The sequence below is a fragment of the Metapseudomonas otitidis genome (assembly GCF_011397855.1).
In the GTDB taxonomy this organism is placed as follows: domain Bacteria; phylum Pseudomonadota; class Gammaproteobacteria; order Pseudomonadales; family Pseudomonadaceae; genus Metapseudomonas; species Metapseudomonas otitidis.
Map to the genome: position 1 here is coordinate 2,787,574 of NZ_AP022642.1, position 901,457 is coordinate 3,689,030.

The following is a 901,457-nucleotide window of genomic DNA, read 5'->3' on the forward strand; positions in this document are numbered from 1 at the left end:
GCTGGTGGTCTACCTGTTCATGCCGCGCGTGACCCGCTGGCTCGCGCCCTGGCTGGAAGGCCCCGGCTCCGGAGGTCCCCATGACCGATGAATCCACCCCCAATGGCCGGCGGCGGTTTCTCGCCGCCTCGTCCATCCTCGGCGCCGCTGGCGCGCTGTGGCCCGCGCTCCCGGTGTTCGCGGGCGAAGGCAAAGGAGCTTCCCCCATGCATCCCGATCTGATCCTCCACAACGGCCGGTTCCACACCGTGGACCGCGAGAAACCCACCGCCAGCGCCGTGGCCATCCGTGACGGGCGCTTCGTCGCGGTCGGCAGCGAAGCCGAGGTGATGCCCCTGCGCGGGCCCGCCACCCAGGTGCTCGACCTCAACCGCCGCACCGTCATCCCCGGGCTCAACGACTCCCACCTGCACCTGATCCGGGGCGGCCTCAACTACAACCTGGAGCTGCGCTGGGAGGGCGTGCCCTCGCTGGCCGATGCCCTGCGCATGCTCAAGGACCAGGCCGACCGCACGCCCTCGCCGCAGTGGGTGCGGGTGGTGGGCGGCTGGAACGAATTCCAGTTCGCCGAGCGGCGCATGCCGACCCTGGAGGAGATCAACCGCGCGGCGCCCGACACGCCGGTGTTCATCCTCCACCTCTACGACCGCGCGCTGCTCAACCGCGCGGCGCTGCGGGTGGTCGGCTACGACCGCAACACGCCCAACCCGCCCGGCGGTGAGATCGTCCGCGACGGCAACGGCGAACCCACCGGCATGCTCATCGCCCGGCCCAACGCGATGATCCTCTACGCCACCCTGGCCAAGGGGCCCAAACTGCCGCTGGAGTACCAGGTCAACTCCACCCGCCAGTTCATGCGCGAGCTGAACCGCCTTGGCGTCACCAGCGCCATCGACGCCGGCGGCGGCTTCCAGAACTACCCGGACGACTACCAGGTGATCGAGCAACTGGCCCGCGACGGCCAGCTCACCGTGCGCATCGCCTACAACCTGTTCACCCAGAAACCGAAGGAAGAGCTGGACGACTTCAAGCGCTGGACCGGCTCGGTGAAGTACGGCCAGGGCAGCGACTTCTTCCGCCACAACGGCGCCGGGGAAATGCTGGTGTTCTCCGCCGCCGACTTCGAGGACTTCCTCGAACCGCGCCCGGACCTCGCCGCCAGCATGGAGGCCGAGCTGGAGCCGGTGGTGCGCCACCTGGTGGAACAGCGCTGGCCGTTCCGCCTGCACGCCACCTACGACGAGTCCATCTCGCGCATGCTCGACGTGTTCGAGAAGGTCGACCGTGACATCCCCTTCAATGGCCTGCCATGGTTCTTCGACCACGCCGAAACCATCAGCCCGCGCAACATCGAACGGGTTCGGGCGCTGGGCGGCGGCATCGCCATCCAGGACCGCATGGCCTTCCAGGGCGAGTACTTCGTCGAGCGCTACGGTGCCCAGGCCGCCGAGAAGACCCCGCCGATCCAGCGCATGCTCGCCGAGGGCATCCCGGTGGGTGCCGGCACCGACGCCACCCGCGTCTCCAGCTACAACCCCTGGACCTCGCTGTACTGGCTGGTCAGCGGCAAGACCGTCGGCGGCCTGGCCCTCCAGCCCCAGGGCCTGCCCAGGGAAACTGCGCTGCAGCTGTTCACCCAGGGCAGTGCCTGGTTCTCCAGCGAGCAGGGCAAGAAGGGGCAGATCAAGGTGGGCCAGCTGGCGGACCTGGTGGCCCTCTCGGCGGACTTCTTCAGCATCGAGGAAGAGCAGATCAAGTGGCTGGAGTCGGTCCTCACCGTCGTCGACGGCAAGGTCGTGCACGCCGCCGCCGAGTTCGACCGCCTCGGCCCACCGCAACTGCCGGTGCTGCCGGACTGGTCCCCGGTGGCCCGTGTTCCGGGCCACTGGCGGCCGGGCGCGCCGACGGTCGCCGCCGTGCACCAGTGCGCCGGCGCCTGCAGCGTCCACGCCCACAGCCACGAGCGGGCCCGCCAGTCGAAGGTGCCGGTGAGCGACTTCACCGCCTTCTGGGGTGCCTTCGGCTGCTCCTGCTTCGCCTTCTGAGGCCAGGACGCGCCTCCAGGCCCCGCCCTCGTGCGGGGCTTTTTCATTCCGGGGGCGGGCGTGGAGCCATTAAAAAAAGCGGGCCTCAGGCCCGGATAACATCGTTTTTCAGGGGGTGGCCCATTCCCTATATTCGCCGGCACACAGCACTGCTGCTGACCTTGTCTAGCCGGATCGGGAATGGAAATGAGCAAGAACCTAGAAAGCCCCCGCGACGCCATCGCGGGTATCGGAACCCAGGTGGTGTGGGCGGGCGAGCAGGATGGCCACCCCTACAACGCCACCCAGACGCCCATCGTCTTCAGCGCCGCCTATGGCTACCAGGACGTCGACCACTGGTACGACGTCGCCCTGGGCAAGCGCGAAGGCTACATCTACAGCCGCATGGGCAACCCGACGGTGACCACCCTGGAGGCCAAGCTCTGCGAACTGGAGCAGGCGGAGTCGGCGGTCGCCTTCAGCAGCGGCATGGCCGCCATCAGCGCGGTGCTGCACACCTTCCTCTGCCAGGGCAAGCGCGTGGTCTCGACCCGCGACAGCTACGGCGGCACCAACAAGATCTTCGAAGAGTTCCTCCCGCGCATGGGCGTGGACGTGGTGCTCTGCGACACCCTCGACACCCAGGCCATCGAGGCGGAGATCGCCCGTGGCTGCGACCTGCTGTACCTGGAGACGCCCACCAACCCGACCCTGAAGGTGCTGGACATCCGCCGCCTGGTGGCAGCGGCCAAGCGCGTCGGCGCCCTGGTGGTGGCCGACAACACCTTCGCCACGCCGCTCAACCAGAACCCGCTGGCCCTGGGGGTGGACGTGGTGGTGCACAGCGCCACCAAGTTCCTCTCCGGCCACGGTGACGCCCTGGGTGGCATCGCCTGCGGCGCCGAGCACCTGATGGCCAGCGTACGGCACTACCGCGAGATCAACGGTGCCGCGCTGGATGCCTTCTCCGCCTTCCTGATCATCCGCGGCATCAAGACCCTGGCCCTGCGCCTGCGCCAGCAGCAGCGCAGTGCCCAGGCCCTGGCCGAGTACCTGCTCACCGAGCCCCTGGTGGAGGCGGTGAACTACCCGGGCCTGCCCACCCACCCCGGGCACGCCATCGCCCGTGGGCAGATGCGCGGCTTCGGCGCCATCGTCAGCTTCGTTCTGCGGGGCGGCATGGACACCGTGACCCGCCTGCTGCCGCGCCTGCGCTACGCCCACCGGGCCGGCAACCTCGGCGCGGTGGAGACCATCTACGGCCCCGCGCGCACCACCAGCCACGTGGAGAACACCCTGGAGGAGCGCCTGGCCCTGGGCATCTCCGAAGGGCTGGTACGGGTCTCCGTCGGCATCGAGGAGACCGAGGACCTGCTGGCCGACCTGCAGCACGCATTCGCCGGCGTTCGCGCCGAACTCGCCGCCGTGGCACCTCGCCAGGGCGAACCTTCACTGACCGGATGTCGCACCGAGGTGGAACGCTGACATTCGCCCCACTCCTGGCCGGAGAGTCAGCGAGTCCTTCATGAAAAGGAATAACAAGAAAAACCTGACGGCAAACAGTTTGGTTCTGCCTTGAAGTTGTTCGCAGAAACGTCCTTGTCCGCACACTTTCATGAGATTCAACTTATGTCCCTACATACAACAAACGACAAAGCGACATCGGGGCCTGATTTCAAACAGGACATGCAGACCCGCCACATCGTCATGCTGGCGCTGGGCGGGGTGATCGGCACCGGCCTGTTCCTCACCTCCGGCTACACGGTCAACCAGGCGGGGCCGCTGGGCGCGGTCATCGCCTACGTCATCGGCGCGGTGATGGTGTACATGGTGATGATGTGCCTGGGCGAGCTGGCCGTGCACATGCCCGAGACCGGCTCGTTCAGCAGCTACGCCTCCCGCTACCTCGGGGCGGGCACCGGCTACACCGTGGCCTGGCTCTACTGGCTGACCTGGGCGGTGGCCATCGGCTCGGAGTTCACCGCCGCCGGCATCCTCATGGTGCGCTGGTTCCCGGACACCCCGGTGTGGATCTGGAGCGCGCTGTTCGCCCTGACCGTCTTTATCAGCAACGTGGTGTCGGTGCGGCTGTTCGCCGAGACCGAGTTCTGGCTGTCGCTGGTCAAGGTGCTGGCCGTGCTGGCCTTCCTGGTGGTCGGTGCCGGCGCCATCTTCGGTGTCTTCGAGACCCGCCACGTGCAGAGCGCGGGCCTGGCCAACTTCACCCGCGAAGGGCTGTTCCCCACCGGTTTCTGGTCCATCGCCATGACCCTGCTGGCGGTCGCGTTCGCCTTCTCCGGTACCGAACTGATCGGCATCGCCGCAGGCGAGACCCGCGACCCCAAGCGCAACGTACCGAAGGCGATCCGCACCACCGTGGTTCGCCTGGCGCTGTTTTTCGTCGGCACCATCTTCGTCCTGGCGACGTTGCTGCCCCGGGAGCAGGCCGGCCTGGTGGAGAGCCCCTTCGTCACGGTGTTCGAGTCCATCGGCATTCCCTACTCGGCGGACATCATGAACTTCGTGATCATCAGCGCGCTGCTCTCGGCCGCCAACTCCGGGCTCTACGCCGCCTCGCGGATGCTCTGGACCCTCAGCGACCAGGGCCACATGCCCAAGCGCTTCGCCACCCTCAGCCGCATGGGTACGCCGTTCAACGCCATCGTCGTGAGCATGGCCGGCAGCATCGCCTCGCTGCTCAGCAGCGTGTTCGCGCCGGACACGGTCTACCTCGCCCTGGTGTCCATCTCCGGCCTGGCCGTGGTGGTGGTGTGGATGAGCATCGCCGCCAGCCAGATGGCCTTCCGGCGCCACTACCTGGCCAACGGCGGCCGGCTGGAGGACCTGGGCTTCCGCGTGCGTGGCTACCCCTGGGTGCCGCTGGGCGCGTTGTTGTGCTGTGCCCTGGCGTGCATCGGGATTGCCTTTGATCCGGCCCAGCGAGTTGCGCTCTACTTCGGCGTGCCGTTCATTGCCTGGTGCTACTTCGTCTACTGGGTGACCTGCAAGCTGCGCGAACGGCGCCAGGCTTCGCCCGTGGTCCCGGCAAGGGTACCGGGGACGGCCTGAACCACGCCTTCCCATTGCGCCGTCCCGAGGTCCCGACCATGCACCCGAAAGCCCTGCCTCCCCTGAACTGGCTGCGCGCCTTCGAAGTCTCGGCGCGGTACCTCAACTTCACCCACGCGGCGGAGGAGCTGCACCTCACCCAGGGGGCGGTCAGCCAGCAGATCCGGCAGCTGGAAAGCCACCTCGGGGTGGCGCTGTTCAAGCGCCTGCCCCGAGGCCTCGGGCTGACCGAGGAAGGCCAGTCCTACCTGCCGGTGGTGCAGGACGCCATCACCCGGCTGGCGGTGGGCACCAACGAGATCTTCGGCCAGCACAAGCGCCGGCCGATCAAGGTCCGTGGCAGCCTGTCGTTCCTGCACTTCTGGCTGGCGCCCCGGCTGGCGGACTTCCGCCGCGCCCACCCGCAACTGGACATCCGCTACATCAGCAACCTCTGGGTGAAGGAGCTGGACGGCGAGGACGACGTGGAGATCCGCTGGGGCCACGGGCAATGGCCGGGGCTGGTCTCCCAGCGGCTGACCTGGGACACGCTGTTCCCGGTGTGCGCGCCGGAGCTGCTGGCCCAGGGCCCGCTGCGCGAGCCGCGCGACGTGGCCCGCCACCCGCTGCTGCACGTGCTGGGCTACGAGGAGGGCTGGGGCTACTGGTTGCAGCGCGCCGGCGCCGATGACGTCGACTACGCCACCGGCCCGCAGTTCGACACCCTGGTGTCGACCCTGCGCCTGGCCGAGCTGGGGCAGGGCATCGCCCTGGCGCGCTCCTCCATGGTCGAGGACCTGCTGCGCGAAGGACGCCTGGTGGAGCTGTTCGACTGCCGCATCGAGGCCAGCGAATCCTTCTACCTGGTCAGCGGCTCCGGCACCGACCTGCATCCGGACGCCCAGGCCTTCGCCACCTGGCTGGTGGCCCAGGCCCACCGTTCCACCTGAGCTTGGAGTGAACATGCATTACGTGAGTACCCGCAGCGCCTCGGTGCGCGCGGATTTCCGCAGCGTCGTGCTGTCGGGGCTGGCCCCCGACGGCGGCCTGTTCGTGCCGGCCAGCCTGCCGGTGTTCAGCGTGCAGGAGATCGCCACCTGGTCCTGGCTGCCCTTCGAGGAGCTGGCCTGGCGGGTGATCGCCCCCTTCGTCGGCCAGGCCATCGCCGAGGACGACCTGCGCGGGCTGCTCAAGGCCTGCTACCAGGGTTTCGGCCACCGCGCCATCGCCCCCTTGCGCCAGGTGGACCGCAACGAATGGGTGCTCGAGCTGTTCCATGGGCCCACCCGCTCTTCGAAGGATTTCGCTGCCCAGCTGCACGCGCGCCTGGCCCGTCACTTCCTCGAACGGGAAGGGCGTGAAGCCCTGGTGCTCGGCGCCACCAACGGCGACACCGGCCTGGCGGCGGTTGCCGCCTTCGGCGAGTGCCCGTGCAGCCGGGTGGTGATGCTCTATCCCGAGCAGGGCGTGCCAGGCGATCGCCTGGTGGCGTTGCAGGCGGCCGAGTCCGCACGGGTTCAGGGCATCGCCGTGGCGGGCAGTTTCGACGACTGCCAGCGCCTGGTGTCGCGGCTCTTCAGCCAATGGCCCAGCGAGCACCTGGCCATCGGCTTCAACTCCTCCAACTGGGTCGGCGTGCTGGCGCAGATCGTCTTCTACTTCCACGCTGCGCTGCAGTTGGGCGGCGGCCAGCGTCCCATCGGCTTCAGCATTCCTGCCGCCAGCTTCGCCGAGGTCTATGCCGGTTACGTGGCGCAGAAGATGGGGCTGCCGGTGAACCAGATCATCGTCTCCACCAACCGCAACGACGCCTTGCACCAGTTCATCCACCGCAACCGCTATGGCACCTGCGAGGCCCGCTCGACGCTGTCGCCGGCCATGGATTTCTCGGTGTTCTCCAACGTCGAACGGCTGGTCTGGGAACTCTACGACCATGACGACCAGGCCGTGCGCCGGTTGATGGAACACCTGGAGGCGAGCGGCGAACTGAGCATCGCCAACGCGCCCTGGCTGCAGGCGCGGATGCTGATCGACTCCTACGCCGTGGACGACGCCCAGACCGAGGCGGAGATCGTCGCGCTGTTCCGCGACACCGGCCTGTCCATTGACCCGCACACCGCCACCGGCGTCCTGGCCGCGCGGCTTTACCGGCGCAGCGTGGTGACCCCGATGGTCACCCTCGGCCAGATCGCGCCGGAGAAGTCCGCCGCGCTGCTGGCCCGCCTGGGCGCCTGGCCGGCACCGCTGCCGGCCCGGGCGGCGCCGCGCGCCCACGCCCGCTGCCATGCCCGCACGGACCTGGAGGGCCTGCGCCAGGCCCTGGCCAGGACCTGAGGACGCGACCGCGATGAAGCGCATCCTCGACCCGCTGGACGAGCGGATACTGGCCGAGCTGACCGCCAATGCGCGGATCGCCCACGCCGAGCTGGGCACCAAGGTGAACCTGTCGCGCAACGCGGTGCGCCAGCGCATCGAGCGCCTGGAGCGCGACGGGGTCATCCAGGGCTACACCCTCAAGGTGGGCGAGGGGCGGCGTGCAGCGGCACTGATCAGCGCAGTGATCTTCGTCTACCGCCATGACCGCATGCGCGGTGAAGAGGTGCTGCGGGACCTGCGGGCGATTCCCGAGGTGACCCAGTGCGACGTGATGAGTGGCGAGTTCGACCTGATGCTGCGGGTCGAGGCCGCTACGCCGGATCGCGTCCATGGCGTCTGGCGGCAGATCGCCGGGATCCCCGGCGTGGCCAATACCGTCACCTCGTTCGTGCTTTCCGCCGTCATCTGACCCCCCTCGCTCCACGACCCGGGCCCCGGCACGCCACACGTGCCGGGGCCTTTTCGTCTGCGCCCGGTGCACGCCGCCGCAGCCCCAGGGGGCGGGCCGTGGGGCCGCTCCGGCACTGGGCAGAACGCCCAATGAATACAGCAGATTGGCCTATTCAACTGCCACAGGCCGGCTCTTAGGCTGACCCCATCGAGCAAACGCCGGATTGGAGGCACCTGATGACCGAATACAAGATCGCCCTCGTGGGCTTTGGTGGAGTGAACCGTGGCCTGGCCCGCCTGGTGGCCGAGCGCAACGGGGCCTGGCAGCGCGAGCTGGGCTTCAGCCTGAAGATCGTCGGGGTCACCGACCTGTTCCTCGGCTCCCTCATCGACCGCAACGGCCTCGACGCCGCCCAGCTGGCCAACCTGCCCGTCACCCAGGGGGCGCTGGCCAGCCTGCCGGGCGGCACCGCCGAAGCCTTCAACGAGGCCGTGATCAAGCAGTCCGGCGCGGACCTGATCGCCGAGGCCACCTTCACCAACCCGGTGGACGGCGAACCCGCCACCACCTTCTGCCGCTGGGCCCTGGAGAGCGGCAAGCACGTGGTCACCACCAACAAGGGGCCGATTGCCCTGCATGGCGCCGAGCTCAAGGCCCTGGCCAAGCGCAACGGCGTGGCCTTCGAGTACGAGGGCGCGGTGATGAGTGGCACCCCGGTGATCCGCATGGCACGACAGACCCTGGCGGGAGCCGGCATGGTCGGCTTCGAGGGCATCCTCAACGGCACCTCCAACTACGTGCTGACCCGCATGGAGGAAGGCCTCGGCTTCGACGAGGCGGTGGCCAAGGCACAGGCACTGGGTTACGCCGAAGCCGACCCGACGGCGGACGTGGAAGGCCACGACGTGCGCCTGAAGGTGGTGATCCTCGCCAACGAGCTGCTGGATGCCCACCTCTCGGTGAGCGATGTCGCCTGCAGCGGCATCAGCGCCCTGACCCCGGCGGACCTGGCCCAGGCCCGGGAGGAGGGGGCTCGCTGGAAGCTCATCGGCTCTGCCCAGCGCCAGGCCGATGGCTCGGTGGCCGCGCGGGTGGAGGCCCGCAAGCTGGACCTCGGCCACCCGCTGGCCGGGATCAGCGGCGCCACCAACGCGGTGGCCTTCAACACCGAACTGCTGGGCGCGGTCACCGTGTCCGGACCGGGTGCCGGCCGTATCGAGACCGCCTTCGCGCTGCTCTCCGACATCGTCGCCCTCCATGCCACCCACGGCCGTCCGTAAGCCCAGGAGCCTGCCCATGACCGTTTCGTCCCTGGCCTTGGCCACCGCTGTCGAGCCCTCCGGCATCGACGTCCACAACCCCTTCGACGGCAGCCTCGTCGGCAGCGTGCCCTGTCTGGGCGCCGCCGATGTGCCGGCCCTGCTGGCCAGTGCCCGTGAGGGTGTGCGCCAGTGCGCGGCGCTGCCCCGGCACCGTCGCGCCGCCATCCTGGAGGAGGCCGCCCGCCGGGTTGAGCAGGAGGCCGCCGCCTTCGCCGCGCTGATCGTCGCCGAGGCCGGCAAGACCCTGCGCCAGGCCCAGAAGGAGGTGAAGCGCTGCATCAACACCCTCAAGCTTTCCGCCGAGGAGGCGCGGCGCAATGCCGGCGAGGTGGTGCCCTTCGAATCCTACGAGGGCTCCGAGTCCCGCCAGGGCTGGTTCACCCGTGAGCCCCTGGGGCTGATCGTCGCCATCACCCCCTACAACGACCCGCTCAACCTGGTGGCGCACAAGCTCGGGCCGGCCATCGCCGGGGGCAATGGCGTGCTGCTCAAGCCGTCCGAACTGGCTCCGCTGTCGGCCTGCAAGCTGGTGGATTGCCTGCGCCAAGCGGGCCTGCCGGAGGCCGTGGTGACCATCGCCACCGGCGGCGCGGAACTGGGCAAGGCGCTGACCTCAGCCCGGGAGGTGCGGATGATTTCCTTCACCGGTGGCTTCGTCACCGGCGAGCACATCGCCCGCAACGCCGGCCTCAAGAAGCTGGCGATGGACCTGGGCGGCAACGCACCGGTTCTGGTGCTGGACGACTGCGAGCTGGAAGCCACCGTCGAATCCTGTGTTTCCGGTGCGTTCTGGGCCGCCGGGCAGAACTGCATCGGCACCCAGCGCCTGCTGGTGCAGGCCTCGATCTACGCCGAATTCCGCGAGCGCTTCGTCGCCCGTACCCGCGCGCTGGTGGTGGGGGACCCGGCCCGTGCCGAGAGCGACATGGGCCCGATGATCACCGAGCAGGCCGCTCGCACCACCGAACAGGTGGTGGCCGAAGCCCTCGCCGAGGGGGCGACCCTGCTGTGCGGCCAACGCCGCGAGGGAGCGCTGTATCACCCCACGGTGCTGGACGGGGTGGACCATCGCAGCCGCCTGTGGCGCCAGGAAGTGTTCGCGCCCGTGGTGGTGCTGGAGCCTTTCGAGACCCTGGAGGAGGCCGTTGCACTGGCCAACGAACCGGAGTACAGCCTGCACGCCGGCATCTTCACCCGCGACCTGCGTCGCGCCCTCTGGGCGGCCCGGCGCATCGAGGCCGGCGGCGTGATGATCAACGACTCCTCCGACTACCGCTTCGACGCCATGCCCTTCGGCGGCTTCAAGTACGGCAGCCTGGGCCGCGAGGGCGTGCGTTTCGCCTACGAGGACATGACGCAGCCCAAGGTGGTCTGCATCAACGACCTCAACTGAACCGTCAGGTGACGACCCTTTGCGGTCGTCCTTTGCACCGGACGACGCCGCTCGCCGCGCCGCCCGGTGCGTTTTTTTCAGGGAGCCTTGCATGATCACGCGATTCCACGAGGGCCCGCGCATGGCCCAGGCCGTTGCCTACGGGCCGTTCTTCGAGACGGCGGGCATCTGTGCCGACGACCCGACGCTGGACATCCGCGCCCAGGCGCGCCAGGCCCTGGCGCACATCGACGCCTTGCTGGCGGAGGCCGGCCTCGGTCGCCGGGACCTGGTGCGGGTGCAGGCCTGGCTGGCCGACTACCGCGACTTCGACGCCTTCAACGAGGTCTATGACGCCTGGCTGGCGGCAGGTCCGAAGCCGGTCCGTGCCTGCGTGGGCAGTGCGCTGGGCGGCTACGCGGTGGAGGTCCAGGTGCTGGCCTATCGACAGTCGCCCGGCGCCTAGCGGGGGGGCGTGCCGTGACGCAGGGCACGGCGCGGCCACACCGGGGGAGGCCGGCAACACGCGGGGCAGGTATGCTTTCGCTCCTTGTGTCGCACACGCTCCCCCGAAAAGAACATGAAGAATGTCGCCGTCCTCGTGTACCCCGACGTGCTGATGCTGGATGTCTCCGGCCCGGTCGAGGTGTTCTCCATCGCCAACCGCTACCTGCCGCCCGAGCAGCAGTACCGGGTGTTCACCGTCAGCACCGGCGAGGCCATCGTGCGGGCCTCCAACGGCATGCGCCTGGTGGCGGACCACCTGCTGGACGATGCGCCCCGCGAGCTGGACCTGCTGCTGGTCCCCGGTGGTCCCGGCGCCTACAACTTCGACCAGCCGGAGATGCTGCCCTGGCTGCGCGAAACCGTGGCGCGCACGCCCCGGCACGGCTCCATCTGCACCGGTGCGTTCATCCTCGGTGAGGCCGGGCTGCTGGACGAGCGTCGCGTCACCACCCACTGGAACTACACCGAACGCCTGGCGCGGCGCTTCCCCCGGGCCCAGGTCGAGGTGGACCGGATCTACCTGCAGGACGGGGAGCTGGTGACCTCCGGCGGCATCACCGCCGGCATCGACATGGCCCTGGCGATCCTCGCCGACGACCACGGCCGCAAGATCGCCGTGGACGTGGCCAAGGTGCTGCTGGTGGCCATGAAGCGCCAGGGCGGCCAGGCCCAGTTCAGCCCGCTGCTGGCGGAGGTGGCGCGGGAGGACACCCCCATCGCCCGCGCCCAGCGCCATGTGCTGGAACACCTGGCGGAAGACCTCAATGTCGAGGCGCTGGCCGGGGTCGCCGGGCTCAGCAGCCGCCACTTCGCCCGGTTGTTCACCCGCGAGCTGGGCATGACCCCCACCGCGTTCATCCACGACGCCCGCATCGACCACGCCCGGCACCTGCTGGAAAGCACCGACCTGCCGCTCAAGACCATCGCCTTCCGCAGTGGCTTCGGCAGCGTGCGCTGCATGCGCGAGCTGTTCACCGAACGCCTCGGGCTCACTCCCGCGCAGTACCGCCACCAGTTCGGCTAGTGGCCTCACCCGGGGCATGTCCGAATTACGCCCCTCGTTGTCCGCCTGGCTCCCCATGGTTTCGTTTTCGCCCGCAGGGCCGGGCGGCATCATGGCTTCCACGATTGCGCGCCGCCCTCCATCCCTTCCGGATGGGGCTTCGGCGTCCGCAGAAAAAGGGAGGAGGGGCCATGGAGACACAGGAGCAGGACCGCGCCCGCACGGCGATCCACCTGGCGCCCTGGCAGCTGCAACGGGCCAGGGAGTTGATCGCGGCCCACCTCGACCGTTCGCTGACGGTGGCCTGGCTGGCCCGTGAGTGCGGCCTGTCGCGTTGTCATTTCTCCCGCGCCTTCCAGGGCAGCACGGGGCTGTCGCCCCACCAGTGGCTGACCCGCGCGCGGCTGGACCGTGCCCGGCAGTTGCTGCTGGGCGAGCGCACCGTTGCCGAGGTGGCCCAGGCCTGCGGTTTCACCGACCAGGCGCACTTCGCCCGGGTGTTCGTCCGTCATGTGGGCACGCCGCCCAGCCAGTGGCGGCTGGCGCGCCTGCGGGAGCAGAGCGGGGCGCGCATGAGCCGGGGCATCGAGCACCCGGCCCCGCGCCCGTCGCGGCTTACTTGCCGATCAGAGTGAAGTAGCTGGTCATCAGGTTGCGGTAGTTGGGGATGTGCTCGGAGAGCAGGTTGCCCAGCCCTTCGATGTCGTTGCGCCAGTCACGGTGCAGTTCGCAGGCGACGCTGAACCAGTTCATCAGCTGCACGCCGGCGGCGTTCATGCGCGCCCAGGCAGCCTGCTGCACGGTCTTGTCGAAGGTGCCCGAGGCATCGGTCACCACGAACACCTCGAAGCCTTCGGCAATGGCCGACAGCGCCGGGAAGGTCACGCACACGTCGGTCACCACGCCGGCGATGATCAGTTGCTTGCGCCCGGTCTTCTTCACGGCGGCGACGAAGTCCTCGTTGTCCCAGGCGTTGATCTGGCCGGGGCGGGCGATGTAGGGCGCGTCGGGGAACTGGGCCTTCAGCTCGGGCACCAGCGGGCCGTTGGGGCCCTGCTCGAAGCTGGTGGTGAGGATGGTCGGCAGGCCGAAGAACTTGGCGACGTCGCCCAGGGCCAGCACGTTGTTCTTGAAGTCGCTGGGGGTGAAGTCCTGCACCAGCGAGATCAGGCCGGACTGGTGGTCGATCAGCAGGACGACCGCATCGTCCTTGTTCAGGCGGTTGTAGGGCTTGGACATGGTGTTTCTCCTTGTGGCGGTGGCCCGCAGCGGGGCGATTGGGGCGCCGTATCACCCCCGGGTCGTCGGCGGGTCGGTACGGGCGCTGCCGCCACTATCGGTGAGCGCACAGGGCGTCGGCTTGCATCGATGTGCTCGATTGGGAAGGCGGGGGATCGACGGCGGCGGACGCGGGGAGGGCGGGTGCGCCCTGAGGCGGTTCCGGCGTTTTCCGGAAGCGTGCGGGGTGGGCTGAAAGACCCGTTCCAGAGGGGTTGGATGGTTCGGGTGGCACGTCATTGAAGCAGGTGCGCGACACCCTGGCTTGTACATTTGTTCTTATTTCCGTATCGCGTGGTTAACGCTTGAGATGGGAATTTCTTTCATCTAGGTTGAAAAAGTTCCGCTGAAAAGCGGCCCTGTTTCCGCCTGTTCGACGACGAGTTGCCACCATGATCCGCCTGGGTGACGCCTGGATTTCGCTGGAGCGAAGAGAAGCCTTCCTGAACGGTGCTCCGGTGCGCCTGGGCAGCCGCGCCTTCGATGTGCTGGAAGCCCTGCTCGCCGCCCCCAACCGCCTGGTGACCAAGGCCGAGTTGCTGCAGGCGGCGTGGCCCGACCTGGTGGTGGAGGAGAACAACCTGCAGGTGCAGGTCTCGGCCCTGCGCAAGCACCTGGGTCTGGATGCGCGCCTGCTGGAAACGGTGCCGCGCCGGGGCTATCGCCTCAACCTGCAGGCAACCGTGGTGGCGGCCGCCGAACCGCCTGTCCGACCGGTGCCCGCTGCGCCGGTCGGGCGCGCCGACGTGCATGTCATCGACGACGAGCCGGCCGTGCGCACGGCGCTGGTCCGCCAGTTGCGCTCGGCGGGTATCGAAGCCACGGCCTATGCCTCGGCGCCCGAGTTCCTCGCCCGCTGCCCCTGTGATCGCCCTGGCTGCCTGCTGCTGGACGTGCGCCTGCGCGAGGGCAGCGGCTTCGACCTGCAGGACGAGCTGGCCCGGCGCGGCGTGCCGTTGTCGGTGGTGTTCATGAGCGGCTTCGGCACCATCGACATGTCGGTCAAGGCCATGAAGGCCGGCGCCGAGGGCTTTCTCACCAAACCGGTGGACGAGGCCCAGTTGCTGGCGGCGGTGGGCGAGGCCATGGGCCGGGCCTGCATCCTCCACCAGCAGCGCCATGCCCGGCAGGCGGTGCAGGCACGCTATGCCAGCCTCACCCCACGGGAGCGCGACGTGTTCCGGTTGCTGCTGGAGGGCCGCCAGAACCGCGACATCGCCCAGCAGCTCGGCCTGCAGGACGTGACGGTGAAGATGCATAAAAAGCACGTCATGACAAAACTCGGCGCGAGCAACCTGATACACCTGCTCGTGGCGGGCCGCACGCTGGGGATGCTGCCCCAGTTCGACCCGGTCGCCGAACCGGCCTGACCCGGCATGCACGCCGCCATCCCCTGTCCTCTGCCCAGGGCTAGCCATGAAGGTCGTGTGCGTCGTCGACGACGAACCCAAGGTCCGCAAGAGCCTCGACAACCTGTTGCGCTCGGCCGGCCTGCGCGCCGTGTGCTTCGAGTCCGGCGAGGCCTTCCTCGCCTCACGCTGGCCGGAGCAGGCCGATGCGCTGCTGCTCGATGTGCGCATGCCCGGCCTGAAGGGCGCTGAGGTGCAGGCGCTGCTGGTCGAGCGCGGCTGCCCGCTGCCGGTCATCTGCATGTCCGCCGAGGCGGGCGCGCAGGGCGCCGAGTCGGCCCTGGCCCGCGGCGCCCATGCCTTTCTCGCCAAGCCCTTCAGTGCCGAGGCGTTGCTGGCCGCGCTGGCGGGCCTGCCCGGGTGGGCTGCGTGAGCCCGCCGCCGCTGCTGCATGACCTGCCCGACGCCCTGGCCGCCTGCTTCGACGAGCACTGGCTGGCCCGTGTCGATTGGCACCCCCTGGACCGCAACGGCGAGCTGAGCCGCTGGCGGGTGCGCGACAGCCGTGCCGGCCGCCAGTGGCTAGTGGTACGTGCAGGCCCCCAGGCCGCCCATTGGGAGCTGGCCGGGCTGGACCACGAATACGCACTCGGTTCGCGCCTGGACCCGGCCTGGGCGTTGCTGCCGGTGGCACGCCTGGGTGGCGCCGACGGCACCCTGCTGGTGCTGGACGACGACGCTGGCATGCCGCTCTCCCTCACCTGCCGCGAGCCCCTGGCGGTGGAGCCCTTCCTGCGCCTCGCCCTGGCCGCCGCCCAGGCGCTGGGCAAGGTCCATCGCAGCGGCCTGGCGCACCGCAACCTGTGCCCGGACAACCTGTTCCTGATGCCCGACGGGCGCATCCGCCTCACCGGCTTCGGCCAGGCCGGCGCCCTGGAAAACGCCGTTTCCGGGAGCCCGGCCCTCAACGATCGGCAACTGGCCTACCTGCCGCCGGAGCGCGACGGCACGCCCGAGGCCGACCTCTATGCCCTGGGGGTGTGCTTCTTCCAGTGGCTCACCGGGCGCTACCCCTTCGTCGCGGGCGACCCGCTGGAGTGGCAGCACCGCCATGCGGCCGTCGCCGCGCCCGCACCCTCGCAGTTGCGGCCCGGCGTGCCCGCCGCAGTGGATGCGCTGCTGGCCGCCATGCTGGCCAAGCAGGCCGACGCCCGGCCGCGCCAGGCGGCCCAGGTGGAGAGCGAGCTGCGCCGTTGCCTGGAGGCCTGGCGCGAAGGCGCCGCGCTGCACCGGACGGCAGGCGGTGCTGCGTTGCTGGTGGCCCGTGAGGCCGAACTGGCGACCCTGGCCGCCGCCCGCGAACGCCTGCGCAAAGGGCAGGGCGGGGCCGTGCTGGTGGCGGGCGAGGCCGGCATCGGCAAGACCTCGCTGATGCGCCGCTTCCGCCGCGAGGAGGATGACGCCAGCGTGCTGTTCGCCAGCACCAAATGCGAACTGTCCCGCCGCCGCGCGCCCTATGAGGGCCTGGCCGGGCTGTTCGGCGGCCTGTGCGAGCGCCTGCTGGCCGAAGCACCGGCCCAGGCCCAGCGCTGGCGCGAACACCTGCAGGGCGTGGTGGGCACCCATGCCCAGCGGGTGGTGCGCCTCATTCCGCCGCTGGCGCCCTTGCTGGGGGATGGCCGGTTGCCGGCCGAGGCATTGCCGCCCAGCGAAGCGCGGCGCTACCTGCACGGCGTGCTGCAACGGCTGCTGGGCGCCCTGGCCCGGCGGGAGCATCCCTTGCTGCTGTTCGTCGACGACCTGCAGTGGATCGACGAGGAGAGCCGCGACTTCCTCTGCGAGCTGGCCCCTTCGGCCTTCGACCACTGCCTGCTGGTGCTCGCCTACCGGCCTGCCGAATGCCGGGCGGGCAGCCTTGCCGCGCCGTTGCTGGCCGCGTGCGAGGGGCTTGGCGAGCGCTGTGTGCGCATCGACCTGGCGCCCCTGGGCGCGCGAGGCATCGGCGACCTGTTGGGCGCCGGCCTGAGCCTGCAGCCCGAAGCCCATGCCCGCCTGGCCGGGCACCTGGAGCAACAGGGGCACGGCAACCCGCTGTACCTCACCCAGTTCGCCGCCCTGCTGCGCGAGGCCGGCGATACGCCACTGATGGCCGACGGCCCGGTGGTGGACGTGGCCAGCCTGCTGGAGGTGCGCCTGCGGCGCCTGCCGGAGAGCACCCGGGAATTGCTGGGTGCGCTGGCCCTGCTGGGCAACCGCACGCCGCTGGACGAACTGGCCCAGGCCAGCGGCCTGCCCGCCGATACCGTGGCCCATCACCTGCACCCCGCGCGGGAGGCCGGCCTGCTGGAGGAGCAGGCGGAGGGCCTGGCCTTCGCCCACGACGCCTTGCTGGAGTCGGTGCGCGGGCAACTGCCGGCGCAGCGCCAGGCCGGCATGCACGCCGGCTTCGCCCGCCAGTTGCTGGCCGGGCTGGCCACGCAGGCCCCCGCTGCGGCGGTGTTCCGGGTGGCCGCCCAGGTGCTGCGGGTGACCCCGGCCACGCTGGATGCCGAAGACCGGCGCCGCTTCGTCGACCTGCTGCTGCGTGCCGCCTGCCTGGCCGCCGACGCCGTCGCCCCCGGCCCGCTGCTGGACTACCTGCACCAGGCCGGGGCCCTGTTGCAAGGGCTGGACGACCCGGCCCGTGCCCGCGAGGTGGAGCTGTTGCACGTCCACGGGCTCATTCTCGGCGCCGACTACCTGGCAGCCGATACCCGCCTGCAAGCGCGGCTGGCCGACACGGCGGATGCCCTGGAGCGCATCGCCCTGCAGCGCCTGCGGGTGGAGATCCACTGCCTGCGGGGTGACTACCCCGGTGCCCTTGCGTGTGTCGCCGCCGCCCTGGCCGAGCGTGGCGTGGTGTTCCCCTGTGCGCCCACGCCGGAGCAGGCCGCCGAAGCCTGGCAGGCTCTGCTGGCCGAACTGGACGGCCGTCCGCCGGCGTACTTTGCCGAGCTGCCCGAGGCGCAGGATGCCGAGGCGCTGGCGGTGATGGAGCTGCTGGCCGCGCTGGTGGTGCCCGGGTCGTTCATCCAGCCGAACCTGATGCTGCTGGCCACCGCGCGCATCGCCCGCATGGCCCTGCAGCACGGGCTCAGCGCAGCGGCCGTGCAGGCCCTGGCGTGGCTCGGCGTGGCCGCGGCCGAGCGCTTCGAATGCCATGCCGAAGGCTTTGCCTTCAGTGCCGTGGCGCGGCGACTGGCGGAGCAGCCGGCCTACGCCGCCAGCCGCGTCTCGGCCCTGGTGGCGCTGGACCAGGTGAGCGTCTGGACCCAGTCGCTGCCCTTCGCCCTGGAATGCGCCGAGCAGGCCTACCGCGCCAGCCTGGCCCAGGGCTCGCCCAGCTTCGCCTGCTACGCCAACAACCACATCGTCTCGGACCTGCTGGTGCTGGGCGCCCCCATCGAACGCATGCTGGGGCAGATCGACAGCGGCCTGGAGCTGGCGCGCAACCTGGAGTTCCTCGACGCGCAGACCATCCTCCACGCCCAGGCCCGCTACATCCGCCGGCTGGCCGGGGAGGGCGGCAGCCACCTGCCGATCCCGGACGTGGAGATCCTGCGCCAGCGGGTGGCCTGGAGCCACATGGGCCCGCTGCGCTTCTGGTGGAGCCTGTTCGAAGGCCTGCTGGCCTTCCTCGAAGGGCAGCTGGAAGAGGCGGCCGTGCACCTGGACGCCGCCTGGGCGTTGACCTGGTCCGCGCCGGTGCACATCCACCAGATCGACCTGGCGATGTTCAGCGTGCTCAACCGCGCGGCCCTGCAGACCGCCACCGGACGGCCGCAGGACTATGCCGAGCCGCTGCGCCGCCTGCGCCTGTGGGCGGGGCTGAACCCGCGCTATTTCGCCGACCGCCTGGCCCTGGCCGAGGCCGAGGTGGCCCGCGCCGAAGGCGACCCGGTGCGGGCGCTGCGCCTCTACGAGCGCGCCATCGCCTGTGCCGAAGCCTGCGGCGCCATCCACCTCAAGGGCCTCAGCCACGAGCTGGCGGCCCGCTGCCACGAAGCGCTGGAGCTGCCCGGCACCGCCCGTGAGCACCTGCGCCAGGCCCATGCCGCCTGGCGGCGGTGGGGCGCCCACACCCTGGCGGTGCAACTGGAGCAGGCCCACCCCTTCCTCTGCGAGGGCAGCAGCGTGGGTGATGGGCCCCGACCGGCTGCCGAGCAGCTGGACCGGCTGTCCATCACCCGCGCCTGCCAGGCGTTGTCCCGCGAGATCGAGCCCGCGGCGCTGATCGAGACGCTGCTGGCTAACGCCGCGATGCACGCCGGTGCCAGCTACGTCGCGCTGTTGCTCCACGAGGGTGGGAACCTGCACGTGGAAGCCTGCGGCCAGGCCGACCACGACGGGGTGACGGTGCGCCTGCAGCCCGAGGCGGAGGCTGCCCGGCTGGCGCCCCTGGGCCTGGTGCGCGAGGCCCTGGAGCGGCGCGAACCGGTGCTGGTGGAAGGCCCCTACGCCCTGCGCTGCTACACCGGTGACCCCTACCTGGGGCAGTTGGAGAACGGCACCGTGCTGTGCCTGCCGCTGCTCAAGCAGCGCGAGGTGGTGGGCGCGCTGTACCTGGAGAACCGCCTCACCACCGGCGCCATCGACCCGGCCCGCATCGACCTGCTGGCGCTGCTGGCGGCCCAGGCAGCGATTTCCCTCAGCCATGCCCGGCTCTATGGCGACCTGCTGGCGGAGAACCGTCGGCGCCGCGACAGTGAGAGCACCCTGCGGCGCACCCAGGCGCTGCTGGCCCTGGGGCAGGAGGTGAGCCGCTACGGCACCTTCGTCTGGCGGGTGGGGCGGGAGCCGTCGTTCTGGTCCGCCGCGCTGGTGGCCGAACTGCGCCTGGAGGCCCCGGCTGACGGCGCCTACCTCAGCCAGCCCGGCGCCCTGGTGCATGCCGACGACCGTGCGCGCTTCGGCCAGGCCCTGGAAACTGCCCTGGCCGAGCGGCAGGGCGCGCGCCTGGAGTTCCGCAGCGTCTCCATGGACGGTTCGCCGCGCTACCTGGAGCTGGTGCTGGAGCCCGCCGAACACGAGACCTTCATCGGCGTGGTCTCCGACGTGACCGAGCGGCGTCGCACCGAGGCCGAGCTGCGTGCGGCGCGCAGCGAGCTGGACCGCACCTCCCAGGCCACCATCCTCGGCGAGCTGGCAGCCTCCATCTCCCACGAGATCAACCAGCCCCTGGCCGCCATTCTTTCCAATGCCGGCGCCAGCATCCGCTGGCTGGAGCGCGACTCGCCCTCGGTGGAGGAAGCCCTGGAGGGCCTGCGCGACATCCTTGCCGAATGCCGTCGCGCTGCCGATATCGTCCGTGCCACCCGCGCCCTCGCCCGTCAGGCACCGAGCCAGCGGCGCCCCCTGGCATTGGGCAAGGTGATCCGCCAGGTGCTGGCGATCACCCGCGCCGAGCTGGACGACAAGCACGTGGACGTCAGCCTGCGCCTGGCCAGCGGCGTCACCGTCGAGGGCGACGCCGTCCAGCTGCAGCAGGTGATGCGCAACCTGATCCAGAACGCCGTGGAGGCCATGCAGTGCCAGCCGCCCAGCACCCGTCGGCTGGTGCTGGAGAGCCAGGTCCTCGGCAGCGAGGTGCTGGTGCTGGTGGAAGACAGCGGTCCGGGTGTGGCCGAGGAAGCCCAGGGGCGCATCTTCCAGGCCTTCTTCAGCACCAAGGCCAGCGGCATGGGCATGGGGCTGGCCATCTGCGAGTCGATCCTCTGCGCCCATGGTGGTCGGCTCGGCGCGACCCGTGGCCGGCGCGGCGAGAGCCTGTTCTTCTTCACCCTGCCGCTGGCGGCCGGGTGAGGGCGGTTTAAGGGTTTTTCAGGTTCGCCAAAGGACGCCCCGGCTGCTGCCGGGCGAGGCTCTGCCCATCCCCAAGGAGAGCCGCCATGACCGCACTGACGCTCGTCGCCGACACCCCCCTGGATGCCGAGACCTACCGCCTGACCCAACGTCTGCAGTCCGCCCTGGAGGGCGCGCCCCAAGGCGATGGCTCGGTGCTTTCGTCCCTCAGCCGGCAACTCTGCGACCACCTGCTGGCGCGCTACCGGGGCGCCGAGCGCACCTCTGGTGAACGGGCCGCGCTGTCGCCCTGGCAGGAGAAGCGGGCCAAGGAGATCCTCGCCCGCAGCCTGCACAGCCGCCTGCTGATCGCCGACGTGGCGCAGCAGTGCGCCATGTCCCGCAGCCACTTCTCCCGCGCGTTCAAGAAGACCACCGGCCTCTCGCCCCAGGAATGGACCCTGGACCTGCGTGTGCGCACCGCGAAGCAGCTGCTGGCCGAGGACCGCCTGTCCATCGCCCAGGTCAGCCTGGAATGCGGCTTCGCCGACCAGGCCCATTTCAGCCGCACCTTCAGCCGCCTGGTGGGCATGACGCCCAAGCACTGGCGCCAGCTCAATCGCGAGCAGGCCCGCGCCTGACTGCCTTCAGGGATATGGCCCTGGGGATAGGGTGGCGGTTCACGTCCGTTGCCGCCGGCCCTTGCGGGGTTCGGGTTGCGGCGGCTCGCCGGTCTCGCGCCAGCGCCTGAGCAGCATTTCGATGAACAGCTCGGCGGTGCTGGAAAGCGGCTCGCCGTCGCGGCGGACCAGGCCGATGGTGCGTTCGATGTGCGGGGGCGGCAGGTCCCGTGAGCAGAGGTTCTCGTGCTCGGCGTCGGGCATCGCCATGCGCGGCAGGATGGCCACGCCGAGGCCGCTCTCCACCAGGCCCAGGGAGGTGGACAGGTGCTGCACCTCGTAGAAGCCATTGAGGCGGATGCCGTGGCCGGAGAGGGCGCTGTCCAGCAGCATGCGGTTGCCGCTGTCGCGGCTGACGGTGATCAGCCGGACGTTCTGCAGGTCCGGCCAGCCCACTTCCGGTAGCGCGGCCAGCGGGTGGTCGCTGCGCATGGCGAGGACGAACGGGTCCCGCAGCAGCGGGGTGAAGCTCACGTCCGGGTGCTGGGCGCTGATCATGTTGATGCCGAAATCGGCGTCGCCGCTCACCACCCGTTCCAGCCCTTCGTTGGCACTGACGTCGAGGATGCGGATGCGGATGCCCGGATAGGCCTCGTTGAACACGCGGATGACACTGGGCAGGAAGTAGAACGCTGCGGTGGGAATGCAGGCGATGGTGACGGTGCCCTTCTGGTGGGTCTTCAGCTCGCGGATGCCCTGCAGCGATGACTCGTAGTCCTCCAGCATGCGCCGTGCACGGGGCAGGTAGTCCTTGCCCACCTCGGTCAGCCAGGTGCGCCGTGTGGTGCGCTCCAGCAGCTTGGCGCCGAGGGTTTCCTCCAGCTTCTGCAAACGGCGGGAGAGGGCGGGCTGGGACAGGTGCAGGGCCTGGGCGGCTTCCTGGAAGGACTGCGATTCGGCCACCCGGACGAAGGCGGCGAGGTCAAGGAACTCTATTCGATGCATGAAAGGTCAGCCCGTTTGCTGGTTTGTGCATTAATCCGATTTGGTTATTTATCGTGGTCGATATTTGCATTTGAAGCATTAAAACGGCGCTGACAAGCTCTGTCCATCGTTGAAACGGTCATGGGTTAGACCAAGATGATGAACAGCATCCCCTGCATGATCATGCGCGGCGGCACCTCCCGCGGCCCCTTCATCCACATGAACGACCTGCCCGAATCCGTCGAGGCGCGGACCGAGGTCCTGCTCGACCTGATGGGCTCCGGCCACCCGCTGCAGGTGGACGGTATCGGCGGCGGCAACTCGCTCACCAGCAAGGTGGCCATCGTCGGTCGCTCCTCCCGGCAGGACGCTGACGTGGACTACCTGTTCGCCCAGGTGGACGTCATCGAGCGCCGGGTCGACTACACCCCCAACTGCGGCAACATGCTTTCTGCCGTCGGCCCCTTCGCCATCGAGACCGGCCTGGTGGCGCCGACCTACGGCGAGACGCGGGTGCGGGTGTTCAACCTCAACACCCAGCGCATCATCGAGTGCGTCGTGCCGACGCCCCGTGGCCGGGTGGAGTACGAGGGCGAAACCTGCATCAGCGGCGTGCCGGGCCGCGCCGCGGGGATCCGCCTGAGCTTCCTCGACGTGGCCGGTGCCAAGACCGGTGCGCTGCTGCCCACCGGCCAGGCCCTGGAGTGGATCGACGGGGTGGAGGTCAGCTGCATCGACGCCGCCACGGCAACGGTGCTGATCCGCGCCGCTGACCTGGGGGTGGACGGCCATGCCGACCCCGCCGTGCTGGACGCCGACGGGGCGCTGCTCGCGCGGCTGGAACGCATCCGCCTGGAAGCCGGCCGTCGCATGGGCATGGGCGACGTGAGCGGCTCGGTCCTGCCCAAGCCCATCCTCCTGAGCCCCGCCCGTCACGGCGACGCCACCCTCTGCGCCCGCTACTTCGTGCCCCAGCGCTGCCACAAGGCGCTGGCGGTGACGGGGGCTATCGCCCTGGGCGCGGCGGTCAACGTACCGGACAGCCTCGCCCAGCGCCTGGCCCTGGACAGCGGCCGCACCGAGGCGGGGCGGACGCTGGAGGCGGTGCGCATCGAGCACCCCTCCGGCCACCTCGACCTGCAGGTCGAGCTGCGCGGTGGCAATCCCCTGGACATCGCCCGCGTCTCACTGATCCGGACGGCCCGCAAGATCATGGACGGGCGCCTGTTCTACCGCCTTCCCGAGGCCCTGCACTGACCGCCGGGCCTCACCTCCCACCCCCGACATAACAAACACAAGACGGGTAACCGACATGCATGCCACAGCCTTCGCACACCCCTTCCGATCCAGCCGGCCACTGCGGCCGTATCCCGACGCGACAGCCTGACGGGCCCTTGCCCGCTCCCTCGATCAGCGGCTTCATGGCGGGCGGTTCGCGCCGCCCGCCCGAGGCAGGAACCTAATAACTACAAGAGTCCAACGCCATGCTTTCTCTGCTCGGTTTGTCCATGGTGGTCGTGTTCACCTACCTGATCATGACCAAACGCCTTTCCCCGGTCGTGGCCCTGACCCTGGTCCCCATTGCCTTCGCGCTCGCCGGCGGCTTCGCCCCCGAACTCGGCAAGATGATGCTCGACGGCCTGAAGACGGTCGCCCCTTCGGCCGCGCTGCTGCTCTTCGCCATCCTGTTCTTCGGCATCATGATCGACGCCGGGCTGTTCGACCCGCTGATCCGCCGCATCCTCCAGACGGTCAACGGCAACCCGGTGAAGATCGCCATCGGCACCGCGTTGCTGTCGCTCATGGTCGCCCTGGACGGCGACGGCACCACCACCTACATGATCACCGTCGCCGCCATGCTGCCGCTGTACCGGCGCATCGGCATGAACCCGCTGGTCCTGGCCTGCATCGCCATGCTCTCGCTCAGCATCATGAGCGGCATGAGCCCCTGGGGCGGCCCCGCCACCCGCGCCATCGCGGTGCTCGGGCTGGATGCCAGCGCGTACTTCATTCCCATGCTGCCGACCATGGTCGGCGGGGCGCTGTGGGTGGTGTTCACCGCCTGGGTACTGGGGCGCCGCGAGCTGAAGCGCATCGGCAGCGTGCACCTGAAGACCGGCGGCGACGATTGCTACATCAAGGCCATCCTGGCGGACAGCCCGCACAAGCGGCCGCGCCGCATCCTGCTGAACCTGCTGCTGGTGATCGGGGTGATGACCGCCCTGGTCATGGGGCTGATGAACGCGGCGGTGCTGTTCATGCTCGGCTTCGTGGTGGCGCTGATGGTCAACTACCCGCGCCTCGAAGAGCAGAAGGAGCGCATCCTCGCCCACTCGGGCAATGCGATGACCGTGGTGCTGCTGGTGTTCGCCGCCGGTGTGTTTGCCGGGATCTTCTCCGGCACCCAGATGGTCGATGCCCTGGCCAACTCCCTGGTGCAGATGATCCCCGCCAGCTGGGGCCGGATCTTCCCGCTGGTGGTCGCCATCACCAGCATGCCGCTGACCTTCGTCCTCTCCAACGATGCCTACTACTTCGGCATGGTGCCCATCCTGGCCCAGGCGGCCTCGGCCTACGGCATCGATCCGGTGGAGATCGCCCGCGCCTCGGTGCTGGGCCAGCCGGTGCACCTGATGAGCCCCCTGGTCGCCTCCACGCTGCTGCTGATCGGCATGGTCGACCGGGACATCGGCGACTTCCAGCGCTTCACCCTGAAGTGGGCGGTGCTGACCTCGCTGGTCATCACCGCACTGGCCCTGCTCAGCGGCGCCATCAGCCTGGTCGCCTGAGCCTCCCCGTCCGTCAGCGTCCCGCCCCCTTCCGGGAGCGGGCGATTTCCCACCCGTGAGGTGCACCATGTCTCCCCATCACGCCCTGCGCCGCAGCGGCGCGGTACTCGCCTGCGTGGCCGCCGCGCTTGCACCCGAGGCCGTTGCCGAGGGCTTCTTCGCCGACAGCAAGGCCACCCTGCAACTGCGCAACCTCTACTTCAACGACGACTTCAAGGACGAGTCCGGGATGTCGCCCCGGGCCGCTGCCAGCGCCCAGTCCCGCCGCGAGGAGTGGGCCCAGGGGTTCCTGCTGGATGCCCAGTCCGGCTATACGCCAGGCCCGCTGGGGTTCGGCCTCGACGCCCTCGGCCTGCTGGGCGTCAGGCTGGACTCCGGACGCGGACGGGCCGGTACCGGGTTGCTGCCGCGCCATGACGATGGCCGGGCGGCGGACGAGTTCTCCAGCCTGGGCCTCACCGCCAAGGCGCGCCTGGGCGGAACCACCCTCCGGCACGGCACCCTGCAACCCAGGCTGCCGGTGCTGGTGCGCAACGATGCCCGCCTGCTGCCGCAGACCTTCGAGGGCACCCAGGTGTCCAGCGTCGACATCCCCGGCCTCAGCCTCACCGCCGGCTACCTGAGGGAGGGCCGCCAGCGCGATTCCAGCGACGACCGCCCCCTCACGGCCGATGGCTACGGCGGCGACCGGGGCGAGGGCTTCTGGTTTGCCGGCGCCGACTACAAGGTCGGCAAGCCGCTGGTGCTCAGCTACTACCTGGGCGAGCTGGAGGCCTTCTATCGGCAGCACTACCTGGGGCTGGTGCACACCCTGTCCCTGGGGCCCGGCAGCCTGACCAGCGACCTGCGCTACTTCCGCAGCCGCGATGTCGGGCAGGCCCGCAACGGCGAGCTGGACAACCACATGCTCAGTGCCCTGCTGACCTACAGCGTCGATGGCCATGCCCTGAGCGCCGGCTACCAGCGCCTGAATGGGGAAGGGGGCTTGCCCTTCGTCGAAGGCGCCACCGTCTACAGCTTCAGCAATGCCGGGGTGGGCAAGTTCGTCGAGGAGGACGAACGCACCTGGATGCTCGGCTACGCCTACGACTTCGCCGCCCTCGGCGCGCCGGGGCTGAGTGCCGGCCTGCGCTACTTCAAGGGACGGGATGGAACCACCGTGCTGCGGGGGGCCGAGGTGGCGGCCAATGAGTGGGAGCGTGACCTCGACCTGGCCTATGTGGTGCAGACGGGCGCCCTCAAGGGGCTGGGCCTCAAGTGGCGGCACATCGCCTACCGCTCCAGCTACAGCCGCGACCGCGACAACAACCGGCTCTACCTGACCTACGACATCGCCCTCTGGTAGGGCCGGATGCTGCGTGCCCAGCGGACCATCCGGGCGCTCGGACGGGCGCCCTGCAACCCAAGGAGATACCCCTGATGGACTGGCTGACACAGCCTGAATTCTGGATGGCCCTGGCGCAGATCGTCGCCATCGACATCCTGCTGGGCGGCGACAACGCCGTGGTCATCGCCCTGGCCTGCCGCCACCTGCCCGAGGCACAGCGTCGCCGTGCGATCCGCGGCGGCGTGGCGGGTGCCATCGCATTGCGCATCCTGCTGCTGTTCTTCGCCCTGCAACTCCTCGCCTTGCCTTTCCTCAAGCTGGCCGGGGCGCTGATGCTGCTGTGGATCGGCATCAAGCTGTTGCAGCCCGAGCCGGAGGCCGCCCACGAGGTGGCGGCCGGCACCGGTTTGTTCAGTGCCATCAGGACCGTCATCGTCGCCGACGCGGTGATGAGCCTGGACAACGTGCTGGCCGTGGCCGGTGCGGCCGGTGGCAACCTGCTGCTGGTGAGCCTGGGCGTGCTGATCAGCATCCCCATCATCGTCTGGGGCAGCCAGCTCGTCCTGCGCCTGCTGGATCGCTACCCCCAGGTGGTGCTGCTGGGCGGCGGCCTGCTGGGCTGGATTGCCGGCGGCATGCTGGTGACGGATGTGGCCCTGGCCGGCTGGTTGCCCGAGGCCGCCTGGGTCCGGCCGCTGGCATCCGCTTCCGCTGCCGCGCTGGTCATCACCTGCGGGCTGCTGGTGGGCCGCCGGCAACCGACCGTCCCGGCTGAGGGTGGGCAGGCCGACCCCGAGGGCTGAGGTGCTGGGCATTGTGCGATCCGGTTCATGGCGGCATTCGGCAGCGAAGGATGCAGGGCAGGACGGCGGACGGCACCCTCCGGATCGACCGCCCTTGTCCACGAGGTAGCCCGAATGTCCAACCTGCGCCGTCGCTGGCGACCCCTTGTGTCGGCCTCGACCCTGGCCAGCCTGCTGGCCCTTGCCGCCCCCACTCACGCCCAGGAGCCTTCCATGCAGATCCGCCTCGAGCTCGACGATACGACCCTCACCGCCACCCTCGACGACACGCCCAGCACCCGCGAATTCCTCGCCCAGCTGCCGATGGAACGGGTCCTCCAGGACTACGCCGAGACCGAGAAGATCAGCGACCTGCCCAGGCGGCTGACCACCGAAGGCGCGCCCGACGGATACACGCCCAGGGCCGGTGACCTGGCCTACTACGCGCCCTGGGGCAACCTGGCGATCTTCCACAGGGATTTCCGCTTTTCCCGCGGGCTGGTGCGGCTGGGCCGGCTGGACGGTGGGGTGGAGGCCTTGCGCCAGGCCGGGCCGCTGAGGGTGATGATCCGCCGGCTCGAACCCTGAGGACGGTAAAAGCGAAGCGGCGGCCCAAGGGCCGCCGCGGTGTTTCAGGGGGTGTACTGCTCGGTACTGACCGGTTCCAGCCAGTCCACCGCCTTGCCGTCCTGGGCGTCCTGCAGGGCGATGTGGCGCATGGCCTGGGTGGCCGTTGCACCGTGCCAGTGCTTCACGCCCGGTGCGATGCGCACCACGTCACCCGGGTTGATGACCCGGAGCGGCTTGCCCCATTCCTGCACCCAGCCCTGGCCGGAGGTGACCAGCAGGGTCTGCCCGCGCGGGTGGCTGTGCCACACCGTGCGGGCGCCAGGGGCGAAGGTGACGTGGGCGCCGCTGGCCGGGCTGTAGTCGGTGGCGGTGAAGAGCATGTCCACCACCGCCTGGCCGGTGAAGTAGTCGGCCGGACCGCTCTGGCTGGCCTGGGCGCCATTGGCTTGCACCTGGATGCCTTCGGCCTCGCCGGCAAGGGCCGTGCCGGTGCAGAGCTGGGCGAACAGCAGGGTGGTGCGGAACGGGTGCTTCATGGCGATTCTCCGGTGTGGTTGGGGCCGACACCTACGCGTCGGCAAAGCGCGCCCGGGACAGAGGCAGGCTGCGTAGCCGCTGGCCGGTGAGGGCGGCCACGGCATTGGCCACGGCCGGTGGCACGCCGGGCAGGCCCGGCTCGCCGACGCCGCCCATGGGCGCACCGCTCTCGACGATGCGCACGTGTACCCGGGGCATGCGCGCCTGGGGCAGCACGGCATAGGCGCCGAAGTTGCGGGCACGTGGCTGGCCGTTCTCGTACACCACCTCTTCCAGCAGCGCGGAGGACAGGCCCAGGGCCACGGCCGACTTCACCTGCGCTTCGACGATGGCCGGGTTGACGATGGAGCCGGGGTCGAAGGCCACCCAGACGTCGTGGACCACGATCTGCCCCTGCTCGATGGACACCTCGGCGATGGTCGCCACTTCGCTGCCGAAGGGTGAGGCCATGGCCACGCCCCGGGCCCGCCGGCTGCCGTCGGCAGCGGTGAAGGGGCCGCGTTTCCAGCCACCGGACAGCGCCGCCACCGCTTCCAGCAGGGTCTTGTGCCGGGATTGCTCGGCCAGCAGGTGCAGGCGCAGCGCATAGGGGTCCTGCTGGCCGGCATCGGCCAGTTCATCGAGGAAGGACTCGTAGAAGAAGTCGTTCATCGAGTGGCCCACCGAGCGCCAGAAACCGAGGGTGGGCGGGTGCTCCACGTACACCTGCGACACGCGCCGGTGGGGGATGGCGTAGACCTTGCCGGCCAGGCCTTCCACGGCGTTGTCGTTGGCCTTGCCCTGGACCCGGCCGAACCAGCGTTCCGTGGCGCTTTCACCCATGGTCTCGGCCACCAGCGCGTGGGGCAGCCCCTGGGCATCGAGGGTGGCCCGCAGGCGTGTCACGCCCATGGGGCGGAAGGCGTCGCGGAGGAACTCCTCCTCGCGGGTCCAGATCAGCTTGATCGGCGCCTTCACCGCCTTGGCCAGCAGGATGGCCTGGGTGAACGGGTTGGCGGTGCCGTAGAGGAAGTGCCGGCCGAAGAAGCCGCCCAGGGGCGGGGAGTGCAGGATGACCTTCTCCGGCGGCAGGCCGGCCACCTTGGCGGCAGCCTGTTGGAACATCTCCGGTGCCTGGTTGGGCAGCCACAGCTCCAGGGTGCCGTCGGCGTTGTAGCGGGCGAGGGTGGACGGCGGTTCCAGCTGGCCATGGGCGAGGTAGGGCGCGTCGTAGGTGGCTTCGATGACCGTGGCCTGCGGCCCGAACTGGGCGTCGGGCTGGCCGCTCTGCTCGGCCACCACACCCGGCCCCGGCGTGGCTGCCAGGCGCTCGCGAAAGGCCGCCGAGGAGAAGTCCGCCGGCATGGCGTGGGCGATGCCTGCCGGTGCCTCGCGCCAACTCACCCTGAGGCTTTCCACCGCACGGCGGGCCTGCCACCAGCGCTGGGCCACCACGGCCACGGCGCCAGGCAGGCGGTGGACGGAGTGCACGCCGGGCATGGCCTTGACCTCCGCCTCGTTGGCCAGGGCTTCCGGCTCCATGCCCATGCGCGGGGCGTGCTGAACGGCAGCCAGCAGCATGCCGTCGAGCGTGAGGTCGATGGTGTAGGCCACCTTGCCGGTGGCCTTGTCGCGGGCGTCGAGGCGCTTGACTGGCTTTCCGATCCAGCGGAAGTCCTTCCTGTCGCGCAGTTTCACCTCGGCGGGAGGCGTCAGGGCGGCGGCCAGGGTGGCCAGTTCGCCATAGCCCAGGGTGCGGCCGGAGGCGGGGTGGACGACCTCGCCAGGGCGCGTGTCGAGGCTGGCCAGCGGTACGTCGAGCTTGGCGGCCGCCACCTGCAGCAGCATCTGCCGCGCACTGGCGCCCAGGCGGCGCATCACCTCGATGCTGGAGCGCACCGAGAAGCTGCCGCCGGTGAAGCGGGCACCGTTGACCAGCAGGTAGTCCGGCCCGGGTGGCGCGCACTCGACGCTGAAGCGTTCCGGAGCGATGTCCAGCTCCTCGCCGACGATCTGTGCCAAAGCGGTGTAGATGCCCTGGCCACCCTCGACGAAGGGGCTGCGCAGCAGGGCACTGCCGTCGGCACGGATCTCCAGGAAGGCCGGCAGGCGCGTGCCGGGTTTCACCGTGGCGGCTTCGGCCGCGCGCAGCACCGGGGCCGGCAGCAGCGCGCCGAGCACCAGGGCACCGAGGCTGGCGCCGACGAACCGGCGGCGTGAGAGGTTGAGCGGCATGCCATCGACGGGCAGCGTGCCGAGGAACTGCGACAGGTTCATGGTGGTATTCCTCAGGCCTTGGCCAGTTGCTGCACCGCATCGGCGATGGCGTTGTAGGTGCCGCAGCGGCACAGGTTGACCATGGCGTTGGTGATCTCCTGCTGGCTGGGCCTGGCGTTGCGCTTGAGCAGGGCGGTGGCGGTGAGCACCTGGCCGGATTGGCAATAGCCGCACTGGGGCACCTGGTGCTCGACCCAGGCCTCCACCACGCGCTGGCCCACCGGGTCCTGCTCGATGGCTTCGATGGTGGTGATGGCCATGTTGGCCACGGCGCTCACCGGCATCACGCAGGCGCGCAGCGGCTGGCCGTCGGCGAGCACGGTACAGGCGCCACACTGGGCCGCGCCGCAGCCGTACTTGGTGCCGGTCAGGCCGAGTTCCTCGCGGATCACCCACAGCAGCGGGGTATCGGGGCTGGCGTCCACCTGGCGGCGGGTCCCGTTGATCATCAGTTCCATCGTCGTGTCCTCGGTGGGGCGTTCTGCACGCGGGAGTGGGGCCAGGTATTAGCCCAGAGACGTGGCGCCGGGGAAACGCCGCCCCGCCGAATGCCCCTATGCACGGCATCGAACAATCCATTCATCGATGCCGTTCATGGCCACATTCGAGGCGGCGATATGGGCCGTATGGCCCGTCGCTGCTAGGGTCGCGAACTTTCCCGTCGTTTCAGGACACCGCCATGCAACACCTGGACATGCTGGTCATCGAACGCGCCCTGGCCTGGTCCCGCGAGGGCCGGGTCATCTGGCTCAACACGGTTCTGGCCACCTTCGGTTCCGCCCCTCGCGAGCCTGGCTCGCTGCTGGTGGCGCGTGAGGATGGCCAGCATGTCGGCTCGCTCTCCGGCGGCTGCGTGGAGGAGGACTTCCTCGAACGGCTGATGGCCGGTGACTTCAACCAGGCGGTGACGCGTATTCGCTACGGTGACCCCGATGGGCCGCAGGGCGCGCGCATCCGCCTGCCTTGTGGCGGCATTCTCGCGGTGTTGGTGGAGCGCCTGCTGCCGGTGCCGGACACCTGGGCGCACCTGGAGGCGCTGCAGGTGGCGTTGGCCGGGCAGCGTGCCTGCCGTCGCCACGTGGACCTGGAGCACGGCGGCCTGCGCCTGGAGCCGGACGATGGCCTGGGTCCCCGGGTGGAGATCGCTGCCGACGAGCGCAGTGCCGCCATTCGCGTCGGTCCGGTGGCGCGCCTGGTGATCGCCGGGATTTCCCCGGTCTCGGTGTTCTGCGCCCAGTTCGCCCAGGCCATGGGCTTCGAGGTGATCGTCTGCGATCCACGCGAGGAGGCGCTGGCGGGCTTCGCTGTGCACGGCGTGGAGGTAAGGCCGGTGCTGCCTTCGCTGTTCATCGCCGCCGATGGCTGCCATCGCGCCACCGCCGTGGTGGCCCTGACCCACGACCCGCGCATCGACGACCTGGCGATGATCGAGGCAGTGCGAACGCCGGCCTTCTACATCGGGGTGATGGGCTCCCAGCGCACCTCCCGCGCGCGGGCCGAGCGCCTGCGCCGCTCCGGCGGTCTGGACGAGGCCCAGGTCGCCCGGTTGCACATGCCCATCGGCCTGGCGCTGGGCAGCCGCACGCCCGCCGAGATCGCCCTGGCGGTGATGGCGGATGTGCTGCGGGTGTACCGGGGGCGGCCGCGGGACGCGCTGTGACGCGCCCTCAGCGGGCGTCCACCTTCAGTGCGGCGATCAGCGCCGACATGGCGCCGGAGGGCTGGCGGCGGCTGGGGTAGTAGAGGTGGTAGCCGGCCCAGTAGGGGCACCAGTCCTGCATCACCGAGTGCAGGTGGCCGCTGCGGATGTAGGGCAGGGCGATGTCTTCCGGCACATAGGCGATGCCGAGGCCGGCGATGGCCGCGTCGAGGCAGTCGTAGATGCTGTTGAAGATCAGCTGGCCGGGCACCCGTACGTTGCAGGCCTGGTCGCCCTGGCCGAACTCCCAGGCCCACAGCCCGCCATAGGTGGGCAGCCGCAGGTTGATGCAGCTGTGCGCCTGCAGGTCGTCCGGGTGGTGCGGCAGGGTGCGCCCTTCGAGGTAGCGCTGGGTGGCCACCACGGCGAAGCGCAGGTCGGGGCCGATGCGTACGGCGATCATGTCCTGGGCCAGGCTGTCCCCCAGGCGTACGCCGGCGTCGAACTGCTCGGCGGCCAGGTCGACCAGCTGGTTGTTGGAGTGCAGCTCGACATGGATGCCCGGGTGTTGCGGCAGGAAGCGCTTCAGCCGGGGAAACAGCACGGTCCGCAGGGCATGGTCGGAGGCGGTGATGCGGATGCTGCCGGTGGGGCTGTCGCGCAGGTCCGCCAGGTCGGCCATGCCGGCGTCGATCTCGGCCAGGCGTGGGGCCACGGTGCGCAGCAGGCGCTCGCCTGCCTCGGTGGGCGCGACGGTGCGCGAGTTGCGTGCCAGCAGGCGGGTGCCGAGGCGCTGCTCCAGGCCCTTCACTGCGTGGCTGACGGCCGATTGGGAGAGCCCGAGGTGGGCGGCGGCACGGGTGAAGCTGCCCTCGCGGGCTACGGCCACGAGGGCCACCAGGCCGCTGAAGGCATCGCGGAGAAGGTCGTCGCTCATGCGAGGGCTCCTGGGCGGGTGGGGATCAACGTGCATTTCCGATGGCGGGGCCGTGCCCGGCCTGTTGGCGACCCGGTTTGCGGATGCGCCAGCCGGAGCCGATCAGCACGCCGGAGAGTAGCAGCATCACGGCGCCTCCCAGCAGGGGCGCGCTGCTGCCGAAGCGGTCGAGCAACTGCCCGCCGAGGGCGCCGCCGAGCATGATGGCCAGCTGGATGGCGGCCACCATCAGGCCGCCGCCGCTCTCCGGTTCGTCGTCGATCTCGCGGGCCAGCCAGGTGGACCAGCACACCGGGATGGCGGCATTGATCGCGCCCCAGCCGACCATGAGCGCAGCCACGGCCCCCAGCGAGTGGCCCAGCTCGACCAGGCCCAGGGTGACGACGGCCAGGGCCAGGGGCAGGTAGCGTAGCAGCGGGTAGAGGCGCTCGCGCTGAAGCATGTGGCTGGCGAAGTGGGTACCGGCGAACCCGGCCAGGCCCAGGCCCAGCAGAAGCCCCGAGAGCTGCCGGGCATCGACGCCGGTGGCGTGTTCCAGGAACGGGCGGAAGTAGGTGAAGGCCCCGAATGCGCCGGCGAAGGTGAGCATGGTTGCGAGCATGCCCAGTCGCACATGGCGTCGGCGCAGCAGGCTGAACAGACGACCCACCGGGATGCTCGCCCGGGGCGGCATCGACGGCAGGCTGTACAACTGCCAGAGGAGGGTGGCCAGCACCAGGGGCACCAGGCCGCCGAACACCACGCGCCAGCCGAACAGGCCGCCCAGGTAGGCCCCGATGGGGGCGGCGAAGGCCGTGGCCACGGCATTGCCCATGAAGATCCAGCCCAGTGCGCGGGGCACCTCGCTTGCCGGCACCAGGCGGATCACGGTTGCCGTGGAGAGCGACCAGAAACCACCGATGGCCAGGCCAAGCAGGGCGCGGGCGGTCATCAGCAGGGTGAAGCTGGGGGCCAGGGCGATCAGCACCAGCGACAGCAGCATCAGCACGGTCATGGCCATCAGCACCCGGCGGCGGTCGTAGCGCCCGGCAAGGGGGGCGATCAGCAGGCTGGCCAGCACGGCGAACAGGCCGGAGATGGAAATGGCCTGGCCGGCCTGGCCCTGGGTGGCGTGCAGGTCCTGGGCGATGGGGGTGAGCAGGCTCACCGGCATGAACTCCGAGGCGATCAGCAGGGCAACGCAGAGGGCCAGGGAGCCGACGGCACTGCCGAGGGCGGTGTTGCCGGGGGCGGACGGGATGGGGCGCATGGGATTCTCGCGGAAAGGATGGGCCCTGGCGCTGCCTGGGCAGCACCGCGAGCGGTAGGTAGGGAAAGGCCGGAGTGGCGTTCGTTCAGGTGGGGGCCATCATAGGCAGCCGGGCACCGGCGAAGAACCGCAGGGGTTGCACGCGGCCATGAGCCGGATTGGACAATCGCATCAGTCCGGGTGGCGCAGGGCCTCGATCACCACCTGCATGGCCCGGGACAGCTCGCGCTGGTTCGAGTAGTACAGGTGGTAGCCGGGGAAGGTGCTCCACCAGTCCTGCAGCACCGGCACCAGGTGCCCGGCATCCAGGTGCGCCTGCACCCGGTCCAGCGGCACGTAGGCCAGGCCGAAGCCGGCGACGGCGGCGCTGACGATGGCACGCACTTCGTTGAACACCAGTTGCCCGTCGACCCGGACATTCAGGGCCTGGCCGTCGTGGCACAGCTCCCAGGCCCAGAGGTTGCCGCGGGTGGGCAGGCGCAGGTTGATGCAGCGGTGCTCGGCCAGTGCCTGGGGCGTGGCGGGTGCCGGGTGCCGTGCGAGGTAGGCGGGCGCGGCCACCAGGGCGAAGGTCAGGTCCGGGCCGATGCGCACGGCGGTGATGTCCCGGGCCAGGCTGTCTCCCAGGCGCACACCGAAGTCGAAGCGCTCCTGGACGATGTCGACCAGGGTGTTGTCGGCGTGCAGCTCCAGGTTCAGTTGCGGATAGCGGGGCAGCAGGGGCTCCAGCCGTGGCCAGAGCAGCGTCTCGATGGCGTGCTCGGTGGCGGTGATGCGCAGGGTGCCGGTCGGCAGCTCGCTGAGGTCGGTGACCCGCCTCAGTTCGGCTTCGATGGCCTGCAGGCGCGGCGCGACCACGGCGATCAACTGCTCACCGGCCTCGGTCACCGAGACGCTGCGGGTGGTGCGGGTCAGCAGGCGAACGCCGACCCGCGCCTCCAGGCTGCGGATGGTGTGGCTGAGCATGGATTGCGACATGCCCAGGCGCGCGGCGGCACGGGTGAAGCTGCGCTCCTCGGCCACGGCCAGCAGGGCGAGCAGGTCGCTGTAGGGTTCGCGGGGCATGGCGGTCCGGGCGGGGGAGGGTGTGCGGGAATTCTTGCGGGGCCGAGGCCCCGGCGCAAGGGGCGCCCGGGGTGGGCGCCCGTCGGCGGTCAGGCGGAAAGGGTGGCCGAGTCGATGACGAAGCGGTACTTCACCTCGCCCTTGAGCATGCGCTCGAAGGCGTCGTTGATCTGCTCGGCGCGGATCAGTTCGATGTCGGCGACGATGCCGTGCTCGGCGCAGAAATCGAGCATCTCCTGGGTTTCGGGAATGCCACCGATCATCGAGCCGGCGATGCTGCGGCGCTTGAAGATGAGCTTGAACACCTCCGGCGGGGTATGCGGACTGGCCGGTGCGCCCACCAGGGTGAGGGTTCCATCGCGCTTGAGCAGGGCCAGGAAGGGGTTGAGGTCGTGGGGCGCCGCCACGGTGTTGACGATCAGGTCGAAGCTGCCGGCGTGTCCGGCCATCTCCTCGGCATTGCGCGACACCACTACTTCGTTGGCACCCAGGGCGAGGGCGGCTTCGCGCTTGCCCTCGGAGGTGGTGAAGGCCACCACCTGCGCGCCCAGGGCATGGGCCAGCTTGATGCCCATGTGGCCCAGGCCGCCGATGCCGACGATGCCCACCTTCTTGCCCGGACCCGCCTGCCAATGGCGCAGCGGCGACCAGGTGGTGATGCCGGCGCACAGCAGCGGTGCCACGGCGGCCAGTTGCTCCTCGGGGTGGCTGATGCGTAGCACATAGCGTTCGTGCACGACGATGCGCTCGGAGTAGCCACCCAGGGTCCAGCCTGGCGCGTCCGGGGTGGGGAAGTTGTAGGTGCCGACCATGCCGTCGCAGTAGTTCTCCAGGCCGGCGTCGCAGTCGGCGCAGTGCTGGCAGCTGTCGACGATGCAGCCCACACCCACCAGGTCGCCCGGTTCGAGCGTCGTGACATGGGCGCCTACGGCGCTGACGCGGCCGACGATTTCGTGGCCCGGCACACAGGGGAACCGGGTGCCGGCCCACTCGGCGCGGACCTGGTGCAGGTCGGAGTGGCAGACGCCACAGAAGGCGATGTCGATCTGCACGTCATGGGCGCCGGGCGCGCGGCGCTGGATGGTCATGGGTTCGAGCGGCTTGTCGCCGGCATGGGCGCCGTAGGCGTGAACGGTCATGGTGGGCTCCTTCAGCAGGTGGGCTTACTTGAGGTGGGCGCGGAAGAACGTGGTCAGGCGATCGAAGGGGATCAGCCCCACACGGTCGTACAGGTCCACATGCCCGGCTCCGGGGATCACCACCAGCTCCTTGGGCTCGGCCGCACGGCGGTAGGCGTCTTCGCTGAACTCGCGGGAGTGGGCGTCTGCACCGGTGATGAACAGCAGGGGGCGCGGCGAGATGGTTTCGATGTCTTCGAACGGATAGAAGTTCATGAACTTCACGTTGCTGGTCAGGGTGGGGCGAGTGGTCAGGTCCGCGCTCTGCCCGGCAGGCGTGAAGGCGCCACGGGGCGTGCGGTAGAAGTCGAAGAACTCCCGCTGGATCGGGTCGGTGTCAGGCTCAAGACGGGTGACCGTGCCGCCGGTGTAGCGTGTGGCACCGCCGGTGTACTCCACGTAGCGCTGCTGGGCGGCCTCTTCGAGGATGCGCTTGCGCTGTTCCAGCGTCAGGGAGTGGTGCAGTGCCTGGCGATTCGCCGCACCCATGTCGTACATGCTGACGGTGGCGATGGCCTTCATGCGCGGGTCGATCTTGGCGGCGGCGATGGCGAAGCTGCCGCTGCCGCAGATGCCGAGCACGCCGATGCGCTCGCGGTCGACCCGGTCATGGGTGCCGAGGTAGTCCACGGCGGCACTGAAGGCTTCGGCGTAGAGGTCCGGGGAGACGGCGTTGCGCGGCTGGCCTTCGCTCTCGCCCCAGAAAGGCAGGTCGATGGCCAGGGTGATGAAGCCCTGCTCGGCCAGTTTGGTGGCGTACAGGTTGGCGCTCTGTTCCTTCACCGCGCCCATGGGGTGGCCGACGATCAACGCCGCATTGCGGCTGCCGGGGGCAATGTCGCGGGGGATGAACAGGTTGCCGACCACGCGCATGCGGTACTGGTCGAGGAAGGTCACCCGTTGCTGGGTGACCTTGTCGCTGGTGTAGAAGTTGTCTGCCTGATGGGACATGTCTGCTGCCGTTGCCACGAGTGAGTTGAACAGGAGGCCGAGGGCCAGGAGGAAGGTCTTCATGGTCTGCTCCGAGCAGGTGCCGTGGAGAGCAGGACTCTAGGGCGCCTGCGCCGGGCCAATAAGGGGGCTTTAGCGCAGGCGGCGATGCACCAGATTGCATAATCCGGTGCGTCACAGTGGAGCGCCTCGCAACCGTGGCGCCTCGGTCGAGCTCATGGTTCCCGGGGAATTCCGCGCGTTTCGGGCGTTGCCCTTGAATCGCCCGGTCAGCCGCGCAACCCGTTCGCCGAGGGGCGGGCGGTGTCCAGGTCACTGCCGTTGGGCGACAGTTCGGGCTGGGCCATGGCGCCCCGCCAGCCGCCGCACCCGCAGGTGGGGCGGTTGAAGGAGGTGTTGCAGGCATTCCGTGACCCGGGGAACTGAGCAATGGTCATCCAGTACCCGCATCGCGCATTGAAGGCGCCACGGGTGCGGGTGGTGCCGGAGTGCCTCCCGGAGGCGTTCGCCCAGGACGCTGCCCTGCGGCGTTAGAAGCCTTTCGCAGCCTGAATGCAAGCACCCCGCCGGGTGGCGGGGTGCAGGGGGTCAGCCTTTCAGCGGGGGCGTGCGCGGCGGGACGATCCGGCGCGAGCCGGTGGACTCGAACGCGGCGGCGTAGCGCAGCAGGGCGTTGTCGTCATAGGCGCGGCCGGCGAAGGTCAGGCCCACCGGCATGCCGATGTCGGCCATCACACCCATGGGCACGGTGACGGTGGGTACGCCCAGGTGGCGGATGGCGAGGTTGCCGTTGGCGACCCAGACGCCATTGCTCCAGGCGATGTCGGCGGAGGCCGGGTTGACGTCGGCATCCGCCGGGGCCACGTCGGCCACGGTGGGGAACAGCACGGCGTCCAGGCCCTGGGCCTGCATCCAGTCCTCCAGGTCGATCTTGCGGGTGTACTCCAGGGCGCGCAGGCCGTCGGGCAGGGTCTCGATGCGGTCCCAGGGGGTGATGCCGCGTTCGGCCATGGTCACGTACTCGGCCATGCTCGCCGCCAGGTCGCCCTCGCGGTTGGGCAGGGTGCCGGGTTCGTGGGGGAAGATCTGCGGGCCATCCACGTCCTTCAGGCGGTTGAGCTTCGGATCGCCGTTGGCCTGGAGGAAGTCGTCGAAGGCCCAGGCGGTCAGGTCCCACAGCTCGTGGTGGAGGAACTCCTTGGAGACGATGCCGCGGTTGAACACCGTGGGCGCGCCGGGGCGGTCGCCCTCGCAGTTGGAAACCAGCGGGAAGTCCACTTCCACCACTTCGGCGCCGGCCGCTTCCAAGGCCTGGCGCGCCTGCTCCCACAGGGCGATGACGCTGGGGCGGGTGTGGATGCGCTGGCCGGTGGGGCCGCCGATGCCGGGGTTCTCGCTGGTGCCGGCGTCCGGGTCCTGGTTGATGAACATGCGCGGCACGCCGAAACGCTTGCCGGCCAGGGCTTCGGTGCCGGCGGCCAGGTCCTGGTAACGGGCGGGGCGGACTTCGCTCACCGAGGGGATCGGCACCCAGGGCTGCAGGCGCCAGAGGTCGCCGCGCTTCTCGGCGTCCTCGGCGACGATCACGTCGAGCACGTCCAGCAGGTCGGCCATGGTGCGGGCGTAGGGCACCACCACGTCCATGGTCGGGGTCAGCGGCCAGTTGCCACGGATGGAGATCACCCCACGGGACGGGGTGTAGGCGCACAGGCCGTTGTTGGAGGCGGGGCCCCGGCCGCTGGACCAGGTCTCCTCGGCCAGGCCGAAGGCGGCGAAGCTGGCAGCCGTGGCGGTGCCGGCACCGTTGGAGGAGCCGGAGGCGAAGGGCGCGGTGAGGTAGCCGGCGTTGTAGGGGCTTTCGGCACGGCCGTAGACGCCGCGCTGCATGCCGCCGTTGGCCATGGGCGGCATGTTGGTCTTGCCCAGGCAGATGGCGCCGGCGGCGCGCAGGCGTTCGATGGTGAAGGCGTCGCGGTAGGCCACCAGGTCCTTGAAGGCGGGGCTGCCGGAGGCGGCGGTGAGGCCCTTGACCAGGTAGCTGTCCTTGGCGGTGTAGGGGATGCCATCCAGCGGGCCGAGGGTTTCGCCCCGGGCGCGGCGGGCGTCGGAGGCCTCGGCTTCGGCGAGGGCCTCGGGGTTGCGCACCACCACGGCATTGAGGGCGGTGGCGGTGTTGGGGCCGTCATAGGCGTCGATGCGGGCGAGGTAGGCCTTCACCAGCTCGACGGCGGTGGTCCGGCCCGACTCCAGCGCAGCGCGCAGGTCGGCAATGGAAACTTCGGTTACTTCGATCATGGGGTCACCGCTGGCAGGTGCCGCGTGGCACGCGTGGTTCGGAATTCGGCGGGCAGGGCCCGGGGCTCGATGCCTCCCGGGCCGTGGGCCGGGCGAGTCGAGGCGACCTATTTAGCATCTGGCGGCGTCGGGCGGAATCTCCTGGTCGCGTTTTCGCATGTGGGTGGCCTGTTCGCGTCCGCCAGCGGGTTTTGGCGAGGCGGTTTTTCCTCTTGTAGACTTCCCCCGCCTTGTCAGAAAAGAACGCCGCATGAATCGGCCGTATCCTGCACCTGCCTTCCTGAACACGCTTTCCCTGCCCAGCCTCTTCGGTCTCTGGGCGTGCCTGCTCGTGGCCCTGGTGCTGGCAACCGCGCCGGCTCGGGCGGAGGAGGTGGTGGATGCCGCGGCGATGAGCGAGCAACCGCTGTCGCTGACCGATGCCCTGGGCCTGCTGGAGGACCCGCAGGCCCGCTACGGCCTGGACGATGTGCGCAGCCCGCCGCTGGCAGAGCGCTTCGAGGGTGGGAGAGCGCCGGCCAACGCCCTGGCGCTGGGTTTCACCCGTTCGGCGTTCTGGCTGCGGGTGGCGCTGCACAATCCGGGCGACGCGCCGCTGCGCCGGATGCTGGTGGTGGACAACCCGCGCGTGTCCCAGGTCGACGCCTTCCTGCCGGACGGCCAGGGGGACTATCGCGCGGTGCTCACCGGCAGCGACCGGCCGTTCGACACCCGTCTCTACCCCAATCGCAACTTCGTCTTCCCGCTGCTGCTGGCCCCTGGCGAGACCCAGGTGGTGTACCTGCGGGTGGCGTCCAAGATCGGCCTGCTGGTGCCGCTCAAGCTCTGGGACGAGGCGGCCTTCCATGTTGCCGAGCGCGAGGACTACGCGATCCAGGCGTGGTACTTCGGCATCGCCACCGCGATGATCCTCTTCAACCTGCTGCTGTTCGCCGTGCTGCGCGACCGCACCTACCTGTTCTACGTCATCTACGTCGGCCTGATGATGCTGGGCTTGGCCAGCAAGAACGGCCTGGCACCGGAGTCGCCCTGGGACGCCTTGCTGCTGAATTCCAACGAGGCCTATTACTCCGGCGTGTCCCTCGCCCTGGTGGGCATGCTGCTGTTCACCCGGCGCATGCTGCAGACCCGTGAAAGCCTGCCGCGTACCGACCGGCTGATGCTGGCGCTGGTGGGGCTGTACCTGCTGACCCCGGCGCTGTACTGGATGGCGCTGCCGGTGTTCGCCCGCGCGGCGGTGCTGCTGAACCTGGCCACGGCCTTGCTGATCGTCGGCGTGGCCGTGGCCTGTGCCTTCAGGCGCCAGCGCACCGCGTACTTCTTCATCGGTGCCTTCGCCCTGCTCATCGCCGGGGGTACCACCACCATCCTGCGGGCCATCGGTCTGTTGCCCACCAATGTCTTCACCGTGGACGGCATCCAGCTCGGCTCGGCGATGGAAATGATGCTGCTGGCCTTCGCCCTGGCCGATCGCTACAACGTCATGCGCCGCGAAAAGGCCCGGGTGAAGGACGAGCTGCTACGCGCCCAGCAGCAACTGGTGGAGACCCTGCAGCAGTCGGAACGGTTGCTGGAGCAACGGGTGGCCGAACGTACCGACGAGTTGCAGGTGCTCAATCGTCGACTGAAGACCCTCAGCCTCACCGACGGCCTGACCGGCATCGCCAACCGGCGGCACTTCGACGTGATGCTGAGCCAGGCCTGGAGCCATGCGCAGCGCAACGGGGAGCCGCTGGCCCTGGCCGTGATGGATGTGGACTGGTTCAAGCCCTACAACGACCACTACGGCCACCCGGCCGGCGACGCCTGCCTGCGCCAGGTGGCCCAGGCGCTGAGCGCCACGCTGTGCCGTTCCAGCGATCTGATGGCGCGCTACGGCGGCGAGGAGTTCGTCTTCCTCGCCCAGAACAGCGGCGTCGAAGGGGCACTGGGCCTGGCACGCCGCGTGGCCGAGGCCATGGAGGCGCTGCACCTGCCCCATGAGCGTTCGCCCCTGGGCCGCGTCACCCTGAGCATCGGTGTGGCCGCGATGGTGCCGCAGCCCGGCCAGCTCCCCGAGGTGTTGTTGCAGCGTGCCGATGCCGCGCTCTACGAGGCGAAGCGAGGCGGTCGCAACCAGGTGGTGGTCGACGGCTGACGGCCTTCGGCATTGCAGAACACCCTGCGCCGGAGGGGCCACCCTTGCATCCTGCAAATGGCAGGGTGATGTCGAGCGCACGCAAGTGACTGATTTGCCTGGGGACCCGTCACGGGGGCGGTGTGGCACGAGGTCTGCACCCAAGGGAGGACACCGAACCCAAGGAGCCTCCCCATGAGCATCGCCATCCAGGAACTCTTCCAGGCATTCCCCGGCTACGAGATCGCCATCACCCCGCGGCCCGACGGCATGCTGCTGCTGTGCCTCAAGCACGGTGACGCAGAGCCCCTGCGCAAGGCCATCGACGGAGACGTGGTGTTCTGCGAGCAGCGCGTGCGCCGTGTCATCCGTGAACTGACCCGCGACCTGAAGCTGGCCGCCGGGGAAGTGAGCTGGAAAGGCGAGGGCAACCAGTGGGTGCGTGCCGAGCTGCCCACCTTCACCGGTGACCCCATCCACTTCACCGCCGCCAAGACCCTGTTCGCCCGCCGCGCCGTGCGCCGCCCGGGCCAGGCCCTGGCCGACGCGGTGCGTTGATCAGCGCTGGGCCACCAGGAACAGGCGCGGGAACGGCAGCAGCACGCTGCCGTCGTCCAGGGTCGGGTAGGCCTCGGCCAGTTCGGCCTGGTAGGCCGCCAGGAAGGCCTGCTGGCCGGCATCGTCCAGCGGTGCCAGGAAGGGGCGCAGCCCGGTGGCGCGGAGCCACTCGATGATGGCCCCCGGGCCGCCCGCCAGCGGGTGGTAGTAGGTGGTGCGCCACAGGTCGACGCGGGCGCCGGCCTGGGTCAGCAGGCGGTAGTACCACTTCGGCGCATGGCGCGCCTCCCGGGCTCCGGCCGCCTCGCGCAGGGCGTCCGCCCAGGGGCCACTGGCAGCCACTTCGCGCATCAGGCGGTGGGAGTCCTCGTCGAGGTTGTCGGGCATCTGCACCGCCAGGCAGCCGCCAGGTGCCAGTTGCGCCAGCAGGCGCGGCAGCTGGCTGCCATGGTCCGGCAGCCACTGCAGGGAGGCGTTGGCAAAGATCAGGTCCGGTGCCACCTGGGCAGTCCACTGGGCGATGTCGCCTTCGAGGAAGGTCACACCCGGCAGGCGCTGGCGAGCGGCGTCGAGCATGTCGGGCGAGCTGTCCAGCCCGCTGATGGCTGCGTGCGGGTAACGCTCCACCAGCAGCTGGGTGGAGTTGCCGGGGCCGCAGCCGAGGTCGATGGCGTGGTGCACGTCGGTCAGCGGCACCCGCGCCAGCAGCTCGATGGCCGGGCGGGTGCGTTCGTCTTCGAACTTGCGGTACTGCTGGGCGGACCAGGTCATGGCGGGCTCCTCCGACGGGAAGCGCCCATCATCCTCGCAGCCGCCTGTTCACGCCAGCGCGGGTGGCTCCGATGCTGCCGGGCGGTAGAGCACCAGGCGGTAGGTGACCAGGCAGATCATCCAGTCGAACAGCAGCGTCCAGACGTTGTGCGAGAGAAAGTGCGCGCCCTGCATCATGCGTCCCAGGGACAGCACCGACCCCAGCACCAGCGCGCCCATCAGGGCCGCACGGGCCAGCCGTGGGCGGCGATCCCGCAGGAAGAAGAACAGCGCCAGCAAGGCAAAGCCGCTGGAGGCGTGTCCGCCCGGCCAGCAACGCCCGGGGTGGTCGGTGGGCGCACGCTGGGACAGCAGCGGGGTGTAGACCTCCTCGCCACCGAAGGCCGTCAGATCCCACGGGCAATGCATCTCGGTCAGTGCCTTGAGCGGCGTGACGATGGCGGTCGACAGCCCCAGTGCCAGCACCAGGTAGCCCAGCGAGCGGCGCCAGCCAGCCATGCGCTTGAACACCAGGCTGGCGACGAAGCCCACCAGGGCGAACACCGCCATCACGATCACGGCCTGCTTGACCCGATCATGCAGGATGGTTTCGAGGAAGTAGCTGTGCCCGCCGACGAAGCCGGTGGCCGGGTCGTAGAAGGCGTTGGCGATGGCGAAGTCCAGGCGCGTCGGGTCGAGCACCAGCAAGAGGGCCATGCAGACCAGGGGCAGCACCGCCCACAGGCGGAAGTTGAACGGCCGCGAGACGACCGTCGCGCGGGGCGGGGTATCGGCCTCCAGTTCGGTAGGGAAGGTGGCGTTGGGGGTGTGGTTCATGGTCGGTCCTTATACGGTCAGGCCCTCCCTGCCGGACGTGCAGGTGGGCATGGGCGCCGACCTTAAGTGTGGGCGTGTCATTTTTGCGTGAAAAACACAGCGTCGATGCCGCTGTGAAAAACCGCACGGCGATTGATGTTTTTTTCACGCGGTTTTGACACCCGGTTGATTGATGCCCCCCTAGTCTGGCCCTCCCTGTCACTGGGAGTGGATGGCATGACTGACCCCCGTCGGGCCCAATCGGGCAGCACCCTGGAGCCGGTCTTCGTGCCCGCGTCGCTGGACGCGGCTGCGCCCCGGCCGAGCCTCTGGCGGCGGCTGGCCAACTGGCGCGAGGACCAGGTGGCGCGCCGCGCGCTGCGCTTGGCCGGGGAGCCCTGTCTGGTGCTCGACCTGCCCTGTGGCAGCGGCCGCTTCTGGCCGGTGCTGGTGGGCTGGGCCAACCGCATCGTCATCGGCGCCGACGAATCCGCGCGCCGCCTGGACGTGGCCCTGCACGAACAGCCGGCGAACGTGCTGCAGCGCATCCGCCTGCTGCAGACCTCCGCCTTCAACATCGACTTGGGCGAGAACGCCGTCGACTGCATCTTCTGCATGCGCCTGATGCACCGGCTCGGCGAGCCCGGCCAGCGCCTGGCCATGCTGCGGGAATTCCACCGGGTCACCCGCGACACGCTGATCCTCTCGCTCTGGGTGGACGGCAACTACCGCGCCTGGCGCCGCCGTCGGCTGGGCCGTGGCGACCGCGACCGACACGTCGCGCGCCGCAGCGAGGTCGAGGCCGAGTTCCGCCAGGCCGGCTTCGAGATCATCGGCCACCAGGACGTCCTGCCGGGCTGGGCGATGTGGCGGGTGTATACCTTGCGCAAGGTGGAGTGAGCTGGCCGTCTCATAGGTCGACTGCGCCGCTCAGCCCTTGCAGCCCTCATCCAGCAACAGTTCAGCAGCCGGGGCGCTGGCTCCGGTGTCCACGCGCAGCAGGCAGGGGTGGCGGACGGTGCTTTCCAGTACCTGGCTCTGCACCGGCAGCAGGTCGCCGATGAAGGCGCTCTGCAGCACCGGGTTGCCCTGGAAACGGTTGCCGCCGAGCACGATCTGCTCCAGCCCTTCTACCCGCACCATGGCTTTGCCAATGCCCCCCAGGGTGTTGCCGATGAGCACCAGGCGGCCGGGCAGGCGTTGGGGGTTGCGCAGGCTGACGGCGTATTCGGGGGTGTTGCCGATCTGGTTGCCCACCAGGAACAGCGCGCCGCCGACATTGTTGGCGTCGATGCCGCTGCCTTGGGTGTTGCCGATGAGGTTGCCCTCCAGCAGCAACGGCCGGACTTCGCTGGGTGCCAGCTGGTTCAGCAGGATGCCGGTGCCGTGGGAGGCGCCCAGCAGGTTGCGGCGGATGCCCAGGGCACCTTGCTGCTCCACCACTTCGATGCCGGCCTTGGCGGTGTTCAGCACGCTGTTGTCGGCGATCAGCCCGCTGACCTGGCCGCGTGCGCGCAGGCCGCTGTTGTTCTGCACGCCGTCGATGCGGTTGCCCAGGACTTCGACCTGGCTGTCTTTCAAGTCCACCGCGTACTGCTGCTGGTCGCTGAAGCGCGACCCCTGCACCCGCGCGCGGGCGTGCTGCAGCTCCAGGGCGGTGGACAGGTCGTTGAAGGTGCTGTTGCGCACCAGCACCCGTGCCGGCGCTGTGGAGGTGGGCTGCTGGGGGCTCAGGGCCGTGGTGATACCCCGGGTGAAGTTGGCGTTGTAGCCGAGCCGCTCCAGGTGTGAATCCTCGATATGCAGGGTGCTGCCGGCCCAGGCCATCACGAAGGGGCGATACGGGTCCTGGGTGTCGCCTGCCGATTCACCTTTCCAGCTGGAGAGGGTGGCGCCCTTGAGCTGCAGCAGCCCTCGGTTGATCAGCGCGGTGCCGGAGGGGGTGTACAGGTACAGCGTGCTGCCTTCGATCCGCAGGGCTGCGCCGGGGGCGATCACCAGCGGGTAGCTGAGCAGGTAGCCGTCCTTGTGCCGCTTCAGCACGCGGGGGTCGTTGAGTGCGCTGGAGAGCTGTTCCAGGGTCAGGCTGCCGCCGCTGATCACCACCGCTTGCGGGTGGTGGGCCTGGTAGCCGGCGATGGCGCGGAACAGGCCGTTCCTGGCGAAGGGCTCGAAGTACCAGCTGCCTTGCTGGGAGGAGAACATCGTCTCCAGGCTGGCGTGCGCGCGGCCTGCGGGCACGGCCGTTTCCAGGGGCGGGAGGGTCGCCTGGGCGATGGCGTCGCGGGCGTGCTGAAGCTCGGCCTGCTGGCCATCCCATGGCAGCAGGCTGAGGGCCGGATGGGGCGGCTGGTAGCTGGCCGCCTGGGCATCAAGGCCCAGCAGCAGGGGCAACAGGCCTGCGAGCAGGCGGCGGCCGGAGCGGAATATGACCTGGCGCATGTGCGGTCCTTCTTTCAATCCTGGGTCGGGTACATCGGCTTGATGGGGCCGCCGATCTGGCTGTAGTTGTCCACGTCGCCGCCCATTTCGTCGTATAGCCGCCGGGCCCAGGGGTGGCCGGGGTAGCGGTGCAGGTAGGGGATCAGCCAGGCGAGCTTGTAGGGCGCGACCTCGTCCTGGTCGTGTGCCTGCAGCTCCGGCAGTTTCTCGGGTTCGAGCTGGCTGCGGGCGGCGAAGCTGGCCAGCAGCCACAGCGTCTGGCGCTCGTCGCCGCTGAGCGGCCGGCCGTTGGCTTCGGCGCTCTCCACCAGCAGCACCAGCGGGACCAGGGCGTACTGGGTGTAGGTGCTGGCGAGCTTGCCGCGGGCCACTTCCAGGGGCAGGTAGGCGTAGTCGCCGCTGGTGCTCCGCTGGGCCTGGGCGAGGCCTCGCCGCAGGCTGTAGTCGGCCCAGGCGATGAAGTCTTCGCGCTCCACCAGCATCCCCACCGAGGCCACGGCCCAGCCGGCCCAGTAGTCATGGTTGTTGAAGTAGGGGAAGTCCGGAACGTGACGAGGCTGGTACTCGGTGATCACCCGTTCCGCCAGGCGCTCCAGCCAGGCCTTCTGCTCGCTGTCCAGCTCATAGCGGCCGTCACTGAGGGCACGCACCTTGAGCAGGGTGGAGCCGATGGCAGCCAGCGCCCATTTGCGTGCGGCGATGCCGGTCTTGCTGGCGTCGGGATTCTCTAGCGCGCGGGCGTGGGCCCAGCGGCCGAGCCAGGTGTCGAGGCAGGCGAGGGCCTGGTTGGCCCGCTCGGGGCGCTTCGCCCGCTGGAACTCCTTGGAAGCGCGGATCAGCCCGCCGATGTAGCCCTTCACCTGGGCCTGGACCTTCTTGGCCTGCACGTCGGGCGTGGCGCTCAGGCGCGATTTGGTGACGTCGCTCTGGTCGTACTTGCTCTCGAACTGCAAGGCGCCCGTGTAGGGCTCGGGCGTGGGGTAGGGGCAGCCCAGGCTGCGGTAGTCACCCACCATGGCGGCCTGGGGCGTTGCCTGGTTGGCCCAGAGTGAGTTGACCGCCTGCGCCGGGCTCATGGGCAGCACCAGCAGCAGGGCGAGGGCGCAGAGCAGGTGGCGGCTCATCGACATAGCTGTATATCCACCTGGGTCGACTGGGCGATGTCCACGGTGGGCTCCATGAACACCGAAAGCAGGTTGGCGCCCTTGAACGCCTCGGCCCGGCTGAGTTCCAGGTAGTAGTGGCCACCGGTGACCACGGCCTCGCGGCGGAACCACACCTTGTCCCGGGCGCCATTGTCGTAATAGACGATCACGTAGAAGTCCTTGAGGTTGCGGTCGCTGATGCGGATGTCTAGGAAACCGTCCAGATCGCTGAGTTCGCGGCGCTGGTCGCCGGCATTGCTGAGCAGTTCGATGCGCTGGTTGACCTTCAATACGCCGGTTTTCAGCGTGTTGCGGGCCAGGGGCTCGGCGCGGCAGCCGCCCTTGATGGCGGGAATCAGTTGGCGATAGCTGAGCGGGTCTTGCAGGCGGTAGTTGGCCGGCAGCTCCCAGACGATGAGCCTGGGCGGCTTCTGTGGCGAGTAGCTGTCCGATTGCAGGTATTCCAGCAGCGCGCCGTCCTGGCCGGCGCCGGGGAGGGCGTAGTTGAGGATGTCCACGTCGAGGTACTGCTTGAGGAAACCGTCGAAGTTGAACTGCTTGCTTTCGTCCTCCCGTGCGGCCGAGTTGGAGGTACCGACCAGCACCACTTCCGGGTCCGGGGCGTCGTCGAACAGGGCATCGGCATCGTCGCTGACCGGGATGGTCTGGAAGCCGCGCACGTACTGGAAGCCGTAGTTGTTGCCGCAGATGCGCGAGAGCGCCAGGTTCATGGTGCCGTCCTTGGGCACCATCACGCCGGGCTCGGTCTGGTAGTGCTTCTTCGCCAGGCCGGCGTACAGCGGGTGGCGGCGGATTTCGTCGGCCACCAGGCGGGCAGTGGCCTCGGCCCCGGCGGGGGTCCAGTGGTGGTCACGGCGGAAGAAGTATTCCTTCTGCGGCGGGTGCTCCACCAGTTGCATGACGTCCGGCACGATGGCGCCGCCGACCCGCAGCTGCCCCGCGAAGTGGCGCAGGCTGGCGCTGGCCTTGGCGTAGTCGAAGCCGTAGGCGCGGTCGGGGCGGATCTTGTCCCGGTGCATCAGCCCGCGGGTGGGCTGGATGGCGATGACCACGTCGGTGCCCTGGGCCTTGAAGGTGCGCATCAGCCGGGCGAACTCGGGCTCCATGGCGGTGGGGATGCCGAAGTCGTTGGTCAGGTCGACCACGGAGCGGAACAGCCAGCGGTCCTTGCCCGGCGCGATCTCGCGCATGAGCTTCATGTTGCCTTCGGAGTACTGCTGGGGATCGGTCAGGCCGGGGCAGAGCAGGCATTCCAGGTCGCCGCAGGTGGGCGCCTCGGCAGCGAGCGCCGGGAGGCTGGCGAGGGCCAGGAACAGGGCCAATCCGTGCTGCAAGGTCTTCTTCATGGTCGAGGCGGGTTCATCCGTTGTTGAGGTGGGCGCCCGTGGGGACGGGCGCCGATCCCTGTCGTCGCATCACTCGGTGGGGTCGACGCTGTTGGCCAGGCTGAGGGTGCGGTAGCCGCCGGCCTGGGGCAGCAGCACGTAGCTGTAGGAGCGGCCTTTCTTCAGGAAGAGTTCGTCGAACTGCGCCAGGCTCTGTTCGCCGGCGTAGGCGGCGAAGCCGATCTTGATCTCGTTCACCATGCGGCTGCCGGTCTGGTTCTTGCCCAGTGCCTGGACGATGTCGTGCTTGCCGTCGCGGGTCTTCAGCGCCACGTCCTGGCCGGTGAGGTTGTAGAAGGCCACCTGGGCTTTCTTCGGCTCGTTGACGAAGGCGTCGGCGATGACGATCAGCTCGCTGCCGGTGTAGAGCAGGGTGGTGGCGGTGTTGGCCTTCAGCTCGGGCTCGACGGCCAGGGTGCCGGTGGCGATGCGGTGCTTGCCCTGGGGCACGAAGCGGTAGCCGCCGATCTGCCCGGCCGGCACCTTCTGCGGGTTGACCTTGCCGCTCAGGGTCACGTCGATGCCCTTGTCGGAGAGGTTGAGCACCCGCACGAAGGCGGAGTCGGCCGGGGCGACGGCGTCGTAGAGGTCGGCATTGGCATCCTTGGCGGCCTGGGCCGGCAGGTGGATGGCCAACAGCAGCGCCAGTGCGCTCAGCAGACGGAGTGTGATTCGCATGAGGGGTCTCCTTGGTCGTCGAATCAGAAGTGGCTGGGCTGCTCGGCGCGGGCGCGCGCGGCAACCATGTTCTGAGCGAGCACGGTGCGCACCGGGAATTCCCAGATCACCGTGTCGAGGCCGGGGTCGGCCAGTTGCGGCCCTTGCAGCAGCAGCTCCATGGCCTGGAAGGGGCCACGGGCTTCCTGGGCCAGGGTCACCAGGTCGCTGCGCAGGTATTCCTTCATGAAGCCGACGAAGTTCCAGTCGTCGATCTTGCTGTAGCTGGTGCCCACCAGCAGCAGCGGGCTGCCCTCGTCGTCGAACAGCGCCGCATCGCTGACCGTCTGCTCGGCCTTGAGGGTCTCGAACAGGGGCAGGTCGACCGGGGCGAAATCCGTGGCGGCCAGGCCGGTGTCGAACTGCACGTAGTTCATCAGGTCACCCTTGTGCGGCTTGCTGCCCACCTGCTGCGAGCGGTAGGCGGTGGTGCCGACCAGGGCGGGGTTGCCCCGGGCGAAGGTGGCTGCTGCGAGGCGTGCGCCTTCAGGGCTCCAGTGGGTGTCGTTGGGCAGGAACAGGGCCTGGCCGTCCCGCGCGGCGAGAAAGGCGTGGCGCACCGGGGTGACGTCGACACCTTCGGCTCTCAGCTGCTCGACGAAGCGGTCGTACAGCGCCACCGCGCGCAGGTCGGGCTGCACGCGGGCGCGGGCGGCGTAGATGTCCAGTTTCATCGGCACGGGCAGCAGCACCAGCTTCTTGCCGTGCGCCGCCAGGCGGTCGCGCACCTGGACGATGGCCTGCACCTGCTGCTGCAGGTTGGCGGGCAGGTCGCGGGTCACCAGGTATTCCTGGTTGGTGAAGAGCCAGCCATCGCGGCCGAGCACCACGCCGCTGGTGGCTTCGCCGAAGAGCATGAAGCGGATGTCCGCCCAGGCCTGCACGGACGGCTCGCGGAGGAAGAAGCGCTTGTCGTAGAACTGCTCGAACTTGCGCAGCAGCTTGCCGTCCACGAACAGCGACCAGGTGTCGGTCTGGGTCTTGCCGAAGCTGAACACGGCCGGCAGGGAGTAGAGGAACATGCCGCCCAGCAGGGCGATGAACAGCAGTCCATTCCACAGGCTGGCCGACGTGATCACGGGGAATTTCATCGGGTCCGCTCCTAGAACTGGAAATACAGGAAGGGCGAGAAGGAGTTCGCCGCCAGGCTGCTGAGGGCGACGAAGAAACCGCTCCAGAGCATCAGGGCCTGGACGCCGCCGAAGTGCTGCATGACGTAGCCGTCCTTCAGCCCGGCGTAGTAGCGAACGTTGTTGCGGCCGGCCAGCACCAGCCAGGCCAGCGCCACCAGGTTGAAGGCCATGGCCATGCGTGAGGTGCCGAGGATGTACAGGTCGAGGCTGCCGAGGCCGTTCAGGCCCAGCAGGCCGGCGTAGATGTCCAGGCTGTGGCGCAGGTCGTTGGTGAAGAACAGCGGCATGCTGAGGAGGATGAGCACGGCCGTGCGCATGTTGCGCCAGAAGCGGTAGGGCGTAGTGATCTTGGTGGCGATGCCCAGCTGGCGCTCGATCACCATGGCCACGCCGAAGAACAGCCCCCAGAAGATGAAGGCGAAGCTGGCGCCATGCCACAGGCCCGACAGCAGCATGGTGAGGACCAGCGCCGGCATCGGCCCGGCCACGCGCTTGCGCACCAGCGGCATGAACACGTAGTCCCGCAGGTAGTGGGCCAGCGTCATGTGCCAGCGCTGCCAGAACTCGGTGACGCTCTGGGCCACGAAGGGCTGGTTGAAGTTCTCCGGGAAGCGGAAGCCCATCATCAGCGCCAGCCCGATGGCCATGTTGCTGTAGCCGGCGAAGTCGAAGTAGAGCTGGAAGCAGGCCGCCAGCAGGCCGAACCAGCTCTCCACCAGTTGCAGCTCGCCCTGGGCGATGAACAGGCCGCTGACCGGCGCCAGGTTGTCGGCGATCAGCACCTTCATGATGAAGCCGACCATGAAGCGCCCCACGCCGATGGAGAACAGCTCCAGGGAGTGGGTGCGCTGGCGCAGCTGCGGTGCCAGCTGGCTGTAGCGCAGGATGGGCCCGGCCACCAGGTGCGGGAAGAGGGCGACGAAGGCGGCGAAGTCGATGAAGTTGCGCGTCGGCTCGGCGTCCTTGCGGTAGATGTCGATGATGTAGCTCAGGGCATGGAACACATAGAAGGAGATGCCCAGCGGCAGCAGGATGTGCTCCAGGGTGAAGGTGTTGATGCCCAGCGGGGCCAGCAGCGCCGCCAGCACCTCGGCACCGAAGTTGGCGTACTTGAAGTAGCCGAGGGTGGCGAGGTTGCCGATCACCCCCAGCCACAGCAGGCGGCTGGCAGCCTGGCGGTTGCCGGCCTCCTGCTGTTGCCTGATGCGCAGGCCGAACCAGAAATTCCAGTAGGTGATGCCGACGAACAGCAGCAGGAAGTCCGGCCGCCACCAGGCATAGAACAGGTAGCTGGCGGCGACGATGACGCTGGAGCGCCACGCCGGCCGGGCGAGGAAGTACACCAGCAGGAAGACCGGCAGGTAGAGGAACAGGAAGACGTTGGAGGCGAAGATCATCGGATGCTCCCTCAGTAGCGCATGACGAGGCCGAAGGAGATCTGGAAGTCGTCGCCGCTCTCCAGGGCGTCGCCGGCCCGGAGGTAGCTGGCGCTGACCAGCGCGTTCAGGTCGAGGTGCTTGCCCTCGTAGGCGAGCGGGAACATCTTCCAGTAGTAGTTCAGGTCCAGCACCTGGCCGACGTCGCGCTGGCCGTTGCCGCGTCCGGCGCGGATCGCCTGGCGGCGGTCGCGGGCCTGCTGCTGGTCGACGCGCACCGGCAGGTCGCCGTCGGCATCGCGCAGGTAGAGGTCGCTCAGGCGGATGTCCAGCGAGCTGCGGGCCGTGGGCCGGGTTTCCAGGGCCACGCCGTAGTACTTCAGGTTGCGCATGTTCAGGGCCACGAAGGAGCTGACCAGGCGGGTGCTGTAGCTGGACGGGTTGACGATGCGGTCGGACTGGATGCGGTTCAGGCGGAAGCCGTCGGCTTCGTTGTCCGGGGCGTCGGTCAGGCCCGCGCGCAGGGCGATCCGGGGTTCCCAGGGCGCGTCGTGGAAGCGCTTGCCGACCTCGCCCAGCATCAGCCAGCCACGGCTGTCGCCCCGCTCGCTGACGCCGTCGGCGTCGGTGGTGCGGGTGCGCCCCCGGAGGCGTACCGCTTCCAGGTGGTAGTCGCTGAACAGCGGGCTGACGCGCAGGTCGTCGCCGCTGAAGAACAGCCCGGCGCGGGTGCCGGTGAAGTCCTGGGCGTCGTCGGGGTCGGCGTTGCTCCGATCGTTCTCGTGGAGCACGCGGGCGCCGACCCAGTTGCGCTCGCTCCAGCGCCAGGCGTACTCGCCCATGGCGTAGCGGGTGTTCTCCTCGGTGGGGTCGAGGCTGTTGACGTCGGTGTTGTAGTTCCAGAACTTCTGCGCCACGGCGACGAAGCCATGGGAGAAGGCGTCGCGGTAATCGAAGCGCAGCGATTCGATGCTGTCGTCCCACCAGATGCCGTAGGTGTCGTAGAAGCGCTGCCGCCCGGCGGAGAAGGAGAAGCGCGGGTCGTCCCCCAGCAGGTTGCGGCGCACATAGAGTTCGCGCAGTTCGCTGTAGAAGTGCTCCGGGCGTTCGTTGCGGGTGCTCTGCTGGAAGTTGTCGTCCTGCAGCGGCGTGGCGGACTGGCTGGAGTCGTAGTTGATCCAGGCGCGGCCGAAGACCTCCCACCTGGCCCAGCGTTTCTCCGGGGAATACCAGTGGTAGCTCGGCTCGTAGCGCAGGCTGTAGAAGCCCTTGCGGTCGGCGCCCAGCACCGAGTCCTCGGGGCCGTAGCCGCCCTGCAGGGTGAGCTTGTTGAAGAACTCCGAGGTCACCGGGGGCAGGGTGTCCAGCGACAGCGCAGCCGGCTCGGCGGGTGTCGGGGCCGGGCCGAAGGCGTCCTCTTCGGCGGCCGCGACCGCGCCGCTGACCGTTACGGCACCGATGCACAGCAGTGCCTTCCACTCGTTCACAGGCGGTACTCCTTGTAGATCGCGTCACGGGCGAGGGTGGCCCGCTGCAGCTCGTCGCTGCTCATTTCCTTTTCCAGGCGCTTCAGCAGGCCATTGGCGCGGAATTCGCCCAGGCCCTTGGCGGCCTCGGCGTAGGCGTGGGCCTTGACCTTGTCGTGGCAGATGGCGCGGCCGAAGTTGTAGAGGCTGGCGATGCGGTAGTAGGCCGAGGGCGAGCCGTTGAGCGCCTGCTGGTGGAAGATCGCCAGGGCCTTGTCCAGGTCCGGCTCGTCGAGGCCGCCTCGGCTGTAGAGGTCCCCGAGCAGTAGTTGGGCTTCGGGGTAGCTGGCGTCGAGCAGTTCCTGGATCAGCCCATGGGCCTTCTCCGGGTCGAGGCTCAGCCAGTTGGTGACCATCAGCACCGAGGCCTTGAGGGCCTTGGCCCGCAGCGGGTCGGTGCGGGCAATGCGCTCGATCAGGGCGAAGGCTTCGTCGGCGGTGAAGTCCTGGGGAGAGGAGGTCATGTTGTTGACCTTGCTCACCATGGCCGGTACCCAGTTGCGCTCGATGGCGTTGTCCAGCCAGGCGCGGACTTCGGCATTGGTCTGCGCCAGCAGTTTGGCCTGGGCTTCCGCGCGGGCCTTGTCGGCGGCGCTGGCCTCGGTCTTGGCATCGCCTTCCAGGCCTGCGTCGGCTTCCCGCAGGGCACGGTTCTCGATGGCGATGAGGCCACTCTGGGTGGAGTAGATGCTGTCCAGCAGGGTGCCGATGCGGTGCACCGCTTCCACAGGCAGGCGCTCCTTGTGCTCGAACAGGGTCTTGGCGAAGGCGGGGAAGGCGGTGTCCTGCGCGTCGCCGAGGAAGTCGTAGTAGCGCAGCACGGCGCGGGTGTCGACGAACACCGCAGCGCGGTAGCCGCGCTCGGCATCGTCGCGGCGGCCCTGGCGCTCGGCGAGCACGGCCTTGTACAGCTGCGGCCGGCAGAACTCCAGGCAGGACGACTCGTAGAGGCCGATCAGCTCGGCCACGCGGGGCACCTGGAAGTACTCGGGGAAGACCAGGAAGACCTCCAGGGCGGCATCCAGGGTGCGCGGGTCGCGGGCATGGGGGAACCGGCCCAGCGCCTCGCGCACGTAGCCGGCATTGGCCTTGCGCATGCGCGGGTTGCGCTCCAGCAGGCGGCTCAGCGAAGACAGCGCGAGCACCTCGCCACGGCCCTCGGCGAAGGCCTCCTTGTACAGCGCGAGGGCTTCTTCGCCGTTGGCGGCATCACCGGCGGCGAGGCGGTCCCCCAGCAGCAGCTTGGACGCCAGGTCGCCGCGCTCGGCGAGGCTACGCAGGTCGGCGATGACGTCGGCGTTCGGGTCCTTGTAGAGGGCGTAGCGGATCTGTTCGAGGCTCTGGACGGCGCCGGCCGGACCGGCGCAGCCCAGCAGCATCGCTGCGACCAGGACTGTGGATTTCCCCTTCATCGTCTGGCCTCAGCGGGTGGCGCCCAGCAACGGCAGGCCGAGGTAGAAGTCCACCGCCACCGGCTGCTGGTAGGCCTCGCGGGGCAGGGGCTGCTCGGGCTTGAGGGTCAGCACTACGCTCTGGGTCTGGGCGTCGACGCTGGAGGCGACGATCTCCCCGGCGATCACCTGGTCGCTGCCGTACACGCTCATGTCCACTGCGCGCACCCGGTTCATATCGGGCAGCTTGGCGAAGGGCACGCTGGCGCGCACCACGAGGTCCTCGTCCTTCGGCAGCAGGTGCACCAGGGGGGCCTGCTTGTAGTTGAAGCCGTCCAGGCGGCGGCTGGGGAAGTACAGGTCGCAGTCGCAGGGGCTGTTGATCAGGGTCTCCACGGTGGCACGGTTGAGCAGGGCCTGGACATCGCCGGGGGCGAGGTTGGAGAGGGCGGCCATGTCCGCCGGGCTGGTGAAGCTGGTGGCCAGCTGGGTGGAGATGCTGGCCAGCGGCTCGCCGGTGGTGACCGAGCGCTGGCCGGGCTTGAGCAGGTACTTGACGTAGCCGTTCTCCGGCATGGTGAGCACGTAGGCGTCGGCACTCACCGTGGCCTGCGCGGCGGGGATGCGGAAGAACAGCAGGTAGGCCTTGTAGCTGACGATGCCCAGGGCGGCGAGGCCGATGAGGCTGAAGGCGAGGGTGCCGGCAGCGGCCTTGAGGCGGTCCAGCGGGGTGCGGGCGAGGGCGTGTTTCTGCTTGCGCTCCTTGATGTAGTTCTCGCGCTGCATGACGTTGAACAGCCCGTTGATGTCGGCGATCTCGCCGGACATGTAGGACGAGATGATGTAGCGCAGGATGTCGCGCTTCTGCGCGTCCAGCTCGACGAATTGCGCGCCGACCTCGTTGCCGCGCTGGGAGACGATCTTCAGCTTGGCGTCGATGTTCAGGTCCAGCTTGGCCAGGCGCAGCTTGATGGAGGCATTCATCAGGGTGCCGAGCTTGAGCGGCTGGGCATGGATGAGGCCGATGCCGCCGAGGGAGATGTCCTGGATGTCGCATTCCAGGCCGGTGAGGCCGCCGCCGCTGAGGATGACCTTGGCGGGAATGCGGGTGCGCACGTGCTGGCGCTCGTCGATGGCTTCGTGGATGACGTTGTCGGGTACGAGGGTCGTGCTGCTCATGGCTGTCGCGCCTGCTTAGATTTGAGTGAGTTCGAGGAGCACCGAAACGACGCCCAGGAAGATCGCGATGGAGGAAAACATCATGGCCTTGGAGGACCAGCGGTTGAGCCGGACGTCGAAGCTGACGCCGCGGTTGCTCAGGGTGGTCTTCTGGCGGGTCCAGCTCTGCTGGTCCATGTGGAAGAGGGCGTACACCTTCATGATCGAACCCACGATCTGGTTGTAATAGAGAACGAACGGGTACAGGGCATCCACCGGGTGGCCGCTGAAGTGGAACAGCAGCGTCACCAGCGTCCGCGACAGCAGCACCCAGAACAGGTACACCAGCAGGTACTGCACGCCGAACAGCAGGGCAGCGGCCACCGAGGCGGTGAGGCCCATCAGGCAGGTCCACATGGACAGGCGCTGGTCGTAGAGCACGTACAGGGTGAAGGCTCCCAGGCGCTCCCAGCCCAGCAGGCTGGTGGCGCGGAAGTTCTGCCGCAGCGAGTTGCCGTACCAGCGGAACATCAGCTGGCGCGTCGCGCGGAAGAAGTTGCTGTCCGGCGGATGCTCCACGGTCAGGGTGTGGCTGTCGGGGACGTAGAAGGTGTCCCAGCCGGCGCGCATCAGGCTGAACCAGGAGGACTTGTCGTCGCCGGTGAGGAACTGGAAGCGCCCCAGGCGCCAGTGTTCGAGGAAGTCCGCCTCGACGTCGCGGATGAACTCCGGGTCGGTCATCACGCTGGCGCGGAAGAACGACAGCCGGCCGGTGAGGGTCAGCACGCGGCGGGAGAGGGCCATGGAGCACATGTTGATGTGCCGCTGGACGAAGCGCATGGTGTGCCACTCCTTGACCAGCTTGCCGCCCTCCACCTCGCAGTATTCGTTGGTGGTCAGGCCGCCGACGCTGGGCAGCAGGGCGAACATCTTCACCGCCCGCTCGACGCAGCCGGACAGCATGATGGTGTCGCCGTCCACAACGCCCACCACCGAGTTCTGCAGCGGCATCTGCCGCGACAGCGCACGGAAGGCGTGGGCCAGGCCATCGCGCTTACCGGTGCCGCGGGCACGCACGATGATCAGCCTGATGTCGCTGCGCTCGCGCACCTCGTCCCGCATGATCGCCTTGATGAAGTTCTCGTCGCCCTTCTCGACGATGGAGGCGATCACCGTGCAGGGCACACCCAGGCGTTGCACCTCCTGGAACACCGAGCGATAGACCTTGAAGGTGGTGGTGGTGGGAATGCGGAAGCTGGTCACCACCATGAACAGGTGGTCCGGCAGCGCCTCGTCACCCATCGCCTCGACCTGCTTGCGCATGCGCGGGAACTTCCAGTGCAGGAAGTACATCCCCCTCAGGAAGTGGATGGCCGCGTTGCTGTAACGCCAGATGCCGATGGCCCCGATGATGAAGATGAACTTGTGATGGGCCGGGTCCAGGTACTCCGGGGCCACCATCTCCGAGGCCAGGGCGACCAGCGCGAACAGGCACGTCCAACCGATCAGCTTGCGCAGGCGTCCGCAGGACGCGGCGTCTGAAGCGTGCATCCAGTACTACTCCATTCGTTCGATACGACTTCCATTGGCACGCGCGCCGCTTGGCATCCGTGCCTCCCGCAATGGGGCCGCGACGGCCCCGCTGCGCTCAGTCCATCAGCTCCGGTGTGCGCCCGTAGACGTCGTCCAGGCGCTTGATGTCGTCCTCGCCCAGGTAGCTGCCGGACTGCACCTCGATCAGCTCCAGGGGGATCTTCCCGGGGTTGGTCAGGCGGTGGACCGAGGCCACCGGGATGTAGGTCGACTGGTTCTCGCTGAGCACGAACTGCCTGTCGTCACAGGTGACGAAGGCCGTGCCGGACACCACGATCCAGTGCTCCGCGCGGTGGTGGTGCATCTGCAGCGAGAGGCTGGCGCCCGGTTTCACGGTGATGCGCTTGACCTGGAAGCGCGTGCCCTCGTCGATGCTGTCGTAGGCGCCCCAGGGACGGTGCACCCGGCTGTGGCTCTCGGCTTCGGGGCGGGATTGCTCCGCCAGGTGCCCGACCAGTTGCTTGATTTCTTGCACGCGGTCCTTGTGGGCGACCATCACGGCGTCCTTGGTCTCCACCACCACCACGTCGTCCAGGCCGACCAGGGTGACCAGCTTGTGTTCGCTGTGGACCAGGCTGTTGCGGCTGTTCTGCAGCACGACGTTGCCGCGCGTGACATTGCCGGCGGCGTCCTTGCGCTGGATCTCCCAGAGCGAGGACCAGGAACCGACGTCGCTCCAGCCGGCGTCCAGGGGCACCACGCAAGCGTGCCGGGTGTGCTCCATCACGGCGTAGTCGATGGAGTCGTCGGGGCAGTGCTCGAAGCTCGCCGGGTCGATGCGGAGGAAGCCGAGGTCCTGCTCGCTGCGGGCCAGGGCTGCCTGGCAGGTCTCGTAGATACCGGGTTCGTGCTGCTTGAGCTCTTCCAGGTAGCGGCTGGCGCGGAACAGGAACATGCCGCTGTTCCAGAAGTGATTGCCCGCCTCGACGAAGCGCCGGGCCGTGGCCAGATCGGGCTTCTCGACGAAGCGCTCCACCGGCAGCACGCCCTCGGGCAAGCCATTGCCGTGGGAGGCGGTGCGGATGTAGCCGTACCCCGTCTCCGGGCTGGTGGCCGGCACGCCGAAGAGCACCAGGGCGCCTTGCTCCGCCGCCAGTCGGGCGCGTGCCAGGGCACTGTGGAAGGTCTGGACGTCGTCGATGACGTGGTCGGCCGGCAGTACCAGCAGCAGTTCGTCACGCCCGGCTTCGAGCAGCGTCAGGGCGGCGATGGCCACGGCCGGCGCGGTGTTGCGGCCGAAGGGCTCCAGCAGGATGGACTGGGCCTTCCTGCGGATGCCGGCCAACTGGTCGGTGACGATGAAGCGGTGGGCTTCGTTGCAGACCACCATCGGCGGCTCGAGCCCTTCGAGGGCCAGGCGCTCCACGGTCTGCTGGAACAGGGTGTTCTCGCCGACCAGGGCAAGAAACTGTTTCGGGTACTGCTTGCGCGATAGCGGCCAGAGGCGCGAGCCACTGCCGCCGGACAAGATGAGCGGAATCATGCCGTCTCTCCCGGGCGTTCAAGAGTCAGTTCACTGGGCGTTCAACGTCGTGTTGCCTGGCGACGGCGTGCTTCTCGATGGGGCCGGTGGTGGCCCCGTGGCAGCCTGTCGCGTCACGCCGCAGCGGTGGTACGCACCGCTGCGGCAGGGGTCACCAGCAGATGCCTTCCTTGCCCTGGCCGCTGGGGGTCTGCATGAAACCCACCAGGTCCAGGACCTGCTTGTCGGGTGCAACGGATGCCAGGACTTCACCGAACTGGCGGTCGTTGTTGCCGAGGATGATGACGTCGGAGTCGTCCAGCACTTCGTTCAGGTCCTTGCGCAGCAGGGCCGACACGTGGGGGATCTTCGACTCGATGTAGTCCTTGTTGGCGCCGAATACGCGGGCGTACTCGACGTTGCGGTCGAAGATCTTCAACTCGTAGCCCTTGCCGATGAGCATCTCGGCGAGCTCCACCAGCGGGCTCTCCCGCAGGTCGTCACTGCCGGCCTTGAACGACAGGCCGAGCAGGCCGATCTTGCGCTTCTCGTAGGCGGTGACGAGGTCGAAGGCGCGCTCCACCTGGACCTTGTTGCTGCGCATGACCGAGGCGAGCATCGGGTGCTCGACGTCCAGGGTGCCGGCGCGGTAGGTCAGGGCGCGCACGTCCTTGGGCAGGCAGGAGCCGCCGAAGGCGAAGCCCGGGCGCAGGTAGTAACGGGACAGGTTGAGCTTGTGGTCCTGGCAGACCACGTCCATCACCTCGCGCCCGTCGACGCCACAGGCCTTGGCGATGTTGCCGATCTCGTTGGCGAAACTCACCTTGACCGCGTGCCACACGTTGCACGTGTACTTGATCATCTCCGCCACCTCCACGGGCTTGCGGATGATGGGCGCGTCCAGCTCGCGGTAGAGCTCCTCGAGGAGGTCGCCGGACTCGCGATCCAGTTCGCCGATGACGGTCATGGCGGGGTAGTCGTAGTCCTGGATCGCCGTGCTCTCGCGGAGGAACTCCGGGTTGGTGGCTACGCCGAAGTCGACACCGGCACGTTTGCCGGAGCAGTCCTCGATGAGGGGGATCACCACGTTCTTCACGGTGCCCGGCAGCACGGTGCTGCGCACGACCACGGTGTGGCGCGTGGACTTGCCGCGCAGCGCCTCGCCGATCTGCCGGCACACGGCTTCCAGGTAGACCAGGTCGAGGTCGCCGTTGCGCTTGCTCGGGGTTCCCACGCAGATGAACGACATGTCGGTGGCCATGATGGCTTCCCGCACATCGGTGGTCCCGCGCAGCAAGCCCGCATCGACCCCCTTGCGCAACAGTTCTTCGAGACCCGGTTCGACGATGGGCGACTTTCCTGTGTTGATCAGATCGATCTTTTGTCGGGAAACATCAACTCCTACAACTTCATGTCCCCGGGAAGATAAACAGGCTGCACAGACTGCGCCTACATAACCGAGACCAAAAATGCTGATATGCATATATCCCTCTATACAATAAGAACGCCGCCCCTCCATGGAGGACTGCTGTCATTTATGGTTTTTGTCTGACACTTCTGGAGGACGCTAGGCGGGCTAACTTAAGCACCTTCTTCCAGACTAAAAGGAACTAATTGCGATATTCAACTTTTGTCTAAAAAATTTTTATTTGCCTTTAAAATCAATAACTTAAAAAACGTGTTTTACATGGCGTCAAAAATTCTACGTCAGCTCGACTAATTTTTGGCGTCAATAAAATATCGATTTAATAGAGCGCATCGCTATAAAGGACCGGGTTTCAGGGTGGTAAAACCATGCATGCTCGGGGTGTTTTCGAGAGTGCTGGATTGGTTGTTTTCAATAATTATCTGTGGATGTTTTTACACTGTTGCTAATTGATGAGCGTGTTGTTCGGGTGGCGTTGTTTATTACGGTCGAAGTTGTTGTCGAGTGGGCGCAAATGACACTTGATGATTGCCGGCTGCATGTTCGACAGGGGGTGTCCCGAGTGGCCTGACTCAGTGGCCCTGCCTAATTTTCATGTCGTTCGAAGCGTTTCATCAGGGACAGTCAATCACTCGCGAGCCTCACCATGTCCCGACAGCATCCCCTGTCGAGCCTGCCCCTGCCTGGGGGGCGGCGCCTCGACGTCGACGAATCCCAAGACCGCCTGCACCTGCTTCTGGATGGCCAGCCCCTCCTGGAGCTGGCCGCCCAGCCCGGCGAGCAGCCGCTGCTCAAACCCCTGCAGCCTGCGCTGCCCGATGCCGATGCGCTGGGGTGGGCGAGCTACCTGTGGTTCGCCCGTGAGCCTGGGTGCCAGGCGTTGCGCTGGCAGTTGAGCATCGCCCCGGCAGAGGCACTGGCAGAGGGCTGGCTGGTGCCGGCGCAGGAGCCTGGGGTGTTCGTGTGCGAGCGTGGGGTGTTCTGGCAGCGGCCGGCGCCCTGGGTGCAGGCGCAGCCGGTCTACCCGGAGCGGCTGGTGATGAGCGAAGGGCGGCGCCACCCACGGCGGCCGCCCAAACCGAGTGGCGAGGTGTACCGGCGTTTCGACGCGCGGCTGGGGGCCTGGTTCTCCCTGCGCACGCTGGACATCGAGGCTGACCTGGAGCGCTTCAATCGCTGGCAGAACTCACCCCGCGTGCTGGCGTTCTGGCAGGAGGGCGGCAGCCTCGACCATCACCGCGCCTACCTGCAGCGCCTGGCCGACGACCCGCACACCCTGACCCTGGTGGGCTGCTTCGACGACGAGCCGTTCGCCTACTTCGAGGCCTACTGGGCCAAGGAGGACCGCATCGCGCCGTTCTATGCAGTGGACGACTACGACCGGGGCATCCACATGCTGGTGGGAGAGGAACACCATCGCGGGCCGCACAAGGTGGCCGCCTGGCTGGCGGGGCTGACCCACTACCTGTTCCTCGACGACCTGCGCACCCGCCGCGTGGTGGCCGAGCCCCGCGCCGACAACGCGCGGATGATCGGCCACATGCAGGGCCTGGGGTTCTACCGCGAGAAGGAGTTCGACTTCCCCCACAAGCGCGCCGCCCTCATGGCCATCAGCCGCGAGCGCTTCTTCGACCGCTGCACGTTGGCCTGAGCCGCACCCGGGCTGAAGTCCGGGCTACAGCGTGGCGCTACCCGTAGCCCGGACTTCAGTCCGGGAATCCTCCCGATTCAGATCCCCGGCATAAGCCCGGCGACGGGGTAGGGATTGGCGTGGAAGGGGCCTTGCAGCCTGGGAGCGCCATGCCACTCCCGGGCTGAAGCCCGGGCTACAGAGGTGAGGAGTATCCGTAGCCCGGACTTCAGTCCGGGAATCCTCCCGATGCAGATCTCGGACATAAGCCCAGGCGATGGGGGGATTGGCGGGGAAGGGGCCTGGCAGCTGAGGGTTGCGCTATGCCACTCCCGGGCTGAAGCCCGGGCTACAGGGTGGTGCTACCCGTAGCCCGGACTTCAGTCCGGGAATCCTCCCGATGCAGAGCCCGGGCATAAGCCCAGGCGACGGGGTGTGGGTTGGCGGGAAGGAGCGGGGCAGGGAAGCCCCGCGTCAGGCGGGAGGGTCAGGCGATGCGTTCGGGTTGTTCGGCGTCGTTCTGTGCGCGGGTCACCTTGCGGCAGTGCACCAGGGCGTCGCGGATCATGAAGTTGACCAGGGTCGGCGAGACGCCCAGCTCCTTGGCGATGTCCTTCTGCGGCACGCCGTGCAGGCGGTACATCTCGAAGGCATAGCGGGTGCGGGCCGGCAGCTCGCCGAGGGCGTCGGCGATGTGTTCCAGGGTGGCGTAGTTGATGTGCGAAGCCTCGGGCGAGGCGCCTTGCATCACCACCACGTTGAGGCCTTCTTCCTCGGTGCCGGCATAGCGCTGTTCCAGGGCCTGCTTGCGGTAGTGGTCGATGGCCAGGTTGCGCACGATCTGGAACAGGTAGCTGAGCTGGGCCTTGATCGAACTGGTGATCCTCGGCGCCGACTGGAGGCGGAAGAAGGCGTCCTGCACCACGTCTTCGGCCCGGGTCCGGCAGCCGGTCACCCGCATCGCGATCTTCACCAGGATGGAGCGATTGTCGATGAAGACCTGCAGAAGTGGGGAATCAAGCCGGCTTGTTGAGAGTTGATCCGTCATGGAAATCACCTTGCGCATGGGTAGGCATAGGGCCCGGTTACCTGTGGGCTCCCGTTCAGCGGGGTAACAAATTATGACCAATGATAATCATTGTCAAATGCGATAGATAAGCAATTCATATCGAAACGAAGCAGATCACACCGAGGTTTCCAGCGTGTTGCGGGGCCATGACGGAACCGGGACGGCGGTTGTGAAAAAAGAATGTGCGCGGGGCGCTTGAGGGGTAGGAGTGGCTGTAGGACTGGCCTACAGGAGCCGGCCCCTCGCCGTGATGACAGGCGACGCGTCGACCGGGGCCTGAGAGCCCACTCCGGACCGCTAATTATTCCCGTTCGCCATCCGTACTCCTCAGTGCAAGCACGGGCAGGTCGCCCGGCCCAACCCGCATGAGGAGACAGACATGGTGTTCGATCGTGATGACGTGGTGTTCCAGGTGGTCATCAACCACGAGGAGCAGTACTCGATCTGGCCGGACTACAAGGCCATCCCCGCCGGCTGGCGCGCTGCCGGCAAGAGCGGGCTGAAGCAGGAGTGCCTGGCGTACATCGAGGAGCACTGGACCGACATGCGCCCGCTGAGCCTGCGCAAGCAGATGGAACAGGCCAAAGGGGTGGCCTGAGGTGAGCGCGCCGATCAGCCTGCGCCTGTTCTGCCTGCCGTACTCCGGCGCCAGCGCCATGGCCTACAACCGCTGGCGGCGCATCCTGCCCGCCTGGCTGGTGGTGCAGCCGCTGGAACTGCCGGGGCGCGGCATGCGCATGGACGAGTCGCTGCACACCCGCCTCGACACGCTGGTGGCGCAGCTCGCCCGCGAGGTCGCGCCCCAGGTGCAGCAGCCCTACGCGCTGTTCGGCCACAGCCTGGGCGGGCTGCTCGCCTTCGAGCTGGCCCACGCCCTGCGCGAGAAGGGGCTGCCCGAGCCCCTGGCGCTGTTCCCCTCGGCCACCGCCGGCCCGGCCCGGCGCAACGTCGATGACTACCGCGAAGCCAAGAGCGACGCCGAGCTGATCGCCAGGCTGCGCAGCCTCCAGGGCACCCCCGAGGAGGCCCTGGCCAACGAGGAGCTGCTGCGCCTGACGCTGCCTATCCTGCGCGCCGACTTCCTCGTTGCCGGCAGCTACGCCTACCGCCGGCGCGAGCCGTTGCAGGCGCCCATCCACGTGCTCGGCGGCAAGGCCGACGAGCTGCGCGTGGATGAGCTGCTGGACTGGCAGGACGAGACCGCCACCGGCTTCTCCCTCGACCTGTTCGAGGGTCACCACTTCTTCCTCCAGCAACAGGAGGCCGCCGTGCTGCGCACCCTCAAGCGCTACGCCGAGCAGCACCTGCTGCGCCTGCGCGCCCGCACGTCGCGCCAGGTTCCGCTGGCGGCCGGCTGAGCCGCCCGGCGCGGCCGTCGTGCCGGGCGCGCCCCTTCGTTTCAACGAACCCCGAATTCAAGCCGCATCAGGCAGGACGACAACATGATGGACGCCTTCGAACTCCCCAGCACCCTGGTCCAGGCCCTGCAGCGCCGCGCTGCCGAACAGCCGGAACGCCTCGCCTTGCGCTTTCTCGAAGGCGAGGGCGACGGCGTGGTCATCAGCTACCGGGAGCTGGATCGGCGCGCCCGCGTGATCGCCGCCGCCCTGCAGGCGGAAGCGGAGTTCGGCGACCGCGCGGTGCTTCTGTTCGACAGTGGCCCCGATTACGTCGCTGCGTTCTTCGGCTGCCTCTACGCCGGCGTCATCGCCGTGCCCGCCTACCCGCCGGAGTCCGCACGCCGCCATCACCAGCTGCGCCTGCTGTCGATCATCGACGACGCCGAGCCGGCCCTGGTGCTGACCAGCGCCGCCCTGCGCGAACCCCTGCAGCAGCTGAGCACCGACCTGGGCACTGCCGGCCCGGCGCTGCTCTGTGTCGAGGGCCTGCAGGACGAACTGGCCGACGCCTGGTGCGAGCCGGTGCTGGCCGCCGACGACATCACCTTCCTGCAATACACCTCCGGCTCCACCTCGCTGCCCAAGGGCGTGCAGGTGAGCCACGGCAACCTGGTGGCCAACGAGCTGCTGATCCGCCGTGGCTTCGGCATCGGCGCGGACGACGTGATCGTCAGCTGGCTGCCGCTCTATCACGACATGGGCCTGATCGGCGGCCTGCTGCAACCCATCTTCAGCGGCGTGCCCTGCGTGCTCATGTCGCCGCGCTACTTCCTCGAACGCCCGGTGCGCTGGCTGGAGGCCATCGCCCAGTACGGCGGCACCGTCAGCGGCGGCCCCGACTTCGCCTACCGCCTGTGCTGCGAGCGGGTCAGCGCCGCCGCCCTGGCGCGCCTCGACCTCAGCGGCTGGCGCGTGGCCTTCTCCGGCTCCGAGCCGATCCGCCAGGACAGCCTCGAACGCTTCGCCGGCCAGTTCGCCGCCTGCGGCTTCTCCGCCGCCAGCTTCCTCGCCTGCTACGGCCTGGCCGAGGCGACCCTGTTCGTCACCGGCGGCGTGCGCGGCCAGGGCATTCCCGCCCTCGGTGTGGACGGCGCCGCGCTGGCGCAGAACCGCATCGAGCCGGGCGCCGACAGCCTGCTGCTGAGCTGCGGCTTCGGCCAGCCCGGGCACGCGGTGATGATCGTCGAGCCGGCCACCGGCGCCACGCTCGGCGAGAACCAGGTGGGCGAGATCTGGGCCAGCGGCCCGAGCATCGCCCACGGCTACTGGCGCAACCCGGAAGCCACCGCCAAGGCCTTCGTCGACCGTGATGGCGCCAGCTGGCTGCGCACCGGTGACCTGGGCTTTTTGCGCAACGGCGAACTGTTCGTCAGCGGCCGCCTCAAGGACATGCTCATCGTCCGGGGCCACAACCTCTACCCGCAGGACATCGAGCGCACCGTCGAGACTGAGGTCGAGCTGGTGCGCAAGGGGCGCGTCGCCGCCTTCGCCGTGGAACAGGATGGCGAGGAGGGCATCGGCATCGCCGTGGAGATCGGCCGCAGCGTGCAGAAGGCCCATGCGCCGGAAACCCTGATCCGCATGATCCGCCAGGCCGTCGCCGACGCCTGCCAGGAGGCGCCGCGCGTGGTGGTGCTGCTCAACCCCGGCGCCTTGCCCAAGACCTCCAGCGGCAAGCTGCAACGCTCCGCCTGCCGCAGCGGCCTGGAAGACGGCAGCCTCGACGCCTACGCCTGCTTCCCCGATGCCGCCGCCAGCGCCACGCCGGTTGCCAGCAGTGAGGCGGCCGGTGACCTGCAACAGCGCATCGCCGCCCTCTGGGCCGAGCAGTTGCAGGTGCCGGCAGTGCACGCCGACGACAGCTTCTTCCTGCTCGGCGGCAACTCCATCGGCGCCGCCCAGGTGATGGCGCGCCTGCGCGACGAGCTGGGCCTGGAGCTGGAATTGCGCCAGCTCTTCGAGGCCCGCTCCCTGGCTGAATTCACCGCCGCCGTTCAGGCCCAACAGGCCAGCGGTGCACCGCGCCAGGGCGCCATCCCGCGCCTGCCGCGCAACCAGGACCTGCCGCAATCCCCGGCGCAGAACCGCCTTTGGTTCCTCTGGCAGCTGGACCCGCAAGGCGCCGCCTACAACATCCCCGGCGGCCTGCGCCTGCGCGGCGAGCTGGACGAAGGCGCCGTGCTGCGCAGCTTCCAGCAACTGGTGCAGCGCCATGAAGCGCTGCGCACGCGCTTCCTCGAACGCGATGGCGTCGCCCTGCAACGCATCCTGCCGTCCCAGGAGCTGGGCCTCTCGCGTCTCGACCTCAGCCACCTCGACGGCGCCGAGCGCGAGGCCCGCGCCGCCCAGCTGCGCGAAGAGGAAGCCCAGGTGCCCTTCGACCTGGAGCAGGGCCCGCTGCTGCGCCTGACCCTGGTGCGCCTGGATGACGAGCAACACCAGCTGTGGCTGACCCTGCACCACATAGTCGCCGATGGCTGGTCGCTGAACCTGCTGCTGGACGAATTCTCCCGCCTCTACGGCGCCGCCTGCGGTGGCCCGGCGGCGGACCTGGCGCCCTTGCCCCTGGGCTACGCCGACTTCGCCGCCTGGCAGCGCCAGTGGCTGGCCGAGGGCGAGGCCGAGCGCCAGCTGGCCTGGTGGCGCGAGCAACTGGGCGACGAGGCCCCGGCCCTGCAACTGCCCACCGACCGCCCGCGCACCGCCCAGCGCAGCCACGCCGCCGCGCGCCACAGCCTGCGCCTGGACGACGACCTGGCCAAGGCCCTGCGCGCGCTGGCCCAGGCCGAGCATTCGACCCTGTTCATGGTCCTGCTGGCGGCCTTCCAGGGTCTGCTGTTCCGCCTCAGCGGGCAGGCGGACATCCGCGTCGGCGTGCCCGGCGCCAACCGCCAGCGCCTGGAAACCCAGGGCCTGGTCGGCTTCTTCATCAACACCCTGGTGCTGCGTGGCCAGCTCGACGGCCGCCGCACCTTCAGCGCACTGCTGGCCCAGACCCGCGAAGCCACCCTTGGCGCCCAGGCCAATCAGGACCTGCCCTTCGACCGCCTGGTGGACGCCCTCGGCGGCGAGCCGTTCCAGGTCATGTTCAACCACCAGCAGCGCGACCTCTCCGCGCTGCGACGCCTGCCGGGCCTGCTCGCCGACGAACTGCCCTGGCACAGCCGCGAGGCCAAGTTCGACCTGCAACTGCACAGCGAGGAAGACGCCCGTGGCCGCCTGACCCTGGCCTTCGACTACGCCACCGAACTGTTCGACGCCGGCAGCGTGCGCCGCCTGGCCGAGCGCTTCGTCAGCCTGCTGCGCCAGGTAGCCGAGCAGCCTGATCGGGCCCTGGGCGATATCCCGTTGCTGGACGAGGCCGAGCGAAGCCAGCTGGCCGGCTGGGCCCGTGCCCCGCAGCCCGCCGCCAGCCGCTGGCTGCCCGAGCTGCTGGAACGGCAGGCTGCCGCCGACCCGCAGCGCATCGCCCTCAGGTGGGCCGAGGGGCAACTGGACAGCGCCACGCTGCACCGCCGTGCCAACCGCCTGGCCCATCGCCTGCAGGCCCTGGGCGTCGGCCCGGACGTGCCGGTGGCCATCGCCGCCGAGCGCTCGCCCGAGCTGCTGGTGGGCCTGCTCGCCATCATCAAGGCCGGCGGTGCCTATGTGCCGCTGGACGTCAACTACCCCCGCGAACGCCTCGCCTACATGCTGCAGGACTGCGGCGCGCGCCTGCTGCTGACCCAGTCGCACCAGGTGGAGCGCCTGCCCATCCACGAAGGCGTTCGCGTCATCGAGCTGGACCGGGAGGAGGGCGACTGGCCCGACAGCCCGCCGACCGCCGCCGTGCACGGCGACAACCTCGCCTACGTCATCTACACCTCCGGCTCCACCGGCCAGCCCAAGGGCGTCGGCAACACCCACGCCGCCCTGGCCGAACGCCTGGCCTGGATGCAGGCGCAGTACCGCCTGGACGCCAGCGACGTGCTGCTGCAAAAGGCGCCGGTGAGCTTCGACGTTTCCGTCTGGGAATGCTTCTGGCCGTTGGTCACCGAGGCGCGCCTGGTCTTGGCCGCGCCCGGCGAGCACCGCGACCCGCGCCGCCTGGTGCAGCTGGTGCGCGAACACGGCGTGACCACGCTGCACTTCGTGCCGCCGCTGCTGCAGCTGTTCATCGAGGAGGCGGGCGTCAGCGAATGCACCTCCCTGCGCCGCCTGTTCTCCGGTGGCGAGGCGCTGCCCGCGGCCCTGCGCGACCGGGTGCTGGAGCGCCTGCCGGCGGTGCGCCTGGACAACCGCTACGGCCCCACCGAAACCGCCATCAACGTCACCCACTGGCACTGCCGCACCGAGGACGGCGAGCGCTCGCCCATCGGCCAGCCCCTGGGCAACGTGCTCTGCCATGTGCTGGATGCCGAGCTTTCGGCCCTGCCGGTCGGCGTGCCCGGCGAGCTGTGCATCGGTGGCGCGGGTCTCGCCCGTGGCTATCTGGGCCGCGCGGCGCTGACCGCCGAACGCTTCGTGCCCGACCCCTTCGGCGAGCCGGGCGCACGCCTGTACCGCACCGGCGACCGCGCGCGCTGGGGCACTGACGGCGCGCTGGACTACCTCGGCCGCCTCGACAGCCAGGTCAAGCTGCGTGGCTTCCGCGTCGAGCCCGAGGAGATCCGCGCGCGCCTGCTGGCCCTGCCCGGTGTCGGCCAGGCCGTGGTGGTGCTGCGCGACGGCCCCGGCGGCCCGCGCCTGGTGGGCTACTACTGCGCCAACGGCGCCGCCGAAGATGAAACCCGGCAGACCGAGCGCCTGCTGCAGGCCCTGCGTGACGAGCTGCCGGAGTACATGGTGCCGGCGCAACTGATGCGCCTGGAGGCACTGCCCGTCGGCCCCAGCGGCAAGCTGGACCGCCGCGCGTTGCCCGAACCCGCCTGGCAGCAAGCCGAGCACCGCGAGCCGGCCACTGAGCTGGAGCAACGGGTCGCCGCCATCTGGCGCGAGGTGCTGGGCATCCAGCGCATCGGCCTGGACGACGACTTCTTCGCCCTGGGCGGCCACTCGCTGCTGGCCACCCAGATCGTCTCCCGCACCCGCCAGGCCTGCGACGTCGAACTGCCGCTGCGCGCGCTGTTCGAGGCCAGCACCCTGGGCGGCTTCTGCGCCGAGGTGGCGCGCATCCAGGCCAGCGGCCAAGTGGACAGCCAGGGCGTGATCGCCCGCGTCGACCGCAGCCGCCCGGTGCCGCTGTCCTATTCCCAGCAACGCATGTGGTTCCTCTGGCAGCTGGAGCCGGACAGCCCCGCCTACAACGTCGGCGGCCTGGCGCGCCTCAGCGGCCCGCTGGACGTGGCCCGCTTCGAGGCCGCCTTGCAGGCCCTGGTGCAGCGCCACGAAACCCTGCGCACCACCTTCCCCAGCGAGAACGGCGTGCCGCGCCAGCAGGTGGCCGAGCAATCGAACCTGGTCATGGGCTGGGAGGATTTTTCCGCCCTGGATGCCGACACCCGCCAGGCCCGCCTGCAGGCGCTGGCCGATGACGAGGCCCACCGGCCCTTCGACCTGGAGACCGGCCCGCTGCTGCGGGTGGTGATGGTCAAGGGCGGCGAGCGCGAGCACTTCCTCGTGGTGACCCTGCACCACATCGTCACCGAAGGCTGGGCGATGGATATCTTCGCCCGCGAGCTGGGCGCGCTCTACGAGGCCTTCCTCGACGACCGCGAATCGCCCCTGGCGCCCTTGCCGGTGCAGTACCTCGACTACAGCGCCTGGCAGCGCCAATGGCTGGAAGGCGGCGAGCGCCAGCGCCAGCTGGACTACTGGACGGCCCAGCTGGGCCACGAGCACCCGCTGCTGGAGCTGCCGACGGACCGCCCACGCCCGCCGGCCCAGAGCCACCGGGGCGAACTGTACCGCTTCGACCTGCCGGCCGCACTGGCCGAGCGCTTGCGCGCCTTCAACGCGGCCAACGGCCTGACCCTGTTCATGACCATGACCGCCACTCTGGCCGTGCTGCTGCACCGCTACAGCGGCCAGCAGGACCTGCGCATCGGCGCGCCGGTGGCCAACCGCATCCGCCCGGAAAGCGAAGGGCTGATCGGCGCCTTCCTCAACACCCAGGTGCTGCGTTGCCAGCTCGACGGGCAGATGAGCGTCGCCGCGCTGCTGGAGCAGGTGCGCCACACCGTGATCGAGGGCCAGTCGCACCAGGACCTGCCCTTCGACCAGCTCGTCGAGGCCCTGCAGCCGCCGCGCAGCAGTGCCTACAACCCGCTGTTCCAGGTGATGTGCAACGTGCAGCGCTGGGAGTTCCAGCAGACCCGCGAGCTGGCGGGGATGAAGGTCGAGTACATCGCCAACGACGCCCGCGCCACCAAGTTCGACTTGAACCTGGAGGTCACCGACCTCAACCATCGCCTCGGCTGCTGCTTCACCTACAGCTCCGACCTGTTCGACGAGCCGCGCATCGCGCGCATGGCCACCCACCTGTGCAACCTGCTGGAGGCGCTGCTGGGCGACCCCGCACAACGCCTGGCCGAGCTGCCGCTGCTGGGTGAAAGCGAGCGCCTGGCGCAGCTCGAAAGCCTGGGCGAAGAACCCGGCGAGCACCGCCTCGACGGCTGCATCCATCGGCTGTTCGCCGAGCAGGCCGCGCGCACGCCCACGGCGCCGGCCCTGACCTTCGCCGGGGAAACCCTCGACTACGCCACCCTGGACGCCCGCGCCAACCGCCTGGCCCACCTGCTGCGCGAGCGCGGCGTCGGCCCCGAGGTGCGCGTCGGGCTGGCCCTGGAGCGTTCGGCGGCGATGGTGGTCGGCCTGCTGGCCATCCTCAAGGCCGGTGGCGCCTACGTGCCGCTGGACCCGGAATACCCGACCGAACGCCTGCACTACATGATCGAGGACAGCGGCATCGTCCTGCTGCTGGGCCAGGCCGCGCTGTTCGACACCCTCGGCGAGCTGCCGGCCGGCGTGGGCCGCTGGTGCCTGGAAGAGGACGAGGCCGCGCTGGCCGCTTACCCCGCCAGCGCGCCGGTTGACCTCACACGGCCGCCGCACCAGGCGTACCTGATCTATACCTCCGGCTCCACCGGCAAGCCCAAGGGCGTGGCCGTGAGCCACGGCGAGATCGCCATGCACTGCCAGGCGGTTATCCGCCGCTTCGGCATGCGCGCCGACGACTGCGAGCTGCACTTCTATTCCATCAACTTCGACGCCGCCAGCGAGCGCCTGCTGACGCCGCTGCTGTGTGGCGCGCGCCTGGTGCTACGGGCCCAGGGCCAATGGGGCGCCGAGGACATCTGCCAGCTCATCCGCGAGCAGGGCGTCACCATCCTCGGCTTCACCCCCAGCTACGGCAGCCAGCTGGCCCAGTGGCTCGGCGCGCGGGGCGAAACTCTGCCGGTGCGCCTGGTGATCACCGGGGGCGAGGCGCTCACCGCCGAGCACCTGCAACGCATCCGCGCGGGCTTCGTGCCCCAGGCCTTCTTCAACGCCTACGGCCCCACCGAGACGGTGGTGATGCCGCTGGCCGCCCTGGCTCCGGCGCAGCTGGAGGAGGGCGCCGCCAGCGTGCCCATCGGCCGTATGGTCGGCGCGCGGGTGGCCTGCATCCTCGACGCTGATCTCGCCCTGGTGCCTCCGGGTGCCATCGGCGAGCTCTATGTCGGCGGTGCCGGCCTTGCCCGTGGCTACCACCAGCGCCCGGGCCTCACCGCCGAACGCTTCGTGCCCAACCCCTTCGCCATCGATGGCGGGCGCCTGTACCGCACGGGCGACCTGGTGCGCCAGCGTGATGACGGCCAGCTGGAATACCTCGGCCGCATCGACCAGCAGGTGAAGGTGCGCGGCTTCCGCATCGAGCTGGGCGAGATCGAAGCGCGCCTGCTGGAACACCCGGCCGTGCGCGAAACCGTGGTGCTGGCCCTGGACAGCCCCAGCGGCAAGCAGTTGGCCGGCTATGTCGCCTGCGCGGCGGCGGAAGAGGGCGCCGATGCGCAACAGGCGCTGCGCGAAACCCTCAAGGCGCACCTGCGTGCCCAGCTGCCGGAACACATGGTGCCGGCGCACCTGGTGCTGCTCGCCAGCCTGCCGCTGACCCCCAACGGCAAGCTCGACCGCCGCGCCTTGCCGGCGCCGGACCCGGAACACAACCGCCAGCAGTACCTGGCACCGACCAGCGAGCTGGAGCAGAGCCTGGCGGCCATCTGGCGCGAGGTGCTCAACGTCGAGCAGGTCGGGCTCACCGACAACTTCTTCGAGCTGGGTGGCGATTCCATCCTCTCCATCCAGGTGGTCAGCCGTGCCCGCCAGCAGGGCATCCACTTCAGCCCGCGCGACCTGTTCCAGCACCAGACGGTGCAGACCCTGGCCGCCGTCGCCAGCCGCGAGGCGCTGGCCCAGGTGGACCAGGGCCCGGTGACCGGCGCCATGCCGCTGACGCCGATCCAGCACTGGTTCTTCCAGCAGGCGCCGGAAAACGCCGCCCACTGGAACCAGTCGCTGTTGCTGGAAGCCGGCGAACGCCTGGATGCGGGCTACCTGGAGCAGGCCCTGCAAGGCCTGGTGCAGCATCACGACGCCCTGCGCCTGTCCTTCACCCGCGACGGCGACACCTGGCACGCCGAGCACCGCGCACCCGCCAGCGAGGCCGACGGCCTGCTGTGGCAGGCGCAGGTGGGCGATTTCGCCGAGGCCGACACCCTGCTGGCCGACGCCCAGCGCAGCCTCGACCTGGCCCAGGGCCCGCTGCTGCGCGCCTTGCTGCTGGAAGGCCCGGACGGCCGCCAGAAGCTGCTGCTGGCCATCCACCACCTGGTGGTGGACGGCGTCTCCTGGCGCGTGCTGCTGGACGACCTGCAAACCGCCTATCGCCAACTGCAGGCCGGGCAGCCCCTGGCGCTGCCGGCGCGCACCAGTGCCTTCAAGGCCTGGGGCGAACGCCTGGCGGCCTACGCCGGCAGTGAGCCGCTGCGCGAAGAGCTGCCCTGGTGGCAGGCGCAGCTCGGCGGCGACGACGCGCCGCTGCCCTGCGACCGCGATGCCGAGCAGGACCTGGAGCGCGACGCCCAGCGCATCACCCTGCGCCTGGACGCCGAACACACCCGCCAGCTGCTGCAACAGGCGCCGGCCGCCTACCGCACCCGTGTCGACGACCTGCTGCTCACCGCCCTGGCCCGCGTGCTGTGCCGCTGGGCCGCGTGTGACTCGGTGTTGGTGCAACTGGAAGGCCACGGCCGCGAGCCGCTGTTCGACGACATCGACCTCAGCCGCACCGTCGGCTGGTTCACCAGCGCCTACGCGCTGCGTCTGGCCCCGGCCGAGGGGCTCGGCGCAGCCATCAAGGCGATCAAGGAACAGCTGCGCCAGGTGCCCCACAAGGGCCTCGGCTTCGGCGTGCTGCGTTACCTGGCCGACCCGGCCACCCGCGCCGCCATGGCCGCGCTGCCGCCGGCGCGCATCACCTTCAACTACCTGGGCCAGTTCGACGGCAGCTTCGCCGAGGGCGCGCTGCTGCGCCCGCTGGAAGAGAGCGCCGGCCCGGCCCACGACGCCGACGCCACGCTGCCCAACTGGCTGAGCGTGGACGGCCAGGTGTTCGGCGGCGAACTGCTGCTCAACTGGACCTACAGCCAGGCGCGCTACGACCGCGCCACGGTGCAGGGCCTGGGCGAAGCCTTCATTGCCGAGCTGCAGGCGCTCATCGCCCATTGCCTGGAGGAGGGCGCCGGTGGCCCGACGCCGTCGGACTTCCCCCTGGCGCACCTGAGCCAGGAGCAGATCGACCAGTTGCCGGTGCCGGCCGCCGCCATCGACGACATCTACCCGCTGACGCCCATGCAGGAAGGCCTGCTGCTGCACACCCTGCTGGAGCCGGGCACCGGCATCTACTACATGCAGGACCGTTACCGCATCAACAGCGCGCTGGACGTCGAGCGCTTCACCCGCGCCTGGCGCGCGGTGGTGGCGCGGCACGAGGCGCTGCGCGCGTCCTTCGTGTGGAACGCCGGCGAAACCATGCTGCAGGTGATCCACAAGCCCGGCGCCACGGAGGTGGACGTGCTGGACTGGAGCGACCTGCCCGAGGAGGGCCACGAGGAACGCCTGCAGGCGCTGCACCGCACCGAGCGCGAGGCCGGCTTCGACCTGCTGCACCAGCCGCCCTTCCACCTGCGCCTGATCCGCCTGGGCGAGGCGCGCTACTGGTTCATGATGAGCAACCACCACATCCTCATCGACGCCTGGTGCCGTGGCCTGCTGATGAGCGACTTCTTCGAGGTCTACGCCGCCCTGGGCGAGGGCCGCGAGCCGCAGCTGCCCCTGGCGCCGCGCTACCGCGACTATATCGGCTGGCTGCAGCGCCAGGACCTGGGCCAGGCCCGTGCCTGGTGGCAGGGCAACCTGGCGGGCTTCGAGCGCACCACCCACCTGCCCAGCGACCGGCCGATCCTCCGCGAGCACGCCAACGACAGCGGCGGCATGCAGGTGGGCGATCGCATCACCCGCCTGGATGCCGCCGATGGCGCCCGCCTGCGGGAACTGGCGCAGCGTCACCAGCTCACCGTCAACACCCTGGCCCAGGCGGCCTGGGCCCTGGTGCTGGCGCGCTACAGCGGCGAGCGCGACCTGGTCTTCGGCGTCACCGTGGCCGGGCGCCCGGTGGGCATGCCGGAGATGCAGCGCACCGTCGGCCTGTTCATCAACAGCATCGCCCTGCGGGTGAAGCTGCCCGCACCGGGCCAGCGTCTGGGCGTGCGTGACTGGCTGCAGGGGCTGCTGGCCAGCAACCTGGAGCTGCGCGAGCACGAGTACCTGCCGCTGGTGGCCATCCAGGAATGCAGCGAACTGCCCAAGGGCCAGCCGCTGTTCGACAGCCTCTTCGTGTTCGAGAACGCACCGGTGGAAGTCGCAGTGCTGGACCGGGCGCAGAGCCTCTCGGCCAGCTCGGATTCCGGCCGCACCCACACCAACTTCCCGCTCACCGTGGTCTGCTACCCCGGCGACGACCTGGGCCTGCACCTGTCCTACGACCGGCGCTACTTCGAGGAGGTGACCATCGACCGCCTGCTGGGCGAGTTCAAGCGCCTGCTGCTGGCCCTGGGCGAGCACATCGAGGCCGACATGGGCGCGCTGCCGCTGCTGGGCGATGCCGAGCGCGAGCTGCTGCTCAAGGGCGTCAACGACAGTGCCCGCGACTACCCGCTGGAGCAGGGCTACGTGCGCCTGTTCGAGGCCCGCGTCGCCGCGCACCCGCAGCGCATCGCCGCCCGCTGCCTCGACCGCCAGTGGAGCTACGCCGAGCTGAACCGCCACGCCAACCGCCTGGGCCACGCCCTGGGCACCGCCGGCGTCGGCCTCGACCAGCCGGTGGCGCTGCTCGGCGAACGCGGGCTCGACCTGCTGGGCATGATGGTCGGCACCTTCAAGGCCGGCGCCGGCTACCTGCCGCTGGACCCGGCGCTGCCCACCCCGCGCCTGACGCGCATCCTCGAACTCAGCCGCGCCCCGGCGCTGGTGGCCAGCCGTGCCTGCCGCGACCAGGCCATGATGCTGCTGGAGGAGCTCGGCTGCGGCCAACGTCCGCGCCTGCTGGTGTGGGAGGACGTGCTGCAAGGCGCCTGGCCGGAGCAGGACCCGGGTATCCACAGCGGCCCGGGCAATCTGGCCTACGTGATATACACCTCCGGCTCCACCGGCCTGCCCAAGGGCGTGATGGTCGAGCAGGCCGGCATGCTCAACAACCAGCTGAGCAAGGTGCCCTACCTGGCGCTGACCGAGGCGGACGTGATCGCCCAGACGGCCTCGCAGAGCTTCGACATCTCGGTCTGGCAGTTCCTCGCCGCGCCGCTGTTCGGCGCCTGCACCGAGATCGTCCCCAATGCCATCGCCCACGACCCGCTGGCGCTGCTGGCCCATGTGCGCGAGCGTGGCATCACGGTGCTGGAGAGCGTGCCCTCGCTGATCCAGGGCATGCTCGCCGAAGACCGCGCCGTACTCGGCGCCCTGCGCTGGATGCTGCACACCGGGGAGGCCATGCCGCCGGAGCTGGCGCGCCAGTGGCTGCAACGCTACCCACTGGTGGGGCTGGTCAACGCCTATGGCCCGGCCGAATGCTCGGACGACGTGGCCTTCTTCCGCGTCGACGCGGCCTCCACCGAGGGCACCTACCTGCCCATCGGCAGCCCCACCGACAACAACCGCCTGTACCTGCTGGACGACGCCTTCGAGCTGGCGCCCCTGGGCGCCGTGGGCGAACTCTGCGTCGCCGGCACCGGCGTTGGCCGTGGCTATGTCGGCGACCCGCTGCGCACCGCCCAGGCCTTCGTGCCCAACCCCTTCGGCGCGCCGGGCGAACGCCTGTACCGCACCGGCGACCTGGCCCGCCGCCGCGCCGATGGCGTGCTGGAGTACGTCGGCCGCGTCGACCACCAGGTGAAGATCCGTGGCTACCGCATCGAGCTGGGCGAGATCGAAGCCCGCCTGTTCGAGCGCGACGACGTGCGCGACACCGCCGTCAGCGTGCAGGAAGGCCCCACCGGCAAGTACCTGGTGGGCTACCTGGTGCCCAGAGATGCCACGCGCTTCGCCAACGCCGCCTCGCCGGCCAGCCGCCTGGCGGAAGAGGGCGCCTGGTTCGAAGCCATCAAGCAGCAGCTGCGCGGTGACCTGCCGGACTACATGGTGCCGCTGCACTGGCTCGTGCTCGAGCGCCTGCCGCTGAACGCCAACGGCAAGCTCGACCGCAAGGCCCTGCCGCCCCTGGAGTTCGGCCCGCTGCAGGCCCAGGACTACCTGGCCCCACGCAACGAGCTGGAAACCACCCTGGCCGGCATCTGGGCCGAGGTGCTCAAGGTCGAGCGGGTCGGCGTGCGCGACAACTTCTTCGAACTCGGCGGCCACTCCCTGCTCGCCACCCAGATCGCCTCCCGCGTGCAGAAGACCCTGCAACGCAACGTGCCCCTGCGGGCCATGTTCGAGTGCAGCACGGTGGAGGAGCTGGCGAGCTACATCGAATCGCTGGAAGGCAGCGTCGTCACCGAGGAGAAGGCCGCACGGCTGGAGGACCTGATGGCCAGGCTGGAGATGCTGTAACGGCAGCAGGGCACGCGGAGCGGGGAGGGCTCCGCGTGCGTCGGCTGGATGGGCGGGTGCACGGTATTTTCAGAAAATACCTGAACCCCTGCACATAAACGGCTGATAAACCGCTTAAGAAGAACGTGCTAGCGCCGATAGCAAGGGACGGCCCTGCGTCTGTGCCCGGTCGATTGCCGACCGGACGCCGACAACGCCTGTGGCCACCTCATGCCTTTGCACCTTTTTGAGCGAGTTCCTCCATGCGAACCCTGAAATTCAGCCACAAGATCATGGTGGCAGCCTCCCTGGTGGTGATCGCTGCCTTCGCGTCCTTCGCGCTGTACAACGACTACCTGCAGCGGAACGCCATCCGCCAGAACCTTGCCAACTACCTCAACGATGTGGGCCAGGTCTCCACGGGCAACATCCAGCACTGGCTGGTGGGCCGCATGCAATTGCTGGAGAACCTGGCCGAGTCCATCGAGGACGACAGCAGCGAGGCGGCGTTGGCCAAGAGCCTGCAGCACCGCAGCATCGCCTCCGCCTTCCTTTATGCGTACTACGGCCAGGCGAGCGGCACCTACACCCAGTTCCCGCCCAGCGAACTGCCCGCCGGCTACGACCCGCGCCAGCGGCCCTGGTACAAGAAGGCGGCGCAGACCAGCGGCCCCGGCCTGACCGAGCCCTACCTGGCCGCCGATCCGCGCGACGGCCTGCTGATCACCATCACCCGCCCGGTGAACGCCTCGGGCACCCTACAGGGCGTCGTCGGCGGTGACCTCAAGCTGAAGACCGTCGACGAGATCCTCAACTCCTTCGACCTGGGCGGCATGGGCTACGCCTTCCTGGTGGACGACAAGGGCACGGTGCTGGTCCACCCCGACCAGCAGCTGGTCCTGAAGAAGCTGCCGGACCTGTTCGCCGGCACCGCGCCGCGCCTGGAGTCCGCCCTGCAGAGCGTGAGCGACCGCAACGGCGAGGCGCGGATCGTGACCTTCCTGCCGGTAGAAGGGCTGACCGGGGTGCGCTGGTACGTGGGCCTGTCCGTCGACGAGTCCAAGGCCTTCGCCGCCCTGCAGGAGTTCCGCGTTTCCGCGCTGATGTCCACCATCATCGGCGTGGTCGCCATCCTCCTGCTGCTGGGCGGTCTGATCCGCATCCTGCTGCGCCCGCTGCACGTGATGAGCCACGCCATGAGCGGCATCGCCGAGGGCGAGGGCGACCTGACCCAGCGCCTGTCGATCGACTCCCGTGACGAGTTCGGCGAGCTGGCCGATGCCTTCAACCGCTTCGTCGAGCGCATCCACAAATCCATCCGCGAAGTGGCGTCCGCCACGCGCGAGGTGCACGAGCGGGTGAGCACCGTGGTGCAGGCGTCGAACGCCTCCATGACCAACTCCAGCGAACAGGCCGCCCGCACCGACAGCGTGGCCGCCGCCATCAACGAACTGGGCGCTGCCGCCCAGGAGATCGCCCGCAATGCCGCCGACGCCTCGGTGCAGGCCAGCGACGCCCGCCGCGATGCCGAGGAAGGGCAGGGCATGGTCGAGCGCACCCTGGTGGCGATGGGCGAGCTGTCGGAGAAGATCCAGGCGTCCAGCAACCACATCGAAGTGCTCAGCCAGAAGAGCAACGACATCGGCCAGATCCTCGACGTGATCAAGGGCATCTCCGAGCAGACCAACCTGCTGGCGCTCAACGCCGCCATCGAAGCCGCCCGCGCCGGCGAGGCGGGACGCGGCTTCGCCGTGGTGGCCGACGAAGTGCGCAACCTGGCCCAGCGCACCCAGAGCTCGGCGCTGGAGATCCAGCAGATGATCGAACAGCTGCAGAGCGGCGCCCGCGAGGCCGTGGCGACCATGGGCGAAAGCCGCCACTTCAGCGACGACAGCGTGCGCATCGGCGGCCAGGCCGGCGAGAACCTGCGCGGCGTCACCCGCCGCATCGGCGAGATCGACGGCATGAACCAGTCCGTGGCCACCGCCACCGAGGAACAGACCTCGGTGATCGAAAGCCTGAACATGGACATCACCGAGATCAACGTGCTCAACCAGGACGGCGTGCACAACCTGCAGGCCAGCCTGAAGGCCTGTACCGAGCTGGATCAGCAGGTCAGCCGGCTAAAGCAGCTGGTGGATACGTTCAGGATTTGATGGAGCGGTACCGTTCTGCCCTGGGCTGAGTGGATGCCGACTCAACGCGGATAGACATCTGCTGCGCTGTGGTCATGGCCCAGGCCAGAGAACCCTCGCTTGAACCCGTAGGGCGTGACGCGACAGACCGGCTGGGTGCCGGTCTGTCGCTTCGCTGATCAAGCGCGAAACGCTCGGTGCCGCACAGGCCCCGCAGCCCTCAGTAGCTCAAGCCCCTGCAATACCGAAGAAAAGCCGCGTGCCCTGGCGACCCTAGATGACCTGTTCCAGCGTCTCTTCCGCCTGGGTCAGCCCCCGTGCCAGCAGTGACAGCAGGCAATGCAGGTTCGCGCAGTCCGGTTTGTGGGTATCGGCTACGAGCAGCAACCCCAGCAGCAACTCCAGGGCGCCGCTCACCCGAGCCAGTTCGTGGCCGACACCGGGCAGGCGCGCCAGGTCCGTGCGGATGGCATCCAGTTCATCGAGCCGTGTATCGAAGTCATTGGATCGGAGCAGGGCGCTATCGGCGCCGCGCAAAGGTTCGAGGTGGTCTTGCAGATCGTCCAGACGCCTAAGCGTGCAGCTGAGCATGGTGAGACTCCTGAGTTGCAGCGTTCCCCCGATACTCAAACACCATTGGGGCGACCGTCTCCTGGCATGCTCTAGCGCAAGGCATGCTTGAAAGGCTCTGGAATGGGGTTTTCAAGTAGAGTTTGTGGAATTTCAGGGTTCCCTGAATAGCTTCACAAAATCGTCATCGGCCCGATTGACGCTGAGCTGCCGAAGACGTTTTCTACGTCATCTGCCCGGAAGCCGACAGGGTCGTCGGCGAACATTCCACTTCAAGGATGAACATGCCTATCTCCTATGTCGGTTTCCTCAAGACATATATATTTTCCTTGCGGCGTCTTATTGTCGTCTGTTTTTACTGCTCACTTTATAAAAGCAATATTTATAGTTTCAATCCTGCCTCTATGACTAGATTTCATCGAGCGTCATTGCTTTCAGTGGAAGTGGTTTTTTGAAGCTGGCGGGACTTGGGTGTAGGGAGTGGCAGGGGCTGGCTTTTTGAATCATAAAATTGGCAGAGGGTACAAGTAAAATGATCGGGTGGATTGTCTAGATTGCTTGTGTAGATGAGGTGGTTGTTGGTGATGTGTAGTGCTTCAGTTGTTGATGGTTATTATTTGATTAAAGTTTAAAATTGATTTTTAGAGGGTAATGGCTTTAGTTCTGGTATGGGGTGGATTTTACGTGCGTCTTGGGATTTCTCATAGAATGTTTCTGAGTGCCAATGAGGGTTTGCCTTGAATAAATTATTTGGTTTGGCGTTGTTGTTTTCTTGCTTTTCTACGGCAGAAGCTAGTGAGGTTGATGTCTGTGGTGATATAAGGGCGTTGGCGGTTTCGAGGCATCTTGGTGAGCACTCTGTTGAATATTTTCGTAAGGATGATGTTTTAAAGTATCAGATGGTTTTTAGTGGGGAGGCGAAGGTTTTATCCGTTCAGTGTGGCGCGTCAAGTGATGCGGAATGTGAATTCAAGTTTGATTTTGGGGGGAGGGTATTTTTTGATGGGGTCAATTTTAGAGTTATAGAGTTGCAGGGTAAGTATTATTTGATCTACGGCGTTGCTTACACCATGAAGGAGGTGGAGGTTAAAGATTTTAGGGTGGTAGAGGTTCGTCTTAGGGATAACGTAACTGTCTGTGATAAGGGATTATAATGCTTAATTATCGGGAGCTTTCCCAGGCTGGCTATGATGCTTTGGTTCGTCAGTTTGTTCGTCTGACAGAAAGTCTGCATTCGGCAGTTCAAAATGTGGGTGATGGTAAGGCCACTATAGGTTATGGCTATACTTTTAATAAAAGTGATGATGTCAGCATATGGCAGGCTTCTGGCATACAGCTTAGGTTCTGTACGAAAAGTACTGTCGCAGGCATCGCAGCGTGCAAGCCAGCGTGACCATTGCGGCAAAATTTCTGGCGAGCTTGTCGTAACGGGTGCCAATTCTCCGGTTCTCTTTTAGCCAGCCAAACATCCGCTCGATGATGTTCCGCTGCCGGTATTTCGGACGATCAAACAGTTGGGGTAGTCCTGGCTTGGGTTTGCGCTTCATGGTGCGCTGCGGAATCACCGGCTGCATACGGTAGCGGTCGCAGTACTGGCGCAGATGCTCGGCATCGTAACCTTTGTCTGCCAGTAACCAACGGCAGCGCTTACCAGGTCGTCCCGACTTTCCGGGGATACGTACCTGATCTAAGAGTGGCTGAGCATGGTCAATGTCGCTGGCCTGCCCGGGTGACAGCATGAATCGGAGAGGTATCCCGTTGGCATCGCAGATCAAGTGAATCTTGGTGGTTAGGCCGCCTCGGCTACGTCCCAATGCATGATCTACCGGTTCTTCTGGCCCCCCTTTTTCCCGGCGCCAGAAGAGGCTCGGGTTGCACGCACCGCGGTGGAGTCGATCATCCACGTATCCAGGTCGATCAGGCCTTCCTGATTCAACCGGACGTGCAATCGCTCAAGTACTCGGTTAAACGTGCCGTCGTCTCGCCAGTCACGGAACCGTTGATAAACCGTCGACCACGGGCCGAAACGTTCCGGCAGATCACGCCAGGCGGCTCCGGAGCAGAGGATCCAAAAGATGCCGTTGAGCACCAGCCGATCATCACTTTGAGGTCGGCCCATCTTCTGTTCCGGGGCAACCAGATCCTTGATCAACTCCCAGCCCGCATCTCGGAGTTCGTAGCGCCTTGCCATGTGGACCTCCAGCCAATCATGGTGGCGATTCTACCTGTACCGACTTTTTGTACAGAGCCTAGTGCTAAGCATGCTTGGAAAGCTCTGGAATGGTGTTTTCAAGGAGAGTTTGTGGAATTTCAAGGTTCCCTGAACGGTTTCACAAAATCTTCATGGACCCGATTGACGCTGATCTGCCAAAGGCGTTTTCTACGTCATCCCCCCGGAAGCCGGCAGGATCGTCGGCGAGCATTCCGCTTCAAGGATGAGTATGCCTACCCAAACGCTGTCTCCAGTAAGCATCAACACCTACATCGACATCAATTAAGTTGATGTGCTCCGTCTCGTTATTTTTTGTTATGGCTGAGATGTGCTCTGGTGTCGGGTCTATATGTTTTTTGGTTTTTCACGGAGTTACTCCATGGGTTGTTGTGTTGGTGTTGCTTGTGGTTTTAGGTAAGCAACTTATTTATTTTGCGTGTTTTGCTCTGAGCCAGGTGTGATCAAATGATTGTCTGGGAGTTTTATGGGTTGCGTAAAATTTCTGCGAATAAGTTTCTCTGTCTTCTTCTTTTTCGTGCTTGGAGGAGAAGATTCTGTGTTCTCAAAGGAAGATGCCGTGCTGGCTGAGAAGTTCCCCGTGTGCGAAAAAAACGTCCCGGTAGAGTGGATAAGCTGGGAAAGAGCTATTGGTTTTGCAGCGTATTCATTAGTAAGCGGCTCTGGAGGAAAAAGAGACGTTAATGCCGTGGTCTATTTGGATAGGAATTATCCAAAAATTGATTATGGTGGGATTGATCGCGATGAAAATCCATTGACCAAATGGGAGGAGAGTTCAGGGGGAATATCCATTTTGAGAAAAGGGCAGGATGGGATAGAGATTTCGAGTGATCATAAAGATTCTATTCGCTTCTGGAGTTTTTTACCTTTTGAGCGAAATGATGGTGCTCTAGCTTTTAAAAAAGATGGGCGCACTTTGTTGATTTATCGAAATATTTGGGGTTTTGATGAAAGCCTGGCTAACCATTCTAAGGTTGTGTGTTTGGCGTACCCTGGAGGTCTCAAGGCGCTTATCTTGGAAATGCCGCGAACAGTCAATGTATATGGCGAAAAAGAGCTATTGGGCCATTACAAGGATGTTGTTGAGTCACTGTCGGAAGATTCAGAGAAGATCTGGGAGAGCGATTTTAGAAAATCATCTGTCATGGATTTGAATGGCGATGGGGTCGATGATTATCCATCTTTAGGTGTTTACTCCATCAAGGGGGAGTATCGTTCTACTGCCTCTTTTTTGAGGATGACTGATGTGGTCGAAGGATGTACTGATCTTGTTGAGGATTCGTTTTTCATAACTACTGATGGTGGTGATTATTTTTTAAATGGAACTTGCAACTTGAAAAATCTTACACGGAAAGATGGTTAGTACGGTCGCAATAAATTGGCAGTCGGTGGAGGGTTGTACAATTATTGGTCTCCATTGGTTGATGGTGTAGCAGGCACGGATTGGGTCAGTGTTTTTGATGCTTTGGAGTGAATGGAAAATTCTGGTGGGTATGCTGGGCTCAATAATGGTGACTTAGGCATCAATCTTGAGACTAAGCCAGAAGAGGAAGGGGAATTCTCTGGCGCCAATCAAATTTCTCTGGCTGCTGCCTCTGCAATTACGTCTGCAGTGATTGCTCTTCGTACTCGCTGCCTTTTTACGTAGTGATATGCCGGACGTATCTATTAGGGGATGATGCGTTGATTTTTATGATAGACAGGAAGAGTTTTGGCCTTTTGATAGGCCGTTTCACTGTCGTTGCTGTGTTCTTGTTGGTCGTGGCTTGTGGAGAGAAAAAGCCTTCGGCCAATACCCCGGAATACCGCGCAGCACATTGAATCGTCGAGGGTTCCGTAAATTTGATTGAGGTCGCAGGTGATGTATTTCAATTGCCTCCCGGTGCGGATTTCGATGTCTACTCCTATGGCGATATAAAGATGGGAGAGGCCGATAAGTTGATTATGCGGATTCATATGAGTCATGCCATGGAAGGTAAAGATGTTTCCGTGTAAGTAAATGCGGTATCAGTTGTATGGGTGGATATTTTGAAAATGGGTGATCCGCAAGGCAAAACCTATCTTGAGGCTAAAAAGGATAGGTTGGGGGTTCCTGTTGAGCGCAAGTCGCTTGATCTTGTCGAATACCCCTTGAACATGCCGCTATCCGAAGCTGAATACTCAGCTGAGTACATATATGTACCGACCGACGGTGTTTCGGGGAATGGTCGAGAGTTCTTCTGTAGCGTTGCTCGGCCAAAAGACCCTAGTAAAGCGAGAGGTGACTGTCGGGCGTTTTACTACTTGAGTTCGGGTTTGCTGGTTGATGTTCTCTTCGATTACAGAGCGCTTCCGAGTTGGAAGGCGATTGTGGAAGAGGTTCGTCAAACAGTTGAAGGTATTAGACGTTAAAAATTAAAACGCAAGGAGGTGTGTCGTGGGTGCGATTTATCTTGCGGATGAGCAGATCAATCAGATCAAGGCGCTAAAAATTCGAGGGGCCAACGCTCAAGGAAATTACTCGGATATTTATTAGGCGATATCTGCAATTCTCCCAGGTGGCAAAGTTAAACTTTGGCTGGACGGTGCTGCGCTTGCCAATGCCGGTCGGGGTGTTTTTGCGGAGCTAATCAGATCATACAGTCAACGGCAGATGGAGCTTTGCGGTATTCAATACACTGATGCACTTATGCAAGAGGCGTCCAATCGCGTAGCAACCAAGGCGTTGGCAGATATTTTGACTGATGCCCGCCGAGTAGGTGATAACCGTTGGGAATTTCCAACCATTGAAGAAATTGCGAATAAAGACGCTACTGGTGTCCGGTGAGATTGTTTCTTGGTGAAGTTATCGTCCTTTGACACTGAAGTTCGGTTGGTATCTTCAGCGGTGAATGTGGTGCGTTTGGTGGAAGGCGAGGAGTTTTTATGAGCGTCTCAGAGGTAGCGCGTCGTTGTGCTGCTGACAGGCTTCGCAGCTGTTTGAGTGCGATTTTTATCTGCATGGCTCTTGTTGCTTGTGGCAAGGAAAGACCCGCGACCAATAGCCCCGAGTACCGCGCGGCGCATGGGATTGTGGAGGGTGAGGCCAACACGGTTGAGGTCAGCGGGGCGTCGTTTCGGGTACCCAGCGATGTGGAGTTCGAGGTCTATTCGACGGAGGAGATACGCCCGGGCAAGGCAGACGAGTTGACTCTTCTGCTCTTCATAGATCAGGCGGGCATTCATAAAGGGAGTCCACCACCAGCCACTCGAGACAGTCGGGTGAGAGTTGAAATCTCGAAAATGGGTGATCCGAATGGAAAATCCTATTTCGAGGGTGAAAAACAGAGAGCCCGTGACCCTATTGCTCGCCCCGAATTGGGGCTTGTCGAATATCCATTGAAAGTGCCTGCAGCCCAGGCCGAATTCTCCGGAACCTTTGTTTTCGTGGCTGCTGAAGGCGCACGGGGGAATGGCAGGGAGTTCTATTGCTCAGTGGGGCGGCCGAGCGAGTTGAAGGAAAGAAATGGCAGTTGTCGAGCTTACTACTTTCTACCTTCAGGGCTGATGGTGCAGGTTTTCTTCGAATACAGCGCTCTTGTGAATTGGGAAGTCATCATGGGTGAAGTTCGTCGAGAATTGGAAAGCATCGAGAAATAGAGTTAAAGCGCAAGGAGGTGTGCTCTGAGTGATATCTATCTTAAGGATGAGTAGATTTTGAGGTCAGGGTGATGAAAGTTTGACTCCGCTTCAAGTGGTGGGCATGCACGCCTTAATCAAAAGCTTTCTGGCTTTCGCCTCTGAGATGACGTTTGAAGCGATTGTCATTTGTGCCTGTCGCCTTGCTTAAGTAGAGGTGTCTGTTAAAAGTATTGATTAGGGGGTGTTGATTTTTAGGATGGATAAGAAAAGTCCCGGGTGTTTGTTAGGCCGTTTTACTGTTGTTGCTATGTTCTTGCTGGTCGTGGGTTGTGGGGAGAAAGAGCCTTCGGTCAATACGCCGGAGTACCGTGCTGCTCATGGGATTGTTGAGGGGAATGTCAATATTGTTGAGATAAGTGGGGTGCTATTCCGTTTGCCAGAAGACACGGATTTTGATGTTTATTCCTCTGGAGTTATTCAGCCAGGGCGGGCGGATAGATTAACCATTAGGCTCTATATGGATCGCCGCGGGCTACGCGATAGGAAAAATTTTTCGACTGAAGGCCTAACATGGATCGATATTTCAAGAATGGGTGATCCGAACGGGAGAAAAAATTTACAGATAGAGCAGGAAAGACTTGGGTTGCCAACTGTGCGCCCCTCTCTTGGTTTAATCGAATACCCACTGCAAGAGCCTGTTTCTCAGGCTGAATACTCTGGCTCCTATATCTACGTTCCATATGGTGAGGCTAAAGGGAGTGTCAGGGAGTTATATTGCACCGTGGCATGGCCAAAGGATCCCGACAAGGTAAACGGGGACTGCAGGGCATCTTACTACCTGGACTCCGGTTTGCTGGTGCAGGTTCTCTTTCCATACAGGGCTCTTGTGAATTGGCAATCGATCATGAAGGCTGCTGTTGAGGAAGTGGAGCGAATCGAATTTAAGGCCAGCGCGCGAGGAGGTGCTTTGTGAACATGTCGCCACGCATGGCTTTGCTCACCCTTGCATGGGCCCTTTGTGGAGCGAGTCAGGCTCGGGGCGCTGAAAGTGAGATCGAGGGCTGCTTCAACCTGAGCAATGATCAGGTCGTGGCGTGCATCGAGCCGCTTCATCAACGCTCGGAAGACGAACTCAATGCGACGGTGCAAGGCATTCGCGCTCGTTTGAAGGTGGATCTTCAACTCTTTGACGCGGCCCAACGTGCCTGGCTGGAATTCCGCAGCCGCGAATGTGCCGTTCAGTCAATTACGGCACGGGGTTATCGCGACCCGGAGAGGCAGGAGGTACTGCTTCTCAAGGCTTGCCAGGTGGAATTGAATAATGCACGCATTCAGGGGCTCAAGCGGCTCCAGTTGTACTGTGATAACTGCCTGCACTAGGTCGATTAACCCTGCATTCAAGCTCGGTTCGTCAGGAAGTTAAAAGCATGTTCTGCAAGGCTGGCCGGAGTCAGCACTGTACCTTTGATCAAGGATGACCGATGTCAGCATCAACTCGCCGATTCGAGAAACGACTGCTTGCAGCGGCACTGGCTGTCGTATTTGCCCTGCTCCTGTCCCTCGCCGCTTACGCCTTGAACCGGGTCCATCGTCTCGATGAGGGCATCTGCATGGCTGTGGATCGTGCCCTCAGTCCCGAGGAACATCGTCAGGTCTTGCTGCGCAGCCTGGTGCGACTGGGAATGGAGAACAGCCGCATCCATGATAAGTACCTGGGCGGGCAGAAGCTCAAGACTGGTGTCATTCGCAACCCGCCACGCTATGACTTCTCGAAGCTCATGGAAGCGTTCTCGCGCAACGACCGCTCGTTCGAAGTGAACTTCTCCATCGAGCCGATTGCGCCGCAGCGCTCCGGTTTCGACCTACGCAGTCTGCATGAGCCCTACGTGCTGGTGAGCTACCGGAAAGATGACTCCGGTGGCGCCCGTCTCCTGGATACCCGCCAGGTAGAAAAGCTCGATCCGGTCGCCGCGGCGAAGCTGGACTACAGCCCAAGCCTTTATGAGCGGTTCCGTGGTTTCGGTCGGCACTTCTACCGCGTGAGCTACACCTTCCTTGATACGGGCTGCTGCGACAGTGCGCATGCTGGCGAGTCGCACCCGGACTACCTCGCAAGAAAACGCCGCGAATACTGGGAATGGCAGGAGTCCTTCGACCGCGGCCTGGTCAACCACCAGTGGAGTGTCGCAGCCTCGAACTGTGGTGAGGTGCTAACCGAGGAGGATGAAACGGGAGTGGGGACGCGTGATGCCAGGCGACTGTTTTGAATCATTGCCGGTCCAGGGCGGAAAACGCTATACAGCGGCCCTGATCAAGCCCCCGATACAAGGATGTTCGATGCGCCACCGCTTGCGGTTTTGCCTTCCCATGATGTTTTTGCTTGGCGCCACAAAGGCCGCTGAGGAGCCTGCACGCCCTGTGTTGGTCAGGTCTTGGTTTACCCCGGTACTGATCGAAGGCACAAGCATGCCCACTTGTTCATATGAGTGCTCAGTCCTGAGCATGTTTCCGAGTACAAGGTGTTCCATGCACTTCAAGTCGTTGCTTTGCCTTTCCCTGATGTTGCTGTTTGGTGCCGTCCAGGCTGCCGAAGAATATGTCCCTCCGGCACCGCATAAAACCTGGTTCACCCCGACCCTGGTCGAGGGCAAGGGGGCGTTCTGTGAGCAGGCGTTGAAGGAGGCGAAGGCGTATTTCCTCACGCGTGGGCGCTGGGCCGACTTCTCGATGCGTGGCTTCGAAGCGGTGGATGGCACGCCTGCCGGACTCAACGACGGCCAGGGGCCGCTGGTATTCAATACCTATACCCACCCCGGGTGCGGGGGTGGTTGTGCGCGCTACCAGGTGGTGGCTTCCCGGGAGGCCCTGCGGGATGCCGGTCGATGGGACGAACTCGACAGGCTGGTGCAGCAGGGCCCGTCGCCGGCGCGCCACCTGAATTTGTTCCGGCGTGACAAGGGCGGGTTCTACAGCATCGCCAGCCAGAGCGACGGCACCCCTGGCACGCTCGAAATCAACGAACTGCAGAGCGACCTGCGCTGGGGCAATGCCTGCCGTATCCGTGTGATCCCCGACGGTTCGGCGTTGACCGGCAACGTGCCGGCCGAGGTGAGGCGAGCCTTGTCGGAGCTGTCGCACGCTTCGTCCGGGTGGAGCCGGAGTTATGGCTATGGCTGTGGAAGCCTGACCCCGAACTGGCTCAGGGATGAGAAGAGGATGTTGAGCACGGCTGAGGTGTATTACCGGCCCTGGGCTCGTGGCCTGTCTGGCACCGGTGATGCGCCCTATGCGTTCAACCTTGTGGCACTGCAGCGTTGGGCCGCCACGGGTGTACTGGAATACCGGGTGACGCAGGACTACCAGGCGAAAATGGACCAGGCCATCAAGGCAGTGGCGGGCTTCTACAAGCAGCGTTTCGGCTGGTCGCCAGAGCAGGCGCAGGCAATGTCCAGCATGGCCTTGCAGTCGGCCATCAGCAGCGGGATGGGGTTTTCCTCCTCTGACCGCAACCGCTTCTTCCCTGATTCCGAGTTGGCTCTGCGCAACGCCATTCTCGCCCATCGCCCCATGGACGAAATCCGCGCCATCGAAGGCCAGGTCCGTGACCTGTCCATCGCCATCGAATACCCCGAGGCGCTGGCGTACCTGATCGAGCAGGGTGCCGACGTCAACCAGGCCAACGCCTTCGGCAAGACGGCGCTGATGTACGCCGCCCATTACAACCAACTCGAATCTGCGCGCATCCTGCTGGCGCGAGGTGCCTATCCCAATGCGGTGACGGTCCTTCCCGAGGACGACTGCTACTACACCATCACCACCCGCAACATGACCGCGCTGCACTATGCGGCGCGCTACGCTTCGCCGGCGCTGGTGCGGCTGCTGGTGGATAACGGGGCCGAGCCCTTCATCCAGGCCCATCGCGAGGGGGAGGAGGGGAGTACGCCGCTGGACTGGCTGCACCGATACACCGCGGCGAATGCCGAGGAGCCGAACCCGAACATCGACCCGGACCAGATAGCGGAGGTCGAAGCATTGCTGCAGCCGCCTACGAACGAGGCCTTGCAGGCGCGTGCCAAGCGGCTGGTGCTGGAGGGCGAGAAGGCCTATGGCGCAGGCGATCTCAAGCACGCGCTGCGCACGCTGAACCTCGCGATCAACATCCAGCCGCATAACGAGCGGGCCCTGAGCGACCTGTCCCTGGTGGCGTTGCGCGATGGTGATCTCGGCGTATCGCTGCAGGCCGGGCAGGCGCTGATCGACAGCAGCAAGGACGCCAGGCTGCTGGCCAATGCCTGGTTCAACCAGGGGCTGGCCTGTGATGCCTCGGACAGTTCATGGCCCTTCTACAACGGCACGCGCTACTGCGATGCGAGCGCGGTATACGCCTATTACCAGGCGCTGGCGGCCCACCGCACGGAGGCGCGCGCGGCCAAGCTGCTGCAGGCGCTGCAAGCAGTGCCTGACGTTGAGGTGCACAGGTTCCTGTTCGAGGGCAGTGAAGTTCGCATGGTGCAGAGGTACGGGCCGGATCATTCGTCCCTTTATCTCTACCTGCTGCATCCCCGCGGCCTCGTGATACCTACCGAACGCATCGGCTGGACGCTGTCGAGCGAGAGCAAGGGCATACGGGAGATCACGCCCTCGTCAGTGGGGCGCGAGGTGCTGGACGATGATTGGGCTCTGACCGTGCTGCGGCGTGACGCGCGCGTCGATGTCGGTTCCCTGCACATCCGCCCGGCAACGCCGGGTAGCGGGGCCCTGTAACGCCACTTCGGCCCGCCCAGCCACTTCTTCTCCAATTCCACCAGCCGGCCATTCGCCCGCATCGTCTCCAGCGCCTGCTGCCAGCGGGCGACGATGTTGGCGTCGGTCTGCCGGGAGAGGGCGATGTAGTTGCCCTGGTGCGCCATCGACACGGCTTAGCACCGCTGCTCGGGGGCGAGGCATTCCTCGAGGGCCATGGCTTCGACGCTGAGGGTGATGGCGGAGGTTTGGTCGGCGCGTGCGTAGAGTGCGGTCTCGACCTCCAGCAGCGGGTCGACCAGTTGGAAGTCGGCCTCGCGCCCCAGGTGCGAAGGATGGTGAAGAAGGCTACTTCCAGGCTTTCGCGAGTGACCAGCAGCAGCGGTACTACCGGTCTCCTGGGCTCTCCGGTTCCGCGCGGCGGGAGTGGCGTCAGCACCACGGAGTCCAGTTCGATCGCTTGTAGCGCTCGGTCACCTGCTTCTCATCCCAATGCTTGTCGCGGAAGACGCTCGGCTCGTGGACCAGGGTCGGCAGGTTGCTCTTGCGTTCCATACGCACGGTGGTGACGCCGAATACCAAGAACCACGCAGGGGCGAGGCGGTGGGCGCACGCTAATTAGTCCCCGCCCATCGCCCGCCGTACTGCCGTGGCGTGAAGCCGGTGAGCTGCTTGTACTTCCGGCTGAAGGCGCTGTGGTCGGTGTAGTCGCATTGCAGGGCGACGTCGGTGGGTGATAGACGTGCTGGGTTCGGCCGACGCCATCACCGTGCAGGACTGGTACGCAGGCGCGGCGCAGAAACTGGACGCGGTGCAAGCCGGCAGCTCCACGCTCTACGCCAATCAGCTGGAAAACCTGGTCAACGCCATGGCCGCCTTCGGTGCACCGCAGGGCGGGGAGATGAACCTGACCCAGGCTCAGCGGGATCAGCTGAACCAGATCATCGCGGTGAACTGGCAGTAGGTGTAAGGCTGTAGCGAATGAAACAGCCCGCCTGATGGCGGGCTGTTTTTTAGCGTGAAAATTGCTCGCCTGACATCAAGGAGCTGAGTCCATGCATGACATCACCGATACCGAATCCGTAATACGAGAAGCGGAACGATTGCTGGATGAGGGGGACCCGCAGGTGGCACGCTCGATCCTCGCTCCCTACGTCGCGCAGCGAGTACCCGCGGCGCTGTTTCTCTATTCGTCGGTCAGTGCTCCCGGGGAGGGTATCGAGGCGTTCGAACGCAGAAGCTTCGAGATGCTCAGTGAGGCCGCTGAGCTGGGCTATGCCCCCGCAATCACTGCCTTGGCGAAGTGCTTCGATACAGGGGATCGGGTTGAGCAGGATTGCCAGCGGGCAGCCATCCTGTTCGAGCAGGCTGCTGCCTGTGGCCACCCGCAGGCGAAGCTTTATCACGGGTTGAATCTGTTCTATGGCTCGAATGGCATCAGGGCAGACCGGAAAGAGGCCATACGACTGTTGCAAGAGGCTGCAGCCGAGGGTGTGCAAGATGAGCGGACATCCCTCAGTTGATGGGCGCCCCAACCGGCTTCGGTGCGAGGAGTGGGGTAGACGCTGAGCGTTAAGCCCTGCTGCCGCCGGTAGTGCGTCTCTGCCCTGTGGCCACACGCTACCTGACGCGGTAAAGCACCAGCGTTCCGAGGTTGATCAGGCGACCTGGTACGTAACGCTCGACCACCAGCCGTTCTTCCCAGCGCTTCTCGTGGAGGGCATCCGGCTCATGGATGATGGTCAACAGATTGCCCTTGAGCTTGAAGCGCAGTGTGGTCTGGACGCGGTTACGGATCGCCATGCCCTTGCGGTCCATGCGCAGGGTGTTTGAGCCGAATACCCAGTAGCCTCGCAGGGGGGAGTCGAAATCCAGATCCGACCATTTGCCTTGCAGATCGGCCAGGGTCAGCAGTGGTGGGCTGGCCTTCTCGGCTGCTTCGTAACTCGCCTGTGCGTCTGCTCTCGGAAGGGCACTCTTTCCGGGTTGCTCGGCACTGTCGGTTGTCTTGGCCGGAGATGGGGTTTCATGCGCGATCACTTCCTGATTTTCAGGTGTGCCGCAGGGCCGGTCGGAGAACTGGGTCGTGCCATCGGCCACCTTGCACTTGAAGATGGCGGCTGAGGCCGAAGCGACGGGTGCGAGGAGCAAGGCAGAGGCAAGCAGGGCGCTGACAAGTTGCATTGAACATCCATGTAGTCGTGAGGGGTGTCGGATTCTACCTGTTGCTCCGGGATGCGACAGCACTCTGCACAGGGCCGGCGTGCAAGAGTTGCCCGCTCGATGGGGGCCTGTATGACTCTCACTCCATCGCCTGCCGGTACTGCCGTGGCGTAAAGCCGGTGAGCTGCTTGAACTGGCGGCTGAAGGCGCTGTGGTCGGTGTAGCCGCATTGCAGGGCGACGTCGGTGATGGGCAGGTCGGTCTGCAGCAGGCGGTGGGCGTGTTCCAGGCGCGCCTTGCTGATCATCTGCCGGGGCGTGAGGTGGAACACCCGCTTGCAGTGGCGCTCCAGCTGGGCGACGGAGAGGCGGGCGATGCGGGTGAGGGTCTCCAGGGTGATGGGCTCGTGGAAGTGCGTGCGGATGTGCTCGTCCACGGCGGCCAGGCGTTCGTAGGCGGGGTGGGTGGCGCTGGCCGATTGCAGGTCCACCGAGATGCCCACCAGGCCGATCACCTGCCCGGCGCGGTCGTGCAGGGGGCGTTTGTGAGTCAGGCACCAGCCGGGCTCGCGGCTGCCGTAGAGGTGCAGCTCCAGCTGGTCCTCCAGCACCTGGCCCTGTTCCAGCACGCGGCGGTCCTGCTCGGTGTAGCCGGGGCCGAGCTGGGCGGGGAAGACCTCGGCGCTGGTCTTGCCCAGCAGCGGTTGCAAGGCCTTCAGGCCGCAGCGCTGGACCAGGGTGCGGTTGGCCAGCAGGTAACGCGCCTGGGTGTCCTTGATGAAGATCGCCGCATTGGGGATCGCATCCAGCATCGGCAACAGCAGCCGTGCGCTGGCCAGCAGCGCGTCCATGCTCTCGGGGCGTTCCAGCCCCTCGTCGGCGAACAGTCCTTCCAGCGGGTTCTGCGGCATCGTCCTGCCTCCCAGTGCGCGGCGAGCCGGCAGGTTGCCGCAGGCGGCCAGGGCCTGTCGAGCCTTGCCCGGCCATTCCGCCGACTGTGCCGATTTCGTCATGGGAACCGAGGAAATGCATCAAGCCCGCAGGCGCCCGGGCGGGCCAACCTATGGCCGTTGCAGACCTCGGGGCGCAGTCGCACCGGTTCGTCTCCGTGCCTGATTCGTCGCCAGGCCCCGGTGCTGCACAGGGATCTCTCCAGCCCATCCAATAACGCACAAGAAGGCTACGCCATGTCTGGAAAGTTCAAGAAACAGCTGTCCCTGACGGACCTCACCTTCATCGGCCTGGGGGCCATCTTCGGCTCCGGCTGGCTGTTCGCGGCCAGCCACGTCTCCGCCATCGCAGGCCCGGCGGGCATCTTCTCCTGGCTCCTCGGCGGCTTCGCGGTGCTGCTGCTGGGCATCATCTACTGCGAGCTGGGGGCGGCGCTGCCGCGTGCCGGCGGGGTGGTGCGCTACCCGGTGTTCTCCCACGGCCCGCTGCTGGGCTACCTGATGGGCTTCATCACGCTGATCGCCTTCTCCAGCCTGGTGGCGATCGAGGTGGTCGCCTCCCGCCAGTACGCGGCGGCCTGGTTCCCGGGCCTCACCGAGGCGGGCTCCAGCGACCCGACGCTGATCGGCTGGCTGGTGCAGTTCGGCCTGCTGTGCCTGTTCTTCTGGCTCAACTACCGCAGCGTCAAGACCTTCGCCCGCGCCAACAACCTGGTCAGCGTGTTCAAGTTCATCGTGCCGCTGCTGGTCATCGGCGTGCTCTTCACCTTCTTCAAGCCCGAGAACTTCCAGGTGCAGGGCTTCGCGCCGTTCGGCCTCTCGGGCATCGAGATGGCGGTGTCGGCCGGCGGCATCATCTTCGCGTACCTGGGGCTGACGCCGATCATCTCGGTGGCCAGCGAGGTGAAGAACCCGCAGCGCACCATCCCCATCGCGCTGATCCTCTCGGTGCTGCTCTCCACCGCCATCTACGTGCTGCTGCAGGTGGCCTTCCTCGGCGCGGTGCCGACCGAGCTGCTGGCCAACGGCTGGGCCGGGATGTCCAAGGAGTTCGCCCTGCCGTACCGCGACATCGCCCTGGTGCTCGGCGTGGGCTGGCTGGCCTACCTGGTGGTGGCCGACGCGGTGGTCTCGCCCAGCGGCTGCGGCAACATCTACATGAACGCCACGCCGCGGGTGATCTACGGCTGGGCGCAGACCGGCACCTTCTTCCGCCTATTCACCCGCATCGACGAAGGCTCCGGCATCCCGCGCCCGGCGCTGTGGCTGACCTTCGGCCTGTCGGTGTTCTGGACCCTGCCGTTCCCCTCCTGGGAGGCGCTGATCAACGTGGTGTCCGCCGCCCTGGTGCTGAGCTACGCGGTGGCGCCGGTGACGGTGGCGGCCCTGCGCCGCAACGCGCCGGACATGCCGCGCCCGTTCCGCGTGCGGGGCCTGGCGGTGATGGGGCCGCTGTCCTTCGTGATCGCCGCGCTGATCGTCTACTGGTCCGGCTGGGGCACCGTGTCCTGGCTGCTGAGCCTGCAGATCCTGATGTTCGTGATCTACCTGCTGTGCCGCCGCTTCGTGCCCACCGAGCACCTGGGCATCGCCCAGCAGGTGCGCTCGTCCGCCTGGCTGATCGGCTTCTACGCCGTGACCCTGCTGCTCTCCTGGCTGGGCAGCTTCGGCGGCCTGGGCGTGCTCGGCCACCCCTACGACACCCTCGCCGTGGCCGCCTGTGCCCTGGGCATCTACCACTGGGGCGCCACCACCGGCGTGCCGGCCGAGCTGATCCGCCTCAGCGGCGAGGACGAAAGCGAGGAGGGCACCGATGCGGACGCCGCGCCTTCCGCCACGGCCTTCCCCGGCCGCGCCTAGCCCATTGTCTGCAACCCGATGACCGGAAGGAGTCTGGCCATGAACGACCTCATCAACCTCAGCCTCGACCAGGTGCACGCCCTGGCACTGCGTGCGCTGACCGTCAACGGCATGGGCGAGGACCATGCCCGCGCCATCGCCGATACCATCACCCGGGGCCAGCGTGACGAATGCCATTCCCACGGCCTGTACCGGGTGCTGGTGTGCGTGCACTCGCTGCGCAGCGGCAAGGTGGACCCGCATGCCCAACCAAGGGTGAGCCGCCCGGCGCCGGCCATCGTCCGCGTCGATGCGCAGCGGGGCTACTCGCTGCTGGCGCTGCAGACCGGCATGCCGCTGCTGGTGGAGCAGGCCCGCGAGCTGGGCGTCGCCGCCCTGGTGATCCGCAACTGCTTCCACTTCTCCGCGCTGTGGCCGGAGGTGGAGGCCATCGCCGCCGAAGGGCTGGTTGGGCTGGCCATGACCCCCAGCCACGCCTGGGTGGCGCCGGAGGGCGGCCGCCAGGGGGTGTTCGGCACCAACCCGCTGGCCTTCGCCTGGCCCCGCGAGGGGCGCGAGCCCTTCGTCTTCGACTTCGCCACCAGCGCCATCGCCCGGGGCGATATCGAGCTGCATGCCCGCCAGGGCAAGCCGATTCCCCTGGGCTGGGGGCTGGATGCCGAAGGGCAGCCCAGCACCGATGCGCGGGCCGTGCTGGAGGGCGCCATGCAGACCTTCGGCGGCCACAAGGGCTCGGCCCTGGCAGCGATGATCGAGCTGATGGCCGGCGCGCTGATCGGCGACCTCACCAGCGCCGAGTCCCTGGCCTTCGACGGCGGTGCCGGTGCCACGCCGCTCCATGGCGAGCTGCTGCTGGCCTTCGACCCCGCGCGCTTTCTCGGCGGCGAGCTGGAGGCCGGCCGGCAGCGGGCCGAGGCGCTGTTCGCCGCCATCACCGGCCAGGGCGCACGGCTGCCGTCGCAGCGGCGTTTCGCCGCCCGCCAGCGCAGCGAACGCGAAGGCGTCCGGGTCGGCCGGGCGCTGCTGGACGACATCCAGCGCCTGATCGACCACCCCCATTCCCCGACCTGACGGAGCCGCCCCATGAAGCGCATCCATGTCATCGATTCCCACACCGGCGGCGAACCCACGCGCCTGGTGATGGACGGCTTTCCCGAACCCGCCGGCCGCACCCTGGCCGAGCAGCGCGACAGCCTGCGCGAGCACCACGACCATTGGCGCCGCGCCTGCCTGCTGGAGCCCCGCGGCAACGACGTGCTGGTGGGCGCGCTGTACCGCCCGCCGGTGACGCCGGGCGCCACCTGCGGGGTGATCTTCTTCAACAACGCCGGCTACCTCGGCATGTGCGGCCACGGCACCCTCGGCCTGGTGGCGTCCCTCCGGCACCTGGGGCTGATGGCCCCCGGCGAGCACCGCATCGACACGCCGGTGGGCACCGTCAGCGCCACCCTCCACGAGGACGGCAGCGTCACCCTCGGCAACGTGCCGGCCTACCGCCATCGCCGGCAGGTGCCGGTGGAGGTGCCCGGCCATGGCGTGGTCCACGGCGACATCGCCTGGGGCGGCAACTGGTTCTTCCTGGTCAACGACCACGGCCAGCGCCTGGAGCTGGACAACGTCGAGGCCCTGACCGGCTACACCTGGGCGATGCTGCGGGCCCTGGAGGCCCAGGGCATCCACGGCGAGGGCGGGGCGCTGATCGACCACGTCGAGCTGTTCGCCGCCGACGCCGAGGCCGACAGCCGCAACTTCGTCATGTGCCCCGGCAAGGCCTACGACCGTTCCCCCTGCGGCACCGGCACCAGCGCCAAGCTGGCCTGCCTGGCGGCGGACGGCAAGCTCGCCCCCGGCCAGCGCTGGGTGCAGGCCAGCATCACCGGCAGCCGCTTCGAGGGGCACTACGAGTGGGAGGGCGAGCGCATCCGTCCCTTCATCACCGGGCGTGCCCACCTCACCGCCGACTGCACCCTGCTCATCGACGAGCAGGACCCCTTCGCCTGGGGCATCTGAGCCCCGTTTTCCCGAACCCTGAATCCCTGCTCAAGGAGCGACAGCATGAACATCGATATCTACCGTGGCTGCATCCCCGCCCTCATGACCCCCTGCACCGACGCACGCCAGCCGGACTACGACGCCCTGGTGGCCAAGGGCCGCGAACTGGTCCAGGCCGGCATGAGCGGCGTGGTCTACTGCGGCTCCATGGGCGACTGGCCCCTGCTCAGCGAGGCCCAGCGCCAGGAAGGCGTGGCACGCCTGGTGAAGGCCGGCGTACCCACCATCGTCGGCACCGGCGCGGTGAGCACCCGCGAGGCGGTGGCCCACGCCGCCCATGCCGCCAAGGTCGGCGCCCAGGGGCTGATGGTGATCCCGCGGCTGCTGTCCCGCGCGGCCTCGCCGGCGGCGCAGAAGGCGCATTTCACGGCCGTGCTGCAGGCCGCGCCGGAGCTGCCGTCGGTGATCTACAACAGCCCGTACTACAGCTTCTCCACCCGCGCCGACCTGTTCTTCGAGCTGCGTGGGCAGCACCGCAACCTGATCGGCTTCAAGGAATTCGGCGGCGCCGACGCCATGCGCTACGCCGCCGAGCACATCACCTCGCGGGATGACGAGGTGATCCTCATGGCCGGCGTCGACACCCAGGTGTTCCACGGCTACGTCAACTGCAACGCCACCGGCACCATCACCGGCATCGGCAACGTGCTGCCCCGCGAGGTGCTGCAGCTGGTCTCGCTGAGCCGCCAGGCCGCCCAGGGCGATGCCCGCGCACGCCGCCAGGCCCTGGAGCTGAGCGCGGCGCTGGACGTGCTCTCGTCCTTCGACGAGGGCTGCGACCTGGTGCTGTTCTACAAGTACCTGATGGTGCTCAACGGCGACCGCGAGTACCGCCTGCACTTCAACGAAGGCGACGCCCTCAGCGACTCCCAGCGCCGCTACGCCGAGCAGCAGTACAGCCTGTTCCGCCAGTGGTACGCCAACTGGACCGCCGAGCAGAACCTCGCCTGAACCCGCCCGCCCCGCCGCCCTTGGGCGGTGGGGCCCACCCGCCATCCAGGATGCCCCATGACCCTCACAGGCAAGATGCTGATCGGCGGCGCAGCGGTGCCCGGCACCCGCGACGCTCTCCACGCCATTGACCCGGCCACCGGCCAACACCTGCAACCCGCCTACCCGGGCGCCAGCCGCCAGCAGGTGGAACAGGCCTGCACCCTGGCCTGGGCTGCCTTCGACCCGTACCGGAACACCTCGCCGGCCGCCCGCGCGGCCTTCCTCGACGCCATCGCCGATGCCATCGAAGCGCTGGGCGAGGCGCTGATCGAGCGCGCCATGGCCGAGACGGGGCTGCCCCAGGCGCGCCTGCAGGGCGAGCGCGGCCGCACCTGCCAGCAACTGCGCACCTTCGCCCGCACCCTGCGCGCGGGTGAGTGGCTGGACGTGCGCATCGACCGCGCGCAACCCCAGCGCCAACCCCTGCCACGGCCCGACCTGCGCCAGCGCCAGGTGCCCCTGGGGCCGGTGGCGGTGTTCGGTGCCAGCAACTTCCCCCTGGCCTTCTCCGTGGCCGGCGGCGACACCGCCTCGGCCCTGGCCGCCGGCTGCCCGGTGGTGGTCAAGGCCCATGGCGCCCACCCCGGCACCAGCGAGCTGGTGGGGCAGGCGGTGGCCCGCGCGGTCGAGCGCTGCGGCATGCCCGAAGGCGTGTTCTCGCTGCTGTTCGGCGCCGGTCGGGAAGTGGGCCTTGGCCTGGTGACGGACCCGCGCATCAAGGCGGTCGGCTTCACCGGCTCGCGCAGCGGTGGCCTCGCCCTGTGCCAGGCGGCCCAGGCGCGGCCGGAGCCGATCCCGGTCTATGCCGAGATGAGTTCGATCAACCCGGTGCTGCTGTTTCCCGCCGCCTTGCAGGCCCGTGGCGCGGCCCTGGCGCAAGGCTTCATCGCCTCACTGACCCTGGGCGCCGGGCAGTTCTGCACCAACCCGGGTCTGCTCATTGCGCCTCGCGGAGCGGCGCTGGATGCCTTCCTCGCCCACGCCGCCGAACAGCTGCGCCCGTGCAAGGCCCAGGTGATGCTCACCCCCGGCATCCACCAGGCCTACGCGGCCGGGGTCGCAACCCTGGCCCGCCACCCGCAGGTGCGCCGGGTCGCCAGCGGCGAACCCGGGGACGGGCCGAACCGCTGCCAGGCGCAGCTGTTCGTCACCGATGCCGAGGCCTTCCTCGCCGACCCGCAGTTGCACGGCGAGGTCTTCGGCGCGGCGGCGCTGGTGGTGCAGTGCGAGGGCGCAGAGCAGGTGTCCCGCATCCTCGATGCCCTGGAGGGCCAGCTCACCGCCACCCTGCACCTGGACGACGCCGACCTCGATGCCGCCCACGCGCTGTTGCCGACCCTGGAGCGCAAGGCCGGCCGCGTGTTGGTCAACGGCTGGCCGACCGGGGTGGAGGTGTGCGACGCCATGGTCCACGGCGGGCCGTTCCCGGCCACCTCGGATGCCCGTTCCACCTCGGTGGGCACCGCCGCCATCCAGCGCTTCCTGCGCCCGGTGTGCTACCAGGGCTTCCCCGATGCCTTGCTGCCGGCGGCGCTGCGCGAGGCCAATCCCCTTGGGTTGCGGCGGCTGCTCGACGGCGAGCGGGAGGCCTGAACATGGGCGATCTCCAGCCAGCGGATGTTGATGTCGCGGTGGTCGGTGCCGGTGTCATCGGTGTCGCCTGCGCCCTGCAGCTCGCGCGCCAGGGGCTGCGGGTGCAGGTGTTCGACCCGGACGGCGTGGGGCAGGGCGCCTCCTTCGGCAACGCCGGGCACCTGGCCACCGAGCAGGTGTTCCCCATCGCCGACCTGTCGATCCTCAAGCGCCTGCCGGGCATGCTCCTCGACCCCATGGGCCCGCTGCGCCTGGACTGGACCTACCTGCCGCGCGCCACCCCCTGGTTCCTGCGCCTGCTGCTCAACCTGCGGGCAGCGCCCTTCGCCCGCACCGTGGCCGGCCTGCGGGCCCTCAACGAGGCCAGCCTGGGCGCCTGGCGCCGCCTGCTGCTGGCCATCGAGCGGCCCGACCTGCTGCGCGAGGACGGCTCGCTGCTGGTGTACGAGCAGGACGCCTCCCGCGTGGCGCTGCAGGCTCTCCAGGCGCGCATGGCCGGGCAGGGCGTGCCGGTGGAATCCTGGGGGGCGGAGGCCGTTCACGCGGCGGCGCCCCAGCTCAGCGAGGGGATTCGCGGCGGGCTGTTCTTCCCGGCCACCGGGCACTTCATCGACCCGCACCGCGTGGTCGTCGAACTGGCGCGGGCGGCCGAGGTGCTGGGCGTCACCTTCCATCGCCAGCGCGTGCTCGACGGCCAGCAGCTGGGGGAGGGCGTCGTCCTGAGGCTGGACGGCGGCAGCCTGCGCGCCCGCCAGGTGCTGCTGGCCTGCGGCGCCCACTCCGCGCCGCTCACCGAACGCCTCAGCGGCACGCGGGTGCCGCTGGACACCGAGCGCGGCTACCACCTGATGCTGCCCCGGGAGCAGGGGCGGCTGCCGTTCGCCGTCACCAGCCTCGAACGGCGCTTCATCATGACGCCCATGGCCGGCGGCCTGCGCCTGGCCGGCACCGTGGAGTTCGCCGGGCTGGAGAAGCCGGCGAACATGCCCCGCGCCTGGCAGCTGCACCGCCTCAGCCAGGGGCTGTTCCGCGACGAGCTGGACACCGAAGGCGCCAGCCCCTGGATGGGCTTCCGCCCCTCGCTGCCGGACTCGCTGCCGATCATCGACCGGGTGGGCGAGGGCCGCGTCCTGCTCGCCTTCGGCCACCAGCACCTCGGGCTGACCCAGGCCGCCGTCACCGCCGAATACATCGGCCAACTGGCCCAGGGGCAGGCCGTGGCGGGGCTGGAGGCGTACCGGCTGGGGCGCTTCGGCGGGCCGAGGAAGGGCTGAACCGCGTCACGGAAACCAACGGGTCGTGATTGACGGCAAAGGGCCAAAGGCGTCTGCTACGCCGATTTTCCGGACGCCACCGGGAAGGCCCTGCGCCCTCCCTCAAGGATGAAGACCATGCCCCTGATCGCTTCCCGTACTGCCCGCTGCCTGTCGACGCTGTTGCTGCTGAGCGTGACGCCCGCCACCTGGGCCACCACAGCCGGGCAGGCGGGGACCAACGCCTCGGCGAAGGCCTGGTTCACCCCGCAACGGGTGGCCGGGGACGGCGCCTTCTGCGACGAGGTGCTGCAGGCGGCCAGGGCACACTTCCTCACCCGCAAGCGCTGGGCGGCGTTCGTGCTGCCCGGTATGCAGCTTGTCGAACTGCGTGGCGCCGAGGCCGGCCAGGGGCCGGTCTACTTCGATTTGCTGACCCACCCGGGCTGTGGCGGTGCCTGCGAGCGTTACCAGGTGATCGCCAGCCGCACGCCGGGGCAGGACCGCGAGACGCTGGAGCAGCTGGCAAAAGGGCTGCCCGGCCCGGCGGTCGACGTGGAGCTGTTCAAGGACCGGGACGACCGCTACGTCAGCATCGGCAGCGGCATCGACGGCCAGCCGGACCGGCTGGAGGTCAGCCGCCTCAACGACGACCTGACCTGGACCACCTGCCGGATCAGCACCGGGCCGGATGAGGCGCAGGTCGCCCAGAGCATCCCCGCAGCGGTGCGCTCGGCAGTGGAGGCGATGGAGCGGGCTGCGGCGCGGGTCCGGCAGGACGCCGGCTGGATGTGCGGCAGCGCGCGCACCCACGCCCGTTGGGAAACGGCCATGCATGACGCGTTGCAGGCGGTCCATTACCGTCCGTGGGCGGTGTTCGAGCGCGTCGATGACCCCACCGGCACCTACGACCAGGACCTGCAGGGCCTGCAGCGCTGGGCCGACAAGGGTGTGTTCGAGCGCAAGGCCTACGAGGCGTTCGTCCAGCAGATGGAGCGCAGCCAGGCGACTGTCGCCACCTTCTTCGCCCAGCGTTACGGCCTGGCCAAGGCGCAGGCGGCCGCCCTGTCACGGCAGGCGCTGCAGAACGCTGTCAGCGAGGGCATCCGCTTCTACCAGTACGCGCCCTACCCGAAGGACGAGGCCGCCCTGCGTGACGCCATCCTCGCCCACCGGCCGATGGCCGAGATCCGCGCGCTGCCGGGCAAGGTAGATGACCTGGCGGTGGCCATCGACTACCCCGAGGCCCTGGCCTACCTGATCGAGCAGGGTGCCGACGTCAACCAGGCGAACGCCTTCGGCAAGACGCCGCTGATGTACGCCGCCCAGTACAACCAGGTGCAGAGCGCTCGCACCCTGCTGGACAAGGGAGCCTACCCCGACGCGACCACCCTGATTCCCGTGGATGGCTGCAGCTACAGCCTGCGAACCACCAACATGACAGCGCTGCACTACGCCGCGCGCTATGCCGGCCCGGAGCTGGTGAAGCTGCTGCTGGACAGAGGCGCCGAGCCCGCCATCAAGGCCCGCTGGGACGGCGAGCCGGGGCGCGCGCCCCTGGATTGGCTGCAGCAGTACACCGCGCCAGGTGCCGCCGAGCGCAACCCGAACATCGCCGACGAGCAGGTGGCCGGGGTGGCGGCGCTGCTGCAACCGGCGTCGGCCCCGGTGTTGCAGGCCCGCGCCCAGCGGCTGGTGCTGGAGGGCGAGAAGGCCTACCAGGCCGGCGACCTGAAGCGCGCGCTGCAAGCGCTCGACCTGGCGATCAACCTGCAGCCCGGTCATGAGCGGGCGCTGGCCGACCTGTCCCTGGTGGCGCTGCGGGACGGGGATTACGGCCTTTCCCTGCAGGCCGGGCAGGCCCTGATCGACGGCAGCCGCGATGCCCGCCTGGTGGCCAATGCCTGGCACAACCAGGCCCTGGCCTGCGAGAAGGCCGGCTCGACCCGCTACAACGACCGGCTCTACTGCAACGCGGGGCCGCTGTACGCCCGCTACCAGGCCTGGCGTGCAGACCCCAGCGCGCAACGCGCGGCCAACCTGGTCGGGCACGCCGTCCCCGAAGGCGGCGGTTATACGGTTGCCTCGCTGGTCTACGACGACGTGCAGCTGGATGTGATCAAGGGCAGCGGGCCGATCTTCGATGGCCGCGAATACCTCTACCTGGCCCACCCGTCACGCATCGTCATCCACACCGAGCGCCTTGGCTGGAAGGCCGCCTCGGGCACGCAGGCGCCGCCGCCGGTGGTGGAAGAGGCGAGGGTGCTCGACGGGAGCCAGACCCTCACCGTCCTGCGCTGCGACCAGGGCTGCGAACTGAAAGGGCTGCAGGTGCTGCCCGCGCCCTGAGCCCGCTCCGCCTGGCAAAAAGTTAGAACCTCTCGCCGTCCCGGTCCTCAGACGTTCTAGGCGTCATCGACGCCGGACCCGAATGGACCCACAGACAAGAGAGGACCGTGCAATGGCTCAACATCGAGGTGGCAAAGGCAACTTCGCGGAAGACCCCCAGCGTGCATCCGAGGCCGGCAAGAAAGGCGGGCAGGTGAGCGGGGGAAACTTCCGCAACGACCCGGAACGGGCATCGGCCGCCGGCCGCAAGGGCGGGCAACGCAGCCACGCCCGGCGCACCAGCGAGGACTGAGCGCCACCGGGCCGGCGGCAGTTGCCGCCGGCCCGGTCATCCACCTGCCGCCCAGCGGCCCCATTGCCCAGCCGAGGACACCCCGATGACCGACAAGAAAGGCGCCGGCAGCGATCTCGCCGGTACCGACACCGAAGACCGCCGCAACACCAGCCGCAAGATCAAGCAGCTCGAGGCCTACCGCGAGGACGCCACCGGCGAGGCCCTGACCACCAACACCAGCACCCGCATCGCCGACAACCAGAACAGCCTGCGCGCCGGCGAGCGTGGCCCGTCGCTGCTGGAGGACTTCATCCTGCGGGAGAAGATCACCCACTTCGACCATGAGCGCATTCCCGAGCGCATCGTCCATGCCCGGGGCGCGGCCGCCCACGGCTACTTCCAGGTCTACGAATCGCTGGCCGAGTACACCAAGGCGGACTTCCTCAACGACCCGTCCAAGCGCACCCCGGTGTTCGTGCGCTTCTCCACCGTGCAGGGGCCGCGCGGCTCCGCCGATACCGTGCGTGACGTGCGCGGCTTCGCGGTGAAGTTCTACACCGACGAGGGCAACTTCGACCTGGTGGGCAACAACATGCCGGTGTTCTTCATCCAGGACGCGATCAAGTTCCCCGACTTCGTCCACGCCGTGAAGCCCGAGCCGCACAATGAGATCCCCACCGGCGCCTCCGCCCACGACACCTTCTGGGACTTCGTCTCGCTGGTGCCGGAGTCGGCGCACATGGTGCTCTGGACCATGTCCGACCGCGCCATTCCGGTGGGCTACCGGGCCATGCAGGGCTTCGGCGTGCACACCTTCCGCCTGGTCAATGCCGATGGCCGTTCGACCCTGGTGAAGTTCCACTGGCGGCCGGTGTCCGGCGTGCGCTCCCTGGTCTGGGATGAGGCGCAGAAGCTGGCCGGCAAGGACCCGGACTTCCACCGGCGCATGCTCTGGGAAGACATCGAGCGCGGCGACTACCCGGAGTGGGAACTGGGCCTGCAGCTGATCCCGGAGGATGAGGAGCACGCCTTCGACTTCGACCTGCTCGACCCCACCAAGCTGGTGCCCGAGGAAATCGTCCCGGTGAAGGTGGTGGGGCGCCTGGTGCTGGACCGCAACCCGGACAACTTCTTCGCCGAGACCGAGCAGGCCGCCTTCCACCCCGGCCACCTGGTGCCCGGCATCGACTTCAGCAACGACCCGCTGCTGCAGGGCCGGCTGTTCTCCTACACCGACACCCAGCTGTCGCGGCTGGGCGGGCCGAACTTCAACGAGCTGCCGATCAACCGGCCGTTGTGTCCGTTCCACAACAACCAGCGCGACGGCATGCACCGGCAGACCATCAACAAGGGGCGTGCCGCCTACGAGCCCAACTCCATCGACGGTGGCTGGCCGAAGGAGACACCGCCGGCCGCGCGCAACGGTGGTTTCAGCAGCTATCACGAGCCGGTTTCCGGCACCAAGCTGCGCAAGCGCGCGGACTCCTTCGGCGATCACTTCTCCCAGGCCCGGCTGTTCTACCGCAGCATGAGCGAGGTGGAGCGCGGGCACATCGTCGCTGCCTACAGCTTCGAGCTGGGCAAGGTGGAGCGCGTGGCCATCCGCGAGCGGCAGGTGAACGAGATCCTCGCCAACATCGACCTCGACCTGGCGCGTCAGGTGGCCGAGAACCTCGGCATCACGCCACCCGGCGGGCCCACCGTGGCGGTGACGGATGGCAGTCTGCAGCAGTCGCCGGCCCTCAGCCAGATGAACCTGCTGCCGGGCAACATCCGCTCCTGCAAGGTGGCCATCCTGCTGGCCGACGGCGCCTGCGGGCGTGACGTGGAAACGCTGAGGGACGCACTGGAGCAGGCCGGGGCGAGCGCCAAGCTGCTGGCCCCCAGCTCGGCCCCGGTGGTGTCCGCCGAGGGCCAGAAGCTGCAGCCGGACGCGACCTTCGCCGGCTTGCCCTCCATCGCCTTCGACGCGGTGTTCGTCCCCGGCGGCGTGGCGGCGGCCAAGGCGTTGAGCCGCAACGGCGAGGCGCTGCACTACCTGCTGGAGGCCTACAAGCACCTCAAGGCCATTGCCCTCTGCGGAGAGGCGGGGGACCTGGCCAGCCAGCTCTACCTGGAAGAGGACGACGGCTTGCTGAGCGGGCCCGATGCCAACGCGGTGCGCCAGGCCTTCTTCGAGGCCATCGCCCGGCACCGGGTCTGGGCCCGCGAGCCCAAGGCCGCCATCGTCCCGGCCTGAACCGGCGGACGCCAGCGGCTCAGCCGCTGGCGTCCACCTTCACCCGCTGGCGCACGTGGGCGGCGAGGCGGCATTCGTCCAGCAGCGCCCGGGCCTGGGTGAGCAGGGCCGCTACCCGGGGTTCCTCGTGGCCTTCGCGAAAGTCCGCCAGGGTCAGGTACTGGCCGGGCGTTTCCGCTCCGGCGGGCGCATCGGCCAGGGTCCAGGCCAGCGGGCTGTCCACCAGGCGCTGCTGGAGCTGTTGGCCAGGCTGGGCCGGGTGGCCGCTGTCGGTGTCCATCCAGCCGAAGTCGGCGATCACCATCAGGCGCTTGACCCGCGCCACCGCCAGGCCGTCGAGCAGTGCGCCGATGGCGATGAAGGCCTGGTCGAAGGCGCCGTCGCTGCGCATGGCCCGCCCCGGTGCCGGGGGCACGCCCGGCAGGTAGCAGAGCACCGCATCCATGCCCGCCACGGCCTGGCTCGCTGCCAGGGCGTCGTCCAGCGCACCCGTCTTGGTACGCAGGCCGGGGCGGCTGTCCAGTGCGTTGAGATCGTCCACCAGGGCCGTCACTTCCCATTGGCGGGACAGGGCCTCCACCAGCAGGGCGCTGCCGAGGCTGCTGCGGGCGCCGAACAGCGCCAGCTTGTAGGTCGGGGTTTCCAGGTTGTGCATGGGGGCCTCGGGCGGCTGCGTCAGGGTTGCTGGTAATGGCCGGGCGTGGTGCCGGGCTCCTTGGCATGGAGGATGGGGGTGACCTGGATGTCGCTGAGGCGCGACGGGTCGTCGATGCCACGCAGGGTCTGCACCTGCAGGTGGGCCTGCTCCGGCGTGAGGTGGGCGTGGGTGGACTCCACCTCCACGGAACCGGGCTGGTTGTCGTGGATGTAGCTCACCAGGAAGCGGTGTCGGCTCATGGTCGTCTCCTCGGGGTGGTTCACCCTCTAGACCACCCGGCCCTTGGAGCGAGTTCAGCTTTCCGGCTGGGCGGCACGGCGCTGAAAAACCTCAAACCAACTCGCTGCCACCGCATCAAAGTTTCTGACAGGACCCGTCCGGCCCGTTGGCCGAAGGAGGACGCAATGACCCTGTTGTGTCTGTTGGGTGGCTGCAGCTGGGCCACCGGAACCGAAGTGACCATGGGCCGCGAGGCGATGCTGTGCCAGGTGTGCAGCCGCTGCGGTGCCTGCCGCTACCTGCCCCTGGCGCCCTGAGGCGATAGCGGGTGAGCGCCTGGGAGCGTGTGCTGGAGACCCTGGCCGAGGAGTTCGCCGACCTGGAGGACCCGGCCCGGGCCACCCGCGTGGTGCTGCGGCTGTTCCTGGCTGCGCTGCTGGGCGGCCTGCTGGGCTTCGAGCGGGAGCAGCACGGCAAGGCCGCCGGGGTGCGGACCCACATGCTGGTGGCGCTGGGGGCGGCGTTGTTCGTCCTGGTGCCGCAGATGGCGGGGGCCGAGCACGACGCCATGAGCCGGGTGATCCAAGGGCTGACGGCGGGCATCGGCTTTCTCTGCGCCGGCACCATTCTCAAGCGCGACCGCATGGACGAAGTGAAGGGGCTGACCACGGCCGCCGGCCTCTGGTCCACCACCGCCATCGGCGTCACCGTGGGCCTCGGCTACGAAGCCACCGCCTTGCTGGCCGCCCTGGTGGTGCTGGCCATCCTCAACCTGTTGCCGCACTTGCTGGGTCGCTTCGACCGGCCACATCGCTGACTCCGGAGACCGCATGTTCCGCAATTTTTCCCACTGCATCGCCTGGACCGACGCCATGCCAAGCGGCAGCGGCTATGTCGGCCTGATCGAGTACCAGCCGAGCCGCGAGGATGCGCAGGTGCAGGTGCTCTGGGTGTACACCCCCGGCTGCACCTGCGCCCGGGAGGCCGAAGCCGCGGCCGACCACATGCTCCGCGCCATCGGCGAGATCACCCCGGAGGGGCGGGTGATCTACCGCGATGGGGTCAGTCTCTAGCGCCGTGCTGGTGCAGGTGGCGGACGATGGCGTCCCGTGCGGTCCGCGCTTCCGGAATCGGCAGGATGGGCCAGACGTGGATCAACCCGTCGCCCACCTGCAGGTTCACCGAGGCGCCGGCATGGCGGGCCTTCTCGGCGAACAGCAGGGCGTCCGGGCAGGCGATGTCCCGGCTGCCGACGAACAGCAGCAGGGGCGGCAGACCGGCGAGGTCGGCATGCAGCGGGCTGACCAGGGGATGGTCGACTCCGGCCGCACCCGCGTAGAGGCGTCCGGCTTCGCGCAGGCCGTCCACGGCGAGCATCGGGTCCAGCGGCTCCACGCGCGGGATGTCGGGGTGGGTCATTGCCACGTCCACCCAGGGGCAGTTGAGCACCAGGCTGTCGGGTCGCCGCATGCCATGGCGCGGCAGCTCCTGCCAGAGCGCCAGGGCCAAGCCGCCGCCGGCGGAATCCCCCATCAGGGCCAACGGCCCGCGCCCAGCCTCCTCGCAGGCCTGGCGGTAGACGGCGGCCACCGCCGCCACGCTTTGCAGGCAGCAGGCTTCCGGTGCGAGGGGGTAGAAGGGCACCAGCAGCGTGAAGCCGGACGCCTCAACCAGTGCCTGCAGAAAGCGCCAGTGATGCGAGGTGATTGGCCGGACATAGGCGCCGCCGTGCAGGTACAGCAGCGTGCCGCTCTGCGGGCGTGGCGACTTCGGCGCCAGCCGATAGACCTCTAGCCGATTGCAATAGAGCGACTGCACGTCCAGCGCGCGCCGCATGCGCGATGACGGACGTGCCGGCCCCGCCCGGCGCACCGCCTCGATGCCTTGCCGTACGGCTTCGGCAGAACCGTAGATGCGCTTGCGGCGAAGCAGGCGGAGCAGGCCGGTGATCAGGCGGCTCTGGAGGCTGGGCATGGCGGTGTTCCTTGGGGCTGCACAGGCATTACGGTTTGTCTATGAGGGATTCAACTACTTATTGATTGGGTGGAGGCTTCCGGCTGAAACCTGTTAGAGCTGAGAAGCACGAATTGAGGGCAGAATCTCGAATCTTCTAGACATCCAATGCATAAGCCGGCCCAGTAGTCCGGGTTATGCATTGGGTAAGTGGGAACTGGAAGAGGGTCTTAACGGCGGCGATAGAGCGCGATATCTGCTCGGAAATTACTGCCGTCAGGACTTCTGACGATAGTGTCCACAGTGTCGTTGAACACTTCCGAATACTTGCCTTGAAGATACGGGTATGCATTTTTCATTAGGGTGCCTTGCCTATCCGTAGAACGAACTCGAACCCCAAGGATGTAAGGCACCTCATCTTCAACTGCTTTGGTGATGTCGTTGGCGCCATTGTGGTTCTGGTAAGACACCAGGCGAACCGGTAAATCCGGTGAGAAACCATCGACCAAAGGTTGAAGTATCTCGATATCGGCCTGGTAGTTATCGCCGTCAATGATGGCGCCGTTTAGCAATTCGTCGCGGATCGTTTCGAACAGTTGTTGTGCCGGCATGGGAAGACTCCTGTCAGTATCCGTAGCGTGGAAATTACCGCCCCCGGATTCTAGGCACAGAAATGGATGCTGGCGAAGTGCCGCTTCTGAGCGTTTTTCATGATGGTTCGTGCGTTCCCTGGGGGCTTGTGAATCCAGCTTAAGCGTCTGGCTTCGAACCGTCCTCCAGCAGCACCGGCCCGCTGCCGAACTCGGCCAGGGCGTCGCCGGGGTTGCGCAGGGGGCAGGTCTCCATGCTCAGGCAGCCACAGCCGATGCAGCCGTTGAGCTGGTCGCGCAGAGCGGTGAGGCGCTGGATGCGCTGGTCCAACTCGTGGCGCCAGCGTTCGGATAGGGCATGCCAGTCGGCGGCGGTGGGGGTGCGGCCTTCGGGCAGGGCGCCTATGGCTTCGGCCACTTCCGCCAGGGGCACGCCCAGGCGTTGCGCCACCTTGATGATCGCCACCCGGCGCAGCACGTCGCGGGCGTAGCGGCGCTGGTTGCCGGCGTTGCGGGTGCTGCGGATCAGCCCCTTGGCTTCGTAGAAATGCAGGGTGGAAACCGGTACGCCGCTGCGTTCGGCGACCTGGCCGACGGTGAGGGGCTTGTGGACGTTGGCGGGTGTGACGGCGGGCATCGTGCTGGGCTCTTGACCTCAAGTTAAGTTGAGGTTTTACCCTCGGCGCCGTTCATGCACAAGATCGGTCCGCAGAGGAGTCGGGACATGCAGCACGCAGAGGAAATCCACACCGCCATCCGGTTCGCCTTCGATCCCGAGCGCCGCCAGGCGCTGCTGGAGGGGCTGGCACCGCGCCTGGCCGCCTGCCTGGCGTCGCACCAAGGGTTGCTGGAAAGCTCCCTGGAGGTCGGCACCGACGGCGACTGGCTGGTCCAGCGCAGCCGCTGGCGCTCGCCGCAGGCCGCTCACCAGGCCCTGGGGGACGGCTCCTGCGGTGCGCAGCTGCTGGGCGAGGCCATCTGGCGCTACGGCGCTCGCTCGGTGTGGTTCGAGTAGGGCACGCCGGCCGTCAGAGCAGGAACATGCCCTTGGCGAGGAACAGGATGGCGAGCATCTGCAGCAGCACGCTGCGGTGGATCAGGCGGGAGCGGGCGGGCGTCATGCGGCCGCTGCGCATCAGCAGGACCACCAGCAGGAAGTGGCCGAGGATGCTCAGCGCCAGGCTGATCTTCAGCACCAGCAGGGTGCCGAAGTGGCTGGCGAAGGGCGCCGCCAGCACCGCGCGGTAGTGCCAGGCGAGGCCCAGCCCGGCGCCGTAGAGTGCCAGCACCACCCAGTGCATCACCTGCCGGGCGCGCTTGCCGAGGGCCTGGGACAGGCGGCTGCGGGCGTCTTCGTCCAGCACCGGTGTGGCGCGGCTGAGGATCATCACCTCGAAGAACACCCCGCCGATGAAGAACGCCGCAGCGGTGATGTGCACGAACTTGAGCAGCAGGTAGGTCATGGCGGGTCCTCGGGCGGCAGGGTGGGCGGATCATGACGGCTCGCCAGGGCAGTGCCATGACCCGCGTCAACGCGCCTGCCGGGGGCCGCCGCCGTAGCGCGCCAGCGCACCGGCCGCCAGGTCCAGGCTGGTGCACAGGACGAAGTAGAGCAGGGCGACGAAGAGGAAGATCTCCGTGGGGTGCACCATCACCCGGTTGCTCACCTGGGTGGCCACGAACGACAGCTCGCCGACGCCGATGACATAGGCCAGGGAGGTGTCCTTGATCAGCGAGACCCACTGGTTGAGGAACGACGGCAGCATGATCGGCAGGGCCTGGGGCAGGATCACCCAGCGCAGCACCTGCCAGGGGCGCATGCCCAGGGCGCGCGCCGCGTGCCATTGGCCCTCCGGCAGGCTGAGGATGCCGGCGCTGACCGAGTGGGCCAGGTAGGCCCCGCCGATCAGCGAGAGGGCGCAGACCACCGTGGCCAGGGCAGGCACGTCCACGTGGAAGACGATGGGCAGCAGGAAGTAGGTCCAGAACACCAGCATCAGCACCGGGATCGCCCGGAAGAAGCCCAGCACGCCCACCAGCAGCAGGCGCCAGCGGCCCTTCGACAAGGCCAGTGCGATGCCCAGCACCAGGCCGATCAGCGCCGACGCCAGGGCCGAGCACAGGGCCAGCACCAGCGTCAGCGCGGCGCCGCCCAGCGGGCCTTCGGGCCAGGGGCCCAGCAGCAGGTAGTCGAGGTTGTCGAGGATGACCGAGACGTCCATCAGGCGGCTCCCTGGCGGTAGCGCCGGCTGTGTTGCACCACCTGGCCGAGGGCTTCCATCAGCGCGATGGTGCCGATGTACAGCAGGGTGGCGAGGCCGAAGGCCTGGAAGGTCTTGAAGGTTTCCGTCTCGACCTGGCGCGAGGCGTAGGACAGCTCGGCCAGGCCGATGGCCATGGTCAGCGAGGAGTTCTTCAGCGCGTTCATGTACTGCCCCAGCAGCGGGGCGAAGGCCGTGCGCAGCGCCTGGGGCAGCAGCACCACGCGCCACACCTGGCCAGGCGTCATGCCCAGCGCCAGGCCGGCCTCGCGCTGCTGCGGGCGTACCGAGGCGATGCCGGCGCGGAACTCCTCGGCGACGAAGGCCGTGGTGTACAGCGTCAGGCCCCAGGCCCCGGCGAGGAACTCGAACGACGGCCAGGCCAGCACCAGCGGCCCGATGGCCAGTTCGTGCGGGCTGTTGAGCCAGAACACCAGCGCTTCCGGCAACAGCGCCGGCACGCCGAAGTACCAGAAGAACAGCTGCACCAGCAGGGGCGTATTGCGAAAGGCGGTCAGGAAGGCCTGTGCCGGCCAGGACAACAGGCGCGAGGGCGCCAGGCGGGCGATGGCCAGGGGCGCGCCGAGCAGGGTGGCCAGCAGGCAGCACAGGGCGGAAAGACCGAGGGTCAGCAGGAAGCCGTCCAGCAGCCATTGCAGGTAGAGCGGGGCGAGGAGGTCGCCGAACATGGTTGGATTTCCGGAGCAGGGGCATCAACGACTGCGCCCCACCGAAGCGGGGCGCAGGGAGAGAGGGCGATCAGCTCTTGTCGCCGATCCGGTAGAGGCGAGCCAGGGGCGTCGGCGTGCTCGGGCCGAACCAGGCGTCGTAGATCTTCTGGGCGTCGCCGCTGGTTTCCAGCTCGCGCAGCGACTGGTCGACGAACTCGGTCAGGGCGGCCTCGCCCTTGGGAATGCCGACGCCGATCAGGTCGTTGGAGATGGTGAAGGGCGGTACCTCGTACTTGTCCTTGTCCGGCACGTTGGCCAGCAGGCCAATCAGTTTGGGGCCGTCCTGGGTGATGGCCTGCACCTGGCCGTTGCGCAGGGCGGTGAAGGCGAAGGGGGTGTCGTCGTAGGCGATAACCTTGGCGCCGGGGAATTTCTCCCGCAGGACGCCTTCGTTGACCGTGCCCTTGTCCACGCCCACGCGCCATTTGTTCAGCTGCTCCGGCTCGGTCAGGGTGCCCTTGCGCACGATGAACTGCTGGCCGGAGGCGAAGTAGGGAATGCTGAAGTTCACCTGCTGGGCCCGCTCGGGGGTGATGGTGAAGTTGGCCAGCACCAGGTCCACCTTGTTGGCGGTCAGCAGCGGAATGCGGTTGGCCGGGTTGGTGGGCAGCAGCTCCAGCTTCACGCCCAGCTTGCCGGCCAGGGCCTTGGCGTAGTCGACGTCGAGGCCGGCCAGTTGTTTGGTCTGCGGGTCGACGAAGCCGAAGGGCGGGTTGCTGTCGAAGGCGGCGACCCGGAGGACGCCGGCCTTGCGGATGTCTTCGAGGCGATCGGCATGGGCCAGGCCGGACAGTACGGCCAGGGCGAGGGCGGTGACGGCAGTGAGTTTCTTCATGAAATGACAGCTCCTGGATGGGCCCTGTCGATTCGCAGGGCACCGTATGCGGGGATGGCGGGCGCCCTGGGTGAGGGCGCCCGCCGCTGCCGGAGGGTGGCTCCAGGCGAAGCGGAGTGTGTCAGGGGCGGGCAGGGGCTGAAAAAGAATGAATCGGTCTATCTAATAGCTAAATGGAATAATCTGGCTCTGATTGAGTCCGAATTGGAATTTGCGTGGGCGCTGCTGTTTCGAGCGGATAGCGCCGGAACAGCGCGCTGTCGTTGAGCGCGCGCGCCTCGTGGCTCCAGCCTGGGTAGTCCGCCGGGTCGACCAGGTCCGCTGCCACATGCTGGATGAAGGCCCAGGCGACGGCGCTGCTGATCGCTGCCTGGTCGAGGGTGTCCTCCTCGGCGCGGGCGCTGGCCTCCAGCCCGGCACAGGCAGCACGCAGCTGCAGGCTCACGCGCTCCAGCCAGGGGCCATGCTGCTTGGCTTCCGGCCGCAAGCGGCGTTCATACACCACCTGCACGGCCTTTTCGCAGGCCACCAGCGCCAGCCCTGTCCGGGCCAGGACACGGTGCCGATCCGTGGGAGGAAGCAGCGGGCGCGGCGCCTGTGCCTCGAAGTGGTCGAGGATCAGGTTCGAGTCCATCAGCACCGTGCCATCGTCCAGCACCAGGGTCGGTGCCTTCACTACCGGATTGACCCGGGCGAAGGCCTCGAAGTCGCTGAATACCGACAGCGGATGGTGCTCGAAGGGGACGCCGTAGCAATCGAGGCTGATGGCGACGCGGCGTACATAGGGCGAGTCGAGCATGCCGTAGAGCTTCATGGGGGGATCTCCTGTTGCGTAGTGCTGCTTACGCTAAAGCGTGAAAGGCGCGAATAAAATCGCTATTTTCTCGGCTTTTCCGTTAGGTGCGCTTACATGTCTGACCTTCCACCTCTGCCGGCGCTGCGCAGCTTCGAAGCCGTGGCCCGGCTCGGCAGCGTGACCCGCGCAGCCCGCGAACTGCACGTCACCCACTCGGCCGTCAGCCAGCAACTGCGCCAATTGGAGGACGCCCTCGGCGTCGCACTGCTGGTGCGTGAAGGGCGGGGCCTCCGGGTCAGCGAGGCCGGGCGCCTGTATGCCTTGCAGATCCGCCGCACCCTGGTGGAGATGGCCGAGGCGACCCGCCGCGTGAAGGCGCCGCCCCAGGCCGGGACCGTCACGGTCGCCGTGCTGCCGTCGTTCGGACGGGCCTGGCTGGTGCCGCGCCTGCCGGACTTCCAGCGGCGTCACCCCGGCATCCACCTGCGCTTGCTGGCATCCCTGGAGGTGGTCCATCTCGGCGACAGCGCGGCGGACCTGGGCATCCGCATGGGTGATGGGCAGTGGGACGGCGTGGAGGCGCGCCTGCTGCTGCGCGACGAGTGGGTGCCGGTGGCCGCGCCCTTCTTCAACGGCGGGCTATTGCCCCAGGAGCCCGACGCGATCGTCGCGGGCGCCTCGCTGTTCTGCAGCGAATCCTGGCAGGCCTGGTGCCAGCAGGCCGGGGTGGCACCGCCCGCCCGCAGCGGCCTGGAGTGCAACGACTCCAACTTGGTGCTGGAGGCGGCGCGGCTGGGGCAGGGCGTTGCGCTCGAACGACGCAGCCTGGTGCAGGACGCCATCGTCCGGGGCGAACTGGTCCAGCTCGGCAACGTAACGGCGCCTTATCCCTTCCCCTACTGGCTGGTGTGGCCCCGGCAACGCCCCTTGTCGGCGCTGGCGCAGGCCTTCGTCACCTGGCTGCAGGCGCAGGCGGCCGACGGAGCGGCCTGATGCCTGCCGCTGGTCCATCCGGCTGGAAATGGCCCTGCGATGCGGGAATAATGCCGCCCCCTTTTTATTAGGAGAATCAAATGGTTATCCATTTCCTGAGCGGAGAGGGTCAGGGTGCCTGCGGCCGCAGCGATGCCAACCTGAACGCCTCCAACCAGCCGGCCGAGGTCACCTGCAAGACCTGTCGCCGGACCAACGCCTTCACCCAGGCTGAACAGGGCGCCGCGCCCCAGGCCACAGCCGCCCAGGCGCGTGTCACGCCGCCGCGCAGCGAGCCTGTTGCGCGCAAGAGCCCCCAGCAGGCCGCCACCCAGGGCAGCGCCTGGCAGAGCTGGCAGGCCCGCCTGAGCCAGACCCCCGGCAAGCAGCGCCTGCCGCGCTCCCGCCGCCGCGCCCAGGCATTCGTCTAAGGGCTTCCCCACCCTGGCCCGGGCGTTGCCTGGCGGCCGGGGTGGCTATCGATTCGGATCCCCGCCCCGACGGCGCCCTCAGGCCGGCTGTTCCCCTGCGCGCCTGAGCAGGGTGCGGCAGCGCTCGGAGAGGTGCTCCACGCGCAGGTGCTTGCCGGCCTTGGTATAGCGCTCGCGCAGGGTCTTGAGGGCGGCGATGGCGGAGTAGTCGACGAAGCTGAGGTGCCGGCAGTCGAGGGTGACCCGTTCCGGATCGCCGGCCGGGTCGAACTGGTTGAGGAAGGGCGTGGCGGAGGCGAAGAACAGCGTGCCGTGCACCCGGTAGAGCTTGCTGCCGTCGGCTTCGATGTGGCTGTCGGCGTACAGCTCGCGGGCGTGGTGCCAGGCGAAGTTCAGGGCGGCGATGACGATGCCGCAGAGCACGGCGGCGGCCAGGTCGGTGAAGACGGTGATCACGGTGACGGCGACGATCACCAGCACGTCGTTCAGCGGCACCTTGCCGGCCACCCGCAGGGAGCCCCAGGCGAAGGTCTGCTGGGCCACCACGAACATCACCCCGGCCAGCGCCGCCAGCGGGATGCGCTCGATCAGCGGGGACAGGAACAGCACGAACAGCAGGATCATCACCCCGGCCACCACGCCGGACAGCCGCCCCCGGCCACCGGAGCTGAGGTTGATGGCGGTCTGGCCGATCATCGCGCAGCCGCCCATGCCGCCGAACGCGCCGGAGACGATGTTGGCCGCGCCCAGGGCCATGCACTCGCGGTCGGGGAAGCCCCGGCTCTCGGTGATCTCGTCGGTGAGGTTGAGGGTGAGCAGGGTCTCCAGCAGCCCGACCATGGCCATCAGCAGCGCATAGGGCGCGATGATCTGCAGCGTCTCCAGGTTCCAGGGCACCGACGGCAGGGCGAAGCTGGGCAGGCCGCCGGCGATCTGCGCCATGTCCGCGAGGGTGCGGGTGGGCAGGCCCAGCATGTGCACCAGCAGCCCGACACCGAGGATCGCCACCAGCGCCGGTGGCACGGCGCGGGTCAGTCGCGGCAGCAGCCAGACCACCGCCATGGTCAGCCCCACTAGGCCGAGCATGGTGTACAGCGGCATGCCGCTCAGCCAGGCGTCGCCCTGCTTGAAGTGCTCCAGCTGGGCCAGGGCGATGACGATCGCCAGGCCGTTGACGAAGCCCAGCATCACCGGGTGCGGCACCATGCGCACCAGCTTGCCCAGGCGCAACGCCCCGAACAGCAGCATCACCGCCCCGGCCAGCACCGTGGTGGCCAGCAGGTACTGCACGCCGTGCTCCACCACCAGGGCGACGATGACCACCGCCATGGAACCGGCAGCGCCGGAGATCATCCCCGGCCGACCGCCGAACAGGGCGGTGAGGGTGCAGATGATGAAGGCGCCGTACAGCCCCATCAGCGGGTTGAGGTGGGCAACCAGGGCGAAGGCGATGCACTCGGGCACCAGGGCGAAGGCGGTGGTGAGACCGGCCAGGACTTCATGACGCAGGCTGGGTTTCTTCATGGGCTTACCGGGCCAGCGCGCTGCCGGCCCTGTCGGGGATGGGGGAGGGGCGCGCATGGTACGGAAATGCGCCCGGCCCCACCAGCACGGTCCGCCTCAGCGGTTGACCCGCTGGATCAGCTCCAGGCAGCGCTGGACATGGGCGCTGCCGTCCTGGGCGCGGCGGCTGAGGATGATGGGCGAGACCGCCTCCGGCTCCAGCACCTCGGCGTAGTCGATGTCGGCCCGGTGCTGCTGGCGCACCGAGGCCGGCACCAGGGCGACGCCCAGGCCGGCCGCCACCAGGCCGATGGCGGTCTGCAGCTCGTTGGCCCACTGCCCGACGCGCACCGCCAGGCCACGGTTGGCGAACAGCGCCAGCACGTGGTCGGCGTAGCTTGGGCGCGGGTTGGCGGGGTAGAGCACGAAGGGTTCGTCGGCGAGCTGCTGCAGTGACACCGGGCGCCCGAGCAACCGATGGCCGGCAGGCAGCACCGCCACCAGCGGGTCTTCCCGCAGCACCTGCTGGTGGATGGCCGGGTCGTCGAAGCGGATGCGTCCGAAGCCGATGTCGATGCGCCCGCTCTTCAGCGCCTCCACCTGCTGCAGGGTGGTCATTTCCTGCAGGCCCAGCTCCAGGTCCGGGTCCTGGCGCAGTTCGCGGATCAACTCCGGCAGCACCGCATAGAGCGTGGAGGGGGCGAAGCCGATGCCCAGCCACTGGCGCTGCCCCTGGCCGATGCGCCGGGTAGTGTCGCAGAGGGCCTGCACCTGCTGCAGCAGGGCTGCGCTCTGTTCATGGAAGTAGCGACCGGCCTCGGTCAGCCGCAGCGGTCGGCCGCGCTCCAGCAGCGGCGTGCCCAGTTCCTCCTCCAGTTGCTGGATCTGCCGGCTCAGCGGGGGCTGGGCGATGTGCAGGCGCTCGGCCGCGCGGGTGAAATTGAGGGTGTCCGCCACGGCCTGGAAATAGCGCAGGTGCCTGAGTTCCACGATACCTCCCGGGTATTAAAGAAGAGGGAGATGATATTGGACCTGTCGTTCCCGCTGGCGCAATGTTCGGCCACCCAAACCCAGACTTGCAGGGTATCGAGCGAGCCGAACCCTGCGCCACGGAAGCACACCCATGAGCACCCCCCTGATCGAACGGCTGGACACCTGCATCGTCGACCTGCCGACCATCCGCCCCCACAAGCTGGCCATGCACACCCTGCAGCGGCAGACCCTGGTGATCCTGCGCCTGCGCTGCAGCGACGGCGTCGAGGGCATCGGCGAGTCCACCACCATCGGCGGGTTGTCCTACGGCTACGAGAGCCCGGAAGGGATGAAGGCCAACATCGACGCGCACCTGGCCCCGGCACTGATCGGCCAGCCGGCGGACAACATCAACGCCGCCATGCAGCGCCTGGACCGGGTGGCCAAGGGCAACACCTTCGCCAAGTCCGGCATCGAGACGGCCCTGCTGGACGCCCAGGGCAAGCGCCTCGGGCTGCCGGTCAGCGAACTGCTCGGCGGCCGCGTGCGCGAGGGCCTGGAAGTGGCCTGGACGCTGGCCAGCGGCGACACCGGCCGCGACATCGAGGAGGCCGAGCGCATGCTCGACCTGCGCCGCCACCGCCTGTTCAAGCTGAAGATCGGCGCCAACCCCCTGGAGCAGGACCTGGCTCACGCGGTGGCCATCAAGCGCGCCCTGGGCGACCGCGCCAGCGTGCGCGTGGACGTCAACCAGCACTGGGACGAGTCCCAGGCGATCCGCGGTTGCCGGGTGCTCGGCGAGCACGGCATCGACCTCATCGAGCAGCCGATCCCGCGTTACAACCGCAGCGGCCAGGTGCGCCTGAACCGCTCCAGCCCGGCACCGATCATGGCCGACGAGTCCATCGAGAGCGTCGAGGATGCCTTCAGCCTCGCCGCCGAGGGCGCTGCCAGCGTGTTCGCCCTGAAGATCGCCAAGAACGGCGGCCCCCGTGCCGTGCTGCGCACTGCCCAGATCGCCGAGGCGGCGGGCGTGGCGCTCTACGGCGGCACCATGCTCGAAGGCGCCATCGGCACCCTGGCCTCCGCCCACGCCTTCCTCACCCTGCGCCAGCTGACCTGGGGCACCGAGCTGTTCGGGCCGCTGCTGCTGACCGAGGAGATCGTCACCGAGCCCCCCGTCTACCGAGATTTCCAGCTGCAGGTGCCGCGCACCCCCGGCATCGGCCTGACCCTGGACGAGGAGCGCCTGGCGCGCTTCCGCCGTTCCTGACCCCGGAGGACCCCGACCATGCTGTTCCACGTGAAGATGACCGTCCGCCTGCCCGCCGACATGGACCCGGAACGGGCCGCCCGGCTCAAGGCCGACGAGAAGGCCCTGGCCCAGCGCCTGCAGCGCGAGGGCACCTGGCGCCACCTCTGGCGCATTGCCGGGCACTACGCCAACTACAGCGTGTTCGACGTGCCCAGCGTCGAAGCGCTGCACGACACCCTGATGCAACTGCCGCTGTTTCCCTACATGGACATCGAGATCGACGGACTCTGCCGCCACCCCTCGTCGATCCATGATGACGACCGCTGAGCCCCGAACGCCCTGAACAAGAACAATGAGGTGACCCCCATGACCGTGAAGATTTCCCAGACTGCCGAACTCCAGCGTTTCTTCGAGCAGGCGGCCGGTTTCGGCAACGACGCCGGCAACCCGCGCCTCAAGCGCATCGTCCAGCGGGTGCTGGAGGATGGCGCCCGGCTGATCGAAGAGCTGGCCATCACCGATGACGAGTTCTGGAAGGCCGTCGACTACCTCAACCGCCTGGGCGCCCGTGGCGAGGCCGGCCTGCTGGTGGCAGGGCTGGGCCTGGAGCGCTTCCTCGACATGCTGCAGGACGCCCGCGACGCCGAGGCCGGGCGTACCGGCGGCACCCCGCGCACCATCGAAGGCCCGCTCTACGTGGCCGGGGCGCCGCTGAGCGAAGGCTTCGCGCGGCTGGACGACGGCAGCGAAGACGGCGTGGGCATCCCGCTGTTCCTCGAAGGCACGGTGCGCGACACCGACGGACGCCCACTGGCCGGCGCGGTGGTGGACCTGTGGCACGCCAACACCAAGGGCCTGTATTCCTACTTCGACTCCAGCCAGTCCGAGTACAACCTGCGCCGCCGCATCGTCACCGACGCCGAGGGTCGCTACCGCGCCCGCAGCATCATTCCCTCCGGCTATGGCTGCGACCCCCAGGGTCCGACCCAGGAATGCCTCGACGGCCTCGGCCGGCACGGCCAGCGCCCCGCGCACATCCACTTCTTCATCTCGGCCGGCGGCCACCGCCACCTGACCACCCAGATCAACCTCGCCGGCGACCGCTACCTGTGGGACGACTTCGCCTACGCCACCCGCGAAGGCCTGGTGGGCGAGGTGACCCACCTGGCCAGCGGCAGCGCCCACGGCGTGGAAGGCCCCTGCGCCGAGTTGCAGTTCGACTTCGTGCTGCAGCCGGCCAGCCACAACCAGGACGAGCAGCGCAGCCAGCGCCCCCGCGCCCTGCAGGTGCCGGGCGCCTGAGCCTCGGGCACGCCCCGGTCGCGGTGACCGGGGCGTGCCGTCAAGGCACATCCGTGCAAGCCAGGCGGGCGGGGCCATGCTTGAATAGCCCGCTCAGCCACTGCCCGGATGCGCCCATGAACCGCAACGACCTCCGCCGCGTCGACATGAACCTGCTGGTGATCTTCGAAGCCCTGATGCTCGAACCCAACCTCACCCGGGTCGGCGAGAAGCTGTTCCTTTCCCAGTCCACCGTCAGCGCCGCCCTGGCGCGCCTGCGCGATCTGTTCGATGACCCGCTGCTGATCCGCAGCGGCCGGGGCATGGTGCCCACCAGCCGGGCCCAGGAGATCTTCGCCGAGCTGCGCCCGGCCATGGACGTGATCTCCGCTGCCGTTAGCCGGGCCAAGAGCTTCGACCCCGCCACCAGCACCAACGTGTTCCGCCTCGGGCTTTCCGACGACGCCGAGTTCGGCCTGTTCCCCGCGCTGCTCAACGCCCTCCAGGAGGAGGCACCGAACATCGTGGTGGTGGTGCGCCGGGCCAACTTCCTGCTGATGCCGGCGCTGCTCGCCTCGGGGGAGATCACCGTCGGCGTCAGCTACACCACCGACCTGCCGGCCAACGCCAAGCGCCGCAAGCTGCGCGACATCGGCGTCAAGGTGCTGCGCGGCGACGACCGCCCCGGCCCGCTGACCCTGGACGACTATTGCGCCCGCCGCCACGTGATGGTGTCGTTCTCCGGCGACCTCTCCGGCAACATCGACCAGGACCTGGCGCGCATCGGCCGCAACCGCCAGGTGGTGCTCGCGGTGCCTCAGTTCGGCAGCCTGCGGGCGCTGCTGCGGGGCACCGAGATGATCGCCACGGTGCCCGACTACGCCGCCTGCACCCTGGTGGACGACGGCAGCCTGCGCGCCGACGACGCCCCCTTCGAGGTGGACAAGGCCGAGCTGTCCATGGTCTGGAGCGGCGCCCACGACAACGACCCCGCCGAGCGCTGGCTGCGCGAGCGCATCCACCAGTTCATGTCCCGCGAACTCTGAGCCGGCTCAGCCCGCGCGACGCAGGCCCAGGGCGAGGAGGGCGGTCAGCAGGCTGACCCCGGCGATGGCGACGAAGGCTGCGTGGTAGCCCGCCAGGGTCGCCGCCCCGGCATCCAGCCCGGCGGCCAGTGCCTGGGCGCTGGTGTGATGGGCCAGGCTGACGAACACCGCGATCCCCAGTGCGCCGCCCAGCTGCCGCGAGGTGTTGAGCAGGCCGGAGGCCAGCGCCGTGTCCGCCGGGGCGATCCCGGCGATGGCTGCGTGCACCGCCGTGGCCAGCATCAGTCCGACCCCGGTGCCCAGCAGCAGGGTCGGGCCCGCCACATGGCGCAGCAGGTCCACCTCCTTCGGCAGCCAGGCCAGCCCGAGAAAGCCCAGCGCCGCCAGCACCCCACCGAGGCTGGGCAGGTGGCGTATCCCCCGTGCGGCGAGCCAGCGGGCACCCAGGGCCGCGCTGGCGATGGCCAGGCAGGTCGGCAGCATGGCAAGGCCGGTGTCGCGGGCGCCCAGGCCGGCCACCTCGTGCAGCGCCAGGGCCAGGAAATACAGCGATGCGGTGAGGGTCGCGCCCAGGCTCAGCAGCAACAGGTTGCCCAGCGCCACGTTGCGCTGGCGGAACAGGCCCAGGCGCACCAGCGGCTCGCGCACCCGCGCTTCGATGATCAGGAAGGCCACGCCCAGCAGCGCCGCCAGGCCCAGCGCCAGCTGCACCCTCGGCGCGCCCCAGCCCAGCCCGACGCTGCTCACCAGGGCGTAGACCAGGGCGCTGGCGGCGCCGGTGGCGGTCAGCGCACCGCCCACGTCCAGCGGCTTGGGATTCGTCGGCACGCCGGGCGCCAGGGTGCTTGAGGCGAGCACGAACAGGCCGAGGCCCAGGGGCACGTTGACGAACATCACCCAGCGCCAGCTGGCGTAGGCGGTGAGCAGGCCACCCAGCAGCACGCCGAAGGCCGCCGCCAGCGAGCCGGAGGCGGTCCACAGGGCGATGGCGCGATCCCGCCCGGCGCCTGGCCCGTGAGCGCCGACGATCACCGCCAGGGTCGAGGTGGCCAGCACCGCCGCGCCCGCACCCTGGAAGGCCCGCGCCGCCACCAGCAGCGCCGAGCCCTGGGCCAGGCCGCCGACCAGGCTGGCCAGGCTGAACAGCGCCAGGCCGGCGCGCAGCACCCGGCGCCGGCCGAGGCGGTCGGCCAGCCGTGCGGCCAGCAGCATCAGCCCGCCCAGTGCTACCAGGTAGGCATCCACCACCCACTGGCGACTGCCCGCGTCCAGCCCCAGGTCCCGGGCCATGGAAGGGAGCGCGACGTTCACGATGGCGCCGTCCATCACCACCATGAAGGAGGCCAGGCAGGCGATCAGGGTGGCGAGCCAGAGGGGCGCGCCGGGGTTGAGCAGGGCCGTGGGCGCGGGCGCCCGCTGGCCGGTGGCGAGGGTGTTCATCGGCATCTCCTGATGAGTCCGGGAATCCGGGGTTCGCCATCAGGATCGGGGCGAGGGCGCTTGTTCCGATAACCGCATCCGGACAAGCTATGTTGCAAACCTGCCATGCCGGAGATCGCCACCATCACTGAAGCCGACCTGACGGACCTGCTCGGCGGTCCGCTGCTCATCGCCCTGCGCGGCGGCCACGAGCCCGACCACGTCTTCCGCCTGGGCAACAAGGAAACCGACTGGCACCGCCACCGGCGCGGGCAGCTCACCTGCGTCGAGACCGGCCTGGTGCACGTGCGCACCGCCCAGGGCTCCTGGGTGCTGCCGCCGTACCGCGCCGCCTGGATGCCGCCAGGGGTGCCCCACTGGGCGAGCCTGAGCGGCGTGCTGTCCGGGTGGAGCGTGCTGATCGAACCCTCGGCCTGCGCGCGGCTGCCGGCCCATCCCCAGGTGATGGGCGTGGGCGAGGTGATGCGCGCGTTGGTCAGCCGCGCGGCCAGCTGGAACCCCCGCGAGGCGCTGACCCCCGAGCGCGAGCGTCTGGTGCAGGTGCTGCTGGACGAGATCGTCGCCGCGCCCACCGAGCCGCTCCACCTGCCGATGCCCACCGACCGCCGGGTGCTGCCCATCGCCCGCGGGCTGCTGGCCAACCTGGCGGACACCCGCAGCCTGGAGGCCTGGGCCGAAACCGCCGGGCTGTCGCCGCGCACCGCCCGGCGCCTGTTCATCGCCGAGACCGGCATGGCCTTCGCCGAGTGGCGGCAGCAGGCGCGGCTGGTGCACGCCCTGGAGCGCCTGGCCCAGGGCGACCCGGTGGCGGTGGTGGCCGATGCCCTGGGCTACGCCTCGCCGAGCAACTTCATCGCCATGTTCCGCAAGGCCTTCGGGCAGACACCGGCGCGCTATTTCGTCGAACGGCCGGACGGCTGAAGGCCGGGCAGATGTGGATGGGATGAGTTCTCGCTTGGCACGGATTGCGCCGAAACGTAATCTTATTACGTTTCAAAACAGAGCCCGCCCATGCCCCTCACGCCCCAGACCCGCCTGCAATCCATCGACGCCCTGCGGGGCCTCGTCATCCTCTTCATGTTGCTGGACCACGTCCGCGAGACCTTCTACCTGCACCACCAGGTGGGGGACCCGATGGACGTGGCCAGCACCGATCCGGCGCTGTTCCTCTGCCGCACCCTGGCGCACCTCTGCGCCCCGGTGTTCATCCTGCTGACCGGGTTGTCCGCCTACCTGTACGGCGAGAAGCACGACGGGCGCGCAGCGGTGTCGGCCTTCCTGTTCAAGCGCGGGCTGTTCCTGGTGGTGCTGGAGCTCACCCTGGTCAACTTCGCCTGGACCTTCCAGTGGCCGCCCAGCGTGATGTACCTGCAGGTGATCTGGGCCATCGGCCTGAGCATGCTGGCGCTCTCCGCGCTGGTCTGGCTGCCGCGCCCGGCGCTGGTGGCCCTCGGTCTGCTGCTGGTGGCTGGGCACAACCTGCTGGATGGCGTGCATGCCGAGCCTGGCACCTGGGCGCACATCCCCTGGGCGGTGCTGCATGACCGGGGCTGGATCGAGCTGGGCGAAGGCCTGCGCCTGCGCACCTCCTACCCGGTGCTGCCGTGGATCGGCGTGATCGCCCTGGGCTATGCCCTGGGGCCCTGGTTCGGCCGGGGCAGCCAGGCGGAGACGCGCCGGCACCGGCTGTGGGTGACCGGCGCGGCGTGCCTGCTGCTCTTCGTGCTGCTGCGTCTGGTGAACGGCTACGGCGAACGGCCCTGGGTGCCGGGCGCCGACCTGACCCACACACTGATGGCCTTCTTCAACATCACCAAGTACCCGCCGTCGCTGCTGTTCCTGGCCCTCACCCTGGGGCTCGGCCTTTGGCTGCTGCGGGCCTTCGAGCGCATCGGTCAGGCGCGCCTGGTGCCGCTGCTGGCCACCTTCGGCGCCGCGCCGATGTTCTTCTACCTGCTGCACCTCTACGTGCTGAAGCTGCTCTACCTGGCGTGCCTGGCCATCTTCGGCGCCAACCAGGGCACGCTGTTCGGCTTCGACGGCATCTGGGCGCTGTGGCTGGCCAGTGCGGTGCTGGCTGTGGCGCTGTTCCCGCCGGTGCGCGCCTTCGCCCGGTTGAAGGCGCGGCGGCGTGACCTTGCCTGGCTGAAGTACTTCTAGCCAGGCGAGCAGGCGCCTTCGTCGGGGCGTTTCAGCAGCAGGCTGAGCTGCTTCGGCGGCTGGTGCACCAGGCCGTCGTCCGACTCGCAGACGCGCTGGATGAAGTTGTCGGTGAACAGCAGCTTGCCGTGCACGAAGTGCTCGCCGGGCCGCAGGTTGGGGTTGTCGATCCGGGTGCCGAGGCGCGCCGCCAGCCAGGTGCCGGCTTCGTAGTGGCTGATCCAGCGTTCGCTGGCCAGCTGCTGCAGCGGTGCCTCTGGCGCTTCGCGGGCGATGACGATCACCGGCACGTCGCTGACCTCCGGCACCAGGTCGTTGTGGCCCCAGTGGCCGTCCTCGCCCAGGCGCTGGCCGTGGTCACCGGTGATCACCAGGTAGCGCTCGCCTTCGAGCCGGTCGAACGCCTCCAGCACCTCGCCCAATAGCTCGTCCAGGTAGTGGATGGCGTTGTCGTAGGCGTTGGCCTGGTCGGCGGCGCTTTGGTCCGGCCAGGGTGCGACGCGGGCCTCGTGGCGGTAGTTGTTTGCGTAGGGCAGGTGCGCGGTGCGCAGGTTGAGTACCACGAAGTTGCGCGGCCCCCAGTGCTGCTGGGCCAGCAGCTCGAGCAGGGTGCGGTCCTGGCGCTGGAGGAAGCGCAGCGGGTGGTCCTCGCGGGTGATCGACACGTCCAGGTAGCGGCTGCCCAGGTGCGCCAGCAGCTTGGACTCCTGGGACGAGATCCAGTGGGTGCGGAAGCCGGCTTCTTGGGCGAAGCGGAACAGGTTGACCTGGCCGGTGCGCAGCAGCGGGTCCTGGCCGGGTTCGCGGATGGGGTTGAGCAGGTACGGCAGGCTCACGTCGGTGGCCACGCCGGCCGCCACGCCAGGGCGCAGCAAGGCGTCGGGGTGGTCGCGCAGGTAGGCCTGCAGGCGCGGGGTGGTGTCGCGGTCGTAGCCGAACACGCCGAGCCGGTCGCTGCGCAGGGAGTCCGCCACCACCAGCCACACATGCCTGGCGCCGCTGGGCACGGCGCTCAGGCCGTAGGGCTGGAAGGGCGCCGGGGGCAGTTGCGCGTCCTCACGCAGGGCCAGGCGCACCGCCCAGGCGGAGAAGGCGTTCAGGCTGTTGTGCAGGCCGCTGCGGGCCGGGCTGGGGACGAAGGCGTCGAGGTTGCGGTAGGTGGCGCGGTAGGGCTTGGACAGCAGCACCACGGCGATCAGCAGCAGCGCCCAGCGGCTCGAAGGCAGGCCCAGGGCCGGGCGCACCTTGAGGTGCAGGAGTAGCAGCGCCGTGTAGGGCAGGCCGACGCACAACAGCACCGTCCAGTGCTGGGTGAAGCTGTACAGCGCGGTGTCGCGCACCTCGGCCGAGTCGTTGAGCAGGGCCTGGATGTCGATGGCGCTCAGCGGTTCGCCGAAGAAGCTGATGTTGGCCAGCTGCATCACCTGCATCAGCGCGAACAGCAGCAGGATGCCCGCCACCAGCAGCCGTTGGCCGCAGAGCCAGAGGGCGGCGCTGAACAGCCAGAGCACCGCCACGTAGCCCAGCTCCAGCTCGGCCCGGTTGCTGGGGGTGAACTGCTGCTGGAGGACGTCATCCGCCAGCAGCAGGCTGCAGCTCAGGGTGGCGAGCGCCGGCAGGGCCAGCCAGCGGCGCGTCGTCGGGCTGAGCATCAGTCTTCGACCTCGGTCTTCACGGCCTTGCCGCTCACCGGGTCGTGGTAGATCTCCACCTTGCGGCGGTCCTTGTCGTAGCCGTAGATCTCGTAGCAGTTGCCGTCGGTGACCTTGAACTTGCGGATCTCGTAGCCCTGCTCGCGCAGGCCGGCCTGGAAGCGCTCCGGGTCCTGCCAGGTACTGCGCTCGGCTTCGGTGCAGGTGGGGCCGGCAACGGCACTGGCGCTGGCCAGCAACAGGGTGGGAAGCAGCAGGTATCGCATGGGTGGGGCTCCTTTTCAGTGAGGGGCCCACCTTGTGGCGCGAAGCTTAACGAAGGCTTAGGGGGTAATGGCGCGTTACATTTGCCGGCTTTCCAAGCCGCAGCGAATTCCCATCATGACCGCCACCGAACGATGGAGAGCGCCCCATGCGCGTGCTGCTGGTCGAAGATGATGCCGCCCTGGCCCAGGGCATTCGCGTGGCCCTGCGCAAGGAGGGCTACACCCTCGACTGGGTGGCCGACGGCGTGGAGGCCGGCCATGCCTTGCGCAGCGAGGCCTTCGACCTGGTGCTGCTGGACCTGGGCCTGCCGCGCCAGGACGGCCTCACCCTGCTGCGCCAGCTGCGCAGCCGGCCGGAGACCCAGGTGCCGGTGCTGGTGCTCACCGCCCGCGACGGCAAGGCCGACCGCATCCTGGGGCTGGATGCCGGCGCCGACGACTACCTGGTCAAGCCGGTGGACCTGGACGAACTCAAGGCTCGCATCCGCGCCCTGCTGCGTCGTTGCCAGGGGCGAGCGCAGCCGCTGCTGGAACATGCCGGCGTCAGCCTCGATCCGGCGACCCAGGAGGTGCGCTACCACGGGCAGACGGTGGCGATGACGCCCATGGAGTACCAGCTGCTGCACCAGTTGCTGGTGCGCCCTGGGGCGGTGGTCACCCGTGAGCGCCTCAGCCACACCCTCTACGGCTGGAACGAGAGCGGCCCCGGCAACACCCTGGAAGTGCTGATCCACAACCTGCGCAAGAAGCTCGACAGCGGTCTGATCCGCACTGTGCGCGGGGTCGGTTACCTGGTGGAGCGCGCGCCATGATCGCCATTCGCACCCGCATCCTCGCGCCGACCCTGGCGCTGTTCCTGATCGGCAGCCTGGTGCTGGGCCTGCTGGCGGTGCGTGACAGCCACCGGGAAATCGAAGGCATCTACGACGCCCAGCTGCTGCAGACCGCCCGCCTGCTGCAGGGCGTGCTGCGACAGCCGGGCCTGGAGCGCGCCGACTGGGCGAGCCTGCGCCAGGCGCTGGACCAGGCCATGGAGCGCTCCGCAGAGGGCGTGCTGACCCACCCCTACGAGATCGACGTGGCCTTCCAGATCTGGTCCCGCGATGGCCGCCTGCTGCTGCGTTCCGACGACGCCCCGGCGCTGGAGAACCCCCCGGCGGTGGGCGTGCAGGACTTCATCGTCGACGGCCACGAATGGTGCGGTGTGCTGCTGGACGACGCCGAGCAGGGCCTGCTGATCTGGGTCGGCGAGCGCGACGACCTGCGCCAGGACCTGATCCAGCGCATCGTCCAGCACGCCTTGCTGCCCAGCCTGGTGGGGTTGCCGCTGCTGGCCCTGGTGATCTGGCAACTGCTGGGCTGGGGCCTGCGCCCCCTGCAGCGCCTGGCGCGGCAACTGCGCGCCCGTCCGGTGGACAGCCTGGAACCCTTGGCACGCGGCCCGCTGCCGCCCGAACTGGAGCCGGTGCGCAGCGCCCTGGACCGCCTGCTGCAGCAACTGCGCAACCTGCTGGAGCGCGAGCGGCGCTTCATCGCCGATGCCGCCCACGAGCTGCGCACGCCCCTGGCCATTCTTGACATCCACGCCCGCAACGCCCGTCAGGCCGACAACGACCAGGAGCGTGACGAGGCCCTGGCCTTCCTCCAGCAGGGCGTGGGCCGCGCCACCCGCATCGCCAGCCAGTTGCTCACCATGGCCCGCCTGGAGCCGGAGATCGACACCCGGCAGCCCGTGGACCTGCCGGCCCTGGTGCGCGAAGAACTGGCGGAGCTGACGCCGCTGGCCCTGCGCCAGGACGTGGAGCTGGTGCTGGAAGGGGAGCCCGCGTGCCCGGTGCAGGGCGAGGAAGCCTCGTTGTCGATCCTGCTGCAGAACCTCATCAGCAATGCCCTGACCTTCACCCCGCCTGGCAGCGAGGTGCGGGTGCAGGTGGATGCCCTTGGTCAGGGCGTGCGCCTGCGGGTGCTGGACCAGGGGCCGGGAGCCAGCGAGGCCGAACTGGCGCGCCTCTGCGACCGTTTCTACAGCGCCGGCAACCCCCAGGGTGCGGGCCTGGGGCTGGCCATCGTGGAGATGATCAGCCGCCGCCTCGGCGCTTCGTTGCGCTTGAGTAACCGCGCCGAAGGCGGCTTCTGCGTGGAGCTACTGTTCCCGCTGTTGGGCGGCGCGCGGCCAGGGGCCCCGCTGGAGGGCCTGGCCGGGCGTCGCTGAGGTTCAGTCGACGCTCAGGGTGCCCCAGAAGGTGTCGGTGGATGAGTAGGGGTAGGTCTTGCCGTCGTATTGCAGGGTCTTCTTCACCGTGCGCAGCGGTTTGTCGTCGTCGTCGCTCACCTGGGCGGAGAGGATCAGGTCGGCGAACCCGTGGCTGCTCTTCGGGGCGATGGCCAGGGTCATCCGCGCGTGCTCGGAGCGGAAGCGGTCGTTGTTCACGCAACTGGTGCCCTGCACGGTGATCCACTCCCGCAGGTAGCCGGTGAATACCGGGCGCAGGGTGGCGGCCTTGCCGGGGACGAACAGCGTCAGCTCGTCGAACTGACCCGCGTCCGGGCAACTGGGCCCACGGGCCTGGCTGCTGATCACCACGCCGAAGGCACGCACGTCCTTGGCCAGGCGGTAGCGCGCGGTGTCCAGCCAGAGGCTGTCGGCGCTGATCTCCAGCAGGGCGTCTTCTTCCAGGTTGCCTTCGTGGCGCTCCAGGATGCGCCCGCTGGCGCTGTCCACCCGCGCCACCAGCAGGTGCAGCTGGCGTTCACCGGGCGTGCCACCGCTGGTATCGCTGTCGTAGGCCAGGGCCACCACGCTCTGCCGAGCGTCGTCCGGCCAGCGCTTGCAGGCGGCAGCCACCAGCGGGCCTTCGCTGTCGTAGCTCGGCTGTTGCCAGCCTTTCTGGCCCAGTTGCTGGGCGATGCTGTTCAGCAATGCGGGTTCACAGGGTTGTGCATCGCGGGCCCAGGCGGGGTTGGCCAGGCTGGCGGCGGCCGCCAGCAGCCAGGGCAGGGCGCGGAACAGGGGGCGATGGAGGCGACGGTCCATGTGCGGGTGTCCTGAGTGGAGAGAAGGGCGGGCATTCTAGCGCCCGGCAGGGCTTGGCGGCGTACGCCGGTCAGCCGTCGAATACCTGGCAGCCGAAGTAGAACGTCCCGGGCGGCGACGCGCTGTCGGTGCCGACGAAGAAGGCATCCGGGAAGGGGGGGTCGTCGGAGGCCTGGCCGACCTCCTTGCGGTACTGCCCGCGTCCCCAGCCGCTGGTGGCCAGGTCCTCCTTGGGCACGGGCTGCACGCCGGTCCTGCCGACGAAGGCCGCCTGGTCGCCGGTGGCCTGCGCGTAGAACACTGCGCCGCTGTCGCCCCGGTACCAGAGGGTGCTGATCGGCACGCCCAGCACCTCGACCGGTTGCGGCAGGTGGTACTCCAGGTCGATCAGGCCGTCTTCGTCATGGTCCACGGCGACGATGCCGTTGGCCTTGAACAGTGCCTTCACCGCATCGTCGCGGGAATCCAGCGGGGCCTGCTGGCAGGTCAGCGCCTTCTCCAGCGCGCCGGCCACCTGGGCGTCCAGCGCGAAGGCGGGTGAGCTGGCCCAGAGCAGGGCGAGGAGGGCAATGGGATTCCTGGGCTTCACGGGACGGTCTCCTTGACGGTCAGCGGGCGGGCATTCTAGCGCGCCCATGGCCGCGTACCGTGATGCGCTGGGCGCTTCCGCAACCGCCCCCGTCAGGCACTCAGGGGCAGGGCGCTGACCGCCGCCTCGGCCGCCACCTCGCCGATCACCAGGATCGCCGGGCTGCTCAGGCGGAAGGCGCTGGCGTCCTGCAACAGGGTGGCCAGGGTGCTGCGGCGCTCGCGCTGTTCCGGGAGCGAGGCGTTTTCGATCATCGCCAGCGGCATGCCCGGCGCCATGCCGCCGGCGAGCAGCCCGGCCTGCAAGGCGGCCAGCCGGGCGACGCCCATGTACACCACCAGGGTGGTGCCGCTGGCGGCCAGGGCGGCCCACTCCGGCTCGCTGTCGTCCTGGGTGTGGGCGGTGACCAGGGTCACGCCACGGCTGACGCCCCGAAGCGTGAGCGGGATGCCGCAGGCGGTGGCGCCGGCCAGCCCGGCGGTGATGCCGTTGACCAGTTCGCAGTCCACGCCGCGCTCCGCCAGCCAGGCGGCTTCTTCGCCGCCGCGCCCGAAGATGCACGGGTCGCCGCCCTTGAGCCGCACCACACAGCGCCCCTGGCGGGCGTAGCGCAGCATCAGGCGGTGGATGAAGGCCTGGGGCGTGGAGCGGCAACCGCCACGCTTGCCCACCCGCACCACCCGTGCGCCGGGGCAGTGCACGAGCAGGGCCGGGTTCACCAGATCGTCGATCATCACCACGTCGGCCGCGCCCAGTACGCGGGCGGCCTTCAGGGTCAGCAGTTCGGGGTCACCGGGGCCCGCGCCCACCAGCCAGACCTTGCCGTTCATGTGCAACCTCCTCAGGCGCTTGCCCGTTGTGGCGCCGCCAGCAGGCGGCGGATTTCCGGTACGCAGGAGCCGCAGCGGGTGCCGCAACCGAGCTCCTCCTTCAGGCCCGCCAGGTCCAGCCCCCGGGCGATGCCGGCCAGCACCGCCGGCTGGCTGATGTTCATGCAGGTGCACAGGGTGCGCGTGGCGGCGGGGGTGCCGCTGGGCGGTGTGCTCAGGGGCGCCAGCAGCCAGCGGCGCAGGCTTTCGTCGGCGCGGCCTTCCTGCCAGAGGCCCTTGAGCCAGTCCCGCGCGGCCGTTTCGCCCGCGAGGCGCAGGGCGGTGATGCGGCCGCCCTCGATGCGCACCCGCTTGCCCACCGCGCGGCGCGGGTCGTCGTAGGCCAGCACCGGGCCGTCCAGCAGCCCCAGGGCCTGGTCGATGCGCTGCAGCAACATCGGATCGGGGGCCCCGCCGTGGGCAGCGCGGATCACCAGGGCGCCGCGCTCGTAGCCGCTGGGCACCAGGCTGGCGTAGGCAAAGGCGTCGCAGAGCGGGCGCAGGGTGGTGAAGGCGGCCTGCAGGTCGCCCTCCACCAGGGCGAACAGCTGCCAGGGCAGCGCCACCGGCTCCACCTCCACACAGGCGTGCTTGAGCTCCGGCTGGCGCGACAGCGGGTCCCGCGCCGGGCTGGTCAGGCGGTTGCTGCCCAGCCCGGAAAGGAAGCGGTCGCCCCAGTGCATCGGCAGGAAGGCCTGGCCGGGGCGCAGCGCGTCGTCGGTGATGGCAGGCAGCAGCAGTTCGCCCCGGCGGCTGCGCACCCGCACCAATTGGCCGTCGACGAGCCGGCGCCGACGCATGTCCTCCGGGTGCAGGCCGAGTTGCGGCCCGTCCACATGGCCGAACAGCCGGGGCAGGGTGCCGGTGCGGCTCATGCCGTGCCACTGGTCGCGCAGGCGCCCGGTGTTGAGCACCAGTGGGTAGCGCGCATCGCGGCGCTCCAGCGGCGGCCGGTAGGCCTCGGTGATGAAGCGGGCGCGGCCAGTGGCGGTGGCGAAGCGCCGGTCGCCGTACAGGCGTGGCGTGCCGGCCTGGGCTCCGGCGGGAAAGGGCCACTGCTGCGGGCCGAGGCGCTCCAGCAGGGCGTGGGAGAGGCCGCTGAGGTCCAAGTTGCGGCCGGCGGTCAGCCCCTTGTACTCGTCGAACAGCGCTGCCGGGCCGTCGAAGTCGAACAGGCTCGGGTGGCCAGGGCGCAGGCGGCGTTCCAGGCGGCGGGCGAAATCGCAGGCGATGACCCAGTCGGGGCGCGCCTCGCCAGGCGCCGGGACGGCCTGGCGCACGCGGCTGATGCGCCGCTCGGAGTTGGTCACGGTGCCGTCCTTCTCGCCCCAGCTGGCGGCGGGCAGCAGCAGGTCGGCATGGCGGCAGGTCTCGGTGGTGGCGAAGGCCTCCTGCACCACCACGAAGGGGCAGGCGGCCAGGGCTTCGTGTACCTGGGCCTGGTCCGGCAGGGACTGGGCCGGGTTGGTGCAGACGATCCACAGCGCGCGGATGCGCCCCTCACGCACGGCTTCGAACAGCTCCAGGGCGGCCAGCCCCGGCGCCTCCGGCAGCGACGGCACGCCCCAGTGGGCGGCCACCTCCTGCCGGTGCCCGGCATCGCCCGCTTCCCGGTGGCCGGGCAGCAGGTTGCTCAGGCTGCCGGTTTCGCGGCCGCCCATGGCGTTGGGCTGGCCGGTGAGGGAGAAGGGCCCGGTGCCCGGCCGGCCGATCTGCCCGGTGGCCAGGTGCAGGTTGATCAGCGCGCTGTTCTTGGCGCTGCCGGCGCTGGACTGGTTGAGCCCCATGCACCACAGCGAGAGCAGGCGCGGCGTGCGTCCGATCCATTCGGCGCAGCGCTGCAGGTCGGCCGCGTCGATGCCGCAGGTCTGCGCCACCTGCGCCGGCCCGTAGTCGCGCACCAGCGCCTTGAGGGCGTCGAAGCCCTCGGTGTGCGCGGCGATGAAGCCGTGGTCCACCCAGCCTTCCCACAGCAGGAGGTGCAGCAGCCCGTGGAACAGCGCCACGTCGGTGCCGGGGAGGATCGCCAGGTGCAGGTCGGCCAGCTCGCAGGTGTCGGTGCGTCGGGGGTCGATGACGATCACCTTCATCTCGGGGCGCTGCGCCTTGGCTGCCTCCAGGCGCCGGAACAGCACCGGGTGGGCGAAGGCCATGTTGCTGCCGACGATCAGCACGCAGTCGGCCTGTTCGATGTCCTCGTAGGAACAGGGCGGGGCGTCGGCGCCCAGGCTGCGCTTGTAGCCGACTACCGCCGAGGACATGCACAGCCGCGAGTTGCTGTCGATGTTGTGGGTGCCCACCAGGGCCCGGGCCAGCTTGTTGAAGGCGTAGTAGTCCTCGGTCAGCAACTGGCCGGAGACGTAGAACGCCACGCTGTCCGGCCCGTGCTCGGCGAGGGTGGTGGCGAAGCGCTCGGCGGCGTGCTCCAGGGCGGTGTCCCAGTCGGTGGCGCTGCGTGCCAGGCCCTTGGCCAGGCGCAGCTCCGGCCGCAGGGCGCGGGCCGCCGGGTCGCCGCTGAGGTGCAGGCTGGAGCCCTTGCTGCACAGGCGACCGAAATTGGCCGGGTGGGCCGGGTCGCCGGCGACCCCGAGGATGCGCGCGCCGTCGTGTTCGATCAGCACCCCGCAGCCGACGCCGCAGTAGCAGCAGGTGGTGGCGGTGGTCCGGGTCATGAGCGGTCCTCGTCGGGTCAGGCGCAGGCCGTGCTGCGCAGGGCCAGCAGCACGCGGCCGCCTTCCACCCGCACCGGGTGCCGGTGGGCGCAGCCCTGGTCCGGGGCCACCGCCTCGCCGGAGGCGAGTTCGATGTGCCAGGCGTGCAGCGGGCAGGCCACGCGCTTGCCGTAGACCAGCCCCTGGGACAGCGGGCCGCCCTTGTGCGGGCAGCGGTCGTCGAGGGCGAAGACTTCGTCTTCGGCGGTGCGGAACACCGCGATGTCGCCGTTGGGGCCGGCGACGATGCGCGAGCCCAGCGGGTTGATCTCGTCCAGGGCACAGATGTCGAGCCAGTTCATGGGGCGTTCTCCAGGTCGGGTCGGGTGGGCGGCACGACGCCTCAGGCGTCGGCCAGTGCCTTCACGGGGATGCGTTGGAATTCCTTCTTCAGGGCCGGTTCGGCGATGCGCGCCTGCCACGGGTCCTGTTCGAAGGACAGGGCGTATTGCAGGCGCTGGTTGAGGGCGCGGCGGGTGTCGGCGTTCTCCAGCACCGCCTGGCGGATGTGCGCCATGCCCACCCGTTGCAGGTAGTGCACGGTGCGTTCGAGGTAGAAGGCTTCCTCGCGGTAGAGCTGGAGGAAGGCACCGCTGTATTCGCGCACCTCGTCGGCGGTCTTGAGCTTGACGAAGAACTCCGCCACTTCGGTGCGGATTCCACCGTTGCCGCCGATGTACAGCTCCCAGCCGCAGTCCACGCCGATGATGCCGATGTCCTTGATGCCGGCCTCGGCGCAATTGCGCGGGCAGCCGGAGACGGCCAGCTTGACCTTGTGCGGCGACCACATGTTGAACAGGTCGTGCTCCAGGTCGATGCCCAACTGGGTGGAGTTCTGCGTGCCGAAGCGGCAGAACTCGCTGCCGACGCAGGTCTTCACCGTGCGGATGGACTTGCCGTAGGCATGGCCGGAGGGCATGTCCAGGTCCTTCCAGACGCCGGGCAGGTCCTCCTTGCGAATGCCTAGCAGGTCGATGCGCTGGCCGCCGGTGACCTTGACCATGGGCACCTGGTACTTGTCCGCCACGTCGGCGATGCGGCGCAGCTCGGCGGCGCTGGTGACGCCGCCCCACATGCGCGGTACCACCGAGTAGGTGCCGTCCTTCTGGATGTTGGCGTGGGCGCGCTCGTTGATCAGGCGCGACTGCGGGTCGTCGTGGGCCTCGCCCGGCCAGGTGGAGATCAGGTAGTAGTTCAGCGCCGGGCGGCAGGTGGCGCAGCCGTCCGGGGTGGTCCAGCCCAGCGCGGCCATGGTCTGCCCGAGGTGGGTCAGGTGCTGCTCGCGGATGGCCGCGCGCACCTGCCCATGGTTCAGCTCGGTGCAGCCGCACACGGCCTTTTCGCTCTTGGGCTTCACATCCGCTGCACCGCCTACGGTGCTGATGAGGATCTGCTCCACCAGCGGTGCGCAGGAGCCGCAGGAGCTGGCGGCCTTGGTGTGCTTCTTCACCTCGTCGACGCTGAACAGGCCGTTGGCCTGGATGGCTTTGACTATGGTGCCCTTGCACACGCCGTTGCAGCCGCATACCTCGGCGCTGTCGGGCATGCTCGCAGCGCTGCTTTGGCCCTGGTGGCCGACGTCGCCCAGGGCGCTCTCGCCGAACATCAGGTGGTCGCGGATACCGCTGATGTCGGCGCCCTCGCGCACCTGGCGGAAGTACCAGCCGCCGTCGGCGGTGTCGCCATAGAGGCAGGCGCCCACCAGCACGTCGTCCTTGATGACGAGCTTCTTGTAGACCCCGCCGATGGGGTCGGAGAGGGTGATGGTCTCGGTGCCGTCGCCACCCATGAAGTCCCCGGCGGAGAACAGGTCGATGCCGGTGACCTTGAGCTTGGTGGAGGTCACCGAGCCCTGGTAGCGGGCGAAGCCGAGCATGGCCAGGTGGTTGGCGCAGACCCGCGCCTGTTCGAACAGCGGCGCCACCAGGCCGTAGGCGATGCCCCGGTGGCTGGCGCATTCGCCGACGGCGTACACGCGCGGGTCGTAGGTCTGCAGGGTGTCGTTGACCAGGATGCCGCGGTTGCACGGCAGGCCCGCGCGCTCGGCCAGTTCGGTGTTGGGGCGGATGCCGGCGGCCATCACCACCAGGTCGGCCGGGACCACCTCGCCACCCTTGAACTGCACGGCGCAGACGCGGCCCTCGCCGTTGTCCATCAGCTCATCGGTGACGGTGTTGAGGCGGAAGTGGATGCCTCGCGCCTCCAGTGCGCTCTGCAGCAGCTTGCCGGCGGTGCGGTCGAGCTGGCGCTCCAGCAGCCAGTCGGCCAGGTGCACCACGGTGACGTCCATGCCGCGCTGCTTGAGGCCGTTGGCCGCCTCCAGGCCGAGCAGGCCGCCGCCGATCACCACGGCGTGGCTGTGACGCTGGGCGGCGTCGATCATGGCCTGGGTGTCGGCGATGTCGCGGTAGCCGATCACACCCGCCAGGCGGTTGCCCGGCACCGGCAGGATGAAGGGGTTGGAGCCGGTGGCGATCACCAGGCGGTCGTATTCGGCCTGGGTGCCGTCGTCGGCGGTGACCACTCGGCGGCGCCGGTCGATGGCCACCACCTTGCGGTTGAGCAGCAGCTGGATGCGCTGCTCGGCGTACCAGTTGAGGTCGTTGAGGACGATGTCCTCGAAGGCCTGTTCGCCCGCCAGCACCGGCGACAGCAGGATGCGGTTGTAGTTGGGGTGCGGTTCGGCGCCGAACAGGGTGATGTCGTAGAGGTCGGGGGCGAGCTTGAGCAGTTCTTCGAGGGTGCGCACTCCGGCCATGCCGTTGCCGATCATCACCAGCTTGAGTTTCTTCATGCGGAAGGCTCCTGCATAAAAATCCGGGCAAACAAAAAAGGCGTCCCGCTGTTGCCAGCAGGACGCCTTTGTCCAGGTCCCGTTCGATCGGGAAGGGCACCCACTCGCCGTTGAGCAGGGGCCTGTGAATGTGTCGAAACCTCTCTAGCAGGCAGCGTGCCAACCCGTCGGAGCCCGCCCGGCGCGGCGTTGCGGCACCCGGCACGGTAAAAGCGGGGTGGCGCGTGCGCCGTCCGGGGGCGTCATGCGCCGCCGTGGTGCGCCAGCAGGGCCAGCCCCAGCAGCAGGTTGCCGGCCAGTGCCAGCAGGGCGATGGCGCGCCAGGTGGCGGCCGGCGCCCGTTGAAGCAGGGGGCGCGGGCGGCTGTCGTCGCGGCGCTCGCCGCGCTCCAGTTCCAGCAACCAGTGCTCGGCGGTTTCGTGGCGCTGGGTCGGGTCCAGGGCCAGGGCCTTGTCCAGCAGGGCATCGATCCACGGCGGGACGTCCGGCCGGTAGCGGCTGGCCGGCGTCGGCGGCCCCAGGCGCGGACGCTGGAAGGCCTCCACCTCGCCCTGTGGGAAGTGCTGGGTGAGCAGCCGGTACAGGGTGACGGCGGCGGCGTAGAGGTCCAGCCCCGGTGCGGGTGCTGCACCGGCGTAGGCTTCCGGCGGCAGGTAGCCGGGGGTGCCGGGCAGGCCCGCGTCCGGCTCGGCGGACAGCCCCGGGCAGTAGGCGAGGCCGAAGTCCAGCAGGCGCAGCTGGCCGTCTTCGCCTTGCAGCAGGTTCTCCGGCTTCACGTCGCGGTGCAGCACGTTGCGCCGGTGCAGGGTCCCCAGGGCCTGCAGCAGCTGGCTGGCCACCTGCAGCCAGGCGTCCAGGGGCAGCGGGCCATCCTCGGCCAGGCGCCGGCCGAGGTCGCGCCCGGGGTATTCGCGCTGCACGTAATAGAGGTGCTGGCGCTGGGGCAGGGGGTGCACCTCGGCGAAATGGCGGCCGGCCACCCGGCGCAGGAACCATTCCTCCTGCAGCAAGGCGATGGCCGCCTCCGGTTCGTCGTGGCGCTCGTGGGGCAGGGTCTTCAGCAGCCAGTCCTGGCCAGCGGCATCGCGCACGCGGTACAGCAATGACTGGCGCGAGGCAGCCACCTGGCCCTGCACCCACCAGCCTTCGAACCGTTGGCCGGGGCGCAGCTCGGGGGGCAGGGGGCGGTCGTCCACTTCGGCCATGGCATCGGCCAGGGCCCGTTCCGGCAGTTGCTGGACCTGTACCAGCAGGGCGCTGGCGTTGTCCTGGCTGCCGGCCAGGTGGGCGGCGCTGACCAGCGCGCGGGCGGCGGCCTCGGGGTCGGCTTCGTCCTGCAGCAGGTGGCGGATGCCGTCGTCGCCAAGGCTGGCCCAGACGCCGTCGCTGACCAGCAGGAAGGCGTCGCCCTCGTGCAGGTCGCCGTCGCGGTAGTCCACCACCAGGTGCTGATCCAGGCCGAGGGCGCGCTTGAGCACATGCTGCATGCCGGGCTGATCCCATACGTGATCCTCGGTGAGGCGCTGCAGGCGGCCTTCGTGCCAGCGGTAGGCGCGGCAGTCGCCGACGTGGGCGAGGGTGAAGCGGCGCCCGCGCAGCACCAGGGCGGTGAGGGTGGTGAGCAGCGGCTGGCCACCGCCGTTGGCGCGCAGCCAGCGGTTGTGGGCCAGCAGCAGGCGGTCCAGGGCCTGGGCCACGGCCCAGGTTTCCGGCGTGGCGTAGTAGTCCAGGGCCAGCGCCTGCAGGGTGGCGCGGGCCGCCAGGCCACCGTCGGCGCACTGGCTGACGCCGTCGGCGAGGGCGAACAGGCTGCCCTTGCTGGCGGCCAGGGGCGCGGCGGGGGTGACCACCCGCAGCGCGTCCTGGTTGTCCCGCCGGGGGCCGGTGGCGCTGGCCTGGCCGACCCGCAGGCGCAGGCTCATACCCGCGCTGCGGTGAGGGCGGCGCTGCCCCAGGTGGTGCGCCAGCGCAGCTTGACGCCGTACAGCCCGACCCAGGCCAGCAGGCCGAGGCTGGCGAACAGCCACAGGCCCAGCTGGTAGTCACCGGTGTGCTGCTTGATGGCGCCGAGCCCGGCGGTGAGGCAGAAGCCGCCGATGCCGCCGGCCATGCCGATCAGCCCGGTCATGACGCCGATCTCCTTGTGGAAGCGTTGCGGCACCAACTGGAACACCGCGCCGTTGCCGGCGCCGAGGCTGAGCATGGCGATGACGAACAGCGCCAGGGCGGCGAAGACGCTGCCGAGGTTGAAGCCCACGGCGGCGATGCAGAGCGAGGCGAGGGTGTAGACCACCAGCAGGGTGCGAATGCCGCCGATGCGGTCGGCGAAGGCGCCGCCGATGGGGCGCATCAGGCTGCCGGCGAACACGCAGGCGGCGGTGTAGTAACCGGCGGTGACCGGCTCCAGGCCGTACTGGTCGTGGAAGTAGCCGGGCAGGGTGCTGGCCAGGCCGAGGAAGCCGCCGAAGGTGACGCTGTAGAAGAACATGAACCACCAGCTGTCACGGTCACCCAGGGCCTTGAGGTAGTCGCCGAGCGCCTTGGGTGCCGGGCGATTGGGAGCGTTGCGCGCGGCGATGGCGAAGATCGCCAGGGTCAGCACCAGCGGCACCAGCGCCAGGCCGAACACGTTGTTCCAGCCGTACAGGGCGGCCAGCCCCGGGGCGAACAGCGCCGCCAGCACGGTGCCGGAGTTGCCCGCCCCGGCGATGCCCAGGGCCTTGCCCTGGTGCTGTGGCGGGTACCACTGGGAGGCCAGCGGCAAGGCAACGGCGAACGAGGCCCCGGCGAAGCCGAGGAACAGCCCCAGCAGCAGCGCCTGCTCGTAGCTGTGGATGCCCAGCTGCCAGGCGCCGAACAGTGCGCCGATGACGATGACCTGGCCCAGCAGGCCGGCACTGCGCGGCGAGGTGCGGTCGGCCAGCAGGCCCATCAGGAAGCGCAGCACGGCGCCGGCCAGGATCGGTGTGGCGACCATCAGGGCGCGCTGCTGGGTGGTCAGCCCCAGGTCGGTGGCGATCTGCACCCCCAAGGGGCCGAGCACGTACCAGACCATGAAACTCAGGTCGAAATAGAGAAAGGCGGCGAACAGGGTCGGGGTGTGGCCCGCTTTCCAGAAACTCGTCATCGAACGAACTCCTCATCTGCATCAGTGGGGAACCGGACGGACCACCCCCGGCAGTGCACGGCGGTTGCGTCCCTCCGGCACATGCGCGCCGGACGGGGTCGGGCGCGCCCGGCCGGTCATGGCCGGGGCTGGATCGGGTGATGTCACACGCGCGGGCGGACTGCGCCGCGCTGCCCCTGCGCCGGGGCTGGAACGCAAAAGGCGCCGCGATCCCGCAGCCGGTGGGCTGGGGAAACGCGACGCCTTTGTCGTTCGGTGGGCAACCGCCGTTGGCTACCTGGGGGAGGCTCAGCAAGAGCCGGGCCAAGTGCGGGGGTGGGCTGGCAGGGCAGGCGATGCGCCGGTTGGCAGGCTGCCGGGGGGATTCATGCCGCTGGGACGATGCCCCGAGCAGGGGCACGCGGCCCCGGCCTGCCCGGCTTCAGTGCCCGAGCATCTCGTGCATGGCGATGATCTGTTCGGCCACCTGGATGAGCTTCTGCTGCCGGCTCATGGCCTGGCGGCGCATGAGGGTGTAGGCCTCCTCTTCGCCGCATTGCTTCATCTTCATCAGCAGGCCCTTGGCCAGCTCCACCCGCTTGCGCTCGGCCAGTTGCTGCTCACGGGCGTTGAGCTGGGCGCGCAGGGCCTGGTCGCTCTCGAAGCGGGCGATGGCGACGTCGAGGATCGGCGCCAGACGCTGGGCCTGGATGCCCTCCACCACGTAGGCGCTGACGCCGGCCTGGATGGCCTGGCGCATGATGGCCGGGTCGTGCTCGTCGGTGAACATGACGATGGGGCGCGGGCGGTCGCGGCTGACCAGCACCACCTGTTCCATCACGTCGCGGCCGGGGGATTCGGTGTCGATCAGCACAACGTCGGGGCGCACGGCCTCGACCCGGCGCGGCAGGTCGATGTCCAGCCCGGATTCGTCCACCACCTCGAAACCGGCCTCGCTCAGCGCGGCCTTGAGCCGGCCCATCTTCTTCGGGGTGTCGTTGATCAGCAGGATGCGCAGCATGGCGGTCGTCCCTGGGTCAGAGCAGCGGGGCGGTCGCATCGGCGAGCGCGTGCACGGGGAAACGGCGGGCGTAGCCGGCCGGGTCGTCGCCGGTCCAGGCGACGCCATCCATCAGCAGCGCACTGCGCATCGGTGCCGGCACGGCGATGCCGAGGGCCTCGGCGGCGTCGCGGTACAGCGCCAGGCATTGCACCTGGCGGGCGATGGCCAGGTAGTCCGGGTCGTCCCGCAGCAGCCCCCAGCGGCGGAACTGGGTGAGGAACCACAGGCCGTCGGAGAGGTAGGGGCAGGTGGCGCGGCCCTCGTCGAAGAAACGCAGGGGATGGGCGTCTTCCCAGTGGTGGCCGAGGCCGTCGTGGTAGTGGCCGAGAAAGCGCGGCTCGATCACCTCCAGCGGCGCGCCGACGTAGGCCTCGGCGCTGATCAACTGGGCGGTGCTGCGGCGGTTCTCGGGGTTCTGCTCGATGAAGCGGCTGGCGTCCAGCACCGCCATCACCAGGGCGCGGGCGCAGTTGGGGTACTGCTCGACGAAGGCCCGGGTGGCGCCCAGCACCTTCTCGGGGTGGTCCGGCCAGATGGACTGGCTGGTGGCCAGGGTGAAACCCTGGCCGCGCTCCACCGCCAGCGCGCCCCAGGGCCCGCCGGCGCAGAAGCCGTCGATGCGCCCGGCCTGCAGGTGCGCAACCATCTGCGATGGCGGCACCACCTGGGTGTCGACATCGCGCAGCGGGTGGATGCCATGAGCCGCGAGCCAGTAGGCCAGCCACATGGCGTGGGTGCCGGTGGGGAAGGTGTGGGCGAAGGTAAGCCGTGCGCCGTGCTGGTGCACATGGCGCACCAGTGCCTCGGCGTGGGTCACGCCCGCCTGGCGCAACGGCTCGGACAGGTTGATGCCCTGGCCGTTCTGGCTCAGGGCCATGAGCACCGCCATGGGCGTGGCCGGGCTGCCGATGCCCAGGTGGCTGCCGTAGACCTGCCCGTAGAGCGCCTGGGCGGCATCCAGCCGGCCGCTGGTGAGCCCATCGCGCAGCCCCGCCCAGGATGCCTGCCGATGCAGGTTGAGGGTGAGGCCGTAGGGCTGGGCGAAGCCCTGGGTGGCCGCGACGATCAGCGAGGCCGAATCGGTGAGCGGCATGAAGCCGATGTCGAGCGCGCTCTTCTCGGGCGCGTCACTGCCGGCGACCCAGGCCAGGGCATCGCGGCGGGTGGTCGGGCGGGCGTGATCCATGGTGTCCCTGTCCTCGAAATGAAAAGGCGCCGCCCCGACCCTTCGCACAGTGCGATGGCCGTTGGCGGCGCCGTTGCCGTCGGGCCCCGACGGTGGGGCCTGGAGGGGGGATAGCAAGGGGTGTGCCAGGGGCGTTGGGGGTTGAAGCCGAACAGCGCCCGATCCCGACGCCACGGAGCGCCCGTTGTCCCTCGGCTCGCCCTAGTGCCGCTGTGCTAGTTGACGCTCACTCGCACCCGTCGCTAGATTCCGGCCCTTCTTCGCCGCAGGGCCCCTCGCCCCGCAGCCCTCACCGTGGCAAGGAACGGCCCGTCATGCACAAGATCACGCCCTTACTGCTCACCAGCGCCCTGGCATTCATCTGCCTGCCCAGCCACGCCGAGTACATCGAGCCCTTCAGCTGCAGGAACGGCTACTTCCCCTCCGAGGGCAAGTTCACCAAGCTCTACACCGTCGTGGGCAAGCACCAGACGCACTTCTTCAAGGACACCGAGGGCTGCCCCGAATCGGAGGGGTGCATGCAGAAGGCCTACGTCATCGAGGGCGATGAGGTGCTGGTCAACAAGATCGAAGGCGACTGGGCCTGTGCCTGGTACCAGGGCAAGAAACGCGAAACCGTGGGCTGGATCGTGCTGGAGAACCTCGCACCGGCAACTGACCCCGTGCCCCAGCCCACCGACTGGCTGGGCACCTGGAAGACCCCGGCAAGCTCCATCACCATCGAGCAGCAAGAGCAGGGCAATGGCCTGCACGTGACCGGCGATGCCACCTGGGGCACCGGCGCCAGCACCCACATCGGACAGATCGACGGCATCCTCAAGCCAGAAGGCCGCTACGCGATGACCAAGGAAGGCGACGGCAAGTACGACTGCGCTGTGGAGTTCAGCCGGGTCGGCCGCTTCCTGATCGTGGATGACAACAACAATTGCGGCGGCATGAATGTGAGTTTTGATGGGGTTTACGTCAGGGAGTAGTAGGGCAAGGTGAGTGCACCGATTCAGCGGGGGCAGGTGCCGTATCGCGTCCTACCTGCGCACCCTGATGTGCCGTCCGAACAGCCCGATTGATCGGATAAGACTCCAACTCCCGAACGTTGAAGGGGCATAGGGAACGTAGGGGCGACTTCAGTCGCCAAGGGATGCGCAGCATCCCGGGTGGCGTCCGATGGCATGCAGCCTGCTTAGCGACTGAAAGTCGCCCCTAAAGAATGCGAACCCTAAGCCTTGAGCCCTTAGGCGCTGAACACTGCTTGTGTGCCACATGCCCAGAATCACCCTTTAGTTGCCGGGGCGGGCGATCCAAGTCAGTGTCTCGCTACAGCGGTTAGCCCCGTGTTTTGGGCATGGGGTTTACCTTCCCTCAGAAATGGAAAGGAACCGCCTCGCCGTTCGTAAAGTGCGCCCGCCGTTGGCGCGGTGCCGTCGGGCGTTCACGGTTACGCCCTTTGCGTTAATCGGTTTCTGTTGACTTGCTAGGTGTAATGCACTTTTCACCAAGTTGAATGTATTTGAATTTAACGCCGTCTGTAGATTCTTTGAAAACCGCTTCGTAATCGTCAAAAGAAGCGGCAACGATAGATTGTAGTCCTGGCGCGGAAGAGAGCATTTTGAAAAGAGCTTGCTGACTTTTTGTAGCCATCGAGTGCTGGCCTGGCTCATCAAGAATGATAATACCCGGATGGTTACCTTTCACAGTTGGATAAGAAGACGTCTGGTAGAGGGCAAGAATATAGCTCCATATCAGACGTACAAAATCACTGGCGCTTGAGTTGTGAGCCATGCTGCCATTTTTTACCAGTTGATCTTTTCTTTTTTGCTCTGCTGGTGAATCTATAATTTCTCTGAGTTCAATTTTTGCTAGATATGGTAGTAGATTTACATAATTGAATTCGATGTCAGATATGTCGGCGCTAAGGTAATCGAATGCGCCGGCGTTGGCTCTAAACATTTTCTCGAATATCGATATTTTTCTTTTGTCTTCCGAGGAGTAATGCTCTGTCGGGAGTGATTTTCTCTTGCTCTGGTTGTCCTTAAGTTTGTCGCTTAGTGAAGAGAAGTCTTTTAAGGTGCTGAGGAATTCCTCATTGAATTTTTGGAATTTTTCAATTTCAAGCTCAATGAATAGTTGTTGTTTTATTATTGCGCGAGAAAGGGTTGTGCCTTTTGTTGCATCATTTCGCAGCGAGTTTAGTACGGATCTTGCTCGCTCAAGTCTGGCTCCGTACTCGCTGACGGCTAGCTCTGCGTCTTGAATCGTCTGTTTTAGGCCCGCTTCTTGGCGGCTCAGCATTGTCGCCTGACTTTGTAAGTAGCGTATGTTGGTTTCGATGTCCATTTTGCTACCAACTTCGCTCAAGTTGGTTAGTGAGTCTTCGATATGCTGATGGCATGTCGGGCAAGAGTCACTGGAGATACTGAGCCCTATTTCGGCTCCGTAATTTCTAAGTTTTTGTGCGGTTTGGTTGCTTGTCAGTTCGTCTTGAGCCTGTTTTGCCATGATCGAAAGGCTTGCAAGGGTTGCTTTTTGAATGGCTAAGTTACTAACGGCTTTTTCGTAGCTGTTTGTTAGGCTGGCGATTTCTTCTGTTTTTTGTGCAATGTCTTCAATGGTCTTGTTGGAGGTTCCATCTTTGAATTCATTTCCTTTGATTTCAAGTTTTTTGTGTTGGTTCTTCAGATTTTCTACGTAGTACTGAATTGTATATGTTTTGCCTTCAATTATTTTGTTTAACTCTAATTTGTTGGGCTCGAAAGGGATTGGTATCTTACTGCTAAGGCCATCTAGTTTTAACCCTAGACCTGATGCTTGAGCGGTGATTTTTTTTGCCAAGCTACTCCATTCGTTGCTTATGATTTCGGACTCTTTGTCAAGCTCTGCTTTTTTGGCTTCTTGCTCGAAAACGTCTGTGCCCAATAGATATTCTACGACTTTGATGCGAGCGTCCCGAACGCTGTAGAAAGGGATATTCGCAATATAATCGGTCCAGCCACGCTTTTGCTCTACCGCAAGCGCTGCAAAAATAGCTTGCAGATACAGCTTAACTTTCTTGCCGTTTGAGTCGTAAACCGTAGGTAGATTAAGTCCTAAGAATTTCTCTAGGAAGGTAAAAAAACCTTCCTCATATATTGCGCTATATTGGTCGTGTACAAATTTAAATTGAGATGGGCCTGAAAAATTTTGAGTAAGTACTGGTCCTTGGGTGATTTTTGCGAGTTTGGTGTTTTGATGTTGGCTTTTTATAGGTCGGGTTATTGTTACGATGTTGCCAGATCGGTTCTCTATTTCAATGGAGACGCTTGATTCAACGATAAAGTGCTTCGAGCCTTCGTATTCAACGTAATCTCTAACTGAATACTGTAGTGTTCGCTCGCTCTTTGCGCCAACTAGCTCTTCCATTCCTAGGCTATAGAGAAGGCTGTTGATTATAGTGCTTTTGCCTGATGAGTTTGATCCTCTGATTATATTGAGGCCTTTTTCAAAAAATGTTTTGAATCCGAAATCCTGATCATGACACTTGATGCTAATTTGCAGTGCTCTTATAAGCATCTCTTAATCCCATCCTTTTGATACAGAGGTAACCATTTCCTCTGTGATCCCTTTGCCAATTTTTTTCAATTGAGATTTTTCTTTTGGAAAGGCAGTCTCGTCGTTGATTATTACATCAAGAAGCTGGTTGCCTTTTTTCGTGATTTTTAGGTTCAAGCCTTCAATGGTAAATATTTCTTCCTCAAGAGCTAGTTGCAATGCGACAGCAAGGGCAGGGTCGAAGCCCCACACAGGTATCGATAGCTTTTTATTTTTCGCGGCAATTTCAAGGGAGCTAATTCTGCCTCTCGATTTGAGAGCCCAGTTCAGAAGGTGCAGTTTGATAAGGCTGCACTTTTTCCCTCGGCAGCAGATTTCTACTATCAATAGTGCCTGAGTGATTTTGTAGAGTGGGCGCTGTTCAGCCAAGGCAGGTGAGGGGCGGCGCGTGAACTTAATTCTCGCCATTATTCGTAATCCAGCTGACAGAGGCCAAGCCAGTTGGCTACAGCATGATTTACGATATCTGTGGCGAGTGCGTAGTCGACATGAGGGCGAAGCTCTTCTAATAGTCGATTCGTTAAGTCTATTCGGATTTTTTCAGTTAGTTCATTGGGGGTGGCATTTAGCGTGTCACTCCAGTCATCTACTTGTTTTTGGAATGTTGCAAGAATTCGCTCTACTTTATGGTAGACAACAGATGAACTGGCATCGAGTTGCATGCAGAATGTGTTGAAGTTTAAAAACTCATTTAGGGTTCGGTCATAGAGCTTTTGGACTTTTTTCTGATGCTGCTCGGTGGTTAGGTTTGGGTTTTTAGTCTGGCCGGCAGCTATTCTAAGTTTTGTTTTTCTTAAAATGTTTTCCTCGTATTCATTTTTCTTTTCAAGTTCTGGTGTTGCTAATGGTAGAGGATTTAGCTGAATTGCCTCACCGGCCAATGCTCGGTGCTCATTAATCTCTTTGAGGTAAAAGTCTGCGTCATGAATAAATATACGAAAGTCGGGGCTTAAGATTTTTAAGCCCCAGGATCGAACCTGCTCTTGTTTTTTCTTGGCGTGCCTAAGGAGTTTATTTCTGTTCGCTTCTGGTGTGACAAAGCACCAATTTCTTATCAGGCTGTCACCAAGGCGAGCTTCGATTTCAGATTCGTTTTCTCTTAGTTTTTCTAAATCTTCAGTGATTTTTTCTGCTTGCTTTTTGTATAGCTCTGTTTGGTTGTAGTGAAGGTTTGGGCAATAGCATTGAAATGCTGTATTGGTATCGGTGATGTAGCCTTCAATGCCAAAGTCTCCAGGAGAGGCTTTTATCTCTTGGTAGCCCTGATCACGGTACTTGGCTTTAAAAATGCACTGACAGAGTTCCTCCCAGCTGCTGCCGTTAAAAACTCCAATTTTTGAGCGATACATTTCTTGCTGGCATCCTTTAGCACATGGTCGTCCTTTGGCAGGAGGAAGACCTCACTGAGCTTTGAAGGGTACTAAGAAGCGAAGCGCGTGGCCAGCACTGCGCCACTAGTAATGCGATGAAATATAGCTGTTTTTTTGTACAGTATTTAGGCGATATCCATATCGCTAGCGATATGCTTTTGGCAAAAAATGCATGCTTTATCTTATGTCGCTTAGCAGATGATTAAGCATTGCCGTCCGTTGATGGTAGTTATGCTGAGGGTATTATCCTCCTAGTTATAAAGGTTCGCGTGGGGTGGTGGGGCTTGAGAATTTTCCAGAAGAGTTTAGGTGCGGGTCTTTGATTTTTTATGCAGGTTCCAGGTTTCATAATTAACAAAAAATACCAGCCAATATAGTGATGGAGGGGTGCTGATTTTATTTTAGGCAGTTTTAGTGCTGTTCATTTTTGTAAATTTGAGGTTATTTGGAATAATTATAGAGTTAGATATCTATTTAGATGTCTCGTTGATAGTCTATGGCTTGAGCATGGCAAGGGCAGCAACGTAATCCAATTGGGAAACTTAAGAAACTCTGTGTGGTATCAGAGGGAGTCAGCTTCTGCAGAAAAACGCCGCACTCCCATGCGGCGTTTTTTCATTTCTGCACCTTAGAAAAACCGCTTCCAACTCGGCCCATCCCCCAACAGCGGGTCGTCATGCACCGCCATGAAGCGCGGCAGGTCCTGCCGGGCGATCCAGGTTTCGCTTTGCCAGTGCAGGGCGGCGATGCGCTGGTTGGCCCAGGTCATGAGGATGCGTCGCGGGCTGGCCTGCGGGTCGCGGTGGTAGTCGTGGAGGGTGGGGATCACTTCGTCGCTGAGCCATTGGCTGAGGGCGCAGTGCTCGGGGTGGCCGAAGCGGTAGAGGGCGCGGTAGAGGCCGGCTTCGCTGACCAGTTCCACCTCTTCGCAGCGCCCGGTGCTGTAGCGCAGAAAGGCGAAGCGGAATTGGTGGGGGTAGAGGCGTTTGGTCAGGCGGTAGGGCCGGGTGGCGGCGATCATCAGGGCGAAGTCGAGGGCGACGAACCAGGGGCGGTTGTCGATCATGACGGCGCGCAGTTGGTGGCAGTGGCGTTGGAAGGTGATGGGGGTATATGCGTCATGCATGGCGAAGTTCCAATTAAGGTCCATTTGCTTACCGTCAGTTAGGCCAGCCGAGCCGATTACGGCTTTGCGGGTTTGGCTGAAGGCAACTCGCCTACTAATTCGGGCTGTCAACCCCGGCCACGGGATTGACCGTGACCGGCGCAGGATAGGGATGGGCAGGTGGGAGGGCAAGAGGTTCGGGCGATGCCGTTCGCGGCGTAGCCCGGACTTCAGTCCGGGAGCGGGTTCCCTGGGCTGAAGCCCAGGCTACGGGGTCCGGGGGGCTTGGGTGTTGTGGGGCGGGGTGTTGGTGGTGTAGCCCGGGCTTCAGTCCGGGAGCGGGTTGCCCTGGGCTGAAGCCCAGGCTACGGGGGTCCGGGGGCTTGGGTGTTGTGGGGCGGGGTATTGGTGGTGTAGCCCGGACTTCAGTCTGGGAGCGGGTTTTCCTGGGCTGAAGCCCAGGCTACGGGGCCGGGAGGGTGGGTGTTGCGGGGGCGGGGTGTTGGTGGTGTAGCCCGGACTTCAGTCCGGGAGCGGGTTGTCCTGGGCTGAAGCCCAGGCTACGGGGGCCTGGGCGTTGCGGAGGGGCGGTCAGTGCGGGGCGCGGCGGATGGTCTTGAGCAGGTCGTCGGGGCTGATCTGGCCGACTACCTGGGATGCGGCGCTGCCGGGCTGGGGCAGGTCGAGGATGTGGCCCTTCATCTTGCCGATGACGTGCATTTCGCAGGGTTTGCAGTCGAACTTCAGGGTCAGCACTTCATCGCCGTGTACCAGCTGCATCGGGGCGACCTTGGTGCGCACACCGGTGACGCCCTTGGCCTGCTTGGGGCAGAGGTTGAAGGAGAAGCGCAGGCAGTGCTTGGTGATCATCACCGGTACTTCGCCTGCTTCCTCGTGGGCTTCGTAGGCGGCGTCGATCAGCTGCACGCCGTGGCGGTGGTAGAAGTCCCGCGCTTTCTGGTTGTAGACGTTGTAGAGGAACGACAGGTGCGCCTCGGGGTACACCGGCGGCGGGTTGGTTTCGGCCTTGCGACCGCCTCGGGGGTGGGCGGCGACGCGGGCTTCGGTGAGCTTCTCGATGGCTTCGCGGCGCAGGGCCTTGAGCTGGGAGTTGGGGATGAAGAAGGCCTGGGGCGCGTCCAGCTCCACGGCGTCGGCGTGGTACAGGGTGGTGCCCAGCTGGCCGAGCAGGTCGTGCAGTTGCTCCAGGGCCTGCTCGGGCTTGTTGGCGGCGCCGAAGGGGCCGTCCAGGGCGACGCTGGCGCTGACGCCTTCCTCGCTGGTGGCGGTCAGTTCCAGGCGTTCTTCACGCAGCTTGGCGACCCAGGAGAGACCGACGCGGCGCTCGGAGGAGGTCTTCTGCAGGGCCTGCTGCCAGTTGTGGTCGAGGTTGCGCGAGAGCGGGTGGTTGGGGCGCAGGCGGAACAGGCCCTCGGGCATCTCGTTGGGCTCGACGCGGTAGCGGTAGCGCTTCTCGCCGTCTTCCTCGAACTCGCCCTTGGGCTCGGCGATGTTGGCGCGGAAGCCCACCACCTCGCGCTTGACCAGCACGTTGAGGCCGTCGCCGTTGGACAGGGGCTCCTGGGTCACCACCAGCAGGTCGCGCTTGTTGACCTTCTCCACATGGCCCACCAGCAGGCCGGTGAAGGTGGGCGAGTCGAAGGCGCCGATGTCGATCTTGCGGTCGGTGACGAAGTAGTCGGTGCTGCCACGGTGGAAGGTCTTGTCCGGGTCAGGCACGAAGAAGTGATCGGTACGGCCACTGGAGGCGCGGGCCAGGTCCGGGCGGTTTTCGAGGATGCCGTCCAGGCGCTGGCGGTAATAGGCGGTGATGTTCTTCACGTAGCCCATGTCCTTGTAGCGCCCTTCGATCTTGAAGGAGCGCACGCCGGCATCCACCAGGGCGCTGAGGTTGGCGCTCTGGTTGTTGTCCTTCATGGACAGCAGGTGCTTCTCGAAGGCGACGACGCGGCCCTGGTCATCCTTCAGGGTGTAGGGCAGGCGGCAGGCCTGGGAGCAGTCGCCGCGGTTGGCGCTGCGGCCGGTCTGGGCGTGGGAGATGTTGCACTGGCCGGAGAAGGCCACGCACAGCGCACCGTGGATGAAGAACTCGATGGCGGCGTCGGTCTCGTCGGCGATGGCGCGGATCTGCTGCAGGTTCAGCTCGCGGGCCAACACCAGTTGGGAGAAGCCGGCCTGGTCGAGGAACTTGGCCCGCTCCAGGGTGCGGATGTCGGTCTGGGTGCTGGCGTGCAGCTCGATCGGCGGGATGTCCAGGTCCATCACGCCCATGTCCTGGACGATCAGCGCGTCGACGCCGGCGTCGTACAGCTGGTGGATCAGCGCGCGCGCCGGCTCCAGCTCGTCGTCGTGGAGGATGGTGTTGATGGTGACGAACACGCGGGCGTGGAAGCGGTGGGCGAACTCCACCAGCTGGGCGATATCGGCCACCTCGTTGCAGGCGTTGTGCCGCGCGCCGAAGCTCGGCCCGCCGATGTAGACGGCGTCGGCGCCATGCAGGATGGCCTCGCGGGCGATGTGCACGTCACGGGCGGGGCTGAGCAGTTCGAGGTGGTGCTTGGGCAAGGACATGGTGTTTTTTCTTTATCAGGCGACACGGGCAAGGCGCGCATTGTAGCGGCAGCCCGTGGCGCCGGCACCCGTCCCGACGAGCGCGCCTGCCGTTGCCCGCCTCAGAAGCCCTGGAAGCGGGCGAAGGCCTCCACCGGGGCGCGCTCGGAGCGCAGTTGGTTGACCGGCGCCTGCGGGTCGGCGTGGCCCAGGGCCATGCCGCAGTAGAGCACCTGGTCTTCAGCCAGGGCGAAGTGCCGGTGCAGGCTCTGCCGCACCATGCCCCAGGCCTCCTGCATGCAGGTGGAGAGGCCGCGCTCCTGAGCCACCAGGGCGAGGGACTGCATGAACATGCCCAGGTGCGCCCACTGGCCGTGGCCCATGCTGCGGTCGATGACGAAGAACAGCCCCACCGGCGCGCCGAAGAACTGGAAATTGCGCGCCAGGGCCCGCAGCCGGCCGGCCTTGTCCTCGCGGGGGACGCCCAGCAGGGCGTAGAGCGCTTCGCCCACCTGGTAGCGGCGGGTGCGGTAGGGCTCGCCGAGGGCGGCCGGGTAGATGGGAAATTCGTCAGCTTCGCCGGCCGGGTTGCGCAGCAGGGTCTCGGTGGCCAGGCGCTCGACGGCGGCCTTCTCGGCCCCGGCCACGGCGATCACCTGCCAGGGCTGCAGGTTGCCGCCGGAGGGCGACCAGCGCGCGGCATCGAGCAGGGTGTGGACGGTGGCAGCGTCCACCGACTGGTCAGTGAAGGCGCGGATGGAAGTGCGTTGCTGGAGCAGTTCGGCGACGGACATGGAAACCTCGGCAGCAGGGCGGACCGCGCCAGTGAAGCCGCCCCGGGCGTTCGCCGCAAGCAGCAGAACCGCCAGGGACGAGGGCGCGGCTGCCGGGGCTCAATCCCTGTTCAGGGCGTCGATCCCGGCCTGGGCCACCTGGGTGTCCTGGGCGGAGGTGACGCCCGAGACGGCGATGGCGCCGACCACGGTGTCGCCGATGCGGATCGGCAGGCCGCCTTCCAGCAGGCCGGTCATCGGAGTGGCGAGGAAGGACAGCCGGCCCTGGCCGAGGATCAGTTCCTCGTAGAATTGCGTCGGCCGCCGGGTCAGCGCGGCGGTGCGGGCCTTGGCAGTGGCCATCTCCACGCTCATGGGGCTGGCGTCCTCCAGGCGCTGCAGGTGCAGCAGGTGGCCGCCGTCGTCGACGATGGCCACGGTCACCGCCCATCGCTGCTGGCGGGCGAAGGCGCGGGCGGCCTGGGCCATGGCCTGGACGTCGGGGTCGCTGAGGCAGGGGCGCTGGTTCATCGCATGGGCTCCGGGGTGAGGCTGGCGAGGCAGCGGCCGAGGGGGCTGGCCGGCTCGCTGAGGTCGAAGAGGATGTCGAAGTGGTCGCGCCCCGCGCAGGGCTGCACTGCGGTGACCGGCAGGTAGCGCGCCAGGTGGCGGGCCATGGCGCGGCTCTGCTGCTGGAAGGCGTCGGTTTCCCGCTCGCCCCAGGCCAGGGCCACCGGGACTTCGCAGCTGGGCACCCGGCGCAGGGGGCTGAGGGCGGCGGCACGCGCTGCCGTGAGCTGCAGCGGCTGGTCGATGTAGGTGCCGATCAGCGGCGCCAGTTCGTAAATGCCGCTGACCAGCAGGGCCGCTTGGAACGGCGGCGGCCCCTCCCAGGGGTGGCTGAGCATCATCGCCACCAGGTGCGCCCCGGCGGAACTGCCGGCGAGGACCAGATGGGGTACGCGCCCCCGTGCCAGCAGGGCCGTCCGCAGCTGGAGCAGGGCGCTGGCGACCTGCTCGACGATCTGTTCCAGGCGCGCCTCGGGCGCCAGGCGATAGCCGACCGCCGCCAGGTCGTAGCCCTGGGCGTGCAGCCCGGGGGCGGGGAACAGCGAGTCCTCGGCGCTCAGCTCCTGCCAGTAGCCGCCGTGCACGTACACCAGGGTGGCCCTGGCCGGTTGGGGCGCGGGCAGCCGCAGGACCTTCTCCCGGGGCGAGGGGCCGTAGGGCAGCACCTCGGCTGGGCCGCAGAGGGTCTCGGCGGCGCGGCTGTCGCGGTGGTAGCGCTGCAGCGTTTCGGCGAAGCCGGGCGCCAGGCTGCTCGGCGAGTAGGCCCGCTCGCGCTGCTCAAGGGGCAGGTGCAGGCCGAAGGGGGCGTCATGCAGGGCCGTCATGCCGCGCCCTCCAGGGGGTGCAGCGGGTCGAGGCGGTCGAGCAACTGGCGCTCGGCCTTGGCCAGGTCGATCTGTTCGAAGCGCTCGCAACCCTGCACGGCCTCCCGCAGCAGGCGGGCCTGCACCTCGCCCCGGGCGAAGGCCGTGGCGTAGGGCAGGCAACTGAAGGTGACCATGCTGTAGCGCGGCACGAAGCGCCCCGGGTGGCGGGCCTCCAGCCACGCAGCCAGTTGGCGCTCCAGCTGGTAATCCGTTGCGCGCACCCGTTCGCGCATTTCCACGTAGTTCTCCAGGGCCATGGCCTGGATTGCGCCGGCATTGGGCCGGCGCTCTTCGGCGTAGGCCTGCAGGGCTGCATCCAGGGGCTGCGGCCGGGCCAGGTGGCGGGCCAGGGCCAGCACATCCTCCAGCCCGCAGTTCATGCCCTGGCCGTGGAACGGCACCATCGGGTGAGCTGCATCGCCCACCAGCACGGCGCAGCCCTGGGCATGCCAGCGCTCCAGCCAAAGGGTGCCGAGCTGGCCGATGGGGTTGTGCTCGAAGTCCGCCTCCAGGTCCGGCAGCTCGGCGGAGAGGTCGCTGTAGTGGGTGTCGAACCAGCGCCGCGCGGTGGGGCCGTCCGGCAGTTGGGCGAAGCAGTCGGCGCTGCCGTCGTCGTGGGGCAGGAACAGCGTGGTGGTGAAGCTGCCGTCGATGTTCGGCAGGGCGATGCTCATGTGCCCGCCTCGGGGCCAGATGTGCAGGGCATCGGCCAGTAGGCGCCCGGAGGCGGGGATGTTCAGCTCCTTGTAGCCGTGGGGCTGGCGCTCGCGGCGTTCGCCCAGGGGCCCGCCTTCGGCCATGGCCCGGCGCACGCCGGAGTCGGCACCGTCGGCGCCCACCAGCAGGTCGAAGGGCCAGCGCTGGTCGCCGGCGATGACCTCGCGGCGCGCCCAGTCGATACCCGCCAGCGGGGTGTCGAAGTGCAGCCGGGCACCGGCTGCCTGTGCCGCGTCCAGCAGCAGCCGGTTGAAGCGGCCGCGCTGGATCGACCAGATGGCGTCCCCGGCTCGGCTGCTGTAGGCGTGGAATTGCTCCGGCTCGCCCGGCACATGCACCCGCCGGCCGTGCATGGCCACGGCACCGGCCAGCACGGCAGCGTCCAGGCCGGCCTGGCGCAGAGCCTGCAGGCCGCGCTCGGCCAGGGCGAGGTTGATCGACTTGCCGGCCTGGGCGGTGTGCAGGCGCGGGTCGGGGCGTTGTTCGAGCACGGTGACCTGCCAGCCCTGGCGCTGCAGCAGGCACGCCAGCAGCGGGCCGGTGAGCCCACCGCCGACGATCAGGGCGGTGCGATGTTCTGCCATCGGGAAATCTCCTGGGTTCAGAGGACGGTGCGCAGGTTCCACAGTTCGGGGAACAGCAGCGTGTCGAGGGTCTTGCGCAGGTAGTCGGCGCCGCTGCTGCCGCCGGTGCCCTGGCGACGGCCGATGACCCGCTCGACCATGCCGATGTGGCGGAAGCGCCAGTGCCTGACGTTGTCCTCCAGCGCCACCAGTTGCTCGGCCAGCTCGTAGAGGTCGCGGTGGGTTTCGGGAGCGCGGTAGACGGTGAGCCAGGCGGCCTCCACCGAGGCGTCGTAGCCGGTGGGCTCGTCGACGGCGGCCAGCAGGCGCGCGGGGTCGATGGCCAGGCCGCGCGCGGCCAGCAGGCGCACCACCTCGTCATAGAGCGAGGGCGCCAGCAGCCGGGCCTGCAGGGCGTGCAGCGCTGCCGGATCTTCTGCGTGGTCTTCCAGGTGGCGGGCGCACTTGTTGCCGAGGAGGAATTCGATCTCGCGGAACTGCACCGACTGGTGGCCGGAGGCGCTGCCCAGGGCCGGGCGCATGGCCAGGAAGTCATTGGGGGTGAGGGTGGCGAGCACGCTCCAGGCGTGGATCAGGTGCTCCATGATCCGCTGCACGCGGGTCAGCGCCTTGAAGGTGCGGGGCAGGTCCTGGCGGCCGACGTGGTGGGTGGCGAGGGTCAGCTCGTGGAGCATCAGCTTCATCCACAGTTCGGCGGTCTGGTGCTGGATGATGAACAGCAGTTCGTCCGGCACCTCCGAGCGTGGCACCTGGCTGTGCAGGATGTGCTGCAGGCTCAGGTAGTCACCGTAGCGGCCGTCGCCGGTACGGGGCGCCAGGGCGTTCCTGGCGCCGGAAAAGGGGCATCCCATGGTCGCCGCTCCTATGCCGGGTTCCGGCAGTCCTGGCCACCGGCGACGGCGGGCAGGATGGTGATCTCGTCGCCGGGGGCGACACGGGCCTCCAGGCCGCCGTGGAAGCGCACGTCCTGGTCGTTGACGTACAGGTTCATGAAGCGCACCAGGGTGCGGCCCTTCAGCAGGCGCTGCTCCAGGCCCGGCCAGCGGCGCTCCAGGTCATCGATGACTTCACCCAGGCTGTCGCCCTGGGCGCTGACCTGGGCTGCGCCGGCCGTCAGGTCGCGCAGGGTGGTGGGGATGTGGATGGTGATGGACATGGCGGTTCCTCGTGGTCGGGGCATGGGGTTCAGTCGAAGGCCAGCGGCTGCTCCAGGATTCGGCCGTCCTCGATGCGGAAGCAGCGCATCGACAGGTCGAAGCGGGGATCGGTGCTGACGATGAGGTGGAACACCTCGGGAAAGGCGGCGGCGTACTCCACGTCAGTGTCGCTGGGGTAGGGCCGGGATGCGGTGTGGGAGTGGTAGAGCACCAGGGGCACTTCGCCCCGGCCGTTCATCTCGCGCCACACGCGCAGTTGCTGCAGGGGCTCGAAGCTGAAGAAGTCCTCGGCCTGGGCAGCGTTGTGCATCGGCACCAGGCGCAGGCTGCCGGGCTCGCCGGGCACGCCGGCGATCAGCCCGCAGCATTCCAGCGGGTGCTCGGTGCGGGCCTGGTGGGCGATGGCATCGCGCAGGGCGGCGGGCAGGGTGAGCATCGGGCCGTCCTCAGTAGCGGGGCTGGTCGGGGGCCACGTCGCGCACCCAGGCGAGCACGCCGCCCTGCAGGTTGCGCACGTTGCGGTAGCCGGCGGCGAGCATGGCCTCGACCACCTCGCGGGAGCGGCTGCCGCCCTTGCAGCAGATCACGTAGGGCTGCTCGCGGTCGGCCAGCGGCCCCTGGCCGAGGCTGGCCAGGGCACGGGCCTTGGGCAGCAGGTCGGCGCCTTCGATGCGGACGATGTCCCACTCGTTGGGCTCGCGCACGTCGATCAACCGGGGCGGCTGCCCGCTGCCGAGCAGGGCGTGCAGCTCCTGCGGGGTGATCACCGGCACGGGGGCGGCCGGCGCCGCGGGCTGGCCCAGGCCGCACAGCTGCGGGTAGTCCTGCAACGCGGTGATGGGCTGGCGCTGCGGGTCGCGCTGCAGGGGCAGGTAGCGGTAACGCATGCGCAGGGCGTCGTAGACCATCAGCGTGCCCAGCAGAGATTCGCCGATCCCGGTCAGCAGCTTGATCGCCTCGGTGCCCATCACCGAGGCCACGGCGGCGCAGAGCACGCCGAGCACGCCGCCCTCCGAGCAGGACGGCGCCAGCTCCGGCGGGGGCGGCTCGGGGTAGAGGTCGCGGTAGTTCAGGCCGCCGCCGGGGGCGTTTTCCCAGAACACGCTGGCCTGGCCTTCGAAGCGGTAGATGGAGCCCCAGACGTAGGGCTTGCCGGCCAGGACGCAGGCGTCGTTGACCAGGTAGCGGGTGGCGAAGTTGTCGGCGCCGTCGATGATCAGGTCGTAGCCCTGGAACAGCGCCACGGCGTTGTCGTTGTCCAGGCGCAGGTCGTGCAGGTTCACCTGCACGTGCGGGTTGAGCGCGGCGATGGTGCGCTTGGCGCTCTCGGTCTTCAGCTCGCCGAGGGTGTCCATGCGGTGGATCACCTGGCGCTGCAGGTTGGAGGCATCCACCCGGTCGAAGTCGACGATGCCCAGGGTGCCGACACCGGCCGCTGCCAGGTACAGCAGGGTCGGTGAGCCCAGGCCGCCGGCACCGATCACCAGCACGCGGGCGTTCTTCAGGCGCTGCTGGCCGGCCAGGCCGAACTCCGGCAGCAGGATGTGACGGCTGTAGCGGGCGCGCTCCTCGGCGCTGAGCGTGGCCTGGTCGCTGACCAGGGGGCCGAGGGTGCGGGGCAGGGGAGTCGGGGTAAAGGCAGTCATGTTCAGCTCCGGGGCAGGTCGAGGGCCTGGCTCAGGGCGTGCCGGAGCCGGGTCATTTCATCGGGGGTGCCGAGGGTCACGCGCAGTCGCTGTTCCAGGCCGGGCCAGGGGCGGCCGACGCGGATGCCGCCGGCGGCCAGGGTGGCGATCACCTCTGCGGCCGGGCGCTGGCAGTCGATCAGCACGCAGTTGCTCCGTGACGGGCTGTAGCGCAGGCCCTGGTGGTCCAGCCAGGCGCAGAAGGCCTCGCGCTGGGCCGTGTTGGCGGCCTTGCGCCGGGCGCATTCGGCCTCGTCGTGCAGGCAGGCCAGCGCGGCGGCAACGGCCGGCACCGGCACGTCGTGGGCCGGCTGGGTGTGCATGCGGTCCAGCACGGCGGGCTGGGCGATGGCATAGCCCAGGCGCAGCCCGGCGAGGCCGTGGATCTTGGAGAAGGTGCGGGTCACCACCAGGCCGGGGTGGGCGCTGACTGCCGGGATCATCGAAGGCTCGTCGCTGAACTCCAGGTAGGCCTCGTCGATCAGCACCACCGGCGGGTGGGGCAGGGCGCCGGCCTGTTCCACCAGAGCCAGCAGCGCTGCGTGGGGGGTGACGGTGCCGGTGGGGTTGTTGGGGTTGGCGATGTAGATCAGCCCGCCCTCGCTGGCGGCGAGCATGGCCTGCACGTCGTGCCCGCCGTCCGCCAGCAGGGGCACCCGGCACACCGCCCGGCCATGCAGGCGTGCGGCCTGCTCGGGCACCGGGTAGCCCGGCGCGGCCACCACCAGCGGCGCATCGGCCCGGGTGAAGGCCAGGGTGGCGTAGTGCAGGGCGCGGTTGGAGCCGGGGTACAGCGAAACCCACTCCAGCGGCACGCCATGGCACTGGGCAAGGGCCTGGCGCAGCGCCTCCACCCGCTCGAACTGGTAGCGCGAGGACAGGCCGATGGCCTCGCTGGCCGCCTGCCGCGCAGCCGGCGGTACGCCGTAGGGGGATTCGTTGAGGTTGAGGCAGAGGGGCGTTTGCAAGGCGCAAGCGTCCCCTTCGCCCGCCGCGTGGCGGGCGCTGGATAGGTGGTTCATGTCAGGTTCCCGGGTTGGGCGTTCGTGGGTGGCTAGCGGCCGCTGCGTACCGACTTTGGGGTGTAGCCGAAGAACTTGAGGAAGGCGGCGCTGAAGTTGTTCGGGTGCTGGTAGCCCACCTGGTAGGCCGTCTCCGAGACCCGGTAGCCGGCGGCGAGCAGCTCCTGCGCGCGTTGCATGCGCATCTCCAGCAGGTGGTGGGCGGGGCTGGTGCCGTAGGCGTGGCGGAAGCACTCCTTGAGCTTGTATTCGCTGATGCCCAGCGCGGCGCAGAGGCAGGCGTTGTTCAGCGGCTGGCCGAGGTTGGCGCGCATGTAGGCCTCGATCCGTTCCATCACGTCCAGGTCACGGCCGCTGATGCGCTCGGCCTGGGGCGTGGCGGGGGCCAGCAGGTTGAGCTGCTCGGCCAGCAGGCTCAGGGCATGGATGCGCTGGCGCAGGCCGTCGTGCTCGCCGACCCGGGGGTTCTTGAAGAAGCGCAGGTGTTCGCTGCTGCAGCTGCCGTTGTAGGCGATCTGCCGGAAGCTCTCGTTGTGGCGCAGGGCCTTGCCCAGCAGGCGGCCGCAGCGCTCGGGCCCGATGTAGCGGGTCAGGGTCGACTCCGACACCACCAGGCGCAGTTGCTGTATGGGCTCGTTGGCGGCGTAGCGACGCTCGCCGGTGCCGGCCTGGAACACCGAGACCGTGGTGTGGTTCGCCGCGAAGGGCAGGGCATTGCCGACCCGGTCGAGAAACTCGGACTGGCCGGACAGCCCGAAAGTGATGACCAGGGTGCGGTCGTTGCCATCGTGCTCGCAGACCTCCCGCAGGATGCGGCCCGAGGAGACCCGCGAGCGCACCAGGGAGAACCCGGCCTCGCAGTCCAGCCGCTCGATCAGCGCCTGGCCCTGGGCCGATGCCGTCTGGTGGCGTGTCCATTCCTTGAGTTGCTGGGCGCTGGCCAGCTTGGGTTGTGCCAAACCGTTCATAGCAGATCACTCCTCATCACTCGCCCGGTGTGCCTGTGCGGGGCTCCATCCGGGCGCAGTGATCACCGTCCTTGACTGGGTTCGCCGACGCATCAGAGCACAGGCGAAGTGCGCAAAAAACTGCCTCGCCGGAACTGCATATGAAAATCGCCGGAGTGCATATGTAATGCGAATGATTAGCATTAATCAAGGAAGTATGATCCTCCCATCGACCTGCAACGGATTGCCGCAGGCCCTGGAGATAGAGGGGTTCGGCGCTCCGGGTGCAGGAAGCGCGAACAGGAACGAAGGAGTTGTTCATGTCGATACGGCCCCTGGAAGGCGTGACCCTGCGGCTGGCCGAAGCCCCGACCGGGCTGCAGGCCACCCGCGAGGCGCTGGCCCTGCGCATGGGCTTGCTGGGCGCACGGGTGTGCGCGGCAGCAGGTGTGCAAGGCCTGGATGGCCAACTGACGGCCTGGCTGGAGGATGCCGCCGGCGCGCGGGTCACCTTATATGTGCGTGGCTGGCCCTGCGGGGTGCAGCCGGTGAGCGAGGCGCTGGCCCAGGCGGCCTGCGGGCTGGTGGGCTGGCATGGGCGCAGCGCCGGTGGGCTGTTCACCCTGGGGGTGGACTACCTTGCGGTGCTGACGGCCTCCCTGGCGTCCACCGCTGCCGTGGCCGCCCTGCTCGGGCAGCGTCGGGGCAGCGGCAGCCATGAGGTGCACATCAGCCTGGGCGGCGCCGGCCTGCTGGCGATGGCCCAGTACCTGGCGATGGACGATGCCGGGCAGGTGCTGCCGGTGCCGGGTGGCGCCGATTGGCAGCACCCGCCCTTCACCAGTGGCGAGGGCCTGCGCTTCGAGCTGGAAGCCCTCGACCCGGAGGCCTGGCGCCGCTTCTGGGAAGGCCTGGGGGTGTCCCTGGCGGACATCGCCGCCGGCTGGCCGCAGTTCATGCAGCGCTACACCACCGCCACGGCGTGGTTGCCGCCCTCGCTGTTCCGCGCCTGTGCGCGCTATCGCCTGGCCGACCTGAACTGCCTGGCCCGGGATGCCGGGGTCAACCTCTGCACCCTGCGCCTGGCGCCTCGGGAAGACTGCGCCCAAGGCCCCTGGGCCTTTGACCCGCCCGTATCGGCCGCTGTCCTGGCGCGCGCGCCCTCCAGCGCGGCCCAGCCCCTGGCCGGCCTGGCGGGGCTGGAGGCCTGCCGGCTGATCCAGGGGCCGCTGGCGGGGCACTTGCTGCGTGAGCTGGGCATGCAGGTCACGCGCATCGAGCCGCCGGGCGGTGATCCGATGCGCGGCATGGCGCCTTTGGTGGGCGGCCTGTCCGTGCACTTCCAGGCCATCAACCGGGGCAAGCCCTGGGTCGAGCTGGACGTGCGCAGCGAAGCCGGGCAGGCCCGGCTGGGGCAGTTGCTGGAGGGCTGCGATGCCTTCCTGCACAACTGGGCGCCCGGACGCGCCGAGCGCCTGGGGCTGACCGGCGAGGCGCTGCGCCGCCATGCCCCGGGCCTGGTGTACGGCTCGGCCTCCGGCTGCGGGCGCCACCCTGGAGCGGACGACCCCCTGGGCACCGATTTCATGATCCAGGCCCACAGCGGCCTGGCCGCCCGCATCCACCAGCACGACCGGCCGGCCGGCGCGCTGCTCACCCTGGTGGACGTGCTGGGCGGCGCTGCCCTGGCCGAGGGCCTGGTTGCCGCGCTCTACCAGCGCCACGTCCACGGCCTGGCCGGCGGCCTCGATTCCAGCATGAGCGGCGCCGCCGGCCTGCTGCTGGAGGCCGCCACTGCCGACGCGGGGCAGGTACTGGCCTGCACCGACGGCCACCTGATGCTCGACGGTGCCGACCCCTCCGAGGTGGCGAGCCTTGGGCACCTGGCCAGTGGCGAAGCCCTGGCCCACCTGGCGGCGCGGGGCATTCCCGCCAGCCGCATCTCCCGCTGCGCCGCCGATGTCGGCGCCCACCCCTGGTTGGGCTGTGCCCTGGGCCGTGACGAATACGGCCTGCGTACCGCCAGCCCCTGGATCATCAACGCTTGAGGTCGATACACCATGGCAAACGAACACCTGTCCGCCGTGCAGCCCCCTGTCACCGGTGACCGCTACACGGCGCCGGACTGCGTCCCCGCGCACCTTCGCGCGCACTGGCGGGCCGAGGGCATCTATCCCCACAAGAGTCTGTTCGAGTCCTTCCTCGACATTGCCCGCTCACGGCCCCTGGCGGTCGCCGTCACCGAAGGGGCGGCGAGCCTGAGCTTCGCCCAGCTGCGGGCGCGCAGCCTCAGCCTGGCGCAGGTGCTGCACCAGCTCGGCGTCGGGCCTGGCGTGGTGGTGGCGGTGAACCTGCCCAATGGCTGGCGCGCCTGCGCCGTGGACCTGGCCGTGGCGGCCCTGGGCGGCATCGTGCTGCCGTACCCCCTGGGGCGGCGCAAGCGCGACACCCTCGCCATGCTCGGCAAGTCCGCCGCACGGGTGCTGATCTGCAAGCGCCAGGTGGGCGAAGCCGACTACGCCGCGCTGGTGGACGGCCTGCGCCCCGCGTTGCCGGCGCTGGCCCATGTGCTGGTACACGGCGAGCGCTACCAGGACTGGCCGGATCTGGACCAGTGCTGGGAGGGGCCGGCCTGGAACACCGAAGGCCAGCGGGTGGACCCGGATGCCGGCGCCCGGCTGATCGCCTCCTCGGGCTCCGAGTCCGAGCCCAAGCTGGTGCTGTATTCCCACAACGCCCTGGTGGGCGGGCAGAGTGCCTACCTCAACGGCCTGGCGCGCCAGCCCGAGGCCATGCGGGCGCTGTTCGCCGTGCCCCTGGCGTCGCCCTTCGGTTCCCTGGGCACGCCTTGCACCCTGGCTTCCCTGGGTGGCGCGCTGATCTGCCTGGACCGCTTCGAGGCCGATGCGGTGCTGCGGCTGGTCGCCCAGCAGCGCGTTACCCACCTGTTCGCCGGGCCCAACATGGTGGACATGCTGCTGGCCAGCCCCCTGCTGCAATCGGCGCAAGGGCAGGCGCTGGATTTCAGCGCGCTGGAGGCCATCGTCAGCGGCGGCTCGGCCCTCAGCACCCAGACCCTGGCCGGCGTGCGCCGGCACTTCGGCTGTGCCCTGGTGCAGTCCTACGGCTCGGCGGACGGCGTGGCCAGCCACACCGCTCTGGACGACGCCCCCGAGGTGACCGTGCAGACCGTCGGGCGACCCGACCCTGCAGTGGTCAGCCTGAGCATCCGCGACGAGCAGGGGCACGAATGCGCGCCAGGCGAGGTGGGGGAGATCTGGGCACGGGGGCCGATGACCCCGCTGTGCTACTACCGCGCCCCCGAACTGGACCGCCAGTACCGCCACCCGGACGGCTGGGTGCGCCTGGGCGACCGTGGCCAGCTGGACGCCGATGGCCGGCTGCGCATCGTCGGGCGCCGCGCCGACACCGTGATGCGCGGCGGGCACAAGGTGAACCTGGTGGAGGTGGCGCACCTGCTGCGCGAGCATCCGGCCATCGCCCAGTGCGTGGTCCTCAATGCCCCGCTGGAGGACGGCGCCACGCGCATGCACGCCTTCGTGGTGATGAAGGCGGGGCAGCCGCCGCTGACCCTCGCCCAGGTGCGCGGCTTCCTCAATGACGAAGTGGGCGCCCAGCCCAGCCAGTTGCCCGACGCCCTGGCCTGCGTGCCGGAGCTGCCGCTGGCGCCGTCCGGCAAGGTCGACCAGGCGGCTCTGCTGCAGAGCCTGCAGGCGCCACGCCCGGCGGTCTCCGCGCAACCGGTGATCGACCTGCTGATGGGCGTCGAACGGGCCGGCGTGCTGCGGGCCGCCATCGAACTGCAGGTGTTCGACCACCTGGGCGAGGGCGCCAGCGCCCGCACCGTGGCCGAGCGCACCGGGGCCAGCGAGCGCGGCACCCGCATCCTGCTGGACGCCCTGGCCGGCCTGGGCCTGCTCCGCCAGGAGCCGGGGCAGGCCTACTACCGCCTGGGTGAGCTGGCCGAACGCTTTCTGCGGCGCAGCTCGCCGCACTACGTGGGTGGGCTGGCGCAGGTCTACACCGCCGACCTGATGTGGGATGCCTTCCGCCACTTCAAGGACGCCGTGGTGGCCGGTGGCAGCGTCCTGCCCCAGGGCCTGGAGGCCGCCAACCATCCGTACTGGGGCGAATTCTCCCGGGGCATCGCCAACACCGCGCGGGTGACCGCCCAGCGCCTGGCGCAGCAGGTGCTGCCGTGGCTGGCCCAGCGGCAGCAGCCGAGCGTGCTGGACCTGGCCTGCGGCAACGGCACCTACGGCTTCACCCTGGCGGCCGAGTGCTCGACGGCGAGCCTCTGCGGGGTGGACTGGCCAGCCAGTGCCGAGCTGTTCTGGAGCACCGCCGAGACCTTCGGGGTGCGCGAACGCACACGCTTCATCGGTGCCGACATCTTCACCGTGGAGCCGGGTGAACCGGTGGACCTGATCATCCTCAGCCAGGTCCTGCACCACTTCGACGAGGCCGAATGCCGGCGCCTGCTGGGCCGCCTGCAGGCCTGGCTGAAACCGGGCGGGCGGTTGCTCATCGCCGGCTTCATGCGCTCGGACGCGCCGGCGGAGCAGGAGCCCATTCCGCGCCTGTTCGCCGCGCAGATGCTCAGCCTGACCGAGGCCGGCGACTGCCATGCCCTGGGCGCGGTGCAGCGCCTGCTGGAGGAGCAGGGCTGGCAGCAGATCGAGTCCGCGCCGCTGCGCGGCCTGCCCATCCAGCGCATCTGGGCGGTGCGCGGCGATGCTGGGGAGGTCGCATGAGCCGTGTGCTGTGGAACCTCTCGCGGCCATTGCGCCCGGCCATCGCCCTGGCTGCTTGCGGCCAGCTCGCGGTCAGCGCCTGCAACGCCGGCCTGGCCCTTTGCCTGGCCTGGGCCCTGGCCGGCCTGTTCGAGGGCCAGCCGCTGGCGGCGCTGTGGACGCCCCTGGGTGCCTTCCTCGGCCTGACGCTGCTGCGCATCGCCCTCAACGGCGGGGCCGAGGTGCTGGCCATGCGGGTCGCCGGGCTGACCCGGCAACACCTGCGCCAGCGCCTGTTGCCCCAGGTGCTGCGGGTGGCCGGGCAGGCGCCCGGCGAGCATGACAGCGCCGGGCTGAGCACCACCCTGATCCACAACGTCGAGGCCCTGCAGGCCTACTACAGCCGCTACATCCCGGCGGTGATCGGCGCGGCCCTGGGGGGCAGCGGGCTGCTTGCGCTGATGGCGCTGTTCGACCCGCGCTCGGCCCTGGTGGCCGCCGTGGGTGCCTTGTCGCTGCCCTTCGTGGATCGCCTCTGGCTGCGCTGGCGACGCCCCTCGGCCGGCGGGCTGTTCGCCAGCATCGGGCGCTTCTCGGCGCACCTGCTGGACAGCCTGCGTGGCGTCACCACGCTCAAGGCCTTCAACGCCCAGGACCGGCGCCGTGATGCCCTGCGCGACCAGGCCCGCGACCTGCGCCGGCAGGCGATGGCGGTGCTGCACGGCATCCTGATGCGCAATGGCGTCACCGGGTTGCTCAGCCTCGGCGGCCTGACGCTGGTCACGCTGCTCAGCGTTCAGCGTGCCGGTGCCGGCGAGTTGTCGGCCTTCGCCCTGTTCGCTGCCGTGCTGCTGGCCCGCGAAGCGTTCCGCACCCTGGAGAAGCTGGACAAGACCTTCCACGTCGCCTGGTCGGGCAACGGCGCCGCCGCCCCGGTGGCCGAGCTGCTGGCAGCGCAGCCGCCGGTGCCCGAGCCGGCCCGGCCCGAGCCGTTGCCGGCCGGCCACGAGGTGGCCTTCGAGGGCGTCACCTTCCGCTGGCCCGGCAGCCAGGCCCCGGCCTTGCAGAACCTCAGCTTCACCCTGGAACCCGGCCAGTACGTGGCCGTGGTGGGGCCCTCCGGGGCGGGCAAGTCCACCCTGGCAGCGCTGCTGATGCGCTTCATCGCCCCCCAGGAAGGGCGCGTCACCCTCGGCGGCGTGGACATCCGTCACCTGCGCTCCGCCGACCTCTATCAGCGCGTCAGCGGGGTGTTCCAGCAGAGCGTGCTGCTGCACGGCAGCCTGGAAGACAACCTGCGTATGGGGGCGGCAGATGCCAGCCCTGAGGCCCTGGCCGAAGCCTGCCGGCTGGCCTCGCTGGAACCCTGGGTCGCCAGCCTCCCGCACGGCCTGGCGACCCCGGTGGGCGAGGGCGGCAACCGGCTCTCCGGCGGCCAGCGCCAGCGCGTGGCCATTGCCCGTGCCTGGCTCAAGGGCGCGCCGATCCTGTTGCTCGACGAGGCCACCGCCAACGTCGATGTGGCCAGCGAGGCGCATATCGGTGCGGCCATCGAGCGCCTGCGCGGGCAGCGCTCGATGCTGGTGATCGCCCACCGCCTGGCCACCGTGCGCCATGCCGACCGCATCCTGGTGCTGGACCAGGGGCGCCTGGTGGAAAGCGGCGACCACCGCAGCCTGCTGGCCCGCCAGGGCCTGTATGCGCGCATCTGGGCCCTGCAGCACGCCCACGAAACCCAACCCCTGAGCGAAGGAGCCCTGGCATGAAAGGCAATCCCCACGCGATCCGCGCCGGCGAAGGCAGCCGCTGGAGCGACCTGCTGCGGCTGTCGGCCGGGCAGCCGGCGCTGTTGGCGCAAACCCTGGTCGCCACCCTGGTGGCCCAGGCCGGCATGGTGGGCAGCCTGGCCCTCGGCGGCTGGTTGATCGGCCTGGTGCTGACCGATGCCCCGGCCAGCCTGTGGCAGCCGGTGGCGGCGGCGATGCTCGCCTGTGCCCTGGCCGGTGCCGGTGGGCGCTGGTGGCAGGCCCATGTCTCCCATGTGTTCGCCTTCCACCTGATCGAGACCCTGCAGGTCGGCAGCTACGAGGGGTTGGAGCGGGCCGCCCCGGACGTGCAGGCCGGGGTGCGACGAGGGGAGCAGGCCAACGTGGCGCTCAACGACGCCCAGGCCCTGGAGCACTTCTTCGCCCACACCCTCACCGATGCCATCGGCGCCGTGTTGGTGCCGCTGGTGGCGCTGCTGGCCCTGGCCGCCATCCAGCCCTGGCTGACCCTGGCGCTGCTGCCGTTCCTGGCGGCCCTGGCCAGCGTGCCGTTCTGGCTTGGCGGGCGCGCCCTGCGCCAGGGTCGGGCGATGAACGAGGCGCTGGCCGGGCTCAACGCCGAAGTGCTGGAAGGCATCGAGGCGCGCCGGGAGATCCTCCTGTTCAACCAGGAGGCGGCCTGGCACGCGCGGTTGGGTCGCCTGCTGGCCCGGCTGCGGCTGGAGCAGCGCCGCTATGCCCTGCGCAGCGGCGCCGAGCAGGGGGTGATCGAGCTGATCCAGGCCCTGGCCCTGGTGAGTGCGCTGGCCTGTGGCGCCTGGCTGCTGCAGATCGGCCTGCTGGACCTGGCACAACTGCCACTGGCGGTGATGCTGGTCGGCGCGGCGCTGCTGCCCATGGCCGACGTGGCCCGCGAGGCCGGCCAGCTCGGCGCCGTGCGCGCCAGCGCCGGGCGGGTCCTGGGGCTGTTGCGCCAGCCGCCCCGGGTGCGTGACCAGGGCTGCCAGCAGCCCCAGGGCGCGCGCCTGGAGTTCGATCAGGTGCGCTTCAGCCATGGTGGTCGCCCGGTCCTGCAGGGCGTCGACTTCCTGGTCCGCCCTGGCGAGATGGTGGCGCTGGTGGGGGCCTCGGGGGCCGGCAAGACCACTTGCGCCAACCTGCTGATGCGCTTCTACGACGTCGAAGGCGGGGCCATCCGCGTCGGCGGCGTGGATGTGCGTGACATCCCCCTGGCCGGGTTGCGCCAGGGCATCGCCTGGGTCGGCCAGGATGCCTACCTGTTCGACGACAGCATCGAGGGCAACCTGCGCCTGGCTCGCCCTGATGCCACCGCCGAGGAGATCGAAGCCGCCGCCCGCCAGGCCCAGGCGCACGACTTCATCCAGGCCTTGCCGGAGGGCTACCAGACCCGCTGCGGCGAGGGCGGCGCGCGCCTGTCCGGCGGCCAGCGCCAGCGCATCGCCATCGCCCGTGCGCTGCTGTCGCAGGCGCCGGTGCTGGTGATGGACGAAGCCTCCTCCAGCCTCGACGCCCATAGCGAGCACGCCCTGCAGCAGGCCCTGCTGGGCCTGCGCGGGCAGCGCACGCTGCTGCTCATCGCCCACCGCCCCAGCACCATCGCCCAGGCCGACCGGGTGGTGCTGCTCGAAGACGGGCAGGTGTGCGACCAGGGCACCCACTCGACCCTGCTGGCCCGCTGCGATGCCTACGCGCGGCTGCTGGCCCAACCCACTCAGTAACGGCGCCAGGCGCCAACAAGGAAGATTCGCGATGGTCAGAAGTCGTCGTACCCCCACCCACGTCTGGGTCAGCACCGCGCTGGCATTGTCCTGCCCGGCCCTCCAGGCCGCAGAGGCACTGAGCCTGCCGGAGGTCAGCGTCAACGCCGAAAAGGTCCCGCGCAGCCTCGACGCGGTGCCGGCCAGCGTCAAGGTGATCGATGGACAGACCCTGGAAGACGAGCACATCACCGGCTTCGAACAGCTGGAAGGGCGAGTGCCGGGGCTGTCGTTCCAGCCCTTCGGCCAGTCGGGCATCAACTCCCCGGTGATGCGGGGTCTCACTGCCAACTTCAATGCGCTGTCCACCTCGACGCTTATGCTGGTGGACGACGTGCCGACCCTCACCGCCCAGGGCTTCGAGAACCGCTTCATCGACATCGACCGCATCGAGGTGCTGCGCGGGCCGCAGTCGACCCTCTACGGGCGCAATGCCGAGGCCGGGGTGATCGCGGTGTACAGCAAGCCGATGGACGAGCTGGCGCGGGCCAGCGTGTCCGCCGAAGCGGGCAGCCGCGACAAGCGCGCCACGCGCTTCGCCCTGAGCAGCCCGCTGGTGGACGAGCGGCTGTTCGGCAGCGTCTCGGGCGAGTGGCAACGCCAGGATGGTTTCATCCGCAACGACGCCCTCGGCAAGCAGGCCGATGACCGCGAACGCTACAACCTCAACGCCGGCCTGCGCCTGGTGCCCCAGGAGGGCACCGACATGGTGCTGCGCTATGCGCGCCAGGCCTATGACGACGACGCCTCGCTGTGGGGCGCGCCCACGGCGCGGCGCAACCACGTGGCCTCGGGCACCGACAGCTGGAACCGCTCATGGGGCCAGACCCTGTCGCTGAACATCGGCCACAGCCTGGGGGATGACCTGAACCTGCGCTCGATCACCGCCTACAACGACTTCCACGACCGCATCCAGCAGGACACCGACTTCCTGCCGGCCAACCTGTCGATGATTGCCCGCGACCTGCGCCTGCGCACCCTGTCCCAGGAACTGCGCCTGGAAGGGCAGTGGGGCCTCGCCGACTGGTTGGCCGGGGTCTACGCCGACAGCTCCGAAAACGACCTGCGCAACGTCAGCCAGCGCGGCCCCTTCGTCCAGGAACTGCGCCTGGACCAGAGCAGCCGCACGCTGGCCGCCTTCAGCCATTGGAACCTGCACCTGACGCCGGACTGGACCCTTTCCCTGGGCGGGCGGGTGGAGCGCTACCGGGTGGGCATCGACCCCCGTGGCGATGCCAACCAGTCCCGGAGCTGGTCGTCGTTCTCGCCGAAGGTGGCGCTGCAGTACGCCTTCGCCGAGCAGAACCAGGTCTACCTCAGTGCCAGCAAGGGCGTACGCAACGGCGGTTTCAACGTGCTCTCGGCCGCCACCCACTACGCCGCGTTCGAGCCGGAGAAGGTCTGGTCCTATGAACTCGGCATCAAGGGCCGGACCCTGGAGGAGCGCCTGCGCTACTCGCTGGCGGCGTACTACATGGACGTCACCGACATGCAGGTGATGCAGATGCCCAGCCCGGGCGTGCAGTACATCACCAGCGCCGCCAGTGCTACGTCCAAGGGGCTGGACCTGGATGCCGAGTACCTGCTCAGCGCCCGCTGGAGCGTACAGACCGGGCTGGCCTGGAACCGCACGCGCTTCGACAGCTTCCAGGACGGCCGCGCCCGCTACGACGGGCACCACAACCCCTTCGCCCCCGACCTCACCGGCTACCTGGGCCTGCGCTACGACGACCCGGAAGGCTGGTACGTGCAGGGCAACCTGGTGGGCAGCGACAAGGTCTACCTGGACGCCGCCAACCAGTACACCCGCAACGGCTACGCACTGGTCAACCTCAGCGCCGGCGTGCGCTACGAGCAGTGGGAGCTGAGCGGCTACGTGAACAACCTCGCTGACCGCGAGTACGACGCGGTGGGCTACCAGAACGGTTTCATCACCGTCTACAGCCCGCCTCGCGAACTCGGCGTGCGCGTGACCTGGAAGCTCTGACATGGACCGCCCGAGCCCTTCCCACTGGCCCCTGCAACTGCTGCTGGGCTGGGTCAACTTCGCCATGACCGCGCCGTTGATCTACCTCTACCTCGGCTTGCCGCTGGTGATGCGCCAGCACGGCTGGAGTGGCACCGAGATCGGCCTGTTCCAGCTGGCCGGGCTGCCGGCGGTGCTCAAGTTCGCGCTTGGCGCCCCGGTGGACCGCTGGGCCCGGGGCGCGCACGGCTATCGCCACTGGAGTTTGGTGCTGATGGCCGGTTATGCCGCCAGTCTCGTCGGTCTGGCCTGCCTGGGCATCGAGCAGGCCGGCTTCGTGCCACTGTTCGCCCTGGCCATGCTGGCCAGCCTGCTCGGCACCTGGGCCGATGCGCCGGTCAACGCCCTGGCGATCCGCTGTTTGCCGGCGGAGGAGCGCCAGCGCGCCGGCATCATCCGCTCCGCCGCCAGCTCCCTGGCGGCGGTGGTGGGCGGCGGGGTGATGCTGATGCTGCAGGCGCGTGCCGGCTGGGCCTGGCCGTTCTGGGCGCTGAGCGGCGGGCTGCTGCTGGCCGCCCTGGGCCTGTGGCTGATCCCGCGGGCCACCCTGGCGCAGGCGGATGGCGTGCAGGCCCGGCAGGTGGGCGTCGGCCAATGGCTGGCCTATTTCAGCAACGCCGAGCGGCGTCGCTGGGTGGTGATGCTGATGCTCTATTTCCCCTTCATCGGCGCCGCCTGGGTCTACCTCAAGCCCTTGCTGCTGGACCATGGCCTGCCGCCCGAGCAGGTGGCGCTGGTCGCCGGCGTGCTTGGCGGTGTGGTGGGGGCCGTGGGCAGTGCGCTCGGCGGCTACCTGGCCCGGCGCAGCGGATTGCAGCGGGCCCTGCCGGCCTGCGCCCTGGCCGGCGTGGCAGCCCTCGGCGCCCTGGCCGGCACGGTGGCCAGTGGTGCCGGCGTGCCCTGGCTGGTAGCCTGCACCCTGCTGCTGGCACTGGTGATGGGCGCCTCGGCCGGCCTGCTGTTCGGGATGATGATGAACCACACCCGCGCCGGCCTGACCGCTGTCGACTACGGCCTGCAATCGAGCCTGTTCGTGCTAACCCGCACCCTGGTGCCGATGCTCGCCGGTATCCTGCTCGACCGCTTGGGCTACCTGGGCATGCTGGCGGGGTTGATCCTCTGCATGGCCGGGGTCTGGGCCTGGAGCCGGCGCTTTGTCCGCCACGGGCAGGACCTTGCCGAGCGGTTGCCGGCGCAGGCGGTGCCCTGACGGGTTGTCGATTCAGTAAAAAAATCCCGCACCCGAGGGGCTCGGGGCGGGATGAAATGCCGACCGGGGGGCGGTCGGGCAAGGGCAACACTCAGGCCTGGGGCTGCCAGCCGCCGCCGAGGGCCTTGTAGATGGCGACGATGCCGCTGTAGAGCTCCACTTCGGCCTGGGCCTGGGCGTCTTCGGCGGCCAGGCGTTCGCGTTCGGCGTCCAGCAGCACGAGGAAGTCCACGGTGCCTTCGCGGTAGCGCACGGCGGCCTGCTCGGCGGCGGCGCGGGTGGCTTCCGACTGGCGCACCAGGGCGACCAGGCGTTGCTGGCGCTTGCCGTAGTCGCTGAAGGCGTTCTCGGACTCTTCCAGGGCCAGCAGCACCTGCTGTTCATAGCTGGCCAGGGCGCCGTCGGCCTCGGCTTCGGCGCCGCGCAGGCGGGCGCGGACGCTGCCGAGATCGAAGGCGGCCCAGCTGATGGTGGGCGCCACGCCCCAGGCGCGGGCGGCGGAGGAGCCGATCTGCGAACCACGCCCGGCGGTGAAGCCGAGGAAGCCGGAGAGGCTGACCCGGGGGAACAGGTCCGCCGTGGCCACGCCGACGTTGGCGGTGGCAGCGGCCAGGCGCCGTTCGGCGGCGGCGACATCCGGGCGGCGACGCAGCAGCTCGGCGGGGTTGCCGATGGGCAGTTGCTTGGCGATCACCGGCAGCGGCTTGGGCGACAGGTCCACGCTGAGCTGGTCCGGGCGCTGGCCGAGGAGGGTGGCGATGCGGTTGCGCGCGCGGCTGGCGATGGCCTGCAGTTGCGGCAGGGTGGCTTCGGTGGCGGCCAGGCGGCCGTCGGCGCGCAGCACGTCCAGCTCGCTGCCGACGCCGGCGTCGCGCAGTTGCTCGGTGAGGCCACGGGATTCCTGCTGGTTCTTCAGGTTCTCGCGGGCGATGCCCTCGCGCAGCTGGGCGCCGCGCAGGGTGCCGTAGGCGTCCACCAGTTCGGCGATGAGGCTGACCTGCAACTGCTGCAGGTCGGCCTGGGCGGCGCCGGCTTCGGCGTCGCTGGCCTCGATCTGGCGCTGGATGCGGCCGAACAGATCCAGTTCCCAGGCCATGTCCAGGCCCAGGTCGTAGCGCTCGGTGGTCACCCGGTCCTCGGTCTGGCCGGGCTGCTGGGCCTTGCCGCCCTGGGCGGCGGCGCGGCTGGTGATCACCGGCAACTGGTCGTTGCCGACGTCGTCACGGATGGCACGGGCGGCGCGCAGGCGGGCGAAGGCCACGCGCAGCTCGCGGTTCTGTTCGAGGGACTGCTGCACCAGCTGGTTCAGGGTCGGGTCGTCGAACTGCTGCCACCAGAGGCTCTCGAAATGCGAACGGTCGACCGGGGTGGCCTCGGCCGAGGCGAGCCGCGCGGGCTCGCTCTCGGGGGCCTTGTAGTCCGGGCCCACGGCGCAGGCGCTCAAGGCGAGGGCCAGCAGGGCAGGGGCGAATGCCTTGTTGATCATGCGTGCAGTTCCTTGAGTTTCTGGGCCTTGGCCGCCTTGCGCGCTTCGCCTTTCTCGACGAAGCCGCGGATCAGCACATAGAACACCGGGGTCAGCAGCAGGCCGAAGAAGGTCACGCCGATCATCCCGCTGAACACCGCTACACCCATGGCGTGGCGCATTTCCGCGCCGGCACCGGACGAGAGCACCAGGGGCACCACGCCCATGATGAAGGCGATGGAGGTCATCAGGATCGGGCGCAGACGCAGGCGGCAGGCTTCCAGTACCGCAGCCAGGCGGTCGAGGCCTTCTTCCTGTTTCTCCTTGGCGAACTCGACGATGAGGATGGCGTTCTTGCACGCCAGGCCCACCAGTACGATCAGGCCGATCTGGGTGAAGATGTTGTTGTCGCTGCCGGCGAGGATCACCCCAACGATGGCGGAGAACAGCACGGTCGGCACGATCAGGATCACCGCCAGCGGCAGGCTCCAGCTTTCGTACTGGGCGGCCAGCACCAGGAAGGCCAGCAGCACGCAGAGCGGGAAGATGAAGATCGCGGTGTTGCCGGCGAGGATCTGCTGGTAGGTCAGGTCCGTCCACTCGTAGGTCATGCCGTTGGGCAGTTCTTCCTTGAGCAGCTTGGCGATGGCGTCCTCGGCCTGGCCGGAGCTGTAGCCGGGGGCGGCGGCGCCGTTGATCTCGGCGGTGATGAAGCCGTTGTAGTGCATGACGCGATCCGGGCCCGAGCTGTTGTCGACCTTGACGAAGGTGGACAGCGGGATCATCTCGCCCCGGTTGTTGCGCACCTTCAGCTGGCCGATCTGCTCGGGCTCCAGGCGGAACGGCTGGTCAGCCTGGACGTTGACCTGGTAGGTGCGGCCGAAGCGGTTGAAGTCGTTGGCGTACAGCGAACCCAGGTACACCTGCATGGTGTCGAAGATGTCGCTGATGGCCACGCCGTGGGTCTTGGCCTTCTCGCGGTCGATGGCGGCATCCACCTGGGGCACGTTGACCTGGTAGCTGGTGAACACCGACATGGGGTTCAGCTCCGGCAACTGGCGCGCCTTGGCGATGATGTTCTGGGTCTGCTTGTACAGCTCCTCGTAGCCCAGCCCGCCACGGTCCTCCACCTGCAGGCGGAAGCCGCCGATGGTGCCGAGGCCCTGCACGGGCGGCGGCGGGAAGATGGCGATGTAGGCGTCCTGGATTCCGGCGAACTCCTGGTTCAAGGCGGCGGCGATGGCCCCGGCGGACATGGAAGGGTCCTTGCGCTCATCGAAGGGCTTGAGCGGGGTGAACACGATGCCGCTGTTGGGGCTGTTGGTGAAGCCGTTGATGGACAGGCCGGGGAAGGCCACGGTGTTCTCCACGCCCGGGTGCTTGGCGGCGATCTCGGACATGCGCTTGATCACGGCCTCGGTACGGTCGAGGGTGGCGGCGTCCGGCAGCTGGGCGAAGGCCACCAGGTACTGCTTGTCCTGCTGCGGCACGAAGCCGGTGGGGGTGCTGGAGAAGCCCAGGTAGCCGCCCAGCAGCAGGCCGCCGTAGACCAGCATGGCGATGCTGCTGCCGCGCAGCACACGGCGCACGGTGCCGACGTAGCCCTTGCCGGCGCGGTCGAAGAAGCGGTTGAACGGGCCGAACAGCCAGCCTCCGAAGAGCCGGTCCAGCAGGCGCGAGAAACGGTCCTTGGGTGCGTGGTGGTCCTTCAGCAGCACGGCGGCCAGGGCCGGCGACAGGGTCAGGGAGTTGAACGCCGAGATCACCGTGGAGATGGCGATGGTCAGCGCGAACTGCTGGTAGAACTGCCCGGTGAGGCCGGAGATGAAGGCGGTGGGCACGAACACGGCGCACAGCACCAGGGCGGTAGCGACGATGGGGCCGGTCACTTCCTTCATGGCCTGGCGGGTGGCCTCCACCGGCGACTTGCCGAGGCCGATGTTCCGCTCGACGTTTTCCACCACCACGATGGCGTCGTCCACCACGATGCCGATGGCCAGCACCAGGCCGAACAGCGACAGGGCGTTGAGGGAGAAGCCGAACAGGTGCATCACCGCGAAGGTGCCGATCAGCGACACCGGCACGGCGGCCAGCGGGATGATCGAGGCGCGCCAGGTCTGCAGGAACAGGATCACCACCAGCACCACCAGCACGATGGCTTCGAGCAGGGTGTGCACCACCGCCTCGATGGAGCCGCGCACGAAGATGGTCGGGTCGTAGACGATTTCGTAGTCCATGCCCTGGGGGAAGCCCTGCTTCAGCTCGGCCATGCGCTGGCGCACCGCATCGGAGATGGCGATGGCGTTGGAGCCGGGGCGCTGGAACACCGGGATGGCCACCGCCGGCTGGTTGTTCAGCAGCGAGCGCAGGGCGTACTGGTTGGAACCCAGCTCGACCCGGGCGATGTCCCGCAGGCGGGTGATTTCGCCGTCGTCGCCGGCGCGGATGATGATGTTCTCGAACTCTTCCTCGGTGACCAGGCGGCCCTGGGTGTTGATCGAGAGCTGGAAGCTGTTGCCGGCATCCGACGGTGGCGCGCCGAGGGCACCGGCGGCGACCTGGCGGTTCTGTTCGCGGATGGCGTTGACCACGTCGGTGGCGGTCAGGTTGCGCGAGGCCACCTTGTTCGGGTCCAGCCACACGCGCAGGGAGTAGTTGCCCATGCCGAACAGCTGCACGTCGCCCACGCCGTCCAGCCGCGCCAGCTCGTCCTTGACGTTGAGCGCGGCGTAGTTGGACAGGTAGAGCATGTCGTAGCGCTGATCCGGCGAGGTCAGGTGCACCACCATGGTCAGGTCCGGGGAGGCCTTGTCCACGGTCACGCCGAGCCGCTGCACTTCGGTGGGCAGGGTGGGCATGGTGCGGGTGACGCGGTTCTGCACCTGCACCTGGGCGTTGTCCAGGTCGGTACCGAGGGCGAAGGTCACGGTGAGGGTGAGCTTGCCGTCGTTGGTGGACTGGGAGGACATGTAGAGCATGCCTTCCACGCCGACGATGGCCTGCTCCAGCGGCGAGGCCACGGTTTCACCGATCACCTTGGGGTTGGCGCCGGGGAAGTTGGCGCGTACCACCACCGTGGGCGGCACCACTTCGGGGTATTCGCTGATGGGCAGCTGGAACAGCGAGATGGCGCCGCCGATCAGGATCAGCAGCGACAGCACGGCGGCGAAGATCGGCCGCTTGATGAAGAACTGGGAAAAATTCATGGCGTACTACCTCAGCCGCGCGGGCTGACGGAGGGTTTTGCGTTCTGTTCGGCCACGCGCGGGGCATCGCGGCCTTCCACCGAGCGGCGCAGGTCGTCCAGGCGGGCGAGGGTCTTGTCGTCGGCCATGGGCACCGCCTGCGGGTCCACGGTGGCGCCGGGCATGGCGCGCTGCAGGCCGTTGACGACGATCTTCTCGCCCTTGGCGAGGCCCGTGCGGATGATGCGCAGGCCTTCCACCTTCGGGCCCAGCTCCACCGGGCGGTAGCTCACGGTGTTGTTGTCGCCCAGCACCAGCACGTACTTCTTGCCGAGGTCGGTGCCGATGGCTTCGTCCTTCACCAGGGCGGCGGGGTAGGTGTCGCTGCCCACCAGCTTGACCCGGGCGTAGAGGCCGGGGGTGAACTGGCCGTCGGCGTTGTCGAACACGGCGCGGCCACGGATGGTGCCGGTGCGCGGGTTGACCTGGTTGTCGAGGAAATCCAGCTGGCCCTGGTGCGGGTTGCCGGCCTCGCTGGACAGGCCCAGGTACACCGGGCTGGCGCCACGGGCGTCGGCGCCGGCCTTGCGGGCCAGCTCCACGTACTTGAGGAACACGCGCTCGTCGGCGTCGAAGTAGGCATAGACCTTGTCGGTGGAGACCACCGAGGTCAGCAGCGATTCGCCGGCGTTGACCAGGTTGCCTTCGGTGATCTCGGCACGGCTGACGCGGCCGTCGATGGGCGCGGTGACGCGGGTGAAGCCGAGGTTGAGGCGGGCGTTGTCCAGCTGCGCCTGGATCGCCGCGACATTGGCCTGGGCCTCGGCGGCGGCGCTGGTGCGGGCGTCGGCCAGCTCGGCGGAGATGGCGTTGCTCTGGCGCAGGCGGTCACCCCGGCGGGCTTCGTTCTGGGCACGGTTGAGGCCGGCGCGGGCCTGCTGCAGTTGGGCTTCCAGGCGTTTCACTTCGGCCTGGAAGGGGCGCGGGTCGATCTGGAAGAGCAGGTCGCCCTTCTTCACCAGGCCGCCTTCGTGGAAGGCCACCTTGTCGATGTAGCCGGAGACGCGGGGACGGATCTCGACGGATTCGGGGGCTTCCAGGCGCCCGGTGAATTCATCCCATTCGTTGATCGGCTGCTGCAGCACTTCGGCAACGCTGACCTTGGCGGCGGCCTGGTTCATCGGGGCCTCGGGCGTCTTGCCGCAGGCCGCGAGCACCAGCATTGCGGCGAGGGTAAGGCCGGTGCGCCAGGGTTTGTGGGGGGTCTGTTCCATGTGTAGCTCCGCCAGTTGGACTTGTGAGTGGGCGGAGTCTGCGTCGCGGGGCTGAGCGGAACGAATCGAACGCTACGAAGGTGACTATCACTCTCAGTGATGAATGGTTCCGGGAGTGCCTCCGGGCGTCGCCGGAGGCGCTGGCATCAGTACCCCGGTTCCACCAGCAGGCGGGCGCGGGCGAGGGCGTCGGGGTTCACTTCAAGGCCCAGGCGGGTGACCCGGGCGCCGGCCCGTTCCACGCTCTGCAGCCAGCCCAGCAGGGCGTCGAGGCTGCCTTCCAGGGTGAGGTGGATGGCGCCGCCGGCTTCGTTGTCCATGCGCTCGATGTTCAGTTGCGCCTCGGCGCCGGAGCGGGCCAGCAGGCCGGGCAGGGCCTTGGCGTCCAGGCTGGCGCGGGGGGCGCTGGCGGGCAGGCGGGTGAGGTCGAAGCGCAGCATCTGCGCCTGCTGGTACTGCTGCTGGGCGTGCTGCAGGGCGGCACGCTCCGGTTGCAGGAGCAGGGTCCAGGCCAGCACGGGGGTGAGGAACAGCACGAGCAGCAGCAGGGCGCGGCGCTCACGGGGTGGCAACTGGTCCCAGCGCTGGCGCAAGGGGGCGGTGAGGGTGGCGGGCGACATGGGGGCTCCTCGGGTCAGGGGGTGGCGATCTGCAGGCGTGCGCTGACGCCCTGGGCGTCACGGGCGCCGGCGTCGGACTGCACCGCCAGGCCCTGGCCGGTGAGCCCTTCGCGCAGGCGTTCGAGGTCGGCGAAGGAGGCGCTGCCGACCCGCAGGGTCCAGCCTTCGCCGGCCTGGTAGTCGAGCCGCTGGACCTTGGCCAGGGCGCCGCCGCCGGCACTCCAGGTGCGCGCCAGGTGCTCCAGGCTGCGGGCCAGGTCGGCGTCGGGCTGATCGGCCTTGGCCAGGCGGGCGCGCACCTGGCGCTCCAGGTCCACCACGCGGGGCTCGTCGGGCACGCGGGCCTGCCACTGGGCGAGGTTCTCGGCCTCCAGAGTGGCGGTGGCCTGCTCCAGGGCCTGGCGCTGCATGCGGTCATGCAGCCATTGGCCGCTGCCGGCGAGCACCAGCAGCAGGGCCAGGGTGCCCCAGGGCATGGCGCGGCGGTCGCCGCCGGCGAACTCGCCCTGGCGCAGGTCGATGGCCTGGCGGCTGCCTTCGGCCAGCAGCGCCCAGGGTTCGTCTTCTCGCTGCTGCAGGTCGCTGGGCAGCAGCGCGGCGCTGGCGGCCAGGGTTTCGTCGTCCAGGGCATCGCAGAGGCCGGGCGCGCCGCCCACCAGCCAGCGACCGGCACAGCGCAGGGCCAGGGGTTGGCCGGGGGGCAGGCAGTCGGCGTCGAGGTGGATGCGCCGGGGCGTCAGCCCCACGGCGGACAGGCGCTCCAGGCAGGCACTGAGCCAGGCGCGGTCGAGGGCGATCACCCGGCACTGGCGACCCTGTTGCAGCGGCCCCTGGGCCAGGTGCAGGCGGTCCAGGTCGTCCAGCAGGCGTTCTTCCAGGGCGGAGCGCACCGCCTGGCGCAGCCAGCGGCCGCTGCGCGCCGGGACCTCGACGCTGTGCAGGCTGGCAGCCTCGGCGGGCAGCAGCAGGGTCAGGGCGTGGCCGGCCAGTGCCTCGGCGGCCTGCTCCAGGTTGCCCTGGGCGGGGGCGCCGGTGGCCGTCCACCAGGTGGCGGGGCTGTCGGCGGCGGGGGTGGACAGGTGGAGCCAGGCGTGCACGGGGGTCACTCCGTCGTTGAAGGGGATGGGAGCACCTGGCGACGCAGCACCCGCAGGTGCCCGTCCTGTTCCAGGCGCAGGTCGCTGGCCAGGTGCAGGCGGCGGTCGCCCAGCTCGGCCAGCAAGTGGATGCGGAAGAAGCGGCTGTCCACGGCCAGGCCCGGGGCGCGCACTTCGCGGCCCTGCAGCAGGGGCAGTTCGAGGAAGTCCTGCACCGTGGCCCAGCCGTCGGCGGGGCGTGCCTGCACCAGGGTGCGGGCGAGGGACGGGTCGAGGCCTTCCAGGCTCGCCAGCTGCACCGCCGAGGCGGTGTTGAGGTTGAGGGACGCGCCGCCGAGGGTGGCCACGTGGGGCGCCAGGCGGGCGAAGTCCTGGGGGGCGAGGTCGCCCAGGCGCAGCAGCTCGCTGGCGTCCAGCAGGCCCTGGGCCTTGCCGCCGGGGCCGGGCCGGGTGGGCAGGCGCGCGGGGTCGTGGGCGGGCACGTCGAGCTGGGCCAGCAGGCGCTGGTAGCGGGCGCGCTGCAGGTCGCTGCGGCCGACCCGCAGGTGGTCGAGGTCGAAGCGGCCGGCCAGGTCTTCGATGCGTACCTGCACCTGGCCGCCGCCCAGGTCCCAGCGCTGTGGCGTGCGCGCCCAGCCCTGGCCGAGGTGGACCTGGGGCGGGTCTTCGCGGTTGGCCAGGTCGTCCCGCAGTTGCTGGCGGGCCCAGGTCTCGCCGCTCAGGGCCATCTGCCAGAGGTGCTGCTGATCCAGCTGGCGGGCGGTGGCGGCCAGGCTAAGGCGCTGGCGGGCGAGCATGTCGGCCACCACCAGGGTCACCAGGGCGGTGACCAGCAGCACGCTGAGCAGGGCGACGCCGCGCTGGCGGTGTTCAGTCATCACGCTGGCCCTCGCTACCGGGCAGGAGGATCACCCGGCGCAGCTCCGGGTAGCCCGGTGCGTCAAGCACCAGGTCCACGGCGGCCGGCAAGGCCAGGGCGCCGCCTGTGGCGGGCCAGCTGTCGTGGCGCGCGCCCTGGGCGTCGATGTAGCCCAGGCGCAGCAGGGTGACGCCCTGCAGCAGGCGCTGGCGGCGGGTGGCGCCGTCGTCGGGGTTGCGGAATTCGCGCCACCATTCGCCGTCTTCCCACTGGTGGCTCACCAGCAGCAGGTCGCTGCGGGGCTGGCCGAGGGGGTTGGCCGCGCCACCGCGCAGCAGGCGCAGGCGGTCGTCCCGGCCGATCAGTGCCTGGCGCCGGCTGGGGTCGTCGGGCAGGGGGCGGGGCACGGCCTGCCAGAGGTCACGCTGGAGGATATCCAGGGCCCGCTGCAGGCTGCGCAGTTGCTGTTCGTGCAATTCGATGCGCTGTTCGCTGTGCAGCACCCGCTGCAGCAGCTGGTAGCTGGCCAGGCCTAGCAGGCTGAACAGGGCGATGGCGATCAGCACTTCCAGCAGGGTGAAGCCGCGCTGGGTCATGGGCGGGCCTCGATGAAGCCGTTCAGGCGCGCGCGGGTCACCGGGGGGCGGCCGGGCACGGCGACGGCCACGTCCACTTCCAGCAGGCGCGGGTCGGGGGCGTTGCCCACTTCCACGGCCAGCAGCCATTCGCGGCCGGCGAAGGCAATGCGCTCTTCCCGGTGGCCCATCTGCGGCGCCAGCAGGCCGACGCGCAGTTCGTTGAGGCGGTTGTCCGCCAGCCAGCTGGCGAGGCTGCGTTCCACCAGCCCGGCGCTGTTGCGGGCGACGTGGGTGGCGGCGCTGTAGAGCGCGACGGAGAGGGTGGCGAAGATCGCCAGGGCGACCATCACTTCCAGCAGGGTGAAGCCGTCAGAGCGTTTCAACGCGCACCTCCTCCAGGCCGTCGCTGGACAGTTCCAGCACCGGTCGGCCGCGCAGTTCGATCTGCAGGCTGAAGGGCGTCAGCTCGTCGCTGGAGAGCACCAGCAGCTGGGGGCCGGGGCCGGGGCCGGGCACGGGGGCGCCCAGGCCGGGGGCCTGCTCGCCCAGTTCCAGGTGCAGGCGCAGGCTGTCGGGCAGCTGCTGCGGGCGGTAGTCGCTGGCCGGGATCCAGCGGCCGTCGGTGTCCAGTCGGTGCACGGAGTAGCCGTCGGGTTCGATGCGCACGCCCAGTTCCTGGCGCTCCAGCATGGCGTCCTCGCGCAGCAGGCCGAGCAGGCTGCGCAGGCGCTCGGCTTCGCGCTTGGCGTGCTGCGGGCCGTGGTCGCTCTGGGCGAGGGTCAGGGTGCTGGCCAGCAGGCCGACCATGAGGATCACCACCAGCACTTCCAGCAGGGTGAAGCCTCGGCCCTGGCGAGCCGGCGGGGTGCGGTGGTGCCAGCGCTGCATCAGAGGTCCCAGTTGCCGATCTCGGCATTCAGGCCTTCGCCGCCGGCACGGCCGTCGGCACCGAAGGAGAACAGGTCGTAGGCGGTGCCACGGCTGCCGGGCACCACGTACTGGTAGGGGTTGCCCCAGGGATCGACGGGCAGGCGCTTGAGGTAGCCGTCGGGGTTCCAGTTGCGCGCGGCCGGGGTGCCGCTGGGCTTGCTGACCAGCGCTTCGAGGCCCTGCTGGGTGCTGGGGTAGCCGTGGTTGTCGAGCTTGTAGATGTCCAGCGCCATGGCGATGGCCTTGATGTCGCTGCGGGCGGCGGTGACCTTGGCCTGGTCCGGGCGGTTCATGATCTGCGGGACCACGAGTGCGGCGAGGACGCCGAGGATGACCACGACGACCATGATTTCGATCAGGGTGAAACCCCGTTGCCGGTTGCGGGTGTGCATGGGTGTGCCTGCCTTCAGGTGATGAGTTGGTTGAGGCTGAGGATGGGCATCAGGATCGCCAGGACGATGAGCAGCACGCTGGCGCCCATGAACACCAGCATCGCCGGCTCGAACAGTCCGACGAGCATGGCGATGCGGTTGGCCAGCTGGGTTTCCTGCTGGGTGGCGGCGCGGTCGAGCATGGCGTCCAGCTCGCCGGAGCGCTCACCGCTGGCGATCAGGTAGAGCATCATCGGCGGGAAGTGGCCGCTGCGCTCCAGTGCCCGGGTCAGGCCGCCACCTTCTCGCACCGAGCGCGCCACGTCTTTGAGACTCGTCCGAATCCGTTGGTTGGCCACCACTTCGGCGGCGATTTCCAGGGCGTCCACCAGCGGTACGCCGCTGCGCCCGAGGATGGCCAGGGTGCTGGTGAAACGGGTGCAGTTGCTCGCCCGCAGCACCTTGCCCACCACCGGCAGGCGCAGCTGCAGGCCGTGCCAGGCCAGGCGCGTGGCGGGGCGGCGCAGGGCCAGGTGCACGCCCACCGCTGCGCCGGCGACGAGCAGCAGCATAAGCAGGCCGTGGGCCTGCAGGCCGGCGCTGGCGGCGATCAGGCCGCGGGTCAGGGCGGGCAGCTCCTGGCCGCTGTCGATGAACACCTTGACCACGTCCGGCACCACGAAGCCGAGCAGGAAGCCGACGATGCCGAAGGCCGCCACCAGCAGGATGCTGGGGTAGAGCATGGCCAGCTGCAGTTGCTGGCGGGCCGCCTGGCGGGCCTCGGTGTAGTCGGCCAGTTGCATCAGCACCTGGGCCAGGTGGCCGGCGCGCTCGCCGGCGGCCACGGTGGCGCGGTACAGCGCCGGGAAGGCGCGGGGGAACTCGGCCATGGCGCGGGCCAGGCCGTGGCCTTCCAGCACCCGCGCGCGGATGGCCAGGACCATGGCCTGGTGGGCGCGCTTCTCGCACTGGGCGGCGACCGCCGCGAGCACCTCTTCCAGGGGCAGGGCGGCCTGCACCAGGGTGGCCAACTGGCGGGTCAGCAGCGCCAGGTCGGCGGTGGACAGCCCCTGGCGGTTGCGCCCCGGGGCGCCCTCGCGCGGGGTGCTGCCCCGGTGGTTCCTGAGCTTGAGCGGCACCAGGTTGCGCTCGCGCAGCAACTGGCGCGCCTGGCGCTCGCTGTCGGCTTCCTGCACACCGCGCAGCTTGCGGCCGCCCGGGTCCATGGCGAGGTATTCGTAGGCGGCCATCTCAGTCCTCCCGGGTGACGCGCAGCAGTTCTTCGAGGCTGGTCACGCCGGCCAGCACCTTGTCGCGGCCGTCCATGAACAGGCTGGGGCCGTGGCGGCGGGCGTGGCGGGTCAGTTCGGCCTCGCCGGCGCCCTGGTGGATCAGCTGGCGCAGGGCTTCGTCCAGCAGTACCAGTTCGTAGAGGCCCTGGCGGCCGCGATAGCCGCTGTGCTGGCAGGCGTCGCAGCCCACCGGGTGCCAGAGCGTGGGGCGCGCCTGCGGGTCGAGGCCGAGGTGATCGCAGGCGGCGTCGTCAGCGGGGCCGGGCTGCTTGCAGTGGGGGCAGAGCACCCGCACCAGGCGCTGGGCCAGCACGCCCACCAGGGAGCTGCACAGCAGGAAGGGCTCGACGCCCATGTCCACCAGGCGGGTGACGGCGCCCACGGCGCTGTTGGTGTGCAGGGTGGAGAGCACCAGGTGGCCGGTGAGCGAGGCCTGCACGGCGATCTCGGCGGTTTCGTGGTCGCGGATCTCGCCCACCATGACCACGTCCGGGTCCTGGCGGAGGATGGCCCGCAGGCCCCGGGCGAAGGTCATGTCCACCTTGGTGTTGACCTGGGTCTGGCCGATGCCGGGCAGGTGGTACTCCACCGGATCCTCGATGGTGAGGATGTTGCGGGTCTGGCTGTTGAGGCTGGCCAGGCCGGCGTAGAGGGTGGTGGTCTTGCCCGAGCCGGTGGGGCCGGTGACCAGCAGGATGCCGTGGGGGCGCGCCAGGGCGCCTTCCAGGCGGCTGCGGGTGCCGGGGTCCATGCCCAGGCGACTGAGGTCGAGGCGGCCGGCCTGCTTGTCCAGCAGGCGCATCACCACCCGTTCGCCGTGGGTGGAGGGCAGGGTGGAGACGCGCACGTCCACTTCGTGGCCGGCGATGCGCAGGGCGATGCGGCCGTCCTGGGGGATGCGCTTTTCGGCGATGTCCAGCCGCGCCATGACCTTGATCCGCGACACCAGCAGCCCGGCCAGTTCACGGCGGGGCTGGAGGATCTCGCGCAGCAGGCCGTCCACCCGCAGGCGCACGGAGAGGTGGCGCTCGAAGGTCTCCAGGTGGATGTCGGAGGCCTTGGCCTTCACCGCCTCGGCGAGGATGGCGTTGATCAGGCGGATGATCGGGGCGTCGTCCTCCTGCTCCAGCAGGTCGGTGGTCTGCGGCAGTTGCTCGGCGAGGCTGGCCAGGTCGTCCTGGCCGGCCATGGCGTCGCCCAGGCCGTCGGCCACTTCGCGGGCGTCGTTCTGGCCGTCCTGGTAGTGGCTGGCCAGGGCCTGGGCGAAGGCTTCGGCGTCCAGCACCCGGGGGCGCAGGGCGCTGCCGTGCTGGCGGCGTACCTCGGCGAGGATCGCCAGCTCGGCGCCGGCCCGGCACAGCAGCTCGCCGCCGTGCAGCAGCACGCCGTGGCGCCGGGCGTAGCTGAAGGGCAGGCGCGCGCTGCTCATCGCCCCTTGGCTCCGCGCATGTCCAGCACCTGGCCGCCGTCGTTGTCGAACAGCTGGCGCGGGTCGCTGGGCAGCAGCAGCCCGCTGGGGCCGCGGTCGTTGCTGCGCAGGTTGCGCAGGTCGTTGTACTTGCGCTGGCCGAGTTCACCACTCTCCTCGCTGGTGCGCAGCAGGGTCGGGCGCAGGAAGACCATGAGGTTGGTCTTCTCGGTGACCTCCTTGGTGGAGCGGAACAGCCCGCCGATCAGGGGGATGTCGCCCAGCAGCGGCACCTTGCTGACCTGGGTCTTGACGTTGTCCTTGATCAGGCCGCCGATGACGATGATCTGCCCGTCGTCGGCGAGGATGGTGCTCTTGATCGCGCGCTTGTTGGTGATGGCGTCGCTGGTGGTGATGCCCGGCGGGGCGGCCGCCAGCTCGGAGCTCTCCTGCTCGACCTTGAGGCGCAGGCTGTTGCCCTCGTTGATGTGCGGGGTGACCTTGAGGGTCACGCCGATGTCGCGGCGCTCGACAGTGGTGAAGGGGTTGTTGGCCCCGGCCGCGTCGGTGGTGTAGGAGCCGGTCTGGAAGGGCACGTTCTGGCCGACGAGGATCTCCGCCGGCTCGTTGTCCAGGGTCAGCAGGCTGGGGGTGGAGAGCAGGTTGTTGTTGGAGTCGCTGGACAGGGCGGTGACCAGGGCGGCGAAGTGGCCGCTACCGACGCCGATCACACCACCGTCGGGCAGGGTGGGGCGCTTGCCGTCCTGCAGGGTGCCCAGCAGGGAGCCGATGGTCAGGCCGCTGCCGCCGAACTGGATGGAACCGCCGGCGTCGCTGCCACGGCCGGCCCACTGCACGCCGAGGGCGTCGTTGATGTCGCCGCTGACTTCGACGATGGCCGCTTCCACCAGCACCTGGGCGCGGGGGCGGTCGAGCTGGGCAATCACCGCGTCGAGGGTCGCCAGCTGGGCCGGTTCGGCCATCAGTACCAGGGCGTTCTGGCTTTCGTCGGCGCTGATGAGGATGGAGCCGGCACGGCCTTCCTTGCCGCCGTTGCCCACTTCCATGCGCTTGCCGATGCCGGAGAGCAGGTCGGCCAGCTGCTTGGCGTCGGTGTGGTGCAGGCGTACCACGCGGGTGCCGTCGTTGGCGTTGCCGGGCACGTCCAGCTGGCGGGCGAGGGTGGCCATCTGCTCGCGGGCCTGGCTCGGGCCGACCAGGATCAGCCGGTTGCTGCGGGCATCGGCAATGGCGCGGGCGCCGGCCGGGGCGCCGCTGCCCTGGTTGACGCTCTCGGTGAGGGTGGCGGCCAGGTCGGTGGCCCAGGCGTGCTTGAGGCCAAGGGTGGAGAAGGCGCGCTCGCCGGCGCTGTCCAGCTCGCGCACCAGGGAGCGGATGCGGCCGACGTTGCTGGCGCTGTCGGTCACTACCAGGGCATTGGAGCTGCTGGAGGGGGCGACGTAGGCGTCCACCGCCACCAGCGGGCGCAGCACGGCGGCCACTTCGGCGGAGGTGGCGTTGCGCAGCGGGATGACTTCGGTGACGAACTCGTCGTCGGCCGCCTGCTCGCTGCCGCTGGCCTTGGTCTTGGCGTCGGCCACGGGGACGATCAGCACGCGGTCGCCCTGGTCGAGGGCGGCGTAGCCCTGGCTGCGCAGCACGGTGAGGAACAGCGAGTAGATGCCGGCCTGGTCCAGCGCGCTGCTGGACTGCACGGTGACCTTACCGCTCATGCGCGGGTCGAGGACCATGGTCTTGCCGGTGATTTCGCCGACTTCGCTGACCAGGTCGCGCAGTTCGGCGTCCTTCATGTTCAGCGTCCATTGGCGGGATTCGTTGCGTTCGGCGAACGCGGGAAGGGGGGCGAGCAGGGTGCCAAGCACCAGCAGCGCGCCGGTCACGCGGGGCAGTTTCATGGTCGGGTCTCCGGCGTGTGGGTGGGGGCCCCGTGTGCGGTTTCGGCCGCAGGCGGACGGGGTACGAAAAGGCGGGTTTCAGGGCGCGGGAAACCCAGGCGGTAGTCGCGCCCGCCGTGCTGCAGCAGCACGTGGTCGGGGGCGACGGCACGCAGTACGGCGCCGCCGGGCAAACGGTCGCCGATGCGGTAGAAGGCGCTGCCCGACGGGCCGGCGATCAGCGCGCGGGAGTCGGCCTCGCCGCGTTCGGCCAGGCTCGCCATCAGCACCAGCGAGAGGCTGGTGCTGGCGTCTTCGGCGGCCTCTTCGGGGCTACCGCTGGCGGGCAGCACACCGAACAGCAGGGCCACCAGGGTGCTGTCCAGCGGCGCGGCCTCGGCAGCCACCGGGGCGGTGGCGCTGGGGGCCGGCTGGGCCAGCTCGGCGGCCAGGGCCTGGCGGGCATGCCAGGCATCCCGGGCGAGCCAGGCCAGCCAGCCAGCGAGGGCGAGCACGGCCAGGGCCAGCAGGGCCCGGCGCAGCGGCAGGCGGAGGTCGGGACGCAGCGACGGCAGCATGGCTCAGGGCTTCATCCGGTCGAGCACGGCGTGGCCGCGCAGTTGATGGAACACCACGGCGCCGATATGGCCGGCCACCAGCAGGGCCAGCACCACGCAGAACAGGCGATGGCTGCTGTTGAAGAATTCGATGAGTACCGGCTCGGCGAACGGCTGCGGCAGGGTGGCCAGGCCGAACAGGTCGATGGGGCGGTCCATCATCAGCACGCCGGTGGCGAGCACTAGGGCGGTGGCGATGTACAGCGCCAGGTGGCCCGCCTTGGCGAGGAACTGGCCGAGGCCGTTGCCGTGGGCGATGTCGTCAGGGCCGGGCTGGGCCAGGGCGTAGCCGATGCGCAGCACGAAGAACGGGATCAGCAGCGCAGTGAGCGAGACGTTGATGAAACCGATGGCCTCGGACAGGGCCGCCGGGACATCCAGCAGGGCATTGGCGAAGCCGGTGACGGTGGCCCAGAGGATGACCAGCGCCGAACCCCAGTGCAGCAGGGCGCGGGGACGCGAGTAACGAGCAGTGGACATGAACGGTGTTCCCAGGGAAATGAAGAGGAGCGTGGCGCCAGGCGCCACGCTCCGTTTGTTGCAGGCTCGGGTTACTTGCGTTTCCAGGCCATGTTCCAGTGGGAGCCCTTGCCGGGTTCGAACTGGGTGGAACCGCTGTTCCACTGCTTGCAGTAGCCTTCAGCCGGGAAGGGCAGGCACTCGTAGGTGTTGCCATCCTTCGCCAGTACGGTGGTGCCGGCCTTGTAGCTCTGCAGGCCATCCGGGAAGACGAAGTCGTAGTCACCGGTGCCGGGGGTTTCGCCGCCGCCTTCGCCCGGGTTCTCGCCGCCGCCGTTACCCGGCTCGGCAATCAGGGTGAAGCTGTGGGTCTGCTGCAGCAGGTTGCCTTTCTTCGGCGTGGCGACCACGACCAGGTCGTGTGCACCGGCTTCAGCCTTGTCCAGGGTCATGTGGAAGTGCGGGGTGTTGCCCGGCGCGGCTTCCTTGTGAGCGATGGTCTCGCCCTTGGCGTTCAGCACGGTGGCCTTGATCTGGAACTCGCCGCCTTGTGCGATGGCGTTGAAGTGCAGGTCAGCCTTGCCGTCCTTGATCTGGTAGCTGGAGGACAGACCGGTCAGGTTCAGGGAACCCGGAACGGTGGGCTTGTCCTTCTGGACTTCGACGTTGGTGACCTGGCTGTCGGCTTTCACGTGGATGCCGTTGCGGCCGTGGTTCGGGACGATCTCGCCGTTGGCGTTCAGTTCACCGAGCTTGTAGCCGTAGTCACCGGCGTTGACCTTCTGGGCCAGCAGGAAGGGCCAGGTGTTGGCCTGGGCCTGCTCGGCGGTGGCGATCTTCATCTCGACGGTGTTCAGCGGGCCGGTCTTGCTGAAGGCGCGCAGGGTCACGGTGTCGCCGACGCTCAGGGCTTCCGGCTGCACGGCACCGATCAGGTTCCACTCCGGAGCGGGCGGCGGGGTTTCGCCACCACCGGCCTGGTCGCCATCGATGATGACGTCGACGGCGGAGTAGAAGGTGGCGTCGGTGTCGCCAACGCGCCAGGTGGCGAGAATCACGTGGTAGCCGTTGCGGTCAGCCGGGACGTTCACGCGGTGGGTGGTTCTGCCCTGGCCCTGGGGGCGCACGCTCACGCCTTCGACGTAGGGATCGTGCAGCAGCGGGGTGGCCTCGAAGCTGTCGCGGGTCAGCGGCTGGTTGGGGTTCCAGTCCTTCTTGGTGATGTAGAACTGCCAGTAAGCGGTGGCGTGGCCAGCGGTGTAGAACCAGGTGAAGTCCTGCATGCCGGGCTTGATGGTGGTCTTGGCCCAACGAGTAGCGGTCTGCTCGTTCAGTTCGCGGTAGATGTGATGGCCGCCAGCGGCGATGGTGCCGTCAGCCGGGCCGCACTCCATGAAGGAGCCGCCACACCACTTACCACCGTGGTGGAAGTCGGAGCCCGGACGGTATTCCACGCTCTGCGGCTCGTACTGGATGCCGCCGCAACCGGCGTTCAGGTTGCCGCCGGTGGAGGAGCACATGAAGGAACGGGCTTTCGGGCTTTCGATGTAGCCGTGGGCGAGGGCCTGCTGGGACGCCAGGGTGGCGAGGCCGATGGCCAGGGCCAGGGGGAGTTTGCGAAGGCTCTGCTTGCGCATGTGTTGAAGGTCCTTGTGGGTAGGTTTCAAAGGAGCCCTCGATGCAGGCGTGGGGTCGATCATGTCTTCTCCAGCCCCCGCATCTCGGGACTGGGGTCAGAATGCCGTCGGGCCTGGACCGCTCACATTGGACGAGTCCGAAAGCCGTTCGGCCGCTCAGGACGGCGGGCATGGGGAAGGAGGCTGTACCGCCGGGAGGGCCGGACAGGGCGACGAGTGCGGGGCTGCAGCAAGCTGGCCGCGTCGCCAAGGAGGGTTTCCGGGCACAGCAGGCCGTCAGAAGCTCGGGATGTGGCCTGGGCATGGCCGATGCGCAGCGCGAAGGATGGAATCAGCAGCGCGGTGAGCGGGACGTGGGTGCAGCACACGAGCCAGGCGTCGTGGACAGGGGCGCTGTTCCCATTGAAACGAAGAGGAGCGTGGCGCCAGGCGCCACGCTCCTTTTGTTGCAGGCTCGGGTTACTTGCGTTTCCAGGCCATGTTCCAGTGGGTGCCCTTGCCGGGCTCGAACTGGGTGGAACCGCTGGTCCACTGCTTGCAGTAGCCGCTGGCCGGGAACGGCAGGCACTCGTAGGTGTTGCCATCCTTCGCCAGTACGGTGGTGCCAGCCTTATAGCTCTGCAGACCATCCGGGAAGACGAAGTCGTAGTCACCGGTGCCGGGGGTTTCGCCGCCGCCTTCGCCCGGGTTCTCGCCGCCGCCGTTACCCGGCTCGGCAATCAGGGTGAAGCGGTGAGTCTGCTGCAGCAGTTCGCCTTTCTTCGGAGTGGCCACGACCACCAGGTCATGTTCGCCGGCTTCCACGTTGTTCAGAGCCATGTGGATGTGCGGGGTGTTGCCCGGCGCGGCTTCCTTGTGAGCGATGGTCTCGCCCTTGGTGTTCAGCACGGTGGCCTTGATCTGGTACTCGCCGCCCTGTGCGATGGCGTTGAAGTGCAGGTCAGCCTTGCCGTCCTTGATCTGGTAGCTGGAGGCCAGGCCGGTCAGGTTCAGGGAACCCGGAACGGAGGGCTTGTCCTTCTGGACTTCGACGTTGGTGACCTTGCTGTCGGCCTTCACGTGGATGCCGTTGCGGCCGTAGTTCGGGACGATCTCACCAGCGGTGTTCAGTTCGCCGAGCTTGTAGCCGTAGTCACCGGCGTTGACCTTCTGGGCCAGCAGGAAGGGCCAGGTGTTGGCCTGGGCCTGTTCAGCGGTGGCGATCTTCAGCTCGACGGTGTTCAGCTGGGTGCTCTTGTCGAAGGCGCGCAGGGTCACGGTGTCGCCGATGCTCAGGGCTTCCGGCTGCACGGCACCGATCAGGTTCCACTCCGGAGCGGGCGGCGGGGTTTCGCCACCACCGGCCTGATCGTTGTCGATGTTCACGTCGATGGCCTGGTAGAAGGTGGCGTCGGTGTCGCCTACGCGCCAGGTGGCGAGAATCACGTGGTAGCCGCTGCGGTCAGCCGGCACATTCACTTTGTGAACGGATCTGCCGTTGGCCTGGGGACGCTCATGTACACCCGGGATGAACTGCTCGTGGGCGATCGGCGTGGCTTCGAAGGCGTCGCGGGTCAGCGGCTGGTTGGGGTTCCAGTCCTTCTTGGTGATGTAGAACTGCCAGTAGGCCGTGGCGTGACCCTGGGTGTAGTACCAGGTGAAGTCCTGCAGGCCGGGCTTGATGGTGGTCTTGTTCCAACGGGTGGCGGTCTGCTCGTTCAGCTCGCTGAAGCGCTTGATGCCACCTGCAGCAATGGTGCCTTCTGCCGGTCCACATTCCTGGAAGGTACCGCCGCACCACTTGCCATTCAGGTGATGGTCAACAGGCGGGGCGTATTCAACGCTCTGGGGTTCGTACTGGATGTCGCCGCAGCTGGCGTTCAGGTTGCCGCCGGTGGAGGCGCACATGAAGGAGCGGGATTTCGGGATTTCGATGTAGCCGTGGGCGATGGCCTGCTGGGAAGCCAGGGTGGCGAGGCCGACGGCCAGGGCCAGGGGGAGTTTGCGAAGGCTCTGCTTGCGCATGCGTTGAAGGTCCTTGTGGATAGGTCTTAAAGGAGCCCTCGATGCAGGTGTGGGGTCGATGGGGTCTTCTCCAGTCCCTGCATCTCGGGACTGGGGCCAGAATGCCGCCGGGGTCGGACCGCTCACATGGGACGAGTCCGAAAGCCGTTCGGCCGCTCTGGACTGCGGGGGATGGGGGTGAAGGAAGGCAGCGCCGCCGGGTGGACCGGGCGGCGCGGGGAGGGCGGGACGCGGGGCGGCTACTTGACCGCCTGGTCCTCGATGCGGTCGGCGTCGAACAGGGTTTCCAGCTCGGCACGGGCCTCGCGGGCGGTCTGCAGCATGGCAGCCGTATCGCCGTGGACCTTGTACTGGGCTGCCAGGACTTCCTCGTCGTGGCGCTGGAAGCGGCGGATGCGCGCCTCCGCCTGCTCGGGCGGCAGGCCCATGGCGAGGAGGATCTGCCGGGCCATCTCCAGGCTGGAATGGAAGGTCTCCCGCACCGGCATGGCGCCCAGGTCGAGCAACTGGTGCACGTGCTGGCGGTCCCGGGCGCGGGAGATGATCTTCAGGTGCGGGTAGAGCCGGTGCACCAGTTCGGTGGTGCGCAGGTTGGTGACCGGGTCGTCGGTGGCGATGACGAAGAACTCGGCCTTGTCCACCTTGGCGGCACGGAGGATCTCCGGGCGCAGCGGGTCGCCGTAGAAGATCGGGATGCGGCCCAGGCTGCGGGACAGCTCGATGGTTTCCACCGAGGTATCCAGCGCCAGGAAGGGCACGCGCTGGGCGTGCAGCACACGGGCGATGATCTGGCCCATGCGCCCGGTGCCGGCGATCACCACGCGCGGGGTGTCGCCTTCGATGCGCTGGTACTCCTCGGGCACCTCCACGGGGGCCGGCGCTGTCTTGGCGAAGCGGCTCACCAGCAGGATCAGCAGGGGCGTCATGGCCATGGACAGGGTGATGGCCAGCACCAGATAGCCGTGCAGGTCGGCATCCACCAGGCGGTGCTCGCGGGCCATCTTGAACACTACGAAGGCGAATTCGCCGCCAGCCGCCAGCACCACGGCCAGGCGCAGCGCACTCTGCCGCACCAGGCGGCCCGCCACGCGCGCCACCAGGTACAGCACCGGGAACTTGCAGGCCACCAGCAGCAGGGTGAGGCCCAGCACCAGCAGCGGCTGGCGCAGCAGCAGGCCGAGGTCGGTGCTCATGCCCACGCTGATGAAGAACAGGCCGAGCAACAGGCCCTTGAAGGGTTCGATCTGCGCTTCCAGCTCGTGGCGGTATTCCGAGTCGGCCAGCAGCAAGCCGGCGAGGAAGGCGCCCAGGGCCATGGACACGCCGGCTTCCTCCATCAACCAGGCGGTGCCGATCACCACCAGCAGCGCGGTGGCGGTGGACACCTCCTGCAGGCCGGTACGGGCCACCACGCGGAACACCGGGCGCAGCAGGTAGCGGCCACCGATGATCACCAGGCCGATGCTGCCCACCACCTCGGCAAGGTGGCGCAGGCCGCCGCCGTCCTGCTCCGGGGTGGCCGAGCCGCTGAGCAGCGGCACCAGGGCGATCAGCGGGATCGCCGCGATGTCCTGGAACAGCAGGATGGCGAAGGCCAGGCGCCCGTGGGGGCTGGTCAGCTCCTTGCGCTCGGCGAGGATCTGCAGGCCGAACGCCGTGGACGACAGCGCCAGGCCCAGGCCCAGCACCACCGAGGCCTGCCAGCTCTGGGCGAAACCGAACCCGGCCACGCTGCCGATCAAGGCCCCGGTAAACAGCACCTGGGCCAAGCCAACGCCGAACACCGAGCGGCGCATCACCCACAGGCGCTTGGGCGACAGCTCCAGGCCGATGATGAACAGCAACAGCACCACCCCCAGCTCGGACAGCGTGGCGACGCTCTGTGGGTCATTCACCAGCCCGAGCACGGACGGGCCGATGAATAGACCGGCAAACAGATAACCGAGCACCGCGCCCAGGTGCAGGCGACGGGCGAGCGGAACGGCGAGGACGGCGGCGAGCAGGAAGACGACGGCGACCTGCAACGAGCTGCCTTCATGGGGCATGGCGGAATCCTTGGTAAAGCGGGAACGGTGCCTACAGGCGGGTGGAGGGCAAGGATAGGGGCTGGGCAAGGGAGCTGTCACCGTTCCATGCGTCGTAGAGGGCTTGCGGCACCTGCATCATCGCAGTGGGAAGGCCTACCCGGACTCGGTTGAAGTCTGGCCAGGCGCGTTGGACGTTAGCGGCGGAGCGGCTTACCAGGAGTCATAGGGAATGCCGTGCTGCTCGATATAGGCGCGTGCAGCTTCGCTGGGGGCTCGGTAGAAGCGGCCTTCTGTCTGGCCCTGGCTTGGCCCCTTGCGTTCGACCACCCCAACGAAACGGCCGATTTCCTCTCCTTTGAGACAAGGCCCTCCCACCCAGACCTTGACGATGCCCCCAGGTGCGAGACCAATGGATATGTCATGGCGGAAACGGATCACTTCCTGGGTGGAATGAACACAGACTGTGCGCTGGGGCTTGACCATTTCATCCCGTACCCACTGCGGGATAGTGATGCGTAACTTGTATACCTGGGGCTCCACCAGGGACTGCCAGCGCACGAAGATGAGGTTGGGCAGGTCAACGTTGTTGATGGGTTTCATCTTGCCTCCTCCCTCCCACCAACCCTCTGTCCGGTTGTTGTAAGCCACTACACCACCGTGCACCCGCTCGAAGGCCAGGTTACGGCGGTCGACCACGTCCACGCTTTCCACCCAGACCTCCATATGGCGGGGGGCTCCCAGCCCGATGTACCAGGTGGGATAGGGCAGGTTGGGGCGGTCACTCGCACAGCCGCTCAGCGGCAGCAGCAGGAGGGCGATCAATAGACGCCATGTCATTCCGGGTAACCCTCTTGAGGTCTTTGGTTGTAGGCCAGCCGTTGATTGGCAGGTTTGCTGAGCAGCAGACCGGCAGTTGGCACCCAGTGGGCGGAGGTGTGGATGTAGCGACCCAGCAGGTGGCGTTCTTCTTCCAAGGTCAGGCGACTGCTGGCACCACGGGCACGGCGACTCTCCAGGCTCGCCGTGCATTGGCGGGCGGGCTGTGGCCTTACCAGGATTCATACGGAATGCCGTGCTGTTCGATGTAGGCCTTGCTCGCAGGCTCCAACTCGGGCCAGGCGTATTTCCCGCCCGTCTGTCCTTGGCTCGGCCCCTTGCGTTCGACTACACCAACGAAACGACCGATTTCCTTGAAGGGCAGGCAAGCCCCTCCTACCCAGGCCTTAGCGATGCCGCCGGGCGCGAGGCCAATGCCAATCATCTTGCGGTAGCTGGTATCGACTTGCTTGGTGACAGAGCAGTACTCGGTGCGTGGAGCGAGCATTTCTTCTCGCACCCATTCTGGAATGTTGATGCGCACGTTGTAGACCTGGGGCTCCACCAGGGATTGCCAGCGTACGAAGATGATATTGGGCAGGTCGACGTTGTTGACCGGCTTCATGGCCCCCCCACCCGCCCACCAGCCTTCTGTCTTCGCTGCATAGCCAACAATCCCTCCGTATACCCACTCGAATGCCAGGTTGCGGCGATCAACGACATCAATGCTTTCAACCCATACCTCCATATGCCGTGGCGCGCTTGCGCCGATGTACCAAGTGGGATAGGGGAGCTTAGGTCCGCCACTCGCGCAGCCGCTCAGGGGCAGGAACAGCAGCAGAGCAACGATCAGTCGTAAGTTCATTCCGGGTAACCCTCTTGAGGACGCTGGTTGTAGGCCAGCCGATGATTGGCCGGTTTGTTGAGTAGCAGGCCGGCAGTTGGCACCCAGTGGGCTGAGGTGTGGATGTAGCGCCCCAAGAGGTAACGCTCCTCCTCGTAGGTCAGGCGGTTGCTGGCACCCCGGGCATAGTCGAGGAGTTTCTCGGCAATCGGTACGAGGTCATCGGGCAGTTGGAATGCTGCTTCGGCGGGTAATGCTTTCAGCGGTACTTCGAACTTCACCGCCGCTTCATGCATGGCCCGCAGCGCAACCTTCGACAGGTCGCCATAGACCGTGCGATCCATGGCCACGGCGACCATCCAGCGCTCGCTGGGCACCATGCCCCGTTCATGCTTGGGCTGGGCCGCGCGCCAGGCGATGGGGCTCAGCTCGCCGCTGCCTGGCAGGCCACGGCCCATGAGGCGGTCGGCTTCCCGCAGGGCCTGTTGCCAGGCGCGGCTGTGCTCCAGGGGGCGCCGGGGCGTGACCACGGCGACTTCCGGCTTCGTGAGCAACAGGCGCTCGGTCTGCTGCGGACGGTAGCCGCCGCCGATATTGGAGTGGACGCCCGGCAGTGCCAGCTCCTCATGCCCTGGGAACACGCGGTTGAGGGCGAACTGCCAGCGCTTTTCATCCCGTGCGGTGATGTGCAGCACCTTGCGGGCGCAGCCGGCCGGCAGGTAGAGGTTGACGCCTGGGTTGTAGTCGTTGACCGAAAAGTCGCCCTTGAGCGGGGCGTTGATGGCGGCCACGGTGTCGAACAGCCCGATGAAGTTGATCTGCACATCCCGGGCCCAGTCGAAATCCGCCGGCAGGCCGAGGCGGGCGGGCCCGAGTACCTGGGCCAGCACACCGCCCTCGGGCTTGAGCACTTCGTTGGCGAAGTGCCGTGCGGAGGCTGCGCCCCGGCTGAAGCCGAAGATGTCGAATTCGAGCCGGATGACCGAGACCGCCGGATTTTTTGAAAGGAAGAGTGTTACTTGCTCGGCAATGGCGCTGGGACTTTGTTGGACCCGGGCGGTTACACCCGACGAACCCTGGCCGGTGGCCTGGCTATAGAGATTGTCCCGGCTGCCACTCTCGGTGCCGATGCCTTCGAGATAGACCTTGATGGCACCTCGTTGGGAATCGGCGGGCATCTGGTCGGCAGTGTTGTCGGTATACAGGTCATACAAGAACGCCACATTGCTAGCCGCATTGCCGTAGCTGTTGTCCGGCGCCGTTTCGAACAGCCCCTCCGGGCTCATGTCCTTGAAGCCGTAGCGTTTGCAGTGCTCGACCAGGCTGTCGAAGCTCTGCGCGTCGTACAGCTCGCGGTCGTCGCGCTGGCACTGGGCGGTGAGGGCGGAGTTGCCGAGGTTGTTGCCGGTGCCGTCGAAGAACAGGCCGATGCGCAGGGTGATGCCGGTTTCCGTGGCTTCCAGCTCCTCTTCTTCCTCCTCCTCTTCCAGCTCGGCGGCCTCCTGCAGGCGCTTGGCCAGCGCCGAGGGTTGCGCCGTGTTGAGGCGGTTGCCGGCCATGGCCAGGGCGGCGGAGGCCGGCAGCCAGGGGCCGAGGGCTTTCAGGCCGCTGCCCTTGCCCGGCGCCCCGCCTGCGTTGAGCTTGGCCAGCGGGCCGCTGACGGTGATGCCGCCGGGGTCGAGCTTGATGAAGCTGCCGCCGGCCTGGAGGGTCAGTTCCATGCCGGCTTCGATCACCAGCTTCTGCCCGGCCTTGAGGTGGATTTCCTGCCCGGCTTCCACGAGCCGGTTGCTGCCGATGCGGATGTGCTGCTCGTTGCCCACGGTGAGGTGGTCATCCAGCTTCAGTTCGGTCTTGCGGTCCTTGTGCAGGGTGTGGTGCTGCTCGCCTAGGAATTCGCTGTAGACGCTGCCTTCGACGCGGTCGTGGCGCTGGTTACCGACGCGGATCTTCTGGTCGTGTTCGATGTTTTCGTCCCAGTCGCGCTGGGCGTGGATGTAGATCTGCTCCTGGCCCTTGCGGTCTTCGATGCGCAGTTCGTTGTAGCCGCCGCCACCGGGGCTGCTGTCGGTCTTGAGCAGGGTGCGGGTCTTGTTTGCAGGGAGTTCGTAGGGCGGTTGGTGGACGCCGTGGTAGAGGCAGCCGGTGACGAGGGGTTGGTCGGGGTCGCCTTCAAGGAAGGTGACGAGGACTTCCATGCCGATGCGGGGGATGGCGATGGCGCCGTAGGCATTGCCGGCCCAGCTGCTGGCGACCCGGAGCCAGCAGCTGGTGTGTTCGTCGGCCTGGCCTTCGCGGTCCCAGTGGAACTGGACCTTGATGCGGCCATGGCGGTCGCAGTGGATTTCTTCGCCCTTTGGGCCGGTGACGACGGCGGTCTGGCTGCCGAGGATGCGCGGTTTGGGGTGGTTGAGGTCGGGGCGGGCAGGCACGTCCCAGGGGATGGCCTGGAAGCGGTTGCGGTAGCCCTGTTTGAAGTCGCTGTCGGACTGTGAAGCCGAAAGCCCGAGCGCTTGGGTGGCAGTGTTGCGCAGGGTGTCGATGGCGCTGTCGAGGCTGGCGAATTCTTCCAGTACCTGGGGCTGCTTGCCTTCGTGGTGGAGGGCGGTGATCAGCCAGAGGTCGTTCCATTCCGGTTTGGGGTGGTCGGAGAGGTTGAGGAGGTGGCCGCTGACCAGGCGCGGTTCGTCGCTGTCGCCGTCGGCGAGGCGGTAGTCACGACGGTGGCGTTCCTGGGCCTGGCGGGCGAGGCGGCGGCCGCGATCACGGTCGGTGAAGCGGCCGGGGTAGTCGTAGTCTTCGAGGTCCGGTTGAGGGAGGTCGTCCAGGGGGGTGTGGGCGGCTTCCATCAGCAGTCTGGGCTTTTCGAAGAAGTAGTCGCGGCGGGTGACGCGCAGGGTGCGGGCTTCCATCCGCAGGCCGAAGCGTTTGATGACGGGTTCGTCGGCGACCTGGCCGGTGTTGGCGACATAGGCGACGGGGCGGCCGAGTTTGGGGAAGGCGCTGGCGTCTTCGCCGAAGACCAGCAGGTGGCCATCGGGTTGATGTTCGAAGTGGAAGTGCAGGCCCTCTTCTTCGCAAAGGCGGCTGATGAAGTGCAGGTCGCTTTCGTCGTACTGGGTGCAGTAGTCGCGCGGTGGCGGTGCCTTGGGGCCGAGGCGGAAGTGGTAGGCGTCGGCGAGGATGCCGTGGTCTTCGAGGACCTGGCCGATGATCTGCGGGACGCTCAGGTGCTGGAAGATGCGCTGGTTGTGGCGCAGGGCGAGGTAGGCGAGCCGGGGGACGAGGGTGAGGTGGTAGTGGGTGAGGCGGTTGCCGATCTCGCCGACGGCGATGCCGAAGACCTGCCCATGGACGCCGCGCCCGTCGGGGGTGAAGGCGAGGAAGGCGGGTTTGTGCAGGAGGCTTTCGAGGTCGAGGCGGCTGCGCTCGCTGACCAGTTCGATGTCGAAACGGAAGGGCTGGTTGAGGGCTTCGTGCCCGGTGAAGGCAAGGACCTTGAAGTCAGGGTCGGCGCCTTCGATATCGAGGCTGAAGTGCGCCTGGTTGGCGGGGTTGAACATGCGGGGCTCCGTCCATTGGAACTGGGAGGACGGAGCCTGACAGCTTGTATTAAGACGGTTCCATCAGGCGTGTCTGGTACCGCTGTAGGGATTCTTGCAAGTGCGGGTTGTCAAAAACGCTCGCCCTGATGGGTGGCTTTCGACATTGCCCGTGCTGCAGGTGCGCCGGATCATCCGCCCACGCTCCCCCACAAGAACAAGACGGAGTTACCCATGCGCGACTACTTCTCGGCTGCCCATTCCTTCGACCTGGACGCCGCCTGGGCCGGGCTGGCCGGTGATCCGGCGGCGCTCAACGCCTGCATCGAATGCTGTGACCGCCACCCGCCGGAGGCCCTGGCGCTGGTGTGGGAGGGCCGTGATGGCCAGCGGGCGCGCTGGACCTTCGGCGAGCTGCGCGCGGCCTCCGCCCGCTTCGCCAACCTGCTGGCCAGCCGGGGCATCGGCGCGGGTGACTGCGTGTCGGGCATGCTGCCGCGCACGCCGGAGCTGCTCATCACCATCCTCGGCACCTGGCGCGCGGGGGCGGTCTACCAGCCGCTGTTCACTGCCTTCGGGCCCAAGGCCATCGAACACCGGGTGCACAGCGCCGGGTCGAAGCTGGTGGTTACCGACCTGGGCAACCGCAGCAAGCTGGACGAGGTGGAGAACGCGCCGCCGGTGCTGACGGTGGGCGATGACTTCTGGCCGGAGCTGGAGCGCCAGGCCACTGCCTTCGAGCCGGTGCTGCGGCGGGCCGAGGACCCCTTCCTGCTGATGTTCACCTCCGGCACCACCGGCCTGGCCAAGCCGCTGGAGGTGCCGCTGAAGGCGATTCCCGCGTTCGTCAGCTACATGCGTGACGCGGTGGACCTGCGCCCCGAGGACCGCTTCTGGAACCTTGCCGACCCGGGTTGGGCTTACGGCCTGTATTACGCCGTGACCGGTCCGCTGGCCATGGGGCACGCCACCACTTTCTTCGAGGGCGGCTTCACGGTGGAGAGCACCTGCCGGGTGATCCGCGAGTACGGCATCACCAACCTGGCGGGATCGCCCACGGCCTTCCGCCTGTTGCTGGCCGCCCGCGACGAAGTGGAAGCCGCCCTGAAGGGCCGGCTGCGGGCAGTGAGCAGCGCCGGCGAGCCGCTGACGCCGGAGGTGATCCGCTGGTTCGCCGAGGGCCTGGGTTGCACCATCCATGACCACTACGGGCAGACCGAGCTGGGCATGGTGCTGTGCAACCACCACGCCCTGGAGCACCCGGTGCACCTGGGCGCTGCCGGCTTCGCCATGCCCGGCCACCGCGTGGTGGTGCTGGACGAGCAGCACCGCGAGCTGCCGGCCGGCCAGCCGGGCATCCTCGCGCTGGACCGGGCGCGCTCGCCGCTGTTCTGGTTCCCCGGCTACCGCGCCATGCAGACCCGCGCCTTCGTCGGCGACTACTACCTGAGCGGCGACACCGTGGAGCTGAACGAGGACGGCAGCATCAGCTTCGTCGGGCGTGCCGACGACGTGATCACCACCTCCGGCTACCGGGTCGGCCCGTTCGATGTGGAGAGCGCGCTGATCGAGCACCCGGCGGTGATCGAAGCGGCGGTGATCGGCAAGCCCGACCCGGAGCGCACCGAGGTGGTGAAGGCCTTCGTGGTGCTGCACGCCGGCCACGTGCCGGACGAACCCCTGGCCGAGGCGCTGCAGCAGTACGTGCGCAAGCGCCTCTCGGCCCATGCCTACCCCCGCGAGATCGAATTCGTCGCGGAACTGCCCAAGACCCCCAGCGGCAAGATCCAGCGCTTCCTCCTGCGCAACCAGGAGATCGCCAAGGCCCAGGCCGCTGCCCACTGATCCGAGGAGAACACAACGTGCGTATCGAACAATCCGTATTCCTGGTGACCGGCGGCAGCTCCGGCCTCGGCCTGGCCACCGCCCGCGAGCTGGTGGGGCAGGGCGGCCGCGTGGTGCTGGTGGACATCAATGCCGATGCCGGGGCCGCCGCTGCCGAGGAACTGGGCGCGAGCGCGCGCTTCGTCCGTGCCGACATCACCCGCGAGGACGACGCCCGCCAGGCCGTGGCTGCGGCCCGGGAGGCCTTCGGCGGCCTGCACGGGCTGGTCAACTGCGCCGGCATCGCCCCGGCGGAGAAGGTGGTGGGCCGCAACGGCGCCCACGGCCTGGAGAGCTTCCGCCGGGTGATCGAGGTGAACCTGATCGGCAGCTTCAACATGCTGCGTCTGGCCGCCGAGGCCATGGCCGCCGCCGAACCCAATGCCGAGGGCGAGCGCGGGGTGATCATCAACACCGCCTCGGTGGCGGCCTTCGACGGGCAGATGGGCCAGGCGGCCTATTCCGCCTCCAAGGGCGGTGTGGCCGCCATGACCCTGCCCATCGCCCGTGACCTGGCGCGCTCGGGCATCCGCGTGATGTGCATCGCCCCCGGCATCTTCGAGACGCCGATGATGGCCGCCATGCCCCAGGAGGTGCGCGATTCCCTGGGCGCTTCGGTGCCGTTCCCGCCGCGCCTGGGGCGCCCGGCAGAGTACGCGGCGCTGGTGCGCCACATCGTCGAGAACGTGATGCTCAACGGCGAGGTGATCCGCCTCGACGGTGCCATCCGCATGGCAGCCAAGTAAGGAGAACCCCATGAACCATGACCCCATCGTGATCGTCAGCGCCGCCCGCACCCCCATGGGCGGCTTCCTCGGTGACTTCAAGGACATGACCGCCGCCCAGCTCGGCGCCGCCGCCAACCGCGCGGCCCTGGCGCGCGCCGGACTGGCCACCGACGCCGTGGACGAAGTCATCACCGGTTGCGTGCTGCAGGCCGGCCAGGGCCAGGCGCCGGCACGCCAGGCCGCGCTCGGTGCCGGGCTGCCGGCCGGCGTGGTCTGTTCCACGGTCAACAAGATGTGCGGCTCGGGCATGAAGGCGGTGATGCTGGGCCACGACTTGCTGGCCGCCGGCAGCGCCGACGTGGTGCTGGCCGGCGGCATGGAGAGCATGTCCAACGCGCCGTACCTGCTGGAGCGCGCCCGCTCCGGCTACCGCATGGGCCATGGCAAGGTGCTCGACCACATGTTCCTCGACGGCCTGGAGGACGCTTACGACAAGGGCCGCCTGATGGGCACCTTCGCCGAGGATTGCGCCCAGGCCTACGGCTTCACCCGCGAGCAGCAGGACGCCTTCGCCATCGCCTCCCTGACCCGGGCGCAGAAGGCCATGAGCGAGGGGCGCTTCGCCGCCGAGATCGTCGCCGTGGAGGCCAAGGCCGGCCGCGAGACCCGCACCATCGATCAGGACGAGCAGCCACCCAAGGCGCGCCTGGAGAAGATCCCGGCCCTGAAGCCGGCCTTCCGCGACGGCGGCACGGTGACGGCGGCCAATGCCAGCTCCATCTCCGACGGTGCCGCCGCGCTGCTGCTGATGCGCCAGTCCGAAGCGGAGAAGCGCGGCCTCACGCCCCTGGCCCGGATTGCCGGCCACGCGTCCTTCGCCCACGCGCCCAACCTGTTCACCACCGCACCGGTGGGCGCCATCCAGCGGCTGCTGACGCGCACTGGCTGGAGCCTGGCGGATGTCGATCTGTTCGAGGTCAACGAGGCCTTCGCCGTGGTGCCCATGGTGGCCATGCGTGACCTGGACATCGCCCACGACCGCATCAACGTCCACGGCGGCGCCTGCGCCCTGGGGCACCCCATCGGGGCGTCCGGCGCGCGGGTGCTGGTGACCCTGCTCAATGCGCTGGGCCAGTACGGCCTGAAACGCGGCGTGGCCTCGGTGTGCATCGGCGGCGGTGAAGCCACCGCCGTGGCCCTCGAACTCATCGGCTGAAGGAGCCCGTCATGATTCCCTCTGAAGACGACATCCAGATCCGCGACGTGGCCCGCCAGTTCGCGCAGGAGCGGCTGAAGCCCTTCGCGGCCGACTGGGACCGTGAGCACCGCTTCCCCGCCGAGGCCATCCGCGAGATGGCCGAGCTGGGTTTTCTCGGCATGCTGGTGCCGGAAGAATGGGGCGGGGCGGCCACCGGCCACCTGGCCTACGCCATGGCCCTGGAGGAGATCGCCGCCGGTGATGGCGCCTGCTCCACCATCATGAGCGTGCACAACTCGGTGGGCTGCATGCCCATCCTCAAGTTCGGCAGCGAGGAGCAGAAGGCCCGCTTCCTGCGGCCACTGGCGGAAGGACGGATGATCGGCGCCTTCGCCCTCACCGAGCCCCAGGCCGGCTCCGATGCCAGCGACCTGCGCACCCGTGCCCGGCGCGATGGCGACCACTACGTGGTGAACGGCGCCAAGCAGTTCATCACCTCCGGCAGCCATGCGGGGGTGGTGATCGTCTTCGCCGTGACCGACCCCCAGGCCGGCAAGAAGGGCATCAGTGCCTTCATCGTCCCCACCGACACCCCTGGCTACCAGGTGGTGCGGGTGGAGGAGAAGCTCGGCCAGCACGCCTCGGACACCTGCCAGATCCAGCTGGATGACGTGCGCATCCCTGCCGCCCTGCGCCTGGGCGAGGAGGGCGAGGGCTACCGCATCGCGCTGTCGAACCTGGAGGGCGGGCGCATCGGCATCGCCGCGCAGTCGGTGGGCATGGCGCGGGCCGCGTTCGAGGCGGCGCGGGACTACGCCCACGAGCGCAAGACCTTCGGCAAGCCGATCATCGAGCACCAGGCGGTGGCCTTCCGCCTGGCGGACATGGCCACCCGTATCGCCGTGGCGCGGCAGATGGTCCACCACGCCGCCAGCCTGCGCGAAGCGGGCATGCCCTGCCTGACGGAAGCCTCCATGGCCAAGCTGTTCGCTTCGGAAATGGCGGAAGAGGTGTGCTCGGCGGCCATCCAGACCCTGGGGGGCTACGGCTACCTGAAGGACTTCCCGGTGGAGCGCATCTACCGCGACGTGCGGGTGTGCCAGATCTACGAGGGGACGTCGGATGTGCAGCGGATGGTGATTGCGCGGAGCCTCTAGGCTCTCTACGAAAAATGCCTGCGCTCGGTGATGCTGCGTTCGTGCGCGCGGAGCCTCGCGGCTCCGCGTTGGGCCTCAGGCCACCGGCTTGCGCGGTGGCGGGGCGATGCCGGGCTGGCTGCGGGCGAACATCAGGTAGGCGTCCATCAGCAGGGCCTCCAGCCCCGACAGCAGGCGCTCACGTTGGTGGGCCGCGTGGGGGTTGCCGTCGGCCTCCAGCTCGTCGCGGATGCGCTGCACCAAGTGAGTGGCCTGCACCAGGCGGTAGTTGCCGAGATCACGGCAGGCTTCCGGCGGGGAGTCCCGGCGCACGTCCAGCACCTCGTCGGAGAAGTCCTCCAGGGTGGGGAAACGCAGCGGGTCGTTCAGGGGCGCGGTGTCGAACAGGGTCTGCTCAGGCGCGCGTATATCCCGCAGCAGCAGGTCCTGGTGGGGCCGGGGAAGCAAGGTGGCGTCAGGCATTGGCGGGCTCCGGGTGGCGGTCGGCTGCGGCAGCCGGGGAGGTCCATTGGGTACGCATGGCGGGTGTCCTGTCTGGGCCTTTTGTCAGGCCTCTGGCTGGTCGGAAGGGTCCGGGAGGTCAGCCGGAACGGGGGCGCTGCACGTTCATGTGTGAACCCGTTCACAGGTTGACCGTCGTGGCGGGCGACTCTAGCGAGGGCCCGTAGGCGCACTCAAGGAAGATGCGGCGTTTTCAGATTTATCTGATCGCCAGGGCGCCGAGTGCGTCGCCCGGAAAAGCAAAGCCCCGGCACGGGGCCGGGGCTTGCAGGTAGGCAGGGGGTGTCAGAGGGCGAGTTTGTGCACCACCTGGGTGGGGTCGTCTTCGTCACGGCGGCGTTGCATGCCGAAGCGGCGGGCCAGCCCGCGCATGCCGGCGTTGCTGGCCGAGTCGATGGAGTAGAGGCCGCGAATGCCATTGCGCTTGGCGGCTTCGATCAGGTGGCGCAGCAGGACGCTGCCCAGGCCACGGCGCAGCCACTCATCCGCCACGGTGACGGCGAACTCGCCTTTCTCATCGCTGACCCGTGCATACCGGCTGATGCCGACTTCCAGCAGTTCACCGTCCACGTGGGCCAGGGCGACCAGGGCCACGCGGTCGTGGTCGTCCACGTCCATCAATTGCTCCAGCAGCGAAGGCGCCACTTCGCGGAATTCGCCGAGGAAGCGGTTGTGGCGTGCCTCGGGCGACAGGCGGTTGATGAAGGCGCGCTCGCGCTCGCGGTCATCCTCGCGCAGCGGGCGGATCAGGACGTGGGTGCCGTCCTCCAGGGGTTCGATCCAGTACTCGCCACGGGGCGCGGCGTGCAGCGGCAGGGGTTGGGCGGGCTGGGCAATCGCGGTGTTGAGCGCGGACATGGGCATGTCTCCATACAGGTTCGAAACCGGTGCGCGCGTTGAGCGCGGCGTATGGCTCCTGTTTACGCCCCTGGTCGCGTGCGCGATTGATCGGGATCAATCCTGGCGGGAAGCGGGCTGCGCCGGGTTGTCGCAGGTGTGGCAACGGCGGAAATGATCCAGATCAAGGGAAGGGCCGATGGGAGGTTCAGCATGGCTCCATCGGATTGAATGACTCATGGAGAACGACCATGGCTACGCCTCGTGACTGCTCTTCCGCACTGGCCCTGCTGGACCTCTTCCTGTTGGGCTGCGACGGGCCCGAACTGCCAGAATCCAACCTCTTCCATTCCAGCCCGTCGGTTCGCCGGCCGGTGGCTGGGGGCGTGAATAGCGTGTCCGGCGACGGCCCGATGCCGGGGCATCGCCCTGGGCTGCTGGCCTCGCGGGCCGGGCTGGGCAAGCGTCACTGACGACGGGCGGGAAGGGCCGGTGCCTGTGCGCACCGGCTCCCGGCTCGGGGAGGGGGAAAGCCCCGCGTCACGTACGTCCCTGTACGCGAACCACGGGAAAGCGGTTGGCAGGCCGTTTAGCTGCAGGGCGCCTGCGGGCCGCCGGTGATGGCTTCGACGTTGTTCAGCACGTCCTGGCCTTGCTTGATCTTCTGGGCGTTCTCCACGTCCTGCATGGTGTAGTTCGAGTAGCCGGTGCGCGAGCTGTCCATGTTCGCCTTGGTCTGCATCAGGGTGGTCCCCAGTTCCAGCAGGCTGCGCCCGGTTGAGACCAGGTCGGCCGCGGCGTTGGGGGTGCAGGGTGAGTTCGCCGAGGCGACCTGGGTGGGCTGCCGGCCCTGGTTCATCAGGCCCTGGGACTGGGTGTTCTGCGGCAGGCAGCCGGACGTGGTGAAGATGACCGAAACGAGCGCGAAGCCGGCGGCGATTCCTTGGAGGTTCATCGGGCATTCCTTTGTTGGGCGGGCGGAGTGGCCCTGGAGGGGAGCAGGGCCGGGTCGTGGGCGAACGACCCACAGAGGCACCTTTGAAAACGGGCTGCGTTTTCAAAGGTGCCGAGGGCAGGCCTGGACGCCGTGGACGGAAGTCTAGGGAGGCGCTTGGCGGCCTTGAATAGTACGGGTGTGCTAGCCGGTGTGACCGGGCTGGCATTCCCGGCCCATCCATGCCTCTCCGCCTCGGGAGCTTGGGGCGGCTGCCGGGCCTGAACGGCGGTGAATCCCGTCATCTTCGTGCCTATAATCGGCGCCTTCCCGCAGTCCGGAACCTTTCCCCATGCTCTGTGCCGAGCTCAAGGCCTTCCACATGGTCGCCCGCCTGGGCAGCATCACCCAGGCCGCCAAGAAGCTGGGGCTGAGCCAGCCCACCGTCACCACCCAGATCCGCAACCTGGAGAGCCGCTATGCCGTGGAGCTGTTCCACCGCGGCGGACGGCGGCTGACCCTGAGCGAGGAGGGCGTGCGGCTGTTGCCGATGGTGCGCGAGCTGCTGCAACAGGAGGCGGACATCGAGTTCTTCCTGCGCAACAGCGGGCAGATGCAGGGCACCCTGCGCATCGGCGCCACCTCGCCGTACTACGTGCTGGGGTTGGTGCGGCGCTTCCGCGAGCGTTTCCCGCAGATCGAGGTGTCGGTGGAGATCGGCAACTCCCAGCAGGTGCTGGAGGCGCTGGACGAGTACCGGGTGGACCTGGCGGCCTCGTCGCAGCCGGTGGAGGATGCGCGCCTCACGCGCCTGCTGCTCGGCCGTGATCCGCTGGTGCTGGCGGTGCACCGCAGCCATCCCCTGGCCGCTGCCGGGCAGGTGCAGGTGGCGGCGCTGAGGGGCCATGACCTGCTGATGCGTGAGCGCGGTTCGATCACCCGGCAGATCACCGAGCGCCTGTTGGCGGAGGCGGGCATCGACGTGGGGCCGCTGCTGGAGATCGGTAGCCGCGAATCCATCCGCGAGGCGGTGATCCGCAACATCGGCATCAGCATCATCGCGCGGCATGAAGTGCCGGATAACCCGGAGCTGCGGGTGGTGGAGCTGGAAGGTGCGCCGGTGATCGACGAGTACCTGTACTGCCTGAAGGACCGCCGCCAGGCGCGTCTGCCGGCCGCGTTCATGGCCCTGGCGCGCGAGGCTTGCGAAGAGGGCCGCTGACGGGCCCGCAGAAGGGAAAGCCCCCGGCAGTGCCGGGGGCTGTGGCTCAGAGCCGGTTGAAGCTGACGTTGTCCAGGTACAGGGACTGGTCCTTGCGGGTGCCCAGTACCAGCAGCTCCACGCGGCGGTAGGTGCCGGCGGGGATCTGCACGTCCTGCTGCAGGCGGCTCCAGGCGCCGCCCACGGTGCCGCTCATGCCCAGGGGCAGGTAGCGACCCTGGCCGCTGGTGTCCTCCAGGTACAGGTAACCGTAGGTGAGGCCCTTGATGGCGGCGTTGCGGCCGATCATCACGTCGGCGGCCAGGCGGTAGCCGAAGCCTCCCTGCACCTTGCCCTGCAGCGGGATGCTGGCGCCGCTGCCTTCGTACAGGCGGGCGTAGCTTTCCAGCGAGGTGCCGGTGTTGCCACCCAGGCTGACGAGGCGAGTGCGGCCGTGGAAACCGGCCCAGCCGGCCACGCCGTTCTCGAAGTTCCACGCCAGCGTCGAGGGGACGGTTGGGGTGGTCGGGGTGGTGGGCTTCGGCTCGGTCACCTCGGTCAGCTCCACCTCATCCACCAGCACGCTCAGGCCGTCGCGGCTGATCAGGCCGACGTAGGTGGTGCGCGGCGGGGTCTGGGCGCGGGTGTAGGTGAAGGTGCGCTCCAGGGTGGTGAACTCGCTGCTGGTCACCGACTGGGTCACGCCCGAGGCGCTGCTGTAGCTGATGCGGTCGTTGGCCTCGTGGAGGATGCCCAGGTAGAGGTTGCCGCGGGCGTTGGCGCCCTTGAGCATGACCTTGGCACGCAGGCGGTAGCGGGCGCCTTCGCGCAGGGCGGTGACCGGGGTGGCGAGGATGTCGCTGCCGCCGTTGGGCAGTTCCAGCAGCAGGGCGTTGTCGCGGCAGGTCTTGCCGACGTTCACCAGGCTCGTGGTGGCATAGCCCAGCAGGGCCTGCCAGCCCTCCTCGGTGCGGAACTCACCATTGGCCACCAGGCCCTTGAGCGCCGGCTTGTTGCACCAGGCCGGGGTCGGCGTGGTGGGCGGTGTGGTCGGGGGCGTGGTCGGCGGGGTGGTGGGGGTGCCCGGGTTGGTGGGGTTCTGCGTCTCCGGCACCTTGGTGGCGCGCAGGGCGGCGATCTGTGCCGCCATGGCGTTCAGTGCACGGGCTGCGTCGGCGTGGTTCTCCTGGCCGCAGGCCTGGTTGGCGCAGGTGCTGTCCACCACGCGCGGCGAGGAGAACAGCGGGGCCTGGACGCGGGCGTTGAACACGTGGGGGTAGCCCATGATGGTGGAGAACTGGCCCTGCACGCCGTAGCCACGGCTCCATTCGAAGGTGCCCTGGTGCCAGTCGGACTGGTAGTAGCCCTCGGTCTGGTCCTGCTCGTAGGAGTGGCGCAGGCCCATGTTGTGGCCGATCTCGTGGGCCATGGTGCTCAGGCTGCAGTCCACGCCTGTGATGGCGTAGGCGCTGTTGGCGGAACCGGAGTTGAAGGTGCCGCTGTTCTTCTGCCCGGAGAGCACATAGCCGATGCCGCACACGCCGTAGCCCTGGCCTTCCTGGGTGCGGCCGATCAGGTGGACCATGTCGGCGCCGTAGGTCTCGCGCAGCTGCTGCACGCGGCTGTCGGCGGCGAAGGCGGCCAGGTCACGGCTGGAGACGGTGGGGTAGCTGGCCCAGTCCAGCAGCTGGCGATGCACCAGGCGCAGGCGCAGGTCGACGTTGCTTTTCTTGTAGGCGTTGTTGGCGTACTCGATGTAGCTAGCGATGCGGGCGTCCATGTCGCGGCCGTTAGGCAGCGCCTGGGCGTCCTTGGTGTAGAGCACCAGGATGTCGACGGTGCGCGGCTCGGCCGCATGGGCGGCCTGGACGGCGACGGCCAGCAGGGTGCCGATGAAGAGTCTTTTCATGGGGGGACGTTCCTTGTGGGATCAGCCCTGGGCGGGCGGCGGCAGGGGAGGCAGTTGCTTGGCGTCGGGGGTGACGATCGGGTCCGGCGTGGCGCGCATCAGCAGCGCGTTCTGGTCGGTCACCTGGGTGGCGCCGGTGGCGTTGTCCACCACGAAGGACAGGGTCTGCTCGGGGGTGGCGAGGGTGATGTGGGTTTCCAGGTGGCCCTTCACCACGGTCAGGGTGTCGGCGTCGCTGCCGCCCTCCACCGGGCCGCTCCACACGGCGGTGCTGCCGGTGTTGTGGGTCTCGTCCAGCTTGGCTCGCAGGGGCTCCTGGCGACCCGGTACGCCCAGTTGCAGGGTGCGGCCCACGGCGAGCGCGCCCAGCAGGTCGGGGGAGGTACGTGTGTGGTAGACGGTCATGCCGTCCTGATCCTCGGCCCGCAGGGTGTCAGGCGCCCACAGGGCCAGGGTGGTGGCCGGGGGTACATCCTGCGGAGCGGCTGGTGAGGCTTTCGCGGCGGCCGGGGCAGCGGCCTGCGGCAGGCTGCCGGCGTCTGCCAGGGACGGCGACGGGGTCGGGCGGGTGTCGGACGGTGCCGAGGCCACCGGGGCCTGATCGCCTTGTGCTGGCGCGTCCTTGAGCAGGACGGCGAGGGTCGTGCCGGCCGTCACCAGGGCGACGGCCGAGTAGAGCCAGGTTTTCCGCATGGGGGGTTCTCCTTCTTCTTCACCCGGTCCGGGCCGGGTATTTCGTGATCCGCCGCTGCACGTCCGTGATGCGCAGGCGGGGTCAGTCAACGGGCAGGCAAAGGCCGGCCATTGAATTCAATGACGACGCAAGGGGCTGTTCGGTTGAGCCGGTGAAGTAATTCAAAAATGAAGTGGGTGCTACTTATTCAAACGTGCGGTGTCGGTTTGAATTGAAAAGTTCGTTTCTACTATCAGATTGCCAGCGTCTTAAGTTGCATGAAGCCAACTAAGGGAATAGCGCGGAAGTTAAGCGGTACGCACTGGGATGCTTCACAACCTGTTGTAATAAAAGGGTTTTGTCTGACAATTCCGTCGATGATGGCGACGTGTTATCAGCTGTTTGCTGTTGGATGCCGCCGGATTTCGCAATTACCCACGATTGGCGGCGAGGCTGTCAAACCAGCAATGTGCGAGAAATCCCAATTATCCCGATGGCCATCGAGGAACTGTTTAAGGTGGTGGTTGGTTCACTTGTGGAAGTTGAACGCGTTCAACTTTCTTCAAGCTGTATAACGTCCTTCAGGAAGCCACGGATCGGCAGCAGCGCAATGGTGTGATCCAGCGCTTTGCTAATAGCGAAAGCGTATTTAAGCCGCATGCAGGCATTGTGATATCAATTTTCCGGCGTCAATAAATCGAACAACTGGCCGTTACCCCTCGCAACGGTCGAACCTGTTCCACGGTTCGTCAGGGATGCTCTTCCGTGGTTTCGCTGCCACCCGGCTGTGCCGGGTGAAACATGGGAAGGTGGTCATGCCCCGTATGCTCCTCTACCTGGCGGTTGCCCTGGTCACATCAGGTGTCACCCTTGCCGTCCTCCTGCGCGATGCCCCATCGGCTCCGGCCGTTACCCAGCACACCCCATTGCCAGCAGCATCGGCGGCTCCGTTGCCCGTTGCCCCGGTCATGGCGGGTGCCCCCGTAGCGGCCAGCCCGATGCCGGTTGCGGTGAACGTGGTGCCGGCACCCCACGTCGCCACGGTGCCCGTGGCGGACGCCCCCGCCGACACCCTGGTGGAACTCTGGGACAGCCACTCCCTGGTGCCCGAGCAACAGCAGGAAATGACCCTTTACCGCACCCAGGTGGCGACCACCTCCCTGGGCGAGCTGGCCGTCGGCAAGACCCTGCAGCTGGGCGTGCCCGGCCGCCAGGCACCGCTGCGCGCCACGCTGGACGAGACCCATAACACCGGCGGCGCTGCCGTCTGGAGCGGTCCGGTGGAGGGCGGCCAGCCGGAAGACACCCTCACCGTGGTGAAGGGCCAGCTGGAGACCCACATCACCCTCGCCACTCGCGAGCAGACCTTGTCCATGGTGGTGGACAACGCCACCGGCAGCACCCTGGTGACCGACCAGAACCAGTTGCTGATGCGTGCCACCCCGGACGCCCTCGTGACCCCCGATTCCACGCCGTTGCAGCCCCTCCCGCCGCCGACCCGCGGCTGAGCGCTACAGGAACGATGACCATGAAGAAACTGCTCGCCTGCCTGGCCCTGCTCCTGTTGGCCCCCTTCACCCACGCCGCCACCACCGAACCGCGCACCGTCGACCTGTTGGTGCTCTACACCAAGGACGCCCAGGCCCTGCCCAACGGGCGGGACATGAACGCCCGCATCGCCAGCTACATCGAGTTCGCCAACAACGCCTACAAGAAAAGCAACGTCAACCTGCGCCTGCGCCTGGTCAACGCCCAGCCGCTCACCTGGGCCAGCTACCCGACCATCTCCTCCAATGACCTGGCCGCCTTCGCCGCCGATCCGCGCGTGCAGCAGCTGCGCGAGACCTACGGCGCCGACGTGGTGCAACTGATCAGCCGCACCCAGGTGGGGCAGGGCTATGGCGTGTGCGGCATCGGCTACGTGCTCTCCGGGCCGAAGAACAGCGGCACCTTCCAGAACGGTGCCTGGGCCAGTGCCTACGGCATCACCGGGGTGGACTGCAGTCTGAGCACCATGGCGCACGAGATCGGCCACAACATGGGCCTGCGCCATTCCTACGAGCAGGACCAGACCGAGGGCTACTACACCTACCTGGCCCGTGGCATTCACCAGGGCACTTACGAGTGGGGCCGTGGCTACGGCGTACAGGGGCGCTTCTCCACCATCATGGCCTACCCCCAGGTGTTCAACGCGTCCGTGCAGGCCCCGCTGTTCTCCACGCCTAACGTGGTCGATACCACCTGCGCCAACCAGGCCTGCGGCCGTGCCAGCTTCGCCGACGCCTCCCGCGCGCTGAACGACATGGCCGCGCAGATCGCCGCCCTGCGCCCGACCAAGGTGCCCGAGACGGTCAACCCGACCTCGACGCCTACTACGCCCACGACCCCCACCACGCCGACCACACCCACCACCCCGGCGACGCCCACTCCGCCGGTCACCACGGCCTGGTGCGACAAGCCGGCGCTCAAGGGCCTGGTGGCCAACGGCGAATTCCGCACCCTGGATGGCTGGAAGGCCCTGCTCAACCTGGCCAAGCTCAGCACCCTCAACGTCGGCAAGACCTGCCGTGACGACGCCCTGCAGTTCGAGCTGCCGGCCGGCCGCGACGATGTGCTGGCCACCTCGGTGGGCGCACTGAAGGTCGGCGCCACCTACCGGCTCAAGGCCAAGGTGATGCTCAAGGGCACCAACGTGCGCGGCAACGTCTACCTGGGCATGGTTCACGAGGAGAACGCCGGCATCAGCTACAGCTCGGCCAACGGTGTGATCAAGTCGGTGACCAGCAGCGAGTTCACCCCCATCGACGTCACCTTCGTCTACCAGCCGCCGGCCAGCGTCATCCGCAACACCTACCTGGGTCTGGTCAGCGTCAACCGCCTGGCCGTGCTGCTGGATGAGGTGGAACTCAGCGAAGTGACCCCCACTAACCCCGTCACCCCGGTGACCCCGGCCGCTTTCAGCTGGAACTTCGACAGCGCCATCGGCGAGTGGACGGGCTTCTACGGCAGCACCCGGCTGACCGCCCTGGCAGCCACCGGCAAGTCCCTGGAAATCCATGCCCGCCGTGCCGACGGCACAGGCGCCAGCCTGCTCCTGGCCGGCAAGGTGCAGCCGGGGCTGTCCTACCGCTTCGCCGCCGACGTGATGGTGAGCCGCACCGCCAGCGTGGCTGCGCTGGCCTATGCCTACCTCTATCTGGAAGACACCGCCGGCAACGGCCGGTTGCTGTCCCTGGGTGTGGTCAATACCAAGGGCGGCGCCTGGGGCAAGCTGCAGCAGAGCTTCCAGGTGCCGGCCGGAACCTACCGGCGCATGGAGCTGTTGGTGCTCAGCACCCGCTCCGACCAGTCGCTGTACCTGGACAACGTCACCCTCAACCGGCTTTAAGCCCGCGCGCCCGGTCCCTGTTGCAGGGGCCGGGCTTTCCATTGGTATGTCCTAATCGCTTATTGCGACTCTTCACCCCTCTAGAACCAGCCTTCTCGGCCCACCTCCTCGCATGGCAAGCGCGCACGCTGCGCTGTTGCCAGGCAACGAATGTTCGGGCGGGGACAGTGCCCCTGGAGCGACGATGGAGGGAGGGAACCCGGCGCAGCCGGGCGGGGACGCCAAGTTCGGATGCAGGGGCGAGCCTTTTTGGTTTCTTTTTTGTGGGCGGCATTCCGACGACTGAAAAAAGAGACTCGCCAGGCAAGGCGAAACAGGTGATATCCGCAAACTCGATAACCAGCTTGGCACCGCAATTCGGTACTTCGGCATCAGCCTTTTATGCACCAGCCCCGTCTTGCCTCTTACTGCCTCGAAACGAAATCAAAACGCGCGCCGGCAGCGCGGACGAGCGTGGCGATGTCCGCCTCCTGTTCCGGCAGCCCCGCGAAGATCACCTGCAGGCCTTCGAGTCGCTGGCCCTTCAGCGCCCCCTGCATGACCGCGGCGTCCAGCGCTGGCGCACCCCCGATGACCAGAACGCGCGGGGTGGACGAGCGCGCCACCTGGCTCAGCAGCGCCGCCAGCTGAGTGGCGTTGGCACCGCCGCCGGAGGCGATCGCCAACTGGTCTGCCAGGGTTCCGTGGCTGGGGATGGTGACGGTGACCAGCTCGCGTGCCTGTGTGGGGTTCGGTGTTTTCGCCAGGGCCTCGGCCAGGATCTGGCCCTGCTGCTTCTCCGGTGGGTGGGTGCTGCAGCCACCCAGTCCGAGGGCCATGACGGCCAGCGCCAGGGCAACGGCGCGATGGGGGCGGGGGCGGTGTTCGTTCGGCATGCTGAGTCTCCTTCTCCATGGATCGATAGGCCCTGAAGCCTGTCCCGGCGCGGCCGCGCCGGCCGCTGTGCACACTACCAGAGCGCTGGCCTATACCAAATCCGCCAATGCCACTATCGGTGGGCTTGGGGTTATCGCCACATGGATTTCGCATTTGCTCCCTAGCATCAGCCTCGTCGAGCCGTACCGCGCTTCCTGCGGTGCGCCAGTGTTCTGCGAGGTCCTGTCATGTCCGCCACCCCTTATCTGCAGGCTTGCGAAGTGCGCAAGCGCTTCGGCAGCTTCACCGCCCTGGACGGGGTGTCCCTGGACATCGCCGAAGGCGAGCTGGTGTGCCTGCTGGGCCCCTCCGGCTGTGGCAAGACCACGCTGCTGCGCTGCATCGCCGGGCTGGAGCGGCAGGATGCCGGTGTGCTGCGCATGGGCGGGCGGGACATCTCCCACCTGCCGCCCCAGGCCCGTGACTACGGCATCCTGTTCCAGTCCTATGCGCTGTTCCCCAACCTCAGCGTCGAGCAGAACATCGCCTACGGCCTCACCGGTGCCAGCCGTGAAGAAGCCCGCCAGCGCGTGGCGCAGATGCTCGAACTGGTGGGCCTGACCGGCAGCGAGAAGAAGTACCCCGGCCAGCTGTCCGGTGGCCAGCAGCAGCGCGTGGCCCTGGCCCGTGCCCTCGCGCCGTCGCCGTCGCTGCTGTTGCTGGACGAGCCCATGTCGGCGCTGGACGCCCGCGTCCGCGAGCACCTGTGCACCGAGCTGCGCCAGCTGCAGAAGCGCCTGGGCATCACCACCCTGATGGTCACCCACAACCAGGACGAGGCCATGCTCATGGCCGACCGCATCGCGGTGATGAACCACGGCCGGGTCGAGCAGTACGACACTCCCGAAGCCATCTACCGGCGCCCGGCCACGCCTTTCGTCGCCAGCTTCGTCGGCCAGGGCAACTGGCTGCCGTTCGAGAGCCGCGACGGGCGCCACGCCCGGGTCGGCGACCTGCGCCTGTGCCTGCCCGAGCAGGCGGGCGAGGGCGCCAGTGGCCAGCTGTTCTGCCGCCCCGAGGCCATCGCCGTGGAGCCCGGCCAGGACGACGACAACCGCTTCCGCGCCCAGGTGCGCGAGATCACCTTCCTCGGCAACCGCTGCCGGGTCAGCTTCGAGCTGGACGCCTTGCCCGGCCACCCGCTGCTGGCCGAGCTGGACCCGGCGCAGATGCCGCGCCTCGGCGGGCCGGACATCTGGGTGGCGCTGCCGTCCCGCAGCCTGCAGGTGTTCGCCTGATGGAGCGCACCCTGGCCCTGCCGCAGAGTGCCCGCCGTCGCCCGGGCGACCTGGGGGACCGCCTGTTCATCCAGGGTGGCAAGTGCCTGTTCCTGGCCTTCCTCGCCGTCGCCGTGGTGCTGCCCCTGGCGGCCATCTTCTGGCGCGGCTTCAGCGGTGAAGCCGGGCAGGGCGGTGGCCTGGTGGCCGCCCGCGAGCTGCTGGCCAGCGCCAACTTCCACTGGCTGCTGGGCAACAGCCTCAAGGTCTCCCTCAGCGTCGCCGCCCTGGTGGTGCCGGTGGCCTACCTGTTCGCCTACGCCCTGACCCGCACGCTGATCCCGGCCAAGGGGCTGTGGCGCGGCGTCTCCCTGTTGCCGCTGCTGGCGCCCTCGATGCTGCCGGGGATCGCGCTGATCTACCTGTTCGGCAACCAGGGCTTGTTGCGTGGCTGGTTGCCGGACAACATCTACGGCTTCTGGGGCATCGTCCTGGGCGAGGCCATCTACACCTTCCCCCATGCGCTGATGATCCTCATCTCGGCGCTGTCCCTGGCCGACGGCCGCCTGTTCGACGCCGCCTCCAGCATGGGCGCCGGGCCCTGGAAGGCCTTCCGCAGCATCACCTGGCCGGCCACGCGCCAGGCCGTGTTCGCCGCCTTCTGCCTGGTGTTCACCCTGACCATCACCGACTTCGGCGTGCCGGTGGTGGTGGGCGGCGACTACCAGGTGCTGGCCCTGGAGGCCTACAAGGCGGTGGTGGGGCAGCAGCAGTTCGGCCGTGGCGCGCTGATCGGCATGGTGCTGCTGCTGCCGGCGCTGCTCAGCTTCGGCGTCGATGCCTGGCTGCGCCGGCGCCAGGGCGATGCCATGAGCGGTCGCGCCCAGCTCCACCAGCCCAAGCCCTCGCGCCTGCGGGATGCCGGCTTCCTCGCCCTGGTGCTGCTGGTCTGCGCCGTGCTGCTGGGGGTGCTGGGCATGGCGGTGTACTCCTCGCTGGTGAAGTTCTGGCCCTACAACCTGTCGCTGTCCCTGCGTCACTACGCCTTCGAGGAAACCGCCGGTGGCGGCTGGCTGGCGTACCGCAACAGCCTGACCCTGGCGACCTGCACCGCGCTGTTCGGCGGCGCGCTGATCTTCACCGGCGCCTGGCTGATGGAGAAGACCCACGGCCAGCGCGCCCTGAACCAGGTGCTGCGCCTGCTCAGCTTCGTGCCCATGGCTGTACCCGGCCTGGTGCTGGGCCTGGGCTACGTCTTCTTCTTCAACCTGCCGGCCAACCCGCTGCACGGCCTCTACGGCAGCATGACGCTGCTGGTGGTGTGCTCCATCGCGCACTTCCTCACCACCGCGCAGATGACCGCCAGCACCGCGCTGCGCCAGCTCGACGGCGAGTTCGAGGCCGCCGCGCTGTCGCTGAAGATGCCGCTGTACCGCCACTACCTGAAGGTGACGGTGCCCATCTGCCTGCCGGCGCTGCTGGACATCGTCCGCTACCTGTTCGTTTCGGCCATGACCACCGTGTCCGCCGCGATCTTCCTCTACAGCCCGGACAGCGTGCTCGCCGCCGTCGCCGTGCTGAACATGGACGACGCCGGCAACGTCGGCGGCGCGGCCGCCATGTCCACCCTCATCCTGCTCACCTCGGCCGCCGTCTCGCTGCTGCTGGCCGGGGCCTCGCGCGGCCTGCTGCGCCGCTCCCAGGCCTGGCGCCAGACCGCGCCCGGCCACTGATCCACGGAGATCCCCATGCATTACCAGACCCCCACGCACCTGCAGGCCGCCATCCTCGACTGGGCCGGCACCGTGGTCGACTTCGGCTCCTTCGCCCCCACACGGATCTTTGTCGAGGCCTTCGCCAGCTTCGACGTCGAGCTCAGCCTGGATGAAGCGCGCGGCCCCATGGGCATGGGCAAGTGGGACCACATCCGCACCCTGTGCGACGTGCCGGCCATCGCCGCGCGCTTCGAGCGCCGCTTCGGCCGGCTGCCCACGGACGCGGATGTCACCGCGATCTACGAGCGCTTCATGCCGCTGCAGATCGCCAAGGTCGGCGAACACTCGGCGCTGATCCCCGGCGCCCTGGAGGCCATTGCCGCCCTGCGCGCCAGGGGGATGAAGATCGGCACCTGCTCCGGCTACCCCAGGGTGGTGATGGACAAGGTGGTGGAACTGGCCGCCGAGGCCGGCTACCGCCCGGACCACGTGGTCGCCACCGACGAGGTGCCCAGGGGCCGCCCGAGCCCGGCCCAGGCGCTGGCCAACGTCATCGCCCTCGGCCTCGACGACGTGGCCGCCTGCGTGAAGGTGGACGACACCGAGCCCGGCATCCTCGAAGGCCGCAGCGCCGGCATGTGGACCGTGGCGCTGCGCTTCTCCGGCAACTTCCTCGGCCTCGACTTCGCCGCCTACCAGGCCCTGCCGGCCGCGCGCCTGGCCGATGAGCGCACCCGTATCGACGCGCTGTTCGCGCCGAGCCGCCCGCATTACCTGATCGACACCCTCGCCGACCTGCCGGAGGTGATCGACCTGATCAACGCCCGCCTGGCGCGCGGCGAAACCCCTGCCAACGCATAACCACAGCAAGCCAAACCCGATCCCAGCACACCAACCAAGGAGCTTCACATGTTCAAGCGTCTCGCCTTCGCTGCCGCCGTTGTCGCAGGCTTCGCCCTGCAGGCCCAGGCCGCCACCGAGCTGACCGTCTACACCGCCCTGGAGGCCGAGCAGCTGGCGGCCTACAAGAAGGCCTTCGAGAAGGAAAACCCGGACATCGAGATCAAGTGGGTGCGCGACTCCACCGGCATCATCACCGCCAAGCTGCTGGCCGAGAAGGAACGCCCCCAGGCTGACGCCGTGTGGGGCCTGGCGGCCTCCAGCCTGGCCATCCTCGACCAACAGGGCATGCTCGAGCACTACGCGCCCAAGCACCTGGACGCCATCGGCGCCAACTACCGCGACGCCGCCAACCCGCCGGCCTGGGTGGGCATGGACGTGTGGGCCGCCACCATCTGCTTCAACACCGTCGAAGCCGAGAAGCAGGGCCTGACCAAGCCCGGCAGCTGGGAAGACCTGACCAAGCCCGAGTACAAGGGCAAGATCGTCATGCCCAACCCGGCGTCCTCCGGCACCGGCTTCCTCGACGTCAGCGCCTGGCTGCAGACCTTCGGCGAGAAGCAGGGCTGGGCCTACATGGATGCGCTGCACCAGAACATCGGCCAGTACGTCCACTCCGGCTCCAAGCCGTGCAAGCTGGCCGCCGCTGGCGAGTTCCCCATCGGCATCTCCTTCGAATACCCGGCCGTACAACTCAAGCGCCAGGGCGCGCCGCTGGACATCGTCCTGCCGAAGGAAGGCCTGGGCTGGGAAATCGAAGCCACCGGCGTGATCAAGGGCACCGACAAGCTCGACGCCGCCAGGAAGCTCGCCGACTTCTCCGCCAGCCCCGCCGCCATGGAACTGTACAAGGAGAACTTCGCCGTCCTCGCCCAGCCCGGCATCGCCAAGCCGCAGACCGAACTGCCTGCCGACTACGAGCAGCGCCTGATCAAGAACGACTTCGCGTGGGCCTCGAAGAACCGCGACTCGATCCTCGCCGAATGGCGCAAGCGCTACGACGGGAAGTCCGAGAAGCTGCCGCAGTAAGCCCCAGCCCGCTCGCTTCGCCCTCTCTCTCCGGGGAGAGGGTCGGGGAGGGCGAGCATCGAATTCCAGGAGACACCCCATGCCCATCCACGACACCGATATCGCCATCGTCGGCGCCGGTATCCTCGGCCTGTCCCACGCCTATGCCGCCGCCCGGCGCGGTCTGCGGGTGACGGTTTTCGAACGCAGCGAGCAGCCCCTGGGCGCCTCGGTGCGCAACTTCGGCCAGGCGCTGATCACCGGCCAGGCGCCGGGCCCGATGCTGGACCTGGCCCGCGAGGCCCGCCCGATCTGGGCGCACCTGGCCGAGTCGGCCGGCTTCCACATCCGTCGTCAGGGCTCGTTGCTGTTCGCCCGCGACGAAGCCGAAGAACAGGTGCTCGACGCCTTCTGTGCCGGCCGCGCGCGGGAGCATGGCTACACCGTCGAGCTGCTGCGCGGCGAACGCCTGGCAGCGCTGTATGACGGCCGCTTCGCCCACCACCGCGCTGCGCTGCACGGTGCCGATGACCAGCAGCTTTACTCCCGCGAGGCGCTGCCGGCCCTGGTGGCCTACCTGCGTGACCAGATGGGCGTGACCTTCCACTTCTCCACCCTGGTGCGCGACGTCGAACCCCAGCGCGTGCACACCAGCGCCGGCAGCTGCCGCGCCGAGCAGATCATCGTCTGCTCCGGCCATGACTACCTGACCCTGCTGGCCGAGCCCATGGCCGCCCTGCAGCCCCAGGTGTGTCGCCTGCAGATGCTGCGGGTGCGCCCGGCCCGTGCCATCGGCCTCGACCATGCCGTGCTGACCGGCCTGAGCTGCACCCACTACGGCGCCTTCGCCGACCTGCCCGAAGCCATCGCCCTGCGCGAACAGGTCCAGGCCCGCCGGCCGGAGCTGATCGCGCACGGCATCCACCTGCTGGTCAGCCCTACGCCCCACGGCGACCTGATCGTCGGCGACTCCCACGACTACGGCCGCGATGCCTCGCCATTCAACGCCGAAACGGTGGACAACCTCATGCTGGACCTGGCCGAGCACACCCTCGGCGAGCGCCTGCAGGTGGTGGAGCGTTGGCAGGGCGTGTACGGCGCCCGTGGCCCGGCGCCGTTCAGCGTCATCCAGCCCGAGCCGGGCATCACGGCGGTGCTGATGCACACCGGCCTGGGCATGAGCATCGGTCCGGCGCTGGGTGAGCGCACCGTGGCGTCGTTGTTGGGGTGAGCCCTGTAGGAGCGAGCTCTGCTCGCGAAGCGTTTGCGCTGGTGGGCTGAAGCCCACCCTACGGCAACCCCGTAGCCCGGGCTTCAGCCCGGGAGCGGTCCCCACCTCATTCCCGGGCTGAAGCCCGGGCTACGTTTGCATCGGAGCGGTGCCGGTGGGCTGAAGCCCCCTGCGGGATGATGCCCATTTACGGGGCCACGCCGACTGCCCTAGTCCAGGCGCTTGCTCACCCGCTTCACCGCCACCCCCAGCACCACCAGGTTGAACACCAGCAGTGCGACGATCTCCGGCCACAGGTCCATCAGGCTGGCGCTGCGCAGCATGATGCCGCGCGCCAGGCGCAGGAAGTGGGTGAGGGGCATCAGCTCGGCGATCCACTGGGCGAGGCGCGGCATGCCGGCGAAGGGGAACATGAAGCCGGAAAGCAGGATCTGCGGCAGGAAGATGAAGAAGGCCATCTGCATGGCCTGGAACTGGCTGCGGGCGAGGGTGGAGATGAACACCCCAAGGCTCAGGCTGGCGAACACGAACACCAGCGAGGCGCCGTATAGCGCCAGCAGCGAGCCGCGCACCGGCACCTCGAACAGCCAGCGCCCCACCAGCAGGATCACCGTCACCTGCAGCAGGCCGATGCCGACGAAGGGCAGTACCTTGCCCAGGGTCAGCTCCCAGGGCGACACCGGGGTGGTGATCAGCAGTTCCATGTTGCCCCGTTCCCGCTCGCGGACCAGGGCGATGGCGGTGAACAGCACCATGGTCATGGTGAGGATCACCCCGATCAGCCCCGGCACCGTGTTCAGCGGCGCCAGGCGCTCGGGGTTGTAGAGGTTCACCACCTCCACACCGGTGGCGCGAGGCCAGCCGGGCAGCGGGTAGGCGGCCAGTTGGCGGGCGGAGGCCTGCACCACCTGGTCGGAACCGTCCACCACCAGTTGCAGGGGCGGTCGGTCGCGTAGTTGCAGGCGCGCCTCGAAGTCCCGGGGGATCACCAGAGCCGCGCTGATCACGCCTTCGGCGAACAGCTGGTCGAGCTGCTGCGTCGTGGCCAGGTGGTAGCGGAAGTCCAGCACCTGGCTGGCGCCCAGTTCGGCGATCACTTCCCGCGAACGGGCGCTGTCGGCCTGGTCCAGCACGGCGGCGTGGAGGTTGCGCACGTCCATGTTGATGGCATAGCCGAACAGCACCAGCTGCAGGATGGGGATGCCGACGATCATGGCGAAGGTCAGCCGGTCGCGGCGCAGCTGGCGCAGCTCCTTGAGCACGATGGCCCCGAGCCGGCGCAGGTTCATGGGCGGGCCTCGGCGTGGGTGGTGGGGCGCTGGGTGACGGTGACGAACACGTCTTCCAGGTTGGCGTCGGTGTCGCGCACGTCGGCCTCGATGCCGGCTTTCTCCAGCAGCCGGACGACGCAGTCACGGGCATCAGCCGCAGCGCTGAGCACCCGCAGGCTGGCGCCGATCTGTGCCAGGGCCAGCACCTCCGGCTGCCCTTGCAGCGCGCGCTGGGCCTGGCGGGGCTGGGCGCACTCCACCAGCAGCGGCCGTCCGGGCAGGGCGTCCATCAGCTCGGCGGGGCTGCCGTCGGCCACCAGGCGGCCGGCGTCGAGGATGCCCAGGCGGGTGCAGCGCTCGGCTTCGTCCATATAGTGGGTGGACACCAGCAGGGTGGTGCCGGCCTCGGCCAGTTCGAACAGCGAATCCCAGAATTCCCGTCGTGACTGCGGGTCGACGGCGCTGGTGGGCTCGTCCAGCAACAGCAGGTCGGGCTTGTGCAGCACCGCCCCGGCCAGGGCCAGGCGCTGCTTCTGCCCGCCGCTGAGGGTGCCGGCCAGTTGTCGACGGCGGTCGCCGAGCCAGTAGCGCTCCAGCAGTTCGTCGATGCGCCGGCGTGCGTGGGCGCGGTCCAGCCCCTGGACGGCGGCGAGGAAGTCCAGGTTCTCGGCGACGGTCAGGTCTTCGTAGAGGGAGAACTTCTGCGTCATGTAGCCGATGCGCCGTTTGAGGGCCTCGGCGTCCTCGGGGATGCGGCAGCCGAGCACCTCGATCTCCCCGGCGCTGGGCAGCAGCAGCCCGCAGAGCATGCGGATGGTGGTGGACTTGCCGCAGCCGTTGGGGCCGAGGAAGCCGAACACTTCGGCACGGTTCACCTGCAGGTCAAGGTTGTCCACGGCGGTCAGCTCGCCGAAGCGCTTGGTCAGGCCCTGGGCGTGGATGACCGCTTCGCTGCCGTTCATGGCGCGCTCCAGTGGGCCTGCAGGGGCAGGCCGGCCGGCAGGCTGCGGGCGTCATCGCCCTGCAGCAGCAGCTCGGCACGGTAGGCGAGGCGGCTGGCGTCGTCACCGGTGAGGGCGTAGTAGGGCGTGAAGGCGGCTTCGCTGGCGATGCGGCGGACCTGGGCGTCGAAGGGGGTGGCGATGCCCTCCACCTGCACCTGCAGGTGGTCGCCGATGGCCAGGCGCGGGCGTTGGGAGGCGGGCACGTAGACCCGCGCGTAGGGCGCCTCGCCCACCAGCAGGCTGGCCAGTTCGGCACCGGCCGGGGGCTGGTCGCCGGGCTTGTAGGGCAGGGCGTCCACACGGGCGGCACGCGGGGCGCGCAGGGTCAGGCGCTCGCGGGTGATGCGCAGCTGGGCGATGCGGCCCTCCGCCGCCTGCACCTGGGCTTCGGCCTGGTGCAGCTGTTCCGGGCGGGTGCCGTTGAGCAGCTCGCGCAACTGGGCGTTGGCGCTGTCCACGCTGGCGCGGGCCTGGTCGCGGGCGGCGCGGGCGCGGTCGAGGTCGGCGATGGCCACCTGGCGGCGCTCGTAGAGGGCGGCGATGCGGGTGAAGCTGCGCTCGGCGTCGGTCAGCTCGGCCTGGTAGCGGGCCAGGCTGGCACGGGCCGCGTCGATGGTTTCGTCCCGGGAGCCGTTGCGCAGCTCGTCGAGGCGGGCGCGGGCGGCGGCCAGCTCACCTTCCGCTTCGGCCAGGCGGGCATCGGTGCGGCGCGGGTCGAGTTCCAGCAGCACCTGGCCGGCGCTGACCTGTTCGCCTTCGGCCACGTGCCAGGCCAGGATCGGCTCGGAGGCCTCGGCAGGTACGGCGATGCGGTCCCATTCCAGGGTGCCGAGCAGCTGCGGCGGTGCGGGCTTGCAGGCGGCCAGCAGGGCCAGGCCGAGCAGGAGGAGCGGGCGGGTGTTCATGGGCGCATCTCCAGGCCCCGTTCCAGCAGGGCCAGTACGTGGTTGACCAGGGCCTCGTCGTCGAGGTCGTCACTGGCGAAGATGCCGCGCCAGAGCGAGCCGGCGGCGTAGGGCAGCATCACCAGGCCGAGCAGCGAGACCACCAGCAGGCGCGGGTCCAGGTCCGGGTTGAGGTGGCCTTCGCTGCGGGCTTCGGCGAAGCGCCGGGCCAATTGCACCGGCAGCAGCGGGGCGAAGCGGGTCAGCACCACCCCGCGCAGGGCGCCGCCTTCGCAGAGCACCTCGCGCACCCACAACGGCGGCAGCCAGGGATGCTGCGAGAGGGTCGCGCTGAGCCCGCGAACGAAGGCCCGGACCAGTTCACGGGGCTCGTTCCCGGGCGTCGCCAGGCGTTGCACCATGCCCATCAGCAGGGGCTGCAGGCGTTCCTCCACCACCGCGTCCAGCAGGCGCTCGCGATTGCCGAAGTGGTAGTTGAGCAGCGCCGGGGTCACGCCCGCGTGCTCGGCGATGTCCCGCAGGCGGGTGGCCTGCACGCCCGCCTGGGCGAAGCACTGGATGGCGCTGTCGAGCAGGCGCTCGCGCAGGTCGGGGGCGTCTCCGCTGGGGCGTCCGGGGGTACGGCTGCGGGTCATGGGGCAGGCTCCGGGGGCGAATGGGCTTAATTAAATCCTGATTTAAATAATTCGCAAGCCGGTTGATGCGCGTATTAGAGGGGGAACTCGGGACGGGCTGGGTCAGTCAGCTCTGGGGAGACCCATCGAGAGGGGAGAACCGGCCATGACGCTCTGGATCATCAGCTACCACAAGGACAACAACACCTCGACGCTTGAGCTGGAGGCGCCCGAGCGGCCGACGCCGGAGCAGGCGTGCGCGGCGGTGCTGGATTGGGCGGAGGATCATCTGCCGGCAGGGGAATACGCCGGCAGCGAGGCGCCGAGCCGGGAGCCGGCGATGCGCCTGCTCAAGCGCTATGGCGTGACCATCACGGGGATCGCGGCTCGCTAGCAGGTGGCGGCGGGCCACACGGACGCCCCTTGCCCCGGCGTGCCGAGGCAAGGGGCGGGTTCAGGCGCGGGACGGACGACGGGGCGGGGGGTAGCTCAGCTCCTGCTCGACGGTGCCGTCCTCGCTGTGGATCAGCACCGTGCCGGCGCGCTTTTCCATGAAGGCCTCGATGGCCTCCAGCAGCCGCTCCCGTTCGGCAGCGGTCTTCGACGGGCGGGTCGCGCCTTCCTTGCGCAGCTCCCAGCCCTTGTCCGTTGGGGTGATGTGGTAGCAGCCCATGCAACTCTCCTGGTGCTCGTATTGGTGTTTCCGGACTACGCGCCCCTCCTTGGGCATTGACTACCGGCGCTCATAAGAGTCGCCGGACGTTGCCGGGTTCCATGCGCAATGCGACTCAGCGCTTGCGGCGAATGCGTCCGCGTTCCACTTCGCGGGCGTGGCGGTGCAGGTGGTGTGCATCCGCCGATAGCGTGCGGGCAGTCTTCACCAGCACTTCGGCCAATTGCGGGTCCTCCAGCTGCCGGGCGGCGCTTTCCAGGGTGATGCAGGCCATGCGGTTGTTCAGCGAGGCGTCCTTCAGGACGCAGCGCAGCCGCTCGTTGGTCCGGTTGAGCGCCATCGGGTGTGCTCCTGCTCGTCGTGGCCGCGCACGCTGCGGGTGGGCGCGGCATCCACCGGTGTTCAGAACTCTTCGGGCCCATCGCTGCCATCGTCCGGCGGGGCTTCCAGCATCCGCTCCAGTTCGCCGATGAGCTGCGCGCCCAGGGTTTCGAACTGCGCCCGGTCGGCCCAGCGCCGGGGAATCAGCCCGGCGACGATGGACACCTGGCCGGTGCACAGGTCCCGGGCCGAGACCACCACGTCGTCGTCGCGGATGCGGACCACGCACAGGTGGTGGTCCAGGTGTTCATCCAGGCGTCGCTGGAGTTCTTCTTCCGTGGGTTGGTAGCTCATCGGCGCCTGTTCCAGAAAGAAGCCCGGCGCATGCCGCCAGCGACCGGGCTCGAAGGGAGTCGTGTGAGTCATGGCTTGAGAGCCGGGACGGGGCACGGGAGTTCAGCTTTTTTTGCCGGCAAAATCCTTTGGCATCAGAAGGATGCCGTCGGGACGTCAAGTGGATTGGCGAAGCGAGGCGGTGCCCGGCGGCCATGCAGAATGCCCGGATCGTGCACATTGCCCGTGCAATTTGCAGGGGTCGCGAGCGTGTTCGGCGGGACCGGATGACTGATTTGGCATCAAGGTGCCACTGATTAAGTGGACAGGCCTTCTACTGGCATCGGGCACGCATCGATTAACGCCATGGAAAGCTGAACTGGCATGGAACTGGCTATGGCCTGCTCCACGCACGGGGCGCGCGCCCGGTTACGCACACCGATGGCCGGCGCCCAGGACCGGCTACGCATGCCGTGAATGATTCCCCCATGCCTGCTCCCAGGCAGGCCGAGCACAAGGAGATGCCCGATGACCCAGACCCTGTCCCACAAGCAGATCGACCACTGGCTGGCCCAGTCCATTCCGGGGTGCCGGGTTGAAAGCCGTGCCGACGGCGATGGCACCTTCAGCCTGTTCATGTACAACTCGGCCACCCAGGAATCCTTCAAGGTCAGCGCCCTGAAACCGCAGGACTACCCCGACTCCCGCGCGCTGCGTCGCCTGGGCAAGCAGGTGTTCGAGGACATGGTGCTGCTGCAGGCCGGCTGCGGCGGCCGCCGTCTCACCCGGCTCGCCAACGCACAACCGGCCGAGATCCGCCAGGCGGTCTGACCGTCGCTGCACATCCGCCGGGGCCGTTCGTGCCCCGGTACTTACGGCCCTGGCCGGCGTCATCCCGTTCCTACGCGGTAATAGGACGCCATCCAGAACATCGTCCCTCATCTTCAACCTGCCCCGGCCGACCTTGATGGGAATACCCAAAAGGAGAGGTCGCCATGGAAATCAACAGCAGCCTGCCGCTCTGGACCACCCGCTCGGACACCCGCCTCGCTGAAGTCGCCAAGGCGGCAGAGTCGACGCGCACGGTGGCCACACCACTGGAACGGCCGCAGGAAGATCTGGACAGTTTTATTGCGGCGCGGACCTATGACCGGCTGGGGCAATTGCCTTCAGGCCCGAACGTCGCCAGCGATTTCGAGATCTGGATATCGGAGCAGGTGAAGCGCCCACCCAAGGAGAATGCCCGCCCGCTGGAGCAGATCGACGCGGAACTCAATATGACCCATGCAGGTTTTCAGGAGATCTACGGCAAGATGCTGCGAGAGTTGTCCGGACGGGAGCCGGTCATGCGCGATGGGCTGGTCGGGATAACGGTAGCTAGCGACGGGAAGATCATCGTGAACAACCACAATGGGTTGTTAAGGGATGACGTGGCGCAACGCCTGTCTGCTCGCATGAATGCTTCGTCCGAGTTACTGCAGTACGCCAATCGATACGTAGAGTTGGCCATTGAGCGCATCGAGTCAGACATGAACGTGAATTTTGATGGCTTGGGTCGTTATCACCTGGACAAGGAAAACTTCTCAAGTGTCGTAACGGCGATGGAGTTCAACAGCCTCCAAGGTCATCTGCTTTCGTGGGGTGTCATACGTTACGGCTATTGGACCAAGCCGACGCTCTATACGCCTTAGCAAGAGGCGTCCCGCTTCTTCACTCGCTCTCCAACACAAACATCCCCACCTGTGGTGCCGGGCTCAGCCAGTGGCGGGCGAGGCGCCAGCCGGATTGGGCGGCCATGTCGGCGATGCCCTCCAGGCTGTACTTGTGCGAGCACTCGGTGTGCAGTCGCTCGCCGGCGGCGAAGTGGAAGCGCTGACCGGCGGCGCTCACCACCTGGTCCCGCTGGCTGACCAGGAACATCTCCATGCACTGCGCCTGCGGATTCCAGCGGGCCAGATGCTGGAAGGCGCCGAGGTCGAAGGTGCCGCCCAGTTCGCGGTTGATGCGGGTCAGCAGGTTCTTGTTGAACTGGGCGGTGATGCCGTCCCCGTCGTCGTAGGCCGCCTCCAGGGTGGCCACGTCCTTCTGCATGTCCAGCCCGAGGATCAGCCGTGAGTCGCGGCCCAGGTAGCGGCGCACCGAGCGCAGGAAGCGCAGGGCCTCCGGCGGGCTGAAGTTGCCCAGGGTGGAGCCGGGGAAGAACGCCACGCGAGGGCGCGAGGCCACGGCGGCGGGCAGGTGGGGCAGGTGGCTGAAGTCGCCGACCTGCGGCAGGACCCGCAGCCTCGGGTGGGCCGCCTCCAGCATGGCGGTGGCCTTGCGCAGGGCCGATTCCGAGATGTCGATGGGCAGGTAGACGCCCACCTGCGGGGCGGCGTCAAGCAGCAGGCGGGTCTTCAGGCTGGCACCACTGCCGAACTCCACCAGGGCGGCCCCCCGTGGGATGACGCTCGACAGCTCCCCGGCGATCGCCTCCAGCAGCGCCGTTTCCATGCGCGTCGGGTAGTACTCGCGGGTGCGGCAGATGGCTTCGAACAGCTCCGAGCCGCTGGTGTCGTAGAAGTACTTGGGCGGCAGGCTCTTGTCCGGGGCGCCCAGCCCGGCGCGCACATCCTCGGCGAAGGAGGTGTCCGGCCCGGCTTCCCGCTGTGCGCCGGCCAGATCGCGGGCCAGGCGCAGGCCGGCGAACATCCAGCGTTGGTGCGGGTAGAAGAAGTTGCGGTAGCTCACCCGGGCGTGACCGGCCGGGGTGATGCTGGCGCCGCCGCGCAGCACCATCTGGCTGACCATGAACTTGCCGTTGTATTCGCCCACCGCGCCTGTGGAGGGGCGGAAGCCGGGGTAGGGCGCGTAGGCGCTCGCCGTCCATTGCCAGGCGCTGTCTTCCACCTGGCCCAGCACGCCGCTGCGGGCGGCCACTTCCCATTCCGCTTCGCTGGGCATCCGCGCCTCGGCCCACAGCGCATAGGCGCAGGCCTCGTAGTAGCTGATGTGGCGCACCGGCGCATCGGGCACCAACGGGCGCAGGCCGCCCAGGCCCAGCTCCTGCCAGCCATCGCCCTGGCGCTGCCAGTACAGCGGCGCCCGCCAGCCTTCGGCCTGGACCCGCGCCCAGCCATCGGCCAGCCAGAGGTCGGGGCGCTGGTAGCCGCCGTCGTCGATGAAGGCCTGCCAGTCGCCGTTGGTCACCAGGCGATCACAGATCTGGAAGGGCTGCAGGTAGGTGGTGTGCCGTGGGCCCTCGTTGTCGAACGCGAAGCCGTCGCCATCGTGCCCCACCTCCACCAGCCCGCCCGGCAGCGAGACGAAGCGCCCGGGCCGGTCGCCCTCCGGCTCCTGCCAGCGCGGATCGTAGGCCGGCGACAGTGGCGAGCGGCTGAACAGGTGCAGCACGTCCATCAGCAGCAGTTCCTGGTGCTGCTCCTCGTGAGCCAGGCCCAGCTCCAGCAGGGCCAGGTCGGGCTCGGCCAGGTCCGGGATGAGCCGCTCCATGTGCGCATCCACGTGGGCCCGGTAGGCCAGCACCTCGTGCAGGGGCGGCCGGGTCAGCAGGCCGCGCTCGGGGCGTGGCTGCCGGGGGCCGACCGCCTCGTAGTAGGAGTTGAAGAGGTAGGCGAAGGCCGGGTCGAACACCCGGTAACCCGCCAGGCGCGGTAGCAGGAAGGTTTCGAAGAACCAGCTGGTATGGCCCAGGTGCCACTTGCTCGGGCTGGCGTCCGGCATGGACTGCACCACCATGTCCTCTTCGCCAAGGGGGGCCACCAGGTTTTCGCTCTGGCGGCGGACGTGCCGGTAGCGCTCGAGGTACGGGGTGCTGTTCATCGCGGTTCTCTCAGTGCTGTGGGCAGGACTGTTGGATGCGCGGCGGGGCCGTAAGGGGTGTGAGTCCGGTGCTGCGGAGGAAGTTCGGGCTCGATGCGCCAGCGGCTGGCTGGCTTTCTGATAAATCAGGTTATTAATGAACTGTAAATAATTGATAAATAACCATTTAAAAGTCAGTAAATGCGGCAGATCAGCCAGCATGCCTCGATCAGTTCTCCCTATTCCGAGTGTTTTGATGGGTTATGGTGATTCCATGTGATGTTTTACATTACTAAAGAATCGTAAATAGCTGAAAAATAACAATATTTATCTTGATTGAAAAATGAGTGATGCCAGTGCCTGCCCCATCACCGACGTTCCCGCTGGCCGTTCCTCGCTCAACCTGAATCTTGCCGCCGGGCCCCGGTCCACCTAGAGGACAACCGGAGGAAATCACCATGAAATCGAACAAGCCGAGCGCCCGCATCCACGAGATCGACGACATCGAGGACCGCATGGGGTCGATGGAGCAGCTGGACTTCAGCGAGCGCAAGGATGAACGCCAGGGCCGGGTCGGCGACCTGCGATCCGAAGAGGAGCTGGAGCGGGAGTTCCCGGACGAACGCGTGCGCGAGGCCGGCATGACCGGCGGCGAGACCCTGGGGCAGAGCCTGCATGAGGACGGCGTCTCCGATGACGACCTGAGCCCCGAGACGCTGATCGACGAGAACGGCGAACGCCTGGGCCGGGGCACCACCGGCAGCCTGCCGGCTGACAAGGAACTGAGCGTGGTGGGCGCTGACGAGATCGGAGCCGGAGACGGTCTGGACGAAGCCGAGGAGGGCCGCGCCTACCCCCTGGACGGCAAGCCCTGGGACGGCGAGGCGCGCTGAAGGAGCCAGGCGGCGGGCCAGGGCCCGCCGCTCAGCCTTTCGCCTGGGCCGGCTCGCCCTTGTCCTCGCGCCAGTCCACGCGGCGCAGCCGGCGTGCCCGGCGCTCCAGCACCAGGTAGACCACACAGGCCACCGCCAGTGGCAGCAGGAAGTAGAGGGCCCGGTAGCCGATCAGCGCTGCCAGCAGGGTGCCCTTGGCGAACTGGTGCTGCATCAGCGCGATGAACACCGCCTCCAGCACCCCCAGGCCGGCGGGGATATGGGTGACCACGCCAGCGATGCTGCTGATCAGCAGGATGCCGAGCACCGTCGGGTAGAACGCCTGGGGCGGCAGCAGCACGTAGATCAGCAGCGCCATCAGCGCCCAGTTCAGCATCCCCAGGCCGACCTGCACCAAAGCCATACGCAGGCTCGGCAACGTCAGCTCCTGCTGGCGGATGCGCCAGGTGCGGCGCCTGGCGAAGCGGCAGGCGGCCAGGTAGCCGAGGGATAGCGCCACCAGCACGACGCCGATCACCTGCAGGCCGGTCTCGCCGATCTTCCAGTTCTCCGGCAGTTCCACCAGGCGCAGGGCGAACACGCAGCCGGCCAGCAGCATGTAGCCCAGCCAGTTGGTCATCAGGCTCAGGCTCAGCACCTGGGTGATGGTCGGCACGTCGAGCCCCAGGCGCGAGTAGAGCCGGTAGCGCATGGCGATGCCGCCCACCCACGAACTCAGGTTGAGGTTGAAGGCGTAGCAGACGAAGGTCACCGGGAAGGTCTGCCACGCCGGCAACTTGTGGTCCGTGTAGTGGCGGCCCACCAGGTCGAAGCAGCAATAGGTGGCGTAGCTCGCCACGCACGCGGCCAGGCCCAGGGCCAGGGTCCCGGCGCTGTAGGCGGAGAGGGCGCGGACGACCTCGTCCCAGTCCATGTTCTTCACCAGCAGGAACAGCAGCACCGGCACCAGGCAGAAGAAGAACACCGTCAGCGCCCGCTTGCCCCAGGTGAACCAGCGTTGGCGATTCATCGGGCCTGCTCCTGTTCCAGCACCGCGTCCTTGGGCTCCACCGGTGTCACCGGTTCGACCCGCGGCGAATGCGCCGGCAGCAGCCCGGCGAGGGCGGGGAAGTGCCGCAGGAAGTGGAAGCACAGGAAGATCAGCGGCGCGCGCCACCAGTGGCCCCGGGTGATGCGCTGCAGGGTCACCGCCTTGCAGTGCTGCTGGGCCAGCTGGGTGAGGTGGTCGTGCAACTGGCGGTTGAACGCCGCATCGCGGATCACCACGTTCGCCTCCAGGTTCAGCGACAGGCTCAGCGGGTCGAGGTTGCTGGAGCCCACCGTTGCCCACTCGCTGTCCACCAGCGCCACCTTGCCGTGCAGCGGGCGGCGGCAGTATTCGTGGATCACCACGCCGTCGCGCAGCAGGTAGTTGTAGAGCAGCCGCGAGCACAGGCGGACGATGGGCATGTCCGGCATGCCCTGCATGATCAGCGTCACCTTCACCCCCCGGCGCGCAGCGTTGCGCAGCTCGCGCAGCAGGCGATAGCCGGGGAAGAAATAGGCATTGGCCACCACCAGGCGCTGGCGGGCGCTGCGCAGCGCCTCCAGGTACTGCTCCTCGATGTCGTTGCGGTGGGCCGCGTTGTCCCGCAGCACCAGGCGCAGGCGCGAACTCCCCACCTGGCGCGGCGTCGGCGGCGGCACGGGGCTGGGCGGCTCCGGCGCATGGGCCAGCAGGTCGCGGCAGGCCCGGTGCAGGTCGGCGACGATGGGGCCAAGCAGGGCTACCGCGTAGTCCTGCTTGGCCATCTCACCGTAGTCGGCCAGGTGGTCGGCGCCGAAATTGATGCCGCCGATGAAGCCCAGCTCGCCGTCCACCACCACCAGCTTGCGGTGCAGCCGGCGGAACAGGTTGGTGCGCAGGCCCAGGCGCCGGGGCTGCGGGTCGAACATGCGCAGGTTCACCCCGGCGGCCGCCAGCTCGGCCACGTAGCGCTCGCCGAGGTCGGCGGTGCCATAGCCGTCCACCGTGGCCTCCACCCGCACGCCCCGTGCCGCGGCGGCCAGCAGGGCCTCCTTGAGGCGCTGGCCGACCTTGTCCTCGAAGATGATGAAGGTCTCCAGCAGGACCTCATGGCGGGCCTGTTCGATGGCCTCGAACACACGGGGGAAGAAGGCCTCGCCATTGATCAGCAACTCCACCTGGTTGCCGTCGCGCCATGGGTAACTCACAGGTGCACCTCCACCAGCAGCGGGGCGTGATCGGACAGGTGCGACCACGGCCGCTGCCGCAAGACTTGGGGGGAATGGGCGCTGGCGTTGCGCAGGTACACGCGGTCCAGCGGCAACAGCGGCCAGCGCGCGGGAAAGCTGCGCGCCGGCGCGCCATGGGCCTCGACGAAGGCCTCGCGCAGGCCGCAGGCGGCCAGCACAGGGTCGGCGCGCTGGCGCCAGTCGTTGAAATCGCCGGCCACGATCACCGGCGCCTCCGAAGGCAGGCCCGCCACCCGATCGCGGAGCAGGGCCAGCTGCTGCTGGCGATGGGCCTCGCGCAGCCCGAGGTGCACGCAGATGGCGTGCACCTCGCCGTACCCGGGCACCTCCAGCACCGAATGCAGCAGGCCGCGCTCCTCGTTGCCGGCGATGGACACGTCGAGGTTCTCGTGGCGCAGGATCGGGAACTTGGAGAGCAGCGCGTTGCCGTGGTCGCCGTCCGGGTAGACCGCGTTGCGGCCATAGGCGTAGGCGCCCCACATGCTGTCGGCGAGGAACTCGTATTGCGGCGTGGGTGGCCAGTCGTGGTAGCGCCGGGAGTGGCGGCGGTGGGTGCCGAGCACTTCCTGCAGGAACACCAGGTCCGCCCCCAGGGTGCGCACCGCATCGCGCAGCTCCGGGAGGATGAAGCGCCGGTTCAGCGCGGTGAAGCCCTTGTGGGTGTTCACCGTGATGATCCGCAGGCGCCGCACCGCCTCGGCGCCGTCGAGCCCGGGCAACGGGCGACCGGGTGCCAGGCTCATGGCAGCACCCCCTCGTCCGGCGGCTGGCCCGGGCGCACCGCCAGGTCCCGGTCCAGCCCCAGGCGCTCCAGCAGGCGGCGGGCGTCGTAGGGCGCGCGCACCTTCAGGTCGTTGTCGAAGTAGCAATAGACGTCCCGGGGGCCGCCCTCGGCGAGCTGGTCGGGCTCGGCCAGGCGTGCGTCGGGTACCTGCCGGCCCCGCTGCCAGGCCTTCAGGGCCTCCTCGCTGTAGCCGCTGGCGTAGAGCGCCTTGTCACCGTGCAGGCGCAGGTAGACGAAGTCGGCGGTCAGGTCCTCCAGCAGCGGCCACTTGCCGGCGGTGTCCGCCACCACCAGTGCCACCCCGTGGCGGCGCAGCAACTCGATGAAGGCCGGGCTGCGGAAGCTCTCGTGGCGGATCTCCACCGCATGGCGCAGGCGGGTGCCCGGCGCCAGGTCCAGGTAGCCCTCGCGGTGCATGCGCGGCTCGCACTGGTGGGCCTGCGCCAGGGCCTGCTCGCCGTCGTGGGGCAACTGCGCCAGGAAGGCCTCGAAGCGCTCGGCATCGAAGCGGAAACTGGGCGGGAACTGCCAGAGCAGGGCGCCCAGCCGGGGCCCCAGGCGCAACAGGCCCGAGGCCATGAAGTTGGCCAGCGGTGCCTCGATGTCGCGCAACCGCCGCACATGGGTGATGAAGCGCGGTGCCTTGACGCTGAAGACGAAATCCTCCGGCGCCTGGGCCGCCCAGTCCGCATAGCGCTCCGGGGTCTGCAGGGCGTAGAAGCTGCCGTTGATCTCGATGCTGCCGACGGCGCGGGCGGCGAAGGCCAGCTCGCGCTTCTGCGCCAGCCCCTCGGGGTAGAAGTCGCCCCGCCAGGGGGCATAGCGCCAGCCGGAGATGCCGATGCGTACGCAAGCCATGGGCGTCCCCCGTCAGCGCTGGCGGTCGTCGGCGGCCCGCTGCAGGGCGCCGGCCACCTGTTCGGCGTCCTTCACCTGCTCCTCGCCGGCAGTGCCGGCCGAGCCGTGGCGCTGGGGATGCAGCTCCACCTTGATCCAGCCGGCTTCGCGCCGGTCGAAGGCCTTGAACGCCTCGATGGCATCGCCCATGGGCTTGACCTGGGTGAGGATGCGCGCCGGGTCGATGCGCTTGGCCAGCACCAGTTCGATCAGCCGGGGGATGTACTTGCGGTGGTGGCAGTTGCCCATGTTCAGGGTGAGGTTCTTGTTCATCGCCAGGCCGATGGGGAAGTGCCGCGCCTGGGGCGGGTAGACGCCGATGATGGACAGCGTGCCGGCCTTGGCAAGGCCCTCCACGGCCCATTGCAGGGCCTGGCTGGGGGCGTCGCCGGGGTGCCAGTTGGCGCCGTCCGGGTGGGTGCGCGGGGTCAGCTCGGCCATTTCCTGGCGCTGCGCACTGCCGCTGGCGCACCCGTGCTCGGCGTCCACGCCCACGGCGTCGATGGCGCGGTCCACGCCGATGCCGTCGGTGAGCCGGCGCAGCACCTGCACCGGGTCTTCCCGGTCGAAGTCGATCACCTCGGCACCTTGCTGACGGGCCATGCGCAGGCGGTCGGGCCGGTGGTCCACGGCGAACACCCGCGCCGCGCCGAAGAGGAACGCGCTGGCGATGGCGAACTGGCCCACCGGCCCGCAGCCGAACACCGCCACGGTGTCGCCGGGGGTGATCTCGGCCATCTCGGCGCCGAAGTAGCCGGTGGGGAAGATGTCGGACAGCAGGATGGCCTGGTCGTCGCTGATCTCGCTGGGCAGGCGCACCAGGCCGATGTTGGCGTGGGGGATGCGCGCCTTCTCCGCCTGCAGCCCGTGGAACGGTCCGGTGGCGGCGGGGCCGCCGTAGAAGGCGGTGCCGGCCTCCTTGCCGTTGGGGTTGGCGACGTCGCACTGGGCGTAGTAGCCGGCCCGGCAGTAGCTGCAGTTGCCGCAGGCGATGGTGGAGGGCACCACCACCCGGTCGCCCACCTGCAGGTTGCGCACGTCGTCCCCCAGGGCCTCGACGATGCCGACGCCCTCGTGGCCGAGGATGGTGCCCTTGACCATGCCGCTGACACTGCCGCGCACGAAGTGCAGGTCGGTGCCGCAGATGGCCGAGGCCGTGAGGCGGATGATGGCGTCGGTCGGGGCCTGCAAGGTGGGTTCGGGCACATCCTCCAGGCGGATGTCGCCCACGTCATGGAAAACCATGGCCTTCATGCTGGCTGCTCCTGTCTGGCTCCGGGACCGGCCGGGGTCGTGCCCGGCCACCTGATGAGTCCGACTGGGGCAGGGCGGTGGGGTTCAGGTTTTCTGCCCGGGCGGGCGGCTCAGTCCAGCGGGCCGAACACCTGGCGGTAGCGCTCGCGCCCCTGGGGCGTTTCGCGGCTGAAGCGCAGCTCCAGGCCCCGGGGATTGCGCACCGGCGTACCGGCCAGGGCGTGCCAGCCGCTGCCCTCGGCCCAGGTGCGCAGCTGGAAGTCGCCGATGCCCTCCAGCACCGTCACCGCGCGCCCCAGGGGCGGCAGCGGGTAGCGCTGTGCCGGGGCGGAGGTGGCGCGCCGCAGCACGCCGCCTTCCACCCACCAGCGCACCCGTTGCAGCGCGCCGGGCTGGCCGGGGGCGCGGCGCACCAGCTCCAGGCGGGTGGGCAACCGGCCGCCGCCGCGCACCTGCACCGCTGCCAGGCGCTCGGCGGGGGGCGGCGGGTCGTCGGCGCGGCGCGGGGGTTCCAGCTCCACCCCGGCGCGCTGGTCCAGGTCCCGCTGCAGCTGATTCAGTGCCCGCAGCAGGGCGTCGTCCCGCTCCGTGGCCAGGCGCAGGTGCTCGTCGGCGCGGCTGACGCTGTCCAGGCCGCGCCAGGCAATCAGCGCCACCACCGCCATCAGCAGGATCGCCACCATCACCTCGATCAGGGTGAAGCCCCGCTGGCGCGCCATCACTCCAGCTCCAGGCGGCCGTCGGCGCCGCGCACCAGGGCGACTCGGTTCAGCCCGTCGGAGAGTTCCACCCGTGCCGGGCTGCCCAGCCACTCGGCGTCCAGCAGCAGCCGGGGCGGGGTCGCCCGCACCCGCGCGCCGGCCAGTTGCCAGGGGCGCGGGCGCAGCGTGGCATCGCCGTCCAGGGCACTGCCGGCCGACGCGCCCAGGCGGCGGAAGCGGTAGCCGCGCTCGTCCGCCTCCCAGGCGATCACCTCGCCGCTGCTGCGGGCCTCGTCCTGGGCCATCTGCAGCAACAGCACCAGGCGCCGCGCCTCGTCCCGCAGCAGGCGCGCCGGGTCGGGGCGGATGCTCAACCCCACGGCGGCGCTGGCGATGCCGATCACCACCAGCACCACCATCAGCTCCACCAGGGTGAAACCCCGAGCCCGTGACACAAAACCGTGAAGATCGCCTGCTAGGGTCGGCTGCCTGACCTCAGGGAGGACCGCCCCATGCACTGGACCCGCCGACCCGACCCCGCCGCCCTGGTGCAGGGCGCCGCCATCCTCGCCACCCTCGCAGGGCTGGCCACCTGGTACCTGCTGCTGAGCGACCCGCCGCCCCTGGAGGCCCGCGCCAGCAGCGCCACGGCCGTGCAGGTGGCGGTGCCGGAACAGCCGGCCCGCTGGTTCGCCCGGCGCAGCGACAGCGTCACCCTGCAGGTGACCGGGCTGTTCGCCGGCCCGCGCGGGCGAGTGGCGATCCTCGCCGTGGACGGCAGCAGCCCGCAGCCGTTCCTGGTCGGCGAGCCGCTGGCCGAGGGGGTGTGGCTGGAGGCCATCGAGCCCGATGCCGTGGTCATCCGGCGGGGCGAGCGCCGCGAGCGCCTGGCCATTCCGCGCCTGGCCCAGGGGCCGGAGCTGCCGGACCTGCGCTGAGCGCCTCATGGGCGCACCGCCCCGGCATCCTGCGCCGGCAGGCGGGCGTTCAGGCGGGCCAACGGCGGGCCGTCGGCGTCCCGGGGGTGGACCTCCAGGCGCAGGTTGAACAGCTCGCCGTCCCGCGTCACCTCGCGCACGCACGCCAGGCGCAGCCGGCCCTGGTCGCAGTCGCGCACCTCGCGCCCGCCGCGCAGGCGGCCCTGCAACTGCGCCTCGGCCAGTTCACTGCGCGCCGCCAGCAGCGCCAGCGAACGGTCCCGCAACAGGCCGCTGCCCTGGGTCGCCACCCCGGCGGCGCGCACCGCTGCCGACATGGCCACGGCGACGATGGCCAGGGCCACCAGCACTTCCACCAGGGTGAAGCCGGCCGCATGGCGGCGGGGGAATCGGGTCATCGCGCGTTCTCCAGGCTGTGCCCGCGACCCTAGCCGGGGCAGCTGACGAAACGGCGACCAATGCTCAGGAGGAGGCCGCCCCCGGGCGCCAGGCACAGCCCCGGGAGCCGCATCCCAGGGCCGCCGGGGCCGCCAAGCTCCCGAGGATTTTCAATCGGTCTGACATATCCGCTTGGAACAATCCGCTGCATCTGATCGGGCGAGAGCCCGCCGACCGGCAAGGACTGCAGCGAGGAGTAACGGATATGGATGGCGTGCGCCTGGCCTCCCAGCGAGGCTTCACCCTCATCGAGATCATGGTGGTGGTGGTGATCCTCGGGATCCTTGCCGCGATGGTGGTGCCCAAGGTGCTCGACCGGCCGGACCAGGCCCGCGCCACCGCCGCCCGCCAGGACATCGCCGGGCTGATGCAGGCCCTCAAGCTCTACCGCCTCGACCAGGGCCGCTACCCCAGCCAGGCCCAGGGCCTCAAGGTGCTGGTGGAAAAGCCTGCCGACGCCTCCACCAGCAATTGGCGCGCCTACCTCGAACGCCTGCCCAACGATCCCTGGGGCCGGCCCTACCAGTACCTCAACCCGGGCGCCAACGGCGAAGTGGACGTGTTCTCCCTGGGCGCCGACGGCCAGCCCGAAGGCGAGGGCGTGAACGCCGACATCGGCTCCTGGCAGCTTTGAACGTGGACCGGCAACGGGGCATGGCGGTGATCAGCGCGCTGCTGGTGGCGGCGCTGGTGGCGGTGATCGCCGCCGGCCTGCTGGCCCGCCAGGCGCGGCTGGTGCGCCTGGCGGAAGGTGAGGGCGAGCGCCAGGCGGCCCAGTGGGTGGCCCGCAGCGCCACGGCCTTCGGCCTGCAGCGCCTGCGCCAGGCCTGGCAGCAGGACCCGGCCACGCGCCTGGACCAGGGCTGGGCCCGTGGCTGGCAGCTGCCGGTGTCCGACAGCGCCGCATTCGACGGGCGCCTGCTGGACGAGCAGGGCCTGTTCAACCTCGCCAGCCTGGTGCACGAGGGCCAGCTCGACCCGCTGGAGCAGGCCGCCTTCCAGCGCCTGGGGGCCAGCCTCGGCGTCGCCCCGGCGACCCTCGCCGCCCTGGAACAGCGCCTGCTGGCCGCCTACGGCGAGGCCCGCCTGCCGCGCCCACGCAGCCTGGAGGACCTGGCCGGTGCCCCGGGGGTGGAGCCCCGTGCCCTGGCGCGGCTGGCGCCCTTCGTCACCGTGTTGCCACTGCCCGGCTGGGTGAACGGCAACACCGCGCCGGCCGAAGTGATCGCCGCGCGGGTGCCCGGTCTCGGCCTGGAGCGGGCTCGCGCCCTGGTGGCCGAGCGCGACCGGGGCCAGGGCTTCATCAACAGCGGCGACCTGCTCAATCGCCTGCGCCTGCCGCAGCTGGACACCGAGCAGGTGCGCCTGGGCATCACCAGCGAATGGTTCCGCCTGCAGGGTCAGGTTCGCGTCGGCAGCCGCCAGTGGCCGCTGGAGGCCTTGCTGTTCCGCCCCGAGGACGGCGCGGCGCGGGTGGTCTGGTCGCGGGTGGGCGCATGAAGCGCCGCCTGCGCCTGGCCCTGCCGCCCCTGCGCCTGCTGGAGCCCGGCAGCGTGCTGGAGGGCCTCTGGCTGGAAGCACGCGGGCAGGCCTTGCCCTGCTCGGTGGCGCTCCCGACGCTGGCCGCCACGTTGCGCGGCGCGCCCCTGGAACTGCGCTTGCACCCCGAGGACAGCCTGCTGGCGCGGGTGGCGCTGCCGCCCTTGCCGGCTCCGCGCCTGGCCGCCGCGGCCGCCTGTGCCCTGGACGGCCTGGCCCTGGAAGGGCGCGATGCCCTGCACCTGGCCCATGGCCCGCGCGAGGCCGACGGGCAGGTGCAACTGGCCTGGCTGGCACGCCCGGCCCTGGCACGGCTGCAACGCCTGCTGGCAGGCGTTCGCTTCCGCCTGGTGCCGGCGCCGTTCTTCCTGCCGCTGCCGCCGCCCGGCCAGGTCAGCGCCCAGTGCCTGGACGGCCACCTGGTGGCACGCAGCGGGCCGGACCACGGCTGGGTGCACCCGCTGCCGGCGCTGGCCCTGGCCGAGCAACCCAACCCGGCCCGCTGGCACTGGCTGGGGCCAGGCGGCCCCGAGGGTGTCGCCGCGCTGCCCGCCGAAGCCGCCTGGCAAGGGCCGGCTGGCACCCTCGACCTGGCAGCCGGTGCCGCCCCGCGCCACGCCGGCACGGCGCGCTGGGGGCGGGCCCTGGGTTGCTGCGCCCTGGCGGCGCTGGTCTGGACCCTGGGCCTGAACCTCTACGCAGCGCAGCTCGCCGAGCAGGGCCAGGCCCTGCGCCGGCAGATGAACGAGCGCGTGCGCCAGGCCTTCCCGCAGCTGCCGGTGGTGCTCAACCCGCTGCAGCAGGCCCGCCAGCAGCGCGACGCCCGCCTGGCCGGGCAGGCGCCGGGGGCGGACGGCTTCGACAGCCTGTTGCGCCAGGCCGGCCTGGCCCTGGCGCTGCCGGCCGGCAGCCTGGAGGGGCTGGACTACGCCGACGGCGCCCTGCACCTGATCCGCCCGGCGCGCAGCGCCAGCCCCTTGCCGGCCGACTGGCAGGCGACCCTGGCCCCCGCCGGCCTGGAGGGCGAGGCCGTGGCCGATGGCTGGACCCTGCGCCGTGCGCCGGCCCCGGAGGCCCGCCGCGATGAACCGTGAATCCCTGCAGCAGCGCTACGACGAGGCGCGCCAGGCCTGGCAGCGGCTGGCGCCCCGCGAGCGCCGCGTGCTGCGCGTGGCGGCCCTGGTGCTGCCGCCGTTGCTGCTGTGGTTCGCCCTGGTGGACCCGGCGTTGCAGCGCATCGACCACTGGCAGGCGGAGCTGCCACGCCTGCGGGCCCAGGCGCAGACCCTGGAAACCGTGCTGGCGGAGGCGGGCGTGGGTCAGGTCCTGCCCCCCGGGGAGGCCGACGCCCGCCTGCGCGAGACCCTGGAGCGGGCCGGGCTGACGGAACACGTGCGCCTCGGCGGCGAACCGGGGCGTTGGCAGGTGCAACTGGACGGCGCCCCGGCGCCGGCCCTGATGGAGTGGCTGCTGGGCGGCTTGCCCAGCGTGCCGGTGCGGGTGCGCGAAGTCCGCCTGCGACGGGATGGCGAACGCGATGGAGAGTCGGCGGAAGGCCGGCTCACGGGTGTCATCGAATTGGACAGGGCGCCAGGCACAGGGGAAGGATCATGACAAAACGTAATGGGCACGGCTGGCAGGGCCCGGCGCTGCTCGGCCTGGTGGCGGCCCTGGCCGCCTGCAGCCAGGGCGGCGCACAGGTGCCGCCGGTGCTGCCGGCCCCCAGCGAACTGGGGCGCCCGCTGGTGGCGCCGGGACCGGCGGTGGACACCCTGGCCGAGCGCCAGCGGCGCCAGGCCCAGCTGGAACAGCAGCAACGCGAGGCACGGGCGCGCCAGGCCCACGCACCAGGGCCGTCGGCGCCGCGCCCGGCAGCGGGCAGCGGGGCGTCCGGCCTGGGGGAGCAGCCGGTGCAGCTGAACTTCGTCGAGGCGGACATCCCGGCGGTGTTGCGGGCGCTGTCCCGCGCCACCGGCCGGCAGTTCCTCGCCGATCCCCGGGTCAAGGGCCAGCTGACCCTGGTCTCGGAAGGGCCGGTGCCGGCGCGGACCGCCTACGGGATGCTGCTGGCGGCGCTGCGCATGCAGGGCTACTCGGTGGTGGAGGCGGGCGAGGTCAGCCAGGTGGTGCCCGAGGCGGACGCCAAGCTGCTGGGCGGGCCGGTGGGCGACGGCGACCGCGCGGCGGGCAACGGCATGATCACCCGCACCTACCGCCTGCAGTACGAGAACGCGGTGAACCTGATCCCGGTGCTGCGGCCCATCGTCTCGCCGAACAACCCGATCAACGCCTACCCCGGCAACAACACCGTGGTGGTCACCGACTACGCGGAGAACCTCGACCGGGTGGCGGCGATCATCGCCAACATCGACGTGCCGGGCTCGGTGGACACCGACGTGGTGCCGGTGCGCAACGGCATCGCCACCGACATCGCCGCGATGCTCGGCGAACTGATGGACACCCCCGGCGGCGATGCCGGGCAGAAGGTCTGGGCGGTGGGCGACCCGCGCTCCAACAGCGTCATCCTGCGCACCGGCAGCCCGGAGCGCACGGCCCTGGCGCGGCAGCTGATCGACCGCCTGGACAGCGCCCAGGGCAACCCCAGCAACCTCCACGTGGTGTACCTGCGCAACGCCCAGGCCAACAAGCTGGCCCAGGCCCTGCGCGGGCTGCTCACCGGCGAGGCAGAGGCCGGCGGCGGGCAGGGTGACGGCACCCGCGAGCGGCTCAACGGCGGCGAACTGGGCGGCCAGGGCCAGGCCGGCAGCCCCCGGCAGACCGCTGGCACGGGCACCCCGTCCCGCAGCGGCAGCCAGGCGGCAACCGCCACCACCCCGACCGCCAGCGGCCAGGCCCACGGGGTGGAAGCGCCGGTGGCGTTTTCCGCCGGGGGCGCCACGGTGCAGGCCGACACCACCACCAACACCCTGCTGATCTCCGCGCCCGAGTCGCTGTATCGCAGCCTGCGGGAGGTGATCGACCTGCTGGACCAGCGCCGCGCCCAGGTGGTGATCGAGAGCCTGATCGTCGAGGTCAGCGAGGACGACGCCAGCGAGTTCGGCATCCAGTGGCAGGCCGGCGACCTCGCCAACGGCTGGTTCGGCGGCGCCAGGCTGGGCGGCTCCGGCCTCACCACCACCGCGCGCAACAGCCTGGACGTGCTGCCCGGCGGGCTGAACATCGGCAAGGCCTCCGGCGGGGTGGACATCCCCGGTGTCGGCCGGGTGCTGGACCTCAAGGTGCTGGCCCGGGCGCTGAAGGCCAAGGGCGGCACCAACGTGCTGTCGACGCCGAACCTGCTGACCCTGGACAACGAGGTGGCGAGCATCTTCGTCGGCCAGACCATCCCCTTCGTCACCGGCAACTACGTCACCAACGGCGGCGGCAACAGCAACAACCCGTTCCAGACCATCGAGCGCGAGGAGGTGGGGCTGCGGCTGAACGTACGCCCGCAGATCTCTGAGGGCGGCACGGTGAAGCTGGACATCTACCAGGAGGTCAGCAGCGTGGACGAGCGCGCCACCAGCGACGCCGGCACGGTGACCCAGAAGCGCGCCATCGACACCAGCATCCTCCTCGACGACGGCCAGATCATGGTGCTCGGCGGCCTGCTGCAGGACGGCTACACCGAGACCAGCAACGCCATCCCCGGGCTCTCGGCGCTGCCGGGTGTGGGGGCGCTGTTCCGCAGTGACCGGCGCACCCGCAGCAAGACCAACCTGATGGTGTTCCTGCGTCCCTACATCGTCCGCGATGCCGCCACCGGCCAGGGCATCACCCTCAACCGCTACGACTACATCCGCCGCGCCCAGGGCGCGCTGCAACCGGTGCGGCGCTGGTCCCTCGACGACATGCAGGCGCCGCAGCTGCCACCGGCCGCCCAGGCCATGCCAGCGGCACAGCCCAGGCCGATGCGTGCCGTGCCGCTGGCCCCGGGGGAGCAGCCGTGAGCGGCCTGCCCTATGCCTGGGCGCGGGCCCAGCGGGTGCTGCTGGAGGGCGGCACGGACGAGCCGGTGCTGCTGATCAGCGAGGCCACCCCCGGCTGGGCCATCGGCGAGGCGCTGCGGCGGTTCGCCGGGGCGCGGCTGCAGCCGGTCAGTGACGCCGAGCTGGAACAGGCCCTGGCACGGGCCTACGCCGACACCGGCAGTGCGGCGGCGGTGGTGGGCGCGGTGGAGAGCGAGGTGGACCTGGACCGCCTGCTGCAGGACATCCCCGAGGTGACCGATCTGCTGGAGGCGGAAGACGGTGCGCCGGTGATCCGCATGATCAACGCGCTGCTGACCCAGGCCGCGCGGGACGGCGCCAGCGACATCCACATCGAACCCTTCGAGAGCCACGCCGTGGTGCGCTACCGGGTGGACGGCACCCTGCGCGACGTGGTGGCGCCGCGCAAGGCGCTGCACCCGGCGCTGGTGTCGCGGATCAAGATCATGGCGCAGCTGGACATCGCCGAGAAACGCCTGCCCCAGGACGGCCGCATCGCCCTGCGGGTGGCCGGCCGGCCCATCGACGTGCGCGTTTCCACGGTGCCCACCGGCCACGGCGAGCGGGTGGTGATGCGCCTGCTGGACAAGCAGGCCGGGCGCCTCAGCCTGGAGCGCCTGGGCATGGCGCCGGGGCTGCTGGCGCGGCTGGACGGGCTGATCCGCCAGCCCCACGGCATCGTGCTGGTCACCGGGCCCACCGGCTCGGGCAAGACCACCACGCTGTACGCCGCCCTGGCCCGGCTGGATGCCAGCGTGCACAACATCCTCACCGTGGAGGACCCGGTGGAGTACGACCTGCCGGGGATCGGCCAGGTCCAGGTCAACGCGCGTATCGACATGACCTTCGCCCTGGCCCTGCGGGCGCTGCTGCGGCAGGATCCGGACATCATCATGATCGGCGAGATCCGCGACCTCGAGACGGCGCAGATCGCCGTGCAGGCGTCCCTCACCGGGCACCTGGTGCTGGCCACGCTGCACACCAACGACGCGGTTTCCGCCGTGACCCGCCTGGTGGACATGGGCGTGGAACCCTTCTTGCTGGCCTCCAGCCTGCTGGGGGTGCTGGCCCAGCGCCTGGTGCGGCGGCTCTGCCCGCAGTGCAAGGCGCCCGACCCGCTGCAGCCCGGCGGCTGGCGCGCGGTGGGCTGCACGGCCTGCAACCACACCGGCTACAGCGGGCGCACCGGCATCCACGAGCTGTTCGTGATGGACGACGGCACACGGGCGCTGGTCCATGAAGGTGCCGCCGAGCAGGTGCTGCGCCAGGCCGCGCGGGCGGCGGGGATGGCCAGCATGCGCGACGACGGCGAACGCTGGATGCTCGACGGCACCACCACGCGGGAGGAGATCCTGCGCGTGACCCGGGACACCTGAGCATGGACGTGCAGCGCTACCGCTACGAGGCCGCCGACACCGGCGGGCGCATCGAGACCGGCGTGCTGGAGGCCGACAGCGAGCGCGGGGCCCTGGCAGCCCTGCGCGGGCGCGGCCTGGTGCCGCTGGAGGTGGCCCCGGCGGTGCCGGCCGCTTCGGCGGGCTGGTTGGCGCCGCGCCTGTCGGAAACCGAACTGGCCGGCACCACCCGCCAGTTGGCCAGCCTGCTGGGTGCCGGCATGCCGCTGGAGGCGGCGCTCAGCGCGGCGCTGGAACAGGCCGAGCGGCGCCACGTGGCGGAGGCCCTGGAGGCGGTGCGGGCGGACGTGCGCAGCGGCGTGCGCCTGGCCGATGCCCTGGGCGCGCGGCCACGGGACTTTCCCGCCATCTACCGCGCGCTGGTGGCGGCGGGCGAGGAGTCCGGCGACCTGGCCCAGGTGATGGAGCGCCTGGCGGACTACGTGGAGGAGCGCAACGCCCTGCGCGGCAAGGTGCTGACGGCGTTCATCTACCCGGCGGTGGTGGGGGTGGTGTCCATCGGCATCGTGGTCTTCCTGCTCGGCTTCGTGGTGCCCCAGGTGGTCAGCGCCTTCTCCCAGGCGCGCCAGGACCTGCCGGGCCTGACCCGCGCCATGCTCCAGGCCAGCGACTTCGTGCGTGCCTGGGGGCTGGCCTGCGCGGCGGCCCTGGTGACCGCCGGCTGGGGCTGGCGGCGCTACCTGCAGAACCCGGCGGCACGCCTGGCCTGGCACACGCGGGTGCTGCGCCTGCCGCTGGTGGGGCGCTTCGTGCTGGGGGTGGACACGGCCCGCTTCGCCTCGACCCTGGCCATCCTCGGTGGCGCCGGGGTGCCGTTGCTGCGGGCGCTGGATGCGGCGCGGGAGACGCTTTCCAACGCGCGCCTGGCGGCCTGCGTGGCCCAGGCTTCCCTGGCGGTGCGCGAAGGCGTGGGGCTGGCGGTGGCGCTGAAGGCGGGGCGGGTGTTCCCGCCGATCCTCATCCACCTGATCGCCAGCGGGGAGAAGACCGGCGCGCTGTCGCCGATGCTGGAACGCGCGGCCCAGACCCTGTCGCGGGACATCGAGCGGCGCGCGCTGGGCATGACGGCGCTGCTGGAGCCGCTGATGATCGTGGTGATGGGCGGCGTGGTGCTGACCATCGTGATGGCCGTGCTGCTGCCCATCATCGAGATCAACCAGCTGGTTCAGTGACTGCGCGCGGGCTGCGGGCCGGGGCATCGAGCCCGGCAGCGTGGCGCCCGGCGATGTAGCCGAAGGTCATGGCCGGGCCGAGGTTGATGCCGCCGGAGGGGTAGTGCCCGCCCATCACGCTGGCCATGTCGGTGCCGGCGGCGTAGAGCCCGACAATGGGCTGGCCCTGGGCATCCAGCACCCGTGCGTGGCCGTCGGTGCGCAGCCCGACGAAGCTGCCGAAGCAGCCGGGCAGCACCTTCACCGCATAGAACGGACCGTGCTCGATGGGTGCCACGCAGGGGTTGGGGCCGGGATGGTTGGCGTCGCCGCTGCGGCGGTTGAAGGCGGTGCTGCCGCGTCCGAAGGCCGGGTCCTGGCCGTCGCGGGCGTGGCGGTTGTAGGCGGCGAGGGTGGCGGCCAGGCCGGCGGGGTCGATGCCGCAGGCGGCGGCCAGTGCCTCGGGCGTGGCCCCACGCTTCAGGTAGCCGCTGCGCAGGTGCGCGCCGATCGGCAGCGGTGCCGGGCGCACGTGGCCCAGGCCGTAGCGGCGGAGGAAACGGTGGTCGCACACCAGCCAGGACACCACCGGTTCGCCTTCCGGCGTGGCGCGCAGCAGGGCGTCGACGTAGTCGTAGTAGCCGTGGGCTTCGTTGACGAAGCGCTGGCCGCTGGGCAGCACGGCGATCACCCCGGGCTTGCCGCGCTCGATGATGTGCGGGAAGTGCCCGGTGCTGCCGTCCCCGTGCGGCACCTCGGACACCGGCGCCCACGCCAGCGGTGCGCGCAGGTCGCGGGCCACCACGCCCCCGGCGGACTCGCCCAGGCGCAGGCCGTCGCCGCTGCAACCGGGCGGCGGCAGGGCCAGGGTGGCCTGGCCGTTGCGCTCGTGCGGCACCAGCTCGCGCCGCCGCTCGGCGTCATGGGCGAAGCCGCCGGTGGCCAGCAGTACGGCACGGGCGCGGATGCTGTGTTCGACGCCGTCCTGCTCGATCACCGCGCCGCTGACGCGGCCTGCCTGCAGCAGCAGGCGCCAGGCCGGGGCCTGGGTCAGCAGGGTGACCCCCAGGTCTTCGGCGGAACGGGCCAGGCGCGCCACCAGCGCCACACCGTTGACCAGCTGCAGGGCGCGACCATGACGGGCCAGGTGCCACAGGTGGCGGCTCACACGCCGCGCCACGTGGAGGAAGGCACGGGGCGAGCGGGTGAGGTTGAGGAAGGCAGCGAGGTCGGTGCCGGCCATGATCGGCATGCCGAGGAACGAGGTTTCCCGCATCGTCGTGCGCAGGCGGGGCAGCAGGTCCAGCACCGCATGGCCGTCGTAGGGCGCGGCGATCAGCTGGTGTCCGCCGGTGGCCGCGCCGGGGGCGTCGCCATGCATGTCGGGAATGCCGTTGCCATCGGCGAACTGCAGGGCGGTGTGCTGCTCGAAGAAGGCCACCATCTCGGGGCCGTGGTCGAGGAAGGCATCCACCAGCTCGGCGCGGTAGTGCTCGCCCAGCACGTGACGCAGGTAGGTGCGGGCCTGCCCGGGCGCCTCGTCGATCCCGGCCCGGCGCGCCAGCGGGTTGCGCGGCACCCACATCCAGCCCCCGGACCAGGCCGTCGCCCCGCCCAGCACCGGGTCCTTCTCCACCAGTACCACGCGCTTGCCGTGGTGAGCCGCCGTAACCGCCGCCGCCAGCCCGGCAGCACCGGAACCGATGACCAGCAGGTCGCATTCGAGGGGAGGGGAAGCGGGTATGGGCATGGGATATTCCTGAATGTGGAACGAGGTTCCATATTCTATGGAGGCACCCGGGGAGGGACCAATCAGGCGGGGTGGGCAGTGGGCGGTCAGCGAACGGAAATGAACAGGCGTTTCCAGCAGGCCCGGCAACCCGCTGGGCCCTGCCGCCAATGAAAAACCCCGTCAGAGGACGGGGTTCTTCAGAGCAGGGAAGCCGTCACGCACTACTGGGTTCCGCCGCCTTGCTGCTGCGCCCGGCACTGCGTGGCGCGGGGTGGTGGTCGTCGTCCTCGCACAGGGGCACTTCATTGCCGGCGGCGTCGTACAGCTTGCCGTTCTGGAAGTAGTCACCCTCGTTCAGGCAGGCGATGTCGGTGTAGCGCAGCTGGCGCTCGCGGCCGGCAGCGATCACCGAAGGCTGGTCGGGCGTGCCGGCGGTGAAGTGGTTGAACACCAGGTTGAGCACGATGGCCATGATCGCGGCGGAGCTGATGCCGGAGTGGAAGATGGTTTCGAACCAGCCGGGGAACTGGTGGTAGAAGGTCGGCGCGGCGATGGGGATCATGCCGAAGCCGATGGAGGTGGCGACGATGATCAGGTTCATGTTGTTGCGGTATTCCACCTTGGCCAGGGTACGGATGCCGCTGGCGGCCACGGTGCCGAACAGCACGATGCCGGCGCCGCCCAGCACGGAGGTGGGTACCGCCGCGATGATGCGCCCCATCACCGGCAGCAGGCCGAGGGTCACCAGGATCAGGCCGCCGGTGGCCACCACGTAGCGGCTCTTCACCCCGGTGACGGCCACCAGGCCGACGTTCTGGGCGAAGGCGCTCTGGGTGAAGGAGCCGAACACCGGCGCCAGGATGCTGGACAGCATGTCGGCACGCAGGCCGTCACCCAGGCGGCGGGAGTCCACCTTGGTGCCGATGATCTCGCCCACGGCGAGGATGTCGGCGGAGGTTTCCACCAGGGTCACCATGATGACGATGCACATGGAGATGATGGCGGCCACATGGAAGGTCGGCATGCCGAAGTGGAAGATCGAGGGGAAGGCCACCAGCGGGCCTTCGGACACCTTGGAGAAGTCCGCCATGCCCAGGGACATGGCCACCAGGGTGCCGATCACCATGGCCAGCAGGATCGACAGGCGCGAGATGGTGGCGCTGCCCACCTTGCTCAGCAGCAGGACCACCGCGAGGGTGAGCCCGGCGAGGCCGATGTTGGCCATGCTGCCGAACTCCGGCGACTGGCTGTTGCCGCCCATGGCCCAGCGCGCGGCCACCGGCATCAGCGTCAGGCCGATGGTGGTGATGACCACGCCGGTGACCAGCGGGGGGAAGAACTTGGTGATGCGGGAAAACACCGGGGTGATCAGCAGGCCGATGAGCGAGGCCGCCATCACCGCGCCGAGCACCGACTGGATGCCGCCGCCTTCGCCGCTCTGGAGGATGGCGATCATGGTCGCCACGCCGGCAAAGGACACGCCCTGGACCAGGGGCATCTGGCTGCCGAAGAAGGGAACACCGAGGGTCTGGAGGAGGGTGGCGAGGCCACCGGCGAAGAGCGAGGCGGCGATCAGCAGGCCGATCTCGGCGGGGGAGAGGCCGGCGGCCTGTCCGAGGATCAGTGGTACGGCAACGATGCCGCCGTACATGGTCAGGACGTGCTGCATGCCGTACGCAAGGTTGGCGCCGACGCTGAGTTTTTCATCTTCCGGCCGTTGTGCTGCGGGCGCGGTCGTAGCGGTGTTTTTCATGGAGGTGCACTCACTTCTTGTCGTTGTGCGCGCACTGTAGTGCTTTTTGTCTCAATGTTTCCAGATGGTTGTATACATAAAATTCAGCACCCTGTGTGCGATTTGCGACCGGCCAGTCGGCGCTTTGGCGTAGGAGCGCGTGAAACCTGCGTTCCAGAGCGGATTCGTTGAAAGGGCCGAAAAGCGTCCGTGGCCGTGAAGCTGGACGAACGGTCAGGAAATCTGCGGGAAGGCCGTTCGCCGACACGGGGAATGCGCTCGACACTGGCCGGAATGCCCTTCTAATATGCAAGCCCCTTCTTGCCTAAAGCCCCGCCGATGACCGACGACTCCGCCACCTCCACGGCCGACCGCATCCTGATGCTGGTGAAGACCCGGGGCCCGCTGGCTACTGCCGAACTGGCCGAGGAACTGGAGCTGACCCCCGAGGCCGCCCGCCAGCAGGTGCAGAAGCTGGCCCAGGGCGGCTTGCTGGAGGGCCAGCAGGCGCCCATCAGCGGGGCCGGGCGTCCGCGCCAGCGCTGGGCGCTCACCGAGGCCGGCCACCGGCGCTTCCCCGATGCCCACGCGCAGCTCACCGTCCAGTTGATCGCCTCGGTGCGGCAGCTGTTCGGGGAGGAGGGCATGGACCGCCTGATCGGCCAGCGTGAGTGCGAGACCCGCGCGCTCTACCGCCAGGCCTGCCAGGCCGACAGCGTGGTCGGGCGTCTGCAGCAGCTCGCCGAGGTGCGCTCCCGCGAGGGCTACATGGCGCGGGTGGAAGCCGATGGCGCGGATTGGCTGCTGATCGAGGACCACTGCCCGATCTGCGCAGCGGCCACCGTCTGCCAGGGGTTCTGCCGCTCGGAGCTGCAGCTGTTCCGCGAGGTGATCGGTGCCGAAGCCGAGGTGGAGCGCGAGCAGCACCTGCTGAGCGATGCCAATCGCTGCGTCTACCGCGTTCGCCTGAAGTGAGCCTCGCGCCCGAAGTTGCCGGGCGCGGGGTAGGGGGTCAGCGCCGGGACGGGCGCTGGCGGAGGTAGTCGAGCACGGCGGCCTGGTCGCCGGCGAACTCGATGCGCGCGGCCTTGCCTTCGCGCTGGAAGGCGTACATCGGGTCGTAGTATTCCCGCAGCAGGCCTTCGATCCAGCCCCGGTGCAGGTCCACCTCGCCGCTGGCCTGCTGGCGTTGCAGCGCCTCGTCGAGGATCGCCGTCATGCGCTTGTGGCGCTCGCCACCCAGGCGCTTGAGGATGTTGGCCATGCCCTGGCGCAGGCGCGCAGCGAACTGCTCGAAACCGGCTTCCTCGCCGTGCAGGGCGACGAACTCGGCGCACAGGCCGATCACGTAGTCCCGCAGGATGCGCTCCACGCGGTTCTCGAAACTGTCGTCCAGCCACACCAGCGGGTACTGCTGCATGCCCTGGTACAGCTCCAAGGGCAGGTTGCAGCTGCCCACCACGCGGCCCTCATCCTCCAGCACGAACTGACCGGTGCCGCTGTCGCGCTTGCGCAGCAGGTCGATGGCCAGGCCGTTCTCGAAGTCGATCTGCGCCGGCTGGGCGGTGGCACGGCGGCCGAAGCTGGAGCCCCGGTGGTTGGCGTGGCCTTCCAGGTCCAGGGCGTTGCCGAGGGCCTGGATGACGTCGGTCTTGCCGGTGCCGGTGAGGCCGCCCACCAGCACGAAGTCGCACTCGTGCACGGCGGCCTGGAGGGTCTCGATGAGGAAGGTCCGCATCGCCTTGTAGCCACCGGTGACGCGCGGGTACTGGATGCCGGCCTCGTCCTTCAGCCACTGCTGGACGATCTGCGAGCGCAGCCCGCCACGGAAGCAATAGAGGTAGCCATCGGGGTGGGCCTGGGCGAAGGCGGCCCAGGCTTCGATACGGGCCGCCTTGGTGGCGCCGCTGACCAGCTGGTGGCCGAGGGCGATGGCGGCTTGCTGGCCCTGCTGCTTGTAGCAGGTGCCGACCTTCTGCCGCTCGATGTCGGTCATCAGCGGCAGGTTGACCACACCGGGGAATGCGCCCTTGGCGAATTCCACCGGTGCACGGGCGTCCATCATCGGCACGCCCTCGAGGAACAGGCGGCGGTAGTCGGTGGTGTTTTCGCGCATCACTCCACCTCTACCGCGTGGCTCTGTCGCTCGGCCAGTTCGCCGATGGGCGCCAGGTCCAGGCCCAGTTCGCGGGCCACGGCGAGGAACTCCGCCTCGCCCTCCGGCGCCACTGCCACCAGCAGGCCGCCGCTGGTCTGCGGGTCGCAGAGCAGGTGGCGACGGGCCTCGTCCAGCGGGGCGATGCGCTCGCCGTAGCTATCGAAGTTGCGCAGGGTGCCGCCGGGGATGCAGCCCTCGGCCAGGTAGTGCTCCACGCCGGGCAGGCGCGGCACCGCGTCGTAGCGGATGCGCGCGGTCAAGCCGCTGCCGTCGGCCATTTCCACCAGGTGGCCGAGCAGGCCGAAGCCGGTGACGTCGGTCATGGCGTGGACGCCGGCCAGCTTGCCGAAGCGGCTGCCCGGGCGGTTCAGGGTGCACATCCAGTCGCGGGCCAGGTGGCGGTCCTGCTCGCGCAGCCTGGACTTCTTCTCCGCCGTGGTGAGGATGCCGATGCCCAGCGGCTTGGTCAGGTACAGGCGGCAGCCGGCGGTGGCGGTGTCGTTGCGCTTCATGTGGCGCTTGTCCACCACGCCGGTGACGGCCAGGCCGAAGATCGGCTCGGGGGCGTCGATGGAATGGCCACCGGCCAGGGGGATGCCGGCCTCGTCGCACACCGCACGGCCGCCACGGATGACCTCGCGGGCGACTTCCGGCGGCAGCACGTTGACCGGCCAGCCGAGGATGGCGATGGCCATCAGCGGGTCGCCGCCCATGGCGTAGATGTCGCTGATGGCGTTGGTCGCGGCGATGCGGCCGAAGTCGAAGGGGTCGTCGACGATGGGCATGAAGAAGTCGGTGGTGGAGACCACCCCGCGCTCCTCGTCCAGGGCGTAGACCGCCGCGTCGTCGCGGGAGGCGTTGCCCACCCACAGGCGCGGGTCCAGGTTCTGCGCGCCGCTGCCGGCGAGGATCACTTCCAGCACCTTGGGGGAGATCTTGCAGCCGCAGCCGGCGCCGTGGCTGTACTGGGTCAGGCGGATGGGTTCGCTCATGTCGCACCTCACTGAAATCGTGGCGGCGGATTCTATCAGGCCGCAGGGAAACTCACCGGGTTGCCGCCGAGGTGCCTGGAACACCCTGTGGAGGCGTGTTCAAACCTGAGCCGCGGTTTCCTGGGCCACCTGGCATGGATTGTTTCGCCCAGGTTTTCCAAAAGCCCCCGGCAACACTGGCCTTTGCGCCCGCGATTCCTATAATTCCGCCGCGGCGCCCGCAGTGGCCGCCCATCTCCCCCGATCCTTCCGCTATTGAACCGGAGAATCAGCATGCTCAAGCGCACCCTGGCCCTCGTTGCCGGCCTTGCCCTGTCCTGTTCCGCCCTGGCCGTGCAGGCCGCCGAAACCCTGCGGGTCAGTGCCATCCCCGATGAAGCGCCCACCGAGCTGCTGCGCAAGTTCAAGCCGCTCGGCGCCTACCTGGAGCAGCAACTGGGCATGAAGGTGCAGTTCGTGCCGGTGGCCGACTACCCGGCGGTGGTCGAGGCGCTGGCCACCGACCGCCTGGACCTGGCCTGGCTCGGCGGCTTCACCTTCGTCCAGGTGCGCCTGAAGACTGGCAATGCCATCCCCCTGGTCCAGCGCGAGCAGGACGCCCAGTTCACCAGCAAGTTCATCACCGCCAACCCGGAGGTGAAGAGCCTGGCCGACCTCAAGGGCAAGAGCTTCGCCTTCGGTTCGGTGTCCTCCACCTCCGGCAGCCTGATGCCGCGCTTCTTCATGCTCAAGGACGGCATCAAGCCCGAGACCTACTTCAGCCGCGTGGCCTATTCCGGTGCCCATGACGCCACCGTGGCCTGGGTCCAGGCCGGCAAGGTGGATGGCGGCGTGCTCAACGCCAGCGTCTGGGAGAAGCTGGTGGCCGCCGGCAAGGTGGACACCGCCAAGGTGCGCGTGCTCTCCACCACGCCGACCTACTACGACTACAACTGGACCGTGCGCGGCACCCTCGACCCGGCCCTGGCCGAGAAGATCAAGGCCGCCTTCCTCGCCCTCGATCCGGCCAACCCGGAGCACAAGGCGATCCTCGACCTGCAGGCCGCCAGCCGCTTCATCGAGACCCAGCCCGAGAACTACAAGGGCATCGAGGAGGCCGCCCGGGCCGCCGAACTGCTGAAATGACCGTCCGCCTCACCGGCGTGGGCCTGCGCCTCGGCCAGGTCCGCGCCCTGGACGGCATCGACCTGCACATCGAGGCCGGCGAGCGGGTGGCGGTCATCGGCCCCTCCGGGGCCGGCAAATCCAGCCTGCTCAACCTCCTGGCCACCGCCCTGCAGCCCGACAGCGGCACGGTGGAGCTGCTCGGCGAGGCGCCCTGGCGCCTCTCGGGCCGCGCCCGCCAGCGCCTGCGCACGCGCATCGGGCTGATCCACCAGGCGCCGCCGCTGCCGTCGCGCCAGCGGGTGGTCACTGCCGTGCTCGCCGGGCGCCTGGGGCGCTGGGGCACCCTGCGCGGGCTGGCCAGCCTGCTGCACCCACGGGATGTGCCCGGTGCCCGTGCGGCCCTGGCCACCCTCGGCCTGGCGGACAAGCTCTTCGCCCAGTGCGGCCAGCTGTCCGGCGGCCAGTTGCAGCGCGTCGGCATCGCCCGCGTGCTGTACCAGCAACCCGAACTGCTGCTGGCGGACGAGCCGGTCTCGGCCATGGACCCGGTGCTGGCCGATCACACCCTGGAGACCCTCTGCCGCCATGCCGGCGAGCGTGGCGTCACCCTGGTGGCCAGCCTGCATGCCGTGGAGCTGGCCCTGGCGCACTTCCCCCGGGTGATCGGCGTGCGCGACGGCCGCCTGGCCTTCGACCTGCCGGCCGCCCAGGTCACCCCTGAACGCCTGGACGCGCTCTACGCCAACGCCGGCATCGCCTCGCCACAGGCCGCCGGCGCCGCGCCCGCCCCGGTGCAGATCCCCCGATGCTGAGCCGCGACACCCGCGATCCGGCCTTCCTGCCGCGCCTGCTGCTGGTGTTGCTGGCGGTGCTGGTGCTGTGGCCGGGCATCCGACTGGCCGAACTGGACCCGCGCGTGCTGTTCCAGGCCGACAGCCGCCAGGCCATGGGCGGCTTCCTGGCCGGGTTCTGGCCGCCGGCCCACGGCGCCGAGTTCCTTGAGTTGCTGCTGGACGCCACCCTGCAGACCCTCGCCGTGGCCACCGCCGGCATGGCCCTGGCGCTGCTGCTGGCGGTGCCCATGAGCCTGCTGGCCAGCCGCGCGCTGTCGCTGTCGGCCGCCTCCCGCAGCGGTCGGCCCAGCACCCTCGGGCTGGTGCTGCGCTGGCCGGTGCGGGCCTTGCTGGTGTTCCTGCGCAGCGTGCCGGAGATCGTCTGGGCGCTGCTGTTCGTCCGCGCTGTGGGCCTGGGGCCGACCGCCGGGGTGCTGGCCATCGCCATCACCTACAGCGGCATGCTCGGCAAGGTCTACGCGGAAATCTTCGAGTCGGTCGGCCAGCGGCCTGCCCATGCGCTGATGCAGGCCGGCGCCGGGCGCCTGTCGGCGTTCTTCTACGGCATCCTGCCCAGCGCCGCCGGCGAGCTGGTGTCCTACACCGTGTACCGCTGGGAGTGCGCCGTGCGCGCCTCGGTGGTGATGGGCTTCGTCGGTGCCGGCGGGCTCGGCCAGCAGATCGACCTGTCGATGCGCATGTTCGCCGGTGCCGAGGTGGCCAGCATGCTGCTGACCTTCCTGCTGCTGGTGTGGCTGGCGGACCAGTTGAGCCGCCTGCTGCGCGGGAGGCTGGCATGAAGCGGGTGATCGACCTGGCCATCGTCCTCGCCCTGCTGGCGGCCGTGGTGGGGTCGTTCCGCTACCTCGGGCTCGACCTCCAGGCCTTGCTGGGGGAGGGCGTGGGCGGGCAGATGGCCGACTACGCCCTGCGCTTCCTGCGGCCGGACCTGGGCCTGGAGCACCTCCAGGCGGTGGGCCGGGGGGCGTTGGAAACCCTGGCCATGTCCGGCCTGGGCACGCTCCTGGCCGCACTGCTCGGCCTGCTCCTGGCACTGCCCGCCGCCGGGCGCTTCGGCTGGCCGGGCAAGGCCCTGGCGCGGCTGCTGCTCAATGCCCTGCGGGCCATTCCGGAGCTGGTGTGGGCGGCGCTGATGGTGCTGGCGGCCGGCCTCGGCCCCAACGCCGGGGCCCTGGCCCTGGCGGCGCACACCGCCGGGGTGCTCGGCCGGCTGTTCGCCGAGGCCCTGGAGAACGCCCCGCCGGAGCCCGCCGACGCGATCCGCCTGGAGGGCGGCAGCCACCTGGCGGCCTTCTGCTACGGCACGCTGCCCAACCTCTGGCCACAGTTGCTGGCCTACATGCTGTACCGCTGGGAGAACAACATCCGCATGGCCAGCGTGCTCGGCTTCGTCGGCGCCGGCGGGCTGGGGCAGATGCTCTACACCACCCTCAGCCTGTTCCAGGAGCGCCAGGCCAGCACCGTGATCCTCGCCATGCTGGCCCTGGTGCTGCTGGTGGACGCCCTCAGTGACCGCATGCGCCAGCGCTGGGTACGGGCCTGAAGGGCGCTTCTAGAAAACCACCTGCGTCATCAGAGACCTCAGCCGCCGCGCTGCTTCTTCAGTTGCGCGTCGAAGGCGGCCTCGGCCTTGTCGGCGTAGGCCTTGCAGCTCATGGGCGACGGGTTGGGGTGTTCGGCGTTGGTGTAGTCCCAGCCGCTGGCCTCGGCGTGGGGGGTGATCAGCAGGTCGCAGGGCAGGGCGCGGACGGCGGCGAAGCCGCTGCGGAAGGCCTCGGCGATCTTCGGGAAGCGCGGGTTCATCCACAGGCTGTAGCCGGGGGCGCTCAGGCTGTCGCTGTAGGCGATGCGCAGGGGCTTGCCGTCGCGGCGGTCGGTCCAGGTCCAGCTCAGGCTGCCGGGGGTGTGCCCGGGGGTGAAGTGGGCGGTGAAGGTCATGCCGCCCAGCTCCACGGTTTCGCCGTCCTGCACCAGGCGGTCCACCTGCACCGGGGCGAAGACCATGTCGTCGCCGAAGTGGATGTCCTGGCTGTCGCCGCGCTGCAGCAGCACGGCCGATTCGGCGTTGCTCACCAGTTGCGCACCGGTGGCCTTCTTGATGGCGGCCAGCGGGCCCACGTGATCGATGTGGGCGTGGCTGTGCAGGATCAGCTTGAGGTCGCCCGGCGCCACACCCAGCTCGCGCATGTTGGCCAGCAGGTGGTCGGCCACCTGGGGCATGCCGCCGTCCAGCAGCACGGCGCCTTCCGGCGTCTTCACCAGCAGCGCGGTGATGCTGGCGGTGCCGATGTGCCAGGTGTTGTCGGCGATGCGCAGTGGTGCCACCGGGGTCAGCCAGGCGGCCGGGGCGGTGTAGGGCTGCAGTTGCGGCAGGACGGCCTGGGCGGCCACGGCGGGTTGGGCCAGCAGCAGGGCAAGGCCGAGGGTGGTCAGGGTACGCACGGGGCAGTCCTCGGAAAATGAAGGGGCGCCATTCTGACTGCCTGGTCGCGCAGGTCAATGCCTGTCGACTGGCCAGCCTGTCGGAGCGTGCCGCGCAGCGCCTGTAACGCGAATGAGACAGCTGTCACAGGATGGCAACCTGATATTGCTTCAATGGCCGCCATTCAACGGGCTCGGGGGAGTCGCCAATGGCAGCCGAAAACGCGCTGGAACGCCTGCTCAGACCGGTGGCGGCGCTGCCGCCGAGCCTGAGCATCAGCGACGTGGCGGACCAGTTGCTGGCTCCCGAGCACCGCCGCTTCCTGTCCCTCCCGGTGGTGGAAGGCGGCCGGCCCATCGGTCTGGTGAGCCGCTACACCCTGCAGGACATCTTCATGCAGCGCTTCGGCCGCGACCTCTGGGGCCGCCGCCCGGTGGCCGACGTGATGAACGCCGAGCCCCTGGTGCTGAGCCTGGACAGCAACCTGGAGCAGGCCGCCAAGCAGGTCACCGCCGGCCTGCAGTACCCCATCACCGAGGACTTCATCCTGGTGGACGGCGACGGCCTGTACCGCGGCCTCGGCACCGTGCTCGACCTGCTCAAGGCCATGGAGCTGCGCATCGCCCAGCGTAACCGGGTGCTGCGCCAGGCTCTGGTGGACCTCAAGGAGTCCCAGGCGCAGCTGGTGCAGTCGGAGAAGATGGCCTCCCTCGGGCAGATGGTCGCCGGCGTCGCCCATGAGCTGAACACCCCGCTGGGCTACGTGCGCAACAACGTGCAGCTGCTCGACCAGCTCAGCGCCCCGCTGGTGGAGCTGGCCCGCAGCCAGGCCGCGCTGGCCGATTGCCTGGCCGACCCGGCCTGCGACGAAGCGCGCCTGGCCCAGGCCTTCGAGGCTGCCGCCGCCATGCGCGAGCAGGCCGCCCCCGAGCAACTGGCGGACGACCTGCGGCAACTGCTCGACGACACCCTCTACGGCCTCGGCCAGATCGGCGAGCTGGTGGTGGGGCTGAAGGATTTCGCCCGGCTCGACCGCGCCATGGACGAGGCCGTGGACCTCAACGACTGCGTGCGCAGCGCCTTGCTGATCGCCCGCAACCACATCAAGGACAAGGCCGAGGTGGTGCTGGGCTTGGGCGAACTGCCAGCCGTCAGCGCCGCGCCCTCGCAGATCAACCAGGTGCTGCTCAACCTGCTGACCAACGCCGCCCAGGCCATGGTCGGCCACGGCCGCATCCAGATCCGCAGCTGGGCCGAAGGCGACTGGGTGTGCGTCTCGGTGCAGGACAGCGGCTGCGGTATGGCTCCCGAAGTGGCCCGGCGCATCTTCGACCCGTTCTTCACCACCAAACCGGTGGGCGAAGGCACCGGCCTGGGCCTGTCCATCAGCTACAAGATCATCCAGGACCACGGCGGCAGCATCCGCGTGGCCTCTGAACTGGGGCGCGGCACGCGCTTCCTCATCCGCCTGCCGACTGCGCAGGCCCGCGCCCTTAAACGGAGTGCCTGAGCCATGACATCCGCCATCCGCATCCTGTTCGTCGACGACGAGGAGCGCATCCTGCGCAGCCTGGCCATGCAGTTCCGCCGGGACTACCAGGTGGTCACCGAGAGCGACCCGCTGCGCGCCCTGGAGCGCCTGGCGCGGGAGACCTTCCACATCGTGGTCAGCGACCAGCGCATGCCGCAGATGAACGGCGCCGAGCTGCTGACCCAGGCCCGCGAGATCGCCCCGGACTGCCTGCGCATCCTGCTCACCGGCTACTCCGACCTGGATGCGGCGGTGGAGGCGCTGAACAGCGGCGGCATCTTCCGCTACCTGACCAAACCCTGGGACCCGCAGGAAATGGCCTTCACCCTGCGCCAGGCAGCGGAGATCGCCGCCCGCCCGCAGGCCGCCTCGGCCAGCGCACCCAGCGCCGAACCCCGTGGCCTGAGCGTGCTGCTGCTGGACGAAGACCCGGAGACCCTGGCCAGCGTGGCCGACTTCTGCATGGCCGGTGGTCACCGCCTGCTGCGGGCCCGCAGCCTCACCGAGGCCATCGGCCTGCTGAACGAGGAGGGCGCCGACCTGCTGGTGAGCGACCTGCGCTGCGGCGGCGAAGACACCGCGCCGCTGCTCAAGTCACTGGCCCAGGCCCACCCGCGCCTGCTCAGCCTGGTGGTGACGCCGTTCCGCGACACCCAGGCGCTGCTGCAACTGGTGAATGAGGCGCAGATCTTCCGCTACCTGCCCAAGCCGATCCGCCGGGGGCTGTTCGAGAAGGGCCTGAAGGCGGCTGCCGAGCAGGCGCGCAACTGGCGCGAGCAGCCGACCCAGGTGCCGTCGCGGCAGGCCGAACTGCCGCGCGAGGCGCGGGAGAAGGAGCGTGTGGGGAGCCTGCTGGGCATGCTCGGCCGGCTGCGGGAGCGGCTCAGCGCCTGAGGCAGGCGCTGCATCAGCTGCCGCGATAGACCTTGCGCAGCAGCTGCAGGAGGGTGTCCCGCTCGGCGTCGTTCAGGGCGCTGGTGGACTCGATGTCGCTTTCCGCCGCGACCTGCTTGAGGTCCTTCAGCAGCTGCTCGCCGGTTTTGCTGAGGAAGATCCCGTAGGAGCGCTTGTCCGGCTTGCAGCGCACCCGCACCGCCAGCGCACGAGCCTCCAGCTTGTTCAGCAAGGGCACCAGTTGCGGCGGCTCGATGGCCAGGGCGCGGGCCAGGTCCGCCTGCATCAGCCCGGGGTTCTGGTCGATGATCGCCATCGCCGAGAACTGCGCCGGGCGCAGGTCATGCACCGCCAGCTTGTTCACCAGGTGCTGGAAGACCTTCAGCTGGGCGCGGCGCATGGCGTAGCCAATCAGTTCATCCAGGGAAGTGTCGAGCACGGCGGGCTCTGCGGTTTCGATTGCAGCGTCGGCGGGGGTGGCGGCACGTCGGGCCATGGGGTCTCACTCGGCAGAATTAGTTAATAGCGCTATGCATTTTGCGTGCATCGCGCCGCTTCCGCCAGCCACCTGCACACGGTGCCCCGGCCCGGCGGCCAATTGGGGGGAACCCTGGGCGACCCGCGTCACTCCATCCAGAAGGGGCCCGGACGCGCGGTCCGGGCCGGGACGGCAGCGAACCCGCGTGGATGCGGGGCGACTGCGGAGGAGGACGGGATGAAAAGCCATGTGGTGCACTTCACGGCGCCGATCAACTCGCACACGTGCGGCCAGCTGATCGACAAATGCTCCCAGGCGATCCAGCAGGGGGCGGACGAACTGATCATCAAGATCGCCACCATGGGCGGGGAATGCAGCTACGGGTTCTCCCTGTACAACTTCCTCGTCTCGCTGCCGGTGCCGGTGAAGACCCACAACCTGGGCACGGTGGAGTCCATGGGCAACATCATCTTCCTGGCCGGCGAGCGGCGCACGGCCTGCCCGTACAGCAAGTTCCTGTTCCATCCCTTCCACTGGACCCTCAACGGCGCGGTGGACCATGCGCGCATGTCCGAGTACGCCATGAGCCTGGACTACGACCTGCACCTGTACGACGCCATCGTCCAGGCACGTACCGACGGCGCCCGGGTGCCCATCGACGTGCTGGCCTGCCTGACCGCCGCACCGAAGATCTTCAACGTCGACGAGGCCCTGGCCGCCGGGCTGATCCACGAGGTGGACTGCCTCGGCATGCCCACCGAGGCGGTCAACTGGTGCGTGCACAGCTGAGCCCGGCTACGCCAGGCCCAGCTTGCGGCGCATCGCCACGGTCAGGCGCTGGCGGGTACCGGGCAGGTCCCGCCAGGGGTCTTCGCCCAGGTCGTCCAGGCGCTTGTGCAGGGTGCGCAGGGACCAGGCCTGGGCATTCCTGAGCGTCGCCAGCTCCTCGAAGCTCACCGGCACCGATACCGGCAGCCCCTCCCGCGCCCGCAGGGAGTAGGCGCAGACGGTGGTGGCGCCGGCGCCATTGCGCAGGTAGTCGATGAAGATGCGCCCGACCCGGTTGCGCGGGCCGGACTTGGCCGCGAAGCGCTGGGGCAGGTTGCGCGCCATGTGCTGGGTGATGCCCTGGCTGAAGGCTTTCACCGTGTCCCAGTCGTGCTTCGGAGCCAGGGGCACGATCAGGTGTACGCCCTTGCCGCCGCTGGTCTTGAGGAAGGCCCGCAGGCCCAGTTCGTCGAGCACCGCCAGGGTCAGCTCGGTGGCCTCCAGCATGGTCTTCCAGGGCAAGGCCGGGTCCGGGTCGAGGTCCAGCACGAAGCGGTCGGGGTGCGCCAGGTCGGCGGTGGTGGCATTCCAGGTGTGCAGCTCCAGGGTGCCCATCTGCACGGCACCGAGCAGCGCCTCGGGGCTGTCCAGCAGCAGGCCCGGCTGGCCGGCGCGGGCCTTGTCCAGCACACCGATGGCCTGGGTGCCCAGGCTGCCCGGGTTCTTCTGGAAGAACTGCTCGCCCTCGATGCCTTCCGGCACCCGCAGCAGGGCCACCGGGCGCTGGGCCAGGTGCGGCAGCAGCCAGGGGGCGATGGTTTCGTAGTACCGGGCCACATCGCCCTTGGTCAGGCCGCTGGCCGGGTCGATCACCCGCTGCGGGTGGGTGATGCGCACGGCCGCCGAACTGGCCGTCTCCTCGCCCTGCAGGCGCTGGGTCGCGACGGGCTCGTCGCGGGTGATGGCGCGGGCCGGCTTGTCCTCCCGCAGGCCCTTGAACACCGCCTGGCGCACGATGCCTTCACGGGTCATCTCGGCGAAGGCCACTTCCGCCAGCGCCTCCGGGCGCAGCCAGTGCACGCCTCGCGCCTCGGCCCCGCGCGGCGGCTGGGTGCAGGCCGGCTGGCGCGTCTTCAGGGTCTTGAGCCGGGCATGCACGCGGGCGAGCACGGCCTGGTCGAAGCCGGTGCCCACCTTGCCGGCGTAGCGCAGTTCGCCGTGGGCATCGTGCAGCGCCAGCAGCAGGGCACCGAAATGCGAGCGGCTGCCCTTGGGCTCGGTGTAGCCGACGATGACGAATTCCTGCCGGCGCTTGCACTTGAGCTTGATCCAGTCGCTGCTGCGCCGGCCCGCGTAGAGGCTGCCGGCGCGCTTGCCGATCAGGCCCTCCAGGCCCAGCCGGCAGGCGCTGTCGAGCACCGCCTCGGCGGGTTCCGTGAAGGACTGGGAATAGCGCAGCAGACCGTCCTCGTCGAGCGGTTCCAGCAGCTGCGCCAGGGCTTCCCGGCGCTGCTCCAGCGGCGTCTCGCGCAGGTCGCTGCCGTTGAGGTGCAGCAGGTCGAAGAGGTAGTACAGCGCCGCCTCGCTGCGGCCCACCTCGAAGGCGTTCTGCAGGGCCTGGAAGTCGGGCTGGCCGTCCTCGTCCATCACCACCACTTCGCCGTCCAGCCAGGCCTCGTCCACCGGCAGGCGTGACAGGGCCCGGGCCTGGGCCGGCAGGCGGGCGGTCCAGTCATGGCCGTTGCGGGTGAACAGCTGCACCTGGCCGTGATCGAGGCGGGCCAGCAGGCGGTAGCCGTCGAACTTCACCTCGTAGTGCCAGTCCCCGGCCGGTGGACGGTCCACCAGGGTGGCCAGCTGCGGCTTGAGCTGCGCGGGCAGGGCGGCGGCCTTGGGCTTGGCCGCCTTGCGCCGGGTGCGCGGGGCCTGGGTCCTGGCCTCGCGGGGCACCAGGCGGCGCTCGCTGAGCACGCTGTCCGGGCGTGATTCGGTGATGCTCAGCTCGCTCTCGGGGTGGGCCGCCGCGTCCCGGTGCTTGATCAGGAACCATTGCTCCTGCTTGCCCGGCAGCTGGGTGCGCACCAGGTTCCACTGGCCGGCGAGCTTCTCGCCCTGCAGTTCGAAGCGCAGGCGCCCGGCACGGTAGCTGGCCACCGGGTCGCCCTGGGGAATCCACACGCCCCGGTCCCAGACGATCACATCGCCCGCGCCGTAGTGACCCTCGGGGATGTGGCCTTCGAAGTCGGCGTAGTCCAGCGGGTGATCCTCCACGTGGATGGCCAGGCGCCGGGCGGCCGGGTCCAGGCTCGGGCCCTTGGGCACCGCCCAGCTTTTCAGGGTGCCCTCCAGCTCCAGGCGGAAGTCGTAGTGCAGGCGCGTCGCATCGTGCTTCTGGATGCAGTAGCGCAGCGCGTGCCCGGACGCCTTCTTGCCGAGCCGGCGCGCGGAGGTGCCGGGCTCGGGGGTGGCGTCGAAGTCGCGCTTGCGGGCGTAGTCGTTCAGGGCGTCGCTCATGGCAGGTCCTCCTGTGCAGGGGAGTGGCCGGCGGGGCGGAAGGTTCAGGTCGCTTCGCGAGCGGTCAGGGATCGGGGTGGAAGCGCTTGAGCAGCGGCTGGATCGACAGCCCGTGGAGCAGGATGCTCAGCGCCACCACGCTCAGCACCAGGTCGCCGAGTCGGTCCTGGTCCAGCGCCCGGGGCGCATGGGCCAGGGCGAAGCACAGGTAGTACAGGCTGCCGATGCCGCGTATGCCGAACCAGCCCACCAGGTACCGCTGGGACCGGGGAATGCCGTGGCGACCCAGCAGCAGCGCCACCATCAGCGGGCGCACGCCGACGAACAGCAGCAACGCCACCGGCACCGCTTCCCAGCGCCAGTGCTGGGCGAGCAGGGCACCGAGCACCGTCACCAGCAGCACTTCGAGGATGCGTTCGAGCAGGTTGCCGAAGGCCTGGATGTCCACCATCAACGCGCTGGCGGCGATCTGCGGGTGGCGCGCCGGGTCCTCGCCGAACTCGATCAGCGCCTGGGTGTGGCTGTCCTCGCGCAGCTCGCCCTGGCGCGCCGACTCCTCGGCCGGCACCGGGCCGCTGGCGCGGGCCTCGGCGTGGCGCATGCCGAGCCCGGCGGCGAAGGTGCTGAGAAAGCCCCAGCCGCCCAGCGCCTCGGCCAGCACGTAGGACAGGGCGATCACCGCCAGGGCGATGAAATCGTTCGGCGACACGGCGGTCTCGGTGTGGCGGGCGCGCAGGCGGATCACCCCGCGCCCCACCGCGCGGCCGAAGCCGAACCCTACCAGCAGCCCCACCGGCACCGCCCAGAGCACGTCGTTGGCCAGCCAGTGCAGCCAGGTGGCCTGCCCGGGCAGGCCGGGGCCCTGGAGGAACAGCAGGCCGAGCATCACGAAGGGGAAGGCGATGCCGTCGTTCAGCCCGGCCTCGCCGGTGAGGGCGAAGCGCATCGGGTCGGTGTCGCTGGCGTGGTTCACCTGGATCAGGTTGGCCAGCACCGGGTCAGTGGGCGAGAGGATCGCCGCCAGCAGCAGGCAGAAGCCGAAGTCCAGGCCCAGCAGCGCCTGCAGCAGGAGCGCGAACACCAGCACGGTGGCCACCAGCACCGGCCCGGCCAGCAGCCAGGCCGGGCGCCACTGGCGGGCATTCAGCGGCAGGCGCAGGCGCAACCCGGCGAGGAACAGCGACACCAGCACGGCCACCTCCACCAGGTGCCCGAGCCATGTGCGAACCTGGGGCAGGTCCTGCTGCCAGAGGCCGAGCCCCAGGGGGCCGATCAGCAGCCCGAAGCCCAGGTACAGGGCCGAGGTGGTGATCGGCAGCAGGCGCACGTAGGCAGAGGCCAGCCCGAGGATCAGCAGCAGGCCGCCCAGGACCAGCAGCCACTGCTGGAAGCTCACAGGCCGGGCTCCGCACGGGCTCAGTGGGCGCGGGCCACGCCCTGCAGCACGGTGGCGCTGGCACGCTCGCTGCGGCAGGCGGCAATGTTGGCCAGGGACACAACGCCCACCAGGCGCTTCTCACGGTTGAGCACCGGCAGGCGGCGCAGTTGGATCTGCGCCATGTTCTCGGCCACGTGCTGCACGTCCTCGTCCTCGAAGCAGTAGCGGATCTCGCTGCTCATCACCTCGCGCACCGGTGCCTCGGCATCCAGGCCGGCGGCCACGCCGCGTACGGTGATGTCGCGGTCGGTGACCATGCCCACCAGGCGGTCGCCCTCGTTCACCAGCAGGGCGCCACTGTCGATGCGCCCCATGAGCGAGGCGGCCTCGCGCAGGCTGCTGTCGGGGGTCAGGGTCTGGACGTTGCGGGTCATGATTTCGCTGATCTTCATGGTGGTTCTCCTGTGTGGGAGAGGCCCGGCGGGATGCCGGGCCGCAGATCAGTCGACTGGTGGGTGGGGCACGCGTTCAGGTTCATTCGTCCCGGCGTGGCTCAGGAATAGCGGGAGGAGTGGTGCGGGTAGGCGCCGACCCGTGCGCCGATGACCATCTCGCTGATCCAGTTGGTGAGGATGCGCGTATAGGCCTGCTGGTGATGGTCCTCGCTGAGGGCGTGGTCGGCGCCATCGAGGATGCGATGGGTGAGGGAGTGGGCCTGCTCGAAGGCAGCGCGGTAGCTCATCAGCGTCATGTGCGGGACGTAGCTGTCGTGCTCCGACTCCACCAGCAGCACGTCGCCGGTGAAGGCGGCGCAGGCCTTCAGCGCGAGGTTTTCATCGGGGTTCCAGGGCTGGCGCCGGTAGCGCGCCAGGCGGGCCACGTCGAGGGACTGCTTGGGGCGGTCCCATTCCTCGTCCCAGTACAGGGCCGGCACCCGCAGGGCCAGCCACTTCACCGGGCGCCGGGTGGTGAGGAAGGTGGCGAGGTAGCCGCCGTAGCTGCTGCCGATCACCGCGATGGCCTCGGGGTTGACCGCCGGGTGTGCCGCCAGCCGGTCATAGGCCGCGAGGATGTCGGCCAGGTTCTGCTCGCGGGTGACGCTGGCCTTGGCCTCGGCGGTGCGCTCGTGGCCGCGCAGGTCGAAGGTCAGGCACACGCAGCCGAGCCCGGCGATGCCCTTGGCCCGCGCCAGGTCGCGTTGCTGGCTGCCGCCCCAGCCGTGGACGAAGAGGATGCCCGGCACGCGGGCCTCGGGGGAGAGCAGGGTGCCGCACAGGGGCTGGCCCTCGACGATGATTTCCAGGGCCTGGCTATGGGCGGTCATCAGCGATTACCTCCACGTATTTGCACAGGCGCCCCAGCCCGGGCACCTCGCCGTCGAAGAGCACCCAGGCGTCGGCCGGCACCCGGGGCTCGCCATAGGTTTCCCGGGTGCGGGCGTGGACCCGCCGGCACGCCGGCTCTGCGTCGAACAGTTCCAGGGCGAAGACCTCCGCCGCACTGGCTCCGCCCACCCGCCAGGATTGCTCCAGCACCCCGGAGCGCCACTGGCCTTCGGCATTGCGCCCGCGCGCCACGTCGTAGTTGCGGCGCGAGGCGAGCAGGTCGGGGTAGCTGTGCAGGGCGGCCTCTTCGTAGCGCCGGGCCTGTTGCACCGCCAGGCGTATCGAGGCCGGCAGCGGCTCGGCCAGCAGCGCGTCATAGCCGCCGCGCACCAGGTACAGGTCCGAGCCGCCGTAGACCGGCTCGCCGGCGCCGTCGCGGGTCAGGTGCTGCACGCCGTGGTAGCTGGCCAGCAGGCCGTTCACCTCCACCTGGCCGACGCTGTAGGTCGCCACGTCCTCCAGTTGCTCTTCCAGCACCAGGCCCCAGGTGGCCAGTTCATCGGTCGGCAGCTGCGCCATCAGGGCGTCCAGTTCCGCCAGCTGGCGGATCACCTGCTGGCCGCGCCCGGCCTTGGCGCGCACCGGTTTGGCCCGCAGCGGGCCGCGTTCCAGCAGGCGCTGCCCGGCGCGCCGGGCGTCCTCCGGGCTGAACACGCTGAAGCCCTCCAGCACGGCATCCCCGGCCTGTTCGGCGAAGGCGTCGGACCAGCCCCGTGGCGCCTGAGCGCCAGGGCCCGCGAGGGGGTGGCCGATGGCCTTGGTGGCCATGAAGGGCTCGGCGACCCAGCCACCGAAGAGCTGCCCGATGTGGCTCAGGCCGTGACGCTGGGTCGGGCCCACCAGGGTGTCGTCGGGCAGCAGGTAGTGCCGCCCGGGCTCCTCGACCTGGGTGATGGGCGCGGGGTCGAAGGGGCAGCCCAGCAGACGCGCCAGGCGTCCGCCGAGCAGGCGCTGCACGCAGGCTTCGTGCTCCGCCAGGGGGGTACCACTGCGCAGCAGGCGCACGTCGGCAGGGCAGGCCATGTCATTGCTCCTGCCAGCGGCCGCCGCTCTTCTCGCAATCGGTGCGCACCTGGCCGAGGTCGGTCATCTGGTAGTAGCGGGTGAGCACGCGGGCATCGTTCGGCACCGCCGGGCGTGCCGTGTCTGGCCCACGGGCACTGGCGCGTGGGTTGGCCAGGCTCTCCTGGTCCAGCGGGGCGTCGCAGCGGGCCTGCTCGCCGCCGGGGCACTGGGCGACCCGCTGCTTGCGGGTGCTGGTCATGTCCTTGCTCTCGTTGCTGCAGGACCAGTCCAGCGCCTCTGCCGGCATGCCGACGAATTCGTAGCAGCTCTCGGTCTCGATGCCGGTGACCGCTGCGCTGGAGGTGCGGCTGTTGACGTGGCAGCCCTCGGCAAGGGCGAGCCCGGCAGGCAGGCAGCCGAGCAGCAGGAGCAGGGGAAGGCGGCGCATGGCGGTGTCTCCTTGGCGTCCGTACCTGGGTTGTGAGCAGCGGTACGCGCCGGGAGTTCAGGGTGTTTGATGGGCGGCACGGGCGCCTACGCCAGGGGAAACTTTCTGCCGTGCGGGCCGGTCATCGAAAGACGGCATGACGAAGGAGAAGCCCATGGCACGCGCGATCTGGAAAGGGGCGATCAGCTTCGGGCTGGTGCACATCCCGGTGGACCTGGTGTCCGCCAGCAGCTCCGGCGGGGTGGATTTCGACTGGCTGGACGACCGCTCCATGGAGCCGGTGGGCTACCGCCGGGTGAACAAGGTCACCGGCAAGGAGGTGCCCCGCGAGCACATCGTCAAGGGGGTGGAGCACGCCCCCGGCGAGTACGTGGTGCTGAGCGAGGAGGAGATCCAGCAGGCGCACCCGCGTGCGACGCGGACCATCGACATCTTCGCCTTCGTGGATGCCGGGCAGATCCCGCTGCAGAACATCGACACGCCCTATTACCTGAGCCCCGACCGGCGCAGTGGCAAGGTCTATGCGCTGCTGCGCGAGTCCCTGGTGGCCAGCGGCAAGGTGGCCCTGGCGGAGGTGGTGTTGCGCACCCGCCAGTACCTGGCGGCGGTGATGCCCCAGGAGTCGGCGCTGGTATTGGTGACGCTGCGCTGGCCGGCGGATGTGAAGGGCCTGGGCATCCTCGACCTGGGCAGCGAGGTGACCGAGCCGACCCTGGCCAAGGGCGAGCTGGCGATGGCCAAGCGGCTGATCGAGGACATGACCCAGGACTGGCAGCCGGACGACTACCGCGACACCTTCACCGAGAAGGTGATGGACCTGGTGGAACAGAAGGCCCAGGAGGGCCACGTGGAGCGGGTCGAACGGCCGGACGAGGAGGCGCCCCAGGGCGCGGACATCATCGACCTCACCGAGCTGCTGCGGCGCAGCCTGGGCGGCAAGGGGGCGAAGCCGGAAAAGAGCGAGAAGGCCGCGCCGGCCAAGGCACCGCGCAAGCGTGCCCCGGCCAAGGCGGCGAAGGACGACGCCAGCCGGCCGCGCCGACGAAAGGCCTGAGGGCGCTGCTCAACGCGGCGCGTCCTCGGGCGGCGCCTGGCGCGGCGTCGGTTCCACCGGCGGGTCGCCACGGTCGAGCTGGGAGCCCGGGTCTTCGTTACCAGGGTCATCGAGGATCGGTTCTTCGGTGCTCGGGACATGCGGTTGCTGGGCACTCATGGGGGAACTCCTTGCAGGTGGGCTCAGGCGGCCATGCGTTCGCACTCGTCGGCGCAGCGCTGGCAGGCCTGGGCGCATTCCTGGCAGTGCTGGCTGTTGTGCTGCTGGCACTCCTCGGCGCAGGCCGTGCAGGCGGCGCGGCACACCTGGCACAGGCCCGGAGCGAACTCGCTGCCGCGGATCATCAGCGTGGCGCACAGGTGGCAGAGGTCGGCGCAGTCCCGGCAGAGCTGGATGCAGCGGGTCATCTGCTGGGCGTGTTGCTCACTGAGGCAGGCCGTGGCGCAAGTTTCACAGGCGACGGCGCAGGCGTTGCAGGCGGAGATGCAGGTCTGGAAGCGGTTGAGTTCAGTCATGGTCTGGCTCCGTTCAGGGGTAAAGGGCCGCTGGGCGAGCCAGCGGCCGGACGGTTACTGGTCGGTCTGCAGTTCCTTGACCAGGCGCTCGGCCTGCTCCAGGTGAGCCTGTAGCTTGGGCAGCAGCTTCTGGGCGAAGTCGCGCAGCTGGGCCTGGTCGGACTGGGCGGCCTTGCGGTACAGCTCGACGGCTTCCTGGTGGGCCTTGACCTGGTTCTCGGCGTAGGCCTTGTCGAAGGAGTCGTCACGCATCTCCAGCAGCTTGGCCTTGGCCTGTTCCATCAGGCTGGCGTCATCGGCGGTCTTCAGTTTCAGCGTGGCGGCCAGTTGCTTGAGTTCGGCATTCGCGGCGGTGTGGTCCTTGACCATCATCTCGGCGAAGGCCTTGACCTCCGGGTGCTGAGCCTTCTTCTCGGCGAGCTTGCCGGCCTCCACCTCGGCGATGCCGGACTCGGAGGCGCGGTCGACGAAGTCCTGCGGGTCGACGGTGTTGGCGGCGCGGGCGGTGCCGCCGAAGGCGACGAAGGCAGCGAGCAGGGCGAACATCAGGTGTCTCAGGGGATGGGTCATGGCGGTGTCTCCGTGGTGGGTGATGACGGTCGGTAGAAGCGGGCAGGCGCGGACAAGTTCAAGGGAATGTCCCGGGCGGTTCGTCCAGACAGGTCGAACCTAAGCCGGTGAGGGGTTTCCCACCCTGTGAACGCCCGGCGACCGCCGTGGCAAGCACAGGCCACAGGGAGAACCCCATGAGCGAGCAGACCCTTCCCCCCCAGCACCAGGACAAACAGCCCGGCCGCGAGGGCGCCATGCACCCGCTGCCGGAGTACTTCTCCGAGCGCTACAAGGCCGCTGGCAAGCTGGCCGGCAAGGTGGCACTGATCACCGGTGGCGACAGCGGCATCGGCCGCGCCGTGGCGGTGCATTTCGCTGCCGAGGGCGCCCAGGTGGCGCTGGTCTACCTCGACGAGGAGGACGACGCCCGCGAGACTGCCGAGGCGGTGGCGCGCCAGGGCGGCCAGGTCATCACCCGGGCCGGCGACCTGGCCGATGGCGAGTTCTGCCGGCAGGTGGTGGCGGACGTGCTGGACACCTGGGGGCGCCTCGACGTGCTGGTGAACAACGCCGGCGAGCAGCATCCCTGCGAGGGCCTGGAGGCCCTGGAGGAAGCCACCTGGGAGCGCACCTTCCGCACCAACATCCTCGGCATGTTCCAGCTCACCAAGGCGGCGCTGCCGCACATGGGGCAGGGGGCGAGCATCATCAACACCACCTCCATCACGGCCTACAAGGGCAACCCGTCGCTGCTGGACTACTCCTCCACCAAGGGGGCGATCACCGCCTTCACCCGCTCCCTGGCGCTGAACCTGGCGAGCCGGGGCATCCGCGTGAACGGGGTGGCGCCGGGGCCGATCTGGACGCCGCTGATCCCCTCCACCTTCACCGCCGAGCAGGTGGCGCGCTTCGGCGCCGACACCCCCATGGGACGCCCCGGGCAGCCGACCGAGGTGGCGCCGGCCTACGTGTACCTGGCCAGCGAGGACGCCTCCTACGTCAGCGGCCAGGTGCTGCACGTGAACGGCGGGACGGTGGTCAACGGCTAGGCCGCCGGGGCGGAAAGTCTGAACCCGGGCCGCCCCGTGCGACCCGAAACACCAGGACTCAGCAGAGGAGGGTCATCCCATGTCCGATCCCGTCACGTACTTCTGGATCGCCGTCGCCGGCATCCTGGTCCTGCTCGACCTGTGGGCGATCATCAGCGTCTTCCGCAGCAGCAAGTCGGTGGAAACCAAGGCGCTGTGGGCGCTGGGCATCTCGTTGTTCCCGGTGCTGGGGCTGGTCTACTGGGGCATCGCCGGGCCCCGGGGCCTGGGCCGCGGCCCGTCGTCCCCGGAGCACAGCAAGTAGCGCCGTGCCGGCCTGGCCCGAGGGTCAGGCCGGTTGCTTCAGGCGCTTCAGCTCCAGGGCGTCGTGGCTGCAGAACAGCTCGATATCCGGGCGGCTGAGGGAGAGGTGGCGCAGGCGCTGCTGGTTGCGCCGCCGGGCGCTGCCGTCGGTGTCCATCATCCACTGGTAGAAGCGCAGGCCTGGCGGGCAATGCCGCTGGGCGTGGCGCACCTCGGCGCGGTGGAAGTAGGCGTCGCCGGCGTGCAGCAGCCAGCCGTTGGGCCCCTGCACCGCAACGCCGGCATGGCCCAGGGTGTGCCCGGCCAGCGGCAGCAGGCACAGGGGCTCGCTTTCCAGCCCGCGCAGGGTCCGCACGGCATTGAAGCCGTTCCACTGCTCGCCCTGCTCGCGGTAGATCTGCCAGCGCTTCACGCGCTTCCACTGTTCGGGCACGAAGCGCCGGCGGCCGAAGAAACCGGAGCTGGCCTCGGCGCTCTTCAGCTCGCGCTCCATCAGGTGCACGGTGGCCCGGGGGAAGTCCTCCAGGCCGCCGGCGTGGTCGAAGTCCAGGTGGGTGAGGACGATGTGGCGCACGTCGTCGGGCTGGTAGCCGAGCCGTCGGACCTGGGCCACGGCGGTAAGGCTGGTGTCGTAGCGGATGTTGTTGAGCCGGCGGAAGAAGGCGCTTAGCCGGGCGCCACGCTGGCGCATGTCGCCCAGGCCGAAGCCGGTGTCCACCAGTACCAGGCCGTCGTGGGCGGTCTCCAGCAGCAGGCAGTGGCACACCAGGTGCGCACGCAGGCCGGTGCTGAACCCGTCGTAGAGGGCCCCGCCCAGGGGGCACATGCAGCCGCAGTCGAGGTGATGGATGTGCATGGTGGTCTCCGGTTGCCTGGGTGTCTGCGGTTGGCAGGGGCTGGCGGCGGAGGTTCCGGTTTCCTGACCGGGCGGTGCCGTCGATCACTCGAACCGGGCGGCACGGCGCGGGGTCTGTGAAGCAAGGCCCATCACCCAGGAGCGCCGCCATGCTGCCCCGCCTCGATCCGTCCGATGAACAGGAGCGCCACTACCCGGTGCAGGAGAACCTCCACATGCAGCGGCGCCAGTGGGCGCTGGAGCGGGTGGGCGTCTGGATACTGGGGGCGCTGGTGCTGCTCACGGTGGCCGGGCTGTTCGCCAAGGGCCCGCTGAGCCATGCCGAGGCGGCTTCCGAGGACGGGCGCCTGCAGGTGACCTGGCAACGCTTCCTGCGCAACGGGGCCACCTCCACCCTGGTGGTGGACGTGCATGGAGTGGGCCCCAAGGCCCGGGTGGAACTGCTCGGCGAGCTGCTGGAGGGCTCCACCCTGGAAGGCCTGCAGCCGCAGCCGGCGGCAAGCCGCACCGCCGGGGGCAACGGCCTGGCCCTGGACGTGACGGCGGACGAGCAGGGGCGGGTGCAGCTGTTCCTGTCCCTGCGCGCCGACGGCGTGGGGCTGTTCCGCAGCCAGGTCCGCGTGGGTGACCGGCAGGTGCCGGTCAGCCAGTTCATCTACCCCTGAGGAGCCCGCCATGGACGCCGTATTCCGCGCTGCCGCCATCTACTTCGCCCTGCTGGTGATCTTCAAGTTCTCCGGCCGCCGTTCCCTGTCGGAGATCACGATCTTCGACTTCGTGCTGCTGCTGATCATCGGCGAGGCCACCCAGCAGGCGCTGCTGGGGGACGATTTCTCGGTCACCAATGCGGTGCTGGTGATCGTCACGCTGATCAGCATCGACCTGGTGCTCACCCGCCTGCAGTGGCGCTGGCCGCGCCTCGACCTCTGGCTGGAGGGCTCGCCGGTGATCGTGGTGGAGCACGGCGCGGTCCTGAAGAGCCGGTTGGATGCGGCGCGCCTGCGCGAGGCGGACATCCTCGAAGCCGCCCGCGAGAAGCACGGCCTGGAGCGGCTGGAACAGATCCGCTACGCCGTCGTCGAGCGCAACGGGAAGATCTCCATCATTCCCGCGCAGTGACCGCACGGGGATAAAACTGGAACGGGTTGCCACACCCCGAGTCGACTTTCCCGAGGCCTCTGGAGAGGCCCGGACCCATGACTCGAAACCATCTGGAGGCAACCCATGGCCCGTAAAACCGTTCAAGACCTGTTCATCCACGAACTGTCCGACGTCTACAGCGCGGAGAAGCAACTGACCCGCGCCCTGCCGAAGATGGCCCGTGCGGCCAGCAACCCGATCCTCGTCGAGGCCTTCCAGGCGCACCTGGAGGAAACCCAGGGCCAGATCGAGCGTATCGACCAGGTGGTGGACGCCTTGGGGCTGAAGCTCAAGCGCGTGAAGTGCATCGCGATGGAAGGCCTGGTGGAAGAGGGCAAGGAACTCATCGACGAGATCGACAAGGGCCCGGTGCTGGATGCCGGCCTGATCGGTGCCGCGCAGAAGGTGGAGCACTACGAGATCGCCAGCTACGGCACGCTGATCGCCATGGCCAAGCACCTGGGGCTGAAGGAGGCCATCGGGCCGCTGAAGGACACCCTGGCCGAGGAGAAGAGCACCGACGAGAAGCTCAGCAAGATCGCCGAGGAGGGTGGCAACCAGGCCGCCACCATGGAGTCCCGCTGAGGCCTGCCTGTACAACCCCGCTGCTGCCGGCAGCGGAGTTGTACAGGTGTCGTAGCGAGCCTTGATATCACCCGGAAATCATCGATAACCGCTTGTCATTCAATGACTTAGCGAAGTCTAAAAAGATCGAACACTTCCTTTCGGCCCGTTTCAGAACCACTGCAAGGCCAATTCCGGCCTGCCTGTCACAGGAGATTCATCATGTCGAACGATAACCCGGGCAACTTTGCCAACGACCGTGAAAAAGCCTCCGAAGCGGGACGCAAGGGTGGTCACAACAGCGGTGGCAATTTCGCCAATGATCCGGAACGCGCTGCCGAAGCCGGGCGCAAGGGTGGCCAGGTGAGTGGTGGCAACTTCGCCAACGATCCCGAGCGTGCTGCCGAAGCCGGGCGCAAGGGCGGCCAGAACAGCGGCGGCAACTTCGCCAATGACCCGGAACGCGCTGCGGAAGCGGGGCGCAAGGGTGGCCAGAACAGCGGTGGCAACTTCGCCAATGACCGCGAGAAAGCCTCCGAGGCGGGCCGCAAGGGCGGCCAGAACAGCCACGGCGGCAAGGACCGGGAGTAACCCTCCCTGGGAGCCCGCCGCCCGGCGGGCTCCCGCATGCCTCGGGACGGAAGCTACCAGCGCTGGGGCAAGACCAGCGGGGGGAGCAGGGAATGGACGTCACCGGTGGCGCAGGCAATTTCTTCCAGCAAGCTCTTGCTCACGTCGGCCACGGCCTCAGGCGTGCACACCTCGGCGGTGGTCAACCCCGTGATGGTAATGGTGGCCTGGCTGTTGCGGTCGGTGAACTGACAGGACAGCGAGCCATCCTCCTGGCGGATCGCCTTGCAGCTGTAGCCGGGCATGTTGAGTTCGAAGAGTCGACTGATTTCGCTAAGGAACATGGGACCCCCTGGTTCAGGGTGGTGGCGAATGTGCAGCGACGGAAGAACAACGGAAGGGAAGCCTCCGAGCAAAAAAGTCACTGTGCGGACTTCCTAGACTAGGGGCTGAACACGCGCTGTAAATGATGGCGCAGGGCCTTGTCGCCGGCGGGACAGGCTTGCAGCAAGGTATAGGCGAAGCGCTGTACAGATTTGACGGCGCCTGGGGTTGCATTTAGCTATCAATGGCCCTTCGCCGTACAACTCCTGTATCGAAACACCATCGGTCGGAAAGCCGCGCCCCATGCGGGACGCAGGCGACTCGGGCGGCCTCTCTCCGGGCACTTCCGACCGTTCATCCCGATTCCCTGAACAGTCGCCCGGGCGGGTTTTCCGACAGGGGTAGCCCCCAACCAGGAGAATCCCCATGCAGGCCTTGACCTACCACGGCAGCCACGACGTTCGCGTCGAGCGAGTGCCCGATCCCGTGATCGAGCAGCCCGACGACATCATCCTGCGGGTCACCGCCACCGCCATCTGCGGTTCGGACCTGCACCTCTACCGGGGCAAGATCCCCCAGGTGAAGCACGGCGACATCTTCGGCCACGAGTTCATGGGCATCGTCGAAGAGACGGGCCCGGCGGTCACGGCCGTGCGCAAGGGCGACCGCGTGGTGGTGCCCTTCGTGATCGCCTGCGGCGGCTGCTTCTTCTGCCAGCTGAACCTGCACGCGGCCTGCGAGACCACCAACACCGGTCGCGGCGCCATCCTCAACAAGAAGCAGATCCCGCCGGGCGCGGCGCTGTTCGGCTACAGCCACCTCTACGGGGGCGTGCCGGGCGGCCAGGCCGAGCTGGTGCGGGTGCCCCACGCCAACGTGGGGCCCTTCAAGGTGCCGGACGAGCTGGACGACGAGCAGGTGCTGTTCCTCAGCGACATCCTGCCCACCGGCTACCAGGCGGTGGTCAACGCCGGCATCGGCCCCGGCAGCAGCCTGGCGATCTTCGGTGCCGGGCCGGTGGGGCTGATGGCTGCCGCCTGCGCGCGGATGCTGGGGGCGGAGCTGATCTTCATGGTCGATCACCACCCGTACCGCCTGGAGTACGCGCGCCAGACCTACGGTGTGATCCCCATCGATTTCGAGCGGATCGACGACCCGGCGGCGGCCATCATCGAGAACACACCCGGGTTCAGGGGGGTGGATGCGGTGATCGATGCCGTGGGCTTCGAGGCCAAGGGCAGTACCACGGAAACGATTCTGACCACGCTGAAGCTGGAGATCAGCAGCGGCTACGCGCTGCGCCAGTGCATCGCGGCGGTGCGCCGGGGCGGGGTGGTGAGCGTGCCCGGGGTGTACGCCGGCTTCATGCACGGCTTCCTGTTCGGCGACGCCTTCGACAAGGGGCTGACCTTCCGCATGGGCCAGACCCACGTGCACCCGACGCTGCCCACGTTGCTGGAGTACATCCAGACCGGCGCGCTGAAACCGGAGGTGATCATCAGCCACCGCATGGCGTTGGCGGAGGCGGCGGAGGGCTATCGGCTGTTCGAGAAGAAGGAGGAGGGCTGTCGCAAGGTGATCCTCCGCCCCTAGGCGAAGGGGCGCCCCAGGTGGGGCGCCCTCGCAGGTCAGGGCGAGATCGGGTCGCTGGCGGGGAAGGTTTCCTCGATGGCGTTGTCGACCTTGGCCTCGGTCGGCGTGCGTGCCTTGCCCTGGGCGTTGTCCACCTTGGGCAGGGCCTCGCGCAGGCGGGCGATGCGCTGGCGCAGGTACTCCAGCTCGCCTTCCAGGTCGGTGACCATGCCCTTCATGGCGCAGTGGCCGGTGGTGCCGCGCCACAGCAGCAGCGCGCCGGTGAGGGCCTTGAGGGTGCCGGCAGTGCCGCCACGGTGGATGCCGGTGCACAGGGCCACCAGCCCGGTGCCCAGGGACAGGGCGCGTTCGATGCCGTGGACGTTCTGGTACTCGTGGTTCATGTCGTGTCTCCTCGTGTCGTGGACCGTTGGCGAGCCGGGCTCAGCGCTTGGCCGGGGTTTCGGGGGCTTCGGAGCGGGCCAGGAAGGCCTCGGTGAGGCTCGGCAGGTGCTCCCTCAGCCAGTCGGCCATGGCCACCTCCTGGGGCAGGATGCGTTCGCAGGCACGCTGGGTCTCGACGTCACCGGCGGCCTGGGCGGCGGCGATGAGCACGGTGTAGGAGGCGATCTCCATGTTCTCGAACACGTAGCCGGCCATCGCGCCCTTGATCACCTCGTCGGTGGCGGTCATGCCGCCCACGGCCTGGCCGAAGGCCATGAGCTTGCCGCCGATGTCCTTGAGGGTGGACGGGCTGCTGTCCAGGCGAGCCAGGGCTTCTTCCAGGAGCTTCTGCTGGCCCAGGGTCTCCTCCAGGTGCTGGTCGATGCGGGCCTTGAGGTCGGGGTAGTGCTCCAGCCGCGAGGACTGCGCCTTGAGCATCTGCTCGGCCTGTTGCTCCATGGCGTGCGCATCACGCAGCCAGTCCAGCAGGTGGGATCGGGTCTTTTCCATCGGGGTGCTCTCCGTCTTGATGTCGGGATGACGAAGGTATGGAGCGGAGGTGCCGGGACGGGTTCAAGGTTCCTGACCACGGGCCCGGTGATGCGGGGTGGTTGATATCAGCGCTCCATCAGCGGGGACCGCTCGTCGGGCAGCAAGCGCGGCGAAGCGCGATTCGTTCAGAACGATCCGCGAGGGGGCTGTTCGTACCTTCTGTGAGGCCAACGTCGGCCTGCCAAGAGAGGATGAAGACATGACCACCAACAAGAACCCCGGCAACTTCGCCAACGACCGCGAGAAAGCTTCCGAAGCCGGCCGCAAGGGCGGCCATAACAGCGGTGGCAACTTCGCCAATGACCGCGAGAAGGCCTCCGAGGCCGGCCGCAAGGGTGGCCAGAACAGCCACGGCGGCGGACGCTGATGGCGAAAAGGGAAAAGCCCGCTTCGGCGGGCTTTTTCTTGCCTGGAAGAACGTCGGGGATTCGTGATGGCGCGCCTCGTGCGGTCGTGGCGGGGCAGGCATACTGCAGCGCTCCCACTCTGCTGGCAGGCTCCCCATGTGGCCCTTCGACCAACCGCCGAACGGCGCGACCATCGTTTCGAAAAGCGTGATCGACAAACGCAAGCCCATCCTTCACGTCGTCCATGACGAGGACGACCACGGCTGGCAGTTCCTCGACAACGAGAGCGAGGCCCTGGTAGACCTGTGCATCGTCGGTCTTGGCCATGTGCTCGACCTGGATCCCTCCATGGCCGAACTCGCCGGGCTCGAGCCCGGCTGGCAGGCGACGCGGGACGATGCCCAGGCCCCGTGGCGCATCGAGCCGGTGCCGCCGGAACCTGAAGACGAACCGACCTGAGCGGCAGGCTCGTTCAGGGTTGCCATGACCGGCACGTGGGCATCGGGCCGGTCGTTCGGCCATCACTGGGGAGGCAGGTCGAACACGAAGCAGGTGGTCGTGGCGTGGGCGTAGAGCTTGCCGGATTCGTCCTCGATGCGGGCTTCGGCCGTAGCGACCTGGCGCCCACCGTGTATCAGCGTGCCGACAGCCCTTAATGGGCCGGTCCGGTGGGTGGCCGAGCGCACGATGTTGAGGCTCAGCTCGGCGGTGGTGTAGGAGCGCCCGGCTGGAAGCGAGGTCTGCACGGCGCACCCGAGGGCGGAGTCCAGCAGGGTGGCGAACCAGCCGCCGTGGACGGTGCCGAGGGGGTTGTAGTGCCCAGCCAGGGGAGTGCCCTGGAACACCGCACGCCCGTCGCCCACCTCCAGCAGCGTCATGTTCATGGTGTCGTTCATCGGCGGGTAGGGCAGCTCGCCGGACATCATCCCTTCCAGGATCTGCCGACCGCTCTTGCCCGCCAGCTGCTCAGGTCGGGCAAGGCCCGGCTGGCCGCCGCCTTCGCGCATCCGCTGCAGCGCCTCTGCCTGCTGGCTGGCCCAGTTGACTGTCGTGGGGTGTGTATCCATGTGGCCTCCGTTGCCGCCGGGGACCGGGCGGCGTGCGTTGGGTGGTTTCAAGGGTGGGTTCAGTGTGGAACAGGCTCGGCCTAGGCGAGCCCGAAAGTCTTCCTCAGGCCTTTCTCCACCGCCCCGGCGGGCATGAAGCGGCGAAGCGTGCGCAGCAACGAGGCCTCGCCCCGAGGGGTGTGGCGCATCTTCCAGGGCCCCAGTGCGGCCTCGACCAGGGTGGCGGCGACGCTGTCGGGCAGCGGTGCCTTGCGTACGCTCGTTTCGATGCTGCGGGACACGAGGCCACGCTCGCGTTCGTAGGCAGGCAGGGTGAGGGCGGCCCGGGGTGCATTGAGGTCCAGCTGGGTGCGGGTGAACGAGGGCTCGACCAGGGCGACACGAATGCCGAACTGGCGCACCTCGTGGTCCAGCGTCTCGGACAGGCCCTCCACGGCATGCTTGGAGGCCGAGTAGAGCGCCATGTAGGGCGCCGGCAGGAAGCCCAGCACCGAGCTGACATTGACGATGCGGCCGCCGCCCTGTTCACGCATGTGGGGCAGGGCGGCGCGGGTGGTCCGCAGGATGCCGAGGACATTGGTATCCAGCAGGGCCTGGGCCTCGGCAATCGACGTTTCCTCGGTGGCGCCGAGCAGGGTCACGCCGGCGTTGTTGATCAGCACATCGATGCGCCCGGCCTGGGCGATGACCTGCTGGACCCCGAGGTTGACCGAGGCCTCGTCGCGGACATCCAGTTCCACCAGCTCCACGCCGGCTATCGGCTGGGCGCTGGCGATGCGGCGCACGCTGCCGAACACGCGGCACCCGCGTTGCGCCAGCTGTTCAGCCGTGGTGCGCCCGATACCCGACGACACGCCGGTGACAAGAACGACGACAGGGTTCGACATGGTGGTTCCTCTTGGTGGCTTGAAGGCAGCGGGGGCAGGGCTCATGCGGGCTGCACCTCCACGGTTGCCTGGTTGGGAATGGGTCGGATGCCGAACCAGATGGCGTACATGGCCGGCAGGAACACCAGGGTCAGCACGGTACCGGCGAGGGTGCCGCCGATGAGTGTGTAGGCGAGCGTTCCCCAGAACACCGAATGGGTCAGGGGGATGAACGCGAGGATCGCCGCCAGCGCGGTGAGGATCACCGGGCGGGCCCGTTGCACGGTGGCCTCCACCACGGCCTGGAAGGGCTCCAGGCCCGCGTCCTGGTTATGGCGGATCTGCCCGATGAGGATGAGCGTGTTACGCATGAGGATGCCCGACAGGGCGATCAACCCCACCAGCGCATTGATGCCGAACGGCTGGTGGAACAGCAGCAACGTGGGCACCACGCCGATCAGGCCCAGGGGGCTGGTGAGGAACACCATCACCATCGCCGAGATCGAGCGCACCTGCAGGATGATGATGACCAGGGTGGCCGCCAGCATGATCGGGAACAGCGGCAGCATGGCCTTGCTGGCCTTGCCCGACTCCTCGATGGAGCCCGCCTGTTCGATGCGGTAGCCGCTGGGCAGCCTGTCAATGATGGGCTGCAACTGCTTGCTGATGGCGGTCGAGACATCCGGCGGCTGCAGCCCTTCGGCGATGTCGCCGCGCACGGTGAGGGTGGGCACGCGGTCGCGCCAGCGCATGATCGGTTCCTCCATGCGCACCTGCACCTCGCCCACCTGCGACAGCGGGATGCGCTGCCCGTTGGCCCCGGCCAGGGTGAAGTCCAGCATCCGGGCCGGGTCGAGGCGGATGTCCCCGGCGGCGCGGGCCATGACCTGCACGGTGCGGATGTCCTCGCGCACGGCGGTCACGGGCACACCGCTGAGCAGGAACTGCAGTTGCTGGGCGACCGCGCTGGAGGTGAGCCCCACGGCCTGCAGGCGGTCCTGTTGCAGGGTGAAATGCAGGGTCGGCACCCGGGTTCCCCAGTCGCTGTTGACGGTGCGCATCAGCGGGCTGGCGTCCATCACTGCCTGCACCTCGCCGGCGATCCGCCGCAGGGTGTCCGGCTCCGGGCCGCTGACCCTGTAGGCCACCGGGAAGGGGGAGTAGGGGCCGAACACCAGCTGGGTGACGCGGACCCGTGCCTCGCTGGCCAGGCCCTCGGCTATCGCCTGGCGCAGCCGGTGCTTGAGTGCCTCGCGTTCGTCCTGGTTGTCGGTACGGATCACGATCTTGGCGAAGGACGGGTCAGGCAGCTCCGGGCCCATGGCCATGAAGAAGCGCGGGGCGCCCTGGCCGACATAGGCGGTGACGATGCGCGCCTCCTTCTGCTGGGCCAGCCAGGCCTCGACCTTTTCCGTGGCGGCGCTGGTCTGGGCGATGGCGGTGCCGTAGGGCATCTGCACCTCCACCAGCACTTCCGGGCGGTCGGAGATGGGGAAGAACTGCTTCTTCACCAGCGCCATGCCGAGGATCGAGATCACGAACAGCCCCACCACCGAGCCGGCAACCAGCCACTTGCCGGCGATGACGCGGCCGAGCAGCGTGCGGAAACGGTTGTAGCGAGGGGTGTCATAGAGGGCTTCATGGCCGCCTTCGACCTTCTTGAGGTCCGGCAGGAGCTTGACGCCGAAGTAGGGCGTGAAGACCACGGCCACCAGCCAGGAGGCGACCAGTGCGATCCCCACGATCCAGAACATGTTGCTGGTGTACTCGCCGGCGGTGGAGCGGGCAAAACCGTTGGGCATGAAGCCGACGGCGGTGACCAGGGTGCCGGAAAGCATCGGCGCGGCAGTGTGGCTCCAGGCATAGGCCGAGGCCTGGATGCGGCTGTAGCCATCCTCCATCTTCACCACCATCATCTCGATGGCGATGATGGCGTCGTCCACCAGCAGGCCCAGGGCGAGGATCAGCGAGCCCAGGGTGATGCGGTCGAAGTTCTTGCCGGTGGCGGCCATCACCACGAACACCAGGGCCAGCGTCAGCGGTACGGCGACCGCTACCACCACGCCCACGCGCCAGCCCATGCTGAGGAAACTCACCAGCATCACCACCAGCAGGGCGACGAAGAACTTGATCATGAACTCGTCGACCGAGGCGCTGATGTTGACGGCCTGGTCGGTGACCTTGCTCAGGCTCATGCCCAGGGGCAGCTGGGCGTTGATGGCGCCCACTTCGTCGTTCAGTGCCTTGCCCAGGTCGAGGCCGTTCCAGCCTTCGCGCATAACGATGCCCAGCAGCAGGGCCGGTTCGCCACCGTTGCGGATGAGGAAGGTGGCCGGGTCTTCATAGCCGCGCCGGACCGTGGCCACGTCGGATAGCTTGAGGGTGCGCCCCTGGGCGATCACCGGAGTGTCGCGGATCTTCTGCAACTCATTGAAGGCGCCGTCGAGGCGCAGGAACACTTCCGGCCCCCGGGTCTCCACGGAGCCTGCCGGGGTCAGCGCGTTCTGGCCGTTCAGCGCAGCGAACACCTCCTGCGGGCCGATGCCAAGGGTGGCCAGGCGTTCATGGGAGAACTCGACGTAGATGCGCTCGGCCTGCTCGCCGATGATGTTGACCTTCTTCACACCGGGCACGTGCAGCAACCGCTGACGCAGGGTCTCGGCGTCACGCACCAGCAGGCGCTGCGGTTCGCCTCTGGCCTTGAGGGCGTACAGGGCGAAGGTCACGTCGGAGTACTCGTCGTTGACCAGCGGACCGATCACCCCCGCCGGCAGCAGCTTGGCTTCGTCGCTGACCTTCTTGCGGGCCTGGTAGAACGCCTCCGGCACCTCCGATGGCGGCGTCGTGTCCAGCAGCGTGAGCGTGGTGAACGCCAGACCGGGGCGGGTGTAGGTCTCGCTGCGGTCGTACCAGCGCAGTTCCTGGAGGCGTTTTTCCAGCTTCTCGGCGACCTGGTCCTGCATCTCCTGGGCGGTGGCGCCGGGCCAGGCGGTGACGATGGTCATCACCTTGACGGTGAAGGCCGGGTCTTCCGCCCGCCCGAGCTTGAAGAAGGCCACGATCCCGGCCAGGGAGATCAGGCAGACCATGAACAGCGTGACGGCGCGCTCGCGCACGGCCAGCGCGGAGAGGTTGAAGCGGCCCTCGCTCATGGACGCACTTCCTCGACGGCAGCGACGGCATGGGCGTCTGCCGTGCGGACCGGCTGCCCCTCGTGCAGCAGATGGGCGCCCAGGGCAACGATCGGCTCGCCCGGCTGCAGGCTCCCAGCGATGCGCACCTGCTCGGCGCCCAGGTGGTGGACTGCGACCGGACGCCAGGCCACACGCGCCGGCTCACCCTGGATGACCCACACGCCAGGGCCGTTGCCGGCGTCGTACAGGGCGCCGACAGGAATCTGCTGTTCGCCGGCCGCGCCGGGCTGCCCATCCGCCACCTGCACGGTGATGGTGGTCCCCAGCGGGGCATTGGCCAGTTCGCTCTCCAGCACGTAGCGCGCTTCGAAGGTGCGCGTCAGACGATCCGCCACGTCGGAGAGCTGGCGCAGGCGGGTCGCGACGCGGAGATCGCCTTTCCCGAACAGCGATGCCTGGGCAGTGGAACCCACCGCCGGGCGCAAGGTTTCCGGTAGCTGCACCATCGCCTCCCGGGGGCCGGCATGGGCGACACGGACCACCACCTGGCCGGCATTCACCACCTGGCCGGGCTCGGCGACCGTCTCCATGACGATGCCATCGGCGTCTGCTGTCAGTTCGGCGTAGCGGGTGGCGTTGCGTGCCACCTCGGCCTGCGCCTGCGCTGCACTGAGCTGCGCCAGGGCGGTGTCCGCGGCGGCCTTGTACTGGTCGTAGGCCGATGCCGAGACGGCACCGGTTCCTCGCAGCTTGCGGTAGCGGGCCTCATCCTCGCGCGCCTGCCTGGCCCGCGCCTGGGCAGCTGTAACGGCTTCACGCTGGGCGTTGGCCGCCAGCTTCAGGTCGGCCGGGTCGAGGCGCAGCAGCACCTGACCGCGCTTAACGGCCTGGCCGGTGTCGACCAGGCGCTCCAGTACCTTGCCGGAGACGCGGAAGCCCAGATCGCTCTGTACCCGGGCGGCGACGATACCGGTGAAGGCGCGTGTCGCTGCGTCCGCCGACTGGGGGTAGGCGGTGCGGACCAGCGGCACTTCAGTACGCGGATCGTGTGCCGGCGGCTCGCCGCAGGCGACCAGCGCCATTGGCACGACACCGACCAGGAGGAGGGAAGAAAAGCTGTGCCGAAGCATGAGGCACCCATTGCGAAGTCATAGGGAGCCTCACTTTGATTCTTGTGACCAAATTAGTCAATGGTCACCATTCAGGGTGACAGGCTGCGCAACACCAGGCTGGAGAGCAGGAGGGGGGCTTCGTCGGTGTAGTCCAGCCCATGCTGGAGCAGCAGCGGATTGAGGTACGGCCGCAGGACCATGTGGATCGCCTTCACGGTCTCGTCCAGCGGCGTCTTGCGTTCGAAGTCGCCGCTCTCCCGGCCCTGCTGCAGGATGTCCCGGAGCAGCTCGAGGATGCGCCCTTCGTAGGCGCGGGCGGCCGGCCAGCGTTCCGTGGCGGCGGAGGCGGCGATCTCGTAGAGCTTGCGGTCCTGGAAGAACAGGCGCAGTCCGGACTCGACGATGGCCTTGAACATCCGCCGCAGCTTCTCCGGCGGGTGCTCGGCCTCGGCGACGGCGGCACGGACCTCTGTCTCGATCTGGCGCAGGCAGTTCGAGCAGATCATCTCGCCGATGGCCTGCTTGGACTCGAAGAACTTGTAGATGTAGGCCTTGGAGAAGCCGATGGCCTTGGCCAGGTCCGAGACCGTGGTCTTCTCGAAGCCGTAGAGGCTGAAGTGTTCGGTGGCGGCAGCCACGATCTGGTCACGGACCTCATGGTCCACCGGCCCGCGGGCCGTTCGGGAGGGGGGTGTCGTATTCATGGGCGCATAGCCTACAGAGCGAAGGAACCGGGAACAACGAATGACCAATATGTCACGGGGTCACATAAAGCGCCGCTGTTCCCAGTGGGTGCGCCTGGCCGACAGCTCAGGGTGTGATGGCAATCGCGACGACCTGGCCCACTGCGGCCTATGCCCTCAGCGGTTGCGCCCCAGCGCTTCGTGGCTGCTGACCCAGTCGCCGGCCAGGATCGCCGAGGTCAGGGACACATCGCCGGCCAGCACCACGGCCGCGATGATCTCCGCCAGCTTGTCCGCCTTGCCGGCCCCGTGGCAGCCCAGCAGCTCCAGGCATTCCCGCTGGGTCGGCAGGTTGGTGCCGCCGCCATGGGTGGCGCAGATCACCGCGGGCAGGGTCACCGACCAGTAGTAGTCGCCATTCTCCAGCAGTTGCCCGTAGGTGATACCGCCGTGGGATTCGGCCACGTTGGCGGCGTCCTGCCCGGTGGCGATGTACATCGCCGCCAGCCCGTTGGCCGAGTGCGCGCCGCTGTACGCGGAACCGGCCTGGAAGGCGCCCACAGCCGCGATCTGTCGGTAGCGGTAGAGGTTGGCGGGCTCGACGCGCAGCAGCTCGTGGGCCACCTCGCGCTTGAGGGTGAACTCGGCGATCACCCGCTTGCCCCGGGTCTGGATCATGTTCATGGCCGAGTGCTTCTTGTCGGTGTCGATGGCGCCGGAAAGGATGTAACGCGGCTGCAACGGGTGGTTGGCCTTGATCCATTCGCAGGCCGCGTAGGTGGCCTTGCTGGTCATGTTCTGCCCGGCGGCATCGCCGGTGGTGTAGCAGAAACGGGTGTAGAGCATGTTGGCCACCGGGTACTGCTCGATCTCGAACAGCTTGCCGCTGCGGGTGGTGGTTTCGCTGGCCGCCTTGATCGCCTCGAACTCGCGCACCAGCCAGACGCCGAATTCGCGGGCCTGCAGCGCGTTCTCGAAGAAGAACACCGGTGCCCGCTGCATGGAGTGCTTGACCACCGTGGTCTTCACCCCGCCGGAGGCACTGATGGCGCGCATGCCCCGGCTGTAGCTGGCCAGCAGCGTGCCTTCGGTGGTGGCCATGGGGATGTAGAAATCGCCGCGCGCGTGCTCGCCCTCGATGCGCAGCGGGCCGGCCAGCCCCAGGGGCATCTGCACCACGCCGATGAAGTTCTCGATATTGCCGCGGGTGACGGCCGGGTCGATGGCGTACTGGCCGACCGTGTCCAGCGCGGCACCGGTCTGCTCCTTGATGAAGTCACGGCGCAGGGTGGCCTGCTCGCGGGTGTAGTCGTTCTCGGGGTTGCGGGGAATGGGGGCGCCTCTGGACATCGTGCTCTCCTGCGGGTCGAGTGATTCAGTCTGGGTGAAGATCAGTGAGCCCGAGTGTGCCCAAGGACAGGGGAGGCGACATGACCGACCACGCCAATCGGATGATCCAACGCGTCAATCTTGAGCACCCAACCGGATGCAGGGCGTACGGTGGACCGCGCTTCATCGGTCCACCTTGCGTGCTCGCCAGCCACTGCGCCGGGTGGATGAAAAGAGCGTCATTCACCCTGCATGTGCTGCGACACCCGGAGAGGACAGACACCTTTGAGGGCGTTGGTCTGTACCACCCGAACTGCAGGGTGCGTACTGGCAAATCGATCTCAGCCACCGCTCTATCTTGGACCCGTTCAGTCGGCAGAGCCTGTCAAGCAAAAGCTGGCCTAGACCAAAAACATGGCGTTGAAACGTGATGGGGTTTGCATGGATGGGCGTTGCAAGACGCGCTGAAACCAAAGCGTCTTTTTCCGTTACTAGCGTCGCCTGAGTTCGAACATCTCGCTGCCAGCGTCATGGAAGCGCTCAGCAGCCTTTTGCCACTCATACGACCTGGTGAGTTCCCCCGATGATTTCGAAAAGCAGAAGAAGCTTCATCCAGCTGGCGGCCGGCACGGTCGGTGCCACCGTCGCCAGCAGCCTGCTGCCGTCCAGCATCCAGGCGGCGCTGGCGATCCCCGCGCACCGCCGCCACGGCAACCTCAAGGACGTCGAGCATGTGGTGATCCTGATGCAGGAGAACCGCTCGTTCGACCATTACTTCGGCACCCTCAAGGGTGTCCGCGGCTTCGGCGACCGCGTGCCGATCCCGCTGCCCGACGGCCAGCGCGTGTGGCACCAGAAGGGCAGCAAGGGCGAGGTCCTGCCTTACCACTTCGACACCCGCACCACCAGCGCCCAGCGCGTGGACGGCACCCCGCACACCTGGCCCGACGCCCAGCAGGCCTGGAACGAGGGGCGCATGGACAAGTGGCTGCCGGCCAAGACCGAGCGCTCCCTGGGCTACTACAAGGAGCAGGACATCGCCTTCCAGTTCGCCCTGGCCAACGCCTTCACGGTCTGTGACGCGTACCACTGCTCGTTCCAGGGCGGCACCAACCCCAACCGCCTGTTCCTCTGGACCGGCACCAACGACCCGCTCGGCCAGCACGGCGGCCCGGTGACCACCAACGACCACGACAGCGAAGGCCCGGTGGAAGAGGGCTACACCTGGACCACCTACCCGGAACGGCTGCAGGCCGCCGGCATCAGCTGGCGCGTGTACCAGGACATGGCGGACAACTTCTCCGACAACCCGCTGATCGGCTTCCGCCAGTACCGCGCGGCCGGGCCGGACTCGCCGCTGATCGTCAACGGCCTGAGCACCTGGAAGCTGGATGCGCTGAAGCGCGACGTGCTGGCCAATACGCTGCCGCAGGTGTCGTGGATCGTGGCGCCGGCCAAGTATTCCGAGCACCCCGGCCCGTCGAGCCCGATCTGGGGCGCCGAATACACTGCCTGGGTGCTGGACGCGCTGACCGCCAACCCCGAGGTGTGGAGCAAGACCGCGCTGCTGGTGATGTTCGACGAGAACGACGGCTTCTTCGACCACATGGCGCCCCCTGCCGCGCCGGGCCTGAACGCCGACGGCACGCTGAACGGCAAGACCACCGCCGACGCCACCCTCGAATGGCACACCCAGGGCGATACCCGCTACCGCAACCAGCCCTACGGCCTCGGCCCGCGCGTGCCCATGTACGTGATCTCGCCGTGGAGCAAGGGCGGCTGGGTCAACTCCCAGGTGTTCGACCACACCTCGGTGATCCGCTTCCTCGAACAGCGCTTCGGTGTGATGGAACCCAACATCAGCCCCTGGCGCCGTGCGGTGTGTGGCGACCTGACCTCGGCCTTCGACTTCAGCCACCCCGACAACGGAGCACTCCCGGGGTTGCCGGACACCAGCCAGGCCGACGCCATCGTCGCCAGCCAGGTGAAGCTGCCCAAGCCCAAACCGCCAGCGGTGGCCGCCATGCCCAAGCAGGAGATGGGCCTGCGCCGTGCGCGCCCCTTGCCTTACGACCTGGCGGTGCACGCGCGCTACCGCGTCCGCGAGGAAGCCCTGAGCCTGACGTTCGCCAACACCGGCAAGGCCGGCGCGGTGTTCCAGGTCTATGACCTGCTGGACAGCGTCCGCGCGCCGAAACGCTACACGGTCGGTGCCCACCGGCGCCTGCATGACCGCTTCACGGGGGACGCCAGCGGCGACTACCACCTGGAAGTGCACGGCCCCAACGGCTTCCTGCGGGTGTTCCGTGGCAACCTGCGCGTGGCCGCTGCCGACCGCAGGGCGCCTCAGCCCGAAGTGCGCATCGACCACGACCCGCTGTTCGGAAGGCTGGTGGTGCAGCTGGTCAACCGAGGCCTCAAGCCTCTGCGCATGACAGTGAAGGACAACGTCTACTACCGTGGCGAAAGCCAGACCCTGACCGTCGCCCCGGGCCAGCGCCGCGAGGTGCGCTACTCGCTGCGCAGCAGCGGCAACTGGTACGACTTCAGTGTCAGCGCACAGGGTGTGGAGGGCTTTTTGCGGCGCTTCAGCGGCCACCTGGAAGACGGCCGCCCGAGCTTCAGTGATCCGGGGATGGGCCTAGGTACCTTGACCTTCTGAGGCGTGACCCGGCCCGCGTGGGCGGGCCGGGTCTTGGCACTGCCAGTGCCCTAAAGCTCCAGCACCAGGTCAGGCGACCAATCAGTGAGTTCACCGGGATAGCCGCGCGGGTTGCACACCACGCGGGTGGTGCCCGTCCTGTAGTCGCACGCGGTGTGGGAGTGGCCGTGAACCCAGAGGTCCGCGCCCATCTCCAGCAGGTCGTCGTACCGGTTGGCGTAGGCGGCGTCCATGTGACCGCCCGCGTAGGGGTTGTCTGCCAGTGAGCGCAGGGACGGGGCGTGGTGGGTGATCACCACCGTCGGGCCGTCATGGGGCGTGGTGAGTTTCTCCCGCAGCCAGTTGCGCGCCAGCACCGATTCATCCTTGAGGTCGGCGGGCCGGATCCGCCGAAACTCGCCGGTGCGGATCTTCTTGAAGTCGTTCATGCCGTTCTGCGCGGTGAAGGCGGCTATCGCCGGGTTGCCGGTTGCGCAGTAGTCGGTCCAGAGGGTGGCGCCGAGAAACCGGGTACCACCGATCATCACCTCGTCCCGGTCCAGGACGCGAACGCGCGCGTCCTGCGCGGCCTTCATCTTCTCCAGGGTCCGCTTCAGGTGCCCACCGTAGTACTCGTGGTTACCCGGTACGTAGAGCACCTGGCCTGAAAACACCTCCCGTGCCCAATGCACGCCACGGCACTTTAGGTCGATGTCACCGGCGAGGATCACCACGTCCGCGTCCAGCACCTGGGGCTGGAAGAGACTGAATTCGTTGTGCAGGTCTGACAGCAGGTGGATACGCATGGTCGTACTGGCGCCTGGGGGAGGGGGTTCAGTCGTTCAGCGGCGCGCCGGTGCGCAGGCCTGAGACGACCCGTGATGCCTGGATGCCCGCCAGGAAACGCTCGGTATCCCGGTTGGAGCGCAGGCGCACGACGCGGCAGGTGGAGGGCGCGGTGGCGGCGAGCTGTTCCATCTTGGCCCGGGCCGATTGCCGGGTGCGCCACATGAAGCCGAAGAACTCGGGGAGGTTGCCCAGTTGCTCCGGGCAGTTCTCCGGCAGGTCGGGGCGGGTGCGGCCCCGCAGGGACAGGGTACGCAGCAGTACGCGCCAGAAACGGAGCGGTGCCGAGCGGTCGATCCAGACCAGCAGGTCGGCCCGGGCGAGCCGGTTGCCCCAGGTTTCGGAGTGGCCGCCTTCGAAGATCCAGCGCTCACGGGCCTCGACTTCGTGGCACAGGCGGGTCTTCTCGTCCCGGGTGCGCTCCACCCAGCCCGGCTGCCAATGGATGGTGTCGATGTGGACGACCGGCAAGCCGGTCAGTTCGCCCAGCCTGCGGGCCAGTGTGCTTTTGCCGGACCCGGGTTGGCCGATGATCATCACGCGCTGCATCAAGACTCCTTCTCGCTGTACGTCCTCGACAGGGCGGCAAGGGTAGGGCAATCAGGGCCTGCCTTTCAAAGCCCCGGCAGGACGCGCGCGTGCTAGCCGTCTGGTGCGTTTGCGTTCTCTTGAGCTGTAACCGTTGACCGCAGGCCCTTGAGGGGGCCGTCGACAAAGCGGGCACCGACTTCCACATGCAATTGCCTCGAGCAGCCCATCGGCAAGATACTCCGGGCCCAGCTGCGCGCCTGAGCGGGCATGGGCCCATGCCGGGGCAGGTTTCTGTCTGATTGAGGAGTTCCGATGTCGATCTGGATCACCGCGTTACCCGTGCTGGCGGTCGGGCTCGGCGCCCACTATCTGCGCACGGCGGCGCGCAAGCCGGAGCTGGTCTACCAGGCCAACCCGGAGAACCAGGCGCTGGTCGCCCAGGTGCCGCGCCTCACCCGGCGCTTCTGGGCGACGCCCTGGCTGTTCAACGGCCACCTGCAACTGCTCGGCCTGGGCCTGAAGAAGGCCTTCGCCCCGCGCCTGGCCTACGACCGGGTCGACACCCTGCGCATGGCCGATGGCGGCACCACGGCGCTGCACTGGCTCGGCGCCGAGCTGCCGGCGGAGGTGCCGACCCTGGTGGTGCTGCACACCATCACCGGCTCGCCCCACAGCATGCGCGGCTTCGTGCGGGACCTGCAGCGGCTCACCGGCTGGCGCGTGGTGTTCTGCGAGCGCCGTGGCCACGGCCGGCTGCCGCTGACCAGCCCGCGCTTCAACACCATGGGCGACACGGCGGACCTGCGCGAGCAGCTGCGCGTGATCGGCGAGCGCTACCCCCACTCGCCGCTCTACGCCGCGGGCATTTCCGCCGGCACGGGGCTGCTGATCCGCTACCTGGGCGAGGAGGGCGAGGCGACGCCGTTGCGCGGCGCCTTCGCCTACTGCCCGGGTTACGACATCCGCGTTGCCTTCGCCCGCTCGCGCGCACCCTACACCCGCCTGATGGCACGCAAGCTGGTTCGCCAGTTCGTCACCCCCAACCGCGACGCGCTGGCGCACCTGCCCAGCCTCGCCGCCCTGGAGGGTGCGCAGAGCCTGGATGAATTCCACCGGCACCTGTACGAGTGCGCGGGCTACCCCAGCCAGCAGGCCTACCTGGAGAGCTGCAACCCGATCACGGTGATGGAGACGGTGAGCATCCCGCTGCTGGTGCTCAACGCCGAGGATGATCCGGTGTGCGTGGTGGGCAACGTGCGCGACCACCAGCACGCCATGGCACGCATGCCCAGGACCGTGCTGGCGGTCACCCGGCGCGGCAGCCACTGCGCCTACCTCGCCGGGTTCACCGCGCGCTCGTGGGCGCATCACCTGGCGGCCGAGTTTCTCCGGGCGGTTCACGAGCGCCCGTCTGCAGAGCGCTAGGGCAGGGCAGCCGCCCGGTCGGTCTCAACCGGCGCGGTGCGGCTCGCCAATGGCCGCGAGGCCGCCCAGGGCGAAGGTGAGCATGTGCTCAAGCAGGGGTTGCGGCTGGGTGTCGAGGCCGGGCAGGACGGTGGTGCTGAGGGTGTCGTGGGCGATCAGCAGGAACAGGCAGGGCGAGAAGATGTTCAGCGCACTGCGCAGCACCGCCGGGTCGTCCTCCGGCAGGCCCAGCAGTTCGCCGATGATGCGGCGGGCAGCACGCGCCTTGGGGAAGGACTCCATCTTCAGCACGGCCGGCAGCAGCGGGGAAGGGGAGAGCAGCTCCCGCGCCAGCACCTTGGCGGGCCAGGCCAGGCGGGGGCTGCCGAGGCTGCCCAGCAATTCGGCGATGAGCCGGCGCAGCTTGTCTTGGCCTGACAGTTCGCTTGTAGACAGCGCCTCCAGCGTCTCCAGGCTCATGATCCGCTGGTGGGCTTCCAGCAGCACGGCGGTGTAGAGGCCGTCCTTGCCCTCGAAGTGGTAGTTCACCGCAGCCGCGTTGGCCTGGGAGCGGGCGCAGATCTCCTTGCTGGTGGTATTGGCGAAGCCGCGTTCAGCGAAAACCTGCCCGGCGATCTCGAGTATCTGCTGGCGTGTGGCCTGGCCGTCCTGGCGAGAGGCGCGACCGGCGGGCTGCTGCTCTGTAGCTGTCATGGAACCGACTCTGTGGCTTAGTTTAAATTCAAATTTGACTTTGTTTTTGACCTGTCCTAGCGTCTCAGGGGCCGACACCTTCCCGCAGGGAGGTGAGATATGTGATCCGTCCGCGCCTGATCCCCATCGCAACCAACGATGCAGGTTACTTCAATGCAAACACGCGTGATGGTGCCATTCAGTTATTTTTCCCTGCCGATGCAGAAGCAGTTCCTGCGCAACCGCGAAGCGATTCGCGGCAAGCCTTACGCGCGCTTCTTCAGCGGAGACATGCAGGTCCCGTTGTCTGCCGTGCAACTGTTGCAGCGCGGACCGTTGCCCCTTGAGCAGACCCTGACGCCGTCGGTGGACGACATCAATCGCCTGCTCGATCCCGACTACCGCAGTGCGGAAGCCGGGTACGCACTGTTGAGCGGGCCGATGGCCTATGTCCAGAGCCGGAAGTTCTTTCCGGGCTGTAGCGCACGCATGTTCGAGTGGTGGTTCCTCTGGCACCCGCTGGAGGCCGAGCGCTACATGCTCTGGTTTCCTTACGCGCACGTGAAGAATCCCTGCCTAAATGCCCACAAGCTCTGTGACGACGGCTGCTGCTTCACCGAGCGGCTCTACGGCAACAGTTTCTGCGCCACGGAGTACGTCGGCTCGCGCCTGATGGACCTGAAGATCGACTTCCGCGAGCCATCGGAACTGGGGCTGGACCCGGCGCTGTACCGCGAAGCGAAGATCGATGGCAGCGTGAGTGCGCTGATGAGCCTGGCCCAGGAGCCGGACGTGCCGGTGTCGCTGATGGTCCACCTGTTCAAGGAAACGGAGGAGGGGATGTGGCTGACCAGCCGTTACTGGGTCGGTGCGCACCCGTCGATGGCGCGGTTCCCCGGTGCTGAACGGGCAGAGAGCTTGTTGGCCGGGTTGGGGCTGGATGCTGCCGGGCTGGAGGAGCTGGCATTCGAGTTCGCGGTGCACGACCTGTGCGAGTTCAATCACCTGGCGAGTTTCCTGCCGGAACTCTACCGCGATTTTTCAGGCCATCCGGCCTGATCCTGGACGACCCGCGCTCCCTGCGGGTCTTTGTCTTGCTGGTCAGGCGGTGGGGGAGGCGCAGACACCGCTGGTCAGCATGTTGATGAAGTCATCGATGTCCTCTTCGGCCCGCAACTGGTCGGTGAGCAGGCGGTACCAGCAGAACCCGAAGATCATGTCGAGCAGCAGGTCCTGGTTGATGTCCTTCGGCAGTTCACCGCGATTCACGGCATTTTCCACCAGGCGTTTGGGCACTTCCCGGCGCCGTTCCATGAACTGATCCTTGAGTTCCTCCAGCGTTTCCGGGTCCAGCTGGGCCTCGGCGATGACGCTCCGAAAGGCCAGGCCGCAAATGGTCTCCCGCCAGATCTTCCAGAGATTGTGCAGAAGAAACGAGAGATCTTCGCGGAACGAGCCAAGTTCCGGGAAGATGCGGATCTGCTCGCTTTCCTTCTCGTACACCTCGGCAATCAGCGCTGCCTTGTTCCGCCACCAGCGGTAGATCGTCGGTTTGCTGGCGCTTGCCCGTCTTGCGACGGACTCGATGCTCAACCCGGCATAACCGCTTTCCATCAGGATCTCGGTCGTCGACTTGAGGATGGCTTTGTGCGCATGCGGGCTACGCAGCGAGCCGATGGAGCTTCGTGAGCGTGTTCGAGTCAAGGCAAAAGTCCCCATAGAAAATGTGTTGACAAACGAATTCTAAGGTATAGGCTGATTTTACGAAACGATACGGACCGTTTCGTGCAGTGAATTTGTAACAAAACTTCCTCTTGAGATGGGGGGATCGGGTCGGCGGTCACATATCACGGCAGAAGTAACCACGGCTACCGATACCTCTCTCTCTTGGGCAAACGAAGTTGAAGTGTTTCATAAAATAGATACGGTACGTTCCGTATTCTAAAAGGAGGTCGATGACGGGAAGGTGATGTTTGCGCAATGCCCTGCACAGCGCCGTTGGCGCTGGCAACGCAAGCACGCCCCATGCGTGAGAGAGCTATCGGTGCCCGTGAAACAACCTGCGGACGTCGCGGACACCCTGTGGCGAGCGGACGACTCGTGCGTTCCCGCCTGGAACTAGAAAGCAGGAGTGCCTTTTTTCGATGTGATTTGCGTGCTGCCCATTCCGGACGGCAAGGGATGGCTTGTCTCAATGAAAATGTGCTCAAGAGGAATACGACCGTGCATAAGACAGGAATTGTCAGTTACGGCTACGGGCTGCCCGTGTGCCGCCTGAAAGTCGAAGAGGTGCTCAGCGTCTGGCGTAACGCCGACCTGAGACTGGTCAGGGATCAGTTAGGGATAACCGAACGTGCCGTGCTCCAGCCGGACGAGGATGTGATCACCCTGGGTGCCCTCGCGGCCCAGCAGGCGGTGGAGCAGGGCGGTATCGCCGAGCTCGACGCCTTGTACCTGGGAACCTGCACCAACCCCTATGAATCCCGCGCCTCGGCGGCGGTGATCCTGGAGATGCTCGGCAGCGGCTACGACGCCTTCTGCGCCGACGTCCAGTTCGCCGGCAAGTCCGGCACCTCGGCCCTGCAGATCGGCCACGCCCTGGTCGCCTCCGGCATGGCCCGCAACGCCCTGGCCATCGGTGCCGACACCATCAACCGCAACACCGCCCCGGGCGACCTCACCGAAGCCTACGCCGGCGCCGGTGCCGCCGCGCTGCTGCTGGGCAGCGACAACCTGATCGCCGAGTTCGACGGCAGCTTCTCCTGCGCCGCTGACGTGGCCGACAACATCCGCCCGCAAGGCGAGCGCTACATCCGCTCCGGCATGGGCCTGGGCTCCGACAAGAACAGCATCGGCCTGGAAGAGCAGACCGCCCGCGCCGTACACGGCCTGTTCAAGAAGCTCGGCACCTCCAGCCATGACTACGACTACGCGGTGTTCCAGCAGAACCTCGTCTCCACCCCCCGCTCGCTGGGCCGCCACCTGGGCTTCGAGCCGCGCCAGATCGAGCCCGGCATCTACGCCGGCAGCGTCGGCGACACCGGCTCGGCCAGCCCGCTGCTGGGGTTGATCAACGTGCTCGACCAGGCACGCCCGGGGCAGAAGATCCTCCTCTCGTCGTACGGGTTCGGCGCCGGCAGCGATGCCATCGCGCTGACGGTCACCGACGCCATCCTCGCCTACCAGCAGCGCGCCAAGCCGCTGCGCAAGGTGCTGGAGAACAAGGTGTACGTGGATTACGGCACGTCGATCAAATACGAATTCAAGTATTTGCGCGCCGACTACGCCCTGACCGCCTACCTCTGACCGCCCGTACTGCAAGGAGCACAACCATGACTGCACGTCGCGTTGCAATCGTGTCGGCCGCCCATACGCCGAAACCCGGCAACTCCCGCGTCCGGCAGACCTTCAAGGAAATGATCGTCGAGTCCGCCTACGAGGCCATCCACGCCGCCAAGATGCACCCGCGTGAGATCCAGGGTGTCGCCTACGGCTACCACGGCGAGGGCATTTCCGAATACGGCGGCCTCGGCCCGACCCTGTCCGACGCCCTCGGCATCAGCCCCGCGCCCACCTTCATGAGCACCGCCAACTGCACCAGCAGCTCGGTGTCGTTCCAGATGGCCCACCAGATGGTGGCCTCCGGTGAATACGACATCGTCCTGTGCGGCGGCTTCGAGAAGATGACCGACCACTTCAACTACGCCGAGTACATCGGCTCCAGCACCGAGTGCGAGTACGACTACTTCCTCGGCATCTCCCACACCGACGCCTTCGCCCTGGCCACCGCCGAGTACTTCCACAAGTACGGCTACGCCGGTCGCGAGGCCGACGTGCTCGCCAGCTTCGGCCGGCAGATGCGCATCTACGCCCACAACACCCCCGGCTCCACCCGCTACGGCCACCCCATCCCCAGCCTCGAAGAGCTCAAGCGCACCGAAGCCTGCGGCTCCATGCTCGCCTGGGGCGAGGCCAGCGGCTGCGCCATCCTCGTGGCCGAGCACCTGGCCCACAAGTACACCGACAAACCGGTGTTCGTGCGGGGCTGCGCCTACACCGGCGTGTCGCACTACTACGGCACCCGCTACCACAACCCGACGCTGAAGTACCCGGGCCTGCCCCAGGACGTCGGCATGGCCGTCTCGGCCAACTCCATCGCCTGCGCCGAGATCGCCTACAAGAAGGCCGGCATCACCGCCAAGGACATCGACGTCGCCCAGGTCTACGACCTGCTCGGCGCCGGGCTCATCCAGATGGAATCCATGGGCGTGTGCAAACCCGGCCAGGCCGGCGACTTCGTCCGTGAGGGCGGCATCGCCCTCGACGGCCAACTGCCGTTGAACACCGACGGCGGCAACATCGGACGCGGCCACGCCTCCGGCGCCGACGGCATCCTGCACATCACCGAACTGTTCCGCCAGTTGCGCGGCGAGTCCACCAACCAGGTTCCCGGCGCCCGTATCGCCGTCTCGCAGAACCTGGGGGGGTACGCCGCCCACAACTCGGTGATCGTCCTGGCCAACGACTGAGGAGTGTCGACCATGTCTCTCTACCCCGAACAGATCCACCGGATGACCACCGCCAGCATGCTCCGCGAATGGCGCGAGCACGGCGGCAAGTACCGGCTCGAAGGCAGCCGTTGCGACGAATGCCACGAGATTTTCTTCCCCCGGCGCACCGTCTGCGGCGCCTGCAACTCGCTGAAGGTCAGCGCCTACCGCTGCGTGCGCACCGGCCATATCGAAGTCATGGCCAACGCCGAGAACCCGATCCTCGCGGCCATGGGCTATGGCGAAGTGGTGCCCCGGCACATCGCCATGGTGCGGCTGGACGACGGCCTGGTGATCGCCTCCGAGATCGTCGACGTCGTCGACCCGGCCCTGCTCAAGGTCGGCGCGCGCGTGAGGATGGTGGTGCGCAAGCAGGTGCGTGAAAGCAACCTGGCCTGGCAGTACGCCTACAAGTTCGTACTCGACCACTGAGGCTCTTGCCGCGGGGCCCGGATGGGCTCCGTGGCAGCTAAAACAAGAACGTCATTTTCCGGCGTGCGGTTTACGCCCTTTTCTCCTGCCGCTGCCCCCCCGGGAAGTGCTGGCCCACGCCAGCGCTGACGGGCTTGGCTGTGCCTGAAGAACGGGTTCCTACCCACTGAATGAACAAATTTTGAACGATCAACGAGGATTCAACATGTCGACTCTTTGCCAACCCCACGTACTGTTTCCGCAACACAAGATCACCCAGCAGCAGATGATCGAGCACCTGGAGAACCTCCACGGTGACCATCCGCGCATGGCCCTGGCCAAGCGCATGATCCTCAACACCGAGGTCAACGAGCGCCACCTCGTGCTGCCCATCGACGAGCTGGCCATCCACACCGGCTTCACCCACCGCAGCATCGTCTACGAGCGTGCCGCCCGCGAGATGTCCTCCGCCGCCGCGCGCCAGGCGCTGGACAACGCCGGCCTCAAGCCCGAGGACGTGCGCATGGTCATCGTCACCTCCTGCACCGGCTTCATGATGCCGTCGCTCACCGCCCACCTGATCAACGACCTCGGCCTGCCGAACTCCACCATCCAGCTGCCCATCGCCCAGCTCGGCTGCGTGGCCGGCGCCGCCGCCATCAACCGCGCCCATGACTTCGCCACCCTGAAGGCCGACAACCACGTGCTGATCGTCTCCCTGGAGTTCTCCTCGCTGTGCTACCAGCCGGACGACACCAAGCTGCACTCCTTCATCTCGGCGGCGCTGTTCGGCGATGCCGTCTCCGCCTGCGTGCTGCGCGCCGACGACGAGGCCAAGGGCTTCCGCATCAAGGCCACCGACTCGTTCTTCCTGCCCAAGAGCGAGCACTTCATCAAGTACGACGTGAAGGACACCGGCTTCCACTTCACCCTCGACAAGGCCGTGATGAACTCCATCAAGGACGTCGCCCCGGTGATCGAGCGCCTCAACCAGGCCGGCTACCAGCAGAACTGCGCGCAGAACGACTTCTTCATCTTCCACACCGGCGGCCGCAAGATCCTCGACGAACTGGTCCGCCACCTGGACCTGCCGTCCGAGCGCGTCTCGCTCTCGCGTACCAGCCTCTCCGAGGCCGGCAACATCGCCAGCGTGGTGGTCTTCGACGTCCTGCGCCGGCAGTTCGACAGCTCCCCCAAACCCGGCAGCAAAGGCCTGCTCGCCGCGTTCGGGCCGGGCTTCACCGCCGAAATGGCACTCGGTGAATGGGCAGCCTGAGTACCCTCGGGCACGGTGGCGCGGGGTAACCCGCGCCACCTTTTTCGGCTCCTTAGAAGAGGAGGGCTGGCCATGCGCGAGCAGGCAAGCGACACGGGCTGGGATGCCCGCTACGAAACACGCATGGTGATCCTGCTGTCGCTGAGCTTCGGCCTGGTGGGGCTGGATCGCTTCATCATCCTGCCGCTGTTCCCGCTGATCATGCGCGACCTGCAGCTGGATTATCAGGACCTCGGCAACATCTCCGCGGCCCTGGCGCTCACCTGGGGCGTCTCCGCCCTGGGCATGGGCTGCCTGGTGGAACGGCTCGGCGCCAAGCGCGTGCTGGTCGTCTCCGTGCTCGCCTTCTCGCTGCTCTCGGGGCTCTCCGCCCTGGCCGGCGGGGTGCTCGGGCTCATCCTCCTGCGCGGCCTCATGGGCTTCTCGGAGGGCGCGTTCACGCCCACCAGCATCAGCGTCACCACCCAGGTCTCGCACCCCCGGCGCACCGGCTTCAACATCGGCGTGCAGCAGGCGGTGTTCCCCATCCTCGGGCTCGGCCTCGGGCCGCTGATCGCCGCCGGCCTGCTGGCCTGGCTCGGCTCCTGGCGCTGGGTGTTCATCAGCGTGTCCATCCCCGGGTTCATCCTCGCCTGGTGGCTGCAGCGCACCTACCGCCCCGTCCCCGCACCCCTCCAGGCCGGGCAGGAGCGGCCCTGGCGCCTGTGGCTCGCGGCCCTCGGCAGTGGCAACGTGCGGCGCAACATCGGCATCATGTTCTGCATCCTCACCTGCCAGTTCGTGCTCTGCGCGCTGCTGCCCAGCTACCTCACCGACCACCTCGGGCTGTCGCTGGAGGCGATGGCGCTGGTGATCTCGGCGATCGGCTTCGGCGGCTTCGTCGGCCAACTGATCATCCCCGGCCTGTCCGACCGCTTCGGGCGCAAACCAGTGGTGCTGCTCTCGTTCTGTGCCAGCGCCGCACTGGTCGCCACGCTGATCGTCACCCCCGCCGAGCCTTGGTTGCTGTTCCTGGTGCTGTTCTTCATCACCTTCTTCAATTTCAGCCTCATCTGCCTCACCGTGGGCCCGCTCACGGGCGAATCGGTGGCGCCGCACCTGCTCACGGCCGCCACCGGCATCGTCATCGGCTTCGGCGAAATCCTCGGCGGCGGCCTGGCGCCGATCCTCGCCGGCTACCTCGCCACCCACCACGGCTTGCCATCGATCCTCTACCTGGCCCTGGCCGGCAGCCTCGCCGGCCTGTGCCTGGCGCTCGGGCTCAAGGAAGGCCGCGCGCAGGCACCCCGCGAAGCCACACCGCCGGCCAACGCCGCACTGCTTATTAGGGAGTAATTGAAATGGGCGACTACCTGAAAGTCCTCGACATCGAACACAGCGGCGGGCCGCGCATCGGCCTGCTGGGCGACGACCCCGCTCACACGGTGCGGGTGCACGGCGAAAGCAGCGGCCTCTACCAGACCCTGCAGGACTGCGCGCGCCGCCACCAGGACCACCTGGCGCACCTGCGCCACCTGCCGGGCCCGACGCACACGCTGCCGGCCCTGCGCCAGGAAACCCGCCTGCGCCCGCCCGCCATGCCCGACAACCCGCTGCTCACCCACGTCAGCGGCCTGCCGCTGGGCGCGCGGGACGATGCCGGCTGGTTCTACAAGGGCAACGGCCGCGTCCTGCGCATCGACCGCGACGACCTGGAAGTGCCTTACCACGTCCAGGCCATCGCGGCGGACGCCTGCCTGGTCTCCATCTACCTGGTGGGCTCGCGGGGCCAGTTGCTCCACGTCGGCGTCACCCTCGGCCACGACCTGCACGACCCGCTGCAGGGCCAATCCGCCCGCGCCCACCTGCTCGAATGCGCCGTGGCCTCGGAACTGCTGCTGGGCGAGCTGGACGAACCGCTGCACCTGCGCCAACGCATCGAACGCAATGGCACCTGCTTCAGCGAAACCCACCTGCGCCTCGACCCACAGGCCTGGCGCGCCTCGCGGGAAGCCGGCGAAGCCCTGCTGGAGCAGCACCCGCAATTCCTCCAGCCGGGCATGGTCCACTACCTGTTCAGCCGCCTCGACAGCGAAATCGTCGCCACCCACCTGCAGCACGGCGACTGCCTGGAACTGAGCTGCCCCATGCTCGACATGCGCCTCGAAAACCGCATCGTCGAAGAGGAGCTGCGCCACCTGCTGCCGCTCTCATCACGCCGCCGCGCGGGGCAGGGCAGAGCGGCCTGAGTCAGCAAGGTGGGCCGGGTGGCGTTCCGCTTCAGCCCACCAACTTGCCCAGCGAGCGCAACACAGAAAAACGCCGCATTCCCATGCGGCGCTTTTTATTCGAACTCCAGTGGGAGCGACGTCAGGATGACCCATGCTTTAAGGTGTGCCGTACACATCGTCGCGAGGAACTGCCGGTAGGTCTCTATACCGTCACGACGAGCCCCAAGAGGTCCTACGCGCTACCGGCAGCATCAAAGAGCTCCAGCTCTAGCCTATCGATAACCTTTATCAACACGTCAGAGTCGTAGGGCTTCCTGTCGATAGGCACGGACTTAAGCCACTGCAAATACGCTCTGAACATCTCTTTTCTTTCAGGCGTGATCAGCCATCTATCAAGATCAATATCTCTTAAGCCGGGAGGCATGGTTTCGTACTCATCCATCCAGGAACAGCACGCCAGAATCAACCAATTGTGCTCAGAGCCTTCATCAACTCTGGATTTTAAGTTGAAGGCAATCGCCTTGATGAGCTCGTAGAGGCTCGCATCATTGATAAATGCATGCCTGCCCTCAAACGTTACGGTGCTTGTAGCCATCTCTCTTCCTTATGGAGAAGTCACCCCAGCTCGGTCGGCAGGATACGACGCATTACTGGAATGCGACACGGATCATGCAGCGAGCTCAGGCCTGACGAACCAAGCCGGCGAGCACCTGCTCGAGCCCCTGGCGATAGGTAGTCACTTCGAAGGCAGGAAAGCGCTGCTTGAACTTCTACGAATCGAAAAGATTGTCGTGCTCGTAGCGCGGCAGCAGCTCCGTAGCTCGCCCGGAAGCGAAGGGCATGGAGCGCATGGCCGAACCCTAAGGTTCAAGCTCGGTTCAAGGTCAAACCGCACCGAACCGTCATTCACGGCCGGATTGGTGGGGATAGGCATGCTGAATGGTAGTTGGCCGGCCAGCGGGTGCTGCCGGAGCCGAAAACGCCGCACCTCCATGCGGCGCTCCCGTCCTGCCCCTAGAAAAACCGCTTCCAGCTCGGCCCGTCGCTCAGCGCCGGGTCATCGTGCGCCGCCATGAAGCGCGGCAGGTCCCGCCGCGCGATCCAAAGCTCCCCCTGCCAACGCAGGGCGCCGACACGCTGGTTCGCCCAGGTCATCAGGATGCGTCGCGGACTGGCATCGACCTCGCGGTGATAGTCGTACAACGCCGGGATCACCTCGTCGCTGAGCCACTGGCTCAACGCGCAATGCTCCGGATGCCCGAAGCGATACAGCGCCCGGTAAAGCCCGGCCTCGCTGATCAACTCCAACTCCTCGCAACGACCGGTGGCAAAGCGCAGCATTGCGAAACGGTGCTGGTGGGGATACAGGCGCTTGGTCAGCCGATAGGGGCGGGCAGCGGCGATCATCAGGGCGAAATCGATGGCGACGAACCAGGGTCGGTTGTCGATCATCACCGCGCGCAGTTGATGGCAATGGCGTTGAAAGGTGATGGGGGTGGATGCGTCATGCATGGTGCAGCTCCAACGTAAGGTCAGGTAGCTGTCGCCATTCGCTGTCAATCGAAGGGTGACAGGGCACGCGGGGTTGACAGACCGGTACGTTGGAACCGGCAGGCCACGAGGACCTCCCCGCGCGACCTGCCATAAAGCAGAGCAGTTATGAAAACTGCATGCGTGCTGATGCCTGCAAAAAACATTCGCCGTTTTTCGCATGCACCCTGCGGCGCAATCGCGCCAACGTATGCGGGCTGTCAAACCCGACCACGGGATTGACCGTGGCGGTGGGAGGATAGGGATGGGGGAGCGTGAGAGCAAGTGGAGAAGGGCTACTGCCGCTATTCAAGTATTTGAGCGGTGTGTTGTAGATGAGTAGTGGCGATTCACAAAGCTCCTCGTGAACGACTGCTATCAGTCGGAAACAGTCACTCAGGCTCTTTGCGAAGCAGGTGCAATTAAATTTTAAGACTATGCGCTCATAACCTGCTGATTAAAATGACAAAAGCTACCATTACAGTAGCTTTTGCCGGTGATAGCCTACTTCTTTTTGGGCTTGCTAGGTTTCAAGTCGGGATTGTTTCCCGGAGTTTCCTTATTGTCACGGCGACGCTTGTCGACTTCGCCGGTTGACTTGGCAATGGGTTTTGGGCCTGGCTTAAGCGCCATAGTATCTCTCCTTGATGTTGATGTTGATGTTGATGTTGATGTTGTTTGTTGCGGATTTAGCTTATTGATATTAGCGGGTGCTTTCAATAAGTATGAGACTCTGGATTTTGACTTTAGGAGAAACTCATTCGCTGTCAAGAAGTTAGCAATCCAAGACTGAATGAACACCTCTGGTCGGCAGCTGCCCCTCTTAAGCGTCGGCTATCGGCAGCACCGGATATCCATATTGGCTCGTAAGTAGCACGCTTTTAGTAACGCTGCCCCTTGGCAGGCTTGGCGATGATCTGCCACTCATCTTCGTAGACAACTGAACCGGGCACAGAGGTTCGAAGCACGTCAACGTGGAGGCCATGAAGTTCCAAGAGGGTCTTCAGGTGCCACATGCGCTGGATGGCTTCAGTGGCCGCCGGCTTGAACCAGGAGATGGCCCGTCGATGCTCCATGGATTTCAGTACGCTCGGGACAGTCAGATTCTCGTTGAACCACACCAATGAGGTCCGCAGTTCCGAATGCTCGCTGACTGTGAGATCTCCGGTGTCTCGCAGGTCATGCGCGGCTACTAGAATCCCGGTTGTATGACCTGAGTCGCGGTCGGGGGCGAGCGTTGTAAAGCGGATCAATCCTTGATGCATAACGTTCCTTGTCTTTTGAATCGATTACTTCAGCAGTAAAGGCACGGACCAGCCGGAGTGGCAGAAATAGCAACTTGCTTGAAGGTTAAGAAGCTGTCAGCTGTGTGTCTACGTTCGGTAGGCCGACGATAGCGCATTGGAGGAGGGCGTACGCCATGCCTACTAGCCAGTTCTCGATTCGATAACCACGCCCGTCCAAGCAGAACCCTTTTCATTTAATGTCCTCACACCCCCCAAATCCTTCATCAAGGCCCTACCGTGTTCAAAAAACTCAAAGGCATCCTCGGCATCCAGCCTAAACCCGCTGGTGAAAACAGCTACGGCGAGCATCTCCGTGGCGGGGCGGACGAAACCTGGCCTGAGGCCCTGAACCGTTTCGAGTCGTTCTGCCTGAGCCTGCATGCGTTCTACGACGAGGAGGGGGAAACCTATGAGCTGTACTTCGACGAGTACTTCCAGGACGGCACACTGTTCGAGTGGTCGGGCGCTGTATCCGACGAGGATCTGCTGAGCGCCGAGACGCAGCATGCGTTCGCCATGCCGGAGGAGTTGAAGGCGTTGTTCAGGAAGCGCTTCGCCATCTACGACGTCATTGCGGATCGCGGCCGCTGGGGCGACCGTCGCATCCTCGAGATCTACGGGCGTTCGACCTCGACCTCCTATCCGTGCCTGCACGCGTTCTGCCCGGCGATCGCCTGGAACTTCGGCGAGTACTTCGCCAGGGAAGAGTTGTCGGAGGAACAGATCGCGTACCTGAGCGCCAACTACTTCTGCTTCGGGCGCTGGTCGGACGATGACCACTACTGCACCTATCTCCTGGTGGACCGGCACGGCAACTACGGGCGATTCCGCTTCCACACCGAAGACTACCCCGGCACCCTGCAGCGGCTTGAACCGCTGTTGATCGGCGAGCCCCTCGACATGACGCTGGATGCGCTGATGGTGTGGGCGATCAACAGCTCGATGGAGTACCTGCTCGAACGTAACGATCTCCCCAGCCCTTATGGGAAAAAGGCTTGAGGCTCCAGGCGCACCAGGCGATACGTCAAGGACTCACATCGTAGAGCGCTCATTGATCGAGCCAGCCCATTAAGCAGGCGCCAGGCAGGTGCTTGCTTCAGCTTGCCGCCCAAATCGACGCTGAAATTTCTTCAGTCACCCAGTTGATCCATACGCCCGCCACATAAAGAATGACGCAGCCGGCGGCACAAGCTTCGTGTCCACGAAGCCCGCAAGACACGGCGAACCTGAAAGGAGTCAGGTGATATGGAAGTCGATCCGAATGCTTCGCTGAAAGAAGCCGTCGCCCAGTTCTATACCCGCCATGGCTTCCCAGTCGACGGTGGTGTCAGTGCCAAGCGCTGGTCACCCGTGGGCTGCCGCGACCTCAAGGTTTATCTGCCGAATTTCGAGTGGCGCCGCCGGGCGCTGCCTCTCCATGACATTCATCACGTCCTCACCGGTTACCCATTCCGGCCAACCGGCGAGTTCGAGATGGCCGCCTGGGAATTCGCCGCAGGCCGTTACCCCAACCCACTCAGCACACTGTTCTGCCTGCCGTTGGTGAGCATGGGGGCCTGTGTTGTGCCCAGGCGCAGCTTCTCGGCATTCGTGCGCGGCAAGCACAGCCGCACGCTGTACCAAGGCTACGCCTATCCGGAGCTGCTCGAGAGAAGGGTGGCGGACGTTCGTGCCGAAATACTGCCGTCCGCTCCCGTAGTTGCGACGCCCCGGCATTACCTCGAATACCTGGCCCTGGTCGCCTGCTCGGCAAGCGTGATCGCGCTGCCGCTTTTGGCCATCGCCTTTGTCCTGGCGGAGATTTTCTGATGTCCACTCACGCAGGCGCTGCCTCCGGTGCGTTCAAGGTCAACTCCCTGGTGCTGGACAATGGGGCCAGCCCGCTGACGGGCACCATCGTCTGGGACACATGGCGGTCGCTCTGGAACAGCTTCATCTTCACCAGCGCCCTCGTGCTGGCACCGCTCTATTTCAGCTGGGGTGCTTTGCTGGTCTTCCTCACGCTCAGTGCGGCGACCCTGTGTGCGGGGCATTCGATGGGGTTTCATCGGCGGCTGATTCACCGCAGCTTCAAGTGCTCGAAGTCCACTGAACGCTTTCTCGTGTGGATGGGGACCATCGTCGGTATCGGCGGCCCGTTCTGGACCATCCGCACCCATGACACCCGCGATTGGTCCCAGCGGCAGCCGGCCTGCCACGACTACCTTGCCCACCGCCAGGGCCTGCTCAAGGACGCCTGGTACAACCTGCACTGCAAGTTCGTGCTCGATCATCCGCCGGGCTTCAATCCGGGGCCGGAGATCGCCAACGATCGCTTCTACCAGTTCCTGGAAAAGACCTGGATGCTCCAGCAGCTTCCCATCGGCATCGCGCTTTACCTGATCGGTGGCATGCCGTGGCTGGTGTGGGGCGTGTCGGTCCGGGTTGCGGCCTGCACCACCATGCACTGGTTCATTTCCTACTTCGCCCACACCCGCGGCCCCCAGACCTGGGAGGTGGATGGTGCTGGTGTGCAGGCCCATGACGTGCCCATCGCCGCCATCCCCACCTTTGGCGAGAGCTGGCACAACAACCACCATGCATTCCCGGCGTCAGCTCGCCATGGGCTCTACCCCGGCCAGATCGACCTGGGCTGGCATTTCATCCAGTTGCTACAGCGTCTTGGTCTTGCCTGGGATTTGAATGTGCCGAGCAACTTGCCGCCTCGGGAGGGGATAACTGCGTTGAAGGTGGGGGCGGAGGAGGTTATGTGCCGCAGTTAATGCGGATAAGTACAACCCCGACTGTTACCGGCGCGAAAACAGTCACAATAATAGGCTGCCACTGCGGGGGCTAAGTGGCGCTTTATATTATTTTTCCGCAAAAAAACCATTCAGTCAGCCTAGGTTTGCCATCTGTGTAAAGTGTGCAGGGAAGTTGTCGAGGCGCACGCGATGGACTTAGAGCTGGATAAGAGCTTTATTCTGTGATGGGAGGTGTTTTCTGATATGTGCCGACTTTTATGTGGAAGCAATCTGGCCTGTTTGGTCTAACAGTTAATGGGATTATGAATTTATGCCAAATATTTATAGAGTTGTTAGGAATTACCAGCCTCCATTTTCTTCCATTAACACGATTGGAGAGTCTATGCTGGGGTGCAAAAAACTTGATTTGTACCGCAGTATGGTAACTGTTGGGAACCCCTCGTTTCTCTCCCTTCAGAAAATTCGTGATCATGGCCTCGCCAGAGCGCTGTATGATTCGATAATCAAAAAAGTCGCCATCGTTGCAAATAATATTCAATCAGATCAGGCAGGGATACGAAGACATCAGATATTTGATACTTACGTCTCTGACGAGAAGAGGATTGTTAGTTATAACCTTGGGATGGCTTTTGCCAAGCTGTACTCTGAAAAACTACTAGGCATCCCAAACTTAGTTCACATTGAGTTTCTTAAAAAGCAGAATGCGGTAACTTTTGTTCAGCAAGCAGGGGGGAAACGCCCAAAAGAACCGGACCTGGTTGGTCAGACCATAGACGGCAACTGGCACATTTTTGAGGCAAAAGGTGTGTCGTCTTCGGTGTCTCAGTTGAATGGAAAAATTACGGAAGCAAAAAGCCAAATTCAACAAGTTTCTACGATTCATGGAATGCCCCCTTCAACCGGTAGTGCTTGCGCTACATATATCGGGCGAGACAGGATAATTACTTATCTAGAAGATCCGCCGAGTGATGGTGATAAGAAAATTGAAATCAATGTCGAGAAATTTATCGATGCTTATTATGCACCCTTCTTGATTGCTAATGAGACACTGGGTCTTCGCTTCCGGACAGAGCGCATTGATGGCGTTGATGTTGATTTCTATGACTTGTCGGATGCCAACAGGAAATTAAGCATCGGGCTTGAGCGTGAGGTTTTGGAGTCAATTCGTAGCAAAAAATATGACCTCCCTCAAAGCATCACATCTCGGCTAAAAGAGCACTATTTGGCTGGTGAGGGACAAGATAGATATTCGGTTGGTCTTGACGGATTTGTCGTTGGCTACACTGACCATTAGCCGGCAATAAGTCGTCCAGATGAATATTTTAGCGGTGTCGCTTATTAGCTAAGGGTAGTCGAGGGCTTTATGGCGGGAGATGAAGTCAATGCTCACGAAGCTTGGGAAGCTGGAACCCTGGCCCTTGCATTCGAGCTTTTCTCAATCTGTGCAGCCCAGGGTTCTGAAGGCAGCATGCTGGATCTTGGCTATTTCTATGATGAAGGTATTGGAACGCCTCAAGATAAGAAGCAAGCCATGCGCTGGTACAAGAAGGCCTACCGGCTTGGCAGCAGCTCTGCCGCTTCGAACATCGCTGTCCTGTATCGGGAGCAAGGTCGCTTCAGCTTGAGTGCCGAGTGGTTTCGGCGCGCCGTTCACCTGCAGGATGGCGATGCAGAGGTTGAGCTAGCCAAGTTACTGATTGCAGGCAAGGGCGTGAGGAAGTCTCTCTCGGCAGCCATGGAGCACCTGCTGAACGCACTAGCCTCTGATCGCATTACCCCAGCAGGTATCGAGGAAGCAGAAGAGCTGTTAAGGCAGATACAGCGGTGATGGAAAACAGAGTTGGGGTTCATATGACAATCGATGACGCATCCCGGCTACTCCGAGAGGCCGCGGCGCGGTTTGCTGAAGCAAATGTCGTTTGGAGAAGAGCACGTATTGGATTGTTCGGGTTCTGGGTGGGAGATGACCCACTAAAGGAAATGGAAACCCCTTTGCAACGGGCGCGACTCTCTGAGAATGCCTGGGCGAAACTGCACAGTGACAGAAAAAATCCTTATACGTGTCTTGTTGAATTCATGTCTCTTGGCGGTGTAGTTATCCGCTGGGAGCAATATGTGCTGGATATTCAGCTTCCCAGTGGAGAGAGGCTTGGCATTCACGAGGTCGCCTTCAGACAAGCAGAGCGCACTACCTGAAGCGCTCAGCCTAAGCGGATCACTTAGCTAGATCGCTGGAGTCCATTCGATTTGACTGACTTGAGTGCCCGCCTTTGTCAGAGGGCAGGCACTCAGCATCCTCCCTCAAACCACAAAGAACCCACTCGTCCCATCCCGCCCCAACTGCTCCACCAACCCAAACTCCCAATCCAGATACGCCTGCATGGCCTCACGCGGGTTGTCGGTGCCTTCGTACGGGCGGCGGTAGCGGTCGATGCGCGGTGACAGCAGGCCGCTTTCGCCGGCTTCCACCGGCAGGCCGGCGTCGGCCCAGGCGGTGTTGCCGCCGTCGAGCAGGAAGGCGGGTTTTCCGGTGAGGGCGGCCACTTCGTCCACGGCGAAGCGGGCCAGCAGACCGCTGCCGCAGGTGAGTACGTAGCGCTCGGCCTTCGGAGCCGTGGCGAGGGCTTCGCGCAGTTGGGCGCGCAGTACCCAGCGGGCGCCGGGGATGTGGCGTTTGACGTGGTTGGCGCTGGCGGTGAAGTCCAGCACCACCGTGTCGCCATGCTCCAGCCAGGTGGCCAGGGTCTGCGGGGCGATGGCTTCGACCTGGGGCAGGGCGGGCAGGGCGGGGCGCCAGGCGCCGCTTTCGCTGAAGTCCGCTGCCGTGAGCCCATCGAGCACATGCACCTCCCAACCCAGTTGCGCCAGCCAGGAGCCGGTCATGTTGGCGCGGGTGCCGTCGTCGTCCGCGAGGACGATGCGCGCGCCGCGCACGCTGGCGTAGTGGTCGGTCTCCTGCACCAGCTGGCCGCCGGCGACCCAGCGGGCGCCGGGCAGGTGGCTGGCGCGGTATTCCTCTTCGGTGCGCACGTCGAACAGGTAGGTGGTGCGGCCGGCCTCGGTGCGCCAGTCGCTTAGCTGCGCAAGGCTGGCGCGGCGTACGCCGGCCTTGTCGGCCACGGCGCGGGCTGCCTGCGCGGCTTGTTCGCGGGTTTCAATGCTGACGTCGGTGAAGCGCCGTTGCTGGCCGTGCTCCAGTGTCTGCCCGGCCAGGGTCCAGCCGATGGTGCCGTTGCGCAGGGCGGCCACCGGGTTGGGGATGCCGGCGTTCACCAGGGATTGGGTGCCGATGATGCTGCGGGTGCGCCCGGCGCAGTTGACGATCACCCGGGTGCTCGGGTCCGGCGCCAGTTCGCGCACGCGCAGCACCAGTTCGGCGCCGGGCACGCTGATGGAGCCGGGGATGTTCATGGTCTGGTACTCGTCGAAGCGGCGGGCGTCGAGCACCACCACGTCGGCCTTGGCGTCCAGCAGCGCCTTCACCTCTTCGGCGGCGAGGGAGGGCGTGTGGCGCTGGCTTTCCACCAGTTCGCCAAAAGCCTTGCTGGGCACGTTGACGTCGCGGAACAGCTCGCCACCGGCCTCGCGCCAGCCGGCCAGGCCACCCTCCAGCAGGGCCACGTCGCTGTAACCCAGTTGCAGCAGACGCTCGGCGGCGCGTTCGGCCAGGCCTTCGCCGTCGTCGTAGAGGGTCACGGCGGTGTCGCGGCGGGGCACGCGGTCGAGCACTTCCAGCTCCAGCTTGGAGAGCGGGATGTTGGCGGCGAACAGCGGGTGCGCCTCGGCGAAGGGGGCCTCCTCGCGCAGGTCGATGAGGGCGACTTCCTCGTGGGCGAGGAGGGCGGAGCGGATGTCGGCAAAACGGCGAAGGGGGATGCGGCTCATGGCGCCAGGCTCTCTTTCGACAGGTCCCAGATATTGGGCAGGTGGAGGTTGGAATAACCGGAGATGAAGGGCTTCTCGACGCCGCCCTCGGCATAGACGGCGCGACGCACCGCACCGATGTTGGCGCCGTACACGTGGATGCTGATGGAGGTTCGGTTCTCGAAGGCGTTGCGCACCTGGTGGATGTCGCCCACCCGGGGCGACACGGCGACCACGTCGCCCGGCTGCAGGGATTCCGCCGCGCCTTCGGGCCGCAGGCTGCCGTCGGCGTTGCGGGCGAAGCCCTGGCTGAGTTCGGCGCCGCGCAGCATGCCGATCAGCCCCCAGGTGCGGTGGTCGTGCACCGGGGTCGATTGGCCGGGGCCCCACACGAAGCTGACGATGGAGAAGGCCTGGCGCGAGTCGGCGTGCAGCAGGTACTGCTGGTAGCGCTCCGGGCTGGGCTGGGCATAGGCGTCCGGCAGCCAGTCGTCGGTGCTCACCAGGTCGCGCAGCAGCGCGGCGCCCTGGTCGAGTATCCGTGGCTCGTCCGGTGCCTGGGCGAGGAGGTCGGCGAGGTCGACGATGAAGCCGCGTAGCCGTCCGAGGTTGGGCGTTTGAGACATGGTTCCCTCGATGTCCGTGAGTGCGCAGCGGTAACCGCTACCGTGCCGGGGCAAAAGATATTATTCTTCTTGCGTATTCTTCCAGCCATTTATTATGCGAATAAAGAATGAAGATAGATGATATCGATGCATTCGTGGCCGTCATCCGCAGCCAGTCGATCAGCCAGGCGGCGGAGTCCCTGCAGCTCACCCAGCCTGCCATCACCCGGCGCGTGCAGAACTTCGAGGAGGCCCTCGGGGTCAGCCTGCTGGACCGCAACACCAAGCCGCTGAAGCCCACGCCCATGGGCATGCGCGTGTACGAGCAATGCCGCGCGGTACTGCGCGAGATGGACGCCCTGCGCGAACTGGTGCTGAGCGATTCCTCCCCCAGCGGCGTGCTGCGCCTGGGCGTGCCGCAGACGGTGGGCGACGTGGTGCTGCTGGATGCCCTCAGCCAGCTCAAGACCCTCTACCCGGACCTGCAGACCCAGGTCTCCACCGGCTGGGGCAGCCACCTGCTGGGCAAGATGGAGAACGGCGAGCTGGACGCCGTGGCGGCGCTGTTCCCGGCGGGCAAGGTGTTCCCCGAAGGCATCGTCGGGCGCTCCCTGGCGCGCATGGATCTGGTGGTGGTCGCGGCCAAGGGCGAGGTGCGCAAGCGCTCCTGCAAGCTCGCCGATTGCTACCAGCGCGGCTGGGTGCTGAACCCCGATGGCTGCGGCTTCCGCGCCGGCCTGCAACGGGCCCTGAGCGACGAGGGGCTGTCGCTGCGCATCAACCTGGAGACCTTCGGCACCGAGCTGCAGCTGGGGCTGATCGCCAATGGCCTGGGCTTCGGCCTGGTGCCGCGCCCGCTGCTGGAGAACAGCCGTCACCGCGAACGCCTGGAGGTGGTGCCGGTGAGCGACTTCAAGCCGGTGATCGACCTGTGGCTGATCCACCCGCGCTTTCTCGGCAACCTGCAGGCGCCGGTGGCGCTGTTCGGCGAGACCGTGGCCCAGCGCGTGGCGCACCAGGCGGAGGAGGGGGCTGCGGCAGGCTCATAACCAAAGCATCTTGCATGTAACCGCATCGGTTAGATGCGCGATTTGTATATTAGATTAGAACCAGATCGAATTTCACTGCGGTTTTTTAGATGGATAGCATGTGGGTCAAGCCAGGCTGCAGCGGGCTCGATCCAACCTCCCGCCTGCGGCCCCCGACCATTGGAAAGGCCCCGATCGAGGAGAAGGAATGTCCCGGCGAAGCAACGCCCTGGTGCCCCCGGGCAGCGCACTGACGGCCCTGCTGGCGCCCCTGCGCTGGAAGGGCTGGAGCAACCTCGGCCTGCGCCTGGTGAGCCCGCTGGTGCTGCTCCTGCTGTGGGAGCTGGCCTCCCGCACGGGCCTGCTGCCGGCGCGCATCATCGCCGCGCCCAGCGCCATCGGCGACACCCTCTGGCAGATGATCGCCAGCGGCGAGCTGGCCGGGCACCTCTGGGTCTCCCTCAAGCGCGCCCTCAGCGGGCTGGCCATAGGCGTCTCCCTCGGCACGGTACTGGCCCTGCTGGCCGGCCTGTCACGCCGGGGCGAGCTGATCATCGACTCCCCGGTGCAGATGCTGCGCACGCTGCCGTTCCTGGCCATCGTGCCGCTGTTCATCCTCTGGTTCGGCGTGGGTGAGACGCCGAAGATCGCCCTGATCGCCCTCGGCACCACCTTCCCGGTCTACCTCACGCTGTTCTCCGGCATCCGCGGCGTCGACCCCAAGCTGGTGGAAGCCGGGCGCCTGTTCGGCCTCAGCCGCCTGGAGTTGGTTGTCCACGTCATCCTGCCCGGTGCCTTGCCGTCCTTTTTCGTCGGCCTGCGCTACGCCTTCGGCATCAGCTGGCTCGGCCTGGTGGTGGTGGAGCAGATCAACGCCAGCGCCGGCCTCGGTTACCTGGTCAACGACGCCCGCGATTTCATGCGCACCGACGTGATCGTCATCTGCCTCATCGTCTACAGCGTGCTGGGCCTGTCCATCGACGCCCTGGTGCGCCTGCTCGAACGCCTGGCCCTGGCCTGGCGCCCCACCTTCATAAGGAACTGACCATGGATGTTGCGCTGCAACGCCTGCGCCCACCGGTGCGCGTGCGCGGGCTGACCCGTCGCTTCGCCGGCCAGGCCGTGCTCGACGGCCTCGACCTGGAGCTGGGTGCCGGCGAATTCGTCGCCCTGCTGGGGCGCAGCGGCTCGGGCAAGACCACGCTGCTGCGCGCCTTGGCCGGGCTGGACGCGGTGGACGGCGGCACGCTGGAGGTGCCCGAGGCCCACGCGGCGGTGTTCCAGGAACCCCGGCTGATGCCCTGGAAGCGCGCCTGGCGCAACGTCGCCCTCGGCCTGCGCGGCGCCAACCCGCAGACCCGCGCCCTGGCCGCCTTGCAGGAGGTGGGGCTGGGCCACCGCCTCGACGCCTGGCCCGGCACCCTGTCCGGCGGCGAGGCGCAGCGCGTGGCACTGGCCCGCGCCCTGGTGCGCGAGCCGGAGTTGCTGCTGCTGGACGAGCCCTTCGCCGCGCTGGATGCCCTGACCCGCATCCGCATGCACCAGCTGATCATCGAGCTGTGGCGCACCCACCAGCCCTCGGTGCTGCTGGTCACCCACGACGTCGACGAGGCGGTGCTGCTGGCCGATCGCGTCGTCGTGCTGGAGGCCGGGCGCATCGCCGAGCAGATCCCCGTGCGCCTGCCGCGTCCACGGGAGGTGGCCAGCCGCGGCTTCCAGGAGCTGCGCCAGCACCTGCTCACCCTGCTCGGCGTCGAAGCGCCGGCCAGCCCCTTCGTCCACACCCTCGCACGGACCGCCCAACGATGAGCCTCGACCTGAAAACCGCCAAGGAGACGGCCCGCGTGCCCGACCTCGATTCCCCGGCCTTCGCCGACCTGCTGGCCCAGCTCAGCGACGAATTCGCCGCCAGCGCCGCCCATTACGACCGCCACGGCGAATTCCCCCACGCCAACCTGCGTCGCCTGCACGAGCACGGCCTCATCGCCCTCACCGTGCCGCGTCGCCTCGGCGGCAGCGAGGCCAGCCTGGCCCAGGCACGCCGGGTGATCGCCGCCGTGGCGCGGGGCGAGCCGTCCACCGCCCTGGTGCTGGTGATGCAGTACCTGCAGCACGCGCGCCTGCAGGCCAACCAGGCCTGGCCCGAGCACCTGCGCCTGCGCCTGGCCCGCGAGGCGGTGGAAGAGGGCGCGCTGATCAACGCCCTGCGCGTGGAGCCGGACCTGGGCACCCCCGCCCGTGGCGGCCTGCCGGGCACCATCGCCCGGCGCGTGCCCGAGGGCTGGCGCATCAGCGGGCGGAAGATCTACTCCACCGGCATCCCCGGGCTCACCTGGCTTTCTGTTTGGGCGCGCAGCGACGAAGCCGAGCCCCGCGTCGGCACCTGGCTGGTGCACCGCGACACGCCGGGCATCCGCATCGAGGAAACCTGGGACCACCTGGGCATGCGCGCCACCTGCAGCCACGACGTGGTCTTCGACGATGTCCTGGTGCCCGACGAATACGCCGTGGACATTCTCCCCGCCAGCCAGCCGCGCCCCTCGGAGCTGGACTCCAGCGGCGTGCTCTGGCTCGCCGTGCTGCTCTCCAGCATCTACGACGGCGTGGCCCGCGCCGCCCGTGACTGGCTGGTGGGCTGGCTGGCCGAGCGCACGCCGGCCAACCTCGGCGCGCCGCTCTCCAGCCTGCCGCGCTTCCAGGAGCTGGTGGGGCGCATCGACGCACTGCTGCTGTCCAACCGCGTGCTGCTGGATGCCGCCGCCGAAGGCCGCATTCCCGCCAGCGAGGCGACCCAGGTGAAGTACCTGGTCACCACCCAGGCCATCGCCGCCGTGGAGCTGGGCGTGGAAGCCATCGGCAACCCCGCGCTGGCCCGGGGCAACCCGCTGGAGCGGCACTATCGCGACGTGCTTTGCAGCCGCATCCACACCCCGCAGAACGACGCCGTGCTCGGCGCCGCCGGCCGCGCCGCGTTCGCCTTGCCCAGCCGGGGCGGGCAGGCATGAGCCGGGCGCGCATCGCCAGCCAGCTGGACGGCACCTTCAACGACCTGCTGCGCGCGCGCCTGCCGGGCGTGGAGGTGCTGGACCTGCCTCGTGGAGTACCCAGCACGCTGCCGACGGACATACAGGTGCTGCTCGCCGCGCCCCACGCCGATTGGCGCAACGCCGCCGAGCCGCCCGCCGGCTGGCCGTTCGGCCTGGGCTTCGTGCAACTGGTGAGCTCGGGGCTGGATTTCTTCCCGCCCTGGCTGTTCGACGGCCTGCCGGTGGCCAGCGCCCGGGGCGCCACCGCCAGCAGCATCGCCGAGTTCGCCCTGGCGGCCATCTTCGCCGCCGCCAAGCAGCTGCCCGAGCTGTGGATCGACAGCGCCGACGCCTGGCAGCAACGCCCGCTGGCGTCCTTGGCCGGCAGCACCCTCGGCCTCTACGGCTTCGGCAGCATCGCCCGGGACCTGGCGCGCAAGGCCCTGGCGCTGGACATGCAGGTGCTCGCCCTGCGCCGCTCACCCCAACCCTTCGGCCTGGACGGCGTACAGCGCGCCGCCGACATCCATGAACTCTTCGCCCGTGCCGATCACCTGGTGCTGGCCGCGCCCGCCACCGCCGAGACGCACCAGGTGGTCAACCGCCAGACCCTGGCTTCGGCGCGCCCCGGCCTGCACCTGATCAACGTCGCGCGCGGCGCCCTGGTGGACCAGGCCGCGCTGCTGCAGGCCCTTGACGACGGGCGCCTAGCGCTCGCCAGCCTCGATGTCACCGACCCCGAGCCGCTGCCGGCCGGGCACCCGTTCTACAGCCATCCCCGTGTACGGCTGAGCCCCCACACCTCGGCCAACACGCCGCAGGTGTACCGCAACCTCGTCGCGCTGCTGGCGCGCAACCTCGAACGCTTCCACAGCGGGCAACCGCTGGAGAACCTGGTGCAGGCCGCGCGTGGCTACTGAGCCCGCCGGCCCTTCAAGGAGAAACCGCATGACCGCCAGGCTGACCGGCCTCACCGGCACCCCGCAACCCACCGCCTACTCGCTGCCCCGCGACGGCCACACCGTATTCCGCTGGCAGGAGCCGCCGCAGCAGCCCACGGTCGAGGCCGAGCGCCTGCTGCGCAAGCAGCGCCTGGCCGGCTCCTTCCGCCTGTTCGCCCGGCACGGCTTCGACATGGGCGGCGCCGGGCACATCACCGTGCGCGACCCGGAGTTTCCCGACCACTTCTGGGTCAACCCGGTGGGCGTTTACTTCGGCCACATCCGCGTCTCCGACCTGCTGCTGGTCAATCCCCACGGCGAGATCGTCGAAGGGCAGGGCGCGCTCAACCTCGCCGCCTTCGCCATCCATGCCGCGCTGCACGAGGCCCGGCCGGACGTGGTCGCCGCCGCCCATGCCCATTCGCTGTACGGCAAGGCCTGGTCCAGCCTCGGGCGCCTGCTCGACCCGCTGACCCAGGACGCCTGCGCCTTCCACGGCAAGCACGCGCTGTTCGACAACTTCACCGGCGTGGTGCTGGAAGCCAGCGAGGGCGCGCGCATCGCCGCCACCCTGGGGCCGAGCAACGTCGCGCTGATCCTGCAGAACCACGGCCTGCTCACCGTCGGCCGCACCGTGGAGGCCGCCGTCTGGCGCTTCATCGCCCTGGACAACGCCGCCCACGCCCAGCTGCTGGCCGAGGCCGCCGGCACGCCCCGGCCCATACCCCCGGCCGTGGCCGAACACACCGCGCGCCAGGTGGGCACCGAATTCGGCGGCTGGTTCAGCTTCCAGCCCTACTGGGACCGCCTGTTGCGCGACGAGCCCGACTTCCTCGACTGATTGCAAGGAGCCCCCATGAACCGCCGTCACTTCCTCCAGTATTCCGCCCTGGCCGGGCTCGCCTGCGCGCTGCCCACGGCCTTCGCCCGGGACTGGAACGGCATCGGCCTGAACGTCGCCACCTACAAGGGCGCGGCGCCCACCTTCTTCGACGAGGCGGGCATCGAGCGCCCGCCCTACGCGGTGAAATACGCCGAGTTCAACGGCGGCAACCTCGGTTTCGAGGCGCTGATCAGCGGCACCCTGGACCTGGCGCCCATGAGCGAGATCCCACCGATCTTCGGCATCAGGAACCAGGCGCCGGTGAAGCTCATCGCCGTGCTCACCGGCGACGTCAACAACCAGGCCTTCGTGGTGCCCAAGGGCTCGACCATGCAATCCCTGGCGGAGCTGCCGGGCAAGCGCGTGGGCTACATCCGCTCCACCTCCTCGCACTACATGCTGCTGCGCGCGCTGAAGGAGCAGGGCCTGACCCTGGGCGATATCCAGCCCTTCGCGCTGACGCCCCAGGACGGTTTCGCCGCCTTCCAGAACGGCAACCTGGATGTCTGGGTGACCTTCGGCTACTTCATCCAGCTGGCCGAGCTGCGCAGCGGCGCGCGGGTGCTGCGCACGGGGCAGGGGTATCTCTCCGGCAACTACGTGATCGCCGCCAACCAGCGCGCCATCGACGACCCGGGCAAGCGCGCCGCCATCGAGGACTACGTCCAGCGCGAGTACCGCAGCTGGCAATGGGTGCAGCACAACCCGGAGGCCTGGGCGGCCAAGAGCGAGAAGATCCTCGGCATCCCCCGCGAGGTCTTCCTCTCCCAGTACAAGGCCCAGAGCGGGCCGCGCGTGCTGCAGGCGGTGGACGACGCCGCCGTGCGTTCCCAGCAGGCCGTGGCCGACACCTTCTTCGAGGCTGGTGTGCTGCCACAGCGGCTGGACGTGGCGCCGCTTTGGGATCGGAGCTTCCGCTGGGGCTGAGCCCGTCACGTATCCCAGGCATCCAAGGATCGGTTCCATGCACCTCAAGCCAACCCTGATCGCCCTGGCACTGCTCACCGGCAGCGCCCAGGCCGCCGACGTCCCGCCCGCTATCCGCGTCCTCCACGAGCGGCTGCTGGTGCTCGACAGCCACCTCGACACCCCCATGCAACTGGCGCGGCCCGGCTGGGACATCAGCCAGCGCCACCGCTACGCCGACGACCTGTCCCAGGTCGACCTGCCGCGCATGCGCGAGGGCGGGCTGGATGGCGGCTTCTTCGCCGTGTTCACGCCCCAGGGGCCACGCACGGCAGAGGGGAGCACCCTGGCCAGCGAACACGGCCTGGCAGTCATCACCCGCATCCGCGACATGGTCGCCGCGCGGCCCGATGAATTCGCCCTGGCCACGCGGGCGGATGAGGTGCCCGGCATCGTCGCCTCGGGGCGCCGCGTGGTGCTGATCAGCATGGAAAACGCCGAGCCCCTGGCCGCCGACCCGGGCCGCCTGGCCACCTACCAGCGCCTGGGGCTGCGCATGCTCGGCCTGGTGCACGCGCAGAACAACTCATTCGCCGACTCGGCCACCGCGCTGCCGGAATGGCACGGCCTCAGCCCGGCCGGGCGCGAACTGGTGGAGGAGGCCAACCGGCTGGGGATTCTCATCGATGTGTCCCATGCCTCCGACGCGGTGTTCGACCAGGTGCTGGCGCTGTCCCGCGCGCCGGTGATCGCCTCCCACTCCGGCGCCCGCGCCATCGGCCCGCACCCGCGCAACCTCGACGATGCACGCCTGCGCAGGCTCGCGGAAAAGGGCGGGGTGGTGCAGGTCAACAGCTTCCCCAGCGACCTGGTCCCCCGGCCGCCAAACCCCGAGCGGGACAAGGTCCTGGCGCCGCTGTACCGCGAGTTCCGCCTGGCCGCCAGCCTCTCCCCGGAACAGGTGGCCGACCTCGCCCGGCGCATCCGCGAGGCTGATGCCCGCTACCCGTTGCCGCCCACGCGCCTGGACGACTTCATGGCGCACCTGCTGCACATCCTCGACGTGGTCGGCCCGCAACACGTCGGCATCGGCGCCGACTGGGACGGCGGCGGCGGCGTGGAAGGTCTGCGCGACGTCAGCGACCTGCCACGCATCAGCGAACGCCTGCTCGCCGCCGGCTACAGCGAACAGGACCTCGCCGCGATCTGGGGCGGCAACCTGCTGCGGGTGCTGGCGGCAGCGGAAGCAAACGCCGCCTCGAAGTAGCCCGGGCTTCAGCCCGGGAGCGAAGCCTGTGGCATCCCCGGACTGAAGTCCGGGCTACCCAGATGCACCCTGGCGCCGATCTCCACACGAAATCGCTCATCGCCATCCCATGCGGTAAACGCAGGTCCAGGCAAACCGTAGCCCGGGCTTCAGCCCGGGAACGGGGTTTCCGCTACCCCCGGACTGAACCGGCGCCCTTCGCCTCCTACGGTTGCCATCCCGTCTCGTCAGCTCCGCTCTCCCGCCAACACCGCGCCGCCCGTGCCTTTGGCTACGTGGGCATGATGTTTCAAGATGATTATGCGTTTCGCGCAATATGCGGATTGATAAAAATGAAACATTTTAATATTTGCATATGCTCAAAATGTATTTCTCTTATCAAATTCTGCCCCATAGGATGGCTCCACATAGAGCGATTTCGAAGCTCTTGGATGTGAATCTATAACCGGATGCGATATCCGGATGCAGCCAGGGAAGGGCGCCATCGGGCGAGCCGTGCCTGGTGGAAGGGAATCAAGGAGAGTGCCTGCAATGCCTTTGACCAGACGACAGCTCATCGCCCGCATCGGTGCCGTTGGGGGCTACCGCGCCGCCATGGCGGCCATGGGTGTGCTCGGGGTGATGAGCCCGGCCACGGGTGCCAGCCAGGAGAACTACGCGGCGCTGCAACCGGCCAGCGGCCTGGGGCAGGGCGCCAGCGTCACCGTGGTCGGTGCCGGCATCGGCGGGCTGGTGGCGGCCTACGAGCTGCGCAAGGCCGGCTTCGCCGTGACCCTGCTGGAGGCCCGCGAGCGGGTCGGCGGGCGCAACTGGACGCTGCGCCGTGGCGATCGCGTCGAGTACACCGACGGCACCACCCAGGTCGCCGACTTCGACGAAGGCTTCTACTTCAACGCGGGCCCTGCGCGCCTGCCCAGCCACCACCAGCTGATGCTCGGCTACTGCCGCGAGCTGGGCGTAGAGCTGGAGGTGCTGGTCAACACCAGCCGCAACGCCCTGGTGCGCCCGGACCTGTCCGCGCCGCCGATGCAGATCCGCCAGGCGGTGAATGACAGCCGTGGCCACATCGCCGAGCTGCTGGCCAAGGCGGTCAACCGCCAGGCCCTGGACCAGGAGCTGAACGCGGCCGACCGGCAGAACCTGCTGGGCTTCCTCAAGACCTGGGGCGACCTCTCGGAGAAGCTCGACTACCTCGGCTCGGCGCGCTCCGGCTACAAGGTGTGGCCCGGCGCCGGTGACCAGCTGGCGCAGAAGAACGAGCCGCTGCCGCTGCGCACGCTGCTCAACCCGGCCCTGGGCACGGCGCTGATGATCGACGAATACCCGGAGTTCTCGCCCACCATGTTCCAGCCGGTGGGCGGCATGGACCGCATCCCGGCGGCCTTCCAGCGCCACCTGCAGCCGTCCCTGCGCCTGGGGGCGGAGGTGCGCTCGATCCGCAACCACGAGGACCGCGTGGAGATCGGCTACCGCGACCGCCGCAGCGGCAGCGAGCTGCAGGTGACCAGCGACTACGCGGTGATCGCGCTGCCGCTGCCGCTGCTGGCCAGGATCGACAGCAACTTCACCGCCCCGGTGCGCCAGGCGATCTCGGCGGTGCAGTTCGGCTACGCCAACAAGGTGGCCTGGCAGTCGCGGCGCTTCTGGGAGACCGACTACCAGATCTACGGCGGGCTTTCCTTCATCAACCAGGAGGCCTCCGGGCTCTGGTACCCCAGCGGCGGCTTCAACCAGGCCGAGGGCATCCTCATCGCCGCGTACAACAACGGCGAGGTAGCGCGCAAATTCGGCGACAAGGGCATCGACGAGCAGATCGCCCTATCGCGCCAGGCCGTGGAGCTGCTGCACCCCGGCCACGGGCAGGACCTGCGCAAGCCGCTGGCCATCGCCTGGAACCGCATTCCCCACAGCCTCGGCCCCTGGATCAGCCACGAGGTGGCGGAGCCGGACTACGGCTTGCTCAACCAGGCCCAGGGCCGCGTGCACCTGACCAGCGACGGCCTCGCCCACAGCGGCGTGGGCATCTGGCAGGAAGCCGCCGCCGGCGCTGCCCGGCGCGTGGTGCGGAACATCTTCGAGCGTGCGCAAGGCACGTCGCAACACCGGCAAACGGCCTGAACCACGCCGCGCCGCATCCATAACCAGATCCACCTGCCAGGTAGCGGACCTCCGAGGCTGGCGCCAACACAGACCTTGGAGCTTTCGCGATGCCTTTCAAACATGCCCTTCTGGGGTTGGGGGTCCTTTTCGCCACCGTCGGCCAGGCCGCGGAGATCGAGCGGGTGCCCTCGACCTATCCCAACTCGCCGATCCTGCAGTCGGCGACCCTGCCGCCGGGCACGGCGCTGACCTTCGTCTCCGGCATCCTGCCGGACCCGGCCGACCCCAAGGCCGCCAAGGATGACCTGCGCGCCGCCGGCGATACCGAGGCGCAGACCATCGCCGTGCTGCGCAAGGTGGAGGCCGCCCTGGCCCCGCGCGGCCTCGGCCTGGGCGATGTGGTGCAACTGCGGGTGTACCTGGTGGGCGACCCGAAGCTGGACGGGCGCATGGACTTCGAGGGCCTGCAGCGCGGCTTCCGGCAGTTCTTCGGCAGCGAGAAGCAGCCGCTGAAGCCGACCCGCACCACGGTGCAGGTGGCCGGGCTGGTGTTGCCCGGCGCGCTGATCGAAGTCGAGGCGGTGGCCGCCAAGGCCCGCTGACCCAATCCCCCACAGATCGAGCCAGATGCGGCCGGGTTGCGGTCGCCTACAGGAAGTCCCGTGATGCGTAACGCCTTCAGCAAGACCTTCTCGCTTTCCCCCCTCAGCGCCGCGCTGCTCCTCGCCCTGGGCGGCGAGGCGCTGGCCGCCAGCGACCCGACCCTGTCCACCGTGGTGGTGACCGGCGTGCGCGGCAGCCAGCAGCGCACCGTGACCGACAGCCCCGCGCCGGTGGACGTGATCTCCGGCGAGCAGTTGAAGACCAGCGGCCAGAACGGCCTCAAGGACATGCTCACGCGCCTGCTGCCGTCCTTTAACGCACCCACCATCAACGGCGGCGGCACCGCCTTCCTGGTGCGTGGCATCAGCATGCGCGGCCTGGGCGGTGACCAGGTGCTGATCCTGGTGAACGGCAAGCGTCGCCACAATACCGCGATGATCAACAACAACGCCCGGGTCGGCACCGCCGCCGTGCCGGTGGACCTGGACCTGATCCCCACCGCCGCCATCGAGCGCATCGAGGTGCTGCGCGACGGCGCCGCCGCCCAGTACGGCTCCGACGCCATCGCCGGGGTGATCAACATCATCCTCAAGAAGGACGCCGAGGGGATCACCTCGGACAGCTCCCTCGGCCAGTACTACAGCGGCGACGGCACCACCGGCCACGAGGCCGCCAACTTCGGCTTCGGCCTGGGGGAGGGCGGCTTCTTCAACCTTTCCTTCGACGCCAAGGTGCAGGAGCCCTACGACCGCGCCAGCGCCGTGCGCGGCAACTTCGGCACCCTGGAGAACGGCCAGCCGGACCCGCGCATCACCCAGCGCCACGGCTGGGGCGAGGAGTACGGACTGGGCCGCGACCGCACCTACAGCAGCGCCTACAACCTGGAGCTGCCGCTGGGCGAGGACCTCAAGCTCTACTCCTTCTCCACCCTCAGCTACCGCGACGGCAAGAAGGTGCTCGGCCACCGCGCGCCCACCGACATCACCGCCACCAACTGGCTGGCCAACCAGCCGTACCCCAAGGGCGGCCAGGCCACCCGCGAGGTGAACGAGACGGACTACCAGTTCCTCGCCGGGCTCAAGGGCCTGGCCGCCGACTGGGACTGGGACCTCTCCACCAGCTACGGCCGCGACAAGGCCAAGCTCTACACCGACAACAACCTCAACCTCTCCAACGGGCCGGATTTCAGTCAGCGGCGTTTCCACCTGACCGACGAGATCTTCGACCAGTGGACCACCAACCTGGACCTGACCCGTGCGCTGGACATCGGCCTGGACAGCCCCCTGGAAACCTCCGCCGGCATCGAATACCGCTGGGAGAAGTACGAACTCACCGAGGGCGAGCCCAACTCCTACAACTACGGCAACTACGTGATTCCCAGCGGCAGCCTGGGCGGGCGCCGACCCGACCCGGGCCTGTTCTCGGTCAACGGCACCACCCCCGAGGACGCTGGCGACATGATCCGCCACAGCGGCGCCGCCTATGTGGACTTCGGCCTCAACGTCACCCCGCAGTGGTACAACGCCTTCGCCCTGCGCTACGAGCGCTACAACCAGGACATCGGCGAGACCCTCAGCGGCAAGTTCACCACCCGCTACGAGTTCGCCCCGGGCTACGCGGTGCGGGCGGCGGTGAGCAACGGCTTCCGCGCGCCATCCCTGGCGCAGAACGTGTTCTCCTCCACCAGCTCGGTCACCATATTCGGTGCCGGCGGCGCCACCACCACCGCGCGCACCAAGCAGATGCGCCCCGGCTCGCGGGAAGCCATCGCTCTCGGTGCCAAGGCCCTGGAGCCGGAAACCTCGCGCAACTACAGCCTGGGCTTCACCGCCGAACCCACCGACCGCCTGCGCCTCACCGCCGACTTCTACCTGATCGACATCGACGACCGCATCCTGCAGACCGGCGTGCTCACCGGCCCGGCGGTGTCGGCGATCCTGGTGGCCAACGGCCTGTCGCCGAACCTTTCCGGCCAGTACTTCGCCAACGCCGCCGACACCCGCACCAAGGGCGTCGACCTGGTGGCCGAGTACCGCCAGCCGCTGGACGAGTACGGCACGGTGCGCTGGAGCCTGGCCTACAACCACAACAAGACCACCATCCGCGACCTCGCCGACACGCCGCCCGAGCTGTCCAGCCTGGGTTCCGGCTACGTGCTGTTCGACCGCCAGCAGCAGACCGACCTGACCAAGGCCACGCCCAAGGACAAGTGGATCCTCAACACCAACTACAAGGTGGACGACTGGACCCTGAACCTGACGCTGACCCGCTACGGCGAGTACACCGAGGGCTCGAACATCCCGGCCAACGACCGCACCTACAGCGCCAAGTGGATCACCGACATCGACGTCGCCTATGACGTCACCCAGAACCTCACCGTGGCCCTGGGGGCGAACAACCTGTTCGACGTCTACCCGGACAAGATCGGCATCGTGCCCTGGGCCGGCACCTACGAGTACGGGATGTTCTCCCCGTACGGCCTGGGTGGCGGCTACTACTACGGCCGCGTGAGCCTGGCGTTCTGATGATGGGCAAGGGACGTTTGCTGGCGTGCCTCCTGTGCCTGGCACTGGGGGCTGCCCCCGCGCTGGGCGCCGAGGCGCTGCATGTGTCGAGCCAGAAGAACTCGCTGCAGGTGCTGCTGCAGGCCGCCGGCGAGCTGGAGTCGGTGCCTTACCCCATCGAGTTCGCCGCCTTCGGCGCGGCGGCGCCCACGGCCGAGGCCCTGAGCGCCGGCGCGGTGGACGTCGGCACCCTGGGCGTCGCGCCCTTCGTCTTCGCCGCCTCGGCCGGTGCCGGGTTGAAGACGGTGGGCGTGGTACGCCTGAAGGTCACGCCCACGGCGGTGGCCATCGTCGTACCCGAGGGCTCGCCGCTCACCGATGCCGCGTCCCTGGTGGGCACGCGCATCACCACCACGCGCGGCTCCATCGGCCATTACCTGGCGCTGGCGGCGCTGCGCTCGGTGGGCCGCAGCGGGCGCGATGCGACGTTCGTGTTCCTGCAGCCGGGGGAGTCCCGCAGCCTGCTGGCCAACGGTGGGGCGGATGCCTGGGCCACCTGGGACCCGTACACCAGCATGGTGCAGCTGGAAGGCGGCACGCGGGTGCTGGTCAGCGGGGAAGGGCTGTTCGCCGGCAACATGCTGCTGGTGGCCAACCCGGCGGCGATCCGCGACAAGCCGGAGCAGCTGCGGGACTTCCTCCAGCGCGTCGGCCGCGCCTGGGACTGGGCCAATGCCCATGTCGAGGCCTTTTCGGCGATCCAGGCGCGCCAGAGCGGCCTGCCGCTGGAGGTGCACCTGCGCTCCAACCGCTACTCGCAACCCAGGCGGGTGGACGTGGACGAGGCCTTGGTGCAGGACCTCGCCGACACCGCCCGGCTGTACCGGGACGAGGGTGTGATCGGACCGGGATTCGAGGCAGCCGAGCAGGTGGACCGGCGCTTCAACAGCCACGGGGAGGCGCATCCATGACCCGTCCCGAAGCCCACGCCCCTCCAGGACCGACCCTTCCCCGAACCCACAACGGACGTTCCATTTCAGGGATATATGCGAGGCAACACCATGCTGATCACCACCACGGTCGACGAACTGACCGCCGACCACCTGGCCGGCCTGATCCAGGCCCGGCACTACGGCATCCTCATCAAGGGCTTTGCCCCGGCCGACACCGTCGAACTGGCCCGCGAGCGGCTCAGCCGCCACGAACTGCGCAGCGCCTTCAGCGAGCAGAACGAGTTCGTGCGCCTGGGCAAGGCCTATATCGAGATCGGCGACGAGGCCAGCCGCGCCGAGTACCACGCCCAGGCCGTGCCCACCATCCGCCGCGTGCGCGACGTGTTCCGGCCCCTGGCGTCGCCCATCGACGAGCTGCGCCTGCTGCTCGACGAGGTCTGGCCCAAGGGCGCGCGCCTGCTGGATGTGAACGGGCAGAAGTGCTTCGTCGGCATCACCCGCTTCCTCGGCAATGGCACCGACCTCACCCCCCATACCGACAACCTCGAGCGCAACGCGCCCCAGGACCACGAGCCCAAGCTGCTGACGCAGCTGTCCGCCAACGTCTACCTGGCCATCCCGGAGGACGGCGGCGAACTGGAGTTATGGGGCCAGCAGCCCGACGAGGCGGAATACGAGCGCCTGCGCGGCTCGCGTGCCTACGGCATCGAACGGCACCTGCTGCCGCCGCCGGAGGTGGTGGTCAAGCCCGAGCCGGGCGACCTGATCCTGCTCAACCCGCGGCTGATCCACGCGGTGCGCCCCTCGGCCACCGCCACGCGGATCACCCTCGGCGTATTCATCGGTTATTTCGGCGACGACCAGCCCCTGGCCTATTGGAGCTAAGCAGCATGAGTGACGTGGAAGCGATCAACCTGAAAGCCTATTTCAACAAGGGCGGCGAGGAGCTGGACTTCACCGGCAAGCGCTGCGTGCTGGCGGTGAGCGTGGGGCAGGAGTACCACGAGGGGCAGAAGCTCAGCTCCACCGTGCACCTGATCAACAAGTCCGGCTTCAGCCGGGTGAAGGTGGTGGTGGCCGACACCCTGCAGCGCCACAACAAGCACGGCAAGTCGCCGGGGGAGGCGCTCTCCGCCTCGATCCGCGACGGCGACGCCTGGCTGGCGCGCAACCGCCGCTACCTGTCGGGGCTGGAAGCACCGGTAACGGTCAGCCGCTGGAACCAGGAGCTGGCCTCCGACCGCTACGCGGAGCTGCGCCAACAGGTGGACCAGCTCTATCGCGAGAGCGAGGACCTGCGCGGCGCCATCGAGGCCACCATCGGCGTGTTCATCGAGCGCCTGCGATTGCGCGACCCGGAGGCTGACGTCGAGCGCGCGGCTGCGCAATGCCGCGAGTACATCCTGGAGGAGGTGCCGATCATCCTCCCGCTGTGGGCGGAGGAGGGCTACGACTACGTGATCTACCCGCAGCAGATGACTGACGCCATGGCCACCGCCCGGCGCCTGCTGATCGAACCCCACGCGCCGGACCGGGTGCACTGGCTGCCGCTGAAGTTCAAGAAGCGTGGCATCCCGATTCCCTTCACCCTCCCGGGCGCCGTGCACCCGGCCTGGGCGGGGAGTGCGATTGCGATCTGAGGGCCAGGTCATCTAGGGGCGGCTCGCGCCGCCCATCGCGAATGAATTCGCTCCCACAAAAACCTGTAGGGGCGAATTCATTCGCCCAGCGATGCGCCGCATCGCCAACCCACCCGGCACACAGCCGGAGGGTTGATGAACCAACCGTAGGAGCGGATTCATCCGCGAAAAAAGCAGCCCCAAGGGCTGCCTGGGCGAATGAATTCGCCCCAACCAGAGGGCCCCACGCCACACGGACGACGGCCTCCACCCCCTGTCATGACGGAAGGAGTTCCCATGAGCGTTTTTGCGCAACAGCAACGCAAATGGTGGGCCTTGCTCGGTGTGAGCATCGCCAGTTTTCTCGGCTGCGTGGATTTCACCATCGTCAACACCGCGCTGCCGGCCCTGCAGGCCGACCTCGGTGCTTCGGTGGAAAGCCTGCAATGGGTGATCAACGGCTTCATCCTCGCGCTCTCCAGCACCATGGTGCTGGTGGGCCGGCTGGCCGACCTGCATGGCCGCCGGCGGGTGCTGAACATCGGCCTCGCCGTATTCGGCTTGGCCTCCCTCGGTGCCGGGCTGGCCACCAGCATCGATGCGCTGGTGGCCGCGCGGGTGGCCCAGGGGCTGGCCTGTGCGGTGCTGTACACGGCCTCCGGCGCCATCGTCTCGGCCACCTTCGCCAGCGAGGAGCAGGGCAAGGCCTTCGGCGTGCTGTTCGGCGTCAACGGCGTCGGCCTCGCCGTGGGACCGGTGCTGGGCGGGGTGATCACCAGCGCCTTCGGCTGGCAGTGGATCTTCCTGGTCAACGTGCCCTTCGTGCTGCTCAGCCTGGCGATCATCGCCCTGGCGGCGGACGAATCCCGTGCCGAGCAGGACGGCACGCGGCTCGACTGGGCCGGCGCCTTGTTGCTGCTGGTGGGCCTGCCGAGCCTGGTGCTGGTGATCGTCCAGGGCGGCGCCTGGGGCTGGGCCTCTGCCACCACCCTGGGGCTGGTCGGCCTGGCCGCGCTGGCCTTCATCGCGTTCGTCGCGGTGGAGCTGCGGGTGCACGCACCCATCGTCGACCTGCGCCTGTTCGCCAACCGCCGCTTCGTCGCCGCGGTGACCGCCAGCTTCGGCCTGGCGCTGTTCTACTGCGTGGCCTTCTTCGTGATGCCGCTGTACCTGTCGCTGATCCGTGGCGAGAGCGTGCAGGCCAGCGGCCTGCTGCTGCTGCCCACCACCCTGGGCGTGGCGCTGCTGTCGCCGGTGGTGGGGCGGCTGGTGGACCGCAAGGGCCCGGCGCTGCTGATCCAGGCCGGGCTGCTGTTCTTCACCCTGTCGGCCTTGCTGCAGGCCGGCTTCGCCGAGGGCACCTCGCTGCCGTACCTGCTGGGCGCCTTCGCGGTGATGGGGCTGGGCTGGGCCTGCATCCTCGGGCCGTCCACGGTGCTGGGCATCTCCTCGGTGCCGCAGCAGGTGGGCTCGGTGGCCATGGGCTCGCTGATGACCCTGCACAACGTCGGCGGCGGCCTCGGTCTGGCGGTCGGCGTGGGCCTCTACCGCGCATTCGCCGCCCACGCGCTGGCCGGCTCCACGGGCGTGGCGGCCGATACCGACTGGCTGGCCCGTGCGGCCGCCGCGCCGGAGCAGGGCGTGGCACTGCTGGGCGCGCACCTCGCACAGGCCCCGGAGGTGCTGCAGGGCTGGGTGCACGGCGCCTTCCTCCAGGGCTACCAGGCGGTGATGCTGTTCCTCGCCGCCAGCGTGCTGTTGGTCTGGGCCAGCGTCGCCTTGCTGCTGCGGGCCCGGGTGGTCGCGCCCGCCGATGCGGCTGCCGAGCAGGAGCCCAGCCATGGCAAGGCGTGACGGTCGCCTGCGCCTGGGGGCCTTCCTCTCCGGCTCCGGCGCCCATGCCGGCAGTTGGCGCCACCCCCGGGCGGACGCCGACGCCTCGATCAACTTCGAGCGCTACCGGCACTACGCCCAGACCCTGGAACGTGGGCGCTTCGATGCGCTGTTCCTCAACGACAACGTGGCGGTGGGCGAGCTGGACCCTCGCGTGCTGCGCAGCAGCGCCTACAGCCTGCGCTGGGATCCCCTGACCCTGCTGCCGGCGCTGGCGGTGACGACCCGGCACATCGGCCTGATCGCCACCGCCAACACCAGCTACAACGAGCCCTACAACATCGCCCGCAAGTTCGCCTCGCTGGATCACCTGTCCGGCGGCCGCGCCGGCTGGAACCTGGTGACGGCGCTGATCGGCGGGGAGAACTTCAACCGCGCCGAGCACTTGCAGCATGCCGACCGCTACGCGCGCGCCGGGGAGTTCTTCGAGGTGGTCACCGGGCTCTGGGACAGCTGGGCGGACGACGCCTTCCCCCTGGACAAGGCCTCCGGCACCTGGCTGGAACCGGCGCGCATGCGCGTGCTGGACCACGAAGGCGAGCACTTCCGCGTGCGCGGCCCGTTGAATGCACCCCGGCCGTTGCAGGGCTGGCCGGTGATCGCCCAGGCCGGCTCCTCCGAAGCCGGTCGCGCCCTGGCGGCGCGCACCGCCGAGCTGGTGTTCACCGCCCAGCAGACCCTGGAGGAGGGCAAGGCCTTCCATGCCGATATCCACCAGCGCCTGGCGTTGACCGGGCGCGAGGAGGGTGAACTCAAAGTGTTCCCCGGCCTGGCCCCGGTGGTGGGGCGCACCGCCAGCGAGGCGCAGGAGAAGCACGAGGAATTGCAGGCGCTGGTGGACCCGGAGGCGGCGCTCAAGGCGCTGTCCTTCCTGGTGGACATCGGCATCGACCTGGAACGCCTGCCACCGGACGCGCCGGTCGTACTGCCCGACCCGCTGCCGGTCACCGAGCGCCACAAGAGCCGCCAGCAACTGGTGATCGACCTGATCCGCCGCGAGAAGCCCACCGCCGCGCAGCTGCTGCGCACGCTCGGCGCCGGCGGCCATCGCCTGCTGGTGGGCACGCCGAGCCAGATAGTCGAGGAGATGGCCTGCTGGTACGAAGAGCGCGCGGCGGATGGCTTCAACCTGCTGTTCACCCACCTGCCGGGCGGTCTGGAGGACTTTGTCGACCTGGTGATCCCCGAGTTGCAGCGTGTGGGGCTGTTCCGCCGCGAATACGAAGGCCGCACCCTGCGCGAGAACCTCGGCCTGGAACGCATCGCCAACCAGCATTTCGCGTAGCGAGGCCAGGCTGTCGGAATGCCCGGACTGCAATCCGGGCGTTCCGCTCCGGCGTGGTGATCGAGGCCGAAGAGCGGTAGATTTCCCGCTTTCATCACGGAGCGGCAGCACATGGACATCCCTTTCCAATCCCCGGCCACCGATGTCCCCACGGAAAAGGGCGGCAGCACGTCGAGCCCTGCACCCCTCGCGCTGCGCCTGGCGATCCTGGCGTTCCCCATCGAGCAGGCGTGACCGAACATGGGCGCCTGGGGGGCGGGGTTGTATTCCGATGACACGACCTGTGATGTGCGGGATGACTACATCCAGCACCTGAAGCACGGGCTTTCCCACGACGAGGCCTGCCAGAAGGTCCTGGGCCGCCAGGCCGCACGGCTGGGCGAGCCTGAGGTGGCCTGCCTGGTGTACGTCGCCCTGGCCGACACGGCCTGGAAGTACGGCCGGCTGGACGAGACGCTCAAGGACAAGGCGCTGTCGCTGCTGCACGCGGGCGGGGACCTGTCCGTGTGGGAGCGCGATGCGCCCGGGGATGTGCCGGCTCGTCGCAAGGCCCTCAAAGCGATCGAAGCCAGGCTGGCTACCCCTCAGCCGGCGGAAAAGCCTGTGAAGGTGTCGCCGCCCAAGCCCAGGAAGGTCCGTACCACGGCGCCTTTGGGCTCGGTCTTCTCGCTGGATTTGCCCAGCCAACGCCAGGTGCTGCTGGTCCTAGTGGGTTTCGTCGAGCTGGAGAAGAGCATCGACCCGGTCTTCTCGGTCCTGGCTCAGCCCATCGCCTCAGCTGAATCAATGCCCATTCGAATCGCTGGCGATGCCCCGACACTGGTGCTTTCGAAGGGCTTTCGGCAGCCATTCCGGCACGTGGCCATCCTGCCCCGGGATGAGCGAAAGGACATCCTCACCGGGCTGACGCCCCTGGACATCACCGTCGAAGCGGCGCTGCCGTTCCAGCGGGAGCACACGGTGTGGCTGGCATTGGGGCGCATTGCCAGTGAGGTCGACGCGCACCTTTGAGACGGGTGAACGGGCAGGGGGAGGAGGGGAGCGACCCTTCTCGTCGACGCTCAAGGCTTGCGTACATTGATGCTGTCATCACCGATTAATCGCCATATGGGCTTGTTACATGTAGTGCCCATGCCACTCCAACACAAAGGAACTGTGCTGATGAAAAAGACTGTACTGGCCGCCCTGGCCCTGGTGTTTCCGCTGCTGGCCAAGGCCGAACTGGCGGTGATCTTCGACGGCGCCGGCACCTGCGACGGCTGCGCGAAGACCGTCGCCGAACTGTTGCAGAAAGAGCGCTACAGCGTCCGCCTGGTGGATGAAGGCCAACTCGGCGCCGATGTGCTCAGGGGCGCCGATCTCTACGTACAGCCGGGTGGCTCGGACGACATCATGGACACCTTGTCGGAGCTGTCCGCCAGCCAGGTCCAGGCCATCCGCGACTTCGTCGCCCAGGGTGGCCAGTACCTGGGCATCTGTGCCGGCGGTTACCTGGCTGGGCGCTATGCCGACGAGAAGGAAGGCGTCCCGGCCTTTGGCCTGATCGAGCTGGCCGAGGTCGACCAGGAAATCCCGAAGGACAACACGGCGCAGTTCATCTCCATCCAGCTGCCCGCAGGCCACCAGCAGCGCGACGTCTACTACCAGGCCGGCCCGCATTTCGGCAGCCAGCTCCCGGCTGGCGCCGAGGCGACGGCGTACTACACGAAATCCCGGCGCATCGCCGCGCGGATCTCGTCCTACGGCAAAGGCACGGTCGGTCTCATCGGCCCGCATTACGAAGCGGACAGTGCCTGGTACGCCGCCGATGGGTTGCCATCCGATGCAGACGAACATCAGGACTTGTTGGTGGCCATGCTGGTGCAGATGAAGGAACGCGCCGGGCGGTGATCGCCGCGTGGTAACGGCCTAGAAACCGAAAGGCTGAAAGAGCGAGCCAAGGACGATTTCCAGCGTATCCGCAGCGTGGAAAGCACTGGAGAATCACTCAGCCAGGAAATACGCAATTAACCCATAATGTAGATTATGTTAAATCACATATTATGGATTGGCCGTCACTGATGACTCTGCCGGCTCACTCGCCCCGCTTTGTTTGCTTGGATTTGGATATCGCCTCGACCTTCGCCACTGGGCGCTGGTCGAGGCTGTTTCGTTTGGCTGGCGCCTGCTCACTCAACTACAGGTGGAAATCGCCCGCTGCTTCCGGCTGGTAAAGCACCTTCCTGATTTCGATCCGGCGGGTTCGGTCTGAGATTCGCCAGTCGATGGCGTCACCCTCCTGGTAGCCCAGGATGGCGGCGCCGATATCGGAGCACACGGAATGTTTCCCGGCGCGGCTGTCGGCATCCTCGGGATAGACCAGGACCACTTCGATCTCTTCGTCGTCCACCTGCAGCAAGGCCCTGGAGTTCATCGTGACGACATCGCTCGCCACTTGTTCCGGCGTGACCACGGTCGCTCGCTCGATCTCATGTTCAAGCTCCACAACGGCCGGACCTTCTTCGAGGACGATCAGGCTCTCGAGCCTGGCCTTGTCGAACTCGGTGATGTAGATCCCGGTGGAATCGCCAAGGGCACCTTCGCGCAACAACTGCAGGTAGCGCCCTGCTGTCATGGAAAACGACTTCAATGCCGGCGTTTCGCTCTCGAGCAGGAAGCCGCTGCGCTGGAAGGCCTTCAGCGAACGCAGGTTGTCCGGGTGGATCTTGGCGATCAGCTTCTTGGCCCGCATGTCGAGGAAGGCCAGCTTCATGCCTTCGCGGATCGTGCGGGCGCCAAGGTTGCGGCCCCATTCGCCACTGTTTCCGATGGCCAGGACGATCTCGCACTCCGAGCCGGTCTTGATGAGGCGGACAAAGCCCACCGGGGCGTCGTGCCGGTCGAAGGCCAGGAAGAATCGGCCGTCCCGGTTGAACAGATGGGTCAGGATCGGCGCTTGCGTCCGATCCATGGCTTGCTCGATGGACCGCGACACATCACGTGAATCGCTCAGGTAGCAGGTGACGCGCTCATCCTCCAACCAGTCCATCAACGTCAACGCGTGTGCCCGAGTGATTTCAGGGCACAGCGAAATGAAAGGCTTGTTCATCTTCACCACACAGGTATCTGTAAAGAATGAAAGCCCTTCATGGCTACGGCCATGACGGTTCTTTCTGCGGCCGGCCACTTTAAGGCATTACGCAGCAATCACGAACGACCTGAGCGCTTTTCCTTGATCAGCCGATGCATGCCCGGCCTGTAGGCACGGCTGGAATGCACTCACCGCACCTGCGCCCCCATCTCCTGCATGAACTGCCACAGCCTCGGCGGCAGCTGGTCCGGATCGAGGCCGTCGAGCAGGTTCTTCATGCCGAGGCCCAGGTCGGTATCGCCTTCGATGACCAGGCGCCGACGGAAGAACAGCGTGTCCGGGTCCTCCTGGCGGCTGGCCAGCAGCAGGAAGTCGCGCCAGGTGCCGCGGATGCACACGTCCACCGAGCGGCGCTGAGCCACCCGCAGCCGGTTGCCGCTGCAACTCACGCACCAGGCCAGGCCCAGGTCGCTGACTTCCAGGCGCAGCCAGCGATTTTCCAGCAAATGGAACGCCCCCTCGGATAACGGCGTGGCGAACAACCGCGCGGCAGCCAGCTCGATCACCCGGCGCTGGATGGCGAACGGCACGTGGCGGCTGTAGGGCAGCAGCGGCTGGCCCAGTTTCAAGGCCCATTTGGCGACGCTCATAGCCCACCCTCCTCCACGGCCAGCATCCCAGGCTTGCCGTGCCAGTAGCCGTTGCAACCATTGACCGCCAGTGGCGGCAAGGCACCGTCACGCACGGCGGCGAATTCGCCAATGACCCTGCCCATGCCTTCGCTGCGTGGACTGAGACGCAGCACATCGACGCCACAGCCCGCGATCCCGGGGTAATCGGCCAGCAGGTTGCCCACCTCGGCGGACATCGTCTGGATGCCGTTCAGGGTGAACAGCGCCTGACCTTCCTGGCTCAGCAGCGGGATGCCTTCGGGGTAGTTCTGGCAGCAGAACTGGCAATCGTCCTTTGGCCGGTTCTCGGCTCGCGCCGTGAAGCAGCGGGCCGAATACGCCAGCGGCAGATGGCCGTAGGCGAACAGCTCAACCTCCGGGCGCGGCGCCTGCAAGGCGTCGAGTTGCTGCAGGCAGTCCTCCAGCAGGCGCCCGGAGCATTCCACCGGCGGCACCCAGCGCTGCAGGCCGCAGGCTTGCAGCTCCATCAGCGCATGGGCGTTGTACAGGTTGAGCGCCGGGCCGGCGACGAAGGGCCTGCCCTGCTCCGCCAGCAACTGCACCGCGCCCATGTCGTTGGCTTCCACCAGCAGTTCGCCGTTGTCGCACAGGCGGCGAAGGCTGGAGAGTTCCGAGGACGCTTCCACCAGCGCCAGGCCCGACAGCACGAGCTCGGCCCGGGTGCTCTCGCGCAGCTCGCGGGCCAGGCCCAGCCAGTCGTCCAGCGACAGGGCGCGGCGCTTCGAGCACACCGTCTCGCCCAGGTAGATGATGTCGAGCGGCTGGCTGGCCATCTCGGCATAGAAGTCCAGCAGCTTGCTGCGGCTCCAGTAGAACAGCACGGGTCCGAGGCTCAGTTTCATAGGGTCCTCACTGCCAGGATCGGTGGTAAGCGCCGAGGGTCGTCTGGCTGCCTTCCGACAGCCCATCCAGCGCCTTGCGCCAGTGCTCCTGCACGGCAAAGCGGCCGCTGGCGTGGGCGTCCAGCGCCTCGCGCCAGACCCGCGTGACCTGCTCGACATAGGCCGGGCTGCGCTGGCGGCCCTCGATCTTCACCGCCGCGATGCCCATTTCCGCCAGCTGCGGGATCAGGTCGAGGGTGTTCAGGCTGGTGGGCTCCTCCAGCGCGTGGAAGCGCTGGCCTTCCACCAGGAAGCGGCCCTTGCACAAGGTCGGGTAGCCCGCCGGCTCGCCTGGCGCATAGCGGTCGATCAGCACCTCGCTGAGGCGCGAACTCAGGCCCTCCGCGTCCTCCTGCCAGCGCACCGCCTTGGCGGGCGAGCACACGCCACAGAGGTTGGGCGACTCCCCCGTCACGTAGGACGACAGGTGGCAACGGCCCTCGGCCATGATGCACAGGCTGCCGAAGGCGAACACCTCCAGCGGCACGCTGCTCTTTTCCGCCACCTGGCGCACCTGGGCCAGGGACAGCACCCGGGGCAGCACCGCGCGGCGGATGTTGTAGCGCTGCTGGTAGAACGACAGCGCGGCCGGATTGGTGGCCGAGCCCTGCACGGACAGGTGCAGGTTGAGATCGGGGTGGCGCCGGCTGGCGTAGGCCAGCACGCCGGGATCGGCCGCGATCAGCGCATCCACGCCCAGCGCTGCCGCCTGGTCCACCGCACGCTGCCAGCGCGTCCAGCCCTGGGGCTGGGCGTAGGTGTTCACCGCCACGTAAAGCTGTCGGCCGCGCTGGCGGATCAGCTGCAGGCCGGTCTCCAGCTGGCGTTCGTCCAGGTTGAGCCCGGCGAAGTGGCGTGCGTTGGTGTCATCGCGAAAGCCCACGTAGATGGCATCCGCGCCTTGCTGGAGAGCAGCCTTGAGGGCGGGCAGACTGCCCGCCGGACAGACCAGATGCATGAAACGACTCCTGCTCGAACGGCGATGCGCCAGTCTAGGCAGCACATTTGCGGCTGCCTTGACCACGGTCAAGGCAGCCTGGCCGGGCGCGTAGCGCCACCCTGCGCAGCCTTGATCCGCGTCAAGGTTGCAGCGCCCCGTGGGCCTAGCCTGGATTTCGTCCAGACAACCGGAAGCGCTGCCATGGCCAAGAAATTCCCCCTGCACCCCCGCCACCCCGAACGCATCTGCTGGGGCTGCGACCGTTACTGCCCGGCGGATTCCCTGGCCTGCGGCAACGGCGCCGACCGCACCATGCACCCGGTCGAGATGCTGGGCGATGACTGGTACCGCCACGGCGACTGGGGCATCGACGTCGTGGAAACCGAAGACGACGCCGAAGCCGGGGCCCGCAAGGCTGCAAGCCTCTGATCCGATCCCCCAGCGCCCTCCTCGCCCTCACAGACCGTGCCGCCACCCAAGTGGTCTGCCCACCCGCACCGGATTGGTCCGGCTCCGCAATCCACTCGCTCGGTATAAATCCCGGCCTGGGTCCTGGCAGTTGCCGACCCAGGCCTTCAAGACCAGCAAGGATTCATACCCATGACAGCGATGCAGCAGGTGGTAGCCGTTCGCCCCGTGACGGAAGCGGACTTCGAGCAATGGCAGGCGTACTGGGACCAGTACCAGGTGTTCTACAAGGTGGAACTGGGGCCGGAGATCACCCGGCGAACCTGGGCCCGTTTCTTCGACGCGGCCGAGCCGGTGGCGTGCGCCGTGGCCGTCGAGGGCGAGCGGGTGCTCGGCTTCGTCCACTACGTGTTCCACCGCTCCACCTGGGGGCAGAACGACTTCTGCTACCTGGAGGACCTCTTCGTCTCCCCCGAAGCCCGTGGGCGGATGATCGGCAAGCAGCTCATCGAACACGTCCAGCGCCAGGCCCGTGCCCACCACTGCGACCGGCTCTACTGGCACACCCAGGAGACCAACCACACCGCCCAGCGCCTGTATGACTGGATCGCCGAGAAACCCGGCGTGATCGAATACCGCATGGCGCTGTGACGCCCCGGAGCGAGGTCCCGCCTCGCTCCCCTCTTCCCCACCTGCGCCTGCTCACCGAGTGGGCGCAGCCGTTACAGCCCGCACCAGAAGGAAGCACCCTGCGCCCTCCCGGTGTTACGCCCGGCCCCACCCTCCTCCCCTGCACAGCCCGCTCTCGACCGGATAATTCCCGTCGCATCAATCACTTGTCCGTTACCACCGCGCCTTGGCACAGCGCGTGCATTAGTGCATGCATGGATAATTGGATCCAAAAATACAAACGGAGCCACCCCGATGCGCCTGGTCCCCAACTACGAGCGAGCCCCCGCCACTGCCGAAGAAGAGGCCTACAGCTACCTGCTGGACGCCATCTGCAAAGGCCAGTACCGCACCGGTGACCGCCTGATCGCCGAGGACATCGCCACCGACATCGGCATGAGCCGCATGCCCGTGCGCGAAGCCTTCCGCCGTCTGGCAGCCGAAGGCCTGGTGACCCTGCGCCCCAACCGCGGCGCCATCGTCAGCGGCCTCAACATCGAGGAGATGCGCGAAGTCTTCGAAATGCGCAGCGCCCTCGAAGGCCTGGCCATCCGCCTGGCCGTGCCCAAGCTCACCGAGCGCCACCTGGCCCGCCTGGAACGCCAGCTGGACGAAATGGACGACTACCGCGACGACAGCGCCGAGTGGGTCAGCCGCCACCGCGCCTTCCACGAATACCTCTGCAGCCTGGCCGAGCGGCCACGGCTGATGCGCCAGATCAACGCCCTCTACTCGGTGATCGAGCCGCACATGCGCCTCTGGCTGCAGCACGTCGACAAACCCATGAGCGCCCGCGAGGAACACTCGGTGATCCTCGACGCCCTGCGCACCGGCGATGCCCGCGAAGCCGAGCGGGTGATCTGCGAACACATCGAGGGCACCGTGCCCTCGCTGCTGGAATTCCTTGAAGCAACGGGCGCCTGAGACCCGGCCTTCATTCCTCCCCTGAACTGCCTCGGCAACCCCGCCCACAGGAGCTGATCATGTTCGTACGCAGGATCCCGCAGTGCCTTCTTGCCCTTTGCCTGGCCGCTCCACTGGCCCAGGCCGACACGGTGAAGATTCCCGACCGCCTGAAGAACACCGACAAACTGGTGTTCTGCGGCGGCATGGACTCGCCGCCCATGGGCTTCTACGACAGCGCGCAGAAACCCACCGGGTTCACCGTCGAGCTGGGCCAGGCCTTCGCCCAGCGCCTGGGCAACAAGGCCATCGAATGGCGCGTCACGCCCTTCTCCGGGCTGATCCCCGCCCTGCTCGCCGGGCAGTGCGACATGCTCGTCGACCAGCTGTTCGACAAGCCCGAGCGGCGTGAAGTGATCGACATGGTCAACTACATGTACTCCAGCCAGGCCGTGGTGGTCGGCAAGGGCAACCCTCGCGGCATTCGCAGCCTCGACGACCTGTCCGGGCGCAAGGTCGCGGTGCTCAACGGTTCCACCATCCGCACCCTGCTCGACGCCCACAACCAGGTGCTCGCCCAGGCCGGCAAGGCGCCGATGAAGATCGTCGTCTACAACACCGACACCGACGCCTTCCAGGCCCTGCGGGTCGGCCAGGCCGACGCCTACGGCACCACCCTGGAAACCGCCGGCTACTACCAGGGCATGGCCCCCGAGCTGTTCGAGATCGGCGTCCCGGCCTTCGCCCGCATCCTCACCGGGGTCGGCATCCGCAAGGACGATCCGCAGTTGAGCGCCGCCGTGCAGCAGATCATCCGCGACATGCAGGCCGACGGCAGCTACCAGGCCCTTCTCGCCAAATGGCACATCGAAGGCGACAAGCTCGACTGAGCCGAGGTGACCCCATGAACTTCAGTTGGGATGTGTTCTGGCAGTACCTGCTCAGGCCCAGCGACATCTACCTGTACGGGCTCTGGCTGACCTGCGTGATCGCGGTCAGCGCCATGCTCCTGGGCTGTGCGCTGGGCCTGCTGGCAGCGCTGATGCGGCTGTCCTCCAACCCCGTGCTGCAATACCCGGTGCGCTTCTACGTGTGGCTGATGCGCGGCACGCCACTGCTGGTGCAGATCGTCTTCCTCTACACGGCACTGGCCGCCGGCGGGGTGTTCCGCTTCGAGGACCTGGACCTCGGGCTGTTCGTCCTGCCCGGCAACATCCAGGCGGCGATCATCGCCCTGGGCCTCAACGAAGGCGCCTACATGGCCGAGATCATCCGCGCCGGCATCGGCGCGGTGGACAAGGGCCAGTACGAAGCCGGGCGGTCCCTGGGCATGACCTTCCCACGGCTGATGCGGCGCATCGTGCTGCCCCAGGCGCTGCGCGTGATCGTCCCGCCGCTGGGCAACGAGTTCAACGTGATGCTGAAGAACACCACCCTGGTGAGCGTGATCGGCGTGCAGGAGCTGCTGCTCAGCACCCAGATGGTCACCTCCGCCACCTTCCGGGTGTTCGAGCTGTACCTGGTGGTGGCCCTGTACTTCCTGCTGCTGACCACCCTCTGGGGCGTCTTCCAGCGCTGGCTGGAAGTGCGCTTCGGGCGGTCCGAGTCCCCGGCGCCGGCCGCCTCGGGGCGCCTGTTCGGCCAGCAGGCCCTGAAACTGCTGAGGGGGCGTTGACATGATCCCGACCACGAACGACGTGGTGATCCAGGCCCGCGACGTGCACAAGGCCTTCGGCGACCTGACGATCCTCAAAGGCGTCTCGCTGGAGGTGCGCAAGGGCGAAGTGGTGGTGCTGATCGGCGCCTCCGGCTCGGGCAAGACCACCTTCATCCGCTGCATCAACCTGCTGGAGGACATCCAGGGTGGCAGCATCCGCGTCAACGGCGAACTGATGGGCTACCGGGAACGCCCCGACGGCCGCCTGGTGCGCGACTCCGAGCGCAACATCGCACGGCGCCGCCGCGACATCGGCATGGTGTTCCAGCGCTTCAACCTGTTCCCCCACATGACCGTGCTGCAGAACATCATCGAGGCCCCCACCCAGGTCCTCGGCGTGCCCCGCGCCGAGGCCATCGAACAGGCCCAGCGCCTGCTCGCCCGGGTGCGCCTGGCGGACAAGGCCGGGCACTACCCCAGCCAGCTGTCCGGCGGGCAGCAGCAACGGGTGGCCATCGCCCGCGCCCTGGCGATGAAGCCCCAGGCGATGCTCTTCGACGAACCCACCAGCGCCCTCGACCCGGAAACCGTCGGCGAGGTGCTGCAGGTGATGAAGGAACTCGCCGAGGACGGCATGACCATGGTCGTGGTCACCCACGAAATGGGCTTCGCCCGCGAAGTGGCCGACCGCGTGGTGGTGCTGCACCAGGGCGAACTCATCGAAGAAGGCCCGCCGGCCCAGGTCTTCGGCAACCCCCATCACCCGCGTACGCGGGAATTCCTCAGCCGCGTTCTCTGACCCAAGGACACCCCATGCGCGCCCTCCCCCTGCTGGCCAGCACGTCCCTGATCGCCTGCGCCCTCGCCGCCCAGGCCGAAGAAGTGCCCGTGCGCTTCTACAACTGGTCCGACTACATCGCCCCGGACACCCTGAAGAACTTCGAGAAGGAGACCGGCACCCCGGTCCGCTACGACGTCTTCGACACCAACGAAATGCTCGAGGCCAAGCTGCTGTCCGGTCACTCCGGCTACGACCTGGTGGTGCCCTCCAGCCAGTTCCTCACCAAGCAGATCAAGGCCGGCGTCTACCAGCCCCTGGACCGCGCCCAGTTGCCCAACTGGACGCACCTCGACCCCCGCCTGATGCAGCGCCTGGAAGCCGCCGACCCCGGCAACCGCTACGCCGTGCCCTACATGTGGGGCACCGTGGGCATCGGCTACAACCTCGACAAGGTCAAGGCCGCCCTGGGCGACAGCGCCCCGCTGGATTCCTGGGACCTGGTGTTCAAGCCCGAGAACCTGGCCAGGCTGCACGGCTGCGGCGTGGCCTTCCTCGACGCGCCGGTGAAGATCATCCCCCAGGCCCTGCACTACCTCGGCCTGGACCCCAACAGCACTAATCCGGACGACTACACCAAGGCCTCCGCGCTGCTGCAGAAACTGCGCCCGTCGATCACCTACTTCAGCTCCTCGAAGTACACCACCGACCTCGCCAATGGCGACATCTGCGTGGCCGTGGGCTACTCCGGCGATGTGATGCAGGCCCGCACCCGCGCCCAGGAGGCCGGCAAGCAGATCGACGTGCGCTACGTGATCCCCAGGGAAGGCGCCAACCTCTGGTTCGACATGCTCGCCATCCCCCGTGACGCGAAGAACCCCAAGGGTGCCCACGCCCTGGTGAACTACCTGTTGCGCCCCGAGGTGATCGCCCCGGTGAGCGACTACGTCGGCTACGCCAACCCCAACCCGGACGCCACGAAACTGCTCGACCCCAAGGTGCGTGACAACCCCGGCATCTACCCCAGCGACGCGGTGATCGAAAAGCTCTACGTCTCCGCCGACCTGCCGCCGAAGATCCAGCGCGTGATCACCCGCGAGTGGACCCGCATCAAGACCGACCGCTGAACCGAAGAGAGTTTTCCATGCTGAGCTTCTCTGCCCACGAATACCCCTATGCCTCCCAGCGCCAGAGCGTGTTCGCCCGCAATGGCATGGTCGCCACCTCGCAGCCCCTGGCCGCCGAAGCCGGCATCAGCCTGCTGCGCGCCGGCGGCAACGCCATCGACGCCGCCATCGCCACGGCGGCGGCGCTCACCGTGGTCGAGCCCACCGGCTGTGCCATCGGCGGCGATGCCTTCGCCCTGGTCTGGGTCAAGGACCAACTCCACGGCCTCGACGCCAGCGGCCGCGCACCGGCCTCCCTGAGCATCGACGCGGTGAAGGCCGCCGGGCACACCCAGATGCCGGTGCACGGCTGGTTGCCGGTCACCGTACCGGGCTGCCCCTCGGCCTGGGCCGAGCTGTCCGCGCGCTTCGGCCGGCTGCCCTTCGCCGAGCTGCTGCAACCGGCCATCACCCTCGCCCGCGACGGCTTCCCGGTCTCCCCGGTGGTGGCCCACCAGTGGGAAGTGGCACGCCGCGAATACCAGGAAAGCCGCGCCGAGCACCCGGCGCTGGAAGCCTGGTTCGACACCTACCTGGTGGACGGCCAGGCGCCCCGTGCCGGCCAGCTGTTCCGCAACCCGGCCCAGGCACGCACCCTCGCCGAATTGGCCGAGACCCGCTGCGAGAGCTTCTATAGGGGCGCCCTCGCCGAGCGCCTGGCCGCCCACGCCGCCGCCAGCGGCGGCCACCTCGGCAGCGCCGACCTGGCCGGCTACCGGCCGCGCTGGGTCGAGCCGATCAAGGTCAACTACCGGGGTTATGACGTCTGGGAGATCCCCCCCAGCGGCCAGGGCCTGATCGCCCTGATGACCCTCAACATCCTCCAGGGCTTCGACTTCGACCACCGCGACAGCCAGCTCACCTGGCACCGCCAGCTGGAGGCGATGAAGCTCGCCTACGCCGACGGCCTGCACTTCATCACCGACGCCGAGCACATGCGTGTCAGCACCGCCGCGCTGCTGGCCGACGACTATGCCGCTCGCCGCCGTGGCGAAATCGGCGAACAGGCCGCCCCGCCCCGGCACGGCAACCCCGACGCCAGCGGCACCGTGTACATCGCCACCGCCGACGGCGAAGGCAACATGGTGTCCTTCATCCAGAGCGCCTACCACGGCTTCGGCTCCGGCGTGGTCCTGCCGGACAGCGGCATTGCCCTGCAGAACCGCGGCTCGGAATTCAGCCTCGACCCCACCCACGTCAACGCACTGGCCCCAGGCAAGCAGACCTTCCACACCATCATCCCCGGCTTCCTCAGCAAGGACGGCGTCGCCGTCGGGCCGTTCGGCGTCATGGGCGGCTACATGCAGCCCCAGGGCCACGTGCAGATGGTGATGAACCTGGTGGATTTCGGCCTCAACCCCCAGGCCGCGCTGGATGCCCCGCGCTGGCAATGGCTGGGCGGGCTGAAGGTGGGCATCGAGCAGGCTGCCTCCCGCGACCTGGCCTTCGCCCTGGCCCGCCGGGGCCACGAGGTGCAGGTGGCCTGCGACCTGACGGACTTCGGCCGTGGCCAGATCATCGTCCGCGATCCGCAGACCGGCGTGCTCTGCGGCGGTACCGAGCCCCGCGCCGACTCCCACATCGCCGTCTGCTGAAGGAAGCGACCATGTCCCTGCACCCCACCCATGCCCGCGCGCTGACCATCTCCCCGATCGTGCTCGGCGGCAACGTGTTCGGCTGGACCCTCGACGAAGCGGGCTCCCGGCGCCTGCTGGACGCCAGCCTCGATGCCGGCCTCACCAGCATCGACACCGCCGACCTCTACTCCGCCTGGGCCAGCGGCAACAGCGGCGGCGAGTCCGAATGCATCATCGGCAACTGGCTGGCCAGCCGGCCTGGCGAGCGCGACCGCATCACCCTGTTCACCAAGGTCGGTGCCGAGCTTTCGCCGACCCGCAAGGGGCTCTCGCGGCACTGGATCAGCCAGGCCGTGGAGGACTCGCTGCGACGCCTGCGCACCGACTACATCGACCTCTACTTCGCCCACTACCCGGACCCGGAAACGCCCCACGAAGAAACCCTGCGGGCCTACGAGGAACTGATCCGCGCCGGCAAGGTACGGGCCATCGGCGCCTCCAACTTCAGCCCGGAGCAACTGCGCGCGGCGCGGGCCAGCGCCGACCAGGCCGGGTTGCCGACCTATTCGGCGCTGCAGGTGGAATACAACCTCTTCGACCGTGCCCGCTGCGAGGCCGACGACCTGCCCCTGGCCGCCGAGCAGGGCTGCGTGGTGACCACCTACTTCAGCCTCGCCTCCGGCTTCCTCACCGGGAAATACCGCCGCCTGGCCGACCTGGGTGACAGCGCCCGGCGCGAAGACCTGGAGAAGTACTTCGACGACCGGGGCATGCGCATCCTCGCAGCCCTAGACGCCGAGGCCGAACGCCTCGACGCCGCGCCCGGCGAAGTGGCCCTGGCCTGGTTGCGCCACCAGCCGGGGGTCACCGCCCCCATCGCCAGCGCCACCAGCGAAGCCCAATTGGCCAGCCTGGTGCGGGCAAGCCGGCTCACCCTGGACGCCGAGGGCCTGGCCCGGCTCGATGCGGCCAGCCTGCCCGGCGCCTCCTGATGACGTGGGCGGCGCCCACCGCCCCGTCTACCGAAGAAAAGCAGCCCGCAGGATGCCGGCCCCAGTGGCCGTCTTGACCGACTCGTCCGTCGTCAACCCTGCATCGCCGGGCACCGCCGGCTAGAGCCTTTCTTCATCATGGAGCCGTGCATCCATAACCAAAGGCTTTGGATGCACGGCCGCAGCCCCTGCCCGCCGATGCGGCAAAGCCCTCGCCCGGCGCGGCTTTCAGCCCCTCCCACACGTACAACGCACCGCCCTGGTGCGGGCCTTCCCGTTCTTGGACGGGGCTGGGGGCGCGCCTTGCAAATACCCCTTCGCTGGCTACGTTGATAGCAAAACCACAGCACAGGTAAGCCTTCTCCCAACCGACCCATCCGGAAGTGTGTCGGCCCCGCTGAATCCGCTGCCCGGCAGCGCGCCTTGAGACAGACGGGATACGGAAATCCGCCATAAGAACAAGGACTTCGCATGAAACGTGGCCTGATGACTCACGTCCTCTCCCGCAGAGGCCGTACGGAATTCCTTTGCCTATCGCTCACCCTCTTCGTGGGCCTGGTGATCGTCAGCTTCCTGCTGCTCGAAGCCCCCTTGCAGCAATGGCTGGACGGCCTCGGCCCGACCGCGACCGACCCGCTGCGCAGCCTGGGCCTGGCCGCCTTGCTGGTGGCCCTGCTGGCCCTGGACGTGGTGCTGCCGGTGCCCTCCAGCATGGTTTCGCTGCTCGCCGTGGCGGCCCTGGGCGCCGTCGGCGGCTACCTGGCGATCTTCACCGGGCTGTGCCTGGGCTCGCTGCTGGGGTACTGGCTGGGGGCCGGCTACATCCGCCTGCTCTCGGGCTGGCTCAACCTCGCCGACTGGGACAAGGCCAGCCGCCTGGCCAACCGCATCAACACCCTGTCGCTGATCTGCCTGCGCGGCGTGCCGGTGCTGGCGGAAACCTCCGTGCTCGCCGCCGGCATGCAGCGTTACCCGCTGCGCCGCTTCCTGGTCATCACCACCCTGGCCAACGCCGGCCTGGCGCTGGTGTACAGCGCCCTGGGCAGCGTCGTCGCCGAGGAGCAGGTGCTGCTCTGGGCGGTGATGGCCAGCATGGTCCTGCCCGGGCTGTTCCTGCTCGGCAAGGGCGCCCTGGCCCGTCGCCAGCCCCGTGCCGACGAGGCCGGCGAAACCCTGGATGGCCGCTTCACCGTGGCCTACCACTACCCGGTGCGTTTCACCGACCACCTGTTCGACACCGCCAACCCCTGCCTGCATGAGCAACTGACCCAGCGCGGCAGCGGCCCCGTCTCGCTGCTGGCCTTCGCCGACCAGGGCCTGCTCGATGCCGCGCCCGGCCTCGGCGAACGCATCACCCGCTACGTGCAGGCCCACGGGGACCTGCGCCTGCTGGCCGCGCCCATCCCGGTGCCGGCCGGCGAAGCGGCGAAGACCGCCGAGGTGCTGCAGCGGCTCTACGCGCAGATGCTCGAACACGGCCTGGACCGTCATTGCTACGTGCTCGCCCTGGGCGGCGGTGCGCTGCTGGACAGCGTCGGCTACGCCTGCGCCACCTTCCACCGGGGCGTGCGCCTGGTACGCATCCCCACCACCGTGCTGGCCCAGAACGACGCCGGCATCGGCGTCAAGAACGGCATCAACGCCTTCGAGCAGAAGAACCTGCTGGGCGCCTTCCAGCCCGCCGATGCGGTGCTCAACGACTTCCAGCTGCTGCTCAGCCTGCCGCGCCGCGACCAGTTGGCCGGGCTGGCCGAGGCGGTGAAGGTCGCCGCCATCAAGGACGCCGCCTTCTTCGCCTGGATGGAGCAGCACGCCGACGCACTCGCCCGCTTCGAGCACGCCCCCAGCCGCCACGCCATCCACCGCTGCGCCGAACTGCACCTGCAGCACATCACCCGCGCCGGCGACCCCTTCGAGCGCGGCAACGGCCGGCCGCTGGACTACGGCCACTGGGCCGCCCACAAGCTGGAGAAACTCAGCCGCCACCGGCTCCGCCACGGCGAAGCGGTGGCCGTCGGCATGGCCCTGGATGCGCTCTACGCCCAGGCCAGCGGGCTGCTGCCCACCTCCGAGCTGGAGCGCCTGCTGCACCTGTTGCTGGGCCTGGGCTTCGACCTCTCCCCGGCGGAGCTGACCCTGCGCGATGAACAGGGCCAGCTGCGGGTGCTGCAAGGGCTGGAGGACTTCCGCCAGCACCTGGGCGGCGCCCTGTCGATCCCCATGCTCGACCGCATCGGCCACGCCGTGGACCTGCACCAGATCGACGACCTGCGCATGGAGCAGGCCATCGAACGCCTCGCCGGGTTCGGCCACCAGGCCTTCGCCCCTGCAGAGGGCGCCCCGTCATGATGGCCCAGGGCTCGCTGCACACCTGGCTGACCCTGGGACGGGTCTCCAACCTGCCCACGGTCTGGACCAACGTCCTGGCCGCCGCGCTGATCGCCAGCGCGTCCGGGCCCTATGCCCCGCCCTCCTCCCTGGGCTGGCTCCTGCTGCTGGCGGCTGGGTCCGCGCTGTACCTGGCGGGCATGCTGCTCAATGACCTGTTCGACGCCGACTGGGACAGCCAGCACCAGAACCCGCGCCCCATCGCCCTCGGCCAGGCCAGCCGGCAGCAGGTGCTGCTGGCCAGCGCCGGGCTGCTGGCCGTGGCGGCCCTGGCCGTGCTCCTGCTCAGCCGCCTCGCCATGCAGCCCCTCTGGCTGCTGGCCAGCGCCGCCGCCCTGGCCGGGCTGATCCTGGCCTACAACCTGCTGCACAAGCACTACCTGCACAGCGTGTGGCTGATGGGCGGCTGCCGTGTCGCGCTGTACCTCACGGCCGCCGCCAGCCTCGGCGCCCCGTCGGCGTCCCTGTGGCTCTGTGCGCTGCTGCTGGGCACCTACATCAGCGGCCTCACCTACGTGGCCCGGCAGGAGCACCTCAACCGGCTCACCAGCCTGGTTCCGCTGCTGCTGATGCTCAGCCCGCTGCTGCTGGCCTTCCGCGGAGAAGGCCTGATGTTCTGGCTGATGCTGCTGCTCTGGCTCGGCTGGCTGGGCAAGAGCTACCGCCAGCACCTGGCACGACCGGACCAGCGCAACGTGCGGGCCTTCATCGGCGCCGGGCTGAGTGCGCTGCCGCTGTACGACGGCATGGTCCTGGCGCTGGCCAACGTGCCCCTGGGCAGCCTTCTGTGCATCGGCGTGTTCCTGCTCCTGCCGCGCCTGCAACGCTGGGTGAAACCGACATGAATCACATTGCCTGCCTCCTGCCCGACCTGCGCCTCGACACCGCACGGATCGCCGACCTGCACCAGGCCCTGGTCGCCGCCCTGGACGATGACGCGCGAGCGGCCTGGGAGCTGACCTGCCAGCGCCTGGCCGAACACCCCGATGGCGACACCCTGGCCCTGCTCAGTGGCCGCCTGCGGCGCCAGCTCGGCGAGCAGTACGTGCCGGGCCTGCACTGGCGGCGCGGTGAGCTTGGCCGCGCGTTGCTGCTGGCCCAGGCACTGGAAGCCCAGCCCGAAGGCGCCCGCGAAGCGCTGTTGAAGCGCTACTTCGCCTGGGGCGACGACCTGGAGAAGGCCGCCCTGCTCAAGGCCCTGGACTGGCTCGACGGCGACGGCATCTGCCTGGACCTCGCCCAGCAGGCCACCCGCACCAACAGCAGCGACGTGTTCGCCGCCCTGGCCCTGGACAACCCCTACGCCGCCCGCTTCTTCCCCGAGCGCGCCTTCCACCAGCTGATGCTCAAGGGCGTCGCCATGGAGCTGGACATGCGCCGCGTACAGGGGCTGGAGACGCGGCGCAACGGGGCGCTCAACCAACTGGTGCTGGACCAGTTGAACGAGCGCCTGGCCGCCGGCCGCAGCGCCCTGCCCGGCCTTGCCCAGCTGCTGGCCTGGCCCCTGCTGAGCCCGGCGCAGATCGCCAACCTGCAGGCCCACGCCCGCGCCGGCCGGCTGCCGCCTGGCTGGCTGCCCGCCGACTTCCCCCGCACCTGATTCCCCGCACACCGAGAAAGGACGCCCCCATGCCCAGGTACTTCGACCCGCACATCCACATGGTCAGCCGCACCACCGACGACTACCAGAACATGGCCGACGCCGGCATCACCGGCGTCATCGAGCCGGCCTTCTGGCAGGGCCAGGCCCGCACCAGCCTGGGCAGCTTCATCGACTACTTCGACACCCTGGTGGGCTGGGAGCGCTTCCGCGCCAGCATGTTCGGCATCCACCACTTCTGCACCATCGGCCTCAACCCCAAGGAGGCCAACAACATGGCCCTGGCCAACGAGGTGCTGGACATCCTCCCGCGCTACCTGGTCAAGGAAGGCGTGGTGGGCGTCGGCGAGATCGGCTACGACGACATCACCCCCGAGGAGGAGCACTTCTTCGCCCGCCAGCTGGACCTGGCCAAGCGCTTCAACCTGCCGGTGCTGGTGCACACCCCACACCGCGACAAGATCGGCGGCACCCGCCGCACCCTCTCGGTGATCCGCGAAGTGGGCGTCCCCGAGCACCTGGTGCTGATCGACCACCTCAACGAGCTGACCCTGCCCCTGGTGATGGAGAGCGACTGCTGGCGCGGGCACTCCATCTACCCCAACACCAAGATGTCCGAGCAGCGCATGGTGGCGCTGCTGCAGCAGTACGGCACCGAGAAGATGGTGGTCAACAGCGCCGCCGACTGGGGCGTCAGCGACCCGCTGAAGGTGCCCAAGACCGGCGAAGCCATGCGCCAAGCCGGCTTCAGCGAGGCCCAGGTGGAGCAGGTGCTGTTCGACAACCCGGTGGACTTCTTCGCCCAGAGCGGCCAGCTGGACAAGGCCGAAGTCGGCAGCCTGCTGCCCATCGATCAACGCCGTCTCTGGCAGGAAAACTCGGCCCTGCGCGGCCAGGAACCGGTGGTGAAATGAACGGCGCGATGGGATGGACCCCAGCGCAACTGGGTTACTGCGGCAACGTCCACCCGGCCCATGACCTGGAGGCACTCTGTGCCTCCATCGCCGGGCCGTTCCAGGCGGTGCGCCGGCAGCGCGGCCTGGCCGAACAGGACAGTGGCCTGTGGATCAGCGCCCACGCTGCCAGCGAACTGCAGGTGCCGGCCCGCCGCCGCGCCTTCCTCGCCCTGCTGCGGCGTTGCGGGCTGCGCCTGACCTCGCTGAACGGCTTCCCCTTCGGGCGCTTCCACGGTGCGGCGGTCAAGGCCGAGGTGTACCAGCCCGACTGGGCCGCCCCCCGGCGCCTGGCCTACAGCCTGCAACTGGCGGAGCTGCTGGCCGAGGCCCTGCCGGAGGACTGCAACCAGGGCGTTATCTCCAGCGTGCCCCTGGGCTACCGCGCGCATTGGACGCCAGCCCGCCAGCAGCACGCGGAGAACCGCCTGCGCCAGCTCACCCGAGGCCTGGCCGAGCTGCGCCAGCGCACCGGCAAGCACATCCGTCTGTGCCTGGAGATGGAGCCGGACTGCGTGCTGGAGCGCACCGAGGAGGCCCTGGCGTTCTTCACCCGCTGGCGCGACACGGACCCGAACTGGCGCTACCTGGCGCTGTGCGTCGACGTGTGCCACCAGGCGGTGCTGTTCGAGGAGGTAGGCGAATCCCTGGTGCAGCTGCACCAGGCCGGCATCCCGGTGGGCAAGATCCAGCTGTCCAACGCCCTCGCCTGCCAGCTGCCGATCCAGGCACGCGCCCGTGCCCTGGCCCTGGAGCGGCTGGCCGGCTTCGCCGAAGGCGTCTACCTGCACCAGGTGAAGGGCCGCCGCCACGACGGCGGGCTGAGCAGCTGGGCCGACCTGCCCCAGGCCCTGGCCGACCCGGCGCTGCACGCCTGCGTGGAGCTGCGCGTGCACTTCCACGTGCCGCTGTTCACCGAGCGCTTCCAGTGGCCGGAGCTGCACGGCACCCAGGCGGCCCTGCATGCCGTCTTCGACACCCTGGCCGCGCACCCCGGGCTGCACCCGGTGCTGGAGGTGGAAACCTACAGCTGGAACGTGCTGCCCGAGGCCCTGCGCCCGGCCAGCGAAACCGCCCTGGCCCAGGGCATCGCCGCGGAACTGGCCTGGGTCGATGACCAGCTGGCCTCGCGCTTCGGCCCGGCCCTGCGCCGGCGGGCGGTGCGCCATGGCTGATCCCAGGCCCCTGCTGCTGGTGGACGTGGTCGGGCTGACCCCGTCCCTGCTCGGCGATAACACCCCGCACATCAACGCCCTGCTCAAGCGCGGGCGCATGGCCGGTCTGCAACCGGTGTTCCCGGCCGTCACCACCAGCGTGCAGGCCTCCATGCTCACCGGCCTGCCGCCGTCGGGACACGGCATCGTCGGCAATGGCTGGTACTTCCGCGACCAGGCCGAGGTGCGCTTCTGGCTGCAGTCCAACGCCCTGGTCCAGGGCGAGAAGGTCTGGCAGGCCATCGCCCGCCAGTGGCCGGCGTTCCGCTGCAGCCAGCTGTTCTGGTGGTACAACATGTACGCCGACGTCAGCGCCTCCATCACCCCGCGCCCCCACTACCCCGCCGACGGGCGCAAGGTATTCGGCCTCTACTCGTCCCCCGCTTCGCTGCACGCGGAGATCGAGCAGCGCATCGGCACCTTCCCCTTCCCCAGCTTCTGGGGCCCGATGGCCGGCATCGGCTCCAGCCGCTGGATCGTCGACTGCGCCATGGCCGAGTTCGACCTCAACCGGCCGCACCTGCAACTGGTCTACCTGCCCCACCTGGACTACGACCTGCAGCGCCTCGGCCCACGCCACCCGGAGATCGGTGCCCAGGTGCGCGCCATCGACGCCGAGGTGGGCCGCCTGCTGGACTTCGCCCGCACCCAGGACGCCGCGGTGATGCTGGTGTCCGAGTACGGCATCGAGCCGGTGCAGCAGTCCATCTCCATCAACCGCCTGCTGCGGGCCGAAGGCTGGCTGCAGGTGCGCCGCTCGCTGAGCTGGGAGCTGCTCGACCCCGGCGCCAGCGCGGCCTTCGCCGTGGCCGACCACCAGGTGGCCCACGTCTACGTGCGCGAGCCCCGCGAGCTGCGCCGGGTCAAGGCGCTGCTGGCGCGCCAGCCGGGCATCGAGCGGGTGCTGGACCGTGACGAGCAGCGCGCCTGGCAGCTGGACCACCCCCGCGCCGGCGACCTGGTGGCCATGGCCGCGCCCGGCTACTGGTTCGATTACTACTACTGGTTCGACGACCGCCTCGCGCCGGACTTCGCCCGCACCGTGGACATCCACCGCAAGCCCGGCTACGACCCGCTGGAACTGTTCGTCGACCCCGCCATCGCCTTCCCGCGCCTGCGGGTGGCGCGGCGCCTGGCGCAGAAGCTGCTCGGCTTCCGCTACTACATGGACCTGATCCCCCTGGACACCCGCCTGGTGCGCGGGAGCCACGGCCGTCTTCCCGCCAGCGACCAGGATGGGCCGCTGCTGATCACCGATTGCGACCTCCCCTTACCGGACCGCTTGCCGGTCACCTCGGTAAAACACCTGCTCCTGCAGTACTTCCTGGGGCACCGCACTCTCGACAAGGCTTCGGCCAAGGAGACCCCATGCAACGAGCCCTCTCCCTTGCAGTCCTGAGCATCCTGGCCGGTTCGGCCCAGGCCCAGAGCCAACCCTCCTTCGACTGCACCGGTTTCTTCGACTACGGCGGCCATCCCGATGCCCTGCGAACGCAGTTCACCGGCGCACCGGAAGTCACCGCCTGGAACTGGTTCGTCTGCCTCAACCAGCCCGAAGTCAAGGGCAGCACCAGCCGTGTCTGGGAGGGCCTCAAGCCCACCGACCAGGTGTTCCTGCCCAACGGTGGCAAGCCGCTGCCCTACAACGAGCGCGAACCCACCCCCACCACGGTGCTGAAACAGGCCGAGCAACTGGGCCTGGACACCAAGGCCACCTTCCACAACCTCGACAGCATCCAGCAGGTGGACGGCCTGGTGCTGGAAATGGGCGGCCAGGTGCCGGCGGCGCAGAAAGGCAAGCCGGTGCGCTTCCAGCTGCTGATGGGCCAGGGCACCTTCGACTACATCGTCGACAAGCAGGTCTACAACGTCGATGGCCAGGCCGCACTGACCGCCAACCTGGCCTTCCCCGCCAACGCCTGGGAGGTGAAGACGGCGTGGATCTGGATCGGCACCGACGCCACCTTCCGCAAGACCCTGGAGAACGACGGCTACTACATCGCCCAGGCCTACTACCTGAAGAACGGCAGCCAGTACGAGGTGGGCTACGCCGCCCTCAGCGGCATGCACGTGATCAACAAGCTCACCCCCGACTGGGTCTGGACCACCTTCGAGAACCGCAACAACAGCAAGTACACCGTCACCAACGACATCCCGCCCAAGCCGATGACCAACAGCACCGGCCCGACCCCGGCAGCCCAGGCCGCCAATGCCCAGTTCCAGCCGCAGTACGCCGCGCTGGGCCAGTACGAGCTGATCGGCGTGCAGTACATCGCCGGCGGCGAGCCCAAGCTGCTGGCCAACTCGCAGCTGGAGTCGGCCTTCCAGAGCCAATCCTCGTGCCTGGCCTGCCATGGCACGGCGGCCTATTCGGCGAAGAAGGGCTACTTCAACTTCGCCCTGCCGTCCCAGGACGGCATCGCCTACCCCGTGGAGCCGCTGCCGGAGAGCGCCTTCGCCGGCTACAACCAGCTGGACTACGTCTGGTCGCTCAAGCGCGCCCAGTGGAAACGTTAAGGAGGACGAACCATGAGCGTCTTGAACTTCCCACGGCTCTACATGAACGGGCATTTCTTCTGGAACCCGCCCACGGCCAACAACAACGACGTCCTCCCGCTCTACGACGCCGTGAAGATGGACCTGAACTGGCCGTTCCTGTCGCACTACGGGATCCATCCCGAGAACGCCCGCACGAAACTCCTGCCCTGGATCATCAGTGCGCTGCCCTATGACCAGGTCCCGGACTACGTGCTGCAGGTGCCGGGCAACGGGAGCCCCAACGGCTACCCGATGATGCCGGCGGAATGGGACCTGTTCGGCGACAACGCCTGCGGCACCGTGGACTACAACGACATCCGCTCGCTGATCATCGGCGGCGAACTGCAGGCCAACAGCTACATCGAGCAGGACCCCATCGTGGGCACGGGCTACCAGTTGCTGGGCAACCCTTTCGGCAGCGACAAGCCAACCCCGGCGCGCTTCGTCGACATCAGCCCCTGGCAGAACACCTTCACCGCGCTGTACTTCGACCGCCTGGTGCTGGGCGACGCCACCTGCGGACTGACGGCCACCCGCGCCTACCGCATGCTCGACCGTTTCCTCAACTTCAACTGGGGGGCCGTGCAGGGCCTGAACACCGTCACCACCGCCTGGCAGACCTGCTTCCCCCGCGAGAACCTGCAGTGGCAACTGGGCGACTCGGCCCTGCTCAAGGCCCTGCAGCAACAGATGGAGGCGCAGAACGCCCAGGGGCTGATGTTCCGCTTCACCACCTACCTGACCTACTACGACCGTAACGGCATCTTCAACGACTACCCGCCGGTCAACACGCGCAGTAACAGCCTTAAAGCCCTTGAGGCGCTTCACGGCATCTACCAGGCCGGCCTCGACAACGTGGCCGACATCGTCCTCAACCCCGCCTACAGCCGCACGGCGGGCGTGCTGGGCCTGTGGTTCGCCGATGAGTACCCCACCGCCCCGGCCGGTCGCCGGCTGGAGCCGGTCGGGAAATTCCCGATCCCGGGCGGGAACCCGAAGGCAACGATCCAGTTGGGGGTGATCTCCGCCCAGGCCCAGGGCGACCTGCTGTCACTGGACCTGGGCACCGGTTTCCCCTTCGCCCCCCTGCCGAACAGCCAAAACACGGTACCGGAGTGCGAGAAGCTGCAACTGGGTGATTTCCAAGTCGGCATCCAGCAGAACGGCGAGTTCCAGCCCCTGGCCGACCTGACTTTCGCCCAGTACGCCCAGGCCGCCTTCGACAAGCGTGCAGGCCTGGTGGACCTGCCGGTGACGGATGCCGTGTCCAAGACCGAGGTCGGCACCCTGGCCCTGCAGACCCAGGGCAGCAGCCCGATGCTCGCCGCCCAGCAGCAGATGTGGACCGCCGAGGTGGTCGAGAGTGGCACCTTCATCGACGTCGGGGACACCCGCACCCTGCAGATCATGGTGCAGTACGACGGCCTGCCCGCCCCAGCCGGAACCACCCTGTGGGTGGCGGAGTACAACAACCCCTTCATGCTGACCACCAGCAACTACTACCTGGCGTTCAGCAACGACATCGACTTCACCCTGATCAAGGACCACCCCACCCACCGCAAGGACAACAAACCGGGTATGCCGCAGTTTCTCGGTACCCAGGCACCGGGGGCCGTGATCAACGAGGGCAGTGGGCGCAGCCTGCGTACCACTGACGATGCCCCGGAGGATGATTTCGTACCCATCCGCTACCAGACCTACCTGAAAACCCCGGCCGGTCTCAGCCTGGCACCCTGCCTGCAATTCATCCCGTCCATCCCGCGTTCCGGCGTGCTGGATAACGGCGCCAGGGTGGACTACAGCCTCACCCAGATCACCACTGACGCCAACGGCATCGCCCAGGTGACGGTCAAGGCCATCGCCGCCGGCTTCCCGACCCTGCGCTTCTTCGTCCAGGACGGCCCCGGCGCGGCACCTGCCGTGCCCTTCAGCTTCGATTACATGGAGGCCTACACCGACTTCCTCGCACCCTTGCGAGTGCTGCCGGACGAGCCCGGGCTGATGGACGAGTTCGTCACGGCCTGGAACCAGGTGTGCAAGCAGACGGACGCACGGGTGCTGATCTGGGAGGGCTTCATCTACCCGCGCATCTTCGAGCCGTTCTATTACCTCTACCCGATCATGGACAAGTACATGCCGCTGAATTCCCTGCAGCGCATCGAGGGCGCCATCGACCAGTTGATCCGCCTGGTCAGCAAGCCCTACCAGGAGGAAAGCACCCTTGCCATGCCCATCACCCGCGACCTGCCGCAGAGCCGGCGCGCGGTGCTGGAACGCTGGGCCAACGAGCTGGTGAAGCTCAACTACCCGCCCCGGCCCCTGACCTGAACCGTCGTTGACCTGGAACCCGCAGGCGGGCCGGCACCGCTCGCCCGTCCTGCCGTTACGAAGGAGAGTCCCCATGAAGAAAACCCGACTGCTCGCCTGGCTGCTGCCCCTCGCACTGCTCGGCCAACCCGCCCTCGCCGCCGATGACGAAGGCGACGTGTTCTTCACCAACGGCGTGCACAACACCCTCGGCTGCGACGCCAGCAACGGCAACTGCATCGCCGAGCGCAAGCCCGGCGAGCCCAGCGATCCGTTCTTCCCCGCCACCTGGGTCAGTGACTGGACCATGTTCCGCGTCACCCAGAACTACGAGAAGAACCCGCCGCCCTACAGCAACCCGCCCAGCACCCTGAAACCGGCCGACTACACCGTCTCCAAGGGCACCAGCTACTACGACACCACCTACATCCCCGCCGATGGTGACGGCTACGGCGCGATGATGGAGCACTACGAGAAGTACTGCCTGCCGATCTTCCCGATCAAGGACAACAACTACACCTGCTCCTTCGTTTCCCTGGGCAACAAGGCCTACTTCCTCACCTACGAGGACCGGCCCAAGACCATGCCCGAGTGCTGCTCCTTCTCGCCGATGAACCACCCGGCGCGGCAGGACTTCGTCCAGCACCTGCCCTACAGCCCGACCCGCAGCCAGAACCTGGGCGGCAGCGTGCAGGCCTATGCGCTGGACGTGCAGTCGCCCCAGGGGCCGATCCTGTTCGGCTACGCCTTCTACAAGGACGCCACCCGCGCAGCACCGGGCCAGCCGCTGTTCCGCCACCCGCAGTCGTTCTACTTCTCCGGGGACGCCAGCGTCGCCAACGCACCCATCGTCAGCCAGAACTACGTGAACTTCCGCATCGAGAAGCCCGACCCGGCCAAGACCTGGGACCAGGTGGCCAAGAAGTGCCCGGTCAACCCCGAGCCCTGCCAGCTGTTCAACCCGCCGGCGCCCCAGGCCAACGGGGCCAAGGCGCAGTGGAACCAGCTGAAATCCATGCAGCCCTGATCGGCAAGGAGCGCCCTCATGAACCCGACCTTCCGCTACGCCGGCTCCGCCCTGCTGCTGGCCAGTGCCCTCGCCTGCCAGGCCCGCGAGCAGCCCCAGGCCGCCGTCACCGGCACCACCCCCGCCTGCCAGCCGCCCACCAGCGCGCCGGCCCCCACTGCCGCCCAGGCTGATTTCGACCGCTACAGCTGGCAGCTCTTCATCGCCCTCAACTGGCCGGTGCAGGCCGGCCAGCGCGGCCAGCCGGACTGCAGCCAGCCCCTGGGCGCCCCCGGGCCCACCGTCTGGCAGAGCTACAAGGACGTGAACGAGATCTTCCTGCCCAACGGCCAGAACCCCGGCCCCTGGAACACCCCGATGAGCGCCCGCAGCCTGGGACTCATCAACATCGCCGCGCTGAAGAACACCTCCGTGGTGCAGGCGGTGGACCAGGCCGTGGGCGGCTGGCTGATCGACCAGCGCGGCAACCCCACCTACTACGACATCGCCGCCAACGAGGTCTCGTACGACTACATCGTGCAGAACCATTTCTATGACCTGAGCGTGGTGAGCCAGGCGCGCAACATCGCCTTCCCCGCCCAGGCCACCGAGATCAAGGCCGCCTGGCGGGTGCTGACGCCCCAGGACAATGCCGCGCGCTACTTCACCACCCGTGCCCAGGTGGCGCAGTTCAACAGCCAGGGCGTCGCCACCGGCACCACAGTGGAAGCCACCCTGGGCCTGGTGGGGCTGCACATCATCGTCAAGGCGCCGGGCTACCCGCAGTGGGTCTGGTCCACCTTCGAGCAGGTGGACAACGTGCCCGGTGGCAGCGGCAGCGCCAGCCCCTACAGCTACTACGACGCCAGCGCCCCGGCGAGCAGCGTCAACCAGTCGCCCTGCACCTGGCAGCAGCAGGGCAGTGACCTGATCTGCGTTCCCAAGCCCGGCACCACCTTCCAGACCCCCGACCCGCTGACCCGCGTCACCCCCATCGCCAGCGACACGGCGGCGGTCAACGCCCAGTACCAGCAGAACGTGCAGCAGAGCGTGCTGCGCTACTACCAGCTGGTCACCACCCAGCGCCCGCTGATGCCGGACAACCCGGGCAACCCGCTGGGCCAGCCGACCCCGGCGCTGTCCGCCAACGTCACCATGGAGAGCTACATCCAGCCCAACAGCAGCTGCATGAACTGCCACTCCATGGCCACGGCGAAGAACAGCCCCTACAAGTCCGACTACTCCTACCTGTTCAAATTCGCCAAGGCGCCCGCCTCGGCCGCTCTCAACAAGGACGAGGAATGACCCCATGAGCATCCTGAACGGACCCCGACTGAACTTCTGGGGCGGCATCCGCACCGACGTGAGCCTGCCCAACAACTCACCGACCATTCCCATGGGCACCGACGACTCGCAGACCCTCGACCTGTTCGACATCCCCAACTCCCAGGTGGCCACCCAGGCCCAGGGCTACAGCGACGACGAACTGAACAACCTGATGAATGCTCCCAGCGGGAACTACTACACCGCCGGGGGCTGGAACCATTACGGCCAGCATGTGGTGGACATGCAGAACGTGCTGATCAGCTCCCAGGGCACCCCCGGCGCCATCAGCACCACCGGTGACCTGGTGGGCCAGCCGGTGTACCTGCTCGGCTCGGTGGACCCGGTGACCGGCCAGGCTCCGGTATCCGGCCCGATGATGGTGGACCTGGATCCAACCGGCTCGATCTCCACCCAGATCTACATCGGCGGCCTGCAGATCGGCGGTACCACCGACCCGCAACTGGTGATCCATGCCAATGTGGTGGCCAGCAGCTTCGACCTGGCCAAGCGGATTCTGAAACGTATCGAGGATGCGCCGGGCTCCTGCGTCATCAGCGGCACCTTCCAGGTCACCTTCCCGCTGAGCGCCATCGTCAGCTGGAACCAGAACAGCGCGGCCCTCAAGAGCCTGATCGAAGCCCCCGGCGCTACCGGCCTGGTGCTGCGCTTCGTGATGTTCGAAATGTGCCCGGGCATGACCAGCACCCAACTGGACGCGGACTATGCAGCCGGCCGCTACACGCCCAACCCGAGCATCGGCCGGGTCATCGGCACGCTGGCCCCGGCGTTCGCCGGTGAACCGCAGATCTGCCCGGCCGGCCGCTCGCTGTTCAACGCCGACACCGGCGCGGCGGGCTATGCCCAGGTGGTGCCCGCCAGCGCGCCAGGCCATTGCGGCTGGCTGAGCCTGGACATGGTCAACCTGATTCCCAAGGCGACCTTCCGCGCAGACCGCACCGACATCACCAGCCCCATCGGGCCCAACATCGACTATGGTCCGGTCACCATCACCGCCGGTGGGCAGCCACTGGCCACCCTCCCCGCCGACTCCGCGCTGCTGCAGCAGTACTACGTCTACGGCGGCCTGGTGGACATCCCCCTCACCCAGCCTGCCTGCGAGTTGGCCCGCGTCACCGCCCTGGGCATGCACGCGCCGAACATGGTCGCGGGTACCCAGTTGACCGTCACCGAAACCCCGCTACGCATCTACAGCGACCAGCGCAACCTGTACATGGACGACTACCCCAGTGGCCTGAATCTCACCCTGCAGGTGCGCTACCTCGGCGGACCGCTGCCGCTGGCCAATGCGATCAGCTTGAGCGCAGGGCCGGCTGGCATCCTCGCCGATCCCTCGAACTGGGACCTGTTGCAGTACCCCGAAACGCCGGTGAAGATCGAGCCCGGGCAGACCGAGGTGGTGGTGGCCCTCTCACGCAAGAAGGACACCTCGGGGAACGCCGGCTACACCTCTCTGACCTACAGCCTCGGCACCTCAAGCGGATTCACCAACTTCCGCTTCTATTCCCAAAGCACCTTCGGCATCCCCGCCGGCAGCACCGTCACCTGGGACCAGGTCTATCCCGCAGTGCTGCGCTTCCACTACCTGGCCTTCCCGGCCATGTCCCGCTTCATCCCGCTGAACCAGCAGGACGCGATCTGGAATGCGCGCCAGGCGATCCTCGCGCGCACCGACGACGCCTACAAAGGCACCACGCTGTACATGCCGGTGGTGCGCTCCATGTCGCCGTGCCAGCGGGCGCTGCTCAAGGCCTACCTCACCAGCAGCCCCTGGCAACCCCCGGCAGCCTGAGGAGCAGCAGCCATGACCATCCATATCCCCTTCAACCCACGCGACGCCGTGCGCAGCGGCACGGTGATCGCGGAAGGCCTGCTCAACCCCCGGGGCCTGTGCCTGGAGCCCGACGGCAGCCTGCTGCTGGTGGAGGCCGGCTCCGGGCATGCCGACCAGCCCCTCAGCGGGCGCATCAGCCGGTTGCGCCCGGCGCCGGGCCTCTCCGGCCACTACCAGGCGCCGGAGGTGATCGCCGAGGGCTTCCGCTCCATGAACATGCAGGTGCGCATGCTGCGGGACGAGATCATGGGGCTGTCCGACGTGTGCTGCGCCGGTGGGCGCTGCCTGGCCAGCCTCACCGACTACGTGGACGGCTCGCGCATCCTCGACCTCGGCCAGTCGCCGCCGGCAACGCTGTTCCGCAGCCGGGGCAACCTCAACGCCCTGTGCTACCACCCGGGGCGCCGCAGCTGGCTGTCGGTCAAACCGGATACCAATCAGGTGGTGGAGTTCGTCGAGGGCTATGACGAGCGGGTGCTGGTCCAGTTGCCGGACCTTGCCCAGGGCCAGGAGGCGGTGCCGGTGACCCTGGTGCACGAGCCGGCCACCGGTGCGCTACTGGTGACGCTGTTCTCCGGTGAGTTGCGCCGCGACCCGGCGCTGCGCGGCGTGGAGTTCGCCGACCACGCCGGGCAGGTGATCCGCGTCTGGCCCGAAGACGGCCGCATCGAGACGGTGGTGTTCGGCTTGCAGCTGCCTACCGGCCTGGCACTGACGAAGGACGGCAACCTGCTGGTCCTGGAGCTGTGCCAGCGACTGCTGCAACCGCTGACCCCGGATTGGGCCGGCGCCGCTTGGCACGGCGGGTTCGAGCGCTTCAGCGGGCGCCTGCTGCACTGCGACCTGAGCCGTGGCACGGTCGCGGTGCTGGCCGAAGGGCTGGATACGCCGTCCAACCTCTGCCTGCTGCCCGATGCGGTGCTGGTCAGCGAAGGCATGGGGCTCAGCGGTCGACCGTTGCCGACGCCGGGGGCGGGCACCGCCCCGCTGGACGGCCGCATCCGCCGCATTCCCCTGACCGGGCTGGGCTGATCAGCGCGCCTTGGCCAGGTCCCGGACGATCTCGTCGGCCAGTTCGGCGGCGACCTCGTCCAGGTTGCGGTCCAGTGCCCGGCGCTCCAGCAGGAACTTGGCTGCTGCCACTTGAGGATTGCGTGACACCAGTGCACCCGGCAGGCGCCCGGAACGGTCCTGGGCGGCCAGCTGGCGGAGTTCGCCAGCGGCCAGGTCGCTGATCCACACCTGGGCCTCGACGCTGCTGGCACCCGCGCCGAACCCCACCGCCGTGCGCACCAGGCGCCGGCCACCCTGGCTGGCGACCTGGCCCTGGATCAGCCAGCCACTCTGCGGCAGGGGATGGCGCTCATCCAGACGCGACACCTGCACCTGCCGTGCGCCAAGGGCCTGCTGCAACGCGGCGCCCAACTGGGCTGCTCGCTCGCGCTGCTGGGCATCGCCTGGGTCTTGCGCGACGAAGTCGGTGAGGTAGAGCGCCGGCTCCGCCGCGAACGTGGCGACGGGCAACAGCAGGACAGCGGCAAGCAGGATCGAGCGCATGAAGGAACCCTGTAGGAACTGGGGGGAAGCAGCCTGGACCAGGGCCGGGCGCCCTGTCGAGGGCGCCCCGGCGAAGCGCGGCACGAGCGGAATGAACGGCATTATCCGGTTGCGGGCTCGCCGGGCACGTCACGCTGGCGGCTGCAGGAGCGCCCAGCCGTCTTGGCCTCGTAGAGGGCCGCATCCGCCGCCTTGAGCAGGTCGGCCGGAGACAGGTGCGGGTGCGACGTCGGTTCTGTTGGCACGAAACTGGCGACGCCGATGGAGACAGAAACCTGGCCCTTGTCGCTTTCGGCATGGGGAATGCCCAGCCGAGCCACCTCATGGTGGATGTGCTCGGCAACTTCCCAGGCCCCATCCGGCCCGGTGTCCGGCAACAGCAGGGCGAACTCCTCGCCGCCGTAGCGAGCCACCACATCGATTGCGCGCTTGGCACAGCGACGCAGGGCCGCCGACACCAGCACCAGGCACTGGTCGCCCTGGATGTGGCCGTAGGTGTCGTTGTAGCGCTTGAAGAAGTCGATATCGAGCAACACCAGCGACACCGCGCTACCACCGCGGCTAGCGCGGACGCACTCGCGCTCCAGGGCGGCATCGAGGGTGCGGCGGTTGGACAACCCGGTGAGGCCGTCGGTCTGAGCCAGCACGTTGAGGCGGTCGAGGGCCTGCTTGAGCCGGAGGTGGGTGCGCACCCGGGCGGCGACGATGGCCGGGCGGATGGGCTTGGCGATGAAGTCCACCGCGCCCAGGGCCAGGCCGGCCTCCTCCATGTCGCCTTCAGTGTGGCTGGTGATGAAGATCACCGGGATGGCCTCCAGCACCGGGTCCTTCTTCAGCGCCTCGCAGACCTGGAAGCCACTCATGCCGGGCATCTCCGAGTCGAGGATGACCAAATCCGGGAAGCTCTCCCGGGCAATGCGCAACCCCTCCTCCCCGGAGGTGGCGAAGCGGATCTGGCCCAGGCCGTTCAGGGCCTTGCTCAGTGCGCGGATGGCCAAGGTGTCGTCATCCACCAGCAGGATGATGGCGTCATGCATGCTCGCTTCCCTCGTCGTCAATCAGTCCATGGGCCGCCAGGACGTCCAGTGCCTGGTCGAATTGCAGGTCGTCCACCGCCTTCCAGGCCGCGTCCGCCAATGCCTGGCCGCCTTTTGCCAGCAGGGCCGCCACGGCGTCGGGAAAGGTGTCGATGGCCGCCATGTCACGGCCCTGCAACTGGCTGACCAGCCGCTGCAAGGCCTGCTCGGCCTCGCCGGCGTCCTGCGGTCCGGAGGCCGGGGTACTCAGCTGTGTCTCCAGATAAGGTGCGGCGGCCGCGCGCAGGGCCACCAGGGCTTCGGACACCTGCTGCAGGGCCAGGCGTTGCTCGGCGCTGCCGGCCGGCCTGCGGATGCTCGACTCGCCATCGCCGCAGGCCCGGTGCAGCGCCATGGCCCCCAGCAGGCCGGCGGAGCCTCGCAGCTTGTGCAGCTTGCCGGCCAGGGTCGCCGCATCACGGCTGAGCAGTTGCTGGGCGAGTTGGGTGTCCTCGAGGTCGGCAAATTCGTTGAACAGCTTGTTCAGCGACCCGAGGAAGAGGTCGATGTCGTTTCCCAGCCGGTTCGCCGCCTCCCGGGCGTCGATGCCGGGGATCACCGGCCAGGCCTGCTCGTCTTTCTGCTCCAGGCGTGCGGAGAGGTTGCGCACGGGCAGCGGTTCCAGGCGGAACTGCTCGATCAGCCGACGCAGGGTGCGGATCAGCGAGGCCGGCTCCAGGGGCTTGGAAAGGAACTCGTTCATGCCGGCCGCCTCGGCCTGGCGGCGCTCCTCGGCCAGGGCACCGGCGGTCAGGGCGATCACCGGCAGGCGGGTCAGGCCGAGCTTCCCGCGCAGGGTGCGGGTGGCTTCATAGCCGTCCATTTCCGGCATCTGCACGTCCATCAGCACCGCGTCGTAGTGATCCGGTGCCTGTTCGAGACGTTGCACCGCTTCGCGCCCGTTCATGGCGGTGTCCACCTCGGCGCCCTGCTGGCCAAGCAGCAGGCTGGCCACTTCGAGGTTGATCTCGCTGTCGTCCACCAGCAGCAGGCGGGTGCCCTCCAGCCAGCGGGTGGAGCGGGTATCCAGGTCGGTGCCGAGCATCACCTTCTCGGTGTTGCCGACATGGCGGACCACTGCCGAGTTGACGGCATTGAACAGGCTGGAACTGTCCACCGGCTTGCGCAGGGCCTGGTCCACCAATCCGCCACTCGCCCGCACATAGCCGTCGAGCTCATGGGCCGAGACCAGCAGGCTGCTGGGCAGGCGGGTCGGGGCGAGAATACGTGCGCTCTCTTCCAGCACGGCCACGCCGTCAAGCCCTGGCATCTGCCAGTCCACCAGCAGCACGTCGGGCAGCTGGAAGCCGTGCTGCACCCGCTCGCGCAGCAGGTCCAGCAGGGCTTCGCCGCTGTCCAGCATGCGCACCCGCCAGCCGAGCCCACGGCAATGGCGCGCCAGTTGCTGACGGTCGGCTGCGCTGTCGTCCACCACCACCACTTCCAGGCTGCGTGCGGTGGCGGTGGCGTCCAGATCGGTCTGGGCGATTTCCAGTGGAATCTCCACCCAGAACTCGCTGCCCTGCCCCAGTACGCTGCGCACCCCGGCGCTGCCGCCCATCTGCTCGGCCAGGCCACGCACCACCGACAACCCCAGCCCGGTGCCGCCGAAGCGACGGGTGGTGGAGGCATCGGCCTGGGTGAAGGGCGAGAACAGTTGGTCCACCACGTCGGCGGCGATGCCGCAGCCGGTGTCGACGACCGTGAGGGTCACCCGGACCTGTTCGGCATCGACCTCCCGGCAGGCGACACGAACGGTGATCTGCCCGGTGGCGGTGAACTTCAGCGCGTTGCCCACCAGGTTCATGAGGATCTGGTTGATCCGCAGGGAGTCCCCCAGCACTTGCGCCGGCAGTTCGTCGAGGCCCTCCAGGGTGAAGCCCAGGCCCTTGGCCTCGGCCTGGGGCGAGAACAGCTCGCCCAGCTCCTGCAGCAGCTGGCGGAGGCTGAAGGGGCGGCTCTCCAGGCGCATCTCGCCGGCCTCGATCTTGGCGATGTCGAGGATGTCGTTGATGATCCCCAGCAGCGAACGCCCGGCGATCTCCAGCTTGCCCAGCAGGTTGCGCTGCTCCTCGTTGAGCGGGGTGTTCTGCAGCAGGTGGGCGACGCCGATCACGGCGTTCATCGGGGTGCGGATCTCGTGGCTCATGTTGGCCAGGAACAGGCTCTTGGCCGCGTTGGCGCGTTCGGCTGCCACCGTGGCGGCACGCAGCTCCTCGCTGGATCGCCGCCGCTCGGTGATGTCCTGGGCGATGCTCAGGTAGCCGATGGCTTCGCCGCCGGTCGTGCGGATGGCGGTCATCACCATGGACACCGGCACGGCGCTGCCATCCTGGCGGATGTAGGTCCATTCACGGGTTTCCGCGCCCTGGCTGTCGGCCTTCAGGCACAGCACCTCCAGCCCCTGCACCCTGCGCCCGGCTTCGGCACTGAGTTCTTCGCCGCGCCGGTTGATCTCGCCCTGCTCGTGGAGCGAGAGGATCGACAGCAGGCCCACCGCGTCGTCGGCCCGGTAGCCCAGCAGGCGCTCGGCGCCACGGTTGAAGATCGCCACACGGCCGTGGGTGTCGGTGGCGATGATGGACACCTCCGAGGAGGCGTTGAGCACGCCCTGCAGCAGGCCGGCAAGCCGTGACAGCTCGGCGGTGCGCTGGCTCACCTCCAGTTCGAGCTTGGCGTTGAATTCGCGCAGGTAGTTCTCGGCGCGCAGGCGGTCGCTGATGTCGTGCATCAGCTTGGCAGCGGCGAGGATCTTGCCGTCCGGCTCGCGGATCAGGCTGCAGGTGATGGCCACGTCGATCAGGTGGCCCTGCTTGTGCCGACGCTGGGTCTCCAGGGTCGAACCCAGCTCGCCCCGCGAGACCCGTTCGAGCAGCTCTTCGTCCTCCCAGAAGCGTTCGGGGGGCACCAGCAGCGGTGCCAGGGGGCGGCCGATGACCTCATCGGCGCGGTAGCCGAACATCTGCTCGGCGGCGGGGTTCCAGGTGACGATGGTGCCATCCAGGGCCTCGCCGATGATGGCATCCCGGGAGTTCTCGATGATGGTGGCCAGGCGCGCCTGTTGCGCGGAGATGGTCCTCTGCCGCTGCCGCGACACCAGCAGGGCAACGGTCATGCCGGTGAGCAACAGGCTGGCCAGGGTGCCGATGCCGAACACGCGCTCCGGGCTGGGCAACTCCAGGCGCTGGATGTAGTTGGCGTGGGGACTGATCTCGAAGCGCCAGGTGCGCCCGTAGACCTCGCGCTGGAAGATGGCGCTGGCAACCCCGTCGTCCACATGGTCGGGCGAGGAGTCGTAGATGAGGTGGTTGGTGTTGCTGTCCACCACGTCGTAGAGGGCCAGGTGCAGGTCGCTGGCCGGGTAGGTCATCGAGCGCATCACTTCCTGCATGGACAGGGGCGCATAGGTCCAGCCCAGGGCATTGCGCTGGCGCTCGTCGACGGTGGGCGGCGTACCCGGCGTGGCGTAGACCGGCAGCAGCAGGAGAAAGGCGCGCGAAGGCTCGACCGACTCCTGCACCAGGGTGATGGGCGCGGTAAGGGTCGGCTGGCCGGTGTTCATCGCCGTGACGGCGGCGACGCGCCGATGAGTTTCGGAGGCGATGTCGAGGCCGAAAGCGGCCTGGTTGCGCTGGGCAGGGTCTACGAACTCGATCACGTAGCGCTCGCCGGCGTGGGGGGCGAATTGACGAATGCTGAAGTCCGGCATGCCGTCCGCCCGGGTCCGACGGAGAAACGCAGCTTCATCCTCGGGCGCGACGCGGCGTATGAAGCCGAAGCCCCGGGCTCCGGGAAACTCCTTCTCGATGTCGCGGACACGGCCGAAGCGCGCCAGCAGATCACGGGTGACGTTGGGCAACTGCAGCATGTAGATCGCGCCGCGGATGCTGCGCAGGCGGTAGGTGTAGATGTCCAGCCGGCCGATCAGCTCGTGCTCGATCAGCTTGCCGTCGTTGAGCAGCATCTGGTGGATGAAGCTCTGGTTGCGATTGGCCTGGTGCTGGCTGACCAGCAGGCTGGCGAGCAACCCGGCACCCAGCACCACCAGCATCCATGCCACCACGATCACGGCCTGCCTTCTGATCATCCTTCGTTCCCGGCGTCTGTCCCGAACAGCCGGGGCAAGACGTCTTGACGCCCCGGCGGCTGCTTTTCGACAGCGTAGACGCTGGTCGGGTGTTTGCAGGCCGAATGCCTGCACAGGCACGCCGTGTGGAGTCGTCACCGTCCGAGAAAGCGTCGCTTCACGTCAAAACGGATGCCCGGGGTCTTCCTACACTGGTGCCGCTCCGCTTCCCAGGTGGCCTGGCAGTCGGGATGCGGTGGATCGGACGAAACCAAGACGAACAGGAGAACACCCCATGAAGGGTTGCTTCGGATGGCTGCTGGCCCTTGCCCTGAGCCTGGGCACGGCGCTGGCGGATGTGAAGGTGCAGAACGACTTCGACTACATGGGCCCGGCGATGCAGCGCTGGGTGGATGGCAACGGCAAGACCCTGCATTACCTGGACGAAGGCCCGCGCAACGGCATCCCGGTGGTACTGGTCAGCGGGCACGGTACCAGTGGTCGGGCCCTGGCGCTGACCGACTTCCTGCGCAGCCTGCGGCAATCCCTGGGGCTGCGCTTCATCGCCCTGGAGCGCAACGGCTTCGGCGAAACCGCCTTCGACCCCAGTGGCGACTACGCCAGCTACGCCGCCGAGGTGGAGGCGCTGCTGGCCCACCTGGGCGTGCAGCGTTTCTCCCTGGTGGCGATTTCCGGCGGTGGGCCCTACAGCGCGGCCATCGCCTCGCGCCTGCCGACACGCCTGCGCTCGGTGCACCTGGCGGCGGCCATCTCGCAGAACGCGGGGGTGGCGGCTCCCTCCCCGTCCTGCGCGCTCAGCGACCAGCAGATCATCGACAACTACCTGGCCGCCCGTTACGACGTGCCCTCGGTGTGGTGGGACCTGGGGCCGAACACCGCAGTGAACCGGGTGCCGGGCTTCCTCGACGAGGCCGCCGACGAAGGCGCGCGCTTCTTCTATGGCAAGGGCTCGACCGGCTTCGACCTGCAACCCCTGGTGCACGAGCTGAAGCTCTACTGCAGCCAGCCGGTGGCGGACGTCTCGGCGGTGGCCGCGCCGGTGTTCATCTACCACGGCGAGGCCGACACCACGGTGGTGCCGGCCCACGCCGCCTTCTGGCGCAGCCACTACGCCAACGTCGTGGCCACCCGCCTGTACCCCGGCGAGGGTCACGACGTGCAGTACCGCCACTGGGGGCAGATCCTCGCGGACCTGGCCTACGGCGGGCGGCGCACGCTGCTGTGCTGGCGCGGGCAGTCGCGCCTGGTGGAAACCCGCGAGGCCGGCCCGTTGCTCAAGCGCGGCGCCACTCTGGACATCTGCGCCTGGCAACGCACCGGCCCTTGAGGGCGCGGCCTACTGCGTCGGCGCCGGTATCCAGCGGATGGTGCCGCCGCAGCTGGTGAAGCACTGGTCGTAGTCGTCGGCGCAGGAGCTGAAGGCGCTGTAGCCGCCGCCGTAGCTGCCATAGCCACCGTAGGTGCCGGGGTAGGCGCAGTCCTTGCGGGCCTGGCGCTTGTCCTTGCCCGCCACGCAGTAGTGGTAGGCGTCCATGCGGGCTTCCTGCAGGCGCCGCTTGCTGTCGTCCAGGTAGCCGCATTGCTGCTTCTGCATGCGGCACTGGGAGACGCAGGCCTGGGCGTAGCCATCCTTGGGGAGGTCGTATTGGTAGCGGCCGGAGGGGCCGCAGGCCGAAAGCAGGACGAGCGCAGTCGCCGCGCCTGCCAGGGACAGGAGTCGTTTCAAGGGGATTCACCGGGGTTGGGGTGGGGCCGGATCAGTCGTCCGGCTGGTACTCGAGGATGTCGCCAGGCTGGCAGTTGAGGGTCCGGCAGATGCGGTCGAGGGTTTCCAGGCGAATGCCCTTCACCTTGCCGTTCTTCAAAAGGGAAAGGTTCTGCTCGGTGATGCCGATGATTTCAGCGAGTTCCTTGGAGCGAACCTTGTTCTGCGCCAGGACCACGTCCAGCCTGATGATGATGCTCATGGTGCCGTTATACGAACGCCTTGACTTCCTCGTTGAGCGAGCGGGCTTCATTCATCATGAAACCGAACGAGCAGACGAAGACCGCCTTGAGGAGTTCGGACATGGATTCGGTATTGAAACCGACGGAAACCGCCAGGAGACCCTCCCCCGGGGGAAGGCCGAGCGATAGTACTAGACCGGTCAGGGTGTAGAGAACTGGTTGCAGCACAAGACCGAGGATCGACAGCCCGCCGATGGTCATCAGCAGCCGCGCATTACGGGTGGACCACAGTTCGCGGCGCGACAGCCGCAGGAAGAAAAGACCGGTCAGCAGCAGGCCCAGGCTGGAGATCAGCACCGGCACATAGTCCAGCGCCACCAGCAGCACCAGGTTCAGCGTAGGGAGCTGGTAGTCCTCCGCCAGCAGCAGCGGGATGCTCTCGCCCCAGAATTCCAGGTAGCCGGTACTGATCAGGCCGCTGTGCCACATGGCGGTGTTGATGATGATGTCGCTCAGGGCCATGACACAGGCCAGGCCGGCGGTGGCCAGCCCGGCCCACTTGAGGCGCTTGAAGGAAGACAGCAAGGGAAGGTGTTGCATAGGGAAACCGTCCTGGGTTCAATTGCATTTAGGATTAATAAATTATCGTCTCGCGATAACTTTTTAAAAAGTAATGCAAAAAAAGCGGATCGATCAACCCTAAAATTCAGGCGCATTCATTCGTTGAGGTTCAGCAGCATGCTCACCCGGACGGGGACGCTCCCATGGGTGCCCACGGCACGTGCGCGAATGTCGCACCCCGGTTGAGGCCCGCCGATCCGAGCGAACGCCTGGGTACGATGGGTTTTGTTCTATAAAAAAGAATGCAACCATGCATTTTCTTAAAAACGCCGCTTCCTTTTCCTAAAACACCCCATTCCATGGCCGACCCTCTCCCATGATGACCCTCCGCCAGATCCGTCATTTCATTGCCGTGGCCGAAAGCGGCTCGATTTCCGCTGCAGCCCAGGCGGTGTTCATTTCCCAGTCCACCCTGACCCTGGCCATCCAGCAGCTGGAGGACGAGATCGGCGTGCGCCTGTTCGACCGCCATGCCAAGGGCATGACCCTCACCCACCAGGGCCACCAGTTCCTGCGCCAGGCGCACCTGATCCTGGCGACGGTGGAGAACGCCAAGCGCAGCCTGCAGCAGAGCACCGACCAGGTGTCCGGGCGCCTCACCATCGGCGTCACCAGCCTGGTGGCCGGCTACTACCTGGCGGACCTGATCAACCGTTTCCAGCGGGCCTACCCCAACGTGCAGACCCGCGTGGTGGAGGACGAACGCCCCTACATCGAACACCTGCTGGTGAGCGGCGAGATCGACGTCGGCGTGCTCATCCTCTCCAACCTGGAAGACCGCCACGCCCTGCAGACCGAGGTGCTGACCCATTCCCCGCATCGCCTCTGGCTGCCGGCCCAGCACCCGCTGCTGGAGCGCGACAGCATCAGCCTGGCGGACGTCGCCGGGCAGCCGCTGATCCAGCTCAACGCCGACGAAATGGGCCTGCACACCCAGCGCATCTGGTCCCGCGCCGGGCTCACGCCCCAGGTCACCCTGCGCACCGCCTCGGTGGAGGCCGTGCGCAGCCTGGTGGCAGCCGGGCTCGGCCTGTCGATCCAGCCGGACATGACCTACCGCCCCTGGTCCCTGGAGGGCGACATCATCGAAGCCCGCCCCCTGGTGGACCTCAGCGAGCCCCTGGACGTGGGCCTGGCCTGGCGCCGGGGCACCACCCGACCGCCGATGGTGGACCCCTTCCTCACCGTCGCCCGCGAGCATCCGAACACCAAGCGGCCTTCGATTTAATCGAACGCGCCTTTCGTTATTTAGAATTTGTCGACCCCAGGCCCGGGCTCTAGTCTCTGTCGCTATACCAGAAGGTCAGCGCCCGGCCCGTCCACGGAGCCCCGCATGCCCGATAACAAGACCGATAAAAGAAGAACCACGAAGATGACCGGCCCGACCTTGCACACCGCGCTTCTGATCGATGGCCAACTGGTCACCGGCGAAGGCATGGCCGAAGCCATCATCAACCCCGCCACCGGCGAAACCCTGGTGAGCATCGCCGATGCCTCCCAGGACCAGGTCGAACAGGCCATCGCCGCCGCCCACCGCGCCTTCCCCGCCTGGTCCCGCACCACCCCCGCCCACCGTGCCCGTGCCCTCCTGGCCATCGCCGATGCCATCGAGCACAAGGCCGAGCAACTGGCCCAGCTGGAATCGCTGAACTGCGGCAAGCCCCTGCACCTGGCCCGCCAGGACGACCTGCCGGCCACCGCCGACGTGTTCCGCTTCTTCGCCGGCGCCGTGCGCTGCCAGCAGGGCCAGCTCACCGGCGAATACGTCGCCGGGCACACCAGCATGGTGCGCCGCGACCCGGTGGGCGTGGTCGCCTCCATCGCGCCCTGGAACTACCCGCTGATGATGGCCGCGTGGAAGATCGCCCCCGCCCTGGCCGCCGGCAACACCCTGGTGTTCAAGCCCTCCGAGCACACCCCGCTGAGCGTGCTGGCCCTGGCCCCGCTGCTGGTGGAGCTGCTGCCGGCCGGCGTGCTCAACATTGTCTGCGGCGGCGGCGAGAGCGTCGGCAGCCACCTGGTCAGCCACCCCAAGGTGCGCATGGTTTCCCTCACCGGCGACATCGTCACCGGGCAGAAGATCCTCCAGGCCGCCTCCCGTACCCTCAAGCGCACCCACCTGGAGCTGGGCGGCAAGGCCCCGGTCATCGTCTGCAACGACGCCGACCTGGCCGCCGTGGTCCAGGGCGTACGCACCCACGGCTACTACAACGCCGGGCAGGACTGCACCGCCGCCTGCCGCATCTACGCCCAGGCCGGCATCCACGACCGCCTGGTGGCCGAACTGGGCGACGCCGTAGCGAGCATCCGCTTCGCCCGCAAGCGCGACGCCGACAACGAGATCAGCCCGCTGATCAGCGCCCGCCAGCGCGACCGCGTCGCCAGCTTCGTCGAACGCGCCCTCGGCCAGCCCCACATCGAACGCGTCACCGGCGCCGCCGTGCACTCCGGCCCCGGCTTCTACTACCAGCCCACCCTGCTGGCCGGCTGCAAGCAGCAGGACGAGATCGTCCAGCGCGAAGTCTTCGGCCCGGTGGTCACCGTCACCCGTTTCGAGCACCTGGAACAGGCCGTGGACTGGGCCAACGACTCCGAATACGGCCTGGCCTCCTCGGTGTGGACGCAGAACCTCGACCGCGCCTTCCAGATCGCCAACCGGCTGCAGTACGGCTGCACCTGGATCAACACCCATTTCATGCTGGCCAGCGAGATGCCCCACGGCGGGCTGAAGCGCTCCGGCTACGGCAAGGACCTGTCCAGCGACTCGCTGCAGGACTACAGCGTGGTGCGCCACATCATGGCCTGCCACGGCCAGCTACAGGACTGAACGAACGCCGGCGGCACGCTGCCGGCGCACAACAAGACACCCCGGCGGACCGCTCATCCCGGCCGCACGCGGGACGCTGCACCCCATTGAAGCTGCCCTACCAAAAGAGACAACAACGAGGGAGACACCAATGCGCCAGATCACCCTGCTCAGCGCCATCACCACCGGCCTGCTCGCCAGTGCCAGCCTCCAGGCCGCCGACGCCATCACCGCCGTGGGAGCCGGCGAAGGCCGCCTCGACATCGTCGCCTGGCCCGGCTACATCGAACGCGGCCAGTCCGACAAGAACTACGACTGGGTCAGTCAGTTCGAGAAGGACACCGGCTGCCAGGTCAACGTGAAGACCGCCGCCACCTCCGACGAGATGGTCAGCCTCATGGCCAAGGGCGGCTACGACCTGGTCACCGCCTCCGGTGACGCCTCGCTGCGCCTGATCTACGGCAAGCGCGTGCAGCCCATCGACCCCAACCTGATCCCCAACTGGAAGAACATCGACCCGCGCCTGAAGGACGCACCCTGGTACACCGTCGCCGGCAAGACCTACGGCACCCCCTACCAGTGGGGCCCGAACCTGCTGATGTACAACGCCCAGGCCTTCACCAAGGCACCGGACAGCTGGTCCGTGGTGTTCGAAGCGCAGAACCTGCCCGACGGCAAACCCAACAAGGGCCGCGTACAGGCCTATGACGGCCCGATCTACATCGCCGACGCCGCCCTCTACCTCAAGGCCACCCAGCCCGCTCTGGGCATCACCGACCCCTACCAGCTCGACGAGAAGCAGTACGCCGCCGTGCTCGACCTGCTGCGCAAGCAGCACGACCTGATCCACCGCTACTGGCACGACACCACCGTGCAGATGAGCGACTTCAAGAACGAAGGCGTGGTCGCCTCCAGCGCCTGGCCGTACCAGGCCAACGCCCTGAAGACCGAAGGCCAGCCCATCGCCACCGTGTTCCCCAAGGAAGGCGTCACCGGCTGGGCCGACACCACCATGCTGCACGCCGAGGCCCAGCACCCCAACTGCGCCTACAAGTGGATGAACTGGTCCCTGGAGCCCAAGGTCCAGGGCGACGTCGCCGCCTGGTTCGGCTCCGTGCCCGCCGCGCCGGAAGGCTGCAAGGCCAGCGCCCTGCTGGGTGCCGAAGGCTGCAGCACCAACGGCTACGACCAGTTCGACAAGATCGCCTTCTGGAAGACCCCGCAGGCCGAGGGCGGCAAGTTCGTCCCCTATAGCAAGTGGACCCAGGACTACATCGCGATCATGGGCGGCCGCTGACCCGGCTGCGCGACCCGAGGGCGTCGTTGCGTCCTCGCTCGACGCTCGCCTACCACACGGTATGTCTCGCGTCTCGCTGCGGGGCGCCTAGCCCTCGGACCGCTCGCTCGGCCCAGCCCGGTGCCCCGCACCCTCCCCTCGCCGCTGGCGAGGGGCTCTTACGCCACACCTGCACCCTTTTCGCTTTACCGGAGCACGCACCATGACCACTCCCGCCGTTCAATTCACCCAGGTCTCCCGCCAGTTTGGCGAGGTCAAGGCTGTCGACCGGGTTTCCATCGATATCCAGGACGGGGAGTTCTTTTCCATGCTCGGCCCATCCGGCTCGGGCAAGACCACCTGCCTGCGCCTGATCGCCGGTTTCGAGCAGCCCAGCGCGGGTTCCATCCGCATCCACGGCGAGGAGGCCGCCGGCCTGCCGCCCTACCTGCGGGACGTCAACACCGTCTTCCAGGACTACGCCCTGTTCCCGCACATGAGCGTGCTGGAGAACGTCGCCTACGGCCTCAAGGTCAAGGGCGTGGCCAAGTCCGAGCGCCTGGCCCGTGCCGAAGAGGCCCTGGGCATGGTGGCCCTGGGCGGCTACGGCGGCCGCAAACCGGTGCAGCTGTCCGGCGGCCAGCGCCAGCGCGTGGCCCTGGCCCGTGCCCTGGTCAACCGCCCCCGCGTGCTGCTGCTGGACGAACCCCTCGGCGCCCTCGACCTCAAGCTGCGCGAGCAGATGCAGAGCGAGTTGAAGAAGCTCCAGCGCCAGCTGGGCATCACCTTCATCTTCGTCACCCACGACCAGAGCGAAGCGCTGTCCATGTCCGACCGCGTGGCCGTGTTCAACAAGGGCCGCATCGAGCAGGTGGACACCCCGCGCAACCTCTACATGAAGCCGGCCACCCCCTTCGTCGCCGAGTTCGTCGGCACCTCCAACGTCCTGCGCGACGACCTGGCCCGCCAGCTCACCGGCAACCCGCAACCCTTCTCCATCCGCCCCGAGCACATCCGCTTCGCCCAGGGTGCCTGCGCCAGCGGCGAGGTGGAGCTGAGCGGCCTGCTGCACGACATCCAGTACCAGGGCGCCGCCACCCGCTACGAGATCCGCCTGGACAACGGCCAGAACCTCTGCGTCAGCCAGGCCAACGACCAATGGCAAGCCATCGACCTCGCCCACCAGAGCGGCCAGCGCGTCACCCTGCGCTGGGCCCGCGAGGCGATGGTGCTGCTGAACGAGGGCGCCTGAGATGGAACTGACACTCAACGCCGCCCGCGCGCAGGCCCCCAAGGGCCCGATGCGGCGCCTGTCCAACCTGCTCTACCGCAAGCCGACGCTGTACCTCTCGCTGTTGCTGGTGCCGCCGCTGCTGTGGTTCGGCGCGGTCTACCTCGGCTCGCTGCTGACGCTGCTGTGGCAGGGCTTCTACACCTTCGATGACTTCACCATGGCGGTCTCCACCGACCTGACCCTGGCGAACTTCCAGGCCCTGTTCCAGGCCGCCAACTTCGACATCATCCAGCGCACCCTGGTGATGGCCGTGGCGGTCTCGGTGGCCAGCGCCGCCCTGGCCTTCCCCATCGCCTACTACATGGCGCGCTACACCACCGGCAAGACCAAGGCGTTCTTCTACATCGCCGTGATGATGCCGATGTGGGCCAGCTACATCGTCAAGGCCTACGCCTGGACCCTGCTGCTGGCCAAGGGCGGCGTCGCCATGTGGTTCGTCCAGCACCTGGGCCTGGAGCCGTTGCTGAACCTGCTGCTGGCGACCCCCGGCGTGGGCGGCAACACCCTGTCCACCTCCAACTTCGGGCGCTTCCTGGTATTCGTCTACATCTGGCTGCCGTTCATGATCCTGCCGATCCAGGCCTCCCTGGAGCGCCTGCCGCCGTCGCTGCTGCAAGCCTCGGCCGACCTCGGCGCGCACCCGCGGCAGACCTTCATGCAGGTGATCCTGCCGCTGTCGGTGCCCGGCATCGCCGCCGGCTCGATCTTCACCTTCAGCCTCACCCTGGGCGACTTCATCGTGCCGCAGCTGGTGGGCCCGCCCGGCTACTTCATCGGCAGCATGGTCTACGCCCAGCAGGGCGCCATCGGCAACATGCCCATGGCCGCCGCGTTCACCCTGGTGCCCATCGTGCTGATCGCCGTGTACCTGTCCATCGTCAAACGCCTGGGGGCCTTCGATGCACTCTGAAAACGCTTCCTGGAGCCTCAAGGCTGCCGCCTGGGGCGGGCTGGTGTTCCTGCACTTCCCGATCCTCATCATCTTCCTGTACGCCTTCAACACCGAAGACGCCGCGTTCAGCTTCCCGCCCCAGGGCTTCACCCTGCACTGGTTCAGCGTCGCCTTCGAGCGCCAGGACGTGATCGAATCCATCGTCCTTTCGCTCAAGGTCGCCAGCATCGCCACGCTCATCGCCATGGTGCTCGGCACCCTGGCCGCGGCCGCGCTGTACCGCCGGGAGTTCTTCGGCAAGGAAGGCATCTCGCTGATGCTGATCCTGCCCATCGCCCTGCCCGGCATCATCACCGGCATCGCGCTGCTGGCGGCGTTCAAGGCCCTCGGGATCGAGCCCGGCCTGATGACCATCGTCATCGGCCACGCCACCTTCTGCGTGGTGATCGTCTACAACAACGTCATCGCCCGCTTCCGCCGCACCTCCAACAGCCTCATCGAGGCCTCCATGGACCTGGGCGCCGACGGCTGGCAGACCTTCCGCTACGTGATCCTGCCGAACCTCGGCTCGGCCCTGCTGGCCGGCGGCATGCTCGCCTTCGCCCTCTCCTTCGACGAGATCATCGTCACCACCTTCACCGCCGGCCACGAGCGCACCCTGCCGATCTGGCTGCTCAACCAGCTCAGCCGCCCGCGTGACGTACCGGTGACCAACGTGGTGGCCATGCTGGTGATGCTGGTGACCATGCTGCCGATCCTCGGCGCCTACTACCTGACCAAAGGGGGCGAAGGCGTGGCCGGCAGCGGCAAATAGCCGCTCGCCCCAAGCCCGAACCCCAGCCGAACGACGACGTTCCCCGTTCAAGAACAAGAGGACTTCAACGATGCAAACCAAGCTCCTGATCAATGGCCAACTGGTCGCTGGCGAAGGCGAGAAGCTCGCCGTCCTGAACCCCTCCCTGGGCAGCACCCTGGTGGAAATCGCCGAAGCCACCCCGGCCCAGGTCGACGCCGCCGTACGCGCCGCCGACGCCGCCTTCGACGGCTGGTCGCAGACCGCCCCGAAGGACCGCTCCCTGCTGCTGCTCAAGCTCGCCGATGCCATCGACACCCACGCCGAAGAACTGGCGCGCCTGGAGTCGCAGAACTGCGGCAAGCCCTTCAGCGCCGCGCTGAACGACGAACTGCCGGCCGTGGCCGACGTGTTCCGCTTCTTCGCCGGTGCCAGCCGCTGCCTGCAGGGCTCCGCCGCCGGTGAGTACCTGCCGGGCCACACCTCGATGATCCGCCGCGACCCGGTGGGCGTGGTCGCCTCCATCGCCCCCTGGAACTACCCGCTGATGATGGCCGCCTGGAAACTCGGCCCGGCCCTGGCCGCCGGCAACACCGTGGTCCTCAAGCCCTCCGAGCAGACCCCGCTGACCGCCCTGCGCCTGGGCGAGCTGATCGCCTCGATCTTCCCTGCCGGCGTGGTCAACCTGGTGGTGGGCCGTGGCCCCAGCGTCGGCGAGCCGCTGACCACCCACCCCAAGGTGCGCATGGTCTCCCTCACCGGCTCGGTCGCCACCGGCAGCCGCATCATCGCCGGCACCGCCGACACCGTTAAACGCATGCACATGGAGCTGGGCGGCAAGGCCCCGGTGATCATCTTCGACGACGCCGACATCGACGCCGCCGTGGAAGGCATCCGCACCTTCGGCTTCTACAACGCCGGCCAGGACTGCACCGCTGCCTGCCGCATCTACGCCCAGAAAGGCATCTACGAGAAGTTCGTCGAGAAGCTCGGCGCCGCCGTCGCCAGCATCCGCTACGGCGAACAGGACGACCCGCAGACCGAACTCGGCCCGCTGATCACCGAACAGCACCTGGCCCGCGTCGAAGGCTTCGTCGAGCGCGCCCGCCAGCAGAGCCACATTCGCGTGGTCACCGGCGGCAAGCGTGCCGACCGTCCCGGCTTCTTCTTCGAGCCCACCGTGCTGGCCGATGCCCGCCAGGACGACGAAGTGGTGCGCCGCGAGATCTTCGGCCCGGTGGTTTCCGTCACCGCCTTCGACGACGAAGCCCAGGCGCTGGCGTGGGCCAACGACTCCGACTACGGCCTGGCCTCCTCCGTGTGGACCGCCGACGTCGGCCGCGCCCACCGCCTCGCCGCCCGCCTGCAGTACGGCTGCACCTGGGTCAACACCCACTTCATGCTGGTCAGCGAAATGCCTCACGGCGGCGTGAAGCTGTCGGGCTATGGGAAGGACATGTCGATGTACGGACTCGAGGATTACACCGCCATCCGCCACGTCATGTTCAAACACTGACCCTGAGCGCCGCTCGCTGGCCCGGGCGTTGTTGAGAAGCACGTCGAAATGCTCATGTACTGCAGTACATTCCGCTTTCTCCGCGCTTCTCGCCTAGCCCGGCCTGCGCGCTCGACGCTCAGCGCTTCATGCACCCCCTGTAGGGGCGAATTCATTCGCCCGCTCTTGTGGGACCTGCTCCCGGGCTGAAGCCCGGGCTACGGGCTCCTCTCCACTGGCTTTGCTTCACCACCGCTGCACCCCACCCCCAGGAGAACCCGAAATGCGAACCACCCTGCGTAGTTTCAGCTTCATCCTGCTCTGCACCGCCGCCGGTCTCGCCCAGGCCGCCAGCGACGCCAAGTCCGTCGTCGAAGGCTACATGGCCGCCTGGAACGCCCACGACGCCGACAAGGCCGCCACCTTCCTCGCCGATGACGCGGTGTACTTCGATGCCACCGTCGGCACGCCGCAGAATGGCAAGGCAGCGGCCCGCGACAACGTCATCAAGGTGTTCATCGGCGCCGTGCCGGACCTGACCTGGAAGATGACCAGCGCGCCCATCGTCGGGCCCGACGGCATCGCCTTCCAGTGGGAATTCGCCGGCACCAACAGCGGCGCCTGGAGCGCCGAGACCCCGGCCACCGGCAAGCCCCTGAAGTTCGAAGGGGTCAGCTTCGTCCGTATCAAGGACGGCAAGATCGTCTACCAGGGCGACTACTACGACGCCCTCGGCTTCAATAAGCAATTGGGCTGGTAAGCCCACGGGGGCCCGGCAATGATCCGGGCGCCCGCACCCACAACAAACGCCTTGCAGGTACACCATGAGCATCACCCGCCGCGACTTCCTCAACGGCGCCGCCCTGACCGTCGGCCTCGGCCTCACCCCGCTGCAGTTGCTGCGCGCAGCCCCCTCCGGGCGCTACTACCCCCCTGCCCTCACCGGCCTGCGCGGCAGCCACCCCGGCTCCTTCGACGTGGCGCACCAGATGGGCTGGGAGAAGAAGGTGTTCGACACCGACGGCCTGCCCATCGAGGAGCAGTACGACCTGGTGGTGGTCGGCGGCGGCATCAGCGGCCTCTCGGCGGCCTGGTTCTACCGGCAGCAGAACCCCGACGCACGCATCCTCATCGTCGAGAACCACGACGACTTCGGCGGCCACGCCAAGCGCAACGAATTCCAGGCCGGCGGCCGGATGATCCTCGGCTACGGCGGCAGCGAAGCCTTCCAGTCGCCCAAGCACCTCTACAGCAGCCAGGTGAACGGCCTGCTCAAACAGCTGGGGGTGGACATCGACCGTTTCGAGACCGCCTTCGACCGCGACTTCTACCCCGGCCTCGGGCTGTCCCGCGGGGTGTTCTTCGACAAGGCCGGCTTCGGTGAAGACAAGCTGGTGACCGGCGACCCGACGCCGATGGTGGCCGACGACATCGCCCCGGAAAAACTCAACGCCCGCAACTGGCGCGCCTTCATCAACGACTTCCCGCTGCCCGAGGCCGACCGCGAGGCCCTCATCGCCCTGCACGAAGCGCCCCGTGACTACCTGGCTGGCAAGAGCCGCGAGGAGAAGGAAGCCCACCTGGCCAAGACCAGCTACCAGGACTTCCTGCGCAAGGACGTCGGCCTGAGCGAAGCCGCCACCCGCTACTTCCTCAGCCGCACCAACGACTTCTCCGCCCTCAGCATCGACGCCGTTGCCGCAGCGGATGCCTACGCCGTGGGCTTCCCCGGCTTCGCCGCGATGGACCTCTCGCCCATCAGCGAGGAAGCCAAGGCCGAGATGGAAGAGCCGTACATCTACCACTTCCCCGACGGCAACGCCTCGGTGGCGCGCCTGCTGGTGCGCAGCCTGATCCCGGGCGTGGCCGCCGGCAAGGGCATGGACGACATCGTCCTCGCCGACTTCGACTACGCCCGCCTTGACCTGCCCTCCAACGCCGTGCGCCTGCGCCTGAACAGCACCGCCGTCAGCGTGCGCAACCGCGCCGGCGCCGTGGACGTGGGCTACAGCCGTGGCGGCCAGCTGCACCGCGTGCGCGCCCGGCACTGCGTGCTGGCCTGCTACAACATGATGATTCCCTACCTGCTCCGCGACCTGCCCGCCCCGCAGGCCCACGCCCTGGCGCAGAACGTCAAGTTCCCGCTGGTGTACACCAAGGTGGTGATCCGCAACTGGCACAGCTTCGCCAAGCTCGGCGTCCACGAGATCTACGCCCCCAGCCAGCCCTACAGCCGCGTCAAGCTCGACTACCCGGTGGACATCGGCGGCTACCGCCACCCCCGCGACCCGGCCCAGCCCATCGGCCTGCACATGGTCTACGTGCCCACCAGCCCCGGCATGGGCATGGACGCCCGCACCCAGGCCCGGGTCGGCCGCGGCAAGCTCTACGCCATGAGCTTCGAGCAGATGGAAACGATGATCCGCGAGCAGCTCCAGGCCATGCTCGGCCCGGCCGGCTTCGACCACGAGAAGGACATCCTCGCCATCACCGTCAACCGCTGGTCCCACGGCTACGCCTACTTCTCCAACAGCCTGTTCGACGACGAAGACGAGAGCGAGAAGCTGATGAACCTCGCCCGCCGCAAGCTGGGCAACGTCACCATCGCCAACTCCGACGCGGCCTGGAGCGCCTACGCCCACGCCGCCATCGACGAAGCCTGGCGCGCGGTGCGCGAGCTGGGCTGAGCGAACGCAGCCGGGTGATGGTGCCTGCGCCATCGCCCGGCCCCGTTAGATTCAGCGGGCCCCCACCCTCACCAGGCGCGTCTATATTTTCCGTATCCCCGGCGACAGCCCTGCGCCGGGGCTCCGGAGTGCCGATCCCGCATGCCCGATACCCACGACCGCCCTGCCCGCCCACGCACCGGCCGGATGAAGCGTGACATCGTCCTGATCCTGCTGTTCGCCCTGGTCAGCCTCGCCCTGCTGGTCCACTTCGATGTGGGCGACCTCCTGCAACGGGCGGCCGTGCGTCACGAGCACTGGGAACTGGACGAGATCCTGCTGATGCTCAGCCTGGTGGGCTGGTGCGGCTTCATCTTCGGCGTGCGCCGGCTGATGGAAATGCGCTGGGAGGCCCAGGCCCGGCGCAGCGCGGAACTCAAGGTCACGCGCCTGGCCGAACACGACATGCTCACCGGCCTGCCCAACCGCCGGGGGCTGCGCAGCCACCTGGAACCCTGCCTGGGGGTTTCTGACTCGCCGTTCTACTTCGTGCTGGTGGACCTGGACGGCTTCCGCCTGGTCAACGACCTGCACAGCCACGAGGCCGGCGACCACCTGTTGCAGGTGCTGGCCCGCCGGCTGTCTACCGCGTTGCCCGAGGGCGACCTGATCGGCCGCAGCGGTGCCGATGAATTCACCCTGGTGCTGCATTCCCAGAAGAGCCACACCGCCGCCAGCGCCCTGCTGGAGGCCCTGCTGGAGCTGATCCGCCAGCCGGTACAGCATGAGGACGCACGTATCGAAGTCAGCGCCACCCTCGGCGTCGCCCGTTACCCGGACGATGGTCGGCGACTGGACGACCTCATGGCCCGCGCCGCCTTCTGCGTGCAGTCAGGCAAGCGCGAGGGGCGCAACATGGTGGTGTTCTACGAGCCCGGCAACGACACCGAACTGGAGCAGCAGACGCGCCTGGTGAAGCTGCTCGACGAAGGCATGAAGGCCGGCTACCTGCGGGTGGACTACCAACCCATCGTCGCCCTGGAAAGCGGCGAAATCCTCGGCTTCGAGGCCCTCGCCCGGCTCGACCACCCCGAGGCCGGCAGCCTGGGGCCGGCGCAGTTCATCCCCGCAGCCGAGCGCCTCGGCTACATCACCCGCATCACCCGCGAGCTGCTCCAGCGCGCCTGTGAGGAAGCCCGACAGTGGCCCACCGGCGTGTTCCTCTCGTTCAACCTCAGCGCCATCGACCTGGCCGACGAAAGCCTGCCGTTCCACGTCTCGCGCATCCTCAACAAGGTGGGCTTCCCGCCCCGGCGGCTGGAGCTGGAGGTGACCGAGACCGCCGTGATCGACCACGTCGAGCGGGCCAACGCCAACATCCAGGCGCTGCAGGCCATGGGCATCCGCGTGTCGCTGGACGACTTCGGCACCGGCTACTCGTCCCTCGCCCACATCAGCCGCTACAACTTCGACAAGCTCAAGATCGACCGCCAGTTCGTCGCCGCGCTGGACAACGGCAGCAAGGACGAAAGCATCCTGCGGGCCATGCTCGGCCTCAGCCAGGAACTCGGCATCCCCACCGTTGCCGAAGGCATCGAGACGCAGCGGCAGCTGGAATGGCTGCAGAGCGTCGGCTGCCGGCAAGGCCAGGGGTATTACTTCAGCCCACCGGTGTCCACGGCCCAGGCCACCGCCATGGTGGCCCGTGGGCCCTGCCTGCTGGGGCCGGTTCCGCGGCCCTCTGCCCGCCCCCACTCCACGGAGTCCTGATCATGCACACCCCGAACCACCGCCCGCTGCTGCTCGCCTGCGCCCTGTTGCTGGCGGGCGCGAGCGCCTCCGCCCTGGCGTCGCCCGGCAATGGCAACGGCAAGGGCAACAACGGTCATGGCAACGGCAATGGGCACGGCGGCCACGGCAATGCGGCCACCCAGTCGGCGGGGCCGAGCATCGACCTCGGCGGCATCCGCATCGTCCTGCAGGACAACCGCGACTACTGGAGCCCCGGCGCCTCGCTGCCCCCGGGCATCCGCAAGAACCTCGCGCGGGGCAAGCCGCTGCCGCCCGGCATCGCCCGCAAGCTGGACGGCCGCCTGCTGCAGCGGCTGCCGTCCTATCCCGGCTACGACTGGGTGCAGGCCGGGACCGACCTGCTGCTGGTGGCCGTGGCCACCGGGCTCATCCAGGACGTCCTGCACGACGTGCTGGACTGAACCGCCTCAGCAGGCCGCCAGCCGGGCGAAGCCCTCGGCCAGGTCGGCCTTGAGGTCGTCCATGTCCTCCAGGCCGATCTGCAGGCGCAGGCAGAAGCCCGGCTCCGTCCAGGCCGTGGCGGTGCGGTAGCTGCGGCAGTCGAAGGGGATCACCAGGCTCTCGTAGCCGCCCCAGGAGAAGCCCATGCTGAACACCCGCAGGTGGTCCAGCATGGCCGCCAGGCCCTCGCGGCTGTAGCGATCCTCCAGGACGATGGAGAACAGCCCCGAAGCCCCCGTGAAGTCACGCTTCCAGTGCGCATGCCCGGGGCAGTCCTCGAAGGCCGGGTGCAGCACGCGCTTCACCTCCGGCCGGGCCTTGAGCCAGTGGGCCATTTCCAGGCCCCGGCGCTGGGCCTCTTCCAGCCGCAGCTTCAGCGTGCGCAGGCCGCGCAGCGCCAGTACGCAATCCTCGGCCCCCGGCAGCATGGACATGCTGTCGTAGGTGGCACGCAGGGCCGGCCAGCATTCGGCGTTGGCCGTCACCAGGCCCAGCAGCAGGTCCGAATGCCCACCCAGGTACTTGGTGCCCGCCTCCACCGTCAGGTCGATGCCCAGGCCATGGGCCCGCAGGAACAACGGTGTCGCCCAGGTGTTGTCGAGGATAGTGCGCACCCCGCGCCGCCGCGCCACCTCCACCAGGGCCGGCAGGTCCGGCACTTCGAAGGTCTGCGAGCCCGGCGCTTCGAGGAACAGCGTGGTGGTCTCGGGGCGCATCAGCGCCTCGATGCCGGCGCCGATCATCGGGTCGTAGTAGGTGGTGGTGACGCCGTAGCGGGCCAGCATGTGGTTGCAGAAATGCCGGGTCGGCCGGTAGACGCTGTCCGGCACCAGGATGTGGTCACCCGCGCGGGTGGTGCTGAACAGCGCCAGGGACACCGCGCCCAGGCCCGAGGGCGAGAGCACCGTGCCAGCGGCGCCGGCCAGTTGGGTCCAGGCATCTTCCAGGTTGGCGAGGGTGGGCGTGCCGGCGGTGCCGTAGGAGAAGCGCGCGCGGCGCTGCTCGATGTCGTCGAGGGTCTTGTAGATGACCGTGGAGCCCCGGTACAGCGGGCCGTTGACGAAGCCGTACTGCTCGGAAGGGTCGCGCCCGAGCATGGACAGCTGGGTGCCGATGCCGAAGGAAGGGATGTCGTCTCTGTTCATGTGCCTGCAGCCTGTCGGGGCCCGGCGCACATGGCCGGGCAAAGGCCGCGATGCTAACCGATTGATCATGTCCCAGCACCGTCCTGCGGGGTCAGGCTGATTACCGAGCCCTGCTGATGTCGCCTGTTTCGCCTTGCCTGGCGAGTTTCTTTTTTCAGTCGCCAAAAAAGAAACCAAAAAGGCTCGCCCCTGCATACGGGTCCCGCTGCGCGGGACTTCCCTCGCTCCATCGTCGCTCCAGGGGCCCGCGCTGACGGGCCATCCCTGGCCCGACAGCGCTCTCGCGACATCCATGTCGCTCAACCCCTTCCACGACGATTCCGTTCGGCCTCCTGAAGGGGCAGCATCCCCGCATCACTTTCCTTCGCCAGGCACAAGTCCGATGTGCGCAAGAACCCCTCCTGTTCCTTTCATGTAGGCAAGTGCTTGTATGGCTTTTCAAAGGCACACCAGAAAATGAATGCATATCTGGCCTAGCGGCGAGAGACAGATCTCAGCCCCGTGAATCACCCGGCTCGCCCCGTCGTTCGACGGTGACGGCGTTGCGCTCCATGAGCAGGCTGCCCGGTGCGGGTTCGTCGCGACGGGCCAGGCTGCCCGAGCCTTCCGGGCGGGTGCCGGGGCGTACGGCGCGTTCACAGGTGGTTCCGAACCGGTAGGCATCCGCTGCGGCGATCGGGCGTTCCATGGGTGTTCCCTCGGGTGGCGATGGAGCTTGGAAGCCCCGTGCCGCTGTGCGTTCGCCCCAGCCGCCGAACGGTCGCCAGACGCAGCGAGCCCCACCGGAGTGGGGCTCGTTGGCAAGGGTTACCAGTGCGGGCCACCCCAGCGGTGAGGCGGGCCGTAGTAACGGGGCCCGGGCCCGTAGTAGCGCGGCGGCGGGGCGTACACCGGCACGCTCTGGTAATACACCGGCTGTGCCGGATAGACGTAGACCGGCGGCGGTGGCGGCGGCGCCACGTAGACGGGGGCCGGCTGCACGTACACCGGAGCGGGTTGTTCCACATAGACCGGCGCCGGACGGGACGCGACGATGGCTCCGCCGACCACGGCCCCCACGACGGCGCCGACGATCGCCGGGCCGGCATCATGCCCATGGGCGGACGCCTGGCCGGCAAGTGCGGCGGCTCCCACCAACAGGGCCACCTGGGGCAAACGACGAAACATGGTTTTCCTCCTGCCCGGCGGGACAGGTGCCGGGATGCCTGTTCAGACCGCAACGGCGAAAAACGGATCGCAGCGCCCGGGTAAAGGTTGTGTAAGGACGACGAACGGCCAGGGCGATTCACCCGAACCCCCTCCCCCTCACCGGGTCACTAACAGGGAGTCCCCAACCGTTGGCCCGACGCGTCGCTGCCTCGCCGAGCGCCCCGGCCATCGAAAACCCGCCCTTCCAGGAGTGCCCCATGCCCGAAGCCTGGCTGCCCCACCTGCCCTGGCCCGAGTTGCGCCTGCTGCTCACCGTCCTCGCGGTCTTCCTCGTCCTGTCCCTGGTGTCCCGCGCCGTCCTGCGGGTGTTCGAGCGCCTGACCCGCCCCGTGCTGTTCCTGCGCGAGCTGCTGCAGCGGGTGCGCCGCCCGCTGTACCTGCTGCTGCCGCTGCTGGGGGTGCAGACGGTGCTCAGCTCCGCGCCGGACGACCTGCTGTTCATCGAGCCGCTGCGCCGCCTCACCTCCCTGGTGCTGATCGGCACCTTCACCTGGCTCGGCCTGCGCGCGGTGGACGCGGTGCAGCAGGTGATCCTGCTGCGCCACCCGGTGGACATCGCCGACAACCTGCAAGCCCGCCGCATCCAGACCCAGACCCGCGTGCTGGTGCGCACTCTGAGCTTCTTCGTGGTGCTGTTCGGCGTGGCCTGCATGCTGATGACCTTCCCCACCGCCCGGCAGCTGGGCACCAGCCTGCTGGCCTCGGCCGGGGTGGCCGGGCTGGCGGTGGGTTTCGCCGCCAAGCCGGTGCTGGGCAACCTCATCGCCGGCCTGCAGATCGCCCTGACCCAGCCGATCCGCCTGGACGACGTGGTGATCGTCCAGGGCGAGTGGGGGCGCATCGAGGAGATCACCGGCACCTATGTCGTCGTACGCATCTGGGATGACCGCCGCCTGGTGGTGCCGCTGCAGTGGTTCATCGAGAACCCCTTCCAGAACTGGACCCGGGTCGGCGCGTCGATCACCGGCGCGGTGATCATCTGGGTCGACTACGCCCTGCCCCTGGAGCCCCTGCGGCGCGAGCTGGACCGGCTCTGCGGCGAGCAGCCCAAGCTCTGGGACGGCCGCGTCAGCGTGCTGCAGGTGGTGGACGCCACCGACCGCGCCATGCAGCTTCGGGTGCTGGTCAGCTCCGCCGACTCCTCGCGCAACTGGGACCTGCGCTGCTACCTGCGGGAGAACCTCATCAGCTTCGTCAACCGCAACTACCCCGACAGCCTGCCGCGCATGCGGGCCGAACTGCGCTCGCTGCAGCCGCCCCAGGCCCCGGCAGTTGGCGACGGCCCCATCGCCGGGCCCGAGCGTCAGCCGCCGGTCTGATCCACCGGCTGGCGCACCGCCCAGGCCTGGTGCAGGCGCTCGTAGTAATAGGGCAGCTGCAGCAGGCCATGGCGGGCCGCCTGCTCGCGCACCGTGTTGCGCTCCCCGTCGAAATGGCGCTGCTCGCTCACCACCCAGGGCTCGCCGTCCAGGTACATGGCGCAGGCGAAGCACACCAGCCCATCCGCCTCGCCGGCGCCTTCGGCCAGCCCGGTGTTGGCCAGGGCCACACCGGCACGGTCGGCGGCCTCCAGCGCCCCCAGGGCCATTTCCCGGGCGACTTCCTCGCTGGTCAGGCCGAAGCGCTCCATGGTGTCCGGCGACACCCCCAGGCAGCGCTGCTTGGCCTCGGGGGAGTACACCACGTAGCCCGCGTCCAGCACCTGCCCGCACCCGGGCACGTCCGCGAGGATCGACGTCATCAGCCCCGCCGTGCAGGACTCGGCGGTCACCAGGGTCAACTGGTACCGCTCCAGGAAGCTCACCACCTGCTCGACATGCTGCATGGCCCTTTCCTCCGTTCGCTGTTGCTAGCTATGAAGGCCGGCCCCGGGGCCGAGTTCCCCCCGCAGCGCCACCGTCCGGCGGAGGCCGCCGGGAAATAAAGTCGAAACTATCCCGCCGGGCCTCCGGTCTCGATTCATGTGGGGAGCGGACGTCTGCGTCGGGACCTTCAACTCATCTTCCAAGCGGCCGGCGGCCCGGACCGCCAGCAGTGATAGATGGCTTGCGCCCCGGCGCTCCGCCGCCCCGTTCAGGGATATTCGAAAGCGGAGGATGGTATGGGAAATGCGGTAGTGAGCCTTCAACTCGAAGGCCTGGGGTCCACCCTCGCCAGTCGGCCCCAGTTGCACGTGGAAAGCCTTGGAACCAATAGCCAGAAAAAACGAATCCTCTTCGTCACCTCGGAGTTCGCCGACCTGGTCAAGGTCGGTGGCCTGGGGGACGTTTCCGCTGCCCTGCCCCGAGCCCTCGCCTCCCGCCACGACATCCGCGTGCTGATCCCCGGCTACCGCTCGGTGCTGCACAGCGGCCACCCGATCCGGGTCATCGGCCGCCTGCCGGGGCACGCCGCCCTGCCGCCCTGCCGGGTCGGGCGCATGGACCTGCCGGACGGGCTGATCGTCTACGTGCTGATCTGCCCCGAGCTGTACGAGCGCGAAGGCACCCCCTATGGCGACGCCCATGGCCGCGACTGGGCCGACAACCACATTCGCTTCGCCCGCCTGGGCCTGGCCGCCGCCGACCTCGCCGGCGGCCAGGCCGGCCTCAGCTGGGTGCCCGAGCTGGTGCACGCCAACGACTGGCCCAGCGGCCTGGCGCCGGCCTACCTGGCCTGGCGCGGCCAGGCCACCCCCAGCGTGTTCACCATCCACAACCTGGCCTACCAGGGCCTTTGCGACCCCCACAGCGCCCCCGAGCTGGGCCTGCCGGAGCAGGCCTTCCGCCCCGAGAGCATGGAGTTCTACGGCAAGCTGTCGTTCCTCAAGGCCGGCATCGCCCACGCCCGGCACACCACCACGGTGAGCGACAACTACGCCCGCGAGATCACCACCGAGGCCTTCGGCTGCGGCCTGGAAGGCATGCTGCGCCAGCGCGTCGCCGAAGGCCGCCTGAGCGGCATCACCAACGGCATCGACGAGAGCTGGGACCCGCGCAGCGACACCCACCTGGTGGAAGGCTTCGCCCCCCGCGCCTGGCAGGGCAAGCAGGCCAACCGCCGCTACGTGGAGCAGCTCTACGGCCTGGACAGCGAACCCGCCCCGCTGTTCGCCGTGGTCTCGCGCCTGGTGCAGCAGAAAGGCATCGACCTGACCCTGGAGATCGCCGACCGCATCGTCGCCCAGGGCGGCCGCCTGGCGGTGATCGGCCGTGGCGAGCCCGAACTGGAGCTGGCCATGGAGGCCCTGGCGCAGCGCCATGCCGGACGCATCGGCGTGCGCGTCGGCTTCAACGAGACCGACGCCCGCCGCCTGTTCGCCGCCAGCGATTTCCTGCTCATGCCGTCGCGCTTCGAGCCCTGCGGCCTGAGCCAGATGTACGCCCAGCGCTTCGGCTCCCTGCCCATCGCCCGCTGCACCGGCGGCCTGGCGGACACCATCGAGGACGGCGTGACCGGCTTCCTGTTCCGCGAGCCCGATGCCGCCAGCTACTGGGACGCCGTGCAGCGCGCGCTGAACGTCTACCGCCACCCCGAGCTGCTGGACGCCATGCGCTGCCAGGCCATGGCCGCGCCGCTGTTCTGGCGCGAGTCGGTGCTGCCCTACGACCAGCTGTACCAGCGGCTGATCGGCCAGCGCGTCACCCTCGCCAGCGGAGGGGCGCGCTGATGTACCCGGTCACACGCAGCCACGGCGCCTGGCTCCAGGACGACGGCAGCACCCGTTTCGCCCTCTGGGCACCGGATGCCCGCCAGGTGGAACTGCGCCTCGCCTCGGGCGAGACCCACCCCATGGCTCCCCACGCCGACGGCTGGTACAGCGTGCAGCTGCCGGTGGGGGCCGGTACCGCCTACCGCTTCCGCATCGACGGCGAACTGGAGGTGCCCGACCCGGCCTCGCGCCGCCAGCTGGACGACGTGCACGGCGACAGCGAGGTGCAGGACCCGTCCCGCTACGCCTGGCGCTGCACCGAGTGGAACGGGCGCCCCTGGCACGAAGCGGTGATCTACGAACTGCACGTCGGCCTGCTCGGCGGCTTCAGCCAGGTCACCGCCCTGCTGCCCGGCCTCGCCGAACTGGGGGTGACCGCCATCGAACTCATGCCCCTGGCCGAATTCCCCGGCGCGCGCAACTGGGGCTACGACGGCGTGCTGCCGTTCGCCCCGGAATCCTCCTACGGCACCCCCGACGAGCTGCGCGCCCTGGTGGACCGTGCCCACGAGCTGGGCCTGATGGTGCTGGTGGACGTGGTCTACAACCACTTCGGCCCGGACGGCAACTACCTCGGCCGCTACGCCGGCGCCTTCTTCCGCGACGACCGCCACACCCCCTGGGGGCCGGCCATCGACTTCCGCCGTGTGCAGGTGCGCGACTTCTTCTGCGAGAACGCGCTGATGTGGCTGCTGGACTACCGCATGGACGGCCTGCGCCTGGATGCGGTGCACGCCATCCCCGACCGCGACTTCCTCGTCGAGCTGGCCGACCGCGTGCGCCGCGCCACCGCCGGGCGCCACGTGCACCTGGTGCTGGAGAACGAAGACAACGCCGCCAGCCTGCTGGAACAGGGCTTCGACGCCCAGTGGAACGACGACGGCCACAACGTGCTGCATGTGCTGCTCACCGGCGAGGACGAGGGCTACTACGCCGACTTCGCCCGCGAACCCACCAGCCACCTGGCCCGCTGCCTGGGCGAAGGCTTCGTCTACCAGGGCGAGACCAGCCCGCGCGGCGCCCAGCGCGGCGAACCCAGCGCGCACCTGCCGCCCACCGCCTTCGTGCTGTTCCTGCAGAACCACGACCAGGTGGGCAACCGCGCCCTGGGCGAGCGCCTGGCCAGCCTGGCGGAACCCGCCGCGCTGCGGGCCAGCGTCGCCCTGCTGCTGCTCAGCCCCATGGTGCCGCTGCTGTTCATGGGCGAGGAATGGGGCTCCGAGCAGTCCTTCCTGTACTTCACCTCCCACAACGAAGCCCTCGGCCAGGCCGTGCGCGAAGGCCGCCGCGCCGAGTTCGCCGCCTTCAGCGCCTTCACCCGGCCCGAGCAGCGCGACGCCATCCCCGACCCCAACGATTTCTCCACCTTCAGCCGCTCCATGCCCGACAGCGCCGCTGCCACCGAAACCGATGCCGAGGCCTGGCGCCGGCTCTACCAGCGCCTGCTGCAGGTGCGCCATGCCCACCTGGTGCCGCGCCTGCCGGGCAGCCAGGCCATCGGCGCGCGGGTGCTGGAGGACAAGGCCGTCTCCGCCGGCTGGCGGCTGGGCGACGGCAGCCACCTGCGCATCGACCTGAACCTCTCGGCGGTCACCGTGCGCACCCCGCTGCCCCACCCCGAGGCCCGCACCCTGCATGCCGACGGCATCGACGACGCCGACTACCGCCAGGGCGTGCTGCCGCCCCACAGCGTGGTGGTCACCCTGGAGGACCCGCGATGAGCGACGCCCAGCTGGAAGCCCTGGCCACGGCGGCGGGGTTCAGCGTCCACTGGACCGACGCCGACGGCCGCCCGCAACAGGTCGCACCCGACAGCCTGCGCGCGCTGCTGGAGGCCCTCGGCTACCCGGCCCAGAGCGAGCAGCAGATCGCCGGCAGCCTGGCCCACCTGCAGGCCCGGCATGAGGCCGCCACCCTGCCCCGGCTGCTGACCCTGGACCAGGGCCAGCCCCTGGCGCTCGACGCCCATGCCCGGCCCGGCGCCGCCTTCCGCGTCCAGCTGGAAGACGGCGGCGTGGTGGATGGCCACCTGGACGACCAGGCGCGCCTGCCCGCCCTCACCGCCTGGGGCTACCACCAGCTGCACCTGGGCGACCAGGCGGTGACCCTCGCCGTCGCCCCGCCGGCCTGCCCCAGCGTCGCCCAGCTCAGCGACCACCGCCGCCGCCACATCTGGGGCCTGGCGGCCCAGCTGTACGGCCTGCGCCGCCCCGGCGACGGCGGCCTGGGGGATACCCAGGCCCTGGAAGAGCTGGTGCGCAGCGCCGCCGCCCAGGGCGCCGACGCCATCGCCCTGAGCCCGGTGCACGCCATGTTCAGCGCCGACCTGCAGCGCTACAGCCCCTATTCGCCCTCCAGCCGCCTGCTGTTCAACGTGCTGCACGCCGCGCCGGCCAGCATCCTCGGCGACCGCGCCTGGCGCGAGGCGGTCCTCGCCACCGGCCTCGGCCCCGAGCTGCAACGCCTGGAGTCCCTGCCGCTGGTGGACTGGCCGGCCGCCTCCGCCGCCCGCCTGCAGCTGCTGCGCCAGCTCTACCAGGGTTTCGCCGCCGGGGAGAACCTGCACAGCGTCGACTTCGACAGCTTCTGCCAGCACGCCGGCGACGCCCTGTTGCAGCACTGCCGCTTCGAAGCCCTGCACGGCTTCATGAGCCGCAGCGGCCTGCCCACCGACTGGCGCACCTGGCCGGAGCCCTACCGCGACCCCGCCAGCCCGGCGGTGCTGCGCTTCGCCGAAGAGCATGCCGACGAAGTGCGCTTCCACGCCTTCGCCCAGTGGCTGGTGGCGCGCGGGCTGGACCGCGCCCAGAGTGCCGCGCGCGGTGCCGGCATGGCCGTCGGGCTGATCGCCGACCTGGCCGTGGGCGCCGACGGTGCCGGCAGCCAGGCCTGGGCGCGCCAGGCCGAACTGCTGCCGTCGCTGACGGTGGGCGCCCCGCCGGACATCCTCAACCGCAGCGGCCAGGCCTGGGGCATCTCCGCCTTCTCCCCCGAGGGCCTGCGCCAACAGGGCTTCCGCGCCTTCATCGAGATGCTGCGGGCCAACCTCGCCCACGCCGGCGGCCTGCGCATCGACCACGTAATGGGCCTGCAGCGCCTCTGGGTCCTACCGGAAGGCGCCGATCCCCGGCATGGCGCCTACCTCAACTACCCCCGCGAAGACCTGCTGCGCCTGCTCTGCCTGGAAGCCACCCGCCACCGCGCGCTGATCGTCGGTGAAGACCTCGGCACCGTGCCCGAGGGGCTGCGCGAAGCCCTCGGCCGGCGGCTGATCCTCGGCATGCGCGTGCTGCTGTTCGAGCAGGCCGACGGTCGCTTCACGCCGCCCGACGCCTGGCCGGCGGATGCCCTGGCCACCACCACCACCCACGACCTGCCGACCCTGCGTGGCTGGCTCGCCGGACGCGACATCCACTGGCGCGAGGCCGCCGGCCAGACCCGGCCCGAGCAGGCCGAGGCCGACCGTGAGCACCGCCAGCGGGAACGCCAGGCCCTGGAAAGCGCCCTGCACGCCAGCGGCCAGCGCCACGACCAGGCCCCCGAAGACGACCTCGATGCGGCCATCGCCTTCATCGGCAGGACCCCCGCGCCCCTGGTGCTGCTGCCCCTGGAGGACGCCGTCGGCAGCGAGGAGCAACCCAACCTCCCCGGCCCCGGCGACCTGCACCCCAACTGGCGCCGGCGCTGGCCGGAGGCCGCCGCCAGCCTGCTCGAACGCCCCGAGGTGAGCGCCCGCCTGCAGCGCCTCGACCACACCCGCCGGCAACAGGAACACCCCCATGACTGAACTGCGTGCCACGCTGCGCCTGCAACTGCACGCCGGCTTCACCCTCGACGACGCCCGCGCCCAGGTGCCCTACTTCGCCCGCCTCGGCGTGAGCCACCTGTACCTGTCGCCCGTGCTCCAGGCCCGGGCCGGTTCCACCCACGGCTACGACGTGGTCGACCCCACCCGGGTCAACCCCGAGCTGGGCGGCGAGCCGGCCCTGGAGCGCCTGGTGGCCGCCCTGCGCGAGCACCACATGGGGCTCATCCTCGACCTGGTGCCCAACCACATGGCCGTGGGCGGCGGCGACAACCCCTGGTGGCTGGACGTGCTCGAATGGGGCCGCGCCAGCCCCTATGCGCAGTTCTTCGACATCCAGTGGCAATCCCACGACCCGCTGCTGCGCGGGCAGCTGCTGATCCCCTTCCTGCGCAGCGACTACGCGGAAGTCCTCGCCGCCGGCGAGGTGCGCCTGCATTACGACGGCAGCAGCGGCGCGCTCTACGCCCAGCATTTCGACCACCGCTTCCCGCTCTGGCCGGCCACCTACGGCGAGGTGCTGCGGCGCGCCGACGACCCGGCATTGCAGGCCCTGGCCGCCAGCTTCGACGCCCTCGAAGGCTCCGCCGACGCCTGGCAGCGCGCCCGGGAGCTGCGCCAGGCCCTGGGCCGCGCCGCGCCGACCGGCGAGGCACTGGCGAACGCCCTGGCGGCGTTCCGCGGCGACGACCCGACGGGCTTCGAACGCCTGCACGCCCTGCTGGAGCGCCAGCACTACCGCCTGGCCAGCTGGCGCACCGCCGCCGACGACATCAACTGGCGGCGCTTCTTCGACATCAACGAGCTGGGCGGCCTGCGGGTGGAACGCCCGGAGGTGTTCGAAGCGGTGCATGCCAAGGTCTTCGAGCTGATCCAGCGCGGCCTGGTGGACGGGCTGCGCCTGGACCACGTCGACGGCCTGGCCGACCCGCGCGGCTACTGCCGCCGCCTGCGCCGCCGGGTGCAGCGGCTGGCGGCACAACGCCCGGCCGGCCTGGCGGAGCAGCCCTTCCCCCTCTACGTGGAGAAGATCCTCGGCCCCGACGAGGCGCTGCCCGGCGACTGGCAGGTGGACGGCACCACCGGCTACGAATTCATGAACCAGGTGTCGCTGCTGCAGCACTCGCCCCTCGGCGAATTGCAGCTGTGCGGCCTGTGGAGCGAGACCAGCGGGCGTTCGCCGCGCTTCCTCGACGAGGTCCGCGAGGCCCGCGAACTGATCCTCGGCAGCAACCTCGCCGGCGACCTGGAGAACCTCGCCCAGGCCCTGCTGCAGGTGGCGCGCAGCGACCTGGCGACCCGCGACCTGACCCTCGGCGGCATCCGCCGGGCGCTGCACGCGCTGATCGGTCAGTTCAGCGTCTACCGCACCTACGTCAACGCCTGCGGCCGCTCCACCCAGGACCAGCGACTGTTCCGCCAGGCCTTCGACGCGGCCTGCGCCGAACTGGGCGACGCCGACCGCCCGCTGCTCGACCACCTGGAGCGCTGGCTCGGCGGCGAACCGCTGCGGGCCGTGCCCCTGGCCCAGCGCCGGATGCGCCGGCAGGTGGTGGCGCGCTTCCAGCAGCTCACCGCGCCGGCGGCGGCCAAGGCCGTGGAGGACACCGCCTGCTACCGCTCGGCGGTGCTGCTCTCGCGCAACGACGTGGGCTTCGACCCGCAACGCTTCAGCGCCCCGCTGGAGGCCTTCCACGCGGCCTGCCAGGCCCGCGCGCAGAGCTTCCCGGACAACCTGCTGACCACCGCCACCCATGACCACAAGCGCGGCGAGGACAGCCGCGCGCGCCTGGCGGTGCTCAGCGAGCGCGCTGCCTGGTTCGCCGAGTGCTGCGAACAGTGGCGACGCCTGGCCGCGCCCCTGCGCGAAGCCACCGGCCCGCTGGCCATCAGCCCCGGCGACGAGCTGGTGCTCTACCAGTGCCTGCTGGGCAGTTGGCCGCTGGACCTGGCAGCCGACGACCACGCCGGCCTCGCCGCCTACCGCGAGCGCCTGCTGCGCTGGCAGGAAAAGGCCCTGCGCGAAGCCAAGCTGCAGACCAGCTGGAGTGCCCCCAACGGCGACTACGAGGGCGCCTGCCGTGCCTTCCTCGACAGCCTGCTGGGCAGCGATGCCGCCGCCCAGCTGCGTCGCGTCATTGCCGACGCGGCCATGGCCATCGCCCCCGGCGGCGCCCTCAACGGGCTGGTGCAATGCCTGCTGCGCATGACCACGCCAGGGGTACCGGACCTCTACCAGGGCACCGAGTTCTGGGACTTCAGCCTGGTGGACCCGGACAACCGCCGGCCGGTGGACTACGCCGCGCGCATCGACGCCCTGGGCACCCTGCGCGACCAGGCCGACCTGCTGCTGGGCTGGCGCGACGGGCGCATCAAGCAGTGGCTGGTCGGCAGCGTGCTGTCGGTGCGCTACGCCCGCGCCGGGCTGTTCGCCCGGGGCGACTACCAGCCCCTGCCGGTGCACGGCGAACACGCCGAGCGGGTGATCGCCTTCGCCCGCCAGCGCGACGGCGAATACCTGGTGGTGATCGCCCCGCGCCTGGTGGATGCCTTGCTGGAAGGCACCGAGGTGCCCCAGGTGCCGCCCCTGCGCTGGGGCGATACCCGCGTGGAACTGCCCTTCGACCCGGCCACCGGCGCCCTCGCCGGTGTGTTCAGCCGCGAGCCGCCCCAGGTGGGTCCCGAAGGCCTGGCCCTGTCCCGGGCGCTCGCCGACTTCCCAGTCAACCTGCTGTGTTTCCGCCCCCATGCCACAGGAGTCATGCCATGAACACCGACGATCAGCGCGTCCGCGAACTCGCCTACCAGATCTGGGAATCCGAGGGCCGTCCCCACGGCCAGGACGCTCGTCACTGGGAGATGGCGCGCAAGCTGGCCCAGCGCGAGAAGCCCCGCGACACCCCGCCGGAACCCACCTCGCGGCCGGCCAGCAAGCCTCGGGCGGTGGACACCTCCTCCGGCCCGGTCACCCCCACCCGCCGCCCTCGGGCGGCCAAGCCCGCCGCCAGCGAGGCCGAGGAAAAGCCCGCCCTGCTGAAGAAACCCCGCGCCCCACGCACCCCCAAGACACCCAAAGCCTGACCCCAGGCCGTACAGGAGCCACCACATGAGCAGGCAACGCTCACGGATCACCGAAGGCCACCCCTTTCCACTCGGCGCCACCTGGGACGGCCTGGGCGTGAATTTCGCGCTGTTCTCCGCCCACGCCACCAAGGTCGAGCTGTGCCTCTTCGACAGCAAGGGTGAGCGGGAACTGGAGCGCATCGAACTGCCCGAGTACACCGACGAGATCTGGCACGGCTACCTGCCCGACGCCCACCCGGGGCTGATCTATGGCTACCGGGTACACGGCCCCTACGAACCCGACGCCGGCCACCGCTTCAACCCCAACAAGCTGCTGGTGGACCCCTACGCCCGCCAGCTGGTGGGGCGGCTGCGCTGGTCGGAGTCGCTGTTCGGCTACACCATCGGCCACCCGGACGCCGACCTCTCCTTCGACGAGCGCGACAGCGCGCCCTTCGTGCCCAAGTCCAAGGTGCTGGACCCGGCCTTCACCTGGCCCGAGCAGAAGCCGGTGCGGGTGCCCTGGGACTCCACGGTGATCTACGAGACCCACCTGCGCGGCATCAGCATGCGCCACCCTTCGGTGCCGGAGCACCTGCGCGGCACCTTCGCCGGGCTGATGAACGCCGACCTGCTGCAGCACGTGCGCTCCCTGGGCGTGAGCAGCATCGAGCTGCTGCCCATCCATGCCTTCGTCAACGACCAGCACCTGCTGGAAAAGGGCATGAACAACTACTGGGGCTACAACACCCTGGCCTTCTTCGCGCCGCACCCGGCGTACCTCGCCAGCGGCCACGTCAACGAATTCAAGGAGCTGGTGGCGCACCTGCACGACGCCGGGCTGGAGCTGATCCTCGACGTGGTCTACAACCACACCGCCGAGGGCAACGAGCTGGGCCCGACCCTGTCCATGCGCGGCATCGACAACGCCACCTACTACCGTCTCATGCCCGATGAGCGGCGCTACTACATCAACGATTCCGGCACCGGCAACACCCTCGACCTGAGCCACCCCTGCGTGCTGCAGATGGTCACCGACTCCCTGCGCTACTGGGCCACGGAGATGCGCGTGGACGGCTTCCGCTTCGACCTCGCCACCATCCTCGGCCGCCACCCCCACGGCTTCGACGAGCGCCACGGCTTCCTCGTCGCCTGCCGCCAGGACCCGGTGCTGAGCAAGGTCAAGCTCATCGCCGAACCCTGGGACTGCGGTCCCGGCGGCTACCAGGTGGGCGGCTTCCCGCCGGGCTGGGTGGAGTGGAACGACCGCTTCCGCGACACCGTGCGCGCCTTCTGGCGCGGCGACCCCGGCCAGGTGGCGCACCTGGCCCGGCGGCTCACCGCCTCCGGCGACCTGTTCAACCAGCGCGGCCGGCGGCCCTTCGCCTCGGTCAACTTCATCACCGCCCACGACGGTTTCACCCTGCGCGACGTGGTCAGCTACGACCACAAGCACAACGAGGCCAACGACGAGGACAACCGCGACGGCAGCGACAACAACCTGTCCTGGAACCACGGTGCCGAAGGCCCCACGGACGACCCGGAGATCCGCGAGCTGCGCCTGCGCCAGATGCGCAACCTGATGGCCACGCTGCTGTTCTCCCAGGGCACGCCGATGCTGGTGGCCGGCGACGAGTTCGGCCGCACCCAGCACGGCAACAACAACGCCTACTGCCAGGACAACGAGATCGGCTGGGTGGACTGGGAGATGGACGACGAAGGCCGGGGCCTGCTGGACTTCACCCGGCGCCTGATCAGCCTGCGCCGCGCCTACCCGATCCTCCGCCGGGGCCGCTTCCTGGTGGGCGACTACAACGAGGAGCTGGGGGTGCGCGACGTCACCTGGCTCGCCCCCGACGGCGAGGAGATGACCCCCGAGCAATGGGACGACGGCCACACCCGCAGCCTGGGCGTGCTGCTGGACGGCCGCGCGCAGCCCACCGGCATCCGCCGCAGCGGTGCCGACGCCACGCTGCTGATCCTGCTCAACGCGCACCACGAGGGCGTGGCCTTCCAGCTTCCGGAAGTGGCCCAGGGCGTGGCCTGGGTGTGCCTGGCGGACACCGCCCGCCCGGATGAGCGGGGCCTGGCCCGGCACGAGTTCGGCGAGGAGTTCGTGGTGACCGGCCGCGCCCTGGTGCTGTTCGAGCTGCGCAAGGAGGTCGACTGATGGCGGGCGGCTTCTTCCTCGACCGCCTGCGCCTTGCACTGGAACCCCTGCCGGTGGACGACACCGCCGCCCTCGGGCAGGCGCTGCGGGAGCTGGTGGCCGCCGGGCTGGACTGCCTGCCGCAACCCGGTGACGGCGCCACCCTGGACCGCTGGCGCGCCCTGGCCCGCGTCGCCGCGCGGGACCTGGGGCTGTGCAAGCTCTACGAGGGGCACACCGATGCCCTGGCCATCCTCCACGAACTGGGGGCGGACGCACCGCCGCCGGACAGCACCTGGGGCACCTGGGCCGCCGAACCGCCGGACGCCCGGGTCCACCTCAACGGCCGCACCACGTCCCAGGATGTGCGCCTGGATGGCCGCAAGGCCTGGTGTTCCGGCGCCCGGGTGCTCAGCCATGCGCTGCTCACCGCCTGGGCCGAGGACGGCAGCCAGCAACTGGTGGCCGTGGCCCTGGACCAGCCGGGCGTGGCCTTCGAGGACGGGGTCTGGCACGCCTGCGGCATGGGCACCACCGGCAGCCACAGCGTGCTCTTCGACCAGGCCCGGGGGCACTGCGTCGGCCCGGCGGACGGCTACCTGCACCGGCCGGGCTTCTGGCACGGCGGCGCCGGCATCGCCGCCTGCTGGTTCGGCGCCACCCAGGCGCTGGCCGAAGCCTTGCGCCGACGCTGCGCCGAGCAGGGCGAACCCCATGCCCTCGCCCACCTGGGTGCGGTGGACGCGCAGCTGTATGCCGCCGGCTGCGCCCTGGCCGATGCGGCGGAATGGATCGACGCCCACCCCCTGGAGGACGCCGAGCACATCGCCCGGCGCCTGCGTGCGGTGGTCGAGGCGGCCGCCGAAGCCACCCTGCTGCATGTCGGCCACGCCCTGGGCGCGGCGCCCTATTGCCTGGACCCGCACCTGGCGAGGCTGCTCACCGACCTGCCGGTGTACCTGCGCCAGAGCCACGCCGAACGGGACCTGGCGGCATTGGGCCAACTGGCCGCCCAGGCGCCGGCCGGAGTCTGGCTGCCATGAGGGCCGACCCCGCCTGGGGCTTCGGCACGCCGCTGGCGGCCTGGCAGGCCTCGTCACACCTGGCGCAGGTGCCCACCCTCGACGCAGCGGAAATGGTACGCCCCGGGCAGCGCGCGGTGATCGTCGCGCCCCATCCGGATGACGAGGTGCTTGGCTGCGGCGGGCTGATTCAGCAGCTGGTGCAGCTGGGGCGCGCGTGCCAGGTGATCGCCGTGACCGATGGCGAGGCCAGTCACCCCGGCTCCCGTGCCTGGCCGCCCAACCACCTGGCCCGGATACGCCCGGAGGAAAGCCGCGAGGCACTGCGGCGCCTGGTGCCGGACCGGGACATTCCCTGCTGGCGGGCCGGCCTGCCGGACGGCGGGATCGCTGCTGGTGAACAGGCGCTGGCCGACTGGCTCGGCCAGCGCCTGCGGGCAGACGACGTGGTGTTCACCACCTGGCGCGGGGACGGCCATCCGGACCACGAGGCCTGTGGCCGGGCCACCCTGGCCGCTGCCCAGGCGGTGGGCTGCCACGTCTGCGAGTACCCGGTGTGGGCCTGGCACTGGGCCACGCCGGAAGACCCGCGCCTGCCCTGGGAGCGGGCCCGTCGGCTGCCCCTCGATCCCTCTCAACGGGCGCGCAAGCAGCGGGCGGTGGCGGCCTTCGCCAGCCAGCTGGGCGCCTCGCCGGACGGCCACGGGCCGATCCTCGACGACGCGGCCCTGGCGCGCCTGCTGCAACCCTTCGAACTGGTGTTCATATGAGCGTGGGTGATGCCTATTTCGAGGCGCTGTACCAACGCAGCGCCGACCCCTGGGCCTTCCGCCGCCGCTGGTACGAGCGGCGCAAGCGCAACCTGGTGCTGGCGGCGCTGCCGCGCGGCTTCTACGAGCGGGTCTTCGAGCCCGGCTGCGGCAACGGCGAGCTGAGCCTGCGCCTGGCCGACCGCTGCCACGAGCTGCTGGCCTGCGACACCTCGGAGCGGGCGGTGGAGCTGGCCCGGCGGCGGGTGGCGCGCAAGCCCAACGTGCGCTTCGTGCAGGCGCGCCTGCCCCAGCAATGGCCACGGGGGCGCTTCGACCTGATCCTGTTCAGCGAGCTGGGCTACTACCTGGACCCGACGGACCTGCAGCGGCTGGTGAAGCAGGCGCGCGCGTCGCTGACCGAGCAGGGCACGCTGCTGGCCTGCCACTGGCGCCCCGCCATCGAGGGCTGCCCGCTGACCGGCGACGACGTCCACGGCTACCTGCGAGGCGCGCTGGACATGCCCCGGCTGCTCTATCACGAGGAGCCCGACCTGCTGCTGGAGGTGTGGAGCCGCGACGCCACCACGGTGGCCCAGCGTGAAGGCCTGCGCGAGGGGCCGGCATGATCGGCGTGGTGATCCCCGTGCATGACGAAGAAGCCCACCTGGGTGCCTGCCTCGACTCCGTACTCCTTGCAGCCACGCACCCAGGGCTGGGCGGCGAGCCGGTGCGCGTGCTGGTGGTGCTGGACAGCTGCAGCGACGGCAGCGCCGCCATCGCTCATGCCTACGGGGTGGAGACGCGGGCGCTGCAGGCGCGCAACGTGGGCCGTGCGCGAGGCGAAGGGGCGAGGACGCTGCTGGAAGCCGGCGCCCGCTGGATCGCCTGCACCGACGCCGACAGCGTGGTGGATGCCAACTGGCTGGTGGACCAGCTCGAAATGGGGGCGGAACTGGTCTGCGGCACCGTGCAGGTCACCGACTGGGACGACCTGCCGGAGCACATCCGGGACCGCTATGAGCAGCACTACTGCGACGCTGACGACCACCGCCACGTGCACGGCGCCAACCTCGGCTTCTGCGCCCGCGCCTACCTGCGCGCCGGGGGCTTTGCGCCCCTGCCGGCCCATGAGGACGTGCACCTGGTGCAGGCCTTCGCCCGGATCGGCGCACGCATCGCCTGGAGCGCACGGCCCCGGGTGTACACCAGTGCCCGGCTGCTGGGGCGCGCGCCGGAGGGCTTCGCCGGCTACCTGAGGGCGCTGCTGGCCTCCTCCTGAAGCGGCACCGGCGAACCCTCCACGGCCACGCAGCTGCGGTTGCGGCCCAGGCGCTTGGCCTCGTAGAGCAGCTCGTCGGAGCGGCGGTACATCAGCGCCTCGCTGACCGGCAGGTGGAACAGGCAGGCACCGACGCTCACGGTCAGCACCGGGGCGGCTGCCGATCGGGCATGGGGGACTTCCAGGGCCCGCACCTGCTGGACGATCCGCAGCGCCACCGTTTCCAGATGGGCCTCCTCCACGTCGTAGAGCACCAGGGTGAACTCCTCGCCACCCAGCCGCGCGGCGATGTCCAGCGGGCGGCGGGCGAAGGCCTCCAGCACCCCGGCCACCGCGCACAGGGCGGCGTCTCCGGCCTGGTGGCCGTAGTAGTCGTTGTACTGCTTGAAGTAGTCGAGATCGATGATCAGTTGGGCCAGGCTCGCGCGCTCACGCGCGGCCAGGCCCAGCACGGTCTGCACGTGCTGGTCGAAGGCGCGGCGGTTGTGCAGGCCGGTCAGCGGGTCATGGCTGGACTGCCACTTGAGCAGCTCGCGCAGGAGGAACTGCTCGCGCTTGACCTGATCGCGGATGTAGCCCCCCGTGGCACAGGCGAGGATCGACAGCAGGAACACCAGGGATACCGAGCCGTACTGCTCGGGTGCCTCTGCGGCGTACACCGGGTAGCCCACCAGCAGCCAGAGAGCGAACAGCGCCAGGGCCACCAGCAGGCTGCGACGGAAGCTGATGCCCAGGGGGAAGAAGGCCGCCACGCCGAGCAAGGCGAAGATGCCGTCGGAGAAATACAGGCCCTTGATGCGGTAGATGAAGATCGAGGCCATGCCACCGGCCAGCACCAATAGCAGCACCCACGAGGCGAAGCGCACCGAGTAGGCCTCGATGCCGCGCAGCAGCATCTGCAGCACCAGGCCGGTGAGCAGCAGCAGGATGCCGACCCGCACCCCCGCCAGCAGTACCAGCCAGCCATCGAGACCGGCCTGCAGGTCGAAGTGCAGCAGGTCCAGCCCCATGAACAGCGCCCACACCAGCAGCACCACCACGGCCGAGGCCTTCTGGAACGGCAGGAAATCCCGCGTCAGCGATTCGCGGTACTGCTGCTCCAGGCGGGGCGGAAAGCGCGGACGCATGAAGGTCCGGCCCTGGTGTGCCTGGTACAGCTGCTCGTTGTCCGGATCGCGCATTCCCTACTCTCCCCCCGGCGGCGCCGGTCCCCATCAGGCATGCCCGGTCTGCACCAGGTCGCAGGCCTGCTGGGCCGTCGCCACGGCGAAGTCGAGCACCGCACGCCCGCAGGCCGAGAGCGTGCGGTGGCTGGAATAGGCGGCATGCAGCGCCCGCCCGCGTACGGCGTAGTCGGGCAGGATGCGCACCAGCTGCTCCTTGCGCCATTCCGCGGCCAGGGTGGACAGCAGGGCGATGCCCGAATCGTTGATCGCTGCATTGAGCAGGGCCGAGCTGGACGTGGTCGCCAGCCGCCCGTTAGGGCGCAGGCGATAGGTCCGGCGGCCGCAGCTCGAATGCAACTCGCAGCTTTGGACGTTCTTCAGGTGCAGGCAGGCATGTTCGGCCAGGTCCTCCACCCGCTCCGGCACGCCGTGCATGGCCAGGTAGCCGGGGCTGGCGTAGAGACCCAGCTCCAGGTCGAACAGCTTGCGTACCACGTAGGCGTCGTTCTTCAGCTCACCGAGGAAGAACAGCAGGTCCAGCCCGTCCAGCACCAGGTCCGGCTCGTGGTCCGCCACCACCACGTCCAGTTCCAGCCCCGGGTGCTGGCGCAGGAGCTGGCTGAAGAAGCCGTTCTCCTGGCATTCGAAAAAACCCGTGGGCACCTGGATGCGCACCTGGCCGACGATGCCCTGGGCGTCGTCACGCAAGGTGGCCAGGGCGTTGCCCAGGTGGTCGATGCTCGTCTTGCATTTCTGGTAGAGCCGCTCCCCATCGGCCGTGCAGCGCAGCAACCGGGTGGAGCGGAGAAAAAGGGCCGTGCCGAGACTGCGTTCCAGGCTCATCAGGCGGCGGCTGAGGGTATTGGCAGGTATCCCTAGTACCCTGCTTGCTTTTGCGAAGCTCCCTGCCCGTACGATCTGCACGAATAAAGCCAAGTCATCCAGCATCTTCACCAACTTCGAAACTCGTCGAGACTTATCCGCGTCGTGCAGTTTTCATGCTAACAGCCGTATTTTTTGCAGAGAACCTACATTTCCGGACTGCCAATCTCCATTTTTCGAATGAACTTAGTCGGCAAGTAGCGCGCTAACTGCCGTGCTTTGCGAGGTCGATTCAATGGCGCCGGACTTTTGTCAAGGAGTGCGCCAAGCCCACACGCGGCGGGGCTTTCAGCAGTTCGAGGGAAAATTTCGTATTGAGCCGGACGAAACTTGGAAGTTGGCCAAGTTGTGAGCGATGGGATTAATCCGGGGAAGTTGTCATGTGCCGCCGTTTACTGGCGAACTTGGATGTTGCGAGGCGTCGGAAAGTCGTCACATTCACAGCCATGTGAAACTTGGGCGACGGAAACAGGACAGATTCGAAGGGTAATGACGAGGCCGCCCGTCCATTGCAGCCGGGCGGCAGGTGTGTCGGATCAGGCCGCGGCGTGGTGCAGGCGGACGTTAAACAGAGGGCCCTGGCTGTAGCGCGACAGGGTCTTGGCCAGGGCCAGTACGCCCAGGTCGATCAGCGGTTCCACCAGGATCACGCTCATGTAGGCCAGGCCGAAGGTGCTCACCGAGGCCAGGGTCTCGGCGGTGAAGCCGTGGCCGTAGAAGGCCCAGAAGGCCACCCAGGCGACGATGCCGCCCTGGTAGGCGGTGGACAGCGCCAGGGCCTGGCTGTAGCGGGTTTCCACGTAGGCGGTGCGAGCCGGGATGATGCGGTTGGCCAGCAGGCTGATGCCCCACAGGGGCACCAGCAGGGTGGTGACGTTCATGCCGTACTGCGGCAGGTCGAAGGGGGCGAAGAACAGGCCCTGGACCAGCAGCCCGGCGGCCAGGCCGATGGCGGCCGCGCCGGCGCCGAACATCAGCAACAGGGTCGAGCCGAGGATCAGGTGGACCTCGGAGACGCCCACCGCGTGATGCGGGAACACCTCGAAGAAGCAGAACACCAGGGCCGTGGCGATCAAACTGCGCAGGGCCAGGGCGCTGATGCCGCCGTTGGTGCGGATGCTGTCGTAGGCCATCTTGGCGGTCAGGCCGAAGGCGGTGACGGCGGTGCCATAGCTGAGCAGGAGCTTGGCGCCTTCGACGACGCCGGGTTCGATATGCATGTGCGGTTCCTTGCCGCGCCCACCGCGCGGTGACCAGTTCTAGGGGTCGGGCCTCGTGCCCGTTACGGATGGCAGGTCTCCTGGCTCGCAGGTCAATGCTCCACCCACCTTCCCGGCCGGGGCCAGTGGTGCTTCGGGTTTCGCTCGCTGCTTACAGTTGCGGGGGCAGCCATGGCCTGGGCGTTGCGCCGCACCATGTTCCCTGTTGCTCCGGGCGGTTGCCCGGAAACCATCGGCGGCCATCTTACTGGCGGGCCTGCGGGCGGCAAAGGCAAATTTTTGCGCCCCTGCGAGCGCCCCGTGCGCCTCCCTGCCTGCGACAGTCCGCCACAGTCGACTTTCCCCTGCCAGCCAGGCGCCACCCGCAGGCCTCCGGGCGCCCGGGGTGTGGCAGCTCGTCGCAGTCGGGCCGCATCGGGGGCCCTTGCTAGCATCCGTCCCGCAGCGCCCCAGAGGCCTGCCAAGTGCATGCGGGCGCCATGAGGCGCCCGGTAGTCATCCAGGGATCGGACAGCTCGGCGCCATGCGGCACAGGTCGTTCCCGGAACCACTCGACAACAACAGGGACCGACGCCCATGGCCGTGATGCCATCCCCTTCGTTCTGGCGCTCCGCCTTCCTCCCCTCGCCCGCCACGGCCTGGCCGCTGCTGCTCCTGCTCTGCGCCGCCGCCCAGGCCCAGGGAGACGGCAAGACCCTGGTGCTGGACAGCACCACCGTCACCGCCACCCGCAGCGCCAACAGCAGCTTCGACCTGCCGGCCTCGGTGTCCACGGTGGACCGCAAGGCCCTCGAGGATGCCCAGGCCGATAGCCTGTCCAGCGTGCTGCGCAGCCTGCCCAACGTGAACTTCGGCGGCGGCCCCCGCCCTGCGGCACAGATCCCCGCCATCCGTGGTCTGCAGGGGCCACGCATCATCCTCACGGTGGACGGTGCGCGGCGTAACAACGAGGGCGGCGTGAACAGCCCGCTGCTGCTCGACCCCGACTTCATCCGCCAGGTGGACGTGGTGCGCGGCCCCATGTCGGCGGCCTATGGCAGTGGCGGCCTGGGCGGCGTGATGGCCTTCGAAACCCTGGCAGCGGAGGACTACGTCGACCCCGAGCGCGGCTACGGCGGCCAGGCCAAGGTGGGTTACCGCAGCGGCAACGAGGCCTTCTCCACCCACCTCACCGCCGCAGCACTGAACGACCAGGCCGACGTGCTGGCCAGTGCCACCTACCGCAACTACGGCGCCATTCACACCGGCAAGGGCGGCGCGGATTCGGAGTACCCCAACGACGGCGACCTGGGCGCCAGCCTGCTCAAGGCCGGCCTCAACCTGGGCGAACTGAACCGGGTGGAGCTGAGCCGCCAGACCTTCGACGACGACTTCACCGGCCCCACCAACCCCGGCGGCAACCTGGTGTTCCCCTTCGACCAGGACACCCGCCGCCGGCAGGAGCAGTACACCGGCAACTGGTCGTTCCACGACACCGACCGCAGCTGGCTGGACGGCAAGCTGAGCCTCTACCGCACCCGCTTCAGCCTCGCCGGCCACAGCCGCTCGACACCGCCCCAGGCCGACACCTCGGCCATGACCCGTACCGACGGCGGCAGCCTGCAGAACACCAGCACCTTCGAGGTGGGCGAGCACTACCGGCAGCGCCTCACCTACGGCGTGGACTACTACAAGGACACCGCCGAGAACACCTCCAACGGCCAGGGCAACTCGGTGCTGCCCGACGGCGAGCTGCGCGCCCTTGGCGGCTTCATCCAGAGCGAGCAGACCTTCGACCGCTGGACCCTGATCGCCGCGTTGCGCCACGACGACTACAGGCTGTCCTCCCCCGGCCAGGGCGACGCCCGCCACAGCCGCCTCTCGCCGAAGATCGCCCTGAAGTATCAGCCCATCGACCCCCTGGGGCTGTTCGTCAGCTACGGCGAAGCCTTCCGCGCGCCGACCATGACCGAGATGTACGGCAACCTGGACACCCGCCGGGCGCTGTTCAACTTCCGCCCCAACCCGGGCCTGGAACCGGAGACCAGCAAGACCTGGGAAGCCGGCTTCACCCTGGACTTCAGCGACCTGCTGGCCGCCGGCGACCAGTTCCGCCTCAAGGCCACCGGCTTCGACGAGGACGTCTACGACCTGATCGACTCCCAGGTGGTCGGCACCTACGTGCGCCAGGCGCCCTTCGCCGGCGTCGGCCAGGTGTTCCAGCGGCGCAACGTGGCCCGGGCCGAGCGCCAGGGTGGCGAGATCGAGGCGGCCTACGAGCTGGACCGCCTGAGCGTCGGCCTGGGGTACTCCCAGCTGCGCTCGCGCAACGCCCAGACCGGCGCCGACCTCTACGCACCGCCGGACAAGCTGGCCCTGACCCTGGGCTACCGCCTCGACGAGCAATGGTCGATCAACTACCGCGGGCAGTTCGTCAAGGCCCAGGACTACGACGACACCCTGCTGCGCCGCCGCGACGGCTACGCCCTGCACGACATCGGCCTGACCTGGGAGCGCGACCCGTACCGCGTCGACCTGGGGGTGACCAACCTGTTCGACCAGGCCTACGCCACCTACCAGCAGACCCAGGCCAACACCTTCAGCTACGAGGAAGGCCGCAGCGTCAACCTCACCCTCAGCTCGCGCTTCTGAGAGGCCGTCCATGCACGCTCATCGCTTTCCCCTTCTGCTCGGCACGGCCCTGCTCTCGGCATGCGCCGCCCAAGCCCCCAGCGGCCCGCAGCCGGTGGTGATCGACTTCGCCCTGCTGGCCAACGGACACCCCGCCCGCTGCGGTGCGCCCCTGGGCCCGCTGGGCGCTGATGCCCGCTCCTCGACCCTGCGCGATGCACGGTTCTACGTGCAGGACGTGGCGCTGGTCCGCGCCGACGGCCAGGCCGTGCCCCTGGTGCTCGACCACGACGACTGGCAGGACGGCCAGGTCGCCCTGCTGGACTTCGAGGACGCCACCGGCACCTGCCAGGGCGGCACCCCGGCCACCCGCACCCAGGTGCGCGGCCAGGCACCGGCCGGTGACTACGTCGGCCTGCGCTTCAGCCTCGGCGTGCCCGAGGCCCTCAACCACACCAGCACCGAACTCCAGGGCCCACCCCTGGACATCGCCGCCATGGGCTGGAGCTGGCAGGCCGGGCGCAAGTTCGCCAAGGTCGAGGTCAACCCCGAAGGCGGCGTAGCCAAGGCCGATGGCGCCCGCGCGCCCAGCTGGTACCTGCACCTGGGCTCCACCGGCTGCAGCGGCAACCCGCTCACCGGCGAAACGGTGGCCTGCCTGCGGGCCAACCGGGTGCCCGTCTCCCTGCGCGGTTTCGACCCCCGGCGCGATGCCGTGGCGCTGGACCTGTCCAGCCTGCTGGCCGGCAGCCAGCTCGGCCGTGACCAGGGCGGCGCGGTGGGCTGCATGAGCGGCCCGGACGACCCCGAATGCCCGGCAGTGTTCGCCCGCCTCGGCCTGGACCTGGCCAGCGGCCAGCCGCTGCCGGATGGCCAGGTTCCGGCCTTGCGCGTCGTGCCCCGGCCATGACGCGGCGCATCGGCCGACTCGCCGCACTGCTGGCCGGCCTCGGGCTGGTCGGCAGCGCCCTGGCGCAGGACTGGGCCTGGCCACTGCCCAGCCACGTACCCGCGCCCCGCGTACCGGCGGACAACCCCATGAGCGCCGCCAAGGTGGAGCTGGGCCGCCGGCTGTTCTACGACCCGCGCCTGTCCGGCAACGGCACCCTCGCCTGCGCCGGCTGCCACCTGCAGGCCAAGGCCTTCAGCGACCGCGCGCCGCGCTCCACCGGCAGCGCCGGCGCCCTCACCCACCGCAACGCACCGGGCCTGGCCAACGTGGCCTGGAACGCCACCTACAACTGGGCCAACCCGGCCGTGGTGTCCCTGGAGCGGCAGATGGAAGGCCCGCTGTTCGGCGACGACCCGGTGGAGATGGGGGTGAACGACGGCAACCGCGCCACCATCCTCCAGCGCCTGCGGGACGAGCCGCTGTACCCGCCGCTGTTCGCCCAGGCGTTCCCCGATAGCCCCGAGCCCATCACCATGGCCTCGGTGATCCGCGCCATCGCCGCCTTCGAGCGCACCCTGCTGGCGGTGGACAGCCGCTACGACCGCTACCTGCAAGGGCGCCTGCAACTGACGGCCGCGGAAAAGCGCGGCATGGAGCTGTTCTTCGGCGAACGCGCCGAATGCCACCACTGCCACGGCAGCTTCAACTTCAACGACCAGGTGGTGCATGCCCGCACCCGCGAGGTGGAAACGCCCTTCCACAACACCGGGCTCTACAACCTGGACGACCAGGGCACCTACCCCTTCCCCAACCGGGGCGTGTTCGAGCTGACCGCCCAGGCCCAGGACATGGGCGCCTTCCGCGCCCCCAGCCTGCGCAACGTGGCACTGACCGCGCCCTACTTCCACGACGGCAGCGCCGCCACCCTGCGCGAGGTGCTGCGCATCTACTCGGCCGGCGGCCGCGACATTCCCGAGGGCCCGGCGAAGGGCGATGGCCGGCGCAACCCGCACAAGAGCGGGCTGATCGCCCGCATCGACCTCAGCGAGGCCGAGCTGGACGACCTCGAAGCCTTCCTCGGCAGCCTCACCGACCTGAGCCTGCCCCATGACCCCCGCTACGCCGACCCCTGGCCGGCGGGCTACCGGTTCCAACCCACCCACACCCAGGAGGCTGCGCACCGAGAAACCGCCCACCGTTCCACCTCACAACCCTGACGGCGTTGCCGTCGAACGACGTTCCTTTCATTGCTGATCCACAAGGAGAAACCCCATGAACATCAAGATCGCCAGCAAGAAAACCCTCACCGTCGCCGGTCGTGCCGGTGCCTGCTGTGGTGCCTGCTGCGCCCCGCTCGGGGTGAACTGAGCCCCACCCACGCCGGCGCCTGGCGCCGGCGTGGGTTCCCGACAAGGAGGAACCATGCGCCTGGGATTCAACTTCACCCTCGGGGAAACCACGCCCCTGGTCCGTCGCCTGCTGGCCGAAGGGCGGATCGACTACGTGGAACTGCTGATCGACAACTTCCTCACCCTCGACGCGGACACCCTGGCCGGGGCCTTCGACGCGCCGATGGGGTTCCACATCATGTTCTCGCGCTTCATCGAGGCCGACGCCGCCAGCCTGGACGACATGGCCCAGCGCCTGCGCACGCTGATCGACCGGGTCAAGCCGCTGTACGTCTCCGATCATGTCGCCCGCTTCAGCCACGAGGGGCGCCAGCTCTACCACCTGGCCGAGATCGACTACCAGGCCGACTACGCCCGCGTGCGCGACGCCGTGGACGCCTGGCAGCAGCGCCTGGGCTGCCAGCTGCTGCTGGAGAACTACCCGTCCATCCTCGAAGGCGGCCACGACGCGCCGGCCTTCTTCGAGCGGCTGTGCCGGGAGACCGGTGCGGGGGTGCTGTTCGACATCTCCAACGCGGTGTGCGCCCACCTCAACTGCGGCGTGCCCCTGGAGGCCTGGCTGCCGGTGATCGACGCCTCCCGGCACTTCCACGTCGCCGGCTACAACCTGTCGATCCTCCAGCCGCACCTGGTGCTGGACACCCACGACCGCCCGCTGTCGGACGAAACCCTGGCCTTCATCGAAACCTGGCGCGAGCGCTTCGACAGCCCCGGCGCCACCCTCACCTACGAGCGTGACGACGCCTTCGTGCAGCGCGAGATCGACAGCGACCTGGCCACCCTGCGCACGCTGTTCGCCCGACCGGAGGTGCGCCGCCATGGCTGACCAGCCGCGCACCGACAGCCAGTTGCTGGCGGCCCTCTACCAACCGGCCCGCCAGGGCGACTACCCCCGCGACTCCCGCGCCTTCGTGCGCATCGACACCAGCCTGCGGGTCTACTGGCACAGCCTGTTCGACATCTGCCCCGGCCTGCTGGCGCTCTCCGGCCCCGATGGCCTGGCGATCTTCCGCCCGTTCATGGCCTGGGCGGTGGAACAGGGCTGCTCGTTCAACTGGGCCTGGTACCTGTGGGTGGACGTGTGGCTGCAGCAGTCGGCGTTCCGCGATGCCGTGGACGATGAGTTGCGCTACAGCCTGATGGCCGCCTCCGCCGCCCGCTGGGCCACCGGCGACCGCTCCCGCCAGCGCGGCATCGTGCTCGGCAGCGCCGCCCTGCCCGACCTGGTATGCGGCTGGAAGGCCAGCAGCCTGGAGGCCGGCCGCCAGGTCGAGCGCTTCGAGCTGGAGGAGCCCCTGCCCGCACCCGCTGCCGCCTTCGGCTACTTCACCAGCGCCACCGGCGACCTCTCCGACGGGTTCCCCGGATGGACCGACCTGCCCCGTTGATCACCCGGTTCTGGCACGGCTACCTGGCCCTGCTGCTGGCCTTTGCCGCCGGCCAGCTGGGGCCGCAGATCGACCTGGCGGTGCTGGCCCGGGCCGGCGACGGCCAGGCCGGCCTGTATGCACTGCTCACCCGCCTGGCACTGCTGGAACTGGTGGTCACCATGGCCCTGGGCACCGCGCTGTCGGTGATGGCCAGCCAGGCCCAGCGCGCGGGCCGGCACGGGGAAGGACTGCGTCCGGCCCTGGTGCTGGCAGGAGCGCTGGGGGTGCCCCTGGGCCTGCTCGGCGCCCTGGCCGGCCTGGGGTTGCTGCCGATGCTGCTGCACAGCGAGGCAGCGCGGTTGCCCGAGGTGATGGCGGCACTGCCCTGGTTCTTCCTCGCCACGCCCCTGCGCCTGCTCAACGGCTGCGCCGGCCTGTTGCTCCACGCCCGTGGCGAGGGCCGCCAGGCGCTGCGCATCAAGGGCGTCGAGCTGCTGGCACGGCTGGTGCTGGACCTGGCGCTGGTCCTGGGGTTGGGTGCGGGCCTCTCGGGCTGCTTCATCGCCGGCCTGGTGCTGAACCTCGGCACCTGCGCCTGGCTGTTGCGCCACCTGGCCCGCGCCTCCCCGGGCCAACCGTGGCGCCCTCGGTGGGCCTGGTGCCGGCAGGCGCTGCTGCACAGCGGCTGGGAAAGCCAGCGGGTGCTGGCGATCCAGGCCTTCGGCCTGGCGGCGGTGACGCTGGTGGCCATGGACCGCCCCTGGCCGGAGTCCGCCGGGCGCCTGGATGGATTCTCCGCCGTGCTCACCCTGGGGATGTTGGCGCTGTCGCCGCTCAACGCCCTGCTGCGCTTTCTCGCCCTGCGCCTGGCTGCGGGTGACCCGGTGGCGATCCGCGATGAAGTGCGGCGGCGAGCGCTGCCCGTCGCTGCCGTGGCATCGGTGGGCCTGCTGCTGGCAACTCAGGCCCTCGGCCAGCTCTACGGGCAATCGGGCCCCTGGTGGACGGCCGGCCTGCTGCTGCTCGCGCTGTCCCTGCCGCTGCGGGTGCTGGGCAACCTTCTGCGCGCCCAGTACCAGGCGGCCGGGCGTTTCGCCGAGATCGGCCGGCTGGAGGCCGCTGCCCTGTGGCTGGTCGGCCTGCCGGTGCTGCTGGCCGGCCTGGCGCTGGACTGCCCACCCCTGGCCTATGCCTACCTGCTGCTGCCCGAACTGTGCGTGATCACGGGTCTGCACAGCAGGAAGGCCTGGGCCAGCCTGGCAGGGCCTGGCGAACGCCCCGAGGGCTGAGCCCCTCGGCTCAAGGCTCGCGGCGCTCCATGGCCTGGGGTGACTTGATGACGCCAGCCAGGTTGCCGTGGCCGTAGCCCTGTTCCCGGTCGTAGCGGGCGCCCCGCCAGCGCCAGAAGCGCTCGTGGAAGTAGAACGCCACGGTGTTGCAGGCGGGTTCGATCAGGGCGATCAGCCCGCCCTGCAGCGCGCTCCCGGTCAAGGCGTAGGCCACGCAGAAGGCGATGCTGAAGTGCAGCACGGCGAAGCTGAGGGTCTTCACCAGGGGCTGCTCCGCCCCGCTGGAATGGCCGCAGCAGCCCGGCAGTCCGCGCTTCATCGCTTGGCCTCCAGGCCGGGTGCCATGACGTGGCCGGGGACGATGTGGGGCGTTAGCGTGTGGCGCTCGGTCATCTCGGTGCTCCTGTGCAGTGCCCCGCCGCAGCGGGGCATCGGCTCATTGCGGGGTGGTGGAGGCGTCGTCGCCCTGGATGTCGGGATCGTCCGGCAGGGCCTCGGGTTCCGGGTCCTGCTGGATGGGCCAGGTGGCGGTCTCGTCCTCCGGCCGGGGGGTGTCGTTGCTGGGGGTTTCCGTTGGGTTGTGCATGGCCTGTTCTCCGGGATCTGTTCTGGTTTCGTGTGAACACGGCAGAACAAGTTCAGGTGAAAGGCCGAATGGTGCAACGCGTTATACACAGCCAATTAAACGAGAACTTCCGTACAACAAAAACGAAGCCAGACGGCGATAACCAAGCCCAACTAACCAGACTTTCAACAGGCAACTTGCTCAGTCTTCGAATTTGCTGTTTCGCGCAACTTTCCTATGCATCAGCTGGCCAGCATTGAAATACCGCTGCGTCTTGCTAAGTTCCGCTTCGGATCATTGACAGAAGGAGTTGCCATGAACTGGCTGGTCACCTACCTGATGCACGGCGAGCGCCGTACGCTGCTGATGAAGTCCCGCTCCACGCCCACCCTGAAGGCGCTGGCATTTGCCATCCAGGATCTCGAATTTCCTGGAACGCCCCGTCCTTCAAGGTCCAGCGCGGCCATGGCGGCCTGGCTGGAGGAGGTCGGCATCACCGTGCTGAATATCGCGCCGCAGAAGAAACCCCTACTTCCCATGCGCCCGCAGTCGTTCCACCTGAACCGCGCCTGATGCAACGTGTAGGCGTCGCCGCCCTTGAAAAAAGAGGGCGGCGTTCCGTCCGCGAATGCAACTTTCCAAGTCGACCGTTCGAAACTTTCGTTGAACATCCCCGGCAACATCCGGTTCTTCCCTAGTGAGTGGCCCATGGCCCGTCGCGCTATCACGTCACGATCAACTCGAGGAGAACTTTCATGTTCGTTCACAACAAGCGGTTGCAATACACCGTTCGGGTTTCGGCCCCCAATCCCGGGCTGGCGAGTCTGCTGCTGGAACAGTTCGGCGGTCCCCAGGGCGAACTCGCCGCCGCCATGCGCTACTTCACCCAGGCCCTGAACGAGGACGACGCCGGCCGCAAGGACCTGCTGCTGGACATCGCCACCGAGGAACTGAGCCACCTGGAGGTGATCGGTTCCATCGTCGGGATGCTCAACAAGGGCGCCAAGGGCGACCTGGCCGAAGGCATCGAGGCAGAAGCCGACCTGTACCGCTCCCTGACCGGCGCCGGCAACGACTCCCACGTCACCAGCCTGCTGTACGGCGGCGGGCCGGCGCTGACCAACTCGGCCGGGGTGCCCTGGTCGGCGGCCTACATCGACTCCATCGGCGAGCCGACGGCCGACTTCCGCTCCAACATCGCGGCCGAGGCGCGGGCCAAGATCATCTACGAGCGGCTGATCAACGTCACCGACGATCCCGGCATCAAGGAAGCCCTTGGCTTTCTCATGACCCGCGAGCTGGCCCACCAGAAGTCCTTCGAGAAGGCGCTGCATTCGATCCAGCCGAACTTCCCCCAGGGCAAGCTGCCGGGCATGCCGGCCTTCACCAGCGTGTACTTCAACCTGTCCCAGGGCGAAGGCGACTGCCGGGGGCCGTGGAACCGCGGAGACGAATGGACCTTCGTCGAGGCGCCGGAGCCGGCCGTGGACGGTGGCGATGGCCTGCCGAGCGTGAACCTGCCCGACAGCCAGCGGGCCACGCTGGAGCAGATGCGCGAGCGCACCGCCTCGGACCCGAGCCGTGACTCCATCACCGGCGCGGACCTGGGCTCGGGCGTGGTCATTCGCCCGGCCAACTAGTGTGGAAGCTTCCCCGTGCACGGCTTGGCGGCCTGTGTACGGGGCTTTTTGACCGATTCGCTTTCATGCAGGGCTCGCTGTTTCACAACGGCGACACTCTGCTAGCATTGCCCCCAGCCCGACCCAACCAGCCCGAAGCCCGCTGATGAACATGGCCCGCCGACACCGCTCGCTGATCGCCTGGATGCTGTATTTCAGCATCCTGTTCGGCGCGCTCGCCTGCGCGGTGGGTCACGGGCAGATGGCCGGCCTCGCCCTGAGCGGCCTCGACGGTCAGTTCTGCTCCCTGGACGATGCCAGCGGCAGCAGCAAGAGCCTCGGCGACATGGGCGTGGTCGGCGGCAACCTGGCCTCCGGCTCGGGTTGTGCACTGAGCTCCAGCTTCGGTGCCCTCCTCCTCGCGGCGTTCTTCGGCCTGCTCGCCCTGCTGGCGCCCAGCCGCCACTGGCCGGTGCCCGAGCCGGTCCACCGCCATCCTCCTCGGCGAGCCTGGGTGCTCGCCAACCCCCGCGCCTCCCCGCTGTTCGCCTGACCCATCGGCCTCACTGGCCGTTGCCTGACCCTGCGAACCGTTTGTGCCGGCCTGTCCGGCAAGTCGTGGCCTGGAGGCCCGAAGATGACCACCCGTACCCCTGCGCCGGCCCAGTCGGCGACCGCTGCCCGCCCGGCGTTCTACACCCTGGCCTGGCGCTGGCATTTCTATGCCGGCCTGTTCGTCATCCCGTTCATGATCCTGCTGTCCGTCACCGGGCTGATCTACCTGTTCAAGCCGCAACTGGACCAGGCGATGTACGCCGACCTGCTGCGCGTACCGGCAGCCGGCCAGCCGCTCAGCGCCGATACCCTGCTGCAGCGGGCGCAGGCCGCCCATCCAGAGGCAGTGGTCAGCAAGTACCTGCCGCCGGTGGCCGAAGGCTGGAGCGGGCAGTTCGTGATCACCGAGCAGGGCCGCGAGCTGAACCTCTTCATCGACCCGTACAGCGGCCGGGTGCTGGGCACCCAGGATGCGCTGTGGAACCTCCAGGCCGCCGCGCGCAAGCTGCACGGCGACCTGCTGATCGGCCCGCTGGGTGATCGCCTGATCGAGCTGGCCGCTGGCTGGGGCATCGTGCTGGTGCTCTCCGGGCTCTACCTCTGGTGGCCACGGGGCAGCGGCGGTGCCGGCGTGCTGTGGCCGCGCCTGTCGGCACGCGGGCGCCTGCTGTGGCGGGACCTGCACGGCGTGACCGGGTTCTGGGGCTCGCTGTTGCTGCTGTTCATGCTGATGACCGGGATGACCTGGACCGGCTTCTGGGGTGCCCAGTTCGCCGGCGCCTGGAACCACTTCCCGGCGGCCATGTGGGACGACGTGCCGAAGTCCGGCCAGGCGGCAGCCAGCCTCAACGAGGCCCATCGCCAGACCGTGCCCTGGGCGGTGGAGACCACGCCCCTGCCCGCCTCCGACCCGCATGCCGCGCACCACGCCCACGGTGGCGAGCAGGCGCCGGCCAGTGCGTCGCGCATCCCCCTGCAGCAGGTGGTGGACACCGCCCACCAACGCCAGGTGACGCCGGGCTACAGCATCAGCTTCCCCAAGGGCGCCGAGGGCGTGTTCAGCGTCTCGGTGTTCGCCGACGACCCGCGCAACGACGCCACCCTGCACCTGGACCAGTACAGCGGCAAGGTGCTGGCGGACGTGCGCTGGGCCGACTACGGGCCGGTGGCGCGCACCGTCGAGACCGGGGTGATGCTCCACGAAGGCAAGCTGTTCGGCCTGCCCAACCAGCTGCTGATGGCGGCCGTGTGCCTGCTGATCCTGTTCAGCTCGGTCAGCGGCCTGGTGCTCTGGTGGAAGCGTCGCCCGGCCGGCCGCCTCGGTGTGCCGCCGCTGCGCCATGACCTGCCGCGCTGGAAGACGGCCATCGGCGTGATGCTGGTGCTGGCCGTGGCCTTCCCGCTGGTGGGGGCCTCGCTGGTGGCCGTGTGGCTGCTGGACCGGGTGGTCCGCCTGCTGCGCCCGCTGGACCGTACCGACGCCGCTGCCGGCTGAACCATCCCAATTCCAACCGGAGCCCTGCCGCCCGCCCGATGAGGCGGCCCAGGGCTGGGATGCCCGCGCTCCGGCATTGAAGACCGGCGCCCTGTGCGCCCTTTGCAAGGCTGATCGAACCCATGTCGTCAACGTTCCGCCCATGCACCCTTCGGGGTTTCGTTTCATGTTCCGGCCTGTCCCTGGCCGCGCTCTGCCTGTCGGCCCACGCCGACAGCACCCTGACCCTCGGCACCGTGGAGGTGTCCGGCCAGGAGAGCGGCCCGCTGTCCAGCCGCGACATCCTCAGTTCGGTGGATGTGATCGGCAGTGATGTGCTGCAGCAGCAACCCGTGCAGTACAGCTGGGAGCTGTTCAACCGCGCCCCGGGGGTGATGCTCACCCAGTTCAACCAGGGCACCACCTCCGGCAAGCTGTCGTTCCGGGGCTTCAACGGCGAAGGCGAAGTCAACGCCGTGAAGCTGCTGATCGACGGCATCCCCAGCAACACCAACGACGGCAACATGCCGTTCATCGACATGGTCTACCCCCTCGACATCGAGGACATCGAGGTGGTGCGGGGCACCAACGACCCGCGCTACGGCCTGCACAACATCGCCGGCAACGCCGGCATCCACACCCGCATCGGCGGCAACGACGGCCACCTGCGCCTGCGCACCGGCAGCTTCGACACCCAGGAGCTGCAGGCGGTCAAGGGCATCGAGTCGGGCAACTGGTCGCAGAACTACTTCGTCGCCTACCAGAAGAGCGGCGGCTACCGCGACCATGCCGACACCGAGCGCCAGAGCTTTGCCGGCAAGTGGTTCTACACCGCCGACGCCGGCTGGCGCGCCGGCCTGATCGCCCGCCACTACAGCGCCGACGCCCTGGAAGCGGGCTACCTGAGCCACGCGGATGCCCATGACGACCCGCGCCAGTCCTACGCCAGCAATGCCACGGACCAGGGCAACCGCGAGATGAACCAGCTCAGCCTGCACCTGGACGCCGACCTGGCCGATGACCTGGCCTGGTCCGCCAAGAGCTATGTCAACGCCTTCAAGGACCAGCGCTGGACCCGCTACTGGCGCACCGTGAGCCAGCAGGAACGGGTGGCCGACGAAACCCAGTACGGCGCCCTCAGCAGCCTCACCTGGCGCCCCGTGGTCAACGGCCTGCACGACTTCGCCCTGGAGGGCGGCGCCGAGGTGCAACGGCAGGAGAACGAGAGCCTGCGCTACCGCACCAGCCAGCGCACCCGCCTGGCCCAGACCCGCGACCAGCGCTTCGACCTGAACATCTATGGCGCCTACGTGCAGACGGTGATCGAGCCGGTGGAATCCTTGCGTCTGGTCCCGGCCTACCGCGTCGACCGCCTCTACGGCGACTACAAGAACGGCCTGACCGGCGAGCGTGCCGAGGTGAACGACTACGGCAGCATCCGCCAGCCCAAGTTCAGCATCGTCTACAGCCCCTGGCGCGAGGCCAGCCTGTACGCCAACTGGGGCCGCACCTTCCAGGTCGGCGTCGGCTCCGGCGCCTACCGTCTGGCCAGCCAGAGCGACGACCTCAAGCCGTCCATCAACGAAGGCTGGGAAACCGGCCTGAAGTTCAGCCCGGTGCAGTGGCTCGACGGCCGCATCGCCTACTGGGAGCAGCACGCCACCGACGAGGTGCAGCGCAAGCTCAACGACGCAGTCGGCGATTCGGAGAACGTCGGCGAGACCCTGCGCCGGGGCTATGACCTGCAGCTGAACCTGACCCCGGACGAGCGCACCCGCGTGTGGCTGTCCTACTCGCGGCAGTTCTCCGAGATCCTCGAACCCAACCCGAACCTTCCCGCCAGCAAGGGCCGGGAAATGGACCACGTGCCCCATCACCTCTACGCCCTGGGCGCCGAGTACCAGGCCACCGAGCGCCTGCAGCTGAGCGCCTGGCTCAACGGCCAGAGCGATTACTACCTGGAGCGCACCAACAGCACCGGTGAGTACGGCGGCTTCGTGCTGCTCAACCTGGGCGCCACCTACCGCCTGACGGAGTCCGTGAGCGTGGACATGCAGCTGAAGAACGTCGCCAACCGCTACTACGAGTACGTCTGGTACGACTCCACCGCCGGTGTGCAGCAGGACCTGCACGCCCCCGGCGACGGCCGCGCGCTCTATGCCGGCCTGACCCTGGACTTCTGAGGCGGATGCCCATGCGCCCGGTCCCTTCGTCCTGCCCAGGTGAGCGTCGATGAACGCGCGCCTGCGCCGGCTGGGCGCGCACCTCGGGCTGCTGGCCCTGGCGCTCATTGTGCTGGGGCCGCTGGTGGCCCGCCTGCAGGCCCCCGTGCAGGACTGGAGCTGGCTGCAGGCGCTGGCCTGCCACGCCGGCGGCGTCCAGGCCAGCCCGGGGCCGGCGCCCCTTCCGTTGCAACCCAAGGCGCCCGAAGCCCCCGCGCTGACGGTGCTGGACGCCTGCGGCTACTGCTCGCTGCTGCTCAACTCCCCGGCGGCCACCGGCCCGCTCTGGCAGCCGCTGCCCTGCGCCCACCCCGGTACACCGGTGTGCTCGGGCCAGCCCCTGGCGGCGCTTGCCGCCCTGCACTTCCCCTCCTCCCGCTCCCGGGCGCCGCCGGCCATCGCCTGATCGTCCGTCACCGGCCGGCCTGCAACACCGGCCGAACCCAGGGTTAGACGGGCCAAGAGGCCCGCGATGACAAGGAGCGTGAGCGATGCGTTCACCCAAACTCAGGTCCACCCTCTCCACCCGCCGCGCGGGTGGCGAGCAACCCTTTCCCGACTACCCCAGCAATGCGCGGTCGTTCATTGCGCTGGACACGCGGTTGCTGCCGTACTGGCACATGCTGTTCGACCTCTGCCCGGTGCTGCTCAAGCTCGATCCGCCGGAGGGCGTGGGGCTGTTCCGCGCCTTCATGGTCTGGGCCTACCGCCACCAGCCGGCGCAGGACTGGACCTTCCACATCAGCTTCTGCCGCTGGCTGCTGCAATCCGGGTACGCCCCCCAGGTGAAGGCCGCCCATGTGGAGAGCCTGCTCTCCGCGGCAGCGGCACGCTGGATCAACAGCGACCCCAGCGAGGCCCAGGGCATCCTCCTGGCGTGCAGCGCCTTCCCCATGACCACCGTGGAATGGAAGGAAGGCAACGCCGTCGGCAGCGACGCCGATATCCAGGTGCTGCCGCCGGCACGCTTCGACTTCGCCTGGTCGCCCCTGGGCCGTGGCGGCATCGGCAGCTTCCGCCGCTGGCTGAGGATCCACGATTGAACCTGCGACAGCCTGCCGCAGGCACCTGCCGGGCGTGTAACGGCGCCTGCCAGGTACCCGGCTGCGGCAGGCCGTCGCAGTTGAGGGGGTTTTCACGCCCCCACTAGGATGGCGGGGCCCCGAACCTGGAGTTGTCCTTGGCAGGGCTTCCACGGTTGGGTTCGGGGCCCCCCTCGAATCGACACCGTCGATGACGACCCTCCCGCACGGGAGGGTCTTTTTTTCAGGCTGTCGGGCCCGGCAAGATAGCGCCCGGCAGACGCCACCGTGATCCGATAACAACACCCACGATGAGGAATCCCCGATGAAAGCCATCCTGCTCGCTTTCGGCCTGCTGTCCCTGGGCGCTATCCAGACCGCCCAAGCCGCCCAGGACCCGGAAGCCGTGTTCAACCGCGCCTGCGGCATGTGCCACAACGGCCAGTTGCCCCAGGCGCCGAAGAAAGGCGACCACGCCGCCTGGGCCCCGCGCCTGGCCCAGGGCAACGACACCCTGGTCAAGCACGTCACCGAAGGCTTCAACGCCATGCCGCCGCGCGGCCTGTGCATGGACTGCTCGGCCGAGGACTACAAGGCCGTGATCGAGTGGATGAGCAAGTAACCCGGTAATGCCCTTCGCGGCGCCTGTCCCGGGGCGCCGCTTCCCTACCCGTTCACCCGCCCCGTCAACCCGCTCAGGGTGTCCGCCAGCTCCCGCGTGCGGCTGGAGGTTTCCTCGGTCAGCAGCGCCGACTCGCGCAGCGTGCCGATCATCCCGCCCAGTGACGCCACTTCGTCCGCCTGCTGCTGGATGTGCCCGGCCACCACGGTGATGGCCTGGGACAGCTGGTCGACGTCGGTGCCGATCTCGGCGGCGTTCTTGTGGGTGATCTGCGCCAGGTTGCGCACCTCGTCCGCCACCACCGCGAACCCGCGCCCCATTTCCCCGGCCCGCGCCGCTTCGATGGCGGCGTTCAGCGCCAGCAGGTTGGTCTGCCCGGCGATCTGCTGGATGACCTGGACGATGGACTGGATGCGCAGGCTGGAGCGCGCCAGTTCGTCGGCGCTGCGCACCACCGTGGAGCCCTGCTCGGTGAGGCTGCGCACAGTCTGCTCGGCCTGGCCGGTGACTTCGCCCTGGCGGGCGATGTTCTCGGTCAACACGTCCATGCTCTGGTGCAGGTCGTCGGCATGCAGGCGCAGCTGTTCACCGATCTCCCGCTGGCTGCTCTCCGCGGCCTGCAGCACGCGGCCCAGGTCGGCCAGGCCCTGGAACACCGGGCGGATGTGCTCGTCCAGGCCCTCGCTGTCGACGCTGCTGCTGTAGTCGTGGCGCTTGAACGCCTCGATCTGGCTGACCACCACCTGGCTGAGCCCGGCCAACTTCTTCACCTGGCGGCGCAGGAAGAAGGCCTTGAACTCGCCGTAGTGGATGGGGAAGCGGTCCATGTACTCATCGGTGAAGGCCTCGCCGGGCGCCACCTGGAAGAAGAACACCGCCGTCAGGGTCTGGTTGAGGTTGAGTCCGAGGATCTCGCCGAAGGTGGAGAACCCCACCACCGGCACCTCGCCGAACACCCCGCTCATGCGGCTCAGTTCGTCACCGTTGTTCAGGCGCCGGAGGATGCAGTCGTTGAGCAGCCCGAGCAGCGGCGTGCCGCCCTTGCCACGGAGGAACTGGGCGAAGTCGCGGCGGGTCGCCTCCACCAGCGAGGTGCGCTTGACCATCACCAGCTCTTCTCCCGGCGCCACGTCGCAGAACAGGTGCACCACCTCGCGCTGCAGGTCGATCTGGGCGATGGAGCGCACGAACAGCTGTTCGCCGACGCGAATGGCGAAGGAGTATTCCGCCAGGCGCCGCTCCAGTTCATCCGGGCGGCAGCCCAGTGCCTCGCACAGTGCCGTGACCATGCTGACGATGCGCCCCTTGGCGTCCACCACCTGGCGGATGCTGCGCTCCTCCAGGGACGCGGTCAGCACGCTGAAGCTGACGCTGGTGGGCTCGAAGTTCTGGCTCTTGAACACCCCGAAGCGGATGCCCGGCGCGCTCTTGAGGAAGACCACCAGGGCGTGGTTCTCGTAGCGCTGGCGACCGTCGTGGAGGAAGGTCTGACGGAAATCCCCCTTGCCCCCGGCCGAGCCGCCCACGAACAGGCAGGGGAAGCGCCCGCATTCGTAGAGCGCCTCCATGAAGAAGGATTCCGAGGCCGACAGGCCATCGAACAGCACGTAGGCCAGGGTGTCGTGGGCCTCGATGGGCGTGGTCACCCGCAGGTTCTTCAGTGACTGGGTGAGCCGCGCGATGCGCTCGCGCAGCGCCATGCGGGCACCGCCCTGGCGGATGTCCTGGCTTTCCAGCGGCACGCTGACCACCTCGGCCGAGGCGATCACCGAGCCATCGAACAGGGCCAGCACCACCCGGTCCCACTGCCCGGAAGCATCGCAATAGAGCCGCCCGCCGCCTTCGCACAACTCGCCGGCGCTGCTGCTCAGGCTCAGCGCCACGCCGGGGAAGCGCTCGCTGACCTGGCGGGCCACCCGGTCGATGTCCAGGTGCGGGGACACATACCCGGTGATGAAAGTGGGCCGCAGCGACAGCGCGGCCAGCTCCCGGGACAATTCGGCAGACGAACAGCTCAGGTGGCGCGCAGCCGCGCGAGACGAGCCGTTGGCAGTGAAGCGACTGAAGACACCCATGACGGCCTCCAAAGGGCACCCTGATTATTTTCCCCAGACTATAGAGGGCTATTCCTACGCGTCTGTAGTTCTTTGGGATGTCCTGCGACAACGTTTCGCAGAGGCCTACAGGGCCGACGCCTGAACGCTGACTGAATGAAACGCAGGAGGCGATTGACCCCCTTGTGGGCCGGGCGTAGATTCCGCCCGCCTTCCCACCTGAAACAGGAGAACCCCTTGGACAGTTGCCCCGGTCGATTGCGACAGGGCTGAGCAGCGAGCACGTCCAGCGGTTCCCTCCGCCGTCGTCTCGCTGCCTTCAGCGGACGGTGGCCCGACGCCCCTTCCTTGACGTTCACCGACGCGCTGCCTGCGCGACGGCGACGCCTGCCTGTGCAATCCACGCCCCTTCAGCGCCGGTCACCCGGCATACACCCCGGCCCCCTGGCCGGACACGAGGTGGAACATGGATTGGAAAGTCTTCCTGCTGCGGGTCGCCGCGGCACTCGTACTCGGCGCCCTGATCGGCGCCGAGCGTCAACTGCGCCAGCGCCTCACCGGCCTGCGCACCAATGCCCTGGTGAGCACCGGCGCCTGCCTGTTCGTGCTGATGAGCCAGGGCGTACCGGGCATGGCGGGCGATGCCTCGCGTATCGCCGCCTACGTGGTCTCCGGCATCGGCTTCCTGGGGGGCGGCGTGATCATGCGCGACGGCCTCAACGTGCGCGGCCTGAACACGGCCGCAACGCTCTGGTGCACCGCCGCCATCGGCGTGCTGTGCAGCATGGGCCTGCTGCTGGAAGCCGCCCTCGGCACCCTGGCGGTGCTCTGCGCCAACATCCTGCTGCGTGACATCGCCCAGCGCCTGAACCACCTGGACACCCTGCCCGGCAGCGAGGTCGAGCAGCGCTACAGCGTCGACATCGTCTGCCGCGCCGAGGACGAGATCCAGGTGCGCAGCCTGATGCTGCATGACCTGGAGGGCGGCAGCCTGCGCCTGCAATCGCTGCACAGCCAGGACCAGGCCACACCCGGGCGCCTGGAGGTGCGCGCCGAGCTGCTCGGCAAACCCGGCACCACCACCCAGCTGGAGCGCCTGGTCAGCCGAGTGAGCCTGGAGAAAGGCGTCAGCTCGGTGCGCTGGCGGCTTCACGACCTGGCGGCGGACGCATAACCCATCGGCACCGGGCCCCTCGCCCGGCCCCTCGAACAGCCATCGCTCCACGAGTGACGAGGAAACCACCATGTTGATGTCCGCCCTGGGCCGGCGCCTGCTGGCCCTGTTCGACCACGGCCTCGGCCGCCATTTCCGCCGCCGCGCCCTGCTCGACGCGTTGCGCGGCCGGCGCACCGCCTCCACCCTGCCGCCGGCATTCGTCCAGCAACTGGAGGCGTTCGCCAGTTGCCCACCCGAGCAGCTGTTCCGGCAACTGGGCAGCCAGCCCGGCGGCCTCGACCCGGCCCAGGCGCAGCGGGTGCGCGAACGGGTCGGCACCAACCTGGTGGAACAGGAGAAGCCGCTGTCGCCCCTGCACCACCTCTGGCTCTGCTACTGCAACCCGTTCAACCTGCTGCTGACCGCCCTGGCGGTGCTCTCCTGGGTCACCGAAGACCTCCAGGCGGCGCTGGTGATCGGCTGCATGGTGCTGGTCTCGACGCTGCTCCGTTTCGTCCAGGAGACCCGCTCCAACCGTGCCGCGGAAAGCCTGCGGGCGCTGGTGGACAACACCGCCAGCGTGCTGCGCCCCGGTGCGCCGTCACCCGACCGGCGCGGCGCGGTGGAAGTGCCGTTCCGCGACCTGGTGCCAGGCGACGTGGTGCTGCTGGCGGCCGGCGACATGATCCCGGCGGACCTGCGGGTGCTGGAGGCGCGCAACCTCTTCCTCAACCAGTCCGCCATCACCGGCGAAGCGCTGCCGGTGGAGAAGTTCGCCGCGCCCCAGGGCCCGACCCCGGACACGCCCCTGGAGCGCGACACCCTGTGCTTCATGGGCACCAACGTGGTCAGCGGCAGCGCCCGCGCGCTGGTGCTGGGCACCGGGCCGAACACCTACTTCGGCAACCTCGCCGCCCATGTGCTGGAGCCCGACCGCGAGCCCAGCGCCTTCCAGCAGGGGGTCAACAAGGTCAGCTGGCTGCTGATCCGCTTCATGCTGGTGATGGCCCCGGTGGTGCTGCTGGTCAACGGCTTCACCAAGGGCGACTGGCTGCAGGCCTCGCTGTTCGCCCTCTCCATCGCCGTCGGCCTGACGCCCGAAATGCTGCCGATGATCGTCACCTCGACCCTGGCCAAGGGCGCCCTGGCGCTTTCGCGCAAGAAGGTGATCGTCAAGCGCCTCGACGCCATCCAGAACTTCGGCGCCATGGACGTGCTGTGCACCGACAAGACCGGCACCCTCACCCAGGACCGCATCGTGCTCGAACGCCACACCGATGTGCGGGGCCGCCCCTGCGACGCGGTACTGGACGACGCCTGGCTGAACAGCTACCACCAGACCGGCCTGCGCAACCTGCTGGACGTGGCGGTGCTGGAGCACGGCGATGCCCAGCGCCGGGCGCAGCTGGCCGAAGCGTTCAGCAAGGTCGACGAACTGCCCTTCGATTTCGAGCGGCGGCGCATGTCGGTGGTGGTGGCGGAACACGGCGACGGCCACCGGCTGGTGTGCAAGGGCGCGCTGGACGAGGTGCTGGCGGTGTGCGACCGGGTACGCCTGGACGGCGAGGAATTCCCCCTGCACGACGCCCTGCGTGCCGACATCCGCGAGCACGCCGCCCGCCTCAACGACGAGGGGCTGCGGGTGGTGGCGGTGGCGGTGCGGCAGTTCCCCGGGGACCGCCGCGACTACCGCGTGGAGGACGAGCAGGAGCTGCTGCTCACCGGCTACATCGCCTTCCTCGATCCCCCCAAGGAGACCAGCCGTGAAGCCCTGCAGGCGCTGCGCGAGCATGGCGTGTCGGTGAAGGTGCTGACCGGCGACAACGAGCGCGTGAGCCAGCGCGTGCTGCGTGAAGTGGGGCTGCCGGTGGAGGGCCTGCTGCTGGGCAGCGAGATGGACGCCCTGGACGACCGCGAGCTGGGCGAACGGGCCGCCGCCTGCTCGCTGTTCGCGCGCCTGACGCCCGCGCAGAAGGCCCGGGTGGTGCGCCTGCTGCGCGAGCGCGGGCACGTGGTGGGCTTCCTCGGCGACGGCATCAACGACGCGCCGGCCCTGCGCGCGGCGGACATCGGCATCTCGGTGGACACCGCCGTGGACATCGCCAAGGAGGCGGCCGACATCATCCTCCTGGAGAAGAGCCTGATGGTGCTGGAAGCCGGGGTTCGCGAGGGCCGGCGCACCTTCTCCAACATGCTCAAGTACATCAAGATGACCGCCAGCTCGAACTTCGGGAACGTGTTCAGCGTGCTGGTGGCCAGCGTCTTCCTGCCCTTCCTGCCGATGCTGCCCCTGCACCTGCTGGTGCAGAACCTGCTCTACGACCTGTCGCAGACCGCCATTCCCTTCGACAACGTCGACGACGAGCAACTGGCCAGGCCGCAGCAGTGGCGGGCCGACGAGATCGGTCGCTTCATGGTGTTCTTCGGGCCGCTCAGCTCGATCTTCGACATCCTCACCTACGCCCTGATGTGGTTCGTCTTCGCCGCCAGCACACCGGCGCACCAGACCCTGTTCCAGACCGGCTGGTTCGTCGAAGGGTTGCTGTCGCAGACCCTGGTGGTACACCTGATCCGCACCCGTCGCCTGCCCTTCCTGCAGAGCCGTGCCGGCTGGCCGCTGCTGCTGATGACCCTGGTGATCGCCAGCATCGGCTTGCTGCTGCCGTTCTCGCCCCTGGCGGCGCACTTCAAGCTGCAGCCCCTGCCGCTGTCGTACTTCCCCTTCCTGCTGGCGCTGCTGCTGGGTTATGCCGCCGTGGTACAGGCCATGAAAGGGTGGTTCGCCCGCCGCTACGGCTGGCAGTGAGCCCGCTCTGCCACCCGCCCGGGGCGGGTGGCGCTTTTATTTCGTTACGTAACGACAAATAACGCCAATGCTGCTATCGGCCTTGATCTCAAGGGCTTGCAGGTTTCTGTTACGTAACGATAATCAGCCTCCTGAATCAGCCTCCTGAATCAGCCTTCAAGGCCACCCGGACATCCCCATGAGCCCAACCGCCCCTCCGCCGCGCAAGCGCGGGCGCCCCTGCAACGGCCAGGCCCAGAGCAACGCCGAACGCCAGCGTGCCTGGCGCCAGCGCCAGGCTGAACAGCGCGAGCGCCAGGCGCGGGACGACCACGCCAGCAGCTGCCTCACCGAGTTCCTCCGCCAGGAGCGCGACCAGGCCCAGGCCGCCCTGGTGGAGGCGCAACGCCGGCTGGAAGCCCTCGAAGCCCAGGTCCGGCAGCTGCAGCAGCGGCCCGATGACCGCGATGCGGCGCTGCCCTGGTACCAGGACCACGGCCTGGAGGCGGTCTTCGTCCTGGAGTCACGCCTGCGGGAGGAGCGCACCTGGAAGCGGGTCGCCTCCATGGGCGCCTTCACCCGCCGCGACGTGGCCGAGCAGTGGCTGCAGACCATGCAGGCCCACAGCAGCATGATCGACTACCGCGTCACCCGGCTGCGCTTCTGCGGCGACTGAGCCCTCGCGGCGGAACAGCGTCACCGAAGCCCGCAGCTTGTGGCGGCCGAAAGAGCTCATGCGGGCGAATGCCTCCCGGCTCACCGGCAGGTGCTGGCAATCCAGGGGCTGCCGGCTGTGGTCGACATCGGGGTCGTGGAGGTAGACGAAATCCTCGTCGCACCCGGTGACCACCACCCAGTGCGGTGACTTGGAACGGGTCAGCCGGTAGCTGCTGATCAACACCAGCAGCACCCCGCCGGCCCGCAGGCCGCCGTCCAGTTCCGCCCAGGGCGCCTCCACCTGCTCCACGTCGGTGCCGGCCAGCGCATCGAGAAACACCTCGTGCACCAGGCGCATCACCGCGCGCTTGTCCTCGCTGCGCACGCCCTCGAGGAACAGCGGCCCGCGCCGGCTCACCTGCAGGCGCACCCGGAAGCCCCGTCGCCAGGCCGCCAGGGCCAGGCCCTGGGGGCTGCAGCCACCGTGGCCGGCGGTCATGAACACCGTGGTCGCCTCGCGCCACAGCTGCACTTCCTCGCGGCGCTCCATGGCCCGCTGCGGGTACAGCGCCGCCATGGCCATCAGCAGGCAGGCCGGGCCGCAGGTGAAGTCGGTGCTCTGCGGGTAATAGGGCACGCGGCGGGTGCCGGCCTGGCGCGGCTGGCGGATGCGCTTCTCGTAGCGCAGCGCGCCGGCGTGGTCTTCGTAGTAGTCGTCGATCACCGCGAAGCGCCGGTAGCCGGCGCGCTCGTAGAGGGCGATGGCCGCCGGGTTGTCGACCCGCACCTCCAGCCGCAGGTAGGCGCAGTCGTGCGCATGGGCGCAGCGTTCCGCCTGCTCCAGCAACTGCCGGCCGATGCCCCGACCTTGCAGGTGCCCGGCAATGGCCAGGGAATACAACCGGGCCAGGGAGGTGCCCCGGTGGAACAGCACCAGGGCATAGCCCACCACCGCCCCCTCATGCTCCGCCACGGTGAAGGCGGCATGGGCGCGGTTGACCATCCAGGCCAGGCTGCGGGGGCTGAGCCGGTCGTGGCTGAAGGTGCGGTTTTCCAGGGCCACCAGTTCGGGCAGGTCGGCCGCCCGAGCAACGCGAAAATCAAGTTTCATGGGAACTCCGTAAAGAGTGCGTAACGGTCCGGGACATTTCCAAAAGCGCATGCTTAATAGAAAGCCTGTGTTCCCGAACGGATCGATAAATCCCATGAATGCGGTGCAGAACCGGTGGCAGGAAGTATTGGACAGAACACGAACGGCAGCAACTTTCAAATTGACGCCGATTCAAACGGAAGAACTTTCCAACCACCTCCTGATCATTGTCGAGCGGACCGAAGACTGGTCGGCCTACTTCCCCACGGATTACCTGATCAGCGCTCGCGACTACCTGGAACAGTCGCCCGGCGGGCCTTCCAGGCAGCGCGCGCAGGTCATCAACCTGTGTCGCAACTACAAGTACCTGGGCCACGGTTATTACTGTTCGCTGTTGGCCGAGGCACGCGGGCATAAAGTCATCCCGTCGGTGAAGACCATCAATGAACTGACCCGCAAGTCCATCTATGGGCTGGCGCTGGATGAACTTGAAACTTCACTGGACGATGCACTCGAACAACAACCCTGCGGCAATACCGAAGGGTTCACCTTGAGTCTTTATTTCGGCCACACCGAACTTGAAAGTCTCCAGGACATTGCCCGCCAACTGTTCGAAGCCTTCCCCTGCCCGATCCTGCTGGTGGACTTCCGCAAGGGCGAACGCTGGCAGGTGACCGGTGTGCGACCGGGTGCCCTGCACCGCCTGCGGGACGACCAGCAGGACCTCTTCGCCGACGCCCTGGACCGCTTCAGCCGCAAGGTCTGGCGCCAGCCCCGCGCACCGCGGCAGGCCCGCTACGACCTGGCCATCCTGCATGACCCGGGCGAAGCGCTGCCGCCGTCCAACCCACGGGCCCTGCAGCGCTTCGTCGAGGTGGGCGAGCGCCTGGGCATCGCCGTGGACCTGATCGGACGCAAGGACTATGCACGGCTCGCCGAGTACGACGCCCTGCTGATCCGCGAGACCACCAGCGTCGACAGCCACACCTACCGCTTCGCCCGCAAGGCCGAGAGCGAAGGGCTGGTGGTGATGGACGACCCCAGTTCCATCCTGCGCTGCACCAACAAGGTCTACCTGGCCGACCTGCTGGCCAGCCACGGGCTGGGCATGCCCGCCACCGAGATCCTCTACCGCGAGCGCCTCGGCGAGATCGAGCAGGTCGGCGAGCGCCTGGGCTTCCCCCTGGTGCTGAAGATCCCCGACGGCTGCTTCTCCCGCGGGGTGATCAAGGTGACCTCCGCCGCCGAGCTGCGCCGCGCGGCCGGGGAGCTGTTCGAGCACTCGGTGCTGCTGCTCGCCCAGGAGTACTGCTACACCGAGTACGACTGGCGCATCGGCGTCCTCAACCGCAAGCCGCTGTATGCCTGCCAGTACTTCATGTCCAAGGGCCACTGGCAGATCTACAACCACAAGGCCAAGGGCGCCGACATCAACGGCGAGTGCCGGACCCTGCCAGTGCACGAGGCGCCACGCGCCGTGGTGGACCTGGCCCTGCAGGCCGCCGGGCTGATCGGCGATGGCCTCTACGGGGTGGACCTGAAGCAGGCCGGCGACCGCGTGGTGGTGATCGAGGTGAACGACAACCCCAACCTGGACGCCGGCATCGAGGACGCCTACCTGCAGGACGACCTCTACGCCCTGGTACTGGAGGAGTTCATCCGCCGCCTCGACCTCCGCCGTCGCGGCCAGGCCTGGTGAGCCCATGCTCGACGCCTACCGCCTGGGCGACGGCCGCCTGCAGCGCACCCCCGAAGCGGACGCCAGCGTGCTGCTGTGCGTCGACCCCGATGCCGGCGAACGCGAGCACCTGTGCCGCACCTGGCAGCTGGACCAGCACGCGCTGGACTCGGCCCTGGACCCCGACGAGGTGTCGCGCATCGAATTCCACGGCGAGCGGCTGTTCCTGATCTGGAAGCGCCCGGAGCGCTGCACCGGGCAGGACGGCATGGTCTTCGAAGTGAGCGCCTTCGGCATGCTGCTGGAGCCGACGCGGCTGCTGGTGATCGCCGCCGGCGATTCGCTGCTGCAGGGGGTCGGCCAGCGCGGCGCACTCGCCACCCCACGCGACGTGCTGCTGGACATGCTGTTCAGCAGCGTCCACCACTACCTCGGCCACCTGCGGGTCATCAAGCTGGTGGCCCGCGAGCTGCAGGCCCGCTTCAACCGCTCGCTGGACAACAGCCACCTGATGCAGATGGTCAACCTCAGCGAAAGCCTCATCCACTACCTCAACGCCATCCAGAGCAACGCCACCGTGCTGGTGCGCCTGCGCAACCACGCCGCCGAGTACCAGCTGGATGCGGCCGCCCTGGCGACCCTGGACGACCTGATCATCGAGAACGAGCAGTGCTACAAGCAGGCGCGGATCTACTCCACGGTGTTCGCCGCGCTGATGGACGCACGGGGCAGCCTGGCCAACCACGGCATCAACGACATGCTGCGCAAGCTGACACTGATCAACGTGGTGTTCCTGCCGCTCAACCTGGTGGCCAGCATCGGCGGTATGTCGGAATTCAGCATGATGACCGCCGGTGCGCCCTGGTGGGTCGCCTACCCCCTCCTGCTGCTCGGGATGCTGCTCCTGAGCGGCCTCATGCTGGCCTTTCTCAGGCGAATGGCGCACCCTCGCCACCAGCCCTGAGCCCACCGCACCCATTGGAAACGGAATCCATGATGCAGAACGCTCAACTCGGACTGGCCGTCTCGGCGATCATCGTCGCCTTCGGCCTCGTACTCTTCTATTTCGACCACCTGCGCGGCCCGCGCGGGCAACGGGACGAGGAGGACCCGGGACACTGACCGGCGGGGGCTTCGGCCCCCGCTTCCCCTTCACGCACAGGCCTTCCCGAAGCTGTGCACGCTCCACTCCCCACCTTCAGCCACGGCTGCGCTGCAGCCAGGCCGCCCCCAGTCCACTGAGGCAGACGATGCCGATGCCCACCAGGGTGGTCAGGTCCGGCGCATGGGCGTACAGCAGGTAGCCCAGCAGCCCGGCGAACACGATCTGGCAGTAGCCGAAGGGCGCCAGCAAGGCTGCCGGCGCATGGCGGAAGGCCTGGGTCAGGAACAGGTGCGCCGCCATGCCCAGGGTGCCCAGGGCCACCAGCAGCAAGCCATCGAACAGGCTCGGCAACTGCCAGAAGAACGGCACCAGCAGGCTCATCACCAGGGTGTTGCACACCCCCGCGAGGAAGTTGCTGGTGGTAGGGCTGTCGTGGGCCGAGAGGATGCGCGTCAGCAGCTGATAGGCGCAGAAACCCAGGGCCGAGCCCAGCGGGAAGAGGATCGCCGGGGTGAACAGCGCCCCGCCCGGGTGCACGATCACCACCACGCCGACGAAGCCCATCGCTACCGCCAGCCACTGGCCGGCACTGACCCGCTCCTTCAGCAGCGGTGCCGAGAGCGCCGTCACCAGGATCGGCGCCAGGAAGTTCACCGCCGTGGCCTCGGCCAGCGGCACGAACTGCAGGCCGGTGGTGAACAGCAGGCTGGTGCTCAGCAGGCTCAGTGCCCGCAGCACCTGCAGCACCGGTCGTTGGGTGCGCAGCCCGCGCAGGCCGGCGCGGGGCAGGAACAGCCCGGCCATCAGCAGGCTGTGCACCAGGTAGCGCGCCCACACCACCATCACCACCGGGTACAGGCCCCCCAGGTGCTTGGACAGTGCGTCGTGCCCGGCGAACAGGAAGGTCGCCAGCAGGACCAGCGCCACACCGCGCAAGGGCTGGCTGACAGCGGTTGAAATCGGATCGCTCATGACACCTCGAGAACCGGCGCAAAGGCCGATGGATCAGAGACCGGCCAACAGCGCCAGGGTTCGCTCGCGCGCCTGGCGCGCCCGCGCCTCGGCGCTCACGCCCTGCTCCAGCAACTGCCGGGTGGGGATCTCCAGGCTCAGGGGGATGCCTGCCGGCAATGCCCGCAGCAACCCCGCCAGGTCGCAGTCCCCCTCCCCCGGAAAGCGCCGCTCGTTGCGCGCCTGGCGGAGGATTTCCTGCATGTCGTCCGGGCGCGGCCCGGCCACGTCGCACAACTGGGCGTAGCGCAGGCGCTGCGGCGGCAGGGCCCGCAGGTCCGCCAGGCGTGAGGCCGAGCGGTCGAAGTGGAAGGCATCCACCAGCACCGCACCATTGGGCTGGCCCGCCCGCTCGACGACCCGAGCCGCCTGGCCGAGGTCGCGGGCGTCGGTCCAGGGCATGAACTCCAGGCTGACGTGCAGCCCCAGGGGCGCTGCACGCTCGCACAGCTCGGCGAAGCGGTCGGTCAATCGGGCTTCATCCGGGTCGTTGCCGGCCACCAGCACCTCGCTGGCGCCGAACTCGGCCCCGGCTTCCAGCACGGCGGCGAAGTCCGCCACGCAGGTCTCCGGCTTCAGCCGCAGGATCTCGATGTCCAGCACCTGCACCCCGGTATCGCCCAGGCGCTGGCGGGTGCGCCGACGCAGGTCGGCATCGGCCACCAAGGGGTAGTGGTGCTCCTCCGGCGTCGCCGGGATCAGCCGCAGGCCCACATGGCTGTAGCCGGTGCGGGCGGCCACCTCGACCATGTCCGGAGGTGCCAGCTCCAGCACCGTCAAGGCGGCGAGCGACAGCGCGCGGTCAGTCACGGCGGGCCTCCTGCCAGGTCGGCATCATCGTGAAGGCATGAAAAAACCGGCCAGGCAGCCGGTTGGCAAAGGACGGGACGGACACGGAGACCTCACAGCAAGGGGGTTCTGAAATCGGCTTCGCGTTATTTAGAACAGAGTTCCATTTTTACGCAATAGGCGATCTTCACGGCCCGTGGCGAGGCCCAGCGGATCACGGGAAGAGTTCGGACGCCTGGCTCGCGTCGCCCAGTTCAGCGGCCGCAGCCAGCAGGCACGGGGCCAGCTCGTGCATGCGCGCCTCTGGCAGGCGGGCGCTGGGGCCGGCCACGCTGAGCACACCGATGACCTGGCCAGTGGCCGGGTGGCGCACCACGGCGGCCATCGCCGACATGCCCACGGCGGAGCTTTCCACCACCCAGGCGTAGCCGCGCTCGCGGGCACGGCGCAGACGCTCCAGCAGCTCGATGTTCGAGCGCGGCGCGTTGGGGCCGAAGCCGGCCGGGTCGGCGATGCCCTGGCGCTCCACCAGGGCCAGCGCTTCGGCGTCGCTCAGGGCCGCCAGCCAGGCGTGCCCCGAGGCGGTGTAGAACAACGGCGCGTCCCGGCCCATGTCCGGGTCGTAGCGCAGCCCGGAGCGAGCCCCCTGGGACTTGGCGATCCAGGTCAGCCGGCCCCCCTCGGTCACGCCCAGGCGCACCAGTTCAGCGCTCTCCTGGGCCAGGCGGTCGAGGATCGGCTGGACGATGTCCGCACCGCTGCTGGCCAGGTGGCGGAAGGCCATGGCCACCAGCCGCGTGGACAGCTGGTAGCGGCTGTTGTCGGGGTTCTGCCGCACGTAGCCGAGGCGGATCAGCTCGGCCAGCATGCGATGGGTGGCGCTCTTGGGGATCTGCAGCTCATCGGAGAGGGCCTGCAGCGCCAACCCCTGCGGGTCGGAGGTCAGGCGTTCGAGGAGGCTGAAGGCACGTTCGATCTGGCTACCGGCCATGGCGTGGGTCCTGGATGAGGGTGCGGCGATTCTAGAAGACACAGCCCCCAGGCCGAAACCTGGAACGCATCCGTCGTTTCGCGCACAAATGTACGAACCAGTTAGTTTTCGTTCGCTGATCGAACACAAGCGCCTTGGACGAATTGAACAGCGCCCAGCCTGCAACCACTATCGGCCCAGGCCCGGCGCCCTGACGCCGGCGACCCCAATAACGACAAGAAAGGTCATCCCGATGCACCCCACCTGCTTCCTCCCACGCCTTCGCGCCCCTGATCGCCAGCCCGCTGCCGCCTGCCCGGCACCGCACAGCCCGCGCCCGGCCTGATCACCCGCTCCACGCCCACCGCCCATTCGCCAACACCGCGAAGGGCCTCCTGCGCCCCGACAACAACAAGACAGAGGCCACCATGCCCCTCACTCATCGCCACGCCCTGCACACCGCACTCCTGGCCAGCGCCATCGCCCTCGCCCTTGCCAGCCAGGCCGCCCAGGCTGCCGAAAGCCCCGGATTCATCGACGGCAGCAGCGCCACGCTGAACCTGCGCAACTTCTACATGAACCGCAACTTCGTCGGCACCAGCACCCAGGACCAGGCCGAGGAATGGACCCAGAGCTTCATCCTCGACGCCAAGTCCGGCTTCACCCAGGGCACCGTCGGCTTCGGGGTCGACGTGCTCGGGCTCTACGCCCTCAAGCTCGACGGCGGCAAAGGCACCCGCGGCACCCAGCTGCTGCCGGTGCACGACGACGGCCGCCCGGCCGACGACTTCGGCCGCCTGGCGGTGGCCGGCAAGATGAAGGTCTCCAACACCGAGCTGAAGGTGGGCGAGTGGATGCCGGTGCTGCCGATCCTGCGTTCCGACGATGGCCGCTCGCTGCCGCAGACCTTCCGGGGCGCCCAGGTGACCTCCCGGGAGATCGCCGGCCTGACCCTCTACGGCGGCCAGTTCCGCGGCAACAGCCCGCGCAACGACGCCAGCATGGAGGACCTGTCCCTGATGGGTAAGGCGGCCTTCACCTCCGACCGCTTCAACTTCGCCGGCGGCGAATACAGCTTCAACGAGAACCGCACCCTGGTCGGGCTCTGGTACGCCGAGCTGCAGGACATCTACCGCCAGAACTACCTGCAGGTGGTGCACAGCCAGCCCCTGGGCGACTGGACCCTGGGCGCCAACCTCGGCTACTTCACCGGCCGGGAAGACGGCTCCGCCCGAGCCGGCGACCTCGACAACCGCACCTGGTCCGCCCTGCTCTCCGCCAAGTACGGCAGCAGCACCTTCTACCTGGGCCTGCAGAAGGTCAGCGGCGACGACGCCTGGATGCGCATCAACGGCACCAGCGGCGGCACCCTGGCCAACGACAGCTACAACTCCAGCTACGACAACGCCAAGGAGCGCTCCTGGCAGCTGCGCCACGACTTCAACTTCGCCGCCCTCGGCGCGCCCGGCCTGACCCTGATGAACCGCTACATCCACGGCAGCGACGCCCATGTCGGCGGCGTGACCGATGGCAAGGAATGGGGCCGCGAGAGCGAGCTGGCGTACGTCATCCAGTCGGGCACCTTCAAGAGCCTCTCGGTCAAATGGCGCAACTCCAGCCAGCGCCGCGACTGGGGCAACACCAACAGCTTCGACGAGAACCGCCTGATCGTGAGCTACCCGCTCTCGCTGCTCTGACGCACCGCCTCCTCTCTGGACCTCGGGCCCGCCCTGGCGGGCCCTTTTTTCGTGCCCACCACCTGGCACCGGCACGCCGGAACCTCCTGTTTCCCTTATCCATCCACGACACCGGCTGCCGTTTCGCTGGTCGCCAGGTTGCAAACCGCCAAACCTCCTCAAGAATGAATACCGACCCTCCAGGTATTCAGCCCCTGATGCCCGCGTCCCAGCCCTTTTTCAAACGCCTGAAGCAGCTGTGGCTCGCCCACGACCTGGCCTTGATCGGCCAGCGCCGCGAGCGGCGCATGCGCATGCTGGCCAGCCTGGTGATGCTGGTGATCGGGGTGCTCTGGGGCGCCGTGTTCGCCGCGCGGAGCGCCTGGCTGATCGTGGCGATGGACCTGCTGCTGGTGCTCTGCGGGCTCGGCGTGCTGGCCCTGACCCTGCGCAACCGCGCGCGCAGCGCCAACCTCCTGCTGTTCGCCGTGCTGGTGGTGGTCATCAGCATCTCCACCCTGTTGCTGGACGAGCCCAGCCCGGCAGCACCTCGGGCATCCCACCTCTATTTGCTACCGGTGTCGGTGGCCGCGCTGATGGCCTTCCGCGACGAGCCGATGTGGCTGCGCTACGGCGTCTCGCTGTTCTGCCTGGCGCTGTTCACCGCCATGGCCTCCACCTCCTGGAGCCCTGGCCTGGGCTACGGCCTGCCGGACGAGCTGCGGGTGATCGGCTCCTGGGTGCAGAGCATCGCCGCGGCGGTGATGCTGTTCCTGCTGCTGCACATCCTGCAGACCGATGCCGCCGAGCGCTCCGAGCTGGACCGCGACCTGCGCACGGCCCTGCGGGAGCAGCAGTTCGTGCTGCACTACCAGCCGCAGCTGGACATCCAGGGGCGCGTGCTCGGCGCCGAAGTGCTGATCCGCTGGCAGCACCCCCAGCGCGGCCTGCTGGCACCTGCCGAATTCATCGACCACGCCGAGAAGACCGGGCTGATCATCCCCATCGGCCAGTGGGTGCTGCACGAGACCTGCGCCCAGTTGGCCGCGTGGAAGGCCATCCCGCTGTTCCGCGAGCTGCGTCTGGCGGTGAACATCAGCCAGAACCAGTTCCGCCAGCCCACCTTCGTCAACGACGTGCTGGGGCTGATCCAGCGGTCGGGCATCGAGGCGCGCAACCTGGAACTGGAACTGACCGAGACCCTGATCGTGCAGGACATGGAGGACCTGTCGCGGAAGATGACCGCCCTGGTGGAACACGGCGTGCGCTTCTCCCTCGACGACTTCGGCACCGGCTTCTCGTCCCTCAGCCACCTCAAGCGCCTGCCCCTGGACAAGCTGAAGATCGACCGTTCCTTCGTCTGCGACGTGCTCACCGACAGCAGCAGCGAAACCATCGTGCGCACCGTCATCGCCCTGGGCCAGAGCATGGGCATGAGCGTGATCGCCGAGGGCGTGGAGACCCAGGCGCAGCAACGCTTCCTCGCCGACAGCGGTTGCCTGCAATACCAGGGCTACCTGTTCAGCCGCCCGCTGCCGCTGCAGGCGTTCCAGGCCTTCGTCAGCGAACGCGCCGAGCGGCAGGCCGACGCCGCCGGCTGACCCTCAGCGCTCCGCCTGCATCAGCGCATCGTGTTGCTCCCGGGGCAGTTCGAGGCGTATCGGCAACTCGGCCGCACCGGGCAATTGGCTGATCCGCTCCAGGTCCTGGAGCACCAGGTGCAACGGACGGAAGGTGTTGATCAACACGTGGGGGTGCTCCCTCTCCTGATGGGTGCGGATGCGGTACTGCCGCCACTGGTGGATGCGGCTGCCCTCGCGGTTGACTTTGGACTCCATCACCAGGTCCTGCAGGGCCGCGAAGGGGATGCGCACCTCCCGCCCCGGCTCCGACTCGCGTGCCGGCACCAGCTTCAGCAACAGGCCCTCGGCATCGAAATAGGCCTCCTCGCGCGCCGGCGGGTGCAGCCAGCAGCTCACCCCCAGCATGACGAGCGGCACAACCACGGCACCCAGCAGCCCCAGGGCCACCAGCCACTCCTGATCGCTCCAGAAGCCCAGCACGAACAAGCCGAGCATGCCCAGGATCGCAGCGAGGATGAGCTTGCCCAGCGTGCTGTTGACGGGGGCCAGGGGTTGCAGGCGCTCGAAGTCGGTGTCGACGAAATGGACGTTGCTCGCGAAGAGGCGAATGCGTGGCGTGCTCATGGACCTTCCGTGGTGGCATCGAGGGGCCGCCACTCTACTCGAAGTGGCAGGAGGAGGCCGTGCACAGGCCCCATTCCGAATACCCCTCAGTAGGACGGGCCGACTTCCCGCGCCAGGGTGGTGCGCAGCGTCTCCAGGGGAAAGCCGGCCTCGGCGATCCGCTTGGGCAGCACGTAGAAGACCCGGGGTGCGATGAACAGCACCAGGAACTCGTCGTTCTCCCGCCAGCCATGGAAGTTGCTCCAATTGACGACCGCCTGGCCGACGGCCGACTGGAAATGCAGGCCCTCGGGCGCGAAGCCGACCTTCTGCTCCTGCTGCATCAGCGCATAGCGGCGGTACTGCCGGCGAACCAGGATCGGCCGCACCACCAGGCGTATCACCAGGGCGGCCAGCACCCCGCCACCGATACCGCCCACCAGGGGATAGGCCGTCGCCTTGTCCCCGATCTTCAGCGAGTACAAGGCCATGGCGACCAGCACGAACAGCCCCGCCAGCAGCAGGTTGCGGTGGCGGGTGCGCAGGCGTCCGCCGAGGCGGCTGCTGCGCAGGTAGTCCTGCTCGCTGATGCGATAGGGGGTGAGGGTCGGCTCGCTCATACGGGGCGTCCTGCGGTGATCGGTCGCGCAGCATAACGGCCGCGTGATCACGCGGCGATGACGGCCTGCACAAAACCTCCGCAGGCCCCGCCACCTGGGCGCTCGCCCCTCCCATGGGGGCCAGGCGCCAGCATCGCCGATGATCAGGTCGGCGCGTCAGGCGGTTGGCGCCAAGGTACGTTTGGCTCTACCCTGAGCCGCGCCCGGAGCCCTGTCCCACGACATCTGGACGCCTCATTCCGCCAGAACAAGAACGTACGGATGCCCGCAGAAACACCTCAGCAACGGGTCATCGTCGCCGATGACCACCCCGTATTCCGCGAAGGCCTGCGCCGCATCGTGCAGCGCGTCCTGCCCCACGCCGTGATCGAAGAAGCCGGCACCATGGACGAGGTGCTGGCCCTGGCACACGAAGGCCCGCCCCCTGCCCTGTTCATCCTCGACCTGCTGTTCCCCGGCCAGTCCATGGCGGCCATCGGCGAGCTGCGCCAGGCCTTCAAGCGCAGTTCCCTGGCGGTGGTTTCGATGGTGGACAACCAGAAGACCGTCGACGAGGTCATGGCCGCCGGGGCCGATGGCTTCATCGGCAAGGCCGTGGCGCCGGACGAGATGGGCGCGGCCCTGGCGGCGATCCTCGCCGGTGAGTTCGTGGTGCGCTACGACCACAGCCAGGCCGGCCTCGACGGCGGGCTCGACGTCGACCCGCTCTACACCCAGCTCACCCCGCGCCAGCAGGACGTGCTGCGGCTGATCGCCAACGGCCTGTCCAACAAGGAGATCGCCCGGGAGCTGGACATCTCGCCCTTCACCGTGCGCATCCACGTCTCCTCGCTGTTGCGCGTGCTGGGGGTCAGCAGCCGCGCCGCTGCTGCGGCCTGGGCCGCCAAGACGGGGCTCTGAGGCCGCTCAGGCCTCGGCGTGTTCCCGCGCCAGCCCCACCTTCAGCGCCATCAGCACCGAACGCAGCTCCGCCGGGTGCACCGGCTTGGACAGCACCGGCACGTCGGGGTCGCCCAGCGCATCCTGCACGCGGCGCACGTCGTGCCCGGTGATCACCACCGCCGGCACCGGCCAGCCGGCCTGGTCCCGCAGGCGGGCGATGCAGTCCGCACCGGAGGCCTCGGTGCCCAGGTCGAAGTCGGTGATCACCAGGTCGCACGCCTCCGGTGCCGTCGGCAGGGCCGCGCTGGCCTCCACCCGGCAGCCCCAGCGCTCCAGCAGGCTGGCGGTGGCATGCAGGACGTTGCGGTCATCCTCCAGCAGCAGCACCCGCAGCCCGTCCAGCAGGCGCAGCGGCAGGCTGCTCACGGTCGACGGCTGGCGCTGCGGCGCCTGGACCGCCTGCAGCCCCTCGATGGCCACGCTGGTGCCGCGCCCGAGCCGTGAGGCGATGCGGATCTCCAGCCCCATCAGGCCACTGAGCCGACGCACGATGGCAAGCCCCAGGCCGACGCCCTCGATGTCGTGGTCACGGGCCTGGCGCACCCGGTAGAACTCGTCGAAGACGTTCTCCAGGTGCTGCGGGGCGATGCCCTTGCCCCGGTCGTGCACCTCGACGGACCAGCCGCCGTTGCGCCGCCGGCAGGCCACCAGCATGGGCTTGCCCGGCGCGTACTTGAGGGCGTTGGAGATGAGGTTCTGCACCATGGTCGCCAGCAGGTTCGGGTCGCAGGAGACATGCACCTCGCCCGGCACCCGCAGGCGGATATCCACCCCGGCCCAGCGCGCCGCCTGGGCGTTCTGCTCCACCAGCTCGCCCAGGAGTTCGGACACCGACACCGGCTGCAGGCGCGGCGCCACCTTGCCGCCGTCCAGGCTGTACATGTCGAGAATCGAACGGAACAGCTGGGCCACGCTGTGCAGCGACTTGTCGATGCTGTCCACCAGGCGGCGCTCGTCCTGGCCCAGCTCGGCATCACGCAGGCAGGCGGTGAACAGGCTGATGGAATGGATCGGCTGGCGCAGGTCATGGCTGGCCTGGGCGAGGAAGCGCGACTTGGCCAGGTTGGCGGCACGTTCCGCCTCGCTGGCGCGCTTGGCCTGGGCCAGCAGCACGTTGACGTAGGCCGGCACGATCAGGGTGGTGACCACCAGGGTGAGCACCAGGTAGGGCTGCTCCCGCCAGTACGATGACGTCAGGGTGACGATGGCCAGGCAGCACAGCGCCAGGCCGGTGGCGATGGTCAGGTAGCGCGAGCCATAGCGCAGGCCGTTGCCCACCGTGACCCACAGCAGCACGCCATACACCGGCAGCAGGGGCGGACCGCCCACCACCAGGCCGAAGGTCAGCGCCGAATAGTCATGCAGCATGCTGAACAGCCGCCGCGCCGGGTAATGCCCGGGCCAGCGCACGATGCAGGCCAGCAGCACCAGGCTGGCGAAGAAGAAGCAGCCGAAGTAGATGAGGATGGGCACCGTCTGCGCCGGCGTCGCCAGGCCGGTGAACAACATGAAGCTGATGTAGAGGCTGGCGGCCACCGCCATCACCAGGCGGACGACTGCCTGGGAGCGTTCGGTGTCCAGGACGCGGTCCGGTGCAGTGCTCATGGGCTATCCCTGTGCGGGGCTCCGTTGGGAGCCGGTTCCATCGAGGCGGACACCTTATGCGCCACGCGGGGCCTCGTTCAAGGCTGCGTTTCGCCTGCGCCGCGCTGGGCGACCGCTGGTCCCCCTGACCCGAACCTTGCGGGGCCGGCACAGGCCGAACCCTGTGTCAGTCAATGCAACCCAGGAGACGACCATGGACATGAAACGCCCCCTCTGCACCCTGCTGCTCGGCGCCGTGCTCGGTGCCAGCGCCTTGCCGGCGCTCGCTGCCAATGACGGCAGCACCGGCCCCACCCAACCCGACGCCACCAGCCCCGGTTCCCCCGCCTCACCCAGTTCGCCGGGCGCGCTGCCGGGCAACAACACCGGCCCTGGCAGCAATGGCTCGTCGAACGGCACCGGGACCGGCACCTCGGGCAGCCCCACCACCCCGGGCGGCAGCGGGACCGGCGGGATGGGCAGCGACGGCATGGGTAACGGCGGCTCGGGCACGGGCTCCGGGACGGGCACCGGCTCCGGTGGCTCCACGGGCGGCTCCTCCACAGGGGGGGCGAGTGGCGGTGCCACCGGGGGCTCCAGCGGCGGCGCCAGTGGTGGCAGCAGCGGCGGGCAGTAGCCACGCGTACCACGGGGCTGCGCCCAATGGTCGCAGCCCCGTTTCCAAGGCCGCGCCAGAGGCCCAACTCCTTCATTTGGCAAGGAAATTTCGGACACGTCCGTATCGCGCCAGTACCGCCGACTGATAAAGTCGCCGCCCATGAAACCCGCCCCCTCGACCCGGACACTGACCGCCTGGCTGCTCTACGCGAGCGTCCTTTTCAGCCTGTTCGCCTGCGGGTTGCACCACGGCCAGATGACCGGCCTGGAGCTCAGCGGTCTCGATGGCGGCTACTGCAGCCTCGACCACGATGCGTCCGACAGCCTCGGCGACAACGGCAGCGACCACGCGCAGATGCAGTTCACCTGCCCGCTGTGCTCCTCCTACGCTGCCGCCGTTGCGCTGAACAGCGACGCCTGGCAGCTCGACCTGGGCATCGCCCCGCGCGTGGTGCCCCTCGACGCCAACCAGCACCCCCAGCCGCCGCCCCGCGAACGCTGGCCCTCGCTCAACCCCCGCGCCTCCCCCGCCCTTTTCCTGCCCGCCTGAACCGCCCCGGCGCCTGACGCGCCGGCTCGCTGCTGCACGCTTGCAAGGAAAGAGCCTCCATGACTCCGAAGTACACCTGCCTGGCGCTGGCGATCTGCGCCTGCAACCTCGCCTACGCCGCTGAAAACAAGCACGACGCCCTCGAACTGCCCACCAGCACCGTCAACGCCGACCGTGAGAAGCAACCCGGCCTGGACCTGGACAGCCAGTCCCCCGGCACCTCGCGCCTGGGCCTGAGCCTGCGGGAGAACCCCGCCTCGGTGGCCGTGGCCGACCGCGAGAAGATCGACCGCATCGGCGCGCGCAACTTCCTCGACGTGGCCAACGCCCTGCCCGGCGTCAACGCCTCCGCCCCGCCCGGCTGGGGCGGCTACGTCGCCTACCGAGGCTTCAACGGTGCCCAGGTCAACCAGCTGTTCAACGGCATCAGCCTGCAGTACAGCGCCGCCAACCGCCCGGTGGACGCCTGGATCTACGACCGCGTCGAGCTGGTCGGCGGCCCCTCCTCCTTCCTCCACGGCAGCGGCTCGGTGGGCGGCAGCCTCAACTACATCACCCGCCTGGCCAGCCGCGAGGACAGCGGCGAAGCGCGCATCCGCTACGCCCGCTTCGATGACCGGGAAACCTCCATCGGCATCAACCGCGCCCTCAACGACGGCCCCGGTCCGCGTCATTACGCGCGCCTGGACTTCAGCCGCAACGACAGCAACGGCTACATCGACCGCCAGGAGCGGGGCGCCAGCAACGTCGCCTTCTCCCTGCTCAGCGACCTCACCGACCGCCTCTCCCACACCCTGGCGGTGGAGTACCTGGAAGAGAAGGAAGACAGCCCCTACTGGGGCGCACCGACGCTCAACGCCAACCGCACCGGCGAGCTGAAGATCGACCGCCACGACCGCTTCAGCAACTACAACGTCGACGACGGCCGCTACGAGCAACGCACCCGCTGGCTGCGCTCCATCACCGACTACCAGGTGGATGACGCCACCAGCCTGCGCAACACCTTCTACCACTACGAAGGCCAGCGCGATTACCGCAACCTCGAGGTCTACAAGTACAACGCCGCCGGCAACATCGCCCGCAGCAGCGCCTACCTGCAGCGCCACGACCAGGAGCTCAACGGCAACCGCCTGGAGCTGCTGCACAAGGGCGAGCTGTTCGGCCGCGTCAGCGACTGGGCCTTCGGCCTCGACTACAGCGTCAACCAGCAGAGCGTCTACCCGCGTTCCAGCAGCGGCACCGTCGACATCGTCACCCCGGGCAACCCCGACCCCGGCAGCTTCGACGACATCCCCGGCATGGCCAGCGGGCTGGTCAAGGCCCGCAGCAACGAGGTACGCACCACCTCCGGCTTCGCCGAAAACCGCCAGCAGCTGACCGACAGCCTCTCGCTGATCACCGCCCTGCGCTACGACCACATCGAGCTGGACGCCACCAACCACGGCGCCGTCAGCGCCAACGCGCCGTCCTCCTTCGAGCGCCGCTGGGACGCCATCACCGGGCGTGCCGGGCTGGTCTGGCAGTTCACCTCCGACGCCAACCTCTATGTGCAATACAGCACCTCGGCCGAGCCGCCGGGCGGCACCCTCACCGGCGCCTCCTTCACCCAGGTGCGCGACTACGACCTGAGCACCGGCAAGCAGCTGGAAGTGGGCAGCAAGCTGGACTTCGACGAAGGCCGTGGCAGCGCCACCGTCGCCGCCTACCGGATCGTTCGCAAGGACTTCCCCATCAGCGACGTCAACAACCCCAACGGCACCGTCCAGGCCGGCCAGCAGACGTCCGACGGCGTGGAACTGGCGGCCTCCTACCGCTTCACCCCGCAGTGGACCCTGGAAGGCAACGTCTCCTGGGTGGATGCCCGCTTCGACGACTTCAACGAGACCGTCGGCGGCGTCAACGTCTCGCGCAAGGGCAAGACCCCGGTGAACATCCCCGACCGCCTGGCCAACCTCTGGCTCACCTGGGAGCCGGTGCAGGGCTGGCGCACCGGCGTGGACGCACGCTACGTGTCGGCGGTGTACGCCAACAACGCCAACACCCAGTGGGTGCCCTCCTACACCCTCTACGGCGCCTTCGTGGAGCACCAGCTGGACGCCAACACCAAGGTCAGCGCGCGGCTGCGCAACCTGACCGACGAGGTCTACGCGCGCTTCATCCACCAGAGCAACGCGCAGTACTACCTGGGTGAGCCGCGCAGCCTCGAAGTAGCGCTGGACCTGCGTTTCTGAGGCGGCCGTGATGAAACGCCACCTCTACCTCTGGCACCGCTGGCTGGGCATCGCGCTGTGCCTGTTCATGGCGCTGTGGTTCGTCTCCGGCATTGTCATGCTCTACGTCGGCTACCCCAAGCTGACCCAGGCCGAGCGCCTGCAGCACCAGGCGCCGCTGGCCTGCGCCGGCTGCGTGTCGCCGGCCCAGGCCCTGCAGGCGGCCGGCGGCGAGCCGCCGCGCAGCCTGCGCCTGGCCCAGGTGGCGGGCCAGCCGCGCTACCTGCTCGGCTACGCCAGCGGCAACCGCGCGGTGGACGCCCGCAGCGGCCAGGTGCTGGACGGGGTCGGTTCCGCCGAAGCGCTGGGCATCGCCCGGCACTTCGGCGGCGCCGAGGCGGATCACCTCGGCCTGGTCGAGGAAGACCTCTGGAGCCACAGCCGTGTCCTCGACGCGGACCGGCCCCTGCACCGCGTGCAACTGCGCGATGCCGCCGGCACCCAGCTCTACCTGTCCTCGCGCACCGGTGAAGTGGTGCGCGACGCCAGCGCCCACGAGCGCGCCTGGAACCTGCTCGGGGCCTGGCTGCACTGGCTGTACCCGCTGCGCGGCGGATGGCTGGATGGCGCCTGGTCGAACATCGTCATCTACCTCGCCCTCGCCGCCACGCTGATGGCCCTGCTGGGCATGGTGGTCGGGCTGCTGCGCTGGCGCTTCTCCAAGCCCTACCGCAGCGGCTCGCGCTCGCCCTACCCCTCGGGGTTCGGCCGCTGGCACCACATCAGCGGGCTGCTGTTCGGCACCCTGCTGGTGCTGTGGATCTTCAGCGGGCTGATGTCCATGCGCCCCTGGCACCTCACCGAAGGCCGTTCGGCCTTGACGCCGGCAGCCTTCCAGGGCGCCCCGCTCAGCGCGGTGGTACTGCAAGGCGACCTGGCGGACGCCGTGCAACGCCTGGAGCAATCGGGCCTCGCGCCGGTGGAGCTGGAATGGCGGATGCTCGGCGGGCATGCCTACCTCAGCGCGCTGGATGCCCAGGGCAACAGCCGCGTGCTGCCGCTGGATGGCACCGGCCCGGCGCTGGAGCGGCTGCCCCAGGCGACCCTGGAAGCGGCTGCGCCGATCCCGGTGGCCCACGCCGAATGGCTGCAGCACTACGACGCGTACTACTACGCCCGGGGCGACGCCAGCATGTACGGCGGCCAGCCCCGCCGCCTGCCGATGCTGCGGCTCCGGTTCGAGGACGACGGCCACAGCTGGGTCCACCTGGACCCGCACACCGGCGCGGTGCTGGACGTGCTGGACGGCAACCGCCGGGCCGGCCGCTGGCTGTTCAACCTGCTGCACAGCTGGGATTGGCCCCCGCTGCTGGAGCGGCCCCTGCTGCGCGAGGCGCTGGTCATCGGCTTCAGCCTCGGTGGCCTGGCGATCTGCCTCAGCGGCGTGGTGATCGGCTGGCGCCGCCTGCGCCCACGGCGGCGCAGGCGCTGAAACACCGTGCGCGCCGGTGCAACCCGGCGTGCACGGGCTCCCCGCCCCGTAACGTTGTGCACATCCACCGTTCAGAAAACCACCAGCCCGGCACAGGCCCCGCCTGCCGGGCGCCGAGGTCGTCGGTCAACCGCTTATCCACAGAGTCATCCACCGTTTCTGTGGGTAGCACCCGGCCATCACGCCGGGTTGCACCTGCCCTCAGACCTGCGGCAGGTGCTTGGTCACGCAGTGGATGCCACCGCCCCCGGCGGCGATCGGGTCGATGTTCAACTGCTCCACCACGCGCCCCGGGTAGAGCCGGGTCAGCAGCGACTTGCAGTAGGCGTCCGCCGCCGCATCGCCGAACTGCGGGGCGATCACGGCGCCGTTGAGCAGCAGGAAGTTGATGTAGCCGGGGGCGAAGTCCGGGTTGCCCTGGGTGTACACATTGCTGCGCACCTTCAGCGGCGGCGGCAGCGTGTGCACCACCAGGCGACGGCCATCGGCGTCGGTGGCCGCCTTGAGGATCTCCAGGTGGCGGCGGGTCACCGCGTAGTCGTAGGACTTGGGGTCGTTGTCCAGGTTGGCGATGACCACACCCGGCTCCACGAAGCGCGCGTAGAAGTCCACGTGGGCGTCGGTGATGTCCTTGTCCTTGATGCCGGGCAGCCAGATGATCTTGCGCAGCCCGAGGTTGGCCTTCAGCTCCGCCTCGATCTGTGCCTTGCCCAGCCCCGGGTTGCGGTTGCCGTTGATCCAGCAGCTCTCGGTGAGGATCGCCGTACCGGCGCCGTCCACTTCGATGCCGCCGCCCTCGCCCACCAGCGCGCTGCGCAGGTAGTTGGCTTCCATCTCCTCGCTGAGAAGGTCGGCGACGCGGGTGTCGTTGCCAGCCGCCTGCTTGCGCCCCCAGCCGTTGAAGTTGAAGTCCACCAGCCCCAGGCCGCCGGCGCCGTCCGTCACGAAGCAGCCGCCGTAGTCGCGCACCCACACGTCATCCAGCGCCACTGGCAGGTACTCGACGTTGACCGTGCCGCAGGCACTGCGCGCCTGGGCCAGTTGGCCGGGGCGGTGCAGCACGGTGACCGGCTGGTACTTGCCAATGGTGCGGGCCAGCTTGCCCAGGGTGGCGTTCACCGCGCCGGCCCAGTCCTCCCAGATGGCGGAGGATGCGGCGTAGGCGATGATCACCCGCTCCTGGCGGTGGTGCTCGCCGGGCATGTACCAGCTGGCGGCCAGCGCCGCCGGCACCCGCGCCGCGCCGAACCCCAGGCCCAGGGTGGCCGCGGCACCGAGCCCGCTGGCCACCATCATGTGTTTCATGAAATCGCGTCGTGTCGTCATTGCACGTGCTCCGTTCAACGGGCGGTCACTGGGACCGGGCGGTCTTGAAGGTGGTCCAGGCACGCATCCGCGCGCGCATGTCCCGCTGGGGGATGTCCTTGCCGGGAATCAGCCGCTCGTAGGTGGCCGCGTCGACGTAGATGTCCGGGTTGTTGCGCATGTCCTCGGCCACCAGCGGCCGCGCCGCCGCGCTGGAGGTCGGGTAGCCGGTGGCGTTGCTGATGGCTGCCATGCGCTCGGGACGCATGAGGAAGTTGATCAGCGCGTAGGCGTACTCCGGGTGCACGGCGTCGGCGGGAATGGCCATGGTGTCCATCCACACCGTGGTGCCTTCGCGGGGCACCCGGTACTGGAAGCGCACGGCCTTGCCGGCCTCGTCGGCGCTGCGCTGGGCCTGGGTCATGTCGCCGCTGTAGCCGAGGGACAGGCAGATGTCACCGTTGACCAGCTGGGTGACCGGCTGCGACTGGAACTTGCGGATGTAGGGCTTGACGCCCTTGAGCAGCGTCACGGCCTCGGCCAGGTCCTCCGGCCGGGCGCTGCGCGGGTCATGCCCCAGGTAGTTGAGCACCACCGCCAGCACCTCGTCGGGGGAGTCGATGAGGGAGATGCCGCAATCGGCGAAGCGCGCCGCCAGCTCGGGCTTGAACAGCATGTCCAGACTGTTGACCGGCGCACCGGGCAGGCGCGCGTCGATCTGCGCCTGGTTGTAGGTGAGGCCGATGGTGCCCCAGGTGTAGGGCACGGTGGCGTGGCGCGAGTACGGGTAGCGGGTCTGCAGGGTCTTGAGGCCAGGCTCGATCTCGTCCAGGTGCTCCAGCCTGGCCGGGTCCAGCGGCTGCAGCGCACCGGCGCGCATCAGCCGCTCGGCCACGGTGTCGCCGGGGAAGATCAGGTCGTAGCCGCTGTGGCCGGACATCATCTTGGCTTCCAGCGTCTCGCTGCTGTCCATCACGTCGTAGATGACGCGGATGCCGGTCTCGCGGGTGAAGGCCTCCAGGGTGTCGGGGGCGAAGTAGTCCGCCCAGTTGTAGAGGCGCAGCAGCTTCTCCTCGGCGTGCGCGCTGCCCAGGCCGAGCCCGAGGGCCAGGACCAGCAGGGATCTGCCCATGTTCATCGGCCGGCCTCCGTGGGGTGCCAGTGGCAGTGGGTGTGACGCCCGTCCAGGCCCAGCAGCGGGCGGTACATCTCCGGCCGGCGGTCGCGGTAGACGCCCCAGGTGAGGCGCTCCTCGGCCATGGCCGGGAGGTCCAGCGCCTGCACCCACACGCCTTCGGATTCACGGTCCGCCTCGGCCAGCAGGCGGCCCTTGTGGTCGGTGATGAAGGACGAGCCGTAGAACCGCATGCGCAGGTCGGCGTCGCTGCCGGCCACTTCCTCGCCGACGCGGTTGGCGGCGATCACCGGGAGGATGTTGGCGGCCGCGTGGCCACGCTGGGTCAGCTGCCAGTGGTCGCGGGAGTCCAGCCCGGCCGCCCCCGGCTCGGAGCCGATGGCGGTGGGGAACAGCAGCACCTCGGCGCCCATCAGCGCCAGGCAGCGCGCGGTCTCGGGGAACCACTGGTCCCAGCAGATGCCGGTGCCGATGCGCCCATAGGCGGTATCCCAGACGCGGAAGCCCGTGTCGCCGGGGCTGAAGTACTCCTTCTCCTGGTAGCCGATGGCGTTGGGGATATGGGTCTTGCGGTAGACGCCCAGCAGGCGGCCGTCGGCATCGGCCACGCTGAGGGCGTTGAAGTAGGCGTTGCCGGCCCGCTCGAACCAGCTCAGCGGCAGCACCACGCCCAGCTCCCGGGCAAGGTCGGCGAAGCGCGCGAGGATCGGGCTGCGTCCGTATTCCTGGGCCAGGGCCAGGTGGCGGTGGTCCTGCTCGATGCAGAAGTACGGGGTGGCGAACAGCTCCTGCAGCAGGATCAGCCGGGCGCCCTGGGCGGCCGCTTCGCGCACCAGCGCTTCGGCCCGGTCCAGGTTGCGCGCCAGGTCCCAGCTGCAGGCGAACTGGGTGGTGGCGACGGTGAGAAGACTCATCGGCTCAACCCTCCAACGGCCAGGCCGGCTGCTGCTGGGTGATGCAGTGCACACCGCCGCCGCCATGGGCCAAGTGGTTGATGCGCACCGGCACCACTTCGCGGCCGGGGAACGCCAGGCGCAGCGTGGCAGCCGCTTCGTCGTCTGCAGCAATGCCGTAGGCCGGCATGATGATGGCGCCGTTGGCGATGTAGAAGTTGGTGTAGGAGGCGCAGAACACCTCGGCCTCGGTGTCCACCGCATCGGTGGCCTCGAAAAGCTCCAGCATCTCGAAACGACGGCCCCGGGCATCGGTGGCCAGCTCCAGCGCACGGCGGTTCTCCCGCACCACGTCGGCGTACACCGAGCCGCTGTCGCGGGTGGCGTCCACCAGCAGCGCGCCGGGCCTGGCGAAGGCACAGACGCCGTCCACGTGGCCGTCGGTCATGTCGCCGGTGACGTGGTCCGGATCGCCCGGCAGCCAGATGGTCTTGCGCACCCCCAGCAGGCGGGCGAACAGCGCCTCCATCTCGGCCTTGCTCACGCCGGGGTTGCGGTTGGCGTTGAGCAGCACCGACTCGGTGGTGATCAGCGTGCCCTGCCCGTCCACATGGATCGCACCGCCTTCGTTCACCAGCGGCGCATGGAGGCAGTCCAGGCCCAGGTCCGCCAGGATGCGCGCCCCCAGGGTGGCGTCCAGGCCGTGGGCCGACTTGCCGCCCCAGGCATTGAAGCGCCAGCTGACGCCGGCGGCGCCCAGGCGCGGGTGCAGCACGAAGCTCGGGCCGGAATCGCGGCACCAACTGTCGTCGATGGCCATCACCACCAGCTCCACATTCGGCCCGCACAACGCCCGCGCCCGCTCCACGGCGGACGGGTCCACCACCAGCTTCACCGGTTCGAAGCGGGCAATGGCGTTGGCCACCCGGGCGAAGTCGTCCTGGACGTCCGCCAGGGTCACGCCCCAGCCGTGCTCCCAGAGCGCCTGGTTGTGGGGAAACGCCATCCAGGTGGCGGCGTGGGGCGCCCATTCCGCCGGCATGAACCAGCCGTCGCGTGCATCGTCGATTTGCATACAAAGTGCCTTCAGTTAAAGATTTGTTATCACTGAAAACCGTGGCCGCGGTGATGGGCTGCATGCTAGGCCCGATGATTCGGGCCAACAAACGATGCTTTTTCCGTATTTCTGATTAGACAGGCTTATCAATCATGCTCAAGCATTGGCCTCCCCTGAACGCCCTGCGGGGTTTCGAAGCCGCCGCGCGGCTGGGCAGCTTCCACAAGGCGGCGGATGAGTTGCACCTGACCCAGTCGGCCATCAGCCAGCAGATCCGCAGCCTGGAAAGCTACCTGGAGCAGCCGCTGTTCTTCCGCAACGGGCGCAGCGTGGCCCTCACCGATGCCGGCCTGGACCTGCTCAGCACCACCCAGTCCATGCTTCAGCAACTGGCCGTGGGCATCCGCCGGCTGGACCAGTACCGCAAGCCCAACCAGCTGGTGGTGAACACCACGCCGGCCTTCGCCCGCCATTGGCTGGTGCCGAACCTGGCGGACTTCCACCGGCACCACCCCGAGGTGGACCTCTGGCTGCTGACCACCGACGAAACCCCGGACATGGCCACCCAGACCATCGACATCGCCGTGCGCGACGACCTCAGCGCACAGGCTGAATGCAGCTTCCGCGTGCTGCTGGAAGACCGCCTGCAGCCGGCCTGCCACCCGGAGCTGCTGGCCACGCCCGCAGCCGCACGCACCACCCTGCACGGCGAACGGGAAATGGATTGGAGCCACTGGCAGGTACAAGGCGGTGAGGACGTGGGGCAACAGAGCCAGGGCCTGAACTTCTCCGACCCCGGCCTGCTGCTGGACGCGGCCAGCCAGGGCCTGGGCATTGCCCTGGTGAGCCGGCTACTGTCGGCCCGGGTGCGCGAACAGAGCCTGCTGGTGGCGCTGTCGGCGCGTGAGGTCCGCGGCCCGAACTGGAGCTGGCTGGTGCACCGCGACAGCGAGGGCGATGCCCTCACCCGCAGCTTCTGCGACTGGCTGCTGGCGCGCCTGGAGGCAGCGGCCGGCGTCGCGGATTGAGGTATCGAGCAGCCTGCCGGCCCCGCTGGGAAACCGGCAGGCATACAGCCTTACGGCGCGGCCTTGGCCGTCTGGAACTGCAGGGCGTCGCGGGTGAGCTGGTCGACCACCGGGGCCAGATCGGCGGCGGTGACCTTCTGCCGGTCGTTGCTCAGGGTCTTGCCGAAGCCCTTGCGCACCACCCGCAGCACCGACTTGCCGGTGGTGTTCTCCACCAGCTCGCCTTCCAGGTACAGCTCGGTGTTCTGGTCGCGCTCGCCGGTGGCGGCCATGGCGCCGCCCAGCACCAGGGCGATCGGCAGCACCTCGTAGGGGCGCAGGCCCTGGTTCGCGGCGGCGACGCCGGTGATGGCGCCACGGAACACCAGGGTGCGCGGGCCGGCCTGCTCGGGGCGGACCAGGCGCAGGCGCTGACCCAGGACGGCGGCCATCTGCTGGTTGGCACGGGCCAGCACGGCATCCAGGGTGGCCTGGTCGATGCGGGCATCGGGCTTGGGTTGCGGGTAGAAGCCCAGCGGTTGCAGCACCAGGCTGTCGTAGCGGGACAGGTCGAAGCCGGGGTCCACCCAGCGCATCACCGGCACACCGGAGGCGGAGCGGGTCGGCTCAAGGCCTTCGTAGCTGGAGAGGAAGCCGGAATACTGGTCCTGGCTCACGGTCTTGCTGGTGCAGCCACCGAGGGCGACACCCACGGCGAGGACAACGGGGAGCAGCGTGCGGATCGGGTTCATGCGGGTGTTCCTCCAGGGGTGAAGTCATCGTTCTCGAGGCGTACGGATGCCGGCACCCTTGCCATGGCCGGGCCCCAAATCGTTGAAACCTGCGTCAAGAACAGCCGGGAACCGGCTACAGCTCCCGGAAAATCGAATCCGCTGCGGGCTCGGGCTCACCGAAGTCGATCCCACTGGCCTGTTCGGCCAGCTGCGGCTCCAGCCCCAGCGCCAGGAGAATGCTTCTGGCCAGCGCCCGGATGTAGGCCTCGTCGATCTCCCGCTGCAGCAACGTGCCAAAGGTGCAGAGCACCGGACCGAGCACCAGGTCGATCGCCAGCGACGTCTCATGCACCGTGAACAACCCCTGCTCGCGACCGCTGAGCACTTCGCGCCCGATCACCGCCATGGCACTGCCACCGGCGAACACCGCCTGGGCACCACCCTTGGCGAGAAACGCGGCGATGACCGGGTAGCGCCGCGCCAGCTTCACGCACAAGGTCACGCCACAGGCCACGCGCACGGCCGGGTTGTCGTGGCGGAGCACGATCGGGTCGACCGAGCCGATGATCTCCACGCTCACCTCTGCCGCCACCGCCAGGAACAGTTCCCGCTCCGAGCGGAAGTGGTTGTAGAAGGTGCCTCTCGACAGTTCCGCCTGGCGGATCACCAGGTCGATGATCGGCTCGTCGATGCCCCGCTCCGCCAGCAGGCGGAACGCCGTGATGACCAACTTGCGACGGGTACGCTGGCGGCGCTCGGCGCCCACCTTGGTGCGGTGATCAGGCACGTGCCACCTGATGCATCAAAGCCTCCTAGAAGTGATAGGACATCCCGAGGTAGGGGCCCTCGTTCTCCATGTCGTAGACGAAATCGCCCTTGTCGTAGTCGACCTTCATGTAGCGGAACCCCATTTCCGCCTCGAACTGGTCGCTCAGCATCCAGGACAGCCCCAGCGATGCCTGGGTGGTGAGGTCCGACCCGAGCCCGAACCCGCCGACATCGCCACTGGCCACCACCGCCACCTCGCGGGTGAGCGGAACGCGCCCGCGCAGGCCGATGAAGGGCTCGACCCAGTCGACGCTCTGGGTGTGGTCCAGCTCGGCCGTGGCACCGAAGACCGAGGCATCCAGGTCGAGGGACGCCTTGATGCGGTTGTAGCGAATGCCGACGAAGCCGTCCGAAACGACTGGCGAGTCTAGCCATCTGTAGGCCAGCGCACTAGAGAGCATCAGCTGGCTGGTGGTCATGTCGGCATCCACCCTGGCGCGCCCGCCGGGTGAGGCGACGCCCACCGAGTCGGAGGTCTTCATGTACAGGCTGTCGACGAGAATGCCCCAGCGCCCCTTCTGGAACTCCATGGCCCCCATGAAGCCGGCATCCAGGGTGTTGAGGATGTCGGAGAAGCTCATGTCCACCTGCGCCTCGGGCAGGTCGCGGATCCGGGTGCTGCCATGCATGCGGGTGGCCCAGAGATAGGGGTTGATCTTCACCGCCCAGGCATCGGGATCGGCGCGGTCGGCCGCCTGGGTGGGAACGCTGGTGATCGCGCCACCCAGCAGCAGGGTGGCGAGGGCGAAAACATGGCGTGCGTCCATCTGCAGGCTCCTGGCGGTCAGAGGTCGATGCTGGAGATGGCCCAGTCGATGCCCTTGAAATCGGGCATCTCGCGGCCGTCGTCGGCGCCGAATTCGGCCGCCATCACGGTGTTGAGCTTGGCGTTGAGCGACATCAGCAGTGCGCTGTCCGCCGAGGCGGCGAGGTTGGTCTTCTCCAGCGGGTCGGCCGCGAGGTCGAACAGCTCCAGCTCGTTCCAGCGCCGCAGGGCCTCCAGTGTGGTGGGCGTGTTGCGCTCCACCGGCGCGAAGTAGCGGGTGAACTTGTGGCGCCCGTCGAACACCGTGCGCAGGCTGCCGCGCTTCTTCATGTCGGGGCGGTAGCCGGCCTCCTGCATCGCCACGTTGGGCGGCACGCCCCGTGTGCGGCCCTCGGAGACGATGCGGATCAGCTCGCTGTCGTTGGTGGCGATGCCGCTGTAGGTGAAGAGGATCTGTTCACGCACGGTGTGCAGCCCGCTCGCCTGGACGTTGTTCAGCGCGCGGGAAATGTCGTGCCCCGGCAGGTCGCGACCGGCGACGTCGGCCACCTTGCCCGCCTCGACCCCACACAGCGAGAGCACCGAAGGCACCAGGTCGAGGTGGCTGGTCAGCGACAGGCAGCGCTGCCCGCCCCGCACATCCGGGTGGCGGACGATCATCGGGACGTGGACGGACTCCTCGTAGGCGAACGGGCCCTTGCCACGCAGGCCGTGGGCGCCGCCCATTTCGCCGTGGTCGGAGGTGAAGATGACGAGGGTGTTCTGGTCCAGGCCCAACTGGTCCAGCTCGTCGAGCAGGCGGTTGAGCTGGCTGTCCACCGACACCAGGGAGTTGTAGTAGAAGTCGTTGAAGCGCCGCCAGCGGGCGTCCTCGTTGGGGATGTGGCCCAGGGTGTAGCCCCAGGCGCGGTCGAACTCGCCATGGGCCTTGGGCCGGCCGGCCTCGGTCAGGCTCTGGTAGCGGGTGGCGGCCAGCGGCAGGGACCAGCGCTTCTCGTACGCCGGGTGCTTCGGGGCGCGGGCCGCCGGCATCAACAGCTTGCCGTTGTCCTGCACCTGCTCGGCGCCGTGGTCGGTGTTGAAGTACATGATGTCGTGGGGGTTCACCAGGCTGACGAACAGCGACCAGGGCTTGCCCTCGTCGGCCAGCGCCTTGCCGGTGCCACGCAGCCAGGAGATGGCGCTGCCGGCGATCATGTGGTCGTTCTGGTAGCCGCCCAGGGTGTGGGTCAGCACGTCGCCGGGCCAGGCGTAGTCGGAGAAGCCGTAGGCATCCATCTCGGGGGTGAACAGGCGCTCCGGGGTCTCCGGGTCGAAGGCGGAATTGAGGTGCCACTTGCCTTTGTAGGCCGTGTAGTAACCGTGCTTGCGCAGCATGTGGCCAATGGTCGGGATGTCGGTGGATAGCGACTTCACGTAGGGCATGTCGACGTTCTCGAACATGCCGTTGTCGGCGGTCTGCAGGCCGGTCATCAGCACCGCGCGCGAGCTGGTGCACATCACCGCCGAGCTGTAGTGGTTGTGGAAGGTGGTGCCGCTGTCCATCAGGCGCTGATGGCCGCTGAGGGCCAGGTCTTCATGCAGCGTGCGGGAGAAGCGCTCCTGGTCGGTGAAGATGAACAGCACGTTCGGGCTACCGGCACGCTTGCCCACCGCTGCCGCCTTCGCGCCAGGCGCTGGGGTGCTGGCGGCCTGTGCCGCGTTGGGCAGCACCGAGGCTGCCAGGGTCACCCCCGCCATGCCCAGGAACAGCCGCCGGGAAACTCCCCCCTCCTCCTGTGCCTCGTCTTGCTTGTCGATCGCCACGATTCTTCTCCTAGCCAACCGGTTAATGTCCGACGTCGATTTACGCGCCGAACTGTACGAATTGTCATTTTGGAGTTCTAGTTCACTTCAAGAATCGAGCAATCCCTCGCGGCCCTCGTCATACGGTTGTTTGACGCTTTTCCAAGGCATCGGAAAGCAGGTGCCAAGTCCGCGTTCTGATTGAAAAAAAGTGTAGGAAGCCCTCTGCCAACGGGTAGCACCTTGATGGCGAAAGCCCCGACAATCGGTAGAAAATAGAAGATGGACGGTAGGAACTTTCTCAACGCACAGCAGGCGAGCCATTGCTCGCCGGGGCATGCACACGTTGCCGCTGATCGTCACCTGAAGCGAAGCCCCAGCCCGAAGGCCAGGGCGCGCGATCAAGCGAGGGCCAGGCGCAACCGGTACTGCGCCTCGGGGAACAGGCGACGGAAGAAGAAGCGCGCGGTGGCTTCCCGCGCCGTCCCGAGGTGGCGCTCGCGGCTGACCCGTGCGGCACGCAGCCAGGCATGGCCCAGCAGCAGCAAGGCGGTCACCTGCAGCAGGTCGGTGGCGGCCTCGTAGGGGCGTTGCGGCTCGCTCGCCTGGGCCTCACGCAACGTGGCCAGCGCGGCCTGCCAATCGGCCATCAGTTGCACCACCGCCATCCCTTCATCGTGCAGGGCGGTGCCTTCGGCCCGCTGGCACTCTGCGCGGATGCAGGCCACCAGCGCGGCCAGGCCTGGCGCATCGTCCGGCAGCAGCTTGCGCAGCAGCAGGTCGTTGGCCTGGATCTCGTTGGTGCCCTCGTAGATCAGCGCGATGCGGCTGTCCCGCAGGGTCTGCTCGATGGGGTATTCGGTGCAGTAGCCATAGCCGCCGAACACTTGCAGCGCCTGGCTGGCGAGCTGGAAGCCCTGCTCGGTGAACCAGGCCTTGACCACCGGCGTCAGCAGGGATGCCAGGGCGTGGGCCTCCGCCCGGCGGGAGGCCTCCGGCGCCTGCTCGGCGATGTCCAGCAGGTGTGCCGCCCAGTAGCCCAGCATGCGCATGCCCTGGCTGTGCGCCTCCAGGGTCCGGAGGATGCGCTGCATGGCCGGGTGTGCGGCAATGGGATCGGCCTCGCCGCTGGCTCCGGGCGGGCGTGGCACCGCGCGCATCTGCCGGCGCTCGGCGGCATAGGCGCCGGCCTGCTGGCGGGCGAACTCGGCATGCCCGAGCCCCTGCAACCCCACGTGCAGCCGCGCGCCATTCATCATCACGAACATCGCCGTCAGCCCCTGGTTCGGCTCGCCCAGCAACCACCCCCGGGCACCGTCGAAACGCAGGCTGCAGGTGGCACTGCCGCGGATACCGAGCTTGTGTTCGAGGCCATCGCAGCAAACGCCATTGGCCTGCCCGTCCAGCTCCCGGGGCACCAGGAACAGCGAGATGCCGCGGGTGCCGGCGGGCGCGTCGGGCAGGCGCGCCAGCACCAGGTGGAGGATGGCGTCGCCCAGGTCGTGATCGCCCCCGGAAATGAACAGCTTGCTGCCATGCAGGCGATAGCTGCCCGCCTCCGCCGGTTCGGCACGGCAACGCAGCAGCCCCACGTCGCTGCCGGCCTGGGGCTCGGTGAGACACATGGTGGGCACGCAACGGCCGCTCACCAGGGCCGGCAGCCAGGCAGCCTGGAGTTCCGCGCTGGCGAAGCGCCGCAGCACTTCGTAGGCGCCGTGGGCGATGCCCGGGTACATCGCCCAGGCATGGTTGGTGGCGTAGAGCATCTCCAGCAGGCCGACGTTGAGCAGCTGCGGCAAGCCCTGCCCGCCCCATTCCGGGTCGCAGGCGAGCGATGGCCAGCCGCCCTCGACGAAGGCGCGGTAGGCGTCGGCGAAGCCGTCCGGGGTGAGCACCCGGCCGTTCTCCAGCCGGCATCCCTGACGATCACCGGGGGTGTTCAGCGGTGCCAGGCGGTCCTCGGCGAAGCGCGCGGCCTGCTCCAGCACCTGGGCGGCCAGGGCATGGTCCAGCTCGGCGAAGGCCGGCAGCCGTGCCCAGTCCTGTTCGGCGTCCAGCCAGTGTTCGATGACGAATTGCATGTCATCCAGCGGGGCACGGTAGTGCGTCATGGGCGAATCCTTCAGCGAGGGGCGGGGTTTTCCAGCAGCAGGGCCATGCCCTGTCCGCCGCCGATGCAGGCGGCGGCAATGCCGTAGCGGGTGCCGCGCACGGCCAGTTGGCGGGCGACGCTGTGGGCCAGGCGCAGGCCGGTGGCGGCCAGGGGATGCCCCAGGGCGATGGCGCCGCCGTGGCGGTTGAGGCGCTCCGGGTCCAGCTCCAGCTCGCGCTGCACAGCCAGCACCTGGGCGCCCTGGGCTTCGTTGATCTCCAGGCTGTCGATGGCGTCCAGCGGCAGGCCGGCCCCCTCCAGCAGCAGGCGGATGGCTGGCGCCGGGCCGATGCCCATGATCTCCGGCGGCACCCCGACCACGGCGCTGGCCCGCAGCAACGCCAATGGCGCCTTGGCACCCCGGGCGTCGCCCACCAGCATGGCGGCGGCACCGTCCACCAGGGCACAGCTGTTGCCGGCGGTCTGTACCGATCCGGGGCTCACCGGCGCGAGGGCCGCAAGGGCGTCCAGGCTGGTCTCGCGGGGGTGGCTGTCGTGACTGAGCCGGGTGACCTTGCGCGGCAGGTCCAGGGCGCGGGGTTGATAGCCCGGTAGCTCGAAACGGGCACGCTCGACGGGGGCGATCTCGGCGTCGAACCAGCCGCTTGCCTGGGCCGCCAGGGCCTTGCGGAAGCTGCCGAGGGCGAAGGCGTCCACCTCTTCGCGGCGCAGGCCGTAGCGCTGGGCGAGGTTCTGCGCGGTGTCGATCATGGTCTGGCCGATGGCCGGGTCCAGCAGCGCTTCCCAGAGGAAATCCCTGAAGCCCACCGGTGCGCCGAGGCGGAAGCCGCCCCGGTGCTCGTAGCTGGCAATGGGGTTGCGCGACATGGACTCGGTGGCCACGCACAGCGCCAGGCGTGCGCTGTCGCGCTCCAGCTGGTTGCCGGCCTGGCGCAGCAGTTCCAGGCCGGTCCCGCAGATCCGCTGCACCGCCAGGGCCGGCACCTCCACCGGCACGCCGGCATAGAGCCCGATGTGCCGGGGCAGCATGTAGGCGTCGAAGCTGGCCTGGGCCATGCTGCCGGCCAGCACGCTGTCCACCTGCCCGCCCGCCACGCCGGCCCGCGCCAACACGGCACGGGCGACGTGGATGCCGAGGTCGATGGGCGAAACCTGGGCCAGCGGGCCGCAGTAGTCGACCCAGGGCGTGCGGGCGCCGGCCAGCAGCGCCACTTCGCGGAACAGCTCGAACTGGCCTTTCATGCGCTCGCCTCCGCCAGCACGCAGTGACGCGTGGGATCGTCGTAGAGCCGGTCGATCAGCTCGGCGCGGCGGCCGAGCACGGCCCGCTGATTGAGCGAGCCTTTGTCGGTGATCTCCCCGGCATCCAGGCTCGGCGGCTCCACCATCGGGCAGGCCCAGGCGATGTGCGACGCCAGGCCGGTGGCCTCGCGGTTGAGGGTGGCCAGCAAGCCGGCCAGCCAGGTTTTCAGCGCGGGCGCGGCCAGCACCGCCTCGACGCTGGCCTCGGGCCCGAGCCCGGCCAGTTCGCGGCAGGCCGGCAGGTTGGGGAACACCAGCAGGCCGATGCGCTGGCGGTCCGGCCCGGTGACCACCACGTCCTGCACGTAGGGCGCGCCCTGGAGGATGACGCGGGTGCGTAGCGGCCCGACGCTGACGAAAACGCCGGTACTGAGCTTGAAGTCCTCGGCGATGCGGCCATCGAACATCAGCCCCCACTCCGGTCGCTCGGCGTCGGCGAAGCGCAGGGCATCGCCGGAGCGGTAGAAGCCTTCCTCGTCGAAGGCCTCTTGGTTCAGTTCGTCCTGGCGCCAGTAGCCGGGCATCACGTGGGGGCCACGGAAGCGTGCCTCCAGCTTGCCGTCCACCGGCGCCAGCTTCACTTCGCAGCCCGGCGCCGGCAGGCCGACGTAGCCGGCCAGGGACAGCGGCCCGGTGGTGAAGGTGCAGGACGGGGCGGTCTCGGTCATGCCCAGGCCGGCCATCATGCGGATGCGCTCGCCGCAGTGCTGCTCGGCGATGCGGTCCAGGCGGTTCCACACCGGCTGGCTGAGGCCGGCGCCAGCGAAGAAGAACAGCGTGATGCGGGCGAAGAAGCGTTCGCGCAGCTCGGCGTCCCGCTCCAGGGCCTCCACCAGCTCTTCCCAGCCCTTGGGCACGGTGAGGTAGGCGGTGGGGGAGATTTCCCGCAGGTTGCGCAGGGTCTCGCCGAACAGCTGGGGCGTCGGGCGGCCGTCGTCCAGGTACAGGCTGCCGCCGTTGTAGAGGACGATGCCGACGTTGTGGCTGCCGCCGAAGGTGTGGTTCCACGGCAGCCAGTCCACCAGCACCGGCGGTGCCTCGCCGAACACCGGGAAGGTCTGCAGCAGCATCTGCTGGTTGGCGCAGAGCATGCGCTGGGTGGTGACCACGGCCTTGGGCAGCTTGGTGGAGCCGCTGGTGAAGAGGAACTTGGCGATGGTGTCGGGCCCGGTGCGGGCGAAGGCGGCGTCGGCAGCCGCCGGGTCGCGGGGGGCCAGCAACGCATCGAAGCGCTGCTGCGGGCGCCCCGCCACGTCGCCCTGCACCAGCAGCAGGGGCACCTCGGTCGGTACTACCGCCTCGATGGCGCGGGCGAAGGCGCCGCCGTCCGCCGCCATCACCAGGCCGGGCTGCAGCAGGTCGACGATGTGCTGCAGCTTGGCGAAATCACGGGCTACCAGCGAGTAGGCCGGCGACACAGGGCAGTACGGCACGCCGATGTAGTAGGCCGCCAGGGCCAGCTGCAGGTGCTCCAGGTCGTTGCCGGAGAGGATCACCAGCGGCCGCGCCGGGTTCAGCCCGTAGTCCAGCAGGTGGGCAGCGATGCGGCGGATGCGCCCGAGCATGTCGCGGTAGCTGATGGCCTGCCAGGCGCCCTGGGCATCGCGGCGGGCCACGAAGGTCTGCTCGCCACGCGCTTCGGCCCAGTGCAGCAGGCGGTCCAGCAGGCGCCCGGGGAGCGGCTGCAGCGCTTCGCGGGGGTTGAGGTAGAGGTTGCCGGCGCGCGCCTCGATGCGCACGTCGGGCATGCCCAGGGACACCGGCCGGTAGCGGGCGGCGGGCTGGACGGAGGATTCATTGTTCACTGTTATCACCTCCGACCGCGCCCGGACGGCGGGCGCGGTGCGATACCGGGCAGGGCCCGGCGTATTCAGTTCATGCCGCTCAGATGGGGTAGTGGCGCGGGCCGTTCTGCACCGTCACCCAGCGCAACTGGGTGAACTGCTCGATGCTCGCGCTGGAACCGAAGCTGCCGTAGCCGCTGGACTTCACCCCGCCGAAGGGCATGGGTGCCTCGTCATGCACGGTCGGGCCGTTGATGTGGCAGATGCCCGACTCCACGCGCTGGGCCAGCGCCAGGGCACGGGACACATCGCGGCTGAAGATCGCCGCCGACAGGCCGAACTCCGAGTCATTGGCCAGGCGCAGCAGCTCCTCATCACCCTGCCCGCGCAGGATCACCGCCACCGGGCCGAAGGATTCCTCGCGGTACAGGCGCATGGCCGGGGTGACCCGGTCCAGCAGCACCGGCTGCATCACGCTGCCGCTGCATTCGCCACCGGCCAGCAGGACCGCACCCTTGTCGAGGGCGTCCTGCACCAGGGCCATGATGCGTGCGCCCGCCTGGGCGTCGATCAGCGAGCCGAGCACCGCCTCGCCGGGCAAGCCGGCCTTGAGGGTGCCGACCTTGCTCGCCAGGCGCGCGGCGAAGTCGTCGGCAATGCGCGCGTCCACCACCAGCCGCTCGGTGGACATGCAGATCTGCCCCTGGTTGAAGAAGGCGCCGAAGGCCGAGGCGGCCACGGCCTGGTCCAGGTCCGCGTCGTCCAGCACCAGCAGCGGTGCCTTGCCGCCCAGCTCCAGCACCGCCGGCTTCAGGTGGCGCGCGGCGAGCTGGCCGATGATGCGGCCGACATGGGTGGAGCCGGTGAAGTTGACGCGGCGCACCGCCGGGTTGGCCACCAGCCGCTCGACGATGGCGGCAGCGTCTGCCGGGGCATTGCTGATGACGTTGACCACGCCATCGCCCAGGCCCGCCTGCTGCAGCACCTCGCCGATCAGCGCGTGCACCGCCGGGCTGTTCTCCGAGGCCTTGAGCACCACGGTGTTGCCACAGGCCAGTGGCATGGCCAGGGCACGGGTGGCGAGGATGATCGGCGCATTCCAGGGCGCGATGCCCAGCACCACGCCGCAGGGTTGGCGCAGGGCCATGGCGAAGCTGCCCGGTACGTCGGAGGGGATCACTTCGCCCTTGATCTGGGTGGTCATGCCGGCGGCATCGCGCAGCATGTTGGCGGCCAGCTTCACGTTGAAGCCGTACCAGTCGGCGGTGGCGCCGGTTTCCACGGCCATCGCCATGAAGCGCTCGCGGTTGACCTCCAGCAGGCGGGCCGCCTCCAGCAGGCGCGCCCGGCGCTCGGCGGGACCGAGGGCGGCCCAGGCCGGGAAAGCGGCCTGGGCGGCGGCCACGGCGGCATCGGCGTCTTCCAGGGTGGCGGCGGCCACGCGGCTGACGACTTCACCGGTGAAGGGGCTGTGGCGCTCGAACACCGCGCCGGTGGCGGCAGGACGGGTACGGCCGGCGATCAGCAAAGGCACGTCGAACATGATCTGCTCCTGTTGTGATTGTTCTGCGGGGACGGTGCCTGGCGAACCAGGCGAACGCCCCCGGAGCGCGCGCTGTCAGCGCTTGTAGGCTTGCAGGCCGGGCTTGATGCTCTTGTCGTCGAGGAACTGCTTCATGCCCTGCTCGCGGCCGCCTTCCTTGTCCAGCAGGCGGGACTGGTCGAGCTTGGCGTACAGGTAATCCTCGTTCTGCTCCCAGGTCAGCTCGCGGCAACGCTTGAAGCCATTCTTCGCGGCACGCATCACCACCGGGTTCTTGTCCAGCAGGTTGCGCGCCAGCTCGATGGTGGCCTCGCGCAGCTGGGCCAGCGGCACGCTCTCGTTCACCAGGCCCATCTCGGCGGCCTTGCGGCCATCGAAGGTCTTGCCGGTCATGATGTAGTACAGCGACTGGCGGTGGCCCACGGTGTCGGCCATGGCCTTGCTCACCAGGTTGCCCGGGGGGATGCCCCAGTTGATTTCCGACAGGCCGAAGGTCGCCTCGTCGGCGCAGATGGCCAGGTCGCAGGCCACCAGCGGACTGAAGCCACCGCCGAAGCACCAGCCGTTGACCATGGCGATGGTGGGCTTGGCGTACATGCGCAGCAGCTTCCACTGCCATTGCGAGGCTTCGCGGCGGATCTTCTCCTGGAGGATCTCGGGGCCGGCGTCCACTTCGCGGAAGTACTCCTTCAGGTCCATGCCAGCCGTCCAGGACTCGCCCGCGCCGGTCAGCACCAGCACGCCCACGTCCGGGTCCTGCTCCAGGGTTTCGAGCACGTCGACCATCTCGCGGTTCAGCGTCGGGCTCATTGCGTTGCGCTTCTCGGGGCGGTTGAGGGTCACCCAGCCGATGCCCTCCTCCACGTCGACTTTCACGGTCTGCCAGCGGTTCTCGTAGTTGCTCATGTCGCGTACCTGCTCTTGTTTTGGAATGGCCTCAAGGTATGCCGGCCATTTAGTTATGTCAATTAACAATTAATTCGCACTGTGCGATCAGCGAACCGGAGCCGGCCGGCACCCGGCTACTGATTAGCCTGTGTAACCAAACCAGCCCTGAGCACACGAACTCAGGCCGAAGCCAGCGGCCTTCCGGCACGGCTGCCAAGGGCCACCACCACCAGCGCCGCCACCAGCAGGCCGGGCGCTGCGGCCATCAGTACGCCGGCCGTGCCGGCGCCGGCGGCGAGGATCTGCCCGGCGGCCAGGGGCCCGCTGACCGAGCCCAGCCGGCCGACGGCCACCGCCGCCCCGACCCCGGTGGCCCGGACCTGGGTCGGGTAGTAGGCCGGCGCAAGGGCGTAAAGCACCAGCTGCGCAGCCATCACGAAGACACCTGCGGCGAAGCCTGCCGCCGCCATGCTCGCGACGCTGCCGGAGAAGCCGATGCCGGCCAGGGCCAGCAACAGACCGGTGTAGATGGACAGCACCACCGGCGTGCGGCGGAAGCGGTCCAGCAGCACGCCGCCCATCAGCGAGCCCAGGGCCCCGCCGACGTTGAAGACCATCTGCACCATGCCCGCCTGGGGCTTGCTGAAGCCGAGCTCCAGCAGCAGCGAAGGCAGCCAGTTGAGCAGCATGTACATCACCGTGAGGGTGAAGAAGTAGCTGACCCAGAGGGACAGGGTGATGCGCGTGCGACCGTCGCCGCAGAGCGCCTCGACGGTGGACGGCCGCACCGCGCCGCCCTGGTCGCGCTGGTGATGGAAGGCCGCGGACTCGGGCAGCATCAGCAGCATCAGCGGGGCGATGACCAGGGGCGCGACGCCCCCGACGATGAACACCCACTGCCAGGCTTCGCCGGCCAGCATGCCCACCAGGGCCGCAACCGCCCCGCCCAGGGGTACGCCGCAGTACATGATGCTGATGGCGGTGCTGCGCTGGCGCTCCTCCACGGCTTCGGCGCACAGCGCGATCAGGTTCGGCAGCGCCGCGCCCAGGCCCAGCCCGGTCAGGAAGCGCGCCGCCAGGAGCCCGGTCAGGCTGCCGGCGTAGGCGGTCCACAGGGAGAAGACGCCGAACAGCACCACCGCCGCCACCAGCACCTTCTTGCGGCCGATGCGGTCGGCGATGCAGCCGCCGAGGAAGGCCCCGGGCAGCAGGCCGATGATGCTGGCGCTGAACATCCAGCCCATCATCTTCGGGTCCAGGTTGAAGGCGGCGCGGATGCCGGCAGCGGCGATGCCGGCGGATTGCAGGTCAAGCCCTTCGATCAGGGCGACGATGAAGCACAGCAGGATGGTCAGCCGCGAGCGGCCGGTAGTGGCGTGCATGGAAGGCCTCGCTTTTATTGTTCTTGTGAAGGGACGACAGGCCGTCGTCCGGCTTCAGAAGATTAACAAACAAAACTAAAAAAACAGCCCCCAGCCTCCGCCTGCCACTGGCAACGGATCTTCCTTTCGTGACAAGGACTTGGCGTCCTGCCACCACGAATCAGGCAAACAAGTTAATGTTTTTAATGTTCGATTAACGGCCACTCCCAATTGATAAGCCGGATCGGCACTTCCATCCTGCGGTCGCGATCGGCCCTGCGCCGTCGCATGCCCACAAGAACAACAAAAGGACTCCGCACATGCCTGCACGCCCTGGTCGCGCCCAGCGCCCGCACCCGCTTTGCCACCTTTCGCCGCTGCTGCTCAGCCTGGCCACCGGAACCGCCCTGGCGGACGGCTTCGTCGACGACAGCCACGCCAGCCTGACCCTGCGCAACTACTACCTGGACCGTGACTACCAGGACGATGGCGCCAAGTCCGAAGCCCGCGAGTGGGCCCAGGGCTTCATCCTCAAGTTCCAGTCCGGCTTCACCCCCGGCCCGGTGGGCTTCGGCCTGGATGCCACCGGGCTGCTGGGGGTCAAGCTCGACTCCTCGCCCTCGCGCAGCGGCACCGAGCTGCTGCCGGTGTCCCCCAGCAGCAGCCGCGCCGCCGACGAGTACGCACGCCTGGGGCTGACCGGCAAGGTGAAGGTCGACAAGAGCCTGCTGCAGGCCGGTGACCTCAACCTGGCCCTGCCCTCGGCGCTTTCCAGCCCCTCGCGCCTGCTGCCGCAGACCTTTCGCGGGGCGTACCTGACCTCCGGCCAGGTGGAGGGCCTGACCCTGCATGCCGGCTACCTGGACCGCATCGCCAAGCGCAACTCCACCGACTACGAGGCCATGTCCATCGCCTCGCCCAACGGGCGCTTCAACGGGCGCGCCACCACGTCCCACGTGAACCTGCTGGGGGCCGACTACGCCGTCAGCCCGGCGCTCACGCTCAAGGCTCATTACCTGGAAGCCCCCGACCTCTACGACCAGGCCTACCTCGGCCTGCTGCACAAGCTGCCCGTGGGCCCCGGAAACCTGAGTACCGACGTGCGCGCCTTCTTCAGCGACGACAACGGCCGCGCCGAAGCCGGCAAGGTGGACAACCGCCACCTCTCCCTGCAGTTCGCCTACGGCCTGGGCGGGCACCGCTGGACCCTGGGCTATGCGCACCAGTCCGGCGACACCGCCACGCCCTACCTCTCCGGCACCGAGCTGATGGGCATCAGCGAGATGACCATGAGCTCGGACTACCTCAACGCCCGGGAGCGCATGTGGCAGGCGATCTGGGACTACGATTTCGCGGCGTCCGGCGTGCCGGGCCTGACCGCGCGGTTGCGCTACGTGCGCGGGGACCACATCGAGCTGGCGGCCCTGCGCGCCGATGACCGCAAGGAGCGCGAGCTGCAGTGGGAGGCCGGCTACGTGATCCAGGAGGGGCCGCTGCGCAACGTCGGCTTCCGTGTGCGGCAGTCCTTCTACCGCAACGACTTCCCCACCGGCGCCGCCTTCCGCGACGAGAACCAGACCCGCTTCCTGGTGACCTACACGCTGCCGATCTGGTAGCCGCCGGCAACCGACCGTCGCGGCAACGGTCCGCGACGGTCCTGCGCCCTGCCCCGCTCTCGGCACGGCCGCCCCCCTGTCGGCCAGGGGCGGCATTGGCAGCAAGGCGCACGGCATGCCGATCAATCCGCAAGAAAGCGCCCGGCGGGTCGGCGCTGGGCCATGCGTGCGAGCAGTTGCAGCACACCGCCGAACAGCACCGCCACCAGGGAGAAGGTGAAGATCAGCCCCTGGCCGTCGCTGCCCATCGCCAGGCTCAGCAAGGTGGGTGCGCTGGCAGCCGAACTCACCTGCACCACGCTGACCAGGCGCGCCAGGCGACCGTCCGGGTCATGGGTGACCACGGCCGCCATGTAGTAGGTCAGCGCCAGGACCCAGCCGAAGTTCATCAGGAACACCACGCCCGCCAGCCCGGCGGCGTGTGCGACGCCACGGGCCAGCAGCACCACGGACAGCGCGACGCAGAGGCTGCCGACGAGGATCATCGGCAAGCGCCCGACCCGCCGACCGAGCAGGCTCGGCAGGCCGGCACCGGGCAGCCCGCCCAGCAGCCCGAGGCTGACGGCCCAGCCCACCTGGGCGGCATCCAGCCCCTGTTCACCGGCCAGCCCGTCGACGAAACCCCACACCGCGTAGATGGAAAACTGCAGGCAGAGCATGCCCAGCAACGCGGCGATGCCGACGGCTGCCGAGCCGCAGGCAGCAGGGCCGCTCAGCACCGCCTCGCCAACCTCCAGCTGGCGCGGCAGCACGCCACACGCCCACCACGCCAGCGCGAACCAGCCGGTGATCACCCCCAGGGCAACCCCGCCTCCGAGGTGCTCGGCCAGCTGCGGAACGACGGCCGCCATCAGCGCGAAGACCAGTGTCTGCGTCAACAGCAGCAGGCCGAAGGAGCGGTCCGGCCCCGGCATCCGCCCCAGGGCGAACACCGCCTGGGCATAGAGCGCACCGGAAGCCATTCCGGCCAGCAACCGCAGCGCCAGCAGCGGCCCCAGGGCGTCGGCCAGGCAGGCAGCGGCGTTGAACAGCACCAGGGCGGCCGCCATGGACTGGCAAGCCAGGCGATTGCCCAGGCGCGCGGCGAACAGCGGAACCAGCAGCGTGCCGATCACCGAGCCGCACATTTCCACGGCGATCAGGGTGCCCTGCTGGGGCAGCGAGAGGCCGAGGCGTTCGGCCATCAGGCCGATGAAGACCGGCTGGATGCCCACCACCAGGATGGCGATGGCGGCCACGAAGATGCAGGCCGCGCGGGCGGCTCGCGAGTGATGCGTGATCATGGTGTCGAATCCTGAAAGACGGGCGCGAGGCCCGGGCGGGTCAGTCCAGCCGGTAGACGCGGATGACGACCCGGTCCTCGCCGGGGTAGGTCACCCGCCCGATGAAGGCGGCCTCGGTGAGCCAGCCGAGCGCGCCCCGTGCCACCTGGAAGCGCGGGCTGCAGGTGCAGCGGTAGAGGTGTTCCGGCAACGGCCAGGTGCCCTCGTCTTCACGGCGGCGGCCCTCCTCGCTGAGCACCAGGAAGCCCCGGTTGTGCACGTTGATCAGCTCGCCGCGGTCGGTACGCAGGCTGTAGGTGGCGTCCAGGTCGCCGACCCCATCCGGACGCAGGCAGTAGAAGTCGGCGCCACCGGGCAGCACGTCGCCCTGCAGGCCCGGGCCGACGAAATGCCCACCGAGGATCGGGTAGTTGGCACGACGCCCGTCGATGGCCTCCCCCAGGGTCTGGGGTTCGCCGATGGCCACGTCCAGGGTCATCACCCACTCCAGCGCCGGTACCGGCACGCTCATGTCGTCTTGCATGGGTCGCTCCTCGCAAGGGGCCCGGGTCGCCCCGGGCCGGCGGGGTCAGTGGGAGGTCTTCACGGTCGTCCAGGTGCGGGTACGCACCCGCTCGGTGGCGGAGGACACCGGTTCCAGCGGGAACAGCGTCCGGCGCACCTCGTCGGAGACGTACATGTTCGGGTCGTTGCGGATCTCCGGCGACACCAGGGCGGTGGCGTCCTTGTTGGGGTTGGGGTAGCCGATGGCGTCGCTGATGCGGGCGATCACCTCGGGCCGCAGGATGTAATTGATGAAGGCGTGGGCCTCGTCAGGGTGCGGGGCCTTGGCCGCCACGGCCATCACGTCGGACCACATCGGCGCGCCCTCCTTCGGCATCGCCATGGTCACCTTCACGCCCTTGCCGGCGGCGTTGGCCAGCTTGCGCGCCAGTGCCACCCCACCGGACCAGCCGACGGCGACGCAGATCTCGTCGTTGGCCAGGTCCATGCCGTAGCGCGAGGAGTTGAAGTAGGTGACGTAGGGGCGGATCGCCTGCAGCGCCTCGGCGGCCTTCTTGTAGTCGCCGCGGTCCTCGCTGTTGGGCGGCAGCCCTTGGTAGTGCAAGGCGATGGGCAGGATTTCGTTGCCGGCATCGAGGAAGCCGACTCCGCAGCTGGCGAGCTTCGAGAGGTTCTCGGGCTTGAAGATGATGTCCCAGGTGTTCATCGCCACGTTCGGCCCCAGGGCCGCCTGCACCTTGTCGACGTTGTAGCCGATCAGGGTGGTGCCCCAGAGGTAGGGCACGGTGAAGCGGTTGCCGGCATCGCCCACCGCTTCGAGGCTGGTCATGAAGGTGGGGTCCAGGTGCTGCCAGTTGGGCAGCTTGGCGCGGTCCAGCGGTTCGAAGGCGCCGGCGGTGATGAGCTTGCCGATGTTGGCGCTGCTGGGGAACACCACGTCATAGCCGGAGTTGCCGGTGAGCAGCTTGGACTCCAGGGTCTCGACGCTGTCGAACACGTCGTACACCGGGCGGATGCCGGTCTCCTTCTGGAAGTCCTTGAGCACGTCGGGCGGCAGGTACTCGATCCAGTTGTAGATGCGCACGGTGCGCTCGTCGGCGTGGGCGCCGGCCAGGGTGGCAAGCGCCAGGGCCAGGGCGGCCGCGATGCGGAAGGGTTTCATGGCGAGGTCTCCTGGCGCGATCAGTAACGGTAGGTGAAATAGAGTTCGAGGGCGCTGAAGCGGTCGTCGTTGCCGAACACCTGCTTGGCGGCCGCCTTCGGGTCCACCCAGTTGTACGACAGCGAGGTGTACAGCCGCTCGGTGGGCGTCCAGTCGAGGTACACCACGCTCTCGTCGGCAAAGCGGCGGTCATCGACGGCCACGCCCTGGTAGTTCTTCTCGTCCAGCCAGAACTGGTAGTGGATGGCCCCCAGGGCCAGGGTCTGGCTCAGCCGGGTCTTCACCGAGAACTGCTGCACCCGCTCGTTGCTGTTGAAGAGCACGTAGTTGCCCATCACGTCGCCCACCAGCCAGGTGCTCCAGTCGACGAATCCCTTGGCCAGCGGGTCCCAGGATTTCTGGGTGGTGTCGGTGACGTCGTCATCGCCGGAGAACACCGCGTAGCGATAGCCCAGCACCGGGGTCAGCGGCAGCGTCTCGAAGGCGTAGTCGGCCTGGGCGTACCAGGCCTTGGCGTCGTAGTCGACACCGTCGCCGCTGCCGCGCTGCACGGCATATTCACCGTTCAGGGTCAGCGCATCCAGGCCTGGCAGCTTGCCGTTCAGTGCACGCAGGTTGTAGACGTGCATGCCGTCGCGGCGGATCGGCGTGCTGTAGTGGCGGGTCAGCGAATCCACGTTCATCGCCATGGCGCCCAGGGTGACGCGGCCGTCGAGGTCGTAGTCGAGGTTGGCGCCGTTGAGGCGGTAGTCGCCCAGTTGGGTGTCGGTGCGCAGGCTGAAGGCCTGGACCTTCAGGGCGCTGTGGTCCCAGGCGAGGAGCCCGGAGTCACGGAAGGCGGTGCGCGGGCCGAGCCAGTAGGCGCCGTCATCCAGGGCGTCGAGGTTGCCGTCCATGACGATGAAGCCGGTGCCCACCTTGTAGTTCTGCCGGCCGGCGGTGAAGGTCCACTCGCCGGCACGGAACCCTGCGTACAGCTCCTCGGTGGAGACCTGGCCGTCGGAGCTGCGGGTGAAGCCGCCGGCATCGCCGTCGCCCAGGGTCTTGGAGGCGACCACTGAGCCACCGGCGATCAGGTCGAAGTCCGGTGTGACCCCGTACTTCAGGGTCACGCCCGGCTTCAGGTACATCTCCTGCCAGTCTACGCGGGTGCCGCCGTTGCGGCCGTTGCGCTGGTCGACGCGGCCGGCGCCGAAGTTGACGTTGCGGGTCATGACGGTGGAGGCGCCTGCCGTGAGGGTCGCCTCGCCGGAGAGGTCGCCCTCTTCGAAGGTGTAGCCGGCCAGTGCGGCCTGGCTGGCCAGCGGGAGGGCGAGCGCGGTCAGCGCCCGCTGGAAACGCAGGGTGCGGTACATGGTGAGCTCCTGTGCATTTGTTCTTGTGTTACAGGGCAGTGGAAGTGGGCGGCTGGGCCGCCGAACGCCCGCCGGGGCGGGCGAATCCGGAATCGGTGTTCCGTGTTGGAATCAGGTCAGGCCTTCAGGTGTGCGGCGATGGCCCTCAGCATGCGGACGCTGTCGGCGTCGAGGTCGGTGACGGCCTCGGGCAACGAGGACTGCTTGACGATCACCACCCGCGACGGCCAGTCGATGAACAGGTACTGGCCATGGATGCCGCCGGCCATGAGCGCCAGGCTGTGGTCGTTGAACACGTACCACTGGCTGCGGTACGAGGCACCGGGGGTCCACTCGGAGAAGTCGGCGTTGGCCGCGTAGATCGCCGGATCGGCGCCGGCGGCGATGCGCTCGATGGTGTCCGCGCCCAGCAGCTGGCGGCCCTGGTGACGTCCACCATTGGCCAGCAGCAGGCCGAAGCGTCCCATGTCACGCAGGGTGGCGCTGAAGCCGGCACCGGCCACGCCCCGACCCCAGGGGTCGGCCATGAAGTAGCCGTCACGCTCGCAGCCCAGCTCCTGCCAGACCCGTTGCAGCATCGCCGGGCAACTCTCGCCGCTGGCGCGCTCCATCACCCAGGCGAGGGCCTCGGTGGTGGCGGTGACGTAGTGGAAGAAGCCGCCGTGCTCGCCCTTCTTCTGCAGCGACGGCAGGTACTCGTAGAGCGAGGCGTAGCGCGCGTAGGCCACGGGCGCCGGCTGGAAGCCGCAGGCGTAGCCGTACTGGGAGCTTTCCGAGTCGGGGTCGTCGTAGACCTCGCTGTAGTCGATGCCCACGGCCATGTCGAACAGCTGGCGCACGCTGGCATCGCCGAAGGCACTGCCGGCGAGTTCCGGCACGTAGTGGGCGGCCGGCAAGGCCGGATCCAGCACGCCATCGCTGACCAGTTGCTCGCCGAGCGTGCCGATCAGCGACTTGGTGACCGAGAACATGATGTGGCGGTCCTGCGGACGCTGGCCGCCGAAATAGCGCTCGCACACCACTTCACCGGCCTTGAGCACCAGGAAGGCGTCGGTGTGGCTGGCCAGCAGGTGCTCCTGCACCGATACCGACGCGCCGCTGACGCTTTCGAAGTGCAGGCCTTCCAGGCTGCGCGTGGCCGCCGGGAACACGCTGGCCGGGCCCGGGCCCGCCTCCACGTCGATGCTCGGGCGCAGCCGCGCCAGGGAGCGGAAGCCCCAGCGGTTGTAAGGCGGGCTCATCCAGTTGCCCCAGGTCACCCGCTGTTCGGGTGCGGCGGGGAAGCCCTGCATCAGCGGCGTTTCGGGCTCTCCGGCCTGGACAAGGCGACGGGCGTGCTCATACAGCGGGACAAGGGGGTGGGCGTTGGGGTGACTCATCTCGGCATTCCTGGACAGGTGACTCTGCGTGTGGAGCAGATGCCCGGAAATGATTAATCCGATTATTTATTTAAGTCAATAAAGTTTTTGTGCCGATCAACGCACTCCGTCTATCATCGCCGCCACATGCACCCGAGCCGAGGAATTCAGTGAGCGGACTACGAGAACGTCAGAAGGAACTGCGCCGCCAGGCCATCGCCGAGAGCGCCGTCGCCCTGTTCAAGAGCCAGGGGTACGGCAACACCACCGTCGAGCAGATCGCACGCCAGGCCGGCGTCTCGGTGCCCACGGTGTTCAAGTACTTCGGCAGCAAGCAGGAAATCATCCTGGAGATGCTCAAGGAGGCCGACCGCCGCGCTATCCTCGACAGCCACGAACTGCCGCTGGACGGCGAGCCGGTGGACGTGCTCTGCCAGCTGGAGCAGCGCATCGTCGGCTATGCCCTGACCATGCTGCCGGCGGCGCTGTGGCGCGAGCTGCTGCCGCTGGTGCTCATCGGCGGCAGCGACGGCCTGCCGGAGGCCTACCGCCAGTTGAACAGCAACCTGCAACGGGAAATCGCCGGGGTGCTGCGCGCCCTGCAGCAACGCGGCAGGCTGCGCGCCGACCTAGACGTGGAGCTGGCCGCCTTCCTGCTCAACGACTACTCCCACCTGCAGTTGCTGCGTCTGACCAGCACCGACGAGCCGGACCTGGCCGCCCACCGCGAGCAGGTCCGCCGCACCACCCAGCTGATCTTCGACGGCATGCGCGCCCTGCCGCCGCGCGACTGAGTCACCTCAGGAGAGGATCTTCAGGCCCTCCACCGGGCCCTCCTGGCCACCGAACAGGCGGGCATAGCGCAGCGTCGCGTTGGCGTGTTCACGCATGATCGCCTCGGCCCGGGCGCCCTGCCCGGCCAGCAGCGCGTCCACCACCGTGTGGTGCTGCAGGTGGGCGAAGTTGAAGCGGCGGAACTCACGGGCGAGGTCGTTGCGGTCCACCGCCAGGGAGCTGACCGAGGCGAACGGCAGGTGCTCGTTGCGCGCCAGGGCATCGGCGATGGCCGGGTTGCCGCTGGCCTCGATGATCACCTGGTGGAAGCGCTTGTTGATGTCGTGGTACTCGGCCAGGTCGTCTTCGCTGACGTGGCCCTTCTCGAACAGCCGGTCGCCGTCGGCCAGGCACGCCAGCAGCACGGCCCGTGCCGCCTCCGACACACCCCGCTCGGCCACCTGGCGCGCCGCCAACCCTTCCAGCACACCGCGCACTTCCACGGCACCGGCCAGGTCGTCGAAGGTCACCTGGCGCACGGCGAAGCCGCGTGCGCCCTGGCGAATCAGCAACCCCTCCTGCTCCAGGGCGCGGAAGGCCATGCGCACCGGCATGCGCGACACCCCCAGGCGTTCGGCCGTGGGGATCTCGGCGATGCGCTCACCGGCGGGTATCTCGCCGTCCACGATCATCTGCCGCAGGCGGTTCAGCACCCGTTGCCCTGCTCCACTCATGCGCGCCCCTTGGGATCCAATTTCACGAAGGCCCGTACTCTAGCCAGCCGCCCAGCCCCCTGCCAGTGGCCCGACGCAGGCGTTCCTTGTCTCAGCGTTCGCTGATCGCACGGTTATTGGATCCAACCAGCCGTAAATCATGGATTCCACCCGCCCGAAGCGCCAGCATTGGATCCAATACAACAACAACGAGGACTGCTCCATGTTCCCGAAGAATGCCTGGTACGTCGCCTGCACCCCGGATGAAATCGACGGCAAGCCCTTGGGCCGCATGATCTGCAACGAACGGATGGTGATCTACCGGGGGGCCGGCCAACGTGTCGCGGCCCTGGAGGACTTCTGCCCCCACCGCGGCGCGCCGCTGTCCCTTGGATCCATTCAGGACGGCAAGCTGGTGTGCGGCTACCACGGCCTGGTGATGGACTGCGACGGCCGTACCGCCTCCATGCCAGCCCAGCGGGTGCAGGCGTTTCCCTGCATCCGCGCGTTCCCGGCCCAGGAGCGCCACGGCTTCATCTGGGTCTGGCCCGGTGACGCCGCCCTCGCCGACCCAGCCCTGATCCCCCACCTGGAGTGGGCCGAGAACCCGGCCTGGGCCTACGGTGGCGGGCTCTACCACATCGCCTGCGACTACCGGCTGATGATCGACAACCTCATGGACCTGACCCACGAGACCTACGTCCACGCCTCCAGCATCGGCCAGAAGGAGATCGACGAGGCCCCGGTCTCCACCCGCGTGGAAGGCGACAGCGTCATCACCAGCCGCTTCATGGAAGGCATCTTGGCCCCGCCCTTCTGGCGCGCCGCCCTGCGCGGGAATGGCCTGGCCGACGACGTGCCGGTGGACCGCTGGCAGATCTGCCGCTTCACCCCGCCCAGCCATGTGCTCATCGAAGTCGGCGTGGCCCACGCCGGCCGAGGTGGCTACGACGCCCCCGCCGACTGCAAGGCGAGCAGCATCGTGGTGGACTTCATCACCCCCGAGACGGACACCTCCATCTGGTACTTCTGGGGCATGGCGCGCAGTTTCCGCCCCGAGGACGCCGAACTGACCGCGCGCATCCGCGAGGGCCAGGGCGCGATCTTCGCCGAGGACCTGGAGATGCTCGAACAGCAGCAGCGCAACCTGCTGGCCTGGCCCGAGCGGCCCCTGCTCAAGCTCAACATCGACGCCGGCGGCGTGCAGTCCCGGCGCATCATCGAGCGCCTGGTCAACGCCGAACGCGCCGCCGAGGCCCAGCTGATCGGGAGGCAAGCCTGATGCTCGACCTGATGATCCGTGGCCTGCGCCTGGAGGCGCCGGGCATCCTCGGCCTGGAGCTGGTGGCCGCTGACGGTTCGCCCCTGCCCGCCTTCGAGGCCGGCGCGCACCTGGACCTGCACCTGCCCGGCGGCCTGGTGCGCCCCTACAGCCTGTGCAACGCCCCCGGCGAGACGCACCGCTACTGCCTCGCCGTGCTGCTGGACCCGGCGTCCCGGGGCGGCTCCCGCGTCGTGCACGAACAGCTGCGGGTCGGCCAGCGCCTGACCACCAGCGCACCGCGCAACCTCTTCCCCCTAGTGGCCGAAAGCAGCCGCAGCCTGCTGTTCGCCGGCGGTATCGGCATCACCCCGATCCTCGCCATGGCCCAGGCGCTGGCGGCCCGGGGCGATGCATTCGAGCTGCATTACTGCGTGCGCTCGCGCAGGCTCGCGGCCTTCATCGACTGGCTGGAGGCCAGCCCCTTCGCCGCGCACGTCCACCTGCACGCCGACGACGGCCCCACGCCCTTCGACGCCCCCGCGCTGCTGCGGGACGCCGGCGACGCCCACCTCTACGTGTGCGGGCCGGGCGGCTTCATGGAGCACGTGCTGGGCTGTGCACGCGCAGCCGGCTGGGACGAAACGCGCCTGCACCGCGAGTACTTCGCCGCCCCCGTGCAACCCACCGGCGCGGCGCGCGCCTTCGAGGTGCGCCTGGCACGCAGCGGCCTGACCCTGCAGGTGCCGGCCGAACGCAGCGTCGCCCAGGTGCTGGACGACGCCGGGGTGTGCATCCCGCTGGCCTGCGAGCAGGGCATCTGCGGCACCTGCCTGACCCGGGTGCTGGACGGCGAACCCGAGCACCGCGACAGCTTCCTCACCGACGCGGAGCGGGCCCGCAACGACCAGTTCACCCCCTGCTGTTCGCGGGCCCGCTCCGCCTGCCTGGTGCTCGACCTCTAGCAGGACGACCCGGGCGGCTTGGCGGTGCCCGGGTCAGTTACCGGCCGACAGCCCGCAGTCGATGGCCAGGTCCGCCCCGGTGATGGAGCGCGCCAGGGGCTGGCAGAGGAAGTGGCACAGCTCGGCCACTTCCTCCGGCTGGATGAAGCGCGCCCGTTCGCCCTGGGGGTACTTGGCCAGCAGCTCGCGGTAGTAGCCGTCGGGGTCGCCGTTGCCGTAGCGCTCGGCCTGGAAGCTCAGCATCGGGGTGACGATGTCCCCCGGGGACACCGCGTTGCAGCGCACGCCGTCCGGCGCCAGGTCCAGGGCCAGGGTCTTGGTCAGCAGTGCCACCCCACCCTTGCTGGCGCAGTAGGCGGCGGCGTTGCGGTTGCCCTGGCGCCCCGCATCGCTGGAGATGTTGACGATGCTGCCCTGGGTGGCGCGCAGGTGCGGGATGGCCGCCTTGCACATGAAGAACACGGCCTTGAGGTTCACCCCCAGCACCAGGTCGAAGTCCTCCTCGCTGAAGTGCTCCACCGGGCCTTCGCGCCAGATGCCGGCGGCGTTGACCAGCGCGTCCAGCCGGCCAAAGGCGCTGACCGCGGCCGCGACCACCGCCTCGCAGTTGTCCGGGCGACGGATGTCGGCGGCGGCGATGGCGCACCCGGGGAACGCCTCGCGCACCTGCTCCAGGCCGGCGGCGTCCATGTCGGTGGCCAGTACGTTCCAGCCCGCCTGGTGGAAGCGCTTCACCAGGCTGCGCCCCAGGCCTCCGGCGGCACCGGTGATGATGATGCTGTTCATGCGGTGCTCCTCAGGGGGCCTTGTTTTCGATCAGGCAGTTGCCGCCATCCACCACCAGCAGTTCGCCGGTGATGTAGCTGGCTTCGGGTGAGGCCAGGAAGGCCACCGCCGCCGCCACCTCCTCCGGCCGGCCGGCGCGCCCCACCGGCACGTAGCCGGCGGCATGGCGCTCCTCGTCGGTGCTGGAGGCGGTGGCGATCCAGCCCGGGGCCACGCTGTTGACGGTGATGCCGTGGCGCGCCACTTCCAGCGCCAGCCCCATGTTCATTCCCACCATGGCGGCCTTGGCCGCGCTATAGGCCGCCTCGCCGGGGTTGCTGCCACGGGTGCCGGTGGTGGAGCTGATCTGCACGATGCGCCCGTAGCCCCGTGCCTGCATGCCCGGCAGCACGGCACGGGTGAGCAGGAAGGCGGTGGTGAGGTTGCGCGCCAGGGACAGGTTCCAGGTCGCCAGGTCCATCTCCGCGACCTCGGCGAAGGGCTCCGGGCTGCCCTGCATGGCCATGCCGGCGTTGTTGACGAGGACGTCGATGCGGCCCCAGCGGGCTTCGGCCCAGCTCGCCAGCTCCGCCACCTGGGCCTCGTCGGTGAGGTCCGCCGGGCGGCCTTCCGCCTCGAACCCCTCGGCGCGCAGCTCGGCCACCCGCTGGGCGATGCGCTCGCTGCTGGCGGTGATCACCAGGCGTGCGCCCGCCTGGCCCAGCCGCCGGGCAATGGCCATGCCGATGCCCGCCTCGCTTCCGGCGCCGCTGATCAGCGCCACCTGCCCCTGCCACCCTGTGGTTGTCATGGTCATGCTCCTGCTGGTTGTGATGGCGCTGGAAATTAGGCCCCTTTCGCTGATAGAAAAAGACGACCGTCATCAGCCGAACTGACAACCATGGCCTTCAGCCGCGACACCCTGCGCACCTTCCTCGCCGTGCTCGACCACGGCTCCTTCTCCGCCGCCGCGCGCCAGCTCGGGCGTGTGCCCTCGGCGGTGAGCATGGCCGTCTCGCAGTTGGAGGCGGAGCTGGACCTGGTGCTGTTCGACCGCTCCACCCGCAAGGCCCTGCCCACCCCGGCGGCACTGGCCCTGGAACCCCAGGCCCGCCAGGCCGCCAGCCAGCTCAACCTGCTGGACGCCCATGCCCTGCAACTGCACCAGGGGCTGGAGCGACGGCTCAGCCTGGCCATGGCGCCGGAGCTGCAGAGCGGCCCCTGGAGCCGCCCGCTGGCCAGCCTCGCGCGGGAGTTCCCGGCCCTGGAGGTGGAAGTCCGCTCGGCGCCCCAGGCCGAAGCCATCCGCCTGCTGCATGCCGGCGAAGTGCAACTGGCGCTGGTGTTCGAACGGCCGGGCATCGACGAGCGCGAGGCCTTCCAGGAAGCCGGCAGCCAGGTGCTGGTGGCCGTGGCGGCCCCGGACTTCGCCCCCGGCCCCCTGGACGAGCGGGAGATGGCCACGCGGCGGCAGATCATCGTCGCCAGCGGCGCGCCCACGGCCTCGGACCCGCAGATCGTCCTGGCCCACCGCGTCTGGCTCTGCGACAGCCACTTGGCGGCGCTGGAGCTGGTGCAGGCCGGCGTCGGCTGGGCCTACCTGCCCGAACCCCTGGTGGCGCCGCTGGTGGCCGGTGGATCGCTGGAAACGCTGCGCTTCGACAACATGAGCAGCCACCTGCGCATCGGCGTGGACATCGTCTGGCTGAAGGCGAACCCGACCGGCCTCGGCGCCCGACGCTACCTGGCGCTGATGCGCGAGCAACTGGCCAGCAGCACCCCGGTGTGACCCCGGGCCGCCGAGGGCGGTCTCCCCCCTACGGGAGTCGGGTTGCACCCCTGCGGTTTCGGCTCCACAGTTCCGGCATCCACGCCCCTCGACGGACGCGGGCCATAACAGAAGAACCTCCCATGCGATTCCTTTCTGCCTTTCTGATCCTGCTGTTCCCGGCGTTTGCGCTGGCCGGGGCCGACACCCTGCGCGTGGACCTGCGCGACCGACCACCCGAGATGTGGAGCATCGACGGGCGCCCTACCGGTCCCCTGGTCAAGGTGCTGGAAGTGGCCGCCGAGCGCGCCGGCCTGCACCTGGAGTGGCGCTACGCGCCCTTCGCCCGCAGCCTGGCGGACCTGCGCGAAGGCCGCATCGACCTGGTGCCCCGGGTGCTGCCCGATCCCGAGCGCGACCGCTACCTGCACTACCTGCCGAGCATCGGCACCCAGGACAAGGACATCCTCTTCGCCATCCGCCCCACCCAGCAGGTGGAGCGCTACGAAGACCTGGCGCCCCTGCGCATCGGCGTCAAGCGCAGCAGCCTGTACTTCCCGCGCTTCGACGCCGACACCGCCCTGCACAAGCAGCCGGCGGTGGACGACGACATCCTGGTGCGGATGTTCCGCGCCGGCCGTATCGACGCCATCGCCGTGCTGGACAAGGCCGCCATCGACGCTGCCTTCGAGAACATCCGCTTCCGCGACTACGCCTACGCAGGGTTGCGCGAGCCGATCCGCATCGAAAACCGCTTCGCCGCCTCGCAGAAGCTTTATGACAGCGGCCGCGCAGCGCTCTACGATCGCCTCGGCCGCGAGCTGGACGCCATGCGCCGCAACGGCGACGTGGTGTCCATCTACCGCGAACAAGGCGTCGAACCGCCCACTCCCTGAACCCATCGATGCCCGGCCCCGCCGGGCCGCCGTATCGAGTACCGCATGACCCCTTCACCCGATGCCCTGCTCCTGCTGCCGGGCCTGCTCAACGACTCGCGCCTGTGGGCCCACCAGGCCGACGCCCTGCACGCGGAGCGGCCGGTGCACGTCGCCGACCTGACCCGTGACGACAGCATTCCCGCCATGGCCCGCCGGGTACTGGCCGAGGCCCCGCCGCGCTTCGCCCTGGGCGCCCTCTCCATGGGCGGCTACGTGGCCTTCGAGATCCTCCGCCAGGCGCCGGAGCGGGTAACCCGCCTGGCCCTGGTGGACACCATGGCCAACCCGGACAGCCCCGAGCGCGCGGCCAACCGCAAGGGCCTGCTGGAGCTGGCGCGCCACGGCCGCTTCGTCGGTGTCAGCCCGCAGTTGCTGCGCCGGCTGATCCACCCCCGCCACCTGGGCACGCCGGTGGCCGACACCGTGCGCGCCATGGCCCGTGATGTAGGGCGGGAAGGCTTCATCCGCCAGCAACAGGCGATCATCCACCGCCAGGACGCCCTCGACCTGCTGCCACACCTGAAACTCCCCACGCTCATCCTGGTGGGCGCCGACGACCTGATCACCCCGCCCGCCGAAGCGCGCCTGATGCACGCCGCCATTCCCGGCTCGCGCCTCGAGGTCATTCCCGAGTGCGGCCATCTGCCGCCCCTGGAGGCGCCGGAGCAGACGCTGTCGCTGCTGCGGGAATGGCTGGCCTGAGCAAAAACCTGCCAGTACTTCGCCACTGATCCATACTCCTTCGGTCGCATCGCACGTGATCGGGGGATTCATGGGCAACCATGCAGACGAAAGCATCTATCGCCGTGCATTCGAATCGTCCTCGGTAGGCTTGGCCCTGCTGGGGCTGGACGGCCGCATCCAGCACATCAACCGGACCCTGGTGGAGATGCTCGGGCAACCCGCAGCCGACCTGCTCGGCACCTCACTGGACGCCCTGCTGCACCCGCGCGACCGCCATGCGGTCCTCCGTGCTTTCGACCGGGCGCAGCGCCAGCATGAGGACCTGGAGTGCGGCGAGGTGCGCTTGGCCACCTCGGCGGCGCCCCCTCAATGGCTGCACCTGGGCCTGCGCATGGTCGAGGACGACCATGGCCAGCCCACCCATTACCTGGTGCGCCTGCAGCCTCCCCTGGGGCATCGCCAGCGTGCCGAGCAGATGTACCTGCTGAGCTACGCCCTGGACTACACCGCCGACGGGGTGCTGCTGCTGGATGGCGAGCGGCACATCCGCTACCTCAACGAGGCGGCCTGCCGCCTCACCGGGCAGCCACGCCACCGCTTGCTGGGCCAGTCCCTGTCCCAGGTCCTCGCGCCGCTGGCCGGCAAGCTGGCGGACCTGCTGGCCGACGACGAGAGCCTGCAGGAGGCGGTGGAGAGCCAGCGCATCCTCAGCTGCGAACTGCAGGTGCCCGGCGAGGACTCGCCGCGCTACGTCACCCTCCAGTTCAGCCACTTCCACTACAACCAGCGCCCCTACAGCCTGGCGCTGATCCACGACTTCACCGAGCAGCGACGCATCGCCGACGCCCTGCTGCGCAACGAGCGACAGTTCCGCGCGCTGATCGAGAACACCCCCGACGCCATCGGCCGGCTGACCCCCGACTTCCGCCTCATCTACGCCAACCCGGCCCTGGAGGCGCTGTGCCGCCTGCCCCTGGTGGAAGCCCGCGGCCGCCCGGCACGGGAAGCCTTCGGCGACAACTCGCAGGTCGACATCATGGCCGACCTGGTGCGCGAGGTGGCCGCCACCGGCGAGTCCATGGAGGAGGAACTGATCCACGGCATCGACGGCCCGGCCGACCAGCAGATCCACTACCTCATGCAACTGGTACCGGAGCGCGACGCCGAGGGCGAGGTGACCAGCGTCATCTCCGTGGCCCGCGACATCAGCGGCATCCGCAAGGCCGAACGGCGCCTGGCGGCCAGCAACCGCCAACTGCGCGAACTGTCCAGTCGCCGGGAAAGCGCCCGCGAGGAGGAGCGCAAGCTGATCGCCCGGGAAATCCACGACGAACTCGGCCAGCACCTCACCGCCCTGCGCATGGGCATCTCCCTGCTGCGCCTGCGGCACGGCGAGCAGGCACCGGGGCTCGGCGAGGGCGTGGAGCGGCTCATGGCCCTGTGCGACCGCACCATCGGCGTGGTCCGCTCCATCGCCACCAGCCTGCGGCCCGCCGCCCTCAACATGGGCCTGTACCCCGCACTGGAATGGCTGATCGACGAATTCCGCAGCCACCACACGCAGATTGCCTGCGAGCTGGTGGCCCACAGCGGCGCGCCGGCGCTGGACGACAGCCAGGCCACCACCGCCTTCCGCATCGTCCAGGAGGCGCTGACCAACATCGCCCGCCATTCCGGCGCCAGCCGCGCGGTGATCAGCCTGGAGCGGCTCGACGACCGCTACGTGCTGGACATCACCGACAACGGCCACGGCTTCGACCCGACCAAGGTCGGCAAGCGCTCCCTGGGCCTGGCCGGCATGCGCGAGCGCGGCACCAGCCTGGGCGGCGAGGTGGTGATCTTCAGCCACCCGGGCCAGGGCACCACGGTGCAGGCCACCTTCCCCGTCAACGAGCCTACGGAGTCCCCATGACCCGCATCCTCATTGCCGACGACCACGCCATCATGCGCGGCGGCCTCAAGCAGTTGATCGAGTTCGACGCCCGCCTGCAGGTGGCAGCCGAAGCGGAGAACGGCGCCCAGGTGCTGGAGCAGCTGCGGACGGGCGAATTCGACCTGCTGCTGCTGGACATGAGCATGCCCGGGCTCAGCGGCGAGGACCTGATCAGCCGCGTGCACGGCCGCTACCCGCGCCTGCCGATCCTGGTGCTGAGCATGCACAACGAGGCGCAGATCGCCCAACGCGCCCTGCGTGCCGGGGCCAACGGCTACCTGACCAAGGACCACAACCCGGAAACCCTGCTGGCTGCCATCCACCGGGTGGCCGGCGGCGGCCGCTACCTGGACCCGCGCATCGCCGAGCAGCTCGCCTTCGCCAGCAGCAGCCCCACGGACGACGCGGCCGCCCAGCTTTCCGACCGCGAGTTCCAGATCCTCCGCCTGCTGGCCCAGGGCCTCAGCGTCAACCAGATCGCCGACCAGCTGGTGATCAGCAACAAGACCGTCAGCACCCACAAGACCCGGCTGATGGAGAAGATGGGCTTCACCTGCAACGCCGACATCATCAAGTACGCCATGACCCACGGCCTGACGGCCTGACCGGGCCGTCTGCCCCGCCGCATCCGAGGGCCCGCCATCACGCGGCCCCTCGGGAAATCCCTACAAAAAAGCAGGATGTCCCGAGGCCATCACCGGGATAGGACGATAGGGCCGATCACGCCCCGCGCCCATGCTGGACACAACCCCGCAACGCATCGCCGCTGCGGGCCCCGTGTCCTCAAGGAGCGCGACCGTGACGAGCCCGAACCCTACTTCCAGCGTCCCCTGGCTGCCCATCGCACTCTGCGGTGCCGGTTGCGCGGTGCTGTTCTGGACGGCCAGCCAGTTCCCCTCCCCGGCCTGGGCCCTGGCGGCCGTGGCGCCCACGCTGCTGCTGTGGGTCGTCATCGCCCAGCGTGACGGCGCCCACCAGCAGGCCCTGCACCGCACCCATGACGAGGCCCTGGCCGAAGGTGCCCGCCAGGAGGCCGAGCGCCATGTACAGGGGCTGCCGGAGCTGTGCACTCGCATCGCCCCCATCTGGTCGGCCCAGATCGAATCCGCCCGCCACCAGACCCAGACCGCCATCGAAGCCCTCGCCGAGCGCTTCGCCCGCCTCGCCGGGCGTATCAGCGACGCCGTCTCCAGCGGCATGCAGGCCGACAGCGATGCCCTGGTCACCCTGCTGGCCCAGAGCGAAGTGGAGCTGGAAGACATCGTCAGCCAGCTGCGCCTGGCGCTCTCCAGCAAGGAGAGCCTGCTGCAGGAGGTGGAGCGGCTGAACAGCTACACCGCCCAGCTGCGCACCATGGCCAAGGAAGTGGGCGACGTGGCCAAGCAGACCAACCTGCTGGCCCTCAACGCCGCCATCGAAGCTGCCCGCGCCGGTGAAGCCGGACGCGGCTTCGCCGTGGTCGCCGACGAAGTGCGCAAGCTCTCCACCCTCTCCGAGGAAACCGGCAAGCGCATCGGCGACACCATCGAGACCGTCAGTGGCGCCATCGAGCGCACCCTGCAGGTCTCCAACGAACACGCCACCCGCGACGCCGGAACCCTGGAGAACGCCAGCCAGGTGATCCGCCAGGTGATCGCCCAGTTCCGCTCCGGCGCCACCCGCCTGGTGGAACAGGGCAACGCCCTGCGCAACGACAACGCCGTGGTCGGCGAGGAAATCTCCGAGGTGCTGGTGGCCCTGCAGTTCCAGGACCGGGTCAGCCAGATGCTCGGCCACATGCGCGATGACATCAGCCGCCTGGCCCAGCACCTGGAGGAGGACGACGCCCGCCACGTGGACGCCCGCTCCTGGCTCGACGAGCTCTCCCGCACCTACACCACCCCCGAACAGCACGCCATCCACCAAGGCCGCAAGAGCAGCCAGAGCACCACCAGTGGCGCCAGCGACTCCGCTTCCGACATCACCTTCTTCTGAGGACCGATCATGGCCAAGACCATTCTCATCGTCGACGACTCCGCCTCCATCCGCCAGGTGGTGGGCATGACCTTGAAAAACGCCGGCTACGACGTGCTCGAAGGCGTCGACGGCAAGGACGCGCTGACCAAGCTGGACGGCCGCAAGGTCCACCTGATCATCAGCGACGTGAACATGCCGAACATGGACGGCCTCACCTTCCTGAAGAACGTCAAGCAGCTGGCGGCCTACAAGTTCACCCCCGTGATCATGCTCACCACCGAGGCCGGCGATGCCATGAAGTCCGAAGGCCAAGCCGCCGGGGCCAAGGCCTGGGTGGTCAAGCCCTTCCAGCCGGCCCAGATGCTGACGGCCGTTTCCAAGCTGATCCTGCCGTGATCGGGAGACTGCCATGAGCACCCTGGAATCCCCCGATGGCAGCCGCCGCCTGGCCCTGGACAGCGCGCTGACCATCTACACCGCCGCCGACACCAAGCTGCTGCTGGCCAACGCCCTGCAAGGCGCTGTGGCCCTGCACCTGGACCTCAGCGCCATCGAGGAAGTGGATTGCGCCGGCCTGCAGCTGCTGCTGGCGGCCTGCCAGGAGGCTCGGCGCCAACACGTCAACCTCAGCCTCGAAGGGGCCAGCCCGGCCATGACCGAGATCCTGCAACTGAGCGGCCTGCGTGACCTGCTCCCCATCGGAGGGCTGCACTGATGAACCTCGACAGCGTGATCGGCACCTTCATCGCCGAAAGCCGGGAACTGCTGCAGCAGATGGAAGACGCCCTGCTGCAGATCGAGCAATCCCCGGAAGACCCCGAACTGATCAACGCCATCTTCCGCGCCGCCCACACCATCAAGGGCTCCTCCGGGCTGTTCGGCTTCGACTCCATCGTCGCCTTCACCCACGTGGCCGAGAGCGTGCTGGACCGCGTCCGCGCCGGCGAGCTGCCGTTCAGCGCCGACCTCAGCGCCTTGATGCTGCTGGTGGGCGACCACCTGGCCGGCCTGGTCAACCACCTCGCCGAGGGCCGCGACCTGGCCGAGCTGCCGGAGGTGATGGGCATCCACGAAGCCGAACTGGTGCAACGCCTCAGCCAGTACCTGAACAGCACCCCGGCCGCCACCGCCGAAACGCCTTCCGAATGCGCAGCCGCCCCCCGCGATGGCGTCGCCAGCCAGCACTGGCACCTATCCCTGCGCTTCGGCGCCGACAGCCTGCGCGACGGCATGGACCCGGTGTCCTTCCTGCGCTACCTCGTCACCTTCGGCGACCTGCTGCACATCGAACCGGTGCTCGACCACCTGCCCAGCTTCGAGGCCCTCGATCCCGAAGCCTGCTACCTGGGCCTGGAAGTGGCCTTCACCACCGAGGCCGACCAGGCGGTGATCGAAGGCGCCTTCGACTTCGTCCGCGCAGAGGGCCGCATCCGCATCCTGCCGCCAGGCGCGCCCCTTGCCCGCTACGCCGAGCTGCTGGCCGAGCAGACCGATGAAGGCGAGGCCCAACGCCAGCGCCTGCTGCGTTGCGGCACCCTCAGCGAAGCCGAACTGGCCAGCCTCGATGCCCCGCAGGCCAACGACGCCCAGGCCGATTCCAGCCCCGAGGCACCGGCCGCAGCCGCCGAACCGGGCGAGACCGCCGCCGTCGGCAAGGCCCTCAAGGAAACCGCCCGCGCCAGCGGCGACGCCAACCTGATCCGCGTCGACGCCGGCAAGCTGGACCAGCTGATCAACCTGGTGGGCGAGCTGATCATCGCCGGCGCCAACACCCGCATGCTCGCCCAGGGCTGCGGCCTGGTGAACATGAGCGAGTCCGCCGAGACCCTCTCGCGCCTGGTGGAGGAAGTCCGCGACTCCGCCCTGACCCTGCGCATGGTGCAGATCGGCGCCACCTTCAACCGCTTCCAGCGGGTGGTGCGCGACGTCTCCAAGGAGCTGGGCAAGGACATCGTCCTGCACATCAGCGGCGGTGACACCGAGCTGGACAAGACGGTGGTGGAGAAGATCGGCGACCCCCTCACCCACCTGGTGCGCAACGCCATGGACCACGGCATCGAGCCGGCCGAGCAGCGTCGCGCCAGCGGCAAGCCCCTGCAGGGCGTGGTGCGCCTGAACGCCTACCACGAGGCCGGCGGCATCGTCATCGAAGTGAGCGACGACGGCGGCGGCCTCAACCCGCAGAAGATCCTCGCCAAGGCCGTGCAGCGCGGCCTGATCACCGAAGGCCAGCAGCTCTCGGACAAGGACACCTTCAACCTGATCTTCGAGCCCGGCTTCTCCACCGCCGACCAGATCAGCAACCTCTCCGGCCGCGGCGTCGGCATGGACGTGGTCAAGCGCAACATCACCGCCCTGCGCGGCACGGTGGAGCTGGACAGCCAACTGGGCGCCGGCACCTGCGTACGCATCCGCCTGCCGCTGACCCTGGCCATCATCGACGGCTTCCTGATCGGCGTCGGCAGCTCCAGCTACGTGGTGCCCCTGGACATGGTGGAGGAATGCATCGAGCTGCCCAGCAGCGAGCTGGACGACCTCGACCAGCTGGACCTGCGCGGCGACGTGCTGCCCTTCATCCGCCTGCGCAACCTGTTCGAGGAAGCCAGCCTGCGGCCCCGCCGGGAGAACGTGGTGGTGGTCAGCTACGCCGGGGTCCGCGCCGGCCTGGTGGTGGACCAGCTCCACGGTGAGTTCCAGACCGTCATCAAGCCGCTCGGCAAGGTCTTCGGCCAGGTCCCGTCGCTCTCCGGCTTCACCATCCTCGGCAGCGGCGCGGTGGCGCTGATCCTCGACATCCCCGGCCTGCTCGCCCAGTTCGCGCAGCCTGGCCGCCCTGGCGCCAGCGGCGCCGCCCTCAGCCAACGGAGTAGCCTGCAATGAGTACCGCCAGCCTGCCCCTGCCGGAATTCGTCGACGACGAACAGCGCCAGTACCTGACCTTCCGGGTCGGCCGTGACCTGTTCGGCGTCGCCACCCGCTACGTGCGGGAGATCCTCGAATTCCACGCCATCACCCAGGTGCCGATGATGCCGCCGCTGGTGCGCGGGGTGATCAACTTGCGCGGCGCCGTGGTGCCGATCATCGACCTCGCCGAGCGCTTCGGCCTCGGCAGCACCGAGCTGGGCCCGCGCACCTGCATCGTCATCATCGAACTGCAGGACGGCGAAGAGGCCCAGTTGATGGGCGCCCTGGTGGATGCCGTCACCGCCGTCGCCGAGATCGAGCCGCCCGCCCTGCGCCAGGCCCCGGCCTTCGGCAGCCGCGTACCCCCGGAATACATCGAAGACCTCGCCCGTGTGGACGAACGCTTTCTCACCCTGCTGCGCATGGAGCAGGTGCTGAACGTCGACCAGATCGCCGCCCTGGCCGGCCAGCGCAACACCCCCCGACTGTCCCTCGTCTGATTGCGCAGACGCGCACAGGAGTCCTGAAAATGACCATCAGCAAAAAAATGATCCTCCTGGTGATGTCCGCCCTGCTCGGCATCATCCTGCTCTCCGGGATCGCCTACCAGCAGATGAACCAGGTCTACACCGCAGCCAACTTCGCCAACGTCAACTCGGTCCCGAGCATCGTGGCCTTGAACAAGCTGCGTAATGCGGTCAACACCCAGGTCCAACTGGTCTACACCCACATCCTCACCACTGACGACAAGACCATGGCGGAGATCGACGCCACCATCAAAACCAACCGCGATGACATCCAGGTCGCCATCGACGACTACGCCAAGTTGCTCGCCGATGATGAGGACCGGCAACTGCTGGACGCTGATCGCAAGGGCATCAGCGAGTTCCTGCAAGGCGCCGAGGCGGTCCTGGTGCTGTCGCGTACCAACCAGAACGAGCAAGCCCGTGACGGGATGATCCACCTGACCCTGAACGTCATCAATCCGCTGCGAGACACACTGAACAAGCACCGCGACTACAACGTGAAGATGGCCAATGACGCGGGTCTCAGCGCCGAGGCCACTCGCCAGCAGGCCACGCTGATCTCCATCACCGTGTCCGTCATCACCCTGATCGTGATCGGGCTGATAGGCGGCCTGATCACCCGCAACCTGCTGCGCCAGCTGGGTGGCGAACCGGCCTACGCCGCCGATGTGGTCAGCCGCATCGCCGCCGGCGACCTGACCACCACCGTGGACACCAAGCCTGGCGATACCAGCAGCATGCTCGCCGCAATCAAGACCATGGTGGAGAAGCTCGGCCAGATCATCGGTGAGGTGCGCAGCAACGCCGACTCCCTCAGCAGCGCCTCGGAGGAAATCTCCGCCACCGCCCAGAGCATGAGCCAAGGTGCCTCGGAACAAGCGGCTTCGGTGGAAGAAACCAGTGCCTCGATGGAGCAGATGTCCGCCTCCATCGCCCAGAACACCGAGAACGCCAAGGTCACCGACGGCATGGCCGGCAAGGCCGCCCGCGAGGCCAACGAAGGTGGCCAGGCCGTGCGCGACACCGTGTCGGCCATGAAGACCATCGCCGAGAAGATCAGCATCGTCGACGACATCGCCTACCAGACCAACCTGCTGGCGCTCAACGCCGCCATCGAGGCCGCACGGGCCGGTGAACACGGCAAGGGCTTCGCGGTAGTGGCCGCCGAGGTGCGCAAGCTGGCCGAACGCAGCCAGGTGGCCGCCCAGGAGATCAGCGAAGTGGCCAAGAGCAGCGTCTCCCTGGCCGAACGCGCCGGCACCCTGCTGGACCAGATGGTGCCCTCCATCGCCAAGACCTCCGACCTGGTGCAGGAGATCGCCGCCGCCTCGGAAGAGCAGACCACCGGCGTCAGCCAGATCAACACAGCGATGAGCCAGCTCAGCGAGATCACCCAGCAGTCCGCCTCCTCCGCCGAGGAGCTGGCCGCCACCGCCGAAGAAATGAGCGGCCAGGCCGAGCAGCTGCAACAGCTGATGGACTTCTTCAAGGTCAACAACGGTGGCAAGGGCGGCCGTGATGCCGGTGCCAAGGGCAAGGCGAGTGCGGCGCGCAAGGTCTCCCGCCCGGTCGTTGACGAAAGCGACAGTGACTTCGACGACGCGGTACCGGCTGGCTTCGTCCGCTTCCAGCACTGAACCGACCTCTCGATACCGTGACCGGGGCACCCACCGGTGCCCCCAGGAGCGAAGCATGTCCAGCTTCTTCAGCCGCCCCGGCGACGCTACCCAGCCGGATGCGCCCCAGCAGTACCTGACCTTCACCCTGGCCGACGAAGTGTTCGCCGTCGGCACCCGCAGCGTCCGCGAGATCATCGAGTACGGCCACCTGACCCCGGTGCCGATGATGCCGTCCTGCGTGCTGGGGGTGATCAACCTGCGCGGTGGGGTCGTCCCGATCATGGACCTGCGCCAGCGCTTCGGCGCCGGTCAGACCGTCATCGGCCGCCGCAGCTGCATCGTCATCCTGGAAGTGGAGCGTGATGAGCTGCGCCAGGTGATGGGCATCGTCGTCGAAGCGGTTAACGCCGTGATCGAGATCGCCGCCCAGGACATTGAGCCGGCCCCCCGCTTCGGTGCCCGCATCCGCACCGATTTCATCCACGGCATGGCCAAGCTCGACGGCCACCTGGTGGTGCTGTTGAACATCGGCCAGGCGCTGTCCCTGGATGATCTGCAACGCCTGGCCGACGTCGGCAACGCCAGTGACCTGCAACAGTCGGCCTGAACAGGAGCCCGCCATGACCGATCTCAGCCTCTCCAACCGCGAGTTCCAGCAGTTCCGCGGAATGATCCACGAGATCGCCGGCATCGCCATGTCGGAGGCCAAGCGCCAGCTCATCGCCGGCCGGCTGAACAAGCGCCTGCGCCATTTCGGCCTGGGCAGCTACGGCGACTACTACCAGTTGCTGATGAAGGACAAGGAGGAGCTGCAGATCGCCGTCGACCTCCTCACCACCAACGAGACCTACTTCTTCCGCGAGCCCAAGCACTTCGAGTTCCTGCGCGAGAAGCTGGGCACCGAGCTGCGCAGCGGCAGCGGCCCGCTGCGCATCTGGAGCGCTGCCTGCTCCAGCGGCGAGGAGCCCTACACCCTGGCCCTGCTGCTGGCCGATGCCGTTGCAAGCCGCCCCTGGGAGATCCTCGCCTCGGACATCAGCACGCGCATCCTCGACAAGGCCCGGGCCGGGCTCTACCCGCTGGAGGACGCCGAAGGCATCCCCGGCAACCTGCGCCAGCGCTTCTGCCTGCGGGGCACCGGCAGCAACGAGGGGCTGTTCACCCTGGACCCGGCCCTCAAGCGCCGTGTGCAGTTCCGCCAGATCAACCTCAACAACACGCTGCCGGACGTGGGCGTGTTCGACGTGATTTTCCTGCGCAACGTGATGATCTACTTCGACGCCGACACCAAGCGCCAGGTGGTGCAACGGCTGTGCGCGCGCCTGCGACCGGGGGGCTATTTCCTGGTCAGCCATTCGGAAAGCCTCAACGGCATCAGCGAAGAGCTGCAATCCGTACGCCCTTCGATCTACCGGAGGCCCCATGCGTAAGCCCAAGGGCGTCATCGAGGTGTTCCTGCAGCCGGGCGAGTTGTACTTCGGCGACCGCTACACCCGCCTGCGCACGCTGCTGGGCTCCTGCGTCTCCATCGTGCTCTGGCACCGCGAGGCGCTCCTGGGAGGCATGTGCCACTACATGCTGCCGGCCTGCCGCCACCCCGGGGTGGAACCGGACGGGCGCTACGCCGATGCCGCCCTGCACCAGCTGCTGCAGGAGATCCGCAACAGCGGCACCCGCGCCACGGACTACCGCATCAGCCTGTTCGGCGGCGGCAACATGCTCGGCGCCCGCGAGCGCCGGCACATCGGCCAGCAGAACATCGAGGCCGGCCTGGCCCTGCTGGCCGCCCATGGCCTCACCTGCCACGCCCACCATGTGGGCGGCGAGGGCTACCGCAACCTGATCTTCGACGTGTGGAGCGGCAACATCGCGCTCCGCCACCCCAATCCGCAACAACTTGCCAGTCGGCGCTACGAGGCCTGCTCGCCATGAACAAGATCAAGGTGATGATCGTCGACGACTCCGCAGTCGTGAGACAGGTACTGACCGGCAGCCTGTCCGGCCACAGTGGCATCGAGGTGATCGGCGCAGCCGCCGACCCGCTCTTCGCCCTGGAGCGGATGAACCGCAACTGGCCGGATGTGATCGTGCTGGACGTGGAGATGCCGCGCATGGACGGCATCTCCTTCCTGAAGAAGCTGATGGCCGAGCACCCCACACCGGTGGTGATCTGCTCGACCCTGACCGAGAAAGGCGCGGCCACCACCATGGAGGCCCTGGCCGCCGGTGCCGTGGCCATCGTCACCAAGCCCCAGGGCAACCTGCGCCAGTTCCTCGTCGAAGCCACCGAAGAACTGGTGAGCGCCATCAAGGCCGCATCGCAGGCCCGCCTCAAGCGCATGCCCGGCAGCGCATCGACCCCTGCGCCCGCCCTGGCGCCCAAGCTCACCGCCGACGCCATCCTGCCGGCCGGCGGCCCGGCCGCCATGACCCGCACCACCGAACGCATCGTCGCCCTGGGCACCTCCACCGGCGGCACCCAGGCCCTGGAGCAGGTGCTCACCGCCCTGCCCCGGGTCTGCCCGGGTATCGTCATCGTCCAGCACATGCCGGAGAAGTTCACCGCGGCCTTCGCCGCGAGACTGGATGCCCTGTGCCAGATCGAGGTGCGTGAGGCGCGCCATGGCGACCGGGTGATTCCCGGCCGTGCGCTGATCGCTCCCGGTGGCCGCCACATGCTGCTCAAGCGCAACGGTGCGCAATACGTGGTGGACATCGTCGACGGCCCGCCGGTGTCCCGGCACAAGCCTTCGGTGGACGTGCTGTTCCGCTCTGCCGCCCGCGCGGCGGGGGCCAACGCCACCGGCATCATCATGACCGGCATGGGCGACGACGGTGCCCGCGGGCTGCGGGAAATGTACGAGGCCGGGGCCTACACCCTCGGGCAGGACGAAGCCACCTGCGTGGTCTACGGCATGCCCAAGGAAGCCCGCAAGCTGGACGCGGTGCACCGGGAAATCCCCCTGGAGCAGATCCCGGCCTACATCCTGAGGGGCGACCGCCCCTGAGTTCGCGGCCCATCGACACGTCGTCGGCGACTTCCCCACTCTGTCGCCGGTGCCGGTGGGCCCTTTTGAATCCGGGCGTGCGTTTAGAACCCGCACACCCGACGCCACCTTGGAGCGAAGCGAGATGATCCTGTTCAGTGCAGCCATCAAGAACGAACTTGCCCAGTGCCAGGATGACCTGGCTGAAGCCACCGCCCTGCGCGAGGCGCTGGACCGCTCCCAGGCCATCATCGAGTTCCTGCCCGACGGCACCATCGTCAAGGCCAACGACAACTTCCTGCGCACCATGGGCTACCGCCTGGACGAGATCGTCGGCCGGCACCACCGCATGTTCTGCGAGCCGGAACTGGCTAACAGCGTCGAATACCGGCGCTTCTGGGAGCGGTTGGCCCAGGGCGAGTTCATCCGCGAACGCTTCCTGCGGCTGGACAAGCAAGGGCGCGATGTGTGGCTGGAGGCCACCTACAACCCGGTGCGCGACGCCACAGGGCGGGTCACCAAGGTGATCAAGCTGGCCACCGACATCAGCGCCAACCTCCTGCATGAACACGAGGAGGACGCGATCATCAACGCCATCAACCGCTCCATGGCGGTCATCGAGTTCAACCCGGCTGGCGAGGTGGTCGCCGCCAACGAAAACTTCCTCGCCGTTACCGGCTACCGCAAACAGGAGGTGGTCGGCCAGCACCATCGGATTTTCTGCTCCCATGAAGAGTCCGGCAGTCCGGCCTACCAGCAGTTCTGGCAGCGGTTGAACCGGGGGGAGTACGTCAGCGGTCGCTTCGAGCGGCGCAATCGCCACGGTGGAGTCATCTGGCTGGAGGCCAGCTACAACCCGGTCTTCGACACCCGGGGCAAGCTGTACAAGATCGTCAAGTTCGCCTCCGACATCACCGCCGAGGTGCTGGAGCAGCAAGCCGAATCAGAAGCTGCCCATGTGGCGTACGACACCGCGCGACAGACCGATGCCGAGGCCCAGGGCGGTGCGGAGGTGGTGAACCGCACCGTGGCGCTGGTCCAGGGCATCGCCGGCGAACTGAACCATGCCGCCGAACGCATCGGCGCGGTGAGCCAGCAGTCGGACGTGATCAACAGCATCGTGCAGTCCATCCGTGGCATCGCCGACCAGACCAACCTGCTGGCCCTCAATGCCGCCATCGAAGCAGCGCGCGCCGGCGAACAGGGCCGGGGCTTTGCGGTGGTGGCCGACGAGGTGCGCAACCTCGCAGCCCGCACCGCACGGGCCACCGAGGAGATCGTCGAAGTGGTCAAGCGCAACCATGAGCTGGCCCAGGAAGCCGTCAGCAGCATGCGCGAGAGCTGCGACAAGGTGGACCAGGGCGTGCAACTGGCCCACGAAGCAGGCCGAGCCATCCAGAGCATCCAGGACGGCGCCCAGCGGGTGGTCGACACCATCCAGCGCTTCACAAGCACCCTGCAGGCCCGTTGAACCGGGCCCAGGCGCCCTGCAAGCACACCCGAGGGGAGAACGACGTGGACGACCCGAACAAACCAGCCACCCCACCGGATGCCCAGTTGGCAGACGCCCTGCGCCTGCAACTGCCGTTGCTCTACACCCAGGCCAACGGCCTGATCGCTTCTGCCAACCCACCCCTGCTGGAGTTGCTGGGCTATGGGCCGGACGAGGTGCTCGGTCGCCACTGCAGCCTGCTGCTGGCCTCACCCGAGGAGATGGCCGGCAGTGCATGCCTACTGGGAGACCTCGCACGAAAAAAGTCGGCTACGTCCAGGTGCGCAAGGCCGATGGCGACTGCATCTGGATGGACGTGACCTGCCTGTCACTGCGCCACCAACCGGAGGCCACAGCCGCTGCCGTCGCCATCCTTCGTGAGGCCGACCAGCGGATCAGCCAGCAGAAGCAACTGGACGGGCACATCAAGGCACTGCTCACGCCACGCTGAAGCGCTAGCCGACCAGCAACACCCCACCCGGCAGCTCGGCCACCCGGGCGCCGTAGGCATCGCGGATCAACCCCGCCACCTGGGCCAACTGATCGAGGCGGAAGCGGGCCTGCACCCGGCGCTGGCCGAGCTGGGCATTGAGCAGCAGGATCATCCCGGGTCGGTAGCGGTTGATCTCGTTGATCACCTCGGCCAGCGGGGTGTCGTCGAACACCAGCATCTGCCGTCGCCAGGCGGTGACCTGCTCCGCGTCGAAGGGCTGCGGCTCGCCCCGCTGCTGCGGGTCATAACGCAGCTGGCGCCCCGCCGGGAGCACCAGGGCATGGCCCTGCAGCACCAGTGAGAGGTTGCCTGCCAGGCAGGTGACGCACACCTGCCCTTCCCGCGCGCGCAGGTTGAAGCGCGCGCCCTGGGCGTCCACCGTGCCGCCGGCAGCGAGGATCCGCACCGGCACGCGGGCCAGCACGTCCACTTCGCCTTCGAGCACCTCCAGGTTTACCCGTCCGGCACCCGTCGCCTGCCGCTTGATGCGGGTGTCGGTGTTCAGCTCCAGCACCAGCCCCTCGCCCGCTTCGATGCGGCGCTGCTCACCCACGGCGGTGCTGTAGTCACCCCGGTCGTGCAAGGCAGGCCGCAGCATGACCAGCGCCACCGAGGCCGCGATGGCGCCCCCGAGGAAAGCGCGTCGACCAATGCGACGGGATGGCAGCGGAATCACCGGCGCGGCTGGCGAGGCCAGGCGCTCGGCCGCCGGCCCCAGGGCCTGCCACAGGCCATGGACCTGGCGGAACGCAGCTGCATGAGCGGTGCTGCGCGCGCACCACTGGCGAAAGGCCTCGGCATCGCGCCCGGTGGCTTCGCCCGAGGTGAGGCGCAGCAACCAGGCATGGGCTTCGTCCCGCAGGGGGTGGCGGCCGTCGGGGTCGGTCAGGGGCTGGAGGTCGTCGTTCAAGCGCGGGGACTCGGGTTGGGTAATCGATTCGGCGCGTGCCTGCTTCTAGGACTGTTTTCCGGCGCCGGGACCGAACCGCTGCACCACTTTTCTTTCCAGCCGGCCGGCGCAATGCGCCAGGGCGGCCTTCAGCTCCTTCTCGACCGTACGGGTGGAGATGTTGAAGCGCCGGGCCAGCTCCTGGTGCGGGATCTCTTCCATGCGCGAGGCCACCAGGATCTGCCGGCGGCGCGGGCTGAGTTCGGCCAGCGCCTCGACCAGGGCGAGGATTTCCACCTGGCCGCCGACGATCGCTGCCGGGTCGCGGGGCTCTTCGACGCTTTCCAGCAGCACCTGCACCTCGGCACCGGTCAGCAATCGCGCGTCCTGGGCGCGGCGGTCGGCCGCCACGTTGAGCGCCATACGGTAGAGGTAGGCGTCGGGGCGTTGCAGGTCCTCGGGCTCGTCCATGCGCCCGACCCGCAGGTAGGTCTCGTGGAGCACGTCGCCAGCCAGGTCGTCGGACCCCAGGCGGCGACGCAGGCGCACCCGGAACTGCTCGTACGAGGCCAGGAAGACCCGCAGCAGCCGGCCGGGGGCCTTGTCGTTCATGTTCCCGCCGCGTTCATCCACGTTTCGCACTCCATGCCGGCGGCCGACTCCGGCACCACCAGCACCGTGATCGGCTGCGGCAGCGACGAGGGCGGCGCCCTGTCTGTCCTCATGTCCCTCAGGCGCTCCACCAGCGCCGCATCCCGCATCAAGTCACCGGTGCTGGCCAGCAGGCGGCTGTGCTCGACCCGCCCGCCCCGTCCGATCCACAGCTGCAGCGCAGCGCGGTAGTGGCCGGGCCGGGTCAGCGGCTCGGTGCACAGCGCCCGGCCCAGGGCCGCCTGCAGCACCCGGGCGAAGCTGCCGACGCCGCGCGGGGCCTGGGCCGTGCGTGACGCAGCCGTCGACGCCAGGCGGGCCGGTGCCAGGGTGAACCCCTCGTTCCCGGCGTGCAGTGCCATCAGCCCGGTGCCGGCCAGCAGCCGCTCCAATCCCTGGCGAAGGCCATAGCGGCCCCTCAGCGGCGCCGAACGACGCCCCCGTGTCAGCTCCCGGTCCACCAGCACGGCCAGGCCGGTGGCGGTGCCGTAGCGATCCAGCGCCGCCGCCAACGGCTGGGCCGGGATGTCGAAGTCCACCTGGCGCTCCGGCGCCTCGGCCCGGCACAGGGTGCTGGCCACCAGCATCCAGCACGCCGCCAGCAGGCAAAACCCGGCCATGACCCGGTTAGACATAGGGTGAACGACCCACGCTGAACATCCGGGCACTGTCGTCCCGATTAGCGGGTCATGCTGACGGCCGTTCATGTCATTTGTGTGATGGAACCTGCAAGAAAACCATCGCTGGCGCGGCTCGGGGATTTGCGTAGAGTCGCTGCCATACCCCTTTCCCGGAGGTTCACATGCGTACCCTGTTCTGCACCCTGGCCCTGCTGGTCGCCGTCCCGGCCCTGGCCGACGACGCCCCGCGCAACGGCGGCTGCGTGGACGTGGAAGTCAACGGCTACAAGGCGCTGTCCTACGAATGCCTGACCGAAAGGTTGGCCAACCCCGAGGGCGAAGAAGCCGCCCGGCGCAATGCCGCGATGCAGCGCTCACCCCTGGAGCGCAGCGCGCCCGGCCAGATGGGCCTGGCCACGCCAGCGGCGACGTCGGTGCGCATGGGCAATCAGTTCGGCCAGTCGGTGCACCCGCAGCGTCCCTGAAGGCGAGGGTCCGTCCCCGCCGGGTTTCGGCTGCAGCACGGGAAGCCCGGAACGTAAAAAAAGGCAGGCCCACCCGTGGTGAGGACACGGGTGATCGGCCTGCCCAAACGTCCACTTACTGTTCCGGATCGGCCCGATGCCCCGGGAACCGGGCCGTGAGGGGTATGACGCGGGGGGACCGCGACTTAGAACAGGTAGGTGGCCGAAACGCTGAAGACCTGGCCCTTGGCGTCGACCTTGCCGTCCATGCGGCCGCCACCGAGGCGCGGCTGGTTGACGGTGCGCAGGCGGCCCTCGTCGACGAACTGGCGGGAGTACGCCATGTCCACGCTGAGGTTCGGGTCGAAGCCGAAGCGGTAGCTGCCGCCGAGGGACACGAAGGTCCGGTCGCCATCCGGGATGCGCGCATCGCGGGTGGAGTTGCGGGTCGGCGTCTGGTCCAGCGCCACGCCCGCCCGCAGGGTCAACTGGTCGTTGAAGCGGTAGTCACCGCCCAGCGAGTACATCCAGGTGTCCTTGTAGTTGTAGGGAATGTCGACGATCAGGTTGCCGTGGGACTTGAGCTTGAGGGACTCGAAGGACGACCACTGGGTCCAGGTGACGCTGGCACCCAGGCTGAAGCTGTCGTTGAAGTCGTGCACCCAGTCGAAGACCGCCATGGCGGGGATGTCCATGCGGGACTCGGCGTGGTCGCCGGCGCTTTTCAGGTCCAGTCCAGGGTAGATAAGGCCGATGACGCCACTGTCGATCAAGGAAGGAGAATCGAATCCTCCCAAGCCTGGAGCATCGTTGAAGTGCCAGTTGTATTTACCGTCTAACTCGTTCTTGATTCGGGCGTGGTACGCAAGACCAAGGGTGTCATGCACTGTTGGTTTCCAGGCAACACTGGCGAACCAGCCAGGCGAGACGTTATCGACCTTGACACGCATCTGCGCCTTGGTCAGCCCGGCCTGACTACCCGCAGCAGCGTATAGGTCGATGTTTTGGCTGACGAAACCTTGGGTACGCTGGACCACCACCCCACCGCCGATGGCCCACTGATCATCAATCTTGAAAGAGAGCGAGCCTGCCAATGCGGCAGTCTCGATCTTGGTATCCATGGCAAAGTCCTTGCCCTTGAAATTCTTGTCCCAGGTGCTGCGCATGCCCATAGGGGCCACTTGGCTCAGGCCGAAGGCAAAGCGGTCACCCAGAGGAATCACCAGGAACTGAGTGGGTAGCCATTTGCTGAAGCCTCCATTGCCGCCATCACCCAGTTCTTGGGTGGTACCTGCCACGGGGTCAGTGATATCGACACGAGGCTGATTCTGGTTGTCATAGGCTTGCCCTTTGTACTTCAGGTCAATGTCGGCGTAGATCGCCGACACTTGCCCAACTGGACGATCAATAAAGGCCATGGCCGCCGGGTTGTTGTAGGCAGCGGCAGGATCGTTGTGCCACAGGGAGCCACCGGCGAAGGCACGGCCCCAACCGGGAGTGCCGTAGGTGGGCACGGCGAAGGCACCGGCCTCGGCCTGCTGGACGCCGAGCAGGGCACCGACCACGGCGAGGCTGAGCAGCGAGCGGCGCAGGACGGGGGCGTTACGTTGGGATGACGGGACAAACGGCTTCATGACAACTCCTGGGTTCTTATTGTTGTGCGCTGGTGCATCCGATGGCGGACTTCCGAGTCATTCGACGTACAACCGCTCATCGGCCGGCGTTCGTTCGGAGCAGTCGCCTCGGGGCGTACGGGGTACGCGCAGTTCTTATGGGGTCGGATCGCTGGAAACGGCCCTTCCCACAAGGGGAAGGGCCGGTGCCATCAGGGCAGGACGGTGAAGGCCGGGTTCGGGCTTACCGACAGGCTCTGGATGGTGCAGCTGCCGACCGGCTGGTTCGGGGTCAGGGTCAGGGTGTTGGCGGAGTTGCTCCAGGCCCCGCTCACGGTCACCGGCGAGGAGCTGCAGTTGATCCCAGCCACGGTGAACTTGACGCCGCTGACGGTGCCGGTGGTGGTGCTGGTGGCAGTCAGGGTCCAGGGCAGGCCCGACGCACTAGCAGCGCCGCAGAAACCACCGCCGGTGATGTTCACGCTGTTGATGGTGGCGGTGTTGTTGTTGTTGGTCGTACCGATGAATTCCACGTTGCAGGTGACCGGGCTGAAGAAGCCCGGTTTCACCACCGAAACACCCTTGGCAGAGAAGGCGGTGTTGGTCGGGGTGATGGTCACCGCCATGGCGGAGGAAGCGCCCATGCAGAGGGCCAGGGCAGCGGTAGCAACGGAGATTTTGGACATTTTCATTGTTTTTCGTTCCTTGGTTGATAAGCAAAGCATGGTTGTTTTGGTCACCTGGGAATGAACCACTCAGACCTTCCTGTTGATCCCATGACCGCTTTTCAAACCTGGTGCGAACCCTTCCGTGGTCGACCCGCAGCTGCTGGCTGGGTATTCGGGTCCATAACGGTGGCACACTGCCCGCTCCAGGCTCCACAGGCCCGTCGGTGAATGCGAAGGTCGGCTCTCGAGAATGCAGCGATCCCTGGCTGCGCTTGTCGTCCTTCACACGCCCCGGCGAGGCGCTGACCGTGCCGCCCGAAATCGAGCGGCCCATCGTTCACTGCTGTCGATTGATCCGGGCCCCGAGGCCCTGGACAGGGTGCTGCCGATACCGCCTCGCAGGCGGTGCGAGCACGACGAAGCCGGCAGTTGTCCAGGCTTCATCGCGAAAGAGCCGGGCGGCAGATTCCCGGCGGGTGATAGGTGCGTGGCCCAAGTGGGCGAAGACGTGGAGCATCCGTTGCCACCTCCCTGCTGCGTTCCAATGCGTAGCGATCGTGGTTACCGATTCGCCAGGGTTCGTTGCTGTTGGCGTCTTTCCGTAGGCGTTGCACCCCAACTCGTGTGGGGCTTTTGCCAGGCCGTTGCGCCGGAACTGAGATTAGGTTGGTGAACTGCGATTCATACCTAGCAAAAGATGGGTCCCCCTCGACCTAGAGCGCCCCAGCGAAGCGGTGCGGGCGGGAACTTCCTACACACTTTCTCCCGAGCACGCGCTGACCGCCCCGTCAGGTCTGGGCTGGGGGCGTGTTTCCATTGGGGACACCGCACCAGAATGGCGCACGAACGGGTGGTTGGAAGATGGGCCCTGACGGTGGATCTGCAATGCGTCGAGAGGGAATTGGCAGCGAGACGGGCGGGAACAGGAAGGTAAAAGTGGGCTTATGCCGCCTTTATTGGGCGATCTTTCTCGTCTGCTGAGCTGCAGGGGGGTGCGATACAGGCCGCGGTTTGAGCCGAACGTTGGAGGGGCGGCGCGATGTCCCGGGCTGAAGCCCGGGCTACGGGGCAGCTACGGACAGCTGTGGCTCAGCCGTCCAGAGCCACCTGGCCGGGTTGCAGGTCGAAGACTTCGATGCCGCCGCGGGTGGCCCGCCCAGGGCGCACCTGCAGGCGCTGCACGGCAGCCTCGGGGGTGGCACGGTAGTCCACCCACCAGCGCCCGTCCTCGTTGCGCAGGGCACGGGGCGGCAGCACCAGGGCCGACGGGTTGCTGTAGACCTGGATCGACAAGCGCGCACTCATGCCCAGGCGCACGCGTGCCAGTTGGTCCTCGTCGAGATCGGCGACGGCCACCACCACCTCGAACTGGGCCCCGCCCTGCCCGTTTCCCGCCAGCGCCTGCCCACCGACCACGCTGACCGTGCCCTGTAGCGCCTCGCCCTCGAAGCCGTCGCCCTCCACCCGCACCGGCAAGCCTTCCCGCAGCTGGTTCACGTCCAGCTCCGAGACCCGCGCGACGATGCGCAGCCGCTCGATGCCGGCCACACCGAACAGCGGCGCCCCCTGGGTCACCGTGGCACCGGCCTGGACCGGACCTCGGGTGGCGTCCTCGGGGGTGCCGCTGCCCGGCGGCGCGACCAGGATGCCGGCGAAGGGTGCGCGTACTTCCCGGGCTTCCAGCAAGGCCTGCAGGGCCCCGTGGCGCGCTTCGGCGTTGGTCAGCTCCATCCGGGCGATCTGCAGGTACTCACCGCTGCCCCGGTTGCGCGAGCGGGCCAGGTCGCGCTCGGCGGCCTCACGGTCGAGGCGCTGGAGGCGGGCCTGCTGTTCCAGGTCTTCCAGCTCGTTGCGCGGGATGATGCCGCGTTCATAGAGGGCGCGGGTCTGGGCCAGCTTCTTCTCGCTGCTGGCCAGGGCCAGTTCGGCACTGCGCAGGGTGCGCCGGGCGCGGGTCATCTCCTCGCCGCTGTCCCAGTCCTCCAGCTCCTGCAGGGTGCGCCGGGCACGCAGCAGGCTGGCCAGGGCCTCGCGCTGCTGCACCTCGGTCTCGCCGGTGTCCATGCGCAGCAGCAACTGGCCGCTCTTCACCCGCTGTCCGAGCGCCACGGGCAGCTCGGCCACCCGCCCGGCGAAGGGCGCAGTCAGCACCCGGGTACGCTCGGCCTCGATGCGCCCCACCAGGCCCACGCTCTGCTCCAGCGGCTCGAGCTGCACCGTTACCCATTGGCGCCCTGCCGGCTCCCGCGCCGGGGCGTCACGCAGGCCCCAGGCCAGGCCGGCCACCAGCAGCAGCGGCAGGATCAGGAACAGCCCACGGCGGATGAGGGCGCGACGGTCAGTAGTCATTGAGCGAAATGTCCCATCGGTCGAGTGTGAGGCCCAGGGTCAGGTCCAGGCGCGTCTGCGCCTCCAGGTAGGCCAGCATCGCGCTGAGGCGGGCGTTTTCCGCATTGCGCAGGTCGTTCTCGAAACTGAGCACCTGGAAGTTGCTGGACCGCCCGGCCGCCAGCTTCTCCCGCTCGATCTCCAGCTTGCGCTGGGACAGGGCCAGGGCGCGGTTGGCGATCTCCAGCTGGCGCCAGCGGGTGCCCACGTCGCGCACCACATCGGTGACGTTGCGCTCCAGCAGTTGCCGCGCATCGGCCACCTGCAGGGCCTGGTCCTCGACGTTGACCCGCGCCTGCACCTCCGCCTGGCGCCGCGACAGGTCGCCGATGGGGATGTCCACACGGATGCCGGCGTAGCTGTCCCAGGAGCGGTCGGAGCCGCTGGCGGTGGGGTAGCTGTAGCGATCCTGGCGCTGGCTGCCCCCCACCTCCAGTGACACGTCCCACAAGCGTTGGTTCTCGGCGATCACCAGATTGAGGTCGGCCTGCTCCCGGGCGATCAGCTGGCGCAGGTAATCCGGCTGCTGCTGCTCGGCCAGGCGCAGGGCCTGTTCGCGGTTCACCTCCATGGGCTCGGCCCCCAGCTCGTCGCTGGCGCGGACGCGCGAGGACAGGTCCAGGGCCAGCAGGCGCAACAGCTCCAGGCGTGAGGTGTCCACCTGGTTGGCGGCCTCCTCCACGCCCAGCTCCTGGGTCGCCAGGTCGGCTTCGGTCTGCACGATCTCGAATTCGGCCATGCGCCCGGCCTCGATCATCGAACGGTTGACCTTGACCAGCTCGCGGGTGCGCTCCAGTGCGGCACGGGCGATGCGCAGCTGCTCCTGGGCCCGCAGCAGGTTGCGGTAGGCGCTGATGATGGCGGTGATGGTCTGCGAGACGCTGGACTTCAGCGCCAGTCGATTGGCCTGCTCGCCGAGCTGGGCGATGCGCACCGGCGCCCGGTTCACCTCGCGCCCGGCGTTGCGCAGCAGCGGCTGGATGAGCGTCAGGTCGACGCCATCGTTGCGCCGCCGCCCAGCCACGTCAGCCTCGTTGTAGCCATGGCTCCAGCTCAGGGCGACCTGGGTTCCGAACTCACCGAGCATGGTGGCAGTGGGACCGATGCGCCCATCGCGGTAGCGGTCCTGGTGGTTACGGTTGGCCCGGTAGGTGCCGTTGATGTAGAGCTTGGGCGAGAAGGCATCCTCCGCTACCCGCAAATCGAACTTCTGCGCGATACGCCGCAGGTAGCTGCTCTGGATGCTGCGGTTGTTGCGCAGGCCCAGGGCCACGGCATCCAGCAGGCTGAGGTCGGCCTCCTGCTCGCTCAGCAGTACGCCGCGGCTCTCCCCCGCCATGCTCGGTGCGGAGGGCGAGAGCCGCTCGCTCCATGGCGCTCCCAGGGCAGGCAACGCCATGGCCAGGAGCGACGCCAGCAGGGCCTTACGCATCGCGCAAGGCCTCGACCGGCTGCAGACGCGAAGCGGACACCGCCGGATAGAGGCCGAAGAACAGCCCCACCAGCAGCGTGCTGCCCATCCCCAACGGGAGCGCCGAGGCCGCCAGGCTGAAGGCCCAGCCGGATAGCCAGGCGTAACCCCAGGCGGCGGCGATGCCCAGCAGCGCACCGGAGAGTGCACCGGCAGCGGTCAGCGTCACCGCTTCCAGCAGGAACAGGTTGCGGATGTCCCGCTGCCGCGCGCCCAGGGCCATGCGTACGCCGATCTCCCGGCGGCGTTCGCTGACGTTCATCAGCATCACGTTCATCACCCCCACCCCGCCGCCGGCCAGGGAGATCGCCCCCAGCCCGCCCAGCAGGTAGGTGAAGGTGCGGGTCTGCTGCTGCATGGCCTCGATCATCTGCTCGGCCACCTGCAGCGCGCCTTTCTCCTCCCCGGCGATGCGGTCGTTGACCCAGGCCGCTACCCGCTCGCCCACTGGCGCCACGGCCTGGCCGGGCGCAACCCGGGCCAGCAGCGCGCCGAGGCGCGGGTCGGCATTCACCCGGGCCATCCCGCTTTCGGTGAGGAACAGCGAATCGTTGCTGGTGAAGGGGATGATCCCGCCCTCCCCCTGGGCCCGCAGCCGGCCGATCACCTGGAACTGGTAGTGGCCGATGCGCAGCCAGTCGCCGACCCGCAGCGGGTCATCCGGCTCCCCCAGTACCTGGGCGGCGCGGCTGCCGACCACCACGAAGGCCTCGCGCCGGTCGAAGGCGGACAGGGTGCGCCCTTCCGCCAGGCGCAGCCCGGCGGTATCCGCCAGCGCATCGCCGGCCCCCACCAGCGCCAGGTTGGCGCTGCGCCCGTGGAACACCACCGGCGCGCTGTAGAGCACCACCGGGCTGGCGGTGGCGACCTCGGGCACGGCCTGGCGCAAGGCCTCCACGTCGAGGCGCAGCGGCAGCCCGTCCTGCCCCCGCGCACCGGAGGGCAGTTGCACCACCACCGTCTCGGTGCCCATCTCCTTGAACACGCTCATGGCCTGGTCGGCCGCGTTGCTGCCGATGTTGAGCAGCGCGATCACCGAGCAGCTGCCCATGACGATGCCCAGCAGCGCCAGCAGCGAACGCCGCCCCAGGTTGCGCAGGCTGCCGATGGCCTCGTGCAGCAACTGGCCCAGTGAGGGCGAGGCGAACCCGGTGTGGGCGCTCATGCCGGCAACGCCTCGCTGACGCAGCCCTGCACCACCCGCACCTGGCGGTCCAGGCGCTCGGCGATGCCGGGGTCGTGGGTGACGATCACCAGGGTCACGCCCTGGTCGCGGTTGAGCGCGAGCAACAGCGCCATGATGTCCTCGGCGGTGGCCGTATCCAGGTTGCCGGTGGGCTCGTCGGCCAGGATCAGCGAGGGCTCGCCCACCAGCGCCCGGGCGATGGCCACCCGCTGCCGCTGGCCGCCGGACAGGTCGGCCGGGCGATGGGCCGAGCGCTGGGCCAGGCCGACCTGCTCCAGCACCGCCCGCGCCCGCTCGCGGGACTCGCCCAGGGGCACGCCGCGGTAGCCCAGGGGCAACGCCACGTTGTCCAGCGCGCTCAGGCGCGGCAGCAGGTTGAAACTCTGGAAGACGAAGCCGATCAGGCGATTGCGCAGGGCCGCCAGCTGATCCGGCGTGGCCCGCAGCACGTCCTGCCCGGCCAGGTGGTAGTCGCCGGCGCTGGGCCGATCGAGCAGGCCGAGGACGTTGAGCAGGGTGCTCTTGCCCGACCCGGAGCTGCCGAGGATGGCGCAGCTCTCACCACGCGCCACCTCAAGGGAGACACCGCGCAGGATGCTCAGCTCCTGGCCGGCGTGGTGGTAACGCTTGTCGATGTCCCGCAGGCGGATGAGCCGCTCGTTATTGTTGTGCAACATGTCCATGTTTCCGCCGTTCCGTACTGTGCGCCGCGCCCGCAGGACGTGGGCGAAACCGCTCTAAAACCGGCATCCGCGCCGGCCCAGGCAGTGCCCGGCGCAGCGCTCAGTAAGAGCAAAAATCCCTCTCAGGTAAAGCCAATCTTTAGTTTGGGGACCCCGTCGCTGCCTGGGCTGCGACGGGTGGAACCTGGCTGGAATGGTAGGTCAGCTCAGCTCGTCCAGCAGCTCGGCGCGGCTCGGTTCGGGGAAGCCCAGGGTGCGGTAACGCGGTGGGTAGTAGCCGGGCACGGGCTCCAGGTACTCGCCCAGCAGCTCCAGGGCCTGGTCCCAGGCGACCATGCGGGTCTGGGCGTTGCCGGTGTCGCCTTCGGGGCGGACCAGCATGAGGCGCTCGGTGACCGGGAGCAGCGTGTCGACGCCACGGGTCCAGGTGCTGAGGGAGAACAGCTGCTCCGGGTCCTGCTGGCTGGCGAACAGCAGGTAGCTGGCGACGAAGATGTCCACGGCGTTGTCTTCGTTGATCAGGTCCAGTGACTGCTTCTGGGCGTCGTACTCGCTCTTGGTGTAGAGCTTGCGTAGCCGCTCCAGGCTGGCCTGGAGCAATGGGTTGTGCACGCTGTAGGGCACTACCTTGGCGTTTTCATAGCAGTACAGGCCTGCCGAGAGGATGCGGCCCTTCTCCATCGCCTCCAGGCTGAGCGCCACCAGGCTGGCCAGGCCATGCCCGTCGCGGTCGCCGGTGACCAGCAGCACGTCGCGGGTGGGGATCATGAACACCGGGCGCCCCTTGAGCGGCAGCCGCTCGAGCACGTCGGGCAGGAGGATGCGGCTGGTGTCGTAACCGTCGCCCCAGGCGCCCTGGAAGACCCCTGGTGCCGGCTGGATGAAGCTGTCTGCGGTGGTGTCGCGCAGGTTGGTGAGGGCGATGGCGATGCCCTCCTCCAGGCGGATGTCCCAGCTGCGGTCCGGCCCTTTCACCAGGGTGGCGGTGGACTCGGGGTGGTCGATGGCCAGCAGCACGGCCGCGTCCATGCCCAGGGGCAGGTAGGCCGGGTGGAAGTCATTGTCGTGGCCGTCGGTGCGCACGTGGTGCAGGCGCACCTCTTCCAGGGTGCCGAGGCTGCGCACCACTGGCAGCAGCAGCGGGCGTGCCTCGTCCAGCGGCATGACCTGGGAACGCTGGTTGTCGCACAACGCGGCGATGTAGCCCTGCAGCGCCTTGCGCCGGCCCGGTCCCCGCGCGTTGCAATATTCGCGGTAGGCGTTGTGCAGGTTGAAGAAGGCGCTCTCGCCGTAGTTGAGGCGGAAGTCGCGGGGGCTGTAGTGCATCTCGCCCTTGAAGCCGGCCTTGCGGGCCGCGGACTCGAACAGCGCGGCGAAGGCATCCGGCGAGGGCTTGCGGTTGAAGAGGAAGTCGAGCAATGCCATGGCTTTACCAAAAGAAATCAGGCGATGGACTCAGGAGGAGCCATTCTCCGTGCGCAACCCTACAGGACCGGCACAGCCGCACCAACCCGAGCAGAACCCACTAAGAGTGACGAATACAGCCTCATTGGAAATGGGCACGTTGACAAGGGTCAGCAAATCCTCGGTGGCGAAGGCATAGCGTGGTAACAGCTGCCCTCAAACGAACCCAGGAGATTCGCCGTCCATGTTTCCCGAATACAGAACGCTGATCACGAAACTCAAACACACCGATGCTCACTTCCAGAAGAAGTTCGACCAGCACAATGCGTTGGATGAGGAGATAACGAAACTGGAAAAACACAACGCCAGTGATTACAGCAACGAAGTAAGAGACCTGAAAAAACAGAAACTCAAACTGAAAGAAGAGCTGTACGAGATTCTCAAGCAGCACTCGCAACAAACACCCTGACACTCACCCCAAACCGCCTATCCCGCTGCCTGCATGCAAACCTCCTGCACGCAGGCAGCGGCCAAAGGGCGGGCCGCCAAAGGCCCGCCACTCACACTCAGGCCTTGGAGCAGCTGGCCGGCGCCCAGTCACCCATGTCGGGGCTGTTGCACACGTCGCTGACCATGGTCGCGCCCTGGCTGGCGACCTTCTGGCTTTCGGCACGCTTGGCCTCGGCCTTCTGCAGGGTGCGCTCGGTGGCCACGGCTTCCTTCGGCACCTTCTTCGCGGCGGCGGTGGTCGCCTTGGTGCTGGCCTTGGTGGTGGACGCCTTGCTGGTGGAAGTTTTGCTGCCGGACGCCTTGGTGCCGGTGGCCTTGCCGCCCTGGCTGGCGACGCTCACCGGGTTCTCGGCGGCGACCACCTGGGTCACGGTCTGACGCTCGACGCCCACGGTCTGCAGGTCACGCTCGTAGGCCTGGGTGTAGGTGTTGATGTTCTCGCCGGCACGGCCGTCCACGGCAGCCATCAGGGCGTTGGTTTCCTGCAGGCCGGCCACGATCTCGGCCATGCGCAGGCGACCTTCGCTGTCGCTGATGCTCTTCGACTTGCGGGCGCTCATCAGGTTGTTGAATTCGCGCTGGTAGCAGCTCTGGGCGGCGCTGGCGTAGCGGATGCTGCGGTCCAGCTCGCCGCTGCTGCTGTCGATGTCGGCGGCGTAGGAGGCGATGCGCGCATTGTCGTCGGCGATCTGCTGCTGGCGCGCGGTGTAGTAACCGGCTGCACCGCCCACCAGTGCGCCACCGGCAGCACCGATCAGGGCGTTGCGACCGGCGTGCTCGTCGCTGGACAGGCCGCCGGCCAGGGCGCCAAGCACGCCGCCGGCGATGGCGCCGGTGGCCACGGACTGGGTCACTGCCTGGTCGGAGGCGCGCAGCTGGCTCACCGGCTGGTAGCACTGCGGGTAGTACTCCGCCTTGGTGGTGGCGGCAACCTTGGAGCTGGGCGAGCCCATGCCGGCACAGCCGGTGAGCAGGACGCTGGTGCAGGTGACGGCGGTGATCAGCGCAGTGCGCACCGAAGAGAAAGCCGGAATGTTGCGTGGAGTAGCCATAGCCATGGTCATTGCTCTCGTTCTATGAGTTGTCCTGGTTCATGCGGACGCACGGTCGTCCGCCTGATCTTCATCCCTGTGCCCTGCCTGGGTACCGGATCGTTGCCGACCGACGCTCAGGGTCCGAGCAGTTCCTTCAGAATCACGTCCTTGTCCGCCTTGCGCTGTTGCCGATATTGGCCGACATGCTTGACGAAAAGCGTGGCCCGGTTCACGAGGCTCTTGCCCAATACCGGGTTTCGGTTGAGTTCCTCCTTGGTTCGCTGGAACTGCGCCTGGATCACCGCGTCGGTATAGCGGGTGCCGGTGGCCAGGTTGTCAATATAGATCGCCAGGGCGCCGTCGAGCGCCGTGCGGCCGTTGGTCATCGCGCTCTCGTAGAGCTTGGCGGCGTTCCCGTCCTTGGCCGCCTGGGCCTGGTCACGGCTCTTCTTCAGGTTGGTCAGGCGGATGTTGTAGTTGTTGATGGTCTCGGCCACCAGGGCGGCAGACTGTATCAGGTTGCCCGCGGCCTCCTCGCGCTGTTTCGCGATCAGCGAGATGTTGCGCTTGAGCTCCTCGTTGACCAGCGCCAGGCGCCCCTGCAGCTCCGGGTCGGTGCTGCTGGCGATCACGCTGTCGAGCAGTCGGGTGGGGTCCTGGTCTTCGCTGATCTCGTCGGTGAGGGACGAGGAGCGGCCTTCGGCCTTCCATTGCTCGAACAGCTCCTTGTAGCGCGAGCGCGGGGCCGAGAGTGCACCGATGGCCACGCGAAAGCCCGTGGTCTCGTTGCGCTGCTCGGTGCCGTCGGCGGCGAACAGGGGGTACTCGCGGCGCATGCCGGTGAACAGCGTCATTTCACCTTCCAGGTAGTTGCCGCCTTTGACCACGAAGCCGCCGTAGGTTCCCTGGCGACGCCCCGCATGCACCAGCTGGAAGGACTCCTGGACCATCTCCGCGGCGTTGCCGATCACATCGAACAGGCCGATCGGGTTGGGCTTCTTCAGGCCCACCGGCAGCAGCCGCGCCGCCTGACCGGTACCGCCGGCCACCTGGTTGAACACCGCCCAGTCAGCCAGCGGGCCGTCCCCCTCGGCACCTTCCTGCTTGCGCGGGAACAGCCGGGCTTCCAGCTCCTGGCGGCTGACGGCATGGGCGCCACGGGCGGCGTATTCCCATTCCACTTCGGTGGGCAGGCGCACGAAGGCGACCCCGCCCTCTTCCGCCTTGGTGCCCCGGCCGCTGACCGGCAGCAGGTCGCGGTGGTTCTTCAGCAGCCAGGCGCTGTAGACGGCGGCGAAGCGCTCGGCGTCGAAGTGCGACAGGTTGACCTTCGGCAACCGCGCCGCCATGCCCGGCTGGGCCGGTTCGCACGCCGGCGGCTCGCCCTGGCCGGCCAGGGACGGCGCCTGGGCCATCACCAGGTCGTACTGGCGCTGGGTCACCTCGTACTTGCCGACGAAATACAGCATGGGCTTGAGCAGCGTGCCCTTCTCCGGCTTGGGCAGGCCGGGGCCGACCTTCGCCTGCCAGGGCTTAGGCAGGTCGTTGAGGGTGAACTGGCCGTTGATGTAGTCGCGCCGGTAGCCGGAGATGAACGACTGCTGGTAGCCCGTCTCGCCTTCGCTGAAGGGGTAGCCGAGGTTCACCTCGCGGTCGTCCAGTGCGCCCTTGGCCAGCACGTAGACGTAGCGGAAGGCCATCTGCCCCTCGCAGGGCAACGGCAGCAGCACGTCGTCGTCCATCGGCTTGGGGTTGTAGAGCGGGTCCGGGTCGGCCTGGGCCACGGCGGCGACCAGGGACAGTGAAAATGCGACTGTCAGCAGCTTAGACATCACGTAGTCCTTCCGAGGCTTCGATGCGGGCCGCGCGCCACCCACCGGTGGCAGCGGCCAGGGCGCTGCAGCCGAGGGTCACCAGCAGCGCCAGCAGGTAATGGGAGAGTTCCAGCCGGCAGGCCTGTTCGCCCTCGGCCGACTGGAACAGCTGGTTCAAGCCACTCTCGGCCGCCAGGTACAGCAGGCCGGCGAGCACCAGGGCGATCAGCCCCGTATAGAGCGCCTGGAGCACCACGAACAGCACCAGGCCGAAGGTCGGGAAGCCCAGCAGGCGCAGCACCGAGAGGTCGCGGCGCTTGCGTTCCACCGCCGCCAGGGTGCTCGCCGCCATGGCGGCGAAGGCGCCGGCCAGGGCGAGCGCGGCGATGACCCAGAACACCAGGGTCAGGTTGCGGCTCAGGGCGCGCACCTGGGCGATGGCCTGGGCCTGGGTGGAAACCTCCAGGCCGCGCTCGGCGAAGTACAGCCGCAGCGGCTCCACCGCATCCAGGTCGCGGGCGTAGAGGCGGAAACCGGGGTAGACCCGCGCCCGCGTGGCGCCGGCCTCGACGCCCGGCCAGCCGAAACGCGGCACGGCCAGGCCGTCGCGGTAGTCCTCCACCGCTTCCAGCAGGTCGAGCCGGGCGAACAGCGCCGGGCGCGGGTAGGCCTCCAGGGGCAGCACCGCCTTGACCCGCAGGCGCGTGCGCTGGAATTCCGGCTGGCCGTTGCTGGCGCGGCCGAAGGCGGCGGTGAGCAGCGCCCCGGCCTGCACCCCGAGGCGCTCGGCGGCGCGCTGGCTGAGCACCACCTCGTCGGCGCCGGGCAATTGCGCGGCATTCACCAGCGGGTCGCCCTCGGCGCTGGGAACCATCTCCACGGTGAGCGGCTGCGCGCTGTCGTCGGCGTAAAGGTCGGCAGTGGCAGCGATCTGCCGGGTGCGGGGCACCACGAAGGCCACGTCGGGCCGGGCCGCCAGCTCGGCGATGCCCGCCAGGCTGAACCGCGCACCGCCCAGGGGGATCACCTCGCGCACGGCCGGGTCACGCTCCAGGCGCTCGGTGAGGGTGCTGACCAGGCCGTGCTTGAGGCCGAACAGCACCAGCAAGGGCGCCACCACGGCCACCAGCGCCAGTACCGCGCACAACGACAGGCGCGCCTCGTCGCGGTAGTCGTCCCAGGCCAGGCCGGCCAGCAGCGCGCCGCGCATCAGCGGGCCTCCGCCAGGGTCGCGGTGACGCCACCATCGGCGCCGCGCTGCAGGCCGATGGGCAGCGGCACCAGCCCGGCGCGTTCGGCCAGGGCGTGGTCGTGGGTGGCCACCACCAGGCACAGCTCGCGGTACTCGGCCTGCTCTACCAACAAGTGCATGACCCGCTCGGCATTGAGCGGGTCCAGCGACGCGGTGGGCTCGTCGGCCAGCAGCAGGCGCGGCTGGTGCGCCAGGGCACGGGCGATGCCAACCCGCTGGCGCTGGCCGACGGAGAGTGCCGCCGGGCGCTTGTGCAGCTGGTCGGCGATCTCCAGCTGCTTGGCCAGGCGCTCGACGCTGCCGTTCTCTGGCAGGCCCAGCAGACGCCGGGGCAAGCCGATGTTGCCGGCCACGTCGAGGTAACCAAGCAGCCCACCGGTCTGCAGCACGTAGCCGATGGCGCGACCGCGCAGGGCCGCCAGGGCGTCCTGCCGGCCGTCACGCCAGAGCGCGGCGAGGTCGTGCTGGCTGCCGGCGTCGTCGAACTCCATCAGCGCGCCCGGGTCCGGCGACAGCACCAGGGCCAGCAGGTCGAGCACAGTGCTCTTGCCGCTGCCGCTGGGGCCGACCAGGGCCAGGCGCTGGCCGCCGCGCAGATCCAGCCGGGGGATCTCCAGGCTGTAGCGCTGGCTGCCCTGCCCGCGCGTCTTGCGCAGGTCGCGGATGCGCAGCATCAGGGCAGCGTCGACAGCGGCACGCGGTAGAGGGCGTCACCGGGGGCGGCGTCGCCGAAGCGCACCCAGTTGGCGGTGTCGTTGTGGAAGGTCTCGTAGAGGCGGATCTTCGATTCCAGCTCGTCGATGAAGTCTTCCTGCTCGGCCACCGACAGCGACAGCCATAGGTCCTGGCTCATGTTCAGCGCCTTGCTGCGGTACGGCAGGCCGTCCAGGTACTCGCCCAGCAGGCCGCTCTCGGCCAGGTTGCCGCCCTGGGTCAGCTTGGCCGGGTCGCGGCTCATGTAGGCGCTGGCGCTGGCGATTTCCTGGAAGAAGTCCTTGGGCGAGCTCTGGGTGCGGCGCGCGGCGTCGACGATCACCTTGAGCGCCTGCTGCAGGTCGTTGAGCTGCAGCTTGGTGAGCAGCGCACAGACCTGGAAGGCCGGCAGCTGCGGGTTGGTCAGGTCGCGGTCGGAGGTCCAGGCGGTGACCAGCTGCGGGGCACGGGCCTGGTTGCGGTGGCCGAGGAAGTCCATGTGCATGGCGTAGCCCACCGCCTCGGTCTTGGCGGCGATGCTGGCGCCGCCGGTGGGGGCCTCCAGCTCGGCGTTGCTGCGCACCTTGTGCACCAGGTCGGCGAAGGTGCTGGCGATCTCGTTGACGCTCTCGCCGAACTTCTTCACGTCGCCGCCGCCCACGGGGATGTACAGGTCGCCGATCTGCGGGTTGGCGTCGGCGGTGAGCACGCGGTACTGCTGCTCGGCGAAGCTGTGGTTCTTCTTGCCGGCGTCGGTCTTCAGGTGCAGGGCGTAGATCTTGATCTGCTTGCGCAGCGCCGCTTCGCGCACCTCGGCCTCGTTCATGTGGGTCTGGCCTAGCGGGTCGCTCTTGCGCAGTGCGCCGGCATCGCTGACCAGCAGGATCAGGCGGCCGCCATAGCCGCTCCAGTCCATGCCGTCGACGGCCTGCATCACGCCGGCGAAGGCGTCCTCGTTGAAGTCATGGCTGGAGACGTTGGTGGCCTTGACCTGCTGGGCCAGCTCCAGGAAGCGCGCCGGGTCGCGGCCCTCCTCCAGGCTGACCAGGGTCTTGGCGGTGTACTGCAGGCCCGGCGTCTTGTCGGTGTTGTTGCGGAACCCGACCATGCCGAAGCTGACGCTGTCCAGCTCGCCCCGCGCGGCGATCTCGCCGTGGAGCTGATGGACCACATCACGCACGCGGTCGATGTAGGGCTGCATGGAAACGGAGGTGTCCACCACCAGCACGATGCCGGTGCGGAAGGCGTCCGACGAGGCCGCTGCGGCGGGCTTGCCGTCCCCCTGCTTGCGCGGGGTGTCGCCCGGGTCGATGGAGGCGACGTTGAGCACCTGCACCGGCTGACCGTTGCTGTCGAAGCTCTCCCGCGCGTCGAAGATCGGCAGCAGGTAGAACTGGTCCTGGGGCACGGCGCTGGCCGGCGGCTCGATGGCCACCAGCTCGGGGTCGGTGGCGTCGCCGAACTGGGCCTGGTGCACCGCGTTGCGGGCCTTGGCCGAGTCCATGAGGAACTGCTCCACCTGGTTGGCATCACGCAGGAACATCACCGGCGAACGGCCCGAGCGCTCGGTGAACTTCAGCACCAGGCTCTGCTTCCAGTCGCTGACCTTGTCCAGGGGCAGCCAGCCGTCGCGGTGGCCATCGCTGGAGGCGCCCACTTCCACCCAGGGAGTGCCGTTCACCACCTGGCGGGCATACACGTAGAACACCGAGAAGGCCGGCACCGCCTCGCCGTCGCCCTGGCCACCGGCCTGGCTGGCGAAGCGTGCGCCGGGCTTGCTCAGCACGCGTTCGAAGAGGGTCTTCTTGCCGGCCATCAGCAGCGGGCGGTCGCCGCCCTGCACGTCGGAGGCCGGGGTGGCCTGGGTCGCTACCGTGGCCGTGGGGGTATCGGGCGTGGACAGGGTGTCGGTGGTCGGCGCCGTGTTGCTGTCATCCCGCACCTGCACCACCGGCGGCGTGCTCTCGCCACCGCGGTTGAGCCACCAGTAGCCACCGCCCCCCAGGGCGGCAACGCCGAGGGCGGCCAGGCCGGCGGCGACGATCAGCGGCGCGCGGCTCTGCCCTTCGGGCTTCTGCGTGGCGACCATCTCGGTGTCCAGTACCGATTCGCGCTTGCGGCCGGCGCCGCTGTCCGCCACCTGCGGTGCGGGCGGCACCTGGGTGGCGGCGTCGGGAATGGAGACGGTGACCGGGGTCAGCCCGGTCATGCCACTGGCGGCCGGCGGGGTCACCGCACTGGCGGAGGTGCCGGGCAGGTCCAGCGGGCGGAACTGGGTCGCTTCGTTGTCGTCGGCCACCGGCGCCACGGGCGCGGCCGGCAGGCGGTCGAGGGCGGCGATCAGCGCGGCGGCGTCGGGGTAGCGGTCGTTCGGGTCCTTGGCCAGCAGCCGGGTGAGGATCTCCTGGTAGCGGCCCTGGGCGATGGGCAGCTCCGGCAGCGGCTGGGTGATGTGCGCCAGGGCGGTGGACAGCGAGTCGGTGCCCACGTAGGGCAACTGCCCGGTGAGGATCTCGTAGAGCACCACGCCCAGGGCGTAGAGGTCGGCGCGGCCGTCGATCTCCTGGCCACGGGCCTGCTCGGGGCTCATGTAGCTGGGGGTGCCGACGGCGAAGCCGGCCTGGGTGAACTGGGTGCGGTCGTCCAGCGCCTTGGCGATACCGAAGTCGGAGAGCACCGCGCCGCCATCGGCGCGAAACAGGATGTTGGCCGGCTTGACGTCACGGTGCACCAGGCCCTGGGCATGGGCGTAGCCCAGCGCCGAGGCGATCTGGCGCAACCACACCAGGCCCTGCTCGGGGCTCAGGCCGGCGGCGATGCGCTCCTTCAGGGTGCCGTTGGGCAGGTACTCCATGGCCATGTAGTACAGGCTGCCGACGTTGCCGATGTCGTAGATGGTCACGGTGTGCGGGTGCGACAGCCGCGCCAGGGTCTTGCCCTCACGCAGGAAGCGCTCGCAGAAGCTGGCGTCGTTGGCCAGCGCAGCGGCCATCACCTTCAGCGCCACCTTGCGTTCCAGCGAGCGCTGGGTCGCCAGGTAGACGACGGCCATCGCGCCATCGCCCAGTTCGCGCTCGATCTCGTACCCCGGAATCTGAATGTCCATGCTGGTCTTTTTTTCTTTCTCAGGATGCTTTGACGACTACCGCCGTGATGTTGTCCGGCGCGCCCCGGGTCAAGCCCAGATGCACCAGGCTGCGGACCACCTGGTAGGGGTCCGCGTGGCCCAGCACTTCGCACAGTTCGTGGTCGTCGGCGGTCTTGTTCAGACCGTCGCTGCAGAGCAGGAAACTGTCTCCCGGCAGCACGACGAACCGCGATTCCTCCAGCTCCAGGTCATCCTGCACGCCGATGGCCCGGGTCACGATATTGGCCATGGGGTGCGCCCTGGCCTCCGTTTCGTTGAGCAGGTGGCTGTCCACCAGGTCCTGGACGTAGCTGTGGTCGCGGCTGATGCCTTCCAGGCGCCCCTCCCGCAAGCGGTACAGGCGGCTGTCGCCGGCCCACAGGCAGGTGCCTTCGCCCCCGCGTGCGGCCAGCACCACCACGGTGCTGCCCATCATGTTCACCCCGCGCTGGGCCGCCTCGGCCCGCACCAGGGTGTTGACGTGTACCAGCGCTGCGCGCAGGGCCTCCACGTAGAGGTCCAGCGCATCGGTGCAAGGCACGCCACGGAGCGTATCGACGATCAGGTTGCTGACGTAGTCACCGGCGGCGTGTCCGCCCATGCCATCGGCCACCACCCAGAGCCCGCGTTCGCAGGCGTCCAGGCAGGCGTCTTCGTTGACCTGGCGGACCATCCCCACATGGCTGTGGCTGGCCGACTGGTACTGCGTGACAGGAGGCAGCGGCATCACAGGCTCCCGAAATCGATCTGCCCGATGGCCGGGGGCTGGCCGACGGCGCCCTCGCCCACCAGGAAGCGACTGAAGTAGCGGGTCGGCGGCAGCCCCTGGAACCTCACCAGTTGCGCCTCCACCCGTTGTGATCCCCGCCCCCAGAAGAAGCTGCAGCCCTCGCCCGCCAGTTGGCCGAGCACCGCGCGGCGCGCCGCCTCGCCCTCCACCGGGTAGGCCAGTGCGCCCAGGTCGCTGACCCGGGGCGTCACCCGTGGGCTTGCCTCCGGCACGCCCAGGGCCTGGACCCCGCGCTCGAAGGTATCGACGTCCGCCTCCGGCTCCAGGGTCGACAGCAGCAAGGCCTCGGCCTGCTCGAACCAGGCGTCGGCGCCCCCCACCAGCGCGCCGCTGTTGCACGACGGCTCCAGCGCCACGGCGATGGTGAGGGGGAAATAGCGGCCCACGCGGTCGATGCTGGGCATCATCACGCCGGCCACCGCCTCGGGCACCAGCAGGCCCGGGGCGATGCTGAAGCGCCACAGTGGGCTGATCAGGTAGGCGTCGAGCCAGGCGCCGCCCAGCTCGGCCTGGCTTTCCGCCATGCCGGCGGCCAGCCAGCGGTCCCAGGCCTCGATGAAGGCCGGGGTCAGGCCGCGATGGATGAAGTCGCCGCGGCCGGCGAGCTTGCCGTAGAAACCCGCTGCGCTCATAGCCGCTCCGGCAGGCCGAAACCGCTCACCACGCGGCTGCGGAACGGGTTGAAGGCGCTGCTGGCACGCAGCTCGCTGGAGATGCTCAGGTTGTCCACGCGCATGCGCAGGGTGAAACGGTCCGGCGCGTTGCCCTGGGTCAGGTCGGACTGGTCCAGCAGGCGGAACCAGGCCCACGGGCCCTCCAGGGTCAGGCCGGAACGGCCGGCGCTGGTGGGCGGGGTCACGCTCAGGCGCACCACGCCCAGGCTGTTGGGGCTCGGCCACTGCATGGCCACCGGGCGGCTCGGGCCGTGGTCATAGCTGAACTGCTGGCCGTCCAGGTCCAGCTGGAACTGGTCGATGGCGGCGTCCATGGCCACCGCCTTCAGCTCGAAGCGCACCATCGGCGTGGTGTTGCCGGAGCGGAAGAACGCATCGCGGATCTGCGCCGCACGCTGGAAGGTGCCCAGCACGCCGGCGCTGATGCCCAGCTTCTCCGCTGCGCCCGGCTGCCAGCGCCAGGTGGTGGCGGAGGTGTCGACGTAGGGCTGCAGGTACTTGCGGAAGTAGCTGTCCATCACCCCGCCGACGCCGAAGAAGGCGCCGAAGTCGTCCAGGGTGGCGTCGCGGGTGCTGTTGCGGTCCAGCGGGTAGCGACCGGCCAGGGACTGCCGGTAGACGTTGACCACCTCGGCCGTCCAGGCGGCGTTCAGCTGATTGCGGATGCCGCCCATCATGGTGTTGGTGGAGGCGCTGACCACCGACTTGACCAGCCCCTGCACCAGCGGCGGCTGGCGCTCGGCGCCGAGGCTGACGCGCTGGGCGGCGGCCTGGGCCTGGTTCTTCGCCTCGCCCAGCAGCTGGTCGCCGCTGGCGCCGCTCATGGCGCTGAGCTGCACGTAGAGGGCATTGAGGTCGGCCAGCAGGGCCTCGATGGGCGCGGCGGTGTCACCCTCGCCCTTGTCCACCAGGCTGTTCAGCTCGGCGAAGTGGCGGCTGATGGGGTCGTCCGCACCCGGCTGGGCCGGCTGCTGGGTGTCGTCCCCGCCCTGCCCCACCAGCGCCTTGAGCTTGTCGACGGCGCCGTTGCCTTCCTTCGCCAGCTTGGCGGCGGCCAGGCGCTCTTCCTTCTGCAGGTCGGTCTCCTTGGCCACGGCTTCCAGCAGCTTCTTCAGCGGCGACTGCGGGCCGGACAGCACCCGCAGCACATCCGCCGCCTGGCCGGTGCTGGTGATGGGCACGAAGTCGATGTCGGCCAGCAGCGCATCCCACTGCCGCAGGTAGTCCTGGAAGTACAGCTGGCGCACTTCCAGGGCCAGGCTGGCGGCGTCCTGGGCGTCCTCCACGGTGCGGCCGAGCACCCACTGCTCCTCGGCCAGGGTCCCGGCCTGGCTCAGGCTGGAGACCATGAACACCTCGCGGTAGCCACGCTGGGTGAAGAAGCCGGGCAGCGGGTCGTTCAGCGGCTTGCCGCTCTTGCGTGCGAAGACCAGCGCGGCGTCGCGGCCGGCGGCTTCGCTGATGCGGAAGTCCGGCACGTTCTGCGGCAGCTTCTGGCGCTTGACGCGGTCGTACACGCGCTGGGCGACGGACAGCTGCTGCAGCTGGCGACGGGTGTCCTGCACCAGGTCGTCGTCCAGGCGCACGGCCGGCGGCGCGCGGTCGTACAGCGCGGCCAGGTGGTCGTTGAGGGCCTGGCGCTGTTCCGGCGCCAGGTCGCGGGGCAGGCTGCGGTCCCAGTCCAGGGCGATCCAGGCCTTGATGAAGTCGCCGTCGTAGTGCTCCGGGTCGGCCAGCATCAGGTAGGCCTTGAGGCCCTCGTAGAGGAAGTCGGAACTGCCGCCCCCGCGCAGCTGCTCTTCCAGGCGCGCCATGACCCGGGGGGCCATGACCGCGATCAGCAGCTTGCGGTACACGCTGGCGCCCTCGGCACCGAGCATGTCGCCCTGGTAGAGGCCGAAGCCCTCGGCCCAGGACGGCGCGTCACCCGGCGCATTGCGGATGGCGTTGAGCAGCGGCAGCACCGCCAGCACCTCGCGCTGGGCCGGGCTGAGGGCCTGCAACTGGCCGTGCAGCGGCTTCACCCGCGCATCCACTTCGGCGATGTAGGCCTGGTTGGCGCGGAAGCTGGCGATCCACACGCCCAGCACGGCCAGCACCAGCACCACGGTGGCGGCGAGCACGCCCCGGGCGATCCAGGTGCGCTGGCGCTCCACCTTCGGGTTGGCGCCCACCAGGCCGCGTTCGCCGAAGGCCACCTCGCGGAACAGCCGCTCGATGAAGTAGCTGCGCCCGGTGCCGGTCTGGCGCGCCAGGTGCTGGCGGTCCAGGTTCATGCTCTGGGCCATGGCACCGATCAGGCGGTCGATGGGGCTGCCTTCCTGGGTGCCGCTGGTGAAGTACACGCCGCGCAGCAGCGGGCGCTCTTCATAGGGGTTGGGCTTGAACACGCCGTCGAGGAAGCCCGACAGCGCATCGCGCAGGGCCGCGAACTGCTGCGGGAAGCCGTAGATCAGGTCGCGACGTGCAGGGTCGCGCTCCTGTTGCAGGCGCTCCACCAGGCGCTCGTTGAGGCGCTGTTCGAGCAGGGCGAACTCGCTGCCGAACACCGACAGTGGGCCCTCGGCGCTCTTGCCGTCGTCCAGGGCGAAGGTCATGCCCCAGACCTGGGCGCGCTCTTCCTTGCTCAGCGCGTCGAAGAACTCCATGAAGCCCGGCACCAGGTCGAGCTTGGTGAGCATCACGTAGATGGGGAAACGCACGCCGAGCTGGGTGTACAGCTCCTGCACCCGGGCGCGGATGGCGCGGGCGTGGGCGGCACGCTCGGTCTCGCTGCCCAGCAGCAGGTCGGACAGGCTGATGGCGACGAAGGCACCGTCGATGGGGCGGCGCTTGCGCTGGGTCTTGAGCAGGTCGAGGAAGCCCAGCCAGGCGGCCTTGTCCACTTCGGCGTGGCTGTCCTGGGTGGTGTAGCGGCCGGCGGTGTCCAGCAGCACGGCCTCGTCGGTGAACCACCAGTCGCAGTTGCGGGTGCCGCCGACGCCACGAATGGCGCCCGAGCCCATGTGCTCGGCGAGGGGGAAGTTGAGGCCGGAGTTGACCAGCGCAGTGGTCTTGCCCGAACCCGGCGGGCCGATGATCACGTACCAGGGCAGCTCATAAAGGTTGCGCCGCTCATGGCCGCCGAGCTTGGCGCGCTTGAGCAGGGCCAGGGCCTCGTCCATGCGCTGCTTGAGGGTGGCCAGCTCTTCGCTGGTGGCCACGGTGGCGGCGTCGGGGGCGACGGCCACCAGGCCCTGCATGACCTTGGCCGCGTTGCGCCGGGCCTGGATCAGGCGCAGCACGCGCCAGCCGATCCACACGGCGAACAGCAGGATGATGATCACCCAGCGCACGGTGGCCGAAGCCAGGGGCTCGAAGCCGCCGATGGCGATGAGCGGGCCGACGAACCAGATCACCAGGCTGAGGGCGATCAGGCCCAGCACCGGGATGACCCAGCGGGCCAGGAAACTGAAAAACGCCTTCACTCGACGCCCTCCGCGAAAACAGTGATCTCCACCCGGCGGTTGCGCGAACGGCCGTCGGCGGTGTCGTTGGATGCGACCGGCTCGGTGTCGCTGCGGCCTTCGGCGCGGAAGCGCTCGGGCTGGCCGGTCTTGGCGGCGAGCACGTCCATGACCTGCTGAGCGCGGTCCTGGGACAGCTTCCAGTTGGACGGATAGCGCAGCGTGGCGATGGGCCGGTTGTCGCTGTGGCCGGTGACCAGCACCTGGCCCTTGACCTTGCGGATCGCCTCGGCGATGCGCAGCAGCAGCGGCTGGAAGTCGTCATCGATGCTGGCGCTGCCGGAGGCGAACAGCTGGTCGCCACGGATGGTCACCACGGAGCGGTCCACGGCGTCTTCCACGGCCACCTTCTGCTGGCGGATCTCGTCGGCGAGGAAGCCGGCCAGGCGCGGGCGCTCGACGATCTTCGGCTTCTGCGGCGGACGGTCGATGGTCTGCACCGGGATGTCGCCCAGGGCATGCAGGTTCTTGAACACCGGCTCGGCCTCGGCGGCCAGCTTCAGCCGCATGCCGAACAGCAGGGCCAGCAGCAGCGCGGCGCCGATGGCGATCACCACCCAGGGCGGCAGGAACTGGCGCAGGCGGTCACGGGCGACCACCAGGCCGCGCCAGTGCGGCGACAGCTCGCGCTCGATCTCGCCATGGGTGGCGCGGATGGTGGCGGCTACCCGCTCGCGCAGCGCGTCCAGCTGGCTGCGCCCGTCGTTCATGACCCGGTAGCGGCCTTCGAAGCCGAGGCTGATGCACAGGTACAGCAGTTCGAGGATGTGCAGGCGCTGGCGCGGGTTCTGCAGGCAGTGGTCGAGCAGCTGGAACACCTTCTCGCCACCCCAAGCCTCGTTGTGCAGGGTGATCAGCAGGCTCTGCTTGCCCCACTCGCTGGCACTGCCCCAGGGGGTGCTCATGACCGCCTCGTCGAGGGCGGTGCAGAGCACGTAGCGGCTGAGCATCACCTCGTCCTGGGGGACGCCGGCGGCGCGGGCCTTCTCTTCGAACTGGCGCAGGTAGCCCAGCAGCTGCGCGCGCAGGCTGGCGGGCATCGGGTGGGCGATGGTGTTGCGCAGCCGGGTGAGCAACGCCAGCATCGGGCCGGCGGCGTTCTCCAGGGGGTTCAGGCCCAAGCCGCGCGCGGTGAGCATCGGCCCGCTGGCCGGGGCCGGGCCGGGCGGTGGTGCGTCATGGCGCGGCGCCGTCGGCTCGGGCCCACGCCCGCCCGGGCGCGGCATGATCATGGTGCGGTCGTTGTTGTTGCCGCCACTGCCGCCACCGATGGGCGGGCCGCCGAAGGGATCGTCGATCGGGTGCATCGCGAATTAACTCCGGATGGCCCAGAAGGCCAGGTTGAGGCCGGGGAACTTGCCGGCGATGTGGAAGGCGAAGCCGCCGGAATGCACCAGCTGCTTCCAGTGGTCGCTGCCACGGTCCAGTTCGAAATAGGTGCTGCCGGCGTGGTACGGCAACTGGCGCGGCGCCACCGGCAACGGCAGCAGGCCGATGCCCGGCAGTTGCAGGTTGACCAGGTCGCGGATGTGCTCCACCGAGCCCACCTTGGCCTGCTGCGGGAAGTGGCCACGGATGGATTCGCCGGGCACGTCGGCGCGCACCACGAGGATGAACGCGGAGTTCTCCAGCAGCGTGCGGTCGGCCAGCATCGCCACGTGCACGCCGTAGGCCTTCTCGACAATGGGAATCGGCACCGCGCGGCTGTCGATGACCATCGACAGGGCCTGGCGCAGTGCCAGCATCACCGGGGCGAAGCTGTTGGCCAGGTCGTCGTGCTCGTAGGCCGGGTATTCGGCCGGGCGCCGGCCACTGGCGGTGAAGGTGGAGAACTCGCCGGCCAGGGCCACGGCCTCGCGGTAGAAGTCCTCGGGGTGCAGCGGGGCGATGCGCGCCAGGTGCGCCACCAGGGGCTCGGCACGGTTGACCAGTTGCAGCAGCAGGAAGTCGGCGATTTCCGAGGCGCCGCCCGCGCCGGAGGCGACCACGCGGCCGGCCAGGGCTTCGCCACGCTGGTGCAGCAGGCCCAGCAGCTCGCTGCGGAAGGCCGCCAGCGGCTTGGACACGGCCACGTCCAGCAGCGGCGGGATGTAGGACTCGTCCAGCACCACGGCGCGGTCGGCGCGCTTCTCCAGCACCCGCACCACGCCCACGGCGGCGTATTCGCCCAGGCCGTCGCGCTCGGTGACCAGGCGCAGGGCGCGACCGCCGATGGACACGGGGGCACGGCTTTCGAAGGCGGCGTTGTCGTCGCGCACTTCGCGCACCTGGCTGCGGTAGCGGGCACCGCCCAGCTCCTCGCCCTCCTCCACCGTGTCACGGGCACCGGCCCGCTTGAGCGGCAGGGCCAGGTAGATGATGCCGTCGCGCAGGCTCTCTTCCACGTCGAACGGCTCCGGCGCCACGTCGTCGCCGGGGATGTCGAACGGGGTGCCGTCGGGCAGCAGGCCACGGGCGGAGAGGATCGCCAGCTTGCCCTGGGTGAGCAGCGACTCGTCGATCTTCAGCTCGGAGAACCCCCAGCTGCCGGGGCGCAGCGAACGGCAGCGCCCTTCCACCAGGGCTTCGAGGTAACGGTCATGCTGCTGGAAGTGCTGCGGACGCAGGAACATCCCTTCCGACCAGACCACACGGTTGTTCCATGACATGTGCTGTCTCCGCTTTTCAGTGTTCGGTGATGGGCGCCGGCGCGACGGTCACGCCGCGTGCGCCGAACTTGAGGCTGTAGGCGCTGGTCTGGTTCAGCGGAACGGTGATGACGTCACGCCAGACAGCGGCATCCAGTTCGCGGTAGCCGACCACGATGCCGAACTGCCGGGTGCCCTCGTCGAGGGTGCGCTCCTGCATCTGGCGATCGGACGGCTTGACCAGCAGTTCGTCCTGGGCGACCAGGTCGGCGGCGAGGGTCGCCTGGGCCTTGTCCACCAGGGAGAAGTAATCGACACGGCTGAAGGTGGTGGCGTTGCGCAGCTCGTACAGGCGCACCCGCACCGGCGTGCCGGCACCGCCGGGCAGCGCGTTGAGGTCGGCACTGGCTTCGATCTGCAGCTGCACCACGGTGGGCGGCGGCGGGGCTTCCTTTTCCGGCTCGGAGGCACAGGCGCTGAGCAGCGCGGCCATGGCGAGCATAAGAATCCTTGGCATTCGGTACGTCCTCGTTGACTGCTGTTGATCCACGGAAGCGACGGCGGGACGGGCCTGGCCACGCCCCGGCAGGCGGGCGGCGCTAGCCACCGCGCAACCTGGCGCTGTGCTCCTCGTAGGCGCGACTGAACTCGCGTCCGAACAGGTCCTGGAAGTCGTCCTCGGCCTCCCGCGAGATGCTCGCGTAGAGGTCGGTGAACAGCTCCCAGTACTGCGACTGCCGGGAACCCGGCAGCAGGGCCGACAGGCCCGATGGCTTGCTCAGGCGGGCTTCGAGGGTGGCGGGCTCGAAGCGCTTGAGCAGGTGCTTGATGGCGGCCTGCACACCGGCCATGACGGCCAGCTGATGCGCCTTGACGTCATCGAAGCTCTCCTTCACCGCCTGGTCCGGCGGCATGAAGGCAGCGTTGCCGTGGCGCAGCAGGAGCAGCAGCGCCTCGTCGGCATTGGGGGCGAACTTGAGCGGGTTGTTCTCCACCGGGCGGATCATGGTCTGCGACATGCGGAACTCGCCCTTGAGGCTGGAGCGCGCGCGCAGCACGTCCACCAGCCCTTCCACCATCAGCCGGTAGCTGCGCCCGATGGCCTCCATCTGCGCGGCCGCCTCGGCGCGGTCGATGCGCAGCTGGGACAACCCAGCACCGCGCAGGAAGGCTTCCAGCAACTCGCCCTGGGGCGCCTGGGCAACCCCCTGGGGCGGCGCGGCAACCGGGGGAACCGCCTGGGGCGGCGTGGCGGCAGGCGGCGTCGGCACCGGCATGGCTGCGGCCAGGGGTTCGAGCGGCGGCGTGGCGATGGCGGCGTGGGTGGCCTGGGCGGTGGGCGTCAGCGCCGGGGCGACGGGCACGTCCACAGGCGCTTGCACGGGCACGGCCACCGGCGCCTCGGCCTGGGGGCTTGGCTCGAACGGGGTGCTGCCGAACAGCACGGCCATCGGGTCCGGCTGGGCGGCGGCCTGGGGCGGCGGCACGGACGTGGCCTGGGCATCGCTGACAGGCGTGCCGATCCCGGCGAAGAAATCCTCGGGCACGTGCATCGGCGCCGGCTCGGGCACCTGGGGCGTGGCGGCCGTGGGCATCGGCACCGGGATCGACGGGGCCGCCGACGGGGTGGAGAGGCCGAGGTCGGCAAAGGGGTCCCAGTCGGCCGGTATCGCATGGGCCTCGGCGGCGGCGGCCGGGGGCGGCGTCACGCTGGGCAGCGGCGGCGGCGCGGGCGGAGCCACCGGTGTCGGCGGGCGGAAATCATGACGCTCGGCGGGCACATGGTCGGGAATCGCGGCCGCCGGCGGTGGCGCCGGATTGAGGAAGTCGAACAGGTCCGGCTTGGTGTCCAGCGGCGAGCCGCCCATGGGCATCTGGGTGGCCGAGGGCGCGGCGTAGGGTTCGGGGATGGCGCTGGAGGCGACCTGCCGGCTCATCAGCGCATCGAAATTGCTGAACGGGTCCGCACCGCCCACCGACGGAGCAGCGGCCGGGCCGCTGGAGAACGGCTGCGAGGTGGCCGGCGCGGTGATCTGCACGAGGATCTCGTACTCGCCGAGCTTGAGCACTTCGCCATCATTGAGGCGCTCGCTGTTGCCCCGGCGCAGGCGGATGCCCGACTGCGCGAGCATCACGCCGTTGGTGCTGGTGTCGGTGAGGTAGTAGACGCCGTCACGGCTCTGGATGGTGCAGTGCTGGCTGGACACCAGGCGCTCGGGATCAGGGAGCACCCAGTCGTTTTCCGTACCACGACCTATCCTCAGTTCACCACGGTCCAGCTCGGCGTCGGGACGTTGCCCGGGGGTGAGCTTGTGATAACTGGTGATGGTCAAACGCAGTGGCATTGCGACTCCTTGCACATCTCACTGGAGAGGGGCGCGAACACCGAACCCTTCGATGCCGTGCAACAGCGCGCCGGTCCGGACCCTGCACGTGCCCCTGTTTCGCCAAGCCGCGCGAACACTCTCAGCGAAGAAAAATCTGATGGCTTTAGCCGACTTATCTTAGAACGAAAAAAGTAAACTTTTACAATCCGAAGAGGCTAGCGTCGACTAGCGCACATCTGTCGGCTGTGGTTCGCGTTTGTCTTGACAAGGGCAAAATACGACCCGAAAAATGGATAGGAGTTGCAGCGGTTGAGGCCAGAAAAATGGCGTCACCAAGACGTTGATCCAAGGGACTGTGATCAAGTCGTACGTCTGCTCCAGAACCATGCTCGCCCCAGCCCTGACAAGGAGAACACCCACCGTGGTGGACGTGTCGCACCTGCTTTCCCCTGTTTCCGCCGAGTCCCCGTGCGGTGATGACCTCGAATACGACGCCTCGTATCTCGAACTCGAACGAATTGCCCAAGGCCAGCCCGAACGTCAGATGGGCGACTCCGTGCTGCCTGCCGAACCGCCCGCGTGGCGCGACGTGCGCGAGCTGTCCAGCCAGTTGCTGGGCCGCAGCAAGGACCTGCGCATCGCCAACTACTTCCTGCAGAGCGCCATCGCCCTGGAAGGCCTCGCCGGCCTGGCCCAGAGCCTGACACTGGTGCGCGAGCTGCTGACCCAGTTCTGGGATGGCGTGTACCCGCAGCTCGACGCCGACGACGACAACGACCCGACCTTCCGCATCAATGCCCTCACCGGCCTCGCCTCCGAGCCGGTGATCCGCCTGGTGCGCGAGGCGAACCTGACCAGCTCCCGTGCCTTCGGAGCGGTCACTTTGCGTGCTGCCCTGAACGCCCTCGACCTGCAGCGGTTCCCCAGCGAGACGCTGACCGCCGAGCAGCTCCAGGGCGCCTTCCGCGACACCGACCCGGCGCTGCTGGAAAGCACCCGCCAGGCCCTCACCGATGCCCAGTCCGCACTGGCGGCCATCGAGTCGACGCTTTCCGACCAGGTCGGCTCGGCCCAGAGCGCCGACCTCGCCCCGCTCAAGCAGCTGATCCGCCAGGCCCTGCAGATCGTCAAGGAGCACGCGCCCCTGGACGACAGCGCGACGGCCGAGGACGCCGCGACGGACGGCGGTGACGGCAGTGCCGGCGAGAGCCCGGTCGCCGTGGCCAGCACGCCGCGCGCCGCCCCCCACGAGATCAACAACCGCGACGACGTGTTGCGCACGCTGGACCGCATCCTCGCCTACTACGAGCGCCAGGAGCCCTCCAGCCCGGTTCCGATGCTGCTCAAGCGCGCCCGGAAGCTGGTCACGGCGGATTTCGCCGAGATCGTGCGCAACCTCATCCCCGATGGGATGTCGCAATTCGAGAATTTGCGCGGCCCCGAGTCCGAGTAACCCCGATCCGGCAGACCGTGCATCCGTTACCGGCTAGCGGCCGATGACGCCCCAACAGCCGTAAAGGCAGCGAAGGAGGAGCAACCATGGGTAGCACCAGCAGTCAGAAATTCATCGCGCGCAACCGCGCACCCCGCGTCCAGATCGAGTACGACGTGGAGCTCTACGGCGCCGAGAAGAAGGTGCAGTTGCCCTTCGTCATGGGCGTCATGGCCGACCTCGCCGGCAAGCCGGCCGAGCCCCAGGCCGCCGTCGCCGACCGCAAGTTCCTGGAGATCGACGTCGACAACTTCGACTCGCGCCTCAAGGCCATGAAGCCGCGCGTCGCGTTCAACGTGCCCAACGCCCTGACCGGCGAAGGCAACCTCTCCGTGGACATCACCTTCGAGAACATGGACGACTTCAGCCCGGCCGCCGTGGCGCGCAAGGTCGACTCCCTGAACCAGCTGCTCGAAGCCCGCACCCAGCTCGCCAACCTGCTGACCTACATGGACGGCAAGACCGGCGCTGAAGAACTGATCATGAAAGCGATCAAGGATCCGGCCCTGCTGCAGGCCCTGGCCAGCGCGCCGAAGCCGCAGGACAACGAGCCGCAAGCCTAAGAGGACAACCAGATGGCCGAGTTGATGACCGACGCCGCGCCCCAGGCCGGCCAGACCACCGAGCAGACCAGCGAGTTCGCCTCGCTGCTGCTGCAGGAATTCAAGCCCAAGACCGACCGGGCCCGCGAAGCGGTGGAAACCGCCGTGCGCACCCTGGCCGAGCATGCACTGGCGCAAACCAACCTGATCTCCAATGACGCGATCAAGTCGATCGAATCGATCATTGCCGCGATCGACGCCAAGCTCACCGATCAGGTCAACCTGATCATGCACCACGCCGATTTCCAGCAGCTGGAAAGCGCCTGGCGCGGCCTGCACTACCTGGTGAACAACACCGAGACCGACGAGCAGCTGAAGATCCGCGTGCTGAACATCTCCAAGGGCGAGCTGCACAAGACCCTGAAGAAGTTCAAGGGCACCGCCTGGGACCAGAGCCCGATCTTCAAGAAGCTCTACGAAGAGGAATACGGCCAGTTCGGCGGCGAGCCCTACGGCTGCCTGGTGGGCGACTACTACTTCGACCAGTCCCCGCCGGACGTGGAGCTGCTGGGCGAGATCGCGAAGGTCTCCGCCGCCATGCACGCACCGTTCATCTCCGCCGCCTCCCCCACCGTGATGGGCATGGGTTCCTGGCAGGAGCTGTCCAACCCGCGTGACCTGACCAAGATCTTCACCACCCCGGAATACGCCGGCTGGCGCTCGCTGCGCGAGTCCGAGGATGCGCGCTACATCGGCCTGACCATGCCGCGCTTCCTGGCCCGCCTGCCCTACGGTGCCAAGACCGACCCGGTGGAGGCGTTCGCCTTCGAGGAAGACACCGCCGGTGCCGACAGCAGCAAGTACACCTGGGCCAACTCGGCCTACGCCATGGCGGTGAACATCAACCGCTCGTTCAAGCTCTACGGCTGGTGCTCGCGCATCCGTGGCGTGGAATCCGGTGGCGAAGTGCCGAACCTGCCGGCGCACACCTTCCCCACCGACGACGGTGGCGTGGACATGAAGTGCCCGACCGAGATCGCCATCTCCGACCGCCGCGAGGCCGAGCTGGCGAAGAACGGCTTCATGCCGCTGCTGCACAAGAAGAACACCGACCTGGCGGCCTTCATCGGCGCCCAGTCGCTGCAGAAGCCGGCCGAATACGACGACCCGGACGCCACCGCCAACGCCAACCTGGCCGCGCGCCTGCCGTACCTGTTCGCCACCTGCCGCTTCGCGCATTACCTGAAGTGCATCGTTCGCGACAAGATCGGCTCGTTCAAGGAGAAGGACGACATGCAGCGCTGGCTGCAGGACTGGATCCTGAACTACGTCGACGGTGACCCGGCGCACTCCACCGAAACCACCAAGGCCCAGCACCCGCTGGCCGCCGCCGAGGTGGTGGTCGAGGAAGTGGAAGGCAACCCGGGCTACTACAGCTCCAAGTTCTACCTGCGTCCGCACTACCAGCTCGAAGGGCTGACCGTGTCGCTGCGCCTGGTATCCAAGCTGCCTTCGGCCAAGGGGGCCTGAGGCGCGTCACTTTAAGCGCCTGCCAGGTGGCGGGCGCATCTGACAAGGTGGCGAAAGCCACGAAGGAGGAATAGATGGCTGTTGATATGTTCATCAAGATCGGGGACATCGAGGGTGAGTCCGCCGACAAGGTGCACGCCAAGGAAATCGACGTACTGGCCTGGAGCTGGGGCATGTCCCAGTCCGGCAACATGCACCAGGGTGGTGGTGGCGGCGCCGGCAAGGTGAGCGTCCAGGACCTGTCCCTGACCAAGTACATCGACAAGTCCAGCCCCAACCTGATGATGGCCTGCTCCAACGGCAAGCACTTCCCGGAAGCCAAGCTGACCATCCGCAAGGCCGGCGGCGAGAACCCGGTGGAGTACGTGATCATCACCATGAAGGAAGTCCTGATTTCCTCCGTGAGCACCGGTGGCAGCGGCGGTGAAGACCGTCTGACCGAGAACATCAGCCTCAACTTCGCCCAGGTCCAGGTGGACTACCAGCCGCAGAAAGCGGATGGCGCGAAGGACGGCGGCCCGGTCAAGTACGGCTGGAACATCCGCGAGAACGTGAAGATCTGATGTCTTCGCCAACGGTCCCGGCCCTGCCGGGACCGTTGTTGCTCCACCCTCCTCCCGGCGAGGCGAACCCCCATGGCAAAGCCTGCGTTCATCAACCTCTGGAACAACTACCCCACCGAGCAGCACCCGTGCGACGGCGGCTGGGACAACCAGTGCGCGATCCGCATGAGCCTCACGCTCAACGCCGAACGGTCCATCACCATCGACCGCAACACCTACCCGGAACCCAAGTGCGCACACGGCCACGCCCGTGGAGCCGAGTCGCTGGCCAACTGGCTGTGGCGAAACCACCTGGGACGTCCGCAGATCTTCACTGACGGTGCCGCCGCCAAGCGCACGCTCAACGAGCGCACCGGCATCATCTTCTTCAAGGACTGCTTCACCCGCAGCGGCGAGACCCGCGCCACCGGCGACCACATCGACCTGTGGAACCGTGGCCTGACCAAGACCTACGACGACCCGGCCAATCGCGCCGCCCAGGTCTGGTTCTGGGAGCTGGCATGACCCGCCCCACCCTGCTCCTCGCCTGTGCCCTGCTCCCCAGCCTGAACGCCTGCGCCGCCACCCCGCCCGGACCGGTCGCGCCCGAGCAGGCCATGCTGGGCGACCAGGCCCTGCACCTCGAAGACCAGGCCGGCCGCTGCACCCTGGTGCACCCCGCCGGCCGCCTTGAACTGGCCCTGCCCTCGCCCTGCGAATTCCACCGCAACGCCGAGGGCGCGCCGCGTATCGAACACCAGGGCGCGGTGCCCATCCTGCTGGTGCAGCACAGCCAGCCGGAGGCGCCCCCCGGCCAGGGCTGCGTGACCCGCCTGCAGGCCGTGCGCCTGCGCCAGGGCACGCTGCAAGCCTCGGCCCCCATGACCAACGCCAGCTGCCCGCGCGGGCCATGGGACCAGAAACTGTTCACCGGACCTTTCGACTGGTGACCCGGATTCCCCAAGAGCCCCATTCAATGCAGCCACGCTGCAGACAGGACGACCATGAACGCTGAAGAACTCTTGCGCGCCGGCCGCGTCGACGACGCCCTCAAGGCCCTCCAGGACCAGGTCCGCACCCAGCCGGCCAATGCCGAGCTGCGCGTCTTCCTGTTCCAGCTGCTGGCCGTGCTCGGCCAGTGGAGCCGCGCCAACAACCAGCTGAAGGTGGCCGGCGAGCTGGATGCCGGTGCCCTGGCCATGGTGCAGACCTACCGCACCGCCCTGGAATGCGAGGCCCTGCGTGCCGAAGTGTTCGCCGGTCGCCTCACCCCGGTGGTGCTGGGCGAACCCGCTGACTGGGTGGCCCCGCTGATCCAGGCCCTCAAGCACGACGCCGACGGCCAGCCCGAAGCCGCCCAGGCCCTGCGTGATGCTGCCTTCGACGCCGCACCGGCGGTGGCCGGGCAGGTCAACGAGCAGCCCTTCCAGTGGCTGGCCGACGCCGACCCGCGCCTGGGCCCGGTGCTGGAGCTGATCGTCAACGGCCGCTACGTGTGGCTGCCGATGCACAACATCCAGCACCTGGCCATCGAAGCCCCCACCGACCTGCGCGACCTGGTGTGGCTGCCGGTGGAGATCACCCTGGTCAACGGCGGCACCACCGTGGGCCTGATCCCCAGCCGCTACCCGGGCAGCCAGGACGACGCCGACGGCGCCATCCGCCTGGCGCGCAAGACCGACTGGCTGGACAGCGGCCTGCCCCTGGGCCAGCGCCTGTTCGTCACCGATGAAGGCGACGTCGCCCTGTTCGAGGTGCGCACCCTCGCCTTCGAGCAGCCGAGCGCCTGAACATGGCCGACCTGACGCTGCAGGAACGCCTGCAACCGTCCCTGCTCGATCGCCTCACCGACGACGATCCGGGCAACCCGAAGGAGAGCGCCGACAAGCGCGTGCTCTCCCTCACCCAGCTCAAGGCCTCGGTCCTGCGTGACCTGGCCTGGCTGTTCAACACCATTGCGCCGCTCGACAGCGACACCTCCGGCGAGATCCAGGCCGGCAGCTCGGTGGTCAACTACGGGTTGCCGCCGCTGGCCGGGCACACCGCCTCCAGCGTCGACGTGCAGGCCATCGAGGCCCTGCTCACCGAGACCATCGCCGGCTACGAGCCGCGCATCATCCGCTCCACCCTGCGCGTACGCGCCCAGCTGGCAGCCGACCAGATGAACCACAATGCTTTGTCCTTCGAGATCGAGGGCGACCTGTGGGCCGAGCCCGTGCCCTTGCGCATGCTGCTCACCACCGACCTCGACCTGGAGACCGGCCACGTCCGCGTGGTGCCCGCCGAACAGGTCAGGAGGCGCAAATGAACCCGCGCCTGCTGGAGTACTACAACCAGGAGCTGCAGCACATCCGCGAGAGTGCCGCCGAGTTCGCCAGCGAGTACCCGAAGATCGCCGGGCGCCTGACGCTCTCCGGCATCGACTGCGCCGACCCCTACGTCGAGCGCCTGCTGGAGGGCTTCGCCTACCTCACCGCCCGCGTGCAGCTCAAGCTCGATGCCGAGTACCCGACCTTCACCCACAACCTGCTGGAGATCGCCTACCCGCACTACCTGGCGCCGACCCCGTCGATGACCGTGGTGCAGCTGCAGGCCGATCCCAACGAGGGGTCGCTGGCCAGCGGCTTCGTGGTGCCGCGCAACGCCTCGCTGCGAGCCAGCCTGGGCGCCGACGCGCAGACCGCCTGCGAATACCGCACCGCCCAGCCGGTCAGCCTGTGGCCGCTGGAAGTGACCAAGGCCGAATACTTCGGCAACCCCGCCGCCGCCCTCGGCCGCCTGGCCGCCAGCGAGCCCACCGCCAAGGCCGGCCTGCGCCTGCGCCTGCGTACCGGGGCGGGCCTGCCGTTCAACAGCCTGTCGCTGGAAGACCTGACCTTCTTCCTCCACGGCGCCGACGAGCAGCCCTTCCGCCTCTACGAGCAGCTGATGGCCAACGCCTGCGCGGTGTTCGCCCAGGCCCCCGGCGGCGAGTGGGTGGAGCGCCTGCCGCCGGACAGCCTGCGCTCGCGCGGTTTCGACGACGAGGACGCGGTGTTGCCGGTGGTGCCCCGCGCCTTCCAGGGCTACCGCCTGCTGCAGGAATACTTCGCCCTGCCCAACCGCTTCCTGTTCGTCGACCTGGCCAACCTGCGCCGTCCCGTGAAGCGCTGCGCCGGCCAGGAACTGGAGATCATCGTGCTGTTCAACCGCCTGGACAGCACCCTGGAAGGCAGTATCGGCGCCGACCTGTTCCGCCTGTTCTGCACCCCGGCGGTGAACCTGTTCCCGCGCCGGGCGGACCGCATCCACGTGAACGAGCGGGTCAACGAGCACCACGTGATCGTCGACCGCACCCGCCCGCTGGACTTCGAAGTGCACAGCCTCACCGAGGTGACCGGCCACGGCGCCGGCCCGGAGCAGCCCTTCCAGCCCTTCTATGCGGTGCGCGACCCCTCGCGCTACGGCCGTGAGCAGGCCTGGTACACGGTGCGCCGCGAACCCCGCGTGCTCTCCAGCAACCAGCGTCGCAAGGGGCCGCGCTCCACCTACATCGGCAGCGAGACCTTCATTTCCCTGGTGGACGCCAAGCAGGCGCCCCACCGCCACGACCTGCGCCAGCTGGGCATCGGCGCGCTGTGCACCAACCGTGACCTGCCGCTGTTCATGCCGGTGGGTACGGGGCGCAGCGACTTCACCCTGGAAGACAGCGCCCCGGTGCAGGCCGTGCGCTGCCTGGCGGGCCCGAGCCGACCCAAGGCCAGCCGCGCCCATGACGCCAGCGCCTGGCGGCTGATCAGCCAGCTGTCGCTCAACTACCTGTCGCTGAGCCAGGACGGCCAGGGCGCTGCCGCCCTGCGCGAGATGCTGCGGCTGTATGGTGAGTCCAACGACCAGGCCCTGCAGATGCAGATCGAGGGGCTGCGCAAGGTCGCCAGCAAACCCTGCACCCGGCGCCTGCCGATGCCGGGCCCGATCGTCTTCGGGCGCGGCCTGGAGATCGACCTGGAGTTCGACGAGAACGCCTTCCGCGGCACCGGCGTGTTCGTGCTGGCCTCGGTGCTGGAACGTTTCCTGACACGCTATGTGTCGATCAACAGCTTCACCGAAACGGTGTTGCGGACCACTGAACGGGGCGAGGTGATGCGATGGCGGGCGAAGCCCGGACGTCGTCCGAATCTGTAGACACCCTCGCGGAAATGGAAGCTGCGCCCTGGAACTACGACTTCTTCCAGGCGCTGCGCCGCATCGAGTGCGAATACCCCGACCGGCCGCGCCTGGGCCATTCCCTGCGCCTGGCCGACGACCCGTTGCGCCTGGGCCAAAAGCCCGATTGCGGCTTCGCCCCAGCGACCCTGGCCAGCGTCGAGCACAACCCCGACGGCACTCCGCGCATCGAGCAGTACTTCTTCGGCCTCACCGGGCCCAACGGGCCGTTGCCGCTGCACCTGACCGAGTACGCCCGGGAGCGCCAGCGCAACAGCGCCGACGCCACCTTCAAGCGCTTCCTCGACGTTTTCACGCACCGCCTGCTGACGCTGTTCTACCGCTCCTGGGCCGAAGCACGGCCGACGGTGAGCATGGACCGCCCCGACCAGGACTACTGGTCGCCGCGCCTGGGCGCGCTCTCCGGCCGGGGCATGGAAAGCCTGCTCGGCCAGGGGCCCATCGACGACGCCGCGCGCTACTACTACACCGGCCACCTGGCGGCGCAGACGCGCTACCCGGACGGCCTGCGCACCATCCTCGCGGAGTTCTTCGGTGTGCCGGTGGCCATCGAGGAGTACGTCGGCCAGTGGCTGGAGCTGCCCGAGCGCAGCCGCCTGGGCGCAGCCGCCAGCACCCTGGGGATGGACCTGTGCCTGGGCACCCACGTGTGGGACCGCCAGCACAAGTTCCGCATCTGCATCGGCCCGCTGGACCTGTCGCAGTACCAGCGCTTCCTGCCGGGCGGCGAACTGTTCCACGAACTGGCCGCCTGGGTGGCCGAATACCTGGGAGAAGAACTGGACTGGGACGCCAACCTGGTCCTCAAACGTGAGGACGTTCCGCCGCTGACGCTGTCCGGCGGGGACCGACTCGGCTTCAACACCTGGCTCGGCACCCCCGGCCAGGACGCAAAGGACCTGCTGCTGGCACGCCACTACGCCGACGCCACGCCGCGCCAATACCCGGATCGAGGAGAGTGAAAATGGGAGAAATCAGTCGCGCCGCGCTGTTCGGCAAGCTGAACAGCCTGGCCTACAAGGCCATCGAAGCCGCCACGGTGTTCTGCAAGCTGCGGGGCAACCCCTATGTGGAGCTGGTGCACTGGTTCCACCAGATCCTGCAGCTGCAGGACTCGGACCTGCACCAGATCATCCGCCAGTTCAGCATCGAGCCGGCACGCCTGGCCAAGGACATCACCGAGGCCCTGGACCGCCTGCCACGCGGCTCCACCTCCATCACCGACCTGTCCTCCCACGTCGAGGAAGCGGTGGAGCGCGGCTGGGTGTACGGCAGCCTGATGTTCGGCGAGAGCCAGGTGCGCACCGGCTACCTGGTGGTGGGCATCCTCAAGACCCCGAGCCTGCGCAATGCGCTGCTGTCCATCTCCCGCGAGTTCGAGAAGCTGAAGGTGGACACCCTCACCGAGCGCTTCGACGAAGTGGTCGGCGCCTCCCCCGAGAACGCCCTGACCGCCACCGACGGCTTCAACGCCGGCGCCCCGGGCGAAGCCAGCGGCGCCATGGCCCCGGCGGCCATGGGCAAGCAGGAAGCCCTGAAGCGCTTCACCGTGGACCTCACCGAGCAGGCCCGCAGCGGCAAGCTGGACCCGATCGTCGGCCGTGACGACGAGATCCGCCAGCTGGTGGACATCCTCATGCGCCGCCGGCAGAACAACCCGATCCTCACCGGCGAGGCCGGTGTGGGCAAGACGGCGGTGGTCGAAGGCTTCGCCCATCGCATCGTCGCCGGCGACGTGCCGCCCTCGCTGAAGGACGTGGAGCTGCGCGCCCTGGACGTCGGCCTGCTGCAGGCCGGTGCCAGCATGAAGGGCGAGTTCGAACAGCGCCTGCGCCAGGTGATCGAGGACGTCCAGAGCTCCGAGAAGCCGGTCATCCTGTTCATCGACGAAGCCCACACCCTGGTCGGTGCCGGTGGCGCCGCCGGCACCGGTGACGCGGCCAACCTGCTCAAGCCGGCCCTCGCGCGCGGCACCCTGCGCACCGTGGCGGCCACCACCTGGGCCGAATACAAGAAGCACATCGAGAAGGACCCCGCCCTCACCCGCCGCTTCCAGGTGGTGCAGGTGGACGAGCCCTCCGAGCACCGCGCCATCCTGATGATGCGCGGCGTGGCCTCGACCATGGAGCAGCACCACCAGGTGCAGATCCTCGACGAGGCGCTGGAGGCGGCGGTCAAGCTGTCCCACCGCTACATCCCCGCGCGCCAGCTGCCGGACAAATCCGTGAGCCTGCTGGACACCGCCTGCGCCCGCGTGGCCATCAGCCTGCACGCCGTGCCGGCGGAAGTGGACGACAGCCGCCGTCGCATCGAGGCGCTGGAGACCGAGCTGGCCATCATCGGCCGCGAACACGCCATCGGCGTGGCCATCGGCAGCCGCCAGGTGGACACCCAGGCCGCCCTGGAGGCCGAGCGCGCCCGCCTGGGCGAACTGGAAGCCCGCTGGGCCGAGGAGAAGGCCCTGGTGGACGAGCTGCTGGCCACCCGCGCGCGCCTGCGTGCCGCCGCCGAGCCGGTGGACGGCACCAGCCGCGAAGGCGGCGCCGACACCCCGCCGCTGGCCCCCGAGGAACTGGACGCGCTGCGTGCCCAGCTCACCGACCTGCAGGCGCGCCTGAGCACGCTGCAGGGCGAGGACCCGCTGATCCTGCCGACCGTGGACTACCAGGCCGTGGCCTCGGTGGTGGCCGACTGGACCGGCATCCCGGTCGGGCGCATGGCGCGCAACGAGATCGAGACCGTGCTCAACCTGGGCGGGCACCTGAAGAAACGCATCATCGGCCAGGACCATGCCCTGGAGATGATCGCCAAGCGCATCCAGACCTCCCGCGCGGGGCTCGACAACCCCAGCAAGCCGATCGGCGTGTTCATGCTCGCGGGCACCTCCGGCGTGGGCAAGACCGAGACCGCGCTGGCCCTGGCCGAAGCCATGTACGGCGGTGAGCAGAACGTCATCACCATCAACATGAGCGAGTTCCAGGAAGCCCACACCGTCTCCACCCTCAAGGGTGCTCCGCCCGGCTACATCGGCTACGGCGAAGGCGGCGTGCTGACCGAAGCGGTACGGCGCAAGCCCTACAGCGTGGTGCTGCTGGACGAGGTGGAGAAAGCCCACCCGGACGTGCACGAGATCTTCTTCCAGGTGTTCGACAAGGGCGTGATGGAAGACGGCGAAGGCCGGGTGATCGACTTCAAGAACACCCTGATCCTGCTCACCACCAACGCCGGCACCGACCTGATCGCCAGCCTGTGCAACGACCCCGAGCTGATGCCCGAACCCGAGGGCATCGCCAAGGCGCTGCGCGAGCCGCTGCTGAAGATCTTCCCGCCGGCGCTGCTGGGCCGCCTGGTGACCATCCCCTACTACCCGCTGAGCGACGAGATGCTCAAGAGCATCACCCGCCTGCAACTGGGCCGGGTCAAGAAGCGCGTCGAGTCGGGCCACAAGGTGCCGTTCGAGTTCGACGACAAGGTGGTGGACCTGGTGGTCTCCCGTTGCACCGAGACCGAGAGCGGGGGTCGCCAGATCGACGCCATCCTCACCAACAGCATGCTGCCGGACCTCAGCCGCGAGTTCCTCAACCGCATGCTGGAAGGCCGCAAGGTGGAGAAGGTGCAGGTGAGCGCCGAGAACGGCGAGTTCACCTACCGCTTCGAGTGAAGCGATGCGGCGCGCCCCGCCACGGGGTGCGCCGCCTGAATGTGGAAGGTTCCGGCGCGTCGGAACCCGGCAGTGACGCGTACAGCGCTAAGGAAGTGTGGGATGGCGATTTCGCAACGGGCACGCATGGCCAAGGTCAGCAGCCCGCTGGGCGGCGATGTGCTGCTGCTCGACCGACTGGACGGCCACGACGAGCTGGGCCGGCTGTTCGACTACGAACTGGAACTGGTCTCCGAAGACCACAACCTGCAACTCGACGCCCTGCTGGGCAAGCCCATGGGCGTCTCGGTGGAGCTGTCGGACGGCAGCCAGCGCCACTTCCACGGCATCGCCGCACGCTGCAGCCAGTCCTCCGGCACGGGCCAGTTCGCCGGCTACCACGTCACCCTGCGGCCCTGGCTGTGGCTGCTGTCGCGCACCTCCGACTGCCGCATCTTCCAGAACAAGACGGTGCCGGACATCGTCAAGCAGGTGTTCCGCGACCTCGGCTTCTCCGACTTCGAAGACGCCCTCACCCGCAGCTACCGCGAGTGGGAGTACTGCGTGCAGTACCGCGAGACCAGCTTCGAGTTCGTCAGCCGGCTCATGGAGCAGGAGGGCATCTACTACTACTTCCGCCACGAGCAGTCGCGCCACGTGCTGGTGCTCTCCGACGCCTACGGCGCCCACACCACCGCCCCCGGCTATGGCTCGGTGCCCTTCTACCCCCTCGAAGACCAGATGCGCGAGCGTGACCACGTCTACGACTGGCACATGGCCCGCGAGGTGCAGCCGGGCTCCCTGGCGCTCAACGACTACGACTTCCAGCGCCCCAGCGCGCGCCTGGAGGTGCGCTCCACCATCAGCCGGAGCCACAGCAACGCCGAGCACCCGCTCTACGACTACCCCGGCGAATACGTGCAGACCGGCGACGGCGAGCAGTACGCGCGCAACCGCATCGAGGCCATCCAGACCCAGTACGAGCGCGTGCAGCTGCGCACCAACGCCCGTGGCCTGGCCTCGGGGCACCTGTTCAAGATGACCGGCTACCCCCGCGCCGACCAGAACCGCGAGTACCTGATCATCGGTGCCCGCTACGCGGTCAGCCAGGAAGCCTACGAAAGCGGCACGGCCGGCGGCACGCTGCAGTTCGACAGCAGCCTGGAGTGCATCGAGGCACGCCAGCCGTTCCGTCCCATGCCGACCACCATCAAACCCATCGTCCAGGGTCCGCAGACAGCCATGGTCGTCGGCCCCAAGGGCGAAGAAATCTGGACCGACCAGTACGGACGGGTGAAGGTGCATTTCTATTGGGACCGGCATGACCAGTCCAACGAGAACAGCTCCTGCTGGATCCGCGTGTCCCAGGCCTGGGCCGGCAAGAACTGGGGTCACATCCAGATTCCGCGTATCGGCCAGGAGGTGATCGTCAGCTTCCTCGAAGGCGACCCGGACCGCCCGATCATCACCGGCCGCGTGTACAACGCCGAGCAGACCGTGCCCTACGACCTGCCCGCAAATGCCACCCAGAGCGGGGTCAAGAGCCGTTCCAGCAAGGGCGGCACGCCGGCGAACTTCAACGAGATCCGCATGGAGGACAAGAAGGGCGCCGAGCAGCTCTACATCCATGCCGAGCGCAACCAGGACATCGTCGTGGAGAACGACGAGACCCACTCCGTGGGCCACAACCGCACCAAGAGCATCGGCAACGACGAGACCGCCCGCATCGGCCAGGACCGCCTGCGGGCCGCCAAGCGCCACGACACCCTGGTGGTGGGCGGTGCGAAGAGCGACAGCGTGAGCACCCGCTACCTGATCGAGGCCGGTGCGCAGATCCGCCTGGTGTGCGGGCAGAGCGTGGTGGAGTTCAACGCCGACGGCGTGATCAACATCTCCGGCACCGCCTTCAACCTGTTCACCGCCGGCAACACCGCCATCGACACCGGCGGCCGGCTGGACCTGAACTCCGGCGTGGCCAGCGCCGTGCCCACCAATGGTGAAGGCGACAAGGGCGCCATCGACGGCAAGGTCGACGCCCTCTTCCCGCCGCCCAAGAGCTGAAATCCGCCGGGGCCGTGCAAGGCGGCCCCGGTCTTTCCCGGCTCGACACGCCGCGCCAGCCCGAAGCAAAACCCCATGCAGCCGTAGGCAAGCGCGAAGGCGCCCACGCCGGCCTTTGCCCTTCCTGCTCGTCAAACCCGCACCCAGCCTCGCCTTCGGCCTTCCGGCGCCGGCCTACAGCCACCCGTGCGAAGGGCCTGTAGTAGTCCCCTATTACCCCCGCCTGCCGCTTCGCGGCCAAGCTGCGCGCTCCCTTCCCAACACGGAGCACGCAATGCCCAAGTTCATCCACACCATGATCCGGGTCGGTGATCTCGCCGCCTCCCTGGCGTTCTACCAGCAGGGTTTCGACCTGGCCGAAAGCCACCGCCTGGAGTTCGAGGATTTCACCCTCGTCTACCTGCGCGACGCCAACAGCGGCGCCGAGATCGAACTGACCTGGAACAAGGGCCAGGCGCAGTACACCCACGGCAGCGGCTACGGCCATGTGGCCTTCGTGGTGGACGACCTGGAGGCCCACTTCGAGCGGCTGCAGGGCCTCGGCTACGCGCCGGCCCCCATCAAGGCCTTCGAGCGCGACGGCGAGCTGCTGGCCCGCTTCTTCTTCGTGCAGGACCCGGACGGCTACAAGATCGAAGTCCTGCAGCGCGGGGGCCATTACCAGTAGCCAGCCGCTCCCGCTCCGTCCCCCTGCTGATCCGACGACAACAACAAGGAGATCCGCATGTTCGACGCGACCCTCAATCGACGCCACTTCCTCAAGGGCAGCAGCGGTGCCCTCCTCGGCACCCTGCTGTTCACCTCCGGCCCCATCGCCCTGGTCGCCCCGTCACTCACCTGGGCCCTGGACCTGCACCACCTCGACAGTGCCCTGGCGCTCAGGCTGATGGCCGTGGTGAAGCGCCTCTACCCCCACGACGGCATGGAGGACGCGGTCTACGCCTTCGCCGTGCAGGCGCTGGACAGGCAGGCCGGGCAGGACCCCGCCCTGGGCGGCCTGCTGCGGGACGGGCTCGACGCCCTCGACCGGGATGCAGGGGGAGACTGGTCCTCGCGCAGCGAGGCCGAGCAGGAGGCGCTCCTGCGCGCCATCCAGCACACGGCGTTCTTCAGGCAGGTACGCGCCCAGGCGTCACGGGCGCTGTACAGCAACGAGCTGGCCTACCGCCACTTCGGCTACGAGGGCGCCTCCTTCGGCAAGGGCGGCTACCTGATGCGGGGCTTCAACGACCTGCGCTGGCTGCCCGCAGCGCCCGCCGATGCCAGCCCCTCCGCCACCTGACGAGGTACTCCCATGACGACGTTCAGCCTCAATGATGACTCGGTCATCGTGATCATCGGTTCCGGTGCCGGCGGCGGCACGCTGGCCAACGAGCTGTGCCGACGGGGGCTTCCCGTGGTGCTGCTGGAGGCGGGCAAGCGCGAATCCCCGGCGACCTTCATCAACGATGAATGGCCCTCCTTCGAACAGCTCGCCTGGAGCGACCCGCGCACCACCTCCGGCAGCTGGCAGGTGGCACGGGACTTCCCCGACCTGCCTGCGTGGATCTGCAAGACCGTTGGCGGCACCACCACCCACTGGGCCGGCGCCAGCCTGCGGTTCCAGGCCCATGAGTTCCGCGCCCGGCAGACCTACGGCAACCTGCCCGGCGCCAACCTGCTGGACTGGCCGCTGAGCCTGGAAACGCTCGAGCCTTATTACGCGAAGGCGGAAGCGCGCATGGGGGTGACCCGCACCCACGGGCTGCCCGGCCTGCCGGGCAACAACAACTTCCAGGTGATGTACAACGGCGCTCGCAAGCTGGGCTACACCCAGTGCTCCACCGGCCATATGGCGATCAACAGCCGGGCACGGGACGGCCGGGCGCAATGCATGCAGCTGGGCTTCTGCTTCCAGGGCTGCAAGATGGGCGCGAAGTGGTCGACGCTGTACACCGAGATTCCCCAGGCCGAGGCGACCGGGCGGCTGGACCTACGCCCGCAATCCCAGGCGGTGCTGATCGAGCACGACGCCCGTGGCCGCGCCAGCGCCGTGGTCTATGCCGACGCCAAGGGGCAGCTCCACCGGCAGCGTGCGCGAGCGGTCGCCGTGGCCGGCAACGCCATCGAGACCCCACGCCTGCTGCTGCACTCCAGCAGCACGCTGTTTCCCCATGGGCTGGGCAATGGCTCCGGCATGGTGGGCAAGCACTACATGCGCCACACCACGGGTTCGGTCTTCGCCGAATTCGCCGATCCGGTGCACTTCTACCGCGGCACCATCATGGCGGGCATCGTCAGTGACGAATCACGCTTCGACCCGGACCGGGGCTTCGTCGGCGGCTACGAGATGGAGACGATCTCCCTCGGGCCCTCCTTCATGGCGGCCTTCTTCGACCCGGGTGCCTGGGGACGGGACTTCACCCGCGTGATGGATCGCTACACCCACCTGGCGGGGATGTGGCTGGTGGGCGAGGACATGCCCCGGGAGAGCAACCGCGTGACCCTCAGCGATACCGTGAAGGACCGCTTCGGCATCCCCGTGGCGAACGTTCACTACGACGACCACCCCAACGACATCGCCATGCGCGAGCACGGCTACCGCCAGGGCCAGGCCCTCTACGAGGCAGTCGGCGCGCTGAAGACCCACCGCGTCCCGCCCTACCCCTCCACCCACAACCTGGGCACCTGCCGCATGAGCGAGAAGGCGGCCGACGGCGTCTGTAACGGCTACGGCCAGAGCCACGAGGTGCCCAACCTGTTCATCTCCGATGGCAGCCTGTTCACCACCAGCGCGGCGGAGAACCCCACGCTGACCATCGTCAGCCTGGCGATCCGCCAGGCGGAATACATCACCCAGGCGCTCGATAAACGTGCGGCCTAGGCTGCGTTAACCGGTTAATGGGCCAGGGACGGCCCTTTTTTCTCTCGGGTGATGGGCCGCTTGGAAACCGGCGCCGCGCAAGGCGGCTCCGGTCATGGCGCGGTCAATCGGGTATTCAGGGCAGGTCGACCTTGAGGCCACGCCCGGTCTGCACCGCCACGTAGTGGGCGTCCTTCAGGGCCCTGGCAAGATCAGGGTCGGTTTCGTCGAACTCCTTCACGGCAATGCTGCCAAGGGTGATCTGGTGGAGCATCGAGCGATCCAGGCCCTTGTCCAGCAGCACAGCCCTGACGTACCTCAGTTGCCGTTCTGCGGACACCAGCACCTCTTGCCCGGGAAGCGCGGCGGCACGCTGGATCACCAGCGCCAGCGCGCGATCTATGTATTCAACGGGAGTCATGGTCCACCTGGGGAGATAATTCCAAATGCGTCCTTCTGGTTGGAGAACAACTGCGTCGCTCCACCCTTGGCATCGTAGTTCTGGCCCTTGACCGACCAGAAGTCCGTGGTGGGCGCTGCAGTACTGCGCAGCACCTCCACCTTCTGCGTGGTCTTGTAGGAGTTGAGGACCTTCGGCTCGATGGTGTTCGCCGCCCGGTTGGTGCCCATGGGGTTGATCCCCAGTTCGGTCGGCTGGACTTTGGGGCTGATTGTATACCAGTTGCCCTGGGGCGCCCCGGGGGACTGGTACTGCCAGAGGGCCTTGTTCGGGGCCAGGGTCTCGACGCGCACGGGATGGTTGAAATCCAGGCCGTTCATGTACGACTCGGCATCGCTCTTCGAGTAACCCTTGGACTTGAAGAAGTTGCTCGCCACCTCGCGGTTACCGCGATAGTTGATGTCGTGGTCGAGATCACCACTGCGCCCGAACTTCTTGTTCAGGTACGCGCGTCGTTGCGCCGCCTCCGAGGTCACGGCAGCGGTCGGCTTGCGTCCGGCCAGCTTCGGCCCCATACCGAGCAGCGCCAGGCCGGCGACGCCTTGCAGGAGGTCGCGGTAGCCAGGTCCCAGGCGATCACCCAGTTGGCCGAGCAGCTCCATGCCGCCGTAGATGGCGCCGCCCACGACAACGGTCGCTGCCAACACCGCGAGCCCCGCCATGGCCGCCATCACCAGGCCGACGCCCAGTGCTGCCAGGCCGAGGATCTCCAGGCCGCTGTGCACCCAGCCCTCGATGTCCAGCACGAAGGCCACGCGCTCCGTCGGGCCGCCGATGAAGGTGTTCTCGCTGCCGGTCTTGATGTGCGCACCGCAGCTCATCTTGCTGGTCAGCCGGGCCGCCGGCTTGCCGTTGATGTAGACCGTGGCGCTGCCTTCGGCGATGACCACTTCGAACGGCCAGTAGGGGTGGTTGCACGGCAGCCCACTGCAGGAGGACGCGGCGTCCTCACCCGCGCGCATCGCGTTGCGGGCGTTGACGAAGACGTTGGGGCTGCCACGTATGAGTGCCCCGGTTGTCGGCTCCGGCAGGTTGAAGATGGTGCTGAGTCCCTTGACCACCTGGAACATGGACAGGCCACCGGCAGCGATGGAGCCGGCCATCACCGCCAATGCGACACCACCCGTGGCGGCCGTGGCGGCGATCACCGCCGCACCGATCAGCGCCCCCGCCACCGCCCCGGCGACCATGGCCGCCAGGCCGAAACCGTGGGCGATCTCATCCCCTAGCCGTGCTGCTGCCTGCGCATCCATCGAGGTACTTCACTTCCTTGCTCGGGCCGTCGGCGGCCCCGGTCAGGCTGCCGGAGGCAGCGGCTTGAGGGTCTGCATCGCCTGCTTCCAGGCCGGCTCGTGGAACGGCAGGTCCTGGGGCGTGGTGGTCAGCGTGGTGATCAGCACCGCCGGCTTGCGCTCGATGAACACCTGGCGAAGCATCAGCACCCGGCCATCGCGCTGCCAGGTGTAGTCCAGCAGCACCGCAGGGGCACCGTTCAGGTTGATGTCCCACTGCTTGACCAGGGTGAACCCGGGCAACTGCTGGCGCGCATTGGCGAGCTGCTGGGCGATGTAGTCAGCGAAGGGCATGTCGCCCTGGCTGGGGTCGCGGCTGATGACGAAGCTGGCTTCCTTGGCGCTGCCGGTGGCGGGCAGCTTGAAGATGTTGATGCTCTGGTCCTGCCAGGCATCGGGGACGTCCAGGTCCGCCTCGTTGAGTCGGTAGAGAGTCACTGTACTGAAGGCCTTCCCTAGGTGATGGGCTCTGCGTAGGAACTGCCTTATTGACCACGGCACATCATCCTACGCCCGGCGGGCGAAAATCTTCCGGCAACCGGGCCCAACAATCAAGGACAACCCCCCGTGCGATGCTCAGGGCTTGCGCTTGGTCTCGCTTCTTGGCCTGGAGCGGTGGAAACGGGATCACCTTCAAGGACACCTCACGGCGTGCAGCTCTACCTTTGCCGCAGAACGCCCCACCCGCTTTCGGACAAACACCCCATGACGACCGCGCCAAACACCCTCTACGACGACAACGCACCCGCCCTCGCCGCGCTCTACACGCACGTCGAAGAGGCCGACCTGAAGGCCGTGCGCGCCGCCCTGGAGGCTCACCCACAGTGGCTGGCCGTGCCCCTCTTCGGCCTGGCCAGCCAGGGGACGCTGCTGCACCTGGCGGCTCGCCATGGCTGCCTGGAGATCGTCGACTACCTGGTGAAGAAGGGGCTCGACACAGGGGTTCTCGATGGCAGCTACGGCACGCCGCTGGTCGACGCAGCGGGCGCGGGTCACCTCGCGATGGTGCGCTGGTTGCTGGACAACGGCGCGGCGGTGGATGGCGATTGCAGGGGCATCCTCACGCCGCTCATCGCCGCGGCCGTGGGCGGCCACAGTGAGGTGGCTGAGCTGCTGGTGCAGCACGGTGCCGACCTCGACCGCCTGCACCTGCGCTTCAACCAGACCGCTCGCGATACGGCGCTGGTCTGGGGTCATGCGGCACTGGCGGAGTGGCTGACTGAACAGGGCGGGCACTGCGCACAAGAACAGATGGACTACACGCGGGTACGTGGCAGCGGGATATTCGAGCACATCTTCGAGCGGGTCGGTTTCGTCTTCACGCCCTGCCCCAGCCAGAGGCTGTGCGGGCAGGACATCGACCTGCGGACGTCACTGGTCGGCAAAGGCCGGGCCCACAAGCTGCTGTTCACCCTGGGGGTACACCTCTCCCAGCCGCGCATTGAGCTGATGGTCGCCCTGCCCTACGACTGGCCGTTGAACCAGGCTGCCATCACCTCCGACCTGCCTTGCGCCTTCCCCGCCCAGTTGCTCTGGCGTGCAGTGCAGGCACGCCTCGAAGGCGAGGCGATCCAAGAGGGTTGGCTGGCCGAGCGCGGCGATGAGCGCTTCCACGACCTACCCTGGCCGGAGGGTGTCGATGCCATGGTGGCGGTGGACTACCGCTTTCCGCCCGCCACCGAGGGCGCGACCGAAGGCGAGGTGACGCTGTTGCTGCTGGTGCCCATGGGCTATCCCCGCGCCGGGCGGCCTACGCCAGAGAAGCTGGCGGACTGGGCCGGCAAGAAGCGCACGGCCAGCTGGAAGGCGGTGGCGATCAAGGCCTGATTGGTCGCGCCGCGTTCATTCCGATTCGCTGGGCACCAGGTCCGGCCCTCTCAGCCGGTCTCGCAGGTGCAGCGAGGCACGCAGCAACGCTCCCAAGATCCCGTCGGCGCCGTTCCAGGAAGCGCCGGCCCAGCGGGTATCGGCCACCAGAGCCGTGCGTGCCCGCTCGATGCACGCCTTGAGCATCACGGCGACGGGCCCCAGCCTCCAGTCGAACACCGGGAGGCCCTTCCCCACCTGGGCATAGCGGTACTCCCAGATCCAGGCGTGGACGCAATAGATCGCGCGATTGTGATCGGGATGCCCAGCGAGCAGCGCCAGGCAGGCACGCGTCAGGCGCTCCCCCAGTTCCGGGTCAGCGGTCTCGCGCCAGTACGGCAGCAGCAGCGCCTCGAACGCGGCACCGAAGTTCTGTGGCTCCTCGTGCTCGGCGCGCGCCTCGTGGAAATACGGCGGCTCGCCCAGCAGGAAGGCACCCAGGGCGTCGCGGGCAAGCGCCTGGTTCAGCAGGTCCGGCTGGCTCACGGCCATTGAACCTTCACGCCACGCGCCAACTGGGCAGCGATCCAGTGGGCGTCCTTCAGCGCACGGGCCAGCTCGGGATCGGTCTCCTCGAACTCCTTGACCGCCAGTGCACCGAGGCTGCCCTGGTGCAGCGGGGTGCGATCCAGCGCCGGGTCCTGCACTGCGCAACGCAGGTACGCCAGCTCCGCTTCAGCCTGGGCGTAGGGGGCGAAACCCGGCAGTCGCTGCCTGCGCTCGCGCACCAGGGCCAGGGCGTAATCCAGGGGCTCCAGCAAGCTCACGTCGGCTCGCCCCGCTGCGTTCCGACAGGCTCCAGCAGCAGGTGGTCCAGGGCACGGGCGCGGCAGGCGCGGACCATGGGCAGCGCGCTTTCCAGGTCGCGGCGGTAGCGCTCGAAGGATTCGCGGGTGATGGCGTAGCGCTCTTCGTAATCGACCAGGCCATTGCTCACCGGGATGGACAGGTAGTAACGGTCGCCACCTTCTTCGACCCCCAGGGCGAACCGGTGCCGGGGGCTGAACACCACGTCACGCCAACTCACTCGGGGCGCTCCAGAGCGACCAGGGCGCGGTGGTAGCGGGCAACACGGGCCAGGTCGGCCTCGCCCAGTTCGGGCAGGCGGGTGACATCGAGGTTGTCGCGTATGTCCTCGCGCTTGACCCGCCGGGCCAGGGCGTTGGGCCGGATGCGCTCGATGAAGGCTTCGTAGGTCTCGCCTTCACGTCGACTGAGGCAGTCGACGGCCTGTACCACGGACTCGGGGATGCCGAGGATGCGCAGGTCCTCGAGCTTGACGTCGCCGTCCTCGACCACGTCGTGCAGCACGGCCGCCATCTGCGCCTCGGGATCCTCGAAGCGCAGCATCAACCGCAGGGGGTGCAGCACATAGGCCCGACCGGCCTTGTCCCGTTGACCGGCATGGACACGGCAAGCCAGGGCAATGGCGGTTTCCAGTGGGGTATTCATTCCTTGGGCTCCTCTGTGAAGGGCGCGGAGGTTAGCAGCCTGAAACCTGCCGTGCCGGAACTGAGACACGCCACGCAGCCTTGACGGCATCCGATGGACAGCCTTCGGCGACTGTTCTAAAAAGTTCGCCGGCCCTGCCCGCCGCCGTGCGGTCGGGGTTACGCAAGGATTCGCGGATATCGGAAAAAGCGCTCGGCAACGGCCTCGTCTGCTACAACTTCGACCCAGGGTTTTCCCGCCCTCCCGGCTCGCCGGGCAAGTCGATTTCCTGGCGACGGGCCGCTGACGCGGAACCACGCCCCGGCGGTGGCATACGAGGCAAGGAAGGCGATGCAAATCACTCAATCGACCCGCATGGCGAAAGTCAGCAGCCCCCTGGGCGCCAACGTCCTGGTGCTGGAGCGGCTGGACGGCCACGAACAGCTGGGTCGCCTGTTCGACTACGAACTGAGTCTGGTTTCAGAAAACCCCGCCATCAAGCTCGACGCGTTGCTGGGCAAGCCCATGGGGCTCTCGGTGGAGCTGCCCGACGGTAGCAAGCGCTACTTCCACGGCATCGCCGCACGCTGCAGCCAGTCCTCCGGCACCGGCCAGTTCGCCGGCTACCGCGTCACCCTGCGGCCCTGGCTATGGCTGCTGTCGCGCACCTCCGACTGCCGCATCTTCCAGAACAAGACGGTGCCGGACATCATCAAGCAGGTGTTCCGCGACCTCGGTTTCTCCGACTTCGAAGACGCCCTCACCCGCAGCTACCACGAGTGGGAGTACTGCGTTCAGTACCGCGAGACCAGCTTCGAGTTCGTCAGCCGGCTCATGGAGCAGGAAGGCATCTATTACTACTTCCGCCATGAGCAGTCGCGCCATGTGCTGGTGCTCTCCGATGCCTATGGAGCCCACAGCCCGGCCCCCGGCTACGCGTCGGTGCCCTTCTACCCCCTCGAAGACCAGATGCGCGAGCGTGACCACGTCTACGACTGGCACCTGGCGCAGGAAGTGCAGCCCGGCTCCCTGGCCCTCAACGACTACGACTTCAAGCGTCCCAGCGCACGCCTGGAGGTGCGCTCCAGCGTCAGCCGGAGCCACAGCAACGCCGACCATCCGCTCTACGACTACCCCGGCGAATACGTGCAGACCAGCGACGGCGAGCAGTACGCACGCAACCGCATCGAGGCCATCCAGACCCAGTACGAGCGCGTGCAGCTGCGCACCAACGCGCGCGGCCTGGGGGCTGGCCACCTGTTCAAGATGACCGGCTACCCCCGGGACGACCAGAACCGCGAGTACCTGATCATTGGTGCCCGCTACGCGGTCAGCCAGGAGGCCTACGAGACCGGCTCCGGTGGCGGCCTGCAGTACGAAAGCGACCTGGAATGCATCGACGCCGGGCAGGCCTTCCGGCCGATGCCGACCACCATCAAGCCCATCGTCCAGGGTCCGCAGACGGCCATGGTGGTCGGGCCCAAGGGCGAGGAGATCTGGACCGACCAGTACGGCCGGGTGAAGGTGCATTTCTACTGGGACCGGCACGACCAGTCCAACGAGAACAGCTCCTGCTGGATCCGCGTGTCCCAGGCCTGGGCCGGCAAGAACTGGGGTCACATCCAGATCCCGCGCATCGGCCAGGAGGTGATCGTCAGCTTCCTAGAAGGTGACCCTGACCGCCCGATCATCACCGGCCGCGTGTACAACGCCGAGCAGACCGTGCCCTACGACCTGCCCGCCAACGCCACCCAGAGCGGGGTCAAGAGCCGTTCCAGCAAGGGCGGCACGCCGGCGAACTTCAACGAGATCCGCATGGAGGACAAGAAGGGCGAGGAGCAGCTCTTCATCCACGCGGAGAAGAACCAGGACATCGAGGTCGAGAACGACGAGACCCATTGGGTCGGCCACGACCGCACCAAGACCATCGACCACGACGAAACGGTGCACGTGAAGCACGACCGCACCGAGACAGTGGACAACAACGAGACCATCACCATCGGTGTCGACCGCACCGAGCAGGTCGGCAACAACGAGACCATCACCATCGGCGTCAACCGCACCGAGAAGGTCGGCAGCAACGAGAGCATCACCATCGGCGCCAACCGCACCGAGCAGGTCGGCAGCAACGAGAACATCACCATCGGCAGCAACCGCACCGAGAGCGTCGGCGCCGACGAGCGCATCACCATCGGTGCCAACCGCACCGAGCAGGTCGGCAGCAACGAGAACATCACCATCGGCAGCAACCGCACCGAAAGCGTGGGCAGCAACGAGAGCGTGGACATCGGTGCCAACCAGACCACCAGCATCGGCAAGAACGAGTCCCGCAGCGTCGGCCAGAACCGCAGCACCAGCGTGGGCCAGAGCGACAGCCTGGACGTGGGCAAGCACTTCTCGCTGAACGCCGGTGACTCCATCACCCTGGTCACCGGCTCCGCCAGCATCACCATGAAGAAGGACGGCACCATCGTCATCAGCGGCAAGAACATCACCATCGACGGCTCCGGTGCGATCAACGTCAAGGCCAGCAAGAACGTCGTGGTGAAAGGCCAGAAGATCCTGCAGAACTAGGCCCTGCGGCCAGGGAGTAGCGCATGACAGTCCACACCCACACCCCGACCGCCACCCGCCTCGACGGCGTGGTGATCGGCGTCCTCCTCGATGTCCCCGCAGCGTCCAGCCCCGTGGTGGCCTTCCCCGGCTGCCCATCGGAAACCGGCATCGCCGCGACCACCACCACCGTGCTCGCCCGCGAAGACATCGGCACCCAGGTGGCGCTGATGTTCGTCGGCGGTGATCCGTCCCGCCCGCTGGTCATCGGCCGCATCCAGCGTCTGCCGGAAGCCCGCCAGGCGCCGGCGGTGGCCCACATCGACGGCGAACGCCTGGAGTTCTCCGCCGAGCGCGAGATCGTCCTGCGCTGCGGCAAGGCCAGCATCACCCTGACCCGCGAAGGCAAGGTGCTGATCAAGGGCGCCTACCTCTCCAGCCGCTCCTCGGGCGTCAACCGCATCAAGGGCGGTTCGGTGCAGATCAACTGACAGAGCCGCGCCCATGGAATTGCTCAACGCCACACGCCTGATGGCTGCCTATACCCAGGGCCTGGCCCCGGATGGCCGGGAATCCCTGGTGGTGGTCGCCAAGGGCACCTTCGACCTGCCCCTGGACGGCCGCGAGGCGAGCCTGGCGGAGGTCCAGCGCCCACTGCTGATGGCCGACGAATACGTCGGCGAACCCGGCCTCTCGGCACCCCGCCAGGAAATGGACTTCGCCCCGGTCAAACCCTTCTGCGACGTGCTGGTGATGGGCAAGGCCCACGCACCCAACGGGCGCCCCACCACGCAGATCACCGCCGGCATCCGCGTCGGCCGGGTCAGCAAGGCCTTCAGCGTGCTCGGCCCCCGCCAGTGGGTGCCCGGCGCCCTCGGTGCGGCCCCGGGAGCCCCGCAGCCCTTCATCGAGCAGGACATCGGCTACGCCCACGCGTTCGGCGGCAGCCACGCCATGGCCGACCGCCCCGACTTCGCCGACAGCTACCTGGCCAACCCGGCCGGCCGCGGCTGGTACCCGAGGAGCGCCAGCACCGCCGACATCGTCGGCATGCCCATGCCCAACACCGAAGCCCTCGGCCACCCCATCGACAGCCCCCACGGCGACTTCACCCCCATGGCCCTCGGCCCCATCGGCCGCCACTGGCCGCCGCGCATCGGCCACGCCGGCACCTATGACGACGCCTGGCTGGCGGACCACTTCCCCTTCCTGCCGCCGGACTTCGACACCCGCTACTACCAGGCCGCCCCGCCGGACCAGCAGACCGAGTACCTGCAGGGTGGCGAGGACGTGCTGCTGCTCAACCTCACCCAACAGGAAAGGGCCGGCTTCAAGGTGCCGAGGATGCAGGTGCCGGTGACGTTCTTCCTGAAGAAGAACCGTCATGAGCGGGTTCACGCGGTGATCGACACCCTGGTCATCGACACCGATGCCAGGCAGGTGGAAATCACCTGGCGTACCAGTCGCATCCTCAAGAAGGACATGTTCGAGATTCCGCAGATCCTGGTTGGCGAAATGCCACGCGCCTGGTGGCGGGCCAGGGAACTGGGCAAGGACTACTACACCTCGCTGGAGGCCTTGAGCCGCGCCAAGCGTGCCCATGAGGATGCCCTTCGATGAGTGCACTGTGCATCGTCGGCACCGGTATGGTCAGCGCCGTAGGCCTGGACGCCCCCTCCACTTGCGCAGCCATCCGCTGCGCCATCGACAACTTCCAGGAAACCCGCTTCGTCGATCAGGCCGGCGAATGGCTGCTGGGCGCCAGCGTGCCCTTCGAGCAACCCTGGCGAGGTCGCATCAAGCTGGTGAAGATGGCCGCGCGTGCCATCGCCGAGGCCCTGGCCAGCACACCGGGCGTCGATCCTCAGAAAACCCCGCTGCTGCTCTGCGTCGCCGAGGAGGAGCGCCCAGGCCGCCTGCCCAACCTCGACCGCAGCCTGCTGCGTGAGATCGAGCAGGAACTGGGCCTGCACTTTCATGAAGCCTCCAGCCTCATCCCCCGTGGCCGTGTCAGCGGCGCCGTAGCCTTGCTCAACGCACGCAAGCTGGTTCATGAGCAGGGCCACCGCCACGTGCTGGTCGCGGGGGTCGACTCCTTCCTCAACAGCGCCACCCTGAGCGCATTCGAGAAGCGTGATCGCCTGCTCACCAGCCAGAACTCCAACGGTTTCATCCCCGGCGAAGGCGCTGCGGCAATCACCCTGAGCGCCCCCGTGCAGAGCGAAGAGCCCCAGCTGGCCTGCATCGCCCTGGGCTTCGGCGTCGAGCCTGTGACCGTGGAGACGGAGGAGAAGAAGCTGCGGGCGGATGGGCTGACACAGGCACTCAAGGCTGCGCTGGCAGAGGCCGGATGTGGCCTGGAGAGCATGGACTACCGCCTTACCGACCTCTCCGGCGAGCAGTACTACTTCAAGGAAGCCTCGCTGGCATTGAGCCGGACCCTGCGCGTGCGCAAGGAGTTCTTCCACCTCTGGCACCCTGCCGACTGCATCGGTGAATGCGGTGCAGCGATCGGGCCGGCCATGCTGGCCGTAGCCCTGGCAGCCAGCCGCAAAGGCTACGGCGAAGGCCCGAACATCTGCTGCCAATTGGGCAACGATGCCGGTCAACGCGCCGTAGCACTGCTCACCTATCAGCACGTGAGGGCCACCTGATGAGCAACCAGGTCTATGCCAACAACATGGAAGTCTCCTGCAAGGCGGCGAACGGTAAATCCATCGCCTGCTTCCCGGATGTGTGCTTCACGCCTCCCCAGGCGCCTCCCACCCCAACGGGCGTCCCCATCCCCTACCCCAACACCGGCATGGCCAGTGACACCACCAACGGGACCCGGACGATCAAGATCACCGGCAAGGAGGCCATGCTCAAGGACAAGAGCTACTTCAAGACCAGCTATGGCGACGAAGCCGGCTGCGCGCCCAAGAAGGGCATTGTCACCAGCAAGATCAAGGGCAAGGTGTATTTCACGTCCTGGTCGATGAACGTGAAATTCGAAGCGGAAAACGTGGTCAGACACCTCGACCTGACCACCCACAACCACGCTTCACCGCCAGGTAACACCATGCCCTGGACCTACGCGGACCGCATGGCCTTCGCCGATGGCATCAGCCAGTGCTCGGGTGAGAAGGACCGGGCCGAAAAAGCCTGCGGCGACACCAGCAAGAAGATGATCTGCCCGGACATTTCCGCGCTGCAGGCTGCCTCCAAGGCGCGCAAGCAGGCCAAGGACAAGGCCGGCGACAACTTCCAGGCTGACCCCGAATACCTGAAAAAGCATGCCGAGGTCCAGGGCCACTACGGGGCGCTGGCCAAGACCATGAACGACGACCCCTGCCAGAAGGCCATGCGTTGCTTCCTGGCGCCTTACAAGCCCAACCGTTGCTGTCCAGGCCAGACCGGCGACCACCTGGTGGACGCCGCCTCGTTCGGCCCTCGGGATGGCGCCAAGATCGGCGGCTGGAGCAAGTACAACACCGACAAGGCACCGGTCATGTGCGCCGAGGGCCCGAACCAGACCACCGCCACCCACGGCCAGATGCACACCCGCCGAGGTGTGGTGGCATTGCGCGAGGCGGATGCCAATGGCGAGTGGCCCAGGGCGAAAGCCACCGAGACCGGTGCCAAGGCTGCCAAGAAGACATTCCCCGACTCCAACTGCTCACAGGAATGCCTGGAAGCCCAGTTGAACAAGTACCACGACAAGGCCAAGGACGATGGTCCGGAAAAGCCGATCAAGGCCAATGCAACCATGACCAGCGACCCGGCAGAACGAAACAAGGCGACGGCGGAAATGTTCGGGAGCGAATCCGCCCGTTAATTCAAAGTCCCCAGGAGAACACCATGGAAACCCGAGATCCACGATTCAGCGGTTACAGCATCGGCACCGGAACCGTCCGCTATTCAGACCTCAGCTATCTAGTCACCACCAATGACGAGGCCATCAGCGAAGGGCATACCGGCTCCCTGCTGTTCACCCTGGACCGTGGAACCTGGGGCGCAGGTGCCGTCGACTGGCTGGCCTGCTCCGGAACTGTCTGCCACACCCCCGCCGAGCGTTACCTGGTGCTGGGTACAGATGGTTCGGTCCGTGCCAGCGGAGGCGGTTCGGTAAAAGAAGAGTCGCCCATCGCCAGTTGCGGCGTAGACCCGAAGAAGCGCGGCCCACTGCGGGAGATCCGCGCCTTCGCTAAAGGCCGCGCCTACGCGGTCGGCACCTGCCGACAGGCCTATGTCCGTACCGATGAAAGCCAGTGGAAGTGCATCGACCAGTCCGCCCAGGTCGGCGACGTGGACATCACCGACACCAGTTTCGAATCCATCGACGGCTTCGACGAACAGGAAATCTATACCGTCGGCTGGGAAGGCGAGATCTGGACATACGACGGCGCCACCTTCACCCAGCTGACCAGCCCCACCAACCTGGCGCTGTACAAGGTGCGCTGCGCGCCGGACGGCTTCGTCTACGCCTGCGGCCAGCTCGGCACCCTGCTGCGCGGCCGAGGCGACCAGTGGGAAGTGATCGAGCACGACAGCACCACCGAAGACCTCTGGGGCATGGAAATCTTCAACGGCGAGGTCTACGTGTCGTCCACCCACTTCGTCTACCGCCTGGTGGACGGCAAGCTGAAGGCTGTCGATTTCGGCGATGACGTTCCGGGCAGCTGCTACCACCTGAGCGCAGCGGACGGAATCATGTGGTCCATCGGCCCGAAGGACGTCATGGAATTCAACGGCTCCACCTGGAAGCGGATCCTGCAAATTGGCTGATAGCGCTATGGCTTATGCCCAGGGCAAAAGGACCGAAGGACGATGAACACCCTGCCCATCGTCCTCGACCAACACGCCGAAGAAGCCGGCTTCCTTGCTGGCCTGCGCGACTACGCCGTTCGCGCGCCGCACTACGACCTCAAGCACCTGCGCACCCTCGACAGCCGCATCGAAGCGCATCTGGACGGCTTGCTGATCGCCGGGCTCAAGGGGCTCGACCTGCTGCTCAAGGCGTTGTCGCCCCACGCCACCGGCGAGGTATTCGCCGCCACGGCGCTGGCCTTCATGGCCGGCAATGGTCCGGCGCTGTCCACCCTCGCCGAGCACCTGCGCAAGGCGCCGGACGGCGAGCGTGGCTTCACCTCGGCACTGGGCTGGTTGGAGTGGGCGACCGTCGAACCCTGGATCGAACGCCTCCTAGCCTCGCCCGAGCCGCTGTTCCGGCGCATGGGCCTGGCAGCCTGCGGCATGCACCGGCGCGATCCCGGCCCGGCCTTGCTGGCCGGCCTCGCCCACAGCGACCCAGGCGTGCTGGCGCGCGCGGCGCGTACGGCCGGCGAACTGCGGCGGCGAGACCTGATGCCCGCCATCCGTGCCCACCGCCTGCACGACGACATGGCGGTGCGTTTCTGGGCCAATTGGGCCACGGTGCAGATGGGCGACGAGGAAGCCCTCGGCCCGCTGCGCCTGCTGGCAGAGCACCCCGGCCCGTTCCGCCTGCGGGCGTTGGGCGTGCTGCTGTGCTGGCAGCCCCGGGAGGCCAGCATCCAGTGGTTGCGCGCATTGATGGGCGATGCCCGTCACCACCGCCTGGTGATCCAGGCCACCGGGCCCTTCGGTGACCCGGTGGCGGTGCCCTGGCTGATCCAGCGCATGCACGAACTGCCCCTTGCCCGGGCGGCCGGCGAAGCCTTCACCCTGATCACCGGGGCGGACCTCGCCGATCTGGACCTGGAGCGGCGTCAGGTCCCCGACTATGACGCCGGCCCTACCGATGATCCTGAAGACCCGAACGTGGACATGGACCCGGACACCGACCTCCCCTGGCCCGATCCGGCGCGCGTCGAGGCCTGGTGGCAGGCCAACCGCCCACGCTTCGCCAACGGCACGGCCTACCTGCTGGGCGAACCTCTCAGCGAAGCACGCTGCCTGGCGGTGCTGCAGAGCGGCTACCAGCGCCAGCGCGTGGCAGCCGCCAACGCCCTGGCCCGCTTCGTACCGACCCGCTCCGTCTTCCCCACCAGCGCCCCTGCCCTGCGGCAGCGTCAGTTGCTGGGCTGCTGACAAGACCAACCTGACCATGGCCGGCGGCCCGCAGCCGGATTACCGCTCGCCAGTACCGGAAACCCAAATGGATACCAAAGCAGCACTCCAGGGCTACAGCATCACCTCGGGTACCGTCCGCTATTCCGACCTTGCCTACCTAGTGACAACACATGACCAGGCTATGGCTGAAGGGCATACCGGCTCCCTGCTGTGCACTCTGGATCGTGGAACCTGGGGCGCAGGCGTCGTCGACTGGCTGGCATGTTCCGGAACTGTCTGCCACACGCCCGCCGAGCGTTACCTGGTGCTGGGTACCGATGGCTCGGTCCGTGCCAGCGGAGGCGGTTCGGTAAAGGAAGAATCGCCCATCGGCAGCTGCGGCGTAGACCCGAAGAAGCGCGGCCCACTGCGGGAGATCCGCGCCGTCGCCAAAGGCCGTGCCTACGCGGTCGGTACCTGCCGACAGGCCTATGTCCGCATCGATGAAAGCCAGTGGCGGTGCATCGACCAGTCCGCCCAGGGCGGCGACGTGGACATTACCGACACCAGTTTCGAATCCATCGACGGCTTCGACGAACAGGAAATCTATACCGTCGGCTGGGAAGGCGAGATCTGGACATACGACGGCGCCGCCTTCACCCAGCTGACCAGCCCCACCAACCTGGCGCTGTACAAGGTGCGCTGCGCACCGGACGGCTTCGTCTACGCCTGCGGCCAGCTCGGCACCCTGCTGCGCGGCCGAGGCGACCAGTGGGAAGTGATCGAGCACGGCAGCACCACCGAAGACCTCTGGGGCATGGAAATCTTCAACGGCGAGGTCTACGTGTCGTCCACCCACTTCGTCTACCGCCTGGTGGACGGCAAGCTGAAGGCTGTCGATTTCGGCGATGACGTTCCGAGCAGCTGCTACCACCTGAGCGCAGCGGACGGAATCATGTGGTCCATCGGCCCGAAGGACGTCATGGAATTCAACGGCTCCACCTGGAAGCGGATCCTGCAAATTGGCTGATAGCGCTGCTGGACGCTGATCACAACAAACAGGGTATTGATGACTCGACACGGTGCCGGCCCATTGCCACTGGCTACAAAGTGACGAAGTAGAGAAAGCAGCCAATGCCGCCGTGGTGGCGCTCTCGCCCCGCCTTGCCGCCGCCTCTGCGTCCGCACCCTCCGGCCGATAATCTTTTGGGAGAAATTGATGACCCTAGGACTCAACACCCGGCATACGTACGTATCAGGCTGTGTGCGTTATCACGACCTCGCCTACACCGCGTCACAAGACGATGCCGTACCAGCGGATGTCGAGCACAGTCACTTCCATGAAATCGATGGCAACAACCTTGGCTACATCGGTGCAGTGACCTGGGCCACTGCCAGCATGACGGTGAGCAAATTTCCACAGGAGCAGATGATCGCCATGTCGGCTCACGGCGAGGTGAAGCTGTTCGGCAGTGGGAAGCAGAGCGACGAGCAGATCACCACTCCCGATGGTTCTCCGGAAACGCGAGGGCTGCTCAGGAAGCTGCGCACCATCGAGAACCGCACATACGCCGTTGGCATGGGTCGCCAGGTATATCGGCGTGAGAACGAAGACGACTGGCGATGCCTCGACCAGAAGATTCGCCCAGCCATCGGAGAGGTAAAGGGCTTCGAGTCCATCGACGGCTTCTCGTCCTCGGACATCTACGCCGTGGGTTGGGACGGCGAGATATGGCATTTCGACGGACAGGATTGGGAGCAGAAAAGCAGTCCGACCCACGTCGTTCTGACCAATGTCCTCTGTGCCGGAGATGGCAATGTCTACATCGCGGCTCGTCAGGGACTGCTGATACGCGGCCGTGGTGACAGTTGGGAAAGCATCGAGCACGAAAGCATGGACAAGGACATATGGGACCTCGCCTGGTATGGCGAAACCCTCTATCTATCGACCTACAGAGGCTTGTTCAAACTGGTAGGCGACAAACTGGTACCCGTCGACTTCGGCACTGACAAGGCCTGGACCACCTATCACCTGAGTGCAGCCGATGGCGTGCTCTGGTCTTTCGGCAAGAAAGACGTAATGGCCTTCGACGGCCAGACCTGGACCCGGATCGACTGATGATCCCCATCGTCCTCGACCAACACGCCGAAGGGACCGGATTTCTCGCCGGCCTGCGCGACTGCGCCGTGCGCGCGCCGTATGGCCACAGGGGAACGGTGCATACACCATGAATAGCGGAAGCATTACCTTTGCCAAGTGTTCGATCGTCAGACGCGATCTGGTTTTCATCAGCGCCCAAGTCACCGAGTTGAACAATCGCAACGTCAACCACACCAAGGTCCTTCGCTGGAAAGCCGGGGCTTTCGCACACTTCATGATCGACTCGGCCACTACGGCAATCAGCGTCACTACCCCACCCCTGACCGTGTTTTCGATGGGACTGGATGGCGACATTCACCTCTTTCGAGGCTCTACCAGAACCACCGAGCATATCGTGGGACCGAATGACTCCGGTTTGCTGTGCGATATGCGCCTGATAGCGGGCTCCCACTACGTAGCGGGCATGCAACGCCAGGTTTACCGACGCCATGAAGACGGTGGCTGGCACTCTATCGCCGACTCCATTCGCAACCGGGAAGGCATCAAGGGCTTCCACTCAATAGACGGCTTTTCAGCAACTGAGCTGTACGCCGTTGGCATGGACGGCGAGATCTGGCTATTCGACGGTCGGCACTGGCAGGCGCTTGGGAGCCCAACCTCGATGATCCTGCAAAACGTGCACTGCAGCGACGATGGCAACGTCTACATCGTGGGTCAGGCTGGCGTGGTGCTTGTTGGTCGAGGGGACCAGTGGGTTCCCGTCAACCTGAACGACTTCAGCGAAGACCTGTGGGGCGTAACGGTATTCAACGGTGATCTGTTTATTGCCTCCTCCAAAGCGGTCTATCGGATTGCCGACGGTCAACTGAAGAAGGCCAATATCGGTTCTGATGGCGCCGGCTCTGCCTCCTTTCTCGCATCTGGGGATGGCGTGCTCTGGTCCGTTGGAAGCAGGCACCTGGCCTTTACCGCTGACGGTGTTAGCTGGACGGTTGTGGACTATGACGATGCCAGCTATTGAGGCTTGCTCCCTCGAACCTCTGGTGGACCTGATGACGGTGGCCCTGCTGCTGGGCTGCTGACAGCCGATAATCGAACACTAAATCCCGGTGCATCCCCGCACCGGTGCGGTGCAGATTGACCGAATTAACCGGTTAGTACATTTTCCTCGCACACGGTGGAGACCACCCCGCCGTGAATGACCTGGAGAATGAGATGCCCCCGATCGTCCTGGTGCTCAACGGCCCCAACCTCAACCTGCTGGGAACCCGAGAGCCCGCCACCTACGGCCACGAGACCCTGGCCGACATCGCCGACCGGTGCACCCGCACCGCTGCCGGGCTGGGCCTGACGGTGGACTTCCGGCAGACCAACCACGAAGGCCAGTTGATCGAGTGGATCCACGAAGCCCGTGGCCGCTGCGCCGGCATCCTGATCAACCCGGCAGCCTGGACCCACACCTCGGTGGCCATCCGCGACGCCCTGGCGGCGGTCGAGCTGCCGGTCATCGAGGTGCATCTGTCCAACGTGCACAAGCGCGAAGCCTTTCGTCACCACTCCTTCGTTTCCGCCATTGCCGTGGGCGTCATCTGCGGCCTCGGCAGCCAGGGCTACAGCCTGGCACTCCAGCATTTCGGCCAACTGATCAACAACAAGTGAATGCCATGTCCAACCTGTCCAACTCCGTACTCGCCGGCCTGATCGGCGCCGGCATCCAGGCTTCCCGCACCCCTGCCCTGCACGAGCACGAGGGCGACGCCCAGGGCCTGCGCTACCTCTACCGACTGATCGACCTCGATGCCCTCAGGCTGGACAGCGGCGCCCTCCCCGACCTGCTGCGCAGCGCCGAGCAGATGGGCTTCACCGGGCTGAACATCACCTTCCCCTGCAAGCAGGCCATCCTCCCGCTGCTGGATGAGCTGTCCCCCGAAGCCGCCGGCATTGGCGCGGTGAACACCGTGGTGCTGAAGGACGGCAAGCGCGTCGGCCACAACACCGACTGCCTCGGCTTTGCCGAAGGCTTCCGCCGCGGCTTGCCCGGTGTGCAGCGCCGCCAGGTGGTGCAGATGGGTGCAGGCGGTGCCGGCTCCGCCGTGGCCCATGCCCTGCTGGCCGAAGGCGTCGAGCGCCTGACCCTGTTCGAGGTGGACGCTGCCCGTGGCCAGGCCCTGGTGGACAGCCTCAACCAGCATTTCGGCCCCGGCCGCGCCGCCCTGGGCAGCCACCTGCCCAGCGCCATGGCGGAGGCCGACGGCCTGGTCAACACCACCCCCATCGGCATGGCCAAGCTGCCGGGTACACCGGTGCCGGCCGAACTGCTGCGCGCCGACCTGTGGGTGGCGGAGATCGTCTACTTCCCGCTGGAGACCGAGCTGCTGCGCGACGCCCGCGCCATCGGCTGCCAGACGCTGGATGGCAGCACCATGGCGGTGTTCCAGGCGGTGAAGGCCTTCGAGCTGTTCAGCGGCCGCATGGCCGACGCCGACCGCATGATGGCGCACTTCGCCAGCCTGAACGGCTGAAACGAAACGGGGCGGCCAATGCCGCCCCGTTCATGTCGGTGAGATGCGTCAGGGCTGGGCGAGGAAGCGCAGCACCGACTCGCAGATCATCGCCTTGTGCCGCGCCTTTACCTGCTCGTCGGTGAGGTCGATCTCGAAGATCTGTCCGAAGGTGTTACGGTTGGACACCCGGTAGAAGCAGAACGAACTGATCAGCAGGTGCAGGTCCAGCGCCTGGATGCCCGGCCGGAACGCACCCTCGGCCTGCCCGCGCTGGATGATCTCGCCCATGGCATCGAGGATGGTGCTGCTCATGGTGCGGATGGTCCTGGACTGCCGCACGTACTCCCCGTAGTGGATGTTCTCGATGCAGACGATGCGCACGAAATCCACGTTGCGGTCGTGGTGGTCGAAGGTGAACTCCACCAGTCGCTGGATCGCCTCGCGGGGTGGCAGTTCGGCCAGGTGCAACTGCGCCTCGGTGCCACGGATATCGCCGTAGAGCTTCTCCAGCACCTCCAGGTAGAGCTGCTCCTTGCTGCCGAAGTAGTAGTAGATCATCCGCTTGGAGGTCTGCATGCGTTCGGCGATGGCGTCGACCCGGGCACCCGAAAGCCCCTGCTGGACGAACTCGACGATGGCCGCCTTGAGGATGTCCTCGCGGGTCTTCTCGGGGTTGTTCTTGCGTCCTTTGCGGGGGGCGTCGGCGGGGGTGTCTGGCAGTTCTGTCGTTATTGTCATGGTGGGCTCACGGCCTGCGGAAACCGGCCGATTATGGGCGGCTCAACCCGGAGGGGGAAGCCTGGCGCACGCGGCGCCAGGCTGCCCGGGTCAGAGCCTGGCCTTCGCCGGCGCCCCGCTGCGGGCCTTGGCCATGGCCGCCAGGCGCACCGCCACGTTGGCTGCCCCGTAGCCGGCGTAGCCGTTGCGGCGCTGCAGGACCTCGAAGAAGAAGCGCCCCTCGAACGGCTCGGTGTACACGTGAAACAGCTCGCCGCCCTGGGCGTCGCGGTCGTAGAGCACGTTGTAATAGGCCAGTTCGCTGAGGAATTCGTCATCGAAATCGAAGCGCGCGGCCAGGTCATCGTAGTAGTTCAGCGGAATGTCCAGCAGCGGCACCCCCGCCTCCTTGGCCCGGCTCACCTCGGCGAAGATGTCCTCGCAGGCGAAGGCGATGTGGTGGGCGCCCGAGCCCCGGTAGCTGGAAAGCGCGTGGGAGATGGCGGTGTTGCGGTTCTCCGAGATGTTCAGCGGCAGGCGGATGCTGCTGCAGCGGCTGCGCAGCGCCCGGCTCTTCACCAGGCCGTACGGGTCCGGCAGCACCACCTCGTCGTCGGCCTCGAAGTCCAGCACGCTCTTGTAGAACAGCACCCAGCTGTCCAGGCCGTCCGCCGGCAGCGCCAGGGCCATGTGATCGATGCGCTGCAAGGCGCCGCTCTGGGTGACCTGGGCATCGAGCACGAAGTCGCTGTCGTAGATGGTCTGCCCGGCCGGAGCCTGCTCCACCAGGTACAGCAGGCTGCCGTCGGGGGCGCGTACGGCGGGGATCTCCCGCTCGTTGGGCCCTACCAGCCCACGGAACGGCTGGCCCCGGTACTCCCGGGCACGCTCCAGGGCGTGGCTGCTGTCGTCCACCCGCAGCGCGGTGGCACACAGCGAAGGGCCGTGGGCCTCGAAGTAGCCATGGGCAAAGGAATAGGGCTCGGCATTGAGCACGATGTTGATGTCCCCCTGGCGCAGCAGGCTCACGTCCTTGGAGCGATGCCGCCCGGCGCGGGAAAAGCCCAGGCGCTCCAGCCAGCCGGCCAGCTTCGCGCCCTGGGCTTCGTCCACGGCGAATTCGAGAAACTCCACCCCGGCGTAATGGCTGGCCGGCGGCGGTGCGAAGAGGATGTCGAGGTTGGCCGGCGGTACCGGGTCCTTCTGCAGCAGCGCGCGGGTCTTCTCCTCCAGGTAGAGCAGCGAGCGCAGGCCGTCCGCGGCATTGGCACGGGGCGGCGCAGCGCGGAAACCGTCGTTGAAGATTTCCAGGGACAGCGGGCCGGTGTAGCCGCTGCGCAGGATCGACGCCAGGAAGCCCGGCAGGTCGAATTCGCCCTGCCCCGGGAAGCAGCGGAAGTGCCGGCTCCACTCCAGCACGTCCATGTTCAGCAGCGGCGCATCGGCCATCTGCACGAAGAAGATCTTGTCCCCCGGAATGTCGGCGATGCCGCTCGGGTCCCCCTTGATCGACAGGGTGTGGAAGCTGTCCAGCAACACCCCGAGAGCCGGGTGATCGGCCTGGCGGACGATGTCCCACACCTGCTGCCAGCTGTTCACGTGGCGGCCCCAGGCCAGGGCCTCGTAGCCGATGCGCAGGTCTCGCGCGCCGGCCCGCTCGGCCAGCAGGCGCAGGTCGTCCACCAGGATGCGTTCGTCCGCCAGGGCATCGGCCTGGACGTTGCTGCACACCAGCACCAGGTCGGTGCCCAGCTCCTGCATCAGGTCGAACTTGCGCTCGGCGCGGTCGAGGTTCCTCTGCAGGCGCTCGCGGCGGCAGCCCTCGAAGTCACGGAACGGCTGGAACAGGGTGATGGCCAGCCCCAGGTCCGCGCACATCTGGCGGATTTCCCGGGGGCTGCCGGCGTAGTACAGCAGGTCGTTCTCGAAGATCTCGACGCCATCGAAGCCGGCGGCGGCGATGGCTTCGAGTTTTTCCGGCAGGGTACCGCTCAGGGAGACGGTGGCAATGGAACGCTGCATGTTCAGCTCCTGGTAGAGGGCCGGCACAGTGGCCAGCGGCGGACCCGGGTCGCTGCGTGAACACACGCAAAACCCTTTCGTTTTTGTGGCCGGATGGATTATTCGCGCGTAAAGTCAGCGCCTCAATCAAAATGTACGAACTGGTTAGTTTTGTGTTCGATCATCGAACAGAAGGCCGGTAATCGAATTGACGCTTTTTCGATCACTGCGCAACATGCCTCCCATGTTGCAGGTCTCCCCGCCGGTCGGCGCCTCTGCCGAACCCGCCGCCCGGCTGGCCCTGCGATGGCATACACGCGTCACGACATAACAATTTCAAGAACGGGTACCTGCTCATGCTCACCTCCGCCCTGCATCCCATCCGCATCCCTTGCACCCCGGCCCTGCCCCGCCCAGCGCGACCTGCCGAGCCCGTCTGACCCCGCATCCCCGACACCGAGAATGGCCCCGACCGGACGTCATCCGACGCGCCGGCCACGACCCGACTCCGCCCCACTGCGCGCGTGCCGCCCCGGACCTGTCCAAGGGCGAAGCGCAGGGGCGACAGCACAATAAAAACGGAGACAACGATGGCGACTTCCTCCTCGAACCAGGCCAAGAAAGCGACGGCCAGCGGCTGGATCGGCTCCGCCCTGGAGTACTACGACTTCTTCATCTACGCCCAGGCTGCGGCCCTGATCTTCCCGCAGATCTTCTTCCCCAACAGCGACCCCAAGATGGCGATCATCGCCTCCCTGGCCACCTATGGCGTCGGCTACCTGGCCCGCCCCATCGGCGCCTTCGTGCTGGGCCACTGGGGCGACACCCGAGGCCGCAAGAACGTCCTGCTGCTGTGCATGTTCCTGATGGGCATCTCCACCATGGCGGTGGGCCTGCTGCCGACCTACCACGACATCGGCATCCTCGCGCCCATCGCCCTGGTGATCCTGCGCCTTGTGCAGGGCTTCGCAGTGGCCGGCGAGATCTCCGGCGCCAGCTCGATGATCATGGAGCACGCCCCCTTCGGCCGGCGCGGCTACTACGCCAGCTTCACCCTGCAGGGCGTGCAGGCCGGCCAGGTGATGGCCGCCGCCGTGTTCCTGCCGCTGGCCTACTTCATGCCCAGTGATGCCTTCAACGAATGGGGCTGGCGCATTCCCTTCCTGATGAGCGCGTTCGTGCTGGTGGCCGGCTTCATCATCCGCCGCGAAGTCCACGAGACCCCGGCCTTCGTCCAGGAAGAGAACCAGCAGAAAGTCGCCAAGTCGCCGGTCTCCGAGGCCTTCCGCCACAGCTGGAAGCACATGGTGCTGGTGATGTTCATGGCCCTGATGAACGTGATCCCGGTGGTCGCCACCATCTTCGGCGCCGCCTATGCCGTGCAGCCGGCCTATGGCATCGGCTTCGACAAGAGCGTCTACCTGTGGATCCCGGTGGTGGGCAACATCGTCGCCGTGCTGGTCATCCCCTTCGTCGGCAACCTCTCCGACAAGATCGGCCGCCGCCCGACCATGATCACCGGCTGCCTGGGCTCCGGCCTGCTCGCCTTCGGCTACCTCTACGCCATCAGCATCCAGAACGTGCCGCTCGCCTTCGCCCTGTCGATCCTCATGTGGGGCATGGTCTACCAGGGCTACAACGCGGTGTTCCCGAGCTTCTACCCGGAGCTGTTCCAGACCCGCTACCGCGTCTCCGCCATGGCCATCGCGCAGAACATCGGCACCATGCTCACCGCCATGCTGCCCGCCCTGTTCGCCGCCGTCGCCCCGCCCGGCTCGGACAACATCCCGGTGGTGATCGGCAGCCTCGCCTTCCTCATCACCTGCGTCTGCGCCCTGGCCGCCTACCTGGCGCCGGAAACCCATCGCCTGGCCATGGACGACCTCGGCAAGCCCGACGCCCAGCCGATGGACAAGCACCAGTACGAAGCCACCCGCCAGGGCAGCCTGCGCACCGCCGGCTGACCCTCCACCGCTCCATCCAGGGCCCCCGCATGGGGGCCTTGTTGTTCCGGCCGGGACGATGTTGAACCACCGCCTCAGAACCAGTCCCGCCGCTCCTCGAAGGCGGCACGCACCAGGGTGACGATGCGCTGCACCTCGTCGCGCTCGCTGGCCTCGCTGCGCACGGCGAGCCAGGCGTTGAGGGTCATGGGCTGGGGGAACAGTGCCGGCAGCGCCAGCAGGTTCTTGTCGATCAGCGGGACGTAGTGCGGCAGCAGCCCGATGCAGGCGCTCCACTGGATCATCTGCCGCTGCACCTCGTAGGCGTTCACCCGCGTCACCCCCGAGCGGCGCGCGGCGATGGCGCGGTTCCACGGCGCCAGGGCTTCCAGGGCCGACTGGCCACTGAGGTCCACCAGCATGTAGTCCTCCAGCTCCAGCAGGCTGCGCGGCCGGCTGCTTTCCCGCGAGTAGCGCTTGGCCACGTGGGGCAGGTAGTCCAGCGGGGCCAGGCAGGCGAGCGTGTCACAGGGGAACCCGGGATCGGGGGGCGGTCCTTCGGGGGCCAGCCAGACCTGCACGTCCACTTCGACCGCGGGGGCGCTGGTGCTGTCCAGGCGCAGCAGGTCCAGGCGTACCCGCGCGTGCTGGCGCAGGTAGGCCAGCAGGTCGCGCCCGAGGATGTCGTGCAGCAGGGTCTCGGCCACGGCGATGCGCACCCGGGGCTGCTCCTCGTGCTGCGCCCGGGGCAGGTCGAGCAGCCCCAGGCGTGTGCTGAACAGCTGGCGCAGGCGCCGCCCTTCCGGGCTGAGCACCACGGTGTTGCCCTGGTGCACGAACAGCGGCTGACCGCTCCAGGCGGCCAGTTGCGCCAGCTTCTTGCGCAGCAGCGTGGGCTTGATGCTCAGGCTGCGGGCCGCCTGCATGAAGCACCCGCAGCGGGCGGCGGCGAGAAAGCAGCGCGCCGCCTCGTGGTCGAGCCCCAGCAGCGCCGGATCCAGCGGTGTTTCGTCCAGGCCGGGGGCGTGTGCCGGCCCGGCGCCTTCCTGCAATGTCATGGCACCTCCTCCCTAAGGAATCCTCGGCGCGCCGGGCCGATGGCTCGCGCGCCGGTCCTGGCCGGTACCTCCCTGTCCGACCCGTCCCGCTCAGTGCGCAGTCTCCAGCGCCTGGCTGATCTGTGCCCCGTCGATGCTCAGGGTGCCGGCGTTGACCAACCCATCCAGGTAGGCCCGGGCCACCTGCTGCTGGCGTTGCGCACGCAGCGCATCGCGCAGGCGCCCGCGCACCTCGTCGAGGGTGGCCGTGCGCGACGGCTGGGTCTCCAGTACCCGCAGCACGTGGTAGCCGTCCTGGCTGCGCACCGGGTCGGACACGGCCCCCGGCTTCAGCCCCAGCAGCACCTGGCGCATGGCCGGCAGGTACTGCTGCAGCGGCTGGAGGCCGCTGTCGCCGCCCTGCTCCGCCGAACCCCGGTCCTCGGAGTACTGCCGCGCCAGGGCGGCAAAGTCGGCACCCTCGGCCCGCGCACGGCGGGCCAGGTCCTGAGCCTGCTTGCGCACCTGCTCCTCGCTGCGCTCCGGCCCCACCGCCAGGAAGATCTGCGCCACCCGCAGCATCGGCGGGGTGGTCCAGTTGGCCTTGCCGGCGTCATAGGCGGCCTGCAGCTCGGCGTCGCTGGGGTAGCCCTCCGGCACCTGGCTGACCGCCTCCAGGTAGGTGCGCAGCAGCACCTGCTCGGTGGCGGCGCGGGTCATGCGGCGGATATCCGGGCGGTCTTCCCAGCCCTGGGCCTCGGCCTGTTGCAGCAGCGCCTTCTCGGCCAGGCGACCGCGTATCCAGGCCTCCAGTGCGGGGCGGTCCTCGCGCAGCTGCTCGCGGCTGTCCGCCGGCAGGGTCGCCAGCAGTGCCTCCAGTTCATCCGCCTCCAGCGCCAGCGCGCCGAGGCGTGCGACGGCCGTGGGCGATGCCACGGGCGCCGGTGCCACCTGCACAGTCGGCTGCACGGCGGCTTCCGGCGGTGAGCCGGGGCGCAGCCCCAGCACCACCCCGGCCACGCTCGCGGTCAGGGCCACGCCGCCCAGGCCCCACAGGGCTCCACGCCAGGCCATGGGTCAGGCCTCGACCGCTTCGGCAGCGGGCTCGGCCTCGGCGGCCGGTTCGGGATGGCGCGTGGCGCTGTCGCGGCTGAAGTCACGCAGGTAGACGATGAACTCCTGCAGCAGGTGGTCCCACAGCTCCAGCTGGCCACGCAGGTGCTGCGGGCTGATGCCGGCGGCCACCAGGGCGTCCATCTCCAGCACGAGGAAGTCACCCTGGCGCGACAGGCGGGCGAAGCGCCGGGTGGCGTTCCACACCTCGGCGAGGCCGGCGGGCAGTTCGCCCTGGATGCGCAGCGCGCAGCTGAAGCAGTAGTCCAGGTAGGCGCCCTCCTCCCGCGCCCGGTTGCCGAAGCGCACGGCGAAGCCGATGCCCTGGCTGGCGCTGAGCAGTTGCACGATGCCGCCCTGTTCGGTGCGGTTGACGCGGTAGCCGGCTTCGCGCAGGCAATCGCCGAGCTGGTCGGGGGTGATGCTCTGGATCAGGTCCTGGGTGTTCATGCTGTGACTCCTGTGTACGGGGGGCGCCGGCCCGTGCCGACGCCATGGGGTTCAGGGTTTGGGGGCCAGGGCGGCGTCGAACTGGGTGTCGTAGAGGCGGTCGCCGTAGGACTGCGCCAGCTCCTCGAACTTCACCCGCGCGCGGCTGGCGAAGGGTTGGCGCAGCTTCACCACGTCGGCCACGTCGATGCGCTCGTAGGCGTCGAGGACCTCGCGGGCCACCTGGTACATCTCGTGGTTGCGGGTGGTGCACTGCTGCAGCTGTTCGTCGCGGGCGGCCAGATCGCTGGTCAGCTGCACACGGGCTGCCTCCACGCCACGGGCACGCGTCAGCAGTTCCTCGTAGGCCTGCTTGAACTTGCCCACCTGCTCATTGCTGGCGGCCACCTGGGCCTGGGCCGCCTCGTGCAGGGCCGCCTGCTGCCCGGCCAGTTGCTCGTTCTGCTGGCGGGCCTTGGCCAGCTCCGCCTCCAGGCGCTTGATCTGCGCCTGGGCGGTGCTCAGCTGGCTTTCCGCCGCGCTGCGGGCGGCCGCCGCCTGGGCCTGCTCGCTCTGCAGCGCCTGCAGTTGCTGGGTGGTGCTGCGCAGCTGGGTGCGCAGGCGCTCTTCCATGCCTTCGGCGTGGGCCCCGCTGCTGGCCAGCAGGGCCAGGCCAAGGGCCAGGGCGGATCGGGATCGGGTGTTCATGGCGCTCTCCTTTCCGACGCGCACTAGAAGCGCGTGTTGACCTCGAATTGCAGGACGTCGATCTCGAAGGGCGCGCCGTAGACCTCTTCCGCGCTCAGCCAGCGGGCGCTGCCGTAGACGTTCTCGGCGAAGCCGTAGTTGGCGCCGACGAACCAGCCCTTGGCGTTGGTGCCGCCCAGGTGGAAGGACGAGTCGTTGAAGCCGTCGGGCAGTGCGTCCGGCTCGATGCGCTTGTAGCCGGCGTAGAGGTTCCAGTCGCCGTGCTTCTTCAGGTCCAGCGCGTTGCCCAGCACGAACTGCAGCATCCAGGCGGTGTCGCCGCTCTGGATGTTGCCGTTCTCGTCGACGTTGTTGGCCAGCCTGCCCGCCGAGCGCTTGTTCATCTCGCCTTCGTCGTAGGCCAGGTTGCGCACGTAGTGGGCCTGGCTGCGCAGCTTGAAGCCGTCGAACAGCGCGGTGTCCCAGACCAGGTTGAGGTCCACCAGGTTGAACTCGGAGGCCAGGCCGACGAACTGCGGCTCGGGCGTGGTGGTGGGTCGGGTGGGGTCGGGGGTGATGTCGCGCAACAGCATCAGGGTGTTGCCCTTCTGCATGAAGGCCGGGCGCGACTCATCGGTGTCGCAGCCCGGGGCGCCGTTCCACGGGGTGCAGGGGCTGGAGCGCTTGCCCTCAATGTCGTCGAAGCGGTAGTAGGCCAGCGCCGCCTTCAGGCTGTTGTCCGCGTCGGGCTGCCAGCGGGCGCCGATCTGCGCGCCGTAGAGCCAGTTGGTGTCGCTCTCCACCTTGTCGAAGCCGCTGCTGGTGGTGGCGGTGTCGGAGGTGTACTCCACCGGGAAGGCGCCGACGGTGCCGAACAGCCCCAGTTCGCTGTCCAGGGGCTGCTGGAAGTTCGCCGCCAGGCCGTCGAGGTTGAGGTCGCCGGAGTACAGCAGGTCGGTGGTCATGAAGGGGTTGGGCATGCGCCCGCCGGTGAAGGTCAGGCGCTCGTCGGGCTTGTAGGTGAGGTAGCCCTGGTCCAGCCACACGTCCTTCTTGGCGAAGCCACCACCCAAGGTCTGGGTGGTGGACACCGGCCCGCTGTCGGAGCCGGTGGCGATGCGCAAGGCGGCGCTCCAGGACGGCGACAGCGTGGCCCGCAGCCCCAGCCGGGCGCGCAGGCGCAGCAGGTTCTCGCGGTCCTCGCGGCTGTTCAGCAGCGGCGGCAGCTGGGTGTTGCTGCGCGGGTTGACGTCGTAGGGGCCCTTCTCGTTGAGGCGCGCGTAGTCGATCAGGCGGTCGCTGTTGTTGCTGGAGAAATAGCGCGACTCGCTGCGCAGGCGCATGTCGCCCTCCAGGCTGATGCGCGAGGCCCAGTCGGGGAAGGTGTTGGGCGCGGCCCAGTTCTCCTTCTTCGCCTGGGCCATCACCTCGGCCTTCACCTCGTCGCGGATCTGGTCGCGGACGATGGCCGGCACGTACTGCACGCGCACCTCCCCCGGGGCGCCAGGCGCGGGCGGTGCGGCCTGGGCGGCGGCCTGGCGGGCCTGCACGGCCTCGGCTTCGGCCTGGCGGATCAGCGCGTCGGCCTGGTCCTGCTTGAGCACGCCCTGCTGCACCAGCAGGCGGATCAGGTTGACGGTGGCGTTCTCCGAGGGCGTGGCCTGCGCCGAGGTGGCGGCGGCCAGGCTGGCGATCACGGCGCCGATGCCCAGGGCCAGTCGGCTCATTCTGCGGATCATGGTTCTACTCCTGATGGCATATTCGTCTCGCGGGCCCGATCAGCCGGGCCGGCGTCCTTGCAATGCGATGCGTACCGGCAGCGTCAGCGAGGCCGGCGGGCGCTCCAGAGGTGGCGCGCCACGCAGCACCGCCAGCACCTGCTGGTCGAGCGCGGGGTCGCCGCTGGAGCGGGTCAGTTCGGCGCGGGTGATGCGCCCGCTGGTGTCGATCCACACCTCGGCCTGCAACCGGTAGGCCTGGGTGCGCAGGTCCGGGTCTTCGCGCAGCAGCTTCTGGAAGGCATACGCGAGGAACTGGCTGTAGGTGCCGTTGCCCAGGCGCCCACCGCCGCTGCCGGCCATGCCGCCGCCCTTGCCGGCGCCGATGTTGAAGGCGTCGGAGCCGGCCTGGGCGTCGCCGTCCATCTGCATCGGGTTGGCCAGGTCGTCGGCGGGGGTCGGCGCCTCCTCCTGGGGCTTGACCTCCTCCGGTTCCGAGGTCGGTTCGGGCTCGGGCAGCTTCTCCTCCACCGGGGTTTCCGGCTCCGGCGGCTTCTCCGGCACCGGCGGCGGGGGTGGAGGTGGCGGCAGCGGGATGATGGCGGGGATCTTCGGCGCCTCCCGGCGTACCCCGCTCATGTCGTTGGCCCACAGCCAGAGCAGCCAGGCGAGGCCGGCGGCGACCAGCGCCCCCACGCCCCAGGCCAGCGGCCGGCGCCATCCCGGCGCGCTGCTGCGGACTTCGGCGAGCCCGCTCTCCGGGCCCTTGCTGGGAAAGGTGGTCATGGCTCAACCCTGCGGCTTGCCGGTGACCAGGCCCACCTGGGACAGCTCCAGGCGGCGCAGCAGGTCCAGCACTTCGATGACCTTCTGGTACTGCACCGTGGCATCGCCACGGACGATCACCGGAAAGTCGGGGTTCATCGCCTTCTCCGTGCGCAGCCGGTCCTCCAGCTCCGGCAGGGTCACCGGGTAGGCGTCGAGGAACACCTGGCCGCCGTCGTTCACCGAGATGGCCTTGGTCTTGGGCTGCGACAGGGAGATGGACGCACTGGCCTTCGGCAGGTTGATCTGGATGCCGGAAACCTGGGCGGTGGCGGTGAGGATGAACATCACCAGCACCACCATGAGCACGTCCACCAGGGGCGTGATGTTGATGCTGTCGACGGCGCCGTCTTCATCGTCGTCATGGGCGCTGCTGAGGTTGGCCATGCTGCTCTCCTCAGGCGCTCAGGGGCGCAGCGCCGACGGCGTGGCCACGGCGGTGGGCCGCTTCGCTGAAGGTGCTCTCGCCGTGCACCTCCGCCAGGCGGGTGACGAACTCGTCGACGAACACCCGCATGTCCGCGTTGACCTCGCGGTTCCGGGTGGTCAGGCGGTTGTAGCCGAACAGCGCGGGGATGGCGACGAACAGGCCCATGGCCGTGGCCAGCAGCGCGGCGGCCATGCCGGGGGCGATGGCGTTGATGTTCACGTCACCGGCCATGGCCGTGCCGAGGAACACCACCATGATCCCCAGTACCGTGCCCAGCAGGCCGATGTAGGGGCCACCGGCGATGGCGTTGGACAGGGTCGACAGGCGCGAGGCCAGGGCCTGCCCCTCGCGGGTGCGCACCCCGTCCATGGAGGCGCGGATGGCCTCGATGGTGGCGGCGGAAATGGAGCCGGTGTCGGCGCCCTGGTCACGCCGGGTGCGGATCTCGCGCACCGCCACCTGGTACAGGTGCCAGAGCGGCGAATCCCCCAGGCGCTCGTGCAGCTGACGGTCGTCGGCCAGCAGCTCCAGGCGCGTGCCGACCCGGACGAACTGCTCGCGGAACGCCGCGTTGGCGCGCAGCACCCGGCCCAGGGTGCGGCTCTTGCGGATCATGATCACCCACGACTGGATCATCATCAGCACCAGCACGGCGATGATCACCCAGGCGTCCACCGGCACCGCCTTGAGCAGGAAGCCGAGGCTACCGAAGCCGAAGCCGGACTGTTCCTCGTCCACGCCGTAGACCACCAGGCGCGACTCGGCGCCCTGGGCGGTAGCATCGGCGAGGATCAGCGCCGCCGGGCGCGCCACCTTGGACAGGCGCAGCTCATCGACGGCGCCAGCGAAGGCCCCGAAGGCGGTCGGAGCCGGTGCCTCGGCCGGGGCGCCCTCTGGGGCGGCGGCCTGGCTGCCCGGCAGGTCCGCGCCGATGGCGATCACCGAGGCGAAGGCCGGCAGCGACAGCGCCAGGCTGCCGGATTCACGGCCGTTCACGTACAGCCGCAGGGCGCTGCCGTCGGCACTCAGCGCCAGGTGCTGCCACTGCCCGCTGGCCAGGGCCTGGCCGGCCTGGGCGCGCTGGCCGTTGACCTCGACGAAGGGCACCCCCTGGGCCAGGCCCAGCAGCAGTGCGTTGCCGCCGTCGCGGCGTGCCAGCAGCAGTTGCTCGCCGGCGGCCTGGTCGGCGCGCACCCAGGCGCTGAAGGTGAAGGCACCCCCGGCAGGCAGGGTCAGGGACGGGCTGGCCGGCAGCAGCAGCGGCTGGCCGTTGAGCTGGGCAGCGCGGCCGATCACCCCGTCGATGCTGCTGGCGGGTGCGGTCTGGGCGTGGTTGCCGTAGGCGGTGGTGTCGCGGGGCGGCGCACCGACGGCGCCGTCGAAGTGGTAGACCAGGCTGTAGTCCGGGTCGAAGGTCAGTTGACCATTGCCGGTGGCCGGGGCCTTCGGGTTGCCGTAGTACATCCAGATGTCCTGGCGCTGGCCGCCTTCCACCTGGGGCACGTCTACCCAGATCAGTGCCATGCCCATCAGCGGGTCGAAGCTTTCCACCTGGTGGTTGAGCACGGTCTTGTCGTCGGCGGCGACGAAGCGGATGTCCGAGCCGTTCTCGTTGACCCCGTCGAAGGTGAAGTTGCCGGTGTGCAGGCGCACCAGCAATGGCGTGCGCCCGGCGGGCTGGTCGATGGACGCGCCCTGGGGCGTGGTGTCGACGGTGATCTGCTTGCGGTAGAGCCAATCGTCCTGCCACCAGGCATGGGCGATCGCCGGGGCCAGGAGCCCGAGGCTGACGAGCGTGGTGAGTATCAAGCGGCGCATGGGGTCAACTCCAAGGGGTCAGAAGCTCGCCTGCACGCTGAAGTGCACGCGGGGGTCTCGTTTGCGGGTGTTCGGGCCGTCCTTCAGCGGGTAGGCCCAGTCGAGGCTGCCGGACAGCCCGTGGGGCAGCGTGGCGCGGGTGCCGAGGCCGACGCTGGCCAGGCTGTAGCTGTCGTCCTGCTCCGGCAGCGCGTCCTGCAGGGACAGCTGCGCGCCTTCGGCGAACAGGTAGAAGCGCCACTCGTCCAGGTGGCGGGCCACGCCCTTGCCCAGCAGCGGCGCCAGGGACGGCGTGCGCAATTCCTGGCCGAGCAACCAGCCGTCGTCGCCAGTGCGCTCGGCGGCCAGGTAGCCGCGCACGCTGCTGGCACCGCCGGCGGAAAACTGCTCGTTGGAGACCAGCGGCCCGGAGGCCAGCTGGAACCCCAGGCGGCTGTGGCTCTGCCAGTCGTCGCCAAAGGTCAGGGTGTAGGTGGCATCGCCCTTGAACAGAGCAAAGCCCGGCTTGGCCCGGTAGCGCTTGTAGTCGAACGCCTCGTCGTCGCTGCCGTAGCCCAGCAGGCTGTGGGTGCCGGCCACCAGGGACAGGCCGAGGCTGAACTGCGAGCGCTCGGTGTAGCGGTAGCCGGTGTAGCCGAGGGTGATCGGCGCGTAGCGGATCGGCACCTGGTCCTGGCTGCCACCGAACTGCAGGGACTCCTCGAAGTCCTTGAACTCCACCCCCACCGACAGCGAGTGCGCCCAGGGCCCGGCCGGTGGCACTGCGTAGGCCAGGGACACCCCGTAGGCGTGGCCTTTGCCCAGCACGTTGCTGCCGCCCAGGGTGGCCACGTTGCTGTCGGACTGGTAGCCGGAGAGCTGCAGTGTCCAGCGGGCATCCAGCGGCGCGCTGTAGCTGCCGGACCAGACCTCGGCGTTGTCGCGGTCCTCCGGCGCGGTGAAGTAGGTCAGCGAGGCCGCGTGGCCCCGCTGCCAGAGGTTGGTGTAGCCAAGGCTGACCACCGAGCGCAGCTTCTCGGTGTCGGCGCTGTAGTCGTTGTTCAGGCCGATGCTGGCCTGCCAGGGGTTCTTGTCCTCCACCTGCAGGTCCACGTCCATGGTCCCCGGCCGGCGCCCCTCGCGCACCACCGGCACCACCTGGCGCCCGGGGTTGCGGTTGGCAGCGGCCAGCTCGGCCTGGACCCGACCGAAGTCCGGCACCTGGCCTTCCTGCAGGGCCGGCACCTCGTCGCGCACCGCCAGCGGCGAGTAGTGCTGGGCGCCCATCACCCGCACCCGGCCGACGCGGGTCTCGCTCACCTGCAGGTAGACCACGCCGCCCTCCACCTGCTGCTCCGGCAGCTCGACGAAGACCGACTGGTAGCCTAGGGCCTGGTAGCGCTGCTGCAGCGCGTCGCGGGCACCCTCGATGTCGGCCAGGGTGCGTTGCGGGCCGAGGAACGGGTAGACCGCCGCTTCGATGTCCCGCGCCTGCAGCACACTGTTGCCACGCACCACGTATTCGTTGACGTCGACCCGGCGCGCCACGCCCTCGCCCTCCTCCGCGCCCCGGGCCGTACCGGCCAGCAGCGCCAGGGCCAGGAGCGAAGGTGCGAACGGCACGCGGCCGAGGCGCAGGTGCCGGTTGAATGACTGAAGAACCACACAGCCCCCTCGTGAAATGGCGCCACACTGGCGTGCGCCGTCCTGTGGGCGGGCCGTGCCTGGGGCCGGGCCACCCATGGTTGTCGTTGGTGTATCGGGCCTAGCGAGCGCGAGCCTGCGCCGCGTGACGGGCGATCCAGGTGTGCAGCTGGGCGAAGTTCGGGGTGAATTCCGGCGTGCTCATCAGCGACGGTGCGAACACCTCGCTGATGGCCCGTTCCAGCAGGCGGACGGCCTGGGCGTTGTCCAGCACCTCGCCGAGGTCACGGACGAAGGCGCTGAAGCCCCAGACCCGCTGGTTCAGTTGCAAACCGACGAACCAGCGGAACAGCAGGTTGTAGTTGAGCTGCTCGTAGAGCTGCTTCTCGCTGGGCAGCGAATACAGCACCTGCAGCACCAGCGCCTGCAACAGCGCCCGCAACGGCACCTGCAGCTGGCGTGTACGGGCCCAGCCCTGCAACGCCTCCAGGGCTGGCTCCAGCAGCGCGTCCAGTTGCGGCTTGAGCACCACCAGCGAATGGCCCGGGGGGATGTAGCTGGACACCTCCTTGAGCGCGCTCTGCCAGTCCTCCTGGGACACGATCCACACCCAGGGCGCGCCGTAGCGGTAGACCGAAACGGGCTTCTTGCGCGCCGCCTCGACGATCTTCGACAGGCGCTGATCCAGCTCCTGCATCCCCACCTTCGCGAATCCGTCCATCTTCCCCATCGCCGTTGCTCCACTGCCTGGCCGGGGCCCGCAAACCCGCGGGCCGAAGTGGCCGCCTTCCGTAGCGGCCGATGTGGCGCGGCGTTGTCCTTGCCGTCGTCGTTCCACATCCCCTTGACCGGTGCCCGGCGAAGGCACCGAACTTTTGTCATCGAATCTTCATGAACGGCGTCGGAAGGACGGGACTTGTGGGGGTGGAGAGCGTCTGGAATGGGTATTACGAGGCGGTGGGGATCGCCTTCGCCTGGCAGATGCGGGAGCGGACAAGGCGCTGAAACGGCCCTGCGGAAATGAAAAGGCCCGGCTGATGCCGGGCCTCTTCGGGGAGACGTGAAGGGTTCAGTCGACAGTGCTCAGGCGGTCACGCTTCACTGCCTCGCGAGCCGCACGGAGCAGGTCATAGGCATCCGACAGCAACAGGTTGGCCGCCTCGGCTACGTTGGCCAGGTAACGCCCATCAGCACAGGAACCCTCCATGTACGCGAAGCTGGCCAGCAAATCGCGCGCGGCCATCAGGCGGTACTCGGCTGTTTCCTGGAGATCCAGATAGGACCGGCTGCCATCGAGCAAGAGAACGGAAGAACCGGAGGGGTTGGCGGAGAGCGGGCGTAGGTCAGTCATGACGAAGACCTCCGCGGCTGCACAGGTGGTTGGATGCGGATAAAGAAAAGACAGGCATATCGAGAGGGACGCGAGTCATAACGCGATGCTCCTAGCGTGAGAAAAAAGCGCCTGCACTCGAATGGTAGGCGCCGGTACGCCTAGAGTTTTCGACCGGCCAAGGTCGGCTACGGGATTGACCGCAGCGGGCGGACTATAGGAGGCAGCAGGAAAGCTCGCAAGGGCAGTTTTACATGTGAGTACCGCTAACGGCGGCAGTCGCCTGCCCGCCCTCGGGAAAGGGGTGCCGCCCCCAGGGGCTGTTACAACCCAGCCTCAAAGCTCATCAAACATTTGCCGCTCATAGAACTGCATGTCTGGAAACTGAACATCACTATCAAATATCAAAGCATGCCCTTCATGCTTTTGCAGAAAAGCTTGAAGCGTAAGCCAAACTCTGCCCTCATCAACCCATTTCATCTCCTGCTCGGAGAACATTTTCGTCGAACTCAGAGTCGACAGAGTGAGGCTTGTACTCATCGAGATACAAAGGAATACATCCGTGCACTTCCAGAAACCCGGATGTGGGCACCAGATAGATTCTGAAATGCCAGATAGCCATTCTTGGCCCCTCTATTCTTTATACGCACCAATCAAGCAGCTCCTCGCTTCTACTCGACATAAACAAGACAAGAAATATATTTCTGACCTATAGGATTACCCCAAACCACATCTTTCAGGTTAACTGGTAACGCTCATCCTGCTCAAACAATGGAGCCAAGATTTCTTCCCATATATATTTTTGAAACGACTGCCACTCCGTCAAACTATCGAGCCTGAAAAAATAGCAGCGAACAGCCTCTACAACCATATTAAAATCATCCTTACTCAGATCAACAAAGCCAATCTGATCAAGCACAAGCATTTCCATTACCTCTTCATGAATTTTGGTTTTTTTCTCCCGCAACACATCATCAAAAAGCATTCCCACTGCATCCGAAGCCTTTCGATTCAAGGTAACATGTAAACTTTTATCTTTTGAATAGCCTATAAAAACCGTAGCCCCCATAACTCACCTCATAATAATCTTATCGCGCTGAAATTCAGGCAGCGTCCTAGGTTCTGTACGAAAAGTCGGTACAGGTAGAATCGCCACCATGATTGGCTGGAGGTCCACATGGCAAGGCGCTACGAACTCCCGGATGCAGGCTGGGAGTTGATCAAGGATCTGGTTTCCCCGGAACAGAAGATGAGCCGACCGCGAAGTGATGATCGGCTGGTGCTCAACGGCATCTTCTGGATCCTCTGCTCCGGAGCTGCCTGGCGCGACCTGCCGGAACGTTTCGGCCCGTGGTCGACGGTGTATCAACGGTTCCGTGACTGGCGAGACGACGGCACGTTTGATCGAGTACTTGAGCGATTGCACGTCCGGTTGAATCAGGAAGGCCTGATCGACCTGGATACGTGGATGATCGACTCCACCGCGGTGCGCGCAACCCGAGCCTCTTCTGGCGCCGGAAAAAAGGGGGGACAGAAGAACCGATTGACCATGCACTGGGGAGCAGTCGAGGTGGCCTGACCACCAAAATTCATCTGGTCTGTGATGCCAACGGGATACCTCTTCGCTTCCTGCTTTCACCGGGGCAAGCCAGCGACTTTACCCATGCACAACCACTTCTGGATCAGGTTCGTATCCCCGGAAAGTGGCGGCCTCGTAAGCGCTACCGTTGGTTACTGGCAGACAAAGGTTACGATGCCGAGCATCTGCGCCAGTACTGCGACCGCTACCGCATGCAGCCGGTGATTCCGCAGCGCGCCATGAAGCGCAAACCCAAGCCAGGACTACCCCGACTGTTTGATCGTCCGAAATACCGGCAGCGGAACATCATCGAGCGGATGTTTGGCTGGCTAAAAGAGAACCGGAGAATTGGCACCCGTTACGACAAGCTCGCCAGGAGTTTTGCCGCAATGGTCACGCTGGCTTGCACGCTGCGATGCCTGCGGCAGTACTTTTCGTACAGAACCTAGATCAATAAATGCGGCCCACCTCCATTAATTTTCTCCCATGCCTTATTGCTTCTTGAACACAAATACAATTTCTTGGATCTAACCCCGAAAATTCTGGTTACTTTTAAACCAGCCCACCAGCCAACCCCATAAAAATCAATCACTCTTCATCCCAAAAGCTCATTGGCGGTGCATATTCACCATCTTTCAAGACAACACACCATCCAAAATCTGCATAAAACATCTCAAGCCCAACCACCTTGTAAACATTAGCCTCAATCCTCTTTAAGGTAATCAGGCTATTCGCATAATGAGTATACCTCCCCCCTCCCGCCACTGCTCTTAACTCCAGCTCATCACGGTCCCATTCCGACACAAACCCTGACACCTCAAGAACAGCATCCGAGATAAAAACCTCAAACTCTTTAGATATTTTGCACAAACAAGGAATTCGCTCCTGCTTGAGCAACTGTTCAGTATGCATATTTTCGGGAAAACTAATATTTAATTTCATTCCAAAGCACTCCGAAGAACAAAAAACTCACCTGAAAAATATCTTTCAAACGTACTCAACAACACAAGAAAACTTCATCAGGAATGCCTTAGCGGCCAAACAAGAGACATAGGTGACGGCTGTACGCAGGTTGGCCGACCGGGACTTCCGGGACCCGGCACACCCGGAGGTATCCCGCTCACAGCCGCCATTAACTCAACAAAAAATCTTGCACTTCTACGGCCTCTACAGAGCCGTTGGTCACCAATACCCCTACGCCCAGTTGAGAGTCAAAAACTGCATCAAATATGAAGCCGATCTGACGCACGCCGGGATCAAAGGGATACATGACCTTGATGCCTATCAGGGTAACCAGCTTCCCCATATCCCCAACCGAACTCACTTGAGGTGCTTTCTCATTTACCTCACACGCATCAAGGCACTCCCTGAACTCGCTCAACCTGTCGTTGTAGTAATTGAAAACGGCCTCTTCAACAGAGGAGCAGATGAAGGCCGAATCAAGAAGAAACTCCCTGTACGAAAGCCGCTGAGTCTCGGAAATCGGATTATCATCAAACGTCTGAACAACCAACTCCACCTCGGAGCGCTCTTGGAAGATCACCACCTCACATGAACCCGTCCAGACCCCATCAAACCTCAGCTCACCAAAGTCTTCATCCAAAACAATTTCCACGCTTTAAAACCTCCAGCAAAGACTCTCGACAGCACCATAGGCGCCCCCCGAATCTAACAGCAACCCATATTTAAAAAGCCAAGCAAAATACCCAACCTCGAACCTTTAAATCTCCAACAAATTACCAATCGATCATGAGGGCCGATATAGCTGAATCATCGAACCCCAATCAGGCCGCCATCACTCTTCCCATTTCAGCCAAGATGGATCAACTCCTACCCAGAACCACCGACAACATAATAAAAACCCGATGAGCGCCACCCCCAATCAGAACTCAGACAAGCAAGCCGCAATAGTCATGCATATATTCATCATACTCAGTGACACCCCAGACATGACCATCCAACTTATCTATACAAACAACTCCCCCCGCCCTTTCCTCTGAACCTCCCACCATTGAGAAGGCCCAGAACAACGGCGAATCATCGACAACTCGCCCCCCCTTCAAACGCCACACTCCGCCCCATTAGAGCGGCGTAATCCTTGGCTAAACAGAAGGCCTCTTCCCTGCTGATATTCGGATTTTCTCTATAAGCGACAGGGACGTTCATAGCCTCAAACCCGTTACGCCTCAACTCGACCACAAAGGTAACCAGCCTGATGCGCTCCACATTCACACCCAGATAGCCAGAGCCATAAAACCTAGCCTCACTGGAAAAACCTTTATCGAACACACTCAAAAACCTAAGGTATTCGGAATGCACAGGCTGCTTAAGATATAAATCACAGATCACGCTACTTCCCCATACTTGTCACAGTCGCCCCAACACATACCAAACTAAAAAATCTAACCACCCCTACAAACTGATGCACTTCCACAACGATCCGAATCTTTATAATATTTTCAATTTCACGCCTCACGATATCGGGCGTTTTACTTCATAAAAGCCGACAACACCAGGGTACTTCATCAGGACTCTGCAACCTCATACAGAATCCGCCCCCAAATTGAGCTCAGCCGCTGCCAGAAATTTTCATCATAGTGGTAGTCGCGATCCAACCCCAAACAAACCGCTATCTCCACGACCTCACCGTCAATAAATTTCTCATTCAACTTCAAATCCATGACCTCCAGCAGCAAATACTCAAAGGCCATCTCATACTCGCCATGCGTCATATAATGTGAAATATCAGAAAAAGCCTCTTTACTGATATCCGAACGAATAAGCATAAGCTTCTCAGAAATCCAATTTCTTATTTCAAGAACATCCAGACACACCTCAAGCACTCCCATCACTCACCGAACCACCAAGTGAATTCTAATCAAAAGTCTTAATCACAAAAATCGCCCCCGATTCACCGGACAAGGAACTTCAAAAGCCGAGCGTTACTCAAAAATAAAAATAACAAAACAGCGCGCAGCCGCTACAAGACATTGAGCAAAATCAAAACCTGCCCTATTACCCATATCACTTATCCTGCACCACCACAGGCTCAATCTCCGACCCCACACCCATTTCATGCATAACTGCTACTCTGTCGCCCCCTGAAAAATCTAGAAAATTACGAACAGACTCAACCACAAAATCAAATACCCCTTCAGACAGATCAATGAGGTACAACACCTTCACCCCTCTACTCTCTCAGCAAACCCTTCTCCGCCATAATCAAAACAGAAAGAGCACCTACACTTGCATTCTCTACCGGCGCTCTTCGTTATTAAACAGGATGAGCACATTGCTATCACCCAGTGCATTCTTGATGATCGTTTCCACCTTCGGCAGCAAACCCGCAGCACTTTTATCGTTAAGATAAATCAAGAAAAAACAGCTCGCACGCATACCGTGCTCAAGTGCAATTTCCAGCGAAATAGAGTCAGAGCAAGTAGCAGCACCCTCTAAATCATCAACACTAGAAAGCAGGAATTTACCCGCAAAAAATTCCCGATGCCGTACGGACAACAGGTCAAGTATCCCTTCGACATCTTCGGCGGCGTGTGATGAATAACAAAACAGAGAGATAGCCATCTCAACTCCCTCCAAGCTCAATGACAGTGGAGCAATCGGATTATCAGCCAAATTAACGACGACGTTATCTACTTGCCTTTTGGGCCGAAGCCGGCTGCAGGCTATAACGATGCTCTTTGGGTAGTGGTATCTCAAAATCAGCGCAACATTTTTAGGGTGCCAGCAACATTGCTCAAGTCTTTTCCCGAACAAATGTAAGTCAGTCATCAATTTGGTAGGCACGCTAAGGGCGGCGGGCTCTAGCCGAAAACGCAAGCCAGACGGGCAAATGCTTTCCCTGACAGGTAAGGGCATTTCCTAAACGCAGAAAAAAGAGCGGCAGTCACCTGCCGCCCTCGGGAAAGAAGTGCCGCCCCGAAGGGCGGCCGGGGATGGGATCAAAGCGTGAGGTTGCGCTGTTCCTCCTCGGTCAGGCGGCTGCGGGCCTGTTCGTCCAGCGGGCCGGCGCCGAGCACCTGCACGCTGCGGTTGGCGTCGTAGCCGGTCGGTGCCGGGGCGCGGGCTTCTTCGCCGCCTTGCAGGCGTTCGTTGCCGAAGCCCAGCACCTGCACCGTGACGATGGACGGCTGGCGTTCGCGGGCGGCGCGCTGCTGGCCCCGCGCGGCCTCTTCGGCGGCACCGCTGGCGGAGCTGGCCGCCGAGCTGGCCGAGGCCAGGGCTCCGGTGTTGACCGAGGCCACCACCGGTATCCCGCTGGATTTGCCCTGCACCTGGATGTTGGCGGCGTTGATCACCTGCAGCGCGGCGATGTTGACGTTGCCGGAGACGCGGATGCCGGCCTCCCCCGCGTCGATGGTGCCCAGCGGCGCCAGCAGGTCCATGTCGCCCGGCGGTACCTCGGGGATGGGCGCCAGGGTGGCGATGCCGGCACCGGTACTGGGCACGCTGGGCGACAGGGTGACGTTGCCCCAGGCGTCGTAGACGCGACGGGGTGGTGTGTACACCAGGGTGGTCTTGGAGCCGCGCCCGGCGTTGATGTCGCCCCGGGCGGACCAGGCCAGGATGTCGCCACCGAAGGTGGTCATGATGCGGCTCTGGCCCAGCAGCACGCTGCCTTCGGCGAACAGCTGGATGTCCCCGGCCCCCTGGGTGATGACACCGGCCGAGGCCGGCGGCGCCTCGCCCTCGATGCCGAACACCTGCTGCCCGCCCGGCGTGAGCATCTGGATGCCGCCCCCGAACAGGGTGCGCACCCCGGCACCGCCATAGAGGGTGATGTCGCCCTCGTAGCGGATCGGGTTGCCGGCCACGTCATGACTGGGGAACAACGCGGCGATGGCATTGCGGCCGCGCAGGTAGCTGCCGAAACGCGGGCTGCCGGCATCGTTGTATTCGCGCCCGCCTGCGCGCAGCTCGGCGAAGTACAGCTGGCGGGCGAAGATCCGCTGCTGCTCCGGCGCCAGTGCGGTGAAGTAGGCCAGCGCCTGCTCGCGGCTGCCGCTGAAGCCGAAGCGCTCGGCCAGCCAGGCCGCCAGCTCGGCTTCGTAGGTCTGCGCGACGCCACCCGCACCCAGGCTGGCGCCGGGGGCGAGGCGGTTGGCCGGGTCCAGGTAACGCAGGGCGAAGGCCAGGTAGTCCGGGCCGCTGCCGGCACCGGCTTGCAGGGCGATGTCGGCACCCGGGCGCTTGTCGCCGGGCACGATGGCTCCCAGGCTGTTCAGCGTGGCCTGGTCTTCCAGGCGCAACTGGCGACCGGCGGTGATCTCCAGGGTGCCGGGCCCGGCAACGTTGAAGCTGCTGAAAAGGATGTCGCGCCCGGCGGACACCACCGAGACGTCGGTGGGCGCGTCGTGGACGAACAGGTTGCCGGTGGTCTGCGCAGTGCCTTCGATCTGGATCGGGCCTAGCAGACCGACCATCTGCCCGCTGTTGACGATGTCGCGTCCGGCCATGAGACGGGTCGGGCGTGCGCCCTCGTACCAGGTTTCACCGGCCCGGGGATAGCTCGAGAACCGCAGGATCTCGCCCGTGCGCACCCCGACGATGTCACCCCGCAGGGCGTAGATGCGCGTCGGCTGGTCGGCACCACGGTAGGCGCCTTCGACCCCGGTGCCACCGAAGGCGAACAGGCTGCGCCCGGGGTTGCCGCTCCAGCCCAGGTCGCCATGGCTGGCGCCTGACGCATCGAGGTAGTAGAAGCCCGGTTTGAAGGGCGTGGCCAGGTGCTCCTGGGGAGCGTTGCTCGGCGAAAGGGCATACCCCCCGGCATAGATGGAGTTCCCGGCCAGCAACTCCAACTGGGCCTGGCGCCCCGGGGCCAGTAGCAGGGAATGGGTTAGCACGCCGATAACATGCTGGTACTCCTGCGCCGAAGGTCCGTAGTAGAGGCTGCCAGCCGGTGCCACCGCCCGCAATACGGAGGGGTAGACGAAACGCCCGTCGGTAGCGGAGTAGTCCATGCCAGTCCGTACACCCACACCGAGCACACTCATCTCGCCCAACTGGGTCGACGGCGTCAGGTTGCCGCCAGCGGCGAACAGGTCGATGGCGGTGTGATCGGTCCACAGGCTGAACCAGGCGAAGCCGCTGCTGCGGCTGCCGGCCAGTTCCACGGCCTGGCCACCCAGGGCCTGGCTGCGCCCGGCATCGCCCACGCCTCCCAGCACCAGGTCGCCCCGGGCATTCAGGCTCACCGTGGCGTCCCCCGGTACCAGCACCACCCCGCCGGTGGCGGAGGCCTTGGTGGCGGTGAAGGGGTCGTAGGCGCGGCTTTCCCGGGCGTCATGGTTGGGCGCTTCCGGCCCGGTGATCGTGTCGATGCCGCCATAGGAGGCCGCACTGGCGCGCAGGCTTCCCCGCAGGTTGACCAGGCTGCCATTGAGGTCATGCCGCTGCTTGATGGGCAGCTTGGCATCGTCCTGGAACCCTCGGGCCTCCAGGTCGGGGTTGAGCGCACCGCCCACCACCAGGTTCAGGTCGCCACCGCCGGTGGTGACCAGGTGGCCGTCCACCATGCGCCCGGTGGAGCCCACCGCCAGCACCAGGCCCCGGCTGCGGTTGGCGAGGTCGTACTTCATGGCGCCCCGGGGCGCCAACAGGCCGGCATCCCCGGTCACGCGTACGTCGAGGTTGCCGCCGCCCAGGGTGCCGAAGCCGGTAAAGCCGGCGAGGGCCACCTCGGTGCTGTCATTGAACGGCACATAGGTGCCGAAGTTGATCCACCATGCGCTGGGCACAGTGGATACCGCGTCAGGCCCGCCGCCCTGGCGCCACAGCCAGTTGCTGACTGCGCCGCCCTCCAGTTGCGTCTTGTCCTCGCCTGCATTTTGCTGGCGCCCGATCAGATCGCCGGTCAGGTCACCGCCCACCGTCAGCGACAGGTTGCCGCCCCGGTCCGGGTACCAGGCGCGGTAGAGGCTGCTGGCCCCGCCGTCCACCAGGGTCTCGTAGATGCCTCCGTTGGAGCCCAGTACCTTGTCGCCTGGCCTCGTCGAGCCAGGCATCGTGGCCACACCGCGTGCCTGGTTGTAGGCCGCGGACTGCGACAGCCCCAGCGAAGAGGTACCGGCCGTATAGAGGCCGTACAGGGAGTGCAGGTTGAAGTCCCCGGCGCTCACCAGGTCCAGGTCCCCGGTGCCGGTGCGCAGCACGCTGAAGCGGCTGCTGCCCAGGGCGTAGTTGTATTCGGGCAAGGGCTCAGGTGTCCCCTCGACGATACAGAGCGTTGCCCCTTTTGCGCAGAACTCGTCGTCGGTCATACCCCATAGGGATGCCAATTCTGCGACTGGACGCCCGGAAAAGCTCAGGTCACCCCAGTAAAGCAGCGAAGCTTCATCGCTTAGTACCCTGGGGCCTGGCGGTAGAGCACATAGACTGGCCTCATAGCAAATGCTCGCTTCATCCCAGCCGAACTCAGCCATGACCTCGGCTACCGGCTTTCCGGCGAAGCTCTCATCGCCATACCATGCCAGTGCACCCTCCGCCGTGAGGAGGCGGGTCGATGGCACCGGCTTGAGCGTCGCCAGGTAGCCATAGTGAGTGTCGGCCAGGCGCAGTTCGCCGTGCTCGGCATAGGGGTCGACCAGGCGGCTGTCGGCGGCCTGCAGGTCGGCACCGGCCACGGCCCGCAGCGACCAGGACTGCGAGCCTTCAGGCAGCATCTGCGCCACGGCCCAATTGTGTCCCTTGCCGTCACCGCCTCGCAGGTTGATCTTCTCCACCCCGGCGGCGAGCTTTACATCGGTGCCCGCCGGAATCAGCGCGCCCAGGGCCAGCACCAGGTTCCCCGCCTGTACCACCCTGTCCGGCGCACCGACGATAGTGCTGGGCGCGTTGCTCGGCAGCGGCACACCCTTCGGCCAGGTCATGGCCGTTACCGGAGTGTCCTCCGGCAGCCAGGTCCCCGCCCCCAGGACCATGCCCTGGGCCAGGGTGACGGCCTCGGCCAGGCGGGTGCCGGCCGCGTAGGCCAGGCTGCCGTCGGCGTTGCGCACCTCCGCCGCCAGCACCGTACCGGCCGCCAGCAGCAGCGGGCCGTTCAACCGCGCGTCCGCCGGCAGGCGGGTACCGGCAGCCAGGGTCATGGCCTTGATCGGCAGGTCGTAGTTGAGCACCGTGCCGGCGGGGAAGGCGGTGCCATCCTGCAGTTCGATGCCGCCACGGGGCACCACCACATCCCCGTTGAACGGTTGCTTGCCGGGCAGCAGCACCCAGCCGTCGTCGTCCTGGGTGGCCGGCGGTGCGAGGAAGCCGTCGTTGATGCTGCCCAGCACGCTCAGGTCGCCCCTAGCGCGGATCACCAGGTGCCCCACCTCCCCCGATCCCGCAGCGGCGGTCCTGGGGGTGTGCGGATTGAGGCTGGCGTAGCGGTAGCCGGACAGGTCCAGGTCGCCCTGCACCACCAGGTCGCCACCGGGCGTCCGGCTGACCAGCTCCACCCCGGGCCGCAGGTGGAAGGCATCGGCATAGGCGGCGTTGTTCAGGCCGGCCAGCTTGCCGTTGAGCAGCGCGCCGTTGGCCAGGGCGTGGTCGATGAAGGCCAGGCTCTCGGCGTGCTTCTGGTCCAGATAGGCCTGGTCGATGACCTGGTAGGGCCGGCCGCTGGCGGCCGGGTCGCTGCCGTCGCGGGCATCGTCGTAGCGCTGCACGCCGTTCACGGCGATCAGGCTGGCGCCCTGGATGTCCAGGGGGCCGCTGGCATCGATGGCGATGTCGCCAGCACTGGCACCGCCGAGCCGGGGAGCATTCAGCTCCAGGGTGCCCCGTGCCCGGCCGTCGTGGCCGCTGCTGGCGGCGGTGCCGTGGCGCAGGTCGATGCGGGCGCCACTGGCCAGGGTCAGTTGGCCATCGACGGCGCTCAGCTCCACCGTGGCCCGGTTGGGCGCATCGATGATCCCGCCGTAGCTGTCCACCCGCAGGCGGTTGCCATGGGCGTCCAGCCGCGCGCCGCCCCCAAGGGTGAGCCCCTGCTTGCCGGCCAGGCGGATGGCCCCCACCCGCTCGCCGCTGGCGTCCACGGTGCCGTTCACCGTGAGGTGCCCGCCGTCCAGCGACACGCTGATCTCTCCGGCCTTTAGGCCATCGCCGATCACCAGGTCGCCCTGCTTGAGCTGGAAGCTGCGGGCGCCGAACACCTGGCCCTGGTTGAGGCGCTGGTTGAGCGCGGCGAAATCGTCGCTGAGGTTGCCCGCGCCGAGCCGCTGGGCGTGTATCTCCAGGCTGCCGGCCTTGTACGGCATCCAGGTGCCGCCAGCGTCGTATTCCCCGCTGCTGCCACCGAGGATGCGCCCTTCCAGGGCCACCGTGCCGGCGCCGGCCGCCAGGGCGGTGGCCTTGAGGCTACCGGCCTGGTTGTTGACCGCGGACAGGTCGATCAGCGCACCGGCCGCCTGGCGGATGTCGCCGTGGCGGCTCTCCAGGATCAGGTCGCCGCCCCAGCTGTACTTGTTCACCTCGTTGAAGGTGACCTTGCGCCCGGCCAGGTCGATGCGGGCGCCATCACCGAGGCTCAGCTGCTCCTCGGCCGCCAGGGTCAGCTTGCCGCTGGGCAGCACCACCGCGCCCTCCAGGTACAGGTTGCGCCCGCGAAGGGACAGCTCCGCCCCCAGGGCATCGCCCCCGATGGTCGGCACCGTGGAACCGGCCGGGGCGCTGATGCGGATGTCGCCACCCGCGCTGAGGCGGTTCACCGAGCCGGCCCCGCCGGTCAGCACCGGGGTGCGCAGGGTCAACTGCCCGCCGCTGTACTGGAAGCCCTGGCCCGGGGTGTAGCCGTCCTGCCGCTGGTACACCGCCAGGCCGCCCTTGTGATTGGCGGTGATGCGCTCGCGGGCGTTCAGCTCGACGTTGGCGAAGCCCACGGCCAGCCGGTCGCGGATCGGGCTGGCACTGGGCTGGCTGTCCGGCAGGTAGCCGAACTCGATGCGCTCGGCGTCGATCAGCAGGCTGCCCGCGCCGCTGCCTGCACCGCCGGCGATGATGGCTCCGGCCTCGTTGTGGGCACCGTTCCACACCAGGTTGGCGGTGCGGATCTGTGCACGCGCACCCGCCTCGCCCTGGCCGTAGATAGCCGGGGTGGTCAGCACCAGCTCCTTGAGCCGCGAGCGGCCGTCGGCACCGTAGGTGTCCAGGCTGGCGTCGCCGAAGAAGTTCAGCGAATCCCGCGCGCCCAGCACCAGGGTCTCCAGCGCGGGCGCGCCGACCTGGGCATCGCCACGCAGCAGGCGGTCCAGCACCGCCTGGTTGAGGGTCAGCCCGTTGGGCAGGCGGTTGCGGCTGGCCAGGTCGGCCAGCACCTCGGCGCTGCCGACGTTGATACCGCCCACTGCCAGGGTCAGGTTGCGGGTGCCGTAGCGCACCGCATCGCTCAACTCGAAGCGGTTGTCGGTGGCCGTGGCGATGGTGCCGTCGGAATAGAGCCCGGTGGTGCCGCTGCATGTGCCGTCGCAGACACCGATGCGGATGGGCCCGGGCGCCGCATTCGGTAACTGGGGGTTGGGTACATCCGGGGCCAGCAGGCTGAGGTAGCCGTTGGAAACCGCCAGCACGCTGTTGCGCCCCGGCTTGTACAGGTAACCGTCGCGGGAGTCCCGCGGGGCAGCCCCCAGGCCCAGGGTGTTGATGCTGGCGCCCTGCTCCACGGTGATGCCCCCCGTCGTGCCGGAGCTGATCAGCATGACCTCCGGCGCCCGCAGGGTCGCGCCGCTGCGCAGGGTCACGCTGCGCACGTTGGCCCCATTAGTGCTACCCAGCTGGATGAAATTGCCGCCCTGGCCGTAGGCCGTACGGCCAAGACCACCGATGAAGAGGCTGCCGGCACCGATGGCGTTGAGGTCGGCATCGTTCAGGGAGATGCCGGTAAAGCCGGCGTTGGCCCCGGTGCCGGCCTTGACGATTTCCAGGTGGCTGCCGAATGTCGCGTCGATGGCGGTGATGCTGCCCCGTCCTCCCTCCTCACGGCCCTTCAGCAGGGTTCCGGCGAAGCGGAAGCTGGGCTGGCTGCCGTCGCTGCGCGAGAAATTCAGGTTGAAGGCCTTGGCGTCCCGCGGCATCAGCGCGGCGGGGATGCCCAGCCGCGCGGCATCGGCCAGCAGGTACTGGCTGAGAGTGGTCTCGTTGTACTGGGAGTAGCGGCGCAGCACGTCGGCCGGGGTGAGGATCACCTGGCTGGCCAGGCTGTCGCGGGCGCTGCTGGCCAGGCCCAGGGTACCGGCGGTGGACCAGGAGCCGTTGCGCATGGTCTGGGTGACGAGGGCACCGCCCTGCCCCGCCAGGCCATTGACCTCCACGCGGAAGGCCCCCGGCAGCAAGGCGTAGGTGGATGGCAGCAGGGTGTAGGTGCCCGCCGGTAGCCCCGGTACGCCAGCGCCGACGGTGATCTGCTGGCCCACCAGCGGTGCCACGGCCCCGGCCTCGCCATTGCCGGGGGCGAAACCCGGCTGGACGCCGGGCACGATGGCGTACACCGGGTTGCTGCTCAGGGCCGGCAGCAGGAAGCCGTCCGGGCCGTATTGCACCAGCGGGTTGAAACGGGCGTCGGTGGAGCCGCCGCGACCGGCGACGAACCCGGCACCGAGCACCACCCCGCCGCCGGACACATCCACCACGGCGCCCTCGGCCACGTCGATGGTCTGCCCGATCAGGTCCACCTTGCCGGGCATGTTGTTCTGTGCAGCCTTCAGCAGGGTGGTGGAGAGGGCCACGCCGTCGTAGAGCCAGGTCTTGCCGTCCACGGTGCCGCCATAGGGAATAACCAGGCCCGCACCGCTCACCGAGGTCAGGCTGCCGGGCAGCAGGTTCACCCGGCTGGCGGGCCGCGGGCTGTTGCCGCCGTAACCGACCTCCAGGCTGCCCAATGGCGCCCGCAGGACGCCCCCCTGGTTGATCACGTCGGCCTGCAGCCTCAACTCGCCAAAGGCCGACAGGGGCTGCGCCGGGATCGCGCCAACCGGGCGGCCAATGTCGATGCGCGTGGCCTGCACCAAGGCCTTGACCCCGGTGCCGGGGTAGACCTGGGCTGCTGTGATGCGCAGGTCGCCGGGCAGCGTCAGGCTCATGGCGTTGGCTATGCTGCTCGGGCTCGCCAGCAGCCGCAGGTCACCCAGGCTGTCCAGTTGCACCTGGGCGAAGGCACGGCGGTCCACCACCTGCTCGCGCCCCTGCAGCAGGCGGATGCTGCCGCGCGCCCCCAGGTTCACCTTGTCGCGCACGTCCAGCAGGCCACGGGCACTGAGCCGCCACTGACCAGTGGCAGGGCGTATCGAGGTGCCAATGTCAATCCTCGTGCTGGTCTCGCCACTGTTCGCGTCAACCAGCTTGGCCCCGGCCAGCCGCAGGTAGTGGCTGTTCAACTCGACCCGGCTGTCCGCCGCGGCGGACTCGGCCAGGCCATAGGCCCCGGCATACAGGCTGAGGGCATTGGCCAGGTTCAGGCGCACGTTGCCATCGAAGCTCAGTAGCCCGGTGCTGAGCAGCGCCAGGTTGTCGAACCCGCCCTGCTCCACCAGGCTCACCGCCAGCCGGCCCTGGCCATAGCGCAGCAACGACGCCCCCTGCTCGGGGCCAGCCCCCTCGGCCAGGGGTGCCGCATGCTGCTGGGCCACCACCAGTTCCCGGGCCTGGCGCACGGCGTCAGTGGCCCGGGGGTCTTCGAACCTGTATTTGGTCGCACCCAGAGCCACGGAGAGGCTGCCCCCTGCCGCCCCCTCGCCGCCAGCCGCAGCGCGGAGCTGCCCATCCAGGTACAAACCGCTGGTGGATGCCAGGGCAATGCTGCCGCCCTGGCTGGCCACCCGCAGCGGGCCCTGGCCGGGCAGGTCGAGCCATGCCTGGCTGCCGGAGGCATCGAGGCGCGCGCCCTGGCGCACCACCACGAAGGCATCGCTGGCCGTCAGGTCACCCAGGTTGGCGTCGATTTCCCCACCGATGACGATGCTGCCCCCCTGGCGCACCTGGCCGTAGCGGTTGCCTCGGGCGTCCACCGCGCTGACGGCGCGGGAGGCTGCGTCCAACCGGGCGTGATCGCCGATCCAGAGGGAACGGTAGGTTTCCAGCGGCCGCGCGGACTGGACCTCACCGTTGCTCCCCAGGCCGAGGACGCTGATGCGCCCGCCCCAGGCCTCCAGGGTGCCGTCCACCGTGACCTGGCCGATCCCGGCCAGGCGGATGGCCTGGCCAGGGTCGACATGCAGCAGAGCCCCCTGCTTCACCACCAGCGCCGTGCTGGCGATGTCGGCGGCGGCGGTCTCCGGGCTGCCAGCCTGCAGCGAGAGGCTGGCCCCCTGGCGCTGGGTCAGCACGCCCTGGCCGGCATCCTCCTGGTAAAGGGGGGGCAACCAGCGCTCCAGGGCCTCGGACAGGGCACCGCCGGTAGCCAGGTTGCCCGCGCCGCTGGCCTGGCGGTACAGCGGCTGGGTCACCTCGACGTGTGTGCCCTCGGCCACCTCCAGGCCCCGGTTGCCCCTCACCTCGTAGGCGGAGAAACCCTTGTCGAAGAAGTCCCCACGCAGCACCAGGGTGCCGGCCGCCGCCGACGGGGCGTTGTCGGCGATCAGCACCCGAGCGGCCTGCAGGCTGAGGGTGCCACCGCCCTTGACGCCTTCGCCCCGCAGGGCGCCGCCCAGGCTCAGCACGCCACTGTCGCCCCGGTTGCCGGCACTGGCCGCCAGGGTGACGTGGCCGCCCTTGCCGCCCTGCAGCCTGCCGTTGGCGAGCAGCGCCGCGCCGGAGCTGACATCCACCGTGCTGCCGGCTTCCAGCAGGGTGTTGCCGCTGCTGCGCAGGGACACGCTGCCGCCATTGAGGTAGGGCAGCGCGCGGGTGTCGTCGGGTTCGCGCAGCAGGTTGCTCCACAACCCGCTGGCATCGAGGCGCACGCCCGCCCCCACGCGTACCGAGGCACTGCCGCTGGTGGGGGTGAGCACGGTATCGGCACGCCCCAGGGCGGTCATCTGGTTGAGCACGTTGCCCAGCTGGAGGCTGCCACCACGGGCGGTGATGTCGGCGTTCACCTCCACCTGCGGGCCGTAGAGGGTCACGTTGCCGGCCGGCGCCACCTGCAGCGCGCTGTCGACCCGGATGCCCTCGCTGGCCGCCACCTTGATGGCCCCGAGGTTGAAGCCATTGAGCTGGGCGCTGTCCAGGTACAGGGTGCCCTGGCGTCCCGCCGGCAGGGCGGTGGTCAGGTCGAGCCCGTCGGCGATGCGTTCGGCGCCCTGGCCGAACACCACCTGCTTCAGGGTGTTGGCACTGGCACCCAGTACGGGCTCCAGGGTGCCGCTGCTCTTCACGTACAGGGGGGCGTAGGTACCCACCACCAGTTGGCCACCGCGCGCCGCCGCCTTCTGCGACTGGCGGTAGCCGTCGAGGCCGGCCTGGGCCGCCTGGGTCTGCCGGGCGCCCTGGTAGGTGTCGCTGGCCAGGGTGCCCTCAAGCACCGCGTTGCGGGTGCCGATGACCAGGCTGCCGGCGTCGCGGCCCACGGTATAGCCGGCCTCCTGGCGCTCGCGCGGGGCGATCAGCGGATCGTAGTAGTAGTCGGTGCGGCCCCAGCGCTGGCTGTGGTCCTCATAGCCCCGGTAGATGCCGGTGTAGAGGATGTCGCCCGGGGCGCTGGAGAGTTCGTACAGGCGCCCGTCGGCGCCCTTCAGCCAGGTCTGCCGGACGCTGCCGCCCTGGACGTCGAGGGTGCCGCCGGAAAGGTTGATCTGCGAACCGGACTGGGTCACCACCTCGCCGCCGGTGAAGCTGACGGTGCCGCCCAGGGCCATCCATTCGGCCACGCTGTGGCCCTGGGTGCCGAGGTAGCCGCTGACCTCCAGCAGGCCGCCGGCGGTGTACCAGCGGTCGGTGGCGTAGCCGTTGGTCCCGGCCGGCACCCGTACCAGCTCGCGCACATCCACCCAGACATCGCTGTTGTTCAGCGCGCCCTTGTCGCGGTTGACCGAGGCGTCGCGCTGCTCGTTGCCCTGCAGGTTGACCTTGACGCTGTTGGCCGACATGGCCACCTGCACGCCGGTGGCGCCGGAGACGTCGATCACGGCGCCGTCGCGCACCAGGCTGCGCTGGGCGGCCTGGGTCGCCACCTGGCCACCGGTGGCCAGGGTGATGGAGCCCTTCTGGAAGTCCACGCTGCCACTGCTGTCGATCTGCACCAGGGACAGGTCGCGGCGGAAGGCATCGCCGTTCACCACGTCGCCGTCCTGCTTGAGGACCGGTGCCAGCAGGGCATCGCGCTGGCTGTCGAGGGCGGTGGCGCTGGCATCGAGGAGGATCGCGGTGGTGCTGCCCTCGCCCAGGGTCACCTGGCCATTGGCGCCGCTGGCGGTGAGGTGCACGGTGCCACGGGCGTCTGCGGAGGTGCTGGCCAGGGCCACGCCGTTCTGCTGCACCTGGTTGCCCACCAGGCTGACATCGCCGCTGGCGGCCAGCAGCACGCCCCGGTTGAGCACCCGGCCGTTGCCGCTGGCGCTCACTTCGTTGCCACGGGTGGTGGAGGTGGGGCTGCCGTCGCTGCCATAGCCCTTGAGGATCACGAAGCTGTCCCCGGCCGCCATCAGCACCTGGCCCTTGGGCGTGCTGATGCTGCCGGCGTTGTCCACCTCCTTGCCCAGCAGCAGCACATAGCCGCCCCCGGAGGTGGAGGTGCTGGGCGCCGCCGTGCTCAGTTGCGCCCCCTGCTCCACGCGGATGTTGCCCTGGGCGTTGGTGAAGCTCGGGTTGCTGCCGTTGTAGAGGCCGCCGCTGCGGAACTGCTCGTCGCTGAAGCCGGTAGCGGCAGCCACCAGGTTGCGCACGTTGACCTGGCTGGTGCCGCTGAACACCACCCCGTTGCTGTTGAGGATCATCACCGTGCCGTCGGCCTTGATCTGGCCCTGGATCTGGCTGGGCGCGGTGCTGTTGCCCACCTTGTTCAGCAGCGCCCAGCTGGCCTCTTGCTGGAAGGCCAGGGTGGTGTCGCGGCCGACGTTGAAGGTCTCCCAATTGAGGATGGCCTTGTCGGCGGTCTGCTTGATGGACACCAGCACCTTGCCGTTGGCGTCGGTCTGCACCGGCGCCTCGGCGTTGATGAACAGCGGCTTGCCATCGGGCCCCACCACCACGTTGAGGCCGTTGCCTCCGAGACCGTTGTGCAGGGTCTGCGGGGCGCCGCTGGCCGCCGCGCGTCCGGCGGCCTGGGCTGCCTGGGCCGCGGCGATGGCGGCCACGGTGTTGTTGAGGTTGGCGAAGGAGCGGCCCAGGCGCTGCTGCACCTGCTGCTGCTGCGCCAGCGGCGGTGGCGAACCCGGCTGCACGGTCCCCGGCCGGGCGGCTCCGGCGGCCTGGGCGGCGCCCTTCTCGGCGAACCAGCCGGCACTGAAGGCCGGCGCGGCCTGGGCCCCGCCGGCCAGCAACATCAGGGCGATGGCCTGGGCCAGGGGCTTGAGCAGGAGGGGATATTCGCGGCGGGCGGTGCAGGTGACGGACGGCTTGGGCTGGGAACGCATCACGACGGGTCCTTGTTCGGGTGGAGGCGCAGCGCCCCGAAGGACGCGCCATGGCTGTTACCCCCAAGGCCGTCGGCGCAGCGGGCGACCGAACTTTTGTCACGCAAAGTTCACGGGGCCTACCGGCGCCTGACATGCAAAACCGGCAATGGCGCGAGGCCATTGCCGGTTCCTGGGGCGAACCCGCGAGGGGCTTAGAGCGGACGGCCGATGCCGTTGCAGGCGCTGGTGTTGCCGATGGCCAGGGAACTGCCCGGCAGCGCGAAGGTGGTGCGGATGGCGTCTTTCCAGGCGGCGGTGAGCGGGATCAGCTTGTTGGCGACGATCTCGTCATCGTTGTTGCTGCTGGCGTTCAGACCGTAGTGACGGTTGAGGAAGGTGCGGATGGCGATGGTGTCGGCGCTGTCCTTGTAGCACTGGCTGAACACCAGGTTGGTGTAGCCGACGATGCTGTAGCCGCTAGTGGGGTTGGCCAGCAACGGAACCCACTTCGACGGATCAGCGCGGTCTGCCGAGGCGGGCGGAGCGATGGTGCCCAGCGCGGTCGTGACATTGCCCACGGTGGGCAGGTTGCCGTTGACCTTGGCGACCACGGCGGGGTTGGTGGCGTCCACGTCCTCCGGGCCGACGTAGCCGATGGCGCCATCGGTGGCGGCCACGGTGCTGGCCATCTGGGCGCTGCCACTCACGGCCACGGCTCCAGCCGGCACACCGCCAAGGGCGGCGCTGGTGAAGGTGCTGCTGACGCCGAACTGGCCTGAACACTGGCTGTTCAGGTGGCGGGTGAAGATCTCGGAGGTGCCGCTGCTGGTGCCACGGTAGACCACGGTGATCGGGCCGGAGGCGCTGCTGATCTGGCTCCAGTTGGTGATGTTGCCGGAGAAGATGCCGCACAGCTGGGCGCTGGTCAGGTTCAGCGAGGTGACGCCGGCTTTCTTGTAGGGAATGGTGACCGAGGTGGCCGCCGAGGGGATCTGTACCAGCGGGCCCCAGTTGTTGGCATCGGTAGCGGGCACGGTCGGGGACTGGTGGGCATTCTTGTAGGCCGAAATCTCGGCGGCACTCAATACGGAGTCACTGCCGGCGTAGTCGACGGTGGTGCCGCTGGGCAGGTTGAGCTTGGTGGCGTCGTTGTTCAGCACGGCAGCCTTGCCGGCGCCGCTGCCCACGCCGATGTAGGCGTTGAAGCCGGACGGCAGCACGGTGGCGGTGTTGTACAGGTTCTGCGGCAGGGTGGCACCGCCACCGACGACGGCCGCCATGGCCTGGGCGGAAAACAGGCCGGCAACGGCCAGGGAAACAGCGAGAACGTTGCGCTTGAACATGAGGAAGCTCCTTTCATCGTGTCTGGACGTGGATGGTTCGCTGTCGAGCGGTTCATGGCCGGTCGGGCGCATTCCAGAAGCCCGGTGCGGCTCGGCCATGGCACTGACAGTCGCAGCCACGGGTGACAGGCAAAGGAAAAAACCTCGGGAGCACGAGGCGCTCAAGAACGGGAGTGTTCGGGGGTGCGTGCAACCTGCCTGACATGACAGGGCGCTGCGGCAAGGAAGTATTCCGGGAGGGTGGCTGGGAGACCGCTCGGGGCGAGGGCTGGCGGGCAGGACATGACAGTGGCGTGAACCCGAGCCTGCCCGGCCGCAGGCTCTGGAGCCTGGGCCGGGAGTCGCTCGGCGATCAGGGGTGCAGCGACTCGACCCCCAGTTCATCCCACACGGCTTCGGCCAGGTGGAAGGTGGCGTTGGCGGCGGGGATGCCGCAGTAGATGGCGCTCTGCATGATCACTTCCTTGATCTCGTCGCGGGTGACGCCGTTGTTCTTCGCGGCGCGCAGGTGCAGCTTCAGTTCGCCCTCGCGGTTCATACCGATGAGCATGGCGATGGTCACCAGGCTACGGGTATGGCGCGGCAGGCCCGGGCGGGTCCAGATGTCGCCCCAGGCGTGGCGGGTGATCATTTCCTGGAACTCTTCGTTGAAGGGCGTGAGGTTCTGCAGGCTGCGGTCGACATGGGCGTCGCCCAGTACGGCGCGGCGGACCTGCATGCCGGCTTCGTAGCGTTCTTTTTCGTCCATCGATGGGGCCTCGAACAGGGTCTTGGAGCGGGGACGCGGCATCCGCGTCGGGAAAGCGGTAGCCCGGGCTTCAGCCCGGGGTGATCCGGCGCGCTCAGGCGCTGAGGAAGGCCAGCACGCGCTGGCTGAAGGCCTCACCGGCCTGCACGCTGGACAGGTGGGCGGCCGGGAACTCGACGAGTTCGGCACCAGCGATGCGCGCCTGCATGAAGCGGCCGTGCTCGGGGGTGGTGACCGGGTCGCCGCTGCCGCAGACCACCAGGGTCGGCGCCTGGATGACAGCGAGCTGCTCGCGGAAGTCGGCGTCGCGCACAGCGGCGCAGTTGGCGGCGTAGCCCTGGGGCGAGGTGCGCGCCAGCATGCCGACGATGGCCTCGACCTTCTCCGGCTGCGCCTCGGCGAAGTCCGGGGTGAACCAGCGGGAAATGGAGGCGTCGCGCAGGTCGGCCATGGCCTGGACACCGCCCGCCAGCACGGCGTCGATGCGCGGGTTCCACACCTCGGGGGTGCCGATCTTGGCGGCGGTGTTGCACAGCACAAGGCGCTGGATGCGCTCGGGGGCGTTGATGGCCAGCCACTGGCCGATCAGCCCGCCCATGGACAGGCCACAGAAATGCGCCTTGGGAATGTCCAGGGCATCCAGCAGGGCCAGCACGTCGCGGCCGAGCTGATCGATGCGATAGGGGCCTTCGCTGACCAGGGACTGGCCATGGCCTCGGGTGTCGTAGCGCAGCACCCTGAAGTGCCGGGTGAAGGCCGGGACCTGGGCGTCCCACATGTGCAGGTCGGTGCCCAGGGAGTTGGACAGCACCAGCACCGGCGCTCCGGCCGGGCCTTCAAGGAGGTAGTTCAGGTCGCCATCGGCGAGACGTACGGCAGGCATGGAAAACTCCTAGCGCGGGAAAGTGGTGTGTTCAGCGAGGGCACGGTCCACCCAGCGGCGGGCCTGCCCCAGGTAATGGGCGGGGTCGAGCAGGCGGTCCAGCTCGGCGGCGGACAGCTCGGCGGTAACCTCGGCGCAGGCACCGAGCACGGCGCGCAGGTGAGCGCCCTCCTTCACCGCCTGGCGGCAGCACTGCTCCACCCGATGGTGGGCGGCATCGCGGCCGATGCGCTGGGCCAGGGCGATGCTCACCGCCTCGGCCAGCACCAGGCCCTGGGTCAGGTCGAGGTTGCGGCGCATGCGCGCGGCGTCCACCTCCAGGCCGGGCACCACCAGCAGCGCGTGCTGCAGGGCGCCGGACACCAGGCAGCAGAGCTCCGGCAGGCTTTCCCATTCGGCGTGCCAGAGGCCGAGGCTGCGCTCGTGCTCCTGGGGCATGGCGGCGAACAGGGTGGCCACCAGGCCCGGCGCACGGGTGGCGGCGCCGATGAGCACGGCGGCGCTCACCGGGTTGCGCTTGTGGGGCATGGTCGAGGAGCCGCCCTTGCCCGGCGCGGCGGGCTCGAAGAGTTCGCCGGCCTCGGTCTGCATCAGCAGGCTGAGGTCGCGCCCCAGCTTGCCCAGGGTGCCGGCAACCAGGCCCAGCAGGCTGGCGAACTCCACCAGGCGGTCACGCTGGGTGTGCCAGGGCTGGTCCGGCAGGTTCAGCGACAGCTCGACGGCCAGCGCTTCGGCCACCGGCCAGGCCTGTTCGCCGAGGGCGGCGAGGCTGCCGGAGGCGCCACCGAACTGCAGGCACAGCAGGCGCGGCTTGAGTTCCGCCAGGCGCTGGCGATGGCGGGTGACGGCGCCCAGCAGGCCGGCGAGCTTCATGCCGAGGGTCACCGGGGTGGCCTGCTGCAGCCAGGTGCGGCCGGCCAGCGGGGTGTCGGCGTGGCGCTCGGCCTGCTCGGCAAGGGCGTCGCCCAGGGCCGCGAGGTCGGCCTCGATCAGGCCGATGGCAGCACGCAGTTGCAGCACCAGGCCGCTGTCCATGGCGTCCTGGCTGGTGGCGCCCAGGTGCACGTAGCGCTCGGCCTCCGGGCTGGCCGCCGCGATGCGCTTGCCCAGGGCCTTGACCAGGGGGATGGCGGAGTTGCCGGCAGTGGCGATGGCCTGGGCCAGTGCGGAGAAGTCGTAGAAATCGGCGCGGCAGGCGGCTTCGATGGGTGCGACGGCCTCTTGGGGGATCAGCCCCACGCGGGCCTCGGCACGGGCCAGGGCGGCCTCGAAGTCGAGCATGCCCTGTACCCGGCCCTGGTCGCAGAAGATCGCGCGCATGGCCGGGGCGGTGAAGTAGGCGTCGAAGAGTTGGTTGCTCAAGGCGACCTCGTTGCAGCGGTTGGGGGTGGGCCTAGGTTGGCAGGGCGATGGGAGTGAATCCAGTCTGTCGGGTGGGCTTCAGTTGGGCCTCAGCCCACTCGACCGTGTTGGGTCGCAGTCGCGGTGGGCTGAAGCCCACCCTACGTCACTTCAACTGCTGGACGCGCTCGATGGCGAGGGCCAGGCCCTGCCCTACCCCTACGCACATGGTGGCCAGGCCGCGCTTGCCGCCGGACTTCTCCAGCTGGTGCAAGGCGGTCTGTACCAGGCGCGCGCCGCTGGCACCCAGGGGGTGGCCGAGGGCGATGGCACCGCCGTTGGGGTTGACCTTCTCGCTGTCGTCGGGGAGGCCCAGCTCGCGCATCACGGCCAGCCCCTGGGCGGCGAAGGCTTCGTTGAGTTCGATGACGTCGAACTGGTCGATGCCCAGATTGAGGCGCTCCAGCAGCTTGCGCACCGCCGGCACCGGGCCGATGCCCATGACCCGTGGCGCGACGCCGGCGCTGGCCATGCCGAGCACCTTGGCGCGCGGGGTGAGGCCGTGCTTCTTCACCGCCTCGGCGGAGGCCAGGATCAGCGCCACCGCGCCATCGTTGACGCCCGAGGCGTTGCCGGCGGTGACGGTCTTGCCTTCGCCGTTGACCGGTTTCAGCTTGGCGAGGGCTTCCAGGGTGGTGTCCGGGCGCAGGTGCTCGTCGGCATCGACCACGGTGTCCCCCTTCCTGCCCTTGATCACCACCGGGACGATCTCCTCGGCGAAGAAGCCTTCGGCCTGGGCGCGGCCGGCGCGCTGCTGGCTGCGCAGGGCGAACAGGTCCTGGTCGGCGCGGGAGACCTGGTAGTCGTCGGCGACGTTGTCGGCGGTCTGCGGCATGGCGTCGACGCCGTACTGGGCCTTCATCAGCGGGTTGATGAAGCGCCAGCCGATGGTGGTGTCCTCGATCTTCTGGGTGCGGCCGAAAGCGCTGTCGGCCTTGCCCATCACGTAGGGCGCGCGGGACATGGATTCGACGCCGCCCGCCAGGGCCAGCTCCATTTCACCCGAGGCGATGGCGCGGAAGGCGGTGCCCACCGCATCCATGCCCGAGGCGCAGAGGCGGTTGAGGGTGACGCCGGGAATGCTTTCCGGCAGGCCGGCCAGCAGCAGCGCCATGCGTGCAACGTTGCGGTTGTCCTCGCCGGCCTGGTTGGCGCAACCGAGGAAGACTTCATCGACCTCGCTCCAGCGCACACGGGGGTTGCGCTCGATCAGGGCCTTGAGCGGGATGGCCGCCAGGTCGTCTGCGCGCACAGGGGCCAGGGCGCCGCCGAAGCGGCCGATGGGCGTGCGTACGGCATCGCAGATGAAGACGTCGCGGCTCATTCCTCACCCCCTTGCTGGCCGTGGGCGGCCGCGGTGCGGGCTTCCAGAGCACGCAGGGCGCTCAGCTCCACCTCGTTGGGGGCGGCGGTCTCGGCCACCTGGTCGGCGAAGCGGATGGCCCAACCGGTGTTGGCCACCACCTGCTCGCGGGTCACGCCCGGGTGCAGCGAGGTGACGATGAATTCGTGGGTGCCGGCTTCCGGCTCCATGATGCAGAGGTCGGTGATGATGGCCACCGGCCCCTTGCCGGGCAGGCCGAGCTGCTGGCGATGGTCACCGCCTTCGCCGTGGCCCACGGAGGTGATGAAGGCCAGCTTGTCGACGAAGGTGCGATGGGACTGCTTGAGGATGATCAGCACCTCCTTGGCGGAACCGGCGATCTCCGGCGCGCCGCCGGCACCCGGCAGGCGCACCTTGGGGGTGTGGTAGTCGCCGATCACGGTGGTGTTGATGTTGCCGAAGCGGTCCACCTGGGCAGCGCCGAGGAAGCCGACGTCGATGCGCCCGCCCTGCAGCCAGTAGCGGAAGATCTCGCCGGTGGGGACCACGGTGTCGGCGGTCTCGGCCAGCTCGCCGTCGCCGATGGACAGCGGCAGCACGCTCGGCTTGGCGCCGATGGGGCCGGACTCGTAGATCAGGACCACGTCCGGGGACGAGGTCAGGCGCGCCAGGTTGGCGGCCTTGGACGGCAGGCCGATGCCGACGAAGCAGACGGCGCCGTTCTTCAGGCGACGGGCAGCCGCCACGGTCATCATTTCGTTGGTGCTGTACTGGGCGCTCATCACTTGGCCTCCGCAAGCTTCTGCTGGAACTGGGCGAAATCCTTGGTGCCACGGATGTATTCGTCGATCCAGGCGGTGAAGGTGTCGCGGTCGCGGGCGATGGGGTCCCAGGCCTGGTAGAAGCGGTTGTCGCGCTCGTAGTAGCCGTGGGCGTAGGACGGGCTGGCGCCGCCGGGGACGTGGCACACCGCGGTCAGTGCCCAGGTGGGCAGCACGCAGGCGTTCATCGGCGCGTCGAGGTCGTCGACGATCTCTTCCACGGTGACGATGCAGCGCTTGGCCGCCAGGGCCGCTTCCTTCTGCACGCCGAGGATGCCCCAGAGCAGCACGTTGCCCTTGCGGTCGGCCTTCTGCGCATGGATCACGGTGACGTCCGGGCGCACCGACGGCACGGCGGCGAGCGTCTCGCCGGTGAAGGGGCAGTCGATGAAGCGGATGTTCGGGTTGACCTTCGGCAGGTCGGAGCCGGCATAGGCGCGCAGCACGGCGAACGGCAGACCGGAAGCGCCGGCCACGTAGGCGTTGGCCATGTCGGCGTGGCTGTGCTCGTCGAGTTCCAGAGCGTTGGGCCACTGCTTCTCCACCGCGTCACGCAGGCGGTGCAGGGAGCCCACGCCGGGGTTGCCGCCCCAGGAGAAGGTCAGCTTGCGGGCGCAGCCGGCACCGATCAGCAGGTCGTAGACCAGGTCCGGGGTCATGCGCACCAGGTGCAGGTCCTTCTTGCCCTGGCGGATGATCTCGTGGGAGGCGGCGGTGGGAATCAGGTGGGTGAAGCCTTCGAGGGCTACCTTGTCGCCGTCGTTGATGAAACGCTCGACGGCCTCGCGGAGGGAAATGATTTCAGCCATGGTCGATCTCGTGTTGTTGTCCAGGGCGGCCTGGCGGCGCGCCCGTGGCGACACCCGGTGAAGCCACGGGCGGCGGGCCCGGGCCGGGGTCGGCTGGGGAGCAAGGTACCCCCCGCCTCCGGGTGTAACAATCCGATAATCGACTATTCGTTCGATAATCGAACGAATCCCGTGCTCGCCCTCTCCGGGGCTAGCGGCCCTCCCCGCGACGCTTGAGGTGGCGTGCATACCAGGGACGCCGGGGCGTTCGTGGCAGCAACCGGCTGACCAGGTCGTCCTCGCCGAAGGTGATGCGCAGGGCCAGCTTCATGGCCTCCACCTCCAGTTCACCGGCGCCGCCGCCGGCATCGTCCAGCCCGCCGCAGCCATGGGTCAGCGCGCCCAGCCAGGGGTCGCCCACCTCCACCCAGCGCCCCGGCGCGAACCAGCGCACGCCCTGGACCTCGCGCACCACCACCTCGCCGGGGTGGGCGCGCTCGTGGGCGCGGTACCAGTCCTCGATGCGGTCGTCGATCCAGCCGTGGAAGCGCCAGAACACCGGGTTGACGTGGGACGAGAACGGGTCGCCGAGGTAGTCGTTGTCGGCGCGGAACCAGCGGGCGCCGTAGTCCACCTGGTCGCGGTCGCCGGGCAGCGGCATGCCGTTGGACGGGTCGCGGGTGACGGTGGCCCAGCGCATGTGCAGCCAGTCGTGGATGTTCAGCTCCATCTCCGAGCCCAGTTGGGCGAGGGTCAGGCGCGCGAGGTAGTCCGGGTCCTGGTACTGCGACTCCCAGACCTGGAAGTTGCTGTAGAAGGCCTGGGCGGACTTGATGTCGTGCAGCCACTGGCCCAGCTCGTCGTCGTCCCAGGCGAACCAGGCCGGCGGCACGGCGTTGCCGTCGTGGTTCTCCTGGTAGCGGATGTAGCCGATGCGGTCGTGCTCCAGGTACGGGCACGGCAAGGGCAGCCGGCTCCAGTTGGGCAGGCCCGGCTGCAGGCGGCGCGCCTTGGCCAGCATGTGCCGGTGCATGAAGAGGAAGTCCTCGCCGGAGCCGTTGAGGTGCTTGCGCCGGCCCCGTGCGCCGCGCTCGGCATCCCGTGGGCCGGGTTGCCAGCCGGCACCGCGCAGGGCATCGCGGCGACGGTCGTCGAGGCGGTGCCACTTGTCGCGGGTGGCGTGCCAGAGCTGGTGGAACAGGCGGTGCTCGGGGGACACCAGCCACTGCAGCAGCGCTGGCTCCAGGGGCGTCACCTGCCGCGCCTCGGGGAAGGCGCGCTTGCGGGCGACGAAGCGGCTGTCCGGCTCGGGCAGCGCCAGGGGCCGGTCGATGCGGCGGATGCGCCCACTCAGGCTGGCGTCACCGGCCTGGGCCCAGTTGCCCCAGACCTCGTCCAGCACGGCCTCCAGTTCATGGCTGGGGGCCGACTCGCCGACCGGGACCAGGCGCCAGCGGATGCGCTTGCCGTCCTGGTCCACCACCTCGCCGAGCACCCGGTAGCGGGGTTCACCCGTGCCCCGCAGCGCGGCGCCCTGGTCGATGCAACCGCGCAGGGCACGGCCGGTGGGGCCGATGTCCAGTAGCATCTGCACGCCCTCGCGGGGCAGCCCGTCCAGGCCGCCATCGAGGCCGTCGAAACGCAGGTCCCAGATACCGCGCAACTGGGTGGCCAGGCGCACCCCGCCCCAATCGGCGGCGTCCACCGTGGCCTCCCCCGGGGTTTCCACCTGGTCCGGTTCGAGGGTTTCGTCGTAATCCGGCTCACGCCGCGCGTACCACACCGCCGGTACCGCTGCGCCGGCCACCGCCAGCGCTCCCATGAACCCACGTCTGGAAAACCTCATCGCTACATCGCATCCGTGTCAGCCACGCCTATCCCGCTAGAACGAGGTAACGGGGGGTAAATTTATGGCTGCTTTGCTGATACGTCCGGCATCAGGTTGATTACCGAGTTTGCGGGTGTTTTCTATTTCGCCCTCCCGGGCGAGCCCCTTTTGGCAATCGCCCCAAAAAGAGCCAAAAGGGCTTGCCCCGACATCCGGGCCCCGCTTCGCGGGACTTCCCTCGCTCCATCGTTGCTTCGGGGGCCGGCGCGATGGGCCATCCATGGCCTGGCGCGCCTCTCGCGGCATCCATGCCGCTCGTCCCCCTGCGCAACGACTCCGCTCGGCCTCCTGAAGGGGCAGGTTTCGCCGCCTCACTTTCCCGGCCACGGGAAAACCCTGGAGTGCGCTTCGGACACGGGTCGTTTCCCGCAACGGATCAACAGCGCCCGATTCTAAATTTCCCCACCCTGCCCTCGTTCTTCCGACACGGGCACCCACCCCGGGTGCGCTCGGCATCAACCCCTGGCAACGAACGGGATGGCAATGAACACGACCCGCAAGGCCCTCTACCTGATCGCCCTGGCGATCCTCCTGGCGCTGGTCGCGGCAGCGACCTGGCACTTCTTCCTGCGGCAGGCCGCGCCCTACCCTCGGGACGTGATGCAGCACGCGGAGGAACTGCAGGAGCGCATCCTCTCCTTCGACAGCCACATCACCGTGCCCACCGATTTCGGCACCGAGGGCAACGAGGCGGACAAGGACGGCGAAGGCCAGTTCGACCTGGTCAAGGCCGGGCGCGGACGCCTCTCCGGTGCGGCGCTGACCATCTTCGGCTGGCCGGAGATCTGGAACGGTCCCAACGCCCCCCATCGCCCCACAGCCGCCTTCGTCGACGAGGCGCGCCACCAGCAGGAGCTGCGCTACAGGATCATCAGCGGCCTGGTGCGCGACTTCCCCAACCAGGTCGGCATCGCCTACAGCCCCGAGGACTTCCGTCGCCTGCATGGCGAAGGCAAGTTCGCCATCGTCATCAGCATGCTCAACGCCTACCCCCTGGGCGAGGACCTGAACGCGCTGGACGCCTGGCACGCTCGCGGCATGCGCCTGTTCGGCTTCAGCTACGTCGGCAACAACGCCTGGGCCGACTCCTCGCGCCCGCTGCCCTTCTTCAACGACACCGCCGATGCCCTCGGCGGGCTCTCGCCCCTCGGCGAGCAGGCGGTGAAGCGGCTCAACGACCTGGGCGTGGTGATCGACGTGTCGCAGATGTCCACCCTGGCCCTGGAAGACGTCGCCCGTCTCAGCCGCGCGCCCATCGTCGCCTCGCATTCGGCGCCCCGCGCGCTGGTAGACATCCCGCGCAACCTCAGCGACGCGGAGATGCAGCGGATCAAGGCAAGCGGCGGGGTGATCCAGGTGGTGGGCTTCCCCGCCTACCTCAAGCCCCTCTCGCAACCAACCCTGGACAAGCTCAACGCCTTGCGCGCGCGCTTCGACCTGCAGCCGCTCAACGGCCTGGCCAACGCGCTGATGCCGGGTGACCCGATCATCGCCATCTGGCCGGAACAGCGCTTCGGCGAATACGCCAGCGCGCTCTACGCCATCCTCGAGGAGGAGCCCCGCGCCAGCGTCAAGGAGCTGGTGGACGCCATCGACTACACCGTGCGCAAGGTCGGCATCGACCACGTGGGGATCGCCAGCGACTTCAACGACGGCGGCGGCGTCGAGGGCTGGATGAACGTCGGCGAGTCGCGCAACGTGACGGCCGAGCTGATCCAGCGCGGCTACTCCGACGCCGACATCGCCAAGCTCTGGGGCGGCAACTTCCTGCGGGTGTGGGACGAGGTGCAGCGCCTGGCCGCGCCGGCCAGCGCCGGGGAGGTGCGCCCATGAGCGACCGCCGCACCTTCCTCAAGCAGGCCGGCATGCTGGCCGCCGCCCTGCCCCTGGGCTCCGCACTCGCCGGCAACGCCCAGGCCGCCCCATCGCCGAACCGCCCCGCCACGGACAAGTGGCTGGTCCTGCGCGAGCAGTTCGACCTCGATCCGGACTACCTGCACTTCTGCACCTTCCTCCTCGCCTCCCACCCGCGTGTGGTACGCGAAGCCATCGCCCACTTCCGCGCCCGGCTGGATGCCAACCCCGGCGAGGTGCTGGACTGGGACCGCGAGGAACTCTGGGGCTATGAAGACGAGGTCCGCACCTGGGCCGGCCGCTACTTCGGCGTGCAGCCCGCGCAGGTGGCCCTCACCGGCAGCACCACCGACGGCCTGGCGATGATCTACGGCGGCCTGCAGGTGGCGCCCGGCAAGGAGATCCTCGTCAGCGCCCACGAGCACTACTCCACCAACACCCGCCTGGAGTACCGCGAGCGCCTCATGGGCACGCCGGTGCGGCGCGTCACCCTGTTCAAGGACCCACACCTGGCCACCGTGGACGAGATGCTCCACAACATCCGCCAGGCCATCCGCCCCGAGACCCGCGTACTGGGCATGACCTGGGTGCAGTCCGGCAGCGGCGTGAAGCTGCCGGCGCGCGAAGTCGGCCAACTGGTGAAGGAACTCAACCAGGGTCGCGACGAAGCGGACCGCCTCCTCTACGTGGTGGACGGCGTGCACGGCTTCGGCGTCGAGGACCTGAACTTCGTCGATTTCAACTGCGACTACTTCATCGCCGGCACCCACAAATGGCTGTTCGGCCCCCGTGGCACCGGCGTGATCATCGCCCGCGACCCGCAGCCCCAGGCCCACCTGGTGCCCAGCACGCCGACCTTCACCAAGGGCGAGACCTTCGGCACCCTGATGACCCCCGGTGGCTACCACGCCTTCGACCACCGCCTGGCAGTGGGCTCGGCCTTCGAGCTGCACCTGCAACTGGGCAAGGCCGACGTCCAGGCGCGCATCCACCAGCTAAACGACTACCTCAAGGCGCGCCTGGCCGAGTCCCCCAAGGTGCAGCTGGTCACGCCGCGCAGCCGCGAGCTGTCCTCGGGCTTCACCTTCTTCCGCGTCGAGGGCCGCGACTGCGACGCCGTCGCCCGCTACCTGCTGGAGCGCAAGGTGATCAGCGACGCCGTGGACCGCGACGTCGGCCCCGTGGTGCGTCTGGCCCCCAGCCTGCTCAACGACGAAGCGCAGATCGACCGGGTGATGGCCCTCCTCGCCCCCCAGCTCGCCTGACCCATTCCCTTCGAGAGAATCTCCATGCCTGCAACCCAACCCCTGGCCCTGGTCGTCGCCCTGCTCATCAGCGCACCAGCCCTGGCCGCCGACGCCAAGCAACCCGGCAGCGTCTTCAAGGACTGCAAGAACTGCCCCGAAATGGTGGTGCTGCCCGCCGGCAGCTTCACCATGGGCACCCCGGAGAACGAAGTGGGCCGCCAGCCCGACGAGGGCCCGCTGCACACCGTGACCTTCGCCAGGCCCTTCGCCATCAGCAAGTTCCAGGTGCTGGCCCGCGAATGGGACGCCTACATGAAGGAAGCCCGCATCACCCTCCCCGACGGCGACGACCGCCCCGGCCGCCGCTGCACCAACGGCAAGCCCAGCTACCCCCAGGGCCCGGACCAGCCCGCCGTGTGCATGGACCATGACGAGGCCCGGGCCTACGTCGCCTGGCTGTCGAAGAAGACCGGCAAGCACTACCGCCTGCTCAGCGAAGCCGAACGCGAGTACGCCGCCCGCGCCGGCAGCGAAGGCCCGTTCCCCTTCCCCTTCGACGAAGGCAAGGACTACAGCATCGCCCAGCACGCCAACACCTACGGCGCCGCCGACGGCTTCAACTACACCTCCCCGGCCGGCAGCTTCCCGGCCAACGCCTTCGGCGTCTACGACATGCACGGCAACGTCTACGAATGGGTGGCGGACTGCCTGCACGACAGCTACGTCGGCGCCCCCAGCGATGGCAGCGCGTGGGAGGAAGCCAACTGCGAGTACCGCCACATCCGCGGCAACGACTACAGCGAGCCGCCGATCTTCTCCCGCTCGGGCAACCGCAACTACCGCGAGCCCTACGTGCGCGGCGACTGGCTGGGGCTGCGAGTGGCGCGGGAGTTGTGAGCACTACCAGGCTGTTGAAAAACTAACTGCGTTGCCGCTGCAGCGTTGAAAACGCCCTCAAAATGCTCATTTACCCCACGTAAACTGCGCTTTTTCGGCCGTTTTCGCCTTGCATCGGCTGCCTCGTCTACGTTTTTCAACGGCCTGCTACTGCCCACGCCGTCACCGGCGGCTAAATCAGGCGCCTTGCGGCGCGTCTACTCCATGAGGTCGCGCCGCCCGGAACACGCCACGGTCGCGGGTCGCCCGACCCGCCTTCCCGTGCCCCCATCCGGACCTGCCCATGAACACACAAGCCCCCGGCGCCCTGCGTGAACTGCTCACCCTGATCCGGCCCTATCGCGGCCTGGTCGCCCTCTCCATCGCCCTCGGCATCCTCGGTGGCTTCAGCGTCACCGCGCTGCTGGCCACCATCAACGGCCTGCTACACGCCGAAGGCAGCCTGACCAGCGGCACCCTGCTGACCTTCATCGGCCTCTGCGCCCTGGCGCTGGCCTGCTCCGTCGGCTCGGACATGGGCACCAACTACGTGGGCCAGCACGTCATCGCCACCCTGCGCCAGGACCTGGGGCGCAAGGTGCTCTGCGCACCCATCGAGCAGATCGAACGCTACCGCAGCCATCGCCTGATCCCGGTGCTGACCCACGACGTGGACACCGTCAGCGACCTGGCCTTCGCCTTCGCCCCCCTGGCCATCTCGCTGACGGTCACCACCGGCTGCCTGGGCTACCTCGCCTGGCTGTCCTGGCCGATGTTCCTGGTCACCGCCTTCGCCGTGCTGCTGGGCACCGCCATCCAGTACCTGGCGCGGCTGCGCGGCATCCACGGCTTCAACGCCGCGCGCGAAGCCGAGGACGAACTGCAGAAGCACTACAGCGGCATCGCCTCCGGCGCCAAGGAACTGCGCATCAGCCGCCCGCGCCGCCAGCGCATGTTCGGCGAGCGCATCCAGCGCACCGCCGACTACATCCGCGACACCCACGTGCGCTCCATCAACATCTTCGTGATCGCCAAGAGCCTCGGCTCGATGCTGTTCTTCGTGGTCATCGGGCTGCTGCTGGTGATCCAGCAGGCCTGGAACCTGGCGGACGCCGTGGCCACCAGCGGCTTCGTGCTGGTGCTGCTGTACATGAAGGGTCCGCTGGAGCACGTGGTCTCCACCCTGCCCATCGTCAGCCGCGCGCAGATCGCCTTCCGCCGCATCGGTGAACTCTCCGCGCAGTTCTCCTCCCCCGAGCCCTACCTGCTGCTGGAGGCCCCCGACGTGCCGGACCGGCAGTTGCAGAGCCTGGAGCTCAAGGGCGTGCGCTTCGCCTTCCCACCGGTGGAGGGCGCCGCACCCTTCGCCCTGGGCCCCATCGACCTGCGCATCGAGCAGGGCGAGATCCTCTTCATCGTCGGCGAGAACGGCTGCGGCAAGACCACCCTGATCAAGCTGCTGCTGGGCCTCTACACCCCGGACCAGGGCGAGATCCTGCTGGATGGCCAGGCGGTCACCGCCCGCACCCGGGATGACTACCGCCAACTGTTCACCACGGTGTTCGCCGACTACTACCTGTTCGACGACCTGCTCCACGGCGGCGACGCCATACCACCGGATGCGAACAAGTACCTGCAGCGCCTGGAGATCGCCCACAAGGTGCAGATCCGCGACGGCGCCTTCACCACCACCGACCTCTCCACCGGCCAGCGCAAGCGCCTGGCGCTGGTCAACGCCTGGCTGGAACGGCGCCCGGTGCTGGTGTTCGACGAATGGGCCGCCGACCAGGACCCGACCTTCCGCCGCATCTTCTATACCGAGCTGCTGCCCGAGCTGAAACGCCTGGGCAAGACCATCATCGTCATCAGCCATGACGACCGGTATTTCGAGCTGGCCGATCAGCTCATCCAACTGCGAAATGGCACTGCCGTGAGCAGCCGCCAACCGGCGTGAAAAAAAGTTTTCCGGTTTCCGGGCGGTCTTCCGTCCTACTAAATGCGAACACTACTCACTATTAAAAACTGGACCATCTCGATGACGAAGTCTCTTTCACCCCGTTTGAAGGTCATGCTTCATCGCTCACTGCGCCCCACCCTGCTCGCCAGCGGCATCGGCCTCGCGCTCAGCGCGCCCTACGCCAGCCTGGTGCAGGCCCAGGAGATCAACCTCGACATCCCCGCCCAATCCCTGTCGAGCGCGCTCCAGGAGCTCGGTCGTCAAGGCAACCTGCAGATCCTCTACAGCCCGAGCCTGGTCAACAACCAGCGCACCCAGGCCATCAAGGGCCGCTACGAGCCCACGGTCGCACTGGACATGCTGCTGCGCGGCAAGGGCATCAGCTACCAGGTCAACGGCAACAGCGTCACCCTCAGCGCCGCTGACCAGAGCACCCTGGAGCTGGGCGCCACCTCCGTGGTCTCCACCGGCCTGGGGGCCACCACCGAGGGCACCGGCTCCTACACCACCGGCGCCACCGGCACGGCGACCAAGCTGCCGCTGTCCATCCGCGAGACCCCGCAATCGGTCAGCGTGATCACCAGCCAGCGCATCCGTGACCAGAAAATGAACAGCCTGGAAGACGTGCTGACCAACGCACCGGGCGTGCTCTACAAGAAGAAGAGCAACTCCTCGGACGACGAAGTGGGCATCTTCTCCCGTGGCATGAAGATCGAGAACTTCCAGGTGGACGGCATCCCCACCGTCTTCGAACCGGCGATGAGCAGCCAGTCCAACGACATGGCCGTCTACGACCGGGTCGAAGTGGTGCGCGGCGCCACCGGCCTGCTGGGCGGCATCGGCCAGCCCTCGGCCACCATCAACATGGTGCGCAAGCGCCCCACCAGTGACTTCGCCGCCTCGATCCAAGGCAGCGCCGGCTCCTGGGACAACTACCGCACCGAAGTGGACGTCTCCGGCCCGCTGAACGAGCAAGGCACCCTGCGCGGCCGCATGGTGACGGCCTACCAGACCGCCAACTCCTTCGTTGACCGCCTCAGCACCGAGCGCAAGGTGGCCTACGGCATCATCGAAGCCGACCTCAGCGACCGCGACACCATCAGCCTCGGCCTCGACTACCAGGAGCGCAACTGCGACGCCTGCGGTTACTTCGGCTTCCCGGCGTTCTACAGCAACGGCCAGCGCACCGACTTCAAGCGCTCGTTCAACTCCGCCGCCGACTGGAGCCATGCGGACCGCCAGCGCACCTCGATCTTCGGCACCTACGAGCACCGTTTCGACAACGACTGGCTGGCCAAGGTCGCCGTCACCAACGTGCGCGACCGCAACGACGTGGAGTACGGCTGGTTCAGCAGCAACGGCTACCCCAACCAGCAGACCGGCGCCGGCACCGGCCTGTACTTCGCCAAGTGGCCGAGCAAGCCCGAGCAGAACTCGGTGGACGCCTACGCCTCCGGCCCCTTCAGCCTGTTCGGCCGCGAGCACGAACTGGTGGTGGGCGCCAGCGCCATGCGCTACCGCAGCAACACCGGTGCCTACCCGCTGTGGGCCTTTCGCAACGGCGCCGGTGGCAGTTGGGACCCGGCCATCCCCAACGTCTACGACTGGCGTGGCGACATCACCAAGCCGCCGTTCAACCGCATCGGCGACCTGAAGTACAGCCAGCGCCAATACGCGGCCTACACCACCGCCCGGTTCAAGCCCACCGACGACCTGTCACTGATCCTCGGCACCCGCCTCAGCTACTTCAAGGTGGACCAGACCTCCGCCTACTACGGCTACGAGCCCACCCACATGAAGAAGCGCGAGACCGGCGAAGTCACCCCCTACGCCGGCATCGTCTACGACCTGGACGACACCTACTCGGTCTATGCCAGCTACACCAGCATCTACAAACCGCAGTCGAACCGGACCGTCGAAGGCAACTTCATGGACCCCACGGAAGGCGACAGCTACGAAGTGGGCACCAAGGCCGAGTACTACGACGGCAAGCTGAACCTCACCGCCGCCCTGTTCGAGTCCAAGCTCAGCAACTACGCGGTCAGCACCGGCATGGAAGATGCCTTCGGCAACGAGCTGGTTAAACCCTCCAAGATCAAGATCAAGGGCATCGAGCTGGAAGCCACGGGCGAACTCATGCCGGGCTGGCAAGTGCAGGCCGGCTACAGCCACGTGAACACCTACTACCCGCAAGGCGTCGACGTGAACGTGGGCTTCCCGCGCAACACCCTGAAGCTATTCACCACCTACGACCTGACCGGCGACCTCAATCGCCTCACCGTCGGCGGTGGCGTGCGCTGGGAGAGCGCCACCAGCTACTACGACAAGGAGATCAACGCGACCGCCACCCAAGGCAGCTACGCCCTCGTGGACCTGCTGGCACGCTACCGCTTCGACGAGCACTTCACCGGCAGCCTCAACGTCAACAACCTGTTAGACAAGAAGTACTACGTCAGCACCAGCGTCTACAGCGATCTGTACGGCGACCCCCGCAGCCTGACCGCCAGCCTGCGCTGGGAATACTGAAGGTTCGGCTAACGAATAGGCCGCTTCACTCGAAGCGGCCTTTTTCATTTCGGCCCAAAAGCCCGGCTCCCCTAGCGTAATGAAACTCCGCTCAGCGGCGCTCGAATGCCTCCTGCAACAGCCCTGCCAGCTCCGCGTACACAGTGTCGATGATCGGGGTGACTCCGCGCAGGCGCATGAAGTCGTGGGTTAGACCGGGGTATTCGCGCAGCGTCACCGCCACACCTTCGTGCTGCAGCCGCTGAGCAAAGGCGCGGCCTTCGTCCAGCAGTGGATCGAGCCCGGCCAGGGCGACGATGGCGGGCGCAACGCCTTCAAGGCTCGGGGTCAGCAATGGCGAGAAGCGCCAGTCATAGCGATCCTCCGGACTCCTTGCATAAAGCCCGTAGAACCATTCCAGCGTGTCACTCTCCAGCAGGTAGCCTTCGCTGAACAACTCCATGGAACTGCTGCGACGCGATGCGTCAGCCACGGGATAGCAGAGCAGTTGGGCAATCGGGACGATGGCCTGCGACTGCGCCGGGCGGACCACCTGTATTGCCAGCACTGCGGCCAGCGTGGCCCCCGCGCTGTCGCCAGCGAAAACCACGCGCTGCGGATCGAGCCCCAGCTCACGGCCGTGCTTGGCCAGCCAGCCGAGCGCATCGACCGCGTCGTCCAGGGCGGTGGGAAAGCGCGCCTCGGGCGCCAAGCGATAATCCACCGCCAGCACGGCGCAGGCGACCCGCGCGCAGAACTCGCGGCATACGCCGTCGTGGCTGTCGAGGCTACCGACTACGTAGCCGCCACCATGTAGGTACAGCAGTACCGGCGCCGGAGCGGTACCGCCGGATCTGGTTCGGTAGAGCCGCAGGTCCCGTTGTGCGCCATCCCGGGTGGCAAAACGCAGCTCATCCACCTGGACGTCCTCCGGCGCCGCCCAGCGCAACTGGCGGGAGGTTTCCGCAAAGATCGAACGGGCCTGTTCGACCGTCATTTCGTGCAGCGCGCCGTTCAGGCTGCGACCGTCTTCGGCCAGCTCAAGAAAGGCTTCGAGTTCGGGGTTCAACGACATATTCAACCTATTCGCATGAGGAAGTTAGCCGAGGGCGTCACAGCCCCCGGCGAGTTGCGCCTGCTCAGTGCACCGATGCCTGGTCCATCAGGGCCTGCAACTGCACGAGGCAGTCGTCCAGTAGGCACTCAATGGTCTCGACCCGGTAACGGCGGCAGCTGAAGTTGCAGTGCAGCGACAGGCGGCCATCGCGCAGTTGGGCCATGACCTCCAACTCATTGGCCAGGACCTCGTCCGCGCCATGGTCGCGCCCGGTGCCCTCGGCCACCACGGCGAACCGTTCGAGTGTTTGCTCGGAATTGAACTGGCCGAGGTAGCTGAAGCTCACCCTGGGACGGCTCATGCCCGCCAGGCGCTGGCGCAGAGGGGCCTCGCCCAGGTAGCGCAGCACGCCGTAGCCCATTCCGTTGTCCGGCACCGCCCGCAGTTGATCCTGGACAGCGCGCAGCGCTTCCAGCGTGTGGCCGGCCGGCGCCAATCGCAGCGGGTACTGGGTGGCAAACCAGCCCAGAGTACGGCTGACATCCAGATCGCTGCGTTCGCTCCCTCGACCGTGGTACTCCAGCTCCAGCAGCACCGACACCTGCCCGCCCCAGCTGCACAACGCCCTGGCCAGTGCGCTCAGCAGCAGCTCGTTGAGTGAGGCGCCAAGTGCCGTAACCACCTGACGCTGCAAGCGCTCGCTGGACGACTCCGACAGGAAGCGCTCCACGGTAGTCAGGTGGCAGGCCAGGTTGCGCCCTCTGGGGTTGTCGCACGGAATCCCGCCGTCCTCCCCTTCCAGCATTTCCAGCCAGTAGTCGCCCTGGCTGGCGGCCAGCTCGGCCGCCTGGGCCTGCCAGTGCTCGGCCCAGGCGCGATAGCTGTCCGTAGCGGGCTGCAGGCGCGGCTCTTGTCCCGCGACCAGCATGCGATAGGCCTGCAGCAAGTCCTCACTGAGGATGCGCCATGACACCAGGTCCATCGCCAGATGGTGGACCACCAGCAGCAGCCGCTCCTCTCCTTCGGGCAAGCCGATGTGCACGACCCGCAGCAGCGGCCCCGCCTGTAGGTCGAGGCTGAGCTGCGCCTCCTCCGCAACGGCCACGACCGCCTCTGGATGCTCGACCTGGCGTTGCCAAAGCGCAGCCTGTGGCACCTCCAGCACCGACTGGCGCCATTCCCCGTCCTGTTGCCGGAAGCTCAGCCGCAGCGCTTCATGATGGGCAATCACAGCCAGCACTGCGCGCTCCAGCGCTTGTAGGTCCATGGCCTGCCGCGGGCGCAGCAGCAGCGCCTGGTTGAAGTGCGCGGGGTTGCTCCGCTGCGTCTCCAGGAAGCGTGCCTGCACAGGCAGCAGGCAGAAATCCTGGCCATTCTCGATGTCAGGCCGCGCCTCGACCTTGGCGACCGACTCCGCAAGCCCCTCCAGCAAACCAGCGATGCTGGGCTGGCGTATCAGGTCGCGCAGCTTCAGGTCCAGTTGCAGATCCTGCCGCGCGCGAACCCGGGAGATCACCTGGAGGCAGAGGATCGAGTCGCCACCCAGTTCGAAGAAGTTGTCGGTGATGCCGACCCGCTCCACCTGCAGCACGTCCGCCCAGATTTCCGCCAACAGCCGCTCGGGCTCGGTGCGCGGGGCCACGTACTCGTCCTGCTGGAAGCTGGGCTCAGGCAGCGCCTTGCGATCCAGCTTGCCGTTGGGCGTGACCGGGAACGCCGCCAGGGCGATGACCTGCGCCGGCACCATGTAGTCGGGCAGTTCAAGGCGCAGCGCGGCCTTCAGGCGCTCGCCCGCGTCCACCTGCGGGCAGACCACGTAGCCGATCAACTGCTTGCCGGAAGCCGCGTCCCGCGCCACCACCAAGGCATCCTCGACGCCCTCCTGGCGGCGCAGGCAGGCCTCGACCTCGCCCAGTTCGATACGGAAACCGCGGACCTTCACCTGGTGGTCGATACGGCCGACGTAGTCGAGAATGCCGTCCTCGCGCAGTCGCACGAGGTCACCCGTGCGATACAGGCGCGCGCCCGGCTGGCCGAAGGGGTCCGGTACGAAGCGCTCGGCGGTGAGTTCCGGGCGCCCCTGGTAGCCCCGGGCCACGCCTTCGCCGCCGATGTAGAGCTCGCCGGCGAAACCGACAGGCAACGGGTTGAGGTTCTCATCCAGCACGTGCAGCGAGCGCTGGCCTACCGCACGCCCGATGGGCGCGTAGGCCGCCTGGCACTGCCCGCTGACCGGCACCTTCCACAGCATCGGCGTCACCACCGTCTCGGTGGGTCCGTAGCCATTGGTGAAGTACAGCGGACGCAGCGCCGCCTTGACCTGCTCGAAGCTCTGCTCCGGCACCGCATCCCCGCCGAAGCAGTAGATGCGCACCGGCGGCGCCGGCATGCCGCTGCTCTCCACGAACTCGGCCATCTGCTTGAGGTAGGCCGGCGGGAAGCAGGCGATGGTGATGCCGTGTTCGTGCAGGGCGTGCAGGGTCTGCTCCGGCGTCCACAGGCCGCCATCGCGGATCACCAGGGTGCCGCCGCTGGACAAGGTGCTCAGCCAGCGCTCGTGGGCACCGTCGAAGGCGAAGGACATGAAGTGCAGCTCTCGGGTGTCATCGCCCATCTCGTAGAGCCCGACAATTGCCTGGCAATGCATGCTCAGCGGCCCGTGGGTCACCGCCACGCCCTTGGGCCGGCCGGTGGAGCCCGAGGTGTAGATCAGGTAGGCCAGGTTGCCCGCGTCGAGACGGCTGGGCAGCGGCTCGCCGTTGCCCAGCGGCGCCAGTCCGTCGAGTTCCACCACCTTCAGGCCATCGGCGGTGGGCACACCTGCACGCAGGTCGCTGCGGGTGATCAGCAGGGCCATCGAGGAGTCCTCGATCATGTAGGCCAGGCGCTCCGCCGGGTACTCCAGGTCGAGCGGCACATAAGCGGCGCCGGCCTTCATTACCGCGAGCAGGCCGACCACCAGCTCCACAGAACGGTCCAGCGCCACCCCCACCACGGTCTCGGGCCCTGCGCCCCTGGCCAAGAGCTCACGGGCCAGGCTGTTGGCGCGGCGCTCCAATTCGCCGTAGCTCAGGCGCTGCCCGCCACAGACCAGCGCGGTCGCCTCGGGCCGGCGGGCGGCCTGCTGCGCGATCAGCCCCGGCAGCAAAGTCGGCGAGTGGCTCGCCTCGCCCGGCAGGCTCCAGTCCATGGCCACCTGCAGTTGCGCAGCTGACAGGCGTTGCAGGTTGCCCAGACGCTCCTCGGGTTGGCACAGCATGGCCTCCAGGGTGTCCTCCATCACCTGGCGGATGCGCTCCACCGCAGCCTCGGAGAAGCTCGCGCGCAGGTACATGTATTCGATCATCAGGCTGTCGCCCAGGTGCACTGCCAGGTCCATGGGGAAGTTGGTCAGCCCCAAGTCGTCGGACTGGCCGAAGGTCAGCCCGGCCGCCTCGGCCTCGCGCAGGCGCTGGTCGATCGGGTAGTTCTCGAACACGATGATGCTGTCGAACAGCGCCTGGCCGCCGAGACCGGACCAGCGCTGCACATCCGCCAGCGGCGCATGGGACCAGGCGCGGATATCCAGGTTGTAGCCCTGTAACTGGCGCAGCCAGTCGTCCAGCCGCTGCGTCGGCTCCAGCTCCTGGATCACCGGCAGGGTGTTGATGAACAGCCCCAGCATGCTGTCGGCATGGGGCAGGCTCTCCGGCCGCCCCGCCACGGTGGCGCCAAAGGCCACGCGGCGTTGCCCGGTATAGCGTTGCAGCAAGAGCAGCCAGGCGCCCTGGATCAAGGTGTTCGGGGTGATCCGCAGTTGCCGGCAGAACTGCTGCATGCGTGTGGTCCATTGCGCGTCCCAGTTGGAATACAGCGCATGGTGGCCGCGGCCCTGGCCATCGTGACGCGGGTGGACGGCCTGTGCCAGGACAGTAGGCTCGCACTCGGCCAGACGCTCGCGCCAGAAGCCTTCGAGTGCGTTCGCATCCTGGTTCTGCAGCCAGGCGATGAAGTCGCCATAGCGCCCCGCCCGCTCCTCCAGCGGCTTGCCCACGTAATGTTCGAGCACCTCGGCGAACAGAGTCGAGCTGCTCCAGCCGTCCATGAGGATGTGGTGACCGGTCCAGACCATCTGGTAACTGGCGTCGTCGATGCGTACCAACAGCATGCGCTGCAAGGGCGCCGCAGCGAGGTCGAAGCCGCGTTGGGCTTCCTCGCGTGCCAGCGCTTTCAGGGCCTCATCGGATACGCTGCGGTCGCGCCAGTCGAGCACCTGGATCGGCATCTGCGCATGGCGATGCACCACCTGCAGGGGATCGCCGGCCTGCCAGTGGAAGCTGGTGCGCAGCACGTCGTGGCGGGCGGTGACGAACGCCCAGGCGTCGGCGAAGCGGTCGAGATCCAGCCCGGTCACGGACAGACTGATCTGGTTGATGTAAAGCGCCTCGCCGCTGTCCTCCAGGGTGTGGAACAGCATGCCCTGCTGCATCGGCGACAACGGGTAGACGTCCTCGATCTCGCTCTCCGCGACCGGCAATGCCGCACGGCGCTCCGCGCTGACTTCCACGCGGGTGACGGGCTGTGCCTGCTCGATTGCCGGCGCGAGTCCAGCCAGGGCGGCGGCCAGTTGGGCGACGGTCTGGTTCTCGAACACCAGCCGCGGCGATACCTCCAGGCCGGCCTGGCGCGAGCGGCTGGCAATCTGGATGGATACGATGGAATCTCCACCAAGCTCGAAGAAGTTGTCGGTGATCCCGACTCGCTCGACTCTCAGTACTTCCTGCCAGATGGTCGACAGACGCTGTTCCAGTTCGCTTGTCGGCGCCACGTATTCGCGACTCGACTGCACCATGTCCGCCGTAGGCAGGGCCTTGCGATCCAGCTTGCCATTGGGCGACAGCGGCATGCGTTCCAGCAGTACCCATTGCGCCGGCACCATGTAGTCCGGCAACGAGCCCAGCAACTGCGCCTTGACGCCCTGCCAGTAACTGCCCTGGACCTCCGCCTCGGCACAGGCTAGGGATGCCGGCTCCGGCACCAGATAAGCCACCAGTTGCTTGCCGCTGGGACCGTCGACGGCCACCACCAAGGCTTCGCGTACCGGCTCCTGTTCTTGCAGGCGCGCCTCGATCTCGCCCAGCTCGATGCGGAACCCACGTATTTTTACCTGATGGTCAACCCGGCCGACGTACTCGATCTCGCCCTCTGCGCTGTAGCGCGCCAGATCGCCCGTGCGGTAGAGGCGTGCACCGGGCTGCGCGGAGAAGGGATCAGGAATGAAGCGTTCGGCAGTCAGGCCGGGGCGATTGAAATAGCCGCGCGCCAGCAGTTCACCACCTATCACCAGCTCGCCGACCAGGCCGACCGGCACGGGCATGCCTATTTCGTCCAGCAGGTAGATGCTGCGTCCCGGAAGCACCCGACCGATGGGCATGGTCAGCGGCAGGGGCCGCTCTTCTCGCACATAGGGCGCGCAGTCCAGTGTGGTCGCAGTGACGGTGGCCTCGGTAGGTCCATAAGTATTAAGCAGCCGGATGTCTCCCAGCCCAGCCTGGCGCCATGCCGCCAAACCCTCCGGCGGCATGGCCTCACCACCGCTGTGGACCTGTCTGAGCGCCCCGTAGCTGCGCGGGCCGGCCTGGGCGAAGTCGCGGGCAAGCATGTACCAGTAGGCAGTGGTCAGATCGACGACGCTGATGCGCTTTTCGATCAGCTCCTGATAAAAGGTCTCGCTGCTCCAGATCTCGTTGCCGCGCAGCACCACCGAGGCGCCGCAGATCAGCGCCGGGTAGAGCTGCTCGACGAAGCCGTCGAAGTTGAAGGTGGAGAACTGCAGGACACGGTCGGATTCTTCGAGGTCGAAGAAGTCCAGCGCCACCCAGGCATGCCGGGCCAAAGACTGGTGGCTGATGCCAACGCCCTTGGGCCGCCCGGTCGAACCCGAGGTGAACATGATGTAGGCCAGGTTGTGCGGGTGCAACGGTACCTGTAGGTCTTGGCCATCCAGCGCTCTCCAGGCGACGTCCCGGTCCAGGCACAGGCGCGGCAGCGCAGCGGGAATCGGCAAGCGCTCCAGCAGGGATTGCTGGGTCAGGACCAGCGCCGCGCCGCTGTCCTCAATCATGCACAGCAATCGGTCGGCCGGGTAACTCGGGTCCAGCGGCACGTAAGCGCCGCCGGCCTTGAGCACCGCCAGCAGGCCGACCACCAGATCAAGCCCACGCTCCACGGCGATCCCGACCCGTATATCCGGGCCGATGCCCTGCGCCTTCAAATGTCTGGCCAGGCGGTTGGCACGCAGATTGAGTGCGCCGTAGGACAGTTGGCAATCCTCGAACAACAGCGCCGGAGCGTCCGGGTTGGCTTGCGCCTGGGCCTCGAACAGTTCGTGCACGAAGCGCTCGCTCGGGTAGTCGATGGCCGCACTGCTCCACTGCTCGACCAGCCTGCTCCGCTCGTCTGCCTCCAAGAAGTCCAGGCTGCCCAGCGTGGCATACGGCTGCTCGGCCATGAGCCCGATGAGGTTCGCCAGATGGTCCGCCAGGCGCCGCACGACAGGCTCGCTGAAATGCGCCCTGTCGTAGCCGAACTCCAGCACAAGGCCGTCTTCCAGGCTGACACTCAGGGTCAACGGATAGTTGGTCAGCTCGTGATTGGCCAACTCGCCGAAGCGCAGGTCCTGCGAAGCGCCCTGCTGCAAGACCGCGGAAACCGGGTAATTCTCGAACACCAACAGGCTGTCGAACAGGCTTTCACCACCCTGTCCCGCCCAGCGCTGGATGTCGTTCAAGGGCGTGTATTCGTGCTCGCGCAACTCGAGATTGAGCGCCTGCACCTGCTCCAGCCATTGCGCCACGCGCTGCTGCGGTGCGGGCGCACCGATCACCGGCAGGGTGTTGATGAACAGCCCAAGCTGCTGCTCGATGCCCGGCAGCTCCACCGGGCGCCCGGACACCGTGGCACCGAAGGCCACGCTGCGCTGGCCGCTGTAGCGCTGCAGCAGGAGCAGCCAGGCCGATTGCACCAGGGTGTTGAGGGTGACCTGCTGCTGGCGGGCGAAGGCCTGCAGGCAGCGGGTCTGCCCGGCATCCAGGCGTGCGCTGTGCAGCGCCTGGCCGGGCTCGGGGCTGGCCACGCGGCCACAGGCCAGGGCCAGGCGGGTCGGTTCCTCCAGCGGCGCCAGCTGCTCCAACCAGAAGCGTTCGCTGGCGGCCCTGTCCTGGCGCTGCAGCCAGGCGAGGTAGTCCTGGTAGCGCCCTTCCGGTGCGGCGACGTCCTGCCCGGCATAGGCCTGCAGCACTTCGCCCAGCAGGCGCGAGTTGCTCCAGCCGTCCATGAGGATGTGGTGGCTGGTGTAGATCAGGTGGTGGCTGTCGTCGCCGGTGCGCAGCAGGCAAAGCCTGAGCAGCGGCGGCCGCGCCAGGTCGAAGCCACGGTCCAGCTCGTGGGCAGCGCGGGCATCCAGATCGGCGGTGTCGATCCCCTCTTCGACGACTATCTCCAGGGCCGCCTGGCGGTGGATCACCTGGCGCGGCGCGTCCAGCCCCGCGTCCCAGATGAAGCCGGCGCGCAGCAGCTCGTGGCGGTCGACCGCCTGCTGCCAGGCACTGGCGAACCGCGCCACATCGAGGCCACGGATGTCCAGGCGCATCTGGTTGACGTAGGTGCGCCCGCTGGCCTCGTACAGGCTGTGGAACAGCATGCCCTGCTGCATGGGCGACAGCGGGTAGAGGGTGGCGACTTCGCGGGCCGGCAGCGCCAGCGCGTCCAACTGGGCCTGGTCGAGCCCGGCCAGGGGTACGTCGCTGGGGGTCAGGCCGGCGTTGCGTGTGTCGCAGCAGTGTTCGATCAGCGCCTCCAGCGCCTGCTGGTAGGCCTCTGCCAGGCGGGTGATGGTGGCCTCGGCGAACACGTCGCCGCTGAAGGTCCAGTTCAGGCTCAGCTCGCCGCCGAACACCTGGCCATCGACGCTGAGCCAGTTGCCCAGGGGCGCCTGCGGGTCCTGCCCGGCGCCACGGCCCTCCTCGGCCGGTACCCAGAGCGCGCCCTCGGCGAAGTCGCCGTCGAACTGGCCCAGGTAGTTGAAGGTGATGCGTGGCTGCGGCAGGCCGGCGAGTAGCGCACGGGCCTCGTCGCTGCCCAGGTGGCGCAGCAGGCCGTGGCCCAGGCCCTTGTCCGGGGTGCTGCGCAGTTGCTCCTTGATGCGCTTGATGGCGGTGCCGATGTCGGCAGCCGGTTCCAGGCGCACCGGGAACAGGCTGGTGAACCAGCCGACGGTGCGCGACAGGTCGATGTCCTCGAACAGGTCCTCGCGGCCGTGGCCTTCCAGCTGCACCAGCGCCGAGGCCTCGCCCGTCCAGGCGCAGACGGCCTGGGCCAGGGCGGTCAGCAGCAGGTCGTTGACCTGGGTGCGGTACGCGGCCGGTGCGTCCTGCAGCAGTTGCCGGGTGCGGGTGGCGTCCAAGCGGGTGGCGACGCTGCGGGCATGGCGGTTGTCCAGGGCGCCCGCCGGGTTGTCGCGCGGCAGGTCCGCCGGCGCGTCCTGCAGCAACTGCTGCCAGTAGCCGAGCTGGGCGGTCATCGCCTCGGAACGGGCGTGGGCACCAAGGCGCTCGCCCCAGGCCTTGAAGGACGTGGTCTTGGCCGGCAGTCGCGGCGTTTCGCCGGCCTGCAGCTGGCGGTACGCGGTCTGCAGGTCTTCCAGCAGGATGCGCCAGGAGACGCCGTCCACCACCAGGTGATGGATCGCCAGCAGCAGGCGCTGCCCGCCACCGGGCAGTTCGATCAGGGCCAGGCGCAGCATGGGGCCGGCAGCCAGGTCGAAGCTGCGCTGCACCTCGCTGCAGAAGGCCGGCAGTGCATCGAGGCTGTCCAGCTGGCCGCACCAGAGCAGCTCATCGGCGGCGGCCGCCTCGGCATGGGCCTGCACCCAGGCCCCTTCGACCTGGCGATAGCGCAGGCGCAGGGCATCGTGGTGCTGCAGCAGCTGGGCCAGGGCGCCAGTCAGCAGCACGGCGTCCAGCGGCTCGCTCGGGGCCAGCAGCAGGGACTGGTTCCAGTGGTGGCGGTTGGGGATCTCGGTGTCAAAGAACGCCTGCTGGATCGGCAGCAGCGGCGCCTCGCCGGTCACCGGTCCCTGGTCCACCTGCAGCGCCTCGCTGAGCTGGGCCACGGTGGCCAGGCGGCGGATGCTCTGGTGCTGGAACAGGTCGCGCGGGGCGATGCGGATGCCCGCCTGGCGCGCGCGGCTGACGATCTGGATGGAGATGATGGAGTCCCCGCCCAGCTCGAAGAAGTTGTCGTCCACGCCCACCTGCTCCAGGCGCAGCACGTCCTGCCAGATCAGCGCCAGGCGCTGCTCCAGTTCGTTGCGCGGCGCCTGGTATTCGCTGCGGGCCTGGGCCGGGTCCGGCTTGGGCAGGGCCTTGCGGTCCAGCTTGCCGTTGGGCGACAGCGGCATGCGCTCCAAAAGCACCCACTGCGCCGGCACCATGTAGTCCGGCAGCACCTCCAGCAGGCGTGCCTTGACGCCCTGCAGGTAGCCACCCTGGATTTCCGCCTCGGCACGGGCCAGGGACTCCGGCTCCGGCACCAAGTAGGCCACCAGTTGCCTGCCGCTGGGACCGTCGGCAGCCACCACCACGGCTTCGCGCACGGCGTCCTGCTCCTGCAGGCGCGCTTCGATCTCGCCCAGTTCGATGCGCAGGCCGCGGATCTTCACCTGGTGGTCGATGCGCCCGGCGTATTCGATCACCCCGTCCTCGCGCTGGCGCGCCAGGTCGCCGGTGCGGTACAGCCGCTCGCCGTTACCGAAGGGGCTGGTGACGAAGCGCTCGGCGGTCAGCGCCGGGCGGCGGTGGTAGCCGCGCGCCAGGCCGATGCCGCCCAGGTACAGCTCGCCAGTGACGCCGGGGCTCACCGGGTTCAGTTCAGAGTCGAGGACGTAGGTCTGCAGGTTGGCGATGGGCTGGCCGATGGGCACGGCATCTTTGCCCTCTTCGATGCAGGTCCAGTGGGTGACGTCGATAGCCGCTTCGGTGGGGCCGTAGAGGTTGTACAGGCCGGCCTGGGGCAGCAGTGCCATCACCTGGCGCTGCAGCTCCACCGGCAGCGCCTCGCCGGAGCAGACGATGCGGCGCAGCGAGGTGCAGCGGGCGGCGCTTTCATCCCCGACGAAGGCCTGCAGCATCGAGGGCACGAAGTGCAGCGTGCTGATGCCTTCCTCGGTGATCAGTTGCACCAGGCGCGCCGGGTCACGGTGGTCGCCAGGCAGTGCCATGACCAGGCGCGCACCTTCCATCAGCGGCCAGAAGAACTCCCACACCGAGACGTCGAAACTGAACGGCGTCTTCTGCAGCACGCTGTCTTCGGCACTGAGCTGGTAGGCCTCCTGCATCCACGCCAGGCGGTTGTGCAGGGCGATATGGCGGTTGCCGGCACCCTTGGGCTTGCCGGTGGAGCCGGAGGTGTAGATGACGTAGGCGAGGTTTTCCGGGTGCAGCAGTACGCCGGGATTGGCGTCACTGGTGGAGGCCCAGGCAGCGGATCGGTCCAGCTCCAGCACCGGCAGCCCGGCGGGAATCGGCAGGCCGTCGCGCAGGTGCGACTGGGTCAGCAGCAAGGCAATGCCGCTGTCCTCGAACATGTAGGCCAGGCGGTCCTGGGGGTATTCCGGGTCCAGCGGCACGTAGGCGCCGCCGGCCTTGAGGATGGCCATGAGCCCCACCACCATCTCCACCGAACGCTCGGCGGCGATGCCCACCAGCACGTCCGGGCCCACGCCCAGGCTGTGCAGGTGATGGGCCAGGCGGTTGGCCTCGGCGTTCAGTTCGGCGTAGCTCAAGGTGCGCGCGGCGAAGGTCAGCGCCGGGGCAGTCGGCTGGCTTAGCGCACGCTGCTCGAACAGCTGGTGCACATACACGCTGCCGGGGTAGTCGCGGGCCGTCTGGTTCCAACCCTGGATCGCGCGCTCACGCTCACTGGCGGTGAGCATCGGCAGGTCGCCGAGGCGGCTGCGCGGCTGCTCGGCGATGGCGGCCAGCAGGTTCTGCCAGTGCACCGCCATGCGCTGGATGCGCTCGGCGTCGAACAGGTCGGTGGCGTAGATCAGCGAGGCACTGAGGCCACGGGGGTGCTCGGTGCAGTCCAGGCTCAGGTCGAACTGGGTGGTGGGCATGGCCCAGTGCACCGGCTCCACCCGCAGGCCCGGCAGCACGGCCGCCAGGCCGCCCACCTCACCGGCGCTCACCTGGTAGTTGAACATCACCTGGAACAGCGGGCTGTGGCTGAGGCTGCGCTCCGGTTGCAGGGCGTCCACCAGTTGCTCGAACGGCAGGTCCTGGTGGGCCTGGGCAGCCAGGGCGGCCTGGCGGGTCTGTTGCAGCAGGTCGACGAAGGCGGCGTCGTTCTCCACCTGGGCGCGCAGCACCTGGGTGTTGACGAAGAAGCCCAGCAGGCGCTCGGTCTCGGCGCGGTTGCGGTTGGCAGACGGCACGCCGACGCGGATGTCGCCCTGCCCGCAATAACGCTGCAGCAGGAGCTGAAAGGAGGCCAGCAGCAGCATGAACGGCGAGCAGCCCTCACGCTGCGCCAGCTGCTTGAGGCGGGCGAACAGCGCACCGCCCAGCTCCAGGCTCAGGCGCGCGCCCTGGGCACTGCGCAGCGCGGGACGCGGGCGGGCGGCCGGCAGCTCCAGCAGCGGCTGCTCGCCACCCAGTTGAGTGGTCCAGTAGGCCAGCTGGCGCTCGCGTTCGCCGGCCTCCATCCACTGGCGCTGCCAGGCCGCGTAGTCGGCGTACTGGATGGCCAACGGCGGCAGCTTGGCGTCGTGCCCGAGGCGGAAGCCCTGGTAGAGGGTGATCAGCTCTTCCACCATCAGCTGCATGGACCAGCCATCGGAGACGATGTGGTGCTGGGTCAGCACCAGCACCCGGTCGTCCTCACCCAGCTCCAGCAGGCGTACGCGCAGCAGCGGGCCGCGTTCCAGGTCGAAGGGGCGCTGCGCCTCCCGGCCGATGGCCCCGGCCAGCAGCGCCTCGTCGGCGCCCGGCAGGTGCTCCTGCTCGACGACGACCCGCCCCTGGGGGTGGATGCGCTGGCGCGGCTGCCCATCCTCCAGCACGAAGGTGGTGCGCAGCGGTTCGTGCCGGGCCACCAGTGCGTCGAAGCTCCGCTGCAACGCGTCGAGATCCAGCTCGCCCTTCAGGCGCAGCGCCGTGGGCATGTTGTAGGCGGCGCTGTCCGGCTCCAGCTGCCAGAGAAACCACTGGCGCTGCTGGGCGTAGGACAGCGGCAGCCCCTCGCGTTCGCTGAGCGGCACGATGGGCAGCCGGGCGAGGTTGACGCCCTTCTCCGCCAGCTTGCTGAACAGGGCCTGGCGACGCGGGTGGTCCAGCCCCTTGATGCGCTCGACCAGGACCTGGGTCTGGGACGATTCCTGCTTAAGCATCGCAGGCCTCCAGCTCGTCCAGTGCCTCGAAGATCGCGTCGAAATCGTTTTCCATACCGCCCTGCTCCCTCGTTTTCTCGATCAGCGCCGCCAGTTCCTCGATGGAGGTGGCGGTGTAGAAATCCTGCATCGGTAGGTCGATGCCCAGTTCGTTCTTCAGGCGCGAGGCCACCCGCACCAGCAGCAGCGAGTGCCCGCCCAGCTCGAAGAAGTTGTCCTTCAGGCCGACCCGCTCCACCTGCAGCAGCTCGGCCCAGATGCCGGCCAGGCGCTGCTCCAGCTCGCTGCGCGGCGCCTCGTAGTCCGCCAGCAGCTGGCGGGTGTCGAGTTGCGCCAGGGCCTTGCGGTCGAGCTTGCCGTTGGCGTTCAGCGGCATGCTCTCCAGCAGCACCCAGTGCGCCGGCACCATGTAGTCCGGCAACTGGCGCCGCAGTGCGACCTTGAGCGCCTCGCGGATGGCCCGCTGGTCGTCCTCGCTGTCGCCACGCACGCCCCAGCTGGCGGCATCGGCCACCAGGTAGGCCACCAGGTGCCGGCCCACGGCCAGGTCCTGGGCGAGCACGGCGATGTCGCGCACGCCCTCCTGCTCGCGAATGCGCGCCTCGATCTCGCCCAGCTCGATGCGGAAGCCGCGGATCTTCACCTGGTGGTCCACCCGGCCGACGTACTCCAGCACGCCGTCCAGGCGCCGCCGCACCAGGTCGCCGGAGCGGTACAGGCGCTGCCCGGGCACCCGGGCGAAGGGGTCGGGCACGAAGCTCAGGGCGGTGCGCACCGGGTCGCCGACGTAGCCCCGGCCGACGCCGGTGCCGCTGATGCACAGCTCACCCACGGCGCGCGGGCACACCAGCTCCAGCTGGCCGTCCAGCACGTGCAGCTGGTTGTTGTCGGTGGGCAGGCCGATGGGCAGGTAGGTGCTGCCGGTGTCCGCCTCGACCACGCGGGTCAGCGACACGTCGTCCGAGCACTCGGCCGGGCCGTAGGCGTTGACCAGCGGGATCCGGGGGTAGCGCTGCAGCCAGCGGCGCGCCAGCTCCGGCGGCATCGCCTCGCCGGTGGTGAGCATCCAGCGCAGGCCCGGCAGCGCGACGGGCGCGGCTTCGAGCATGCCCTGGATCAGCGAGGGCACGCTCTCCAGCACGGTGATGCCGGCCTGGTTGACGTGGTTCAGCAGCGCCTCGGGGTCGTGGGCGATCTCGTCCGGGACGATCTCCACCCGCGCGCCGCAGAGGCCGGCGGTGACGAACTGCCACACGGAGATGTCGAAGCTCTGGGAAGCGGTCTGGGCGATCACGTCGTCCATGCCGAGGCCCAGGTACGGCAGCTTGCTCAGCTGGTTGTTGAGCATCCCCGCCTGCTCGACCATCACGCCCTTGGGCGCACCGGTGGAGCCGGAGGTGTAGATCACGTAGGCCAGGTGGCGCGGCCCGATGGGCAGGCACGGTGCGGCAGCGGCACGGCCGTCCTGCACGTGCTCCCACACCAGCAGGCGCGGGCGCGCCGCCTCGTCCACCTCGGCCAGCAGCGGCGCCAGGGCCGGCAGGCACGCCTCGGTGCACACCAGCACCGGCGCACGACTGAGGGTGAGGATGTGGCGCAGGCGCTGGGCCGGCAGGTGCGGGTCCAGCGGCAGGTAGCCGGCGGCGGCCTTGAGGGTGCCGAGGATCATCCCCAGCAGCGGCAGGCCGCGCTCGGCCAGCAGCGCCACGCTCTGGTCGGGCTGCACGCCGGCCTCCAGCAGGGCCTGGGCCATGCGGTTGCCCAGTGCGTCCAGCTGCGCGTAGCTCCAGCGCTCGCCCTGGCAGCTGGCGGCGATGCGTTGCGGGTGCTGCGCCGCCTGGGCCTCGAACAGGCGCGGGTAGCCGCCGTCCAGCGGGTAGTCGCGGTCCGACCGGTTGAAGGTGTGCAGCAGCTGCTCGCGCTCGTCCGTGCCGAGCAGCGGCAAGGCGTCGAAACGCGCCTCCAGCTGCTCGCCCAGGGCCAGCAGCAGGCGCTTGAAGTCGCCCAGCAGCTGGCTGACGGTGGCTTCGTCGAACCAGCGGCGGTCGTAGGACAGGTGCAAGCCCAGGGCATCACCGGGGTAGATGACCACGGTCATCGGGTAGTTGGTGTGGGTGCGCCCGGAGTCCGAGCTGATGTTGAGGTTCTCCACCTGGGTCAGCACGCCGTCCTCGATGGGCGCGTTCTCGAACACGAAGAGGCTGTCGAACAGCGACTGGCCCTTGCCGATCTCGCTGCAGGCCTGGATGTCCACCAGCGGCAGGTGCTCGTGCTCGCGCAGGCGCAGGTTGAGGGCGAACAGCTGCTGCAGCCAGCCGCTCACCGTCGTGGCGCTGCCCGCCTCGGGCAGGTGCACACGCAGGGGGATGCTGTTGATGAACAGGCCGACGGTGCGCTGCATGTCTGGCACGTCCACCGGGCGGCCGGCCACGGTCACGCCGAAGACCAGGTCACGGGAGCCGCTGTAGCGGTGCAGCACCAGCGCCCAGGCGGCCTGGACCAGGGTGTTGACGGTGAGCTGGTGGCGCTGGGCGCGTTCGCGCAGCTGTCGGCCTTCGCTTGCCTCCAGGTGAGTGTGCAGGTCGCCGATGCTCGAATGCCCGGCATCCTTCAGCGGCTGGCGGTCGAAAGGCAGGCTGGTGGGCTGCTCGAAGCCGGCCAGCTGCTCGCGCCACAGCTGCGCGGAGGCCGGCAGGTCCTGGCGCTTCAGCCAGCGGATGAAGTCGGCGTAGCGCGAGGCCGGCGCCAGGCGCGCCTCACGGCCTTCGCCGAGGGCGGCGTAGAGCTCGAAGAATTCGTCCACCAGCAGCGAGCGGCACCAGGCGTCGATGAGGATGTGGTGGTTGCTCAGGACGAAGCCGAAGCGGCGCTCGCCGAGCTGGATCAGGCGCAGGCGGAAAGGCACCGCGCCCTGCAGGTCGAAGCCCTGGCGGCGTTCCTCGGCGAGCATCTCGCGCAGCTTGGCCTCGTGCTCGGCGGCCGGTACGTCGCGCCAGTCGTGCAGTTGCACGTCCGGCTGCGCGGTGCGGCGGACGATCTGCAGCAGGCGCTCGCCCACGGTCCAGGAGAAGGTGGTGCGCAGCGCGTCGTGGCGCTGACCGACGGCCTGCCAGGCGCGGGCGAAGCGCTCGGGGTCGATCTCGGTTTCGACGCTGTAGCAGTACTGCATCATGTAGATGCCGGAGCCCGGCTCCAGCAGCGTGTGCATCAGCAGGCCTTCCTGCATGGGCGACAGCGGGTAGATATCCTCCACCTCGCGCGGGTCCACCGGCAGCGCGTCCAGTTGCGCCTGGGTCAGGCCCGCCAGGGGGAAGTCGGCCGGGGTGGCGCCGCCGGCCCGGGCGTCCAGGCAGTGCCCGACCAGCGCCGCCAGTTCGCGGGCGTAGTCGGCGGCCAGTGCGGCGATGGCGGTCTCGTCGAACATCTCCTGGCTGAAGGTCCAGCCCAGCTCCAGTTCACCGCCCAGCACCTGGCCGTTGACGCTCACCCAGTTGCCCAGCGGCGCCTCGGCCGACTGGGTGGCGCCGAAGCTTTCGGCGGCAGGCGCGAACAGGCGCTCGTCGCCGAAGCCCTGGTCGAACTGGCCGAGGTAGTTGAAAGTCACCCGCGCCTGGGGCAACGCCACTAGGGCGGCCCGTTGCGCGGGTGTGCCCAGGTGGCGCAGCACGCCATGGCCGATGCCCCGGTCGGGCACCCCGCGCAGTTGTTCCTTGATCGCCTTGATCGAGCCGGCCAGGCCCTCGGCCGGGGTCAGCGCCACCGGGAACAGGCTGGTGAACCAGCCGACGGTGCGGCTCAGGTCGACGCCCTCGAACAGGTCTTCGCGGCCGTGGCCCTCCAGTTGCACCAGCGCGCTGCCCTGCCCGCTCCAGCGGCACAGCACGCGCGCCAGTGCGGTGAGCAGCAGGTCGTTGACCTGGGTGCGATACGCGGCGGGCGCCTGCTGCAGCAGTTGGCGGGTGGTCTCGGCGTCCAGGCGGCAATGCAGGGTGCGGGCGTGGCGCACCTGCAGCCCGGCGTCGCGGCGTGCGCCCGGCAGGTCATCCGCCTGGCCGCTGAGGCTCGCCTGCCAATAGGCCAGCTCGGCGTCACGGGCCGGCTCGCGGGCCCATTGGCCCAGGCGCTCGGCCCAGGCTTTGAAGGCGGTGCCTTTCTCCGCCGGTGCCGGGGTGCGGCCGGCGAGCAGCGCCGTGCAGGCCTGCTCCAGGTCCTCCAGCAGGATGCGCCAGGACACGCCGTCCACCACCAGGTGGTGGATCACCAGCAGCAGGCGCTGGCTGCCGTCGGCGAGGTCGAACAGCACCGCGCGCAGCAGCGGTCCGTCGGCCAGGTCGAGGCTGCGTTGCGCCTCGTCGGCCATCGCCTGCAACTGCGCCGCGTCACTCGCCTGGCGCTGCCACAGCAGGCCGGCCGGCAAGGTGGCCTGGTGTTCCGCACGCCAGCCGTCCGCCTGCTGGCGGAAGACCAGGCGCAGGGCGTCGTGCTGGGCCACCATCACCGCCAGCGCCTGTTCGACGACGGGGGCAGTCAGCGGCTGGCGCGGCTGCAGCATGACCGCCTGGTTGTAGTGATGGGGCTCGGCCTGCACCCGTTCGAAGAAACGGGCCTGCACCGGCAACAGGGGCATCTCGCCGCTGACCTGGGCCGGCGCACGGGGCGCTGCCGGGCGGCTGTCCACCTTGGCGACCTGGGCCAGCTGGACGATGGTCTGTTTCTCGAACAGCTGACGTGGGGTCAGCTTGATGCCCTGGCGCTTGGCCCGGGCAATGATCTGCAGGCTGAGGATGGAGTCGCCGCCCAGCTCGAAGAAGTTGTCCTCGACGCCGATGGCCTCGCGCTTGAGCACCGCCTGCCAGATGGCCACCAGTTGTTCCTCCACCGGCGTGCTCGGCGCCACGTGGCGCTTCTGCTGCACCTCGGGCTGGGGCAGCGCGCGGCGGTCCAGCTTGCCGTTGGCGGTCAGCGGCAGGCGCTCCAGCAGCAGCAGGTGGGCCGGCACCAGGTAGTCCGGCAGCCGTGCCTGCAGCTGTTCGCGCAGGGCCTGGGCGCTCAGGTTGGCGTCCTCGGGCACGCACCAGCCGATCAGTTGCAGCTGAGCCAGGTCGTCGCCCTGGGGCACGGCCAGCACCACGGCGTCGTGCACGCCGGGCAGGCTACGCAGCACGCGGGCGACCTCGCCCGGCTCGACCCGGTAGCCACGGATCTTCACCTGGTCATCAGCGCGGCCGAGGAAGTGCAGCAGGCCCTCAGCGTCCTGGCGCACGCGGTCGCCGCTGCGGTACAGGCGCGCACCCGGCGCGCCGAAGGGGTCGGGCACGAAGCGTTCGGCGGTGAGCGCGGCCTGGCCAAGGTAGCCCTGGGCCAGGCTGTCACCCCCGATGTACAGCTCGCCGACGACGCGCGCCGGCAGCGGGTTGAGCACATCGTCCAGCACCTGCACCCGGGCGCCCGGCAAGGCCTCGCCCAGGGGGATGCCGGCGCCTTCGGCCAGCTCACCCCGCACCTCGTGGGTGAGCACGCCCACGGTGGTCTCGCTGGGGCCGTAGTGGTTGATGAAGCGGCAGCCGGGCTTGAGTTCGCGCACCTTGCGGTACAGCGCCGGGGAACAGGCCTCGCCGCCGACGATCAGCGCGTGCTCGGGCAGCGCATCGGCCGCATTGGCCGCCTGTAGCAGGCCACCGAGGTGGCTGGGGACGATCTTCAGCACACCGATGCGCTGCTCGGCCATGTAGGCGGCGAAGGCATCCGGGTCGAAGCCCAGGGACTCCGGCAGCACGTGCAGCGTCCGCCCGGAACACAGGGCGCCGAACAGCACGGTGTGGCCGAGGTCGGCGGCGATGGTGGAGACCAGCGCCAGGCTGGCGTCCGCCGGCAGGTCCAGGCGCTGCAGCAGGCCGTCGACATAGCTGGCCAGCGCGCCGTGGCTGACCACCACGCCCTTGGGCTGGCCGGTGGAGCCGGAGGTGTGGATCACGTAGGCCGGAGCCTCGGGCAACGCCGCAAGCACAGGCGCCTCGGCGGGCAGCACAGCCCAGTGTTCGGGCTGGTACGGCTGCACCTGGCAGCCGCTGTCGGCCAGTGCCGCCTGGCGCGTCTCGCCCGCATCACACAGCAGCACCCGGGCGCCGCTGCGCTGGAGCATGCCCTGCAGGCGTTCGGTGGGTGCCTTGACGTCCAGCGGCATGTACAGGCCGCCGGCCTTGAGGATGCCGAGCAGGCTCACCAGCCAGTCCAGCGAGCGCTCCATCAGCACCGCCACCGGCACGCCAGGGGTGACGCCGAGGCTGCGCAGGTGCTGGGCCAGGCGGTTGGCCCGGGCATCCAGCTCGGCATGGGTCAGTTGGCTGTCGGCGCAGACGGCGGCCAGGGCCTCGGGTTGGCGGCGCACCTGCTCGTCCCAGCGCTGCAGCACCAGGGCCGGTTGCGGCCGCTCGGGGGCGGGCTGCGGCGCAGGGGGTTCGGCCAGGCTGTGCAACGGTGCGTCGGGGCGCTCCAGCAGGGTTTCGAACAGCACCCGCAGCGAGGCGATGAAGCCCTCGATGCTGGCGCGCTGGTAGAGGTCGCTGGCGTAGGTCATCTCGCCATGAATGCGCTCGCCGTCATCGGTGATGTCCAGGGCCAGGTCGAAGTGGGTGCCCTCCTTGCGCAGCGGATACTCGCTGACGGCGAGGCCCGGTAGTTGCAGCGCGGTCTGCTTCTGCACGCCGACGTTCTGGTTGAACTTGGCCTGGAACAGCGGGTTGTGGCCGAGGCTGCGCTCGGGCGCGAGCACGTCCACCAGTTGCTCGAAGGGCAGCTCCTGGTTGGCCTGGGCGGCGAAGGTGGCCTCGCGCACCTGGGCCAGCAGTTCACGCAGCGACTGGCGCTCGTCGATGACGCAGCGCAGCACCTGGGTGTTGACGAAGAAGCCGATCAGCCCTTCCACCTCCTCGCGCCCGCGGTTGGCGTTGGGCACGCCGATGCGGATGTCGCGCTGGCCGGAATGCCGCGAGAGGAACAGCGCGTAGCCGGCCAGGGCCAGCATGAACAGGGTTACGCCCTCGACGCGGGCGGTTTCGCGCAAACGGCTGGAGAGCGCCGTGCCGAAATCGAACCGCAGCGTCTCGCCCTTGAGGCTCTGCACCGGCGGGCGGGGGAAGTCGGGGGCCACCTCCAGCAGCGGGTGCTCCTCACCCAGCTGCTCGCGCCAGTGCTGCAGCTGGCGTTCGCCCTCGCCCGCCTCCAGCCAGCGGCGCTGCCACAGGGCGTAGTCGGCGTACTGCAGGGGCAGCGGCGGCAGGCTCTCGGCACCGGCCTGGTAGGCCTGGACGAACTCGCGGACCATCACGTCCATGGACCAGCCGTCGGAGACGATGTGGTGCATGCACACCACCAGCACGCACGTGTCCTCGCCGAGGCGGAACAGGCTGGCGCGCAGCAGCGGGCCGTGCAGCAGGTCGAAGGGCCGGCCCACCTCCTCGTCCACCTGGCGGGCCAGTTCGGTCTCGGGGTCGTTGCTGCTGGAGAGATCGACCTGGCGCAGGGCCAGGGGCGCGGCGGGCAGCACCCGTTGCAACGGCTGCTCGCCGTCCACCTGGAACACGGTGCGCAACGCTTCGTGGCGCTCGATCAGGGCATCGAAGGCGCGCTGCAGGCGGGCTTCGTCCAGCTCGCCCTTCAGGCGCAGGCCGGCGGCCATGTTGTAGGCGGCGCTGCCGGGGTCCAGCTGCCAGAGGAACAGCAGGCGCTGCTGAGCGTAGGACACCGGGATGGCGTCCTGGCCGTGGCGGCTCACGGGGATCGGCAGCAGGCCGAAGTCCTTGCCGTCCTGGCGCAGCTTGTCGAGGAACTGGCGGCGTTGTTCGAGCGGCAGGCCGATGAATTTCTCGGCGATGCGCAACGTGGTGGTGCGGGACATGCTCAAACCTCCTCCAGTGAATTCATGAACGCTTCCATGTCGGCCCAGTCCTCGTCGGCGGTGCCGCCCAGGGCCTCCAGCTCTTCGGACAGGGCCGCCAGGTGCGGGCGTTCGAACAGGCTGCTCATGGGCAGCGCGATGCCCAGCTCGGACTTGATCCGGGCGATGACCTGGACCGCCAGCAGCGAGTGCCCGCCCAGGTCGAAGAAGCTGTCGTCGAGGCCGACACGGGGCACCTGCAGCACCTCCATCCAGATGCCGGCCAGGCGCCGTTCCAGCTCGCTGGCCGGCGCGCGGTAGGCGGCCTGCAGCTGGCTCGGGTCGGGCTCGGGCAGGGCCTTGCGGTCGAGCTTGCCGCTAGGGGTCAGCGGCAGGCGCTCCAGCAGCACCAGGTGCGCGGGCACCATGTAGTCCGGCAGGGTTGCGCGCAGGGCCTCGCGGATGCGCTGGCGTTGCGCGTCGGGGCCGCTGCCGTCGGGCTCGGTGGCCAGGTAGCCGACCAGCTGCCGCCCGCCGGCCATGTCCAGGGCCAGCACGGCGGCCTCGCGTACGCCGGGGCATTGCTGCAGGCGCATCTCGATCTCGCCCAGCTCGATGCGGAAGCCACGCACCTTCACCTGGTGGTCGACGCGGCCGATGTACTCGATGGCGCCGCTGGCGTTGAAACGCGCGCGGTCGCCGGTGCGGTAGAGGCGCTCGCCGGGCACCTGCGGGTCGGGCAGGAAGCGCTGGGCGGTGAGCCCCGGCTGGCCGTGGTAGCCCCGTGCCAGGCCCGGGCCGCCGATGTACAGCTCGCCGATGGCGCCCGCCGGCACCGGCTGCAGCTCGCCGTCGAGGATGAACAGGCGGCGCCCGGCCAGGCCCTGGCCGATGGGGATGCCGCGCCAGGAGACATCGGCCGAGGCCAGCTCGCTGCAGTCATGGACGCTGGAAACCACCGTGGCCTCGGTGGGGCCATAGGTGTTGAGCAGGCGCACGCCGGCCAGCCCGGCACGGCGCCAGAGGTCGAGGCCGTCCACGGCCATGGCTTCGCCGCCGACGTGGATCTGGCGCAGCGCGCCGAAGGCCTGCGGGGCACCTCGGGCGTAGTCCTGCACCAGCATGTGCCAGTAGGCGGCAGGCAGGTCGGCCAGGGTGATGCCGTGCGCCACCAGGGCCTGCTGGAAGGCCGCGCTGTCCCACAGGCGGCCGTCGCGCAGCACCACGCGGGCGCCGACACACAGCGGCGGGTAGAACTGCTCGACGAAGCCGTCGAAGCTGCAGGTGGCGAACTGCAGCACGCGGTCGCCTGGCTGCAGGCGCGAGTAGTCGGCGGCCAGCACGCAGAACTCGGCCAGGGCGCCGTGGCTGATGGCCACGCCCTTGGGCCGGCCGGTGGAGCCGGAGGTGTAGATCACGTAGGCCAGGTTGCCGGGCGCTACTGCCACGTTCGGCGCGTGCTCCGGCTGGTCTTCGAGCCCGTTGCCGGCCTGGTCCAGGCACAGGCTGTGGATGCCGTCGCCGAGGGGCAGCGTGTCGTGCAGTGCGGCCTGGGTCAGCAGCAGGCGCACGCCGCTGTCGTCGAACACCTGGGCGATGCGCTCGCCGGGCGCCTGGGGGTCGAGGGGCACGTAGGCGCCACCGGCCTTGAGCACCGCCAGCAGGGCCACGCCCATGTCCAGGGAGCGCTCCAGGGCGACGCCCACCAGCACCTCGGGGCCGACGCCCAGTTGCATCAGGCGGTGGGCCAGGCGGTTGCTGCGGCGCTCCAGCTCGGCGTAGGTCAGCTGGGCGCCGGCGCCTTCGCCGGCCAGCACCAGGGCGATGGCCTCGGGGGTGCGCGCGGCCTGGGCCTGGAAGCGCAGGTGAGCCGGCTCCGGTGCCTGGGGAGCGTCGCCGCGCAGGGCCCAGGCCTGCAATTGGCGGGCTTCTTCGCCGGCCAGCAGCTGCAGTTCGCCAAGACGGCGACTGGTGTCGGCGACCACGCTGTGCAGCAGGTTGCGCCAGTGACCGGCCATGCGCTCGACGGTGGTGCCGTCGAACAGGTCGGTGGCATAGGTGAAGGCGGCCAGCAGGCGCTCGCCCTCCTCCCGGGTCTCCAGCATCAGGTCGCTGGCGGCGGCATGGTGGCGGGCGCCGGCGACGCTCTGCTCGGCGTCCAGGTGCGCCAGTTGCAGGCCACAGCCCAGGCGCATGCCCTGGATGTCGGTGACCAGCGGCTGATGGTTGTACATGACCTGGAACAACGGGTTCTGGCTCTGGCTGCGATTGGGCTGCAGGGCCTCCGCCAGCGCGTCGAAGGGCAGCTCCTGGTGCGCCTGGGCACCCAGTGCGGTGAGGCGCAGGTCCTGCAGCAGCTGCACGAACGGCAGGCGCCCATCCAGCTGGCTGCGCAGCACCTGGGTGTTGACGAAGAAGCCGATCAGGCCCTCGACCTCGCCCCGGTTGCGGTTGGCGATCAGCCCGCCGACTCGGATGTCGCCCTGGCCGCTGTAGCGGTACAGCAGGGTCTTGAAGGCCGCCAGCAGCACCACGAACAGGGTCACGCCCTGGCGCTGGGCCAGGGCCTTGAGGCCGGCGTGCAGCGTCGGTTCGAGGGCGAACTCGATGCGCGCACCGGCATGGCTGGGCTGTGCCGGGCGCGGGCGGTCGCTGGGCAGCTCCAGGGGCAGGTGCTCCTCGCCCAGCTGGCCGCGCCAGTAGTGGAGCTGGCGCTCGCGCTCGCCGGCTTCCAGCCAGCTGCGTTGCCACAGGGCGTAGTCGCGGTACTGCACGGGCAGTGCCGGGAGCTGCGGTTCGGCATCGGCGCTGCGGGCGTTCAGGCAGCGCATGAACTCCTCGATGAGGATGTTCATCGACCAGCCGTCGGCAATGATGTGGTGCATGGTCAGCAGCAGCACGTGCTCGTCGGCGGCGAGGCGCAGCAGCACCACCCGCAGCAGCGGGCCCTGCTCCAGGTCGAAGGGCTGGTCGGCCTCCCGGGCGACCGCTTCGCGGGTGCATTGCAGGCGCTCGTCGGGCGCCAGGGCGGACAGGTCCAGGTGGCGCACCTGGGCGTCGGCACCGTCGCCGACCCGCTGGAAGGCCTGGCCGTCGGCCTCGTGGAAGGTGGTGCGCAGGCACTCGTGGCGTGCCACCAGGTCGGCGAAGGCGCGGTCCAGCGCGCTGCGCTCCAGCGGGCCCAGCAGGCGCACGGCACCGGGCAGGTTGTAGGCAGCGCTGGCCGGCTCCAGCTGCCAGAGGAACCACATGCGCTGCTGGGCGTAGGAGAGCAGGTCGCGGCTGGGGCTGCCGCTGCAATCGGGGATGGGGAAGCTGGCGAAGTCCATCTGCTCGCCCTTGAGGGCTTCGAGGAACAGGTGGCGCTTTTTGGGGGGCAGGTCGATGAACCGACGGGCCAGGAGGCGGGATTGATCGAGGGTGGTCATGGGTCGTCCGATCGGGTGGAGGGAGCCCTGGGCTCCGCGATACCAGATGAACGAACGATTTGGCTTTGCATTTAGCAATGAAGCTTGACTTGAATGCATGCGCATAACGCCATGCATTGCACGCATAAAACGGGCTTGCCTTTGGCAGCTTTTGCCTAGGTGATTAGCGAGTTTTGCGGATGTCTTCCGTTTCGCCTTCCCAGGCGAGTCCCTTTTCCAATCGCTGGATCGCCAGCCCGGTGAAAAGGAACCAAAAAACTTGCCCCTGCATCCGGCCCTACTACGTCGGGTCCCCTCCCTACGTCGTCGTTCCAGGGGGACGCGCTGACGGGTCATCCATGACCCAACAGCGCTCTCGCGACATCCATGTCGCTCGCCCCCTTACACGACGACTCCGCTCGGCCTCCTGAAGGGGCGATATCCCTGCCCCACCAACCGAGCCAAGCACTGCTCTGGAATGAGCATCAGTTGGCGCTACCCAGGCCCGCGTTGCACTCACTCGGCTCCATGCCCCTCGGCCATGGCAACGATGACCTTGCGTGCGCCGGTGAAGCGGCTGCGGGCGTGGGCGGCGAGCATGTTGTCGAGCATCATCACGTCGCCTTCCTGCCAGGGGAAGGCGATGGTGCAGTCGTCGAGCACGCCACGCACTTCGTCGAGGATGGCGTCCTCGATGGGCGAGCCGTCGCCGTAGTAAACGTTACGCGGCAGGTCTTCTTCCTCGACGATCTCCAGCAGGCTCTCGCGCACTTCCGGGGGGAGGTTGGAGACGTGGAACAGGTGCGCCTGGTTGAACCAGACGTCCTCCCCGGTGCGCGGGTGGCGGGCGACGGCCTGGCACACCTGGCGGGTGCGCAGTTCGCCGTCCTCCTTCCATTCGCAGGCGATACGGTGGCGCTGGCAGTAGGCTTCCACCACCGCCGGGTCGTCGCTGTTGAACACCTGCTCCCAGGGCACGTCGAGGCCGTTGCCGAAGTTGCGCACGTACATCAGCCCATGGCGGGTGAAGCGTTCGTGGATGCGCGGGTCGATGCGGCGGAACACCTCGCGGCTGTCAGCGATGGGCGTTTCGCCGCCGGTCTCGGCGGCGACCATGCTGTAGAACCAGATCTTCATCGGCCATTCGCGGGTGTAGGCCTGTTCGTTGTGCAGCGGGATCTTCTGGTGCGGCGGGTACTCGGTGGAGGTGTACACGCCCTGGGTGACGTTGGTGCGCGGGGTGGAGCCGAACTCGTAGTTCAGCAGCGGGTGGCCGAAGCCGGCGGCGAAGCGGCGGAAGGCTTCCGCGCCGCCCACGTCGAACCCACGGAAGAGGATGCCGCCGACGCTGAGCAGGTGGCGGTCCACCAGCTCGCGGATCGGCTCCAGCGCCTCGTTCAGGTCCAGCCCCGGCTCCGGGGCCTGGACCAGCAACGGCAGGTTGCCCGCGCCCGGCAGCAGGGGCCGGGCGAGGAGTTCCAGCAAGGTGCTCATGGCGATCTCCCGGCGGCCTCAGGCCGCTTCCTGCAACGCAGCGGCCAGGGCACGGGCGAAGCGGCGGGCGACTTCGTCCACCTGGTCGGCGGTGATGATCAGCGGCGGCAGGAAGCGCACCACGCTGCCGTGGCGGCCGCCCAGTTCGAGGATCAGCCCGCGCTTCAGGCACTGGGCCTGCAAGCGCGAGGCCAGGGCGCTGTAGGTGGGCGGGTGGCCGAGGGCGTCCGGCGTGCCGGAGGGGTCCACCAGTTCGACACCGAGCATCAGCCCGCGCCCACGGATGTCGCCCAGCTGCGGGTAGTCGCGCTGCAGTTCGCGCAGGTGACCGGCCAGGCGCTCGCCCATGGCGGCGGCATGGGTGGGGATGTCGTGGTCCTTGAGGTAGCGCATCACCGCCGAGCCGGCGGCCATGGCCATCTGGTTGCCACGGAAGGTGCCGGCGTGGGCGCCCGGGCCCCAGGCGTCGAGCCATTCGCGGTAGACCATCACCGCCAGCGGCAGGCTGCCGCCGATGGCCTTGGACAGCACCACCACGTCGGGCACGATGCCGGCGTGCTCGAAGGCGAACATCCTGCCGGTGCGGCCGAAACCGCTCTGGATCTCGTCGACGATCAGCGCCACGCCGGCCTTCTCGGTGATGCGGCGCAGGCCGCGCAGCCACTCGATGTCCGCCGGCACCACGCCGCCCTCCCCCTGCACCGCTTCGACGATCACCGCCGCCGGCAGCAGCACGCCGGCCTCGGGGTCGCTGAGCAGGTTCTCCAGGTAATGCAGGTTGGCGCGCACGCCGGCCTCGCCACCCAGGCCGAAGGGGCAGCGGTAGTCATAGGGATAGGGGGCGAACTGCACGCCATTGCCGAGCACGGCTCCCAGGGCCTTCTTCGGCCCCAGGTTGCCCATCAGCCCCAGGGCGCCCTGGCTCATACCGTGGTAGCCGCCCTGGAACGAGAGGATGGTGCTGCGCCCGGTGGCGGTGCGCACCAGCTTCAGCGCCGCCTCCACCGCGTCGGTGCCGGTGGGGCCGCAGAACTGGATCTTCGCCTCGCGGGCCAGCCCCTCGGGCAGCAGGCCGAAGAGGTCCTGGACGAACTGGTCCTTCACCGGGGTGGTGAGGTCGAGGGTGTGCAGCGGCAGCTCGTCGGCGAGCACCTGGCGGATGGCGTCGATCACCACCGGGTGGTTGTGCCCGAGGGCCAGGGTGCCGGCACCGGCGAGGCAGTCGATGAAGGTGCGGCCCTCGACGTCCTCGACATACAGCCCACGCGCCCGCTTGAGCGCCAGGGGGATGCGCCGGGGATAGCTGCGGGCATTGGATTCCTGCCGGGCCTGGCGGGCCAGCAGCGGTGAGGTTTCGAACTGGTAGAGCGTCTCGTCTTCGGCAACGGCGTGCGGTTGGCTGGTGGTGAGGCTGGTGGCGACGTGCATCCTTCGACCCTCGATGAAAGTGGCATCTGGCTCCGGGCCGGGTGCGTGTAGCGCATACCGGCCGTGTGCACAGAAGACGTTGCAGGGTGATGGGGATTTAGCGGCGGACGAACCGCTACACTGCGCGCCTCGAAACGAGGTGGGACGACACGATGCAAACCCTGGAGCAGGCACGCGCCAGCCTGGAAACGGTTCGCACACTGCTGGGGCGGAAGCTGGTCCGGGTCCGCAATGCCCGCTACCTGTTCAACGGTGCTCCCGAGCCGGAAGCCATCGGCGAGGTGGAGTTCACCTGCGAAGGCGGCAAGGCAGTGACGCTGTCACTGGCCTCCGACGGCGAGAGTGTCATGGCGGCGCGCCGCGCACTCCAGGTGCCCGAGGGGTTCGACATCAGCGACGACGCCCGTTGCGACTGGAGGGCCGAGGACCTGCTCGCCACGCTGGACGCCAGGCATCTCATCGGCCGGCAGGTGATCGGAGTCGAGGGGTTGCACGTCGTTTACCAGCAGCATGAGGCGTGCCTGCTGGAGGGTTTCAGAATCACCCTGGAAGGGGGTGATTACCTGGTGTTCTTCAACTGCGGCGATGAGGAGGCGGTACGCCTGAACCAGCCGCCACCGCCCCTGAGCGAAGCCAGCGAGCAATGGGTAACGGAGCTCTGATGCAATGAAGGTCTATCTGGACGACGAACGCGCGACGCCCGAGGGCTGGGTCCGTGCCTGGTGGCCGGATGAGGTGATCGCGCTGCTGGAGACCGGCCAGGTCAGCGAACTGAGCCTGGACCACGACCTGGGCGATGACCAGCGTGGCACCGGCTATGACGTGATCCTGTGGATCGAGGAAGCGGTGGCACTGCGGGGGTTCGTGCCGCCGCACATCCATGTGCATTCGGCCAATTCCGCCGCCGTGGCGCGGATGCGCGCCGGGGTGCGGGCCATCGAGGCGCTGGCGGCGCGCAACGCTCAGTCGGCGCGGTAGCGTCCTACCAGGCGCTGCAGGCCGCCGGCCATCTCGGCCAGGCGCTGGGTGATGCCGTTGGCGGTGTGGCTGCTCTCGGCAGTGTGCTGGGCGATGGTGACGATCTGGTGCACGTTGTGGTTGATCGATTCGCAGACCCGGGTCTGCTCGGCGGCGGCGTCGGCGATCTGGGCGTTCATGCCGTTGATGATGCCGGCGGCCTCGCTGATGGCCTCCAGGGCCTGCCCGACCCGGGCCACTTCGGCGACGCTGCGGGCGCAGCCCTGGCGGATCTGCTCGATGACGGCGATGGCTTCGCGGGCGCCCCCCTGGAGGCGCTCGATCATCCCCTGGATTTCCGCCGTGCTGCTCTGGGTGCGGCCGGCCAGGGTGCGCACTTCGTCCGCCACCACGGCGAACCCACGCCCCTGCTCGCCGGCACGGGCCGCTTCGATGGCGGCGTTGAGTGCCAGCAGGTTGATCTGCTCGGCCACGCCACGGATCACGTCCAGCACCCCGCCGATGTTCTCGGACTCGCTACCGAGCTGGCGGATGGTGGCGACGCCTTCCGCCACCTGGCCTTCCAGCCCGCGGATCTCCGCCGTGGCGCCGCCCACCAGGCTGCGTGCCTCGTCCACCCGGTGCTCGGCATCACGGGCGGCCTGGGCGGCGCTGGAGGCACTGCCGGCGATCTGCTGGGCCGCGCCGGACATTTCCTCGGTGGCGGTGGCCAGCTGGTCGCTCTCGCGGTGCTGGGTGTCGATGCCCTGGCCGATACCGGCCATGAAGGCTTCCAGTTCTTCGCTGGCGCGGCCCAGGGTGTCGGAGGACTCGCGGGTCTGCCGCACCAGGTGGCGCACCTGCTCGGCGAAGCGGTTGAAGGAGGTGGCCAGGGCGCCGAGTTCATGGCCGCTGGATTCGTCCAGCCGGCGGGTCAGGTCGCCCTCGCCCCGGGCGATATCCTCCATGGTGGAGACGGCCTGGCCCAGCGGTGCATGGATGCTGCGCACCAGCAGCATCACCAGCCCCACCACCAGCCCGAGCAGCAGCACCACGGAAAAGCCGCCACGCATCAGGCTCTCGCGCAGGGCTCCGGCGAACTCCTCGTCGAGGGCGGCGACCAGGGCGTCGAGGTCGTCGATGTAGAAGCCGGTGCCCAGCACCCAGTCGGTGCCGGGCACGGGGACGACGTGGGCGAGCTTGGGGGATGGGGCGTCCTGGCCCGGCTTGGTCCAGCCGTATTCCAGGTAGTCGCCGCCGCGCTTGGCGGCCTCGATGTACTCCTGCACCAGGGCGCGTCCGTCCGGGGTGCTGGAACTCCAGTAGTCGTTGCCTTCCCGCGAGGGGTTGTCGCCGCTGACCACCTGCACGCCGTGGGTGTCGTAGACGAAGAAGTAGCCGCTGTCACCGTCGAAGCGCAGGGCGCGCAGCAGGTCCTTGGCCCGCTCCGGCTCGCCCCGCGCGAGAGCCGGCTCGACGGCGGACAGGGCCAGCTCCATGTAGTTGGCCAACTGGTCGCGGCGCGCATCCAGCAGCGACTGGCGCAGGGTGTCACGCCCCAGGTCGCGCAGGTCGCGGGCCTGGTCGAAGCCGGTCCAGACGCCGGCCAACGCGAGCAACAGCAATGGCAGCATGGCCAGCGCGAGGATCTTCTGCTTGATGGACAATCCCTTCATTTCCCACCCCTCCGGTCAGTGAACTGGCTCCGGGTTCTAGCACAGGGCCCAGCCCTGTTCAGGAGGCGACGCGAAGGGGTGGGAACCGAAGCGGAGGCAGCCGGCGGATGCCGGGCCGTCTGCGGCGCAGGCCCTGCCGAGCCTGTAGGAAAAGCGGCGCCAGGCGGGTCGAACGACCTGACGCAGCGGGGCGGCATTTCCCGCTGAAGGCTGGGTGGGCACACCGCCATCACGCGCTACGGGCCGTCAGCCTGGCGCGCCTGGAGGCGGCCTCAGAGCGCCGGCCAGGCCTGCAGCAATCCCGCCAGGTGCAGGCCACCCAGGGTCAGGCAGATGAGCGAACTCCACAGCCAGAACGCCGGGCTGCGGCCGAGCCCGACAGGGATCAGCACCAGCCCGGCGACCCCGCGCAGCAGGTAGACGGCGACGACCCCGCCCAGTGCCAGGCGGCTCAGGGGCAGCGGCCGGCCGAGCCCGGCGCAGAACGCGCACAGCGCAAACAGGCCGAGCACCAGGGTGATGCCCAGGGTCACCCGCGTGGGGAACGGGCTGCCGGCCTCGGCCAGGCGCGCCATGCGCTCACCGGCGCCGAAGAAGCGGTACCAGGGCGCGCCATAGCGGATGCAGCCGAGGTGCAGCAGCGCGGCGAGCGCACTCAGTGCGCCACCGGCCAGCAGGAAGGGGTTGGGGAACAGGTCGTCCATGGTCGGGGCCGTCCGTAGGTGGTGGGCAGGTTCAATCCAGCAGGGTGCGCAGCGTGCGTGCGGGGTTGGCGAGAAAGCCCCGGGTCACCCGCACGTGTTCGGTGTCGTCGTAGTCCACCCGCTCGAAGCCCTGGGGCCCGCACTGGTAGATCCAGGCACCCGGGTAGGCCATGAGGATCGGCGAGTGGGTGGCGATGACGAACTGCGAGTCGTCCTTCACCAGGTCGTGGATGCGCGCCAGCATCGCCAGCTGGCGCTGGGGCGAGAGCGCGGCCTCGGGTTCGTCCAGCAGGTAGACGCCCTTGCCGCCGAAGCGATTCATCATCAGTGCGAAGAAGGATTCGCCGTGGGACTGCTCGTGCAGCGAGAGCCCGCCGTAGGAGTCGATCACCGGCGGCGCCGGAGCGGGCTCGGCGTCCATCCGCTCGATCTCGGTGGCGACGTTGAAGAAGCTCTCCGCACGCAGGAAGAACCCATCGCGGGCGCGGCGCACGCCCTTGCCGACCCGCAGGGCCTGGTGCAGTTCGGAGTGGGAGGCCCAGGTGCCGAAGTTGAAGTTGCGGGTGCCACCCTCGGGGTTGAAGCCCAGGGTCACGGCCAGCGCCTCCATGAGGGTGGACTTGCCCGAACCGTTCTCCCCCACCAGGAAGGTCACGGTGGGGCTGAACTCCAGGCGCCCCAGGTGCCTGACCGCCGGGAGCGAATAGGGGTAGTCGCTGCGGCCCTCGGCCTTGTCGGCCTTCAGGCGCATGTCGATCAGGTAGCGCGTGTCCATCGCGGGCCTCCGAAAACAGGCCGCCATCCTAGCCAGCGGCGACTCCTTCCACCAGCCGCCGAGCGGCACGAAACGCAGCCGAACCAAACGCCGCTTGCGAGGATCAACCCTGCACCACCTGCAGGAGCCCGCCATGAGCGAAGACGGCAAGACACCGGGGCTGTCCCCCCGCGAACGCCAGGACGTGAACGAGAACCAGCCGCCCCGGGCGGCGGTGCTCCACGAGATCATCCGCACCCAGGGCGACCAGGAACTGGAGCGCAAGGCCGCCGCGCTGTGGTGGTCGGCCCTGGCGGCGGGCCTGACCATGGGCCTGTCGCTGATGGCCATGGGTTTGCTGCATGCGCGACTGCCGGACAGCCCTTCCAGCCAGGTGATCGCCAGCCTGGGCTACTCGGCGGGCTTCCTGGCGGTGATCCTCGCGCGCCAGCAGCTGTTCACCGAAAACACCCTGACCGCCGTGCTGCCGGTGATGAGCCAGCCGACCCTGCACAACCTCGGCCGCCTGCTGCGCCTGTGGGGCGTGGTGCTGGCGGGCAACCTGGCCGGCACCCTGCTGGTGGCCTGGGTGATGCTGCACCTGCCGATCTTCGACGGCGCCACGGACCGTGCCTTCCTCGACATCGGCCGCAAGGTGATGGAGAACGACAACGGGCAGATGTTCGCCAAGGGCATCGTCTCCGGCTGGATGATCGCCACCCTGGTGTGGATGATCCCCTCCCAGGAAAGCGCCAAGCCGCTGCTGATCATCCTCGTCACCTACCTGATGGCCCTGGGGGACTTCACCCACATCGTGGTCGGTTCGGCGGAGGTGTCCTACCTGGTGTTCGCCGGGCACCTCGATTGGGTGGCCTTCTGGCTCGACTTCGCCGGCCCCACCCTGGCGGGCAACATCGTCGGCGGCAGCCTGATCTTCGCCCTGATCAGCCACGCCCAGGTGCGCAGCGACACGCGCCGCCTGCACGATGCGCGCACGGCCGAGGCGGAGGCACCAAGGCAGCGCAAGCGGGACTGAGCGGGCCGCTACCCAACACAAATAAAAGCAATTATCATTTGCGACTTTCTGGTGGCCGGATGTCGCAGTGACCCCTTCCAACCTCGATGCCGTATTCCTCGCCCAGCGCATGCCGCTGTTGCGCACCCTGGCCCGCATGGTGAAGAGCCCCAGCGTGGCCGAGGACCTGGTGCAGGAAACCTACCTGCGGGTGGCGCGGACCCTCCACGAGCGGCCCATCGACCACCTGGAGCCGTTCCTCTTCCAGACCGGGCGCAACCTGGCCCTGGATCACCTGCGGCGCGTGCGCATGCAATCACGGACGCTGCTGGAGGACGTGCCCGAGGCGGTGATCGAGGCCGTGGCGGCCCCCACCTCCTCCACCGAGGACGGCCTGCACGCCGAGCGCCTGCTGGAGCGCCTGGGCGACACCCTCGGCCAGTTGACGCCCCGCCAGCAGCGGATCTTCGTGCTCAGCCGCCTGCATGGCCTGAGCTACGGCGAGATCGCCGAGCAGCTCGGCGTCTCGCCCAGCACGGTGCAGAAGGAACTGAAACTGATCATGACCCTCTGCCTCACCCTGATGAGCCGGCTGGACCCGCCCGCATGACGGGGTTTCGCTCCTGCCCGGGTTCGACAAGAATAGGCGCCCCCCGCCCCGAGGACGCGCCCGTGCCCGACGATCACCGCCCTGCTTCCGATGCCCACCCACCGGTGGACCCGGCCTGCCTGGGCGAGGCGCTGGACTGGCTGATCCTGCTGGAGGAAGCCGATGACGCGTGCCGCCAGCGCTTCGAGTGCTGGCGCACGCAATCCCCCGAGCACGCCCGCGCCTTCGAGGCCGCGCGGCGGATGTGGAACGGCCCGCTGCTCGGTGAAGCCGCTGCCCGTCTGGAACCCACCCTCGCCCGTCCCCGCTCCGGCCGCCGGCTGCGTCCGCTGTGGGGTTTGGCAGCCGCGGTGCTGCTGGCGGTGGGCGTGGGTTTTCACAACGAGCTGGTCTTGCGCGTGCAGGCCGACCACCTGACCGCCACCGGCCAGCGCCAGACCGTGGAGCTGGCCGACGGCTCGCGGGTGCTGCTCAACACCCGTACGGCCTTCGCCGCCGACATCGACCCGACCCAGCGCAGCGCCCGCCTGCTGCAGGGCGAGGCCTATTTCAACGTGGCCCGGGACCCCAGCCGCCCCTTCGAGGTGGAAGCCGGCCCCGTGAGCCTGTCGGTACGCGACACCACGTTCGCCGTGCGCTACCTGGGGGACGAAGCCGAGGTCAGCGTGGAACGCGGCGAGCTGGACCTGCGTTCCCGCCGCAGCGATGCGCGCATGAGCCTCGCCGCTGGCGACAGCGTGCGCATCGGCCCGGATGGCTTCAGTGATCGGCGCCGCCTGGCCGCCGAGGACCTGGCCTGGGTGCGTGGTCGCCTGGTGTTCCAGGACTGCCCGCTGCGCGAGGTGCTGGCGGAGCTGCGGCGCTACTACCCCGGCTGGATCATCAACACCGACGAGCGCCTGGGTGAGCGCGCGGTGACCGGCAACTACCGCCTCGACGACCCCATCGCCGTGGTCCGCGCCCTGGCGGACATCACCGCTGCACGCCTGCACGAGTACCCCGCGCTGGTGGTCATCGACTGATCCCGGCGCCCTGCCACCCTCCTCCACGCCACATGACTGTCTCGGATGCGGGCCCCTGCGCGCTTGCTGGCGGCACGGGTTGGGCGTCTTGCGCGCGGATTCCCCGGGCTGAAGCCCGGGCTACGACGGTGCCCGCGTGGGAAGTTCCATGTCCATTTGCCGTAGCGAGGCGAGGTCGATAGGGCTTCTGATTTCTCATCACGGCAAAGGTGATCCTTGCCAGGATACAGGGGGGACCGCGCTTCATCGGTCCACCCTGCGGGGTCACGGCGAACGCAATTGGTGGATGGAAAAAGCGCCATCCACCCCGCGCCGAGCCAATGGCGCGCTGCCGTTTGTGTGAAGCCCGCAGGATGCGGTGAGCCCGGCAAACCGCATCGATGCCCCGTACGTGGCAGCCATGCAGGGAATGTCCCAACCCGCCTGGCGGCACCCGGTGGGAGCGGATTCATCCGCGATGCGCCAGCGGCGCGGCTGCCGTTTCCGGGAAGTCGCTCAGGCCCGTTCCAGGCGCGTGGCGGCTCTGCTGCAAAGCCGGTTGAAAGTTTTTTTACGCGATTGCGGCGGGATGTTCGTCTGGTCAGATGCCAATGCAATTGATTCGCATTAGATGCGCATCACCAGACGGACCGAAGAGAGCCGAACCCATGACCACGCGTTCCACCTCCCCCGCCCTGCGTCGCCTCGCCCACCCTGCCAGCCTCTCGCTGCTGGCCCTGTCCATCGCTCTGGGCAGCGCACCCGCCAGCGCCCAAGGCGCTGCGCCCCAGGCAACCGGCCAACTGGCCAGCCAGGGCGGCTACAGCTTCACCATCGCCCGCCAGCCCCTGGTGGATGCGCTCAATGCCTTCAGCGCCACCAGTGGCTGGCAGGTGGGGCTCTCGGCGGACCTGGCCAGCGGCATCCAGTCCCCGGGCGTCAACGGCCGGCTGCCGGCCGAACAGGCCCTGAAGCGCCTGCTCAACGGCACCGGGCTGGACTACAAGCTGGTGGGCGAACGCAGCGTGGTGCTGCTCAAGACCGCGACCCCGGGCCTGGCCATGGAACTGCAACCCCTGGCCGTCACCGCCACCCGCCAGGAGCAGCGAGCCAGCGAGGTGCCGGCCAGCGTCAGCGTGGCCAGCCGCGAGCAGCTGGACCGCCGCAACGTCAACAGCATCAAGGACCTGGTACGTGGCGAGCCCGGCGTCTCGGTAGGCGGCGCCGGCCAGCGTGCCGGCATCACCGGCTACAACATCCGTGGCATCGACGGTGACCGGGTGCTGACCCAGGTGGACGGTGTCGAGGTGCCCAACAGCTTCTTCTACGGCCCCTACGCACAGACCCACCGCAACTACGTGGACCCGGAGATCGTCAAGCGCGTGGAGATCCTCCGGGGCCCGGCCTCGGCCCTGTACGGCAGCAACGCCATCGGTGGTGCGGTGAGCTACTTCACCCTGGACGCCGACGACATCATCAAGCCCGGCCGCGACACCGGCGCCCGCCTGAAGACCGGCTACAGTTCCGCCGACGACAGCTGGCTCACCTCCGGCACCGTCGCCGGCCGTCACGAGCAGTTCGACGCCTTGCTGCACCTCTCCCAGCGCAACGGCCACGAGACCGAGTCCTACGGCGGCCATAGCGGCACCGGCCTGGGCCGCACCGAAGCCAACCCGGAAGACGTGCGCACCACCAACCTGCTGGCCAAGCTGGGCTGGAACTACAACGACACCGACCGCCTGCAGCTGACCTACGAGAAGTACAAGGACGACCGCGACACCAACCAGCTCAGCGCCGTGGGCGGGCCGTTCATCGGCAACAACGCCTTCAACTGGTACCGCTCCCGGACAGGCAACGACACCATCACCCGCGAGCGCTTCGGCCTGGAGCACACCCTGGCCCTGGACAGTCTGCTGGCAGACAACCTGAAGTGGAGCCTCAACTACCAACTGGCCAAGACCGACCAGAGCACTGTCGAACACTACGTTCCTGGCTCACGCAACGTGATGCGCTACCGCGAGACCACCTACAAGGACCGCCTCTGGGTGCTCGATGCGCAGTTCGACAAGGCCTTCTCCCTGGGCGAGACCGAGCACCTGCTGACCTACGGCGCCAGCCTCAAGCGCGAGGAAGTCACCGGCCTGCGCAGCGGCACCGGCGTCTGCGCCGCCTCGGTGGGCACCTGCACCAACCGCGTTGGCCAGATCAGTGCAAATGACGTACTGGCTGCGCAGAGCGACTTCCCGGACCCGACCATCCAGACCTACGGCCTGTTCCTGCAGGACCAGATCCGCTGGAACCAGTGGACCTTCCTGCCGGGCCTGCGCTACGACTACACCCGGCTGAAGCCCGAGCTGACCGACGAATTCCTCGCCACCATCAGCAACGCCAGCGTCACCGCCTTCAGCGACAAGGCCCAGACCTGGGACCGCGTCTCGCCCAAGTTCGGCGTCACCTACGACTTCGACGAGCACTACACCGCGTTCGGCCAGTACGCCGAGGGCTTCCGTACGCCCAGCGCCAAGGCGCTCTACGGCCGCTTCGAGAACATCGCCGGCGGCTACGTGGTCGAACCCAACCCCAACCTGGAGCCGGAGAAGAGCCGTGGCGTGGAAGCGGGCCTGCGCGGCCAGTTCGATGCCGGCAGCTTCGACGTGGCGGCCTTCTACAACGAGTACCGCGACTTCATCGACGAGAACGCCAGCGTCGCCACCAGCGGCGCCACCTTCAAGAGCGTGAACATCGCCCACGCCAGCATCCGTGGCATCGAGGCCAAGGGCCGGCTGAACCTGGACGCCTTCGGTGCCCCGACCGGCCTCTACAGCCAGGCCTCCATCGCCTACGCCCGGGGCCGCGACGACGACACCGGCGCGGCGCTGAACAGCGTCAACCCGCTTACCGGCGTGTTCGGCCTGGGCTACGAGCAGGACACCTACGGCACCCTGCTGAGCTGGACCCTGGTCAAGCGCAAGACCCGTATCGACCAGGGTGACTTCAACGCCCCGGATGGCCGCAGCAGCCAGTTCAAGACCCCGGGCTTCGGCGTGCTCGACCTGACCGGCTACTACAAGCTGACCGACGACCTGACGGTGAACGCGGGCCTCTACAACCTCACCGACAAGAAGTACTGGCTGTGGGATGACGTGCGGGGCTACGACGGTGTGGGCGAGGCCGGCGTGACCAGCCCGGCCAACCTCGATCGACTGACCCAGCCGGGGCGTAATTTCGCGGTCAATCTGGTGTGGGATATCTGAGCAACCGCTCGACACGACAAAGGGGCCCAAGGGCCCCTTTTTTTAGCGCAGCATCCATGCCGCTCGTCCTTTACTGCAACGCCAACTCCACCGCCTGGACCAGGTGTGCGTCGTTCCAGGGCTTGCTGATGAAGCGACAGACCGCGCTCTGGCTGATGGCCTGCATCAGCGTCTGGGCGTCGTTGTGGCCGGTGAGGAGAATGCGCCGGCACGCCGGGTAGAGCTGGCGTGCGCGGCTGAGCAGTTCCACCCCGGTGATGCCCGGCATGGCGTGGTCGGAGATGATCACCTGCACGGGCTGGCTGGCCAGCAGGGCGAAAGCTTCCTCGGCGTTGCCGGCGCACAGCACGTTCCAGCCACGACCGCGCAATACGCGTCGCAGGGCGCCGTGTACGGCCGGTTCGTCGTCCACCAGCAGCAGCGTGGGGGCGTCGGGGTGGTCGGCGCAGGCCGGTTGCGGGAACCAGCGCCGTGCCTGGCCGCGCCAGGGCACGACGGCGTCCAGGGGCATCGGCCGGGCGGCGAAGTAACCCTGCCACTGGTTGCAGCGCAGGCTCTGCAGCAGGCGCATCTGGGTTTCCTGCTCCACACCTTCGCAGAGCACTTCCACGGACAGGTGCTGGAGCATGGCCATCAGTGCGCGGAACAGGGCCAGAGCGTGGGCGTCCTCGCCGGTGCCACTGAGGAAGCACCGGTCCACCTTGACCCGGTCCACCGGCAGGGTCTGGAGGTAGCCAAGGTTGCAGAAGCCGGTGCCGAAGTCGTCCAGGGCCAGGCGTACGCCAAGGCGGCGCAGGCCGGCCAGTTGCTCGCGCACCAGGGCTTCGTCGTTCAGCAGGCAGGACTCGGTGATCTCCAGCTCCAGACGAGAGGCCTCCAGGCCGTGGCGCTGCAGGGTGCGCTGGACGAAACCCACCAGTTGGCGGTCCCGCAGCTGGGAGGGCGACAGGTTCACCGCCAGGGTGGCGTGCTTCTCCGCCAGCAGCGCGCGGGCATCGGCGATGGCGCGGCCCAGCACCCATTGCCCGAGCCCCACCATCAGCCCCAGCCGCTCCGCCACCGGGATGAACTTGTCCGGCCCCAGCAGGCCGCGGGTGGGGTGCTGCCAGCGCACCAGGGCTTCGTAGCCGCAGACTTCGCCGGTCTGGCAATCGATCTGTGGCTGGTAGTGCAGCACCAGCTGCTCTTCCCGCAGGGCGGCGCGCAGTTGGCCGCAGAGTTCGGCCTCGCGTCGGGCGGCCACCAGGCGGGCTTCGTCGAGGTAGCGGTAGCGCCCGCCGCCTTCGCGGCGTGCTTCGCGCTGGGCCAGCTCGGTGCGGCTGTAGAGGCTGGCGAAGGTGCGGTCGCGTACCCAGGCCACCGCCAGGCCGACGCTGGCACGCAGGTGGAACACCTGCCCGGCCAGTTCCAGCGGTGCTTCCACCAGGGCGCAGAGGGAGGCGCCGAGGCGGTCGGGGGTGTCGCGGCCATCCGGCACGCCCAGCAGGAAGCTGTCCGGGCCGTTGCGCCACAGCCATTCGCCATCGCGCAGGGCCTCTCGCAGGCGGTCCTCGAGGTGCAGCATCAGCAGGTCGCCGGTTTCCAGGCCGTGGTGGGCGTTGAGGATGTGGAAGTCGTCGAGGTCGATCAATGCCAGCAAGGCACCCGGGGCGCAGGGTCCCTGGGCGGCAATCCTGTCCGCCAGGGAGGCGGAAGCAGGCGTTTGGATGTCCATCAGCGAGGCTCCGGTTCGCTCTCGTCCTCGAGCAGGATGGCGCCGTCCTCGCTCCGGGCGACGGCGAAGATCTCGGGGTGTTCCTGGCGCATCTTCCGCAGGTGCGCCTCGTGGGCGTCGATGGCGTGTTGCTGTTGCCTGACCCGTTCGAGCAGCGCCTTGCGCTCGACCTGGCTGTGCTGCAGTTCGAGGCAGGTGTGCAGGGTGCTGCGCAGCTCGTAGGCGTCCCAGGGCTTGGAGATGAAGCGGTAGACCTCGGCCCGGTTGATGGCGCGCACCAGCGTTTCGCGGTCGCTGTCGCCGCTGAGCAGCAGGCGCAGGGCGTCGGGCTGCAGCTGCTTGGCGAACTGGAGGAAGGCGATGCCGTCCAGCTCGGGCATGCGCAGGTCGGAGAGGATCAGCTCGTAGGTGTTCTGCGACAACGCCTCCAGGGCTACCTGGGGGTCGGTGAAGGCGTCCAGTTGCCAGCCCTCTCCGCGCAGTTCGCGGCAGATGGCATTGACCACGGCGGGCTCGTCATCCAGCAGCAGCAATCTGGACATGGCATCACTCCAGGTGAGCGCGGGGCTTGGCCGCTTCAGGCTCACGGACGAACAAGGTGTAGGAAGCCGATTCGATGCCTTCGAAGGCAATCAGCTTGCGGATCAGCAGGTCCGAGAGGACCTTGCCTTCGTTGAGCAGCAACATGCCGTTGTCGGCATGGAGGTTGCGCGCCAGCACCATGCCGGGCTCCAGATGCCGGGTGTCCACCGCCCGCACGCCCGGGTCGCCGATGGTGACGTCGGGCATGACCGTGGAGCAGATGGTGACGAAGCGCTCCACCAGTTCCGGGTCGTAGAGCCGCTCGGCGTACTTGCGGATGAACAGCAGGGCTTCGTCGCGGTTGAGGCGACGCTCCAGCACCAGGCCGCATTGCAGTTCGACGAAGTCCACCGCCAGCTTGAGCATGCGCGAGCCCTGGGGGATGTCGTTGCCCCGCAGGTGGTCGGGGAAGCCGGAGCCGTCCCAGCGCTCCTGGTGGTGACGGATCAGGCGGGCGGCGTCGTGCAGCGGTTCCAGGGCCATCAGCACCGATTCGCTCTGGGAGGGGTAGCGCCGGTAGAGGTCGCGGTCCTTGCTGTGCATCAGGTCCGAGGGGCCGGTGATCAGCGCATCCGGCAGGCTCAGCTTGCCGATGTTGTAGAGGGCGGCGGCCATGCTCAGGTCGCGGGCCTGGTCCTCGGGCATGCCGAGGTCGGCAGCGAAGGCGCGGATCAGCGCAATGACCTGCTGGTTGGTCTGTTTCTCCCGGGGCAGGCGCTGGTTGACCAGCAGGGAGAACACTTCGGTGCTGAGCACGTAGCTGCGGCGCAGCTCCTCGTAGGCGAGGTCGAGCATGTCGGCCGTCTGCTGCAGCTCGGCGGTGCGCGCCTGGACGCGCTTCTCGAGGTTCTCGTTGAGGCTCTTGAGCTGCTGGTTCTGCTCCTGGGTCAGTTGCTGCAGGCGCTCGCGCTCGCGCTCGGCGAACTGGTAGGCCAGGGCCTGGCGGATGGTCAGCAGCAGCTCTTCATCGTTCCAGGGCTTGCTCAGGTAGCGGTAGATCTGCCCTTCGTTGATGGCGGTGATGATGGTGTTGATGTCGGCGTAGCCGGTGAGCAGCACGCTCATGCAGCCCGGGTCGCGCTTGTGGATCTCGGCCAGCAGCGTGGCGCCGTCCATGCCGGGCATGCGTGCGTCGGACACCACCAGGTCGATGGGCTGGGCCTCGAACAGTTGCAGTGCCTCGTCACCGCTGTGGGCCATGACCAGATCGTAGGGCTGCCCCCGGAGCAACCGTCGGAGGCTGTTGAGGATGTTCTCCTCGTCGTCGACGAGCATGACGCGCGGGCGCGGCAGGCTGTCTTGTACGTCAGTCATGGTGTGCTCCTCCACTGGTTTCTCCCTGGTGGATCGGCAGGCGGATACGGAAGGTCGAGCCCTGGCCCACCTCGCTGGTGACGGTGAGGCTGCCGCCGTGCTTCTCCACGATGCTGAACGATAGCGCGAGTCCCAGCCCGGTGCCCTTGCCGACGGGTTTGGTGGTGAAGAACGGGTCGAAGATCTGCATCAGCTGACTCTCGGGGATGCCGCAACCGCTGTCGCTGACCTCGATCAGCACTTCGTCGCCGATGCGCTCGGTGTGGATGACGATGTGCCCGAAGCTCTCGATGGACTGGGCGGCGTTGACCAGCAGGTTCATCACCACCTGGTTGATCTGTGCGGGTATGCATTCCACCAGCGGCAGCTCACCGAAGTCGCACACCACCTCGGCCTTGTACTTGACCTCGTTGTTGACCACGTTGAGGGTGCTGCGGATGCCATCGTGCAGGTCGGCGGGCACGAAGCGCTCGTCCCCGCTGTGGGAGAAGTCACGCAGCGAGGAGATGATGCGTTTGACCCGCTCCACGCCATCGGCGGACTCGCTCAGCAGCCCGTTGATGTCGTCGCGGATGAAGTCGTAGTCGAACTGGCTCTTCAAGCGCTCCAGCTCCAGGCCGCCCCACTCGCTCATCTGGTCCACCAGTTGCAGCAGCTGATGCACGTAACCCACCAGGGTCTTGAGGTTGCTGGCAACGAAGCCCACCGGATTGTTGATCTCATGGGCCACACCGGCGGCGAGCTGGCCGATGGCGGCCATCTTCTCCGACTGCAGCAGCTGGCGGTTGGCGGCCTGCAGCTTGATGCTCAGCTCGTGCAGTTCGCCATGCTTGCTGCGCAGTGCGATCAGGGCATGCTGCAGCGCCGGGTTGGCCGCCGCGCGGCTGCTGTCGAAGATCGCCAGGCCGTAGAGCGCCTCGCCGGGGTCGGACTCGATGCGGTACAGCAGGGTGGCCTGGAGCATCGGCAGCGGTGTCGGCTCGTCATCGTCCGGCTGGGTGCTGAGCAGGATCAGGTAGGGCTGGTCGTGCCAGATGGTCTGCACCGGCTGCCCACCCTGCCGGATCTGGTCGAAAAGACCGTGCCAGCGCGGCGTGTCGACTTCAGGAAAGGCCTCCACCAGGTGCATGCCGACGATGCCGGAGAGGTCACGCGAGCAGCGCTGGTGGATGAAGGGGTTGCAGTAGAGGACCCGTTGCGACCCGTCCAGCAGCAGGAAGCCGGCGGGGATCTGCTCCACCGCTGCGACCATCTGTTGCTGGAGAACCGTCGAGCTCATGGGAGAGCACCTGTTCACATCGGGCCTAAGCTGAGTATAGGCACGCGGATTGTAGATGATGGCAATTTGACGTCAGTCTACTGTCACTTCGTCGGAAACCGTTTCACGCCGGGAGGTCCCATGCACGCGACGAATTCCCTAGCGCACTACCACCTGACGTTCGAGGACGGTGCTGAAGTGTCGCTGGAGGCGCCCTCCCCCCAGCCGGACCCCGCCCCGGAATGGGCGCGGCTGGAGCATTGCCAGTGCCGCAACTGCCCCCTGCGTGCCGAGGTCACCCCCTACTGCCCCTTCGCCCTGGCCCTGACGGGCCCCTTGCGTGTGCTGGAGGGAAGGCGCTCGTTCGACATGGTGAAAGTGAGCATAGACTGGCACGGCCGCCACCTGGAGCAGGTGACCTCACTGCAGCGGGTGCTCAGCTCGCTGATCGGCCTGATCGGTGCAACCTCGGGATGCCCGCGCACCCGGCTGCTGGCCCCGATGGCGCACTTCCACCAGCCCTTCAGCGGTGCTGGGGAGACCCTGTTCCGGGCCTTGGGCACCTATTTCATCGGGCAGTACCTGCGTCAGCGGCATGGATTGAGCGCGAACTACGACATCGACGGCCTGCTGGCGATGTACCGGGCCCTGCGCGAGGTGAACCTGGGATTGGCCGAGCGCCTGCGTTCCGCCAGTCGCGCGGAACAGAGCGTCAATGGCCTGGTCCTGCTGGATGTGCTGGCGGCCGAAACCCTGGAGAACCTGCAATCACCGGAGGAGATGCTGGGCGAGCTGTTCGCGCCCTACCTGGAGACCTGAGGCGAGGCCGGCAGCTCACCGGGCGGCTGGCGCACCGGTAGCACGACGCGGAAGCAGGCCCCGCCCTCGGCAGGCGACGTCACGCTGAGCGTGCCGTGGTGGCGCTCGATGATGTTGTAGGAAACCGACAACCCGAGCCCAGTGCCCTTCCCCACCGGCTTGGTGGTGAAGAAGGGTTCGAAGATGCGCCGCCGGAGGTCTTCCGGCACACCGGGTCCATCATCCTGGATGTCGATGAACACCGCGTCGCCCTGGGTGCCGGTGGTGAGGGTGATGGTGCCGTGATCGACGATGGCCTGGGCGGCATTGACGATCAGGTTGAGGAACACCTGATTGATCTGCGAGGCGATGCATTGCACCGGCGGCAGCTGGCCGTAGTGCTTGACCACCTTGGCCTTGAACTTGATCTCGTTCCAGATGACGTTCAGCGTGCTGTCCAGCCCATGGTGCAGGTCGGCCATCTGCCACTCGCCGTTGTCCACGTGGGAGAAATCCCGCAGGTCCTTGACGATGCGCTTGACCCGCTCCAGCCCATCGCAGGACTCGTTGAGCAGGATCGGCGTGTCCTCGCGCAGGAAGTCGTAGTCGGCGGCCTGCTTCAACGCCCGGCACTCGCTCACCAGGGCCGGATCGCCACAGGTCTCGATCTTCGCTTGCAAGCCGTCCACCAGCCCCATGAGCTGCTCCAGGTAACCGCGCAGGCTGTTGAGGTTCGAATAGACGAAGCCCACCGGGTTGTTGATCTCGTGGGCCACACCGGCGGCAAGCTGGCCGATGGCGGCCATCTTCTCCGATTGCAGCAGTTGCGCCTGGGCCTCTTCCAGGCGGCGGATCAACTGCGCCTGCTGCTCCTTCTCCACTTCCAGCAGGGCATTGAGGCGCTCCAGGTCCTGCTGGCGGGCGGCGGTGTCGGTGGCATCGGCAACGGTGATGCACACCGCCGCCGGTTCGCCCTGCTCGTTCTCCAAGGGGAAGAAGGTGCAGTTCTGGTACATGCTCGACAGCTGGCTGGTGATCGGCCGGGTGCCGCCGAAGGGGAACAGGTGCGGGCGCTGCTGCCAGGTGGTGAAGGCCAGGTTGCGCAGGGTCAGTACCCCGCGCACCTTCTGCCGCAACCAGCGCTCGGGCAGCTCGGGAAACAGCTCGAACAGCGAGCGTCCGACCGCATCCTCCGGCATGCGCCCACCGTGGATGACCATGAAGCGGTTCCAGAACAGCACGCGGCAATCCGCGTCCACCACCAGCACCCCCAGGTTGATGTTCTCCAGCACGGTTTCCAGCACCGAGGAGGACGGACCCGGGGAGCCTGGGGCGCTCATGTCACAGCTCACTCAGCAACCGGTCGATGACCGCCAGCACGCTGCCCACCGTCTCCTCGGCGATGCACAGCAGCAGGTCACAGCTGAATTCGCAGGCCTCGACCTCGAAGCGGATCTCCATGATCAGCGCCCGATGGTCCTGCAGGGACTTGGCGCCCAAGGCGTCCTGAAAGGACGCATGGCGAGAGAACACCGAGGGGGCGCCATAGCTCACCGGGATCTCGAACTGCTGCGCGAGGCTGTTGATGCAGGCGCCACTGAGGATGTTGGTGACATCCAGCATCAGCTCCTCGCGCTGCTGGGTGTCGTGCTCGTCATAGCCCATCAGGTCGGCGAGCTGGTCGGCACCGTGGCAGCCGAAGCAGACGAACGCCTCGCCGCGCATCTGCCCGAGAAAGGACTGGCGGGTGACGTCCACCACCTGGCAGCCGCCCAGCTCTTCCGGCACCTGGGCATCGCTGAGGCTGAAGGCGCTGTGGATGCGCGGCACCGAGAGCACCACAAAGGTGTCGGTCAAGCGTGCCAACTGGTCGGCGGCCTGTCCCATGGCCACGTTCATCAGCTCCTGCAGCGCGTCGCGCTGGTCCTCGGTGAGCATGTCCATTACACGACTCCGATTTCATGGAGAACAGCCTGCATCGCTTCGCTGGTGATCGGCTTCTTGATGAAGGCCGCCGCGCCGAGCTCCATCACCCGCTGCCGGGCCAGGGGCTGGATGTCGGCGCTGACCACGATGATGATGGCCTCCGCCTCGGACTTGCGCAGGTGCTCCAGGGTTTCGAAACCGTCCATCACCGGCATGGTCAGGTCGAGGAAGATGATCTCCGCCTGGCCGGCCTCGTAGGCGGCGAGCACTTCCTGGCCGTTGGCGGCCTGGCTCACCTCCTCCGTGAGCAGCTCGGGGAGGGCTTTGAGCACCAGCTTGCGGGAGAGGCTGGAATCATCGGCTATCAGGACTTTCATACACGTGCCTCCAGTGGAGAGAGGTCCCTGTGAGTGAGCGTAGTCCAGCGATGTCATTTTGATGGCGTCAATCGTCGGACGGTCAAACCCCTTGCTCGTGAATCCAAGTGTGGCCGGCTTCGACGAATGCGCCACCCCGAGGCGTCAGGCCATGGCCTGGGCCACCCGCAAGGTGTCGGTGAACTGCTCGAAGGCCGTGATGCGGCCGCCTTCGAGTTGCCAGTGGTGGGCCACACGCGCCGCCATGGCCTTGCCGGTGGTGCGGTGCACGCCCCGGTAGGTGCCGATGCCGACGATGCTGGCACCGCCATCCACCAGGGCATCCAGTTCGAAGCGGTAACCTTCCCAGTCCCGCGCCAGCACGCTGAACACCTGGGCCACCACCTCCTCTGGGCCGACCCAGGTGCCAGCACAGGGGAAGCCGTCCATCTCGGTCCAACGCACATTGGACGCGACCTCTGCCAGCATGCCGGCCAGGTCGCCGCGTGCCGAAGCCTCGTAGTGGTCGGCAATGATCTGCAGGTTGCTCTTCATCGTTCTCACCTCACACGCAACCGTCGAGCCCGCAGCTCGGGCCATCTACCGCCTCGGCGACCGAGGCAGCCCCCTGCGCCTGGAGACGCTGGGCCAGCCACGCACGCCACTGGGCCGGCTGGCCGAGGAAGGCCGAGGCATCCACCCGCTCGAAGCGGCCGTCCACTTCCAGCAGGAAGGACGGGAACCCGCTCAACCCATGGCGCGCCATCTGGCGACGGGTTTCGCTGATGTGCCCGGCCACGTCATGGGCCAGCGCCTGGTCGAGGGCGCTGCGGAACGCTTCCGGCTCCAGGCCGAGTTCAGCCGCCAGGGCCACCAGCACCGCCGCCTCGGCAATGCGTCGTCCCTCGCCGTAGTGGGCCACTTGCAGCCGCGCGAGCATGTCCAGGCCCTTGCCTGCCAGGGTGTCGGCCGCCAGCACGGCAGCGATGGCCGGCAGCGAGTCGAACACCGCCTCCGGGTCCCGCAGAAGCCCGTCCAGGTAGGCGTCGCCGAATACCTGGCCGGTCATCTGGGCGATGCGGCGGTCATGGGGCAGCACATGGCCCCGCCATTGCTCGCCGCCGTGCTGGCGGGCCGGGCCGGCGAGCATGCCGCCGCCGTGGGCGCGCACCGGCAGCACCGCGCGGGCAGCCGCCACCAGGGGCGCGGCGCCGTAGCACCAGCCGCAGAACGGGTCATGGAAGTAATGCAGGGTGGCAGTGGCCATGGGCACCTCCGAGATCGGGAAAGACGGCCTTCTGGCCGGGGTGCGCCACTGTATTGGCTCTGCTTCGGTAGATAAAACCCGAAAGGATCAAATGATTGTTGCAGCCACCGATCAGGTGCAGCCTCTGTTCCCGGTATCGGCGAGGCTGTCACAGCGCGTGCACCTGGCTGTCATGTGGCCGTCACAGGACTCGGGCAGATTCGCGTCTCACCATTACCGGGGAGGAACCGCAATGCCCAACACCAAGACCTTCATCCGCAGCTTCAGCCTGGCCCTGGTGGCCGCGGCGCTCGGCGCCTGCGCCACCCAGCCGGCCGCGCCGGCCAAGGTGGAGGCCCTGAACAACGAGGACTGGTACCAGATCCGTACCGAGAAGGAACTGTTCGTCTTCGACGACTACGCCACCTACCGCAACTACGTCGCCAACGGCGCCGCCCCCGTGCGCAAGGACACCGGCAAGCAGGACGGTTTCGGTCGCGAGATCATCCTGGTGCTCAAGGCCGAGGACCAGGGCAAGGAAGCCAAGACCAGCGCCCAGCGTTTCCTGGATGTCAGCCTGCCGCCGGCCCAGCCCTTCTACGGCGAGCTGCGCGACGAAGACGGCATCATCTACGTGTTCAGCCGCTACGGCGACATGATGGACATGTACAAGATCGGCGAGCCCACCTTCAGCTACGTCGACATCGGCGGCGGCCCCGATGGCCAGCGCGTGGTGTACGTGCTGATCAAGGAAGAGCCCAAGCCCGAGAAGCTGATCGCCCAGTTCCGCCGCAACTACGGCAAGTAAGCACCCGCCAGAGGTGTAACGGCAGCGCCCTGGCGCTGCCGTTTTCTTTTCCGGCCCTGGGGGGCCGCCATCACCCTTTCGCTTGTGCCTTCTCCCAGGCTGCCAGCTTGCCGGCGGCTTCCTCGATGCGAGCCCGCAGTGCCTCCAGCTCTGAATGGCGCTCGGCGATCACCCGCTTGACCGGGCAGTGACCGCTCAGGCCCCGCGCCAGCACCACGGAGCCCAGGGCGGCGCGCAACCAGCCTGCCGGCCCACCCCGGTGCACGCCGGAACCCAGCATGGCCACGCCGGTGCCGATGCAGAACATCCGCTCCCAGCCCTGCACGTTGCCGGCATCAGGGGTGGCGGTATCACGGGATTGCGGCTCGAAAGCGACCATGGTCGATCCTCCTGGCCCGGGCAAAGTCATGCCGGGCAGTTGTCCAGACAGGCAGCACCGGCGAATCCGGCGCCCTCCTTCTCAACGACCGCCCGAAGCCCGTTCCGGTTCAGGCAACGGGACGAAGCGCCTCAGCCGAGGCGCATGCCCTGGTCCAGGCTGCGGTCCACCAGCCAGCGGCCGTGGGCGATGGATGCGCGGCGGGCGCTGTCCTCCTCGGCCAGGAAGGCGGCATCGGCGGGGAGCGGAATGCGTCGGGTGCGGTGGCCGTCCGGCGCGGTGATGTGCACCCCGCCGGCCCAGGGGGTGGGAATGCCGGGGTGCTCGATCAGGTGGGCGGTGATCACATGGTCACGGTAGGTGCAGCGGTTGCTGGCGTTCATGGCGCGGCCTCCTCTGGAGCGGAAGGCCCGGTGGAGCCTTCCCGGTGGGTCCGGCGCCGGGTGGACGCCGGACCTTCACCTTAGGCCCGCCCGCGCGCTGAACGCGCGGCAACCGACGAAGCGCACAGGCAGGTCGTTTGGCAACGGCCGGCTAGCGCTTCGGGTCCTCCAGGCCGGCGGTATCGCCCTGCAGGCTCTTGGTGGCCACTTGCAGGAAGGCTTCCAGGCGCTCGCTCAGGGCCTTGACCGCTGCCGGGTCCTCGATGCGGCCGGTACTCTGGCCTTCGCTGTTGAGCTGATAGCGGAACAGCTGCGGCTCACCACCACGGGGCTGCATCAGCACGCGGTCGCCGCTGACGATGGCCACGGTCTGGTCGCTGCCGGAGGGCTTGATCACACCGAAGCCCTTGTCCTCCGGCGCCAGGCTGAGCAGGTCGCGGCCCCAGCACTGGTGGCGGGTCTCGCCCCCCAGCCGGCCCATGATGGTGGGCACGATGTCGATCTGGCTGCCCACCACGTCGGTGCGCGCGCCGAATTTCTCCTGGATGCCGGGGCCGATCAGCAGCAGCGGCACGTTGAAGCGGTACAGGTCGATATCGGTGAGCTGCTCGGGCGCGCCGAAACCATGGTCGCCCACCACCACGAACAGGGTGTCCTTGTAGTACGGCGACTGCTTGGCCTTCTCAAAGAACTGCCCCAGGGCCCAGTCGGAGTAACGCATGGCCGTCAGGTGCTCGTCATTGGAGCCGAAGCCGGTCACAGCCGGTACCGGCAGCGGGTTGGGCAGCGCATAGGGCGTGTGGTTGGAGAGGGTCTGCAGCAGCGCGTAGAAGGGCTTCTTGCCGTAGTTGTCACGCAGCTCCTGGGCGGCGCGGTCGAACATGTCCTGGTCGGAGGCGCCCCAGGTGGGGTCGAACACCACCGGGTTGACGAAGTCATTGCGCCCGATGAAGTTGCGCATGCCCTGGTTGCCGAAGAACCCCATCTGGTTGTCCCAGCCGAAATCACCGTTGTAGACGTAGAGGTCGTCGTACTGGCGGGCGCTCAGCAGCTGCGGCAGGCCGGTGAATTTGTGGGTCCCCTCCTGCTGCTCCATCAGGTATTCGTAGCCCGGCAGGTTGGGGAAGCAGGCCATGGTGGCGAACATGCCCTGGTGGGTGTGGGTGCCGTTGGAGAAGAAGCGGGTGAACAGCAGCCCTTCCTTGCTCAGGCGGTCGAAGTTCGGGGTGATGTCGCCCTTGCCGCCCAGCGCGCCGACATAGTGGCCGGCGAAGCTCTCCATCAGGATCACCACCACGTTGCGGATCGGCAGGGTGCGCTCGGCCTCGGGCGTCAGCACACGACGCACGGCAGCGGTGGCCGGGTCCACCAGGCGATCCTGCGGGGTCAGCAGCATCTCGCGCACCACCGAGAGCGCCTGCTCATCCGGCAGGGTGGCCTTCCAGACGTTCTCGTTGGTCTCGGAGAAACGCGCCTGGGCGGCGTTGACCAGCATCAGCGTGCCGTTCAGGCCCAACTGGTTGGCGAAGGCCGAATCCGTGGTATTGGCATCCCCCCAGCGCAGCGGCGGGCCCTGGCGCAGGGTGCCACGGGCGGCGACCACGGCCAGCACCAGGCACAGGCCGAACACGCCGACACGTACGTACCAGGGCGCTACCCGGCTGCGCCCGCCCAGGCTGGGCGAGGCCTCAAGCGCGGCACCGGCGGGCCGGGTGGCGCGATCCAGGCGCTTGAACAGCCTGAACAGCAGCCAGGTCACCAAGGCCCACGCCAACAGATAACGCACCACCGGGAAGCCGTACCAGAGCATGCTCATCACGGTCTTCGGGTCCTGGCTCATGTACTGGAACACCAGGCTGTTCAGGCGCTGGTGGAACTCGCGGTAGAAGTCCAGTTCGAGGATGCCGAAGAACAGCGTCAGGCTGGCGAACACCGTCAGCCAGGCCAGGTGCAGCCGGCGCAGCGACATGGCCGTGACGAAGGGGATGGACAGCAGCAGCGGCGCCAGGGCGTAGATGGTCAGGCGCAGGTCGAAACGGAAGCCGTTGATGAAGGCCTCGACGAAGGTCGAGGCCGGGGTGCTGCCGATCAGTTCGCGGTTGTAGATCAGCAAGGCCCCGCGCAGCAGCGTGTAGAGAACCAGGAAGACCAGGCCGGAATAGACGGTGAAGGCCAGGTGACTGCGCAGCGTGGGGCGATACGGCCCGATCGGGCTACGGCTTGAACTCATGGGGGCGGTGTCCATCCATCGAGAGAATGCGAACGGGCCCGGCGGGTTGGGTGAAGGCGTCACGCGCAGTGGCTGGCAGGAACCCATGCGGCGCCGTCCTGGCGGTTGTAGCGGATGCTCCGAGCGGGTCCGGCACAGCGGCGGCGGGTGCGGCGCCTTCAGGCAGCCTGCAGTGCGGGCACTGGGGAGCGGCGATGATAGTGCCTACCCGGTGGGGGCTGGGAAGGCCCTGAAGCAACTTTTTTCACATCAGGCTTCCGGCAGGGCAACTCCGCCTTCCGCCAGCGTCCGCCGCATACCGGGCAACAAGGTCGACAGGGCATCCCAGGGACGCTCCAGCTGTTCGGCCAAACCCACGTGGCTTGCGGCCTCGCAGCGATCCGGCAGGCCACACCCCGCATAGAAGGCATTGACCACTGCCACCATCGCTTCACGCTCGTCCTCCACCAGCATCGCCCCATGCACCAGCACCACGTGGCGCCCGTCCTGGCTGCGGCGGCGCCAGCGCTGGGCCGTGCCCACCAGCTTGCGCGGGCCCAGCCGCACGTTGTAGCGCCCGTCGCAGAAGGCCCCGGGCACCTCGCCGATGCCCGGCTCCAGCCCCTGCCCCGCCAGCCAGTCACACAAGGGGCGGCACAGGCGCAGGTAGGCGGTCTCGATCCGGGTCAGCTCGCTCTCCCCGGTCGGCACCGCATAGGCCAGGGCGATGTTCAGCACGCCAGGTGACTGCGGCACCGGCTCGCCGCCGGTATCCCGCAGCGAGACCGGCCAGTCCAGCGCCTCGCAGCGCGCCCGCGCCACTTCGAAGCCCGGCAGACGACTCATGCGCGCGGGCATCACCAGGGCACGGTCCAACGGCCGCCAGAGCAGTACGCCCGCGTCCCGTTCCCCTCGGTGCACCTGCTCCAGCAGCGCACGCTCCGCTGCCAACCCCGCCTCCACGTCAAGCCGCCGCATCACGCCCATCCTCTACCTGGTTCGCATCGCATGCTACGCCGCCACGGCTCGCCTTGCCGGGCATTTGAATTCAAAAAAATTGCACTCAAGCTGCAATAACATTCATTGGCAGCGATGGATCACGCCCCCGTAGGATGCGCCCCGTTCGCCTCGTCGCGCTCCGGCGAGGCCACCGATCCCGCGCACGCAGTGGGACTTCCCTGGGGGCCGCTCCGGCCCCCTTTTTTACGAGACTCGTCATGCCCCCGGAAAGTCGCTGGCGCCGCTGGTCCAGGCGCCTCGCCCCCGTCCCCCGTACCGCACCACCCACCGAATGGCTGCGCGCCTCCCTTGGCGCCTGCGTCGGCCTCGCCCTGTGCTGCCTGGTCACCAGCCACCTGTTCAGCCTCGACGTCACCCTGCGCCTGGCCGCGCCCCTGGGCGCCAGCTCGCTGCTGCTGTTCGCCGTCTCCAGCAGCCCCCTGGCCCAGCCCTGGTCGGTGCTGCTCGGCAACCTGGTGGCGGCCCTGGTGGGCACCGCTTGCGGCCTGTGGATCGACCACACGGTGCTGGCCGCCACCCTGAGCATGGCCTTCACCGTCCTGGCCATGTACAGCCTGCGCTGCCTGCACCCGCCGGGCACCGCCCTGGCGGTGGCCGTGGCCCTGGGCGGCCCGGCATTCGAAGCCCTGGGCTTCGGCGTGGCCTGGCCGGTGCTGATGGGCTCGGCGGTGCTGATCATCAGCGCCCTGGCCTACAACCGCCTGACCCGCGGCGCCCTGGTCAACGCCCCGGCGCAACCGCGCAACGACAGCCACCTCACGGACGACCCGCTGCCCAGCGAGCGGGCCGGCTTCGCCGAAGCCGACCTCGACCAGGCCCTGGCGGACTTCGGCGAGTTCGTCGACATCACCCGCGACGACCTCGAACGCCTGCTGCGCCAGACCGAACGGGTCGCCCTGCGGCGCGGCATGGGCCGGGTCACGGCCGAACACATCATGTCCCGCGACCTGCGCACCCTGTCCCCCGACGCGAGCCTCGCCGACGCCTGGAAGCTGTTCCGCCAGCACCGCATCAAGCTGCTGCCGGTGCTGGACGCCGACGGCACCCTGGTGGGCGTGGTCACCCCCACCGACCTGCTGCACCACGGCCATCGCGACCCATCCGTCTCGCTGCTCGCCCGCCTGCGCCCGCAGCAGGTACGCGTGCGCCAGCTGATGACGCGGGAGGTGCGCAGCGTGCGCCCCGACACCGACATCGGCGCCCTGGTCTCCCTGCTCTCCGACCAGGGCCTGCACGGCCTGCCCGTGCAGGACGAACAAGGCCGACTGGTGGGCCTGGTGACCCAGAGCGACCTCATCGGCGGGCTCTACCGGCACTGGTTGAAGGATGCGACCCCGGCGCCGCTCGGCGCCCCCGCCCTGCAACGCGCGGTGTGATGCGGACCGGCCCCGACCTGGCATATGCTCCGGGGCCTTTCCCTGAAGGCGGGCCTGGTCATGAAGCGCAGACTCCCTCCACTGAATGCCCTGAAGGCATTCGAAACCGCCGGTCACACCGGCAGCTTCACCCGCGCGGCCGAGCTGCTGAACGTCACCCAGAGTGCCGTCAGCCGGCAGGTGCGCCAGCTTGAAGAGCAGATGGGCGAGACCCTGCTCATCCGCCGCCACCACCACCTGGAGCTGACCCGCGCCGGACGCAAGCTGCTGGACGCCCTGAACCAGTCGTTCGACCGCATCGAGGTGGCCGTTCGCGCCATCCAGCAGAAGAGCCACCTCAACCGATTGCGCATCAACGCGCCGCCCACCTTCACCCGCCGCTGGCTGCTGCCACGCCTCGGACGCCTGCGGGCGCAGCACCCGGAGCTGGAGCTGAGCATCACCACCCGCCTGCAGGACAGCCTGGCCGAGACCGGCACCCTGGACTGCGCCATCCGCTTCGGCGATGGCGAGTGGGCGCAACTGGAAGCCACCCTGCTGATGCAGGAGCGGCACATCGCCGTCTGTGCGCCGAACCTCCTGGCCAGGCTGGGCAACCAGAACGGTGTCCCGGACCTCAACGGCATGCCCCTGCTGCATGTGCTGGCCAGCGAAGAGCGGCGCTACCAGACCTGGCAGCACTGGCTGGACGCCGCCGGCATCCGGGGCATTGATACCCGCGAGGGCTACGAGTTCGACCTGCTGGACCTGGCCATCGGCGCCGCGCTCGATGGCCTCGGCATCACCATCGCCGACTGGCACATGGTCCAGCGGGAGCTGGCCTCCGGCCAATTGACGCAACTGCTCAACGTGCACGTCGAGGGCCATCAGTCCTACTGGCTGGTGACACGCCCCGAGCTGAGCGACTCCCCGGCCCTGCAGGTGTTCCGGACCTGGCTGCAACAGGAGCTCTGGCTTTCGGCCCGTCACCTGGAGCCCTCGCTGGCCGCCAGCGAGGGGGAGCCCCAGCATGCGTGAACTGCCTTCGCTGAATGCCCTGAGGGTCTTCGAGGAAGTCGCCCGCCACCGCAGCTTCGGCCGCGCCGCGAACGCCCTGAATGTCACCCAGGGCGCCGTGAGCCGGCAGATCCGGCAACTGGAGGACTACCTGGGCGTGGGCCTGTTCACCCGCTCCCCCCAGGGCCTGACCCTGACCTCGGCCGGCGCAGCCCTGGTGCCCGGGTTGACCGAAGCCTTCGACCGCATGCAGAAGGCGCTGGCGGAGGTGCGCGCGCCCAACCTGCGCCAGCGCCTGCGCATCCACGCGCCCCCCACCTACGCCACCCGCTGGCTCTCGCCCCGGCTGAAGGGGTTCACCCGGCGCTACCCGCACATCGCCCTGAACGTACGCAACGACGCGGGCCCCGACAGCCAGAGCGAGATCGACTGCCGCATCCGCTTCGGCCAGGCGCCGGCAGCGGGCTGGCAGAGTCACCTGCTGGTGCTGGAGCGTCACCTGGCGGTGGCCGCCCCGGAACTGTTCGAGCACGGCAGGCCGCCAGTGCTGGGCGAGCACCCGCTGCTGCACATCCTCCACGAGGGCAAGCACCTGCAGGTCTGGGAGAACTGGCTGGAGGCCACGGGTTGCGAAGCTGTCGACCCCAGCCAGGGGCTGGAATTCAGCACCCTCGACCAGGTGATCCATGCCGCCCTGGCCGGCGGCGGGCTGGCGGTCATCGACCGGCAGATGATCGAGCACGAACTGGCCACCGGGCAGTTGCTGCCCATCAGCCCGGTGGAGGTGGAAGGCCCCTACGGCTACTGGCTGGACGTGCCCGCGAGCAGCCAGGGGCTGTCCAAGGTGAGCGTGTTCTGCGAGTGGATCGAGGCACAGAGCACCACCCACGCCCCGGGCTGAAGCCCGGGCTACGGTATGGACCGGTTCCGTAGCCCGGCCTTCAGTCCGGGTGCTCGGCTCAAGGCCGCTATGCGGTCTTTGCCACACGCCCGAGCGTGCCGCCCTCCTCGTCCGGCGCACCGGCCTCCGCCAGGGACAGGGCCTTGGTTTCCGGCGCCCAGGCCATGGAGACCAGGGCACCGAACACCAGCACCCCGGCCAGCAACGCCATGGTGGCGTTGAGGCCGATGCCCGCCACGCTCACCGGCAACAGGAAGGTGCTGATGGCCGAGCCCAGGCGGCTGGCCGCCGTGGCCAGGCCGACACCGCTGGCGCGCACCTCGGTGGGGAAGCTTTCCGCCGGGAACACCCCCACCAGGTTGCTGACTGCCGACAACACCAGGGTGAACAGCCCGAACAGCAGCACCAGCGCCCAGGCCGTGCTGCCGGGCAGGACCGCCAGCAGGAGCAGCGTCAGGGCCAGGAGCCAGAACGAGCCGATGAGGAAGCCGCGCCGGGAGAACTTCAGCGTGCAGCCGATGCCCGCCACGGCACCCAGCACCAGCAGGGCGTTGAGCATCATCTCGGTGCCCATGCCCTCGGCCAGCCCCATCTTCGCCAGGATGGTCGGCAGGAAGGTGTAGATGGCGAAGTACGGCATCACGATGCAGATGAAGAACAGGCAGTTGAAGGCCGTGCGGGTGCGGTACTCGCGGCTGAACAGCACCGCGTAGCCGCTGCGGTTGCGCTGGGGACGCTCGTCGTCCAGCACCACGTTGGCCCCGATGTGCTTGCGCACGATGGCCCGCGCCTCTTCCACCCGGCCCCGGTTCACCAGCCAGCGAGGCGACTCCGGGGTACCGATGCGGGCGATGAGGATGATGGCCGCCGGAATCGCCGAGGACGCCAGCATCCAGCGCCAGGCGTCATCTCCCAGGCTCAGCATGGCGGTGCCGATGAAGGTGGCGGCGACATAGCCGAAGGTCCAGATCACGCTGAACGACCCCAGCAGCACCCCGCGATGCTTCCTCGGCGCGAACTCCGCCAGCAAGGTATGCCCGACGCTGTAGTCACCGCCCAGGCCGATGCCGATCAGCACCCGCAGGAGGAACAGCTGCAACGCCGTCTCGGCATGGAACTGCAGCACCGAGGCCAGGGTGATCAGCACGAAACTGACGACGAAGATCTTCTGCCGGCCGACGTAATCGGATATCCAGCCGAAGAACAGGCTGCCGAGGAACAGGCCGATCAGTGCCGAGGCGCCGATCAGCCCCTGCCAGAACGGGTCGAGCTGCATCTGCGGGCTGATCAGGGTGAAGGCGATGCCGATCAGCCCGAGGATGTAGCCGTCGGTGAAGTGCGCGCCGAAGGTGAGACCGGCGATACGGAGGTGGAAGCGCCCGAGGGGCGCGTCGTCCAGCTTGATGGTGTGTGACATGGTGAGCTCCCGTTTCTTGTTGTTCTCGCCGTGGCGAGTGGTGGGGATGCAAGGGAGGCCGGAGCCTCCCGATGGGCTAGAGGCCACCCATGAGCAGGTACTTGATCTCCAGGTAATCCTCGATGCCGTACTTCGAGCCTTCCCGCCCGAGGCCGGAGGCCTTGATGCCGCCGAAGGGCGCCACCTCGGTGGAGATGATCCCCTCGTTGATGCCGACCATCCCGGCCTCCAGCCCTTCGGCCACGCGCCAGACCCGGCCGATGTCGCGGCTGTAGAAGTAGGCGGAAAGGCCGTAGGGGGTGTCGTTGGCATGGGCCAGCACCTCGGCCTCGTTCTTGAAGCGGAAGCAGGCCGCCACCGGGCCGAAGGTTTCCTCGCGGGCGATGAGCATCTGCGGGGTCGCCTCGACCAGCACGGTCGGTTCGAAGAAGGTGCCGCCCAGGGCATGGCGACGACCGCCGCACAGCAACCGGGCGCCCTTCTCCAGCGCATCGCCCAGGTGCTGCTCGACCTTGGCCAGGGCGGCCGTGTTGATCAGCGGGCCCTGGTCGCTCTCGCCGTCCAGCGCGGCCCCCACGCGCAGGGCGCGCACGGCATCGGCCAGCTTGGCGGTGAAGGCCTCGTAGACCCCTTCCTGGATGTAGAAGCGGTTGACGCAGACGCAGGTCTGCCCGGTGTTGCGGAACTTGGAGGCCATGGCCCCGCGTACCGCCGCGTCCAGGTCGGCGTCGTCGAAGACGATGAAAGGCGCGTTGCCACCCAGCTCCAGGGAGACCTTCTTCAGGGTGTCGGCCGCCTGGCGCATCAGCAGCTTGCCGGTGGCGGTGGAGCCGGTGAACGACAGCTTGCGCACCACCGGTGAAGCCTGCAGCGCGCTGCCGATGGCCGGGGCGTCGCCGGACACGATGTTGAACACCCCGGCGGGAATCCCCGCCTCTTCCGCCAGCACCGCCAGCGCAAAGGCCGACAGCGGCGTCTCTTCGGACGGTTTGAGGATCAGCGTGCAGCCGGCTGCCAGGGCCGGGCCGACCTTGCGGGTGACCATCGCCAGGGGGAAGTTCCAGGGTGTGATGGCGGCGACCACGCCGATGGGCTCCTTGGTGACGACGATGCGGGCATCCGCCTTGTGACTGGGGATGACATCGCCATAGACGCGCCTGGCCTCCTCGGCGAACCACTCAAGGAAGCTCGCCGCATAGACCACCTCGCCCATCGCCTCGGCCAGGGGCTTGCCCTGCTCGCGGCTGAGCAGCTCCGCCAGCTCGCGCTGGTGGGCCAGCATCAGCTCGGCCCAACGTCGCAGCGGCTGGCTGCGGGCCTTGGCGGTCAGCCCGCGCCAGGCCGGCAGCGCCCGTTGAGCGGCGGCGATGGCCTGGTCGGTTTCCGCCACCCCGGCCTTCGCCACCTCGGTGATCAGCGTGCCGTCCGCCGGGTTGCGTACCGGGTAGCGCGGGCCGTCTTCCAACCAGCAGCCATCGATGTAGTGTCCCTTGCGCAGCAGCCGGCTCATGCGGTGGCCTCCTTGAGGGTGAAGGCCGCTCCGGCCGGGCGCGGAACACGCAGGATGCGCTTTCCGGCGGTGTAGTCGTTGATCAGGTCGCAGGGCGTGTAGTTGCGCTCCAGCTCGTGCAGCTCATCCGCATCCAGGCGCGTTTCCAGGGCCGCCAGGGCGCTGTCGAACTGCTCGGTGGAGTCCGCCCCCACCAGCATGCAATCCACCCCCGGGTGATTGAGGACCCAGGCCTGGGCGACCTGGGCGTTGGACACGCCACGCCGCCGCGCCACCCGCTGCACCGAACGGGCGATCTCGAAGGAGGCTTCATCGGCGTACATCTGCTGGGTGAAGAAGTCGGTCTGGTTGCGGGTGGACTGCACATCGCCGGTCAGCAGGCCACGGGCCAGCGGGCTGAACACCGAGACGCCCAGGCCCTGGTCGCGGCAGAACGGGATCATCTCCCGCTCTTCCTCGCGGTAGGCGCAGTTGAGTTGCAGCTGCATGTTGATGGGCCTGACCCAGCCATTGCGCTCGCAGGCCATGAGGATCTTCGCCAGTTGGCCGGTGAGCATGGTGGACACGCCGATGTAGCGCGCCTTGCCGGCTTTGACGATGTCGTGCAGGGCTTCCATCGTCTCTTCCACGGGGGTGTTCACGTCGAAGAAATGCAGCATGTAGAGGTCGACGTGATCCATGCCCAGCCGCGTCAGGGAGGCGTCGATGCTGTCCATGATGTGCTTGCGCGAATGGCCGCTGGCGTTCACGCCCTCGCGGGTGCCGTAGCCCACCTTGGTGGTGACCACGATGTCCTCGCGACGCACCAGGCGCTTGAGGATGCGCCCCACCACCTCCTCGCCGACACCGGCGGAATAGAAGTCCGCCAGGTCGATGAAGTTCACCCCCCTGTCCAGGGCGTGGCGGACGATCGGCTCGCTCTGGCGTTCATCGAAGATCCAGGGTTTCCACTGCGGCGTGCCCATGTTCATGGTGCCGAGGCAGAGCTTGGACACCTGCAGGCCGGACTGGCCGAGACGGACGTACTGCATGGCGGCCTCCTCAGGCTTTCGGGGTGTAGAAGGGGTTGGCGATGGCGCCCACCACGTCGGCCAGCTGGGCCCGGGAGGGCAGCCCGGCCAGCGCCGCCTTCAGCGCCGTGCGGCAGGCGTTGTAGTTGTTGCGGTAGACCGCATCCAGGTCGTCGCAGGCGGGGTTCACCCAGTTGGCGGTGACGATGGCCCATTCGTCCTCGGCCTCCGGCGGCAGGGTGCCGTCCAGCAGGGCCTCGGTGATGGCCTTGGCGATGCCCGCCTGGGAGGCGCCCCAGGTGGCGTTGGCATGCAGGTCGCCGCTGATCTCGGCCTTGTTGACGTACAGGGTCATGGGTTTGACCGGCACGTTGGGCTGGGCGATGACCATGAAGGGGCAATGGCCCTGGCTGGGGGACGCCAGGCTGTTGGCGAAGGCCTGGCCGGCCGGCCCGTTGCGCGGGCCGATCAGCAGGTTGATGTGGGCGGCGTTGACGCCGGGGCCTTCGAAGCCCTCGCCGATGTAGAGGTCGAGCTGTTTCATGGGGATTCCTCGGGGATGCGGAAAAGTCGTGCTTGTGCCCTGGCGCGCCGGGTATCAGGCCGACGCGGGCAGGGGCACGGTGCAGGACGAAGCGCTGGGCTTGCGTGACAGCGGGGGTCGCTCCAACCACTCGACGGTGCCGAGCCGAGTCTTCCCGAACCCGAGAAAGGAAAGGACGTTCATGGTGACGGTGCTCGTTGTAGTTGTTGGATGAGCCAAGCCGGCGAAACCAGCTGCAGCGAGTTGTAGCACCCGCCCGAGCGCCATCAGTAACCACAAAAACTCAAGCGGCCATGACTAAACCTCATGACCAATAACGTGCGTTTTTCGAATACTCATCCCCGAATTTAATCGTTTGTCCGACAACCCACGGCTGACGAACATGGCGCGGCCTCACATAACAATTATTCGAGGATCGCCAACGTGTCATACCTTGCTCGCGCCTCTGCGGCCCTGCCCGCAGCCGGCCTGTTGCTCTGCACCCTCCCCCTGGCCTGCCAGGCCGACGACGCGACCCGCACCGGCTTCGTCGAGGGCAGCTCGCTGCAGCTGATCAACCGCAACTTCTACTTCAACCGGGACTTTCGCAGCCGCAACGACGGCCTGTTCAACGGCCGCGCCCAGAGCTACCGGGAGGAATGGGCCCACGGCGTCCAGGCCTTCTACAGCTCCGGGTTCACCGAAGGCACGCTGGGCGTCGGCCTGGATGCCCACGCGCTGATGGGGTTCAAGCTGGACAGCGGCGGCGGCACCTCCGGCACCAACCTGCTGCCACTGGACAGCCGCAACCACGCCGAGAACCACTACTCGACGGCGGGCGGCGCGCTGAAGCTGCGGGCGTTCGACACCGAGCTCAAGGTCGGCGACCTGTTCCCCATCACCCCGGTGTTCCAGCGCGGCGACGGCCGCCTGCTGCCCCAGAGCTTCCGCGGCGTGTCCGTGGAGAACCACAGCCTCGACGACCTGACCCTGATGGCCGGCCACCTGCACGCGGCGCGCAACAAGGCCAGCAGCAACCATGACGGCGAGATGAGCACCGAATACGGCGCCACACCCTATCGCTCCGCCAGCTACTTCGGCGGCGACTACCGCTTCACCGACGGCACCCTGTTGAGCCTGTACCGGGCGCGCTTCGAGGATGTCTGGGACCAGACCTACCTGAGCCTCGGCAAACGCATCGAGCTGGCCGAGCACCGCAGCCTCGCCCTGGGCGCCAACCTGTATCGCACCCGTGACCAGGGCAGTGCCCGCGCCGGCCGCATCGACACCGACAGCTGGAGCGCCTATGCCCGCCTCACCCTCGGCGCCCACGGTTTCATGCTGGCCTACCAGCGCATCGACGGTGACCAGCCCTTCGACTACCTGGGCGATGGCGACTCCATCTACCTGGCCAACTCGGTGCTGTACTCCGACTTCAACTCGCCCAACGAGCGCTCCTGGCAGGTGCGCTACGACCTGGACCTGGCGCCCTACGGCGTGCCGGGCCTGAGCCTGATGACCCGCTACCTGCGGGGCAGCGGCATCGACAACAGCCGGGTCGACCCCAAGGGCGCCTACGCCTACTACGCCCGCCTGGGCGATGGCGGCCGGCATTGGGAACGGGACATCGAGGTGAAGTACGTGGTCCAGGGCGGCCCCGCCAAGGACCTCTCCATCGCACTCCAGCAGACCATCCACCGCGCCAACTCGGCCCAGGCGGACGGCGACGTGGACCAGGTGCGGATCATCACCCAGTACCCCCTCGACATCTTCTGAAGGTGACCCTGCGCGCTGGAGCGCCGACGCCGCTCCAGCGCGCATGACCCGATGGTTCCTGACAACCGTTTCAAGCCAGGTAAGACAGCCATGCGTACATGCAAGCACTTCATCGGCGGCCAGTTCGTCGACCCGACCGGCGATGCCGACTTCGCCATCCACTCCCCCGCCACCCAGGCACTGGTCGGCCGCGTGCCGGCAGCCTCGGTGGAGGAGGTTCACCACGCCGTGGACCTCGCCGCAGCCGCCCAACCCGGCTGGGCACGCCTGCCCAGCATCCAGCGCGCCGAGCACCTGCGGCGCTTCGCCGATGCGCTGCTGGCCAACGCCGACGCCATCGGCGCGGCGCTGGCGGCCGAATCGGGCAAGAGCCTGGAGGATGCCTGCAACGAGGCCCGCTACGCCGCCGAGATCACCCGCTACCATGCCGAATGGGCCCGCCGCATCGAGGGTGAGGTGATCCCCAGTGACACGCCGGATGAAACCCTTCTGCTGCAGCGCGAACCCATTGGCGTGGTGGCCTGCCTGATCCCGTTCAACTACCCGGTCTACACCCTGCTGCGCAAAGTGGCGCCGGCCCTCATCACCGGCAACGCCGTGGTGGTACGCCCCAGCAACAACACCCCGCTGTCGGCCTTCGAGATCGCCCGCGCGGCGCAACAGGCCGGTTTGCCGGAGGGCGTGTTCAACCTGCTGACCATGGACCACGACACCGCAGCGGCACTCTGCACCCACCCGGCGGTGGGCATGATCACCCTGACCGGCAGCGTGCAGGCCGGTCGCATGGTGCTGGAGTACTGCAAGGCCAACATCGCCAAGCCGTCCCTGGAGCTGGGCGGCAAGACGCCAGCGATCATCGCCGCCGATGCCGACCTGGAACGTGCCGCCGACGATCTGGTGAGCTCCAAGACCACCCACTGCGGGCAACTCTGCACCGCCATCGAACGGGTCTACGTCCACGACAGCGTGCACGACCGCTTCCTCGATCTGCTCAGGGCGCGCATGGCTGCCGTGCGCATCGGCGACCGCGCGCAGGACCCGACGCGCATGGGGCCGCTGGTCAGCGAACGTGCCCGCACGCAGATCCACGGCCTGGTGCAACGGGCCCTGGCTGAGGGCGCGGTGCTGGAAACCGGCGGCTTCATCCCCGAAGGCGCCGGGCACTTCTACCCGGCCACGCTGCTCAGCGGCTGCCACCAGGGCATGGAGATCGTGCGCGAGGAAAGCTTCGGGCCGATCCTCCCGGTGCTTCGCTACCACGACCTGGACGAGGCCATCGCCCTGGCCAACGATCACCAGTTCGGCCTGGCCTCGGTGCTCTACACCGAGGACTACCGCAGCGCCCTGCGGGTGGCCAATGCCATCCAGGCCGGCGAGCTGTACGTCAACCGCACCCCGGCCGACCCCTACCAGGGCTACCACGCGGGCTGGAAGCGCTCCGGGCTCGGCGGCGACGACGGCAAGCACGGGATGCTCGAGTTCACCCAGACCCGCCTGGTGGTCATGAAGTACTGAGCCCAGGCACCGCACCCTGCCTGGCGATCCGCGCCGGGCGACCAACAAGAACAATGATCGAGGCGTGCGCCCTGCGCGCGCCCAAGGATGCCCTCATGTCCAGAACCGCTGCCCAGGCCGATGCTCCGCTCGCACGCGGAGCGAACGGCAAGACCCAACGCTATCTCCAGCTCATGCTGCTGGTACTCGCCGCCGGGGCCATCTACCCGGTGCTCTACCTGCGGCAGGTGTACCAGAGCACCATGCTGGAGGTGTTCGCCATCACCAACACCGAGCTGGGCTACCTGTATTCCATGCTCGGCACGCTGTTCCTGGTGAGCTACCTGCCCAGCGGTTGGCTGGCCGACCGCATCGCACCCCGCCTGCTGATCAGCTTTTCCCTGGTGGCCACCGGCCTGCTGGCGCTCTGGTACGCCACCGCGCCCGGCTTCGACAGCCTGCTGGTGATCTATGCCGGCTGGGGCATCAGCACCGGGCTGACCTTCTGGGCCTCGGTGATCAAGCGGGTGAAGATGATCGCCCAGGCCAGCGAGCAGGGTCGTTTCTTCGGCATCCTCGACGGTGGGCGCGGGCTGGTGGAGGCCCTGCTGGCCACGGTCGCCCTCGCCCTCTTCGCCTACGCCACCGAGTCCCAGGGGCAGTCCCACCAGGTGGGCTTCACCCATGTGGTCCACCTCTACGCCTTCACCTGCCTGCTGCTCGGCGCGCTGATGCTCGGCGTCAAGGACCCGAAGGCGGCCCACCCCAACGCCGAGGACGAACGCCAGGCCCACAACCTGCTGCAGGACCTGCGCACCCTGGCGCGCATTCCCGAGCTGTGGCTGGTGGCGGCCATCGTCTTCTGCGGGTACCACATCTTCTGGGCCACCTACAGTTTCTCGGCCTACCTGCAGGAGGGCGGCTTCGGCCTCAGCGCGGTGATGGCCGGTACCATCACCACCATCAAGCTGTGGATGCGCCCGATCGGCGGGATCGGCGGCGGCTACCTGGGGGATCGCTTCTCCAACATCACGGTGCTGATCGTCGCCCTGGCGCTGGCGACCCTGGGCATGGTCGGGCTCATCGTCTTCCCGGCGCTGGACAGCCTGGCCCTGCTCATCGGCCTGGTGATCTTCATCGGCCTGCTGACCTACGCCATCCGTGGCCTCTACTGGGCCATCCTCGACAGCTGCCAGATCCCCCTGCGCATCACCGGGCTGGCCATCGGCATCATCTCGGTGGTGGGTTACTCGCCCGACGTGTTCATCCCGCTGATCAACGGCTGGATCGCCGACGCCTTCCCGGGCTTCCCCGGCTACCAGATCTACTTCGGCTACATCGCCGCCATCGGAACCCTTGGCGTGCTGGCCGCCCTCACCCTGAAAAAACGCATCGACCACAAGGCAGGCAACCGCCCATGAAGATCATCTCCCTGGAAACCCACGTCGTCGCCGTTCCACCGCCCCACATCGGCGGCATGTACTGGCTGTTCGTGACGCTCAGGACCGACTGCGGCATCGAAGGCGTCGGCGAGGTCTACGCCGCCACCTTCGGCCCCCAGGCCATGGTCCCGGTGATCGAGGATGTGTTCGCCCGCTACCTGCTGGAGCAGGACCCGCACCACATCGAGCGCTTCTTCCGCCGCGCCTATTCCAGCGGCTTCACCCAGCGCCCGGACCTGACCATGATGGGCGTCGTCTCGGGCCTGGAAATGGCCTGCTGGGACATCATCGGCAAGGCCGCCGGCAAGCCGGTCCACGAGCTGCTTGGCGGCCTGGTGAACGAGCGCCTGCGCACCTACACCTACCTCTACCCGAAGAACGCCAGGGGCGAGTACGACTACGACGACCCGGACCTGGCCGCCGAATGCGCGGTGGCCTACAGGGACCAGGGCTTCACCGCCCTGAAGTTCGACCCGGCCGGGCCCTACACGGCGTTCTCCGGGCACCAGTTGTCGCTGGAGGTGATGGACCGCTGCGAAACCTTCTGCCGCAAGATCCGCGATGCCGTGGGCAACCGCTGCGACCTGCTGTTCGGCACCCATGGGCAGATGGTGCCGTCCTCGGCCATCCGCCTGGCCCAGCGCCTGGAGAAGTACGACCCGCTGTGGTTCGAAGAGCCCGTACCGCCCGGCCAGGAGCAGGCCATGGGCCAGGTCGCGGCCAAGACCAGCATCCCCATCGCCAGCGGCGAGCGCCTGACCACCAAGTACGAGTTCCACCGGCTGCTGACCGATGGCGGCGTCTCCATCCTGCAGATGAACCTGGGCCGCTGCGGCGGCCTGCTGGAGGCGAAGAAGATCGCTGCGCTGGCCGAGGTCCACTACGCCCAGATCGCCCCGCACCTCTACAACGGCCCCATCGGCGCCGCTGCCAGCTTCCAGCTGGCGGCCTGCACGCCGAACTTCCTGATCCAGGAAAGCATCGAGACCTGGGGCGGCTTCCACGCCGAGGTGCTGAAGAAGCCGCTGCACTGGGAGGACGGCTACGTCATCCCATCCCGCGAGCCGGGGCTCGGCGTCGAACTGGACATGGACGTGGTACGCCGGCACTCGCCCTACACCGGCGAACGCCTGCACCTGCAGATGGCCCCCGACCCGGTGGACGTGCGCGACACCGCACCCGCCAAGGGCTGACCGATACCGCCCTCGCCCACCGGCCTGTACGCCTGGGGCGAGGCGCCTTCGCCCGGCCCGAACCTGACCCTGAACGACGCGGTAATCGACATGACGTACGACTTCATCATCGTTGGCGCCGGCTCCGCCGGCTGCATCCTCGCCAATCGCCTCAGCGCCTCCGGCCAGCATTCGGTGCTGCTGCTGGAAGCCGGTGGCAAGGACAGCTCCCCCTGGTTCAAGGTGCCGGTGGGCTTCGCCAAGATGTACTACCACCCCACCTACAACTGGATGTACTACAGCGAGCCGGAGCCCGAGCTGGCCGGGCGCCGCATCTACGCTCCGCGCGGCAAGGTGCAGGGCGGGTCGGGCTCCATCAACGCGATGATCTACGTGCGCGGCCAGCCCCACGACTTCGACGACTGGGCTGCGGCGGGCAACGACGGCTGGGCCTTCAAGGACGTGCTGCCCTACTTCCGCAAGCTGGAGAGCCACCCCCTGGGCGAGAGCGAGTACCACGGCGCCAGCGGTCCCATCCACATCAGCCCCATGAAGGGCCAGACCCATGCCATCTGCGATGCCTTCATCGAAGGCTGCCAGCAGCTGGGCTACCCCCGCAGCGAGGATTTCAACGGCGCCGACTTCGAGGGCGCCGGCCTCTATGACGTCAACACCCGCAACGGCCAGCGCTGCTCCAGCAGCTTCGCCTACCTGCACCCGGCACTGGCACGGCCGAACCTGCATATCGAGCACCATGCCCTGGCCCAGCGCCTGGTGTTCGACGATGCGCGGCGGGCCACCGGCGTGGTGGTCAGCCAGCATGGCGTGGAGCGGCAGTTCAGCGCGCGGAAGGAGGTGATCCTCGCCGCCGGCGCGGTGGACACCCCGAAGCTGCTGCAGCTCTCTGGCGTTGCCGAGCGCGGCCTGCTGGCCCGTCACGGCATTCCTGTGGTGCACGAGCTGCCGGCGGTGGGTCGCAACCTGCAGGACCACCTCTGCGTCAGCTACTACTACAAGGCCAACGTTCCCACCCTGAACGACGAACTGAGCTCGCTGCTGGGCCAGGTGAAGCTGGGCATCCAGTACCTCCTGACCCGCAAGGGCCCGCTGGCCATGAGCGTGAACCAGGCCGGCGGCTTCTTCCGTGGCGACGCCAGCCAGGCGCAACCGAACCTGCAGCTCTACTTCAACCCGCTGTCGTACCAGATCCCCAAGAGCAACAAGGCGCGCCTCAAGCCGGAGCCCTACTCGGGCTTCCTGCTGTGCTTCAACCCGTGCCGCCCGACCAGCCGGGGCACCATCGAGATCGCCTCGGCCGACCCGACCCAGGCTGCGCTGATCCGCCCCAACTACCTCAGCACCGAGAAGGACATCGACGAGGTGATCCAGGGCAGCCGCCTGATCCGCCGGATCATGGATGCCCCCGCCCTCAAGGCGATCACCGTCGAAGAGGTGCTGCCCGGGCCATCGGTGGCCGATGAGGCCGGCATGCTGCAGTACTTCCGCGAGAACGCCGGCTCCATCTATCACCTCTGCGGCTCCTGTGCGATGGGAACCGACCCGGCCACCTCGGTGGTGGACAGCCGCCTGCGGGTACACGGCCTCACCGGCCTGCGCATCGTCGATGCCTCAGTGTTCCCCAACGTCACCTCGGGGAATACCAACGCAGCGGTGATGATGGTGGCGGAGAAAGGCGCCGACCTGATCCTGGCGGATGCCTGAAGCGGCGGCCGTCACACGCACGCGACGCAGGCACGGCACCCAGGTGGCTCGATGCGGTCCAAGCGGCGATGAACACGCCGCTTCGCTGTCGTACTATGCCCAACCGCTCTCCGAGACCGTGGTACCGATGCCTGCCGATGCTCCCCTGACCGCCCTGCCCACCGTCCTGGCCGGCCCCCTGCTGCGCCGCGCCGAACCCCGGCGCCTGGTGTTCTGGCTGGTGGCCACGCGCCCGTTGCAACCCGTCCTGCTGCTGGAGGCCGACGGCCAGGCCCAGCGCCACAGCCTGGACGCCCGGCAATGCCGCATCCTTGCGGTGGGCCGGCACGCGCATGTGCACCTGATCGACCTGCGCCTGGAGGCGCACCTGCCCCAGGACACGCCCATCGCCTACGACCTGCTGATCGACGGCCAGGGCATTGCCGAGTGGGCGCCGCACTTGCTCTACGGCGAGGCCACCCGGCCCGACTTCGTGCTGCGTTCACGCATCGACCACCTGCTCCACGGCTCCTGCCGCAAGCCTCATCACCCTGCCCCCGACGGACTGCTCTGCGCTGACCGCCTGCTGGCCGAAAGGCCCCTGCCGGAGCAACGCCCGGCGCTGCTCATGCTCAGCGGAGACCAGATCTACGCCGACGACGTGGCCGGGCCGATGCTGTGCGCCATCCACTCGCTCATCGAGCGCCTGGGCCTGTACGGGGAGTACCTGGAGGGCGCCGTGGTAAGCGACAGCGAAGCGCTCTACCAGCACCCCGCCAGCTACTACCGGCGCGCCGACCTGCTACCCGCCCTGGAGAGCAACGAAACCCTGCGCGAGCGCTTCTTCGGCGGCGCGCGCAAGCCGATCTTCACCAGCAGCAACGCCGAGAACCACCTCGTCACCCTCGCCGAGGTGCTGGCCATGTACCTGCTGGTCTGGTCGCAGGTGCCTTGGACGCTGGTGGCACCGCAGATGCCCGCACTCGGCACGTCCGAAGCGGAGCGCTACCACCTCGAAGCCACGCGCCTCGAAGGCTTCGTCGCCGGCCTGCCAGGCGTGGCGCGGGTGCTGGCGCACCTGCCGACGCTGATGATCTTCGACGACCACGACGTGACCGATGACTGGAACCTCTCCGCCCAGTGGGAGCAGACGGCCTACGGCCACCCCTTCTCCCGCCGCATCATCGGCAACGCCCTGCTCGCCTACCTGCTCTGCCAGGGCTGGGGCAACGACCCGGACGCCTTCGACGAGCTGCAGGATGACCTCGCCGCGCTGTGCGCCAGCCCTGATCCCCATGGCCGGCTGGACAGCACGCGGCTCGACGGCCTGATCGGCCGCCTGCTGGCCTTCAACGGCTGGCAGTACGAGCTGGACACCCAGCCGCCCCTGCGGGTGCTGGACACCCGCACCCGCCGCTGGCGCAGCGAGGTCGACCTCAAGCGGCCGTCCGGCCTGCTGGACTGGGAGGCCCTGTGCGAACTGCAACAGGCGCTGCTGGGGCACCCCTCGGCCATCGTCGTGTCCCCGGCCCCGGTGTTCGGCGTGAAGCTGATCGAGGCCGTGCAGCGGGTCTTCACCTGGCTCGGCCACCCGCTGCTGGTGGATGCGGAAAACTGGATGGCCCATCGCGGTGCCGCCCAGGTGATCCTCAACATCTTCCGTCACTCACGCACGCCGGGCAGCTACACCATCCTCTCCGGCGACGTGCATTACTCCTTCGTCTACCGCGTGCTCATCCGCCATCGCCAGCAGGGCCCGCAGATCTGGCAGATCACCAGCAGCGGCGTGAAGAACGAATTCCCCCACCGCCTGCTGGACCTGTTCGACCGCCTCAACCGCTGGCTCTACGCGCCCCGCTCGCCGCTCAACTGGTTCACCCAGCGTCGCCGCATGAAGGTGGTGCCCCACACACCGGCCCACAGCCGCGCGGGGGAACGCCTGTGGAACGGCGCCGGGTTGGGCCAGGTGTTCTTCGATGCCGAGGGGCGGCCGACGCGGGTGTTCCAGCTCAATGCCAACGGCACCGCACCTACCGAATTCCTCGAAGACCGCGACAACGTCAGCGACGCCCATCCCCTCGCGCGGCGGGCCTGAACCCGCCGCTCAGAGCACCGCATCCCAACGCTGGGACCAGTCGATGTCGTCGGCCACCACCTCGCGCAGCACGCCGATGGCCTGCTGCAACAGCGCCGAATCACGGTCACGGGAATAGACGAGGTAGGTCGGGTAGGTGAACTCCGGCGCCCGCTCCACCCGCTCCAGCACGCCGCTGTCCAGGTAGCTCTGCACCACACGCGTGCGGAAATAGCCGGAGCCGCCGTTCTGCAGGATGAACTGCAGGGCCAGCGGCCCGAGGTTCACCGAAACCGCCGCCCGCGCCAGGTCAGGGAGCGCCGCATCATGCTGCTGGCGGAAGCGCGGGCCCCAGTCCACCTGCACGTAGGGTTCGGGCGCACGGCTGGAGCGGATCTGCACCAGCTTCTCCTCCAGCAGCAACTCCACCTGCATGCCCGGCCAGTACTCGGGCTGGTAGACCAGTGCCGCATCCAGCAGCCCCAGTTCGATCTGCTGCTGCAGGTGCTGGCCGGCGGCCACCTCCACCCGTACTGCGTGGGACGGAATCTGCTCACGCAGGCGGGTCATCCAGCCCAGCAACAGCGGGTTGCTCAGGCTCACCTCACCGCCGATGGCCAGCAGGTCGCGGTAGCCCTTGGGCAGCGGCAGGTCACGCCGGGCGGCCTCCCAGGTCTTCACCAGTTGCGTGGCGTGCCCGACGAACACCTCCCCCTCCGGCGTCAACCGCGCCCCGGCCCGGTTGCGCACGAACAGCCGGCAGCCAAGCTGCCCCTCCAGGTTCTGCACCCGCGCGGTGATGGCGGTCTGGGTCACATGCAAACGCTCCGCCGCCGAGACGAAGCTGCCGCTGCGGGCGATTTCGAGAAAGGTACGTGCCAGGTCGATATCCATGGCAATCCCCAGGCGTTTGAAGGGTGGCTATCTTAGCGGGTCGGGGGGTGAGAGGCTGAGAGGAAACGCTTACCCCTCCAGCAGAAACGCTATCCAGGAAGAAAGAGCCGCTTCGAATTCATCAGTCATTAGAAAGCAGAAAAAATCGACATCATGAAGCGAGTAAATCCGGGAATTTTCCCTGCTTATTTCCACACCCCAATCTTCACGATCCCAGTTATGGGATTCCAATTCACCCTGCTTTACAGCTCTAACTTTTGAAAGCACCTCTTTCAGCCAAGTAACAGTGTCTTCATATGACTGATCACCACCATCAGTCAAAAAACATCTCACTAAATCCACTGCCTGAGGACCGAGAACATCTTTTTCACAACTAGGCTCGCAAACCTAGTCTTAACTCAACCATTTCCGCCCCTACCGTGCCGACCTTGAGAAACTCGCCTTCTACGTTTTAACAAGCATAAGCCTCTGCCCTTCAGCATATTTTATTCGTACAACTCTTTGCCTTGGCAATGACGTAGGCTACGTCCAAAACTCGCTTCCATCTTGTCCAATCCAAACCACGCCTGCTGGCGCATCTGTAAGAAACCAAATCCCAAAACCATCAAGATCGTCTTCTCCTGGAGTGTCAGGCCAAGCCTTCCGCAGAATGTGCAACTGATCTTGAACGGAGCCATCGAGAAAACAACTCTCACTTGCCAGCTTTAAATGCCCACCCAACATGAGCCAACTCATTAGTGAAAAGAATAATTTAACCTTATACGGGTAATCGACATGACAATCAGAGATCTCAACCGTCATGTGCTGCCATATAGCTCTCATGGAAAGACCAAAGGCACTCTGCAGTACAGATTCAGCAACTTCCTCACTACAGCCACCCGACTCCGAAAAGAAAATACGCCCATCATTCATGCGTTCTCCTCCACAACTATAAAGCCCCACCCCAAAATCAATACTTTTAATAAAATAAAAATCAAACCAAGTACAACCCCAACAACCTAGCACCCAATATTTAAAAACCCTATACCACACTGAAAGCCATAACCCTTCATCACCCTAGTTCAAAGCCCACCAAACACCCGCCTAAATAACCACGCAACGCTGGAACACTCCTCAAGTGCCTGCAAAGCAGCTTCAGGCGTAACTGGCATATCACTCGGAGCACTACCACGCTTAACAGCAATTCCATAGATTGCATACTCTTCGCTCTCTGTGTGCTCCCAGCACGGAACGTGACCGATAGTTTTATATATTTGAAAAATCTCACCATCGAACTGAGCAAGTTCAATAAAAAAATCCGGAATATCGCGCTGTGAAAACATATCAACGCACCAGAGCCTAAACTCCTCTTTACTGACAGCCCCCGAAAAAAGACAAGCAATGGCAAAGCCCAAGATCTCATCACTATAACAATCCAGCTCTTTCCCACTCATACACCTGCATCCCTCTTTCAAGCCTAATCATGGCCGGCCATCTAACCAATAAAAGATCTTGCATATCCGCAGACTTCGGCGACCAATTAAAACGCGACACACTCCCCCCAAGTTGACGTTCGATACCGCACCCACAAAAAACTCAGCCAGCGCATAGCGCTGGCTGAGTCGAGGTTTTACCAGAACGTGCCGCCAAGCATCACTCGCGCTGCAGCACTTTGCGCTCCAGTGCCGGGTCAGCATCGATTTCGCTGTCGCTGAAGGGCAGCGGCTGCCAGGGGTTATCGGCGAACAGGGCGGTCTGGTCGGCGTAGTGGGGGGAGCCGGGGTCGCTGGACTGGGAGAAGGCCAGCAGGCCTCGGGCGCGGGGGCCGTTGGCGTCGAAGGTGACCAGTTGCAGGTAGCTGGTGCCGCTGACCACTTCCAGGCGGTCGCCCTGGTGTTCGCTCTGCATGGCGTTATAGACGCCCAGGTGGCCGTCTGCACCGGGCATGGGGAAGGTTCGGGCGCCGCGGGTGACCTGGTGCAGGTCGCCCCAGCGGGCATCGGCGGGGGCGCCCGAGGCGGCCAGGGCCTCGTTGGCGGCCACCAGGGCCTGGCGCAGCGGTTCGCGGGCGGCCTGTGCGATGCCGCTGGGGGTGTCCAGCGGGCGCGCGGGGTCGAAGGGGTGCTGCCAGCCGTCGTCCAGTTCGAGGAAGGCCTGGGCCGCCTGCTGGAACACCAGCATGCCGAGGCCGCTGTCCACCCGCGCCTTGCCATCCCAGTCGACCAGGGCAGCGCAGGCGCGGCTCAGGTCCGCTTCGCCGGCGTGGGCCTTGCACAGCGCCAGCAGTTCCGGCAGCAGTTCGCCGGCCAGGCCCACCTGGTTGTCGGTGACCATTGCCGCCAGGTCGTCCGCCCGCAGCGGCTGCTGGCCTTGCAAGCGCCCCAGGGCGAAGCGGGCACGGTGAGAGATCGGCGTTTCCCGGCTCACCAGGGGCGAGTAGCCCACCAGGGGGCTCGCCGGGTTGGTCAGCCAGGCGCTGTCGTTGGAGTTCTGCACGAAGTCCTCGCGCAGCAGCACGGGCAACTGCGCGGCCGGGGTGATGCCGGCCTGGGCGGCCCCGGCTTCCCGTTGCCATTCGCAGGCGCTGCGATTGCCTTGCAGGGCGGGCAGGCCCTGCTCCGCCAGTTGCGGGATGACGCACTCGGCGAGCTGCCGGGGCTGCAGGTGCGGCACCACGGATTGGTTCATGTACAGCGCGCGGCCCCGGTCATCCACCGCCAGGGTGTTGACCCAGGGAATGCCCTGCAGGCGCTCGACACTGGCGCGCAGGGCGTTCACGTCGCGGGCCTGGTTCATCGCGTACCACTGCTGCAGCACGCGGGTGTTGCCGAGGTTGGCGTCACGCAGGGCCCAGGCTTCACTGGCCGACCAGTCCAGCTTGCCGGGCCAGTTCAGCAGCGGGCCGAAACGGGATTCGTAGAGGTCGTGGGACTGGGTGACCAGCTCACCGGACGGCTGCCGCACCCGGATCTGCAGGCGCGTGCGGGTCATGGGCTCGTAGCGGCCGTCGACGCGGTAACGGGCCGGGTTCTTCGGGTCCAGCTCCAAGCGGTACAGCGTGAAGTGCGCGGAGGTGTCCACGGTGTGGGTCCAGGCCAGGTGCTGGCCGAAGCCGATGTTGACCACCGGCAGGCCGGGCAGCGCGGCGCCCATCACGTCGAGCTTGCCGGGGATGGTCAGGTGCAGCTGCCAGAAACGCAGCGCCCCGCTCCAGGGGAAGTGCGGGTTGGCCAGCAGCATGGCCGGGCCGTCGGCACTGCGCTGGCGGCCCACGGCCACGGCGTTGCTGCCCCGGTCCAGGCGGAAGCCTTCGACCCGCGCGAGGGTGTGGCCGCTGTCCCGAGCAGCCTGTTGCCGCCCGGGCGGTGCGGCGCCCACCACGGCTTCGGCGAACTGGCCGACACCGCCCTCCACCAGCAGGCGCCGGGTCAGGCGGACCAGGTCATCCGTTTCGATGGGGCGCAGCCAGGCCTGGCCGAGGCAGTGGGTGCGGCCGGCATCGGCTTCGCCCAGGTAGCGGTTGAAGCCCTCGGCATAACCGGCCAGCAGCTCGGTCACCTCGTCGGTCTGGGCACGGCGGAAACCGGCGACCCGCTCAGGGGCGTTCAGCCAGGTGAAGAAGAGGTCGGACGGGACGTTGGCCAGGCCGGCGGAGGACTGCCCGTCCGCGCCGAACCAGCGGGCCCGCTCGCCTCGCGCGGTGATGATCTCTTCGGCCAGCAGGCAGGCGTTGTCGCGGGCGTAGGCATAGCCGATGCCACGCCCGAGGCCACGTTCGTCAGCCGCGCGGATATGCGGCACGCCGTAGGCGGTCCAGCGGATCAGGGTGTCGCCACCGGCATCGGCGGCATGGGACAGGCACGGCGCCAGCAGCAAGGCTGCGGCCCCGGCGACAAGGGTGCGCATGAGCATCGGGGGTTCTCGCGGAGAAAGGGAACGCGCCGGACGAAGCCGGCGCGGGGTGGTCAGCCGGCGATGGCGTAGCTCGGCGCGGTACGCCCGGCAGCACCGGCGGGCTCCAGGTGCTGGTGCAGGGAGGCGGCGATCTCGTCGGCACGGATCGGCAGCACCGACAGCAGGGTATCGCTGAGGCCGTGGCTGGCCTGGCAGAAGCCCTGCATGTACAGCGCGGGGCGGAAGGTGTCGTCGGTGCGCAGGCGGTAGTCGCGGGCCACCTCGAAATCACCCAGCCAGGGCGCCAGGGGTTCCAGCAGCTCGCGGTGGGCCTGGCGCTCGTACCCGGTGGCCAGCACCACCGCGTCGTAGCGGTGGCTGCTCTGCTCGCCAGTGGCAATGTGGCGCAGCACCAGTTCGATGCCATCGGTGGTGGCGGTGGCCCGCTCCACGGCGCTGAGGTTGCGGAAGGCATGGCGGCGCGAGCCGGAGACCTTCTGCCGATAGAAGATGCCGTAGATGCGCTCGATCAGGTCCAGGTCCACCACCGAGTAGTTGGTGTTGTGGTACTCGCGGATCAGCCGCTCACGCTCGGCGGTGGGCTGGCTGAAGATCAGGTCGGTGAACTCGGGGGAGAACACCTCGTTGACGAAGGGGCTGTCATCCGCCGGCTTGAGGGCGGAGCCCCGCAGGATCACGTCCACCTGCACGTTCGGGTAGCTGTCGTTGAGGTCGATGAAGGCCTCCGCAGCGCTCTGCCCGCCGCCGACGATGGCGATGCGCATCGGCTGGCCGCTGGCGCACGGCTGCTGCTGGATGCGCTCCAGGTACTGGGCGTGATGGAACACCCGCGCATCGCCCTTGAGGTGGCGGAAGGCCTGGGGCACGCGCGGGGTGCCGCCGGCGCTGAGCACCACCGCGCGGGTGGTGCGTACCTGGGACTGGCCGTTGGCATCGCGGGAGACCACCCGCAGCGCCTGCACCTGGTTGCCCTCCAGCAGCGGCTCCACCGCCTGGACTTCTTCGCCATAGCGGCACTGGTCGGCGAACTGGCCGGCGACCCAGCGCAGGTAGTCGTTGTACTCCATGCGGCAGGGGTAGAAGGTGCCGAGGTTGATGAAGTCCACCAGGCGGTCGTGCTGGCGCAGGTAGTTGACGAAGGAGTACGGGCTGGTGGGGTTGCGCAGGGTCACCAGGTCCTTGAGGAAGGAAATCTGCAGCTCGCTCTGGTTCACCAGGGTGTTGCCGTGCCAGCGGTAGTCGGCCTGCTTGTCGAGGTACAGCGCGTCCAGAGCGCCCTGCCCGCTGGCGGCACGCTCCTGCAGGGCGATGGCCAGGGCTAGGTTGGAAGGGCCGAAGCCGATACCGATCAGGTCGTGGATGGCGGTGTTGAGGGGCTGGGTCATGTCCTGTGTCCTCTGCTGGCGGGCCGTCGCGGACCGCGGCTGTCATGGGGGACGGCCCGGTGGCCGCCTGCTGACAAGGAACGAGGACTGGGCGGGGAAATTTACCGGCGGCTCAACCGGCCTCCCACTCGCGCATGCGCAGCCGGCAGTGCTTCATCGCATTGACGATGTGCTTCTCCACCAGGCTGCGGGAAATCGCCAGGCGCTCGGCGATCTCCCCGTGGGACAGGCCTTCCAGCTTGCGCAGCAGGAAGGCATCGCGACAGGCCTGGGGCAATTCGTCCAGGGCCCGCCCGAGCATCGACAGGCGCTGATCGCGGGCCAGCAGGCGCTGCGGCGATGGCGCGTGGAAGCGCTCCTCCTCGTCCAGCACCTCCAGCGGCTCGTTGCGGCGGATGACGCTGCGCCGGTGTTCGTCCACCACCAGGTTGAGTGCCGTGCGGTAGAGAAAGGCCCGTGGCGACTCGATGCGCTCTTGACTCGCACGCTCCATCACCCGCAAATACGCGTCATGGGCGACATCCGCTGCTGCCTGGCGGTCTCCGAGCCTGGACTGGAGGAAACGCAGCAGCTCCCGATAGTAGTTTTCCAAGGCGTCCCCCGGCCGCGTTCCACGCGGCCACACCAGTTGAGCGAGATCAACGCCCATCGTCCTACGATGCTGGCAGTCTGAAATGAACTAAATTTATAATAATTCTCATCAAGATTTAAGCCTCAACGACGGATCGCCTTCAGATCACCATGGAACCCAGGTCAAACCGGTAAGCCCGATGAACAAAGCCACCTCCCCCGCCCCCAGCGATCCCCTGGTCGAAGTCGCCGCCCACTGGTGCATGCGACTGCACGCCGAGGATTGCACCGCCGAGGAGCGCGCCGAGTTCCAGGCCTGGATCGACAGCGACCCGGCCAACGCCCTGGAATACGCGGAAATGCTGGAGATCTGGGAGCTCAGCGCCCACCTGCCGCCCAGCACCGCACCTCTCGGCAAGGCTGCACGCCCGACGCCAGCCCGGCCCGCCCCGGCCCCGCAGCAGCGCCCGGCCACACCCGTGCGGCGGCGCGGCTTCCTCGCCCGCCACGCCCGCGCCCTGGCCTTGGCGGTGGTCGGCCTGCCCCTGGCGGCCTACAGCGGCTGGCTGGCCGGCTGGGTGCCGGACAGCTACCACCGCTACAGCGCCGACGCGAGCATCCAGCGCTTCACCCTGGGCGACGGCAGCGAAGTGGAGCTGAACCTGGGCAGCCGCCTGAGCTACGCCAGCTTCATCGACCAGCGCCGGGTGGACCTGTCCCGTGGCGAAGCCTACTTCCACGTCAGCCGCGACCCGCAGCACCCCTTCGTGGTGAATGCCGGGGCCGGCTCGATCACCGTCACCGGCACCCGCTTCAACGTCTGGACCTACCAGGACAACGTCGTGGTCACCGTCACCGAAGGCTCGGTCAAGGTGCGCAGCGCCCGCCACGGCAACGACAGCAACCTCTCCCCCGGCATGCAGGCCGCCTTCCGCCCCGGCGACCTGCAGCCCCGCGTCGGCGCGGCAGACCCCGGCAAGGCCCTGGCCTGGCGCGACGGCAAGCTGGTGCTGGACGACCTGCCCCTGGCCGACGCCCTGCCGCTGATCAACCGCTACCTCGACCACCCCCTGGTGCTCGGCGATGCCAGCGTCGGCGAGCAGCGCATCGGCGGCATCTACAGCACCCAGGACATCGGCAACCTGGTCAAGGCCCTGCCCAAGGTGCTGCCGATCCGCCTGGCCACCCAGGACGACGGCCGCGTGGTGATCCACGCCCGCTGAGCCGGCACCCCTGGCCATCCCTCCGGACTAAATCCCCCGGGCCTCCATCCGTTTCCCAGGCAGCCCTCCGTGGTCGTCGCACCGGCGGTCGCGGGTCGTCAGCCAGCCCGGAAGCCCCGCATGCCCACACCTCGACAGCTGCTCGCCGCGCCCCTGCTCGCCCTCCCCCTGCTGGCCCTGGTGGCCTGGACCCAAGCCCCACGGTCGGCCCACCCGGACAGCGTCGCCGTCACCCTGGCGGACCTGGAGAGCAGCGTCAGCGCCCTCGGCACCCTGCAGCCCCGGCACTACGTCGATGTCGGCGCCCAGGCCTCCGGGCAGATCCTCAAACTCCACGTGGAGCCCGGCGACAGCGTGCGCCAGGGCGACCTGCTGGTGGAGATCGACCCGTCCACCCAGCAGGCCAAGGTGGATGCCGGGCGCTATTCCATCCAGACCCTCGAAGCCCAGCTCGCCGAACAGCGCGCCCAGCACGACCTGGCCAACCAGCAGCACGCCCGCCAGCGCACCCTGCTCGCCGGCGGCGCCGGCCGTGAAGAAGACCTGCAGGTGGCCCAGGCCCAGGTCCGCGCCACCCGCGCCCGCATCGACATGATCCGTGCCCAGATCGACCAGGCCCGCGCCACCCTGCGCAGCGACGAGGCCGAGCTGGGCTACACGCGCATCTACGCGCCCCTCTCCGGCACCGTGGTGGCTCTGGACGCGCGGGTCGGCCAGACCCTCAACGCCCAGCAGCAGACCCCGCTCATCCTGCGCATCGCCCAGCTTTCGCCCATGACCCTCTGGGCCCAGGTGTCCGAAGCCGACATCGGCCGCATCCAGGCCGGCATGCCCGCCTGGTTCAGCACCCTGGGCGGCGGCGGGCGGCGCTGGGACGCGAAGGTGCGGCAGATCCTGCCGCTGCCGCCACGGCCCCTGGAGCAGCTCAGCCAGGGCGGCGGCAGCCCCACCGCCGGTGGCGGCCGCGTGGTGCTCTACACCGTGCTGCTGGACGTGGACAACCCCGACGGCGCCCTGATGACCGACATGACCGCCCAGGTGCAGTTCGTCGAAGGCCACGCCCGCAACGCCCTGACCATCCCCCTGGCGGCCCTGCGCGACGGCGACCGGGTGCGGGTGGTGAACGAGCGCGGCGCCGTCGAGGAACGCCAGCTGCGCATCGGCCTGCGGGACCGCATGCGCGTCCAGGTGCTCACCGGCCTGGCCGAAGGCGAGCGGCTGCTGGTAGGCGACGAGGCCCACGAAGGATGAACGGCGAACCGCCCCTGCTGGAACTGCAGGACGTCCGCAAGCGCTACGGCGGCAACGGCGCCCCCGAAGTGGAGGTGCTGCGCGGCGTCTCCCTGCGCATCCAGGCCGGCGAATACGTCGCCATCGTCGGCGCCTCCGGTTCCGGCAAATCCACCCTGATGAACATCCTCGGCTGCCTGGACCGCCCCAGTGACGGGCACTACCGCTTCGCCGGGCGCGACGTGGCGCAGCTCGACGCCGACGCCCTGGCCTGGCTGCGCCGCGAAGCCTTCGGCTTCGTCTTCCAGGGCTACCACCTGATCCCCGCCGCCTCCGCCCGCGAGAACGTCGAAGTCCCCGCCCTCTATGCCGGCACGCCGGCAACCCAGCGTGCCGCCCGCGCCCGTGACCTGCTCCAGCGCCTGGGCCTGGGCAGCCGCAGCGACAACCGCCCGCACCAGCTCTCCGGCGGCCAGCAGCAGCGCGTCTCGATCGCCCGTGCACTGATGAACGGCGGCCACGTGATCCTCGCCGACGAACCCACCGGCGCACTGGACAGCCAGAGCGGCGAAGACGTCATGCACCTGCTCGACGCCCTGTCCGCCGAAGGCCACACCCTGCTGCTCATCACCCACGACCGCCAGGTGGCGGCACGGGCCCGCCGGGTGATCGAAGTGCGCGACGGGCAGATCATCAGCGACAGCGGCACCGACCCCGCCATCAGCCCCCGGGCAAGGCCCGCCAGTCAGCTGCGCGAACGCCTGGAGCAGCCCAGCCTCGCCCCCGCCGGCGCCTGGGCCGGCGAATTGCTCGATGCCCTGCGCGCCGCCTGGCGGATGATGGGCGTCAACCGCTTCCGCACCGCACTGACCCTGCTCGGCATCGTCATCGGCGTCGCCTCGGTGGTGGTCATGCTGGCCATCGGCGAGGGCAGCAAGCGCCAGGTCATGGCGCAGATGGGCGCCTTCGGCTCCAACATCATCTACCTCTCCGGCTACCCCCCAGCGCCTCGGCTGCCCGAGGGGGTCATCACCCTCGACGACATCGCCGCGCTGTCCACCCTGCCCCAGGTGCGGCGGATCATGCCGGTGATCGGCGGCGAACTGCTGGTGCGCTACGGCAACCGCGACATCACCCCCTACGTGCGCGGCAACGGCGTGGACTTCCCCGAGATCCTCAACTGGCCGGTGGCCAGCGGACGCTACTTCGACGCCCGGGAGGAAGCCGAAGCGGCCCCGGTGGCGGTGATCGGGCAGAAGGTGCGCGACACCCTGTTCCCCGGCCTCGACCCGGTGGGCCGTGACCTGCTCATCGGCCAGGTGCCGTTCCGTGTCATCGGCACCCTGGCGGCCAAGGGCGCCAGCTCCGGCGACGAAGACGCCGACAACCAGGTGGTGGTGCCCTACTCCGCCGCCAGCATCCGCCTGTTCGGCAAGCCCGACCCGGCGTTCGTCGTGGTCGCCGCTGCCGATGCCACCCGGGTGCAGGCCACCGAAGCGGCGCTGGACCGCCTGCTGCTGCGCCTGCACCGGGGCGTGCGGGACTTCGAGCTGACCAACAACGCCGCCCTGATCCAGGCCGAGGCCAGCACCCGCAACAGCCTCTCGCTGATGCTCGCCGCCATCGCCGCCATTTCCCTGCTGGTGGGTGGCATCGGCGTGATGAACGTGATGCTCATGACCGTACGCGAACGCACCCGCGAGATCGGCATCCGCATCGCCACCGGCGCCCGCCAGCGCGACATCCTCCGCCAGTTCCTCACCGAGGCCTCGCTGCTCTCCGTCACCGGCGGCGGGCTCGGCCTGCTGCTGGCCGGCCTGGTGGGCGGCCTGCTGCTGCTCACCGACGTGGCCCTGGGCTTCTCCCTGCTCGCCGCCCTCGGCGCCTTCGGCTGCGCCCTGGCCACCGGCGTCCTGTTCGGCTACATGCCGGCCCGCAAGGCCGCGCGCCTCGACCCGGTAACCGCACTCACCCAACCATGACCGACGCCAAGCCCCTCCTCGCCCTGCTGTGCCTGACCCTGGCCGCCTGCACCCGCCAGGCGCCGGTCGAACCCGCCGCCCTCACCCCGCCACCCCGGTGGCAGGCAGCCGTCCCGGATGCGGCCGTCAGCGTCCGCGACTGGTGGCGTCACTTCAACGACCCGGCCCTGGAGCGCCTGGTCCAGACGGCACGCGCCGGCAGCCACGACCTGGCCGCCGGCCGCGCCCGCCTGCGCCAGGCCCAGGCCGCTGTCACCCAGGCCCGCGCACCGCTGTTGCCCGAACTCAAGACCGACCTCAGCGCCAACCAGCAACGCCTGCTGCGCGGCCCGGGTTACAGCCAGCTGGATGCCAGCCGCGAGCAGCCGCGCTACCACAGCTTCGGCGGCCTGCTGAACGCCAGCTACGAACTCGACCTGTGGGGTGGCAAGGCCGCCGCCCTGGCCAGCGCCGAACAGGGCTACGCCGCCAGCCGCTTCGACCAGGCCGCCCTGGAGCTGACTCTGGAAAGCGCCGTGGCCAGCGCCTACCTCACGCTCCAGGCCCTGGCGGAGCAGCAGCGGATCGCCCGGCAGCACCGCGACAACGCCCGCCAGGTCCTGGACCTGGTGCAGACCCGGCATGCCGCCGGTGCCGCCGGCACCGTGGAGCTGGCCCAGCAGCAGGGCCTGCTGGCCGCCCGCGAACGCGAGCACGCACGCCTCCGGCAACAGCAGCAGGAGGCCCGGGTCGCCCTCGCCGCCCTGCTCGGCCAGCCCGTGCAGCAGCTGCAGGTCAGCGACCAGGGCTTCGAACGCCTCGCCAACCCGGCCCTCGACCCCGGCCTGCCCAGCGCGCTGCTGGCCCGGCGCCCCGACATCGCCGCCGCCGAAGCCCGCCTGGCCGCCGCCGAGGCCGATATCGCCGTGGCCCGCGCCGCCCTGCTACCGAGCCTCAGCCTCACCGCCGCCCTCGGCAGCGGTGCCGATCAGTTCCCCGACCTGCTGCGCAACCCCTATACCAACCTGGGCGTGGCCCTCAGCGCGCCGATCTTCAACGCCGGCCGCCTGGACGCCGTGCACCAGCAACGCCAGGCGCGCCAGGCGGAGCTGCTGGCCACCTACCAGGGCGCCATCGTCAACGCCTTCGCCGACGTCGAACGCGCCCTGCTGGCCCTGGAGGGCAGCGCCCACCAGCAACGCTGGCAAGCCGAAGAACGCGACCGCGCCCGGCAGGCGTTCGAACTGGCCGAACGCCGCTACCGGGCAGGAGCGGAGACCTGGCTGACGGTGCTGGAGACCCAGCGCAGCCTGTTCCAGGCCGAAGACGCCGCCGTGCAGGTGCGCCTCGCGCAACTGCAGGCCAGCGTCAGCCTCTACAAGGCCCTCGGCGGCGGCTGGCAGCCGCCCGAGGACTGAGGCGGGATCAGGTGGCGTCGGCGTGGCTGACCAGGCCCTTCACCAGCACGGCGGCGGTGGCCAGGGCGGCCGGCAGTACCAGGGCGGTGAGCACCTGCTCGAAGTTCCAGCCCAGGCCCAGCAGGGTGGCGCCGATCCAGGCACCGAGGATGGCGCCGAAGCGGCCGATGCCGAGCATCCAGGACACGCCGGTGGCGCGGCCCTGGGTGGGGTAGAAGCGTGCCGCGAGGGACGGCATGGCCGACTGCGCGCCGTTGATGCACATGCCCGCCACCAGCACCAGGGTGGCCAGCAGGGTCATCTGGCCCAGGCTCTGGCCGACGAGCCAGGCGAAGACCCCGGCCAGCAGGTAGAACACGCCGATCACCCGGTGCGGGTCGAAACGGTCCATCGCCCAGCCCACGCCCACCGCACTGAGCACCCCGCCCAGCTGGAACAGCGCCCCGATGGAGGCGGCCTGCTCCAGGCTCGCGCCACTGTCGCGCAGCAGGGTCGGCAGCCAGCTGGTGAGCAGGTAGACGATCACCAGCCCCATGAAATAGGTCAGCCACAGCAGCAGGGTGCCGGCGCTGTAGGTGCCGGAGAAGATCGCCCGGAACACGTTGCGGCTCTGCACCGTCTGCTGCTCCGGCACGCTGAAGCCGCTGGCCACGGCCACTTCGCTCGGGGCGATGGGCGCCAGCACGCGGCGAACGCGTTCATCGCCCTTGTTGCGCACCACCAGGTAGCGCGCCGACTCGGGCAGCCACAGCAGCAGCACCAGGGTCAGCAGCAGCGGCAGCAGGCCGCCGATCAGCAGCAGGCTGTGCCAGCCGAACGCCGGGATCAGCTTGGCGGAGACGAAGCCACCACCGGCCATGCCCAGGTTGAAGCCGCAGAACATGCTGGTCACCAGCAGCGACTTGAGGCGCTCGGGGGTGTACTCGGAGAGCAGCGTGGTGGCGTTGGGCATCGCCGCCCCCAGCCCCAGGCCGGTGAGGAAGCGCAGCACCAGCAGCTGGTCGACGTTGGCGCTGAAGGCGGAGAACAGGCTGAACAGCCCGAACAGGAACACCGCCCCCACCAGCACCAGCTTGCGCCCGAAGCGGTCGGCCAGCGGGCCGGAACCGAGGGCGCCGAAGACCATGCCGATCAGCGCGGCGCTCATCACCGGGCCCAGGCTGGCGCGGTCGATGCCCCATTCCTGGGTCAGAGCCGGGGCGATGAAGCCCATGGCGGCGGTGTCGAGGCCGTCGAGGAAGACGATGAGGAAGCACAGCAGGACGACGCGCCACTGGTAGGCGGACAACGGCTGGGCATTGATGAAGTGCTGGACATCGAGGGTGCCCGCAACGGGCACGTGGGCTTGGCTGGTCATGCAAGGATTCCTGCTGGGGCCTGGCACCCGCGACCTCTTGCAAGGTGACGACCGGGACCGGCTCGGACTGGACAGGAATGAGGGCGTGCACGGCCGCTCGGTGGCGGCAGGAACGGTCTCTCATTGTTCTTATGGACCCGACCGCCAGGCGGCGGGCTGTGCAGACGTTACGGAGAGCGCCCCGGGGGTTCAATTCGATAATCGGCAAAGCGTTCGATAGTCGAACAGGTTCAGCCGGGTGGGCGCGGCCTCCCCGGCCGCGCAGCGTCACCTCAGTGGAACAGGCGGGTACTGAGTTCCTTGCTGGCTTCCAGCAGCACCGGCAGGAAGCGGTTCTCCAGCTCCTGGCGGGACACCCGGCCGGCGTGGGTGCCCACGTTCAGCGCGGCCAGCACCTGGCCGGCGGAGTCCTTCAGCGGCACCGCGACGGAGCGCAGGCCCATTTCCAGCTCCTGGTCGATGATCACCCAGCCCTGGCGGCGGATCTCCTCGACGCTGGCGCGCAGGCCGTCGGGGGTGCAGACGGTGCGGCTGGTCTTCACCTGCAGGTCGGCGTGCTCCAGGTAGTCATCCAGGGCCGCGTCGTCCAGGGCGGCCAGCAGGATGCGGCCCATGGAGGTGCAGTAGGCCGGCAGGCGGCTGCCGACGCTGAGGTCCACCGAGATGAGCCGCTGGGGCGTGGCGGAACGGGCGATGTAGAGAATCTCGTCGCCCTCCAGGGTGGCCATGGAGCAGGCCTCGTGCAGTTGCTCGCTGAGGCGGTCGAGGATCGGCTGGGCCGTCACCGCCAAGGGCGTCGAGGACAGGTAGGCGTGGCCCAGGGTCAGCACCTTGGGCAGCAGCGAATAGGTGCGCCCGTCGGTGGTGACGTAGCCCAGCTTCATCAGCGTGTGCAGGCACCGGCGCACGGCGGCGCGGGGAATCTCGGTGCGATGGCTGATCTGGGCGATGGTCAGGTGGCGCTTGCGCTCCTGGAAGGCGTGGATCACCGCCAGGCCACGCGCCAGGGAGGTCATGAAGTTGGGGTCCCCGGTGAAGGCCTCGATGCGCTTGGCCGGCGAGGCGACGATGGGCGGCGCCAGGGGGGTCAGGGGTGCACGCGTTTCTTCGGTCATTGTTGTTGTCCTGTGTGGAGTCGCGGTCGCAGCAGGCGGTCGATTATCGAACCGAAGTTCGATAATCGCAATTGACCCCCGGCGCGGCCGTCCGTACGTTCTGCGCCGCCGGGGAGCGCGCGGTTCGGTCAGGTGCCGCGCCCTTCCGGGCAGGGCCCTGCCCACAAGGCAGTGCCCACCTCCCCCCGCAGACGCCACCACCCCGGCGCGCCACCCGCGTGCCCGGGGCTGGCACTGTGCAGCGCTCAGTGCATCAGGCCGATGAACAGGCTGATGCTGCCGAAGGCCAGCACGGTGCAGGCCACCAGCGCCGCCGCGCAGCGCCCTTCCTGGCCGAAGCGCTGGCCGAGGATGGGGTAGATGCTCATCATCGGCGCGCTGGCGAAGAGCACCCCGGCCACCTTCAGCATCGGGTCCGTCGGCGGCAGCAGCTGGAGGCACAGCAGCACCACCAGCGGGTGCAGCAGCAGCTTGCCGAGGCTCAGTTGCGCCACGTCCGCCAGCAGGCCGCCGGCACGCAGGCCGAGCAGGCTGGCGCCGATGACGAACAGCGCCACCGGGGCGGAAGCCGAGGCCAGCATGTCCACCACCCGCGCCGGCACCGCGGGCAGCCGCACCTCCAGCAGCGCCAGCAGCAGGCCGACGCTGATGCCGATGATCACCGGGTTGCGCAACAGCCGCAGGAAGGTGTCGCGCAACGCATCGCGCAGGCGGCTGCCGCCCTGCTGGCCCATCTCGGCCAGGCCCAGGGCCAGGGGGATCATCAGCAGGTTCTCCACCAGCATGTTCAGCGCCAGGGCCACCCCCGCCGTGGGGCCGACCACCAGGGCGACGATGGGGTAGCCGATGAAACCGCTGTTGGACACCGACATCCCCAGCGCGGTGATGGCCGATGCGCTCAGCGGCTCGCCCCGCACCAGCCGGGTGAACAGCAGGCCGCCCCAGAACACCAGTTGCGAGCCCAGCCCGTAGGCCAGCAGGTAGCCCAAGTCGAGGACCTCGCCCAGGGGCCGCTGCAGCAGCGCGTGGACCACCAGCGCCGGCAGCGCGAAAGTGATGACGAAGCGGCCCATGCCCTGGGCCTGGACCTGGGTCACCAGGCCGAAGCGTGCGGAGAGAAAGCCCAGGCCGATGAGGATGAAGATCGGCGCGGTAATGGCGAGTATCTGCAGCATGTTCAATCCGGAAAGTCGGGGTGCAGCGGGCGCAGCTGCCCGAGCCGGCTGCGGGTTCGTGAGAAGTCCATGTGCGGCTTGCCCCGGCACAGGGCGTCGAGGTCCGCCGCGCTGGTCAGCAGCAGGCGCGTGCCGGCGTCGTAGGCGATGTCCACCAGATTGACGAAGCGCTGCTGGACGTCGATGGCCTCCTCGCCCAGGCACGGCACCTCGCTGATGGCGAGGTGGCGGAACTGCCGGCACAGCCAGAGGAAGTCGGCACTGGAGCGCGGGTCCCGGCAGAGCCTGTCGAAGGCGATCCAGGCCCGGTCAGCGCTTGCAGCCCGGACCGGCAGCGGGCGGTGGTTGACCGTCAGCACCTGGCCATCCGCCGCCTCCAGCCCCAGGCGGGCGGCGATCCAGCCCTCGCCAAAGGCCGACTGCGGCCAGGCGTACTCGCCCCAGGCCTCCCGCTCGCCGCCACGCTGGCGGTAGTCCTCGCCGCCGTCCAGGTGGATCACCTCGAAGCGCTTCTCGATCAGGGCGATGGCGGGTTTGAAGCGCTCCCGGTACAGCGGGTTCGGGCACAGGCCGTCCGGGTGGTAGTTGGAGGTGCACACCAGGCCGACGCCCTCCTCCACCAGCACCTTGAGCAGGCGCCCGAGCAGCACCGCATCGCCGATGTCATGGACGTGGAACTCGTCGAAGCACAGCAGTGGCGCCTCCCCGGCCAGCGCACGGGCCGCCAGGGCCAGCGGGTCCGGCTGGCCGGCGAAGGCGGCGATGCGCCCCTGCAACTCCTGCAGGAAGGCGTGGAAATGCACCCGCCGCTTGCCCGGCACCGGGGCCGCGTCGAAGAAGGCGTCCATCACGAAGCTCTTGCCGCGCCCCACGCCGCCCCACAGGTAGAGGCCGGCCGGCAGCCGCCGCAGCCAACCGCTGCGCCCCGCCACAAACGCCTCCAGCCATTGGCCGAGACGGGCAATGGCGGTGCGTTGCGCGGGGTCGGCCCGGTAGCCCCGGGCCTCCAGCGCCGACTCGAAGTGCCGCTGGATGCGCTGGCCGATGGGTTCGGTCAGCGCATCAGGCACGGGGGCCGGTTCCCTAGAAGTCAAAGAACACCGTTTCCCCTTCACCCTGGATGCAGATGTCGAAGCGGTAGGCCAGGCGCCCCTCCACCTCGCAGCGACGCGCCACCAGCGTCTCGCGGCGTTGCGGCTGCTCGATCAGGTTGAGCACCGGGTCCGCCGCGTTGGCCTGGGCCTCGTCCTCGAAGTACAGGCGGGTCTGCAGGTGGATGTTGATGCCCCGGGCGAACAGCGACACGTTGATGTGCGGCGCCATGGGCACCCCGGCGGCGTTCTTCACCACGCCGGGCTTGATGGTGTGCAGGGTCCACTCGCCGGCGTCGAAGGTGGTGGCGGTACGGCCGAAGCTGTTGAACGGCTTCTCCAGGTCGAAGGCGGTGTCGTACACCCCCTCGTGGTTGGCCTGCCAGAACTCCAGGAAGGAGTCGCGCACCAGGTGGCCGTTACCGTCGTAGACGTGGCCGATCAGCACGATGTGTTCACCCGGCGCGCCGGGCTTGGCCATGCGGTTCCAGATCTCCTGGTCGCGGGTCGGGTTGCCGGCGGCTTCGAGGGCCAGGCCGATGTGCACGTAGGGGCCGGCGGTCTGGGAAGGGGTTTCCGGCAGCAGTTCGATGGGCATGCGGGTGTCTCCTCAGCGGTTCTCGAAGTGGGTCTTGCGCTGGCCGCGCAGCACGATGTCGAAGCGGTAGGCCAGGCAGTCCATGGGGTTGGCGTTGCCCATGTCCAGCTTGGCGATCAGCGTCTGCACGGCATCGGGGTTGGCGATGCTCTTGACGATGGGGCACAGCGGGATGAGCGGGTCGCCTTCGAAGTACAGCTGGGTGATCAGCCGGGTGGAGATGGAGGGGCCGCTGATGGAGAAGTGGATGTGCGCGGGGCGCCAGTCGTTCGGGCCGTTGCGCCAGGGGTACGGGCCCGGCTTGACGGTGCGGAAGATGTAGCGGCCCTCGCTGTCGGTCAGGGCACGGCCGACACCGCCGAAGTTGGGGTCCAGGGGCGCCAGGTAGCGGTCGTTCTTGTGGCGGTAGCGGCCGCCGGCGTTGGCCTGCCACATCTCCACCAGGGTGTGGGGGATCGGCTTGCCGTACTGGTCCATGACCCGGCCGGAGACGACGATGCGCTCACCGATGGGCAGGCCGCCGTGGTTGAAGTTCAGCAGCAGGTCGTTGTCGTGCTCGCCCATCTTCAGGTGGGAGAAGTCCGGGCCGGTGGTTTCCGACAGTGATTGCGGGATGCTCACCAGCGCCTGGCGCGGGGAGCGCGGCACGGAAGTCTTGTAGTCGGGGGTCAGGGCCTTGGGGTGCCAATTACGGTCGCGGATGACAAAGCGGCTTTCCGAGGGAAGATCGGCCATGTCGGTCTCCTGTTGTTCGAGTTGTGGAGGCTGCCAGGCAGCGGGCGGTTGGCAGTCTCGCCGCTGGGGCACGGCCCGTGAACTGAAAAGAACACCACCAGGCATAACCGCTAGGTTATGGGCGAATCAGGCACCGCCCGACTCCGGGTAGTGGCCGTCCCGGTAGTCCTGCCCCAGTTCCCGCAGCACCTCCACGCACCAGTGGGCGGCCAGGGGCAGCGGCAGCGCAGCGTTGCTGCAGATGCCCACCGAGCCGCCGGGCTCGCGGATGCCCAGGTCCAGCTCCACCAGCTCGCCGCGCCGCAGGTCCAGCTGCACCGCGTCGTAGGGGGCGATCCAGATCGCCTCGCCGGTCTGCACGTAGCGCCGGCTCAGGGCCACCGACAGGGTCTCCAGGCGCTGGCGCGGCTGCGCCACACCGCACTGCACGAAGAAGGCATCGGCGTACTTGCGGATGGTGGTCCCGGCCAGCGGCAGCACCAGCGGGAAGCCCTGCAGGGCCTCGCGCACCACGGGTACCGCCAGCAGCGGGTGGCCGGGGCGCACCACCAGGGTCATCGACTCGCTGTACAGGTGCTCGAACACCAGCCCCTGGATCTGCGGGCTGTCGGTCATGCGCCCCACCACCAGGTCCAGCTCGCCCAGGTGCAGCTGCGACAGCAGCCAGGCGCTGGGGCCGGTGATCACGCTGGCCACCAGGGACGGGTGGCGCGCATGCAGGCGGCGCACCGCTTCGGGCACCAGCAGGCTCTCCACGGTGGACAGCACCCCCAGGCGCAGCGTGGCCGACTCGTGCTCGCCGCTGCGCAGGCTGTTAACCCCGTCCCGCAAGGCCTGCACGCAGGGCCCGGCATAACGCATGAAGGCCACCCCCGCCTCGCTCAGGGTGACCCCGCCATGGCCACGCACGAACAGGCTGGCGCCCAGCAGGTCCTCCAGCTCGCGCAGGGTCTTGGAGATGGCCGGCTGGCTGACCGCCAGCTTGTCCGCCGCGCGCGCCAGGGTGCCCTGGCGCGCCACTTCGAGGAAGCACACCAGGTGACGGAACTTGATGCGGGTGTCGATGTTCACGGGCAGGTCCAGGCAGGGCAATGCGCGCAAGCCTAGCGTCAGATGGGTCTCAGGCCAACCAATTGGTTATGGCCAAGCGTTCAGCCTCCCAGCGCCAGGCAGGCCGACAGGAACAGCAGCACCGCCATGGCCCGGTTGAACCGCCGCTGCGCCCGGTGCCCCGGCAACAGCCGTGCGCTGCCCGCCCCCAGCAGGGCCCAGGCGCCCATGCAGGGCAGCGACACCAGCAGGAACACCAGCGCCAGCTGCAGCACCCGGATGGCCAGGTCCCCGGCGCCGGGCAGGTACACGCCCATCACCACCAGCACAGTCATCCACACCTTGGGGTTCACCAGTTGCAGCCCCATCGCGCCGGCCACACCCAAGGGCCGGCCGGCGTCCGGGCCGAGGTCGCTGCCGGCGCTGCGGTACAGGCCCCAGGCGAGCCAGCAGAGCCAGGCGAAGCCGGCGACCTTCATCGCCAGCTGCAGGGCCGGCAGCCGCAGCAGCACCTCCCCCAGGCCGAGGCCGACCAGGGCCAGGACAGCGGTGGCCGCCGAGCAGGCACCGAGCACGATGGGCCACACCCGGCGCAGCCCGAAACGCGCGGCGTTGCCCAGCACCAGCAGGTTGGTGGGGCCGGGGGTGATGGAGGCGACGAAGGCGAAGAGTGCAAAAGGTGACAGCGTGTCCATGGTGGGCTCCGGAGTGGGGAGCCCCCATCTTCCGGCCCGCCGGCCGCTCAGTCTGGAAGGCGTGTGCAGCGCCGACGGTAGTCCGCCGGGGTCAGCCGGTAGGCCCGGCGGAACCAGCGCCCCAGGTGGCTCTGGTCGGCAAAGCCGAGCGCGCTGGCCACCTCGGCGGGCGTCTGCCCCCGGGCCAGCAGTTGCCGCGCCCGGCTCAGGCGCAGCTGGATCAGGTAGGCGTGGGGTGCCAGGCCGAAGGCGGCCTTGAAGGCGCGGCTGAGGCGGAAGCGGTCCACCCCCACGGCAAGCGCCAGGTCGTCCAGGCCAATGTCCTCACCCAGGTGGGCCTGCAGGTAGTCCCGCGCCCGTAGCGCCACCAGCGGCAGGCGCGGGTCCTGGCGCTGCCGGCTGCGCCAGTGCAGGTGGTCGGTCATGCGCACCAGCAACTGGTCCACCGCGGCCTGGCGCAGCATGCGCAGCTCCTGCTGGTGCAGGGCGCGAAAGGCGGTCAGCGTCGCCAGCGCCAGCTGTGGGTCGCTGGCGAGGGTGCCCGCGAAGCTGGGCTGGCAATGGGCCGGGGCATCCTCGAACAGGCTGCGCAGCTCGCGCTCCAGCCAGTCCGGCTCCAGGTAGAGCATGGAATAGGTGAAGCCATCCTCGGTGGGCGCATGCCCGTCATGGACCTCCCCCGGCTCCAGCAGGAACACCTGGCCCGGGGTGCTGGTGTGCCGGGCACGCCGGCAATGGAACTGCTGCACGCCCTGCTCGGTGACACCCACCAGGTAGCTGTCGTGCCAGTACGGGTCGTAGGCGTGCCCGCGAAAGTGCGCGCGCAGCGTCTCGATGCCGGTGCCGGCATCCTGCTTGAGGTCGATCCAGTTGCCATCCGCCATGGGCGCGCTCCGCTCAGCCAGGGGGCCATCCTGCACCGCAGGGGGTGCGGCCCGCCATTATCGGCCGCCCAGCGGCGCTGTCTGGAAGATTCGTGCAGCTCAGTCGGCGGCCTGGGCGCGCCAGGTGCGGATCTGCTCCAGGCTGGCGGTCACCCCGCCGCAGACCACCACCAGCACGTCGTCGACATCTTCCAGCGCCGGGCATTCCCCGTAGAGCGCAGCCAGCGCTGCGCCGCAGGCCGGTTCCACCAGCAGGCGGTGATCGTCGAGGAAGCGCTCGCAGGCCTGCAGTGCCTCGCGGTCGCTGACCCGATGGCTGCGCACCGGGTGCAGCCGGGCCAGTTCGACGGCACGGTCGCACACGCGGCGCGCCGCCAGGGAGCCGGCGCAGGTGGCCAGCGTGTCCAGGGTCACCGCCATGCCGGCCTCCCGCGCAGCGGCGAAGGACGCGGCGCCCTGGGTTTCCACCGTCACCACCGGCACATCGTCCCAGCCGTTGCGGCGCAGGCCCTCCACCACGCCGCTGAACAGGCCGCCACCGCCCACCGAGAGCACCACGGCGCCGGGCCGGGGGCCCTGGCGCACGGCCTCGTCCACCAGGCTGGCGTGGCCGCTCCAGAGCAGCGGGTCATCGAAGGGGTGGATGAAGGCGTCCTCCGGGCCCACCAAGGACAGCGCCAGTTCGTTGGCCTCGTGCCAGGCGGCGCCGTGCACCCGCAGGTCCGCGCCTTCGCGGCGCAGGGCTTCGCGGGCGCGCTCCGGCGTGTTCTCCGGCACCACCACCGTCACCGGGACGCCCAGCTGGCGCCCGGCAAAGGCCATCGCCAGCCCGGCATTGCCGCCGGAGGAGCAAATGAAACGCCGCTTGCCCGCCCGCGCGTGTACCTCGCAGGCGGCACCGACGCCACGGATCTTGAACGAACCGGGCGGCTGCAACGCCTCCAGCTTGAGCCGGACGCGCCGCCCGGCGGCTGCGGAGAGCGGGTGGGAGTGGATCAACGGGGTTTCGATGTGCAAAGCCATGGCAACGCTCGGGCAGGAAGGACCCGCCGAAGGTGCCGCCCGCCAGCGGGCCGGTCTTGTACGTTATTGCACTCAGGCCCGGCGACGCAGGGTGCCGAAGCACAGGCGCGCGCCCACGGCGCCTTCGAATTCCTCCGCCAGGACCCGGCTGAGGGCCCGCACCGCCGGGGCGCCATCCAGCTCGCGGGCCGGTACGCAGAGGGTGAACACGTCGCCCAGGGCGCGGTGGGTGAATTGCAGGGCCAGCTCCGCCACGCCGTGGCGGGAGACCTCGCAGCGGTAGTCAGGCAAATGGAGGGTGAACAAGCGGGCTATGTCGTCCTTGGCCAGTTTCATGGGTTCGCTCCCTGCGATCGTTTCAAGAGCCGACCCGGCGGGTCGGGATACAGAAGCCTAGGCCAGCCGGCAGCGGAATGTTGTCGGCTGGTTCAAGGAAATCCGCTGGCACTGGTCCGCCAGTCAGACGGGGGTCACCCGGGGCCGGCCCACCAGGACGAAGGCCAGCAGCGCCAGCGCCGGCAGCCCCGCGCCAAGCCCGGCGACCAGCAACCAGCCGCCCTGTTCGTAGGCCAGGCTGGCCACCGCCGAGCCCAGGGCGCCGCCGATGAAGATGCTGGTCATGTACAGCGCGTTGAGGCGTCCGCGGCTGCTGGCGTCCAGGGCGTAGACCTCGCGCTGGCCGAGCACCATGTTCATCTGCACGGCGAAGTCCAGCAGCACCCCGGTCAGGGCCAGCCCCACCACGCCCAGGGGCAGGCCCGGCAAGCCGGGGATGAAGCTCAGCACCGCCAGCCCCATCGCCAGGAACGACAGGCGCTGGGTGTGCCCGGCGTCCGCCAGGCGCCCGGCGATGGGGGCCGCGATGGCGCCGATGGCCCCCACCAGGGCGAACAGAGCGATCTGCGACTGCGACAGGCCGTGGACCCGCGCCAGTTCCACGGGCGCCGTGGTCCAGAACAGGCTGAACGCGGCGAACAGCAACGCCTGGTACAACGCCCGGCGACGCAGCACCGGCTCGCGCTGGAGCAGGTGCCAGAGGGAGGCCAGCAACTGACCGTAGCTGGCCTTGTGGGCCGGGCGATGGTCGGGCAGCGCCACGCGCACCACCCCGGCGATCAGCAGCATCAGGCCCGCCGCCGCGAAGAACACCGTGCGCCAGCCGAAGTGGTCCGCCACCAGGCTGGACAGCGGCCGCGCCAGCAGGATGCCCAGCAGCAGGCCGCCCATGATGCCGCCCACCACCCGGCCACGACTGGCCTCGGGTGCCAGGTGCGCCGCCAGGGGGATCAGCATCTGCACCGACACCGAGCTGAAGCCGATCAGCGCCGAGGCCAGCAGCAGCCCGCCCGGCCGCTCGGTGAAGCCCACCGCCAGCAGGCTGAAGAAGGTCACCGCCAGGGTCGCCAGCACCAGCCGGCGGTTCTCCAGCAGGTCGGCCAGGGGCACCAGGAAGAACAGCCCCAGGGCATAGCCGACCTGGGTCAGGGAGACGATCAGGCTGGCGCCGTGGCTGGACAGCCCCACATCCGGGGCGATCAGCTCGATGATCGGCTGGGCGTAGTAGATGTTCGCCACGATGGCGCCGCAGCACAGCGCGAAGAGCATCACCAACCCGCGCCCCAGGGCATGGGCAACGGGTGGATGGGCAAGGGTCTGGGTGTTCATCGCAATCCTCGGGTTGGCAGGGAACCTGGCGCCAAGGTTATGCGCCCCGCCCCAGCGACTGAATCCGCCCCTGCCGCAACGTGGCGTTGCGTGCGGCGCAACGGAGCTTCACACCTGCTCCGCCACGAACGCCATGAACGCGGCGATGCGCCGCGAGCCCCGGTGATTGGGCAGGTACAGGGCGGTCACCTGGGGCTGCGAGTCGTCCGGGTTGACCGACCAGCCGGGCAGCAGTTCGCACAGGCGCCCGTCCGCCAGCTCCGCCTCGGCGAGCCAGTCGGGCAGCAGCGCCAGGCCGGCGCCGGCCAGGGCCGCGTCACGCAGGACGTCGATGTTGTTGCTGCGCAGACGGCCGTGCACCGGCACCTGCAGGCGCGTCCCGGCGGCGTCGTGGAAGGTCCAGCACTGCCGAGCGCGGCCGAAGTCGAAGCGCAGGCAGTCATGCCCGGCCAGCTCCCGGGGGTGCCCTGGCGTGCCGCGCTGGGCCAGGTAGGCGGGGCTGGCCACCACGCGGCGACGGAACTGCCCGAGGGGCCGCGCCACCACGCCGTCCATGGGTGCCGGCACGCCGAGGCGGATGGACACGTCGACACGCTCCCCCAGCAGGTCGACGATCTCGTCGGTCAGGGCCAGGTCCAGCTCCAGGCGCGGGTACTGCTGCAGCCAGGCGCCCAGGCGCGGGGACAGCCGGTGGCGGCCGAAGGAGACCGGCGCTGAGACCCGCAGCGGCCCGCTGGGCTCGTCCCCGCCATCGCTCACGGCGGCGTCGGCCTCGGCCAGCTGTTCGAGGATCTGCCGCGCGCTGAGGTAATAGCTGGTGCCCGCCTCGGTCACCGTGACCTGGCGCGGCGAACGGTTCAGCAGCACCGCGCCCAGCTCGCGCTCCAGCCCGTCCACCGCGCGGGTCACCGAGGAGGTGGCCAGCCCCAGCTGGCGGGCGGCAGCGGAAAAGCCCCGGCAATCGACGGTGGCGACGAACAGCTTGAGGGCCAGCAACTTGTCCATCTCAGGCTCCTTGGGACGGGGTCAGGGGAAAGCAGGCCTCGATGGCCTCGCGGACCAGCGCCACGGCGCGGTCCTCCAGGGCGCGGGAGCGCCAGCCCAGCTCGATGGGGTAGCGCCGCAGCGCCAGCGGGCAGGCCAGCACCCGCAGGCCGCTGACGCGGGCCACCGCTTCGGCGGCATGGGCCGGCACCGTGGCCAGGGCCGGCGTGCCCTTGAGCAGGTAGGGCAAGGCGGCGAAGTGGGTGGTGGAGGCCAGCACCCGGCGGCTGCGCCCGAGGGCGGCCAGGGCCTCGTCGACGATGCCGATGAAGCCGCCGGAGGAAATCAGCAGGTGCGGGCTGGCGACGAAGCGCTCCAGGTCCAGCGCCCCGGCATCGCCGAACCCCTCGGGGTCGACCACGCAGGCGTAACCGCCCTCCCCCAGCAAGGCGCGGCTCAGGCCCTGGCTGGTGATGCCGCCGGAGGTGATCGCCAGGTCCACCTGGCGCTCCATCAGCGCGGCGTTGACGATCTGGCTGTGGGTCTGGCGGAAGATCAGCCGCAGCTGCGGCGCCCGCCGCGCCGCCTGGGCCAGCAGCCGGGGTGCGAGGGCGATCTCGAAGTCGTCGGAGAGCCCCACCGTCACCGAGCGTCCGCTGAAGTCGCCGCCCTCCGGGGCCACCAGGTCCAGGCTCTGGCGCACCCGGTCCAGGGCCTCGCTGATCACCGGCTTGAGCTGGTCCGCCAGCAGGGTCGGCGCCAGGCCACGCCCGGTGCGCTGGAACAGCGCGTCGCCGTAGAGCAGGCGCAGGCGCCCGAGGGCCGCACTGACCGCCGACTGGGTCAGCCCCAGGCGCACCGAGGCGCGGCTGGCGCTGCCTTCTTCGTGGAGGGCCTCGAAGACCTTGAGCAGGTTCAGGTCGGCCTGTTCGATATTCATGCGCTTCATATCGATTAGCAGCGAATCGCCATTCATTGCGGGAAGCGGGGCTTATAGCATCCCCGTCATCCCTCACCAAGCAAGGACCCACGCCATGCCCCGCCGCACCGTCGCCGCCCTGCAGATCGGCTCCCTGCCGGAAGGCAAGCAGGCCACCCTGGACCTCATCCTCTCCTACGAACAAGCCATCCGCGACGCCGGCGCGGCCCTGGTGGTGATGCCCGAGGCGCTGCTGGGCGGCTACCCCAAGGGCGAGATCTTCGGCACCCGCCTGGGCTATCGCCTGCCGGAGGGGCGCGAGGCCTTCGCCCGCTACCACGCCAACGCCATCGACGTGCCGGGCGCCGAGACCGAGGCCCTGGCCGGCCTCTCCGCCCGCACCGGCGCCAGCCTGGTGCTGGGGGTGATCGAGCGCGCGGGCAGCTCGCTGTACTGCACGGCGCTGTTCTTCGAGCCCGGCGAAGGCCTGGTGGCACGGCACCGCAAGCTGATGCCCACGGGCACCGAGCGGCTGATCTGGGCCAAGGGCGACGGCTCCACCCTGCCGGTGGTGGACAGCGCAGCCGGCCGCCTGGGCGCCGCCATCTGCTGGGAGAACCACATGCCGCTGCTGCGCACCGCCATGTACGCCAAGGGCGTGGAACTGTGGTGCGCACCGACGGTGGACGAGCGCGAGGTGTGGCAATGCTCCATGCGCCACATCGCCCATGAGGGCCGCTGCTTCGTGATCAGCGCCTGCCAGGTGCAGCCCTCGCCCCGCGAGCTGGGCATCGAGGTGCCGGGCTGGGATGACGACCGCCCGCTGATCCAGGGCGGCAGCGTGATCGTCGACCCGCTGGGCGAGGTGCTCGCCGGCCCGCTGCGCAACGCCACCGGGCTGCTCTGTGCCGAGGTGGACACCGACCAGCTGACCCGCGCCCGCTACGACTTCGACGTGGTCGGCCACTACGCCCGCCCCGACGTCTTCGAGCTGCGGGTGGACGAACGCGCCAAGCCCGGCGTGCGCTTCGAACGGGACCAGTGAGGCGCAGGAGGCGTGCTTGACTCTGTAGCCACTCCAGGCTTGATGATGCCGCCTCCCCCACCTCGCAAGGACAGCCCCATGACCCAGACACCCACCGCGCTCCCCCGTGCCCGCTGGCTGGAGCGACGCATCCCGCCGCCGCTGGTGGGGCTGGCCTGCGCCGTGCTGATGTACGGCCTGGCCCAGGTCACGCCGGGCCTGCCCTTCGCCCTGCCCCCGGCGCTGCGGCTGCTGCTCGCGCTGCTGGTGCTGGCCGCCGGCGTGGCGGTCTGCCTGGCCGGTGCCCTGGCCTTCCGCCAGGCCCGCACCACGGTCAACCCGATCCACCCCGAGCGCACCTCGGCCCTGGTCATCCGCGGCATCTACCACCGCACCCGCAACCCCATGTACCTGGGCTTCGCCCTGATGCTGCTGGGCTGGGGCCTGTGGCTCGCCGCGCCCTTCGCCCTGGCGGGCGTGGTGCTGTTCATGCTGTACATCGAGCGCTACCAGATCCCGCCGGAGGAACGCATGCTCGAACAGCTCTTCGGCGCCGACTACCTGGCCTACCGCGAGCAGGTCCGACGCTGGCTGTAGCCCCTTGAAAGGCGCTCGCGAGGCGATGGACGGCATCGCGGGCGCCCCCTAAACTGGCCGCTCGCCATCACTCCCCGCGCGGCCCATGACCCGACTCGAACCCTTCGAATCCCCTGCCCGGCCGCGTACGCGCCACATCCCGCCCGGCCAGATGCCGGCCTTCCGCCGCTACGTGCTCGAACGCCACGGGCGCTTCCTGCTGGCGATCAATTTCATCGCGATGATCGCCTACGACTCCTACGTCCTGGCCGACGCGCTGCTGATCCCGGACATGGCCTGGAATTCGCTGTTGCTGCGCGGCGGCCTGAGCCTGATTGGGCTGCTCAACATCTTTCTGGTGTTCCGCTACTGCCGGAGCGTGCTGGTGCGGGACATGCTGATGCCGTTCCACGACATCGTCTCCACCGTCGCCTGGTTCGAGCTGCTCAAGGCCAGCAGCTCGCCGGACGTGCCCACCTTCCTCTACGCCTCGGTGGTGTTCATCGTCCTCGGCAACCTGGGGGTGCGCTATTCGTTCCGGGGCATCTTCGCCTGCTCGATGATCATCACCGGGGTGATCTTCTGGAACGTGTGGCTGCTCCACCCGGGGAACCCCAAGGCGGTGATGATCTTCGCCCTGGTGTTCGTGCCGGTGCTGATCTTCAGCCTGGCCATCAGCTGGACCAACATCGCCGGGGTGCGCCAGGCCTTCCTGTCCGAGCAGGAGGAGCGCCGCCAGCGCGAGGAGCTGGCGCTGCTCAACCAGCGCCTGCAGGAGATGGCCAGCACCGACGCCCTCACCCGGGTCGGCAACCGCCGCGCCTTCGACCAGCACCTGGACGAGCACTGGCAGCAGATGGGCCGCAACGGCCGCCCCTTCGCCCTGCTGATGGCGGACATCGACTACTTCAAGCCCTACAACGACCACTACGGCCACCCGGCCGGGGACCAGTGCCTGCGCCAGGTGGCGGAGGCCATGGGCAGTGCGCTGCGCAGCGGGCAGGCGGAGATCTTCCGCTACGGCGGCGAGGAGTTCGTGGTGCTGCTGCAGGTCAGCGACGCACAGGAGCTGCTGGCCATCGCCGAGCGCCTGCGCCGCGAGGTGGCGGACCTGGGAATCGACCATGGCCACCGCCCGGATGGCCTGGACCACCTCACCATCAGCCTCGGCGGCGGCCTCTCCAGCGCACCAGGGCTGGCCCATCCCCAGGACCTGCTGGCGCGCTGCGACCAGCTGCTCTACCAGGCCAAGCAGGCCGGTCGAAACCAGGCCCGCCTCGCCTCCCACGCCTGAAGCGCCCGGCGCCTCAGGTGTGCGACCAGCGCTGGTAGAGCCCCCGCGCGGCGGCATCCAGGGCAAAGCCCAGCACGCCGATCAGCAGCACCATGGCCATCAGCTCCGAATAGGCCAGGCGGTCGCGGGTATCGAGGATGTAGTAGCCGAGCCCGGCACTGACCCCGAGCATTTCGCAGGGCACCAGCACGATCCAGAGGATGCCGATGGCCAGGCGCACGCCGGTCAGCACGTGGCCGAGCACGCCGGGCACGATCACCTTCAGCAGCATTTCCCGGCGGGTGGCGCTCAGGCTGCGGGCCAGCTGCAGCCAGCGCGGGTCCAGCTGGCGCACCCCGGCCGCGGTGTTGAGCAGGATCGGCCAGACGGCGGCGAAGGCCAGCAGGAAGTAGATGGGCTGGTCGCCGACCCCCATCAGCATCACCGCGATGGGCATCCAGGACAGCGGCGAGATCATCCGCAGGAACTGGAAGGCCGGCGTGGTGGCCGCCTCCAGGTTGCGCGAGCTGCCCACCAGCAGCCCCAGGGGCACGCCCACCAGCAGCGCCAGGGACAGCCCGACGAGGATGCGCTTGAGGCTCACCCACACGTGCTCGTACAGCTCGCCGCGGTGCAGCAGCTCCTGCAGGCTGGCCAGGGTCTGCTGGGGCGAGAAGCGCGCGGCCAGGCCGTCGTCCCCGCCCCCGGCCGCCACGCCGAGCCACCACAGCAGGCCCAGGGCGGCCAGGCCGCCGAGGCCGAGGAACAGGCGGTTCAGGTTCAAACGGCGATCTCCTCGGTGCGCTCGAAGCCGCCGCCCAGGCCGAACGCCTCCAGCCCGCCGACGCCGGCCAGGGCCGCCCGCACGAAGCGGTCGTCCACCAGGTCGGCGGCGGTGGCCTTGGGGTCGAGCCCGGCGAGGAAGGACTTGTCGCCCTGGATCAGGGTGTCCTTCAGGCGGCTGACCAGCTCCTCGGTGTAGCTGGGGAAGGGATAGGGCTGGAAGTCGATGCGCTGCTCGTCCCACGCGGCATGGCGGATGGCACCGCTCTTCACGTAGCCGTCGCGCTCGCCGGCCGCCGGGGCCAGCACCTTGCCCAGCACCTCGGGGGCGTGGGGGGTGTAGCGGTTGGCGCCGTCCTTGGACAGCAGCTTTGCCGCCTCGGCACGGTTCTCGCGGGTCCAGAGCTGCGCCTTGACGATGGCGTTGACCACCTTCTGCGACCACTCGGGGCGGTTGTTCAGGTCGTGCTCGTGCATGAACACCACGCAGCAGGCGTGGTTGCGCCAGACGTCCCCGGTGAAGCGCTGCACCCGGCCGACCTTGAGGTTCTCCGCCAGGGCGTTGAACGGCTCGGCGACGATGTAGCCGTCGATGCGCTTGCTGGCCAGGGCCGGCGGCATGTCCGAGGGCGGCAGCACCACCAGGTTGACCTCGTTGGCAGCCAGGGCCGCGCCCACCGGCTTGCTCACCGGCACCAGGCCGCTGTCGCGCAGCAGCTGCTGCACCACCACGTTGTGGATGGAGTACCAGAAGGGAATCGCCACGGTGCGCCCGCCCAGCTGGGCCACCTGCTCGATGCCCGGCGCCACGGTGAGGCCGGAGCCGCCGACGTGGTTCCAGGCCACCACCTTGGCCGGCACCTTGCTGCCGTAGCGGGCCCAGACGGTCATCGGCGACAGCAGGTGGATGACGTTCACCTGGCCGGAGATGAAGGCCTCGATCACCTGCGCCCAGCTGCGCAGCAGCACCGGGCGCTCGGCCTTGATGCCCTCGGCCTCGAACAGGCCGTTGGCGTGGGCCACCAGCAGCGGCGTGGCGTCGGTGATCGGCAGGTAGCCGATGCGCACCGGCGCGTCCGGCTCGGCGGCCGCGCGGGCCTGCAGGCTGGTGAGCAGCGGCAGCGCGCCGGCAGCGGTCAGCAGCGCGCCGAGCTTGAGGATGTCACGTCGGGAATGAGAGGGATCGTCCAGGCACATCGTGGGCCTCCGTATCAGGGGTTGGGGTTCCGTTTCCGCGGCTGGCCCGCCGTAGGGTCTTGAGGATGTCGACGCGCAAGGCCCCCAGTTCCTCCACCCGCTCCGCCCGTGGCTGGGGCAGGTCCGGGGTCCACTCGCCGAGGATCCGCGCCGGGGTGTCGCCCAGTAGCAGGATGCGGTCGGAGAGCAGCAGGGCCTCGTCGATGTCATGGGTGATCAGCACGGCGGCGGTGCGCTGCTCGTGGATCAGTCGCAGCAGCAGTTGCTGCATGTCGGCGCGGGTCACCTCGTCCAGCGCGCCGAAGGGTTCGTCCAGCAGCAGCACCTCGGGGCGCCGTGCCAGGCAGCGGGCCAGCGCGGTGCGCTGGGCCATGCCGCCGGAGAGCTGCGCGGGGAAGTGGCCACGGGCGTGGGCCAGGCCCACGGCGGCAATGGCCTGCTCCACCCGCGCCTTGCGTTCGGCAGCAGCCAGCTTGGGCTGGCGGGCGAAATCCAGGCCGAAGGCCACGTTCTTCTCCAGGTTCAGCCAGGGCAGCAGGCTCGGGTCCTGGAAGGCCACCGCCACGCGCGGGTGGGGGCCGTCCAGCGGCTCACCGTGGAGCCGCACCTGCCCGCCGCAAGGCTGCTGCAGGCCCGCCAGCACCCGCAGCAGGCTGGATTTGCCGACGCCGCTGGGGCCGAGGATGGACACCACCTCCCCCGGCGCCAGCTGCAGGTCGAAGCGCGCCAGCACCTCCTGGCGCTGGTTGCCGCGCAGGTAGCCGAGGCGGATGCCCTCGGCCGTCAGCAACCCGTCGCTCACGCCACCACCTCGCGGGCCTGGCGGTTCAGTTCGGTACGCAGCTGCACCAGGCTGGGGGTGACGATGGGCACGAAGGCCGACTCCCGCCAGCGCCGCGCGAAACCCGCACCGTGCTCGCTCAGGTAGGCCTTGCCACCGCTGGCCTGCAGCTCCAGCTGGATGGCGTCGGCGACGCTCTCCGCCAGGCCGATGCGCAGGCGGAACTGCGCAGCCGGCTGGGCGAGGAAGCGGCCTTCGTCCAGCCCCTGGTGCAGTTCGCGGGCCAGGGCCTCCAGGCGGGTGCGCTGCGCGCCCAGCTCGGCCTCCAGCAGGGCCCGGCCACCGCCGTCGCCGAGGTGCGCCTGCACCTCGTCCAGGCAGCGCCGCGCCAGGCCGAGGGCCATGCCGCACTGCAGGCCGAGGAAGGCCGGGCGTACCCCCGGGAGGAAACGCCGGGCGTCTTCGTGCAGCAGCCAGGCGCGGTCGAGCTCCACCCCGGCCAGGTCGAGGGCGGCGGTGTTGCTGCCCTGCAGGCCGAGCAGGTCGAGGTCGGCGGAGCGCGCCAGGCCCGCCAGCCCGTCGGGGATCGCCAGCACCAGCGGCGGCTGGCTCTCCCCGGCTTCCACGGCGGCGGCCACCAGGAAGCCCTGGCGGCGCAGGTTGGTCACCCAGGGCAGGCGCCCGTCCAGGCGCCAGCCGCTCTCGGTGGCCTGGCTGCGCACCTGCAGCGCCTCGACGCCGCTGAGGAACTTCATGGCGTTGGACAGGCCTGTGGCACCGGCCACGCGGCCGGCCAGCAGGTCGCCCAGCAGGCGCTCGCGCAGGGCCTCGTTTGGGGTGTGCAGCACGTATTCGATGAAGGCGCGCTGCCCCCACAGCACGAAAGCGGCGGTGAGCGAGTGGCCAGCCACGGCGGCGACCGTCTCGATGGCGTCGTGCAGCGTGCCGCCATCGCCGCCCAGGGCGCGGTCCACGCCGACCTTGGGCAGGCCGGCCTGGCTGAGCGCGTGCAGCAGGGTGTCGGGGTCGCAGGCGCCGGTGTCGAGCGCCTCGGCCTGGCTGTCGAGCCAGTGGCTCAGGTTGGGGTCCAGCATGTCGATCTCCTGATCATCGGCGTCCGGGGCTCAGGCCCCCGGACGTTGCCAGCGGTACCTGGCCAGCTCGTCATTGAGCGGCGTACGGGCGAAGACGTTGGCGAAGTTGCAAAGCGTAGCCAGGCTCACGCCGAGGATCACCTCCAGGGCGTTGCCGTCGGTGAAGCCGGCTGCGCGGAAGGCGGCGAAGTCAGCGTCGCTGACATCGCCCCGTGTAGCGATCACGGCCTGGGTGAAGGCCGCCAGGGCCTCCAGGCGCGCCTCGGGCAGGGGCGCCATTTCCCGCAGGGCACTGACCACCTCGGCCGGCAGTTTGGCCTTGTTGGTGGCGACGGCAGTGTGCCCGGCTACGCAGAAATCGCAGCCGTGGCGAGTTGCCGCAACCAGTTGCACCACTTCCCTTTCGGCCAGGTTCAGCTCAGCCTTGCCGTTCAGCGCCGAGACGGTGACGTAGGTTTCCAGGGCCGCCGGCGCATTGGCCAGCACCCCCAGCAGGTTGGGGATGAAGCCGGAGTTCTTCAGGGCGTTTTCGAGGAACGGGCGCGCCGCTTCGGGGGCGCTGTCGAGGGTCTGTACGGGCACACGGGACATGGAGTCTTCTCCTGGGTCGGTTCGGGTGCCGAAAAGTCTGTTGGTAATAAGAAACCCGTTCAATATTCTAAAGTCGCTATCACTTGCTCCTGAGTCTTTCCCTTAGATGAAGTCATCCAGCCCCCTGGTCGATTGGTTATTAGAGAACCTCGAACTCGACACCAGCCTCTTCCACGTCGGCCGTTACTGCGGCGGCTGGCACGCCAGCACCCAGGGCCTGGCCCGCGCCAGCTTCCACCTGGTGGTGCAGGGGCATTGCTGGCTGCACCTGGACGACGGCAGCGAGGCGCTGCGCCTGGAGGGCGGCGACGCGGTGTTCCTGCTGCGCGACCTGGCCTACCGGCTTTCCGGCGAGGCGACGGCGGAGGCCGCCCGCGCCCAGCCGAAGGGCACCATGCAGGCCCTGGAGCCGGCCGCCGGGGATGGCGTGGGGCTGGTGTGCGGGTTCTTCCACTTCCGCCAGGGCTTGTCGGCGCTGATCGTCGAGTCGCTGCCGCCGTGGATCGTGCTGCGCAGGGGCGACCCCTCCCTGGCTGCTGCGCGCAGCCTGTTCGAGCTGATCCTGCAGGAGTGCGCGCGCCTTCCGGCGCCCTCGCCGGCCCTGCTGGAGCGCCTCAGCCACCTGCTGTTCCTCTACGTGCTGCGCCAGCAGGTGACGGACAACACCCGCCTCGGCGGGCTTGCCGCGCTGGCGCGCCAGCCAGCCTTCGCTGGGCTGCTGGAACAGTTGATCGCCCAGCCCGGACGCGCCTGGAGCCTGGAGGAGATGGCGGCCTGCACCGGGCTGTCGCGCTCGGCGTTCTTCAAGCGCTTCCAGGAGCTGGCGGGGGAGTCACCAGGCCACGTGCTGCTGGCATTGCGCATGCGCCAGGCGTGCCGCCTGCTGGACAACGGGCGGATGGTGGCCGAGGTGGCGGATGCCGTCGGCTACCAGTCGGTGGCGGCCTTCACCCGCGCCTTTCACAAGGTCACCGGGGTGCAGCCGGGGGCGTACCGCAAATCGTCGGGGCAGCGCGGCTAGGCGACCACCCGGCGGCCGGCTGAAACCCCGCGCCGACCAGGCAGCTCTACCGTTCGGACCCGCCACGCCGAGAGGAGCCGCCCCATGGATCAGCCCCCGCACGACCTGCATGCCCTCCTGCAACAGATCGCCCGCCCGCTGTTCGAAGACGCCACACGCCACGCCCGCCAGGCAGGGCTGGAAGCGGTGGTGCGCGACGAAGCCAACAGCGTGGGGCCCGCCCTGTGCCTGGAGGTGGCACGCCCCGGCGAGCGGCCCAGCCGCTACCGCCTGCTGGGCGACACGGCGGCCGCACGGGTACGCCATGAATGCTTCTTCGCCGACGCGGGGGAGACGCGGCGCCTGGAAGCGGCGCCGGCCTCGGTCAACGAGACGGTGCTGGATACCCGCCTGGCGGCCTTCTTCCGCGAGGCCTTCGGGCTGTCCCTGGACTACACGGCCGAGCGGCGCCAGGCGGGTTTCTGGTAACACCCGCCAGATCAATCCCGCCGGGTCGGCACCTGCCAGATGTCCGCTGCGTACTCGCCGATGGTGCGGTCGGAGGAGAACCACCCGGCCCGCGCGGTGTTCAGCACCGCCGAGCGCCACCAGCGGTCCGGGTCCTGCCAGGCGGCGTCGACCCGGCGCTGGGCGTGCCAGTAGGCGCTGAAGTCTGCGCAGAGCATGAAGCGGTCGTGGTGCACCAGGCCGTCCACCAGGCCCTGGTAGCGGCTCGGGTCGTCCGGTGAGAAGACCCCGCTGCGGATCGCCTCCAGGGCGGCGGCGAGGCGGTCGTCGGCGGCGACCACGGCCTGCATGTCCAGGTCGCCCGCGCGCACCCGCTGCTCCACCTGGCTGGCGGTGAGGCCGAAGATGAACATGTGCTCGGCGCCGATCAGCTGGCTCATCTCCACGTTGGCGCCGTCCAGGGTGCCGATGGTGAGCGCGCCGTTGAGGGCGAACTTCATGTTGCTGGTGCCGGAGGCTTCCAGCCCGGCGGTGGAGATCTGCTCCGACAGGTCGGCGGCGGGGATGATGGTCTCCGCCAGGCTGACGTTGTAGTTGGGCAGGAACACCACCTTCAGCAGGCCACGCACCGTGGGGTCGGCGTTGACCGTGCGGGCGATGTCGTTGGCCAGCTTGATGATCAGCTTGGCCTGCTGGTAGCTGGCGGCGGCCTTGCCGGCGAACACCTTGACCCGGGGCACCCAGTCGGTGGCCGGCTCGTTGCGGATGGCCTGGTACAGGGCCACGGTGTGCAGCAGGTTGAGCAGCTGGCGCTTGTACTCGTGGATGCGCTTGACCTGCACGTCGAACAGCGCGGTGGTGTCCAGGGTGATGCCCAGGCGCTCCTGCACCAGGGCCGCCAGCGCGGCCTTGCTCTGCTGCCGCTGGGCGGCGAAGCGCTTGCGCAGGCCCGGCTTGGCGGCCCAGGGCTCGAGGTTGCGCAATTGGTGCTCGGGCTGGTCCAGCAGGGATTCGCCGAGGGTTTCCACCAGCAGCGCGGTGAGCCCGGGGTTCACCTGGTAGAGCCAGCGGCGGAAGGTGATGCCGTTGGTCTTGTTGCTGATGCGCTCGGGGTAGAGCCGGTGCAGGTCGCGGAACACCGTCTCGCGCATGAGGTCGGTGTGCAGCGCCGAAACGCCGTTGACGCTGTGGGAGCCAAGGAACGCCAGGTTGCCCATGCGCACCCGCCGGCCGTGCTCCTCGTCGATCAGCGAGACCGCGCGCAGCAGCGCGAAATCATGCTCGCCGGCGGCGCGCAGGGCGTCGATGTGGAAGGCGTTGACCAGGTAGATGATCTGCATGTGGCGCGGCAGCAGCCGCTCCATCAGCGACACGGGCCAGGTCTCCAGCGCTTCGGGCAACAGGGTGTGGTTGGTGTAGGACAGCGTTGCCACCGTCATGCCCCAGGCCTCGTTCCAGTGCAGGCGGTGCTCGTCCACCAGTTGGCGCATCAGCTCGGCCACGGCGATGGCCGGGTGGGTGTCGTTGAGCTGGATCGAGGCCTTCTGCGGCAGGCTGCGAATCTCGCCGTGGGCCTGCATGTGGCGGTGCAGCAGGTCCTGCAGGGAGGCGGAGACGAAGAAGAACTCCTGGCGCAGGCGCAGCTCCTGGCCGGCCTCGGTGCTATCGGCCGGGTACAGCACCCGCGAGATGCTCTCGGCGCGCACCACGTCGGCCACGGCGCCGAAGTGGTCGCCGGCATTGAAGCGTTCCAGCTGCAGGTCCTCCATGGCCCGGGCCCGCCACAGGCGCAGGGTGTTGACGCTGGCGCCGCGCCAGCCCACCACGGGGGTGTCGTAGGCGATGGCACGCAGGGTCTCGGCGGGCTGCCAGACCTGGCGGGTGGCGCCGCCCTCCTCTTCGAGGGTCGTCACGCTGCCGCCGAAACCGATGCCGTAACTCACCTCGGGCCGTTCGAACTCCCAGGGGTTGCCGAAGTCCAGCCAGGTCTCGGTCTGCTCCTGCTGCCAGCCGTCGGTGATGACCTGGCGGAACAGCCCGTGCTCGTAGCGGATGCCGTAGCCGTGGGCGGCCAGGCCGAGGGTGGCCATGCTCTCCATGAAGCACGCGGCCAGCCGGCCGAGGCCGCCGTTGCCCAGTGCGGCGTCGGGCTCCACCTGGCGCACTTCGTCGAAGGACACGCCGAGCCCGTCCAGGGCTTCGCGGGCGGTCTCCAGCAAGCCGAGGTTGCTCAGGCAGTCCACCAGCAGGCGGCCGATGAGGAACTCCAGGGAGAGGTAGTAGACGCGCTTGTGGTCCCGGCGCGCCTGCCCGGTGCCGGCTTCCTCCCAGTTGTCCACCAGGTGGTCGCGGGCGGCCAGGGCCAGGGCCTCGAACCAGTCGTGGCGGTAGGCGCTGCCGGGGTCCTTGCCCACGGCGTAGCGCAGCTTGTCGAGGATGCGCTGGCGAAAGGCGTCCACCTCCGGGCGGGTGGCCGGGGCGTCCTGCTCTGCACTCATGGGGGCTCTCCCGGGTCAGTCGATGCGGGCGTCGGCGTGGGCCACGCGCAGGCGGCGGGCCTCGGGGATACGGGGCGGCAAGCCCTGGGCCAGCAGGCCGTCGAGGGTGATGGCGCCTTCGCGGGCCAGCAGGTCGGCCTTGCGCGCCGCCCAGGTGGCGTCGTCACCCAGGCGGTCGAGCAGGTCGTGCCCGGCCAGGGTCAGGCCGGTGGCGATCATCACCGGCTCGCCATTCCAGGGGTGGTGCGTGGCGCATTCCACCAGCCCGCCTTGGGCCAGCAGGTGCAGGTGATGGGCCACCTGCGCGGCCGAGTGCCCGTCCCAGGCGCGCGGCGCGAAGTGCCGCCCACCCTCCAGCGCCTCGACGGCCATCAGCAGGCTGCGGATGAGGTCCCAGTCTCGTTTCATGGTGAAGTTCCTTCTGCCGAATCACGGGGTTTCGCGGCTCCCTTGGGTGAGTCCCCCTGCAGCGCCGGAAGGTTCAACCTGCTTTCAGGGCGGCGGGACCATCGGTCGAGCGGCGCCGCAGATCACCGGAACTCGCCCGCAGCGCCACCGCTCCCACCCTGTAGCGGGCCTCGCCCCGGAGGCCCGGAAACAGGAGGAGACCGCCATGCCACGCGGCAGCAAAGACGCCTACACCGACAAGCAGAAGCGCAAAGCCGAGCACATCGAGCAGAGCTACGAGGACAAGGGCGTGGCGCCCAAGGAAGCTGAGGCCCGCGCCTGGGCCACGGTGAACAAGCAGTCCGGCGGCGGCGAGAAGTCCGGCTCCGGCACCCGCAAACCGGCCACGGCCAAGCGCGCTGCGCGGCAGTCCTCGGCCCGCCAGGCGGCCGCCACCCGCCAGGGCGTACCGCGTCCGGGCCAGTCCCTGGAAGACAGCACCCGCGCGGACCTGATGATGCGCGCCCGGGACCTGGGCATCGCCGGGCGCTCGCGCATGCGCAAGGCCGAGCTGATCCAGGCGATCCGACATGCGGCCTGAGCCGCGCCGTCCATCACCGGCTGGCCGCCTGGCGTTGTGCGGCGTCGGTGGCTGGCTGCTGGTGCGCGGCGCCCTGCGTGGCGGCCCGCTGGGGCTGCTGCAGGCCGTGCTGGGCGCCGCCGCGCTCTATCGGGCGGCCACCCCGCCAACCCGGCCGGCCCGGCCAGCGGGTGACCACCCCGTGCTGGACCCGCGCCAGGGCATCCGTACCCCGTTCCAGAGCCGCCCACAGCCGGTGCGGCTCCCAGGCCTGCTGAAGGAGGCTCCCATGAGCATCAGTTACGACGTCGACGCCGGTACCTGTTCCATCGAACTCAACGGCAACCATTGCGAACTGCCGATCCGCGACGTGGTGGTCACCACCGACGAGGGGCTGCGCGCCTCGGTGATCCACTGCACGGCGGGCACCGCCCTGCTCACCGAAGATCAGGCCCAGGCGCTGATCGGCGCCGGGGCCCGGGACGAGCGCTTCAACCTGCTGGCGGACTGACCCGCCCTGCCCCCGCCGGCACGCCGCCCGGGCGACGTGCCGGCAGGCTCAGGCCGGCTTGAGCACCAGGCTGCCCAGGGGCGGCAGGTCCAGCACCAGCGCATGGGCCTGGCCGTGGCTGCCGCCCTCCACGGTGGCGGCTTCGGCCAGGGTGCCGGCATGGGAACCGGCGAAGGCATCCGCATCGCTGTTGAGCAGCACCCGCCAGCGCCCGCCCACGGGCACGCCGACCCGGTAGCCCGGGCGCGGCACCGGGGTGAAGTTGTGCACCACCAGCAGCGGGCCGCCCTCGCGGTCGCGGCGCAGCCAGGCGTACACGCTGTTGACCGAGTCGTCGCCGATCAGCCACTGGAAGCCTTCGGCCTGGCCATCCAGCTGGTGCAGGGCCGGTTCCTCGCGGTGCAGGCGGTTGAGGGCGGCCACCAGGTCGCGCACGCCCTGGTGCTCGGCATAGCGCAGCAGGTACCAGTCCAGCTCGCCGTCGTGGCTCCATTCCCGCCACTGGCCGAACTCGCAGCCCATGAACAGCAGCTTCTTGCCCGGGTGGGTCCACATGAAGCTGAGGTACAGCCGCAGGTTGGCGAACTTCTGCCAGCGGTCGCCGGGCATCTTGTCCAGCAGCGAGCGTTTGCCGTGGACCACCTCGTCGTGGGAGATGGGCAGGATGAACTGCTCGGAGAAGGCGTAGAGCAGGCCGAAGGTGAGCTGGTGGTGATGGTGGCTGCGGTGCAGCGGGTCTTCGGCGATGTAGCGCAGGCTGTCGTGCATCCAGCCCATGTTCCACTTGTAGGCGAACCCCAGGCCGCCTTCGCGCACCGGGCGGCTCACGCCCGGCCAAGCGGTGGACTCCTCGGCGATGACCAGCGCACCGGGCGCCTCGGTGGCGACCACGTCATTGAGGTGGCGGAGGAAGTCGATGGCCTCCAGGTTCTCCCGCCCGCCGTGGCGGTTGGGGATCCATTCGCCCTGCTTGCGCGAGTAGTCGCGGTAGAGCATGGAGGCCACCGCATCCACCCGCAGGCCGTCGATGTGGTAGACGCGCAGCCAGTGCAGCGCGGAGGCCATCATGAAGCCGTGCACCTCGTGGCGACCGAGGTTGTAGATGTAGGTGTCCCAGTCCTGGTGGAAGCCCTCGAAGGGGTGCGCGTACTCGTAGAGCGCGGTGCCGTCGAAGCGCGCCAGGCCGTGCTCGTCGGTGGGGAAATGCGCCGGCACCCAGTCGAGGATCACCCCCAGGCCGGCCTGGTGGCAGGCGTCGACGAAGGCGGCGAAATCCGCCGGGCTGCCGTGACGGGCGGTGGGCGCGAACAGCGACAGCGGCTGGTAGCCCCAGGAACCGCCGAAGGGGTGCTCCATGATCGGCAGCAGTTCGAGGTGGGTGAAGCCCATCTCCAGGGCATAGGGGATCAGCTGCTCGGCCAGGGCCTGCCAGTGCAGCACCGGCCCTTCCGGCCCACCCTCGCGGCGCCAGGAGCCGACGTGGACCTCGTAGATCGACAGCGGCCGGTCATGGGCCTGTGCGCGGCTGCGCTCGGCCATCCAGGCCTCGTCGTGCCAGTGGAAGGCCAGGGGCTCGGCCACCACCGAGCCGGTGGCGGGCGGGTGCTCGGTGGCCAGGGCCAGCGGGTCGGCCTTCAGCGGCAGCACGCCATGGCTGCCGAGGATCTCGTACTTGTAGACCTCCCCCGGTTGCAGGCGCGGCACGAACAGCTCCCACACGCCCGTGGGGTGACGCAGGCGCATGGGGTGGCGACGGCCATCCCAGCCGTTGAACCCGCCTACCACCGAGACGCGCCGGGCATTGGGCGCCCACACGGCGAAACGCACGCCCTCGACGCCTTCGTGTTCCACCCGCTGGGCGCCGAAGACCTGGCCGAGTTCACGGTGGTTGCCTTCGGCGAACAGGTAGAGGTCCATCTCGCCCAGGCAGGGGCCGAAGCTGTAGGGGTCCTCGGTTTCCTGCACACCGCCGGCCCAGTGGATGCGCAGGCGGTAGCGGCCCTGGCCGCTCCAGGGGGCGCTGAACAGGCCGGGCGTGGCGGCCGGCTGCATGGGCACGGCGCCCTGCTCGTCCAGCAGCTCCACCTGCAGGGCGCCGGGCAGGTAGGCCCGCACCCGCCAGCCATCGGCCACGGGGTGCGGGCCGAGCCAGGCGAAGGGGTCGCCCTGCTCGGCCCGCACCAGGGCCTGGATGGCGTTGCGTTCGGCATCCGCGCCGACAAGGGTCTCACTCATGGGTCACTCCGGGGTCTTGGGTCAGCGCCACCAGGCCGCGCAGCGGCACGGCGAGCCAGTGCGGGCGGTAATGGGCTTCGTAGAGGATTTCGTAGGCGGCCTTCTCGATGCCGAACAGCGCGAGGGCGGCCTGCTCGCCGTCCCGCTCGAACCAGGCGTGGGGCAGCCCGGCGGCGGCGATGCGGTAGGCCTCCAGGCAGGCGCGGCCGGCTTGCTGCCGGTAGCGCTCGGCCAGTTGCCGGCGCAGGGCTGCGGCCTGGGGCGCGTGGTCCGCCACCCCGTCACCCCGCACCAGCATGGCGGCGGCGTAGTCGAACGAGCGCAGCAGGCCGGCGACGTCCTTGAAGGGGCTGTGGCGGGCCCGGCGTTCGGCCAGGCTGCGGGTGGGTTCGCCTTCGAAGTCGATGAAACAGGCGTCGCCGTCCTCCACCAGCACCTGGCCCAGGTGCAGGTCGCCATGGACGCGGATCAGCAGCCCGCCGGCGCTGCGCCGGGCGAGGGTCTCCACCTGCTGGTGCAGGGTATCGCGACGCTGCAGCAGCCCTGCGGCCAGGGCCGCCGTCTCGGGATCGAGGGCGGCGCGGTGGTCCTCCAGCGCCGCCAGTGCCGCGTCCAGCTGGGCCACCACGCTGCGGGCCCAGGCCTCGGTGGTGGCGGCATCGCTTTCCAGCGGGCCGAAGTCGGCCTCGTCGGAGGGGCGTGCCAGCACACTGTGCAGCTCGCCCAGGCGCCGGCCGAGCACCCCGGCGAAGGCCTGCAGGGTGCGCAGTTCGGTTTCGGCGGCCTGCTCACCCCCGGCATCCGCCGCCAGGGCGTTGCGCAGGGCGCGGTCGAGGTGCTCCAGGGTCCATTGCCAGGCATCGCCCTGATTCGGCCGGAAGGCCTGCAGCACGGCCAGGGTCCGGGCAGCGCCGTCGGCGTCCACCCGGCGCACCTGGCCCAGCAGCGCCGGGACGTGGGCGAAACCCTGGGCGGTGAGGTAGGCGCCCATCTCCGCCTCCGGGTGCAGGCCGGGCAGCACCCGGCGCAGCAGCTTGAACATGTAGCGCCCGTCGATCACCGCCGAGCTGTTGGACTGTTCCGCCGAGAGCACCTTGACCGGCGCCCCCTGCCAGCCGGGCAAGGCGCCGGCAGCGGCCACCGGCAGCCAGTGCAGCTCGCCTCCGGCCACGGCGCGCACGGGCTCGCGGGCCAGGTCATCGATCCAGCGGGTGATGAACGCTGGCACGCCGAAGCCCTCCATCATCACACCGTCGCGCCCGTCCAGGCGCAGGCGGGCCACGGCGCCGCGCAGGGCATCGGAGGCGCCGGCGGCCTGTTCCAACGGCACGAAGACCAGGGGCACGGGGTAGCTGGCAGGGTCGCCGGGCACCTCCACTTCCGCCAGCACGGCCGGCAGCTCTGCGTCGCCACAGGGCAACAGGTACAGCAGCCGGGCGGCATCGGCACGGGTACCGGGGTACCAGCGGCGGCTCGGCAGCCAGCCTTGCAGGGCCGCCTCCAGGGCAGCCGGTGGGAGGTCGGCCAGGCTGCCGTCCAGGGTCAGGGTGGGCAGGTCGGGCGGGGTCGCGGGAGCCGGTTCGGGCCTGGGCATGGCGGTGTCCTCAGTCCTGGGGGCGGATGCGCCAGATGCCGAATGGCAGGCGCCAGGGTTCGATGCGCATCCACTGGACCTTGCCGTGCCAGGTCCAGGTGTGGCCGTTCATCAGGTCTTCGCCCCGGGTCATGGCGTCGTCGGGCAGGCCCATCTCCCACAGCGGCAGCTCGAAGTGCGCCTCCTGGGCCTGGTGCGGGTCGAGGCTGATGGCCACCAGGACGAAGTTGTCGCCGTCGGCGCTGCGCTTGCCGAAGTAGAGGATCTGGTCGTTCCAGGCGTTGTAGACCTGCAGGCCGAGGTGGCTCTGCAGGGCCGGGTTCTCCCGGCGGATGCGGTTGAGCTGGGCGATCTCGGCGACGATGTTGCCGGGCGCCTGGTAGTCCCGGGCGCGCAGCTGGTACTTCTCCGAGTCGAGGTACTCCTCCTTGCCGGGCACGGGGGCGGACTCGCAGACCTCGAAGCCGGAATACAGCCCCCACAACCCCGAGCCCATGGCCGCCAGCGCGGCACGGATGAGGAACGCCGCGCGCCCCTGGCCCTGCAGGTGGAAGGGGTTGATGTCCGGGGTGTTGACGAAGAAGTTGGGCCGGTAGCAGTCCCGCAGCGGCGGCTGGTTGAGTTCGAGCAAGTACTCGGCCAGCTCGGCCTTGGCGGTGCGCCAGGTGAAGTAGGTGTAGCTCTGGGAGAAGCCCAGTTTGCCCAGGCGCGCCATCATCGCCGGGCGGGTGAAGGCCTCGGCGAGGAAGATCACCTCCGGGTGGCGACCGCGCACTTCGGCGATCAGCCATTCCCAGAACGGCAGCGGCTTGGTGTGGGGGTTGTCGACGCGGAACAGCGTGACGCCCGCCTCCACCCAGCCCAGCACCACGTCGCGCAGGGCCAGCCAGAGGTCGGGCTGGGCCTCGCGGGCATAGAAGTCGACGTTGACGATGTCCTCGTACTTCTTCGGCGGGTTCTCGGCGTGGCGGATGGTGCCGTCGGGGCGCCAGCTGAACCAGCCGGGGTGCTGTGCCAGCCAGGGATGGTCGGGGGAGCACTGGATGGCGAAGTCGAGGGCGATCTCCAGGCCGTGCTCACGGGCCGCCTGCACCAGCGCGAGGAAGTCGTCGCGGCTGCCGAGCTGGGGGTGGATGGCCTCGTGCCCACCCTCGGCGCTGCCGATGGCGTAGGGGCTGCCGGGGTCGTCCGGACCGGCCTCCAGGGCGTTGTTCGGCCCTTTGCGGTGGGTGCGCCCGATGGGGTGGATGGGCGGGAAGTAGAGCACGTCGAAGCCCATGGCCTGGATCGCCGGCAGCCGCTCGATGACGTCGCGGAAGGTGCCGTGGCGCTGGCCGTCGTTGGCGGCGGAGCGCGGGAACAGTTCGTACCAGCTGGCGAACTCCGCCCGCTTGCGCTCCACCTCCAGGGGGAACAGCGGGCTGCACACCCGGTGCGGGTGGGCCTGGACCCGGTCCACGGCCGCGCGGGTTTCCGGTGCCAGCAGCAGCGCCACGCGCTCCTCCACCGACTGGGTGGCCTCCACCGCCTCGATCAGCGTGCGCAGCGCTTCCACCTGCTCCGGCGGAGCCTGGGCCGCGACCCGCTCCAGGTGGGCCACTCCTTCGCGCAGCTCCAGCGCGATGGAGACGCCGGCGGCGTGTTTCTTCGCCAGTTCGTCGCAATAGCTGGCGTACAGGTCCCACCAGGCCTCCACGGCGAACACCACGCGGCCGACACCGGGCGGCACGAAGCGGGCCTGCCAGTGGTCGTTGCCCAGCGGCTGCATGGGCTCCCGCTGCCATTGGGCCTCGCGGGACTCGCGCCACAGCAGGTGGGCCGCCAGCTTGTCGTGGCCATCGGCGAAGATCACCGCGCTCACCGTGCGCGGCTCGCCGGCGATGGCCTTGGCAGCGAAACGGCCGCCATCCACCACCGGCTCCACCGCCTCGATGGCGATGCGCGGGCAGGCCAGGGCTTCTTCCAGGGACAGCGCGCCGGTCAGGCGCGCCACGGATTCGGCAGGGTGCATGGGAAACATGGACGGGCTCCTTGTGGCCGGCGCGCAGCGGGCCGACCCACGGCCGCGCCGGTTGGCGGGAATCTGCTAGTTCCGAGCCCGGGCCGTCGGCAAAGTTCGAACTGATTGCGCCACCCCGGCACCACCCGGGCATGGCTCCGGCCCGGCGGGAGCGGCATAATCCCCGCTCCTTCGTACGGCCCGGTTTCCATGCGCATTCACGTCACCTTCATCGATCGCGTCGGCATCACCCAGGAAGTGCTCGCCCTGCTCGGCGGACGCAACCTCAACCTGGATGCGGTGGAGATGGTGCCGCCGAACGTCTACATCGACGCGCCGACCCTGAGCCCCGAGGTGCTGGACGAGCTGCGCGAGGCCCTGCACAAGGTGCACGGCGTGCAGGACGTGACGGTGGTGGACATCCTCCCCGGCCAGCGCCACCGCCTGCAGCTGGATGCGCTGCTGGCGGCGATGACCGACCCGGTGCTGGCGGTGGACGGCAATGGCCGCGTGCTGCTGGCCAACCCGGCGCTGGTGGCGCTGTACGGCGAGGAACCGGCCGGCATCACCCTGGCCCAGCTGTTCGGCGACGAGAGCCTGCACGAGGTGCTGCGCGAGCAGGGCTTCCGCCTGCCGCTGCGGGAAATCCAGCTCAAGGGCCAGGCGCTGCTGCTGGACGCGGTGCCGATCAACGAGGGCGAACGCCTCACCGGGGCGCTGCTGACCCTCTACCTGCCCAACCGCATCGGCGAGCGCCTCTCGGCCCTGCACCACGACCACGCCGAGGGCTTCGACTCGCTGCTGGGCGACTCCCAGCCCATCCGCACCCTCAAGGCCCGTGCCCTGCGGGTGGCGGCCCTGGATGCGCCCCTGCTGATCACCGGCGAGACCGGTACCGGCAAGGAGCTGGTGGCCCGGGCCTGCCACGCCGTCAGCGCCCGGCGCAACCAGCCGTTCCTGGCGCTGAACTGCGCGGCCCTGCCGGAGAACCTCGCCGAAAGCGAGCTGTTCGGCTATGCCCCGGGCGCCTTCACCGGTGCCCAGCGCGGCGGCAAGCCGGGCCTGCTGGAGCTGGCCAACCAGGGCACGGTGTTCCTCGACGAGATCGGCGAGATGTCGCCCTACCTGCAGGCCAAGCTGCTGCGCTTCCTCAGCGATGGCTGCTTCCGCCGGGTGGGCGGCGACCGCGAGGTGAAGGTGGACGTGCGCATCCTCAGTGCCACCCACCGCAACCTGGAGAAGATGGTGGCCGAGGGCAGCTTCCGCGAGGACCTGTTCTACCGCCTCAACGTGCTCAGCCTGGACGTGCCGCCGCTGCGCGAGCGGGAGCAGGACATCCTCCTGCTGGCGCGCTTCTTCATGCAGCAGGCCTGCACCCAGATCCAGCGGCCGCCGTGCCGGCTGGCACCCGGCACCTACCCGGCGCTGCTGGGCAACCGCTGGCCGGGCAACGTGCGCCAGCTGCAGAACGTGATCTTCCGTGCGGCCGCCATCTGCGAGAGCAACATCGTGGAGATTGGCGACCTGGACATCGCCGGCACCGCCGTGGCCCGACAGAGCGACGGCGAAGTGAACAGCCTGGAAGAGGCCGTGGAGAACTTCGAGCGCGGCCTGCTGGAGAAGCTCTTCGCCAGCTACCCCTCCACCCGCCAGTTGGCCGCCCGGCTCAAGACCTCCCACACCGCCATTGCCCACCGACTGCGCAAGTACGGCATCCCGGGCAAGAACGCATGAGCGACCTTGCGAATCACTCGTAAGCGATTGATTTTCAAACAATAAAACCACTACTCAAGAGCAGCCTTCGCCACTGCTGGCGGCCGCCTGCCTGGGGCTGCGAGCGCGCGCCTGGCAGCCTCGGGGGCTCGCAGCGCCCCAACCCAACAACCCACATCAGATAGTCATCCTATCTAATTGTTTTTATTGGATTTTATTTAGACTTTTTACTCGAACGTATCGATTTCGCTACAGCGTATCGAATTCGCAACAAATCCTTTGAAAGCCCCATCACGCCTGGATTGCGCGCACATGGCCGGTCGGTCACCGCGAGAGCCGTAGCGATTTCGCTACACGCACGAAAAGATTTCACATCAATAAAACATCATATCTATTTGTTTTTATTGAATTTTTATTCGATGGCATCCGCCTTGCTATGAGGCGCCCAGACAGCACGGGGCGACGCTCCGTGCCGGGGGTCCCTATCAGCGCCCGGCAAAGAACCGGGCCACCGCATCGAGGAGTTACCAATGAGCCAATTGCGCTTTACCGCTGATCACGAATGGCTGCGCCTGGACGCAGACGGCCTGGTCACCGTCGGCATCACCGACTTTGCCCAGGACGCCCTCGGCGACGTGGTCTTCGTTCAACTCCCCGAACTGCAACGCTACGCCAAGGGCGAGGAAGTCGCCGTGCTGGAGTCGGTCAAGGCCGCCAGCAACATCGTCATGCCGCTGGACGGCGAGGTGGTGGAAGTCAACGGCGAGCTGCCCGACACCCCCGAGCAGGTCAACGAGGACCCGCAAGGCAAGGCCTGGTTCTTCCGCATGCGCCTGGACGATGCCGGTGCACTGGATGGCCTGCTCGACCAGGCCGGCTACGATGCTTTGGTGAAGAACGCCTGAGGAACACCCGCCATGCCCATCCAGACCCGTTCCCTCGACACCGCCAACGAGTTCATCGCCCGCCACATCGGCCCGCGTGAGGCCGACATCCAGGCCATGCTGGACCTGCTCGGCCACAGCGACCTGGAAGCCCTGACCGCCAGCGTCATCCCCGAGTCCATCAAGGACAGCAGCGTGCTCGACCTGGCCCTGCCCGGCCAGGGCGAAGCCGAGGCCCTCGCGGCCATCAAGGCCATCGCCGCCAAGAACCAGCTGCTGCGCAACCACATCGGCCAGGGCTACTACCCCTGCCACACGCCGAGCCCGATCCTGCGCAACCTGCTGGAAAACCCGGCCTGGTACACCGCCTACACCCCCTACCAGCCGGAGATCTCCCAGGGCCGCCTGGAATCCCTGCTGAACTTCCAGACGCTGATCAGCGACCTCACCGGCCTGCCCATCGCCAACGCCTCCCTGCTGGACGAGGGCACCGCCGCCGCCGAGGCCATGACCTTCTGCAAGCGCCTGTCGAAGAACAAGGCCAGCAACGCCTTCTTCGCCTCCCGTCATTGCCACCCGCAGACCCTGGACGTGCTGCGCACCCGCGCCGAGCCCCTGGGCATCGAAGTGGTGGTGGGCGATGAGCGCGAGATCAGCGACGTTTCCGCCTACTTCGGCGCGCTGCTGCAGTACCCCGCCACCGACGGCGACATCCATGACCACCGCGACCTGGTGGAGCGCCTGCACGGCGCCAACGCCCTGGTGGCGGTCGCGGCCGACCTGCTGGCCCTGACCCTGCTGACCCCGCCCGGTGAGTTCGGTGCCGACGTGGCCCTGGGCAGCGCCCAGCGCTTCGGCGTGCCGCTGGGCTTCGGCGGCCCGCACGCGGCCTACTTCGCCACCCGCGATGCGTTCAAGCGCGACATGCCCGGCCGCCTGGTGGGCGTGTCCATCGACCGCCACGGCAAGCCCGCCCTGCGCCTGGCCATGCAGACCCGCGAGCAGCACATCCGCCGCGAGAAGGCCACCAGCAACATCTGCACCGCCCAGGTGCTGCTGGCCAACATCGCCAGCATGTACGCCGTCTACCACGGGCCCCAAGGCCTGACCCGCATCGCCAAGCGCGTGCACCAGCTCACCGCCATACTCGCCGAGGGCCTGGCCCAGCTGGGCCACAGCGTCGAGCAGCAGCACTTCTTCGACACCCTGACCCTGGCCACCGGCGCCCGTACCGCCGAGCTGCACGCCAAGGCCTGCGCCCGGGGCATCAACCTGCGCGAGATCGATGACCAGCGCCTGGGCCTGTCCCTGGACGAGACCACCACCCAGGCCCATGTGGAAGAGCTCTGGGCGCTGTTCAGCGACAGCCAGGCCATGCCGGCGTTCGACGCCCTGGCCGGCACCGCCGCCAGCCGCCTGCCCGCCGCCCTGCTGCGCCAGTCGCCGATCCTCAGCCACCCGGTGTTCAACCGTTACCACTCGGAAACCGAGCTGATGCGCTACATGCGCAAGCTGGCCGACAAGGACCTGGCCCTGGACCGCAGCATGATCCCGCTGGGCTCCTGCACCATGAAGCTGAACGCCGCCAGCGAGATGATCCCGATCACCTGGGCCGAGTTCGGCAACCTGCACCCCTTCGCCCCGGCCGAGCAGTCCCAGGGCTACCAGCAGCTGACCCAGGAGCTGGAAGCCATGCTCTGCGCCGCCACCGGCTATGACGCCGTGTCGCTGCAGCCCAACGCCGGCTCCCAGGGCGAGTACGCCGGCCTGCTGGCCATCCGCGCCTACCACCTGAGCCGTGGTGACGACCAGCGCGACATCTGCCTGATCCCGCAATCGGCCCACGGCACCAACCCAGCCACCGCCAACATGGCCGGCATGCGCGTGGTGGTCACCGCCTGCGACGCCCGTGGCAACGTCGACATCGCCGACCTCAAGGCCAAGGCCGAAGAGCACCGCGACCGCCTCGCCGCGATCATGATCACCTACCCCTCCACCCACGGCGTGTTCGAGGAAGGCATCCGCGAGATCTGCGAGATCATCCACGCCAACGGCGGCCAGGTGTACATCGACGGCGCCAACATGAACGCCATGGTCGGCCTCTGCGCCCCGGGCCAGTTCGGCGGCGACGTGTCCCACCTGAACCTGCACAAGACCTTCTGCATCCCCCACGGCGGTGGCGGCCCGGGCGTCGGCCCGATCGGCGTCAAGGCCCACCTGGCCCCCTTCCTGCCCGGCCACGGCCATCTGGCGCGCAAGGAAGGCGCGGTCAGCGCCGCGCCCTTCGGCAGTGCCAGCATCCTGCCCATCACCTGGATGTACATCCGCATGATGGGCGGCGCCGGCCTGCGTCGCGCCTCGCAGCTGGCGATCCTCAACGCCAACTACATCGCCCGTCGCCTGGAAGAGCACTACCCGGTGCTCTACACCGGCACCAACGGCCTGGTGGCCCACGAGTGCATCCTCGACCTGCGACCGCTCAAGGACAGCAGCGGCATCAGCGTCGATGACGTGGCCAAGCGCCTGATCGACTTCGGCTTCCACGCCCCCACCATGTCCTTCCCGGTGGCCGGCACGCTGATGATCGAGCCCACCGAGAGCGAGTCCAAGGAAGAGCTGGACCGCTTCTGCGACGCCATGATCCGCATCCGCAACGAGATCCGCGCGGTGGAGACCGGCGCGCTCGACGCCGAGGACAACCCGCTGAAGAACGCCCCGCACACCGCGGCGGAGCTGGTCGGCGAGTGGGCCCACCCCTACAGCCGCGAACAGGCCGTGTACCCGACCGCCAGCCTGGTGGAAGGCAAGTACTGGCCGCCGGTGGGCCGGGTCGACAACGTCTATGGCGACCGCAACCTGGTCTGCGCCTGCCCGTCCATCGAGGCCTATCAGGACGCCTGACCGGCCCGTGAAGGTGGGAGCGAGTTCATTCGCGAATGAATTCGCTCCCACGACCGCCTTGCGCTTCAACGGTCGGGCCGCACGGCCCGGCCACCCCAAGTGTCTACGCTGACCCAATAACAACGAGCACGAACCAGGCTCAGGAGCGACACCATGTCCCTCAGCGTCTTCGACCTGTTCAAGATCGGCATAGGCCCTTCCAGCTCCCACACCGTCGGCCCGATGCGGGCGGCTGCCCGCTTCGTCGAGGGCCTGCGGCGGGAGCACCTGCTGGCCAGCACCACCAGCCTCAAGGTGGAGCTGTACGGCTCCCTGGGCGCCACCGGCAAGGGCCACGGCAGCGACAAGGCCGTGCTGCTCGGCCTGGAGGGCGAGCAACCGGACACCGTCGACACCGAAGCCGTGGAGGCCCGCCTGAAGGCCATCCGCGACAGCGGCGAGCTGCGCCTGGGTGGCGAGAAGCCCATCCGCTTCGTGGAGAAGGAGCACCTGGCGCTGATCCGCAAACCCCTCGACTTCCACCCCAACGGCATGATCTTCCGCGCCTTCGACGCGGCCGGCCTGCAGTTGCGCGCCCGCGAGTACTACTCGGTGGGCGGCGGTTTCGTGGTGGACGATGAGGCCGCCGGGCGCGACCGCATCGTCGAGGACCAGACGCCCCTCGCCTACCCCTTCAAGACCGGCAAGGAACTGCTCGCCCACTGCGCCGCCAGCGGCCTCTCCATCAGCGCGCTGATGCGCGAGAACGAGAAGGCCTGGCGCAGCCCCGAGGAGACCAGCGCCGGGCTGCAGCGCATCTGGCAGGTGATGCAGGACTGCGTGAAGGCCGGCTGCCGCAAGGAGGGCATCATGCCTGGCGGGCTCAAGGTCAAGCGCCGCGCCGCCGCGCTGTTCCGCCAGCTCAGCGAGCGCCCGGAGGCCGCCCTGCGCGACAGCCTGACGGTGCTGGACTGGGTCAACCTCTACGCCCTGGCGGTGAACGAGGAGAACGCCACCGGCGGGCGCGTGGTCACCGCGCCCACCAATGGCGCGGCGGGCATCGTCCCGGCGGTGCTGCACTACTACACGCGCTTCGTCCCGGGCGCCAATGACGAAGGTGTGGAGCGCTTCCTGCTCACCGCCGCCGCCATCGGCATCCTCTACAAGGAGAACGCCTCCATCTCCGGCGCCGAAGTGGGCTGCCAGGGCGAGGTGGGCGTGGCCTGCTCCATGGCCGCCGGCGCGCTCTGCGAAGTCATGGGCGGCAGCGTGCAACAGGTGGAGAACGCCGCCGAGATCGGCATGGAACACAACCTGGGGCTGACCTGCGACCCGGTCGGCGGCCTGGTCCAGGTGCCCTGCATCGAACGCAACGCCATGGGCTCGGTGAAGGCCATCAACGCCGCACGCATGGCCCTGCGCGGCGACGGCCAGCACTTCATCTCCCTCGACAAGGTGATCCGCACCATGCGCCAGACCGGGGCCGACATGAAGAGCAAATACAAGGAAACCGCTCGCGGCGGCCTCGCCGTGAACATCATCGAATGCTGAGTGCCGGTCCGTCGGGCGCCCAGCGCCCACGGACCCTCAATCGGTGCGCGCGGCGCACCTACAGGAAGACGGAATGACCACTGAAACCCTCGCCAAGACCCCGCTGCACGCACTGCACCTCGAACTCGGCGCGAAGATGGTGCCCTTCGCCGGCTACGACATGCCGGTGCAGTACCCCCTGGGCGTGCTCAAGGAGCACCTGCACACCCGCGACCAGGCCGGGCTGTTCGACGTCTCCCACATGGGCCAGATCCGCCTGCGCGGCAACCACGCCGGCCAGGCCCTGGAAACCCTGGTGCCGGTGGACATCATCGACCTGCCGGTGGGCCTGCAGCGCTACGCGGTGTTCACCGATGCCAACGGCGGCATCCTCGACGACCTGATGGTGGCGCGCCTGGCCCCGGATGAGCTGATGCTGGTGGTCAACGCCGCCTGCAAGGACCAGGACCTGGCCCACCTGCGCCAGCACATCGGTGACCAGTGCGAGATCGAACCGCTGTTCGAGGCCCGCGCCCTGCTGGCCCTCCAGGGCCCGGCTGCCGCCGACGTGCTGGGCCGCCTGGCCCCGGAAGTGAAGAAGATGACCTTCATGCAGTTCGGCAGCGTGCGCCTGGAAGGCGTGGAGTGCTACGTCAGCCGCTCCGGCTACACCGGCGAGGATGGCTACGAGATCTCCGTGCCCGCCGACAAGGCCGAGGCCCTCGCCCGCACCTTGCTGGCCCAGCCCGAAGTCCAGCCCATCGGCCTCGGCGCCCGCGATTCGTTGCGCCTGGAAGCCGGCCTGTGCCTGTACGGCCACGACATGAGCAGCGCCACCACCCCCATCGAAGCCAGCCTCGGCTGGGCCCTCTCCAAGGTGCGCCGTGCCGATGGCGCCCGCGCCGGCGGCTTCCCGGGCGCCGAGCGCATCTATGCGCAGCAGCGCGATGGCGTGGCGCAGAAGCGCGTCGGGCTGCTGCCCCAGGAACGCGTACCGGTGCGTGAAGGTGCGGAAATCGTCGATGCCGACGGCGCGGTGATCGGCCGCGTCACCAGCGGCGGCTTCGGCCCCAGCCTGGGCGGCCCCGTGGCCATGGGCTACCTGCCCGCCGACAAGGCCACGCTGGACAGCGACGTCTGGGCCATGGTGCGCGGCAAGCGCGTGCCCATGAAGGTCGCCCGTACCCCCTTCGTGCCGCAGCGCTACTACCGCGGCTGACGCTTTACCCTCGATGCCCCACCGGCGGCCCCTCGCCGGCCCGGGGCCTTCAGGCGGCGGGTCTACCGCCGCCTTTTCTTATCCTCGCCTCAACGCGTCAGCGGCAACGCCAGCCCCGCCATCCCGAACAGCCCGCCGCACACCTGGTTGAAGCGCCGGCCGCTGCGCGCCAGCCAGGGGCGGACGCGGTGGGCCAGGCGGGCGAGCAGGTACTCCACCACGCATTCGATGATCACGAAGGTCAGGGTCATGACCACGCACTGCAGCCACAGGGGCCGTGCGGGGTCGAGGAACTGGGAGACGAAGGCGCCGAAGAACAGGATCACCTTGGGGTTGGACAGAGCCGAGAACATGCCCTGGCGGAACAGGCTGAGGTTGCTGCGCCGGCCGACCTCGGTGCCGGCGTCCAGCTGGATGCCGGGCGAGCGCCAGAGCTGGATGCCGAGCCAGATCAGGTACAGGCCGCCGGCCACCTTGAGCAGGGTCAGTGCCTGGGCGGAGGCTTTGAGCAGCGCGCCGATGCCGAACATGGACAGCGCCATCAGCAGGGCGAAGCCGAGCGCGCCGCCGCTGATGGTGAACAGCGCCCGACGGTGCCCATGGAGGGCGCCATGGGACAGTGCCAGCAAGGCGTTGGGGCCGGGTGTTAGGGACAGGCCGAGGACGGCCAGCAGGTAGATCAACCAGGTATGCAAGGCCATCGGGTGGGGCTCCAGGGCAGGCGCGAGGCGCCAGTCTAGCGAGCCTCCCTGGGCAGCGCGAGGCCGACATTCACTCCCGGTAGCGCTGCTGGAAGTCGGCGAGCATCTTCTGGTAGCGCCCCGTGCTGCGCAGGGCCTGCAGGCCCTTCTCGAACATAGCCGCGAGCCGCGCCCCATCCGGGTTGACCTTGGAGAAGGCCAGCCAGAAGCCATCCTCCTGCATCAACCCCACCTGTTTCACCCTGCCCCGAAATTCGCCGCTCTGCTGGATGCGCATCAAGCCGGGCATGGTGTTCATCAGGATGTAGTCGACACGCCCCGCCGCCAGCATCTGCAGCAGCTGCGCATCGGAGTTGGCGGTGAAGCGCTCGATGGCCGGGTTCTCCATGAAGGCCGTCGGGTAGGTGTAGCCGTTGGTGATGCCGACGCTGTGGCCGTCGAGGTCGGCGGTCTTCAGGTCCTGCCGGGGTTCGTCGGCGCGACCGAAGATGGCCAGGCCTTCCTTGAACAGCGGGGTCGGGTGCCAAACGTATTGGTCGCGGTTGGCGTCGGTGATGGTGACGTCGAAGCAGGCCACGGCCTGCTTGCCCTCCTCTGCCAGCAGCAGGCAGCGGGAAAACGGCACGGTGAGGAACTGCACCTCCACACCCTGGGTGGCGAACGCCTCGCGCACCAGCTCCGGTGCAAAGCCTTCAGGTTCTTTGCTGTCGAAACGCTTGGAAGAATAAGGTGCCCAGTCGTCCTCGGCAGCGATCACCACCATTTCGGCCGCCACCGGCCCAACACAGGCAGCCAGCACGACTGCCAGGAGCCATGCTTTCATCACGCCCCTCCTCTATTGGCGCGGGCCGGCGGGCCCGCCATTGGCCTCCACCAGTTGGCTCGGCAGCTCGCGGGGCATCCAGATCTGGAAGTGCACGCCGGCACCGGGAGCGGACTCGAACTTCAACCGGCCGTTGAGCTTGCGGGTGATCAGGTTGAAGACGATGTTCAGGCCCAGGCCGGTCCCACCCTCGCCGCGCTTGGTGGTGAAGAAAGGTTCGAAGATGCGCTCGTGCAGCTCCGCCGGTACGCCGCTGCCGTTGTCACGGTAGTCCAGCAGGACCTCGTCGCCCTCAGCCTTCAGGGACAGGACGATGCGCGCGGCCTGGGTCTCGGAGAAGGCGTGGCGCACGCTGTTCATGATGAGGTTGGCCACCACCTGGGTGAGCACGCCAGGCAGGCTCTGCATGGTCAGCTCGGCGTCGCAGTCCAGCACCGGCTCCACCGGCACCTTGCGGGTCTCGGGGTGCAGGCTGGTTATCAGGGCCTCCAGCACCTGGCGCACCTGGAACTGGCAGCGGGCTTCGGACACCTGGTCCACGGCGGTCTGCTTGAAGTTGGCGATCAGCCGCGCGGCGCGGCCGATGTTGTGGTCGAGCATGGTGCTGCTGTCCTGGGCGCGCTGCAGCAGGCTGCGGAAGGCGTCGCTGGTCAGGGTCTGGGCCTGGAACTGGCTCTGCAACTCGCCCAGCACCTCTCCCAGCACCGAGGAGGCGGTGACGGCGATGCCCAGCGGGGTGTTCACCTCATGGGCCACCCCTGCCACCAGGCCGCCCAGTGCCGCCAGCTTCTCGGACTGGATCAGCTGCCCCTGGGCTTCGCGCAGCTGGCACACACTTTCAGTCAGCTCGCGGGTCCGCTCGGCGACGGTGGACTCCAGCTGGTCGGAGTAGGCCTTGAGCTTCTCCTCCCCTTCGCGCACCTGCCGCAGGTTGTCACCGAGGGCCTGCAGGTGCTGGTTGGTGGCGCGCACCAGCACGCCGATCTCGTTCTCGGCGTGTCCGGCGGGCTCGCTGAGGCGGGCGTTCTCCGGGGCGGCGATGTCCACCCGGGCAATGGAGAAGATCAGCTGGCGCAACGGACGGGTGACCCAGATATAGAAGATCAGCAGCAGGATCAGCGAGATGGCCAGGGCATAGACCAGGCCGCTGACCAGGGTCACCACGGCGCGGTGGAGGAACTCGCCGCCGTAGGGGAAGGTGTCCACTTCCACCAGCAGATCACCCAGCCAACCGGCCGCGCCGATGCCGAGCTTCTCGGTGGACAGGCGCAGTTGGTAGTGGCGCGTCATGCCGAACAGCATGTCGTTGAGGGCGCGGCCTTCGGTCTGCGTCAGGCTGCGGGAACGGTCGGCGAACAGCTTGCCTTCCGGCAGCATGATCCGTGCGCCGACCACGCCGCGCTGCTCGAGCATGCCCTTGAGCAGGTCGTCGGCGGTGCTCTGGTCGAGGCTGAACACCACGGTGGTGGCCGGGTCGCGCACCAGGCCGAACAGGGCCTGCACGTCCGCGTCCGGCAGGTCACGGCTGCGCTCGTAGTCCAGCGCGATCTGCACCAGGCTGACCACCAGGCCCAGCGCCACCGCACAGACCAGGGTCAGGCGCAGCAGGCTGGCGGAAAGGCTGCGCCCGACCACGACCTGGCCTTGCTCGGGGCCGACAGGTGGCGCAGCGGTCATGGGTGGTGCTCGTCCGGGTCGTCGGGGTACTGGTCACGGATGGCGAAGAAGGCGTCCTGGTGCTCCAGCAGCAGGTCCACCAGGCGAGGCTCGAAATGCCGGCCGCGCTCGGAGCGGATCAACTCCAGCACCTCTTCCCGGGGCCAGGGCTCCTTGTAGGCGCGTCGGGAGCACAGGGCGTCGAAGACGTCGGCCAGGGCGATGATCCGCCCAGCCAGTGGAATGGTGTCCCCGGCCAGGCCCTGGGGGTAGCCGTTGCCGTCCCAGCGCTCGTGGTGGTTGCCGGCGATCTGCGCGCCCACCTGCATCAGCAACCGGCGGGAGCGCTGGAGGATGGCCACGCCGTAGTCGACGTGCTTCTTCATCACCACCCACTCGTCGGGGTCGAGCTTGCCGGGCTTGTGCAGGATGGCGTCGGGAATCGCCACCTTGCCGATGTCATGCAGCGGCGAGGCATGCTGGATCAGGTACACCTCGCGCTCCGGCAGGCCGTAGAGCCGCGCCAGCATTTCGCTGAACAGCGAAACGCGCTGCACGTGGGCGCCGGTCTCCTTGCTGCGCACCTCCACGGCGTTGGCCAGGGTGTAGACCAGCTCCTTGGAGGTTTCCTGCAGGTCTTCCAGCAGGTTGATGTTCTCGAAGGTGATGGCCACGTTGCGCATGTAGATTTCCAGCAACTGCCGGTCCAGCTCGCTCAACGGCTCCAGGTGGGTGACGTAGAGCAGGCTGGCGCCGCCGCGCTCGTTGCTGTGATAGAGCACGTAGGCGTCGTCGTAGTGGCACGAGGCTTTGGCCTCCAGCACCTGGCGGAAGCGCTCGGCGACATCACCAGGCAGGGTCTGCAGCGAGTCGTCGGCCTGGTAGCTGTGGAACTCGCCGGTGGCGGCCAGGGTGCGGGTCTGTTCGTGCCCTTCCCCGGGGCAGACCATGCAGTACAGCGCCGACTGCCCCAGGTGCAGCAGGGTGGTCAGTTGCTCCAGCACCGTGGAGGAGAACACCTTGAGGGTCGCGGCGTTCTGCACCTTGGCGCAGGCCTCCAGCACGTGGCTCAGGCCCCGGCGCTGGGCCTCGATCACCCCCAGGTCGCGGTACGAGCGCAGCATTGAATACAGCAGCGTGCGCAGCTTCTGGGTGGTGAGCTCGGTCTTTTCCTTGTAGTCATCCACCTCGTATTCGCGGATGACCCGGTCCTCCGGCGCCTGGCCGGCCTGCCCGGTGCGCAGCACCAGGCGCGTCATGCGGTTGTTGCAGGTTTCCCGCAGGTAGCGCACCAGGTCCAGCCCGGCGTGCTCGGTTTCCATCACCACGTCGATCAGCGCCAGGGCGATGTCGTCCCGTGACTTGAAAATGTCACGGGCCTGGGCGGCGGAATAGGCGGGAACCAGCTCCAGGGGTCGCCCCTGGAACTCGAAGCCGCTCAAGGCGAGCCGGGTGACGGCGTGTACCTCGGCATCATCGTCCACCACCAGCACGCACCACGGCGGGATCGGCCGGGGAGCAGACGGCGGTGAATGGGTTGAGGAGGGAGAATCGGCGAAGAAGTCCATAGCACTCATCCTGGACAAGGCCCAATGCCAGCAGCATAGACGGCCCGGATGGAGTGACTGGATTTTTTGCGTGTAAGCCGCTGCGCGGCGGCCTTAGGACGCCCCGGAAGCCGTCTGACTCCCGGGGCGCGAGGGGTCAGGCGAGGTCGCCGGCCTGCTCGCGCAGGGCCCAACCGCCCTGCCCGTCCACGTCCAGGCGGTGGGTATGGAACTGCGCCAGGGTGGCGCGGTGGCCGACGCTGACCAGCAGCGTCTCGTCCAGGTGCTCGCGCAGCAGCGAGTAGAGGGCATGCTCCAGGCCTTCGTCCATGGCCGAGGTGGACTCGTCGAGGAACACCACACGGGGCCGGTTGAACAGCACCCGGGCGAAGGCCAGGCGCTGCTGCTCGCCGATGGAGAGGATGCGCGTCCAGTCCTGGCTCAGCTCCAGCCGCTCGGCCAGGTGCGCGAGGTTGACCTGGCGCAGCGCCTGCTTCAGGCGTTCGTCATCCTCGGCCACGGCGGTATTGGGGTAGGCGATGGCGGTGCGCAGGTCGCCCAGGGGCAGGTACGGGCGCTGGGAGAGGAACAGCGCCTGGTGCCCGCCGGGGCGGTACACGGTACCTTCGGCATAGGGCCAGAGCCCCGCCAGCGCCCGCAGCAGGGTGGTCTTGCCGCTGCCCGAAGGCCCCTTGATCAGCAGCGCCTGGCCCGGCACCAGCTCCAGCGCCAGGTCGGCCAGCAGGCGGTGCCCGTCGGGGCGCAGCACGTCGAGACTTTCGATGCGCAGGCCATCGGCGGCCTCATGGGTGTCCACCTTGGGCAACTCTCGGGCCTGCTGGTTGGCATCGAGGAAGCCAGTGAGACGGTCCAGGGTCGCGCGGTACTGGGCGAAGGTGTCGTAGGAGGTGCGGAAGAACGACAGCGAATCCTGCACCTGACCGAAGGCCTGGGAGGTCTGCATCACATCACCCAGCTTGATCGCACCGCTGAAGAAGCGCGGCGCCTGGAGAATGAACGGGAAGACCACCGCCACCTGGCTGACCACCAGGTTGAAGCCGTCGAACTTCAGGCTCCGGTAGACCATGGCCCAGACGTTGCCGATGAGCGCACTGAAGCGTCCCAGCAGCGTGCCGCGCTCGATGGCGGTGCCCTGGTAGAAGGCCACGTTCTCGGCGTACTCGCGCAGGCGCATCAGCGCATAACGGAAGTTCGCCGTGAGCTTTTCGTTGAGGAAATTCAGCCGGATCAGCGGCCGGCCGAGGCGGAAGGCGATCCAGGTGGCGATGATCACGTAGATGTACACCGCGAAGACCATGGCCCGGGGGATCTCCAGCCCACCCACCGTCAGCGGTGCCGACAGGCCCCAGAGGATGCCGGTGAAGGCCACCAGCGACACCAGGGCACTCACCGCACCCAGGGCCAGGGACACCGAGCCGGTGACGAAGGCGTTGACGTCCAGCTCGATGCGCTGGTCGGGGTTGTCCACCGGCTCGTCGAGGAACTGCCCGCGGTAGTAGGCATCACCGTTCATCCAGTCACCGGTCAGGCGCTCGGTGAGCCAGACCCGCCAGCGGATGTTGAAGGCCTGGGTGAGGTAGTAATTGAACAGCGCCCGCAGCACGTGGATGGCCGCCAGCACCGCGAAAATGCCGAGGAAGTACCAGAACGCTGTCTGGTCCAGGCCCTGCAACGCGCTGTAGAAGCCGTTGTACCAGAACGAGAACAGCACGTTCATGCGCACCGAGAACAACGCCATCACCAGCAGCAGGGTGAAGACCAGCAGCGGCTTCCAGCTGCGTTTGGGGCTGAGGTAGGGGCCGGCGACCTGCCAGAACTGACTGCCCCAACGGGTGAATCGAACCGCCAGCGCAGCGGCGGCGGAGAACGCAACGATGGTGACCAGGGACGCGACAGCGAGCCAGCTCAGGCTCTCCTGCAGGGCCTTGCTCCAATCCATTTCCATGCTGGGTATCCGTGCTTCGGGGGAAGGGGACGACGCGGTCGGGCCGGAGCCCGACCCAGGCCACCGAAGCGAGGCGGTGGCGCTGTGTCGGCGCGCAGTATAAACAGCACCGGCCGCGTCGGAACATCCATCAGGGGCGGTGTCAGCCGGCGTTCAGCTGGCCACCGCCCTGCCCGCCTCAGCCCTGGGCGGGCTGGCCGATGCAGGTGTAGCCGAAGGGGTTGTGGCGGATATCGCCCAGTTCGTAGCCGAAGTCCGGCCGCGCCAGGTACGGGCTCGACGGCTCGGCGGCGGGCTCGACCCCGAACGCGGCCAGGAAGGCCTGCTCGAAGCGCGCCACCGCCGCCTCCTGGGCCTCCAGGTCGACCTCTTCGTCCTCGGCGAAGCGGATCACGAAGTCCGGCAGGCCCAGGTGCTGCATGCCGCAGGTGTAGAGCAGGTTCTCGTGGCCGATGGGCTTGCGCACGAACAGGCGGTACAGCGTCAGCAGCATGCGCCGCTGGTCACGGGCCTCCACCGACGCCTCCAGCGCGTCGATCAGCTCCTTCCAGCGCGCCAGGCCATGGGCCAGTCCTGCCGTCTCGACCTTAGCGGCCGTGACCAGCCCCGGCTCGATCAGGCGCCCCAGGGCCCGTGCCGCCGCCATCGCCGCAACGATGCGGGTGCGCTCGTGGTGAATGCGCGGCATCACGAAATAGGCGGTGGCGGTATGCGCCTCGATGGCCGCCTCGTCCTCCTCGGTCATGGACGGCTCCGTGCGGTCGGCACAGATGCGGTAGGAGCGCGGCATGCGGTCGTCGTGCTCCAGCTCGCTGAAGGCCTCGTCCAGGCGGAAGGTCTCCAGCCCCATGGAGGCCGTCATCGACTCGAAGGTCTCGCGCAGCGCGTCGAAGCGTTCGAAGGTGCCCAGCACATTGAGGATGATGTCCGGCGGCAGGTCGGCCTTCAGCTCGGCCAGGCGCTGGTCCGCCGCACGGATGTAGGCCTCCAGCATCCCCAGGTAACGCACCGCGCTGGCCTGGACGGCCGGCGCCTGTTCCGCGAGCGGGAAGGTATCCAGGCAGTCCGCACCCTCGCCGTCCACCTCCATGGGCTGGAAGAGCAGCTCGTGGCGCTGCACCTCGGCATCCGCCAGTTTGAAGATGAAATGCCGGTGGTCATCGAAGCCGTTGTCCGGCCCGGGGCCCGATTCGTTGGCCACCGCGATGCGGAAACGGTCCGGGAGGAACTCGACGTACAGCTCGACGCTGTCGCCCTCCCCGTCCTCCAGCTCCAGCCAGTCATAGCTGTCGCCACCGGCCTCGTAGCGCAGGTAGTGCTCCTGCACGTAGTCGGTCTCCAGCAGCGCCTGGATACGGGCGTAATCGATTGCACTCAAGGGGTTCATGGCGGCCTCTGGCGGTCCTGGGATGGGGCCGGATCGGCACGGCCCAAAGCCCGGCATCCTAAGGCAAAGCCGCCGCCGCGCCTGAGAAGCAGGTCGCGGCGGTTGAATGCGGTGGAAGGCTAGCGCTGGGCGGCAGTGGCCAGGCTGGAGTCGGGCAGGAGCAGCGCGGCGGGGATGCAGTCTTTCAGGTAGCGCTCGTCCTCTGAGAGGTCACCGTACTGCACAACGAACCGCGCCATCTGGCCCAGGTAATCGAGAGCGAGCACACGGTAGGCCTCGCTTACCCGTGCGTGAGGGACGTCAGTCAGGGCGCGATAGGCGCGGTCAAGGAAGATCGGAATGACCGGGTAATTGCCGCTCAGGAACAGCCCGGTCAACTGGTTGATGTAGCAAACCAGCGGATAGGTCGCGCTGTTCATCCGGTAGCACTGCTCCGGTACGACGTCCGGCGCATTCAGGCATTTTTGAAGCTGTTGGAGCGCCTTGCGTGCCGCCTTGGCACCTTCCATGGGACTGCTCATCGGTTGCCATCCATTTGAAATCCACCACCGCCCCAGGTATGGGCGCCGTCAAATCTATTGCTCGTCCTCCGGACGCAAGGGCGAGGCCCACCAATCGCACCACGCCATGACACTCCGCGCCGTCTCGTCGTGCTCGGGGTGGTAGTGGTGGGCATGAGGGATGGGAATCTGCACGTCCCCCTCACTGAACCCCAGCCCATTGAGCGCTGCGACGTACTCGGCAAGAGGCCCATAGGCATGGATCAGGTCGTGACGATCCCAGACCAGCGTGGCTTGCTGGGCCGGCGAATGGACCCAGAGGTCGAACCGGCTGTCCTGGCTCAGGAACAGGCCGAATTCGCGGATGAACGACTCGACCTCAGGCAAGGAAAGCTCGGGGCTCTGATAGCGAGCGGGCTCCGCCTCCCCACGGGGCGTGTGCAGGACATAGAGCAGGATCAGCGGCGCTTCGAGACACCGGACGAGCCGGAGGATCACATCCGGATCCGAGCCTGGCACGCCGACCACCAGCCGTGGGTGGGCGTCGACGGCGGGACGCGAGAACCGGGCGGGATGAGAGAACTGCGCCCAATTGCCGTCGACCTGATGCTCCAGCTTGTACATGTGTCACGTCCTTGCGAGTCATTACGCGAGAGCGGCGTTTTACCGGAAGCCGCCGCCCAGGAAAAGCACCTTGGCCTTCCAGCTCCTTCTGCTTCTGGCATCCGGCCCTGAGTGGCCGGTCATGAAACATCGCCTCCGTGGTTTCGCCAAGCTCAAGGGCCCGTCAGAATGCACGCCTGATACAACAGCCCCACGCAAGGAATGCCCATGGAGTTCTTCAAGAAGCTGCTCGGCTCATCGCAAGCAGGCACCCCCGATACCCCCTCTGATTCAGACCAGGAAGGCATGACACCGGCCGAGCAGGCCCGGCAAGTCGCACTGGAGGCCAGTGGCGAGCGCCTGGACCGGCACTGGCAAGGCATCGGTGCCGTCGAGCGCGATGTGCTGACCTTCCTCATCAGCCCCAGCTTCACCGGCGGGCCGTACTGGCCCTCCACCCGCCAGTCCTACCGGGTCGTCCGCCGTGACGGCAGCATCATCCTGGCCACCGACGGCCTCTGCTACCCGTTCGACGACGGTGACGAACCGGTCAACGGCTTCGAACTGGAACTGTTCATCGACACCCCGGATATTCCCGAGCACGCACAAGGTGCCCCTGGCGACGTGGACCCGCTGCGCAACAGCTGGGCCTATGAGGTGCTCAAGAGCGTGGCCGATACCGTTGCGGACGCAGGTGGCATCACGACCCAGCTGGAGCGCTACGGCGCCCTCTCCCTGGAGCTGCCCGGCGTGAGCCAGTCCAACTGCGTGGGCAGCCAGGTGCCCCCGGCCTTCATCACCGAAGACGACTGCGTCGGCATCCTGCTGGGCGGCCCCGCGCCAGACTTCGCCACCCGCCTGGAGGACATGCCGTTGTCGTCGGTCACCCTGGTGCCGGTGGTGCTCATCACCGCCGCCGAGCTGGACTACATCCGCTCCGGCGGCCAGGCCGCGCGCCAAGACCTGCTGCAGCGCCTGCAGTCCGCCGGCATCGGGCACCGCAGCCTGCTCACCCGTGCCAGCGTCGTGTAGACACACGGACAAGACACGCCAAGCTCAGCCGAAGAACAGCCCATGCACTACTGGAACCAGGACAACTTCCAGAGCCTCACGGCCATCGCCGAGGCCTACGCCGACACGCCCGGCTATGAAGGCTTCGCCGCGTACTGCCAACTGCGCGAGCGCGGATTGAAGAAGCCGGCCCTGCAGGCCCTGGCCGGCTTCATCGCCGCCTGCCGCCACGCGCCCCTGGATGTGCAGCGCGAGCGCGCCTGCGAGCTGGCGGCGCTGCACTACCACACGCCTGCCGCCCACCAGCTCCTGGCGCAGCCGCTGCGGGTGTACCTCGGTCAGATACTGGAGGCCTGGTGCCAGGAGGCTCCGCCCTCCCCCGTACCCTATCGCTGGGCTGCGGTGATCAAGGAAGACACCGCCTACTTCCACCAGGCGCTGGAACAGGACCCCAACGACGCCATCGCCCTCTACCGGCTGGCGGTCGCCTACCTGGGCCAGGTGGACTACCAGACCCACCACCTCGGCGAGTCGTTCTTCATCGGTGACGAAGCCCATGCCGAAACCGCCCTCGCCCGGGCCGGCGAACTGATCGCCCGGCTCGCCCCCGAGCAGACACCGAAATGGCTGGCAGAGGAGCAACGCCACTGCCGCGCCCTGCTGGACGCCTGGGCCCGCTACCACTCAGCCGACACGTCGGCCTCCTTCCCGGAGTGGTGCGAGGCGCAAGGGCTGGTGTTCGGTTTCAGCCAGGCGTTCTATTACGCGCGCTGAAGGCGAGCGGCGCCAGCCGCGCAAGAACGATCAAATCGCCTCGACGCCCTCTTGCTAAGGTCGGTGCCGTCTTCAAGGAGTGCCCTATGCCGAGCATCGAACAGGTCCTGTGGTTCATCGAATCCGAACAGGATGCCAGCCTGGACCTCGGGTCCGTCGCGGCCCACGCCAGGCTGTCGCCATTCGCCCTGTCGCGTCTGTTTTCCCTCGCCACCGGCTGGTCGGTGATGCGCTACATCCGCGCCCGCCGCCTGACCCGGGCGGCCCATGCCCTGGGCGACGGCACGCGGGACATCCTGCAGGTGGCGCTGGATGCGGGCTATGGCTCCCATGAAGCCTTCACCCGTGCCTTCAGCGACCTGTTCGGGGTCACGCCCCGGCAGGTTCGCGAACAGGGGCACGGCAACCTGCACCTGGTGGAGCCCTTGCGCATGAAAGCCATGAATTTCGTGGAGCTGTCCGAACCCCGCTTTGAAACCCGCCCCGACTTCCTCATCGCCGGCCTGGGCGAACGCTTCACCTTCGACCGCAACGAAGGCATCGTCGGCCTGTGGCAGGCCTTCGCCCCCTATATGGGGCGGATTCCCGGCCAGTCCAGCGACGTCACCTATGGCCTGTGCTGCAACCCGGGCGAGGACGGCAGCTTCGAATACATCGCCGGCGTCGAAGTGCCTCGTATCGACGGGCTACCGCCCACCTTCCGCCACTTCAAGGTGCGCCAGCAGGACTACGCCGTGTTCCGCCACCTCGGCCACATCTCCACCATCCACCAGACATTCCTCACCATCTTCAACAAATGGCTGCCGGCGTCCGGGTACGCCTTCGCCGACGCCCCGGAATTCGAGCAATACAGTGCCGATTTCGAGCCGATGCAGGGGACGGGGTTCGTGGAAGTGTGGGTGCCGGTGGTGCGACGCGCGCTTGGGTGAGTCGGCTGTCGCTCCTCCGGCTAGCCGCCCACCCGTAACCAGATCACCGAGGCATCGTCGCTGGCCTTGAAGCGCGGATAGCGCAGGCAAGCCGCGTCCTCGCGCTCGATGCGGCGCAGTTCCTCAGCCAGCGGCAGCAGGCCGCCTTCCAGCACCCGGGCCATCAGGGTCGGAGCGTCGTAGTAGTGGTAGGTGTCGATCAATGCGGCGAAGCCGTCGCTCATCAGCAACAGGTCGTCACCGGCGGCCAGGGGCGCCTGGGCGTATTGCAGGGCGGCCCTCGCCTGCTCGGCGTCGACGCTCAGCACCGCCTTGGGCCGCTCGCGGGCGGCGCGGCGGTCGGCCAGGACATGGGCACTGCGGACGTTGTCGGCGCCAATGCCGGGGCCCAGGGCCTGGGCTTCGGCCTGCTCCTGCCGGCGATCCGGCTGCGGCGTGAGGAAGGCCACACCCTGGGCGCTGCGGTGGATCACGGTGCAGTCGCCGAGAAAGCCGCAGGCCAGCAGGTCGCCTTCCAGGGCGATGGCGGCAAGGGAGGCACGGGGCAGTTCCCAGGCAGCGACGGGCTCGCGCTGGCGATCACGCCGGTAGTCGGCAGCGACGGCCTGGAAAACCTGCTCGCACAGCGAGGCCAGGGGGCCCGAAGCGGCCATGAAGCCGCGATGGGCCGCGTCGGCCAGCCAGGCCGCACCACCCCGCTGCCCCATCAGGCCCGGCTCGCCCAGGTCGGTGGCACCGTCGATGACCCAGGCATGCCGCCCGGCACAGCCGACGCGGTCATCGTTGGGAACGGCGGCCTTGCCGGCAAGGCTGAGGGTCTGGATCAGGTCGAGGTGCATGGCGGTTCCTTCGTGTGCGATCGATTCGAGCCGCACATTCTAATCACCGCACCCGGCGGAACAATGCTGGCCCCTTGTCAGGGCCGATACCCCTGCGCCAGCAGCCAACCCTGCACCTTGCGCCGTGGCTCGGGCGCCAGCTCGGCCAGGGCCGCGTCCAGCCGACCGGCCTGCAGGGCACGAACGATGGGCGCCAGCTCGGTGCCGTCCAGGTGCCAGACACCCAGGGGCTGGTCGGCGGTGATGACCACCTCCCGCGCCTCGATCAGCTCGCCCTGGATCACCGGCGCCGACTCCACCCGCACCTGGCGGATGTCCGCCTCGGCATGCAGCGGCGCGGCATCGGGCCAGGTGCGGCGATCACGCCAGAACGGCTGCTCCGGCCAGCGCTGCTCCAGGGCATAGAAGTCACGACCGGTGCGGGCGAAACGCTGGAACAGGTGCTCGACCCGGCGCTGGTGGAAGGCTCGGGCCAGGGCGGCGCGCTCCGGGTGGCGCAACAGGGTGTTGATCACCGCCGGGGCCTGCAGCGCGGAGGACAGGGACTGGAAGATGCCGTTGCCGGACAGCGGGTCCACCGCCATCGCCGCATCCCCGACCCGCAGCCAGTCGGGGCCGCTGGCCTCGTGGAAGAGGATCGCGGTGCTGCTGCGGGCATGCAGGCTGGCGGGCTGCAGGGCAGCCTCGCCGAACAGCTCGCGCACCCGAGCGGACTGCCGACGACGTTCGGCGCACCAGGCCGGCAACCGGTCCCGGGGCGGCAGGTCGCTGGCGGTGGCGTCGAGGGTGATCTGCCAATAGCAGCGGCCGTCGGCCAGCCGCGCCATCCAGGCCCAGCCGTCGGCCAGGCTTTCAACCGCCGAGCCGGCCAGGCCGGGGGCGTCGTGCCACTGGTTGAGCAGGCCGAGGGTCTCCGGCCCGCGCAGCCGTCCGCCGGCCAGGGGCGCGGAGCGTCCGCGCGCTTCCACCAGGAAGCCGGCCCGCAGCACCTCGCCGCCTTCCAGGTGCACGGCGTGGCCGTCGGGGCCGTGCGCCACCTTGAGTACCCGCGCTTCCAGCACCTCGATACCGGCAGCCTGCAGGTCGTCGCGCAGGGCGGCGTCGAAGACCGGGCGATCCAGCAGGCATTCCTGGTTGATGGATTGTCCCTCGCCGCTCCACTGCACCCGACGCGGCGAGGGTGCCGCTGCAGTGGCCAGCGCCCGGTGCAACCCGGCCTGGCGCAGCCCCTCCAGCACCCGCTGGGAGACGCCTTCAACCGCCGCGAAACGACGCCACTCGCTGACCACCCGCACCGGGTAACCCAGGCGCGTGAGGCCCAGGGCGACGGCGGCACCGGCCGGGCCGGCGCCGAGGATGAGGATTTCAGTCATGGCCGCGCCGCTCCGGCCCGTGGTAGGCGGCGCCCTGGCGCAGCGCCTGCAGCAGTGCGTCCCGGCTGATGCCCGGCTGGCGCGCCAGGTGCGCAGCCAGGGTGCCGGCCAGGGCCGCGCAGGCGACGCTGGCACCGGCGACGCCGTTGTGGGCTGCCACATGGGCACCGAAATCGGCCTGGCGGGTGCCGAGCCAGGACCACTGCCCCGGCGCGCAACGGGCATCGCCGGTGATGCGGATGACGCCCGGGTAGCTGGCCGGGTACACCGGCTCGCCCTGGGCCGGGCTGGAGGCACAGAGCAGCACGCCGGCGGCCTGGAGCCGGGCGCAGGCGTCACGCAATACCGGCCGGTCCGTGCGCAGGCCCAGGCTCATGCTCACCAGGCTCACCTCCTGCTCCAGCAGCCAGCAGAGAGCGGCGGCGATCTGCAGCGGGCTGGTCTGCCCCCGCTCGCCGAATACCTGGGCCATGCAGACGCCCACCGGGCCGGCCTGGCGGCGGAAGGTATCGAGCACCACCTGGCCGTGGCCGAGGCTGTCGGGCTGGACGTCGCCTTCGTGCAGTTCGCCGTCCTCCAGCCAGAAGCGCCGGGACGCTGTGACGCCATCGGCCTGCGCCGGGGCGAAGCCGCTGTCGATCAGGCCGATGCGCACGTCAGCGGCCATCGAGGGCGATCTCGGCTGCCAGCGGACGCAGGCGCCCCTGCTCCAGACGCAGGTGCAGGTCCGCCTCGGCGAGGGTGGACGGCCGGTGGCTGATGAGGATGCGCGTGCGCCCGGCGAACAACTGGTCGATGGCGGCAATCACCTCGCGCTCGGTGGCTTCGTCCACTGCCGAGGTGGCTTCGTCCAGCACCAGGATCAGCGGGGCCTGCAGCAGCGCGCGGGCGATGGCGATGCGCTGTTTCTGCCCGCCGGAAAGCTGCTGGCCACGCTCGCCCAGGGGGGTGTCCAACCCCAGCGGCAGGGAGGCCACCAGGCCGTCCAGCCGGGCCAGGCGCACCACCCGTTCCAGGGCCTCGCGGCTGGCGTCGGGGGCGCTGTAGGCGAGGTTCTCCGCCAGGGTGCCGCGGAACAGGACGATGTCCTGGCTGACCACGGCGATGCGCCGGCGCAGGGCCAGCAGGTCCAGCTCACGCAGGTCGACACCGTCCAGCAGGATGCGCCCCTGGTCAGGGTCGTAGAAGCGCTGCAGCAGGTCGATCAGGGTGGACTTGCCGACGCCCGAGGCGCCGCTGATGGCCACCTTGAGCCCGGCGGGAATCTCCGCGTCCACACCTTCCAGCACGGCGCCGGCACGCTGTTCGTGGGCGAAATGCACGCCCTCCAGGCGCAGGGTGCCGGGGCCGTCCGGCAGGGGCACGGGCGTGACGGGCGGGCGCACCGGCACAGGCTCCTGCTGCAGCTCCATGACCCGCCCGAGGCTGACCGTCATGCGCTGCAACGCGACGTAGAGGCCGAGCAGGCTCTGCACCGGCCCCACGGCCATGCCGAGGTAGGTGGAAAAGGCGATCAGCGCGCCCAGTTGCCAGGTGCCCTGGATGACCCAGTAGCCGCCGATGAGAAAGGCGCAGGCGCGGGACAACGAGGTGAGCGTGCCCGGCACCGCCTGGGTGAAGAACTCGGTGACCTGCACCCGCAGCAGCTGGCGCATGTAGCCCTGCCCCAGGCCCTCCAGGCGGCGGGCTTCGCGGGCCTGCTGGCCAGCGGCCTGGATGAACTTCATCGCCGGCAGGGTTTCCACCAGGAAGGACGACACATCCGCCGAACGTTCCCGCAGGCTGCGCACCTCGCGCTCGACCTTGCGGCGCATCCAGCGCAGCCAGAGCACTTCCACGGGGATCAGCAGCGCCAACAGCAGGGACAGCTGCCAGGACAGCAGCAGCATCAGGCTCACCGCGCCGATCAGCCCGATGAGGCTGGAGACGGCAGAGAACAGCGAATCCACGGCGAAACGCTGGATTTCCGCCACGTCGCCATCCAGGCGCGACAGGATGTCGCCGATGCGCTTGCGCCCGTAGAAGGCCGGAGAGAGCTGCTGCAGGTGGCGGTAGAGGTCGTCGCGCAGGGCGAAGAGGATACGCCCGGAAAGCCGGGTGTGCAGGTAGCGGTTGATGCCCGAGAGCGCGGTGCCGATCAGGCCGACGGCTATCATCGCCACCGCCACCTGCACCAGCAGACCGAAGTCCTTGGCCAGCAGGCCCTCGTCGATCAGCGTCTTGGTCAGCCAGGGCTGGGCCAGCACCAGCAGCGATGCCCCGAGGGACAGCCCCAGCAACACGGCGATGGCGCGCAGCTGCGGGCGCACGAAGCCGTAGAGCCAGGCCAGGGCGCGGCGCAGCAGCTCGGGGTCGTGGGCGTCGACGAGCTTGAGCAGGAGGCGGGTCATGCCGTCACCCGGGCATACCGGAACGTTGTAGGGGCAGCCGTAGCCCGGGCTTCAGCCCGGGTCTGCCCAGGCACACGGCATCGCGAATGAATTCGCTCCCACAGCGCCTTCAAGGGCGTCATCCCCTGAGCTGCTTGAGCTTGCGGTACAGGGTGGCGCGGCTGATGCCCAGGGCATCGGCGGCGGCGGAGACATTGCCCTGGTGCCGCTCCAGGGCGGCGCGGATCAGCTCCAGTTCGTTCTCGCGGATGCTGCCGGGCTGGCGGGTGGTGGCGGTGAGGTCGTCCAGCAGGCTGTCGGTGAGGTGGTCCAGCCCCAGCACGGTCTCCCCCGGTTCGCGCATGGCCAGGGCCGCGCGCAGGACCATTTCCAGCTGGCGGATGTTGCCCGGCCAGTCGTAGCCGCTGAACAGCTCGGCGAGGTCCTTGTCCAGGCTGACGTCGCTGGCACCGAAGCGGGCCAGCACGCCGGCGATCATCCCGGCCAGGTCGTCCCGCTCGCGCAGGGCCGGCAGGCGCAGGCTGACGCCGTTGATGCGGTAGTAGAGGTCTTCGCGGAAGTGCTGGTCCTGCACCAGCCGGCGCAGGTCGCGGTGGGTGGCGCAGATCACCGCCACGTCGATGGCCTGCTCCTCGGCGGCGCCGAGGGGAGCCACCCGGCGCTCCTGCAGCACCCGCAGCAGGCGGGCCTGGAGCGCGAGGGGCATGTCGCCGATCTCGTCGAGGAACAGCGTGCCGCCGTGGGCCTGCATCAAGCGGCCGACCATGCCGCCACGGCGGGAGCCGGTGAAGGCGCCTTCGCGGTAACCGAACAGCTCGGACTCGATCAGGCCCTCGGGAATGGCCGCGCAGTTCACCGCCACGAAGGGTTTCTCGGCACGCGGGCTGGCCTGGTGCAGGGCGCGGGCCACCACCTCCTTGCCGGTGCCGGTTTCCCCCAGCAGCAGCACGGGCAGGTCGCTGGCCAGGGCCTGGCGGGCCATGCGCAAGGCGCGGGCGAAGCGGCCGTCGTGGCCGGCCAGGGCCTCCAGGGCCTGGGATGTCGTATGGCTGGGCGCCTTGGCCGCCGCCGGGGCCGTGTGGCCGAGGGGGCTGTGACGGGGCACCTGGAGCGCGCGGAAGAAGAACTCGCCCTGGGCGGTCTGCACGCTGCTGATGCCGCCCTTGAGCAGGCGGGCAATGAACGGAGCGGCGCGCTCGCCGATCAGGTCGCTGCCACGGCGGCCCACCAGGGCATCCCGTCCGACCCGCAGCAGTTCGCAGGCACGCTCGTTGGCGGCGACCACCTCGCCCTCCAGGCTCAGGGCCAGCAACCCGTGCCAGGCGCTGCCCAGGTACTGCGGACGGTTGTGGAAGGCCACCACCAGGTGATCGCCGTAGGTCAGGGCGAACAGGCGGCTCTCGATATTGCCGGCGGCCAGCATCAGGGTGGCGAGGTTGTCCTCGGGCTGGGCCATGACGCCTTGCCGGGTCAGGTCCAGCACGCCCACCACCTGCCCCTGGGGATCGCGCAGCGGCACCGAGGTGCAGGAGAACGGGCTGAGCCGGTCGAGATAATGCTCACCGCAGTTGATCAGAGTCGGCCGGCCTTCCACCACCGCCGTGCCGATGGCATTGGTGCCACGGCTCGATTCGCTCCAGCAACTGCCGGGGCGCAGGTCACGCAGGCCGGAGCCCTTGAGGAATTCGGTCTGGCCTTCGATGGCCAGCAGGTTGGCCTGGGCGTCGCCGAGGATGATCAACCCGCCCTTGCCCTGCTGGCTGACCAGGTACTCCAGCTCGGGGGTGGCGGCATCGATCAGCAGGCGGTTGCCTTCCAGCAGCAGGCCGAGGTCGTGATGACGGAGTTCGGGCTGCTCGCCTTCGAGGCAGTTGAGCCCGTGGCCGAGGCTGCGCCGCCATGAGGCATCGATCTCCTCGCGGAGCACACCGCGGGGCAGTTCGCCCTCGTTGAGCAGCTTCAGCCGTGCCTGGTACGACTGGTGAAGTGGATCGGTCGCCATTTTTATTCGAATGTCCTGCGCCATCTCTCGCTCCAGCAACCGCCCGGCCTGGCCGTGGCGGACTGCACGCCCTGACTGTCTACACCCCCCGGCCGGTGCCGTAAAGAGCGCCGGTTCCGCAGGCTGGAAGCCAGCAAGTATCGGGCCACAGGGGCGAATTCCCGCTGCCTGGCGCCGAGTTGACAGCGAGTTTACTCAGGTTTACGTTAACGTAAAGGTAAACAAGCCGAGCCCCTCCCCCATGTCCAAGACCTACAGCATTTCCGACCTGGCCCGCGAACTGGATGTGACCACCCGCGCCATCCGCTTCTATGAGGAGCAAGAGATGCTCTTCCCCGAGCGCCGGGGCCAGGAACGCATCTACAGCCCCAAGGACCTGGTGGCCCTGAAGCTCATCCTGCGTGGCAAGCGCATCGGCTTTTCCCTGGCCGAGTGCAAGGAGCTGATCGACCTCTACGATCCCAGCAGCGGCAACCGCAAGCAGCTGGAGACCTTCATGGAGAAGATCGCCGCCCGCCGCGCACAACTCGAACAGCAGTTGCTGGACATCCAGCAGATGCAGCTGGAACTGGATACGGCCGAGGAACGCTGCCTGGCGGCCCTCGCCGAGACCGAACGCAAGCAGGCCGCCAAGGCCTGATCCCCTACCCGACTCACCGACAATCACAAGCACAGGTGGAACCATGACCTACTCGAGCCTGAACTTCGCCCTCGGCGACACCCTCGACATGCTGCGCGAACAGGTGCAAGCCTTCGTCGCCGCCGAACTGGCGCCCCGCGCCGCCGAGATCGACCGCGACAACGCCTTCCCCATGGACCTGTGGAAGAAGTTCGGCGACATGGGCCTGCTGGGCGTGACAGTCGGCGAGGAATACGGCGGTGCCGGCCTGGGCTACATGGCCCACGTCATCGCCATGGAGGAGATCAGCCGCGGCTCGGCCTCGGTGGCCCTCTCCTACGGCGCCCACTCCAACCTGTGCGTCAACCAGATCAAGCGCAACGGCACCCACGAGCAGAAGCAGAAGTACCTGCCCAGGCTGATCAGCGGCGAGCACGTCGGCGCCCTGGCCATGAGCGAGCCCAACGCCGGCTCCGACGTGGTTTCCATGAAGCTGCGCGCCGACCGCAAGGGCGACCGCTTCGTCCTCAACGGCAGCAAGACCTGGATCACCAACGGCCCCGACGCCAACACCTACGTGATCTACGCCAAGACCGACCTGGACAAGGGCCCCCACGGCATCACCGCCTTCATCGTCGAGCGCGACTGGAAGGGTTTCTCCCGTGGCAGCAAGTTCGACAAGCTCGGCATGCGCGGCTCCAACACCTGCGAGCTGTTCTTCGATGACGTGGAAGTGCCGGAGGAAAACGTCCTCGGCGCGGTCAACGGCGGCGTCAAGGTGCTGATGAGCGGCCTGGACTACGAGCGCGTGGTGCTGGCCGGCGGCCCGGTGGGCATCATGCAGGCCTGCCTGGACGTGGTGGTGCCCTACATCCACGACCGCAAGCAGTTCGGCCAGAGCATCGGCGAGTTCCAGTTCATCCAGGGCAAGGTGGCCGACATGTACACCCAACTGGCCGCCAGCCGCGCCTACCTGTACGCCGTGGCCCAGGCCTGCGACCGTGGCGAGACCACCCGCAAGGACGCCGCCGGGGTGATCCTCTACACCGCCGAACGCGCCACCCAGATGGCCCTGGAGGCGATCCAGATCCTCGGCGGCAACGGCTACATCAACGAGTTCCCCACCGGGCGCCTGCTGCGCGACGCCAAGCTCTACGAGATCGGCGCCGGCACCAGCGAGATCCGCCGCATGCTGATCGGCCGCGAGCTGTTCAACGAAACCCGCTGATCCTCGACCGACGCCCCTCCCCTCAGGGAGGGGCGCGAAACGCACGACTCGGAGCGCCCCAGATGGCCATCCTGCATACCCAGATCAACACCCGCACCCCGGAATTCGCCCGCAACCGCGAGGCCATGCAGGCCCAGGTGGACGACCTGCACCGCCTGCTCGGCCGCATCCACGAAGGCGGCGGCGCCAAGGCCCAGGAACGCCACACCTCGCGGGGCAAGCTGCTGCCGCGCGAACGCATCAACCGCCTGCTGGACCCGGGCTCGCCCTTCCTCGAAATCGGCCAGCTGGCAGCCCATGAGGTCTACGGCGAAGAGGTCCCCGCCGCCGGCGTGGTGGCCGGCATCGGCCGCGTCGAAGGCGTGGAATGCATGATCGTGGCCAACGACGCCACGGTGAAGGGCGGCTCCTACTACCCGCTGACGGTGAAGAAGCACCTGCGGGCCCAGGCCATCGCGCAGGAGAACCGCCTGCCCTGCATCTACCTGGTGGACTCCGGCGGCGCCAACCTGCCGCGCCAGGAAGAGGTCTTCCCGGACCGCGAGCATTTCGGCCGCATCTTCTTCAACCAGGCCAACATGAGCGCCCAGGGCATCCCGCAGATCGCCGTGGTGATGGGCTCCTGCACCGCCGGCGGCGCCTACGTGCCGGCCATGAGCGACGAGACCATCATGGTGCGCAACCAGGCCACCATCTTCCTCGCCGGCCCGCCGCTGGTGAAGGCCGCCACCGGCGAGGTGGTGACTGCCGAAGAGCTGGGCGGCGCCGACGTGCACTGCAAGACCTCCGGCGTGGCCGATCACTACGCCGAGAACGACGAGCACGCCCTGGCCCTGGCCCGCCGCAGTGTCGCCAACCTCAACTGGCGCAAGGCCGGCGAGCTGAACCTGCGCACCCCCATCGCCCCGCGCTACGCCAGCGAGGAGCTGTACGGGGTGATTCCGGCGGACGCCAAGCAACCCTTCGACGTGCGCGAAGTGATCGCACGCCTGGTGGACGATTCCGCCTTCGACGAGTTCAAGGCCCTGTTCGGGACCACCCTGGTGTGCGGCTTCGCCTTTCTTCACGGCTACCCCATCGCCATCCTCGCCAACAACGGCATCCTCTTCGCCGAGGCCGCGCAGAAAGGCGCGCATTTCATCGAACTGGCCTGCCAGCGCGGCATCCCGCTGCTGTTCCTGCAGAACATCACCGGCTTCATGGTGGGCAAGAAGTACGAGGAAGGCGGCATCGCCAAGCACGGCGCCAAGCTGGTCACCGCCGTGGCCTGCGCGCGGGTGCCGAAGTTCACCGTGATCATCGGCGGCAGCTTCGGCGCCGGTAACTACGGCATGTGCGGCCGGGCCTACGACCCGCGCTTCCTGTGGATGTGGCCCAACGCGCGGATCGGCGTGATGGGCGCCGAGCAGGCCGCCGGCGTGCTCACCCAGGTCAAGCGCGAGCAGAGCGAACGCGCCGGCCACAGCCTGAGCGCCGAGGAAGAGGCGCGCATCAAGCAGCCCATCCTCGAACAGTACGAGCGCCAGGCCCACGCCTATTACTCCAGCGCGCGGCTCTGGGACGACGGCGTCATCGACCCGGCGCAGACCCGCGAGGTGCTTGGCCTGGCGCTCTCGGCCAGCCTCAACGCGCCGATCGAAGCGACCCGCTTCGGCGTGTTCCGCATGTAGCCCTCTCCCGGAGCCCATATGACCGACTTCAACACCCTGCAACTGGACATCGCCGCCAACGGCGTCGCCACCCTCTGGCTGAACCGTCCGGACAAGAACAACGCCTTCAACGCCGGGATGATCCGCGAGCTGATCCTCGCCCTGGATGCCGTCAAGGAACACGGCCAGGTGCGCTTCCTCATCCTCCGCGGCCGGGGCCGGCACTTCTCCGCCGGGGCGGACCTGGCCTGGATGCAGGAGTCCGCCCGCCTGGACTACAACGCCAACCTGGACGACGCCCGCGAGCTGGCCGAGCTGATGTACGCCCTCTACCAGCTCAAGGTGCCGACCCTGGCGGTGGTCCAGGGCGCGGCCTTCGGCGGCGCCCTGGGCCTGATCAGCTGCTGCGACATGGCCATCGGCGCCATCGACGCGCAGTTCTCCCTCTCGGAGGTGCGCATCGGCCTGGCGCCGGCGGTGATCAGCCCCTTCGTGGTCCAGGCCATCGGCGAGCGCGCCGCGCGCCGCTACGCCCTCACCGCCGAGCGTTTCAACGGCGAGCGGGCCCGTGAGCTGGGCCTGCTGGCCGAGTGCTACCCGGCCGAGGACCTGGACCAGGCGGTGGAGAGCTGGACCGCCAACCTGCTGCTCAACAGCCCCCAGGCCATGCGCGCCAGCAAGGACCTGCTGCGGGAAGTGGGCAGCGGGGTGCTCAGCCCCAACCTGCGCCGCTACACCGAGAACGCCATCGCCCGCATCCGCGTGAGCGCCGAAGGCCAGGAAGGGCTCAATGCCTTCCTGGAAAAACGCAAACCCTCCTGGCAGGAGCAATGACCATGATCACCACCTTGCTGATCGCCAACCGTGGCGAGATCGCCTGCCGGGTGATGCGCACCGCCAAGGCGCTGGGCATTCGCACCGTGGCCGTCCACAGCGAGATCGACCGCAATGCCCGCCACGTGCGCGAGGCGGACATGGCCATCAACCTCGGCGGCGCCAAGCCGGCAGAGAGCTACCTGCGGGTGGACGCGCTGATCGCCGCCGCCCAGGCCAGCGGCGCCCAGGCCATCCACCCTGGCTACGGCTTCCTCTCGGAGAACGCCGGCTTCGCCCGTGCCATCGAGGCCGCCGGGCTGGTGTTCCTCGGCCCGCCGGCCAGCGCCATCGACGCCATGGGCAGCAAGTCCGCCGCCAAGGCGCTGATGGAGGAAGCCGGCGTGCCGCTGGTGCCCGGCTACCACGGCGAGGACCAGGCCCTGGAGACCTTCCGCGCCGCCGCCGAGCGCATCGGCTACCCGGTGCTGCTGAAGGCCGCCGCCGGTGGTGGCGGCAAGGGTATGAAGGTGGTGGAGCGCGAGACCGACCTGGCCGAGGCGCTCTCCTCCGCCCAGCGCGAGGCCCAGGCCGCCTTCGGCGACGCCCGCATGCTGGTGGAGAAGTACGTGCTCAAGCCGCGCCATGTGGAGATCCAGGTCTTCGCCGACCGCCACGGCAACTGCCTGTACCTCAACGAGCGCGACTGCTCCATCCAGCGCCGCCACCAGAAGGTGGTGGAGGAAGCCCCCGCCCCCGGCCTCTCGGCCGAGCAGCGCAGCGCCATGGGCGAGGCCGCCGTGCGCGCGGCCCAGGCCATCGGCTACGTGGGTGCCGGCACCGTGGAATTCCTACTGGATGCGCGGGGTGACTTCTTCTTCATGGAGATGAACACCCGCCTGCAGGTGGAGCACCCGGTCACCGAGGCCATCACCGGCCTCGACCTGGTGGCCTGGCAGATCCGCGTCGCCCGGGGCGAACCCCTGCCCATCACCCAGGCGCAGGTGCCGCTGATGGGCCATGCCATCGAAGTGCGCCTGTACGCCGAAGACCCGGAAGGCGGCTTCCTGCCCGCCAGCGGCCACCTGGACCTGTACCGCGAGCCCGCGCCCGGCGAGGGCCGCCGGGTGGACAGTGGCGTGGCCGAGGGTGACGACGTATCGCCCTTCTACGACCCCATGCTGGCCAAGCTGATCGCCTGGGGCGAGAACCGCGAGGAAGCGCGCCAGCGCCTGCTGGCCATGCTGGAAGACACCGCCGTGGGCGGTTTCCGCACCAACCTGGCCTTCCTCCGCCGTGTGCTTGGCCACCCCGCCTTCGCCGCGGCCGAACTGGACACCGGCTTCATCGAGCGCCACCAGGGACAGCTGCTTCCCGCCCCTGCCGCCCTGCCCGAGCAGGTCTGGCAGCTGGCTGCCGAAGCCTTCCGCCAGGGTGATGCCGCGCGGATACGCCAGGACGACCCGCATTCGCCCTGGAGCGGCAACAGCGGCTGGCGTGCCGGCCTGCCCAGCGAAACCGACCTGCATCTGGCCTGTGGCGAGGAACGCCAGGTGGTGCGCCTGCGCGGCCGGGTCGACAGCCCGATCTACCTGGAAGGCGAGCGGCTGACCCTGGAGCTGGACGGCGTACGCCGCACGCTGCTGGCCATCCGCCGGGACGAAACCCTCTACCTGGAATGGAACGGCACGCTGCATACCATCACCCGCGTCGACCCCATCGCCGAGGCCGAGGCCAGCCATACCCACCAGGGCGGGCTGACGGCGCCAATGAACGGCAGTATCGTGCGCGTGCTGGTGGAAGCCGGCCAGGCCGTGGAAGCCGGCACCGCCCTGGTGGTGCTGGAGGCGATGAAGATGGAGCACAGCATCCGCGCACCCCACGCCGGCACCGTCAAGGCGCTGTACTGCAGTGAAGGCGAACTGGTCGCCGAAGGCACCGCGCTGGTGGAGCTGGAAGAGGCCTGAGAGGGCGCTGCCCCGTAGGGTGGATGTCGCTCCTTACATCCACCAACCTGGCCCGGCCCAGCACCGCCGGTGGACATGAAAAGCGATGCCCACCCTGCGCAGAAACAACCCGCAGGATGGGTCGGACGGCGTTCCGCGAGCGAAGCGAAACCCATCGGGCACCGAACGCCGATGAATGAGAGAGATGACGCAATGACGATCCCCAAGAAGGTACGCCTGGTCGAAGTCGGCCCCCGTGACGGCCTGCAGAACGAGAAGCAGCCCATCAGCGTCGCCGACAAGGTGCGCCTGGTGGACGACCTCACCGCCGCCGGCCTCGGCTATGTGGAGGTGGGCAGCTTCGTATCACCCAAGTGGGTGCCGCAGATGGCCGGCTCCGCCGAGGTGTTCGCGCAGATCCAGCGCAAGCCGGGCGTCACCTACGCCGCCCTGGCACCGAACATGAAGGGCTTCGAAGCCGCCCTGGAGGCCGGGGTGAAGGAGGTGGCGGTGTTCGCTGCCGCGTCCGAGGCCTTCTCGCAGAAGAACATCAACTGCTCCATCGCCGAGAGCCTGGCGCGCTTCGTGCCGGTGGTGGAAGCCGCCCGCGCCCAGGGCGTCAGCGTGCGTGGCTATGTGTCCTGTGTGCTGGGCTGCCCCTACGAGGGTGAAGTGGCCGCCGAGCAGGTGGCAGCGGTGGCCGCCGAGCTGCATGCCATGGGCTGCTACGAGGTCTCCCTGGGCGACACCATCGGCACCGGCAACGCCGGCAGCACCCGCCGGATGTTCGAGGTGGTCGGGGCGCGCATCCCCCGGGAGCAACTGGCCGGCCACTTCCACGACACCTACGGCCAGGCCGTGGCGAACATCTACGCCAGCCTGCTGGAAGGCATCAGCGTGTTCGACAGCTCGGTCGCCGGGCTCGGCGGCTGCCCCTACGCCAAGGGCGCCACCGGCAACGTCGCCACCGAGGATGTGCTCTACCTGATGAACGGCCTGGGCATCGAGACCGGTATCGACCTCGACCGGCTCGCCGCGGCCGGGCAACGCATCTGCGCCGTGCTGGGCAAGGACAACGGCTCGCGGGTGGCCCGCGCCCTCCTCGCCCGCAACGCCTGATCCCCGGCAAGCGCCGGGCATGAAAAAGCCCGCGCATCCTCACGGATGCGCGGGCTTCTTCATTTCACCCGGCGCGTCAGGCTTCTTCGAGGTGCGGGGTGACGCCCACGCGCATGATAGCCTCGATGGCTTCTTCGCGGGTCGGCTCGGAGTCGTACAGGTGGCTCTCGAGGATCACCTCGCCGGCGGCCTTGAGACGGAAGTAGTTCTTGCCGCCCGAGGACATGCGACGCTCGAAGCGATCACTGTTGACGCAATGGGTGCGGAACAGCGCGATGGCTTTCTCGGCGCTGTCCCGGCAGGGGTAGCGCCCGCTCTCCACCATCACCTGGGCCTCCCGTGTCTTCAGGCGAAAACGGTATTCGCCACTGCCGTATTTCTTCAGCTCGAAAAAGCCTGGCATGTCTCTCACTCCTTGCAGCTTCATTGCCCCCGCGGGGCGACCTTGCTCGCCCCGGCGGGGCCTGGGCGAACGAAACGCGCACCATACCGGCGCCCCCGGGGCCCGTATGCCGGGGGAACCTGCACCCGGGGTAGGCGCCGGACGGGTGGGCCGGGCGAAACGTCCTAGGCCTTCGAAGAGGCCCACGCCAGAGCCGCTCTGTCACATCACCGTCACCTCGCTGACTTAATCTCGCGGCTCCTCCCGCCCAATAGAAGGCACCGCTGCATGACGCGCGACGTCACCGAACGAGAAATCTGGAGCCGTACCCTCAGCCTGTTGCTGCTCGGCTTCGTCTGCTACGCCCTGCCCTGGTCGGTGTTCGCCGCCCTGCCCATCCCGGCCGACCGCTCCCCGGCGCTGCGCATCCAGGGCTCCAACACCATTGGCGCCAAGCTGGGGCCGGCCCTGGTGCGCGGCCTGATGGAGGAAGAAGGCCTGGGCAACATCCGCCAGGAAGCCGGCAGCCAGGAGAACGAAGTGCAACTGATCGGCCGCGCCCCGAGCGGGCGCGAGGTGCGGATCAACGTGGCCGCCCACGGTTCGGGCACCGGCTTCGTCGCCCTCAAGGATGGCAGCGCCGACCTGGCCGCCTCCTCCCGCCCGATCAAGGACGCCGAAGCGGCAGACCTGAAGACCTTCGGCGACCTACGCAGCCAGTACAGCGAGAACGTCATCGCCATCGACGGCCTGGCGATCATCCTGCACCCGTCCAATCCGCTGGCGAAGCTGGACACCACCCAGTTGGCCCGCGTCTTCGCCGGCGAGGTGAAGACCTGGGAAGAGCTCGGCGGCAAGGGCGGCGCGATCCACCTCTACGCCCGCGACGACAAGTCCGGCACCTTCGACACCTTCAAGGAACTGGTGCTGGCCAGCCACGGCAAGGCCCTGGCCGCCGGCGCCAACCGCTTCGAATCCAATGACCGCCTGGCCGAGGCGGTGGCCGCCGACCCGCAGGGCATCGGCTTCGTCGGGCTGGCGTCGGTGGGCAAGGCGCACACCCTGGCGATCGCCGACGGCGACTCCCAGGCCATGGCACCGTCCACCACCCTGATCGCCACCGAGGACTACCCCCTCTCCCGCCGGCTGTTCTTCTATGTGAAGCCCGGCGAGAAGAACGCCTGGGCACAGGCGCTGGTGCGCTTCGCCCAGGGCCCGCGCGGCCAGGCCCTCGTCGCCCAGACCGGGTTCGTCGCGCAGACCGTGCAGGCGGTGAAGGTGACGCCCCAGTCCGGCATGCCCGAGGCCTATCGCCAACTGGCCGGGGAGGCGCAGCGCCTGTCGGTGAACTTCCGCTTCCAGGAGGGCAGCGCCAACCTCGACAACAAGGCACTGCGTGACGTGGAGCGGGTGCTGGCCTACCTGAAGGACAGCGGCAAGCTGGCCAACCAGGTGGTGCTGGTGGGCTTCGGCGACGCCAAGCCGGACCCGAGCCGCGCAGCCCTGCTCTCCAAGCTGCGCGCCATGGCGGTGCGCCGCGAGCTGGCCAAGGGCGGCGTGAGCTTCCGGGACATCGTCGGCCTTGGTGACGAACTGCCGGTGGCGGCAGACAGCGACGAAGGCCGCATCCGCAACCGTCGCGTCGAAGTCTGGGTCTACTGACGCGCTGTTTTACCGCACCTCCGCCCCTTGCCCGGGTCCATAGTTATCCGTGCACAGTGCACCACGCGCTGTGCGTCGATTGCCCGGGACAAGGAGTACCGATGGAGGCCCTGCACGCATTCCTGTTCGCCGACTTCCTCGGCACCGCCACCTGGCTGTGGCTGAGCTTCCTGCTGGTCGTGGTGGCGCTGCTGGCGTTCGACCTGGGTGTGCTGCATCGCCACGAACGTGAGATCGGCGTGCGCGAAAGCCTGCTGCTCTACAGCGGCTACTTCACCGCCGGGGTGGCCTTCGGCGGCTGGGTCTGGTGGGAGCTGGGGGCGCAGCAGGCGCTGGAGTTCTACACCGGCTTCCTGGTGGAACAGTCGCTGTCGATGGACAACGTGTTCGTCATGGCGATGATCTTCGGCTTCTTCGCCGTGCCCCGGCTCTACCAGCACCGCGTGCTGTTCTGGGGGATTCTCGGGGTGATCGTGCTGCGGGCGCTGATGATCGGTGTCGGCGCGGCGCTGGTGCAGCGCTTCGACTGGATGCTCTACCTGTTCGGCGGCTTCCTGCTGCTCACCGGCGTGAAGATGCTGTTCAGCCGCGACCAGGGCGAACGCGACCTGTCGCGCAACCCGGTGCTGCGTTTCCTGCGGGGGCACCTGCGCCTGACCGAGGGCCTGCACGGCAAGCGCTTCTTCGTCCGGCTGCCCACCGCCAGTGGCGGCACCCTGCTGCATGCCACGCCGCTGTTCCTGACCCTGGTGCTGATCGAGCTGGCCGACCTGGTGTTCGCGGTGGACAGCGTCCCGGCGATCTTCGCCATCACCCAGGACCCGTTCATCGTCTACACCTCCAACATCTTCGCCATCCTCGGCCTGCGCTCGCTGTACTTCGCCCTGGCAGCACTCATCCACCGCTTCGTCTACCTCAAGTACGCCCTGGCCCTGGTGCTGATCTTCATCGGCGGCAAGATTTTCCTGCAGAGCTTCATCGGCAAGATTCCCGCCCTGGTTTCCCTTGGCGTAACCTGTGGCCTGCTGGCCGGTGGCGTGCTGATCTCGCTGATCCGCACGCGCAAGCCGCAGCCGGTCCATCAGGAGGAGCGCGGGCAGCGATGAAGGACGTGCGGATCGATGTACTCGAACAACGGGGTCGGGTGATCTGGCAGGTGCGCATGGGCGCGCGGGCGGTGAGCTTCCACGAAGAACTGGCCGCCCGCACCTTCGCCGCCCAGCTGCACCAGCGCCTGGAATGGCTGCGCGCACAGCGCGAGGCCGCCAGCAACCCCTCGGAACCCTCCCAGCCCCACCAGGATTGACCCACCCCGTTGACCCTCACGCCACGTCAGGCCCGAAGATGCCAGCCGGCACGCGAGGAGACCCAGGACATGCCCTTGAAAGTCGGTGAACTGGCCAGGCGCTGCGGCCTGACCGTGCGCACCCTGCACCACTACGACCAGATCGGCCTGCTGCGGCCCTCCGCGCGCTCGGACTCCGGTTACCGCCTCTACGACCGCACCGACATCGCCCGCCTCCACCGAATCCAGGTCCTGCGCAAGCTGGGCCTGTCCCTGGCGGCCATCGGCGACTGGCTGGACGGCCCGCCCGTGGCGCTGCCTCCGCTGATCGAGCAGCAGATCCACCAGCTCGACCGGGAGATCGCTCACCGGCAGCGACTGCGCGAGCGCCTGGCCAGCCTCGGCCAGCAACTGCGCAGCGGCGAGGAACCGGAGCTCGCCGAATGGCTGACGACCCTGGAGCTGATGAACATGTACGACACCTATTTCACCCCCGAGGAACTGCAGGGGCTGCGCCTGCACGCCGACGAACAGCGCCAGCGCGAATGGGCCGACCTGGTCGGCCAGGTGAAGGCGCTGATGGCGGCCGGCGTGCCGCCCCAGGCCGAGGCGGCGCAGGCCCTCTCACGAACCTGGATGCGCATGCTGGAGGACGACACCGGCGGCAATCCGGTGCTGTTCGCCAAGCTCAACGGCATGCACGAGGCGGAGCCGGCGCTGCGTGCGCAGACCGGAATCACGCCGGAGACCATGGCCTACGTGGTCCAGGCCTTCAGCGAGACCAAGCTGGCGATCTACCAGCGCTACCTGACGCCCGAGGAATTCGCCTTCCTCAAGGCCCACTACGGCACGCGCATGCACGAGTGGCCGCCGCTGATCGCCGAGGTGCACCAGCAGATGGAATCCGGCGCCCCGCCGTCCGATCCGGCCACCCTGGCCCTCGCCCGCCGCTGGCTGGAGCTGTTCCGCTCCTATGCCGGTGACGACCCGGTGACCCAGCAGAAGATCCGCGAGGCGCTGGTGCGCGAGCCGGAACTGCGCCAGGGCTCCTGGGCCAGCGATGCGCTGCTGGACTACCTGCGCCAGGCCATGGGCCACCTGTTGGCCGCGCGCCGCTGAGGCCAGCTGCCCCCTGAAGCGCGCGAGGCCCGCACGGTTTCCCGTGCGGGCCTCGCTGTTGCTGCGCGGGCGATCAGTGGCCGCTGCGCATCATCTCGCGCGGTACGTACTTGCCGATCTCGTACTTGCCGATGGCGGCACGGTGCACTTCGTCCGGGCCGTCGGCCAGGCGCAGGGTGCGCTGCATGGCGTACATGTAGGCCAGCGGGAAGTCGTTGGAGACGCCGGCGCCGCCGTGGATCTGGATGGCGCGGTCGATCACCCGCAGGGCGACGTTGGGCGCCACGACCTTGATCTGGGCGATCTCACTCTTGGCCACCTTGTTGCCGGCGGTGTCCATCATGTAGGCCGCCTTCAGGGTCAGCAGCCGGGCCATGTCGATCTCCATCCGCGAGTCGGCGATCTTGTCGATGTTGCCGCCCAGGCGGGCCAGGGGCTTGCCGAAGGCGGTGCGGCTGACGGCGCGCTTGCACATCAGCTCAAGAGCGCGTTCGGCCATGCCGATAGAGCGCATGCAGTGGTGGATGCGGCCTGGGCCGAGGCGACCCTGGGCGATCTCGAAGCCACGGCCTTCGCCCAGCAGCACGTTCTCGTAGGGCACGCGGACGTTCTCGAACAGCACCTCGGCGTGGCCGTGGGGGGCGTCGTCATACCCGAACACCGGCAGCGGGCGGAGGATCTTCACGCCGGGGGCATCGGTGGGCACGAGGATCATGGAGTGCTGCTGGTGGCGCGGCGCATCCGGGTTGCTCAGGCCCATGAAGATCATCACCTTGCAGCGCGGGTCGCAGGCGCCGGAGGTCCACCACTTGCGGCCGTTGATGACCCACTCGTCACCCTGGCGCTCGGCGCGGGCTTCCATGTTGGTGGCATCGGACGAGGCCACGCCCGGCTCGGTCATGGCGAAGGCGGAGCGGATCTCGCCACGCAGCAGCGGCTCCAGCCACTGCTTCTTCTGCGCTTCGTTGCCGTAGCGCACCAGCACTTCCATGTTGCCGGTGTCCGGCGCGGAGCAGTTGAACGGCTCCGGGCCCAGCAGCGAGCGGCCCATGATCTCGGCCAGGGGCGCGTATTCCATGTTGGTCAGGCCGGCACCGTATTCGGACTCGGGCAGGAACAGGTTCCACAGGCCTTCGGCCTTCGCCTTGGCCTTGAGCTCTTCCATGATCGCGGTGGGCTGCCAGCGGTCCCCTTCGGCGACCTGCTTCTCGAACACCGGCTCGGCGGGATAGACGTAGGTGTCCATGAACGCGGTGACGCGCTCACGCAGTTCCTGGACCTTGGGCGAATAGGCGAAATCCATGCGGCGTACCTTCTGAGGAGGGTGAGGAATGACCGGAAGGGTCTGGCAAGAATGCTAGAACAGGGATTAAGATTTACCCAGCCTATTATCGATATGCATGAACATTCATAAGCGATATGGTGCATCCCTCGACAAGAACAATCCAAGGAGCACGTGCGGCATGAACCTCAACAAGGTGGACCTGAATCTGTTCATCGTCTTCGACGCCATCTACACCGAGGCCAACCTGACCCGTGCCGGGCAGATCGTCGGCATCACCCAGCCTGCCGTGTCCAACGCCCTCGCCCGCCTGCGCGAGACCTTCAACGATCCGCTGTTCGTCCGCACCGCCCAGGGCATGGTGCCCACGCCGATGGCGCAGAACATCATCGGCCCGGTGCGCAACGCCCTGCAGCTGCTTCGGGTCTCGGTACAGGAAAGCCGCACCTTCAACCCGCTGCAGGCCAACAAGACCTACCGCATCAGCATGACCGACCTCAGCGAGGCGGTGATCCTGCCGCTGCTGTTCCAGCGCCTGCGCCGCCTGGCGCCCCAGGTGCAGGTGGAAAGCTTCCTCGCCAAGCGCCGCGAGACCACCAAGGAGCTGGCCGCCGGGCGCCTGGACTTCGCCGTCGACGCGCCGCTGAACACCGACCCGCAGGTGCGCCACGTGAAGCTGATGGACGACCGCTACGTGTGCGCCATGCGCCGTGGCCACCCGCTGGCCAAGGAGCGCATCAGCCTGGACGAGTACCTCTCGCTGTCGCACATCCACATCTCCAGCCGCCGCAACGGCCTGGGCTACGTGGACCTGGCCCTGGGCAAGATGGGTATCCAGCGCAAGGTCGCGCTGCGTTCGCAGCACTACATGATGGCTTCCACCGTGCTGCAGAGCACCGACATGGCGATGACCGTGCCGGAGCGCTTCGCCCGCCGCCACGACCTGCACTTCGTCGACCTGCCGGTGAACGACGTGCCCGCCCTGGAGACCCACCTCTACTGGCACGAAAGCACCGACCAGGATCCCGCCAACCGCTGGATGCGCGAGCAGATCATCGAGATCTGCCAGCAGGTCACCCAGCAGGAGCGCGTGCGGGCCTGATCAGGCCCCCAGCGCCTCCCCCGCCTCCCGCTCCGCCAGCGGCCGGATCGGCCGCCACTGGCGCAGCTTGCGGTACAGCGTGGGCACCACGAACAGCGTGAAGAACGTGCCCACCAGCAGCCCCCCGACGATGACCATGCCGATCTGCCGGCGGCTCTCCGCCCCGGCGCCGGTGGCGATGGCCAGCGGCAGGGAGCCCAGCACCATGGCGCCGGTGGTCATCAGGATCGGCCGCAGCCGCTGCACGGCCGCCTCCATGACCGACTCATCCAAACCGCGACCCTCGCGCAGCTGCTGGTTGGCGAACTCGACGATGAGAATGCCGTGCTTGGTGATCAACCCGATGAGGGTGACCATCCCCACTTGGGAATAGATGTTCAGGGTGCCGCCGAACAGCTCCAGCGCCAGCAGCGCGCCGGCCATGGAGAGCGGCACGCTGAAGAGGATCACCAGCGGATCGACGAAGCTCTCGAACTGCGCCGCCAGCACCAGGTAGATGAACACCAGCGCCAGCGCGAAGGTCAGCGCCACGCCCGCGCCGGAAGCCTTGAAGTCACGGGAGATGCCGGTGTAGTCGAACTGGGTCTCGGCGGGCATCACCTCGCGGGCCACCGTCTCCAGGTAGTCCAGCGCCTCGCCCAGGGTGTAGCCGGAGCCGACGTTGGCGCTGAGGGTCACCGCGCGCAGCTGGTTGAAGTGGTTCAGCTCCCGGGGGGCGACGGTTTCCTCCACCTCGATCAGGTTGGAGAGCTGCACCATGCTGCCGTCGCGCCCGCGCACGTAGACCCGGTTGAGGTCGTCCGGGTTGCTGCGGTCGACGTCCGCCAGTTGCACCAGCACGTCGTACTGCTCGCCGTTCTGCTTGAAGCGGGTCACCTGGCGGCTGCCGAACAGGCTTTCCAGGCTGCGGCCGATGGTGGCGACGTCGGTGCCCACGGCGGTGGCCTGCTCGCGGTTCACCGTGACCTTGAGTTGCGGGGTGTTGAGCTTGAGGTCGGTGTCGATGCTTTCCAGCCCCGGGTAGTCGCGCACCCGCTGCAGCAACTGGTCCACGTACTGCTGCAGCTCGGCGTACTCCAGGGACGAGCGGATGACGAAGTTCACCGGCTGGTTGCGCGCGCTCTGCCCCAGCGGCGGGCGGTTCACCGGGAAGGCCCGCACACCGGGGATGTCCTGCAGCTTGGGCAGCAAGGCGTCGCGGATCTCGAACTGGCTGCGGCTGCGCGCGCTCCAGTCCTCCAGCTTGAGGAAGGAAAGCCCCTGGGCCACGGTGGGGAAGCCCACTACCACCATGTAGCGGTTGGCCTCGGGGACGCTGCGGTAGGCCTCCTCCAGTTGCCGGGCATAGCGCGCGGTGTACTGCAGGGTGGCGCCATCCGGGCCGTTGAGGGTGCTGACGATGGTGCCGGTGTCTTCGGTGGGCGCCAGTTCGCTGCGCAGGCCGCTGAACATCCACAGGCACAGCAGCAGCACGCCGACGAGGAACAGCGCGATCAGCACCCAGGCGCGCAGCACCCGCTCCAGCAGGTGCCGGTAGCTGTAGGTCAGCCCGTTGAGGAAGCCTTCGATCAGGTTGTACAGGCGGCCATGACGCGGCTCCGCCCGGTGCGGCCTGAGCAGTTGGGCACACATCATCGGTGACAGGGTGAGGGCGACGAAGCCGGAGACCAGCACCGCGCCGGCCAGGGTCCAGGAGAACTCGGTGAAGAGCTTGCCCGAGGTGCCCTGCATGAAGCCGATGGGTGCGTAGACCGCCGCCAGGGTCAGGGTCATGGCAATCACCGCGAAGGCGATCTCGCGGCTGCCCTTGAACGCCGCCTGCACCGGTGACAGGCCCGCCTCGATATGGCGGTGGATGTTCTCCAGCACCACGATGGCGTCGTCCACCACCAGGCCGATGGCCAGCACCATGGCCAGCAGGGTCAGGGTGTTGATGGAGAAGCCCATCAGCGCCATCAGGGCGAAGGCGCCGATCAGCGACACCGGGATGGTCACCAGCGGGATCAGCGTCGCCCGCAGGGAGCGCAGGAACAGGAAGATGATCAGCACCACCAGCACCACCGCCTCCCAGATGGTGGTGTAGACGTTGGCGATGGATTCGCGGATGAACAGCGAGTTGTCGTTGGCGATGGCCATCTCCATGCCGTCCGGCAGTAGGCTGCGCACGTCGGGCAAGGCGGCGTTGAGGCCGTCGGAGATGTCCAACGGATTGGCAGTGGCCTGCTTGACCAGCCCCAGTGAAACCGCCTGGCGCCCGTTGAAGCGCACCAGGGAGCGCTCGTCGGCCGCGCCGATCTCGGCATGGCCGACGTCGGACAGGCGCAGCAGGTAGCCGCGGCGGTCGTCGATGATCAGGTCGTTGAACTGCTCGGGGGTCTTCAGGTCGGTTTCCGCCAGCACGCTGAATTCGCGCTGCACCGACTCGATGCGCCCGGCGGGGATCTCCACGTTCTGCCGGCGCAGGGCGGCCTCCACGTCCTGCACGGTGAGGTCGTGGGCGGCGAGCTTCTCCGGGTCGAGCCAGATGCGCATGGCGTAGGTGCGCGCGCCGCGGATCTGCACCTCGGAGACGCCGGGGATGGTCTGCAGGCGGTCCTGCACCACCCGCTCCAGCACGTCGGTGATCGCCATGGCGCTGTGCTGGTCGCTGTAGAAGGCCAGCCAGACCACCGGCTGGGCATCGGCCTCGACCTTCTGCACCACCGGCTCGTCGATCTCGTCCGGCAACAGGCCGCGCACCCGCCCGAGGCGGTCGCGCACGTCGTTGGCCGCCTCGTTGGCGTTGCTGCCGAGGCGGAACTGCGCGGTGATCTGGGTGTTTTCCGAGCGGCTGATGGAGGACACGAAGTCCAGCCCCTGGATGCCCGACAGCACATCCTCGATGGGCTGCGCCACCTGGGACTCCATGATTTCAGGGCTGGCGCCGGGGTAGATGACGTTGACCGTGACCACCGGCACGTCGATGTTCGGGTACTCGCGCACGGTCAGCCGCTGGTAGGCCATCAGCCCCAGCAGGACCACCACCAGGGACAGCACGGTGGCGAACACCGGCCGGCGGATGCACAGGTCGGAGAGGGTCATGACTCGCCCCGCGCGACGGTGCGGACCTCCTGCCCCGGCGCGGCCTTCTGCCAACCGGCGGTGATCACCTGCTCGTCACCGGCGAGGCCTTCCACCACCTCGGCACGCCCGCGCTGGCGCTGGCCGATGCGCACCGGCAGGCGCGCCACCTTGCCGTCCACCACCACGGCGACATACAGCTGGCGCCCCACCGGGATCACCGCTTCCTCGGGAATCAGCAGCGCATCCGGGCGCTCGGCGAGGATCACCGAGACCTTCACGAACTGGCCCGGCTTGAGGCGCCGGTCGGCATTGGCGATCTCGGCCCGGATCGCCTGGCTGCGCCCCACCTCGTCCAGGCGCGGGTTGAGGGCGGCGATGCGCCCCTGGAAGCGCTCCCCCGGGTAGGCGTCCACGCTGATCTCCACGGTCTGCCCCAGTTGCACCTGGGCCACCGCCTTCTGCGGGATGCGGAAATCCACCTTGAGCGGGTCGAGCACTTCGAGGTTGACGATGTCCTGGCCGGCGCTGAGGTAGTCGCCGGGGCTGACCTGGCGCAGGCCGAGCACGCCATCGTAGGGCGCGCGGAGCTGGGTCTTATCGAGGCGGGCCTGGGCCAGCGCCAGGCTGGCGCGGGCGGCCTGCTGTTGCGACAGCGCCTCGTCCTGGGCCTGGGCGTTGCTGGCGCCGCGCTTGTAGAGCATCTGGGCGCGCTGGTAGCTCTTCTCCGCCAGGTCGAGGTTGGCCCGCGCCTGGTCCAGCTCGGCACGGGCGATGGCATCGTCCAGGCTGACCAGCAGGTCGCCGGCCTTGACCGCCTCCCCCTCGCGGAAATGCAGGCGGGCCAGGCGCCCGTCCACTTCGGGGCGCAGGGTCACCGATTCGTCGGAGCGCAGGGACCCGAAGGTCACCAGCTCGTCCCGGACCAGGGCACGCTGGGGCTCGGCCACTTCGACCAGTGGCGGGTTGGCAGCGAACGCTGGACAGGTGAGCAACCCCAACAGCAGCAGGGGCCAGGTGCGGCGACGAACAATCATCTACAGCCTCTTTTCGAGTCGTTTTTGTCGAAAATGAAAAAGTCTACCGGGAGTATCGGCGGAGTTTTGTCAGAGGCACGTAAAGATGCAGGCAGTCTGTGACGGTTTGTATCGGGAGGGATGCATTTCGGAGGCGGGCCAGACGGCGTGGGAGCGGTTCAACCGCGATACCCCGCAAGGGGCCTTTTTCGCGAATGAATTCGCTCCCACGACACAGGCGTCCAGCACCAGCCACCGTTCGCGAGCAGCGCTCGCGCCTAGGGCTGGAGCGCCCTCGCCTCTATCAGCAATGCCTTACTGGCGCATGCCGCGTCCGCTCACCAGCAGGCGCACGCAGACGATGTAGAGCACCAGGGTGGTCAGCAGCATCAGCGCGATGGCCACGCCGATGTTGATGTCGGATACGCCGAGGATGCCGTAGCGGAAGGCGTTGACCATGTGCAGGATCGGGTTGATCAGCGAGACCTTCTGCCAGAACGCCGGCAGCAGGCTGATGGAGTAGAACACCCCGCCCAGGTAGGTCAGCGGCGTCAGCACGAAGGTCGGGACGATGGAGATGTCGTCGAAGTTGCGCGCGTACACCGCGTTGATGAAGCCGCCCAGGGAGAAGATGGTCGCCGTCAGCAACACCACGATGACGGTGACGCCCAGGTGATGCACCTGCAGGTGGGTGAAGAACAGCGACAGCAGGGTGACGATCACCCCCACCGCCAGGCCGCGCAGCACGCCGCCGATGGTGTAGCCGAGGAGGATGGTGTGGGGCGACACCGGCGAGACCAGCAGCTCCTCGATGGAGCGCTGGAACTTGCTGCCGAAGAAGCTGGATACCACGTTGCTGTAGGAGTTGGTGATCACCGACATCATGATCAGCCCCGGCACGATGTACTCCATGTAAGTGAAGCCGCCCATGTCGCCGATCTGCCGGCCGATCAGGTTGCCGAAGATGATGAAGTACAGCGCCATGGTGATGCCCGGGGGCAGCAGGGTCTGCGGCCAGATGCGGGTGAAGCGGCGGACTTCGCGATAGACGATGGTGTTGAGGGCGACCAGGTTGGCGCGCAGTTCCGAACTCATATGGCCACCTTCGACAGGTTCTTCTCGACCAGGGACACGAACAGCTCCTCCAGGCGGTTGGTCTTGTTGCGCAGGCTCAGCACCTCGATGCCGACGGCGGAGAGCTGGCGGAACAGCTCGGTGATGCCCTGGCTCTTCTCCACCTGCACTTCCAGGGTGTGGTCATCCACCAGGCGCACCGGGTAGCCGACCAGGGCCGGCGCCGTGGCGAGGGTGTCCTTGAGGTCGAGCAGGAAGGTCTCGACGTGCAGCGTCTTCAGCAGCGCCTTCATGCTGGTGTTCTCGACGATGGTGCCGTGGTCGATGATGCCGATGTGGCGGCAGAGCTGCTCCGCCTCCTCCAGGTAGTGGGTGGTGAGGATGATGGTGATGCCCTGGGCGTTGAGGTCGGTGAGGAAGCTCCACATGGACCGGCGCAGCTCGATGTCGACGCCGGCGGTGGGCTCGTCGAGGATCAGCAGGCGCGGCTGGTGCACCAGGGCGCGGGCGATCATCAGGCGGCGCTTCATGCCGCCGGACAGTTCGCGCGAGGCGGCGTTGCGCTTCTCCCACAGGCCCAGCTGGGTCAGGTACTGCTCGGCGCGCTCCTTGGCGATCTTCGCCGGGATGCCGTAGTAGCCGGCCTGGGTCACGACGATGTCGAAGACCTTCTCGAACTGGTTGAAGTTGAACTCCTGGGGCACCACGCCCAGGCAGCGCTTGAGGGCGTAGGGGTTCTTGTCCAGGTCGTTGCCGAACACGCTCACCGTGCCGCTGGTCTTGTTCACCAGGGTGGAGAGGATGCCGATGGTGGTGGACTTGCCGGCCCCGTTGGGGCCCAGCAGGGCGAAGAAATCGCCTTCGGCCACTTCCAGGTCGATGCCCTTGAGGGCCTGGAAGCCGTTGCCATAGGTCTTGGTCAGCTGCCGGATGGACAGTGCGGAAGTCATGGAGGGAACGTGCCTTCAGTCAGGAATGTGCAAAGACGCTGCGCCAGGCGGCAAGGCCCGGCGCAGCGCTCGGTGGGGTGAGCCTAGCATCAGGTCAGTGGGGTCATCACCGCACGGCGGTAGGCCGGACGCGCCTTGAGCCGCTCGTACCAGGCCGCCAGCGCGGGCTGCGGCGGCCGCTCGATGGGCATCTCGAACCAGGCGTAGATGAAGCAGCCCAGGGGGATGTCGCCCATCGCCAGGGTTTCGCCGGAGAGGTACGGCTGTTTCGCCAGGGCCTGCTCGGGCAGGGCCAGCAGCTCGCTGCAACGCGCCAGGGCCGCTGCGATGCGCGCGGGGTCGCGCTCGCCCGGCGGGGTACGCAGCGTGCCCCAGAACAGGTCGCGGAATACCGGCGCCAGGGTGGTGCTGGTCCAGTCCATCCACTTGTCCCCAACGGCGCGGACGGCCGGGTCTTCGGGGTAGAGGGTGCCGGCTGCGTAGCGCGCGGCCAAGTAGCGGACGACGGCGTTGGACTCCCAGAGCACCAGGTCGCCGTCTTCGATCATCGGGACCAGGCCGTTGGGGTTCATCGCCCGGTAGGCCGGCTCGTTGACCAGGCCGAACGCGCCCCCGGCGTCGATGGACTCGTAGGCCACACCGACCTCTTCGGCGGCCCAGAGGGCTTTTCTCACGTTGGAGGAGTTCTTCCGGCCCCAGATCTTCAACATGTCGCGGCTCCAGCTATTTGGCAGGGCGACATTCTAGAGGCATTGCCCGGGCAGGTGACCAGGCATTTGCATTGATAACGTTTATCGACCTGAGCGAGGTGGCGCGGCCTTCAGGGCTCGGCATCCAGCACGCCGGGTGTCGCGGCCTCGGCCTGGAGATCGCCGCTCATGAAGGCGGCGCCCGGCTCGAACAGGTGCGGATAGACCTGCTGCAGATGGCCGAAGAACAGGGCCTCCGGCAGGTCGTCGAACTGGCCGTGGTCGGCGAGGTACTCCATATAGCGCTCGCCCTGGCGGTTGAACGGGTGGAAGACGCTGTCGTGCACCCCATCAAACGCCAGCGGCTCCACGCCGAAGACCCGGCACAGCGCCAGGTTGAACGCCGGCGTCGCCTTCACCCAGCGGCCGTCCAGGTGCAGTTCGGTGTAGCCATGCATGGCGAACACTTCGCTTCGGAGCAGTTGCAGCAGGCGCGGCGTGGCCAGGTGGTTGCGCACGTCCGCCAGGCCGATGCGGGCCGGGATGCCGCAGACCCGCGCACACGCGGCCAGGAGGATGGCCTTGGGCACGCAGTAGGACGCCCCCGCCGTCAAGGCATGGCTGGCCTTGAGCGTCTCCGGGTCACGGCTGAAGGTGTAGGGGTTGTAGCGGATGCCGTCGCGCACGGCGTGGTACAGGCTGACCGCCTGGTCACGCGGGTGCGGGCTTTCGCCGCGATTGCGCAAAGCGAACTCAACCACCAGGGGGTGGTCACTATCAACGAAGCGACCGGATCGTAGGCTGGACTGCATGGCGTTGCTCCCGTGGGGACAGGCCCCAGTCTAGAAGCAGGCGACACCCTGCCGGCACGACGATCCGGCCAAGCTGAACGCCCCTGTCGCCGTCCTGGCGACACCCTGACCCGTGACGGCGGCCGCGTCGTCCTCAAGGAGGATCAAGCATGGTGTTTCTCTGGTTGCTCGTTCTGGTACTGGGGGTCGCCTGGCTGGCGCACCGCCGCACCGCTCCCCTGCCCGCCCTCGGAGCGGTCGCCCTGTACCTGCTGGCCATGGGGGTGTTCAGCCACTCGCCCGGCTGGCTGCTGGCGATCCTCTGGATTCTCTGGCTCGCGGTGGCCCTGCCCCTGGCCCTGCCGGACATGCGCCGCAAGCTGATCACCGCCCCGCTGTTCGCGTGGTTCCAGCGCGTGCTGCCGCCCATGTCGGAGACCGAGCGCGACGCCATCGAAGCCGGCACCGTGTGGTGGGATGGCGAGCTGTTCAGCGGTCGCCCGAACTGGAACACGCTGCTCGACTACCCGCGCCCGGCGCTCACCGCCGAGGAGCAGGCCTTCATCGACGGCCCCACTGAAGAGCTGTGCGCCATGGTCAGCGACTGGGACATCGGCCAGCGCATGGACCTGCCCCCGGAAGCCTGGGCGCACATCAAGGCCCACGGCTTCTTCGGCCTGATCATTCCCAAGGAATACGGCGGCAAGGGCTTCTCCGCCTATGCCCACTCCCAGGTCGCCATGAAGCTGGCCACCCGCAGCGGCGACCTCGCCTCCACGGTGATGGTGCCCAATTCCCTCGGCCCCGCCGAACTGCTGCTGCACTACGGCACCGACGAGCAGCGCCAGCACTACCTGCCGCGCCTGGCCACCGGCGAGGAAATCCCCTGCTTCGCCCTCACCGGCCCGCTGGCCGGCTCCGATGCCGGGGCAATGCCCGACACCGGCATCATCTGCAAGGGCCAGTGGAACGGCGAGGAAGTGATCGGCCTGCGCCTGACCTGGGAGAAGCGCTACATCACCCTCGGCCCGGTCGCCACCCTGCTCGGCCTGGCCTTCAAGGCCTACGACCCGGACCACCTGCTGGGCGACGAGGAAGACCTGGGCATCAGCCTGGCCCTGATCCCCACCGACACCCCCGGGGTGAACATCGGCCGCCGCCACCTGCCCCTGGGCGCTGCCTTCATGAACGGCCCCAACTCCGGCAAGGACGTGTTCGTCCCGCTGGACTACCTGATCGGCGGCCAGCCCATGCTCGGCAAGGGCTGGATGATGCTGATGAACTGCCTCTCCGTCGGCCGCTCCATCTCGCTGCCGGCAGTGGGCACCGGCGCCGCCAAGTACACCAGCCTGGTGACCGGCCAGTACACCCGTGTGCGTGAGCAGTTCAACGTGCCGCTGTCGGCCTTCGAAGGCATCCAGGAAGCCATGGCCCGCATCGGCGGCAACGCCTGGCTGATGGACGCCGCGCGCATGCTCACCGCCAACGCGGTGGACCTGGGCGAGAAGCCCTCGGTGCTCTCGGCCATCCTCAAGTACCACCTGACCGAACGGGGCCGCGAGTGCATCGGCCACGCCATGGACGTGCACGGCGGCAAGGGCATCATCATGGGCCCGAACAACTACCTGGGCCGCTCCTGGCAGGGCGCGCCGATCTTCATCACCGTGGAAGGCGCCAACATCCTCTCGCGCAACCTGATGATCTTTGGCCAGGGCGCCATCCGCTGCCATCCGTTCGTGCTCAAGGAGATGGCCCTGGCCGCCCGCGAGGACCGCGAGCGTGCGCTGGAGGAGTTCGACGACCTGCTGCTGCGCCATGTCGGCTTCGCCGTGAGCAACGCCGCCAGCACCCTGCTGCTGGGCCTGGGCGCAGGGCGTCTCAGCCCTGCGCCGGGGGATGCCCTGGCCCAGGGCTATTTCCGCAGCCTCGACCGGCTCGCCGCAGCCTTCGCCGTGCTCGCCGACCTGAGCATGATGCTGCTGGGGGGCGAGCTGAAGCGCCGCGAGCGCCTGTCCGCCCGCCTGGGTGATGTGCTCAGCCACCTCTACCTGGCCTCTGCCGCGCTCAAGCGCTACCACGACCTGGACCACCCGGAGCACCTGCGACCGCTGGTGCGCTGGTCCCTGGAGGAATCCCTGGGCAAGGCCGAGGATGCCCTGGCGGGCCTGCTCGCCAACTTCCCCAGCCGCATCCTCGGCTGCCTGTTGCAGGTGCTGGTGTTCCCGCTTGGCCGTCGCCACAAGGGTCCGTCGGATGCGCTGGATGCCGAAGTGGCCGAAATCCTCGGTCGCGACCGGGGCGACCCGGCGCTGGAAAGCGTGCTGGTCGGCTGCTTCCGGCCTTCCGCCGAGGGCGATCCAGTAGCGGCCCTGCAGCGCGCCGTGGACGCGCTCGCCGACGTCCAGCCGCTGCAGCGGGAGCTGCACAAGGCGTTGAAGGATGGACGCGTCAAGCCGACGGCCGGCGAGCACCCGGTGGACGCCGCCCTGGCTGCCGGCGTGCTGGACGCCGAGGCGGCCCAGCGCCTGCGCGCCGCCGAGGCCGCGCGGCGTGTGGTGATCGACGTGGATGACTTCGACAAGGAGAAGCTGCTGCCAACGGCAGGCAAGGTGCGCTGAGCCCCGGCGGGACAGCGGGCGCGGAGGGCCTTATACTCCGCGCCCGTTCATTGATTCGTTCCAGGATGTACCGCCATGTCCAACCCCTACCTCGACCATCACCTCGCCCTGCTCCACCACCTGCGCGGCATCCTGGTCGCCCTGGGCGAGGCCGAGCAGGTTCCCGAAGAGAACCATGCCCTGTTCGTCGAGCGCTTCGACGAGCTGATCACCGAACTGCCCCGCGACCCGGAAGGCAGCCAGTACCTGGGCCAGGACCTGATCAGCCAGGTCTTCCACCGCTACCCGCAGATCGCCCATCTGGTGCCGCGCGACCTGCTGTGGTTCTTCGGCGGCGACTGCCTGCATTTCATGCCGGATGAAGAGATCGCCCTGTTCCAGCGCCTTGACGAGCGCCGCTTCGAGGCGGAAGAGAACAACGAACCGTTCGACTGGAACCAGGAAAAACAGCTGCTCGCCCTGGGCGACGACGCCAGCAAGCACTGAACGATGACCACTGGCCGCCCTTCGGGGCGGTCGGTGGAATCAGCAAGGCAGGTGAAGAGGCAGGGACTTTTCACGGCACGAACAAAAACGCCGCTCAATGAGCGGCGTTCTTGTTTATCTGGAGCGGGAAACGAGACTCGAACTCGCGACCCCGACCTTGGCAAGGTCGTGCTCTACCAACTGAGCTATTCCCGCATGCAACCGTGAAACTGGCGTCCCCTAGGGGACTCGAACCCCTGTTACCGCCGTGAAAGGGCGGTGTCCTAGGCCACTAGACGAAGGGGACAAACAACGCTTTTCAAGCACTGCTTGAACACTGGAGCGGGAAACGAGACTCGAACTCGCGACCCCGACCTTGGCAAGGTCGTGCTCTACCAACTGAGCTATTCCCGCATGCAACCGTAAAACTGGCGTCCCCTAGGGGACTCGAACCCCTGTTACCGCCGTGAAAGGGCGGTGTCCTAGGCCACTAGACGAAGGGGACAAACAACGCTTTATCAAGCACTGCCTGAACAAACTGGAGCGGGAAACGAGACTCGAACTCGCGACCCCGACCTTGGCAAGGTCGTGCTCTACCAACTGAGCTATTCCCGCAATACAACCGAAAATTGGCGTCCCCTAGGGGACTCGAACCCCTGTTACCGCCGTGAAAGGGCGGTGTCCTAGGCCACTAGACGAAGGGGACGCGGCCCGGAACTTACAACAGCTTTGACGCTTTCTTCCGGCTTCTTTCGCTTTGCCTTTCGGGCATCGCGTCGAAGTGGCGCGCATTCTAGGGAGCCATTCGACAGCCGTCAACCCTCTATCAAAAACTTTTCAAAATCAAAGACTTCAGGCCAAAACATGACGCAGAGCTATGAGGGGACAAGCCAAGCCACTACACTCCGGCGAAACGCTCAATCCACGGGAGCTGTAAGAAGATGTCCCCACTCCTGATCACCCTGGTGGTAATAGCCGGCATCGTTCTGCTGCTGGTCATCGGCTATGCCAACCATGTGGTGGAAAACAGCAAGCTGGAGAAGGCCCGCCAGCGCGCCGACCTCCAGGACCGCTTGCGCCGCTGCGCCGACCTGTCCGAATCCCTGCCCGGCCAGTTCATGACGCCCGAGCTGAAGCTCACCCTCACCCGCCTGCAATTGCTGTTCTGCGAACGCCTCCTGCCCCTGGATAAAGGCAATGCACAACTGAAGGTGCAGATAGAAGAGCTGCGCGGCCTGGTGAACCTGGGCGAAGGCATGCCGATTCGCAATGCGCCGATCAAGGTGCTCAACGAAGCCCAGGCCAAGGAAGTGCGCTTCCAGCTGGAGTCCCTGCACGGCCAGCTCACCCGCTCGGCGAAGGACGGCTACCTGCCGGTGGCCGATGCCAAGCGCTGGGTCAACGACATCCGCGGCATGCTGGTGCAGCTGCACATCGAGTTCTTCACCAATATCGGCGCCCAGGCCCTGCATGACGGCCAGCCGCGCCAGGCCCGCCTGGCCTTCGAGCGCGGCGTGCAGTACCTGCAGAAGCAGCCCGATCCGGCCCGCTACAAGACCCAGCTGCAGGCCCTGCAAGCGCAGCTGGCCCGTGCCGATGCCCTCTCCCTCGACAAGAAGCCTGCCCCCGAAGAGCCGAGCGAACTCACCGCCGGCCTCGACCAGCTGGACGACGAGGACATGTGGAAGAAGAAGAACATCTACGACTGATCCGCACCCCGCCCTGCTCAGACGAGGACAACAACGATGAGCATCACCCTGTACGGCGCGCCCCTGTCCCCTTTCGTGCGCAAGGTTCGCCTGTGCCTGCTGGAGAAGGCGCTGGACTACCAGCTGGAGATCATCACCCCGTTCGGCCAACCGGCCTGGTACCGGGAACTGAACCCGCTGGGCCGCATTCCCGCGCTGCGTGATGGCGACTTCACCCTCGCCGACTCCAGCGTGATCGGCCAGTACCTGGAAGAGAAACATCCGGAGCTTATGCCGCTGTATGGCACCGATGCGCAGCAGCGCGCGCGCATCCGCTGGCTGGAGAAGTACGCCGACTACGAGCTCGCCCCGCTCACCACCTTCACGGTGTTCCGCAACCGGGTACTCAAGCCCACCATGGGCAAACCGTCGGACGAGGAAGCGATAAAAGCAGCGCTTCTGGACAAGCTGCCGCCGCACTTCGACTACCTGGAAAAAACCCTGGGCAACGCGGACTACTTCGTTGGCGAAGGCCCGACCATGGCGGACCTGGCCCTGTGCTGCCAGTTGATCAACATGGAACACGGCGGTGAAACCATCGACGCCAGCCGCTGGCCGGCGCTGGCCGCCCACTACCAGCGCGTCCGTGCCCGGGAGTCGGTCCAGGCCGTGCTGCCGGGTGAGCAACGCATGATCGACAAGCTCTCCGGCAAGGCCTGATCCCAGCCCCACCGATCCCGGCACCGCCATGGTGCCGGGATATTCCCTCAGCAGTCGGTCAACCGCAGGAAGATCGACGCCAGGTTCTCGATGCCCGCCTGGTCCGCCTCGCTGAAACGCCCGACGCTCGGGCTGTCCAGATCCAGCACCCCGATCAGCACGCCGTTCTTCACCAGCGGAACCACCAGCTCGCTGTTGGAGGCGCTGTCGCAGGCGATATGGCCGGGGAAGGCATGCACATCTTCCACACGCTGGGTCGCGCGGGTACGGGCAGCCGCCCCGCAAACGCCCTTGTCGAAGGGAATCCGTACGCAGGCGACCTTGCCCTGGAACGGCCCGAGCACCAGTTGCTCGTTCTTGTTGAGGTAGAAGCCGGCCCAGTTCAGGTCGGGCAGCTCATTGAACAGGAACGCCGCGAACTGCGAGGCGTTGGCGATGAAATCGCGCTCGTCGGCCAGCAGGGATTCCAGTTGCGCCGCCAGTAGCGCGTAGCCGTCGAGGCCGGCACCGGCGGTTTTCAGATCGATCATCAAGCAGTCTCCAGCAGCGCCCGGCCAACCCATTGGCGGGCGAATTGATAGGCACAACGGCCGTTACGGTTGCCGCGCCCGAGGGCCCAGCGGATGGCTTCCTTCTCCAGGTTTTCATCCCAGGTCCACTCCAGCCCGGCGGTCGCGGCCAGGGAGCTGATCCAGTGGCGCACCACCGCCAGGAAGTGTTCCTGGGTGAAGGGATAGAAGGAGAGCCAGAGGCCGAAGCGGTCGGACAGCGCGATCTTGTCCTCCACCGCTTCGTTGGGGTGGAGTTCGCCGTCCACCATCTTCCAGTTCTCGTTGTCGCTCTGCTTCTCCGGCACCAGGTGGCGTCGGTTGGACGTGGCATAGAGCAGCACATTGTCCGGCGCCCGCTCCAGGGAGCCATCGAGCACGCTCTTGAGCACCCGATAGTCGCCCTCGCCCGCCTCGAACGAGAGGTCGTCGCAGAACAGCACGAAGCGTTGCGGCAGCCCGGCAAGCAGCTCCACCACACGGGGCAGGTCGGCCAGGTGGTCACGTTCGATCTCCACCAGGCGCAGCCCTTCTCCGGCATGAGCGGCGAGCAGCGCCCGAACCAGCGAAGACTTGCCCGTGCCCCGCGCGCCCCACAACAGGGCATGGTTGGCCGGCAGGCCGTCGACGAACTGGCGGGTGTTGCGCGCCAGGGTGTCCCGCTGCGGGTCCACGCCGATCAGGTCGTCGAGATCCAGGTCCAGGCTCACCTCCAGCGGCTGCAGGAAGCCGCTGCGCCCGTCGCGGTGCCAGCGCGCCGCCAGGCAACGTTCCCAGTCGATGACCGGGCGCTCCGCCGGCAGCAGCGGCTCGAGGCGGGCCAGCACCGCGTCGGCGCGTTCGAGGAAGTCGAGCAATCGGGAATCCACGTTCCAACTCCTTGTAATAAGGCACAGCCGGATGGCCGAAAGGTGGGATAGGCTATGCTTGGCAAGCCCACGGAACAAGGCCGAATCACCCCCAATGGATATCCCGCTGACCCAACGCCTGTCGTTCAAACAGGCCAGCCTCACCGTGCTGGTGGCCTTCATCCTCGGAACACTGCTCAGCATCATCCAGGTCGGCATCGACTACGCCAGCGAGAACGCCTCGCTGGACCGGGAAATCCGCGCCCTGCTGGAAATCAGCCATAACCCTGCTGCCCGCATCGCCTACAACATCGACGCCGAACTGGCCCAGGAGCTGGTGGCCGGGCTGCTGCGCTCGCCAGCGGTGATCCGCGCCGAGATCATCGACAACAGCGGCACCGTGCTGGCCAGCGTCGGCCGCCCCGCTGCGCGCAGCGACTACCGGGTGTTCAGCGACTTCCTCTTCGGCGCCCGCCGCGAATTCCAGGACCCGCTGTTCATCACCCACGCCCCCGAGGAAGCCCTGGGCCTGCTGCGCCTGGAGGTGGACACCTTCGCCTTCGGCAACCACTTCCTGCGGCGCTCCATGCTGACCCTGGTGTCCGGCTTCGTGCGCAGCCTGTTGCTGTCGCTGATCCTGCTGGTGCTGTTCTACAGCATGCTGACCAAGCCCCTGGTGGGGCTGATCCGTGGGCTCAGCGAGCGGGATACCCGTTCCCCCGGCGAGAACCGCCTGCCCTACCCGCCTGGCCACGAGCATGACGAGATCGGTGTGCTGGTGGATGTGATCAACCGCCAGTTGGCCAGCCTGATGGCCGAGATGGGCCAGCGCCGGGACGCGGAGGACCGCCTCACGCAGTACCTGGCCGAACTGGAGAACATCGTCTCGGCCCGCACCGCCGAGCTGAAGGCCACCAACCGCCGCCTCAGCCAGTCCAACGCCGAGCTGGAAATGGCCCGCGCCAGTGCCCTGGAGACCGCCCAGGCCCGCGCCGCCTTCCTGGCCAACATGAGCCACGAGATCCGCACCCCGCTCAACGGCCTGCTGGGCATGCTCTCGCTCACCCTCGACGGCCCCCTGAGCCCCGAGCAACGCCAGCAGCTGACCATCGCCCACGACTCCGGCAGCGTACTGGTGGAGCTGCTCAACGACATCCTCGACCTGTCCAAGTTCGAGGCCGGCCAGCTGGAGCTGGAGGCCATCCCCTTCGACCTCGGCGTGCTGGTGGAGGACACCGCCAGCCTGCTCTCGCAGAACGCCGCGCCCGGCGTGGAGCTGAGCTGCCTGGTGGACCCGCGCCTGCCCTCCCTGGTGATGGGCGACCCGACGCGGGTGCGGCAGATCGTCAGCAACCTGCTCTCCAACGCCCTCAAGTTCACCCGTGTCGGCCGGGTGGACCTGCGGGTCACGCCGGCTGGCGACCAGGGTGTGGTGATCAGCGTGCGGGACACCGGCATCGGCATCTCCGCCGAAGCCCTGCCGAAACTGTTCCAGCCCTTCGCCCAGGGCGGCGCGGGGATCGCCCGGCAATTCGGTGGCACCGGCCTCGGGCTGGCGCTCACCCGTCGCCTCTGCGAAGCCATGGAGGGCCGCCTCCAGGTGCATTCCGAAGAAGGCCTCGGCAGCCAGTTCAGCGCAGAACTGCCCCTGTTCACGGACACCCCCGCCATGCTGCCGCCGCCCCTCAAGGGACGCGTCCTGGCCCTGTGCTCTGCCGGCAGCGGCCTGTCGGACCTGCTCAAGGTCTGGCTGCCGATCTGGGGCATCCACTATGAGCGACGCAACACCGACGCTTCCCTGGACGACGGCCCGTGGGACCAGGTGATCACCGACGCCCCCGAGCAGTTGCCCCGCCTGCGCGAGGCCGGTCCGACACCGATCCTGCTGGTCACCGGCTACGGCAGCTTCCTGCCCGCCGAGCGCGCCGCGCCGCTGGCCCCGCTGCAGCAGCTGGCCCGTCCGATCTCGCGCTCCACCCTCTACCAGGCCCTGCATCGCAGCCTGCACCCCCACGAGCACACCGCCCAGCCCAGCAGCGAGCAACGGCCGCGCCCGCACCACTCCGCGCGCGTGCTGCTGGTGGAAGACAACGCGGTGAACCAGCTGGTAGCCAAGGGCATGCTCAGCAAGCTCGGCTGCGAGGTGCTGGTGGCCAGCCACGGCGGCGAAGCGCTGGAAGTGCTGGCGAGGGAGCCGGTGGAGTTGGTGCTGATGGACTGCAACATGCCGATCATGGACGGCTACGAAGCCACCCGGCGCATTCGCCAGAGCGGCCAGTGGCCCGGCCTGCCCATCGTCGCGCTGACGGCCAACGCCCTGCCGGACGAGCGCGAACGCTGCCGCGCCGCCGGCATGGACGACTACCTGGCCAAGCCGTTCCGCCGGGAAGACCTGGTGACCCTGCTGGACAACTGGCTGCCGGCTACCCAGCCAACCCGCTGAAGCGTTCCAGCAGCTCGGAGAGCCGCGCGCGCAGCTCGACCATCTCGTCCAGGTCCAGCCCGCTGTCGCAGATCAGTTGCGCGCGCAGCGCCGCCGTCTCGTCACGCAGGGCCAGCCCCGAGGGGGTGAGCGCCAGGTGCACCTCACGCTCGTCCTGGGCCGCCCGGCGCCGCTGCACATGACCCAGCTGCTCCAGGCGCTTGAGCAAGGGCGTCAGGGTGCCGGAATCCAGCATCAGCCGCTCTCCCAGGGCCTTCACCGTGGGCTGCTCGGGCGGCCGTGCCTGCCACTCCCAGAGCACCAGCATCGCCAGGTACTGCGGGTAGGTCAGCCCCAGGCGTTCCAGCAACGGCCGGTAGCCCCGAATCACCAGGCGGGAGGCGGCATAGAGCTTGAAGCAGAGCTGGTTCTCCAGCAGCAGGTCCGCCTCGGGCGGTGACGGCAACGGCTTCATTTCAGCAGCGCTTCGATCTCGGCGGTGAGTTCCTCGGGCTTGGTGGTGGGCGCGAAACGCTTGACCTCACGACCCTCGCCGTCGATCAGGAACTTGGTGAAGTTCCACTTGATACCCTGGCTGCCTAGCAGGCCCGGCGCCCGCTTCTTCAGCGCGACGTAGAGCGGGTGGGCTCCCGCGCCGTTCACCTCGATCTTGCGGAAGAGCGGGAAGGTCACGCCGAAGTTCAGCTCGCAGAACTCCGAGATCGCCCCTTCGTCACCTGGCTCCTGCTTGCCGAACTGGTTGCAGGGGAAGCCCAGCACCACTAGGCCCTTGTCGCGGTATTGCTGCCAGATCGCCTCCAGCCCCTTGTACTGGGGGGTGAAGCCGCACTTGCTGGCGGTGTTGACCACCAGCAGCGCCTTGCCGCCGAAGTCCGCCAGGGTCTTCTGTTCGCCCTTGATGGTGGTGACGGGAATGTCGAGAAGCCGATCGCTCATGGTGCGTGCCTCAGTTAATGAAGGTCGGGAAGGGAAAGCCGCGACAAAAATAGCGCCCAAGTAAATTGCATGCAATTCAATTGGGCAAAAATAAAGCCCGCCGGCGGCGGGCTTTGGCATTCAGTCCCGAGGTACGAGCTTCAGCGCCACGGAATTGATGCAGTAGCGCAGGCCGGTCGGCCTGGGTCCATCGGGGAAGACATGCCCCAGGTGGGCCTCGCAACGGGCACAGCGCACCTCAACGCGGTGCATGCCGTGGCTGAAGTCCTCCAGCTCGGCGATGGCCTGGTCGTCCACCGGCTGGAAGTAGCTGGGCCAGCCGCTGCCGGAGTCGTACTTGGCATCGGAATCGAACAGCGCCGCACCGCAGCAGGCGCAATGGTAGATGCCGGGTGTCTTGGTGCCGTTGTATTCGCCGGTGAAGGGCCGTTCGGTACCCCCCAGGCGGCAGACGTGGAACTGCGCGTCGGTCAGCTCTTCGCGCCAGGCTTCAAGGGGTTTGTCCAGCTTTTCCATAGGGTCACCTCGTTGCGGAAAAAAGCCCGACCCGTACCTTTTCCGGCCATCGGGCCGCACGTATCATGCGTGCCTTCGGGCGCCAGTCTGGCAGCGGCGCTGCCTGCTGCCAAGGTATCCGCCCCTTCCACTGCCCCAGCGGCCGCCCCCGGCGCATCAACACATTCGGGACCCTCAGAACCATGCAGTTCAGCAAATCCAACAAGCTCGCCAACGTCTGCTACGACATTCGCGGGCCGGTGCTCAAGCACGCCAAGCGTCTGGAAGAGGAAGGCCACCGCATCCTCAAGCTGAACATCGGCAACCCGGCACCCTTCGGCTTCGAAGCGCCGGAGGAAATCCTCCAGGACGTCATCCGCAACCTCCCCACCGCCCAGGGCTACAGCGACTCCAAGGGCCTGTTCAGTGCCCGCAAGGCCGTCATGCAGTACTACCAGCAGAAGCAGGTGGAAGGCGTCGGCATCGAGGACATCTACTTGGGCAACGGCGTCTCCGAGCTGATCGTGATGGCCCTGCAGGCCCTGCTGAACAATGGCGACGAGGTGCTGATCCCGGCCCCCGACTACCCGCTCTGGACCGCCTCCGTGGCGCTGGGTGGCGGCAAGCCGGTGCACTACCTGTGCGACGAGCAGGCCGGCTGGTTCCCGGACATCGCCGACATGAAGGCGAAGATCACCTCCAACACCAAGGCCCTGGTGCTGATCAACCCCAACAACCCCACCGGCGCCGTGTACTCCCGCGAGCTGCTGCTGGAGATCGTCGAACTGGCCCGCCAGCACAACCTGGTGATCTTCTCCGACGAGATCTACGACAAGATCCTCTACGACGAAGCCCAGCACATCTCCACCGCCTCCCTGGCGCCGGACGTGCTCTGCCTGACCTTCAACGGGCTGTCCAAGTCCTACCGCGTGGCCGGCTTCCGCTCCGGCTGGATCGCCATCTCCGGGCCCAAGCACCGCGCCCAGAGCTACATCGAAGGCCTCGACATCCTGGCCAACATGCGCCTGTGCGCCAACGTGCCGAGCCAGCACGCCATCCAGACCGCACTCGGCGGCTACCAGAGCATCAACGACCTGGTCCTGCCCGGCGGCCGCCTGCTGGAGCAGCGCAACCGCGCCTGGGAACTGCTCAACGACATCCCCGGCGTCAGCTGCGTCAAGCCCATGGGCGCGCTCTATGCCTTCCCGCGCATCGATCCGAAGGTCTGCCCGATCCACAACGACGAGAAATTCGTGCTCGACCTGCTGCTCTCCGAGAAGCTGCTGATCGTCCAGGGCACTGCCTTCAACTGGCCGTGGCCGGACCACTTCCGCGTGGTCACCCTGCCCCGCGTCGACGACCTGGAGCAGGCCATCGGCCGCATCGGCAACTTCCTCAAGACCTACCGCCAGTAAAAGGAGCACCGCCATGGGCCAGCCCCGCCGCTACCTGCTCACCGGCGCCAGTTCCGGCATCGGCATGGCCCTGGCCCGCGAGCTGGCTGCACGGGGACATGACCTGGCCCTGGCGGCACGCCGGGAGGAAACCCTCCAGCAACTCGCCGAAGAGCTGCGCGCGCACCACGGTCGGAACATCGCCGTGCTGCCCCTCGACGTCACCGACTACGCCGCCTGCCAGGACGCCGTGGGCCTGGCGAAAAACGCCCTGGGCGGGCTCGACGGGCTCATCGCCAACGCCGGCATCGGCCTGGCGGGCAAGGTCGGCACGGGCCGTTTCGAGCGCTTCCAGCAGACCCTGGAGACCAACCTGATCGGCACCATCGCCTGCCTCGACGCCGCCGCCCAGCTGTTCCGCGAGCAAGGCCATGGCCACCTGGTGGCCGTGGCCTCGGTTGCCGGCAAGCGCGGCCTGCCGGCGACCGCAGGCTATTCGGCGAGCAAGGCCGGGCTGATCAGCTACATGGAAGCCCTCGAACTGGAGCTGTACCGCAGCCCCCTGCGCACCACCCTGCTGCTGCCCGGCTACATCGACACCCCCATCAATCAGGGAGCAGGGCCGCGACCCTTCCTCATCGACGTGGAGCGCGGCGCCCGGCTGATCGCCCAGCACATCGAGCGCCAGACCCGCCGCGCCTACGTGCCCGGCTGGCCCTGGGCGTTGATCGGCCGCCTGCTGCCGCTGCTCCCCAACGCGCTGCTGGCGCGAGCACTCTGACCATGGACCTGCAGATCGACGACTTCTACAAGGATTGCGCAGCCGGCATGCTGACGCTCTACCTCGCCTTCCCCCGCAAATCCGCGCTGTACGTGGAGGACCTGATCGGCCACGAGGAGCCGGACGAGTTCGGCCTGCCCAGCAAACGCCACCAAGGCTGCCTGGGCGCCCTGATCTGGCTGGCCGAGGAAGGCTACATCCGCTACGAGAGCACCATCCGCTACGAAGCGCTGGACCAGGCCGTGCTCACGGAGAAGGGCTTCCTGCGCCTGTCACGCAGCATTCCCCATGCGGTCGGCGACGAAGGCGCCCTGCCGCCGAGCGTGCGCCGGGTACACGGCACCCTCGCCCATCAGCTGCGCGAAGCACTGGCCAGCCGCAACAGCGAACGCATCGCGCGGCTGTCACGCCTGCTGTTCAGCGGCCCCGACGGCACGGCAGGCGACACAGTTTGAAATAAGGGTTCGGTTGAATCGCCCTCGCCCGAACCTTATATACCCCCGCATATCAAACCGCTTCCCGCCGTGAGGAGACTGTCCCAATCATGATGCGAATTCTGTTGTTCCTGGCCACCAACCTTGCAGTCCTTGTGATTGCCAGCATCACGCTGAAGCTGCTGGGAGTAGATCGCTTCACCGGCCAGAACTACGGCAGTCTGCTGGTGTTCTGTGCCGTGTTCGGCTTCGCCGGCTCCCTGGTCTCGCTGTTCATCTCCAAGTGGATGGCGAAGATGAGCACCGGCACCGAGATCATCACCCAGCCCCGTACCCGCCACGAGCAGTGGCTGCTGCAGACCGTCGAGGAGCTGTCCCGCCAGGCCGGCATCAAGACGCCCGAGGTGGGCATCTTCCCTGCCTACGAAGCCAACGCCTTCGCCACCGGCTGGAACCGCAACGACGCCCTCGTCGCCGTCAGCCAGGGCCTTCTGGAACGCTTCTCGCCCGATGAGGTGAAAGCGGTACTGGCCCACGAGATCGGCCACGTGGCCAACGGCGACATGGTGACCCTGGCGCTGGTCCAGGGCGTGGTGAACACCTTCGTGATGTTCTTCGCGCGCATCTTCGGCAACTTCGTCGACAAGGTGATCCTGAAGAACGAAGAGGGCCATGGCATCGGCTACTTCATCGCCACCATCTTCGCCGAGCTGGTCCTGGGCATCCTCGCCAGCATCATCGTCATGTGGTTCTCGCGCAAACGTGAGTACCGCGCCGACGAAGCCGGCGCACAGCTGGCCGGCACCAACGCCATGATCGGCGCCCTGCAGCGCCTGCGCGCCGAGCAAGGCGTACCGGTGCAGATGCCCGACAGCCTGACCGCCTTCGGCATCAACGGTGGCCTGAAGAACGGCCTGGCCGGCCTGCTGATGAGCCACCCGCCCCTGGAAGACCGCATCGAGGCCCTGCGCCGCCGCGGTTGATCCAACCGAAGCCAACGAAAAGGGCAGCCACTGGCTGCCCTTTTTCATTCGCCATCGCCGAGCCTCAGCCCTTGCGCTGCAAGCGGAACACCGGCTCGTGCAAGGCATCCAGGCCGCGCGAGGCGAACTTCCAGTTCCTCTCCAGCACGTCTTCCCGCTCCAGCAGCTCCACGCACCAATCCGGCTCCAGGCGCGCGCGCACCTCCTCCTCCGGCACCGAGAACGGCGGGCCATCGAGCCGCGACTGCTCGTACTCCAGGGTCACCATCAACCCCCGGCAACCCGGCGCCAGCAGGCGAGCGAGGTGCGCGACATAGGCTTCGCGCATGGCCGGCGGCAAGGCGATGATCGCTGCCCGGTCATACAGCGCCACGCAATCCCGGGTGTCCTCGGGCGTCAGGGCGAAGAAGTCCCCCTGGAGGATCTCTACCCGCCCCGAACTGAAACGGCGCAACGCGCCGACCTCGCTCACCTCCGGCTCCACGCCCCATTCGGCGAAGAAATCCAGCACCGCCTTCTCTGCCAGCTCCACGCCCAGCACCCGATGGCCCTGGTCAGCGAGCCACAGCAGGTCCAGGCTCTTGCCGCAGAGCGGCACCAGCACCTGCGCATCGGCAGGGAGCGCCAGGGCGTGCCAATGCCGCAGCAGCCAGGGGTTGACCTCATCGAGATGGAACCCGATCTGATCGCTGTGCCAACGTGCCTGCCAGAATGACTCTTCCACCTGATCCTCCTGATGATTCGATAGATACGCGCAGAATTTTATGCTGGAAGTCGATACGTCCAGCGCAGAACATGGCGCCCATCCTAACGGAGGACGCCCCGGATGCTACCCACCCTGTTCATCTCCCACGGTTCCCCCATGCTCGCGCTGGAACCCGGCGCCAGCGGCCCCGCCCTCGCCCGCCTGGCGGCCGAGCTGCCGCGCCCGCGCGCCATCCTGGTGGTGTCCGCGCACTGGGAGAGCCAGGGCCTGAGCCTGACCGGCGCCGCCCACCCCGAGACCTGGCACGACTTCTACGGCTTCCCGCCGGCGCTCTACGCCGTCCAGTACCCCGCCCCCGGCGCACCCGAGCTGGCGCGCGAAGTCCAGGGGCTGCTGAAGGCCGCCGGCCTGGACGCCGCCATCGATGACCATCGCCCCCTCGACCATGGCGCCTGGGTGCCACTGTCGCTGATGTACCCGGAAGCGGACATCCCGGTGCTGCAACTGTCCCTGCCCAGTCGCCTCGGCCCGGCCTTCCAGACCCGGGTCGGCCGTGCCCTGACCGCCCTGCGCGACCACGGCGTGCTGCTCATCGGCTCCGGCAGCATCACCCACAACCTGCGGGAGCTGGACTGGCACGCGCAGGACGACCACGGCTCCGACTGGGCCCAAGCCTTCCGCGACTGGATGGTCGAGCGCCTGGCCCGCGATGACGAAGACGCCCTGCATCACTACCGCACCCAGGCGCCCAATGCAGTGCGCAGCCACCCCAGCGACGAGCACCTGCTGCCGCTGTACTTCGCACGCGGAGCCGGCGGCGCATTCAGCCTGGCCCACAGCGGCTTCACCCTCGGTGCACTGGGCATGGACATCTACCGCTTCGGCTGAAGCACACCGCCATGAAAAAACCGCTGCCGAATCGCTCCGGCAGCGGTTTTTTCATTCAGCCAGCCCCCGGAAAGGAGGCCGGGTACCTCAGTCGTTGCTGGGCTTGCCCACGGCCTGCAACACGTACTGCGGCAGCGCGAAGGCGCCCAGGTGAACCTCGGGGTTGTAGTAGCGGGTCACGATGCCGCTGCCGGCGAAGCGCTGGCGCAGCACCTCCAGGGAGACCTTGCGGGTATCGCCCTGGGTCGCGCCCCAGGCGAAGGTCATGGCCCCGCCGATGTAGGTGGGCACCGCCGCCTGGTAGAAGTGCCAGTCGGCGAACAGGCCGTTCATGCGCGACGCAGTGGTCTGCACTTCGGCCAGTTGCATGAAGGGCGTGCCGTTCTGGGTCACCAGGATGCCGCCATCGTTCAGGCAGCGGCGGCAGGCCTGGTAGAAGTTCTCGGAGAACAGCACCTCGCCCGGCCCGATGGGATCGGTGGAGTCGGAGATGATCACGTCGAACTTCTCCTCCGTGGTCGCCACGAAGCGCATGCCGTCGTCGATCACCAGGTTCAGGCGCGGGTCGTCATAGGCGCCCTTGGAGTGGTTGGGCAGGAACTCCTTGCACATGTCCACCACGGTGCCGTCGATCTCCACCATGGTGATGCTCTCGACCGCCTTGTGCTTGCGCACCTCGCGCAGCATGCCGCCGTCGCCACCGCCGATGATCAGCACGCGGCGGGCAGCGCCATGGGCCAGGATCGGCACGTGGGTGAGCATCTCGTGGTAGATGAACTCGTCCGCTTCGGTGGTCTGGATCACACCGTCCAGCGCCATCACGCGGCCCATGCGCGCGTTCTCGAAGATCACCAGGTGCTGGTGCTCGGTGCGGACCTCGTGAAGCAGCTTGTCCATGCGAAAACGCTGGCCGTAGCCGTCATAGAGAGTTTCCTGGTAATCGCTCATGAGCGGTCTCCCGTAGTGGCTGCAGAAGGACGGAACAGCGGCCCGCCCGGAGAAAGGCGCGCATTCTACGACGCTCACCGTGCCAGGTCGAACCGTGGCGACGGCCGATTTTCCCGCGACAGGCCCCGCCCTCAGCGGGTATCGTCGCGCCATGCAGACACCCGCCCCTCTCCTGCGCCAGGCACTGCCGTTCCAGCCGCCCTGGCACTGGCACCAGTTCCATGCCCACTTCAGCCTGCGTCGCCTGCCCGGCGTCGAACGGGTGGATGAACACGGCTACACCCGCAGCATCCGCCTGGGTGAGCTGCACAGCTGGTTCCGCGTCACGCCCACGCCCGAGGCCCTGTTGCTGGAACTGCCGCACGAGGCCGCAGCGGCCCAGGCGGACATTGCCCTGCGGGTGCGGCGCATGTTCGACCTGGACTGCGACCCTCTCGCCGTTGCCGCCACCCTGGCGCAGGACGAGGTGCTGAAGCCGCTCCTGGAGCGACACACCGGGCTGCGCCTGCCGGTCGCCTTCGACCCGTTCGAACAGGCGGTGCGCACCATCATCGGCCAGCAAGTGACGGTGAAGGCCGCGGTGACCATCGCCGGTCGCCTGGTGGAGCGCCTGGGCACGCCCCTGCCCGAAAGCCCCGACGGCCTGCGCCTGTTCCCCACCCCGGCAGCCATCGCCGAAGACGCCCTCCCCGGCATCGGCATGCCCGGCAAGCGGGTCGAGACCCTGCGCCGACTGGCCGCCGCCGTGGCATCGGGCGAGCTGGAACTGAGCCTGGCGGACGGCGTCGAAGCCTTCCAGGCGCGGCTCTGCGCCCTACCCGGCATCGGCCCATGGACGGCCCAGTACATTGCCCTGCGGGCCTTCGGCGATGCGGATGCCTTCCCCACGGCCGACCTGGGCCTGCTCAAATCCCCCCTCTGGGGTGCCGGCGGCATCAGCCCACGCCAGCTCGCCGAACGCGCCGAGCGCTGGCGACCGTGGCGCGCCTACGCTGCCGTGTACCTCTGGCACAGCTACGCAACGGAGACCTGACGTGTACTTCCGCCACCACCCCAGCCCCATCGGAACCCTGCTGCTGGCCGGCGACGAGGAAGGGCTGCGCATGCTGCACATGGACAGCGCCACGCCCTGGACACTGGACCCGACCTGGCAGCCCGCCACGCGCGAGCTGGACGAAGCCTGCCGGCAGCTGGACACCTACTTCGCCGGCAAGCGCACGCGCTTCGAACTGAAGCTGGCGCCACGCGGCACGCCCTTCCAGCAGGACGTGTGGCGGGCCCTGCAGGCGATTCCCCACGGCCAGACCACCCACTACGCCGCCCTCGCCCAGGAGATCGGCCGCCCCCGGGCCGTGCGCGCCGTTGGCGCCGCCAATGGCGCCAACCCCATCGCCATCATCATTCCGTGCCACCGGGTGATCGGCCGCGACGGCAGCCTCACCGGCTTTGCCGGCGGGCTGGAGCGCAAGGCCATCCTGCTGCGTCTCGAAGGCGCCCTGCTGCAGCCGGCCCAGGACCAGCTGCAACTCATCTGACTCAGTGCGGCGCGGGCACCCGTGCCAGCACCCGAGGCGGCTCGCCGATCGGCATCGCCACGATCACCGCCTCGCCCGGAACCGGCGTGATGCCGGCCAGCGCGCCGATGTTCACCCCGTGGGTCACCAGCACCAGCGGCAGGCCCCGTGGCAGTTGGCTGACACGCTGGCGCAAGCGCTTCGCAGCGGCCAGGTCACCGTCGAAGTAGTCCAGCGCGTCCAGGGTCTCCACCGCCCCGAGCCCCAGCTCCAGGGCCGTTTCCTGGGTGCGGCACCAGCGCCCGGCATAGATGCGCGGCCCCTCGATCCAGTGGCGGCGCAGCAGCTGGCCCCATTGCTGGGCCTCGCGCCGGCCCTGGGCATCGAGGTTGCGCTGGGTCCGGCAGTCCTGCAGCTGGAAGCCCGCCGGATCGCCCGCGCCCGGCGCATTGGCATTGCGCAGCAACAGGGCGGCCTGGCCGCTACGCAGCGCTGCCCAGGCGTCATCCTGGGGTTCCGCCAGGGCCGCCAGGCAGCCCAGGGCCAGCAGGGCGCCCACCCAGGCGCGTAGCCCGCGGCTCACAAGCGCACATCGCCACGGGGGCCGGCGATGGCCCAGATGATCAGGCCGAGCACCGGCAGCAGCACGATCAGCAGGATCCACAGCACCTTCATGCCGATCTCGGCATTGCTCTTGATGACATTGAGGATGGCCCAGATATCCAGGGCCAGGATGACCAGACCGGCCAGGCTGTTGAGCAGCGAACCCATGACAACGCTCCTGTTGGGGGGAAAGACGGATCAGGCAGCGCCCGGGCGCCGTCTGCGCGGGCCCATCCAGGCCCAGTTGAACAGCCCGAGCACGGGGAACAGCACCAGCAGCGCCACCCACAGCCAGCGCAGCTGGCGCGGTACGTTGCTGGTCACCACGTTGTACAGCGCCCAGGCCGTCAGCAGCAGGTAAAGTGCGCCCAGCCCGCCGTAGAAAGCAATTGCCGCTCCGCTCATGGCGCCCTCCCATGCACAGGATTGTGACGAGGGCATCGCGCCCCTGCCGCCTCAGGTGAACAGCTGGTTGGGCAGATGGCGGCGGGCAAGGTTCCGTCCATCGGCGGATGCCCTACAATCTCCCACCCGCCGCCATCAGGATGTTTCCGTGCTCAAGGCCCTGCGCTTCCACCTCAACCAGCTTGCCTGGCTTGGCCTGGTCACCCTCGTGCTCGGCCAGTTCGGTCGCTTCCACTGGGTGTTGGAGCTGTTCAGCCATTTCGCCCCGCTGCAGGCCGGCCTGATGCTGGTAGGGGCCTTTGCCAACCCGCGCAATGCCTCGTCGCTGCTGTTTGTTCTCGCGGGGGCCGGGGTGATCGGCTGGGGCCTCACCCCCTGGCCGCACGACGCGCCGGGCAGCACCGGCCAGGAGCGCCGGGTGATGGCCTACAACCTGCGCCTGGACAACCCCCGCGCCGACGCCGAGGCCGCCTGGCTCAACGCGCTGCCGGCCGATGCTCTGTTCCTCACCGAAGCCACCCCCGCCTGGGGCGAACGCCTGGCACCGCTGAAGGCCCGGGAAGCCTGCGCCCGCTACCAGGACGGCCCGTTCGGCCTGGCGCTGTTCACCCGCCAACCGGTGCGCCGCTGCCAGGTGCTGGAGCCACGCGGCCTGGCTGCCTACCCCTACATCCGCGCCGAGCTGGATGACGGCACCGTGCTCTACGGCATCCACCCGCCGCCGCCCCTGGGGCCGGAACTGGCAGCAGCCCGGGACGAAAGCCTGCGCCAGCTGGCCGAACAGATCGCCCTTGAAGGTCGCGAAGTGGTGGTGATGGGGGACTTCAACAGCACAGCGTTCTCGCCGCGCCTGCAGGACTTCCTGGCCGATGCCGGCCTGCGCCTCACCGCCCAGCGCGTGCGCCCCACCTGGTGGCCGGGGCTGCTGGGCGTGGACCTGATCCTGCTGCGCAGCGACCGCACGGTGAAGGCGGTGGGCGCCCTGCCCTGGCAAGGCTCCGACCACCGCGCGGTGTGGCTGGACTACTGACGAGAGGGTCGACTCAGGTGTGTGCCGGGTCGATCACCGCAAAGCTGGCCACGGTCGGATGCCCGGCCAGCTCGCCGCCCTCGCGGGCCAGGCCGATGGTGGGCAGGCCGGCTTCGCGCGCCGCGTCCAGTTCCTGCACCACGTCGGAGAGGAACAGCACCTCCTCCGCCGGCAGCCCGATGGCCTCGACGATACGGCGGTAGGACCCGGCCTCCCGCTTGGGGCCGCTGGTGGTGTCGAAGTAGCCGGAGAACAGCGGGCTCAGGTCACCCGCCTCGGAACAGCCGAAGATCAGCTTCTGCGCCTGGATCGAGCCCGAGGAGTAGACGTACAGCCGATAGCCCTCGACGTGCCAGCGGCGCAGCGCCTCGACAGCATCCGGGTAGACATGGCCCTTGAGCTGTCCGGCTCGGTAGCCCTGCTCCCAGACCATGCCTTGCAGCGCCTTGAGCGGGGTGGCCTTGCGGTCCTTGGCAATCCATTCCAGCAGGATCGCCACCACACGCTCGACGCTGGCCTCGGGCTCGCCGCTCTCGCGACGCACCGCTTCCACCTGCTCCGCCACGACCGGCTCGGCGGCGTGCTCGCTGACGAAGCCCGGCAGGTGGCGGGCGGCATAGGGGAACAGCACGTCGAAGACGAAGCTCACGGCACTGGTGGTGCCTTCGATGTCGGTGAGGATGGCCTTGATGGGCATGCGGACTCCGGTATTTCGATATTCACAGGACCCGGCGCAATCGCAGGGCTGGATGGGCGCAGACAGACGTACCGGGCGGGTGTACCAGGTGGGCATAGGGTGGGCTTCAGCCCACCACGCTCCCTGCCCCGCCTACGGCCTCAATCCTCCAACTGCGGAAAGCGCCTGGCGATGTCGTCCCCGGTGAACTGGGCCACCCAGCCCTCGGGGTTGTTGAACAGGCGGATGGCGACGAAGTGCGGCTCCTCGCCCATGTCGAACCAGTGGCGGGTGCCGGCAGGCACCGAGATCAGGTCGTTCTTCTCGCACCGCACGGCGTAGACGTAGTCATCGATGTGCAGGGTGAACAGGCCGCGTCCGGCGACGAAGAAGCGCACTTCGTCCTCGGCATGGCGATGCTCGTCGAGGAACTTGGCACGCAGCTCGGCCTTCTGCGGGTGGCTGCGGTCGAGGCTGACCACGTCCACCGTCACGTAGCCGCGCTCCTTCATCAACGCGTCGATCTGCGGGCGGTAGGCGGCGATCACCTCGTCCTGGCTCGCCCCCGGGGTCAGCGGCGCGCTGGCCTGCCAGCGCTCGAAGCGCACGCCCACGGCCGCAAGGGTGGAGGCGATGTCGTCGACATGGGTCAGCACCTTGTTCGGCAGGTCGGGGCTGGACTCGTGGTAAACGGAAAGGCTGCTCATCGGTGTACTCCTGGTCGCCGGCTCCGGCTCTGCTGGCCGGTCGCACGGGCGGTCTGGGTCAAGGCTCCCTCGGCGGAGGGTGGCGTCAGCGGGCCTGCAGGGCGCGAACCTTCAGCTCGCACTCGAACAGGAATTCGAAGGCTTCGACCTGGCGCAGGGCGTCGCTCATGCGCGGGCCCCAGGTGTAGAGGCCGTGGCCACGGATCAGGTAGCCGACGCACTCGGGGTGCGCGTCCAGCCAGGGCTGGACCTTGGCTGCCAGGCGGGCGATGTCCTGGTCGTTGTCGAAGATCGGCACTTCCACCTGGCTTTCATGGGTGGTCACGCCGCTGAAGGCCTTCTGCAGTTCGTAGTCGGCGAACACCAGCGAGTCGCTCAGGGTCAGCCGCGAGAGAACGGTGGCGTTCACCGAGTGGGTGTGCAGCACGGCGCCGATCCCGGGCTGCCAGCGGTACAGCTGGGTGTGCAGCAGGGTCTCGGCGGAGGGTTTCTTGCCCGGCTCCAGGCTGATGCCGTCGAGGTCGGTGGCCAGCACGTCGTCCTCGCCGAGCTGGCCCTTGTGCTTGCCGGAGACGGTCAGCAGCGCCTGGTCGGCCGACAGCCGCGCCGAGTAGTTGCTGCTGGTGGCCGGGGACCAGCCGCGACCGTAGAGGAAGCGGCCGGCCTCGATGATTTCACGGGTAAGTGTTTCGCGGTTCATGCCCGCTCCTCTTTCAATTGAGTGGCAATGATAACGGCAGCGGCCATGGCGGCCAGGCTGGCAATGACGAAGGTCCAGGAGGCGCCCAGGCTGTTCCAGCTGTAACCGGAGTACAGGGCCCCGAGCGCGCCGCCGGTGCCGGCGAGTGCTGCGTAGAGCGCCTGGCCCTGGCCTTGCTGCTGTGGGCCGAACTGGCGTTGCACGAAATGGATGGCCGCCGCATGGAAGCTGCCGAAGGTCGCCGCATGGAGCACCTGGGCGAACAGCAGCACCGCGAGGTTGTCGGCGAGATGCCCCAGCAGCAGCCAGCGCAACGCCGCGAGCAGGAAGCTCGCGGCCAGCACCTGGCGAACCGGGAAGCGCGAGAGGATGCGCGCCATCACCAGGAACATCAAGACCTCCGCCACCACGCCCAGCGCCCACAGCTGGCCGATGAAGCCGCGCGGGTAGCCGAGGCTTTCCAGGTAGATGGTCTGGAAGGTGTAGTACGGGCCGTGGGACAGCTGCATCAACCCCACGCACAGGTAGAACGCCAGCACGCCGGGTTGCCGCAGTTGGTCGAGGAAGCCGCCGCTGGCGCCTCCCTCCCGGGCCACCGGCGTGGCATTGGGCACCCACCAGCTGCTGAGCACGATGCCGGCCATGATGACCACCAGCGCCACCGGGTAGACGTCCAGGCTGAACACCTCGAACGCCTTGCCCAGGCCGACCACGGTGAGGATGAAGCCGATGGAGCCCCACAGGCGGATCTGGCTGTAGCGCGCGGCCTGCTCCCTGAGATGGGCCAGGGTGATCACCTCGAACTGCGGCAGCACCGCGTGCCAGAAGAAGGCGTGCAGGGCCATGATCATCGCCAGCCAGGCGTAGCTCTTGTCGACGAAGATCAGCGCGAAGGTGCACAGGGTGCAGAGCGCGCCCAGCCGCACGATGGCCAGGCGCCGGCCGCTGCGGTCGCCCAGCCAGCCCCAGAGGTTGGGCGCCACGCAGCGCATCAGCATGGGGATGGCCACCAGCTCGCCGATGCGCGCGGCGGAGAAGCCCAGGTGGTCGAAGTAGAGCCCGAGGAAGGGCGCCGTGGCGCCCAGCAGGGCGAAGTAGAACAGGTAGAAACCGGACAGCCGCCAGTACGGCAGCGCGCCGCCGGTCACAGCTGGCCGAGCACCGGGGTGGTGACGCGCACATCGGCGTTCTGCCCGCGATGGCGCAGCAGGTGGTCCATCAGCACGATGGCCATCATGGCTTCGGCGATGGGCGTGGCGCGGATGCCGACGCAGGGGTCGTGACGGCCCTTGGTGATCACGTCCACCGGGTTGCCGTCGACGTCGATGGAGCGGCCCGGCGTGGTGATGCTGGAGGTGGGTTTCAGCGCCAGGTGGGCGACGATCGGCTGGCCCGAGGAAATGCCACCGAGGATGCCGCCGGCGTTGTTGCTGAGGAAGCCGTCCGGGGTCAGCTCGTCGCGGTGCTCGGTGCCGCGCTGGGCGACGCACGCGAAGCCGGCGCCGATCTCCACGCCCTTCACCGCGTTGATGCTCATCAGCGCGTGGGCGAGTTCCGCGTCCAGGCGGTCGAAGATCGGCTCGCCCAGGCCCGGCGGCACGCCTTCGGCGACGACGGTGATCTTGGCGCCGACGGAATCCTGGTCACGGCGCAGCTGGTCCATGTAGGCCTCCAGCTCCGGCACCTTGTCCGGGTCGGGGCTGAAGAAGGCGTTCTGCTCGACGCTGTCCCAGGTCTTGAAGGGGATCTCGATCGGGCCGAGCTGGCTCATGTAGCCGCGGATGCGGATGCCCTGCCCGGCCAGCCACTTCTTGGCGATGGCGCCGGCGGCGACGCGCATGGCGGTCTCGCGCGCCGAGGAACGGCCGCCGCCGCGGTAGTCGCGGACGCCGTACTTGTGGTGGTAGGTGTAGTCGGCGTGGGCCGGGCGGAACAGGTCCTTGATCGCCGAGTAGTCCTTGGACTTCTGGTCGGTGTTGCGGATCAGCAGGCCGATGGAGCAGCCGGTGGTGCGGCCTTCGAAGACGCCGGAGAGGATTTCCACCTCGTCGGCTTCCTGGCGCTGGGTGGTGTGGCGGCTGGTGCCCGGCTTGCGGCGGTCGAGGTCACGCTGCAGGTCCTCCAGGGAAAGCTCCAGCCCGGGCGGGCAGCCGTCGACGATGGCGACCAGCGCCGGGCCGTGGCTTTCGCCAGCCGTGGTGACGGTGAACAGCTTGCCGTAGGTGTTGCCGGACATGCACAGTGCTCCGCTGAAATGGGCCTTGAAGAAAGGCCGAGGAGTATACCTGCGGCGCCCGACCAGTTCACCCACGAACCTTGCGCCGGTGCCGGCATCCAAGCCTGGCACTCCCACACGGATTCCCCCATGCCCCGACTGCTGTACACCCTGCTTGCCCCGCTGCTCTGCAGCCTGCTCCCACCCGCCACCGGCTTCGCCGCCCAGACCGTGCTGCAGCGCCCCATGGACCTGGACACCGGCACCGGCGTGCTCCACGGCACCCTGCTGCTGCCTGGTGGCGAGGGGCCGGCCCCCGTCGCGTTGCTGGTGGCCGGCTCTGGCCCCACCGACCGCAACGGCAACAACCCCATGGGCGGGCGCAACGACAGCCTGAAGAAGCTCGCCGAGCTGCTGGCCCGCAACGGCATCGCCAGCCTGCGCTTCGACAAGCGCGGCATTGCCGCCAGCCACGACGCCGGGCCGGACGAACGCCAACTGAGCCTGGACGGCTACGTGGACGACGCCGTCGCCTGGGCACGCCAGCTCAGGGCCGACCCCCGGTTTTCCAGGCTGATCCTGATCGGACACAGCGAAGGGGCGCTGATCGCCAGCCTGGCCGCGCCACGTACCGAGGCCGCAGCCCTGGTGGTGATCGCGGGCAGCGGCCAGCCATTCGACCAATTGCTGGTGGAACAGCTGCGCCAACGCCTGCCACCTCCGCTCCTGGCACGGAGCGCCGCGTTCCTCGCAGCCCTGCGCAACGGCCAGACCGTGGACGAGGTGCCGCCGCCGCTGATGGTGCTGTTCCGACCCAGCGTGCAGCCCTACCTGATCTCGCTGCTGGCCCACGACCCGGTCGAGGCCTTCGCGGCGGTGAAAGTCCCCGCACTGATCCTGCAGGGCAGCCACGACATCCAGGTCGGCGTTGCCGATGCCGAGGCCCTGAAGGCCGCGAAGCCCGATGCCGAGCTGGCGGTCATCGGCGGCATGAACCACATCCTGCGCATCACGCCGGCCGGTATCCAGGAGCAGCTGGGCTCCTATAATGCCGCCGAGCTGCCCCTGGCTCGCGAGCTGGGCCAGCATCTGCTGGCGTTCATCGCCGCCCTGCCCTCCAGCCCGCCGCCTGGCGGCCGATAACCGGATCACACCGCGCCCGTAACAGGAAAGCCCGATGAGCGACACCGACACCCAGCCCCCCGAGGCCCTGGACCCCACGCCCGTGGTGGTACCACCGCATCCCTGGGCCGACCTGGCGCCGGAGAACCACCTGCTGCTGAGGCTGGCGCCGTTGCCTGCCGACGCCGCCACGGGGCCCCGGCCACTGCGCTTCATCGAGCTGGGCGAAGTGGAACGACACAGCCCCGACCACAGCCTGCTGGTGCTCAGCCTGCACCTGCCGGGGCAACTCATGCGCAAGGAACAGAACCGCCTGGAGGTCTGGGCCGACCACCGCAGCAAGGAGGTCCGCTTCGGCCCCGACGACGGCCTGCGGCTGGAGCCCCAGAACCGTGGTCTTGGGCGCTTCCTGCTGGCCCGGGGCATCCACTGGGCGCGACACCAGTGGGCGCACTACCGGGTCGAAGGCGGCGCACTGCCGAACACGCTGGCCGTCTCGGAAGACATTCGCCAGCGCCGTGACCACGTGCTCAAGGCCCAGGGATTCGAAGTCACCTACCAGGACCCGCTGCAACTGCACGCCCACTACGGCGCCGGTCGCGTCAGCGAGCTGCTGGATGACTGGAACAAGGAGAAGGTGCAGGTCATCGGCCTGCTGGACGCGGCCAACATGCTGCAGCAGGCCGACCACAACCTGCACCAGCAGGAAATCCAGATCCGCAAGCTGGAGGACCGCGTCGCCGAACTCAAGCGCGACGACAGTGGCCTGCGCTTCACCATCACCTGCCTGGTGGTCTTCGCCGTGTTCCAGGCCGGCCTGCTGATCTGGATCGCCACCCACTGACGGGCACGCCCCGATTTTCAGAGGTGCCCTGAGCGGCGAGGCCCTCTTCAGCCCGCCAGGCGGGCGCGGAACAGGTCCTGGTGCTCACGGCACTGGCGGGCACTGAGCAGGAACACGCCATGCCCGCCCCGAGCGAACTCCAGCCAGGTGAAGTCCACTTCCGGATACAGCGCCTCCACATGCACCTGGCTGTTGCCCACCTCGACGATCAGGGTGCCCTGCTCGGTCAGGTGGTCGGCGGCTTCGGCCAGCATGCGCCGCACCAGGTCCAGCCCATCGTCGCCACAGGCCAAGCCCATGGCCGGCTCGTGGTGGTACTCCTCGGGCATGTCGGCGAAGTCTTCCGCATCGACGTAGGGCGGATTGGACAGGATCAGGTCGAAGCGCTGGCCGGGCAGGCCGTCGAAACCGTCGCCCTGGACGGTGTAGACGCGGTCTTCCAGCTCGTGGCGCTCGATGTTCTGGTTGGCCACTTCCAGCGCGTCGAAGGACAGGTCGGCCAGCACCACCTCTGCCTCGGGGAAGGCGTGGGCGGCGGCAATGCCGATGCAGCCGGAGCCGGTGCAGAGGTCGAGGATGCGCGCCGGCATGTTCGGCAGCCAGGGCTCGAAGCCCTGCTCGATCAGCTCGCCGATGGGCGAACGAGGCACCAGCACGCGCTCGTCGACCACGAACGGCAGGCCGCAGAACCAGGCCTCGCCCAGCAGGTAGGCGGCCGGTACGCGCTCATGGATGCGGCGCTTCAGCAGGGCCTGGACATGCTCGCGCTCGTCGTCCTCCAGGCTGCAGTCCAGGTAGCTGTCGGCGATCTCGTAGGGCAGGTGCAGGGCGCCGAGGACGAGCTGGCGGGCTTCATCCCAGGCGTTGTCGGTGCCATGGCCGAAGAACAGGTTCTCCCCATGGAAACGGCTAACGGCCCAGCGGATGTGGTCGCGCAGGGTGCGCAGGCGGGATTCGGACACGACGCTCTACCTCTTGGAACGGGATGCGGATTCTACACCCGACCGCTCAGGGCTTGCGACGCACCTAGGGGTCTTCCCGGCGCTCACGACGCAATTCGCGCAACACGGCGATGGCCACGGCGCAGGCGAACAGCAACCAGAAAGAAGGGGGAAGATCAGACAGGCCATTCATGCGGCAACTCCTTGCACACGGCGACTTCGACTCCATCCGAAGGGCTTCGATGGTGCGCCGGGCGGGAAGGTTCCCGCAAGAGGATTGCGCGACATGGTTCACTTATCGCGTCACACGGCGGACAATAGCGGCCTACGTCGTACCGGAGATTCGCATGTCTGCTCCCAAATCCATGTTCCAACTCAGCGGCCGGGGCTACCCGCCGACCACCCTGAGCAACGCCACGCTGGTCATCATCGACGTCCAGGAGGAGTACCGCAGCGGCGTCCTGGCCCTGCCCGGCCTCGACGCGGCACTGGAGGAGATCGCGACCCTGCTGGCCGCCGCTCGCGCAGCCGGCACTCCCGTCGTACACGTCAAGCACCTGGGCGTTCCGGGTGGCCTGCTGGACCCCCAGGGCGAACGTGGCCAACAGATGCCCGAAGCCGCCCCGCTGCCTGGCGAGGTGGTCGTCGAGAAGCGCCTGCCCAACGCCTTCGCCGGCACCGACCTGCACGACCGCCTGCAGGAGATCGGCCACCTGGACCTGATCGTCTGCGGCTTCATGACCCATTCCAGCGTCAGCACCACCGTGCGCGCCGCCAAGGACTACGGCTACCGCTGCACCCTGGTCGCCGCCGCCTGCGCCACCCGTGACCTGCCCACCCCTGACGGCGGCGTGATCAGCGCCGACGAGATGCACCGCGTCGAGGTCATCGCCCTCGCCGACAACTTCGCCAGCGTCGTACCCAACGCACGCGCCCTCGCCTGAGGCAACGCCTCACCGCAAAGCCGGCCCTCTCCTATCGGGCGAATGGCAGGAACCCCACCCGCTGGTTCCGGTCATACGCCCGATCAAGACGAGGAAGACCGGATGAGACAACCCGATGGATTCGACGCCCGCCGCCTTCGCCCCCATGCGCCCCGGCACCTGGGGTGGCGGCTGCTGGCCGGCTGTGCGGCACTGATCGCCACCCTGGGCATCCTCCTGGCGATGGCCGGCTCGGCCACCCTGCTCGGCCGTCCGCCGGCACTGGGCCCGCTCAACGACAGCACCGGCGCCGCGCTGACCCTGCTGGTCAGCGGCCTGTTGCTGCTGGCCTTCGGCGTTGGGCTCTGGCGCCATGCACGGAGGCGCTTCCGCAGGCGCAGCAACCTGGACCTGTCGCCCCGGTTGATGAAGAAACGCCACTGACGTCGCCCCGCCTCGCGGGTAAACTGGGCAGCCGCTGTGGAGGCCCTCATGCAAGACGACGATTTTTCCCTGTTCAGCCAGCAGATGCGTGGCGTCAAACGCATCCAGCACGACCGCGCGGATGTCGGCAAACCGCGTGCCGACCGCCAGCAGGTCGTCAGCCGCCGGCAGAACGCCACCCAGGCGGGCACCAGCACCAAGGTGGACGGCCTGTCCGACCTCTTCGTGATCGATGTGGGTGCCGAGGATGAACTGAACTGGGCCCGCGACGGCGTCCAGGAAGGCCAGATGCGCAAGCTCAAGCAGGGCCAGATCGCCTTCGAGGGCAGCCTCGACCTGCACGGCATGACCGTGGAAAAGGCCCGCGAGACGCTCTGGGACTTCCTCGCCGAGGCTACCAAGCTGGAAATCCGCTGCGTGCGCATCACCCATGGCAAGGCCGCACGCCTGGATGGCAAGCGCCCGCTGATCAAGAGCCACGTCAACACCTGGCTGCGCCAGCATCCCCAGGTGCTCGGCTTCACCTCCTGCCTGCCGCGCCACGGCGGCACCGGCGCCCTCTACGTGATGCTGCGACGCACCATGCTCGAAGGCCGCGACGAGTAACCGTGACCAGGGCCGCCCGGCACCGGGCGGCCCCTTGGTTCAACGTTCCAGCGTGGAACTGAACTGGCGGATGGCTTCCACCACCCGCTGGGCACCTTCCTGGATCTCCAGGATCGCCTGGCCTGCCTGGCTGGCCAGTTGCACCCCCTGCTCCACCTTCTCGCGGCTGCTTTCCATGCTCTGCACCGCCTCCTGGGACAGCTCATGGTTGCGCCGTACCACGTCGACGATCTCCACCGTCGCCTGGGCCGTGCGCGCCGCCAGGTTGCGCACCTCCTCTGCCACCACGGCGAACCCGCGCCCCTGTTCGCCGGCCCGTGCCGCCTCGATGGCGGCGTTCAGCGCCAGCAGGTTGGTCTGGTCGGCGATGCCGCGGATGGTCTGGACGATGCTGCTGATCTGGTCGGATTGCTGGCTCACGGCCGAAATGCCGCTGGCCGCCCGGTTCAATTCGCCAGCGATGCCCTGCACCACGTCCACCGTGCGCTGGACCACTTCAGCACCCCGCTGCGCACCACCGTCGGTCTGCAGGGATATCTCGTAGGCCAGTTGCGCCGCTTCGGACTCGGCCTGCTGGTGCAGTACCTGCTCGGTCACGTCCGAGGCCAGCTTCACCACCTTGTAGAGGGTGCCATTGGCGTCGAACACCGGGTTGTAGGTGGCACGCAGCCAGACCACATCCCCGCGCTTGTTGACCCGCTTGAAGCGGCCGGAGAAGAACTCACCGCGGTTCAGGCGCTCCCAGAACTGCGCGTACTCGGGCGAAGCGCCATCCTCGCGGGTACACAGCTGCCGGTGATGGCGCCCACGGATCTCGTCCAGGCGATACCCCATCAGGCTGAGGAAATTCTCGTTGGCGGTGAGCACCTCGCCCTTGAGGTTGAACTCGATCACCGCCATGGAACGGTCGATGGCGCTGATCAGGCTTTCCTGCTGTTGTTCACGCACCACCTGGGCGGTGATATCGGTGGCCAGCTTGAGCACCCCGACCACCCGCCCGGCCGTGTCACGCACCGGGTTGTAGCTGGCCTCGAGCCACAGCTCGCGCCCTTGCTTGTCACGTCGACGGAAGCGGTCGCGGATGAACTCGCCCGTCGCCAGGCGCTCCCAGAAGCGGCGGTACTCGGCGCTATTGGCATAGGCCGGATCACAGAACATCCGGTGGTGCCGTCCCTGCACCTCCTCCAGGCGGTAACCGACCGCGGAGAGGAAGTTCTCGTTGGCGGACACGATGGTGCCATCCGGCAGGAACTCGATGACCGCCATGGAGCGATCGACGGCGCTACGGCGCGCCAGAGCCTGCGCGAGCTGGGCTTGGCACTCGGCCAGCTCGCGCTTGAGGGATGACTGGAACATTAGGCAGGACCTCGAAGACGGCATGAGGATAAGAAGGACGACACAGGTATCGGCAGCCTAGGGATTGGCTGAAGCGATGGGCAATCGAAGCTTGCTATCGCCACGATAGCCGACTGCCATCAGACGGCGGGACGGCCAAAGAAGTTCGGCAAGCACGGGCAGGCGCAGTACAATCGCCGCCGAACGAAACGCGACCATGTGCCGGGTGGCCGTGCGGAAGCCGCCGTCAGAGCGTCCCGCCCCCACCGCGTGCGATGCAGCCGTAAGGGCTGCCCCGGCCAACGACCGGGCCCGATGGGCATGCCAATGGTCCGCCTACATCCACTCGATTCTGGAAGCACCATGGACTCTAGTCCCGACAAACTGGCAAGCCACTACACCGCGATCCTCGGCCAACTGGGCGAGGACGTGAACCGCGAAGGCCTGCTGGACACCCCCAAGCGCGCTGCCAAGGCCATGCAGTACCTCTGCCGCGGCTACGAGCAGACCCTGGACGAGGTGATCAACGGCGCCCTGTTCACCTCCGACAACAGCGAGATGGTGCTGGTCAAGGACATCGAGCTGTACTCCCTGTGCGAGCACCACCTGCTGCCCTTCATCGGCAAGGCCCACGTGGCCTACCTGCCCAACGGCAAGGTGCTGGGCCTGTCCAAGGTGGCGCGCATCGTCGACATGTTCGCCCGCCGCCTGCAGATCCAGGAGAACCTGAGCCGGCAGATCGCCGAAGCGGTGGAGCAGGTCACCGGCGCCCTGGGCGTGGCCGTGGTGATCGAGGCCCAGCACATGTGCATGATGATGCGCGGCGTGGAGAAGCAGAACTCCTCGATGATCACATCGGTGATGCTCGGCGAATTCCGCAACAACTCCGCGACCCGCAGCGAGTTCCTCAACCTGATCCGCTGAGGGATCGCCCACGAAAAAACCGGCCCAGGGCCGGTTTTTTTATTTGGCGCCCCGGAAGACGACCCGCTAGAAGCTGCGCCCATCCACCTTGCGCACCTGCAGCGCATCCGGATCGACGCCCTCCAGGCAGCGCACGTTCACCGCTGCCATGGCGTTGCCCTGGGGATCGGAAGCCTCGCCGAACGGCGCGCAACCGCAGGTGCCGCAGAAGTGATGGGCGATCTGCATGCGATTGAAGCGATAGGTGGACAGGTCGGCCTCGGGCGTCTCCAGCACCAGCTGGGCGCGCGGGACGAACCACAGCAGGTAGCCACGCTTGCTGCACAGCGAGCAGTTGCAGGCCATCACCTCGGTGATTGGGCTGCCCTCGACCTCGAACGCGATACGGCCGCAATGGCAGCCTCCCCGGTATTTCATCTGCACGCCTCCAGGCCCGGAATGGACCCGGAGGACGTTAGACCAGGGCTGCCGTGCGCGCCATGGCGGCGACGTGCCGCCTCAGCCGATGCTGACGTGACGCGGATGAGCCGCCACCCGTGCCATCCAGGCCTGGATGGCGGGGAAGCCGGAGAGGTCGAAGCCGCCCTCTTCCGCCACGTGGGTGTAGGCGTACAGGGCGATGTCCGCGATCGAATAGGCATCCCCCACCAGGTACGGCGTGCGGGAGAGCTGCTGCTCCATCACCCGCAGGGCCTTGTAGCCGCGCACCAGGCACACTTGGTACTCCTCGGCGCGCTCGGCCGGCATGCCCTGGTAACGCTTGATGAAGCGCGCCACCGCCACATAGGGCTCATGGCTGTACTGCTCGAAGAACTGCCACTGCAACACCTGGGTGCGCAGGCGCGGCTCGGTGGGCAGCAGGTCGCTGCCCTCGGCCAGGAAGTTGAGGATGGCGTTGGACTCCCACAGGGTGGTGACGTCCTCCAGCTCCAGGACCGGGATCTTGCCGTTGGGGTTGAGCGCCAGGAAGGCCTCGCTCTGGGTCTCGCCCTTGAGGATGTCCACCGGCACCCACTGATAGGGCTGCCCGAGCAGCTCGAGGATCAGCTTGACCTTGTAGCAGTTGCCGGAAATCACATCACCGTAAACCTTGTACATCGCCTGCTCCTCGATCAGACGGCCTGGGCGGCCTGGGCTTCCCGTACCACGCTGGCCAGACGGCGCAGCCCCTCGCCCAGGCGCTCCGGCGCCACATGGCTGAAGTTCAGGCGCAGGTAGCCGGGGTGGTTGTCCGGATCGATGAAGAACGGCTCGCCCGGCATGAAGGCAACGTTCTGGTCCAGCGCCGGCTTCAGCAGGGTGCGGGTATCCAGCGGCTGCTTGAGGGCCAGCCAGAAGAACAGCCCGCCCTGGGGCACTTCCCAGGTGGCCAGGTCGCCGAAGTGTTCTTCCAGCGCCGCCTGCATGGCATCGCGGCGCACGCGGTAGAAGTCACGCAGCTCGGCCAGGTGGCCCCGGTACTGCTCGCTGCCGAGCCACTGCAGGGCCTGCCACTGGCCGATGCGGTTGGTGTGCAGGTCGGCGGATTGCTTCAGGCGCAGCAGGTAGGGGAACAGGTCCGGACTGGCGATCAGGAAGCCCACGCGCAGGCCCGGCAGCAGGGTCTTGGAGACGGTGCCGGTGTAGATCCAGCTGGCCTTCTTCAAGCGGCTCACGATGGGGGTGGCGCTGCCGCCGTCGAACACCAGTTCGCGGTACGGCTCGTCCTCGATCAGGGTCACGCCGAACTCGTCCAGCAGCGCCGCCACGGCGTCGCGCTTGGCCTCGCTGTAGCGCACCGCCGAGGGGTTCTGGAAGGTCGGGATCAGGTAGGCGAAGGCCGGCTTGTGCTGCTCCAGGCGCTGGCGCAGGGAGGCCAGCTCGGGGCCGTCGGCCTCCTGGGCCACGGCGATGCAGTCGGCACCGAACAGCTGGAACGCCTGCAGCGCGGCCAGGTAGGTCGGCGCCTCCAGCAGCACCTCGGTGCCCGGGTCGATGAACAGCTTGGACGCCAGGTCCAGGGTCTGCTGGGAACCGCTGACGATCAGCACCTGGCTGGCATCGCAGGGCACACCCAGGGCGCGCGCCTCGGCAGCCACCGCCTCACGCAGGGCCGGCTCGCCCTCGCTCATGCCGTACTGACCCATGCTCGCCGGCATGTCCGCCCACTCCACCTTCGGCAGCATCGGCTCGGCCGGCAGGCCACCGGCGAAGGACATCACCTCCGGGCGCTGCGCCGCAGCGAGGATTTCACGGATCAGGGAGCTTTTCAGGCGGGCGATGCGTTCGGAGAAGGCCATGGATGTCACCGGGTGCGAAGGCGTGAGAATTGAGTCAAACTGCTTGACCGAAACTACGATGCCCGGGATGGATACGTCAATATGCTTGACCTGAAAAACCCCGCCGTCCAGCACGCCGCCATGGAAGCCTTCTTCTTCGGCTACCAGGCCTTCACCAGCAAGCCCGACGAAATGCTCGCCCGTCGCGGGCTGTCGCGGGTGCACCACCGCATCCTGTTCTTCATAGCGAAGTACCCGGGGCTGAGTGTGAAGGAAATGCTCGGCTACCTCGGCGTGAGCAAGCAGGCGCTGAACACGCCGCTGCGCCAGTTGATGGAGATGGACCTGGTGCAGAGCAGCACCGCCGACGACGACAAGCGCAAGCGCCAGCTGGGGCTGACGGCAGAAGGCTCGAAATTGGAGAAGAGCCTGCGTCGGGAGCAGGCCCGCCTGCTGGAGCGGGCCTTCGGCGAGGCCGGGGCCGATGCGGTGGAAGGCTGGCTGAAGGTCAACCAGACCCTGGGCGGCGCCCGCCAGGACGAGCCGGAAGGCACCTGAGGCGCCTCAGCGCCCGCCCTCCAGCTCCCGCGCCCCCCGGAAGAACACTAGCGCCGTGGCCACCACCGACACCAACGCCGGCAGCGAACTTAACGCCGCCAGCAGCAGCGAAACCAGCATCACACCCGTCACCAGGATGGCACCGGCCACGACCCGGAAAGACGCATAGGTGTCCGGCACCTTCACCAGGCGCACGCCGAGCCAGATACACCCCGCCCCGCACAGAACCAGACCGGAGCCGTACAGGGCCATCTCCCACCCCAGGCTCCCCAGCTGGTCGCCCACCGTCATCAGCATCACCTGCAGCAGCACACTGGTGACCACCACGACCCAGGTGGGCCAGGTCAGGCCGGTGGCAGCAAAACGCGCCTCGGCGAAGACCTTGAAGCGCAGGGAGACATAGCTGCCCAGCAGCACCAGGGAAAGGCCCGACCAATCGGTGTAGGCCACCGGCAGCTCGATCCCGAACCAGCCGATCGACACCACACCCAGCAACAGCACCAGGTTGCCCAGGAAGCCGACCAGGGACAGCCAGCCCAACAGCCTGAGCTGGCCAGCGCTCCATTCCGGCAACGGGCGCGGCGCCTCCGGCTGGAGCAGTTCGACCTGAGGGGGTGCGTAGGGGTTTTCGTCCATGACGGGGCTCCTGATTCAACTGACCGGCACAGTAACGGTGCACACGGGAGACGTCACGCGACTGTATCGCTTTTTGCGCACATCGCTGTACGGGGCGCGGCGAAGCGCCACGCCGTAGGCTTTCTCCCTCCAAGAAGAGAGACCTGCCATGAGCCTGGAACTGTTGCTCGCCTTTGCGCTGTTTGCCCTCGTCACCTCCATCACCCCCGGCCCCAACAACATGATGCTGCTCGCCTCAGGAGTGAACTTCGGCATCCGCCGCAGCCTGCCGCACATGCTCGGCATCAGCATCGGCTTCATGGTGATGGTCGCCGCGGTGGGCCTGGGACTGCACCAGGTCTTCGAGCAGGTTCCCCTGCTGTACAGCCTGCTGCGCTATGGCGGCGCGGCCTACCTGGTCTACCTGGCCTGGAAGATCGCCGGCTCCGGTGCCCCCGACGACACCAAGGGCGGGGCGCGCCCCTTCACCTTCCTCCAGGCGGCGGCCTTCCAGTGGGTCAACCCCAAGGCCTGGGTGATGGCGATCGGCGCCATCACCACCTACACCCCGCAGGAGAACTTCGTCACCAACGCCCTGCTGATCGCCGCCCTGTTCGCGCTGATCAACTGCCCCAGCGTCGGCCTCTGGACCGTTGCCGGCAGCCTGCTGCGCCACTGGCTGTCCTCGCCACGAGTGCTACGCGCGTTCAATATCGGCATGGCCATCCTGCTGGTGGCCTCGCTCTACCCCATCCTCGTCGACTTCAAGGGAACGCTCTGATGACCCGTGCCTCCGACACCGGCACCGCCCTGCCCCGCCTGCGCCCGCTGGCCGACTCCTCGCCTTCGGCGGTGGTGGCCGGTTTCATCGCCATGCTCACCGGCTACACCAGCTCCCTGGTGCTGATGTTCCAGGCCGGCCAGGCCGCCGGCCTCTCCAGCGGGCAGATCGCCTCGTGGATCTGGGCCCTGTCCATCGGCATGGCCATCTGCAGCATCGGCCTCTCGCTGCGCTACCGCACGCCGATCACCGTGGCCTGGTCCACCCCGGGCGCGGCACTGCTGATCACCAGCCTGCCCGGCGTGCCCTATTCCGACGCCATCGGCGCCTTCGTCGTCTGCGCCATCCTGCTGACTCTGGTGGGGCTCACCGGCGGCTTCGAGCGGCTGATGCGGCGCCTGCCGGGCTCCCTCGCCGCTGCGCTGCTGGCCGGCATCCTGTTCAAGATCGGCAGCGAGATCTTCATCGCCGCCCAGCACCGCACCGCCCTGGTCCTGGCGATGTTCTTCAGCTACCTGCTGTTCAAGCGCCTGCAGCCGCGCTATGCGGTGCTCGCCGCGCTGCTGGTGGGCTGCGTCACCGCCGGTGCCCTGGGCCTGCTGGACTTCAGCGGCTTCCACTTCCACCTGGCGCAACCGGTGTGGACCACCCCGACCTTCTCCTTCACCGCCATCATCAGCATCGGCCTGCCGCTGTTCATCGTGGCGATGGCCTCGCAGAACATCCCCGGCATCGCCGTGCTGCGCGCCGACGGCTACCAGGTGCCGGCCTCGCCCCTGGTCTCGGCCACCGGCTTCGCCTCGCTGTTGCTGGCGCCCTTCGGCTCCCACGGCATCAACCTGGCCGCCATCAGCGCCGCCATCTGCACCGGCCCCCATGCCCACGAGGACCGCAGCAAGCGCTACACCGCCGCCATGTGGTGCGGGGTCTTCTACGGCATCGCCGGCACCTTCGCCGCCACCTTGGCCGCCCTGTTCGCCGCCTTCCCCAAGGAGCTGGTGCTCTCGGTGGCGGCCCTGGCGCTGTTCGGCTCCATCAGCAACGGCCTCACCGTGGCCATGCAGGAGCCCAAGGAGCGCGAGGCCGCACTGGTGACCTTCATGGTCACCGCCTCCGGCATGACGCTGCTGTCCATCGGCTCGGCCTTCTGGGGCCTGGTGGCCGGCGTCCTGACCCTGCTGATCCTCAACGTCAGGACCGGGCGGGACTGACCTGCCCCGAAACGAAAAAGGCGCCCAAGGGCGCCTTTTTCGTGTGACCGCTCGTTGGCTCAGACCACCGTCGCGCCACCGTCCACCACCAGCGAATGCCCGGTGGTGAAGCCCGCCACGTCACTGCACAGGTAGAGCACCGCACCGGCGATCTCCTCCACCTTGCCGATACGGCCCACCGGGTGCATGGCGGCGGCGTACTCGCCCTTCTTCGGGTCCGCCTCGTAGGCACGGCGGAACATGTCGGTGTCGATCACCGCCGGGCATACCGCGTTCACCCGCACCTTCTTCTTCGCGTACTCCACGGCGGCCGACTTGGTCAGGCCGATGACCGCATGCTTGGAGGCGGCGTAGATGCTCATCTTCGGTGCCGCGCCAATGCCCGCCACCGAAGCGGTGTTGACGATGGCGCCGCCGCCCTGGGCCAGCATCTGCGGGATCTGGTGCTTCATGCACAGCCACACGCCCTTGACGTTGACGCCCATGATCGCGTCGAACTCGTCCTCGTTGCCGTCGGCCAGCTTGCCCTTCTCGATCTCGATGCCGGCGTTGTTGAACGCGTAGTCGAGGCGACCGTAGGCCGCGACGGTTCCCTCCACCAGCGCTTTCACCTCGGCATCCCGGGTCACGTCGCAGCGAATGAAGGTGGCCTCGCCACCCGCCTCGCGGATCAGCTGCACGGTGGTCTCGCCGCCGGCCACGTCCACGTCGGACACCACCACCTTGATGCCTTCAGCGGCAAAGGCCTGTGCAGTAGCGCGGCCGATGCCATTGCCGGCGCCGGTGACCAGAGCGACCTGGCCGGAGAATCTCGTGCTCATCGATGCAACCTCGGATGCTGTGGAAATCGCCCGGAGTCTAGCCAGTCGCACCGAGACGGCGTCAGCATCATCAGGCCGCTGGAGAGGGCAGCATCCAGACGGATGATTAAGGCCACCCCCGTGGATCATCCAGATTCATGCCGTGGCATTCCTCGCGACAACGAACCTTGCCCTGGCCGGCCTGCCCGACTAAACCGGTGGGTCTCACCCATTCGGAGTCCCCTGCCATGTCCCTGATCAACCGCCAGTTCCTGCTCGCCAAGCGCCCCGTGGGGCCCGCCACCCGCGACACGTTCAACTTCGTCGAGACGGCCGTTGGCGAACCCGGACCCGGCCAGGTGCTGGTGGAAAACCTCTACCTGTCCCTCGACCCGGCCATGCGTGGCTGGATGAACGACGCCAAGTCCTACATCCCCCCGGTGGGCATCGGCGAGGTGATGCGCGCCCTCGGTGTGGGCAAGGTGATCGCCTCCAACCACCCGGACTTCGCCGTGGGCGACCACGTCAACGGCGCCCTGGGTGTGCAGGACTACTTCCTCGGCGAGCCGCGCGGCTTCTACAAGGTCGACCCGAGCAAGGCGCCGCTGCCGCTGTACCTCTCCGCCCTGGGCATGACCGGCATGACCGCCTACTTCGCCCTGCTGGACGTCGGCGCGCCCAAGGCCGGCGAGACCGTGGTGCTCTCCGGGGCCGCCGGTGCGGTGGGCAGCGTGGCCGGGCAGATCGCCCGCATCAAGGGCTGCCGCGTGGTCGGCATTGCCGGTGGCGCCGACAAGTGCCGCTTCCTGGTGGACGAACTGGGCTTCGACGCGGCCATCGACTACAAGGCCGAGAACGTCGCCGAAGCACTCAAGCGCGAGTGCCCCAAGGGCGTGGACGTGTACTTCGACAACGTCGGCGGCGATATCCTCGACGCCGTGCTGACCCGCCTCGCCCCCAGGGCCCGCATCGTCATCTGCGGCGCCATCAGCCAGTACAACAACAAGGAAGCGGTCAAGGGCCCGGCCAACTACCTGTCGCTGCTGGTCAACCGCGCCCGCATGGAAGGCTTCGTGGTGATGGACCACGCGGCGAAGTTCGCCGACGCCGCCCGCGAAATGGGCGGCTGGATGGCCAGCGGCCAACTGAAGAGCAAGGAAGACGTGGTGGAAGGCCTGGAGACCTTCCCCGAGACCCTGTCCAAGCTGTTCGACGGCGGCAACTTCGGCAAGCTGGTGCTCAAGGTCCGCTGAGACCTGGCGGGGGTCGCTACGCGGCCCCCGCTATGCCTGCAACCAGCGCCCCAGGCCTTGCGAAACCGGCCTCACGCAGGCCAGGTCCACCCTATCCAGACCCAGCCAGCTCGCCATCTCCACCAGGCAGCGCCCCAGCTCGGCCAGCGCCGGTTCCGGCAGGCCGCCGGCCTCCTCATGCACCGCCAGCACCTTCAGGCTGCCGCCCTGCCGGTCAGCACGCAGGTCGACCCGCGCCACCAGGCGGTCCCCCAGCAGGAACGGCAGCACGTAGTAGCCATAGCGCCGGCGATCAGCCGGGGTGTAGAGCTCCAGCCGGTAGTGGAAGCCGAACAGCCGCTCGGTGCGGCTGCGTTCCCAGATCAGCGAATCGAAGGGCGACAGCAACGCCGCTGCGCGAACCCGCCGGGGGATGACCGGCTCACCGGCGCAATAAGCCGGCTGGGTCCAGCCGCGTACCTGGGTCGGCAGCAGTTCGCCGGCATCTACCAGCTCCGCCAGGGCCCGCCGGGCATCGGCCACTTCCAGGCGGAAGTAATCACGCAGGTCCTTCTCCGTCGCCACGCCCAGGGCGCGTGCGGCGTGCAGCAGCAGCGCGCGCATCGCCGCATCGGGCGTCGGCTCCGGGGTGTTCAGCCATTGCGCGGGAATCACCCGCTCCGGCAGGTCGTACAGGCGCTCGAAGCCGCGCCGGCCGGCCACCGTCACTTCGCCAGCGGCGAACAGCCATTCCAGCGCGTTCTTCTCGTCGCTCCAATCCCACCAGGGGCCGGCCCGCTCGGTGCGGGTGCTGAGTGCACCGGCTCCGCTTGCGCCGTCCGTGCGGATGGCTTGCAGCACCCGCTGGATCACGTCCTGCCGCTCGCGGCCGAAGCGCGCCAGCATGGCGTAGATGCCCTGCCCGGCGGCCGAGCGCGCCATGCGCCAGCGCATCAGCGGGTAGAAGGACAGCGGCAACAGCGACGCCTCGTGCCCCCAGTACTCGAAGAAGCGCCGCTGACGCCCGCCGCTCCAGGCCAGCGCATCCAGCGCCGAGGCGTCGTAGCCGCCCAGGCGGGAAAAGAACGGCAGGTAATGGGAACGCACCAGAGCATTCACCGAGTCGATCTGCACCACGCCCAGCCGCTCGGCCAGCGACGCCAGGTGCGGGGGCCGCACCGCGCCACGGGGCGCCCGAGTGAAGCCCTGGGCCGCGAGCACCAGGCGCCGTGCCTCGCTCGCGCTCAGCGCCAGCGTCGCTCCACTCATGCCACGGGGCTCGCGGCAGCCGGCGCAGGGTAGGCGTGACGGAAGGTGAAGGCCTCCGGCCCTGCGCCTTCCTCCTGCAGCCGGACCAGGCGCCGGGCGGCCTCGTGCACGTCCGGCAGGTGGCCCGCCGGCACCCACCAGAGCACCTGGTGGGCCTCACCGAGGCGGTCGAACCACTCACCCCGGCGCTTGAGCATCTCGGTGTGGGCGCCCTGGTAGGTGAAGGTCTTCAGCGAATCCAGGTCCCGCCAGAGCGAGAGGTTCACCACCACGTCATCGCCGAACGGACGCAGCGCGGTGGCATCGCCCGACTCGTCCTGCAGCCGCCAGAGGTAGCCGGGAGAAGCCTCCGCGAGGCCGTTGATGCGGGCCAGGTTGGCGACGAAATCCGCCATCACCGGCGAATCCAGCGGGGCTTTCATGCGGGCGATGTTCAGTTGTGCCAGGTGATGCGTCACGGGCGGGCCCTCACAGGTCCAGGGTCAGGGTCTGCATGACCTGGGCAGCGCCACCGGCCATCAGCCGCAGGATGGCGTCGCGCTCCAGGTCGAATTCAACGGTGATCAGGCTCGGCGACGGCGGCTGCATCAGGTGGCCCTGCTCGATGCGCAGCACCGGCTGCTTCAGCCCGACGCGGTCGTGCAGGTAGCAGGCCAGCGGCCCGGCCGCCATGCCGGTGGCCGACTCCTCGGCAATGCCGTAGCGCGGCGCGAACATCCGCGCCCCGGCGTGCCGGTCCGGCTGGCGGGTCTGCTGCGAGAAGGCGTAAACGCCCACCAGGTCCAGCGCTTCGCTGAGCAGCTCCAGGGCAGGCGTGTCGATGCGGATGCCGGCCACGTCGGCTTCGCTGCGCAGCGGCACGATCACGAAGCCCAGCCCGGTGCTCACCCGCTCCATCGGGAGGCCATCGACCAGCTGTGCCGGCACGAGGCCCAGGGCCTGCAGCAGCTGCGCCTGCTGGCCGTTATCCAGCAGTTGGTAACGCGGCGCGGCCTGCTCCATGAAGACCTGCTCGCGCTCCACGAACACCGAGCGCCGGCCGTCGATGGTCTCCTTCGCCGAAGCACCGGGAGCGACCCGCCCCAGCTCCCTCAGCAACGAGAAAGTGGCCACCGTGGCGTGGCCGCAATGGGCCACCTGGCGGTTGGGGGTGAAGAACTCCAGCTTGAACGGCGCCACCTCGGAGGCGGAGACGAAGGCCGTCTCGGACAGACCGACACGGGCCGCGATGGCCTGTTTCTGGGCGGTGCTGAGCGCGTCGGCGTCCAGCACCACGCCGGCCGGGTTGCCACCCGCCGCGACATCGGTGAAGGCGTTGACGATCCTGACTTCTACGTGCATGGGGCTTCCTTGTTCGGTGGTCGTGTGCGTTGGTGGGTTACCTGGCCAGGGGATCATCCCAGAAAGGCCGTTCGGATTCGCGCATGACATCGGCGCGGGACAGGCCCAGGTCCTTGAGCATCGCGTCGCTGGCCCGGGCCAGGTCGCGGCGCTGCTGGTACAGCTGGGCCCAGCGCTGGAGGCGAGCCAGCAGCGTGCGCCCCGTCATCGACAGGCGCGGTGAGTGCGGCAGTGGAATGGCGGCATGCAGGGTTGGACTTTTCATCGCGTGGCCCTCCTTGTGGGGTGGCGCCAGTTTCCGACCGCAGATAACATCAATCCAACGAATGTTTCTTATGCATCGCATCTTGAGAATTGATGAATGAGCTACCCCGCCATCGACACGGAACTGCTGCGTACCTTCGTCGCCATTGCCGACCACGGCGGCTTCACCCGCGCGGCGGAAGCCGTCAACCGCACCCAGTCAGCGGTGAGCATGCAGATGAAGCGGCTGGAGGAAGACGTGCTGGAGCGCACGGTGTTCGAGCGGGAGGGGCGCAATGTGCGGCTGACGGCCGAGGGGCAGATCCTGCTCAGCTATGCCCGGCGCATCCTCAAGCTGCATGGCGAGGTGATGACCACCCTGCGCGAGCCTCACATGGTCGGTGCCGTGCGCATCGGTACACCGGATGACTACGTGATGCGCTTCCTGCCCGGCATCCTCTCGCGTTTCGCCCAGGCCTACCCGCTGGTGCAGGTGGAGGTGCATTGCGACTCGTCCTCGCAGCTCATGCAGCGCCAGGACCTGGACCTGACCATCCTCACCCGCGCGCCGGGCACCGAGATCGGCGAGCTGTTGCGCCAGGAGCGCTTCGTCTGGGCCGAGGCCGTTGGCCACAGCCCCCACGAGCAGGCGCAGATGCCGCTGGCGATGTTCAACACCGACTGCTTCTGCCGGGCCTGGGCCTGCAACGCCCTGGACACCCTGGGCCGGGCCTACCGCGTGGCGTACACCAGCCCCAGCCTGTCGGCGATCATGGCCGTGGTCAGCGCCGGCCTGGCGGTCACGGCCCAGCTGCAGAGCCTGATCACCGCCGACATGCGCATCCTCGGCGAAGCGGAAGGCCTGCCCCTGCTGCCCAGCTGCAGCATCGTGCTGATGCGCAATCCACGCAGCACCTCGCCGGTGACCGATACGCTGGCCGAACACATCATCGAGGGGTTCCGCCTGTAGGGCACCTCTAAAAACTGCCTGCGTTGTCATCGCTGCGTTAAAAACAGGCTCGTGCGCGAGTCCGATCAAAATGCTCATTTACCGCGCGTAAACTGCGCTTTTTCGCCTGTTTTTGCCTTGCGCTGACTGCCTCGCCTACGTTTTTAGAGACGCCCTGTAGGCCCGATCACTTGATCGCCAGCAACACGGCACACACCAGCAGGAACACGCAGAACGCCGTGCGCAGCACCCGCTCGGGCAAAGCATGGGCCAGGCGCACGCCCCAGCTGATGCTGAGCAGGCCGCCCAGGGCCAGGGGCACGCCCATGGCCCAGTCGACGTGGTGATTGAGGCCGTAGGTGAGCAGGGTCACGGCGGTGCTCGGCGCCGCCAGGGTCAGCGACAGGCCCTGGGCTACCACCTGGGTGGTGCCGAACACGCTGGTCAGCACCGGCGTGGCGATCACCGCGCCGCCCACGCCGAACATCCCGCCCATGGCACCCGCCACGCCGCCCAGCACGCCGAGCCACGGCCAGGGGTGGCGCAGCTCGGCACTGGGCGTGGCCTTGGCCATGAACATGCGGGCGAAGTTGTAGGCCGTCAGGGCCAGCAGGAACACCACGAACGCCAGGCGCATGCTCTGGGCGTCCAGCTGCACCGCCACCAGCGAGGCCAGCCAGGCGAAACCGACGCTGGAGGCCGCCAGCAGCAGTGCGTGGCGTGGGTCGATGCGGTTGCGCTGGTGGTAGCGCCACAGCGCCAGCAGCACGTTGGGCACCACCATCACCAGCGCCGTGCCCTGGGCCAGTTGCTGGTCCAGGCCGAACAGCACCCCCAGCGCGGGGATGGCGATCAGCCCACCGCCGATGCCGAACACACCGCCCACCGTACCCAGGCAGGCCCCCAGCGCCACATACATCGCAATCGACAACAGATCCATGGAACCTCCCATCCGAATTGGCGCGCATGCTACGCAGCACTGGCTGGTGGGGAAACGCACAGCGGCGCACAATGGCTTTGCGCAATTCGCACAGGCAACCCCATGTACCCCGACGCCCTCACCGAACAGCTGGCGCTGTTCCTCGATGTACTCGACGCCGGCAGCTTCTCCGCCGCCTCGCGCCGCCACCCCCTGACGCCCTCGGCCGTAGCCCGCCGCATCGACGGGCTGGAGAAGGCCCTGGGCAGCACCCTGTTCATCCGCAGCACCCACGCGGTGCGCGCCACGCCCGCCGGCATGGCCTTTGCCGAACGGGCAAAGCGCATCCTCGCCGAGCTGCGCCTGGCACGGGCCGAGGCCGTGTCCCTGAGCAGCGCCCCGGAAGGCCTGATCCGCATCGACGCCCCCGCCCCGTTCGGCCGCCGCCACCTGGCCCCGGCCATCGCCGAGTTCCTGGTCACCTACCCCGGGCTGGACGTGCAGCTGCGCCTGATCGACAGCTTCGTCGACATGCACGGCACCCACCTGGGCGAGGTCGACCTGATATTGCGCATCGGCCCACTGGCCGACACCCGGCTGGTGGCCACCCCGCTGGCGCCCATGGTGCGCATCCTCTGCGCCAGCCCGGAGTACCTGAAGCGGCGCGGCGTGCCCCGCAGCGTTCGTGAACTGGAAGAGCACGAAGGCCTCGACTGGGACGCCCTGGCACCGCCCTACGCCTGGCGCTTCGAGCTGGACGGCCGGTTGCAGATCGTACGCCCCAAGCGCATGCGGATGACCGCCAACAATGCCGAGACCCTGCTGTTCGCCGCCGTGGCCGGGCTCGGCGTGGCCCACCTGCCCACCTGGCTGATCAGCGACTACCTGGTGCGCGGCGAACTGGTGCCGCTGTTCTGCGACGACGGCCTGCCGCCGCCGGAGCCCAGCGGCATCTACGCGTTACGGCTGGAAGGGGAAGCCAGCTCGCGGAGCCGGCTGTTGCTGGAGTTCCTCAAAGACCGTTTCGGCCCGGAGCCACCCTGGGACCAGGCCCTGCGGGGCGGCCTCGGTCGCGGCTGACTCAGGCCGGCAACTGGACCACGCGGGTGCCGGCGGTCAGGTCATGCAGGCAGCGGCGGTCGCCGCGGAAGATGAACAGGTAGTTCACCAGCAGCACCAACCCACCCAGCAGCGGGATGTAGGCCACCAGCCCCCAGAGCAGGTAGCGCTTGAGGTACATCGGGATCCACTCCGGCTTGTGGCCGTCCTGGTCGACGATGGCGATCTTCAGCAGGCGCTTGCCCACGGTCTGGCCGTAGCGGCTGAGGAACACCCCGTTGACCGCGAGGAAGGCGACGATCCCCAGCACGGCGCCCACCGCCTGCTGCCCGAAGCCGGGCTGCACGCCCGAGGTGATGCCGTCATAGATCCCGAAGACGAAGCCCAGGGGCAGGCAGACGAGGATCAGGATGAGGCTGTCGATGATCGCAGCGCCCAGGCGGGTGCCACGGGGCGCCAGCGGCAGCCCACCGACGGTTTCCTGGGTGAGCGGAGCCTGGGGCGCCTGGTAGGGGTTGTTCTGCGGGTCGGTCATCTCGCACTCCTTGGCGAACGTGGGAAAGCGCCAAGTGTGGCTGCTTCCAGCCGGGCTGCAAACCGCCTGCACGCTGTTTTGCCCGCGAAAGGCTTGTGCGCTAAATTGCGCACTTGTCCAACCCGGAGGTGGCCATGAGCGAACCCATCGAGCCCTGCGAAGCCCTCAAGCTGGATAACCAGCTGTGTTTCGCCCTGTATTCCACCTCGCTGCTGATGACCAAGGTCTACAAGCCTCTGCTGCAGGAGCTGGGCCTCACCTACCCGCAGTACCTGGCCATGCTGGTGCTCTGGGAAGGCGATGGCATCACCGTCGGCGAAATCAGCGCCCGCCTGCTCACCGACCCCGGCTCCCTCACCCCGCTGCTCAAGCGCCTGGAGGCCGAAGGCCTGATCACCCGCACCCGCAGCAGCGCCGACGAGCGCGTGGTCGAACTGCGCCTGACCGACAAGGGCCGCGCCCTGCACCGGGAGGCCCAGCGCATCCCCGGCTGCATCCTCGCTGCCAGCGAAATGACCCTGGGCGACCTTGGCACATTGAAGGAGGAGCTCGTCGCCCTGCGCCAGAACCTGCAGAAGGCGCTCTGAGCGAAACGGCAGAAACGAAAAAGCCCGGCAAATGCCGGGCTTTTCTGTCACACGCGGTTCAGGCTCAGGCCTTGACGCGGGACTTGTACTCGCCGGTGCGGGTATCGATCTCGATGGAGTCACCGATTTCGCAGAAGGCGGAAACCTGCAGCTCAGCACCGTTGTGCAGGCGGGCAGTCTTCATCACCTTGCCGGAGGTGTCGCCACGGACGGACGGCTCGGTGTAGGCGATCTGGCGAACGATGGTGGTCGGCAGTTCAACGGAGATCACGCGATCGTTGTAGAAAACGGCTTCGCAAACGTCGGTCATGCCGTCTTCGATGAAGGTCATGACGCCTTCCAGGTCGGCTTTCTCGATCTCGTACTGGTTGAACTCGGTGTCCATGAACACGTACAGCGGGTCGGCGAAGTAGGAGTAGGTCACTTCCTTGCGTTCAAGGATGATCGGCTCCAGCTTGTCGTCGGCCTTGAACACGGTCTCGGTACCGGCGCCGGTCAGCAGGTTCTTCAGCTTCATCTTGACGACGGCGCTGTTACGGCCGGACTTGTTGAATTCGGCCTTTTGGATGACCCAGGGAGCGCCATTGATGTTGGCGACTTGGCCGGCGCGGAACTCTTGAGCGGTTTTCATACGAATATCCGATTTGGATGGGTGACTAAAAACAGGCCGCGTATCATATCCAATTTGTATAAAAATGCACCATCCCCGCGGCCAGGTCCTGCCGCGATCCCTGCAGACCGCACCAGCGCTGGGCCCAGACCTGCAGCTCCGCCTCGTGGCGAACCAGCGCACGCCACGCCCCGCCCATGTCGCCTCCCCGGTTCCAGGCCAGCCAGGCACCACGCAACGCCTGCGCCGCCTCGCTCGACAGCCCCTCGCCATACAGCGCCAGGAAGGCTTCCAGCTTCTCCAGGTGGGCGTCCTCCGCCTGCTGGTAGATGTGCCACAGCAGCGGACGCCCCGCCCACTGCGCCCGCACGAAGGAGTCCTCGCCGCGCACGGCGTTGAAGTCGCAGCACCACAGCAGGCGGTCATAGTCGTCCTGGGGCACGAAGGGCAGCACCACCAGCGACAGGTTGCCGCGCTGCAGCCGATCCCCCGCCACCAGCCCGTCCTGCCCCGCCCAGGCCGCCAGGTCACCGAGGATGCGCCCCTCCGGCACCAGCAGGCAGGTCGGCCGGGCGTCCTCGGCCAGTGCCTGCAGCCAGCTCGCCAGCGCCGGGTTCTCGTAGGCGAACAGCGAGACCAGCCGCGCACCGGCTTCGCGCACCACGCCCAGGGAAGCCAGGAAGGCGTCTTGTGCCACCCGGTCCGCCTGCCAGGCCTCGCGCCGCGCCAGCAGGTCGGCCTCGCGCAGCAGGCCGCCGGTGTCGGCACGGAACCCGGGGAAGAAGAAGAACTTGTTCAGCCCATTGGCCTGCAACGACGGCAGCCCGTGGCAGCCACCGACCCAGTCCTCGGCGCTCAGGTACTCCAGGTTCAACCACAGCGGCGGACGCTCACGGGCCTGCATCGCCGCCACGTAGGCCGCCGGCAACTCGCAGGCGAAGGCCTCGATCACCCCATCGGCCGGGGCCACGTCAGGCCACTCCCGGTACCAGCGGCGCACCTCTACCCCGGCACAGACCTGCCGGTCTGCCTGGGGATCAGCCGCCGGGTGCAGGCGCTGGAAGGCGGCCGGCTCGTCCACCCACAGGCGCACCGCCAGCCCGTGCTCGGCCACCAGCTGCCGGGCCAGGCGCCAGGTCACGCCGATGTCGCCGTAGTTGTCCACCACGCTGCAGAAGATGTCCCAGTTCACCGCACCACCCCAGCCTTGAAGAGGCGCGCAGTTTACTCCGGGGCCCACGCAAAAAAACGCAGGGGGCGTGCCCGGGCCGGCGTAACACCGGCAACCCCACCCTGAAACGAGGTTCAGCATGCACCCGTCTCCCCGCTCAGCCCTGCTTCCCCTGCTCTGCCTGGCCGTCGTCCTGGCCGGCGGTGTCGATGCCGGCGAGCGCCAGCGCGCCGGTGGCTTCAGCACCGGCCGAGGCCACAGCGGCACCTGGCAGACCCAGCGCAGCGGCACCCTGGCCGACGGCCTGACCCGCCAGCGCAGCGTCACCGGCGAGAACGGCCGCACCGCCAGCACCAGCAGCACCACCCGCTACGACGCCACCAGCGGCCAGCTCAGCCGCACCACCACGGCGGCCGACGGGCGTTCACGCAGCATCGAGGCCACCCGGCAGGACGGCCAGACCAGCGGGACCTGGAGCAACGCCGCCGGCAACAGCGGCACCTTCACCCAGCAGACCCGCCGCGCCGACGACGGCAGCCTCAGCCACCAGGTGCAGGTCACCGGTGCCAACGGCGAGACGGCAGAGCGCTCCACCCGCTACAGTCTCGACCGCGACAGCGGCACCCTGAGCCGCAGCGTCACCGGCCCGCAGGGCAACACCCGCACCGGCAGCGTCACCCTCACCCCCAACCCCTGAAAGGTACCCGGCATGTCCCCGCATTTCCGCTCCACGCGGGCCGAAGCGCCCGGCAGCCCCTGCTCCTGAGGCCAGGCGAACGCAACGGATGCCACTCGACGACGAACAACTCATGGCCCAGGTGGCCGAGGGTGACGAGCGGGCCTTCTCGACGCTGGTGCAGCGGCACCTGCCGCGCGCCTATGCCATTGCCCGGCGCGTACTGCCGGAACAGGCCGACGCCGAGGACGCCGCCCAGGAAGCCTTCACCCGCGTGTGGACCCACGCCTGCGATTGGCAACCCGGACGGGCACGCTTCACCACCTGGTTCCACAGCATCCTGGTGCACCAGTGCCTGGACCAGCTGCGGCGACGCAAGCGCCGTCCGGAGACCGACATCGACACCCTGCTGGATGAACTGCTCGACCCCGACACCCCGGCCGAACAGCAGCTGCAACAGGCCCGCGAGGCCGCCGAACTGCACCGGGTGGTCCAGCGCCTGCCGGACCGGCAACGCATGGCCGTGGTGCTCTGCTACTTCGAGGCGCACAGCAACCCCCAGGCGGCGGCCGCCATGGGCCTGCATGTGAAAGCGCTGGAAGGCCTGCTCGGCCGTGCCCGCGCCCAGCTCCGGCGCTGGCTGCCCAGCCGCCGCAACGAGGAGGAATCCCCATGAACCAAGACCCGGACCTGCGCCACCTGGCCGACCAGCCCGCGCCCCGCCCGGCGCCCGACCTGGCCGCGCGCATCGTCGCCCACGCCACCGCCCAGCCCCAGCGACTGCCCTGGCACCTGCGCCTGCGTCGCGCCCTGGCGCACTGGCAACCCGGCTGGCAGGCGAGCCTCGCCAGCCTCGTGCTGTGCGGCCTGCTGGGCCTGCTCGGCGGCCACCTGGCCAGCCCACCGGCCGACGATGACCTGGCCCTCGCGGCCCAGGCCGTGGACCAACTGCTGTGGACGAACGAACCATGAAACGAACCGGACTCCTTGCCACGGCCCTGCTGCTTTCCCTGGCGGCCAACGCCTTCCTGGTCGGCTGGCTGATCGCCCGCCCGGCCACGCCGGCCCTCGCCTTCGGCCTGCAGAGCCAGCCCATGCGCCAGCTCATGGCCCGCGTGGAGGCCCTGCCCGACGCCCAGCGCAGCGAAGTCAGCGCCATCATCAGCACCCATGCGCCGGAGCTGCGCCGACTGGCCAGCGCCAACCGCGACAACCGCCGGCAACTGCTGAAGCAGCTGGCCGCCGATCCCCTGGACCGCAGCGCCATCGAAAACGGCTTCGCCCGCCAGCGCCAGGCCACCGGCGAACTGCAGGCCGCCGCCCAGGCCATGCTGCTGGAGATCGCCGAACGGCTGCCTGCCGAGCAGCGCCACCAGCTGCTGGAGCGACCGCTGCTGGCCCGCTAGGCCGGCTGGCAGACCCGTACGGCCTGTGCTTGGCTGAACGAGCGCCCGCCCGGGGCGTATCCAGCCGAGGAAGCTTCGATGCGCCGTTCGCGGGTCCTGCTGTCCCTCTTCTGCGCCCTGCTGGCCGGCCCTGTACAGGCTGACGGCCAGATCCGCATCGCCATCGGCGAATGGCCACCCCTGATCAGCGCCGGCCAGCCCGGCTACGGGGTGATCCCCACCCTCATCAGCGAGGCGTTCGCCACCCAGGGCATCCGCGTCGACTATGGGTTCTTCCCCTGGAAGCGCGCCTTCGAGGAGGTCCGCCGGGGCCACTGGCAGGCCTCCGCCGTCTGGGGGCACAGCCCCGAGCGCGACACCTGCTGCAGCTACTCGCAACGGGTCTACAGCGATGAAGTGGTGCTGTTCTACAACCAGGCCCACCCGGTGGACTGGAACGGCAGCGCCGAACAGATCGAGCGCCTGCGCGGCCTCACCATTGGCCTGCCGCTCGGCTCGGCGAAGACGCCGGTGCTGGAAACCGCCGAGCGCCGTGGCCTGCTGCGCTACGAGGTGAGCGGGGACGAGTTGCAGAACCTGCGCAAGCTCGCCGCCGGACGCATTGATGCCGTGGACATGGTCAAGGGCACCGGCCGCTGGCTCATCAGCACCCGCCTGACGCCCGAGGAAGGCGCACGGCTGGCCACCACGCCGGTCCTGCAACGCTGGGACTACTTCCTCCTGTTCGGCCCGGCACCGGGCGTCGCCGAACTGAGGGCCGCGTTCGACCGGGGCCTGGCGCAACTGCGCGAAAACGGCCGCGAGGCCGCCCTGTGGCGGCAATTCGACGCCCGATCCCGTCCGCTTCCCTGAGCCGCTTCGGACCCGGCGCCGCTGCGTTCCGCTAAGCTGTGCCGCGCACTCTCCCCACAAGGAACCCGCATGAACCTGTCGCTTCTCAGCCGCTATGCGTTCTTCGCCTTCTGCGTGCTCTTCACCCTGGTCACCCTGCCCTTCATCCACCACGAGTGGCTCTGGCCGCTGACCCTGCTCACCGCCCTGCTCAGCCTGCTGGGCATCGTCGACCTGCTGCAGGACCGCCACGCCGTACGGCGCAACTACCCGATCCTGGGCAACATCCGCTACCTGGTGGAGGGCATCCGCCCGGAAATCCGCCAGTACCTGCTGGAGGGCGATGGCGAACAGCTGCCTTTCTCCCGCGCCCAGCGCTCGCTGGTCTACGCCCGCGCCAAGAACGAGGGCGCCGACAAGCCCTTCGGCACGCTGATCGACGTGTACCAGCCCGGCTTCGAGTTCATCGGCCACTCCATGCGCCCGGCGCCGCTGAGCGACCCGTCCAGCTTCCGCGTGGTGATCGGCGGCCCGCAGTGCAAGCACCCCTACTCCGCCTCGGTGTTCAACATCTCCGCCATGAGCTTCGGCTCCCTCAGTGCCAACGCCATCCGCGCGCTGAACCAGGGTGCCCGGCGCGGCAACTTCTACCACGACACCGGCGAGGGCAGCATCAGCCCCTACCACCGCGAACACGGCGGCGACCTGGTGTGGGAACTGGGCAGCGGCTATTTCGGCTGCCGCACCGCCACCGGCCAGTTCGACCCGGAGCGCTTCGCCGCCCAGGCCGCCAGTCCGCAGGTGCGGATGATCGAGATCAAGCTCAGCCAGGGCGCCAAGCCCGGCCACGGCGGCATCCTGCCCAAGCACAAGGTCACCGAGGAAATCGCCCTCACCCGCGGCGTGCCCATGGGCGAGGACTGCATCTCCCCGTCCCGCCACAGCGCCTTCTCCACCCCCATCGAGATGCTGCAGTTCATCGAGCGCCTGCGTGAGCTTTCCGGGGGCAAGCCGGTGGGCTTCAAGCTGTGCATCGGCCACCCCTGGGAGTTCATGGGCATCGCCAAGGCCATGCTGGAGACCGGCATCCTGCCGGACTTCATCGTCGTCGACGGCACCGAAGGCGGCACCGGCGCGGCGCCCCTGGAATTCACCGACCACATCGGCGTGCCGCTGCGCGAAGGGCTGCTGTTCGTGCACAACGTGCTGGTGGGGCTGAACCTGCGGGACAAGATCCGCCTGGGCGCCAGCGGCAAGATCGTCAGCGCCTTCGACATCGCCAGCGTGCTGGCCATCGGCGCCGACTGGGCCAACTCCGCACGGGGCTTCATGTTCGCCATCGGCTGCATCCAGAGCCAGAGCTGCCACACCAACAAATGCCCCACCGGCGTGGCCACCCAGGACCCGCTGCGCCAGCGCGCCCTGGTGGTGCCGGACAAGGCCGAGCGGGTGTTCAACTTCCACCGCAACACCCTCAAGGCTCTGGCCGAGATGCTCGCCGCCGCCGGCCTGGAGCACCCCTCCCAGCTCGAACCGCGCCACCTGGTGCGGCGCGTGTCCGACCGGGAGATCCGCCTGTTCTCCCAGCTCCACGTCTTCCTCAAGCCGGGCGACCTGCTGCGGGACGACCTCGAAGCCGACTTCTACGCCCACATGTGGGCCATGGCCCGCGCCGACAGCTTCGAGGCGGCCTGCGGCTGGTGAGCCCGGCCTAGGTCGGGCGCACCGAACAAAGCCTGACCGAGTCGGCCAGCACATCGATGGCGCGCGGGCGAGAAAAGCTCGCGCGCCAGGCGATGGCCACCTGGCGGAACGGCGCCGGCGGGGCGAAGGGGCGGATCGCCAGGTTGCCCGTGGCATGGCCATCCAGCGCCGAATGCGGCAACACCGAAACCCCCAGCCCGGACGCCACCATGTGGCGGATGGTCTCCAGGGAGCTGGCCTCCAGGTGCGTGGCGCGGCCACCCGCCTCGCGCTGGGCCGGGGGGCAAGTCTCCAGCACCCGGTCACGGAAGCAGTGCCCTTCCCCCAGCAGCAACAGCGGCTCGTCGCGCAGGTGGCGGGCGTCCACCCTGGGCGTGTCGGCCAGCGGGTGGTCGGCCGGCATCGCCACGTACAGGGCTTCGTCGTAGAGCACCTTGGTCAGCACGTCCGGCTCGCTGAAGGGCATGGCGACGATCAGCGCATCCAGCTCGCCTGCACGCAGGCGGTCACGCAGCACGTGGGTGAAATTCTCCTCGATGTACAGCGGCATCTGCGGCGCCACGGTGTGCAGCTGGGGCACCAGGTGCGGGAACAGGTACGGGCCGATGGTGTAGATGGCGCCGATACGCAGCGGCGACCCCAACTGGTTGCGGCCGACGTGGGCCAGCTCCAGCACGCCATTGGCTTCCACCAGCACGCGTTGGGCACGCTCGACGATGCTGTGGCCGATGGGGGTGAGCTGCACCGCGCCCCGGGCGCGCTCGAACAGGGCGACCCCCAGGTCGTCCTCCAGCCGCTTGATGCCCACCGAGAGGGTGGACTGGCTGACGTGGCAGCGCTCGGCGGCGCGGCCGAAGTGTTGCGTATCGGCCAAGGCCACGGCGTAACGCAGTTCGGTCAAGGTCATAGGCTTCCCGGCTCGACGATGCCCCAGGGCATCGCGGTATGGCTCCAGTCAGTGAAGGCCGGGGTACTGTAGCGAGCGCGCGCGGGCTTCCCCGTTCATATTTCTTAATCGGGCGACTGCCCAAAATTCATTATTAACAGTGCCCTGATGTTCCTAAGGTCTGCCCGGCAGTAACCCGAACCAGAGACATCAGGAGACGAAAATGTCCATTCATAGCCGCAACGGCCTGGCCCTCGGCCTGGCATCGGCCTTCATGCTCAACCTCTCCACCGCGATGGCCGCCCCGCTGACCCGCGACAACGGCGCCCCCGTGGGTGACAACCAGAACTCGCAAACGGCCGGCCCCAACGGCTCCGTGCTGCTGCAGGACGTACAACTGATCCAGAAGCTGCAGCGTTTCGACCGCGAACGCATCCCCGAGCGCGTGGTGCATGCCCGGGGCACCGGCGCCCACGGTGAGTTCACCGCCACGGCGGACCTCGCCGACCTGACCGTCGCCAAGCTGTTCCGCAACGGCGAGCGCACCCCGGTGTTCGTGCGCTTCTCCTCGGTGGTGCACGGCAACCACTCGCCGGAAACCCTGCGTGACCCGCGCGGCTTCGCCACCAAGTTCTACACCGCCGACGGCAACTGGGACCTGGTGGGCAACAACTTCCCCACCTTCTTCATCCGCGACGCCATCAAGTTCCCGGACATGGTCCACGCCTTCAAGCCGGACCCGCGCACCAACCTGGACGATGACTCGCGCCGCTTCGACTTCTTCTCCCATCACCCCGAGGCCATCCGCACCCTGACCCTGCTCTACTCCAACGAGGGCACCCCGGCCGGCTACCGCTTCATGGACGGCAACGGCGTGCACGCCTACAAGCTGGTCAACGCCAAGGGCGAGGTCAGCTACGTGAAGTTCCACTGGAAGAGCCTGCAGGGCATCCGCAACCTCGACCCGAAGGAAGTGGAGGCCGTCCAGGGCAAGGACTACAGCCACATGACCAACGACCTGGTGAACGCCATTGCCAAGGGCGACTACCCGAAGTGGGACCTCTACGTGCAGGTGCTCAAGCCCGAGGACCTGGCGCGCTTCGAGTTCGACCCGCTGGACGCCACCAAGGTCTGGCCTGACGTGCCGGAGCGCAAGGTCGGCCAGATGGTGCTGAACCGCAACGTCGACAACTTCTTCCAGGAGACCGAGCAGGTGGCCATGGCACCGTCCAACCTGGTGCCCGGCATCGAGCCCTCCGAAGACCGCCTGCTGCAGGGCCGCGTGTTCGCCTACGCCGACACCCAGCTCTACCGCGTCGGCGCCAACGGCCTGTCGCTGCCGGTCAACCGCCCGAAGGTCCCGGTCAACAACGGCAACCAGGACGGCGCGATGAACGCCGGCCATAGCCTGAGCGGCGTGAACTACCAGCCGAGCCGCCTGGAGCCGCGTGAAGAGATGACCGCCGCCCGCTACGTGGAAACCCCGCTGCAAGGCACCACCCAGCAGCGCCGCATCCAGCGCGAGCAGAACTTCAAGCAGGCCGGTGACCTGTACCGCTCCTACAGCCGCAAGGAGAAGCAGGACCTGGTGAACAGCTTCGGCCAGTCCCTGGCCGGCACCGACAGCGAGAGCAAGCACATCATGCTGTCCTTCCTCTACAAGGCCGATGCCGACTACGGCACCCGCGTCACCCAGGTGGCCGGTGGCGACCTGGCCAAGGTGAAGGCCCTGGCCGCGAAACTCTCCGACTGACCCAACCGCCGGCCCGCTTCATGCGGGCCGGCCCCTGGAGCCTGCGATGAAAGGCCTACTCTGCACCCTGCTGCTGGCCAGCAGCCTGGCGGTCGCCGCGCAACCGGACGAGGCCGCCATCAAGGCCCAGTTGGCCGACTACTTCTTCGAGGCCGCGCGCAACGGTCGCACCGACATGCTCGCCACCTTCATCGAGGCCGGCTACGACCTCGACACCCAGGACGCCAAGGGCTACAGCGCCCTGATCCTCGCCGCCTACCACGGCCACACCGAGGCCGTGGACGCCCTGCTGGCCGCCGGCGCCAACCCCTGCCTGCAGGACCAACGCGGCAACACCGCCCTGATGGGCGCCATCTTCAAGGCCGAACTGGGCATAGCCCGGCGCCTGATGCAGGCCGACTGCCCCACCGACCAGCGCAACGCCGCCGGGCAGACCGCTGCCATGTACGCCGCCCTGTTCCAGCGCACCGAGCTGCTGGAGGCTCTGCGCCGCAAGGGCGCGGACCTGGACCTCAAGGACGCCATGGGCAACGACGCCCACAGCCTCGCCAACGGCGAGATCCGCACCCGCTGAAGCCCCTTCCCCTCTGCAATGCCACGCGCCCGGCCCTGTGCCGGGCGTTTGCGCAGGACCGTAAAAGCCGCAAAAAAATACTTACATGAAAGATTCATAAAATCTTTCATGTAAGGAATTGCGCAACCGCTCGGACCGGCGTAATGTTCGCTCCGTTGCACTTGAGGAGGAGCGAAATGCCTCGCAAGAAGACCACGGATACGACCGAACGGAAGGCTACTTCGCCCAAGGGCAAGACTTCTGCCGACTATGTCCGCGATATGAGGAACCGACTTCGCGATGCGGGTTTGGTGAAGCGCGAATTCTGGATCCTTCCCGAAAACGTGAACGCCCTTAAAGGCATCGAGAGAGCGTTACGGCAGCCCTTTCTGGGCGACCGAGTCAAACTGGAGGACTACATGACCGAGAACAGCAACTGGACCCTCAGCTCGCTTCACAGCGCCCTGGCCGAACTGGAACTGGTGGCCACAGGTGAAATCCTGCTGAGCGTCGCCGAGGGCGAGCAGGCCGGCCTGAAGCTGACCATGACCGAATACGGCGACCTGCCGATCTACCTGGCGGTGCAAGGCGACCACATCATGGTCGACGCCACCCTGGTACCGGTCAGCGACGTGAAGGACCCGCACTACTTCAACGCCCTGGTACTGCGTACCCGCGACCTGTTCCCGCTGTCCTCGGTCGGGGTCGAAGTGATCGACGGGCAGGAGGTGTACTCCATGTTCGGCGCCCTCAGCGCAGCCTCGTCGCTGACCGTCATCGTGCAGGAGGTCTTCACCCTGGCCGAGAACGTGATCCGCGCCGTCGAAGCCTTCGAAGACCACTTCAAGGCCTGACCGAATTCCCCCGTAGGAGAAGCCCCATGAGCATCTGGAAAAAAATCATCACCGCCGTACGTGGCGGTGCCTCGGAAGTCGGCGAAGCCATCGTCGACGCCAACGCCATCCGCATCCTCGAGCAGGAAATGCGTGACGCCGACAAGGCCGTACTGCAGGCCCGCAACGGCCTGGTGGACATCAAGGCCAAGCAGAAGCTGTCCCAGCAGCGCCTGGAAAGCCTGGGCAACGACATCGCCAACTGGGAAAGCAAGGCCACCGCCGCGCTGAACAAGGGCGAAGAAGGCCTGGCCCTGGAGTGCGCCAACAAGATCGCCGAACTGGAAGCTCAGCGTGACCAGGAGAAGAACCAGGCCGAGCAGTTCGGCAAGCAGGCCGACATGCTGCACGCCCAGGTCAACAAGGCCGAAGGCCAGCTGAAGAGCCTGAAGCAGCAGATCGAGATGGCCAAGGCCCGCGAAGTGGTGCAGCGCGCCCGCGTCGCCACCGCCGAAGCCACCGGTGGCGCCAACGGCAAGGTGGAGTCCGCCCTGGACAGCCTGAACCGCCTGCGCCAGCGCCAGGACGAGCAGGACGCCCGCCTGGCCGCCGCCGAGGAAATGCAGACCGCCGCCAACGGTGGCGACCTGGAGCGCCGCCTGCAGGAAGCCGGCATCGGCGCCCAGAGCGGCAGCGCCGCCGACGTGCTGGCCCGCCTGAAGGCCAAGCAGTCCTCGGACAGCGCCCAGTAACACCCCCGCAGGGTGGGCAACCGCCCGCCCTGCCCCCTTTCGCATGGAGTTCGGGACGCCACCATGGAGTCCGGCAAGCGCATCCGCGTCATCCTCGTCCTGGCGGCCCTCATGGTCGTCATCCAGATCGTCAATAGCGTCACCGGCGACAGTCTCGTACGCCATGGCATCATTCCCCGCAGCATTTACGGCCTGCAGGGTGTAATCTTCGCCCCGTTCCTGCACGGATCCTTCCGTCACCTGTTGAGCAATCTGGTTCCCTTCATCGTCCTCAGCTGGCTGGTCAGCACCGAAGGCCTGGGCCGCTACCTGCGCGTCGCGCTGCTGGTGACCCTGCTCGGCGGCGCCCTGGTGTGGGTGTTCGGGCGAACCAGCGTGCACGTCGGTGCCAGCGGGCTGATCTTCGGCCTCTGGACCTACCTGCTGGCACGGGCCTGGTTCCAGCGCAGCTTCGCCAGCCTGCTGGTGGCCCTGGCGGCCCTGGCCGGCTACAGCGGCCTGGTGTACGGGTTCATCCCGGTGCCGGGCGTGTCGGTGGAGTCCCACATCGCCGGTGCCGTCGCCGGTGTGCTGGTGGCCTGGCTGATGCACTCGAAGCGGCTGGACGTGCAAGGAAACTGAAACGGCGCGCCGGGATCATCACCCGGCCCCGAATGGACAGATTGTTGGAGTGGATGCCATGTCCTTGATGCTGCTGTTGCGTTACCACACCTCGGCCTTCTTCCAGCGCTTCGGCTGGGCCGGCATCGGCATGCTGCTGGCGGGGCACTACAGCCTGTCCTACCTGCTGTTGACCCTGGCCGGTGAAGAGCACCTGACCCAGGGCATCGACTTCACCTACTTCTACCTGACCACCGCCACCACCGTGGGCTACGGCGACCTCTCGCCGAAGACCGCACCCGGCAAGCTGGTCACCACCCTGTGGATCATGCTCGGCGGCATCGCCCTGCTCACCGCCGTGATCGGCAAGGCATCCACCTCCGTCGGCGAACTCTGGAGAAAGAACATGAAGGGACTGGGCGATTACTCGACCCTCAAGGGCCACACCGTGCTGATCGGCTGGGAAGGCGAAGCCAGCGAGCGCATCGTCGAGCTGCTCTACCAGGACGTGACCACCCGCGATGACAACCTGGTGATCTGCGACGCCCTGATCGAAGAGAACCCGCTGCCCGGCCGCGCCTCCTTCGTCCGTGGCGACTCCCTCGACACCCCCTCGCTGCTGCGCCGCGCCGGCGTCGAAGGGGCCGAGCGCATCCTGGTGCACACCCGTTCCGACAGCCTGACCCTGGCCATCGTCCTCACCCTCAAGGCCATCGGCACCTCCGGCCATGTGGTCGCCCACTTCAACGATTCCGAGCGCGCAGCCCTCGCCCGCCGCTACGCCCCGGAGCTGGAGTGCACCTCCAACATGGCCATCGAGATGCTGGTGCGCGCCTCCCAGGACCCGGGCTCCAGCGCCGTGGTCACCGAGCTGCTGTGTGTCGGCGAAGGCGCCACCCAATACCGCCACGTGCTGCCGGCCAGCCTGCGCACCACCTGCGGCGAGCTGTACATCCGCCTGCGCCAGGAGCACGGCGCCACGCTGATCGGCTACCGCGCGCCGGGCGCCGCCCAGTTCGCCATCAACCCCGCCAACGAGCTGAACGTCGAAGGCGGCGAGATCTTCTACATCGCCACTGACCGCCTGCAAGGAGACGCCCTTTGAGCACCCTCAAGCGCTGGCTCGGCCTGGAGCCGCCCCTGCCCAGCAACACCGGCACCCGCCACGTCAGCGACAGCCAGCCCCTGGGCCTGGCCGCCGGCCGCATGCTGTGCCTGGACCGCTCCCTGAAGGCCCTGCTGGACGGCCAGACCGGGGTCGAGATCCCCGGCGACGAAAAGGTCTGGGCCGTCGGCACCCTGGAGCTGGGCCAGTCCACCCGCATCAAACGCTTCTACCTGGACGACGAGGACTACTTCCTCCAGGTGCTGATGAACGGCCCGGACGACAGCGACATCGAGTCCATCATCCTCTTCGGCTACCACCAGGTGACGGCCATCAACAGCCGCGACGAGCTGATGCGCCTGGCCGGCCCCAACGCCCGCATCGGCATGCCGCTGTACGAGCTGGAGGGTGAGGAATACATCCGCCAGTGGGGCAGCGAGGACGGCCAGACCGAGCTGGTGCCCCTGCGCGAGTTCGTCGTCAGCCCCGAAGCCAGCTATGGCATCGAGCACCACAGCATGCTCTATGCCCGCGAGATCGGCTTGCTCAACCGGAGGGAGTTCCTGCTCTTCTCGGTGGAGGAAGACGAAGACGGCGTCATCAGCCTCACCACCGCGGTGGGCGTGACGCTGCAGATCACCGACATCAACGTTCTCTGACCAAGGAAGACCCCACATGCTCGACGCCCTGCGCATGTCCCTCAACGCCCCGGCCGTACTCGGCTTCGCCGTGTACATCCTGGTGGCGGCCGCCCTGTTCGCGCTGTTCCAGTTCGTCTACACGCGCATCACCCCGCACAAGGAATTCGCCCTGATCCGCGAAGGCAACAGCGCCGCCGCCGTTGCCCTGGGTGGCTCCCTGGTGGGCTTCGCCCTGCCGGCCAGCAACATCATCGCCTACAGCGTCAGCGTCCTGGACTTCGTGGTCTGGGTGGTGATCGCCGCCATCGTCCAGCTGCTGGCCTTCTTCGTCGCCAGCCTGGTGCTCAAGGACCTGCCGGGGCGCATTGCCCGTGGCGAGCACGCCGCTGCCATCTACTCCGCCTCGGTGGCCATCAGCATCGGCTTCCTCAACTCCGCCTGCATGACCCCCTCGACCTGAGACGGCGACGCGAGGACACCCCGATGAGAAAGCGCAACTCCGTACAGCTGGTCCTGGCCGGCGCCCTGCCGCTGGCCATCGCCGGCTGCAGCAAGCCCCAGGACACGGTCCAGGTCACCGCCACCAAGACCTTCAAGAACGTGCAGGCCTGCGTCGCCGACAAGTTCCCCGTGGACGTCTGCTCCGATGCCTACATGACCGCCATGGCCGACCACCGCGCCATCGCCCCCACCTACGACAGCAAGGACGCCTGCGACGCCGACTTCGTGCCCGGCTACTGCCAGGCCACCTCGGACGGCAAGTTCATGCCGCGCCTGGCCGGCTTCGAGCTGTCCATGACCAACCAGGTCAGCCGCGACACCTACGAGCAGGCCCAGCAGCAGGTGGTGCAGAGCACCGGCCACAGCGACAACAGCCTGCTCACCGGCCTGCTGATCGGCCACATGATGGGCAACAGCGGCAACCACTACTATTCCCAGCCGATCTACCAGTACCGCGACACCCGGGGTGGCTACTCCACCTCAACGCTGTCCCGGCAGATCGAGCAGGGCAAGACCTTCAGCCGCTCCACCCAGGCCCGCAGCAGCCCCTCCTCCACCTACACCCAGCAGACCCTGGGCAAGAGCCTGAGCAGCAAGACCGGCAGCACCAGCTCGGCGGTGGGTTCCACCATCTCCCGTGGCGGCTTTGGCAGCGAAGCCAACGCACGCGGTGGCTGGGGCGGCAAAACCGGCGGTTTCGGCTTCGGCGGCTAAGGACAGGCCATGCACAAGATCAGCATCGACGAACGCCCCGACTGGCGTGAGCGCGTAGAGCGCGAAGGCTTCGCCTTCCACACCATCGACGGCGAGCGTTACTGGGACGAAAGCGGCTACTACCGCTTCACCCGTGAACAGGTCACCCAGGACATCGAGCAGCCCACCCGTGAGCTGCACCAGATGTGCCTGGACGTGGTCGAGCGCGTGGTGGAGAGCGAGGAACTGCTCAGCGGCCTGGCGATTCCGCCGGCGTTCTTCGATCTGGTCCGCACCTCCTGGAAGGAAGGCCACCCGCACCTCTACGGGCGCATGGACTTCAGCTATGACGGGCGCGGCCCGGCCAAGCTGCTGGAGATCAACGCCGACACCCCCACCTCCCTGCTGGAGTGCGCCTCGGTGCAACTGCTCTGGCTGGAGGACCAGATCCGCCGCGGCGCCCTGCCCGCCGAGGCCGACCAGTTCAACACCCTGGCCGAAGACCTGATCCGCGCCTTCGACACCTTCGCCAAGGACACCCCCTTCTACTTCTCCGCCATTGCCGGCTCGGTGGAAGACCGGGGCACCACCGACTTCCTCGGGCGCATGGCCGGGCTGGCGGGCATCGACGCCCGGCACATCGACATCGAAGACATCGGCCTCACCGCCGAAGGTCGCTTCGTCGACCTGCAGGGCAACTGGATTCCCCGGCTGTTCAAGCTGCACGCCTGGGAGCACATCTTCCGCGAGCCCTTCGGCGAAGCCGTGCCACGCTGCGACACCCAGTTCGTCGAACCCGCGTGGAAATCCATCATCAGCAACAAGGGCATCCTCCCGCTGCTGTGGAAGTTCAACGAGGGCCACCCCAACCTGCTGCCCAGCCACCTCGACGCCGACCCGCGTGCCCCGGTGCCCAAGGGCTGGGTGCGCAAGCCGTTCTTCTCCCGCGAAGGCGCCAACATCGAGATCCGCACCGAAGGCGACGAACGCATCGCCGAAGACGGCCCCTACACCGACGCGCCCTACATCCTCCAGCAGTTCGCCCCGCTGCCGAAGTTCGGCGACAGCTACACCCTGATCGGCTCCTGGGTCATCGGCGACACCGCCTCGGGCATGGGCATCCGCGAGGACGACAGCCTGATCACCAAGGACACCAGCCGCTTCCTGCCCCACGTCGTCCTCGACTGACCCGCACCGCCCCCACCGCTCCGCCCCTCTCCCCCACCCGATCCCCACCGGCTGCCCACCTCGGGCAGCCGGCTGTCCCGTGCCGCCCGAAATCCTATACAAACACTCGACAAATACAGCTTTTCTTGTACATTCACTCCATCCATGTACAACTTTTTACGGAGCCCACCATGAAATCGCGATTGGCCTTGCTCTTCTGCCTGCTGCTCAGCGCCTGCAGCCAGGTGGAAGTGGGCGACTACAAGGACGAGAACCCCACCCTGGACCTGCGCCGCTACTTCGTCGGCGGGGTGGACGCCTGGGGCATGTTCCAGGACCGCTCCGGCAAGGTGATCAAGCGTTTCCACGTCGACATCCAGGGCCGCGAGGAAGCCGGCCGGCTGATCCTCGACGAGCGCTTCACCTACAGCGACGGCACCCGCCAGCAGCGGGTCTGGACCCTGCGCCCCGAAGGCCCCAACCACTGGCGCGGCACCGCCCCGGACGTGGTCGGCGTGGCCGAGGGCGAAGTCGCCGGCAACGCCTTGCGCTGGCGCTATGTGCTGGAGCTGCCGGTGGACGGCACCACCTACCACGTCAACTTCGACGACTGGATGTACCTGCTGGACGACCGCACCCTGGCCAACCGCTCCTTCATGACCAAGTTCGGCGTCGAGCTGGGCCAGGTCACCCTGTTCTTCCGCAAGCGGGACTGAACCCACCATGACCCTGCCCAGCTTCCCCGACGGCTACCGCGCCCTGGTGATCGGCGCCAGCGGCGGCATCGGCGGCGCCCTGCTCGATGCCCTGGCCGCCGACCCGCGCTGCGGCCTCGCCCTGGGCCTGGGCCGTAGCAGCACGCCCCGGCTGGACCTCACCGACGAGGCCAGCATCGAAGCGGCCGCCCGCACTGTGGAAGCCCTCGGGCCGTTCCAGGTGATCATCAATGCCGCCGGCCTGCTGCACACCGAGCAGTTCATGCCCGAGAAGAAACTGGGCGACCTGAACCACGCCCAGCTGCTGGCCACCTTCCAGGCCAACACCTTCGGCCCGGCCCTGGTGCTGCGTCATTTCAGCGGCCTGCTGGACCGCCGCCGCAGCGTCCTCGCGCTGCTCTCGGCCAAGGTCGGCAGCATCGGCGACAACCGCCTCGGCGGCTGGTACAGCTACCGCGCCTCCAAGGCCGCCCTGAACATGCTGGTGAAGACAGCCGCCATCGAACTCGCCCGCCGGCAGCCGGCCAGCGTGGTCCTGGCGCTGCATCCCGGCACCGTGAACACCCGCCTCTCGCAGCCCTTCCGGGGCGGGGAGACGGGCCGCCCGCCGGCCGATGCCGCGGAGCAGCTGCTGGCGGTCATCGACCGCGCCGGCCCCGAGGCCAGCGGCGGCCTCTACGCCTACACCGGCGAGCCCCTGCCCTGGTGAACCACCCCACGAGAGGAACGTGCCATGAACCTGCAGCAGCTGTTCAACCTCGCCCAGTCCCAACAGCTCAACAGCCTCGAACTGATCGCCCTGGAAGGCGGTAACTACGTCCTCCACGCCATCACCCCACAGCGCTGCGAGCCGGTGCTCGACGAACAGGGCAAGGTGCTCCACCTGCGCTCCATGACCCAGGCCCGCGACGTGCTCCAGGGCATCACCCCGGTGCCCTTCCACCTCGTGCAGCAGGTGGTGCAGGACGAAGCCTGCGGCCTCGGCGGCGGCCCGCAGGAGCCGATGCGCCTGCCGATCTCCCTGCAATCGGCCTGGTAACGCCATGCCCGTACGCCGCCTGGCGCTGGTCCTCGGCGACCAGCTGAGCTTCGACCTCGCCGCCCTGCGCGCCCTCGACCCCGCGCAGGACGCGGTGCTGATGGCCGAAGTGCAGGAAGAGACCCGCTACGTGCCGCACCACCCGCAGAAGATCGTGCTGATCCTCAGCGCCATGCGGCACTTCGCCGAGGCCCTGCGCCAACGCGGCTTCACCGTGCACTACGTGCAGCTCGACGACCCCGCCAACAGCGGCAGCCTGCCCGGCGAGCTCAGCCGCTGGGCCACGCAGCTGCAGGCGCGGGAGGTGCACCTCACCGAATGCGGCGAGTGGCGCCTGGAGCAGGCCCTGCGCGCCGCCGACCTGCCCCAGGTGTGGCACGAGGACGACCGCTTCCTCTGCAGCCGCGCCACCTTCGCCGGCTGGGCCGAAGGCCGCAAGCAACTGCGCATGGAGCTGTTCTACCGGCTGATGCGCAAGCGCACCGGGCTGCTCATGGAGCCCGACGGCAGCACCCCGCTGGGCGGTGCCTGGAACTTCGACGCCGAGAACCGCAAGGCCCTGCCCAAGGGCGTCAAGGCCCCGCTGCCGGCACGCTTCCCGCCGGACGCCACCACCACAGCGGTGATCGACCTGGTGCGCCAGCGCTTCAGCGACCACTACGGCCAGGTGGAGGGCTTCGACTACCCCGTCACCCACGCCGAGGCCGAGCGCCTCTGGCAGTGCTTCCTCGACCAGGGCCTGACCGCCTTCGGCGACTACCAGGACGCCATGGCCGAAGGCGAGCCCTTCCTCTTCCACGCGCGCATCAGCGCCGCGCTGAACATCGGCCTGCTGGACCTGCGCCGCCTCTGCGACGACGTGGAAAGCGCCTACCGGCGCGGCGACGTTCCGCTGAACGCCGCCGAAGGTTTCATCCGCCAGCTCATCGGCTGGCGCGAGTACGTGCGCGGCATCTACTGGCTGCAGATGCCCGACTACGCCCAGCGCAACGCCTTCGGCAACCAGCGCCCGCTGCCCGATTTCTACTGGACCGCCGACACCCGCATGAACTGCATGCGCCAGGCCATCGGCCAGACCCTGGAACATGCCTACGCCCACCACATCCAGCGGCTGATGGTCACCGGCAACTTCGCCCTGCTGGCCGGGATCGCCCCGCCGGCCATCTGCGACTGGTACCTGGCGGTCTACATGGACGCCTTCGACTGGGTCGAACTGCCCAACACCCTGGGCATGGTCATGCACGCCGACGGCGGCTACCTGGGCTCCAAGCCGTATTGCGCCAGCGGCCAGTACATCAAGCGCATGTCCGACTACTGCGGCAGCTGCCACTACAAGGTCAGCGAGAGCACCAGCGAGCGGGCCTGTCCGTTCAACGCCCTGTACTGGCACTTCCTCATGCGCCACCGCGACCGCCTGCGCGGCAACCACCGCCTGGGCATGATCTACCGCAGCCTGGAGCGCATGGACGAGGCCAAACAGGACGCCCTCTGGGCCCGGGGCGAAGCCCTGCTGGCCCGGCTCGACGCCGGGGAGGCGCTGTGAAGAAAGCCCACCTGCCGCAGAAGATCTGCGCCACCTGCGGCCTGCCCTTCGCCTGGCGGCGCAAATGGGCGCGCTGCTGGGACGAGGTGCGCTACTGCTCCGAGCGCTGCCGCCGCCAGCGCCGCCCCACGCCTCAGGCCGGCGTGTAGAGCGACGGCTCCAGCCACCGGTCCATCAGCTCGCATTGCGCGGCCAGCAGGCGCCCGTTGCGTTCGTTGAGGCGGCGGCACTGCTGCAGCATCTCCCCCAGCTCCTCCCAGACCATCCGCAGGGCATTCGCGCGTTCCGCCGGGTAGCAGGCCAGCAGCCGCGCCATGCCGCCGCGCCCTTCGGCCAGGCGGTTGGCCCGCAGCACCCGGGCACGTCGTTTTGCACGCTCGGCCATGGCATCCACCGCCTGCTGGATGTAGCCGTTGAGCGTGTCCACCTGGCCCTGGTCGTGCCGCGTCAGGGCCGCATGCAGGGCCTCCAGGTGCTCCAGCAGCGCCGGCATGGCGCGGTGGTCGGCGAGCAGGTCCGCCTCCAGGGTGGCCAGCACCTGCTGGCGCTTCGCCGCGCTCACCCCTCCTGCCCCCGGTGATGGCCCAGCATGCTGCGGGCCAGGGTATCGGGCCGGGTGTCCAGGCCCTTCTCCCGCAGCAGCTCGCGCAGCGCCAGCACCCGGTCGAGGTCGATCTCCGGCAGCTCGCGCAGGGCCTCCTGCAGCGCCTCCAGCGGCATCGACGCCTCCCGGGCACGCAGGCTCGCCACGCCTGCCGGCACCGAGGACGGCTCCCGATCATGACGGGACGTCGCCTCCAGTGGCGTCACAGGGGCTGCGGGCAGGGTTCGGTTGATTTCCATGGGGCCTCCAGTGGGGCAAACGGGTTCCCTCCCACTGGGCGACCCGCATCGCCCCCCGCTTAAACGCCGCCGTGAATCACGCGCACGGCGTAGCCCGGGCTTCAGCCCGGGACCGGGTACGCGCACCGCCAGACAGACGGCCCCGTCAATACCGGCCGCGCAGCCAGCTCTGCGTGGCCATGGCGTCCTGCTGGCGTTGTTCCTGGCGGGCCTGCAGCTGGTGCCACTGGGCCAGTTGGTCATCCCGCACATGGGCCAGGCGCAGCTCGTCGAAGCGCGCCTGCTGCAGCTCGGCCTGCAGCCGCTCCCGCATCTGTTCGAAGGTGGCCAGTTCGCGGCGTTGCCAGGCCAGGGCGCGGTGCAGGGTGAGCTTGTAGCGCTGGGCGTTGTCCCGCTCCAGGGGCGAGGCACCGCCGCTGGACGCGGCCGCCAGTTGTTCCAGGGCCTGGATGTTGGCCCGGCAGCGCTGGCACAGGTCGGCCTGGTGGGCCAGCCGTGCCTGCACGTCGCGGACCTTGCCGGCCCGCAACAGGGCCAGACGGTCGAGGGATTCAATACGGTGCTTCATAGGCCTCCCAGCAGGTGCAACAGGTTGTCCAGGGTGGTTTCCAGTTCGGCCGCCTCATGGGTGTCTTGACGCAGGTAGGCCTCCAGGCTGGGCGCCAGCTGCACCGCCCGGTCGGTGCGCGGGTCCTGCCCCGGGGTGTAACCGCCCAGGGGGATCAGCTCGCGGATGCGCTCGTACACCGCGCGCAGCTCCTTGAACTGCCGCGCCGCGCCCTGGTGACGGGCACTGGTGACCTGGGCCATGCAGCGGCTGACCGAGGCGGCGACGTCGATGGCCGGGTAGTGGCCCATGTCCGCCAGCCGCCGCGACAGCACGATGTGCCCGTCGAGGATCGCCCGGGCGCAGTCCGCCACCGGGTCCTGCTGGTCGTCACCCTCGGCCAGCACGGTGTAGATGGCGCTCAAACTGCCCTGCCCGTGCGCGCCGTTGCCGGCGCTTTCCACCAGCTCCGGCAGCAGGGCGAACACCGACGGCGGGTAGCCCTTGGTGGCCGGCGGCTCGCCCAGGGCCAGGGCGATCTCGCGCTGGGCCATGGCGTAGCGGGTCAGCGAATCCACCAGCAGCAGCACGTCGTGGCCCTGGTCGCGGAAGTAGCCCGCCACCGTGTGGCACAGCTCGGTGGCCTTCAGGCGCATCAGCGGCGATTCGCTGGCCGGCGCCACCACCACCACCGCCCGCCGCAGGCCATCGGGCCCCAGGGCGTGGAGGATGAACTCCTGCACCTCGCGGCCACGCTCGCCGATCAGCCCGACCACCACCACCTCGGCCTTGGTCTGGCGGGTGATCATTCCCAGCAGCACGCTCTTGCCCACCCCGCTGCCGGCGAACAGCCCCACCCGCTGGCCCTTGCCCAGGGTCAGCAGGCCGTTGATGGCGCGCACGCCCACGTCCAGCGGCTCGGTCACCGGTCGGCGCAGCAGCGGGTTGACGTTGGGCAGCCCCAACGGCAGCGGGTCGCGCCCGGCCAGCCGCCCGCGCCCGTCGATGGGCTCGCCAAGGCCGTTGACCACCCGCCCCAACCAGCTGTCGTCGATGCCCACGCGCTGGCCGTCACGCACCGGGAAGACCCGCGAGCCGGCCATCAGCCCCTCGGGCTTCTTGAACGGCATCAGGTAGGTGATGTCGCGGTCGAAGCCCACCACCTGGGCCTCCAACCCGCGCCCGTCGGCGGTCTCCACCCGGCAGCGCTGGCCGGTCATGCGGCGGCAGCCGAGGCTCTCCAGCAGCATGCCGGAGACCCGCACCAGGCGGCCGCTGACGGTGGCCAGCTGGACGCCGTCCAGGGAGCGCAATGCCTGGTCCAGGTCGAATCGTTCATCCAGTCCCATCACCTCAATGCTCCTTGATCAGGTGGTCGGAAAGCGTCTCCAGGCAGGCCTCCAGGCGCTGCTGGCAACCGATGTCCGCCTCGGCCTGGGCGGTGACCAGGCGGCACTCGCCCTGCCCCAGGCCCTCATCCGGCACCAGGCGCCAGGCGGCGGTGCGCTCGGGGGCCAGGTCCCGCAGCCGTGCGCACTCCTCGGGGTTGAGGCGCAGCTCCACCTCCCCCGGGTCCCCCGGCAGCCCGGCCAGGGCCTCGTCCACCAGGCTCAGCAGCTGCATGGGGCTCAGGGTCAGCTCGCAACGGATCACCTGCTGGGCCACCTTGCGCACCAGCTCCAGCAACTCCTCGCGGCGCCGCCGCTCCAGGTCGCGATTGAGCGTACGGTGCGCCTCGATCAACTGCTGCAGGGGCGCGCTGGCCTCCTCGAAGCGCTGCTGGGCGGCCGCCCGGATCTCCTCCCGGGCCTGGCGCCGCCCCTCCGCCAGGCCCTGTGCCACGCCTTCGGCATGGCCGGCCGCGCGCCCCTGCTCGCAGCCCTCCTGGTAACCCTGTTCCACGGCCGCCTGGTAGCCGTTGGACAGGCCCGCCTGGCCACCCAGGCCGGCCTCCCGTTCGCCGATGACCCCGGCCAGACGACTGCGCGGCGGGAAGCGATAAGGCCGCCATCCCGCACTGTCTCCCTTGATGACTCGGCTGTTCATGGATCACTCACTCCACGGTTTCTTCGCGGAACAGCTGGATCTGCAACTCACCGGCAGCGGCCATTTCCCGCACCACGCCCATGATCTGCTTGCGCACCTGCTCCACACGGCTCAGCGGTACCGGGCCCTGGCGCCGGCTGATGGATTCCATCTGCTGCGCCTGGCGCTTGGGCAGCGCGCCCTGCACCGCCTTGACCAGTTCGGCCTCGGCGCCCTTGAGCGCCACCACCCAATCCTCCAGCGGGATGCTCTCCATCAGCGTCTGCAGCACCGCCGGGTTCTGCCGGGAGAGGATGAAGAAGTCGTACATCTCGTCCTCGATGCGGCTCACCAGGGTCTCGCTGCGGGCCCGGAGCAGCTCGAACATCTGCCCGCGATCACCCTTGAAGCGGTTCATGATGTCGGCGGCCTGCTTGACCCCGCGCACCTGGGAACCCTGGGTGCCGAGCACGGCCAGGCTGCGCTCGATCAGCGCCTCCAGCTCGGCGATTACGTCGGCGTTGATCTCGGTGAGGTTGGCGATGCGCAGCAGCAGGTCGTCCTGGCGCTCGGCCGGCATCGACTCCAGCACGTCGGTGGCCATGGATGGCGGCAGGAAGGCGAGGAACACCGCCTGCATCTGCGCGTGCTCCTTGGCGATCAGCGCCGCGAACTGGCGCGGGTCGAGCCACTCCAGGCGGGCCATCTTGGCGCGGATTTCCTCGCCGTAGATGCTGTCCAGCAGGCTGCGGGTGATGTCCCCGCCCAGGGCCTTGCCGAGCATGCCGGACAGGTACTGGCGGGAGGCGCCCTTGATGCTGCTCTGCTCGCGGTAGTCGTCGAAGAAGCGCCCGATCACCTCCGACACCATGGGTTGCTTGACGTTGGAGAGCCGCGCCATGGCCTGGCTGAGGGCGACGATCTCTTCCCGGCCGAACTGCCGCAGCACGCTGGCCGACATGTCGTCGCCCATGCTCAGCAGAAGGATCGCCGCCTGCTCCAGGGAACTCATGGCGCGCCCCGGGGGCACGCGCTTGCGTACCGCCTGGTTCGCGCCTTCTTCAGGCGGAGTCGTTGTCTCGTTCATGACGACCTATCCAATGCTTGATGACTTCCGAAACCCGTTCCGGGTCGTTCCTGGCCAGGAGCTGCAAGTGCTCCACCTGCATCTCCAGGCCCGAGCCGGGCGCCGGCAGGCGCACCTCGGCCAAAGGGTTGGCTTCGCCGAACACCCCCCCGCCCAAGGCCTGGCCCGGTCCACGGCCGGGCAATAACCCCTGCTCCCCTGCCGGCAAGCCGTCCTCCAGGGCCGCTGGCGGCGCGTCCTGGCGACGGCGCAGCCCGGCCAGGGCCGGCCGCAGCACCAGGAACAGCAGCAGCAAGGCGAGTACCACCACCACGCCGAAGCGGGCGTATTCGTAGAGCTGCGGGCTCTCCCACCAGGCCACCTCCGGCTCCTCGGGCGTCTTTAGGGCCACGAAGGGCATCACGCTGAGGATCAGCTGGTCGCCGCGCTCGGCATCGAAGCCCACGGCACCGCGCAAGGTGGCCTCCAGCTCCTTGCGCGCGGCCTCGCTCCAGCCGCCCTCCGGCGCGGCGGCAGCGTTGAGCACCACCGCCACGCTCTGCCGGCGCAACTGGAACGAGGGGTGGCGCACGTGGGTGATGCGCTGGTCCAGTTCGTGCTGGCGGGTGCTCTCGCTGCGGGTGCTGGTGGAGGCCGGGTTGTCCGCTGGCGGCGGGGTGCCGGCGGCCGGCGTCTGCCCGGCCGGTGGGGCGGGCTTGGCGGGTGGCGGGCGGTTGCTCAGGGAGCCCGGTACACCCAGGGCCAGCTGGTCCAGGGTGTTTTCGCTGCGCACCACCTCGTTGCGCAGGCGCGGGGTGTCGCCGTAGGCCTGGATGGTCTCCTCCTTCTGGCTGAAGTCGAAGTCGGGGCTGACGCTGACCCGGTAGTTGCCGGCACCCAGCACCGGGGCCAGCACCGCATCGAGGTTGGCCAGCGCCTGCTGGCGGTAGCCCTCGGCCACCTGGTTGTCCTGCAGTGCGCCGTTGACCACGCCCTGGCGCGACAGCAGCACGCCGTTCTGGTCCACCACGCTGACCGCCTCGGGGGCCAGCTGCGGCACGCTGGCCGCCACCAGGTTGACGATGGCCGCTACCTGCTCCGGGGCCAGGCGCTGACCGGCAGCCATGCGCAGCATCACCGAGGCCTTGGCCGGCTCACGGCGGCCGATAACGAAGGAATGGCTGGGCTCCTGGGCCAGGTGCACGCGCACCTGGTCGACGCCCTTGAGCTCGGCGATGGTGCGCGCCAGCTCGCCTTCGAGGCTGCGGCGCAGGCGCACGTCCTGGACGAACTGGCTGCTGCCCAGGGGCTCCTCGCGGTCGAACAGCTCGTAGCCGGGGGGCACCGCCACCTGCACGCCCTTGGCCGAGAGCAGCAGGCGGGTCGCGGCCAGGTCGGCCTCGCGCACCAGCACCTGGCCGGTCTGCGGGTGCAGGCGGTAGTCCACCCCTTCGCCGTCGAGCACCTGCAGCACATCGGCGGCGGGAAACGCCTCGTGGGCGCCGTACAGCGCGCGGTAGCCGACGCTGTCGCGCCACAGCCAGTAGACGACCATTGCCGCCAGCAATGCGGCAGCGGCGGCCAGGCCGGCCATGCCCAGGCGGGGGTCGAGTCGCAGGCCACCGGCGGGCAGCCTGTCGCGAATGTTGTCGAGCACGCTAGAACTCCCAGTCCGGATCACACCGGCATGCGGATGATGTCGTCGAAGGCGGTGGCCAGCTTGTTGCGCACCTGCAGCAGCGCGCTGAAGGACACGCTGGCCCGCTGGCTCTGCAACATGGCGCCCACCAGGTCGGTGCTGCGCCCGCTGTCCACCGCTGCCATGGACTGGCCGGCGGCGTGCTGCTGGGCGTCCACTGCGCGCAAGGCGGCGGCGAAGCTGTCCGCCGGGCCGGGGGGCAGCCCCCCGGGCAAGGGCCTGGCAGGCAACACCCCGCCGCGACTGGCTTCGGCCAGGGTGTGCTGGAGGTCCAGCAGGTGCTGCTGGACGCTGGCGATGCTGGGCATGGCGGTCTCCTTCCGGTTCAAAGCACCACGCCCTGCTGGCGCATGGCACTGAGGCGGTAGCGCAGGGCCCGGGGCGTCATGCCCAGGCTGGCCGCCGCCTTGCTCTTGTGGCCGCCGCAACGGCGGATGGTGTCGATCACGTGCTGGTACTCGGCGAGCTTGGCGCTGGCACGCAGGGCCGCGCGTCCGCCTTCGTCGAGACCGAGCCCGCGCAGGGCATCGCGGGGCATCGGCTGGGCGCCCTGCAGGCGCAGGTCACCGGGCTGGATGTAGAGCCCGTTGCGCAGCACCAGGGCGCGTTGCAGGCAGTTCTCCAGCTCGCGCACGTTGCCCGGCCAGTCGTGCTGCAGCAGCAGGCGGCTGGCTTCGGCGGTGAGCAGTTCACGGCCGGCGTCCTGGGGCGCGTGCTTGGCCAGCAGGGCCTGGGCCAGGGGCAGCACGTCCTCGGGGCGCTCGCGCAGCGGCGGGATGTGCAGGGCGAGGACGTCGAGGCGGAACATCAGGTCGGCGCGGAAGCGCCCGGCGGCCACCTCGGCCTGCAGGTCGCGGTTGGTGGCGGCAATGATGCGCACGTCCAGCTCGATCTCGCGGCGCCCGCCCAGGCGTTCGACGCGCTGCTCCTGCAGCACCCGCAGCAGCTTGGCCTGCAGCGCCAGGGGCAGTTCGCCCACCTCGTCCAGCAGCAGGGTGCCGCCGTTGGCCAGTTCGAACTTGCCGGGCTGGGCACTGACGGCACCGGTGAAGGCGCCCCGCTCATGACCGAAGAGGATGGATTCGAGCATCGACTCGGGAATCGCCGCGCAGTTGACCGCGACGAAGGGCGCATCCGGGGTGGCGGAGAAACGGTGCACGTAGCGCGCCATCAGCTCCTTGCCGGTGCCGGTCTCGCCGGTGATCAGCACCGGGGTACGCGACAGCGCCATGCGCTGGGCCAGGGCCAGCAGGCGGCGGCCGGTGCGCGAGCGGGTGACGAAGCCCTGGTCGGCCAGCGCGGCACGCGCCAGGCGGCACAGCAGCGCCTCCACCTGGCCATCGCCGAAGGGCGCCAGCAGGTAGTCGGTGCAACCCAGCTCCAGCAGGGCCGCGGCGCGCTCCTGGTCGGCGTAGCCCACCACCGGCACCAGGGTCAGGTTCGGGTGGCGCTGCAGCAGCTCGCCTGCCAGTTGGCAGGTCTGCTCGACGGGCAGGTCCCCCAGCAGCAGGAAGGCCAGGCCGCCGTCGCGCAGCTGGTCGCGGGCCTGGGCCAGGTCGAGGGCGGTGCGCACCTCGCAGCCGCCCAGGCACAGGGCCTCCAGCAGCGGTGCGTGGTGCTCGCTCCAGGGCATGCCGATCACCAGTGCCTGGCGCCAGGCGGCGGCATCGGGCCGGTCCAGCCCCGGCAGCGGGTCGGACCCGGGAAAGCGGAGAGCGCTCATCATGTTCACGGTGGTAACCCCCATTCGAAACGTCCTGTTCGCGAAACCTCGGGGCGCAGTCGTCCCCGAGCCCTGGCGTCGGATCGAGGCCGGGCGTGTTCGCCTGTTGTTGGTAGGTGATGGATCGGAGGGCTCGGGAGGACGCAAGGGCGTCGACTCGTTGGCCTGGAAACGACGCTAGCACCGCATCGGAAAAGTCCACACACAAATGGCCTTATTTCCTGTCAGCTACGACAAGAATTCATCAATGCGGGGTTTTTGAGATCAATTGATTTAAAGCCTTCTTCGCCGGCTCCTAGTATCCGAATCGCACGCGGATGCAGGAGCCTTCTTTACTGCAACGCCCGGATAAAACCGGGCCGCGACCTGCGATCCAGGCATCCGCTGCGAAAGGACCGACAACGCTCTGCCAGGTTTCCTAAAGAACCTGGCGCCCGAACGGCCGCAGAGGATGCCCATGAACACAAGCCGAAAAATCCATAACGACGTGCCTGCCGAATGCATCACGACCCTGCAGCCGCAGAAGCTGGGTCGGCATTACCACCGGATACCGGGTTACGTGCGGGACACCGCCTTCCGCTACCCGCGCCTGGTCAGCGACTACTTCCTCGGCCACTACCGCCTGAACCTGGAGCTGCAGGAGGTGCAGGTGGAGGAGCAGGTCGAGACGCCGCCCGAATGCATCTACCAGTCCCCCATCGGCCAGTTGGGCTTCGGCATCGACCGCAGCCTGCTGGGCGAGGTGCTGGAGAGCTACTACGGCGGCACGCCGCCGGCCAACCAGGAACTGCCGCCGGAAAGCAGCTCGGAGGCGCGCATGCGCGAGCGGATCGGCGGCCAGGTGCTGTCGCGCCTCGGCCAGGCACTGCTGGCCGGTGACGCACCGGGCCCGCTGGAGCGCCAGCACGACAGCTACGCCGAGGTGCATTGGGAGTACGTCGTGACCCTGCGCTACCTGAGCCACCTCAGCCAGCGCCCCGGCGACCTGCGCCTTTACCTGGACGCGGCCTGGACGGACGAGCTGATCCGCCGGGTCTCGGCGCCGACCACAACGCGCCAGCTGGGCGACCCGGCCCGGGCCATCCAGCACCTGCCGGTGCGCCTGGACTGCGTGCTGGCGCGGGCGCGCCTGTCCCTGGCCGACGTGCTGGGGCTGCAGGTGGGCGATGTGATGCTGATCCGAATGGAGGAGCGGGTCGACGTCTGCATCAACCGCCAGAAGCTGTTCCGCGGCGCCCTGTTCGATGACCAGGGCACCCTCTTCCTCACCTTCCTGGAAAGCGAGAAATCCGCATGAACGACACCCCGCTCGACAACGACGACGGCGCCCTGCTGGCGAACGATGCCATGGCCCTGGGCCCGCTGGATGACGTCACTCCGGTGACCGCCGCCGCCACCGCGCCGGACCTGCGCTTCTTCGGCAAGATCCCGGTCAACGTCACCCTGGAGGTGGCCTCGGTGGAGGTGGCCCTGAACGAGCTGCTGGATGTGGACGCCAGCAGCGTGATCATCCTCGACAAGCTCGCCGGCGAGCCGCTGGACGTGAAGGTCAACGGCGCGCTGTTCGCCAAGGCCGAAGTGGTGGTGATGAACGGCAACTACGGCCTGCGCATCCTCGAACTGGCCGGCAACCCGCTCCAGGGGCTGACCGCATGAGCGGCTGGCTGCGCACCCTGATCGCCGTGCTGGCGATGATGCCGGGGCTGGCGGGTGCGGCCGGCGGCGAACTGACGCTGTTCAGCCTGGAGAACACCCCCAGCGGGCAGGACTTCAGCGTCAAGCTGCAGGTGCTGATCCTCATGAGCCTGCTCGGCCTGCTGCCGGCCATGCTGATGCTGATGACCTGTTTCACCCGCTTCATCATCGTGCTGTCCATCCTCCGCCAGGCCATGGGCCTGCAGCAGAGCCCGCCGAACAACGTGCTGGTGGGCATCGCCCTGGTGCTCACGCTGCTGGTGATGCGGCCGGTGTGGCAGGCCTTGCACGACGAGGCCTACCTGCCCTTCGAGGAGGACCGGCTGACCCTGCAGGAAACCCTCGGCAAGGGCCGCGACATCCTCGGCCGCTTCATGCTGGCGCAGACCCACGAGGCCTCCCTGGAGGCCATCGCCGGGCTGGCCGGGGAGACCCTGCCGGAGCGCCGCGAGGAGGTGGACTTCCTGCTGTTGCTGCCGGCCTTCGTGCTCAGTGAGCTGAAGACCGCCTTCCAGCTCGGTTTCATGCTCTTCGTGCCGTTCCTGGTCATCGACCTGGTGGTGGCCAGCGTGCTGATGGCGATGGGCATGATGATGCTCTCGCCGATGATGGTCTCGCTGCCGTTCAAGCTCATGGTGTTCGTGCTGGTGGATGGCTGGGCGCTGACGGTGGGCACCCTCGCCGGCAGCGTGCAGCCCTACTGACGGACGAGGAGCACGCCATGCTGACCCCCGATACCGCCGTCGCCATCATCGCCCACGCCGTGGAGGTGATCGCCCTGATCGTCTGCGTGCTGGTGGTGCCCAGCCTGCTGGGCGGGCTGGTGGTGGCCATCTTCCAGGCCGCCACGCAGATCAACGAGCAGATGCTCAGCTTCCTGCCGCGCCTGCTCATCACCCTGGGGATGCTGGTGCTGGCCGGGCACTGGATCCTCACCCGGCTCGGTGATCTGTTCATCGAGTCCTTCCGCCAGGCCGCGCGGCTGGTGGGCTGAACATGGCCGGCGATCCCCTGCTGCAGGCCACCACCGCCCTGGAAGGCCTGGCCCGCTACTGGTGGCCGCTGTGCCGGACCCTGGCGCTGTTCGCCACGGCACCGGGCTTCGGCCACCGCGCCCTGGGTGTGCGCGCCCGGGTGCTGCTGGCGCTGGTGCTGACCGGGGCCCTGGGCGGCGTGCTGCCGCCTGCACCGACACTGGAGCCGCTGTCGGCCCCCGGTGTGCTGGCGACCCTGGAGCAGATCGCCGTGGGCGTGCTGCTGGGGTTGAGCCTGCAACTGGTGTTCGCGGTGTTCAGCCTGGTGGGCGACCTGGTCTCGACCCTGCTGGGGCTGAGCATGGCGGTGTACAACGACCCGCTGAACGGCGTGTCCTCCAGCTCGGCGATCTACCAGCTCTACTTCATCCTGCTGATGCTGCTGTTCCTGGCCATCGACGGGCACCTGCTGGTGGTCAGCGTGCTGTACAAGAGCTTCCTCTACTGGCCGGTGGGCAGCGGCCTGCACTACGCCGGCATGGATGCGCTGCTGGGCGGCCTCGGCTGGATGTTCGCCGCCGCCCTGCTGATCGCCCTACCGATGGTGGTGTGCATGAGCCTGGTGCAGTTCGGCTTCGGCCTGCTCAACCGCATCTCGCCGGCGCTCAACCTGTTCTCCCTGGGCTTCCCCGCTGCGGTGGTGATCGGCCTGGCCTGCCTCTCGCTGACCCTGGCGAGCCTGCCGGGCAACTACCTGGAGCTGACCCGGGCGACCCTCGACAGCCTCGGCAACCTGCTGCTGGAGGCCCGCGATGGCTGAGTCCAGCGCCCAGGACCGTACCGAGGAGGCCACCGAGCACAAGCTGCGCAAGTCCCGCCGGGAGGGCCAGGTGGCCCGCTCCCGCGACCTGGCCACCGGCGCCACCCTGCTGGTGGCGGTGCTGGCGCTGCGCTCGGCACTGCCGGGCATGCTGGACGGCCTGGAGCAGATGTTCCGCGAGGTGCACCAGTTGCCTGCGCCCGGCCACCAGGGCGCGGACGACCTGAAGGCGCTGGCCGGCCGCGCCATCGCCACCCTGGTGGGGGTACTGCTGCCGTTGCTGGTGGTGCCGCTGCTGGTGGTGCCGCTTTCGCTGCTGGCCGGGGGCTGGATGTTCGCCTGGCGCAACGTGCAGCCCCAGGGCTCGCGGCTCAACCCGATCAAGGGCCTGGGCCGGCTGGTGGCCTGGCAGAACTGGACGGAGCTGCTCAAGTCCCTGGCGAAGATGGCGGTGCTGGCCGGGGTGGCCTGGTTCACCTTTGCCCTGCGCCTGCCGGAGGTGCTGGCGCTGCAGCACGGCGACACCCTGGGGGCCATCACCGGGGCGCTGCGGCTGATGGGCGACACGGCGCTGGCGCTGGTGGCGGTGTTCGTGGTGTTCGCCGTGCTGGACGTGCCGCTGCAGCGCTTCTTCTTCCTGCGCAAGCAGCGCATGACCCGCCAGGAGCGCAAGGAAGAGCACAAGCAGCAGGAAGGCCGCCCCGAGGTGAAGGGGCGCATCCGCCAGCTGCAGCGGCAGATGGCCCAGCGCCAGGTCACCCGGGTGATCGACCAGGCCGACGTGGTCATCGTCAACCCCGAGCACTACGCCGTGGCGCTGCGCTACGACCCGCAGCGGGCGCGAGCGCCCTACGTGATCGCCCGGGGCGTGGACGAGACGGCGCTGTACATCCGCCAGCTGGCCACCGCCCGGGGCCTGGAGGTGCTGGAGGCGCCGCCGCTGGCGCGGGCGCTGTACTTCACCACCCAGGTCAACCAGCAGATCCCGGCACCGCTCTACGGGGCGGTGGCCCAGGTGCTGCACTACATCCTGCAACTGCGCGCCTGGCGCCAGGGCCGCCGCGCGCGGCCGGTGCCGCCGCAGCATTTCCCGATTCCCGACGACCTGTTGAAACGAGGCTGACCCATGCCCACCCTGTCCCATTTCCTGGCCAGCCTGCGCAGCGGGCGGATCGGCATCCCGCTGGTGATCCTCAGCGTGCTGGCGATGATCATCCTGCCGCTGCCGCCGCTGCTGCTGGACGCGCTGTTCACCTTCAACATCGGCCTGGCGATCCTGGTGCTGATGGTCAGCGTCTCGTCCCAGCGGCCGCTGGATTTCTCCCTGCTGCCGACGGTGATCCTGGTCACCACGCTGCTGCGCCTGTCACTGAACGTGGCCTCCACCCGCGTGGTGCTGCTGGACGGCCACACCGGCAGCGGCGCAGCGGGCAAGGTGATCGAGGCCTTCGGCGAGGTGGTGATCGGCGGCAACTTCATCGTCGGCCTGGTGGTGTTCGTGATCCTGATGATCATCAACTTCATGGTCATCACGAAAGGTGGCGAGCGCATCTCCGAGGTCACCGCGCGCTTCACCCTGGACGCCCTGCCGGGCAAGCAGATGGCCATCGACGCGGACCTCAACGCCGGGCTGCTGAACCAGGAACAGGCCCGCGAGCGACGCCGCGAGGTGGCCAAGGAGGCGGACTTCTACGGCGCCATGGACGGGGCCTCGAAATTCGTCCGGGGCGACGCCATCGCCGGCATCCTGGTGCTGCTGATCAACCTCTTCGGCGGCACCGCCATCGGCATGCTGGTGCACGGCATGAGCGGTGGCGACGCCTTCCGCCAGTACGCCCTGCTGACCATCGGCGACGGCCTGGTGGCGCAGATCCCGGCGCTGCTGCTGTCCACGGCGGCGGCGATCATCGTCACCCGGGTCAACGAGTCCGCCGACATCACCGCCCTGGTGCAACGCCAGTTGCTGGCCTCGCCTTCGCTGCTGGCCACGGTGGCCGGCATCCTGGTGGTGCTGGCGCTGGTGCCGGGCATGCCGCACCTGGCCTTCCTGGCCTTCGCCGCGCTGGTGGGCTTCGTCGCCTGGCGGGTGGCACGCAGCGCCCCCCCGAAAGAGGCACACACCCTGGAGCGCACCGAGGCCCTGGCCCAGGCCATGGACAGCCCGCACAACGCGCCGCTGGGCTGGGAGGACCTTCCCGGCGTCGAGCGCCTGGGGCTGTCCCTGGGCTACAAGCTGGTGGGGCTGGTCAACGAGGCCGGCGGTGCGCCGCTGCCGCAGCGGGTGCGCGGGGTGCGCCAATCGCTGTCCGAGCACCTGGGCTTCCTCCTGCCGGAGGTGCGCATCCGCGACAACCTGCGGCTGAAGGCTTCGCAATACAGCATCCAGATCAACGGCCAGACCATCGAGTCCGCCGAAATCCACGCCGACCGGCTGATGGCCATCCCCTCCCCCGAGCTGTACGGCGAGATCGACGGCATCCTCGCCACCGACCCGGCGTACCGCATGCAGGTGGTGTGGATCGAGCCCACCGAGAAGGCCCGCGCCCTGAACCTGGGCTACCAGGTGATCGACTGCGCCAGCGTGATCGCCACCCACCTGAACAAGGTGATCCGCCAGAACCTGCCGGACCTGCTGCGCCTGGACGACGTGGAATTGCTGCTGCAGCGCCTGGCCCTGGAGGCGCCCAAGCTGGCCGAGACCCTGCGCGCCCAGCTGGGCCTCGGCCCCATTCACCGCGCCTGCCGCCACCTGCTGCAGGACGAGGTACCGCTGCGCGACGTGGTGACCCTGGCCACCGCCCTGCTGGAAGGCAGCGAGAGCACCAAGGACCCGCTGCTGCTGGCGGCGGATGCGCGCTACGCGCTGCGCCGCACCATCGTTGCGCAGATCGCCGGGGAGCGCGGCGAGCTGGGGGTGTTCCTGCTGGACCCAGCCCTGGAGAACACCCTGCTCGGGGCCTTGAGCCTGGCGCAGCAGACCGGGCCGGTGAGCCTGGACGCGATCCCCGTGGAGCCGGCCCTGCTCAACCAGCTGCAAGGCGCCATGCCCGCGGTGAAGGAACGCCTGCGCCGCGAGGGCCACCCACCGATCCTCACCGTGATGCCACAGCTGCGCCCGCTGCTGGCGCGCTACGCGCGGGTGTTCAGCCCCGGGCTGCACGTGCTCTCGCAGAACGAGATTCCCGAGCGCGTGGGGCTCAAGGTGGTGGGCACCCTGGGTTGAGCAAGGCGTCTGGAAATCGATGTTTAAGGCGCTTCCCGGGCCGGTCGCTTTCCAGACACAGGCAGGCAGTTCAGCCAGCCACACAGGCAACTTGCAGAGGAAGTACCCATGGCTTTGTCGATTCACACCAACTATTCCGCGCTGGTCACCCAGAGCAGCCTGAACCGCACCAACAGCACCCTGGCCCTCAACCAGCAACGCCTGGGCACCGGCCTGCGCATCAACTCGGCCTCCGACGACGCCGCCGGCCTGCAGATCGCCACCCGCCTCAATGCCCAGACCCGCGGCATGGGCGTCGCCAACCGCAACACCGGCGATGCCACCTCCCTGCTGCAGACCGCCGAGGGCGCCTTCAACGAAATCACCAGCATCGTCCAGCGCATGAAGGACCTGGCCACCCAGTCGGCCAACGACACCAACAGCGCCAAGGACCGCACCTCCATCCAGGCCGAGTTCGACCAACTGGCCAAGGAAGTGGAAAACATCTTCGGCAACACCACCTACGCCGGCGACAACCTGTTCTCCGACAGCGGCAAATTCTCCAAGGCGGTCAACTTCCAGATTGGCGCCACCGCCGCCGAGACCCTGACCCTGGACGTCAGCGCCGACATGGCCACCCTGAAGAAAACCCTGACCGACGACCTGCAGGCCCTGAAGCTGGACGACAACGCCAACGCCAAGGCCGGCATCACTGCCCTGGACAGCACCCTGGACGCCATCGGCGGCATGCGTGCCTCCTTCGGCGCCAACATCAACCGCCTGAACCACACCGCCAACAACCTGGCCAACATGAAGGACAACACCGACCTGGCCCGCGGCCGCATCCTCGATGCCGACATCGCCACCGAAAGCGCCAACATGACCAAGAACACCATGCTCATGCAGTCCGGCATCTCCATGCTCAAGCAGGCCGGCCAGATGCCCTCCCTGGTGATGTCGCTGCTCGGCTGACCGGTTCCTCCCCCTCCAGCCTGCGCTGTCCAGCAGAGCCTGGCTTTACGCCCCGGGAAACCGGGGCGTCTTTTTTGCTTTGGCGGCGGATGAGCCTGCTGGACGGGTTATCCCCTCATCCGCGCCGAACCCGGTTACGCAAATCCTTGGCACGGAATGATTCAGGCAAAACCGCAAAAACAGCGAAAAAACCGACAACAAAAATCGCAAACTCTGTAGAAGCCACGTCTTCCCCGGCTTCACCCCCTCCGTCCTGAATGCAACGTCCTCCTCCCTGCGCCCCTCCCCCGTCAAAAGGGCTTATTCAGAGCGATTACGCCCTGACGCACCTCATTGCAAAGACGCTCCAGCCGCCACAACGAAGCCTTCACGAAACCTTTCCAGTTGGCGAATTTCGCCGCACATACCCGCTACTTCTCGCATTCCGAGGAAGCAGCCTTAAAGGCTGACCTGACAATAGGAAATTTCGCCAAAAACAATACTCGTCACCACCCCCCAAAAACCTGACTCCACCCTCAATAATCGCACCCGCATCCCGGCCCTTCCCCGAAATTCTGACCGAGATGTCGGATTTTGCTTACCCATGGAAAGAACAAGAAAATGAGTGGAGGCCACATGTCTTGCATCTACTTGCGAACCGGTCGTACGGACTGCCAGGTCCGCTTCCATCCGCTGCGTTTTCAGCTTTCGTTGATCCAGGCCGACCAGGAGGAGCGGATCGAACTGGGGTTCTCCGGCAGCAAGGTGCTGGAGCGCCTGCTGCAGTCCCCTGGCGAGGTGGTCTCCCGGGACGAGCTGCTGCAATACGCCTGGCACGACCGGGTGGTGAGCCAGGGCAGCCTCAACCAGCAGATCTACACCCTGCGCCAGCTCCTGCACGACGAGCGCCAGCGGGAGATCATCCAGACGCTGCCGCGCCGGGGCTACATGTTCAACCCCGGCTACCTGCTGCAGATCACCCACGAAGCCGCCGAACCCGCCCCTGTCGAGGAACCGACCGTGGCCGTGGTCGTGCCCCTCGCGTCCGTCCCTGCCCCCCTGCCGACACGGGAAGACCCGGCCCCCTCGCTGCCACCCCACCCGCCCCGCTTCGCGCATGCACGCTCGGCGCTCCGCCTTTGGAGGCAACGCCTGCCTGTGGCACTGGGCGCCGGTGTACTGGGGTTGTCACTGATCGGTGCGGTGCAGGTGTACCAGCCGCCGGAGTTGCGGGCGATGGCCACGGAGACGCTGCGCCTGGGCCAGCTGGACATCCTCCTGGTGGAGGACAACGCCCAGCAGTTGGCGGAGCTCAAGCGCAATGCCCTGATCTTTCGCGACCAGCTCGCGCGCGTGGCACGTCGCCCGGCGGACCTGCTGATGTACAGCAGTGCCGACTTCTATGAGGTGATCTGCCTGCAGCCGGACGGCCGCGCCAACTGGCTGATGGTCCACCAGGACCAGGTGGGACGGGTCTCCGACCAGCAGTGGCGGAGGTGCCTGCAATGATCCGGCGTCTCGACCGCACCCTGTTACGGGGCGTGCCGCTGGTGGCACTGGCCCTGCTCGTCGGCACCGGGCTGGTCGCCTGGCAGCGCCAGCCCAACCTGCCCGCCACCGGCTGCTTCAAGGTCCAGGGCGAGGCGGTGCTGGCCGATGGCCGGGTGATGCCGATCACCCATACCTCGATGCTGCACGACGGGCGCTTCTACTCGACGATCAAGCAGGACCGCACCGGCGTGCTGGTGGTGGCCGGGCGGGTGGAAGTGGACTGGCTGGGGGCGATCGAAGTGAAGGTCGAGCACGGTGGCGTGGCCGGTGATACACACGGGGTGGACGGCCAGCTGGCCTACACCCTGCTGCGTCATACCCAGCCCGGGGCACGTGTCCATGTGCTGCCCGTGGCCGGTTGTTTCTATGGCATCGAGACCCATCGGGTCATCTGCCCCTACCGGGTGGACTCGCCCACCCCGCCCCCCATGACTTCGGTGGAGGGGCTGGCAGGCCCCTGATAGCGCACGCCTCCGGCGCCGACACGCGCCTGGGCATAGCTGTCGCCGAACAGCTCCCGATAGAGCCGCTCCGCGTGTTCGGTCAGCAGCAGGATCTCGATGCGGCGGTTGGCGCCATCCTCCGGTGCCTCGGGCCGCACCGGCATGACGTCGGCCTGGGCAGCGACCTGCAGCAGCCGCTGCGCTGGCAGCCCGCCGCCCAGCAGCGCATTGCGCGCCTGCAGGGCCCGGTCGCCGGACAGGTTCCAGTTGTCGTAGCCGGACTGCCGATAGGGCACCGCATCGGTGTGACCGCTGAGGATCAGGCGGTTCTCCACCCCCGCCAACACCTTCGCCAGGGCCTGCAGCAGGCCGGTGAAGTGCGGTTCCAGCCGTGCGCTGCCACGGGCGAACATGGCGCGGCGCTGGTCGTCGTGGATGAGGATGCGCAGGCCCTGGGGCACCACGTCCACCTCCAGGTTGGCCAGGGCATCCACCTCGCCGGCCATGTCGCGGATCATCTGCGCCAGGCGCTCCAGGTCCTCCACCGTGCGGAACAGCTGGGGCGACCTGGATGCCTCCTTGTCCTTCGTCGCTGGGGTTTCAGGGCGGCTTTCGGCCACCTTGCGTTCGGCAGGAGCAGCCTCGGCCTGGGGTGCAGGGGAGTCCTCGGGCTTCTTCGGTGGCTCGCGGCGCGGGGCCAGGGAAGCCGGGCGGCCTTCCAGGTCCAGCGGCAGCCGGCTGGTGCCGTCGAACACGCCGGCTCCACCATCCACCATCGGGTTGAGCATCAGCTCCCCGGCGCTGGGGCTCTGGGAGCGCGCCTGGGGCTGGACGATCCAGAGCACCATGAACAGCGCCATCATCGCCAGGGTGAAGTCGGCGAAGGCCACCTTCCAGGCCCCACCGTGCTCGTCGTGGTGCCCCTTCTTGCCCTTGCGCTTGATGATCACTTCATGGCCGTGGGCCTTGTCGCCGCTGCGGCTCATGCTTTGCTGCGCTCCTCTTCGTACTGGTTGACCCAGGTTTCCAGCTGCTTGAAGGGCGGCTTGACGTCCTGCTCGATGAGCTTGCGCCCGGCGTCCACCGCCAGCAGCGTGGGCTTGCCGGCGACGTGGGCGACCAGGGTGGTGCGCACGCATTCCAGGGCCGACAGCTCGGTCTTCACCCGCTGGCCCATGGCGTTGCTGAGCGGGTCCATCAGGCAGTAGCAGAAGAAGATGCCGAGGAAGGTGCCCACCAGGGCCGCAGCGACGTGGTTGCCGATGTCGGCCACCGAACCGCCGATGCTGCCCATGGTGATGATGATCCCCATGATCGCGGCGAGGATGCCGAAGCCCGGCATCGCCTCACCGACCTTGTGCAGCGACTTGGAGGGCTGCAGCAACGCGTGCTCCATCGCCTCCAGCTCCTGTTCGAGAAAACCCTCCAGCTCGTGGGCGCTGATCTTGCCCATGGCCATCAGGCGGAAGTTGTCGGCGATGAAGAACATCAGGTGCTCCTCCCGCAGGATCAGCGGGTAGCGGGCGAACAGCTCGCTCTGCTCCGGGGCCTCGATGTGCTCGTCGAGCACCTTCAGGCCACCCGCGTCGACCATCTCCAGCAGCTCGTACAGCAGCATCAGCAACTGGCGCTGGAACTCCTCGCCGCGAGGTCCCTGGGTGAACACCGTCTTCAGCTGGGCGAACATCTCCACCAGCACGTCCTTGGGGTTGGCGACGATCAGCGCACCGAGCGCGGCGCCGAGGATGATCACCATCTCCGACGGCTGCCAGAGCACCCGCATCTCGCCGTGGGCCATGGCGTAGCCACCGAGGACGCAGGCCACGATGATCAGGCTTCCAATGATCTTCTGCATGGTCGGGACCTAGGCGGCTTCGGTGAGGAACTGGCAGGCGCGGCCAAGCGCCTGCTTGACCAGCTGGCAGACCCGCGCGTCGGTGACTTCGAGCACCAGGGCGATCTCCTTCAGGCTCAGGTCCTGCTGGTAGTACAGCGTCAGCACCAGGCGCTCGCGCTCGCTGAGCTGGGCCAGGGCCTGGCTCAGCAGACGCTCCTGCAGCACGCGGGCCTCCGGGCCGGGGGTCTCGCCGGCGAACTGCAGGTGCTGCTCCTGCAGCAGCACGTCGAGGCTCTCGATGGCCTCGCCGCACTCGGCGCGCAGGTGCTCCTGGTAGGCCGCGCAATCCAGCCCGGTGGCGGCGAGGATCTCCGCCTCGCGGGGCACGCGCCCCAGTTGCCGGGCCAGGGCGCGAATGGCATCGCGCACCCGGTGGGTCTGCTGGCGCAGCTGGCGCGGCCGCCAGTCCAGGCGGCGCAGTTCGTCGAGGATGGCGCCACGGATGCGCAGGGAGGCGAAGCGCGGGAACTGCGCATCCGGCTCGCCGTAGCGGCGCAGCCCCTCCAGTAGGCCCATCAGGCCGATCTGCTCCATGTCCTCGCGGTCCATCACCTGGCTGGCCTGGAGCGAGAGCTGGCGGACGATGCGTTTGACCAGCGGCAGGTACTGCAGCAGCCAGCGCTGCTCCGCCTCGGCGGAGTGCCGGCGCGGGCCGGCGGTGAAATCGGGTTGGTCGGTATCGAGCGGAAGAATGGCGTGCATGGGGGCGACCTCATTGGGCGATCAGCTTGCTGACCAGCAGGTTGTCGAAGGGCTTGGCGGCATTGCGCGCGGCGAAGTCGGCGTTGAGTCCCTCTTCGAGGCGCTGGCGCAGGGCCTCGAAGCCCAGGGCGCGCAACTCGTCGGCCTGGAGGGTGGAGAGGTTGGCGGCGACCGAGCTGCGCACCATCGGCACCACCTGCTCGAGCTTCTTCTTGTCGGTGCCGGCCGGGCCCTGGAGCACCACGTCGAGCACGAAGTAGTGCTCGCGCTCGCGCCCCGGCAGGCTGAGGATGATTTTCTCCACCGGCAGGAAGACGAATTCGACGGAGGGCTCGGACTTCTTCTCGGCCTCCTCGCGGGGCTCGCCACCCAGGGGCAACGCGGCCAAGGCCGACTGCACCAGCAGGTGGTTGACCGCAACGCCGGCAGCGACGGCCACGGCGTTGAGCACGAAGATCAGCAGGATCAGGCGGTTGGTGGACATGGGACCTCACTCGGTGAATCAGACGGTTACCAGCACGTCGTCCCGGCCATCGTGGCGGGCGCTCTGGCGTTGGGTGTCGAGGGGGTTGGCGTGAATCGCCAGCACAGCGGGGCCGTCATCGCGCCCCTGGCGCTCGCGGCCCGGTTGCCCGGAGCCGCCCTCGGTGGAAACCGAGACGCTGACCGGCAGGCCCTGCTGCCCGGCCAGGTCCTGACGCAGGCGCTCGCTGCCCTGCTGCAGCAGGCGCGCGACGTCGCCCTGGGACGCGGCGATCTGCACGCTGAGCTGGCCGCCTTCCTGGCGCAGGACGATCTCCAGGCTGCCCAGCTCGGCCGGGTCCAGGCGCAGCCGGGCACTCTGGCTGCGCTGGCCCAGTTGCAGCTCCACGCTGTCACGCAGGGCCTGCAACATCTGCTCGCCCCAGCGCGCCTGGGGGCCGGGCAGGTGCACCGTGCGCTCCAGCGGTCGTTCCGCCGTGGTCTCGGCCACCTGGGTCGGCCGCCCTGGCGAGGGGGCAAACCGTGGCGCCTCCAGCAGCGGTTCGCGCAGGCTGGCCTCGACGGGCAGGCGTCCGGGGGCCGAGTCCAGCCGCTCGCGGGTGCTCGGCTCCATCTGAACGGGTACGGGCTCACCCTCGGGCAGCAGCGTCTGGGCAGGCATGGCCTCCCCTGCCCAGGCCGGGCGCTGTCGCGGCAAGGCCAGGCGCTCGTTCAGCCCCTCCGGCATGTCATGGCGTACCGGGTCCCGCAGGGTTACCTGCAGGTCACGCTGGCCCTGGGCAAGGGCCAGCAGCGAGGTCGGGTCGATCAGCTCAGCGGGTTGGGCGCTACCCGCTGCCTCGTCCACGGCGGGTGCCATCGGGGGTGGCGCCTCCTGGGCGAGCAGCGCCAGGATCGGGTCCCAGGCCTCCACGGCCTCGGGGCGCTCGTCAGCAGCACGGGTGGCGCTCGGCAAGGCGGGGGCTTGCGCCGCCCCGCTGGGGGGCGGCGCCAGGATGTTGATGTCCATGGGTCAGGCTCCGGTTTGGCAATCCGTGATCAGGTAGGCCTGGCGGCCCTCGGCGGCGTCCAGGTCATGGCTGAGCTGGCGCTCCAGGCGGCGCAGCTCCGTGCGGCAATCCCGCTGAGCCTGCTGGTGCAGGCGGCGCATGCGGCGGCACACCAGGCAGTCGGCGACGCCGACGTGCCCCTGCTGGCGCAGTGCATGGAGGCAGCGGGCGATCTGGGCATCCAGGGGCGCGAGGGCCTCCCATTCGTGGCCGGTGAGCACTTGCACCAGGCGATCGGCCAGCGCCGCGAGGCGGCGGTGTTCAGCGGCGAGTGGCATTGACCCCCTCCCAGCCTTCGCGCAGCACGCCCAGCAGGCGCACCACTTCGTCCAGCCCCTCCAGGGAAAGGGACACGCTGACCTCGGACAGGCGATAGATGCAGTAGTCGTAGAGTCGCGCCAGGCCCTGCACCAGCTCGCCGCCGGCCTCGTAGTCGAGGGCGCTGGACAGGCCGTTGAGGATGTTCAGGCACTTCTCCAGCGACTGGCCCTTCTGCTGGTACTGGCGCGCCTCGATGTGGCCACGGGCGCGGGCCAGCTCGTCCAGCAGGCCGTCGAACAGCACCAGCACCAACTCGTAGGGGGCCGCGGCGGCGGTGCGGGCCTCCAGGTCCACGGCGCGGTAGCCGCCGTAGCTGTCGTCCAGGTTGAACCCGTTCATGCGAACAGCCCCCCGGTCTGCTGCATCGAGGCCAGGGCCTGGGTCATCGCCGTGTACTGACGCAGGTAGCGCTGGTAGGAGGTGTCGTACTGCCGCTGCAGGCTCTCGAACACGCCATCCATGCGACGGATGTTGCTGGCGATGGCATCGCGGCGGCTCTTCAGCTGACCCGTGCTGCCGATGTAGGGCGTGAGGCTGCGCTCCAGGCTTTCCACCAGGCGTCCGGGTTCGCGGAACAGCTTGTCCAGCTCCCCGGGTTGCTCGGCCAGGGCCTTCTCAAGGCGCTTGGTGTCCAGCGTGAGCTTGCCGTTGCGGTCGGCGCTGACGCCGTACTCCACCAGGCTGCGCCCCCCGAAGCCGCTGCGCAGCACGGCATTGAGCCGGTTTTCGATGCTGCGCACGGTGGCGTCACCGGCCAGCGCCCCCCGACCGCTGCCATCACTTCCGCCGCTCGCCGTGAGGCTGTCGAAGCTGCCCAGCAAGGTATTGAAGGCATCGATGAAGCCTTGCACACGCTCGCGGGTACCCTTCTCGTCCCGGCGCACAGTGACCTGCAGCGGGCTTTCCCCCGGGCGGTGGGCCTGGGTGAAGGTCAGCGAAACACCCTCCACCACACCATCGAATCGGTTGGTCGGCTGGGTCAGCAACAGGCCGTCCTCGCCGCCCAGGCGGACCTGGGCGTCCCGTGCCTCGGCCAGGGTCCGCGGGTTGGCAACAGCGGCCGCCAGCGGGCCGGAGCCCCCCTGGAGGGACAGGCTGATCGCCTGGGCGGCACCGCTTTCCCGCGCACTGAGCACCAGGGACAGCTTGCCGTCCGCCCGTACCAGCGTCGTGCTGATGCCACTGCCGGCCAGGGTCGTGGACAGCGCCTGCTGCAGCTCCTCGGGGCTGTTGCGGCCATCACCGTCGCGGTCGACGCTGGCCAGGTCCAGGCTGTAGGACTTGCCGGCCTGCTGAAGGGTCAGCACCCCCTGGGTGCCGATGCCGTCCGCCGTCAGCCCTTCCAGGGCCACCTGGTGGGCACTGGCCAGGCGCTCGACGAAGAAGCTGTAGCGCCCCGTGCTGGCAGTCGCCCCGACCTGGGCCGTCGCCCGGCCCTCCTGACTGAACACGGCCTCGTTGGCCAGGATTGGCCGACTCTCGCTCTTGAACTCGCGGATCGACGTGCTGAAGGTGCGCAGCGCCTTGTCGAGGTTCGCCAGCGCATCGCCCTGGGCACGGTAGGCCTGCTGACTGCGATTGGCCCGCGCCCGGGCTGCCTGCACCTCGAAGGTGGCCAACTGGGTGGCCTGCTGGCGGGCGTATTCGGTATCGATGTTCATCGGGATGGCTCCTTGGAACTGGCAATGGTGACCAGCGCCGGAGCAAGGCCGATGCCAACTGCTGAAAGCCACGGATCACGGGGCTTTCAGCCCTTTCCAGAGGAAGCCGGAGACGGCGCGAGCACAGGCTTGAGGAACGCGGGCTTCCCCTCGTTTCCCATCGGGCACGGGATGAGCCCATGCGTCGACGCACCCCATACGACAAGACGGCGACCCGCTGGCTGCTTTGCCTACCCGATGCCCGGAAGCGCCTGATGGAACCGTCTTAATACAAGCTGTCAGGCTCCGTCCTCCCAGTTCCAATGGACGGAGCCCCGCATGTTCAACCCCGCCAACCAGGCGCACTTCAGCCTCGATATCGAAGGCGCCGACCCTGACTTCAAGGTCCTTGCCTTCACCGGGCACGAAGCCCTCAACCAGCCCTTCCGTTTCGACATCGAACTGGTCAGCGAGCGCAGCCGCCTCGACCTCGAAAGCCTCCTGCACAAACCCGCCTTCCTCGCCTTCACCCCCGACGGGCGCGGCGTCCATGGGCAGGTCTTCGGCACCGCCGTCGGCGAGATCGGCAACCGCCTCACCCACTACCACCTCACCCTCGTCCCCCGGCTCGCCTACCTCGCCCTGCGCCACAACCAGCGCATCTTCCAGCACCTGAGCGTCCCGCAGATCATCGGCCAGGTCCTCGAAGACCACGGCATCCTCGCCGACGCCTACCACTTCCGCCTCGGCCCCAAGGCACCGCCACCGCGCGACTACTGCACCCAGTACGACGAAAGCGACCTGCACTTCATCAGCCGCCTTTGCGAAGAAGAGGGCCTGCACTTCCACTTCGAACATCAACCCGATGGCCACCTGCTGGTCTTCGGCGAAGACGCCAGCGCCTTCCCCAAACTCGGCCGCCCCGTCGCCTATGTCGCCAACACCGGCCAGGTCGCCGACGAACCCGTCATCAAACGCTTCGGCCTGCGGATGGAAGCCCGCACCCTGCGCGTCACCCGCCGCGACTACTTCTTCGAAAAGCCCAGACTGCTGATGGAAGCCGCCCACACCCCCCTGGACGACCTCCCTCAACCGGACCTCGAAGACTACGACTACCCCGGCCGCTTCACCGACCGTGATCGCGGCCGCCGCCTCGCCCGCCAGGCCCAGGAACGCCACCGTCGTGACTACCGCCTCGCCGACGGCGACAGCGACGAACCGCGCCTGGTCAGCGGCCACCTCCTCAACCTCTCCGACCACCCCAAACCGGAATGGAACGACCTCTGGCTGATCACCGCCCTCCACCACGAAGGCAAGCAGCCCCAGGTACTGGAAGAATTCGCCAGCCTCGACAGCGCCATCGACACCCTGCGCAACACTGCCACCCAAGCGCTCGGGCTTTCGGCTTCACAGTCCGACAGCGACTTCAAACAGGGCTACCGCAACCGCTTCCAGGCCATCCCCTGGGACGTGCCTGCCCGCCCCGACCTCAACCACCCCAAACCGCGCATCCTCGGCAGCCAGACCGCCGTCGTCACCGGCCCAAAGGGCGAAGAAATCCACTGCGACCGCCATGGCCGCATCAAGGTCCAGTTCCACTGGGACCGCGAAGGCCAGGCCGACGAACACACCAGCTGCTGGCTCCGGGTCGCCAGCAGCTGGGCCGGCAATGCCTACGGCGCCATCGCCATCCCCCGCATCGGCATGGAAGTCCTCGTCACCTTCCTTGAAGGCGACCCCGACCAACCCCTCGTCACCGGCTGCCTCTACCACGGCGTCCACCAACCGCCCTACGAACTCCCTGCAAACAAGACCCGCACCCTGCTCAAGACCGACAGCAGCCCCGGTGGCGGCGGCTACAACGAACTGCGCATCGAAGACCGCAAGGGCCAGGAGCAGATCTACATCCACGCCCAGCGCGACTGGGACGAAAACATCGAACACGACCAGAAGATCCGCGTCGGGAACCAACGCCACGACCGCGTCGAAGGCAGCGTCTACAGCGAATTCCTAGGCGAGCAGCACCACACCCTGCACAAGGACCGCAAGACCGAACTGAAGCTGGATGACCACCTCACCGTGGGCAACGAGCAGCACATCCGCATCGGCAGCAACCGGCTCGTGGAAGCCGGGCAGGAAATCCACCTCAAGGCCGGGCAGAAGCTGGTGATCGAAGCCGGCATGGAACTGACCCTCCAGGCCGGCGGCAGCTTCATCAAGCTCGACCCCGGCGGCATCACCGTCAGCGGCCCGCTGGCCAAGCTCAACGCAGGCGGGGCGCCGGGCAAGGGCAGCGGCCTGAAAGCCCTCGGCCCCTGGCTGCCGGCCTCCGCCGCCCTGGCCATGGCCGGCAACCGCCTCAACACGGCGCAACCCTCGGCGCTGGCCAAGCGCCTGCAGGAGGCCGCCGAGCTGGAAGAGGAGGAGGAAGAAGAGGAGCTGGAAGCCACGGAAACCGGCATCACCCTGCGCATCGGCCTGTTCTTCGACGGCACCGGCAACAACCTCGGCAACTCCGCCCTCACCGCCCAGTGCCAGCGCGACGACCGCGAGCTGTACGACGCGCAGAGCTTCGACAGCCTGGTCGAGCACTGCAAACGCTACGGCTTCAAGGACATGAGCCCGGAGGGGCTGTTCGAAACGGCGCCGGACAACAGCTACGGCAATGCGGCTAGCAATGTGGCGTTCTTGTATGACCTGTATACCGACAACACTGCCGACCAGATGCCCGCCGATTCCCAACGAGGTGCCATCAAGGTCTATCTCGAAGGCATCGGCACCGAGAGTGGCAGCCGGGACAATCTCTATAGCCAGGCCACCGGCCAGGGTTCGTCGGGTGTAACCGCCCGGGTCCAACAAAGTCCCAGCGCCATTGCCGAGCAAGTAACACTCTTCCTTTCAAAAAATCCGGCGGTCTCGGTCATCCGGCTCGAATTCGACATCTTCGGCTTCAGCCGGGGCGCAGCCTCCGCACGGCACTTCGCCAACGAAGTGCTCAAGCCCGAGGGCGGTGTGCTGGCCCAGGTACTCGGGCCCGCCCGCCTCGGCCTGCCGGCGGATTTCGACTGGGCCCGGGATGTGCAGATCAACTTCATCGGGCTGTTCGACACCGTGGCCGCCATCAACGCCCCGCTCAAGGGCGACTTTTCGGTCAACGACTACAACCCAGGCGTCAACCTCTACCTGCCGGCCGGCTGCGCCCGCAAGGTGCTGCACATCACCGCACGGGATGAAAAGCGCTGGCAGTTCGCCCTCAACCGCGTGTTCCCAGGGCATGAGGAGCTGGCACTGCCGGGCGTCCACTCCAATATCGGCGGCGGCTACCGTCCGCAGCAGACCGAGCGCCTGTTGCTCACGAAGCCGGAAGTCGCCGTGGTCACGCCCCGGCGCCCCCTGGAGCACAGCCGCGCCTGGCAACAGGCCCTGCGGGAAGCCGACCGCCTCATGGGCCGTGGCCTGCCAGGCAGCGGCGAGCTGAGCCCCATCGCCTGGCGCGCGGCCCAGCCCAAGCATGAACGGGGCATGGTGCCCAGCGAGCGCTGGATGGTCGCCGTGGCCATGGACCGCACGGTCTACGGCGACCTGTCGAAAGTGGCGCTGCGGGCCATGCATGAAGCGGCACTGAAACACGAGGTGCCTTTAGAGCCGATTGATGACAGCGACTCGCGTTTTACTCTGCCGGAGGACCTTGCCCCCATTGCTGACAAGCTGCTCGCCTACGCCCGTGGTGCCAGCAGTCACCTGACCTCGGAAGAAGAACGCCACCTGCTGGGCCGCTACATCCACACCTCCGCCCACTGGGTGCCAACTGCCGGTCTGCTGCTCAACAAACCGGCCAATCAACGGCTGGCCTACAACCAACGACCTCAAGAGGGTTACCCGGAATGACATTACGTCTACTGATCGCACTCCTACTGCTGCCGCTGAGTGGCTGTGCGAGTGGCGGCCCTAAGCTCCCCTATCCCACCTGGTACATCGGCGCAGGCGCCCCACGGTATATGGAGGCCAGGGTCGAAAGTATGGATGTGGTTGATCGCCGCAACCTGGCCTTTGAGCGCGTGTATAGCGGAGTGGTGGGCTATGCGGCAAAGACAGAAGGCTGGTGGAGTGGCGGGGGGGCCATGAAGCCGGTCAACAACGTCGACCTGCCCAACATCATCTTCGTGCGCTGGCAATCCCTGGTGGAACCCCAGGTTTACAAGTTGCGCATTGATATCCCGGAGTGGGTACGGGAAGAAATGCTCGCTCCACGGGCCGAGTACTGCTCTGTCACCAAGCAAGTCGATACCAGCTACCGCAAGATGATCAGCATTGGCCTAGCGCCGGGAGGCATAGTCAAGGTTTGGGTAGGAGGGGCTTGCCTGCCCTTCAAGGAAGTCGGCCGTTTCGTTGGTGTAGTCGAACCCAGGGGCACGCACAAAGGGGACCGAGGAGGACACTTCACTCTGAAGCCAAGCGCAGCTGCACGCGCCTACATCGAGCAGCACGGGATTCCGTATGACTCCTGGTAAGACATTCCCCCTTCGGTCGCAGCCAGCCCGCCAAGCCGAAGTGTCGCCGTGGCCATGGATCGCAAAGTCTACGGCGACCTGTCCAAGATGGCCCTGCGGGCCATACATGAAGCGGCAGTGAAGTTCGAAGTACCGCTGAGAGCGCTACCCGCAGAAGCGGCATTCCAACTGCCCGATGACCTCGTCCCCATTGCTGAAAAGCTGCTCGCCTACGCCAAGGGTGCCAGCAACCGTCTGACCCACGAGGAGGAGCGTCACCTAATGGGGCGCTATATCCACACCTCCGCCCACTGGGTGCCAACTGCCGGTCTGCTGCTCAGCAAGCCGGCCAATCAACGGCTGGCCTACAACCAACGGCCTCAAGAGGGTTACCCGGAATGACATTGCGCCTATTGATCGCCCTGCTGTTGCTCCTGCCGCTGAGCGGCTGTGCCGGAAACACCCCACGCCTGCCCTATCCCACTTGGTACATCGGCGTAGGAGCACCCCGTCATATGGAGGTCTGGGTGGAAAGTGTGGATGTGGTCAATAGGCGCAACCTGGCCTTCGAGGGGGTGTATGGCGGAGTGGCGAGCTACGGTGCGAAAACGGCAGGCTGGTGGCAAGGCGGCGCCGGTTCCATGCCCGTCAACAACGTTGACCTGTCCAACCTCATCTTCGTGCGCTGGCAATCCCTGGTGAACCCCAAGTCTACAAGTTGCGCATCACTATCCCGCAGTGGGTACGGGACGAGATGGTCAAGCCCCAGCGTACGGTCTGCGTCCATTCCACCGAGGAGGAAATCCAATACCGCAAAGCCATCTCCATCGGTCTGGCACCTGGGGGCATCGTCAAGGTCTGGGTGGGAGGGCCCTGCCTCAAAGGTAAGGAAATCGGCCGTTTCGTTGGGGTAGTCGAACGCAAGGGACCGAGTCAGGGGCAGACGGGCGGGAAATACGCCTGGCCTGAGTTGGAGCCTGCGAGCAACGCCTATATCAAAGAGCACGGCATTCCCTATGACTCCTGGTAACCCGCCCCTGCTGCCGCCCTCCAGCCATCGCTGCCTCCCTGACCTTCGCCCCACACCGCTACCCAGGTGACTGCCCTTTCCACGGGATGAAAAAAGCCCGCACCCGGAGCGGCTCAGACACCGGGGCGGGCAAGGAGCAACCTCAGGCCAGCAGGCTGACCACGGTGAAGCGCGAGAGCTGGGCCTGGGCGATCACGGCCTGGGCGAGTGCGCCGTAGGCGTTCGGGCCCTGGCCCATCAGGTCGTACAGGGAGCGGGCGAAGGCCTGGGCCCATTGGCGTTCGTCCCGGGCTTCGGCCTGGGCGAGGAATTCGCGGATGTCCTCCTGCCGCTGGGCCAGTTGGTCGCGCAGGGTGTCGATGCGCTCCAGCACGCCGAGCACGGAGTCGAGCAGGCTGCGCAGTTCCCGGGGGCTTTGCCCGAGGGGTTCAGACAGGGCCTGCAGGCCCTCTTCACGGCTGGCCAGGCCACGCCGCTCGCGGGGGAACAGGCCGCCCTCCCCTTGCACCTGCAACTGGTCCTGCAGGGTGCGCCACTGGGCTTCGGGGGCGCTGAAGCGCAGGGCGCCGTCGCTGTCCAGCTCGGCGCGCAGGCCGGCGGCGCCGAGGCCCTGGTTGAAGCGGCGCAGCACCTGTTCCGGGGCCAGCCCTTCATCCAGGGCCACGGCCAGGGCTTCGCCCGGCTGACGGGTGAAGCTGAACACCAGGGTTTCGCGGCCGGCGGCGCGGATGGCCTCCAGGGAGTCCAGCCCCTCCAGGCGGAAGCGGCTGCGCACGGGCTCGCCAAGGCGCAGCCGCAGGTCGGCGTCCAGGGACTGCGCGGTGCGCGCACCGCGTTGCTGCAGCAGGGCATTCACCTCGCGGGTGGCCTGGCGCAGGGTTTCGCGGTCGGCGGGGCGCGAGGCGGCCAGTTCGCGGCCGAGGTTGAGCTTGAGGTGGTCGAGGCGTCCGGCCAGCTCGCCCAGGTACTGGTCAGCGGCCTGCATCTGGCTCAGTTGCTGGTTGAGCTGCAGGTTGAAGCTGGACGGTTTGCCGGGCGAGCGCTGGGCCGGGCTGCGCGGCGTCGGACGGTCGGGCGCCACCGTGCGCGACGGGGCGCTGGTGGGCTGGGCTGCCGGCGTCTGCTGCCGCTCACGGGGGGGCGGCAATGTGGTGGGTGAGAGTGCGGTGGGGTCGACCTTCATGGTTCGGCCTCGGTCAGAGCAGGTTGAACAGGGACAGGTCCTGGATCGCCAGGTAGGTCTTCTGGCTGGCCTTGATCGACAGCTTGTAGTTCTCCAGGTCAAGCGTGGCGCTGGGGTAGTCCAGGTGGGAAAGGTCGTACTCGAGCCGCTGGTTGACCAGCGAGCGGTCCTCGTTGGCCTGGGTGAGCAGGTCCAGGGTGCCCTGCCGCCCTCCCAGTTCGGTGATGGCGGCGAGCACGCCGTCGAGGCTGCGGTCGAGCACATCCAGCAGCTCACCGGTCTGCTTCACCAGGGCCGGGTCGCCGCTCTGCATGCCGGGGGCGAGGAAGGCCTGCTGCAACGCGTGCAGGCCATTGAGCACCGGCAGGTCGGGGCCGAGCATGGCCAGCAGCGTGACGTTCTCGTCCAGCAGCACGCCGCTGCCCACCACGGCCTGGCGTACGCCGGCATTGCCGCCGGGGCTGTAGCGCCCGGTGGCCGGGTCCTGCAGCAGGGCCGGCTGGTCGATGCGGGTGCCGGAGAACAGGTAGCGCCCGGACTCGTCGCGGCTGTTGAGCAGGTTGGCCAGCAGGCCTTCCAGCGTCTTCATCTCCCCGGCGATGGCGCCCAGGTCCTGTTCGGAGTGGGTGCCGTTGCGAGCCCAGAGCAGCATGTCGCGGATGCTGAGCAAGGCATTCGAGGTCGAGCGCAGCTGGGTCTCCTGGGCGCCGAGGCTGGAGGAGACGCTGCCGATGTTGAGCCGGTACTGGGCCAGGCCCGCCTCCTCCCGCGCGTTGCGCAGCAGGCGGACGCTGGCGATGGGGTCGTCGGAGGGCTGCAGGATGCGCCGGTTGCTGGAGACCTGCTGCATCAGCCGCCCCACTTCCAGGCCGTTGCGGTTGAGCGCTTCGCCCATCAGTGCGCGGGTCTGGGCATTGGTGACACGCATGGGGATCTCCTCAGAAGCTCGCCAGCATGGCGTCGAACAGGGTGTTGGCAGTGGCGATCACCTTCATGTTGGCCTGGTAGGCCTGCTGGTAGGCGATCAGGTTGGCGGCCTCTTCGTCGTCGTTGACGGCGCTGGTGCCGTCGCGCAGTGCCTGGGCCTGCCGGGTGACCTGGATGGCGGCGGCAAGGTCGTCCTGGTTCTGCCGGCTGGCGCTGGCCACCTGGCCGAGCAGGCCGGCGTAGGCCTCGTTGAAGGTGGTGGACGAGCCACCGAGCTGCACCGGCTGGCGGCGCACTTCGAACAGCGCCAGCAGGGTGCGGTTGTTGCCGGTCTCACCGGGGGTGTCGGAAAACGCCAACTGGTCAGGGGTGATCCCGGTCAGCACCAGCAGCTGGCTGATGCTGCCCGGCTGGTGGCGGAACAGGGGCTGGCCCGGGTCGCCGTTGCGGTCATAGCCGGTGGTGAGCACGTCGTTGACGCGGCTGGCGAAAGCTCCGGCCATTTCCCGCAGCAACGCCTGCTTGGGCCGCAGCAGCTGCGTTTCGCTGGTCTGCAGCGCCCCCAGGGTGCCGCCCAGGCCGTTGGGGGACAGGCCGGCACGGGTGGTGGCGAACTGCAGTTCGATGCGCTGGCGGCCATCACCGTCGCGCACCACCTCCAACCGGCTGGAGGTGCCGCCGATCACCAGCGGCTGGCCGCTGTCCAGGGCGATGTCGTAGGCACCCTCGGCGCTCTCGCGGACCTGCAGGCGTACATGCTGGCCGAGCGCCTTGACCATCTCGTCGCGGTGGTCCTGCAGGGTGGCGATGTCGCCGCCCACGGCCTTCGCCTCGGTGATGCGGCGATTCATCAGGGCCAGGTTGGCGGTGAGCGCGTTGATGCCCACCACCACCGCCTCGCGCTGGGCAGCCAGGCCGTCGAGCTGGGCCTGGAGCCCGTTGGAAAGGCTGTTGAAGCGTTGCGCGAGGTTGCCCGCCTCGGTCAGCAACTGCTGGCGCAGGGCCTGGGACGACGGGGTGGCGCTGGCCTCGCTGACGGCGGCGAAGAACTGGTCGAGGCCCTTGCTGATGTTGGAGCCCTCGCCCGCCAGGAGGCTTTCCACGGCCTGGAAGTAGGGCCGTGCCCCCGCCTGCAGCTGCTGCTCGGCACCGGCGCGCCACAGCTGGCGGTTCTGGAAGGCATCGGCGATGCGGCGGATGGCGGCCACGTCGACGCCGGCGCCCGGGGAGGTGCCCTGCCCGACCCGCGACTGCAGCACCGGGTCCAGGCGGCTGTAGCCGGCGGTGTTGCGGTTGGCGGTGTTCTGCGCCGTGGCGGCCAGGGCGATCTGGCTCGCCTGCAGGCCGGTCAGGGCGATCTGGCTGATCAGGCTCACGCGTCGTTCTCCTCGTGCCCGGTTCGGATGCTGGGGGCGAAGGCCGCCGAATGGGCCGGCGGGCTGCCTCTTACGGGAGAAGGGGCGACCGGCCGGCTCGGGCCGTTAAGGTCGCGGAGGATGCTGCGGGTGTAGGCGCGGGTCTCGGCGAAGGGGATGGACTCCACCCAGGCCTCGGTGGACACCTCGCCCAGGCGCGGGTCGCCGAAGCGCTGCAGCCACTCGTCCACCCGGCCGGGCCCGGCGTTGTAGGCAGCCAGGGCAAGGGCCGGCTGCTGGTCGTAGCGCGCCAGCAACTGCTCCAGGTAGGCGCGCCCCAGGCGCAGGTTGTAGCCGGGGTCGTCCAGCAGGCGCTGCGGGTCGAACGGCAGCCCCAGGGCCTGGGCCATGTCCCGGGCGGTGTCCGGCATCAGCTGCATCAGGCCCAGGGCGCCCTTGGCCGAGACCGCTCGCGCGTCGCCGGCGGACTCGTGACGGACCACGCTGCCCACCAGTGCGCGGAGCCCTGCGCTGCCCCGGGCCAGGGTCGACAGCGGCGTGGCAGCGCTGGCGGCGAGCCCGGCGGCCCCCGCCAGCCAGGTGCCCATGGCCCGGCTGCGGGCAGGTTGCGCCGGGGTCGGCATGGGGGGCGGCAGGTGCCCGGCCGGTGCAGCAGGCACTGCGCCGGGCTCGGGCGGCTCGCCGCCGAGCTGGCTGACCAGCAGCCCGGCGATGCCGGCCTGGCCGCTGCCGGCCAGGTGCCGGGCCAGGGCCTCGTCATGCAGGTCGCGCAGGGTGTCGAGCTGGCGGCTGCGCAGGGGGTTGCCTTCGGACAGCACATCGCCGGCCTTGCGCATCTCCTTGAGCAGTTGCTGGAGGAACAGCGCCTCGAAGTCCTCCGAGGCGGCCTGCAGCTGGCTGCGCGGTGCACGGGCCGGGTTCAGGTCCCGGCCGGCCCGCAGCGTCAGCGAAGGGGGAAGGGTCGATGCCATGGGGCCTCCTCAGATCACCACCAGTTCGGCGTTCAGGGCCCCCGCGCGCTGCAGCGCCTGGAGGATGGTCATGATGTCGTCGGGGGTGGCGCCCAGGCGGTTGACGGTGTCGATGATGCTTTCCAGGGTGGTGCCTTCGGGCCACTTGAACATCGGATTGGTCTGCTGCTCCACGTCCACCTCGGAGTTGGGGGTGACCGTGGTCTGCCCGCCGGAGAGCGGCGCCGGCTGGCTGACCTGGGGGTTCTCGCTGATGGTCACGCTGAGGGTGCCGTGGGCCACGGCGGCGGCCTTGACCCGCACCCCCTGCCCCACCACCACGGTGCCGGTGCGGCTGTTGAAGACCACCTTGGGCCGGGTCCGACCGGGGTCCACTTCCAGTTCTTCGAGCTGTGCCATGAAGGCCATCCGGGCGCTGGCGGATACCGGCGCGCGCACGGCCACCCGCGCCGAGGACAGGGCACTGGCGGTGTTGTCGCCGAACGTCTGGTTGAGCGACTCCACCACCCGGCTGACGCTCTGGAAGCCGGGCTCGCGCAAGCTCAGCAGCACCTCGGGGCGCTCGGCGAAGTCGCTGGGGATGCTGCGCTCCAGGCTGGCGCCATTGGGGATCAGCCCGGAGGTGGGGCTGTTGAGGGTGACGCTGGAACCGCTCTGGCCTTCGGCCTTGATGCCGCCCACCAGCAGGTTGCCCTGGGCCACGGCGTAGACCTCGCCGTCGATGCCCTGCAGCGGCGTCATCAGCAGCAGCCCGCCGCGCAGGCTCTTGGCATCCCCGAGGGACGACACGGTCACGTCCAGGGTCTGCCCCGGCCCGTAGCCGGGCGGTACGCTGGCGGTGACCATCACCGCAGCGGCGTTCTTCAGCTTGGGGTCGGTGCCCGGCGGCAGGTTGATGCCGAACTGCTTGACCATGTTGGCCACCGACTGGTTGGTGAACTTCACCTGGTTCTTGTCGCCGGTACCGTCGAGCCCCACCACCAGGCCGTAGCCGAGCAGCTGGTTGTCGCGAACGCCTTCGACGTCCACCAGGTCCATCAGCGGGACGCCGAGGCTGGCGGGTTGCCAGGCGAGCCCGAGCAGGCCGAGCAACAGGGTGGCAGGGATGCGCATGGGGGCACTCCGTTAGAGGGGGAACAGGGGGGAGGTGAAGAAGCGGGTCAGCCAGCCGGCGCTGTTGCTGTCGTTGAGCACGCCACGCCCGGCGTAGGAGATCCGCGCGTTGGCCACCTGCTGGGAGGACACGCGGTTGTCGCGGTCGATGTCGTCGATGCGCACCAGGCCGGTGAGGCGGATGTACTCGTCACCCTGGTTGAGCCGCAGGGCCTTCTCGCCCTTGACCAGCAGCACCCCGCCCGGCAGCACCCGGTGCACGGTCACGGCGATGGCGCCGCGCAAGGTGTTCTGCTGGGAACTCTTGGCCGAGCCGGAGAAGTCGCGCTCGGCACTGGCCTGGTTGTTCAGCCGGTTGTAGGGCCGGTTGCGCAGGGTCGGCAGGGGGATGTTCAGCGAGGAACTCTTGTCGAAGCTGGTGCCCGCGCTCTTGCTGGACTGGGTGGACTCGTCCAGCACCACGGTGACGATGTCGCCGACGCCGATGGCGCGCTTGTCGCGCAGCAGCGAGCCGCCGTAGCCGGACCGGAACAGCCCGCCGGAGGTGGCCGGCTGCCGGGCGTAGTCCAGCTCCGGCGGCTGGAAGGCGGAGGAGTCCTCGTCGGGCAGCAGCTCGCGGGCGCTCTGGCAGCCACCCGAGACCAGCATCGCGATGAGCAGCAGCAGCAACAGCAGGACGCGCATCACGGTGTTCATACGGTCTGGTTCAGGAACTGCTGCATGCCGGAGGCGGCATCCAGCACCTTGGCGTTGGCCTCGTAGGCACGCTGGATGGCGATCATGCTGACCATGGCCTCCACCACCTGCACGTTGGAGCCTTCGAGCACCTTCTGCTTGATGTCGCCGAGGCCCTCCTGGCCGGCGACGCCCTCCACTGCCTCGCCGCTGGCCACCGTTTCCTTGTAGAGGTTGCCGCCCAGGGCCTCCAGGCCGCCGGGGTTGGTGAAGTTGGCGAGCATGATCTGCCCCAGCTCGCTGGGCTGGGCGGCCCCGGGGAGCACGGCGGTGACCAGGCCGTCGCGGCTGACGGTGAACTGGGTGGCCCCGGCGGGCACCTGGATGGCCGGCAGCAACGGCAGGCCCTGGGCTGTCACCAGCATGCCCTCGCCGTTGAGCTGCAATTGGCCGTTCTCGGTGTACCAGGTCTCGCCGTTGGGCGATTCCACCTGGAAGAAGCCGGGCCCGACGATGGCCAGGTCCATCGGCTGGCCGGTGGGCTGCATGTTGCCTTCGGTGAACACTTTCTGCGTGCCGGCCACGCGCACCCCGCTGCCGAGCTGGATGCCCGAGGGCACGGTGTTGACCTGGTCGGCCTGGGCGCCGGGGGGCAGTTCGATGGCGTAGAACAGGTCCTCGAAGACCACGCGGTCGCTCTTGAAGCCGACGGTATTGACGTTGGCCAGGTTGTTGGCCACCGCCGCCAGGGCGGTGTCCTGGGCGGCGAGCCCGGTCTTGCTGACCCAGAGGGCGGAACTCATGGGGGTTCTCCTTGGTGGGGGGGCGGCGCGCTCAGGCGCCGCGGATCATGCGGTTGCCGTTGGCGGCGAGGTCGTCGGCGGCCTTGAGCAGCTTCACCTGGATCTCGAACAGGCGGCTGAGGCCGAGGGTGCCGGTGAGCTGCTCGATCGCCGAGACGTTGCTGCCCTCCAGGTAGCCGGCGGCCAGTTGCACCGTCTCGCTGTCGGCGGCCGGGGTGCCATCGACGGTCACAAGCAGGCCGGTGGCGTCCTTGCGCAGGCCGGCGGCGGGGATGTCGACGCGCTTGATGCGGCCGACCTCGGCCATCAGGTAATCGCCGCGCGGCTGGATCGAGACGGTGCCGTCACTGCCGATGGACAGCCGGTCGTAGGGGGGCAGCTGCAGCGGGCCGCCGTCCCCCAGCACCGGCCGGCCGCCGAGGCTCAGGCGGCCTTCGGCGTCCACGGCCAGGCTGCCCTGGCGGGTGTAGGCCTCGCGGCCGTCCTCCAGTTGCACGGCGATCAGGCCGGGGCCGCGAATGGCCAGGTCCAGGTCGCGCCCGGTGGCCATCAGCGGGCCGGGGTTGAGGTCGAGGCCGCTCGGCTGCAGCCGGGCGAGGTGGCGGCTGGCGTAGCCGGTGCCCGGCACCTCCACGGCCTCGGCCCGCTCCAGGTCGGCGCGGAACCCCGGGGTGCTGACGTTGGCGAGGTTGTTGGCGCGTACGTCCAGGGCGGCCTGGGTGCGGTACGCGGCGGTCATGGCGGTGTAGCCCAGTCGGTCCATGGCGTGTTCCTCAGACGGCGGCGAACAGCGCCTGGATGAGTTCCTTGTTGGTGCTCACCACCTTGGTGTTGGCCTGGTAGTTGCGCTGCCCTTCCATCAGCCCCACCAGCTCGCGGGTGAGGTCGACGTTGGAGCCCTCCAGGGCCTTGCTGCTGATGGGGCCGAACTGGCCGCTGTTGGGCGTGCCCAGCAGCGGCGTGCCGGAGGCGCTGGTCTCGCTCCAGCTGGTGCCGTTCTGGTTGGCCAGCCCACCGGGGTTGGTGAAGCCCGCCAGCACCAGCTGGCCTTCCAGCAGGCGCTGGCCATTGCTGAAGGTGGCGTAGAGGCGCCCGTCCTTCTCCACCGCCATGCCGGTGCGCTCGCCGGTGGCATAGCCGTTGGCGCGGTTGGTGCCGATGACGAAGGGCGAGCCGTACTGGGTGGAACCGGCGTAGCTGAGGGCCAGGTTCAGCGGCTCGACGCCGGGCAGTGGGTGGGTGATGGTCACCGGCCCCACGGGGGCGGCCAGGGTGCCGCTGGTGCTGAAGCTCAGGGGCTGGGCGGGACCAACACCGGCACCGTCGATGAAGTAGCGCACGTCCCACTGGTTGCTGCCGGTGTTGATGAAGTACTGCGTGAGGCTGTGCTTTTTCCCCTGGGAGTCATACACCGGCGTGGTCTGGGTGCAGGTGTAGGTGTCCGGGTTGCTCGGGTCGAAGGGGGTGACCTTGGGCGGGGTGGCGTTGGCATCGAGGTTGGCGGCGAAGTCCACCCGGTTGCTGGCCTGGGCCGGCAGGTTGCCGGTCTTCTGCTGCAGGTCACCCAGCACGCCCGCCTGCAACACGCCGGCCGCATCCACCGGGTAGCCCTGCAGCCGGCCACTGCCCGCCGTCAGGTAGCCCTGCTCGTCGGTACCGAACATGCCGGCGCGGGTGTAGCGGGTCTCGCCACCGGCGCTGCGGGTGATGAAGAAGCCGCCCCCGCCGATGGCCAGGTCCAGGTCACGGCCGCTGGCGTTGATGGAGCCGCGCAGGCTGATGCTCTGGGTCACCGCCTGCACCTCCACGCCCATGGGTTGGCCGGAGGAATACAGGCTGGCGAACTCGGCACGGGAGGACTTGAAGCCGGTGGTGGCGGAGTTGGCGATGTTGTGGCTGACGGCGTTCAGGTGCTGGTTCACCGCATTCAGCCCGGTCAGGGCGATGTTGAAGCTCATGGTCTACCTCACAGGGACGATCAGGCGCCGCCGAATTCGACGACGTTGTAGAAGGGCACTTGGCCAAGGCCCGCCACCTCCAGCAGCGGGCCGGTGGCGCTGGTGCGGACCTGCACCACGCGGCCGGCCAGCTCCACCGGCGGCATCTCGCCGCTGTCGGTGCGCACCTCCAGGCGGTAGCGGCCCTCCGGCAGGCCGAGGGCGGCGGGGTCGATGCGCACGGGCACGCGGCCGGGCTGCTGGGGGCCGAGCTGCAGCGTGGTGCGCCGGCCGCTCTCGCTGACCAGCTCCAGCTGGGTGCTGCCCGAGGGGGATGTGAGGCGTATCTCGCCTTCGATCACGCGGCCGGCGAGGGTCACGCTGTCGCTGGCGACCTTGACCTGCTGGCCCACCAGCCCGGCGGCGGTGAGGGTCTGCAGGTTGTCCACCAGCACCAGGCTGCCCTGGGCGACCCGGGTCAGGTTGGCCATGCTGCGCACCTGGGCGAGGTTGGCGTACTGGTTGATGTACTGGCTGCTGTCGGCGGGGTTGGTCGGGTCCTGGTTCTGGATCTGCGCGCTCATGAGGGTGATGAAGGTGTTCTCCATCTGGGCCACGTCGCGCAGGTCGAAGGCCGGGTTGGCCTGCACCTCGCGACCGGCCGGGGTGCGGCTGGCGGTTTCGTTGTCGATGCGGTTCATCAGGCTTCTCCCAGGCGCAACAGGCCTTGCTGCATGCTCTTGACGCGGTTGAGGACCTCGACGTTGGTCTCGAAGCCGCGCGAGGCGGAGAGCATGTCGGTCATCTCCTCGATGGGGTTCACGTCCGGGTAGAACACGTAGCCGTCGCGGTCGGCCAGCGGGCTGCCGGGCTCGTAGCGCCGGCGCGGCTCGGCCTGGCTGGCGATCACGTCCAGCACCTGCACCCGGGCGCCGCCCAGGCCCGCGGGACGGGACAGCTCGCCGTTCTCGTAGATGGCGGCGAACAGCGGCTTGCGCGGCCGGTACACGGCCTCGCGGCTGCCGGCGGCGGATTCGACGTTGGCCAGGTTGCTGGCGATGGTGTTGAGGCGCACGGTCTGGGCGTTCATGGCCGAGCCGGCGATGCGGTAGATGGCGTCGAAGGACATGGTCAACGGCCCTCGATGGCCTGCTTCAGGCCTCGGAACTTCATGGTGAGAAAGGTCAGGCTCGTCTGGAAATCCATGGCGTTGCGGGAAAATTCCGCCTGCTCCACGCCCTGCTCCACGCTGTTGCCATCCAGGGAGGGGTTGAACGGCACGCGGTACTTCAACCTCGGTGCCTGGTCCTCCAGGCCCGGCAGGCGGTACTCGGCGCCCTGGCGCATCTGCTCGGCGAAGTCGAAATCCCGGGCCCGGAAGCCGGGGGTGGACTCGTTCGCCAGGTTCGACGAGAGGATTTCGCTGCGCTGCATGCGCAATTCCAGCGCCTGGGCGTGAACCCTCAGACTGTCTTCGATTCGTATACTCATGGGCCCTCGGCCTCCACACGGATGGGGACGGATGCCCTATCGCAGGAAGCGTGCCGGGTTCGAGCACACCCTAAAATCCTCTTGTTTTTCAGTCAGTTGAATGAACTCATCAGCCAACCAGAATCGTCCCGGGCTTCCGCTTTCGAACGCCACCCGTGCCCGCGCGGGAAGGCTCGCTTCCGCCCTCTTCCTCGTGCTCGCGGGCGTGGGCGCGCCCTGTAGCCAAGCCGACACCAAGGTCGCCAGCCAGGTGCTGGAGGCGGTCGCCCAGCAGCAGGACGCGCGCCTCGATGCGCTCGCACTCAGCAAGGGTTGGCAAGGCCTGGAGCACACACTGGAAAGCCAGGTGCTGGGAGAAACCGCGTCGCTTAAGCCCTGCAGCGGGCCTCTGTCAGTGACGGCGGAAGCGACCCTGCCCAACCCGCTGGCACGCCAGCGCTACCGGGTGAAATGCCCGGAAGGCTGGCAGCGGGTGGTGGTGAGCCAGGCCAGCGTGCGCCTGCCGGTGCTGGTCAGCCGCGTCGCCATCGAGCGCAACGCGACGCTGGAGGCGCGCCAGCTGGAGCGCAAGGTCATGCCGCTGGAGCGCCTGCGCCGGGGCTTCTACCAGACCCCGGCAGAGGTGGTCGGCCAGAGCGCCCGGCGCAGCCTGCGCGCGGGCCAGGTGATCGGCCCGGCGAGCCTGGCGCCGCCGGTGCTGGTGCGGCGTGGGCAGCGGGTGACGGTGGTGGCGGCGGTGGGCGGGCTGAACGCCTCGGTGGAGGCCGAGGCGCTGGAGGATGGCCGCCAGGGCGAGCGCATCAAGCTGCGCAACACCTCCAGCCGCAAGCCGCTGGAGGCGAAGGTGACGGGCCCGGGGCAGGTGCAACTGCCCTGAGCGCTGTCAGGCCCAGGGCGCCGGTTCGCCGAAAAGCCGGCCCTGCACACCCTGGATGCCCATTTCACGCAGCACCGCCAGTTCCCCTTCGGTTTCCACGCGCTCGGCGATCAGCGGCAGGTCGATGCTGTTGGCCGCGCGCTGCATGGCCTCGATGAACAGGCGCTTGTCGTTCTCCTGGTCGATGGCGCGGATGTGGCTGCCGTCCACCTTGAGGTAGGCCAGGCCCAGGCGGGCGAGGTTGCCGATCATGCTGAAGCGCCCACCGAAGTGCTGCAGGCTGAGGGCGAAGCCCAGTTCGCGCAGGCGCCGGGTGAGGCGCTCCAGCACGGACTGGTCGGGCAGTTGGTCCTCTTCCAGCTCCAGGGTCAGGCGCGGGCCCAGCTGCGGGTGCTGGCGCAGCAGCTCGAAGGCGCGCTCCAGGGCGGCACGGTCGCGCAGCAGCGCGCCGGAGAGGTTCAGGGCCAGCGGGCGGTCGTGCCCGGCCATCTGCTCCAGCACCCGCTGCAGCATCACCAGGTCGAGCCGGGCGGACCAGCCGAAGCGCTCCAGCCAGGGCAGGAAGCGGCCGGCGGCGATGCTGCCGCCCTGCCCGTCCGGCAGGCGCGAGAGCACCTTGTGGTGCAGCACGCGCTGGGGATCGCGACTGTCCACCACCGGCTGGAAGTACAGCTCAAAACGCCGGGCGGCCAGCGCCTCGTCCAGCAGGCGGTGCCAGGTGTGGCGGTCTTCGCCGCCCTGCGCCGCGTCGCTGTGCTCGACGCAGGCCCAGGCCTGGCCGCCTTCGCGCTCGGCGCGGGCCAGGGCCTCGTCGGCCAGGCGCATCAATTCGTCCTGGGCCTCGCCCGGGGCGAAGGGCGCGAGGCCGATGTGGGCCACCGGCAGGCTGTCGGTGGCGCCGGTCTCGGCCAGGCTGACCAGTGCGGCGTCGAGGCGCTCGGCCAGGTGCTCGGCCTCCTCGCGGGTCAGCCCCGCGCCCAGCAGGACGAACTCGCCACCCCGGCTGCGGGCCAGGGGGAAGCCGGCACCGGCGCGCTTGAGCTGCTCGGCCACGGCCTTGAGCAACTGGTCGGTGCGCGGGCCACCGAGGCGCTGGTTGAGGCCGGCGAGGTCGTTGACCCGCAGCAGCAGCAGGTAGCCGTTGCAGGCGCGCTCGTCGCTGCCCAGGCGGTCCTGCAACTGCAGCTCGAAATAGCGGCGGTTGCCGAGGCCGGTGAGGCTGTCCTGGTAGGCCTCGTCGCGCAGCCGCTCGCTGCGTTCCGCCTGTTCCTGGAACAGCGCCTTGAGTTTCTCGACCATCTGGTTCATGGCCTGCACCACCCGGCGCAGCTCGGGGGTGCGCGGCAGTTGCGGCAGGCTGAGGAACTCGCGGCGGGCGATGGCGTGGGACTGCTCGACCATGTAGTCCAGCGGCTTGAGCTGGCGACGCAGCAGCACGGCACCCAGGCCGGCGCTGGCCAGGCCGCAGACCAGCAGCCAGCCGAGGGTGCCCAGGGCGGTCTGCCAGAGCTTGGCGATGGCGAACATCGGGTGGCTCTGCACCTCGACCCGCGCGGCCTGGGTCCAGCCACGGCTGACGATGGCGTCGCCCCCGGCGGACTGCAGCCCCACCAGGGCGACGAACCACTGCGGGACGTTGGCCGCCACCGCGTCCGGTACGCCGGTGCGCTCCACCATCACCTGGCCGGTGGCGGTGTCGACCACGCGGATGCGCTCGAAATAGCCGCTGTCGAAGATCGAGCTGACCATCAGCTCCACCATCGCCGGGTCGTCGATGTGCGGCGTCAGCGACAGGCCCAGCGCCGTGGCAGCGTCCTGGGCATGGGAACGCAGCTGGTTCTCGTACTGCTCCCGGGAGCTTTCCAGGCTGACCATGAAGCTGCCGCTGAAGGCGACGACCAGGAACAGGCAGATGGCGATCAACAGTTGTTTGAACAGGGACATCCGGACTCCGCTATTCGCTCGTGGGAAAGCCTTCGGCTTTCATCTTCTTCAAAAGGTCCTGCCAGCGTGACAGCCGCTTGGAATCACCCACCTGCTTGCCGCCCTTGCCGGCGAGCCACAGGCCCTCGGCGTTGAAGGCGTACACCGGCAGCAGGTCGCTGCGCTGGCTGGCCGGCAGGATGCCGCCCACCAGGTTGTCCAGCACCAGGGGCACGGCGTCGGGCCGGGCGTAGTAGGTCAGCACCATGTGCGCCTGGTTCAGGCGCAGGGCCTTGACGTAGGTGATGCGCAATTTCTCGCTGGGCACGCCGAGGTGGCGCAGGCTGATGTACTTGGCGATGGCGTAGTCCTCGCAATCGCCGGCGCCCTTGCGCAGCGCCTCCACCGGGGTGGCCCAGTAGTCCACCTGGCCCCAGGTGGCGAGGTCGTCGGTGAAGCGCAGCTTGGCGTTGAAGAAGCGGTTCACCTCTTCCAGCTGCTTCTTCTCGTCGGCGCCGGCTAGGCGGCCCAGCAGGGCCTGCCATTCATCGACCCGGGCCTTGCCGGGACCGAGGGGGCCATAGAGGGCTTCGGCACGGCGGCTGATGAGGGCAAAATCCCAATCGGCGTGGAGCGCACCGGCCAGCAACGCCAGCAGGCATGGCGCGGCCAGCGCCAGTGTGCGCCACCCCCTTGCCCTGCCCCCGGTCCGTCCACTGCCTTGCACCATCGCCACCGACCACCAGGCCTGAAAACCCGGCGCGCATGGTGCGGATTCAGGGCGGAAAACTCAATGGCGTTGTGCCGCTATGGCGCCGCGTTGGCGGGGGGCGCGTCGCGCTTCAGCACGCCCAGGGCCTGCACCAGGCTGGCCTGGGACAGCTCGCCCAGGTGGCTGCCGACCTGGCGCCCCTCGGCATCGAAGAACAGCGTGGTGGGCAGCGCGCGGGTGCCGACCCGCTGCCCCAGCCGGGTGCCGCCGTCCAGCAGCACGTGGCCGAGGGTGAGCCCCTCCTTGGCCAGGTAGTGGCGGACCGTTTCGGCGTCCTCGCCCTGGTTGACGAACAGGAAGAGCACGTCGGCGTGCTGCTGCGCGGCGCTGGCGAGAACCGGCATCTCGCGGCGACAGGGCGGGCACCAGGTGGCCCAGAGGTTCACCACCAGCGGCTGGCCCTGGTAGTCCTCCAGCCGCACCGGCCGGCCGTCGCGGTCCTGCAGGGCCACCGGCGGAAGGCGGGTGCCGCGCTCCAGGGCCTGCATCAGCGCCTGCCCCATGCCCCACAGCAGCAGCCCACTGAGCAGTGCGACGCCCAGGGGCCGACGCAGCGGCGGGCGCCGCCAGAGCAGCCAGCCGGCCAGCGCCAGGGCCGCCAGCACGCCGGGCCAGGCGATGAAGCCGCCGTCGCGGATGTCCAGCACCTGCCAGGGGGCCTCGCGGAAGTGCTCGGCATAGGCGACGACGAACGCCAGGCGCGCGCCCACCAGCGCCACCAGCAGCAGGTTGAACAGCACCGCCTCGGGGTTGTGCCCACTGCGCCGCCCCAGCCACCCGCCAACGACGGTGGCCAGCAGCAGGCTGGCGAGGATCAGCAGGTGCGAAAGCGCCAGGGTGAAAGGCCCGAGGGTGAGGGTCAGCATGGGGTCTCCGGGGTGCCTGGGGCGTCGGGTTGCCCGACGGTGGGCGGCACCGTGCAGCAATCCCCGCTCGCCTTCAAGCCTCGGCAATCCCTTGCAAGACATTGGCGCAACGCGATACCGGCAGCCGCCCCCGGCGTCCCGTCAAAGGGTGGTGCTGCGGCCCAGCCGGTCCAGCTCGGCCACCTTGGTCGCGGCCAGGTGTTCCCGCAGCCAGGCAAGTGCCGGCCCGGCGCCCTGGCGCCGCGACCAGATCAGGTCGACGCCCACCAGCCAGTCGGTGTGGGGGTAGGCCTCCAGTTGCAGCTCCACCAGTTCTCCCCGCGCCAGCGCGTCGCGCACCAGCAGTCGCGGCAGGGTGGCCCAGCCCAGGCCGGCGCGCAGCATGTCCACCAGGGCCGGGTAGTTCTCGGCCTGCCAGAGCCGCGTAGCGCGCAGGTATTCGCTGCTGGGGAAGGCGCTGGCATGCCCGCTCAGGGCCAGCCGGCGGTGGCCGTGCAGGTCGTCGAAGGTCACCCGCTCGGCCCGGCCCAGCACATGCTGCGGGTGGCAGACGTGGACCATGATCAGCTTGCCCATCTGCCGGAATCCCAGCTCACGCGGGTACTCGGGCTGGGAGAAGGCCACGCCCAGGTCGATCTCCCGGCGCTGGACCATCCCGGCGACGTCGCCCTGCTGGGGGTTGCGCACGAGCAGGTCGACATGGGGAAAGGCCTGCTCGAAGGCCTTCAGCACCGGCATGACGGTTTCGCCGGGCACTTCGATGGCCAGGCGCAAACTCGCCTCGATCTGCTGCGACAGGCTCTGGGCGTGCCCCTCCAGCGCCAGGCAGCGCTCCACCACCGCCTCGGCCTCCAGCAGCAGGCGCTCGCCGGCGGCGGTGAGGCGCGGGATGCGCGTGCTGCGGTCGAACAGCTCCACGCCCAGGTCGGCCTCCAGGTTGGCGATGGCCGCGCTGACGGTGGACTGGGTCCGCCCCAGGTGGCGGGCGGCGGCGGAGAACGACCCTTCCCGGGCGACCGTCACCAGTTGCTGCAACTGCTCGAACGAAAAGCGCATCGCCGCGCCTCCTGACCATCGAAAGCACCGATGGTTATTCATTTTGTCCATCGACTCCAGCCGTGGATCATCCCGCCGCACCAGCCCTGCCTCCTCGAATTGCTGGCAACCCAGACCTCACAAGAACAACACGTTGCTTTCCAGGAGAACCCCATGACCACACCCCATCCGGTCGACCAGCTACTCCCCGCCCGCCAACTCGTCACCTATGGCCTGCAACACGTGCTGGTGCTCTATGCCGGCGCCGTGGCGGTGCCGCTGATCCTCGGCAGCGCCCTGGGCCTCAGCCGTGCCGAGGTGGTGCTGCTGATCAACGCCAACCTGCTCACCTCGGGCATCGCCACGCTGATCCAGACCCTCGGCGTATGGCGCTTCGGCGCACGGCTGCCGCTGGTGCAGGCCTGCTCCTTCATCGCCCTGGCCCCGATGGTGATGATCGGCAAGGCCTACGGACTGACCACGGTGTTCGGCGCGGTGATCGCCGCCGGGGCGCTCACCCTGCTGCTGGCACCGCTGTTCAGCCGGCTGTTGCGGTTCTTCCCGCCGGTGGTGATCGGCAGCCTGATCACCATCATCGGCCTCTCGCTGATGCCGGCGGCGGCCATCTGGCTGGGGGGCGGCAACCCGGCCGCCGAGGACTTCGGCCAGCCCGCGAACCTGCTGCTGGGCCTGGCCACGGTGGCCATCACGCTGGCGGTGCACGCCCGCTGCTCGGGTTTCATCGGCAACCTCAGCGTGCTCATCGGGCTGCTGGCCGGCAGCCTGATCGCGGCGGCCGGCGGCATGACCGACTTCAGCCGCGTCGGCGAAGCCGCCTGGTTCGAGCTGGCGGCGCCGATGGCCTTCGGCGCACCGCAGTTCGCCCTGACGCCCATCCTGATCATGACCCTGGCGATGCTGGTGATCATCGCCGAGACCACCGGCAACTGCCTGGCCATCGGCGCGCTCACCGGGCGCAACGTGACCCCGCGCACCCTCGGCGATGCGTTCCGCGCCGACGGCCTGTCGACGATGCTCGGCGGCCTGTTCAACAGCTTTCCCTACAACGCCTTCACCCAGAACACCGGGCTGATCGCCCTGACCGGCATCCGCAGCCGCTTCGTGGTCGCGGCGGCCGGCGGGCTGATGATCCTCATGGGGCTGTTCCCCAAGCTCGGCGCGCTGATCGCCGCCGTGCCCACGCCGGTGCTCGGCGGTGGCGCCATCGTGATGTTCGGCATGACCACCGTAGCCGGTATCCAGGCGCTGTCGCGGGTGCGCTTCGAGGGCACGCGCAATGCCCTGGTCGTGGCGGTCTCGGTGAGCGTCGGGGTGCTGCCCATGTCCTTCCCGCCGCTGTTCGAACACTTCCACGGTGCCCTGCGCCTGGTGCTGGAGAGCGGCATCTTCCTCGGCGCGCTGTGCGCCGTCCTCCTCAACCTCCTGCTCAACCGGGAGAGCGCCGAAGACCCCGACCCGGCCACCCGCCTAGCCGAATGATCCGCGCCCTGCGCGCCTTGCCAAGGAGCCTTTCCATGTCCCTCAGCAACCTCGTTCCCACTGGCGTCAGCGACCTCGACCTGAAGCTGCTGCGCCTGGCCATCCGCCACTCCGAAGAGGCCCGCGCCCGTGGCCGCCATCCCTTCGCTGCCCTGGTGGCGGACCGCGAAGGCCGGGTGATCGCCGAGGCCGGCAACAACTCCATGCCGCCGGAAGGCGACCCCACCCAACATGCGGAGCTGCGCGCAGTGGCCATGGCAGCGCAGCGGCTGGGCCCGGCAGAACTGGCGCAGTGCACCCTCTACACCAGCGCGGAACCCTGCTGCATGTGCGCCGGGGCGGTGTACTGGACGGGCGTGGAACGGGTGGTCTATGCGCTGTCGGAGCACAGCTTGCTGGGCCTGACCGGTGCACACCCGGAAAACCCCACCTTCGCCCTGCCCTGCCGTGAAGTGTTCGCCCGGGGCCAGCGGGCCATCGAGGTCCGGGGGCCGATGCTGGAGGCAGAGGCCGCCAGCGCCCACGAAGGGTTCTGGACATGAACGGCGGCCTCTCCATCCACGTCGTGGACGTGGCCAGCGGCACCGTCGCCGAGGGCCTGGCGCTGACCCTGGATCGGCTGGAGGCCAAGGGGCCGGTGCGCATCTGCTCGGGCCACATCGGCGCGGATGGGCTGCTGGCCGAACTGGACGACCACCGGGCACGCTGCACGCCCGGGGTCTACGAAGTACGCCTGGAAGTAGCGGCGTTCTACCGCGCCCAGGGACTGGCACTGCCCGATCCGCCGTTCCTCGACACCCTGGTCTACCGCTTCGGCGTGGCAGATGCGGCGCAGCACTACCACCTGCCGTTCAAGCTCACGGCGTGGGGCCTATCGTGCTTTCGCGGCGGGGCCTGAAGGTGACTTGATCCAGCGCAGCGCCGCAGCACCTATGCTTCCCCAGAATCAGCGCATCAACGACAAGGAGGCAAACCATGCGCCTGTTCTTTCTGGGTGGAGCCGGGACGGTGACCGGCAGCAAGTACCTGCTGGACCACAACGGCAAGCGACTGCTGGTGGACTGCGGGCTGTTCCAGGGCTACAAGCAGCTGCGCGAGCGCAACTGGGACCACTTCCCGGTGCGCCCGCAGCGCCTGGACGCCATCGTGCTGACCCACGCCCACCTGGACCACAGCGGCTACCTGCCGGTGCTGGTGAAGGCCGGCTACCGGGGGCCGATCTACGCCACCGAGGCGACCTGCGAGCTGGCGCGCATCCTCCTGCTGGACAGCGGGCGGCTGCAGGAAGAGGAAGCCGAGTTCGCCAACCGCCACGGTTTCTCCCGCCATGCCCCGGCGCTGCCGCTGTACACCGAGGAGGACGCCGAGCGCACCCTGCGCCTGCTGCGCCCCCTGCCCTTCAACCGCAGCGTGGACATTCTCGGCGACCTGCGGGTGACCATGCGCCCGGCCGGCCACATTCTCGGCGCGGCCAGCGTGGAGCTGCGTGCCGGCGACATCACCCTGGGCTGCTCCGGTGATGTCGGCCGCCCCGACGATGCGCTGATGCTGCCCCCGCAGCCGCTGCAGGCCGCCGACTACCTGCTGGTGGAGTCCACCTACGGCAACCGCCACCACACCCCGACGATGGCCGAGGACCAGTTGGCCGAGGTCATCACCCGCACCGCCCTGCGCCGGGGCATCACCGTGGTCCCGGCCTTCGCCGTGGGCCGCGCGCAGCTGCTGCTGCACCTGATCGACAAGCTCAAGCGCGCCGGGCGCATCCCCGATCTGCCGATCTACCTCAACAGCCCCATGGCCACCGACGTGACCGCGCTCTACCAGCGCTACGGCGACCTGCACCGGCTCAACGCCGAGGACTGCCTGGGCATGTGCAAGGTGGCGCACATCGTGCGTTCGGTGGACGAATCCAAGCGCCTGGACGAGATGCGCGCGCCTTCGGTGATCATCGCCGGCAGCGGCATGGCCACCGGCGGGCGGGTGCTGCACCACCTGAAGTCCCTGGCGCCCGACCCGCGCAACACCATCCTGCTGTCCGGCTACCAGGCCGGCGGCACCCGTGGCGCGCTGATCGCTGGTGGCGCCGACAAGGTGCGCATCCACGGCGTGGACGTGCCCATCCGCGCCGAGGTGGTCCAGCTGGAAAACCTCTCCGCCCACGCCGATGCCGACGAGATCCTCGACTGGCTGCGCCAGCTGCCCAAGCCGCCGAAGCACACCTATGTGGTTCACGGTGAACCGGACGCCGCCGACTGCCTGCGCCGGCGCATCTCCCAGGAGCTGGGCTGGTCGGCCTCGGTGGCGGAACATCGCCAGCGCGTGAACCTCGAATGAGGACGGGGCGGCAAGCCTGGCAATCGGCGCAACGTCGGGCTTGCCGTCACGGGAAAAATTACGCAGAGTGTAAATAGATTATGAAAACAACAGCGTCGGCGGCCTCCCCCGACTGGCGCGTGACCTTGCGAGAGCCTGCCATGGACCTCTACACCTATTACCGCTCCACCTCCTCCTACCGGGTACGCATCGCCCTGGCACTGAAGGGGCTGGAGGTCCACATGCTCCCGGTCAACCTGATCAAGGACGGCGGCGAACACCGCCAGCCGGCCTACCGCGCCATCAACCCCCAGGGCCGCGTGCCCGCGCTGCGTACCGACGAAGGCGCGGTGCTGATCCAGTCCCCGGCCATCCTCGAATACCTCGACGAACACTACCCCGAACCCGCCCTGCTGCCCGGCGATGCGCTGCAGCGCGCCCGCCAGCGCCAGGTGACGGCGCTGATCGGCTGCGACATCCACCCGTTGCACAACGTGGCCGTGCTCAACCGCCTGCGGCAGATGGGCGCCGATGAAACCACCGTCAACGACTGGATCGCCCACTGGATCGGCGAGGGCCTGGCGGCGGTGGAAGCGCTGATCGGCGACACCGGCTACTGCTTCGGCGACGCACCGGGCATGGCCGATGTCTACCTGCTGCCGCAGGTGTACGCCGCCCGCCGCTTCAACGTGGACCTCTCCGGCTACCCGCGTATCCTGAGGGTCGAACGCCTGGCGCTGGAGCACCCCGCCTTCCGCGCCGCCCACCCGGACGCCCAAGCCGACAAGCCGGCCTGAGGAGCGCACCCATGCAGAGCCTCGCTTTCAAGGTCACCATCGGCGACCACCTCGCGCGCAGCGTGCGCGGGGTGTCCTGCGCGCCGCCGCGAAGCGTTTGATCGACCGACAGACGCCTTCAACCTTTCGCGGCGCGACCGCAACCCGATCCGAGGAGCCATGCCATGGCCGACATCTTTGAAAACCCCATGGGCCTGATGGGCTTCGAGTTCATCGAACTCGCCTCCCCCACCCCCAACGTCCTTGAGCCGGTGTTCGCCGCCATGGGCTTCACCAAGGTGGCCACCCACCGTTCCAAGGACGTGCACCTGTATCGCCAGGGCGAGATCAACCTGATCCTCAACAACGAGCCCAAGAGCCAGGCCGCCTACTTCGCCGCCGAACACGGGCCCTCCGTGTGCGGCATGGCCTTCCGCGTGAAGAACGCCCACCAGGCCTATGCCCGCGCCCTGGCCCTGGGCGCCCAGCCCATCGAGATTCCCACCGGGCCGATGGAACTGCGCCTGCCGGCGATCAAGGGCATCGGCGGTGCGCCGCTGTACCTGATCGATCGCTTCGGCGAAGGCTCGTCGATCTACGACATCGACTTCGAATTCATCGAAGGCGTGGACCGCAACCCCAAGGGCGCGGGCCTGAAGATCATCGACCACCTCACCCACAACGTGTACCGCGGCCGCATGGCCTACTGGGCGGACTTCTACGAGAAGCTGTTCAACTTCCGCGAGATCCGCTACTTCGACATCAAGGGCGAGTACACCGGGCTGACCTCCAAGGCCATGACCGCGCCGGACGGCATGATCCGCATCCCGCTCAACGAGGAATCCTCCAAGGGCGCCGGGCAGATCGAAGAGTTCCTGATGCAGTTCAACGGCGAGGGCATCCAGCACGTGGCCTTCCTCACCGACGACCTGATCAGCACCTGGGACAACCTCAAGGCCCTGGGCATGCGCTTCATGACCGCACCGCCCACCACCTACTACGAGATGCTCGAAGGCCGCCTGCCCAACCACGGCGAGCCGGTGGACGCCCTGCAGTCACGCGGCATCCTGCTGGACGGCACCTCCGAAGGCGGCGAACGCCGGCTGCTGCTGCAGATCTTCTCGGAGACCCTGCTCGGCCCGGTGTTCTTCGAGTTCATCCAGCGCAAGGGCGACAGCGGCTTCGGCGAGGGCAACTTCAAGGCCCTGTTCGAATCCATCGAACGCGACCAGATCCGCCGGGGCGTGCTCACCACCGAGTGAGTCACCGCCCTAACGAGAAAGCCCGCATCAAGCGGGCTTTTTCATGACTGCCATCCAGGCACCGCCCCTACGCCCGAACGGCGCCGCGCCGGTTTGTGGGAGCGGTTTCAACCGCGAAAGCGCTTCGCTCTTACAACTGCACGCGGCCTACCGGGACGCCCTCGCTCACGCCGGACGAACCCCCGCCATCCGCGCGGTGATGGTTTCGGCCGCCTGCTTCAGCAACGCTGCCGCGCGGCCACTGGTCTCGGCATGGAAGCCACTGGCGGCGCCCACCACCGTGATCACCCCGGCGATCTGCTCGCCGACCGCGAACACCGGCGCGGACAGCGCGTTAACCCCCGGCATCAGCAAGCCGTGCACGTGGTGCAGGCCGCTGGCGCGGATCTCCGCGACCTGGGCCGCCAGGGCCTTGGCATCAGGTACGCCGGGCAGGTGCGCTTCCTCGTCCCGCAGCGGCGCGAACTCCGCCTCCGGCAGGTAGCTGGCGAACACCAGGCCGGTGGAGGAGCCCAGCAGCGGCAGCACCGAGCCCACGCGGGTCACCAGGGTCACCGCGCGCAGCGGCTGCTCCACATGCACCACCGTCGGCCCCTTGTTGCCCCACACGGCCAGGAAGCAGGTCTCGTTGAGTTCATCGCGCAGGGCCGACAGCGTCGGTGTGGCCGCACGCACCACGTCCAGCCCGCCGATGGCGGCCAGGCCGACGAACAGGGCCTCGGGCCCCAGGCCGTAGTGGTTGGTGGTGGCGTCCTGGGCGGCGAAACCGCTCGCGATCAGCGCCTGCAGGTAGCGATGGACCTTGGCCGCCGGCATGCCCAGGTGCTCCGCCAGCCGTGACAGCGACGTGGCCGGCGCCAGCTGGGCCAGCCCCTTGAGGATCTCGGTGCCGACTTCCGCCGCCTGCACCTTCTGTCGCTTGGACGCCTCGGCGTCGTCCTTCTGGATGGCCATGCACTGCCCCGCTTCGCTTAGGAGGCCGCTGTTATAGCTTGACCCCTTCCGCCTTTCAAATTACGTTATCCGTAATTCAATTACAAAAACCAGAGGCCATCCATGTCACCCGCGCTGCCCTCCTCCGACCTGCACTACCTGAGCGGTTTCAACAACGAGTTCGCCAGCGAGGCCCTGCCGGGCGCCCTGCCCGTCGGCCAGAATTCCCCGCAGCGCGCGCCCTATGGCCTGTATGCCGAGCAGTTCTCCGGCACCGCCTTCACCGTGCCGCGCGCCGAAGCCCGCCGCACCTGGCTGTACCGCATCCGTCCTTCTGCCGCGCACCCGCGCTTCGAGCGCCTGGAGCGGCAGATTCCCGGCCGCGAGATGGGCCCGGTCAACCCCAACCGCCTGCGCTGGAACCCCCACCCCATTCCCCAGGCCCGCACCGACTTCCTCGACGGCCTGCTGACCCTGGTCGCCACCGCCGATGCCGAGCAGGCCAGCGGTGTCAGCGTGCACCTCTATTGCGCCAACGCCTCCATGGAGCGGGTGTTCTTCAACGCCGACGGCGAATGGCTGATCGTCCCCGAGCAGGGCCGCCTGCGCCTGGTCACCGAACTGGGCGTGCTGGAGGTGGAGCCGCTGGAGATCGCCGTCATCCCCCGTGGCATGAAGTTCCGCGTCGAACTGCTGGACGCCAGCGCCCGGGGCTACATCTGCGAGAACCACGGCGCGGCCCTGCGCATCCCCGACCTCGGCCCCATCGGCAGCAACGGCCTGGCCAACCCCCGTGACTTCCTCGCCCCCGTGGCCCGCTACGAAGACCTGGAAGCCCCCACCGTGCTGGTGCAGAAGTACCTCGGTGAACTCTGGGCCACCACCCTCGGCCATTCGCCGCTGGACGTGGTCGCCTGGCATGGCAACAACGTGCCCTACAAGTACGACCTGCGCCTGTTCAACACCATCGGCACGGTCAGCTACGACCACCCGGACCCGTCGATCTTCACCGTGCTCACCTCGCCCAGCGACACCCCCGGCATGGCCAACATCGACTTCGTGATCTTCCCGCCGCGCTGGATGGTGGCCGAGAAGACCTTCCGCCCGCCGTGGTTCCACCGCAACCTGATGAACGAGTTCATGGGGCTCATCCAGGGCGCGTACGATGCCAAGGCCGACGGCTTCGCCCCCGGCGGTGCCTCGCTGCACACCTGCATGAGCGCCCACGGCCCGGACAACGCCAGCACCACCGCCGCCATCGCCGCCGAGCTCAAGCCCCACAAGCTCGACCACACCATGGCCTTCATGTTCGAGACCGGCCGCGTGCTGCGCCCCAGCCGCTACGCCCTCGAATGCGCCGCCCTGCAGAGCGACTACGATGCCTGCTGGGACGGCATGGCCAAGACCTTCGACAAGGGCAGGATCTGATCGATGACTTCACACGACACCCGCACCAGCTGGATCGAATCGGCCAACGGCCACCCCGACTTCCCCCTGCAGAACCTGCCGCTGGGCATCTTCAGCCCGGCCGGCGGCACCCCGCGTGGCGGCGTCGCCATCGGCGCGCACATCTTCGACCTGAAGATCGCCAGCACCGCCGGCCTGTTCGACGGTGAGGCCGCCGAAGCCGCCCGCGTCGCCGCCGGCGAAGACCTCAACGCCTTCTTCGCCCTCGGCGCCAACGCCCGCCGCGCCCTGCGCCGCCAGCTGCAGGAGCTGCTCGCCGCAGGCAGCCCCGCCCAGGCCCGCCTGGAGGCCCTCGGCGCCGAGCTGCTGCCGCTGGCCGCCGACTGCCAGCTGCACCTGCCGGCACGCATCGGCGACTACACCGACTTCTACGTCGGCATCCACCACGCCAACAACGTCGGCCGGCTGTTCCGCCCGGACAACCCGCTGCTGCCCAACTACAAGTACGTGCCCATCGGCTACCACGGCCGCGCCTCCACCGTGTGCGTCTCCGGTACCCCGGTGCACCGCCCCAACGGCCAGACCCTGCCACCGGGTACCGAAGTGCCGAGCTTCGGCCCCAGCAAGCGCCTGGACTACGAACTGGAGCTGGGCATCTGGATTGGCCAGGGCAACGCCATGGGCGAGGCCATCGAGATCGGCCGCGCGGCCGAGCACATCGCCGGCTTCTGCCTGCTCAACGACTGGTCCGCCCGTGACCTGCAGGCCTGGGAATACCAGCCGCTGGGACCCTTCCTGGCGAAGAACTTCGCCACCACGGTTTCGCCCTGGGTGGTGACCGCCGAGGCGCTGGAGCCCTTCCGCACCGCGCAACCGGCCCGCCCGGCCGGCGACCCGCAGCCGCTGCCCTACCTGCTGGACGCGGCCGACCAGGCCAACGGCGCCTTCGACATCAAGCTGGAAGTGCTGCTGCAGAGCGCCGCCATGCGCGAGCAGGGCATCGACCCGGTGCGCCTGGCACTCTCCAACACCCAGCACATGTACTGGACCGTGGCGCAGCTGGTGGCCCACCACGCCGTGGGCGGCTGCAAGCTGCAAGCGGGCGACCTGTTCGGTTCCGGCACCCTGTCCGGCCCCGAGCCGGATGCCTTCGGCAGCCTGCTGGAGAGCACCTTCGGCGGCAAGCAGCCGCTGACCCTGCCCGGCGGCGAGCAGCGCACCTTCCTGCAGGAAGGCGACGAAGTGATCCTCAAGGCCTGGTGCGAACGCGAGGGCCTGCCCCGCATCGGCTTCGGCGAGTGCCGCGGCCGCATTATCTGAGCCCAGCCCCATCCCGCCTGGCGCGGGATGGGGTGCTCACTCTACCTACCGCGTCTATTTCACCTCGGGCAACGGCACGCCGTTGGGCCAGAGCAGCCACAGGCGGCCGTCCTGCTTCATGTGGCCGGCCAGCTCGCCCGCCTCATCCCCCGTGCCCCAGAACAGGTCGGCACGCACTTCCCCGACGATGGCACCGCCGGTGTCCTGGGCCGCCACCGGGCGGGTGACGGGAGTGCCGTCCGGGCGGGTGGTCTCCAGCCACATCAGGCTGCCGAGGGGAATCACCTTGCGGTCGATGGCCACGCTGTAGCCGGCGGTCAGCGGCACGTTCAACGAACCACGGGGGCCTTCGGGGCTGTCCGGGCGGGTGACGAAGAACACGTAGCTGGGGTTGCTCGCCAGCAGCTCCGGTACCCGCGTCGGGTTGGCACGGGCCCAGTCGCGGATGGCGCCCATGTTCACCTCCTCCTTCTTCAGGTAGCCCTGCTCCACCAGCCAGCGCCCCACCGGGCGGTACGGATGGCCGTTCTGGTCGGCGTAGGCGACGCGGATCTGGCTGCCGTCCTCCAGGCGGATGCGCCCGGAGCCCTGGATCTGCAGGAACTGCAGGTCCATCGGGTCCCCCAGCCAGGCCAGCACCGGACCGGCATCGGGCTTCTCGCGCAGGGTGGCGGCATCGTCATAGGGCTTGAGCACACGCCCCTCCAGGCGGCCGCGCAGGCGCTTGCCCTTCAGCTCGGGGTACTGGGACTCCAGCGCCACCACGATCAGGTCGTCCGGCACGCCCAGCACCGGCACCGTCATCTGCTCGGAGCGGGCCAGGCTGCCCGGATAGACGGGCTCGTAGTAGCCTGTGATCAGCCCGCGCTCGCCCTCGCCAGAGCGCAGGCTGTAGAGCGACAGGCGCGCCTGCAGAAAGGTGCGCACCGCAGCCGGGTCGTCCGCGACACCCACGGCCTCGGCACACACCGGGCCCCATACCGGGTCGCGGGCCAGGCGCTCGCACGCAGAGCGCCAAGCCGTGAAGCCGGCCAGCAGGTCGGCATCGCTCACCGGCGGCAGGTCGTTCCAGGCCACGCCCTGATAGCGCGGCAGCGCCGGGGCTTCGGGTTTCGGGGTGTCGTCGCAGCCGGCGAGCAACAGGAAGGGAGCCAGGGCGAAGGGCCACAGGCGGCGCAGGCGGGAAAGGGACTGGATCAAACGTCGGGTTCCTGGCTGGCAAAAAGAAGCGCGCAGCTTGGGGGAGCCCACCGGCAACGTCAAACGCTGGCCCCTTGCCGTCACCCCCGGCGCCCTTGCTATCTTGGCGCACCGCCGCCATCGCCCCGAGACCTCCATGCCCTCCCTCATCGCCAGCCATCCGTTGATCGCCGGCCTCGCCCTGTTGCTGCTCGACATCCTCGCCTGGCGCCTGCTGCCGGCCAGCCCGCGCCCCTGGCGCGTGGCCGCACGGCTGGGGCTGTTCCTGCTCTACAGCTGGGTGCTGATCAGCGCCGGCCTCAGCCCGCTGCTGCCGCCTCCGGGGGCCGACAGCGCCGAAGGCCTGGCCGGCACCGCGCTGGAAATCCTCTGGTGGCTGTACGGCGCCCGCACCCTCACCGTGGTACTGGGCCTGGTGCTGATCGGCCGCAGCGGCCACACCGGGCGCCTGCTGCAGGACGTGCTCGGCGCGCTGATCTTCCTGCTCGCCCTGGTGGCGGCGGCGGCCTACGTGCTGCAACTGCCGGTCAAGGGCCTGCTGGCCACCTCCGGCGCCATGGCCATCGTGGTCGGCCTGGCGCTGCAAAGCACCCTCGCGGATGTGTTCTCCGGGATCATCCTCAACACCACCCGCCCCTACCAACTGGACGACTCCATCGCCATCGACGGCCTCGAAGGCAAGGTCATCGAGATCGACTGGCGCGCCACCCACCTGCTCACCAGCCAGGGCAGCACCGCCGTAATCCCCAACTCCCTGGCGGCCAAGGCGAAGATCATCAACAACAGCCGCCCCCGGGAGATCCATGGCGTGGCCATCGCCCTGGAGGTGCCCGCCAGCATCCGCCCGCGCCGGGTGCTGGACGCCCTGGAGCGCACCCTGCGCGGCTGCCGCGACCTGCTGGCCACCCCCGCGCCCAAGGTGGCGATGAAAAGCGCCGGCGTGGAGGTCAACCAGTACGAGATCAGCGGCTTCATCGGCGCCGACGCCAGCAAGGTGGACGTGCGCAACCTGCTGTTCGACCTGGCCCACCGCAACCTGGAGGCCGCCGGCCTGCAGCGGGTGGGCGAAGCGGCCGAACACCCGCGCTCGCGCGAGCGCCTGCTGCTGGACGAGGTGAAGGTCTTCCGCGCCCTGGGCGACGAGGAGAAGGAACGCCTGGCCCGGCTGATGACCGTCAGCGACCACCCCGCCGGCCAGGTGCTGCTGGAGCGCGGCGACGTGGCCGGGCAGCTCCTGGTGATCGGCAGCGGCGTGGTGTCCGCCGCCCTGCCCGACGGCGACGGCTGGCTGGAGGCCGGGCGCATGGGCCCGGGCGAAGTGATGGGCGAGGAAGGCATCAACGGCGACGCGCCCTCCAGCGCCCGCTTCACCGCCCTCACCTCCTGCCGGCTGTACCGCATCGACGCAGCAGAGATCCGCGATTGCCTGGCGCAACACAGCGAAGTGCGCACCGCGCTCGACAAGCTGCAGGCCTTCCGCACCCAGGCCAGCCAGTCCCTGCTGACCGAGAAACCCACCGCCATCCGCAAGGGCGGCTTCCTCAGCTGGCTGCACCGGCGCTGAAGCCGGCCGGGTCGCCGTGGCGGCCCGGACATGGCAGGCTTGCCCGGTCCCGTCTTGCCCTGGAGTGACGATGTCCGACCTCAACGACCCCCGCGTCTTCTTCGCCGCCGAGCGCACCCTGCTCGCCTGGAACCGTACCAGCCTCGCGTTGATGGCCTTCGGTTTCGCCATCGAGCGCACCGGCCTGCTGCTGCACCTGCTGCAGCCCGAGCACGCCCAGAGCCTGCAGAACCGCGCGTCCTACTGGGTCGGCCTGGCCCTGCTGCTGCTCGGCGCCTGGTGCGCCTGCTGGTCCTCGCTGCAGTACCGCAAGGTGCTGCGCACCCTCAGGCCCATCGAGATCCCCGAGGGCTACAGCGTCAACTCCGGCCCGCTGATCAACTTCGGCATCGCCCTGCTGGGGCTCGCCCTCGGCATCTTCCTCCTGCTCGGCCACGCCTGACGGCACACCACCGCATCGCGCCGTGGCGCCTGTACCGGTACATCGAGGCCCTGTCTAACACCGATATCCCGGGCTGAAGCCCGGGCTACGGGGAGCGCCCCGCACTCCGAGGCGGCATGCGGTGCCAGCGCATCGCATGGGCGCGATGCGGTTCGCCGAGCTCACCGCATCCTACGGGGCGTGCCCATCAGGCGAGCGCCGTGGCCCGCTCCGGTAGGGGGGATGGCGCTTTATCCATCCACCATCGAGGCCCCGCCTGACGCCGATTTCCCGGGCTGAAGCCCGGGCTACGTTTCGCCTGCCAGGCGTTCGGCGAGGAAGTCGACGAACACCCGCACCTTCTGCTGCAGGTGGCGGTTGCTGGCGTACAGGGCGTAGATGGTGCGCCGGGCCAGTTGCTGTTGCGGGAGCACGCGCTGCAACTGGCCGCCGGCAAGCAGCGGGTTGGCGATGAAGGACGGCAGCGCGCCGATGCCGAGGCCCGCCACCAGCATCTCGCCGAGCATCAGGCTGTTGTCCGCCGAAAGCCGGGTACGCAGCTCTACGCCGCGCCCCTTGGGGCCGTCCAGGCGCCAGCCGCCGGGGTTGTCGGCCAGGCGGTAGGCGAGGCAGTCGTGGCCGCACAGGTCTTCCACTTGCTGGGGCGTGCCCCGCGCCGCGAGGTAGCCGGGGGCGGCGCAGATCACCTGCTCCACCTCGCCCAGGCGCCGGGCGATGAGGCTGGAGTCGGGCAGGCTGGAGCGGATGCGCAGCGACACATCGAAGCCTTCGGAGACCGGGTCCAGCAGGTGGTCGTCCAGGGTCAGCTCCACGTTCAGTTGCGGGTACAGCGCCATGAACTCCACCAGCAGCGGCGACAGCACCTTGAGGCTGAACGACAGCGGCGCGTTCACCCGCAGCCGCCCGCTCACCTCCCCGGTGCCCAGGGCGGTGGCGTTCTCCAGGGCATCCAGCTCGTCCAGCAGGCGGCAGCACTCGGCGAAGTAGGCGCGCCCGGTGTCGGTGAGGCTCATGCGCCGGGTGGTGCGCAGCAGCAACAGGCTGCCCAGACGCGCCTCCAGCTGGCGCACCTGCTTGCTCACCGCAGCGGTGGACTGGCCCAGGTCGACGGCGGCCTTGCTGAAGCCATCGAGTTCGACGACGCGGCGGAAGGTCCGCATGGCAACGAGCAGGTCCATATTTTCCCTTGGGTTGAATGTCTTTCAGCGGAGGCGGAGATTATCTCTTCAGGGCTGACAAATACCATCGCGGCATCCATCACCCACAAGGAATACCGCCATGCACCTGCCACGCCCCCTTTCCCGCCTCGCCGCTCTGCCCCTGCTGCTGTCCCTGGCCCAGGGCTCCCTCGCCGCCGAGGAAGTCGGCAAGAGCCCCTGGGGGCCGAAGGACGAGATCGGCCGCCTCAACCTGATCACCCCCGAGTCCCGCGCCGCCATCCTCGGCCGCCTCAGCGGCGGCAAGGCCTACGACCTGGCCGTGGAGTACTTCATCGGCATGCCCAGCTGGCAGGCGGCGGGCGACCCGCCCTACCAGATGTGGATGACCCACACGCCCCACGGCAACCTGCTGGCCGACCCGATGGGCGTCGGCGAGGCGATGAACCGCCACGTCAGCTACACCGGTTCGGCGGTATCGATGTACGCCCACATGGGCACCCACATCGACGCGCTCAACCACTTCGGCCTGGAGGGCAAGATCTGGAACGGCTACGCCGCCGCCGACCACCTGGGTGACCGCGGCTGGAACGTGACCGGCGCGGAGAAGCTGCCGCCCATCGTCGCCCGTGGCGTACTGATCGACATCCCTGCCGCCAAGGGCGTGGAGCTGCTGCCGGACAGCTACCGCGTCACCCGCCAGGACCTGCAGCAGGCATTGAACAAGCAGGGCGTGCACCTGCAGAAGGGCGACGTGGTGCTGATCCGCACCGGGCGCATGCGCGCCTACGAGGACGCCCAGCGCTACATGACCAACCCGCCGGGCCTGAGCCTGGACGCGGCGAAATTCCTCGTCGAGGACGGCGGCGCCATGGTGGTGGGGGCGGACAACCTCAGCTTCGAGACCTTCCCCACCGAGGTGCCGGACAACTACATCCCCGTGCACACCTACCTGCTGGCCCAGCAGGGCGCGCCGATCATGGAGCTGGTGGACCTGGAAGGCCTGTCGCGGGACAAGGTCTACGAATTCGCCTTCATCGGCGCCTCGCTGAAGTTCCGCGGCGCCGACGCCGCCCCGATCCGCCCGGTGGCGCTGCCGATCAAGTAGACGGGGTGCCGGGCCACGGACGTGATGCGGTTCGTGCCCATCAAGCCGAGCGCCGTGGCCCGCTCCGGCAGGGGGATGGCGCTCTTTCCATCCACCATCGGGGCCCCGCCTGACGCCGATTTCCCGGGCTGAAGCCCGGGCTACGGGGAGCGCCCCGCACTCCGAGTGCTGCCAACGCAGGGCATGGGCGCGATGCGGTTCGCTGAGCTCACCGCATCCTACGGAGGGTGCCCATCAGGCCGGGGGCGGTTTCACAGGGGCTGGGGTGCTGTGTCACTATCGCGCCTCCCTGGCGGCGCCCCGGTGGGCGTTGCGTCTTCGTCGGTACAAGGAAGATCGCGCTTGGACACCTCGGTATTCCTGGTGGTGATGGCCGCCGCTGCGCTGCATGCGGGCTGGAACGCGCTGCTGAAGATCGGCCTCGATCGCCTGCTCACCGCCACGCTGATCCAGCTCGCCGCCGGGCTGATCTCGCTCTGCGCCCTGCCCTTCGTCGCCGTGCCCCAGGCGGCGGCGTGGCCGTGGATCGCGCTCTCGGCGTTGCTGCATATCGGCTACAACAACTTCCTCGCCCGCGCCTACCAATACGGCGACCTTGGCCAGGTGTACCCCATCTCCCGGGGCAGTTCGCCGTTGCTGGTGGCGCTGCTCTCGCTGCTGTTCCTCGACGATGGCCTCGGCCTGCCGGAGCTGGCCGGGCTGCTGACCCTGGTGGCGGGCATCTGGCTGATGGCCTGGCGCGGTGGGCGCACCGGCGTGGGGTTGAGCCGGGGCATGCTGACCTGCTCGCTGCTGACCGCCGCCTTCATCGCCGGCTACACCCTGGCCGATGCCCAGGGCGCGCGCAGCAATGGCGATGCGCTGTCCTACGCGGTGTGGCTGTTCGCGGTGAACGGGGCGGTGATGGCGGTGGCCATCGTGGTGCAGCGCGGGCCGGGGGTGTTGCGGCAGCTGGGGCCTTACTGGCGCAGCGGGTTGGCGGGCGGGGCGATGTCGCTGCTGGCCTACGGCATCGTCATCTGGGCAATGACCCTGGCGCCGGTGGCGATGGTCTCGGCCTTGCGGGAAACCAGCGTGGTGTTCGCCCTGCTGATCGGGCGGGTGTTCCTCAAGGAGCCGATGCCGCCGGTGCGGCTGCTGGCGTGCGGGGTGATCGCGATGGGCGTGGTGGTGATGAAGCTGGGGTAGCGGCCCCGCAGTGCAGGGCCGCCCGGGGTCAGCCGCAGCTGACGCCCTTGATCAGGTTGGCGTCGTCGGTGTCCAGGTTCAGGCGACGGGAGTTGTATTCCAGGGTCATCACGCTGCCCGGCTTCAGCACGCGAACGTCGGCGGCGCCGGCGGCACGGCGGGCTTCTTCGACGCGCTCCGGGGTAGCGGCCTGGCCGATCAGAGCGCGGGCCGGGGCCGAGGAGCAGCGGCCGTCGGTGGTCGGGTCCGCCTGGGTGGTGGCCGGAGCGGCCTTGGTCTCGGCAGGTTTGTCGGTCGGGGCGCTGGTGGAGCTGCAACCGGCCAGCAGGGCCGCCGCCAGGGCCAGGCCGAGGGTGATGGAAGTGCGAGACATACTGCGTTCCTCTTGTTGAAGGCAAAGCCGAATCCGGGTGGCCGGGACGGGCGCCGAGCGCGAGCATCCGACCTGCTGCGACGGCCGCCGTTCCCCGGCGGGTCGGGCATTGTAGCCTGAGCCCGGCGCCCTGCCGGGAGCCCCTTGGGCGAAATACCGCAGCCCGTCACACCCGGCCCACGCCCGGCGCGCCCTGCAGCCCACACCCGGCGCCCGTCCGCCGGGTTTGACCGGCGCCGGCGGCTGCGGCCTAATGCGCGCCCGCCCCGACGCCCCGAGACGGCCATGCCCAGCCCCAACGTACGCCCCAGCACCCTGCGCCTGCCGCCCGGCCCCTGGTCGACGCTGCTGGACGGCCTGTGCGCGCGCTTCCCCGCCATCGACCGCGCCACCTGGCTGGACCGCCTGGCCCGGGGCCGGGTGACCGATGCCGACGGCCACGCGCTGGATGCCGATACGCCGTACCGGGCCGGCGAGCTGGTGCGCTACTTCCGCGAGGTGCCCCAGGAGCGCGACATCCCCTTCGAGGAGCGCGTGCTCTACCAGGACGATCACCTGGTGGTGGCCGACAAGCCGCACTTCCTGCCGGTGATGCCCGCCGGGGAATACGTCGAGCAGACGCTCCAGGCGCGCCTCACCAAGCGCCTGGGCAACCCGCACCTGGTGCCCATCCACCGCATCGACCGGCACACCGCCGGGCTGGTGCTGTTCTCCTGCGAGCCGAGCACACGGGGCGCCTACCAGGCGCTGTTCCGCGAACGCGAGGTGCACAAGCGCTACGAGGCCGTGGCCGCGCCCCTGCCGCAGCTGGACTTCCCCCTGGTGCGGCGCACGCGCCTGGAGCCGGGCGAGCCGTTCTTCCGCATGTGCGAAACGGACGGACCGCCCAACAGCGAAACCCGCCTGGAGGTGATCGAACGCGGCAGCCGGCACTGGCGCTATGCGCTCTACCCGGTCACCGGGCGCAAGCACCAGTTGCGGGTGCAGATGGCCGGGCTGGGCGCCGGCATCCTCCATGACCTGTTCTACCCCGAGCTGCTGGACGCCCGTGACCAGCACGACGACCACGCCCGCCCCCTGCAACTACTGGCCCGCGCCCTGGCCTTCCGCGATCCGCTGAGCGGCCGCGACCTGCAGTTCGAGAGCGAGTTGAAGCTGCTGCCGCTGGACTGAAGTGCCCTACAGCAACTGGTGCTTGTGCAGCAGCCGATAAAAGGTCGGGCGGGAGATGCCCAGCACCCGCGCCGCCAGGCTCAGGTTGTTGCCGTAGCGCGCCAGGGCATCGCACAGCGCCTGGTACTCCGCGCGGCGCTTGTAGTCCTCCAGCGTGCCGATCACCCCGCCATCGGCCGGCGCGCTGTGCAGCCCCAGGTCCGCCGCCTCCACCTGCACGCCCTCCGCCAATGCATAGCCCCGGCGCACCCGCCCGGCCAGCTCACGCACATTGCCCGGCCAGTGGTGGCGCACCAGCGCGGTGAGCGCCTCCTCGCTGAAATGGCGGGGGCGGCCGTGGGTGGCCATGGCGTACTGCGCCAGGAAGTGCTCGGCCAGCAGGGCGATGTCCCCCTGGCGGCGGCGCAGCGGGGTCAGCCGCACCGTGTGGCTGGACAGCCACTGGTACAGCTCCGGCAGGAAGCGGCCCTGTTCGGCCAGCAGCTCCAGGTCCCGGTCGGTGGCCGCCAGCAGGCGCACATCCAGGCTCAGCCAACCGCCTGCCCGGCGCAGGCGATGGCTGCGCAGAGCCAGTAGCAGGCGTTGCTGGGTCAGCAGCGGCAGCTCCGCCACCGAGTCGAGGAACAGGCAGCCGCCGTTGGCCGCCTCCACCGCGCCGCCCTCCCCCAGCAGCGCGCGCTCCTCCTCCGGCTCGCCGCGCACCCCGCAACTGAAGGCCACGAACGGCGCCTCGGCCCGCCGCGAGGTGCGGTGCAGCGTGCGCGCCACCAGCTCCTTGCCGGTGCCGCTCTCCCCCAGCACCAGCACCGGGCGCTCCTGCCCGGCGAGTCGCGCCAGTTGCTTGCGCAGCTCCCGCAGGGGCCGACTCTGGCCCACCAGCTCCGGCTCGCCGCGCGGGCGCCCCACCTGCCCGCGCAGCCGCGCAATGCCGAACGCCCGCCCCAGCAGGCCCTGCAGGCGGCCGGCATCCACCGGCATCGGCAGGGTGTCGAAGAACCACTCCCCGGCGAAGTCCTCGGCCTGTTCCTGGCGGGCCATGTCCGGCCCGAGCAGGCCGATCCACTCGGTACCGCTGCGGCTGATGAGCGCCCGGATGCGTTCCGGGTGGTCCAGGTGCTCGCGGCGCAGGCGCACCAGGCCCACGTCGCAGCCCGGCTCGGAGCCTTGGCGCAGGTCCCGGCTTTCCACCGTCCAGCCGCTGGCCTGGAGCCTGGGCATCAGCCGTTGGCACTCGTCGCAGGGGTCGATCAGGAGAAGGCGTTTCGGGGTCTGGGTGATGTTTTCCAACATATCCCGTCCTTGGCGCCAATTTTTTGAATTATTCAATAAAAACAACGTGTTGGCGCGTCTATCCGTAACGCTAGCAAGAACTTTGACGCGTCATGGAACCCTTCTCCATAACTGCTATCGCGAAAAGCTATGAAGGAAAGAGCCGTGTATACCCGCAGGAAATAGGCCTTACAAACGAAGGTAATAGCACCTTGCCAACCTAGGAATTGATTGGCATAACGTACGAAATTCCAACAAGCGTACAAGGAAGTATCGAATGCGCATTCTCCGCCGTGCACTGATCCTGTTGGTTCTGCTCCTGCTCGCGGGGCTCGCCGTCGTCCTCTATTACATCGCCAACCCCAACCTCCCCGCCTACCAGGCGCCGGAGAAGGTCAACTACCTCGACCAATGGGACGCGCAATCCCGCCAGACCTACTACTACACCCCCCAGGGCACCACGGTTAAGGGCCTGCGCTACGACTGGTTCACCGCGCTGGAGCTGCCCTTCTCCAGCGAGAAGTTCGCCCGCCCCGAGTACCTCGCCCGCTTCGGCTTCCTCGTCGACCCGCAGCAGCAGCCCACCGAACTGAACCCCGGCAACCTGCCCGTGGGCTTCGCCCGGCACGAAGACAACGACACCGGCCAGCAGTACCTGGACATCACCTGCTCCGCCTGCCACACCGGCGAGCTGCACTACAAAGGCCAGGCCATCCGCATCGACGGCGGTGCCGCCCTGCACTCCCTCGCCTCCACCGTGCCCACCCTCAAGGGCGGCGGCTTCGGCCAGGCGCTGGGCATGAGCATGGCCTTCACCTACTACAACCCGCTCAAGTTCAACCGCTTCGCCAAGACCGTGCTCGGCGAGGAGTACCCCAAGGGCAAGGACGAACTGCGCCGCGACTTCAAGGATGTGCTCGACCGCCTGCTGGGCACCGCCTGGAACGACACCCACCGCGGCCTCTACCCCACCCAGGAAGGCTTCGGCCGCACCGACGCCTTCGGCCGTATCGCCAACAGCGTGTTCGGCGACGCCATCGACCCGTCCAACTACCGCATCGCCAACGCCCCGGTGAGCTACCCGCAGGTGTGGGACATCTGGAAGTTCGACTGGGTGCAGTGGAACGGCTCCGCCATGCAGCCCATGGCGCGCAACATCGGCGAATCCCTCGGCGTGGGCGCCAGCCTCACCCTGCACGAGGAGAACGGCCAGCCCGTGCCCCTCGACCAGCGCTACAGCTCCAGCACCCGCGTGCGTGACCTGTACACCCTGGAAGAGACCCTCAAGCGCCTCAAACCGCCGACCTGGCCGGAAGAAGTGCTCGGCAAGATCGACCTGCCCCGCGCCAGCAAGGGCCGCGCCCTGTTCGCCGAGAACTGCGCCTACTGCCACGCCCCCAACCCGCAGCCGGAAGACAAGCGCCTGGCCCCCGCCCGTGACCCGGAGTGGAAGATGCGCATGATCAGCACCCAGGAGATCGGCACCGACCCCACCACCGCCGACAACATCGCCGACCACCGCTTCGACGTCACCAAGCTCGGCTGGACCAAGGAGCAGCTCGCCCAGCTCGACGTGCGCCTGTTCGGCGCCGACCTCAAGGACATCGACTTCGCCAAGATCTCCAGCGCCAAGGGCCTGGCCTACCTCACCGCCTACGTCGAGAACCGCGCCTACGAACAGGCCGGCATCAGCGGCGAGGAGCGCAAGCAGATGGACGGCTACGGCCTGCCCATCGGCGTGCGTGAACTGCGCGCCTACAAGGCCCGCCCGCTGGACGGCATCTGGGCCACCCCGCCCTTCCTGCACAACGGCTCGGTGCCGACGATCTTCCAGCTGCTCTCCCCGGTGTACGAGCGCGCCACCACCTTCTACGTCGGCAACTTCGAGTACGACCCGCAGTTCGCCGGCTTCCGCACCGAAGCCTTCCCCGGCGGCTTCCTCTTCGACACCCGCATCACCGGCAACCACAACAGCGGCCACGAATTCCGCGACGGCTGCCGGGGCAACGGCGTGATCGGCCGTGCCCTCTCGCCGGACGAGCGCCTGGCGCTGATCGAGTACCTCAAGGTGCTGGGCAACGAACGCCTCGAATCGCAGCTCACCCCCGAGCCCGTGCGCCCCTGGACGCCCGGGCCGAACTGCCAGGGCTGAGCCAGGGCCCGCCACCGGCGGGCCTGCGCCCACCCAGAACCACCCGCCTGCGGGCAAGCCAACAACAAGGACCAAGCGCTCATGCTCAAACGTTTATGGCTCTGGCTCGGACGCCTGCTCGGCAGGCTCCTCTTCATCACCGCCGCCGTCGGCCTCATCGGCTGGGGCATCGGCAGCCTCTACTACAGCTGGAAGTTCTCCGGCCCCGTCTCCACCGAGGAGCAGATCCCGCCCACCGAAGCGGCCGATGCCCGCGCCATCATCGAAGACGCCATGCGCGTGGTGGAGCAGCACCGCGACAACACCCGCGTCCTGCGGGACGCCCACGCCAAGGCCCACGGCTGCGTGAAGGCCGAGGTCACCGTGGCGCCCGACCTGGCCGCCGACCTGCGCGCCGGCGTGCTCGCCGAACCGGGCAAGACCTGGCAGGCCTGGATGCGCCTCTCCAACGGCAACGCCTACCCGCAGTTCGACAGCACCCGCGACGCACGCGGCATGGCCATCAAACTGCTCGACGTGCCCGGCCAGAAGCTCATGCCCAGCCCGGCCCACGCCAACGAGCAGGACTTCGTCATGTTCAACCACCCGGTGTTCTTCATCCGCGACGTGGCCGAGTACCGCAGCAACTTCGAAGCCCAGGCCAACGGCCAGAAGGTCGGCGCCTTCTTCCCCAGCCTCGACCCGCGCACCTGGGAGATCCGCCACATGCTGATCGCCCTGCAGACCCTCGCCCCGGCCCCGGACAGCCCCACCGACACCGTCTACAGCTCCGTCTCCCCGTACAAGCTGGGCCAGGCCAACATCAAGTACCGCGTCATCCCCGACCCGCAGGCCTGCCCCGAGTACACCCTGCCCAAGCAGAACACCGCCCTGCCCAACTTCCTGCGCAACGCCCTCTACCAGCGCCTCTCCCTCGACCGCGTACCGGCCTGCTTCGCCCTCCAGGTGCAGGTGCAGAACCCGCAGCACTACATGCCCATCGAGGACACCAGCGTGGAATGGAGCGAGAAGATCTCCCCGTTCCAGACCGTCGCCACCATCAAGGTCCCCGCCCAGGACTTCGATAGCCGCGAGCAGAACGAATTCTGCGACAACCTCTCCTTCAACCCCTGGCACGCCCTCCCCGAACACCGCCCCATCGGTGGCATCAACCGCCTGCGCAAAGCGGTGTATGAGGCGGTGAGTGCGTATCGGCATGAGCGGAATGGGGTTGCACAGGACGGGGACGGAGTGAAGCCGTAGGAACATGGCAACGACTGGCTGAACCATGGGAGTCAGCCAGTCAGCGCCAT

The 901,457-nt window shown here is 68.4% G+C and carries 802 protein-coding genes, 6 tRNA genes, 3 pseudogenes and 1 riboswitch (1 of these 812 running past the window's edge); of the genes and pseudogenes, 401 read left to right on the forward strand and 410 right to left on the reverse strand.

Features of this window, described 5'->3' with window-relative positions; translation table 11 throughout:
• From PotMrB4_RS12830 to PotMrB4_RS12885, 12 genes are all read left to right on the forward strand, one after another.
• Window positions 1–91 carry the 3' end of an antibiotic biosynthesis monooxygenase gene (locus PotMrB4_RS12830; RefSeq protein ID WP_172433490.1) on the forward strand. The gene continues 518 nt to the left of window position 1, outside the view, so the window shows 91 of its 609 coding nt (coding positions 519–609); its start codon lies off the left edge, out of view; the stop codon is at window positions 89–91.
• A 115-nt stretch (window positions 92–206) separates the two neighbouring features.
• Window positions 207–2,045, forward strand: a complete 1,839-nt coding sequence (locus PotMrB4_RS12835; RefSeq protein ID WP_172435081.1) for an amidohydrolase — start codon at window positions 207–209, stop codon at window positions 2,043–2,045.
• A 186-nt stretch (window positions 2,046–2,231) separates the two neighbouring features.
• Window positions 2,232–3,509, forward strand: a complete 1,278-nt coding sequence (locus tag PotMrB4_RS12840) for a cystathionine gamma-synthase family protein (protein ID WP_172433491.1) — start codon at window positions 2,232–2,234, stop codon at window positions 3,507–3,509.
• 201 nt (window positions 3,510–3,710) lie between these two features.
• A complete protein-coding gene (locus PotMrB4_RS12845) occupies window positions 3,711–5,093 on the forward strand; it encodes an amino acid permease (RefSeq protein ID WP_172433492.1) in 1,383 nt (460 codons plus the stop codon).
• 38 nt (window positions 5,094–5,131) lie between these two features.
• Window positions 5,132–6,022: a LysR substrate-binding domain-containing protein gene (locus PotMrB4_RS12850; protein ID WP_044403897.1), complete on the forward strand. Its 891-nt coding sequence runs from the start codon at window positions 5,132–5,134 to the stop codon at window positions 6,020–6,022.
• 13 nt (window positions 6,023–6,035) lie between these two features.
• Entirely contained in the window at window positions 6,036–7,406 is a 1,371-nt protein-coding gene (locus tag PotMrB4_RS12855; RefSeq protein WP_172433493.1) for a pyridoxal-phosphate dependent enzyme, read from the forward strand.
• Between the two features lie 13 nt (window positions 7,407–7,419).
• Window positions 7,420–7,857 (forward strand): Lrp/AsnC family transcriptional regulator, encoded by a 438-nt coding sequence (locus tag PotMrB4_RS12860; RefSeq protein WP_044403893.1) that lies wholly within the window; start codon window positions 7,420–7,422, stop codon window positions 7,855–7,857.
• 218 nt (window positions 7,858–8,075) lie between these two features.
• A complete protein-coding gene (locus tag PotMrB4_RS12865) occupies window positions 8,076–9,119 on the forward strand; it encodes a homoserine dehydrogenase (RefSeq protein ID WP_172433494.1) in 1,044 nt (347 codons plus the stop codon).
• A 16-nt stretch (window positions 9,120–9,135) separates the two neighbouring features.
• On the forward strand, window positions 9,136–10,554 hold the full coding sequence (locus tag PotMrB4_RS12870) for an aldehyde dehydrogenase family protein (protein WP_172433495.1): 1,419 nt from the start codon (window positions 9,136–9,138) through the stop codon (window positions 10,552–10,554).
• 91 nt (window positions 10,555–10,645) lie between these two features.
• The gene (locus PotMrB4_RS12875) at window positions 10,646–10,999 is read left to right on the forward strand and encodes a RidA family protein (RefSeq protein WP_074971255.1); all 354 of its coding nucleotides are present in this window, start codon (window positions 10,646–10,648) and stop codon (window positions 10,997–10,999) included.
• 114 nt (window positions 11,000–11,113) lie between these two features.
• Window positions 11,114–12,064 carry a GlxA family transcriptional regulator gene (locus PotMrB4_RS12880; RefSeq protein ID WP_172433496.1) on the forward strand — a complete coding sequence of 317 codons (951 nt, stop codon included), beginning with the start codon at window positions 11,114–11,116 and terminating at the stop codon, window positions 12,062–12,064.
• Between the two features lie 170 nt (window positions 12,065–12,234).
• Window positions 12,235–12,678, forward strand: a complete 444-nt coding sequence (locus tag PotMrB4_RS12885) for a helix-turn-helix domain-containing protein (RefSeq protein WP_160158572.1) — start codon at window positions 12,235–12,237, stop codon at window positions 12,676–12,678.
• Here PotMrB4_RS12885 and ycaC read toward each other — a convergent pair.
• Window positions 12,659–13,282 (reverse strand): isochorismate family cysteine hydrolase YcaC, encoded by a 624-nt coding sequence (gene ycaC / locus PotMrB4_RS12890; RefSeq protein WP_074971261.1) that lies wholly within the window; start codon window positions 13,280–13,282, stop codon window positions 12,659–12,661. The genes PotMrB4_RS12885 and ycaC overlap by 20 nt on opposite strands.
• 431 nt (window positions 13,283–13,713) lie before the next feature.
• Here ycaC and PotMrB4_RS12895 point away from each other — a divergent pair, with 431 nt between their 5' ends.
• From PotMrB4_RS12895 to PotMrB4_RS12910, 4 genes are all read left to right on the forward strand, one after another.
• A complete protein-coding gene (locus PotMrB4_RS12895) occupies window positions 13,714–14,691 on the forward strand; it encodes a response regulator (protein ID WP_044404808.1) in 978 nt (325 codons plus the stop codon).
• 55 nt (window positions 14,692–14,746) lie between these two features.
• Window positions 14,747–15,103 carry a response regulator gene (locus PotMrB4_RS12900; protein WP_107328539.1) on the forward strand — a complete coding sequence of 119 codons (357 nt, stop codon included), beginning with the start codon at window positions 14,747–14,749 and terminating at the stop codon, window positions 15,101–15,103.
• Window positions 15,100–20,511 carry an AAA family ATPase gene (locus tag PotMrB4_RS12905; RefSeq protein WP_172433497.1) on the forward strand — a complete coding sequence of 1,804 codons (5,412 nt, stop codon included), beginning with the start codon at window positions 15,100–15,102 and terminating at the stop codon, window positions 20,509–20,511. The genes PotMrB4_RS12900 and PotMrB4_RS12905 overlap by 4 nt, the downstream gene beginning before the upstream one ends.
• An 86-nt stretch (window positions 20,512–20,597) precedes the next feature.
• On the forward strand, window positions 20,598–21,131 hold the full coding sequence (locus tag PotMrB4_RS12910; protein ID WP_160482161.1) for an AraC family transcriptional regulator: 534 nt from the start codon (window positions 20,598–20,600) through the stop codon (window positions 21,129–21,131).
• A gap of 39 nt (window positions 21,132–21,170) precedes the next feature.
• Here the strand turns inward: PotMrB4_RS12910 and PotMrB4_RS12915 are convergent, their stop codons facing one another.
• Complete coding sequence (locus tag PotMrB4_RS12915) at window positions 21,171–22,115, reverse strand: LysR family transcriptional regulator (protein WP_074971267.1); 945 nt, start codon at window positions 22,113–22,115, stop codon at window positions 21,171–21,173.
• Between the two features lie 138 nt (window positions 22,116–22,253).
• Here PotMrB4_RS12915 and PotMrB4_RS12920 point away from each other — a divergent pair, with 138 nt between their 5' ends.
• The 5 genes from PotMrB4_RS12920 to PotMrB4_RS12940 all read left to right on the forward strand — a co-directional run bounded on the left by PotMrB4_RS12920 (window position 22,254) and on the right by PotMrB4_RS12940 (window position 27,580).
• The gene (locus PotMrB4_RS12920; protein WP_197939517.1) at window positions 22,254–23,351 is read left to right on the forward strand and encodes a 4-oxalomesaconate tautomerase; all 1,098 of its coding nucleotides are present in this window, start codon (window positions 22,254–22,256) and stop codon (window positions 23,349–23,351) included.
• Window positions 23,352–23,578: 227 nt separating this feature from the next.
• On the forward strand, window positions 23,579–24,883 hold the full coding sequence (locus PotMrB4_RS12925; protein ID WP_044404795.1) for a CitMHS family transporter: 1,305 nt from the start codon (window positions 23,579–23,581) through the stop codon (window positions 24,881–24,883).
• 67 nt (window positions 24,884–24,950) lie between these two features.
• Complete coding sequence (locus PotMrB4_RS12930) at window positions 24,951–26,228, forward strand: OprD family porin (protein WP_074971271.1); 1,278 nt, start codon at window positions 24,951–24,953, stop codon at window positions 26,226–26,228.
• Window positions 26,229–26,299: 71 nt separating this feature from the next.
• Window positions 26,300–27,013 carry a TerC family protein gene (locus tag PotMrB4_RS12935; RefSeq protein WP_172435082.1) on the forward strand — a complete coding sequence of 238 codons (714 nt, stop codon included), beginning with the start codon at window positions 26,300–26,302 and terminating at the stop codon, window positions 27,011–27,013.
• 114 nt (window positions 27,014–27,127) lie between these two features.
• Window positions 27,128–27,580, forward strand: a complete 453-nt coding sequence (locus PotMrB4_RS12940) for a cyclophilin-like fold protein (protein WP_232060828.1) — start codon at window positions 27,128–27,130, stop codon at window positions 27,578–27,580.
• 44 nt (window positions 27,581–27,624) lie between these two features.
• Here PotMrB4_RS12940 and PotMrB4_RS12945 read toward each other — a convergent pair whose 3' ends face one another.
• The 3 genes from PotMrB4_RS12945 to PotMrB4_RS12955 are packed head-to-tail and all read right to left on the reverse strand — an operon-like array spanning window position 27,625 to window position 30,813.
• Window positions 27,625–28,098 carry a (R)-mandelonitrile lyase gene (locus PotMrB4_RS12945; protein ID WP_232060829.1) on the reverse strand — a complete coding sequence of 158 codons (474 nt, stop codon included), beginning with the start codon at window positions 28,096–28,098 and terminating at the stop codon, window positions 27,625–27,627.
• A 31-nt stretch (window positions 28,099–28,129) separates the two neighbouring features.
• A complete protein-coding gene (locus tag PotMrB4_RS12950) occupies window positions 28,130–30,355 on the reverse strand; it encodes a xanthine dehydrogenase family protein molybdopterin-binding subunit (RefSeq protein ID WP_172433499.1) in 2,226 nt (741 codons plus the stop codon).
• Between the two features lie 11 nt (window positions 30,356–30,366).
• Window positions 30,367–30,813, reverse strand: a complete 447-nt coding sequence (locus PotMrB4_RS12955; RefSeq protein ID WP_142009679.1) for a (2Fe-2S)-binding protein — start codon at window positions 30,811–30,813, stop codon at window positions 30,367–30,369.
• Between the two features lie 221 nt (window positions 30,814–31,034).
• Here PotMrB4_RS12955 and PotMrB4_RS12960 point away from each other — a divergent pair, with 221 nt between their 5' ends.
• Window positions 31,035–32,015 carry an XdhC family protein gene (locus PotMrB4_RS12960; protein ID WP_172433500.1) on the forward strand — a complete coding sequence of 327 codons (981 nt, stop codon included), beginning with the start codon at window positions 31,035–31,037 and terminating at the stop codon, window positions 32,013–32,015.
• 7 nt (window positions 32,016–32,022) lie between these two features.
• On the opposite strand, the gene PotMrB4_RS12965 is transcribed toward PotMrB4_RS12960, so the two are convergent.
• From PotMrB4_RS12965 to PotMrB4_RS12995, 7 genes are all read right to left on the reverse strand, one after another.
• Window positions 32,023–32,931 (reverse strand): LysR family transcriptional regulator, encoded by a 909-nt coding sequence (locus PotMrB4_RS12965; RefSeq protein ID WP_172433501.1) that lies wholly within the window; start codon window positions 32,929–32,931, stop codon window positions 32,023–32,025.
• A 25-nt stretch (window positions 32,932–32,956) separates the two neighbouring features.
• Window positions 32,957–34,180, reverse strand: a complete 1,224-nt coding sequence (locus tag PotMrB4_RS12970) for an MFS transporter (protein ID WP_172433502.1) — start codon at window positions 34,178–34,180, stop codon at window positions 32,957–32,959.
• Between the two features lie 171 nt (window positions 34,181–34,351).
• The gene (locus PotMrB4_RS12975; protein ID WP_142009673.1) at window positions 34,352–35,245 is read right to left on the reverse strand and encodes a LysR family transcriptional regulator; all 894 of its coding nucleotides are present in this window, start codon (window positions 35,243–35,245) and stop codon (window positions 34,352–34,354) included.
• Window positions 35,246–35,334: 89 nt separating this feature from the next.
• A complete protein-coding gene (locus tag PotMrB4_RS12980) occupies window positions 35,335–36,384 on the reverse strand; it encodes an NAD(P)-dependent alcohol dehydrogenase (RefSeq protein WP_172433503.1) in 1,050 nt (349 codons plus the stop codon).
• A gap of 24 nt (window positions 36,385–36,408) precedes the next feature.
• Entirely contained in the window at window positions 36,409–37,437 is a 1,029-nt protein-coding gene (locus tag PotMrB4_RS12985) for an alpha/beta hydrolase (RefSeq protein WP_172433504.1), read from the reverse strand.
• A 206-nt stretch (window positions 37,438–37,643) separates the two neighbouring features.
• On the reverse strand, window positions 37,644–37,811 hold the full coding sequence (locus tag PotMrB4_RS12990) for a hypothetical protein (protein ID WP_172433505.1): 168 nt from the start codon (window positions 37,809–37,811) through the stop codon (window positions 37,644–37,646).
• Window positions 37,812–37,962: 151 nt separating this feature from the next.
• Window positions 37,963–39,669, reverse strand: a complete 1,707-nt coding sequence (locus PotMrB4_RS12995; RefSeq protein ID WP_172433506.1) for an amidase — start codon at window positions 39,667–39,669, stop codon at window positions 37,963–37,965.
• Window positions 39,670–39,919: 250 nt separating this feature from the next.
• On the opposite strand from PotMrB4_RS12995, the gene PotMrB4_RS13000 reads away from it, so the two are divergent.
• Window positions 39,920–41,806: a diguanylate cyclase gene (locus tag PotMrB4_RS13000; protein ID WP_172433507.1), complete on the forward strand. Its 1,887-nt coding sequence runs from the start codon at window positions 39,920–39,922 to the stop codon at window positions 41,804–41,806.
• 174 nt (window positions 41,807–41,980) lie between these two features.
• The gene (locus tag PotMrB4_RS13005; RefSeq protein ID WP_044404789.1) at window positions 41,981–42,343 is read left to right on the forward strand and encodes a DUF3509 domain-containing protein; all 363 of its coding nucleotides are present in this window, start codon (window positions 41,981–41,983) and stop codon (window positions 42,341–42,343) included.
• Here the strand turns inward: PotMrB4_RS13005 and tam are convergent, their stop codons facing one another.
• The gene (gene tam / locus PotMrB4_RS13010; protein WP_172433508.1) at window positions 42,344–43,114 is read right to left on the reverse strand and encodes a trans-aconitate 2-methyltransferase; all 771 of its coding nucleotides are present in this window, start codon (window positions 43,112–43,114) and stop codon (window positions 42,344–42,346) included. It lies immediately after the preceding gene.
• A gap of 48 nt (window positions 43,115–43,162) precedes the next feature.
• Window positions 43,163–43,810, reverse strand: coding sequence for a phosphatase PAP2 family protein (locus tag PotMrB4_RS13015; RefSeq protein ID WP_232060850.1), 648 nt, complete (start codon window positions 43,808–43,810; stop codon window positions 43,163–43,165).
• Between the two features lie 336 nt (window positions 43,811–44,146).
• On the opposite strand from PotMrB4_RS13015, the gene PotMrB4_RS13020 reads away from it, so the two are divergent.
• Window positions 44,147–44,809 (forward strand): class I SAM-dependent methyltransferase, encoded by a 663-nt coding sequence (locus PotMrB4_RS13020; RefSeq protein WP_172433510.1) that lies wholly within the window; start codon window positions 44,147–44,149, stop codon window positions 44,807–44,809.
• Window positions 44,810–44,839: 30 nt separating this feature from the next.
• On the opposite strand, the gene PotMrB4_RS13025 is transcribed toward PotMrB4_RS13020, so the two are convergent.
• The 12 genes from PotMrB4_RS13025 to PotMrB4_RS13080 form a co-directional block, all read right to left on the reverse strand.
• Window positions 44,840–46,351 carry a right-handed parallel beta-helix repeat-containing protein gene (locus PotMrB4_RS13025; RefSeq protein ID WP_172433511.1) on the reverse strand — a complete coding sequence of 504 codons (1,512 nt, stop codon included), beginning with the start codon at window positions 46,349–46,351 and terminating at the stop codon, window positions 44,840–44,842.
• A gap of 14 nt (window positions 46,352–46,365) precedes the next feature.
• Complete coding sequence (locus PotMrB4_RS13030) at window positions 46,366–47,481, reverse strand: polysaccharide lyase (RefSeq protein WP_172433512.1); 1,116 nt, start codon at window positions 47,479–47,481, stop codon at window positions 46,366–46,368.
• Window positions 47,472–48,863, reverse strand: coding sequence for an alginate O-acetyltransferase AlgX-related protein (locus tag PotMrB4_RS13035; RefSeq protein ID WP_172433513.1), 1,392 nt, complete (start codon window positions 48,861–48,863; stop codon window positions 47,472–47,474). The genes PotMrB4_RS13030 and PotMrB4_RS13035 overlap by 10 nt, the downstream gene beginning before the upstream one ends.
• Window positions 48,864–48,932: 69 nt before the next feature.
• Window positions 48,933–49,580, reverse strand: coding sequence for an alginate O-acetyltransferase AlgF (locus tag PotMrB4_RS13040; RefSeq protein ID WP_044404773.1), 648 nt, complete (start codon window positions 49,578–49,580; stop codon window positions 48,933–48,935).
• Between the two features lie 23 nt (window positions 49,581–49,603).
• Entirely contained in the window at window positions 49,604–50,710 is a 1,107-nt protein-coding gene (locus PotMrB4_RS13045; protein WP_172433514.1) for an alginate O-acetyltransferase AlgX-related protein, read from the reverse strand.
• Window positions 50,711–50,721: 11 nt separating this feature from the next.
• Entirely contained in the window at window positions 50,722–52,149 is a 1,428-nt protein-coding gene (locus PotMrB4_RS13050) for an MBOAT family O-acyltransferase (protein ID WP_044404767.1), read from the reverse strand.
• An 11-nt stretch (window positions 52,150–52,160) separates the two neighbouring features.
• Window positions 52,161–53,615 carry an alginate export family protein gene (locus PotMrB4_RS13055; RefSeq protein WP_172433515.1) on the reverse strand — a complete coding sequence of 485 codons (1,455 nt, stop codon included), beginning with the start codon at window positions 53,613–53,615 and terminating at the stop codon, window positions 52,161–52,163.
• Window positions 53,612–55,066 carry a sel1 repeat family protein gene (locus PotMrB4_RS13060; protein ID WP_172433516.1) on the reverse strand — a complete coding sequence of 485 codons (1,455 nt, stop codon included), beginning with the start codon at window positions 55,064–55,066 and terminating at the stop codon, window positions 53,612–53,614. The genes PotMrB4_RS13055 and PotMrB4_RS13060 overlap by 4 nt, the downstream gene beginning before the upstream one ends.
• Before the next feature lie 9 nt (window positions 55,067–55,075).
• A complete protein-coding gene (locus tag PotMrB4_RS28380) occupies window positions 55,076–56,224 on the reverse strand; it encodes a PilZ domain-containing protein (RefSeq protein ID WP_172433517.1) in 1,149 nt (382 codons plus the stop codon).
• A gap of 15 nt (window positions 56,225–56,239) precedes the next feature.
• Entirely contained in the window at window positions 56,240–57,754 is a 1,515-nt protein-coding gene (locus PotMrB4_RS13070; protein ID WP_172433518.1) for a glycosyltransferase, read from the reverse strand.
• A gap of 97 nt (window positions 57,755–57,851) precedes the next feature.
• Window positions 57,852–59,279: a mannose-1-phosphate guanylyltransferase/mannose-6-phosphate isomerase gene (locus PotMrB4_RS13075; RefSeq protein ID WP_074971313.1), complete on the reverse strand. Its 1,428-nt coding sequence runs from the start codon at window positions 59,277–59,279 to the stop codon at window positions 57,852–57,854.
• 151 nt (window positions 59,280–59,430) lie between these two features.
• On the reverse strand, window positions 59,431–60,741 hold the full coding sequence (locus PotMrB4_RS13080; RefSeq protein ID WP_142009632.1) for a nucleotide sugar dehydrogenase: 1,311 nt from the start codon (window positions 60,739–60,741) through the stop codon (window positions 59,431–59,433).
• A 589-nt stretch (window positions 60,742–61,330) separates the two neighbouring features.
• On the opposite strand from PotMrB4_RS13080, the gene PotMrB4_RS13085 reads away from it, so the two are divergent.
• A complete protein-coding gene (locus PotMrB4_RS13085) occupies window positions 61,331–62,335 on the forward strand; it encodes a GNAT family N-acetyltransferase (protein WP_172433519.1) in 1,005 nt (334 codons plus the stop codon).
• A 466-nt stretch (window positions 62,336–62,801) separates the two neighbouring features.
• Here the strand turns inward: PotMrB4_RS13085 and PotMrB4_RS13090 are convergent, their stop codons facing one another.
• On the reverse strand, window positions 62,802–63,362 hold the full coding sequence (locus PotMrB4_RS13090; RefSeq protein ID WP_160481110.1) for an RNA polymerase factor sigma-70: 561 nt from the start codon (window positions 63,360–63,362) through the stop codon (window positions 62,802–62,804).
• A 400-nt stretch (window positions 63,363–63,762) separates the two neighbouring features.
• On the opposite strand from PotMrB4_RS13090, the gene PotMrB4_RS13095 reads away from it, so the two are divergent.
• The 4 genes from PotMrB4_RS13095 (at window position 63,763) to PotMrB4_RS13110 (ending at window position 79,983) form a co-directional block, all read left to right on the forward strand.
• Window positions 63,763–63,981, forward strand: coding sequence for an MbtH family protein (locus PotMrB4_RS13095; RefSeq protein WP_074971319.1), 219 nt, complete (start codon window positions 63,763–63,765; stop codon window positions 63,979–63,981).
• A gap of 1 nt (window position 63,982) precedes the next feature.
• Window positions 63,983–64,741 (forward strand): thioesterase II family protein, encoded by a 759-nt coding sequence (locus tag PotMrB4_RS13100; protein WP_074971321.1) that lies wholly within the window; start codon window positions 63,983–63,985, stop codon window positions 64,739–64,741.
• 84 nt (window positions 64,742–64,825) lie between these two features.
• A complete protein-coding gene (locus PotMrB4_RS13105; protein ID WP_172433520.1) occupies window positions 64,826–77,848 on the forward strand; it encodes a non-ribosomal peptide synthase/polyketide synthase in 13,023 nt (4,340 codons plus the stop codon).
• 242 nt (window positions 77,849–78,090) lie between these two features.
• Window positions 78,091–79,983: a methyl-accepting chemotaxis protein gene (locus PotMrB4_RS13110; protein ID WP_172433521.1), complete on the forward strand. Its 1,893-nt coding sequence runs from the start codon at window positions 78,091–78,093 to the stop codon at window positions 79,981–79,983.
• 252 nt (window positions 79,984–80,235) lie between these two features.
• Here the strand turns inward: PotMrB4_RS13110 and PotMrB4_RS13115 are convergent, their stop codons facing one another.
• Window positions 80,236–80,553, reverse strand: a complete 318-nt coding sequence (locus PotMrB4_RS13115) for a DUF1484 family protein (RefSeq protein ID WP_172433522.1) — start codon at window positions 80,551–80,553, stop codon at window positions 80,236–80,238.
• A gap of 716 nt (window positions 80,554–81,269) precedes the next feature.
• Here PotMrB4_RS13115 and PotMrB4_RS13120 point away from each other — a divergent pair.
• Window positions 81,270–81,686, forward strand: coding sequence for a hypothetical protein (locus PotMrB4_RS13120; protein WP_172433523.1), 417 nt, complete (start codon window positions 81,270–81,272; stop codon window positions 81,684–81,686).
• Between the two features lie 183 nt (window positions 81,687–81,869).
• Here the strand turns inward: PotMrB4_RS13120 and PotMrB4_RS13125 are convergent.
• Window positions 81,870–82,723, reverse strand: a protein-coding gene (locus PotMrB4_RS13125) for an IS5 family transposase (RefSeq protein ID WP_172433524.1) whose coding sequence is annotated in 2 segments (ribosomal slippage) — window positions 81,870–82,381 and window positions 82,381–82,723 — 855 coding nt in all. Because the reading frame shifts where the segments join, the coding sequence is not laid out codon by codon here.
• Window positions 82,724–83,321: 598 nt separating this feature from the next.
• Here PotMrB4_RS13125 and PotMrB4_RS13130 point away from each other — a divergent pair.
• Window positions 83,322–84,125: a hypothetical protein gene (locus PotMrB4_RS13130; protein ID WP_172433525.1), complete on the forward strand. Its 804-nt coding sequence runs from the start codon at window positions 83,322–83,324 to the stop codon at window positions 84,123–84,125.
• A 305-nt stretch (window positions 84,126–84,430) separates the two neighbouring features.
• On the opposite strand, the gene PotMrB4_RS13135 is transcribed toward PotMrB4_RS13130, so the two are convergent.
• Window positions 84,431–84,718: a hypothetical protein gene (locus PotMrB4_RS13135; protein WP_172433526.1), complete on the reverse strand. Its 288-nt coding sequence runs from the start codon at window positions 84,716–84,718 to the stop codon at window positions 84,431–84,433.
• A 948-nt stretch (window positions 84,719–85,666) separates the two neighbouring features.
• On the opposite strand from PotMrB4_RS13135, the gene PotMrB4_RS13140 reads away from it, so the two are divergent.
• From PotMrB4_RS13140 to PotMrB4_RS13160, 5 genes are all read left to right on the forward strand, one after another.
• Window positions 85,667–86,380, forward strand: a complete 714-nt coding sequence (locus PotMrB4_RS13140; RefSeq protein WP_172433527.1) for a hypothetical protein — start codon at window positions 85,667–85,669, stop codon at window positions 86,378–86,380.
• A gap of 238 nt (window positions 86,381–86,618) precedes the next feature.
• The gene (locus PotMrB4_RS13145) at window positions 86,619–87,335 is read left to right on the forward strand and encodes a hypothetical protein (RefSeq protein ID WP_172433528.1); all 717 of its coding nucleotides are present in this window, start codon (window positions 86,619–86,621) and stop codon (window positions 87,333–87,335) included.
• 2 nt (window positions 87,336–87,337) lie between these two features.
• Window positions 87,338–87,742, forward strand: coding sequence for a lysozyme inhibitor LprI family protein (locus tag PotMrB4_RS13150; protein ID WP_232060851.1), 405 nt, complete (start codon window positions 87,338–87,340; stop codon window positions 87,740–87,742).
• 101 nt (window positions 87,743–87,843) lie between these two features.
• Window positions 87,844–88,629, forward strand: coding sequence for a hypothetical protein (locus tag PotMrB4_RS13155; protein ID WP_172433529.1), 786 nt, complete (start codon window positions 87,844–87,846; stop codon window positions 88,627–88,629).
• A gap of 259 nt (window positions 88,630–88,888) precedes the next feature.
• Window positions 88,889–91,126: an ankyrin repeat domain-containing protein gene (locus PotMrB4_RS13160; protein ID WP_172433530.1), complete on the forward strand. Its 2,238-nt coding sequence runs from the start codon at window positions 88,889–88,891 to the stop codon at window positions 91,124–91,126.
• Window positions 91,127–91,719: 593 nt separating this feature from the next.
• Here the strand turns inward: PotMrB4_RS13160 and PotMrB4_RS13165 are convergent.
• Window positions 91,720–91,839 (reverse strand): annotated as a pseudogene (locus PotMrB4_RS13165) (helix-turn-helix domain-containing protein); the annotation flags it as partial.
• A gap of 8 nt (window positions 91,840–91,847) precedes the next feature.
• Here PotMrB4_RS13165 and PotMrB4_RS13170 point away from each other — a divergent pair.
• Window positions 91,848–92,069: a hypothetical protein gene (locus PotMrB4_RS13170; RefSeq protein ID WP_172433531.1), complete on the forward strand. Its 222-nt coding sequence runs from the start codon at window positions 91,848–91,850 to the stop codon at window positions 92,067–92,069.
• Window positions 92,070–92,160: 91 nt separating this feature from the next.
• Entirely contained in the window at window positions 92,161–92,628 is a 468-nt protein-coding gene (locus PotMrB4_RS13175) for a tetratricopeptide repeat protein (RefSeq protein WP_172435085.1), read from the forward strand.
• Between the two features lie 97 nt (window positions 92,629–92,725).
• Here the strand turns inward: PotMrB4_RS13175 and PotMrB4_RS13180 are convergent, their stop codons facing one another.
• Window positions 92,726–93,289 (reverse strand): DUF4124 domain-containing protein, encoded by a 564-nt coding sequence (locus PotMrB4_RS13180; protein WP_172433532.1) that lies wholly within the window; start codon window positions 93,287–93,289, stop codon window positions 92,726–92,728.
• Window positions 93,290–93,407: 118 nt separating this feature from the next.
• Entirely contained in the window at window positions 93,408–94,178 is a 771-nt protein-coding gene (locus PotMrB4_RS13185) for an AraC family transcriptional regulator (protein ID WP_172433533.1), read from the reverse strand.
• A 276-nt stretch (window positions 94,179–94,454) separates the two neighbouring features.
• Between PotMrB4_RS13185 and PotMrB4_RS13190 the strand changes: the two genes are divergently transcribed.
• The 9 genes from PotMrB4_RS13190 (at window position 94,455) to katE (ending at window position 106,830) form a co-directional block, all read left to right on the forward strand.
• On the forward strand, window positions 94,455–96,077 hold the full coding sequence (locus PotMrB4_RS13190; protein WP_172433534.1) for an APC family permease: 1,623 nt from the start codon (window positions 94,455–94,457) through the stop codon (window positions 96,075–96,077).
• Between the two features lie 39 nt (window positions 96,078–96,116).
• A complete protein-coding gene (locus PotMrB4_RS13195) occupies window positions 96,117–97,148 on the forward strand; it encodes an Ldh family oxidoreductase (RefSeq protein ID WP_172433535.1) in 1,032 nt (343 codons plus the stop codon).
• A gap of 12 nt (window positions 97,149–97,160) precedes the next feature.
• Entirely contained in the window at window positions 97,161–98,087 is a 927-nt protein-coding gene (locus PotMrB4_RS13200; protein WP_172433536.1) for a 4-hydroxyproline epimerase, read from the forward strand.
• Window positions 98,088–98,132: 45 nt separating this feature from the next.
• The gene (locus PotMrB4_RS13205) at window positions 98,133–99,080 is read left to right on the forward strand and encodes a dihydrodipicolinate synthase family protein (RefSeq protein ID WP_172433537.1); all 948 of its coding nucleotides are present in this window, start codon (window positions 98,133–98,135) and stop codon (window positions 99,078–99,080) included.
• 57 nt (window positions 99,081–99,137) lie between these two features.
• Entirely contained in the window at window positions 99,138–100,715 is a 1,578-nt protein-coding gene (locus tag PotMrB4_RS13210) for an aldehyde dehydrogenase (NADP(+)) (RefSeq protein WP_172433538.1), read from the forward strand.
• Window positions 100,716–100,717: 2 nt separating this feature from the next.
• On the forward strand, window positions 100,718–101,989 hold the full coding sequence (locus PotMrB4_RS13215; protein ID WP_172433539.1) for an NAD(P)/FAD-dependent oxidoreductase: 1,272 nt from the start codon (window positions 100,718–100,720) through the stop codon (window positions 101,987–101,989).
• A 117-nt stretch (window positions 101,990–102,106) separates the two neighbouring features.
• A complete protein-coding gene (locus PotMrB4_RS13220; RefSeq protein WP_172433540.1) occupies window positions 102,107–104,317 on the forward strand; it encodes an ankyrin repeat domain-containing protein in 2,211 nt (736 codons plus the stop codon).
• Window positions 104,318–104,429: 112 nt separating this feature from the next.
• On the forward strand, window positions 104,430–104,609 hold the full coding sequence (locus PotMrB4_RS13225; protein WP_044404703.1) for a con-10 family general stress protein: 180 nt from the start codon (window positions 104,430–104,432) through the stop codon (window positions 104,607–104,609).
• Window positions 104,610–104,694: 85 nt separating this feature from the next.
• Window positions 104,695–106,830: a catalase HPII gene (katE, locus tag PotMrB4_RS13230; RefSeq protein WP_172433541.1), complete on the forward strand. Its 2,136-nt coding sequence runs from the start codon at window positions 104,695–104,697 to the stop codon at window positions 106,828–106,830.
• A gap of 19 nt (window positions 106,831–106,849) precedes the next feature.
• Here the strand turns inward: katE and PotMrB4_RS13235 are convergent, their stop codons facing one another.
• Together PotMrB4_RS13235 and PotMrB4_RS13240 are read right to left on the reverse strand one after the other, a co-directional pair.
• Window positions 106,850–107,485 carry an NAD(P)-dependent oxidoreductase gene (locus PotMrB4_RS13235; protein WP_172433542.1) on the reverse strand — a complete coding sequence of 212 codons (636 nt, stop codon included), beginning with the start codon at window positions 107,483–107,485 and terminating at the stop codon, window positions 106,850–106,852.
• A gap of 20 nt (window positions 107,486–107,505) precedes the next feature.
• Entirely contained in the window at window positions 107,506–107,727 is a 222-nt protein-coding gene (locus PotMrB4_RS13240; RefSeq protein ID WP_172433543.1) for a hypothetical protein, read from the reverse strand.
• 165 nt (window positions 107,728–107,892) lie between these two features.
• On the opposite strand from PotMrB4_RS13240, the gene PotMrB4_RS28385 reads away from it, so the two are divergent.
• Genes PotMrB4_RS28385 through PotMrB4_RS13250 form a run of 3 tightly spaced genes read left to right on the forward strand, consistent with a single transcriptional unit; the run spans window position 107,893 to window position 108,780 of the window.
• Window positions 107,893–108,024 (forward strand): PSPA7_2676 family Cys-rich small protein, encoded by a 132-nt coding sequence (locus tag PotMrB4_RS28385; protein ID WP_142009585.1) that lies wholly within the window; start codon window positions 107,893–107,895, stop codon window positions 108,022–108,024.
• An 11-nt stretch (window positions 108,025–108,035) separates the two neighbouring features.
• Window positions 108,036–108,524 (forward strand): MgtC/SapB family protein, encoded by a 489-nt coding sequence (locus PotMrB4_RS13245; RefSeq protein WP_172433544.1) that lies wholly within the window; start codon window positions 108,036–108,038, stop codon window positions 108,522–108,524.
• 13 nt (window positions 108,525–108,537) lie between these two features.
• Complete coding sequence (locus tag PotMrB4_RS13250) at window positions 108,538–108,780, forward strand: hypothetical protein (protein WP_172433545.1); 243 nt, start codon at window positions 108,538–108,540, stop codon at window positions 108,778–108,780.
• Here PotMrB4_RS13250 and PotMrB4_RS13255 read toward each other — a convergent pair.
• The 3 genes from PotMrB4_RS13255 to soxR form a co-directional block, all read right to left on the reverse strand.
• Window positions 108,770–109,681 carry an alpha/beta hydrolase gene (locus PotMrB4_RS13255; protein WP_172433546.1) on the reverse strand — a complete coding sequence of 304 codons (912 nt, stop codon included), beginning with the start codon at window positions 109,679–109,681 and terminating at the stop codon, window positions 108,770–108,772. The two genes, PotMrB4_RS13250 and PotMrB4_RS13255, sit on opposite strands and share 11 nt — an antisense overlap.
• Before the next feature lie 209 nt (window positions 109,682–109,890).
• Window positions 109,891–110,271 (reverse strand): hypothetical protein, encoded by a 381-nt coding sequence (locus tag PotMrB4_RS13260; protein WP_172433547.1) that lies wholly within the window; start codon window positions 110,269–110,271, stop codon window positions 109,891–109,893.
• 139 nt (window positions 110,272–110,410) lie between these two features.
• Window positions 110,411–110,887, reverse strand: a complete 477-nt coding sequence (gene soxR / locus PotMrB4_RS13265; protein ID WP_172433548.1) for a redox-sensitive transcriptional activator SoxR — start codon at window positions 110,885–110,887, stop codon at window positions 110,411–110,413.
• Window positions 110,888–110,974: 87 nt separating this feature from the next.
• On the opposite strand from soxR, the gene PotMrB4_RS13270 reads away from it, so the two are divergent.
• The gene (locus PotMrB4_RS13270) at window positions 110,975–111,265 is read left to right on the forward strand and encodes a hypothetical protein (protein WP_107331016.1); all 291 of its coding nucleotides are present in this window, start codon (window positions 110,975–110,977) and stop codon (window positions 111,263–111,265) included.
• A 13-nt stretch (window positions 111,266–111,278) separates the two neighbouring features.
• On the opposite strand, the gene PotMrB4_RS13275 is transcribed toward PotMrB4_RS13270, so the two are convergent.
• The 5 genes from PotMrB4_RS13275 to PotMrB4_RS13295 form a co-directional block, all read right to left on the reverse strand.
• The gene (locus PotMrB4_RS13275; protein ID WP_044404673.1) at window positions 111,279–111,713 is read right to left on the reverse strand and encodes a CopD family copper resistance protein; all 435 of its coding nucleotides are present in this window, start codon (window positions 111,711–111,713) and stop codon (window positions 111,279–111,281) included.
• 66 nt (window positions 111,714–111,779) lie between these two features.
• Complete coding sequence (locus tag PotMrB4_RS13280) at window positions 111,780–112,472, reverse strand: amino acid ABC transporter permease (RefSeq protein WP_044404670.1); 693 nt, start codon at window positions 112,470–112,472, stop codon at window positions 111,780–111,782.
• Window positions 112,472–113,200 carry an amino acid ABC transporter permease gene (locus tag PotMrB4_RS13285; protein ID WP_107331015.1) on the reverse strand — a complete coding sequence of 243 codons (729 nt, stop codon included), beginning with the start codon at window positions 113,198–113,200 and terminating at the stop codon, window positions 112,472–112,474. The genes PotMrB4_RS13280 and PotMrB4_RS13285 overlap by 1 nt, the downstream gene beginning before the upstream one ends.
• Before the next feature lie 70 nt (window positions 113,201–113,270).
• Window positions 113,271–114,077: an ABC transporter substrate-binding protein gene (locus tag PotMrB4_RS13290; protein WP_107331014.1), complete on the reverse strand. Its 807-nt coding sequence runs from the start codon at window positions 114,075–114,077 to the stop codon at window positions 113,271–113,273.
• Between the two features lie 169 nt (window positions 114,078–114,246).
• A complete protein-coding gene (locus PotMrB4_RS13295) occupies window positions 114,247–114,891 on the reverse strand; it encodes a glutathione S-transferase (RefSeq protein ID WP_172433549.1) in 645 nt (214 codons plus the stop codon).
• Between the two features lie 96 nt (window positions 114,892–114,987).
• Between PotMrB4_RS13295 and PotMrB4_RS13300 the strand changes: the two genes are divergently transcribed.
• The gene (locus PotMrB4_RS13300) at window positions 114,988–115,866 is read left to right on the forward strand and encodes a LysR substrate-binding domain-containing protein (RefSeq protein WP_172433550.1); all 879 of its coding nucleotides are present in this window, start codon (window positions 114,988–114,990) and stop codon (window positions 115,864–115,866) included.
• A gap of 80 nt (window positions 115,867–115,946) precedes the next feature.
• Complete coding sequence (locus PotMrB4_RS13305; protein WP_142009566.1) at window positions 115,947–116,276, forward strand: hypothetical protein; 330 nt, start codon at window positions 115,947–115,949, stop codon at window positions 116,274–116,276.
• Window positions 116,277–116,354: 78 nt separating this feature from the next.
• Here the strand turns inward: PotMrB4_RS13305 and PotMrB4_RS13310 are convergent, their stop codons facing one another.
• Entirely contained in the window at window positions 116,355–117,800 is a 1,446-nt protein-coding gene (locus PotMrB4_RS13310) for a SulP family inorganic anion transporter (RefSeq protein ID WP_172433551.1), read from the reverse strand.
• A 96-nt stretch (window positions 117,801–117,896) separates the two neighbouring features.
• Window positions 117,897–118,769, reverse strand: a complete 873-nt coding sequence (locus PotMrB4_RS13315; protein ID WP_142009561.1) for a LysR family transcriptional regulator — start codon at window positions 118,767–118,769, stop codon at window positions 117,897–117,899.
• A 133-nt stretch (window positions 118,770–118,902) separates the two neighbouring features.
• Between PotMrB4_RS13315 and PotMrB4_RS13320 the strand changes: the two genes are divergently transcribed.
• The 4 genes from PotMrB4_RS13320 (at window position 118,903) to PotMrB4_RS13335 (ending at window position 122,333) form a co-directional block, all read left to right on the forward strand.
• Window positions 118,903–120,024, forward strand: a complete 1,122-nt coding sequence (locus PotMrB4_RS13320) for a muconate cycloisomerase family protein (RefSeq protein ID WP_044407723.1) — start codon at window positions 118,903–118,905, stop codon at window positions 120,022–120,024.
• A gap of 18 nt (window positions 120,025–120,042) precedes the next feature.
• Complete coding sequence (gene catC / locus PotMrB4_RS13325; protein WP_074971140.1) at window positions 120,043–120,333, forward strand: muconolactone Delta-isomerase; 291 nt, start codon at window positions 120,043–120,045, stop codon at window positions 120,331–120,333.
• 39 nt (window positions 120,334–120,372) lie between these two features.
• A complete protein-coding gene (gene catA, locus PotMrB4_RS13330; protein WP_160481082.1) occupies window positions 120,373–121,308 on the forward strand; it encodes a catechol 1,2-dioxygenase in 936 nt (311 codons plus the stop codon).
• A 116-nt stretch (window positions 121,309–121,424) separates the two neighbouring features.
• Complete coding sequence (locus PotMrB4_RS13335; protein ID WP_172433552.1) at window positions 121,425–122,333, forward strand: LysR family transcriptional regulator; 909 nt, start codon at window positions 121,425–121,427, stop codon at window positions 122,331–122,333.
• Between the two features lie 6 nt (window positions 122,334–122,339).
• On the opposite strand, the gene PotMrB4_RS13340 is transcribed toward PotMrB4_RS13335, so the two are convergent.
• Window positions 122,340–123,773, reverse strand: coding sequence for an MFS transporter (locus tag PotMrB4_RS13340; protein WP_172433553.1), 1,434 nt, complete (start codon window positions 123,771–123,773; stop codon window positions 122,340–122,342).
• Between the two features lie 105 nt (window positions 123,774–123,878).
• Here PotMrB4_RS13340 and PotMrB4_RS13345 point away from each other — a divergent pair, with 105 nt between their 5' ends.
• Together PotMrB4_RS13345 and PotMrB4_RS13350 are read left to right on the forward strand one after the other, a co-directional pair.
• A complete protein-coding gene (locus tag PotMrB4_RS13345; protein WP_044407703.1) occupies window positions 123,879–124,694 on the forward strand; it encodes an AraC family transcriptional regulator in 816 nt (271 codons plus the stop codon).
• Between the two features lie 90 nt (window positions 124,695–124,784).
• On the forward strand, window positions 124,785–125,933 hold the full coding sequence (locus PotMrB4_RS13350) for a DUF1624 domain-containing protein (protein ID WP_172433554.1): 1,149 nt from the start codon (window positions 124,785–124,787) through the stop codon (window positions 125,931–125,933).
• Here the strand turns inward: PotMrB4_RS13350 and PotMrB4_RS13355 are convergent.
• Both PotMrB4_RS13355 and PotMrB4_RS13360 read right to left on the reverse strand, forming a co-directional pair.
• Window positions 125,930–127,585 carry a phosphoethanolamine transferase gene (locus PotMrB4_RS13355; RefSeq protein ID WP_172433555.1) on the reverse strand — a complete coding sequence of 552 codons (1,656 nt, stop codon included), beginning with the start codon at window positions 127,583–127,585 and terminating at the stop codon, window positions 125,930–125,932. The genes PotMrB4_RS13350 and PotMrB4_RS13355 overlap by 4 nt on opposite strands.
• Window positions 127,585–127,851: a PepSY domain-containing protein gene (locus PotMrB4_RS13360; protein WP_160481078.1), complete on the reverse strand. Its 267-nt coding sequence runs from the start codon at window positions 127,849–127,851 to the stop codon at window positions 127,585–127,587. The genes PotMrB4_RS13355 and PotMrB4_RS13360 overlap by 1 nt, the downstream gene beginning before the upstream one ends.
• 146 nt (window positions 127,852–127,997) lie before the next feature.
• On the opposite strand from PotMrB4_RS13360, the gene PotMrB4_RS13365 reads away from it, so the two are divergent.
• Together PotMrB4_RS13365 and PotMrB4_RS13370 are read left to right on the forward strand one after the other, a co-directional pair.
• Window positions 127,998–128,663: a response regulator gene (locus tag PotMrB4_RS13365; RefSeq protein WP_172433556.1), complete on the forward strand. Its 666-nt coding sequence runs from the start codon at window positions 127,998–128,000 to the stop codon at window positions 128,661–128,663.
• Entirely contained in the window at window positions 128,660–130,063 is a 1,404-nt protein-coding gene (locus PotMrB4_RS13370; protein ID WP_172433557.1) for an ATP-binding protein, read from the forward strand. Before PotMrB4_RS13365 ends, PotMrB4_RS13370 begins: the two co-directional genes overlap by 4 nt.
• Before the next feature lie 3 nt (window positions 130,064–130,066).
• On the opposite strand, the gene PotMrB4_RS13375 is transcribed toward PotMrB4_RS13370, so the two are convergent.
• The 10 genes from PotMrB4_RS13375 to PotMrB4_RS13420 all read right to left on the reverse strand — a co-directional run bounded on the left by PotMrB4_RS13375 (window position 130,067) and on the right by PotMrB4_RS13420 (window position 143,203).
• A complete protein-coding gene (locus PotMrB4_RS13375) occupies window positions 130,067–130,885 on the reverse strand; it encodes a PA3715 family protein (RefSeq protein ID WP_330592401.1) in 819 nt (272 codons plus the stop codon).
• A gap of 70 nt (window positions 130,886–130,955) precedes the next feature.
• Entirely contained in the window at window positions 130,956–131,474 is a 519-nt protein-coding gene (locus PotMrB4_RS13380) for a hypothetical protein (protein WP_172433558.1), read from the reverse strand.
• A 92-nt stretch (window positions 131,475–131,566) separates the two neighbouring features.
• Window positions 131,567–132,304 (reverse strand): uroporphyrinogen-III C-methyltransferase, encoded by a 738-nt coding sequence (gene cobA / locus PotMrB4_RS13385; RefSeq protein ID WP_044407669.1) that lies wholly within the window; start codon window positions 132,302–132,304, stop codon window positions 131,567–131,569.
• 11 nt (window positions 132,305–132,315) lie between these two features.
• Window positions 132,316–135,015 carry a nitrate reductase gene (locus PotMrB4_RS13390; protein WP_394354031.1) on the reverse strand — a complete coding sequence of 900 codons (2,700 nt, stop codon included), beginning with the start codon at window positions 135,013–135,015 and terminating at the stop codon, window positions 132,316–132,318.
• A 17-nt stretch (window positions 135,016–135,032) separates the two neighbouring features.
• The gene (gene nirD, locus PotMrB4_RS13395; protein WP_172433559.1) at window positions 135,033–135,356 is read right to left on the reverse strand and encodes a nitrite reductase small subunit NirD; all 324 of its coding nucleotides are present in this window, start codon (window positions 135,354–135,356) and stop codon (window positions 135,033–135,035) included.
• Between the two features lie 41 nt (window positions 135,357–135,397).
• Window positions 135,398–137,848, reverse strand: coding sequence for a nitrite reductase large subunit NirB (nirB, locus tag PotMrB4_RS13400; protein WP_172433560.1), 2,451 nt, complete (start codon window positions 137,846–137,848; stop codon window positions 135,398–135,400).
• Window positions 137,849–138,090: 242 nt separating this feature from the next.
• A complete protein-coding gene (locus tag PotMrB4_RS13405) occupies window positions 138,091–139,770 on the reverse strand; it encodes a bifunctional protein-serine/threonine kinase/phosphatase (RefSeq protein WP_172433561.1) in 1,680 nt (559 codons plus the stop codon).
• Window positions 139,767–140,975 carry an MFS transporter gene (locus tag PotMrB4_RS13410; protein ID WP_044407659.1) on the reverse strand — a complete coding sequence of 403 codons (1,209 nt, stop codon included), beginning with the start codon at window positions 140,973–140,975 and terminating at the stop codon, window positions 139,767–139,769. The genes PotMrB4_RS13405 and PotMrB4_RS13410 overlap by 4 nt, the downstream gene beginning before the upstream one ends.
• Window positions 140,976–141,396: 421 nt before the next feature.
• The gene (locus PotMrB4_RS13415) at window positions 141,397–141,975 is read right to left on the reverse strand and encodes an ANTAR domain-containing response regulator (protein ID WP_069561374.1); all 579 of its coding nucleotides are present in this window, start codon (window positions 141,973–141,975) and stop codon (window positions 141,397–141,399) included.
• A gap of 16 nt (window positions 141,976–141,991) precedes the next feature.
• Window positions 141,992–143,203, reverse strand: a complete 1,212-nt coding sequence (locus PotMrB4_RS13420) for a CmpA/NrtA family ABC transporter substrate-binding protein (protein ID WP_107330750.1) — start codon at window positions 143,201–143,203, stop codon at window positions 141,992–141,994.
• A 314-nt stretch (window positions 143,204–143,517) separates the two neighbouring features.
• Between PotMrB4_RS13420 and PotMrB4_RS13425 the strand changes: the two genes are divergently transcribed.
• Entirely contained in the window at window positions 143,518–144,177 is a 660-nt protein-coding gene (locus tag PotMrB4_RS13425; protein ID WP_172433562.1) for a hypothetical protein, read from the forward strand.
• Between the two features lie 475 nt (window positions 144,178–144,652).
• Here PotMrB4_RS13425 and PotMrB4_RS13430 read toward each other — a convergent pair whose 3' ends face one another.
• The 15 genes from PotMrB4_RS13430 to PotMrB4_RS13500 form a co-directional block, all read right to left on the reverse strand.
• Entirely contained in the window at window positions 144,653–146,749 is a 2,097-nt protein-coding gene (locus PotMrB4_RS13430; RefSeq protein WP_172433563.1) for an AAA family ATPase, read from the reverse strand.
• Window positions 146,750–146,752: 3 nt separating this feature from the next.
• Window positions 146,753–147,196, reverse strand: coding sequence for a hypothetical protein (locus PotMrB4_RS13435; protein ID WP_172433564.1), 444 nt, complete (start codon window positions 147,194–147,196; stop codon window positions 146,753–146,755).
• On the reverse strand, window positions 147,196–148,137 hold the full coding sequence (locus tag PotMrB4_RS13440) for a hypothetical protein (RefSeq protein ID WP_172433565.1): 942 nt from the start codon (window positions 148,135–148,137) through the stop codon (window positions 147,196–147,198). The genes PotMrB4_RS13435 and PotMrB4_RS13440 overlap by 1 nt, the downstream gene beginning before the upstream one ends.
• Before the next feature lie 649 nt (window positions 148,138–148,786).
• Window positions 148,787–149,284, reverse strand: a complete 498-nt coding sequence (locus tag PotMrB4_RS13445) for a BRO-N domain-containing protein (protein WP_165672321.1) — start codon at window positions 149,282–149,284, stop codon at window positions 148,787–148,789.
• Window positions 149,285–149,854: 570 nt separating this feature from the next.
• Window positions 149,855–151,855 carry a peptidase U32 family protein gene (locus PotMrB4_RS13450; protein WP_172433566.1) on the reverse strand — a complete coding sequence of 667 codons (2,001 nt, stop codon included), beginning with the start codon at window positions 151,853–151,855 and terminating at the stop codon, window positions 149,855–149,857.
• 101 nt (window positions 151,856–151,956) lie between these two features.
• Window positions 151,957–152,628, reverse strand: a complete 672-nt coding sequence (locus PotMrB4_RS13455; protein WP_172433567.1) for a nitroreductase — start codon at window positions 152,626–152,628, stop codon at window positions 151,957–151,959.
• Between the two features lie 99 nt (window positions 152,629–152,727).
• Window positions 152,728–153,138, reverse strand: a complete 411-nt coding sequence (locus PotMrB4_RS13460) for a GlcG/HbpS family heme-binding protein (protein ID WP_172433568.1) — start codon at window positions 153,136–153,138, stop codon at window positions 152,728–152,730.
• A complete protein-coding gene (locus PotMrB4_RS13465; RefSeq protein WP_172433569.1) occupies window positions 153,135–154,001 on the reverse strand; it encodes an alpha/beta hydrolase in 867 nt (288 codons plus the stop codon). Before PotMrB4_RS13465 ends, PotMrB4_RS13460 begins: the two co-directional genes overlap by 4 nt.
• Window positions 153,998–155,344, reverse strand: coding sequence for an FAD-dependent oxidoreductase (locus PotMrB4_RS13470; protein WP_172433570.1), 1,347 nt, complete (start codon window positions 155,342–155,344; stop codon window positions 153,998–154,000). The genes PotMrB4_RS13465 and PotMrB4_RS13470 overlap by 4 nt, the downstream gene beginning before the upstream one ends.
• A 17-nt stretch (window positions 155,345–155,361) precedes the next feature.
• Window positions 155,362–156,195, reverse strand: a complete 834-nt coding sequence (locus PotMrB4_RS13475) for a tryptophan 2,3-dioxygenase (protein ID WP_172433571.1) — start codon at window positions 156,193–156,195, stop codon at window positions 155,362–155,364.
• A gap of 11 nt (window positions 156,196–156,206) precedes the next feature.
• Window positions 156,207–156,500, reverse strand: a complete 294-nt coding sequence (locus tag PotMrB4_RS13480; protein ID WP_044407630.1) for a MoaD/ThiS family protein — start codon at window positions 156,498–156,500, stop codon at window positions 156,207–156,209.
• A 29-nt stretch (window positions 156,501–156,529) separates the two neighbouring features.
• Entirely contained in the window at window positions 156,530–156,937 is a 408-nt protein-coding gene (locus PotMrB4_RS13485; protein ID WP_172433572.1) for a Mov34/MPN/PAD-1 family protein, read from the reverse strand.
• Between the two features lie 10 nt (window positions 156,938–156,947).
• On the reverse strand, window positions 156,948–158,147 hold the full coding sequence (gene moeB, locus PotMrB4_RS13490; protein WP_172433573.1) for a molybdopterin-synthase adenylyltransferase MoeB: 1,200 nt from the start codon (window positions 158,145–158,147) through the stop codon (window positions 156,948–156,950).
• Window positions 158,148–158,149: 2 nt separating this feature from the next.
• Window positions 158,150–159,208 carry an aminotransferase class I/II-fold pyridoxal phosphate-dependent enzyme gene (locus tag PotMrB4_RS13495; RefSeq protein ID WP_172433574.1) on the reverse strand — a complete coding sequence of 353 codons (1,059 nt, stop codon included), beginning with the start codon at window positions 159,206–159,208 and terminating at the stop codon, window positions 158,150–158,152.
• Between the two features lie 32 nt (window positions 159,209–159,240).
• The gene (locus PotMrB4_RS13500; RefSeq protein WP_044407622.1) at window positions 159,241–160,176 is read right to left on the reverse strand and encodes a helix-turn-helix transcriptional regulator; all 936 of its coding nucleotides are present in this window, start codon (window positions 160,174–160,176) and stop codon (window positions 159,241–159,243) included.
• 299 nt (window positions 160,177–160,475) lie between these two features.
• Here PotMrB4_RS13500 and PotMrB4_RS13505 point away from each other — a divergent pair, with 299 nt between their 5' ends.
• Genes PotMrB4_RS13505 through PotMrB4_RS13530 form a run of 6 tightly spaced genes read left to right on the forward strand, consistent with a single transcriptional unit; the run spans window position 160,476 to window position 171,689 of the window.
• Window positions 160,476–162,203 carry a CoA transferase gene (locus PotMrB4_RS13505; protein ID WP_172433575.1) on the forward strand — a complete coding sequence of 576 codons (1,728 nt, stop codon included), beginning with the start codon at window positions 160,476–160,478 and terminating at the stop codon, window positions 162,201–162,203.
• 12 nt (window positions 162,204–162,215) lie between these two features.
• Complete coding sequence (locus PotMrB4_RS13510; protein ID WP_172433576.1) at window positions 162,216–164,930, forward strand: AMP-binding protein; 2,715 nt, start codon at window positions 162,216–162,218, stop codon at window positions 164,928–164,930.
• Window positions 164,927–166,675 (forward strand): ABC transporter ATP-binding protein, encoded by a 1,749-nt coding sequence (locus tag PotMrB4_RS13515; protein ID WP_172433577.1) that lies wholly within the window; start codon window positions 164,927–164,929, stop codon window positions 166,673–166,675. Before PotMrB4_RS13510 ends, PotMrB4_RS13515 begins: the two co-directional genes overlap by 4 nt.
• On the forward strand, window positions 166,672–168,414 hold the full coding sequence (locus tag PotMrB4_RS13520; protein WP_172433578.1) for an ABC transporter ATP-binding protein: 1,743 nt from the start codon (window positions 166,672–166,674) through the stop codon (window positions 168,412–168,414). Before PotMrB4_RS13515 ends, PotMrB4_RS13520 begins: the two co-directional genes overlap by 4 nt.
• Before the next feature lie 31 nt (window positions 168,415–168,445).
• Window positions 168,446–170,440: a TonB-dependent receptor gene (locus tag PotMrB4_RS13525; RefSeq protein WP_172433579.1), complete on the forward strand. Its 1,995-nt coding sequence runs from the start codon at window positions 168,446–168,448 to the stop codon at window positions 170,438–170,440.
• A gap of 1 nt (window position 170,441) precedes the next feature.
• The gene (locus tag PotMrB4_RS13530; protein WP_172433580.1) at window positions 170,442–171,689 is read left to right on the forward strand and encodes an MFS transporter; all 1,248 of its coding nucleotides are present in this window, start codon (window positions 170,442–170,444) and stop codon (window positions 171,687–171,689) included.
• Between the two features lie 91 nt (window positions 171,690–171,780).
• On the opposite strand, the gene PotMrB4_RS13535 is transcribed toward PotMrB4_RS13530, so the two are convergent.
• From PotMrB4_RS13535 to tssI (PotMrB4_RS13640), 22 genes are all read right to left on the reverse strand, one after another.
• Window positions 171,781–173,175, reverse strand: coding sequence for an efflux transporter outer membrane subunit (locus PotMrB4_RS13535; protein WP_172433581.1), 1,395 nt, complete (start codon window positions 173,173–173,175; stop codon window positions 171,781–171,783).
• Window positions 173,172–176,360: an efflux RND transporter permease subunit gene (locus PotMrB4_RS13540; RefSeq protein WP_074971454.1), complete on the reverse strand. Its 3,189-nt coding sequence runs from the start codon at window positions 176,358–176,360 to the stop codon at window positions 173,172–173,174. Before PotMrB4_RS13540 ends, PotMrB4_RS13535 begins: the two co-directional genes overlap by 4 nt.
• An 11-nt stretch (window positions 176,361–176,371) precedes the next feature.
• The gene (gene mexE, locus PotMrB4_RS13545; protein WP_044407468.1) at window positions 176,372–177,613 is read right to left on the reverse strand and encodes a multidrug efflux RND transporter periplasmic adaptor subunit MexE; all 1,242 of its coding nucleotides are present in this window, start codon (window positions 177,611–177,613) and stop codon (window positions 176,372–176,374) included.
• 146 nt (window positions 177,614–177,759) lie between these two features.
• Window positions 177,760–178,233: a type II secretion system protein GspM gene (gene gspM / locus PotMrB4_RS13550; protein WP_172433582.1), complete on the reverse strand. Its 474-nt coding sequence runs from the start codon at window positions 178,231–178,233 to the stop codon at window positions 177,760–177,762.
• Between the two features lie 14 nt (window positions 178,234–178,247).
• On the reverse strand, window positions 178,248–179,330 hold the full coding sequence (gene gspL, locus PotMrB4_RS13555) for a type II secretion system protein GspL (protein WP_044407462.1): 1,083 nt from the start codon (window positions 179,328–179,330) through the stop codon (window positions 178,248–178,250).
• A gap of 5 nt (window positions 179,331–179,335) precedes the next feature.
• A complete protein-coding gene (gene gspK, locus PotMrB4_RS13560) occupies window positions 179,336–180,208 on the reverse strand; it encodes a type II secretion system minor pseudopilin GspK (protein WP_316907123.1) in 873 nt (290 codons plus the stop codon).
• On the reverse strand, window positions 180,201–180,785 hold the full coding sequence (gene gspJ, locus PotMrB4_RS13565; RefSeq protein WP_107330976.1) for a type II secretion system minor pseudopilin GspJ: 585 nt from the start codon (window positions 180,783–180,785) through the stop codon (window positions 180,201–180,203). The genes gspK (PotMrB4_RS13560) and gspJ overlap by 8 nt, the downstream gene beginning before the upstream one ends.
• Window positions 180,782–181,150, reverse strand: a complete 369-nt coding sequence (gene gspI, locus PotMrB4_RS13570; RefSeq protein WP_074971450.1) for a type II secretion system minor pseudopilin GspI — start codon at window positions 181,148–181,150, stop codon at window positions 180,782–180,784. Before gspI (PotMrB4_RS13570) ends, gspJ begins: the two co-directional genes overlap by 4 nt.
• Complete coding sequence (gspH, locus tag PotMrB4_RS13575) at window positions 181,137–181,655, reverse strand: type II secretion system minor pseudopilin GspH (protein WP_172433584.1); 519 nt, start codon at window positions 181,653–181,655, stop codon at window positions 181,137–181,139. The genes gspI (PotMrB4_RS13570) and gspH overlap by 14 nt, the downstream gene beginning before the upstream one ends.
• Window positions 181,655–182,089 carry a type II secretion system major pseudopilin GspG gene (gene gspG, locus PotMrB4_RS13580; protein ID WP_044411837.1) on the reverse strand — a complete coding sequence of 145 codons (435 nt, stop codon included), beginning with the start codon at window positions 182,087–182,089 and terminating at the stop codon, window positions 181,655–181,657. The genes gspH and gspG (PotMrB4_RS13580) overlap by 1 nt, the downstream gene beginning before the upstream one ends.
• A 14-nt stretch (window positions 182,090–182,103) precedes the next feature.
• The gene (gspF, locus tag PotMrB4_RS13585; protein ID WP_044411834.1) at window positions 182,104–183,318 is read right to left on the reverse strand and encodes a type II secretion system inner membrane protein GspF; all 1,215 of its coding nucleotides are present in this window, start codon (window positions 183,316–183,318) and stop codon (window positions 182,104–182,106) included.
• A gap of 1 nt (window position 183,319) precedes the next feature.
• The gene (gspE, locus tag PotMrB4_RS13590; protein ID WP_172433585.1) at window positions 183,320–184,789 is read right to left on the reverse strand and encodes a type II secretion system ATPase GspE; all 1,470 of its coding nucleotides are present in this window, start codon (window positions 184,787–184,789) and stop codon (window positions 183,320–183,322) included.
• Entirely contained in the window at window positions 184,786–186,684 is a 1,899-nt protein-coding gene (gene gspD, locus PotMrB4_RS13595; protein WP_142009358.1) for a type II secretion system secretin GspD, read from the reverse strand. Before gspD (PotMrB4_RS13595) ends, gspE (PotMrB4_RS13590) begins: the two co-directional genes overlap by 4 nt.
• Complete coding sequence (locus tag PotMrB4_RS13600) at window positions 186,681–187,241, reverse strand: type II secretion system protein N (RefSeq protein ID WP_172433586.1); 561 nt, start codon at window positions 187,239–187,241, stop codon at window positions 186,681–186,683. The genes gspD (PotMrB4_RS13595) and PotMrB4_RS13600 overlap by 4 nt, the downstream gene beginning before the upstream one ends.
• Before the next feature lie 3 nt (window positions 187,242–187,244).
• Window positions 187,245–187,760 carry a cytochrome b gene (locus PotMrB4_RS13605; RefSeq protein ID WP_044411827.1) on the reverse strand — a complete coding sequence of 172 codons (516 nt, stop codon included), beginning with the start codon at window positions 187,758–187,760 and terminating at the stop codon, window positions 187,245–187,247.
• Between the two features lie 71 nt (window positions 187,761–187,831).
• Window positions 187,832–189,376, reverse strand: coding sequence for an N-acetylglucosamine-binding protein GbpA (gene gbpA / locus PotMrB4_RS13610; RefSeq protein ID WP_172433587.1), 1,545 nt, complete (start codon window positions 189,374–189,376; stop codon window positions 187,832–187,834).
• Between the two features lie 459 nt (window positions 189,377–189,835).
• On the reverse strand, window positions 189,836–191,380 hold the full coding sequence (gene gbpA / locus PotMrB4_RS13615) for an N-acetylglucosamine-binding protein GbpA (protein WP_172433588.1): 1,545 nt from the start codon (window positions 191,378–191,380) through the stop codon (window positions 189,836–189,838).
• A gap of 239 nt (window positions 191,381–191,619) precedes the next feature.
• On the reverse strand, window positions 191,620–193,425 hold the full coding sequence (locus PotMrB4_RS13620) for a monovalent cation:proton antiporter-2 (CPA2) family protein (protein WP_172433589.1): 1,806 nt from the start codon (window positions 193,423–193,425) through the stop codon (window positions 191,620–191,622).
• 192 nt (window positions 193,426–193,617) lie between these two features.
• Window positions 193,618–194,244, reverse strand: coding sequence for a DUF2931 family protein (locus PotMrB4_RS13625; RefSeq protein WP_172433590.1), 627 nt, complete (start codon window positions 194,242–194,244; stop codon window positions 193,618–193,620).
• The gene (locus PotMrB4_RS13630; RefSeq protein WP_172433591.1) at window positions 194,241–194,381 is read right to left on the reverse strand and encodes a hypothetical protein; all 141 of its coding nucleotides are present in this window, start codon (window positions 194,379–194,381) and stop codon (window positions 194,241–194,243) included. The genes PotMrB4_RS13625 and PotMrB4_RS13630 overlap by 4 nt, the downstream gene beginning before the upstream one ends.
• 74 nt (window positions 194,382–194,455) lie before the next feature.
• Window positions 194,456–195,088, reverse strand: a complete 633-nt coding sequence (locus PotMrB4_RS13635) for a DUF2931 family protein (RefSeq protein WP_172433592.1) — start codon at window positions 195,086–195,088, stop codon at window positions 194,456–194,458.
• Window positions 195,085–198,630 carry a type VI secretion system tip protein TssI/VgrG gene (tssI, locus tag PotMrB4_RS13640; RefSeq protein WP_172433593.1) on the reverse strand — a complete coding sequence of 1,182 codons (3,546 nt, stop codon included), beginning with the start codon at window positions 198,628–198,630 and terminating at the stop codon, window positions 195,085–195,087. Before tssI (PotMrB4_RS13640) ends, PotMrB4_RS13635 begins: the two co-directional genes overlap by 4 nt.
• 213 nt (window positions 198,631–198,843) lie before the next feature.
• On the opposite strand from tssI (PotMrB4_RS13640), the gene PotMrB4_RS13645 reads away from it, so the two are divergent.
• From PotMrB4_RS13645 to PotMrB4_RS13660, 4 genes are read left to right on the forward strand one after another with little or no spacing between them, the layout of a single operon-like run.
• Entirely contained in the window at window positions 198,844–200,454 is a 1,611-nt protein-coding gene (locus tag PotMrB4_RS13645) for an acyl-CoA synthetase (protein ID WP_172433594.1), read from the forward strand.
• A 17-nt stretch (window positions 200,455–200,471) separates the two neighbouring features.
• A complete protein-coding gene (locus tag PotMrB4_RS13650) occupies window positions 200,472–201,239 on the forward strand; it encodes a 3-hydroxyacyl-CoA dehydrogenase (RefSeq protein WP_172433595.1) in 768 nt (255 codons plus the stop codon).
• A 10-nt stretch (window positions 201,240–201,249) separates the two neighbouring features.
• Window positions 201,250–202,437 (forward strand): acetyl-CoA C-acyltransferase, encoded by a 1,188-nt coding sequence (locus tag PotMrB4_RS13655; RefSeq protein ID WP_172433596.1) that lies wholly within the window; start codon window positions 201,250–201,252, stop codon window positions 202,435–202,437.
• Window positions 202,438–202,448: 11 nt separating this feature from the next.
• The gene (locus PotMrB4_RS13660) at window positions 202,449–203,576 is read left to right on the forward strand and encodes an acyl-CoA dehydrogenase family protein (protein WP_172433597.1); all 1,128 of its coding nucleotides are present in this window, start codon (window positions 202,449–202,451) and stop codon (window positions 203,574–203,576) included.
• A gap of 75 nt (window positions 203,577–203,651) precedes the next feature.
• Here PotMrB4_RS13660 and PotMrB4_RS13665 read toward each other — a convergent pair whose 3' ends face one another.
• Both PotMrB4_RS13665 and PotMrB4_RS13670 read right to left on the reverse strand, forming a co-directional pair.
• Window positions 203,652–204,038 (reverse strand): hypothetical protein, encoded by a 387-nt coding sequence (locus tag PotMrB4_RS13665; protein ID WP_172433598.1) that lies wholly within the window; start codon window positions 204,036–204,038, stop codon window positions 203,652–203,654.
• A gap of 324 nt (window positions 204,039–204,362) precedes the next feature.
• Window positions 204,363–204,941, reverse strand: a complete 579-nt coding sequence (locus tag PotMrB4_RS13670; protein ID WP_044410314.1) for a GNAT family N-acetyltransferase — start codon at window positions 204,939–204,941, stop codon at window positions 204,363–204,365.
• 224 nt (window positions 204,942–205,165) lie between these two features.
• Here PotMrB4_RS13670 and PotMrB4_RS13675 point away from each other — a divergent pair, with 224 nt between their 5' ends.
• A complete protein-coding gene (locus PotMrB4_RS13675; protein WP_172433599.1) occupies window positions 205,166–205,387 on the forward strand; it encodes a hypothetical protein in 222 nt (73 codons plus the stop codon).
• Between the two features lie 116 nt (window positions 205,388–205,503).
• On the opposite strand, the gene PotMrB4_RS13680 is transcribed toward PotMrB4_RS13675, so the two are convergent.
• Window positions 205,504–205,869 (reverse strand): hypothetical protein, encoded by a 366-nt coding sequence (locus tag PotMrB4_RS13680; protein WP_044410320.1) that lies wholly within the window; start codon window positions 205,867–205,869, stop codon window positions 205,504–205,506.
• Window positions 205,870–206,200: 331 nt separating this feature from the next.
• On the opposite strand from PotMrB4_RS13680, the gene PotMrB4_RS13685 reads away from it, so the two are divergent.
• Entirely contained in the window at window positions 206,201–207,070 is an 870-nt protein-coding gene (locus PotMrB4_RS13685; RefSeq protein ID WP_142009323.1) for a LysR substrate-binding domain-containing protein, read from the forward strand.
• 46 nt (window positions 207,071–207,116) lie between these two features.
• Here the strand turns inward: PotMrB4_RS13685 and PotMrB4_RS13690 are convergent, their stop codons facing one another.
• Both PotMrB4_RS13690 and bamI (PotMrB4_RS13695) read right to left on the reverse strand, forming a co-directional pair.
• On the reverse strand, window positions 207,117–208,958 hold the full coding sequence (locus PotMrB4_RS13690; protein WP_074971437.1) for a biofilm-associated metzincin protease Mep72: 1,842 nt from the start codon (window positions 208,956–208,958) through the stop codon (window positions 207,117–207,119).
• A 21-nt stretch (window positions 208,959–208,979) separates the two neighbouring features.
• On the reverse strand, window positions 208,980–209,651 hold the full coding sequence (gene bamI / locus PotMrB4_RS13695) for a biofilm-associated metzincin protease inhibitor BamI (protein ID WP_172433600.1): 672 nt from the start codon (window positions 209,649–209,651) through the stop codon (window positions 208,980–208,982).
• Between the two features lie 795 nt (window positions 209,652–210,446).
• On the opposite strand from bamI (PotMrB4_RS13695), the gene bamI (PotMrB4_RS13700) reads away from it, so the two are divergent.
• Together bamI (PotMrB4_RS13700) and PotMrB4_RS13705 are read left to right on the forward strand one after the other, a co-directional pair.
• Entirely contained in the window at window positions 210,447–211,139 is a 693-nt protein-coding gene (gene bamI / locus PotMrB4_RS13700) for a biofilm-associated metzincin protease inhibitor BamI (RefSeq protein ID WP_172433601.1), read from the forward strand.
• 20 nt (window positions 211,140–211,159) lie between these two features.
• Complete coding sequence (locus PotMrB4_RS13705) at window positions 211,160–213,019, forward strand: biofilm-associated metzincin protease Mep72 (RefSeq protein WP_172433602.1); 1,860 nt, start codon at window positions 211,160–211,162, stop codon at window positions 213,017–213,019.
• A 404-nt stretch (window positions 213,020–213,423) separates the two neighbouring features.
• Here PotMrB4_RS13705 and PotMrB4_RS13710 read toward each other — a convergent pair whose 3' ends face one another.
• Entirely contained in the window at window positions 213,424–213,894 is a 471-nt protein-coding gene (locus PotMrB4_RS13710; protein ID WP_172433603.1) for a P-loop NTPase family protein, read from the reverse strand.
• 228 nt (window positions 213,895–214,122) lie between these two features.
• Between PotMrB4_RS13710 and PotMrB4_RS13715 the strand changes: the two genes are divergently transcribed.
• The 5 genes from PotMrB4_RS13715 (at window position 214,123) to PotMrB4_RS13735 (ending at window position 220,005) form a co-directional block, all read left to right on the forward strand.
• Window positions 214,123–215,172 carry a putative 2-aminoethylphosphonate ABC transporter ATP-binding protein gene (locus PotMrB4_RS13715; protein ID WP_172433604.1) on the forward strand — a complete coding sequence of 350 codons (1,050 nt, stop codon included), beginning with the start codon at window positions 214,123–214,125 and terminating at the stop codon, window positions 215,170–215,172.
• Window positions 215,172–216,884, forward strand: coding sequence for a putative 2-aminoethylphosphonate ABC transporter permease subunit (locus PotMrB4_RS13720; RefSeq protein WP_172433605.1), 1,713 nt, complete (start codon window positions 215,172–215,174; stop codon window positions 216,882–216,884). The genes PotMrB4_RS13715 and PotMrB4_RS13720 overlap by 1 nt, the downstream gene beginning before the upstream one ends.
• A 15-nt stretch (window positions 216,885–216,899) precedes the next feature.
• Complete coding sequence (phnX, locus tag PotMrB4_RS13725) at window positions 216,900–217,727, forward strand: phosphonoacetaldehyde hydrolase (protein WP_172433606.1); 828 nt, start codon at window positions 216,900–216,902, stop codon at window positions 217,725–217,727.
• 48 nt (window positions 217,728–217,775) lie between these two features.
• Window positions 217,776–218,795, forward strand: a complete 1,020-nt coding sequence (locus PotMrB4_RS13730) for a putative 2-aminoethylphosphonate ABC transporter substrate-binding protein (protein ID WP_172433607.1) — start codon at window positions 217,776–217,778, stop codon at window positions 218,793–218,795.
• Between the two features lie 79 nt (window positions 218,796–218,874).
• Window positions 218,875–220,005, forward strand: a complete 1,131-nt coding sequence (locus tag PotMrB4_RS13735) for a TIGR03364 family FAD-dependent oxidoreductase (RefSeq protein WP_172433608.1) — start codon at window positions 218,875–218,877, stop codon at window positions 220,003–220,005.
• Between the two features lie 209 nt (window positions 220,006–220,214).
• On the opposite strand, the gene PotMrB4_RS13740 is transcribed toward PotMrB4_RS13735, so the two are convergent.
• The 4 genes from PotMrB4_RS13740 to PotMrB4_RS13755 are packed head-to-tail and all read right to left on the reverse strand — an operon-like array spanning window position 220,215 to window position 223,820.
• Window positions 220,215–221,294, reverse strand: coding sequence for an ABC transporter permease (locus PotMrB4_RS13740; protein WP_172433609.1), 1,080 nt, complete (start codon window positions 221,292–221,294; stop codon window positions 220,215–220,217).
• Window positions 221,291–222,238 carry an ABC transporter ATP-binding protein gene (locus tag PotMrB4_RS13745; protein WP_197939518.1) on the reverse strand — a complete coding sequence of 316 codons (948 nt, stop codon included), beginning with the start codon at window positions 222,236–222,238 and terminating at the stop codon, window positions 221,291–221,293. The genes PotMrB4_RS13740 and PotMrB4_RS13745 overlap by 4 nt, the downstream gene beginning before the upstream one ends.
• Entirely contained in the window at window positions 222,235–223,185 is a 951-nt protein-coding gene (locus PotMrB4_RS13750; RefSeq protein WP_172433610.1) for an HlyD family secretion protein, read from the reverse strand. The genes PotMrB4_RS13745 and PotMrB4_RS13750 overlap by 4 nt, the downstream gene beginning before the upstream one ends.
• Complete coding sequence (locus PotMrB4_RS13755; protein WP_044403117.1) at window positions 223,182–223,820, reverse strand: TetR/AcrR family transcriptional regulator; 639 nt, start codon at window positions 223,818–223,820, stop codon at window positions 223,182–223,184. Before PotMrB4_RS13755 ends, PotMrB4_RS13750 begins: the two co-directional genes overlap by 4 nt.
• Before the next feature lie 145 nt (window positions 223,821–223,965).
• Between PotMrB4_RS13755 and PotMrB4_RS13760 the strand changes: the two genes are divergently transcribed.
• Entirely contained in the window at window positions 223,966–224,193 is a 228-nt protein-coding gene (locus PotMrB4_RS13760) for a hypothetical protein (RefSeq protein ID WP_074971425.1), read from the forward strand.
• A gap of 60 nt (window positions 224,194–224,253) precedes the next feature.
• Here PotMrB4_RS13760 and PotMrB4_RS13765 read toward each other — a convergent pair whose 3' ends face one another.
• The 3 genes from PotMrB4_RS13765 to PotMrB4_RS13775 form a co-directional block, all read right to left on the reverse strand.
• The gene (locus PotMrB4_RS13765) at window positions 224,254–224,472 is read right to left on the reverse strand and encodes a DUF2188 domain-containing protein (RefSeq protein ID WP_044403112.1); all 219 of its coding nucleotides are present in this window, start codon (window positions 224,470–224,472) and stop codon (window positions 224,254–224,256) included.
• A 115-nt stretch (window positions 224,473–224,587) separates the two neighbouring features.
• On the reverse strand, window positions 224,588–224,812 hold the full coding sequence (locus PotMrB4_RS13770; protein WP_044403109.1) for a hypothetical protein: 225 nt from the start codon (window positions 224,810–224,812) through the stop codon (window positions 224,588–224,590).
• Between the two features lie 62 nt (window positions 224,813–224,874).
• Entirely contained in the window at window positions 224,875–225,147 is a 273-nt protein-coding gene (locus tag PotMrB4_RS13775; protein ID WP_172433611.1) for a hypothetical protein, read from the reverse strand.
• Window positions 225,148–225,654: 507 nt separating this feature from the next.
• On the opposite strand from PotMrB4_RS13775, the gene PotMrB4_RS13780 reads away from it, so the two are divergent.
• Window positions 225,655–225,957 (forward strand): hypothetical protein, encoded by a 303-nt coding sequence (locus tag PotMrB4_RS13780; protein ID WP_107330014.1) that lies wholly within the window; start codon window positions 225,655–225,657, stop codon window positions 225,955–225,957.
• Between the two features lie 164 nt (window positions 225,958–226,121).
• Window positions 226,122–226,817 (forward strand): hypothetical protein, encoded by a 696-nt coding sequence (locus PotMrB4_RS13785; protein WP_172433612.1) that lies wholly within the window; start codon window positions 226,122–226,124, stop codon window positions 226,815–226,817.
• A gap of 19 nt (window positions 226,818–226,836) precedes the next feature.
• Here the strand turns inward: PotMrB4_RS13785 and egtB are convergent, their stop codons facing one another.
• A complete protein-coding gene (egtB, locus tag PotMrB4_RS13790; protein WP_172433613.1) occupies window positions 226,837–228,948 on the reverse strand; it encodes an ergothioneine biosynthesis protein EgtB in 2,112 nt (703 codons plus the stop codon).
• Between the two features lie 437 nt (window positions 228,949–229,385).
• Between egtB and PotMrB4_RS13795 the strand changes: the two genes are divergently transcribed.
• Window positions 229,386–229,820, forward strand: a complete 435-nt coding sequence (locus tag PotMrB4_RS13795) for a hypothetical protein (RefSeq protein ID WP_044403092.1) — start codon at window positions 229,386–229,388, stop codon at window positions 229,818–229,820.
• 31 nt (window positions 229,821–229,851) lie between these two features.
• Here PotMrB4_RS13795 and PotMrB4_RS13800 read toward each other — a convergent pair whose 3' ends face one another.
• From PotMrB4_RS13800 to PotMrB4_RS13830, 7 genes are all read right to left on the reverse strand, one after another.
• A complete protein-coding gene (locus PotMrB4_RS13800; RefSeq protein WP_172433614.1) occupies window positions 229,852–230,829 on the reverse strand; it encodes a lysylphosphatidylglycerol synthase domain-containing protein in 978 nt (325 codons plus the stop codon).
• Window positions 230,826–232,034 (reverse strand): cardiolipin synthase ClsB, encoded by a 1,209-nt coding sequence (clsB, locus tag PotMrB4_RS13805; RefSeq protein WP_172433615.1) that lies wholly within the window; start codon window positions 232,032–232,034, stop codon window positions 230,826–230,828. Before clsB ends, PotMrB4_RS13800 begins: the two co-directional genes overlap by 4 nt.
• On the reverse strand, window positions 232,031–232,819 hold the full coding sequence (locus tag PotMrB4_RS13810) for an endonuclease/exonuclease/phosphatase family protein (RefSeq protein ID WP_172433616.1): 789 nt from the start codon (window positions 232,817–232,819) through the stop codon (window positions 232,031–232,033). The genes clsB and PotMrB4_RS13810 overlap by 4 nt, the downstream gene beginning before the upstream one ends.
• Window positions 232,816–233,718: a DUF72 domain-containing protein gene (locus PotMrB4_RS13815; RefSeq protein ID WP_172433617.1), complete on the reverse strand. Its 903-nt coding sequence runs from the start codon at window positions 233,716–233,718 to the stop codon at window positions 232,816–232,818. Before PotMrB4_RS13815 ends, PotMrB4_RS13810 begins: the two co-directional genes overlap by 4 nt.
• Window positions 233,719–233,730: 12 nt before the next feature.
• On the reverse strand, window positions 233,731–235,011 hold the full coding sequence (locus tag PotMrB4_RS13820) for a zinc-dependent alcohol dehydrogenase (RefSeq protein ID WP_172433618.1): 1,281 nt from the start codon (window positions 235,009–235,011) through the stop codon (window positions 233,731–233,733).
• Between the two features lie 110 nt (window positions 235,012–235,121).
• Window positions 235,122–235,730, reverse strand: coding sequence for a prepilin-type N-terminal cleavage/methylation domain-containing protein (locus PotMrB4_RS13825; protein WP_142016282.1), 609 nt, complete (start codon window positions 235,728–235,730; stop codon window positions 235,122–235,124).
• Entirely contained in the window at window positions 235,730–236,167 is a 438-nt protein-coding gene (locus tag PotMrB4_RS13830) for a GspH/FimT family pseudopilin (RefSeq protein ID WP_172433619.1), read from the reverse strand. The genes PotMrB4_RS13825 and PotMrB4_RS13830 overlap by 1 nt, the downstream gene beginning before the upstream one ends.
• Before the next feature lie 57 nt (window positions 236,168–236,224).
• On the opposite strand from PotMrB4_RS13830, the gene PotMrB4_RS13835 reads away from it, so the two are divergent.
• Window positions 236,225–236,650, forward strand: coding sequence for a type II secretion system protein N (locus PotMrB4_RS13835; RefSeq protein ID WP_172433620.1), 426 nt, complete (start codon window positions 236,225–236,227; stop codon window positions 236,648–236,650).
• Window positions 236,651–236,655: 5 nt separating this feature from the next.
• On the opposite strand, the gene gspI (PotMrB4_RS13840) is transcribed toward PotMrB4_RS13835, so the two are convergent.
• Window positions 236,656–237,048 (reverse strand): type II secretion system minor pseudopilin GspI, encoded by a 393-nt coding sequence (gene gspI / locus PotMrB4_RS13840; RefSeq protein WP_172433621.1) that lies wholly within the window; start codon window positions 237,046–237,048, stop codon window positions 236,656–236,658.
• A 245-nt stretch (window positions 237,049–237,293) separates the two neighbouring features.
• Here gspI (PotMrB4_RS13840) and gspG (PotMrB4_RS13845) point away from each other — a divergent pair, with 245 nt between their 5' ends.
• From gspG (PotMrB4_RS13845) to gspF (PotMrB4_RS13875), 7 genes are read left to right on the forward strand one after another with little or no spacing between them, the layout of a single operon-like run.
• Window positions 237,294–237,722, forward strand: coding sequence for a type II secretion system major pseudopilin GspG (gene gspG, locus PotMrB4_RS13845; RefSeq protein WP_107331509.1), 429 nt, complete (start codon window positions 237,294–237,296; stop codon window positions 237,720–237,722).
• Window positions 237,723–237,742: 20 nt separating this feature from the next.
• On the forward strand, window positions 237,743–238,588 hold the full coding sequence (gspK, locus tag PotMrB4_RS13850; RefSeq protein ID WP_172433622.1) for a type II secretion system minor pseudopilin GspK: 846 nt from the start codon (window positions 237,743–237,745) through the stop codon (window positions 238,586–238,588).
• Entirely contained in the window at window positions 238,585–239,721 is a 1,137-nt protein-coding gene (gene gspL, locus PotMrB4_RS13855) for a type II secretion system protein GspL (protein WP_172433623.1), read from the forward strand. Before gspK (PotMrB4_RS13850) ends, gspL (PotMrB4_RS13855) begins: the two co-directional genes overlap by 4 nt.
• Window positions 239,711–240,241 carry a type II secretion system protein GspM gene (gene gspM / locus PotMrB4_RS13860; RefSeq protein WP_172433624.1) on the forward strand — a complete coding sequence of 177 codons (531 nt, stop codon included), beginning with the start codon at window positions 239,711–239,713 and terminating at the stop codon, window positions 240,239–240,241. The genes gspL (PotMrB4_RS13855) and gspM (PotMrB4_RS13860) overlap by 11 nt, the downstream gene beginning before the upstream one ends.
• Window positions 240,238–242,577 (forward strand): type II secretion system secretin GspD, encoded by a 2,340-nt coding sequence (gene gspD / locus PotMrB4_RS13865; RefSeq protein ID WP_172433625.1) that lies wholly within the window; start codon window positions 240,238–240,240, stop codon window positions 242,575–242,577. The genes gspM (PotMrB4_RS13860) and gspD (PotMrB4_RS13865) overlap by 4 nt, the downstream gene beginning before the upstream one ends.
• Window positions 242,574–243,992 (forward strand): type II secretion system ATPase GspE, encoded by a 1,419-nt coding sequence (gene gspE, locus PotMrB4_RS13870; RefSeq protein WP_172433626.1) that lies wholly within the window; start codon window positions 242,574–242,576, stop codon window positions 243,990–243,992. Before gspD (PotMrB4_RS13865) ends, gspE (PotMrB4_RS13870) begins: the two co-directional genes overlap by 4 nt.
• 8 nt (window positions 243,993–244,000) lie before the next feature.
• Window positions 244,001–245,203 (forward strand): type II secretion system inner membrane protein GspF, encoded by a 1,203-nt coding sequence (gene gspF / locus PotMrB4_RS13875; protein WP_172435088.1) that lies wholly within the window; start codon window positions 244,001–244,003, stop codon window positions 245,201–245,203.
• Here gspF (PotMrB4_RS13875) and PotMrB4_RS13880 read toward each other — a convergent pair.
• Together PotMrB4_RS13880 and PotMrB4_RS13885 are read right to left on the reverse strand one after the other, a co-directional pair.
• Entirely contained in the window at window positions 245,184–246,932 is a 1,749-nt protein-coding gene (locus tag PotMrB4_RS13880; RefSeq protein ID WP_172433627.1) for an FAD-dependent oxidoreductase, read from the reverse strand. The genes gspF (PotMrB4_RS13875) and PotMrB4_RS13880 overlap by 20 nt on opposite strands.
• A gap of 196 nt (window positions 246,933–247,128) precedes the next feature.
• Window positions 247,129–248,667, reverse strand: coding sequence for a nucleobase:cation symporter-2 family protein (locus PotMrB4_RS13885; RefSeq protein WP_044403046.1), 1,539 nt, complete (start codon window positions 248,665–248,667; stop codon window positions 247,129–247,131).
• A gap of 318 nt (window positions 248,668–248,985) precedes the next feature.
• On the opposite strand from PotMrB4_RS13885, the gene PotMrB4_RS13890 reads away from it, so the two are divergent.
• Entirely contained in the window at window positions 248,986–249,621 is a 636-nt protein-coding gene (locus tag PotMrB4_RS13890) for a helix-turn-helix transcriptional regulator (RefSeq protein ID WP_172433628.1), read from the forward strand.
• A gap of 37 nt (window positions 249,622–249,658) precedes the next feature.
• On the opposite strand, the gene mnmH is transcribed toward PotMrB4_RS13890, so the two are convergent.
• Both mnmH and selD read right to left on the reverse strand, forming a co-directional pair.
• Window positions 249,659–250,762, reverse strand: coding sequence for a tRNA 2-selenouridine(34) synthase MnmH (gene mnmH / locus PotMrB4_RS13895; RefSeq protein ID WP_172433629.1), 1,104 nt, complete (start codon window positions 250,760–250,762; stop codon window positions 249,659–249,661).
• On the reverse strand, window positions 250,762–251,796 hold the full coding sequence (gene selD, locus PotMrB4_RS13900; protein WP_044403034.1) for a selenide, water dikinase SelD: 1,035 nt from the start codon (window positions 251,794–251,796) through the stop codon (window positions 250,762–250,764). Before selD ends, mnmH begins: the two co-directional genes overlap by 1 nt.
• Before the next feature lie 273 nt (window positions 251,797–252,069).
• Here selD and PotMrB4_RS13905 point away from each other — a divergent pair, with 273 nt between their 5' ends.
• The 4 genes from PotMrB4_RS13905 to phnE are packed head-to-tail and all read left to right on the forward strand — an operon-like array spanning window position 252,070 to window position 255,300.
• Window positions 252,070–252,921 carry a putative selenate ABC transporter substrate-binding protein gene (locus tag PotMrB4_RS13905; protein ID WP_107331887.1) on the forward strand — a complete coding sequence of 284 codons (852 nt, stop codon included), beginning with the start codon at window positions 252,070–252,072 and terminating at the stop codon, window positions 252,919–252,921.
• The gene (locus PotMrB4_RS13910; RefSeq protein ID WP_172433630.1) at window positions 252,918–253,715 is read left to right on the forward strand and encodes a phosphonate ABC transporter ATP-binding protein; all 798 of its coding nucleotides are present in this window, start codon (window positions 252,918–252,920) and stop codon (window positions 253,713–253,715) included. The genes PotMrB4_RS13905 and PotMrB4_RS13910 overlap by 4 nt, the downstream gene beginning before the upstream one ends.
• Window positions 253,709–254,536, forward strand: a complete 828-nt coding sequence (locus PotMrB4_RS13915) for a PhnE/PtxC family ABC transporter permease (RefSeq protein WP_172433631.1) — start codon at window positions 253,709–253,711, stop codon at window positions 254,534–254,536. The genes PotMrB4_RS13910 and PotMrB4_RS13915 overlap by 7 nt, the downstream gene beginning before the upstream one ends.
• Window positions 254,533–255,300, forward strand: coding sequence for a phosphonate ABC transporter, permease protein PhnE (gene phnE, locus PotMrB4_RS13920; protein WP_074971395.1), 768 nt, complete (start codon window positions 254,533–254,535; stop codon window positions 255,298–255,300). The genes PotMrB4_RS13915 and phnE overlap by 4 nt, the downstream gene beginning before the upstream one ends.
• Window positions 255,301–255,338: 38 nt before the next feature.
• On the opposite strand, the gene PotMrB4_RS13925 is transcribed toward phnE, so the two are convergent.
• Window positions 255,339–256,199 (reverse strand): subclass B3 metallo-beta-lactamase POM-1, encoded by an 861-nt coding sequence (locus PotMrB4_RS13925; RefSeq protein WP_044403015.1) that lies wholly within the window; start codon window positions 256,197–256,199, stop codon window positions 255,339–255,341.
• A 188-nt stretch (window positions 256,200–256,387) separates the two neighbouring features.
• Between PotMrB4_RS13925 and PotMrB4_RS13930 the strand changes: the two genes are divergently transcribed.
• Together PotMrB4_RS13930 and PotMrB4_RS13935 are read left to right on the forward strand one after the other, a co-directional pair.
• Window positions 256,388–257,689 (forward strand): sensor histidine kinase, encoded by a 1,302-nt coding sequence (locus PotMrB4_RS13930; RefSeq protein ID WP_044403010.1) that lies wholly within the window; start codon window positions 256,388–256,390, stop codon window positions 257,687–257,689.
• Window positions 257,690–257,692: 3 nt separating this feature from the next.
• Complete coding sequence (locus PotMrB4_RS13935; RefSeq protein WP_172433632.1) at window positions 257,693–258,604, forward strand: response regulator; 912 nt, start codon at window positions 257,693–257,695, stop codon at window positions 258,602–258,604.
• Window positions 258,605–258,617: 13 nt separating this feature from the next.
• Here PotMrB4_RS13935 and PotMrB4_RS13940 read toward each other — a convergent pair whose 3' ends face one another.
• On the reverse strand, window positions 258,618–259,100 hold the full coding sequence (locus tag PotMrB4_RS13940) for a MarR family winged helix-turn-helix transcriptional regulator (protein WP_074971391.1): 483 nt from the start codon (window positions 259,098–259,100) through the stop codon (window positions 258,618–258,620).
• A 219-nt stretch (window positions 259,101–259,319) separates the two neighbouring features.
• Here PotMrB4_RS13940 and PotMrB4_RS13945 point away from each other — a divergent pair, with 219 nt between their 5' ends.
• Window positions 259,320–259,871: an ATP-dependent Clp protease proteolytic subunit gene (locus PotMrB4_RS13945; protein WP_172433633.1), complete on the forward strand. Its 552-nt coding sequence runs from the start codon at window positions 259,320–259,322 to the stop codon at window positions 259,869–259,871.
• 6 nt (window positions 259,872–259,877) lie between these two features.
• On the opposite strand, the gene ligD is transcribed toward PotMrB4_RS13945, so the two are convergent.
• From ligD to PotMrB4_RS13975, 6 genes are all read right to left on the reverse strand, one after another.
• Window positions 259,878–262,364, reverse strand: coding sequence for a DNA ligase D (gene ligD / locus PotMrB4_RS13950; RefSeq protein ID WP_172433634.1), 2,487 nt, complete (start codon window positions 262,362–262,364; stop codon window positions 259,878–259,880).
• Between the two features lie 64 nt (window positions 262,365–262,428).
• Window positions 262,429–263,760 (reverse strand): cation:proton antiporter, encoded by a 1,332-nt coding sequence (locus PotMrB4_RS13955; protein ID WP_160480836.1) that lies wholly within the window; start codon window positions 263,758–263,760, stop codon window positions 262,429–262,431.
• A gap of 20 nt (window positions 263,761–263,780) precedes the next feature.
• Complete coding sequence (locus PotMrB4_RS13960) at window positions 263,781–264,194, reverse strand: CBS domain-containing protein (RefSeq protein WP_172433635.1); 414 nt, start codon at window positions 264,192–264,194, stop codon at window positions 263,781–263,783.
• A 101-nt stretch (window positions 264,195–264,295) separates the two neighbouring features.
• Window positions 264,296–265,066, reverse strand: coding sequence for an alpha/beta hydrolase family protein (locus PotMrB4_RS13965; protein ID WP_044402994.1), 771 nt, complete (start codon window positions 265,064–265,066; stop codon window positions 264,296–264,298).
• Window positions 265,053–266,150 (reverse strand): DUF3182 family protein, encoded by a 1,098-nt coding sequence (locus PotMrB4_RS13970; protein ID WP_074971387.1) that lies wholly within the window; start codon window positions 266,148–266,150, stop codon window positions 265,053–265,055. Before PotMrB4_RS13970 ends, PotMrB4_RS13965 begins: the two co-directional genes overlap by 14 nt.
• Window position 266,151: 1 nt before the next feature.
• Complete coding sequence (locus PotMrB4_RS13975; protein WP_172433636.1) at window positions 266,152–266,580, reverse strand: hypothetical protein; 429 nt, start codon at window positions 266,578–266,580, stop codon at window positions 266,152–266,154.
• A 154-nt stretch (window positions 266,581–266,734) separates the two neighbouring features.
• Between PotMrB4_RS13975 and ku the strand changes: the two genes are divergently transcribed.
• On the forward strand, window positions 266,735–267,634 hold the full coding sequence (ku, locus tag PotMrB4_RS13980; RefSeq protein ID WP_172433637.1) for a non-homologous end joining protein Ku: 900 nt from the start codon (window positions 266,735–266,737) through the stop codon (window positions 267,632–267,634).
• Between the two features lie 9 nt (window positions 267,635–267,643).
• Here the strand turns inward: ku and PotMrB4_RS13985 are convergent, their stop codons facing one another.
• Genes PotMrB4_RS13985 through PotMrB4_RS13995 form a run of 3 tightly spaced genes read right to left on the reverse strand, consistent with a single transcriptional unit; the run spans window position 267,644 to window position 268,719 of the window.
• Window positions 267,644–267,793 carry a hypothetical protein gene (locus tag PotMrB4_RS13985; RefSeq protein WP_172433638.1) on the reverse strand — a complete coding sequence of 50 codons (150 nt, stop codon included), beginning with the start codon at window positions 267,791–267,793 and terminating at the stop codon, window positions 267,644–267,646.
• 23 nt (window positions 267,794–267,816) lie between these two features.
• Complete coding sequence (locus PotMrB4_RS13990; RefSeq protein WP_172433639.1) at window positions 267,817–268,149, reverse strand: four-helix bundle copper-binding protein; 333 nt, start codon at window positions 268,147–268,149, stop codon at window positions 267,817–267,819.
• Window positions 268,150–268,203: 54 nt separating this feature from the next.
• Entirely contained in the window at window positions 268,204–268,719 is a 516-nt protein-coding gene (locus PotMrB4_RS13995) for a DUF4142 domain-containing protein (protein ID WP_172433640.1), read from the reverse strand.
• Window positions 268,720–268,895: 176 nt separating this feature from the next.
• Here PotMrB4_RS13995 and PotMrB4_RS14000 point away from each other — a divergent pair, with 176 nt between their 5' ends.
• The gene (locus PotMrB4_RS14000) at window positions 268,896–269,750 is read left to right on the forward strand and encodes an SDR family oxidoreductase (protein ID WP_172433641.1); all 855 of its coding nucleotides are present in this window, start codon (window positions 268,896–268,898) and stop codon (window positions 269,748–269,750) included.
• Between the two features lie 79 nt (window positions 269,751–269,829).
• Window positions 269,830–270,054, forward strand: a complete 225-nt coding sequence (locus PotMrB4_RS14005) for a PLD nuclease N-terminal domain-containing protein (RefSeq protein WP_044402976.1) — start codon at window positions 269,830–269,832, stop codon at window positions 270,052–270,054.
• 24 nt (window positions 270,055–270,078) lie between these two features.
• Here the strand turns inward: PotMrB4_RS14005 and PotMrB4_RS14010 are convergent, their stop codons facing one another.
• Window positions 270,079–270,909 (reverse strand): MBL fold metallo-hydrolase, encoded by an 831-nt coding sequence (locus PotMrB4_RS14010; RefSeq protein ID WP_172433642.1) that lies wholly within the window; start codon window positions 270,907–270,909, stop codon window positions 270,079–270,081.
• Window positions 270,910–271,058: 149 nt separating this feature from the next.
• Here PotMrB4_RS14010 and PotMrB4_RS14015 point away from each other — a divergent pair, with 149 nt between their 5' ends.
• From PotMrB4_RS14015 to PotMrB4_RS14030, 4 genes are all read left to right on the forward strand, one after another.
• Window positions 271,059–271,574, forward strand: coding sequence for a hypothetical protein (locus tag PotMrB4_RS14015; protein WP_172433643.1), 516 nt, complete (start codon window positions 271,059–271,061; stop codon window positions 271,572–271,574).
• A 10-nt stretch (window positions 271,575–271,584) separates the two neighbouring features.
• Window positions 271,585–272,028 (forward strand): DUF421 domain-containing protein, encoded by a 444-nt coding sequence (locus tag PotMrB4_RS14020; RefSeq protein WP_172433644.1) that lies wholly within the window; start codon window positions 271,585–271,587, stop codon window positions 272,026–272,028.
• A 105-nt stretch (window positions 272,029–272,133) separates the two neighbouring features.
• Window positions 272,134–272,634: a YciE/YciF ferroxidase family protein gene (locus PotMrB4_RS14025; RefSeq protein ID WP_044402964.1), complete on the forward strand. Its 501-nt coding sequence runs from the start codon at window positions 272,134–272,136 to the stop codon at window positions 272,632–272,634.
• A 201-nt stretch (window positions 272,635–272,835) separates the two neighbouring features.
• Window positions 272,836–273,204 (forward strand): con-10 family general stress protein, encoded by a 369-nt coding sequence (locus tag PotMrB4_RS14030; RefSeq protein WP_044402961.1) that lies wholly within the window; start codon window positions 272,836–272,838, stop codon window positions 273,202–273,204.
• A 53-nt stretch (window positions 273,205–273,257) separates the two neighbouring features.
• Here the strand turns inward: PotMrB4_RS14030 and PotMrB4_RS14035 are convergent, their stop codons facing one another.
• Window positions 273,258–273,527 (reverse strand): hypothetical protein, encoded by a 270-nt coding sequence (locus tag PotMrB4_RS14035; protein WP_172433645.1) that lies wholly within the window; start codon window positions 273,525–273,527, stop codon window positions 273,258–273,260.
• Window positions 273,528–273,933: 406 nt separating this feature from the next.
• Between PotMrB4_RS14035 and PotMrB4_RS14040 the strand changes: the two genes are divergently transcribed.
• Window positions 273,934–275,100, forward strand: coding sequence for a zinc-dependent alcohol dehydrogenase (locus PotMrB4_RS14040; RefSeq protein ID WP_172433646.1), 1,167 nt, complete (start codon window positions 273,934–273,936; stop codon window positions 275,098–275,100).
• Between the two features lie 35 nt (window positions 275,101–275,135).
• On the opposite strand, the gene PotMrB4_RS14045 is transcribed toward PotMrB4_RS14040, so the two are convergent.
• Window positions 275,136–275,483 (reverse strand): YgaP family membrane protein, encoded by a 348-nt coding sequence (locus PotMrB4_RS14045; protein WP_044402953.1) that lies wholly within the window; start codon window positions 275,481–275,483, stop codon window positions 275,136–275,138.
• 40 nt (window positions 275,484–275,523) lie between these two features.
• Window positions 275,524–276,033, reverse strand: coding sequence for a ferritin-like domain-containing protein (locus tag PotMrB4_RS14050; protein ID WP_044402951.1), 510 nt, complete (start codon window positions 276,031–276,033; stop codon window positions 275,524–275,526).
• Between the two features lie 241 nt (window positions 276,034–276,274).
• On the opposite strand from PotMrB4_RS14050, the gene PotMrB4_RS14055 reads away from it, so the two are divergent.
• Complete coding sequence (locus PotMrB4_RS14055; protein WP_044402948.1) at window positions 276,275–276,442, forward strand: con-10 family general stress protein; 168 nt, start codon at window positions 276,275–276,277, stop codon at window positions 276,440–276,442.
• A gap of 136 nt (window positions 276,443–276,578) precedes the next feature.
• Window positions 276,579–276,881 carry a hypothetical protein gene (locus PotMrB4_RS14060; RefSeq protein ID WP_172433647.1) on the forward strand — a complete coding sequence of 101 codons (303 nt, stop codon included), beginning with the start codon at window positions 276,579–276,581 and terminating at the stop codon, window positions 276,879–276,881.
• Window positions 276,882–276,943: 62 nt separating this feature from the next.
• Here PotMrB4_RS14060 and PotMrB4_RS14065 read toward each other — a convergent pair whose 3' ends face one another.
• The 6 genes from PotMrB4_RS14065 to PotMrB4_RS14090 all read right to left on the reverse strand — a co-directional run bounded on the left by PotMrB4_RS14065 (window position 276,944) and on the right by PotMrB4_RS14090 (window position 284,634).
• Entirely contained in the window at window positions 276,944–277,489 is a 546-nt protein-coding gene (locus PotMrB4_RS14065; protein ID WP_172433648.1) for a PaaI family thioesterase, read from the reverse strand.
• An 80-nt stretch (window positions 277,490–277,569) separates the two neighbouring features.
• A complete protein-coding gene (locus PotMrB4_RS14070; RefSeq protein WP_172433649.1) occupies window positions 277,570–278,376 on the reverse strand; it encodes an oxidoreductase in 807 nt (268 codons plus the stop codon).
• Between the two features lie 41 nt (window positions 278,377–278,417).
• Window positions 278,418–281,507, reverse strand: coding sequence for an efflux RND transporter permease subunit (locus tag PotMrB4_RS14075; protein ID WP_172433650.1), 3,090 nt, complete (start codon window positions 281,505–281,507; stop codon window positions 278,418–278,420).
• Entirely contained in the window at window positions 281,504–282,619 is a 1,116-nt protein-coding gene (locus PotMrB4_RS14080; RefSeq protein WP_172433651.1) for an efflux RND transporter periplasmic adaptor subunit, read from the reverse strand. The genes PotMrB4_RS14075 and PotMrB4_RS14080 overlap by 4 nt, the downstream gene beginning before the upstream one ends.
• Before the next feature lie 71 nt (window positions 282,620–282,690).
• Window positions 282,691–283,305 (reverse strand): TetR/AcrR family transcriptional regulator, encoded by a 615-nt coding sequence (locus PotMrB4_RS14085; protein ID WP_044402931.1) that lies wholly within the window; start codon window positions 283,303–283,305, stop codon window positions 282,691–282,693.
• A 156-nt stretch (window positions 283,306–283,461) separates the two neighbouring features.
• Window positions 283,462–284,634 (reverse strand): hydroxymethylglutaryl-CoA reductase, encoded by a 1,173-nt coding sequence (locus tag PotMrB4_RS14090; RefSeq protein WP_172433652.1) that lies wholly within the window; start codon window positions 284,632–284,634, stop codon window positions 283,462–283,464.
• A 562-nt stretch (window positions 284,635–285,196) separates the two neighbouring features.
• On the opposite strand from PotMrB4_RS14090, the gene PotMrB4_RS14095 reads away from it, so the two are divergent.
• The gene (locus PotMrB4_RS14095; protein ID WP_172433653.1) at window positions 285,197–287,275 is read left to right on the forward strand and encodes a phosphocholine-specific phospholipase C; all 2,079 of its coding nucleotides are present in this window, start codon (window positions 285,197–285,199) and stop codon (window positions 287,273–287,275) included.
• A 50-nt stretch (window positions 287,276–287,325) separates the two neighbouring features.
• Here the strand turns inward: PotMrB4_RS14095 and PotMrB4_RS14100 are convergent, their stop codons facing one another.
• Both PotMrB4_RS14100 and PotMrB4_RS14105 read right to left on the reverse strand, forming a co-directional pair.
• Window positions 287,326–288,060 (reverse strand): metallophosphoesterase, encoded by a 735-nt coding sequence (locus PotMrB4_RS14100; protein ID WP_172433654.1) that lies wholly within the window; start codon window positions 288,058–288,060, stop codon window positions 287,326–287,328.
• Window positions 288,061–288,088: 28 nt separating this feature from the next.
• On the reverse strand, window positions 288,089–288,649 hold the full coding sequence (locus tag PotMrB4_RS14105) for an AAA family ATPase (RefSeq protein WP_172433655.1): 561 nt from the start codon (window positions 288,647–288,649) through the stop codon (window positions 288,089–288,091).
• A 294-nt stretch (window positions 288,650–288,943) separates the two neighbouring features.
• On the opposite strand from PotMrB4_RS14105, the gene PotMrB4_RS14110 reads away from it, so the two are divergent.
• Complete coding sequence (locus PotMrB4_RS14110) at window positions 288,944–290,056, forward strand: YheT family hydrolase (protein WP_172433656.1); 1,113 nt, start codon at window positions 288,944–288,946, stop codon at window positions 290,054–290,056.
• Between the two features lie 24 nt (window positions 290,057–290,080).
• Here the strand turns inward: PotMrB4_RS14110 and PotMrB4_RS14115 are convergent, their stop codons facing one another.
• Window positions 290,081–290,749, reverse strand: a complete 669-nt coding sequence (locus PotMrB4_RS14115) for a TetR/AcrR family transcriptional regulator (RefSeq protein WP_142009193.1) — start codon at window positions 290,747–290,749, stop codon at window positions 290,081–290,083.
• Between the two features lie 153 nt (window positions 290,750–290,902).
• Here PotMrB4_RS14115 and phlG point away from each other — a divergent pair, with 153 nt between their 5' ends.
• The gene (gene phlG, locus PotMrB4_RS14120; protein WP_172433657.1) at window positions 290,903–291,787 is read left to right on the forward strand and encodes a 2,4-diacetylphloroglucinol hydrolase; all 885 of its coding nucleotides are present in this window, start codon (window positions 290,903–290,905) and stop codon (window positions 291,785–291,787) included.
• 42 nt (window positions 291,788–291,829) lie between these two features.
• On the opposite strand, the gene PotMrB4_RS14125 is transcribed toward phlG, so the two are convergent.
• Complete coding sequence (locus tag PotMrB4_RS14125) at window positions 291,830–292,432, reverse strand: TetR/AcrR family transcriptional regulator (RefSeq protein ID WP_044402906.1); 603 nt, start codon at window positions 292,430–292,432, stop codon at window positions 291,830–291,832.
• Window positions 292,433–292,951: 519 nt separating this feature from the next.
• Here PotMrB4_RS14125 and PotMrB4_RS14130 point away from each other — a divergent pair.
• The 6 genes from PotMrB4_RS14130 (at window position 292,952) to PotMrB4_RS14155 (ending at window position 299,193) form a co-directional block, all read left to right on the forward strand.
• The gene (locus tag PotMrB4_RS14130; RefSeq protein WP_172433658.1) at window positions 292,952–294,034 is read left to right on the forward strand and encodes a hydroxymethylglutaryl-CoA synthase; all 1,083 of its coding nucleotides are present in this window, start codon (window positions 292,952–292,954) and stop codon (window positions 294,032–294,034) included.
• Window positions 294,035–294,060: 26 nt separating this feature from the next.
• On the forward strand, window positions 294,061–295,257 hold the full coding sequence (locus PotMrB4_RS14135) for a thiolase family protein (RefSeq protein ID WP_044402899.1): 1,197 nt from the start codon (window positions 294,061–294,063) through the stop codon (window positions 295,255–295,257).
• 12 nt (window positions 295,258–295,269) lie between these two features.
• Complete coding sequence (locus tag PotMrB4_RS14140) at window positions 295,270–295,710, forward strand: Zn-ribbon domain-containing OB-fold protein (RefSeq protein ID WP_172433659.1); 441 nt, start codon at window positions 295,270–295,272, stop codon at window positions 295,708–295,710.
• Window positions 295,711–295,915: 205 nt separating this feature from the next.
• The gene (locus PotMrB4_RS14145; protein WP_044402893.1) at window positions 295,916–296,965 is read left to right on the forward strand and encodes a type III polyketide synthase; all 1,050 of its coding nucleotides are present in this window, start codon (window positions 295,916–295,918) and stop codon (window positions 296,963–296,965) included.
• 72 nt (window positions 296,966–297,037) lie between these two features.
• The gene (locus PotMrB4_RS14150; RefSeq protein WP_172433660.1) at window positions 297,038–298,300 is read left to right on the forward strand and encodes an MFS transporter; all 1,263 of its coding nucleotides are present in this window, start codon (window positions 297,038–297,040) and stop codon (window positions 298,298–298,300) included.
• 5 nt (window positions 298,301–298,305) lie between these two features.
• Window positions 298,306–299,193: a fumarylacetoacetate hydrolase gene (locus PotMrB4_RS14155; RefSeq protein WP_164707348.1), complete on the forward strand. Its 888-nt coding sequence runs from the start codon at window positions 298,306–298,308 to the stop codon at window positions 299,191–299,193.
• 214 nt (window positions 299,194–299,407) lie between these two features.
• Here PotMrB4_RS14155 and PotMrB4_RS14160 read toward each other — a convergent pair whose 3' ends face one another.
• From PotMrB4_RS14160 to PotMrB4_RS14170, 3 genes are all read right to left on the reverse strand, one after another.
• Window positions 299,408–299,770, reverse strand: coding sequence for a hypothetical protein (locus PotMrB4_RS14160; protein WP_172433661.1), 363 nt, complete (start codon window positions 299,768–299,770; stop codon window positions 299,408–299,410).
• A 419-nt stretch (window positions 299,771–300,189) separates the two neighbouring features.
• Window positions 300,190–300,687 (reverse strand): BRO-N domain-containing protein, encoded by a 498-nt coding sequence (locus tag PotMrB4_RS14165; protein ID WP_172433662.1) that lies wholly within the window; start codon window positions 300,685–300,687, stop codon window positions 300,190–300,192.
• An 899-nt stretch (window positions 300,688–301,586) separates the two neighbouring features.
• Complete coding sequence (locus tag PotMrB4_RS14170) at window positions 301,587–301,970, reverse strand: hypothetical protein (protein ID WP_069564216.1); 384 nt, start codon at window positions 301,968–301,970, stop codon at window positions 301,587–301,589.
• A gap of 258 nt (window positions 301,971–302,228) precedes the next feature.
• Here PotMrB4_RS14170 and PotMrB4_RS14175 point away from each other — a divergent pair, with 258 nt between their 5' ends.
• From PotMrB4_RS14175 to PotMrB4_RS14200, 6 genes are all read left to right on the forward strand, one after another.
• Window positions 302,229–302,990, forward strand: a complete 762-nt coding sequence (locus PotMrB4_RS14175; RefSeq protein WP_172433663.1) for a hypothetical protein — start codon at window positions 302,229–302,231, stop codon at window positions 302,988–302,990.
• A gap of 246 nt (window positions 302,991–303,236) precedes the next feature.
• A complete protein-coding gene (locus tag PotMrB4_RS14180; RefSeq protein WP_172433664.1) occupies window positions 303,237–303,800 on the forward strand; it encodes a hypothetical protein in 564 nt (187 codons plus the stop codon).
• Entirely contained in the window at window positions 303,800–304,753 is a 954-nt protein-coding gene (locus tag PotMrB4_RS14185; RefSeq protein ID WP_172433665.1) for an acyl-CoA desaturase, read from the forward strand. Before PotMrB4_RS14180 ends, PotMrB4_RS14185 begins: the two co-directional genes overlap by 1 nt.
• A 364-nt stretch (window positions 304,754–305,117) precedes the next feature.
• Complete coding sequence (locus tag PotMrB4_RS14190; RefSeq protein WP_172433666.1) at window positions 305,118–306,029, forward strand: hypothetical protein; 912 nt, start codon at window positions 305,118–305,120, stop codon at window positions 306,027–306,029.
• 69 nt (window positions 306,030–306,098) lie between these two features.
• Window positions 306,099–306,563 carry a tetratricopeptide repeat protein gene (locus PotMrB4_RS14195; RefSeq protein WP_172433667.1) on the forward strand — a complete coding sequence of 155 codons (465 nt, stop codon included), beginning with the start codon at window positions 306,099–306,101 and terminating at the stop codon, window positions 306,561–306,563.
• A gap of 23 nt (window positions 306,564–306,586) precedes the next feature.
• Entirely contained in the window at window positions 306,587–306,931 is a 345-nt protein-coding gene (locus PotMrB4_RS14200) for a hypothetical protein (RefSeq protein WP_172433668.1), read from the forward strand.
• Window positions 306,932–307,036: 105 nt separating this feature from the next.
• Here the strand turns inward: PotMrB4_RS14200 and PotMrB4_RS14205 are convergent, their stop codons facing one another.
• Entirely contained in the window at window positions 307,037–308,620 is a 1,584-nt protein-coding gene (locus tag PotMrB4_RS14205; RefSeq protein ID WP_172433669.1) for a rhodanese-related sulfurtransferase, read from the reverse strand.
• The gene (locus tag PotMrB4_RS14210; protein WP_021221876.1) at window positions 308,617–309,225 is read right to left on the reverse strand and encodes a cysteine dioxygenase family protein; all 609 of its coding nucleotides are present in this window, start codon (window positions 309,223–309,225) and stop codon (window positions 308,617–308,619) included. Before PotMrB4_RS14210 ends, PotMrB4_RS14205 begins: the two co-directional genes overlap by 4 nt.
• Before the next feature lie 107 nt (window positions 309,226–309,332).
• Between PotMrB4_RS14210 and PotMrB4_RS14215 the strand changes: the two genes are divergently transcribed.
• The 19 genes from PotMrB4_RS14215 (at window position 309,333) to PotMrB4_RS14300 (ending at window position 330,102) form a co-directional block, all read left to right on the forward strand.
• Window positions 309,333–310,253 carry a LysR family transcriptional regulator gene (locus PotMrB4_RS14215; protein ID WP_172433670.1) on the forward strand — a complete coding sequence of 307 codons (921 nt, stop codon included), beginning with the start codon at window positions 309,333–309,335 and terminating at the stop codon, window positions 310,251–310,253.
• A 187-nt stretch (window positions 310,254–310,440) separates the two neighbouring features.
• Window positions 310,441–311,277, forward strand: coding sequence for an ABC transporter permease (locus PotMrB4_RS14220; RefSeq protein ID WP_172433671.1), 837 nt, complete (start codon window positions 310,441–310,443; stop codon window positions 311,275–311,277).
• A 2-nt stretch (window positions 311,278–311,279) separates the two neighbouring features.
• Entirely contained in the window at window positions 311,280–312,041 is a 762-nt protein-coding gene (locus PotMrB4_RS14225; protein WP_044402864.1) for an ABC transporter ATP-binding protein, read from the forward strand.
• Entirely contained in the window at window positions 312,038–313,237 is a 1,200-nt protein-coding gene (locus PotMrB4_RS14230; RefSeq protein WP_172433672.1) for an acyl-CoA dehydrogenase family protein, read from the forward strand. The genes PotMrB4_RS14225 and PotMrB4_RS14230 overlap by 4 nt, the downstream gene beginning before the upstream one ends.
• On the forward strand, window positions 313,234–314,178 hold the full coding sequence (locus PotMrB4_RS14235; protein ID WP_172433673.1) for a D-isomer specific 2-hydroxyacid dehydrogenase family protein: 945 nt from the start codon (window positions 313,234–313,236) through the stop codon (window positions 314,176–314,178). The genes PotMrB4_RS14230 and PotMrB4_RS14235 overlap by 4 nt, the downstream gene beginning before the upstream one ends.
• A gap of 28 nt (window positions 314,179–314,206) precedes the next feature.
• Window positions 314,207–315,040 (forward strand): class II aldolase/adducin family protein, encoded by an 834-nt coding sequence (locus PotMrB4_RS14240; RefSeq protein ID WP_074971354.1) that lies wholly within the window; start codon window positions 314,207–314,209, stop codon window positions 315,038–315,040.
• Between the two features lie 15 nt (window positions 315,041–315,055).
• Window positions 315,056–316,009: an ABC transporter substrate-binding protein gene (locus tag PotMrB4_RS14245; protein WP_172433674.1), complete on the forward strand. Its 954-nt coding sequence runs from the start codon at window positions 315,056–315,058 to the stop codon at window positions 316,007–316,009.
• A 37-nt stretch (window positions 316,010–316,046) separates the two neighbouring features.
• Window positions 316,047–317,255, forward strand: coding sequence for a dipeptidase (locus tag PotMrB4_RS14250; RefSeq protein ID WP_172433675.1), 1,209 nt, complete (start codon window positions 316,047–316,049; stop codon window positions 317,253–317,255).
• 531 nt (window positions 317,256–317,786) lie between these two features.
• Complete coding sequence (locus PotMrB4_RS14255; RefSeq protein WP_172433676.1) at window positions 317,787–319,373, forward strand: flavin monoamine oxidase family protein; 1,587 nt, start codon at window positions 317,787–317,789, stop codon at window positions 319,371–319,373.
• Window positions 319,374–319,462: 89 nt separating this feature from the next.
• Window positions 319,463–319,957, forward strand: a complete 495-nt coding sequence (locus PotMrB4_RS14260; RefSeq protein WP_074971350.1) for a RidA family protein — start codon at window positions 319,463–319,465, stop codon at window positions 319,955–319,957.
• Window positions 319,958–320,020: 63 nt separating this feature from the next.
• Window positions 320,021–322,483 (forward strand): TonB-dependent receptor plug domain-containing protein, encoded by a 2,463-nt coding sequence (locus PotMrB4_RS14265; RefSeq protein WP_172433677.1) that lies wholly within the window; start codon window positions 320,021–320,023, stop codon window positions 322,481–322,483.
• A 2-nt stretch (window positions 322,484–322,485) separates the two neighbouring features.
• Entirely contained in the window at window positions 322,486–323,433 is a 948-nt protein-coding gene (locus tag PotMrB4_RS14270) for an aliphatic sulfonate ABC transporter substrate-binding protein (RefSeq protein ID WP_232060704.1), read from the forward strand.
• Window positions 323,434–323,523: 90 nt separating this feature from the next.
• On the forward strand, window positions 323,524–324,300 hold the full coding sequence (locus PotMrB4_RS14275; protein ID WP_172433679.1) for a 2OG-Fe(II)-dependent halogenase WelO5 family protein: 777 nt from the start codon (window positions 323,524–323,526) through the stop codon (window positions 324,298–324,300).
• 5 nt (window positions 324,301–324,305) lie between these two features.
• Window positions 324,306–325,055: a tRNA-dependent cyclodipeptide synthase gene (locus tag PotMrB4_RS14280; protein ID WP_160480885.1), complete on the forward strand. Its 750-nt coding sequence runs from the start codon at window positions 324,306–324,308 to the stop codon at window positions 325,053–325,055.
• Between the two features lie 276 nt (window positions 325,056–325,331).
• Window positions 325,332–326,888 carry a DHA2 family efflux MFS transporter permease subunit gene (locus tag PotMrB4_RS14285; protein WP_232060705.1) on the forward strand — a complete coding sequence of 519 codons (1,557 nt, stop codon included), beginning with the start codon at window positions 325,332–325,334 and terminating at the stop codon, window positions 326,886–326,888.
• A complete protein-coding gene (locus PotMrB4_RS14290) occupies window positions 326,875–328,212 on the forward strand; it encodes an LLM class flavin-dependent oxidoreductase (RefSeq protein ID WP_172433680.1) in 1,338 nt (445 codons plus the stop codon). Before PotMrB4_RS14285 ends, PotMrB4_RS14290 begins: the two co-directional genes overlap by 14 nt.
• A 111-nt stretch (window positions 328,213–328,323) precedes the next feature.
• Window positions 328,324–328,446 (forward strand): hypothetical protein, encoded by a 123-nt coding sequence (locus tag PotMrB4_RS28390; RefSeq protein WP_269473682.1) that lies wholly within the window; start codon window positions 328,324–328,326, stop codon window positions 328,444–328,446.
• Window positions 328,447–328,452: 6 nt separating this feature from the next.
• A complete protein-coding gene (locus PotMrB4_RS14295) occupies window positions 328,453–329,223 on the forward strand; it encodes a hypothetical protein (RefSeq protein ID WP_172433681.1) in 771 nt (256 codons plus the stop codon).
• Between the two features lie 150 nt (window positions 329,224–329,373).
• Window positions 329,374–330,102 carry a BPL-N domain-containing protein gene (locus PotMrB4_RS14300; RefSeq protein ID WP_172433682.1) on the forward strand — a complete coding sequence of 243 codons (729 nt, stop codon included), beginning with the start codon at window positions 329,374–329,376 and terminating at the stop codon, window positions 330,100–330,102.
• A 286-nt stretch (window positions 330,103–330,388) separates the two neighbouring features.
• Here PotMrB4_RS14300 and PotMrB4_RS14305 read toward each other — a convergent pair.
• The 4 genes and pseudogenes from PotMrB4_RS14305 to ubiU form a co-directional block, all read right to left on the reverse strand.
• A pseudogene (locus PotMrB4_RS14305) lies at window positions 330,389–331,353 on the reverse strand (GNAT family N-acetyltransferase).
• Window positions 331,354–331,470: 117 nt separating this feature from the next.
• Complete coding sequence (ubiT, locus tag PotMrB4_RS14310; protein WP_074971678.1) at window positions 331,471–331,932, reverse strand: ubiquinone anaerobic biosynthesis accessory factor UbiT; 462 nt, start codon at window positions 331,930–331,932, stop codon at window positions 331,471–331,473.
• Window positions 331,929–332,816, reverse strand: coding sequence for a U32 family peptidase (locus PotMrB4_RS14315; RefSeq protein ID WP_172433684.1), 888 nt, complete (start codon window positions 332,814–332,816; stop codon window positions 331,929–331,931). Before PotMrB4_RS14315 ends, ubiT begins: the two co-directional genes overlap by 4 nt.
• 7 nt (window positions 332,817–332,823) lie before the next feature.
• Entirely contained in the window at window positions 332,824–333,813 is a 990-nt protein-coding gene (ubiU, locus tag PotMrB4_RS14320; RefSeq protein ID WP_172433685.1) for a ubiquinone anaerobic biosynthesis protein UbiU, read from the reverse strand.
• Window positions 333,814–333,996: 183 nt separating this feature from the next.
• On the opposite strand from ubiU, the gene PotMrB4_RS14325 reads away from it, so the two are divergent.
• From PotMrB4_RS14325 to PotMrB4_RS14425, 21 genes are all read left to right on the forward strand, one after another.
• Window positions 333,997–334,224 carry a DUF3079 domain-containing protein gene (locus PotMrB4_RS14325; RefSeq protein WP_172433686.1) on the forward strand — a complete coding sequence of 76 codons (228 nt, stop codon included), beginning with the start codon at window positions 333,997–333,999 and terminating at the stop codon, window positions 334,222–334,224.
• Window positions 334,225–334,395: 171 nt separating this feature from the next.
• Window positions 334,396–334,854 carry a GNAT family N-acetyltransferase gene (locus tag PotMrB4_RS14330; protein ID WP_172433687.1) on the forward strand — a complete coding sequence of 153 codons (459 nt, stop codon included), beginning with the start codon at window positions 334,396–334,398 and terminating at the stop codon, window positions 334,852–334,854.
• Window positions 334,855–335,127: 273 nt separating this feature from the next.
• Window positions 335,128–335,796: a GntR family transcriptional regulator gene (locus PotMrB4_RS14335; protein WP_074971683.1), complete on the forward strand. Its 669-nt coding sequence runs from the start codon at window positions 335,128–335,130 to the stop codon at window positions 335,794–335,796.
• 59 nt (window positions 335,797–335,855) lie between these two features.
• On the forward strand, window positions 335,856–336,665 hold the full coding sequence (locus PotMrB4_RS14340; RefSeq protein ID WP_172433688.1) for an ABC transporter substrate-binding protein: 810 nt from the start codon (window positions 335,856–335,858) through the stop codon (window positions 336,663–336,665).
• 14 nt (window positions 336,666–336,679) lie between these two features.
• Window positions 336,680–337,450 (forward strand): amino acid ABC transporter permease, encoded by a 771-nt coding sequence (locus tag PotMrB4_RS14345; protein ID WP_172433689.1) that lies wholly within the window; start codon window positions 336,680–336,682, stop codon window positions 337,448–337,450.
• A gap of 1 nt (window position 337,451) precedes the next feature.
• A complete protein-coding gene (locus PotMrB4_RS14350; RefSeq protein ID WP_107330027.1) occupies window positions 337,452–338,231 on the forward strand; it encodes an amino acid ABC transporter ATP-binding protein in 780 nt (259 codons plus the stop codon).
• Window positions 338,232–338,245: 14 nt separating this feature from the next.
• Entirely contained in the window at window positions 338,246–339,337 is a 1,092-nt protein-coding gene (locus PotMrB4_RS14355; RefSeq protein WP_142009124.1) for a polyamine ABC transporter substrate-binding protein, read from the forward strand.
• 17 nt (window positions 339,338–339,354) lie between these two features.
• Window positions 339,355–340,971 carry a gamma-glutamyltransferase family protein gene (locus PotMrB4_RS14360; RefSeq protein ID WP_172433690.1) on the forward strand — a complete coding sequence of 539 codons (1,617 nt, stop codon included), beginning with the start codon at window positions 339,355–339,357 and terminating at the stop codon, window positions 340,969–340,971.
• A gap of 11 nt (window positions 340,972–340,982) precedes the next feature.
• Window positions 340,983–341,945, forward strand: coding sequence for an aldo/keto reductase (locus PotMrB4_RS14365; RefSeq protein WP_172433691.1), 963 nt, complete (start codon window positions 340,983–340,985; stop codon window positions 341,943–341,945).
• Window positions 341,946–342,416: 471 nt separating this feature from the next.
• Window positions 342,417–344,294 (forward strand): 3-dehydroquinate synthase, encoded by a 1,878-nt coding sequence (locus tag PotMrB4_RS14370; protein WP_172433692.1) that lies wholly within the window; start codon window positions 342,417–342,419, stop codon window positions 344,292–344,294.
• A complete protein-coding gene (locus PotMrB4_RS14375) occupies window positions 344,294–345,178 on the forward strand; it encodes a UbiA family prenyltransferase (protein ID WP_074971816.1) in 885 nt (294 codons plus the stop codon). The genes PotMrB4_RS14370 and PotMrB4_RS14375 overlap by 1 nt, the downstream gene beginning before the upstream one ends.
• Window positions 345,175–345,933 (forward strand): EboA domain-containing protein, encoded by a 759-nt coding sequence (locus tag PotMrB4_RS14380; RefSeq protein WP_044402792.1) that lies wholly within the window; start codon window positions 345,175–345,177, stop codon window positions 345,931–345,933. Before PotMrB4_RS14375 ends, PotMrB4_RS14380 begins: the two co-directional genes overlap by 4 nt.
• Window positions 345,934–345,962: 29 nt before the next feature.
• Window positions 345,963–346,847 (forward strand): TatD family hydrolase, encoded by an 885-nt coding sequence (locus tag PotMrB4_RS14385; protein ID WP_074971691.1) that lies wholly within the window; start codon window positions 345,963–345,965, stop codon window positions 346,845–346,847.
• Window positions 346,844–348,061 (forward strand): metabolite traffic protein EboE, encoded by a 1,218-nt coding sequence (eboE, locus tag PotMrB4_RS14390; RefSeq protein WP_172433693.1) that lies wholly within the window; start codon window positions 346,844–346,846, stop codon window positions 348,059–348,061. The genes PotMrB4_RS14385 and eboE overlap by 4 nt, the downstream gene beginning before the upstream one ends.
• Complete coding sequence (locus tag PotMrB4_RS14395) at window positions 348,054–349,499, forward strand: alkaline phosphatase family protein (RefSeq protein ID WP_172433694.1); 1,446 nt, start codon at window positions 348,054–348,056, stop codon at window positions 349,497–349,499. Before eboE ends, PotMrB4_RS14395 begins: the two co-directional genes overlap by 8 nt.
• Entirely contained in the window at window positions 349,469–350,617 is a 1,149-nt protein-coding gene (locus PotMrB4_RS14400) for a hypothetical protein (RefSeq protein WP_172433695.1), read from the forward strand. The genes PotMrB4_RS14395 and PotMrB4_RS14400 overlap by 31 nt, the downstream gene beginning before the upstream one ends.
• Before the next feature lie 12 nt (window positions 350,618–350,629).
• Window positions 350,630–352,966 carry a hypothetical protein gene (locus tag PotMrB4_RS14405; RefSeq protein WP_172433696.1) on the forward strand — a complete coding sequence of 779 codons (2,337 nt, stop codon included), beginning with the start codon at window positions 350,630–350,632 and terminating at the stop codon, window positions 352,964–352,966.
• A gap of 73 nt (window positions 352,967–353,039) precedes the next feature.
• Entirely contained in the window at window positions 353,040–353,972 is a 933-nt protein-coding gene (locus PotMrB4_RS14410; protein WP_142009101.1) for a hypothetical protein, read from the forward strand.
• An 18-nt stretch (window positions 353,973–353,990) separates the two neighbouring features.
• A complete protein-coding gene (locus tag PotMrB4_RS14415) occupies window positions 353,991–355,256 on the forward strand; it encodes a hypothetical protein (protein ID WP_172433697.1) in 1,266 nt (421 codons plus the stop codon).
• Window positions 355,257–355,260: 4 nt separating this feature from the next.
• The gene (locus PotMrB4_RS14420) at window positions 355,261–357,087 is read left to right on the forward strand and encodes a hypothetical protein (RefSeq protein ID WP_172433698.1); all 1,827 of its coding nucleotides are present in this window, start codon (window positions 355,261–355,263) and stop codon (window positions 357,085–357,087) included.
• 12 nt (window positions 357,088–357,099) lie between these two features.
• The gene (locus PotMrB4_RS14425; protein ID WP_160480915.1) at window positions 357,100–358,161 is read left to right on the forward strand and encodes a hypothetical protein; all 1,062 of its coding nucleotides are present in this window, start codon (window positions 357,100–357,102) and stop codon (window positions 358,159–358,161) included.
• Here the strand turns inward: PotMrB4_RS14425 and PotMrB4_RS14430 are convergent, their stop codons facing one another.
• From PotMrB4_RS14430 to PotMrB4_RS14440, 3 genes are all read right to left on the reverse strand, one after another.
• Window positions 358,162–358,686, reverse strand: coding sequence for a DUF4410 domain-containing protein (locus PotMrB4_RS14430; RefSeq protein WP_172433699.1), 525 nt, complete (start codon window positions 358,684–358,686; stop codon window positions 358,162–358,164).
• 101 nt (window positions 358,687–358,787) lie between these two features.
• Window positions 358,788–359,723 (reverse strand): diguanylate cyclase, encoded by a 936-nt coding sequence (locus PotMrB4_RS14435; RefSeq protein ID WP_172433700.1) that lies wholly within the window; start codon window positions 359,721–359,723, stop codon window positions 358,788–358,790.
• On the reverse strand, window positions 359,716–363,849 hold the full coding sequence (locus tag PotMrB4_RS14440) for a CHASE domain-containing hybrid sensor histidine kinase/response regulator (protein ID WP_232060706.1): 4,134 nt from the start codon (window positions 363,847–363,849) through the stop codon (window positions 359,716–359,718). Before PotMrB4_RS14440 ends, PotMrB4_RS14435 begins: the two co-directional genes overlap by 8 nt.
• A 274-nt stretch (window positions 363,850–364,123) precedes the next feature.
• Between PotMrB4_RS14440 and PotMrB4_RS14445 the strand changes: the two genes are divergently transcribed.
• Entirely contained in the window at window positions 364,124–365,176 is a 1,053-nt protein-coding gene (locus PotMrB4_RS14445; protein ID WP_172433701.1) for an alpha/beta fold hydrolase, read from the forward strand.
• Between the two features lie 9 nt (window positions 365,177–365,185).
• Here PotMrB4_RS14445 and PotMrB4_RS14450 read toward each other — a convergent pair whose 3' ends face one another.
• From PotMrB4_RS14450 to PotMrB4_RS14460, 3 genes are read right to left on the reverse strand one after another with little or no spacing between them, the layout of a single operon-like run.
• A complete protein-coding gene (locus PotMrB4_RS14450; protein WP_172433702.1) occupies window positions 365,186–365,575 on the reverse strand; it encodes a hypothetical protein in 390 nt (129 codons plus the stop codon).
• A gap of 31 nt (window positions 365,576–365,606) precedes the next feature.
• A complete protein-coding gene (locus PotMrB4_RS14455) occupies window positions 365,607–365,816 on the reverse strand; it encodes a helix-turn-helix domain-containing protein (RefSeq protein ID WP_044402756.1) in 210 nt (69 codons plus the stop codon).
• 7 nt (window positions 365,817–365,823) lie between these two features.
• Window positions 365,824–366,396: a hypothetical protein gene (locus PotMrB4_RS14460; RefSeq protein WP_044402753.1), complete on the reverse strand. Its 573-nt coding sequence runs from the start codon at window positions 366,394–366,396 to the stop codon at window positions 365,824–365,826.
• Window positions 366,397–366,733: 337 nt separating this feature from the next.
• Here PotMrB4_RS14460 and PotMrB4_RS14465 point away from each other — a divergent pair, with 337 nt between their 5' ends.
• The 11 genes from PotMrB4_RS14465 (at window position 366,734) to PotMrB4_RS14515 (ending at window position 379,852) form a co-directional block, all read left to right on the forward strand.
• Entirely contained in the window at window positions 366,734–367,645 is a 912-nt protein-coding gene (locus PotMrB4_RS14465; RefSeq protein WP_044402750.1) for a LysR family transcriptional regulator, read from the forward strand.
• A gap of 144 nt (window positions 367,646–367,789) precedes the next feature.
• The gene (locus PotMrB4_RS14470) at window positions 367,790–369,244 is read left to right on the forward strand and encodes a gamma-aminobutyraldehyde dehydrogenase (RefSeq protein WP_172433703.1); all 1,455 of its coding nucleotides are present in this window, start codon (window positions 367,790–367,792) and stop codon (window positions 369,242–369,244) included.
• A gap of 130 nt (window positions 369,245–369,374) precedes the next feature.
• Window positions 369,375–370,520 carry a putative ABC transporter substrate-binding protein YdcS gene (gene ydcS, locus PotMrB4_RS14475; RefSeq protein ID WP_172433704.1) on the forward strand — a complete coding sequence of 382 codons (1,146 nt, stop codon included), beginning with the start codon at window positions 369,375–369,377 and terminating at the stop codon, window positions 370,518–370,520.
• Between the two features lie 202 nt (window positions 370,521–370,722).
• Window positions 370,723–371,751: an ABC transporter ATP-binding protein gene (locus PotMrB4_RS14480; RefSeq protein WP_044402741.1), complete on the forward strand. Its 1,029-nt coding sequence runs from the start codon at window positions 370,723–370,725 to the stop codon at window positions 371,749–371,751.
• Window position 371,752: 1 nt separating this feature from the next.
• Window positions 371,753–372,703 carry an ABC transporter permease gene (locus PotMrB4_RS14485; RefSeq protein WP_044402738.1) on the forward strand — a complete coding sequence of 317 codons (951 nt, stop codon included), beginning with the start codon at window positions 371,753–371,755 and terminating at the stop codon, window positions 372,701–372,703.
• The gene (locus PotMrB4_RS14490; protein WP_044402735.1) at window positions 372,693–373,499 is read left to right on the forward strand and encodes an ABC transporter permease; all 807 of its coding nucleotides are present in this window, start codon (window positions 372,693–372,695) and stop codon (window positions 373,497–373,499) included. Before PotMrB4_RS14485 ends, PotMrB4_RS14490 begins: the two co-directional genes overlap by 11 nt.
• 70 nt (window positions 373,500–373,569) lie before the next feature.
• Complete coding sequence (locus tag PotMrB4_RS14495) at window positions 373,570–374,994, forward strand: gamma-aminobutyraldehyde dehydrogenase (protein WP_172433705.1); 1,425 nt, start codon at window positions 373,570–373,572, stop codon at window positions 374,992–374,994.
• A 262-nt stretch (window positions 374,995–375,256) separates the two neighbouring features.
• Window positions 375,257–375,733 carry an ester cyclase gene (locus tag PotMrB4_RS14500; protein ID WP_074971708.1) on the forward strand — a complete coding sequence of 159 codons (477 nt, stop codon included), beginning with the start codon at window positions 375,257–375,259 and terminating at the stop codon, window positions 375,731–375,733.
• A 64-nt stretch (window positions 375,734–375,797) separates the two neighbouring features.
• Window positions 375,798–377,660 carry an NAD(P)-binding protein gene (locus PotMrB4_RS14505; protein ID WP_172433706.1) on the forward strand — a complete coding sequence of 621 codons (1,863 nt, stop codon included), beginning with the start codon at window positions 375,798–375,800 and terminating at the stop codon, window positions 377,658–377,660.
• Window positions 377,661–377,801: 141 nt separating this feature from the next.
• Window positions 377,802–379,409 carry a putative bifunctional diguanylate cyclase/phosphodiesterase gene (locus tag PotMrB4_RS14510; protein WP_172433707.1) on the forward strand — a complete coding sequence of 536 codons (1,608 nt, stop codon included), beginning with the start codon at window positions 377,802–377,804 and terminating at the stop codon, window positions 379,407–379,409.
• A gap of 2 nt (window positions 379,410–379,411) precedes the next feature.
• Window positions 379,412–379,852 carry an anti-virulence regulator CigR family protein gene (locus tag PotMrB4_RS14515; protein ID WP_074971711.1) on the forward strand — a complete coding sequence of 147 codons (441 nt, stop codon included), beginning with the start codon at window positions 379,412–379,414 and terminating at the stop codon, window positions 379,850–379,852.
• A gap of 6 nt (window positions 379,853–379,858) precedes the next feature.
• Here the strand turns inward: PotMrB4_RS14515 and metC are convergent, their stop codons facing one another.
• The 3 genes from metC to PotMrB4_RS14530 form a co-directional block, all read right to left on the reverse strand.
• On the reverse strand, window positions 379,859–381,037 hold the full coding sequence (gene metC, locus PotMrB4_RS14520; RefSeq protein ID WP_172433708.1) for a cystathionine beta-lyase: 1,179 nt from the start codon (window positions 381,035–381,037) through the stop codon (window positions 379,859–379,861).
• Window positions 381,038–381,530: 493 nt separating this feature from the next.
• Window positions 381,531–381,725, reverse strand: a complete 195-nt coding sequence (locus PotMrB4_RS14525; RefSeq protein WP_172433709.1) for a hypothetical protein — start codon at window positions 381,723–381,725, stop codon at window positions 381,531–381,533.
• A 119-nt stretch (window positions 381,726–381,844) separates the two neighbouring features.
• Window positions 381,845–382,204, reverse strand: a complete 360-nt coding sequence (locus PotMrB4_RS14530) for a hypothetical protein (protein WP_160482561.1) — start codon at window positions 382,202–382,204, stop codon at window positions 381,845–381,847.
• A gap of 239 nt (window positions 382,205–382,443) precedes the next feature.
• Here PotMrB4_RS14530 and PotMrB4_RS14535 point away from each other — a divergent pair, with 239 nt between their 5' ends.
• The gene (locus tag PotMrB4_RS14535; protein WP_172433710.1) at window positions 382,444–383,565 is read left to right on the forward strand and encodes a mechanosensitive ion channel family protein; all 1,122 of its coding nucleotides are present in this window, start codon (window positions 382,444–382,446) and stop codon (window positions 383,563–383,565) included.
• Here PotMrB4_RS14535 and PotMrB4_RS14540 read toward each other — a convergent pair.
• The gene (locus PotMrB4_RS14540) at window positions 383,550–384,071 is read right to left on the reverse strand and encodes a CinA family protein (RefSeq protein ID WP_044402706.1); all 522 of its coding nucleotides are present in this window, start codon (window positions 384,069–384,071) and stop codon (window positions 383,550–383,552) included. The genes PotMrB4_RS14535 and PotMrB4_RS14540 overlap by 16 nt on opposite strands.
• A 276-nt stretch (window positions 384,072–384,347) precedes the next feature.
• On the opposite strand from PotMrB4_RS14540, the gene glgA reads away from it, so the two are divergent.
• From glgA to PotMrB4_RS14590, 10 genes are read left to right on the forward strand one after another with little or no spacing between them, the layout of a single operon-like run.
• Window positions 384,348–385,895, forward strand: coding sequence for a glycogen synthase GlgA (gene glgA / locus PotMrB4_RS14545; RefSeq protein WP_074971717.1), 1,548 nt, complete (start codon window positions 384,348–384,350; stop codon window positions 385,893–385,895).
• Window positions 385,895–387,658, forward strand: a complete 1,764-nt coding sequence (gene treZ / locus PotMrB4_RS14550) for a malto-oligosyltrehalose trehalohydrolase (protein ID WP_172433711.1) — start codon at window positions 385,895–385,897, stop codon at window positions 387,656–387,658. Before glgA ends, treZ begins: the two co-directional genes overlap by 1 nt.
• A complete protein-coding gene (gene malQ, locus PotMrB4_RS14555) occupies window positions 387,655–389,724 on the forward strand; it encodes a 4-alpha-glucanotransferase (RefSeq protein ID WP_172433712.1) in 2,070 nt (689 codons plus the stop codon). The genes treZ and malQ overlap by 4 nt, the downstream gene beginning before the upstream one ends.
• The gene (locus PotMrB4_RS14560; RefSeq protein ID WP_172433713.1) at window positions 389,717–392,512 is read left to right on the forward strand and encodes a malto-oligosyltrehalose synthase; all 2,796 of its coding nucleotides are present in this window, start codon (window positions 389,717–389,719) and stop codon (window positions 392,510–392,512) included. Before malQ ends, PotMrB4_RS14560 begins: the two co-directional genes overlap by 8 nt.
• On the forward strand, window positions 392,509–392,823 hold the full coding sequence (locus PotMrB4_RS14565) for a DUF2934 domain-containing protein (protein WP_172433714.1): 315 nt from the start codon (window positions 392,509–392,511) through the stop codon (window positions 392,821–392,823). Before PotMrB4_RS14560 ends, PotMrB4_RS14565 begins: the two co-directional genes overlap by 4 nt.
• A 25-nt stretch (window positions 392,824–392,848) precedes the next feature.
• Window positions 392,849–394,975: a glycogen debranching protein GlgX gene (glgX, locus tag PotMrB4_RS14570; RefSeq protein ID WP_172433715.1), complete on the forward strand. Its 2,127-nt coding sequence runs from the start codon at window positions 392,849–392,851 to the stop codon at window positions 394,973–394,975.
• Window positions 394,975–395,997 carry an acyl-CoA dehydrogenase family protein gene (locus PotMrB4_RS14575; protein ID WP_172433716.1) on the forward strand — a complete coding sequence of 341 codons (1,023 nt, stop codon included), beginning with the start codon at window positions 394,975–394,977 and terminating at the stop codon, window positions 395,995–395,997. Before glgX ends, PotMrB4_RS14575 begins: the two co-directional genes overlap by 1 nt.
• The gene (locus PotMrB4_RS14580; RefSeq protein WP_172433717.1) at window positions 395,994–396,746 is read left to right on the forward strand and encodes a PIG-L deacetylase family protein; all 753 of its coding nucleotides are present in this window, start codon (window positions 395,994–395,996) and stop codon (window positions 396,744–396,746) included. Before PotMrB4_RS14575 ends, PotMrB4_RS14580 begins: the two co-directional genes overlap by 4 nt.
• Window positions 396,743–397,354 carry a class I SAM-dependent methyltransferase gene (locus PotMrB4_RS14585; RefSeq protein WP_107328693.1) on the forward strand — a complete coding sequence of 204 codons (612 nt, stop codon included), beginning with the start codon at window positions 396,743–396,745 and terminating at the stop codon, window positions 397,352–397,354. The genes PotMrB4_RS14580 and PotMrB4_RS14585 overlap by 4 nt, the downstream gene beginning before the upstream one ends.
• On the forward strand, window positions 397,351–398,007 hold the full coding sequence (locus tag PotMrB4_RS14590) for a glycosyltransferase (protein WP_172433718.1): 657 nt from the start codon (window positions 397,351–397,353) through the stop codon (window positions 398,005–398,007). Before PotMrB4_RS14585 ends, PotMrB4_RS14590 begins: the two co-directional genes overlap by 4 nt.
• On the opposite strand, the gene PotMrB4_RS14595 is transcribed toward PotMrB4_RS14590, so the two are convergent.
• From PotMrB4_RS14595 to PotMrB4_RS14605, 3 genes are all read right to left on the reverse strand, one after another.
• The gene (locus PotMrB4_RS14595) at window positions 397,977–399,188 is read right to left on the reverse strand and encodes a GGDEF domain-containing protein (RefSeq protein ID WP_172433719.1); all 1,212 of its coding nucleotides are present in this window, start codon (window positions 399,186–399,188) and stop codon (window positions 397,977–397,979) included. The genes PotMrB4_RS14590 and PotMrB4_RS14595 overlap by 31 nt on opposite strands.
• Before the next feature lie 33 nt (window positions 399,189–399,221).
• On the reverse strand, window positions 399,222–400,121 hold the full coding sequence (locus PotMrB4_RS14600; RefSeq protein ID WP_139233661.1) for a LysR family transcriptional regulator: 900 nt from the start codon (window positions 400,119–400,121) through the stop codon (window positions 399,222–399,224).
• 470 nt (window positions 400,122–400,591) lie between these two features.
• Entirely contained in the window at window positions 400,592–401,275 is a 684-nt protein-coding gene (locus PotMrB4_RS14605; RefSeq protein WP_044402672.1) for an energy-coupling factor ABC transporter permease, read from the reverse strand.
• A 53-nt stretch (window positions 401,276–401,328) separates the two neighbouring features.
• Window positions 401,329–401,524: riboswitch (cobalamin riboswitch) on the reverse strand.
• Window positions 401,525–401,851: 327 nt separating this feature from the next.
• Here PotMrB4_RS14605 and PotMrB4_RS14610 point away from each other — a divergent pair.
• Genes PotMrB4_RS14610 through mbnM form a run of 7 tightly spaced genes read left to right on the forward strand, consistent with a single transcriptional unit; the run spans window position 401,852 to window position 408,845 of the window.
• Window positions 401,852–403,906: a TonB-dependent hemoglobin/transferrin/lactoferrin family receptor gene (locus PotMrB4_RS14610; protein WP_172433720.1), complete on the forward strand. Its 2,055-nt coding sequence runs from the start codon at window positions 401,852–401,854 to the stop codon at window positions 403,904–403,906.
• 10 nt (window positions 403,907–403,916) lie between these two features.
• Window positions 403,917–404,795 carry an MbnP family copper-binding protein gene (locus tag PotMrB4_RS14615; protein ID WP_172433721.1) on the forward strand — a complete coding sequence of 293 codons (879 nt, stop codon included), beginning with the start codon at window positions 403,917–403,919 and terminating at the stop codon, window positions 404,793–404,795.
• On the forward strand, window positions 404,792–405,994 hold the full coding sequence (locus PotMrB4_RS14620; protein ID WP_172433722.1) for a methanobactin export MATE transporter MbnM: 1,203 nt from the start codon (window positions 404,792–404,794) through the stop codon (window positions 405,992–405,994). The genes PotMrB4_RS14615 and PotMrB4_RS14620 overlap by 4 nt, the downstream gene beginning before the upstream one ends.
• A 55-nt stretch (window positions 405,995–406,049) precedes the next feature.
• The gene (gene mbnA / locus PotMrB4_RS14625; RefSeq protein ID WP_074971730.1) at window positions 406,050–406,145 is read left to right on the forward strand and encodes a methanobactin; all 96 of its coding nucleotides are present in this window, start codon (window positions 406,050–406,052) and stop codon (window positions 406,143–406,145) included.
• A gap of 54 nt (window positions 406,146–406,199) precedes the next feature.
• Window positions 406,200–407,012: a methanobactin biosynthesis protein MbnB gene (gene mbnB / locus PotMrB4_RS14630; RefSeq protein ID WP_172433723.1), complete on the forward strand. Its 813-nt coding sequence runs from the start codon at window positions 406,200–406,202 to the stop codon at window positions 407,010–407,012.
• Window positions 407,005–407,574, forward strand: a complete 570-nt coding sequence (gene mbnC / locus PotMrB4_RS14635; RefSeq protein ID WP_083422416.1) for a methanobactin biosynthesis protein MbnC — start codon at window positions 407,005–407,007, stop codon at window positions 407,572–407,574. The genes mbnB and mbnC overlap by 8 nt, the downstream gene beginning before the upstream one ends.
• Window positions 407,553–408,845 carry a hypothetical protein gene (gene mbnM, locus PotMrB4_RS14640; RefSeq protein WP_172433724.1) on the forward strand — a complete coding sequence of 431 codons (1,293 nt, stop codon included), beginning with the start codon at window positions 407,553–407,555 and terminating at the stop codon, window positions 408,843–408,845. The genes mbnC and mbnM overlap by 22 nt, the downstream gene beginning before the upstream one ends.
• 10 nt (window positions 408,846–408,855) lie before the next feature.
• Here the strand turns inward: mbnM and PotMrB4_RS14645 are convergent, their stop codons facing one another.
• Both PotMrB4_RS14645 and PotMrB4_RS14650 read right to left on the reverse strand, forming a co-directional pair.
• The gene (locus PotMrB4_RS14645; protein ID WP_172433725.1) at window positions 408,856–409,164 is read right to left on the reverse strand and encodes a DUF2061 domain-containing protein; all 309 of its coding nucleotides are present in this window, start codon (window positions 409,162–409,164) and stop codon (window positions 408,856–408,858) included.
• 117 nt (window positions 409,165–409,281) lie between these two features.
• Window positions 409,282–409,431, reverse strand: coding sequence for a hypothetical protein (locus PotMrB4_RS14650; RefSeq protein WP_160158562.1), 150 nt, complete (start codon window positions 409,429–409,431; stop codon window positions 409,282–409,284).
• A 294-nt stretch (window positions 409,432–409,725) separates the two neighbouring features.
• Here PotMrB4_RS14650 and PotMrB4_RS14655 point away from each other — a divergent pair, with 294 nt between their 5' ends.
• From PotMrB4_RS14655 to PotMrB4_RS14690, 8 genes are all read left to right on the forward strand, one after another.
• Window positions 409,726–409,983, forward strand: coding sequence for a hypothetical protein (locus tag PotMrB4_RS14655; RefSeq protein ID WP_044402655.1), 258 nt, complete (start codon window positions 409,726–409,728; stop codon window positions 409,981–409,983).
• A 182-nt stretch (window positions 409,984–410,165) separates the two neighbouring features.
• Window positions 410,166–411,050: a manganese catalase family protein gene (locus tag PotMrB4_RS14660; RefSeq protein ID WP_172433726.1), complete on the forward strand. Its 885-nt coding sequence runs from the start codon at window positions 410,166–410,168 to the stop codon at window positions 411,048–411,050.
• A gap of 145 nt (window positions 411,051–411,195) precedes the next feature.
• Window positions 411,196–411,582: a DUF2946 domain-containing protein gene (locus tag PotMrB4_RS14665; protein WP_142009030.1), complete on the forward strand. Its 387-nt coding sequence runs from the start codon at window positions 411,196–411,198 to the stop codon at window positions 411,580–411,582.
• Window positions 411,583–411,666: 84 nt separating this feature from the next.
• Window positions 411,667–413,079, forward strand: coding sequence for a PepSY-associated TM helix domain-containing protein (locus tag PotMrB4_RS14670; RefSeq protein WP_172433727.1), 1,413 nt, complete (start codon window positions 411,667–411,669; stop codon window positions 413,077–413,079).
• Between the two features lie 122 nt (window positions 413,080–413,201).
• Window positions 413,202–415,241 carry a TonB-dependent receptor gene (locus PotMrB4_RS14675; protein WP_172433728.1) on the forward strand — a complete coding sequence of 680 codons (2,040 nt, stop codon included), beginning with the start codon at window positions 413,202–413,204 and terminating at the stop codon, window positions 415,239–415,241.
• Between the two features lie 49 nt (window positions 415,242–415,290).
• Window positions 415,291–415,686, forward strand: a complete 396-nt coding sequence (locus PotMrB4_RS14680; RefSeq protein ID WP_074971739.1) for a DUF2946 family protein — start codon at window positions 415,291–415,293, stop codon at window positions 415,684–415,686.
• An 85-nt stretch (window positions 415,687–415,771) separates the two neighbouring features.
• Window positions 415,772–416,323, forward strand: a complete 552-nt coding sequence (locus PotMrB4_RS14685) for a putative natural product biosynthesis protein (RefSeq protein WP_069564242.1) — start codon at window positions 415,772–415,774, stop codon at window positions 416,321–416,323.
• A gap of 304 nt (window positions 416,324–416,627) precedes the next feature.
• The gene (locus PotMrB4_RS14690; protein WP_044402639.1) at window positions 416,628–416,924 is read left to right on the forward strand and encodes a c-type cytochrome; all 297 of its coding nucleotides are present in this window, start codon (window positions 416,628–416,630) and stop codon (window positions 416,922–416,924) included.
• 44 nt (window positions 416,925–416,968) lie between these two features.
• Here PotMrB4_RS14690 and PotMrB4_RS14695 read toward each other — a convergent pair whose 3' ends face one another.
• Window positions 416,969–418,999 (reverse strand): methyl-accepting chemotaxis protein, encoded by a 2,031-nt coding sequence (locus PotMrB4_RS14695; RefSeq protein WP_142009020.1) that lies wholly within the window; start codon window positions 418,997–418,999, stop codon window positions 416,969–416,971.
• Between the two features lie 445 nt (window positions 419,000–419,444).
• On the opposite strand from PotMrB4_RS14695, the gene PotMrB4_RS14700 reads away from it, so the two are divergent.
• Together PotMrB4_RS14700 and mgtA are read left to right on the forward strand one after the other, a co-directional pair.
• Window positions 419,445–420,152, forward strand: a complete 708-nt coding sequence (locus PotMrB4_RS14700; RefSeq protein WP_044402634.1) for an MgtC/SapB family protein — start codon at window positions 419,445–419,447, stop codon at window positions 420,150–420,152.
• Between the two features lie 70 nt (window positions 420,153–420,222).
• Window positions 420,223–422,940 (forward strand): magnesium-translocating P-type ATPase, encoded by a 2,718-nt coding sequence (gene mgtA / locus PotMrB4_RS14705; protein WP_172433729.1) that lies wholly within the window; start codon window positions 420,223–420,225, stop codon window positions 422,938–422,940.
• Window positions 422,941–423,442: 502 nt separating this feature from the next.
• Here the strand turns inward: mgtA and rimI are convergent.
• A complete protein-coding gene (gene rimI / locus PotMrB4_RS14710; protein WP_172433730.1) occupies window positions 423,443–424,687 on the reverse strand; it encodes a ribosomal protein S18-alanine N-acetyltransferase in 1,245 nt (414 codons plus the stop codon).
• 94 nt (window positions 424,688–424,781) lie between these two features.
• Between rimI and PotMrB4_RS14715 the strand changes: the two genes are divergently transcribed.
• Genes PotMrB4_RS14715 through PotMrB4_RS28395 form a run of 3 tightly spaced genes read left to right on the forward strand, consistent with a single transcriptional unit; the run spans window position 424,782 to window position 427,466 of the window.
• A complete protein-coding gene (locus PotMrB4_RS14715; protein WP_172433731.1) occupies window positions 424,782–426,365 on the forward strand; it encodes a RimK family protein in 1,584 nt (527 codons plus the stop codon).
• A gap of 4 nt (window positions 426,366–426,369) precedes the next feature.
• The gene (locus PotMrB4_RS14720) at window positions 426,370–427,308 is read left to right on the forward strand and encodes a magnesium transporter CorA family protein (protein ID WP_172433732.1); all 939 of its coding nucleotides are present in this window, start codon (window positions 426,370–426,372) and stop codon (window positions 427,306–427,308) included.
• Window positions 427,309–427,340: 32 nt separating this feature from the next.
• Window positions 427,341–427,466: a hypothetical protein gene (locus PotMrB4_RS28395; protein ID WP_260845184.1), complete on the forward strand. Its 126-nt coding sequence runs from the start codon at window positions 427,341–427,343 to the stop codon at window positions 427,464–427,466.
• A gap of 76 nt (window positions 427,467–427,542) precedes the next feature.
• Here PotMrB4_RS28395 and PotMrB4_RS14725 read toward each other — a convergent pair whose 3' ends face one another.
• From PotMrB4_RS14725 to PotMrB4_RS14735, 3 genes are all read right to left on the reverse strand, one after another.
• Window positions 427,543–428,421, reverse strand: a complete 879-nt coding sequence (locus PotMrB4_RS14725) for a DMT family transporter (protein WP_044402620.1) — start codon at window positions 428,419–428,421, stop codon at window positions 427,543–427,545.
• Between the two features lie 33 nt (window positions 428,422–428,454).
• The gene (locus tag PotMrB4_RS14730; RefSeq protein ID WP_172433733.1) at window positions 428,455–429,270 is read right to left on the reverse strand and encodes a sugar phosphate isomerase/epimerase family protein; all 816 of its coding nucleotides are present in this window, start codon (window positions 429,268–429,270) and stop codon (window positions 428,455–428,457) included.
• Window positions 429,271–429,463: 193 nt separating this feature from the next.
• Window positions 429,464–430,240 carry an IclR family transcriptional regulator gene (locus PotMrB4_RS14735; RefSeq protein ID WP_172433734.1) on the reverse strand — a complete coding sequence of 259 codons (777 nt, stop codon included), beginning with the start codon at window positions 430,238–430,240 and terminating at the stop codon, window positions 429,464–429,466.
• Between the two features lie 407 nt (window positions 430,241–430,647).
• Here PotMrB4_RS14735 and PotMrB4_RS14740 point away from each other — a divergent pair, with 407 nt between their 5' ends.
• Window positions 430,648–431,916, forward strand: coding sequence for an OprD family porin (locus PotMrB4_RS14740; protein WP_172433735.1), 1,269 nt, complete (start codon window positions 430,648–430,650; stop codon window positions 431,914–431,916).
• A 197-nt stretch (window positions 431,917–432,113) separates the two neighbouring features.
• Entirely contained in the window at window positions 432,114–433,496 is a 1,383-nt protein-coding gene (locus tag PotMrB4_RS14745) for a putative bifunctional diguanylate cyclase/phosphodiesterase (protein ID WP_172433736.1), read from the forward strand.
• A 3-nt stretch (window positions 433,497–433,499) separates the two neighbouring features.
• Here the strand turns inward: PotMrB4_RS14745 and PotMrB4_RS14750 are convergent, their stop codons facing one another.
• A complete protein-coding gene (locus PotMrB4_RS14750) occupies window positions 433,500–434,102 on the reverse strand; it encodes a hypothetical protein (RefSeq protein WP_172433737.1) in 603 nt (200 codons plus the stop codon).
• Window positions 434,103–434,188: 86 nt separating this feature from the next.
• Complete coding sequence (locus PotMrB4_RS14755) at window positions 434,189–434,701, reverse strand: YcxB family protein (RefSeq protein WP_044402606.1); 513 nt, start codon at window positions 434,699–434,701, stop codon at window positions 434,189–434,191.
• A gap of 261 nt (window positions 434,702–434,962) precedes the next feature.
• On the opposite strand from PotMrB4_RS14755, the gene PotMrB4_RS14760 reads away from it, so the two are divergent.
• Window positions 434,963–435,601: a LuxR C-terminal-related transcriptional regulator gene (locus PotMrB4_RS14760; RefSeq protein ID WP_142008992.1), complete on the forward strand. Its 639-nt coding sequence runs from the start codon at window positions 434,963–434,965 to the stop codon at window positions 435,599–435,601.
• A 6-nt stretch (window positions 435,602–435,607) separates the two neighbouring features.
• Here PotMrB4_RS14760 and PotMrB4_RS14765 read toward each other — a convergent pair whose 3' ends face one another.
• Complete coding sequence (locus PotMrB4_RS14765; protein WP_172433738.1) at window positions 435,608–437,248, reverse strand: hybrid sensor histidine kinase/response regulator; 1,641 nt, start codon at window positions 437,246–437,248, stop codon at window positions 435,608–435,610.
• 193 nt (window positions 437,249–437,441) lie between these two features.
• Between PotMrB4_RS14765 and PotMrB4_RS14770 the strand changes: the two genes are divergently transcribed.
• The 4 genes from PotMrB4_RS14770 to PotMrB4_RS14785 all read left to right on the forward strand — a co-directional run bounded on the left by PotMrB4_RS14770 (window position 437,442) and on the right by PotMrB4_RS14785 (window position 442,097).
• Entirely contained in the window at window positions 437,442–437,864 is a 423-nt protein-coding gene (locus PotMrB4_RS14770) for a hypothetical protein (protein ID WP_172433739.1), read from the forward strand.
• 141 nt (window positions 437,865–438,005) lie between these two features.
• On the forward strand, window positions 438,006–438,395 hold the full coding sequence (locus PotMrB4_RS14775; RefSeq protein ID WP_172433740.1) for a DUF2946 domain-containing protein: 390 nt from the start codon (window positions 438,006–438,008) through the stop codon (window positions 438,393–438,395).
• A 59-nt stretch (window positions 438,396–438,454) separates the two neighbouring features.
• Window positions 438,455–440,626, forward strand: a complete 2,172-nt coding sequence (locus PotMrB4_RS14780) for a TonB-dependent receptor (protein WP_172433741.1) — start codon at window positions 438,455–438,457, stop codon at window positions 440,624–440,626.
• Window positions 440,627–440,636: 10 nt separating this feature from the next.
• Window positions 440,637–442,097 (forward strand): PepSY-associated TM helix domain-containing protein, encoded by a 1,461-nt coding sequence (locus PotMrB4_RS14785; RefSeq protein WP_172433742.1) that lies wholly within the window; start codon window positions 440,637–440,639, stop codon window positions 442,095–442,097.
• A 201-nt stretch (window positions 442,098–442,298) separates the two neighbouring features.
• On the opposite strand, the gene PotMrB4_RS14790 is transcribed toward PotMrB4_RS14785, so the two are convergent.
• From PotMrB4_RS14790 to PotMrB4_RS14805, 4 genes are read right to left on the reverse strand one after another with little or no spacing between them, the layout of a single operon-like run.
• The gene (locus tag PotMrB4_RS14790) at window positions 442,299–443,423 is read right to left on the reverse strand and encodes an agmatine deiminase family protein (protein ID WP_172433743.1); all 1,125 of its coding nucleotides are present in this window, start codon (window positions 443,421–443,423) and stop codon (window positions 442,299–442,301) included.
• Window positions 443,424–443,448: 25 nt separating this feature from the next.
• Window positions 443,449–444,540, reverse strand: a complete 1,092-nt coding sequence (locus PotMrB4_RS14795) for an extracellular solute-binding protein (protein WP_172433744.1) — start codon at window positions 444,538–444,540, stop codon at window positions 443,449–443,451.
• Window positions 444,537–445,451, reverse strand: a complete 915-nt coding sequence (aguB, locus tag PotMrB4_RS14800; protein ID WP_172433745.1) for an N-carbamoylputrescine amidase — start codon at window positions 445,449–445,451, stop codon at window positions 444,537–444,539. Before aguB ends, PotMrB4_RS14795 begins: the two co-directional genes overlap by 4 nt.
• A gap of 4 nt (window positions 445,452–445,455) precedes the next feature.
• Window positions 445,456–446,505, reverse strand: coding sequence for an agmatine deiminase family protein (locus PotMrB4_RS14805; RefSeq protein ID WP_172433746.1), 1,050 nt, complete (start codon window positions 446,503–446,505; stop codon window positions 445,456–445,458).
• A gap of 134 nt (window positions 446,506–446,639) precedes the next feature.
• Between PotMrB4_RS14805 and PotMrB4_RS14810 the strand changes: the two genes are divergently transcribed.
• The gene (locus PotMrB4_RS14810) at window positions 446,640–447,515 is read left to right on the forward strand and encodes a LysR substrate-binding domain-containing protein (RefSeq protein WP_172433747.1); all 876 of its coding nucleotides are present in this window, start codon (window positions 446,640–446,642) and stop codon (window positions 447,513–447,515) included.
• Window positions 447,516–447,565: 50 nt separating this feature from the next.
• Here the strand turns inward: PotMrB4_RS14810 and PotMrB4_RS14815 are convergent, their stop codons facing one another.
• From PotMrB4_RS14815 to mhpT, 10 genes are all read right to left on the reverse strand, one after another.
• Window positions 447,566–448,246 carry a DUF3313 domain-containing protein gene (locus tag PotMrB4_RS14815; protein ID WP_074971760.1) on the reverse strand — a complete coding sequence of 227 codons (681 nt, stop codon included), beginning with the start codon at window positions 448,244–448,246 and terminating at the stop codon, window positions 447,566–447,568.
• 115 nt (window positions 448,247–448,361) lie between these two features.
• Window positions 448,362–449,015, reverse strand: a complete 654-nt coding sequence (locus PotMrB4_RS14820) for a TetR/AcrR family transcriptional regulator (protein ID WP_172433748.1) — start codon at window positions 449,013–449,015, stop codon at window positions 448,362–448,364.
• A gap of 25 nt (window positions 449,016–449,040) precedes the next feature.
• Window positions 449,041–449,823 (reverse strand): porin family protein, encoded by a 783-nt coding sequence (locus tag PotMrB4_RS14825; RefSeq protein ID WP_172433749.1) that lies wholly within the window; start codon window positions 449,821–449,823, stop codon window positions 449,041–449,043.
• 17 nt (window positions 449,824–449,840) lie between these two features.
• Window positions 449,841–451,628: a sulfatase-like hydrolase/transferase gene (locus PotMrB4_RS14830; RefSeq protein ID WP_197939493.1), complete on the reverse strand. Its 1,788-nt coding sequence runs from the start codon at window positions 451,626–451,628 to the stop codon at window positions 449,841–449,843.
• 380 nt (window positions 451,629–452,008) lie between these two features.
• Window positions 452,009–453,718 carry an acyl-CoA dehydrogenase gene (locus PotMrB4_RS14835; RefSeq protein WP_172433750.1) on the reverse strand — a complete coding sequence of 570 codons (1,710 nt, stop codon included), beginning with the start codon at window positions 453,716–453,718 and terminating at the stop codon, window positions 452,009–452,011.
• An 11-nt stretch (window positions 453,719–453,729) separates the two neighbouring features.
• Window positions 453,730–454,962, reverse strand: coding sequence for a thiolase family protein (locus PotMrB4_RS14840; RefSeq protein WP_172433751.1), 1,233 nt, complete (start codon window positions 454,960–454,962; stop codon window positions 453,730–453,732).
• The gene (locus tag PotMrB4_RS14845; protein ID WP_172435092.1) at window positions 454,959–456,770 is read right to left on the reverse strand and encodes a feruloyl-CoA synthase; all 1,812 of its coding nucleotides are present in this window, start codon (window positions 456,768–456,770) and stop codon (window positions 454,959–454,961) included. The genes PotMrB4_RS14840 and PotMrB4_RS14845 overlap by 4 nt, the downstream gene beginning before the upstream one ends.
• 136 nt (window positions 456,771–456,906) lie before the next feature.
• Window positions 456,907–458,349 carry an aldehyde dehydrogenase gene (locus PotMrB4_RS14850; RefSeq protein ID WP_172433752.1) on the reverse strand — a complete coding sequence of 481 codons (1,443 nt, stop codon included), beginning with the start codon at window positions 458,347–458,349 and terminating at the stop codon, window positions 456,907–456,909.
• A 75-nt stretch (window positions 458,350–458,424) separates the two neighbouring features.
• A complete protein-coding gene (locus tag PotMrB4_RS14855; RefSeq protein ID WP_172433753.1) occupies window positions 458,425–459,255 on the reverse strand; it encodes a p-hydroxycinnamoyl CoA hydratase/lyase in 831 nt (276 codons plus the stop codon).
• Window positions 459,256–459,416: 161 nt separating this feature from the next.
• Window positions 459,417–460,619 carry a 3-(3-hydroxy-phenyl)propionate transporter MhpT gene (mhpT, locus tag PotMrB4_RS14860; RefSeq protein ID WP_172433754.1) on the reverse strand — a complete coding sequence of 401 codons (1,203 nt, stop codon included), beginning with the start codon at window positions 460,617–460,619 and terminating at the stop codon, window positions 459,417–459,419.
• Between the two features lie 299 nt (window positions 460,620–460,918).
• On the opposite strand from mhpT, the gene PotMrB4_RS14865 reads away from it, so the two are divergent.
• The gene (locus tag PotMrB4_RS14865; RefSeq protein WP_172433755.1) at window positions 460,919–462,214 is read left to right on the forward strand and encodes an OprD family porin; all 1,296 of its coding nucleotides are present in this window, start codon (window positions 460,919–460,921) and stop codon (window positions 462,212–462,214) included.
• 122 nt (window positions 462,215–462,336) lie between these two features.
• On the opposite strand, the gene PotMrB4_RS14870 is transcribed toward PotMrB4_RS14865, so the two are convergent.
• The 5 genes from PotMrB4_RS14870 to PotMrB4_RS14890 all read right to left on the reverse strand — a co-directional run bounded on the left by PotMrB4_RS14870 (window position 462,337) and on the right by PotMrB4_RS14890 (window position 467,810).
• Window positions 462,337–463,497, reverse strand: coding sequence for an MFS transporter (locus PotMrB4_RS14870; RefSeq protein ID WP_172433756.1), 1,161 nt, complete (start codon window positions 463,495–463,497; stop codon window positions 462,337–462,339).
• 40 nt (window positions 463,498–463,537) lie between these two features.
• Window positions 463,538–464,020 carry a DUF3237 domain-containing protein gene (locus PotMrB4_RS14875; protein WP_172433757.1) on the reverse strand — a complete coding sequence of 161 codons (483 nt, stop codon included), beginning with the start codon at window positions 464,018–464,020 and terminating at the stop codon, window positions 463,538–463,540.
• Between the two features lie 45 nt (window positions 464,021–464,065).
• Window positions 464,066–465,163 (reverse strand): polyamine ABC transporter substrate-binding protein, encoded by a 1,098-nt coding sequence (locus PotMrB4_RS14880; protein ID WP_044404575.1) that lies wholly within the window; start codon window positions 465,161–465,163, stop codon window positions 464,066–464,068.
• 20 nt (window positions 465,164–465,183) lie between these two features.
• A complete protein-coding gene (locus PotMrB4_RS14885; RefSeq protein WP_172433758.1) occupies window positions 465,184–466,518 on the reverse strand; it encodes an alginate export family protein in 1,335 nt (444 codons plus the stop codon).
• A gap of 116 nt (window positions 466,519–466,634) precedes the next feature.
• Window positions 466,635–467,810, reverse strand: a complete 1,176-nt coding sequence (locus tag PotMrB4_RS14890) for a serine hydrolase domain-containing protein (RefSeq protein ID WP_232060853.1) — start codon at window positions 467,808–467,810, stop codon at window positions 466,635–466,637.
• A 236-nt stretch (window positions 467,811–468,046) separates the two neighbouring features.
• Between PotMrB4_RS14890 and PotMrB4_RS14895 the strand changes: the two genes are divergently transcribed.
• Window positions 468,047–468,670 (forward strand): TetR/AcrR family transcriptional regulator, encoded by a 624-nt coding sequence (locus PotMrB4_RS14895; protein ID WP_074971774.1) that lies wholly within the window; start codon window positions 468,047–468,049, stop codon window positions 468,668–468,670.
• A gap of 6 nt (window positions 468,671–468,676) precedes the next feature.
• Here PotMrB4_RS14895 and PotMrB4_RS14900 read toward each other — a convergent pair whose 3' ends face one another.
• Window positions 468,677–469,384, reverse strand: a complete 708-nt coding sequence (locus PotMrB4_RS14900) for a GntR family transcriptional regulator (RefSeq protein ID WP_172433759.1) — start codon at window positions 469,382–469,384, stop codon at window positions 468,677–468,679.
• Between the two features lie 202 nt (window positions 469,385–469,586).
• Here PotMrB4_RS14900 and PotMrB4_RS14905 point away from each other — a divergent pair, with 202 nt between their 5' ends.
• The gene (locus tag PotMrB4_RS14905; protein WP_142008937.1) at window positions 469,587–470,645 is read left to right on the forward strand and encodes an aromatic ring-hydroxylating dioxygenase subunit alpha; all 1,059 of its coding nucleotides are present in this window, start codon (window positions 469,587–469,589) and stop codon (window positions 470,643–470,645) included.
• A complete protein-coding gene (locus tag PotMrB4_RS14910; protein ID WP_172433760.1) occupies window positions 470,645–471,589 on the forward strand; it encodes a PDR/VanB family oxidoreductase in 945 nt (314 codons plus the stop codon). Before PotMrB4_RS14905 ends, PotMrB4_RS14910 begins: the two co-directional genes overlap by 1 nt.
• A 33-nt stretch (window positions 471,590–471,622) precedes the next feature.
• On the opposite strand, the gene PotMrB4_RS14915 is transcribed toward PotMrB4_RS14910, so the two are convergent.
• Complete coding sequence (locus PotMrB4_RS14915; protein ID WP_172433761.1) at window positions 471,623–472,375, reverse strand: SDR family NAD(P)-dependent oxidoreductase; 753 nt, start codon at window positions 472,373–472,375, stop codon at window positions 471,623–471,625.
• Between the two features lie 10 nt (window positions 472,376–472,385).
• A complete protein-coding gene (locus PotMrB4_RS14920; RefSeq protein WP_172433762.1) occupies window positions 472,386–473,165 on the reverse strand; it encodes an SDR family NAD(P)-dependent oxidoreductase in 780 nt (259 codons plus the stop codon).
• Window positions 473,166–473,255: 90 nt separating this feature from the next.
• Between PotMrB4_RS14920 and PotMrB4_RS14925 the strand changes: the two genes are divergently transcribed.
• From PotMrB4_RS14925 to PotMrB4_RS28405, 18 genes are all read left to right on the forward strand, one after another.
• Window positions 473,256–474,143: a LysR family transcriptional regulator gene (locus tag PotMrB4_RS14925; RefSeq protein WP_172433763.1), complete on the forward strand. Its 888-nt coding sequence runs from the start codon at window positions 473,256–473,258 to the stop codon at window positions 474,141–474,143.
• 122 nt (window positions 474,144–474,265) lie between these two features.
• Window positions 474,266–475,018, forward strand: coding sequence for a substrate-binding periplasmic protein (locus PotMrB4_RS14930; protein WP_172433764.1), 753 nt, complete (start codon window positions 474,266–474,268; stop codon window positions 475,016–475,018).
• Window positions 475,019–475,063: 45 nt separating this feature from the next.
• Window positions 475,064–475,762: an alpha/beta fold hydrolase gene (locus PotMrB4_RS14935; RefSeq protein ID WP_172433765.1), complete on the forward strand. Its 699-nt coding sequence runs from the start codon at window positions 475,064–475,066 to the stop codon at window positions 475,760–475,762.
• A 70-nt stretch (window positions 475,763–475,832) separates the two neighbouring features.
• Window positions 475,833–477,656 (forward strand): PAS domain-containing protein, encoded by a 1,824-nt coding sequence (locus PotMrB4_RS14940; RefSeq protein WP_172433766.1) that lies wholly within the window; start codon window positions 475,833–475,835, stop codon window positions 477,654–477,656.
• The gene (locus PotMrB4_RS14945) at window positions 477,653–478,282 is read left to right on the forward strand and encodes a response regulator (protein ID WP_172433767.1); all 630 of its coding nucleotides are present in this window, start codon (window positions 477,653–477,655) and stop codon (window positions 478,280–478,282) included. The genes PotMrB4_RS14940 and PotMrB4_RS14945 overlap by 4 nt, the downstream gene beginning before the upstream one ends.
• 193 nt (window positions 478,283–478,475) lie before the next feature.
• Entirely contained in the window at window positions 478,476–479,651 is a 1,176-nt protein-coding gene (locus PotMrB4_RS14950; protein WP_232060707.1) for a methyl-accepting chemotaxis protein, read from the forward strand.
• Between the two features lie 9 nt (window positions 479,652–479,660).
• Window positions 479,661–480,029, forward strand: coding sequence for a response regulator (locus PotMrB4_RS14955; protein WP_069560726.1), 369 nt, complete (start codon window positions 479,661–479,663; stop codon window positions 480,027–480,029).
• A 13-nt stretch (window positions 480,030–480,042) separates the two neighbouring features.
• Entirely contained in the window at window positions 480,043–480,348 is a 306-nt protein-coding gene (locus tag PotMrB4_RS14960; protein ID WP_044404612.1) for an STAS domain-containing protein, read from the forward strand.
• On the forward strand, window positions 480,348–482,513 hold the full coding sequence (locus tag PotMrB4_RS14965; RefSeq protein WP_172433769.1) for a chemotaxis protein CheA: 2,166 nt from the start codon (window positions 480,348–480,350) through the stop codon (window positions 482,511–482,513). Before PotMrB4_RS14960 ends, PotMrB4_RS14965 begins: the two co-directional genes overlap by 1 nt.
• The gene (locus PotMrB4_RS14970; RefSeq protein WP_044404618.1) at window positions 482,510–483,037 is read left to right on the forward strand and encodes a chemotaxis protein CheW; all 528 of its coding nucleotides are present in this window, start codon (window positions 482,510–482,512) and stop codon (window positions 483,035–483,037) included. Before PotMrB4_RS14965 ends, PotMrB4_RS14970 begins: the two co-directional genes overlap by 4 nt.
• A gap of 29 nt (window positions 483,038–483,066) precedes the next feature.
• Window positions 483,067–484,701, forward strand: a complete 1,635-nt coding sequence (locus PotMrB4_RS14975) for a methyl-accepting chemotaxis protein (RefSeq protein ID WP_172433770.1) — start codon at window positions 483,067–483,069, stop codon at window positions 484,699–484,701.
• A 55-nt stretch (window positions 484,702–484,756) separates the two neighbouring features.
• Window positions 484,757–485,290 (forward strand): chemotaxis protein CheW, encoded by a 534-nt coding sequence (locus tag PotMrB4_RS14980; protein ID WP_074971790.1) that lies wholly within the window; start codon window positions 484,757–484,759, stop codon window positions 485,288–485,290.
• A 13-nt stretch (window positions 485,291–485,303) separates the two neighbouring features.
• Window positions 485,304–486,113: a CheR family methyltransferase gene (locus tag PotMrB4_RS14985; RefSeq protein WP_142008907.1), complete on the forward strand. Its 810-nt coding sequence runs from the start codon at window positions 485,304–485,306 to the stop codon at window positions 486,111–486,113.
• Window positions 486,106–486,615 carry a chemotaxis protein CheD gene (locus PotMrB4_RS14990; RefSeq protein WP_172433771.1) on the forward strand — a complete coding sequence of 170 codons (510 nt, stop codon included), beginning with the start codon at window positions 486,106–486,108 and terminating at the stop codon, window positions 486,613–486,615. The genes PotMrB4_RS14985 and PotMrB4_RS14990 overlap by 8 nt, the downstream gene beginning before the upstream one ends.
• Window positions 486,612–487,691, forward strand: coding sequence for a protein-glutamate methylesterase/protein-glutamine glutaminase (locus tag PotMrB4_RS14995; RefSeq protein WP_172433772.1), 1,080 nt, complete (start codon window positions 486,612–486,614; stop codon window positions 487,689–487,691). Before PotMrB4_RS14990 ends, PotMrB4_RS14995 begins: the two co-directional genes overlap by 4 nt.
• A gap of 130 nt (window positions 487,692–487,821) precedes the next feature.
• Window positions 487,822–489,141 carry a methyl-accepting chemotaxis protein gene (locus PotMrB4_RS28400; RefSeq protein WP_044404820.1) on the forward strand — a complete coding sequence of 440 codons (1,320 nt, stop codon included), beginning with the start codon at window positions 487,822–487,824 and terminating at the stop codon, window positions 489,139–489,141.
• A 44-nt stretch (window positions 489,142–489,185) separates the two neighbouring features.
• Window positions 489,186–489,482 carry a PAS domain-containing protein gene (locus PotMrB4_RS15005; protein ID WP_172433773.1) on the forward strand — a complete coding sequence of 99 codons (297 nt, stop codon included), beginning with the start codon at window positions 489,186–489,188 and terminating at the stop codon, window positions 489,480–489,482.
• On the forward strand, window positions 489,479–489,613 hold the full coding sequence (locus PotMrB4_RS28405) for a hypothetical protein (RefSeq protein WP_269473685.1): 135 nt from the start codon (window positions 489,479–489,481) through the stop codon (window positions 489,611–489,613). The genes PotMrB4_RS15005 and PotMrB4_RS28405 overlap by 4 nt, the downstream gene beginning before the upstream one ends.
• Before the next feature lie 4 nt (window positions 489,614–489,617).
• Here the strand turns inward: PotMrB4_RS28405 and PotMrB4_RS15010 are convergent, their stop codons facing one another.
• The 3 genes from PotMrB4_RS15010 to PotMrB4_RS15020 are packed head-to-tail and all read right to left on the reverse strand — an operon-like array spanning window position 489,618 to window position 491,815.
• Window positions 489,618–490,565, reverse strand: a complete 948-nt coding sequence (locus PotMrB4_RS15010) for a FecR family protein (RefSeq protein ID WP_232060708.1) — start codon at window positions 490,563–490,565, stop codon at window positions 489,618–489,620.
• Window positions 490,566–490,610: 45 nt separating this feature from the next.
• Complete coding sequence (locus PotMrB4_RS15015) at window positions 490,611–491,156, reverse strand: RNA polymerase sigma factor (protein WP_172433774.1); 546 nt, start codon at window positions 491,154–491,156, stop codon at window positions 490,611–490,613.
• The gene (locus PotMrB4_RS15020; RefSeq protein WP_232060709.1) at window positions 491,153–491,815 is read right to left on the reverse strand and encodes a TonB-dependent outer membrane receptor; all 663 of its coding nucleotides are present in this window, start codon (window positions 491,813–491,815) and stop codon (window positions 491,153–491,155) included. Before PotMrB4_RS15020 ends, PotMrB4_RS15015 begins: the two co-directional genes overlap by 4 nt.
• A 182-nt stretch (window positions 491,816–491,997) precedes the next feature.
• Here PotMrB4_RS15020 and PotMrB4_RS15025 point away from each other — a divergent pair, with 182 nt between their 5' ends.
• Entirely contained in the window at window positions 491,998–492,300 is a 303-nt protein-coding gene (locus PotMrB4_RS15025; protein ID WP_107329774.1) for a hypothetical protein, read from the forward strand.
• Between the two features lie 185 nt (window positions 492,301–492,485).
• Here the strand turns inward: PotMrB4_RS15025 and PotMrB4_RS15030 are convergent, their stop codons facing one another.
• From PotMrB4_RS15030 to PotMrB4_RS15060, 7 genes are all read right to left on the reverse strand, one after another.
• A complete protein-coding gene (locus PotMrB4_RS15030) occupies window positions 492,486–493,913 on the reverse strand; it encodes an outer membrane protein transport protein (protein WP_172433775.1) in 1,428 nt (475 codons plus the stop codon).
• Window positions 493,914–494,104: 191 nt separating this feature from the next.
• Window positions 494,105–494,584 carry an alkane oxidation protein activator PraB gene (praB, locus tag PotMrB4_RS15035; protein WP_172433776.1) on the reverse strand — a complete coding sequence of 160 codons (480 nt, stop codon included), beginning with the start codon at window positions 494,582–494,584 and terminating at the stop codon, window positions 494,105–494,107.
• 1,065 nt (window positions 494,585–495,649) lie between these two features.
• Window positions 495,650–496,909 (reverse strand): efflux RND transporter periplasmic adaptor subunit, encoded by a 1,260-nt coding sequence (locus PotMrB4_RS15040; RefSeq protein ID WP_172433777.1) that lies wholly within the window; start codon window positions 496,907–496,909, stop codon window positions 495,650–495,652.
• Window positions 496,899–498,380 carry a TolC family protein gene (locus PotMrB4_RS15045; RefSeq protein WP_172433778.1) on the reverse strand — a complete coding sequence of 494 codons (1,482 nt, stop codon included), beginning with the start codon at window positions 498,378–498,380 and terminating at the stop codon, window positions 496,899–496,901. The genes PotMrB4_RS15040 and PotMrB4_RS15045 overlap by 11 nt, the downstream gene beginning before the upstream one ends.
• On the reverse strand, window positions 498,373–499,584 hold the full coding sequence (locus tag PotMrB4_RS15050; RefSeq protein WP_172433779.1) for an ABC transporter permease: 1,212 nt from the start codon (window positions 499,582–499,584) through the stop codon (window positions 498,373–498,375). The genes PotMrB4_RS15045 and PotMrB4_RS15050 overlap by 8 nt, the downstream gene beginning before the upstream one ends.
• Entirely contained in the window at window positions 499,581–500,282 is a 702-nt protein-coding gene (locus tag PotMrB4_RS15055) for an ABC transporter ATP-binding protein (protein WP_172433780.1), read from the reverse strand. Before PotMrB4_RS15055 ends, PotMrB4_RS15050 begins: the two co-directional genes overlap by 4 nt.
• Before the next feature lie 207 nt (window positions 500,283–500,489).
• Window positions 500,490–501,713 carry a hypothetical protein gene (locus PotMrB4_RS15060; RefSeq protein WP_172433781.1) on the reverse strand — a complete coding sequence of 408 codons (1,224 nt, stop codon included), beginning with the start codon at window positions 501,711–501,713 and terminating at the stop codon, window positions 500,490–500,492.
• A gap of 223 nt (window positions 501,714–501,936) precedes the next feature.
• On the opposite strand from PotMrB4_RS15060, the gene PotMrB4_RS15065 reads away from it, so the two are divergent.
• Window positions 501,937–502,161: a YdcH family protein gene (locus tag PotMrB4_RS15065; protein WP_044407480.1), complete on the forward strand. Its 225-nt coding sequence runs from the start codon at window positions 501,937–501,939 to the stop codon at window positions 502,159–502,161.
• Between the two features lie 97 nt (window positions 502,162–502,258).
• Here the strand turns inward: PotMrB4_RS15065 and tagQ are convergent, their stop codons facing one another.
• From tagQ to tagH, 12 genes are all read right to left on the reverse strand, one after another.
• A complete protein-coding gene (gene tagQ, locus PotMrB4_RS15070) occupies window positions 502,259–503,254 on the reverse strand; it encodes a type VI secretion system-associated lipoprotein TagQ (protein WP_232060710.1) in 996 nt (331 codons plus the stop codon).
• A 116-nt stretch (window positions 503,255–503,370) separates the two neighbouring features.
• Window positions 503,371–505,068 (reverse strand): formylglycine-generating enzyme family protein, encoded by a 1,698-nt coding sequence (locus tag PotMrB4_RS15075; protein ID WP_172433782.1) that lies wholly within the window; start codon window positions 505,066–505,068, stop codon window positions 503,371–503,373.
• Entirely contained in the window at window positions 505,061–506,260 is a 1,200-nt protein-coding gene (locus PotMrB4_RS15080; RefSeq protein WP_172433783.1) for an ABC transporter permease, read from the reverse strand. Before PotMrB4_RS15080 ends, PotMrB4_RS15075 begins: the two co-directional genes overlap by 8 nt.
• Window positions 506,260–506,976, reverse strand: a complete 717-nt coding sequence (locus tag PotMrB4_RS15085) for an ABC transporter ATP-binding protein (protein ID WP_074971458.1) — start codon at window positions 506,974–506,976, stop codon at window positions 506,260–506,262. Before PotMrB4_RS15085 ends, PotMrB4_RS15080 begins: the two co-directional genes overlap by 1 nt.
• Window positions 506,976–510,101 carry a serine/threonine-protein kinase gene (locus PotMrB4_RS15090; RefSeq protein ID WP_172433784.1) on the reverse strand — a complete coding sequence of 1,042 codons (3,126 nt, stop codon included), beginning with the start codon at window positions 510,099–510,101 and terminating at the stop codon, window positions 506,976–506,978. Before PotMrB4_RS15090 ends, PotMrB4_RS15085 begins: the two co-directional genes overlap by 1 nt.
• Before the next feature lie 19 nt (window positions 510,102–510,120).
• Window positions 510,121–510,849, reverse strand: a complete 729-nt coding sequence (locus PotMrB4_RS15095) for a PP2C family protein-serine/threonine phosphatase (RefSeq protein ID WP_044407498.1) — start codon at window positions 510,847–510,849, stop codon at window positions 510,121–510,123.
• On the reverse strand, window positions 510,849–511,544 hold the full coding sequence (tagF, locus tag PotMrB4_RS15100) for a type VI secretion system-associated protein TagF (RefSeq protein WP_172433785.1): 696 nt from the start codon (window positions 511,542–511,544) through the stop codon (window positions 510,849–510,851). The genes PotMrB4_RS15095 and tagF overlap by 1 nt, the downstream gene beginning before the upstream one ends.
• Window positions 511,541–515,053 carry a type VI secretion system membrane subunit TssM gene (gene tssM / locus PotMrB4_RS15105; RefSeq protein WP_142008869.1) on the reverse strand — a complete coding sequence of 1,171 codons (3,513 nt, stop codon included), beginning with the start codon at window positions 515,051–515,053 and terminating at the stop codon, window positions 511,541–511,543. The genes tagF and tssM overlap by 4 nt, the downstream gene beginning before the upstream one ends.
• A complete protein-coding gene (locus PotMrB4_RS15110; protein ID WP_172433786.1) occupies window positions 515,050–516,399 on the reverse strand; it encodes a DotU family type VI secretion system protein in 1,350 nt (449 codons plus the stop codon). The genes tssM and PotMrB4_RS15110 overlap by 4 nt, the downstream gene beginning before the upstream one ends.
• A 6-nt stretch (window positions 516,400–516,405) precedes the next feature.
• Window positions 516,406–517,740: a type VI secretion system baseplate subunit TssK gene (gene tssK / locus PotMrB4_RS15115; protein WP_074971463.1), complete on the reverse strand. Its 1,335-nt coding sequence runs from the start codon at window positions 517,738–517,740 to the stop codon at window positions 516,406–516,408.
• Between the two features lie 16 nt (window positions 517,741–517,756).
• Window positions 517,757–518,236, reverse strand: a complete 480-nt coding sequence (gene tssJ, locus PotMrB4_RS15120; protein WP_172433787.1) for a type VI secretion system lipoprotein TssJ — start codon at window positions 518,234–518,236, stop codon at window positions 517,757–517,759.
• An 82-nt stretch (window positions 518,237–518,318) separates the two neighbouring features.
• Window positions 518,319–520,064: a type VI secretion system-associated FHA domain protein TagH gene (tagH, locus tag PotMrB4_RS15125; RefSeq protein WP_172433788.1), complete on the reverse strand. Its 1,746-nt coding sequence runs from the start codon at window positions 520,062–520,064 to the stop codon at window positions 518,319–518,321.
• A gap of 403 nt (window positions 520,065–520,467) precedes the next feature.
• Between tagH and tssA the strand changes: the two genes are divergently transcribed.
• From tssA to PotMrB4_RS15200, 15 genes are all read left to right on the forward strand, one after another.
• On the forward strand, window positions 520,468–521,499 hold the full coding sequence (tssA, locus tag PotMrB4_RS15130; RefSeq protein WP_172435095.1) for a type VI secretion system protein TssA: 1,032 nt from the start codon (window positions 520,468–520,470) through the stop codon (window positions 521,497–521,499).
• An 86-nt stretch (window positions 521,500–521,585) separates the two neighbouring features.
• Window positions 521,586–522,101, forward strand: coding sequence for a type VI secretion system contractile sheath small subunit (tssB, locus tag PotMrB4_RS15135; protein ID WP_044407521.1), 516 nt, complete (start codon window positions 521,586–521,588; stop codon window positions 522,099–522,101).
• Window positions 522,102–522,113: 12 nt separating this feature from the next.
• A complete protein-coding gene (gene tssC / locus PotMrB4_RS15140) occupies window positions 522,114–523,610 on the forward strand; it encodes a type VI secretion system contractile sheath large subunit (RefSeq protein WP_107329446.1) in 1,497 nt (498 codons plus the stop codon).
• A 74-nt stretch (window positions 523,611–523,684) separates the two neighbouring features.
• Window positions 523,685–524,173: an Hcp family type VI secretion system effector gene (locus PotMrB4_RS15145; protein ID WP_044407523.1), complete on the forward strand. Its 489-nt coding sequence runs from the start codon at window positions 523,685–523,687 to the stop codon at window positions 524,171–524,173.
• Window positions 524,174–524,245: 72 nt separating this feature from the next.
• Window positions 524,246–524,677: a type VI secretion system amidase effector protein Tae4 gene (locus PotMrB4_RS15150; protein WP_044407525.1), complete on the forward strand. Its 432-nt coding sequence runs from the start codon at window positions 524,246–524,248 to the stop codon at window positions 524,675–524,677.
• Window positions 524,674–525,102, forward strand: coding sequence for a hypothetical protein (locus PotMrB4_RS15155; protein ID WP_172433789.1), 429 nt, complete (start codon window positions 524,674–524,676; stop codon window positions 525,100–525,102). Before PotMrB4_RS15150 ends, PotMrB4_RS15155 begins: the two co-directional genes overlap by 4 nt.
• A gap of 54 nt (window positions 525,103–525,156) precedes the next feature.
• Complete coding sequence (locus PotMrB4_RS15160; protein ID WP_074971468.1) at window positions 525,157–525,942, forward strand: type VI secretion system accessory protein TagJ; 786 nt, start codon at window positions 525,157–525,159, stop codon at window positions 525,940–525,942.
• A gap of 2 nt (window positions 525,943–525,944) precedes the next feature.
• A complete protein-coding gene (tssE, locus tag PotMrB4_RS15165; protein WP_074971469.1) occupies window positions 525,945–526,460 on the forward strand; it encodes a type VI secretion system baseplate subunit TssE in 516 nt (171 codons plus the stop codon).
• Window positions 526,457–528,316 (forward strand): type VI secretion system baseplate subunit TssF, encoded by a 1,860-nt coding sequence (tssF, locus tag PotMrB4_RS15170; protein WP_142008862.1) that lies wholly within the window; start codon window positions 526,457–526,459, stop codon window positions 528,314–528,316. The genes tssE and tssF overlap by 4 nt, the downstream gene beginning before the upstream one ends.
• Window positions 528,280–529,320 carry a type VI secretion system baseplate subunit TssG gene (gene tssG / locus PotMrB4_RS15175; RefSeq protein ID WP_074971471.1) on the forward strand — a complete coding sequence of 347 codons (1,041 nt, stop codon included), beginning with the start codon at window positions 528,280–528,282 and terminating at the stop codon, window positions 529,318–529,320. Before tssF ends, tssG begins: the two co-directional genes overlap by 37 nt.
• 2 nt (window positions 529,321–529,322) lie before the next feature.
• On the forward strand, window positions 529,323–532,019 hold the full coding sequence (gene tssH, locus PotMrB4_RS15180; protein ID WP_044407541.1) for a type VI secretion system ATPase TssH: 2,697 nt from the start codon (window positions 529,323–529,325) through the stop codon (window positions 532,017–532,019).
• A gap of 126 nt (window positions 532,020–532,145) precedes the next feature.
• Window positions 532,146–534,059, forward strand: coding sequence for a type VI secretion system Vgr family protein (locus tag PotMrB4_RS15185; RefSeq protein WP_394354038.1), 1,914 nt, complete (start codon window positions 532,146–532,148; stop codon window positions 534,057–534,059).
• Window positions 534,060–534,333: 274 nt separating this feature from the next.
• On the forward strand, window positions 534,334–534,726 hold the full coding sequence (locus PotMrB4_RS15190; RefSeq protein WP_044407547.1) for a VOC family protein: 393 nt from the start codon (window positions 534,334–534,336) through the stop codon (window positions 534,724–534,726).
• Between the two features lie 57 nt (window positions 534,727–534,783).
• Window positions 534,784–535,341 carry a gluconate 2-dehydrogenase subunit 3 family protein gene (locus tag PotMrB4_RS15195; protein WP_044407550.1) on the forward strand — a complete coding sequence of 186 codons (558 nt, stop codon included), beginning with the start codon at window positions 534,784–534,786 and terminating at the stop codon, window positions 535,339–535,341.
• Window positions 535,342–535,353: 12 nt separating this feature from the next.
• A complete protein-coding gene (locus tag PotMrB4_RS15200; protein WP_172433791.1) occupies window positions 535,354–536,922 on the forward strand; it encodes a GMC family oxidoreductase in 1,569 nt (522 codons plus the stop codon).
• Window positions 536,923–537,037: 115 nt separating this feature from the next.
• Here the strand turns inward: PotMrB4_RS15200 and PotMrB4_RS15205 are convergent, their stop codons facing one another.
• Genes PotMrB4_RS15205 through PotMrB4_RS15215 form a run of 3 tightly spaced genes read right to left on the reverse strand, consistent with a single transcriptional unit; the run spans window position 537,038 to window position 539,091 of the window.
• Window positions 537,038–537,322 (reverse strand): immunity protein Tsi6 family protein, encoded by a 285-nt coding sequence (locus PotMrB4_RS15205; protein WP_069566640.1) that lies wholly within the window; start codon window positions 537,320–537,322, stop codon window positions 537,038–537,040.
• Entirely contained in the window at window positions 537,319–538,614 is a 1,296-nt protein-coding gene (locus PotMrB4_RS15210) for a polymorphic toxin type 46 domain-containing protein (protein ID WP_074971474.1), read from the reverse strand. The genes PotMrB4_RS15205 and PotMrB4_RS15210 overlap by 4 nt, the downstream gene beginning before the upstream one ends.
• 42 nt (window positions 538,615–538,656) lie before the next feature.
• On the reverse strand, window positions 538,657–539,091 hold the full coding sequence (locus PotMrB4_RS15215; protein ID WP_044407562.1) for a DcrB-related protein: 435 nt from the start codon (window positions 539,089–539,091) through the stop codon (window positions 538,657–538,659).
• A 267-nt stretch (window positions 539,092–539,358) separates the two neighbouring features.
• Between PotMrB4_RS15215 and PotMrB4_RS15220 the strand changes: the two genes are divergently transcribed.
• Window positions 539,359–540,480 carry an ankyrin repeat domain-containing protein gene (locus PotMrB4_RS15220; RefSeq protein ID WP_172433792.1) on the forward strand — a complete coding sequence of 374 codons (1,122 nt, stop codon included), beginning with the start codon at window positions 539,359–539,361 and terminating at the stop codon, window positions 540,478–540,480.
• Window positions 540,481–540,495: 15 nt separating this feature from the next.
• Here the strand turns inward: PotMrB4_RS15220 and PotMrB4_RS15225 are convergent, their stop codons facing one another.
• From PotMrB4_RS15225 to PotMrB4_RS15240, 4 genes are read right to left on the reverse strand one after another with little or no spacing between them, the layout of a single operon-like run.
• Complete coding sequence (locus PotMrB4_RS15225) at window positions 540,496–541,005, reverse strand: hypothetical protein (protein WP_172433793.1); 510 nt, start codon at window positions 541,003–541,005, stop codon at window positions 540,496–540,498.
• Window positions 541,002–541,277 (reverse strand): immunity protein Tsi6 family protein, encoded by a 276-nt coding sequence (locus PotMrB4_RS15230; RefSeq protein WP_394354039.1) that lies wholly within the window; start codon window positions 541,275–541,277, stop codon window positions 541,002–541,004. Before PotMrB4_RS15230 ends, PotMrB4_RS15225 begins: the two co-directional genes overlap by 4 nt.
• A gap of 5 nt (window positions 541,278–541,282) precedes the next feature.
• Window positions 541,283–541,546 carry a hypothetical protein gene (locus PotMrB4_RS15235; protein WP_172433795.1) on the reverse strand — a complete coding sequence of 88 codons (264 nt, stop codon included), beginning with the start codon at window positions 541,544–541,546 and terminating at the stop codon, window positions 541,283–541,285.
• Window positions 541,543–541,971: a GTP pyrophosphokinase gene (locus PotMrB4_RS15240; RefSeq protein ID WP_044407571.1), complete on the reverse strand. Its 429-nt coding sequence runs from the start codon at window positions 541,969–541,971 to the stop codon at window positions 541,543–541,545. Before PotMrB4_RS15240 ends, PotMrB4_RS15235 begins: the two co-directional genes overlap by 4 nt.
• Before the next feature lie 330 nt (window positions 541,972–542,301).
• Here PotMrB4_RS15240 and PotMrB4_RS15245 point away from each other — a divergent pair, with 330 nt between their 5' ends.
• The 12 genes from PotMrB4_RS15245 (at window position 542,302) to PotMrB4_RS15300 (ending at window position 555,138) form a co-directional block, all read left to right on the forward strand.
• Window positions 542,302–544,524 carry a type VI secretion system Vgr family protein gene (locus PotMrB4_RS15245; protein ID WP_142008836.1) on the forward strand — a complete coding sequence of 741 codons (2,223 nt, stop codon included), beginning with the start codon at window positions 542,302–542,304 and terminating at the stop codon, window positions 544,522–544,524.
• A gap of 23 nt (window positions 544,525–544,547) precedes the next feature.
• Entirely contained in the window at window positions 544,548–544,994 is a 447-nt protein-coding gene (locus PotMrB4_RS15250) for a DUF6484 domain-containing protein (RefSeq protein ID WP_172433796.1), read from the forward strand.
• A 13-nt stretch (window positions 544,995–545,007) separates the two neighbouring features.
• Entirely contained in the window at window positions 545,008–546,123 is a 1,116-nt protein-coding gene (locus PotMrB4_RS15255) for a DUF2169 family type VI secretion system accessory protein (RefSeq protein ID WP_172433797.1), read from the forward strand.
• A complete protein-coding gene (locus PotMrB4_RS15260) occupies window positions 546,120–547,157 on the forward strand; it encodes a hypothetical protein (protein ID WP_172433798.1) in 1,038 nt (345 codons plus the stop codon). The genes PotMrB4_RS15255 and PotMrB4_RS15260 overlap by 4 nt, the downstream gene beginning before the upstream one ends.
• Window positions 547,157–548,320, forward strand: coding sequence for a PAAR-like domain-containing protein (locus PotMrB4_RS15265; protein WP_172433799.1), 1,164 nt, complete (start codon window positions 547,157–547,159; stop codon window positions 548,318–548,320). Before PotMrB4_RS15260 ends, PotMrB4_RS15265 begins: the two co-directional genes overlap by 1 nt.
• A gap of 23 nt (window positions 548,321–548,343) precedes the next feature.
• A complete protein-coding gene (locus tag PotMrB4_RS15270; protein ID WP_232060712.1) occupies window positions 548,344–549,270 on the forward strand; it encodes a beta propeller repeat protein in 927 nt (308 codons plus the stop codon).
• 42 nt (window positions 549,271–549,312) lie between these two features.
• On the forward strand, window positions 549,313–550,554 hold the full coding sequence (locus PotMrB4_RS15275) for a TIGR02270 family protein (protein ID WP_172433800.1): 1,242 nt from the start codon (window positions 549,313–549,315) through the stop codon (window positions 550,552–550,554).
• A 67-nt stretch (window positions 550,555–550,621) separates the two neighbouring features.
• The gene (locus tag PotMrB4_RS15280) at window positions 550,622–551,545 is read left to right on the forward strand and encodes a beta propeller repeat protein (RefSeq protein ID WP_232060713.1); all 924 of its coding nucleotides are present in this window, start codon (window positions 550,622–550,624) and stop codon (window positions 551,543–551,545) included.
• Window positions 551,546–551,734: 189 nt separating this feature from the next.
• Window positions 551,735–552,634 carry a beta propeller repeat protein gene (locus PotMrB4_RS28265; protein WP_172433801.1) on the forward strand — a complete coding sequence of 300 codons (900 nt, stop codon included), beginning with the start codon at window positions 551,735–551,737 and terminating at the stop codon, window positions 552,632–552,634.
• 109 nt (window positions 552,635–552,743) lie between these two features.
• Window positions 552,744–553,637 carry a WD40/YVTN/BNR-like repeat-containing protein gene (locus PotMrB4_RS15290; protein ID WP_172433802.1) on the forward strand — a complete coding sequence of 298 codons (894 nt, stop codon included), beginning with the start codon at window positions 552,744–552,746 and terminating at the stop codon, window positions 553,635–553,637.
• Window positions 553,638–553,831: 194 nt separating this feature from the next.
• Window positions 553,832–554,275, forward strand: a complete 444-nt coding sequence (aroQ, locus tag PotMrB4_RS15295; protein WP_172433803.1) for a type II 3-dehydroquinate dehydratase — start codon at window positions 553,832–553,834, stop codon at window positions 554,273–554,275.
• Between the two features lie 5 nt (window positions 554,276–554,280).
• Window positions 554,281–555,138 (forward strand): shikimate dehydrogenase, encoded by an 858-nt coding sequence (locus PotMrB4_RS15300; RefSeq protein ID WP_172433804.1) that lies wholly within the window; start codon window positions 554,281–554,283, stop codon window positions 555,136–555,138.
• A 48-nt stretch (window positions 555,139–555,186) separates the two neighbouring features.
• Here the strand turns inward: PotMrB4_RS15300 and PotMrB4_RS15305 are convergent, their stop codons facing one another.
• Window positions 555,187–555,858, reverse strand: coding sequence for a TetR/AcrR family transcriptional regulator (locus PotMrB4_RS15305; protein ID WP_069563412.1), 672 nt, complete (start codon window positions 555,856–555,858; stop codon window positions 555,187–555,189).
• 90 nt (window positions 555,859–555,948) lie between these two features.
• Window positions 555,949–557,859 carry a 3-dehydroshikimate dehydratase QuiC gene (quiC, locus tag PotMrB4_RS15310; RefSeq protein ID WP_172433805.1) on the reverse strand — a complete coding sequence of 637 codons (1,911 nt, stop codon included), beginning with the start codon at window positions 557,857–557,859 and terminating at the stop codon, window positions 555,949–555,951.
• A gap of 569 nt (window positions 557,860–558,428) precedes the next feature.
• Between quiC and PotMrB4_RS15315 the strand changes: the two genes are divergently transcribed.
• A complete protein-coding gene (locus tag PotMrB4_RS15315; protein ID WP_074971489.1) occupies window positions 558,429–559,802 on the forward strand; it encodes an MFS transporter in 1,374 nt (457 codons plus the stop codon).
• 74 nt (window positions 559,803–559,876) lie between these two features.
• Here the strand turns inward: PotMrB4_RS15315 and PotMrB4_RS15320 are convergent, their stop codons facing one another.
• The 13 genes from PotMrB4_RS15320 to PotMrB4_RS15380 all read right to left on the reverse strand — a co-directional run bounded on the left by PotMrB4_RS15320 (window position 559,877) and on the right by PotMrB4_RS15380 (window position 571,860).
• On the reverse strand, window positions 559,877–560,839 hold the full coding sequence (locus PotMrB4_RS15320; protein ID WP_172433806.1) for a LysR family transcriptional regulator: 963 nt from the start codon (window positions 560,837–560,839) through the stop codon (window positions 559,877–559,879).
• 90 nt (window positions 560,840–560,929) lie between these two features.
• Window positions 560,930–561,892 (reverse strand): peptidylprolyl isomerase, encoded by a 963-nt coding sequence (locus tag PotMrB4_RS15325; protein WP_172433807.1) that lies wholly within the window; start codon window positions 561,890–561,892, stop codon window positions 560,930–560,932.
• 3 nt (window positions 561,893–561,895) lie between these two features.
• Entirely contained in the window at window positions 561,896–562,381 is a 486-nt protein-coding gene (locus PotMrB4_RS15330) for a YbjN domain-containing protein (protein WP_172433808.1), read from the reverse strand.
• A gap of 51 nt (window positions 562,382–562,432) precedes the next feature.
• A complete protein-coding gene (locus PotMrB4_RS15335) occupies window positions 562,433–563,068 on the reverse strand; it encodes a DNA repair protein (protein WP_172433809.1) in 636 nt (211 codons plus the stop codon).
• A gap of 23 nt (window positions 563,069–563,091) precedes the next feature.
• On the reverse strand, window positions 563,092–564,786 hold the full coding sequence (locus tag PotMrB4_RS15340) for a putative porin (protein ID WP_172433810.1): 1,695 nt from the start codon (window positions 564,784–564,786) through the stop codon (window positions 563,092–563,094).
• A 39-nt stretch (window positions 564,787–564,825) separates the two neighbouring features.
• Window positions 564,826–565,551, reverse strand: coding sequence for an energy transducer TonB family protein (locus PotMrB4_RS15345; RefSeq protein WP_172433811.1), 726 nt, complete (start codon window positions 565,549–565,551; stop codon window positions 564,826–564,828).
• A 3-nt stretch (window positions 565,552–565,554) separates the two neighbouring features.
• The gene (locus tag PotMrB4_RS15350) at window positions 565,555–565,977 is read right to left on the reverse strand and encodes an ExbD/TolR family protein (protein WP_044407744.1); all 423 of its coding nucleotides are present in this window, start codon (window positions 565,975–565,977) and stop codon (window positions 565,555–565,557) included.
• A 10-nt stretch (window positions 565,978–565,987) separates the two neighbouring features.
• On the reverse strand, window positions 565,988–567,838 hold the full coding sequence (locus PotMrB4_RS15355) for a DUF2341 domain-containing protein (RefSeq protein WP_172433812.1): 1,851 nt from the start codon (window positions 567,836–567,838) through the stop codon (window positions 565,988–565,990).
• A gap of 18 nt (window positions 567,839–567,856) precedes the next feature.
• Window positions 567,857–569,560, reverse strand: a complete 1,704-nt coding sequence (locus PotMrB4_RS15360; RefSeq protein WP_172433813.1) for a ShlB/FhaC/HecB family hemolysin secretion/activation protein — start codon at window positions 569,558–569,560, stop codon at window positions 567,857–567,859.
• 22 nt (window positions 569,561–569,582) lie between these two features.
• A complete protein-coding gene (locus tag PotMrB4_RS15365; RefSeq protein WP_044407810.1) occupies window positions 569,583–570,182 on the reverse strand; it encodes a transposase in 600 nt (199 codons plus the stop codon).
• A gap of 348 nt (window positions 570,183–570,530) precedes the next feature.
• The gene (locus tag PotMrB4_RS15370) at window positions 570,531–570,812 is read right to left on the reverse strand and encodes a hypothetical protein (RefSeq protein WP_074971811.1); all 282 of its coding nucleotides are present in this window, start codon (window positions 570,810–570,812) and stop codon (window positions 570,531–570,533) included.
• A 315-nt stretch (window positions 570,813–571,127) separates the two neighbouring features.
• Window positions 571,128–571,271, reverse strand: a complete 144-nt coding sequence (locus tag PotMrB4_RS15375) for a hypothetical protein (protein ID WP_165673818.1) — start codon at window positions 571,269–571,271, stop codon at window positions 571,128–571,130.
• A gap of 256 nt (window positions 571,272–571,527) precedes the next feature.
• Entirely contained in the window at window positions 571,528–571,860 is a 333-nt protein-coding gene (locus PotMrB4_RS15380) for a hypothetical protein (protein WP_172433814.1), read from the reverse strand.
• A 108-nt stretch (window positions 571,861–571,968) separates the two neighbouring features.
• Between PotMrB4_RS15380 and PotMrB4_RS15385 the strand changes: the two genes are divergently transcribed.
• A protein-coding gene (locus tag PotMrB4_RS15385) for an IS5 family transposase (RefSeq protein WP_172433815.1) occupies window positions 571,969–572,819 on the forward strand; the annotation gives its coding sequence in 2 pieces (ribosomal slippage) (window positions 571,969–572,323 and window positions 572,323–572,819; 852 coding nt in all).
• A 139-nt stretch (window positions 572,820–572,958) separates the two neighbouring features.
• Here PotMrB4_RS15385 and PotMrB4_RS15390 read toward each other — a convergent pair.
• The 14 genes from PotMrB4_RS15390 to pvdP form a co-directional block, all read right to left on the reverse strand.
• Entirely contained in the window at window positions 572,959–573,312 is a 354-nt protein-coding gene (locus PotMrB4_RS15390; RefSeq protein WP_172433816.1) for a hypothetical protein, read from the reverse strand.
• A 190-nt stretch (window positions 573,313–573,502) separates the two neighbouring features.
• The gene (locus tag PotMrB4_RS15395) at window positions 573,503–573,985 is read right to left on the reverse strand and encodes a DUF6985 domain-containing protein (protein ID WP_142008788.1); all 483 of its coding nucleotides are present in this window, start codon (window positions 573,983–573,985) and stop codon (window positions 573,503–573,505) included.
• Between the two features lie 910 nt (window positions 573,986–574,895).
• Window positions 574,896–575,219, reverse strand: coding sequence for a hypothetical protein (locus PotMrB4_RS15400; protein WP_172433817.1), 324 nt, complete (start codon window positions 575,217–575,219; stop codon window positions 574,896–574,898).
• A gap of 175 nt (window positions 575,220–575,394) precedes the next feature.
• Window positions 575,395–575,556, reverse strand: a complete 162-nt coding sequence (locus PotMrB4_RS15405; protein ID WP_172433818.1) for a hypothetical protein — start codon at window positions 575,554–575,556, stop codon at window positions 575,395–575,397.
• 69 nt (window positions 575,557–575,625) lie between these two features.
• On the reverse strand, window positions 575,626–575,952 hold the full coding sequence (locus PotMrB4_RS15410) for a hypothetical protein (protein ID WP_172433819.1): 327 nt from the start codon (window positions 575,950–575,952) through the stop codon (window positions 575,626–575,628).
• A 377-nt stretch (window positions 575,953–576,329) separates the two neighbouring features.
• A complete protein-coding gene (locus PotMrB4_RS15415) occupies window positions 576,330–588,875 on the reverse strand; it encodes a filamentous haemagglutinin family protein (protein ID WP_172433820.1) in 12,546 nt (4,181 codons plus the stop codon).
• A gap of 194 nt (window positions 588,876–589,069) precedes the next feature.
• On the reverse strand, window positions 589,070–590,200 hold the full coding sequence (locus tag PotMrB4_RS15420) for a substrate-binding domain-containing protein (RefSeq protein ID WP_172433821.1): 1,131 nt from the start codon (window positions 590,198–590,200) through the stop codon (window positions 589,070–589,072).
• A gap of 352 nt (window positions 590,201–590,552) precedes the next feature.
• Window positions 590,553–590,948, reverse strand: a complete 396-nt coding sequence (gene pcaC, locus PotMrB4_RS15425) for a 4-carboxymuconolactone decarboxylase (RefSeq protein WP_044399336.1) — start codon at window positions 590,946–590,948, stop codon at window positions 590,553–590,555.
• Between the two features lie 94 nt (window positions 590,949–591,042).
• Window positions 591,043–591,831 (reverse strand): 3-oxoadipate enol-lactonase, encoded by a 789-nt coding sequence (gene pcaD, locus PotMrB4_RS15430; RefSeq protein ID WP_172433822.1) that lies wholly within the window; start codon window positions 591,829–591,831, stop codon window positions 591,043–591,045.
• Window positions 591,832–591,840: 9 nt separating this feature from the next.
• Window positions 591,841–593,193, reverse strand: coding sequence for a 3-carboxy-cis,cis-muconate cycloisomerase (locus tag PotMrB4_RS15435; RefSeq protein ID WP_172433823.1), 1,353 nt, complete (start codon window positions 593,191–593,193; stop codon window positions 591,841–591,843).
• A 145-nt stretch (window positions 593,194–593,338) separates the two neighbouring features.
• Window positions 593,339–594,556, reverse strand: a complete 1,218-nt coding sequence (pcaF, locus tag PotMrB4_RS15440) for a 3-oxoadipyl-CoA thiolase (RefSeq protein WP_172433824.1) — start codon at window positions 594,554–594,556, stop codon at window positions 593,339–593,341.
• Entirely contained in the window at window positions 594,553–595,338 is a 786-nt protein-coding gene (locus tag PotMrB4_RS15445; RefSeq protein ID WP_044399351.1) for a CoA-transferase subunit beta, read from the reverse strand. Before PotMrB4_RS15445 ends, pcaF begins: the two co-directional genes overlap by 4 nt.
• Window positions 595,338–596,186, reverse strand: coding sequence for a CoA transferase subunit A (locus PotMrB4_RS15450; RefSeq protein ID WP_044399355.1), 849 nt, complete (start codon window positions 596,184–596,186; stop codon window positions 595,338–595,340). Before PotMrB4_RS15450 ends, PotMrB4_RS15445 begins: the two co-directional genes overlap by 1 nt.
• Before the next feature lie 190 nt (window positions 596,187–596,376).
• Complete coding sequence (pvdP, locus tag PotMrB4_RS15455) at window positions 596,377–598,011, reverse strand: pyoverdine maturation tyrosinase PvdP (protein ID WP_172433825.1); 1,635 nt, start codon at window positions 598,009–598,011, stop codon at window positions 596,377–596,379.
• Window positions 598,012–598,530: 519 nt separating this feature from the next.
• On the opposite strand from pvdP, the gene pvdM reads away from it, so the two are divergent.
• From pvdM to PotMrB4_RS15480, 5 genes are all read left to right on the forward strand, one after another.
• Complete coding sequence (gene pvdM, locus PotMrB4_RS15460; protein ID WP_172433826.1) at window positions 598,531–599,886, forward strand: pyoverdine-tailoring dipeptidase-like protein PvdM; 1,356 nt, start codon at window positions 598,531–598,533, stop codon at window positions 599,884–599,886.
• Entirely contained in the window at window positions 599,883–601,172 is a 1,290-nt protein-coding gene (gene pvdN, locus PotMrB4_RS15465) for a pyoverdine-tailoring periplasmic protein PvdN (RefSeq protein WP_172433827.1), read from the forward strand. Before pvdM ends, pvdN begins: the two co-directional genes overlap by 4 nt.
• Before the next feature lie 24 nt (window positions 601,173–601,196).
• Window positions 601,197–602,051 (forward strand): dihydropyoverdine dehydrogenase, encoded by an 855-nt coding sequence (pvdO, locus tag PotMrB4_RS15470; RefSeq protein WP_172433828.1) that lies wholly within the window; start codon window positions 601,197–601,199, stop codon window positions 602,049–602,051.
• Window positions 602,052–602,334: 283 nt separating this feature from the next.
• Window positions 602,335–603,984 carry a cyclic peptide export ABC transporter gene (locus PotMrB4_RS15475; RefSeq protein ID WP_172433829.1) on the forward strand — a complete coding sequence of 550 codons (1,650 nt, stop codon included), beginning with the start codon at window positions 602,335–602,337 and terminating at the stop codon, window positions 603,982–603,984.
• A 114-nt stretch (window positions 603,985–604,098) separates the two neighbouring features.
• Window positions 604,099–606,513: a TonB-dependent siderophore receptor gene (locus PotMrB4_RS15480; RefSeq protein WP_172433830.1), complete on the forward strand. Its 2,415-nt coding sequence runs from the start codon at window positions 604,099–604,101 to the stop codon at window positions 606,511–606,513.
• A gap of 91 nt (window positions 606,514–606,604) precedes the next feature.
• Here PotMrB4_RS15480 and PotMrB4_RS15485 read toward each other — a convergent pair whose 3' ends face one another.
• The 6 genes from PotMrB4_RS15485 to PotMrB4_RS15510 form a co-directional block, all read right to left on the reverse strand.
• Entirely contained in the window at window positions 606,605–607,567 is a 963-nt protein-coding gene (locus PotMrB4_RS15485; RefSeq protein WP_172433831.1) for an alpha/beta hydrolase, read from the reverse strand.
• Between the two features lie 64 nt (window positions 607,568–607,631).
• A complete protein-coding gene (locus PotMrB4_RS15490; RefSeq protein ID WP_172433832.1) occupies window positions 607,632–619,976 on the reverse strand; it encodes a non-ribosomal peptide synthase/polyketide synthase in 12,345 nt (4,114 codons plus the stop codon).
• Window positions 619,969–627,873, reverse strand: a complete 7,905-nt coding sequence (locus PotMrB4_RS15495) for a non-ribosomal peptide synthetase (RefSeq protein ID WP_172433833.1) — start codon at window positions 627,871–627,873, stop codon at window positions 619,969–619,971. The genes PotMrB4_RS15490 and PotMrB4_RS15495 overlap by 8 nt, the downstream gene beginning before the upstream one ends.
• Before the next feature lie 2 nt (window positions 627,874–627,875).
• A complete protein-coding gene (locus PotMrB4_RS15500; protein WP_232060714.1) occupies window positions 627,876–631,280 on the reverse strand; it encodes a non-ribosomal peptide synthetase in 3,405 nt (1,134 codons plus the stop codon).
• A gap of 495 nt (window positions 631,281–631,775) precedes the next feature.
• Window positions 631,776–632,753, reverse strand: a complete 978-nt coding sequence (locus PotMrB4_RS15505) for a TauD/TfdA family dioxygenase (RefSeq protein ID WP_172433834.1) — start codon at window positions 632,751–632,753, stop codon at window positions 631,776–631,778.
• Between the two features lie 18 nt (window positions 632,754–632,771).
• On the reverse strand, window positions 632,772–634,181 hold the full coding sequence (locus PotMrB4_RS15510; protein ID WP_172433835.1) for an aspartate aminotransferase family protein: 1,410 nt from the start codon (window positions 634,179–634,181) through the stop codon (window positions 632,772–632,774).
• Between the two features lie 152 nt (window positions 634,182–634,333).
• Between PotMrB4_RS15510 and PotMrB4_RS15515 the strand changes: the two genes are divergently transcribed.
• Window positions 634,334–634,843, forward strand: a complete 510-nt coding sequence (locus tag PotMrB4_RS15515; protein ID WP_172433836.1) for a hypothetical protein — start codon at window positions 634,334–634,336, stop codon at window positions 634,841–634,843.
• A gap of 4 nt (window positions 634,844–634,847) precedes the next feature.
• Window positions 634,848–635,159 (forward strand): cyclic-phosphate processing receiver domain-containing protein, encoded by a 312-nt coding sequence (locus tag PotMrB4_RS15520; RefSeq protein WP_044399400.1) that lies wholly within the window; start codon window positions 634,848–634,850, stop codon window positions 635,157–635,159.
• Here the strand turns inward: PotMrB4_RS15520 and PotMrB4_RS28410 are convergent.
• The 3 genes from PotMrB4_RS28410 to PotMrB4_RS15535 form a co-directional block, all read right to left on the reverse strand.
• On the reverse strand, window positions 635,144–636,814 hold the full coding sequence (locus tag PotMrB4_RS28410) for a methyl-accepting chemotaxis protein (protein ID WP_172433837.1): 1,671 nt from the start codon (window positions 636,812–636,814) through the stop codon (window positions 635,144–635,146). The genes PotMrB4_RS15520 and PotMrB4_RS28410 overlap by 16 nt on opposite strands.
• A 272-nt stretch (window positions 636,815–637,086) precedes the next feature.
• Entirely contained in the window at window positions 637,087–637,518 is a 432-nt protein-coding gene (locus tag PotMrB4_RS15530; RefSeq protein ID WP_172433838.1) for a hypothetical protein, read from the reverse strand.
• A gap of 31 nt (window positions 637,519–637,549) precedes the next feature.
• Window positions 637,550–638,293 (reverse strand): AAA family ATPase, encoded by a 744-nt coding sequence (locus PotMrB4_RS15535; RefSeq protein ID WP_044399406.1) that lies wholly within the window; start codon window positions 638,291–638,293, stop codon window positions 637,550–637,552.
• Window positions 638,294–638,426: 133 nt separating this feature from the next.
• On the opposite strand from PotMrB4_RS15535, the gene PotMrB4_RS15540 reads away from it, so the two are divergent.
• The 4 genes from PotMrB4_RS15540 to PotMrB4_RS15555 all read left to right on the forward strand — a co-directional run bounded on the left by PotMrB4_RS15540 (window position 638,427) and on the right by PotMrB4_RS15555 (window position 644,152).
• Window positions 638,427–639,308, forward strand: a complete 882-nt coding sequence (locus PotMrB4_RS15540) for a formate/nitrite transporter family protein (RefSeq protein ID WP_172433839.1) — start codon at window positions 638,427–638,429, stop codon at window positions 639,306–639,308.
• A gap of 67 nt (window positions 639,309–639,375) precedes the next feature.
• On the forward strand, window positions 639,376–639,897 hold the full coding sequence (locus tag PotMrB4_RS15545) for an RNA polymerase sigma factor (RefSeq protein ID WP_044399411.1): 522 nt from the start codon (window positions 639,376–639,378) through the stop codon (window positions 639,895–639,897).
• Window positions 639,894–640,919 (forward strand): FecR family protein, encoded by a 1,026-nt coding sequence (locus PotMrB4_RS15550; protein ID WP_172433840.1) that lies wholly within the window; start codon window positions 639,894–639,896, stop codon window positions 640,917–640,919. Before PotMrB4_RS15545 ends, PotMrB4_RS15550 begins: the two co-directional genes overlap by 4 nt.
• A gap of 647 nt (window positions 640,920–641,566) precedes the next feature.
• The gene (locus PotMrB4_RS15555; protein ID WP_172433841.1) at window positions 641,567–644,152 is read left to right on the forward strand and encodes a TonB-dependent receptor; all 2,586 of its coding nucleotides are present in this window, start codon (window positions 641,567–641,569) and stop codon (window positions 644,150–644,152) included.
• 70 nt (window positions 644,153–644,222) lie between these two features.
• Here PotMrB4_RS15555 and PotMrB4_RS15560 read toward each other — a convergent pair whose 3' ends face one another.
• From PotMrB4_RS15560 to PotMrB4_RS15575, 4 genes are read right to left on the reverse strand one after another with little or no spacing between them, the layout of a single operon-like run.
• A complete protein-coding gene (locus tag PotMrB4_RS15560) occupies window positions 644,223–645,866 on the reverse strand; it encodes an EAL domain-containing protein (protein ID WP_172433842.1) in 1,644 nt (547 codons plus the stop codon).
• Window positions 645,866–646,408 carry a response regulator gene (locus PotMrB4_RS15565; RefSeq protein ID WP_044399431.1) on the reverse strand — a complete coding sequence of 181 codons (543 nt, stop codon included), beginning with the start codon at window positions 646,406–646,408 and terminating at the stop codon, window positions 645,866–645,868. Before PotMrB4_RS15565 ends, PotMrB4_RS15560 begins: the two co-directional genes overlap by 1 nt.
• A 4-nt stretch (window positions 646,409–646,412) precedes the next feature.
• Window positions 646,413–647,762 carry an HD domain-containing phosphohydrolase gene (locus tag PotMrB4_RS15570; protein WP_172433843.1) on the reverse strand — a complete coding sequence of 450 codons (1,350 nt, stop codon included), beginning with the start codon at window positions 647,760–647,762 and terminating at the stop codon, window positions 646,413–646,415.
• Window positions 647,755–649,041, reverse strand: a complete 1,287-nt coding sequence (locus PotMrB4_RS15575) for an ATP-binding protein (protein WP_232060716.1) — start codon at window positions 649,039–649,041, stop codon at window positions 647,755–647,757. The genes PotMrB4_RS15570 and PotMrB4_RS15575 overlap by 8 nt, the downstream gene beginning before the upstream one ends.
• Before the next feature lie 120 nt (window positions 649,042–649,161).
• Between PotMrB4_RS15575 and PotMrB4_RS15580 the strand changes: the two genes are divergently transcribed.
• A complete protein-coding gene (locus PotMrB4_RS15580; RefSeq protein WP_172433844.1) occupies window positions 649,162–649,839 on the forward strand; it encodes a DUF6901 family protein in 678 nt (225 codons plus the stop codon).
• Here the strand turns inward: PotMrB4_RS15580 and PotMrB4_RS15585 are convergent.
• From PotMrB4_RS15585 to PotMrB4_RS15605, 5 genes are all read right to left on the reverse strand, one after another.
• Window positions 649,824–651,158, reverse strand: coding sequence for an ATP-binding protein (locus PotMrB4_RS15585; protein WP_044399442.1), 1,335 nt, complete (start codon window positions 651,156–651,158; stop codon window positions 649,824–649,826). The genes PotMrB4_RS15580 and PotMrB4_RS15585 overlap by 16 nt on opposite strands.
• A 1-nt stretch (window position 651,159) precedes the next feature.
• A complete protein-coding gene (locus PotMrB4_RS15590; RefSeq protein ID WP_139233677.1) occupies window positions 651,160–651,762 on the reverse strand; it encodes a chemotaxis protein CheC in 603 nt (200 codons plus the stop codon).
• Complete coding sequence (locus PotMrB4_RS15595; RefSeq protein WP_074972160.1) at window positions 651,762–652,121, reverse strand: response regulator; 360 nt, start codon at window positions 652,119–652,121, stop codon at window positions 651,762–651,764. Before PotMrB4_RS15595 ends, PotMrB4_RS15590 begins: the two co-directional genes overlap by 1 nt.
• Window positions 652,122–652,265: 144 nt before the next feature.
• Window positions 652,266–652,655 (reverse strand): nuclear transport factor 2 family protein, encoded by a 390-nt coding sequence (locus PotMrB4_RS15600; RefSeq protein ID WP_074972158.1) that lies wholly within the window; start codon window positions 652,653–652,655, stop codon window positions 652,266–652,268.
• Between the two features lie 10 nt (window positions 652,656–652,665).
• The gene (locus tag PotMrB4_RS15605; protein ID WP_172433845.1) at window positions 652,666–653,367 is read right to left on the reverse strand and encodes a DsbA family protein; all 702 of its coding nucleotides are present in this window, start codon (window positions 653,365–653,367) and stop codon (window positions 652,666–652,668) included.
• A gap of 232 nt (window positions 653,368–653,599) precedes the next feature.
• On the opposite strand from PotMrB4_RS15605, the gene PotMrB4_RS15610 reads away from it, so the two are divergent.
• Window positions 653,600–654,154 carry a hypothetical protein gene (locus PotMrB4_RS15610; RefSeq protein ID WP_044399465.1) on the forward strand — a complete coding sequence of 185 codons (555 nt, stop codon included), beginning with the start codon at window positions 653,600–653,602 and terminating at the stop codon, window positions 654,152–654,154.
• A gap of 70 nt (window positions 654,155–654,224) precedes the next feature.
• Here the strand turns inward: PotMrB4_RS15610 and PotMrB4_RS15615 are convergent, their stop codons facing one another.
• The 4 genes from PotMrB4_RS15615 to PotMrB4_RS15630 form a co-directional block, all read right to left on the reverse strand.
• Window positions 654,225–654,533 carry a YgaP family membrane protein gene (locus PotMrB4_RS15615; RefSeq protein ID WP_044399468.1) on the reverse strand — a complete coding sequence of 103 codons (309 nt, stop codon included), beginning with the start codon at window positions 654,531–654,533 and terminating at the stop codon, window positions 654,225–654,227.
• Window positions 654,534–654,664: 131 nt separating this feature from the next.
• Window positions 654,665–654,916, reverse strand: a complete 252-nt coding sequence (locus PotMrB4_RS15620) for a hypothetical protein (protein WP_172433846.1) — start codon at window positions 654,914–654,916, stop codon at window positions 654,665–654,667.
• A 151-nt stretch (window positions 654,917–655,067) separates the two neighbouring features.
• Entirely contained in the window at window positions 655,068–657,146 is a 2,079-nt protein-coding gene (locus tag PotMrB4_RS15625; protein WP_394353997.1) for an LTA synthase family protein, read from the reverse strand.
• A gap of 249 nt (window positions 657,147–657,395) precedes the next feature.
• Window positions 657,396–658,112: a lipoate--protein ligase family protein gene (locus PotMrB4_RS15630; protein ID WP_172433848.1), complete on the reverse strand. Its 717-nt coding sequence runs from the start codon at window positions 658,110–658,112 to the stop codon at window positions 657,396–657,398.
• A 230-nt stretch (window positions 658,113–658,342) separates the two neighbouring features.
• Here PotMrB4_RS15630 and PotMrB4_RS15635 point away from each other — a divergent pair, with 230 nt between their 5' ends.
• From PotMrB4_RS15635 to PotMrB4_RS15645, 3 genes are read left to right on the forward strand one after another with little or no spacing between them, the layout of a single operon-like run.
• A complete protein-coding gene (locus PotMrB4_RS15635) occupies window positions 658,343–659,521 on the forward strand; it encodes an HPP family protein (RefSeq protein ID WP_172433849.1) in 1,179 nt (392 codons plus the stop codon).
• Between the two features lie 60 nt (window positions 659,522–659,581).
• Entirely contained in the window at window positions 659,582–660,538 is a 957-nt protein-coding gene (locus PotMrB4_RS15640) for a LysR substrate-binding domain-containing protein (protein ID WP_172433850.1), read from the forward strand.
• A complete protein-coding gene (locus PotMrB4_RS15645) occupies window positions 660,531–661,418 on the forward strand; it encodes a LysR substrate-binding domain-containing protein (protein WP_172433851.1) in 888 nt (295 codons plus the stop codon). The genes PotMrB4_RS15640 and PotMrB4_RS15645 overlap by 8 nt, the downstream gene beginning before the upstream one ends.
• 67 nt (window positions 661,419–661,485) lie before the next feature.
• On the opposite strand, the gene PotMrB4_RS15650 is transcribed toward PotMrB4_RS15645, so the two are convergent.
• From PotMrB4_RS15650 to fae, 4 genes are all read right to left on the reverse strand, one after another.
• Window positions 661,486–662,835 carry an MFS transporter gene (locus PotMrB4_RS15650; RefSeq protein WP_172433852.1) on the reverse strand — a complete coding sequence of 450 codons (1,350 nt, stop codon included), beginning with the start codon at window positions 662,833–662,835 and terminating at the stop codon, window positions 661,486–661,488.
• A gap of 76 nt (window positions 662,836–662,911) precedes the next feature.
• A complete protein-coding gene (locus PotMrB4_RS15655) occupies window positions 662,912–664,345 on the reverse strand; it encodes an NAD-dependent succinate-semialdehyde dehydrogenase (protein ID WP_172433853.1) in 1,434 nt (477 codons plus the stop codon).
• Window positions 664,342–665,376, reverse strand: a complete 1,035-nt coding sequence (locus tag PotMrB4_RS15660; protein WP_107329226.1) for an aldo/keto reductase — start codon at window positions 665,374–665,376, stop codon at window positions 664,342–664,344. Before PotMrB4_RS15660 ends, PotMrB4_RS15655 begins: the two co-directional genes overlap by 4 nt.
• Before the next feature lie 10 nt (window positions 665,377–665,386).
• Entirely contained in the window at window positions 665,387–665,899 is a 513-nt protein-coding gene (gene fae / locus PotMrB4_RS15665; protein ID WP_111264109.1) for a formaldehyde-activating enzyme, read from the reverse strand.
• A 423-nt stretch (window positions 665,900–666,322) separates the two neighbouring features.
• Here fae and PotMrB4_RS15670 point away from each other — a divergent pair, with 423 nt between their 5' ends.
• From PotMrB4_RS15670 to PotMrB4_RS15695, 6 genes are all read left to right on the forward strand, one after another.
• The gene (locus PotMrB4_RS15670; RefSeq protein WP_172433854.1) at window positions 666,323–667,654 is read left to right on the forward strand and encodes an OprD family porin; all 1,332 of its coding nucleotides are present in this window, start codon (window positions 666,323–666,325) and stop codon (window positions 667,652–667,654) included.
• A 90-nt stretch (window positions 667,655–667,744) separates the two neighbouring features.
• Window positions 667,745–669,169: an aldehyde dehydrogenase gene (gene aldA, locus PotMrB4_RS15675; RefSeq protein ID WP_172433855.1), complete on the forward strand. Its 1,425-nt coding sequence runs from the start codon at window positions 667,745–667,747 to the stop codon at window positions 669,167–669,169.
• Window positions 669,170–669,264: 95 nt separating this feature from the next.
• Entirely contained in the window at window positions 669,265–670,569 is a 1,305-nt protein-coding gene (locus tag PotMrB4_RS15680) for an MFS transporter (RefSeq protein ID WP_373466874.1), read from the forward strand.
• Window positions 670,566–671,783 carry a mandelate racemase/muconate lactonizing enzyme family protein gene (locus PotMrB4_RS15685; protein ID WP_172433856.1) on the forward strand — a complete coding sequence of 406 codons (1,218 nt, stop codon included), beginning with the start codon at window positions 670,566–670,568 and terminating at the stop codon, window positions 671,781–671,783. The genes PotMrB4_RS15680 and PotMrB4_RS15685 overlap by 4 nt, the downstream gene beginning before the upstream one ends.
• 90 nt (window positions 671,784–671,873) lie before the next feature.
• Window positions 671,874–673,484: a GMC family oxidoreductase gene (locus PotMrB4_RS15690; protein ID WP_172433857.1), complete on the forward strand. Its 1,611-nt coding sequence runs from the start codon at window positions 671,874–671,876 to the stop codon at window positions 673,482–673,484.
• Window positions 673,485–673,611: 127 nt separating this feature from the next.
• Entirely contained in the window at window positions 673,612–675,558 is a 1,947-nt protein-coding gene (locus PotMrB4_RS15695; RefSeq protein ID WP_172433858.1) for a metallophosphoesterase family protein, read from the forward strand.
• A gap of 9 nt (window positions 675,559–675,567) precedes the next feature.
• On the opposite strand, the gene PotMrB4_RS15700 is transcribed toward PotMrB4_RS15695, so the two are convergent.
• The 6 genes from PotMrB4_RS15700 to PotMrB4_RS15725 all read right to left on the reverse strand — a co-directional run bounded on the left by PotMrB4_RS15700 (window position 675,568) and on the right by PotMrB4_RS15725 (window position 682,302).
• Complete coding sequence (locus PotMrB4_RS15700; RefSeq protein WP_172433859.1) at window positions 675,568–676,431, reverse strand: LysR family transcriptional regulator; 864 nt, start codon at window positions 676,429–676,431, stop codon at window positions 675,568–675,570.
• Between the two features lie 522 nt (window positions 676,432–676,953).
• On the reverse strand, window positions 676,954–677,343 hold the full coding sequence (locus PotMrB4_RS15705; protein WP_165672186.1) for a DUF596 domain-containing protein: 390 nt from the start codon (window positions 677,341–677,343) through the stop codon (window positions 676,954–676,956).
• Between the two features lie 149 nt (window positions 677,344–677,492).
• A complete protein-coding gene (locus PotMrB4_RS15710; RefSeq protein WP_172433860.1) occupies window positions 677,493–677,864 on the reverse strand; it encodes a hypothetical protein in 372 nt (123 codons plus the stop codon).
• 199 nt (window positions 677,865–678,063) lie between these two features.
• Window positions 678,064–680,322, reverse strand: coding sequence for a bifunctional acylase PvdQ (gene pvdQ, locus PotMrB4_RS15715; protein WP_172433861.1), 2,259 nt, complete (start codon window positions 680,320–680,322; stop codon window positions 678,064–678,066).
• A gap of 53 nt (window positions 680,323–680,375) precedes the next feature.
• On the reverse strand, window positions 680,376–681,710 hold the full coding sequence (locus PotMrB4_RS15720) for a lysine N(6)-hydroxylase/L-ornithine N(5)-oxygenase family protein (protein WP_074972101.1): 1,335 nt from the start codon (window positions 681,708–681,710) through the stop codon (window positions 680,376–680,378).
• Window positions 681,711–681,822: 112 nt separating this feature from the next.
• Complete coding sequence (locus PotMrB4_RS15725) at window positions 681,823–682,302, reverse strand: sigma-70 family RNA polymerase sigma factor (protein WP_044399498.1); 480 nt, start codon at window positions 682,300–682,302, stop codon at window positions 681,823–681,825.
• A 178-nt stretch (window positions 682,303–682,480) separates the two neighbouring features.
• Between PotMrB4_RS15725 and PotMrB4_RS15730 the strand changes: the two genes are divergently transcribed.
• From PotMrB4_RS15730 to PotMrB4_RS15745, 4 genes are all read left to right on the forward strand, one after another.
• Window positions 682,481–683,503: a FecR family protein gene (locus PotMrB4_RS15730; protein ID WP_232060717.1), complete on the forward strand. Its 1,023-nt coding sequence runs from the start codon at window positions 682,481–682,483 to the stop codon at window positions 683,501–683,503.
• A 120-nt stretch (window positions 683,504–683,623) separates the two neighbouring features.
• Entirely contained in the window at window positions 683,624–684,754 is a 1,131-nt protein-coding gene (locus PotMrB4_RS15735) for an efflux RND transporter periplasmic adaptor subunit (protein WP_074972096.1), read from the forward strand.
• The gene (locus PotMrB4_RS15740; protein ID WP_172433862.1) at window positions 684,751–686,715 is read left to right on the forward strand and encodes a MacB family efflux pump subunit; all 1,965 of its coding nucleotides are present in this window, start codon (window positions 684,751–684,753) and stop codon (window positions 686,713–686,715) included. Before PotMrB4_RS15735 ends, PotMrB4_RS15740 begins: the two co-directional genes overlap by 4 nt.
• Entirely contained in the window at window positions 686,712–688,112 is a 1,401-nt protein-coding gene (locus PotMrB4_RS15745) for an efflux transporter outer membrane subunit (protein ID WP_172433863.1), read from the forward strand. The genes PotMrB4_RS15740 and PotMrB4_RS15745 overlap by 4 nt, the downstream gene beginning before the upstream one ends.
• Before the next feature lie 7 nt (window positions 688,113–688,119).
• Here the strand turns inward: PotMrB4_RS15745 and PotMrB4_RS15750 are convergent, their stop codons facing one another.
• The 14 genes from PotMrB4_RS15750 to PotMrB4_RS15815 all read right to left on the reverse strand — a co-directional run bounded on the left by PotMrB4_RS15750 (window position 688,120) and on the right by PotMrB4_RS15815 (window position 701,433).
• A complete protein-coding gene (locus PotMrB4_RS15750) occupies window positions 688,120–689,469 on the reverse strand; it encodes an MFS transporter (protein WP_172433864.1) in 1,350 nt (449 codons plus the stop codon).
• A 272-nt stretch (window positions 689,470–689,741) separates the two neighbouring features.
• Complete coding sequence (locus PotMrB4_RS15755; RefSeq protein ID WP_044399529.1) at window positions 689,742–690,584, reverse strand: IclR family transcriptional regulator domain-containing protein; 843 nt, start codon at window positions 690,582–690,584, stop codon at window positions 689,742–689,744.
• Between the two features lie 245 nt (window positions 690,585–690,829).
• Window positions 690,830–691,759 (reverse strand): AEC family transporter, encoded by a 930-nt coding sequence (locus PotMrB4_RS15760; protein ID WP_172433865.1) that lies wholly within the window; start codon window positions 691,757–691,759, stop codon window positions 690,830–690,832.
• Window positions 691,760–691,761: 2 nt separating this feature from the next.
• Window positions 691,762–692,829: a cell division protein ZapE gene (zapE, locus tag PotMrB4_RS15765; protein WP_232060718.1), complete on the reverse strand. Its 1,068-nt coding sequence runs from the start codon at window positions 692,827–692,829 to the stop codon at window positions 691,762–691,764.
• A gap of 13 nt (window positions 692,830–692,842) precedes the next feature.
• Entirely contained in the window at window positions 692,843–693,448 is a 606-nt protein-coding gene (gene pcaG, locus PotMrB4_RS15770) for a protocatechuate 3,4-dioxygenase subunit alpha (RefSeq protein ID WP_172433867.1), read from the reverse strand.
• A 12-nt stretch (window positions 693,449–693,460) separates the two neighbouring features.
• A complete protein-coding gene (gene pcaH / locus PotMrB4_RS15775) occupies window positions 693,461–694,183 on the reverse strand; it encodes a protocatechuate 3,4-dioxygenase subunit beta (RefSeq protein WP_044399542.1) in 723 nt (240 codons plus the stop codon).
• Between the two features lie 126 nt (window positions 694,184–694,309).
• Window positions 694,310–695,254, reverse strand: coding sequence for a pca operon transcription factor PcaQ (gene pcaQ, locus PotMrB4_RS15780; protein ID WP_172433868.1), 945 nt, complete (start codon window positions 695,252–695,254; stop codon window positions 694,310–694,312).
• 80 nt (window positions 695,255–695,334) lie between these two features.
• On the reverse strand, window positions 695,335–695,928 hold the full coding sequence (locus PotMrB4_RS15785) for a LysE family translocator (RefSeq protein ID WP_172433869.1): 594 nt from the start codon (window positions 695,926–695,928) through the stop codon (window positions 695,335–695,337).
• A gap of 47 nt (window positions 695,929–695,975) precedes the next feature.
• Complete coding sequence (locus tag PotMrB4_RS15790; protein WP_172433870.1) at window positions 695,976–696,812, reverse strand: AraC family transcriptional regulator; 837 nt, start codon at window positions 696,810–696,812, stop codon at window positions 695,976–695,978.
• A 99-nt stretch (window positions 696,813–696,911) separates the two neighbouring features.
• Entirely contained in the window at window positions 696,912–697,835 is a 924-nt protein-coding gene (locus tag PotMrB4_RS15795) for a pyridoxal-phosphate dependent enzyme (RefSeq protein WP_172433871.1), read from the reverse strand.
• 72 nt (window positions 697,836–697,907) lie between these two features.
• Window positions 697,908–698,171 (reverse strand): hypothetical protein, encoded by a 264-nt coding sequence (locus PotMrB4_RS15800; protein ID WP_044399558.1) that lies wholly within the window; start codon window positions 698,169–698,171, stop codon window positions 697,908–697,910.
• 123 nt (window positions 698,172–698,294) lie between these two features.
• Window positions 698,295–699,500: an MFS transporter gene (locus tag PotMrB4_RS15805; protein ID WP_074972077.1), complete on the reverse strand. Its 1,206-nt coding sequence runs from the start codon at window positions 699,498–699,500 to the stop codon at window positions 698,295–698,297.
• A 108-nt stretch (window positions 699,501–699,608) separates the two neighbouring features.
• On the reverse strand, window positions 699,609–700,505 hold the full coding sequence (locus PotMrB4_RS15810; RefSeq protein WP_172433872.1) for a LysR family transcriptional regulator: 897 nt from the start codon (window positions 700,503–700,505) through the stop codon (window positions 699,609–699,611).
• 1 nt (window position 700,506) lies between these two features.
• Window positions 700,507–701,433 carry a LysR family transcriptional regulator gene (locus PotMrB4_RS15815; RefSeq protein ID WP_172433873.1) on the reverse strand — a complete coding sequence of 309 codons (927 nt, stop codon included), beginning with the start codon at window positions 701,431–701,433 and terminating at the stop codon, window positions 700,507–700,509.
• A gap of 85 nt (window positions 701,434–701,518) precedes the next feature.
• Here PotMrB4_RS15815 and PotMrB4_RS15820 point away from each other — a divergent pair, with 85 nt between their 5' ends.
• From PotMrB4_RS15820 to PotMrB4_RS15830, 3 genes are all read left to right on the forward strand, one after another.
• Complete coding sequence (locus PotMrB4_RS15820) at window positions 701,519–702,448, forward strand: carbon-nitrogen hydrolase family protein (RefSeq protein ID WP_044399570.1); 930 nt, start codon at window positions 701,519–701,521, stop codon at window positions 702,446–702,448.
• Between the two features lie 78 nt (window positions 702,449–702,526).
• On the forward strand, window positions 702,527–703,024 hold the full coding sequence (locus PotMrB4_RS15825) for a methyltransferase family protein (protein ID WP_172433874.1): 498 nt from the start codon (window positions 702,527–702,529) through the stop codon (window positions 703,022–703,024).
• A gap of 85 nt (window positions 703,025–703,109) precedes the next feature.
• Window positions 703,110–704,297 (forward strand): GGDEF domain-containing protein, encoded by a 1,188-nt coding sequence (locus PotMrB4_RS15830; RefSeq protein WP_172433875.1) that lies wholly within the window; start codon window positions 703,110–703,112, stop codon window positions 704,295–704,297.
• A 13-nt stretch (window positions 704,298–704,310) separates the two neighbouring features.
• On the opposite strand, the gene PotMrB4_RS15835 is transcribed toward PotMrB4_RS15830, so the two are convergent.
• From PotMrB4_RS15835 to PotMrB4_RS15855, 5 genes are read right to left on the reverse strand one after another with little or no spacing between them, the layout of a single operon-like run.
• Complete coding sequence (locus PotMrB4_RS15835; protein WP_044399579.1) at window positions 704,311–705,060, reverse strand: ABC transporter permease; 750 nt, start codon at window positions 705,058–705,060, stop codon at window positions 704,311–704,313.
• Window positions 705,057–706,256: an ABC transporter substrate-binding protein gene (locus PotMrB4_RS15840; protein ID WP_044399583.1), complete on the reverse strand. Its 1,200-nt coding sequence runs from the start codon at window positions 706,254–706,256 to the stop codon at window positions 705,057–705,059. Before PotMrB4_RS15840 ends, PotMrB4_RS15835 begins: the two co-directional genes overlap by 4 nt.
• Complete coding sequence (locus PotMrB4_RS15845; RefSeq protein WP_044399587.1) at window positions 706,222–707,058, reverse strand: ABC transporter ATP-binding protein; 837 nt, start codon at window positions 707,056–707,058, stop codon at window positions 706,222–706,224. The genes PotMrB4_RS15840 and PotMrB4_RS15845 overlap by 35 nt, the downstream gene beginning before the upstream one ends.
• Window positions 707,055–708,131 carry an acyl-CoA dehydrogenase family protein gene (locus PotMrB4_RS15850; RefSeq protein ID WP_172433876.1) on the reverse strand — a complete coding sequence of 359 codons (1,077 nt, stop codon included), beginning with the start codon at window positions 708,129–708,131 and terminating at the stop codon, window positions 707,055–707,057. The genes PotMrB4_RS15845 and PotMrB4_RS15850 overlap by 4 nt, the downstream gene beginning before the upstream one ends.
• 30 nt (window positions 708,132–708,161) lie before the next feature.
• Entirely contained in the window at window positions 708,162–708,722 is a 561-nt protein-coding gene (locus tag PotMrB4_RS15855; protein ID WP_044399592.1) for a carboxymuconolactone decarboxylase family protein, read from the reverse strand.
• 106 nt (window positions 708,723–708,828) lie between these two features.
• On the opposite strand from PotMrB4_RS15855, the gene PotMrB4_RS15860 reads away from it, so the two are divergent.
• Window positions 708,829–709,743 carry an AraC family transcriptional regulator gene (locus tag PotMrB4_RS15860; protein WP_172433877.1) on the forward strand — a complete coding sequence of 305 codons (915 nt, stop codon included), beginning with the start codon at window positions 708,829–708,831 and terminating at the stop codon, window positions 709,741–709,743.
• Window positions 709,744–709,827: 84 nt separating this feature from the next.
• The gene (locus PotMrB4_RS15865; protein ID WP_172433878.1) at window positions 709,828–710,211 is read left to right on the forward strand and encodes a hypothetical protein; all 384 of its coding nucleotides are present in this window, start codon (window positions 709,828–709,830) and stop codon (window positions 710,209–710,211) included.
• A gap of 11 nt (window positions 710,212–710,222) precedes the next feature.
• Here the strand turns inward: PotMrB4_RS15865 and PotMrB4_RS15870 are convergent, their stop codons facing one another.
• Complete coding sequence (locus PotMrB4_RS15870) at window positions 710,223–712,688, reverse strand: glycogen/starch/alpha-glucan phosphorylase (protein WP_172433879.1); 2,466 nt, start codon at window positions 712,686–712,688, stop codon at window positions 710,223–710,225.
• 15 nt (window positions 712,689–712,703) lie between these two features.
• Window positions 712,704–713,096: a DUF2513 domain-containing protein gene (locus PotMrB4_RS15875; RefSeq protein WP_082078088.1), complete on the reverse strand. Its 393-nt coding sequence runs from the start codon at window positions 713,094–713,096 to the stop codon at window positions 712,704–712,706.
• 205 nt (window positions 713,097–713,301) lie between these two features.
• Between PotMrB4_RS15875 and PotMrB4_RS15880 the strand changes: the two genes are divergently transcribed.
• Window positions 713,302–713,676: a Rho termination factor N-terminal domain-containing protein gene (locus PotMrB4_RS15880; protein WP_172433880.1), complete on the forward strand. Its 375-nt coding sequence runs from the start codon at window positions 713,302–713,304 to the stop codon at window positions 713,674–713,676.
• Window positions 713,666–714,166, forward strand: coding sequence for a DUF3203 family protein (locus tag PotMrB4_RS15885; RefSeq protein ID WP_172433881.1), 501 nt, complete (start codon window positions 713,666–713,668; stop codon window positions 714,164–714,166). Before PotMrB4_RS15880 ends, PotMrB4_RS15885 begins: the two co-directional genes overlap by 11 nt.
• 48 nt (window positions 714,167–714,214) lie before the next feature.
• On the opposite strand, the gene glgB is transcribed toward PotMrB4_RS15885, so the two are convergent.
• From glgB to PotMrB4_RS15900, 3 genes are read right to left on the reverse strand one after another with little or no spacing between them, the layout of a single operon-like run.
• The gene (glgB, locus tag PotMrB4_RS15890) at window positions 714,215–716,401 is read right to left on the reverse strand and encodes a 1,4-alpha-glucan branching protein GlgB (protein WP_172433882.1); all 2,187 of its coding nucleotides are present in this window, start codon (window positions 716,399–716,401) and stop codon (window positions 714,215–714,217) included.
• Window positions 716,394–717,995, reverse strand: a complete 1,602-nt coding sequence (locus PotMrB4_RS15895; protein WP_172433883.1) for a putative maltokinase — start codon at window positions 717,993–717,995, stop codon at window positions 716,394–716,396. Before PotMrB4_RS15895 ends, glgB begins: the two co-directional genes overlap by 8 nt.
• 10 nt (window positions 717,996–718,005) lie before the next feature.
• Window positions 718,006–720,006, reverse strand: coding sequence for an alpha-1,4-glucan--maltose-1-phosphate maltosyltransferase (locus PotMrB4_RS15900; RefSeq protein ID WP_172435100.1), 2,001 nt, complete (start codon window positions 720,004–720,006; stop codon window positions 718,006–718,008).
• A gap of 198 nt (window positions 720,007–720,204) precedes the next feature.
• Here PotMrB4_RS15900 and PotMrB4_RS15905 point away from each other — a divergent pair, with 198 nt between their 5' ends.
• The 5 genes from PotMrB4_RS15905 (at window position 720,205) to gcvT (ending at window position 728,220) form a co-directional block, all read left to right on the forward strand.
• Entirely contained in the window at window positions 720,205–721,728 is a 1,524-nt protein-coding gene (locus tag PotMrB4_RS15905; protein ID WP_044399610.1) for a sigma-54-dependent transcriptional regulator, read from the forward strand.
• A gap of 509 nt (window positions 721,729–722,237) precedes the next feature.
• Window positions 722,238–722,612, forward strand: a complete 375-nt coding sequence (gene gcvH / locus PotMrB4_RS15910) for a glycine cleavage system protein GcvH (RefSeq protein ID WP_044399613.1) — start codon at window positions 722,238–722,240, stop codon at window positions 722,610–722,612.
• A gap of 12 nt (window positions 722,613–722,624) precedes the next feature.
• Window positions 722,625–725,492, forward strand: a complete 2,868-nt coding sequence (gcvP, locus tag PotMrB4_RS15915; RefSeq protein WP_172433884.1) for an aminomethyl-transferring glycine dehydrogenase — start codon at window positions 722,625–722,627, stop codon at window positions 725,490–725,492.
• Window positions 725,493–725,645: 153 nt separating this feature from the next.
• Window positions 725,646–727,022, forward strand: coding sequence for an L-serine ammonia-lyase (locus PotMrB4_RS15920; RefSeq protein WP_142008623.1), 1,377 nt, complete (start codon window positions 725,646–725,648; stop codon window positions 727,020–727,022).
• Window positions 727,023–727,095: 73 nt separating this feature from the next.
• Window positions 727,096–728,220 carry a glycine cleavage system aminomethyltransferase GcvT gene (gcvT, locus tag PotMrB4_RS15925; protein WP_172433885.1) on the forward strand — a complete coding sequence of 375 codons (1,125 nt, stop codon included), beginning with the start codon at window positions 727,096–727,098 and terminating at the stop codon, window positions 728,218–728,220.
• A gap of 89 nt (window positions 728,221–728,309) precedes the next feature.
• Here the strand turns inward: gcvT and PotMrB4_RS15930 are convergent, their stop codons facing one another.
• From PotMrB4_RS15930 to PotMrB4_RS15965, 8 genes are all read right to left on the reverse strand, one after another.
• On the reverse strand, window positions 728,310–728,921 hold the full coding sequence (locus tag PotMrB4_RS15930) for a LysE family translocator (RefSeq protein ID WP_044399629.1): 612 nt from the start codon (window positions 728,919–728,921) through the stop codon (window positions 728,310–728,312).
• Window positions 728,922–728,991: 70 nt separating this feature from the next.
• Complete coding sequence (locus PotMrB4_RS15935; protein WP_172433886.1) at window positions 728,992–729,744, reverse strand: substrate-binding periplasmic protein; 753 nt, start codon at window positions 729,742–729,744, stop codon at window positions 728,992–728,994.
• A 12-nt stretch (window positions 729,745–729,756) separates the two neighbouring features.
• Window positions 729,757–731,421 carry an ATP-binding protein gene (locus PotMrB4_RS15940; RefSeq protein ID WP_172433887.1) on the reverse strand — a complete coding sequence of 555 codons (1,665 nt, stop codon included), beginning with the start codon at window positions 731,419–731,421 and terminating at the stop codon, window positions 729,757–729,759.
• Window positions 731,418–732,968 carry a DUF3369 domain-containing protein gene (locus PotMrB4_RS15945; protein WP_172433888.1) on the reverse strand — a complete coding sequence of 517 codons (1,551 nt, stop codon included), beginning with the start codon at window positions 732,966–732,968 and terminating at the stop codon, window positions 731,418–731,420. Before PotMrB4_RS15945 ends, PotMrB4_RS15940 begins: the two co-directional genes overlap by 4 nt.
• 136 nt (window positions 732,969–733,104) lie before the next feature.
• Window positions 733,105–734,913, reverse strand: coding sequence for an ABC transporter ATP-binding protein/permease (locus tag PotMrB4_RS15950; protein WP_142008610.1), 1,809 nt, complete (start codon window positions 734,911–734,913; stop codon window positions 733,105–733,107).
• 178 nt (window positions 734,914–735,091) lie between these two features.
• Window positions 735,092–736,300 (reverse strand): C2 domain-containing protein, encoded by a 1,209-nt coding sequence (locus PotMrB4_RS15955; RefSeq protein ID WP_172433889.1) that lies wholly within the window; start codon window positions 736,298–736,300, stop codon window positions 735,092–735,094.
• 119 nt (window positions 736,301–736,419) lie between these two features.
• Window positions 736,420–736,809 (reverse strand): hypothetical protein, encoded by a 390-nt coding sequence (locus tag PotMrB4_RS15960; protein WP_172433890.1) that lies wholly within the window; start codon window positions 736,807–736,809, stop codon window positions 736,420–736,422.
• A gap of 66 nt (window positions 736,810–736,875) precedes the next feature.
• Window positions 736,876–737,424 carry a hypothetical protein gene (locus tag PotMrB4_RS15965; protein WP_172433891.1) on the reverse strand — a complete coding sequence of 183 codons (549 nt, stop codon included), beginning with the start codon at window positions 737,422–737,424 and terminating at the stop codon, window positions 736,876–736,878.
• A gap of 207 nt (window positions 737,425–737,631) precedes the next feature.
• Here PotMrB4_RS15965 and PotMrB4_RS15970 point away from each other — a divergent pair, with 207 nt between their 5' ends.
• From PotMrB4_RS15970 to PotMrB4_RS15980, 3 genes are all read left to right on the forward strand, one after another.
• Complete coding sequence (locus PotMrB4_RS15970) at window positions 737,632–738,435, forward strand: suppressor of fused domain protein (protein ID WP_172433892.1); 804 nt, start codon at window positions 737,632–737,634, stop codon at window positions 738,433–738,435.
• 42 nt (window positions 738,436–738,477) lie between these two features.
• Window positions 738,478–739,188, forward strand: coding sequence for a hypothetical protein (locus tag PotMrB4_RS15975; protein WP_172433893.1), 711 nt, complete (start codon window positions 738,478–738,480; stop codon window positions 739,186–739,188).
• An 86-nt stretch (window positions 739,189–739,274) separates the two neighbouring features.
• Window positions 739,275–740,117, forward strand: coding sequence for an AraC family transcriptional regulator (locus PotMrB4_RS15980; protein WP_172433894.1), 843 nt, complete (start codon window positions 739,275–739,277; stop codon window positions 740,115–740,117).
• Between the two features lie 20 nt (window positions 740,118–740,137).
• Here PotMrB4_RS15980 and PotMrB4_RS15985 read toward each other — a convergent pair whose 3' ends face one another.
• The 5 genes from PotMrB4_RS15985 to PotMrB4_RS16005 form a co-directional block, all read right to left on the reverse strand.
• Entirely contained in the window at window positions 740,138–740,956 is an 819-nt protein-coding gene (locus PotMrB4_RS15985) for a protein phosphatase 2C domain-containing protein (RefSeq protein ID WP_172433895.1), read from the reverse strand.
• 77 nt (window positions 740,957–741,033) lie between these two features.
• Window positions 741,034–742,329 carry a flavin-dependent monooxygenase QhpG gene (gene qhpG / locus PotMrB4_RS15990; protein ID WP_172433896.1) on the reverse strand — a complete coding sequence of 432 codons (1,296 nt, stop codon included), beginning with the start codon at window positions 742,327–742,329 and terminating at the stop codon, window positions 741,034–741,036.
• Entirely contained in the window at window positions 742,322–742,996 is a 675-nt protein-coding gene (gene qhpE / locus PotMrB4_RS15995) for a subtilisin-like serine protease QhpE (protein ID WP_172433897.1), read from the reverse strand. The genes qhpG and qhpE overlap by 8 nt, the downstream gene beginning before the upstream one ends.
• Entirely contained in the window at window positions 742,986–744,719 is a 1,734-nt protein-coding gene (locus PotMrB4_RS16000; RefSeq protein ID WP_172433898.1) for an ABC transporter ATP-binding protein, read from the reverse strand. Before PotMrB4_RS16000 ends, qhpE begins: the two co-directional genes overlap by 11 nt.
• A gap of 118 nt (window positions 744,720–744,837) precedes the next feature.
• Window positions 744,838–746,745, reverse strand: a complete 1,908-nt coding sequence (locus PotMrB4_RS16005) for a sigma-54-dependent Fis family transcriptional regulator (protein WP_172433899.1) — start codon at window positions 746,743–746,745, stop codon at window positions 744,838–744,840.
• Window positions 746,746–746,962: 217 nt separating this feature from the next.
• Between PotMrB4_RS16005 and PotMrB4_RS16010 the strand changes: the two genes are divergently transcribed.
• The 6 genes from PotMrB4_RS16010 to PotMrB4_RS16035 all read left to right on the forward strand — a co-directional run bounded on the left by PotMrB4_RS16010 (window position 746,963) and on the right by PotMrB4_RS16035 (window position 754,095).
• Entirely contained in the window at window positions 746,963–747,361 is a 399-nt protein-coding gene (locus PotMrB4_RS16010; protein WP_044399652.1) for a MerR family transcriptional regulator, read from the forward strand.
• A gap of 43 nt (window positions 747,362–747,404) precedes the next feature.
• A complete protein-coding gene (locus PotMrB4_RS16015; RefSeq protein WP_044399656.1) occupies window positions 747,405–748,568 on the forward strand; it encodes an isovaleryl-CoA dehydrogenase in 1,164 nt (387 codons plus the stop codon).
• Between the two features lie 62 nt (window positions 748,569–748,630).
• Window positions 748,631–750,238 (forward strand): carboxyl transferase domain-containing protein, encoded by a 1,608-nt coding sequence (locus PotMrB4_RS16020; protein ID WP_142008581.1) that lies wholly within the window; start codon window positions 748,631–748,633, stop codon window positions 750,236–750,238.
• Between the two features lie 18 nt (window positions 750,239–750,256).
• Window positions 750,257–751,051, forward strand: coding sequence for a gamma-carboxygeranoyl-CoA hydratase (locus PotMrB4_RS16025; RefSeq protein ID WP_074972009.1), 795 nt, complete (start codon window positions 750,257–750,259; stop codon window positions 751,049–751,051).
• A complete protein-coding gene (locus PotMrB4_RS16030) occupies window positions 751,048–752,997 on the forward strand; it encodes an acetyl/propionyl/methylcrotonyl-CoA carboxylase subunit alpha (RefSeq protein ID WP_172433900.1) in 1,950 nt (649 codons plus the stop codon). Before PotMrB4_RS16025 ends, PotMrB4_RS16030 begins: the two co-directional genes overlap by 4 nt.
• 192 nt (window positions 752,998–753,189) lie before the next feature.
• Window positions 753,190–754,095, forward strand: coding sequence for a hydroxymethylglutaryl-CoA lyase (locus PotMrB4_RS16035; RefSeq protein WP_142008577.1), 906 nt, complete (start codon window positions 753,190–753,192; stop codon window positions 754,093–754,095).
• 76 nt (window positions 754,096–754,171) lie between these two features.
• Here the strand turns inward: PotMrB4_RS16035 and PotMrB4_RS16040 are convergent, their stop codons facing one another.
• On the reverse strand, window positions 754,172–754,498 hold the full coding sequence (locus PotMrB4_RS16040; RefSeq protein ID WP_044399664.1) for a YegP family protein: 327 nt from the start codon (window positions 754,496–754,498) through the stop codon (window positions 754,172–754,174).
• Window positions 754,499–754,765: 267 nt separating this feature from the next.
• Here PotMrB4_RS16040 and PotMrB4_RS16045 point away from each other — a divergent pair, with 267 nt between their 5' ends.
• The 4 genes from PotMrB4_RS16045 (at window position 754,766) to PotMrB4_RS16060 (ending at window position 758,543) form a co-directional block, all read left to right on the forward strand.
• Entirely contained in the window at window positions 754,766–756,139 is a 1,374-nt protein-coding gene (locus tag PotMrB4_RS16045; protein WP_172433901.1) for a substrate-binding domain-containing protein, read from the forward strand.
• Between the two features lie 101 nt (window positions 756,140–756,240).
• On the forward strand, window positions 756,241–757,245 hold the full coding sequence (locus PotMrB4_RS16050) for a TerC family protein (protein WP_172433902.1): 1,005 nt from the start codon (window positions 756,241–756,243) through the stop codon (window positions 757,243–757,245).
• Window positions 757,242–757,445, forward strand: coding sequence for a hypothetical protein (locus tag PotMrB4_RS16055; protein ID WP_172433903.1), 204 nt, complete (start codon window positions 757,242–757,244; stop codon window positions 757,443–757,445). Before PotMrB4_RS16050 ends, PotMrB4_RS16055 begins: the two co-directional genes overlap by 4 nt.
• Window positions 757,446–757,514: 69 nt before the next feature.
• Window positions 757,515–758,543: a MerR family transcriptional regulator gene (locus tag PotMrB4_RS16060; RefSeq protein ID WP_172433904.1), complete on the forward strand. Its 1,029-nt coding sequence runs from the start codon at window positions 757,515–757,517 to the stop codon at window positions 758,541–758,543.
• Window positions 758,544–758,616: 73 nt separating this feature from the next.
• Here PotMrB4_RS16060 and PotMrB4_RS16065 read toward each other — a convergent pair whose 3' ends face one another.
• A complete protein-coding gene (locus tag PotMrB4_RS16065; protein ID WP_044399671.1) occupies window positions 758,617–759,846 on the reverse strand; it encodes an acyl-CoA dehydrogenase in 1,230 nt (409 codons plus the stop codon).
• Window positions 759,847–760,006: 160 nt separating this feature from the next.
• On the opposite strand from PotMrB4_RS16065, the gene PotMrB4_RS16070 reads away from it, so the two are divergent.
• Window positions 760,007–760,927, forward strand: a complete 921-nt coding sequence (locus PotMrB4_RS16070) for a LysR family transcriptional regulator (RefSeq protein ID WP_044399673.1) — start codon at window positions 760,007–760,009, stop codon at window positions 760,925–760,927.
• On the opposite strand, the gene PotMrB4_RS16075 is transcribed toward PotMrB4_RS16070, so the two are convergent.
• From PotMrB4_RS16075 to PotMrB4_RS16100, 6 genes are all read right to left on the reverse strand, one after another.
• The gene (locus tag PotMrB4_RS16075; RefSeq protein ID WP_172433905.1) at window positions 760,928–764,008 is read right to left on the reverse strand and encodes an efflux RND transporter permease subunit; all 3,081 of its coding nucleotides are present in this window, start codon (window positions 764,006–764,008) and stop codon (window positions 760,928–760,930) included. It lies immediately after the preceding gene.
• Complete coding sequence (locus PotMrB4_RS16080; RefSeq protein ID WP_172433906.1) at window positions 764,005–765,024, reverse strand: efflux RND transporter periplasmic adaptor subunit; 1,020 nt, start codon at window positions 765,022–765,024, stop codon at window positions 764,005–764,007. The genes PotMrB4_RS16075 and PotMrB4_RS16080 overlap by 4 nt, the downstream gene beginning before the upstream one ends.
• A gap of 294 nt (window positions 765,025–765,318) precedes the next feature.
• The gene (locus PotMrB4_RS16085) at window positions 765,319–766,098 is read right to left on the reverse strand and encodes an ABC transporter permease (RefSeq protein ID WP_044399681.1); all 780 of its coding nucleotides are present in this window, start codon (window positions 766,096–766,098) and stop codon (window positions 765,319–765,321) included.
• Complete coding sequence (locus tag PotMrB4_RS16090) at window positions 766,095–767,027, reverse strand: ABC transporter ATP-binding protein (RefSeq protein ID WP_044399683.1); 933 nt, start codon at window positions 767,025–767,027, stop codon at window positions 766,095–766,097. Before PotMrB4_RS16090 ends, PotMrB4_RS16085 begins: the two co-directional genes overlap by 4 nt.
• Window positions 767,028–767,116: 89 nt before the next feature.
• The gene (locus PotMrB4_RS16095) at window positions 767,117–767,737 is read right to left on the reverse strand and encodes a glutathione S-transferase family protein (protein WP_172433907.1); all 621 of its coding nucleotides are present in this window, start codon (window positions 767,735–767,737) and stop codon (window positions 767,117–767,119) included.
• 110 nt (window positions 767,738–767,847) lie between these two features.
• On the reverse strand, window positions 767,848–768,528 hold the full coding sequence (locus tag PotMrB4_RS16100; protein WP_172433908.1) for a transglutaminase-like domain-containing protein: 681 nt from the start codon (window positions 768,526–768,528) through the stop codon (window positions 767,848–767,850).
• 149 nt (window positions 768,529–768,677) lie between these two features.
• Here PotMrB4_RS16100 and PotMrB4_RS16105 point away from each other — a divergent pair, with 149 nt between their 5' ends.
• Together PotMrB4_RS16105 and PotMrB4_RS16110 are read left to right on the forward strand one after the other, a co-directional pair.
• The gene (locus tag PotMrB4_RS16105) at window positions 768,678–771,125 is read left to right on the forward strand and encodes an acyl-CoA dehydrogenase (RefSeq protein WP_172433909.1); all 2,448 of its coding nucleotides are present in this window, start codon (window positions 768,678–768,680) and stop codon (window positions 771,123–771,125) included.
• A 75-nt stretch (window positions 771,126–771,200) separates the two neighbouring features.
• Entirely contained in the window at window positions 771,201–771,611 is a 411-nt protein-coding gene (locus PotMrB4_RS16110) for a PA2817 family protein (RefSeq protein WP_172433910.1), read from the forward strand.
• 119 nt (window positions 771,612–771,730) lie between these two features.
• Here PotMrB4_RS16110 and PotMrB4_RS16115 read toward each other — a convergent pair.
• From PotMrB4_RS16115 to PotMrB4_RS16140, 6 genes are all read right to left on the reverse strand, one after another.
• Window positions 771,731–771,806: transfer RNA gene (locus PotMrB4_RS16115), tRNA-Gly, on the reverse strand.
• 15 nt (window positions 771,807–771,821) lie between these two features.
• A tRNA-Glu gene (locus tag PotMrB4_RS16120) sits at window positions 771,822–771,897 on the reverse strand.
• A gap of 31 nt (window positions 771,898–771,928) precedes the next feature.
• Window positions 771,929–772,004, reverse strand: a tRNA-Gly gene (locus PotMrB4_RS16125).
• A 15-nt stretch (window positions 772,005–772,019) separates the two neighbouring features.
• A tRNA-Glu gene (locus PotMrB4_RS16130) sits at window positions 772,020–772,095 on the reverse strand.
• 34 nt (window positions 772,096–772,129) lie between these two features.
• Window positions 772,130–772,205 (reverse strand) — tRNA-Gly (locus PotMrB4_RS16135).
• 15 nt (window positions 772,206–772,220) lie between these two features.
• Window positions 772,221–772,296: transfer RNA gene (locus PotMrB4_RS16140), tRNA-Glu, on the reverse strand.
• Between the two features lie 235 nt (window positions 772,297–772,531).
• On the opposite strand from PotMrB4_RS16140, the gene PotMrB4_RS16145 reads away from it, so the two are divergent.
• Both PotMrB4_RS16145 and PotMrB4_RS16150 read left to right on the forward strand, forming a co-directional pair.
• Entirely contained in the window at window positions 772,532–773,299 is a 768-nt protein-coding gene (locus PotMrB4_RS16145; protein ID WP_044399696.1) for a hypothetical protein, read from the forward strand.
• Window positions 773,300–773,335: 36 nt separating this feature from the next.
• Window positions 773,336–773,998 carry a glutathione S-transferase family protein gene (locus PotMrB4_RS16150; protein ID WP_172433911.1) on the forward strand — a complete coding sequence of 221 codons (663 nt, stop codon included), beginning with the start codon at window positions 773,336–773,338 and terminating at the stop codon, window positions 773,996–773,998.
• A gap of 47 nt (window positions 773,999–774,045) precedes the next feature.
• On the opposite strand, the gene PotMrB4_RS16155 is transcribed toward PotMrB4_RS16150, so the two are convergent.
• Window positions 774,046–774,528: a GAF domain-containing protein gene (locus tag PotMrB4_RS16155; RefSeq protein WP_074973904.1), complete on the reverse strand. Its 483-nt coding sequence runs from the start codon at window positions 774,526–774,528 to the stop codon at window positions 774,046–774,048.
• Entirely contained in the window at window positions 774,528–775,415 is an 888-nt protein-coding gene (locus tag PotMrB4_RS16160) for an ATP-binding protein (protein ID WP_044399705.1), read from the reverse strand. The genes PotMrB4_RS16155 and PotMrB4_RS16160 overlap by 1 nt, the downstream gene beginning before the upstream one ends.
• Before the next feature lie 94 nt (window positions 775,416–775,509).
• Here PotMrB4_RS16160 and PotMrB4_RS16165 point away from each other — a divergent pair, with 94 nt between their 5' ends.
• Window positions 775,510–777,837 carry an ATP-binding protein gene (locus tag PotMrB4_RS16165; RefSeq protein ID WP_044399708.1) on the forward strand — a complete coding sequence of 776 codons (2,328 nt, stop codon included), beginning with the start codon at window positions 775,510–775,512 and terminating at the stop codon, window positions 777,835–777,837.
• Here the strand turns inward: PotMrB4_RS16165 and PotMrB4_RS16170 are convergent.
• The 3 genes from PotMrB4_RS16170 to msrB form a co-directional block, all read right to left on the reverse strand.
• Window positions 777,818–778,291, reverse strand: a complete 474-nt coding sequence (locus PotMrB4_RS16170) for a MarR family winged helix-turn-helix transcriptional regulator (protein WP_044399711.1) — start codon at window positions 778,289–778,291, stop codon at window positions 777,818–777,820. The two genes, PotMrB4_RS16165 and PotMrB4_RS16170, sit on opposite strands and share 20 nt — an antisense overlap.
• A complete protein-coding gene (locus tag PotMrB4_RS16175) occupies window positions 778,288–778,773 on the reverse strand; it encodes a glutathione peroxidase (protein ID WP_044399714.1) in 486 nt (161 codons plus the stop codon). The genes PotMrB4_RS16170 and PotMrB4_RS16175 overlap by 4 nt, the downstream gene beginning before the upstream one ends.
• 120 nt (window positions 778,774–778,893) lie before the next feature.
• Window positions 778,894–779,289: a peptide-methionine (R)-S-oxide reductase MsrB gene (msrB, locus tag PotMrB4_RS16180; RefSeq protein ID WP_069560472.1), complete on the reverse strand. Its 396-nt coding sequence runs from the start codon at window positions 779,287–779,289 to the stop codon at window positions 778,894–778,896.
• Window positions 779,290–779,471: 182 nt separating this feature from the next.
• Between msrB and PotMrB4_RS16185 the strand changes: the two genes are divergently transcribed.
• The 4 genes from PotMrB4_RS16185 (at window position 779,472) to htpX (ending at window position 782,860) form a co-directional block, all read left to right on the forward strand.
• Window positions 779,472–780,683, forward strand: a complete 1,212-nt coding sequence (locus PotMrB4_RS16185; protein WP_044399719.1) for a pyridoxal phosphate-dependent aminotransferase — start codon at window positions 779,472–779,474, stop codon at window positions 780,681–780,683.
• A gap of 13 nt (window positions 780,684–780,696) precedes the next feature.
• On the forward strand, window positions 780,697–781,443 hold the full coding sequence (locus PotMrB4_RS16190; protein WP_172433912.1) for an SDR family NAD(P)-dependent oxidoreductase: 747 nt from the start codon (window positions 780,697–780,699) through the stop codon (window positions 781,441–781,443).
• A 2-nt stretch (window positions 781,444–781,445) separates the two neighbouring features.
• The gene (locus PotMrB4_RS16195) at window positions 781,446–781,898 is read left to right on the forward strand and encodes a hypothetical protein (RefSeq protein ID WP_172433913.1); all 453 of its coding nucleotides are present in this window, start codon (window positions 781,446–781,448) and stop codon (window positions 781,896–781,898) included.
• Between the two features lie 89 nt (window positions 781,899–781,987).
• Window positions 781,988–782,860, forward strand: a complete 873-nt coding sequence (htpX, locus tag PotMrB4_RS16200; protein ID WP_107330167.1) for a protease HtpX — start codon at window positions 781,988–781,990, stop codon at window positions 782,858–782,860.
• A gap of 64 nt (window positions 782,861–782,924) precedes the next feature.
• Here the strand turns inward: htpX and PotMrB4_RS16205 are convergent, their stop codons facing one another.
• Window positions 782,925–783,584 carry a thiopurine S-methyltransferase gene (locus PotMrB4_RS16205; RefSeq protein WP_172433914.1) on the reverse strand — a complete coding sequence of 220 codons (660 nt, stop codon included), beginning with the start codon at window positions 783,582–783,584 and terminating at the stop codon, window positions 782,925–782,927.
• A gap of 102 nt (window positions 783,585–783,686) precedes the next feature.
• Here PotMrB4_RS16205 and PotMrB4_RS16210 point away from each other — a divergent pair, with 102 nt between their 5' ends.
• Window positions 783,687–784,454, forward strand: coding sequence for a DODA-type extradiol aromatic ring-opening family dioxygenase (locus PotMrB4_RS16210; RefSeq protein ID WP_172433915.1), 768 nt, complete (start codon window positions 783,687–783,689; stop codon window positions 784,452–784,454).
• Between the two features lie 87 nt (window positions 784,455–784,541).
• On the opposite strand, the gene speE is transcribed toward PotMrB4_RS16210, so the two are convergent.
• Window positions 784,542–785,402 carry a polyamine aminopropyltransferase gene (gene speE, locus PotMrB4_RS16215; RefSeq protein WP_044399733.1) on the reverse strand — a complete coding sequence of 287 codons (861 nt, stop codon included), beginning with the start codon at window positions 785,400–785,402 and terminating at the stop codon, window positions 784,542–784,544.
• A gap of 151 nt (window positions 785,403–785,553) precedes the next feature.
• On the opposite strand from speE, the gene PotMrB4_RS16220 reads away from it, so the two are divergent.
• Both PotMrB4_RS16220 and PotMrB4_RS16225 read left to right on the forward strand, forming a co-directional pair.
• Window positions 785,554–786,435, forward strand: coding sequence for a DNA-3-methyladenine glycosylase family protein (locus tag PotMrB4_RS16220; RefSeq protein ID WP_172433916.1), 882 nt, complete (start codon window positions 785,554–785,556; stop codon window positions 786,433–786,435).
• Between the two features lies 1 nt (window position 786,436).
• A complete protein-coding gene (locus PotMrB4_RS16225; RefSeq protein ID WP_172433917.1) occupies window positions 786,437–786,937 on the forward strand; it encodes a methylated-DNA--[protein]-cysteine S-methyltransferase in 501 nt (166 codons plus the stop codon).
• A 1-nt stretch (window position 786,938) separates the two neighbouring features.
• Here PotMrB4_RS16225 and PotMrB4_RS16230 read toward each other — a convergent pair whose 3' ends face one another.
• The 3 genes from PotMrB4_RS16230 to PotMrB4_RS16240 are packed head-to-tail and all read right to left on the reverse strand — an operon-like array spanning window position 786,939 to window position 787,924.
• Window positions 786,939–787,499: a histidine phosphatase family protein gene (locus PotMrB4_RS16230; RefSeq protein ID WP_232060719.1), complete on the reverse strand. Its 561-nt coding sequence runs from the start codon at window positions 787,497–787,499 to the stop codon at window positions 786,939–786,941.
• Window positions 787,496–787,687, reverse strand: a complete 192-nt coding sequence (locus PotMrB4_RS16235) for a PLDc N-terminal domain-containing protein (RefSeq protein WP_044399742.1) — start codon at window positions 787,685–787,687, stop codon at window positions 787,496–787,498. The genes PotMrB4_RS16230 and PotMrB4_RS16235 overlap by 4 nt, the downstream gene beginning before the upstream one ends.
• A gap of 30 nt (window positions 787,688–787,717) precedes the next feature.
• Entirely contained in the window at window positions 787,718–787,924 is a 207-nt protein-coding gene (locus PotMrB4_RS16240; protein ID WP_044399745.1) for a PLDc N-terminal domain-containing protein, read from the reverse strand.
• 148 nt (window positions 787,925–788,072) lie between these two features.
• Here PotMrB4_RS16240 and PotMrB4_RS16245 point away from each other — a divergent pair, with 148 nt between their 5' ends.
• On the forward strand, window positions 788,073–788,954 hold the full coding sequence (locus PotMrB4_RS16245) for an endonuclease/exonuclease/phosphatase family protein (RefSeq protein ID WP_044399748.1): 882 nt from the start codon (window positions 788,073–788,075) through the stop codon (window positions 788,952–788,954).
• A 13-nt stretch (window positions 788,955–788,967) separates the two neighbouring features.
• Here the strand turns inward: PotMrB4_RS16245 and mtnC are convergent, their stop codons facing one another.
• The 5 genes from mtnC to aroC all read right to left on the reverse strand — a co-directional run bounded on the left by mtnC (window position 788,968) and on the right by aroC (window position 793,273).
• Window positions 788,968–789,651, reverse strand: coding sequence for an acireductone synthase (gene mtnC / locus PotMrB4_RS16250; protein WP_172433918.1), 684 nt, complete (start codon window positions 789,649–789,651; stop codon window positions 788,968–788,970).
• 140 nt (window positions 789,652–789,791) lie between these two features.
• Window positions 789,792–790,337 (reverse strand): 1,2-dihydroxy-3-keto-5-methylthiopentene dioxygenase, encoded by a 546-nt coding sequence (locus PotMrB4_RS16255; RefSeq protein ID WP_044399754.1) that lies wholly within the window; start codon window positions 790,335–790,337, stop codon window positions 789,792–789,794.
• An 85-nt stretch (window positions 790,338–790,422) separates the two neighbouring features.
• Window positions 790,423–791,037 carry a methylthioribulose 1-phosphate dehydratase gene (locus tag PotMrB4_RS16260; protein ID WP_069565757.1) on the reverse strand — a complete coding sequence of 205 codons (615 nt, stop codon included), beginning with the start codon at window positions 791,035–791,037 and terminating at the stop codon, window positions 790,423–790,425.
• On the reverse strand, window positions 791,034–792,185 hold the full coding sequence (locus PotMrB4_RS16265) for an MFS transporter (RefSeq protein WP_172433919.1): 1,152 nt from the start codon (window positions 792,183–792,185) through the stop codon (window positions 791,034–791,036). The genes PotMrB4_RS16260 and PotMrB4_RS16265 overlap by 4 nt, the downstream gene beginning before the upstream one ends.
• Entirely contained in the window at window positions 792,182–793,273 is a 1,092-nt protein-coding gene (aroC, locus tag PotMrB4_RS16270) for a chorismate synthase (RefSeq protein WP_172433920.1), read from the reverse strand. Before aroC ends, PotMrB4_RS16265 begins: the two co-directional genes overlap by 4 nt.
• Window positions 793,274–793,402: 129 nt before the next feature.
• Between aroC and PotMrB4_RS16275 the strand changes: the two genes are divergently transcribed.
• Together PotMrB4_RS16275 and PotMrB4_RS16280 are read left to right on the forward strand one after the other, a co-directional pair.
• On the forward strand, window positions 793,403–794,395 hold the full coding sequence (locus tag PotMrB4_RS16275; RefSeq protein WP_172433921.1) for an alpha/beta hydrolase: 993 nt from the start codon (window positions 793,403–793,405) through the stop codon (window positions 794,393–794,395).
• Between the two features lie 34 nt (window positions 794,396–794,429).
• A complete protein-coding gene (locus PotMrB4_RS16280; protein WP_172433922.1) occupies window positions 794,430–795,218 on the forward strand; it encodes a hypothetical protein in 789 nt (262 codons plus the stop codon).
• Between the two features lie 47 nt (window positions 795,219–795,265).
• On the opposite strand, the gene prmB is transcribed toward PotMrB4_RS16280, so the two are convergent.
• Entirely contained in the window at window positions 795,266–796,180 is a 915-nt protein-coding gene (gene prmB / locus PotMrB4_RS16285) for a 50S ribosomal protein L3 N(5)-glutamine methyltransferase (protein ID WP_044399770.1), read from the reverse strand.
• A 326-nt stretch (window positions 796,181–796,506) separates the two neighbouring features.
• Between prmB and PotMrB4_RS16290 the strand changes: the two genes are divergently transcribed.
• The 3 genes from PotMrB4_RS16290 (at window position 796,507) to PotMrB4_RS16300 (ending at window position 798,132) form a co-directional block, all read left to right on the forward strand.
• Window positions 796,507–797,103, forward strand: coding sequence for a cysteine hydrolase family protein (locus PotMrB4_RS16290; RefSeq protein WP_044399773.1), 597 nt, complete (start codon window positions 796,507–796,509; stop codon window positions 797,101–797,103).
• A gap of 102 nt (window positions 797,104–797,205) precedes the next feature.
• Window positions 797,206–797,526 (forward strand): hypothetical protein, encoded by a 321-nt coding sequence (locus PotMrB4_RS16295; protein WP_044399776.1) that lies wholly within the window; start codon window positions 797,206–797,208, stop codon window positions 797,524–797,526.
• A gap of 48 nt (window positions 797,527–797,574) precedes the next feature.
• Window positions 797,575–798,132, forward strand: a complete 558-nt coding sequence (locus PotMrB4_RS16300) for a Smr/MutS family protein (protein WP_107330268.1) — start codon at window positions 797,575–797,577, stop codon at window positions 798,130–798,132.
• Between the two features lie 39 nt (window positions 798,133–798,171).
• Here the strand turns inward: PotMrB4_RS16300 and PotMrB4_RS16305 are convergent, their stop codons facing one another.
• On the reverse strand, window positions 798,172–799,488 hold the full coding sequence (locus PotMrB4_RS16305) for a methyl-accepting chemotaxis protein (protein ID WP_172433923.1): 1,317 nt from the start codon (window positions 799,486–799,488) through the stop codon (window positions 798,172–798,174).
• A 342-nt stretch (window positions 799,489–799,830) separates the two neighbouring features.
• Between PotMrB4_RS16305 and folE the strand changes: the two genes are divergently transcribed.
• Window positions 799,831–800,391 (forward strand): GTP cyclohydrolase I FolE, encoded by a 561-nt coding sequence (gene folE / locus PotMrB4_RS16310; protein ID WP_172433924.1) that lies wholly within the window; start codon window positions 799,831–799,833, stop codon window positions 800,389–800,391.
• Between the two features lie 66 nt (window positions 800,392–800,457).
• On the opposite strand, the gene PotMrB4_RS16315 is transcribed toward folE, so the two are convergent.
• From PotMrB4_RS16315 to PotMrB4_RS16325, 3 genes are all read right to left on the reverse strand, one after another.
• Window positions 800,458–800,808: a GFA family protein gene (locus tag PotMrB4_RS16315; protein ID WP_044399788.1), complete on the reverse strand. Its 351-nt coding sequence runs from the start codon at window positions 800,806–800,808 to the stop codon at window positions 800,458–800,460.
• Between the two features lie 81 nt (window positions 800,809–800,889).
• Complete coding sequence (locus PotMrB4_RS16320; protein ID WP_172433925.1) at window positions 800,890–801,489, reverse strand: glutathione S-transferase family protein; 600 nt, start codon at window positions 801,487–801,489, stop codon at window positions 800,890–800,892.
• A gap of 14 nt (window positions 801,490–801,503) precedes the next feature.
• Window positions 801,504–802,670 (reverse strand): aminotransferase-like domain-containing protein, encoded by a 1,167-nt coding sequence (locus tag PotMrB4_RS16325; protein WP_044399794.1) that lies wholly within the window; start codon window positions 802,668–802,670, stop codon window positions 801,504–801,506.
• Window positions 802,671–802,751: 81 nt separating this feature from the next.
• Between PotMrB4_RS16325 and PotMrB4_RS16330 the strand changes: the two genes are divergently transcribed.
• On the forward strand, window positions 802,752–803,207 hold the full coding sequence (locus tag PotMrB4_RS16330; RefSeq protein WP_044399797.1) for a MarR family winged helix-turn-helix transcriptional regulator: 456 nt from the start codon (window positions 802,752–802,754) through the stop codon (window positions 803,205–803,207).
• 6 nt (window positions 803,208–803,213) lie between these two features.
• Here the strand turns inward: PotMrB4_RS16330 and PotMrB4_RS16335 are convergent, their stop codons facing one another.
• Window positions 803,214–803,843: a hypothetical protein gene (locus PotMrB4_RS16335; protein ID WP_172433926.1), complete on the reverse strand. Its 630-nt coding sequence runs from the start codon at window positions 803,841–803,843 to the stop codon at window positions 803,214–803,216.
• A 148-nt stretch (window positions 803,844–803,991) separates the two neighbouring features.
• Here PotMrB4_RS16335 and PotMrB4_RS16340 point away from each other — a divergent pair, with 148 nt between their 5' ends.
• Complete coding sequence (locus tag PotMrB4_RS16340; protein WP_172433927.1) at window positions 803,992–804,603, forward strand: LysE family translocator; 612 nt, start codon at window positions 803,992–803,994, stop codon at window positions 804,601–804,603.
• On the forward strand, window positions 804,603–805,814 hold the full coding sequence (locus tag PotMrB4_RS16345) for a benzoate/H(+) symporter BenE family transporter (protein ID WP_074973957.1): 1,212 nt from the start codon (window positions 804,603–804,605) through the stop codon (window positions 805,812–805,814). The genes PotMrB4_RS16340 and PotMrB4_RS16345 overlap by 1 nt, the downstream gene beginning before the upstream one ends.
• A 59-nt stretch (window positions 805,815–805,873) precedes the next feature.
• Here the strand turns inward: PotMrB4_RS16345 and PotMrB4_RS16350 are convergent, their stop codons facing one another.
• Entirely contained in the window at window positions 805,874–806,635 is a 762-nt protein-coding gene (locus PotMrB4_RS16350) for an SDR family oxidoreductase (protein ID WP_107330275.1), read from the reverse strand.
• Window positions 806,636–806,862: 227 nt separating this feature from the next.
• On the opposite strand from PotMrB4_RS16350, the gene PotMrB4_RS16355 reads away from it, so the two are divergent.
• A complete protein-coding gene (locus PotMrB4_RS16355) occupies window positions 806,863–807,867 on the forward strand; it encodes an NADP-dependent oxidoreductase (protein ID WP_074973961.1) in 1,005 nt (334 codons plus the stop codon).
• Between the two features lie 30 nt (window positions 807,868–807,897).
• On the opposite strand, the gene PotMrB4_RS16360 is transcribed toward PotMrB4_RS16355, so the two are convergent.
• The 4 genes from PotMrB4_RS16360 to PotMrB4_RS28280 are packed head-to-tail and all read right to left on the reverse strand — an operon-like array spanning window position 807,898 to window position 810,664.
• Entirely contained in the window at window positions 807,898–809,115 is a 1,218-nt protein-coding gene (locus PotMrB4_RS16360; RefSeq protein WP_172433928.1) for a winged helix-turn-helix domain-containing protein, read from the reverse strand.
• On the reverse strand, window positions 809,112–809,537 hold the full coding sequence (locus PotMrB4_RS16365; RefSeq protein WP_197939528.1) for a DUF3291 domain-containing protein: 426 nt from the start codon (window positions 809,535–809,537) through the stop codon (window positions 809,112–809,114). Before PotMrB4_RS16365 ends, PotMrB4_RS16360 begins: the two co-directional genes overlap by 4 nt.
• Window positions 809,538–809,583: 46 nt before the next feature.
• Window positions 809,584–810,456, reverse strand: coding sequence for a PhzF family phenazine biosynthesis protein (locus tag PotMrB4_RS16370; protein WP_172433930.1), 873 nt, complete (start codon window positions 810,454–810,456; stop codon window positions 809,584–809,586).
• A gap of 37 nt (window positions 810,457–810,493) precedes the next feature.
• Entirely contained in the window at window positions 810,494–810,664 is a 171-nt protein-coding gene (locus PotMrB4_RS28280) for a DUF1127 domain-containing protein (RefSeq protein WP_232060859.1), read from the reverse strand.
• A gap of 153 nt (window positions 810,665–810,817) precedes the next feature.
• On the opposite strand from PotMrB4_RS28280, the gene PotMrB4_RS16380 reads away from it, so the two are divergent.
• A complete protein-coding gene (locus PotMrB4_RS16380; RefSeq protein ID WP_044399821.1) occupies window positions 810,818–811,669 on the forward strand; it encodes a LysR substrate-binding domain-containing protein in 852 nt (283 codons plus the stop codon).
• Window positions 811,670–811,835: 166 nt separating this feature from the next.
• Here the strand turns inward: PotMrB4_RS16380 and PotMrB4_RS16385 are convergent, their stop codons facing one another.
• Window positions 811,836–812,588 carry a sulfite exporter TauE/SafE family protein gene (locus tag PotMrB4_RS16385; RefSeq protein ID WP_373870855.1) on the reverse strand — a complete coding sequence of 251 codons (753 nt, stop codon included), beginning with the start codon at window positions 812,586–812,588 and terminating at the stop codon, window positions 811,836–811,838.
• Between the two features lie 102 nt (window positions 812,589–812,690).
• Between PotMrB4_RS16385 and PotMrB4_RS16390 the strand changes: the two genes are divergently transcribed.
• Window positions 812,691–813,647, forward strand: a complete 957-nt coding sequence (locus PotMrB4_RS16390; protein WP_172433931.1) for a LysR family transcriptional regulator — start codon at window positions 812,691–812,693, stop codon at window positions 813,645–813,647.
• 1 nt (window position 813,648) lies between these two features.
• On the opposite strand, the gene PotMrB4_RS16395 is transcribed toward PotMrB4_RS16390, so the two are convergent.
• Entirely contained in the window at window positions 813,649–814,161 is a 513-nt protein-coding gene (locus PotMrB4_RS16395) for an RDD family protein (protein WP_044399828.1), read from the reverse strand.
• 134 nt (window positions 814,162–814,295) lie between these two features.
• Here PotMrB4_RS16395 and PotMrB4_RS16400 point away from each other — a divergent pair, with 134 nt between their 5' ends.
• Window positions 814,296–814,748, forward strand: a complete 453-nt coding sequence (locus PotMrB4_RS16400; RefSeq protein ID WP_044399831.1) for a MarR family winged helix-turn-helix transcriptional regulator — start codon at window positions 814,296–814,298, stop codon at window positions 814,746–814,748.
• A gap of 64 nt (window positions 814,749–814,812) precedes the next feature.
• Here PotMrB4_RS16400 and efp read toward each other — a convergent pair whose 3' ends face one another.
• Window positions 814,813–815,379 (reverse strand): elongation factor P, encoded by a 567-nt coding sequence (efp, locus tag PotMrB4_RS16405; RefSeq protein ID WP_044399835.1) that lies wholly within the window; start codon window positions 815,377–815,379, stop codon window positions 814,813–814,815.
• 43 nt (window positions 815,380–815,422) lie between these two features.
• A complete protein-coding gene (earP, locus tag PotMrB4_RS16410) occupies window positions 815,423–816,550 on the reverse strand; it encodes an elongation factor P maturation arginine rhamnosyltransferase EarP (RefSeq protein WP_232060720.1) in 1,128 nt (375 codons plus the stop codon).
• A gap of 118 nt (window positions 816,551–816,668) precedes the next feature.
• Between earP and PotMrB4_RS16415 the strand changes: the two genes are divergently transcribed.
• From PotMrB4_RS16415 to PotMrB4_RS16440, 6 genes are all read left to right on the forward strand, one after another.
• Window positions 816,669–817,226, forward strand: coding sequence for a hypothetical protein (locus PotMrB4_RS16415; protein ID WP_172433933.1), 558 nt, complete (start codon window positions 816,669–816,671; stop codon window positions 817,224–817,226).
• 88 nt (window positions 817,227–817,314) lie between these two features.
• A complete protein-coding gene (locus PotMrB4_RS16420; protein ID WP_172433934.1) occupies window positions 817,315–817,881 on the forward strand; it encodes a sigma-70 family RNA polymerase sigma factor in 567 nt (188 codons plus the stop codon).
• Window positions 817,878–818,177 carry a hypothetical protein gene (locus tag PotMrB4_RS16425; RefSeq protein WP_172433935.1) on the forward strand — a complete coding sequence of 100 codons (300 nt, stop codon included), beginning with the start codon at window positions 817,878–817,880 and terminating at the stop codon, window positions 818,175–818,177. Before PotMrB4_RS16420 ends, PotMrB4_RS16425 begins: the two co-directional genes overlap by 4 nt.
• Window positions 818,174–818,611: a periplasmic heavy metal sensor gene (locus tag PotMrB4_RS16430; RefSeq protein ID WP_172433936.1), complete on the forward strand. Its 438-nt coding sequence runs from the start codon at window positions 818,174–818,176 to the stop codon at window positions 818,609–818,611. The genes PotMrB4_RS16425 and PotMrB4_RS16430 overlap by 4 nt, the downstream gene beginning before the upstream one ends.
• A gap of 78 nt (window positions 818,612–818,689) precedes the next feature.
• Complete coding sequence (locus PotMrB4_RS16435) at window positions 818,690–819,463, forward strand: substrate-binding periplasmic protein (protein ID WP_172433937.1); 774 nt, start codon at window positions 818,690–818,692, stop codon at window positions 819,461–819,463.
• Between the two features lie 69 nt (window positions 819,464–819,532).
• The gene (locus PotMrB4_RS16440; protein ID WP_172433938.1) at window positions 819,533–821,146 is read left to right on the forward strand and encodes an FMN-binding glutamate synthase family protein; all 1,614 of its coding nucleotides are present in this window, start codon (window positions 819,533–819,535) and stop codon (window positions 821,144–821,146) included.
• A 7-nt stretch (window positions 821,147–821,153) separates the two neighbouring features.
• Here the strand turns inward: PotMrB4_RS16440 and PotMrB4_RS16445 are convergent, their stop codons facing one another.
• Entirely contained in the window at window positions 821,154–822,053 is a 900-nt protein-coding gene (locus tag PotMrB4_RS16445) for a hydrogen peroxide-inducible genes activator (protein ID WP_172433939.1), read from the reverse strand.
• A gap of 253 nt (window positions 822,054–822,306) precedes the next feature.
• Here PotMrB4_RS16445 and katB point away from each other — a divergent pair, with 253 nt between their 5' ends.
• From katB to PotMrB4_RS16520, 15 genes are all read left to right on the forward strand, one after another.
• Window positions 822,307–823,785, forward strand: coding sequence for a catalase KatB (gene katB, locus PotMrB4_RS16450; RefSeq protein ID WP_394354040.1), 1,479 nt, complete (start codon window positions 822,307–822,309; stop codon window positions 823,783–823,785).
• A 46-nt stretch (window positions 823,786–823,831) separates the two neighbouring features.
• Window positions 823,832–824,359, forward strand: coding sequence for an ankyrin repeat domain-containing protein (locus PotMrB4_RS16455; RefSeq protein ID WP_172433941.1), 528 nt, complete (start codon window positions 823,832–823,834; stop codon window positions 824,357–824,359).
• A 176-nt stretch (window positions 824,360–824,535) separates the two neighbouring features.
• Entirely contained in the window at window positions 824,536–825,192 is a 657-nt protein-coding gene (locus PotMrB4_RS16460) for a YjfI family protein (protein WP_172433942.1), read from the forward strand.
• 26 nt (window positions 825,193–825,218) lie between these two features.
• On the forward strand, window positions 825,219–825,923 hold the full coding sequence (locus tag PotMrB4_RS16465; protein WP_044399865.1) for a PspA/IM30 family protein: 705 nt from the start codon (window positions 825,219–825,221) through the stop codon (window positions 825,921–825,923).
• Between the two features lie 63 nt (window positions 825,924–825,986).
• Window positions 825,987–826,544, forward strand: coding sequence for a rhomboid family intramembrane serine protease (locus PotMrB4_RS16470; RefSeq protein ID WP_142008494.1), 558 nt, complete (start codon window positions 825,987–825,989; stop codon window positions 826,542–826,544).
• Window positions 826,545–826,602: 58 nt separating this feature from the next.
• On the forward strand, window positions 826,603–827,628 hold the full coding sequence (locus PotMrB4_RS16475; protein ID WP_172433943.1) for an ion channel: 1,026 nt from the start codon (window positions 826,603–826,605) through the stop codon (window positions 827,626–827,628).
• The gene (locus tag PotMrB4_RS16480; protein ID WP_142008490.1) at window positions 827,625–828,287 is read left to right on the forward strand and encodes a DUF2491 family protein; all 663 of its coding nucleotides are present in this window, start codon (window positions 827,625–827,627) and stop codon (window positions 828,285–828,287) included. The genes PotMrB4_RS16475 and PotMrB4_RS16480 overlap by 4 nt, the downstream gene beginning before the upstream one ends.
• Before the next feature lie 16 nt (window positions 828,288–828,303).
• The gene (locus PotMrB4_RS16485) at window positions 828,304–828,729 is read left to right on the forward strand and encodes a DUF350 domain-containing protein (protein ID WP_044399877.1); all 426 of its coding nucleotides are present in this window, start codon (window positions 828,304–828,306) and stop codon (window positions 828,727–828,729) included.
• Between the two features lie 23 nt (window positions 828,730–828,752).
• The gene (locus tag PotMrB4_RS16490; protein ID WP_044399880.1) at window positions 828,753–829,484 is read left to right on the forward strand and encodes a DUF1190 domain-containing protein; all 732 of its coding nucleotides are present in this window, start codon (window positions 828,753–828,755) and stop codon (window positions 829,482–829,484) included.
• Between the two features lie 9 nt (window positions 829,485–829,493).
• On the forward strand, window positions 829,494–830,651 hold the full coding sequence (locus tag PotMrB4_RS16495) for a glutathionylspermidine synthase family protein (RefSeq protein WP_172433944.1): 1,158 nt from the start codon (window positions 829,494–829,496) through the stop codon (window positions 830,649–830,651).
• Window positions 830,652–830,821: 170 nt separating this feature from the next.
• Window positions 830,822–831,346 carry a DUF3833 domain-containing protein gene (locus PotMrB4_RS16500; RefSeq protein ID WP_172433945.1) on the forward strand — a complete coding sequence of 175 codons (525 nt, stop codon included), beginning with the start codon at window positions 830,822–830,824 and terminating at the stop codon, window positions 831,344–831,346.
• Between the two features lie 7 nt (window positions 831,347–831,353).
• A complete protein-coding gene (locus tag PotMrB4_RS16505; RefSeq protein WP_172433946.1) occupies window positions 831,354–832,055 on the forward strand; it encodes an SDR family NAD(P)-dependent oxidoreductase in 702 nt (233 codons plus the stop codon).
• Window positions 832,056–832,079: 24 nt separating this feature from the next.
• Window positions 832,080–832,385, forward strand: coding sequence for a DUF6482 family protein (locus PotMrB4_RS16510; protein ID WP_044399893.1), 306 nt, complete (start codon window positions 832,080–832,082; stop codon window positions 832,383–832,385).
• Between the two features lie 4 nt (window positions 832,386–832,389).
• Window positions 832,390–833,928, forward strand: a complete 1,539-nt coding sequence (locus tag PotMrB4_RS16515; protein ID WP_172433947.1) for a cryptochrome/photolyase family protein — start codon at window positions 832,390–832,392, stop codon at window positions 833,926–833,928.
• On the forward strand, window positions 833,925–834,077 hold the full coding sequence (locus PotMrB4_RS16520) for a DUF2256 domain-containing protein (RefSeq protein ID WP_172433948.1): 153 nt from the start codon (window positions 833,925–833,927) through the stop codon (window positions 834,075–834,077). The genes PotMrB4_RS16515 and PotMrB4_RS16520 overlap by 4 nt, the downstream gene beginning before the upstream one ends.
• Here PotMrB4_RS16520 and flgN read toward each other — a convergent pair.
• The 9 genes from flgN to PotMrB4_RS16565 all read right to left on the reverse strand — a co-directional run bounded on the left by flgN (window position 834,062) and on the right by PotMrB4_RS16565 (window position 841,855).
• A complete protein-coding gene (gene flgN / locus PotMrB4_RS16525; RefSeq protein ID WP_172433949.1) occupies window positions 834,062–834,490 on the reverse strand; it encodes a flagellar protein FlgN in 429 nt (142 codons plus the stop codon). The two genes, PotMrB4_RS16520 and flgN, sit on opposite strands and share 16 nt — an antisense overlap.
• On the reverse strand, window positions 834,487–834,771 hold the full coding sequence (locus PotMrB4_RS16530) for a flagellar biosynthesis anti-sigma factor FlgM (RefSeq protein WP_172433950.1): 285 nt from the start codon (window positions 834,769–834,771) through the stop codon (window positions 834,487–834,489). The genes flgN and PotMrB4_RS16530 overlap by 4 nt, the downstream gene beginning before the upstream one ends.
• A gap of 145 nt (window positions 834,772–834,916) precedes the next feature.
• Window positions 834,917–835,339 (reverse strand): flagellar FliJ family protein, encoded by a 423-nt coding sequence (locus PotMrB4_RS16535; protein WP_044399905.1) that lies wholly within the window; start codon window positions 835,337–835,339, stop codon window positions 834,917–834,919.
• A complete protein-coding gene (gene fliI, locus PotMrB4_RS16540; RefSeq protein ID WP_172433951.1) occupies window positions 835,336–836,667 on the reverse strand; it encodes a flagellar protein export ATPase FliI in 1,332 nt (443 codons plus the stop codon). The genes PotMrB4_RS16535 and fliI overlap by 4 nt, the downstream gene beginning before the upstream one ends.
• A 4-nt stretch (window positions 836,668–836,671) precedes the next feature.
• Window positions 836,672–837,364 carry a flagellar assembly protein FliH gene (gene fliH, locus PotMrB4_RS16545; protein WP_172433952.1) on the reverse strand — a complete coding sequence of 231 codons (693 nt, stop codon included), beginning with the start codon at window positions 837,362–837,364 and terminating at the stop codon, window positions 836,672–836,674.
• A gap of 7 nt (window positions 837,365–837,371) precedes the next feature.
• Window positions 837,372–838,430: a FliG C-terminal domain-containing protein gene (locus PotMrB4_RS16550; RefSeq protein ID WP_172433953.1), complete on the reverse strand. Its 1,059-nt coding sequence runs from the start codon at window positions 838,428–838,430 to the stop codon at window positions 837,372–837,374.
• On the reverse strand, window positions 838,405–840,066 hold the full coding sequence (gene fliF, locus PotMrB4_RS16555; RefSeq protein WP_172433954.1) for a flagellar basal-body MS-ring/collar protein FliF: 1,662 nt from the start codon (window positions 840,064–840,066) through the stop codon (window positions 838,405–838,407). Before fliF ends, PotMrB4_RS16550 begins: the two co-directional genes overlap by 26 nt.
• A 20-nt stretch (window positions 840,067–840,086) precedes the next feature.
• Window positions 840,087–840,416 carry a flagellar hook-basal body complex protein FliE gene (locus PotMrB4_RS16560; RefSeq protein ID WP_172433955.1) on the reverse strand — a complete coding sequence of 110 codons (330 nt, stop codon included), beginning with the start codon at window positions 840,414–840,416 and terminating at the stop codon, window positions 840,087–840,089.
• A gap of 17 nt (window positions 840,417–840,433) precedes the next feature.
• On the reverse strand, window positions 840,434–841,855 hold the full coding sequence (locus tag PotMrB4_RS16565; RefSeq protein ID WP_232060721.1) for a sigma-54-dependent transcriptional regulator: 1,422 nt from the start codon (window positions 841,853–841,855) through the stop codon (window positions 840,434–840,436).
• A 433-nt stretch (window positions 841,856–842,288) separates the two neighbouring features.
• On the opposite strand from PotMrB4_RS16565, the gene PotMrB4_RS16570 reads away from it, so the two are divergent.
• From PotMrB4_RS16570 to PotMrB4_RS16615, 10 genes are all read left to right on the forward strand, one after another.
• Entirely contained in the window at window positions 842,289–843,128 is an 840-nt protein-coding gene (locus tag PotMrB4_RS16570) for a FliM/FliN family flagellar motor switch protein (protein ID WP_160483202.1), read from the forward strand.
• The gene (locus tag PotMrB4_RS16575) at window positions 843,125–843,487 is read left to right on the forward strand and encodes a FliM/FliN family flagellar motor switch protein (RefSeq protein ID WP_172433956.1); all 363 of its coding nucleotides are present in this window, start codon (window positions 843,125–843,127) and stop codon (window positions 843,485–843,487) included. The genes PotMrB4_RS16570 and PotMrB4_RS16575 overlap by 4 nt, the downstream gene beginning before the upstream one ends.
• Window positions 843,484–844,230: a flagellar type III secretion system pore protein FliP gene (gene fliP, locus PotMrB4_RS16580; RefSeq protein ID WP_044399928.1), complete on the forward strand. Its 747-nt coding sequence runs from the start codon at window positions 843,484–843,486 to the stop codon at window positions 844,228–844,230. Before PotMrB4_RS16575 ends, fliP begins: the two co-directional genes overlap by 4 nt.
• A 17-nt stretch (window positions 844,231–844,247) precedes the next feature.
• A complete protein-coding gene (locus PotMrB4_RS16585) occupies window positions 844,248–844,520 on the forward strand; it encodes a flagellar biosynthetic protein FliQ (protein WP_044399931.1) in 273 nt (90 codons plus the stop codon).
• 2 nt (window positions 844,521–844,522) lie between these two features.
• The gene (gene fliR / locus PotMrB4_RS16590) at window positions 844,523–845,320 is read left to right on the forward strand and encodes a flagellar biosynthetic protein FliR (protein ID WP_044399934.1); all 798 of its coding nucleotides are present in this window, start codon (window positions 844,523–844,525) and stop codon (window positions 845,318–845,320) included.
• Window positions 845,313–846,443 carry a flagellar type III secretion system protein FlhB gene (flhB, locus tag PotMrB4_RS16595; protein WP_172433957.1) on the forward strand — a complete coding sequence of 377 codons (1,131 nt, stop codon included), beginning with the start codon at window positions 845,313–845,315 and terminating at the stop codon, window positions 846,441–846,443. The genes fliR and flhB overlap by 8 nt, the downstream gene beginning before the upstream one ends.
• A 3-nt stretch (window positions 846,444–846,446) precedes the next feature.
• Window positions 846,447–848,543 (forward strand): flagellar biosynthesis protein FlhA, encoded by a 2,097-nt coding sequence (locus tag PotMrB4_RS16600; protein WP_172433958.1) that lies wholly within the window; start codon window positions 846,447–846,449, stop codon window positions 848,541–848,543.
• A gap of 108 nt (window positions 848,544–848,651) precedes the next feature.
• Window positions 848,652–849,494: a lateral flagellin LafA gene (lafA, locus tag PotMrB4_RS16605; RefSeq protein WP_172433959.1), complete on the forward strand. Its 843-nt coding sequence runs from the start codon at window positions 848,652–848,654 to the stop codon at window positions 849,492–849,494.
• 615 nt (window positions 849,495–850,109) lie between these two features.
• The gene (locus tag PotMrB4_RS16610; RefSeq protein WP_232060722.1) at window positions 850,110–850,982 is read left to right on the forward strand and encodes a transcriptional regulator; all 873 of its coding nucleotides are present in this window, start codon (window positions 850,110–850,112) and stop codon (window positions 850,980–850,982) included.
• Complete coding sequence (locus tag PotMrB4_RS16615) at window positions 850,979–851,485, forward strand: hypothetical protein (RefSeq protein ID WP_172433961.1); 507 nt, start codon at window positions 850,979–850,981, stop codon at window positions 851,483–851,485. The genes PotMrB4_RS16610 and PotMrB4_RS16615 overlap by 4 nt, the downstream gene beginning before the upstream one ends.
• On the opposite strand, the gene PotMrB4_RS16620 is transcribed toward PotMrB4_RS16615, so the two are convergent.
• The 8 genes from PotMrB4_RS16620 to fliD are packed head-to-tail and all read right to left on the reverse strand — an operon-like array spanning window position 851,422 to window position 857,580.
• Window positions 851,422–852,453, reverse strand: a complete 1,032-nt coding sequence (locus PotMrB4_RS16620; RefSeq protein WP_172433962.1) for an OmpA family protein — start codon at window positions 852,451–852,453, stop codon at window positions 851,422–851,424. The two genes, PotMrB4_RS16615 and PotMrB4_RS16620, sit on opposite strands and share 64 nt — an antisense overlap.
• Entirely contained in the window at window positions 852,450–853,322 is an 873-nt protein-coding gene (gene motA, locus PotMrB4_RS16625; RefSeq protein ID WP_172433963.1) for a flagellar motor stator protein MotA, read from the reverse strand. The genes PotMrB4_RS16620 and motA overlap by 4 nt, the downstream gene beginning before the upstream one ends.
• 9 nt (window positions 853,323–853,331) lie before the next feature.
• Window positions 853,332–854,066: a FliA/WhiG family RNA polymerase sigma factor gene (locus PotMrB4_RS16630; protein WP_074967963.1), complete on the reverse strand. Its 735-nt coding sequence runs from the start codon at window positions 854,064–854,066 to the stop codon at window positions 853,332–853,334.
• 10 nt (window positions 854,067–854,076) lie between these two features.
• Window positions 854,077–854,550, reverse strand: coding sequence for a flagellar basal body-associated FliL family protein (locus PotMrB4_RS16635; RefSeq protein ID WP_107331272.1), 474 nt, complete (start codon window positions 854,548–854,550; stop codon window positions 854,077–854,079).
• A gap of 18 nt (window positions 854,551–854,568) precedes the next feature.
• Entirely contained in the window at window positions 854,569–855,558 is a 990-nt protein-coding gene (locus PotMrB4_RS16640) for a flagellar hook-length control protein FliK (RefSeq protein WP_172433964.1), read from the reverse strand.
• 3 nt (window positions 855,559–855,561) lie between these two features.
• Window positions 855,562–855,876, reverse strand: a complete 315-nt coding sequence (locus PotMrB4_RS16645) for a hypothetical protein (protein WP_172433965.1) — start codon at window positions 855,874–855,876, stop codon at window positions 855,562–855,564.
• Entirely contained in the window at window positions 855,860–856,258 is a 399-nt protein-coding gene (fliS, locus tag PotMrB4_RS16650; RefSeq protein ID WP_044406994.1) for a flagellar export chaperone FliS, read from the reverse strand. Before fliS ends, PotMrB4_RS16645 begins: the two co-directional genes overlap by 17 nt.
• Entirely contained in the window at window positions 856,255–857,580 is a 1,326-nt protein-coding gene (fliD, locus tag PotMrB4_RS16655; protein WP_172433966.1) for a flagellar filament capping protein FliD, read from the reverse strand. Before fliD ends, fliS begins: the two co-directional genes overlap by 4 nt.
• Window positions 857,581–857,898: 318 nt before the next feature.
• Between fliD and tssI (PotMrB4_RS16660) the strand changes: the two genes are divergently transcribed.
• From tssI (PotMrB4_RS16660) to PotMrB4_RS16675, 4 genes and pseudogenes are all read left to right on the forward strand, one after another.
• Entirely contained in the window at window positions 857,899–861,447 is a 3,549-nt protein-coding gene (gene tssI, locus PotMrB4_RS16660; RefSeq protein ID WP_172433967.1) for a type VI secretion system tip protein TssI/VgrG, read from the forward strand.
• A gap of 110 nt (window positions 861,448–861,557) precedes the next feature.
• Window positions 861,558–862,070, forward strand: coding sequence for a DUF2931 family protein (locus PotMrB4_RS16665; RefSeq protein WP_330592421.1), 513 nt, complete (start codon window positions 861,558–861,560; stop codon window positions 862,068–862,070).
• A 54-nt stretch (window positions 862,071–862,124) separates the two neighbouring features.
• Complete coding sequence (locus PotMrB4_RS16670; RefSeq protein ID WP_172433969.1) at window positions 862,125–862,451, forward strand: hypothetical protein; 327 nt, start codon at window positions 862,125–862,127, stop codon at window positions 862,449–862,451.
• A gap of 113 nt (window positions 862,452–862,564) precedes the next feature.
• Window positions 862,565–863,079: pseudogene (locus tag PotMrB4_RS16675) on the forward strand (DUF2931 family protein).
• Between the two features lie 142 nt (window positions 863,080–863,221).
• Here the strand turns inward: PotMrB4_RS16675 and PotMrB4_RS16680 are convergent.
• Genes PotMrB4_RS16680 through flgB form a run of 12 tightly spaced genes read right to left on the reverse strand, consistent with a single transcriptional unit; the run spans window position 863,222 to window position 873,555 of the window.
• Window positions 863,222–864,262 carry a hypothetical protein gene (locus PotMrB4_RS16680; protein WP_172433970.1) on the reverse strand — a complete coding sequence of 347 codons (1,041 nt, stop codon included), beginning with the start codon at window positions 864,260–864,262 and terminating at the stop codon, window positions 863,222–863,224.
• A gap of 13 nt (window positions 864,263–864,275) precedes the next feature.
• Window positions 864,276–865,190, reverse strand: coding sequence for a flagellar hook-associated protein FlgL (gene flgL / locus PotMrB4_RS16685; RefSeq protein ID WP_044407002.1), 915 nt, complete (start codon window positions 865,188–865,190; stop codon window positions 864,276–864,278).
• Between the two features lie 10 nt (window positions 865,191–865,200).
• Window positions 865,201–866,565 carry a flagellar hook-associated protein FlgK gene (flgK, locus tag PotMrB4_RS16690; protein WP_172433971.1) on the reverse strand — a complete coding sequence of 455 codons (1,365 nt, stop codon included), beginning with the start codon at window positions 866,563–866,565 and terminating at the stop codon, window positions 865,201–865,203.
• Window positions 866,562–867,536 (reverse strand): lytic transglycosylase domain-containing protein, encoded by a 975-nt coding sequence (locus tag PotMrB4_RS16695; RefSeq protein ID WP_172433972.1) that lies wholly within the window; start codon window positions 867,534–867,536, stop codon window positions 866,562–866,564. The genes flgK and PotMrB4_RS16695 overlap by 4 nt, the downstream gene beginning before the upstream one ends.
• Before the next feature lie 9 nt (window positions 867,537–867,545).
• Window positions 867,546–868,649 (reverse strand): flagellar basal body P-ring protein FlgI, encoded by a 1,104-nt coding sequence (locus tag PotMrB4_RS16700; protein WP_044407008.1) that lies wholly within the window; start codon window positions 868,647–868,649, stop codon window positions 867,546–867,548.
• A 12-nt stretch (window positions 868,650–868,661) separates the two neighbouring features.
• Window positions 868,662–869,333, reverse strand: a complete 672-nt coding sequence (gene flgH, locus PotMrB4_RS16705) for a flagellar basal body L-ring protein FlgH (RefSeq protein ID WP_172435104.1) — start codon at window positions 869,331–869,333, stop codon at window positions 868,662–868,664.
• 8 nt (window positions 869,334–869,341) lie between these two features.
• Window positions 869,342–870,127 (reverse strand): flagellar basal-body rod protein FlgG, encoded by a 786-nt coding sequence (gene flgG, locus PotMrB4_RS16710; protein ID WP_044407011.1) that lies wholly within the window; start codon window positions 870,125–870,127, stop codon window positions 869,342–869,344.
• A 31-nt stretch (window positions 870,128–870,158) separates the two neighbouring features.
• Entirely contained in the window at window positions 870,159–870,890 is a 732-nt protein-coding gene (locus PotMrB4_RS16715) for a flagellar basal body rod protein FlgF (protein ID WP_172433973.1), read from the reverse strand.
• A gap of 10 nt (window positions 870,891–870,900) precedes the next feature.
• Window positions 870,901–872,085: a flagellar hook protein FlgE gene (gene flgE, locus PotMrB4_RS16720; protein ID WP_172433974.1), complete on the reverse strand. Its 1,185-nt coding sequence runs from the start codon at window positions 872,083–872,085 to the stop codon at window positions 870,901–870,903.
• A gap of 20 nt (window positions 872,086–872,105) precedes the next feature.
• Complete coding sequence (locus PotMrB4_RS16725; RefSeq protein WP_172433975.1) at window positions 872,106–872,765, reverse strand: flagellar hook capping FlgD N-terminal domain-containing protein; 660 nt, start codon at window positions 872,763–872,765, stop codon at window positions 872,106–872,108.
• Window positions 872,765–873,193, reverse strand: coding sequence for a flagellar basal body rod protein FlgC (gene flgC, locus PotMrB4_RS16730; RefSeq protein WP_044407022.1), 429 nt, complete (start codon window positions 873,191–873,193; stop codon window positions 872,765–872,767). Before flgC ends, PotMrB4_RS16725 begins: the two co-directional genes overlap by 1 nt.
• Before the next feature lie 2 nt (window positions 873,194–873,195).
• Window positions 873,196–873,555 carry a flagellar basal body rod protein FlgB gene (gene flgB, locus PotMrB4_RS16735; protein ID WP_044407025.1) on the reverse strand — a complete coding sequence of 120 codons (360 nt, stop codon included), beginning with the start codon at window positions 873,553–873,555 and terminating at the stop codon, window positions 873,196–873,198.
• 205 nt (window positions 873,556–873,760) lie between these two features.
• Between flgB and flgA the strand changes: the two genes are divergently transcribed.
• A complete protein-coding gene (gene flgA, locus PotMrB4_RS16740; RefSeq protein ID WP_172433976.1) occupies window positions 873,761–874,432 on the forward strand; it encodes a flagellar basal body P-ring formation chaperone FlgA in 672 nt (223 codons plus the stop codon).
• Between the two features lie 6 nt (window positions 874,433–874,438).
• On the opposite strand, the gene lapD is transcribed toward flgA, so the two are convergent.
• The 4 genes from lapD to PotMrB4_RS16760 all read right to left on the reverse strand — a co-directional run bounded on the left by lapD (window position 874,439) and on the right by PotMrB4_RS16760 (window position 879,049).
• Window positions 874,439–876,376: a cyclic di-GMP receptor LapD gene (gene lapD / locus PotMrB4_RS16745; RefSeq protein WP_172433977.1), complete on the reverse strand. Its 1,938-nt coding sequence runs from the start codon at window positions 876,374–876,376 to the stop codon at window positions 874,439–874,441.
• Between the two features lie 10 nt (window positions 876,377–876,386).
• Window positions 876,387–877,085 carry a cysteine protease LapG gene (lapG, locus tag PotMrB4_RS16750; RefSeq protein WP_172435105.1) on the reverse strand — a complete coding sequence of 233 codons (699 nt, stop codon included), beginning with the start codon at window positions 877,083–877,085 and terminating at the stop codon, window positions 876,387–876,389.
• 77 nt (window positions 877,086–877,162) lie between these two features.
• Complete coding sequence (locus PotMrB4_RS16755) at window positions 877,163–877,993, reverse strand: TlpA disulfide reductase family protein (protein WP_172433978.1); 831 nt, start codon at window positions 877,991–877,993, stop codon at window positions 877,163–877,165.
• 141 nt (window positions 877,994–878,134) lie between these two features.
• On the reverse strand, window positions 878,135–879,049 hold the full coding sequence (locus PotMrB4_RS16760) for a LysR family transcriptional regulator (RefSeq protein ID WP_172433979.1): 915 nt from the start codon (window positions 879,047–879,049) through the stop codon (window positions 878,135–878,137).
• A gap of 153 nt (window positions 879,050–879,202) precedes the next feature.
• Between PotMrB4_RS16760 and PotMrB4_RS16765 the strand changes: the two genes are divergently transcribed.
• The 6 genes from PotMrB4_RS16765 to hppD all read left to right on the forward strand — a co-directional run bounded on the left by PotMrB4_RS16765 (window position 879,203) and on the right by hppD (window position 884,879).
• Window positions 879,203–880,528 carry a nucleobase:cation symporter-2 family protein gene (locus PotMrB4_RS16765; protein WP_172433980.1) on the forward strand — a complete coding sequence of 442 codons (1,326 nt, stop codon included), beginning with the start codon at window positions 879,203–879,205 and terminating at the stop codon, window positions 880,526–880,528.
• A gap of 35 nt (window positions 880,529–880,563) precedes the next feature.
• Window positions 880,564–881,070 carry a nucleoside deaminase gene (locus tag PotMrB4_RS16770; RefSeq protein WP_172433981.1) on the forward strand — a complete coding sequence of 169 codons (507 nt, stop codon included), beginning with the start codon at window positions 880,564–880,566 and terminating at the stop codon, window positions 881,068–881,070.
• Window positions 881,067–881,426, forward strand: a complete 360-nt coding sequence (locus PotMrB4_RS16775) for a hydroxyisourate hydrolase (protein ID WP_172433982.1) — start codon at window positions 881,067–881,069, stop codon at window positions 881,424–881,426. The genes PotMrB4_RS16770 and PotMrB4_RS16775 overlap by 4 nt, the downstream gene beginning before the upstream one ends.
• 77 nt (window positions 881,427–881,503) lie before the next feature.
• Complete coding sequence (locus tag PotMrB4_RS16780) at window positions 881,504–882,862, forward strand: MBL fold metallo-hydrolase RNA specificity domain-containing protein (protein ID WP_107331662.1); 1,359 nt, start codon at window positions 881,504–881,506, stop codon at window positions 882,860–882,862.
• Between the two features lie 140 nt (window positions 882,863–883,002).
• Window positions 883,003–883,638 (forward strand): maleylacetoacetate isomerase, encoded by a 636-nt coding sequence (gene maiA, locus PotMrB4_RS16785; protein WP_074967929.1) that lies wholly within the window; start codon window positions 883,003–883,005, stop codon window positions 883,636–883,638.
• 164 nt (window positions 883,639–883,802) lie between these two features.
• The gene (gene hppD, locus PotMrB4_RS16790) at window positions 883,803–884,879 is read left to right on the forward strand and encodes a 4-hydroxyphenylpyruvate dioxygenase (RefSeq protein WP_044407042.1); all 1,077 of its coding nucleotides are present in this window, start codon (window positions 883,803–883,805) and stop codon (window positions 884,877–884,879) included.
• Window positions 884,880–885,044: 165 nt separating this feature from the next.
• Here hppD and PotMrB4_RS16795 read toward each other — a convergent pair whose 3' ends face one another.
• Window positions 885,045–885,833, reverse strand: coding sequence for an IclR family transcriptional regulator (locus PotMrB4_RS16795; protein ID WP_074967925.1), 789 nt, complete (start codon window positions 885,831–885,833; stop codon window positions 885,045–885,047).
• 102 nt (window positions 885,834–885,935) lie between these two features.
• Between PotMrB4_RS16795 and hmgA the strand changes: the two genes are divergently transcribed.
• The gene (hmgA, locus tag PotMrB4_RS16800) at window positions 885,936–887,240 is read left to right on the forward strand and encodes a homogentisate 1,2-dioxygenase (RefSeq protein WP_172433983.1); all 1,305 of its coding nucleotides are present in this window, start codon (window positions 885,936–885,938) and stop codon (window positions 887,238–887,240) included.
• A 3-nt stretch (window positions 887,241–887,243) separates the two neighbouring features.
• Window positions 887,244–888,539 (forward strand): fumarylacetoacetase, encoded by a 1,296-nt coding sequence (fahA, locus tag PotMrB4_RS16805; protein ID WP_172433984.1) that lies wholly within the window; start codon window positions 887,244–887,246, stop codon window positions 888,537–888,539.
• Window positions 888,540–888,593: 54 nt separating this feature from the next.
• Here the strand turns inward: fahA and mltA are convergent, their stop codons facing one another.
• The gene (gene mltA, locus PotMrB4_RS16810; protein WP_232060723.1) at window positions 888,594–889,739 is read right to left on the reverse strand and encodes a murein transglycosylase A; all 1,146 of its coding nucleotides are present in this window, start codon (window positions 889,737–889,739) and stop codon (window positions 888,594–888,596) included.
• Between the two features lie 136 nt (window positions 889,740–889,875).
• Here mltA and PotMrB4_RS16815 point away from each other — a divergent pair, with 136 nt between their 5' ends.
• Together PotMrB4_RS16815 and PotMrB4_RS16820 are read left to right on the forward strand one after the other, a co-directional pair.
• The gene (locus PotMrB4_RS16815) at window positions 889,876–891,303 is read left to right on the forward strand and encodes a mechanosensitive ion channel family protein (protein WP_172433985.1); all 1,428 of its coding nucleotides are present in this window, start codon (window positions 889,876–889,878) and stop codon (window positions 891,301–891,303) included.
• Window positions 891,304–891,373: 70 nt separating this feature from the next.
• On the forward strand, window positions 891,374–891,745 hold the full coding sequence (locus PotMrB4_RS16820) for a YidH family protein (RefSeq protein WP_172433986.1): 372 nt from the start codon (window positions 891,374–891,376) through the stop codon (window positions 891,743–891,745).
• A gap of 287 nt (window positions 891,746–892,032) precedes the next feature.
• Here the strand turns inward: PotMrB4_RS16820 and PotMrB4_RS16825 are convergent, their stop codons facing one another.
• On the reverse strand, window positions 892,033–892,923 hold the full coding sequence (locus PotMrB4_RS16825; RefSeq protein ID WP_172433987.1) for a LysR family transcriptional regulator: 891 nt from the start codon (window positions 892,921–892,923) through the stop codon (window positions 892,033–892,035).
• 100 nt (window positions 892,924–893,023) lie between these two features.
• On the opposite strand from PotMrB4_RS16825, the gene PotMrB4_RS16830 reads away from it, so the two are divergent.
• Together PotMrB4_RS16830 and PotMrB4_RS16835 are read left to right on the forward strand one after the other, a co-directional pair.
• Entirely contained in the window at window positions 893,024–894,010 is a 987-nt protein-coding gene (locus PotMrB4_RS16830; RefSeq protein WP_172433988.1) for a cyclase family protein, read from the forward strand.
• A gap of 342 nt (window positions 894,011–894,352) precedes the next feature.
• On the forward strand, window positions 894,353–895,198 hold the full coding sequence (locus tag PotMrB4_RS16835; RefSeq protein WP_172433989.1) for an EamA family transporter: 846 nt from the start codon (window positions 894,353–894,355) through the stop codon (window positions 895,196–895,198).
• 28 nt (window positions 895,199–895,226) lie between these two features.
• Here the strand turns inward: PotMrB4_RS16835 and PotMrB4_RS16840 are convergent, their stop codons facing one another.
• On the reverse strand, window positions 895,227–895,571 hold the full coding sequence (locus PotMrB4_RS16840; protein ID WP_044407066.1) for an I78 family peptidase inhibitor: 345 nt from the start codon (window positions 895,569–895,571) through the stop codon (window positions 895,227–895,229).
• Between the two features lie 285 nt (window positions 895,572–895,856).
• Here PotMrB4_RS16840 and PotMrB4_RS16845 point away from each other — a divergent pair, with 285 nt between their 5' ends.
• On the forward strand, window positions 895,857–896,744 hold the full coding sequence (locus tag PotMrB4_RS16845; RefSeq protein ID WP_172433990.1) for a pseudouridine synthase: 888 nt from the start codon (window positions 895,857–895,859) through the stop codon (window positions 896,742–896,744).
• Window positions 896,745–896,750: 6 nt separating this feature from the next.
• Here PotMrB4_RS16845 and PotMrB4_RS16850 read toward each other — a convergent pair whose 3' ends face one another.
• Complete coding sequence (locus PotMrB4_RS16850) at window positions 896,751–898,034, reverse strand: sigma-54-dependent transcriptional regulator (RefSeq protein ID WP_107331647.1); 1,284 nt, start codon at window positions 898,032–898,034, stop codon at window positions 896,751–896,753.
• A gap of 256 nt (window positions 898,035–898,290) precedes the next feature.
• Between PotMrB4_RS16850 and PotMrB4_RS16855 the strand changes: the two genes are divergently transcribed.
• Window positions 898,291–900,165, forward strand: coding sequence for a di-heme-cytochrome C peroxidase (locus PotMrB4_RS16855; RefSeq protein ID WP_142008417.1), 1,875 nt, complete (start codon window positions 898,291–898,293; stop codon window positions 900,163–900,165).
• 81 nt (window positions 900,166–900,246) lie between these two features.
• Window positions 900,247–901,407: a catalase family protein gene (locus tag PotMrB4_RS16860; RefSeq protein ID WP_172433991.1), complete on the forward strand. Its 1,161-nt coding sequence runs from the start codon at window positions 900,247–900,249 to the stop codon at window positions 901,405–901,407.
• Window positions 901,408–901,457 lie beyond the last annotated feature (50 nt).

Bases quoted from the DNA above. Each gene is read 5' to 3' on its own strand.
- PotMrB4_RS12835 (WP_172435081.1), top strand. From the start codon at position 207: ATGCATCCCGATCTGATCCTCCACAACGGCCGGTTCCACACCGTGGAC.
- PotMrB4_RS12840 (WP_172433491.1), top strand. From the start codon at position 2,232: ATGAGCAAGAACCTAGAAAGCCCCCGCGACGCCATCGCGGGTATCGGA.
- PotMrB4_RS12845 (WP_172433492.1), top strand. From the start codon at position 3,711: ATGCAGACCCGCCACATCGTCATGCTGGCGCTGGGCGGGGTGATCGGC.
- PotMrB4_RS12850 (WP_044403897.1), top strand. From the start codon at position 5,132: ATGCACCCGAAAGCCCTGCCTCCCCTGAACTGGCTGCGCGCCTTCGAA.
- PotMrB4_RS12855 (WP_172433493.1), top strand. From the start codon at position 6,036: ATGCATTACGTGAGTACCCGCAGCGCCTCGGTGCGCGCGGATTTCCGC.
- PotMrB4_RS12860 (WP_044403893.1), top strand. From the start codon at position 7,420: ATGAAGCGCATCCTCGACCCGCTGGACGAGCGGATACTGGCCGAGCTG.
- PotMrB4_RS12865 (WP_172433494.1), top strand. From the start codon at position 8,076: ATGACCGAATACAAGATCGCCCTCGTGGGCTTTGGTGGAGTGAACCGT.
- PotMrB4_RS12870 (WP_172433495.1), top strand. From the start codon at position 9,136: ATGACCGTTTCGTCCCTGGCCTTGGCCACCGCTGTCGAGCCCTCCGGC.
- PotMrB4_RS12875 (WP_074971255.1), top strand. From the start codon at position 10,646: ATGATCACGCGATTCCACGAGGGCCCGCGCATGGCCCAGGCCGTTGCC.
- PotMrB4_RS12880 (WP_172433496.1), top strand. From the start codon at position 11,114: ATGAAGAATGTCGCCGTCCTCGTGTACCCCGACGTGCTGATGCTGGAT.
- PotMrB4_RS12885 (WP_160158572.1), top strand. From the start codon at position 12,235: ATGGAGACACAGGAGCAGGACCGCGCCCGCACGGCGATCCACCTGGCG.
- ycaC (WP_074971261.1), bottom strand. From the start codon at position 13,282: ATGTCCAAGCCCTACAACCGCCTGAACAAGGACGATGCGGTCGTCCTG.
- PotMrB4_RS12895 (WP_044404808.1), top strand. From the start codon at position 13,714: ATGATCCGCCTGGGTGACGCCTGGATTTCGCTGGAGCGAAGAGAAGCC.
- PotMrB4_RS12910 (WP_160482161.1), top strand. From the start codon at position 20,598: ATGACCGCACTGACGCTCGTCGCCGACACCCCCCTGGATGCCGAGACC.
- PotMrB4_RS12915 (WP_074971267.1), bottom strand. From the start codon at position 22,115: ATGCATCGAATAGAGTTCCTTGACCTCGCCGCCTTCGTCCGGGTGGCC.
- PotMrB4_RS12920 (WP_197939517.1), top strand. From the start codon at position 22,254: ATGAACAGCATCCCCTGCATGATCATGCGCGGCGGCACCTCCCGCGGC.
- PotMrB4_RS12925 (WP_044404795.1), top strand. From the start codon at position 23,579: ATGCTTTCTCTGCTCGGTTTGTCCATGGTGGTCGTGTTCACCTACCTG.
- PotMrB4_RS12930 (WP_074971271.1), top strand. From the start codon at position 24,951: ATGTCTCCCCATCACGCCCTGCGCCGCAGCGGCGCGGTACTCGCCTGC.
- PotMrB4_RS12940 (WP_232060828.1), top strand. From the start codon at position 27,128: ATGTCCAACCTGCGCCGTCGCTGGCGACCCCTTGTGTCGGCCTCGACC.
- PotMrB4_RS12945 (WP_232060829.1), bottom strand. From the start codon at position 28,098: ATGAAGCACCCGTTCCGCACCACCCTGCTGTTCGCCCAGCTCTGCACC.
- PotMrB4_RS12950 (WP_172433499.1), bottom strand. From the start codon at position 30,355: ATGAACCTGTCGCAGTTCCTCGGCACGCTGCCCGTCGATGGCATGCCG.
- PotMrB4_RS12955 (WP_142009679.1), bottom strand. From the start codon at position 30,813: ATGGAACTGATGATCAACGGGACCCGCCGCCAGGTGGACGCCAGCCCC.
- PotMrB4_RS12960 (WP_172433500.1), top strand. From the start codon at position 31,035: ATGCAACACCTGGACATGCTGGTCATCGAACGCGCCCTGGCCTGGTCC.
- PotMrB4_RS12965 (WP_172433501.1), bottom strand. From the start codon at position 32,931: ATGAGCGACGACCTTCTCCGCGATGCCTTCAGCGGCCTGGTGGCCCTC.
- PotMrB4_RS12970 (WP_172433502.1), bottom strand. From the start codon at position 34,180: ATGCGCCCCATCCCGTCCGCCCCCGGCAACACCGCCCTCGGCAGTGCC.
- PotMrB4_RS12975 (WP_142009673.1), bottom strand. From the start codon at position 35,245: ATGCCCCGCGAACCCTACAGCGACCTGCTCGCCCTGCTGGCCGTGGCC.
- PotMrB4_RS12980 (WP_172433503.1), bottom strand. From the start codon at position 36,384: ATGACCGTTCACGCCTACGGCGCCCATGCCGGCGACAAGCCGCTCGAA.
- PotMrB4_RS12985 (WP_172433504.1), bottom strand. From the start codon at position 37,437: ATGAAGACCTTCCTCCTGGCCCTCGGCCTCCTGTTCAACTCACTCGTG.
- PotMrB4_RS12990 (WP_172433505.1), bottom strand. From the start codon at position 37,811: ATGACCATTGCTCAGTTCCCCGGGTCACGGAATGCCTGCAACACCTCC.
- PotMrB4_RS12995 (WP_172433506.1), bottom strand. From the start codon at position 39,669: ATGATCGAAGTAACCGAAGTTTCCATTGCCGACCTGCGCGCTGCGCTG.
- PotMrB4_RS13000 (WP_172433507.1), top strand. From the start codon at position 39,920: ATGAATCGGCCGTATCCTGCACCTGCCTTCCTGAACACGCTTTCCCTG.
- PotMrB4_RS13005 (WP_044404789.1), top strand. From the start codon at position 41,981: ATGAGCATCGCCATCCAGGAACTCTTCCAGGCATTCCCCGGCTACGAG.
- tam (WP_172433508.1), bottom strand. From the start codon at position 43,114: ATGACCTGGTCCGCCCAGCAGTACCGCAAGTTCGAAGACGAACGCACC.
- PotMrB4_RS13015 (WP_232060850.1), bottom strand. From the start codon at position 43,810: ATGGCCCTCTTGCTGGTGCTCGACCCGACGCGCCTGGACTTCGCCATC.
- PotMrB4_RS13020 (WP_172433510.1), top strand. From the start codon at position 44,147: ATGACTGACCCCCGTCGGGCCCAATCGGGCAGCACCCTGGAGCCGGTC.
- PotMrB4_RS13025 (WP_172433511.1), bottom strand. From the start codon at position 46,351: ATGCGCCAGGTCATATTCCGCTCCGGCCGCCGCCTGCTCGCAGGCCTG.
- PotMrB4_RS13030 (WP_172433512.1), bottom strand. From the start codon at position 47,481: ATGTCGATGAGCCGCCACCTGCTCTGCGCCCTCGCCCTGCTGCTGGTG.
- PotMrB4_RS13035 (WP_172433513.1), bottom strand. From the start codon at position 48,863: ATGAAGAAGACCTTGCAGCACGGATTGGCCCTGTTCCTGGCCCTCGCC.
- PotMrB4_RS13040 (WP_044404773.1), bottom strand. From the start codon at position 49,580: ATGCGAATCACACTCCGTCTGCTGAGCGCACTGGCGCTGCTGTTGGCC.
- PotMrB4_RS13045 (WP_172433514.1), bottom strand. From the start codon at position 50,710: ATGAAATTCCCCGTGATCACGTCGGCCAGCCTGTGGAATGGACTGCTG.
- PotMrB4_RS13050 (WP_044404767.1), bottom strand. From the start codon at position 52,149: ATGATCTTCGCCTCCAACGTCTTCCTGTTCCTCTACCTGCCGGTCTTC.
- PotMrB4_RS13060 (WP_172433516.1), bottom strand. From the start codon at position 55,066: ATGAAGGGGAAATCCACAGTCCTGGTCGCAGCGATGCTGCTGGGCTGC.
- PotMrB4_RS28380 (WP_172433517.1), bottom strand. From the start codon at position 56,224: ATGAGCAGCACGACCCTCGTACCCGACAACGTCATCCACGAAGCCATC.
- PotMrB4_RS13070 (WP_172433518.1), bottom strand. From the start codon at position 57,754: ATGCACGCTTCAGACGCCGCGTCCTGCGGACGCCTGCGCAAGCTGATC.
- PotMrB4_RS13075 (WP_074971313.1), bottom strand. From the start codon at position 59,279: ATGATTCCGCTCATCTTGTCCGGCGGCAGTGGCTCGCGCCTCTGGCCG.
- PotMrB4_RS13080 (WP_142009632.1), bottom strand. From the start codon at position 60,741: ATGCATATCAGCATTTTTGGTCTCGGTTATGTAGGCGCAGTCTGTGCA.
- PotMrB4_RS13085 (WP_172433519.1), top strand. From the start codon at position 61,331: ATGTCCCGACAGCATCCCCTGTCGAGCCTGCCCCTGCCTGGGGGGCGG.
- PotMrB4_RS13090 (WP_160481110.1), bottom strand. From the start codon at position 63,362: ATGACGGATCAACTCTCAACAAGCCGGCTTGATTCCCCACTTCTGCAG.
- PotMrB4_RS13095 (WP_074971319.1), top strand. From the start codon at position 63,763: ATGGTGTTCGATCGTGATGACGTGGTGTTCCAGGTGGTCATCAACCAC.
- PotMrB4_RS13105 (WP_172433520.1), top strand. From the start codon at position 64,826: ATGATGGACGCCTTCGAACTCCCCAGCACCCTGGTCCAGGCCCTGCAG.
- PotMrB4_RS13110 (WP_172433521.1), top strand. From the start codon at position 78,091: ATGCGAACCCTGAAATTCAGCCACAAGATCATGGTGGCAGCCTCCCTG.
- PotMrB4_RS13115 (WP_172433522.1), bottom strand. From the start codon at position 80,553: ATGCTCAGCTGCACGCTTAGGCGTCTGGACGATCTGCAAGACCACCTC.
- PotMrB4_RS13135 (WP_172433526.1), bottom strand. From the start codon at position 84,718: ATGAATCCGCATAATCAACTTATCGGCCTCTCCCATCTTTATATCGCC.
- PotMrB4_RS13140 (WP_172433527.1), top strand. From the start codon at position 85,667: ATGAGCGTCTCAGAGGTAGCGCGTCGTTGTGCTGCTGACAGGCTTCGC.
- PotMrB4_RS13145 (WP_172433528.1), top strand. From the start codon at position 86,619: ATGGATAAGAAAAGTCCCGGGTGTTTGTTAGGCCGTTTTACTGTTGTT.
- PotMrB4_RS13150 (WP_232060851.1), top strand. From the start codon at position 87,338: ATGTCGCCACGCATGGCTTTGCTCACCCTTGCATGGGCCCTTTGTGGA.
- PotMrB4_RS13155 (WP_172433529.1), top strand. From the start codon at position 87,844: ATGTCAGCATCAACTCGCCGATTCGAGAAACGACTGCTTGCAGCGGCA.
- PotMrB4_RS13160 (WP_172433530.1), top strand. From the start codon at position 88,889: ATGCACTTCAAGTCGTTGCTTTGCCTTTCCCTGATGTTGCTGTTTGGT.
- PotMrB4_RS13175 (WP_172435085.1), top strand. From the start codon at position 92,161: ATGCATGACATCACCGATACCGAATCCGTAATACGAGAAGCGGAACGA.
- PotMrB4_RS13180 (WP_172433532.1), bottom strand. From the start codon at position 93,289: ATGCAACTTGTCAGCGCCCTGCTTGCCTCTGCCTTGCTCCTCGCACCC.
- PotMrB4_RS13185 (WP_172433533.1), bottom strand. From the start codon at position 94,178: ATGCCGCAGAACCCGCTGGAAGGACTGTTCGCCGACGAGGGGCTGGAA.
- PotMrB4_RS13190 (WP_172433534.1), top strand. From the start codon at position 94,455: ATGTCTGGAAAGTTCAAGAAACAGCTGTCCCTGACGGACCTCACCTTC.
- PotMrB4_RS13195 (WP_172433535.1), top strand. From the start codon at position 96,117: ATGAACGACCTCATCAACCTCAGCCTCGACCAGGTGCACGCCCTGGCA.
- PotMrB4_RS13200 (WP_172433536.1), top strand. From the start codon at position 97,161: ATGAAGCGCATCCATGTCATCGATTCCCACACCGGCGGCGAACCCACG.
- PotMrB4_RS13205 (WP_172433537.1), top strand. From the start codon at position 98,133: ATGAACATCGATATCTACCGTGGCTGCATCCCCGCCCTCATGACCCCC.
- PotMrB4_RS13210 (WP_172433538.1), top strand. From the start codon at position 99,138: ATGACCCTCACAGGCAAGATGCTGATCGGCGGCGCAGCGGTGCCCGGC.
- PotMrB4_RS13215 (WP_172433539.1), top strand. From the start codon at position 100,718: ATGGGCGATCTCCAGCCAGCGGATGTTGATGTCGCGGTGGTCGGTGCC.
- PotMrB4_RS13220 (WP_172433540.1), top strand. From the start codon at position 102,107: ATGCCCCTGATCGCTTCCCGTACTGCCCGCTGCCTGTCGACGCTGTTG.
- PotMrB4_RS13225 (WP_044404703.1), top strand. From the start codon at position 104,430: ATGGCTCAACATCGAGGTGGCAAAGGCAACTTCGCGGAAGACCCCCAG.
- katE (WP_172433541.1), top strand. From the start codon at position 104,695: ATGACCGACAAGAAAGGCGCCGGCAGCGATCTCGCCGGTACCGACACC.
- PotMrB4_RS13235 (WP_172433542.1), bottom strand. From the start codon at position 107,485: ATGCACAACCTGGAAACCCCGACCTACAAGCTGGCGCTGTTCGGCGCC.
- PotMrB4_RS13240 (WP_172433543.1), bottom strand. From the start codon at position 107,727: ATGAGCCGACACCGCTTCCTGGTGAGCTACATCCACGACAACCAGCCC.
- PotMrB4_RS28385 (WP_142009585.1), top strand. From the start codon at position 107,893: ATGACCCTGTTGTGTCTGTTGGGTGGCTGCAGCTGGGCCACCGGAACC.
- PotMrB4_RS13250 (WP_172433545.1), top strand. From the start codon at position 108,538: ATGTTCCGCAATTTTTCCCACTGCATCGCCTGGACCGACGCCATGCCA.
- PotMrB4_RS13255 (WP_172433546.1), bottom strand. From the start codon at position 109,681: ATGCCCAGCCTCCAGAGCCGCCTGATCACCGGCCTGCTCCGCCTGCTT.
- PotMrB4_RS13260 (WP_172433547.1), bottom strand. From the start codon at position 110,271: ATGCCGGCACAACAACTGTTCGAAACGATCCGCGACGAATTGCTAAAC.
- soxR (WP_172433548.1), bottom strand. From the start codon at position 110,887: ATGCCCGCCGTCACACCCGCCAACGTCCACAAGCCCCTCACCGTCGGC.
- PotMrB4_RS13270 (WP_107331016.1), top strand. From the start codon at position 110,975: ATGCAGCACGCAGAGGAAATCCACACCGCCATCCGGTTCGCCTTCGAT.
- PotMrB4_RS13275 (WP_044404673.1), bottom strand. From the start codon at position 111,713: ATGACCTACCTGCTGCTCAAGTTCGTGCACATCACCGCTGCGGCGTTC.
- PotMrB4_RS13280 (WP_044404670.1), bottom strand. From the start codon at position 112,472: ATGGACGTCTCGGTCATCCTCGACAACCTCGACTACCTGCTGCTGGGC.
- PotMrB4_RS13285 (WP_107331015.1), bottom strand. From the start codon at position 113,200: ATGTTCGGCGACCTCCTCGCCCCGCTCTACCTGCAATGGCTGCTGGAC.
- PotMrB4_RS13290 (WP_107331014.1), bottom strand. From the start codon at position 114,077: ATGAAGAAACTCACTGCCGTCACCGCCCTCGCCCTGGCCGTACTGTCC.
- PotMrB4_RS13295 (WP_172433549.1), bottom strand. From the start codon at position 114,891: ATGAAGCTCTACGGCATGCTCGACTCGCCCTATGTACGCCGCGTCGCC.
- PotMrB4_RS13300 (WP_172433550.1), top strand. From the start codon at position 114,988: ATGTCTGACCTTCCACCTCTGCCGGCGCTGCGCAGCTTCGAAGCCGTG.
- PotMrB4_RS13305 (WP_142009566.1), top strand. From the start codon at position 115,947: ATGGTTATCCATTTCCTGAGCGGAGAGGGTCAGGGTGCCTGCGGCCGC.
- PotMrB4_RS13310 (WP_172433551.1), bottom strand. From the start codon at position 117,800: ATGAAGAAACCCAGCCTGCGTCATGAAGTCCTGGCCGGTCTCACCACC.
- PotMrB4_RS13320 (WP_044407723.1), top strand. From the start codon at position 118,903: ATGAGCACCCCCCTGATCGAACGGCTGGACACCTGCATCGTCGACCTG.
- catC (WP_074971140.1), top strand. From the start codon at position 120,043: ATGCTGTTCCACGTGAAGATGACCGTCCGCCTGCCCGCCGACATGGAC.
- catA (WP_160481082.1), top strand. From the start codon at position 120,373: ATGACCGTGAAGATTTCCCAGACTGCCGAACTCCAGCGTTTCTTCGAG.
- PotMrB4_RS13335 (WP_172433552.1), top strand. From the start codon at position 121,425: ATGAACCGCAACGACCTCCGCCGCGTCGACATGAACCTGCTGGTGATC.
- PotMrB4_RS13340 (WP_172433553.1), bottom strand. From the start codon at position 123,773: ATGAACACCCTCGCCACCGGCCAGCGGGCGCCCGCGCCCACGGCCCTG.
- PotMrB4_RS13345 (WP_044407703.1), top strand. From the start codon at position 123,879: ATGCCGGAGATCGCCACCATCACTGAAGCCGACCTGACGGACCTGCTC.
- PotMrB4_RS13350 (WP_172433554.1), top strand. From the start codon at position 124,785: ATGCCCCTCACGCCCCAGACCCGCCTGCAATCCATCGACGCCCTGCGG.
- PotMrB4_RS13355 (WP_172433555.1), bottom strand. From the start codon at position 127,585: ATGCTCAGCCCGACGACGCGCCGCTGGCTGGCCCTGCCGGCGCTCGCC.
- PotMrB4_RS13360 (WP_160481078.1), bottom strand. From the start codon at position 127,851: ATGCGATACCTGCTGCTTCCCACCCTGTTGCTGGCCAGCGCCAGTGCC.
- PotMrB4_RS13365 (WP_172433556.1), top strand. From the start codon at position 127,998: ATGCGCGTGCTGCTGGTCGAAGATGATGCCGCCCTGGCCCAGGGCATT.
- PotMrB4_RS13370 (WP_172433557.1), top strand. From the start codon at position 128,660: ATGATCGCCATTCGCACCCGCATCCTCGCGCCGACCCTGGCGCTGTTC.
- PotMrB4_RS13375 (WP_330592401.1), bottom strand. From the start codon at position 130,885: ATGGACCGTCGCCTCCATCGCCCCCTGTTCCGCGCCCTGCCCTGGCTG.
- cobA (WP_044407669.1), bottom strand. From the start codon at position 132,304: ATGAACGGCAAGGTCTGGCTGGTGGGCGCGGGCCCCGGTGACCCCGAA.
- PotMrB4_RS13390 (WP_394354031.1), bottom strand. From the start codon at position 135,015: ATGACCCGGACCACCGCCACCACCTGCTGCTACTGCGGCGTCGGCTGC.
- nirD (WP_172433559.1), bottom strand. From the start codon at position 135,356: ATGAACTGGCTCGACATCTGTGCCCTGGACGAGATCAACCCGCTGGGC.
- nirB (WP_172433560.1), bottom strand. From the start codon at position 137,848: ATGAAGAAACTCAAGCTGGTGATGATCGGCAACGGCATGGCCGGAGTG.
- PotMrB4_RS13405 (WP_172433561.1), bottom strand. From the start codon at position 139,770: ATGAGCCTGCGCCTGCGGGTCGGCCAGGCCAGCGCCACCGGCCCCCGG.
- PotMrB4_RS13410 (WP_044407659.1), bottom strand. From the start codon at position 140,975: ATGACGAGTTTCTGGAAAGCGGGCCACACCCCGACCCTGTTCGCCGCC.
- PotMrB4_RS13415 (WP_069561374.1), bottom strand. From the start codon at position 141,975: ATGCTGCGCATCCTGCTGATCAACGACACCCCGAAGAAGATGGGCCGG.
- PotMrB4_RS13420 (WP_107330750.1), bottom strand. From the start codon at position 143,203: ATGGATCACGCCCGCCCGACCACCCGCCGCGATGCCCTGGCCTGGGTC.
- PotMrB4_RS13425 (WP_172433562.1), top strand. From the start codon at position 143,518: ATGCACAAGATCACGCCCTTACTGCTCACCAGCGCCCTGGCATTCATC.
- PotMrB4_RS13430 (WP_172433563.1), bottom strand. From the start codon at position 146,749: ATGCTTATAAGAGCACTGCAAATTAGCATCAAGTGTCATGATCAGGAT.
- PotMrB4_RS13435 (WP_172433564.1), bottom strand. From the start codon at position 147,196: ATGGCGAGAATTAAGTTCACGCGCCGCCCCTCACCTGCCTTGGCTGAA.
- PotMrB4_RS13440 (WP_172433565.1), bottom strand. From the start codon at position 148,137: ATGTATCGCTCAAAAATTGGAGTTTTTAACGGCAGCAGCTGGGAGGAA.
- PotMrB4_RS13445 (WP_165672321.1), bottom strand. From the start codon at position 149,284: ATGCATGACGCATATACCCCCATCACCTTCCAACGCCACTGCCACCAA.
- PotMrB4_RS13450 (WP_172433566.1), bottom strand. From the start codon at position 151,855: ATGTCCTTGCCCAAGCACCACCTCGAACTGCTCAGCCCCGCCCGTGAC.
- PotMrB4_RS13455 (WP_172433567.1), bottom strand. From the start codon at position 152,628: ATGTCCGTCGCCGAACTGCTCCAGCAACGCACTTCCATCCGCGCCTTC.
- PotMrB4_RS13460 (WP_172433568.1), bottom strand. From the start codon at position 153,138: ATGAACCAGCGCCCCTGCCTCAGCGACCCCGACGTCCAGGCCATGGCC.
- PotMrB4_RS13465 (WP_172433569.1), bottom strand. From the start codon at position 154,001: ATGACGGCCCTGCATGACGCCCCCTTCGGCCTGCACCTGCCCCTTGAG.
- PotMrB4_RS13470 (WP_172433570.1), bottom strand. From the start codon at position 155,344: ATGGCAGAACATCGCACCGCCCTGATCGTCGGCGGTGGGCTCACCGGC.
- PotMrB4_RS13475 (WP_172433571.1), bottom strand. From the start codon at position 156,195: ATGGGATGCCCCTTTTCCGGCGCCAGGAACGCCCTGGCGCCCCGTACC.
- PotMrB4_RS13480 (WP_044407630.1), bottom strand. From the start codon at position 156,500: ATGTCCATCACCATCCACATCCCCACCACCCTGCGCGACCTGACGGCC.
- PotMrB4_RS13485 (WP_172433572.1), bottom strand. From the start codon at position 156,937: ATGCTCACCCTGCCCGCCGCCCTGCGCGATGCCATCGCCCACCAGGCC.
- moeB (WP_172433573.1), bottom strand. From the start codon at position 158,147: ATGACTGCCTTTACCCCGACTCCCCTGCCCCGCACCCTCGGCCCCCTG.
- PotMrB4_RS13495 (WP_172433574.1), bottom strand. From the start codon at position 159,208: ATGAACCACCTATCCAGCGCCCGCCACGCGGCGGGCGAAGGGGACGCT.
- PotMrB4_RS13500 (WP_044407622.1), bottom strand. From the start codon at position 160,176: ATGAACGGTTTGGCACAACCCAAGCTGGCCAGCGCCCAGCAACTCAAG.
- PotMrB4_RS13505 (WP_172433575.1), top strand. From the start codon at position 160,476: ATGTCGATACGGCCCCTGGAAGGCGTGACCCTGCGGCTGGCCGAAGCC.
- PotMrB4_RS13510 (WP_172433576.1), top strand. From the start codon at position 162,216: ATGGCAAACGAACACCTGTCCGCCGTGCAGCCCCCTGTCACCGGTGAC.
- PotMrB4_RS13515 (WP_172433577.1), top strand. From the start codon at position 164,927: ATGAGCCGTGTGCTGTGGAACCTCTCGCGGCCATTGCGCCCGGCCATC.
- PotMrB4_RS13520 (WP_172433578.1), top strand. From the start codon at position 166,672: ATGAAAGGCAATCCCCACGCGATCCGCGCCGGCGAAGGCAGCCGCTGG.
- PotMrB4_RS13525 (WP_172433579.1), top strand. From the start codon at position 168,446: ATGGTCAGAAGTCGTCGTACCCCCACCCACGTCTGGGTCAGCACCGCG.
- PotMrB4_RS13530 (WP_172433580.1), top strand. From the start codon at position 170,442: ATGGACCGCCCGAGCCCTTCCCACTGGCCCCTGCAACTGCTGCTGGGC.
- PotMrB4_RS13535 (WP_172433581.1), bottom strand. From the start codon at position 173,175: ATGATCAACAAGGCATTCGCCCCTGCCCTGCTGGCCCTCGCCTTGAGC.
- PotMrB4_RS13540 (WP_074971454.1), bottom strand. From the start codon at position 176,360: ATGAATTTTTCCCAGTTCTTCATCAAGCGGCCGATCTTCGCCGCCGTG.
- mexE (WP_044407468.1), bottom strand. From the start codon at position 177,613: ATGGAACAGACCCCCCACAAACCCTGGCGCACCGGCCTTACCCTCGCC.
- gspM (WP_172433582.1), bottom strand. From the start codon at position 178,233: ATGTCGCCCGCCACCCTCACCGCCCCCTTGCGCCAGCGCTGGGACCAG.
- gspK (WP_316907123.1), bottom strand. From the start codon at position 180,208: ATGACTGAACACCGCCAGCGCGGCGTCGCCCTGCTCAGCGTGCTGCTG.
- gspJ (WP_107330976.1), bottom strand. From the start codon at position 180,785: ATGACCCAGCGCGGCTTCACCCTGCTGGAAGTGCTGATCGCCATCGCC.
- gspH (WP_172433584.1), bottom strand. From the start codon at position 181,655: ATGCAGCGCTGGCACCACCGCACCCCGCCGGCTCGCCAGGGCCGAGGC.
- gspG (WP_044411837.1), bottom strand. From the start codon at position 182,089: ATGCACACCCGCAACCGGCAACGGGGTTTCACCCTGATCGAAATCATG.
- gspF (WP_044411834.1), bottom strand. From the start codon at position 183,318: ATGGCCGCCTACGAATACCTCGCCATGGACCCGGGCGGCCGCAAGCTG.
- gspE (WP_172433585.1), bottom strand. From the start codon at position 184,789: ATGAGCAGCGCGCGCCTGCCCTTCAGCTACGCCCGGCGCCACGGCGTG.
- gspD (WP_142009358.1), bottom strand. From the start codon at position 186,684: ATGAAACTGCCCCGCGTGACCGGCGCGCTGCTGGTGCTTGGCACCCTG.
- PotMrB4_RS13600 (WP_172433586.1), bottom strand. From the start codon at position 187,241: ATGCTGCCGTCGCTGCGTCCCGACCTCCGCCTGCCGCTGCGCCGGGCC.
- PotMrB4_RS13605 (WP_044411827.1), bottom strand. From the start codon at position 187,760: ATGTCCACTGCTCGTTACTCGCGTCCCCGCGCCCTGCTGCACTGGGGT.
- gbpA (WP_172433587.1), bottom strand. From the start codon at position 189,376: ATGCGCAAGCAGAGCCTTCGCAAACTCCCCCTGGCCCTGGCCATCGGC.
- gbpA (WP_172433588.1), bottom strand. From the start codon at position 191,380: ATGCGCAAGCAGAGCCTTCGCAAACTCCCCCTGGCCCTGGCCGTCGGC.
- PotMrB4_RS13620 (WP_172433589.1), bottom strand. From the start codon at position 193,425: ATGCCCCATGAAGGCAGCTCGTTGCAGGTCGCCGTCGTCTTCCTGCTC.
- PotMrB4_RS13625 (WP_172433590.1), bottom strand. From the start codon at position 194,244: ATGACATGGCGTCTATTGATCGCCCTCCTGCTGCTGCCGCTGAGCGGC.
- PotMrB4_RS13635 (WP_172433592.1), bottom strand. From the start codon at position 195,088: ATGAACTTACGACTGATCGTTGCTCTGCTGCTGTTCCTGCCCCTGAGC.
- tssI (WP_172433593.1), bottom strand. From the start codon at position 198,630: ATGTTCAACCCCGCCAACCAGGCGCACTTCAGCCTCGATATCGAAGGC.
- PotMrB4_RS13645 (WP_172433594.1), top strand. From the start codon at position 198,844: ATGCGCGACTACTTCTCGGCTGCCCATTCCTTCGACCTGGACGCCGCC.
- PotMrB4_RS13655 (WP_172433596.1), top strand. From the start codon at position 201,250: ATGAACCATGACCCCATCGTGATCGTCAGCGCCGCCCGCACCCCCATG.
- PotMrB4_RS13660 (WP_172433597.1), top strand. From the start codon at position 202,449: ATGATTCCCTCTGAAGACGACATCCAGATCCGCGACGTGGCCCGCCAG.
- PotMrB4_RS13665 (WP_172433598.1), bottom strand. From the start codon at position 204,038: ATGCCTGACGCCACCTTGCTTCCCCGGCCCCACCAGGACCTGCTGCTG.
- PotMrB4_RS13670 (WP_044410314.1), bottom strand. From the start codon at position 204,941: ATGCCCATGTCCGCGCTCAACACCGCGATTGCCCAGCCCGCCCAACCC.
- PotMrB4_RS13675 (WP_172433599.1), top strand. From the start codon at position 205,166: ATGGCTACGCCTCGTGACTGCTCTTCCGCACTGGCCCTGCTGGACCTC.
- PotMrB4_RS13680 (WP_044410320.1), bottom strand. From the start codon at position 205,869: ATGAACCTCCAAGGAATCGCCGCCGGCTTCGCGCTCGTTTCGGTCATC.
- PotMrB4_RS13685 (WP_142009323.1), top strand. From the start codon at position 206,201: ATGCTCTGTGCCGAGCTCAAGGCCTTCCACATGGTCGCCCGCCTGGGC.
- PotMrB4_RS13690 (WP_074971437.1), bottom strand. From the start codon at position 208,958: ATGAAAAGACTCTTCATCGGCACCCTGCTGGCCGTCGCCGTCCAGGCC.
- bamI (WP_172433600.1), bottom strand. From the start codon at position 209,651: ATGCGGAAAACCTGGCTCTACTCGGCCGTCGCCCTGGTGACGGCCGGC.
- bamI (WP_172433601.1), top strand. From the start codon at position 210,447: ATGCCCCGTATGCTCCTCTACCTGGCGGTTGCCCTGGTCACATCAGGT.
- PotMrB4_RS13705 (WP_172433602.1), top strand. From the start codon at position 211,160: ATGAAGAAACTGCTCGCCTGCCTGGCCCTGCTCCTGTTGGCCCCCTTC.
- PotMrB4_RS13710 (WP_172433603.1), bottom strand. From the start codon at position 213,894: ATGCCGAACGAACACCGCCCCCGCCCCCATCGCGCCGTTGCCCTGGCG.
- PotMrB4_RS13715 (WP_172433604.1), top strand. From the start codon at position 214,123: ATGTCCGCCACCCCTTATCTGCAGGCTTGCGAAGTGCGCAAGCGCTTC.
- PotMrB4_RS13720 (WP_172433605.1), top strand. From the start codon at position 215,172: ATGGAGCGCACCCTGGCCCTGCCGCAGAGTGCCCGCCGTCGCCCGGGC.
- phnX (WP_172433606.1), top strand. From the start codon at position 216,900: ATGCATTACCAGACCCCCACGCACCTGCAGGCCGCCATCCTCGACTGG.
- PotMrB4_RS13730 (WP_172433607.1), top strand. From the start codon at position 217,776: ATGTTCAAGCGTCTCGCCTTCGCTGCCGCCGTTGTCGCAGGCTTCGCC.
- PotMrB4_RS13735 (WP_172433608.1), top strand. From the start codon at position 218,875: ATGCCCATCCACGACACCGATATCGCCATCGTCGGCGCCGGTATCCTC.
- PotMrB4_RS13740 (WP_172433609.1), bottom strand. From the start codon at position 221,294: ATGAACCTGCGCCGGCTCGGGGCCATCGTGCTCAAGGAGCTGCGCCAG.
- PotMrB4_RS13745 (WP_197939518.1), bottom strand. From the start codon at position 222,238: ATGAACGGCAGCGAAGCGGTCATCCACGCCCAGGGCCTGACCAAGCGC.
- PotMrB4_RS13750 (WP_172433610.1), bottom strand. From the start codon at position 223,185: ATGAACACCCGCCCGCTCCTCCTGCTCGGCCTGGCCCTGCTGGCCGCC.
- PotMrB4_RS13755 (WP_044403117.1), bottom strand. From the start codon at position 223,820: ATGACCCGCAGCCGTACCCCCGGACGCCCCAGCGGAGACGCCCCCGAC.
- PotMrB4_RS13760 (WP_074971425.1), top strand. From the start codon at position 223,966: ATGACGCTCTGGATCATCAGCTACCACAAGGACAACAACACCTCGACG.
- PotMrB4_RS13765 (WP_044403112.1), bottom strand. From the start codon at position 224,472: ATGGGCTGCTACCACATCACCCCAACGGACAAGGGCTGGGAGCTGCGC.
- PotMrB4_RS13770 (WP_044403109.1), bottom strand. From the start codon at position 224,812: ATGGCGCTCAACCGGACCAACGAGCGGCTGCGCTGCGTCCTGAAGGAC.
- PotMrB4_RS13775 (WP_172433611.1), bottom strand. From the start codon at position 225,147: ATGAGCTACCAACCCACGGAAGAAGAACTCCAGCGACGCCTGGATGAA.
- PotMrB4_RS13780 (WP_107330014.1), top strand. From the start codon at position 225,655: ATGACCCAGACCCTGTCCCACAAGCAGATCGACCACTGGCTGGCCCAG.
- PotMrB4_RS13785 (WP_172433612.1), top strand. From the start codon at position 226,122: ATGGAAATCAACAGCAGCCTGCCGCTCTGGACCACCCGCTCGGACACC.
- egtB (WP_172433613.1), bottom strand. From the start codon at position 228,948: ATGAACAGCACCCCGTACCTCGAGCGCTACCGGCACGTCCGCCGCCAG.
- PotMrB4_RS13795 (WP_044403092.1), top strand. From the start codon at position 229,386: ATGAAATCGAACAAGCCGAGCGCCCGCATCCACGAGATCGACGACATC.
- PotMrB4_RS13800 (WP_172433614.1), bottom strand. From the start codon at position 230,829: ATGAATCGCCAACGCTGGTTCACCTGGGGCAAGCGGGCGCTGACGGTG.
- PotMrB4_RS13810 (WP_172433616.1), bottom strand. From the start codon at position 232,819: ATGAGCCTGGCACCCGGTCGCCCGTTGCCCGGGCTCGACGGCGCCGAG.
- PotMrB4_RS13815 (WP_172433617.1), bottom strand. From the start codon at position 233,718: ATGGCTTGCGTACGCATCGGCATCTCCGGCTGGCGCTATGCCCCCTGG.
- PotMrB4_RS13820 (WP_172433618.1), bottom strand. From the start codon at position 235,011: ATGAAGGCCATGGTTTTCCATGACGTGGGCGACATCCGCCTGGAGGAT.
- PotMrB4_RS13825 (WP_142016282.1), bottom strand. From the start codon at position 235,730: ATGGCGCGCCAGCGGGGCTTCACCCTGATCGAGGTGATGGTGGCGATC.
- PotMrB4_RS13835 (WP_172433620.1), top strand. From the start codon at position 236,225: ATGCACTGGACCCGCCGACCCGACCCCGCCGCCCTGGTGCAGGGCGCC.
- gspI (WP_172433621.1), bottom strand. From the start codon at position 237,048: ATGACCCGATTCCCCCGCCGCCATGCGGCCGGCTTCACCCTGGTGGAA.
- gspG (WP_107331509.1), top strand. From the start codon at position 237,294: ATGGATGGCGTGCGCCTGGCCTCCCAGCGAGGCTTCACCCTCATCGAG.
- gspK (WP_172433622.1), top strand. From the start codon at position 237,743: ATGGCGGTGATCAGCGCGCTGCTGGTGGCGGCGCTGGTGGCGGTGATC.
- gspL (WP_172433623.1), top strand. From the start codon at position 238,585: ATGAAGCGCCGCCTGCGCCTGGCCCTGCCGCCCCTGCGCCTGCTGGAG.
- gspM (WP_172433624.1), top strand. From the start codon at position 239,711: ATGAACCGTGAATCCCTGCAGCAGCGCTACGACGAGGCGCGCCAGGCC.
- gspD (WP_172433625.1), top strand. From the start codon at position 240,238: ATGACAAAACGTAATGGGCACGGCTGGCAGGGCCCGGCGCTGCTCGGC.
- PotMrB4_RS13880 (WP_172433627.1), bottom strand. From the start codon at position 246,932: ATGCCCATACCCGCTTCCCCTCCCCTCGAATGCGACCTGCTGGTCATC.
- PotMrB4_RS13885 (WP_044403046.1), bottom strand. From the start codon at position 248,667: ATGAAAAACACCGCTACGACCGCGCCCGCAGCACAACGGCCGGAAGAT.
- PotMrB4_RS13890 (WP_172433628.1), top strand. From the start codon at position 248,986: ATGACCGACGACTCCGCCACCTCCACGGCCGACCGCATCCTGATGCTG.
- mnmH (WP_172433629.1), bottom strand. From the start codon at position 250,762: ATGCGCGAAAACACCACCGACTACCGCCGCCTGTTCCTCGAGGGCGTG.
- selD (WP_044403034.1), bottom strand. From the start codon at position 251,796: ATGAGCGAACCCATCCGCCTGACCCAGTACAGCCACGGCGCCGGCTGC.
- PotMrB4_RS13905 (WP_107331887.1), top strand. From the start codon at position 252,070: ATGCTCAAGCGCACCCTGGCCCTCGTTGCCGGCCTTGCCCTGTCCTGT.
- PotMrB4_RS13910 (WP_172433630.1), top strand. From the start codon at position 252,918: ATGACCGTCCGCCTCACCGGCGTGGGCCTGCGCCTCGGCCAGGTCCGC.
- PotMrB4_RS13915 (WP_172433631.1), top strand. From the start codon at position 253,709: ATGCTGAGCCGCGACACCCGCGATCCGGCCTTCCTGCCGCGCCTGCTG.
- phnE (WP_074971395.1), top strand. From the start codon at position 254,533: ATGAAGCGGGTGATCGACCTGGCCATCGTCCTCGCCCTGCTGGCGGCC.
- PotMrB4_RS13930 (WP_044403010.1), top strand. From the start codon at position 256,388: ATGGCAGCCGAAAACGCGCTGGAACGCCTGCTCAGACCGGTGGCGGCG.
- PotMrB4_RS13935 (WP_172433632.1), top strand. From the start codon at position 257,693: ATGACATCCGCCATCCGCATCCTGTTCGTCGACGACGAGGAGCGCATC.
- PotMrB4_RS13940 (WP_074971391.1), bottom strand. From the start codon at position 259,100: ATGGCCCGACGTGCCGCCACCCCCGCCGACGCTGCAATCGAAACCGCA.
- PotMrB4_RS13945 (WP_172433633.1), top strand. From the start codon at position 259,320: ATGAAAAGCCATGTGGTGCACTTCACGGCGCCGATCAACTCGCACACG.
- ligD (WP_172433634.1), bottom strand. From the start codon at position 262,364: ATGAGCGACGCCCTGAACGACTACGCCCGCAAGCGCGACTTCGACGCC.
- PotMrB4_RS13960 (WP_172433635.1), bottom strand. From the start codon at position 264,194: ATGAAGATCAGCGAAATCATGACCCGCAACGTCCAGACCCTGACCCCC.
- PotMrB4_RS13965 (WP_044402994.1), bottom strand. From the start codon at position 265,066: ATGACCGCCCATAGCCAGGCCCTGGAAATCATCGTCGAGGGCCAGCCC.
- PotMrB4_RS13970 (WP_074971387.1), bottom strand. From the start codon at position 266,150: ATGGCCTGCCCTGCCGACGTGCGCCTGCTGCGCAGTGGTACCCCCCTG.
- PotMrB4_RS13975 (WP_172433636.1), bottom strand. From the start codon at position 266,580: ATGCGCCGCCTTCCCCTGCTCCTGCTGCTCGGCTGCCTGCCTGCCGGG.
- ku (WP_172433637.1), top strand. From the start codon at position 266,735: ATGGCACGCGCGATCTGGAAAGGGGCGATCAGCTTCGGGCTGGTGCAC.
- PotMrB4_RS13985 (WP_172433638.1), bottom strand. From the start codon at position 267,793: ATGAGTGCCCAGCAACCGCATGTCCCGAGCACCGAAGAACCGATCCTC.
- PotMrB4_RS13990 (WP_172433639.1), bottom strand. From the start codon at position 268,149: ATGACTGAACTCAACCGCTTCCAGACCTGCATCTCCGCCTGCAACGCC.
- PotMrB4_RS13995 (WP_172433640.1), bottom strand. From the start codon at position 268,719: ATGACCCATCCCCTGAGACACCTGATGTTCGCCCTGCTCGCTGCCTTC.
- PotMrB4_RS14000 (WP_172433641.1), top strand. From the start codon at position 268,896: ATGAGCGAGCAGACCCTTCCCCCCCAGCACCAGGACAAACAGCCCGGC.
- PotMrB4_RS14005 (WP_044402976.1), top strand. From the start codon at position 269,830: ATGTCCGATCCCGTCACGTACTTCTGGATCGCCGTCGCCGGCATCCTG.
- PotMrB4_RS14010 (WP_172433642.1), bottom strand. From the start codon at position 270,909: ATGCACATCCATCACCTCGACTGCGGCTGCATGTGCCCCCTGGGCGGG.
- PotMrB4_RS14015 (WP_172433643.1), top strand. From the start codon at position 271,059: ATGCTGCCCCGCCTCGATCCGTCCGATGAACAGGAGCGCCACTACCCG.
- PotMrB4_RS14020 (WP_172433644.1), top strand. From the start codon at position 271,585: ATGGACGCCGTATTCCGCGCTGCCGCCATCTACTTCGCCCTGCTGGTG.
- PotMrB4_RS14025 (WP_044402964.1), top strand. From the start codon at position 272,134: ATGGCCCGTAAAACCGTTCAAGACCTGTTCATCCACGAACTGTCCGAC.
- PotMrB4_RS14030 (WP_044402961.1), top strand. From the start codon at position 272,836: ATGTCGAACGATAACCCGGGCAACTTTGCCAACGACCGTGAAAAAGCC.
- PotMrB4_RS14035 (WP_172433645.1), bottom strand. From the start codon at position 273,527: ATGTTCCTTAGCGAAATCAGTCGACTCTTCGAACTCAACATGCCCGGC.
- PotMrB4_RS14040 (WP_172433646.1), top strand. From the start codon at position 273,934: ATGCAGGCCTTGACCTACCACGGCAGCCACGACGTTCGCGTCGAGCGA.
- PotMrB4_RS14045 (WP_044402953.1), bottom strand. From the start codon at position 275,483: ATGAACCACGAGTACCAGAACGTCCACGGCATCGAACGCGCCCTGTCC.
- PotMrB4_RS14050 (WP_044402951.1), bottom strand. From the start codon at position 276,033: ATGGAAAAGACCCGATCCCACCTGCTGGACTGGCTGCGTGATGCGCAC.
- PotMrB4_RS14055 (WP_044402948.1), top strand. From the start codon at position 276,275: ATGACCACCAACAAGAACCCCGGCAACTTCGCCAACGACCGCGAGAAA.
- PotMrB4_RS14060 (WP_172433647.1), top strand. From the start codon at position 276,579: ATGTGGCCCTTCGACCAACCGCCGAACGGCGCGACCATCGTTTCGAAA.
- PotMrB4_RS14065 (WP_172433648.1), bottom strand. From the start codon at position 277,489: ATGGATACACACCCCACGACAGTCAACTGGGCCAGCCAGCAGGCAGAG.
- PotMrB4_RS14070 (WP_172433649.1), bottom strand. From the start codon at position 278,376: ATGTCGAACCCTGTCGTCGTTCTTGTCACCGGCGTGTCGTCGGGTATC.
- PotMrB4_RS14075 (WP_172433650.1), bottom strand. From the start codon at position 281,507: ATGAGCGAGGGCCGCTTCAACCTCTCCGCGCTGGCCGTGCGCGAGCGC.
- PotMrB4_RS14080 (WP_172433651.1), bottom strand. From the start codon at position 282,619: ATGCTTCGGCACAGCTTTTCTTCCCTCCTCCTGGTCGGTGTCGTGCCA.
- PotMrB4_RS14085 (WP_044402931.1), bottom strand. From the start codon at position 283,305: ATGAATACGACACCCCCCTCCCGAACGGCCCGCGGGCCGGTGGACCAT.
- PotMrB4_RS14090 (WP_172433652.1), bottom strand. From the start codon at position 284,634: ATGTCCAGAGGCGCCCCCATTCCCCGCAACCCCGAGAACGACTACACC.
- PotMrB4_RS14095 (WP_172433653.1), top strand. From the start codon at position 285,197: ATGATTTCGAAAAGCAGAAGAAGCTTCATCCAGCTGGCGGCCGGCACG.
- PotMrB4_RS14100 (WP_172433654.1), bottom strand. From the start codon at position 288,060: ATGCGTATCCACCTGCTGTCAGACCTGCACAACGAATTCAGTCTCTTC.
- PotMrB4_RS14105 (WP_172433655.1), bottom strand. From the start codon at position 288,649: ATGCAGCGCGTGATGATCATCGGCCAACCCGGGTCCGGCAAAAGCACA.
- PotMrB4_RS14110 (WP_172433656.1), top strand. From the start codon at position 288,944: ATGTCGATCTGGATCACCGCGTTACCCGTGCTGGCGGTCGGGCTCGGC.
- PotMrB4_RS14115 (WP_142009193.1), bottom strand. From the start codon at position 290,749: ATGACAGCTACAGAGCAGCAGCCCGCCGGTCGCGCCTCTCGCCAGGAC.
- phlG (WP_172433657.1), top strand. From the start codon at position 290,903: ATGCAAACACGCGTGATGGTGCCATTCAGTTATTTTTCCCTGCCGATG.
- PotMrB4_RS14135 (WP_044402899.1), top strand. From the start codon at position 294,061: ATGACTGCACGTCGCGTTGCAATCGTGTCGGCCGCCCATACGCCGAAA.
- PotMrB4_RS14140 (WP_172433659.1), top strand. From the start codon at position 295,270: ATGTCTCTCTACCCCGAACAGATCCACCGGATGACCACCGCCAGCATG.
- PotMrB4_RS14145 (WP_044402893.1), top strand. From the start codon at position 295,916: ATGTCGACTCTTTGCCAACCCCACGTACTGTTTCCGCAACACAAGATC.
- PotMrB4_RS14150 (WP_172433660.1), top strand. From the start codon at position 297,038: ATGCGCGAGCAGGCAAGCGACACGGGCTGGGATGCCCGCTACGAAACA.
- PotMrB4_RS14155 (WP_164707348.1), top strand. From the start codon at position 298,306: ATGGGCGACTACCTGAAAGTCCTCGACATCGAACACAGCGGCGGGCCG.
- PotMrB4_RS14160 (WP_172433661.1), bottom strand. From the start codon at position 299,770: ATGGCTACAAGCACCGTAACGTTTGAGGGCAGGCATGCATTTATCAAT.
- PotMrB4_RS14165 (WP_172433662.1), bottom strand. From the start codon at position 300,687: ATGCATGACGCATCCACCCCCATCACCTTTCAACGCCATTGCCATCAA.
- PotMrB4_RS14170 (WP_069564216.1), bottom strand. From the start codon at position 301,970: ATGCATCAAGGATTGATCCGCTTTACAACGCTCGCCCCCGACCGCGAC.
- PotMrB4_RS14180 (WP_172433664.1), top strand. From the start codon at position 303,237: ATGGAAGTCGATCCGAATGCTTCGCTGAAAGAAGCCGTCGCCCAGTTC.
- PotMrB4_RS14185 (WP_172433665.1), top strand. From the start codon at position 303,800: ATGTCCACTCACGCAGGCGCTGCCTCCGGTGCGTTCAAGGTCAACTCC.
- PotMrB4_RS14190 (WP_172433666.1), top strand. From the start codon at position 305,118: ATGCTGGGGTGCAAAAAACTTGATTTGTACCGCAGTATGGTAACTGTT.
- PotMrB4_RS14195 (WP_172433667.1), top strand. From the start codon at position 306,099: ATGGCGGGAGATGAAGTCAATGCTCACGAAGCTTGGGAAGCTGGAACC.
- PotMrB4_RS14200 (WP_172433668.1), top strand. From the start codon at position 306,587: ATGACAATCGATGACGCATCCCGGCTACTCCGAGAGGCCGCGGCGCGG.
- PotMrB4_RS14205 (WP_172433669.1), bottom strand. From the start codon at position 308,620: ATGAGCCGCATCCCCCTTCGCCGTTTTGCCGACATCCGCTCCGCCCTC.
- PotMrB4_RS14210 (WP_021221876.1), bottom strand. From the start codon at position 309,225: ATGTCTCAAACGCCCAACCTCGGACGGCTACGCGGCTTCATCGTCGAC.
- PotMrB4_RS14215 (WP_172433670.1), top strand. From the start codon at position 309,333: ATGAAGATAGATGATATCGATGCATTCGTGGCCGTCATCCGCAGCCAG.
- PotMrB4_RS14220 (WP_172433671.1), top strand. From the start codon at position 310,441: ATGTCCCGGCGAAGCAACGCCCTGGTGCCCCCGGGCAGCGCACTGACG.
- PotMrB4_RS14225 (WP_044402864.1), top strand. From the start codon at position 311,280: ATGGATGTTGCGCTGCAACGCCTGCGCCCACCGGTGCGCGTGCGCGGG.
- PotMrB4_RS14230 (WP_172433672.1), top strand. From the start codon at position 312,038: ATGAGCCTCGACCTGAAAACCGCCAAGGAGACGGCCCGCGTGCCCGAC.
- PotMrB4_RS14235 (WP_172433673.1), top strand. From the start codon at position 313,234: ATGAGCCGGGCGCGCATCGCCAGCCAGCTGGACGGCACCTTCAACGAC.
- PotMrB4_RS14240 (WP_074971354.1), top strand. From the start codon at position 314,207: ATGACCGCCAGGCTGACCGGCCTCACCGGCACCCCGCAACCCACCGCC.
- PotMrB4_RS14245 (WP_172433674.1), top strand. From the start codon at position 315,056: ATGAACCGCCGTCACTTCCTCCAGTATTCCGCCCTGGCCGGGCTCGCC.
- PotMrB4_RS14250 (WP_172433675.1), top strand. From the start codon at position 316,047: ATGCACCTCAAGCCAACCCTGATCGCCCTGGCACTGCTCACCGGCAGC.
- PotMrB4_RS14255 (WP_172433676.1), top strand. From the start codon at position 317,787: ATGCCTTTGACCAGACGACAGCTCATCGCCCGCATCGGTGCCGTTGGG.
- PotMrB4_RS14260 (WP_074971350.1), top strand. From the start codon at position 319,463: ATGCCTTTCAAACATGCCCTTCTGGGGTTGGGGGTCCTTTTCGCCACC.
- PotMrB4_RS14265 (WP_172433677.1), top strand. From the start codon at position 320,021: ATGCGTAACGCCTTCAGCAAGACCTTCTCGCTTTCCCCCCTCAGCGCC.
- PotMrB4_RS14270 (WP_232060704.1), top strand. From the start codon at position 322,486: ATGGGCAAGGGACGTTTGCTGGCGTGCCTCCTGTGCCTGGCACTGGGG.
- PotMrB4_RS14275 (WP_172433679.1), top strand. From the start codon at position 323,524: ATGCTGATCACCACCACGGTCGACGAACTGACCGCCGACCACCTGGCC.
- PotMrB4_RS14280 (WP_160480885.1), top strand. From the start codon at position 324,306: ATGAGTGACGTGGAAGCGATCAACCTGAAAGCCTATTTCAACAAGGGC.
- PotMrB4_RS14285 (WP_232060705.1), top strand. From the start codon at position 325,332: ATGAGCGTTTTTGCGCAACAGCAACGCAAATGGTGGGCCTTGCTCGGT.
- PotMrB4_RS14290 (WP_172433680.1), top strand. From the start codon at position 326,875: ATGGCAAGGCGTGACGGTCGCCTGCGCCTGGGGGCCTTCCTCTCCGGC.
- PotMrB4_RS28390 (WP_269473682.1), top strand. From the start codon at position 328,324: ATGGACATCCCTTTCCAATCCCCGGCCACCGATGTCCCCACGGAAAAG.
- PotMrB4_RS14295 (WP_172433681.1), top strand. From the start codon at position 328,453: ATGGGCGCCTGGGGGGCGGGGTTGTATTCCGATGACACGACCTGTGAT.
- PotMrB4_RS14300 (WP_172433682.1), top strand. From the start codon at position 329,374: ATGAAAAAGACTGTACTGGCCGCCCTGGCCCTGGTGTTTCCGCTGCTG.
- ubiT (WP_074971678.1), bottom strand. From the start codon at position 331,932: ATGAGCGTCGCCAAATGGGCCTTGAAACTGGGCCAGCCGCTGCTGCCC.
- PotMrB4_RS14315 (WP_172433684.1), bottom strand. From the start codon at position 332,816: ATGAAACTGAGCCTCGGACCCGTGCTGTTCTACTGGAGCCGCAGCAAG.
- ubiU (WP_172433685.1), bottom strand. From the start codon at position 333,813: ATGCATCTGGTCTGTCCGGCGGGCAGTCTGCCCGCCCTCAAGGCTGCT.
- PotMrB4_RS14325 (WP_172433686.1), top strand. From the start codon at position 333,997: ATGGCCAAGAAATTCCCCCTGCACCCCCGCCACCCCGAACGCATCTGC.
- PotMrB4_RS14330 (WP_172433687.1), top strand. From the start codon at position 334,396: ATGACAGCGATGCAGCAGGTGGTAGCCGTTCGCCCCGTGACGGAAGCG.
- PotMrB4_RS14335 (WP_074971683.1), top strand. From the start codon at position 335,128: ATGCGCCTGGTCCCCAACTACGAGCGAGCCCCCGCCACTGCCGAAGAA.
- PotMrB4_RS14340 (WP_172433688.1), top strand. From the start codon at position 335,856: ATGTTCGTACGCAGGATCCCGCAGTGCCTTCTTGCCCTTTGCCTGGCC.
- PotMrB4_RS14345 (WP_172433689.1), top strand. From the start codon at position 336,680: ATGAACTTCAGTTGGGATGTGTTCTGGCAGTACCTGCTCAGGCCCAGC.
- PotMrB4_RS14350 (WP_107330027.1), top strand. From the start codon at position 337,452: ATGATCCCGACCACGAACGACGTGGTGATCCAGGCCCGCGACGTGCAC.
- PotMrB4_RS14355 (WP_142009124.1), top strand. From the start codon at position 338,246: ATGCGCGCCCTCCCCCTGCTGGCCAGCACGTCCCTGATCGCCTGCGCC.
- PotMrB4_RS14360 (WP_172433690.1), top strand. From the start codon at position 339,355: ATGCTGAGCTTCTCTGCCCACGAATACCCCTATGCCTCCCAGCGCCAG.
- PotMrB4_RS14365 (WP_172433691.1), top strand. From the start codon at position 340,983: ATGTCCCTGCACCCCACCCATGCCCGCGCGCTGACCATCTCCCCGATC.
- PotMrB4_RS14370 (WP_172433692.1), top strand. From the start codon at position 342,417: ATGAAACGTGGCCTGATGACTCACGTCCTCTCCCGCAGAGGCCGTACG.
- PotMrB4_RS14375 (WP_074971816.1), top strand. From the start codon at position 344,294: ATGGCCCAGGGCTCGCTGCACACCTGGCTGACCCTGGGACGGGTCTCC.
- PotMrB4_RS14380 (WP_044402792.1), top strand. From the start codon at position 345,175: ATGAATCACATTGCCTGCCTCCTGCCCGACCTGCGCCTCGACACCGCA.
- PotMrB4_RS14385 (WP_074971691.1), top strand. From the start codon at position 345,963: ATGCCCAGGTACTTCGACCCGCACATCCACATGGTCAGCCGCACCACC.
- eboE (WP_172433693.1), top strand. From the start codon at position 346,844: ATGAACGGCGCGATGGGATGGACCCCAGCGCAACTGGGTTACTGCGGC.
- PotMrB4_RS14395 (WP_172433694.1), top strand. From the start codon at position 348,054: ATGGCTGATCCCAGGCCCCTGCTGCTGGTGGACGTGGTCGGGCTGACC.
- PotMrB4_RS14400 (WP_172433695.1), top strand. From the start codon at position 349,469: ATGCAACGAGCCCTCTCCCTTGCAGTCCTGAGCATCCTGGCCGGTTCG.
- PotMrB4_RS14405 (WP_172433696.1), top strand. From the start codon at position 350,630: ATGAGCGTCTTGAACTTCCCACGGCTCTACATGAACGGGCATTTCTTC.
- PotMrB4_RS14410 (WP_142009101.1), top strand. From the start codon at position 353,040: ATGAAGAAAACCCGACTGCTCGCCTGGCTGCTGCCCCTCGCACTGCTC.
- PotMrB4_RS14415 (WP_172433697.1), top strand. From the start codon at position 353,991: ATGAACCCGACCTTCCGCTACGCCGGCTCCGCCCTGCTGCTGGCCAGT.
- PotMrB4_RS14420 (WP_172433698.1), top strand. From the start codon at position 355,261: ATGAGCATCCTGAACGGACCCCGACTGAACTTCTGGGGCGGCATCCGC.
- PotMrB4_RS14425 (WP_160480915.1), top strand. From the start codon at position 357,100: ATGACCATCCATATCCCCTTCAACCCACGCGACGCCGTGCGCAGCGGC.
- PotMrB4_RS14430 (WP_172433699.1), bottom strand. From the start codon at position 358,686: ATGCGCTCGATCCTGCTTGCCGCTGTCCTGCTGTTGCCCGTCGCCACG.
- PotMrB4_RS14435 (WP_172433700.1), bottom strand. From the start codon at position 359,723: ATGCATGACGCCATCATCCTGCTGGTGGATGACGACACCTTGGCCATC.
- PotMrB4_RS14440 (WP_232060706.1), bottom strand. From the start codon at position 363,849: ATGATCAGAAGGCAGGCCGTGATCGTGGTGGCATGGATGCTGGTGGTG.
- PotMrB4_RS14445 (WP_172433701.1), top strand. From the start codon at position 364,124: ATGAAGGGTTGCTTCGGATGGCTGCTGGCCCTTGCCCTGAGCCTGGGC.
- PotMrB4_RS14455 (WP_044402756.1), bottom strand. From the start codon at position 365,816: ATGAGCATCATCATCAGGCTGGACGTGGTCCTGGCGCAGAACAAGGTT.
- PotMrB4_RS14460 (WP_044402753.1), bottom strand. From the start codon at position 366,396: ATGCAACACCTTCCCTTGCTGTCTTCCTTCAAGCGCCTCAAGTGGGCC.
- PotMrB4_RS14465 (WP_044402750.1), top strand. From the start codon at position 366,734: ATGATGACCCTCCGCCAGATCCGTCATTTCATTGCCGTGGCCGAAAGC.
- PotMrB4_RS14470 (WP_172433703.1), top strand. From the start codon at position 367,790: ATGACCGGCCCGACCTTGCACACCGCGCTTCTGATCGATGGCCAACTG.
- ydcS (WP_172433704.1), top strand. From the start codon at position 369,375: ATGCGCCAGATCACCCTGCTCAGCGCCATCACCACCGGCCTGCTCGCC.
- PotMrB4_RS14480 (WP_044402741.1), top strand. From the start codon at position 370,723: ATGACCACTCCCGCCGTTCAATTCACCCAGGTCTCCCGCCAGTTTGGC.
- PotMrB4_RS14485 (WP_044402738.1), top strand. From the start codon at position 371,753: ATGGAACTGACACTCAACGCCGCCCGCGCGCAGGCCCCCAAGGGCCCG.
- PotMrB4_RS14490 (WP_044402735.1), top strand. From the start codon at position 372,693: ATGCACTCTGAAAACGCTTCCTGGAGCCTCAAGGCTGCCGCCTGGGGC.
- PotMrB4_RS14495 (WP_172433705.1), top strand. From the start codon at position 373,570: ATGCAAACCAAGCTCCTGATCAATGGCCAACTGGTCGCTGGCGAAGGC.
- PotMrB4_RS14500 (WP_074971708.1), top strand. From the start codon at position 375,257: ATGCGAACCACCCTGCGTAGTTTCAGCTTCATCCTGCTCTGCACCGCC.
- PotMrB4_RS14505 (WP_172433706.1), top strand. From the start codon at position 375,798: ATGAGCATCACCCGCCGCGACTTCCTCAACGGCGCCGCCCTGACCGTC.
- PotMrB4_RS14510 (WP_172433707.1), top strand. From the start codon at position 377,802: ATGCCCGATACCCACGACCGCCCTGCCCGCCCACGCACCGGCCGGATG.
- PotMrB4_RS14515 (WP_074971711.1), top strand. From the start codon at position 379,412: ATGCACACCCCGAACCACCGCCCGCTGCTGCTCGCCTGCGCCCTGTTG.
- metC (WP_172433708.1), bottom strand. From the start codon at position 381,037: ATGAACAGAGACGACATCCCTTCCTTCGGCATCGGCACCCAGCTGTCC.
- PotMrB4_RS14525 (WP_172433709.1), bottom strand. From the start codon at position 381,725: ATGGAACGCCCGATCGCCGCAGCGGATGCCTACCGGTTCGGAACCACC.
- PotMrB4_RS14530 (WP_160482561.1), bottom strand. From the start codon at position 382,204: ATGTTTCGTCGTTTGCCCCAGGTGGCCCTGTTGGTGGGAGCCGCCGCA.
- PotMrB4_RS14535 (WP_172433710.1), top strand. From the start codon at position 382,444: ATGCCCGAAGCCTGGCTGCCCCACCTGCCCTGGCCCGAGTTGCGCCTG.
- PotMrB4_RS14540 (WP_044402706.1), bottom strand. From the start codon at position 384,071: ATGCAGCATGTCGAGCAGGTGGTGAGCTTCCTGGAGCGGTACCAGTTG.
- glgA (WP_074971717.1), top strand. From the start codon at position 384,348: ATGGGAAATGCGGTAGTGAGCCTTCAACTCGAAGGCCTGGGGTCCACC.
- treZ (WP_172433711.1), top strand. From the start codon at position 385,895: ATGTACCCGGTCACACGCAGCCACGGCGCCTGGCTCCAGGACGACGGC.
- malQ (WP_172433712.1), top strand. From the start codon at position 387,655: ATGAGCGACGCCCAGCTGGAAGCCCTGGCCACGGCGGCGGGGTTCAGC.
- PotMrB4_RS14560 (WP_172433713.1), top strand. From the start codon at position 389,717: ATGACTGAACTGCGTGCCACGCTGCGCCTGCAACTGCACGCCGGCTTC.
- PotMrB4_RS14565 (WP_172433714.1), top strand. From the start codon at position 392,509: ATGAACACCGACGATCAGCGCGTCCGCGAACTCGCCTACCAGATCTGG.
- glgX (WP_172433715.1), top strand. From the start codon at position 392,849: ATGAGCAGGCAACGCTCACGGATCACCGAAGGCCACCCCTTTCCACTC.
- PotMrB4_RS14575 (WP_172433716.1), top strand. From the start codon at position 394,975: ATGGCGGGCGGCTTCTTCCTCGACCGCCTGCGCCTTGCACTGGAACCC.
- PotMrB4_RS14580 (WP_172433717.1), top strand. From the start codon at position 395,994: ATGAGGGCCGACCCCGCCTGGGGCTTCGGCACGCCGCTGGCGGCCTGG.
- PotMrB4_RS14585 (WP_107328693.1), top strand. From the start codon at position 396,743: ATGAGCGTGGGTGATGCCTATTTCGAGGCGCTGTACCAACGCAGCGCC.
- PotMrB4_RS14590 (WP_172433718.1), top strand. From the start codon at position 397,351: ATGATCGGCGTGGTGATCCCCGTGCATGACGAAGAAGCCCACCTGGGT.
- PotMrB4_RS14595 (WP_172433719.1), bottom strand. From the start codon at position 399,188: ATGCGCGATCCGGACAACGAGCAGCTGTACCAGGCACACCAGGGCCGG.
- PotMrB4_RS14600 (WP_139233661.1), bottom strand. From the start codon at position 400,121: ATGCTGGATGACTTGGCTTTATTCGTGCAGATCGTACGGGCAGGGAGC.
- PotMrB4_RS14605 (WP_044402672.1), bottom strand. From the start codon at position 401,275: ATGCATATCGAACCCGGCGTCGTCGAAGGCGCCAAGCTCCTGCTCAGC.
- PotMrB4_RS14610 (WP_172433720.1), top strand. From the start codon at position 401,852: ATGGCCGTGATGCCATCCCCTTCGTTCTGGCGCTCCGCCTTCCTCCCC.
- PotMrB4_RS14615 (WP_172433721.1), top strand. From the start codon at position 403,917: ATGCACGCTCATCGCTTTCCCCTTCTGCTCGGCACGGCCCTGCTCTCG.
- PotMrB4_RS14620 (WP_172433722.1), top strand. From the start codon at position 404,792: ATGACGCGGCGCATCGGCCGACTCGCCGCACTGCTGGCCGGCCTCGGG.
- mbnA (WP_074971730.1), top strand. From the start codon at position 406,050: ATGAACATCAAGATCGCCAGCAAGAAAACCCTCACCGTCGCCGGTCGT.
- mbnB (WP_172433723.1), top strand. From the start codon at position 406,200: ATGCGCCTGGGATTCAACTTCACCCTCGGGGAAACCACGCCCCTGGTC.
- mbnC (WP_083422416.1), top strand. From the start codon at position 407,005: ATGGCTGACCAGCCGCGCACCGACAGCCAGTTGCTGGCGGCCCTCTAC.
- mbnM (WP_172433724.1), top strand. From the start codon at position 407,553: ATGGACCGACCTGCCCCGTTGATCACCCGGTTCTGGCACGGCTACCTG.
- PotMrB4_RS14645 (WP_172433725.1), bottom strand. From the start codon at position 409,164: ATGAAGCGCGGACTGCCGGGCTGCTGCGGCCATTCCAGCGGGGCGGAG.
- PotMrB4_RS14650 (WP_160158562.1), bottom strand. From the start codon at position 409,431: ATGCACAACCCAACGGAAACCCCCAGCAACGACACCCCCCGGCCGGAG.
- PotMrB4_RS14655 (WP_044402655.1), top strand. From the start codon at position 409,726: ATGAACTGGCTGGTCACCTACCTGATGCACGGCGAGCGCCGTACGCTG.
- PotMrB4_RS14660 (WP_172433726.1), top strand. From the start codon at position 410,166: ATGTTCGTTCACAACAAGCGGTTGCAATACACCGTTCGGGTTTCGGCC.
- PotMrB4_RS14665 (WP_142009030.1), top strand. From the start codon at position 411,196: ATGAACATGGCCCGCCGACACCGCTCGCTGATCGCCTGGATGCTGTAT.
- PotMrB4_RS14670 (WP_172433727.1), top strand. From the start codon at position 411,667: ATGACCACCCGTACCCCTGCGCCGGCCCAGTCGGCGACCGCTGCCCGC.
- PotMrB4_RS14675 (WP_172433728.1), top strand. From the start codon at position 413,202: ATGTCGTCAACGTTCCGCCCATGCACCCTTCGGGGTTTCGTTTCATGT.
- PotMrB4_RS14680 (WP_074971739.1), top strand. From the start codon at position 415,291: ATGAACGCGCGCCTGCGCCGGCTGGGCGCGCACCTCGGGCTGCTGGCC.
- PotMrB4_RS14685 (WP_069564242.1), top strand. From the start codon at position 415,772: ATGCGTTCACCCAAACTCAGGTCCACCCTCTCCACCCGCCGCGCGGGT.
- PotMrB4_RS14690 (WP_044402639.1), top strand. From the start codon at position 416,628: ATGAAAGCCATCCTGCTCGCTTTCGGCCTGCTGTCCCTGGGCGCTATC.
- PotMrB4_RS14695 (WP_142009020.1), bottom strand. From the start codon at position 418,999: ATGGGTGTCTTCAGTCGCTTCACTGCCAACGGCTCGTCTCGCGCGGCT.
- PotMrB4_RS14700 (WP_044402634.1), top strand. From the start codon at position 419,445: ATGGATTGGAAAGTCTTCCTGCTGCGGGTCGCCGCGGCACTCGTACTC.
- mgtA (WP_172433729.1), top strand. From the start codon at position 420,223: ATGTTGATGTCCGCCCTGGGCCGGCGCCTGCTGGCCCTGTTCGACCAC.
- rimI (WP_172433730.1), bottom strand. From the start codon at position 424,687: ATGAAACTTGATTTTCGCGTTGCTCGGGCGGCCGACCTGCCCGAACTG.
- PotMrB4_RS14715 (WP_172433731.1), top strand. From the start codon at position 424,782: ATGAATGCGGTGCAGAACCGGTGGCAGGAAGTATTGGACAGAACACGA.
- PotMrB4_RS14720 (WP_172433732.1), top strand. From the start codon at position 426,370: ATGCTCGACGCCTACCGCCTGGGCGACGGCCGCCTGCAGCGCACCCCC.
- PotMrB4_RS28395 (WP_260845184.1), top strand. From the start codon at position 427,341: ATGCAGAACGCTCAACTCGGACTGGCCGTCTCGGCGATCATCGTCGCC.
- PotMrB4_RS14725 (WP_044402620.1), bottom strand. From the start codon at position 428,421: ATGAGCGATCCGATTTCAACCGCTGTCAGCCAGCCCTTGCGCGGTGTG.
- PotMrB4_RS14735 (WP_172433734.1), bottom strand. From the start codon at position 430,240: ATGGCCGGTAGCCAGATCGAACGTGCCTTCAGCCTCCTCGAACGCCTG.
- PotMrB4_RS14740 (WP_172433735.1), top strand. From the start codon at position 430,648: ATGCCCCTCACTCATCGCCACGCCCTGCACACCGCACTCCTGGCCAGC.
- PotMrB4_RS14745 (WP_172433736.1), top strand. From the start codon at position 432,114: ATGCCCGCGTCCCAGCCCTTTTTCAAACGCCTGAAGCAGCTGTGGCTC.
- PotMrB4_RS14750 (WP_172433737.1), bottom strand. From the start codon at position 434,102: ATGAGCACGCCACGCATTCGCCTCTTCGCGAGCAACGTCCATTTCGTC.
- PotMrB4_RS14755 (WP_044402606.1), bottom strand. From the start codon at position 434,701: ATGAGCGAGCCGACCCTCACCCCCTATCGCATCAGCGAGCAGGACTAC.
- PotMrB4_RS14760 (WP_142008992.1), top strand. From the start codon at position 434,963: ATGCCCGCAGAAACACCTCAGCAACGGGTCATCGTCGCCGATGACCAC.
- PotMrB4_RS14765 (WP_172433738.1), bottom strand. From the start codon at position 437,248: ATGAGCACTGCACCGGACCGCGTCCTGGACACCGAACGCTCCCAGGCA.
- PotMrB4_RS14770 (WP_172433739.1), top strand. From the start codon at position 437,442: ATGGACATGAAACGCCCCCTCTGCACCCTGCTGCTCGGCGCCGTGCTC.
- PotMrB4_RS14775 (WP_172433740.1), top strand. From the start codon at position 438,006: ATGAAACCCGCCCCCTCGACCCGGACACTGACCGCCTGGCTGCTCTAC.
- PotMrB4_RS14780 (WP_172433741.1), top strand. From the start codon at position 438,455: ATGACTCCGAAGTACACCTGCCTGGCGCTGGCGATCTGCGCCTGCAAC.
- PotMrB4_RS14785 (WP_172433742.1), top strand. From the start codon at position 440,637: ATGAAACGCCACCTCTACCTCTGGCACCGCTGGCTGGGCATCGCGCTG.
- PotMrB4_RS14790 (WP_172433743.1), bottom strand. From the start codon at position 443,423: ATGACGACACGACGCGATTTCATGAAACACATGATGGTGGCCAGCGGG.
- PotMrB4_RS14795 (WP_172433744.1), bottom strand. From the start codon at position 444,540: ATGAACATGGGCAGATCCCTGCTGGTCCTGGCCCTCGGGCTCGGCCTG.
- aguB (WP_172433745.1), bottom strand. From the start codon at position 445,451: ATGAGTCTTCTCACCGTCGCCACCACCCAGTTCGCCTGCAGCTGGGAC.
- PotMrB4_RS14805 (WP_172433746.1), bottom strand. From the start codon at position 446,505: ATGCAAATCGACGATGCACGCGACGGCTGGTTCATGCCGGCGGAATGG.
- PotMrB4_RS14810 (WP_172433747.1), top strand. From the start codon at position 446,640: ATGCTCAAGCATTGGCCTCCCCTGAACGCCCTGCGGGGTTTCGAAGCC.
- PotMrB4_RS14815 (WP_074971760.1), bottom strand. From the start codon at position 448,246: ATGAACCCGATCCGCACGCTGCTCCCCGTTGTCCTCGCCGTGGGTGTC.
- PotMrB4_RS14825 (WP_172433749.1), bottom strand. From the start codon at position 449,823: ATGGACGCACGCCATGTTTTCGCCCTCGCCACCCTGCTGCTGGGTGGC.
- PotMrB4_RS14835 (WP_172433750.1), bottom strand. From the start codon at position 453,718: ATGACGCACTACCGTGCCCCGCTGGATGACATGCAATTCGTCATCGAA.
- PotMrB4_RS14840 (WP_172433751.1), bottom strand. From the start codon at position 454,962: ATGAAAGGCCAGTTCGAGCTGTTCCGCGAAGTGGCGCTGCTGGCCGGC.
- PotMrB4_RS14845 (WP_172435092.1), bottom strand. From the start codon at position 456,770: ATGCCCGACGTGCGCATCGAGGCGCGCGCCGGCAACCTCTACCTCAAC.
- PotMrB4_RS14850 (WP_172433752.1), bottom strand. From the start codon at position 458,349: ATGTTCGACGTGCCTTTGCTGATCGCCGGCCGTACCCGTCCTGCCGCC.
- PotMrB4_RS14855 (WP_172433753.1), bottom strand. From the start codon at position 459,255: ATGAGCAACTACGAGAACCGCTGGCAGACCGTGAAAGTCGACGTGGAG.
- mhpT (WP_172433754.1), bottom strand. From the start codon at position 460,619: ATGCACGCCACTACCGGCCGCTCGCGGCTGACCATCCTGCTGTGCTTC.
- PotMrB4_RS14865 (WP_172433755.1), top strand. From the start codon at position 460,919: ATGCCTGCACGCCCTGGTCGCGCCCAGCGCCCGCACCCGCTTTGCCAC.
- PotMrB4_RS14870 (WP_172433756.1), bottom strand. From the start codon at position 463,497: ATGATCACGCATCACTCGCGAGCCGCCCGCGCGGCCTGCATCTTCGTG.
- PotMrB4_RS14875 (WP_172433757.1), bottom strand. From the start codon at position 464,020: ATGCAAGACGACATGAGCGTGCCGGTACCGGCGCTGGAGTGGGTGATG.
- PotMrB4_RS14880 (WP_044404575.1), bottom strand. From the start codon at position 465,163: ATGAAACCCTTCCGCATCGCGGCCGCCCTGGCCCTGGCGCTTGCCACC.
- PotMrB4_RS14885 (WP_172433758.1), bottom strand. From the start codon at position 466,518: ATGTACCGCACCCTGCGTTTCCAGCGGGCGCTGACCGCGCTCGCCCTC.
- PotMrB4_RS14890 (WP_232060853.1), bottom strand. From the start codon at position 467,810: ATGCAGGGCTTCCCCGCCGCACCCGAACAGCGGGTGACCTGGGGCAAC.
- PotMrB4_RS14900 (WP_172433759.1), bottom strand. From the start codon at position 469,384: ATGAGTGGAGCAGGGCAACGGGTGCTGAACCGCCTGCGGCAGATGATC.
- PotMrB4_RS14905 (WP_142008937.1), top strand. From the start codon at position 469,587: ATGTTCCCGAAGAATGCCTGGTACGTCGCCTGCACCCCGGATGAAATC.
- PotMrB4_RS14910 (WP_172433760.1), top strand. From the start codon at position 470,645: ATGCTCGACCTGATGATCCGTGGCCTGCGCCTGGAGGCGCCGGGCATC.
- PotMrB4_RS14915 (WP_172433761.1), bottom strand. From the start codon at position 472,375: ATGAACAGCATCATCATCACCGGTGCCGCCGGAGGCCTGGGGCGCAGC.
- PotMrB4_RS14920 (WP_172433762.1), bottom strand. From the start codon at position 473,165: ATGACAACCACAGGGTGGCAGGGGCAGGTGGCGCTGATCAGCGGCGCC.
- PotMrB4_RS14925 (WP_172433763.1), top strand. From the start codon at position 473,256: ATGGCCTTCAGCCGCGACACCCTGCGCACCTTCCTCGCCGTGCTCGAC.
- PotMrB4_RS14930 (WP_172433764.1), top strand. From the start codon at position 474,266: ATGCGATTCCTTTCTGCCTTTCTGATCCTGCTGTTCCCGGCGTTTGCG.
- PotMrB4_RS14935 (WP_172433765.1), top strand. From the start codon at position 475,064: ATGACCCCTTCACCCGATGCCCTGCTCCTGCTGCCGGGCCTGCTCAAC.
- PotMrB4_RS14940 (WP_172433766.1), top strand. From the start codon at position 475,833: ATGGGCAACCATGCAGACGAAAGCATCTATCGCCGTGCATTCGAATCG.
- PotMrB4_RS14945 (WP_172433767.1), top strand. From the start codon at position 477,653: ATGACCCGCATCCTCATTGCCGACGACCACGCCATCATGCGCGGCGGC.
- PotMrB4_RS14955 (WP_069560726.1), top strand. From the start codon at position 479,661: ATGGCCAAGACCATTCTCATCGTCGACGACTCCGCCTCCATCCGCCAG.
- PotMrB4_RS14960 (WP_044404612.1), top strand. From the start codon at position 480,043: ATGAGCACCCTGGAATCCCCCGATGGCAGCCGCCGCCTGGCCCTGGAC.
- PotMrB4_RS14965 (WP_172433769.1), top strand. From the start codon at position 480,348: ATGAACCTCGACAGCGTGATCGGCACCTTCATCGCCGAAAGCCGGGAA.
- PotMrB4_RS14970 (WP_044404618.1), top strand. From the start codon at position 482,510: ATGAGTACCGCCAGCCTGCCCCTGCCGGAATTCGTCGACGACGAACAG.
- PotMrB4_RS14975 (WP_172433770.1), top strand. From the start codon at position 483,067: ATGACCATCAGCAAAAAAATGATCCTCCTGGTGATGTCCGCCCTGCTC.
- PotMrB4_RS14980 (WP_074971790.1), top strand. From the start codon at position 484,757: ATGTCCAGCTTCTTCAGCCGCCCCGGCGACGCTACCCAGCCGGATGCG.
- PotMrB4_RS14985 (WP_142008907.1), top strand. From the start codon at position 485,304: ATGACCGATCTCAGCCTCTCCAACCGCGAGTTCCAGCAGTTCCGCGGA.
- PotMrB4_RS14990 (WP_172433771.1), top strand. From the start codon at position 486,106: ATGCGTAAGCCCAAGGGCGTCATCGAGGTGTTCCTGCAGCCGGGCGAG.
- PotMrB4_RS14995 (WP_172433772.1), top strand. From the start codon at position 486,612: ATGAACAAGATCAAGGTGATGATCGTCGACGACTCCGCAGTCGTGAGA.
- PotMrB4_RS15015 (WP_172433774.1), bottom strand. From the start codon at position 491,156: ATGAACGACAAGGCCCCCGGCCGGCTGCTGCGGGTCTTCCTGGCCTCG.
- PotMrB4_RS15020 (WP_232060709.1), bottom strand. From the start codon at position 491,815: ATGGCCGGGTTTTGCCTGCTGGCGGCGTGCTGGATGCTGGTGGCCAGC.
- PotMrB4_RS15025 (WP_107329774.1), top strand. From the start codon at position 491,998: ATGCGTACCCTGTTCTGCACCCTGGCCCTGCTGGTCGCCGTCCCGGCC.
- PotMrB4_RS15030 (WP_172433775.1), bottom strand. From the start codon at position 493,913: ATGAAGCCGTTTGTCCCGTCATCCCAACGTAACGCCCCCGTCCTGCGC.
- praB (WP_172433776.1), bottom strand. From the start codon at position 494,584: ATGAAAATGTCCAAAATCTCCGTTGCTACCGCTGCCCTGGCCCTCTGC.
- PotMrB4_RS15040 (WP_172433777.1), bottom strand. From the start codon at position 496,909: ATGACTACTGACCGTCGCGCCCTCATCCGCCGTGGGCTGTTCCTGATC.
- PotMrB4_RS15045 (WP_172433778.1), bottom strand. From the start codon at position 498,380: ATGCGTAAGGCCCTGCTGGCGTCGCTCCTGGCCATGGCGTTGCCTGCC.
- PotMrB4_RS15050 (WP_172433779.1), bottom strand. From the start codon at position 499,584: ATGAGCGCCCACACCGGGTTCGCCTCGCCCTCACTGGGCCAGTTGCTG.
- PotMrB4_RS15055 (WP_172433780.1), bottom strand. From the start codon at position 500,282: ATGTTGCACAACAATAACGAGCGGCTCATCCGCCTGCGGGACATCGAC.
- PotMrB4_RS15060 (WP_172433781.1), bottom strand. From the start codon at position 501,713: ATGGCATTGCTCGACTTCCTCTTCAACCGCAAGCCCTCGCCGGATGCC.
- PotMrB4_RS15065 (WP_044407480.1), top strand. From the start codon at position 501,937: ATGTTTCCCGAATACAGAACGCTGATCACGAAACTCAAACACACCGAT.
- tagQ (WP_232060710.1), bottom strand. From the start codon at position 503,254: ATGGCTACTCCACGCAACATTCCGGCTTTCTCTTCGGTGCGCACTGCG.
- PotMrB4_RS15075 (WP_172433782.1), bottom strand. From the start codon at position 505,068: ATGTCTAAGCTGCTGACAGTCGCATTTTCACTGTCCCTGGTCGCCGCC.
- PotMrB4_RS15080 (WP_172433783.1), bottom strand. From the start codon at position 506,260: ATGCGCGGCGCGCTGCTGGCCGGCCTGGCCTGGGACGACTACCGCGAC.
- PotMrB4_RS15085 (WP_074971458.1), bottom strand. From the start codon at position 506,976: ATGCTGCGCATCCGCGACCTGCGCAAGACGCGCGGGCAGGGCAGCCAG.
- PotMrB4_RS15090 (WP_172433784.1), bottom strand. From the start codon at position 510,101: ATGGACATTCAGATTCCGGGGTACGAGATCGAGCGCGAACTGGGCGAT.
- PotMrB4_RS15095 (WP_044407498.1), bottom strand. From the start codon at position 510,849: ATGCCGCTGCCTCCTGTCACGCAGTACCAGTCGGCCAGCCACAGCCAT.
- tagF (WP_172433785.1), bottom strand. From the start codon at position 511,544: ATGAGCGCAGCGGGTTTCTACGGCAAGCTCGCCGGCCGCGGCGACTTC.
- PotMrB4_RS15110 (WP_172433786.1), bottom strand. From the start codon at position 516,399: ATGCACCCGATCGACGATCCCTTCGGCGGCCCGCCCATCGGTGGCGGC.
- tssK (WP_074971463.1), bottom strand. From the start codon at position 517,740: ATGTCATGGAACAACCGTGTGGTCTGGTCGGAAGGGATGTTCCTGCGT.
- tssJ (WP_172433787.1), bottom strand. From the start codon at position 518,236: ATGCCAAGGATTCTTATGCTCGCCATGGCCGCGCTGCTCAGCGCCTGT.
- tagH (WP_172433788.1), bottom strand. From the start codon at position 520,064: ATGCCACTGCGTTTGACCATCACCAGTTATCACAAGCTCACCCCCGGG.
- tssB (WP_044407521.1), top strand. From the start codon at position 521,586: ATGGGTAGCACCAGCAGTCAGAAATTCATCGCGCGCAACCGCGCACCC.
- tssC (WP_107329446.1), top strand. From the start codon at position 522,114: ATGGCCGAGTTGATGACCGACGCCGCGCCCCAGGCCGGCCAGACCACC.
- PotMrB4_RS15145 (WP_044407523.1), top strand. From the start codon at position 523,685: ATGGCTGTTGATATGTTCATCAAGATCGGGGACATCGAGGGTGAGTCC.
- PotMrB4_RS15150 (WP_044407525.1), top strand. From the start codon at position 524,246: ATGGCAAAGCCTGCGTTCATCAACCTCTGGAACAACTACCCCACCGAG.
- PotMrB4_RS15155 (WP_172433789.1), top strand. From the start codon at position 524,674: ATGACCCGCCCCACCCTGCTCCTCGCCTGTGCCCTGCTCCCCAGCCTG.
- PotMrB4_RS15160 (WP_074971468.1), top strand. From the start codon at position 525,157: ATGAACGCTGAAGAACTCTTGCGCGCCGGCCGCGTCGACGACGCCCTC.
- tssE (WP_074971469.1), top strand. From the start codon at position 525,945: ATGGCCGACCTGACGCTGCAGGAACGCCTGCAACCGTCCCTGCTCGAT.
- tssF (WP_142008862.1), top strand. From the start codon at position 526,457: ATGAACCCGCGCCTGCTGGAGTACTACAACCAGGAGCTGCAGCACATC.
- tssG (WP_074971471.1), top strand. From the start codon at position 528,280: ATGGCGGGCGAAGCCCGGACGTCGTCCGAATCTGTAGACACCCTCGCG.
- tssH (WP_044407541.1), top strand. From the start codon at position 529,323: ATGGGAGAAATCAGTCGCGCCGCGCTGTTCGGCAAGCTGAACAGCCTG.
- PotMrB4_RS15185 (WP_394354038.1), top strand. From the start codon at position 532,146: ATGGCCAAGGTCAGCAGCCCGCTGGGCGGCGATGTGCTGCTGCTCGAC.
- PotMrB4_RS15190 (WP_044407547.1), top strand. From the start codon at position 534,334: ATGCCCAAGTTCATCCACACCATGATCCGGGTCGGTGATCTCGCCGCC.
- PotMrB4_RS15195 (WP_044407550.1), top strand. From the start codon at position 534,784: ATGTTCGACGCGACCCTCAATCGACGCCACTTCCTCAAGGGCAGCAGC.
- PotMrB4_RS15200 (WP_172433791.1), top strand. From the start codon at position 535,354: ATGACGACGTTCAGCCTCAATGATGACTCGGTCATCGTGATCATCGGT.
- PotMrB4_RS15205 (WP_069566640.1), bottom strand. From the start codon at position 537,322: ATGACTCCCGTTGAATACATAGATCGCGCGCTGGCGCTGGTGATCCAG.
- PotMrB4_RS15210 (WP_074971474.1), bottom strand. From the start codon at position 538,614: ATGGATGCGCAGGCAGCAGCACGGCTAGGGGATGAGATCGCCCACGGT.
- PotMrB4_RS15220 (WP_172433792.1), top strand. From the start codon at position 539,359: ATGACGACCGCGCCAAACACCCTCTACGACGACAACGCACCCGCCCTC.
- PotMrB4_RS15240 (WP_044407571.1), bottom strand. From the start codon at position 541,971: ATGAATACCCCACTGGAAACCGCCATTGCCCTGGCTTGCCGTGTCCAT.
- PotMrB4_RS15245 (WP_142008836.1), top strand. From the start codon at position 542,302: ATGCAAATCACTCAATCGACCCGCATGGCGAAAGTCAGCAGCCCCCTG.
- PotMrB4_RS15250 (WP_172433796.1), top strand. From the start codon at position 544,548: ATGACAGTCCACACCCACACCCCGACCGCCACCCGCCTCGACGGCGTG.
- PotMrB4_RS15255 (WP_172433797.1), top strand. From the start codon at position 545,008: ATGGAATTGCTCAACGCCACACGCCTGATGGCTGCCTATACCCAGGGC.
- PotMrB4_RS15260 (WP_172433798.1), top strand. From the start codon at position 546,120: ATGAGTGCACTGTGCATCGTCGGCACCGGTATGGTCAGCGCCGTAGGC.
- PotMrB4_RS15265 (WP_172433799.1), top strand. From the start codon at position 547,157: ATGAGCAACCAGGTCTATGCCAACAACATGGAAGTCTCCTGCAAGGCG.
- PotMrB4_RS15270 (WP_232060712.1), top strand. From the start codon at position 548,344: ATGGAAACCCGAGATCCACGATTCAGCGGTTACAGCATCGGCACCGGA.
- PotMrB4_RS15275 (WP_172433800.1), top strand. From the start codon at position 549,313: ATGAACACCCTGCCCATCGTCCTCGACCAACACGCCGAAGAAGCCGGC.
- PotMrB4_RS15280 (WP_232060713.1), top strand. From the start codon at position 550,622: ATGGATACCAAAGCAGCACTCCAGGGCTACAGCATCACCTCGGGTACC.
- PotMrB4_RS28265 (WP_172433801.1), top strand. From the start codon at position 551,735: ATGACCCTAGGACTCAACACCCGGCATACGTACGTATCAGGCTGTGTG.
- PotMrB4_RS15290 (WP_172433802.1), top strand. From the start codon at position 552,744: ATGAATAGCGGAAGCATTACCTTTGCCAAGTGTTCGATCGTCAGACGC.
- aroQ (WP_172433803.1), top strand. From the start codon at position 553,832: ATGCCCCCGATCGTCCTGGTGCTCAACGGCCCCAACCTCAACCTGCTG.
- PotMrB4_RS15300 (WP_172433804.1), top strand. From the start codon at position 554,281: ATGTCCAACCTGTCCAACTCCGTACTCGCCGGCCTGATCGGCGCCGGC.
- PotMrB4_RS15305 (WP_069563412.1), bottom strand. From the start codon at position 555,858: ATGACAATAACGACAGAACTGCCAGACACCCCCGCCGACGCCCCCCGC.
- quiC (WP_172433805.1), bottom strand. From the start codon at position 557,859: ATGCAGCGTTCCATTGCCACCGTCTCCCTGAGCGGTACCCTGCCGGAA.
- PotMrB4_RS15315 (WP_074971489.1), top strand. From the start codon at position 558,429: ATGGCGACTTCCTCCTCGAACCAGGCCAAGAAAGCGACGGCCAGCGGC.
- PotMrB4_RS15320 (WP_172433806.1), bottom strand. From the start codon at position 560,839: ATGACATTGCAGGAAGGCGCCGGGCCGGCACACGCCCCCGGCCTGGAC.
- PotMrB4_RS15325 (WP_172433807.1), bottom strand. From the start codon at position 561,892: ATGGCCTGGCGTGGAGCCCTGTGGGGCCTGGGCGGCGTGGCCCTGACC.
- PotMrB4_RS15330 (WP_172433808.1), bottom strand. From the start codon at position 562,381: ATGAACACCCAGGACCTGATCCAGAGCATCACCCCCGACCAGCTCGGC.
- PotMrB4_RS15335 (WP_172433809.1), bottom strand. From the start codon at position 563,068: ATGAACACCCGATCCCGATCCGCCCTGGCCCTTGGCCTGGCCCTGCTG.
- PotMrB4_RS15340 (WP_172433810.1), bottom strand. From the start codon at position 564,786: ATGATCCGCAGAATGAGCCGACTGGCCCTGGGCATCGGCGCCGTGATC.
- PotMrB4_RS15345 (WP_172433811.1), bottom strand. From the start codon at position 565,551: ATGACCACCTTTCCCAGCAAGGGCCCGGAGAGCGGGCTCGCCGAAGTC.
- PotMrB4_RS15350 (WP_044407744.1), bottom strand. From the start codon at position 565,977: ATGGCCAACCTCAGCAGCGCCCATGACGACGATGAAGACGGCGCCGTC.
- PotMrB4_RS15355 (WP_172433812.1), bottom strand. From the start codon at position 567,838: ATGCGCCGCTTGATACTCACCACGCTCGTCAGCCTCGGGCTCCTGGCC.
- PotMrB4_RS15360 (WP_172433813.1), bottom strand. From the start codon at position 569,560: ATGGGTGGCCCGGCCCCAGGCACGGCCCGCCCACAGGACGGCGCACGC.
- PotMrB4_RS15365 (WP_044407810.1), bottom strand. From the start codon at position 570,182: ATGGACGGATTCGCGAAGGTGGGGATGCAGGAGCTGGATCAGCGCCTG.
- PotMrB4_RS15370 (WP_074971811.1), bottom strand. From the start codon at position 570,812: ATGACTGACCTACGCCCGCTCTCCGCCAACCCCTCCGGTTCTTCCGTT.
- PotMrB4_RS15375 (WP_165673818.1), bottom strand. From the start codon at position 571,271: ATGAAATGGGTTGATGAGGGCAGAGTTTGGCTTACGCTTCAAGCTTTT.
- PotMrB4_RS15380 (WP_172433814.1), bottom strand. From the start codon at position 571,860: ATGGGGGCTACGGTTTTTATAGGCTATTCAAAAGATAAAAGTTTACAT.
- PotMrB4_RS15390 (WP_172433816.1), bottom strand. From the start codon at position 573,312: ATGAAATTAAATATTAGTTTTCCCGAAAATATGCATACTGAACAGTTG.
- PotMrB4_RS15400 (WP_172433817.1), bottom strand. From the start codon at position 575,219: ATGGGAGTGCTTGAGGTGTGTCTGGATGTTCTTGAAATAAGAAATTGG.
- PotMrB4_RS15410 (WP_172433819.1), bottom strand. From the start codon at position 575,952: ATGGCTATCTCTCTGTTTTGTTATTCATCACACGCCGCCGAAGATGTC.
- PotMrB4_RS15415 (WP_172433820.1), bottom strand. From the start codon at position 588,875: ATGCGTTCCCAGCCCAAGCCGTCCGTCACCTGCACCGCCCGCCGCGAA.
- PotMrB4_RS15420 (WP_172433821.1), bottom strand. From the start codon at position 590,200: ATGTTCAAGCGCAACGTTCTCGCTGTTTCCCTGGCCGTTGCCGGCCTG.
- pcaC (WP_044399336.1), bottom strand. From the start codon at position 590,948: ATGGACGAAAAAGAACGCTACGAAGCCGGCATGCAGGTCCGCCGCGCC.
- pcaD (WP_172433822.1), bottom strand. From the start codon at position 591,831: ATGCCTGCCGTACGTCTCGCCGATGGCGACCTGAACTACCTCCTTGAA.
- pcaF (WP_172433824.1), bottom strand. From the start codon at position 594,556: ATGAGCCGCGACGTCTTCATCTGCGATGCCGTACGCACGCCCATCGGC.
- PotMrB4_RS15445 (WP_044399351.1), bottom strand. From the start codon at position 595,338: ATGAGCGCCCAGTACAGCACCAACGAAATGATGACCGTGGCGGCTGCC.
- PotMrB4_RS15450 (WP_044399355.1), bottom strand. From the start codon at position 596,186: ATGGCTGAAATCATTTCCCTCCGCGAGGCCGTCGAGCGTTTCATCAAC.
- pvdP (WP_172433825.1), bottom strand. From the start codon at position 598,011: ATGAGGTTTTCCAGACGTGGGTTCATGGGAGCGCTGGCGGTGGCCGGC.
- pvdM (WP_172433826.1), top strand. From the start codon at position 598,531: ATGGCAATGAACACGACCCGCAAGGCCCTCTACCTGATCGCCCTGGCG.
- pvdN (WP_172433827.1), top strand. From the start codon at position 599,883: ATGAGCGACCGCCGCACCTTCCTCAAGCAGGCCGGCATGCTGGCCGCC.
- pvdO (WP_172433828.1), top strand. From the start codon at position 601,197: ATGCCTGCAACCCAACCCCTGGCCCTGGTCGTCGCCCTGCTCATCAGC.
- PotMrB4_RS15475 (WP_172433829.1), top strand. From the start codon at position 602,335: ATGAACACACAAGCCCCCGGCGCCCTGCGTGAACTGCTCACCCTGATC.
- PotMrB4_RS15480 (WP_172433830.1), top strand. From the start codon at position 604,099: ATGCTTCATCGCTCACTGCGCCCCACCCTGCTCGCCAGCGGCATCGGC.
- PotMrB4_RS15485 (WP_172433831.1), bottom strand. From the start codon at position 607,567: ATGTCGTTGAACCCCGAACTCGAAGCCTTTCTTGAGCTGGCCGAAGAC.
- PotMrB4_RS15490 (WP_172433832.1), bottom strand. From the start codon at position 619,976: ATGCTTAAGCAGGAATCGTCCCAGACCCAGGTCCTGGTCGAGCGCATC.
- PotMrB4_RS15495 (WP_172433833.1), bottom strand. From the start codon at position 627,873: ATGTCCCGCACCACCACGTTGCGCATCGCCGAGAAATTCATCGGCCTG.
- PotMrB4_RS15500 (WP_232060714.1), bottom strand. From the start codon at position 631,280: ATGACCACCCTCGATCAATCCCGCCTCCTGGCCCGTCGGTTCATCGAC.
- PotMrB4_RS15505 (WP_172433834.1), bottom strand. From the start codon at position 632,753: ATGAGCACCTTGCTGGAACTCCTCGCCCGGCCCCTGCTGCCGGGCGCG.
- PotMrB4_RS15510 (WP_172433835.1), bottom strand. From the start codon at position 634,181: ATGCACGTCGCCACCAGCCTCACCACCAGCCAACCGCACGCCGTTGCC.
- PotMrB4_RS15515 (WP_172433836.1), top strand. From the start codon at position 634,334: ATGCAAACCCTGGAGCAGGCACGCGCCAGCCTGGAAACGGTTCGCACA.
- PotMrB4_RS15520 (WP_044399400.1), top strand. From the start codon at position 634,848: ATGAAGGTCTATCTGGACGACGAACGCGCGACGCCCGAGGGCTGGGTC.
- PotMrB4_RS28410 (WP_172433837.1), bottom strand. From the start codon at position 636,814: ATGAAGGGATTGTCCATCAAGCAGAAGATCCTCGCGCTGGCCATGCTG.
- PotMrB4_RS15530 (WP_172433838.1), bottom strand. From the start codon at position 637,518: ATGGACGACCTGTTCCCCAACCCCTTCCTGCTGGCCGGTGGCGCACTG.
- PotMrB4_RS15535 (WP_044399406.1), bottom strand. From the start codon at position 638,293: ATGGACACGCGCTACCTGATCGACATGCGCCTGAAGGCCGACAAGGCC.
- PotMrB4_RS15540 (WP_172433839.1), top strand. From the start codon at position 638,427: ATGAGCGAAGACGGCAAGACACCGGGGCTGTCCCCCCGCGAACGCCAG.
- PotMrB4_RS15550 (WP_172433840.1), top strand. From the start codon at position 639,894: ATGACGGGGTTTCGCTCCTGCCCGGGTTCGACAAGAATAGGCGCCCCC.
- PotMrB4_RS15555 (WP_172433841.1), top strand. From the start codon at position 641,567: ATGACCACGCGTTCCACCTCCCCCGCCCTGCGTCGCCTCGCCCACCCT.
- PotMrB4_RS15560 (WP_172433842.1), bottom strand. From the start codon at position 645,866: ATGGACATCCAAACGCCTGCTTCCGCCTCCCTGGCGGACAGGATTGCC.
- PotMrB4_RS15565 (WP_044399431.1), bottom strand. From the start codon at position 646,408: ATGTCCAGATTGCTGCTGCTGGATGACGAGCCCGCCGTGGTCAATGCC.
- PotMrB4_RS15570 (WP_172433843.1), bottom strand. From the start codon at position 647,762: ATGACTGACGTACAAGACAGCCTGCCGCGCCCGCGCGTCATGCTCGTC.
- PotMrB4_RS15575 (WP_232060716.1), bottom strand. From the start codon at position 649,041: ATGAGCTCGACGGTTCTCCAGCAACAGATGGTCGCAGCGGTGGAGCAG.
- PotMrB4_RS15580 (WP_172433844.1), top strand. From the start codon at position 649,162: ATGCACGCGACGAATTCCCTAGCGCACTACCACCTGACGTTCGAGGAC.
- PotMrB4_RS15585 (WP_044399442.1), bottom strand. From the start codon at position 651,158: ATGAGCGCCCCAGGCTCCCCGGGTCCGTCCTCCTCGGTGCTGGAAACC.
- PotMrB4_RS15590 (WP_139233677.1), bottom strand. From the start codon at position 651,762: ATGGACATGCTCACCGAGGACCAGCGCGACGCGCTGCAGGAGCTGATG.
- PotMrB4_RS15595 (WP_074972160.1), bottom strand. From the start codon at position 652,121: ATGAAAGTCCTGATAGCCGATGATTCCAGCCTCTCCCGCAAGCTGGTG.
- PotMrB4_RS15600 (WP_074972158.1), bottom strand. From the start codon at position 652,655: ATGAAGAGCAACCTGCAGATCATTGCCGACCACTACGAGGCTTCGGCA.
- PotMrB4_RS15605 (WP_172433845.1), bottom strand. From the start codon at position 653,367: ATGGCCACTGCCACCCTGCATTACTTCCATGACCCGTTCTGCGGCTGG.
- PotMrB4_RS15610 (WP_044399465.1), top strand. From the start codon at position 653,600: ATGCCCAACACCAAGACCTTCATCCGCAGCTTCAGCCTGGCCCTGGTG.
- PotMrB4_RS15615 (WP_044399468.1), bottom strand. From the start codon at position 654,533: ATGGTCGCTTTCGAGCCGCAATCCCGTGATACCGCCACCCCTGATGCC.
- PotMrB4_RS15620 (WP_172433846.1), bottom strand. From the start codon at position 654,916: ATGAACGCCAGCAACCGCTGCACCTACCGTGACCATGTGATCACCGCC.
- PotMrB4_RS15625 (WP_394353997.1), bottom strand. From the start codon at position 657,146: ATGAGTTCAAGCCGTAGCCCGATCGGGCCGTATCGCCCCACGCTGCGC.
- PotMrB4_RS15630 (WP_172433848.1), bottom strand. From the start codon at position 658,112: ATGGGCGTGATGCGGCGGCTTGACGTGGAGGCGGGGTTGGCAGCGGAG.
- PotMrB4_RS15635 (WP_172433849.1), top strand. From the start codon at position 658,343: ATGCCCCCGGAAAGTCGCTGGCGCCGCTGGTCCAGGCGCCTCGCCCCC.
- PotMrB4_RS15640 (WP_172433850.1), top strand. From the start codon at position 659,582: ATGAAGCGCAGACTCCCTCCACTGAATGCCCTGAAGGCATTCGAAACC.
- PotMrB4_RS15645 (WP_172433851.1), top strand. From the start codon at position 660,531: ATGCGTGAACTGCCTTCGCTGAATGCCCTGAGGGTCTTCGAGGAAGTC.
- PotMrB4_RS15650 (WP_172433852.1), bottom strand. From the start codon at position 662,835: ATGTCACACACCATCAAGCTGGACGACGCGCCCCTCGGGCGCTTCCAC.
- PotMrB4_RS15655 (WP_172433853.1), bottom strand. From the start codon at position 664,345: ATGAGCCGGCTGCTGCGCAAGGGACACTACATCGATGGCTGCTGGTTG.
- PotMrB4_RS15660 (WP_107329226.1), bottom strand. From the start codon at position 665,376: ATGCAGTACGTCCGTCTCGGCCAGTCCGGCCTGCAGGTGTCCAAGCTC.
- fae (WP_111264109.1), bottom strand. From the start codon at position 665,899: ATGAAACAGCTCGACCTCTACATCGGCGAGGGCTTCGAAGGCCCCGGC.
- aldA (WP_172433855.1), top strand. From the start codon at position 667,745: ATGCGTACATGCAAGCACTTCATCGGCGGCCAGTTCGTCGACCCGACC.
- PotMrB4_RS15680 (WP_373466874.1), top strand. From the start codon at position 669,265: ATGTCCAGAACCGCTGCCCAGGCCGATGCTCCGCTCGCACGCGGAGCG.
- PotMrB4_RS15685 (WP_172433856.1), top strand. From the start codon at position 670,566: ATGAAGATCATCTCCCTGGAAACCCACGTCGTCGCCGTTCCACCGCCC.
- PotMrB4_RS15690 (WP_172433857.1), top strand. From the start codon at position 671,874: ATGACGTACGACTTCATCATCGTTGGCGCCGGCTCCGCCGGCTGCATC.
- PotMrB4_RS15695 (WP_172433858.1), top strand. From the start codon at position 673,612: ATGCCTGCCGATGCTCCCCTGACCGCCCTGCCCACCGTCCTGGCCGGC.
- PotMrB4_RS15700 (WP_172433859.1), bottom strand. From the start codon at position 676,431: ATGGATATCGACCTGGCACGTACCTTTCTCGAAATCGCCCGCAGCGGC.
- PotMrB4_RS15705 (WP_165672186.1), bottom strand. From the start codon at position 677,343: ATGAATGATGGGCGTATTTTCTTTTCGGAGTCGGGTGGCTGTAGTGAG.
- PotMrB4_RS15710 (WP_172433860.1), bottom strand. From the start codon at position 677,864: ATGAGTGGGAAAGAGCTGGATTGTTATAGTGATGAGATCTTGGGCTTT.
- pvdQ (WP_172433861.1), bottom strand. From the start codon at position 680,322: ATGCTCATGCGCACCCTTGTCGCCGGGGCCGCAGCCTTGCTGCTGGCG.
- PotMrB4_RS15720 (WP_074972101.1), bottom strand. From the start codon at position 681,710: ATGACCCAGCCCCTCAACACCGCCATCCACGACCTGATCGGTATCGGC.
- PotMrB4_RS15730 (WP_232060717.1), top strand. From the start codon at position 682,481: ATGAACAAAGCCACCTCCCCCGCCCCCAGCGATCCCCTGGTCGAAGTC.
- PotMrB4_RS15735 (WP_074972096.1), top strand. From the start codon at position 683,624: ATGCCCACACCTCGACAGCTGCTCGCCGCGCCCCTGCTCGCCCTCCCC.
- PotMrB4_RS15740 (WP_172433862.1), top strand. From the start codon at position 684,751: ATGAACGGCGAACCGCCCCTGCTGGAACTGCAGGACGTCCGCAAGCGC.
- PotMrB4_RS15745 (WP_172433863.1), top strand. From the start codon at position 686,712: ATGACCGACGCCAAGCCCCTCCTCGCCCTGCTGTGCCTGACCCTGGCC.
- PotMrB4_RS15750 (WP_172433864.1), bottom strand. From the start codon at position 689,469: ATGACCAGCCAAGCCCACGTGCCCGTTGCGGGCACCCTCGATGTCCAG.
- PotMrB4_RS15755 (WP_044399529.1), bottom strand. From the start codon at position 690,584: ATGACCGAAGAAACGCGTGCACCCCTGACCCCCCTGGCGCCGCCCATC.
- PotMrB4_RS15760 (WP_172433865.1), bottom strand. From the start codon at position 691,759: ATGCTGCAGATACTCGCCATTACCGCGCCGATCTTCATCCTCATCGGC.
- pcaG (WP_172433867.1), bottom strand. From the start codon at position 693,448: ATGCCCATCGAACTGCTGCCGGAAACCCCTTCCCAGACCGCCGGCCCC.
- pcaH (WP_044399542.1), bottom strand. From the start codon at position 694,183: ATGGCCGATCTTCCCTCGGAAAGCCGCTTTGTCATCCGCGACCGTAAT.
- PotMrB4_RS15785 (WP_172433869.1), bottom strand. From the start codon at position 695,928: ATGGACACGCTGTCACCTTTTGCACTCTTCGCCTTCGTCGCCTCCATC.
- PotMrB4_RS15790 (WP_172433870.1), bottom strand. From the start codon at position 696,812: ATGGCGGATGGCAACTGGATCGACCTCAAGCAGGATGCCGGCACCGGC.
- PotMrB4_RS15795 (WP_172433871.1), bottom strand. From the start codon at position 697,835: ATGGCTTTGCACATCGAAACCCCGTTGATCCACTCCCACCCGCTCTCC.
- PotMrB4_RS15800 (WP_044399558.1), bottom strand. From the start codon at position 698,171: ATGAAACTGGCCAAGGACGACATAGCCCGCTTGTTCACCCTCCATTTG.
- PotMrB4_RS15805 (WP_074972077.1), bottom strand. From the start codon at position 699,500: ATGAACACCCAGACCCTTGCCCATCCACCCGTTGCCCATGCCCTGGGG.
- PotMrB4_RS15810 (WP_172433872.1), bottom strand. From the start codon at position 700,505: ATGGACAAGTTGCTGGCCCTCAAGCTGTTCGTCGCCACCGTCGATTGC.
- PotMrB4_RS15815 (WP_172433873.1), bottom strand. From the start codon at position 701,433: ATGAAGCGCATGAATATCGAACAGGCCGACCTGAACCTGCTCAAGGTC.
- PotMrB4_RS15820 (WP_044399570.1), top strand. From the start codon at position 701,519: ATGCCCCGCCGCACCGTCGCCGCCCTGCAGATCGGCTCCCTGCCGGAA.
- PotMrB4_RS15825 (WP_172433874.1), top strand. From the start codon at position 702,527: ATGACCCAGACACCCACCGCGCTCCCCCGTGCCCGCTGGCTGGAGCGA.
- PotMrB4_RS15830 (WP_172433875.1), top strand. From the start codon at position 703,110: ATGACCCGACTCGAACCCTTCGAATCCCCTGCCCGGCCGCGTACGCGC.
- PotMrB4_RS15840 (WP_044399583.1), bottom strand. From the start codon at position 706,256: ATGTGCCTGGACGATCCCTCTCATTCCCGACGTGACATCCTCAAGCTC.
- PotMrB4_RS15850 (WP_172433876.1), bottom strand. From the start codon at position 708,131: ATGCTGGACCCCAACCTGAGCCACTGGCTCGACAGCCAGGCCGAGGCG.
- PotMrB4_RS15855 (WP_044399592.1), bottom strand. From the start codon at position 708,722: ATGTCCCGTGTGCCCGTACAGACCCTCGACAGCGCCCCCGAAGCGGCG.
- PotMrB4_RS15860 (WP_172433877.1), top strand. From the start codon at position 708,829: ATGAAGTCATCCAGCCCCCTGGTCGATTGGTTATTAGAGAACCTCGAA.
- PotMrB4_RS15865 (WP_172433878.1), top strand. From the start codon at position 709,828: ATGGATCAGCCCCCGCACGACCTGCATGCCCTCCTGCAACAGATCGCC.
- PotMrB4_RS15870 (WP_172433879.1), bottom strand. From the start codon at position 712,688: ATGAGTGCAGAGCAGGACGCCCCGGCCACCCGCCCGGAGGTGGACGCC.
- PotMrB4_RS15875 (WP_082078088.1), bottom strand. From the start codon at position 713,096: ATGAAACGAGACTGGGACCTCATCCGCAGCCTGCTGATGGCCGTCGAG.
- PotMrB4_RS15880 (WP_172433880.1), top strand. From the start codon at position 713,302: ATGCCACGCGGCAGCAAAGACGCCTACACCGACAAGCAGAAGCGCAAA.
- PotMrB4_RS15885 (WP_172433881.1), top strand. From the start codon at position 713,666: ATGCGGCCTGAGCCGCGCCGTCCATCACCGGCTGGCCGCCTGGCGTTG.
- glgB (WP_172433882.1), bottom strand. From the start codon at position 716,401: ATGAGTGAGACCCTTGTCGGCGCGGATGCCGAACGCAACGCCATCCAG.
- PotMrB4_RS15895 (WP_172433883.1), bottom strand. From the start codon at position 717,995: ATGCCCAGGCCCGAACCGGCTCCCGCGACCCCGCCCGACCTGCCCACC.
- PotMrB4_RS15900 (WP_172435100.1), bottom strand. From the start codon at position 720,006: ATGCACCCTGCCGAATCCGTGGCGCGCCTGACCGGCGCGCTGTCCCTG.
- PotMrB4_RS15905 (WP_044399610.1), top strand. From the start codon at position 720,205: ATGCGCATTCACGTCACCTTCATCGATCGCGTCGGCATCACCCAGGAA.
- gcvH (WP_044399613.1), top strand. From the start codon at position 722,238: ATGAGCCAATTGCGCTTTACCGCTGATCACGAATGGCTGCGCCTGGAC.
- gcvP (WP_172433884.1), top strand. From the start codon at position 722,625: ATGCCCATCCAGACCCGTTCCCTCGACACCGCCAACGAGTTCATCGCC.
- PotMrB4_RS15920 (WP_142008623.1), top strand. From the start codon at position 725,646: ATGTCCCTCAGCGTCTTCGACCTGTTCAAGATCGGCATAGGCCCTTCC.
- gcvT (WP_172433885.1), top strand. From the start codon at position 727,096: ATGACCACTGAAACCCTCGCCAAGACCCCGCTGCACGCACTGCACCTC.
- PotMrB4_RS15930 (WP_044399629.1), bottom strand. From the start codon at position 728,921: ATGGCCTTGCATACCTGGTTGATCTACCTGCTGGCCGTCCTCGGCCTG.
- PotMrB4_RS15935 (WP_172433886.1), bottom strand. From the start codon at position 729,744: ATGAAAGCATGGCTCCTGGCAGTCGTGCTGGCTGCCTGTGTTGGGCCG.
- PotMrB4_RS15940 (WP_172433887.1), bottom strand. From the start codon at position 731,421: ATGACCGCTGCGCCACCTGTCGGCCCCGAGCAAGGCCAGGTCGTGGTC.
- PotMrB4_RS15945 (WP_172433888.1), bottom strand. From the start codon at position 732,968: ATGGACTTCTTCGCCGATTCTCCCTCCTCAACCCATTCACCGCCGTCT.
- PotMrB4_RS15950 (WP_142008610.1), bottom strand. From the start codon at position 734,913: ATGGAAATGGATTGGAGCAAGGCCCTGCAGGAGAGCCTGAGCTGGCTC.
- PotMrB4_RS15955 (WP_172433889.1), bottom strand. From the start codon at position 736,300: ATGAACCCCTTGAGTGCAATCGATTACGCCCGTATCCAGGCGCTGCTG.
- PotMrB4_RS15960 (WP_172433890.1), bottom strand. From the start codon at position 736,809: ATGGAAGGTGCCAAGGCGGCACGCAAGGCGCTCCAACAGCTTCAAAAA.
- PotMrB4_RS15965 (WP_172433891.1), bottom strand. From the start codon at position 737,424: ATGTACAAGCTGGAGCATCAGGTCGACGGCAATTGGGCGCAGTTCTCT.
- PotMrB4_RS15970 (WP_172433892.1), top strand. From the start codon at position 737,632: ATGGAGTTCTTCAAGAAGCTGCTCGGCTCATCGCAAGCAGGCACCCCC.
- PotMrB4_RS15975 (WP_172433893.1), top strand. From the start codon at position 738,478: ATGCACTACTGGAACCAGGACAACTTCCAGAGCCTCACGGCCATCGCC.
- PotMrB4_RS15980 (WP_172433894.1), top strand. From the start codon at position 739,275: ATGCCGAGCATCGAACAGGTCCTGTGGTTCATCGAATCCGAACAGGAT.
- PotMrB4_RS15985 (WP_172433895.1), bottom strand. From the start codon at position 740,956: ATGCACCTCGACCTGATCCAGACCCTCAGCCTTGCCGGCAAGGCCGCC.
- qhpG (WP_172433896.1), bottom strand. From the start codon at position 742,329: ATGACTGAAATCCTCATCCTCGGCGCCGGCCCGGCCGGTGCCGCCGTC.
- qhpE (WP_172433897.1), bottom strand. From the start codon at position 742,996: ATGGCCGCTGACGTGCGCATCGGCCTGATCGACAGCGGCTTCGCCCCG.
- PotMrB4_RS16000 (WP_172433898.1), bottom strand. From the start codon at position 744,719: ATGACCCGCCTCCTGCTCAAGCTCGTCGACGCCCACGACCCCGAGCTG.
- PotMrB4_RS16005 (WP_172433899.1), bottom strand. From the start codon at position 746,745: ATGGCGCAGGACATTCGAATAAAAATGGCGACCGATCCACTTCACCAG.
- PotMrB4_RS16010 (WP_044399652.1), top strand. From the start codon at position 746,963: ATGTCCAAGACCTACAGCATTTCCGACCTGGCCCGCGAACTGGATGTG.
- PotMrB4_RS16015 (WP_044399656.1), top strand. From the start codon at position 747,405: ATGACCTACTCGAGCCTGAACTTCGCCCTCGGCGACACCCTCGACATG.
- PotMrB4_RS16020 (WP_142008581.1), top strand. From the start codon at position 748,631: ATGGCCATCCTGCATACCCAGATCAACACCCGCACCCCGGAATTCGCC.
- PotMrB4_RS16025 (WP_074972009.1), top strand. From the start codon at position 750,257: ATGACCGACTTCAACACCCTGCAACTGGACATCGCCGCCAACGGCGTC.
- PotMrB4_RS16030 (WP_172433900.1), top strand. From the start codon at position 751,048: ATGACCATGATCACCACCTTGCTGATCGCCAACCGTGGCGAGATCGCC.
- PotMrB4_RS16035 (WP_142008577.1), top strand. From the start codon at position 753,190: ATGACGATCCCCAAGAAGGTACGCCTGGTCGAAGTCGGCCCCCGTGAC.
- PotMrB4_RS16040 (WP_044399664.1), bottom strand. From the start codon at position 754,498: ATGCCAGGCTTTTTCGAGCTGAAGAAATACGGCAGTGGCGAATACCGT.
- PotMrB4_RS16045 (WP_172433901.1), top strand. From the start codon at position 754,766: ATGACGCGCGACGTCACCGAACGAGAAATCTGGAGCCGTACCCTCAGC.
- PotMrB4_RS16050 (WP_172433902.1), top strand. From the start codon at position 756,241: ATGGAGGCCCTGCACGCATTCCTGTTCGCCGACTTCCTCGGCACCGCC.
- PotMrB4_RS16055 (WP_172433903.1), top strand. From the start codon at position 757,242: ATGAAGGACGTGCGGATCGATGTACTCGAACAACGGGGTCGGGTGATC.
- PotMrB4_RS16060 (WP_172433904.1), top strand. From the start codon at position 757,515: ATGCCCTTGAAAGTCGGTGAACTGGCCAGGCGCTGCGGCCTGACCGTG.
- PotMrB4_RS16065 (WP_044399671.1), bottom strand. From the start codon at position 759,846: ATGGATTTCGCCTATTCGCCCAAGGTCCAGGAACTGCGTGAGCGCGTC.
- PotMrB4_RS16070 (WP_044399673.1), top strand. From the start codon at position 760,007: ATGAACCTCAACAAGGTGGACCTGAATCTGTTCATCGTCTTCGACGCC.
- PotMrB4_RS16075 (WP_172433905.1), bottom strand. From the start codon at position 764,008: ATGACCCTCTCCGACCTGTGCATCCGCCGGCCGGTGTTCGCCACCGTG.
- PotMrB4_RS16080 (WP_172433906.1), bottom strand. From the start codon at position 765,024: ATGATTGTTCGTCGCCGCACCTGGCCCCTGCTGCTGTTGGGGTTGCTC.
- PotMrB4_RS16085 (WP_044399681.1), bottom strand. From the start codon at position 766,098: ATGAGTTCGGAACTGCGCGCCAACCTGGTCGCCCTCAACACCATCGTC.
- PotMrB4_RS16090 (WP_044399683.1), bottom strand. From the start codon at position 767,027: ATGACTTCCGCACTGTCCATCCGGCAGCTGACCAAGACCTATGGCAAC.
- PotMrB4_RS16095 (WP_172433907.1), bottom strand. From the start codon at position 767,737: ATGTTGAAGATCTGGGGCCGGAAGAACTCCTCCAACGTGAGAAAAGCC.
- PotMrB4_RS16100 (WP_172433908.1), bottom strand. From the start codon at position 768,528: ATGCAGTCCAGCCTACGATCCGGTCGCTTCGTTGATAGTGACCACCCC.
- PotMrB4_RS16105 (WP_172433909.1), top strand. From the start codon at position 768,678: ATGGTGTTTCTCTGGTTGCTCGTTCTGGTACTGGGGGTCGCCTGGCTG.
- PotMrB4_RS16110 (WP_172433910.1), top strand. From the start codon at position 771,201: ATGTCCAACCCCTACCTCGACCATCACCTCGCCCTGCTCCACCACCTG.
- PotMrB4_RS16145 (WP_044399696.1), top strand. From the start codon at position 772,532: ATGTCCCCACTCCTGATCACCCTGGTGGTAATAGCCGGCATCGTTCTG.
- PotMrB4_RS16150 (WP_172433911.1), top strand. From the start codon at position 773,336: ATGAGCATCACCCTGTACGGCGCGCCCCTGTCCCCTTTCGTGCGCAAG.
- PotMrB4_RS16155 (WP_074973904.1), bottom strand. From the start codon at position 774,528: ATGATCGATCTGAAAACCGCCGGTGCCGGCCTCGACGGCTACGCGCTA.
- PotMrB4_RS16165 (WP_044399708.1), top strand. From the start codon at position 775,510: ATGGATATCCCGCTGACCCAACGCCTGTCGTTCAAACAGGCCAGCCTC.
- PotMrB4_RS16170 (WP_044399711.1), bottom strand. From the start codon at position 778,291: ATGAAGCCGTTGCCGTCACCGCCCGAGGCGGACCTGCTGCTGGAGAAC.
- PotMrB4_RS16175 (WP_044399714.1), bottom strand. From the start codon at position 778,773: ATGAGCGATCGGCTTCTCGACATTCCCGTCACCACCATCAAGGGCGAA.
- msrB (WP_069560472.1), bottom strand. From the start codon at position 779,289: ATGGAAAAGCTGGACAAACCCCTTGAAGCCTGGCGCGAAGAGCTGACC.
- PotMrB4_RS16185 (WP_044399719.1), top strand. From the start codon at position 779,472: ATGCAGTTCAGCAAATCCAACAAGCTCGCCAACGTCTGCTACGACATT.
- PotMrB4_RS16190 (WP_172433912.1), top strand. From the start codon at position 780,697: ATGGGCCAGCCCCGCCGCTACCTGCTCACCGGCGCCAGTTCCGGCATC.
- PotMrB4_RS16195 (WP_172433913.1), top strand. From the start codon at position 781,446: ATGGACCTGCAGATCGACGACTTCTACAAGGATTGCGCAGCCGGCATG.
- htpX (WP_107330167.1), top strand. From the start codon at position 781,988: ATGATGCGAATTCTGTTGTTCCTGGCCACCAACCTTGCAGTCCTTGTG.
- PotMrB4_RS16210 (WP_172433915.1), top strand. From the start codon at position 783,687: ATGCTACCCACCCTGTTCATCTCCCACGGTTCCCCCATGCTCGCGCTG.
- speE (WP_044399733.1), bottom strand. From the start codon at position 785,402: ATGAGCGATTACCAGGAAACTCTCTATGACGGCTACGGCCAGCGTTTT.
- PotMrB4_RS16220 (WP_172433916.1), top strand. From the start codon at position 785,554: ATGCAGACACCCGCCCCTCTCCTGCGCCAGGCACTGCCGTTCCAGCCG.
- PotMrB4_RS16235 (WP_044399742.1), bottom strand. From the start codon at position 787,687: ATGGGTTCGCTGCTCAACAGCCTGGCCGGTCTGGTCATCCTGGCCCTG.
- PotMrB4_RS16240 (WP_044399745.1), bottom strand. From the start codon at position 787,924: ATGAGCGGAGCGGCAATTGCTTTCTACGGCGGGCTGGGCGCACTTTAC.
- mtnC (WP_172433918.1), bottom strand. From the start codon at position 789,651: ATGCCCATCAAGGCCATCCTCACCGACATCGAAGGCACCACCAGTGCC.
- PotMrB4_RS16255 (WP_044399754.1), bottom strand. From the start codon at position 790,337: ATGAGCAGCCTTTCCGTTTACCACGAGTCCAGCCCCGACCTGCCGAAC.
- PotMrB4_RS16260 (WP_069565757.1), bottom strand. From the start codon at position 791,037: ATGAACCGCGAAACACTTACCCGTGAAATCATCGAGGCCGGCCGCTTC.
- aroC (WP_172433920.1), bottom strand. From the start codon at position 793,273: ATGTCCGGCAACACCTACGGCAAGCTGTTCACCGTCACCACGGCTGGC.
- PotMrB4_RS16275 (WP_172433921.1), top strand. From the start codon at position 793,403: ATGCCCCGACTGCTGTACACCCTGCTTGCCCCGCTGCTCTGCAGCCTG.
- PotMrB4_RS16280 (WP_172433922.1), top strand. From the start codon at position 794,430: ATGAGCGACACCGACACCCAGCCCCCCGAGGCCCTGGACCCCACGCCC.
- PotMrB4_RS16290 (WP_044399773.1), top strand. From the start codon at position 796,507: ATGTCTGCTCCCAAATCCATGTTCCAACTCAGCGGCCGGGGCTACCCG.
- PotMrB4_RS16295 (WP_044399776.1), top strand. From the start codon at position 797,206: ATGAGACAACCCGATGGATTCGACGCCCGCCGCCTTCGCCCCCATGCG.
- PotMrB4_RS16300 (WP_107330268.1), top strand. From the start codon at position 797,575: ATGCAAGACGACGATTTTTCCCTGTTCAGCCAGCAGATGCGTGGCGTC.
- PotMrB4_RS16305 (WP_172433923.1), bottom strand. From the start codon at position 799,488: ATGTTCCAGTCATCCCTCAAGCGCGAGCTGGCCGAGTGCCAAGCCCAG.
- folE (WP_172433924.1), top strand. From the start codon at position 799,831: ATGGACTCTAGTCCCGACAAACTGGCAAGCCACTACACCGCGATCCTC.
- PotMrB4_RS16315 (WP_044399788.1), bottom strand. From the start codon at position 800,808: ATGAAATACCGGGGAGGCTGCCATTGCGGCCGTATCGCGTTCGAGGTC.
- PotMrB4_RS16320 (WP_172433925.1), bottom strand. From the start codon at position 801,489: ATGTACAAGGTTTACGGTGATGTGATTTCCGGCAACTGCTACAAGGTC.
- PotMrB4_RS16325 (WP_044399794.1), bottom strand. From the start codon at position 802,670: ATGGCCTTCTCCGAACGCATCGCCCGCCTGAAAAGCTCCCTGATCCGT.
- PotMrB4_RS16330 (WP_044399797.1), top strand. From the start codon at position 802,752: ATGCTTGACCTGAAAAACCCCGCCGTCCAGCACGCCGCCATGGAAGCC.
- PotMrB4_RS16335 (WP_172433926.1), bottom strand. From the start codon at position 803,843: ATGGACGAAAACCCCTACGCACCCCCTCAGGTCGAACTGCTCCAGCCG.
- PotMrB4_RS16340 (WP_172433927.1), top strand. From the start codon at position 803,992: ATGAGCCTGGAACTGTTGCTCGCCTTTGCGCTGTTTGCCCTCGTCACC.
- PotMrB4_RS16345 (WP_074973957.1), top strand. From the start codon at position 804,603: ATGACCCGTGCCTCCGACACCGGCACCGCCCTGCCCCGCCTGCGCCCG.
- PotMrB4_RS16350 (WP_107330275.1), bottom strand. From the start codon at position 806,635: ATGAGCACGAGATTCTCCGGCCAGGTCGCTCTGGTCACCGGCGCCGGC.
- PotMrB4_RS16355 (WP_074973961.1), top strand. From the start codon at position 806,863: ATGTCCCTGATCAACCGCCAGTTCCTGCTCGCCAAGCGCCCCGTGGGG.
- PotMrB4_RS16360 (WP_172433928.1), bottom strand. From the start codon at position 809,115: ATGAGTGGAGCGACGCTGGCGCTGAGCGCGAGCGAGGCACGGCGCCTG.
- PotMrB4_RS16365 (WP_197939528.1), bottom strand. From the start codon at position 809,537: ATGAAAGCCCCGCTGGATTCGCCGGTGATGGCGGATTTCGTCGCCAAC.
- PotMrB4_RS16370 (WP_172433930.1), bottom strand. From the start codon at position 810,456: ATGCACGTAGAAGTCAGGATCGTCAACGCCTTCACCGATGTCGCGGCG.
- PotMrB4_RS28280 (WP_232060859.1), bottom strand. From the start codon at position 810,664: ATGACGGGGCGCACGCTGCTGGCTCGCCTCCAGCGCTGGGCCCAGCTG.
- PotMrB4_RS16380 (WP_044399821.1), top strand. From the start codon at position 810,818: ATGAGCTACCCCGCCATCGACACGGAACTGCTGCGTACCTTCGTCGCC.
- PotMrB4_RS16385 (WP_373870855.1), bottom strand. From the start codon at position 812,588: ATGGATCTGTTGTCGATTGCGATGTATGTGGCGCTGGGGGCCTGCCTG.
- PotMrB4_RS16390 (WP_172433931.1), top strand. From the start codon at position 812,691: ATGTACCCCGACGCCCTCACCGAACAGCTGGCGCTGTTCCTCGATGTA.
- PotMrB4_RS16395 (WP_044399828.1), bottom strand. From the start codon at position 814,161: ATGACCGACCCGCAGAACAACCCCTACCAGGCGCCCCAGGCTCCGCTC.
- PotMrB4_RS16400 (WP_044399831.1), top strand. From the start codon at position 814,296: ATGAGCGAACCCATCGAGCCCTGCGAAGCCCTCAAGCTGGATAACCAG.
- efp (WP_044399835.1), bottom strand. From the start codon at position 815,379: ATGAAAACCGCTCAAGAGTTCCGCGCCGGCCAAGTCGCCAACATCAAT.
- PotMrB4_RS16415 (WP_172433933.1), top strand. From the start codon at position 816,669: ATGCACCCGTCTCCCCGCTCAGCCCTGCTTCCCCTGCTCTGCCTGGCC.
- PotMrB4_RS16420 (WP_172433934.1), top strand. From the start codon at position 817,315: ATGCCACTCGACGACGAACAACTCATGGCCCAGGTGGCCGAGGGTGAC.
- PotMrB4_RS16425 (WP_172433935.1), top strand. From the start codon at position 817,878: ATGAACCAAGACCCGGACCTGCGCCACCTGGCCGACCAGCCCGCGCCC.
- PotMrB4_RS16430 (WP_172433936.1), top strand. From the start codon at position 818,174: ATGAAACGAACCGGACTCCTTGCCACGGCCCTGCTGCTTTCCCTGGCG.
- PotMrB4_RS16435 (WP_172433937.1), top strand. From the start codon at position 818,690: ATGCGCCGTTCGCGGGTCCTGCTGTCCCTCTTCTGCGCCCTGCTGGCC.
- PotMrB4_RS16440 (WP_172433938.1), top strand. From the start codon at position 819,533: ATGAACCTGTCGCTTCTCAGCCGCTATGCGTTCTTCGCCTTCTGCGTG.
- PotMrB4_RS16445 (WP_172433939.1), bottom strand. From the start codon at position 822,053: ATGACCTTGACCGAACTGCGTTACGCCGTGGCCTTGGCCGATACGCAA.
- katB (WP_394354040.1), top strand. From the start codon at position 822,307: ATGCTCAACCTCTCCACCGCGATGGCCGCCCCGCTGACCCGCGACAAC.
- PotMrB4_RS16455 (WP_172433941.1), top strand. From the start codon at position 823,832: ATGAAAGGCCTACTCTGCACCCTGCTGCTGGCCAGCAGCCTGGCGGTC.
- PotMrB4_RS16460 (WP_172433942.1), top strand. From the start codon at position 824,536: ATGCCTCGCAAGAAGACCACGGATACGACCGAACGGAAGGCTACTTCG.
- PotMrB4_RS16465 (WP_044399865.1), top strand. From the start codon at position 825,219: ATGAGCATCTGGAAAAAAATCATCACCGCCGTACGTGGCGGTGCCTCG.
- PotMrB4_RS16470 (WP_142008494.1), top strand. From the start codon at position 825,987: ATGGAGTCCGGCAAGCGCATCCGCGTCATCCTCGTCCTGGCGGCCCTC.
- PotMrB4_RS16475 (WP_172433943.1), top strand. From the start codon at position 826,603: ATGTCCTTGATGCTGCTGTTGCGTTACCACACCTCGGCCTTCTTCCAG.
- PotMrB4_RS16485 (WP_044399877.1), top strand. From the start codon at position 828,304: ATGCTCGACGCCCTGCGCATGTCCCTCAACGCCCCGGCCGTACTCGGC.
- PotMrB4_RS16490 (WP_044399880.1), top strand. From the start codon at position 828,753: ATGAGAAAGCGCAACTCCGTACAGCTGGTCCTGGCCGGCGCCCTGCCG.
- PotMrB4_RS16495 (WP_172433944.1), top strand. From the start codon at position 829,494: ATGCACAAGATCAGCATCGACGAACGCCCCGACTGGCGTGAGCGCGTA.
- PotMrB4_RS16500 (WP_172433945.1), top strand. From the start codon at position 830,822: ATGAAATCGCGATTGGCCTTGCTCTTCTGCCTGCTGCTCAGCGCCTGC.
- PotMrB4_RS16505 (WP_172433946.1), top strand. From the start codon at position 831,354: ATGACCCTGCCCAGCTTCCCCGACGGCTACCGCGCCCTGGTGATCGGC.
- PotMrB4_RS16510 (WP_044399893.1), top strand. From the start codon at position 832,080: ATGAACCTGCAGCAGCTGTTCAACCTCGCCCAGTCCCAACAGCTCAAC.
- PotMrB4_RS16515 (WP_172433947.1), top strand. From the start codon at position 832,390: ATGCCCGTACGCCGCCTGGCGCTGGTCCTCGGCGACCAGCTGAGCTTC.
- PotMrB4_RS16530 (WP_172433950.1), bottom strand. From the start codon at position 834,771: ATGGAAATCAACCGAACCCTGCCCGCAGCCCCTGTGACGCCACTGGAG.
- PotMrB4_RS16535 (WP_044399905.1), bottom strand. From the start codon at position 835,339: ATGAAGCACCGTATTGAATCCCTCGACCGTCTGGCCCTGTTGCGGGCC.
- fliI (WP_172433951.1), bottom strand. From the start codon at position 836,667: ATGGGACTGGATGAACGATTCGACCTGGACCAGGCATTGCGCTCCCTG.
- fliH (WP_172433952.1), bottom strand. From the start codon at position 837,364: ATGAACAGCCGAGTCATCAAGGGAGACAGTGCGGGATGGCGGCCTTAT.
- PotMrB4_RS16550 (WP_172433953.1), bottom strand. From the start codon at position 838,430: ATGAACGAGACAACGACTCCGCCTGAAGAAGGCGCGAACCAGGCGGTA.
- PotMrB4_RS16560 (WP_172433955.1), bottom strand. From the start codon at position 840,416: ATGCCCAGCATCGCCAGCGTCCAGCAGCACCTGCTGGACCTCCAGCAC.
- PotMrB4_RS16565 (WP_232060721.1), bottom strand. From the start codon at position 841,855: ATGGGGGTTACCACCGTGAACATGATGAGCGCTCTCCGCTTTCCCGGG.
- PotMrB4_RS16570 (WP_160483202.1), top strand. From the start codon at position 842,289: ATGAACACAAGCCGAAAAATCCATAACGACGTGCCTGCCGAATGCATC.
- PotMrB4_RS16575 (WP_172433956.1), top strand. From the start codon at position 843,125: ATGAACGACACCCCGCTCGACAACGACGACGGCGCCCTGCTGGCGAAC.
- fliP (WP_044399928.1), top strand. From the start codon at position 843,484: ATGAGCGGCTGGCTGCGCACCCTGATCGCCGTGCTGGCGATGATGCCG.
- PotMrB4_RS16585 (WP_044399931.1), top strand. From the start codon at position 844,248: ATGCTGACCCCCGATACCGCCGTCGCCATCATCGCCCACGCCGTGGAG.
- fliR (WP_044399934.1), top strand. From the start codon at position 844,523: ATGGCCGGCGATCCCCTGCTGCAGGCCACCACCGCCCTGGAAGGCCTG.
- flhB (WP_172433957.1), top strand. From the start codon at position 845,313: ATGGCTGAGTCCAGCGCCCAGGACCGTACCGAGGAGGCCACCGAGCAC.
- PotMrB4_RS16600 (WP_172433958.1), top strand. From the start codon at position 846,447: ATGCCCACCCTGTCCCATTTCCTGGCCAGCCTGCGCAGCGGGCGGATC.
- lafA (WP_172433959.1), top strand. From the start codon at position 848,652: ATGGCTTTGTCGATTCACACCAACTATTCCGCGCTGGTCACCCAGAGC.
- PotMrB4_RS16610 (WP_232060722.1), top strand. From the start codon at position 850,110: ATGTCTTGCATCTACTTGCGAACCGGTCGTACGGACTGCCAGGTCCGC.
- PotMrB4_RS16615 (WP_172433961.1), top strand. From the start codon at position 850,979: ATGATCCGGCGTCTCGACCGCACCCTGTTACGGGGCGTGCCGCTGGTG.
- PotMrB4_RS16620 (WP_172433962.1), bottom strand. From the start codon at position 852,453: ATGAGCCGCAGCGGCGACAAGGCCCACGGCCATGAAGTGATCATCAAG.
- motA (WP_172433963.1), bottom strand. From the start codon at position 853,322: ATGCAGAAGATCATTGGAAGCCTGATCATCGTGGCCTGCGTCCTCGGT.
- PotMrB4_RS16630 (WP_074967963.1), bottom strand. From the start codon at position 854,066: ATGCACGCCATTCTTCCGCTCGATACCGACCAACCCGATTTCACCGCC.
- PotMrB4_RS16635 (WP_107331272.1), bottom strand. From the start codon at position 854,550: ATGTCCACCAACCGCCTGATCCTGCTGATCTTCGTGCTCAACGCCGTG.
- PotMrB4_RS16640 (WP_172433964.1), bottom strand. From the start codon at position 855,558: ATGGACATCAACATCCTGGCGCCGCCCCCCAGCGGGGCGGCGCAAGCC.
- PotMrB4_RS16645 (WP_172433965.1), bottom strand. From the start codon at position 855,876: ATGCCACTCGCCGCTGAACACCGCCGCCTCGCGGCGCTGGCCGATCGC.
- fliS (WP_044406994.1), bottom strand. From the start codon at position 856,258: ATGAACGGGTTCAACCTGGACGACAGCTACGGCGGCTACCGCGCCGTG.
- fliD (WP_172433966.1), bottom strand. From the start codon at position 857,580: ATGAACATCGATACCGAATACGCCCGCCAGCAGGCCACCCAGTTGGCC.
- tssI (WP_172433967.1), top strand. From the start codon at position 857,899: ATGTTCAACCCCGCCAACCAGGCGCACTTCAGCCTCGATATCGAAGGC.
- PotMrB4_RS16665 (WP_330592421.1), top strand. From the start codon at position 861,558: ATGGAGGCCAGGGTCGAAAGTATGGATGTGGTTGATCGCCGCAACCTG.
- PotMrB4_RS16670 (WP_172433969.1), top strand. From the start codon at position 862,125: ATGGATCGCAAAGTCTACGGCGACCTGTCCAAGATGGCCCTGCGGGCC.
- PotMrB4_RS16680 (WP_172433970.1), bottom strand. From the start codon at position 864,262: ATGAAGGTCGACCCCACCGCACTCTCACCCACCACATTGCCGCCCCCC.
- flgL (WP_044407002.1), bottom strand. From the start codon at position 865,190: ATGCGTGTCACCAATGCCCAGACCCGCGCACTGATGGGCGAAGCGCTC.
- PotMrB4_RS16695 (WP_172433972.1), bottom strand. From the start codon at position 867,536: ATGGCATCGACCCTTCCCCCTTCGCTGACGCTGCGGGCCGGCCGGGAC.
- PotMrB4_RS16700 (WP_044407008.1), bottom strand. From the start codon at position 868,649: ATGCGCATCCCTGCCACCCTGTTGCTCGGCCTGCTCGGGCTCGCCTGG.
- flgH (WP_172435104.1), bottom strand. From the start codon at position 869,333: ATGCGCGTCCTGCTGTTGCTGCTGCTGCTCATCGCGATGCTGGTCTCG.
- flgG (WP_044407011.1), bottom strand. From the start codon at position 870,127: ATGAGTTCCGCCCTCTGGGTCAGCAAGACCGGGCTCGCCGCCCAGGAC.
- PotMrB4_RS16715 (WP_172433973.1), bottom strand. From the start codon at position 870,890: ATGGACCGACTGGGCTACACCGCCATGACCGCCGCGTACCGCACCCAG.
- flgE (WP_172433974.1), bottom strand. From the start codon at position 872,085: ATGAGCTTCAACATCGCCCTGACCGGGCTGAATGCGGTGAACCAGCAC.
- PotMrB4_RS16725 (WP_172433975.1), bottom strand. From the start codon at position 872,765: ATGAACCGCATCGACAACGAAACCGCCAGCCGCACCCCGGCCGGTCGC.
- flgC (WP_044407022.1), bottom strand. From the start codon at position 873,193: ATGTCCTTCGACGCCATCTACCGCATCGCCGGCTCGGCCATGAACGCC.
- flgB (WP_044407025.1), bottom strand. From the start codon at position 873,555: ATGAGTATACGAATCGAAGACAGTCTGAGGGTTCACGCCCAGGCGCTG.
- lapD (WP_172433977.1), bottom strand. From the start codon at position 876,376: ATGTCCCTGTTCAAACAACTGTTGATCGCCATCTGCCTGTTCCTGGTC.
- lapG (WP_172435105.1), bottom strand. From the start codon at position 877,085: ATGGTGCAAGGCAGTGGACGGACCGGGGGCAGGGCAAGGGGGTGGCGC.
- PotMrB4_RS16755 (WP_172433978.1), bottom strand. From the start codon at position 877,993: ATGCTGACCCTCACCCTCGGGCCTTTCACCCTGGCGCTTTCGCACCTG.
- PotMrB4_RS16760 (WP_172433979.1), bottom strand. From the start codon at position 879,049: ATGCGCTTTTCGTTCGAGCAGTTGCAGCAACTGGTGACGGTCGCCCGG.
- PotMrB4_RS16765 (WP_172433980.1), top strand. From the start codon at position 879,203: ATGACCACACCCCATCCGGTCGACCAGCTACTCCCCGCCCGCCAACTC.
- PotMrB4_RS16770 (WP_172433981.1), top strand. From the start codon at position 880,564: ATGTCCCTCAGCAACCTCGTTCCCACTGGCGTCAGCGACCTCGACCTG.
- PotMrB4_RS16775 (WP_172433982.1), top strand. From the start codon at position 881,067: ATGAACGGCGGCCTCTCCATCCACGTCGTGGACGTGGCCAGCGGCACC.
- PotMrB4_RS16780 (WP_107331662.1), top strand. From the start codon at position 881,504: ATGCGCCTGTTCTTTCTGGGTGGAGCCGGGACGGTGACCGGCAGCAAG.
- maiA (WP_074967929.1), top strand. From the start codon at position 883,003: ATGGACCTCTACACCTATTACCGCTCCACCTCCTCCTACCGGGTACGC.
- hppD (WP_044407042.1), top strand. From the start codon at position 883,803: ATGGCCGACATCTTTGAAAACCCCATGGGCCTGATGGGCTTCGAGTTC.
- PotMrB4_RS16795 (WP_074967925.1), bottom strand. From the start codon at position 885,833: ATGGCCATCCAGAAGGACGACGCCGAGGCGTCCAAGCGACAGAAGGTG.
- hmgA (WP_172433983.1), top strand. From the start codon at position 885,936: ATGTCACCCGCGCTGCCCTCCTCCGACCTGCACTACCTGAGCGGTTTC.
- fahA (WP_172433984.1), top strand. From the start codon at position 887,244: ATGACTTCACACGACACCCGCACCAGCTGGATCGAATCGGCCAACGGC.
- PotMrB4_RS16815 (WP_172433985.1), top strand. From the start codon at position 889,876: ATGCCCTCCCTCATCGCCAGCCATCCGTTGATCGCCGGCCTCGCCCTG.
- PotMrB4_RS16820 (WP_172433986.1), top strand. From the start codon at position 891,374: ATGTCCGACCTCAACGACCCCCGCGTCTTCTTCGCCGCCGAGCGCACC.
- PotMrB4_RS16825 (WP_172433987.1), bottom strand. From the start codon at position 892,923: ATGGACCTGCTCGTTGCCATGCGGACCTTCCGCCGCGTCGTCGAACTC.
- PotMrB4_RS16830 (WP_172433988.1), top strand. From the start codon at position 893,024: ATGCACCTGCCACGCCCCCTTTCCCGCCTCGCCGCTCTGCCCCTGCTG.
- PotMrB4_RS16840 (WP_044407066.1), bottom strand. From the start codon at position 895,571: ATGTCTCGCACTTCCATCACCCTCGGCCTGGCCCTGGCGGCGGCCCTG.
- PotMrB4_RS16845 (WP_172433990.1), top strand. From the start codon at position 895,857: ATGCCCAGCCCCAACGTACGCCCCAGCACCCTGCGCCTGCCGCCCGGC.
- PotMrB4_RS16850 (WP_107331647.1), bottom strand. From the start codon at position 898,034: ATGTTGGAAAACATCACCCAGACCCCGAAACGCCTTCTCCTGATCGAC.
- PotMrB4_RS16855 (WP_142008417.1), top strand. From the start codon at position 898,291: ATGCGCATTCTCCGCCGTGCACTGATCCTGTTGGTTCTGCTCCTGCTC.
- PotMrB4_RS16860 (WP_172433991.1), top strand. From the start codon at position 900,247: ATGCTCAAACGTTTATGGCTCTGGCTCGGACGCCTGCTCGGCAGGCTC.